At 61.6% G+C, this 715156-nt stretch carries 698 protein-coding genes, 2 tRNA genes, 21 pseudogenes, 6 riboswitches and 1 other annotated feature (1 of these 728 only partly in view); of the genes and pseudogenes, 381 read left to right on the forward strand and 340 right to left on the reverse strand.

The annotated features are described in order from the left end of the window. Positions 1-1196: the 5' portion of a CHASE2 domain-containing protein gene (locus HFO71_RS03295; protein ID WP_221987523.1), read on the reverse strand. The gene continues 775 nt to the left of window position 1, outside the view; the window shows 1196 of its 1971 coding nt (coding positions 1-1196); the start codon lies at positions 1194-1196; its stop codon lies off the left edge, out of view. Then, positions 1196-4954: a FecR domain-containing protein gene (locus tag HFO71_RS03300; RefSeq protein WP_221987524.1), complete on the reverse strand. Its 3759-nt coding sequence runs from the start codon at positions 4952-4954 to the stop codon at positions 1196-1198. Before HFO71_RS03300 ends, HFO71_RS03295 begins: the two co-directional genes overlap by 1 nt. A gap of 130 nt (positions 4955-5084) precedes the next feature. Between HFO71_RS03300 and HFO71_RS03305 the strand changes: the two genes are divergently transcribed. Then, entirely contained in the window at positions 5085-5624 is a 540-nt protein-coding gene (locus HFO71_RS03305; RefSeq protein ID WP_077978680.1) for a Pycsar system effector family protein, read from the forward strand. A gap of 81 nt (positions 5625-5705) precedes the next feature. Here the strand turns inward: HFO71_RS03305 and HFO71_RS03310 are convergent, their stop codons facing one another. Further along, the gene (locus HFO71_RS03310; RefSeq protein WP_168259903.1) at positions 5706-6194 is read right to left on the reverse strand and encodes a RidA family protein; all 489 of its coding nucleotides are present in this window, start codon (positions 6192-6194) and stop codon (positions 5706-5708) included. Next, positions 6188-6913, reverse strand: coding sequence for an SDR family NAD(P)-dependent oxidoreductase (locus tag HFO71_RS03315; protein WP_168259902.1), 726 nt, complete (start codon positions 6911-6913; stop codon positions 6188-6190). The genes HFO71_RS03310 and HFO71_RS03315 overlap by 7 nt, the downstream gene beginning before the upstream one ends. Positions 6914-7107: 194 nt before the next feature. Here HFO71_RS03315 and HFO71_RS03320 point away from each other — a divergent pair, with 194 nt between their 5' ends. Then, positions 7108-8010, forward strand: a complete 903-nt coding sequence (locus HFO71_RS03320; protein ID WP_168259901.1) for a LysR family transcriptional regulator — start codon at positions 7108-7110, stop codon at positions 8008-8010. Positions 8011-8123: 113 nt separating this feature from the next. After that, positions 8124-8900 (forward strand): DUF1194 domain-containing protein, encoded by a 777-nt coding sequence (locus HFO71_RS03325; RefSeq protein WP_168259900.1) that lies wholly within the window; start codon positions 8124-8126, stop codon positions 8898-8900. 117 nt (positions 8901-9017) lie between these two features. On the opposite strand, the gene ampC is transcribed toward HFO71_RS03325, so the two are convergent. Then, the gene (ampC, locus tag HFO71_RS03330; RefSeq protein ID WP_168259899.1) at positions 9018-10175 is read right to left on the reverse strand and encodes a class C beta-lactamase; all 1158 of its coding nucleotides are present in this window, start codon (positions 10173-10175) and stop codon (positions 9018-9020) included. A 123-nt stretch (positions 10176-10298) separates the two neighbouring features. On the opposite strand from ampC, the gene HFO71_RS03335 reads away from it, so the two are divergent. Beyond that, positions 10299-11183 carry a LysR family transcriptional regulator gene (locus tag HFO71_RS03335; RefSeq protein ID WP_168259898.1) on the forward strand — a complete coding sequence of 295 codons (885 nt, stop codon included), beginning with the start codon at positions 10299-10301 and terminating at the stop codon, positions 11181-11183. Positions 11184-11249: 66 nt separating this feature from the next. On the opposite strand, the gene HFO71_RS03340 is transcribed toward HFO71_RS03335, so the two are convergent. After that, complete coding sequence (locus tag HFO71_RS03340) at positions 11250-11618, reverse strand: antibiotic biosynthesis monooxygenase family protein (protein WP_206118420.1); 369 nt, start codon at positions 11616-11618, stop codon at positions 11250-11252. A gap of 97 nt (positions 11619-11715) precedes the next feature. Here HFO71_RS03340 and HFO71_RS03345 point away from each other — a divergent pair, with 97 nt between their 5' ends. After that, the gene (locus HFO71_RS03345) at positions 11716-12192 is read left to right on the forward strand and encodes a MarR family winged helix-turn-helix transcriptional regulator (RefSeq protein ID WP_168259896.1); all 477 of its coding nucleotides are present in this window, start codon (positions 11716-11718) and stop codon (positions 12190-12192) included. Next, positions 12173-12706, forward strand: coding sequence for a cytochrome b (locus HFO71_RS03350; RefSeq protein ID WP_168259895.1), 534 nt, complete (start codon positions 12173-12175; stop codon positions 12704-12706). Before HFO71_RS03345 ends, HFO71_RS03350 begins: the two co-directional genes overlap by 20 nt. Positions 12707-12986: 280 nt before the next feature. On the opposite strand, the gene HFO71_RS03355 is transcribed toward HFO71_RS03350, so the two are convergent. Further along, on the reverse strand, positions 12987-13676 hold the full coding sequence (locus HFO71_RS03355; protein WP_168259894.1) for a VOC family protein: 690 nt from the start codon (positions 13674-13676) through the stop codon (positions 12987-12989). A gap of 256 nt (positions 13677-13932) precedes the next feature. Then, positions 13933-14367: a 6,7-dimethyl-8-ribityllumazine synthase gene (locus HFO71_RS03360; RefSeq protein WP_077978672.1), complete on the reverse strand. Its 435-nt coding sequence runs from the start codon at positions 14365-14367 to the stop codon at positions 13933-13935. A gap of 77 nt (positions 14368-14444) precedes the next feature. Then, positions 14445-14587, reverse strand: a riboswitch (FMN riboswitch). 246 nt (positions 14588-14833) lie between these two features. Here HFO71_RS03360 and HFO71_RS03365 point away from each other — a divergent pair. Next, on the forward strand, positions 14834-15280 hold the full coding sequence (locus HFO71_RS03365) for an SRPBCC family protein (protein ID WP_020050677.1): 447 nt from the start codon (positions 14834-14836) through the stop codon (positions 15278-15280). Positions 15281-15466: 186 nt separating this feature from the next. Then, entirely contained in the window at positions 15467-15775 is a 309-nt protein-coding gene (locus HFO71_RS03370) for a GCG_CRPN prefix-to-repeats domain-containing protein (RefSeq protein ID WP_077978671.1), read from the forward strand. A gap of 114 nt (positions 15776-15889) precedes the next feature. Here the strand turns inward: HFO71_RS03370 and HFO71_RS03375 are convergent, their stop codons facing one another. After that, complete coding sequence (locus tag HFO71_RS03375; protein ID WP_017961130.1) at positions 15890-16114, reverse strand: hypothetical protein; 225 nt, start codon at positions 16112-16114, stop codon at positions 15890-15892. A gap of 215 nt (positions 16115-16329) precedes the next feature. Here HFO71_RS03375 and HFO71_RS03380 point away from each other — a divergent pair, with 215 nt between their 5' ends. From HFO71_RS03380 to HFO71_RS03400, 5 genes are all read left to right on the forward strand, one after another. Then, the gene (locus tag HFO71_RS03380) at positions 16330-17433 is read left to right on the forward strand and encodes an adenylate/guanylate cyclase domain-containing protein (RefSeq protein ID WP_168259893.1); all 1104 of its coding nucleotides are present in this window, start codon (positions 16330-16332) and stop codon (positions 17431-17433) included. Between the two features lie 155 nt (positions 17434-17588). Next, positions 17589-18557: an ABC transporter substrate-binding protein gene (locus tag HFO71_RS03385; protein WP_206987781.1), complete on the forward strand. Its 969-nt coding sequence runs from the start codon at positions 17589-17591 to the stop codon at positions 18555-18557. A gap of 20 nt (positions 18558-18577) precedes the next feature. Continuing rightward, positions 18578-19582 (forward strand): FecCD family ABC transporter permease, encoded by a 1005-nt coding sequence (locus tag HFO71_RS03390; protein WP_077978668.1) that lies wholly within the window; start codon positions 18578-18580, stop codon positions 19580-19582. Next, positions 19579-20616, forward strand: coding sequence for a FecCD family ABC transporter permease (locus HFO71_RS03395; RefSeq protein WP_077978667.1), 1038 nt, complete (start codon positions 19579-19581; stop codon positions 20614-20616). Before HFO71_RS03390 ends, HFO71_RS03395 begins: the two co-directional genes overlap by 4 nt. 8 nt (positions 20617-20624) lie before the next feature. Next, positions 20625-21443 (forward strand): ABC transporter ATP-binding protein, encoded by an 819-nt coding sequence (locus HFO71_RS03400; protein WP_077978666.1) that lies wholly within the window; start codon positions 20625-20627, stop codon positions 21441-21443. Here HFO71_RS03400 and HFO71_RS03405 read toward each other — a convergent pair. After that, complete coding sequence (locus HFO71_RS03405; protein ID WP_168259890.1) at positions 21424-22107, reverse strand: class I SAM-dependent methyltransferase; 684 nt, start codon at positions 22105-22107, stop codon at positions 21424-21426. The genes HFO71_RS03400 and HFO71_RS03405 overlap by 20 nt on opposite strands. A gap of 158 nt (positions 22108-22265) precedes the next feature. Between HFO71_RS03405 and HFO71_RS03410 the strand changes: the two genes are divergently transcribed. Further along, positions 22266-22916 (forward strand): ArsR/SmtB family transcription factor, encoded by a 651-nt coding sequence (locus HFO71_RS03410; protein ID WP_077978664.1) that lies wholly within the window; start codon positions 22266-22268, stop codon positions 22914-22916. Further along, positions 22913-24148: an MFS transporter gene (locus tag HFO71_RS03415; protein WP_168257927.1), complete on the forward strand. Its 1236-nt coding sequence runs from the start codon at positions 22913-22915 to the stop codon at positions 24146-24148. Before HFO71_RS03410 ends, HFO71_RS03415 begins: the two co-directional genes overlap by 4 nt. Positions 24149-24269: 121 nt before the next feature. Here HFO71_RS03415 and HFO71_RS03420 read toward each other — a convergent pair whose 3' ends face one another. Continuing rightward, positions 24270-25169, reverse strand: coding sequence for a LysR family transcriptional regulator (locus tag HFO71_RS03420; RefSeq protein ID WP_168259888.1), 900 nt, complete (start codon positions 25167-25169; stop codon positions 24270-24272). Positions 25170-25465: 296 nt separating this feature from the next. Further along, complete coding sequence (locus HFO71_RS03425; RefSeq protein ID WP_168259887.1) at positions 25466-26389, reverse strand: phytanoyl-CoA dioxygenase family protein; 924 nt, start codon at positions 26387-26389, stop codon at positions 25466-25468. A gap of 97 nt (positions 26390-26486) precedes the next feature. On the opposite strand from HFO71_RS03425, the gene HFO71_RS03430 reads away from it, so the two are divergent. From HFO71_RS03430 to HFO71_RS03440, 3 genes are all read left to right on the forward strand, one after another. Next, the gene (locus HFO71_RS03430; protein WP_168259886.1) at positions 26487-27311 is read left to right on the forward strand and encodes a helix-turn-helix transcriptional regulator; all 825 of its coding nucleotides are present in this window, start codon (positions 26487-26489) and stop codon (positions 27309-27311) included. Positions 27312-27509: 198 nt separating this feature from the next. Next, positions 27510-28616 carry an AI-2E family transporter gene (locus HFO71_RS03435; protein ID WP_168259885.1) on the forward strand — a complete coding sequence of 369 codons (1107 nt, stop codon included), beginning with the start codon at positions 27510-27512 and terminating at the stop codon, positions 28614-28616. Next, positions 28613-29062: a potassium channel family protein gene (locus HFO71_RS03440; protein WP_131663752.1), complete on the forward strand. Its 450-nt coding sequence runs from the start codon at positions 28613-28615 to the stop codon at positions 29060-29062. Before HFO71_RS03435 ends, HFO71_RS03440 begins: the two co-directional genes overlap by 4 nt. A gap of 40 nt (positions 29063-29102) precedes the next feature. Here HFO71_RS03440 and HFO71_RS03445 read toward each other — a convergent pair whose 3' ends face one another. From HFO71_RS03445 to HFO71_RS03460, 4 genes are all read right to left on the reverse strand, one after another. Continuing rightward, positions 29103-30125: an LLM class flavin-dependent oxidoreductase gene (locus HFO71_RS03445; protein WP_131663751.1), complete on the reverse strand. Its 1023-nt coding sequence runs from the start codon at positions 30123-30125 to the stop codon at positions 29103-29105. A gap of 97 nt (positions 30126-30222) precedes the next feature. Next, complete coding sequence (locus tag HFO71_RS03450; protein ID WP_168259911.1) at positions 30223-31104, reverse strand: transglutaminase-like domain-containing protein; 882 nt, start codon at positions 31102-31104, stop codon at positions 30223-30225. A gap of 83 nt (positions 31105-31187) precedes the next feature. Then, complete coding sequence (locus HFO71_RS03455) at positions 31188-31901, reverse strand: DNA helicase (protein WP_168259884.1); 714 nt, start codon at positions 31899-31901, stop codon at positions 31188-31190. 276 nt (positions 31902-32177) lie between these two features. After that, positions 32178-33329, reverse strand: coding sequence for an ROK family transcriptional regulator (locus HFO71_RS03460; protein ID WP_131663750.1), 1152 nt, complete (start codon positions 33327-33329; stop codon positions 32178-32180). 207 nt (positions 33330-33536) lie between these two features. Here HFO71_RS03460 and HFO71_RS03465 point away from each other — a divergent pair, with 207 nt between their 5' ends. The 6 genes from HFO71_RS03465 to HFO71_RS03490 all read left to right on the forward strand — a co-directional run bounded on the left by HFO71_RS03465 (position 33537) and on the right by HFO71_RS03490 (position 39535). Continuing rightward, positions 33537-34844, forward strand: a complete 1308-nt coding sequence (locus tag HFO71_RS03465) for an extracellular solute-binding protein (RefSeq protein WP_168259883.1) — start codon at positions 33537-33539, stop codon at positions 34842-34844. 101 nt (positions 34845-34945) lie between these two features. Beyond that, positions 34946-35836, forward strand: coding sequence for a carbohydrate ABC transporter permease (locus HFO71_RS03470; RefSeq protein ID WP_168259882.1), 891 nt, complete (start codon positions 34946-34948; stop codon positions 35834-35836). Between the two features lie 4 nt (positions 35837-35840). After that, positions 35841-36758 carry an ABC transporter permease subunit gene (locus tag HFO71_RS03475; protein WP_077978656.1) on the forward strand — a complete coding sequence of 306 codons (918 nt, stop codon included), beginning with the start codon at positions 35841-35843 and terminating at the stop codon, positions 36756-36758. A gap of 2 nt (positions 36759-36760) precedes the next feature. After that, a complete protein-coding gene (locus tag HFO71_RS03480) occupies positions 36761-37867 on the forward strand; it encodes an ABC transporter ATP-binding protein (protein WP_131643034.1) in 1107 nt (368 codons plus the stop codon). 10 nt (positions 37868-37877) lie between these two features. Beyond that, positions 37878-38708: a glycerophosphodiester phosphodiesterase family protein gene (locus HFO71_RS03485; protein WP_221987525.1), complete on the forward strand. Its 831-nt coding sequence runs from the start codon at positions 37878-37880 to the stop codon at positions 38706-38708. Beyond that, positions 38705-39535 carry an inositol monophosphatase family protein gene (locus HFO71_RS03490; protein WP_077978653.1) on the forward strand — a complete coding sequence of 277 codons (831 nt, stop codon included), beginning with the start codon at positions 38705-38707 and terminating at the stop codon, positions 39533-39535. Before HFO71_RS03485 ends, HFO71_RS03490 begins: the two co-directional genes overlap by 4 nt. Before the next feature lie 110 nt (positions 39536-39645). Here HFO71_RS03490 and HFO71_RS03495 read toward each other — a convergent pair whose 3' ends face one another. Then, a complete protein-coding gene (locus HFO71_RS03495; RefSeq protein WP_206118425.1) occupies positions 39646-40269 on the reverse strand; it encodes an RNA ligase family protein in 624 nt (207 codons plus the stop codon). Between the two features lie 281 nt (positions 40270-40550). Here HFO71_RS03495 and HFO71_RS03500 point away from each other — a divergent pair, with 281 nt between their 5' ends. Then, positions 40551-41192 carry a metallophosphoesterase family protein gene (locus HFO71_RS03500; protein ID WP_168259879.1) on the forward strand — a complete coding sequence of 214 codons (642 nt, stop codon included), beginning with the start codon at positions 40551-40553 and terminating at the stop codon, positions 41190-41192. Positions 41193-41291: 99 nt separating this feature from the next. Here HFO71_RS03500 and HFO71_RS03505 read toward each other — a convergent pair whose 3' ends face one another. Beyond that, positions 41292-41642, reverse strand: coding sequence for a hypothetical protein (locus HFO71_RS03505; protein ID WP_168259878.1), 351 nt, complete (start codon positions 41640-41642; stop codon positions 41292-41294). A gap of 5 nt (positions 41643-41647) precedes the next feature. Beyond that, a complete protein-coding gene (locus HFO71_RS03510) occupies positions 41648-42445 on the reverse strand; it encodes a DUF899 domain-containing protein (protein ID WP_168259877.1) in 798 nt (265 codons plus the stop codon). Between the two features lie 119 nt (positions 42446-42564). Between HFO71_RS03510 and HFO71_RS03515 the strand changes: the two genes are divergently transcribed. The 3 genes from HFO71_RS03515 to HFO71_RS03525 all read left to right on the forward strand — a co-directional run bounded on the left by HFO71_RS03515 (position 42565) and on the right by HFO71_RS03525 (position 45612). Beyond that, positions 42565-43785, forward strand: coding sequence for a helix-turn-helix domain-containing protein (locus HFO71_RS03515; protein WP_168259876.1), 1221 nt, complete (start codon positions 42565-42567; stop codon positions 43783-43785). Between the two features lie 49 nt (positions 43786-43834). Next, positions 43835-44491 carry a Vgb family protein gene (locus HFO71_RS03520; RefSeq protein ID WP_168259875.1) on the forward strand — a complete coding sequence of 219 codons (657 nt, stop codon included), beginning with the start codon at positions 43835-43837 and terminating at the stop codon, positions 44489-44491. Between the two features lie 206 nt (positions 44492-44697). After that, positions 44698-45612: a phosphotriesterase family protein gene (locus HFO71_RS03525; protein ID WP_168284893.1), complete on the forward strand. Its 915-nt coding sequence runs from the start codon at positions 44698-44700 to the stop codon at positions 45610-45612. 56 nt (positions 45613-45668) lie between these two features. On the opposite strand, the gene HFO71_RS03530 is transcribed toward HFO71_RS03525, so the two are convergent. After that, on the reverse strand, positions 45669-46523 hold the full coding sequence (locus tag HFO71_RS03530) for an alpha/beta fold hydrolase (protein ID WP_168259874.1): 855 nt from the start codon (positions 46521-46523) through the stop codon (positions 45669-45671). Next, positions 46520-47101 (reverse strand): glutathione S-transferase N-terminal domain-containing protein, encoded by a 582-nt coding sequence (locus tag HFO71_RS03535; protein ID WP_168259873.1) that lies wholly within the window; start codon positions 47099-47101, stop codon positions 46520-46522. The genes HFO71_RS03530 and HFO71_RS03535 overlap by 4 nt, the downstream gene beginning before the upstream one ends. A gap of 318 nt (positions 47102-47419) precedes the next feature. Here HFO71_RS03535 and HFO71_RS03540 point away from each other — a divergent pair, with 318 nt between their 5' ends. Continuing rightward, entirely contained in the window at positions 47420-50299 is a 2880-nt protein-coding gene (locus tag HFO71_RS03540; RefSeq protein WP_221987526.1) for a helix-turn-helix transcriptional regulator, read from the forward strand. Between the two features lie 314 nt (positions 50300-50613). Here the strand turns inward: HFO71_RS03540 and HFO71_RS03545 are convergent, their stop codons facing one another. Beyond that, positions 50614-51150, reverse strand: a complete 537-nt coding sequence (locus HFO71_RS03545; protein ID WP_168259871.1) for a GNAT family N-acetyltransferase — start codon at positions 51148-51150, stop codon at positions 50614-50616. Positions 51151-51237: 87 nt separating this feature from the next. Here HFO71_RS03545 and HFO71_RS03550 point away from each other — a divergent pair, with 87 nt between their 5' ends. Next, a complete protein-coding gene (locus HFO71_RS03550; protein ID WP_221987527.1) occupies positions 51238-52983 on the forward strand; it encodes a sensor histidine kinase in 1746 nt (581 codons plus the stop codon). Positions 52984-52993: 10 nt separating this feature from the next. Beyond that, on the forward strand, positions 52994-53395 hold the full coding sequence (locus HFO71_RS03555; protein WP_003560657.1) for a response regulator: 402 nt from the start codon (positions 52994-52996) through the stop codon (positions 53393-53395). A 240-nt stretch (positions 53396-53635) separates the two neighbouring features. Here HFO71_RS03555 and HFO71_RS03560 read toward each other — a convergent pair whose 3' ends face one another. Next, positions 53636-55045, reverse strand: a complete 1410-nt coding sequence (locus tag HFO71_RS03560; RefSeq protein WP_221987528.1) for an aminotransferase-like domain-containing protein — start codon at positions 55043-55045, stop codon at positions 53636-53638. Positions 55046-55133: 88 nt separating this feature from the next. Between HFO71_RS03560 and HFO71_RS03565 the strand changes: the two genes are divergently transcribed. Continuing rightward, positions 55134-55997, forward strand: coding sequence for a DMT family transporter (locus HFO71_RS03565; protein ID WP_168259868.1), 864 nt, complete (start codon positions 55134-55136; stop codon positions 55995-55997). Positions 55998-56210: 213 nt separating this feature from the next. On the opposite strand, the gene HFO71_RS03570 is transcribed toward HFO71_RS03565, so the two are convergent. Next, positions 56211-56525: an antibiotic biosynthesis monooxygenase family protein gene (locus HFO71_RS03570; protein WP_168259867.1), complete on the reverse strand. Its 315-nt coding sequence runs from the start codon at positions 56523-56525 to the stop codon at positions 56211-56213. Positions 56526-56943: 418 nt separating this feature from the next. Here HFO71_RS03570 and HFO71_RS03575 point away from each other — a divergent pair, with 418 nt between their 5' ends. Further along, complete coding sequence (locus HFO71_RS03575) at positions 56944-57549, forward strand: hypothetical protein (protein ID WP_206987791.1); 606 nt, start codon at positions 56944-56946, stop codon at positions 57547-57549. Between the two features lie 160 nt (positions 57550-57709). After that, positions 57710-58444, forward strand: coding sequence for a phosphotransferase family protein (locus HFO71_RS03580; RefSeq protein WP_168259865.1), 735 nt, complete (start codon positions 57710-57712; stop codon positions 58442-58444). Positions 58445-58523: 79 nt separating this feature from the next. Here HFO71_RS03580 and HFO71_RS03585 read toward each other — a convergent pair. The 3 genes and pseudogenes from HFO71_RS03585 to HFO71_RS03595 form a co-directional block, all read right to left on the reverse strand. Beyond that, positions 58524-58847: pseudogene (locus tag HFO71_RS03585) on the reverse strand (cupin domain-containing protein); the annotation flags it as partial. Between the two features lie 139 nt (positions 58848-58986). Then, positions 58987-59373, reverse strand: coding sequence for a cupin domain-containing protein (locus HFO71_RS03590; RefSeq protein WP_025395128.1), 387 nt, complete (start codon positions 59371-59373; stop codon positions 58987-58989). 357 nt (positions 59374-59730) lie between these two features. Next, the gene (locus HFO71_RS03595) at positions 59731-60948 is read right to left on the reverse strand and encodes an ROK family protein (protein ID WP_168259864.1); all 1218 of its coding nucleotides are present in this window, start codon (positions 60946-60948) and stop codon (positions 59731-59733) included. Positions 60949-61145: 197 nt separating this feature from the next. Here HFO71_RS03595 and HFO71_RS03600 point away from each other — a divergent pair, with 197 nt between their 5' ends. The 5 genes from HFO71_RS03600 (at position 61146) to HFO71_RS03620 (ending at position 67705) form a co-directional block, all read left to right on the forward strand. Next, positions 61146-62420 (forward strand): ABC transporter substrate-binding protein, encoded by a 1275-nt coding sequence (locus HFO71_RS03600; RefSeq protein WP_132610027.1) that lies wholly within the window; start codon positions 61146-61148, stop codon positions 62418-62420. 195 nt (positions 62421-62615) lie between these two features. Then, positions 62616-63500, forward strand: coding sequence for a carbohydrate ABC transporter permease (locus tag HFO71_RS03605; RefSeq protein WP_132610025.1), 885 nt, complete (start codon positions 62616-62618; stop codon positions 63498-63500). Continuing rightward, on the forward strand, positions 63500-64351 hold the full coding sequence (locus HFO71_RS03610; RefSeq protein ID WP_003541045.1) for a carbohydrate ABC transporter permease: 852 nt from the start codon (positions 63500-63502) through the stop codon (positions 64349-64351). Before HFO71_RS03605 ends, HFO71_RS03610 begins: the two co-directional genes overlap by 1 nt. Positions 64352-64409: 58 nt before the next feature. After that, the gene (locus HFO71_RS03615; RefSeq protein WP_168259863.1) at positions 64410-65555 is read left to right on the forward strand and encodes an ABC transporter ATP-binding protein; all 1146 of its coding nucleotides are present in this window, start codon (positions 64410-64412) and stop codon (positions 65553-65555) included. Between the two features lie 17 nt (positions 65556-65572). Then, positions 65573-67705, forward strand: a complete 2133-nt coding sequence (locus tag HFO71_RS03620; protein ID WP_168259862.1) for a beta-galactosidase — start codon at positions 65573-65575, stop codon at positions 67703-67705. A 253-nt stretch (positions 67706-67958) separates the two neighbouring features. On the opposite strand, the gene HFO71_RS03625 is transcribed toward HFO71_RS03620, so the two are convergent. After that, positions 67959-68939 carry a LysR family transcriptional regulator gene (locus tag HFO71_RS03625; RefSeq protein WP_168259861.1) on the reverse strand — a complete coding sequence of 327 codons (981 nt, stop codon included), beginning with the start codon at positions 68937-68939 and terminating at the stop codon, positions 67959-67961. Positions 68940-68987: 48 nt separating this feature from the next. On the opposite strand from HFO71_RS03625, the gene HFO71_RS03630 reads away from it, so the two are divergent. Then, complete coding sequence (locus HFO71_RS03630; protein ID WP_206987794.1) at positions 68988-69974, forward strand: MBL fold metallo-hydrolase; 987 nt, start codon at positions 68988-68990, stop codon at positions 69972-69974. A gap of 118 nt (positions 69975-70092) precedes the next feature. On the opposite strand, the gene HFO71_RS03635 is transcribed toward HFO71_RS03630, so the two are convergent. After that, entirely contained in the window at positions 70093-71073 is a 981-nt protein-coding gene (locus HFO71_RS03635; protein ID WP_168259859.1) for an alpha/beta hydrolase family protein, read from the reverse strand. A gap of 149 nt (positions 71074-71222) precedes the next feature. On the opposite strand from HFO71_RS03635, the gene HFO71_RS03640 reads away from it, so the two are divergent. The 3 genes from HFO71_RS03640 to HFO71_RS03650 are packed head-to-tail and all read left to right on the forward strand — an operon-like array spanning position 71223 to position 72856. Further along, a complete protein-coding gene (locus HFO71_RS03640; RefSeq protein WP_011652608.1) occupies positions 71223-71549 on the forward strand; it encodes a PadR family transcriptional regulator in 327 nt (108 codons plus the stop codon). Further along, positions 71546-72118: a DUF1700 domain-containing protein gene (locus HFO71_RS03645; protein WP_168259858.1), complete on the forward strand. Its 573-nt coding sequence runs from the start codon at positions 71546-71548 to the stop codon at positions 72116-72118. The genes HFO71_RS03640 and HFO71_RS03645 overlap by 4 nt, the downstream gene beginning before the upstream one ends. Before the next feature lie 33 nt (positions 72119-72151). Beyond that, on the forward strand, positions 72152-72856 hold the full coding sequence (locus HFO71_RS03650) for a GIN domain-containing protein (RefSeq protein WP_168259857.1): 705 nt from the start codon (positions 72152-72154) through the stop codon (positions 72854-72856). Between the two features lie 158 nt (positions 72857-73014). Here HFO71_RS03650 and HFO71_RS03655 read toward each other — a convergent pair whose 3' ends face one another. From HFO71_RS03655 to HFO71_RS03695, 9 genes are all read right to left on the reverse strand, one after another. Continuing rightward, positions 73015-73668 carry a hypothetical protein gene (locus HFO71_RS03655; RefSeq protein ID WP_168259856.1) on the reverse strand — a complete coding sequence of 218 codons (654 nt, stop codon included), beginning with the start codon at positions 73666-73668 and terminating at the stop codon, positions 73015-73017. 226 nt (positions 73669-73894) lie between these two features. Further along, positions 73895-74290 (reverse strand): lysozyme inhibitor LprI family protein, encoded by a 396-nt coding sequence (locus tag HFO71_RS03660; RefSeq protein WP_244735347.1) that lies wholly within the window; start codon positions 74288-74290, stop codon positions 73895-73897. 351 nt (positions 74291-74641) lie between these two features. After that, positions 74642-74980: a slr1659 superfamily regulator gene (locus HFO71_RS03665; RefSeq protein ID WP_017961073.1), complete on the reverse strand. Its 339-nt coding sequence runs from the start codon at positions 74978-74980 to the stop codon at positions 74642-74644. Positions 74981-74987: 7 nt separating this feature from the next. Further along, positions 74988-75548, reverse strand: coding sequence for a slr1658 superfamily regulator (locus HFO71_RS03670; RefSeq protein WP_025395120.1), 561 nt, complete (start codon positions 75546-75548; stop codon positions 74988-74990). A 3-nt stretch (positions 75549-75551) separates the two neighbouring features. After that, complete coding sequence (locus tag HFO71_RS03675; protein WP_168259855.1) at positions 75552-77912, reverse strand: SpoIIE family protein phosphatase; 2361 nt, start codon at positions 77910-77912, stop codon at positions 75552-75554. After that, positions 77912-79084, reverse strand: coding sequence for a class I SAM-dependent methyltransferase (locus HFO71_RS03680; protein ID WP_131642751.1), 1173 nt, complete (start codon positions 79082-79084; stop codon positions 77912-77914). Before HFO71_RS03680 ends, HFO71_RS03675 begins: the two co-directional genes overlap by 1 nt. Continuing rightward, positions 79081-79590: a hypothetical protein gene (locus tag HFO71_RS03685; protein WP_168259854.1), complete on the reverse strand. Its 510-nt coding sequence runs from the start codon at positions 79588-79590 to the stop codon at positions 79081-79083. Before HFO71_RS03685 ends, HFO71_RS03680 begins: the two co-directional genes overlap by 4 nt. A gap of 73 nt (positions 79591-79663) precedes the next feature. Next, positions 79664-81319: a putative bifunctional diguanylate cyclase/phosphodiesterase gene (locus HFO71_RS03690; protein ID WP_221987529.1), complete on the reverse strand. Its 1656-nt coding sequence runs from the start codon at positions 81317-81319 to the stop codon at positions 79664-79666. A gap of 223 nt (positions 81320-81542) precedes the next feature. Then, on the reverse strand, positions 81543-82418 hold the full coding sequence (locus HFO71_RS03695) for a LysR substrate-binding domain-containing protein (RefSeq protein ID WP_221953659.1): 876 nt from the start codon (positions 82416-82418) through the stop codon (positions 81543-81545). Positions 82419-82548: 130 nt separating this feature from the next. Between HFO71_RS03695 and HFO71_RS03700 the strand changes: the two genes are divergently transcribed. Continuing rightward, a complete protein-coding gene (locus HFO71_RS03700; protein ID WP_018242671.1) occupies positions 82549-82935 on the forward strand; it encodes an ectoine synthase in 387 nt (128 codons plus the stop codon). A 149-nt stretch (positions 82936-83084) separates the two neighbouring features. Here HFO71_RS03700 and HFO71_RS03705 read toward each other — a convergent pair whose 3' ends face one another. After that, positions 83085-83567: a DUF4168 domain-containing protein gene (locus tag HFO71_RS03705; RefSeq protein ID WP_168259852.1), complete on the reverse strand. Its 483-nt coding sequence runs from the start codon at positions 83565-83567 to the stop codon at positions 83085-83087. 226 nt (positions 83568-83793) lie between these two features. Further along, on the reverse strand, positions 83794-84462 hold the full coding sequence (locus HFO71_RS03710) for a TetR/AcrR family transcriptional regulator (RefSeq protein ID WP_168259851.1): 669 nt from the start codon (positions 84460-84462) through the stop codon (positions 83794-83796). A gap of 123 nt (positions 84463-84585) precedes the next feature. On the opposite strand from HFO71_RS03710, the gene HFO71_RS03715 reads away from it, so the two are divergent. Both HFO71_RS03715 and HFO71_RS03720 read left to right on the forward strand, forming a co-directional pair. Next, complete coding sequence (locus HFO71_RS03715) at positions 84586-85125, forward strand: GFA family protein (protein ID WP_168259850.1); 540 nt, start codon at positions 84586-84588, stop codon at positions 85123-85125. A 234-nt stretch (positions 85126-85359) separates the two neighbouring features. Then, complete coding sequence (locus tag HFO71_RS03720; RefSeq protein ID WP_025395108.1) at positions 85360-85803, forward strand: SRPBCC family protein; 444 nt, start codon at positions 85360-85362, stop codon at positions 85801-85803. 37 nt (positions 85804-85840) lie between these two features. Here the strand turns inward: HFO71_RS03720 and HFO71_RS03725 are convergent, their stop codons facing one another. Together HFO71_RS03725 and HFO71_RS03730 are read right to left on the reverse strand one after the other, a co-directional pair. Next, on the reverse strand, positions 85841-86767 hold the full coding sequence (locus tag HFO71_RS03725; RefSeq protein ID WP_168259849.1) for a hypothetical protein: 927 nt from the start codon (positions 86765-86767) through the stop codon (positions 85841-85843). A 142-nt stretch (positions 86768-86909) separates the two neighbouring features. Continuing rightward, complete coding sequence (locus HFO71_RS03730; protein WP_077978619.1) at positions 86910-87509, reverse strand: TetR/AcrR family transcriptional regulator; 600 nt, start codon at positions 87507-87509, stop codon at positions 86910-86912. Positions 87510-87598: 89 nt separating this feature from the next. Here HFO71_RS03730 and HFO71_RS03735 point away from each other — a divergent pair, with 89 nt between their 5' ends. Continuing rightward, the gene (locus HFO71_RS03735; RefSeq protein WP_077978618.1) at positions 87599-88087 is read left to right on the forward strand and encodes an anthrone oxygenase family protein; all 489 of its coding nucleotides are present in this window, start codon (positions 87599-87601) and stop codon (positions 88085-88087) included. 108 nt (positions 88088-88195) lie between these two features. Here HFO71_RS03735 and HFO71_RS03740 read toward each other — a convergent pair whose 3' ends face one another. Further along, positions 88196-88369 (reverse strand): hypothetical protein, encoded by a 174-nt coding sequence (locus HFO71_RS03740; protein WP_165503847.1) that lies wholly within the window; start codon positions 88367-88369, stop codon positions 88196-88198. Between HFO71_RS03740 and HFO71_RS03745 the strand changes: the two genes are divergently transcribed. The 3 genes from HFO71_RS03745 (at position 88362) to HFO71_RS03755 (ending at position 89392) form a co-directional block, all read left to right on the forward strand. Beyond that, positions 88362-88898 (forward strand): hypothetical protein, encoded by a 537-nt coding sequence (locus tag HFO71_RS03745; RefSeq protein WP_244735349.1) that lies wholly within the window; start codon positions 88362-88364, stop codon positions 88896-88898. The genes HFO71_RS03740 and HFO71_RS03745 overlap by 8 nt on opposite strands. Before the next feature lie 82 nt (positions 88899-88980). Then, a complete protein-coding gene (locus HFO71_RS03750) occupies positions 88981-89181 on the forward strand; it encodes a hypothetical protein (protein ID WP_017961057.1) in 201 nt (66 codons plus the stop codon). A gap of 1 nt (position 89182) precedes the next feature. Then, on the forward strand, positions 89183-89392 hold the full coding sequence (locus HFO71_RS03755) for a hypothetical protein (protein ID WP_221987530.1): 210 nt from the start codon (positions 89183-89185) through the stop codon (positions 89390-89392). A 273-nt stretch (positions 89393-89665) separates the two neighbouring features. On the opposite strand, the gene HFO71_RS03760 is transcribed toward HFO71_RS03755, so the two are convergent. Further along, positions 89666-90550 carry an SDR family oxidoreductase gene (locus tag HFO71_RS03760; protein ID WP_221987532.1) on the reverse strand — a complete coding sequence of 295 codons (885 nt, stop codon included), beginning with the start codon at positions 90548-90550 and terminating at the stop codon, positions 89666-89668. Between the two features lie 90 nt (positions 90551-90640). Between HFO71_RS03760 and HFO71_RS03765 the strand changes: the two genes are divergently transcribed. The 3 genes from HFO71_RS03765 (at position 90641) to HFO71_RS03775 (ending at position 93676) form a co-directional block, all read left to right on the forward strand. After that, entirely contained in the window at positions 90641-91471 is an 831-nt protein-coding gene (locus HFO71_RS03765) for a helix-turn-helix transcriptional regulator (protein ID WP_168259844.1), read from the forward strand. A gap of 217 nt (positions 91472-91688) precedes the next feature. After that, positions 91689-93221, forward strand: coding sequence for an Ig-like domain-containing protein (locus HFO71_RS03770; RefSeq protein ID WP_221987533.1), 1533 nt, complete (start codon positions 91689-91691; stop codon positions 93219-93221). A gap of 176 nt (positions 93222-93397) precedes the next feature. Continuing rightward, a complete protein-coding gene (locus tag HFO71_RS03775; protein ID WP_168259842.1) occupies positions 93398-93676 on the forward strand; it encodes a hypothetical protein in 279 nt (92 codons plus the stop codon). A 124-nt stretch (positions 93677-93800) separates the two neighbouring features. Here the strand turns inward: HFO71_RS03775 and ftsZ are convergent, their stop codons facing one another. Together ftsZ and HFO71_RS03785 are read right to left on the reverse strand one after the other, a co-directional pair. After that, positions 93801-94820 (reverse strand): cell division protein FtsZ, encoded by a 1020-nt coding sequence (ftsZ, locus tag HFO71_RS03780; RefSeq protein ID WP_206987937.1) that lies wholly within the window; start codon positions 94818-94820, stop codon positions 93801-93803. Positions 94821-94990: 170 nt separating this feature from the next. Next, positions 94991-95836 (reverse strand): NmrA family NAD(P)-binding protein, encoded by an 846-nt coding sequence (locus HFO71_RS03785; RefSeq protein WP_132609997.1) that lies wholly within the window; start codon positions 95834-95836, stop codon positions 94991-94993. Positions 95837-96067: 231 nt separating this feature from the next. Between HFO71_RS03785 and HFO71_RS03790 the strand changes: the two genes are divergently transcribed. Beyond that, a complete protein-coding gene (locus tag HFO71_RS03790) occupies positions 96068-96475 on the forward strand; it encodes a hypothetical protein (RefSeq protein ID WP_206987807.1) in 408 nt (135 codons plus the stop codon). 362 nt (positions 96476-96837) lie between these two features. Here the strand turns inward: HFO71_RS03790 and HFO71_RS03795 are convergent. The 3 genes and pseudogenes from HFO71_RS03795 to HFO71_RS03805 form a co-directional block, all read right to left on the reverse strand. Beyond that, positions 96838-97823, reverse strand: a pseudogene (locus HFO71_RS03795) (aldo/keto reductase). Between the two features lie 157 nt (positions 97824-97980). Next, positions 97981-98518 (reverse strand): annotated as a pseudogene (locus HFO71_RS03800) (ATP-binding protein). Between the two features lie 108 nt (positions 98519-98626). After that, positions 98627-100639, reverse strand: a complete 2013-nt coding sequence (locus tag HFO71_RS03805) for a BTAD domain-containing putative transcriptional regulator (RefSeq protein WP_221987534.1) — start codon at positions 100637-100639, stop codon at positions 98627-98629. 176 nt (positions 100640-100815) lie between these two features. Between HFO71_RS03805 and HFO71_RS03810 the strand changes: the two genes are divergently transcribed. The 4 genes and pseudogenes from HFO71_RS03810 (at position 100816) to HFO71_RS03825 (ending at position 102736) form a co-directional block, all read left to right on the forward strand. Continuing rightward, positions 100816-101058, forward strand: coding sequence for a DUF1127 domain-containing protein (locus HFO71_RS03810; protein ID WP_020050586.1), 243 nt, complete (start codon positions 100816-100818; stop codon positions 101056-101058). 225 nt (positions 101059-101283) lie between these two features. Beyond that, positions 101284-101665, forward strand: a pseudogene (locus HFO71_RS03815) (VOC family protein). 43 nt (positions 101666-101708) lie between these two features. Next, positions 101709-102191 carry a cupin domain-containing protein gene (locus tag HFO71_RS03820; RefSeq protein ID WP_205930246.1) on the forward strand — a complete coding sequence of 161 codons (483 nt, stop codon included), beginning with the start codon at positions 101709-101711 and terminating at the stop codon, positions 102189-102191. 161 nt (positions 102192-102352) lie between these two features. After that, entirely contained in the window at positions 102353-102736 is a 384-nt protein-coding gene (locus HFO71_RS03825; protein ID WP_077978605.1) for a VOC family protein, read from the forward strand. Between the two features lie 118 nt (positions 102737-102854). On the opposite strand, the gene HFO71_RS03830 is transcribed toward HFO71_RS03825, so the two are convergent. Beyond that, entirely contained in the window at positions 102855-103610 is a 756-nt protein-coding gene (locus HFO71_RS03830; RefSeq protein WP_077978604.1) for an SDR family NAD(P)-dependent oxidoreductase, read from the reverse strand. Positions 103611-103900: 290 nt separating this feature from the next. Here HFO71_RS03830 and HFO71_RS03835 point away from each other — a divergent pair, with 290 nt between their 5' ends. After that, complete coding sequence (locus HFO71_RS03835) at positions 103901-104794, forward strand: AraC family transcriptional regulator (RefSeq protein WP_077978603.1); 894 nt, start codon at positions 103901-103903, stop codon at positions 104792-104794. A gap of 411 nt (positions 104795-105205) precedes the next feature. On the opposite strand, the gene HFO71_RS03840 is transcribed toward HFO71_RS03835, so the two are convergent. Next, positions 105206-106213, reverse strand: a complete 1008-nt coding sequence (locus HFO71_RS03840) for an AraC family transcriptional regulator (protein WP_077978602.1) — start codon at positions 106211-106213, stop codon at positions 105206-105208. A 69-nt stretch (positions 106214-106282) separates the two neighbouring features. On the opposite strand from HFO71_RS03840, the gene HFO71_RS03845 reads away from it, so the two are divergent. Continuing rightward, positions 106283-106651, forward strand: coding sequence for a DsrE family protein (locus tag HFO71_RS03845; RefSeq protein WP_094085636.1), 369 nt, complete (start codon positions 106283-106285; stop codon positions 106649-106651). Positions 106652-106756: 105 nt separating this feature from the next. Continuing rightward, entirely contained in the window at positions 106757-108037 is a 1281-nt protein-coding gene (gene blh, locus HFO71_RS03850; protein WP_077978601.1) for a bifunctional sulfur transferase/dioxygenase Blh, read from the forward strand. 33 nt (positions 108038-108070) lie between these two features. On the opposite strand, the gene HFO71_RS03855 is transcribed toward blh, so the two are convergent. Beyond that, positions 108071-108454, reverse strand: coding sequence for a type II toxin-antitoxin system VapC family toxin (locus tag HFO71_RS03855; RefSeq protein WP_020050577.1), 384 nt, complete (start codon positions 108452-108454; stop codon positions 108071-108073). After that, complete coding sequence (locus HFO71_RS03860) at positions 108451-108708, reverse strand: type II toxin-antitoxin system Phd/YefM family antitoxin (protein WP_027668851.1); 258 nt, start codon at positions 108706-108708, stop codon at positions 108451-108453. The genes HFO71_RS03855 and HFO71_RS03860 overlap by 4 nt, the downstream gene beginning before the upstream one ends. Positions 108709-108915: 207 nt before the next feature. Then, a riboswitch (cobalamin riboswitch) is annotated at positions 108916-109171 on the forward strand. Positions 109172-109349: 178 nt separating this feature from the next. On the opposite strand from HFO71_RS03860, the gene HFO71_RS03865 reads away from it, so the two are divergent. The 4 genes and pseudogenes from HFO71_RS03865 (at position 109350) to HFO71_RS03880 (ending at position 113591) form a co-directional block, all read left to right on the forward strand. Then, the gene (locus HFO71_RS03865) at positions 109350-110366 is read left to right on the forward strand and encodes an ABC transporter substrate-binding protein (RefSeq protein ID WP_206987818.1); all 1017 of its coding nucleotides are present in this window, start codon (positions 109350-109352) and stop codon (positions 110364-110366) included. Continuing rightward, on the forward strand, positions 110363-111403 hold the full coding sequence (locus HFO71_RS03870) for a FecCD family ABC transporter permease (protein ID WP_221987535.1): 1041 nt from the start codon (positions 110363-110365) through the stop codon (positions 111401-111403). The genes HFO71_RS03865 and HFO71_RS03870 overlap by 4 nt, the downstream gene beginning before the upstream one ends. Continuing rightward, positions 111400-112153: pseudogene (locus HFO71_RS03875) on the forward strand (ABC transporter ATP-binding protein). The gene HFO71_RS03870 and the pseudogene HFO71_RS03875 overlap by 4 nt, the downstream one beginning before the upstream one ends. Positions 112154-112649: 496 nt before the next feature. Beyond that, on the forward strand, positions 112650-113591 hold the full coding sequence (locus tag HFO71_RS03880) for an MYG1 family protein (protein ID WP_168259248.1): 942 nt from the start codon (positions 112650-112652) through the stop codon (positions 113589-113591). A 77-nt stretch (positions 113592-113668) separates the two neighbouring features. Here the strand turns inward: HFO71_RS03880 and HFO71_RS03885 are convergent, their stop codons facing one another. Beyond that, the gene (locus tag HFO71_RS03885; RefSeq protein ID WP_168336631.1) at positions 113669-115039 is read right to left on the reverse strand and encodes a lactonase family protein; all 1371 of its coding nucleotides are present in this window, start codon (positions 115037-115039) and stop codon (positions 113669-113671) included. Between HFO71_RS03885 and HFO71_RS03890 the strand changes: the two genes are divergently transcribed. The 8 genes and pseudogenes from HFO71_RS03890 (at position 115038) to HFO71_RS03925 (ending at position 121939) form a co-directional block, all read left to right on the forward strand. Beyond that, positions 115038-116051, forward strand: a complete 1014-nt coding sequence (locus HFO71_RS03890; protein ID WP_221987536.1) for a LysR family transcriptional regulator — start codon at positions 115038-115040, stop codon at positions 116049-116051. The genes HFO71_RS03885 and HFO71_RS03890 overlap by 2 nt on opposite strands. Positions 116052-116211: 160 nt before the next feature. Further along, on the forward strand, positions 116212-116601 hold the full coding sequence (locus HFO71_RS03895) for a c-type cytochrome (RefSeq protein WP_026158740.1): 390 nt from the start codon (positions 116212-116214) through the stop codon (positions 116599-116601). A 147-nt stretch (positions 116602-116748) separates the two neighbouring features. Further along, positions 116749-117567, forward strand: coding sequence for a cytochrome c oxidase subunit II (locus HFO71_RS03900; protein WP_077978595.1), 819 nt, complete (start codon positions 116749-116751; stop codon positions 117565-117567). Between the two features lie 45 nt (positions 117568-117612). Then, positions 117613-119391 carry a cytochrome c oxidase subunit I gene (gene ctaD, locus HFO71_RS03905; RefSeq protein WP_168271271.1) on the forward strand — a complete coding sequence of 593 codons (1779 nt, stop codon included), beginning with the start codon at positions 117613-117615 and terminating at the stop codon, positions 119389-119391. Beyond that, positions 119388-120107 (forward strand): cytochrome c oxidase subunit 3, encoded by a 720-nt coding sequence (locus HFO71_RS03910; RefSeq protein WP_131642731.1) that lies wholly within the window; start codon positions 119388-119390, stop codon positions 120105-120107. Before ctaD ends, HFO71_RS03910 begins: the two co-directional genes overlap by 4 nt. An 11-nt stretch (positions 120108-120118) precedes the next feature. Continuing rightward, a complete protein-coding gene (locus HFO71_RS03915) occupies positions 120119-120838 on the forward strand; it encodes a heme-copper oxidase subunit III family protein (RefSeq protein ID WP_017961022.1) in 720 nt (239 codons plus the stop codon). Between the two features lie 7 nt (positions 120839-120845). Continuing rightward, positions 120846-121205: a cytochrome C oxidase subunit IV family protein gene (locus HFO71_RS03920; RefSeq protein ID WP_077978592.1), complete on the forward strand. Its 360-nt coding sequence runs from the start codon at positions 120846-120848 to the stop codon at positions 121203-121205. Positions 121206-121247: 42 nt separating this feature from the next. Beyond that, positions 121248-121939 (forward strand): annotated as a pseudogene (locus tag HFO71_RS03925) (molybdate ABC transporter substrate-binding protein). Between the two features lie 46 nt (positions 121940-121985). Here HFO71_RS03925 and HFO71_RS03930 read toward each other — a convergent pair. Then, the gene (locus tag HFO71_RS03930) at positions 121986-123023 is read right to left on the reverse strand and encodes an AraC family transcriptional regulator (RefSeq protein WP_170268630.1); all 1038 of its coding nucleotides are present in this window, start codon (positions 123021-123023) and stop codon (positions 121986-121988) included. A 121-nt stretch (positions 123024-123144) separates the two neighbouring features. Between HFO71_RS03930 and HFO71_RS03935 the strand changes: the two genes are divergently transcribed. From HFO71_RS03935 to HFO71_RS03945, 3 genes are read left to right on the forward strand one after another with little or no spacing between them, the layout of a single operon-like run. Then, on the forward strand, positions 123145-124596 hold the full coding sequence (locus tag HFO71_RS03935; protein WP_168287112.1) for an APC family permease: 1452 nt from the start codon (positions 123145-123147) through the stop codon (positions 124594-124596). Beyond that, the gene (locus HFO71_RS03940) at positions 124593-124763 is read left to right on the forward strand and encodes a hypothetical protein (RefSeq protein ID WP_168259241.1); all 171 of its coding nucleotides are present in this window, start codon (positions 124593-124595) and stop codon (positions 124761-124763) included. Before HFO71_RS03935 ends, HFO71_RS03940 begins: the two co-directional genes overlap by 4 nt. Positions 124764-124823: 60 nt before the next feature. After that, positions 124824-126812, forward strand: coding sequence for a primary-amine oxidase (locus HFO71_RS03945; protein ID WP_077978587.1), 1989 nt, complete (start codon positions 124824-124826; stop codon positions 126810-126812). Positions 126813-127010: 198 nt separating this feature from the next. Here the strand turns inward: HFO71_RS03945 and HFO71_RS03950 are convergent, their stop codons facing one another. Beyond that, on the reverse strand, positions 127011-127646 hold the full coding sequence (locus HFO71_RS03950; protein WP_168259240.1) for a cysteine hydrolase family protein: 636 nt from the start codon (positions 127644-127646) through the stop codon (positions 127011-127013). A 182-nt stretch (positions 127647-127828) separates the two neighbouring features. Here HFO71_RS03950 and HFO71_RS03955 point away from each other — a divergent pair, with 182 nt between their 5' ends. Further along, the gene (locus HFO71_RS03955) at positions 127829-128464 is read left to right on the forward strand and encodes a dienelactone hydrolase family protein (RefSeq protein ID WP_221987537.1); all 636 of its coding nucleotides are present in this window, start codon (positions 127829-127831) and stop codon (positions 128462-128464) included. 40 nt (positions 128465-128504) lie between these two features. On the opposite strand, the gene HFO71_RS03960 is transcribed toward HFO71_RS03955, so the two are convergent. Continuing rightward, positions 128505-128879: a VOC family protein gene (locus tag HFO71_RS03960; RefSeq protein ID WP_168259238.1), complete on the reverse strand. Its 375-nt coding sequence runs from the start codon at positions 128877-128879 to the stop codon at positions 128505-128507. Between the two features lie 8 nt (positions 128880-128887). Beyond that, entirely contained in the window at positions 128888-129064 is a 177-nt protein-coding gene (locus tag HFO71_RS03965; protein ID WP_221987538.1) for a hypothetical protein, read from the reverse strand. A gap of 266 nt (positions 129065-129330) precedes the next feature. Between HFO71_RS03965 and HFO71_RS03970 the strand changes: the two genes are divergently transcribed. The 9 genes from HFO71_RS03970 (at position 129331) to HFO71_RS04010 (ending at position 141030) form a co-directional block, all read left to right on the forward strand. Continuing rightward, on the forward strand, positions 129331-130311 hold the full coding sequence (locus HFO71_RS03970) for an SDR family oxidoreductase (protein ID WP_131642723.1): 981 nt from the start codon (positions 129331-129333) through the stop codon (positions 130309-130311). A 104-nt stretch (positions 130312-130415) separates the two neighbouring features. After that, positions 130416-131489 carry a helix-turn-helix transcriptional regulator gene (locus tag HFO71_RS03975; protein ID WP_077978582.1) on the forward strand — a complete coding sequence of 358 codons (1074 nt, stop codon included), beginning with the start codon at positions 130416-130418 and terminating at the stop codon, positions 131487-131489. 168 nt (positions 131490-131657) lie between these two features. After that, entirely contained in the window at positions 131658-132890 is a 1233-nt protein-coding gene (locus HFO71_RS03980) for an efflux RND transporter periplasmic adaptor subunit (protein WP_221987539.1), read from the forward strand. Continuing rightward, complete coding sequence (locus tag HFO71_RS03985) at positions 132887-133591, forward strand: ABC transporter ATP-binding protein (RefSeq protein WP_131642720.1); 705 nt, start codon at positions 132887-132889, stop codon at positions 133589-133591. Before HFO71_RS03980 ends, HFO71_RS03985 begins: the two co-directional genes overlap by 4 nt. After that, positions 133588-134727: an ABC transporter permease gene (locus HFO71_RS03990; protein ID WP_025395076.1), complete on the forward strand. Its 1140-nt coding sequence runs from the start codon at positions 133588-133590 to the stop codon at positions 134725-134727. Before HFO71_RS03985 ends, HFO71_RS03990 begins: the two co-directional genes overlap by 4 nt. A gap of 4 nt (positions 134728-134731) precedes the next feature. Then, a complete protein-coding gene (locus HFO71_RS03995; protein ID WP_168259235.1) occupies positions 134732-135952 on the forward strand; it encodes an ABC transporter permease in 1221 nt (406 codons plus the stop codon). A gap of 138 nt (positions 135953-136090) precedes the next feature. Next, the gene (locus tag HFO71_RS04000; RefSeq protein WP_168259234.1) at positions 136091-137062 is read left to right on the forward strand and encodes a DMT family transporter; all 972 of its coding nucleotides are present in this window, start codon (positions 136091-136093) and stop codon (positions 137060-137062) included. 523 nt (positions 137063-137585) lie between these two features. Beyond that, a complete protein-coding gene (locus HFO71_RS04005; RefSeq protein ID WP_221987540.1) occupies positions 137586-139073 on the forward strand; it encodes a right-handed parallel beta-helix repeat-containing protein in 1488 nt (495 codons plus the stop codon). Between the two features lie 463 nt (positions 139074-139536). Then, positions 139537-141030, forward strand: coding sequence for a right-handed parallel beta-helix repeat-containing protein (locus HFO71_RS04010; RefSeq protein WP_168259232.1), 1494 nt, complete (start codon positions 139537-139539; stop codon positions 141028-141030). A gap of 66 nt (positions 141031-141096) precedes the next feature. On the opposite strand, the gene HFO71_RS04015 is transcribed toward HFO71_RS04010, so the two are convergent. The 3 genes from HFO71_RS04015 to HFO71_RS04025 all read right to left on the reverse strand — a co-directional run bounded on the left by HFO71_RS04015 (position 141097) and on the right by HFO71_RS04025 (position 142974). Continuing rightward, positions 141097-141378: a hypothetical protein gene (locus tag HFO71_RS04015; protein WP_025395071.1), complete on the reverse strand. Its 282-nt coding sequence runs from the start codon at positions 141376-141378 to the stop codon at positions 141097-141099. Between the two features lie 406 nt (positions 141379-141784). Next, positions 141785-142429 carry an NrsF family protein gene (locus tag HFO71_RS04020; protein WP_131642715.1) on the reverse strand — a complete coding sequence of 215 codons (645 nt, stop codon included), beginning with the start codon at positions 142427-142429 and terminating at the stop codon, positions 141785-141787. After that, a complete protein-coding gene (locus tag HFO71_RS04025) occupies positions 142426-142974 on the reverse strand; it encodes a sigma-70 family RNA polymerase sigma factor (RefSeq protein ID WP_221987541.1) in 549 nt (182 codons plus the stop codon). Before HFO71_RS04025 ends, HFO71_RS04020 begins: the two co-directional genes overlap by 4 nt. Before the next feature lie 236 nt (positions 142975-143210). Here HFO71_RS04025 and HFO71_RS04030 point away from each other — a divergent pair, with 236 nt between their 5' ends. From HFO71_RS04030 to HFO71_RS04040, 3 genes are all read left to right on the forward strand, one after another. Continuing rightward, the gene (locus HFO71_RS04030; RefSeq protein ID WP_132609968.1) at positions 143211-143462 is read left to right on the forward strand and encodes a pentapeptide MXKDX repeat protein; all 252 of its coding nucleotides are present in this window, start codon (positions 143211-143213) and stop codon (positions 143460-143462) included. An 85-nt stretch (positions 143463-143547) separates the two neighbouring features. Continuing rightward, entirely contained in the window at positions 143548-144390 is an 843-nt protein-coding gene (locus HFO71_RS04035; RefSeq protein WP_168259231.1) for a cytochrome b/b6 domain-containing protein, read from the forward strand. Further along, positions 144387-145163, forward strand: a complete 777-nt coding sequence (locus tag HFO71_RS04040) for a molybdopterin-binding protein (RefSeq protein ID WP_077978572.1) — start codon at positions 144387-144389, stop codon at positions 145161-145163. Before HFO71_RS04035 ends, HFO71_RS04040 begins: the two co-directional genes overlap by 4 nt. A gap of 99 nt (positions 145164-145262) precedes the next feature. Here the strand turns inward: HFO71_RS04040 and HFO71_RS04045 are convergent, their stop codons facing one another. Next, positions 145263-146039, reverse strand: a complete 777-nt coding sequence (locus HFO71_RS04045) for a dioxygenase family protein (RefSeq protein ID WP_168259230.1) — start codon at positions 146037-146039, stop codon at positions 145263-145265. A gap of 339 nt (positions 146040-146378) precedes the next feature. Here HFO71_RS04045 and HFO71_RS04050 point away from each other — a divergent pair, with 339 nt between their 5' ends. Beyond that, positions 146379-147962, forward strand: coding sequence for a Na+/H+ antiporter (locus HFO71_RS04050; RefSeq protein ID WP_168259229.1), 1584 nt, complete (start codon positions 146379-146381; stop codon positions 147960-147962). Positions 147963-148051: 89 nt separating this feature from the next. Here the strand turns inward: HFO71_RS04050 and HFO71_RS04055 are convergent, their stop codons facing one another. Beyond that, positions 148052-149953: a potassium transporter Kup gene (locus tag HFO71_RS04055; protein WP_168259228.1), complete on the reverse strand. Its 1902-nt coding sequence runs from the start codon at positions 149951-149953 to the stop codon at positions 148052-148054. Positions 149954-150304: 351 nt separating this feature from the next. Here HFO71_RS04055 and tyrS (HFO71_RS04060) point away from each other — a divergent pair, with 351 nt between their 5' ends. From tyrS (HFO71_RS04060) to HFO71_RS04070, 3 genes are all read left to right on the forward strand, one after another. Further along, entirely contained in the window at positions 150305-151570 is a 1266-nt protein-coding gene (gene tyrS / locus HFO71_RS04060; RefSeq protein WP_221987543.1) for a tyrosine--tRNA ligase, read from the forward strand. 290 nt (positions 151571-151860) lie between these two features. Next, positions 151861-153036, forward strand: a complete 1176-nt coding sequence (locus tag HFO71_RS04065) for an MFS transporter (RefSeq protein ID WP_131642781.1) — start codon at positions 151861-151863, stop codon at positions 153034-153036. A gap of 501 nt (positions 153037-153537) precedes the next feature. Continuing rightward, the gene (locus tag HFO71_RS04070; protein WP_065280463.1) at positions 153538-153960 is read left to right on the forward strand and encodes a TIGR02594 family protein; all 423 of its coding nucleotides are present in this window, start codon (positions 153538-153540) and stop codon (positions 153958-153960) included. Between the two features lie 58 nt (positions 153961-154018). Here the strand turns inward: HFO71_RS04070 and HFO71_RS04075 are convergent, their stop codons facing one another. Next, positions 154019-154804, reverse strand: coding sequence for a class I SAM-dependent methyltransferase (locus tag HFO71_RS04075; RefSeq protein ID WP_221987545.1), 786 nt, complete (start codon positions 154802-154804; stop codon positions 154019-154021). A 363-nt stretch (positions 154805-155167) separates the two neighbouring features. Next, positions 155168-156571, reverse strand: coding sequence for a pyridoxal phosphate-dependent decarboxylase family protein (locus tag HFO71_RS04080; RefSeq protein ID WP_221987546.1), 1404 nt, complete (start codon positions 156569-156571; stop codon positions 155168-155170). Between the two features lie 313 nt (positions 156572-156884). Here HFO71_RS04080 and HFO71_RS04085 point away from each other — a divergent pair, with 313 nt between their 5' ends. The 3 genes from HFO71_RS04085 (at position 156885) to HFO71_RS04095 (ending at position 158997) form a co-directional block, all read left to right on the forward strand. Continuing rightward, positions 156885-157334: a hypothetical protein gene (locus HFO71_RS04085; RefSeq protein WP_221987548.1), complete on the forward strand. Its 450-nt coding sequence runs from the start codon at positions 156885-156887 to the stop codon at positions 157332-157334. Between the two features lie 136 nt (positions 157335-157470). Beyond that, positions 157471-157977 (forward strand): GNAT family N-acetyltransferase, encoded by a 507-nt coding sequence (locus HFO71_RS04090; protein WP_077978561.1) that lies wholly within the window; start codon positions 157471-157473, stop codon positions 157975-157977. A 99-nt stretch (positions 157978-158076) separates the two neighbouring features. Continuing rightward, positions 158077-158997 carry an ornithine cyclodeaminase family protein gene (locus tag HFO71_RS04095; RefSeq protein WP_221987550.1) on the forward strand — a complete coding sequence of 307 codons (921 nt, stop codon included), beginning with the start codon at positions 158077-158079 and terminating at the stop codon, positions 158995-158997. A gap of 15 nt (positions 158998-159012) precedes the next feature. On the opposite strand, the gene dapB is transcribed toward HFO71_RS04095, so the two are convergent. Further along, positions 159013-159783, reverse strand: a complete 771-nt coding sequence (gene dapB / locus HFO71_RS04100; RefSeq protein ID WP_221987552.1) for a 4-hydroxy-tetrahydrodipicolinate reductase — start codon at positions 159781-159783, stop codon at positions 159013-159015. Positions 159784-159914: 131 nt separating this feature from the next. Then, a complete protein-coding gene (locus HFO71_RS04105; RefSeq protein ID WP_094085643.1) occupies positions 159915-160130 on the reverse strand; it encodes a hypothetical protein in 216 nt (71 codons plus the stop codon). 193 nt (positions 160131-160323) lie between these two features. Between HFO71_RS04105 and HFO71_RS04110 the strand changes: the two genes are divergently transcribed. The 3 genes and pseudogenes from HFO71_RS04110 to HFO71_RS04120 all read left to right on the forward strand — a co-directional run bounded on the left by HFO71_RS04110 (position 160324) and on the right by HFO71_RS04120 (position 162665). Further along, complete coding sequence (locus HFO71_RS04110; protein WP_151517539.1) at positions 160324-160755, forward strand: VOC family protein; 432 nt, start codon at positions 160324-160326, stop codon at positions 160753-160755. A 181-nt stretch (positions 160756-160936) separates the two neighbouring features. After that, positions 160937-161941, forward strand: a pseudogene (locus HFO71_RS04115) (carbon-nitrogen hydrolase family protein). Between the two features lie 250 nt (positions 161942-162191). Beyond that, complete coding sequence (locus HFO71_RS04120; protein WP_130787251.1) at positions 162192-162665, forward strand: VOC family protein; 474 nt, start codon at positions 162192-162194, stop codon at positions 162663-162665. A gap of 78 nt (positions 162666-162743) precedes the next feature. Here HFO71_RS04120 and HFO71_RS04125 read toward each other — a convergent pair whose 3' ends face one another. Both HFO71_RS04125 and HFO71_RS04130 read right to left on the reverse strand, forming a co-directional pair. Beyond that, entirely contained in the window at positions 162744-163145 is a 402-nt protein-coding gene (locus tag HFO71_RS04125; protein WP_151517538.1) for a GFA family protein, read from the reverse strand. Between the two features lie 106 nt (positions 163146-163251). After that, positions 163252-164256 (reverse strand): LysR family transcriptional regulator, encoded by a 1005-nt coding sequence (locus tag HFO71_RS04130; protein WP_221987553.1) that lies wholly within the window; start codon positions 164254-164256, stop codon positions 163252-163254. A gap of 89 nt (positions 164257-164345) precedes the next feature. Between HFO71_RS04130 and HFO71_RS04135 the strand changes: the two genes are divergently transcribed. Both HFO71_RS04135 and HFO71_RS04140 read left to right on the forward strand, forming a co-directional pair. Continuing rightward, on the forward strand, positions 164346-164912 hold the full coding sequence (locus HFO71_RS04135; protein ID WP_221987554.1) for a YybH family protein: 567 nt from the start codon (positions 164346-164348) through the stop codon (positions 164910-164912). 169 nt (positions 164913-165081) lie between these two features. Continuing rightward, positions 165082-166962 carry an ABC transporter ATP-binding protein gene (locus tag HFO71_RS04140; protein WP_221987555.1) on the forward strand — a complete coding sequence of 627 codons (1881 nt, stop codon included), beginning with the start codon at positions 165082-165084 and terminating at the stop codon, positions 166960-166962. Between the two features lie 10 nt (positions 166963-166972). Here HFO71_RS04140 and HFO71_RS04145 read toward each other — a convergent pair whose 3' ends face one another. After that, complete coding sequence (locus HFO71_RS04145; RefSeq protein ID WP_221987556.1) at positions 166973-167749, reverse strand: phosphodiester glycosidase family protein; 777 nt, start codon at positions 167747-167749, stop codon at positions 166973-166975. Between the two features lie 94 nt (positions 167750-167843). Between HFO71_RS04145 and HFO71_RS04150 the strand changes: the two genes are divergently transcribed. After that, positions 167844-168227, forward strand: coding sequence for a VOC family protein (locus HFO71_RS04150; RefSeq protein WP_221987557.1), 384 nt, complete (start codon positions 167844-167846; stop codon positions 168225-168227). 36 nt (positions 168228-168263) lie between these two features. On the opposite strand, the gene HFO71_RS04155 is transcribed toward HFO71_RS04150, so the two are convergent. Together HFO71_RS04155 and HFO71_RS04160 are read right to left on the reverse strand one after the other, a co-directional pair. Further along, a complete protein-coding gene (locus tag HFO71_RS04155) occupies positions 168264-168437 on the reverse strand; it encodes a hypothetical protein (protein WP_003540843.1) in 174 nt (57 codons plus the stop codon). Positions 168438-168757: 320 nt separating this feature from the next. Then, complete coding sequence (locus HFO71_RS04160) at positions 168758-169969, reverse strand: argininosuccinate synthase (RefSeq protein ID WP_221987558.1); 1212 nt, start codon at positions 169967-169969, stop codon at positions 168758-168760. Positions 169970-170093: 124 nt separating this feature from the next. On the opposite strand from HFO71_RS04160, the gene HFO71_RS04165 reads away from it, so the two are divergent. Next, positions 170094-170561 carry an Lrp/AsnC family transcriptional regulator gene (locus HFO71_RS04165; RefSeq protein WP_131642699.1) on the forward strand — a complete coding sequence of 156 codons (468 nt, stop codon included), beginning with the start codon at positions 170094-170096 and terminating at the stop codon, positions 170559-170561. Positions 170562-170680: 119 nt separating this feature from the next. Here HFO71_RS04165 and HFO71_RS04170 read toward each other — a convergent pair whose 3' ends face one another. Continuing rightward, a complete protein-coding gene (locus HFO71_RS04170) occupies positions 170681-171112 on the reverse strand; it encodes a hypothetical protein (RefSeq protein WP_020050508.1) in 432 nt (143 codons plus the stop codon). Positions 171113-171276: 164 nt separating this feature from the next. Beyond that, the gene (locus HFO71_RS04175; protein WP_221987559.1) at positions 171277-171756 is read right to left on the reverse strand and encodes a VOC family protein; all 480 of its coding nucleotides are present in this window, start codon (positions 171754-171756) and stop codon (positions 171277-171279) included. A 180-nt stretch (positions 171757-171936) separates the two neighbouring features. Here HFO71_RS04175 and HFO71_RS04180 point away from each other — a divergent pair, with 180 nt between their 5' ends. Next, on the forward strand, positions 171937-172824 hold the full coding sequence (locus HFO71_RS04180) for a transcriptional regulator GcvA (RefSeq protein ID WP_221987560.1): 888 nt from the start codon (positions 171937-171939) through the stop codon (positions 172822-172824). Positions 172825-172853: 29 nt separating this feature from the next. Next, complete coding sequence (locus HFO71_RS04185; protein WP_221987698.1) at positions 172854-173690, forward strand: class I SAM-dependent methyltransferase; 837 nt, start codon at positions 172854-172856, stop codon at positions 173688-173690. On the opposite strand, the pseudogene HFO71_RS04190 reads toward HFO71_RS04185, so the two are convergent. Further along, positions 173687-174274: pseudogene (locus tag HFO71_RS04190) on the reverse strand (hypothetical protein); the annotation flags it as partial. The gene HFO71_RS04185 and the pseudogene HFO71_RS04190 overlap by 4 nt on opposite strands. Positions 174275-174357: 83 nt before the next feature. On the opposite strand from HFO71_RS04190, the gene HFO71_RS04195 reads away from it, so the two are divergent. Beyond that, positions 174358-175233: a bifunctional helix-turn-helix transcriptional regulator/GNAT family N-acetyltransferase gene (locus tag HFO71_RS04195; RefSeq protein ID WP_221962021.1), complete on the forward strand. Its 876-nt coding sequence runs from the start codon at positions 174358-174360 to the stop codon at positions 175231-175233. A 136-nt stretch (positions 175234-175369) separates the two neighbouring features. Here the strand turns inward: HFO71_RS04195 and HFO71_RS04200 are convergent, their stop codons facing one another. Next, complete coding sequence (locus HFO71_RS04200) at positions 175370-176401, reverse strand: aldo/keto reductase (protein WP_221987561.1); 1032 nt, start codon at positions 176399-176401, stop codon at positions 175370-175372. Between the two features lie 133 nt (positions 176402-176534). On the opposite strand from HFO71_RS04200, the gene HFO71_RS04205 reads away from it, so the two are divergent. After that, a complete protein-coding gene (locus HFO71_RS04205; protein ID WP_221987563.1) occupies positions 176535-177155 on the forward strand; it encodes a TetR/AcrR family transcriptional regulator in 621 nt (206 codons plus the stop codon). Between the two features lie 69 nt (positions 177156-177224). On the opposite strand, the pseudogene HFO71_RS35705 reads toward HFO71_RS04205, so the two are convergent. Continuing rightward, positions 177225-177317, reverse strand: a pseudogene (locus HFO71_RS35705) (O-methyltransferase); the annotation flags it as partial. A 243-nt stretch (positions 177318-177560) separates the two neighbouring features. Here HFO71_RS35705 and HFO71_RS04210 point away from each other — a divergent pair. After that, on the forward strand, positions 177561-178082 hold the full coding sequence (locus HFO71_RS04210; RefSeq protein WP_025395039.1) for a winged helix-turn-helix transcriptional regulator: 522 nt from the start codon (positions 177561-177563) through the stop codon (positions 178080-178082). Between the two features lie 25 nt (positions 178083-178107). Here the strand turns inward: HFO71_RS04210 and HFO71_RS04215 are convergent, their stop codons facing one another. Genes HFO71_RS04215 through HFO71_RS04225 form a run of 3 tightly spaced genes read right to left on the reverse strand, consistent with a single transcriptional unit; the run spans position 178108 to position 180712 of the window. Further along, positions 178108-178911: an ABC transporter permease gene (locus HFO71_RS04215; RefSeq protein ID WP_221987565.1), complete on the reverse strand. Its 804-nt coding sequence runs from the start codon at positions 178909-178911 to the stop codon at positions 178108-178110. Positions 178912-178913: 2 nt separating this feature from the next. Beyond that, positions 178914-179714 carry an ABC transporter permease gene (locus HFO71_RS04220; protein WP_221987567.1) on the reverse strand — a complete coding sequence of 267 codons (801 nt, stop codon included), beginning with the start codon at positions 179712-179714 and terminating at the stop codon, positions 178914-178916. Beyond that, complete coding sequence (locus tag HFO71_RS04225) at positions 179711-180712, reverse strand: ABC transporter ATP-binding protein (RefSeq protein ID WP_221987569.1); 1002 nt, start codon at positions 180710-180712, stop codon at positions 179711-179713. Before HFO71_RS04225 ends, HFO71_RS04220 begins: the two co-directional genes overlap by 4 nt. Positions 180713-180875: 163 nt before the next feature. Between HFO71_RS04225 and HFO71_RS04230 the strand changes: the two genes are divergently transcribed. Continuing rightward, on the forward strand, positions 180876-181418 hold the full coding sequence (locus HFO71_RS04230; protein WP_221987570.1) for an NADPH-dependent FMN reductase: 543 nt from the start codon (positions 180876-180878) through the stop codon (positions 181416-181418). 16 nt (positions 181419-181434) lie between these two features. On the opposite strand, the gene HFO71_RS04235 is transcribed toward HFO71_RS04230, so the two are convergent. Further along, positions 181435-181581 carry a hypothetical protein gene (locus HFO71_RS04235; RefSeq protein ID WP_165940264.1) on the reverse strand — a complete coding sequence of 49 codons (147 nt, stop codon included), beginning with the start codon at positions 181579-181581 and terminating at the stop codon, positions 181435-181437. Between the two features lie 138 nt (positions 181582-181719). On the opposite strand from HFO71_RS04235, the gene HFO71_RS04240 reads away from it, so the two are divergent. From HFO71_RS04240 to HFO71_RS04250, 3 genes are all read left to right on the forward strand, one after another. After that, positions 181720-182391, forward strand: coding sequence for a response regulator transcription factor (locus HFO71_RS04240; protein ID WP_168284857.1), 672 nt, complete (start codon positions 181720-181722; stop codon positions 182389-182391). Further along, positions 182391-183743 (forward strand): sensor histidine kinase, encoded by a 1353-nt coding sequence (locus HFO71_RS04245; RefSeq protein WP_221987700.1) that lies wholly within the window; start codon positions 182391-182393, stop codon positions 183741-183743. The genes HFO71_RS04240 and HFO71_RS04245 overlap by 1 nt, the downstream gene beginning before the upstream one ends. Positions 183744-183808: 65 nt before the next feature. Continuing rightward, positions 183809-184741: a DUF3313 domain-containing protein gene (locus tag HFO71_RS04250; RefSeq protein ID WP_244735355.1), complete on the forward strand. Its 933-nt coding sequence runs from the start codon at positions 183809-183811 to the stop codon at positions 184739-184741. 272 nt (positions 184742-185013) lie between these two features. On the opposite strand, the gene HFO71_RS04255 is transcribed toward HFO71_RS04250, so the two are convergent. After that, positions 185014-185499, reverse strand: coding sequence for a BA14K family protein (locus HFO71_RS04255; RefSeq protein WP_131642589.1), 486 nt, complete (start codon positions 185497-185499; stop codon positions 185014-185016). A 181-nt stretch (positions 185500-185680) separates the two neighbouring features. Here HFO71_RS04255 and HFO71_RS04260 point away from each other — a divergent pair, with 181 nt between their 5' ends. Next, a complete protein-coding gene (locus tag HFO71_RS04260; RefSeq protein ID WP_206987869.1) occupies positions 185681-186553 on the forward strand; it encodes a hypothetical protein in 873 nt (290 codons plus the stop codon). Positions 186554-186865: 312 nt separating this feature from the next. On the opposite strand, the gene HFO71_RS04265 is transcribed toward HFO71_RS04260, so the two are convergent. The 3 genes from HFO71_RS04265 to HFO71_RS04275 form a co-directional block, all read right to left on the reverse strand. Then, entirely contained in the window at positions 186866-187075 is a 210-nt protein-coding gene (locus HFO71_RS04265) for a hypothetical protein (protein ID WP_064251014.1), read from the reverse strand. Positions 187076-187271: 196 nt separating this feature from the next. Further along, entirely contained in the window at positions 187272-187463 is a 192-nt protein-coding gene (locus HFO71_RS04270) for a hypothetical protein (protein ID WP_206987955.1), read from the reverse strand. Between the two features lie 130 nt (positions 187464-187593). After that, positions 187594-188430 carry an alpha/beta fold hydrolase gene (locus HFO71_RS04275; RefSeq protein WP_077978533.1) on the reverse strand — a complete coding sequence of 279 codons (837 nt, stop codon included), beginning with the start codon at positions 188428-188430 and terminating at the stop codon, positions 187594-187596. 565 nt (positions 188431-188995) lie between these two features. On the opposite strand from HFO71_RS04275, the gene HFO71_RS04280 reads away from it, so the two are divergent. Further along, positions 188996-189952, forward strand: a complete 957-nt coding sequence (locus HFO71_RS04280; protein ID WP_206987871.1) for a S1C family serine protease — start codon at positions 188996-188998, stop codon at positions 189950-189952. Positions 189953-189989: 37 nt separating this feature from the next. Here the strand turns inward: HFO71_RS04280 and dusA are convergent, their stop codons facing one another. The 3 genes from dusA to HFO71_RS04295 form a co-directional block, all read right to left on the reverse strand. Then, positions 189990-190991, reverse strand: coding sequence for a tRNA dihydrouridine(20/20a) synthase DusA (gene dusA / locus HFO71_RS04285; protein ID WP_206987873.1), 1002 nt, complete (start codon positions 190989-190991; stop codon positions 189990-189992). 183 nt (positions 190992-191174) lie between these two features. Next, positions 191175-191387, reverse strand: coding sequence for a cold-shock protein (locus HFO71_RS04290; protein WP_003540801.1), 213 nt, complete (start codon positions 191385-191387; stop codon positions 191175-191177). Positions 191388-192152: 765 nt separating this feature from the next. After that, on the reverse strand, positions 192153-192620 hold the full coding sequence (locus HFO71_RS04295; protein WP_206987875.1) for a DUF3828 domain-containing protein: 468 nt from the start codon (positions 192618-192620) through the stop codon (positions 192153-192155). Between the two features lie 171 nt (positions 192621-192791). Here HFO71_RS04295 and HFO71_RS04300 point away from each other — a divergent pair, with 171 nt between their 5' ends. After that, a complete protein-coding gene (locus HFO71_RS04300) occupies positions 192792-193103 on the forward strand; it encodes a putative quinol monooxygenase (protein WP_206987877.1) in 312 nt (103 codons plus the stop codon). Positions 193104-193188: 85 nt separating this feature from the next. On the opposite strand, the gene HFO71_RS04305 is transcribed toward HFO71_RS04300, so the two are convergent. The 7 genes from HFO71_RS04305 to HFO71_RS04330 form a co-directional block, all read right to left on the reverse strand. After that, entirely contained in the window at positions 193189-195972 is a 2784-nt protein-coding gene (locus HFO71_RS04305) for a cadherin domain-containing protein (RefSeq protein WP_206987879.1), read from the reverse strand. A gap of 378 nt (positions 195973-196350) precedes the next feature. Next, positions 196351-196737, reverse strand: coding sequence for a GNAT family N-acetyltransferase (locus HFO71_RS04310; protein WP_131642576.1), 387 nt, complete (start codon positions 196735-196737; stop codon positions 196351-196353). Between the two features lie 65 nt (positions 196738-196802). Continuing rightward, on the reverse strand, positions 196803-197744 hold the full coding sequence (locus HFO71_RS04315; protein ID WP_206987882.1) for a hypothetical protein: 942 nt from the start codon (positions 197742-197744) through the stop codon (positions 196803-196805). Between the two features lie 723 nt (positions 197745-198467). Further along, on the reverse strand, positions 198468-201497 hold the full coding sequence (gene uvrB / locus HFO71_RS04320; protein WP_221987573.1) for an excinuclease ABC subunit UvrB: 3030 nt from the start codon (positions 201495-201497) through the stop codon (positions 198468-198470). 384 nt (positions 201498-201881) lie between these two features. Next, complete coding sequence (locus tag HFO71_RS35710) at positions 201882-202025, reverse strand: hypothetical protein (RefSeq protein ID WP_244735359.1); 144 nt, start codon at positions 202023-202025, stop codon at positions 201882-201884. Between the two features lie 70 nt (positions 202026-202095). Then, positions 202096-202407 carry a hypothetical protein gene (locus tag HFO71_RS35715; protein ID WP_244735360.1) on the reverse strand — a complete coding sequence of 104 codons (312 nt, stop codon included), beginning with the start codon at positions 202405-202407 and terminating at the stop codon, positions 202096-202098. Between the two features lie 37 nt (positions 202408-202444). Continuing rightward, positions 202445-202906 (reverse strand): hypothetical protein, encoded by a 462-nt coding sequence (locus tag HFO71_RS04330; RefSeq protein ID WP_206987886.1) that lies wholly within the window; start codon positions 202904-202906, stop codon positions 202445-202447. On the opposite strand from HFO71_RS04330, the gene HFO71_RS04335 reads away from it, so the two are divergent. From HFO71_RS04335 to HFO71_RS04350, 4 genes are all read left to right on the forward strand, one after another. Continuing rightward, complete coding sequence (locus tag HFO71_RS04335) at positions 202906-203073, forward strand: hypothetical protein (RefSeq protein WP_206987889.1); 168 nt, start codon at positions 202906-202908, stop codon at positions 203071-203073. The genes HFO71_RS04330 and HFO71_RS04335 overlap by 1 nt on opposite strands. A 243-nt stretch (positions 203074-203316) precedes the next feature. Continuing rightward, on the forward strand, positions 203317-203658 hold the full coding sequence (locus tag HFO71_RS04340) for a hypothetical protein (protein WP_020050471.1): 342 nt from the start codon (positions 203317-203319) through the stop codon (positions 203656-203658). A 240-nt stretch (positions 203659-203898) separates the two neighbouring features. Beyond that, complete coding sequence (locus tag HFO71_RS04345; RefSeq protein WP_064653080.1) at positions 203899-204123, forward strand: DUF982 domain-containing protein; 225 nt, start codon at positions 203899-203901, stop codon at positions 204121-204123. A 136-nt stretch (positions 204124-204259) separates the two neighbouring features. Then, a complete protein-coding gene (locus tag HFO71_RS04350; RefSeq protein WP_168342916.1) occupies positions 204260-204637 on the forward strand; it encodes a hypothetical protein in 378 nt (125 codons plus the stop codon). Positions 204638-204733: 96 nt separating this feature from the next. Here HFO71_RS04350 and HFO71_RS04355 read toward each other — a convergent pair whose 3' ends face one another. Then, on the reverse strand, positions 204734-205186 hold the full coding sequence (locus HFO71_RS04355) for a DUF805 domain-containing protein (protein ID WP_168342915.1): 453 nt from the start codon (positions 205184-205186) through the stop codon (positions 204734-204736). Positions 205187-205352: 166 nt separating this feature from the next. Further along, positions 205353-206120: an adenylate/guanylate cyclase domain-containing protein gene (locus HFO71_RS04360; RefSeq protein ID WP_221941416.1), complete on the reverse strand. Its 768-nt coding sequence runs from the start codon at positions 206118-206120 to the stop codon at positions 205353-205355. 232 nt (positions 206121-206352) lie between these two features. Between HFO71_RS04360 and HFO71_RS04365 the strand changes: the two genes are divergently transcribed. Then, positions 206353-208569, forward strand: a complete 2217-nt coding sequence (locus tag HFO71_RS04365) for an adenylate/guanylate cyclase domain-containing protein (RefSeq protein WP_221950622.1) — start codon at positions 206353-206355, stop codon at positions 208567-208569. Positions 208570-208588: 19 nt separating this feature from the next. Here HFO71_RS04365 and HFO71_RS04370 read toward each other — a convergent pair whose 3' ends face one another. Further along, positions 208589-209080, reverse strand: a complete 492-nt coding sequence (locus HFO71_RS04370) for a YHS domain-containing (seleno)protein (protein ID WP_025395014.1) — start codon at positions 209078-209080, stop codon at positions 208589-208591. A gap of 95 nt (positions 209081-209175) precedes the next feature. Continuing rightward, entirely contained in the window at positions 209176-209823 is a 648-nt protein-coding gene (locus tag HFO71_RS04375; protein WP_206987895.1) for an ankyrin repeat domain-containing protein, read from the reverse strand. A gap of 210 nt (positions 209824-210033) precedes the next feature. Between HFO71_RS04375 and HFO71_RS04380 the strand changes: the two genes are divergently transcribed. The 5 genes from HFO71_RS04380 to HFO71_RS04400 all read left to right on the forward strand — a co-directional run bounded on the left by HFO71_RS04380 (position 210034) and on the right by HFO71_RS04400 (position 215475). Next, positions 210034-210822 (forward strand): DUF899 domain-containing protein, encoded by a 789-nt coding sequence (locus tag HFO71_RS04380; protein WP_132609906.1) that lies wholly within the window; start codon positions 210034-210036, stop codon positions 210820-210822. Between the two features lie 250 nt (positions 210823-211072). Continuing rightward, a complete protein-coding gene (locus tag HFO71_RS04385; protein ID WP_206987897.1) occupies positions 211073-212833 on the forward strand; it encodes a phospholipase D-like domain-containing protein in 1761 nt (586 codons plus the stop codon). Between the two features lie 206 nt (positions 212834-213039). Further along, positions 213040-213417 (forward strand): response regulator, encoded by a 378-nt coding sequence (locus tag HFO71_RS04390; protein WP_025395010.1) that lies wholly within the window; start codon positions 213040-213042, stop codon positions 213415-213417. 76 nt (positions 213418-213493) lie between these two features. After that, on the forward strand, positions 213494-213745 hold the full coding sequence (locus tag HFO71_RS04395; RefSeq protein WP_011652465.1) for a hypothetical protein: 252 nt from the start codon (positions 213494-213496) through the stop codon (positions 213743-213745). A gap of 139 nt (positions 213746-213884) precedes the next feature. Next, positions 213885-213940: a sequence feature (sul1 is cis-regulatory element that is thought to sense ions involved in sulfur or methionine metabolism; They are found in Alphaproteobacteria), on the forward strand. Between the two features lie 68 nt (positions 213941-214008). Beyond that, entirely contained in the window at positions 214009-215475 is a 1467-nt protein-coding gene (locus HFO71_RS04400) for a SulP family inorganic anion transporter (RefSeq protein ID WP_221975958.1), read from the forward strand. 239 nt (positions 215476-215714) lie between these two features. On the opposite strand, the gene HFO71_RS04405 is transcribed toward HFO71_RS04400, so the two are convergent. After that, the gene (locus HFO71_RS04405) at positions 215715-216794 is read right to left on the reverse strand and encodes a GlxA family transcriptional regulator (protein WP_132609900.1); all 1080 of its coding nucleotides are present in this window, start codon (positions 216792-216794) and stop codon (positions 215715-215717) included. A 98-nt stretch (positions 216795-216892) separates the two neighbouring features. Here HFO71_RS04405 and HFO71_RS04410 point away from each other — a divergent pair, with 98 nt between their 5' ends. The 7 genes from HFO71_RS04410 (at position 216893) to HFO71_RS04440 (ending at position 225405) form a co-directional block, all read left to right on the forward strand. Beyond that, entirely contained in the window at positions 216893-217942 is a 1050-nt protein-coding gene (locus tag HFO71_RS04410; RefSeq protein ID WP_206987900.1) for a class I SAM-dependent methyltransferase, read from the forward strand. A gap of 185 nt (positions 217943-218127) precedes the next feature. Next, positions 218128-218937 carry a class I SAM-dependent methyltransferase gene (locus HFO71_RS04415; RefSeq protein ID WP_206987902.1) on the forward strand — a complete coding sequence of 270 codons (810 nt, stop codon included), beginning with the start codon at positions 218128-218130 and terminating at the stop codon, positions 218935-218937. Positions 218938-219368: 431 nt separating this feature from the next. Continuing rightward, positions 219369-220619, forward strand: a complete 1251-nt coding sequence (locus tag HFO71_RS04420; protein ID WP_206987904.1) for an MFS transporter — start codon at positions 219369-219371, stop codon at positions 220617-220619. 216 nt (positions 220620-220835) lie between these two features. Then, positions 220836-222023: a GGDEF domain-containing protein gene (locus HFO71_RS04425; RefSeq protein WP_206987906.1), complete on the forward strand. Its 1188-nt coding sequence runs from the start codon at positions 220836-220838 to the stop codon at positions 222021-222023. Positions 222024-222142: 119 nt separating this feature from the next. Continuing rightward, positions 222143-222490: a DMT family protein gene (locus tag HFO71_RS04430; RefSeq protein WP_017960930.1), complete on the forward strand. Its 348-nt coding sequence runs from the start codon at positions 222143-222145 to the stop codon at positions 222488-222490. 219 nt (positions 222491-222709) lie between these two features. Then, a complete protein-coding gene (locus HFO71_RS04435; protein WP_077978507.1) occupies positions 222710-224221 on the forward strand; it encodes a DUF1800 domain-containing protein in 1512 nt (503 codons plus the stop codon). Between the two features lie 11 nt (positions 224222-224232). After that, on the forward strand, positions 224233-225405 hold the full coding sequence (locus HFO71_RS04440) for a DUF1501 domain-containing protein (RefSeq protein ID WP_077978506.1): 1173 nt from the start codon (positions 224233-224235) through the stop codon (positions 225403-225405). Positions 225406-225569: 164 nt separating this feature from the next. Here HFO71_RS04440 and HFO71_RS04445 read toward each other — a convergent pair whose 3' ends face one another. Together HFO71_RS04445 and HFO71_RS04450 are read right to left on the reverse strand one after the other, a co-directional pair. Further along, a complete protein-coding gene (locus tag HFO71_RS04445; RefSeq protein WP_077978505.1) occupies positions 225570-226157 on the reverse strand; it encodes a hypothetical protein in 588 nt (195 codons plus the stop codon). 19 nt (positions 226158-226176) lie between these two features. Then, on the reverse strand, positions 226177-226563 hold the full coding sequence (locus HFO71_RS04450) for an acyl-CoA thioesterase (RefSeq protein ID WP_168341385.1): 387 nt from the start codon (positions 226561-226563) through the stop codon (positions 226177-226179). A gap of 290 nt (positions 226564-226853) precedes the next feature. On the opposite strand from HFO71_RS04450, the gene HFO71_RS04455 reads away from it, so the two are divergent. The 4 genes from HFO71_RS04455 to HFO71_RS04470 all read left to right on the forward strand — a co-directional run bounded on the left by HFO71_RS04455 (position 226854) and on the right by HFO71_RS04470 (position 231128). Then, positions 226854-228674, forward strand: a complete 1821-nt coding sequence (locus HFO71_RS04455) for a methyl-accepting chemotaxis protein (protein WP_077978503.1) — start codon at positions 226854-226856, stop codon at positions 228672-228674. A gap of 151 nt (positions 228675-228825) precedes the next feature. Continuing rightward, positions 228826-230136 carry an extensin-like domain-containing protein gene (locus HFO71_RS04460; RefSeq protein ID WP_077978502.1) on the forward strand — a complete coding sequence of 437 codons (1311 nt, stop codon included), beginning with the start codon at positions 228826-228828 and terminating at the stop codon, positions 230134-230136. Positions 230137-230271: 135 nt separating this feature from the next. Beyond that, a complete protein-coding gene (locus tag HFO71_RS04465; protein ID WP_025394998.1) occupies positions 230272-230619 on the forward strand; it encodes a CAP-Gly domain-containing protein in 348 nt (115 codons plus the stop codon). Positions 230620-230762: 143 nt separating this feature from the next. Beyond that, positions 230763-231128: an FAD-dependent oxidoreductase gene (locus HFO71_RS04470; protein WP_245310412.1), complete on the forward strand. Its 366-nt coding sequence runs from the start codon at positions 230763-230765 to the stop codon at positions 231126-231128. A gap of 14 nt (positions 231129-231142) precedes the next feature. Here the strand turns inward: HFO71_RS04470 and HFO71_RS04475 are convergent, their stop codons facing one another. Next, positions 231143-232537 (reverse strand): M20 family metallopeptidase, encoded by a 1395-nt coding sequence (locus HFO71_RS04475; protein WP_244735362.1) that lies wholly within the window; start codon positions 232535-232537, stop codon positions 231143-231145. Between the two features lie 216 nt (positions 232538-232753). Between HFO71_RS04475 and HFO71_RS04480 the strand changes: the two genes are divergently transcribed. Continuing rightward, a complete protein-coding gene (locus tag HFO71_RS04480) occupies positions 232754-233149 on the forward strand; it encodes an Ohr family peroxiredoxin (protein ID WP_025394996.1) in 396 nt (131 codons plus the stop codon). Positions 233150-233267: 118 nt separating this feature from the next. Then, positions 233268-234359 (forward strand): DUF3095 family protein, encoded by a 1092-nt coding sequence (locus HFO71_RS04485; protein ID WP_077978499.1) that lies wholly within the window; start codon positions 233268-233270, stop codon positions 234357-234359. On the opposite strand, the gene HFO71_RS04490 is transcribed toward HFO71_RS04485, so the two are convergent. From HFO71_RS04490 to HFO71_RS04500, 3 genes are all read right to left on the reverse strand, one after another. Next, positions 234356-234772 carry an NUDIX hydrolase gene (locus tag HFO71_RS04490; RefSeq protein ID WP_025394994.1) on the reverse strand — a complete coding sequence of 139 codons (417 nt, stop codon included), beginning with the start codon at positions 234770-234772 and terminating at the stop codon, positions 234356-234358. The genes HFO71_RS04485 and HFO71_RS04490 overlap by 4 nt on opposite strands. 45 nt (positions 234773-234817) lie before the next feature. Next, positions 234818-235324: a MarR family winged helix-turn-helix transcriptional regulator gene (locus tag HFO71_RS04495; RefSeq protein WP_077978497.1), complete on the reverse strand. Its 507-nt coding sequence runs from the start codon at positions 235322-235324 to the stop codon at positions 234818-234820. A 150-nt stretch (positions 235325-235474) separates the two neighbouring features. Continuing rightward, positions 235475-236245 carry a siderophore-interacting protein gene (locus HFO71_RS04500; RefSeq protein WP_077978496.1) on the reverse strand — a complete coding sequence of 257 codons (771 nt, stop codon included), beginning with the start codon at positions 236243-236245 and terminating at the stop codon, positions 235475-235477. Between the two features lie 312 nt (positions 236246-236557). On the opposite strand from HFO71_RS04500, the pseudogene HFO71_RS35720 reads away from it, so the two are divergent. Beyond that, positions 236558-236788 (forward strand): annotated as a pseudogene (locus HFO71_RS35720) (O-methyltransferase); the annotation flags it as partial. A 121-nt stretch (positions 236789-236909) separates the two neighbouring features. Continuing rightward, positions 236910-237305, forward strand: a complete 396-nt coding sequence (locus HFO71_RS04505; RefSeq protein ID WP_221987702.1) for a hypothetical protein — start codon at positions 236910-236912, stop codon at positions 237303-237305. Between the two features lie 5 nt (positions 237306-237310). On the opposite strand, the gene HFO71_RS04510 is transcribed toward HFO71_RS04505, so the two are convergent. After that, positions 237311-238003, reverse strand: a complete 693-nt coding sequence (locus HFO71_RS04510; RefSeq protein ID WP_077978494.1) for a GntR family transcriptional regulator — start codon at positions 238001-238003, stop codon at positions 237311-237313. 370 nt (positions 238004-238373) lie between these two features. Here HFO71_RS04510 and HFO71_RS04515 point away from each other — a divergent pair, with 370 nt between their 5' ends. Beyond that, on the forward strand, positions 238374-239156 hold the full coding sequence (locus HFO71_RS04515; RefSeq protein ID WP_077978493.1) for an alpha/beta fold hydrolase: 783 nt from the start codon (positions 238374-238376) through the stop codon (positions 239154-239156). Between the two features lie 129 nt (positions 239157-239285). Here the strand turns inward: HFO71_RS04515 and HFO71_RS04520 are convergent, their stop codons facing one another. Continuing rightward, positions 239286-239768, reverse strand: a complete 483-nt coding sequence (locus HFO71_RS04520) for a methyltransferase family protein (RefSeq protein WP_077978492.1) — start codon at positions 239766-239768, stop codon at positions 239286-239288. 219 nt (positions 239769-239987) lie between these two features. Between HFO71_RS04520 and HFO71_RS04525 the strand changes: the two genes are divergently transcribed. Next, positions 239988-240380: a VOC family protein gene (locus HFO71_RS04525; RefSeq protein ID WP_077978491.1), complete on the forward strand. Its 393-nt coding sequence runs from the start codon at positions 239988-239990 to the stop codon at positions 240378-240380. A gap of 92 nt (positions 240381-240472) precedes the next feature. Here the strand turns inward: HFO71_RS04525 and HFO71_RS04530 are convergent, their stop codons facing one another. Together HFO71_RS04530 and HFO71_RS04535 are read right to left on the reverse strand one after the other, a co-directional pair. Further along, positions 240473-241990 (reverse strand): epoxide hydrolase family protein, encoded by a 1518-nt coding sequence (locus HFO71_RS04530; protein ID WP_183594407.1) that lies wholly within the window; start codon positions 241988-241990, stop codon positions 240473-240475. 42 nt (positions 241991-242032) lie between these two features. Then, positions 242033-242704, reverse strand: a complete 672-nt coding sequence (locus tag HFO71_RS04535; protein ID WP_077978490.1) for a TetR/AcrR family transcriptional regulator — start codon at positions 242702-242704, stop codon at positions 242033-242035. A gap of 93 nt (positions 242705-242797) precedes the next feature. On the opposite strand from HFO71_RS04535, the gene HFO71_RS04540 reads away from it, so the two are divergent. The 3 genes and pseudogenes from HFO71_RS04540 (at position 242798) to HFO71_RS04550 (ending at position 245185) form a co-directional block, all read left to right on the forward strand. Further along, positions 242798-243418, forward strand: coding sequence for an NAD(P)H-dependent oxidoreductase (locus HFO71_RS04540; RefSeq protein ID WP_077978489.1), 621 nt, complete (start codon positions 242798-242800; stop codon positions 243416-243418). An 83-nt stretch (positions 243419-243501) separates the two neighbouring features. After that, positions 243502-244461 carry an acetylxylan esterase gene (locus tag HFO71_RS04545; RefSeq protein ID WP_077978488.1) on the forward strand — a complete coding sequence of 320 codons (960 nt, stop codon included), beginning with the start codon at positions 243502-243504 and terminating at the stop codon, positions 244459-244461. Beyond that, positions 244458-245185: pseudogene (locus HFO71_RS04550) on the forward strand (esterase family protein). Before HFO71_RS04545 ends, HFO71_RS04550 begins: the two are co-directional and overlap by 4 nt. Before the next feature lie 19 nt (positions 245186-245204). On the opposite strand, the gene HFO71_RS04555 reads toward HFO71_RS04550, so the two are convergent. From HFO71_RS04555 to HFO71_RS04620, 14 genes are all read right to left on the reverse strand, one after another. Next, positions 245205-246197 (reverse strand): dihydroxyacetone kinase subunit DhaK, encoded by a 993-nt coding sequence (locus HFO71_RS04555; RefSeq protein ID WP_077978487.1) that lies wholly within the window; start codon positions 246195-246197, stop codon positions 245205-245207. A 52-nt stretch (positions 246198-246249) separates the two neighbouring features. Then, positions 246250-246657, reverse strand: a complete 408-nt coding sequence (locus HFO71_RS04560) for a hypothetical protein (protein WP_003540656.1) — start codon at positions 246655-246657, stop codon at positions 246250-246252. A gap of 1 nt (position 246658) precedes the next feature. Then, positions 246659-248263, reverse strand: coding sequence for a putative PEP-binding protein (locus HFO71_RS04565; protein WP_168287641.1), 1605 nt, complete (start codon positions 248261-248263; stop codon positions 246659-246661). Beyond that, positions 248247-248603, reverse strand: a complete 357-nt coding sequence (locus HFO71_RS04570; RefSeq protein ID WP_077978485.1) for an HPr family phosphocarrier protein — start codon at positions 248601-248603, stop codon at positions 248247-248249. Before HFO71_RS04570 ends, HFO71_RS04565 begins: the two co-directional genes overlap by 17 nt. Then, positions 248603-249001 (reverse strand): dihydroxyacetone kinase phosphoryl donor subunit DhaM, encoded by a 399-nt coding sequence (dhaM, locus tag HFO71_RS04575; protein ID WP_077978484.1) that lies wholly within the window; start codon positions 248999-249001, stop codon positions 248603-248605. Before dhaM ends, HFO71_RS04570 begins: the two co-directional genes overlap by 1 nt. Beyond that, positions 248998-249612 carry a dihydroxyacetone kinase subunit DhaL gene (gene dhaL / locus HFO71_RS04580; RefSeq protein WP_077978483.1) on the reverse strand — a complete coding sequence of 205 codons (615 nt, stop codon included), beginning with the start codon at positions 249610-249612 and terminating at the stop codon, positions 248998-249000. The genes dhaM and dhaL overlap by 4 nt, the downstream gene beginning before the upstream one ends. A gap of 52 nt (positions 249613-249664) precedes the next feature. Beyond that, on the reverse strand, positions 249665-251305 hold the full coding sequence (locus tag HFO71_RS04585) for a dihydroxyacetone kinase subunit DhaK (RefSeq protein WP_077978482.1): 1641 nt from the start codon (positions 251303-251305) through the stop codon (positions 249665-249667). A gap of 53 nt (positions 251306-251358) precedes the next feature. Then, positions 251359-252387 carry an ABC transporter ATP-binding protein gene (locus HFO71_RS04590; RefSeq protein WP_077978481.1) on the reverse strand — a complete coding sequence of 343 codons (1029 nt, stop codon included), beginning with the start codon at positions 252385-252387 and terminating at the stop codon, positions 251359-251361. After that, positions 252380-253477, reverse strand: coding sequence for an ABC transporter ATP-binding protein (locus HFO71_RS04595; protein ID WP_077978480.1), 1098 nt, complete (start codon positions 253475-253477; stop codon positions 252380-252382). Before HFO71_RS04595 ends, HFO71_RS04590 begins: the two co-directional genes overlap by 8 nt. Before the next feature lie 3 nt (positions 253478-253480). After that, positions 253481-253693, reverse strand: a complete 213-nt coding sequence (locus HFO71_RS04600; RefSeq protein ID WP_077978479.1) for a hypothetical protein — start codon at positions 253691-253693, stop codon at positions 253481-253483. Continuing rightward, positions 253690-254643 carry a carbohydrate ABC transporter permease gene (locus tag HFO71_RS04605; protein ID WP_017960896.1) on the reverse strand — a complete coding sequence of 318 codons (954 nt, stop codon included), beginning with the start codon at positions 254641-254643 and terminating at the stop codon, positions 253690-253692. Before HFO71_RS04605 ends, HFO71_RS04600 begins: the two co-directional genes overlap by 4 nt. Beyond that, a complete protein-coding gene (locus tag HFO71_RS04610) occupies positions 254640-255608 on the reverse strand; it encodes a carbohydrate ABC transporter permease (protein ID WP_077978478.1) in 969 nt (322 codons plus the stop codon). Before HFO71_RS04610 ends, HFO71_RS04605 begins: the two co-directional genes overlap by 4 nt. Before the next feature lie 123 nt (positions 255609-255731). Next, positions 255732-257057, reverse strand: coding sequence for an ABC transporter substrate-binding protein (locus tag HFO71_RS04615; protein WP_221987576.1), 1326 nt, complete (start codon positions 257055-257057; stop codon positions 255732-255734). Positions 257058-257137: 80 nt separating this feature from the next. Next, positions 257138-257536, reverse strand: coding sequence for a hypothetical protein (locus tag HFO71_RS04620; RefSeq protein WP_158081417.1), 399 nt, complete (start codon positions 257534-257536; stop codon positions 257138-257140). Positions 257537-257621: 85 nt separating this feature from the next. On the opposite strand from HFO71_RS04620, the pseudogene HFO71_RS04625 reads away from it, so the two are divergent. Both HFO71_RS04625 and HFO71_RS04630 read left to right on the forward strand, forming a co-directional pair. Then, a pseudogene (locus HFO71_RS04625) lies at positions 257622-259066 on the forward strand (MFS transporter). Between the two features lie 279 nt (positions 259067-259345). Beyond that, complete coding sequence (locus HFO71_RS04630) at positions 259346-260410, forward strand: sensor histidine kinase (RefSeq protein WP_077978475.1); 1065 nt, start codon at positions 259346-259348, stop codon at positions 260408-260410. Between the two features lie 19 nt (positions 260411-260429). On the opposite strand, the pseudogene HFO71_RS36575 reads toward HFO71_RS04630, so the two are convergent. Continuing rightward, positions 260430-260562: pseudogene (locus HFO71_RS36575) on the reverse strand (endonuclease domain-containing protein); the annotation flags it as partial. Positions 260563-260633: 71 nt separating this feature from the next. Here HFO71_RS36575 and HFO71_RS04635 point away from each other — a divergent pair. The 3 genes from HFO71_RS04635 (at position 260634) to HFO71_RS04645 (ending at position 264191) form a co-directional block, all read left to right on the forward strand. After that, positions 260634-261185 carry a DUF924 family protein gene (locus tag HFO71_RS04635; protein WP_077978474.1) on the forward strand — a complete coding sequence of 184 codons (552 nt, stop codon included), beginning with the start codon at positions 260634-260636 and terminating at the stop codon, positions 261183-261185. A 92-nt stretch (positions 261186-261277) separates the two neighbouring features. Next, on the forward strand, positions 261278-263812 hold the full coding sequence (locus HFO71_RS04640; protein WP_077978473.1) for a mechanosensitive ion channel family protein: 2535 nt from the start codon (positions 261278-261280) through the stop codon (positions 263810-263812). Between the two features lie 112 nt (positions 263813-263924). Further along, positions 263925-264191, forward strand: coding sequence for a hypothetical protein (locus HFO71_RS04645; RefSeq protein ID WP_025394972.1), 267 nt, complete (start codon positions 263925-263927; stop codon positions 264189-264191). Positions 264192-264212: 21 nt separating this feature from the next. Here the strand turns inward: HFO71_RS04645 and arsK are convergent, their stop codons facing one another. Genes arsK through HFO71_RS04680 form a run of 7 tightly spaced genes read right to left on the reverse strand, consistent with a single transcriptional unit; the run spans position 264213 to position 268600 of the window. Beyond that, positions 264213-265448, reverse strand: coding sequence for an arsenite efflux MFS transporter ArsK (arsK, locus tag HFO71_RS04650; RefSeq protein WP_025394971.1), 1236 nt, complete (start codon positions 265446-265448; stop codon positions 264213-264215). Then, a complete protein-coding gene (gene arsH, locus HFO71_RS04655; RefSeq protein ID WP_025394970.1) occupies positions 265445-266170 on the reverse strand; it encodes an arsenical resistance protein ArsH in 726 nt (241 codons plus the stop codon). The genes arsK and arsH overlap by 4 nt, the downstream gene beginning before the upstream one ends. Next, on the reverse strand, positions 266145-266573 hold the full coding sequence (arsC, locus tag HFO71_RS04660; protein ID WP_025394969.1) for an arsenate reductase (glutaredoxin): 429 nt from the start codon (positions 266571-266573) through the stop codon (positions 266145-266147). Before arsC ends, arsH begins: the two co-directional genes overlap by 26 nt. Continuing rightward, positions 266570-267277, reverse strand: a complete 708-nt coding sequence (locus HFO71_RS04665) for an aquaporin (protein WP_077978471.1) — start codon at positions 267275-267277, stop codon at positions 266570-266572. The genes arsC and HFO71_RS04665 overlap by 4 nt, the downstream gene beginning before the upstream one ends. Then, on the reverse strand, positions 267274-267717 hold the full coding sequence (arsN2, locus tag HFO71_RS04670; RefSeq protein ID WP_077978470.1) for an arsenic resistance N-acetyltransferase ArsN2: 444 nt from the start codon (positions 267715-267717) through the stop codon (positions 267274-267276). The genes HFO71_RS04665 and arsN2 overlap by 4 nt, the downstream gene beginning before the upstream one ends. Beyond that, positions 267717-268247, reverse strand: a complete 531-nt coding sequence (locus HFO71_RS04675; RefSeq protein ID WP_077978469.1) for an arsenate reductase ArsC — start codon at positions 268245-268247, stop codon at positions 267717-267719. The genes arsN2 and HFO71_RS04675 overlap by 1 nt, the downstream gene beginning before the upstream one ends. Beyond that, a complete protein-coding gene (locus HFO71_RS04680) occupies positions 268244-268600 on the reverse strand; it encodes an ArsR/SmtB family transcription factor (protein WP_077978468.1) in 357 nt (118 codons plus the stop codon). Before HFO71_RS04680 ends, HFO71_RS04675 begins: the two co-directional genes overlap by 4 nt. Positions 268601-268642: 42 nt before the next feature. On the opposite strand from HFO71_RS04680, the gene HFO71_RS04685 reads away from it, so the two are divergent. Next, a complete protein-coding gene (locus HFO71_RS04685; protein ID WP_077978467.1) occupies positions 268643-269167 on the forward strand; it encodes a DUF6428 family protein in 525 nt (174 codons plus the stop codon). Positions 269168-269304: 137 nt separating this feature from the next. On the opposite strand, the pseudogene HFO71_RS35725 reads toward HFO71_RS04685, so the two are convergent. From HFO71_RS35725 to HFO71_RS04715, 7 genes and pseudogenes are all read right to left on the reverse strand, one after another. Further along, a pseudogene (locus HFO71_RS35725) lies at positions 269305-269442 on the reverse strand (squalene cyclase); the annotation flags it as partial. Between the two features lie 16 nt (positions 269443-269458). Further along, positions 269459-272629 (reverse strand): efflux RND transporter permease subunit, encoded by a 3171-nt coding sequence (locus HFO71_RS04690; protein WP_206987915.1) that lies wholly within the window; start codon positions 272627-272629, stop codon positions 269459-269461. Further along, positions 272626-274071, reverse strand: a complete 1446-nt coding sequence (locus tag HFO71_RS04695; protein ID WP_245310411.1) for an efflux RND transporter periplasmic adaptor subunit — start codon at positions 274069-274071, stop codon at positions 272626-272628. Before HFO71_RS04695 ends, HFO71_RS04690 begins: the two co-directional genes overlap by 4 nt. After that, complete coding sequence (locus HFO71_RS04700) at positions 274068-274487, reverse strand: FixH family protein (RefSeq protein WP_183594405.1); 420 nt, start codon at positions 274485-274487, stop codon at positions 274068-274070. The genes HFO71_RS04695 and HFO71_RS04700 overlap by 4 nt, the downstream gene beginning before the upstream one ends. 113 nt (positions 274488-274600) lie before the next feature. After that, positions 274601-274984, reverse strand: a complete 384-nt coding sequence (locus HFO71_RS04705; RefSeq protein ID WP_077978465.1) for a hypothetical protein — start codon at positions 274982-274984, stop codon at positions 274601-274603. A gap of 42 nt (positions 274985-275026) precedes the next feature. Beyond that, positions 275027-276031, reverse strand: coding sequence for a squalene cyclase (locus tag HFO71_RS04710; RefSeq protein ID WP_077978464.1), 1005 nt, complete (start codon positions 276029-276031; stop codon positions 275027-275029). Then, positions 276028-276333, reverse strand: a complete 306-nt coding sequence (locus tag HFO71_RS04715) for a hypothetical protein (RefSeq protein WP_206987957.1) — start codon at positions 276331-276333, stop codon at positions 276028-276030. The genes HFO71_RS04710 and HFO71_RS04715 overlap by 4 nt, the downstream gene beginning before the upstream one ends. Positions 276334-276439: 106 nt before the next feature. Between HFO71_RS04715 and HFO71_RS04720 the strand changes: the two genes are divergently transcribed. The 3 genes and pseudogenes from HFO71_RS04720 to HFO71_RS36380 all read left to right on the forward strand — a co-directional run. Beyond that, positions 276440-277270 (forward strand): response regulator, encoded by an 831-nt coding sequence (locus tag HFO71_RS04720; RefSeq protein ID WP_025394961.1) that lies wholly within the window; start codon positions 276440-276442, stop codon positions 277268-277270. Positions 277271-277456: 186 nt separating this feature from the next. Continuing rightward, positions 277457-278788, forward strand: a complete 1332-nt coding sequence (locus HFO71_RS04725) for a diguanylate cyclase (RefSeq protein ID WP_017960878.1) — start codon at positions 277457-277459, stop codon at positions 278786-278788. A gap of 31 nt (positions 278789-278819) precedes the next feature. Further along, positions 278820-278940 (forward strand): annotated as a pseudogene (locus HFO71_RS36380) (glutaredoxin); the annotation flags it as partial. 661 nt (positions 278941-279601) lie between these two features. Here the strand turns inward: HFO71_RS36380 and HFO71_RS36385 are convergent. The 4 genes from HFO71_RS36385 to HFO71_RS04745 form a co-directional block, all read right to left on the reverse strand. Then, on the reverse strand, positions 279602-280621 hold the full coding sequence (locus HFO71_RS36385; protein WP_003540607.1) for a GlxA family transcriptional regulator: 1020 nt from the start codon (positions 280619-280621) through the stop codon (positions 279602-279604). Between the two features lie 294 nt (positions 280622-280915). After that, a complete protein-coding gene (locus tag HFO71_RS04735) occupies positions 280916-281116 on the reverse strand; it encodes a hypothetical protein (RefSeq protein WP_026157393.1) in 201 nt (66 codons plus the stop codon). 244 nt (positions 281117-281360) lie between these two features. Further along, the gene (locus tag HFO71_RS04740; protein WP_244735365.1) at positions 281361-281942 is read right to left on the reverse strand and encodes a hypothetical protein; all 582 of its coding nucleotides are present in this window, start codon (positions 281940-281942) and stop codon (positions 281361-281363) included. Between the two features lie 117 nt (positions 281943-282059). Beyond that, positions 282060-283502 carry a DUF1254 domain-containing protein gene (locus HFO71_RS04745; RefSeq protein WP_077978461.1) on the reverse strand — a complete coding sequence of 481 codons (1443 nt, stop codon included), beginning with the start codon at positions 283500-283502 and terminating at the stop codon, positions 282060-282062. A gap of 56 nt (positions 283503-283558) precedes the next feature. Between HFO71_RS04745 and HFO71_RS36390 the strand changes: the two are divergent. After that, positions 283559-283606, forward strand: a pseudogene (locus HFO71_RS36390) (hypothetical protein); the annotation flags it as partial. A gap of 25 nt (positions 283607-283631) precedes the next feature. Here the strand turns inward: HFO71_RS36390 and HFO71_RS35745 are convergent. From HFO71_RS35745 to HFO71_RS36395, 6 genes are all read right to left on the reverse strand, one after another. Further along, the gene (locus HFO71_RS35745; protein ID WP_077978460.1) at positions 283632-284462 is read right to left on the reverse strand and encodes a hypothetical protein; all 831 of its coding nucleotides are present in this window, start codon (positions 284460-284462) and stop codon (positions 283632-283634) included. Positions 284463-284577: 115 nt separating this feature from the next. Further along, complete coding sequence (locus HFO71_RS04755) at positions 284578-286380, reverse strand: adenylate cyclase (protein ID WP_077978459.1); 1803 nt, start codon at positions 286378-286380, stop codon at positions 284578-284580. Between the two features lie 234 nt (positions 286381-286614). Next, entirely contained in the window at positions 286615-287919 is a 1305-nt protein-coding gene (locus HFO71_RS04760) for an alpha/beta hydrolase (RefSeq protein WP_167383831.1), read from the reverse strand. A gap of 74 nt (positions 287920-287993) precedes the next feature. Continuing rightward, positions 287994-288368 carry a hypothetical protein gene (locus HFO71_RS04765; RefSeq protein ID WP_077979222.1) on the reverse strand — a complete coding sequence of 125 codons (375 nt, stop codon included), beginning with the start codon at positions 288366-288368 and terminating at the stop codon, positions 287994-287996. Between the two features lie 106 nt (positions 288369-288474). Then, positions 288475-289485, reverse strand: coding sequence for an Lnb N-terminal periplasmic domain-containing protein (locus HFO71_RS04770; RefSeq protein WP_221987577.1), 1011 nt, complete (start codon positions 289483-289485; stop codon positions 288475-288477). 53 nt (positions 289486-289538) lie between these two features. Continuing rightward, positions 289539-289958, reverse strand: coding sequence for a hypothetical protein (locus HFO71_RS36395; RefSeq protein WP_376766872.1), 420 nt, complete (start codon positions 289956-289958; stop codon positions 289539-289541). A gap of 73 nt (positions 289959-290031) precedes the next feature. On the opposite strand from HFO71_RS36395, the gene HFO71_RS04780 reads away from it, so the two are divergent. The 3 genes from HFO71_RS04780 to HFO71_RS04790 all read left to right on the forward strand — a co-directional run bounded on the left by HFO71_RS04780 (position 290032) and on the right by HFO71_RS04790 (position 292878). Further along, positions 290032-290334, forward strand: coding sequence for a DUF2147 domain-containing protein (locus tag HFO71_RS04780; RefSeq protein ID WP_051077434.1), 303 nt, complete (start codon positions 290032-290034; stop codon positions 290332-290334). 115 nt (positions 290335-290449) lie between these two features. Further along, positions 290450-291226 carry a hypothetical protein gene (locus tag HFO71_RS04785; RefSeq protein WP_077978457.1) on the forward strand — a complete coding sequence of 259 codons (777 nt, stop codon included), beginning with the start codon at positions 290450-290452 and terminating at the stop codon, positions 291224-291226. 134 nt (positions 291227-291360) lie between these two features. Beyond that, the gene (locus HFO71_RS04790; protein ID WP_077978456.1) at positions 291361-292878 is read left to right on the forward strand and encodes a DUF1254 domain-containing protein; all 1518 of its coding nucleotides are present in this window, start codon (positions 291361-291363) and stop codon (positions 292876-292878) included. A 485-nt stretch (positions 292879-293363) separates the two neighbouring features. Here the strand turns inward: HFO71_RS04790 and HFO71_RS04795 are convergent, their stop codons facing one another. The 5 genes from HFO71_RS04795 to HFO71_RS04815 form a co-directional block, all read right to left on the reverse strand. Further along, the gene (locus HFO71_RS04795) at positions 293364-294011 is read right to left on the reverse strand and encodes a MarC family protein (protein WP_077978455.1); all 648 of its coding nucleotides are present in this window, start codon (positions 294009-294011) and stop codon (positions 293364-293366) included. 107 nt (positions 294012-294118) lie between these two features. Beyond that, complete coding sequence (locus HFO71_RS04800) at positions 294119-294532, reverse strand: hypothetical protein (protein ID WP_077978454.1); 414 nt, start codon at positions 294530-294532, stop codon at positions 294119-294121. A gap of 52 nt (positions 294533-294584) precedes the next feature. Beyond that, positions 294585-296741 carry a mechanosensitive ion channel family protein gene (locus tag HFO71_RS04805; protein WP_077978453.1) on the reverse strand — a complete coding sequence of 719 codons (2157 nt, stop codon included), beginning with the start codon at positions 296739-296741 and terminating at the stop codon, positions 294585-294587. Between the two features lie 50 nt (positions 296742-296791). Next, the gene (locus HFO71_RS04810) at positions 296792-298105 is read right to left on the reverse strand and encodes an alpha/beta hydrolase (protein ID WP_131642520.1); all 1314 of its coding nucleotides are present in this window, start codon (positions 298103-298105) and stop codon (positions 296792-296794) included. Between the two features lie 143 nt (positions 298106-298248). Further along, positions 298249-300069: an adenylate cyclase gene (locus HFO71_RS04815; RefSeq protein ID WP_221987579.1), complete on the reverse strand. Its 1821-nt coding sequence runs from the start codon at positions 300067-300069 to the stop codon at positions 298249-298251. A 146-nt stretch (positions 300070-300215) separates the two neighbouring features. Between HFO71_RS04815 and HFO71_RS04820 the strand changes: the two genes are divergently transcribed. From HFO71_RS04820 to HFO71_RS04855, 8 genes are all read left to right on the forward strand, one after another. Beyond that, positions 300216-300476 carry a hypothetical protein gene (locus HFO71_RS04820; RefSeq protein ID WP_077978449.1) on the forward strand — a complete coding sequence of 87 codons (261 nt, stop codon included), beginning with the start codon at positions 300216-300218 and terminating at the stop codon, positions 300474-300476. A 155-nt stretch (positions 300477-300631) separates the two neighbouring features. After that, positions 300632-301738 carry an HlyD family secretion protein gene (locus tag HFO71_RS04825; protein ID WP_077978447.1) on the forward strand — a complete coding sequence of 369 codons (1107 nt, stop codon included), beginning with the start codon at positions 300632-300634 and terminating at the stop codon, positions 301736-301738. Continuing rightward, entirely contained in the window at positions 301728-302756 is a 1029-nt protein-coding gene (locus HFO71_RS04830; RefSeq protein ID WP_077978446.1) for a DUF2955 domain-containing protein, read from the forward strand. The genes HFO71_RS04825 and HFO71_RS04830 overlap by 11 nt, the downstream gene beginning before the upstream one ends. 92 nt (positions 302757-302848) lie before the next feature. Next, positions 302849-304216 carry a DUF3300 domain-containing protein gene (locus HFO71_RS04835; protein ID WP_077978445.1) on the forward strand — a complete coding sequence of 456 codons (1368 nt, stop codon included), beginning with the start codon at positions 302849-302851 and terminating at the stop codon, positions 304214-304216. Between the two features lie 20 nt (positions 304217-304236). Beyond that, a complete protein-coding gene (locus tag HFO71_RS04840) occupies positions 304237-305193 on the forward strand; it encodes a DUF2950 domain-containing protein (RefSeq protein WP_221987580.1) in 957 nt (318 codons plus the stop codon). Between the two features lie 81 nt (positions 305194-305274). Next, the gene (locus HFO71_RS04845) at positions 305275-305508 is read left to right on the forward strand and encodes a DUF2171 domain-containing protein (protein ID WP_017960856.1); all 234 of its coding nucleotides are present in this window, start codon (positions 305275-305277) and stop codon (positions 305506-305508) included. 116 nt (positions 305509-305624) lie between these two features. Further along, positions 305625-305834: a hypervirulence associated TUDOR domain-containing protein gene (locus HFO71_RS04850; protein ID WP_131663545.1), complete on the forward strand. Its 210-nt coding sequence runs from the start codon at positions 305625-305627 to the stop codon at positions 305832-305834. 39 nt (positions 305835-305873) lie between these two features. Then, positions 305874-306059, forward strand: coding sequence for a DUF3008 family protein (locus HFO71_RS04855; protein WP_003564288.1), 186 nt, complete (start codon positions 305874-305876; stop codon positions 306057-306059). A 25-nt stretch (positions 306060-306084) separates the two neighbouring features. Here HFO71_RS04855 and HFO71_RS04860 read toward each other — a convergent pair whose 3' ends face one another. Beyond that, positions 306085-306804, reverse strand: coding sequence for an MgtC/SapB family protein (locus HFO71_RS04860; protein ID WP_077978442.1), 720 nt, complete (start codon positions 306802-306804; stop codon positions 306085-306087). Positions 306805-307042: 238 nt separating this feature from the next. Here HFO71_RS04860 and greA point away from each other — a divergent pair, with 238 nt between their 5' ends. Continuing rightward, a complete protein-coding gene (gene greA / locus HFO71_RS04865) occupies positions 307043-307525 on the forward strand; it encodes a transcription elongation factor GreA (protein WP_221987581.1) in 483 nt (160 codons plus the stop codon). A gap of 7 nt (positions 307526-307532) precedes the next feature. After that, positions 307533-307764, forward strand: a pseudogene (locus tag HFO71_RS04870) (hypothetical protein); the annotation flags it as partial. A gap of 48 nt (positions 307765-307812) precedes the next feature. On the opposite strand, the gene HFO71_RS04875 reads toward HFO71_RS04870, so the two are convergent. Then, complete coding sequence (locus HFO71_RS04875) at positions 307813-308706, reverse strand: LysR family transcriptional regulator ArgP (protein ID WP_077978440.1); 894 nt, start codon at positions 308704-308706, stop codon at positions 307813-307815. A 100-nt stretch (positions 308707-308806) separates the two neighbouring features. Here HFO71_RS04875 and HFO71_RS04880 point away from each other — a divergent pair, with 100 nt between their 5' ends. Beyond that, complete coding sequence (locus tag HFO71_RS04880) at positions 308807-309415, forward strand: LysE/ArgO family amino acid transporter (RefSeq protein WP_020050356.1); 609 nt, start codon at positions 308807-308809, stop codon at positions 309413-309415. A 110-nt stretch (positions 309416-309525) separates the two neighbouring features. On the opposite strand, the gene HFO71_RS36295 is transcribed toward HFO71_RS04880, so the two are convergent. Continuing rightward, positions 309526-309714 carry a hypothetical protein gene (locus HFO71_RS36295; RefSeq protein ID WP_017960849.1) on the reverse strand — a complete coding sequence of 63 codons (189 nt, stop codon included), beginning with the start codon at positions 309712-309714 and terminating at the stop codon, positions 309526-309528. Between the two features lie 73 nt (positions 309715-309787). Here HFO71_RS36295 and HFO71_RS04885 point away from each other — a divergent pair, with 73 nt between their 5' ends. Together HFO71_RS04885 and HFO71_RS04890 are read left to right on the forward strand one after the other, a co-directional pair. Further along, positions 309788-310729, forward strand: coding sequence for a LysR family transcriptional regulator (locus HFO71_RS04885; protein ID WP_221987582.1), 942 nt, complete (start codon positions 309788-309790; stop codon positions 310727-310729). Positions 310730-310914: 185 nt separating this feature from the next. Then, the gene (locus HFO71_RS04890) at positions 310915-311070 is read left to right on the forward strand and encodes an entericidin domain-containing protein (protein ID WP_003540537.1); all 156 of its coding nucleotides are present in this window, start codon (positions 310915-310917) and stop codon (positions 311068-311070) included. A gap of 37 nt (positions 311071-311107) precedes the next feature. Here the strand turns inward: HFO71_RS04890 and HFO71_RS04895 are convergent, their stop codons facing one another. Beyond that, a complete protein-coding gene (locus HFO71_RS04895) occupies positions 311108-311470 on the reverse strand; it encodes a hypothetical protein (protein WP_206103050.1) in 363 nt (120 codons plus the stop codon). Positions 311471-311490: 20 nt separating this feature from the next. After that, entirely contained in the window at positions 311491-312492 is a 1002-nt protein-coding gene (locus HFO71_RS04900) for a glycine betaine ABC transporter substrate-binding protein (protein WP_183594401.1), read from the reverse strand. 620 nt (positions 312493-313112) lie between these two features. Between HFO71_RS04900 and HFO71_RS04905 the strand changes: the two genes are divergently transcribed. The 3 genes and pseudogenes from HFO71_RS04905 to HFO71_RS04915 all read left to right on the forward strand — a co-directional run bounded on the left by HFO71_RS04905 (position 313113) and on the right by HFO71_RS04915 (position 316868). Further along, complete coding sequence (locus HFO71_RS04905) at positions 313113-314567, forward strand: cobyric acid synthase (RefSeq protein WP_206987952.1); 1455 nt, start codon at positions 313113-313115, stop codon at positions 314565-314567. A gap of 102 nt (positions 314568-314669) precedes the next feature. Next, positions 314670-315437: pseudogene (locus HFO71_RS04910) on the forward strand (SDR family oxidoreductase). A gap of 171 nt (positions 315438-315608) precedes the next feature. Then, complete coding sequence (locus HFO71_RS04915; protein WP_168335998.1) at positions 315609-316868, forward strand: adenylate/guanylate cyclase domain-containing protein; 1260 nt, start codon at positions 315609-315611, stop codon at positions 316866-316868. Positions 316869-316896: 28 nt separating this feature from the next. On the opposite strand, the gene HFO71_RS04920 is transcribed toward HFO71_RS04915, so the two are convergent. After that, the gene (locus tag HFO71_RS04920) at positions 316897-318687 is read right to left on the reverse strand and encodes a chloride channel protein (protein WP_168287899.1); all 1791 of its coding nucleotides are present in this window, start codon (positions 318685-318687) and stop codon (positions 316897-316899) included. Between the two features lie 259 nt (positions 318688-318946). Beyond that, positions 318947-319342: riboswitch (cobalamin riboswitch) on the forward strand. Positions 319343-319719: 377 nt separating this feature from the next. Between HFO71_RS04920 and cobU the strand changes: the two genes are divergently transcribed. The 4 genes from cobU to cobO are packed head-to-tail and all read left to right on the forward strand — an operon-like array spanning position 319720 to position 326105. Beyond that, on the forward strand, positions 319720-320229 hold the full coding sequence (gene cobU / locus HFO71_RS04925; RefSeq protein ID WP_168287900.1) for a bifunctional adenosylcobinamide kinase/adenosylcobinamide-phosphate guanylyltransferase: 510 nt from the start codon (positions 319720-319722) through the stop codon (positions 320227-320229). Between the two features lie 4 nt (positions 320230-320233). Beyond that, the gene (cobW, locus tag HFO71_RS04930) at positions 320234-321283 is read left to right on the forward strand and encodes a cobalamin biosynthesis protein CobW (RefSeq protein WP_131663531.1); all 1050 of its coding nucleotides are present in this window, start codon (positions 320234-320236) and stop codon (positions 321281-321283) included. Positions 321284-321287: 4 nt separating this feature from the next. Continuing rightward, the gene (cobN, locus tag HFO71_RS04935; RefSeq protein WP_221975700.1) at positions 321288-325466 is read left to right on the forward strand and encodes a cobaltochelatase subunit CobN; all 4179 of its coding nucleotides are present in this window, start codon (positions 321288-321290) and stop codon (positions 325464-325466) included. Positions 325467-325469: 3 nt separating this feature from the next. Beyond that, positions 325470-326105 carry a cob(I)yrinic acid a,c-diamide adenosyltransferase gene (cobO, locus tag HFO71_RS04940; RefSeq protein WP_131642337.1) on the forward strand — a complete coding sequence of 212 codons (636 nt, stop codon included), beginning with the start codon at positions 325470-325472 and terminating at the stop codon, positions 326103-326105. Between the two features lie 5 nt (positions 326106-326110). Here cobO and HFO71_RS04945 read toward each other — a convergent pair whose 3' ends face one another. From HFO71_RS04945 to HFO71_RS04955, 3 genes are all read right to left on the reverse strand, one after another. Continuing rightward, entirely contained in the window at positions 326111-326905 is a 795-nt protein-coding gene (locus tag HFO71_RS04945; RefSeq protein ID WP_221987583.1) for a helix-turn-helix domain-containing protein, read from the reverse strand. Continuing rightward, positions 326905-327318, reverse strand: a complete 414-nt coding sequence (locus HFO71_RS04950; RefSeq protein WP_170268574.1) for a nuclear transport factor 2 family protein — start codon at positions 327316-327318, stop codon at positions 326905-326907. The genes HFO71_RS04945 and HFO71_RS04950 overlap by 1 nt, the downstream gene beginning before the upstream one ends. 63 nt (positions 327319-327381) lie before the next feature. Continuing rightward, positions 327382-328167: a TSUP family transporter gene (locus HFO71_RS04955; RefSeq protein WP_206989674.1), complete on the reverse strand. Its 786-nt coding sequence runs from the start codon at positions 328165-328167 to the stop codon at positions 327382-327384. A 100-nt stretch (positions 328168-328267) separates the two neighbouring features. Here HFO71_RS04955 and HFO71_RS04960 point away from each other — a divergent pair, with 100 nt between their 5' ends. The 8 genes from HFO71_RS04960 to HFO71_RS04995 all read left to right on the forward strand — a co-directional run bounded on the left by HFO71_RS04960 (position 328268) and on the right by HFO71_RS04995 (position 334966). Further along, a complete protein-coding gene (locus tag HFO71_RS04960) occupies positions 328268-328687 on the forward strand; it encodes a cobalamin biosynthesis protein (protein ID WP_077978427.1) in 420 nt (139 codons plus the stop codon). Between the two features lie 70 nt (positions 328688-328757). After that, positions 328758-329711: a nucleoside hydrolase gene (locus tag HFO71_RS04965; protein WP_077978426.1), complete on the forward strand. Its 954-nt coding sequence runs from the start codon at positions 328758-328760 to the stop codon at positions 329709-329711. A 190-nt stretch (positions 329712-329901) separates the two neighbouring features. Next, complete coding sequence (cobA, locus tag HFO71_RS04970) at positions 329902-330741, forward strand: uroporphyrinogen-III C-methyltransferase (protein ID WP_131642339.1); 840 nt, start codon at positions 329902-329904, stop codon at positions 330739-330741. Then, positions 330738-332048 carry a cobyrinic acid a,c-diamide synthase CobB gene (locus HFO71_RS04975; RefSeq protein ID WP_131664923.1) on the forward strand — a complete coding sequence of 437 codons (1311 nt, stop codon included), beginning with the start codon at positions 330738-330740 and terminating at the stop codon, positions 332046-332048. The genes cobA and HFO71_RS04975 overlap by 4 nt, the downstream gene beginning before the upstream one ends. After that, positions 332045-333127, forward strand: coding sequence for a threonine-phosphate decarboxylase (locus tag HFO71_RS04980; RefSeq protein WP_131642341.1), 1083 nt, complete (start codon positions 332045-332047; stop codon positions 333125-333127). Before HFO71_RS04975 ends, HFO71_RS04980 begins: the two co-directional genes overlap by 4 nt. Beyond that, on the forward strand, positions 333124-334104 hold the full coding sequence (cbiB, locus tag HFO71_RS04985) for an adenosylcobinamide-phosphate synthase CbiB (RefSeq protein ID WP_131642342.1): 981 nt from the start codon (positions 333124-333126) through the stop codon (positions 334102-334104). Before HFO71_RS04980 ends, cbiB begins: the two co-directional genes overlap by 4 nt. A gap of 93 nt (positions 334105-334197) precedes the next feature. Next, positions 334198-334398, forward strand: a complete 201-nt coding sequence (locus HFO71_RS04990; protein WP_168284925.1) for an ECs_2282 family putative zinc-binding protein — start codon at positions 334198-334200, stop codon at positions 334396-334398. Between the two features lie 136 nt (positions 334399-334534). After that, the gene (locus HFO71_RS04995) at positions 334535-334966 is read left to right on the forward strand and encodes a L,D-transpeptidase (protein ID WP_027668416.1); all 432 of its coding nucleotides are present in this window, start codon (positions 334535-334537) and stop codon (positions 334964-334966) included. A gap of 32 nt (positions 334967-334998) precedes the next feature. Here the strand turns inward: HFO71_RS04995 and HFO71_RS05000 are convergent, their stop codons facing one another. Further along, a complete protein-coding gene (locus HFO71_RS05000) occupies positions 334999-335721 on the reverse strand; it encodes a Crp/Fnr family transcriptional regulator (RefSeq protein WP_077978421.1) in 723 nt (240 codons plus the stop codon). Between the two features lie 441 nt (positions 335722-336162). On the opposite strand from HFO71_RS05000, the gene HFO71_RS05005 reads away from it, so the two are divergent. From HFO71_RS05005 to HFO71_RS05035, 7 genes are all read left to right on the forward strand, one after another. Next, on the forward strand, positions 336163-336441 hold the full coding sequence (locus HFO71_RS05005) for an acyl carrier protein (RefSeq protein ID WP_003540486.1): 279 nt from the start codon (positions 336163-336165) through the stop codon (positions 336439-336441). 204 nt (positions 336442-336645) lie between these two features. Further along, positions 336646-337128 carry an ApeI family dehydratase gene (locus HFO71_RS05010; protein WP_077978419.1) on the forward strand — a complete coding sequence of 161 codons (483 nt, stop codon included), beginning with the start codon at positions 336646-336648 and terminating at the stop codon, positions 337126-337128. Next, a complete protein-coding gene (locus HFO71_RS05015; RefSeq protein ID WP_131661656.1) occupies positions 337125-338330 on the forward strand; it encodes a beta-ketoacyl-ACP synthase in 1206 nt (401 codons plus the stop codon). The genes HFO71_RS05010 and HFO71_RS05015 overlap by 4 nt, the downstream gene beginning before the upstream one ends. Before the next feature lie 12 nt (positions 338331-338342). After that, the gene (locus HFO71_RS05020) at positions 338343-339629 is read left to right on the forward strand and encodes a beta-ketoacyl-ACP synthase (RefSeq protein WP_221987584.1); all 1287 of its coding nucleotides are present in this window, start codon (positions 338343-338345) and stop codon (positions 339627-339629) included. Between the two features lie 56 nt (positions 339630-339685). Further along, positions 339686-340714: a zinc-binding dehydrogenase gene (locus tag HFO71_RS05025; protein WP_131664925.1), complete on the forward strand. Its 1029-nt coding sequence runs from the start codon at positions 339686-339688 to the stop codon at positions 340712-340714. Positions 340715-340718: 4 nt separating this feature from the next. Next, entirely contained in the window at positions 340719-341654 is a 936-nt protein-coding gene (locus HFO71_RS05030; protein WP_221987585.1) for a lipid A biosynthesis lauroyl acyltransferase, read from the forward strand. 263 nt (positions 341655-341917) lie between these two features. Continuing rightward, positions 341918-342634 carry a PAS domain-containing protein gene (locus tag HFO71_RS05035; RefSeq protein ID WP_131642346.1) on the forward strand — a complete coding sequence of 239 codons (717 nt, stop codon included), beginning with the start codon at positions 341918-341920 and terminating at the stop codon, positions 342632-342634. A gap of 55 nt (positions 342635-342689) precedes the next feature. Here HFO71_RS05035 and HFO71_RS05040 read toward each other — a convergent pair whose 3' ends face one another. From HFO71_RS05040 to HFO71_RS05050, 3 genes are all read right to left on the reverse strand, one after another. Beyond that, complete coding sequence (locus HFO71_RS05040) at positions 342690-343052, reverse strand: VOC family protein (RefSeq protein ID WP_017964658.1); 363 nt, start codon at positions 343050-343052, stop codon at positions 342690-342692. Further along, the gene (locus HFO71_RS05045) at positions 343053-343451 is read right to left on the reverse strand and encodes a polyketide cyclase (protein ID WP_020050326.1); all 399 of its coding nucleotides are present in this window, start codon (positions 343449-343451) and stop codon (positions 343053-343055) included. It abuts the gene before it with no gap. A 70-nt stretch (positions 343452-343521) separates the two neighbouring features. Continuing rightward, on the reverse strand, positions 343522-344313 hold the full coding sequence (locus HFO71_RS05050) for a helix-turn-helix domain-containing protein (protein ID WP_206989680.1): 792 nt from the start codon (positions 344311-344313) through the stop codon (positions 343522-343524). 209 nt (positions 344314-344522) lie between these two features. Between HFO71_RS05050 and gndA the strand changes: the two genes are divergently transcribed. From gndA to HFO71_RS05075, 5 genes are all read left to right on the forward strand, one after another. Continuing rightward, positions 344523-345974: an NADP-dependent phosphogluconate dehydrogenase gene (gene gndA / locus HFO71_RS05055; RefSeq protein ID WP_206989681.1), complete on the forward strand. Its 1452-nt coding sequence runs from the start codon at positions 344523-344525 to the stop codon at positions 345972-345974. Between the two features lie 83 nt (positions 345975-346057). Continuing rightward, positions 346058-346816 carry a carbon-nitrogen hydrolase family protein gene (locus HFO71_RS05060; RefSeq protein WP_221987586.1) on the forward strand — a complete coding sequence of 253 codons (759 nt, stop codon included), beginning with the start codon at positions 346058-346060 and terminating at the stop codon, positions 346814-346816. Between the two features lie 13 nt (positions 346817-346829). Further along, positions 346830-347324 (forward strand): GNAT family N-acetyltransferase, encoded by a 495-nt coding sequence (locus HFO71_RS05065; protein ID WP_206989686.1) that lies wholly within the window; start codon positions 346830-346832, stop codon positions 347322-347324. A 56-nt stretch (positions 347325-347380) separates the two neighbouring features. Continuing rightward, a complete protein-coding gene (locus HFO71_RS05070; RefSeq protein ID WP_168287850.1) occupies positions 347381-347890 on the forward strand; it encodes a GNAT family N-acetyltransferase in 510 nt (169 codons plus the stop codon). Positions 347891-347994: 104 nt separating this feature from the next. Continuing rightward, positions 347995-348612 (forward strand): class I SAM-dependent methyltransferase, encoded by a 618-nt coding sequence (locus HFO71_RS05075; protein WP_132609091.1) that lies wholly within the window; start codon positions 347995-347997, stop codon positions 348610-348612. A 44-nt stretch (positions 348613-348656) separates the two neighbouring features. Here the strand turns inward: HFO71_RS05075 and HFO71_RS05080 are convergent, their stop codons facing one another. From HFO71_RS05080 to HFO71_RS05090, 3 genes are read right to left on the reverse strand one after another with little or no spacing between them, the layout of a single operon-like run. After that, positions 348657-349202 carry an AAA family ATPase gene (locus HFO71_RS05080; RefSeq protein WP_168287851.1) on the reverse strand — a complete coding sequence of 182 codons (546 nt, stop codon included), beginning with the start codon at positions 349200-349202 and terminating at the stop codon, positions 348657-348659. Between the two features lie 15 nt (positions 349203-349217). Continuing rightward, the gene (locus HFO71_RS05085) at positions 349218-350294 is read right to left on the reverse strand and encodes a D-alanine--D-alanine ligase family protein (RefSeq protein WP_168287852.1); all 1077 of its coding nucleotides are present in this window, start codon (positions 350292-350294) and stop codon (positions 349218-349220) included. Positions 350295-350326: 32 nt separating this feature from the next. After that, a complete protein-coding gene (locus HFO71_RS05090; RefSeq protein WP_168287866.1) occupies positions 350327-350941 on the reverse strand; it encodes a C39 family peptidase in 615 nt (204 codons plus the stop codon). Between the two features lie 175 nt (positions 350942-351116). Here HFO71_RS05090 and HFO71_RS05095 point away from each other — a divergent pair, with 175 nt between their 5' ends. Both HFO71_RS05095 and leuS read left to right on the forward strand, forming a co-directional pair. Next, the gene (locus tag HFO71_RS05095; RefSeq protein WP_206989688.1) at positions 351117-352025 is read left to right on the forward strand and encodes a LysR family transcriptional regulator; all 909 of its coding nucleotides are present in this window, start codon (positions 351117-351119) and stop codon (positions 352023-352025) included. 391 nt (positions 352026-352416) lie between these two features. After that, positions 352417-354933 (forward strand): leucine--tRNA ligase, encoded by a 2517-nt coding sequence (leuS, locus tag HFO71_RS05100; RefSeq protein ID WP_206989703.1) that lies wholly within the window; start codon positions 352417-352419, stop codon positions 354931-354933. 152 nt (positions 354934-355085) lie between these two features. Here the strand turns inward: leuS and HFO71_RS05105 are convergent, their stop codons facing one another. From HFO71_RS05105 to HFO71_RS05130, 6 genes are all read right to left on the reverse strand, one after another. After that, positions 355086-356201, reverse strand: a complete 1116-nt coding sequence (locus HFO71_RS05105; protein ID WP_168287854.1) for a TRAP transporter substrate-binding protein — start codon at positions 356199-356201, stop codon at positions 355086-355088. Between the two features lie 48 nt (positions 356202-356249). Then, entirely contained in the window at positions 356250-357830 is a 1581-nt protein-coding gene (locus HFO71_RS05110; protein WP_131642360.1) for a TRAP transporter large permease, read from the reverse strand. Positions 357831-357846: 16 nt separating this feature from the next. Further along, the gene (locus HFO71_RS05115) at positions 357847-358395 is read right to left on the reverse strand and encodes a TRAP transporter small permease subunit (protein ID WP_077978406.1); all 549 of its coding nucleotides are present in this window, start codon (positions 358393-358395) and stop codon (positions 357847-357849) included. A 101-nt stretch (positions 358396-358496) separates the two neighbouring features. Next, positions 358497-359159, reverse strand: coding sequence for a two-component system response regulator MctR (gene mctR, locus HFO71_RS05120; RefSeq protein WP_221987587.1), 663 nt, complete (start codon positions 359157-359159; stop codon positions 358497-358499). Further along, positions 359156-360544 carry a two-component system sensor histidine kinase MctS gene (gene mctS / locus HFO71_RS05125; RefSeq protein WP_025394890.1) on the reverse strand — a complete coding sequence of 463 codons (1389 nt, stop codon included), beginning with the start codon at positions 360542-360544 and terminating at the stop codon, positions 359156-359158. Before mctS ends, mctR begins: the two co-directional genes overlap by 4 nt. Positions 360545-360632: 88 nt before the next feature. Beyond that, positions 360633-361676 (reverse strand): LacI family transcriptional regulator, encoded by a 1044-nt coding sequence (locus tag HFO71_RS05130; protein WP_206989716.1) that lies wholly within the window; start codon positions 361674-361676, stop codon positions 360633-360635. Between the two features lie 456 nt (positions 361677-362132). Here HFO71_RS05130 and HFO71_RS05135 point away from each other — a divergent pair, with 456 nt between their 5' ends. The 12 genes from HFO71_RS05135 (at position 362133) to HFO71_RS05190 (ending at position 377341) form a co-directional block, all read left to right on the forward strand. Further along, positions 362133-363368, forward strand: a complete 1236-nt coding sequence (locus HFO71_RS05135; RefSeq protein WP_168287857.1) for an ABC transporter substrate-binding protein — start codon at positions 362133-362135, stop codon at positions 363366-363368. Positions 363369-363547: 179 nt separating this feature from the next. Beyond that, positions 363548-364453 carry a carbohydrate ABC transporter permease gene (locus HFO71_RS05140; RefSeq protein WP_012757807.1) on the forward strand — a complete coding sequence of 302 codons (906 nt, stop codon included), beginning with the start codon at positions 363548-363550 and terminating at the stop codon, positions 364451-364453. Next, positions 364446-365390 carry a carbohydrate ABC transporter permease gene (locus HFO71_RS05145; protein ID WP_017960808.1) on the forward strand — a complete coding sequence of 315 codons (945 nt, stop codon included), beginning with the start codon at positions 364446-364448 and terminating at the stop codon, positions 365388-365390. The genes HFO71_RS05140 and HFO71_RS05145 overlap by 8 nt, the downstream gene beginning before the upstream one ends. Before the next feature lie 4 nt (positions 365391-365394). Further along, positions 365395-366486 carry an ABC transporter ATP-binding protein gene (locus HFO71_RS05150; RefSeq protein WP_183594399.1) on the forward strand — a complete coding sequence of 364 codons (1092 nt, stop codon included), beginning with the start codon at positions 365395-365397 and terminating at the stop codon, positions 366484-366486. 352 nt (positions 366487-366838) lie between these two features. After that, positions 366839-369298: a beta-mannosidase gene (locus HFO71_RS05155; protein ID WP_170268557.1), complete on the forward strand. Its 2460-nt coding sequence runs from the start codon at positions 366839-366841 to the stop codon at positions 369296-369298. Between the two features lie 37 nt (positions 369299-369335). Beyond that, positions 369336-370097: a sugar phosphate isomerase/epimerase family protein gene (locus HFO71_RS05160; RefSeq protein WP_025394885.1), complete on the forward strand. Its 762-nt coding sequence runs from the start codon at positions 369336-369338 to the stop codon at positions 370095-370097. Positions 370098-370106: 9 nt separating this feature from the next. After that, positions 370107-371240, forward strand: a complete 1134-nt coding sequence (locus HFO71_RS05165) for a Gfo/Idh/MocA family protein (RefSeq protein ID WP_077978401.1) — start codon at positions 370107-370109, stop codon at positions 371238-371240. A 317-nt stretch (positions 371241-371557) separates the two neighbouring features. Then, positions 371558-372589, forward strand: a complete 1032-nt coding sequence (mgrA, locus tag HFO71_RS05170) for an L-glyceraldehyde 3-phosphate reductase (protein ID WP_206989725.1) — start codon at positions 371558-371560, stop codon at positions 372587-372589. A 94-nt stretch (positions 372590-372683) separates the two neighbouring features. Further along, the gene (locus tag HFO71_RS05175; protein ID WP_131664943.1) at positions 372684-374297 is read left to right on the forward strand and encodes a glycoside hydrolase family 43 protein; all 1614 of its coding nucleotides are present in this window, start codon (positions 372684-372686) and stop codon (positions 374295-374297) included. A 508-nt stretch (positions 374298-374805) separates the two neighbouring features. Continuing rightward, positions 374806-375732, forward strand: coding sequence for an ABC transporter ATP-binding protein (locus HFO71_RS05180; protein WP_131664944.1), 927 nt, complete (start codon positions 374806-374808; stop codon positions 375730-375732). Next, positions 375729-376490, forward strand: a complete 762-nt coding sequence (locus HFO71_RS05185) for an ABC transporter permease (RefSeq protein WP_020050299.1) — start codon at positions 375729-375731, stop codon at positions 376488-376490. The genes HFO71_RS05180 and HFO71_RS05185 overlap by 4 nt, the downstream gene beginning before the upstream one ends. Positions 376491-376603: 113 nt before the next feature. Then, positions 376604-377341, forward strand: coding sequence for an SDR family oxidoreductase (locus tag HFO71_RS05190; RefSeq protein WP_221987588.1), 738 nt, complete (start codon positions 376604-376606; stop codon positions 377339-377341). Here HFO71_RS05190 and HFO71_RS05195 read toward each other — a convergent pair. The 5 genes from HFO71_RS05195 to HFO71_RS05215 all read right to left on the reverse strand — a co-directional run bounded on the left by HFO71_RS05195 (position 377304) and on the right by HFO71_RS05215 (position 380691). Next, positions 377304-378227: a LysR family transcriptional regulator gene (locus HFO71_RS05195; protein WP_131664946.1), complete on the reverse strand. Its 924-nt coding sequence runs from the start codon at positions 378225-378227 to the stop codon at positions 377304-377306. The genes HFO71_RS05190 and HFO71_RS05195 overlap by 38 nt on opposite strands. A 122-nt stretch (positions 378228-378349) precedes the next feature. Beyond that, positions 378350-378787 (reverse strand): EamA family transporter, encoded by a 438-nt coding sequence (locus tag HFO71_RS05200; RefSeq protein WP_025394880.1) that lies wholly within the window; start codon positions 378785-378787, stop codon positions 378350-378352. A gap of 186 nt (positions 378788-378973) precedes the next feature. Further along, positions 378974-379675, reverse strand: coding sequence for a TIGR02281 family clan AA aspartic protease (locus HFO71_RS05205; protein ID WP_221987590.1), 702 nt, complete (start codon positions 379673-379675; stop codon positions 378974-378976). Next, positions 379672-379890 carry a DUF1289 domain-containing protein gene (locus HFO71_RS05210; RefSeq protein WP_131664949.1) on the reverse strand — a complete coding sequence of 73 codons (219 nt, stop codon included), beginning with the start codon at positions 379888-379890 and terminating at the stop codon, positions 379672-379674. The genes HFO71_RS05205 and HFO71_RS05210 overlap by 4 nt, the downstream gene beginning before the upstream one ends. A gap of 18 nt (positions 379891-379908) precedes the next feature. Beyond that, positions 379909-380691 (reverse strand): adenosylcobinamide-GDP ribazoletransferase, encoded by a 783-nt coding sequence (locus tag HFO71_RS05215; protein WP_131664950.1) that lies wholly within the window; start codon positions 380689-380691, stop codon positions 379909-379911. A 156-nt stretch (positions 380692-380847) separates the two neighbouring features. Between HFO71_RS05215 and cobT the strand changes: the two genes are divergently transcribed. Next, positions 380848-381864: a nicotinate-nucleotide--dimethylbenzimidazole phosphoribosyltransferase gene (gene cobT, locus HFO71_RS05220; RefSeq protein ID WP_077978393.1), complete on the forward strand. Its 1017-nt coding sequence runs from the start codon at positions 380848-380850 to the stop codon at positions 381862-381864. A gap of 139 nt (positions 381865-382003) precedes the next feature. Continuing rightward, complete coding sequence (locus HFO71_RS05225; RefSeq protein WP_077978392.1) at positions 382004-382393, forward strand: diacylglycerol kinase; 390 nt, start codon at positions 382004-382006, stop codon at positions 382391-382393. A gap of 103 nt (positions 382394-382496) precedes the next feature. On the opposite strand, the gene HFO71_RS05230 is transcribed toward HFO71_RS05225, so the two are convergent. After that, a complete protein-coding gene (locus HFO71_RS05230; protein WP_221987592.1) occupies positions 382497-384032 on the reverse strand; it encodes a sensor histidine kinase in 1536 nt (511 codons plus the stop codon). Between the two features lie 106 nt (positions 384033-384138). On the opposite strand from HFO71_RS05230, the gene HFO71_RS05235 reads away from it, so the two are divergent. The 5 genes from HFO71_RS05235 to HFO71_RS05255 all read left to right on the forward strand — a co-directional run bounded on the left by HFO71_RS05235 (position 384139) and on the right by HFO71_RS05255 (position 388984). Beyond that, positions 384139-384696, forward strand: a complete 558-nt coding sequence (locus HFO71_RS05235; RefSeq protein WP_206989729.1) for a thermonuclease family protein — start codon at positions 384139-384141, stop codon at positions 384694-384696. Between the two features lie 3 nt (positions 384697-384699). Beyond that, positions 384700-385332 carry a uracil-DNA glycosylase family protein gene (locus HFO71_RS05240; RefSeq protein ID WP_221987593.1) on the forward strand — a complete coding sequence of 211 codons (633 nt, stop codon included), beginning with the start codon at positions 384700-384702 and terminating at the stop codon, positions 385330-385332. Positions 385333-385401: 69 nt separating this feature from the next. Then, a complete protein-coding gene (locus tag HFO71_RS05245; RefSeq protein ID WP_003540387.1) occupies positions 385402-385890 on the forward strand; it encodes an Lrp/AsnC family transcriptional regulator in 489 nt (162 codons plus the stop codon). A 719-nt stretch (positions 385891-386609) separates the two neighbouring features. Beyond that, complete coding sequence (locus HFO71_RS05250) at positions 386610-387638, forward strand: porin (RefSeq protein WP_077978388.1); 1029 nt, start codon at positions 386610-386612, stop codon at positions 387636-387638. A gap of 449 nt (positions 387639-388087) precedes the next feature. Further along, positions 388088-388984, forward strand: a complete 897-nt coding sequence (locus HFO71_RS05255; RefSeq protein ID WP_168284448.1) for a LysR substrate-binding domain-containing protein — start codon at positions 388088-388090, stop codon at positions 388982-388984. 39 nt (positions 388985-389023) lie between these two features. Here the strand turns inward: HFO71_RS05255 and HFO71_RS05260 are convergent, their stop codons facing one another. Next, entirely contained in the window at positions 389024-389707 is a 684-nt protein-coding gene (locus HFO71_RS05260; RefSeq protein ID WP_168284447.1) for a DNA alkylation repair protein, read from the reverse strand. Beyond that, positions 389704-390573, reverse strand: coding sequence for an NAD(P)-dependent oxidoreductase (locus HFO71_RS05265; RefSeq protein ID WP_168284446.1), 870 nt, complete (start codon positions 390571-390573; stop codon positions 389704-389706). The genes HFO71_RS05260 and HFO71_RS05265 overlap by 4 nt, the downstream gene beginning before the upstream one ends. A 163-nt stretch (positions 390574-390736) precedes the next feature. Between HFO71_RS05265 and HFO71_RS05270 the strand changes: the two genes are divergently transcribed. From HFO71_RS05270 to HFO71_RS05315, 10 genes are all read left to right on the forward strand, one after another. Beyond that, positions 390737-391105, forward strand: a complete 369-nt coding sequence (locus tag HFO71_RS05270; RefSeq protein ID WP_168284445.1) for a hypothetical protein — start codon at positions 390737-390739, stop codon at positions 391103-391105. Positions 391106-391284: 179 nt separating this feature from the next. Further along, positions 391285-392250 carry an aliphatic sulfonate ABC transporter substrate-binding protein gene (locus HFO71_RS05275; RefSeq protein ID WP_168284444.1) on the forward strand — a complete coding sequence of 322 codons (966 nt, stop codon included), beginning with the start codon at positions 391285-391287 and terminating at the stop codon, positions 392248-392250. A 363-nt stretch (positions 392251-392613) separates the two neighbouring features. Continuing rightward, positions 392614-393804 (forward strand): FMNH2-dependent alkanesulfonate monooxygenase, encoded by a 1191-nt coding sequence (gene ssuD, locus HFO71_RS05280; RefSeq protein ID WP_221987594.1) that lies wholly within the window; start codon positions 392614-392616, stop codon positions 393802-393804. Between the two features lie 87 nt (positions 393805-393891). Beyond that, a complete protein-coding gene (gene ssuC / locus HFO71_RS05285; protein WP_221987595.1) occupies positions 393892-394728 on the forward strand; it encodes an aliphatic sulfonate ABC transporter permease SsuC in 837 nt (278 codons plus the stop codon). Positions 394729-394738: 10 nt separating this feature from the next. Beyond that, positions 394739-395566, forward strand: coding sequence for an ABC transporter ATP-binding protein (locus HFO71_RS05290; RefSeq protein WP_221987596.1), 828 nt, complete (start codon positions 394739-394741; stop codon positions 395564-395566). A gap of 232 nt (positions 395567-395798) precedes the next feature. Further along, a complete protein-coding gene (locus HFO71_RS05295) occupies positions 395799-396122 on the forward strand; it encodes an ArsR/SmtB family transcription factor (protein ID WP_003540367.1) in 324 nt (107 codons plus the stop codon). Next, positions 396119-396529, forward strand: a complete 411-nt coding sequence (locus tag HFO71_RS05300; RefSeq protein ID WP_132609123.1) for an SRPBCC family protein — start codon at positions 396119-396121, stop codon at positions 396527-396529. The genes HFO71_RS05295 and HFO71_RS05300 overlap by 4 nt, the downstream gene beginning before the upstream one ends. A gap of 57 nt (positions 396530-396586) precedes the next feature. After that, a complete protein-coding gene (locus HFO71_RS05305) occupies positions 396587-396808 on the forward strand; it encodes a hypothetical protein (protein WP_131664969.1) in 222 nt (73 codons plus the stop codon). 11 nt (positions 396809-396819) lie between these two features. Further along, positions 396820-397290 (forward strand): DUF1801 domain-containing protein, encoded by a 471-nt coding sequence (locus tag HFO71_RS05310; RefSeq protein ID WP_168284452.1) that lies wholly within the window; start codon positions 396820-396822, stop codon positions 397288-397290. Positions 397291-397391: 101 nt separating this feature from the next. Then, a complete protein-coding gene (locus HFO71_RS05315) occupies positions 397392-397859 on the forward strand; it encodes a DUF1801 domain-containing protein (RefSeq protein WP_168284440.1) in 468 nt (155 codons plus the stop codon). Positions 397860-397937: 78 nt separating this feature from the next. On the opposite strand, the gene HFO71_RS05320 is transcribed toward HFO71_RS05315, so the two are convergent. The 4 genes from HFO71_RS05320 to HFO71_RS05335 form a co-directional block, all read right to left on the reverse strand. After that, entirely contained in the window at positions 397938-398414 is a 477-nt protein-coding gene (locus HFO71_RS05320) for an SRPBCC family protein (protein WP_131664973.1), read from the reverse strand. Continuing rightward, positions 398411-398752 (reverse strand): ArsR/SmtB family transcription factor, encoded by a 342-nt coding sequence (locus tag HFO71_RS05325; protein WP_131664975.1) that lies wholly within the window; start codon positions 398750-398752, stop codon positions 398411-398413. The genes HFO71_RS05320 and HFO71_RS05325 overlap by 4 nt, the downstream gene beginning before the upstream one ends. Further along, on the reverse strand, positions 398749-399435 hold the full coding sequence (locus HFO71_RS05330) for a glutathione S-transferase family protein (protein ID WP_131664977.1): 687 nt from the start codon (positions 399433-399435) through the stop codon (positions 398749-398751). Before HFO71_RS05330 ends, HFO71_RS05325 begins: the two co-directional genes overlap by 4 nt. 115 nt (positions 399436-399550) lie before the next feature. After that, the gene (locus HFO71_RS05335; protein ID WP_131664978.1) at positions 399551-400381 is read right to left on the reverse strand and encodes a class I SAM-dependent DNA methyltransferase; all 831 of its coding nucleotides are present in this window, start codon (positions 400379-400381) and stop codon (positions 399551-399553) included. 132 nt (positions 400382-400513) lie between these two features. On the opposite strand from HFO71_RS05335, the gene HFO71_RS05340 reads away from it, so the two are divergent. Beyond that, a complete protein-coding gene (locus tag HFO71_RS05340) occupies positions 400514-401239 on the forward strand; it encodes a DUF2270 domain-containing protein (protein WP_131664979.1) in 726 nt (241 codons plus the stop codon). Between the two features lie 60 nt (positions 401240-401299). Here HFO71_RS05340 and HFO71_RS05345 read toward each other — a convergent pair whose 3' ends face one another. From HFO71_RS05345 to HFO71_RS05360, 4 genes are all read right to left on the reverse strand, one after another. Continuing rightward, on the reverse strand, positions 401300-401566 hold the full coding sequence (locus HFO71_RS05345) for an usg protein (protein ID WP_003540344.1): 267 nt from the start codon (positions 401564-401566) through the stop codon (positions 401300-401302). Positions 401567-401787: 221 nt separating this feature from the next. Further along, on the reverse strand, positions 401788-402618 hold the full coding sequence (locus tag HFO71_RS05350; protein ID WP_131664980.1) for an ABC transporter permease: 831 nt from the start codon (positions 402616-402618) through the stop codon (positions 401788-401790). Beyond that, positions 402615-403421 (reverse strand): ABC transporter permease, encoded by an 807-nt coding sequence (locus HFO71_RS05355; RefSeq protein WP_017960769.1) that lies wholly within the window; start codon positions 403419-403421, stop codon positions 402615-402617. Before HFO71_RS05355 ends, HFO71_RS05350 begins: the two co-directional genes overlap by 4 nt. A gap of 113 nt (positions 403422-403534) precedes the next feature. Beyond that, positions 403535-404308 (reverse strand): transporter substrate-binding domain-containing protein, encoded by a 774-nt coding sequence (locus HFO71_RS05360; RefSeq protein ID WP_077978374.1) that lies wholly within the window; start codon positions 404306-404308, stop codon positions 403535-403537. A gap of 331 nt (positions 404309-404639) precedes the next feature. Between HFO71_RS05360 and HFO71_RS05365 the strand changes: the two genes are divergently transcribed. After that, on the forward strand, positions 404640-406802 hold the full coding sequence (locus HFO71_RS05365) for an OmpA family protein (protein WP_221987597.1): 2163 nt from the start codon (positions 404640-404642) through the stop codon (positions 406800-406802). Positions 406803-407073: 271 nt separating this feature from the next. On the opposite strand, the gene HFO71_RS05370 is transcribed toward HFO71_RS05365, so the two are convergent. The 11 genes from HFO71_RS05370 to HFO71_RS05420 form a co-directional block, all read right to left on the reverse strand. Next, complete coding sequence (locus HFO71_RS05370) at positions 407074-408162, reverse strand: ABC transporter ATP-binding protein (RefSeq protein WP_077978372.1); 1089 nt, start codon at positions 408160-408162, stop codon at positions 407074-407076. Positions 408163-408381: 219 nt separating this feature from the next. Further along, entirely contained in the window at positions 408382-409836 is a 1455-nt protein-coding gene (locus HFO71_RS05375; protein ID WP_221987598.1) for an ABC transporter substrate-binding protein, read from the reverse strand. 44 nt (positions 409837-409880) lie between these two features. Next, a complete protein-coding gene (locus HFO71_RS05380; protein ID WP_077978370.1) occupies positions 409881-410909 on the reverse strand; it encodes a carbohydrate ABC transporter permease in 1029 nt (342 codons plus the stop codon). Next, positions 410906-411781 (reverse strand): carbohydrate ABC transporter permease, encoded by an 876-nt coding sequence (locus HFO71_RS05385; RefSeq protein WP_077978369.1) that lies wholly within the window; start codon positions 411779-411781, stop codon positions 410906-410908. Before HFO71_RS05385 ends, HFO71_RS05380 begins: the two co-directional genes overlap by 4 nt. Next, positions 411778-412710, reverse strand: a complete 933-nt coding sequence (gene rbsK / locus HFO71_RS05390) for a ribokinase (RefSeq protein WP_025394846.1) — start codon at positions 412708-412710, stop codon at positions 411778-411780. The genes HFO71_RS05385 and rbsK overlap by 4 nt, the downstream gene beginning before the upstream one ends. A gap of 12 nt (positions 412711-412722) precedes the next feature. After that, complete coding sequence (locus tag HFO71_RS05395) at positions 412723-413178, reverse strand: RbsD/FucU family protein (protein WP_025394845.1); 456 nt, start codon at positions 413176-413178, stop codon at positions 412723-412725. A gap of 158 nt (positions 413179-413336) precedes the next feature. Then, positions 413337-415724 (reverse strand): aldehyde dehydrogenase family protein, encoded by a 2388-nt coding sequence (locus tag HFO71_RS05400; RefSeq protein ID WP_221987599.1) that lies wholly within the window; start codon positions 415722-415724, stop codon positions 413337-413339. 5 nt (positions 415725-415729) lie between these two features. Continuing rightward, positions 415730-416758 (reverse strand): deoxyribose-phosphate aldolase, encoded by a 1029-nt coding sequence (gene deoC, locus HFO71_RS05405; RefSeq protein ID WP_245006859.1) that lies wholly within the window; start codon positions 416756-416758, stop codon positions 415730-415732. A gap of 174 nt (positions 416759-416932) precedes the next feature. Continuing rightward, positions 416933-417655: a DeoR family transcriptional regulator gene (locus tag HFO71_RS05410; protein WP_025394842.1), complete on the reverse strand. Its 723-nt coding sequence runs from the start codon at positions 417653-417655 to the stop codon at positions 416933-416935. A gap of 376 nt (positions 417656-418031) precedes the next feature. Then, entirely contained in the window at positions 418032-418790 is a 759-nt protein-coding gene (locus HFO71_RS05415) for an alpha/beta hydrolase (protein WP_132609142.1), read from the reverse strand. 54 nt (positions 418791-418844) lie between these two features. After that, positions 418845-420620: a cytochrome c biogenesis protein DipZ gene (locus tag HFO71_RS05420; protein WP_221987600.1), complete on the reverse strand. Its 1776-nt coding sequence runs from the start codon at positions 420618-420620 to the stop codon at positions 418845-418847. A gap of 359 nt (positions 420621-420979) precedes the next feature. Between HFO71_RS05420 and HFO71_RS05425 the strand changes: the two genes are divergently transcribed. The 6 genes from HFO71_RS05425 to maiA all read left to right on the forward strand — a co-directional run bounded on the left by HFO71_RS05425 (position 420980) and on the right by maiA (position 425724). Continuing rightward, positions 420980-422029 carry an alpha/beta fold hydrolase gene (locus HFO71_RS05425; protein ID WP_025394839.1) on the forward strand — a complete coding sequence of 350 codons (1050 nt, stop codon included), beginning with the start codon at positions 420980-420982 and terminating at the stop codon, positions 422027-422029. A gap of 126 nt (positions 422030-422155) precedes the next feature. Further along, positions 422156-422896: a response regulator gene (locus HFO71_RS05430; protein WP_221987603.1), complete on the forward strand. Its 741-nt coding sequence runs from the start codon at positions 422156-422158 to the stop codon at positions 422894-422896. Next, a complete protein-coding gene (locus tag HFO71_RS05435) occupies positions 422893-424215 on the forward strand; it encodes a sensor histidine kinase (protein ID WP_221987605.1) in 1323 nt (440 codons plus the stop codon). Before HFO71_RS05430 ends, HFO71_RS05435 begins: the two co-directional genes overlap by 4 nt. A gap of 209 nt (positions 424216-424424) precedes the next feature. Then, positions 424425-424841: an organic hydroperoxide resistance protein gene (locus HFO71_RS05440; protein WP_077978361.1), complete on the forward strand. Its 417-nt coding sequence runs from the start codon at positions 424425-424427 to the stop codon at positions 424839-424841. A 66-nt stretch (positions 424842-424907) separates the two neighbouring features. Further along, positions 424908-425069, forward strand: a complete 162-nt coding sequence (locus HFO71_RS05445) for a hypothetical protein (protein ID WP_020050250.1) — start codon at positions 424908-424910, stop codon at positions 425067-425069. A gap of 19 nt (positions 425070-425088) precedes the next feature. Next, complete coding sequence (gene maiA / locus HFO71_RS05450) at positions 425089-425724, forward strand: maleylacetoacetate isomerase (protein ID WP_131642392.1); 636 nt, start codon at positions 425089-425091, stop codon at positions 425722-425724. An 88-nt stretch (positions 425725-425812) separates the two neighbouring features. On the opposite strand, the pseudogene HFO71_RS05455 reads toward maiA, so the two are convergent. Continuing rightward, positions 425813-426803 (reverse strand): annotated as a pseudogene (locus HFO71_RS05455) (aldo/keto reductase). A gap of 14 nt (positions 426804-426817) precedes the next feature. Beyond that, on the reverse strand, positions 426818-427213 hold the full coding sequence (locus HFO71_RS05460) for a (R)-mandelonitrile lyase (RefSeq protein WP_221987607.1): 396 nt from the start codon (positions 427211-427213) through the stop codon (positions 426818-426820). Between the two features lie 177 nt (positions 427214-427390). Between HFO71_RS05460 and HFO71_RS05465 the strand changes: the two genes are divergently transcribed. The 3 genes from HFO71_RS05465 (at position 427391) to HFO71_RS05475 (ending at position 432039) form a co-directional block, all read left to right on the forward strand. After that, positions 427391-428284 (forward strand): LysR family transcriptional regulator, encoded by an 894-nt coding sequence (locus HFO71_RS05465; RefSeq protein ID WP_077978358.1) that lies wholly within the window; start codon positions 427391-427393, stop codon positions 428282-428284. A gap of 103 nt (positions 428285-428387) precedes the next feature. Further along, positions 428388-429899: an ATPase domain-containing protein gene (locus HFO71_RS05470; RefSeq protein ID WP_221987609.1), complete on the forward strand. Its 1512-nt coding sequence runs from the start codon at positions 428388-428390 to the stop codon at positions 429897-429899. After that, positions 429874-432039 carry a hybrid sensor histidine kinase/response regulator gene (locus tag HFO71_RS05475; RefSeq protein WP_221987611.1) on the forward strand — a complete coding sequence of 722 codons (2166 nt, stop codon included), beginning with the start codon at positions 429874-429876 and terminating at the stop codon, positions 432037-432039. The genes HFO71_RS05470 and HFO71_RS05475 overlap by 26 nt, the downstream gene beginning before the upstream one ends. Here HFO71_RS05475 and mobB read toward each other — a convergent pair. From mobB to HFO71_RS05490, 3 genes are read right to left on the reverse strand one after another with little or no spacing between them, the layout of a single operon-like run. After that, on the reverse strand, positions 431971-432492 hold the full coding sequence (mobB, locus tag HFO71_RS05480) for a molybdopterin-guanine dinucleotide biosynthesis protein B (protein ID WP_077978355.1): 522 nt from the start codon (positions 432490-432492) through the stop codon (positions 431971-431973). The two genes, HFO71_RS05475 and mobB, sit on opposite strands and share 69 nt — an antisense overlap. Continuing rightward, positions 432489-433118 carry a molybdenum cofactor guanylyltransferase MobA gene (mobA, locus tag HFO71_RS05485; RefSeq protein ID WP_221987613.1) on the reverse strand — a complete coding sequence of 210 codons (630 nt, stop codon included), beginning with the start codon at positions 433116-433118 and terminating at the stop codon, positions 432489-432491. The genes mobB and mobA overlap by 4 nt, the downstream gene beginning before the upstream one ends. A 26-nt stretch (positions 433119-433144) precedes the next feature. Continuing rightward, positions 433145-434053 (reverse strand): DMT family transporter, encoded by a 909-nt coding sequence (locus HFO71_RS05490; RefSeq protein WP_077978353.1) that lies wholly within the window; start codon positions 434051-434053, stop codon positions 433145-433147. Positions 434054-434391: 338 nt separating this feature from the next. On the opposite strand from HFO71_RS05490, the gene HFO71_RS05495 reads away from it, so the two are divergent. After that, a complete protein-coding gene (locus HFO71_RS05495; RefSeq protein ID WP_221987615.1) occupies positions 434392-435159 on the forward strand; it encodes an SDR family oxidoreductase in 768 nt (255 codons plus the stop codon). Positions 435160-435245: 86 nt separating this feature from the next. On the opposite strand, the gene ribB is transcribed toward HFO71_RS05495, so the two are convergent. The 7 genes from ribB to HFO71_RS05530 form a co-directional block, all read right to left on the reverse strand. After that, complete coding sequence (gene ribB, locus HFO71_RS05500) at positions 435246-435881, reverse strand: 3,4-dihydroxy-2-butanone-4-phosphate synthase (RefSeq protein ID WP_077978352.1); 636 nt, start codon at positions 435879-435881, stop codon at positions 435246-435248. Positions 435882-436007: 126 nt separating this feature from the next. Further along, positions 436008-436157: riboswitch (FMN riboswitch) on the reverse strand. Between the two features lie 177 nt (positions 436158-436334). Further along, positions 436335-437117 carry a glucose 1-dehydrogenase gene (locus HFO71_RS05505; protein WP_077978351.1) on the reverse strand — a complete coding sequence of 261 codons (783 nt, stop codon included), beginning with the start codon at positions 437115-437117 and terminating at the stop codon, positions 436335-436337. 97 nt (positions 437118-437214) lie between these two features. Next, positions 437215-437355, reverse strand: coding sequence for a hypothetical protein (locus HFO71_RS05510; protein WP_165940254.1), 141 nt, complete (start codon positions 437353-437355; stop codon positions 437215-437217). A 28-nt stretch (positions 437356-437383) separates the two neighbouring features. Further along, complete coding sequence (locus tag HFO71_RS05515) at positions 437384-438172, reverse strand: SDR family oxidoreductase (RefSeq protein WP_003540277.1); 789 nt, start codon at positions 438170-438172, stop codon at positions 437384-437386. Between the two features lie 22 nt (positions 438173-438194). Continuing rightward, positions 438195-439673, reverse strand: coding sequence for a sugar ABC transporter ATP-binding protein (locus HFO71_RS05520; RefSeq protein ID WP_221987617.1), 1479 nt, complete (start codon positions 439671-439673; stop codon positions 438195-438197). A 28-nt stretch (positions 439674-439701) separates the two neighbouring features. Further along, positions 439702-440631 (reverse strand): sugar ABC transporter substrate-binding protein, encoded by a 930-nt coding sequence (locus HFO71_RS05525; protein WP_003540275.1) that lies wholly within the window; start codon positions 440629-440631, stop codon positions 439702-439704. A gap of 117 nt (positions 440632-440748) precedes the next feature. After that, positions 440749-441729 (reverse strand): ABC transporter permease, encoded by a 981-nt coding sequence (locus HFO71_RS05530; protein ID WP_221987618.1) that lies wholly within the window; start codon positions 441727-441729, stop codon positions 440749-440751. 205 nt (positions 441730-441934) lie between these two features. Between HFO71_RS05530 and HFO71_RS05535 the strand changes: the two genes are divergently transcribed. From HFO71_RS05535 to HFO71_RS05550, 4 genes are all read left to right on the forward strand, one after another. Then, complete coding sequence (locus HFO71_RS05535) at positions 441935-442744, forward strand: transketolase (protein WP_029870790.1); 810 nt, start codon at positions 441935-441937, stop codon at positions 442742-442744. Next, positions 442744-443700 (forward strand): transketolase family protein, encoded by a 957-nt coding sequence (locus tag HFO71_RS05540; protein WP_012757733.1) that lies wholly within the window; start codon positions 442744-442746, stop codon positions 443698-443700. The genes HFO71_RS05535 and HFO71_RS05540 overlap by 1 nt, the downstream gene beginning before the upstream one ends. 68 nt (positions 443701-443768) lie before the next feature. Further along, the gene (locus tag HFO71_RS05545; protein WP_221987620.1) at positions 443769-445235 is read left to right on the forward strand and encodes an FGGY family carbohydrate kinase; all 1467 of its coding nucleotides are present in this window, start codon (positions 443769-443771) and stop codon (positions 445233-445235) included. Positions 445236-445256: 21 nt separating this feature from the next. Then, a complete protein-coding gene (locus tag HFO71_RS05550) occupies positions 445257-446207 on the forward strand; it encodes a sugar-binding transcriptional regulator (RefSeq protein ID WP_132609162.1) in 951 nt (316 codons plus the stop codon). Positions 446208-446228: 21 nt separating this feature from the next. Here the strand turns inward: HFO71_RS05550 and HFO71_RS05555 are convergent, their stop codons facing one another. From HFO71_RS05555 to HFO71_RS05565, 3 genes are read right to left on the reverse strand one after another with little or no spacing between them, the layout of a single operon-like run. Next, positions 446229-446981 (reverse strand): ABC transporter ATP-binding protein, encoded by a 753-nt coding sequence (locus HFO71_RS05555; protein WP_132609164.1) that lies wholly within the window; start codon positions 446979-446981, stop codon positions 446229-446231. Then, positions 446975-448045, reverse strand: a complete 1071-nt coding sequence (locus tag HFO71_RS05560) for a FecCD family ABC transporter permease (RefSeq protein ID WP_221987622.1) — start codon at positions 448043-448045, stop codon at positions 446975-446977. Before HFO71_RS05560 ends, HFO71_RS05555 begins: the two co-directional genes overlap by 7 nt. Before the next feature lie 7 nt (positions 448046-448052). Further along, positions 448053-449189 (reverse strand): ABC transporter substrate-binding protein, encoded by a 1137-nt coding sequence (locus tag HFO71_RS05565; protein ID WP_221987624.1) that lies wholly within the window; start codon positions 449187-449189, stop codon positions 448053-448055. 115 nt (positions 449190-449304) lie between these two features. Here HFO71_RS05565 and HFO71_RS05570 point away from each other — a divergent pair, with 115 nt between their 5' ends. Beyond that, entirely contained in the window at positions 449305-450090 is a 786-nt protein-coding gene (locus HFO71_RS05570) for a class I SAM-dependent methyltransferase (RefSeq protein ID WP_221987626.1), read from the forward strand. Between the two features lie 296 nt (positions 450091-450386). Here the strand turns inward: HFO71_RS05570 and moaA are convergent, their stop codons facing one another. Further along, a complete protein-coding gene (moaA, locus tag HFO71_RS05575) occupies positions 450387-451433 on the reverse strand; it encodes a GTP 3',8-cyclase MoaA (RefSeq protein WP_131665009.1) in 1047 nt (348 codons plus the stop codon). Between the two features lie 136 nt (positions 451434-451569). Between moaA and HFO71_RS05580 the strand changes: the two genes are divergently transcribed. Together HFO71_RS05580 and HFO71_RS05585 are read left to right on the forward strand one after the other, a co-directional pair. Then, a complete protein-coding gene (locus tag HFO71_RS05580) occupies positions 451570-451944 on the forward strand; it encodes a gamma-butyrobetaine hydroxylase family protein (protein ID WP_032992510.1) in 375 nt (124 codons plus the stop codon). A gap of 61 nt (positions 451945-452005) precedes the next feature. Continuing rightward, positions 452006-453196 carry a low temperature requirement protein A gene (locus HFO71_RS05585; RefSeq protein ID WP_131665011.1) on the forward strand — a complete coding sequence of 397 codons (1191 nt, stop codon included), beginning with the start codon at positions 452006-452008 and terminating at the stop codon, positions 453194-453196. A gap of 3 nt (positions 453197-453199) precedes the next feature. On the opposite strand, the gene HFO71_RS05590 is transcribed toward HFO71_RS05585, so the two are convergent. After that, positions 453200-453667, reverse strand: a complete 468-nt coding sequence (locus HFO71_RS05590; protein WP_003540261.1) for a MarR family winged helix-turn-helix transcriptional regulator — start codon at positions 453665-453667, stop codon at positions 453200-453202. Between the two features lie 47 nt (positions 453668-453714). On the opposite strand from HFO71_RS05590, the gene HFO71_RS05595 reads away from it, so the two are divergent. Continuing rightward, positions 453715-454695, forward strand: a complete 981-nt coding sequence (locus HFO71_RS05595) for an alpha/beta hydrolase (protein ID WP_221987628.1) — start codon at positions 453715-453717, stop codon at positions 454693-454695. Positions 454696-454732: 37 nt separating this feature from the next. Continuing rightward, positions 454733-455344, forward strand: a complete 612-nt coding sequence (locus tag HFO71_RS05600; RefSeq protein ID WP_221987631.1) for a pyridoxamine 5'-phosphate oxidase family protein — start codon at positions 454733-454735, stop codon at positions 455342-455344. A gap of 339 nt (positions 455345-455683) precedes the next feature. On the opposite strand, the gene HFO71_RS05605 is transcribed toward HFO71_RS05600, so the two are convergent. After that, positions 455684-456751, reverse strand: a complete 1068-nt coding sequence (locus HFO71_RS05605) for a GGDEF domain-containing protein (protein WP_168304423.1) — start codon at positions 456749-456751, stop codon at positions 455684-455686. A gap of 349 nt (positions 456752-457100) precedes the next feature. Between HFO71_RS05605 and HFO71_RS05610 the strand changes: the two genes are divergently transcribed. Continuing rightward, positions 457101-457307: a hypothetical protein gene (locus HFO71_RS05610; protein WP_077979208.1), complete on the forward strand. Its 207-nt coding sequence runs from the start codon at positions 457101-457103 to the stop codon at positions 457305-457307. Between the two features lie 25 nt (positions 457308-457332). On the opposite strand, the gene HFO71_RS05615 is transcribed toward HFO71_RS05610, so the two are convergent. Then, positions 457333-458940, reverse strand: coding sequence for a fumarate hydratase (locus HFO71_RS05615; protein ID WP_221987632.1), 1608 nt, complete (start codon positions 458938-458940; stop codon positions 457333-457335). A 231-nt stretch (positions 458941-459171) separates the two neighbouring features. Here HFO71_RS05615 and HFO71_RS05620 point away from each other — a divergent pair, with 231 nt between their 5' ends. Beyond that, positions 459172-460005, forward strand: coding sequence for a VCBS domain-containing protein (locus HFO71_RS05620; protein ID WP_221987634.1), 834 nt, complete (start codon positions 459172-459174; stop codon positions 460003-460005). A gap of 132 nt (positions 460006-460137) precedes the next feature. Here the strand turns inward: HFO71_RS05620 and fumC are convergent, their stop codons facing one another. After that, entirely contained in the window at positions 460138-461529 is a 1392-nt protein-coding gene (gene fumC, locus HFO71_RS05625; protein WP_221987635.1) for a class II fumarate hydratase, read from the reverse strand. A gap of 61 nt (positions 461530-461590) precedes the next feature. Here fumC and HFO71_RS05630 point away from each other — a divergent pair, with 61 nt between their 5' ends. Both HFO71_RS05630 and HFO71_RS05635 read left to right on the forward strand, forming a co-directional pair. Next, entirely contained in the window at positions 461591-461857 is a 267-nt protein-coding gene (locus HFO71_RS05630) for a hypothetical protein (RefSeq protein WP_155248891.1), read from the forward strand. 92 nt (positions 461858-461949) lie between these two features. Then, entirely contained in the window at positions 461950-463854 is a 1905-nt protein-coding gene (locus tag HFO71_RS05635) for a L,D-transpeptidase family protein (protein WP_221987636.1), read from the forward strand. A 321-nt stretch (positions 463855-464175) separates the two neighbouring features. On the opposite strand, the gene HFO71_RS05640 is transcribed toward HFO71_RS05635, so the two are convergent. Further along, on the reverse strand, positions 464176-464892 hold the full coding sequence (locus HFO71_RS05640) for an HAD family hydrolase (RefSeq protein ID WP_170268552.1): 717 nt from the start codon (positions 464890-464892) through the stop codon (positions 464176-464178). A gap of 225 nt (positions 464893-465117) precedes the next feature. Between HFO71_RS05640 and rpiA the strand changes: the two genes are divergently transcribed. The 3 genes from rpiA to HFO71_RS05655 all read left to right on the forward strand — a co-directional run bounded on the left by rpiA (position 465118) and on the right by HFO71_RS05655 (position 466777). Then, positions 465118-465816, forward strand: coding sequence for a ribose-5-phosphate isomerase RpiA (rpiA, locus tag HFO71_RS05645; protein WP_131642410.1), 699 nt, complete (start codon positions 465118-465120; stop codon positions 465814-465816). Between the two features lie 15 nt (positions 465817-465831). Then, complete coding sequence (locus HFO71_RS05650; protein ID WP_131642411.1) at positions 465832-466395, forward strand: DUF2059 domain-containing protein; 564 nt, start codon at positions 465832-465834, stop codon at positions 466393-466395. Between the two features lie 97 nt (positions 466396-466492). Continuing rightward, a complete protein-coding gene (locus tag HFO71_RS05655; protein WP_131642412.1) occupies positions 466493-466777 on the forward strand; it encodes an acylphosphatase in 285 nt (94 codons plus the stop codon). 57 nt (positions 466778-466834) lie between these two features. Here the strand turns inward: HFO71_RS05655 and HFO71_RS05660 are convergent, their stop codons facing one another. Continuing rightward, the gene (locus HFO71_RS05660; RefSeq protein ID WP_077979205.1) at positions 466835-467047 is read right to left on the reverse strand and encodes a hypothetical protein; all 213 of its coding nucleotides are present in this window, start codon (positions 467045-467047) and stop codon (positions 466835-466837) included. Between the two features lie 199 nt (positions 467048-467246). Between HFO71_RS05660 and gor the strand changes: the two genes are divergently transcribed. Beyond that, positions 467247-468632 (forward strand): glutathione-disulfide reductase, encoded by a 1386-nt coding sequence (gor, locus tag HFO71_RS05665; protein ID WP_221987637.1) that lies wholly within the window; start codon positions 467247-467249, stop codon positions 468630-468632. 6 nt (positions 468633-468638) lie between these two features. Here the strand turns inward: gor and HFO71_RS05670 are convergent, their stop codons facing one another. Continuing rightward, positions 468639-469922, reverse strand: coding sequence for a pilus assembly protein TadG-related protein (locus HFO71_RS05670; protein ID WP_221987638.1), 1284 nt, complete (start codon positions 469920-469922; stop codon positions 468639-468641). A gap of 220 nt (positions 469923-470142) precedes the next feature. Here HFO71_RS05670 and HFO71_RS05675 point away from each other — a divergent pair, with 220 nt between their 5' ends. Further along, positions 470143-471516, forward strand: a complete 1374-nt coding sequence (locus tag HFO71_RS05675) for a class II 3-deoxy-7-phosphoheptulonate synthase (protein ID WP_029875504.1) — start codon at positions 470143-470145, stop codon at positions 471514-471516. Positions 471517-471589: 73 nt separating this feature from the next. Here the strand turns inward: HFO71_RS05675 and HFO71_RS05680 are convergent, their stop codons facing one another. Both HFO71_RS05680 and HFO71_RS05685 read right to left on the reverse strand, forming a co-directional pair. Then, positions 471590-473428, reverse strand: a complete 1839-nt coding sequence (locus tag HFO71_RS05680) for an ABC transporter ATP-binding protein (RefSeq protein ID WP_131642414.1) — start codon at positions 473426-473428, stop codon at positions 471590-471592. Then, positions 473382-473732, reverse strand: a complete 351-nt coding sequence (locus tag HFO71_RS05685) for a hypothetical protein (protein WP_168259826.1) — start codon at positions 473730-473732, stop codon at positions 473382-473384. The genes HFO71_RS05680 and HFO71_RS05685 overlap by 47 nt, the downstream gene beginning before the upstream one ends. Between HFO71_RS05685 and HFO71_RS05690 the strand changes: the two genes are divergently transcribed. Beyond that, positions 473718-474116, forward strand: coding sequence for a GFA family protein (locus HFO71_RS05690; protein WP_221987639.1), 399 nt, complete (start codon positions 473718-473720; stop codon positions 474114-474116). The genes HFO71_RS05685 and HFO71_RS05690 overlap by 15 nt on opposite strands. Here HFO71_RS05690 and HFO71_RS05695 read toward each other — a convergent pair. Continuing rightward, on the reverse strand, positions 474113-474643 hold the full coding sequence (locus HFO71_RS05695) for a DUF1003 domain-containing protein (RefSeq protein ID WP_077978325.1): 531 nt from the start codon (positions 474641-474643) through the stop codon (positions 474113-474115). The two genes, HFO71_RS05690 and HFO71_RS05695, sit on opposite strands and share 4 nt — an antisense overlap. A 189-nt stretch (positions 474644-474832) precedes the next feature. Here HFO71_RS05695 and HFO71_RS05700 point away from each other — a divergent pair, with 189 nt between their 5' ends. Together HFO71_RS05700 and HFO71_RS05705 are read left to right on the forward strand one after the other, a co-directional pair. Then, positions 474833-476512 carry an NAD+ synthase gene (locus tag HFO71_RS05700; protein ID WP_131642416.1) on the forward strand — a complete coding sequence of 560 codons (1680 nt, stop codon included), beginning with the start codon at positions 474833-474835 and terminating at the stop codon, positions 476510-476512. Positions 476513-476623: 111 nt separating this feature from the next. Then, positions 476624-477451, forward strand: coding sequence for a TolB family protein (locus HFO71_RS05705; protein WP_131642417.1), 828 nt, complete (start codon positions 476624-476626; stop codon positions 477449-477451). Here HFO71_RS05705 and HFO71_RS05710 read toward each other — a convergent pair. The 3 genes from HFO71_RS05710 to HFO71_RS05720 form a co-directional block, all read right to left on the reverse strand. Continuing rightward, positions 477448-478509 carry a 3-deoxy-7-phosphoheptulonate synthase gene (locus tag HFO71_RS05710; RefSeq protein WP_221987640.1) on the reverse strand — a complete coding sequence of 354 codons (1062 nt, stop codon included), beginning with the start codon at positions 478507-478509 and terminating at the stop codon, positions 477448-477450. The genes HFO71_RS05705 and HFO71_RS05710 overlap by 4 nt on opposite strands. 381 nt (positions 478510-478890) lie before the next feature. Beyond that, positions 478891-479472, reverse strand: coding sequence for a hypothetical protein (locus HFO71_RS05715; protein ID WP_221987642.1), 582 nt, complete (start codon positions 479470-479472; stop codon positions 478891-478893). Between the two features lie 58 nt (positions 479473-479530). Beyond that, a complete protein-coding gene (locus HFO71_RS05720) occupies positions 479531-481405 on the reverse strand; it encodes a methyl-accepting chemotaxis protein (RefSeq protein ID WP_221987643.1) in 1875 nt (624 codons plus the stop codon). A gap of 368 nt (positions 481406-481773) precedes the next feature. Next, a riboswitch (cobalamin riboswitch) is annotated at positions 481774-481961 on the forward strand. 42 nt (positions 481962-482003) lie between these two features. Between HFO71_RS05720 and bluB the strand changes: the two genes are divergently transcribed. After that, complete coding sequence (gene bluB / locus HFO71_RS05725) at positions 482004-482690, forward strand: 5,6-dimethylbenzimidazole synthase (protein ID WP_221987645.1); 687 nt, start codon at positions 482004-482006, stop codon at positions 482688-482690. 189 nt (positions 482691-482879) lie between these two features. Next, a complete protein-coding gene (locus HFO71_RS05730; protein ID WP_221987646.1) occupies positions 482880-483626 on the forward strand; it encodes an SDR family NAD(P)-dependent oxidoreductase in 747 nt (248 codons plus the stop codon). Between the two features lie 116 nt (positions 483627-483742). Here the strand turns inward: HFO71_RS05730 and HFO71_RS05735 are convergent, their stop codons facing one another. Continuing rightward, on the reverse strand, positions 483743-484840 hold the full coding sequence (locus HFO71_RS05735; RefSeq protein WP_221987647.1) for a DUF2865 domain-containing protein: 1098 nt from the start codon (positions 484838-484840) through the stop codon (positions 483743-483745). A gap of 250 nt (positions 484841-485090) precedes the next feature. On the opposite strand from HFO71_RS05735, the gene HFO71_RS05740 reads away from it, so the two are divergent. Beyond that, positions 485091-485624, forward strand: a complete 534-nt coding sequence (locus HFO71_RS05740) for a ribonuclease H family protein (RefSeq protein WP_168284390.1) — start codon at positions 485091-485093, stop codon at positions 485622-485624. Positions 485625-485688: 64 nt separating this feature from the next. Here HFO71_RS05740 and HFO71_RS05745 read toward each other — a convergent pair whose 3' ends face one another. Continuing rightward, positions 485689-488001 (reverse strand): NADP-dependent malic enzyme, encoded by a 2313-nt coding sequence (locus HFO71_RS05745; RefSeq protein WP_221987648.1) that lies wholly within the window; start codon positions 487999-488001, stop codon positions 485689-485691. A 242-nt stretch (positions 488002-488243) separates the two neighbouring features. Between HFO71_RS05745 and HFO71_RS05750 the strand changes: the two genes are divergently transcribed. Beyond that, positions 488244-489683 carry an FAD-binding oxidoreductase gene (locus HFO71_RS05750; protein ID WP_221987649.1) on the forward strand — a complete coding sequence of 480 codons (1440 nt, stop codon included), beginning with the start codon at positions 488244-488246 and terminating at the stop codon, positions 489681-489683. A gap of 114 nt (positions 489684-489797) precedes the next feature. Here HFO71_RS05750 and HFO71_RS05755 read toward each other — a convergent pair whose 3' ends face one another. Next, positions 489798-490364 carry a TetR/AcrR family transcriptional regulator gene (locus HFO71_RS05755; RefSeq protein ID WP_221987650.1) on the reverse strand — a complete coding sequence of 189 codons (567 nt, stop codon included), beginning with the start codon at positions 490362-490364 and terminating at the stop codon, positions 489798-489800. Positions 490365-490597: 233 nt separating this feature from the next. On the opposite strand from HFO71_RS05755, the gene HFO71_RS05760 reads away from it, so the two are divergent. Then, on the forward strand, positions 490598-491776 hold the full coding sequence (locus HFO71_RS05760) for an efflux RND transporter periplasmic adaptor subunit (RefSeq protein ID WP_221987651.1): 1179 nt from the start codon (positions 490598-490600) through the stop codon (positions 491774-491776). A 5-nt stretch (positions 491777-491781) separates the two neighbouring features. Then, on the forward strand, positions 491782-494934 hold the full coding sequence (locus HFO71_RS05765; protein WP_221987652.1) for an efflux RND transporter permease subunit: 3153 nt from the start codon (positions 491782-491784) through the stop codon (positions 494932-494934). Between the two features lie 65 nt (positions 494935-494999). On the opposite strand, the gene HFO71_RS05770 is transcribed toward HFO71_RS05765, so the two are convergent. Beyond that, a complete protein-coding gene (locus HFO71_RS05770; protein WP_221978333.1) occupies positions 495000-495749 on the reverse strand; it encodes a histidine phosphatase family protein in 750 nt (249 codons plus the stop codon). A gap of 263 nt (positions 495750-496012) precedes the next feature. Here HFO71_RS05770 and HFO71_RS05775 point away from each other — a divergent pair, with 263 nt between their 5' ends. After that, positions 496013-496825 carry a UDP-2,3-diacylglucosamine diphosphatase gene (locus HFO71_RS05775; protein WP_077978310.1) on the forward strand — a complete coding sequence of 271 codons (813 nt, stop codon included), beginning with the start codon at positions 496013-496015 and terminating at the stop codon, positions 496823-496825. A 164-nt stretch (positions 496826-496989) separates the two neighbouring features. Beyond that, complete coding sequence (locus HFO71_RS05780; RefSeq protein WP_221987653.1) at positions 496990-498210, forward strand: MFS transporter; 1221 nt, start codon at positions 496990-496992, stop codon at positions 498208-498210. Here the strand turns inward: HFO71_RS05780 and dgcA are convergent. Continuing rightward, positions 498162-499145, reverse strand: coding sequence for an N-acetyl-D-Glu racemase DgcA (gene dgcA, locus HFO71_RS05785; protein ID WP_221987656.1), 984 nt, complete (start codon positions 499143-499145; stop codon positions 498162-498164). The genes HFO71_RS05780 and dgcA overlap by 49 nt on opposite strands. 102 nt (positions 499146-499247) lie before the next feature. On the opposite strand from dgcA, the gene HFO71_RS05790 reads away from it, so the two are divergent. The 5 genes and pseudogenes from HFO71_RS05790 to HFO71_RS05810 form a co-directional block, all read left to right on the forward strand. After that, a complete protein-coding gene (locus tag HFO71_RS05790; RefSeq protein WP_170268547.1) occupies positions 499248-500417 on the forward strand; it encodes an ABC transporter permease in 1170 nt (389 codons plus the stop codon). Between the two features lies 1 nt (position 500418). Continuing rightward, entirely contained in the window at positions 500419-501261 is an 843-nt protein-coding gene (locus tag HFO71_RS05795) for an ABC transporter ATP-binding protein (protein ID WP_020050174.1), read from the forward strand. Between the two features lie 9 nt (positions 501262-501270). Further along, the gene (locus HFO71_RS05800) at positions 501271-502641 is read left to right on the forward strand and encodes an MlaD family protein (RefSeq protein ID WP_077978306.1); all 1371 of its coding nucleotides are present in this window, start codon (positions 501271-501273) and stop codon (positions 502639-502641) included. 26 nt (positions 502642-502667) lie between these two features. Next, positions 502668-503279, forward strand: a complete 612-nt coding sequence (locus HFO71_RS05805) for an ABC-type transport auxiliary lipoprotein family protein (protein ID WP_077978305.1) — start codon at positions 502668-502670, stop codon at positions 503277-503279. Between the two features lie 42 nt (positions 503280-503321). Then, positions 503322-503492, forward strand: a pseudogene (locus tag HFO71_RS05810) (sensor domain-containing diguanylate cyclase); the annotation flags it as partial. A 27-nt stretch (positions 503493-503519) separates the two neighbouring features. Here HFO71_RS05810 and HFO71_RS05815 read toward each other — a convergent pair. After that, positions 503520-504395 (reverse strand): D-alanyl-D-alanine carboxypeptidase family protein, encoded by an 876-nt coding sequence (locus tag HFO71_RS05815; RefSeq protein WP_077978304.1) that lies wholly within the window; start codon positions 504393-504395, stop codon positions 503520-503522. Between the two features lie 371 nt (positions 504396-504766). On the opposite strand from HFO71_RS05815, the gene HFO71_RS05820 reads away from it, so the two are divergent. After that, complete coding sequence (locus HFO71_RS05820) at positions 504767-505516, forward strand: aminoacyl--tRNA ligase-related protein (protein ID WP_221987657.1); 750 nt, start codon at positions 504767-504769, stop codon at positions 505514-505516. Positions 505517-505570: 54 nt separating this feature from the next. Here HFO71_RS05820 and HFO71_RS05825 read toward each other — a convergent pair whose 3' ends face one another. Together HFO71_RS05825 and HFO71_RS05830 are read right to left on the reverse strand one after the other, a co-directional pair. Beyond that, complete coding sequence (locus HFO71_RS05825) at positions 505571-506131, reverse strand: cysteine hydrolase family protein (protein ID WP_077978302.1); 561 nt, start codon at positions 506129-506131, stop codon at positions 505571-505573. Between the two features lie 154 nt (positions 506132-506285). Continuing rightward, a complete protein-coding gene (locus HFO71_RS05830; RefSeq protein WP_221987659.1) occupies positions 506286-513428 on the reverse strand; it encodes an apolipoprotein A-IV repeat region-like domain-containing protein in 7143 nt (2380 codons plus the stop codon). A gap of 462 nt (positions 513429-513890) precedes the next feature. Here HFO71_RS05830 and HFO71_RS05835 point away from each other — a divergent pair, with 462 nt between their 5' ends. Both HFO71_RS05835 and HFO71_RS05840 read left to right on the forward strand, forming a co-directional pair. Then, positions 513891-514274, forward strand: a complete 384-nt coding sequence (locus HFO71_RS05835) for an Hpt domain-containing protein (protein ID WP_221987661.1) — start codon at positions 513891-513893, stop codon at positions 514272-514274. A 262-nt stretch (positions 514275-514536) separates the two neighbouring features. After that, positions 514537-514857, forward strand: a complete 321-nt coding sequence (locus tag HFO71_RS05840) for a 2Fe-2S iron-sulfur cluster-binding protein (protein ID WP_003540151.1) — start codon at positions 514537-514539, stop codon at positions 514855-514857. Between the two features lie 317 nt (positions 514858-515174). Here HFO71_RS05840 and HFO71_RS05845 read toward each other — a convergent pair whose 3' ends face one another. Continuing rightward, positions 515175-515801 (reverse strand): DUF922 domain-containing Zn-dependent protease, encoded by a 627-nt coding sequence (locus HFO71_RS05845; RefSeq protein WP_221987663.1) that lies wholly within the window; start codon positions 515799-515801, stop codon positions 515175-515177. Between the two features lie 101 nt (positions 515802-515902). Between HFO71_RS05845 and folP the strand changes: the two genes are divergently transcribed. The 3 genes from folP to folK are packed head-to-tail and all read left to right on the forward strand — an operon-like array spanning position 515903 to position 517645. Beyond that, positions 515903-516772, forward strand: a complete 870-nt coding sequence (gene folP, locus HFO71_RS05850) for a dihydropteroate synthase (protein WP_168287496.1) — start codon at positions 515903-515905, stop codon at positions 516770-516772. Continuing rightward, positions 516769-517134, forward strand: a complete 366-nt coding sequence (gene folB, locus HFO71_RS05855; RefSeq protein ID WP_027667693.1) for a dihydroneopterin aldolase — start codon at positions 516769-516771, stop codon at positions 517132-517134. Before folP ends, folB begins: the two co-directional genes overlap by 4 nt. Further along, entirely contained in the window at positions 517127-517645 is a 519-nt protein-coding gene (gene folK / locus HFO71_RS05860) for a 2-amino-4-hydroxy-6-hydroxymethyldihydropteridine diphosphokinase (RefSeq protein WP_131666879.1), read from the forward strand. The genes folB and folK overlap by 8 nt, the downstream gene beginning before the upstream one ends. A 70-nt stretch (positions 517646-517715) precedes the next feature. On the opposite strand, the gene HFO71_RS05865 is transcribed toward folK, so the two are convergent. Next, the gene (locus HFO71_RS05865; RefSeq protein ID WP_003540146.1) at positions 517716-518267 is read right to left on the reverse strand and encodes a hypothetical protein; all 552 of its coding nucleotides are present in this window, start codon (positions 518265-518267) and stop codon (positions 517716-517718) included. Positions 518268-518276: 9 nt separating this feature from the next. On the opposite strand from HFO71_RS05865, the gene HFO71_RS05870 reads away from it, so the two are divergent. Next, positions 518277-518414, forward strand: coding sequence for a hypothetical protein (locus HFO71_RS05870; RefSeq protein WP_221987665.1), 138 nt, complete (start codon positions 518277-518279; stop codon positions 518412-518414). A gap of 63 nt (positions 518415-518477) precedes the next feature. On the opposite strand, the gene HFO71_RS05875 is transcribed toward HFO71_RS05870, so the two are convergent. From HFO71_RS05875 to HFO71_RS05885, 3 genes are all read right to left on the reverse strand, one after another. Then, positions 518478-519557, reverse strand: a complete 1080-nt coding sequence (locus tag HFO71_RS05875; protein ID WP_221987667.1) for a YcjF family protein — start codon at positions 519555-519557, stop codon at positions 518478-518480. Beyond that, positions 519554-521029, reverse strand: coding sequence for a YcjX family GTP-binding protein (locus HFO71_RS05880; RefSeq protein ID WP_221987669.1), 1476 nt, complete (start codon positions 521027-521029; stop codon positions 519554-519556). Before HFO71_RS05880 ends, HFO71_RS05875 begins: the two co-directional genes overlap by 4 nt. A 199-nt stretch (positions 521030-521228) precedes the next feature. Beyond that, entirely contained in the window at positions 521229-521723 is a 495-nt protein-coding gene (locus HFO71_RS05885; protein WP_168272958.1) for a SixA phosphatase family protein, read from the reverse strand. Between the two features lie 276 nt (positions 521724-521999). Here HFO71_RS05885 and dksA point away from each other — a divergent pair, with 276 nt between their 5' ends. Next, on the forward strand, positions 522000-522419 hold the full coding sequence (gene dksA, locus HFO71_RS05890) for an RNA polymerase-binding protein DksA (protein ID WP_003559816.1): 420 nt from the start codon (positions 522000-522002) through the stop codon (positions 522417-522419). 63 nt (positions 522420-522482) lie between these two features. Here the strand turns inward: dksA and HFO71_RS05895 are convergent, their stop codons facing one another. Further along, positions 522483-523118, reverse strand: a complete 636-nt coding sequence (locus HFO71_RS05895) for a DUF1062 domain-containing protein (RefSeq protein WP_170268652.1) — start codon at positions 523116-523118, stop codon at positions 522483-522485. Positions 523119-523547: 429 nt separating this feature from the next. Continuing rightward, positions 523548-524606: a flagellar biosynthetic protein FliO gene (locus tag HFO71_RS05900; RefSeq protein ID WP_221987671.1), complete on the reverse strand. Its 1059-nt coding sequence runs from the start codon at positions 524604-524606 to the stop codon at positions 523548-523550. A gap of 298 nt (positions 524607-524904) precedes the next feature. Between HFO71_RS05900 and cckA the strand changes: the two genes are divergently transcribed. After that, entirely contained in the window at positions 524905-527508 is a 2604-nt protein-coding gene (gene cckA / locus HFO71_RS05905) for a cell cycle histidine kinase CckA (protein WP_131644187.1), read from the forward strand. Between the two features lie 236 nt (positions 527509-527744). On the opposite strand, the gene HFO71_RS05910 is transcribed toward cckA, so the two are convergent. Beyond that, positions 527745-528671, reverse strand: coding sequence for a pseudouridine-5'-phosphate glycosidase (locus HFO71_RS05910; protein WP_132609233.1), 927 nt, complete (start codon positions 528669-528671; stop codon positions 527745-527747). An 88-nt stretch (positions 528672-528759) separates the two neighbouring features. After that, complete coding sequence (locus HFO71_RS05915; RefSeq protein ID WP_077978291.1) at positions 528760-529704, reverse strand: carbohydrate kinase family protein; 945 nt, start codon at positions 529702-529704, stop codon at positions 528760-528762. 229 nt (positions 529705-529933) lie between these two features. On the opposite strand from HFO71_RS05915, the gene recA reads away from it, so the two are divergent. The 3 genes from recA (at position 529934) to HFO71_RS05930 (ending at position 534839) form a co-directional block, all read left to right on the forward strand. Then, positions 529934-531028 carry a recombinase RecA gene (gene recA, locus HFO71_RS05920; RefSeq protein ID WP_003540131.1) on the forward strand — a complete coding sequence of 365 codons (1095 nt, stop codon included), beginning with the start codon at positions 529934-529936 and terminating at the stop codon, positions 531026-531028. 154 nt (positions 531029-531182) lie between these two features. Further along, positions 531183-533837, forward strand: a complete 2655-nt coding sequence (gene alaS / locus HFO71_RS05925; protein ID WP_077978290.1) for an alanine--tRNA ligase — start codon at positions 531183-531185, stop codon at positions 533835-533837. 150 nt (positions 533838-533987) lie between these two features. After that, entirely contained in the window at positions 533988-534839 is an 852-nt protein-coding gene (locus HFO71_RS05930) for an AraC family transcriptional regulator (protein ID WP_221987673.1), read from the forward strand. 72 nt (positions 534840-534911) lie between these two features. Here HFO71_RS05930 and HFO71_RS05935 read toward each other — a convergent pair whose 3' ends face one another. From HFO71_RS05935 to HFO71_RS05945, 3 genes are all read right to left on the reverse strand, one after another. Further along, complete coding sequence (locus HFO71_RS05935) at positions 534912-535538, reverse strand: glutathione S-transferase family protein (protein ID WP_077978289.1); 627 nt, start codon at positions 535536-535538, stop codon at positions 534912-534914. A gap of 76 nt (positions 535539-535614) precedes the next feature. Next, positions 535615-536061: a GNAT family N-acetyltransferase gene (locus HFO71_RS05940; protein ID WP_025394756.1), complete on the reverse strand. Its 447-nt coding sequence runs from the start codon at positions 536059-536061 to the stop codon at positions 535615-535617. A 70-nt stretch (positions 536062-536131) separates the two neighbouring features. After that, complete coding sequence (locus tag HFO71_RS05945) at positions 536132-537343, reverse strand: NADP-dependent isocitrate dehydrogenase (RefSeq protein ID WP_094085842.1); 1212 nt, start codon at positions 537341-537343, stop codon at positions 536132-536134. Between the two features lie 186 nt (positions 537344-537529). On the opposite strand from HFO71_RS05945, the gene HFO71_RS05950 reads away from it, so the two are divergent. The 12 genes from HFO71_RS05950 to HFO71_RS06005 all read left to right on the forward strand — a co-directional run bounded on the left by HFO71_RS05950 (position 537530) and on the right by HFO71_RS06005 (position 550211). Further along, a complete protein-coding gene (locus tag HFO71_RS05950) occupies positions 537530-538057 on the forward strand; it encodes a hypothetical protein (RefSeq protein ID WP_168283559.1) in 528 nt (175 codons plus the stop codon). A gap of 54 nt (positions 538058-538111) precedes the next feature. Further along, positions 538112-540151 carry an FUSC family protein gene (locus HFO71_RS05955; RefSeq protein ID WP_221987675.1) on the forward strand — a complete coding sequence of 680 codons (2040 nt, stop codon included), beginning with the start codon at positions 538112-538114 and terminating at the stop codon, positions 540149-540151. Between the two features lie 4 nt (positions 540152-540155). Further along, positions 540156-540986, forward strand: coding sequence for an RNA methyltransferase (locus HFO71_RS05960; RefSeq protein WP_221987678.1), 831 nt, complete (start codon positions 540156-540158; stop codon positions 540984-540986). Then, a complete protein-coding gene (murI, locus tag HFO71_RS05965; protein WP_221987680.1) occupies positions 540967-541770 on the forward strand; it encodes a glutamate racemase in 804 nt (267 codons plus the stop codon). Before HFO71_RS05960 ends, murI begins: the two co-directional genes overlap by 20 nt. A gap of 24 nt (positions 541771-541794) precedes the next feature. After that, entirely contained in the window at positions 541795-543042 is a 1248-nt protein-coding gene (locus HFO71_RS05970; protein WP_170268539.1) for an MFS transporter, read from the forward strand. 220 nt (positions 543043-543262) lie between these two features. Then, positions 543263-544777 (forward strand): helicase HerA domain-containing protein, encoded by a 1515-nt coding sequence (locus HFO71_RS05975; protein ID WP_012757646.1) that lies wholly within the window; start codon positions 543263-543265, stop codon positions 544775-544777. 224 nt (positions 544778-545001) lie between these two features. Next, positions 545002-545619, forward strand: a complete 618-nt coding sequence (rpsD, locus tag HFO71_RS05980) for a 30S ribosomal protein S4 (protein ID WP_003540107.1) — start codon at positions 545002-545004, stop codon at positions 545617-545619. A gap of 102 nt (positions 545620-545721) precedes the next feature. Then, positions 545722-546651, forward strand: a complete 930-nt coding sequence (locus HFO71_RS05985) for a glutaminase (RefSeq protein ID WP_077978285.1) — start codon at positions 545722-545724, stop codon at positions 546649-546651. A 61-nt stretch (positions 546652-546712) separates the two neighbouring features. Further along, entirely contained in the window at positions 546713-547582 is an 870-nt protein-coding gene (gene ttcA, locus HFO71_RS05990) for a tRNA 2-thiocytidine(32) synthetase TtcA (protein WP_077978284.1), read from the forward strand. Between the two features lie 46 nt (positions 547583-547628). Further along, positions 547629-548456: an inositol monophosphatase family protein gene (locus HFO71_RS05995; protein ID WP_025394748.1), complete on the forward strand. Its 828-nt coding sequence runs from the start codon at positions 547629-547631 to the stop codon at positions 548454-548456. A gap of 40 nt (positions 548457-548496) precedes the next feature. Continuing rightward, a complete protein-coding gene (locus tag HFO71_RS06000; protein ID WP_025394747.1) occupies positions 548497-549321 on the forward strand; it encodes an inositol monophosphatase family protein in 825 nt (274 codons plus the stop codon). Positions 549322-549404: 83 nt separating this feature from the next. After that, positions 549405-550211: an aminoglycoside 6-adenylyltransferase gene (locus tag HFO71_RS06005; protein ID WP_077978283.1), complete on the forward strand. Its 807-nt coding sequence runs from the start codon at positions 549405-549407 to the stop codon at positions 550209-550211. Between the two features lie 50 nt (positions 550212-550261). Here the strand turns inward: HFO71_RS06005 and HFO71_RS06010 are convergent, their stop codons facing one another. From HFO71_RS06010 to HFO71_RS06025, 4 genes are all read right to left on the reverse strand, one after another. Then, the gene (locus HFO71_RS06010) at positions 550262-551542 is read right to left on the reverse strand and encodes a multidrug effflux MFS transporter (protein WP_025394745.1); all 1281 of its coding nucleotides are present in this window, start codon (positions 551540-551542) and stop codon (positions 550262-550264) included. Between the two features lie 35 nt (positions 551543-551577). After that, positions 551578-552783: a multidrug effflux MFS transporter gene (locus HFO71_RS06015; RefSeq protein WP_077979199.1), complete on the reverse strand. Its 1206-nt coding sequence runs from the start codon at positions 552781-552783 to the stop codon at positions 551578-551580. Positions 552784-552920: 137 nt separating this feature from the next. Then, positions 552921-553256, reverse strand: coding sequence for a Grx4 family monothiol glutaredoxin (gene grxD, locus HFO71_RS06020; protein WP_012757638.1), 336 nt, complete (start codon positions 553254-553256; stop codon positions 552921-552923). Positions 553257-553506: 250 nt separating this feature from the next. Further along, a complete protein-coding gene (locus HFO71_RS06025; RefSeq protein ID WP_077978281.1) occupies positions 553507-553737 on the reverse strand; it encodes a hypothetical protein in 231 nt (76 codons plus the stop codon). Between the two features lie 164 nt (positions 553738-553901). Between HFO71_RS06025 and HFO71_RS06030 the strand changes: the two genes are divergently transcribed. Next, positions 553902-555083: a hypothetical protein gene (locus HFO71_RS06030; RefSeq protein WP_077979198.1), complete on the forward strand. Its 1182-nt coding sequence runs from the start codon at positions 553902-553904 to the stop codon at positions 555081-555083. A gap of 34 nt (positions 555084-555117) precedes the next feature. On the opposite strand, the gene HFO71_RS06035 is transcribed toward HFO71_RS06030, so the two are convergent. The 4 genes from HFO71_RS06035 to HFO71_RS06050 form a co-directional block, all read right to left on the reverse strand. Continuing rightward, entirely contained in the window at positions 555118-555351 is a 234-nt protein-coding gene (locus HFO71_RS06035; RefSeq protein ID WP_003540079.1) for a BolA/IbaG family iron-sulfur metabolism protein, read from the reverse strand. A 19-nt stretch (positions 555352-555370) separates the two neighbouring features. Next, on the reverse strand, positions 555371-557605 hold the full coding sequence (gene purL, locus HFO71_RS06040) for a phosphoribosylformylglycinamidine synthase subunit PurL (protein ID WP_077978280.1): 2235 nt from the start codon (positions 557603-557605) through the stop codon (positions 555371-555373). A 125-nt stretch (positions 557606-557730) separates the two neighbouring features. Then, on the reverse strand, positions 557731-558309 hold the full coding sequence (locus HFO71_RS06045) for an acyloxyacyl hydrolase (protein ID WP_131642162.1): 579 nt from the start codon (positions 558307-558309) through the stop codon (positions 557731-557733). Between the two features lie 122 nt (positions 558310-558431). After that, positions 558432-559850 carry an aminotransferase-like domain-containing protein gene (locus HFO71_RS06050; RefSeq protein ID WP_077978278.1) on the reverse strand — a complete coding sequence of 473 codons (1419 nt, stop codon included), beginning with the start codon at positions 559848-559850 and terminating at the stop codon, positions 558432-558434. Between the two features lie 81 nt (positions 559851-559931). On the opposite strand from HFO71_RS06050, the gene HFO71_RS06055 reads away from it, so the two are divergent. After that, positions 559932-560189 carry a DUF1127 domain-containing protein gene (locus HFO71_RS06055; RefSeq protein WP_077978277.1) on the forward strand — a complete coding sequence of 86 codons (258 nt, stop codon included), beginning with the start codon at positions 559932-559934 and terminating at the stop codon, positions 560187-560189. A gap of 72 nt (positions 560190-560261) precedes the next feature. Here the strand turns inward: HFO71_RS06055 and HFO71_RS06060 are convergent, their stop codons facing one another. The 6 genes from HFO71_RS06060 to HFO71_RS06085 form a co-directional block, all read right to left on the reverse strand. Then, a complete protein-coding gene (locus tag HFO71_RS06060; protein ID WP_077978276.1) occupies positions 560262-560657 on the reverse strand; it encodes a hypothetical protein in 396 nt (131 codons plus the stop codon). Positions 560658-560741: 84 nt separating this feature from the next. Then, complete coding sequence (purQ, locus tag HFO71_RS06065) at positions 560742-561413, reverse strand: phosphoribosylformylglycinamidine synthase subunit PurQ (protein WP_077978275.1); 672 nt, start codon at positions 561411-561413, stop codon at positions 560742-560744. Between the two features lie 92 nt (positions 561414-561505). Further along, positions 561506-561748 (reverse strand): phosphoribosylformylglycinamidine synthase subunit PurS, encoded by a 243-nt coding sequence (purS, locus tag HFO71_RS06070; protein WP_077978274.1) that lies wholly within the window; start codon positions 561746-561748, stop codon positions 561506-561508. A 15-nt stretch (positions 561749-561763) separates the two neighbouring features. Next, the gene (gene purC, locus HFO71_RS06075; protein ID WP_003540062.1) at positions 561764-562528 is read right to left on the reverse strand and encodes a phosphoribosylaminoimidazolesuccinocarboxamide synthase; all 765 of its coding nucleotides are present in this window, start codon (positions 562526-562528) and stop codon (positions 561764-561766) included. A gap of 250 nt (positions 562529-562778) precedes the next feature. After that, positions 562779-565079 carry a putative bifunctional diguanylate cyclase/phosphodiesterase gene (locus HFO71_RS06080; protein WP_077978273.1) on the reverse strand — a complete coding sequence of 767 codons (2301 nt, stop codon included), beginning with the start codon at positions 565077-565079 and terminating at the stop codon, positions 562779-562781. Positions 565080-565171: 92 nt separating this feature from the next. Beyond that, positions 565172-565729 (reverse strand): RBBP9/YdeN family alpha/beta hydrolase, encoded by a 558-nt coding sequence (locus HFO71_RS06085; RefSeq protein WP_077979197.1) that lies wholly within the window; start codon positions 565727-565729, stop codon positions 565172-565174. Between the two features lie 175 nt (positions 565730-565904). Here HFO71_RS06085 and HFO71_RS06090 point away from each other — a divergent pair, with 175 nt between their 5' ends. Both HFO71_RS06090 and HFO71_RS06095 read left to right on the forward strand, forming a co-directional pair. Further along, a complete protein-coding gene (locus HFO71_RS06090; protein WP_077979196.1) occupies positions 565905-566711 on the forward strand; it encodes a DUF2189 domain-containing protein in 807 nt (268 codons plus the stop codon). A 168-nt stretch (positions 566712-566879) separates the two neighbouring features. After that, positions 566880-567347 carry a low affinity iron permease family protein gene (locus HFO71_RS06095; protein WP_077978272.1) on the forward strand — a complete coding sequence of 156 codons (468 nt, stop codon included), beginning with the start codon at positions 566880-566882 and terminating at the stop codon, positions 567345-567347. Positions 567348-567904: 557 nt separating this feature from the next. Here HFO71_RS06095 and purB read toward each other — a convergent pair. The 5 genes from purB to HFO71_RS06120 all read right to left on the reverse strand — a co-directional run bounded on the left by purB (position 567905) and on the right by HFO71_RS06120 (position 572362). After that, on the reverse strand, positions 567905-569212 hold the full coding sequence (gene purB, locus HFO71_RS06100) for an adenylosuccinate lyase (protein WP_077978270.1): 1308 nt from the start codon (positions 569210-569212) through the stop codon (positions 567905-567907). A 73-nt stretch (positions 569213-569285) separates the two neighbouring features. Continuing rightward, positions 569286-569771 carry a hypothetical protein gene (locus tag HFO71_RS06105; RefSeq protein WP_027667533.1) on the reverse strand — a complete coding sequence of 162 codons (486 nt, stop codon included), beginning with the start codon at positions 569769-569771 and terminating at the stop codon, positions 569286-569288. A gap of 47 nt (positions 569772-569818) precedes the next feature. Next, complete coding sequence (locus HFO71_RS06110) at positions 569819-570544, reverse strand: DUF2259 domain-containing protein (RefSeq protein WP_077978269.1); 726 nt, start codon at positions 570542-570544, stop codon at positions 569819-569821. Then, positions 570541-571218 (reverse strand): ribulose-phosphate 3-epimerase, encoded by a 678-nt coding sequence (rpe, locus tag HFO71_RS06115; protein WP_077978268.1) that lies wholly within the window; start codon positions 571216-571218, stop codon positions 570541-570543. The genes HFO71_RS06110 and rpe overlap by 4 nt, the downstream gene beginning before the upstream one ends. Before the next feature lie 61 nt (positions 571219-571279). Next, positions 571280-572362 carry a branched-chain amino acid ABC transporter substrate-binding protein gene (locus tag HFO71_RS06120; RefSeq protein ID WP_077978267.1) on the reverse strand — a complete coding sequence of 361 codons (1083 nt, stop codon included), beginning with the start codon at positions 572360-572362 and terminating at the stop codon, positions 571280-571282. 180 nt (positions 572363-572542) lie between these two features. On the opposite strand from HFO71_RS06120, the gene HFO71_RS06125 reads away from it, so the two are divergent. Next, on the forward strand, positions 572543-573037 hold the full coding sequence (locus HFO71_RS06125) for a flavin reductase (protein WP_020050115.1): 495 nt from the start codon (positions 572543-572545) through the stop codon (positions 573035-573037). A gap of 35 nt (positions 573038-573072) precedes the next feature. Further along, entirely contained in the window at positions 573073-573390 is a 318-nt protein-coding gene (locus HFO71_RS06130) for a TfoX/Sxy family protein (RefSeq protein ID WP_017964468.1), read from the forward strand. A gap of 101 nt (positions 573391-573491) precedes the next feature. On the opposite strand, the gene HFO71_RS06135 is transcribed toward HFO71_RS06130, so the two are convergent. The 5 genes from HFO71_RS06135 to HFO71_RS06155 form a co-directional block, all read right to left on the reverse strand. Next, positions 573492-573911: an NUDIX domain-containing protein gene (locus HFO71_RS06135; protein ID WP_077978266.1), complete on the reverse strand. Its 420-nt coding sequence runs from the start codon at positions 573909-573911 to the stop codon at positions 573492-573494. A 6-nt stretch (positions 573912-573917) separates the two neighbouring features. After that, positions 573918-575465 carry a DEAD/DEAH box helicase gene (locus tag HFO71_RS06140; RefSeq protein ID WP_077978265.1) on the reverse strand — a complete coding sequence of 516 codons (1548 nt, stop codon included), beginning with the start codon at positions 575463-575465 and terminating at the stop codon, positions 573918-573920. Between the two features lie 154 nt (positions 575466-575619). After that, the gene (locus HFO71_RS06145) at positions 575620-576939 is read right to left on the reverse strand and encodes a peptidoglycan DD-metalloendopeptidase family protein (protein WP_077978264.1); all 1320 of its coding nucleotides are present in this window, start codon (positions 576937-576939) and stop codon (positions 575620-575622) included. Positions 576940-577042: 103 nt separating this feature from the next. Continuing rightward, complete coding sequence (locus HFO71_RS06150) at positions 577043-577870, reverse strand: ferritin-like domain-containing protein (protein WP_077978263.1); 828 nt, start codon at positions 577868-577870, stop codon at positions 577043-577045. Beyond that, positions 577867-578340, reverse strand: coding sequence for a peroxiredoxin (locus HFO71_RS06155; RefSeq protein WP_012757610.1), 474 nt, complete (start codon positions 578338-578340; stop codon positions 577867-577869). Before HFO71_RS06155 ends, HFO71_RS06150 begins: the two co-directional genes overlap by 4 nt. Positions 578341-578465: 125 nt before the next feature. Between HFO71_RS06155 and HFO71_RS06160 the strand changes: the two genes are divergently transcribed. Beyond that, positions 578466-581864, forward strand: coding sequence for a YhdP family protein (locus HFO71_RS06160; RefSeq protein WP_077978262.1), 3399 nt, complete (start codon positions 578466-578468; stop codon positions 581862-581864). A 48-nt stretch (positions 581865-581912) separates the two neighbouring features. On the opposite strand, the gene HFO71_RS06165 is transcribed toward HFO71_RS06160, so the two are convergent. Further along, a complete protein-coding gene (locus tag HFO71_RS06165) occupies positions 581913-583574 on the reverse strand; it encodes an alpha-amylase family protein (protein ID WP_077978261.1) in 1662 nt (553 codons plus the stop codon). 238 nt (positions 583575-583812) lie between these two features. Here HFO71_RS06165 and HFO71_RS06170 point away from each other — a divergent pair, with 238 nt between their 5' ends. Beyond that, on the forward strand, positions 583813-584118 hold the full coding sequence (locus HFO71_RS06170; RefSeq protein WP_131642166.1) for a hypothetical protein: 306 nt from the start codon (positions 583813-583815) through the stop codon (positions 584116-584118). A 59-nt stretch (positions 584119-584177) separates the two neighbouring features. Here HFO71_RS06170 and tyrS (HFO71_RS06175) read toward each other — a convergent pair whose 3' ends face one another. Then, on the reverse strand, positions 584178-585434 hold the full coding sequence (gene tyrS, locus HFO71_RS06175) for a tyrosine--tRNA ligase (protein WP_077978260.1): 1257 nt from the start codon (positions 585432-585434) through the stop codon (positions 584178-584180). 133 nt (positions 585435-585567) lie between these two features. Here tyrS (HFO71_RS06175) and HFO71_RS06180 point away from each other — a divergent pair, with 133 nt between their 5' ends. Continuing rightward, complete coding sequence (locus HFO71_RS06180) at positions 585568-586686, forward strand: anhydro-N-acetylmuramic acid kinase (RefSeq protein ID WP_077978259.1); 1119 nt, start codon at positions 585568-585570, stop codon at positions 586684-586686. Continuing rightward, entirely contained in the window at positions 586683-587213 is a 531-nt protein-coding gene (locus HFO71_RS06185) for a GNAT family N-acetyltransferase (RefSeq protein ID WP_077978258.1), read from the forward strand. The genes HFO71_RS06180 and HFO71_RS06185 overlap by 4 nt, the downstream gene beginning before the upstream one ends. On the opposite strand, the gene HFO71_RS06190 is transcribed toward HFO71_RS06185, so the two are convergent. Further along, positions 587210-588385: an acyltransferase family protein gene (locus tag HFO71_RS06190; RefSeq protein ID WP_131642167.1), complete on the reverse strand. Its 1176-nt coding sequence runs from the start codon at positions 588383-588385 to the stop codon at positions 587210-587212. The two genes, HFO71_RS06185 and HFO71_RS06190, sit on opposite strands and share 4 nt — an antisense overlap. A 143-nt stretch (positions 588386-588528) precedes the next feature. Next, complete coding sequence (locus HFO71_RS06195; RefSeq protein ID WP_003559715.1) at positions 588529-589206, reverse strand: alpha/beta hydrolase; 678 nt, start codon at positions 589204-589206, stop codon at positions 588529-588531. Between the two features lie 217 nt (positions 589207-589423). Between HFO71_RS06195 and HFO71_RS06200 the strand changes: the two genes are divergently transcribed. The 8 genes from HFO71_RS06200 to sufA all read left to right on the forward strand — a co-directional run bounded on the left by HFO71_RS06200 (position 589424) and on the right by sufA (position 596635). Beyond that, positions 589424-590641: a cysteine desulfurase family protein gene (locus HFO71_RS06200; protein WP_077978256.1), complete on the forward strand. Its 1218-nt coding sequence runs from the start codon at positions 589424-589426 to the stop codon at positions 590639-590641. Positions 590642-590734: 93 nt separating this feature from the next. After that, complete coding sequence (sufB, locus tag HFO71_RS06205; RefSeq protein ID WP_020050101.1) at positions 590735-592204, forward strand: Fe-S cluster assembly protein SufB; 1470 nt, start codon at positions 590735-590737, stop codon at positions 592202-592204. Position 592205: 1 nt separating this feature from the next. After that, positions 592206-592379, forward strand: coding sequence for a hypothetical protein (locus tag HFO71_RS06210; protein ID WP_158081411.1), 174 nt, complete (start codon positions 592206-592208; stop codon positions 592377-592379). 68 nt (positions 592380-592447) lie between these two features. Next, a complete protein-coding gene (sufC, locus tag HFO71_RS06215) occupies positions 592448-593203 on the forward strand; it encodes a Fe-S cluster assembly ATPase SufC (RefSeq protein ID WP_077978255.1) in 756 nt (251 codons plus the stop codon). A gap of 24 nt (positions 593204-593227) precedes the next feature. Further along, on the forward strand, positions 593228-594502 hold the full coding sequence (sufD, locus tag HFO71_RS06220) for a Fe-S cluster assembly protein SufD (protein WP_077978254.1): 1275 nt from the start codon (positions 593228-593230) through the stop codon (positions 594500-594502). 12 nt (positions 594503-594514) lie between these two features. After that, positions 594515-595756 carry a cysteine desulfurase gene (locus HFO71_RS06225; RefSeq protein WP_077978253.1) on the forward strand — a complete coding sequence of 414 codons (1242 nt, stop codon included), beginning with the start codon at positions 594515-594517 and terminating at the stop codon, positions 595754-595756. Positions 595757-595768: 12 nt separating this feature from the next. Continuing rightward, positions 595769-596149, forward strand: a complete 381-nt coding sequence (locus HFO71_RS06230) for an SUF system Fe-S cluster assembly protein (RefSeq protein WP_003559708.1) — start codon at positions 595769-595771, stop codon at positions 596147-596149. A gap of 93 nt (positions 596150-596242) precedes the next feature. Next, complete coding sequence (gene sufA, locus HFO71_RS06235) at positions 596243-596635, forward strand: Fe-S cluster assembly scaffold SufA (protein WP_018072227.1); 393 nt, start codon at positions 596243-596245, stop codon at positions 596633-596635. A gap of 61 nt (positions 596636-596696) precedes the next feature. Here sufA and HFO71_RS06240 read toward each other — a convergent pair whose 3' ends face one another. From HFO71_RS06240 to HFO71_RS06250, 3 genes are all read right to left on the reverse strand, one after another. After that, complete coding sequence (locus HFO71_RS06240) at positions 596697-597002, reverse strand: flagellar basal body rod protein FlgC (protein ID WP_077978252.1); 306 nt, start codon at positions 597000-597002, stop codon at positions 596697-596699. Positions 597003-597165: 163 nt separating this feature from the next. Beyond that, a complete protein-coding gene (locus HFO71_RS06245) occupies positions 597166-598212 on the reverse strand; it encodes a glycoside hydrolase family 25 protein (protein ID WP_077978251.1) in 1047 nt (348 codons plus the stop codon). 166 nt (positions 598213-598378) lie between these two features. Further along, positions 598379-599002: a TetR/AcrR family transcriptional regulator gene (locus tag HFO71_RS06250; protein ID WP_077978250.1), complete on the reverse strand. Its 624-nt coding sequence runs from the start codon at positions 599000-599002 to the stop codon at positions 598379-598381. 95 nt (positions 599003-599097) lie between these two features. Here HFO71_RS06250 and HFO71_RS06255 point away from each other — a divergent pair, with 95 nt between their 5' ends. Further along, positions 599098-600066 (forward strand): SDR family NAD(P)-dependent oxidoreductase, encoded by a 969-nt coding sequence (locus HFO71_RS06255; protein ID WP_077978249.1) that lies wholly within the window; start codon positions 599098-599100, stop codon positions 600064-600066. Positions 600067-600374: 308 nt separating this feature from the next. On the opposite strand, the gene gcvP is transcribed toward HFO71_RS06255, so the two are convergent. From gcvP to gcvT, 3 genes are read right to left on the reverse strand one after another with little or no spacing between them, the layout of a single operon-like run. Beyond that, positions 600375-603239, reverse strand: a complete 2865-nt coding sequence (gene gcvP, locus HFO71_RS06260) for an aminomethyl-transferring glycine dehydrogenase (RefSeq protein WP_131642168.1) — start codon at positions 603237-603239, stop codon at positions 600375-600377. Then, positions 603239-603601 carry a glycine cleavage system protein GcvH gene (gene gcvH / locus HFO71_RS06265; protein WP_077978247.1) on the reverse strand — a complete coding sequence of 121 codons (363 nt, stop codon included), beginning with the start codon at positions 603599-603601 and terminating at the stop codon, positions 603239-603241. The genes gcvP and gcvH overlap by 1 nt, the downstream gene beginning before the upstream one ends. Before the next feature lie 23 nt (positions 603602-603624). Next, positions 603625-604761, reverse strand: a complete 1137-nt coding sequence (gene gcvT / locus HFO71_RS06270) for a glycine cleavage system aminomethyltransferase GcvT (protein WP_077978246.1) — start codon at positions 604759-604761, stop codon at positions 603625-603627. A gap of 156 nt (positions 604762-604917) precedes the next feature. After that, positions 604918-605010: riboswitch (glycine riboswitch) on the reverse strand. 156 nt (positions 605011-605166) lie between these two features. Here gcvT and HFO71_RS06275 point away from each other — a divergent pair. Next, the gene (locus HFO71_RS06275; protein WP_077978245.1) at positions 605167-605547 is read left to right on the forward strand and encodes a hypothetical protein; all 381 of its coding nucleotides are present in this window, start codon (positions 605167-605169) and stop codon (positions 605545-605547) included. A gap of 73 nt (positions 605548-605620) precedes the next feature. Further along, positions 605621-606616, forward strand: coding sequence for a DUF1775 domain-containing protein (locus tag HFO71_RS06280; protein WP_077978244.1), 996 nt, complete (start codon positions 605621-605623; stop codon positions 606614-606616). A 73-nt stretch (positions 606617-606689) separates the two neighbouring features. Here the strand turns inward: HFO71_RS06280 and HFO71_RS06285 are convergent, their stop codons facing one another. Beyond that, a complete protein-coding gene (locus HFO71_RS06285; protein WP_017960595.1) occupies positions 606690-606956 on the reverse strand; it encodes a hypothetical protein in 267 nt (88 codons plus the stop codon). 121 nt (positions 606957-607077) lie between these two features. Between HFO71_RS06285 and crcB the strand changes: the two genes are divergently transcribed. From crcB to HFO71_RS06320, 7 genes are all read left to right on the forward strand, one after another. After that, positions 607078-607455, forward strand: coding sequence for a fluoride efflux transporter CrcB (crcB, locus tag HFO71_RS06290; protein WP_003539962.1), 378 nt, complete (start codon positions 607078-607080; stop codon positions 607453-607455). Between the two features lie 94 nt (positions 607456-607549). After that, complete coding sequence (locus tag HFO71_RS06295; RefSeq protein WP_003559680.1) at positions 607550-608542, forward strand: RluA family pseudouridine synthase; 993 nt, start codon at positions 607550-607552, stop codon at positions 608540-608542. Continuing rightward, positions 608539-609192 carry an HAD-IA family hydrolase gene (locus HFO71_RS06300; RefSeq protein ID WP_077978243.1) on the forward strand — a complete coding sequence of 218 codons (654 nt, stop codon included), beginning with the start codon at positions 608539-608541 and terminating at the stop codon, positions 609190-609192. Before HFO71_RS06295 ends, HFO71_RS06300 begins: the two co-directional genes overlap by 4 nt. A 9-nt stretch (positions 609193-609201) precedes the next feature. Continuing rightward, complete coding sequence (locus HFO71_RS06305) at positions 609202-609987, forward strand: ATP12 family chaperone protein (protein WP_077978242.1); 786 nt, start codon at positions 609202-609204, stop codon at positions 609985-609987. Positions 609988-610054: 67 nt separating this feature from the next. Then, complete coding sequence (locus HFO71_RS06310; protein ID WP_025394691.1) at positions 610055-610513, forward strand: calponin homology domain-containing protein; 459 nt, start codon at positions 610055-610057, stop codon at positions 610511-610513. 51 nt (positions 610514-610564) lie between these two features. After that, positions 610565-612097, forward strand: a complete 1533-nt coding sequence (locus HFO71_RS06315; RefSeq protein ID WP_025394690.1) for an acyl-CoA carboxylase subunit beta — start codon at positions 610565-610567, stop codon at positions 612095-612097. Positions 612098-612236: 139 nt separating this feature from the next. Continuing rightward, on the forward strand, positions 612237-612629 hold the full coding sequence (locus HFO71_RS06320; protein ID WP_025394689.1) for a DoxX family protein: 393 nt from the start codon (positions 612237-612239) through the stop codon (positions 612627-612629). A gap of 42 nt (positions 612630-612671) precedes the next feature. Here HFO71_RS06320 and sugE read toward each other — a convergent pair whose 3' ends face one another. From sugE to HFO71_RS06360, 8 genes are all read right to left on the reverse strand, one after another. After that, a complete protein-coding gene (gene sugE, locus HFO71_RS06325; protein ID WP_025394688.1) occupies positions 612672-612986 on the reverse strand; it encodes a quaternary ammonium compound efflux SMR transporter SugE in 315 nt (104 codons plus the stop codon). A 168-nt stretch (positions 612987-613154) separates the two neighbouring features. Further along, entirely contained in the window at positions 613155-613622 is a 468-nt protein-coding gene (locus HFO71_RS06330) for a YaiI/YqxD family protein (RefSeq protein WP_131642170.1), read from the reverse strand. Between the two features lie 10 nt (positions 613623-613632). Beyond that, on the reverse strand, positions 613633-614106 hold the full coding sequence (locus HFO71_RS06335; RefSeq protein ID WP_077978240.1) for a GNAT family N-acetyltransferase: 474 nt from the start codon (positions 614104-614106) through the stop codon (positions 613633-613635). A 118-nt stretch (positions 614107-614224) separates the two neighbouring features. Then, the gene (locus tag HFO71_RS06340) at positions 614225-614458 is read right to left on the reverse strand and encodes a hypothetical protein (RefSeq protein ID WP_131642171.1); all 234 of its coding nucleotides are present in this window, start codon (positions 614456-614458) and stop codon (positions 614225-614227) included. A gap of 165 nt (positions 614459-614623) precedes the next feature. After that, entirely contained in the window at positions 614624-616645 is a 2022-nt protein-coding gene (locus tag HFO71_RS06345) for an acetyl-CoA carboxylase biotin carboxylase subunit (RefSeq protein WP_077978238.1), read from the reverse strand. Positions 616646-616720: 75 nt separating this feature from the next. Next, complete coding sequence (locus tag HFO71_RS06350) at positions 616721-617425, reverse strand: hypothetical protein (RefSeq protein WP_077978237.1); 705 nt, start codon at positions 617423-617425, stop codon at positions 616721-616723. A 97-nt stretch (positions 617426-617522) separates the two neighbouring features. Next, positions 617523-618473, reverse strand: coding sequence for a DMT family transporter (locus HFO71_RS06355; RefSeq protein ID WP_183594390.1), 951 nt, complete (start codon positions 618471-618473; stop codon positions 617523-617525). 97 nt (positions 618474-618570) lie between these two features. After that, positions 618571-618655 (reverse strand) — tRNA-Leu (locus HFO71_RS06360). A 182-nt stretch (positions 618656-618837) separates the two neighbouring features. On the opposite strand from HFO71_RS06360, the gene lipB reads away from it, so the two are divergent. Next, the gene (gene lipB / locus HFO71_RS06365) at positions 618838-619566 is read left to right on the forward strand and encodes a lipoyl(octanoyl) transferase LipB (protein WP_077978235.1); all 729 of its coding nucleotides are present in this window, start codon (positions 618838-618840) and stop codon (positions 619564-619566) included. Positions 619567-619652: 86 nt separating this feature from the next. On the opposite strand, the gene HFO71_RS06370 is transcribed toward lipB, so the two are convergent. From HFO71_RS06370 to HFO71_RS06380, 3 genes are all read right to left on the reverse strand, one after another. Next, a complete protein-coding gene (locus tag HFO71_RS06370; RefSeq protein WP_020050075.1) occupies positions 619653-620018 on the reverse strand; it encodes a hypothetical protein in 366 nt (121 codons plus the stop codon). A 318-nt stretch (positions 620019-620336) separates the two neighbouring features. After that, entirely contained in the window at positions 620337-620855 is a 519-nt protein-coding gene (locus HFO71_RS06375; RefSeq protein WP_077978234.1) for a BON domain-containing protein, read from the reverse strand. Between the two features lie 83 nt (positions 620856-620938). Further along, positions 620939-621433 (reverse strand): peptide deformylase, encoded by a 495-nt coding sequence (locus HFO71_RS06380; RefSeq protein ID WP_077978233.1) that lies wholly within the window; start codon positions 621431-621433, stop codon positions 620939-620941. Positions 621434-621675: 242 nt separating this feature from the next. Between HFO71_RS06380 and mgtE the strand changes: the two genes are divergently transcribed. Together mgtE and HFO71_RS06390 are read left to right on the forward strand one after the other, a co-directional pair. Then, the gene (gene mgtE / locus HFO71_RS06385) at positions 621676-623091 is read left to right on the forward strand and encodes a magnesium transporter (protein WP_025394678.1); all 1416 of its coding nucleotides are present in this window, start codon (positions 621676-621678) and stop codon (positions 623089-623091) included. Between the two features lie 64 nt (positions 623092-623155). Then, positions 623156-623548 (forward strand): MerR family transcriptional regulator, encoded by a 393-nt coding sequence (locus HFO71_RS06390; protein ID WP_011652104.1) that lies wholly within the window; start codon positions 623156-623158, stop codon positions 623546-623548. Here the strand turns inward: HFO71_RS06390 and HFO71_RS06395 are convergent, their stop codons facing one another. Then, on the reverse strand, positions 623549-624565 hold the full coding sequence (locus HFO71_RS06395; protein WP_077978232.1) for a heparan-alpha-glucosaminide N-acetyltransferase: 1017 nt from the start codon (positions 624563-624565) through the stop codon (positions 623549-623551). It lies immediately after the preceding gene. Beyond that, positions 624565-625329: a DUF599 domain-containing protein gene (locus HFO71_RS06400; protein WP_077978231.1), complete on the reverse strand. Its 765-nt coding sequence runs from the start codon at positions 625327-625329 to the stop codon at positions 624565-624567. The genes HFO71_RS06395 and HFO71_RS06400 overlap by 1 nt, the downstream gene beginning before the upstream one ends. A gap of 359 nt (positions 625330-625688) precedes the next feature. Between HFO71_RS06400 and HFO71_RS06405 the strand changes: the two genes are divergently transcribed. Then, complete coding sequence (locus HFO71_RS06405; protein ID WP_077978229.1) at positions 625689-626888, forward strand: acyltransferase family protein; 1200 nt, start codon at positions 625689-625691, stop codon at positions 626886-626888. Between the two features lies 1 nt (position 626889). Here the strand turns inward: HFO71_RS06405 and HFO71_RS06410 are convergent, their stop codons facing one another. Continuing rightward, positions 626890-627327 (reverse strand): VOC family protein, encoded by a 438-nt coding sequence (locus tag HFO71_RS06410; RefSeq protein ID WP_077978228.1) that lies wholly within the window; start codon positions 627325-627327, stop codon positions 626890-626892. 333 nt (positions 627328-627660) lie between these two features. Between HFO71_RS06410 and HFO71_RS06415 the strand changes: the two genes are divergently transcribed. Then, positions 627661-629064, forward strand: coding sequence for an L-serine ammonia-lyase (locus HFO71_RS06415; protein WP_077978227.1), 1404 nt, complete (start codon positions 627661-627663; stop codon positions 629062-629064). 61 nt (positions 629065-629125) lie between these two features. Continuing rightward, positions 629126-629563 carry a DUF1489 family protein gene (locus HFO71_RS06420; RefSeq protein WP_064648306.1) on the forward strand — a complete coding sequence of 146 codons (438 nt, stop codon included), beginning with the start codon at positions 629126-629128 and terminating at the stop codon, positions 629561-629563. Positions 629564-629573: 10 nt separating this feature from the next. Here the strand turns inward: HFO71_RS06420 and HFO71_RS06425 are convergent, their stop codons facing one another. From HFO71_RS06425 to HFO71_RS06440, 4 genes are all read right to left on the reverse strand, one after another. Beyond that, a complete protein-coding gene (locus HFO71_RS06425; protein WP_077978226.1) occupies positions 629574-629849 on the reverse strand; it encodes a hypothetical protein in 276 nt (91 codons plus the stop codon). Positions 629850-629962: 113 nt separating this feature from the next. Next, on the reverse strand, positions 629963-631531 hold the full coding sequence (locus tag HFO71_RS06430) for a serine hydrolase (protein WP_077978225.1): 1569 nt from the start codon (positions 631529-631531) through the stop codon (positions 629963-629965). A gap of 134 nt (positions 631532-631665) precedes the next feature. Then, on the reverse strand, positions 631666-632451 hold the full coding sequence (locus tag HFO71_RS06435; RefSeq protein WP_221987683.1) for a hypothetical protein: 786 nt from the start codon (positions 632449-632451) through the stop codon (positions 631666-631668). Between the two features lie 199 nt (positions 632452-632650). Then, a complete protein-coding gene (locus tag HFO71_RS06440; RefSeq protein WP_077978223.1) occupies positions 632651-633256 on the reverse strand; it encodes a transglutaminase-like cysteine peptidase in 606 nt (201 codons plus the stop codon). 28 nt (positions 633257-633284) lie between these two features. On the opposite strand from HFO71_RS06440, the gene HFO71_RS06445 reads away from it, so the two are divergent. After that, complete coding sequence (locus HFO71_RS06445) at positions 633285-633500, forward strand: hypothetical protein (RefSeq protein WP_131642174.1); 216 nt, start codon at positions 633285-633287, stop codon at positions 633498-633500. Positions 633501-633631: 131 nt separating this feature from the next. Here HFO71_RS06445 and pip read toward each other — a convergent pair whose 3' ends face one another. The 3 genes from pip to HFO71_RS06460 form a co-directional block, all read right to left on the reverse strand. After that, positions 633632-634606 (reverse strand): prolyl aminopeptidase, encoded by a 975-nt coding sequence (gene pip, locus HFO71_RS06450; RefSeq protein WP_077978222.1) that lies wholly within the window; start codon positions 634604-634606, stop codon positions 633632-633634. Positions 634607-634917: 311 nt separating this feature from the next. Then, positions 634918-635529, reverse strand: coding sequence for a PilZ domain-containing protein (locus HFO71_RS06455; protein WP_077978221.1), 612 nt, complete (start codon positions 635527-635529; stop codon positions 634918-634920). Positions 635530-635653: 124 nt separating this feature from the next. Then, complete coding sequence (locus HFO71_RS06460) at positions 635654-636298, reverse strand: PAS domain-containing protein (protein WP_020050059.1); 645 nt, start codon at positions 636296-636298, stop codon at positions 635654-635656. 264 nt (positions 636299-636562) lie between these two features. Between HFO71_RS06460 and HFO71_RS06465 the strand changes: the two genes are divergently transcribed. Together HFO71_RS06465 and HFO71_RS06470 are read left to right on the forward strand one after the other, a co-directional pair. Continuing rightward, positions 636563-637351, forward strand: a complete 789-nt coding sequence (locus tag HFO71_RS06465; RefSeq protein WP_077978220.1) for a rhomboid family intramembrane serine protease — start codon at positions 636563-636565, stop codon at positions 637349-637351. A gap of 93 nt (positions 637352-637444) precedes the next feature. Next, positions 637445-637879, forward strand: coding sequence for a CBS domain-containing protein (locus HFO71_RS06470; protein ID WP_077978219.1), 435 nt, complete (start codon positions 637445-637447; stop codon positions 637877-637879). Between the two features lie 64 nt (positions 637880-637943). Here HFO71_RS06470 and HFO71_RS06475 read toward each other — a convergent pair whose 3' ends face one another. The 3 genes from HFO71_RS06475 to folE all read right to left on the reverse strand — a co-directional run bounded on the left by HFO71_RS06475 (position 637944) and on the right by folE (position 640116). Further along, on the reverse strand, positions 637944-638906 hold the full coding sequence (locus HFO71_RS06475) for a patatin-like phospholipase family protein (protein WP_077978218.1): 963 nt from the start codon (positions 638904-638906) through the stop codon (positions 637944-637946). Positions 638907-639023: 117 nt separating this feature from the next. Further along, positions 639024-639476: a phosphoribosyl-AMP cyclohydrolase gene (hisI, locus tag HFO71_RS06480; RefSeq protein ID WP_077978217.1), complete on the reverse strand. Its 453-nt coding sequence runs from the start codon at positions 639474-639476 to the stop codon at positions 639024-639026. A gap of 25 nt (positions 639477-639501) precedes the next feature. Continuing rightward, a complete protein-coding gene (gene folE, locus HFO71_RS06485) occupies positions 639502-640116 on the reverse strand; it encodes a GTP cyclohydrolase I FolE (protein WP_017960561.1) in 615 nt (204 codons plus the stop codon). A 309-nt stretch (positions 640117-640425) separates the two neighbouring features. Here folE and HFO71_RS06490 point away from each other — a divergent pair, with 309 nt between their 5' ends. From HFO71_RS06490 to thrS, 5 genes are all read left to right on the forward strand, one after another. After that, a complete protein-coding gene (locus HFO71_RS06490; RefSeq protein WP_065280044.1) occupies positions 640426-640872 on the forward strand; it encodes an iron-sulfur cluster assembly scaffold protein in 447 nt (148 codons plus the stop codon). A 5-nt stretch (positions 640873-640877) separates the two neighbouring features. Continuing rightward, positions 640878-641282, forward strand: a complete 405-nt coding sequence (gene yidD, locus HFO71_RS06495) for a membrane protein insertion efficiency factor YidD (protein WP_077978216.1) — start codon at positions 640878-640880, stop codon at positions 641280-641282. A 5-nt stretch (positions 641283-641287) separates the two neighbouring features. After that, positions 641288-641707 (forward strand): DUF2267 domain-containing protein, encoded by a 420-nt coding sequence (locus HFO71_RS06500; RefSeq protein ID WP_077979194.1) that lies wholly within the window; start codon positions 641288-641290, stop codon positions 641705-641707. Continuing rightward, positions 641704-642231, forward strand: a complete 528-nt coding sequence (locus tag HFO71_RS06505; protein WP_077978215.1) for a DUF1697 domain-containing protein — start codon at positions 641704-641706, stop codon at positions 642229-642231. Before HFO71_RS06500 ends, HFO71_RS06505 begins: the two co-directional genes overlap by 4 nt. 124 nt (positions 642232-642355) lie before the next feature. Then, entirely contained in the window at positions 642356-644341 is a 1986-nt protein-coding gene (gene thrS / locus HFO71_RS06510) for a threonine--tRNA ligase (protein WP_131642176.1), read from the forward strand. Positions 644342-644575: 234 nt separating this feature from the next. Here the strand turns inward: thrS and HFO71_RS06515 are convergent, their stop codons facing one another. Further along, entirely contained in the window at positions 644576-645673 is a 1098-nt protein-coding gene (locus HFO71_RS06515) for a hypothetical protein (protein WP_077978213.1), read from the reverse strand. Between the two features lie 113 nt (positions 645674-645786). On the opposite strand from HFO71_RS06515, the gene HFO71_RS06520 reads away from it, so the two are divergent. From HFO71_RS06520 to HFO71_RS06530, 3 genes are all read left to right on the forward strand, one after another. Then, positions 645787-646371 (forward strand): nitroreductase family protein, encoded by a 585-nt coding sequence (locus HFO71_RS06520; protein WP_077978212.1) that lies wholly within the window; start codon positions 645787-645789, stop codon positions 646369-646371. Then, positions 646371-646982 carry a flavin reductase family protein gene (locus tag HFO71_RS06525; protein WP_062944302.1) on the forward strand — a complete coding sequence of 204 codons (612 nt, stop codon included), beginning with the start codon at positions 646371-646373 and terminating at the stop codon, positions 646980-646982. Before HFO71_RS06520 ends, HFO71_RS06525 begins: the two co-directional genes overlap by 1 nt. 108 nt (positions 646983-647090) lie before the next feature. Next, the gene (locus HFO71_RS06530; protein ID WP_077978211.1) at positions 647091-648233 is read left to right on the forward strand and encodes a DUF2336 domain-containing protein; all 1143 of its coding nucleotides are present in this window, start codon (positions 647091-647093) and stop codon (positions 648231-648233) included. Positions 648234-648332: 99 nt separating this feature from the next. Here HFO71_RS06530 and HFO71_RS06535 read toward each other — a convergent pair whose 3' ends face one another. Then, positions 648333-648755, reverse strand: coding sequence for a hypothetical protein (locus tag HFO71_RS06535; RefSeq protein WP_077978210.1), 423 nt, complete (start codon positions 648753-648755; stop codon positions 648333-648335). A gap of 128 nt (positions 648756-648883) precedes the next feature. Here HFO71_RS06535 and HFO71_RS06540 point away from each other — a divergent pair, with 128 nt between their 5' ends. Beyond that, entirely contained in the window at positions 648884-649342 is a 459-nt protein-coding gene (locus HFO71_RS06540) for a GNAT family N-acetyltransferase (RefSeq protein ID WP_077978209.1), read from the forward strand. Positions 649343-649362: 20 nt separating this feature from the next. Here the strand turns inward: HFO71_RS06540 and HFO71_RS06545 are convergent, their stop codons facing one another. From HFO71_RS06545 to parE, 3 genes are all read right to left on the reverse strand, one after another. Continuing rightward, entirely contained in the window at positions 649363-650580 is a 1218-nt protein-coding gene (locus HFO71_RS06545) for an AI-2E family transporter (RefSeq protein ID WP_077978208.1), read from the reverse strand. 116 nt (positions 650581-650696) lie between these two features. After that, complete coding sequence (locus tag HFO71_RS06550) at positions 650697-651851, reverse strand: esterase-like activity of phytase family protein (RefSeq protein WP_077978207.1); 1155 nt, start codon at positions 651849-651851, stop codon at positions 650697-650699. A gap of 203 nt (positions 651852-652054) precedes the next feature. Beyond that, positions 652055-654157, reverse strand: a complete 2103-nt coding sequence (parE, locus tag HFO71_RS06555) for a DNA topoisomerase IV subunit B (protein ID WP_077978206.1) — start codon at positions 654155-654157, stop codon at positions 652055-652057. 210 nt (positions 654158-654367) lie between these two features. On the opposite strand from parE, the gene HFO71_RS06560 reads away from it, so the two are divergent. The 5 genes from HFO71_RS06560 (at position 654368) to HFO71_RS06580 (ending at position 659118) form a co-directional block, all read left to right on the forward strand. Beyond that, complete coding sequence (locus tag HFO71_RS06560; RefSeq protein ID WP_077978205.1) at positions 654368-655267, forward strand: phospholipase; 900 nt, start codon at positions 654368-654370, stop codon at positions 655265-655267. Between the two features lie 126 nt (positions 655268-655393). Further along, a complete protein-coding gene (tpiA, locus tag HFO71_RS06565) occupies positions 655394-656164 on the forward strand; it encodes a triose-phosphate isomerase (RefSeq protein ID WP_025394640.1) in 771 nt (256 codons plus the stop codon). Positions 656165-656295: 131 nt separating this feature from the next. Beyond that, positions 656296-656802 carry a preprotein translocase subunit SecG gene (gene secG, locus HFO71_RS06570; protein ID WP_025394639.1) on the forward strand — a complete coding sequence of 169 codons (507 nt, stop codon included), beginning with the start codon at positions 656296-656298 and terminating at the stop codon, positions 656800-656802. Between the two features lie 143 nt (positions 656803-656945). Next, on the forward strand, positions 656946-658574 hold the full coding sequence (locus tag HFO71_RS06575) for a CTP synthase (protein ID WP_012757532.1): 1629 nt from the start codon (positions 656946-656948) through the stop codon (positions 658572-658574). 73 nt (positions 658575-658647) lie between these two features. Next, positions 658648-659118, forward strand: a complete 471-nt coding sequence (locus HFO71_RS06580) for an SRPBCC family protein (RefSeq protein WP_077978204.1) — start codon at positions 658648-658650, stop codon at positions 659116-659118. A 38-nt stretch (positions 659119-659156) separates the two neighbouring features. On the opposite strand, the gene HFO71_RS06585 is transcribed toward HFO71_RS06580, so the two are convergent. Beyond that, complete coding sequence (locus tag HFO71_RS06585) at positions 659157-660245, reverse strand: citrate synthase/methylcitrate synthase (protein WP_077978203.1); 1089 nt, start codon at positions 660243-660245, stop codon at positions 659157-659159. Positions 660246-660328: 83 nt separating this feature from the next. Here HFO71_RS06585 and HFO71_RS06590 point away from each other — a divergent pair, with 83 nt between their 5' ends. From HFO71_RS06590 to HFO71_RS06610, 5 genes are all read left to right on the forward strand, one after another. Next, entirely contained in the window at positions 660329-661474 is a 1146-nt protein-coding gene (locus tag HFO71_RS06590; RefSeq protein WP_077978202.1) for a citrate synthase, read from the forward strand. 154 nt (positions 661475-661628) lie between these two features. Continuing rightward, positions 661629-662147 carry a FecR domain-containing protein gene (locus tag HFO71_RS06595; RefSeq protein WP_077978201.1) on the forward strand — a complete coding sequence of 173 codons (519 nt, stop codon included), beginning with the start codon at positions 661629-661631 and terminating at the stop codon, positions 662145-662147. 5 nt (positions 662148-662152) lie between these two features. Beyond that, positions 662153-664009 (forward strand): CHASE2 domain-containing protein, encoded by a 1857-nt coding sequence (locus tag HFO71_RS06600; protein ID WP_131661467.1) that lies wholly within the window; start codon positions 662153-662155, stop codon positions 664007-664009. 99 nt (positions 664010-664108) lie between these two features. Then, positions 664109-666061, forward strand: a complete 1953-nt coding sequence (locus tag HFO71_RS06605; RefSeq protein ID WP_077978199.1) for a DEAD/DEAH box helicase — start codon at positions 664109-664111, stop codon at positions 666059-666061. A gap of 65 nt (positions 666062-666126) precedes the next feature. Continuing rightward, on the forward strand, positions 666127-666561 hold the full coding sequence (locus tag HFO71_RS06610) for a GNAT family N-acetyltransferase (RefSeq protein ID WP_077978198.1): 435 nt from the start codon (positions 666127-666129) through the stop codon (positions 666559-666561). Between the two features lie 24 nt (positions 666562-666585). Here HFO71_RS06610 and HFO71_RS06615 read toward each other — a convergent pair whose 3' ends face one another. Continuing rightward, positions 666586-667425, reverse strand: coding sequence for an SDR family NAD(P)-dependent oxidoreductase (locus HFO71_RS06615; RefSeq protein WP_077979193.1), 840 nt, complete (start codon positions 667423-667425; stop codon positions 666586-666588). A 159-nt stretch (positions 667426-667584) separates the two neighbouring features. On the opposite strand from HFO71_RS06615, the gene HFO71_RS06620 reads away from it, so the two are divergent. Beyond that, the gene (locus HFO71_RS06620) at positions 667585-668478 is read left to right on the forward strand and encodes a LysR family transcriptional regulator (RefSeq protein WP_025394629.1); all 894 of its coding nucleotides are present in this window, start codon (positions 667585-667587) and stop codon (positions 668476-668478) included. A gap of 247 nt (positions 668479-668725) precedes the next feature. Here HFO71_RS06620 and HFO71_RS06625 read toward each other — a convergent pair whose 3' ends face one another. The 3 genes from HFO71_RS06625 to HFO71_RS06635 form a co-directional block, all read right to left on the reverse strand. Continuing rightward, positions 668726-670972 (reverse strand): xanthine dehydrogenase family protein molybdopterin-binding subunit, encoded by a 2247-nt coding sequence (locus HFO71_RS06625; protein ID WP_077978197.1) that lies wholly within the window; start codon positions 670970-670972, stop codon positions 668726-668728. 12 nt (positions 670973-670984) lie between these two features. Continuing rightward, complete coding sequence (locus HFO71_RS06630; protein WP_011652059.1) at positions 670985-671458, reverse strand: (2Fe-2S)-binding protein; 474 nt, start codon at positions 671456-671458, stop codon at positions 670985-670987. Positions 671459-671801: 343 nt separating this feature from the next. Then, on the reverse strand, positions 671802-672176 hold the full coding sequence (locus tag HFO71_RS06635; RefSeq protein WP_011652058.1) for a c-type cytochrome: 375 nt from the start codon (positions 672174-672176) through the stop codon (positions 671802-671804). Positions 672177-672706: 530 nt separating this feature from the next. Between HFO71_RS06635 and HFO71_RS06640 the strand changes: the two genes are divergently transcribed. Beyond that, complete coding sequence (locus HFO71_RS06640; protein ID WP_131642180.1) at positions 672707-673372, forward strand: class I SAM-dependent methyltransferase; 666 nt, start codon at positions 672707-672709, stop codon at positions 673370-673372. Positions 673373-673380: 8 nt separating this feature from the next. Here HFO71_RS06640 and HFO71_RS06645 read toward each other — a convergent pair whose 3' ends face one another. From HFO71_RS06645 to HFO71_RS06665, 5 genes are read right to left on the reverse strand one after another with little or no spacing between them, the layout of a single operon-like run. Further along, positions 673381-674604, reverse strand: a complete 1224-nt coding sequence (locus HFO71_RS06645) for a molybdopterin molybdotransferase MoeA (RefSeq protein ID WP_077978195.1) — start codon at positions 674602-674604, stop codon at positions 673381-673383. After that, positions 674601-675098 carry a cyclic pyranopterin monophosphate synthase MoaC gene (gene moaC / locus HFO71_RS06650; protein ID WP_025394624.1) on the reverse strand — a complete coding sequence of 166 codons (498 nt, stop codon included), beginning with the start codon at positions 675096-675098 and terminating at the stop codon, positions 674601-674603. Before moaC ends, HFO71_RS06645 begins: the two co-directional genes overlap by 4 nt. Position 675099: 1 nt before the next feature. After that, on the reverse strand, positions 675100-675912 hold the full coding sequence (gene trpC, locus HFO71_RS06655; protein ID WP_025394623.1) for an indole-3-glycerol phosphate synthase TrpC: 813 nt from the start codon (positions 675910-675912) through the stop codon (positions 675100-675102). Positions 675913-675921: 9 nt separating this feature from the next. Beyond that, entirely contained in the window at positions 675922-676938 is a 1017-nt protein-coding gene (trpD, locus tag HFO71_RS06660) for an anthranilate phosphoribosyltransferase (protein WP_025394622.1), read from the reverse strand. An 8-nt stretch (positions 676939-676946) separates the two neighbouring features. Next, a complete protein-coding gene (locus tag HFO71_RS06665) occupies positions 676947-678839 on the reverse strand; it encodes a peptidylprolyl isomerase (RefSeq protein ID WP_077978194.1) in 1893 nt (630 codons plus the stop codon). A 219-nt stretch (positions 678840-679058) separates the two neighbouring features. Between HFO71_RS06665 and HFO71_RS06670 the strand changes: the two genes are divergently transcribed. After that, the gene (locus HFO71_RS06670) at positions 679059-679340 is read left to right on the forward strand and encodes a hypothetical protein (protein WP_025394620.1); all 282 of its coding nucleotides are present in this window, start codon (positions 679059-679061) and stop codon (positions 679338-679340) included. A 99-nt stretch (positions 679341-679439) separates the two neighbouring features. On the opposite strand, the gene HFO71_RS06675 is transcribed toward HFO71_RS06670, so the two are convergent. Next, the gene (locus HFO71_RS06675; protein ID WP_020050024.1) at positions 679440-679694 is read right to left on the reverse strand and encodes a GlsB/YeaQ/YmgE family stress response membrane protein; all 255 of its coding nucleotides are present in this window, start codon (positions 679692-679694) and stop codon (positions 679440-679442) included. Positions 679695-680531: 837 nt separating this feature from the next. On the opposite strand from HFO71_RS06675, the gene HFO71_RS06680 reads away from it, so the two are divergent. From HFO71_RS06680 to HFO71_RS06690, 3 genes are all read left to right on the forward strand, one after another. Beyond that, entirely contained in the window at positions 680532-680684 is a 153-nt protein-coding gene (locus HFO71_RS06680) for an entericidin (RefSeq protein WP_077978193.1), read from the forward strand. A gap of 494 nt (positions 680685-681178) precedes the next feature. Next, on the forward strand, positions 681179-682051 hold the full coding sequence (locus tag HFO71_RS06685) for a transglutaminase family protein (RefSeq protein ID WP_025394618.1): 873 nt from the start codon (positions 681179-681181) through the stop codon (positions 682049-682051). A gap of 176 nt (positions 682052-682227) precedes the next feature. Beyond that, positions 682228-683055: a transglutaminase-like domain-containing protein gene (locus HFO71_RS06690; protein ID WP_077978192.1), complete on the forward strand. Its 828-nt coding sequence runs from the start codon at positions 682228-682230 to the stop codon at positions 683053-683055. A gap of 26 nt (positions 683056-683081) precedes the next feature. On the opposite strand, the gene HFO71_RS06695 is transcribed toward HFO71_RS06690, so the two are convergent. Further along, the gene (locus tag HFO71_RS06695) at positions 683082-683303 is read right to left on the reverse strand and encodes an alkylphosphonate utilization protein (RefSeq protein WP_020050017.1); all 222 of its coding nucleotides are present in this window, start codon (positions 683301-683303) and stop codon (positions 683082-683084) included. Between the two features lie 102 nt (positions 683304-683405). Further along, positions 683406-684302 (reverse strand): LysR family transcriptional regulator, encoded by an 897-nt coding sequence (locus HFO71_RS06700; RefSeq protein WP_077978191.1) that lies wholly within the window; start codon positions 684300-684302, stop codon positions 683406-683408. 143 nt (positions 684303-684445) lie between these two features. Here HFO71_RS06700 and HFO71_RS06705 point away from each other — a divergent pair, with 143 nt between their 5' ends. Continuing rightward, a complete protein-coding gene (locus tag HFO71_RS06705) occupies positions 684446-685873 on the forward strand; it encodes an MFS transporter (protein WP_131642181.1) in 1428 nt (475 codons plus the stop codon). Between the two features lie 345 nt (positions 685874-686218). On the opposite strand, the gene HFO71_RS06710 is transcribed toward HFO71_RS06705, so the two are convergent. Beyond that, a complete protein-coding gene (locus HFO71_RS06710) occupies positions 686219-686944 on the reverse strand; it encodes a 3-keto-5-aminohexanoate cleavage protein (protein WP_077978189.1) in 726 nt (241 codons plus the stop codon). A 405-nt stretch (positions 686945-687349) separates the two neighbouring features. Further along, positions 687350-687439: transfer RNA gene (locus tag HFO71_RS06715), tRNA-Ser, on the reverse strand. Positions 687440-687710: 271 nt separating this feature from the next. Here HFO71_RS06715 and HFO71_RS06720 point away from each other — a divergent pair. Next, complete coding sequence (locus HFO71_RS06720; RefSeq protein WP_221987686.1) at positions 687711-688037, forward strand: GYD domain-containing protein; 327 nt, start codon at positions 687711-687713, stop codon at positions 688035-688037. A 188-nt stretch (positions 688038-688225) separates the two neighbouring features. Here the strand turns inward: HFO71_RS06720 and HFO71_RS06725 are convergent, their stop codons facing one another. The 4 genes from HFO71_RS06725 to HFO71_RS06740 form a co-directional block, all read right to left on the reverse strand. Continuing rightward, entirely contained in the window at positions 688226-689173 is a 948-nt protein-coding gene (locus HFO71_RS06725; RefSeq protein WP_077978177.1) for a formylglycine-generating enzyme family protein, read from the reverse strand. 113 nt (positions 689174-689286) lie between these two features. Next, complete coding sequence (locus HFO71_RS06730) at positions 689287-689817, reverse strand: hypothetical protein (protein ID WP_077978176.1); 531 nt, start codon at positions 689815-689817, stop codon at positions 689287-689289. Positions 689818-689888: 71 nt separating this feature from the next. Next, the gene (locus HFO71_RS06735; protein WP_077978175.1) at positions 689889-691526 is read right to left on the reverse strand and encodes an arylsulfatase; all 1638 of its coding nucleotides are present in this window, start codon (positions 691524-691526) and stop codon (positions 689889-689891) included. A gap of 386 nt (positions 691527-691912) precedes the next feature. Beyond that, complete coding sequence (locus tag HFO71_RS06740; RefSeq protein WP_077978174.1) at positions 691913-692116, reverse strand: hypothetical protein; 204 nt, start codon at positions 692114-692116, stop codon at positions 691913-691915. Between the two features lie 402 nt (positions 692117-692518). On the opposite strand from HFO71_RS06740, the gene HFO71_RS06745 reads away from it, so the two are divergent. From HFO71_RS06745 to HFO71_RS06760, 4 genes are all read left to right on the forward strand, one after another. Next, a complete protein-coding gene (locus HFO71_RS06745; RefSeq protein WP_077978173.1) occupies positions 692519-693613 on the forward strand; it encodes a septal ring lytic transglycosylase RlpA family protein in 1095 nt (364 codons plus the stop codon). 71 nt (positions 693614-693684) lie between these two features. Next, entirely contained in the window at positions 693685-694878 is a 1194-nt protein-coding gene (locus HFO71_RS06750) for a D-alanyl-D-alanine carboxypeptidase family protein (RefSeq protein ID WP_077979192.1), read from the forward strand. 131 nt (positions 694879-695009) lie between these two features. Continuing rightward, a complete protein-coding gene (gene tmk / locus HFO71_RS06755; protein WP_077978172.1) occupies positions 695010-695690 on the forward strand; it encodes a dTMP kinase in 681 nt (226 codons plus the stop codon). Between the two features lie 8 nt (positions 695691-695698). Then, positions 695699-696724 carry a DNA polymerase III subunit delta' gene (locus HFO71_RS06760; protein ID WP_077978171.1) on the forward strand — a complete coding sequence of 342 codons (1026 nt, stop codon included), beginning with the start codon at positions 695699-695701 and terminating at the stop codon, positions 696722-696724. Between the two features lie 39 nt (positions 696725-696763). Here HFO71_RS06760 and HFO71_RS06765 read toward each other — a convergent pair whose 3' ends face one another. After that, on the reverse strand, positions 696764-697552 hold the full coding sequence (locus tag HFO71_RS06765) for a sulfite exporter TauE/SafE family protein (protein ID WP_077978170.1): 789 nt from the start codon (positions 697550-697552) through the stop codon (positions 696764-696766). Between the two features lie 234 nt (positions 697553-697786). Between HFO71_RS06765 and metG the strand changes: the two genes are divergently transcribed. Genes metG through HFO71_RS06780 form a run of 3 tightly spaced genes read left to right on the forward strand, consistent with a single transcriptional unit; the run spans position 697787 to position 700947 of the window. Then, on the forward strand, positions 697787-699337 hold the full coding sequence (metG, locus tag HFO71_RS06770) for a methionine--tRNA ligase (protein WP_077978169.1): 1551 nt from the start codon (positions 697787-697789) through the stop codon (positions 699335-699337). Between the two features lie 4 nt (positions 699338-699341). After that, the gene (locus HFO71_RS06775) at positions 699342-700124 is read left to right on the forward strand and encodes a TatD family hydrolase (protein ID WP_077978168.1); all 783 of its coding nucleotides are present in this window, start codon (positions 699342-699344) and stop codon (positions 700122-700124) included. 4 nt (positions 700125-700128) lie between these two features. After that, entirely contained in the window at positions 700129-700947 is an 819-nt protein-coding gene (locus HFO71_RS06780) for an MBL fold metallo-hydrolase (RefSeq protein WP_077978167.1), read from the forward strand. Here the strand turns inward: HFO71_RS06780 and HFO71_RS06785 are convergent. Beyond that, positions 700944-701570: a TerC family protein gene (locus tag HFO71_RS06785; RefSeq protein WP_025394600.1), complete on the reverse strand. Its 627-nt coding sequence runs from the start codon at positions 701568-701570 to the stop codon at positions 700944-700946. The genes HFO71_RS06780 and HFO71_RS06785 overlap by 4 nt on opposite strands. Positions 701571-701827: 257 nt before the next feature. Here HFO71_RS06785 and HFO71_RS06790 point away from each other — a divergent pair, with 257 nt between their 5' ends. Next, positions 701828-702496: a hypothetical protein gene (locus HFO71_RS06790; protein WP_077978166.1), complete on the forward strand. Its 669-nt coding sequence runs from the start codon at positions 701828-701830 to the stop codon at positions 702494-702496. Between the two features lie 66 nt (positions 702497-702562). After that, a complete protein-coding gene (locus tag HFO71_RS06795) occupies positions 702563-702940 on the forward strand; it encodes a hypothetical protein (RefSeq protein ID WP_077978165.1) in 378 nt (125 codons plus the stop codon). On the opposite strand, the gene HFO71_RS06800 is transcribed toward HFO71_RS06795, so the two are convergent. Continuing rightward, entirely contained in the window at positions 702913-703197 is a 285-nt protein-coding gene (locus HFO71_RS06800; protein WP_165503815.1) for a hypothetical protein, read from the reverse strand. The two genes, HFO71_RS06795 and HFO71_RS06800, sit on opposite strands and share 28 nt — an antisense overlap. A gap of 158 nt (positions 703198-703355) precedes the next feature. On the opposite strand from HFO71_RS06800, the gene HFO71_RS06805 reads away from it, so the two are divergent. Further along, on the forward strand, positions 703356-704177 hold the full coding sequence (locus HFO71_RS06805; protein WP_077978164.1) for a universal stress protein: 822 nt from the start codon (positions 703356-703358) through the stop codon (positions 704175-704177). An 82-nt stretch (positions 704178-704259) separates the two neighbouring features. On the opposite strand, the gene HFO71_RS06810 is transcribed toward HFO71_RS06805, so the two are convergent. Further along, positions 704260-704784 carry a PAS domain-containing protein gene (locus HFO71_RS06810; protein ID WP_077979191.1) on the reverse strand — a complete coding sequence of 175 codons (525 nt, stop codon included), beginning with the start codon at positions 704782-704784 and terminating at the stop codon, positions 704260-704262. 300 nt (positions 704785-705084) lie between these two features. Here HFO71_RS06810 and HFO71_RS06815 point away from each other — a divergent pair, with 300 nt between their 5' ends. From HFO71_RS06815 to HFO71_RS06835, 5 genes are all read left to right on the forward strand, one after another. Continuing rightward, positions 705085-705864 carry a LamB/YcsF family protein gene (locus HFO71_RS06815; protein ID WP_025394595.1) on the forward strand — a complete coding sequence of 260 codons (780 nt, stop codon included), beginning with the start codon at positions 705085-705087 and terminating at the stop codon, positions 705862-705864. Between the two features lie 111 nt (positions 705865-705975). Then, entirely contained in the window at positions 705976-706683 is a 708-nt protein-coding gene (locus tag HFO71_RS06820; RefSeq protein ID WP_170268500.1) for a 5-oxoprolinase subunit B family protein, read from the forward strand. Further along, complete coding sequence (locus HFO71_RS06825; protein WP_077978163.1) at positions 706671-707627, forward strand: 5-oxoprolinase subunit C family protein; 957 nt, start codon at positions 706671-706673, stop codon at positions 707625-707627. The genes HFO71_RS06820 and HFO71_RS06825 overlap by 13 nt, the downstream gene beginning before the upstream one ends. Positions 707628-707738: 111 nt before the next feature. Then, positions 707739-708431, forward strand: a complete 693-nt coding sequence (locus HFO71_RS06830) for a DUF599 domain-containing protein (RefSeq protein ID WP_077978162.1) — start codon at positions 707739-707741, stop codon at positions 708429-708431. Between the two features lie 54 nt (positions 708432-708485). After that, complete coding sequence (locus HFO71_RS06835; protein WP_077978161.1) at positions 708486-709379, forward strand: LysR family transcriptional regulator; 894 nt, start codon at positions 708486-708488, stop codon at positions 709377-709379. A gap of 7 nt (positions 709380-709386) precedes the next feature. On the opposite strand, the pseudogene HFO71_RS06840 reads toward HFO71_RS06835, so the two are convergent. Further along, positions 709387-710334: pseudogene (locus HFO71_RS06840) on the reverse strand (alpha/beta fold hydrolase). A 302-nt stretch (positions 710335-710636) separates the two neighbouring features. On the opposite strand from HFO71_RS06840, the gene HFO71_RS06845 reads away from it, so the two are divergent. The 3 genes from HFO71_RS06845 to HFO71_RS06855 all read left to right on the forward strand — a co-directional run bounded on the left by HFO71_RS06845 (position 710637) and on the right by HFO71_RS06855 (position 714751). Then, on the forward strand, positions 710637-711080 hold the full coding sequence (locus HFO71_RS06845; protein ID WP_077978160.1) for a VOC family protein: 444 nt from the start codon (positions 710637-710639) through the stop codon (positions 711078-711080). 67 nt (positions 711081-711147) lie between these two features. Further along, positions 711148-712458: an epoxide hydrolase family protein gene (locus HFO71_RS06850; protein WP_131642184.1), complete on the forward strand. Its 1311-nt coding sequence runs from the start codon at positions 711148-711150 to the stop codon at positions 712456-712458. Between the two features lie 139 nt (positions 712459-712597). Then, positions 712598-714751 (forward strand): mechanosensitive ion channel family protein, encoded by a 2154-nt coding sequence (locus HFO71_RS06855; RefSeq protein WP_077978158.1) that lies wholly within the window; start codon positions 712598-712600, stop codon positions 714749-714751. Positions 714752-715156 lie beyond the last annotated feature (405 nt).

Genomic DNA, 715156 nt, shown 5'->3' on the forward strand with positions numbered 1-715156 from the left:
GGATCCTGCGACAGGCGCCGGACGAGATCGGGCGAGATATATTGGGCGAAGGCGCGGATGATCTGGCGCTTGTTGCGGCGCTCTTCGGCGTAGTCGAAGGCGGCTTGGCCGAAGACGACCGAGATATAGGCGACCGTCGGCCCGAGCGGCGAGACGAAGATATGGGCAAGCCGCATGCCGGAAAAACTGATGGCCGCGAAGGCGAGAAGGGCGGCTGCGCTGGTCACGATCGTCAGCCATCCCGTCGAGCGCCAGACGGTGGCGGCGGCGAGCAGCACCGATATCAGGATGCAGACGGCGACAACAGGCAGGCGGGCTTCCGCGATTGACAGGCCGTTGCGGATATTGTCGTAGATCGTCGCCTGGATCTCGACGCCTGATGTCAGCGTGCCGGTGTGGACGGTATAGGGCGTGGCGAAGGCATCGACGCCCCCCTTGTTGATCACAGGGGCATTCTGCAGGCTGAGGCCGACGAGCACGATCCGGTTCTTGAAATAGTCCGGCGGCAGCAGATTTGCGGGATCGAGCGCCTGGTAATAGGAGACGGTAGGATAGGAGCGGGCCGGGCCGAAGGATTGGATCAGCTGACCGGCCGGCAGGGTCTCGGGGGCCACTCCGGAGACTTTGGCTAGCATGGCGGCAAAGCCGTCCTCATAGCCCGGGATGCGCCGGAAGGTGCCGTCGCCGCTGAGTTCGACGGAGGCGATGCCGGTGACGGCACCCGCTTCGGTCAGCTGCGGCAGGGGTGTGGCGCGGATCAGCTGCGAGGCCTGCGGCGTTTCGATCAGCGTTTCGTCGCCGGCAAGCACGGTATCGGGGCCGACGGCTTTGGTGATGGCTGCGTCATTATCGGGGTTCGAGGGTTCGGCCATGATGATGTCGAGGCCGATGACGCGGGCGCCGGCGGCGCGCAGCTGGCTGATGAGCTCGGCATGCAGGCTGCGCGGCCAGGGCCATTGCGCATTGATATCGGCAAGCGAGGGTTCGTCGATCGCGACGATGACAGGCCCGCCGGGCGGCGGACGGGGATCGTCGACTGTCGAGAGATAGTCGAAGCTTCGGAGCTCCAGCAGCGACCAGGCGGGCAGGCGCGATAGAAAAGAGATGGCGATCAGCGTCGTCAGCGACAGCACGAGCAGCCTGAGATGGCGGCTCCTGGTCTGCCCTGCCTGCCGCGACTTCTCCTGCGGCCGCATCAGAAGCGAACTTTGAGCGTGCCCTTGAAAGCGCGGCCCCAGCCGGGCACGCCGGGGGTGATCTCGAAGTCCTCGTCGAGCAGGTTATAGGCGGCTGCTTCCAGCTCGATGCGCTTGTCGAACGGTTCCCAGACCAGATGGGCGTCGAGGCTCCAGTAATCGTCGAGTTTCGTGCCGAGATCGTCGCCGTCGCGCTCGCCGATATAATTGGCCGCCACCGTCGCCTTGACCTTGGCTTCATTGACCCAGGTCAGTGCGATCTGGCCGGAATTCTTCGGGATGAACGGCAGCGAACCGCCATAATTCGGCTCCAGCGGGTCCTTGTTCTCCGATTCCATATAGGCGTAGGTGGCGGAAAGGCCGAAACCGTAGCCGAGCGCGACGTTGGCAGTCACGGCGGCGCGGTCGATGCTGCCGCGCGACAGCGGCAGGCTGTCGGCCGCCGGAAGCGAGATCAGCGGAAAGTCGATCGAGAAATCATGCAGTTCCTGGTGCTGGTATTCGACCGAGGTGAAGAAACGGTCCGTCCACTCGGCATCCCATTGCAGCGCCGCCGTGTCGGTATAGCCATCGACGCCCACCGAATACTGGTTGGCCTGCAAGCCGAGGATGCCAATCGGGGCAAGAGTGGGTACGCCGGTGTCGAGGCTCTGGCGCATGAAGGCGGCGCGCAGCCAATGGTTCTGGACGGGTGACCAGGCAAGGCCGAAGCGCGGCTCGAACCGGCTGACATCGACGCCATCGCCTTCCATACGCGTGCCGAAGAGAGCATATTCGCCCTTGAGATTGGGCGTGATCTCGTGCAGCACGTCTATATAGGCGCGGCCGATATTGACGCGGTTGCCGAATGTATCCGGGCCGCTAGTGGTCTCAGGGAGGACCGGGAAGCGCGGAAAGAGTTCATGAAGGCGAGAGAAAGTGGTCGTGCTGGCATCGATCCAGCCGCCTTCGATGCCGTACCGCCAGGTAAGTGGTCCGCTGCCGATGGAATGGCTGAGAGCGCCGATATAGGTTTTCGAGGACAGCTCCTCGGTCCCGTCCAAGAACGGAATAATGTCGGGGTCACGCAGGCCAAGAACCGGCGCATCGTCGACCTGAAGGGAGGTGGAAGTCCGCGACTTGCTTTCCGAATAGAGGAGGGCGCCGTTCAATATATTCTCGTAGCTGAAAGTATGGCTCCAGCCGAGGCCGGCATTGGTCGTCTCGCTGACATTGCGCCTATAACTGTATTGCGAAGAGATTTCAGTCGGTACCCCAGCGCCTAGCAGGTTGAGGAAGTCCGTCAGTGCTGAGCCGGCCGACAGCGCGTTCAGCGTGCCATCGTTCTTGGCATGGTTGACATAGGCCACTACGCGATCGTCCGGCGTTACCGTTGCCGTCAGGTAGCCATTGCCGCCGACGATCTTGTTTTCGGTCTCGAAGCCGCCAAAGTCGCGATAATCCCCGTCGAGGGCCAGTTCTTCCCAGGTCAGGTTGCCGTAGAAGCTGAGCGGAATGGTTTCGTTGGAATAGCCCTGGATTTCGGCCTCGCCGATACGCCTCGTATGGCCGTCGACACTGTTGATGCCGCCGCCGAGCGAGCCTTCGATGAAGGGCACATCAAACAGCGTTACCGAGCGTGAGCGGCCGGAAAGCATGTGCGGCGAAAGCAGCAGGCCCTGGATGAAGGATGAGTAGCTCGACGCGTTGCCGCGGTTCTGGATGATATTGTCGTCGCTGAAGCTGGTCGCGTTGACGAAAGGAAAGATGCTGCCCTTGATCGACTGATCGATATAACCCGTGCCGTTGAAGGGATCGAAGACGGCATCGCCGTAATAGCGGCCCCAGGCATCCAATCCTTGCAGGCGGAAGGCGTCGTTCAGTGTCGAACCGGCGCTCGCATTGGCGCCGAGGCCGCTGTAATCGCCGCCGCGGGCGCGCGAGCGGCGCAGGAATTCCTGCGCGTTGCGGATCGCGCCGTCTGAATCATAATCGTCGATATCGATCGCGGTGCGGAAGGACGAGATAACAGGATCGTCATCGTCGAGCCGGTTGGCATTGTCGAGCGCCTGCTCGGAGGGAAGCCGGTCGCCCTTTTCGTAATGAGCGGCCGCAAGCATGAACTGCGATTGCGAATGCGCGGGATTGGCGGTGCTGGCGGCGAGCAGATCTGCCAGCGCCTTGTCGCGCTCGCCGGTCTGCAGGTAATAGCGGCCGCGAGCAAGCAGGGCGTGATCGAAGGATGGATCGAGAGCGATCGCGGTGTCGATTTCGCGCTTGGCCTCCTTCATGCGCCCCTGATCGAGATAAAGGATCGAGAGATTCGCGCGCAGCAACGGGTCCTGCGGATCGAGCTCGATCGCCTTCTTGAAGGCCTTTTCCGCTTCGCTATTGGCATCGCGCGAGCTCTGCAGCAGGCCGAGAGAATTCAGCGTGCCTGATGCGCCGGGGGCAAGAGCGATGGCGCGGTTCAGGTCCGCGAGCGCGCCGTTGATATCGCTTTCATAGCTTGCCTTGTAGCCTGCACGGGCTGAGAGCGCCATCGGATGATCTGGATCGAGCGACAGCGAGCGCTCTATCGCTTCCTTCATCTGCTCACGGTCGTCGGTGAGCTCCGCCAACTGGGCGCGAACCGCCGGCAGGGTCGGATCATCGGGATAGCGCTGCTCCGCTTTCTTAATGATCTCGAGCGCTGCGCGCGGATTTTTCAGGAAGCCTGTCGTATAGGCCTCCATGATCGCGCCATAGGGGCCGGTGGTGTTGGCCGGCGGCGGTTCGGCATGGGCGGGGTCGGCCAGCGAACGGGCGAAATAGCCGCCATATTGGGCCATGTTGCGGCGTGTCGGGTCGAGATGCGGCAGGGCCTTCTGGAAGAGCCTGGCGGCATCGCCATAACGCTTTTCCGAGCCGGCGATGGTGGCGTCGATCAGGTCGACGCGCGCCTGCTGGGCTGTCGTCAGTTTGCGGCCACGGATATTCTGCAGCGTTGCGGCTGCAGCCTGGCGTCCGTCGAAGGCGCTCTGCACTTCGGCAAGTTCCAGCCAATCTTCGGTGGTGCGGCGCTCCGGCGGCAGCCCTAACAGGCGGCGGCGTTCGGTCGCCATGCGGTCGGCCCGCAGCGGCGAAGTCGGCATCAGGTCGAAGCCGTCGCGCAAGTCCAGATAGAAGAGCATCTGTTCGCGGTCGTCAGGATTGACGCTGATGATCTTGCTCGGCGCCTGGCCGATGGTCGCGACCGCCCCTTCGCCCTCGTTCACCTCGACGCTGCCCTGCGGGTTGCTGAGCGCTACGCGGCCTTCGAGCACGATCATCGAGGTTTTGGCGCCCTCGACGGTCATGGTCCAGTCGGTGCCGCGGATGGCGGCGGCGGCGGCCGGTGTTTCCACCGTCAGGCCCTGGCCGCCACGCTCGGCGCGTGCCCAGATGGTGCCGGATTGGAGATTGAGCACCGTATCGCCGGCGGCAGCCATCTTCTTGACCTGCAGCGAGGAATTGCGGCCGAGGCGGACCTGGGTGTGATCGGAAAAGACGATGGCGAGCTGGCCGTTGGCGTTGGTGCGCAGCACGTCGCCGGTCAAAAGATCCTGATTGATGTCGACGACGCGCCAGTTCGACACGTCGATGAAGCGGACTTCCTCGCCGATCTTGCGGGCGATGACGGAGCCGGCGACCGGCGTAGCGCGCGGCACGGGATCGGCCATCGCCGGCAGCCCGAAACCGGGCACGGCAAACGCCAGCGCCATCCCGACGCGACAGATGTTACTGGAATAACCCCGCATGTCCTCGACCCCATACCCCGCTTCCCCTTTGTCCGTGTAGAGTGGAAAAGTCAAGTATGTTGCACACGTGTTCTTGCTTTCGTCGTCAAGTGTAATATCAGGGAAACACTTTGGGGTATGGAGTATTCAGGTGAGTGAATTTGAAAATGCCACTGAGGTTATGCTGAGCAAGCCCTCAAGCGGGGACGTCAGCACCGAGTATTTCGATCATATCAAGAAAATCAACGACATATTTTATGATCAGATCAAGATATCCGACCAAAAGGCCGCCTATATCTTTACTTTCATGCTCGCCTTTCTGGTGAGCTCCAGCGAGGTGAGGGCCGTGTTCAGCCTGACGCGTTACACCGGCGGCACACCGGGCAGCATGCTCTTTTCCGGCCTGCTTGCCTCAGCCTCGGTCTTCTCGATCCTGTCGGCGATTCTTGTCGTGCTGCCGCGGCGTCTCGGCACCTCAACCTCGCTATTCTGGGGCGCCTGGCCTGATCATCGCGATATGTTCTTCGAGGCCGCGCTTCGCCGTGACGAGCGCTACCTCTTCGACCAATATCTCGAAAACGCCAACATTCTTTCGGCCATCGCCCGCAACAAATACCGCTGCGTCACCTTCGCGTTTCGTGGGCTGATGGTAAGCGTGATCGCCTATGTGCTGCTGTTGATTGCTTTGTGAGGGAGTAAGCGGCGAACCAGCGAATGCGCCGATCGCAGGCGCGGCCAAGAATGCAGGGCGCGCCGAGGCGCGCCCGCCGGTTCAATCTTCGATCTCGAGAACGAGCTCGAGCTCGATCGGCACGCCTAACGGCAGGCTGGCCACGCCGAGGACGATACGGCCGGAGAGTTTGTCTTCGCCGAAGACCTGGAGCAGCATTTCGGATGCCCCGTCGGCGACCTTTGGGTGGTCGCGAAAATCGCCTTCGGTGGCGATGTAGACGCCGAGCTTGACGACCTTTGCCACCCTGTCCAGCGAGCCGAGATATTCCCTGGCGGCCGCAAGGGCGCTAAGGGTCGCTGTCTCGGCGGCCTTCCTGCCGTCTTCGGCCGTCAGCGCGCCGCCGACGCGGCCGATATAGCGGGGCTTGCGGTCGACGACCGGCAGCATACCGCTGAAGAAGACCAGCTTGCCGGTTCTGACCGCCTCGACATAGGCGCCCAAGGGCGTCGGCGGTGGGGGAAGGGCGAGGCCGAGGTCCTGCAGCCGCCGTTCCGCGCCGGCTGCCTCAGCTTTCGCATGGCCTACCATTTGCCCAGATGTGCGCCGCCGTCGACGTGCAGCACCTCCCCGGTTATGCGCGGCGCTTCGGTGAGGAAGACGACGGCATCGGCGATCTCCTCGACGTTGGAAATGCCTGCCATCGGCGACAGCGTGCTCAGGAAGTCCTTCGGATTGTCCTTGTGCAACGGCGTGTCCACAACACCCGGAGCGACGATATTGAAGCGAATTTTCTCGTTCGCATATTCCATCGCCAGGTTCTTGGAAATCGCGTTGATGCCGCCCTTTGTCATCATCGAAACTGAGGCGGAGAAGCCGGCGATCGGATGGTCGGTCAATGGCGTGGTGATGCTGACGACACTGCCGCCGGTTTTCTGCGCGAGCATCTGCCTGACGACCTGTTGCGTCAGATGAATGAAGCCTTCGAGATTGGTCGAGGACAATTTCTCGAAGTCGGCCATCGTGAACTCGACGAACGGCTTGGCTAGGAAAATGCCGGCATTGTTGACGAGCGCGTCGATCGAGCCGAAGCGATCGATTGCGGTCCTTGCCACCCGCGCTGCGGTTTCGGCATCGCCAATGTCGCCGTCGATAAGCGCCAGCCTGTCCGAGGCTTGGAAAGCCTCCGAAGCGCTGACCTGGCGCGAGGTGGCGACGACATTGTAGTCGCGCTGGATGAAGGCGTTGACGAGGCCGGCTCCGATACCCTGGGAGGCGCCCGTGACGATGACTGTTTTTCTCGTAGTCATGCTGATCTCCATAATCTGGTTCGGGCAACGCGGGCCTTGCGGTTGCAAAGGCGGGGTCGCTCGAGATGGGGCTGCTGCGAATGCGCCTCCATCGGGTTGTGGTTGTTTTCGCAAGGTGAATATGGCGAAAACTCCATTACCCGATTAGATGGAAATATATGGATTCTCTTTTGCATCCATGCAAAAATGATCGCGTGGCCGATCTGAACGACATCGCCGTTTTCGTGAAGGTGGCGCAATACGGCAGCTTCAGCCGTGCTGCCCATTCCCTCGGCATGCCGGTATCGACCGTCAGCCGGAAGGTGACGTCGCTGGAGGAGCAGCTCGGCGTGACGCTCATCCAGCGGACGACCCGCAAATTGAGCCTGACTGCGCAGGGCCGGGCCTATTACGACAGGTGCAGCGAACCGCTCGCCCATCTCGTCGACGCCGAGCAGGCACTCACCGAGACACAGAGAAAACCGGAAGGTCTGCTGAAGATCTCCGTGCCCGTCATCTTCGGGCAGGAGGTCTTCTACGAATTCATCTCATCCTTCCTGAAGACCTATCCCAATATCCAGGTCGATCTCTTCGTCACCAACCTGTTTCTCGATCTGGTCGCCGAGAATGTCGATCTCGGCATTCGCTTCGGCGAACTTAAGGATTCTTCCATCGTGGCGCAGCGGCTCGGCAAGAGCGTGCGCTATCTGGTCGCCGCACCGGACTATCTGAAGGGCAGGGTGCTTCCTTTGAAGCCCGAAGACCTGAAGGACCATCAGTGCGTGCTCTTGAACGGCCGCAACGGCGAGGCGGAATGGCATCTCGTGAGCGGTCGCAAATCGGTTCGCTTGCATGTGTCGGGGCCGGTATCGAGCCGGGATTTCGATGCGGTGAGCGCCTTTACCTATCGCGGACACGGCATCGGCCTGCTGCCTTCGACTTATTGCGACGAACAGATCAGAAGAGGCGAACTTGTCCGCCTGCTGCCGGACTGGTCGTCCGAGGAAATTTTCGTGCACGCCGTCTATCCCACGCGCCGCTTCCTGCCCTCCCGATTGCTGGTCTTTCTCGAGGCGCTGAAAGCATGGAAGACCCCCTTGTGGCTTCCCTTGCATTGAAGGCTTCCAATTCCATCACCGAAAATTGAAGCCGTGCGCGTGGGCGAGCGTCCTCCCTCGGCCAAGCTGTGTTAGAGTTCGCCGGCTTGGATGGCGCAGGGATCGGAATACCAATGCTGACGACACTTGCGGTGCTTATAGGTCTTTCCGGCCTCGTCCCCATCGTGCAAGCGGCGGGAAGCGAGGTCGATGTGACCCTCGTGCTTGCCGTCGACACCTCGCGGTCGATGGACTTCGAGGAGATCGGCATCCAGCGCGAGGGTTATGTCGAAGCGCTCAAGCACAAGGAATTCATCGACGCGGTCAAGGGCGGGCTGACCGGCCGCATCGCCATCAGCTATTTCGAATGGGCCGGCTATGTCGTCCAGGATTCCGTCATCGACTGGCAGGTGATCGAGACGGAAGAGGATGCGATCACTTTTGCCGACAAGCTCGAAGCCCGGCCGATTGCCACGCAGCGGCGCACATCGATCTCCACCGCGATCGTCCAGGGCGCCAGCATGATCGTTTCCAGTCCCTTTCAGTCCAGGCGGCAGGTGATCGATGTCTCCGGCGACGGGCCGAACAATTCCGGCGATCCCGTCACCCCCGCCCGCGACAAGGCGGTGGAAGCCGGCATGATCATCAATGGCCTCGCCATCATGCTGCGGCCCTCCGATGCGCCCAACGGGCTCGATAAATATTATGCGGATTGCGTGATCGGCGGTCCCGGCGCCTTCGTGCTGCCGGTCCGCAAAATCGAGGATTTCGCCGTTGCCGTGCGCCGTAAGCTGGTGCTGGAGATCAGCGGCGTTTCCCCGCCGGCGACGGTGCAGAAAACAGCCGGCGCCGAGACGGGTGCCGACTGCCTGATTGGTGAGAAGCAGTGGCGTGATATTTTCGACCGTTGATGCCAGAACAGGATGATTTTAGGCCGGGTCGGCCTAAAATCATCCTGTTCTGAATTACATAGTTAGAGCATGATGTCGTCCGAAAACCGCGCACACTTTTCGGCATCATGCTCTGGATCAACGCGCCGAAGTTATATCAGTCAGTATTTGGTAAGCGGCGGAGACACGGTCCTCGTTGGGATAGTTTTTGTTGGCCAGAATGACGATGCCGAGCCGCTCTTTCGGGACGAACGCGACATATGCGGCGAAACCATTCGTTGAGCCGGTTTTATTGATCCACACATCGTCGCGCGGTTTCATTGCGGGCATCAGTTGCTTGACGGGAATGGTCTTGAGCATCGCGCTGGAATTGTTGTCCATCAACGTCGTCAATGTCGCGGGATAGGAATACTGTTCCCAAATAAGGTCCTGGGTCATCGCGCCGACATCGAAGTATCCCCTGTGCGTATTGGTGATCGCCTGCCGGAGCTTATCGTCCAATTCGACCAGTCCCATGTTCGCCTCGATGAACCGGATCATATCGCCTGCTGTGGATTTTACTCCATAGGCCTCGGACGAAAGAGTGGCGGGTGTCATCCGAGCCGGCTCGCCGCTTCGCTTGTAGCCTTGGGCATAGTCGGCCATTTTCGATTTCGGCACATTGATATACGTGCTCGTCAACCCGAGAGAAGCAAACAATTGGTCTTCCATAAGAGCTGCGAAGTCTTTGCCCATGCTTTTTGCCGTTATATATCCGAGCGCGCCGATGCTTGGATTGGCGTATGTTCGGTGCGTTCCGCCGGCATGTGATGGTTTCCAGCCTGCGAAATACTCCATCAGCTGTTTTTCGGTTTTGACTTCATCGGGAACTTGCAGCGGAAATCCGCCAGCCGTGTGCGTGCCCAAATTCATCAGCGCGACATCGCCGAAGGGTCTTCCTTTCATAGCCGGAAGATATTTGCTTGCCTTGTCCGACAGCGAAAGCCGGCCGGTCACGTCCGCGTAAGAGGTGAGGGTGACTGTAAACGTTTTGCTGATCGATCCCAGTTCGAACATGGTCGCCGAGGTGACGGGCCTGCCTGTGTCCTTCGACTCGACACCGTAGTTGAAGATGTGGTCCTTTCCGTCAACGGCGATGGCGACGGCCAAGCCCGGAATGCCGTATTTATCGATGATTGGTTTTATCGCGGCGTCCGAGATGGCTTTCAGTTTCATCTCGTCGGCCGCAAAGCCGCTTGTGGAAATGCATGTCGAGACCAAGGTGGCCGATAGAGTTTTTATCCAACTACGATTCATTTTCATCCTCCGCAGGCAGCTTTTCATCAGCGCAAAAGCGCATGGGAACGGCATTTAACGGCACTGTTTTGTGGCGGCAAACGATGATATCTCGGAGGAGATCCAAGAAAATCTAGGGCTAAGATGGTTCGGCAATTCCTCCCTTTAAATGGCCTGAGGGCTTTCGAAGCATCGGCAAGACATCTCAGCTTCACCCGGGCCGCGATCGAGCTTTGTGTTACCCAGGCGGCTGTCAGCCAGCAGGTCAAAAGCCTGGAGAAGCGATTGGGGGCTGCGCTTTTTCAGCGTCTTCCAAGAGGCTTGAAAATCACCGCAGAAGGCGAAGCTCTTTTGCCGACCCTGACCAATTCCTTCGATCAGATGGCGATCACGCTGGACCGGATTGAAGCCGGGCAGGTTCGGGAATTGCTGTTCCTGGGCGTGGTCGGGACGTTTGCCGTCGGCTGGTTGTTGCCAAGGCTTTCGGATTTTCAACGGCAGCACCCGTTCATCGATGTGCGCATTTCGACAAACAATAATCGCGTCGATATGGCGGCCGAGGGGCTGGACTTTGCCATTCGCTTCGGAAGCGGTTCCTGGCATGGCACAGAGGCACTGCGTCTGTTCGACGCTCCGCTCACTCCTCTGTGCACGCCCAAATTGGCCGAGCGTTTAAGGTCGCCTGCAGACCTGGTCGAGGCGACGCTTTTGCGGAGCTACAGGGCGGACGAATGGAGCACGTGGTTTGCGGCAGCGAACGTTCCGCCGGCGGCACAGATAAACGCCGGTATCGTCTTCGACTCTTCCCTCGCCATGATGGAGGCGGCCCTACAAGGACTGGGGATCGCTCTGGCGCCGCCGTCGATGTTTTCAAGACATCTATCCTCGGGGGCTATAAGACAACCTTTTCCTACGACCATATCGTTGGGGAGCTATTGGCTGACCCGACTGCAATCGAGGCCGCCAACAGCGGCCATGCTCGCATTTTCCGATTGGATGACGTCGCAGATGTCTCCCGCATCGCAATGACGGCTTCCGGCGAGCCGGAGGCCGAGATCATCCCGACGCTCAAGGGGTCGGCGCCGGTCGCTTTGCTTACGCCACACAGATGCCCGGCACCGCAACCTTCTGGAAGAGATGCGGGGAGGCGACCGCCGATGACGGATAGACCGAGAGCTTCGCCCGAAACTCCGGATGCGAAAATGCCGCCCGGAAATCGGCGGTCGATTCCCAGACGGCATAATTGAGATAAGCGGGACTTTCGCCGATGGCTCGATGCATCTGGGTCGAGATGAAGCCCGGCTGCCGTTTCATGAAAGCCGCATCGGCCTGCCAGGCATCAAGGAAGGCCTGCTCGTCGGCCTTGTCGAGCGTGAAGAGGTTGATGAGGATGATCGCGGAGGCATCGATCGCGATTTGGCGATCGATCGGGAAGGCGGGGTCCATCGGGCGCATGAGCGACATGGTCGACTCCATCTGGTTTGGTTACATGATGTCAATCTGGTGATACGATACATATTCAATTTGACACTATGATGTCAATATAGCTATATGGTGACAAATGCGAGAACCCCGACGGACCCCGGCTGGAACAGCCTTGACCGACCTCATTCTGGATCTCTTCCGGCTCAACAACCGGATGATCAACGCGGGCGACAAGCTTGTCGACGGGCTCGGCCTGACCAGCGCCCGCTGGCAAGTTCTCGGCACCGTCGTCACAGCAGGCCGGCCACAGCCGGTTGCGTGGCTGGCACGCGACATGGGGGCCAACCGCCAGAACGTCCAGCGCATCGTCAACGATCTGGAGAAGGAAGGGCTTCTGGCGTTCCAGCCCAACCCGCACCACCGGCGGGCACAGCTCGTCGTGCTGACGGACAAGGGAAAACAGGCATACGAAACCGCCATGCGCCTGCAGGCTCCCTGGGTCGACATGCTCTCGGAAGGGCTTCAGGTCGAGGATCTCGAAACCACGCATGCCGTCATGAAGGCGCTGCGCAGCAAACTGGAAGGACATGGAGATGTTGAAGAGCAGGCCTGACCGCTATGGCGCAATAGCGGTCTCGATCCACTGGTTGAGTGCGATTCTGATCCTGGCGCTGCTCGGCTCCGGCTTCCGGGCCGCCAACGCCATGGATGCCGCGACCAAGGCAGGGCTGCTGCGCTTCCACATTCCGGTGGCGATCGTCGTCCTGCTTCTGACGGCTCTTCGCATTGTCTGGTGGTGGCGTTTCGATCGCAAGCCTGCGCCGGTGCAGGCATCGCCTCGCTGGCAGGAGCGGCTGGCGGTCTTTGTTCACGTCGCCTTCTACATTTTCATTCTTGGCATGGTTGCCAGCGGTATCGGAATGATGATCCTCAGCGATGCTGCTCCCGCCGTCTTCGGGGCAGCCGGCGCCACACTTCCTGATTTCACCGCCTATCCGCCGCGTGGCCCGCATGGGTTCGGTGCCTTCCTGCTTGTCGGCCTGCTGGTCTTCCATGCGGGCGCCGCGCTCTATCACCAGTTCGTCCGCGGCGATCACCTGCTGCGGCGGATGTGGTATGGCGGTTGAGATCCAGCCGCCGTCGATGTCTAATGGCTCGATATCTAAAGTTTGGCTTCTCGAAGATCTGTCGGGTGGCCTCGCTCGGGCCTGACTGAGGAGACGCAGATCGCCAAGCCGGCAAGGAGCTGGCCAGTGCCACGCCCAGTTCGACGATCAACGGCAGCGGGACTGGCTCGATGGTATGGTGACCGCTGTGTGCCAAGAAGGCGCGATAAAGCACCGCGCCGTTGCCCGCCGAGACGCTTCTCAAATGATGTCACCGTCTACGTGACGCCGCCGCTCTTGCCTATAGGGGCAGCTGCTTGCCGGCCTGTTCGCTGACCATGTATTCGGCGTACCAGTCCGGCCAGTTCTCGTCGTGTTTGCCGCCGTTCCGTTTCTCGTGTTCGCCGTGCGCGGTCGCCGCACGGCGCATGGCTGATGCGAGATCGGTCGACGTCGTGAATGTCGTCCCGTCGGCGTCGATGCGTCCCGGCAGGCGCGTGGTGACTTCCTGAAACAGCCAGCCGTTGCCATCGGGATCCTTGAAGGAGGCAAAGGAGCGGTAGCTGCGGTGATCGGGATCGCGGCCGGCAATGCGGAGCCGCCCGAACAGATAGGGTTCGTCCTTGCCGGCATAGACGCCGGCTGCATCATGGAAGACTTCGCTGACCTCGACGCCGCGGGCGATCAAGTCGCGGCGGGCGGCCTCGATGTCGGAGACGATAAGATAGAGCCCCTGAGCGGAGCCGGGGGCGGCGGCGGTGACGTTCTTGCCGAAGATGATCGCGCAGCCGGAGCCCGGCGGCGTAAACTGGATCACCCGAAAGTCGGCATCATTGGCGAAGTCGGCGTCGAGCCGCCAGCCCAGGTCGTCATAAAAACGTTTGGCGCGGTCGACGTCGGAAACGGGGATGACGACCACCTCGAGCTTGGTATCGACGGGCTGTGTTCTCGGGGTCTCAATGGGGGGTTCGCTGCGCAGTGCATTGCTCATCTTAAGCTCCTTGGGTTCTGGATGTCTTGAGAATTGCGGACACGTGACGGTCAAGTTGACCACGGCGCGGTGGGGTCGTCGAATCAATTATTCTGTCTGATTTGGCCGGTATTGGCGGAGTCCGCTGCGACACACGGCGCGTCGCTCTCGATTCGTGCGGTTGGTGAGGGCATGTCGTCCGTGAGGCGGCGGGGTCGGATCCCCGCCACCTTCGTCTGTCGTCCTGCGGCTCGTCGAGCCGGCGTGCAGGAAGTTCTTACGCGGCGAGAGCGGCGCGGGTTTTGCCGATCGTCAGAGCCGCCTTTGCTGCCTCGCGCCCTTTCTCGACGAAATGTGCGCGGTAGATCTGTTTGTGGTGCTCGGTTTCCTGATACTGATGCGGCGTCAGCGAAACCGACAGCACCGGCACACCGGTATCCATGCCGGCGCGCATCAGCCCATCGACGACGGCCTGGGCGACGAATTCGTGGCGGTAGATTCCGCCGTCGACGACGAAGGCGGCGGCAACGACAGCGGCATAGCGTCCGGTTGCCGCAAGATCGCGCGACAGCAGCGGCATTTCGAATGCGCCGGGAACATCGAACACATCGATCTGCTCGGGCGGAATAAGCTGATGGAAGCCATCTAGGGCGCGGTCGACGATATCGGCGTGCCAGCTGGCTTTGACGAAGGCATAGCGGGTGGGTGTCATGGTAATCTCCTTTGGCGAACAGACACATCACCCAAGGCGATCACGAACGTCCCCGACAGCCGCAGGGCGGCAGGAACGCACGTTCTCTTTCATCCGGACTATGACCGTCGGCTCAGGCATCTCACCTGATCTGCTGACCCTTCCTGAGAAGGCGCTCGCGGGCTCGCAATCTAAATTGCATACCGCCGGTAGGGACTTGCACCCCGCCCTGAGAACGGCGCGAACAATAGGGGGAAGGTGACGGGCTGGCAATAGGTCGAAATGCTTGGCGGCCAATGCAGCATCAGCGCTCCCGACCCGGCGATTTCGCTTGTTGGTCGATCGCGACGGGCAAGCCCTCTTGCGGAGGATGGGCTTGCGCCTACATGCTGTGCGTGAGGATATTCACGTCAGAATAGCACGGCAAGACAGGCTGCGCCGTCTCCACCGGAGACGGGCAGGGCCGTGGAAACCATGGGAGAGAGAGATGCAAGACCCCTTTGTCGTCCACCGCGAGGCGCATATCGCGGCGCCGCCGGCTGCGGTGTTCGCGTTGATGACCGACCCGGAAAAGATCCTGCGCTGGATGGGAACGGAAGCGCAGGTCGAGCCGCAGCCCGGCGGGCTCTATCTCGTCAACGTTACCGGCGCGCGCTTTGCGCGCGGCTCGTTTCGCGAGGTGGTGCCGGTTCATCGCCTTGCCTACAGCTTCGGCTGGGACGGCAGCGAGGTGGTGCCGCCGGGGTCGAGCCTAGTCGAGATCGACCTGATCGAGCAGGGGGGCGGAACGCTGCTGCGGCTCACCCACAGCGGCCTGCCGAGCGCCGAGCAATGCGCCGGCCATGCGGAAGGCTGGGCACATTATCTCGGACGGCTGACCGAGGTCGCCGCCGGGGGGGATCCGGGTCCCGATCCTTTTTACGGCAGGACATGAACAATTTTTTGCGGGCGGCGGGGCGGTTCTGAAGCGCTTGCCGTTGCGACAACAGCGGTCGGCGAGCGCTCGGACCAGCCGTGCGGAAGCGCTTCTTTTTCTCCCGCAAACATGAACGCGCAGTTCATCTCCAGTTCAATTTGGCGGTCATAAGGTGTGGACGGCTGGATTGAAATGGAGTTCTCGATGAAGGCACTTTCTATCGCGGCTGCCTTGCTCGCTGGCAGCCTCTCGTTCGGCACAGCGCAGGCGATGCCGATGGGGACAATCAATGTCCAGAGCAATGTCACAAAGGTCGACTACGCCTGCGGTCGCGGCTGGCATCTGACGCGCTGGGGCGAATGCCGACGAAACTGGCGCCGCCCACCGCCGGTAGCTTTCTACGGTGGCCCGCCCCGCTGGGGCTGGGAGCGGCGTCACCGGGATTGGGATGGTCCGCGCTGGCGCCATGAGCGGCGCTGGGATCGCGACCGCCGTTGGCGGGATGATGACTAAGGGTCTTGCTTAGTTGGAGATGGACGAAGGCCGGGGCGATTTTCGCCCGGCCTTTTCTGATGAGACAGCTTCACGACGCTGACCGGCAGCGTCCTCCCGATTTGTCCGATACGGTCAGATCCTGCTGACGAGCCAGTACTTGTCGTCGATCAGCTCCTCGAGCTCGACCGGGTCCTTGACGCCGAATTCGAACCATTCGACGAGTTCCTTCGCCTTGCGGCTGCTCTCCTCCGCCGTCAGCTCGACCTGATGTCTTTCGCACCATCGCCTAAGGATCGACGTCAGCAGCGTCATGTCATTCCCATCCAGCGGATCTTTCGGCCAGAATATCGTGCCCATCGCACCCCTCAATCACACGATGACGAACGACCCTATAGTGGAATCAAAGTCGCGCAAGTTTAAAGTGTTTATTTTTTGTTTTCCACCACGCCGAATGGTTTTCGACAGCCGATGCGGACGGCCTTTGCGGGCGACAGGCCGAGTCGCTGGAAACGTCCCCACGATCACCCGGGGATGTCCTTGCGGATGTCCACGTGGGCGTGCGATGTTAAGCGATGGATCTGCCGTCTCCCCTTGCCTGGCTGGTTGATGAGGCCGGAGCCTCGCCTGGTCCCGAACGGTTTCTGGCCGAACTCGGGCGCCGGCTGCTGGCCGACGGACTGCCGCTTTCCGGCGGCACGCTGACGCTTTCGGTGCCGCATCCGATCATTGCACGGCGCACCTGGCTATGGCGGGCCGAGACCGGTGCTGTCATCGAGGCGCTGGCCTTTGCCGCGGCTCCGCAGAGCGAGGCCGGGCGCGACTGGCTGACCGCGCTCGGGCCGGTATGGGAGGAGCGAATAGGGCCTTCGCAGGATAGTCCCATGCTCGACTGGGCGGGTATCGACAACCGGGCAGGGTCGGGCGCATTCGCTCCGGCCGACGCCGACCGGCTGCGCGAGGTTGCGCGTTTTGCCGCCGCACCACTCGCAGCACTCGCGGCGCGGGAGGCGCGGGCAGCTCTGCTCGAAGCCTATCTCGGCCGGCGTAGTGCCGCCCGGGTGCAGGCCGGCGAGCTTGCCCGCGGCACCGGCGAGACCATCCGTGCCGCTCTTCTCTGCGCCGATCTGCGCGATTTCACCGCGCTTTCGGAGGTGACCGAGCCGCACGCAATGATCGCCACATTGGACGCTTGGTTCGATCGTGTGGCAGGCGCCGTGCACGCCTTCGGCGGCGAGGTGCTGAAATTCATGGGCGACGGTGTGCTGGCGATCTTTCCGGTCACGGCTGGGTCGGTCGAGGCAGACGCTGGCCGAGGGGATCGCGAGGCCTGCGAGGCCGCCCTTCGCGCGGTTGCCGCGAGCCGTGCCGGCATGGCCCATCTCGACCAGATACGCCTGGCGCAGGGGCTGGCGCCGCTGCCCTTCGGCGCAGCATTGCATTTCGGCGAAATCCTGTGGGGCAATATCGGCGCGGCCGACCGGCTGGATTTCACCGCCATCGGCCCCGCCGTCAATCTGGTCAGCCGGCTGGAAGGGCTCTGCAAGCCGCTCGGCCGAAGCGTGCTGATCTCGGGCGCGGTGGCAGCGAATACGGCGACGGCGCTGACGCCGCTCGGAGAGCATACCTTGCGCGGCATTGCCGACCCTTGTGCGGTGTTCACGCTGCCGGCGGATTGAGCCGTCAACAGGACACTGCCCGATGGAGTTGGATATGCAACGGTTTCTTCCAGTTGCGATTTGTCCACCCGGGAAATCGCACCGCAAAATCATGATTGTGAAACTCCGCTTTTTTAGCTAAAGCCTGTCCGCACATCGCACGGGAGGTTTCACGCATGGCTCGATACACACGCACGTTTTTCTCTGCTCTGGGTCTGTCTGCAATTCTGATGGCAGGGGCCGCTCGGGCCGAAGAGGGCAAGAAAGACTCGATCGTTGACGACCGCGGCGTCACCGTCGAAGTCCCGGCGCAGCCGAAGCGCATTGCCTCGATTTCCTATTTCGCCGATGACGTCGCGCTGGCGCTCGGCATCAAGCCCGTTGCGAGCACCTATATGACGGCGGGCCGCGAACCCGATTTCCTGCTCGGCCTGACCTCCGGGATGAAGCAGATCGGCCAGCGTGCCAAACCCAATCTGGAACTTCTTTCCGAAGCCAAGCCGGACCTGATCATCGCGATCCGCCGCTATACCGTCGGCAACGCGGCGCAGCTGCAGAACATCGCCCCCTATGTCGCTTACAATATGGAACTGCTCGAAGAGAGCTACAGCGAAACCGCCGCGCTTTCGATGCTGCTCGGCAAGCCCGAACGCGGCGAGCAGCTGAATGCCGATTTCCGCAAGCATCTTGCAGAGTACGCAGCCAAGGCGCCGAAGGATGTTCATCCCCGCTTCCTGATCATGTGGGGTGGCGCAACACCTTTCGCCTTCCACACGGAAAATACCTCGGCTTCGATCGTCGCCGCAATCGGCGGTGACAATATTCCGGGGCCGAAGAGCCCAGGTGGTGAATTCGGCATCGATCTCAGCCTCGAAACCATGCTGGAGAAGGATCCCGAGGTCATCTTCATCTATGATTCCGGCCCGGATCGCCCGCATGAGAGCAATCCGATCTGGTCGCAGCTGTCGGCGGTCAAGAACAACCGGGTCTTCTATGTCGGCGACCAGTGGGTCGAGACCAACGGCCCGATCGCCCGCGAAATCGTCCTGCGCGAGGCGGCACATTATCTCTATCCCGATACGTTCCCGGCCATTGATGTCAAAGCGGAGGCCGCCAAGCTGATCCCCGCCGAACTACAGAACTAAAGCTCAGGAAAAGACCTGCGATGAGCCCCCGGCAATCGTTCCTGGCCATAGGGCTCATCGTCGTTGCTTCCATGCTGGCCGTGATGCTCGGATTGCTGGTCGGCGCAAAGCCGATTTCGATCGAGACGGCGGTCCGCGTGCTCCTCGCACCCGATGGGAAGATCGAATCCATCCTTGTTTGGACGCTGCGTCTGCCGCGCAGCCTGACGGCCGTTGCCGGCGGCGCGGGGCTTGCTGTTTCCGGCTACGTGCTGCAGACGCTGACGCGCAATCCTCTGGCTGATCCCGGCATCACCGGCGTGACATCGGGGGCGGTCGCGCCGATCGTCTGCTGTTTCGTGTTCGTGCCCTGGCTTTCGGCCGGCTATTATCCCTTCATCGGCCTTGCCGGCGGGCTCGCGGCTGCCTCGGTGACATTCTGGGTGTCGCGCGGCGGGCAGGGGCGGCCGCTGCAGCTTGCGCTAGGCGGCGTCAGCGTCTCGCTCTTCCTCGGCGCGATCACCACCTATGTGCTTTTACTAACCGGGCCCCAATCGGCATCGCTGCTCTTCTGGCTGGCCGGCGGCTTCCAGGGGCGCACCTGGTCGCACCTCCTCTACATGCTGCCCTGGACGGTCGCCGGCGTCGCCGGTGCGCTCGTTCTCCGGCGCGTCATCGGCATGTTCATGCTGAGCGATCATGCGGCGGCCGGCATGGGGCTTCAGCTCGGCCTGTGGAAACCGCTCATCCTCATTCTCGCCGTCATCCCGGTGGCGGGGGTCGCGCCGGTCGCCGGGCCGGTCGCCTTCGTCGGCCTTGCCGCTCCCCATATTGCCCGGCTGCTCAAACCGCGGGGCACGGGATGGGAGATCGGATTATCCGCCGCCCTCGGCGCGCTGATCGTCACGGTCGCCGACGTTATCGCCCGCAGTGTCGCCATTCCGCGCGAGCTGCCGGTCGGCATCATCACCGCGCTGCTCGGCGGTCCCGTCTTCATTTACCTCATCCAGCGCGGGCAGCTCAACCTTGCGGGTGAAACGCGATGACCGCTTCGGTTTCGACAAAGGTTGGCTTCTCGGCCGCATGGATGGTTGCCGCGCTCGCCGCATTGGCGGTCTTGTCGCTTGCCGCCGCGATCTTCCTCGGCGTCGCCGATATTCCGATGGCGGATGTTGTAGCCGTGCTGACCGGCGGCGGATCCTCTGAATCGCGTTCGATCATTCTCGATATCCGGCTTCCGCGCATCGTCACCGGCATTCTGGCTGGCATCCATTTTTCGCTGGCGGGATATCTGTTACAGACCATCACCCGCAATCCGCTTGCCGACCCGTCGCTGATGGGTGTGTCGCAAGGGGCGACGCTCTCCGTCACGATCTTCCTGCTGTTCACCGTCTATATCTTCCAGCCCGGCTCGAACACGCTTGCCGAGCTGCCGGTCGCATGGCTGCCCGCCGCCGGGCTCGCCGGCGGCATGCTCTCCGGCGGCGCCATCTATCTGCTGGCCTTTCGGCTCGGCTTGAGTGCGCTGCGCATCACGCTTTGCGGTGTGGCGGTCGGCGCGGTGCTGCATGCACTGGCGATCGGCCTCATCGCCGGATGGGGGTCGGCCCGCATCGAGATCATTCTCGAATGGCTTTCGGGCAGCCTTTACGCCCGCAGCTGGGATCACGCGCTCTTCCTGCTGCCGTTCACGATCGCCGGACTGGCCATGTTGCCGGCCATTTACCGGCCGCTGATGCTGCTGCAATTCGATGCGCCTGTTGCCCGGTCCTTCGGACTTGCCTATCGGCGGCAGTTCACGCTCGTGCTGATCGTGTCTTGCGCACTTGCGGCGAGCGCCGTCGGCGCGGTCGGTCCGGTCGTCTTCGTCGGACTCATCGTGCCGCACCTCGCCCGCTTTTTGGCGGGGAGGAATTTCATCCTGTCGCTTGCCCTGACGATCGTGCTCGGCGCCATCATCGTTACGCTCGGCGATCTCGCCGGCCGGCTGCTGGGACAGGCGGAGGAAATCCCAATCGGGGTGGTGACGGCTGTTTTCGGCGTGCCGCTTCTGCTCGCGCTGCTGCGCAAAACCATGTGAGGCCGAAAATGCCATTGTCCTGCTCTGACCTGTCGGTGATGTACGGCCAGCGAAAGGCTCTCACCAGCTTCAGCCTTTCGCTTGAAAAGGGCGAGATTCGAGCGCTGATCGGTCCGAACGGCTCGGGCAAGAGCACGGCGCTGCATGCGCTTGCAGGCCTGATCAAACCGGCGGAGGGCAAGGCGTCGCTGGACGGCGTTGCCGTCACCTCGATGTCGCGGCGGATGCTGGCGAGGAGGTTGGCATTCTTGCCGCAACAGCCAGCCGCACCGGACGAGATGACTGTCGCCCAACTCGTCCGGCAGGGCCGCTATCCGCATGTCGGTCTGTTCCGCTCCTATGACAGCGGCGACGAGATGGCGATCGAATGGGCGCTCGAAAGCACCGGACTTACAGGACTTGCCGATCGCAGCCTTCGGGAACTGTCCGGGGGCGAGCGGCAAAGGGCGTGGATATCAGCCGCCCTTGCGCAGGAAGCGGAGATCCTGTTGCTCGATGAGCCGACGTCCTTCCTCGATATCGGCTATCAGGTCGAAGTGCTTGACTTGGTGCATCGTCTGAGCCGGGAAAAGGGCGTCACCGTCATCATGGCGATCCACGACATCAACCAGGCAATCGCCGTCAGTGACCGCATCTCGCTGCTCGAAAAGGGACAGCTCAGATTTGACGGCGCACCGCACGAGCTGGCCGAATGCGACCTGATCCAGCAAATCTTCCGCGTCAGGGGCCGCTTCGTCCAGGTCGCTCCGGACAGCCCGCCGCATTTCGACGTCGAGCTCATGAGGCTTCAACGATCCGAAACTGGGATTAGCGCTTCACCAGTCTGAAGACGGTTTTAGTCTGGGTATAGTAGGTCAGCGCATCGGCGAAGTCCGGCGTCCAGCCGTCCGCGACGAAGGGAATGAAGCCGTCATATTCGAGCTTGCGGGCGGAGACGTCGAAGGCCGCCTTTTCGAAGGCGCGGCCATAATCAGTGATCGATCGATCCTGAACGACAGTATTCGTACGGTTGGCGACGAGCTCGCGCCATTTCGGCCAGAGCGGGTTGTCGGTATGGCATCCCGTCACCGCATAATAGACGCCGCCTGGCTTCAGCGCCCGCCAGATATCGGCGGCGTGGGAGTCGATATCGGGAACGAGGTAGATGACCTCGTGGCTGATGGCCAGATCGAATTCCTCAGCCCAGCCTTCCAGTTGGCCGCCAACCTGGTGCTGGATCGGCAGGTTGCCTTTCAGCGTCTCTGCCTTGGCGATCGAGGTTTCGGCGATGTCGATGCCGAGCGCCTTGCGGAATGGGCGCATCGCATAGAGATGTCGCAGCAGGCCGCCCTGATTGCACCCGAAATCAAGCACGCTCTTGTCGGTCAGGTCTCGCTCGACGATGAGGTCGGTCAGGTGGCGCCAGATTGGCGCATGTCCATCGGCCATCCTGTCTTCGGCATCGGGATCGATATACCACGTGCCGATGTTTTTCTGCGCTTCCTCAGCCATCCTCTTGCCCCTCGCATCATGCCGATCACGGTGACGGTCTTAAAATGCGTGGTCATGCTTGGCTAGATCAGAAGCCGGTTTTCGAGCGCCTTCCACAGCAGTCAAATTTTTGCAAAGAAAGTTTTGCAAAGATATGTTTGCGATTATATGCTTCGCGCATGAAACATCCGCACACCAAACCTGCCGCAGATGCCGCCGCTGCCCGCACCGTTAGCCGGGTCGTGCCCGAGCCGACCGCGCTGAAGGCGCTGGCGCATCCTGTCCGACTGCGCATGCTCGGCATGCTCAGGATCGATGGGCCTGCCACGGCGACGCAGCTTGCCGCGCGGCTCGGCCTGAACAGCGGCGCGACGAGCTATCATCTGCGCCAGCTTGCTCAGTACGGCTTCATCGAGGAGGCGCCGCATGCCTCGCGGCGCGACCGCTGGTGGCGCGCCAGCCATGAGCTGACCTCGGTGCCGCCAAGTGAGGCCGAAGGGGAGGCGCTCGATCTCGACATCGCCTTCAACCAGGCCGCACTCTCGCTGCAGGTCGGCCAGATGCAGCAGGCGCTGGAGGAATATGCCGAGCTGCCGGCTGAATGGCGCAAGGCGACGGCTGCCGACGACATCATCATCCCGATGACGGCGGTACAGGCTGAGGCCCTGACAAAACGGCTGAGCGACATCATCCTGGAGGCGATGCGGGCGGCCCCGCCGCTCGGGGAGGCGGTGTCGCAGGTTCCCGGCATGGTTCCCTTCTATGTCATGTTGCACGCCTTTCCCTATCCGGGCCGCGTTCCGCATCGCGAAGGTGAGGATAAGCAGTGAGACGGGGCGGGCCGTTCCTGGCGCTCGCGGCTGCGGAGACATTCTCGCTCTCCGGCACGCGGCTTTCGACCATCGCAATTCCCTGGCTGGTGCTGAGCACGACGGGCAGCCCGGTGCTGACAGGCCTGACGGCAATGATGGAGATGCTACCCTATGTTATCGCCAAGGCGCTCGGCGGACCGCTGATCGACCGCGCCGGCGCCAAGAGCATCGCCATCATCTGCGACACCGCCTCGGTGCTCGTGGTCGCTCTGGTGCCGCTTCTCGATCTCTTCGGCATGCTCGGCATGCCGGTGCTGCTGCCGCTCGTCTTTGCCATGGGCGTGCTGCGCGGCCCCTCCGATGCGGCCAAGCAGGCGATGGTTCCCGGTATCGCCACACTCGCCAATGTACCGCTCGAACGAGTGACCGGCGTTGCGAGCGCCATCGAGCGGCTGGCCTCGACGGCGGGTGCGGCCGGCGCCGGCGCTTTGATCGGGCTGATCGGCCCCGGCCAGGCGCTGCTCGTCAATGCCGCCACTTTCGCCGCCGCCGCGCTGATCGTTGCCGCTGGCATACCCGAGACGCGACGCACGCCCGCGCCCGAGACTCGACCGGTTGAGCGGGCTTCCTATATCGAGGATCTGCGCGAAGGCTGGCGCTTTCTGCGCGGCGATGCGGTGCTCGTCAGCATCGTCGCCATGGTGGCAGTTACCAATCTCTTCGACCAAGCCTATCATGCCGTGCTGCTGCCGGTCTGGACACGGGATGCCGGCCATGGCCCGGAGCTGCTCGGTGCGATGTTCGCCGCCTTCGCCGGCGCCTCGATCGCAGGCGCGGCGATTGCCGCGGCGATCGGCGAGCGCATGCCGCGACTGATGGTCTATACGGTGGCCTTCCTCCTGACCGGTTTTCCGCGCTTTCTCGTTCCGGCGCTGGACGCGCCCATCGGCCTCGTCTTTGCGACGCTCGCCATCGCAGGATTCGCGTCGGGCTTCCTCAATCCGATCCTGTCGGCGGTCATCTTCGAGCGTATCCCCAAGCCGCTGACTGGTCGCGTCACCGCATTGAACACCGCCCTCTGCTTCGCCCTCATCCCTTTCGGCGGCCTCGCCGGCGGCGCGCTGATCAGCACGCTCGGCCTTGCCGCGGCGCTGTTCCTGATGGGGATTGCCTATCTCGCGGCAACGCTTGCGCCGCTGGCGCTGAAGAGCTTTCGCGGGTTTGACAGGGCCTCGCCTGAAGTTGGCTGAAACGGGCCGGCTGATCGACCGGCCGGCTTGGCCGTAGAGCCGGGCTACGACACGCGCCGGCCGGTCGACCATCCGACTCCGTTTGAGCCAACAGAATGCTTCAATCTAATCCGGAAAGGCTCTAGCCGCGCCCAAGCTCCTCGACGATCAGATCGATGAAGCGGCGGACACGCGGTTCCAGCAGGCGCTTGTCGGGATAGAGCGTCACGATCTTTGCGTCGTCGGTTTCGAAGTCGGCCAGGATCTGCCGGAGGCGGCCGGCGGCGAGATCGTCGGTGACGAGAAAATCGGGAAGCAGTGCGATGCCCAGCCCCGCCAAGGCGGCGTCGCGGATCGCCTCTCCGCTGTCGAGCCTCAGTCGGCTGCGGCCCCGCGCCTTGATCCAGGAGCCGCCTTCCCCGCGAAAGCGCCAGCCCTGCCTTTGATTGCGGCCGGCGGAGATCAGGCAGTCGTGGACCGCGAGATCGTCGACATCGCGCGGCTCGCCGCGCTCGGCAAGGTAGGACGGGGAGGCGCAGAGTCGCGCCTTATAGGTGGCGATCACCCGTGAGACCAGGCGGGTGTCCGTCGCCGTCGCGCCGATCCGGATCGCCAGATCGAAGCCTTCCTCGACAATGTCAGCCAGGCGATCGGTGAAGCTCACTTCGACCTGGATGTCGGGCCAGGCCCGAAGATATTTTTCAAGCAAAGGCAGTACGACGAGCCGCCCGAAAGCATCGTCAACGGTAAGCCGGAGAACGCCTCGCGGCGTGCTGTCCTGCCCCGCAACGCTTGCTTCCGCCTCGTCGACCGATACAAGGATCCGCAGCCCGCGCTCGTAAAACATCCGGCCTTCTTCGGTCAGGCTCAACGTCCTCGTCGTGCGGTTGAGCAGGCGCACGCCGAGCCGGTCTTCCAGACGGATGACAGCCTTGCCTGCCGCCGAACGCGACAGGCCCACGGCCTGGCCGCCGGCGATAAAGCTTCCGGCATCGACGACGGCCATGAAGATCAGAATATCGTTCAGGTTCGTACGCGGCATCAGGCAACTCGCGCGGTTCGGCTACAGCCATAAGTCGGTCAGTCATGGGATCGATTCAAGGTTCCGACCATCAACGTCCAACGCGGCAGTAAGGTCCGACCGCTTCGCTTCTGTGTCGACATCCCTTCGTCAAACAAGCTCCTATAGCAGCCATCGCACCGGATCGCCGGTCAACAAGGGTGGCCGGGGCACGACAAAACGGGCAGGAAAGGGACATGGCCGCCAGTGCCGGCTGACGCGGCCGGCATCGACGTCAGACGATCGGGGTTCTGCCGAATGGGCCCTGGAAAGCCGGACTACAGCATATCGCCGAGGCTCCAATGGTTGTTCCATCGGACGTCGATCTCGTCGTCGACATTCTGATATCTTATATCGGTGGAGAGGCGCAGCCGCCGGCTGCGGTCCTGGTTGGTGGTCGAGGCGTGGATCATGTGGGGCGAGTGGAGCACCACGTCGCCGGCCTCATAATCGGCGGCGAGCCAGCGGGTGTGGAAGCGCTCCGCCATATCGGGCAGATCCTTCGAGATCCAGCCGCCTTCCGCCATATGGCGGTTATAGGCACTGACCCGCTCTTCCGCAGAAATATCCCCGCTCGCGGCCTGGAACTCGGCCTCCATCCTGACGCCCAGCGCGTGCGAGCCTTCGAGATAGACCAGGCCGCCCATCTCGGTGGGGATGTCGCCGATCGGAATCCAGGCCGTCACCAGGCGGCTGGTGCCGCCGCGGAGATAGACGAGATCGTAGTGGGCGGGTGTGGCCGTCGGCGTTCCCGGCTGGACGAAACGCATGATCTTGCGCTTGTGGAGATAGGAGATACCCTGCAGGAAATCGTCCATGAAGCGGGCGAGTGGCGGTTGCGCGCAGAAGCCTTCATAGGCGGCGGAGCGGACGAGCGACATCAGGCGCCTGTCCGCCAGGCTCCTGTCGAAGCCACCGGCAGACGCCAGGCCCAGCGAAAAATCGCTTCCGGGCTCGACCAGCCCGGTTTCGGCGAGGCGTTCGAAAACCCAACGGCGAAAATCGATCACATCGGCCCGCGGCAGAAGGCCCTTCAGCCAGACATAACCATCGTCCTGATAGCGGCGGCGGATGGCGTCGATGCCGATACCAGGATCGGTCGGCGCGAGCCAACCGACCCGCTCCGCGGGCAAGGTTCTGCCATTTGCGGCAAGAGGCAAATCCATCCTGCGAGCTTGTATGACCTCTGCAGCAATTGACATTTCACTCCTCCGTCGCTTGAGTTGGCTTGTCATCAATTACCTGATCCGGCATACCAACCGACATAGAGGAAATTCATAGCTGGACTTTTCGCTCACCATGAGAGACGCCGAGGCCATCTATAGAACACCGCTCAGCGCGGCCGGCGGACTGGCAGTCACCGGCAGCGGCAGGCAGCATGCCCGCCGCGCGGTGACGGACCGGAAACTACCGAGTTTCGCCGTCGTGTTGGTGGAGCGGGGGCAGGGCTGGCTGGAGACCGCCGCCAGCGGCCGTTTGAGCCTGACCGGACCTGCACTGTTCTGGCTGTTTCCCAACCGCGTGCATTCCTATGCCCCCGACGAAGACGGCTGGGACGAGCGCTGGGCGCTTTTCGAAGGGTCGTTCACGCGCGACTTCGTGAGGCTGAGGATCATCGCGGAGCGACATCCCCTCGTGGCCCTGCATCATCTCGACGAGGTGGTGCGGCTCTTCGGCAAACTTCATGCCGATTTGCTTGACGACACCAACCTCGGGCAGGCATCGGCGGCATTGATGCTGCATCGCATCGTCATATCAGCCGCCAGACAGGCAAGCGGCGCGGCCGATCGACGCCAGGAAAGGCGAGATATGGTTGACATCGTGGAAACGCTACGGCGGCGGGCGACGCAACCGTTGGACCTCGCAGCCTTTGCCGCCGAGCACGGCATGTCTCCGGCCACGCTGCGCAGGCGGTTCACGCTCGAGACCGGACTGCCTCCCAAGGCATTTCAGCTTCGGGCGCGCATGGACCATGCCAAACAACTATTGGCAACCACCGACGAAAAGATCGAAACGGTAGCCGCCATGATCGGCCTCGATGACCCGTTTTATTTTTCGCGGGTTTTTCATGAACGCGAGGGCTGCAGCCCTCGCGAATTCCGTGCGAGATATCCGCGGGTTTGAGAGCCCGGCAGCGGCGGCCGTATCCCGTTTTCACGAAGTCATGTATGATGACGGGCGTTGGAGACGACCTTTCATGGCGTTGGCAAAATTTTCGCCGAACCACCAATTACGGCGTGTTACCGGCAGGAAGGTTTCGTTGTCCGATTGGGGAACGTCCGGCTTCGCTCATTCGCGAACGTTCCGGATCGGGAGGGGAAAATGACGTCCAGCGCATTGAACGCCGACCTTGCGTCGTCGAGACCATCCATCATCCATGCGGCGGTTCAATTGGGCCTCGTCGCGCTTCTGGTCTATGTCTGTGCCAGGATCATATTGCCGTTCATGGGCATTCTGCTTTGGTCGGTGATCCTGGCGGTCATGCTTTATCCCTTGCATCTGCGCCTGTCCGGTCGGATCGGCAATCGGTGGTCGGCATTTCTTATCGGGATGGTCGGTGTTGCCGTGGTGCTGGTGCCCATGCTCGTCGTGGTCACATCGCTTGGGTCTTCCATTTACTGGCTTGTTTCCGGCTTGCAGAACCACAGCCTGACGATCCCGCCGCCGCCAACGTGGCTTGCCGACCTGCCGGTGATCGGAGCGAAGCTCTCGGAGGGCTGGTCGCTCACTGTCGCTAATCTGCCGTTGGCGCTCAGTCAATACGGCCAGATGCTGAGCAAGCCCGCTGCGTGGCTCGCATCTTTCGCCGGCGGCCTGGCCACCGGTGGCTTGTCCTTCGTTCTTTCCATCGCGATCGCCGCCGTGCTTGTCGCTTATGCCAAGGGTGCTGCGGCATTTGCCCTCCGTCTGCTGGAGCTCATTACCAACAGCAAGGCGCGGGGTGCCCGGCTCGTCCATCTGACCGCCGCTACCATCCGGGGAGTGGCGGTCGGCGTGGTCGGCGTGGCGGTGATCCAGTCGATGCTCGTCGGCATTGGCTTCTTCGCTATCGGCCTTCCGGCTGCCGGCGCTCTGACGCTTGTCACGTTTCTCTTGGCAGTCGTGCAGATACCGCCGCTGCTGCTGACGCTGCCCGTCATGGCCTATGTCTTTGCCACGGAGGCGACAACACCGGCAATCATCTTCGCCATATGGTCCTTGATCGCCGGGCTGAGCGACAATTTGCTCAAACCATTGATGCTCGGCCGTGGATCGGACGTGCCGATGCCGGTCATCTTGGTGGGTGTCATCGGAGGGATGATAGCCGACGGCCTTCTCGGTATATTTGTCGGCCCCGTGCTGCTGGCTGTTGGCTTCGTGTTGCTGATGGAATGGCTGCATCAGCGGCCGGTTGAGGACGGACCCCAGATCGAAGGTCCGGCCCCATGATTACAGTCATTGGTCTCGGCCTGCTTGCGATGTCGATGTGCCTCGCGCTCCAGGCACTGGCTTCAGTGCTGGCCGCGCGTTATTTTGCTCACGCGCGCACGCAACCCGTGGGCCGAAAGCCTCGGCGGAGGATCTTCCTGCAATTCGCGGTCCTGATGATCGTCCTCATGCTGGGCAATATCTTGCAAGTCGCTTTCTGGGCGCTGTTATATCGTGCGCTCGGCGCCTTCGAGGATTTCGAAACGGCCATGTATTTTTCGGGCGTCACCTTCACGTCGCTTGGTTATGGCGACGTGGTGCTTGACGGCCGTATCCGGCTGCTTGCGCCGCTGCAGGCAGCCAACGGGCTGATGATGTTCGGGATCACGACGGCGCTCTTCTTCTCGGCCATCCAGCAGGCCATGGGGAAATTGGCTGCGGCAAATCAAACCGCGCATGAGCCGTAATGTGCTGGAGCCGGCGAAGACAGCTCGCCGGGAAAGAACATCAGCGCCAACCCATCGCAGGCGCGACATGGGTGAGGATCGCTTCAATGACATGGGCGTTGTAATCGACGCCAAGCTGGTTGGGGACGGTGAGCAGCAGCGTGTCGGCTTCGGCAATCGCCTCGTCGTCGGCGAGCTGCTTGATCAGGGCGTCGGGCTCGGCGGCATAGCTGCGACCGAAGATTGCGCGGGTCTTCTCGTCGATGAAACCGATCTTGTCCTCACCGTCGTTGCCGTAACCGAAATAGGCGCGGTCGCGATCATCGACTAGCGCGAAGATGCTGCGGCTGACCGAGATGCGCGGCTGGCGCGTGTGGCCGGCTGCTTTCCACGCCTCGCGGTACGCCCGGATCTGGTCGGCCTGCTGGACATGAAAGGGCTCGCCCGTCTCGTCGTCCTTCAGCGTGGAACTCTGCAGGTTCATGCCGAGCTTGGCCGCCCAGACGGCGGTGGCGTTGGAACTTGCGCCCCACCAGATCCGCTCGCGCAGGCCCTCGGAATGCGGCTCGAGGCGCAAGAGGCCGGGCGGATTGGGAAACATCGGCCGCGGGTTCGGCTTGGCAAACCCTTCGCCGCGCAGCACTTCGAGGAAGACTTCGGCATGGTGGCGAGCCATGTCGGCCTCGCTATGGCCTTCGGGCGGGGCATAGCCGAAATGGCGCCAGCCATCGATCACCTGTTCAGGCGAACCGCGGCTGATGCCGAGCTGCAGTCGGCCGCCGGCGATGAGGTCGGCCGCACCGGCATCCTCGGCCATATAAAGCGGGTTCTCGTAGCGCATGTCGATGACGGCGGTGCCGATCTCGATCCGGTTGGTTCTAGCACCGACCGCTGATAGCAGCGGGAAGGGAGCGGCCAGCTGTCGGGCGAAATGATGCACGCGGAAATACGCTCCGTCAGCCCCGAGTTCCTCGGCTGCCACCGCAAGCTCGATCGACTGCAGCAGCGCATCGCCGGCGGAGCGCGTCTGCGATTGGGGTGAGGGCGTCCAGTGCCCGAACGAGAGGAAACCGATCTTCTTCATGCCGATGCCGCACCTTGATCTGTTGTATCTGGGGTCGACCGGTCATCGCACAGTTTCGGCCCGGAAGACAATCGGGACCGGAAGTTCCATCTCAAGATCACGCGCCGCCAACATTCTCCATCTGCTGCCGCACGCCGTTGAAGACCTGCGCCGGCACGCGCAGCCCGGCATCGTCCTGGTAGAGGGCCTGCAGCTCGCCGAAGCGTTGGTCTACGTCGACCGTCAGCGCAGCGAGACGATCGAAGCGCGCCAAGCCATCCGGAGATATTTCCTCCTCGGGCTGCGGCATCGCTCCCCAATCGTCCCAGGGAAGCATCTCCATGTTGTTGAGGGCGGCGAAGTCGCGCACGAGGTTCATGGCGATGAACCAGAAACCGAACTCGTCGAAGATGCCGAATTTGCCGGGGTCGGCGGCGCCGGCGCGACAGCGCTGCCAGGTTTCGCCGGCGCTGAGGAATTTGCCCGGCGGCTGGTCGAGGGGATCGAAATCGAGATACAAGGCGGCGCGCTGGAGATTGTCGATCTGGAAATCCGCAGAGACCCAGCGCTCTCCGTCCCAATATTCGGCGATCCAGTGATCGATGCCCTTGCCGGCCTCGAAATACATGCCGAAGCCGCAGCGGGCGCGTGCCGGGACGCCCTGGGCCTTGAGTGCCGCGCAGGCGAGAACGGTGAAATGGCGGCACACGCCGATGCTGCGCCTCTCCGGTGGGCGCGGGATGTCGAGCGGGGCGGGATCGATCCCCATGATCGTATCGAGTATCTCTTGCGCCGGCCGCGTGTGTGACTGCGCCCTTCGCTCCGGGGTCAGCACCTGATCGTAGTGTTGCGCCCAGGCATCATGCAGCAGCGTGCCGTGCACGGCCGCTGCAACGGTTTCGACGCCCTTGAGCGCTGCAAGGGCAAGGGCATGCGGCCCGGCCGATGTCATCTGGCCGGGGCGCGTGTAGAAATCGACAGGGCTCTCATCTCCGCTCATGCCGGGCAGTATGATAAAACCGGCGTGGCAGGGCAAGGTCCCGCTGGCCATGCGTGAGGCCCGCGAGCGATCACGGCAGGTCCTTATCGCGCAGCCTGAAACGCTACCTGGCCGTTGTTCAGGAAGCACGTCTTGTCGAACAGTTTCAAGTCGAGCGGGTTCGGCAGCCTGATATCGGCGATATCAGGCAGGGGCTTTTGAGATCGCTCGTAGGATCGGTCGATCTGGGAGATGAAGACCACGATCAGACCGCGTTCGCGGGCGAAAGCCTTCAGAGTGCGGACCTGGACGGAGAGTTCGGGGTTCTCCCGCTTCTGGTCGAGCAGCTGGAGATAGTCGATGACGACGAGCGCGCCGGGCGGTGCGGACGCCAGTCTCTCGGCGATGTAGGCGGCGCTGATAGCGTCGGAGCCGTCGAATTCGAACAGGTGTTGGAATTGCGCCCGGTCGACGCCGATGGCGCGAAAGCGATCGGCAATATCCTCTTCCGTATATTCCAGCGAGAAGAATACACCGGGACGGCCTGATTTCATCGCCTCGACGGCGAGTTCGAGGCCCATCAGGGCCTTGCCGTGGCCGGGCCGGGCGCCGACGAGCAGGAGGTCGCCGGGCAGCAATTGCTGAAACAGCTTGCCGGCAGGTGCTTCCGCCGCTGCTTTTGCCGCAAGCAGGCTCCAGCCGCCGTAGCCTTCTTCCAGGGCTATGCGGTCGAGCGCCTGATGCAAGGGTATGTCCTCGGCTCGGGAGAGCTTTCTGGCTTTACGCTTCAGGTGATAGATAGGCGCAGACATCTTCATTCATAAACCTCCTATTGCGAGCGGTTTTCGCAATCCCTCCTTATGCAAGATGCTCGAACAGTCGGTTCGGTTCAGGTGGCCCCGCATGAAGTCTGCTTTCCCGATGGAGGGGGGAGGCGTGGGCTGCGCCAGAATCAGATCATAGCGCAGGAACGGCCGGCCGAAAATCGCCTGCGTTGCCTCCGGGCGAAAAATGCCAGATCTCCTCAAGCGGAAGTAGAGGGAATTGCCGTAAACGGCTGAGAGCGAGCCGATTTGGCCGCGAAGTCGCTCGGATCAATAATAGGCCGATTTGAACGGGGCGATGGCGGCTCCCATGGCCGATGCGTCGCTTGCTATCTCGGAGATGATCAGCTTCGGCCGGGGGCGTGGCACGCCGTAGCGGGGGCGGTCGAAGATCTCGGTGCGGTCGATCAAAAGCTGTGCCAGGGCGGAGGGAATTTGGCCGCCGAACACGATCCCCTGCGGATCGAAGATCGCCCAGATCGCGTTGATGAGGCGGCTATAGGCGGGTGTCACTTCGTCCACCCATTCCACGACGCCCGGCCATTTGGCATCGAAATGCTTGCGCATGTAACTGATCGAGGGAACGTCGACGCCATTGCGGTTGAGGTTTTCGATCAGATATTGCAAAGCCGGCCGGCGCTTATTCTCCTCGGCGTCATACATGCCCGAGAATTCGCCGGCATTGCCGATGCCGTTATGCAGCAGCTCGCCGTTGCTGACCAGGCCACCGCCGAAGCCGTAGTTGAAGCTCAGATAGGCGAAGTGCTTGATGTAGCGGCCGGCACCGAACATGGATTCGGCGACCGTTCCCGCCTTGCCGCCATTGTGCACCCAGACCGGCTTGCCGAAAAATTCCGTCAAGAGTGGCCCGAGTTCGATGAGCGACCACTCGTGCAGCGGCAGCGGGGCATTGTAGCGGGTGCCGCTGACGTGGAAGCCAGCGATGGCAAAGCCGATCCCGAAGAAGGTCTCCTCGGAGAGGTTGTTCATCCTTTGATGTTCGATGAGCTGCTCACGAACGAGATCGAGTGCCTGGGCCATCGAACGTTCGCGCAAGGTGACGCTGCTCTCGGCCAGCACGTTGCCGGCGAGATCCATCAGGCAGATGCCGATCACGTCGGTATTGACCGAGATGCCGCATGAATAGGCGTAGCGGCCGTCGAGCCGGAGTGTCGGGCTCGGCTGGCCGCGGCCGGCGCCGGGTTTCGGCGAGCCGAAGGAAATGATGCCGCGCTCCTCCAACTGGTCGATGATGCGATAGACGGATTGCTGGGTGAGGTCGGTATGGCTGGTGACTTCGGAGCGTGAGAGACCGGGATTGCGCCAGATCAGCCGCAGGAGATCGCGTTCGTTGGAGGAGACGACGCCGCCGCCTTCGCGCAGGAAACGTGGCGCAATCAGATGCTCCGGGAAATAGGCCATATCCAACACCTCTGCCGTCAATAATTACCATAGGTGTGTAGTAATTAGTGTCGCCACCGCCGCCGTATCCGATGTGCAGCCTATAGCAGCAGCTTCACCGCGCTACAAGCGTTTGCGACCGTCACCAAATTGTTACACACTGTGTGTAGTAATCCGCCGTCACCGTGCCGGGCTCGAAGCCGGCCGATCAAATCAGGCGAGGGCAAGATGAAGATTTCCATTCTGGCGGCTGCGGCCGCGCTGATGGCGGGCGCGTGTTCCGCGCAGGCCGCCAATATCGAATTCTGGTACGGCAATACCGGTGTCGTCGAAAAGGCGATCCAGGACCAGTGCAGCGCTTTCAATGCCGCGCAATCGGAGCATCACATCACCTGCGTCGGTCAAGGCAGCTACGAAGTGTCGATGCAGAAGGCGATCGCCGCCTTCCGCGCCAAAAAACATCCAGTTCTCATCCAGTTCTTCGACGCCGGCACGCTCGACCTGATGCTGTCTGATGCCGTCGTGCCGGTCCAGGAGGCGCTGCCCGAGGTTAAGTGGGACAATTATATCGCCGGCGCGCGGGCCTATTACGAAACTTCCGGCGGCGCGCTTTTCGCGCAACCCTACAATGCCTCGACGTTGCTGTTCTACACCAACAAGACCGAGCTCGAGAAAGCCGGCATCACCAAGACGCCGGCGACCTGGAAGGAGATCATCGAGGCCGCCCGCAAGCTGAAGGCTTCGGGTCATGCCTGCCCCTTCACCACCGATGGCGACACCTGGCGCGTGCTCGAACAGTTTTCCGCCCGCCATGGCCTGCCGATCGCCTCAAAGCATAACGGCTATGACGGTCTCGACGCCGAATATGTGTTCAACACCACCTTCGCCGCCAAGCATCTCCAGAACCTGATCGACTGGCGCAAGGAAGGCCTCGTCAAGCTCAATGCCGATACCAAGGCCGGCAACTTCACTGCCGCCTTCAACACCGGCGAATGCGCGATGATGGAGAATTCCTCGGGTTCCTATACCACTTCGGCCAAGGCGTTCGAAGGCAAATACGAACTGTCAGTCGGCATGGCGCCGATGTATGAGGGTTACGAGCGCCACAACACGCTCGTCGGCGGTGCCTCGATCTACATCATGAAGGGTCACGACAAGGCCGAGGTCGAAGGCGCCAAGGCCTTCCTCGACTTCCTGCGCCGTCCCGAACAGCAGATGTTCCTGACCGCCGCCACCGGCTACGTCCCCGTCACCAACGACGTGATGGATGCGATCGCCAAGAGCGGCGAGGCGAATTCGCCGAAATATGCGACGGCCGCCGTCGGCATCGAATCGATGAACCAGCCGCGCACCCCGGATACCCGCGGCATCCGTCTGGGCTTCTATGTGCAGTTCCGTCAAGTCTTCGTGGAAGAGACGCAGAAGGCCTTTGCAGGCCAGGAGACCATGCAGGTGGCGCTCGACAATGCCAAGAGGCGTGGCGACGAGCTGCTGCGCCGCTTCGAGCAGACCTACAAGGGCGTGAGGATGCAGTGATCCCGACATCCCACGCACGGGGGCGCGTCCCAAGCGCTCCCGTGCGTCAGGCATGGGACCCCATACGCCCGTGCCGGTCTTCCCCAATGCAGGGCTTCTCCATGACGTCGGAATCTTCTCTCTTCAGCCACCGCTGGCTGCCGCTTCTGCTGGTAGCGCCGCTTATGCTGCTGATCGCACTCTTCTTCTACGTGCCTGTTTTTCAGGCCTTCTACTGGTCATTCTTCCTCGAGCGCCCCTTCGGCGGTGGCTCGATGTTCGTCGGCTGGGATAATTTTGCCCGCGTGTTTTCCGATCCGGAGTTCTGGAAGAGCTGTTGGCGCACCATCGTCTTCATGGTCACTGCCTCAGCGCTTGCGGTCGCGGTCCCGCTGATCCTTGCGGTCGCGGCCGACCGGAAGATCCGCATGTCGCAGCCGGCGCGCAATGTGCTCGTGTGGCCGAAGGGGGTTGCCGGCGCCTCGATCGGCGTCGTCTTCGCCTTCATCTTCAATCCCTTCGTCGGCGTGCTCGCGCCACTCAACTCAGCCTTTCCTGGCATCTGGGCGCCCGGCATCGACGGTACAGACGCCTTCATCACGCTGATCGCCGCGCATGTCTGGGGCGGCATCCCGTTCAATTTCGTCATCCTGCTCGCCGGCCTGCAGTCGATCCCGAAGACCATGCACCAGGCAGCCGCAATGGATGGGGCAGGGCCGTGGCGGCGCATCTTCGACGTGCAACTGCCGCTCATCATGCCGCAGCTCTTCCTGACGCTGGTGCTCGAGTTCACCGAAAGCGTCACCTCGGCCTTCGCGCTGATCGATACGATCACCGATGGCGGTCCCGGCGGCGCCACGACGCTGCTGGTCTATAAGATCTATACCGACGGCTTCAGCGGCTACGACCTCTCCGGCGCCTCGACCCAGACGGCGATCCTGATGGTCTTCATCGTCCTCCTCACCGCCGCCCAGTTCCTCTTCCTCGGCCGGCGCATCAACTACGAGCGGTGACCCCATGATCGAAAACGCACGTTCCCTCAACATCGCAGCCGGCTTCGTGCTCATCGTCGGCATCGTCTATATCCTCGGGCCGCTCTATCTGACGCTGGCGACGGCCTCGCAATCCTATGAATTCATCCTGCGCAACGGGCTCGCCTGGTATCCCGGCGACCAGTTTTTCGCCAACGCGGCGCACATCTTCACCGAGACATCAATCCCAATCCAGATGTTCAACAGTCTTGTGGTCGCCTTTGGCGATGCACTGGCGACCTGCGTCCTGTCGCTTCTGTCGGCCTATGCCATCGTCTATTTCCGTGTTCGCTGGGCGGGCGTGGTCTTCGCGCTCATCCTTGCGACCATCATGCTGCCGATCGAGATCCGCGTCATCACCACCTATCAGGTGGCGTCGAACGTGTTTTCGCCGGTCAACGCGCTGCTCGATATCACCGGCCTGAACGATCTGATCGCCCAGTACTTCGGCGCGCCGGTCAAGCTCGAATGGAGCGTGCTGAACACGCATTTCGGCCTGATCGCGCCGCTTGTGGCGCATGGCACCGGTACCTTCCTGTTCCGCCAGTTCTTCCTCACCCTGCCCAAGGATCTGTTCAAGGCGGCGCGCATGGATGGGGCAGGGCCGATCCGCTTTCTCTTCGATATCCTGCTGCCCTTGTCGCGCACCAGCTTCGCCGCGCTCTTCGTGCTGACCTTCCTCAGCGGCTGGACGCAATATCTCTGGCCGCTGGTCGCCGCCTCGACGTCAGACATGCAGACCGCCGTCGTCGGGCTGGCGCGGCTCGTGCCGGATTCGGACGGAGAGATCCCCGACTTTCCGATGATCATGGCCGGCGCCGTCATAGTTTCCATCATTCCGCTCGCGATGATCGCGCTCCTGCAGCGCTATCTGGTCCAGGGCCTCGCTCTCACGGAGAAATAGGCATGAACGCCATCGACATGGCCATCCGCGCCGCTGCCGCCAACATCACGCTATCAGGCGTCACCAAGGCCTATGACGCCGAGACCGTCGTCATCCCGCCGATGGATGTCGAACTCCGAGCCGGCGAATTCACCGTCGTGCTCGGTCCCTCCGGCTGCGGCAAGTCCACGCTGTTGCAGATGATCGCCGGGCTGGAGCGGGTGAGCGGCGGCACGATCGTCATCGGCGGCCGGCAGGTGCAGGATCTGGAGCCGAAACATCGCGGCTGCGCCATGGTGTTCCAGAACTATGCGCTCTACCCGCATATGAGCGTCTTCGACAACATCGCCTACAGCCTCAAGGTATCAGGCATGGCGAAGGCCGAGCGCATCGAGCGGGTCGGCGCGGTGGCGAAGATGCTCGGGCTGTCGGACTTCCTCGGCCGCAAGCCCGGGCAGCTTTCCGGCGGCCAACGCCAGCGCGTCGCGATCGGCCGCGCCATCGTACGCGAGCCCGGCGTGCTTCTATTCGACGAGCCGCTCTCCAACCTCGACGCTCAGCTCAGGCACGACATGCGTGTCGAGCTTGCCGAACTGCACCGGCGCATCGGCGCCACCACCGTCTTCGTCACCCACGATCAGGTGGAGGCGATGACGCTGGCGGACCGCATCCTCATCCTCAACAAGGGGCGGATCGAACAGTTCGACACGCCGAAAGCGATCTATCACCAGCCGGCCTCGGTCTTCGTCGCCAAATTCATTGGCGCGCCGCCGATGAACATCCTGCCTGTCATCGGCGACGGCACGGTGCTCAGGCTCGCCGACGGGCAGGTGGTGGCGCAGGCCCGGCTTACCGGCGCCTATCAGCTCGGCATCCGGCCAGAGGATGTCCTGATTGACGGCGGGGCCGACGGACATGTGGTCACGTCAGCTCTGCGGTTTCGCGAGGATCTCGGCTCGCACGCGATCCTGGCAGCCGAGCTCGGCGGCTCGGTCGTCAGGATCGCGACGCCCTTCGGCGTCGAGATACCGGATCACAGCCAACTCCTTCTCAATCTCCCGGCTTCCCGCCTGCATCTCTTCGATGCAGCGAGCGGCAGGGCCATACCCGGCGCCCTCAGCGCAAACTAAAGGAAGTCCCATGAAATACATCGACCACATTGCCGATCCGTCGCGTTCCTGCGCTATCGTCGCCCATCGCGGCGCCTGGCATCAGGCTCCGGAGAACAGCCTTGCCGCAATCGAGAATGCGATTGCCGGCGGCTATGACATCGTCGAGGTGGATATCCGCCAGAGCGCCGATGGCGTGCTGTTCATCCTGCATGACGACACGCTCGAGCGCATGGCCGGCATCGATCGCATCCCCGAGGAGATGACGATCGCCGAGATCACCAGCCTGCGGCTGCGCATGGCCGATGGCGGGCCGGACCAGCCGTTCACGACGCAGACGGTTCCGACGCTGGAACAGGTGCTCGAAACCGTACGTGGCCGCATCTTCGTCGATCTCGACCTCAAGGACCTCGAGATGATTGATATCGTCGCGGCCAAGGTCAAAGAGATGGGCATGGCCGACCAGGTCGATCTCAAGGCTCGCGCCGATACGCCGGAGGCGCTGGCCTGGCTCGCCAGGCAGCCCGGGATCGACGGCATTCCGTTCATGGGCCAGGCGTTTTTCAGGGTCGGGAGCGCCGAAGAGACCGCCAAGGCAGTCATCGCGGCGCGCCCCTTCATGTGCGAAGCCAAGTTCGACGAGCTTGAGACGCTGGCCGGCCAGCACGAACGTCTGCGCAACGCCGGGATCTCCCTCTGGGTCAACACACTCGATCCGGTCTCCTCCTGCGGCCTGACCGATAGTGCGGCCCTTGAATATCCCGATGCGATCTGGGGTCGGATGATGGCGGCCGGCATCAGCGTCATCCAGACCGACCAGCCCGCCGCGCTTAAGGCCTATATCGAGGGGCGCCGCGCATGAGGGACGTGTTGGACGACATATTCTTCGCCGTGATGGAGGATATGCGCCGGGCGGCGGAGGCGGAAATCCTGCCCCGCTTCCTCGGCGTCACCGCCGAGGGCATTCGCACCAAGACCGCGCCTGACGATCTGGTGACCGATGCCGATATCGGTGCCGAGCGGCGGCTCACCGAAGCGCTGTCGGCGCACTTTCCCGAGGCGCTGCTGGTCGGCGAGGAAGCGGTCTCCGCCGATCCGTCGATTCTGACGCGGCTTGCCGACGCCGATCTCGCCGTTATCATCGATCCTGTCGACGGCACCTGGAATTTCGCCCATGGCCTGCCGCTGTTCGGCATGATCGTGGCGATCGTCTCTGCCGGCGAGACGGTGGCCGGGCTGATCCACTATCCCGTGACCGGCGATTTCCTCGCCGCCCGGCCGGGGCGAGGGGCGTGGCATATTGCCCGTGATGGCACGCAGACCCGGCTCAGCGTCGCGCCACCGGGGCCGATCGGGGAAATGCACGGCTTCGTGCCGCTGCATATGTTTCCCGCCGAGGAGCAACCGGTCTACGCTCAGGGCTTGCTGCATTTTGCCCGCACAACCACATGGCGCTGCTCGGCCTATGAATACCGGGCGGTGGCAACAGGCGCTATGAGCTTTTCGCTCAACGCCGAGCTCAAGCCCTGGGACCACGCCGCCGGCGTGCTGATCCACCACGAAGCCGGCGGCTACGGGGCATTGCTCAGCGGCGAAACCTATCGTCCTGCGATGACCAAGGGCCGGCTGCTACTGGCGCCGGATGCGGAAAGCTGGGAGGCGATCCGCCGGAGTTTTACGGAGGGGTGATAGCGGTTGTGGTTCGGTTCGGCATTGCGCCGGCGTGAAGTTTGGGCAGAAGCGCCACCCACCCTCCGTTATTCCTGTGACAGGAATGACGGAGGAGAGGCGAGCGGCCGTCAGGAATTTGCCAAGCGATTGGGGATGAGTTCCGACTGCATCCAATGCGTTTCACTCTGAATGTGGTTGTCCCGCACATACTTGCCCGTCCGAACTGGCATTTCGGCTTCCAGGAACGCATCAGCGATCCGAACGACAAAGCCCTCCTGCTTGGTCCTATCCAGCGAGGCCGCAGTATCCTCGAACAGGCCGGTTTTGTATGGCCCCCGATACAGAGTCGACACCGGAACGATGCTCAGTTCTTCGAATCGAGCGAGAGTCGGATCCCAGGATTGAACTTCGCCGTCGATAATCCAAGCAAAGCCGAGGAAGTATGACGGAAGATCATCATAGCCGATCGAGTGCGGGGCATAGAGGTTCTCACCCACGATGCGTTCGCCATCTGCCAGTTGCGGACTGATGCCGGCAGCAAAAGCCTTAAGCCAATCGCGCGATGAATGGTAACGGCTATCGGGACTACGGGCATGAGACCCGCCCAGATGAATGGTCGTGTTCTCACCATCCATTTTCTCTGTGATGACAAGATCGCCAATCATCAGCCCGTCAAGCTTCGCCATGACCTTATCGTCGCTTGTCGCTCCGGGCGAAATCGGTAGGTGATAGGTTCGTCCGTATTTCTTCATGGTGATGAAGGCATAGCCGTTGGCGACCGCACAATGCAAGGTCGCACCCGTCTGCGGATCGGCATCTTCGATGGTTGGTGCGATGATCATATCCGAATTCAAGCGGAAGGAGAGCCAATGGCCATAAATGCCGGAGAACGAGTCGGTTTTCGCGATGGCGGCCGGCTTTCCTTTGCTATGATGCGGTGGACGACGAGCGGCGTGAGCCTCCGCACAAAGTCCTGGCGTGTCTTCTCATCCTTGGCCGCGGGCCGTCGCATTGCAACCGAGAAGCTTGAAACATGCGCTACACGTTCGCCATAGGTGATATCCACGGCTGTATCGATCCGCTGAACAGGATGATCGATCGGATCGAGGCTTATGCGTCTGAAGGGACCGTCGTCTTCGTTGGCGACTATGTCGATCGCGGGCCTGACAGCAAAAGTGTCCTCGATCGGATCATTGCCGGTCCATCTGAGCCGTGGAGATGGATCTGCCTGAAAGGCAATCATGAGGATATGATGGTCGCTGCCTATGCCGACGGTCAGAGCCGAGCGGTGTGGCTCGGCAACGGCGGGCTGGAAACCGAAATATCCTATGGCGGCAGGGTTTTGCCGCAACATCTGCAATGGGCAACCGATCGTCCCCTCATGCATGTCGATCGGCATCGCATCTTTGTCCATGCTGGTGTCGATCCGCAAATTCCGCTGGACCGGCAGAGCCAGGACGATCTTCTATGGATGCGATTTCCGGTCGATCAGCCAGGCGAATATTGGGGCAAACATCTCGTCCACGGCCATACGCCGTCACGGTCCAATCCGGTGACGACAGGAAACCGCACCAACATCGACAGCGGCTGCGTCTTCGGTGGCAAGCTTTCCTGCGCGGTGTTCGATGACGAGATTGCCGGCGGACCGATCGATTTTATCGCGGTGAGGGCGTGAACTTGGGAGGGCCGGCAGGGAGATATTACGGGAGGAGGCAGTGCGGCTTGCTCCCTCTTCTCCCCGCTGGGGAGAAGATGGCGCGAGGTCGCCGCCCACTCAGACCCGCCAGCCGGCGGCCAGCCGCAGCCAGGGCGCCAGGTGGAAGCTGCTCATCAGCAGGTACATGGGTACCATTCCGCCGATCGGGAAGGCATCCGGCGTCGTCGTGCAGATCATGTCGGCGCTGCCGGTCGTGGCCGTCAGCAGCGCCATGATCGCGAATGTCGGGGCAGCGGCGAGCGACAGCCAATCAGCGACGCGGCCGGCGATCCGGCCGCCTGCGCTCGCCATGCCAGCGCTCGGCTTGGCAACTGATCCGTCTGCTGAGGCGGCCAGCGAGAGCCATTCGGCGGCGTTGAGAGCGGCGTTGCCGTCGCCTCGCTCGGGAGTGTGGGCTGAAAGCAGCATCGGCGTCACTCCTTGCCGTACCGGTCGTGGTGGCGCCACCAGATGCCGGTTTCGTTGCGGCCCTTGGGTGCGCGGTCGAGCCATTGATACATGCCCCAGAGCCCGTCCAGCCCGCGCGCATAGCTGGAATAGCTGTGGTAGACGGCGCCATCGATAAGTTCGAAGGCGCTGACGCCCGGCCGGTCGCGGGTATAGGTGGGGACATCGGTGCCGGTCATGGCAGCGATCTGGGTGATCGGGGCCTCGCTGTCGCGCGGCTGCCATTCCTGGACAGTCCTGCCTGGGAGCGGTTCGGGAGCGGGCGGTTCGCGGCGGTAATTATAGTCTACCTCGCCCTGGTGCTGCTGCTTGGCAGAGAACCAGACGCTGAAATCGCCGTTGAAGTCGCTGCCGAAGGAGGAGGCCCAGGGAAAGCTCCAGTCCATCCGCTGCTTGAACGCTTCGAGCTTTGCGAGCGGCGCCCGCGAGACCGCCCAAAAGGCGACGTCGTGGTTCTCCAGGTGAACGAAGAAGCCGTTGAAACCGTCAGCGATCGAGGAGCAGGAGGGGCATCCCGCGGTATAATCCGGCCCGAACATGAAGTGATATACGAGAAGCTGCGAGCGCCCGCCGAAGAGGTCTTTCAGCGAGATGCTGCCGGCGTCGGTGTCGAAGCGGTATTGCTTGTCGATCCTCACGCGCGGCAATTGCTGGCGCTTGATCGCCAGCGCGTCGCTCTGCCGGGTCAGCGCCTTCTCCTCTTCGAGCAAATCGAGGCGAGCCGCCAGCCATTGCTGCCGTGTTGCGTTCAGCTCTGTCGTCATGAGTCTTCTCCTTTGCCTGTCTCTCGTCGTAGCATCCGGCGCAGGCTTGCTTGCCGGTCGACGACAAATCTAAGGCCGGGTGGGGAAATGGTGGGAGTGACAAGTGTGACGGGATTTGAATGGACTCGCTGATCACGGCAGCGGCGCGGGCGCTGGCAGTGGGAGATGCGCTCGGCGCGCTGAAGCGTGTGGCGCTGCGCGATGATGCGCCGGCGCTGGCGCTGCGCGGCATTGCGATGGCGCAGCTCGGCGATCTCGTCCGTGCCAAGGCGCTGTTGAAGAGTGCGGCGCGTGCTTTCGGTCCGCGGGAGGCGGTGGCGCGCGCCCGCTGCGTGGTCGCCGAGGCCGAGATCGCGCTGGTCTCGCGCGATCTCACCTGGCCGCCCAAAGCGCTGGAGGGCGCGCGCAAGGTGCTCGAAGCGCACGGCGACAGGGTCAATGCCGCCCATGCCAGGAATGTCGAGCTTCGCCGGCTGGTGCTGATCGGCCGGCTCGACGAGGCCGAGCGGGCACTCGAAACACTCGACCCGACGCCGCTGCCGCCGGCGGCAAGGGCTGCCCACGAGCTGGTGGTGGCGGGTATCGCGATCCGGCGCCTGCAGACGAAAGCGGCGCGTGCGGCGCTTGATAGGGCGAGGCAGGCGGCGCGCGAGGCCGGTATGCCCGTATTGACGGCGGAAGTGGAAAATGCCGCCGCCGTACTCAACGCACCCGTGGCACGGCTGATCTCGCGCTGGCGGGAAAGCCCGCTACGGCTTGAGGAGGTGGAAGAATTGCTAGGCTCGGGTGCGCTCGTCGTCGATGCCTGCCGCCATGTCGTGCGAGACGATCAGCTTTCCGTGTCGCTGGCAACGCGGCCGGTGCTCTTTGCGCTCGCTCGAGCGCTCGCCGAAGCCTCGCCGGGGGACATGGCCAGGGGCACGCTCGTCGCGCGCGCCTTCCGCGGGAAACATGCCGATGAATCGCATCGTGCCCGGCTGCGCGTCGAGATCGGCCGGTTGCGCGCCGAGCTGCGGGCGCTCGCCGAGGTTTCGGCGACGAAACGCGGTTTTGCGCTTTCGCCGCGGCGAGCCGGCGAGACCGTCGTGCTGGCGCCGCTGGTCGAAGGCCAGCATGGGGCGGTGCTCGCCTTTCTCGCTGATGGCGAGGCGTGGTCGAGCTCGGCGCTGGCGATCGCGCTCGGCGCCAGCCCGCGCACCGTGCAGCGGGCGCTGGATTCGCTTGCCGGGGAGGCCAAAGTGCAATCCTTCGGGCGTGGACGGGCGCGGCGCTGGATGAGCCCGCCGCTGCCCGGTTTCCCGACGATCTTGTTACTCCCGGGACCTTTGCTAAGCGACTAGTATGGCCTGACCGATGAAGATGGCCCTACGGGCGAACAGGATGGAAGAGATGAAAAAATCGGCTGCGACGATCATTCGTGAATATGGACCTTTTCCCGGCGCCGAGCGCGTCAACGGCGTCACCTTCGACGGTGAGCATGTCTGGTTCGCCTCGGGCGACAGGCTGAACGCGCTCGATCCCGCAAGCGGCGAGGTGGTGCGCTCGATCGAGGTTGCGTCCCATGCCGGAACGGCTTTCGACGGCACGTTTCTCTATCAGATCGCCGAGGATGTCATTCACAAGATCGACCCGAAGACCGGACGTATCCTTTCCACCATCCCGGCGCCCGGCAATGGCGGCGATTCCGGCCTTGCCTGGGCCGAGGGCTCGCTCTGGGTCGGCCAGCACCGCGGCCGCAGGATCCATCAGATCGACCCGGAGACGGGCAAGATCCTCCGCACCATCGAATCCAACCGCGTCGTGACAGGCGTCACCTGGGTCGATGGCCAGCTCTGGCACGGTACCTGGGAGGGCGATGACAGCGACGTCAGGCGCATCAACCCCGAAACCGGCGAAGTGCTGGAGCGGCTGGAGATGCCCGAGGGAACCGGCGTTTCCGGCCTCGAATCCGACGGCGCCGACTGCTTCTTTTGCGGTGGCGGCGCCAGCGGCAAGGTCCGCGCGATCAGCCGGCCGGCGCAGGGCAAGGAGGGGAAGGGGAAGTAGCCGCGATGCGACGTTGAAGAGGCCAATGCAGCATATCCTTCCCCAGCGACAGGCGGCCTGCCAGCAAGTCGGAAGTCGACATCAAGGATCAGGTTGCGGGAATTTCAACCGAGTGAGCGATTGATTTCGTTACGTGACGATCTACTTTGGCGGCAGTGTCAGTCGATGCCTGTAGGCAAAGCCGGTATGATCGCGGGGGAGAGACTTTGAAACATCTGCGCACGACGCTCGGGCCCAAGAGCAAATCCGAACTTGGGATGATCCTGCCGCACGAGCATGTCTTCGTCGACCTCAGGACGCCCGACCAGCCCGGTTATGCCGAAGCTGAGATCGAAGACGTCGTTCGGCTGATGGCCCCCGAGATCGAACGGATCAAGAAGCTCGGTGTGACGGCATTGGTCGAATGCTCGACGGGCGGCGTCGGGCGCCGCGCGGATATCGATCTTGCCGTGTCGCTCGCGACGGATTTTCCGATCGTCGTTCCCACCGGCAATTACCGCGAGCCCTGGATTCCCGAATGGGTTCGCCATGCTTCCGAGAAGGAACTGGAGGCGTGGATGCTTGCCGAGCTGACCGAGCAGATCGGCGAGACCGGCTTCCAGGCGGGCTGGATCAAGCTCAGCGCCGGCGATGACGGCATGACGGCGCTCGAGACGAAAATCCTGCGGGCAGCCGCGCGCGCCGCGGCGCAGACAGACGCCGTTATCGGCAGTCATACGATCAGGGGACGGGTCGTCATGGATCAGCTCGATGTCATCGAGGCGGAGGGCTACAGGGCCGACAGGTTCATCTCGATCCATACGCAGGAAGAAACGGACTTCGCCTATAACGTCGCCGTCGCCGAGCGAGGCGCCTGGATCGAATATGACCATGTCGGCCGGGGCGAGGACAACGAGGTGGCAGAGCTGGTGATCAAGGCGCTGGAAGCGGGCTGCGGCGATCGCCTGTTATTGAGTCATGACCGGGGCTGGTTCGATCCGGCGCTGCCGATGGGCGGAACACCCAAGCCTTACACCCATCTTTCCACGGTCTTGCTGCCCGAGTTGAAACGGCGGGGCATAGACGACGGGACCCTGATGCGCCTGACCCACGAGAATCCCTTCGAGGCTTTCGCCCGATAGGGAGAGTGGCCGGGCACGACGCAATATCTCTATCTCCAATTGGCTTGTCTCTGTTACTAGACGCACATCGATCTTTCGACGTGTTCGTCGACGGCGGAAATGATCTCTTCCCAATCTGCGGGATGAAGTTCGTGACCGCCACCTTCGATCTTCACGAACTTCGCGTCTGTCACAGTCCGCGCGAGTGTTTCTCCGTGCGTCGACGGAAAGACCGGATCGGCGGTGCCGTGAAGGACGAGAAGCGGCACGTTCATCTCGTTGAGCCGCCCCCGCCATGTCTCGCCAATTTCAAAGAGAACGCTGTGGTTGGTGGCGCTCAGATAGCCTCCGGAGCGGTCGAAATCCCGTTCGAGGAAGGCTCGAGTTCCGGCTTCGTCGAATGGACGTGCCGTTCCGGCAGTCAGGCGCGCATCCTCGACCAGGTACGCGACCGCGTCCGCCCGGTCCGACCAGTCCGCCTCCACGGCCATATGTTCCAGCCAGGCCTCGCCGCTCGGAGGGAAATGGGATGTGTCCACACCGACCGGCGAGGTACTGATCGCCGTTAGGGAAAGCACGCGTTCCGGGCTCTTCAGTGCGGCCACCTGCCCGACCATGCCGCCGAGGGAAAAGGCGACGATATGAGCGCTCGGGATTCCGTAGCCGTCGAGCACACGGAAAACGTCATCGACGGCGTCCTCGAAGGTGTAGCCGGGCCGACCAGGCGGATATTTGGTCGAAAGGCCGGAATCGCGCTGGTCGTAGCGGATCACGAAACGACCGCGTTCGGCGAGCCGACGGCAGAATTCCTCCGGCCACCACAGCATCGACGCCATTCCGCCCATGATCAGAAGTAACGGCGGCTGGTTCGGATTGCCGAAGCTCTGCGTCGCGAGCTCGACCCCGTCAGTGCGGATCATCAGCCCACTCATGCCAAGCCCTCGCGGTGCAGCGCGGCTTGCACCGCCGGCCTTTGTTCGATCCGGGCGATGTATTCGCCTAACGGCTCGGGCAGAGCGAATCCGAGTTGAGCCGCGCCCCAGGCGAGTTGGAAAAGATAGGCATCAGCGACCGTGAAGGTCTCTCCGAACAGATAACCCCGCTCAAGTCGGCCGGCGACGAAGCCGAACCAGTGCACTATTTGCTGGCCCGTCGGCTCCCGGACTTCCTCCGGAAGCGATAGGTAGGTGGGAAAGCGCTTGTGAATCTCGGTTGCGATAAAGCTCAGCATCTCGAGCAGGCGGACGCGGCACAGATGACCCTGCGGTGCCAACTCCGGTGCGCGGTCGGCGATCCAAGCCAGGATGGCAACATTTTCGGTCAGCACCTCGCCATCGTCGAACATAAGGGCGGGCACATAGCCCGTCGGATTGATGTCCATGTATCGGCCGCCCCCTTCAAGCTGCTTCGTCTCCAGGTCGACCTTGACCAGGTCGAATTGAATTCCAGCCTCCAGCATGGCGATGTGGTCCGCCAAGCTGGTGAATCCGGGCGCAAAGTAAAGTTTCATCCAACCGCTCCTTTCTTCGTTTCATATGCCCTGGTCCAAGAAGAGGTGGGCAGCGTCAGGCGGTTACCCGATCGCCCGCGTTCAGACGTTCTCTTCATGTCCGCATACTGCGCCTAAGGTGGGGGTGCCGCATCGGGCATATTGAGTAGGACCGCTTTGAAATGCATGTCCGGGGGCAGAAAAATCCAGTCGAACCGACTGAGCGCATCTAGTCGGCGGCACTAACCGTCGGGATCGGGCAGGCTGCTGCCGGTTGTGCACATGGGATGATTATGGCTTCATCTCTGCAATCTCGAACTCCAGGTATCGGAGCATTTTGTGTCGACTTTCCGTAAAAGGGCGCGGTTTTCGGGCAGAGCCGCAGAACTCAATTCCATGGAAACCGCTTTCCGAGATGTCTCTGGCGGTCGGCTATGTTGCATTCTACTCGGGGCAGAAGCAGGTGGCGGAAAAAGCCGGCTGGTCGACGAGTTCGCCGACCGACTCTCAGGCCGGGCCTTGATCCTGAAAGGTGGGTGCATTGAGCAACGGGAATCGGCCTTACCTTACGCGCCTATTACAGCTCTATTGCATGAATTGGTTCGTCTGCGCGGCCAGTCCGCAGTCGGATCGCTTGTCAGTGGCGAGGGTGCCCGAGAACTGGCGTGGCTTCTTCCCGAACTCGGCGAAACCTCTGAGCGATTTGATGCGGGCATCGCAAGGTCACGGCTGTTCGAGACACTTCGAAAGTTATTCGAGGAATTGGCGCGCGAGATGCCGCTCGTTCTGGTCATCGAGGACATTCACTGGGCCGATCAGGGAACCTGCGATTTGCTTCGCTTTCTTTCGACGCGGCTGAAGAAAATTCGGTTCATGCTGATCGTCACCTATCGGCCCGAGGAGGCGAACGGCCCCAACGCATTGCGGACAACCATCGTGGACCTCTCTCTTTCCGAGGGTTGTGAAGTGCTGAAACTTCCTCGCCTCACCCGCGCGGAGATCGCCACGCAACTCCAGGGCCTGCTCGGGTCGCCGCCAACGCCTGCTATGACAAACAGCGTCAATTTGCGGGGCTGCGGAATCCCGCTGTTCACCGAAGCACTTATCGATGCGAGCGGAAGCTTGCGCACAGATGTTCCAGGCTCGCTCAACGATTACCTGCTGAGAGGCGTGAGAGACCTGCCGGCATCCACGGCCGAGTTGTTGAAAGTGATGGCGCTCGGCGGACCGCATATTACCCATTCGCTACTTCGCAACGTGGCGAACAAACCCGACCTCGAGCTCGCGGAGTTGTTGCGCCCCGCGATTTCGGCGGGGGTCGTGGCGGCCGATCGTGATGGATATGCGTTCCGCCACGCGCTCATCCAGGACGCTGTGCGGGGCGACCTGATCGCCGGCGAAAAGGTGGCCATCCATCGCTTCTATGCCGACGTGCTCGAACGCGGACCGGTTCCAAGCTACCGGATTTGGCATTCCGTAGCGCTCGCGCGTCATCTGCACGGCGCCGGCCAAGCAGAACGTTGCCTGAAATGGGCCTGGCATGCTGCGGCGGAAGCCGCTGCCACTTTCGCCTATGTAGACCAGATGGAGATGCTGAAGCTCGTGTTAGCGGAGTGGCCGGAGGTCGAAGATGCGACTGGATTGATCGGCGTCGACCATTGCAAGGTGTTGGAACTCGCTGCTGACGCCGCCTGCTGGGCAGCGGAGGCGGAGCAGGGGCTCGCCTTTGTCGAACGCGCGCTCGCCGCACTGGATGCCGACGGCGATGGCGAGCAATTGGCGGCGCTTCTTCTGCAGCGCGCGGTAATGCGTCAGCACGCGCTTCTCCCAGGCGAGATCGCAGACCTTGAGCACGCGCTCGATCATGCAGTCCGTCCCACAAGGTTGCGCGCTGATGCCCTCGGGCAGTTTTCCCGTGCGCTGATTTTACGGGGAGAGTTCGATCGCGCCAGGTGTTTGGGCGAGGAACTGAGGGATTTGGCGGAGAGGCTCGACGATGAGGAATACCGTATCGAGGCCCTAATCATTGCGGCGTCGCTGGACAGGGCGCCGAACGTGTCTCGCATCGATGCCCATCGGACCGTCGCAATGCGGGCGGAGCAGGTGTCCATAGGCCGAGTCGAGATTCTTGCGGGCGCAGCACTGCTGCAGGCGCTGCTCGACGCAGGAGAATATGGTCAGATCATTGAGATCGGACCGGCAATTTTTGCGCGGACGGTCGAGCTCGGGCAGGCACGGTATATAGGAGCACTGGTCGGTTCGCCCCTTTGCCGCGCCTTCTTGGTCTTGGGCCATGTCTCCGAAGCCACTGAGACATGCGAACGGATGGCGGCGCTGGATCCGCTGCCATTGGGGCTTGTTCACGTCTTCGAATGCCAAGCCGAGATCGCCTTGGCATTAGGGGATGCGGATCGAATTGCTGCAGCGGCAAGATCCTTGCGGGCTCTCCCGCCGGGGCCTCAAGTTGCCAGCCGTATGGCAGCCAACCTTCTGAAATTTGACATTGAAAGCTCGGCTTTATCAGGTGACATGGATCAGTCGGCGCTTTTGGTGAGATCTGCTCTGGCTCATCTGGAGAAGCGAGGGAGCGCCTCCTGGCCGCTCCTGGCTTCCGCCATCCGCGTTGCCGTCGATACGAACCAGAGAGACGTTGCTCTGGAACTGGCCGAGCTTGCCGGTCAGACCCCATTCCGAAATATGGTAGAGCAGACCGAGAGGCTGGCGATTTTGGCTGAGATGTCGCGCGCCACGGTTTCTGATCTCGATGGATGGGCTGCGGTTGCCCAAAGCTGGGCTGGATTGAACCAGCCCTTTCGGCAGGCGTACGCCCTTATGCAGGCAGGTGCCGCCGCAGTGAGCGCCGGCAAGCGGGCGAGTGGAGCGCGCCATTTCAGGCACGGTGCGGAGCTTGCTCATTCGATCGGCGCCCGCCTTTTGGCCAACCAGATTGAAGCCCTCGCTGCAAAAGCGCGTATTAATTTACGTGATGAAGAGGATGAGGGGGCGCCGAAGGCGCCCCTCGGCCTGACAGATCGGGAATTCGAGGTCCTCCGGCTAGTCGCGGCTGGCCAGAGCAATCGGGAGATCGCGAAGAATCTATTCATTTCCTCGAAAACGGCGAGCGTTCATGTGTCTAACATTTTGAGCAAGCTTTCCGTCTCCAGCCGGGGCGCGGCCGCAGCCGTCGCACACCGGCTCAGGATCATTGATCTGGGATAGAGTTTGTTGGTTCGGATGCACAGCGCGTATACGGATTGGACAAGGAAATTCGGCTGGACCCCGGAGGGCGACGGCCGCTTCGGCCATCTGTCGATTCTATCGGTGGGTGGCACGCCGATATTTGGTGCGCCACTGCCAGCCTCCCGCGTCGATTCTGCTTATTGTTTGCTGATTGGAAGGCCTCGGAAGTGCTCTATCACTCGCCACGCGACAAGCTTTAATTGCGCGAAGGGCGTTTTTTCCAATTCCAGGCCAAATGATTGATCAGTCGGGCTTGCTGGGGCTTTTTCAGAAATCGATGGCGATACCAGGATCTATGAGAAGCCGCGCTCATCGAACAAAAGCGCCATGCTGATCGCATCGATGAACCGGCCATCGATGCACGCCGCACGACGGACGATGCCTTCAGGCGCAAATCCCACCTTTTCGTAGAGAGCGATAGCACCGGCGTTGTCTTCGTAAACATCGAGTTCGACCCTGACGAAACCGGCTTCCTGCGCCGCTTTCAATGTGGTCTCGATGAGCCTTCGTCCCAGACCTCTGCCGCGATAGGCGGGAAGGACCCCCATCCCCAGCCTTCCGCGATGGGCGCGCGACGGGAAGAAATGCCGGCTGATGTCGCACCAACCGACGACCTCGCCTTCAGCGGTGGCAACGAATTGCGGATTGCCTTTTGCAATCATGCCCATCACGAACTCACGCGTCTGGGGCAGCGGCGTTGCTTCCAGCATGGACAGGTATTTTTTCTCCCGCGCGACCACGTCAAGCGTACGATGAAAGCTGTCGATATGGACGGCAGCGATCGGTTCGATCCTGATGCCCAACGTATCCGATGCTGCTGCTGCATCCATGTGCTTCTCCTTCAACGATTGCGGAATGGCTATGGGGCACCTGCCGCAGAGCCACACGGGAGCGCATAATTCACGGTCCGTCAACCTTTGCGTGTCAGTTTCTCGGCAGCGGGCGCCATCAAAAGGTTGCAGGTATTGAAGGTCGGGCTCACATCCCACATTACATTCGTCTTGGTGACGCTCACCTGCGCGGCGGCTGTGTTGCTGTGCGGATTTGCGTGGCTCGCCGCGGTGAAGGTCGACGATCTCTCGTTGCGCCGACAGGCCGACTTCGTCGGCCAAGGATTGGAAGAGCAGATCGCGGCACTTCCCCGGGAGCAGGAAAGCGTGACCAAATGGGACGATGCCTTCCTTTATGCCAAGCAGCGGAACCATGAATGGCTGCTCGACAATGTCGGCCAATGGACGAGCCGGTATTTCGGGCACGACAGGACCTATATCTTCGACGATACCAATCGCCTGATGTTTGCGTTCCGCGACGGCGCGGATGCCGTGCCGCCGCGGCTCGGTGACGACGATGGCCGAGAAGTGACCGCTCTCGCCGGAGAGATTCGCGCCGTTCTCGTCGAGCCGGCTGCAAAACCCGGCGCCGAAGCGCTCGGGCAACTGGCCGCGGTTCGGACGATCATGATCGGCAACCGGCCGGCAATTGCCAGCGCGCGTCCTATTCTGCCGAGCTCGACCCGGATGCAGATCGAGGCGGGCCAGGAGTTCATCGCCATCTCTGTCAAGTTCATCGATGGAAAAGCTGCAGAAAGCATCGCCCATTACGCGCGGCTCGAAGGATTGCATTTCGCGCCTTCGAAAGGGGAGGACGAGCGGGCGCAAGTGCCAGTGCCGTCCCATGACGGCGGCACGATCGGCTATCTCGTGTGGCCGCCAATTCTGCCCGGATTCATGCTGCTTCAGCAGATTGCGCCGGCGGGACTTGGCTGCCTTGCGCTGCTGATTGCCGTCGTCTTCTGGCTCGGACGAGGTCTGCATCGCACCTCGGTGACCCTGCTGGACAGCCAGGCGCAGCTCACCCACCACCGCAACCATCTGGAAGAGATGGTGGTCGATCGAACGGCCGAGATCGAAAGGCAGAGAGAGGAACTGGATCGCCTGCTGGTGCACGAACGCCAGGTGAATGCGCTCCAGCGCCAGTTCGTCGCCATGGCTTCGCACGAGTTTCGCACGCCGCTCGCCATCATCGACGCCGCTGCCCAGCGGCTCTGCCGCTCGACGACCAACGTCAGCGGCGATTACGTTCACGAAAAAGCCGGCGTGATCCGAAGCGCGGTCGTGCGCATCGTCGATCTGATGGAGAGCATTCTCGCCAGCGGCCGGCTCGAAACCGGACAGATCACACTGAAGCGCAGCGAAGGCGATCTGAAAGCCCTGCTTGTCGCCTGCTGCGACAGACAGCGCCATCTCAGCCGCTCGCATGTGTTCCATCTCGATCTCGAGCCGATACCGGATGTATTGACGTTCGACCGCAGCGCGATGGAGCAGGTCTTCACCAACCTGATTTCGAACGCCGTCAAATATTCGCCCAACGCGCCTGACATTCATGTTCGCGCCCAGGCCGATGAGAAGACGGTGGAGATCGCCATCTCCGACAGCGGCATCGGCATGGATGCGGACGATCTGCCGAAGCTGTTCCAGCCCTATTATCGCGCCCGCAGCGCGACGGGTATTGCCGGAACGGGCATCGGCCTCAACGTCGTCAAACAGGTCGTCGAGTTGCATGGCGGCACCGTCGAGGTGACGAGCGAACTCGGCAAAGGCACAACATTCACCATTCTTCTGCCAATAGAGTTTCTACTGTCGGATCAACAAGTCGCAGCTTAAGGAAGAGCTCATGGTTACCGTCCTGTGCATAGAAGACGAAGTCGAGATCCGGAACCTGCTCGTCGAAGAGTTGAGCGAAGCCGGCTACAAGACGCTCGAGGCTTCCAACGGCGCCGAGGGGCTGGAAATGATCCTGTCGAAGTGGCCCGATATCGTCATCAGCGACATTTCGATGCCTGTCATGGACGGGCACCAGCTTTTGGCGGAAATTCAGATCAATCACCCGGAGCTCTCCAATATCCCCTTCATCCTGCTGACGGCGCTGACCGACCGGGAAAACACGCTGGCCGGCCTGCGCGGCGGAGCGGCGGACTATCTGACGAAGCCGCTCGACTTCGATCTGCTGCTCGCCAAGCTCGAAGGTTGCGTGACGCGTCTTGCCAACGACAAGGCGGTTCACCGGTCGTTTTGATGGTTGGGCGGCACCCAAGAGAGCCTCATCCTGAGGTGCCCCGCAGGGGCCTCGAAGGGCGAGGCGGGCGCGCCGGCGTGGATGCATGCAAGGAGCTGCGTTGCGGCGTGTCCTTCGAGGCTTCGCCCTCCGGGCTACGCGCCTCAGGATGAGGGACGTTGGTGAATACCGCTCCTAAACAATCACCGTTGGTGGACCCCGCGAGAAGAGGGCGCTTGATCCGTTACCGCCCACCTTCCATTATCCTCTTCTTGCCAGCGCATTGCCCAACACCTCGAACACTCGCGGATCGAGCATCTGAGACACGTTGAAGCGCATGAAATTCGTTGCCGATTGCGACAGGCTGAATGCGTTTCCGGGAGCCAGAACGATCCTCTTTTCGAGTGCGGCCCGCGCCACATCAGCCGCATCGATGCCGTTGGGGAGGCGGCACCAGAGGAACATTCCGGCCTGGGGCTCCAGCCAAGGCGTTATGCCGAGATTCTTCAGTCTGGCCGAGACCTCGCTCATCGCCCGGGAGAGCCGGTGTCTCAGCGTCTCCATGTGTTTGCGATAGCTGCCGTCGCTCAAGACGTTCAGCACCAGTTCCGCCGTCAGCCGGCCGCCGCCGAAGGAGGTGGCGATCTTCAGGTCTGTCAGGCCGTCTATCCATTCCGGTTTCGCCACGACGAAACCGCAGCGGGCCGAGGCTGACAGGGTCTTCGAGAAACTGCCGATGTGAATGACTCGCTCGAGCCCGTCGAAGGCGGCAAGGCGGGGTGCCGGCGTATATTCGAAATCGGCGAAGATATCGTCCTCGATAATGGTCAGGTCGAACTGGTCGGCGAGTTTTAGAACCCGGTGAGCCGTAACGGGAGACAAGGTTGCGCCGGTCGGATTGTGGATGGCAGAGTTGGTGATGTAGAGCCGCGGACGTTCATCAGCGACGATTTTGGCAAATACATCGATATCGGGACCGGACGGCGTGTAGGGCACACCGACGATCTTTGCCCGATGGGCGCGCAGCAGCGCATGGAAATTGAAATAGCAGGGATCGTCGACCAGCACGGTGTCGCCGGGTTCCAGCAGGAAACGGCAGAGCAGATCGATTGCCTGCGTGCCGGAATCGGCCAGCATGATTTGGTCGGGAGAGGCTTCGATCCCCCGTTCGCCCATGCGGCGGGAAATCAGCTGGCGCAGTTGCGGCAAGCCGAGCGGCGAGCCGTAGTCGGCAAGCGCCGGCCCATCGGCGTGGGCAAGTGTTCTGAGCCCGCTGCGCATGCCGTCTCCCGGCAGCCAGGAGGGCGGCAGCCAGCCGCAGCCGGGCTTCAGGTCGGCTTCGCCGGCTTCCAGCGATTGCCGCGATATCCAGAACGGATCGACCGCGCGGTCGAGCTTCGGGCCAGTCTCGGCAAGTGCAAAGGGCGCTGCCTGGTTGGCGACGTAGAATCCCGAGCCTGGTCTTGCCAGGATCGCGCCTTCGGCGACCAACCGCTCATAAGCGTCGACGACGGTCGAAGTCGACAGCTTCAACGTCGCGGCCAGCCCCCGGACGGAAGGCAGTCTTGCGCCCGGTGTCAGGCTGCGCCCGGCGATGCGCTGCCTGATCGTCGCGACGACCATCTCTACGCGTGTGCGTCCCTCGTTCATCTGTACTGCTTTCTGCATCACTACAGTTTCGCAAAATCGTATCAGATTGTCACTATCATGACCATCCGTGTTGGCCGATAAGAGTCAGAATGAAGGAGTGCAGCACATCATGGACCGCATGGCATCGGGATGGATCAATGGTTTTATCGGGGTGGTGATCTTCAGCGGATCGCTGCCGGCGACGCGCGTGGCGGTGATGCAGTTCGATCCGGTTTTCCTCACCGTGGCACGTGCGGCGATCGCCGGCTTTCTCGCGCTTGGCCTGCTGATTGCTTTCAGAGAGAAGCGGCCGAGCCGAGGTGATATCCTCTCCCTGGCGGTCGTCGCGCTCGGTGTCGTGGTCGGTTTCCCCCTGCTGACGGCGCTGGCGCTGCAGCATGTTACGTCGGCCCATTCGATCGTCTTCATCGGCCTGCTGCCGCTCGCAACCGCGATCTTCGGCGTGATCCGTGGCGGAGAACGGCCGAAGCCGGCATTCTGGGTCTTTTCGGTTCTCGGCAGCGCGCTGGTGGCGGGATTCGCATTGACGCAGGGCCTGACGGCCTCGCCGGTCGGCGATCTGCTGATGCTGGCGGCTGTCGTCGTCTGCGGCCTCGGCTATGCCGAAGGCGGCAGGCTGTCACGCACGCTCGGCGGGTGGCAGGTGATTTCCTGGGCGCTCGTGCTGTCGCTGCCGGTGACGGTCGCGGTGGCACTTTTCCATCGGCCGGCAACCTTCTCCGGCATCGAAACGCCGGCGCTGCTCGGCCTTGCCTATGTCTCGCTGTTTTCCATGCTGATCGGCTTCATCTTCTGGTATCGCGGCCTGTCTCAGGGCGGCATCGCGGCGGTCGGCCAATTGCAGCTGCTTCAGCCGTTCTTCGGCCTAGCGCTCGCGGCAACCCTGCTGCACGAGCCCGTGACCTCAGCCATGCTCGCCGTGACTGTTGCCGTCATTCTCTGCGTGGCCGGCGCCCGCAGGTTTGCGCGGTAGGCCTTCCAGTCGCTTTACAGAAGATAAGTTTAGGAGGGCGAGACCGCTACCGCGTCCTCTTCTTAAGCGGGGGAGGTGCCGGCAGGCGAATAAGGCGCTTCGCCAATTCGGCCGTGAAGTCACCCAGCATCTGAGCATGAGGAGATTGAATCTGCTCTTGGGCTGTCGCAGAACTCTCTTCAACAAGCCAACTCATGTCTCTTCAATATTGAATCAATAGGCTCGCTCGACGAGCGCAACACGGATTTCGTACCGAGTATACCAGTCTGACCGACCGCGATCCTGCGCCTGAACGTGATCGACGACAGATTTCCAGGCTCGAATGCTGTCCTCATCCTTCCAATATGAGATGAGTATGCCGAAACCGTCTGCCCCTCGAGCGCTTTCGAAGCCGAGATAGCCCGGCTGCTGTTTTGCAAGTTCCGTCATCGCATAACCCATCTCGCCATAGCCGTTGTCGACCTTTGTTCGTTGAGACGAAAAACTGACCATGTAGTATGGCGGTTCAGGCAAAGTGGCGGTGGACATTTGGGTTCCGATCCGTTGCTATAAACGTCATCATGCGTGGGTTATCGCCGCGATCGCAATTTGCTGTCGGCATATTGAGAAACCTAACAATCTCAGACGCGGCGGATTGCCTCCCATCGTGACTCATTTGCCCGGCACGCGATACCGTCGTGGCTGCCCTGATATCGTAGCGCGGCCGCTGCCCAGAAGATTATGCCGCGGGTCGATGCGCGACAAGGGAATGACACGTCCGACCGACGGGCTTTGTTGTGGCCTGCAGGGCTCGCCTGCGCGATCCGTGCGCCGCGACGTTGACGCGACGTGAATTAACCCTGCGACAAAATCAGTATGACGCAATTGAATTTCGCCGCAGCAAAAACACAAAGACTTCTATGACTCCAAGTGCGCGACCGGAGATTTTATTGGGGTGGAAATTATCATGCGCAATTTCATTCGTTGTTTTCTGATCGGGCCATTCATTTCAGTCTTCTTGTCCGCCTGCTTTATACTGTCATCTCCTGCAATCGCCGCTGCAAACCAGGAAAATATGCAGGCTTGGGAAAAAGAAGTTGGAAGACAGTTTAGGCAAGGCGATTGTGCGCAAGCTTGGCAAGCGATGTGGAAAGAGGCACGCAAGGGCAATACGGTAGCACTTAATGCGCTTTATGGCGCAATCAGCGCTGCATCGATTATTCCGCCGTCATACTTCCCGCTCAGTAGAGAGCTTGTGGTGGAGCAATTGGGCAACCATATTATCGCGCTTGCGATTTACTCTCGAAAGGATGAAAAGCAATTCGGGGGCGAGTTGCGCCAGCACGGAATCCCGGATGGTCTCTTCGGTGAGTACATGGAGCCTGACGTTTCCGGCAAAATCCAATCTGTCAACAAATGCTTCAAGAGCAAAGATAATCTCGACGACTGCTATGCCTTGGCCGTCAAGCTCAGGCTCATTCCATCCTTTGAGCAATATGTGACCTTGATGGACAACGCTCCCAGGCCAGCCTTCTGTCCGCGTCATGCGAAGTCTTTCGGCCTGATGAAGTAGCCAGATCTGAATACCTTCGGGCGGATTGGCGCCGATCTTGTGGCGGCGGCGGGAGCAGGCCTCGACATTCGTTCCACTGTTTTCGCCGATATGGCAGATTGCGATGACGGTGATTGCGACAATTCCGCGAGCTGTCCTGACTTCAGATGGAGGCACCGCAATGACTGAAATCGGTCGGATCCTTGGTTCGGGCAAAGAGGCCGAGGTCTTCGAATATGGCGCCTTGGCGCTGAAGCTGTACAGGCGAGCCGCCTCCAAGGCGTCGTCATTCAGGGAGGCCGCGAACCTGTCGATCCTTGAGAGGCTTGCGCTGCCGGCGCCAAAGGTCCACGCGGTCGGTGAATTCGATGGGCGCTGGGGCGTGTTGATGGATCGCGCGCCCAGTTCCTGTTTTGCCGAGCAATTCGTCTCGACGGCAGGAAGGGTGCCGCTTGAAGACATGGCGCAACTGCATCGAAGCATTCACGAAAAACCAGGCGACGGGTTGCCGTCTCTGATGGCGAGGCTTTCCGCAAGGATCCGCCGGGCCGAGCACTTGGATTCTGCGTTCAGAAAGCGGCTTCTGGCGCAACTCGAATCCCTGCCAGATGGCGACAGAGTGTGTCACGGCGATTTCCACCCCTGGAATATCCACGGCTCAGGGCAGGGGTTGATGATCGTCGACTGGCTCGACGCGTGCTGTGGCAATCCTCTGGCCGATGTCTGCCGAACATACGTGCTGTTGCACCACGCGATGCCGGACCGGGCGATGGGCTATGTCGAAGCTTACGCCTCGGTCACCGGATCGGAGGTCAGCGGCATTCTGGGCTGGCTTCCCCCGATTGCCGCCGCCCGACTGACCGAAGGCGTTGCGCAGGAAAATGACGAGCTGTTGCGGTTGGCTGGCGTGAGTTGATAACTGTCGAAGCTCAAGCAAGCGTTGGTCTCAGCTTTGCGCGAAGCCGCCATTGCGGCCGGCTATCGGCCCGGCTGATCTATTCGTTGTTTCCTCGGCCCTTTGCTTCCCGCACCAGATCCGGCGTCCCGTCATGCGGACCGAGGGCATGGGTGGGATGGTCATCCCACCAATCATTATGCAGCGGTCTGCGGTGAGGGTGGAGCGGGTAGAAAATGCGGTTCTCGGCCTTGTGGCGCTCGCCGACGACGAGGAGATGCACTTCGGCTTGCGTGTTGTTGAGGAAACTATGGGCGATCCCGGTGCCGGCAGGAAATCCGACGGCGTCGCCGGGCTTCAGCCGATAGAGATGGCCATCGAGCCAGATGTCGGGCGCGCCTTCGATGACGAGCCAACCCTCTTCTAATAAGCGGGTCCGAGGGGCGGCGTCGGCAAAGCCAATTCCTCTCAACGGCAGCCAGATCCACGTTCCCTCCATTCCTGCAACGAGCACAGGAATGGAAGAAGGTGGTGCCGGCCTGATCACTGGTTATACGAAAGGCTCACTTGGCAGGCACGACGAGCGGCGCCCCTTTACGAACGATGTAAGTCGCCAATTCCGAAGCCTTGCCGCTGCCGACATTCTTCGCAGAGTGAGCGACGCCCGTGGGAATGAACAAGGATTGGCCGGCTTTAAGGGTAACCGGCTGCCTGCCCTCGAGCTGGTATTCCAGCGTTCCTTCGATGACGAAGGCGATCTCCTCGCCGGGATGCGAATGATTGGGGGCGAGAACGCCGGGCGCAAAATCGACGCGCACCTGAACGACCTCGTGGCCGGGCACATCGATATCGTTCTTGATGAGATCGGTGCGCTGTAGCGGCTGTTCCGCTTGTGCTGTCACTGCGCCGCCGAGAACAAGGGCGAGCGCGATAGCCTGGATCATTTTCATGTCGTCATCCTTCCTGAATTGACCATTTCCGACCGGTTGGCCGTATCGGGATTTAAGTCGATGATTGAACCAGGGATGTGTCTGCGGACCCCTATTTTTGTAAGCCAGTGTATCTGCTGCGCGATCGGTTGTGAGGCTGCTCTGACGTGGTCCTACTTAGAGGCGGTGCGGGGTTGGCGAGACCACCAACCCAATCTCCCTCATCTCTGTGCTCGTCACAGAGATCCAGTGCGCCCAGGTCCCTGGGCGCGGGAGACTTGTTCCTGCAGCAGAGTCAATCACGGCGCGGACGCGCCGTGGCTGGATTCCTGTGACAAGCACAGGAATAAGGGAACGTGGGTGACGCCATTGCCTGAATTAGGCGGCCGGCGATGAGTCCACGGCTCTGACGCCGGTAAGATTGGCGATGTCGGTGATGCCGCCGGAGGATTCGAAGTCGAATATTTTCTGGGTGACCAGGGCGGCGGCACCTCGGGCCCAGGAATTGTCCTCCCAGTCGGGCAAGAGGGGCGGGGCGGTTCGGAAGGTCCGGGCGGCGAGAGCTTCGCGCAGTGGCGTCAAGAAAGGGTCGCCGAGGGAGACGGCTTCGCCGCCGGCGACGATGACTTCGGGATCGGTAATGTTGACGAGATTGGCAAGGGCGGTGCCGATGCCGCGGCCGGAATCGGCGACGAGGGCGAGAGCCGCGGCATCACCTGATGCGAGCGCAGCCGTCAGGTCCGGCAGTCCCAGTTGCTCGCGGCCAGTCGCCTCCCGCCAGCGTCTCAGCATCGAGGCTTCGGAGTGATGGGCCATAAGACAGCCGCGCTTGCCGCATTCGCAGAGCCGGCCGTTCTCTTCGTAGAGAGTGTGGCCGAATTTGCCGGCAGCACCATTGGCGCCGCGGTAGAGCTTGCCGTCGACGACAAGCGCGCAGCTGATACCTACGCCGACGGCGAGAACCGCCATGTTGCGATGCTGGCGGCCGAGCCCGAAGAGCTGCTGGGCGATGGCATAGGCGTTGGTGTCGTCTTCGAGCCAGACCGGGACATGGACGCGGCTTGCGACCAGCGAGGCCAGGGGGACGTTATCCCAGCTGAAGCGATGGCTGCGCACGCAGGCCGTCTGTTCGTGATTGATGACGCCCGGCATGGAGATGCCGATGCCGGCGAGTTTCGCGTTCGGCCGCCCGGCGAGCTTCACCAGTTCAGGAACCGTGCCCGCCAGCAGGTCGGCGACCTTATCGGGGTCGTGGCCGTCGAGGCTCACCCGCATGGCGGCGACGGGGTTGGTGGCAAGGTCGGTTGCCACGCACTCCACCGAATCGACCATCAGTTTAAAGCCGACGGCGAGCGCGTGCTCATAGTTGATATCCACCGGGATCGGGCGGCGGCCGGTGAGGCCGGGAACGGTCTTCCCTTCGCTGACGATGCCTTCCTCCAAAAGATCGGCGACGACGAAGGTGACGGCGGCGGGACTTAAACCAATCACGGTGGCGATGTCGGCACGGCTCCTCGGCCCCTCGCGACGGAGGAGGTTGAGGATGAGGCGTCGGTTCATGGCTCTCGCCGTGGTCTGGTCGCCTTTCAGCTTCACGATTGAGTTCCTTAATTTTGTAAATTAATTATTGCAGGCTGGTTCGATCTATGCATAAGTTTGGCCGCCGATCAACTGAGCTAGGCGGATTATATGCCGGGATCGCGGGTGGATCGCAGCGTTGAATACCTGATCGAGCGCTTCGTGGAGGAGGTGCCGGGAAGGTGGTGTTTGATCGATCAACTGGGAGGAATTCAATGGCATTTTCGAAGCAATTTCCGTCGACGACCCGCAGAAGCTTCCTGAAAGGCGCGGGCATGGTTTCCGCCGCAGCGGTCAGCGGCAGCTTTCCCATCCCTGCGATCGCGCAGGCCCAAGAGGTCACGATCATCTCGGCCGAAAACAATGGCGCAGCGCTCGACGCGCTGAAGGCGATCGCCGCGAGCTTCAGCAAGGAAGCCGGCGTCAACGTCGTCATCAACAATATGGACCACGAGGCCCACAAGACGGCCATCCGCAACTATCTCGTCGCCGGCGCGCCTGACATTTGCTCCTGGTTTTCGGGTAACCGCATGCGCGCCTTCGTCAAGCGGGGCCTGTTTGACGACATCTCCGACCTTTTCGAGAAGGAGAAGTACAAGGACGTGCTGGGTGCCACGGCCGGCGCCGTCACCGACGGGGGCAAGCAATATGGCCTTCCCACCGGCGGCACGCTCTGGGGCATGTTCTACCGCAAGGATGTGTTCGAGCAGCATGGTCTGACCGTGCCGAAGACGGCCGACGAGTTCATGGCCTATGGCGACAAGTGCAAGGCCGCGGGCATCACGCCAGTCGCGATCGGCACCAAGGAATTGTGGCCGGCGGCCGGCTGGTTCGACCAGATGAACCTTCGCATCAACGGCCTCGACAAGCATATGGCGCTGATGAACGGCGAGATGAGCTATCTCGATCCCGCGTTGACGGCGGTTTTCGATCAGTGGGAGGCGATGATTTCGAAGGGGTTCTTCACGGAGAACCATACGTCCTTCGGCTGGCAGGAGGCCGCGGCGCTGCTGGCGCAGAAGAAGGCCGGCATGATGAACCTCGGCGCTTTCCTGCGCTCGGCTTTCACCGCCGAAGATCTGCCGCAGCTCTCCTATGCGACCTTCCCGGTGCTCGACGCCAAGGTCGGCCACTTCGAGGAGTTCTCGGTTAATTCGATCCACATTCCCGCAAAGGCCAAGAACAAGCAGGGAGCACGTGATTTCCTCGCTTATTTCTACAAGCCGGAGAATCTGGCGGCCTATCTGGAGCCGGGCGGCAACGTGCCGCCACGCAGCGATCTGCCGCCGAGCAAAGATCCTCTGGTCAACGTCGCCGTCGAGACGATGAAGACGGTGCAGGGCACGTCGCAATATTACGACCGCGACAGCGACCCCGACATGGCGCAGGCAGGTCTCGTCGGCTTCCAGGAGTTCATGGCCAAGCCCGAGCGACGGAAGGCGATCCTGACGCGCCTCGAAGGCACGCGTAAGCGAATATACAAGATCTAACTCGGGCGTCGCAGCCCAGCTTGTTGCCGAGCTGCGCCCGTCACTCGACGTCATCCTCGGCCTTGTGCCGAGGATCTGCTGCGCATCGACGTGGGCAGATGCTCGGGACAAGCCCGAGCATGACGAAAGAAAGGTTGGCGGCTTTGTCAGCAGTTGAGCTTGAAGGCTCCGCACCTCTAACATGAGGCTCCAGAAATGCAGACATTATGGCGCCGCCAGCGTTGGTGGCTTACCCCGACGTTGCTCATCGCGCCCGCGATCGTGCTGTTCTTCACGGTCATCCTGCTGTCGGCGGTCAGAAGTCTCTGGATCGGCCTGCACGACTGGGATGGCTTCGGCCCGATGGTGTGGATCGGCTTCGGTAATTACGTCGAGCTTTACAACGATCCGCAATTCTACGTATCGCTGAAGAACAACCTGATCTGGCTGGTGATGTTCATGGCGGCACCACCTCTCGGGCTCGCCATCGCGTTGCTGGTCAACCAGAAAATCCGTGGCATGCGATTCCTGAAGTCGCTGTTCTTCATTCCGCTGGTGCTTGCCTCAGTGACGGTCGGCGTCGTCTTCACATGGGTCTATACGCCGGAGTTCGGGTTGCTGGCGCTGATCTTCAGGGCGTTCGGGGCGACGGCGCCGGCGGTTCTCTCCGACGAGCATTTCGTCACTTTCGCCATCGTGATTGCAGCACTCTGGCCGCAGATCACCTTCTGCATGGTGCTTTATCTCGCCGGCCTCAACAATTTGAGCGAAGAGCTGATCGGGGCGGGGCGCGTCGACGGGGCGAGGGGCTGGAACATGCTGTGGCACATCGTGCTGCCGCAGCTGACCCAGGTCACCTTCATCGCCATTGCTGTCACCGTCGTCGGGGCGCTCAGGTCCTTCGACATGGTGTCGGTGATGACGAACGGTGGCCCGTTCGGTTCGTCCTCGGTTCTCGCCTACCAGATGTTCGAGCAGTCGATCTTCTCCTACCGCTTCGGTTACGGCGCGGCGATCGCTTCGGTGCTGTTCGTGATCATGGCCGTCTTCATCGTCTGGTATCTCAGCCGCATCATCCATACCGAAGAAAGGGGAGGCTGATGTATCCTCGTCCCATTCCCGATGCCGCCGTCTGGCAGCGCCGTCTCTATGTGCTCGCCGTCGTCATCGTCCTCCTGCTCTGGCTCTGCCCGCTGTTTGCGATCATCCTCACCTCGTTCCGCTCGACCGAGGATGTCATGGGCGGCAATCTGTGGGGATGGCCGACCGGCATCGGCGTCATCGATAATTATACTGATGTCTTCACACAGACGCCGATGGCCCGCTACTTCCTCAACAGCCTGACGATTACCATTCCCTCAGTGATCGGCGTGCTGGTGCTCTCCACACTCGCCGGCTACGTGCTGTCGCGCTATCGCTTTCCTGGCAACATGCTGATCTTCGCGCTGTTCGTCGGCGGCAATTTCCTGCCGCACCAGATCATGATGATCCCGGTGCGCGACCTGATGGTCCGGCTCGACCTGATCGATACCACGGCAGCGCTGATCATCTTCCACGTCGCCTTCCAGACCGGCTTTGCGACGCTGTTCATGCGCAATTTCATCGCCGCACTGCCCGACGAGCTGTTTCAGGCGGCGCGCGCCGAGGGGGCGTCTCCCTTCCAGACGCTATGGCATGTGGCGATCCCGCTGGTGCGGCCGGCGCTTGCCGCACTCGCCATCCTGATCTTCACCTTCATCTGGAACGATTACTTCTGGGCGGTGGTGCTGACCGTCAGCGACTCCGTCAAACCTGTGACTGCCGGCCTTGCCAATCTTCGCGGCGAGTGGGTCTCGGCCTGGAACCTGATTTCCGCCGGCACCATCGTCGTCGCCGTACCGCCCGTCGTCATGTTCTTCCTGATGCAGCGGCACTTCATCGCCGGTCTGACGATGGGCGCGGTGAAGGGATGAGCGATCTCGACAACAGGCCCTTGGAAGTTCCGATTTCAACAGTAGAGAGCCAGGACGCATGACCAGTCTCGAACTCCGACAGATCAACAAAAATTACGGCGCCTATCACGCGCTGCGCGGCATCGATCTTTCCGTAGCGCAAGGCGAGTTCATCGTCATGGTCGGCCCCTCCGGCTGCGGCAAGTCCACGCTTTTGAAGACGATCGCCGGCTTGGAGGAGATCTCCTCCGGCCAGATCCTGATCAACGGCCGCGACGTCAGCAAACAGGAGCCAGGCGATCGCGGCATCGCCATGGTCTTCCAGTCCTACGCGCTCTATCCGCATATGACGGTGGCGGAGAACATGGGCTTCGGTTTGCGCATGGCCAAGCGGCCGAAGGCCGAGATCGAGGTGGCGGTGACGCGCGCAGCCAAGATCCTGAGGATCACCGACCAGCTGGAGAAGCGGCCGAAGCAGCTCTCCGGCGGGCAGCGGCAGCGTGTGGCGATCGGCCGGGCCATCACCCGTTCGCCCGACGTCTTCCTCTTCGACGAGCCGCTGTCGAACCTCGATGCGGCACTTCGAACCCAGATGCGTGTCGAGCTCAGCAGCCTGCACGCCGAGCTCGGCGCCACCATGGTCTATGTCACCCACGACCAGGTGGAGGCCATGACCATGGCAAGCCGCATCGTCGTCTTGAACCAGGGGGTGATCGAGCAGGTCGGCTCGCCGCTCGAACTCTACCGCAACCCAGACAATCTCTTCGTCGCAGGCTTTCTCGGCGCCCCGCGGATGAACTTCCTCGGCGTTACCGTCGACGAGGTGTCCGGCCGCCATGTCACGGTTTCGGCGCCGGGCCTCGTGCCGGTGACGGTAGAACTGGCGGAGGCGACGGTGCTGGCGAAGGGCGCCAGCCTGACGCTGGGTGTAAGGCCGGAAAACATATCGATGGTCGCCGACGGAGCGCAGGGCGGAGCGATCAACGGTCAGGTCCGGCTGGTCGAGCATCTCGGGCGCGAAACCATTCTCTATGTCGACGCCGGAAGTCTCAGAACCATCGCCTCGGAAAGCGGCACCGGCAACATCACGGTGCAGCTGAGCTATGTCGCGCCCTTTGCTGCCGACCAGAATGTGGCGCTGAAGCTCGATGCCAACGAACTCTATCTCTTCTCACCCGATGGCGGACGCACGATCAGCGCCCGCAAGACGACCCTCGACAGATAATCACAGGAAACATCACCGTGTCCGACAAGACCCTCTCCGTATGGAACCCCGTCAAGACCGACCGCTTTCTCGTCGGTGCGCCGCACTATCCCGAGCACGTCGATGAAAGCTATTGGGAACGCGACGCCGAGCGCATGGCGAAGGCCGGCTTCAACGTGGTCAGGATGGCCGAATTCGCCTGGCATATTCTCGAGCCGAAGCTCGGCACCTTCAATTTCGATCTGTTCGACCGCGCCATCACCATGCTCGGGCGCTACGGCATCGACACGATCATGTGCACGCCGACAGCCACGCCGCCGCGCTGGCTAACCGTGGCGCATCCAGAGATTCTGAGGGTCGACGGCAAGGGCCGGCCGATGAGCCATGGCTCGCGCCAGCATTGCGACACGGCAAGTCCGGTCTTTCGCGAACACAGCCGGCGCATCACCAAAGCAATGGCCGAGCATTATCGTGACAATCCTTTTGTCGTCGGCTGGCAGACCGACAACGAGCTGAACACCAGCATGCCGGAGAGCTTTTCGAAGGCAACGCTCACCGAATTCCAGGCCTTCCTTGCCGGCAGATATGGCGAGATCGGCAAGCTCAACACGGCGTGGGGCGGCGATTTCTGGGCGACTGCCTATGACAGCTTCGACCAGGTGGTGCTGCCGATCGAGTTCGGCCCGACCTTTCCGAGCCCCGGCCATCTGCAGGATTATCATCGCTTTCTGGCCTTCTCGACGGCGCGCTTCCAGCACGATCAGGTGGAGATCCTGCGCGCCGTGAAGCCTTCCTGGTTCGTCTTCCACAATCTCGGCGGCTTGAGGGATATCGATTTCCGCGGCCAGTTCACCACCGATCTCGATTTCGTCGGCTACGACATCTATCCGATGCTCTATGACGAGTTCCAGCGGCTCGGAAACCACGCCAAGGTCCAGGCGCTGCACCTCGATATCTGCCGTGGTTTTTCCGGCAACTACATCGTGCCTGAGCAGCAATCGGGCTTCGGCAGCCAGCCGGGCTTCTGCACGCTGACGCCGGAGCCGGGCGAACTGCGCCGCATGGCACTTTCCTCTGTCGCCCATGGCGCTGACGGTCTGATGTTCTTCCGCTGGCGCCCCGCGCACTTCGGCGCCGAGATCTATTGGATGGGCATCATCGACCACGACGACGTCGCCCGCCATCGCTATGACGAGGCGAAACGCTTCGCCACCGAGATGACCGCGCTAGCGCCCAAGATCCTTGGCACCTATGTGCGCATGGATGTCGGCATCGCCGGCTCCGACTTCGACAATCAGGAAGCCCACAAGACCTATCCGATCGGCCTGCCGAGCCCACAGGACGATGCGATCCTGCTGCATCAATATTGCTACGACCGCGGCATTGCCTGCGGGTTCATTCATCCCGAGGACGATCTTTCCAAGCTGAAGCTGCTCTATGTGCCCCATTGGGTGATGTGGAAGGACGAATGGACCGAGAGGCTGAAATCCTTCGCCGAGCAGGGCGGCACCGTCGTCATCGGCGCGCGCACCGGCACGCGAAACGAAGACAACCACGTCATCCGCGAGACCGCGCCCGGCACCTCGCTGTCGCAGCTCACAGGCGTACGTGTCGAGGATTTCGGCCGTCTCGCCGCCCCCAGCGCCAACGGGCTGTTCGATGTGATGGAACGTTCGGGCGGGCTTGTCATTCCGCCGAACAAGCCGGCGGAATCGCGCCGCCGCGAACGCCGCTTCAAGATTGGCAACCGCGAACTGGTCGGCGGCTATTTCTATGAAAACCTGGCGATCGCAAGCGATGTCGAGGTGGTTGCGGCCTGGTCCAACCGCTATGCCGAGGGCCAGCCGATGGCGACGTCGCGCAAGCTCGGCAAGGGGCAGGTGGTCTATGTCGGCACCTATCTCACCGAGGATCTGACGGCAGCGCTTGCCGAGCGGCTGTTTGCGCCCTTCGGCATCGAGCCGCTGATCGGCGACCTTCCCGAGGGCGTCGAGGTGACCATGCGGATGAATGACGACCGCCAGTTGCTGTTCATCCAGAACTACACCGACCAGTCGGCCGCCATCGGCGGCGTTCCCGCTGGCCGTGATCTCCTCGATGACGAAAAACCGGTTGCCGGTAGGCTCGATCTCGAGGGCTACGGCTGCGCGATCATCGAGCTCGCGGGGTGAGTTGCGCTCGCCAGGTGAAAGCTTGGCGAGGGCTGCTGCTGCATTCTCAGTCGTCCTCGGCCTTGAGCCGAGGATCCATATCACGGGCGCTGACGGGTGCCATTGTAGATGCTCCGGTCGATCCCGAGCATGATGGAGAGGACTGCCAGCGGAAGGACTATTCATGGCGCGGACGCGCCGATCACGACCTGTCAACGTCGGCGTTGTCCTTTCACGTCGAGAAGCGAGTCAGGCGTAGGTCATGACCGTTCAATTAAGCCGGCATCCGGGACAGCTTCCAATCGTAGGACCGCAAGAAGCTCACCAGCTCTCGCATGGCGGCACTGGAGTGTCTTTTGCTCGGGTAATAGAGATACCAGCTTGGCAAAAGAGGACTCCAATCCTTCAGAACCTCCGTCAACCGGCCGTTCGTCAGGTCGGGTGTGGCGTAGTCCTCGAAGACATGGGCCAATCCGCATCCGGCGACAGCGGCCTGCAATTCGTTGTGTGCCGAACTCACCGTCAATCGTCCCTCCGGCAAGACTTCGAGGGCGTCTCCGCCCTTTTCAAATTTCCAGGATACCAGCGTGCCGCCGGGAAATCGTCGTCGAATGCAGTTGTGGCCGGCGAGATCATTGGGGGTCAGAGGCAAGCCATGCTTTGCAATATAGTCCGGCGACGCCACGATCGCGTATCGAAGCGATGGTCCCAGCGGTACTGCGATCATATCTTGTGCCAGTTGTTTTCCGAACCGAACGCCCGCGTCAAAGCCTTGCTCGACGATGTCGATGACCGCTGCGTCGCTGATGAGCTCGACCTTGATGTCCGGGTATGTGTCCATAAAGGTGAACATTGCCGGACAGAGCAGGTGATCGATTGCGGGGCCTGGCGCATTGATACGAAGGGTGCCGGACGGGTTTTCCTTTAACTGGTTGAGGTCATCGACTGCGAGACGGATGTCCGTCAATGCTGGACCGAGGCGCAGCAGGAGACGTTGTCCCGCCTCCGTCGGCGAAACGCTTCTTGTTGTCCTGTTGAGCAGGCGGATGCCGAGCGCCTCTTCCAAAGCGTTGATTGTCTGGCTGAGTGCCGATGATGAAACGCCTCGCTCCAAGGCGGCGGCCCTGAATCCCCCGCACCTGACGATCGCCGCAAAAACATCCAGGCTATCCAAACGAAGCTGATCCATTGCGAAGCATACCTTATCAAGCTGCGTAGATTTGCTCGTCTTATCAGCGCAGTGATTTGAGGTCATCTAAATACCTCAACCGCACATGCGGATTGTCGACTGAAAGGAAAAGCAGTGGATCGACTCACACTGAACCGGCGCACGGTCATGGTTTCAGCGGTTGCTGGAACGGCCGCTCTGCTGCTTGGAGGTTCAGCCGGATCAGGCAATACGCAGGTGCAGAGCCCGGACGCCCGTAATGTTGGATATTATCGATTTCCGGTGGGGCAGATCAAAGCGACAGTTTTGAGCGATGGCGTGATCGGCGGCCCACCGACGGTCTATGCCAACGATGCTCCAGAGGCCGAGCTGCAAGAGGTCCTTCGTCGCGCTTTCCTTCCTACCGATCACATGACCCTTCAACTCAACACGCTGCTGCTTGAGGTCGGCGACAGGCGGATATTGCTTGAGGCGGGAGCCGGGGCCACGATGGGACCGAATGCGGGGCGTGTGTTCGACAATCTCGCCGCCATCGGTCTCGATGCAGGCGATATCGACACGATCGTAGTATCCCACACGCATCCTGATCACGTCGGCAATCTCAGCACTTTCGAAGGCAAAAAAGCGTTTCCCAATGCCACCGTCTACGCACCCCGGGCAGACTGGGATTTTTTTGTGCGCAACAATCCCGATCTCTCCTACATGCCGGTACCAAGGGACTTTCGTGACCGGTTTGCAGCGGCGATCAAACGGAGTGTCGAGCCGATCGCAAAGGACATCGAGCTCTACGAGGCAGGTGCGGAAATCGTGCCGGGCCTCACCACGATCGCTGCGCCTGGACATACGCCTGGCATGGCAACATTCCTGGTCCATTCAGGAAACGACCAACTGCTCCTCACTGCGGACCTTGCCTACCACCCGGTCGTCAACATCGACCATCCATGGCGACCCGGACCTGACCGAGACAAGGATACCGCGCTCGCATCGCGCCGTCGCATATTCGATATGGCCGCGACCGATAAGCTCCTTGTTCTCGGGTTTCATTACCCGTTCCCGGGGCTCGGACGAATGCTCAAGACCGACATGGGTTACGCCTGGGTCCCGGCGGGCTGGCAGTTCTAATCAGATATCGACCTGGAGGTTTTCTTCATGACCCGAACGACAATCGGTCGGCGGCGCTTTCTGGGTGCGATGGGGCTGACTGCCGTGAAAACCTAAGCCGTTCGTATCACAAGGCAGTTCACTCCCCTAGATTTCGCCGGAAGAACGCGACCACTTCAGCATTGAACTCCCTGTGGAAAGCGGCACGGTCGAAGCCCGGAGCATCGATACACACTTCCGAAGACAGTTGGGTTTTAGGGCACATCGTCAAAAACGACAGATGGACGGCGTTGGGGACGACTCGGAAGTCAGCCTTTTCCGGCAATACACGCGCAAGTGTTGCCACATTTTCCGGCGATGCGCCGCCACCCCCTCCCAGCTCCGATCCCCATAGCTGAAGCGGAATCGTGATGTCCCTCACGCTATCTGTCGTGTGAAAGACGATGCTGAAAGGGTCTGCGACCACCATCGCCCTGATGCGGGAATCATGCGTTAGCGTCTGGGGCAACGGAGGTTGTTGCGGAGGGCGAGTTTGATTGGCCTGCGGGCAGCCGACGGCTTTCGGGTCGGCGCAACGCGGCGGCAACTTGCTGAAATCTGGATTGGCCCCAGCAAGAACAAGACCAGTATAGCCGCCCTGGGAGAAGCCATAGAAGCCGATCTTTTGCGGATTGATCTTGGCGGAATCCGGGAGGTCGGTGAGCATGAAATCAATGGTTCGCTTGATATCGACGGGGCGTCCGATCAGGGCGCTCAAGCCATTCCCGCGGCTCATATCGGCATAGTTTGCATGCGGATGATTGATGGCGACCACGACAAAGCCGGAATCGGCCAAGGCCTCGGCCGTGTCATGATGGCCAAGGTACCAGCCGCCATAGCCGTGCGAAATAATCACGAGCGGCAACCCTTCTCCAGCAATCGGGCAATCCGGAACCGCTGGAATCGTAAGCGCTCTGATCTGCACTTCTTCAGGCGCTTTGATGCAAGGCGACCACATCGCCGCGTCGATTGCCGGAACATCCCGCCCGCCCGGGATGTGAAGGTATTTCAGGCCTGCCGCCTGCGCAGTCGACATAGTGAGACAAAAAGCGACCGCGAGGGCCAAGCAGATGCGTGTCATGGGGATTGCTCCGATCCGAGAGAATTATGCGGCGGCCCGGCCTTTCACCGCGCGGTTCGTGTCGAGAACGAGAAATTCGGCGAGGTTGGTTCACTATCTTGCAATAACAGGTAGCGTGTTATAAACAGTCTGTAAATACTGGAAATGACATGGTTGACTCGATCCAAATCCAACTGAGAAAAGGCGCGCTCGATCTGTGCGTCCTGGCCGTGCTGTCACGGGGTGAGAGCTATGGCTATGAAATCGCCAGCACCTTGGTCGCGGCTGTCGGCATGGGCGAAGGGACGATCTATCCCCTGATGCGCCGCATGCAGAATGATGGCCTTGTGGCCACGCGACTTGTCGAATCCAGCAGCGGGCCGCCCCGCAAATACTATCGGCTCACGCCGCTCGGTGAGACCGTTTTCGAGGCGCATCGCAGCGACTGGCGATCCTTTACGGCGGCCGTCGATAAACTTCTTGAGGATTTATCATGACCAGGGATGCCTTTCTGAACACGCTGCGGCTTGGGCTTCGCGGTCTTCCAGGCGAAGAGATGGAAGAAATCATGTCCGACTATTCGGCCCATTTTGCCGAATCCGAGAGCCGGGGACGCAGTGAGGCGGAGGTGGTCTCGGCACTCGGTGAGCCTGCCAGGATCGCGCGGGAACTGCTGGCCGACATCGGACTCAGGCGTTTCGAAAAGCATTGGAGCCTCTCGAACCTTATCGCTGCGGCCATGGCACTGGCCGGACTGGCTATTGTCGATCTCCTTTTCCTGCTGCCGTTGTTGTTACTGGCAATTCTATTGGCGGTGGGGTTTGCGGCTGGACTGTTGGCGATTGGAGCAGCCGGATTGAATGTCATTGTCACGGCTTTGCTCTTTCACCCAGGTGACGCGTTGATGGCTCTGTTGGCCCGCCTTTGTATCGGCGCTGGACTTGTGAGCGGCTTCCTCGGAGGCGGCGCTTTGCTTCTAATGGGGCTGGGGGTCGGTATCCGCGTACTCGGCCAGTATGCGCGATTGCATTTCCGTCTGGTCCGGCCGGATCGGCTCGGCAACTGAGAATTTCAACCAAAGTTATCGAAGGGACGAGACATGACCCGCACACTGACATTCATCGCGACAGGTGGACTGATCGGTGCTGCCGCCTTTCTGGCGCTCGGAACCGTTCTTTCCGGATCTGGCTGGGCCAGCGCAGCATATTTATGGAACGGGGGATCGACGTGCGAGCCTGCGAGCGGCACGCAGCAGAAAATTACGCTGCCTTTTATTGCGGGCGACAGGCTGGTGATCGACTTGCCCGGCTTCATACATTACCAGCCGGGGGAAAAGGCAGAGGTTGTCGTCAGCGGAGACTCAGCACTGCTCAGTTACTTGCGCATCGAATCCGGCCGACTGGGCCTGGATTGTGCGCCTGGCTGGTCTGCGTCGCAGTTCGATGTCAAGCTATCGGGGCCAGCCATCACCAGATGGGATTTGCTCAGCAATAGCGACCTGACTCTGTCGCAGATCAACCAGCCGGAGCTTCAGGTGAACATCAAGGGCAGCGGAAATTCCTCCGCGACTGGAATTGCAGACGCAGTTAATCTCAGCATTTCCGGCTCAGGCGAAGCCCGGTTTGAAGGCCTGACTGCGCAGTCGGCGACGGTGAAAATCCGTGGGAGCGGCGATGCAAAGGTGACCGCGAAGGTAGATGCGGATGTTTCGATTTCCGGGAGCGGCAATGTCGAGTTGTCGGGGCATCCGGCGATGCGGCGTGCAGAGATCAAGGGTAATGGCCGCATCGCGCAGGTGCCGTGAACAAGGACGTCATCCGGGCCTCGCTCGCTGCGGAGCGGTTTGCGTTCGAAAATACGCAAAAAAAAGCATTTCCGTACTCAAACAAAACGGAAATGCTCTCTTAATTTAGTGCAGAGCTATACTTGTCAGCTCCACACTGCTCGCACCTGAAATCGCGGCTATTCGTCTGATGTCGCCGGCGCGGCGTTCTCCAGCGAGGTGCGAATTTGATCGATCTTCCCGTTTGCGTCGCCAACCCCGAGGATGGTTTTGGCCTGGTCCAGAACCGCCGGACTGACTTCACCGGTTTTCGTTGCGGAAGCCAATGCGTCCTCCAGCGCCTCGTCCCCCAACAGAGGGTCATCGGCCGCGGGCTCGATTCCATTGTCGAGTTCATACTGGGCATAAGCCACGGCGTAGGCGGCGATCGCCGTCATGCGTGGGTCCGACGTATGCATCAACGCCTTGTAGTTTCGCTTCAAGGAGTTCAGGCCCGCAAGTTGCGCCGACAGGTTCTTTTCTTTCGTGCCGACTTTAGTCTCGTCTGCCTTGACGGACCTGGACTTGCTTGCCGCCTCGCTGGATTTGCCCTTCACGCCTTGCGATTTGGAGCTGCCATGGGTCGAACCGCTACCCTGGCTGCTGCTGCCATGGTTGCCACTGTTTCCACCGCCGCCGCCATGACCACCGCCGCCGCCGTTGCCCCCACTGTTGCCGCCGCCGTTTCCACCGCTCTTTGCCAGTGCGGCCATGTCGATCCCGGCAATCGTTACCGGGCTTGCTGCAAGAGCCAGCGAGAGCAAGGCCAAGGACGCTAAGGTTGCCGTGCGCATCGTTTTCCTCCGAATCAGATCATCAAGCGCCGGGCAGATGCACGGCTTGAGCAGGTAGGGGAGGTTAGACGTTGATCGCTCCTTGCACATCGGACCGAGGTCCGATGCCGGTCCCGTCTATAGTCCTACACGGCTTCGTATAATTAACGATTCCTGGTCGGAACCGGTCGACGGGACGGGAAGGCGGGACCGAGGAGCCGAGGCGTAACTTCGATATTTCAGATGTTTAATTTGCCCCCGGGACCGGGCAGTCCAGGTCCCCGTCATTGCACTTCAGGTAAACCTTGAGCGCTTCCGTGCGGCTTTGAGTCAGGCCGTCGTGGCACGAACTGTTGACGAACGGATAGGCGGTGCCACCCTGGACGGTCGAGCTTTGGAAATTGCACTCGGCATCACGGAATGCAATCCATGCCTTTTGGGTCGCTACGAGAAGCTTGGTGGTGTCGGCATCATCCTTCAGCCGACCTTCGATCTCGTTGTAGACCTTGTTCATCTCCGCATCCGACTTCTTCAGGGATTCAGCCGCACAGATGTTCATGTCCGACTGATTTGTCTTATTGCCGCAGTTATCATCTGCAAATGCGAAGGTTGACGTCGTCAGGACCAAGGTGACGGACAGCAACAAAACTCTCATAATGGACCTCTTTCCGATTGAATGGATATCCAAACACCGCATGCCCCGTTGCTGGTATTAACCCCATTTCTGCTCCCTGCCATCAAGTCGACGTCATCTCACCATTCATTTTCCATAGGTTGGTGACGGTTTCATTACCTTGGGTACGCCTTGCTGAGCGAGCACGATACATTCCAGGCTTGCAGTCCATTTTCGGTAAGCTATCTCGGCCATACCTTGGCATAACTGGAAACAGCTCGCCGATCCGGGAGCCGCGGGCCTGTTATCGAAAACATGTCGACTTGATGCAGGACGCCTCGCTGGGTTTTGCGAGAGCGTCAAATGGCATTCAATAGAGAGTCACGCCAGGCGCAAATCGACAAGCGGGTGTAACTTCTTGAGATTCGGCAGCGATTTCGCTTGCCAAGGATATTGGCTGGTGCCTTTGACGACGAGCAGGAGGTCGCCCATCTTTCTGGCTTCAATCGTCAGCTTGGCCAGGAGATTTATGCCAGAGGAGTTGAGGAACTCGAGACCCGTCAGGTTGAATGTCACCTGTTTGTGCCCCTCATGGAGCAGGCCTGATATCAATGAGTAAATGGGCGCATAGGCGTCCGGTCCCGCCAGCCGGAATACGCCATCGAAATAGACCTCGTTTTTCTCAGCCCATACGCGGAAGTTTTCGTCGCTGATTTCCATTCTTCGCTCACAGATTGGAGGAGGGCGGCATCGCCACGGCTGCAGTCGTCGTCAGTATGATACGCTGGTTATCTTTCCCTTCGAATGCCCATGCCATTTTTGCATCGTAATCGCTCAGAAGGGTCAGCAACCCCAAGCCCGAACCGCTTTCTGCCGATATGGCATTGGTTTCGATTTGCTCAAGAAGAAGTTCCCCGGGGTCCCTCGATTGAAGGCGATGCAGCAGTTGCTGAAAGCGAGAGGATGTCACGCCATCGATCGTGTTTTTCACCCTTATTAAAAAAGTACCGTCGAATATTCCGGCTTCAATGAGGATCTCCCCAGGCTGTCGAAACTTGACGGCATTTTCGATCAACTCATTGCTGAGATATCCGATATCATGATGCGCCTGCACGTAGTCTTTTCTCGAACGTGAATACCGCAGAGCCATGACTTCCGCTATAAAATCGGAAGTCATTCCTGAGTGCTTCCATCCAAGCTGAAGCGGTCCGTCGCTTAACGTGAGACGCGTGCTTGAATCCAAGCTTATGCCCGCCAGAGATTCGATACCATATACCGTTGGCGTCATGTCTCACCTATGTCGCACTGCGAGAAGCGTGATGTCGTCGTAAATCTTCTGCGATCCGATGAAGAGCATTAATGTCGCTATAATTCCGGCAACGACTTTCTCAGCGCTCTGGTCCTTCAAGCGCAGTGCTTCGCGGCACAGACGTTCGATGCCAAAGAGTTCTCCAGCGTCGTTTTCGGCTTCTGTTACGCCGTCCGTATGCAGGAGTATGAGGTCGCCCGTCTCGAAGGTTATTTCCCGGGTTTTAATGAAGGCAGAAATATCGGCTTCCAGCCCGATCGGTATACCCAGATCCAGGGTGTCTATGCGCTCGACCTCGCCGTTCGCCCGCACGACGACAACTTCCTCGTGTTGTCCCGACAGGATCATCTCTTTGCCGTCGTAGTCAAGAAACGCCAGAGTGAGATGTTTGTCGATTTTAGTTCTCACGATGTTTTTGAACAGGGCGCTGTTCAGGTCTGTGAGAAATTTAACGGCGTCGGTGTTTCCGGCTTCCTGGAGGGCGCGGGCGACGGACTGAACCATCAGCATCAACACGCCGCTTTCGAGCCCGTGTCCGGTGACGTCGCCGATGCCAATCTTCAACCGATTTCCGCTCTTCAATACGTCGTAATAATCGCCGCCGACTTCTTCTGCAGGTCTCATATAGGCCGCGATCTCAAGGGCCTGAAATTCCTCAAGCTCCTGGTGCAGCGGAAGAACCATGAGCTGGATCCTCTCGGCGACGGCGAGTTCCGTTCCCAGACGTCGATTTTCTCGCTGGAGCTGTGCGTTCAGGGTCGAAATCTCTTCCTTTGCATCTTCGATTTGCGCTGTTCGCTCTTCGACAAGCTGCTCGAGATTTTCCGTGTGATAGCTGATCTGTTCGGCCATCCGATTGAATGCTTCACCAGCCTCGCCGACCTCATCTTTGCTTGTTATGGCCACCCTGACCGAATAATCCTTCGCCTGAATCCGTTTGGCGGCATCTGCAAGTGCACTGATTCCGCTCGTTATTCGTTTCGAAGCCGCAATTACTGCTATAGCCACAACAAGCAGTGACATTAGGATCGCCAGTATTTGGTAGAGCACGATCCGGTTGGTAGCTTCCGAAATTTTGGCTTGGGCCGCATAGAGGGAGGCCTGGATTTCTCGTTCAGGCACAACCACCCCCAGCAACATCGCCTCTTGCCGAACCGGGCCACTGACCCAGAGATTGGTCGCCGGCAGTTTCTTGACGATAGCGATATAGGGGACCTCGTTGCCGTCCTGCTGCAACAGCAGGTGCTGAATGCCCTGTTCTCGGTCAAGAGCCAGTTTGGCGATGGCAGGCTGGGAGCTTCCCTTCAGGGAGCGCTCCAGGCCGGTCAAGGCGCCGGCTCCGCTCGCATCGCTTGCAGAACGCAGACCGAGGGTTTTTTCTCCTGTGCTGTTGATCGCCACAACGTTTCCGTCGGACATTGCGAGAAATCCAAAGCCGGACTGGGCCACTTTCACATTCTCAACAATCTGCGCGAGCTGGTCGAGTGTGATGTCCGCGCCAGCCGTCCCGGCGACATCCTGCCGGTCGGCTGTCCACAATGGATGAAAGAAACTGACGATCAGCTTTCCGGTAATGGCATCGGTATATGGAGCGGTCTGCGTGATATCGTCGGCGACCGGCCGCGTTTTCGTGTCCTTGGCCCAGTTCTGCCAGGACTCGTAAAGCCCGGGGAAAAAGAAGTCCCAGAAATCGGCTTCGTTGTGCCCCGAATAAAGGCGATCGAAGGTCTGAGCCTGGTCGGTGTAGGGGGCCGTCCTGAAGATTGGCCGTTCTTTCGGTCCGATGTAGTACATCTGCAGCTTGGAAGCGCCGTGCTGCAGCAGGCTCGGCGCAACGATGTCGAGAACCGCGCTCGTCTCTAGATCGCGCTGGATGTCGGGTTTCGGCCGATGGTCAGGTCCGAGCAAGTAACCCCAGACGCTCACAACCGAAGCGGAGCCGGGCAGGTTCTGAGACCATTTTCCCTTCTCGTCGTAAACAAGGCTGACGCTGCCAGGCGATGTGCGCGCGATCGCCGCGCCGACATCGGAATTACGCTCGGGATCGTCGATTTGCGCCTGGAGCACACCTGCCAGGGTGCCGACGTCGCTATGAACCTGCCGCAGGAGCAAACTCACCTGGGCTGCGGTGGAATCGGCATATGTGCGGATGTATTCCTGGCTTGCTGCTTCCAGACCCTGTCCGACTTCGAGGGTGGCGTCGCGCGACAGCCTCTGAACATTCCAAAGTGCCAGTCCACCGCTGACCAGCAGATCAAAGAGGACAGCGCCGCCGACGACCAAAATGAACTTTGCCCGAAATGAGCCTAATCTTGCCGGCCTCTTCGATGATCTCTCGTCCATCACAGCGGCTTTCGGCCGGAAGCTGCCCAGATCGGCCAGCCTGCATAACCCTTGGGATGAAGAGCAGCAAAGACATGATCCTTGAATCCCTGCCGGAACCTGCGAATGAAATCTGATGAGTCGCCCCGTCTGACGGCCATCTCGCCCGCATAGACATTTTCCCAAGCTTCGATCATGTCTGCAAAGTCTTGTGGATCCCCGTCAAGATTCGTGACCATAAAGCAATCGACCTTGATGTTATCGAAACCGGCGTCGGCGAGGAGATGGCGGCTTTTCGGCCCCATCTCGACATCCATGTCGAAGTACCTGAACAGTTTGGCGACTTCTTCGTAAGTCCATCTTATTGTTTCAGCATGTGGCTCGCCCAGACAATGCGAGTTTTTTTCGTTGGTGATGTAGACACGGCCGCCAGGCTTGCAGATGCGGTAAAGCTCCCTGAGCAGCATCTCGGGACGGTCGAAAATCTGCAGCGAATGTCGGCAGGTCACAAAGTCAAATTGATTGTCTCGCAGCAGCATTTGGGAAGCGTCGCCATAGGTATACTCTATCCCCTGCAGATCGAAGTCGGCCGCGACCCTGCGAGCATATTCGAGGCTGCGCGAGGAATGATCCAGCGCGACAAGGCGTGCCGGTTTAAATTCCCTCTGAACCAAAGCCGCGAAATCACCAATTCCGCAACAGATATCCGCGATGACAAGACCGCTGCGCAGGCCGTGGCGAGGCAACAGTTCGCGTTCGTGCCTCCATGTCATTTTCGTCTGGGTACGCAGAATGGGAATGAAAGTCTCATCCTCGACAAAGCTCTGCCCCGGATAAAACGCCGAATCGTAGACTTCAACCGACAGGCTTGGTTGTGATGCCGCCAGCGTTTGGAATAACGAGGTCGACCATGCCACCACGCTCGACGTAATGATGACGATCTTCCGTTCCGGTCTGATCCGGCAACTTGCCGCGAGTATATCGGCCAGGGCCGCGAAGGCAGTCATGTTGATGTGCGTCAGACGTTTGACATTGACGTAAACGACCCCGCTGTATTTTTCCAAATTTTGCTGCACCAGCTTGAGGGCGTCGGTGATTTCAGCGGCGCTTTCGGGGCGCATCTTTCCAGACAGCAACAGCTCCTGATTTGTCGGATCAAAATGAACAGTGAACGGTTGGGGAAGCAGGCTCATTGGAAATCCTCGGTCGAGGGGAAATCCGCAATGATTTGAATCCCTTGTCTGCCGTCTTTCTCAATTCGGATCGTGGCGCGGAATATTGCTGCCAAATCACTAAGCAAAACCGTCCCGTCGGATTTCATCACCACGTATCCAGAGCCGGCGCCGGGGACAGGCTGGTGTTCGCTTGCTCTCGCATTCGTGTGCTCTCGGCTAGATACTTCCTCGCACGGAAACGTAATTCTCAGCCGATTGAATGTCGCATTCCGGTAGAGACTGAAACTGATCCTTCCCAGCTCGCTCGTCGAACGGAAAGCAAGTTCGATGAGCTCGTTCGTCGCGACGGAAAGAAAATTGGAATATCGAGCGGGATCGCTGTGACCTTGGCCGAGGATGTCTGAGAGATATTCGGTAATCTTGTCGCAAAACTGCCATCGGGATTTGAACATCGCAACGTTCAGTTCCAGCGATACCATCGGCGCAAATGCATGGTCATCGAAGCTAGCTGCTTCCTGTTCCAATACACCCTCCCTTCTTTTGCCTGGGCGTCAGGTTGATCATGCGATAGCTAAAGGCACGGCGAAAATCGGTTGTTCACTGTGGTAGCGCGGGGCTTACGGATGTTCCCGCCCGGGTGATGAATTCGCCAATCGCCTGGACCGGAAGCGGTCTGCTAATCAAATAACCTTGAAGTCTGTCGCAGCCCACACTGCGCAACCATTCCGCCTGACCTAGCGTTTCAACCCCTTCGGCTGTCACCTGCATGTCGAGGTCATGTGCGAGGTTAACGATGCAGCGGACGATTGCCTGGCTTTTCAGATCGCTTTCGAGGTCGGTGATAAAGTATTTGTCGATTTTGATCGTGTCGAAAGGGAATGTCTTCAGATAGCTGAGCGAAGAATATTCGGTGCCGAAATCATCAAGCGAGATTCGTATTCCTAACACGTTGAGCGTATTCAGTGTGTCGATATTGTTGACGGTCCGCTCAAGGAGCACGCTTTCGGTTATCTCAAGCTCCAGACGGTCTGGCGGCAACCCGATCAGATCCAGCGTCTGGGATACCCGATCAGTGAGGCCGCTTGTCAAGAATTCAGCCGCGGACAAATTGACCGCGACGATGTAGTTCTGCGGCCACTTCATTGCCTCGCGACATGCCTGCTCCAAAACCCATGCACCTATTTCCGGCATTATTCCATCGGCCTCGGCCATCGGAATAAATGCCGTTGGTGGGATTTTTCCAAGGAGAGGGTGGTGCCATCTGAGCAATGCTTCGAAGCCGACAATGCTGCCGCCCTCGGCGATGGGTTGGTACTCAATAAAGAATTGTTGCTGGACCAGGGCCATGCGAAGGCTGCGGCGCAGCAGTTCGCGTTGTTCCAGCAACTCAAGCATTGAGGGATCAAACGGTCTTGCCCGACCGCGCCCGTCCTTCTTCGCGGCGTAGAGTGCGACGTCGGACGCCTTCATCAGCTGCTCCGGAGTTGTACCGTCCGGTGGAGCAGCAGATATGCCGATACTAGCACCGACAAATAGCGCGATGCCATCGATGGTGAAGGGCTTTTTGAATGCATCAACCAAAGCTTCTGCTAACTGGTGTCCTTTGGCGGGATGTCCCAGGCCCCGTGATATGACGGTGAATTCGTCACCCGCCAGTCGATAGGCTCTGTCGTCCCTGGTAAGGCACTCTTGAATGCGGCTTGCAGCGAGCTGAAGAAGCTTGTCGCCAGCCGGATGCCCAAGCGTGTCGTTAACAGGTTTGAAATCGTCAAGATCGAGTTGCATCAGGGACAGAGTCTCGTCCGAGCCCGCTGTCTCCCGTAACAACACAGCGAGGTCCTCGCTGAACTGGCGTCGGTTCGGCAGTCCAGTGAGCGGATCGTGGGTCGCCAGATGCAAAAGGGTCGCGCGCTCATCGTCGATAGTCTCCTCGGACCGAACCACGGCAAACAGATCTCCGATCCGATAGATCGTCAGTCCGTGCGACGCGGGCGTGCCAAGATCCCCCGATATTTGCAAGGGTTGGGCACTGTCACCCAATGAACGGAGGGCGAGTGTAATCGCCGATTTGTCCAATTCAGGAAAATGCTCCCAAAACGACGCTGCTGGTTTGACAGCAGCCGGCAGCTCATTGCCGAGCAAATTCTCGACGGGATTGAAATCGCGGTCAAAGAACAAAAGCCGGTCGATTAAGTTCGAAGCTTTTGCCTCTGTTTGTCCGAGCGCCGAGGGGGCCGCACGAATTTTCCGCATGTCCGAGGCTCTCCCTAGTCGCATGTCATAACCAGATATCGTAGCAAATTAGCTCCAACACAACTTGTGCACGCCAAGATTTACATTAGGCATTTCTGATTAACAATCCCCAACTTCTGCCCAACTAGCGCACAGATGGGCTTATGCCACGCCTTTATTACCGCGACGCATTTGCATCCATCGTCTCGGCGGCGACCCCTTCGATGAGCTGCGGACGGGGGATCTAAGCGCCCGATCCGCACTCCGTCATGAACCAGTCGATGAAGCGGCGCACCGGCTTTTTCGCCCAGCTGTTCGATATGACGTAATAGCCGTGGTTTTCTGCCGTCGCGACGCCGGAAAGCACCAGCAGATCGCCGCGTTCGATCTCGCGGCGAAACACCTCGACGGGGCAGAGCGCCACACCGTGGCCGGCGATTACGGCCGTCGCCAGCATGTTGAAATCCTGGAATATCGGGCCTCGAAGCGGCTCCGGCGCTTTCTGGCCGGCCTTGCGGAACCATTCCTTCCAGCCATCGACGGATTCGTCGTGCAGCAGATCGGCGCCGGCGAGCGAGACATCGCCGATCGTCCAGTTGCGTTTGGCAAGATAATGGCGGCTGGCGACAGGCTGGTTGCGGCGGGAGAAGAGCAGGCGGCTTTCCCTGCCGCTCAGATCCTCGCCCATGGTGATCAGCACGTCGAGGCTCTCGTCGTCGAAGCGTTCTTCAGCGCGGGCATAGACGATCCTGACGTCGAGATCGGGGGCGCTATCCTGGAAGGAGGGCAGGGCCGGGACGAGCCAGCGCGATGCGATCGAAGGAATGCAGCCGACGGTGATGGCCCGCATGTCGTGATCGCGCCGCATATTGCCGGTCGCATGCGCGATCGCCGCCAACGATCCGGAGACGGCCCGGTAATATTCGCCACCGGCTGCGGTCAGCATAATGCCGCGGCCCGATTTCTGCAGCAGCTTGCGGCCGAGCCAGGTTTCCAGATGCTTGATCTGATGGCTGACCGCCGCATGAGTGACGTGCAGCTCGTCGCCCGCTTTCGAAAGGCTCATCAGGCGGGCCGTGGCTTCGAAAGCGCGCAAAGCGTTTAACGGCGGCAACTGCATGTGTAAAATTTCCTAACAGATGACGCAGGAATCATCATTTGAAAATGCTAGCCGTTTCAATAGCTAATTGTCGTAAGCGATGAAAATGTATCATCGCTGCATCTTCAATAAATTATCGGGGGTATCGACGATGTTCGTCAGAAATCTGAAGGAGGTGGAGCTCACCGAGCGTTTCGTCGACTGGGGCAACGGCACGAGCCACCGCTTGCTGACCAAAGACGACGGCATGGGCTTTACGGTGTGCCATACCGTCGTTCGCGCCAATAGCGAGGCCTTGCTTCAATACCGCAATCACCTGGAGGCCTGCTACTGCATCAAGGGCGAGGGCGAAGTGGAGGATATGGACGGCAATGTCTTTCCGATCCGCGCCGGCGATATCTATGTGCTCGACAAACACGACCGGCATTATCTGCGCGGCGGCAAGGATCAGGATCTCATTCTCGTCAGCATCTTCAACCCGCCACTGACAGGCACCGAACGGCACGACCTGAACAACAAGAGCGGGTCGCAATACTGAACCAGAGCACCATGCCGAAAAGTGTGAGCGATTTTCGGACGACATCCTGTTCCAGCCGATCTCTTCGTCGACTGCCGAGATGGACAGCAGGGCCCGGCAAATGGCGGGCACTGCTGCCTATTCGTAGCGACTTAGTACGCCCGCGCAGCCTATTGCTGCGGCTGCTGCTGGCCCTGCTGCGGCTGCTGTTGCTGGCCCGGCGGCGGCGTACCGATCTTTTCCAGTACCTTCTTGGCCAGAGCCGGGTCGCTCTGCGCGGCCGTCAGGATCGACGAATATTCCTCGACGGAGATGTCGGGAGAGGCTTGGACGGTATCGACCATCTGCTTCTTGGCTTCTTCCTGCAACTGCTGCTTGGCAGCCTCGTCTTTCGTCGCGCCGATCTTGGCCGAATATTCCTGTCTCACCTTGTCGACCTGCAGATAGGCAACGGCGAAGGCCTCGATTTTCTGGTCGCTGACGGGCGCGCTCGCACCGTTGCCGCCGGGCTGTTCCTGCATCGGCGGCTGTGCCTGTGCAGGCTGCTGTTGCGCCTGGGCCATGTCGACAGCGGATGCCGGGTTGAAAGCAAGCAGACTGAAGACTGCCGCGCTCAATGTTGCGACAGATGTGTAGCGAGTGATCATATTCATTCCTCTTCAAGTGCATGATTTGATCGGCAGCAAGACCGCCTCGGTCGATCGCTCAGCCCTCAAAGGCCGGGCGAGGTCGCGACGATGGAACCTTTAAGAGGGCACGATGCGGCGGTAACGGGGCGATTTGCTGACGATTGAGCGGCGGCTTTGTGACCGCCGGCCTGTTGGCACGTGCGGAAAATTCAAGTCATTGCTGCTGTGATACCCCGACTTTCGACGGCGTTCATCGCCTATCTGGATGCAGAAATGCCGCCAGGAACGTGGCGACGGCCGCCTCGGCGTGGCGGTAGATCTGCTGCTTGGTGGGAATGGCCGCATCGCCCAGCATCATGACCCGGTTGACGGGGTCGGCCATCACCAGCCAGTTGAACTGTGATGCGGCCACCATTGCATCGGAGAACTGCAGCAGCTTCTTGCTGGCCAATTGTTCGAAAGCGCTGCCCATGACCTCGAGCGCCCGTGCAGGGCCGCGCGCGTAAAGCAGCTTGGCGAGTTCCGGGAAGCGTTGCGCCTCCGCAATCACGAGCCGGCGCAATTGCATCAGCCCGGGCGTCAGGACGATGGTGAGCTGGCGGATGGCGTAGTCAAGGAGATAGGCTTCCAGCTGAGCGCGGTTCTCCACCTGGGGGAGGCCGGTGTGAACGGCGGTATCTGCTTCTCCCATCATCTGGGTGAGTACCGCGACGAACAGCGCCTCCTTGCTGGAGAAGTGCTTGTAGACCGTTTGCTTGGACACGCCGGACCGGCTGGCGATCTCGTCCATGCTGGCTCCGGCATAACCGGTGTTCAGAAAGACTTCGGCCGCGGCACCGACGATCGCCACCTGTTTGCGCTCCGAACGAGTGCCGGCCCGCCCCTGGGCCAGGTCGGCTTTCATACCCGGTATCAACATTCTCGATCTCCGCTCCAACCCTACTTGACACGATCAAACTGAACCGTCTAGTTCTTACAACGGAACTACACGGTCTAGTTTGATTTTGCGGCTATCCAGCGATCCTCAACAGCGAGCGATGTCATGAACGACAAGATAACCCATCTAACGTGTGCCTGCGGAACCTTTCACCTCGACGTGCGCGGCGCCCCGATCATCAGCGCGGAATGCCACTGCAAGAACTGCAGCGACGCAGCCGGAAGGCTGGAGTCGCTTCCCTTGCCGGAGGCGATCCGGACGATCCATGGCGGTACGCGCTACGTGCTTTATCGCAAGGATCGGATCAGCCTTTTGGCCGGAACCGAAAACCTGAGAGAGTTCCGCCTCGGCCCCAACGCTTCAACGCGACGTGTCCTGGCATCCTGCTGCAACACGCCCATTTTTCTGGAGTTCAAGGGTGGTCACTGGCTTAGCCTCTACGGCAATCTCTGGAAGCAGGACGAGCTTCCACCCCTCCAATTGCGCACGATGACCCAGAATGCGCTCGATCGCGCGCGCGTGCCCGATGACGTGCCTTCCGGCGCACTGGCGACGGCCGGCTTCTATGGCAGACTTCTCACCGCGTGGATTGCGATGGGTTTCAAAGTCCCCGACATCGCTGTCAAAGGAGCTATCGATGCCTGACGACGAAAAAATCCTCATCGAAAGCATAACGCGAGGAGATCGAGCCGGGGGTCCAGATGTTCACCCGGCGCCGGCTGACCTGGGAAGGCTCGATCTTCCGCAGTTCGGGATGCCGGGTTGAACCACGACACTCCAAGAAATTTTTCTTGAAGAAAAGTTCGATCCGGTGTCGGATCGGCCAAGCCTCACCCGTCCTAGGTTCGTCCATTCCGTCCATTCAAAAGGATCACGACCATGCCGAGTACCATACGCCTGCACCGTGTTCTGGCGACCAGCCCGGAGAAAGTCTATCGCGCATTCCTGGAGGCGGACGCGCTTGCCAAGTGGCTTCCGCCGAACGGCTTCCTCTGCACCGTGCATCATTCGGAGCCGGTTGTCGGCGGCACGTTCAGAATGTCCTTCCGCAACTTCACGACGGGCAATAGCCACGCCTTCGGCGGCGAATATCTCGAGCTCGTCCCCGGCGAACGTCTGCGCTACACCGACAAATTCGAGGACCCCAACCTGCCCGGCGAAATGGAAGTCACCGTGACGCTGAAGAAGGTTTCGGTCGGCACCGAGGTGGATATCGTGCAGGCAGGCGTGCCTGACGTCATTCCGCCCGAAGCTTGTTATCTCGGCTGGCAGGAGTCGCTGCGAAACCTCGCGAGAGTCGTCGAACCCGACATCCAGGAATAGCAAAAGATCGCGCCGGATTGCGACGATCCGGCTGAGATCATCTGATGCCGCGTTTGGCCAGGGCGTTGCGGGCGGCCGCAGCGCCCCAGTCGTCGGAAAGGTCCTGCCCTTCGATTTCGGCTTCGGCGATCGGGGTTGCCCGGATCAGCGGCACGGAGCCGAAAGGCAGGCCGTCGATCCGGCCTGCGTCGCGACTCAGCATAATGCGGGTCATGGGGCGGTAATCCTCGGTCAGCCGGCAGAACAGGATGGCGCCGTGCTTCTCGACATCGCGGGCGACACGATAACCGTCTGCCACGAGGTCGCCGATGTTGATCAACAGGTTCGCCCAGTTTTCGATCCCGGCCACATCCAGTGTCGCGGCGTCGAATTCCATGAAAAGTTCGCATTCGACGCCGTTTTCCGGTTCGGATATGCCGGCCCAGGGGGTCGACAGCCCGTCGGTGGCAAGTGTCAGCCTTCCCGGCGCATGGATGGCGAGGATGCGGCGATGCGGGCCGAACCATTTTGTCTGGGCGTGAATATTGGCCGTTCCGCGCTCGACGGCGAAGTCCTCCTGCAGCGTGCCGCGGCTCTGCCAGAAGGCGCGCCGCGCGGCGGCAGCGGTCTCGTAGATCGGGTCGTCGGGGCCGCGCGGCACGATCGTCTGGTCATAACTGGTTTCGAGCGTGATCTTCGCCTGCATGAAGGGAAATTTCGGCTTCTTCCAGCGGATCACCACCTTGTTGAAACGCGGCACCTCTGAGGCTTCGAGCTTTTCGACGACATTCGCGATGATGTCGAGCGGATGTCTGGAATCCTCCGGGACATGCTTTCCCTCGGCATCGAGGTAGCCGCCTGTCCGGGAGGAGTGCCCTGCCTGCATCGTGGTGGCGGTCCAATCGCCACTGACCGCGCCTGCCGGCGCCTTTCCGAGAGCCGGGGCAAGTTCCCGGATCGCATCGTCAATCGAATAGGATGTCACGTCGCCCCTCCGCCTTCGCCCAAAGATCGTATCCCGCGGCCGCTCGGCCGCGAGCAGAAGCTAGAGCGGAGGCGTCGCCGATCAATAGCGGCTGGATCGATCGGAGCGGGCAGGGTGGGTGCCGGACTTTACGGGAATTGCTCTACGCGCCGCAGAGCCTTCTGAATGCCCTCATGGCGGCGGTGGCGCGCGCGCGGATATCCTCGTCCGGCGGTTCGGGCAGCGTGCGGTTCACTCGCCTGATCTGCAGATCGCCGATCAGCAGGCTCAGAAACCATTCGGCTGCCACACTTGCGGATGGCGCCGCGAGCGCTGCCGTTTCAAGGCCGCGGCCGACCAGCTTCTCGATCAGCGGAAAGATGCTATCGCGGCCGGCGGCGGCGATCGTCGCTCCCAGTTCGCCGCTTTCGTCGGCGGCGGCGGCCCGGTTCAGGGAGATCGCCTTGTCGCCGAGCAGCATCGAAAGCAGGATCGGCGCGACGTGCCCGAGGGTTTCCAGGGGATCCACATCGTCTGCTATCGCCGTATTGAGCTCCGCTTTCGTCGCCCTCGCATTGCTTTCGACCATCGTCTTGAAGAGGCCATTCTTGTCGCCGTACCAGCGATAGAGCGTTTCATTGGAGGCTTTCGCCGCCTTGGCGATGTCGAGCATCGACGTGCTGCGGTAGCCTCTTTCCTTCAGAAGCTCGTAGGCCGCTGTCTCGATCTCGGCTTGACGCCTGGTTTTCGTGTCTTCCCGCATTCCGGCCACTCGCATCGTCTTGACGATAATCGTACAATGTTATACGCCTGTGTAAATGCGTACAAAATAATACGGTACGGAGAAAAGCGATGCGCAGCACTGTTCTGGGACTGTCGGTAACATCGGTCGTCTTCTCAGGCGCGATCTTCGGCTTCTTCTACGCCTGGGTCTGTTCGACGATGTGGGGGCTCGATCGGGCCGACCCGCGGGTGGCGATCGCAGCGATGCAGGCGATGAATGCGTCGGTCCGCAACGCGGTGTTTTTCCCGGCCTTCTTCCTGACGCCCGCCGTTCTCGGGCTGACTGCCGCAGCTGCGCATTTCAGCGGCCGCGGAGCGGCGGCTTTCTGGTTCTGCGCGGCGGCGGCCATCTATCTGGCTTTCGGGCTGATGCTCACATTGATGGTCAACGTGCCGATGAACGAGGCACTGGCCGCGACTGCCGTTCCTGGCGACATCGCGGCGGCGCGGGATATCTGGCGGGACTATTCGCAGCGATGGCAGGTCTGGAACCAGGTGAGGGCGCTGGCTTCCGGAATAGCCCTGGCACTTGCAGCTTTGGGAGTGTCAAGGCTATGACGCTTCGGGGTTGACCCGAGGGATGTCACAGGCATCCAGCCACGGCGCGTCTGCGCCGTGAATGAAGTAATCCGCAAAAGGATTCTTTCGCGTGGCGGCGGAAACAACTCAGTTGCTTCCGTCATTCGGCCGCGCTTTGGCGCTGTCGTTGGTGGTTGACGAGACGGTTTTTCCGTCCGGTTGCTGCCCGAAATAGGTGCCGCCGAGATGGCCGCCGGCGCTGGTGTTCTTGACCTGCTGTTCGGCGCGTTTCTGAAGTTGACGAACGTTGGTCTTGCTCATTTTCGGCTCCATGTTTGAAGTGGACCAATGGTCAACCGATGGCGGACGACACTGTTCCATATTTTCTGCAGAAACCCATCGCCTCGCGGCCAGTTTATCCGCCATGAGATTCCTTGCCGTCATCATAACGGGCCTGGCGTTCGCAGCACCTGCGGCGCACGCCTTCGCGCTCTTAAACAAGATCGGGATGGCGAAGGCGGACTGTTTCATTGCGCAACAGGCTTACACCGGATGGTGGGTCGTCGGTCTCCTCTTACCGCTGGCGCTTCTGGCGAATATCGGTAATGCCGTGGCACTCAGGGCTGATGGAACCGCCATGATGCTGTCGGTCGCGGCAGCGGCGCTGATCGCGCTCAACCTCGTCATCTTCATGGTCTTGACCCAGCCGGCGAACGCGGCGACGGAGAACTGGACCGTGCAGCCGGAAAATTGGGAAAGCCTTCGAGCCCAATGGGAATATTCGCACGCGGTCAATGCCGCAGTCACCTTGCTTGCCTTCTGCTGCGCAACGCTCGCCTCGCTACGGTAAGCCGCTTTACGCGAAAGTGTCGCCGCGGGAACAGTTGATGATCTTTTCGGTTTTCCTTGTTTCCAACCAAGGAGGAACAACGATGGGCATGACGACACCGAAAGACGGCGCCCCCGGCACGACCGACCAGTCACCCCGCTGGGAAGGCCCGAAGGGAAATAAGCCTCGTGGCTACATGAAGGCCAAGGACGATCCGGATCGCGACCGCGACGCGCATGGCGAAAACAATCGCGACCCGGAGACCAGAGATCTCGGCGATGCGCTGAAGCAGAAGGGTGATTGACATGCCCAATCCCGAGAACGACGCGGCCGGCCAGTTCGCCAAGTCGCGGGCCGACCGGAAGAGCAGCGGCGTCGCCAGCGCCAAGCCGACCGTCATCACCGGCTCCGAGGATGCGACGGTGAACAAGAACCCGCCTGGCAAGAAGAAGCCCGAGAAGGACTGGGACATCAACTATGACCCGGCGGATATGAACGAGGGCCGAATGCGGTAGTGAGCTGCGCGCCCCTGATTCCAGACGGGCGAGCCCACCTCGTCCTTCGAGGCCCCTGCGGGGCAAGGATGAGGTCCTCTCTGGCGGCCAGTATCCTCTAACGCTCGATATTGAGAACGGCATTCGCTACGGCCCTCATCCTGAGGCGCGCAGCCCGCAGGGCGGAGCCTCGAAGGACGCGCTCCAACGCTGCTTCTTGCATTCCGTCGAGTGTCGGCGAACCCGGCTCGTCCTTCAAGGCCTGCAGCTCTCCTCAGCAAGGATGAGGCTCTCTCAAAAATAGGCCGGGTGGTCGATATCGGCGAGCAGGCCGGGTTCCTGCGGCTGCCAGCCGAGCAGGGCGCGAGTGTGCTTGCTCGACGTGGGCACGTCGAAGCCGGCGAACATGGCGAACCAGCCGAAATGCTCGGCCGCTTCTTCCGGTGAGAGCGAGACGGCGGGCACATCGAGCCGTCGGCCGATGACCTCGGCGATCTGCCTGAAGGCAACTCCTTCTTCCGCGACTGCCAGGAACGGGCCGCCGACGGCGCCGCGCTCCAGCGCCAGGCGATAGACGCGGGTGGCATCGAGCCTGTGCACGGCCGGCCAGCGATTGGCCCCGTCGCCGATATAGGCGGAGACGCCCTTGCGCCGGGCCAAATCGATCAGGATCGGCACGAAGCCGTGGTCGCCGTGGCCGTGCACCGAGGGCGGGAGCCGGACGGTGGAGGCGCGCACGCCGCGGGCGACAAGCGATACTGCGGTGATTTCGGAGGCACGGGGATAGGTTTCGGTCGGAGGCATGGGCGGATCCTTCTCGGTGCCGACACGGCCGGGGGCAAAGCCGAGGCCGGCTGTGACCAGCAGCGGACGATCGGAGCCTTGGAGGGCTTCGCCGAGCGCCTCGATGGCGCGTCGGTCGCCGGCGCAGTTCTCGGCGAATTTCGAGAAATCGTGGTTGAAAGCCGTATGGATCACGGCGTCTGCCTCAGCCGCACCGCTCTTCAGGCTTTCCAGATCGTCGAGCGTGCCGTGATGGGCTTCGGCGCCGGCAGCCGCCAGTTGATCCGCTCCCTTGTCCGAGCGGGTGAGGCCCAACACCTTGTGCCCGGCTGCGATCAGTTCATTGACGACGGCCGAGCCGACCCAGCCGGTGGCTCCAGTAACGAATACGCGCATGTGTTATCTCCGTTTTGCTGGGAGACACATATCGGCTCTGCCTGTATCAGGGTAAAGTAGTGACATTATCATGGTATAAAGGCTAACAGGATGGATGAATTCGTTACCTCGGACAACCGGCTCGGTGCCTATCTGAAGGACCGCCGCGTCAGGCTCGATCCCGCCGCCTTCGGCTTTGCGGGAGAGAGGCGGCGCACGCCGGGTCTGCGGCGCGAGGAGGTGGCAAGCCGCGCCAATATCAGCCCGACCTGGTACACCTGGCTGGAGCAGGGGCGCGGCGGGGCGCCGTCTGCCGACGTGCTCGACCGGATCTCGCGCGCGCTGATGCTGACGGATGTCGAGCGCGAACATCTCTTCCTCATCGGCCTCGGTCGGCCGCCCGAGGTGCGCTACCACAGGCAAGAGGGCGTGACGCCGAGATTGCAGGGCGTGCTCGACGCGCTGGACCCGAGCCCGGCGCTGATCCGCACCGCGATCTGGGACGTCGTCGGTTGGAACCGGGCGGCAACCGTGCTTCTGACTGATTACGGTGCGCTGCCGCCTGAGGAGCGCAACGTGCTGAGCTTCATCTTCCTCGATCCGCGCGTGCGCGCCGCCCAATACGACTGGGAAAGTGTCGCCCGCTTCGTCGTCGCCGCCTTCCGCGTGGACGCGGCCCGCGCGGGTGCTGCAGCCGAGGTCGAGCCCCTCGTCGACGAACTCTGCCGCAAAAGCCCCGAATTCCTGGCGATGTGGAGGGATAACGACGTGCGCACACACGGCGAAGGCGCCAAGCACATCCGCCACCCCATTCTCGGCCCACTCGCTTTCGAATATTCCGCCTTCCAGGTGGATGGGCGGCCGGATCTCAGCATGGTGGTCTACAACCCGGCGACGCCGGAGGATGCGGCAAAGATCAGGGAGCTGGTGGGCGTGAGCTGAGCGGGTGTGTGAAGGGGTGGCGTTGTCGCTCTGTTGCAGTGGAGCTTCTTGACGCCCCTGATGCTGAGGTGTGCAGCCCATAGGGCGAAGTCCTCCAAGCATGACAAAGCTGTGAAAGGCTAAAATACCACTCATGATAGAAAAGTCATTGACCGTCCCGGTCTCAGCTGCTTTCCTCCCGATAGACCAAGGCGAATGGATCTTGAAGGAGATATCCATGACAGTGCTTGTAAAACCTGTGGCGGTCGATGATGTCAGCAGCGCTTCCGAGAATGAGGTGATCTCAGGAAATCTGCTGGATAATGATCTCGCCGGGGGCTCCGGCAAGTTCCTCAACTTCTTCGATGGCGAGCGGGCGCTTGCCAAGAAGGATGGTGCGATCACCGATATCGAGGGTGAATACGGCACTTTCCACGTCAAGGCCGACGGCTCTTATACCTATACGCTGAACGAGGCCGTTAAGGCGGGCTTCGTTGACGGGATGACGCTGACGGAGACGATCGGCTACAAGATCTCCGACGGTGCCGGCAATACCGATGTCGGCCACTTCACGCTTGACATTCACGGAGTCACGAGCCCGCCAATCGCGGTCGACGACGCCTTCTCCTTCCGCGAAGGAAGCGAGATGGCCCGCAACGTGCTTGCCAATGATCACCCGGGGGAGGCGGGCACGCTCTTCCTGCGTTCGGTCGAGGGCACCAGCATTCCTGCCGGGCCAGGGCAGACGACCGACGTGGCGGGTGAATTCGGCACCTTCCATTTCGCGGGCGATGGAAGCTTCACCTACGATCTCGATCCGGCCGTGAAGGTGGGCCTCGATGACGGCGAGCATGTCACGGAGAAACTCCAATATTACAAGATCTCCGACGGTGCCGGTCACGCGGATGTCGGCGTGATCACCCTGACCGTCGACGGCGTGACGGATGGGAAGTCGTTGAACACTCATCATGTCGAGGCCCAGGCGGATGTGGTGCGCCCCTTCCTGGACCATTACGAACTCCAGGGGGGCGCGGTCGATCCGCTAACGGGCAAGTATTACGTCAGCTCCGGCCGTGGTTTCCCAGATGATTCCATGGTGAGCATTTACGACAACGCCGCGGCATTCGAAGCCGACAACGCCAGCGGCGCCATCTCTCTTGGCGACTATGACAAGGGCGAATATGACATCGGCGGAACCTATTTTTCGGTCCGCGGCGGCGAGATCATCGGCCGAACCAACGAGGCGAGAGGCGAGGAGGACCCTTTCCCCGATCAGACCTATCTCGCAAAGTGGGATGCCGCAGACGGATCGCTCGATCAGCGGGGCGACCCAATCCCGGGCCTTATCGGCGAGAATGGGGCGGGTACGTTCGACTGGGGTGGATTCACGGCCGTCAATACGATGCAGGATTCGACCGGCATTTACGTCGTCGGCCGCATCGATGATTCCACCTGGCAGGTCTCCAAGCTCGATCCGGACACGCTGAACCCGATCGAGTCCAAAACCTTCGCCGCTGGCGGGCTCGGCTACGGCTTTGCCGTCGACGGCACGTTCTTCTTCGGCGATTCCTCCGGCAGCGAGCATATCGGCACGGCATTCGACTTTGCGACCGGGGTCAAGACAACGGTTGACGTCAACATCGCCATACCAGGAGACGACTTGATCACCAACGTGGTCTATGACTCAGCGGCGGATAATCTCTACCTCACCAACACCGGCATCGACGAAATCTCCGTGGTGCACAATATCTCGGACGTCCTGTTCGTCTAGCACGATGCCAGCACGAGGCGTCTCTGGCTGTCCCGGCATAGAGCGACGGGCCGTGCAGAACATGGATGGCGGCCGACGCCTTCAGCCGGCCGCTTGAACCGGTTTCGGCCGATGATCTGGAACCATGATCCCGCCGTACTGTTTAACTGGAAGGCGCGGAAGCGCCGATAACGGGGATGCCGATTGCCGGCCAACCCAGTAATGACGATCGGCCTTTCGGTTCGCCTATGGAGGAACACGACATGCAAACGACCCGATCGAAAGAACTGGCGGAGGAATACCTGCGGCTTGGCGGCAAACGGTTGGCGAAGATCGATGACAATATCGTTAAAATCCGCCACTGGGAGGATGACACGCCGGAGGCCGAGGCCTTCTGGCAAAAGCACATTGAGCCGCTGGATGACAAGCGCCGCATAGAGGTCGAAACGCACCTTCCCACGATCAACGACAGGTAATCGCGAATCAACGACCGGTGATCGCAGCGATTTCCCCGGAGCGCATGACATTGAAGCACAACAGCGCCGCGCGTCTGAAAAGACGCGGCAGGCTGTCGTGCTCGGATATGTCGCGCCGCTGCGCTTACTGCAGCGTGCGCGTCTGGATCTGCTCGGCGGCGTGAGGCGCAGATGCGGGCAGCGGGCTGCCTTCCAGACCGGTCGCCACCACCGAGACACGGAACTTGCCGTCGAGGCTGCGGTCGAAGATCGCGCCGACGACGATATCGGCGTCTTCCTGCACTTCGTCACGAATGCGGCTTGCCGCCTCGTCCACTTCGAACAGCGTCATATCCGAACCGCCGGAAATCGAGATCAGCACGCCCCTGGCGCCCCGCATGGAGATATCGTCGAGAAGCGGGTTGGCAATCGCCGCTTCCGCCGCCTTCATCGCGCGGCTCTCACCGGAGGCTTCGCCAGTGCCCATCATGGCGCGGCCCATGCCTGACATGACCGACTTCACGTCGGCAAAATCGAGGTTGATCAGGCCTTCCTTGACGATCAGGTCGGTAATGCAGCCGACGCCCGCATAGAGCACGCGGTCGGCCGTCATGAAGGCATCGGCGAACGTCGTTTTTGAATCGGCGATGCGGAAGAGGTTCTGATTGGGAATGACGATGACCGTATCGGCTGCCTGGCGAAGCGCCTCGATGCCGATTTCCGCCATCCGCATGCGGCGGTTGCCTTCGAAGGTAAAGGGTTTGGTGACGACGCCGACCGTCAGGATGCCGGCGGCACGCGCGGCACGCGCGATGACAGGTGCAGCACCCGTGCCCGTTCCGCCGCCCATGCCGGCGGTGACGAAGCACATGTGCGAGCCGGCCAAGTGGTCCATGATCTCATCGAGCGACTCTTCGGCGGCCGCATGGCCGACCTCAGGCAGCGAACCGGCGCCGAGACCCTCCGTCACATTCGCACCAAGCTGGATGCGGCGCGTCGCCTTGGAGGTGGCCAGTACCTGAGCATCCGTGTTTGCGGCGACGAATTCGACGCCCGCCAGCTTTTCCGCGATCATATTGTTGATCGCATTGCCACCACCGCCGCCGACGCCGATGACTGTAATATGCGGCCGTAGTCCAGAAATGCCGCCCTTGGCGTCCGTCATCGCGCTCTCCTTTGATGCTTCGTTCATGCCCACCCTCATATGCGGACGGCGAATCGGGCGTCAGGATACGCGAGCAACAAGGCAGAGGCGAGGCGAAAGACGTCTCGGGGGCAGCGAACCTTTTCACATGTGACTATCGTTCTCGACAGGAATGCGTCCGCGATCGCCGCTCACCGAAGTGCGGCGATGTGGTCTTCGAGGGTGATCTCTCCGCGATTGGGCTCGCGCGGCAATTCGGGGCCGTCGAGCGTCGCCTCGGTCATGCGCGTGTAGGAGCGGGCGGCGGCAGGCGAGAAGCCGAGCTTGCGAAAGCTTTCTTCGAGCTGGTCGCGCGGCGTCGTTTTCACCTTCACCGACTTTCCGACGACCGCGGAGAAAGCTGCGGCGACATCGGCGAAAGCATATCGCCGCGGTCCCTCCACATAGTTGATGCCGACATCACTGACTGAGCCTGCCAGGCGCGCGGCGGCCACCTTACCGAGATCGGCGGGAGAAACCATTGGCAAGATGAAGTCTTCGGGGAAGGCGGTGGTGATCATACCCTTGCGCGCCGGCTCCAGCAGCATATCGAGATTGGTATAATAGTAGGCCGCCCGGTTGACCGCCGCCGGAATGCCGCTTGCCTCAGCCAGGCGCTCGAACTCATACAGCACCGAGAGGTCGCCGACGCCATCGCCTTGCCTGGCGCCATAGGTCGATTGCACCACGAGTTTTTCAAGGCCCGAATCCGTCAGCGCTGTGGCAATGCTTCGTGCAGTCTTCAGCTCTTCGGCGTTCGTATCGGTGCCGGGATGTGCCGGCGGGTTGAGGAGAAAGGCGCGTCGGCCTCTCTGGAAAACAGCCCTCAGTGCCGCGCTGTCCAAGACATCAAGCACCACGGCCTCGACATTGCCACCGTCGACCGCGCTCGCCTTCTGCTCACTATGGACGAGCGCGAATATCTTCTCGCCCGCGGGCCTCAGCGTTTCGATGACACGGGACCCGACATTTCCCCCTGCACCCAGAACGATGTACATGATTTCCACCCGGCAGTTGTTTCGCTGCAAAACGAAGTCTCGGTGCCGATGGTTCCTGTCACGTGGCGTAAAGCTGTCGTCAGCCGCCTGCCGACACATTTATGGTGGAAGCCGACCGAGCGCATGGCCCCCTGGCGCGCCGATTTCGATCACAAGCGGTAACGGGGGTGAACCAAAGCCTCAGCGCGGTGTTTACAGACACGCCTCATAACTCCGAAAGGAACGCTTCCAATGCAAAGATTTCTGCTATCGGGCCTTGCCCTTGCCGCACTGGCCGGCACAACCTTCGCCCAGCAGCCGTCGGCTCCGCCATCCGCCGGGACTCCGCCCGCAGCGGCCGAACCCGGCTCGCCTCCTCTTCCGCCGTCTCCGTCCGCTCCTGATGACGATGAGCAGATGACGGACCGGCCGGATGCGCGGCCGGGAGATCGCCCCGATTACCGCTGGCATGGTCGGAGAGGCGACATGGGTTTCCGTGGTTTCCGTGGGCATCGCCCGCCACCGCCGTCCAAGGCAGCGCATTTCCGGATCGAGGATGGGAACACCCGGATCGATCTCAAATGCGCCGAGGACGAACCGATGAAGGCCTGCGCCGATCTCCTGCTCCAGGTTATAGACCGCCTGCAGGGGCAGGACTGATCATCCGCGCTTGAGGCGGGTGCCACACGATGATGCAACCGCCCGCGTCTTCTGCGGGCGGTTTCAGTGTGACGCGAACGCCGCCTCGCTCTCCGGTCATGTCAGCCTTGTGCCGAGGCTCTGCGGCACCGGTTGCAGATGCTCGGGACAAGCCCGAGCATGACGGAAGGGGTTGCCGCGTCCTCTCACGCCTGTTGTTGGGTGTGCGGCATCCTCCAACATCCCTCATCCTGAGGTGCGGAGGCCAAAGGCCGGAGCCTCGAAGGACACGCCGCAACGCTGCTCCTTGCATCCATCCGATGCCGGCGCACCGAGAGACAAGAACGTTCGTGCTGTTGCATCGACCGATCGATGTCGTCGGTTCACTGCGTGACGCGGGCTGCCGAGGTTGCGGAGTAGCGGTCGCCGTGGATCTCGATGCCTGAGAAGACCGCATCGATCCCGGCCAGTTCCTCCGATGTGAAGGTGATGTCGGCGGCAGCGATATTCTCTTCCAGCCGGTGCAGCTTGGTGGTGCCGGGAATGGGGATGATCCAGGGCTTGAGCGCCATCAGCCAGGCGATGGCGATCTGGGCCGCGGTGGCGTTTTTGCGGGCGGCGATGGCCTCGATCGCATCGACCACCGGCTGGTTCGCCTTGCGGTTTTCGGCCGAGAGGCGCGGATTGGTGTGGCGGTGGTCGTTGCCGCCTTCGAAACTGGTGTTCTCGTCCATCTTGCCGGCGAGGAAGCCGCGGCCGAGCGGGCTGTAGGGCACGAAGCCGATGCCAAGTTCTTCGACGATGGGCAGGATTTCCCGCTCCGGATTGCGCCACCACAGCGAATATTCGCTTTGCAGGACGGTGACGGGCTGGACGGCATGGGCGCGGCGGATGGCTTCGCTTCCTGCTTCGGAGAGGCCGAAATGCAGCACTTTGCCGGCGCCGATCAGATCCTTGACCGTGCCTGCCACCTCTTCGATCGGTACCGCAGGGTCGACCCGATGCTGGTAGAAGATATCGATGCGATCGGTGCGAAGCCGCTTGAGGGCTTCTTCGATGACCACACGGATGCTTTCGGCCGGCTATCCAGGCCGACTTCCGGCCGGCCATCCCTGAAGCCGAATTTCGTCGCGATCACTACCTGATCGCGGATCGGCGCCAGCGCCTCGCCGACGAGTTCCTCGTTGGTGAACGGCCCGTAGGCTTCGGCAGTGTCGAAGAATGTGACACCCCGCTCATGCGCTGCCCGCAGGAGCGCGACGGCATCACCAGGCTCCATCGCCGGCCCGCGATGGTAGTTCAGCCCCATGCAGCCGAAGCCGATCGCCGAGACGTCAGGGCCTCTTTGGCCGAGCTTGCGCTTGATCATTTCAAGTCCTCCTTCCCAGATTTGATCCCAAGATAGGGCAAAGCCCGGCGGCGATTAGCCGGAGATATCGGCATGAACTTATGAGGTCCGCTCATGAATTTCCCGGATCGCTCGGAGAGGACGAACCGGGATCGGGTAAAAAGCTGAGGGGCTTGCGTTATGACGCCAGGCGAAACGCGCCGCTGCGCATAGCCTCGATCACCGCGCGCAACGTGTCTTCCCTCTCGTGCCCCTCCGTCGAGACCACATGTTGCTCGAACGGACCCAGTGACGAGAATTGCTGATGGAGCGCGGCAATAGGGCCGGGATCGGTCAGCGTGTCGCCGCCGCGCTCCCGGCAGCGCCGGATGGCGACATCGAGCGGCGGACGCAGGACCACGTAGTGGAGGGGTGCCGCGATTTTCCGGAACGGTTCCAGGAACCACGGCCCGACGATGCCGTCCACGACGACGAAGTAGCCGCCGCCGGCATAGCCTGACGCCGCCTTCGTCAACACGTCGACGACAACGACATTCTGCTCATGCGCTTCCGGCAGATAGGGCGGGATCACGCCGTTCTTGATGAAATGCCAGAAGTCGTCGGAATGAAGATGGACCTTCGGCGAGCCGGGGCTCGCTGGCGAGCGCCTCGGCCGTCGTGGTTTTCCCGGAGCCCGGCGGCCCGGTGAGAATGAGAACTTCGCCCGTGTGGTTCATAGCATGGCAATTTCGCACGAAGCAGCATCGTTTCGCAATTAGCCGATAGGGGGTCGGTAATAGCCCGGCATGACCCCTTTCGTTCTGAAGAAGCCGCTGAAACGGCAGCTACTCCGGCAGTCCCGCCATCCTGAGAGCCTCGATATATCGGCTGCGATCGTCCGGTCGCCGGAACGGTGGAAGTACGTCGGCGAGATCGGAAAGCCGGAGGGAGGGATCCAACAGGCACAGGCGGGCGATCGTTTCGCGGGCTTGCACAAGCCGCCCGGCCATGGCCTGGCTCGCCGCCATCACGCGCATGGCGCTCGGGTAGTTCGGCTGGTGGTGTAGCGATTTTCCTGCCCAGGCGGCAGCATCGTCATAGTGGCCGGCGCAAAAATGCGCGAGACCGATGTTGAACTGCCAGGCAAAGAGGCGCGGATCCAAAGGGCTGAGACGCATGGCAAGTGTAGCGTGTTCAACGGCCTTATCGGGTTCGCCCAGGCAGGCCTTCACCCAACTGCTGACGCCGAGCGCAGCGGCCAGATTCGGGTTGAGGAAGAGTGCGCGATCGATGCAGGCCGCACTGTCATCGAGATCGCCGCCGACATAACCGATAACATATCCGCCGTAGGTGAGCGCAACCGCATCGTCCCAGCCGAGTTCGACCGCTCTCCGGGCCAGCCGGGTGGCTTCGGCAGTCTCGTCTGCGGGATTGAGCATCCAGCCATTGCTCTTTCGTGTGGCGTAGCAGCGTGCCGCTCGGGCATGGGCTGTGGCGAATTCCGGGTCACGCTCGATCGCCTTCCTGAAAAGCCGCAAGGCCTCGTCGACGACCGATCTGTTGGTAATCGTCCGGTCGAAGGCCGCCAGGCCGCGGAGATAGTAGTCGTAGGCGTCGAGGCTCTCGGTCGGCTTGCGTTTGGCACGCTCGATCTCAGCTTCCTCCACTTTCGGCGTTATGGCGCCGACGATGCTCGAGGCGACCTGATCCTGAAGATCGAAGACATTCGCCAGGGTTCCGTCAAAACGATCGGCCCAAAGATGTGTACCGGTCGACGTATCGATGAGCTGCCCGGCAATGCGCAGGCGGTCACCCGTCCGGCGCACACTCCCTTCGACGACGTAGCGTACGTCCAGCTCACGCCCGACCTGCTTTATGTCGACCGCCTGACCTTTGTAGGTGAAGCTCGAATTCCGGGCGATGACGTAGAGATGGCGGAATTGAGCAAGCGCTATGGTGATGTCCTCGACGATGCCGTCGGCAAAATATTCCTGCTCCGCGTCGCCGCTCAAATTCTGAAACGGCAATACGGCAACAGATGGCCGATCGTGATGTTTCGCCGGGGCTGAGACGGCCTGCGCCTGCAGCGCGAGGTCGGGGCTCGGTGTGATCGGCGGATGTCCGGTTCCCTGCCGCGATTGCAGCGAAGCTGCCAGGGAGGACGTCTGTGCTTCTGGTTCAGCCTGAAGATGCTTCTTCAAGAGCGCCCGGCAGGCTTCGTACTGGCGCAGAGCCGCGTTTTCGTGGCCCCTCAGAGCGTGGATCCGCATCAGCGCCCGATGGGCGGCCTCCACGGTCGGGTCCGCAGCGAGCAGCCTCTCAGCCAGCCCTTCGCAGGCCGGTTCTTCCGCGGTGCCTGGCTCGGAAAGCGCTTGGCTCAGCCGCTCCACCAGTTGCAGTGCCTTGCGTTGATATGTGCTGCGATAGGGTCCGAACCACTCGTCCAACCCGTCCGGAATGGCCTCGCCTGAGATCACCTCGCCGCGGTAGAGATCGGCGGCGAAGGCGAGATCGGCGGTCCGGCCGGCCTCCAGTTTACGGTCGAAGATCGAAATGTCGGTTTCATCAGGACCTGTTATCAGCGCGACGGTCTCCTGATCCCCGTCAATGTAGACGGTGGCATCCCCGCCAGCGGGAAACGATCGCCTGATATCGACCAGCGCCTGGCGCAGGCTGTTGCGGGCCTGCTCATTGCTTCGTCCTGGCCAGAAAGCTTCGGAAAGCAGTTCCCTGCGATGGCCGCGGCGGCCTGCAAGCACCAGGGCAGCAAAAAGAAGTGACGTCTTGCGCGTGGCGAAGCGGATTTGCCGGTGCTCCCGGGACATCACTTCAAGGCCACCCAGCAACCTGATGCGCAAAGATCGTCTCCCAGATTTCGACCGCGACCGCAGAATAGCATTTCGGCAGATAGATTTAACACCGATTTAGCGGCGGCTTGTCGAAGTTTTCCTGGCCGTTCACGCCGAACCGAACAGCCGGAATACGCCCGCGTGTCAGGCTTCCACTTGCAAATCTCACAAATGGGAGACTGAAAATGGCTCACACGGAAACTCACGCCGGCATCAGCGCGCCGAAAGGACAGTTGTTCGGGTTCAGGCCGAACAGCGTAGCAATCATTGTCGCTGCCCTGAGGAGGTGGCAGCGGAGCGTCGCAAGACGGAAGGCATTGGCAGATCTGACGCCCGACCAGCTGAGGGACATCGGCCATCCCCAAATCAATCGACCCGTGCTCGAAATCAAAGCAGGGCTGATGACGAAGTTGATGTCAATGCGATAGTCCGAATGTTCGACTGCGCGGACGCGTCGGCTGCCGGTCGACAAGGCGAGGATCCAAGATGCAAGCTTGGCGCCAGATTCGATTGGCAGCAGGCAATCGTTGATTCCCACTCTGTCTGGGCAGGGACCGTTGATCTGGCATTCACCCTTCGCCATCAGTCGTCAGTTTTTCCGCCGCGGCGATTTCGACTATGATGGGACGCTGGAACGATAGCGAGGGCACGGCATGATCGATCATATTACCATTGCAGTGAGTGACCTTGAGAAGAGCAAGCTGTTCTATGAAACGCGCTCTCGACCCTCTGGGCTATCGCCGTACCTTCGGGAAGGAGGGCGTGTTCTGGGCCTTCGATGTCGGCGGCAGCCTGTTCGAGATCCAGCACACCGACGACAAGCCGCCTCTGACGCGTTTGCACGTTGCCTTCCGGGTTCGGAGCAGGGCGGAGGTCGAGGCGTTTTATCGGGCCGCGCTCGAAGCCGGCGCCCGGGACAACGGCGCGCCCGGCCTGCGGCCGGAATATGAAGAGAACTATTATGCCTGCTTCGTTCTCGATCCCGACGGATACAATATCGAAGCGATGCTCAACGAGCCGGCGCCACAAGGGTGAGCGCAGGGCTCTGCCCAAAGAATGCAATCGAGGGGAGGTGGATATGTCGAGTTTCAGGAATGCCGTTGTCTCTTTGCCCGGCAAGGAGCGCGTGGCGAGCACGCCCTTCGGCGCGAGGATCGTCATCCATGCCACGGCCGCCGAGACCGGCGGCGCGTTCGGGATGTGGGAAACCTTCACGCCGCCGGGTCATGGTCCGGCCCCGCACACGCACACCCGGGAGACGGAAGTCTTTCGGGTCGTTCGCGGTCTCTATCGATTCCAGTGCGGCGACGAGGCGTTCGACACGCCTGTGGGAACCGTCGTCGTTCTGCCGCCACATGTACTGCACAGCTGGCGAAACATAGGCGACGAACCCGGCCAGATGTTCGGCACGGTCACGCCGGGCGGCTGCGAGCAATTGTTCATCGATATCGAGGCTTTTGGTGCCGATACGCCCGAGAAAATCGCGGTAATCGAAGCGCGACTGGGGATCATCAACGACATCACGCTGGCCCTCGGATTGACGGCACCGCAACCGCGCTGATTGGTCGTCAGGGAGTCGAGCGGGTCTGTCTATTGTCGGCGTGATCGCTTTCGCGGCATGGCACTCTCTCAAGAGTCCTGTCGCTTGGAAATATCCGTATGTCCTAACCGCGCTGCGTCCATGTCACCGACGCGCGCATTGGTCTTGAGGAGGCACATTTGATGCTTACGATTGGGTCGATTGTCTGGGGTGTGAGGGATGTTGCGCGCGCCATCGAATTCTGGCGCGCGGCCTTGAATTATAAACCTTTGCGAGAGCCGTCGGAAGATTGGGCCATTCTTGTCCCGGTCACGGGCGAAGGACAGCAGATGGCGATCACGATCGTTTCATCCGACCCCACCACCCACCAGCGCCATCATCTCGATCTCTATGCATCCGATCAGCAAGCCGAGGTCGAGCGGCTGTTGTCTCTTGGAGCGCAGCGTGTGGGTTGGCGCTATCCCGAAGGCGCGGACTATATCGTTCTGGCTGATCCTGATGGAAACAGGTTCTGCGTCGTTCAGAAGGAGATGGAACAAACCGGCGTCGCCAATCCATCCGCTTGATCCCGAAGGTGCGGGAAAAGGCGCGCGGCGCTGTAGGGCGTAATGCCGAAGCGATTTTCAGGAAGAACAGCCCCGTCAATGATTGGCGGGGCTTTTTGCTGTCTGGCGGCAGGCGAGTTCAGATGACCTGGCCGCCGGAGACTTCGATGCGCTGGGCGGTGATCCAGCGGTTGTCGTCGCCGATCAGGCTTGCGATCATCGGGCCGATATCGTCGGGCACGCCGACGCGGCCAAGCGCGATCATGCCGGCGAACTGGCTGTTGAGGTCGGGCATGTCGCGGACGGCGCCGCCGAGGAAATCGGTTTCGATGGCGCCGGGCGCGACGGTGTTGACCGTAATGCCGCGGCTGCCGAGTTCCCTGGCGAGGTAGACGGTGAGGATCTCGATTGCGCCTTTGGCGGCCGAATAGGCGGAGAAGCCGGGATAGGAGACGCGGGTGAGGCCGGAGGAAAAGTTGACGATGCGGCCGCCATCGGCAAGCAGCGGCAGCAGCGCCTGGGTGAGGAAGAACACGCCCTTGACATGGACGTCGAACAGCGCGTCGAACTGCGCCTCGGTGGTCTCGGCAAACATTGCCATTTCGCCGTGGCCGGCATTGTTGACGAGGTGGTCGAAGCTATCGCGCCGGAACTTGTCGTGCAGCGCCTTACGGACCTGATCGGCGAAGGCGGGGAAGGTTGCGACATTGCCGACATCGAGCGGCAGGGCGACAGCCTTGCGGCCCATGGCTTCGATTTCGCCGACCACGGCTTCGGCCTCGGCCTTGCCGCTGCGGTAGGTCAGGATGACATCGCCGCCATGGCGGGCGATGCTGACAGCCGTGTTGCGGCCGAGGCCGCGGCTGGCGCCGGTGACGATTGCAATCTTGCTCATTTCGAAACTCCTTCGTGGTGTGTTGGTGCGACGATCGGAAAAGACGGGCGAGGCCCGTTGCCCGAAGCGCCTGACATTTTGCCTATTTCGCCGAATCCTGTACCGGCATGGGAGATTTCAGTCATCGAAGACCTCCTTGCGTTCGGCGATCCGCTGCGATCAGGCGTCTCGTCTCTCTGACGGTGTGACTATCTCAGAGGGAAGACGGGTGGTGTTGCCGGAATCGCTAGGGATATTGCCTAAACCTCCAATTTCGGCTTAGGGTGGCTCGACTGCAGGAGAGGCCAGGGATGACAGAGACGCTATTGGAAGCCGTTCGCCGTTATACGGAGACCCATGCCGATCTCTCCGGCCTGGCGCGCACGCCGATTCCAGGCCTTGCCACCATCCGCGCGACGATGCCGAGCGACATGCAATATGCGATCTCCAAGCCGCTGGTGGCGCTTGTCGTGCAGGGTGCCAAGCGCGTGACGATGGGCGATGACGTGTTCGATTTCAGCGCCGGGGACTCGCTGCTGATCACGGCCGATGTGCCGACGGTGAGCGAGATCACCGCGGCAAGCGTCGGCCGGCCCTATTACTCGCTGGTGCTAGACCTCGACCCGGCGCTGATCGCCGAGCTCAGCGTCGAGATGAAGCTCGCCCGGGTGGCGGATGGCGCGACGGTGCGCGTCGAGCCGACCGATACGGAAGTGGCGGATGCGGCGCTGCGGCTGATGCGCCTGCTCGACCGCCCGGCCTCGGTGCCGGTGCTGCAGGCGCAGCTGGTGCGGGAGATGCATTACTGGCTGCTTGCCGGCCGGCACGGCACGGCGATCCGCCGGCTCGGTTGGCCGGATGGCCATGTGCGGCGCGTGGCGCGGGCGGTGGCAGTGCTGCGCGCCGAGTTCGCCGAGACCGTGCCGGTGGAGAGGCTGGCTGCGGTGGCAGGCATGAGCCCATCCTCTTTCCACCAGCATTTTCGCGCCGTCACTTCGCTCTCACCCTTGCAATTCCAGAAGCAGCTGCGGCTGATCGAGGCGCGGCGGCTGATGCTTGCCGAAGGTGTCCCGGCCAGCCACGCCGCCTTTGCCGTCGGCTATGAGAGCGTGCCGCAGTTCACCCGGGAATACGGCCGCATGTTCGGCCTGTCGCCGGTCAGGGACATGAAGGCGGCGCGCGACCGGGGGCCGGTGGCGGCTTAGAGCGGCATCCACCAACAGCCCTCATCCTGAGGCGTGTAGCCCGTAGGGCGGAGCCTCGAAGGGCACGCCGCAACGCTGCTCCCTGCATCCATCTGGCGCCGGCGCACCCGCCTCGTCCTTCGAGGCGCTGCCGCTCATCGGTCCGGTACACCCTCAATCCCGCGCCGTCGGATATTCGATTGCACTCGTGGCGTATTGGCGATGACATGCCAGGCTATCTGGCGAGCGCCAGTATCAATGTGTGCGTCTCAATCATCGGAATGTGCATTGCGGCTGTAGCCCAAACGGCAACCGAGAACATTACCGCCGCAATCCTGATTCCGACCGGCCTCATTATTTTCTCCGGTCGATCCGATATCGCGAGATTTCGGTATATTCAGACGTGCAGCAACACGATCCCTTCGGGGCACCTCAGGATGAGCCTCTCTTGGACGCCGTCGCCCGCCAGGCCGCCGGTGGGGTGGCGAAGGCGCGGGAGAAGGCGCGGTTGAAGGCGGCTTCGGTGGCATAGCCGGCGTCATAGGCGATCGCCGCGATCGGCTGACCCGATGTGGCGAGCGCGACGCTTGCGAGATAGAGCCGCCAGTCGCGGATATAGCGGATCGGCGATGTCGAGAGCATCGTCTGAAAGCGATCAGCGAGGGCGCTTCGCGACATTCCCGATGCCGCAGCCAATTGCTCCAGCGACCAGTCACGTTTGGGATCGTCGTGAATGAGGGAGAGGCAGCGCGACAGCGCTGGGTCGCCAAGCGCTGCCAGCCAGCCGACCGAGCTGGGCTCGGCCATCATGATCTGGTGGCGCAGGATCTCGATGAAGATGATTTCCGTCAGCCGCGGCAGCATCGAGACGCCACCGGCACGCGGCCGGTCGACCTCCTCGACCATCTGGCGGATGATGGTGCGCAGCCAGTCGCCGTCATTGGCGGCCCGCGTTCTGACATGGATCAGTCTGGGCAGGGCCCGCCGAAGCGGCGCAAAGCTCAGCCCATCCCACTGCAGATAGCCGCAGAGCAGCCGCACGCCTTGTGTCTCGTCGCCGTAGCGCAGCACGGGAATCTCACGCCATGGCTTCTGTGGCAGGTCGCGGGTCGGGAGCACCAGCTTGCCGTCTCTTCCCGCGCCGAGCTGATGTCCGGTGCCGAAGGGAAAGACCAGCACGTCGCCGGCCTCAAGATCGGTCTCTTCGTCTTCCACTTTCAGCCAGCAGCGGCCGGCCACAACGATGTGAAACGGCATCGTGCCCGATGCCTTTGCCGAAAGATTTGCAAGCGACGGCGCGGCATCGGTCTGCCAGTCGCCCGTCGGCATGAAGCAGAATTGCAGCGATCCCGAAAGGCGGATCGTCGAAAGCAGCGCCGACAGCACGTCGTCGCGCGCGACACCCGCAGCGTCTGGATTTTCGGACAAGGCTTCACGCATTCCGGCCAAATACGCGCGCCGCGCGCCCTCCTATCATCAGTGCGTTCAAACCAACTGAAGGAGAATACTATGCAAACGGCAACCGACAAACTGGTCGTGCTCGTCACCAAGGGCATCGAATCCGAATTGTCCTCCGTCGCCTTCACCATCGCCAATGGCGGCATCACCGCCGGGCTGAAAGTCTCGGTTTTCCTTACCAGCACCGGGATCGACCTGGTGCGCAAGGGTGGCCAGCAGATGACGCATGTGCCGCCGCTCGATCCGCTCGCGAGCCTGATCGAGAATTTCCAGCAGCGCGGCGGCACGATCTGGGCCTGCCCGCCCTGTGTCACCTCGCGCGGTTACACGCAGGAGGACATGCTCGACGGCGTCGTCATCGTCGGCGCCAGCGCGATGCATGCTGAGATCAAGGAAGGTGCGGCGACGCTGTCGTTTTAATCACGCACGCGCCGGGCGGAAGCTATTCTTGCGCTCGGAGATATACTTGTGAGAGTGTAACCTAATACATGCGATGCTGCATGATACGGGCGCGCAGGGGCTTCGATGACATCCGTCAGGGTCAATGAGCTGATATCGGTGGCGGGACAGCCCAATGCCGCGGACTTTGCCGATTTCGCGGCGCGCGGCTTTGCCGGCGTCATCAATGCCCGGCCGGATGGCGAGGAGCCGGATCAGCCCGGCAATGCTGCGGAAAAGGCGGCGGCCGCCGCCGCCGGGCTTTCCTACGGCTTCGTGCCGGTGAAGGGGTCCGAGGTCACCGAGGCCGATATCCGCGCCTTCCAGGCAGCGATGACGCAAGCGAAGGGGCCGGTCGTTGCCCATTGCAAGAGTGGCACTCGGGCGCTGACGCTTTATGCGCTGGGCGAGGTACTCGACGGGCGGATGCAGCCCGGCGACGTCGAGGCTTTCGGTCAAAGCCTCGGCTTCGATCTTGCTGGCGCGCGACATTTTCTGGAGAAACGGGCGAGGCAGGCACCTCATGTGACGGCCTTCTTCGAGCCCCGCACCTGCAGTGTGCAATATGTCGTTTCCGACCCGGAGACGAAACGCTGTGCCATCATCGACCCGGTGCTCGATTTCGACGAGATGTCGGGGGCGACGGGGACGGTCAATGCCGATGCCATCCTTGCTCACATCGAAAGCGAAGGGCTGACGGTCGAGTGGATCCTCGACACCCATCCGCATGCCGATCATTTCTCCGCCGCGCATTATCTGCATGAGAGGACCGGCGCGCCGACCGCAATCGGCAGTCATGTCACCGACGTCCAAAAGCTCTGGAAGGAGATCTATAACTGGCCGGCGCTTGAAACCGACGGCTCGCAATGGGACCGGCTTTTTGCCGATGGCGACACCTTCGAGATCGGTGCGCTTAAAGCCCGCGTGATGTTTTCGCCGGGCCATACGCTTGCCTCGATTACCTATCTGATCGGCGACGCCGCCTTCGTGCACGATACGGTGTTCACGCCGGATTCGGGCACGGCGCGCACGGATTTCCCGGGCGGCAGCGCTAGCGCCCTCTGGCAGTCGATCCAGGCCATCCTGTCGCTGCCCGAGGAGACCCGCCTCTTTTCTGGCCACGATTATCAGCCCGGCGGCCGGCACCCGCGCTGGGAAAGCACGGTGGCGGCGCAGAAGCGCGCCAACCCGCATATATCAGGCATCGACGAGGCCGGCTTCGTGGCGCTGCGCCAGGCGCGCGACCGCACGCTGCCGAAGCCGAAGCTTATGCTGCACGCGCTGCAGGTGAATATCCGCGGCGGGCGGCTGCCCGAGCCGGAGGGGAATGGCCGGCGGTATCTGAAGATACCGCTGGATGCGTTGTGAGGGTAGGCGTGGCCGTGGCAACCGCCGCATCGTTCAAAGCGCGCTTTCCACATCGGTCCTGACGAAGTCGTCGCCGACAAATAGCAGCCGGCACGCATGTTCCCGAGCCACCTCATAGGCGAAGCAGTCGCCGAAGTTCAGGCTGGCGGGATGGGCGCCTTTGCCCCAGGTGCGGTAGGCTTCGGCGATGCGGCGGGCGGAGGCAGGGGTGACGGCGACGATTTCGAAGCCGAGGCCGTCGATCAGTTGTTCCATTTCATCGCCGACGTTGCGACGGGCCGAGACGATCAGGGCTTCGGCGACCGTGCCGGCGGAGATCAGGAGATCGTCGTCGGCTTCGAGGACGGCAATCAGGGCATCGGCTTGTGGTTCGCCAAGCACGATCGCCATCAGGGCGGAGGTGTCGACGGCGATCATTCGGGCAGGCCGTCATCGCTATAGAGGAAATCCTGGCTGCGTGCGGCCGGCGGCCCGTCGGCGGCTTTGGCAATGGCGGAGGCCCGCACCGCTTCCATGAGCGTCCGGCGGGATTTCCGATCGGGCGCTGCCCTCACCGGAACCAGCTTCACGGCGGCATGACCGTGCCGGGTGAGGATGACCTCGTCCCCGGCTTCGGCGCGCCGGACCAGTTCGGTCAATTGTCCCTTGGCATCCGTCACAGACACTCGCATCGTTCGCACTCTCCAGGACCAGTGCAGACCAGTTTCTTCTGGAAAATTAGACCATTCGCTGGACCATATCAACGGATAATCTTCGCAGGTCACGGACGGCGCGGGGATAGTTCGCGCAGCGAACGGCGGCATGAAGCCATGTGCGATATATTTATCCGCTGGCGGCATGGCGCCTTCGGAATAATCATTGACGGCACATGGGCGGGCGACGTAACTGGGCGCGACGGTTCCCTGAAGATGACTCCAAGGGGATTAATAGGGAACACGGTGAGGACGACCCAGTAGGGACCGAGACCGTGGCTGCCCCCGCAACTGTAAGCGGATTGTCGATCATCTCAGGAGTGGCCAGCGACTGGCCATCTCTGAAGGGCTCATGGCCCTGCCACTGCGAGATATCGCGGGAAGGAGGATGAAACGACGGATATCCGCAAGCCAGGAGACCTGCCGTCAATCACGATCCAATCAACCGGGCGGGGATGCCCGGACAAGGAACAGATATGATTGACTTGCTGAACCTTCGCCGAATTCCGGCATGCATCCGTCTCGATTGGGCCTTCTGCGGCTAGGGCACGCCAAAGCGTGCTTTCGGTCCGCGCATATGCGCGGAACGGCCGTGATTTTTCCCTTCATCGAGGTTTTCCATGCGCCAGATTCTCGCCACCATGACATTTGCCTTCGGGCTCGCCGGCCTTGCAGCACCAAGCCTTGCCGCGACCCGATATCCCTTGACCATCACCAATTGCGGCCAGCATGCGACCTTCGAAAAGGCGCCATCCAAAGTCGTTTCGACCGGTCAGGGCATGACCGAAGTGCTCTTCTCGCTCGGCCTTGCCGACAAGATCGTCGGAACGGCCGTCTGGGTCGGTCCCGTCCTGCCGCAATATGCCGAGGCCAACAGCAAGATAAAGCGGCTTGCCGACAATGATCCGAGCTTCGAATCTGTCGTCGGGCAGGAGCCCGACCTGGTGACGGCCGAGTTCGAATGGCATGTCGGCGCACAGGGCTCGGTCGGCAAGCGGGAACAGTTCAAGGATCTCGGGATCAATACCTATCTCGCGCCGGCCGATTGCGTCGCCAAGGTCAACACCGATGGCGGCGACGGCGTGCGTCGGGAACTGTTCACGATGGAGCTGATCTACCGAGAGATCGCCGAGCTCTCGGAGATCTTCGACGTGAAGGAACGCGGCGATGCGCTGATTTCGGAACTGAAGAAGCGCGAGGCGGATGCCGTCGCTTCGATATCAGGCGCCTCGGGCAAGAAGCTGCCCGTCGTCTTCTGGTTCTCCAGCAAGGAGGTCAATGGCGACGCCTTCATCGCCGGTAAAAACAGTGCGCCGGCCTATATTCTGAAGACGATTGGCGCGAAGAACGTCGTCACCACGGAAGAGGAATGGCCGCTGGTCGGTTGGGAAACCATCGCCCAGGCGAATCCAGCGGTGATCGTGCTCGCAACCATGGACCGCCGCCGTTACGCCGCTGACGATCCCAAGATCAAGGTCGATTTCCTCGAGAACGATCCTGTGACCAAGGAACTGGACGCGGTCAAAAACAAGCACTTCGTGATGATGGACGCGCAGTCGATGAACCCGACGATCCGCACGATCGACGGTATCGAGACATTGGCGAACGGCATCAAGTCCTTCGGCCTGGCGCAGTGAAGGCAGTGTCGGTCCGGCAACAGGGATGGTGGGCGCTTGCCGCGCTCACCATGGCAGCACTTCTCCTGCTCGGGCTGATGGTGAGTCTTGCCGTTTCGATCGGCGAGATCGCCATCCCGCTTGCGACAACGGCGGAGGCGGTTTCGAACCGCCTGTTCGGAACGGATTTCCAGCTCAGCCGCATCCACCAGGGCATCGTCTGGGATTATCGTCTGAGCCGCGCGCTCGTCGCTGCCAGCGCCGGCGCGTCGCTCTCGCTTTCAGGCGCGATCCTCCAGGCGCTGCTGCGCAATCCGCTGGCCGAACCCTACGTGCTCGGCATCTCCGCCGGCGCCTCGACGGGCGCGGTCTGCGTGATGATCCTCGGCTTCGGCTACGGCGCGCTCGGCCTGTCGAGCGGCGCCTTCATCGGTGCGGTCATTGCCTTTCTGCTGGTCGGCATCCTGGCGACGGGTACGGGGGGAACCGGCGAGCGCATCATCCTGTGCGGCGTCGCCGGTTCGCAGCTCTTCAATGCACTGACCTCCTACATCGTGACGACATCGGCGAATGCCGAGCAGGCGCGCGGCATCCTGTTCTGGCTGCTGGGTTCGCTCAGCGGCGTGCGCTGGCCCGATGTCTATCTGTCAGTGCCAATCGCTCTTGCCGGCTTCGTCATCTCAATGGCCCACGTGCGGGCGCTCGACGCCTTCGCCTTCGGCACGGATGCCGCCGCCTCGCTCGGCATTGCCGTACGCCGCGTCCAGATCGTGCTGTTCGCCATGACGGCGGCGATGACGGCAAGCGTCGTCAGCATGGTGGGTTCGATCGGATTCGTCGGCCTCGTCATCCCCCATGCCGCCCGCTTCCTCGTCGGACCGGCGCATAGGCGGCTGCTGCCGGCAACGGCGCTCGGCGGCGCGATCTATATGGTCGGCGCCGATATCATTTCGCGCATCATCATCCCGCAGCAGATCCTGCCGATCGGGGTCGTCACCGCGCTCTTCGGCGCACCGGCCTTCGCCGTCATTCTCTGTCGCGTGCGGGGGAAGGCATGAGTATCAGCATCGACGAGGCGAGCTTTGCCGCCGGTAATATCGTCATCGTCAACGGCGTCAGCCTGACGGTGGAAAAGGGCAAGGTGCTCGGTCTGCTCGGGTCGAACGGTTCCGGCAAATCGAGCCTTCTCAGATTGATCTGCCGGCTGCGCAGGGTTCGCAGCGGCATCATCCGGCTGGGCGACGACGACATTTCCTCGCTACCGCGCGCAGCGCTTGCGCGTCGCGTCGCCTTCGTCGAGCAGCAGTCGACGACCGACCGTGCGCGACGTCGCGCGGCTCGGCCGCACGCCGCATCGCGGGCTGCTGTCGTCCTGGGGTGCCGGAGACGACGCCGCCGTCGACGAGGCCCTGTCGCGGGTGGGCATGCAGGAGAGGGCGGGCCAGCTCTGGCAGACGCTGTCGGGCGGCGAGCGCCAGCGGGTGCATATTGCCAGATCGCTGGCGCAGGCGCCGAGCGAACTGCTACTCGACGAGCCGACCAACCATCTCGATATCCAGCATCAGCTCGACATTCTCTCGCTGATCTCGAAGCTCGGCATCACCTGCATCGTCGCGCTGCACGATCTTAATCTGGCGGCGATGTTCTGCGACAGGCTGGCGGTGCTTCAGAAAGGCGAGATCGTCGCCTCCGGCGCGCCCGAGGAGGTGCTGACCGAGGATATGATCGGCCGGGTCTTCGGCGTTCGCGCCCATGTCCAGAAATCGGCCGTGCACGGCCGGCATCAAATCCAATACGTCATGGATTGACGGATGGTCGGGAATTTCGATCTCAACGAGGAGATCCGGGATTGTTGGTCGAGACGGTCGGAGACCTTCGACCTCGCTTTCGGCCGTAGGATCGCCAGGGGTCACGAGGCTGTCTCTTCATGTATGCCGTCCTGCCAAACCGCTGGGGAGTCTCGAAGGTCCAAGAGAGCCTCATCCTGAGGCGCCCGAAGGGCCTCGAAGGGCGAGACGGGTGCGCCCGCCTTGGGATTAGCAGCGCAAGGAGCAGCGCTGCAGCGTGTCCTTCGAGGCTTCGCCCTGCGGGCTGCGCGCCTCAGGATGAGGGGCGTTGGAGGTTGCCGCGCCCGGGCGCCGGGGGTGCTGCGGGTTTGCTCTTGCTGTTCCAGCGCCGCAGTCCCTGCCGTTGCCAATACGCCAAAGTCCAAGAGCCTGATCCCATAGAGGCTTGTCGTCATATCCGCCAACCGCTATCTGGTGTTGACTCAAGGCGGACCCGCCGAAAACGACAAGGCCTTTCATGATCCCCAATTTCCTGGTCACCCATTCCGGTGGCTTTCATGCCGACGAATTGCTGTCGAGCGTCATCCTGACCCGGCTTTTCCCGCAGGCTCGTATCGTTCGCAGCCGCGCGCCGGAGTGGATCACGCCGGGCGAAGATCGGATCATCTATGATGTCGGCGGATCCTATAACCCTGCTGCCGGGATATTCGATCACCACCAGCGCGGCGCGCCGCTGCGCGAGGATGGCCAGCCCTACAGCTCGTTCGGGCTGATCTGGAAGCATTACGGCCGTGACTATCTCGCAGCCTCCGACCTTCCCGAAGCGCATGTCGAGGCGATGCATGGCTCTTTCGACGACGGCTTCGTGCTGCCGATCGATCTGACTGATAATGGCGCGCTCAGCCCATCCGGGCCGCTGGCCGGGCTGACGCTGCCGGTGCTGCTGGAAACCCTGAAACCGGTTTTCGACGAAGCGGACCCTGAGGCCGACGATCGTGCCTTCCACGCAGCCCTTGCCATTGCCCGCAGTTTCGTCGAGGCCAGGATCGCCCAAAGTGCCGCAAAATTGCGGGCCGAGGCGATCGTGCATCGGGCAATCGAGGCCGCGGGGCAGGGGCGTGTTCTGGAATTACCGAGGGGCATGCCCTTCCGTCCCGCCATCGTCAAGGCGGGCGCCGATCACCTGCTGTTCGTCGTTCACCCGCGTGAAAAGGATTGGTGCGTGACCGGCATTCGCCGCGCCGAGGAAGGGTTCGAGCTCCGGGCCGACCTTCCGGCGGCCTGGGCCGGGCTCACCAATGGTGCACTGGAGGCAGTTTGCGGCATCGAGGGCGCAAGCTTCTGCCACAACGGCCGCTTCATCGCCGCCGCCAGGACGCGGGAGGCCGCTCTCGCCATGGCCGAACTGGCGGTAAAGGAGGCGCTTTCGATCGGGGCACAGTCAAATGGCGGCCGCTGAGGTCGCATTGAAGGTCATCAGTCCGACATTGAATGATATTTCCTCAGCTTCGCCGTCTGCGTGAATCTGCGGGCGCCCTACGGTGCGAGATCGACATGGTGGGCGCCGTGCGGCAGCGGCACGCGGCCGAGCCGCTTAAGCGCCGGCCGGTCGCCTTTTGCGACGCGGAAGACCTCGAGCCCCGAGCCGGCCTCGGGCCTCGCCCCATCATGGCCCTGAAACACGGTGGCGAGGAAGTGGTCTCCTGTCCGATCGAAGGCGCCGCCTTCCGGCAGTGCCCCTTCGAAGGGATAGTCTGCGAGCCTGGAGATGGCGCCGGTCGCCGGGTCGAAGCTCAGAAGCGTGACGCTGGCGTTGCGGTCGAAGCGGGCGGAGCCCGGCGGGAAGGCGGTGCCGCGCATGTTGACGGTGGCGACGAGCCGGCCTTCCGGGCTGATGGCGATGCCCTCGGAGGAGAGGCCGGTCTCGGCACCGCCGAGGAGATCGTGGCGGGCCGATTGCTGTGGTGTCGCGGGATCGGCGAGCCTGATGACGCTGATCGTCGACGGTGTCTGCGGGATACGGCCCTCCAGGTTCTTGGCGGCGAAGTTCCGGCCCCAGTTGGCGGTGAGATAGTGGCGCCCGTCGGGTGTGAAACGGCCGACGAAGGGATCGGCGCCAACCTCCACGACATTGCCCCATGGGCGCAGGATGGGCGCGCCGTCGGCTCCGGTGACCTCGAAGAAGGCGACCCGGTTTTGCGTATTGATGTTGACTGCCAGGAAGCGGCCTGAGGGATGCCAGTGGACGTTGGTCGCGGTCACGCCGCCGCGCGGGGCCGGCTCCGATCCTCTCACCCCGAGCTCTGCGAGGTCGAACCGGGCGAGGCGGCTGAAGCGGCCATCGCGATAGGCGACGATCTGGACGAAGCTCGCCTCCGGCGTGTTGGAAACGACGGCGACGCTCTCTCCATCAGGGCTGAGGGACAAGGCCTCGGGGAAGGCTTCGATCTCCACCGTGTCGGAGAGGCGGAGTGCCGCGCCGTCCGAAAGGTCGACCGCGAAGAGCCGCCGGCCCGGCGGCAGGTCGCTGATCCTGTTGCCGCCCTTTGGACGTTCGCCCAGCCTTTCTGCGACGAAGGCGGTTTGCCCGTCTTCGCTGAGGGCGAGGATTTCAGGCGCCGAGGTCACCGAATTGGAGACCGGTATCGAACCGGTGACAATCTTGTCCCCGGCTGGCGACATGATCGTCAGCAGATCGCGATAGCCGGCATTTCGCGGCGCAAGCTCGGCAGTGCCGTAGGTCCGGGCGAGAAAATCACCGTCGGATATGACGGCGATCCGGCTCGCCGAGATGCGGCCGAGAATCTTGGACGCGGCTTGCGCGCCTTCGGCGGCTTGCGTGCTCTGGGGCGCGGCGAGGCTAAAGGTGATGGCGAGCGTCGCGGCGGTGAGGACTGGTCCGTTCATGATCCTGCTCCCTTGTTGGCGGTCCTTTGAAAATGCCGCCGATGCTGATAATTTTCCAATCGCAATCCTGTCGCCTGTGATAGGTATTTCGCATCATGAGGCTGTCCTGGATATCCGCACGCTCGCCTGTTTCGTGGCCGTTGCCGAAGACCTGCATTTCCGCCGCGCGGCGGAACGGATGAACCTGACCCAGCCGGCGCTCAGCCAACGGATCCGGGTGCTGGAAGGCGAGGTCGGGACCGATCTCTTCGAGCGCGACCGCCGCGGCGTGGCGCTGACGCCGGCGGGCGCTGCCTTCCTCGGCCCGGCCCGCGAGGCGGTGCTGCATGCCGGGATGGCGAAGGCCGAAGCCCTGCGGGCGGTGCGCGGCGAGATCGGGCGCCTGCGGCTCGGCTTCACGCCGATCGCCTTTTACGGCGTCCTGCCGGAGGCGGTGCAAGCGTTTCGTGCCCGCTACGCGCAAGTCGATGTCGATCTCATCGAGATGAGTTCGCCTTTGCTGGAAGCCGCCCTTGCATCGGGCGACATCGACCTCGGCGTGCTGCATCCACCGCTTTCGCGGGATCTGATTATCCACTCCCTGCCGGACGAGCCGTTCGTGCTGGCGCTTCCGGCGACGCACCGGCTGGCGAAGCAGCCGGTCATCCGCGTCGCCGATCTTGCCGGCGAGCCCTTGTTGCTTGCGCCGCGGGCGATCGGTCCCAGCATATACGACCGTGTGATCGCCCTTTTCAGGGGCGAGGGCATCAGCCCCCGGATCGTCCAAGAGGTTACGCCGATGACGACGCTGGTTGGCCTCGTTGCGGCCGGAACCGGTCTCGGCTTCGTCACCTCGGGCATCGCGAAAGCCGCCCGGCCGGGCGTCGCCTACCGCCCCGTCCTGCCGCCGCCGCCATCCCTACCGATCGCCGCCGCATGGCGCCCGCCGGCATTGTCGGCGAGCGGCGAGCGCTTCCTGGAGATCGTGAGAGGGTTGGTCGGGCAGGGCGATTTGCCGGAGCGGACGTCATGAACGGCGGGAGGTGTGGCAGCGAACACCCGTGCCGAATTGCGGAACCGATTGACTTGTTGCCACGAAGGACTAAGCTTTAAGCCATAACAACCACTACCCACACGCGAGAGATAGCGGAGGGTGCAAGTGGCTGGCAACCTTGAGGAGGATGAGGTTTGCCGTGGATTACCGTGTTGTTCTGCTGATCGCCACATCCGTCATTGCTCTTTGTCCTGGTAACGCCGGGGCGCAGGAGGGCGATGCGACGGCGGGTGCGGCCGTTTTCAAAAAATGCGCGACCTGTCATGTCGCCGATTCCGATACGAACAAGGTCGGCCCGTCGTTGAATGGGCTGTTCGGCCGGAAGGCCGGAACGCATCCCGATTACGCCTATTCGGCCGGAATGAAGGCGGCCGGCGAGGGCGGTCTCGTCTGGGACGAGACGGCGCTGCGCGACTATCTGCACAATCCGAAGGGGAAGGTGAAGGGTACGAAGATGGCCTTCGTCGGGGTGAAGGACGACCAGGAAATCACCAATCTCATCGCCTATCTCAAGCAATATTCCAAGTGATGGGCAATACTCCAAATGGCGGCTCGCGCCTGGGGGGTGCATGCCTAAATTGCCGTAATTGCCGATATTTTCTATCTGTGCGATAATAAACACGGACTTTTTGCGGAATGCGGTTTCACGGGTCGACCTGCTCGAGGAGGAGCGGACATGGCTGTCGTGCTGATCCTCGTCCTGATTGTCGTCGGCTCCGTGCTGTTCCATGTGCTGAGCCCGTGGTGGTGGACGCCGATCGCGTCCAACTGGACCTATATCGACACCACCCTCGTCATCACCTTCTGGATCACCGGCATCGTCTTCGTGGCGGTGGTTTCGTTCATGGCCTATTGCGTCTTCCGCTTCCGGCACAAGCCCGGCAACCGGGCACATTACGAGCCCGAGAACCGCAGGCTGGAATTGCTGCTGGGAGGGGGAACGGCGGTCGGCGTTGCGGCGATGCTGGCGCCCGGCCTGATCGTGTGGAACCAGTTCATCACGGTGCCTGCCGATGCCGCATCGGTCGAGGTCGTCAGCCAGCAATGGCTGTGGAGTTTCCGGCTGCCCGGAGCCGACGGAAAGCTCGGCCGCGCCGAGACCGGCGACGTCACCCCCGAAAACCCGCTCGGCCTTGATAAAAACGACGCAAGCGGCCTTGACGACGTCATCATCGAGGGCGGCGAACTCCATCTGCCGATCGGCAAGCCGGTGCACATATTACTGCGCTCGGTCGATGTGCTCCATGATTTCTATGTGCCGGAATTCCGTGCCAAGATGGACATGATACCCGGCATGATCACCTATTTCTGGTTCACGCCGACGCGGACAGGGACCTTCGATATTCTCTGCGCCGAACTCTGCGGCGTCGGCCATGGGCAAATGCGCGGCACCGTCGTGGTCGAAGCCGACGCCGACTACCAGACCTGGCTCGGACAGCAGCAGACATTCACCCAGCTTACGGCGTCATCGGGAGAGCTGCCGCCGCCAAACTGAACCCCAGCGGTCGCAGACCGCTGGGAGACGAAGGGGAGAGAGATCATGGTCGAGATTCCATCCGACAGCGCAGGCGCCATCCCCTCTGCTGAAGTCGAGGATGTCGAGCTCTATCATCCGAAAAGCTGGTGGACGAAATATGTGTTCAGCCAGGATGCCAAGATCATTGCCGTCCAATATTCGCTGACGGCGATCGCAATCGGCCTGGTGGCGCTGGTGCTCTCCTGGCTGATGCGGATTCAGCTCGCCTTTCCCGGCTATTTCACCTTCATCGATGCCGATCACTATTATCAGTTCATCACCATGCACGGCATGATCATGGTGATCTATCTGCTGACCGCACTGTTCCTCGGCGGTTTCGGCAATTACCTCATTCCGCTGATGGTCGGCGCGCGCGATATGGTGTTTCCCTACGCCAACATGCTGAGCTATTGGATTTATCTGCTCGCAGTGCTGATCCTCGCCGCGGGCTTTTTCGCCCCCGGCGGACCGACGGGGGCCGGCTGGACGCTCTATCCGCCACAGGCCGTTCTCTCCGGCACGCCTGGCGGCAAGGACTGGGGTATCCTGCTGATGCTCTCCTCGCTGATCGTCTTCATCATCGGCTTCACCATGGGTGGGCTGAACTATGTGGTGACCGTGCTGCAGGGGCGGGCGCGCGGCATGACACTGATGCGCATGCCGCTGACGGTCTGGGGCATCTTCACCGCGACCGTGATGGCGCTGCTCGCCTTTCCCGCCCTCTTCGTCGCCTGCGTCATGATGATGTTCGATCGCTTGCTCGGCACGAGCTTCTTCATGCCTGCCATCGTCGAAATGGGCACGCAGCTGCAGCATGGCGGCGGCAGCCCGATCCTGTTCCAGCACCTCTTCTGGTTCTTCGGGCATCCGGAGGTCTATATCGTCGCATTGCCGGCCTTCGGCATCGTTTCGGACCTGATCAGCACGCATGCGCGCAAGAACATCTTCGGCTACCGCATGATGGTCTGGGCGATCGTCATCATCGGCGCGCTCAGCTTCGTCGTCTGGGCGCACCATATGTATGTCAGCGGCATGAACCCAGCCTTCGGCTTCTTCTTCGCCACGACGACGCTGATCATCGCCGTCCCAACGGCGATCAAGGTCTATAACTGGGTGCTGACGCTGTGGCGCGGCGACATCCACCTGACCCTGCCGATGCTCTTTGCGCTCGCCTTCATCGTTACCTTCGTCAATGGCGGCCTCACGGGCCTGTTCCTCGGCAACGTCGTCGTCGACGTGCCGCTGTCGGACACGATGTTCGTCGTCGCGCATTTCCACATGGTCATGGGGGTCGCGCCGATCCTCGTCATCTTCGGGGCGATCTATCACTGGTATCCGAAGGTGACGGGACGCATGCTGAACGACGTGCTCGGCCATATCCACTTCTGGATCACCTTCCTCGGCACCTATGCGATCTTCTTTCCGATGCACTATCTCGGCCTGCTCGGCGTGCCACGCCGCTATTTCGAGATGGGAGAGACGGCCTTCGTTCCGCCTTCGGCCGATACGCTGAATATCTTCATCACCGTCATGGCGCTAATCGTCGGGGCCGGACAGATGGTCTTCCTGTTCAATCTGGTCTGGAGCCTTTTCCGGGGCAGGGAGTCCGGCGGTAATCCGTGGCGGGCAACGACGCTCGAATGGCAGACGCCGCAGACGCCGCCCGCCCATGGAAACTGGGGAAAGGATCTGCCGGTCGTCTACCGCTGGGCCTATGACTACAGCGTGCCGGGGGCGGCCGAGGATTTCATTCCGCAGAATGTGCCGGCAAGCGGTGACGTCACACGGGAGGTTCCGGCATGAACGTCACGCTGATCTTCCTTGCCGCAGTCGCCGCCATTATCTTCTGGTGGCTTTCCGGGCAGCGATTGACCTCGAAGCCCTGGCTCGAAACCGGGTCGGTGCAGTTGCCGGGGCATGACGGCGCCGAGCGGCAAAGGCTGCCGGCGCCGGCGGTGAAAATCGGGCTCTTCGTGTTTCTCGGTGTCGTCGGCGCCGTCTTCAGCCTTGCCGTCAGCGCCTATTTCATGCGCATGGCGTCGACCGACTGGTGGGCGACGCCTGTTCCCCGGTTGCTCTGGGTGAACACTGCGGCACTGGCCTTAAGCAGCGCTGCCCTGCAATGGGCGAAAAGAGAAGCAGGGCATGGCCGCATGGAGGTGCTGCGACCGGCGCTTGCTGCAGGACTTGCGCTTGCCATCTTCTTCCTCGTCGGACAGATCCAGGCATGGCGGGAGCTGACGGCGGCCGGGTACGTGCTGGCCGATAACCCTTCCAACAGCTTCTTCTACATGCTGACCGGCCTGCACGGCCTGCATATCCTCGGCGGGCTTGCCGTGCTCGCGCACACGACAGTCAGGGCTTTTTCAACGGCTGTGGCGACGGACAGGCTGCGCCTCAGCGTCGATCTTTCCGCCATCTACTCGCATTTCATGCTCGCCGTCTGGCTCGCCCTCTTCGCGCTCTTTGCCGGATGGGCGAATGATTTCGTCGATCTCTGCCGCACACTGCTCAGTTAGGAGATTTGCAGATGGCACAGACTATCGATACACACGGCGAGCCCGACCTCCGGCCAGCCGGTCTGCGCGGTGTCGCCGCCGATTTCAGCTCGGATCAGCGCGCCTTCAAGACCGCCTCCTGGGGCAAGGCGATGATGTGGATCTTTCTCTTGAGCGACACCTTCGTGTTCGGCTGTTTCCTGATCGCCTATATGACCGCCCGCATGTCGACGCCGGTCGCCTGGCCTAACCCGAGCGAGGTCTTCGCGCTGCATATCGGCGGCCAGAACGTTCCGCTGATCCTGATCGCGATCATGACTTTCGTGCTGATCTCGAGCAGCGGCACCATGGCGATGGCGGTCAATTTCGGCTATCGCCGCGACCGCCGCATGACGGCGATGCTGATGCTGCTGACGGCCGTTCTCGGGGCATGCTTCGTCGGTATGCAAGCCTTCGAATGGACGAAGCTGATCACCGAAGGCGTGCGACCCTGGGAGAACCCGTGGGGGGCGGCACAGTTCGGATCGACCTTCTTCATGATCACCGGCTTTCACGGCACCCACGTCACGATCGGCGTCATCTTCCTGCTGATCGTCGCCCACAAGGTCTGGCGCGGCGATTTCGATGTGGAACGGCGCGGCTTCTTCACCAGCCGGAAAGGCCGCTACGAGGCCGTCGAGATCATGGGCCTCTACTGGCACTTCGTCGATCTGGTCTGGGTCTTCATCTTCGCGTTCTTTTACCTGTGGTGAGGTCGTCATGAGCGAGACAACAGCGCATGCACACATCGGGGGACAGCAGCCCCAAACCGGACAGCAGCACCCGATTCGGCTCTATCTCTTCGTCTGGGGCCTGCTCTTCGTGCTCAGCGCCCTTTCCTACATGGTCGATTATCTCGGCATCCAGGGCTATCTCAGGTGGACGCTGATCCTGGTGTTCATGATGCTGAAGGCTGGGCTGATCGTCGCCGTCTTCATGCACATGGCCTGGGAACGGCTGGCGCTCGTCTACGCCATCCTGCTGCCGCCGCTGCTGGTGCTGGTTTTCGTGGCGCTGATGGTATCGGAAGCAGACTACACGATCTTCACCCGGCTGGCGTTCTTTGGGGCTGGGCCGTAGGGTCTGCTGGGCAGGATGGAAAGATCGGAGCGGACTTCGGCCATGACCCAGGAAATCCGCCTTTTTGGCGCTATTGCCGTCCGACCCGCCGTCCTTGCTCTCATATCCCGGTTCGAAACGGACACAGGATTCACAGTTGCGGTCAAGTGGGAGCTCAATCCTGTCGTCAAGAAGCAGATTGAAGCTGGGGAGCCTTTTGACCTCGTCATCACCAATCCGAACCTGGTTGAGGATCTGGTCGTCTTGGAAAAATCAAGGCGGGGAGCGAGGTCGCGTTCGGCCGGATAGCAATGGGGGTGGCGGCCAAGGCAGGCGGTCGGCCGCTCGACATCGGGTCGGTGGAAGCATTCAAACATGCGTTGAAGAGCGCCAGATCGATCTCCTACGCCAGTGAGGGAAGTAGCGGCGGCTACTTCTCCGGTTTGCTGGAGCGCTTGGGAATAGCCGATGAGGTAAAGCCCAAGCTGGTCGCCATATCAGGAGGGCAGACCGCGCCGGCCGTAGGCCGTGGGGAGGCCGAGTTGGGCGTTGTTCCCGTGACGTCGATTCTCGCCGCCGCTCCCGAGGTCGTGCTTGTCGGTCGGTTTCCGGCAGAACTCCAAAGTTACATTGACTTCGCTATTGGCATCAGCGCCGATTCAACGGACGCAGAAGCGGCCAGGCAGCTGTCGGAATTTCTGACGTCGACAGCCGTCGACGATATTCTGGCGGCAAAGGGCGTCGAGCGCCGCTGAAAGCTGCTTGATAAGCAGCGATCGGTTCACGGTCATCGTCTGATTTTCAACGTCTCGAAGGTAGGGGGCTCCCCTTCTTCTCCCAGGACCGCAGCGCACGCCAGAGCACGGTGTTGTCTGCATAACCCAGCACACGCGCAATCTCGGACATCGGTGCGGCATGTCGGTCGCCGAGATAGTGGGCGGCGAGTGTCTGGCGGTGCTGGCGAACGAGATCGCGAAGCGACACGCCTTCCTCTGACAGCCGGCGCTGCAGGCTTCGCGGCGACATCTTCAGTTCGGCGGCAAGCGTTGCAACTGTCACCGGTTTGCGGCCGAGATAGATGCTGATCAGGGCCTGGACCTTTTCCTTGAGGATATCGCCGGCCGCTGGCTCGTTGACCAGATCGCCGATATGCCGCTCCAGGATTTCGATCAGGCTTTTGTCTTCCGCACGGTGTACACGGTCAGCCTCCGCCTTGTTCATGACGATCCGGTTGCTGGATTGGCCGAACAGGATGGGCGCGCCATAGATGCGTTCGAGCACGCCGGCGTCGCGCGGGGGGTGATGCTCGAGCTGGATTTCGATCGGCCGCCAGCCGCGACGGAAGCACGAACGGACGAGCTGACAGGAGGCGGCGATCGTGAATTCGCTGTCCTGCCGGCGCGGCCACATGCTGGGATCGACGATTCGGTAGCTCCAGACAAAATCGCCATTCTCCTCGAACACGCCGGAACTGGTAGCGCCCTGGACCGCGTTGACATATTTCGACAGCCGCTCGAAAGCGCTGCGAATGGTCGGCGAGAGCGCGAAGAGCATGCCGATGGGGCCGATGTCGGCGGGCTTGAACCCAGTGCCCATGCGGGCTCCCAGTGCCGGTTCACCGGTTATCGTCGCGGCCTCCTCGAACAGCGCGACATAACGGGCCATGGGCAGGACAGCGTAGGGATCTTCCAATTGCGAGCGCAGAATGCCGTGCGAAGCGAGAAGAAGGTCGGTTTTCCCGGATCTTTTATCGATTTGTTGCACCAGCGGGATCAAGACGGAGGCTCGAATTGAAGCAACTGCGGGCATGCGGCTGATCAAATGCGATGCAACTGCCATTTTCAGCGTCTCCGGTGACCTTCGTGGCGCGAATTATCGATTCATAGGCATAAACTGCAATTTCGGGGCCAGATCGCCGCGCTTACCTTCTTGCCAACAAACAAGCAAAGAGGGGTTCTCCATGACACTGGAAGCAAGCATGCCCGCACCATTATCGCCGGAGCGTCGTCTGGCCAGGAACTCGGTCGGTCTCGCCCACATCGTGTTCTTCGTCGTTGCCGCGGCCGCGCCGCTGACGGCTGTCGTCGGCGCTTCGCCGGCCGCCTTTGCCTTTGGCAATGGCGCAGGCGTTCCCGGCGCTTTCGTGCTTGCCGGCCTGCTCTACCTGCTCTTCTCGGTTGGCTTCACCGCCATGAGCCGGCATGTGGGCGGGGCAGGAGCCTTCTACACCTATATCACCCACGGTATTGGCAAGCCGGCCGGTGTGGGTGGTGCCTTCATGGCGCTGGTCACCTATAGCGCGGTTCAGATCGCCATCTATGGCCTGTTTGGTTTCTTCATGGCCAATGCCATAGCGCCGCTCGGGCTGGTCCTGCCCTGGTGGGCCTTCGCCTTCGCGGCACTCGTCGTCGTGCTGGTCTGCGGTCAGCGCAACATCGCCTTCTCAGGCGCGATCCTCGGCGTCTGCATGATTGCCGAAATCGCCATTTTGCTGGTTCTGGATCTTGCCATCGTCTTTTCTGGCGGCGGACCGCAAGGCATCACCTTCTCCTCCTTCATGCCATCGTCGGTCTTTGCGCCCGGTCTTGGTGTGGCGCTGGTCTTCGTCATCGGTTCCTTCATCGGCTTCGAAGCGACGGCCATTTTCGGCGAGGAAGCCGAGGATCCGGAAAAGACCATTCCCCGGGCCACCTATGTCGCGGTGCTGCTCATCACCCTCTTCTATGCCTTCTCCACCTGGGCAATCGTGCAATTCTACGGTCCGGGCAAGGTGCAGGCTGCTGCTGCTGCCAGCCTCGACAGCTTCTACTTCACTGCCGCCAATTCCGTGCTTGGCCCATGGTCGAGCCAGGTGATGAACGTGCTGCTGATCACCAGCCTGTTTGCCTGCATCCTGTCCTTCCACAATACGCTCAACCGCTATTTCTTCGCTCTCGGCCGTGAAGGTCTGGCCGCCAAGGTGCTTGGCAAGGTTCATACCAAACATGGCTCACCCTACGCTGCAGGTCTTCTGCAAAGTCTGGTCGCGGCCGTTGTCCTTGCCCTGTTCGTGATCTTCGGTGCCGATCCCTATACTGTCGTGTTCTCGTGGATGGCGGCGCTGGCAGGTATCGGTATTCTGCTGGTGCAGGTGCTTGTCTCCGTCGCGATCATCATGTTCTTTCGCAAGACGCCGAACAGCTACAGCGCCTGGACCACGATGACCGCGCCAGTGCTGGCGCTGCTCGGTCTCATGGGTTCGTTGGTGCTGGTCAGTTCCAATCTTTCACTCCTTTCCGGCAGCGAAAGCCCGATCGTCAAGGCTTTCCCCTATGCCATGGTGCTGGTGGGGATTTTGGGCGCGCTGTTTGCGATGCGGGTCAAGAGATCCAAGCCCGCTCTCTACGCCTCGCTTGGAAAGGTCTTCGAATGAGTGCGGTTGCTGAATTTGCATCCGTCGATCGCCTTCTGGTTCTCGCAGTCGCGATCCTTGCCGGCGCAACATTGCTGGTTGCCGTCGAGGCACACGCCTTCTGCTCTCTGTTCTGCATTCATGCAGACCAGATGATCGAGCCACAGATCTGCTCCGGTCGATCCTGATCACCGCAGCTTGCGACGCGCCATGTTGCGTCGTCTCTTCCAAAAACAAGAGGTATACCAATGGACGCCGTTGTCGCAGTTACCCATCCGCTCGATCCTTTGAGCCTCGACGAGATCGCTTCCGCCGTTGCCATACTCAAGGATAGGCAGACACTCGCAGCCACCTTCCGCTTTCCGATCACCCGGCTGGAGGAGCCGACCAAGGCGGATCTTGCCGCCTATCGCCTGGGCGACAGGCTGCCGCGGCTTGCCTTCATCCTGGCAATCGACATCAGCAATGGCGAAACCTTCGAGGGCATCGTAGACCTGACTGCCGGCACGGTGTCCTATATCCGGCTGCCTCTCGATGAACTGCCCTACGGTCAGCCGCCGATCATGCTGTGCGAATTCGAAACCGTTGAAGGCACCGTCAAATCCGATCCGCGCTGGATCGCTGCCGTCAAGAAGCGCGGCATTACCGACGAGGATATTCCGCTTATCCAGATCGATCCTTTTTCCTCGGGCTATTTTGGCCGCGAATTCGAGAAGGGAAAGCGCATCGTCCGCGCCGTGTCCTATTGGCGCGAGGATGTCCGAGACAACGGCTACGCGCATCCGATCGAGGGCGTGGTGGCGGTGGTCGATCTGATCACCAACCGAGTGGTCGATCTCGTCGACGACGAGAAGATCATTCCGGTTCCGAGGAAGAAGCGCAATTATGGCCGCGAAACCTTCCCGGAACCGCGGCCCGATCTCACGCCGCTGCATATCGTTCAGCCGCAAGGGCCGAGCTTTACGGTCGATGGCTGGAAAGTCGAATGGCAGAACTGGAGTTTCCGTGTCGGTTTCACTCCGCGCGAAGGCCTCGTTCTGCATGAACTCGGCATCAAGGATGAGGGCAGGCTGCGACCCGTCGTCTTTCGCGCCAGTGTCACGGAAATGGTCGTGCCCTATGCCGATCCGACCGCGAACCACTATTGGAAGAGCGCCTTCGATGCTGGCGAATATGGCCTCGGACGCCTAGCCAATTGCCTCGAACTCGGCTGCGACTGCCTCGGCCATATTCACTATTTCGACGTGCCGGCGGCGGATGATCTCGGCCAGCCCTTCATCATGAAGAACGCGATCTGCATGCATGAGGAGGATTACGGCATCCTCTGGAAGCATTACGAATTCCGCAACGGTATTTTCGAAGTGCGCCGTTCGCGCCGCCTCGTCATCTCCTTCTTCGCAACCGTCGGCAACTACGATTACGGCTTCTACTGGTATCTCTACCAGGACGGCACGATCCAGCTCGAAGCCAAGCTCACCGGCATCATCCAGACGGCGGCGGTCGCGACCGGCGAAACCTATCCATGGGGCGGCATGGTCGATGACAATCTCGGCGGTCCGACCCACCAGCATTTCTTCAATGCGCGCCTGCACATGGATGTCGACGGTGGTGACAATACCGTGACCGAGCATGAGTTCGTGCCGCGTCCCTGGGGCGAAGACAATCCCTATGGCAATGTCTTCGATACCAGGAGCCGGGTGCTGAAGCGCGAGCTCGATTCGCCGGCACTCGCCAATGGCGAGACCGGCCGTTACTGGAAAGTCTCCAACCCCAACATAAAGAACAGCATCGGCAATGCGCCGGGCTACAAGATTGTCGTCATGCCGTCGCCGGTCATGCTTGCCCAGCCGGATTCGACCGTTGCCCAGCGCGGCGGCTTCGCCAAGAAACACATCTGGGTCACGGCCTTCGATGCCAGGGAAAAATATGCGAGCGGCGATTATCCGAACGTGCATGCCGGCGGCGACGGCCTGCCGGGTTATGTCAAGCAGAACCGCGAAATCGAGAATGCCGATGTCGTGTTGTGGCATTCCTTCGGCCATACCCATGTCTGCAAGCCCGAGGATTTTCCGATCATGCCGGTGGAATATGCCGGTTTCACGCTGAAACCGAACGGCTTCTTCGCTTCCAACATTGCCATGGACCTGCCGCCGGAGGGAAACAGCCAGAGTGTCGACAATCGCCTGCTGCAACCTTCGGCCGATGACACCGGAAACGGTTCCTGCTGCCACACATAGCTGTAATGCTCGACGGCCTGGCGCGCGGCTGACGTCTTCCCGGCGAGGCGAGGCGCTGTAGAGGTGCAGAATGTGTGCCCTATTGTCCCACCCCGGAGGCTCCCTATGGCTGGGGTCTTGTTGTTTCGTCACGACAGGGGCTGACCCAAGGGGCGCGCGCGGTCGCCGCGAAGCCTCACACGGCAGGTCGGGAGAGCGTCAGCTCTGCCGGGCTGCTGCGATGAAATCGGCCGACTGGCAGATCAGCGCATCTCCCATGAAGGCCATGTTGGCGAATGAGCGCTCGGCGGCCTCGGCATCCCCGGCGCCGCAGGCGTCGCTGATGACGAGCGGCACAAGCCCGAGGTCGGCACCGTGGCGAACCGTCGGCTCGATGCCGATTTCGGTGGCAACGCCGCAAATGGCGAAGCTGGTCAGACCCAGATCGCGCAGAATGATCGACAAAGGCGTGCCTTCGAAAGCCGAAAAGGTGATCTTGTCGATCACCGCCTCGTCGTAGCGCGGCTGAAGTTCGGGCACGATCTCGAAACCTTCGCTTCCTCTGAGAAACCAGGGCTTGATGGCGGCCGGATCGTCGATCCTTTGCCAGGCCATGGCCTGACGGCGCTGGAAGGCGCCCATCAGAGCGAGCGGCATCGACATGTGCCGCATGAAGATGACGGGAAAGTTCGATGCCCGCGCGGCGGTCAGAACCGACAGGACACGGGCGGTGATGCCGGCGCCGTCAGGCATTTGCCGCATGATGCCGACCTGCATGTCATAGACGACGAGAGCCATTTGATCCGGCCGGCAGAAATCGCCGATCGTCTTGCCGGGGTGTTTGATGGAATGCATGCTCGGCCTCCTCTTTTCCTGCTTATGTAGAGGAGATGAATTGCGTCCGGCAAGCAGAAGGTGACCGTTTCCGGGGCGAGGCGGACATTGTCGGCGGCTTGGTCCGCGACTGACGTCTTTCCGGCGAAGCGGCGACGCTGTAGAGTGGCGATGCGCCCGACCGTCCCGCCCGGAGGCTTCTTATGGCTGAGATCCTTTTGTTCCATCACGCACAGGGGCTGACCCCGGGTGTGCGCTCGTTTGCCGACGATATCAGGGCAGCCGGTCACATCGTGCACACGCCTGATCTGTTTGACGGGCGCACATTCCCAAGCATCGAAGCGGGGATCGCCTATATCGGCGAAATCGGATTCGACGCCCTGCGGGAGCGCGGCGTGCGCCTCGCCGACGAATTACCTGCCGGGCTCGTCTATGCCGGGTTCTCCTTCGGTGTGCTGCCGGCGCAGAAGCTGGCGCAGACACGGCCCGGCGCCCGCGGGGCTCTGCTCTTCTATTCCTGCCTGCCGATCAGCGGCGAGTGGGCCTTCGGACCCTGGCCGGGGGGTGTCGCGGTGCAGATTCACGGCATGGACAACGACCCGATTTTCGTCGGCGAGGGCGACATCGACGCCGCCCGAGAGATCGTGGAGAAGGTCGAGGACGCGGAGCTTTTCCTATACCCAGGCGATCAGCACTACTTCGCCGACAGCTCGCTGCCGTCCTATGACGCGGATGCGACCGCGCTGCTCACCCTCCGCGTGCTCGAATTTCTGAATCGCGCTGATCCAGACATTCCGCGGGAGATCCGGTTTGGTTCCGGTATAGCCGTCCGGAGATAGATGCCGTTCATCCTGCAGCGCGGCTTCGGCGCGGAGCGGACTATTCCGACACCACGCAGAAATTGTTGCCTTCGGGATCATTCAAGACCGTGTAGCCATCCGCTTCCCGGACGAAGCTCGCTCCGAGGGATAAAAGCCGTTCTACCTCCCTGGCCCGATCGGGGGTGGCAATATCGAGATGCAGTCGGTTGCGGGCGGGACGTTCCCCCTGGCGAAGTTGGAAGCAAAGGCGGGTTCCGGGACCTTCGACCATCACGGTCGGGTCAGTCTCGGGTGTCAATCCGAGAGCGGCAAGGCGGTTCAGTTCGTCGTCGTCATATGGCATCACGTCGTAGCCATCGAGCGCCTCCGCCCAGAACCGGGCGACACGCGAGGGAATGTCGCAATCGATGACGATTTCTTTCAGCCTTGCCATGGAATCCTTCAAGGATTGTTGGGCCGGCGACGGCAAACGCGGTCGACGAGCGCGCCACCGACGGCCGGCAGCAATGCGAAAAGTAAGAGCTGCGGTGTCTCCGTCAGCGCCAACAGGCCAGACATGAGGAAGGCGACCAATAATCCTGCCAGCACCCCGGCTGCATAGGGAAGATAATCTTTCAAGAAAGCCTCCGTCTTGTGCTGATCTCAAACAGAAGGGCATTATTGGCTTGAGATAGAGATCTTTGCGGTATCGGCAATGGCTGGTTGCGGCCGAACCTCACGTCGTCCGATCGGTTTATGCGGACTGCCACCACGCTGGTTTACGCGACAGGTCGATCCAAACGACGTGAGCCGGTGCACGTGTTTTTGCAGGAGACGACCGATTTCTTTCGCGCTATGAAGACTGACCGCATATCCCCGCTACATCCGACACCGAGGTCCTTCACATGGCTTTGAAAATCCTTTTCGTTGGCGGTACCGGCCAGATTTCATATCCATGCGTCGAGCGCGCCGTGGTTCAGGGCCACGATGTCAGCGTCTATAACCGCAGTTTGAGAGGCGACCCATTGCCTGCGGGGGTTACCTCGATCGTCGGCGATCTCGCGGCGCCCGCCTATGCGGACTTGGCCAAGGCCAATTATGACGTCGTGTGCCAGTTCATTGCCTTTACGCCCGATCAAGTCGCGCGTGACATCGATGTGTTTGCCGGGCACTGCGGCCAGTACATCTTCATCTCTTCGGCTTCGGTCTATGAAAAGCCGCCGCGCCATTATGTGATTACCGAGCAGACACCGGCGATCAACCCCTACTGGCGCTATAGTCAGGACAAGATTGCCTGCGAGACGCTGCTCACGAATTCCGAGAATCTCGCCTGGACCATCGTCCGCCCCAGTCACACTGTTCGCACCGGCCTGCCGATCATGATGGGCGACAGCGATGTCATGGCGAGACGCATGCTGGACGGCGAGCCCACCATCGTAGCCGGCGATGGCCACACGCCCTGGACACTGACCCGCTCGGTTGATTTCGCGGTGCCCTTTGTCGGGCTTTTCGGCAAGCCGGCGGCGTTGAACGAGATCTTCCACATCACCTCCGACCGCGCCCACATCTGGAACGATATTCAAAAGACGATCGCCAGATTGCTTGATGTCGAGGCCAGGATCGTGCACGTGCCGACGGACACCCTGGTCCGGTACAATCCGGAGTGGATTGGGCCGCTGCGGGGCGACAAGGCATGGTCGGCGATCTTTGACAATTCAAAGGTCAAAAGCGTGGCGGGCGACTTCACCTGCGCCGAGAGCCTTGATGAAATTCTGGCGGAGCCGATCATGCATCTCAAGCAGCGCCTGGCCAAGAACCGTCCGCCAAGGGGCGATCTCGATGCTTTGGTCGATCGGATCTGCGCAGCACAAAGCGCACTCGGCTAGGCACCTCGCAGTAGAGCAACTTCATGGCATGCCGCTCACAAAAAAATCCCAGCCTAACGCGTCCTAAAACATGATGGAGGTCGCGCCGGCTGAGGATCTCGGCAATGATGGCCATCCATTCGCCACTTCGATCCTATCAGGCCATGCTGTTCATTCCGCTTCCTTTCGTCGTTGCCCTGCTGCTGCTCATCCTCTTCGTTGCCGTCCTCAGGCGCGACGAGGAGGCGCAGCCCAACCTGCCGTTTCTGGCACTGATCCTGCTCGCCGTGCTGCAATCCGTCCTCTCCGGCCTGCGCTGGGGCTATGGGGTGCAGGCGGTGGGCGTGATCGCGCCTGTCACCGCGGCGATGGTGCCGCCACTTGCCTATGCCGGGGTTTCCAGGCTGGTGAGGACGAGCCGGCGGCCGCTGCCGACGCGCATTGCACTGCATGCGGTGCCCGCCGCGGTCATCCTGCTTTTGATGGCGCTCCGGCGGGATGCGATCGATGTCGCGCTGGTGCTTGTTTTCGTCGGCTATGCCCTGGCGATCCTGCTTCTGATGCGGCCGGGCGCGGATGCGCTTCGGCTTGCGCCCTTCGAGGGAGCGGTGCCGGCCTATCGGGCCATCATCTTCGCGGCGGTGGCGCTGTGCCTGTCGGCCTCAGTCGATATCTTCGTCTTTCTCGATTTCACATGGGCGCATGGCGAGCATGCGCTGACGCTGATCAGCGTCAGCAATCTCGCGGTTCTCGTCATCCTCGGCATTGCGGCAGCCGCCGCCAGCCGAAGCCGGGCGCCGGCCGAGACGGTGGAGGCGGTGCTGAAGTCCGAAACGACCGAAGACAAGGAGACGATCGCCACGGTCGATGCGCTGATGGAGGCAAAAAAACTCTATCGCGATGCCAATCTCAATCTCGACCGGCTGGCCCGCAAGGCCGGCATTCCCGCCCGCCAGATCTCGGCGGCGATCAACCGGGCGATGGACAAGAACGTCTCGCAATATGTCAATGACTACAGGATCGGCGAGGCCTGCCGGCTGCTTGCCGCGAGCCAGAAATCGGTGACCGAGGTGATGTTCGAGGTCGGCTTCCAGACCAAGTCCAACTTCAACCGTGAATTCCGCCGGGTCACGGATATGACGCCGCTTGCCTGGCGTGAGAGGAAGGGCGGATCCGGCGTCTCTTCGGCTTCGTCCTGAAGTGACGCCTGTCCTCTCCCCAGCCTCATCCTGAGCGCCCCGTAGGGCCTTGAAGGACGGGGCTGGCAACCGCCGCTTCATCCAGCCAGTCCGTACCCACGCAATCACCCGCCCTCGTGGTTCGAGACGGCCCCCTTCGGGCCTCCTTACCATGAGGGCTGACCCCGGGTGCCTTGCTGCGCCAAGTACACAATCGCGATCGAGGACTGTCAGAAACGCGTTCGAGGTCGCGGTTTTGTCGCCGTTGGTCATTCTGGCGGCATGAACACGACATCAGAACATGACCGAGACCTTGCCGCCAAGCTGAGATCACTTTCGATCGAGCCCGCGGCCTTCAAGACGGAACCGCCGGAGCCCCATGTCCGGCGGCGGGTGATCCCCGGAGCGATGCTGGCCCTTGCCGCAACGGCATCTCTTGTGGTGGTGCTTCTCAATCGGCCCGAAACGCTGGGGTGCATCGAGACTATGCTTGCGGGACTCATAGACAAGGAAGAGGCCGCAATATCCGTCAATGGAAGCGACGTGCCCGCCGCCGGTCCTATCCGGGCTCCGCCCTCCAATAACCCAGCGGACAGGGCATTGCCGTCCCGGGAAGTCACCGGCTCCGGCTACGTCGTGGCCCCCGATATCGCCACCATCTTCTCCAAATATGAAGGTCGGATCGCTGCCGTCGAGGTTGAGGCGGGCGACAGGGTCGTATCGGGGCAGGTGCTGGTGCGGCTCGATGATGCCGGCGCCCGCTTTGCACTTCAAGGCGCCGAGATCGCCCGGCAGTCGGCGGAGTTGGCGCTGACGGCGAAGACTATTGAATTGGCGCAGGCGCGGTCTTCCCTCACGCGCACCGAGCGGCTGGCCGGGCGCGATGCGATGTCGGCGCAGACGCTGGAGGAGGCGAAGACGGCGTTCGACACTGCCGAGAATGCCGCCCTGCAGGCACGGCAGGACGTGGCCAAGGCCGATCTCGATATCGACAGGGCGCGCGAGCAGGTGGAAGCGCTGACCGTCCGGGCGCCGATATCAGGCACCGTCACCCGGCTTACCGCGCATGTCGGCAACACCGTGCTGTCGCGCGAGGACAGCGTGCGGGAAAATGAAAGCCTGCTTGCGATTGCCGACATGGCGAACATGGTTATCGATGCCGATGTGGCCGAGGCGAATATCGCCTTGATGCGGCCAGGCTTGCGTGGCGAGGCGGTGCTCGACGGCTTTCCCGACCGGCCCTTTGCGGTCGAAGTATCGAAGATCGCACCGATGATTTCGCGGGAAAAGGGGACGGTGACGCTTCGCCTGTCGCTCTCCTCGCCGCCGCCAGACATGCGCCCCGCCATGGCCGCGCGCATCCGCCTTCTGGTGGGTGAGGCCGGGGGTAACACAGACCATCAGCAAGGAGCAGAGCGATGACCGACACTCAAGAACCCTATATCGCGCTTCGCGGCGTCAGGAAGGCATTCAGGATCGGCTCGGAGACGATCCCGATCTTTTCCGGCCTCGACCTTTCCATAGCACGCGGCGATTTCGTCGCCGTCATGGGCCCGTCGGGCTCGGGGAAATCGACGCTGCTCAACATGCTCGGCGGCATCGACAGCCCCGACGGAGGGGAGATCAGGATCGGCCGCAGCCATCTCGAGCAGATGGGCGAAGGCGCCAAAGCCACCTGGCGGGCACACAGCATGGGCATCGTCTTCCAGTTCTACAATTTGCTGCCGATGCTGAATGCGGGCGAAAACATCGAGCTGCCGCTGCTGTTGAAACCGCTCAAGCGCAAGGAGCGGCGGGCGCGCGTCGAGACCGTGATGGATCTGGTCGGGCTCTCCGGGCGGCAGCGGCAGTTTCCATCCAGCATGTCCGGCGGGCAGCAGCAGCGCGTCGGCATCGCCCGCGCCATCGTCGGCGATCCGGATCTCTTGCTCTGCGACGAACCGACCGGCGATCTCGACCGGAAGTCTGCAAACGATATCCTGGAGATGCTCGGCTTTCTTAATCAAGAACTGCGGAAGACCATCATTATGGTGACGCATGATCCCAAGGCGGCTTCCTTTGCCCGGCGCACGCTGCATCTCAACAAGGGCGAATTCGTCGAGCAGGAAAGGTCGGCCCAATGACCTTCTTCCAGCTGATGCGCCGCAATGCCTGGCGCAAGCCGCTCAGGGCCACGCTTCTGATGTTCTCGGTCGGCGTCGCCTTCCTGATCTATGGGCTGACGGCGAGCTTCCTCAGCGGCTCGCAAGGGGCGGCCGGGGCGAGCGATACGCTGCTCGGCGTCTTCAACAGATCGGGGCGGGCGCAGCCGCTGCCGCTTACCTATCTCAACAGGATCGCCGCCGATAGCGATGTCGCCGCCGTCGCCTACATGACGCGCATGCGGGGCTTCGTCGATGTCGAGAAGAATGTCGTGATGACGAGCGCGGTCGATCCACGATTGATCGCCGCGGCCAATGGCGACGAGCTCGGGCTGACGCCGCAGCTGATATCAGCGCTGGAAGAGGGCCGTGACCGGGTGCTGGTCGGCCGGGCGCTGGCGGAGGCGCAGGGCTGGTCGGTCGGCCAGCGCATCGGGGTCACCAGCCACCTGACAAGGGAAGACGGCAGCCGCAACTGGAGTTTTGAGATCGCCGGCATCTTCGAAGGGGCCGACGCCAGCACCGACACCTATTTCATGATCGCCCGCTATGATGCCGTCAATGCGGCGCGCGCCCGCGGCAAGGATACAGTCGATGGCTTCGTGGTGCGACCGCGACCGGGTGTTTCATCCGGCGTGCTGGCGGCAAGGATCGACGCGCTGTTTGCCAATTCGGCGGCACCGACGCGCACTCAATCGGAAAAGCAGTTCCTCGAGGCTTTCTTGCGGCAGTTCGCCGATATCGGCCTGATCGTCAGCCTCGTCGTCGGCGCCGCCTTCGTGACGATCCTGATGATCGTGGTCAACACCATGCTCTTTGCCGTGAGGGAGCGCAGCTTCGAGATCGGTGTCATGAAGGTGCTCGGCTTTTCCAGGGGGCGGATCATTGCGTTGATCCTCGGCGAGACACTGTTCGTCTTCGCCGTCGGCGGGGCGGGCGGGCTCGTTCTCGCCAAGCTCGCGACGCTGTTTGCCGGGCCGGAATTCGGCCTCGCCTTCACCTCATCCGTGCTGGCGAAATCCGTCGCCATCATCGCCGCCCTCGGCCTCCTGACCGGCTTGCTGCCTGCCGTCAACGCCATGCGCCTGCCCATCATCAACGCCTTCAGATCGAGATAATCCAATGTCATCAGCGCTCAAGCAGATCTTTCTCATGATCAGAGTCAATCTCGGCAGCCTGCCGCGGCGGCTCGCGATCTCGCTGTCGATGGTGCTGTCGGTCGCGCTCGTGGTGGCGGTGCTTGCGGGTTTTCTCGCCATGGCCAGGGGCTTCGAGGCGACCCTTCAAGGCGCGGGTTCATCAGGCATCGCCGTCATTCTCGGCGGCGGCACCAACCAGGAGACCGGTTCCGATGTGCCGGCCGAGACGATCCGCAGCCTGACCGCCATGACCGGCGATATCGGCGTGGCGCGCAATGCCGCGGGCGGCTTGGCGCCCGTCGGCGGCCTGGCGCTGTCGCGCGAAATCGTCGTTCCCGTCGATGTCATCAGGGCAAGCGACGGTGCGGACCAAACGCTGTCGCTGCGGGGCATGGACCTGGCCGGGCCCGGCCTGCGCGACCGCGCCGCGCTGTCCCAAGGGCGGCTGTTTTCGCCGGGCGCCCGCGAGATTGTCGTCGGAGGGCGCATCGCCGATGAATTCTCCGGCTTCGCCATCGGCGACAGGGTGCGGCTCGGTGCGGTGGACTGGACGGTCGTCGGGCATTTCATCTCTGGCGGCAGCGCCTTCGAATCCGAGATCTGGGCGGATCTGGAGGCGGTGCAATCGGCCTTCGACCGGCAGGGACAGGTGCAGAGCCTGCGCGTGCGTCTCGATGGGGCAGGCGGGTTGCCTGTGTTGCAGGAGCATCTCTCCGCATTTCCCGGTGCGCCGCTCACCGCCCTCTCCGAGACCGATCTCTATGCCGCGCAATCTGAGCGTACCGCGAGCCTCATCCGCCTGTTCGGCTGGCCGCTGGCGCTCTTGATGGCGGTCGGGGCAACCGCCGGCGCTTTGAATACGATGATGAGCTCGGTCTCCGACCGCGCGATAGAGATCGCCATGCTCCGCCTGCTCGGCTTCGGCCGCCTGCCGGCCTTCACTGCCACCTGGGTCGAGGCCGTGGCTCTCGCGATCACCGGCGCCGCCCTCGGCATCCTCGCCTCATGGGTCGCCTTCAACGGCTGGCAGGCCAGCACGATGGGCGCCAACAATACCAAGATGGCCTTCCAGCTCGACGTCACCGCCGACGTCGCGCTCACCGCCGGCCTGCTGGGACTTGCCATCGGCATAATCGGCGGCGCGTTGCCGGCACTTGCGGCGACACGGCTGCCGCTGACCTCGGCTTTGCGGGCGAGAGGGTAGAGGCTGGCTGTCTAAATCTTCCGGGCGGGTCACATCATCACGGCGACCGTCCTGATCGGCCCGAAGGAGACATCCGCAACAGGCGGAGTGCCGCCGCCGCATATGTGCAGCCCACGGAAACTATGGCATAACTAAGCCATGGCAATGAATGTCTTGGCGGTGCATCGCGACACGGTCGGGACGGAACAGGCGGCAGGCAATTCGCTTGCCGCCGCCTATTCCGTGGGCGTTCTCTGCTGGCTGCTGTCGGCCGGCGTCTATATCGCGGCAAAATGGGTTTCTACCGAGATGCCGCCCTGGGCGCTCTGCTTCTGGCGCGTGCTGATCGCCTTCGCGATCCTGATGCCGATCGTGCGCCGGCATTTTGGCGACATGGTCGCGCTGATGTGGGCTCGCCCGCTCGAACTGCTTCTCATTGGCGGTGTGGGACTGGCGATCTGCCAGGGCATGATTTTTGTCGGCCTCGAACATGCCGATGCCACCACTGCCGGCATCATCATCGCCCTGATCCCGATCATCACCATGATCCTTGCCCGTTTGATGCTGGCCGAGCCGATGGGACGCTGGCAGGTGATCGGATCGATCCTGGCCTTTCTCGGGATCGTGGTCATCATCATCAAGGGCAGTCCGGCCGCGCTGATGCGGCTCGACTTCAACCCGGGTGAACTGTGGATCGTCGCCGGCGCGTTCTGTTTCAGTCTTTATACCGTCCTGCTCCGCCGCGCGAAATTCGACATGAATCGCCTTGCGCTCCTGGTGCTGCTGCTCGGTGCGGCGGTGCTGACGGCGCTGCCCTTCTACCTGTTCGAGCTATTCTCAGACGAGCGCTCGACGCTCAACGGCAGCGGGCTCATCGCGCTCGCCTATGTCGCGATCCCCGGCGGGGCGGTCATGTACTACCTCTTCAATCGCAGCATCGAGGCACTGGGCGCGGCTCGGGCGGGCGTCCTCCTCTACATTCAGACCATCTTCATAGCCGTGCTCGCCTATCTGATCCTCGGCGAGCAGTTGCAACGCTATCACCTCGAAGGCGCGGCACTCATCATCGCCGGCTTGCTTCTCATCATCCTGCTGAAGCCGAAGATCAGGGCCGAAGCGGCTACTGCATAATTCCTTAAATCGGATCGATTTAAGGATAAAATTATGCGGCAATTCAAAGTGCTACAGCGTCCTTTGCGCGTCTGAAAAGACGCGCGGCGCTGTAGGCCTGAGGTCTCCCCATCGCTGCGACATGGTTGCCGCTGACCTCGGCTTTGAGGGCGAGGGGGTAGGGTTTCACCTTGGAGTGCGCCTTTCGCTTACGCTCAAGGCGTTCGTCGCTGGCGCTCCTCACCTCCTGAGCGCAAGCGAAGGCAAGAATCACATGGCGCACAGATGGAAGGCGACGTGTGCGTTGCGCAAACACGCCGCGATTTATTCACCTCGAAGTCGCCGATTTCTCGGCCCAAGTTGTAACTTTTGTCACACCAGGCAATTGCCTGTGGAATGAGGCGCGCGAACCCGCCCGCTGCCGCATTGACAACATCTTATCGCCTTCTTGCCGTGGCCGGTTTGCCCCCGCCGCATCCGATTGGCCGATCCTGGACGATCCCGCGGCGACATAACGATCCGACGAATAGGGCAACATGGCGATATGACAGTCTACTATGTGAACTCAGCGAGTGGCTCCGACCGCAACAGCGGAACGGGCCAGAATTCGGCTTTTGCGACTTTGTCCAAAGTGGAATCCTTGAAGCTGAAACCCGGCGACAGCGTGCTTCTTGCGAAAGGAAGCGTGTTCAACGAGCAGTTCGATATCAAATATTCCGGCAGTGAGAGTGCGCCGATCAAGATCGGCAGTTACGGGACGGGTGCGGCACCCGTCATCCACAGCAGCAGCGACGGCGTCCACAGTCTCTATGCCTCCAACATCGTCATCGAGAACCTGAAGATATCGAATACCGGTGGTTCGGGCATCTATGGCGGCAGTGTTACGAACTGGACGGTCCGCGACGTCGAGATCGCCAAGACGGGATTGTCGGAAAACGCAGGCGCCGTCACCTTCCGGAGCAGCAAGAACGTCACGGTCGAAGACAGCAAGATATCGGGCGTCAAAGGCGACGGCTTCTGGATCGAGAAGGTCGACGGCGTCAAGCTTCTCAACAACACCGTCACCAGCGCGAACGGCTCGACGGCCGATGCCGTGCAAGTGAATGACAGCAGCAATATTCTGATCAAGGGCAATCATCTCGACCAGACTGACGCCAGCACTCCGAAGGGAGTGATAGCACTGGTGCGGGCAACGAACGCCGTGGTCGAGGATAATGTGCTCACCGGCGGCGGCTTCGGTATCAGCGCGCCCGCTGGCAAGAACGTCGCCATCCGCGACAACGACATATCCGGATATCACGGTTACAGCTGGTCCTTCGCCGTCGGTCTCGGCGACCAGGGCAATGCGCGGGACTATGATATTTCAGGCAACCATATTCATGACGGCGCATGGGGCGTTGCCGTCAGTGGCCCCAGCGGCGCCAGCTATACCCGCACGAATATCAAGGTCCACGACAACGTCTTCGACGACCTCTCGCAGGCGGCGCTGAAGGTCGACAGGCCGGCATCCGGCTCCTTCTACAACAATACGATCGAGACCGGCACCAAGGCCACCAGCATATCGCCGGCCATTGCCGATGCGCATATTTTCACGGTCAAAGGCAATCATACGGTCGCCAATGTCGAGACGGCGCTGGCAAGCCCGGTTGCGAAGACCGCGGCAGTCATGGAGGCCTCCGCGGATCCAGCGGTTGTCGCCGTCCATGATAATTTGAAGATTTTCACCGATACGGGCGACGGCCATCGCGGCAATCTCCTCGAAAACGATAGCTCGGATAACGACACCCTGGTGCTGCGCCGCTTCGGCGACGAAACCGTCGGCAAGCACGGCCTGACGCTGACCGGGGAATATGGTCAGATCCACGTCGACCGGGAAGGCAATTATGCCTACACGCTCGATGAAACGAAACTCCCTGACCGTAGCGGACATGTGAGCGAGTCGTTCAGCTACGGGATCAACGATGGAAGCTCGCATCATAGCGACGGGGATACGCTGACCGTCTTCATCCATATGGATGGCTTGCTGAGCTGAGGTGAGTGTGCCGGGAGCCGGCGCTATGCCGGGAGGCGTTCCTTCCGGGGAGGCGTGGCTCCCCTGGGGGAAGCGTTGCTCTCGCCACCAAATGGCTCCCACAGCACCCTCATCCGGCTGCCGCCGGGTGAGGGTAAGGGGCTGCAATGCGGCCCCAACCTTTCCGGCTTGCGACTGACCTGAAACGGGACATTTCACCTCTGCGACCATACGTCGCCGAGGGTACGATTATCGTTCATTCACCTTTCGGTCGCTTTTTAGTAGATTGTTTCCGTATAAGTTGTCATTTCCAGGATACGCCTCCGCCAGGCGTTCTCGGGACCAAGGCAGGGCCACAGGTCTGCCAACCGTCGTGAGGGCAATATCGAAGGCCTTTTGACATGGCCTTTAGCCCCGACCGCATCCGATCCACGCGTCGCAGCCGATTCAGATGGCTGCGCGGGCAATTCGAGAACAAGGCGATATGGCAATTTATTATGTGAATCCAGCAATAGGCTCCAACAGCAACAGCGGAACGAGCGAGGCCACGCCGTTTGCATCGTTCTGGGCGGTGGAAAACTTGAAGCTACAGCCGGGCGACAGCGTGCTGCTCGCCGCCGGAAGCGTGTTCAACGACCAGCTCGACCTTAAATACTCCGGCAGCGTTGCGGCTCCGATTACGATCGGCAGTTATGGTGTCGGCGATGCGCCGGTCATCCATAGCCCCAATGATGGCATTCACAGCCTCTATGCATCGAACATCGTCATCGAGAACCTCAAGATCTCGGATACCGGCGGCGCGGCCATCTATGCTGGGTATGTTTCGAACTGGACGGTCCGCAACGTCGAGGTCGATCACACCGGCTTGGCGGGCAAGTCGGGTTCCATCACCTTCCGGACCGGCTCCAACATCACCATCGAAAACAGCACGATCAACGACGTGAACGGCGACGGCGTCTGGATCGAAAAAGTCAACGGCGTCAATTTTCTCAACAACACCGTCACGAACGCCCACGGCACGGCGGCGGATGCCGTCCAGATGAACGACAGCAGCAATATCGTGATCAGCGGCAATTATCTCGACCAGACGGGCGCAGTTACGCCGAAGGGTGTCATCGCGCTCGTTCGGCCGGTAAATGCCTTGGTCGAGGACAACGCGATTATCGGTGGTGGCTTCGGGATCGCCGCACAAGCCGGCACCAACGTCGCTATCCACGACAACGATATTTCAGGTTATGGCGGCTACAGCTGGTCCTATGCCATTGGTCTCGGCGACCAGGGCAATACGCGGGACTACGATATATCGGGCAATTATATCCATGACGGCGTATGGGGCGTAGCGGTCAGTGCCGCCGGCACGACCAGTTACGTTCGCGAAGGTATCGACATCCACAACAACGTCTTCGACGATCTGTCGCAGGCAGCGCTGAAGGTCGACAGGCCGGCATCCGGCTCCTTCCACGACAATGTCATCGCCAGCGATGTCAGGCCATACAGCATCTCTCCCACTATCATCGCCGCGAACACCTTTCCCGTCAGCAACAACACGACGCTCGATGAGGCCCAGGCGTCGATGCTGGCGAGCAGCGATAGTCTCGCGGTCGGCGATACGACGCACACGGACACGGCGCCTGCCATTGTCGCAACCCATGACAGCCTGAAAATCGTCTCCGATCTGGATGGCGCCCATTACGGCAATCTCCTCGAAAACGACAGCTCGGCCAATGGAAACCTGCTGCTTCGCCGTTTCGAGGGCGAATTCGTCGACAAGGACGGCGTAACGCTGACCGGCCGATACGGTACAATCCATGTCGACAGTGACGGCGATTACACCTATACGGCCGACGCGGCAAAGCTCGCCGGGCTCAGCGGAGATGTCAGCGACACCTTCCATTACAAGATCTCCGACGGGACTTCGCTGCATTTCGACACGGATACGCTGAGCGTCTCCATCCATGTGGATGACCTGCTGAGCTGATAGGGATGCCGGCGGCAAATGGCGTTGCATTATCGCGGCGGCAGTCCGTCCAGTACTTGCGAAGTCTCATTGATCGCCGAGCAGGATCCTGATGACATCGACTTCGATTTCCGCGCAGATGATCTCGTATTCGGTGATGATTGCGGGATCGGCCGATCTATCCCGGCGCATGCGATCGAGGACGGCGCAGGCTTCGCCGTAGGCGCCGCATAATTCATAAAAATGGGGCTGGCTCGCCGCAACTGCTCTGATCGTTGCCCGCGTCGCAGGCAGCCTCATCATCAGCCTGGCCAGCCCCTGTTCCGCGGCTTGCCGGGTGAGGTGGGCTACGCCTTCTTTCCTGACCATGCCGTCATTCCTCGCTGCCTGTGGTTTCCGATCCAGGGGGTACGCAAGACTCACCCCCCGAGTAGTACGCAGGAATGCTGCATCTGGTTTCATGCCGGATGAAGGATTAGAGCCTTTCCGGGTTAGATTGAAGCATTCTGCCGGAGCAGATTTTCGTCAGGACAAAGGCGATTGGCGAAGGGCATACCCCAAGGTACGTGCGAGCCGATCGCCTTTGTCCTGGCGGAAAGATGCCCGGCCCTTCGGGTTGGCTGAAACGGGCCGGCTGATCGACCGGCCGGCTTGGCCGTAGAGCCGGGCTACGACACGCGCCGGCCGGTCGACCATCCGACTCCGTTTGAGCCAACAGAATGCTTCAATCTAACCTGGAAAGGCTCTAGTGGCGCAGTGCCGCAAACAGCCGGTGCTACCAGCGCAGGAGGCGGGGGCCGAGCAGCGCGCCGATTGCGCCGGTCAAGAGGATGCCGAGCGAATACCAGAGGGTGACAAAGGGCAGACCGTTTTCCGTGCAGAACCAGGAATAGACCCAGGCGCCGGATGCGCCGGCGGCAATGCCGGCGATGAAGCCAGTGATTCCGAGGTTGCTCGGGGCACCGCCACGGAGAACCCAGGTATTTGCGATCAGGATCGGCATGGCAAAGGCAAAGATCAGCAGCGGGCAATGCAGGGCGGAGGAGCCGAGCACCAGCACGGGATAGCTGGCGGCCGGCGACAAAGCGAGCTGGATGACCGCCATGACGGCGAGGGCGAGTATGATGGCCGCGGCAATCCCGAAAAAGCGGCCCTCCGAGCCATCCGGCCGGGACAGGCGGTAAACGGCTGCGAAGGCGGCGACTGCAAGCAAGGCATTGTAGGCGGACTTGATCCAGAAGACCGGCAGCATCAGCGCCTGCGCCATATCGGTGCGAAAGCCGAGGACGATAAGCATCAGCAGCAGCGAGACTGCCAGAGCAGGCAGGATGGCGAACGCGAAACGGCGTTCGAGCACATATCTCGGCACCGGCTTCAGATCCCGGACAAGGCTGTCGATCACGTCCTCAGTCTCTCTCACATCCCACCTCGCAATCTTGCCGCCAGCGCCTTGATGCCCCTGTGAACGCCGACCTTGACCGCCGATTCCGACTGTCCGGTGCGGCTTGCCGTGTCGGCCACCGACTGCCCCTCGAGCTTGACCTGACGGATCAGCTCCTGCTGGTGCTGCGGCAGTCCGTTCAACAGCCGTTCGACATCCATGCGCGCTGCAATCGCATCCTCCCTGAAGTCGTCTTCGATTTCCTCGTCCAGTTCTATTTCCGCCTTGTAGCGGCCGCCATGCTTTCGGTGGTGGTCGATCAGCTTGTAGCGGGCAATCGAGAAGAACCACGCGGTGAACGGCCGCTCCCTGTCATAGGTCGCCCGGCGCGAATGCAGCGCCAGCAACGTCTCCTGCACGAGATCTTCCGTGTCGGATTTCGCGGTAGTGCCGATCCGCCCGCCGTAATAACCGACGAACAGGGTTCGCAACGTCACGAGCAGACGCCGGTAGGCTGCCTCGTCCCCGTCGAGGGAAAGAAGCATCAGCATCTTCAGTGCTTGTTCCGAATGGGTGCTCGTCATGTCGTCTGCAATATCATTCGGGTGGATGACGCTTTGGTTACAGGCGGGTTCAAAAATCTTCCGGCGGCAATTCGAAGTGTACAGCGTCCTTTGCGCGTCTCCAAAAGACGCAAAGGGCGCTGTAGCGCTATCACATAAGCGTGAGGCTGTAACCGCCTTCGCAAGGGGATCGAATTCAGGACCGCGAGCCGTCGGCGGGTGCCGGCGGACATGTCAATCGATCCGAGAAGATCCTCATGACCAAGATCCTTTCCAGCCTTGCCGCCTGCACATTCGTCATCGGCCTATCGCTTGCCGGCGCCGCCAGCGCTCAAAGCGATGCCATGAAGAAAGACAGCATGAAGACCGACACGATGTCGAAGGACGCCATGTCCAAGGACGCAATGGCGACCGGCAGCACCCAGGCCGACTGCATGCACAATGCCGGCATGGAAAAGGACACGATGAAGAAGGACACGATGATGAAGGCCTGCGACGCGATGAAGTAAGTTTAGCCGCGGCCGCTGAAACTTTATCGTCGGCGGCCGCGTCCTTTCTCGCGAAGACCTTTCACGCCGATCCGGAGGAACTACAATGGTTACGACCGATGCCGGCATGGCGAGCGGACGCACGCTCTTCTACCGCCATGGCCTGCTGGTGCGCCTGTCGCACTGGGTAAACGTGCTGTGCATGACGGTGCTGCTGTACAGCGGCCTGCAGATATTCAACGCCCATCCGGCGCTCTATTGGGGCCAGTACGGCGCCGACGACGATCCGTCCTTCATTTCCATGGAGGCGGAACAGGAAGCCGATGCACTGAAGGGCGTGACGCGCATCGGCGGATTGAGCTTCGACACGACGGGCGTTCTCGGGGTTTCGAATATCGACGGCGAGGCCGCGGTGCGCGGTTTTCCGAACTGGCTGACCTTGCCGAGCTACCAGGATCTGGCATCGGGCCGGCGCTGGCATTTCTTCTTTGCCTGGCTGTTCGTCATCAACGGCTTCATCTATCTCGCCTATGGTTTCGTCAGCCGGCATTTCCGCCGCGATCTGCTGCCGGCGGCCGAAGAGCTGAAGCCTTCGCATCTCGGTCACGAGATCGTCAATCACGCCCGGCTGCGCTTTCCCAAGGGGGCCGAGGCTCGCCACTATAATACGCTGCAGAAACTCGCCTATCTCGCCGTGATCTTCGTGCTGCTGCCGCTGATGATCGGGACGGGGCTTACCATGTCGCCGGGCTTCAATGCGGTCGCCCCTTGGCTGCTCGATCTGTTCGGCGGCCGACAATCGGCCCGCACACTGCATTTCCTGACCGCCTTCTCGCTCGTCGCCTTCGTCGCCGTGCATGTGGCGATGGTGCTGGTCTCGGGCGTGTTCAACAATCTGCGCTCGATGGTCACCGGTTATTACGACATCGGGCAGGGAGGAAAGTCATGAGCCGCATCATCACCAGACGTCGCTTCCTGATCGGCGCGACCATGACGGCATCGGCGCTGGGGCTTGCCGGCTGCGATGCCCTCGTCGAAAACGATCGGACGAAATCGGTGTTGAAGATCGCCGAAGGCTTCAGCATGAAGACGCAGCGCTTTCTGCTCGGTGACGACGCACTCGCCCGCGAGTTCACCGAAGCCGATATCTCGCCGACCTTCCGCGCCAACGGCACGAGCATGCCCGACAATGCCCGCTATATCGACTGGATGAACCAGCGGTTTTCGGGCTGGAAGCTCGAGGTCGGCGGGCTGGTCGACAAGCCGATGCAATTGTCGCTGGCCGAGCTGAAATCCCTGCCGGCCCGCACGCAGATCACAAGGCATGACTGCGTCGAGGGCTGGAGCGCGATCGGCAAATGGACCGGCGTGCCGCTTGGTGCGTTGCTTCAGACGGCCGGTCTGAAACCCGAAGCCCGCTACATCGTCTTCCACTGCGCCGACGAATATGAAAAGACGCTCGACGGCAGCGGCTGGTATTACGAAAGCATCGATCTCGTCGATGCGTTTCACCCCCAGACGATCCTTGCCCACAGCATGAACGGCCGCGATCTCGAAGTGGCCCATGGCGCGCCACTCCGGCTCCGGGTCGAGCGCCAGCTCGGCTACAAGCAGGCAAAATACCTGACCGGCATCGAAGCCGTCGCCGATCTCGGCCAGCTCTACGGCGGCAATGGCGGCTTCTGGGAGGATCGCGGTTATGAATGGTATGCGGGCATATAGGCCCCCGACCGACATGCCGACCTTGACGTTTTCCTCGTGTCGGGTTCCACGGCCGGAGAGGTCGTCGTGGTCAAGGGTACGGAAATCCCGCAGCTCCCCTCAGGAAGAGAGACCGATCGTGATGGTGGCGGATAGCACGCCGCCGTCGAGCTTTTCGAAATCGAACATGTGGTCGGCCGCATCCTCCGGGAAGAGGCCGTCCTCGTCGTTGCGCGTATCGCGGGCAGGGCGCCCGAGATAGTCGGGATGCTCGCCATAGATGATATCGCTCAGCACATCGTCGAAATAGATCTGGCTGACGAGAAGCTCCTTGCCCTCGGCGAGGATGCGGCAGTGAACGTGCGGCGTGCGGCCCTTATACCATCCGGGATAGGCCGTCAAGAAGCTTGCCTGCCCCGTGGCATCCGTCAGCTGGCGGCCGCGAAAGGCGAGCCCGCTGATCGCCTCGGCATCGCCGAAGGTGCACATCTCCGCAGCCTCGCGGCCGGAATAGATGCCGCGGTGATCGGTATGCCAGATTTCGATATCAGCATTTTCGACCGGCCGGCAATCGGCCGCGTGGACGATCCGAACGGCCAACCGCAAAGGCAGCCCGGCCTTTCCTTCCGAAACGTCCTGACGAGCCGGGACATTGTTGACATGGCAGGGGCCAAGGGTCTGGGCGACGGTCACGACACAATTCGGACTGGTACGGAAGAGCGGCTCTGGCAGCTTTTCCAAGGTAACCGATTTTGTGCCGCCGCTTACGAAATCCGTTCCCTTCCAGTCGAATGTCCTGGCGGCAACAACGACATGCCGCCGCGGCCAGATTGCCACCGCAGCCACGGATGATGCGACAATGGCCGCACCGCCAAGCACAAGAGTCCGCCTCTTCATCTGTCTTCCTCTGCCTCAAGTCGCAGGATTTAAGGAGGATGCGCAGGAAATTCCAATTAAATCCAGGCAATGATCGACGGCAACGAGATCATTCTGCAATGCCGCCGAGACGCCAGGTGGGTCCCGAAGCAGCCACTCCTGTTTGCAGGCGGATTGACGGGAAAGTGTATTCTGCCGATGTTAGCCAATGGACGGTTGCTCCGAAGCACCCCTTGGGCTCCGGTCGCCTAAAAGACGCTGTAAAGCATTGAATTACCGAATAATTTTATCCATGAATCGATTCCGCTTGAACTATGCAGTAGGCATCCAAAATTCGTTTCCGAGTCAGGGCAGAGCCATATGGAACCAACCCACTTATTCGAGCTCGTCATCGCGATGTTTCTTGCGATCATCGCGCTGCACTATGCGGCCCACAGGCTCGGACTGCCGCCGTCCGTCGCGCTGCTGGCCGGTGGCGCCTTGCTGGCGTTCGTGCCGGGGTTGCCGGCGATATCAGTCGATCCGGAACTGGTGCTGGTCATCTTCCTGCCGCCACTCCTGATGGACGGCGCCTGGGCCATCGCGCTGGCGCGGTTGCGGCGCCATATGATCGGCATTGCCTCGCTGGCCGTCGGCGCTGTGTTATTCACCTGCGCGGTGGTGGCCGTCGTGGCCCATCTTATCTTTCCATCGCTTCCCTGGGCCGCCTGCGCAGCCCTTGGTGCGATCGTTGCACCGCCGGACGCGGTCTCGGCGCGCGCCGTGCTCGAGCGAGTCAGGCTGCCGCGGCGGCTGCAGATTCTTTTGGAAGGCGAGAGCCTGCTCAACGATGCGAGCGGCCTGGTTCTCTTCCGTTTTGCCGTTGCCGCTGCCGCAACAGGAGCCTTCAGCGCGGGGGAGGCGATCGGCAGCTTCTTCGTGCTGGCGCTCGGCGGCGCCGTTGTCGGCGTCGTTGTGGGAACGGCATGGGTCAAACTCGTTCGGCGTCTCGGTGACGAATATCTGATCATCGCAGCCACGGTGCTGCTCGGTTGGATTTCCTATCTGCTCGGAGAGCTGCTGCATGTTTCCGGCGTCATCGCCACCGTCACCACCGGCTTGATCGCGTCCTGGCACCAGCACACCGTATTTTCGGCCGCAACGCGGATGCGCGGCACGTCGTTCTGGACCGTGATGATCTTCCTGATGGAAGCTTCGGTTTTCACCTTGATCGGCCTGTCGCTGCGGGATGTCGTCGAACGCGGCGGCGGCTTGACCACCGTCATCGCGACGATGGGGCTGCCGATGCTGGCGATCCTCGTCACACTCGTGGTCGCGCGTTTTGCCTGGGTCTTCGCCTCCGATCTCGTCATCAGGTTCTGTGCAGCCCTGGGGGTGACGCGAACTCGGCCGCTCGGCGTCGGCGGCGCGACGGTTCTCAGCTGGGCAGGCGTGCGCGGCGTGATCACGCTCGCTTTGGCGCTCAGCCTGCCCGAGGGGTTCCCGGGCCGTGACTTCATCCTCGCCACATCCTTCGCCGTCATTCTCGGTACCGTGCTCGTGCAGGGCACGACATTGGGGCGGGTGATTGCCTGGGCGCGGCTGGTGGAGACGGAGACGGAAAGAGCGCGCCTGACCATGAGCCAGGCCGAAGTCGCCATGGTGCAGGCGCAGCTCGAGACCGTCCAAAGCCTGGCATACGACGCGGAAGGAAAGCTTATCCACCCGCAATTGCTGGACCGATACCAGCGCAGGGCGACAGTGATCGTCGACTATGCCGAGAGAACGGAGCATTACAAACCGGTGCTCCATGCTCACTTCGACGTCGTTCTCGAAGCGGTTGCCACGGGACGCCGGGAGCTCATTCGCCTCCATCGCGCCGGCGACATCGACGACGAAACCTTGGACGAGCTTGAACGCGATCTCGATCTTGAGGAGTTGAGCGCGATCTCTGCCAAGGCGTAAGGTTCAGCGCCTTACTCCCTTCGACATCATCGTCAACGCATTGCGATATCGAGGCTGATGCAAGCAGCGAGCGGCTTGGAAGCGTGCTCTTAAATGGCGATCTGTTCGCCGAGCTCGACGACGCGGTTGGACGGCAGGTTGAAGTAATCGGAGGGATCGATCGCCAAGCCCTCCAGCCCCATGAATATACGCTCCTGCCAGGCGGGCAAGCCGGTGTTCGGCGTCCTGACGAGGTTCCGGCGGCCGAGATAGAAGGAGGTCCTCATGATCTCGAACTTGAAGCCGCTTTCCCGGCAGAGAGCCAGAGCCCTGGTGACGTCGGGGTCGTCCATGAAGCCGAAGGTGATGTCGAGGCGCACGAAACGCGGCGAGAGCTGGCTTATCTTGATGCGGCGGCTGTCGGGCACATAAGGTTCGTCCTCGGTCCAGACGGTCAGGATGACGTTCTGTTCGTGGAGCACGTGGTTATGCTTGAGATTGTGGAGCAGGACGTTCGGCGTACGATCCGGGACACTGGTCAGGAAGACGGCCGTTCCCGGAACGGTGACCGGGGAATGCTCCGACTTTCGCTCGATCGACCTGATGAAGGAATCGAGCGGGATCTCGTTGTTGGCCCGCAATCTCTTCAGATAGGCTTGGCCTCGGGTCCATGTCCACATCATGACCATGATCGCCAGGGCAAGGGCGACCGGAACCCAGCCGCCATCGTGGATCTTCAAGAGGTTGGCCGCCAGGAACAGAACTTCGATGATGAAGAGCGGTAGCAGCAAGACGGCGGCGAGCACGAGGGAGTAGCCCCAGACGGCTCGGAGAAACTGGAAGACCAGCATGGTCGAGATGACCATGGTTCCGGTCACCGAGATGCCGTAGGCCGTCGCCAGCGACTCGGAGTCGCCGAAGGAAAAGATCAGCATCAAGACGCCGACCAGCAGGAGAAGATTGACGGCCGGCACGTAGATCTGGCCGGTGTTGGTCTCCGACGTGAACTTGATCCTGAGCCTCGGCAGGAAGCCGAGGTGAACCGCCGAGCGGGCCAGCGAAAATGCGCCTGTGATCACCGCCTGGCTGGCGATGATCGTTGCCATCGTCGCCAGAATAACCACCGGCAGCAAGGCCCAGTCGGGATACATCAGAAAGAACGGATTGGTGGCGGCTTCCGGATGGGCGAGAACGAGCGCGCCTTGGCCGAGATAGTTCAGAAGTAGGGCAGGAAAAACGAGCACGAACCATGCCATCTGGATCGGGCGGCGCCCGAAATGCCCGAGATCGGCATAGAGCGCTTCGGCGCCCGTCACGGTCAGAAAAACGGCGCCGAGCACAATGAGGCCGACGCTGCCGGCATGGGTGAGGAACAGGAACGCATTGATTGGATTGAGCGCCTCCAGAATCCTCCAATCGTCGCCGATATGGATCAGGCCGCCTGCCGCCATAGCCAGAAACCACAACACCGTTATTGGCCCGAAAAAGATGGAGACGGCGGCGGTTCCCTTCGACTGGACAGCAAAGAGAACGATCATGATCGCAGCTGATGCCAGCGGAACGTATTCGGCAAAGGCCGGCGTGACCAGTTTCAGGCCTTCCAGCGCCGACATGACCGACAAGGCAGGCGTGATCATCGCATCGCCGATGAAGAGAGCCGCTCCGATCAGGCCGGCGAAGAAGAGCACCGGTACGTTTCGTCCCATCTTCTTCATCAGGAGGGCGAGAAGCGAAAGCGTGCCGCCTTCGCCGTCATTGTCCGCCCTGAGAAGGAAGAGCACATATTTGAAAGTCACGATGATCGTCAGCGTCCAGACCATCAGCGAAATGAGACCGATGACCTCGGCTTCGTGTACGCCATCGGCGGCAAAGGGCCTCAGCGCCTCGCGAAGGGCATAGAGCGGGCTGGTGCCGATATCGCCATAGACGACGCCGACCGCGCCGATGACCAGTCCGACGAAGCCCTTTGGGCCAGCACCTTCACCCGTATTGTCTGCATGTGTTGACGTCATGGTTCCCCGCTCATGCCACTTGGCCATGGACACAAACATATGCCGCATTGCAGAACGGCAAGTAAATTGATGCGGGTGTGAATTTTTTGTGGGGGCGAAGGCGATGCGGGCGTGGCGAGGGTGGCGTTGCGATCAGTTCAAACGTCGTCGGTTCGTATCCCCTTGCGATTGCGCTGTCGCATGGTAATAAGCATGCATGACCCGCGCCCGGACCTTTTCGAGCTTTTATTACACGCTGCTCCCATAGAGAGCGGCGCAAGGTCATATTCCTGACACTCGAGACGCCGGATGGTCGGCGGCACGTGTGTCAACAGAAGGTCTCCGGCCTCATCGGCCCAAATGGAGACCCTCGTGAAACTATCCTCTCAGCCTACCGGACCTAGATCGGACTTTCTTCGCACTTTGAGCGAGCGCGGCTTCCTGCATCAATGCACCGACTTAGGAGCACTCGACAGCTGGCTTTGTTCAGGAGCAGGCACCGCCTATAACGGATTTGATCTCACCGCCGACAGCCTGCATGTCGGGCATCTCATTCAGATCATGATGCTGCGGTGGTTCCAGAAGACGGGTAACAAACCCATTGCGTTGCTCGGCGGCGCGACAAGCCGCCTGGGCGATCCGAGCTTCCGCGACACGTCGCGTCCCTTTCTCAGCCAAGAGCAGATCATGAAAAACCTGATCGGCATCCGACGGGTCTTCGAGCGCTTCCTCGCTTTTGGAGACGGCCCGACCGATGCCGTCATGGTCAATAACGCCGACTGGTTGGACGGGCTCAACTATCTCGATTTCCTGCGCGATATTGGGCCGCATTTTTCAGTCAACCGGATGCTCACATCGGAGAGCGTGCGCCAACGGTTGGAACGAGAGCAATCGCTGTCATTGCTGGAATTCAACTACATGGTCATGCAAGCCTACGACTTCCATGTCCTCGCAGAAAGCCGCGGCTGCCTGCTTCAACTGGGTGGCTCGGACCAGTGGGGCAATATCGTCAGCGGCGTTGAATTTGGACGGCGGATCGGTGGACGCGGCCTCTTTGGATTGACTGCCCCGCTGCTGACGACGTCTTCGGGCGCGAAGATGGGCAAGAGCGTTTCGGGGGCGGTTTGGCTGAACGCCGACCGGTTGTCACCCTATGAATTCTGGCAGTTCTGGAGAAACGCCGGGGATGCCGATGTGGGTCGTTTTCTCAGGCTGTTCACCGAGTTGCCCTTAAGTGAAATCGCACGCCTTGACGTGCTTCGGGATTCGGAGATCAACGAAGCAAAAAAGATTCTTGCCGACCAGGTCACCAGCCTGTGCCACGGGGCAGATGCCGCGGCGCAAGCTTCCGAAACCTCCCGACGCGCCTTCGAAGCAGGCGAAGTGCCGGCGGGTCTCCCGACGGTCATTCTCCCGGATAGCCTTCGCGGTGATTTTCCGTTGGTCGACGCCATGGTCGTTGCCGGGCTCGCCAAGTCGAAAAGCGAAGCGCGTCGATTGATCGTCGGCGGCGGTGTGCGAGTGAACGGTGGCAGCGTAAAAGACGAGACAATGCGGCTTGGCGACTCCGACGTCCAGGACGGGGTGATCCGGCTCTCGGTCGGCAAGAAGCGACAGGTCCTCCTTGAGCCGGTTTAGCGTGGTCTGTTCAATTCGGGGAGCGGGCAAACTCGAACCACCTTGTCGCGCTCCCTGCGGGTGTTGTTGACAAGGTGGCCCTTCGGTCCGACGTGTTTGCGGCCTTCAATTGGAGCGGCTGCTCGGCAGTGACCTGTGAAATCAGCGGCGGCTGCATCATGCTGACAGGGGATGTCAGCAGCAGTGATCGATAATCCTGAGATTGCGGGCTTCTCAAGCCAGTCGCCATTTCGTCGGAATGTCCGGTTATGCCGCCGGATACCCCGCGCCATCGGAGCAGTGTCCCCGAGATGAAGCCACACCACCGGATTTTCTTCATTCAGTTTGCCGTGGCCCTTTCCTTAGGCGCGTTTGTGTCGCGGCTGCCCGACCTTCAGGTCAAGTTCAGTCTGACCGAGGGAGAGCTGGGCCTTTTGCTTGCCGTCATGTCCTCCGGGGTTCTGTGCGGGTTGACGTTCTCGGTAAGGTTGATCGAGAGGCTCGGTGCGCGCACCACGGCTTTCGTCACCGTCTTCGGTGCGGCGCTGTTTTTCGCGCTGATCCCCTGGATGCCTTCAGCTCTCCTGGCGGTGCCATTATTCTTCATTGCCGGCATATTCACCGGCGCGTTCGAGATCAACGCCAATATCGAAACCGATCGCCGTGAGGCGCTGCTTGGGTACCGCATCATGAGCCGGGCTCACGGCATGTGGAGCGTGGGCTTCTGCATCACCGCCCTTGTTGCCGCCGGCATGCGGCAGGCTGCCGTCTCCATCGAACTGCATAGCTTGATCATCCTCGTCACCGTCCTGATTGGAGGGTCGATCGTTTTCTCCGGGATCGAGAACGCGCCCCAGCGGCAGGACGCGCACCCGGGAGATAGTCCGCCGATTGCTTTTCCGACAATCGGGCTGCTGCCCCTTTGCCTGATAGGCGCAGCTCCACTTCTCGCCGAAGGCGCGAGCGTCGATTGGTCGGCGATCTATATGCGTGACGTATTCGCGGTCGAACCCTTCATCGGCGGGCTCGGCGTGACCATTTTCTCCCTGTTCATCGCCATCGGGCGGCTCGGTATGGACCCTGTCATTGACCGCTTCAATCCACGCCCGGTCGTAATAACCCTCCTCGGGATCGCGACCATCGGTCTCGTCATGGTTGCGACGGCGACACACCCTGCTATCGCGCTCGCAGGCTTTGGCCTGACAGGTATCGGCTGCTCTTCAGTCTATCCGCTTGCCATCTCGGCTGCGGCCCGACGCACGGATCGACCCGCACCCGTCAACGTTGCAGCGCTCGGGCAGACGACGTTCCTTGTGTTTTTCGCCGGGCCGCCACTGCTCGGTTTCGTTGCCGAACACTTCGGTATCCGCTTTTCGTACTGGGCGGTCGTCCCTGTTCTCGCCGCAGCGCTGCTGGTCACCAGGGCACTTGCCGCTGATCCTGCCCCGGTCACAGGCCAACCCGAACCGGCGCAACCACACGGTTGACACGCCACGCCGGCCACCTTTGTCGTAAGCTCGTTCACGTCCTCAACCGGAGGGGCAACCTCCGGCTTTCGCTGGTGAATCGGGCGGGCGCAATGTATTTCCCATGGCGCCGAAGTATTATGAGCGGCCATCGGAAATATAGCTCGTATAGGTGAGGAGCTAATTCCGCATACTGTCGTCAACTCTTGGCGAATGGTTTTGCTGCTCAAGCATTGCGGCCACAGTCCATCTCGTCTGAGTGGACCTGGTTGGGATGGCGAAACTCCAGCCTTTCGGCCTAGCAAAACATATGTTTTACGGGGTTTGTGATGGCCGTGTCCGGCCGCAAATGAAGGCTCGCCGGCGTCGTTCTGCGCCTCGCTTCGGACAAATTTCCGCCGCTAAAATGCCAGTATTAGTTGTTTCTAAATCACGCCATAATTCGCATCTACGTTGCCGCGCCTGTTTTATTCTTCGCCACATTTCGGAATTTCAACATTATACAAACTGTGGTGGGTAACTATGAAGGTTATTCTCGTCATCGTCCTTACGGCGCTTGCCGTGCCCTGTGAGGCGGACATGCTCCGCACGGCGTCCAAGTACAAGAGCATGCACGAACGCTCCATCTCCTTCCTGAGCATCAATCCGCGCAGGGTGTCGTGGTGCGGGGCGTTCCTTGCCTTTGTCGCCAAACGGTCTTCGCGGCAACCGCCGCCCAACCCCAACATGGCGGCGTCCTGGAGGAAGTTCGGCAAGCCGGTCGGTGTCCGCTCCGCCAGGCGAGGGGATGTCGTGGTGATCCGCACCGGCCGGCGCTTTCATGTGAGCCTGTTCGATCACATCGATCAGCGCCGGCAGTACGTCTACCTGTTCGGCGGCAACCAATCCAACCGGGTCCAGCTGTCGCGCTATCGCGCCAGTTCGGTGGTCGCCGTGCGACGATGATGTTGGGGTGAGAACTCACCCACCTTCCAAACCTCGGCAGGCGGCGGGAAAACAGGCCTTACGCCTTGCGCGCCCTGATGTGGAGGAAGATCGGCGCGATGCGGGTATCGGCGACTATTGGCTCGGAAAGCGCCACCTCGATTGACGCCATGGGCTCGCCGAAAGCTTCAATCGTCAGCCCCGCTTCGACGATCATCGACACCCAGGTCGACAGCGTTCGGTGAAAGCGCGGGACGGCAAACGGCGTCAGCGTCACCCGTTCTTCCTCTGGGATGGAGGAAAAAATCCAGCGCTCGACCCGGCCGTCGCTCTCGTCGAAATAATCGGCGATCTCAACGGCGACGGGTTCGCCGGCTTCATTGCGGATATTGCGGCGCGTCGGCGGCACGAAGCAGGGATGCAGGATCGAAAACTGCAGGAAGCCGCCCGGCTTCAGGACGCGGTGGATGCCCTTCAGCACCTGGCGCTGATCGGCCATGTCCATCATCGACATGAAGGCGGTGGCGAAATCGAAGCTCGCTTCGGGGAAATCGATGCCCTGGCCGTCGCCGAGCACGTAGTCGATGCCGAGCGGCGCTTGCGTCTCGGTCTCGCGGGCATAACGAATGAAGGTCGGGGCGATGTCGAGACCGATCATGCGGGCGCCGAGGCGGGCGACGGCGCGGGTGTTGGAACCTTCGCCGCAGCCGAGATCGAGCCCGGCAAGGCCTGCCACCGGCGGCAGCATCTTCAGAAAGGCCGGTGTGTTCAGCGCGTCGCGATATTTGTCGTAGCCCGCGCGGCTATAGATCGTCCAGGTCTCGGCATTGCTCTCCCAATGGGCGGCGACATCATTGGCGTTCATGGCTCTCCTCCTTGTGCGATCGGAACGGGCGGGGAGCTATAAGCGCAGCGGATTATAATGGGAAGACAGGCAGTCTACTGCAAGTGGTTGACACCCATGGATCATGACCAAGTTCGCGTGCACTATCATGCGATCGAGAGGATAGGGGGCTGCTGTGTCCGACGAAGTGATCATCCGCGAGCTGGTCGGTCTCGATCAGACGATGACAATTTTCCCGCTGTACAGCCAGGTTAGTCGCCTGAGCGAGGCCGCGGTTTGCCAACGACTTTCAGCCATGTTTGCACAGAGCAACTACCGCTGCAGGAGTGAGCGAGGCCGCGATAGCACCATTCCGTGTCCGGGCGAACCAAGGGAGTTGATGCGTCACCCCAGGCTCACACTCTTGAACGCGGCGATGATGCTTTGGGCAGCGAGCTGCGCCTCATCTGACGTCGTCTGGAAATTGGTGACGGAGAGGCGCAGCACGTCGCTGCCGCGCCATTTGGCGCCGCCGGCGAAGATGATGCCGTCCGCCTGAATCTTTTCGATCGTCTTTCGCGTCAGTGCGTCGCCTTCTTCGTTCGGCAGGTCGGCTCCGAAGCGGATGACGAGCTGGTTCAGCGCCACCTCGTTCAGAATGGCGATGCCCGGTTGTTGCGACAGGAGATCGACCACCAATCGCGCTGAGGCGCAGCACTGGTCGATCAGGGCGGCGATGCCGTCGCGGCCGAGATGTTTCAGCATCGCCCAGGTGGCAAAGCCGCGCGCCCTCCTCGAAAGCTCGGGCACGTAATGGGAGGGATCGCGTTCGCCTTCGCCGGCGAGCGGCAGGTAGCTCGCGGCGATCGTCATGGCGCGGCGATGGGCGAGCTCGTCGCGGACGATCGCATAGCCGCAATCATAGGGCGTCTGCAGCCACTTGTGGCCGTCGGTCGCCCAGCTGTCGGCCGCTTCGATGCCGCGGCTGAGGTGGCTGGTCTTCGCTGACGCCTGCGCCCAGAGGCCAAAGGCGCCATCGATATGCACCCAGGCGCCTTTCGCCTTCAACAGCGGGATGATGGCGGCGAAATCGTCGAAGGCGCCGGTATTGATCTGCCCCGCCTGGAGAACGGCGATGACGGGTCCAGAGACAGTATCGAGCGTGCCCGCCAGCGCGGCTGGGTCTATCCGTCCCATCGCGTCGGTGGGCAGGCGCAGCACGCGATCATGCCCGAGGCCGAGGAACTGAAGCGCGGAGAAGACGGTGGTGTGGGCGTCGTCGCCGATCAGTACGGCAATCTCCGGCGCTCCGAACAGGCCCTTTGCATCGGCATCCCAGCCCACCTGGCGCAGCACCTCGCCGCGGGCGGCCGCAAGGCAGGTAAAGTTCGCCACCGTCGCGCCGGTGACGAAGCCGACCGAGCTTTCGGCCGGCAGCTTCAGGAGATCGAGAAGCCATCTCGCCGCGACGGTCTCGACTGCGGCTGCGGCCGGGGCGACGGCATGGTTTCCGGCATTCTGGCCCCAGGCGCTGGTGAGGAAATCGGCCGCGACGCCGACCGGATGGGAGCCGCCGATGACCCAGCCGAAAAAGCGCGGCCCAGTGGTTGCATGCAGCCCGGGTTCGGCGCCGTCCGCGAGACGCCTGATGACATCAAGCATATCGGAACCTGCCGCCGGCAGCGGCTCTTCGAAACAGGCAAGCGAGGCTGCGTAGTCGTGGGTGGGCATATGGCGGGCGGGCGCTGCCTGCCGGAACGCGGCCGCAAGGCGGGCGGCTTCCTGAAACAGAGATGCAATTGCCGTCATGCGGGTCCCCCTGCCGCCACCGATCCTGGAGGGCCTCACCCTCGAAAGCAGGCTGCCGGCACACCCAAACTAGCCCATATCGCCGAGGCTGTCTTCGCCTGGCAGATCTCGGATCCGGGTTCCAGGGCCTTCCTTGGGCTTGCCGAGACCTCAAGATAAATTGAGCATCGGGGAGGCGCTTCCTAAATATCTACACTAACTACCTTATACCGTTCTGTGCGTTTTTGAAACTTCGCGGCTCTTATTGAAAGTGATTGCCTTCGTTGCAAGTATCGTTCAATAATACGGAAATATCATTTGCACCATTGTCAAGTTGGTGCTGCCAATCAGCGAGGGATATGCACTGAAATATTTCCTTCTCTACGCGCTGACATGCACGTTGGTCGGGATAGCTCTTCTCTTCATCATCCGTGAAGTTGTACCGTTCGCGATCGACAAGCCAACCGATCAATCGGTGGCAGGCTCAACTGATGAGCCAGTTGCCGGGCCAACCGGTGAGCCGTTGAGCGCGGCAACCGGCCAGCCGGTGCCGGGGGCAACCGGCAAGCCGGTGCCGGGGCGAACAACCGATCAATCCGCCATCCAGCCAGCCGATCCCCTGGTCGTCCGATCCACCGGCCAGCCGGTCGACGGGCCAGCCCGTGAACCGGTGGTCGGGCCAACTGGCGAACCGGCAGCGAGGCCGACCGATCAATCGGTGGTCGGTCCGACCGGCGAACCGGTCGTTCGGAAAGGGGGCCGGCTGGGGAGCCCGGCGCAGTGACCGGCGCCTGAGATGACGGATTTCCGTTCGATCTCGTCACTTCGAGCATATGCTGAACTACGAAGCGTCCTGACACCGGTTGCATCGGCTGAGGCCATCTGTATTGACAGTACCTCTCATCTCGCAGGAGGTCCCGATGGATGAAAGTGGCACGACGATCAGGCATGTCAGGGCAGACGAAGTGGAGGCTTTCCGGCGTATCCGTCTGGAAGCGCTTCGCACCGAACCGTCCCTCTTTGCAAGCCGCTACGAGGACTGGGAGGCTCTTTCTCTCGAGGAGTGGCGCAATCGCCTGAACGAGCCGGTTTTCATCGCCTTTCAGGGTGACGAACCCGTCGGCATAACCGGCCTGCTTCGGCAGCGGTCGAGCAAGATGGCCCATCGCGCAACGATCATCATGGTTTACGTCAGAAGGAGCCTGCGCGGAACGGGCCTTGCCGGCAAGCTGCTCAGCGCGGTGGCCGATCACGCGCGCGATATCGGCATCCTGCAGCTGGAACTCTTCGTCAGCGCGGAGAACCCGGCGGCAATACGCTTCTATCAGCGGGAAGGCTTCTCCGAGATCGGCAGGATTCCGGGCGGGGTTCTGGAGGAGGGCAGGGAGATCGACGACGTCATGATGGCTCGCCGTCTGGTCAGTTAGGCCTCACGCCGATGTTTCAGCGCATGTCGGCTTGCCTCACCTATTGACCTCAAGTGGGGTTGGGGTTGCAGCATGCCGGCATGGGCTGGAGGTTTGGCCGTGACGAAAATTCTGAAAGACGAGGATCTGGTCGGCAGCGCGCTGATGATGATCGCGATCGATGCTCTCGAGACCGCTTTTCTCGCGAGAGCCGACAATCGGTTGATCTCTCCGCCCCGGCACCATGTCTCGTTTCCCGATCGCGGCGATCTCGTCTTCACCGTCGGCGGCATCCTCGGCGAGAAACCGCTCGCGGGCTTCCGAGTCTATGAAACATTCGACGGGGCGGAGCATTCGCAGATCGTCGCGGTGTGGTCGGCCGACGACGCGAAGCTCAAGGGCATTATTCTCGGAGATCGTCTCGGCAATCTCAGAACCGGTGCGATCGGAGGGCTCGCCATCCGGCATCTCAGCGCGCCTGACGCCAGCATCGTCGGGATCCTCGGCAGCGGAGCGCAAGCGCGAACCCAGCTTGCCGCGGCCGCCGCCGTTCGAAAGCTGGACCGCGCCCGCGTCTATAGCCGCGACGAGAAGAATCGCGCCGCCTTTGCAGCCGAGATGCAGCACGCCTTGGGTATTGAAGTGGAGCCTGCCGGCAGCGCTTCTGAAGCCGTCTATGACGCCGACATCGTCATCTGTGCGACGACGAGCCGAACGCCCGGCATTCATGCGCGGGATTTGAAGCCCGGCGTGCACGTCAACACCGTTGGCCCGAAAACGCATGAGGGATACGAACTCGGCCTGGATCTTGCCGATGTCGCCGCCGTGATCGCGACGGATTCACCCGAACAGACGCGCGCCTATGCTTCGCCCTTTTTCCTGACCGGCTCCGGCAATGAACACCGCATGGCCGACCTTGCCGATATCATGGCCGGGAAAACGGCCGGGCGAGGGTCGCCTGGCGATACGACGCTGTTTTGCTCCGTCGGATTGGCTGGAACCGAGGTCGTCGTCGCCTCGGCAATCCTCGATATGCTGTGAGCCCGTTTTCCTTATTCACGCTAGGCCCAGCACATCCTCCATGGCGTATTCGCCGGGTGCGCGCCCTGCGATCCAGCGGGCGCCGGCAAGCGCGCCGCGGGCGAACATGCCGCGATCGAGAGCCGAATGCGAGAGCGTCACGACTTCCTCGGCGGCGGCAAACAGGACGCTGTGTTCTCCGACGAGCCCGCCGGCCCGAAGGACGGCAAAGCCGATTTCGCCGGGCGGGCGCTCGCCGGTGATGCCGTCACGCCCGCGCCGCTCGACAGATGAAAGGGAAACGCCGCGGCCTTCGGCCGCCGCTTCGCCGAGCATCAGCGCCGTACCGGACGGCGCGTCGATCTTCCTGTTGTGATGGGCTTCGAGGATTTCGATATCCCAGCCATGCGCGGGAAGGGCGCGCGCGGCCTGGGCGACTAGGCCAACCAGCATGTTGACGCCGATGGAGAAATTGCCGGAGCGCAGGATCGGAATCGCGCGGGCGGCCTCCGCGATCCGTTCGAGCTCATCCGGCTCGAACCCCGTCGCCCCGATCACCAGGGCCGGTCCGCCGGCCGAAGCGCACAAACCGGCAAGTTCGGCGGCAGCACGTCCCGTCGTGAAATCCAGGATCACGTCGGTCGCTCCAATCGCAGCCGAACGGTCGATCAGCCCGGCGCTCATGGAGCCTTCACGGCCGATGCCGCCGACGAACGCAAAAGCCGGATCGGCCGCCAGCAGCGGCATGATGGCGCGACCCATGCGGCCGTTCGCGCCGGCGACGGCTATTTTGATTGGTGAGGTCACGGACTTTCCTTGGCTCGCGATATTTCCAACGGGCGGCTGTTTGCATCGGCATTACGCCGGCGAATGGGATCTGCCACTACCGCACTTGCGCTCCCGGGGCAAAGCAGCGATCTCCTCTGGTCGTCTGGTGCCTACCAGTTGCCGGGGTCGGCGGTGTGATCGATGCTGGCGAATTCGTCGGCCTTTTGCCGATCCAGCTTCACCTCCGTGCCAGCCTTCGTCTCGTCGACGACCGAGTAGCGGTCGGGGATCGGTCCCCTTGATAGTTCCTGATACAGGAGCAAGGCGGCCTCCTCGGCGGTGTCGGCCTCGATCTCCCGAGTGATTGATACGGTGAACTTGTGCATGGCTTCGGCCCTCTCGATCGGTGCGCCGGCGTGTGCGTGGCTTGCGCAGTCTGACACGAGTTTTGTGTCGATGACACTAAAACTGCTCGCTTAGAATTTGATTCATTTGATGGCTTCAGGTCTTTGTTTTTATGAATGTAGTGGTGCCAAGCCGCCGTACCGTTTTGGGCGAACTCAGCCGAGGAGATAGGTCATGCGCCTGAATCAAGTAACCGTTACGATGCCTGACCTCGATGCGGGCTGGAACTTCTACTGCGTTCTCGGTCTCACGCCGGTCGTCGACGCTCGTCCTCGCTATGCGCGCTTCGTCTGCCCGGACGGGGACAGCACCTTCTCCCTGCATCAGGGCGAAGGTGGCGGTGGCGGCACCACGGTGTATTTCGAGTGCGAGAAGCTGGACGAGACGGTCGGCAGTCTCAGCGAGGCCGGTCTTCGTTTCGTCACCGGACCGGAGGACAAGAGTTGGCTCTGGCGCGAGGCGGAGCTGTTCGACCCCGGCGGCAACCGCATCATCCTTTATTTCGCCGGATCGAACCGCACCGATCCGCCGTGGCGAATGGATAAGGCGGAGCGCCCGAAGCAGGGCGCCTCGGCGCCTGCCTATCCCGGCCATTTCACGAATTGACGAATCGCGGTCGCCTCGGCATCTTTGTGTCGGCGTGGCCTAACGCCGAACCTCCCAGGACCTTCCCCAGCAGGGTCTTCAACCGGAGGCAAAGGGACTTTCGTCTCGGGTCGTGATCCTTGGTCCTGATGTTTCGGGCCTGTTGCTGGGGAACGATGTCCGGAACGTGAGAGGCCCTGATATGACTGAGAATGGAAATTTCAAGCGACGGGTGCGTGCACGCGCCGCCAAGACGGGTGAATCCTACACCGCCGCCCGCATGCATGTTCTTCCCAGGTCGGCGAACGATGCACAGCCTGAGGCAAGACGATTGCGTCTCGCCGTGGCCCAGACCACCCATGCAGACGATCCCCGCGATGCGGACAAGCTTCGCCAGAGTGGACAGGAGATACGCCTGCTGATGCGGCAGGCGCGAGAGGCAGGGGCGCGGCTCATCCACTTTCCCTAAGGAACGACATCATCGCCGAACAAGCGGATCATGTCGGAAATCGGGCCGAGAGAGATCGGGCCGTCCGATTGGCGGCGGTTCGAATGGGCCGTGTTGCGTGAGGAGCTGGATAAAACGCGCAGACTGGCGCGCGAACTCGGGCTCTGGACGGTCATCGGCTCGGTGCATCCGCTGACGCCGCCGCACCGGCCGCACAACAGCCTTTATGTCGTCTCCGATCGCGGCGAACTGGTGACGCGCTACGATGAGCGGCTGCTGTCGAACACCAAGATCTCCTTCATGTACACGCCAGGTTCGATCCCCGTGACCTTCGAGGTCGACGGCATCCGTTTTGGCTGTGCGCTCGGCATGGAGTGCAACTTTCCTCAAATTTTCACTGAATACGAGCGGCTCGATGTCCACTGCGTGCTGTTTTCGTCCACTGGGGGAACGTCGGCCAATGATACCTCCTTCGCCGCCGAGGTGCAGGGGTATGCGGCGAGCAACAGGTACTGGGTGAGTTTCTCCATACTCGCACATCCCGGTTTAGCCGATCCCGTGTCTTCCGGGATCGTCTCGCCCGGTGGCCGGTGGGCAGCGCAATGCCCTGCGGATGGAACGGCCGCGATATCGCTCACTGATATCGACGACAATCACGGCGATATTGCCCGGCCGTGGCGGCGCAAAGCGCTGGGCGGCCTCTACGAGCCGCACCGCGTGGCCGGCGATCCGCGCAGTGACGGGCGGGATATGTTTTAGAGCCGGGTCGCGTCGGTTGCATTCCGGCAAAGTGAATGCAGCCGATGCTATATGCACGGTTCCGCAAATCTCCTCATACCCGCTTGTCCCGAAGTCATTGAACCCGGACGATAGCAACACCGCAGGGACCTCGACCATTTAGCAACGCTGTACAGTCGTCCGCGTGAAATCACTCGGACTGGGCTGGAGAAAGACGATTTGCCTCTTATTTCAGTGGGCAATGCGAAACGAAGAGCGAAAGGATCACGCAATGGCAAAGAACACGATCTGCGTATGGTACGACAAAGACGCTGAGGCTGCTGCCCGCTTCTATGCCGCGACTTTTCCCGACAGCGCCGTGGGTGCCGTCATTCGGGCACCGGGAGATTATCCTGACGGTAAGCAAGGAGACGTACTGGTCGTGGAATTCACCGTTGCGGGTATTCCTTGCATCGGCTTGAACGGCGGTCCTGCGTTCAAACACAACGAAGCCTTCTCATTTCAGATCGCAACCGACGATCAGGAAGAAACCGATCGCTATTGGAACGCCATCGTCGGCAATGGCGGCCAGGAAAGCGAGTGCGGCTGGTGCAAAGACAAGTGGGGCGTGTCCTGGCAGATTACGCCGCGCGTCCTCTCCGAAGCGCTCTCGGCAGGCGGTGGCCAGGCAAAGCGTGCTTTTGACGCGATGATGACCATGAGGAAGATCGACATTGCGACGATCGAGGCGGCGCGGCGCGGCTGAGGCAGCTTCGAGCAGAACGATCTTTTACCAGGCTCGCATCTGGCGCGATCCGGCCGCGTGCCGATCTACGCAGTCGGCTCAGAACCAGAGATCGCGCACGCAGCGCCCCTTGGATGGAAGGTCTTCAAACGTGTCCAGGCCGTCGAAATGATCGATAGGCAGATGCTGAACGAGATCCGGCGGCGCAAGCCGCATGTTGACGGCCATGCGCCTGCGGCCATCCTTTCGAAGCCGAAGGCCGCGCCAGCTCAAGACACAGGCGCAGGATGGGCAGAACAAGATTTCGAGAGACGGCTCGTCCCTGTCGGCGCGGGCGTAGGAGGCGGTCTCACCGGTGAGAGCGATGCGCTCTCCTTCGTAGTCATAGGCCCACAGCGTGCCGTAGCGTCGGCAGAGGGTGCAGTTGCAGGCGGTGATCGAGCCTGGATCACCTTCGAGTGTCCAGCTTGTCTTGCCGCAATGACATGAGCCCGTCAGCATGAGCGTCTGTTCGATCCTGCTTGCTATTCGAGGACGGCATCCTGCCTCAATCGCGCGATGACCGCAATTGAGCGATCCAGGCGCCGGGACTTACGCTATCGGCGGCTCAAGTGTCTGCCTTTCCCGGCGCCGGACGACTTCCGCTGCGAGCGCGGGTTTTATCTATCGCGGTATCCATGGATGCCTGCAGGAGCCTTACCAGCCAGGCCACGCCTTCGTCACGCATTGCCGCCTTCGGCGCCGTCGCGTTCATGGCGAAGCGTCCGAGTGGCAGGGGAGGATTGACGCTGACAACGCCGAACCGCGCGGCGTGCATCTCGACGAAGCGGCGTGGCAAGGCCGAGATAAAGTCGGTTTCCGCAAGCACGGCGAGCGCGAACATGAAGTTCGGGACCGTCAGCGCCACTCGCCTGGAGCATCCATGGCTGGCCAACACATTATCGACAAAGCCATGAGTATCGCCCAGATGCGAGACCACCAGGTGCTGCGCGGCGCAGTAGTTGGCCAGTGTCGGATCTGTCAGCAAAGGATGGCCCTGACGGGCCGCGATGACAAAATCCTCCTCGTAGAGCAGCAGGCTTGCAAAGCGGACTGGAAACTCGGCCTGAGGAATGATGGCGATGTCCATGTCACGGGCTTCCAACGCGGTTAACGCATCGCGCCAAGCCAGATCAGGCGATGGCTCGCCCTGTCTCGGCAGCAATTGCCGGATGCTGATTGCAATGCCGGGAGCGGACTTGGCCAACAGGTCGAGCAACGGCGGCAGAAACACAGACGAAACACCATCGGGCGCGCCGATCGTAAATCGTCGCTGAGAGCGCGCTGGATCGAATGGCTCCGCTGTCGCCACCACGCTGCGAACGCGCGCCAATATATCGGCGATGGGTGCTGCAAGTTCCTCGGCCCGGTCTGTCGGAACGACGCCCTTTGGTGTTTTGAGAAATAGCGGGTCACCCAGCAGCGTGCGCAACCGGCCAAGGCCGTGACTGATCGCCGAAGGCGAGAGGTTCAACCGCTGCCCCGAACGGCCGACATGGCGCTCCTCCATGACAGTCTCGAACAGCACGAGCAGGTTGAGGTCGATTCCGGATAGATCAATTTGGTTCAGCATCTTGCTGAAATCATATCATTGGATTCATTGCCCTGAAAGTGGGAGATAACGACCATTCCGCTATGGCCGGTCACCAATAGGAAGATCCGATGTCCCTTTTCAAAAGCCAAACGGTGCGCGGCGACAAGTCCGTGCACGAAGCCGCAACCGTTTCCCGGCGAACTGCTCTGACAATGGCGGTCGCCGCAACAGGGCGCGTCGTCCATGCCCCTCCGGCATCCGATGGGGTATTGCTCGACATCATCCGCCGCACAGAACAACAGGCGGCGGCTTTCATGGCCGGCGACATGACACGGTGGGCGAGCCTCATCCGGCTCGATGACGATTTCACTCTGATGCAGCCTTTCGGCGGCCCGGCCAGCCATGGCTTCGACGACAGTCCCGAGCATCTGGCCGAACTCGCCCGCTTCTTCCGCAATGGCGGCGGAACCCTGGAGGTCGAAAAGTCCTATGTCAGCGGCGACCTGATCGTACTGGTGATGATCGAGCGCCAGCATGGTGAGGTAGGCGGACTACCGGACCAGAACTGGTCGCTGCGCGTCACTCAGGTCTATCGCCGGCATGGATCAGGCTGGCGGCTCGCCCACCGTCATGCCGACCCCCTGGTTGGGAAGATCTCACTGGAACAGGCCGCAGCCCTGGCCCGGGGCGAATGATGTCTGTCCGGATTTGAGAACGATCGCCTTGCCATGGACCCGGCTCTCGCGGCAACGCACTTTCATAGATTTTCTGAAATTTACAATTGAGATTGCAGTCTGGAGATGGTTTTCTGCGACCTTGCGTAGCTGAGTCCACGCCTCCTCCCGATTTTAATCCGAGTGGCCCATGTCGATTTCAGATGCGATCTATCGTCCTTTCGAAAGCCTGATCCGGCCGCTCGATATTCCCTACCGGCCGCTGCCGTCGAAGGGGCCGGTGGCGGTACTCCTGCATTTCATCTCGATGTTTCGGGGTGTGCTGATTGCGCTGGCATTTTGCTCCATGGTGTTCGAGGCGATCAACCTGACGATCGTCTGGGGACTTTCGGTCATCGTCGATGGTGTGACACAACACGGCGCTCCCGCCTTCCTGCGCGATGAATGGCTGCTGCTGACCATTCTCGGCTTCCTGATTTTTCCGGTCATGCCGATCGTTTCATTCGTGCGCAATACTCTCACGTCGCATACACTCGGCATCGGCATGCCGGCCGCCATCCAGTGGCAGGGTCACAAGGCGGTGGAGCGGCAGGATCTCGCCTTCTTCCATGATCTCTATGCCGGGCAAGTCGCTTCGCGCCTGTCGCAGGTGGCCTCCGCTGTGCAGCAGCAGATCATTGCCGCCTTCCAGTCCATCCCGCGCTTCGTGATGCAGTTGGTGGGCTCCGTGATCCTGCTCAGCGCGCTGGCCTGGCAACTCGCCTTGCCCGTCGTTGTCTGGATCGCGCTCAACGTGGCATTCACCGTCAGGATTGTTCCCACCTTTGTCGAGCGTTCTCGCCGAACGGCCAAGCAACGCAGCCTGGTGGCCGGCGCCATCACCGATCTCTACACCAACATGCAGATGGTTAAGCAGTTTGCGGCCGAAGATAGCGAAGCAGGCGCTATCCGCAGCACCATCCAGAAGGCCGTGCAGACACAGCAGGGTGAACAGCGCATCTATCGCAGCTCGGAACTGACCGTTGTCGTCCTCAACACGCTGCTGTGGCTGAGCATGTTGTCGATCGGCTTTTCCGGTCTCGTCAACGGATTTCTCTCCATCGGCGAGTTTGTCGGCGCCGTCTACATCCTCAACCGGCTGTCGACGCAGATCTTCACTTTCCTGCAGATGGGCCGGCAGATCTTCCAGGCAGTCGGCACCATCAGGGATGCCATGCCCGTCATGACGACGCCGCCCACCATCACCGACGGGCCGGGTGCGGCAGACCTCGCTGTCAGCAGCGGCGAGATCCGTTTCGACCATGTCCGCTTCGCCTACAAGTCCGGCAAGCCTGTCATCGATGATCTGTCGCTGACGGTCCTGCCCGGTGAAAAGGTCGGCCTCGTCGGCCTCTCAGGCGCCGGCAAGACCACACTTGCGAACCTGCTCCTGCGCTTCTACGACATCAAGGACGGCGCGATCTTCATCGACGGGCAGGATATCCGCGCCGTCACCCAGGCAAGCCTTCGCCGCGCCATCGGGGTCATCGCGCAGGACGTCGCGCTGCTGCACCGTTCGGTCGGCGACAATATCCGTTACGGCCGGCCGGAGGCGACGAAGGACGAGATCGAAGCGGTGGCGAAGATGGCAAGTGCCGATGCCTTCATCGCCGATCTTTCCGACGGCGAAGGCCGCAGCGGTTATGAGGCCTTCGTCGGCGACCGCGGCATCAAACTGTCAGGCGGCCAGCGCCAGCGCGTGGCCATCGCCCGCGTTCTCCTAAAGGACGCGCCGATCCTGGTGCTCGACGAGGCGACCTCCGCCCTCGACAGCGAATCCGAGGCCGCCATCCAGGAAAGGCTGAACTTGGTCATGGAGGGAAAGACGGTGATCGCCATCGCCCACCGGCTGTCGACCATCGCCAGGATGGACCGGATCGTTGTGATCGATCACGGGCGCATCGTGGAGGAGGGCAGGCCGGACGAACTGGTCGAACAAGACGGCTTGTTCGCGCGCCTATGGAAACGCCAGACCGGCGGTTTCATTCCTGAAGAGATCAATGAGCCCTTGCCGACCTCGCCTGCGACCTGATGCGAGTGCGCTATTCGACGAGCCCGAAGATAGGGCCGTAGCCGCCGTGCCAAGACCAGTCGTTGCGGCCCATTTCGGGATTGTAGAGTCCGACACCGCGTCCGCCATCTAGAAACAAGGCATCGGGGCATTTCAGATGGTCGCGGAAGAGCCGTGCAAAATCGTGGAAATTCACCCCGTCTTCGCTGATCGCGAAACGAACCGCGCCACCGTCGCAGACGCCGACACCGCTGCGGCGGGTTCGGTCTGTCGAGCCGACGATGAAGATCGGGTTCAACTTCTTGGTGATGACAAGCATCGGACCGGACTGGGTGGCGAACCGCACCTTGGGCCGACGCTTTAGAAATTCATCGGTCGGGAGTATGCCGGCGCTTGCCTCACCCAGAAAGAAGACGCCGTTCGGCTTCTTATAGAAATTCGGCACCTGACCGGTGGAGCTTTCGGCCTTTGTCGTATTGGCGGGCTGCAATTCCCTGGCGTTTTCGACGTAAAGTCCCATCGGCGAAAAATCGGTCCGATACATCCCGGCGTTGACGGCGAAAGCCAGCGTTCGCCCCTCGGCGCGAACGGCTTCGGCAAGGCTTGAAAAAGTGCGATAGGGTGCGTCATCGGCGTTCTTCCAGAACAATCGCAGGTCGGCTTTGCCCGGCCCCAGCGTGCAGACGACGTATTTTGCCTCTTCGAAGCTTTCCTGCTCACATTGTTCGGCATGCGCCTGATGCAGAGATGTCACCGTTGCTGCCAGCGCTAAGGCCCCGGCGAGCACGGCATATTTGGGATAGGTCATCGGTACGGAACTCTCTTTCAAATCGCCAATGAAGCGTTTATCTGTGAGATTACAATAATTTGATGCGGCGGGTCAGGGCAAGTGAGGGAAGATCATGAGCGTCTACGCGACCGTCGGTGCAGTCGATTCCATCAAATCGAATGGTTTTTATGATGCGACTTTGGCAACGATCGGTTGGAGCAAGCATCGGGAATTTCCCGGATGGAGCGCCTATTCCGAAGGCGGCAAGGGTGACGGTTTCGTTCTATGGGTTTGCAAGCCGATCAACGGCGAACCGGCAAGCGCCGGAAATGGCTCGATGGTTGGTTTCATGGCCAAGTCCCATGCTGAGGGGGACGCTTTTTACGATGCGGCCATGACAAACGGCGGAACGGACGAGGGCGCGCCTGGTCTACGTCCGCACTATGGGCCGAACTGGTATTGCGCTTACGTGCGCGACCCCACCGGAAACGAGATTGCTGTCGTCTGCGACGGCTGAGGCCAGCTCGATTGCCGCAATTCGACGTCTCGGGGACTACCAGGCGGTACGGGCGGTGCCGAGCGCGGTCGTATGAGAGGATGAGACCTGGGCGACGTGCGCCTTGAGCGACACGACGCAGTTTCCCGGAACGCTGAGATTGTGCGACGTCAAGTGTTTCAGCAATGTCTCTGCGTCGCGCTTTTCGGTTAGCGGAAATGTCACAGTCATGCGAATTCTCCAACGAACAAACTGAGCATCTGCAAAAATTAATGTCTAAATTCTTTTGCGCTGCAACAAGAAAATTTTAGCGATAAAATTAAAATCGATTAGCTTTGGGAGGAGCTATTTAAAAATCGTTTGAAATTGGATTCGGGGCTTCTCCATGGATGCCTTGACTGCTTCGGCCAGCCACGAGGCAAGATGCCGTCAACGAGGGCATGAGATCCGAACCGGCCCGTTTCGCCCGGTTCCCGCAGGTTGAAGTGCGGAGGGGAAGGCGCTTGGAGCGTCGTGAGCGGTAGGTGCGCTGCTGACGTAAGATCGGGCGGTCATCGGCCGTTGCGGGCGGCCAAGCTCCTGAGCCGTAATCTGTTGAGCCTGATGAAACCTTCCGCGTCGTGATGATCGAAGGCGATGGCGCTTTCTTCGAAGGTGACGAGGTCGGCGGAGTAGAGGGAGCAGGGGGAGGCTCGGGAGATGACCGAGGCACTTCCCTTGTAGAGCCTGAGCGTCACTTCGCCGCTGACGAAAGCTTGGCTGTGGTCGATCAGCGCTTGCAGCATTTCCCTCTCGGGAGCGAACCAGAAGCCGTTATAGATCAGCTCGGCGTAGCGGGGCATGATCTCGTCCTTCAGATGCGCCGCGGCGCGATCGAGCGTGATCGATTCAATGCCGCGATGGGCCGCGAGCAGGATTGTGCCTCCCGGCGTTTCGTATATTCCCCTCGACTTCATGCCGATGAACCGGTTTTCAACCAGATCGAGCCGCCCGACGCCGTGCCGGCCGCCCAATCCATTGAGCTTGGTCAGCAATGCGGCCGGCGTCACGGCCTTGCCGTTCACCGAAATCGGATCGCCCCTCTCGAAACGGATGGTGATGATCTCGGGGGCATCGGGCGCGTCGATCGGATCGACCGTGCGCTGATAGACATGATCGGGCGCAACTTCCGCCGGATTTTCGAGAATCTTACCTTCGGTCGAGGTGTGCAGCAGGTTGGCGTCGATCGAGAACGGCGCCTCGCCGCGCTTGTCGCTTGGCACTAGGATCCGATGCTTCTCGGCATATTCCAGAAGCTGCATGCGGGAGCGGATGGTCCATTGGCGCCAGGGCGCGATGACCCTAATCGACGGGTCGAGCGCATTGACGGCCAGCTCGAACCGGATCTGATCATTGCCCTTGCCGGTCGCACCATGGGCAACGGCATCTGCGCCAACCTCCCGGGCTATGCCGACCAGATGCTTGGCAATCAGCGGCCGTGCGATGGAACTGCCCAGCAGATATTGCCCCTCGTAGAGCGCGTTCGCCCGCAGCATTGGAAAGACGAAATCGCGGACGAACTCCTCACGCAGATCGACGATGCGGATGTCCTTGACCCCTGACATCTCCGCCTTGGCTCGCGCCGGCTCGAGTTCCTCGCCCTGGCCGAGATCGGCGGTGAAGGTCACCACCTCGCATCCGTAGGTTTCCTGCAACCATTTGAGGATGATCGAGGTATCCAGCCCGCCCGAATAAGAAAGCACGATTTTCTCTATCTTCGTCATTTACCCACCTCCATCTCGATGCTGGAACGATAGGCCAAGTCCTGCGCAATGAGCTTGCGAAGCATCCGTTAGATTGCGAAAGTTTGGCATATCATGCCATTTCAGAATCAGTCGGAGCTATAAAGTGCCAGTCATCCTGGACCCGATCGACCGCCATATTCTGCGTGTGCTTCAGCGTGATGGGCGTATTTCGAACGTCGATCTGGCGAAGGAGGTAGGCCTGTCGCCATCACCGTGCCTGCGTCGCGTGCGGCTCTTGGAAGAGGCCGGGATCATCGAGCGCTACGTCGCCGTGCTGGACCCTGCAAAGGTCGGGGCGGGGCTGACGGTTTTTGCCCGCGTGTGGTTCAAGACCCAGGACGCCGAGGTCACGCTTCGCTTCGCCGAAGCGGTCAGGCGGTTTCCCGAGGTAATGGAATGCTACCTGACGACAGGGGAATGCGACGCCGTGCTTCGGATCGTCACCGCCGATCTGCATAGCTACTGGCGTTTTCAGGCCGATCACCTGACGCGCATCCCGAGCGTCCTCAGCGTCAAGACCGACGTGCCGATGGAAACGCTGAAGCGAAGCTTCGAACTGCCGTTAAGATAGGCGGTGTGGCTCGATCCCGACCCCAGAGAAGAGGTGTTCCGGTTCCTTGCCAGCCAGACGAGGCCTGGGATCGCGACGGTTGAACGCATGGTATGGCGTGCGATTGGGGACGCGCTGTGTCAGACGATTCCGTATTCTTTCAAGAGTGCCTGCTCGTCGCCGGAAACCCAACCAAATATCTTCGGCTCTCCATTCAGTTTCTGAACGAGATAATGGACATCGAAATCTATCGAGATATCCGGCGCGTCCTGTCGAGAGTAGATCGCCGTCCAGGCAAGGTGAGCCACGCAATGACACTCATCGATCGGGGAGAGCCTGAGATCGCGTATCCGCATCTCTTTCGTCCCTGTCGCTCGATACCGCTCATAGCCCTGCTCCATGATCCGTCCGAGTTGATCGTCGTTTTTTCCGGCCATGACCCCGGCGGGCGAGGCTGCGATGAACGCGGAAGCGTAGAACGACGCGCTCGCATCCAAATCCACATCACCATTCAGCGCGCGATTGAAGAACCGCTGATATCGCGCGAACAGGTTCCTGACCGCAGTCTCCATCGATCACCCTCAATTTCAAGGGGGCATCCCGGGTAGCAGTATGCTTGTGCGTGGTGCAATTGCCAATGCCGGCCAAGAGTTTAATGGGACTAAGGCGCCGCGCTTTAGTCCTTATGTGATACATGCCGCGGTCCCAAACCGCTGCACACTTTGGGCGAGATGCATTAGCCGGCATAGGCCGCCTCAAGATCGGCGATGATGATCTTCCGCATTTTGTACATGGCCTGGAGCGTCCGCTCCGCCTTCTTGCGGTCGGGATCGCCGATCAGTCGGAGGGTGATCTCGGGGCAGACCTGCCAATTGACGCCGAATTTGTCCCGCAGCCAGCCGCAGGCCCGCTCCGAGCCGCCGTCCGATGTCAGCGCTTCCCAGTAATAGTCGGTCTCGGCCTGATCCCTGGTTTCGACGAAGAACGAGACGGCATCGTTGAAGCCGTCGCCAGGCCCCGCATTGAATGTCCTGAGCCTGAGGTCTTCGAGCGCGAAATCATAGGTGGCGATTGGCACGGTGCGGTTCGTTCCGGAGACCCAGTCCGGCACCTCCGTGGAGCCGAGTTTCCTCGCGTTTCTGAAGACGGAGAGATAAAAATCGCGGGCTTCTTCAGCCTGGGTGTTGAACCAGAGGAAAGGGAAAATCGTTGCCATGGTCGTTTGCTCCGCAACATCGGATATAGGTGATAGGAAATCACAGATCGTCTCGTTAGCGCCGATGCTATCTCATAAAGGAGACGTGGCGCCTATCCCGAACATATGAAGCGTATGGGCTCGACGACAAACCAAATTTCGGCAATGATTTGTGATCAAAACTCACAAATGAGCCGACCTATGCCAAGACGATTGCCGCCGCTGAACGCCCTGCCGAGCTTTGAGGCGGCCGCGCGCCATCTGAGCTTTTCCCGAGCCGCCGACGAACTGAACGTGACGCATGGCGCGATCAGCAGGGCGATCAAGCACCTCGAGGAGCAGCTCGACGTGCAGCTGTTCGAGAGGGGAACGCGGTCGGTCCGTCTGACAGCTATTGGCGATCCTTATGCGCAGTCGGTGCGCGAAGCGCTCGATCTGCTGGCGGCGGCAACGAAATCGGCATCGGCCCGCCATTCGGACAAGACGCTCAACGTCAGCACGTCAGACGGATTTGCCGGCCGGTGGCTGGTGCCGCGGCTCTATCGTTTCCATCAGGCGAACCGCGACATCGATGTACGGATATCGACGACCGGCCGGCTGACGACCTTCCTCGCCGACGGCATCGACATCGCAATCCGCTACGGCGGAGGTGAATATCCTGGGCTCACATCGGAGTTTCTGACCGACGAAGAGGTCTTTCCCGTCTGCAGCCCCCGGCTTCTGGAAGGGATGCGTCCCCTGCGCGAGCCCGGCGATCTGAAGCATCACACGCTCATTCACGACGGGTTCCCCATCGACTGGGCGACTTGGCTGCGCAGTGCCGATGTCAGGGATGTCGATCCGAAGAGCGGCCTGACATTCGACTCTGCAAGTTTCGCCGTCGAATCCGCCGTACAGGGCGAGGGCGTGGTTTTGGGGCGCACGATGCTCGTCGCCGCCGACCTTGCCGCGGGCCGGCTGGTCAGGCCTTTCAGACAGGCGCTCACATCCGCGTCGCAGTACTTCGTGGTCTATCCGCCGCGCGCAATTCACCAACGCAAGGTGAAGGCATTTCGTGATTGGCTCCTTGCCGAAATCAGTCATTCTTGAGATCTCGGGTGCCACAGCGCCTCGGCCGAATGGAGTCCGCGATGAAACGGGTAAAGCTTGACCAGTGGTTTGGCCGCGAAGCGTTTGGCGATGATCCTGCCAATTATCACAGCGCGCGGCCGCCTTATCCGCAGGCGACCTGGGCGGCCCTGCGCGAGCGCGCCGGTCTTAGGGCCGGCATCGACATATTGGAGATCGGCGCCGGTTCGGGGCTGGCGACGGTGGCGCTGCTCGGTCACCGGCCGCGCAGCCTCGTTGCCGTCGAGCCCGATGGCCGGCTTGCGGATTACCTTCGCGTCTCGATCGACGATCCCTGTCTTGATATCGTCGAGGCGCCTTTCGAGACCGCCGATCTCAAGCCGGCCTCCTTCGATCTGGTCGCTGCCGCGACGATGTTTCACTGGCTTGATCCGAAAGCTTCGCTGAAGAAGATCCATCGTCTGCTTCGGCCGGGCGGAGCGGTCGCCCTGTGGTGGAACGTCTTCGGCGATGCGGGCCGGCCGGATGCCTTCCACGACGAAACGGTGCATCTGTTCGCGAGTCATCCGTCGAGCCTGTCGAGCGGCGATGCGGAGCGATTGCCTCACGGGTTGGACACTGGCGCTCGTGTCGGGGAACTGGCCGCCACCGGCTTCATTGCCGACGAGCCGCAATTTCTCTCGTGGACGCTGACGCTCGATCCGGTAGCCGTCCGCAGGCTCTACGCAACCTATTCCAACGTGACCACACTGCCGCCGGCCGAGCGCGGCGCGCTGCTCGATGCTCTGGAAGCCATTGCCGCATCCCGATTTGGCGGACGCGTTGAACGCAACATGACGACGGCGATCTATATCGCACGGCGACGCTCCTTAGAGGCGGACCATTAGTCGACCTGGATATGAATATGGTCATCGTGGCGGGCAGCGCGGCAGCCTTGAAAGCGGATATGGCCGTCGGTGATGCCGAGCGCGTTCTTCAGATGCGGCTCGATGAAGATCTTCTGCAGGCCGAACTTCGCAACGCCTTCGCTCGTCAGCCAGCCGATCGCCGCCGACGTGCGCTGCTCCTCGATCCGATAGGCCGGAAACAGAGACTGCAGCGTATCGAAGTTCCAGCGGGTGGTGAGCCAGTCGTTGCGCCCTTCGCATGGCAGTTCGTCGCCGGGGACGGGTTGCTCGAAGGCGAAATAGGCGATCGGGGAACGGGTGGCGCCATTCAGGAAGGCACCGTCCTCATTCTTGTAATAATAGGCGAAGTCGAGCTTTTTCCCGTCGGCATGCGACAGATGCGGCAGTAGCGGAAAGCCGTTCATGAAAGGGAAATTCGCATCCAGCGCGACCGTGACGGTTCCGGGGAATTCCTTGTCCATGTGGGCGGCAAGCGCCTTTGCCAGATCGCGCACTTCTGGGGTGACGTAGTTGCGGTTCAGCAGGCAATAGATTGGGGAGCGGACCACGAGCCGGTGGATGGCGGGGGAAGTTCGCGGCTCATTTATGCCCTTCCTTTGAGTGCTCCGAATTGACAGGAGAAATTATCTGACTAAAGTCAGATAATATGACTTATGATCCTGTCGCTCGTGTCCGTCGTTTTAACCGTGCAGTCACCTCCGAAGTCGGCGCTCTCGATACGTCTTTCCTCGGACGCGGCCGTCCGCTGGGTGCTGCCCGCGTCCTCAATTCGATCGGCCGGGGGCAATCGGATGTTGCGGTGATCCGCGATTATCTCGGTCTTGACTCGGGGCTGATGAGCCGTCTGCTGCGCAGTCTGGAAGAGGAGGGTCTGATCGAGACGGTGCCGAACCCTCAGGATGCGCGCCGCCGCGTTGCCCGGTTGACCGAAACCGGCCGTTGCGAGTTTCAGGCTTATGAAGCGCTTTCCAATGCGCAGGCGAAGTCGTTTCTGACGCGCCATCGGCGCCCGGACGAACTGCTGCGCGCCATGGATATCGTCGCTTCCTCGCTGAGGCGTGAGCAGATCGTGATCGAGGAGAAAGACCCGCGGCACGAGGACGCCAGCTATTGTCTCCGCGAATACTATGGCGAACTCGCACGCCGCTTCGAGAAGGGTTTCGACGTATCGCTTTCTCGCGATCCCGACGCCAAGGATATGATCCGTCCGCGCGGCGCGTTCCTGGTGGCCATGTCGGATGGCTTGCCGATCGGCTGTGTCGGGCTGAAGGGTAATGGTGGCGAGGTCGCGGAGATCAAACGGCTCTGGGTCGCCCCATCCGCGCGCGGCCTTGGGCTCGCAAGGCGCCTTATGACAGCCGCCGAGAACATCGCCCGCGAGCTATCCATCAAGCTCCTGCGCCTGGATACGAATAGCGCGCTGCCCGAGGCAACGCAGCTTTATCGTGGAACCGGCTGGAGTGAGATCGATCGTTTCAATGACGATCCATACCCGGACACGTTCTTTGAGAAACGCCTTTAAGCGAAGGTGCTTTGTGCTGCCCGAATTAGGGGAGCGCCGCTGCTGGCCCTTCGTATGGCTCAGGGCGTTCGGCCCTGCGATCGATTCAGTGGATCGATCGCTCCTGCTTTGCAGGACCGGGCCTCACCCCTGCCGGTCAGGTGGCGAAGCGCTCTGCTATCGGGCGGCGGCGCAGGTTCGGCTGCGTTACCGCAGGCGGGTTATAGGCGGCCTCCAATGGGCCGGTGTCGGTGCCCGGTGGGACGATCGCGTCGATCCGGTCGAGGATTTCGTCCGTCAAGCTCACCCCGGCGCCGGCAAGCAGATCGTCGAAGTGCTCCATCGTGCGCGGGCCGATGATCGCCGAGGTGACGGCGGGATGGGCGATGGTGAAGGCTATCGCCATGTGCGCCAGCGAAAGCCCCGCCTGCTGGGCGAGCGGGATGAGCCGTTCGACCGCGTCCAGCCGGCGCTCGTCGTTCATCTGCCTGGGGAAGCGTTTGGCGCGGGCGCTGTCGGGTTGCGGCGCGCCCTTGCGGTATTTGCCGGTGAGCATGCCCATCGCCAGCGGGCTCCACACCATCGCGCCCATTCCGTAACGCTCGCAGGTGGGCAGCACTTCGCGTTCGATGCTGCGATTGAGGATTGAATAGGGAGGCTGCTCGGCGCGGAAGCGTGCCAGCCCGCGACGCTCGGAAACCCATTGCGCCTCGATAATTTCCGAGACGGGGTAGGTCGACGATCCCACGGCGCGCACCTTGCCCGCCCGTATCAGGTCGGTGAGGGCAGATAGCGTCTCCTCGATGTCGGTATCGGGTGCCGGCCGGTGGATCAGGTAGAGATCGATATGGTCGGTCTGCAGGCGGCGGAGCGAATCCTCGACTGCGCGGATCAGCCAGCGGCGCGAATTGCCCTGCCGGTTCGGGTCGTCGCCCATCGGCAGATGTGCTTTAGTGGCGAGCACGATCTCGTCGCGCCGGCCCTTGAGCGCCTTGCCGACGATCTCCTCGGATTCGCCGCGGCTGTAGATATCGGCGGTGTCGATGAAGTTGATGCCGGCATCGAGCGCCTTGTGGATGATCCGGATCGAATCCTCGTGGTCGGGATTGCCGGCAGAGCCAAACATCATCGCGCCGAGGCAATAGGGGCTGACCTTGATGCCGGTTCTTCCAAGCGTGCGGTATTGCATGTCTGTTCCTTTATTGGGGAGGCGGACTTCGTGCGCATCGATGTGGCCAACATCGTCACGCTGTGTTAGCTTGCATAAACGGAACCGTATTCCGTTTATATACGGAACAATGTTCCGTTTTGCAAGTGAGTGAATGATGAGCGACGATAGAAAAGAGCAGGAGGACGGCCTGAAGCCCGGGGAAAGGGCGGACAGGCGTGTGCGCGCCGACGCCAAGCGCAATCTCGACGGGCTGCTTCAGGCGGCATTGACGGTGTTTGGGACCTCCGGCGTCGATGCCCCGGTGCGTGAGATCGCGGAGAAGGCCGGCGTCGGCATCGGCACCGTTTACCGGCATTTTCCCGAGCGTTCCGACCTCGTCGTTGCCGTCTTCCGCCGCGAAATCGACGCCTGCGCTGACGCTGCGCCGATCCTTGCCGCCGAACATGCGCCGGGCGAAGCGCTGGCCAGATGGATGCAGCGTTTCGTGGATTTTATCGCTGCCAAGCGCGGGCTTGCGGCGGCCCTGCACTCCGGCAACCCAGCCTTCGATGCCTTGCCCGCCTACTTCCAGCAGCGGCTGCAGCCGGCCCTTCGCTCGCTTCTCGACGCCGCCGCTGCCGCCGGCGAGGTCCGCACCGATATCGCGGCCGAGGATCTTTTGAATGCGGCCGCAAGCCTGAGCATGCACGCCTACGCCCAAGGGTCCGAACATGCCCGGCGTATGGTGTCCCTGCTGGTCGATGGGCTGCGCTACGGCGCCGTACAGCGGTGAAGATGTGCCGATGAAACAGGCCGTCGCCCGGCCGGCACGTGCGCTCGGCCGGGCAACGGCCTGGCGTCATCAGGTCCGCATCGACAGTTCGATATCCTCTTCGAATGGCGTTGAGAGGTAGCCGGCTGCAGGCAAGCGCACGCGGGCGAGGTATTCGGGGCACTCCCAAAACTTTCACCCCCTTCGCAGGCAGCCTTCAGAGCGGCACCTGCCAGGATCTTTTGCATTGGGATTTCCGTCTTGATGTCATCATCGCCATTGCCGCCGCGGGCATCCTGCGGCATGCGCTGGCGTGAAGGAATCGACCTTGGGCATGTTGCTCTCCTCCATCTGATTGCGGATCGAAACTAGTTGCATTGGCGCATAAGTGATCCTATATTGCAACCAGTTTTAAGGAGAGAATTCGTGGATATTGAACTGCGTTCGGGCTGCCCGATCAATCTGACGATGGAAGTGCTGGGCGATCGGTGGAGTCTCATCATCATCAGGGACATCATGTTCGGCAACCGCCGCCATTTCCGCGATCTTCTGACCCATTCGGAGGAGGGCATTGCCTCCAACATTCTGGCTGCCAGGCTGAAGCGTCTGCTTTCGCTCGGATTCATCAGCAAGCGGGACGACCCGAGCCACAGCCAGAAAGCGATCTACAGCCTGGCGGAGCCAGCGATCCAGCTCGTGCCGGTCTTTGCCATGATCGGCGCCTGGGGACGGCGGCATCTGCCTGTGAGCGAGGAGCTGAGCATCCGTGCGCAGCTTCTCGAAGAAGGCGGGCCGCCGCTGTGGGACGAATTTATGGAGGATCTCCGGCAGATCCACATCGTCGACCCGATCGGCGGCGCCAACGGTACATGCACTTCGCCGGTGCTCGCTAAGCTGACTGCGGCATTCCTCGAGGTCCGCGCGAGATCGTTGTCGCAGGCATCCTGATATCGAGGGAAGTCGGTCGGCTCGATCAGCCGCCGGCACCCTGGTACTTGCTGGTGGCATATCGCCAGTAGGCAATTGATATCAACACCCAGATCGGGCCGGCGAGGAGAGCCACCGGCCCGGCCCAGTCCCCGAGGATCGGGATGGGCTTGCCGAGCAGGGCGCCGACGGGGACCGAACTGGTGAGGGCGAGCGGGACCGCGGTGATGAGGATGGTCTGGATGCTGCCGGGGAAAATGTTGAGCGGGTAGCGCGTCAATTCCCAAAAGCCGAAGAAGATCGAGAACAGGTGGTTGGAGCGCACCCAGATCAGCGCCGTGGCTCCGATCATGGTGATGAGTGCCGCGGTCAGCAGCGTCGCGCTGAGGAGCGCGGCAATAAGGAACGATGCCGACCAGACCGACCAGGCGAAGTCGACGGACTGGACGGCCCAGCCCATCAGCGGCACCGCCAGGATGACGTGGCCGGCATAGCCGATATTGAGGCCGGAAAAAACCAGATAGGCCCAGGGGCTGAAAGGCTTGACCAACAGCGTGTCGAAAGTGCCGAGCCGCACCAGTTCTTCGAGGTCGCGCAGTTGCACGAAGCTCATCGCGGCACCGAGCGAATAGGCCAGCAGCTGGAAGCTGAACAACAGCGCAAGCTCCGGCCACGTCCAGCCGCCGAGCGTTTCGAAGCGGGCGAGCAGGATGCCGATGGTGGCAAAGACGCTGCCATAGGAAAGGATCTGCGCAAGACGGTCGAGCCAGAAAGCGCCGCGATATTCCATCTGGGAGCGGACATGCATCCGCACCAGCAGCGGCAGGACGCGAAGGTGATGAACAAGCACGATCAACCTCCCTGCACGGTGATGCGGGTGGAGGCGCAGCGCCACAGCCAGAGGACGCCGGCGAGGAACAGCGCGGCCCAGGCAAGGCCCAGGCCGAGATGCAGCCAGACATCGGCCGCGGACAGCCTGCCGAGATAGACGGCATTGGGATAGAAGACCACCCAGGCGAAGGGCAGGTGGCGGGCAATCGTGGCCAGCGGTTCGGGGAAGAACCAGAACGGTATCAGCAGGCCCGAGAACAATTGCAGCAGGGCGCCCAGGATCCAGTCCAGCGAGAAGCTCGTCATCAGCCAGAAGGCGACGAGGCCGAAGAGCGCCGACATCAGGAACAGTAGCGTAAAGGACAGCGCCCAGAAGGCGATGAACATCAAGCCATCGAACAGGGTCGCCGGCGGCAGTATGCCGTAAAACAACGCGGTAAAGGCGATGGTCGGAATGACCTGGGTCATCAGGCGATAACCAAAGCTGCCGCATTCGTTGGCGAAAAGATAGAGCGGATAGGACAAGGGCTTGAGCAGCCAGACTGCGATATCGCCTGTCTTGAGCGACCGGCCGATTTCGCCGATGATCCTTTCAGGGCGGGTCGCTCCCATCACCGCGCCGCCGAGCAGCGCATAGGTCACCATCTGCTGCAGGGAAACGCCGTCGACCACGATGCCGCCGATGCCGGCATAGGCCGCCTGCCAGATGGCGACACGCGCGAAGACCTGCACGAGCTTGCCGAAGATATTGGCCCATACTTCGTTGCGGTAGGCGAGCTGCGAATGGAAGGAGCTGCGGGCGAAGGCGAAATAGGCGCTCATGATGCCAGAGCCTTGGCATTGCGCCGCTGGTAGAAGGTGCGGATAACCTCTTCGATGTCGGGCTCGTGCAGCGCCACATCCTTGAGGCCGCGCCCGCTGCCGACCTCCGACAGGATTGCGACCAGCGATACGTCTTCACGCTCGACGAGATAGTTCTTGCGCAGGCCCTCATCGCTGACGAGTGCCGCGGTGCGCAACGGCAGCGGTCCAGGGTCGCTGGCAAATTCAAGTGTCAGCCGCCGGGCCGAACCCAATGCCGCGCGCAGGCTCTTCAACTCGCCGTCGAAGATGAGCCTGCTATGATCGACCATGATCAGCCGCGGGCAGATGGTCTCGATGTCCTGCAGGTCATGGGTGGTGAGGATGATGGTGACGCCGCGCTCACGGTTGATCTCGGCGAGAAAACGCCGCACGGCGTCCTTGGCGACCACATCAAGCCCGATGGTCGGCTCGTCCAGAAAGAGGATCTTGGGGTCGTGCAGCAGCGACATCACGATCTCGGCGCGCATGCGCTGACCGAGGCTGAGCTGGCGCACCGCGCGGTCGAGAAAGGGCGTCAAATCAAGCAACTCGCTGAAGCGTCGGAGATTATCCGCATAGCGGGCGGTGGGAATGTCGTAGATGCGCTGATGCAGGGTAAAACTGTCGACCAGCGGCAGGTCCCACCACAGCTGGCTGCGCTGGCCGAAAACGACGCCGATCTCGCGGGCATTGTCCATCCGCCGCAGATGTGGTGTCCGGCCGAGGACCGAGAGCGTGCCGTCGCTCGGCACCAAAATGCCGGTCATCATCTTGATCATTGTCGATTTGCCGGCGCCATTCGGGCCGAGATAGCCAACGGCTTCGCCGGCCGCGATGTCGAAACCGATGTCGGAAACGGCCAGAACTTCCGTATATTCGTTGGTCACCAGCGTCTTCAAGGCGCCCAGCAGGCCCGGAAATCGCTTGTGCTGCCGGAAGCGTTTGCTGACGCCCCGCGCCTCGATCAAAGCCGACATGTGTATTTCCTCAAGGGGTAATTCCAGCCGATTCGGCAGCAGCATCCAGGCTAACGCGAGGCTCGGCCAGTTCAAGCAAAAGTCGCTTTTTGGGGCGTTACTCAATCGGTCTAGCGTAGCCTTTTGCGTTGACAGCCATGATCAATCATTTCCTGTTAGGGTCATGAAGATTCTCGCAATATCCGGCAGCGCCCGGCGCAATTCCACCAATACCGCCATGCTGCAGGCTGTTCGCGCCGTAGCGCCAAATGAGTTCGAGATTTCGATCTTCGACGGCGTGGGGCGGTTGCCGGTATTCTCGCCCGATCTCGAGGGAGAGCATCTGCCGGAGGCAGTGCGGAATTTCATCGATGCGATCGCTCAGAGCGATGGGGTGATCATTGCCAGCCCGGAATATGTCCGATCCATCCCCGGCGGCCTTAAGAATGCGATCGACTGGCTCGTATCGGGAGATGAGATCGTCCATAAGCCGATCGCCCTGCTGCACGCATCCCATCGCGGCGACGACATGCTGACGGGTCTTCGCACCGTTCTTGCGACCATCACCGACCGGTTCGCGGGCGATATTTTCCTCAGGCTTCCTTTGATGAAGCTGGAGCCGGCCGAGCTGTTCAACACCATTGAGGCAGCGGAGAACCGTTCCAAGGTGCAGGCCTATCTTCAGGCATTCTCGGCCTATTGCACGGCAGACAGTAAGACCGCCTGAGGGTCCGCTCGCTGCATCATCGGACGTCCATCAGCAGGCCGTTCTCGAATGCCGTCTTTTCGTGAAGCGTGTGCAGAATGACGAGCGGGGCTGCGAGCAGCGCGGCGAGGATGAAAGCGGAGAGGAAGTGTCTCGTCAGGAGACGAAGGATATGTCGGATCATCTTGATCTCCAGCTGCCGCGAATATTCTTGTGCTGGACCTCAACAATTGCAGCAGCATGACCGGCCGCCTTGCAAGCTCCGCAATGCTGCCGCAACCCTTGTGGCGGACAGAGGGGAGAGCGAGGTAATGGACGGGCGATGCGGATACTGCTGATAGAGGATGAGAGGGAGTTGGCCGCGGCGCTGTCGGTCGCACTCGGCAAACATGGGATCGTTACCGACCACACGGTGCATCTGGTCGATGCGGTCGAGCTGACGCGGCAGAACCTCTATGATGCGATCCTGCTCGACCGGCGCCTGCCCGACGGGGAGGGGCTGAGCTTCATTCCCGAGCTCAGGCGGACGGGGAAGGATACGCCGATCATCGTGATGACGGCGCTGAACGAACCGAAGGAGCGGATCGAGGGCCTCGACCTCGGGGCCGACGACTATCTCGGAAAGCCGTTCCTGGTCGAGGAGCTGATGGCGCGGCTCAGGGCCGTGCTGCGGCGATCGCCTGAACTGGCTGAACTCAAGATCACGGCCGGGCGGATGGTGATCGACCCGCTGCATCTCAGCGTCACCGTCGATGCCGTGCCGCTCGATCTGCCCCGGCGCGAACTTCTGGTGCTTGCAGCCCTTGCCCGGCGCAGGGAGAAGACCGTGCTGCGCTCGACGCTGGAGGCGGCGGTTTATAATTACGAAGAGGAAATCCAGTCGAACGCGCTCGACGCGCATATTTCGCGGCTGCGCAAGCGGCTGATCGATGCCGGCGCCGGCGTCGCAATTCATAATATCCGCGGCGTCGGCTATCTCATGAAGGAAGAATGATGCGCGAGGCGACCAAGTCGAACCTTTCACTCTGGTGGACGCTCAGCTGGCAGCTCAGTATCGTTTTCGTGGCTGTTGTTGCGACGGTGATCATCGGGCTTTGCATTTACGCCACCAGCATCCTCTCACCCAATGAAGGAATGCAGGTTCAGCTGACTGCAGCCCTTGAGGAAGCTCTTACGCGTGACTCGCAGGGCAGGATCGCCATAGCTGATAGCCCGCGTCTCAGGTCGTTTAAGGCTGAGAACAACAGGCTCTGGTTTTTCGTCGCAACACCCAGTGGAGAAACGGCCTCCTACGGCGTAATACCGGCGCCCTATGCCGACCTAGCCCGGTACGTTTACCTTATCAAAGACGCCGACATACGAGGGGCGTCTGGTACGACCGAGGTCGCCTCCATCGACCGTGTCGACACGGCAGAAGGCGAGTACAGAGTTATGTACGGCGGAAACGCCAGCAGAAGCTCCGCATTTCTGGCAATACTCGGCAAAACCTACCTCATTTACACACCACTTTTGGCCATCGCTTTGCCCGGGGTTTTTCTAACGATCCCCCGCGTCGTAGCGCGCGCTTTGGCCGGCGTGAAGGATATAGCGAGCAAGGCATCGGAAATCGAACCCCGCCGGCAAGGAGCCCGATTGCCGGTGGATGGTATTCCTACGGAAATCGCACCATTGGTGATTGCTTTTAACGGAACGCTTGAGCGGCTTGAGAACGAGTTTAAGAAACGCCAGCGCTTCCTGCTCGACGCTGCGCATGAACTCCGGACTCCGATCGCAATCATGCAGACGCGGATCGACGGCATGCCCGACGGGCGCGAGCGGCAGCGGCTGCTCGACGACGTCGCGCGGCTCGCGCAAGCGGCCGAGCAGCTGCTCGGTTTCGAGCGCAACGATCAGGCGGCCGATCTCGACGAAATGGTTGATCTCGTCGAGATCGCCCGAATGACGGTTGCCGATCTGGCGCCGCTGGCGATTGCCGCCGGCTATCAAATTTCGTTTCAGAGCGAGGTCAAGAGCCTGAAACGCAAGGGCAGCCCGTCGGCGCTGCCGAGGGCGGTGAGCAACCTCGTGCGCAATGCCATCGACCACGGAGGCAACAGCGGCATGATCACGGTTTCTGTGTCGGGCTCACCTTCCGGCGGCGGGTGGATCACGGTCGCCGACGAAGGGCCGGGTATTCCGGCCGAACATCGGGAGCTGGTGTTCGAGCCATTTTATCGCGTCACCCCGAAGAGCAGGGGCGCCGGTCTCGGCCTCAGCCTCGTCAAGCAGGTCGCCGCAAACCATGGCGGCGAGGTCAGCATCGAGAGCAGCGCTGTCGGGACGCGGGTGGTGATCGAACTCGCATAGGTCAGGTTTGCTTGGCAGCATCCGCCCTGATTCTGATCAGCAAAGGCTCTGGGAAGCGAACTGTAATGTTGCGGCAATTCTCGACCGCCACTTTCGCCCGAGTTCATCGGCGACGGAGGCCAGACAGCGTGCGCAGCAATCCATTCCCATTTTCCTTCCCCGTGGCGTCGAGAAGTTTGTGCCTCGCTCTGCCGGTGGCGCTCGTCATGGCCGCGGCCGGGTGCAGCTCGGTGCCGCTAAAGGAGGCCGGCACGCTTTCTTCCTATGGCAATCTCGGCGCGCCGAAGGGCAAGCTGTCGAAATCGCGCGTTTATGTCGATGGGACGCGCCTTAGCCCGGCAAAGACGGTGAGCATCGTGCCGACGACCTTCGCCTTCAACGCCGCGACCCGCGTCAAGTCGGACGCCGATCGCGTGATGGTGGCGAATGCTCTGGACCGGGCACTCTGCATTTCGCTCAGCGACAAATACCAGCTGGTCTCTGCCGGCCAGCCGGCAGACCTGACAATCCGCTCCGTCGTCACCGACATCGTGCCGACCAACAAGGCGATGGCGGGTGTTTCGACCGTGGTGACCGTCGGCACCGGTTTCATGCTGCCGGTCAGCGTGCCCCGCCTGCCGGCTGGCCTCGGCGGATTGGCGGTCGAGGCGGAGGCAGTCGACAGCGGTGGCGTACAGCGGGCGGCGATCGTCTGGTCGCGTGGTGCAAACTCGCTGCAGAACAATCCCCGCGTTTCCGAAGTCGGCGACGCCTATAGCCTGGCTTCGAAATTCAGCAGCGAGTTTTCCCGCATGCTGATCAAAGGCAAGGAGCCGAAGGGACTGGATGTCTCGCTGCCCTCGGGGCAGCGGATGAAATCCTGGCTCGGCGGCAAACCGAAATACGCCGCCTGCGACGCCTTCGGCCGCCCGCCCGGACTGATGGGCGCCGTGGCCGCCAAATACGGCGCGCCGCCGCAATGGACCGAGAAGAAGCCAAAACCGGCCGCGACCTATTGAGAGAATCCGGTGGCGGCGCCCGACAAGCCGTCGCGATCAGCACTCAGCCCGCCCCAGGCTGAGGGGACGGACGGAGCAAAGGCGGGCAAGGCTTGTGCTCCGTCCGTCTAGAAATCCGTCGCGCTTCACGTCAGACGACGACGCCAGGCCGCAGCCAGAAATACAGCTTGATCTGATCGGGTCTGTCGGAGGGAAGCGGGCGAGTTGGTTCGGCACAGGCATCAAAAAGCCCCGCATCTTGTTGCGAGGCTTGTTGCTAAATGGTGGACCGGTTAACGGCACTGACGGCGTGGGCCGTAGTTCGGCTGGTAGGTATTGTCCGAGGCGCGATAGGACCGATATCGGCTGTAGCAATAGTCCGCATGCGAACTATAGGCACGTGCGCGTGGCTGCGAAGCGAGGATGCCGCCGATGATGGCGCCGGCGGCCAGACCGCCTATTATGGCGCCGGTATTGTCGTGGCGGCGATACCGGCGATCGTAGCGACGATCCCAGCCATAGCGGTCGTCTCGGTAGTAGTCGCGGTCGCGGTAGTAGTCCCGGTTGCGATAGTGGCGGTTGCGATACCACCTGCGATTATTGCTGAACTGACCCGGGCAGTTCGTGAAGTTATTGCAGCCAACGGTCATGATGCGGGCATCGGCGCTTTGAGGTTGCGCCGATTGCACCGGGCTCGGCATGAACGCCGGGCCTGCCGAGGCCGGCATTCCGGAGAAGGCCGTCGCTATCGACAGGGCAATGATGGCGAATCTGTTCATTTCACTCACCTTGGGTAAACGGATGTATCTAGGGGATAACGCAGGGGAAGGGGAATGGTTCATTTTGGGAAATTCAGCAACAAGTTCAAATTGAAAGTAGATAGTCAATTAGATCTTTATGGATGGGCCGCATCAATGACCGAGATGTAACGGCACTCCTGTGCATGTCGGAAGGATTAGCATGCGGCTCTCCAGAATTCTCGGTGTTCTCTGTCTCTCGACGAGCTTCGCGATTGCACCTCTCAACATCACCTTCACCGATTTCTCGCCTGCTTTCGCGAAAGGCGGCAACGGTGGTGGCAATGGTGGCGGCAACGGTGGCGGTGGCGGTGGTGGTGGCCACGGCGGCGGAAACAGCGGCGGAGGTCATGGAGGCGGCAGCAGCAATAGCGGCGGCGGAAAGGGCAGCGCCAGCTCGAGGGGGAAGACAGAAAGTGGCCGGACCGGAAGCACGGGCAAGGCCGCCAAGACGAAATCGGCCAAGGGCACGTCCAAAAAGACGACCATCGCCAAAGCGCCTGCTACAAAACCTGCAAAGAAGACAGCAGCAGAGCTTGCCGGTCTCAATTCGCTGAAGCGCAACTTCCATGCTCTCATGAAAACGGCTGATCCCCGGATGGCCGCGATTGCCGCGTTCAGCACGGCGTACGCTCAATATGAACTCGCCAACGGGGTGGCGCCACCGGCCGACGATCCGGTATTGGGCGATGCCGCCCTGACTGCGGCGCTGGCCGCCGCAACCAAGACAGGTACGGTCACGCCGGAGGCTTTGGGCTGGGCACAGGAGACGCTCGGTGTCGGAACAGCTATTGGGACGATCGACCAGATGAGAGACGCCTTGGCGGCAGCCGCCCCAACACCGGAAACCCCGGCAGCAGAGACCGAGACAGCGACCGGCGAGACGGCCGACGGGAGCGCGACGACAGACCCGGTCACGGCTGAGGAAACCTCTGAGACTGGAATGGAAGTCACAGCGGACACCACTGAAGCCGCCCAAAGTATTGACCAAACCGAGACCTCTGCCACAAGCACCGAGACGACAACGAACCCGTAATCCTCCTTGAGGAACCTTGGGATTTGCCGAATTCATTGCCCCTTCGACGACGGGGCAATGCTGCTTGTCGTTGGCGACATGGCGCTGGATCAGGCCACTGCCGCCGTGCAACTGCCCGCGGCTCCAGACCCGGCTTCGTTGCCGGCCGTTGCGTATGTATGTCGGCCCCCTCGAACTCGCCGCCTACGCCAACAACCTGCTGGCCCTCACCGGACGGCGCTGGTGCGGGCTGTCAACAGGTCCATGGCTAAAGCATTGGCGAGCGAACGGGATGGTGAAAGGCCTTTTGAACCTGAAGGCGCGTTATCAGGCTCACCTTCCGCCGGCCAGCAGTCGGAGCTGGCTTTCGTCATGCACACCTTGGCGGTAAAGCTCGATGATGAGGGCGCCAAGACGGTCGGCCTCCTTGCCTGCTCTGTCGATCTTTAGCCCGCTACAGAGAGCTTCATGGACACGCCTGCACACATCGAGGTCTTCCGAGGCGAGCGGTTCGTCACGTGTGCTAAACAGCTTGTCTGACATCGCAATCTGCCCTTTTTGGATGCCGTGAATCGCTTTCGTGGAAAAAAGATAATTTCGCGATCTTTGCTCTGCAAGATGGGCGAAGGTCCGAAATTCAAAAAACAATTTTGGCCGCGCGAGAAGATGCGGGCGAGGGCGGCGGCTCGAGATGAGACCGACCAGGGCGTCGGCTGGACGGATGGTGCGAGCGTGAGATCTACTTGGTTGCGGGCCCCTGGCCGCTTTGTTGCGCCAGGCGCAGCTCTTTCAGCCGCTTGGTTTTTTCGCGGCGGGCCCGCTGCTCCGCCTCGATGGTTTCCTTGGCGGCTCGCTCGGTGTTTTCGAAACGATCCTGCCGGTAAGCCTTTGATGAGGGTTCACGTTCTCTTTTCATGGCCGCTAAACGCAAATCGGCGAAAACGGTTTCATGGGAAATGCGTAACTGGCTGTCAATCGATCGATACGGCCGGCGTGCCTACGTATGGAGTCACAGCCATAACAGCAACCGGGCGCCTCGTCGGCGCCCGGCAACATTGGGATCAGCCTTTGATGAAGGCGAGGATGTCGGGGTTTATGATGTCTGCGTGGGTGGTGCACATGCCGTGCGGGAATTTCTCGTAAACCTTCAGGGTGGCGTTCTGCAGGAGCTTGGACGAGAGTAGGGCGGAATCGGCGATCGGCACGATCTGGTCGTCGTCGCCATGCATGACGAAAGTCGGCACGGTGATGATCTTCAGGTCTTCGGTGAAGTCGGTTTCCGAAAAGGCCTTGATGCCGTCGTAATGCGCTTTGGCGCCGCCGATCATGCCCTGGCGCCACCAATTGTTGATGACCGGTTCCAGGACCTTCGCGCCCGGCCGGTTGAAGCTGTAGAACGGACCGGCCGGCAGATCGTAATAGAACTGCGCGCGATTGGCGGCGAGCTGCTTGCGCAAGCCATCGAAGACTTCGATCGGCAGGCCACCGGGATTGGCTTCGGATTTGACCATGATCGGCGGCACGGCGCCGATGATCACCAGCTTGGCGACGCGGCCCTGTGGTTGGCCATGGCGGGCGACATAATGGGTCGCTTCGCCGCCGCCGGTGGAGTGGCCGACATGGACAGTATTCCTGAGGTCGAGATGCTCGACAACGGCTGCGGCATCGGCGGCGTAGTGATCCATATCGTGACCGTCGCCCACCTGGGTCGAGCGGCCATGGCCGCGCCGGTCATGGGCGATGACCCGATAGCCCTTCTCGAGGAAGAACAGCATCTGGGCGTCCCAGTCGTCGGAGGATAGCGGCCAGCCATGATGGAACATGATCGGCTGGGCGCTCTTCGACCCCCAATCCTTGTAGAAGATTTCGACGCCGTCCTTGGTGGTAACCGTGCTCATCTTTTGGCTCCGTTGGTTGGGGTTGGTTGGATTAATGCGGTCAGAAGTTTGCGCCGTTGCCTGCAGAATTGACAAGGCCACGAGCGCCGTTGGGCCGGAGGCCAGGGGCAAGAAGGTCGCGCCTGATCAACCCGAACATGTTGATGTGCTTATTGAATGCTTCTTTCTATTCTGTTGACATGACAGAAGTTTGTATGTTTCCGCGAGGATGGGTGTGAACCCGCCCATTTCGCATGGCTGCTTTGCACTGCGAACATTCTTTTAATCCACGGTATCTCGGCTGTTGGCCACCTCAGGCTAGTCCGTCAGGGGCGCGGCGAACGTCTGTAATGAGCCATTTTTTTGATATTCGTTCAATATATCCGTCCGGGTAGTTCAATATATCTGTCCGGGGTAGGTGTATTCCCGTTCTGCCGCCGCGTGCATGTCGCTGCCGGCGCTCACTTGAACGCGGTTCATCGCCCAACCATCTAATCCTCATACAACAGCGCCATGGCGGACCGTCGCAACCGCGACGGCTTTGCCGGCGGCGGGACGGCCGTTATTGCCGCCTGAGGATCAAATAATGGGTTACATGGATAAGGACATAGCGCCTCAGAATGATGGGGCGCTGATCGATGCCTATTCGCAATCGATCGCAGCCGCAATCGACATCGTCGGGCCGGCGGTCAGCCGGATCGAGAGGGTGGGCGGTCGGCAGGGGCACGGGTCTGGCTTCGCCGTCTCGCCTGACGGCCTGATCATCACCAACAACCATGTCGTCGATGACGCCAAGGTCGTCTGCATCACCACGCCTGACGGCTTCGTTACCGAGGGCCGCGTGCTCGGCCGGGATGTGGATACCGACATCGCCCTCATTCGCGCCAATACAGGCACCGGCGCCTGGGCGAAGCTCGGAGATTCCCAGCGCCTGCGCAGGGGCCATATCGCGATCGCGATCGGAAACCCGCTCGGCTTCGAATGGACGGTTACCGCCGGCATCGTCTCGGCGCTCGGCCGGTCGATGCGGGCGGCCAGCGGCCGGCTGATGGAGGATGTGATCCAGACCGATGCGGCGCTCAATCCCGGCAACTCGGGCGGGCCGCTGGTGTCTTCGGGCGGGGAGGTCATTGGCGTCAACACCGCCGTCATCCAGGGTGCGCAGAGCATCGCCTTCGCCGTCGCGTCGAATACGGCCAATTTCGTGGTTTCGGAAATTCTCCGCTATGGGCAGGTCAGGCGTGCCTTCATCGGCATATCAGGCAATACGATCGTGCTGCCGCGCCGGGTGGCCCTTGCGGCGGGCACGGTGCAGACGACTTCCGTGCGCATCCGCCGCGTCGAAGCCGATGGGCCGGCGGCGAAGGGAGGGCTGCAGGAGGGCGATTATATCCTCGCCATCGACGGCAGCCCGGTCGGCGGTGTCGATGATATCGTCCGATTGATGGATGGCAGCAGGATCGGCAGGGATACGGAGATTTTGGTATTTTCGGTGGCGGGCCGGATCGAGAAGAAGATCTTGCTGCCGACGGCGCGGTCATGACGCCGCACTTCGACGCCATGACGAGACGTCACTTACGTCAGGCGCTGACCGCTTCCTGCTCGGTCCCCGAAAAATCCACCGCCGCAAAGGCTGCCGCCAGCACCTCCGGCCCAGCGCCGTTTTTCGCGGCATCGGTGGAGAGGATCTGGCGGTAGCGCCTTGCGCCGGGCAGGCCTGTAAAGAGGCCGACCATATGGCGGGCCACGTGCTGCAGCCGGCCGCCGCTCATGATGTGGCGTTCGGCATAGGCCATCATCCGGTCACGCAGGGCCTCCCAGTCCGGCTCGCTTGCAGGCGCGCCGAAGAAGCGCTGGTCGATGTCGGCTAGGATCGCCGCATTCTGATACGCGGCGCGGCCGAGCATGACGCCATCGACATGGTCGAGATGGACGGCGGCTTCGTCGAGCGTGCGAATGCCGCCGTTGATACCGATGAAGACGTCGGGCCAGCGCTGCTTCATCCGATAGACGATCTCGTAGTCGAGCGGCGGGATCTCGCGGTTTTCTTTGGGGCTCAGGCCCTTCAGCCAGGCCTTGCGCGCATGGACCCAGATCGCGTCGGCGCCGGCGTCTAGAACGCGGGTGATCAGCTCGGGCAGCGCCCGTTCCGGTTCCTGCTCGTCGACGCCGATCCGGCATTTCACCGTCACCGGCACGGTTGCAACCCTTTTCATCGCCGCGATGCATTCGGCCACCGTCTCCGGCGTCAGCATCAGGCAGGCGCCGAAGGTGCCCGACTGCACGCGATCGGAAGGGCAGCCGACATTGAGGTTGATCTCGTCATAACCGTGGGGTTCGGCGATTTTCACCGCCTCGGCAAGCTTTGCCGGGTCCGATCCACCGAGCTGCAGCGCCAGCGGATGCTCGGCGGCGTCATGACCGAGCAGCCGGTCGCGCGGGCCGTGGATGATCGCATCGGCCACCACCATCTCGGTATAGAGCAGCGCCTCGCGGCTGATCTGCCGGTGGAAATAGCGGCAATGCCGATCCGTCCAGTCGATCATCGGGGCGACCGCAAAAATCGGCCTCTTCTGCGTCATCGACGTTCCATTATTCCTTGTTACCGGTGCAAGCACGGCACCGTCACCGCCGTATGGGGCGGGCATCCATCAAGCGCGCATATAACACTTGCCAATGCGATCGACAAATGACCACCGATCACCACAAACAGAAACGGCGCCCCTTGCGGAGCGCCGTTCATGCCGCGTGAGCGGAAGTCTGACTTACGAAGCCGAGATGTTGACAGCCTTCGGGCCCTTGCCCATGCGATCCGGCTCGGTGTCGAAAGTAACCTGCTGGCCTTCGCGCAGCGACTGGATGCCAGAAGCCTGCAGCGCAGAGATATGGACGAAAACGTCCTTTGCGCCGCCGTCCGGCGTGATGAAACCAAAACCCTTGTCCTGGTTGAAGAATTTTACGGTGCCCTTGGTGGCCATTGGGATCGTCCTTTTCCCTTAGTCTGTGTAGTATCCGCGCCCCCGAGAGGAAGCGGACGGCTTTAGCTTTCGCCCCGATCGATTGGGACGAAGGGTCAGTCGGAGAAGTCACGTACGGGGAAAGAACGTCTACGTAGGCGGGTAGTCCCGCGCCGCCTTCCAAACGGAAGGGATTACCACATCAGTCCAGTCACCGGCATGCAAATGCCCGAGTAAGTCAATTCGTGCCAGCATTTCGGGCAAAAAGCAAGCGGGATTATTGTGGCATGCCCGCATCGATACCGGGAAATGCCGAAGATTCAGATACTTGACGATGGGTTAACGGATTCTTGCGTGCCTGTGCCATATCGGGATTCCGTGCCGAAATGGGATGACGGGCGGATTCGATAGCCGGACAGGGATGTGTTCGCGGGCGGCCGGGCGGCAGGCAAACCGATCAGCCCTTATGGTGAAGAGGATCGCAGAGTCTGCTCTCCAGTGTTCCTCGCGCCGTCTTTGCTCCGCCCTCATCCTGAGGTGCGTAGCCCGCAGGGCGAAGCCTCGAAGGACGGGGGCGGCCACCGGCGCCATAACCTTCGATTTGCATAGGGGGGCTTTGTGGAATGCAGGTGGGAGGAGCTTCCACGCCCGCCCTCGTGGTTCGAGACGGCCCCTTGGGCCTCCTCACCATGAGGGCTCTCTTTGGCGCCTGCGGCTTTTTATTCTACAGCTAGTGCAATTGTCCGCTCAATCCACGTCGCAGGCGAGACCCCAACGGCCGCCCACCTACCGCGCATCACCCAGCAACGCGCTCAGGCTCCACGGATTATCCCCCTTCTGGTTCGCAATGTCGTCGACCTTCCAGCCGCCGTGTTCGCGTACCAGGGTGTAGAAGAGCGTCACCTCTTCGCCGTTTTCGAACTCCACCTCCACCTCGGCTTTGTCATCCAGCAGGATCGGTTGGCCGATCCTGACGTCGCTGGCGGCGCCGTCCTGACCCGCGATCACGGGATCGAAGTCGATCGCGCCGACATCGCCTTCCGGTGTGTTGTCGAGATCGGTCTGGAGGAGTTCGTTCAGGTGGTCGGAGAAGAAAGTCGAATAGGGCGAGGGTGCCTCGGCGTCGCTGTTGTCGGTCTCGTAGCTGTAGAGCGCCTTGAGCAGCGCCTTCGGCGTCTTGTAGGTCTGCGCCGATGCGGGCAAGGCTGCGAGCGCCGAGACAGCAAAGGCGAGGATGAATGTGGGCAGGCGCATGCGGGCTCTCCTCGATGAGCGGTGAATCATAGCGGAAGCAGGCGCTGAGGTGGAGCGGCATTTTTGGAGGGGTATCAGGGTTTGGCTCGGCCATCGCTGCTTATGAAGGCTCCGCACTTGCTTGTGACAGGCGCCCGGGCGAGACTTCCAAATCAAGCCGGGGAGGGTGAGATGAAATGCATCGTCGGATTTTTTATGACCAAGCCTGGAAAACGCCATGCCTATCTGGCAGCGGCGCAGAACCATCTCGAACAGAGCCGGCTCGACCCGGATTGTCTCTATATCGAGCTGGTGCCGATGCCCGAGCATCCCGACAAGATCCTGCTGGCAGAGGCCTTCACCGACGAGGAAGCGCATCGCCGGCACGAGGATACGGACCACATGCGCGAGTTATGGGCCGTCGGCCCGACGCTGCTGTCGCATGTCGTTATCGACAATGTGATTTCCGCTGAGGTGGAGCATATCGACGAGCGGTTTGACTGATGGGTGCCTGATTTCGCGCGGCCACCCATCGGTGGGGCTTGCACGACTGCAAGTCCCACCTCGGTGCCCGGCAATTCTGTCGCGGCTAGATCAATGCCTCATGCGACACCGCAAACGACGGCTCGAAGACGTCCTTCACGGCGAGCGTGAAATCGTGGCTGGTGACGTTTCCGGCCGCGTCATAGGCTTCGGCAGTGAAGGTCAGGCTGTGGGTGCTTTCGTAGTCGATCGCCGCCTTGGTCTGGATCTTGTTGCCGACGAGTTTGAAGATGCCGTCGGCATCGTCCGTCAGCCGCCATTTTACCGCGCCGCCTTCCGGATCGCGTGCCGTGAGCAGGCCGACCGAGGTGCCGATCGCGACATTTTCGGAGACCGAACTGCGCGAGAAAGCGAGATTGGTCGGCGCCTTGTTGGCAGGGGCTTCGTTGACGTCGAGGACGTTGATCGTGATGTCCTTTTCGACCGAGACCTTGCCGTCGGAGACGGCGACCTTAATCGTGTGCGACTTGGCCGTCTCGTAATCCAGAGCCTTGGAGGTGACGATGCGGTTGCCGTTGATCCGGAAGTGATCGCTGGCGCCGTCGAGCAGCGTGTAAGTGAGCTTGTCACCATCGGCGTCCTTGGCGCTGAGCAGGCCGACCGTGGTCCAAATCGGGGTGCTCTCGGAGAGAGAGGTTTTCGAGAGCTGGATGTTGGTCGGTGCTGCATTGGCGTCGGGCGTGAAGGTGCCCTTGGCGAAATCGTAGAGGCCGTCGGCAAAGCGCGCAAATTCGACGTCTGTCAGCGTATCCGTACCTTCCCCAGCACTCGTCAGGATGTGATCGCCATTGTTCGTCGCGAATGAGTAATTGGCGAAATTGACTGAGAAGACTGCCGTGTCGATGCCCGCGCCGCCAAACAGCGCGTCGTTGCCGGCGCCGCCTTCGAACCTGTCGTTGCCGTCTGTCCCGAAGAAGTAGTCGTCGCCGCCGCCGGTCTTGACGTCGATGCCGAAGGCGGTGCCGAAGATGTCGACGTGGCGGTTTGCCAGTTCGTCGGAGAGGTCGGCATGGGCGCTGTCCGTCAATGTCAGCGCCAGGACATCATTCTCGTAGCCCGGCTTGTCGTATTTGACGATCTTGTCGAAGCTTTCGAACTGGGCGGCCGAAGCGAGAACCTCGGCTCCTGCCGTTTCGAGGATTTCGACGTTCTTGATCGTGAAACCGGCAAGCCCGATGGATTCCTGCCCAGGGCCTAATGTAGGTTTGATGACCTGCAACGTGTCCGTGCCGGCGCCGCCATCGATTACTCCGGAAAGCGCGGAAGAGTGTGACTGCAAGTTGATGGCATCATTGCCATCGCCGGCATCAATATCGAAGGCCTCAGGGGTGGTGGACATATTATCGCCATCGGTGATTTTATCGTCGCCCGCGCCGCCTTTGATGACGTCATTTCCGACGCCGCCGAAGATCTGATCGTAGCCATCGCCGCCGGTCAATTTGTCGTTGCCGGCATTGCCGTTGATCGTGTCGTTGCCGCCGCTACCATCGAAAATATCGTTGCCGTCGGTTCCCGTAAATATGTCGTCACCGGCGCCAGTCTTGACGTCAATACCGGAGACCGTGCCAAATATACTAGCCCGACTGTTTCCAAGCTCGTCGGAAAGATCGACATGGGCCTTGTCCGTCAATCTCAATATGGCGATGGAGGAGCCGAAAGCGTCCTTCGTTCCCGAGATTTTGTCAAAGCTTTCTAACTGCGCGGATGAACCGGTAAAGCCATACTCATTCGTTTCAAGAATTTCGAAATTCTTGATCGTCAGCCCGGCTAGCCTGGATACGCGCAGTGTATCAATGCCAGTACCGCCATCGATCGTGCCGGAAAGCCCCTGAGACTGTGTCTGGAGGGTTACGATATCGTTTCCGTCGCCGGCATCGATGTTGAAGACTTCTGATGAAAGACTCGAAACATCACCATCGACGATTACGTCGTCGCCCTTGCCACCGATCAACCGGTCATTTCCACCATTGCCGTTGATGTAGTCGTTACCGTCGCCGGCGTCGAAGATGTCGTTGCCGGCAGTTCCGGTGAGAAGGTCGCGAGCGCTCCCGGTCGTGACGTCGATGCCGGAAACGTTAGGGCCGCCAAAGATGTAGTTTAGCTTGCCTGCCAACTCGTCGGAAAGATCGACATGGGCGCCGTCTGTCAAGACCAGCTGCACGGAAGAATCGGAGCCGGTACCGATGATTTTATCGAAGGATTCGAATTGTGCCGTCGATGCGGTCACGCTGGATGTCGCAGGCTGGAGAATCTCGACGTTCTTGATCGTCAGGCCTGTCAGATCATTGGCTTGCAGCGTGTCGGTGCCGGCCCCGCCGTCTATCGTTCCCGATATCTTGGCGAACGAGCCGGTGAACAAAATCACTTTGTCGTTGCCATCGCCGGCATCGACATTGAAGGTTTCAGCGACATCGGAAAAATAATCTCCGTCGCTAATCGTGTCATTACCCGCGCCGCCCTTGAGGACGTCATTGCCGACGCCGCCGTAAATCTCGTCATTGCCATCGCCGCCATTCAGCGTGTCATTGCCTGCTTCACCATTGAGCAAGTCGTTACCGCCGCCGCCGCTCAGCGTGTCTGCGCCACCACCACTCACTACGGTGTCGTTGCCGGCGCCCGTCGTGATCGTATTGGGGCCGCTCGAGCCCCTGACGCTCGCGGAAACCGAGCCCAACTCGTCGGCGAGGTCTGCCACGCTGGAATCTGAGACGGTGAGGGCGACGGCGGAGAGAGGATTAGCGGCGGAGTAGCGGATAACATCGTAAGCTTCGAACTCAGCGCCGGTCTTGGTAACTGTGGCGCCGTTCGTGTCCAGAATATTCAAGGCCATATATATCTTTCCCCAAAAGATGCTTTGTACTCGGCAATATGAGACATCCCCGAAAGAACTGTTTTATTGCTCAGCGGACGACAACCCCTCGGGGATCTATGCCAATCCTCGATTAAGCTTTCAATGCAAAATTGTGTCTTTTCATTGCTTTTTTAATGAAAAACTAAGGATGAAATACTGGGGAAAGGAATTTTAATTTGAGAACTCAAAGTCATGCTTTGGTCTCGTAAATAGTATTATCTTTCATTTTCGGGTGGGAAGCTCTCGCGAAAATTGTGTTTTCAGCGAGGTCTTCGCTGGCGCCACGCCGTGCGATCATCCGCCTCACTATCGCAGGTTGGTGCTGGCTTCGACTTGCTCCGCTTCTCGCGCGAGGCTTCACATCAGCTTGATCAGGCCTGCTTCCGTGGGTTTGAAGCCGCAGGCGCGGTAGAAGCCGGTCAGGTGCGGCTCGAAATCGACATGCAGCCACTCTGCGCCACGCTCCCGCGCAACCCGTGTCGCCTCCTTTACCAGTCGCGTCGCAATCCCTTGCCTTCGCATGTCGGGATGGACCGATGTATCGAGGATGAAGGCATGGATGCCACCATCCCAGGCGACGTTGATGAAGCCGACAAGCCGGTCGTCCTGATAGGCGCCGATATGGGCGAGGCTGCGGGACAGAACCGCGGTGAAATCGCGGTTGTGCGGGCTGCCCCAGGCGGCGGAAAAGAGCGCGTTCAGTTCGGCGGCGGAGGGGAAGGGGTCGATGCGCAGTTCCAGCATGGGGGGTTCCCTTCCTTCAGCGGGCATGGAGGTCTTCCGGATCAAGGGCGGGCGACGTTGCAGGCTCATTCCGTCACGGCGACGAGCCGGCCGTCTCGTCTTTCGAAAATCCTGTCGGAGAGAAAGTCGACGCCGCGGTGTTTCGCCATGTCGATCAGCTGCCGGGCCGTGATCAGCGCGGAGGGCGCTTTTCGGTCGATCACGGCGACCTCGTCGCGCTGGCGCAGGATCAGGAAGGCGCCATCCGGGAAATTCTTGTCCACCATAGCCCAGAATTCATCCGTCAGGACGATGGCCGGCGTCAGCGGCGGGTTATCTTCGATCCGGTAGGCGATCATGTGATCGTTGACCCGTTCTTCCCCGAGCTTCGACATTTCCCGCAGAATATTCCTCTGCGCCGCCTTGCGGATCTCGGCGACGGAGCGTTCGCCGAGATCGGCGCGTGAGATCCCGACCAGGCTCTGCGGCGTGTCCAGTTGCAACACGATCGCCACGTCGCCGGCAAGTTTCTCCGCCAGAGATGTTGCCGCATCCTGGTCATTCCCAGGCTGCCGGAAGCGAATATTCGCGAAGACATGCTGCAGGTCGAGCTCCGGCCTGCGGACCGTGACGAGAACGCTCTGCACGAGATTTTCGATGGCGGCCTCGCGGTCCAGATCGTTGCGGAGCGTATAAAGCCTGCCGTCGACGTTGGTGACATCGACCGTCCCCACCACGGCTTCGCGTCCGCCATTGGCAAGCCGCACGCGGAGAGTAGCAGGATCGCCGGGGTCGATCGTAACCTCCTCGACCTCGGGCTCGCTGCGCAGGCGCGCGGCAATGGCGTCGCGCAGCTGCGCCAGCGTTTCGGGCGGTGTGGTAGAGATGGGCTGCGCTTGGGAGCGGAGGCCTATTTTCGAGAGAAGGGTCTTGAACATGTCGGCGTTTCCCTGATGTGTCGTGTCCGCATAAGCTGCCGCCGGCGTCAGGATCAAGGCGAGGCAGGCTGAAAGACTGATGATCCGCATGCTGGGCACCGCCGCCGGCGAAAGAGGCGGCAACCGCACGGCCGCGGACCGAAGCGCGTTGGGGCGAACGGGATTCACGCCGCGCGTTTCAGGCGTTCGTTCATGCATGTCATCCCCCTAAGCCGCCGCGGCGGCTGGCCGCCAGCAGAAGCTAGGGCAAAGCTGTTGCCGATCAATGACGGATGAGGCGCTTCGGCCGGGAGAGGGCGGCGGGCGAGGCTGCGGGGCAGAATGGAGGAGAAGTCGCGCGGGGCAGGGCGCCCCAGGCGGCGGCCCAGAGGCGTTGAGTTCGTCGGAGGGGAAGGGGGATGCAAAGTTCTGGCATGGGGGCGGCTTCTTCCCTCATGCAGGCGGTGCTTTGGTTGGCGTGGTAGGCCCTGGCGAGCGTCCCGATACAATCTAAACGTGCCCGCATATTTTCCGCAGTGGCGTTCCCAGGCATTCAGCCATCTTCCGGTCCTATTCCCAGGTGATGCCTGGATTGTGGGCCTCGAGAGCAAAGCGGCCGAACGTGGCGGGCCAGACATACCGCAAGTCGTTCAATAATACGGTGGGGCCGCAGCAAGGGGCCACTGTGTTGAGGTCTTTGGCAGACCCTCCGACTCCGCTAAGCTGTTCACTTCATCCAATCCCACGCGTGCTTTTAGTGTGCAACTCTATCGATATTGCTGTAGTAGAGCAATTTCCAATTGAGGTGCGTGAAAATCCCCCTGTGTTCGCGGCTCACCGCCCCGGCCGCCCAGTCTTCCCCTTCGTCCGCCCCTTGCGCTTCTGCTCGCCGGGGTCCTCATAACTTCCCACACCCGTCTTGCCGCGCACGACCGGCCTCACGTCATCGCGTTCCGGCTGGCCTTCCAGCAACGGTGAAAACCGCTTCGTGCCCTTGGCGGCCTCAGGCTTTTCCGGCAGCGCTCCGCTGACCGGCTTTTCCGTCCGGCCGACCGTCATTTCGTCGAGGTCGTTCTTGCGGAAGAGGGTCTTCTTTGTGGGCTCGGCAATGTCGCGGCCCATCTCATCCAGAGCGGGTTTGCGGAAGAGGGGGGTGGTGGTGTCGGTGCCTGGGCCCATGTCGTCGATCGAGGGTTTGGCGAAGTAGGAGGGTGTGGCCCCCTCATCCGCCCTGCCGGGCACCGACCGGGGTCGAGCCGCTTGTCTCGACCCGTCCTCCGGACCCCCGGCTGGAGGAAGGGACTCGCGGGTCGCTTTGGCGTTCCGTCTGACGCCTTCCATCGCCTTCGACTCTTCGCGCGCCATCGGGTCGTCCATGACTGCCAGCTCGGCAGCCTTGAGGCGTTTGATTTCGTCTCGGAGGCGGGCGGCTTTTTCGAAGTCGAGGTCGGCGGCGGCGTCGCGCATGCTCTTTTCGAGCGCGTTGAGGTGGGTCTGCAGGTTGTTGCCGACGAGGTTGCCGCCATCGGCGAAGCCCTTGCCCGAGACGCCTGAGATATCGGCGCGGACGTGGTCGCGTTCGTAGACGGAGTCGAGGATGTCGGAGATCCTGGCTTTCACCGATTCAGGGGTAATGCCGTGTTCCTGGTTATAGACCATCTGCTTTTCGCGGCGGCGGCTGGTTTCCTCCATCGCCCGCTTCATCGAGCCGGTGACCTGGTCGGCATAGAGGATGACCTTGCCGTCGACGTTACGCGCGGCGCGGCCGATCGTCTGGATCAGCGAGGTCTCGGAGCGCAGGAAGCCTTCCTTGTCGGCGTCGAGGATGGCGACGAAGCCGCATTCGGGAATGTCGAGGCCTTCGCGCAAAAGGTTGATGCCGACCAGCACGTCGAAGGCGCCGAGGCGGAGATCGCGGAGGATTTCGATACGCTCCAGCGTGTCGATGTCGGAGTGCATGTAGCGGACGCGCACGCCCTGCTCATGCAGATATTCGGTCAGGTCTTCGGCCATGCGCTTGGTCAGCACGGTGCAGAGGGTGCGGTAGCCCTTGGCGGATGTCTCGCGGATCTCACCGAGCACATCGTCGACCTGGCTGCGGGCCGAGCGGACCTCGACCGGCGGGTCGATCAGGCCGGTCGGGCGGATCACCTGTTCGGCGAAGACGCCGCCTGATTGTTCCATCTCCCAGCCCCCGGGGGTGGCCGAGACGGCGATGGTATCGGGGCGCATGGCGTCCCATTCCTCGAAGCGCAGCGGCCGGTTGTCCATGCAGGAGGGCAGGCGGAAGCCGTATTCGGCCAGCGTCGCCTTGCGCCTGAAGTCGCCCCGATACATGCCGCCGATCTGCGGCACGGTGACATGGCTTTCGTCAATGAAGACGAGGGCGTTGTCGGGGATATATTCGAACAGCGTCGGCGGCGGATCGCCGGGGTCGCGGCCGGTGAGATAACGCGAATAGTTCTCGATGCCCTGGCAGGAGCCGGTGGCTTCGAGCATTTCGATATCGTAGCGGGTGCGCTGCTCCAGGCGCTGGGCTTCCAGCAGGCGGCCGGCCTTTTCCAGCTCGGCCAGGCGAAGCCTGAGCTCCTCCTTGATCGACTTGATGGCGCCGTTCAGCGTCGGGCGCGGGGTGACATAGTGCGAATTGGCGTAGATCTTCACCGATTTCAGATCGCCGACCTTCTGGCCGGTGAGCGGGTCGAATTCGGTGATGGCGTCGATCTCGTCGCCGAACATCGAGATGCGCCAGGCAGCATCTTCCAAGTGGGCGGGGAAGAGCTCGATCGTATCGCCGCGCACCCGGAAGGATCCGCGGGTGAAATCCATGTCGCGGCGCTTATATTGCTGGGCGACGAGGTCGGCCAGCAGCTGGCGCTGGTCGAGCCGGTCGCCGACCGACATCTGGAAGGTCATCGCCGTATAGGTCTCGACCGAGCCGATACCATAGATGCAGGAGACCGAGGCGACGATGATGCAGTCGTCGCGTTCGAGTAGCGAGCGCGTCGCCGAGTGGCGCATGCGGTCGATCTGCTCGTTGATTGAGGATTCCTTCTCGATATAGGTGTCGGAGCGCGGCACATAGGCTTCGGGCTGGTAATAATCGTAGTAGGAAACGAAATATTCCACGGCATTGTCGGGGAAGAAATTCTTGAATTCGGAATAGAGCTGGGCGGCCAGCGTCTTGTTCGGCGCCAGGATGACGGCCGGGCGCTGCGTCGCCTCGATCACCTTGGCCATGGTGAAGGTCTTGCCGGAGCCGGTGACGCCGAGCAGCACCTGGCTGCGGTCGCCATTCTCCAGCCCCTCGACGAGATCGCGGATGGCTGTGGGCTGATCGCCGGCCGGCTCGTAATCCGACTGCATGCGGATGGCGATGCCGCCTTCGGATTTGTCGGGTCGGGCAGGGCGGTGCGGCGTCCAGATCTTGCCGTTCTTGTGCAGCGGATTGCCGCTCTCGATCAGTGCCGACAGCGCCTCGACCGTGGCGGTGACGGCGGTGCCGGCCTGCAGCGACGAGGCTTCTTCCAGCGTCGTATCCATGCCGGAGACGGGATTGAGGCCGGCGGCCGCGCGCGTCTTCGGGTCGGTCGAGCCGCCCATTGAGGTGCCGCGCGCCGATTTCGACGCGCTGACGCCGCCGTCGCTGGTTTTCGTCCTGGCGGCGATTTCCACCTTCTTCCGATGTTTGCCGGCCTTGGAGGCGATCTGGCGCTGGGTCTCAACGCCCGAGGCTTCGGCATCGGCCTCCAGCTGCTTCACCCAATCGGCAACCGAGCCTGAGAGGGGGGCTCCCTCAAAAGACGATTGAGGGGCTTCCTCGAAGCCATTCGGGGCGGTGGATTTCTTCGGAGATTTGGCCATGGCGGGAATATGGAGAGAGTCAGCGCGAAAGTGAAGAGGGAAAGAGTACAAAAGGGAAACGAACTGTGCGTTCGAAAGTGTGAATAGTTTTGGGCACGGGCGGGCAGCGCGCCAAGCTAGGAAGCTGTGAGAAACGCTATCTATGGGATAACGGAGGTCGCGGCTTGCTCCCTCTTCTCCCCAGCGGGGAGAAGAGGGAGCAAAGGGTCGGATGAGGGGGCCGCACGGCACGCCATTCATTATTGCCCTTCGCTTGCGCTCAGGACATTCGCGGCCTGCCGCTCACCCCCTCATCGCCTCGCTATCGCTCCGGCACTTCTCCCCGCTGGGGAGAAGAGGTATGTGGCAGCGCCTTGCTTCCCCGCCAATAGCGGTCGTGCAGTCTCAAGGCATGGTTTCCGTCGAGCAACTCATATTCGCATTGAAGAAGTTGAGATGAATGCCGAGTTTTCCGGCAGTACTGATGAGCTGCACGTTGACGCTTTCCCCCGAGGTGAAGCGAATCTGGCGTCGATATTCGATTTCCATGTCGCCCCAATCGGGAATGTCACAATGGTCGTTGCCGGCTCGCCATATTTTACTCGAAAGCCTAGCACGATCAATGTGAAGTCATCAACTCCGCCATCGCGGTGCTGTTGGAGGAGGCGATTTTGTCGTCGCATACGAAAAGACCGAGATTCGACCCTTCCACGACCCATTGACCGGGAAGGAAAGAAGAAAGATCGGGATGGAAGGAAGAATGCTCCTTCAATTTCCATCCTTTTTCGCTCGCATTCCGCTGGGCATCTGCAAACGAGCTACCCAATTTGAAATCGTGCAAGTCGTCAAACGTTTGCGCGCAAGTTGCGCCGCTTGAGAGCGTCGTCAAGGCAAAAGCAAAGCCGAAAATTAATCGCCGGCCATAGGGCATGAAGGCTGTCCCTGTGAAAAACTCAAACCGCAGATTATCAATTTTCGTAACCTATCTTGTAAGTAGCTATCTTACCTGTAATTCCGCTTTTGGTAGAAATATCTAGACTCATTCCGTCAAGAGATTGGCAAGCGCTGAATGGCCATTCGATCTCAAAATCCAAGGGATCGAAGTTCATCACCGAATAAGATCCTGCTCCAACGAGGTATACGCTGACATAACTCATGCTCAACGCATCATCCAGCTCGACGCCGGAGACCAGTTTCGCTTTCCCCTCACGCACCTCATATGGCGGGACTCCGCCTTCGCCGGAGACACAGACCCTATCGAATTTATAGGCACTACCTTTCAGAATATCCCGAAATTTGAATTTGCCTTCACCATTGCTCCAAAGATAAAAATTCAGATAGTTTGGCTCCGCAAATGCATAGTTCGGCCTATATGGGCCAGACGAGTGTTCACCCAAAAAGAACGCGGTGACCAAAGCGAAGGCAAGCAATGAAATCCGAACAATATTTGCCGAGTATTCTCTCCGGCGTGGTTTTGAAGCAAAATAAATATTTTGACGTACTTAATCTCGAGCCGCGTAACGTCGGGCCGCGGGCAACAGAAACGATCGGAAATCGCTCCAGAGAGTTCCGTTTAGTGGCCGCCCCAACCACCTGATCCACGTCTGCCCCCCTGAAATCAACCGCATCGCCATATGTCGTTAAGCATGATCGAGAGATATTCAGGCGGAATGCGAAGGTGTCAATTCAGGCTCAGAGTGCTGACGCGTCGCAGATTACCGGAAGTGGAACCCGCTTCGGAAGTGCCGGCCCACAAATAAAAGTCTGTGGTTGAAGGCTGGGCAGCCTCCCGCAATGCGCGCGGCGATGTTAAAGCTGCTGCGGGAATTGGGGACTTTTCATGAACAAGATAATCATTGCATTCGCGGTGGCCGCGGCAGTGGCCGGCTGCGCCAAACGTCCTGACGCCATCGTCCAGGTCGATATTCCGATGGCTGCCTATACGAACCTCAGTTGCGAGGCGCTCGCAGTGGAACATAAGAAAGAGAAGGCCAAGCTCGACGACCTGTCCAAGCAGCAGATCAGCGCAGCGAACGGCGATGCTTTCGGTGTCTTCCTCGTCGGCGTCCCCATCGGCAGCGTCGCCGGGGGAGACAAGGAAGGCGAAATTGCCGCGTCCAAAGGGAAGGTTTCGGCCATGCAGTCCGCTGGAATGAGCAAGGGCTGCAAGCTGCCCGGCTGACAGCCGGGCGGCAACCATCGAAATCGGGCCGACCAAAAGTGAGCATTGGCCGGCGATCCCGCTTTCAATATCTATTCGGCGCCCGCAGCGATTGTCCGCACCCCCGTATCGGAACCGAAATCGGCCCTCCGCAGTTAGTTTCCTGTGACTTAAGCTTCAGGTGCAACTGCCATTAGCGACCATTCTGCCTTCTGGGAAACCCCCATCTCGATCGACCTTGATACCGGCGAGCGGCTGGTTCTGCGCTCACCGCAGGATGCGCTTTATGCACTCGTCTCCGACTGGCCAGTCAATGGCGGCGTCCACCAGCAGAGAGCGATCGATTTCTGCCGCGCCTGGCTTGCCGGGCGGATGCCGGCCGAGACGGTGCGGCAGGCTTTCATCCTGGCCGCGCTGGAAGCCGGCGTTACGATCAATGATGATGAAGACGGCGCAGAAGCCTCCGCCTTGAACCCTGCGGTATAGCTGGAGCGACGCCGGCTATATCCACGCGTCACGCGGCGTCAACATGTTCTTTTCATGTATTGCAAATATTATTCCCGCTGTGTTTGTAGGAAATACGCCACGTTACGGCGCTCTGATTCTTTGGAGATTCATCTGAATGAAAATCAAATTCCTTGTTTGCGCTGTCCTGCTGGCACTGGCTGGCTGCCAGACTCCGGCGCCGCAGTCCGTTTTAGATTCCCAGCAGCCGCCTTCCAGCGCAGTTCGACGCGAGAATGTCGACGCTCTGCGGGGAACCATTAAACCGGGGAACTTCGTAAAGGCCGAGATTTCCAGCGTGGTTCTGCTTAATCCGGAAAAGCAGATATATGCTTATTGCACACGCACGACGGAACGTGCCAACCCGAACTGGTCCTATATCGGCCTGGGCTTGCAACACAACATGATATTGTACCTGAAAAAGAACGACCATCGCTGCCACGACGAACGGCTGCGTTACTATGATTTTCCTGAATTGCGTAAGATGAAATACTGAGAGAGAGACGAGGCGCCTGGCAGCCTCGCGATCACCTTCCGGACGTGGCCCTGCTCAAACCGTGAGAACCATTCCCACGCTCGCCGTACACTATTTTCAAAAGACGGACGCCCTGGAGTCATCCACGGACGGCGCTCTGCAATACCACACGATGACGGCAATCGTTCCAATGGGGAACAGAATCCCAAGAAGCTGGTGCCATCCGCTTCGGTTGATGTCGTGAAAACGCCGAGCGGCCATGGCGATTGAGGGAAGAAACGTCGCCAGCGCCCAGATCCAGTTCAATGTTGCGGTTCGATCGACAAGGTACAAAGCGATGCTGACGAGAGCGACAAAGGCCGCCGAAAACCAGAATTCCGATCGGCTGGCTCTGCCGGTGAAATCCACATATTTCTTGAAGTAGCTGCTGATCGCTTGGCCGAAACCCATTGCCTGCGGCAGGCCGCCGAAGCGGTTCGGCCCGGCGGGTGGTTTTCTGAAAATGAAGAACAACGGCACTGTTAGCGGGATCAAGACGACCAGCCAGTGAAAGAGAGAAAAACTACCCATGAGATACCCCAACGATTTGAATGGTATAGAGATAAGCAATGGTCGTTTCCGGAAGATTAACTGGCTTGCAATTTGATGCGTTCGGCAATCAAAGCGTGAGAAACAGCGGCTGCCACGTTGAGGGCCGTATAGACGCTTGGAAGAGGTTGGCAGCGCAGTTGGCAGCTTAGCGCTTGGCCAGCACCCGTGCCTGCACCGGCTGCTCGATGCCCTTGAGCACAAGCATGCGAGTTTCGGCGCCTGCGGCGAGATCAGCAGCCTTCGCCGCCGTTTCGGCCGAGATCAGGATCTCGCCGGCGGCGGCCTGGGATTCCAGCCTTGCGGCCTGATTGACGACGCCGCCGATGGCGGTGAAATCGCTGCGAAAGCTTGAGAATTCGCCGATCTGGACCTCACCGGAATGGATGCCGACGCCGACGCCGAGGGTGCGGCCGGGCAATGCCTCGAGCGCCAGACCGTTCAGCGCTGTGGCGCAGTTTTGCTGGATCTCCTGCGCGGCCAGGATAGCGGCGCCGGCGTGATCCTTTCGGACGATCGGGAAGTTGAAGATAGCCATCAGGCCGTCGCCCATCTGCTTGTTGACGATGCCGTCATGCGCCCAGATCGCCTGCGCGCAGCGATCCTGGAACAGGCTGACGATCTCGCTCAGTTGCACCGCTTCGATGCGCTCCGACAGATCCGTGAAGCCCCTGATATCGGCAAACAGGATGGTGGCGTCGACGGTGATCTGGCGCTGCTTCTTGACATATTGGAAGGAGCGTTCGCAGATCGTGCAGATATCGGGATTCATCTTGCTGCGGGTGATGCCTAAGGCGCGGAAGGGTAAGGCGAGCGGGCCGCCGATCGGGATCGGCATGTGCATCTGGTCCCAGCAGCCGCGGCAGATCCGGGCGCTGCCGTGCCTGGTTGGCTCCGTAGAGGAGGCTGTCGTCATATCTCGCAATCCATCGCCTGATAGCAAAAAATGAGCTTCCGATACTTGCCTGCTTTTGGCAACTCTGCCGACCGTCGAGGGTGACGATGGCTCGAACTATTTCGTCCAGGCCCCATTCTTCTGGGACACGTCGCCACTAAGTTGAATATCGCGCGGTCCGGCGATAGCATCGCAGTGGGACCTACTGTAGAATATTGTTAGTAATACATTCGCTCTCCAGGAAAGACCGGGGATGGAGCGCCGTCTTGCAGCAATCCTGATCGCTGATGTCGTCGGTTACAGTCGATTGAGCCAGATCGACGAAGAGGGCACCCGTGCGCGTTTTCAGGCGGACCAGAACGATGTCTTCGAGCCGGCGATCACGCGTCACCATGGCCGGCTGGTCAAAACCATGGGCGATGGTCTGCTGGTCGAATTTCAGAGTGTCGTCGATGCCTTGCGCTGCGCGGTGGAGGTCCAGCAGCTGAAAGCCACGCAGAGTGCCGCGGCGCTGCCGGAGCATCGGCTCGAGTTCCGGATCGGCATCAATCTCGGCGATATCATCGTCGAGGGCGAAGACATCCAGGGCGACGGCGTCAATATCGCCGATCGAATACAGGCGCTGGCCGAACCGGGCGGCATCGCCATATCGGGCACGACATACGACCAGGTGAAATCGAAAGTCCCGGTCGGTTTTGCTTCGCTCGGCGAACAGCGATTGAAGAGCATCACCGAACCGATCCGGGTCTACCGCGTCCTGCTTGACCCGACTGCCGCCGGCAAAACCCTCAAGACCCGCAGGCGCCTGCCGAGACGCCACCTGGTTGCGGGCGTAGCAGCGGCCGTTATCCTCGCTCTCGCGGGCGCAGCACTCTGGTGGCAGCCATGGATGCCGGCAAAACCACCGGGGCTCGGCGAACGTTTCGCCTATCCTCTGCCGGACAGGCCCTCTGTCGCGGTTCTGCCCTTCATCAATGTCAGCGGCGACACCGAGCACGACCATCTCGCAGAGGGGTTGACGGACGATCTGATCACCGAGTTGTCCAAAGTATCGGGTCTCTTCGTCATCGCCCGCCACTCGGTCTTCGCCATCCGGGACTCCGTCGGCAAGATCCAGGATGTGGCCGCCGAACTCGGCGTCAAATATGTGCTCGAAGGGACCCTGCAGCGGGCCGGGCCGCGGCTGCGGATCAATGTCAAACTGATCGATGCGGTCACCGGCCTGTCGCTCTGGGCCGAGCGCTACGACCGCCAGTATGCCGACCTCTTTGCGGTGCAGGACGATGTGATCGGCAAGATCATCTCGGCCCTGTCGGTCAAACTCAGCGCGCGCGAGCGCGACCAACTGGCCCGAATCCCGACCGAAAACCTCGAAGCATACGATTATTACATGCGGGCCGAGCAGGAGGGCTTCATTCTCAGGGATGTCGACACCTATCGTCGGACGCTGTCCTTCTACCAGAAAGCGATCGATCTCGATCCGGGCTTTGCCAATGCTCATGCGGGAATCGCGCGCGTGGCCGTCGATGTCTGGCGCAACGACTATAATTACCTCTGGTCGGCCGCCGTCGCCCGCAAGATCGCCTATGACGCTGCCGGTCAGGCCCTCAAGCTCGATCCCAATAATGCCAGGGCTCACACGGTGCTTGCCCTGCTGCAATGGGTGGATGGACGCGAGACGGAGGCCAAAAACTCCGCCAACATGGCGGTTGCGATGGAGCCGAACGATGCGGAGGCCGCCGCCAACCTCGCTCTCATCCTGGTCCACACCGGAAGCAGCGGGCAGGCCATCACGGAGATGGAAAAGGCTTTGCGGCTCGACCCTTCGCCGGCGTCGAGCTTTCAACTGCTGGCGGGGATCGTCTTTTATACCGCGGGCGATGATCAGCGGGCGATCTCGCTGATAGAGCCGACGCTCGACAGCCTGCCGAAGGTCGAGCCGGCACGCGAATACCTGGCGGCCGCCTATGCCGACCAGGGCAATGAAACGAAAGCTGCAGCGGAGACGGCAAAGCTGCTGGAGCTCTTCCCCGAAAGCAATCTCACCTATTACGGCTATCTCTATGATTACTGGCGGGACGGCGATCTGCAGCGCCATCTGGCCGCATTGCGAAAGGCCGGCATTCCCGAATGGCCTTTCGGTTTTACAGGCAACCCAGCCGACAGGCTCGGCGAGGCAGACCTGCGCAATCTTGTCGATGGCAAGAGCTGGACCGGCAAGCACAAGAACGGCACGGATTTCACCCAATATTTCGACAGGGCTGGAAACACTGCCTATCGCAGCGCGAATACCAACATCACCGGTATCGTCGAGGTGCGAGGCGACAGTCTCTGCGAAAAATTCGACGGCTATTTTCTCGACCGGATGGTGTGCGGATATATTTACCGCAACACGTCAGGTGAACAGCGCGACAGGCCATACATCCACGTCACGCCGCGCGCCTTGACGTTCTTTTCACCCACACCCTGACGGGTCGGGCGTTGCGGCTTCATTTCGCATCCGGTTGCTGCCAGACGGTGTGCATCTTCTCCGAAATCAGCGTCTGCTGAACTTCGGACCAATGCTTCTTCGAGTCGGTCACCTTGGTCGGGTTTTTCTCCATGCCTTCGGCTGCCCCGGGATCATAGCTCAGGTACAGTTTGCCATCGATGATCCGCCAGGCTTTCGGATCGATATTGGTGGTCACCGTCCCGAAAGACACGCCATCGGCGCAATAGCCGCCATATTGCGGCGCATATTTGGACGGATCGCCCTTGAAGAGATCGCGATTTCTAGCGCTGGCGAAATACCAAGTCGCGCCAAGCCAGTGGTGGGAATATGTCTCGGATCCTTCGACGGCCTGGTTTTCAGTGAAATAGGCGACCGGGTCGTAGCCCTTGATCGCGACATCGCCGAAATAGCCGGTATTGACGAGTTCCTCGGCCCCCGCAGGCTGAAGAAAGGAAAGCAGCATCACCGCAGCGCCAACAGCCACGCCCATTCGCTTTCCGGATTTTCGCACATGGCCGTATTTTTGCACATGATAAGACATAACAAGCTCCGTTCCCGGACGCGGTCTGTACCTGAAGCGAAATGCTATTGCCGTTTGGTGCATTCCTTGTAGAGCGGTTCGCTCACAAGTTCGGCTTTCTGGCAAACAGCACCGGCTTCCATGAGTAATTTGGCCGTGTCCCAATGCGCCCGCCACCCGGCTTGAGTGAGAGGCGTGTACCCGTTTCTTTCCGTCGCTTCGACATCCGCGCTCTTCGTCAGCAGAAAAGCGACCACCTCGGTGCGGCCCTCTTCGGCGGCGCCGTGCAGCGGCGACATCTGATAGAAATTCTTCCTGTCGTTGACATCAGCTCCCTCGGCGACAAGCCGTTTCACCACCTCCAGATTTCCTGCATAGGCTGCTGCATGCAGCGCCGTCAGCCCACCCTTGTTGCGAATTTCGATGTCGGCGCCGCGATCCAGCAAAAGAACGACGACATCGGCATGGCCCGCCAATGACGCGATAATCAACGCCGGCTCGCCCGCCTCATCGAGCTCCGACAGATCGGAGCCCTGGTCCAGCAACTGTATGACGCGGGCGATATCGCCGTCCTTGGCCGCCTGATGCAAAGGACCTGCCCATGCCGGCAGGACGCCAATGACAAGCGTAGCAACAGTCGCGATAAAAATATTCACGGGCACGATCTCGGTTTGATCAGGGTTCGTATGCGCCGTTTTGTTGCGTTTTAGCACGTGTGCAATTCGTAAACAAGATTGCGCTAATGGACACGCTTCCGGCCAACCCCACTTGCGCGCTACGGCTGCGACCGGCAGTTTCAGGGAATACGGTCACACTTGTTACTCCCCCTGTTCGATTTCCGATGCGAAACTATCTCAGACCAATGCGCGATGAACGGGGCTTCCAAGCCCCGCGAAATCGCCCCAATGAGGAGATTGAAAGCCATGACTGCTTCAGCCGAGAATGGAAAAAGCGGACAACCCATGCACAAACCGCCGGTCGTGTCGCCGCAAGCCTGGGAAGCGGCCCGCGCGCAACTGCTCGTGAAGGAGAAGGCTGAGACGCGTGCCCGCGACGCGCTGGCCGCCGAGCGCCGGCGCATGCCGTGGATGGCGGTGGAGAAGGCCTATGCGTTTGAGGGCCCTCAGGGCAAGGTCAGCCTGCTCGACCTGTTCGAGGGCAGACACCAGCTCATCCTCTACCGCGCCTTCTATGAGCCCGGCGTGTTCGGCTGGCCCGAGCATGCCTGCCGCGGCTGCTCGATGGTGGCCGATCAGGTTGCCCATGTCGCCCATCTCAACGCCCGCGACACGACGCTGGTCTTCGCCTCCCGCGCGCCGCAGGCCGACATTGCGCGGCTGAAGGCGCGGATGGGCTGGACGATGCCGTGGGTCACGATCACCGACAGCTTCGACAAGGACTTCGGCGTCGACGAGTGGCACGGCACCAATGTCTTCTACCGCGACGGCGAGCGCATCTTCCGCACCTATTTCATCAACAACCGCGGCGACGAGCAGATGGGCGGCACCTGGAACTACCTCGACATCACGCCGCTCGGCCGCCAGGAAGTCTGGGAGGATTCGCCCGAGGGCTATCCGCAGACCCCGACCTACAAGTGGTGGAACTGGCACGACAGCTACGTGCCGGACGCCGAGCCCGACAAGAAATGGGTCGAGGTCTCCGACGCCGGCGAGGCGGCGTTCAGGGCCGAGAGCGCAAACGAGAAACCGTAGGTTCGGTCCGGCCGCATCCTCCGTCCCGCCGGGGCAGGAGGGTACGGCGGTCCGTCTGAAAGTCTGGCGAACTGGCGGTCGTCGACAATCGGGTCAATGATTGACGGCTGGGCGACGCGGCAGTGTCCCAGAACGCGCTTGCGCCGTAGCTTCGCCTCCCTGCACCTTCTGCGCGCAGAATTTCAGCGACATATCTCCTTACTGTCACGGAACCATGCTAGATTTCGCCCGATTTCCAGGGGAGGCGGGCATGGATACGGATTTTCGTGTGACCGGCAGGAATGCGGCTGCGCCTTTTGCGCTGACCATCCATCGCGGTGACGGCATGGTGCTGCTCGGCATGGATTGGAAGAATGGCCGGCCGCCGATCGATTTCGTCGGTTTCGCCATCCAGTATCGCGAGCCGGGTGCTGACTTCTTCAAGAACGTGCGCAACCGTATCGGCTTTCCCGGCCAGCCGGTTCCAGACGACGGCATCCGCACGACAGAGGCGCCGATCCAGAAATTCCGCTGGGTGCATTTTCCCTTCAATGCCGATCTGCCCGGCAAGTTTCTCTATCGCGTTACGCCGAAGTTCATGGATGCGGCGGGCGCGCTGACGGCGGGTGAGGCGCAGGAGGCGGAGCTGGCGCTGATGCGCGAGACCATTCCCGGCAAGCTCAACGTCGCCTTCACCCGCGGCTTCGTCTCGTCGCAGGCCTTCGTGCGCAATTTTGCCCCCGACGCGCCGACGATCATCACGCTGGTGCCGCCTGTTGGCGATGAGGGGCTGGACTTCGTGCCGACGCATGCCGATGCCGCGCGGGCGCTCGCCTGGATGGGCTTCGAGGCGCGGGCCGAAACGCTCGATCTGCTCGACAGGGCGCACGCTGCCGGCGCCGAGGTGCGCGTCATCGCCTATGATCTCAACCTGCCCGAGGTGGTCACCCGGCTGGAGGCGCTGGGGCCGAAGCTCAAGATCATCATCGATGACAGCGACCGCACCAAGGGCCATGGTCGCCCGAATTCGCCGGAGACGAGGGCGGCGGAACGGCTGATCGCCTCGGCGGGTGCTGCCAACGTCAAGCGCCAGCACATGGCCAACCTGCAGCATCAGAAATCGATCGCAGTCCGCGGCGGCGGCATCTCGACCGTGCTTTACGGGTCGACCAATCTCAGCTGGCGCGGGCTCTATGTACAGTCGAACAACAGCCTCGCCGTCCATAGCGACAAGGCGATCGAGGATTATTTCACCGCCTTCGAGAGCTATTTCACCGCCAAGCGCGCCCAAGACTTCCGCGACTCGCCAAGTTCCGCCGGCTGGATCGATCTCGGCCTTGACGGCGTCGACGCCAAGGTCGCTTTCTCGCCGCACAGCGATGCCAATGGCCGGCTCGACGAGATCGGCGCCGATATCGATACCGCCCATTCCAGCGTGCTGTTCTCGCTCGCTTTCCTCGGCCAGATGACCAGGGGAGCGATCGGTCCGGCGCTCGGCCGCGCGCTCGAACGCCCCGAGATGCATGTCATGGGCATCGCCGATGCCGAGGTGCGCGCCGGCAATCTCGGCCTCAACGTGCTGACGCCGGACAATCGCCGCAGGGTGGTGCGAGCGGCCGCCTTGACGGGCAACGTGCCGCCGCCCTTCCTGACGGAACCCTCAGGCCTGTCAGGCGTCGACGGCAACCAGCGCGGCACGCGCATGCACCATAAATTCCTCGTGCTCGATTTCGACAAGCCGACGGCGCGCGTCTATCTCGGCTCCTACAATTTCTCGAACCCCGCCGATGACGAGAACGGCGAAAACCTCGTCCTCGTGCGCGACCGGACGGTTGCGACCAGCTACATGATCGAGGCGCTGAGGATGTACGACCACTACATCTTCCGCGTCGCCTCCGGAGCGAGCGGCGGCCCGGCCCGTCCGCTGGAACTCAAACGCCCGCCTCAGCCCGGCGGCACGCCCTGGTTCGAACGCGACTGGACCGACCCAATCCGCGCCCGGGATCGGGCGTTGTTTGCCCGGGCGGAGTAATGTCGCGGTCACGACCGCTGCGGCACAGGCCGGAGCGACCTCGCCATCGGCTGGTTCCTCCACAAGGACCGGTAGCGGGACCGATAACGCGGCGCTGCCCGTCGGTCGCCAATATATTCTTCTCAAAGTGGAAACATTCCGGGGACGGTTGCGTTGTAGCCGCTACCTGCAGTGCGCCTGACAGGCCGTCTATGAGGAGGCTATCCATGAAGGTGATGATCGTCGAAGATGAGAATTTTATCGCTCTGGAACTCGAGCGTATTGCGCAAGAGGCCGGACACCAGACCATCGGGCCGGTTTCGACGGTGGAGCAGGCACTCGCCCACGCTCAAAGAAGCGATGTCGCACTCGTCGATCTCAGTCTCTCCGATGGGCTGAGCGGCGCACAATTGGCGCGTCGGCTGATCGACCGCCATGGAGTTGACGTCATCTTCGTGACCGGCAGTCCCGAGAATGTCGGCCACGGTATCGAAGGCGCGCTCGATGTGATCTCCAAGCCCTTCACCGACGAGAGGATCGCCGGCGCGCTCTCGCGGGCGGAGGCCCGACGCAAAGACTTCGACAGCAGCAAGGTTGCGTTCTGAACAGCATCAGGCTGCGTGTTATAAGAAGGAAATCGACGTCGCTCAGGCCGCTGCGCCTGCCCGAGGAGAAGTCTGGATGAAACACGCGCTCCTTGCCGTTCTTTTCGCTCTCTCGGCCTGCGCCAGCGCAGGGGATCCGCAGCCTCTTCCCGGCAGCCTCACCTATGGTGGAAAGGTTCTCCGTTCGCCCTATCGTCCGGGAACGGTGGTCAAGAATACCTTTCTTGGCGATTTCGGTTACCGTGTGTTCGAGACCTATGTCGTCCAGCCGGACGGGACGCTGAAGCTCACCTCACAGAGCACGGGGCCGGACTTCCTCTGGCAGTGAGGACTTCGGTTCCTCAGCGCCAAAGCGAAGGGGTGAGCAGCCGTCCGGCGAGAGGCGGACGGCGCGTGCGTTTTCGCCTTCGTCCTTCGCAATTGAATGTTGCGCTGCAGTAAAGATCGTCTATACCGCAGGCATTCACCACGGACCCGGTGAGATCCCGGGTGGCTCTTCTGGCCGCCGATCCGCCAGACAACGCAAAACCTGCATGCCATCACGCGACCACTCGACAGAGCGGGTCCGGCCATGCTTTGCGAGACTTCAAGATGCTGCTTTCCTCCATCCGTCGCGATTGGTCTGCCAATCCCATGCGCGAAATGCTTGCCGGAGCGGTGGCGACCTTCGCCCTGATTCCCGAGGTGATCGCCTTTTCCTTCGTGGCGGGGGTCGATCCCGAGGTTGGTCTGTTCGCCTCTTTCGTCATCGGCATCGTCATTGCGTTTACCGGCGGACGCCCGGCGATGATTTCGGCCGCCGCCGGATCGGTGGCGCTGGTGGCGGCGCCGCTGGTGCATGCTCACGGCTTGCCCTATCTCTTTGCGGCCGGGCTGCTGGCGGGGCTGATGCAGATCGTGTTCGGCCTGCTGCGGCTCGGCGTGCTGATGCGCTTCGTGTCGAAATCCGTCCGCACCGGCTTCGTCAATGCACTCGCCATTCTGATCTTTGCCGCGCAGATGCCGCATATTATCGGCGCCGGCTGGATGGAATATGCCGTGCTGATCGCCGGGCTTGTCATCATCTATCTCACGCCCCGCATCACCACGGCGATCCCGTCGCCGCTGATCTGCGTCCTGATCCTGACTGTCGCCTCGACGGCACTTGGGCTTCCGGTTCTCACCGTCGCCGACCTCGGCAAGCTGCCGGATTCGCTACCCGTCTTCGGCTGGCCGGCCGTGCCGCTGACGCTCGAAACGCTTCGGATCATCGCCGGACCCGCCCTTGCCATCGCCATGGTAGGACTGCTGGAATCGATGATGACGGCAAGCGTCGTCGATGATCTCACCGATACGCCGAGTTCGAAGAACCGCGAATGCACCGGTCTTGGCCTTGCCAACGCGGCCGCCAGCCTGTTCGGCGGCATCGCCGGCTGCGGCATGATCGGCCAGACGGTGAGCAATGTGAAGTATGGCGGGCGCGGCCGGGTCTCGACGCTGTTTGCCGGTGCCTTCCTGCTGATCCTGATGGTGCTGCTGAAGCCGTGGGTCTCCGAGGTTCCGGTCGCCGCGCTGGTGGCGATCATGGTCATGGTGTCGATCGATACGTTCGACTGGTCGTCGCTTCGAGCTGTCATCATCCATCCCAGGATGTCGAGTGCCGTCATGGTGGCGACCGTCCTCGTCACCGTCTTCACCGCCAACCTGGCGCTCGGGGTAACGGTCGGCGTGCTGCTCAGCGGCGTGTTCTTTACCTTCAAGGTCGCCCGTCTGCTGCGTGTTGATGTGGCGCCCGATCAAGCCGCCGGGCGGCTGATCTATCGCGTGTCCGGCCAGGTGTTTTTTGCCTCCGCCGACGTCTTCGTCGAAGCCTTCGACGTTCAGGACGCGGTGGGCAAGTCCGTGCAGATCGACGTGTCCGCAGCGCATTTCTGGGACATCACCGCCGTTGCCGCACTCGACAAGGTCGTGCATCGGTTCAGGGCGCATGGCATTGCCGTGGAGGTCGCAGGCCTCAACCGGGCGAGCGCGACTTTGATCGGAAGCCTCGACAGCAAAGTGGTGCTGAAAGAGGTGTGAGGGGCGCGAGAGCTAGCGTGAGACGATCGCGAAATCGTCGCTGCCGCCGGTTCCCGTGGCGTTCAGCCGTCTGATGGCCAGTTAACCAAAGGCGGCACAGCTATGCCGAATGAGCGAAGGGCTTCAACTGGAGTGCTCGACAAGACCGGATGAGTCGCAGCGAGGTCACCGAGTGGTGACATTCTGTGGAGGTGGCCGGTTGAGTCCGCTTCCCGATGTCGTCGAGCGAGGCATCGTGCTCAGGCACGCGCCGTCGGCGCCACTGCCTGTAGCGCCGCCTCGACATTGGCGGGCAGCCGGAAGCGGCGGCGATATTCGCCGGGCGTCAGGCCTGCCAGCTTGCGGAATAGGCGGCGGAACGAGGTGAGGTCGGAATAGCCGACTTCGAGCGCGATCTCCTCGATCGGTCCATCCTCCATCTCGAGCATCTGCTTGGCTTCCTCGACCCGGAGCCACTGGACATATTCGAGCGGCGAATAACCCGTCGCCTTCCTGAAGCGGCGGTCGAAGGACCGCTTCGGCAGCCCGGAAAGCCTAAGCAGCTCGGCGACGATATCCGCCGACTGGTAGTGCAGGGGGGCATATTCCTGGCATTTCTTCACCACGGCGTCGCCGTGATCGGCATTGGCGATCATCGAGGCGTAGGGCAGCTGGCCATCGCGATGCCATTGATAGAGGAAGATCTTCGATATGCGGATGGCTTCCGCCGTTCCGGCATGCCGGGCGATGAGAAAGAGCGTCAGGTCCTGCCAGGAGGATGCGCCGCCGGCGCAGACGATAGAATGACCAGCGCCGGCCTGGACCAGGATGCGCTCTTCCTTAAGCTCCACATTCGGAAACTGGCTGCGAAACAGCGGCGCATACATCCAGTGCGTCGTTGCCGACTGCCCTTCCAGCAGCCCCGCCTCGGCCAGCACGATCGAGCCGCCGCAGGCGGCCAGCAGGCGCGCGCCGCGCTGGTGCATCTCGACAATCCAGTTCAGCAGCCGCCGGTCGAGTGCCCTGATGGTTTCTGGCGTGTCGACAAGCACGTTCGGAACGAGGACGTAGTCAGTCTCTTCGATGTCATCGATCGTTTCCTGCGGCATGATCGTCACGCCTGTTATCAGCCTCAGCGGGCCGGGCTCGGCGGCGACCAGGCGCGGCGCGAACATCACCTCGCTCGTCGGCTCGTTCGAGCTGCTCTTCCAGTTGGCGCCTGCGATCCACAGCGTGTCGAAGATGCCGTACATGATCGAGGGGTCGCACTCCGGAAATGCGACGATGCTAACCCGCAAGGGGCGCTTCACATTGGCGGAATGTGGCTCTATCGGCTTCATAGCGGCCATCCTGCCTCTGCTGCCAACCATTAGCAACACGTAAAAGGCGCTTCGAAACGGGTGGCATGTCGCTGCCTGATGGAGAGGGTATCGCATCAATGGAACTGAATATCGAGAAGTTGCAGACGCTGCTCGGCGTCATGGTCAATGAGCTCGGGGCGGCGCAGAACTCCGCCCTTGTCATCATCGGCGAGGAGTTGGGTCTTTATCGCAAGATGGCGGAGAGGGGAGCGATCTCATCGATCGAACTTGCCGAAGCGACCGACACAAAAGAGCGCTACGTGAGGGAATGGCTCGCCGCCCAGGCAGCGTCGGGATTTGTCGACTATGACGCAGCGACCGGCAGGTTTACGCTTTCGCCTGAACAGGCGGCGATCTTTGCCGTCGAGGACAGCCCGGTCAACATGATCGGCGGCTTTGTCGCCCTCGACGCCATCTATGCCGATCGCGCCAAGCTCACCCATGCCTTCCGCCATGGCGGCGGCGTGTCGTGGACGGATAGGTGCAACTGCATGTTCTGCGGCACCGATCGCTTCTTCCGGCCGGGCTACAAGGCCAATCTCGTCGAGAGCTGGCTTCCGTCGATGGAAGGTGTCGTCGAGAAGCTGGAGCGCGGCGCGCAGGTCGCCGATATAGGCTGTGGCTTCGGCTCGTCGACCCTGCTGATGGCCAGGGCGTTTCCGAAGTCGCAGTTTACAGGCCTCGACTTCCACGCCCATTCGATCGAGCATGCGAGCCGCCACGCAAAGGGCATGAGCAATGTCCGGTTCGAAACCGCCCGGGCGCAGGATTTCGAAGGGGCGGGCTTCGACCTCGTCACCATCTTCGACGCGTTGCACGACATGGGAGACCCGGTCGGCGCCGTCAGACATATCGCCAGGGCCTTGAAGCCGGAAGGCACGCTGATGCTGGTCGAGCCGATGGCGGGCGACAGCCTGGCCGAAAACCTCAACCCCGTCGGCCGCGTCTTCTATGCCGCCTCGGCCAACACCTGCGTCCCGGCCTCGCTCGGCCAGGAAGTGGGTGCCGCCCTCGGCGCGCAGGCCGGCCAGGCAAAGCTGACTGAGGTGCTCAAGGCGGGTGGCTTTTCGAAGGTGCGGCGTGCAACGGAGACCCCGTTCAACATGGTGCTGGAGGCTCGGCTCTGACGTCAGCGGGGGGCAATTCGAGACGCGGGTGGCCGATGGCCACCCGCCGCCGACTGCACGCTCTCGTCTGTGCGGTCGGACGGATGACGATGTAGACTAAGCCTGGCACGGCTGTTCCGCTTGCGACCGTCGCCGTGACACCTTATTGTTTGGCGGCAGACCAGCGTTCTTGAGGGGAGGCTTCGATGCCGTCGAGTTTCAATGTCGAAAGTGCGGATGGTTACGAACGGCTGATGGGGCGGTGGAGCAGGAAGCTCGCGCCGATGCTGATCGATTTCGTCGGTCTTGCAGACGGCGATCGCGTGCTCGATGTCGGCTGCGGCACCGGTAGTCTGGCGTTCACGCTGGCGGAAACGCCGGGCCTGCAGGAGATCGCAGCCGTCGACTATTCGCCGGTCTTCGTCGAGGCGGCAACGCGGCGCAACACCGATCCGCTCGTATCGATCCGGCAGGCCGATGCCTGCGCGCTTCCCTTCGAGGATAACCGCTTCGACAGGGCGATGTCGCTGCTCGTGCTGCATTTCGTGCCGGAAGCGGGAAAGGCGGTATCCGAGATGCGCCGTGTGGTGCGCCCGGGCGGCACAGTCGCAGCAGCCGTCTGGGATCATTATGGCGGCATGTCCGGCATGCGGATGATGTGGGATACGGTGGTGATGCTTGATGAGGGCGCGCTGCCCCTGCGCCGCAAATATTGTTTCCAGCCGATGATGCGGCCGGGGGAAATGAAGGAGAGCTTCATCGCGCAGGGCCTTGCCGATGTCGAGGAAACCTCGCTGCTGATCCGGATGGAATACCTCTCCTTCGCGGACTACTGGGAGCCGATCGCCGCCGGCGAGGGACCGCTCGGCAAATATGTCGCGGGGCTAGATCCGGCGAAGCGAAAAGCGGTCGATGCCGCCGTCAGGGCCGCTTACGAGGCCGGCGAGTCGGATGGGCCGCGGTCGTTCGCATCGGTGGCATGGGCGTGCCGGGGAAGGGTGCCGGGCGGTGGATAGCGGTGTGTGATGCCGCCTACGGTTGATAGACAGCGAGTTTGCGCCACGCCCAAGAGAGCCTCATCCTGCGGCGCCCGAAGGGGCCTCGAAGGGCGGGGCGGCGCGCCGGCGTCAAATGGACGCGAGGAGCGGCGTTGCGACGTGTCCTTCGAGGCTTCGCCCCGTGGGCTACGCGCCTCAGGATGAGGGGCGTTGAAGGATGCCGCGCCAAGATTATGGCGCCGGGGAAAGTGCCATGCCTCAATGGTGGCTGAGGGGCGTGCGGATCACGGCAATTGTGATGGAACACGGGCAGCATTGCTGACGTTATTGCCCGCTGTCTCCGACTGCAAACGCTGCCGCAACAGCATCACTCGCCCGTTTCGGGCACCCCTTCCGACGGCATCCGGAATTGCCCGCCTCGCCGCCGCTTTCGGACGGAGGAATATCAGATGTCCGCTTTGGAAAGCCTGCGCCGGCTGACGCCGCAGCAGCGCAACACTGTCATCGCCAGCTATCTCGGCTGGACGCTCGACGCTTTCGATTTCTTCATTCTCGTCTTCGTTCTCAAATATATCGCCGAGGAATTCCATACCGACGTTCCCGCCGTCTCGGTGGCGATCTTCCTGACGCTTGCCATGCGGGCGCTCGGCGCGCTGGTCTTCGGGCTGGCGGCCGACCGCTACGGGCGGCGCATCACGCTGATGGCCGATGTGCTGCTCTATTCGATATTCGAATTTCTGACCGGCTTTTCCACCGGGCTCACCATGTTCCTTGTGCTCAGGGCGCTCTACGGCATCGCCATGGGCGGCGAATGGGGCGTCGGCGCCTCGCTGGTCATGGAGACGGTGCCGGAGCAGAGCCGCGGCATCGTTTCCGGCATCCTGCAGGCCGGCTATCCCTCGGGCTATCTGATCGCCTCGATCGTGTTCTTCCTGCTTTTTCCCGTCATCGGCTGGCGCGGCATGTTCTTTGTCGGCGCCGTGCCGGCTCTGCTGGTGCTCTACATCAGGCGCAACGTCGAGGAAAGTCCGGCCTTCCTGAAGCGGCAGGCCGAGGGGCGCCGGCCGTTCCTGACGGTCTTGCGCGAAAACATTCCGCTGTTCATCTGGGCGGTCCTCCTGATGACGGCGTTCAACTTCTTCAGCCATGGCACGCAGGATATCTACCCGACCTTCCTCGAGACCCAGCGCAACTATTCGAGCTATACGGTCGGCGCGATCGCCGTCGTCTACAATATCGGGGCGATCTGCGGCGGGCTGTTCTTCGGCGCACTGTCGCAGCGGATCGGCCGGAAGAAGGCAATCGTCATCGCCGCGCTGATCGCCTTGCCCGTCGCGCCGCTCTGGGCCTATGCGCCCGGGCCGGTGCTGCTCGCCATCGGCGCCTTCCTGATGCAGTTCTTCGTCCAGGGCGCCTGGGGCATCGTGCCGGCGCATCTGAACGAGCTGTCACCAGACGAGGTGCGCGGCACATTCCCGGGCTTTGCCTATCAGCTCGGCAACCTGCTCGCCTCGGGCAATGCGACGCTGCAGGCCGGGTTGGCCGCTCGCTGGGACGGCGACTATGCCTATGCGCTCCTGATCGTCGCGGCCGTGGTAGCTCTCATCGTCGCGGCCCTTGCCGGCTTCGGCTACGAGAAAAAGGATGTCCGCTTCGGCTCGGAGGAGGCCGAGGAACCGCATGGCGCGATGCGAATCTAGCGCTGCCTGCGGCTATGAAGGCCGGCGGCTGACGTCGCCGGCCTTTCCTTGCGTCCTGCCGCGCCATCTGCCCTTGAATGCTAAATTCCGGTGCAATTTCTATACCCCGCCGGTTTCTTTTTTTTAAGGTCGTTGTCTTAAGTGTTTAGTCCCGGGACTAAACACTTGGCCTATTCCTCGCGTGGGTCATGTCTTGCGTCTCGCAGCGAGGAGCGTATGGGTTCGACGGATAATTTCGCCTTCCTCTTGCCAGCAGTCATGCTGATTTTCGGCTGCACCTTTTTGGTGGTCAGGCGGCAGGGTTTGCGCGAAGCCGGTTATTGGGCGGCGGCCTATTTCCTCGGCGTGGCGGCCTTCTCGATGCCGCTGCTTTCAGACCTCGTTTCGGATTCCATCCTGTCGCCGATCGCCGACGCGCTGTTCGTTTCAGCCTTCTACTTCTATAGCGGCGCGCTGCTCTTCCGCTTCGGGCGGCCGGGTTTCGTGCGGGGACGGCTGGTCTTCTGCGGTCTCTCCGTCGCGGCGACCAGCTATGCGGCCCTTGTCGCGGGGAACCTGCCGGCCGAGCTCGTCATCAACGATCTCTCCTGTTCCGTGCTGCTCGCCTTCGCCGTTGCCCTGAGCATCAGGCACGCCCGTCATCTTGCCGACAGGCTACTGCTTGTCATCGCCGGGCTGATCGTGCTCGATACGGTCGGGCGCAATATCATGCTGGTCTTCGTGATGCCCTCCTATGGCGGCACGGCCGAAGGGTTCCTCTCGTCGAATTATGATTTCATGATGCAGGCGACCGCGTCGATCCTGTCGCTGCTCTTTGGGCTTTCGGCGCTCGGCGCGGTCGCGCTCGACCTCATCGCGCGTTATCGCGGCGCCGCCGATCACGATCCGCTGACGGGCCTTCTCAACAGGCGCGGTTTCGACCGGGTGGTTGCCGATTGGGCGACCGGAGCGAAGGCTGCGACCGGCGCCGTCATCATCTGCGACATCGACGATTTCAAGCGGGTGAACGACAGGTTCGGCCATGCTTGCGGCGACCTGGTCATCCGCGGCCTTGCCGAGCAGCTTTCGGCGCGGCTGCCCAAGGGTGCTTTTGCGGCGCGCTTCGGCGGCGAGGAGTTCGTCGCCTTCCTGCCTGAGGTGGAGATCGCGCAGGCGGCGGCCATCGCCAACGCCATCCGGCTGGACTTTGCTGCCGCCGACCGCAGCGCGTTCGGCGCCGACCAGGCGATCACGGCAAGCTTCGGCGTTGCGGAGCACCGCCAGGGCGACCGGTCCTTGCACGAACAGATCGGCCGCGCCGATATCGCGCTCTATGCGGCAAAGGAGGCCGGCCGCAACAGGGTGATGCTGGAAGGCGAACCGCCGCGCGACCTGCCTGGTATCCGCATCGCCTCGGCGGTGTGAGGCTATCGCGACCGATCTCGGGCGTCGCAGGGCTTGCAGCCGAATGGCGGCGTGCTAGGTAAGGGCTGCCGGTATCTCCCTACCGGATCGGTTCCTCCCTTCACAGCCCGAGTTACCCCATGTCCTTTTCCCCTGCGGCCGTCTGGCCTGTCGTCATGCTGTTTGCCTCCAACATCTTCATGACCTTTGCCTGGTATGGGCATCTCAAGCACAAGAGCAGCGCGATTTTCCTCGCCATCATCGTCAGCTGGGGAATCGCCTTCTTCGAATATTGCTTGGCGGTGCCGGCGAACCGCATCGGGTCGGCGGTCTATACGACGGCGCAGCTGAAGACGATGCAGGAGGTGATCACGCTGATCGTCTTTGCCGGCTTTTCGATCTTCTGGCTCGGCGAGAACCTGACCTGGAACCATGCGATCGGTTTCGCCCTGATTGCAATTGGTGCATCTTTCATCTTCCGTGCATAAACTTTAGCCTTTTCAATAGATTACAAATCGTCCATGTCTAGATATCGTCACATTTCCTACAGATTGGCGTCGCAATCGGCTGGCAGCCTGTCACCTCAAGCATTTCCGTTTTTTTCGAGTCACTGAAATGCTCTGACTTTTTGTTTGCGCAATTCCGGACGCAAAACCGCGACGCACTTTTGCTGGGATTGCTTAGCAGTGATCAGGAGGTGACCGGCCATGAGCCTCTCTTTCCCGACGATGGCGGCGATCCGCTTCGGTTATGGCTTGCGGCCGGGCGAGGCGCCGCCGCAGAGCAAGGATGAGCTGATCGGCCAAATCGCCGAGGGCGTGGCTGCAACGCCGGATTTTCCCCTCGGCGGGCCCGACATGCGCCACCAGGCAATTCTCAGCCTGCAGGCGCAGTTGAAGCAGATCCGGCAGGACGCCAAGACGGTGACCGACGATACGACGCAGCGCGAGATGCGCAAGGGCGTGCAACAGCAAGTGCAGCAGCAGTTCCAGCATGATGCGAACCTACGGCTGATGCAGGCGGTGCTATCGCCGTACGGCTTCTACGAGAGGCTTTCGACCTTCTGGACTGACCATTTCTCCACCAGCGCCAACAAGAGCCTGCCGATGCGCCTCATCGTGCCGCTCTACGAGGCCGAGGCGATCCGGCCATTCATATCAGGCAAGTTCGGCGATCTCCTGCGCAGCGCCACCGCCCATCCGGCCATGCTGATCTATCTCGACCAGGCGGATTCGCTTGGGCCGGATTCGGCCGGCGGCATGAAGCGCAACAAAGGGCTGAACGAAAATCTCGGTCGCGAACTACTGGAGCTGCACACGCTTGGCGCCGGCAGCGGCTATAGCCAGGCGGATGTCACGGCGGCGGCCATGGTGCTGACGGGGCTCACCATCGACCGCAAGGAGATGGACATCGCGTTCCGGCCGAATATTTCGGAGCCCGGCGCACATGAGGTGCTCGGCGTCAGCTATGGCGGGCGCCGGCGTTCGCGCGACGATTATCTCGACATGCTCGACGATCTCGCCGTCCACCCAAAGACAGCGGCGCATATCAGCCGCAAGCTCGCGGTGCATTTCATCGCCGACCAGCCTGACGAGGGCATGGTGTCCAATATGGCCGAGGCCTGGAAGAAGACGGATGGCGATCTGACTGCCGTCTACACAGCCATGCTCGATCATCCCGCCGCCTGGCGCGACGAGGGCGCCAAGGCGCGCCAGCCCTTCGATTATATCGTCGCCGGCCTGAGGGCGCTGAATGCGGGGCCGGTCAACGGCGTTGTCGGCAGCTTCCTGGCGGCCAACCAGCAGGGCACGGACGAGGGTGACATGGCGGCGAACACGCCCGGCATGGCAGGATCGCCGGTGCCGACGGATCCTGCCGGCGAGGCGAGGGGCAAGCGCCTCAAGGCGTTCCGGACGGCGAGGGCGCTGGGGCAGGGCGCGCTCAGGCGTATGGGACAACCGACCTGGCTGCCGCCGAGCCCGGCCGGTTTCGAGGAAGGCTTTTCCGCCTGGATCACCGGCAGCCAGCTTGCCGAGCGGCTGGCCTGGGCAAGGCGGGCCGCGGCCCAGTTCGGCCGGGACGAGGATCCGCGCGAATTCCTGAAATCGACGCTTGCCGATGCCGCCCGCGACGAGACGATCCGCGTGGTGTCGCAGGCGCCGAACAAGGTCAGCGGGCTGACGCTGGTGCTGGCATCGCCCGAATTCAATCGCCGATAGGAGCCTCTGTCATGAACCAGATCTCGCTTTCCCGCCGCGGCTTCCTGACGTCGGCCTGCTGTCTCGCCGCCGCCCCCATCTTTACGCCTGTCACTTTCGCGGCGATGCCGGGGGACAACCGTTTCGTCACCATCGTGCTGCGCGGCGCGATGGACGGGCTGGATCTGGTGCAGCCCTATGGCGATGCCGGCTTTGCGGCGCTCAGGCCGACACTGGCGCTGACGCCCGATACCGGGCTTCTCGATCTCGACGGGCATTTCGGCCTCAATCCGGTGGCCGCCGAGCTGCTGCCGCTCTGGAAGAGCCGCGAGCTCGCCTTCGTGCACGCGGTGTCGACGCCCTATCGCGACCAGCGCAGCCATTTCGACGGGCAGGACATGCTGGAATCCGGCGGCGAACATGTCGCCGAGGAAAAGACCGGATGGCTGAACCGGGCGCTCGCCGTCATTCCGCGCTCGGATGCGCGCAAGGCAATCGACATCAACACCTCGACGGAGCTGATCCTCTCCGGACCGAACAATGTCGACGTCTGGGCGTCGGATTCAAATCTGGCGCCGGCGCGCGACGAGATGCAGTTCCTGGCGCGGCTCTATGCCGGCGATCCGCCGTTCGCAGAGGCGATGGCCGAGGCGACACGGGCCAATAGCGCCTCGATGATGGTCGAGCCGGAGGGCCAGCGCGGCGCAAAGATCGCCGATGTGGCAGCGCTCGCCGGCAACATGCTGAAGGGCGATTACCGCATCGCCAGCTTCTCGATATCAGGCTGGGACACGCATATTGGCCAGGCCGGCCAGTTCAAACGACCGGTGCAGGACCTTTCGCAGGCGATCAATATGTTGAAGACCACGCTCGGGCCCGAGATCTGGGCAAAGACGGTGGTGCTTGCCATGACCGAGTTCGGCCGCACCGTGCGCCAGAATGGCTCAGCCGGCACCGACCACGGCACCGGCGGCTGCGCGCTGCTATCAGGCGGCGCCATCAACGGCGGTCGCATCCTCGGCCGTTGGCCGGGCATCGGCGACGGTCAGCTGCTCGACGACCGCGACCTGATGCCGACCGCCGACGTGCGCGAGCTCGCTGCGGCGATGCTCTACCGGCAGTTCGATGTGTCTGCCGATGATTTGACGGGGAAGATCTTCCCGGGGCTGGGGTTCGACAAGGGATCGCAGTTTTTGAGGGGGTGAGCGGCGGAGCCGCGAATGCACGAAGCGTAAGCGAAGGGCAAGAATAAGGTCGTCTCTTGGCTAGCCAGGGAGCTTGCCGCTACCCGGCCCTTCGCCTGGCTCAGGGCGTTCGACGTTGCAATCGATTCACTGGATCGATTGCTCCCGCTTCGCGGAACCGCGTCTCACCCCAACACATCATAAAGCCGGAAGATGAAACTGATCTGATAGACCAGGTTGACGATGATGAAGGCGGTGTGGAAGCGGCGGTTGGGGGTCCAGGCGGCGATGGCGCAGAGGAGGATGTAGACGATGTTGCGGGCCGGGTATTCCCAGCCGAGCGAGAGGATGCGCTCATGGCCCTTGATTGTCGTGTCGAGAATATCGACGGCGTAGGTGAGGCCGAGGATGCCGAAGAACCATTTGCGTCGGGAAACGAAATATTCCTCGTAGCCGCCATATTCGTCGAGCGAGGCAGGAAAGAGCAGGGCGCAGAGCAGGAAGAACAGGCTACAGAAGCAGACGAGGAAGAGATAGATGCCGAAGCCGATCGAAGGCACGGCCTGCAGGCGATATTCCCACCACCAGATATGGATGATGAACAGGAACATCGACAGCGCCCAGCCGAGATGGATGGGATAGACCTTGGCCTTGGCGGGATGCTGGACGATGCCGGCAAGGCCGGTGAGCACTCTCGCAAGTGAAAGGCTGATGACCATGCCCATCACCACCTTGATGTGAAGGAAGACCTCCGGCGAGCTGACCGTTTCCATGCTGTCGATCCTCAGGCTGTCACTCCTCGGGGACTTGCTTCGGTTTGCCCTCTTCGTCCAGCGCCACCATGATGAAGGTGCCAGCCGTGACCTTTTCCATCTTGGCGTAACGTGCGCGGTGCGCCCAGGCTTCGACGCAGAGCGTGATCGAGGTACGGCCGACACGGTCGATATCGGTATAGACAGACAACGTGTCGCCGATCTTGACCGGCAGCTTGAAGGCCATCTCCTTGACCGCGGCAGTAACAACGCGGCCCTTGGCGCGCTCGGCCGCACGGATGCCGGAGGCAAGGTCCATCTGCGCCATAACCCAGCCGCCGAAGATATCGCCAGCCGGATTGGCGTCGCCGGGCATGGCAAGCGTCCTGAGCGTCAGTTCGCCTCTTGGCTTCGCGGCATCGGTCATAAGTCTTCTCCAATCTCGTGCGGCGTCGGGCCGGCGATTCACTGCAAAGCACCCTAGTGCAAAGGCCGTGGGCTGTAAAAGACGCCTAGGTCAAAGCGCTGCAGGCGGCCGACGGGAAAAATGTTGCTGCCGTTGCCGATTGAAATGTCGATTGGTTTCAATGTGTTGAGTTTCGCAACCGCTGTCTTACCTTACGTTATTTAATTATTTTCTAATTAAGCTTTACGCTCCAGTAATTCCGGCAATTCAGGATGCGATTGATTTCACCTATAAGAATCGCTGGGAACCTCATGCGCAACGTCAAGATTTCCACCCGTCTTTATTGTCTCGTTGGCTTCACGCTTGCCGTACTCGCGGCGACGATGGTCTTCTTTCTGAACTATTCTTACTCCGAGCTGGAAGACGAGCGGAAGGCAGGGCTGGCGCAGTTGGATGCGACGGCGCTCGGCATCTTCGAAAAATATTATAAGATGGAGCAGGCGGGCACGATGACCCGCGAGCAGGCGCAGGCGGCCGCCAAGGACGTGATCGGCGCGATGCGCTACGGCGCCGACGGCTATTTCTGGATCAACGACATGCATCCCAAAATGGTGATGCACCCGATCAAGCCGGCGCTTGATGGTACCGATATCTCGCAGATGAAGGACCCGACCGGCAAATTCCTGTTCATCGAGTTCGTCAACAAGGTGAAGAAGGACGGCAAGGGTTTCGTCGACTATCTCTGGCCGAAGCCGGGCGCCGATGAGCCAGTGCTGAAATACTCCTATGTCGCCGGTTTCGAGCCCTGGGGCTGGATCGTCGGCACCGGCGTCTATGCCGACGACCTTGCCGCGCTTTATCGCCAGAATTTGCTCTGGGCCACGATGGCCTGCCTGATCGGCGCTGCGGCGACGATCGCGATCGCCTTTGCCATCGTGCGCAGCGTGACGGCGCCGATCGCGCGGCTGAAGGCGGCGATGAACGCGATTGCGGCCGAAGAAGCATCGGTGGAGATATCAGGCAGCGACCGTCGCGACGAGATTGGCCAGATGGCCAAGGCGCTGCTGGTGCTGCGCGATTCCGTCGACGAGCGTAGCGCGCTGCGCGGGCGGGAAGACGAAAGACAGCAGCAGATCGAGGAAGAGCGCCGCGGCAACGAGGCAAGCCTGCGTTCCGCCTCCGAACGGCAGAACCGCGCGATGCAGGCGCTTGGCGTCGGCCTGGAGAAGCTTGCGGGCGGTGACCTGACGGTTGCGATCGGCGATATCGGCGAGGATTACGCAAAGCTGAGGGGCGATTTCAACGCCGCCGTCGACGCGCTGAACGGCGTCATCCATGCGATCGCCGAATCGAGCCGCGTCGTCAACGACAGCGCTTCCGACATCAGCGAGGCGACCGGCAATCTGTCGAAGCGGACTGAGCAGCAGGCAGCTGCACTCGAAGAAACGGCGGCAGCGCTCGACGAGATCACCGCGACGGTCAAGACGGCATCCGAGCGGGCGAACGAGGCACGCGAGATGGTGGCCGAGACCAAGGCGAGTGCCGGAAAATCCGGCGAGATCGTCCGCAATGCGGTGACGGCGATGGGCCGGATTGAGGATTCGTCCAACCGCATCGGTCAGATCATCTCGGTCATCGACGAAATCGCCTTCCAGACGAACCTGCTCGCGCTGAATGCCGGCGTCGAGGCTGCGCGGGCGGGCGAGGCGGGCCGCGGCTTTGCCGTCGTCGCCCAGGAAGTGCGTGAACTTGCCCAGCGCTCCGCCAACGCGGCCAAGGAGATCAAGGAACTGATCAGCCGGTCAGCGACTGAGGTCCAGGGCGGGGTGGCGCTGGTGCGCTCGACGGGCGAGGCGCTGCTGGAAATCGAGGCACTGGTCAACCAGGTCAACGATCACGTCGCATCGATCGCGACGGCGGCGCGCGAGCAGTCGACCGGGTTGAACGAGATCAACGGTTCCGTCAATCACATGGACCAGATGACGCAGCAGAATGCCGCGATGGTGGAGGAGACGACGGCGGCAAGCCGCACGCTCGCCGACGAGAGCACCCAGCTGAAGACGCTGCTTTCGAATTTTCGCCTGCGCGGGGCGGAGCAAAGAGCCGGGGCCAGATACACACGGGCAGCGTGAGTTAAGCCACTGAACAAAGGCCGGGAAACCGGCCTTTTTCATTTCCGTCGCGTGCAGATTGTGCCGGTAAGTTTTCATTCACCGTTTTTAATTAAAATTGGAGTGAGTTTTTTCGGTCACTGCCCAGCCAGCCTGCGGAAGCGATAAGAGTATGGCGTTTGTTTCCTTTCCACGGCGATCCCTTTTGCCCTTGCTGCTTTCGGCGGCGCTGACGACCTGTTCGATCAGCGACGGGCTGGTGCCGCCAGCCAATGTCGACAACGGCACCAGGGTCAGCTCGATCTCGCCGTCGCGGGGGGCAGCGCGCTTGGCCCCTGCCGTGCGCATGGCGCCGGTGGAGAGCCAGGCCTCCTATCCGGTTTCCAGTGCGCCCGTCGGCACTAGCCAGGGCTCGGTCGATTATCTCGATACGCCAAATCTTGCCGGCACCGGTCAGGCGGCGCCGGCCGCACCGGCGCAGGGGGGTAGGTTGCCGATGATCGACAGCGACGAGGCGCTGGCGGCAGGCCAACCGAGCGGCAACTGGGGCGGCACGCAGGTGCTTGCGATCCCGTCGGGCGGCGTCAACATGGATGACGATCTCGGGGCGGAGCCAGTCGTCGGACTGGCGCAGGAACAACAGCAACAGATCGCTGAGGGCAACGCCACCGAGCCGGTTGTCGACGGCATCGGCACCGATAACCCGACGCAGCTCAACCAGCCCATGCGCCAGCCCCCGCAGCAGCCAATGCCGCAGCCGGCGGCCGAGGCACAGATGAGCCGGGCGCCCGCCTGGAACGACGGCAGCCCTGTGGTGGCGCCGACCCGTGTTCCCGAAGAGGACGAGAGCGAAGAGGTCGCGATGCTGCGGCCGAACAATCCGATGATGAGCGAACCGGCAGCACCCGTCGATCCCAGCGTCATGCCGTCCTCCGAGCTTGCCTGCCGGCGTGAGCTGAAACGCATGGGCGTACTCTTCGACAACAAGCCGCCGATCTCGAACGGGCCGGCCTGCCAGGTACCCTATCCGGTGTCGCTGAAGGGACTTTCCGGCAATATCGGCGTCCGCCCCGCCGTGACGCTGAACTGCCAGGTGACGCTTGCCTTCGCCAAATGGGTGAAGAACGAACTGGCGCCGTCCGCCCGCTATCGTTACTGGTCCGGCATCAAGACGATCCAGCCGCTCGGCGGCTATTCCTGCCGGCGCATGAACAACAGCCGGCAGAAATACAATCCGATGTCGGAACACGCCCGCGGCAACGCCATCGACGTCGGCAAGTTCGTGCTGAAGAACGGCCATGAGATCGACGTGCGCAAGAAGGGCCTGTTCTCGCTGCGCGAAGGGCGGCTTTTGAAGGCGGTGCGCACCGACAGCTGCAGCTATTTCAACACCGTGCTCGGCCCCGGCAGCAACCCGGAGCACTGGAACCACTTCCACTTCGATCTTCGCTCCCGCAAGAGCGGCAAGGCCTATTGCGACTGATGCATATCGCCTAAGCCATGCGGCGCGGGTGCGGCTGATGTCGCAGCATCGGGCTCGGCTGCTAAAAAACGGTTCATCCCTGCCGCAGGGCGCGCTATAGGTCGGCGAGCCGATTGCGTTTCGAGAGTTTGATCCATGAGCTATGATTTCCATGTCGGCCAGAAGGTCGTCTGCATCGACGATAAATTCAAGCATGTCAGCATCGACCAGCTGATCCGCAAGGGCGAGATCTATACGATCCGCTGGGTGGGTGAATATACCCATTATATCGACGGCACCTTCATCGGGGTGAAGCTCGCGGAGATCAACCGCGGCAATGACGACGGGCCGGAAGGTTACGGTGCGGCCGACATGCCCTATCGTGCGACGCGGTTCCGGCCACTGGTGAAGGACAAGATCTCGTCACTGCGCAAGCTGTTGGCGCCGACGCCCGATGCACCGGTAGAACCGAAGGAAAAAATCAGGAAGAAAGAGAAGGTCTGAGCGCTGGCGCGCCGGGATCTCCTGGTGATCCGCCATTGCTGACCGATACATCCGTAGCAGCGGCTGCACGGCGGATTCGGCACAATCCATCTTGGCCTGCGCGAGGACGTACTGAGCGTTTCAGCGATTGGCATCCCTCGCGCGTGGACCTCATCGCCAGAAGCGAGGCGCCGTTGATCGCAAGGCCGCTTTATGCCTTGCCAGTCGGCCACCGCTGGGGGCGCCGGCCAGGCCTCACGCTGATCGGCGATGCCACGCATCTGATATCGCCCTTTGCCGGCGAAGGAGCCAATCTGGCGATGCTCGACGGCGCGGAACTGGCGCAGGCGATCGTCGCTGACGGGGACGATATCGAGGCAGCACTCGCCTCCTACGAAGCAGCGATGCTTCCCCGCAGCGAACGTGCCGCCTCGTACACGGGGGCGGGCCTCGACATGCGTTTCAACGACCAGGCGTTGCGGCCGCTTGTCGACTTCTTCCAGAGCGTGCGTTCGGGCGTGGAGGCATGAATGGATGGTGGCGTCTAGATTGTCTGCCGGCCGACTGGCACGCCGGGCTCGCCGAGATCCCAATAGAGGCCTGCCATCAATGCCAGGCCCTCGCGGGCGATGGAGAGGGGAAGATGCTCGTTCGGCGCATGCTGGGAGCATCCCGGATAAGAATGCGGGACCCAGATCGTCGGCAGGTCCAGGGTCTCGGAGAAGGTGTCGTTCGGCAGCGATGCGCCGAGGTTCGGCAGGATGGCCGGCGTCTTGCCGGTGGTGCGGCTGATCGAGTCGACCGCCCAACCGACCCAGGGATGCTTGGGATCGAGACGCGTCGCGTAGAAAATCTCGTCGCCTGCCTGGGCAATTTGCACCTGCGGAAAACCATGACTGTCGAAGTGCCGTCGCAGCGCCGGCAGTATATCCTTCACATCGACTCCGACGACGAAGCGTAGCTGGCAACGCGCCCAGGCGCGCGGCGGGATCGCGCCGACGGGTGTCTTGGGGTTGCCGGCTTCGAAAGCCAGGATCGCGAAGGAGCTCCAGGCAAACAGTTTTTCGGCTGGCGTCAGCCCGGGTTCGCCCCAGTTCGGATCGATTTTCGCATCGCCGTCGCCATCCTCTGGGACGCAGTCGGCAAGCACATGCCGGACATTGTCGGGGATCTCTTTCGGACACCATTCCGGGATGCGAATTTCGCCCGACGGGCCGGTGATGCTGGCAAGCGCATGGGCGAGTTGGATTGCGGGATCGGAGAGTAGGCCGCCCCAGTTCCCGGAGTGGTGCCCGCCCTTGCGCGCGTCGATCAATACATCGAAGCTGACAGCGCCGCGGGAACCCAAGAAGATAGTCGGCCGTTCGGCAGTGAGCCGCGGGCCGTCTGAGGCGATCAGCACGTCGGCGCGGAACAATTCCCTGTGCGTGACGGCGAGTTCACGCAGGCCGGGCGATATCCGCTCCTCACCCATCTCAATCAGATATTTGGCGTTGAACCCGAGCTTGCCGCGCGTTTCCAGCACGGCCTGGATGGCGCCGATGTTGACGGTATGCTGCCCCTTGTTGTCGGCGACTCCGCGCCCGTACCATCTGCCGTCACGTTCGGTCATCCGCCAGGGCGACAGGCCGTCGTCCCAGGCATCGTCAAGTCCGCGGATCACGTCGCCATGGCCATAACCAAGGACAGTCGGCCGTTCGCGATCCTCGATGCGCTCGGCAAAGAGAAAGGGCCAGCCGGTCTCCGTCAATGTGCGGCAGGTGAAACCGAGAGCCTCGAAGGTCGGCCTGATTTCGGTTTCGATATAGTCGAGCAACACCTGCCTGCGATCGGGGTTCTGGCTCTCCGTCGGCATGCCGACACGGCGCGTAAGATCGGTTCGGAACGATCCGGAATCGAAATAGGCCTCTGCTCTTGCTATGGCCGCGTCACGTGTCATGAGCCGGAGCATAACATCAGGACAGGCGCATCGAAATGCCCAATCGAATTTCGCCGCTGCCGCTCAGGCGTGCCCGGATATGGCGTGTTTCCGTCTATAGAAACAAATCGCATCCGATTAAATCGGAATGGTGTTGACATCGGTTTTGGTCGAGCGTATTAGAGCGCATCCGATTTAATCGGATGCGAATAGAACTTAAACCGAAAGGATATCACTATGACCGAGAAGCTTCTCTTTACCGGCAAAACCCACATCTCCGGCGGCCGCGACGGCTCTGCGCGCAGCAGCGACGGCACGATCGACATCAAACTGCCGCAGCCGCATCCGGCCGCCGAAAACCTGTTCGGCATCGCCTGGTCGGCCTGCTACATCGGCGCCATCGAACTTGCCGCTGCCCAGAGAAAGATCACGCTGCCTGATGGTCCCGAGGTCGATGCGGAAATTACTCTCAACGCCGACAACGGCTCCTTCTTCCTGAGGGCGCGGCTCAATGTCAGCCTGTCCGGCATTGATCGCGACATCGCGCAGGAACTGATCGAGGCAGCCCATGGCATCTGCCCTTATTCCAAGGCGACACACGGCAATATCGACGTCGAGACCAAGCTTGTCTGAGCGGGCGAGGGCAGACCTCATCGCCGGAGGATTTGATGCGGAGGGCCTGCCGGTCGGCCGGCAGACCTCTTTCTGAGGTAGCAGGCACGGGAAACCTTGCCGATCTGGAGAGCAAGCGATGATCAATAGCCACGGCCAGTCGCACCAGGCCTTTGACAAGTTTTCACATGTGCTCGACCCTGATGTCTATGAGCCGTTGCCCGATGACTGGCTGGTCGGCATCACTGATGTCGTCAACTCGACCACGGCGATCCGGTCGGGGCGCTATGAAGACGTCAACTATGCCGGCGCATCTGTTATCGCCGCCCTCGGCAATGCCTGGGGATCGTTCGATTTCCCCTTCGTGTTTCGCGGAGACGGGGCAGCATTCGCCTTGCCGCCGCAGGGCATCATGGCGGCGACATCGGCATTGCGGCAGGTCGCAGGCTTTGCAAGAGCCGATCTCGATCTAACCCTTCGTATCGGGCTGCTGACCGTACGCGAAATCCGCACCAGTGGGCGCGACGTCAGAATTGCCCGTTATGCCGCCTCCGAGAACGCGACCTATGCGATGTTTACAGGGGGCGGGCTCAAATGGGCGGAGCAGCAGATCAAGAACGGCCGGTATCTGGTCAAGCCGGGCCGCTACGCGACGAAGCCCGACCTGACCGGTCTCAGCTGTGACTGGACCCCGTTGCCAAGCCAGCGGGGCGAGATACTGTCGCTGCTGGTCGAGCCTCGCGATCATCTCAGTCCCGAGGTCTTTGCCGCCATGGCAAAACGCGTTCTTGCGGTTTTCGATGCCGCGCCGCGCCAATCTCATCCGCTTCCCGGTGGCATTCCCACCGATGGAGACAGCGGGAAGCAGGTCGATGCGAAAGGCTGGTCGGAGGTCGCCGCCAATTCGGATTTCCGCAAGTTCGATGATGGTTTGCGTTTGACGCTGGACTGTACGCGCGAACAGATCGACAAGGTCGAAGCGATCCTCGTTCCGGCGAGGGCGCGCGGTGAGATCAACTTCGGACTGCACCGCCAGTCGCATGCGCTGATGACCTGTCTTGTGCCATCGGACAGGCCGGATTCGCACCTGCATTTCCTCGATGGAATGGGCGGCGGCTATGCCCGCGCCGCCGAGAAGATGGAGGAAGGCGCGCTTGGCGATGTCGTCCGGCATCATGCGCCGTCGCTCAGGACCCAGCCGGCGCGGGATCATCGCCGCCAAGAGATCTAAGCGGGCTTCCCCGTTTCCCGGCTGACAAGGTTTGCGAGCATTTCGCCGAGCTGAGGCGGCGCCAGCTCGGCTTCACCTTCTATCGCGGCGAGGCTAAACCATCTAAGCTCGGTGTGTTCGTCATCGACCAGCTGCGGATAGCCATGCCACTGATCGATGCGATAGACATGGAAGGTGGCGGATGCCTCAGGCAGGCCCTCCGATGCGAACTTTCCCGCAAACTGCCAGCGCTGCGGCATCACGCCTATTTCTTCCATCAATTCCCGGCGCAATGCCGTCTCGGCGTCTTCGCCGTCTTCGATATGGCCGCCCGGCAGGCTCCAGCGATCCCGGTGCACCTTGCGCCTGGAACTGCGTCTGGCCAGGAGAACGGTCCCATTCTGAATCAAGGCGCCCATCGCGATCTCGGGCATCTCGTCTTCTCCGTTATGTCAGCAAACTACCGACTGATGCCGCGATCACGATATCCCCGGTTCGCCCTGCGTTGACCGCAGGAGGTTGTCGCGCAGCGTCGTCACCGATTTCTGCACGACGGGAAAGTCGTCGCCGAGGCCGGTGGCGCCAAGCAGCGCATCGCCGGGATCAGTTTCAACGAGTTGGCGCCCTGCCGGCGTCAGGCTGACCCGCACCTGCCGCTCGTCGGCGGGATCGCGGTGACGGGTGATATAACCATTCGACTCCAGCTTCTTGAGGATGGGCGTCAGCGTGTTGGATTCGAGAAACATCTTTTCCCCCAACACCCCGACGGTCTGGTCGTCCTCTTCGGAAAGGGCCACCATGGCGATATATTGGGTATAGGTCAGGCCAAGTTTGTCCAAGATCGGCTTGTAGGCGCGGCCGAAGGCGAGATTTGCCGAATAGACCGCGAAGCACAGAAAATTGGAAAGTTTCCTTCCTTCCTTACCCGCCTGCGGGGAGGAGGGTGCAGGCGTGCCAAGCTGTCTTGCGGTTTTAGATGCGGGCATGACTTCATCCTATCCAGGCTCTGGGTACTAGGACTTATATACATCGTATCCGATTAAATCGCAACCGCATCGGGGCGGCTATTTTCGAAACAACCTCTCCCGGCCGCCGCCCCCAGCTTCAGGAGCGCCGGCTCGCCGGCGCCTTGCCGCCTAGCCGAATTTCTCCGTCGTATCGGCCTTGCCGAACACCCAGTAGCCGGATGCCTTGATCCAGCCAAGTGGGCAACCTCGTTCCAGCAGGTAGGCGCGGATATCGCGCGTCACCGACGCTTCCGCCGCGACCCAGATGAATGTTTCCGGCTGGATATCGACCGTACTCAATAGTTTCAGCACGGCAGTGGCATCGGTTGCCTGAGAGAGAGGCCGGTACACCCAGTGGAGATGCAACTCGGCTGATGTCTCGAAGGTCTGCTCTTCCAACGGGCCGGTGACGGCTGCGATTGTGGTGACGACGGTTCCGGCGCCGCTTTCCTCGATCCGGCGGCCGATCGCCGGCAGTGCCGTTTCGTCGCCGATCAGCAGCCATCGTTTTACGGTCTCCGAGACCACGGCGGAGCCCCTTGGACCGCCGACCTCGAGCCTGTCGCCGGGTTGTGCATTGATCGCCCATTGGGTTACCGGGCCTGCCTCATGCAAGGCGAAGTCGATGGTCAGTTTTCGTTTGGCATTGTCGTAGCGGCGCGGCGTGTAGTCACGGCGTTCTTCGCCGCCATCGGCGGCCGGTACGAAAATCTTGATGTGGTCGTCGGGCGCAAGGCTGATGAAATCGCCAAGATCGCTGCCGGACAATGTGATGCGGCGCATGCCGGGGGTGATGTCGACAATGCTTTCGACCGCCAGGGTGCGCCGTCGCGTGTCGTGACGGACCCGTTCGATGCCGGGGGCCGGTGAAATCTGATCTGTGAGTTGATTGTTATCCATGTGTCCTTCCGGGGCTTCTGAAGCTCGATCCGCAGGACACAGTCGCGCAGATCGAAGCCGCAAAGCCGTTCGATCATACGCGTTGAGTGACGTTAACGCTTACGTGGCCGGGTGACCCGGTCATTGATGGCATGATGTAGACGACGGCGGCCGCATGTGCAACGGCAAGGGAGCCAGCAATGTCGATGATTGCCAAAGTTTAACTTTTCGGCGCCGTTCCGATTGGGCAATGATCGGCCGATCAGCGGTTATGGAGAAGACGATGGACCGCAGAATCCAGGACGTGCTCAACATCTATCACGCGATGAGCCTTCCCAGGGCATCGACTCCGTGCTGTTGGATCTCTGGAAGGATCTCTACCTCCACTGCCTCTAAGCCTTCTACCCCAAGCTCAATCCGGGCGCGATCATTGTCGCCGACAACATGCTGCGCCCGGGAGGCGATGATCTCAAACGCTACGGGCAAGCCGTTCGTGCCAAGCCGGGGATATCAAGCGTGCTGCTGCCGGTCGGCAGCGGGCTTGAGGTTAGTCGGTTCGATTGAGGCTGAGGTGAGATCAGCGGTCATTTTGTTTTTTGGTTGCAGAAAAAAAGATGACACGTTTGAAGCTAATTTCCGACACTTTCCCGATCAAAACTCCGCCATCGCGAGCTTTGGAGATGTGATGTCGGGCATTCTGATCGCCACCCTGTTGGCAACGGTTTCAGCAGAGATTCCTGCCAGATTTTCCAGCGGTGACCTGCTCTATTCTGACTGCGGCGGCTCCCGGCAGTTTGTCGTCGGATATGTCGCGGGTTGGTTGGACAAGTGGAACCGGGACGAATATTTGGCCCGCCGTATTTTCACCGAAGTCGTTCCTGCGCCGAAAGCAATGGTGAACTCGGCGTATTTCGCCAACTCCGTTGGGGTAAACGTCTGTGTGCCGGTTGGAACGACCGCGGAAGCAATCGGCAATACGTTGTGTACATTCCTCGAAGAGAATCCCGGCATTCGCGAGGCCACCGGCGACGAGCTGATGACGACCTTGATTGCCTATAAATATCGCTGCCCCGTGCCGTAAGAACGTCAAACTCCCCCCGGCTTGTTGGTTTCGATGAAACGGCTGAGCGAGGTGGCGGCGTTCAGCATGTGGGCGCGCATGCGCCGGGATGCCATCTCACCGTCGCCTTCGGCGATCGCCCGCATGATCGCCTCGTGTTCGTCCCGGGATCGGCGGAGCCGTTCGCCCTGGCGCAGCTGCGTGCGCCGGAAGGCATTCAGGCGGTTGCGCACAGCGATCGCCTGTTCGGCAAGGAAGCTATTGTGGGTGGCGTGATAGATGGCTTCATGGAATTGGCGGTTGAAGCTGTCATAGGCATCGAAATTTCCGGCTTCGACGGTCGGCTCTGAGAGATCGTGCAGTTCGATCAGGTGGCTGCGCTCCAGCGGTGTCATGCGGTAGGTGGCGAGCCTGACACATACGGCCTCGATTTCGGCCACCGTTTCGAACATCTCCATGATGCGCTCCGGCGTCATGCGGGCGACGACGCCGCCGCGCCGGGCGCGAAGCTCGACGAGGCCGCCCGCCGCCAGCTGACGCAGCGCTTCACGAACCGGCGTGCGGGAGGCGCCGAAACGATCGGCAAGCTGCTGTTCATCCAACGCTGCGCCCGCCGCCAGCGTGCCGGTGGCGATCTCGTCGGTCAGGGCGTTGCGAATGCGGTCGGAGAGCAACCCGCGATCATCGCCGTCATCCTCGGTTTCAAAACCATTCGCCATTCCGTTTTCTCCGATCTGTTTCAACATCGACGGCTCGATCGATCGTGTATGCAAATGCGATTGATGCGCCCGCTTAGCGTATACACTTATGGCATCACGGAGGTGTTACGTATTCAATAATTGACTTTATATCGGATGGGAATAATAAATCCCCAGCAAGCAGGCTTCTGCATACACGAAGCCCCTTCAAATACCGATTTGAATACGGCGGGAGCCGCAACGCGGCGAAGGCCGACGCCTCGCGCCGGGCAAAGCAAACCGTGCCGACATGGCATCACAGACCAACCGATTTTGACTTGGCTTCGGGTCTTCGGTCCCGAGCCGACATGCTTTTGATCCTTCAATTCCTGGACGCACAAGGAACCAGATCATGATGATGAACAGACGGACTTTCTCGGCTGCCCTTGTTGCCGGCGCCGCCGCTTCTCTGCTTGCTACCCGCGGTATGGCCGCGACATCCGCTTCCGTTAAGGCGCGCAACGTCGTGCTGGCGCACGGGCTGTTTGCCGACGGCTCGTGCTGGACCGAGGTGATCGCGCGCCTGCAGGCGGCCGGGCTCAATGCCACGGCGGTGCAGAACCCGCTGACGACGCTGCCTGAGGCGGTCGCTGCCGTGAAGCGGGTGCTCGACCGGCAGGATGGCCCGACGGTTCTGGTCGGGCATTCGTTTTCCGGCATGATGGTCACTGAGGCCGGCGTGCATCCGAATGTTTCGGCGCTCGTTTATGTCGCTGCACGCGCCCCGGATGCCGGCGAGGATTATACCGCTCTCGCCAAAACCTTCCCGACGCCGCCGGCTTCCGCCGGCATCGTCTTCGACGGCGATGAGGGACGCCTCAGCGAGGCCGCCTTCCTGCGCGACTTTGCCGGCGACCTACCGGAAGCCAAGGCAAAGGTGCTCTATGCCGTGCAGGAACCGTTCCAGAAGGCGCTGCTGACAGGCAAGACGACGCAGGCGGCCTGGCGCTCGAAGCCAAGCTGGTATGCCGTTTCCACCGAGGACAGGACGATCAACCCGGATCTCGAACGCTTCATGGCCAAGCGCATGGGGGCGAAGACGATAGAGGTGAAGGCCAGCCACCTGTCGCTGATCTCCCACCCTGACGAGATCGCCCGGCTGATCATCGAGGCGGCGGGGCAGAACACGAACTGATCCCAGCGGCCGGCGAAGCGGCGATGCCGTTTGCCGGCTTGCTTTGGCGATGGCCATGATGCCGCGAGGGTCGTGTCTCGACCCGTTCCGTCATTTCGGGTTTCAGCAGGTCGACGCTTCTTCGTCTCGCTACAGCCACCGCCTGATGCGGGCCTTGTAGGCGAGATAGACGTCACCGAATTTCCGCTCGAGATAGGCCTCCTCGCGGGCGACCACGCCGTAGCGGATGACGAGGTAGAACGGCACCAACAGGATGATGAGCCACAGGCTGTCGAAAGCGATTGCGAGGCCGATGAGGCCGAGGAACATGCCGATATAGATCGGGTTGCGCGTGAAGCGATAGGGGCCTTCGTCGACGATCGTCGTCGTCGGCCGGCTGAGCTGGACCTGTGTCCCCGCCCGGCGGAAGGTTGCTGCCGCCCAGATCAGCAGCGCCAGGCCGGCGAGGAACACGATGCCGCCAAGCTCGCCGGCAGGCATGGCCGCCGGCAGGAGCGGCAGCGCATAGAGCCAGTCGAGCGCAAGCCCGGCGGCGACCGTCAGCGCCCAGGCGATCGGCGGCCGCACCGCCGCGCCTGAACTGTCGCGCAAATTGCCGTTCGCCTCGTTCATGCCACCCCCTCCGGTCTCCCGGTCTCTGGAATTCCAGCGCATGGGGAGCGTGTTTCGTACCATTTGTCGTGGCCCCTCCACCGGTGGAGTCTACCTCGTTTCGAGAGAGATTTGAAGGCGGAGAGGCGCGGTCAAAGTTCGGAACAAGAGGCGGCCGCGGGTGTTAACCCGGCGAGCCTGCATCGAGTTTGCAGGCCCCTTCGTTTGCGAGAAACCACTATGGCCATCCACTTCAATCATACCATCCTGTCGGCTCACAACAGCAAGGCCTCGGCAGATTTCCTGGCCGATATGTTAGGACTGCCGGCGCCGAGGCGCTGGGGGCCGTTCCACATGGTCACGACCGACAACGACGCCAATCTCGACTATATGGAAACGGAAGGTCAGATCGTCCGCCAACACTACGCCTTCTTGGTCGGTGACGCTGAATTCGAGGCGATATTCAATCGAATTCGCGAGCGGAACCTGAGCTACTGGGCCGACCCCGGTCAGCGGAAGCCTGATGAGACCAATGACCACGACGGTGGGCGCGGGGTCTATTTCGAAGATCCGAACGGCCATCTGCTCGAAATCATCACGCGTCCCTATGGCAGCGGCGGCTGGAATCCGTGAGCTTGGCGCCAAGGGAGGCGACCCCGGTGCCGATCACGGACAATCATACCAGGCGGCGGCATTCCCTGATCGGCGAGAGGCCGCCGCTCCTCTCATATCGGTCTGCGCAGCGGCCTGAACGCTGCTCGAAGCTCGGCGGAGAAGAGCTCCGGCTGCTCCCAGGCGGCGAAGTGGCCGCCCTTGTCGACCTTGTGGAAATAGATAAGGTTGCGATAGGCGCGACGGGCCCATGTCTCCGGGGCCTGATAGCTCTCCCCAGGAAAGACGGTGATGGCGACCGGAAGCGCGATCTTGGAGGTCTTCTCCCCGGCAGCAAGGACGGGACTGCGCCCGCCGCCATATTCCCAGTAGATCCGGGCCGAGGAAGCGGCGCTGTTGGTCAACCAGTAAAGCGTGATGTCGTCGAGCACCTCGTCGGGAGACTTTTCGGGATCGCTGCTGTCGTAGGTCCAGTGCGTGAAGCCTGGATGACCGAGCGTCCATGCCGCAAGGCCGGCCGGGGAATCCGATATGGCGTAGCCGATGGTCTGCGGCCTCGTGCCCATCATCGTGGCATAGGACCTGTTCCCCATCTTGGCTGCGGCGCTGAGGGCATCGAACGCCGCGCGTTCCTCGGTGGAGAGTCGCTGCGGCGCCGGCCCGCCCGCGGCGAGCACCGCGGCAACTTCGGGCGGCACGACAGCCGGCAGGTTGATGTGGATGCCGAGCAGACCTTGTGGCGCGAGCCGTGCCATCGCGCCGGAGACCGGCGAGCCCCAGTCGCCGCCCTGGGCGACGTAGCTGCTGTAAGCGAGGCGCTTCATCAGTTCCGCCCAGGCCCGCGCGATGCGGTCCGGCCCCCAGCCGGTGCCGGTCGGCTTGCCGGAGAAGCCATAGCCCGGCATCGACGGAATGACCACGTCGAACGCATCTTCGGCGCGTCCGCCATGAGCGGTCGGATCTGTGAGCGGGCCGATGATCTTGAGGTTTTCGAATACCGATCCCGGCCAGCCATGGGTGATGATAACGGGCAGGGCATTCGGATGTTTCGATTGGACGTGAATGAAGTGGATGTCTATGCCGTCGATCTCGGTGATGAATTGCGGCAGCGCGTTCAGCTTCGCTTCCGCCTTTCGCCAGTCGTAGCCGGTGCCCCAATAATCGACGAGCGGCTTGATCTTTTCGAGCTGTATGCCCTGCGACTGGTCGTCGACCGTCTCGCGTTCGGGCCAGCGTGTTGCCAGCACGCGCCGGCGAAGGTCGAGGAGGTCCACCTCGGGAGTGTCGACGCGAAACGGGCGGATCGCATCTCCCGTGGCAGCCGATGCCGGATAGGACGGAAACAGGCTGGTCGCGCCCGCGGTGGCGATCCCGATCGCCGCGGTGGTCAGGAACCTGCGCCGGTCGCGGTTCAGGGATTCCGAGCCGGCACTTGTGAGCATTTTGAAGAGCATGGTCATGGCATTGTCTCCTTTGAAGCAGACGCCTTGGGCAACTTCGATGAGTTCGGCCGTCGTCAGAATAGCATGGGCGCAGGTCGGGCCGTTCAGCTTGTGCGCAGCATGCATCATTAGGTGCGAGAAGACGGCCGTCGCGTCGCTCGCCAGGGTCGGGAAATAACCGAGTTCCATGGCGAAGCCGGCGGTGGATTCGATACAGGTATTCCCGCCGGATCATCTTGATGCGAGGCCGGCCGTATTGCGCAGGTGATCGGGATGCGTACCGCCGCCCATACTTCTCTCCACCATCGCGACGATGGTTTCGAAGAGTTCGTTCTTTGCCTCGACGGCGGTGATGTCGCCCGACGCGGCGGCATAGGAGAGGGCTTCGGCAGCACCGAGCATGGCCCAGAGGCCGGGCGCGGCGATCGTGCCGGCGCCGGCGAAGGGCGAAAGCGCAATGCGGCATTTCTCGATGAAGACGGCCTCATATTCGCGCTTGATCCTTTCGAGTTCCGGCGAGCCAGCGAGCGCGGCAATGACGCCGGGGATTTCGCGGCCCTGGAGAAGCACGCAGTCGACATAGGAGGCGGCGATGACCGCGGCCCGGTCGGCGAGAGATGGCTGGCTTGCCGCAAGGGCTGCGTCCATCACTGTCGTCTGGCGGGCGTCGAATTCGCGGTAGAGCGCTGCGAGCAGGCCGGGGCGGGTTTCAAAATGATCGTAGACCACGGGTTTCGTCACGCCCGCCTGCTCGGAAAGCCGGCCAAGGGTCAGCGCTTCCGTTCCCTCGTCGCGGGCAATCTGCCAGGCGACGTCGAGAAGCTGGCGATGCCGGTCCTGCCGCGACAGGCGGCGGCGCCGCTGCGGATCGGTCGGCTGATCTGTTGTTTCGGCGCTTGACATCACTATATACCAAAAGTAACTTACTGAAAGTAGCTTACCAAAGGTATACAGCCCGCGACTTCCGTCCGCAATCATTCAAAAGGAGTTTTTGCCATGCACGCGCTCATCGTCGTCGCGCATCCCGATCCCCGGTCGCTCACCCACGGCGTCGCCGCGCATCTTGCCGAGGGTATCACGCTCTCCGACGCCGGCCATTCCGTCGAGATAGCCGATCTCGCGGCCGAGGGCTTCGATCCCCGGTTCACCGCGGCCGATATCGCCCTGCATCTGAGGGAAGGGGCGCTGCCCGCCGACGTTGCCGCCGAGCAGGCAAGGATCGACCGCGCCGATGCGCTGGTGCTTGTCTATCCCGTCTACTGGTGGTCGATGCCGGGGCTGCTCAAGGGGTGGATCGACCGGGTGTTCACCAATGGCTGGGCTTATGACGATCGCGCGGATGCCGGGCTGGTGAAGCTGCTTGGCCGTCTGCCGGTGCATCTGGTCGGCATCGGCGGCGCCGATGCCGGGACCTATATGCGGCACGGCTATTTCGGCGCGATGAAGACGCAGATCGATCACGGGATCTTCGACTATTGCGGCGCCCGCGTCGTGACATCCGAGTTCATGCTCGAAGCCGGACCGGACCATGCGACCGCCCATCTCGATGCGGCGCGCGCCATCGGCCGCAGGCTCTTCGACATATCCGGGCAATGCGAGGCGACTGACGCCGCGTAAAGGTTTCCGGCATTCAAGCAAGGTTTATCGGCTGGCGCGGGCGAAGCCTTGCGCCGCCAGCTTTTTCACGAGACAAGCCTTGGATGAGCATTCCCAAGACACATCCCTTCGATTTCGACCCGACCTATGGCATGCAGCTCGATGAGCTTCTTGCGGTCAAGCCGCCCGAGGCGCCTGAAGGTTTCGACGATTTCTGGAGGGCGCGGTATCTCAAGGCGTTGGCGGTCGATCCGCAGCCAGTACTGCGTCGAAGCAAGATCGCCCATCCCGATTGGCATGTGCTCGATCTCGTTTATATCTCGACCGGTTCATACAGGATCGGCGGCTGGCTCATCCTGCCGCGTCAGGGGGAGGTGCGGCGCGGCCTCGTCGTCGGGCATGGTTATGGCGGGCGGGATCGGCCTGAATTCGATCTGCCGGTCGAGGAGACGGCGGTGCTCTTTCCCTGCTGCCGCGGTTTGTCGCTCAGTGCCCGTCCACCGATTTCTGAGAACCCCTCCTTTCATGTGCTCCACGATATCGACAAGCCTGATAGCTACATCATCGGCGGCTGCGTCGATGATATCTGGCTTGCCGTCTCGACGCTCACGGGTCTCTATCCTTGGCTCTCGGGGCATATCGGCTATAGCGGCATCAGCTTTGGCGGCGGCATCGGGGCGATGGCGATCGCTTACGACCAGCGCATCGATCGCGGCCATCTGGCGCTGCCGACCTTTGGGGATCAGCCGCTGCGACTGACGCTGCCGAGCGTCGGCAGCGCACAATCGGTGCAGGAATATCATAAGAAACACCCGGATGTGCTTGGGACGCTTCGCCTTTACGATGCGGCAAGTGCTGCTTCCCGGATCAAGGTGCCGATGCTGACGGCGGTTGCGCTGTTCGATCCTTCGGTCGCACCACCCGGCCAGTTCGCTGTCGCAAATGCGATACCGAAATTTAATGAAATCTTCATCCTGGATGCCGGGCATTTCGATTACCCTGGAAGTGTTGAGCAAGAAGCGGTTCTCCGCGAAAAGATCGGACAGTTTTTCAGGGTGCCATGAACCGCGAATATCTGCGCTGGTACAGTCAGCGCCTGCATCGAGTCATGGAGATGCTGGTGTTCGGCCATGCCGGCGCCAAGGTGCTGGTTTTTCCGACGCGGGACGGGCGTTTCTTCGAATATGAACAACTCGGCCTAGTCGCCAGCCTCGCCGACAAGATCGAGGCCGGCCAGCTTCAACTCTATTGCATCGAGGGGCTGGCAACCGAAACTTCTATGCCTTCCACCACCATCCGGCAGAGCGCATCCGCCGCCATAGCGCCCTGGAGGAATATATCCTCAACGAAGTGCTGCCGCTGATGGCGGCGAAGAATTCGCATGACTGCACCATCGTGCACGGCTGCAGCCTCGGCGCCTTCCAGGCGGCGAGCCTGTTCTTTCGTCATCCGCATCTCTTCCGCAAGCTCGTCGCTTTTTCCCGCCGCTACGACCTGACGATGAAGGTGGAATCCTTCGGCGACCTGTTCGACGGCTATTGCGATGACAGCGTCTATTTCCACACGCCGGCGCATTTTCTTCCAGGGCTCGGCAGCGACTGGCGGCTCGACAGGCTGCGCGAGAGCGATATCGTCCTCACCATCGGCAACGCCGACCCTTTCCTCGACAACAACCGCTATCTGAGCCGCCTGCTCGGCGAGAAGAATATCGGCCATCAGTTGCATGTCTGGGATGGACGCGGCCACCGCGCCGGCGCCTGGCGGAAGATGGCAGCGCTTTACATCTGACTGACTTGTTGGGACGCGGTCACAGCCAATGCAGTGCTGCGGTCGCCACTGGCGCGTCCCAGAGGGCGATCTCCTCGTCGCTCAGCAAAGCAAGGGTGACCGACAGTCCCTGCATGTCGAGCGAGGTGACGTAGGTTCCCACAAGCGAGCGCTCGATCGGAATGCCGCTTTCCTCGATGAAGCGGCGGGCGCCGTTGTAGGCGAGGTAGAGTTCGGCCGGCGGCGTACCGCCGAGGCCGTTGACGAAGAGCAGTGCTTTTGCGTCCGGCGTCACTGCGATGTCGCCGGCGATGGTCTCGCAGAGATGGCCGATGATCGCGTCGGCGGCGGCGAAGGGCTGCCTGGCATGGCCGGGTTCGCCATGGATGCCGACGCCCATTTCCATCTCGCCAGGTCCGAGCGCAAACGTCGTGCGCTCGGTCTGCGGCACCGTCACGCCGTTCAGCGCGACACCCATCGAGCGGATGCGGGTGTTCAATCCCTTGCCGAGCTGCTTCAATTCGGCAAGCGACATGCCGCGTTCGGCCGCAGCACCCAGGAGTTTTTCGACGATCAGCGTTCCGGCAACACCGCGCCGGCCATTGCCTTCGCCGGACCATGACGTCTCGATATCGTCGCTGACGACGACCATGTCGAGGCTGTGGCGGTCGCCGGCCATCTCGATCGCCATTTCGAAATTCATCAGGTCGCCGTCGTAGTTCTTGACCACAAGCAGGCAGCCGGCGCCGGTATCGGCCTCTTCGATCGCGGCAATGATCTGGCTCGGTGTCGGCGAGGTGAAGATATGGCCGACGCAGGCGGCATCCAGCATGCCGTGGCCGACGAAGCCGATATGCATCGGCTCATGGCCGGCGCCGCCGCCTGATATAAGCGCCACCTTGCCAGGGGTGAGATGGCGGCGGCGGATGCATCTGCGCTCAGGCCCGAACACCACCAAGGCCTCATGGGCGCGCACGAAGCCTTCGACGCTTTCGGCGACCATGGTTTCCGCAGTGTTCATGAACTTCTTCATCAAGCCCCTCCCCAAGGCCAAAAGCATTACGTTACGTTAAGCGGCCTGCATGTCATTCCGCACCCGATATCGCGACGATCTTCTGCACCAGATCGGAGATCGCCTCTTCCAGAAGGCGGTTTTTCCTGTCGTCGCCGAAGTCGGGCACCATCAGCGACAGGTGCCGCAATTTCTCGGAATGGCCGAGATCCGGCAGCTTGCCGGGATGGGCCGCCTGATAGGCTTCGAGAAAGCGCTCCTGTTCGGCGGCGCTGAAATGGCAGACGCGGACGATCGTCGCGAGATGGCGCGCCGGCAGCGGCGTTGCATAGGTCGGGCTGGTGATCTGGGTGACGAAGCTGCGATGTTTTCCAAGCGCCGTCGCCAGGCGCTGGCGCGTGCCGGATGGCCTGTTGTCGATGATCTGCGCCAGAATGGACTTATAGGCGATAATGGCGTCTTCGGTGTCTTCGCGCGCCATTCTACTCTCCGGCTGCCCTTGTGCCATCGGCGTTGAGGCCGATGATCGCCGATCTTATCGCGGGACGCCGGGCCGGCGCCACGGAAAAATGCCGGAGGCCGGCGGCGAGCAAGCCCGGCAAATAGCTGGGATCGCCGGCCATGTCGCCGCAGATGCTGACCGGCTTGCCGGCGGTCAGCTTCACCGCCTGGGCAATCAGCCGGAGCACGGCGGGTGCCGCCTTGCCGGCATCGGCGTCGATATCGTCGCGGGCGGAGGCGGCAAGATATTGGGTGAGGTCGTTGGTTCCGAACGAGAAGAACGCCGCCGCCCCGAAGGTGTCGAGCATCAAGGCGGCGGCCGGCACCTCGACCATCATGCCGATCGGCGGCATCCGGTGAAGCAGGGCGCGGCGGCCGAGCTTTTCGGCTTCCTCGCGGAACAGCTCGCGCATCCTGTCGATTTCATCGGGAAAGGTCACCATCGGCAGCATCACCGAAAGCCTGCCGAAGACGGCGGCGCGCAGCAGGGCGCGGGCCTGGACGCGGGCGATTTCTGGCCGGGCAAGCAGCAGCCGGATGCCGCGCAGGCCGGAGGCGAGAGCCGGCAGGTCTTCCAGGCCGGCGAGCGGCTTGTCGCCGCCGATATCGAGCATGCGGATCGTTACCGGCCTGTCGCCCGCCTGCTCCAGCACGCGGCGATAGATCGCCAGCTGCCGTTCCTCATTGGCGGCATCGGCGACCGAGGTGATTGAAAATTCCGAGCGCATCAGGCCGACGCCTGCCGTTGCCGGATCGAGCGCGTCGATCTCGGCGGGATCGTTGATGTTGATCGAGAGCAGGATCGGCACGCCGTCGGCCGTGCGCAGTTCGCCGCCGGTGGTTTGCGTGTCGCCGGCGGGTTCTTGTGCAGGCACCAGGGGCGGGATGAGCATGCTGCCCGCCTGCAGGATGACCGCACCGGCGTTGCCATCCACGCTGACAGGATCTCCGTCTGCGGCTGAAAAGCGGCCGGTGCCGATCACCATCGGCACCGATTTCGCCCGGGCTAGCAGGGCGACATGGCCGGCGGTGCTGCCTGCGAACAGCGCAATGCCGCCGCCTTTCGACCAGTCATGGGCGAGAAAGCGGCTCGGCTCCATGTCCTTGCCGATAAAGACCGAGCCGGGCGGGAAATCGGCGATCGGGGTGCCGGCGAGTGCGCCCAGCACACGGTTCTTGATGTCGAGAATATCGACGGCGCGCGCCCGCATCTGCTCCTCGTCGGCCGCCTCGAGTTCACCGATATAGGCGTCGAGGGTGGCGACCCAGGCGAAGACGACGTTCTCGTCGGCTTCCATGCGCGCGCCTGTCGCTTCCGCGATCGAGGGATCGCGCAGCACCTCGATCTGGAAATCGATGATATCCCGGCTTTCGGCATCGGCTCCATCGGCAAGGTGCTCGAGTTCGCCGATTGAGATGTCGATCGCCTTCTCCAGCGCGCCGTATCCACCGACGGCTTGGGATGCAGGGGCGGCGTCCGGCCGCTCGGCAGCGGAAGGAGCCTTCGGCTCCTCCGCGAGAAAGGCCGGGCCGGATGCGATGCCCGGGGATGCGCTCTTCGCTTTCAGTCTAAGCGGTTCGGCCATGTTTCTTTTCCTCATCGAAGTTGCGCTCGATGAGTTCCTTCAGCGCGCGGATCGCCTCTTCGGCGAGGATGCCGTCGGCGCGGATCCGGAGGATCGACCCTTTTCGGATTTTCGCACCCATGATCTTGATGATGCTCTTGCCGTTCAGCCAGACGTCGCTGCCGTTGACGGCGATTTCGATCGAACAGGGGAAGGACTTGGCAAGCCGCGTGAAGGTAACGGAGGGGCGGGCATGCAGCCCGACGCCGTGCTTGACTTCTACCTCCGTCTGGCAATTCACCTTAAATGGCTCGGGCAATGGACCGGGCTCCTGTTTTTCACTACGCAATCCGCTCGTCATCAGGGGGACAGTTCCTCGGCTGTGGCGACGACCTTGGCCAGCGACGCGCCCCCCGACGCTTCAGCGGCGGCGATGACGGCGCCTTCGACCAGCGGCGCGTTGCAGATGGAGACGAGGGCTGAGCGGGGAAGGCCCAGCATTTCGATCGCCATTTCGCTGTTGGTTTCGGCGCCGCCGAGATCGACGAAGACGGCGACGCCGGCATCGGACCAAGCCGCCTCCATCGCCCTCAGGATACCGGCGGCATCGGTGCCGAGTTCACCGTGGACGTTGCCGCCCGACCAGGCGAGCGGCACGCTGTCGCCCACCATCTGCCTAACCATGTCGGCGATGCCCCGTGCCACCAGCGGCGAGTGGGAGACGATCACGATACCCACATTTGCGGTCTTCCCATTCATTGCGGACGGTGCTCCCCGAGATAGCGGCAGATCGCCGTGGTCAGCAGCGCGCAGCTCGACGCGCCGGGATCGACGTGGCCGATCGAGCGGTCGCCGAGATAGGCGGCGCGCCCGCGCATTGCTTTCATCGCCGCAGTCCTGATGGCGGAGCGTTCGGCCCTGCGGGCGACGTCACCGAGCGGCGACTGTTTGGCGAGTGCCGCATGCACGGGATAGAGTACGTCGAGCAGGGTCTTGTCGCCGGCATGCGCGCGCCCGCGTCTTGCCACAGCGTCGATCGCCTGTTTCAGCACCAGCGAAAAATCGGCCGTCTCCTCACTCTTGCGAAGCTCGCGGCCGATCTCCATCAGGAGCGTGCCGTAGAGCGGCCCGGCCGCACCGCCGACATTCATCACCAGCGTCAGGCCGATCTTTTCCATGGCGTCGGGGAAGGGCAGGCTGGACAGGCTTTCGCCTTCGGCGCTCACTGCCTCGCAGCCGCGCCGCATATTGGTTCCGTGGTCACCATCGCCGATGGCGCGATCGAGCGCGCAGAGATGATCGCTGTTTTCAGCGATCGTCGCGCGGCACACTTCGATTAATCCTGCCAAAAGCACCGGTTCCGCCTGCACTGCCGTCCTCCCTGTCGCCGCGCCTCCCGCGGGCTTTCAAACTCTACTCCGGTCAGGCGAGGCTTGCCACCACGCCGAACGCGCCGGCAACCGCGACGGCACCCGGATCGGCAACGCCCGCCAGAGCCCTTTCGCCGACATAGGAGGCGCGTCCGGCTCTGGCCTTCATCATCGTCTTCGTCGATTCGGCGCCGGCTGCCGCGGCCCTTGCCGCGGCGGCGACATCGCCGGATGCGAGCGCCTGCAGGGCCGGCGACAGCGCATCGACCATCGTCCGGTCGCCGACTGCGGCTCCACCATAGAAGGTCATCCTGTCGAGCCCGGCAAGAAGGGCGGCTGATATATCGGCCTTGTCAGCCATCGCCTTTGCCGCGGCGGTGAAGAAGATCGACAGCAGCACGCCACTCGATCCGCCCATGCTGGTGCCGAGGATATCGCCGAGCGAGGCAAGCGTTGCCGCCGGCCGGTCGAGCGGCAGCGTGTCGAGGCGGGCCAGCACGCTGCGGGCGCCCGTCGCCACCGTCGAGCCGGTATCGCCATCGCCGACGCGGCCGTCCAGGCGGTTGAGTTCTGTTTCCTGCGAGATCAGATGCTCACAGAGCGCCGTGATCAGACGCCGGTTGCGGAGATTATCCCCGGCCACTGGCGCGCCGTTCAGTCCGGCTGATGTTCTCGGTGCGGCGATGACCTCGATCTCGTGGCGTTCGACGGCCGGCATCCAGGCATGCGGTTCGACCGCTGCCGTCAGCGCTGCCTCACGCACGGCGTCCAGCCGGATCAGCGACAGCGAGAAGCCGTTCATGTTGAGCGCCGTCATCATCGGCGCCGGGCCGATGATCAGCCGGACGCGGCGGCCAAGCGGCGAGGACAGCACGGCATTGGCGATGACGGTCATTTCGAGCGGCGGCACGGCGCCGAGATTGTTGATCAGGAGGGCATGGTTTCCGCCTTCGAGCAGAGTCGGGGTGAGGCGCGCCACCATGGTGGCGACGATGTCGGCGACCGGCTGCAGCGTGATGCGCTCGACGCCGGGCTCGCCATGGATGCCGAGGCCGAGTTCGCCTTCGTCCTCACCGAGACGATCCTCATGGGCCTGGCCGGGCACGCTGCAGGTGGAGAGCGACATGCCGAGCGAGACGATGTCGCCGGCCGCGGCCGCGGCATGGCTTGCTACCGTCTTCAGGTCCTCGCCTCTTTCGGCGTGATAGCCCGCGATCTTGTGGACGAACAGCGTGCCGGCGACGCCGCGCGGCTGGTTGATGCCAGGGATGGCGATATCGTCGGCGACGATGACCATCTCGACGTCGAAGCCTTCGGCGCGCGCCTTTTCGGCGGCGAGGCCAAAATTCAACCGGTCGCCGGTGTAGTTCTTGACGATCAGCAGGGCACCCTTTTCGCCGGCGACGGCGCGGATCGCCGTCAGCACGGCATCGACGCTTGGCGAGGCAAAGATTTCGCCGGAGACGGCAGCGGTCAGCATGCCCTTGCCGACGAAGCCGGCATGCGAGGGCTCATGGCCGGCGCCGCCGCCGGAGATGATCGCCACCTTCGACTTGTCCCAGTCCGCGCGCAGGATCACCTTGATGTCGGGAAAGCTGTCGAGGCGGGCAAGACGACCCTTGCTGCTCGTCAGAAGCAGACCGTCCAAGGCTTCGGTGACGATGCTTTCCCTGCGGTTGAAGAAGTGTTTCATCGATTGAGACCCGTCTGTTTGTTTTTCATGCCGTCATCATGTCTGTTTGCCGGTCAGGACAGGCGCTGTCCAGCCGCATCGAAATAAAGCGGATCGCGCAGCGTCAGGCTGATCCGGTCGCCCGGCGCGATCGCCAGATATGGATCTGCAAGTGTGACGAGCTTGTGATCCCGCGCGGGCTGCTTGGGATCGGCAACCCTGATGTGCAGATGGTTCTGGTCGCCCAGATGCTCGATCCAGTCGATCTCGGCATTAGCGTCCTTGCCGACAATGATGTCGAGATGCTCCGTGCGCGCGCCGACGGTTTTCGTGCCGGGCGGCGGTGCGCCGCCCGGCAAGAGGTCCGCCGGCAGAAGATTGATGTGCGGCTGGCCGAGACGGGCGGCGACATGCAGGTTGGCGGGATTGCCGTAGATCTCGCGCGGCGTTCCGACCTGCATCAGCCGTCCCTCGGCTACGATGCCGATGCGGTCGGCCATGGTCATGGCTTCCACCTGGTCGTGGGTGACATAGAGCAGCGTCGAACCGAGTTCCTTCTGGATGCGCTTCAGCTCCAGGCGCAGTTCGGCGCGCAGCTTGGCGTCGAGCGAAGACAGCGGCTCGTCCATCAGGTAGATCGCCGGCTTGCGCACAAGAGCCCGGCCGATCGCGACACGCTGCATCTCGCCGCCGGAAAGGCGCGTCGAGCGGTTCTCCAGCTTGTGGTCGATCCGGACCATGCGCGCGACTTCGCGCACGCGCCGGTCGATCTCCTGGGGGCTCAGCTTGCGGACCGGCGCCTTCAGCGGGAAGGCGAGGTTCTCGTAAACCGTCATATGCGGATAGAGCGAATATTGCTGGAAGACGAAGGCGACGTCGCGTTCGGCGGGGGCTTCGGCGGCGACATTGCGGCCGCCGATCTCGATGCCGCCGCTATCGGGCTTTTCGAGGCCGGCGATCAGCCGCAGCGTCGTGGTCTTGCCGGCGCCTGTCGGACCGAGCAGCACGACGAACTCGCCGTCGCGGATCGAAAGATCGAGGTCAGCCAAAGCCTGGGTGTCGCCGAAGCGCTTGGCGAGGTTCCTGAGGACGACATCAGCCATGCCGGGTCTCCTGATAAAGCGAGGATGGCACCGCGCGGCCGGATGTGCAGTCGAAGAGCGCGAGTTTCGCCGGGTTGAATTCGAGGCCGACCCTTTCGCCGATCTGGAAGCTGCGATTGGCGGGAACGCGGGCCTTGATCAGCCCACTCTGTGTTTCCACGGCCACGACCTGGTTAGTGCCGAGATATTCGCTGCCATAGACGGCGCCGCGAAGCGCCGAGGCGTCGCTGAAGCGGATATGCTCCGGCCGCACGCCGAGCGCCAGCTCGCTTTCGGCCATGTCCTTATGGATCTCGGGAACGGCGACATCGACGCCGTCGAGCAGGATGGAACGGTCGCCGTTTTTCAGGCCGGAGGTGAAGCGCATGAAGTTCATCGGCGGCGAGCCGATGAAATCGGCGACATACATGGTCGCGGGCTTGGCATAGATTTCCTGCGGCGTACCGAATTGCTCGATGACCCCATGGTTCATGACGGCGATCTTGTCGGCCATCGCCATCGCTTCATGCTGGTCATGGGTGACGTAGACGGTGGTGGCGTGGATGCGGTTGTGCAGTTCGCGCAGCTCGTGAACCATGATCTCGCGGAACTCGGCGTCCAGCGTGCCGAGCGGCTCGTCCATCAGGAAGCACTTCGGGCGGCGAACGATAGCACGGCCGAGCGCCACGCGTTGCCGGTCGCCGCCGGCAAGGCCGGAGACCGAGCGGTTTAGAATGTGGTCGATCTGCAGCAGGCGCGCGGTCTCCTCGACGCGCTGACGGATTTCGGCCTTGGGCATGCCCTGCGACAGCAGCGGGAAGCCAATGTTCTTGCGCACGTTCATATGCGGGTAGAGCGCGAAGAGCTGGAAGACGAAGGCGATGTCTCGGGCGCTGGCGCGGTTGAAGGTGACGTCCTCGCCATCGAGATAGATCTTGCCACTGCTCGGCAGCTCGAGGCCGGCGATCATGCGAAGCGTCGTGGTCTTGCCGCATCCTGATGGACCGAGAAGCGCCAGGAACTCGCCGTCATGGACGGTGAAGCTCGAATCCTCGACGGCGACGAAGCTGCCGAATTCCTTGCGGAGATTTTCAATCCGGATGCCCGCCATGGTTCACTCCGGGAATTTCGAGACGATGATGAACATGACGGTGCCTATGAGCAGGGTCACCAGCGAATAGGTGTAGAGCACCAGCAGGAAGGGCTGGAACAGCATCAGGAAGCCGAGCCCGATCAGCACGGTGGCGATGGTCTCCATCGGGCCGCGGCGCAGGAAGAACGGCCGTTTCGGGCGGGCAGGGGCTGACGTTTCGATCAGATGGCTCATTTGCGGACGGCTCCGAAGGTGATGCCGCGCAGCAGCTGCTTGCGCAGGAGAATGGTGAAGACGAGGATCGGGATCAGGAAGATCGTCGTGCCGGCGGCGACCGCCGGCCAATCCTGTCCGCCTTCGCCGATGATCGTCGGGATAAAGGGCGGCGCGGTCTGGGCCTCGCCCGAGGTCAGAAGCGCGGCGAAGGCATATTCGTTCCAGGCAAAGATCAGGCAGAAGATCGCGGTCGCGGCGATGCCCGTCGTTGCCTGCGGCAGCACGACCTTGCGGAAGGCCTGCAGTCTCGTATAGCCGTCGATCATCGCCGCTTCCTCGTATTCGCGCGGGATTTCGTCGATGAAACCCTTGAGCAGCCAGACGGCGAGCGAGACGTTGACGGCGGTGTAGAGCAGGATCATGCCCAAGGCCGTGTCCGACAGGCCGAGCTCTCGGTACATCAGGTAGATCGGAATGGCGACGGCGATCGGCGGCATCATCCGCGTCGACAGGATGAAGAACATCAGGTCGTCGGCGAGCGGTATCTTGAAGCGCGAAAAGCCATAGGCGGCGAGCGTGCCGAGGAAGACCGCGAGGAAGGTGGAGCCGAAGGCGATCACCAGTGAATTGACGAAGCGCGGCAGGAAGTTCGACGGGCCGGCGATCACCATGTTGCGCTTGCGCGTCACCTCATCGCAGGTGCCGACCGGCGCCGGCAGCGAGGCGATATAATCAGGCGTCTGCCGCGTGCGTGTCGTGAACAGATTGCAATAGCCCTCGAGCGACGGCGTGAAGACGATCTTCGGGGGGTAGCTGATCGAATCCGGCGGCGACTTGATGCTGGTCAGGAAGATCCAGACGAGCGGGATGAGGGTGATCAGCGCATAGAGAACGACGATGGTGCCGGCGATGCGTTTGCTGGACAAGCTCGGTTCGACGACCGAATGGGCGGAGTTGGCGGCGCTCATCGTTGTTTCACCTTGTTCAATGCCTTGACGTAGATGTTGGCGAGGCCGAATACCGCGACGAACAGGATGATGGCGAAGGCTGAGGCCCGGCCGGTCGCCCAGCTTTCGAAGGCAGCGCGTTTCAGCGTGATCGAAGCGACCTCGGTGACCGAGCCCGGCCCGCCGCCGGTGAGCAGCGTCACCATGTCGAACATCTTGAAATTCTCGATGCCGCGGAAGAGCACCGCGAGCATGATGAAGGGCAGGGCCATCGGCACGGTGATCGACCAGAACTGACGCCACGGGGAAGCGCGGTCGACCTCGGCCGCCTCATAGATATAGTCGGGGATCGAGCGCAGGCCGGCAAGGCAGATCAGCATCACATAGGGCGTCCACATCCAGGTATCGACGATGATGATCGCCCAGGGCGCCAGCGTCACATTGCCTAGCATCTGGATATCCGATGTCGGAATGCCTGTGACCAGCGACACGGCATAGGCGAAGAGGCCGATCTGCGGCTCGTAGAGAAAGCGCCAGAAATTGCCAACGACAGCCGGCGACAGCATCATCGGGATCAGGATGATCGTCGTCCAGAAGGCGTGGCCGCGAAACTTGCGGTCGATCAGATAGGCGAGCGTGAAGCCGATCACCGTCTGCAGCACGATTGTCCAGAAGACGAAATGCGCGGTGGTCTGCATTGCCTGCCAGATGTCGGGGTCGTTCAGAACGCGCTGGTAGTTTCCAAAGCCGACGCCCAGGACCGGCGCATTCGGCCGGTTGGCGCGGTAATTTGTGAAGGAGAGATAGACCGCCCAAAGCAGTGGGAAGATATTGATCGCCAAGAGCAGGGTGATGGCAGGCGCAATAAACAGCCAGGCGATCGCCCTGTCGGAGAGGCCGCGGACGCGCCGGGCGACCGAGGAGGGCGTTGCCCTTGCAGTCACATCGGCTGCCTTCTCGACGATGGAGGATTGGGAAATAGTCAAGTTTTCACCTGGTATTTTTGGGGTACGGGGTCTTTTGGGGTATGAGAGATCTGGCGGCCCGGCTCGTCTGCCGATCCGGGCCGCCATCCTGTCGAGGATGGCGCGCATCAGGGATGCCGCGCGTCAGATCTTGCCGTCGTCCTTGAAGACGTCGCTCCAGTCCTTCACCAGGCCGTCGAGCGCTTCCTTGGAGGTGCCGTTGCCGGCGACCACGTAGTTATGGACGCGCTTTTGCATGGCCTGCAGCAGCGAAGCGTAGCTCGGCTCTGCCCAGAAGTCCTTGACGATCGCCATCGAGTCCAGGAAGGCCTGGGCATAGGGCTGGCTCTTGGCAAAGCTCGGCGCGTTGACGACGGAGTTCAGGCAGGAAAAACCGCCGAGTTCCCACCACTTGGCCTGCACGTCGGGCTGTGCGAACCACTTGATGTATTGCAGGGCGGCATCGCGCTTGTCGGAGTAAGAAACCACCGAGATGCCCTGGCCGCCGAGCTGGGCGAAGTGGACCTTTTCAGCCGGATTGGGGAAGAAGCCGATCCTGTCGCCGCCGACCTTCTCGTCCTTGTAGAGGCCGGGCCAGGTGAAGGCGAAGTTCATCTGCATGGCGACTTGGCCGGATTTGAAGGCGTCGGCGGATTCGACCATGTAGACGTTGGAGCTGCCGGGCGGGGTGCAGCAATCATAGAGGGACTTGTAGAATTCGAGGCCCTTGACTGCGTCGTTGGAGTTGACGAAGCCTTCCATGTCATAGGGCTTCTTCGGGTTTTCGTACTGGAAGCCCCAGTCATAGAGGACGTTGGTCACGCCCATGGTGATGCCTTCGGAGCCGCGCTCGGTATAGATCGAGGCGCCGTAGACGGTCTTGCCGTCGATCTCACGCTTCTGGAAGAATTCGGCGATCTGCTTCAGCTCGTCGTAGGTCTTCGGCGCCGCGAGGTCGTGGCCGTATTTCTCCTTGAATTCCTTCTGCAGTTCCGGCTTCTCGAACCAGTCCTTGCGGTAGGTCCAGCCGACGACGTCGCCCATGGCGGGCAGCGCCCAGTAGTTCGGGGTGTTCTTCGGCCATTCCGAGTAACCGACGACCGTCGCCGGCACGAAGTCATCCATCTTGATGCCTTCCTTGTCGAAGAAGTCGTTGAGCTTAACGTAGTGGCCGTTCTCGGCCGAGCCGCCGATCCATTGGCTGTCGCCGATGATGAGGTCGCAGAGCTTGCCATGGGAATTCAGCTCGTTGAGGAAGCGGTCGGCATAACTCGTCCAGGGAACGAATTCGAACTTCATCTGCGTGCCGGTCTTGGCGGTGAAATCCTTCGACAGCTCGACCAGCGCATTGGCGGGGTCCCATGCGGCCCAGCACAGCGTCAGTTCATCGGCTTTGGCGAGATTGGGCAATGCCGACGACATGACGAATGCCGTGGCCAGCCCGAAAAGGGCTTTCGATGTTTTCTGCATAAGTTCCTCCCAGAACCAAGGGCCGGCTCCCCGCCGGCGTCGCATGTTCACCCACTTCAGAGAATGCTCACATGAACTCCTCAATCATCATGTTTAGCAATATGTTTAGTGATATCCATTTTTATAAACATTGCAAGCGCCAATCGTTGCTGCAGTGCGACAGGTGTCGCGCCCCATGGGCGATAGTTTTGGAGCCGATCTTTTCGGCAGATCGCGAAATTTTTTTGGCGAGCGTACCGAAGCAGCGACATCTGGCCTCGCTGTGACATCGATCGCACGATATGGACTGCACGCCGCTCCTCATTTTCCCCGGAGCGGTTCAAGCTTGGCCTCGCTTCGGTGGGGCCTTTTTCTTGAATCCTTTCTTGGGTCGATGCCGCCGGGCACCGGGCCGCATCGGGAATATTCCTAGGCAGTGCGAGATTTAGCCTTTCCGGCCGGATGCAACGGGCGTATTCAGCCAGTGCGCGGCTTTCCATGTCTGCGCTCCCCCGCGCGGCAGATCTTTGATCGGCTTCCTCCCGTTTTCCTGCCGCGTCATCCGGAATTTTCATTGGCAGATCGATGACCACGGCAGAGACGAGCGAGAATGGGCAAGAGGCCGCAGGCGGCCGCCAGGCAAAGATCGTGGCGCTGGTCGTTGCCGTTTCCTTCTTCATGCAGATCCTCGACGGCACGATCGTCACCACCTCGCTGCCGCAGATGGCGGCAAGCTTCGGCGTGCAGCCGGTGTCGATGAGCATCGGCATCACCGTCTACATGCTGACGATGGCCGCCTTCATTCCACTGTCGGGCTGGCTCGGCGATCGGTTCGGCGCACGCCGCATCTTCCTGATGTCGATTGCGGTCTTCACCGGCGCCTCGCTGTTTTGCGGGCTGTCCGGCAGCCTTGCGGAATTCGTGCTGTGGCGCGCCGTCCAGGGCGCGGGCAGCGCGCTGATGACGCCGGTCGGGCGCATCATCGTGCTGAAGAATGCCCGCAAGTCGGAACTCGTCCAGGCGATCGCGCTGATCACCTGGCCGGCACTGACGGCGCCGGTGATCGGCCCGGTGCTCGGCGGCTCATTACCACCTATGCCAGCTGGCACTGGAACTTCCTCATCAATATCCCGATCGGCATTATCGGCATCGCGCTGGTGCTGCGTTTCGTGCCGGAGCAGCGCGAGACCAATCCCGGCCGGCTGGATCTCGTGGGCTTTGTATTGAGCGCCGCCGGGCTGACCTTCCTGCTCGCCGCCCTCGAACTCTCGGTCAAATGGGACGGCGGGCTTTTGCCCATCATATCCATGCTGGCGGCCGGCATCGTGCTGTCAGTCATGGCGACGCGGCATTTCCTCGCCGTCGACAATCCGCTGCTCGATCTTTCGGCCTTCCGCATCCAGACCTTCTCGATGTCGACGCTGTCGGCGGGCACGGCCTGCCGGATGGCGATCAATGCGACGCCGTTCCTGCTGCCTCTGCTGTTCCAGCTCGGCTTCGGCCTGAGCTCGATTGCCGCCGGCACCTACCTGCTCGTCTATTTCCTCGGCAATTTCAGCATGAAGGCGGTGACGACGCCGCTGCTGCGCTTCTTCGGCTTTCGCACTGTGCTTGGGGTCAACGGGCTGATCGCCGCTCTTTCGATTGTCGGCTGCGGTTTCCTCTCTCCGGAGACGCCGCCGTTTTTCATCCATGCGCTGCTTTTCCTCGCCGGCCTGTCGCGGTCGATGGAATTCACTGCGCTAAATACACTCGCCTTCGCCGACATCGGCCCGGCGCAGCGAAGCTCGGCCTCGACGCTGTCGAGCATGCTGCAGCAGGTATCGATGCTGCTCGGCGTGGCAGTGGCCGCGGCCGTGCTCAACATCGCCTCGGCTTTCAGGGGCGCCGACAATCCCGTCCTTGCCGATTTCCGCTGGGCTTTCGTCGTGGTCGGTGCGATCGGGATCGTCTCGTCGCTGCGCTTTCTGCAATTGCCGGCGGAGGCAGGGGCCGAAGTATCCGGTCATCGGAAATTCCAGAAAATTTAGCTTATCCGCGGAACCAATAGGGCCGCTCGGCGTTTATGCATCTCATTTCAGGTTTTTCGTTTCCCCGTCTCCTTCAGCGGCTTCCATAGGGATCCTCCCCAGCCCAGGGTCATGTTCCAAAAATGCCGGCTTCCCGACATCCTCCTTCCGCGCCGCCTGCGACAAGAGCGAGGGATAACCGCTGTTTACCCCAGGCGGCCAATGCAATACGACATTGCCATGCGGACGACTCGGACGCTTGCGGGCGGTCGTCGCTGCGAGAGAACGCCGGGAGACGGAATGAGCAATTCTAGCGGCGATGCGGATGCCCTGATCCACATCCTCTATATCGACGACGATGAGGGGCTTGCCCTACTGATGCAGAAAAACCTGCGCCGTCGTGGCTTTTCGGTCGAGTGGGCCGAGAGCGACGCTGCCGGCCTTGCAAGACTGGGCGAAGGCGGTATCGACGCCGTCGTGCTCGATCATGTCCTGGCTGGCGAGACCGGCCTCGACATTTTGCCCAGCATCACGGCGATGCCGGATCACCCACCGGTCATCTACGCGACGGGTTCGGACGATACCAGCATCGCGGTCGCCGCGCTGAAGGCCGGCGCCGATGATTACATGCTGAAGGGGATCTCAGCCGATTATTTCGACTTGCTCGCCGCCGCCCTCGAACAGGCGTTGGAGCGAACGCGTTTTCGCCGCGAGACGGCGCAGGCGCAGGAGGTGATCCGCCAGCAGCGCGACCTTGCCGAAATGCTGCTCGCCGAAGTCAATCACCGTATCGCCAACAGCCTTGGCCTCGTCGGCGCGCTGATCCGCATGCAATCCTCGATGACCACCGACCAAGTGGCGATCGACGCGCTGCACGAAACGCAGATGCGCATCAACGCCATCGCCAGCGTGCACCGCCGGCTCTATACTAACCGGCAGGTCGGCTCGGTGCAGGTCGACGAATATCTGAACAGCCTGCTCACCGAACTCGAGACCTCGATGCGCGACGACAAGCGGCCGCACCGCATCGTGCTTACCGCGCAGCCGGTCAATCTGGCGACCGACAAGGTGATCACACTCGGGCTGATCGTCAGCGAACTCGTCACCAATGCCTTCAAATATGCCTATCCGGACAGCGTGCCGGGTGAGATCCGGGTCATCGTCGACCAGACGGACGACGCGTTGCGTGTCATCGTCGAGGATGACGGCGCCGGTTTCGATCCGTCGAGCCCGGCCAGGGGAACCGGCCTCGGCACACGCATTCTGACGGCCATGGCCGCCAGCCTGAAATCGGATTTCGCCTATGACCCCGGCCACGACGGAACCAAGGCGACGCTGGTGTTTTCGTTGCATGAGGGGAAGTAGGAAGTGCAGCGCAGGGTGTTCCGGTAGCCCCCTCATCCGCCCTACGGGCACCTTCTCCCCGAGGGGAGAAGGGGGAATCGAGACGTTGCCGCGAATCTCTTCTCCCCAGCGGGGAGAAGGTGGCGGCAGCCGGATGAGGGGGCTACCGGCACGGTGTTATCCCTTTTTCTACAATAATTTACCGAAACGGCATTAATAAGCCTAACGCTGGGGGAGAGGAAACATGACGACGATCCGTACACCGAAAGAGGTCTATGATTTCTGGTTCGTCAGATGCGGCCGGGAGGTGTGGTTCCGCGCGACGCCTGACCTCGACGCGGAGATCAGCACGATCTTTCGCGATACCCATCTGGCCCTTGCCGCGGATGTTGGCGCCGAATGGCGGGCGGATGCGGAGAGCCGGCTGGCGGCTGTGATCGTGCTCGACCAGTTTCCCCGCAACATCTATCGCGGCACGGCGCTTGCCGTCGCGACCGATGGGCTGGCGCTTCGGGAAGCCAAGCTCGCGCTGGCATCCGGCGCCGATCAGGCGGTCGAAGCCGCGTGCCGCACCTTTTTCTATATGCCCTTCGAACATGCCGAGGACCTTGGCGAACAGGAGCGATCGGTGGAACTGTTCACCGCGCTTGGCGATGAAGAATATCGCGATTATGCGATCCGCCACCGCGACGTGATCGCCGCCTACGGCCGCTTTCCGCACCGCAATGCCATGCTCGGACGCGAGTCGACGGCTGAGGAATGCGACTATCTCACCCGGCCCGATGCCGGTTTCTGAGGGTTTCCAGGGAGCTTCTGCCTTTCTGTCGCCTTTCTTTACTAAGACAAGCTGGCATTCTATTCCGACGACAACCTTTCCCGGAGGCGCTTTTGCGGCTGAGACCGATCCTGCTTCGCACCATTCTTTTGCTGACGCTGGCGGTCGCCGGCGCGCATTTCAAGGGTGCTGCGGCTTTCGCGCAGGAGCCGCAGGCACCGGCGGCCGCGCAGGCGCCGCTTGTCGATAGCTCGCTCGATCAGGCGACGAAGGAGATTGACAAGGCGAAGGTCCAGCTGACCGCGCTTCAGGACGGCGTCAAGCAGAATGCCGACAATGACGATGCCCTGGTCGGGCTTGCGACCAAGGCCGACGAACTCAGCCGCGCCGTCATCACCATATCGGTCAATCTCAGGCCGCGTTTCGACCAGATCAAGAACCGGCTTGCCGAGCTCGGCGATCCGCCGAAGGACGGGCAGCCGCCTGAAGCCGAGATCGTCACCCAGGAGCGCAACGCGCTCGCCGCCGAACGCGCGCAGATCAACGCGCTGACGGGCGACGCCGAAAACCTGTCGATCACGGTAACGAAGCTCGTCAACGAGATCACCGAGATGCGGCGGCGGCTGTTTGCCGATACGCTGCTCAGGCGCACCGAGATTTCAGTCTCGGTGCTCGACGATGCCGGCAGCGCCTTCGTGCATGAGGCCCGCGAATTCTCGCAGGCCCTGTCGAGCTGGGCTGCTTTCGTCTGGAAATTCAAGCGTTTCCCGATGTTTGCCGCGATCTTCCTGTCGCTCGCCTCGGCGCTGATCCTGCTCTCCGGCAGTTACCGGCTGTTCGGCTCGTATCTGCGCCGCGACGAAGCAGTGGAGAACCCGTCCTATATCGGGCGGCTGTCGATCGCCTTCTGGTCGACGTTGATCCGCACGCTGGCGCTCTCGGTGCTGCTCGTCACCTCCTTCTTTTTCCTCAACGGGTTCAATGTGCTGCGGCCCGACATCGCACCTGTCATCGGCGCCCTGTTCGGGGCGATCGGGCTTGTCTATTTCGTCGGCCGCTTCGTCAACGCCATCTTCGCGCCGAACGAACCGCATTGGCGGCTCGTTCGGCTTTCCAATCGCGGCGCGCGCTCGATCGGCTATTGCCTGCTGGCGATGGCGATCGTCAACGCGCTCGATTATCTGTTCGGTACGATCGGCGAGGCGATGGGCTCGCCGCTGGTGCTGACCGTGGTCAGGAGCCTGATCGCGGCGCTGATCATCGGCCTGATCCTGATCGCGGCGTCCTTCGGCAAGCCGATGCTGGCGAAGAACGGCGATCCCGATGCACCGGGAAGGCATTGGCCGCGCGGCATGGCGATCACCTTGCGGGTCCTCGGCGCCGGTCTCATCCTCACCGCGCTGACGGGGTATGTCGGGCTCGCGCGCTTCGTCGCCACGCAGCTCATCATCACCGGTGCGGTCGTCGTCACCATGTATGTCGGCCTGCTCTCCGGCAAGGCGATATCCAGGCAGGAAAGCTTCGGCGATACTTTCTTCGCGCGCTTCCTGACACGCCGCTTCAAGCTCGGGCCGGTGGCGATCGACCAGGCCGGGCTGGTCGTCGGCCTTGCCATCTATGCGGTGGCGCTTCTCGTCGGCATCCCGCTGATCCTGCTGCTCTGGGGTTTCCACGTGCAGGACCTGCAGCTTCTCGCCTACCGGCTGTTCACCGAGGTCAGGCTTGGCGGCATCAGCATCTCGCTGCTCGGCATCTGCACCGGCATTCTGCTGTTTGCCGGCGTCTACCTGCTGACGCGCTGGCTGCAGCGCTGGCTCGACGGCAATGTGATGGCCAGAAGCCATGTCGATCTTGGCGTACGCAATTCGGTCAAGACCGGCATCGGCTATCTCGGCGTCGGCATCGCGGCGATCATCGGTGTTTCGGCGGCCGGCATCGATCTGTCGAGCTTCGCGCTCGTTGCCTCCGCACTTTCGGTCGGTATCGGTTTCGGCCTGCAGAACATCGTCTCCAACTTCGTCTCCGGCCTGATCCTGCTCGTCGAACGGCCGTTCAAGGTCGGCGACCATGTCGTATCAGGCACGGCCGAAGGCATCGTCAAACGCATTTCGGTGCGCGCCACCGAGATCGAGACCTTCCGCAAGCAGTCGATCATCGTGCCGAATTCGGAGTTGATCAACGGCCTCGTCGGCAACTGGACGCACCGCAACAAGATCGGCCGCTCGGAAATTCCGGTTTCCGTCGCCTACAACGCCGATCCGCAGCAGGTGATGGACATCCTGCTGGAACTGACGGCCAAGATACCGCTCGTCATGCGCAATCCGGAGCCGCATGTCGAATTCCTGCGCTTCGGGCCCTATTCGCTGGATTTCGAGCTGCGTTTCTTCCTCGCCGATATGGGTGACGGCATGGCGGTGCGCAACAATCTCAGGATCGAGATCCTTAAGCGCTTCAAGGCCGAGGGCATCGAGATCCCGCTGCCACAGACCGATCTTACCATCCATCGAGAGGCTCGTCCCGCGCTTGCGGATGCGGGCAGGGATCAAGCCAACGAGCAGGAAAACGCGGCGGACACGCCCATGGAGGAGGAAGAGCAGCCGGTGCGGCAATTGCGCAGCAAGACGGCAGAAGTCAATCGGAAAGGCTGAACGGGTCATTCAGCCATCATTCACAGCTATATGTGCATGATCTCCACTATCGGGATCGCTGCCGGGGGCAGCACCGATCGTTCGAGGGGAGGGCGCGCCAGCGCCGCCGCACATGATGGCAAGATTTGCCGCCGTTCTGCTTGTCCCGCTGCTTGCCGCACCCGCGGCTGAAGCGGCATCCATCACCAACACCGACCCAGCCGCCGTCGTGCTCGTCATCACCGAGAGCGGCCAGCGCGTCGAGGTCGTGGTCGATGCCGGCGCTTCGGAAAACCTCTGTGCTTCTGGCTGCTTCATGACAACGCCCGACGGCGACCGCATCGGGCTCGACGGCGGCGAGACGATCGACATCGTCAAGGGCTCGGCCGTCTTCAAGTAGCGCCTGTCCCGATGAATGCGCTCAAGCCTCTCGGGGATTGGCAACAGTTTCCGGCCGGGCAACCGGGCGCGTCAGCCACATGATGGCCAAGAATGCGGCAACGGCGACGGTGCTGAGCAAAGCAGCGATCGACAGCGACCACGATACGCCCATATTGCCCATCAGGAAGGCGAGCGCGAACGGCGCCATCGAGGAGACGACGAGACGGACCGACATGATCTGTCCTTGCCGCCGGCCGTAGCCATCGCTTCCGAAGAGCGCGAGCGGCAAGGTTCCGTAGACGATGCTGTTAAGGCCCGAGCCGAGACCGAAGACGACGGCAAAGAGTAGCGCGCCGGGCACCGAGGGTGCCGTGGCGATGAGGATGACAAGGGCTGTCGGCAGCAGGATGGCGCAGATGATCGCCAGCATCACTTGCGACAAGCTCTCGCCAAAGACCATGTTGATGAGGCGGCTCAGCACCTGTGACGGACCGAAGAGCGTTCCGACCACCACTGCCATGGCGCCGAGGCCGAGTGCCGACATTACGGGCACCATGTGAACCAGAAGCGCCGAGTTCACAAAGCTCTCCAGAGCAAAGCCCGTCACCATCAGGATAAAGGCCGGCCTGCGCAACGACGGAGGTAGGCTCGGCTCGACGCGTTTTGCGACCCCCTCTCCGGTCCGTCTCCTGGTTTGGCTGACGCCACGGGAGAGCCAGGCATGAATGGGAAGGCAGACCACGAGATTGAGCGCGGCGAAGATCAGATAGACTTCCTGCCATGAGAGATGCGCATGCAGCGCCGTGGTAATCGGCCAGAAAATGGTCGAGGCGAAGCCGGCGATTAGGGTCAGATAAGTGATGCTGCGCTGAGCGACCTGCGGCCTGATCTGCACGAGCAGAGCGAAGGCTGCGCCATATTGCACCAGGTTCGAGGCGATCTCGATGCCGATCAATGCCGCGACGAAAGCGATCTTTCCCGGCGCGAAGGCGCAGGCGACGAGGGCGGCGGCGGCAATCGCCGAGCCCGAAGTCATGATCCTGCCTGCGCCGAAGCGATCGATCCACGTGCCCATGAGAGGTGCGGCCAGGCCGCCGATCAGAAGGGCCGCGGAGAGCGCGCCGAAGATCCATTCCGATGACCAGCCTAGATCACGAGCCATGTCGGGGGCGAGGATGCTGAAGCTGTAATAGAGCGATCCATATCCGATGATCTGCGTCAGTCCGAGCGCGGCAATGGCCGCTACTGGCGGTCGTTCGGTGCTGACGATTGTCATAGGGATCTGAGGCTCACGCGCTGTTCAAGCTTTTCGACTTCTTCCTTCCGCTCGCTGTAGCGGTCGGTCAGATAGTTCGAGGCATCACGGGTCAGCAGCGTGAACTTCACCAATTCCTCGCAGACGTCGACGACGCGGTCGTAATAGGACGAGGGTTTCATACGGCCGTCCGCGTCGAATTCCTGGAAAGCTTTGGCAACCGAGGACTGATTGGGAATTGCGATCATCCGCATCCACCGTCCAAGGATGCGGAGCTGGCTTACCGCATTAAAGGACTGGGAGCCGCCGGAGACCTGCATCACCGCCAGCGTCTTGCCTTGCGTCGGCCGGACGGATCCCACCGACAATGGAATCCAGTCGATCTGCGCTTTCATGATGCCGGTCATCGCGCCATGACGTTCTGGGCTGACCCACACCTGGCCTTCAGACCATGCCGACCATTCGCGCAACTCCTGAACTTTTGGGTCGTTCGCCGGCGCCGCATCAGGCAGCGGCAGACCTTCGGGATTGAAGATGCGCACTTCGCAGCCGAAATATTCGAGCAGCCGTGCCGCCTCCTGTGCGAGGAAGCGGCTGTAGGACACTGTTCGCAGCGAGCCATAAAGGATGAGGATGCGCGGCTTGTGCGTTGAGAACGCCGGTCTGAGCGCATCCATATCAGGTTGACGCAGATGCATCGGCGATACGGCAGGCAGATCAGACAATGCGCTTGCCTCCGGCATCGAGCACTTTCTCGCCGTCTTCCTTGGTGAAGGCGCCCTGATGCGTTTCCGGTAGGATTTCGAGGACGACTTCGGAAGGCCGAGCAAGGCGCGTGCCGATCGGGGTGATGACGAATGGGCGATTGATCAGGATCGGGTCTTTCAGCATCGCATCGAGCAGTTGCTCGTCGGTAAGATCCGGGTTGTCGAGGCCGAGCTCCGCATAGGGCGTGCCCTTTTCGCGGATCGCTTCGCGAACGCTCAAACCTGCATCCGCAATCACCTTGATCAGCTGCTCGCGCGACGGCGGGTTTTTCAGATATTCGATCACGTTGGGCTCAATGCCGGCGTTCTGGATCATCGCCAGCGTGTTACGCGAGGTGCCGCATTCAGGGTTGTGATAGATCGTAGCATCTATAGTCATAAGGCGGATTCCGTCTTGGTGAGGTTTTCAGGATTTCGGGCTTCCATCAGCAGCCATCCCGCAAGCATCAGCGCCAGCAAGGCGCCGATGACCTCAGCGGCGATAAAACCCGGTAGATCGATTGGGCGGATGCCGGAAAAGGTGTGCGTCAGCGATCGAGCAATCGCGACGGCGGGATTGGCAAAGGAGGTGGAGGCGGTGAACCAGTAGGCGGCGGTGATATAAAGGCCGACCAGCCATGCCACGGCATCGGCGCGAAAGCGCACACCGGCGAAGATGACGAAGACGAGGCCGAAGGTTGCAGTCACTTCAGAGAGCCATTGCGCGCCGCCGGTGCGCACGGTTTCCGATGCCTGCAGCAGAGGAAGGTCGAACATCGTATGGGCGAGCATCGTTCCGGCAATGCCGCCGGCGATCTGCGCGGCGATATAGGCGAGAACGGAAGAGACAGGTAGTTCGCGCCGGAGCGCAAACACCAGCGACACGACCGGATTGAAATGTGCCCCGGAAATCGGGCCTAAGATCGTGATGAGGACGACGAGGATTGCCCCCGTTGCCAGCGTATTGCCGAGCAGCGCAAGCGCGGTATCGTCCGTCAAGCTATCCGCCATGATGCCGGAGCCGACGACGGTTGCCACGAGCAACAGCGTGCCGAGCGCTTCGGCGACCATTCGTCGAGACAGCGGGAACACCGGCGCGCTCATGCCGGCAGGCTCCGGACCATCAGGGCGGCCGATGCCGGACACAGGCTCGCTGCCTGCCTCGTCGTCAGGATCTCGGTTGGCGCTTCATCGCGGGGGATCGGACGAAAGCCAAGCGATTGAAAGAAGGGGGCGGCTGTTTCTGTCAACAGATAGGCTGCAGTTGCGCCTTCCCTTTGCGCCTGATCGAGCAGGCCAAGGGTGATCGCATGGCCGAAGCCAAAGCCTTGCTGATCGGACAGCACGACAATGGAACGCAGGAGTGCGGTCTCGCCATGAAGCTCCAGCCCGCCGAAGCCGACAGTTTGGCCGCCACGCGAAAACCGATAGAAGCTTCGGCCGGCGTCTGTGAGGTCATCGACCGGAAGTCCGGCGCCTGCGAGCGCGACGCGAAGGCTGTCGTCGTGCCCCACCAAGGCCTGTTGGTTCAAATCCAAACTCATCAGCTCGCCTTTGGCTGTTTGATGCTGGCGCCTTCCATCGTGCCGATCTGGCGCAGGTGCGATTCCAGGGCGAGCTTGTCGATCGAGGAAAGAGGCAGGCTCAAAAAGGCACTGATTCGGTTTTTCAGGAAGCGGGCGGCCTGTGCGAAAGCACGGCCCTTGTCGACTTCGCTGCCCTCGACGGCAGCGGGATCCTCGACGCCCCAATGAGCGGTCATCGGGTGACCGATCCAGACCGGGCAGGCCTCGCCGGCAGCGCTGTCGCAGACAGTAAAAATGAAGTCCATCTCCGGAGCGCCCGGCTCGGCGAACTCGTCCCAGCTCTTCGAGCGGAAGCCGCTTGTTGGATAGCCCTGCGCCGCAAGCTCCTTCAGCGCATAGGGATTAACCCCGCCCTTCGGCTGACTGCCGGCTGAATAAGCCTTGAATCGACCCTTGCCTTCGGTCTCCAGAATGGATTCAGCCAGGATCGAGCGGGCAGAATTGCCCGTGCAGAGAAAGAGCACATTGTAAACGCGGTCAGTGGTCATTGCAGTTTCTCCTCCATTTTAGGGGCGCAGCAGGCCGCAACCTCCGCGGCAGGTGCGCAGATTTCCGGGTGTCCGGAACAGCAATCTTCCATCAGGAAGCGAACCAAGCCGCCAAGCGCTTCGTAGTTCGCGGTGTAAATGATCGACCGCGATTCACGCTGCTGTGCGATCAGCCCGGACCGTTCCAGCTCCTTCAGATGGAAGGAGATATTGGATGGCGAAACCTCCGCCTTCTCAGCGATCGCGCCTGCCGCCATGCCATCAGGGCCGGAAACTACAAGCATGCGGACGATCTGAAGACGGGTTTCCTGGGAGAGCGCGCCGAATGCATTGAGGGCTTGACGTTGATCCATATTTCAATAATCCTTGAAACGTTGAAATTAGGATTAGCGTAAGTGAACGTCATCGACAACAGCAAAATTCAAGAGAACGACATCGATCTCGGCCTGCTGCTCAGTGTGCTTGCCGGCGCCAAGGCTTCTCCGCTGATTTTCTATTATGACGGCAAGGCGGTGAAACCCGGCTATCATGTCACCGAGGTCAAGGCCGGCCAATTCTCAGGCCTGGATTGCGGTGCCAATCCCGAAGCGTGGGCGGAAATCTTCATCCAGCTCTGGGATATCGAGGAAGGCGACCGCACGCATATGCCGGCCGGCAAGTTCCATTCCATCATCCGCAAAGTGACGGAGCATGTGCAACTAGACCGCTCGGCGAAGCTCACCTTCGAAGTCAGCGACGGCGTGCGGCCGATGCAGCTCTATTGCGCGGCGATGCCGGTTCTCAGTGCGGGCGCCGTCCATGTTACGCTTTCGCCGCGACCGGCAAGCTGCAAGCCGCGCGACCGCTGGCTGGCAGAGGAAACCAGCAAGGCGGCGGCCTGCTGTGCGCCGCAAGCGGCAACGAGTGGATGCTGCGCGTAAGGACACATAAGATCGGGTGCCGGCGAGAATGCCTGCACGGCGTGGTCAATCAGCCCGGTATCGGTGAGACACCGTCCGATCGCGCCGAATTGCTGCGGGCGATCGAGACACATTTCCTGTGCGCGCTGGGTTTGCCGTCAGGCATTGATTGAGGGCTGGGCATCCCACGATCTGAGCACCCGCATCGCTCGAAGCGTCACCCATCGCGAGGGCTTGCCTTCCTCGTCATCGACCTCGAACCACACCCGACCGGCAGGGCTCTCGTCGGGCTGCCAGGGGCTTCCTCCAATCTCATTCGGCAGCCTGCAGTTCACCCGATTGACCGTCGCCGGCAGCAGCGCTTTCCGAAGCGGCTGGCAGTCGCCACCCCTTGACCAATCCGTAGACGGCCGGAATGACGATCAGCGTCAGCAGCGTCGAAGACACCATGCCGCCGATCATCGGCACGGCGATGCGCTGCATGATCTCCGATCCGGTTCCAGTTCGCCAGAGGATCGGAACGAGACCTGCCATGATGGCGACGACGGTCATCATCTTCGGTCGAACGCGCTCGACCGCGCCGACCATGATCGCTCTGTTAAGGTCCAACTTCGAGAAGGCGCGGCGTTCCTTTTCGCAGGCCTCTCGCTGCTCCTTCAGGGCGTGGTCGAGATAGATCAGCATGATTACGCCCGTCTCCGCCGCAACGCCCGCGAGCGCGATAAAGCCGACGGCGACCGCCACCGAGGCGTTGAAGCCCAGCCACCACATCAGCCAGATGCCGCCAACGAGCGCGAATGGCAAGGACAGCATGACGATCATCGTTTCCGTCAGCGCCTTGAAGTTGAGATAGAGCAGCAGGAAGATCAGCGCCAGCGTCAGCGGGACGACAACGGCGAGCCGCGCCTTGGCCCGTTGAAGGTACTCAAACTGACCGCTCCAGGCGACCGAGTAGCCGAGCGGCATCGTCACCTTCTCGGCGACGGTCTGCTGAGCCTCCGCGACATAGCCGCCGAGATCGCGGTTGGTGATGTCGACGTAGATGTAGACGGCGAGCTGACCGTTCTCCGTACGAATGGTCGTCGCGCCGCGGGTCAGCTTGACGTCGGCCACTTCACCGAGAGGCACCGTTCCTCCGCCCGGTAGCGATATCAGCACATCCCTGGCGATAGACTGCGGATCGCTTCGGGACGCCCGTGGATATCGTATGGCCACGCCATAACGCTCGCGGCCTTCGACGGTCGATGTCACAACCTCGGATCCGAGCGCCATGCCGACGACGTCCTGAATGTCGTTGATGGTCAGCCCGTAGCGGCCGAGCGCCGTCCTGTCCGGGACGATGTCGAGATAGTAGCCGCCGATCACGCGCTCCGCATATGCGCTCGACGTTCCGGGGATCGTTTTCAGCACGGTCTCGATCTGCCGGGCGACCTTCTCCATTTCACCGAGATCGGTGCCGTAGACCTTGACGCCGACCGGCGTCCTGATCCCGGTAGACAGCATGTCGATGCGGGCGCGGATCGGCATCGTCCAGGCATTGGAGACGCCGGGAAATTGCAGAGCAGCGTCCATCTGCTGCTTCAGGCTTTCGGTGGTGACCCCCGGCCGCCATTCCGACTTCGGCTTTAGCGTGATGATCGTCTCGAACATTTCCGTGGGGGCCGGGTCGGTGGCGGTCAGTGCACGACCCGCTTTGCCGAAGACGCTCTGGACTTCGGGGAAGGACTTGATGATCCGGTCCTGCGTCTGCATCAGCTCGGCCGCCTTGGTGACGGAGATGCCGGGCAGGGTCGTCGGCATGTACATCAGCGTGCCCTCGTCGAGATTGGGCATGAACTCGCTGCCGATGTGTTGCACGGGCCAGACGGAGACCGAAAGGATTGCAAGGGCCGCAAGGATGGTCAGCGTCTTCACCCGCAGTACGCCCGAGATGACGGGGCGGTAGATCCAGATCAGGAACCTGTTCAACGGGTTCTTGTGCTCGGGGACGATACGGCCACGGACGCAGAGAACCATCAATGCCGGCACCAGCGTCACCGACAGCAGTGCTGCCGCCGCCATCGCAAAGGTTTTGGTGAAGGCGAGCGGACCGAAGAGGCGTCCCTCCTGCGATTCTAGTGTGAAGATCGGCAGGAACGAGACGGTGATGATCAGCAGGCTGAAGAACAGCGCCGGACCGACTTCGCTCGCCGCCTCGACGAGGATTTCTACGCGTGGCTTGTCGGGCGGCGCGCGTTCGAGATGCTTGTGGGCGTTCTCAATCATCACGATCGCCGCATCGATCATCGCGCCGATGGCGATGGCGATGCCGCCAAGGCTCATGATGTTCGCCCCGAGTGCGAGCATCCGCATGGCGATGAAGGCGATCAGGATGCCGACAGGCAACATGATGATGGCAACCAGCGCACTGCGCACGTGGAGAAGAAAGGCGATTGTCACCAGCGCCACGACGATCGATTCCTCGATCAGCGTCCCTTTCAGGGTCTCGATGGCGGACTCGATCAAGGTCGAGCGGTCGTAGACCGGAACGATCTCGGTGCCATCAGGAAGGCCGCCCTTGACGGAATCCAGGCTCTTCTTGGCGTTGTCGATGACCGTCAAAGCGTTGGCCCCGAACCGCTGCAGGACGATGCCGCTTGCGACCTCGCCTTCGCCGTTCAATTCGGTGATGCCGCGCCTTTCGTCCGGAACGAGTTCCACCCTGGCGACGTCGCTGAGCTTCAGCGGCACGCCGTTCTGGCTCTTCAGCACGATGCTCTCGATGTCGGGTATACCCTTCAGATAGCCGCGCCCGCGCACCATGAACTCGAACTCGGAGAGTTCGACGGTACGGCCGCCGACGTCCGTGTTGCTTGCGCGCACCGCATTGGCGATGTCGTCGAGCGAAACGCCCTGCGCCTTCAGCCGGGCCGGATCGACGACGATCGAATACTGCTTCACGAAGCCGCCGACGCTCGCGACCTCCGAGACGCCTTCGGATTTCGAGACCGCGAAGCGCACCATCCAGTCCTGCAGCGATCGCAGTTCGGCGAGCGACAGCTCCTTGGCGACGACTGCGTACTGGTAGACCCAGCCGACTCCTGTCGCGTCTGGGCCGAGCGTCGGGGCGACGCCCTGCGGCAGACGGCTCTGGGCGGCGTTCAAATATTCCAGCACGCGGCTGCGCGCCCAATAAGGATCGGTGCCGTCGTCGAAGATGACGTAGACGAAGGAAACGCCGAAGAAGGAGAAGCCCCTGACGACCTTCGACTTCGGCACTGTCAGCATCGACGTCGTCAGCGGATAGGTCACCTGGTCCTCGACAACCTGCGGGGCCTGGCCGGGATATTCGGTATAGACGATGACCTGGATATCGGAGAGATCGGGAATGGCGTCGAGCGGCAGGGACCGCAGGGCGTAGACGCCGCCTGCGACGGCGAGTGCTGCGCCGACAAAGATCAGGACGAGATTGTGGGCGGACCACGAGATGACGCGAGAGATCACGGCTTGGCCTCCTCTTGCGTCATGGCGCTGAGCGCCGAGCTGAGATTGCTTTCGGCGTCGAGCAGGAAATTGCCGGCCACGACCACCTTGTCGCCGACGGCCACGCCCTTGGTGATTTCTGTCTGGTTCTCGCCCCGGACTCCGAGCGTCACGTCCTTCGGCTCGAATTGACCATCGCCTTTGTCGATGAACACGACCCGGCGATCGCCCGTATCGATGACGGCGCTGTTGGGGACGGCAATGACAGGTTTTGGTGCTCCGGCCTGGATCTCGACGTTGGCATACATGTTGGCCAGCAGTACGCCGTCCGGATTGGGAAGCTCGATGCGGACCTTCGTCGTTCGCGTCTGTATGTCGACGTCGGGATAGATCAGGTCGACGACACCCTTGAACGTCCGGCCGGGAAGACTTCTGACCGTTACGTTCACCTCGGCTCCGCTGCGGACCGATGCCAGATCATATTCCGGCACGCCTGATATCACCCAGACGTTGGAGGTATCGGCGATGCGGAACAGCACGTCGCCGGGTTTGGCCATCATGCCTGCCGTCGCCATGCGTTCGAGGACGACCCCATCGCGCGGCGCGACATATCCGATGCTGGCCGGCACCTGCCGGCTCCGCGCGATCGTATCGATCGCCTCCTGGGGAACGCCGAGGTTTTTCAGGCGCAGAGCGGAGCCTACATCTCCGTTCCCGCGGCCGTCATTTCTCCCGGCCGCGTATTCGGAGGCGGCGGTGGCGATGTCCTTCGAATAGAAGCTGAAGAGGTTCTGGCCTTTCCTTATGCGGTCACCGGTGGTGACATTGGCGACGTCGTCGACGAACGAATCCGTCCGCATCGAGATGACGCTGACGAGCCGCTCGTCGAGGACAATGGTGCCAGGCACCTCGATCTTCCTGACGATGCTGGCCATCTCGGCGGTCGCGGTCTTGACGCCCGTGCGCTGCAGTTTGCCGAGCGAGACCTTGACGGTCGAGGCGTCGCCCTGATCACCCTCGTAGACCGGGATATAGTCCATGCCCATCGAGTCCTTTTTCGGCACCTTCGACGTGTCGGGCAGGCCCATCGGGTTTCGATAGTAGAGAAGTTTTCCTGTCGCCGGCGCGGTTGCTGACGATGTCGTGGTCGTTTCCGTTTCGACCGGTTTTGGTGCTGCGGCGTCGGCGAAGCTCACATCCTCATTCGCATGCACGGCGACGAATGGCCGGCCATCCTCTGTGTTCTTCGGCGTCGCAGAGAATTGCGGGAGGCCGTCAGGATGGCGATAGTAAATGATCGCGCCGGTTGGCACGGCCAAGGAAGCTGCCGGCGTAGCGAGCGCCGTTTCGGCGAAGGAAAGGCCGAGCTGTGCGCCAAGATCTTTCGTGCCAGCCCAATAGCCTCCCCCGCCGACCAATACGGCAAGGGAGAGCGTGGCCGCCACACGCGCTGGCGTGTTCACGGCGCTGCCTTGAGGACGAGTTCGCCCTCGATGGTGTCCGGCTCGCCCTGGACTTTGGCGGCAAGCTTGAAGCGCCAGCCACCCGCCATGGTAAAGTCCGCCTTGAAGGCATAGATACCGGGTTCCGTGGAGGCGGTGGCCTCGACGGGTGTCGTCATCATTTCCATGCCCGCGGGAGCCATGTCCATGCGGGTGGTGAAGATGACCGCGTCGGGAACGGGCTTGCCCGTGCGCTTGTCAACGAGGCGGACGGAGACCGGCGATCCCTGGCCCTGCTTGACGTCGGTCGAAACCGGCTGGAATTCGTAGTCCTGTGGCGCGGCGAAGGAGGCTGTGGCGGAACCGACAATCAGCACGCCGGCGAGGAGCATCGCTCCCGCGGAAAAGGTGGTCTTGTTCATGATATTTGATCTCATTGGGATAGGCGCTCAGACCGCATCCTCAGTCATGAATTGATTGCCGCAGGTCCCTGAAAGATGCGCGAAGCATCCGCCGTGAACCGTAGACGTGTTTCAGGAATGACTTGAGATCAAGCTTTCGGAGGTCGGGCCGGAGGCTCGACATAGGCGGGCGTCAGTTGCGACGCCAGAACGAGGTCATAGCGATGGGACAGCCAGGAGATCGCAAATGACCAGCCGTGGACGTCGGGCGCGTTGGCGAAGATCGAGGTCGTGCAGACCAATGCCAGCGGGCAGCCCTTTGCGCAGTCCGGCTTGACGGACTGCTGTTCGGGGCAGCACGGCATCTGCTCCGCCATCTGCATGCCGGCCATCGTGGCGCTCATGCCATCGGTCATCGCCGGATCAGAAGAGGCCATTGCACTGCTCGCCAACCCGATGCTCATCGGACCGATAACGATCGCGAGCATAGCGATGGCAAGCAACAGACGATGGACGGCCCGCAGGAAATTCATGGGCGGAATACTGGCATGCCGGTTCCGGAATTGGAAGCAGGCTCACGGAGATGTGTTGCAGGCGTCGAGACGGCCTGGGGGCTGGGCATCCCACCATCGGAGCACCCGCATCGCCCGGAGCGTCACCCACCGCGAGGGCTTGCCTTGCCCGTCATCGACCTCGAACCACACCCGACCGGCAGGGCTGTCGTCGAGCGGCCAACGGCCGTCCTGCAAGCGCCGGGGAAGAAGGTGGTCGATCGCCTCGCCGAGGCGCCGATCGGGGTCGGCGCCGGTCAGGATCGCGCTGGCGCGGAAATAATCGAGCGCGCGCAAAATGTCGTAGCGCCAGCGGTTCGGATGCAGGAGGCGCAGGAAGCGCTCGTCGGCCGGCTCGCCGGTGCCAAGGCGGCGGAAGAGGTTGCGGGCCAGCAGGAATTCCTCGCCGGTCCTGCGCGCCTCTCGAGACCGATGCGTGCCGCCGGTCGATCTCTCGTATTCCAACAATCCTTCCAGCACGTTGATGGTGCTGGCGAAGGAGGAGCGGACAGAGCCGCGAGCCCGCTCGCAGTTCCAGCCGCCGTCGTCGAGGCGCTCGCCGATGAGCCTTTCTACGATGGGCGAGATGTCGACGCCGAAATAGGCGCCGTCGGCAACGGTGCGGCCGTTGATGCACTCCTCGACTTCGCCTTCCCAATAGGGCTGGCCGCCTTCTTCCCAACGGGCGTTGGCGCCGACCAGTTTGACGGTGCGCCTGGCGCCGCCGCAGGCGGGATCGAGACCGAACTCGCGCAATTGCGACAGCGAGAAGGTCGTGGCCGTCCACGGCTGGCCACGCTCCTTCCACTCGTGCGGGTCGAAACCGGCGGGCAGGAAGGCGCCGCCTGCCCATTGCCCGTCCTCGTCCTGACAGGAGAGCAGCCTGGCGCCCCAGCCCTCGGTCTCGACTTTGGCCCGCTCAGCCATCCATTCCCGCTCGGGGCCGTCGAGCAGGTCGCGCATCACCTGCCATCGGATCGAGGGGTCGGAGTCGAGAAGCCATTCGATCACCGGGTCGGATTGGATCATGGGCGAACCTGTCGGCGGGTCGGGGTCGATGGCTTGTTTATAATCGCTTCGGCCGAGCGGTGCCAGCCAGATGGGCTGGTCGGCGGCGCCACCAATAGCGCCTTCGGCTTCCGCAGCAACCGCTCGCTGGCGCTTGCCATGCTGCGGCCGGATTGCGCCAGGGAAGGCACGAAACCGAAGATCAAAACGTCGGTTCGACCTATAATGCGACGGTTGTCGGCGAAAGCCCGTGCGACGCCGAGAATGCGGCGCTTCCCGCCCGATTTCTTAATCATATCTGCAAAGAAATCGGAGGCGGCCACATCGGGCCGCGTCTTCGTATATATCGAAACGCGCCGATTAATAATTATTCAAATCAATCGATGTATCGGTTTGATCCGGGGACAGATTTTACATCAAAGGTTTGCTATGGCGTTTCTAGGTATTTCAGGGATGCAATATTCCGGGGAAATGTTTGCGGGTGCGCGTATTCTTGTCGCGGAAGATTCCAACGTATTCACTTCGATGATCAGCAAACGTCTCAAAGAGCTGTTCGATATCGATGTCGAGATCTGCCGCAGCTTCGAAGATCTGCAGGTTTCCTACGACAAGTCTTCCGATCCGATCACGCTGGCGATCTCGAACATCAACCTGCCCGGCGCCGAAAACGGCGAAGCGCTCGAATATCTGGTCGATCTCTCCATACCCACAATCGTTTTCACCGGCACCTTCCATGAAAACATGCGCGACAAGCTGATGGCCAAGGATATCGTCGACTATATCCTCAAGGACAACATCTTCGCCGTCGACCTGCTGGCGGAATCGATCTGCCGCTTCCTCACCAATCATCGCCACCACGTGCTGATCGTCGACGATAGCGCGACTGCGCGCGCTCTGCTGTCGAGCCGGCTGAAGCGCTACAATTTCCGTGTCAGCGTCTCCGAGAGCGGCGGCAAGGCGCTGGAGATCCTGAAGGCCAACCGCGATATCGGCCTTGTCATTACCGACTACAACATGCCTGACATCGATGGCTTCGAACTGACGCGGCGCATCCGCGCCAATATCGGCTCGCACGAGTTGCGCATCATCGGCGTTTCCTCCTCCTCGAACCGGCTGCTTTCGGCACGATTCCTCAAGGCCGGCGGCAATGATTTCATGCTGCGTCCCTTCATCGACGAGGAGTTCTACTGCCGCGTCAACCAGAACCTCGATACGCTGCTGCAAATTCAATCGATGCGCAAGGAGCGGGCGGTTGCCTGACGGCCCTTCCAGCATCGGTATCGCCAGGGGAGCGGAAATGACAGTCGGGGACAGTCGTCGAATTTTTGCAATTGCAGGTGATGTCGCCGTTATTTGTCCCCTTCACGTGCGCAGGCCTCTCGGTTATCGTCCCCGCCGGGGAGAGGGCCGAGTCGCGCCCGTCAGACGCATGGGGGATTAGCGGCTGTGGCGTTTCAAGCGGATTTTCAGCGGGATGGCATCGGGTTACGTTCCGGCGGACTCAAGATACTTCTGGTTGAAGATTCCCGGATGTTTTCCGCGGTGCTCTGCCACCGGTTCCAGACAGAGCTCGGCCTTGCCGTCAAATCCTGCCCGTCGCTGAAGGCTCTTCGCAAGGAACTTGCCGACGACGCTCACGGCTACACCATGGCCGTCGTTGATCTCAACCTACCGGATTCGCCCTATGGCGAAGCGCTCGACTGCACGATCGAGCACGATATCCCGGCGATCGTCTTCACCGCGACATTCGATCTCAACACGCGCAACAAGATCATGGAGCGCAATGTCATCGATTACGTGCTGAAGGACAATGAATTCGCGCTCGACAATCTGGTCGCCACCGTGCGGCGGGCGATCTCCAACCGCAAGACGCGGGTGCTCGTCGTTGACGATGTCGTTTCGGCGCGCCAGGTGCTCGTTGACCTCCTGAAGGCACAACAATATCTCGTCGTCGAGGCAAATTCGGGGCTCGAGGCGCTGGCAGCGCTCGAGGCCTACAGCGATATCGAGCTCGTCGTCACCGATCACCACATGCCCGATATGAGCGGCTACGAGCTGACGCGGCGCATCCGCCATCGTTTCGGTTCGGACAGGCTGCGCGTCATCGGCGTTTCCTCCTCCAACGACCGGATGCTTTCGGCAAGTTTCCTCAAGGCCGGCGCCAGCGATTTCGTCTACAGGCCCTTCGTTGCCGAGGAACTGCAATGCCGCATCGCCAACAATGCCGAAACGCTGGCGCAGATGCGGCAACTGAGGGCAGCGGCGGCCTGCGACTATCTGACCGGCCTCTATAACCGCCGCTATTTCTACGACAACGGCCCGAAACTGGTGAACGAGTGCCTGCGGCTGAAGGTGCCGAGTTCCGTCGCCATTCTCGACATTGATCATTTCAAGCGGCTGAACGACACCTATGGCCACGAGATCGGCGACAAGGTGCTGAAGGCTGTCGCAAACAGGCTGTTTACGATCTTCGAGGGCAGCGACAATCTTCTCTCGAGGCTCGGCGGCGAGGAATTCGCCATCCTCTTCCCGCAGATGGATTCGGCAGCCGCGACCAAGCTCTGCGACGAGATCCGCTCGGACATTTCGCGACTGAAGGTCACGGCCGACGACGAGGAACTCGGCGTCACGATTTCGATCGGCATTGCCGAGATCGCCGGTTACGAGACCTTCGAGAATTACCTGAACGCCGCCGACCAGTTTCTCTACATGGCCAAACACAGGGGCCGCAACCAGGTCTACTCCGACGCCAGGATGACGGAAGAGGCGGCGCAATAGCGGGCGCCTAATCTCAGTTCGCTTCTCTCGAAAACGCGAGCTGAAATGCGCCTGCGTGGGCGGTGCCGGTGGCGTTCCGTTGGGCCTTGTTTCCAAAAAACCTGTTGACGATGGCGATGGCAGTATGGGGATCGGTCAGGTCCCTGTTGTGAACCAGACGTTGCAGTCAGATTCCAGCGCGTCGCCGTGGAACAAATGCCTGAACCGCAGGTTCAGTAGATTCAACCGAAAAACGGAGGCGCGCGAGAGGCTGTAGCTGTACGCTCGTCGAGCCCAGCCAACGCGGCGCCGTCAGCATTTTCGCCATCCCATGAAGCCGGTGTCCCTTGGCCGCGAGACGGCGAGAAATGAACGAGCGACAGGCGGAACTTCCGCGCATTCTCGTGGGGTTTGGATGCGCTTGCGGCGAGACTGTGAAAGGAAAAGTCAATGCGAATCCTAGCTGCATTGATCTTTGCGATGGTCGCATTTTCGAGTTCAAACGCTAATGGACAGGCAAATGAACAACCGTCTACCGACTCGGAACGCTGCACTGCATCGCCTGCAGATCAGAACAATCAGTCGGCAACCGGGGACGCCGGGAAGGCGGCCACGGACGGTTCGCTGTCGCAAAAGATGGACGATTGCCACGGTGTCCTGAAGCCGCCCCCGACCGGGGATAGCGAATTCAGCCAGCCCGCGCCTGAGGAAGGGAAGACACCGGTCATTCGGCCTGACAATCTACCCGGGCAGCAACAACCGAAGTGACGATTTTTGCCGCGGGACCGTTACTTGGCCCATCTGGCCGCGGCTGCGACGGCCTTTCTCAATGTCTCACGCGGCGACCGCCTGCCTTGCCGTCGCCATGGTCATCTTGCGCTCGGCGCGCTCCTGCTGCGGCGAGCGGTGGTAGAGTTCGCGATAACACTTGGAGAAATGCGAGGCCGAGACGAAGCCGCAGGCGACGGCGACTTCCACGACCGGCATGGAGGACTGTACCAGCAGGTGGCGTGCGCGGTCGAGCCGGATTTCCAGATAGTAGCGAGCCGGCGAGCGGCCCATCTCCTGGCGGAACAGCCGTTCGATCTGGCGGCGCGAGAGGCCGGCGCCGTCGGCGATCTCGATCAGCGACAGCGGCTCGGCAAGATTACCTTCCATCAGCTCGATGATCGACAGCACCTTGGCATTCTGCACGCCGAGACGGGCGCGCAAAGGCAGACGCTGGCGGTCGTGTGGGTTGCGCACGCGGTCGGTCAGGTGCTGCTCGCAGATGCGGTTGACAAGGCTTTCGCCAAAGTCCTCGCCGACGAGGTTCAGCATCATGTCGAGCGAGGCGGTGCCGCCGGCGCAGGTATAGAGATTGCCGTCGATCTCGTAGAGATCGGCATAGACCTCCGCCTGCGGGAAGGCTTCCGAAAAGCCGGGCAGGTTTTCCCAGTGGATGGCGCAGCGCTTGCCGTTCAGGAGGCCGGCCTGGGCAAGCACATGCGCACCCGTACAGAGGCTGCCGACGGCGACACCGCGATTGTAGCATTCACGCAGCCAGGCATTGACCGACTTGTTGTTGAACTGCTCGACATCGATGCCGGAACAGACGAGCACCATGCCCGGCCGGTTTTCACCGCCGAGATGGCGCCGCTCCTCGGCAAGCGAGGAATTTGCCTCGACGCCGATGCCGCAGGAGGAATAGACTTTTTCCCCGTCGACGGAGGTCAGCCGCCAGGTATAGGCCTGATAGCCGAGCATGCGATTGGCGATGCGCAAGGTGTCCACGGCGGCCGAAAAGGGCAGCATGGTGAATTGCGGTACCATAAAAAAGACTACCGAACGCTTCTTGATCTGCATCCTGTTCATAGCGAAATCCATGCTCGAGGGGCGATGACACATTCGTTGCGCGGAATGCGTCGCGCCGATGTCCTGAAAGCGACACTGGCATGGAAAAATGCGGCCGGGAAGAGCAAATATGCGACATCGCCGGCGATTTGGCCGGTCAAATCGCCGGAATGGCCGCGGGCAGGGAGAAGACAGGCTGATAGGCGACTGAAATTCAATGTTGAAAATGGCTTAGGAATGGACGCTCAGTTCACGAAAAAGGCGGCGTTGCACGAGGCAGGCGCCGCCCTTATCTTGGGAAGAATGTCGCATTCATTACATGGTCCGGTGTTTGTTGTCGTCCGTGCTCGGCCAGCCGATGTCTTTGCGAATGTCGAAGGGCATGGCTTCGATTTCGCGGGCCGTCTGCCAGCGCGTCCAGGCGAGCACAAGCTTACGGGCATAATGTGCCAGGTCGAAGCGGCTTTCACTGGAGGTGAGGGACTTACCACCACCGCGATAGGTGAGCGTGGTCATTTTCCGGTTCCTTTCTTGGGTCAGGGGCATGGTCGTCAATGGGAGGTTCGTCCATGTCCATGATCCTAATATGGGCTTTGAAAACTCATCATTCAAACGAATAGAACTTATGGATAACATCAGAGATATTGAATGATCGTGGCCTCCGCTGGGGTTGTTAGCAGCGCCGCGATCGACTGGGTGCGGACGCTTCCGCGAGACGGGACAACGTGGCCCCGGCAAGCGGAAGACCCTGGCATCACAATCATGCAACGTCGATCACGACCTTACCCGCAGCACGTCCAGATCGAAGCGCACCAGGAGCTTCGAGGCGCCAGTCGCTTTTAAAAGCGATACGCGGAGCTGCGGTCTTCTTGGGAGTCGAAAGCGAAGAAGACCGCGCCCATGGCCGCCGGAAGACGCCGATCGCCAGCAGGCGTTCCTGCAGCCCTTCAGCGCGTCGTCTCGACCGCGCGAACATCCGCTCGGCGAAAAGTCCGACCGCCGTCAGCCTAGGGGAGACGACGAACACCGGCAGCTTTCCCTGGGACAAGGCGTCCGCCCTCGTGCGAGAAGCTGCCGCCGTGAACTCGCCGGGAATCCTTGGGATTGCCTGAACGACGCCATCGATCCGTCTCCTCGTGGCAACCTCCCATGTCGCCAGACCGGCGTCCACTTCCTGGACGGCTATCGACGGCGGGCCGGGCGCTTTCTTCAACCATGACCGAACCTCCGGATCCTGCAGCAGCCGCACGAGATCGTCGACCTTCTGGGATCGTGGAGCCTCCTGAGCGTGAGCAACGGCCCACATCGTCAGAGCCAGAAAAAGCCCGGCGATCCATTTCATACCCTTGTCCCCTGCGAAGACCGGTCTCCAGTCCGACTTCAGGTCGACGTCCGGCCAGTTGCGGCGCTCCGGCTCGCGGAGCGCCTTGTCGACCCTGCTGTCGGCGTTCAGCGCCTTCTACGAGACCCGCTTCACGCCGGGCGGCTGCCACGTTCCTTTCCCAGCGGGCAGGATCGAAGGCGCTTCCGTCTTCGGCCAGTACAGGCGCATCACGAGATAGATCGTACCGTCCGGGGCCGGAAGCCAGTTGGCTTCCTTGTCCGCTCCGGGGCTGTCTTTCTGGACATATAGGGTGAGCGAGCCGTCCTCGTTCTTCTTCATCCCCGGCAACATCGGAGAGTTGATGAGGTAGCGATTGATTGGGTTCTTGACGAGGAACTGGCTCTTGCCGTCGTACATGGTCACGGACCAGAACGAATGCACTGGCGGCAACTGGCCCGGCGGGAAGGTGATCGTGTACTTGTGCTTGCTGCCGTCGAGCGGTTTCCCGCTCGCATCTGTTCGGGTGAAGGGGTACATGGCCTCTGCCGCATCGTTGCCATAGAGGCCTGCCTTGGCAGCGCCTGAGCGCATCAACCAATCGCCGTTGAAGAAGGCCTCGTCGCCAAGAAGCGAGCTGACGTTCCAGCCGTTGATGGGCTTGTTTCCGGTGGCCAGCCACTTATCGATCTTGTCGTCGCCCTGCTTCATGCCGACCAGCATTTCGGCCTTATGTTCGAGCGGCAGATCCTTGAACTCGAAGGTCTTGCCGGGACCGATGCCGATCCTTGCAAGCTTCGCACGGATGTCCTTGTCCCTTGACGTCTCCGGTACGAACTGCAGAGCCACGTCGAGATATTCGAAGAAGTTTTTCTTGATGCCGGCGGTGGTGGCGGGAAGGAACTCGATCGTCGGTGCGGCGGGCGGGGCGGGTTGCTTGAGGAAGGCCGAAAGCGGTTGCGCCTTGTAGCCGGCCTGCACCTTTTCCACGTTCGCCATATCTTCGGCGTCGATAAGCTGCGTCCGGAAGTTGGCGAATACGAACGGGGTGCTCGAGGTGAAGACCTGCTTGATGCCGTCGGGCTTCTCGCCTTTCCAGTCGGGTCCGACAACGAGATAGGAGCCCGGCTCGCTTCCCGTGGTGCGCGAGCCGATATAGCCGAAATTGTAGGTGTTGCCGTCGATGAGCTGGACCGAGTAATAGCGTTCCTTCTCGACCGTCGGCACCGAGATGACCATCGGTTCAGCACGCAAGTCCAGCCAGAGGATCGAGTAAGGCGTGTCGCTGTTCGGCGTGATGACTGCCGTGTCCGCCGGGCTGGCGACCTTATGCATGTTGTTGATCTCGTTGAACGGCGCCTTGAACTGTCCGGAGTTCCTATCGACAGCGAACTCCTGCATGACCGCATAATTCATCACCAGCGGCAGGCCGTAGATGAAGCCCTCTTCGGCGATGTCCTTTGCTTCCAGCAGGCTGGGCCATTCGGCCTTGTTCTGCGCAAGTACCGGGGTGGACTTGGCCGTTGCGGCGACGAGTGCGGCCATTGCGGCAGAGCGGAGCAGATCGCGTTTCGTGAGCATTTGAACGTCCTTTCGGTTCGCGGCGTGCGATCAGGCACGCGCAGGTGGCAGGAGAAGTGGGGCATGCGGCTGCGGACATCGATCGAACAGAGCAGACCGGAGTCCTGACCATGAGACGGTGTTATGCGACTACTTCGGAAACAGGAACGTCAACCCGAGACGGACGCCGAGCCCTTCGGGGCCATCGTCAGGAGCCGCCGCCCAGTATCGAAGTCCGGCCGTCAGGCTGATCGGCTGCTCGTTCACCTTGACCAGCTTGGAGACGGTCAGATTTATCGGCACCGACCAATCGTGCGCCTTCCAGTCGTACGTGGATTCCGTGTTCAGCGCGAACGTCCATGCAGTCGGCGTCGTGTAGGAGAGGAATGGCTGCATGTACGTGCTGCTGATGTCGTTCCGGTCGTCGTTGCCGGCGAACGACCAGATGTGGTTGGCCAGCACGCCATAGGTCCAGGGGCCGTCCTGCTTCAGCGCGACGATGGTCGGCCCTGCTCCCCATTTCTCGCCGCCGAGCAGATCGTCGGTCGCGGTCGGGATCAGGAAGACAGGTCCCGCGCCCCAGACGAGGCCGCCATCGGTCGGCTTGGCAGGCGATAGGAAGAAACTCTGAACGACGTCCCCGAGACCGAACTGCGATCCGGATGACCCGGCGATGTCGTTCTGATAGGTCACGGGAAGGATCGTGCGAGAGATCAGATTCCAGTCGGCGTTCAGCGAGAAGGGGATCACGGGCTGGATATTCAGGGTCGCCTTGTCGCCATCAAGGGGTCCATAGCCATGGTCATAGTTCAACTGAAAGGGGACGCTGATGAGCGAGGCGATCGGGTTCGAAAGCTTCTTGGCGAGATCGGCGCTGGAATCCTGACCGTAGGCCGGCGCCCCCAAGCCGAGGGTCGCGGCGACGGCGAGCGTCAGGGATCTCTTCAGCGGCAGGGTGCGGGTCGATGCGGTCTTGACCATTGGCTCTGTCTCCATCCGATGCCGAGGCTGGCGGTGAGCCAGCCTGGGGTCATGCGCCGGAAGAATGAAGGAACGAGCAGGAAGAGGAAACGTATGTTACTGTAGCGTACGGCCTTCACGGGCCGTATGAGGCGTCGGAGACCCTGAACTCGGCTTCGATATCCGTCGCGCTCGGCACTGGCAGTCCGGCCCGCCGAAGCGCTACGATCATGCGCATGCTGTCCTTCGGCGACAGGTTTCTCTTCCGGTTCTCGGCCACGATGTTGGGCAGATAGTCGGGGCGCATGTTCATGAACACCTCGCCCTCGCGCTTCGCTTCCGCCAGCAGCCCGGCCTCGGAGTAGATGACCGCAGCAACGCCATGGAAGAGTGGAAATTTCTGCAGGTCGGCTTTACGGATCAGCCGCACCGCCATCTCATGATCGTCGAGCATGCAGGCGATCAGCGCGCGCGTCCCGAAGTAATATCCGGCTCCGCCCGGATTGAGCTCGATCGCACGATCCAGCAGTTCCGCGCCACGCTTCCATTGCCCCGAGAATGCGACGCGCGTTCCGAGCTCTCCGAGGAACTCCGTGTCGTTCGGGTTAGCGGCGAGCGCCGCTTCGCCGACCTCGAAGGCTTCTTTCGTCTCGTTGTTGAAGAATAGAGCCGTCATGAGCGCCTGCAGGGCGCGCGTGTTGTCGGGTTCGAGCGAGACCGCCCGCCGCGCCGAACCGAGCGCGCGTTCCATCGCGGGGGCCTTGTCACTTCGCGGATTGAACTCGAAGCGGCCCTCGTCGAGATGGATGATCGAGAGCATCGACCAAGCGGTTGCGTAGGCGGGGAAACGCGCCACGGCTTTCTGCAGACAGTCGCGCGCGATCAGGTGCGTTTCCGGGTTCAACTCCTCGCGGTAGGCGTAGAAGCGCAGCGTGCAGTCATGGACGCCGACATCGTCCGGCGGCGGGTTGGCCGCCAACGATTTCGCGATAATGCCGTAAGGCTGGGCGATCGCCGTCGCCACCTTGCTCGCGACATCCGTCTGAATAACGAAGAGCTCGTGCGTGTCCAGGTTCTCGTCGTAGTGCTGCGACCACAGGATGGATCCTTCGGAGGTGTCGACGAGACGCACGGTCACGCGGATCTTGTCGCCCGCGACGCGGACCCCGCCCGCGAGAAGGTAGTGCGCGCCAAGTCCCTCGCGCACCTGCGACGCCTCGACGCCTGGAGGCAGTGCCTTCGATGTCTCGCGGCCGAAGACGGTGATCTCCTTGAAGCGGGGAAGGGCGGTTAGAAGCTCCTCGGTCAGCCCGGCGGCATAACGTGCAGCCTGGGGGCCATCGCCCAGGTCCGCGAAGGGCGCGATTACAAGGGTCGGCTCGCCCGGAACCTGCCCGGCGGAACGACCGGTGGCCGGCCCCGTCAGAACTCCCGCGTAGTAGCCAAGCGCCGCGCAGACGAATGCCACAAGCGCGGCCAGCACCGGCCAGACGAGACGCCGCCACTCGACAACCCGGCGTTCGGCGACCGCTTCGTTCAGCGCATCCTCGGCCGCTTCTATCGGCGCGTCATTCCACGTAAAGGTCGGCACGTAGCCGCCCTTAGGGATGTCGATGCGGATCGGATCGCGTTGGCCTGCAACGAGATAGTAGCGTTCGATGACCCGGCGCAGACGTCCGGCCTCGATGCGAACGACGGGATCTTCCTGAGAGAAGCCAGCGCTTCGGTTGAACACTTCGATGGCGATCGAATACGCCTTGAGACGCTGTGCCCGGCCTGCAAGCGTCTCCTCGGTGACATATTTCAGGAAGGCAGCCCCACGTCCGGCGCTGGGAAACTCCCGGCTCGATAGAATCCGTTCAAGCTGCGCCCTGACCTCCTCATCGGTCGGACACGGGCGCTCGGCCCGATCGTCAGGCGTGGGCACCGAGGTCTGCATTGCATGCTCCCCATCCGTCACACATATGCGCGACAGTTACAGCTTGTATTGAAATCCCCTTATGCAACCTAACCCCCGAAGAGCGTTTCGTCTACCTGAAAGAAGTTTCAAGCCGGATCACGTATGGGCCGGGCAACCGGTTTGCGGGTGATGATGATGCCGATGAAGGGGACCCGAACGTACATATGAAGACGAGCCTGTCAGGCGTGTCAGGACTCAAGCCGGCGCCTCCTGCTATCGCTGCTTCCGGCACGCCGGGTCGGCCGGCGTCGCCGCGCAGTTCTTGACCGCAATCTTCTGCGTCCCGCTGTCTTGTCCGGTCAGACCGCCGACATGATTGGCGTAGTTGCTGCGAGTATCGGCGTCGAGCACTGCGACGGGGGCGGTCAGGATGAGGCCCGCGGCGCTTCCGGCCGCCGCCGCCACATGCGTCGTCCCTGCAAGGATCGTGTCGCCGAGGCCGACCCGGCTGTCGGTCAGCGTCTGCCCTTCGGACAGCCGCGCGCCGATGAGCTGGACAACTTGCGGCGATTCCGCGAACTTGCTGTGATTGAGGTCGTCGCTGACCTTGATCTTGGTCAGATCGATCACCGAGACCTTGTAGTCGGCGAGTTCGGTCTTGTACGGCGCGGTTTCCGGATCGATCGAACCGAGCCGCGGGATGTTGCCCCAGACCCGCCGTGAGAAGGCAAGCGCTTTGTCGTCTTGCGAGACGAAGAGCGTGAACTGTGGATGAGGGTCGCCCATGTCCTCGATCTGCGACCGGAAGACGTCCACGTCGACGTCCGGAGCGGCGAGCATGACGTTCTTGAACTTCGCCGGAAGACCGCCGTTGCGGATCGCCATCTGCCGGAGCGCTTCCAGCGCCAGCCAGTTGCCCATCGAGTGGGCCAGCACGTTGACTTCCTTCACGGTGCCGTCTTTGGCGAGATACTGAAACAGCGTCTCGAGCGCGTTGCGCGTGTAGTTGGTGCTCTCGCGGTCATAACCGTAGGCGAGTAGGCTGCCGCGCGATGGCCAGGTCACAAGGACCGGCGTGCTGTGGACATTGGAATCGTGGACGATCTGAGCGAAGCGGTAGACGCTATCCTCGAAGCGGTTGTTGAAGCCGTGGATGAAGACCAGCACGCTTTGGTCGCGGTTCCTTTTGACCGAGGCGTTCAGCCAGTCTTTCGCCCCCTCGAGATTGAGCTCGTCGGCCTTCAGCGTGGCGAAGTCGGTCTTCGGATTGGAAGGCAGCTTCCTTGGCCAGGCGACGTCGCCCTCGTTGCGGACCTTGGGCAGTGAAACTCTCATCTGCGCGAAGGACGGCGTCCGGGCTCGCTCGCCCGTGAACATCTCGCCGGAAACAGTCGATCGGGCGCGCGTGGTTGCGACCAGCATATCGACGCGACTGGTATCCGGCATGGTGTCCGCAACGGGGGACAGCACGTTCTTCGGATGTCCGCCGCAGCCCGCGAGCACGACCAGTGCGAGGCATGGAAGAAGTCGTCGGATATGACCAGCAGCCAACGAACCAAACAAGCTTAAGTTCCCCATCTGCATTCCGGCTACATCACCGCAGTCTGTTGAAATCGATCGACGTGCTCGATGCTCACGCAGATCGTCGAGCGCTATCGTGGGCAGACGTCCCAGAAACCCGTCTTCTTGGTGCTATCCGTATAGTACCAGCACATGCCGGACTTCGGCGGCGTCCCGGCGACCGAGGTCGCCGCGGCGCCCGCGATGAAGCCGATGGCGGCTCCAGCCGCGATCGCGCCCCCGGCGGGCCAATAGCGACGTGGATTCACGACGACGACGCCGCGCCTGACGGGCGCGCGAGGGACCACGACAGCGCCGCGATTGCTGACGGCCGCACATCCTCTCGCTCCGCAGCCGACCGCCGCACGGCGGGCTTCGGCCGGGGTCGGAGCGAACATCGGCGCGACCACCATCATCAAGATTGCCGCAGTCGTCGCGAAGTTCTGGAAGTGCTTGACGAGGTTCATGAGTTCGGTCCTGGTTAAAGGCATAGGCGAAATTTCGCCCAGCGAATTCGTGACAGAGGCGGACCATGCCTCAATCATCGCGATTCCCTTCGTATGTTACTGTACGTTACGGCTTAGCGACGACGACCGGGAAGGGCACGCCGAGACGGATTGCCTTCGAGAAGTCGGGCGACAATCCGTCCGCCCGCGCCCGCACGTCGATCTTGGCAATCTCCCGCAGGCGGATGAGCGGCATCGACGTGTCGATGGCTCCCCGGTCATAGGCGTAGTCGGGAAGATAACCGTTGACGATCAGCCGCCAGTCGAACGGCACCTTGTCTCCTGCGACCCGCATCAGCTTGGCGACGGTCGTCGTGCAGTTCGTCGTGATCGAGTTATAGAACTGCGGCGTCCGGGCGAGCGCGTTGGCTTCCGCGACGTACTCGAGCAGCAGGTTCCGCGCCTGCTCGGGACTGGCTCTCAGCCGGTAGATCTGGACGTCCTCGCCACGCACGTTGGAGCGGACGCCGACGACGTCACGTTCGTCCGCGGCAACAACCACCAGCGGGTCGTTCTTGAAGAGGTCGGCAAGGGGAGAAAACCCGCCGCCGACCTTATGGCGAACCTCGATAGACCAGGCGAGCTGTTCGCCGCCTTCGAAGCCGAAGCTGAAGATGACATGCGCGATCTTCGGCCCCGCCCAGTATGACATGAACAGGTCGACCGTCTTCACCTTGCTCACATCGTAGCTTCTTGTCGTCCAGCGCTCCGTAAAGTTGGAATTGCTTCGCCACTCGAAGTCCCGGACATCGGTCAAAGTCAGGGAATCTCCGTCGATGCGACCGGTGACCTGGCGGGCGACATCCGGCGCCCATACGGCGTTCGCTTCCGGCTTGATCGAGTTCCACCAGAAGAGAACCAGCGCAAAGACGACAGCGAACGAAAGGAGTGCTTTGATGCGCAGCCGGCTGGCAAGCGCCGCTACAGTGAAGAGACCGAAAACGAAGAAGACGCCAGCGCCAATTGCCCGTCCGCCATCAGGCAGGCGATACCATAGGGCGAGGGAAGCCCAGGCTGTCGAAGCCGCCACGATCAGGGCGACCGGGAAGATCAAGGCGATCGCCATCAGTCGAGGCATGTTGTTCCTTTTCCGTAGCCGCCAAAGTACCGATGATGCGGAGATCGCGCGTTTCATCTGGCGGCCGGGAATGGCACGACCTTGGCAAGATCCAGCATGGTGTGAATTTCCTTGCCGAGCCAATCCCTGAGTTCGAGCGCCTCGGCGTAACGTTCATCTCGCCCCGGAGCCATCGACGACTCCCAGTCCTGCACGAGCTGGTCCGCGATGGAAAAGTCGTGGCAAAGTTCCCGAAAGCTTTCATTGCGGGAGGTAAGCTGTTCGATCTCCAGCGCCTGCTCGGGAAACTTGCGCTTGGCGAACTCCGTGTCGTATCCCATTGCATCGGCTCCCGGCCAGTCGACGCGAAGGCTCCCGCTCATCCGCGTAGTCGTCACGAAGATGACACAGAACCCGGCCGGCACCATGTAGGTTACAGTAACACACCGCGAGTTTCTTGCGGTCGGCAGCGCATGTGTGATCCATTCGGTCATCGGCCCGGTGGCGGGCTACCCATGCGAGGACCTTACCGTGAAACCCATCCTGATCTCCGTCACAGCGCTGCTGATGTCGACCGGACTGGCGAGCGCAGCCGAGCCGATCGTCGGAAACTGGAAGACGACGCTCGGCGACACTGCCGCGATCGAGCCGTGCGGCGGCGGTTTCTGCATCACGCTGAAGAGCGGCAAGCATACCGGCGAGAAGATCGGCGCGTTCGAAGGTAGCGGTGGCAGCTATTCCGGCAAGATCACCGATCCCGACGCGAAGAAGACCTACAACGGCACCATCAGCGTCTCCGGCGACACGGTTACTCTCAAAGGCTGTGTGATGAAGGTCGTCTGCGAGTCGCAGAAGTGGTCACGCCAATAGTCCGCAGGGACAAACGGAATAGGTAACATACGGGTGCTTCCGGCGTGATTGGCTATCCTTGCACCGGGAATCATTTCCGGCATCCGCCGGAGCCATGGAAGATCGGGATTGCTGCATGATCGAAATGAAAAGCGTCTATTGCGGGTTGGCTCTGGCACTGGCGGCGGCACCCGCGGCCGCCGCAGACATGTCGGAACCTCGGTTGGTTGTCGCCGACAGCGGATGGAAGTTCCAGGTTACGTTCGACGGCTGGCTGGCAGGTTTGAATGGCGACATCGGCGTGCGCGGCCTGCCGGCGGCGGCAGTCGACGTCTCGCCTCTGGACGTGCTCGAGGATTTGGACGGCGTGTTCGCAGGATCCTTTCAAGCAGCAGGCGATAGCTGGCTTCTCTATACGGATGTCATGTGGGCCAAGATTTCGACCGACGCCGACGTCGGCCCCTTCGGCGGAACGGCCGACTTCGAGCAGACGCAGATCGTGGCGACGGCCCTTGTCGGCTACGAGCTGCCCGTCAACGTGGCGAACATGCAGCTCTACGCGACGGGCGGACTTCGCTACCAGCACAACAAGGTGGAACTCGGGATCGATCCCGTATTCTTCCCGGCGATCGACCGCAGCGGTTCGCAAAGCTGGGCCGATCCGATCGTCGGGCTCACCATGCATTATGACGTCAACTGCAAATGGTTCGTCGACGTCATGGCCGACATCGGCGGCTTCGGCGTCGCTTCCGACATCACTCTGCAGGGCACCGCGACGGTCGGCTATAACTGGACGGACACGCTCGCTTCGTCTCTCGGCTACAAGGCCCTCTACACCGACTACGAGGACGGTGGCTTCCAGTACGACGCCACCCAGCACGGCGTCTTCACGCGACTGGCGGTGAAGTTCTAGCCGAAGCCGCGGGGGCGCCTCGCGGTAAGCTACGGTCGTGTAACCGTAACATACTTCCCCGCGCGCCGCCGAATGCACACAGATTGGCGACCTCATGAAAAACGACCGACGGGGCGGTCGACAAGGAGAGTGCAATGAAACGCGCGACGAGACGGGTTTACGCTACTGCCGCGGTGCTGCTGATGGGCTGGGGAACCGCGTACGCCGAAGCACCGAAGACGAAGATGGCGACGCCGATACCGGATTCGATCGTCACGCCGGAGAGCGTCGACACCAGGATTGGCAAGCTGAATTTTTTTGACGGCTTTCCGGACGACGCCACTTCGGAGAAGATCTATGACAATCTCGATTTCATGCGAGGCGTGGATGCTTTTCTCAATGCGATGCCCGGTGCATCCGTCGAAGCTATGCGGGTTGGACTGGTCAGCCAGGGCGCCGACAACAACCAGACGATCCTGATATTCGAAAATCTCATGGACTCGCATTCGCTGTTCCTGACCGGCAACACCGAAAGCATTTACAATCTCATGTGGCTCGACACTAAGGCGGGTCCGCTGGTCATCGAGACGCCGCCCAACATCCTGGGCATGATCGACAACCACTGGTTCCAATATGTCGGCGATGTCGGCAATGCCGGCCCGGACAAGGGTAAGGGTGGAAAATACCTGCTCTTGCCGCCGGACTACGAGGGCGTGGTCCCCGAGGGCTATCACGTGTTGCGGTCGTCGACCTACGGGAACCTGTTCTTCTGGCGCGGCTTCCTCGAAGGCGGCAGCACGACGGCGGCCGTCGAAAACACCAGGAAATTCGCGAAGGTCTATCCGCTTTCGGCGGCCGGCAATCCGCCGCCGATGAAGATTGTCAACGTCTCAGGCAAGGAGTTCAACACGATCCATGCCAATAATTTTCATTTCTACGAGGAAGTGAACGCCATCGTCCAGTACGAGCCGAACGAAGCCTATCATCCGGAAGTGCTGGGACAACTCGCCTCCATCGGCATCGTAAAGGGAAAGCCCTTCGCGCCCGACGAACGAATGAAGAAGATACTCACCGAAGCCGTGGCCGTCGGCAATGCGACGGCGCGCACGATCACCTTCAAGACCCGCATGAAGGACGCCTATTATTATCCGAACAGTGCCTGGTTCACCGGCTTTGTCGGCGGCAGTTACGAGTTTCTTCTGCAGCCCGGCGTTCGCTATCTGGATGCGCGCGTCCTGTTTCACTACTACGCGACGGGCATCACGCCGGCGATGGCGATAAAGCGCGTCGGCATCGGTTCGCAATATGCCGGCGCCACGACCGACAAGGACGGCAAGCCATTCGACGGCGGCAAGACCTATAAGATTCACCTGCCGCCAAACATTCCTGCAAAGGAATTCTGGTCGTTCGTGGCGTATGACAACCAGACGCGTTCGATGCTGCAGACGGACCGGCAATTCCCCAGCATCGGGAGCGACAAGAAAGACATCGTGATCAACGCGGACTCGTCCGTCGATGTCTGGTTCGGTCCGACGGCGCCGAAAGGCCATGAGGCCAACTGGGTCCAGACAGTGCCCGGCAAGGGTTGGAACGTCCTTCTTCGCCTCTATGGGCCCCTGGAGCCGTGGTTCGACAAGACCTGGAAGCCGGGCGAGTTCGAACCGGTCGAGTGACGCTAGATATGCGATGAACTCCAATGCCGATCCGATTGGTATGTCGGATCGGCATCGGCCGGAAAACATGCGTGCGCCGCCGGCCGCAGCCACGCCGGCTTGAGCCTTCCGGCTCGTGCGCTATGGCAACGAATAGCAGGACTGCGGGGAGGCCGAGCTTGACGTCAAGATCAGGGCCGTCGGCAACATGGATCTACGCGGGCTCCTCGCAGCTCAGACAACCGCGGCCCTGACCCTGTTCTGGATCGTGTTCCCCATCTTTCGTGGCTTGGTCACCGACCTCGGTGAACGGCAGATGCTGGATCTCTCGGACCAGGTCGGGATTTCGTACGATCGCTTGAATCGAAATTTTTCGAAATTGCTGTTTTTTAACGGGTTTGCTGAGTTGGTTCGAATTGATTGCATATTACACTCCGCAAACGACCTTAGTCCCCAGGCTTTCCGCGCAAGGGATCACAAAGCTGTAGACAGGCATGATGCCGAATCTAATGCACAGCGGTCGGGGTGATGATGCCAAGATTTCCAAGCCCGGCGACGATCAACTGGACCGCGACTGCCGTCAGCAGAATGCCGAAGACGACCTCCGAGACGATCATGGTGACTGGCTTCATGCGCTTGGCGAGCTTGTCGATGTTGGTGAACACCAGATAGTCGAACGCGCCGACGATCAGAATCAGAGCGGTGACGAGTATCGCGCTGGCGATCGAGACGACTTCACCGGAGGCTATGATGATGACCGTAATGCCGACAGGATTGAGCAGGTAAGGGACCGCAAGCGGAAATACGGCCAGCTTGTCTGGATCGACGGGCGCCGCAATGTCGTCATGCGGCTTCTCTGTCGGTCCTGATGCCATCTTGATGGCGATCAGCGCGAGGATGATGCCGCCGGCGACGGCGACCGCGCCACCCGTGATGTGGAGAAGCCGCATCAGCAGAGCGCCGGTGGCGAAAAGGATCAGCGCCGTGACGACGGCGATGAGAACCATCTTGCGGCCGATGCGCACTTTGGTTTCGGTATCGAAGGCGTGGGTCTTTTCCAGAAACGGCACCAGAGCGATCTTCGGCCCGAGGCCGATCAGAAGCAGCAACAGAAGTTTTCCGACGAGTGCGGCATCGATAACTGTGAAATCCATGGAACGTACCCTCTAGAATTTGTGACGCGAAAATCGAGGCCTCCCCACTTTGGGGAGGGTGGTGAAGAAGAGAACCGAACGGACTCGCCAGTCTTTCTGCGAGCCGCTCAGCGCGGGCATACGTCCCAGAAACCCGTCGTCTTGGCGGGCGAGGTGTAGTACCAGCATTGACCAGACTGCGGCGGCGTACCTGCCAATGAAACGGCAGCAGCTCCGGCGACGAAGCCGATGGCAGCACCCGCGGCGATGGCGGTGCCCGGACGCCAGTAGCGGCGAGGGGCGACGACCACGACGCCGCGCCGGACGGGCGGGCGAACGGCAGGGCGATATGCCGGACGGGCGCGTCCGACTGCAGCGCATCCGCGCGGCCCGCAGGCCGCAGCACCGCAGCCTCTCGGGCCGCAGGCCGCCACGCCGCGGCGTGCGGCTTCGGCCGTCGCCGGAACGAGAAGGGGTGCGCAGACCATCATCAGCACGGCAAGTGTCGAAAGCATGTGCGATAGGATGACCAGGATCTTCATTTCATTTGCTCCCATTGCTCGTGTCTTGTTTATGGCCTGAAGGGTTCGGCCCTCAGGCCGGGTTTGCGGCGGCGGCTGCGTTCTGTGCTGCGAGCGTCTGCTGGGCAGCGGCTGCAACAGCGTCGTCCTTGCCGCCCGAGACCTGAACGGTCGGCACGGCGAGCTTGATGCCGTTTTCGTTGAACGCCTGATGGATCATCCGCAGAGCCCGACGCTTCAGCGTGAACTGCTGGCCGGGAAGGGTCATGACCTTCATCCGCAGGAGCAGGCCGGAGTCGCCCAGGCTGTCGATCCCCTGCATCTTCAGCGGCTCGATCGTCGTCGGCTTGAACTCCGGATCCTCGAACAGCTCCAGGCCGATCTTCTTGATGATCTTGCGAGCCTTCTCGATATCGGAATCGTAGGTGATGGTGATCGTCATCTTCTCGATGACCCAGTCGCGGCTCATGTTCTGCACGGCACCGAGCTCGCTGAAGGGGACAATATAGACCGCGCCGCGGTGGTGCCTGAGCTTGATCGATCGCAGGCTGAAGGATTCGACGGTGCCCTTGTAGCTGCCGCTCTGGATATATTCGCCCACCCGGAAAGCGTCGTCGAGCAGGTAGAACATCCCGCTGATCACGTCCTTGACCACAGTCTGTGCGCCGAAACCGATCGCAACGCCGACAACGCCGGCGCCGGCGATCAATGGGCCGATCTCTACGCCGAGCGACGACAGTGCCATCATGATCGCGACGGCGACGAAGAGGATCATGAGGAAATTGCGAAGGATCGGCAGCAGGGTTCTGAGACGTGTGCGCCGCCGCTCCCGCTCGCTGCCGACTTCGAGGACGGTTTCGGTGTCGCCAAGCTTGCGATCGATCAGCACCTTCACGACGCTCCAGGCGAGGTCGACGACGAGCAGAATGATGCCGGCGCTGAGGAGGCCGCGCACGAGGCGCAGAAGCGGCGAATCCTGCATCGTCATCTGCGTCAGCCTGATATCCAGGGCGTTCGCCAGCAGAATGATGGCGCCGACGATCAGTGCCGCCCTGATGCCGCGCTCGACGATCACCGAGACGACGGTGCCTCTCTTGGGGCCGTCCTCTTCGTCCTCGGAAGAGCGCAGGATATTGTCGACCGACGCCTTGGTAAGGGCGATAGCGCCGGGCAGTGCCGCACAGACCACCGCGATCCAGAACAGCCTCATCGCTCCCACCACCCACAGCAGCCAGACGGCAACGAAGTAGACCGTCCAGAGCCAGTTTCGCGCCCGCAGGCCGATGCGGCTGGCCTGGCCGGCCGTCAATCCGGACGGACGTCTCCAGACGGCTTCGATGCCGATGACGAGCAGCACGAGGCCGAGGGCATAGGCCACGAGTTGCCGGGCGGGGACGGAAAAACCGAGTGTACCGAGCAGGCGGATGGTCACCCAGCCAAAGGCATACCAGCCGACGAGATAGCCGAGGCGTTTCGCCCAGTGGCCGGCGGCATCCCTCGTAATCGGTACGACACGAAACCGGGCTTCCTCCTCTGCTCGCGGCGCCAGAAGCACGTCGAAAAGCGCGCTTGCCAGACGGAAGACCACGATCGCAAAGAGGTAACCGACGACGATTTCCCGAACGACCGGCGGCCATTGGAACAAGAGGAAGAAGCCGATGCTGCCGAGGCCGAACGACAGAACGAAACATGCCGCCCACAGAAGCCTCGCAGCCAGTGCGATCACCCTCTGGCGAACCGTCGCGAAGGGCGCGCGTGTCATCCATGAGCGCCAGCCGGCGCTGATCCACCAGAACAGCCATTGCGCAGCCAGCCCGACGGCGACGAAGGCAGCGACCAGAAAGATCGGCCGCGTCCCGCCGTTCGCCTGGACGTCTTGGTCGAGTATGGCCGCACCACGCATCGTCTCCGAAGGAAAGGACCGGATAGCCCCGAGAAGGCCGGAAGCGTGGACACGGAACCGCATCGCAAATTCCGAAAATGAAGGGTCGCCGTTCGGCGTTGCGACAGGCGGTTCCGTCACGGCCTTGGCTGCTTCCGATTGCTGCTGCAGGAAGCGCTGGACATCCGGATCCGAGAACATGCCGATAAAGCGCTGGACACTTTCAGGCTGCGGGCTCGCAGGCGTCGTGCTCTGCGCCACGGCAATGGAGGCACAAAGGAGAATGCATACCAGGGTGGCCCCAATGAGAAGCGGCCCGACCATGCGGATCTTGGGAAGTAAAGGCATCGTCTATCCTAATTTCGATGAAGCTGTTGCGTCTGCCGGTTGGTAAAGCGCTATTGCCTGCATACCTCCTTCGATCGGCCCGCGGCAGTGCACTCGGACACCTTCGGTCGCGTACCCACGGGACCCGTGAGGCCGCTGACCTGGCCGGCGTAATTATCTCTGGTATCCGCATCGACGACGGCGACCGGGGCGGCAAGGATCAGGCCGGCGGCACTACCCGCGGCGGCGGCCGTGCTTGTCGTCGCGGCGAGGATCTTGTCCCCGAGCCCGACCTTGCTGTCGGTCAGCGTCTGGCCCTCGGAAATGCGCGCGCCGATGAGCTGAACGACCTCGGGCGATTCCGCAAATTTCCCATGGTTCAGCCTGTCGCCGGCCTTGACCTTGGTGAGGTCGATGACCGTGATCTGGTTGTCGGCCAGTTCCTTCTTGTAGGGGGCCTGCTCGGGATCGATGGCGCCGAGTCTGGCGACGTCGCCCCATACCCTGCGCGATACCGCGAGCGCGCGATCGTCTCGCGAAACGAACAAGGTGAAATTCGGATGCTGCTTGCCCATGTCGACGATCTGCTGGCGGAAGACATCGACATCCACGTCGGGCGAGGCCAGCATGACATTCTTGAACTTGGCAGGGAGGCGGCCGTTGCGGATCGCCATCTGGCGAAGCGCTTCCAGCGCCAGCCAGTTGCCCATTGAATGGGCGAGGATGGAGACTTCTTTCACCTCTGGATCCCTCGCGAGATACTGGAAGAGCGTCTCCAATGCGTTGCGCGTGTAGTTGGTGCTCTCCCTGTCATAGCCATAGGCAAGCAGACTGCCGCGCGACGGCCATGTCACCAGCACGGGCGCGCTGTGCACGCCGGAATCCTTGACGATCTGAGCGAAGCGATAGACGGAATCTTCGAAACGGTTGTTAAAGCCGTGGATGAACACCAGCACGCTGCGGTCGCGGCTCTTCCTGACAGAGGCGCTCAGCCATTTCTTGGCGTCGTCGCGCGTGATCTCCTCGGCTTTCAAGGTTGCGAAGTCGGTGGCCGGATTGGATGGAAGTCTTCTCGGCCAGGCGACTTCGCCGATCTTGCGGACGTTTGCAGGCGGGATGGATACGGTGATGTCGGCAAAGGCCGGGGCGAGTGCGCGCTCGCCGGTGAACATTTCGCCTTGGATCGTGGAGCGGCTGCGCGTCGTGGTCACGAGCATGTCGACCTTGGCGGCGTTCGGCGCGCTATCGGCAACCGGGATGAGGACGTTCTTCGGGTGGCCTCCGCATCCGGCCAATGCGCAGAGCAGCAGCAGAGCCGAGATCCATTTCAAACCGGGGGAAAGGCTTGGTTGAATTCGGCCGTCACGACATTTTGCTGTGCTCACTGGCGTTCCTCATAGCCCTGTCAAATTGGTACGGGCCTCGACGCCGCACGCCGCGGCGGTCGAAGTCAGCACTGAGGCCAGACTATGCGAAGACGAGATGGCGTGCCCGTATGATCGGGTATGTTACGGTCGGGAAGACAGTATCAGCGGGGTTGCAGGTCCGAGGTGGCGGCGGTCGACGCGATTGCATCGGGATCGGGCACTGTCATCCCCGCCTTGCGAAGTCCTTCGATCAGACGATCGCGATCTTCGGGCTGCATGTTGCGCATTGCGAGTTCCGTTACAATGTTCGGCAGGAAGTCAGGTCGCATGCTGACGAACACCTGTCCTTCCCGGCGCGCGTCGTCCATCATGCCAGCCTCTGCGTAGATGACGGCGGCGACAACATGGAAGAGAGGGAACTTCTGCATGTTCGCCTGTCTGATCTCCAGCACGGCGGTCTGGTTGTCGCGGAGCATGTAGGCGGCCAGGGCTCGTGTTCCGTGGTAGAAGCCGCCGCTGCCTGGATTAAGCGCGATGGCCTGGTCCAGCAGGGTTGCTCCACGTTGCCACTGGCCAGCGATCGCAAGCCGGGTTCCGAACTCGCCCATCAGTTCGGTGTCATTGGGATTGGTGGCGAGCGCCTGCTCGCCCACACGCAGTGATTCAGCGAGCTGCCTGTCAAAGAACAGCGCCGTCATCAGTGCTTGAAGTCCGCGTGTATTGTTCGGATCGATCTGCGTTGCGCGCCTGGCGGCATCGAGTGCACGCTGTATGGCTGTATGCTGGTCTGGTGTCGGATTGAACTTGTACCGGTCCTCGTCGAGATAGACGATCGACAGCATTGCCCAAGCGGTCGCGTAGTTCGGAAACCGCGCGAGCGCGGCCTCGAGGCAATCCCGGACGCGCGCATGCGCTTCGGCGCTCAGTTCGGAACGATAGGCATAGAAGCGCAAAGTGCACTCATACGCACCGAGGTCATCCGGGGGCGGACTGGCGGCGTCGACCTGTGCCATGACCCCGTAGGGCTGGGCGATGGCGGTCGCGACCTTTCTGGCGACATCCGTCTGGATCGCAAACAGGTCTCCCGATGCGAGATCATTGTCATAGTTCTCCGACCAGAGGATTTCGCCGTCCGACGTATCGAGCAGCCTCGCGGTTACACGAAGGCGCTTGCCCGACATGCGTACCCCGCCGGCAAGGAGATAACGTGCGCCGAATTCAGCCCGGATCTCCGATGCGCCCACATCCGCTGGGAGGGACTTGGACGTTTCGCGGCCGAAGACCTTGATCTCCTTGAACCGTGGCAGGATGGTCATCAGCTCCTCAGTCAGGCCAGCTGTGTAGAGCTGTGCCTCCGGCCCTTCGCCGAGATTGGCAAACGGGGCCACGACGAGGGCCGGCCGATCGGGGGACAGGCTTGCAACGCGTTCGAGCGACGGAGCGGGAGACCGCTCCCCGATCCAATAGAGCGAAATAGCCACTGCAGCGAGCGCGGCAGCACCCGGCAACAAGACCCGCCTTGCGCGCCACCAGCGTCCGGGGCGAACCTCAAAGGGTGATGTTTCGCCAGCGTCTTCGTCTCCAATGTCGACTGACGCCGGGCAGGACCAGGCGAAGGTTGGAACATATCCGCCCTTGGGGATGTCGATCCTGACCGGGTCATCCTGCCCGGCAACGAGGTAATAGCGCTCGAGCGACCGCCGCAGCCGTCCGGCCTCGATCCTGACCACCGGGTCGTCCTGGGTGAAGCCGGGATCCCGGCCGAACACCTCGATCGCGATCGAATAGGCTTTGATCCGGTTGCCCCGACCCTCGAGAGTTTCCGAGACGACATAGCGGAGAAACGCTGCCGCGCGACCGACGCCTGGAAATTCAGGGCTGGAGACGACACGTTCCAGTTGCTCGCTGATATCGTCGGCTTGAGGCGCCGGCCTTGAAGAAATGGATGCAGCAGACCCCTCTGCTGGTATCGATGTCTGCATGTCTGTCCCCAATCCCCCGTGGAGTCACATCACTGCCAGACCGTATGTTACGGTAACATACTCCACGAACCGATCGTCGTCCATGAAGATCGGGATCAGGCACACGTTGCAGTGGCGACGTCTCGAATGCCGGTAAGGAGTGGACCATGGACGAAGGCGTGACCGCAGTCCGTCGGCAGTTTCCAGCGAGGATCAGGGCGATCGACGATCTCTCTGCCCGCAACGAGGACTTCCGGGAAATCTGCAGGGACTTTGCCGACGCCCAATCGGAACTGGAGAAATGGAATGTCTCGACCGATCCGAAGCGGAACGAGCGCGTCGTCGAATACCGGGAACTGATCGCAGAACTTTCCAAGGAGATAGAAGGCGCGCTCGACCACGCCTCGGTGCCGCCACCCGCTCGCTGATACGCGCGACCAGGCCGCTGGCAAACCATCGCCAGGCGTAGCGTATGTTACGGTTACCTACTTGCGTTCCATCGCTCGGTAACGACCATCGCGACAAATGTCCGGCGCTGAAATTTGCGCTTCCACGAAACGAAACGCCTCCGAAGGATATTGCCGTGGTTTCCGAAGACTTGGACGAGCCTGCCATTTCCCCAACGCCTCGGAATCCACTCCGCAGGATAGCACTCATCGTTCTCCTCCTGGCGCTCGTCCTGTTCGTCCTCTCCATCTTCATGGAGCGGCGCACGCCATCGACCTCGCAGGCTCAGGTCCAAGCCTATATCGTCGGCATCGCCCCCGAAGTCACCGGTCGGGTCATCGAAGTCGGCGTCACCGACAATTCGCGGGTCGAGGCCGATCAGGTTCTTTTTCGTATCGATCCCGAGCGTTATGAGCTCGCCGTCAACGAAGCCGAAGCAGCGCTCGCGAGCGTCGGCCAGTCGATCGGGGCATCGACTGCGACCGTCGACGCCGCACAGGCCAAGCTCGTTCAGGTGCAGGCCGACAGAGACAATCTGCGCGACCAGTTTGCCCGGGCAACCGAGCTCGTGAAACGCGGCGTCTTTTCCAGGGCCCGGTTCGATGCGGCCAAGTCGGCCTATGACCAGGCGGAAGCCTCCGTCTCCGGGGCGCAGGCCGACCTTGCCAAGGCGAAAGAGCAGCTCGGCCCGGCCGGCAACGACAATCCGCAACTGCGTGCCGCCCTTGCCGGACTAGAGAAGGCACAACTCGATCTGGTGCGGACGACGGTACGCGCCCCCTCTGCCGGTGTGGTCACCAACCTGCAGCTCACCATCGGCAAGGTGGTCTCGGCCGGCCAGCCAGCGATGACCTTCATCGACGCCGGCACCATCTGGATCAATGCGGCATTTAAGGAAAACAGCCTGGAGAAGGTGGCCGTCGGCAACAAAGCGGAGATTCTTTTCGACGCGCTTCCCGGCCGGCTGTTTCCGGCAACGGTCGAGAGCGTCGGGTTTGGCGTATCGCAAGGCAGCACGGACCCGAGCACCGGATTGCCGACGATCCGAAACGACAGCGGCTGGGTCCAGGAGGCACAGCGCTTTCCGGTCCGGCTCATCATCGAGGAGGCGCAGAGGCCGAAGGGCGGCGTGCGCTATGGCTCGCAGGCGACCGTCGTCATCTACACCGGCGACAACCCGGTCACCAATGCCTGGGGCTCGCTCTGGATCCGCATCATGTCGGTGCTGACCTATGTCAGCTGATAGGGACCTCTTCGTCGAGGAACAGAAACGCAAGGGACTGCGGGTCGCATTCGCAGTCTCCATCGGCTTCACGTTCGCGGTCTATGCCGGGGCCATCGTGCCTTTCCTCGGCCCGCTCTTTGCCGCTCAGTTTTTGCTTGGGAGTTCACGACCCATGCCGCTTGCGAAGACAATCGGCGCGGCCATGGTCGTCCTGATCGCGGGGACGGCAATGATGGTTCTGACAAACGTGCTCGGCGACCGTCCGGCGCCATTTCTGCTGATCCTGGGGCTGACCTATTTCGTGTGCTTCGCCGCACAGTCGACGGGAAAGGGAGGAGCGGCGGTCTTTCTCGTGCTCGTCGTTTCGATCATCGTGCCTCTGCTCGGCATCCTGAACAGGGAGCTCGCCAATTCCATCCTATCCATCCTTGTTGTCGCGGTGTTGTCGGGCACGGTTCTGATGTGGCTCGCTCATGCTGTCTTTCCCGAGCCGTTCTCCCGGAATGTCGAGGCAACGCCGACCGACGAGCGGCCGCTGGCCTTGGGTCGGGCGCTGGCAAACACGGTCATCCTTCTGGGCTCCGTCGTGATCTGCCTGACGAGCGACAACCTGACCGTTGCGGTGGTCATTCCGATCACCGTGGCGTCGCTGCTGGGGCAGCTCGACGTTGCCGCGAGCGCACGAGCGGCGATCGGGCTCGTGCTCGTCAATCTCTTCGGCGGCGTGCTCGCCTCCATTGCCTATGCCGCGCTATCGCTGCGCCCCAATCTTTTCTCGATCTTCCTCATCGTTCTCGTCGTCGTCCTCTTCATCGGAGGGCGCGCGGCTGTCCGCTCGAAGGAAGCACCGGTTTTTGCCGGCGCCCTGACGACATTCCTGATCCTGTTCGGCCTCGGGGTCTCGCCTCTGCCGGGGAGTGCTGCAGAATCCTTCGCCACCCGCATCGTCTATGTCGCAGCAGCCTTGATCTACGCGCTGCTGTTTGCCGTCATCCTGTGGCCGCGGACGAGAGAAACAAAGAGGATATCGGCATGACATTTCCTCGCCACTGGAATGAATGTAAGTATATGCGAATATACTAAAGCCGGCAGCCTACACACCATGTCTGACCGCAAGGAGGATTTGAGATGGCTAGACCTCATGCACTGTTACTCGCCACGGGACTGTTCCTGCCTTTTGTAGGGTTCCCGTTTTGGCCACATCCGATGCCGACCGCCGCCGCCCAGGAGCCTGCCGCTTCCAGCCCCGTCGCGGCGGAAGACGACGCGCCGGCGCCGCTGAGCGAGGACGAACTCGAAATCCTGGTGGCGCGGATTGCACTTTATCCGGACGAACTGGTCGCGCTCGTCACATCGGCGTCGCTCTATCCGCTGCAGGTCGTGGAAGCAGCCCGGTTTCTCGAAACCTTGAAGAAGCAGCCCGAGCTCAAGCCGAAGACGACGTGGGACGGCAGCATCGTATCGCTGCTGAACTATCCCCAGATCGTCACGATGATGAGCGACGACCTGGACTGGACGCAGTCTCTCGGAGAGGCGCTCTCCTACCAGCAGAAGGACGTTCTGATCGCCATACAGCAACTGCGCGACAAAGCGGTCGCCGACGGCATCATCAAGACCGACGACAAAATCAAGGTCAGCCAGGAGAACGACAACGTCGTGATCGTCTCCGCCAGTCCCGACAAGATCTACGTTCCGCAGTATGCGCCGGAGATGCTGTATGAACCGAACTATGTGGCCGAGCCTATCGGCTACTATTCAGAGCCGTATCCGAACTACTACTATCCGACCGCCACCTTTTTTGCCGGCGTGGTGACGGGAGCAGTGTGGGCGGCTGCCGTCGACTGGAACCGCTGGGGTGTATGGGGCGGGCGCTGGAACGGCAATGTTGATATCGACTGCAACAACTGCTTCAACAACATCAACGGAAAAGTGAATATCAACGACGTCGACTGGAAGAAGGTCGACCGCAGCAAGATCGGTTTCGACAGCGCGCAGTTCAACAAGATCGACCGCAGCTCCTTCCGGACCAGTATCGAGGCGAACGGCAACAACAGGGTCGGAGCAAGAGGCAATGACCGTGCGAACACGGTCCGCGACCAGCCAGGCAAAGTCAGCGTCAATGATGTCCGCAAGAGCAAGATCGATGCGGACAGGGTCAATGCTGCGCGCAACAAGGCAGGCAATACGGGAGTGGCTTCTGGGGGCGGGAAGGGCGCGCAGGCTGCGCAGAACCGAAGGCCCGAGGCAAGGACGCCGAACAGGGCTGCCGAAAACGCAAGGCCCGGGGTCAACGCCAAACGCCCGGTCGCAAAGCCGAAGCCCGCGGCCAGGGTCGACAACCGGCCGAGAAAGCCGCCGGCCCTCGGTCAGGTCGACAGCGGCAGGCGCGCTGAGATGCAGTCCAACCGCGGCAGACAGGCCATGGCCGGCGGCAATCGCGGCGGCAGTGGTGGAGAAATCCGCCGCGGCGGTGGTGGTGGCGGCCGTCGTCGATAACCGGAAGAAGGAGGAAAGTCATGACCAAGTCAGTCAGAAACATGCTTCTGGGTTCGGTGTTCGCTTTTGCGGCTCTCGCCACCAATCCGGTTCCGGCATCTGCAGCAGAGCCATCCGATGCGACCGTCATCTCGGGTTTCGCTTCGCAGAGCGATCCGCCCGTATTCGAGACGGCGGAACAGGCCGTCGACGCTTTCAAGGCGGCCTTGGCGGCCGACGACTTCGACAAGTTTACGGCGCTGCTGGGTATTGATGCAGCGAAAGCGAAGGCAGGCGAAGGCGTGATGGACACCTACGCGCAGATCCGGGACGGCACGAAGAAGAAGGTCGTCGTCAACGACGTCGATGGCCGCAAGATCATCGAGATCGGCGACAAATTATGGCCTCTGCCATTTCCGATCATGAAGGACGACGATGGCAAATGGGGTTTCGATACCTATGCCGGGTTCGAGGAGATCATCAATCGTCGCGTCGGCGAGAACGAATTGCAGACCATCGACACGATGAAGGCCTATGTCGATGCCCAAAAGGAATATTCTTCCGCCGACCACGATGATGACGGCGTCCTGGAATATGCCCAGAAACTGATCAGCAGCGACGGCAAGACTGACGGTCTCTATTGGTCGCCTGATCTGGGCGAGGGAGATAGCCCGGCGGGCAATGCTCTCGAGGACAATGCGGCGCTTGATAAGGCCAAGGCCGGCGAGGGCTATTACGGTTATCGCTACAGGATCATCGACGGCCAGGGGCCGAATATCGCGGGTGGAGAGTTCGATTATGTGATCAACGGCAATATGATCGCAGGATTTGCCCTTATCGCGTGGCCGATCCGATATGGCGAAACCGGCGTACACACATTCGCAGTCAACGCGAACGGTACGGTCTACCAGGCCGATCTCGGCCGGGAGACTGAAAAAATAGCTGCCGGCGTCAGGACCTTCAACCCAGGTGACGATTGGGACGTGACTGTTGATTGAACACGGTCGCGGATGTTTGGAACCAAGTCCGCTCCACCTCGTTGCCGCTTCGTATCTGGCAATGATGCAAAGGAGGAAACGATGATTTCCGCAGATCAGATTCGTGAACATATGGAAGTTCGGGCTGCCGACGGCACCCATGTCGGGACGGTCGATCACCTCGACGGCACCACCCGCATCAAACTGACGAAGACCGACTCGGGGGATGGCAAGCACCACTTGATCCCGCTCGATTGGGTCGATCACGTGGATGCCCACGTCCATCTGTCGAAGAACGCCAGAGATGTCCGAAGCCAATGGGCTACCATCAACTGACAGCCTGTCGGCTGCGGCCTGCGGGCCGCAGCCTCCTTGAACAGGATGGTTAGAGCAATGATGTCGTCCGAACACCGCTCACACTTTTCGGCATCATGCTTTTAAAGGAACCCGCCGTGTCGAAGCAATTGAAGAGGGGCGATGAGGTCAGCTGGAATACCAGCCAGGGAAAGACCAAGGGCAACGTGATTAGGAAGCAGACCAGCCAGACGAAGATCAAGGGTCACACAGTGAAGGCCACGGTGGCAGAGCCGCAGTATATCGTCGAAAGCGAAAAAACGGGAAAGCGAACCGCGCACAAGCCCGACGAACTCAGGAAGCTCTGACGATCGCGGGCACTTTATTCAAATACAAGGAGATCGAATATGCCGGCCAAGTCGAAAGCCCAGCAAAAGGCTGCGGGTGCCGCGCTCTCGGCAAAGCGCGGCGAGACGCCGAAGAAGGAGCTTAAGGGCGCTTCGAAGCAGATGGTCGAGTCCATGAGCGAAAAGCAGCTCGAAGAGTTTGCCTCGACCAAGAGAAAGGGCAAACCGGAACACGCCTCGAAATAGACGGCGAAATCATGGCGCCCCCGGCTCAGGTCGTCGTCGATTGTATGGAAAATTCCGCGACGTCGTGCGACCCGGAGACGGCGACCAGGATTGCGCGGGCGGATGCGTCTGGATCTTTCGTGAGCCAGCGCAATTCGAAGGCCGCCCCGATGCGGCCGTCCTCGGTCCGTTTCACCGATCCGAACAGCGCGCTGCATTCGAGAGGGCTAAGCACATCCGACAGATCGGGAATACCGGAGTTCGGACAGTAGATCACGAGCGTTGCCTTGCGTTCGGATCGCAGCCACGTGTCCAGTTGCTTCATCGGCGACAACACGATGAAGGCTACCAGGGTGGCCACCGTCCCCGTCACGATCTGGCCGCCGCCGAAGCAGAGGCCGACGACGGTCATGAACCACATGGTCGCGGCCGTCGTGACGCCCGTCATCGTGTCGCCGCGCCTCAGGATCACTCCGCCGCCGATGAAGCCGACGCCCGTGAGTACGCCGAGGGGAAAGCGCAGCACGTCCATTTGCGTGAAAAAGTTGAACGTTTTTCCGTAGGTCGATAGAAGGAGATTGGCTTGGATCATCGCCAGGCAAGCGGCAAGCGCCACCAGGATCGTAGTCCTGAAGCCTGCGGCGTGACCGCCGCGCTCGCGGTCGAGACCGATGAGGCCGCCGGCGACCACCGTCAGTACGATCCGTGCAGCGATGTCCCACCAGCTTGGTGTGAGCGGCATCGCGTCGGTCAAGAGTGAAGGCATCGTCTGATCCTGACGGTGTTGCCGCTCCTTCGCTGCTGGCGGGGCATTCGTTCCTCCTGCGCTACAGTGCCTCCGGATGAGATAAACGCAATGTCGGCCAGGACGTTCCCTTTGCCTCGGGATCGTAGAGGTTTGCCCAGATGGCAAGATTGGCGGTTTGTCGGCGCTCGGTGTATGCTTCCGAACCCGGGATAATCCCCCACCAACCCGCGCGTGGCGTCTAAAACGGAGTTCGAGATTGGCCGTCGCTTTCACCAAGGAAGAGAGTTTCGAAACCGCTTCGGAAACCCTGCTGCCCGATCGTCCGATTTCGCCGCATCCGAACTTGGTCACGGAAGCGGGATTGAAGGCTCTGGAATTGCAGTTCCAGCAGGCTCGCGAGGCCTATGATGCTGCGAGCCCCATCGAAGACGTGAACGAACGGCGGCGGCAGACGGCCAATCCCTTGCGTGATCTTCGCTACTTAGCCGCAAGACTTCGCACCGCTCAGCTCATGCCTGCCCCTACGTCAATCGATACCGTCGCCTTCGGCAGCATGGTGACTTTCCGTCGTGACGATGGCCGTGTGCAGACCTATCGCATTGTCGGAGAGGACGAGGCCGATCCGAAGGCCGGGTCCATTTCCTATGTCTCCCCGGTGGCGCGGCTCCTGATGGGCAAGGCTGTCGGGGATATGGTCGAGACAGGCGGCCAGGAACTGGAGATCATCGCCATAGCATAGGGGCGGGGCAGCCCGGTCGGAAACGCAGGACGAGCAAGAGAAGGCCACGATCGAAAAATCCATCGCGACGCTGGAAGCGAAGATTGCCAAGATCGAAGCGAGCGAAAGCAGCTCAGGCGTCTGCTGCATCGAAGCCTGCCGGTGGCGCTCCGAAAGAACTTTCCGGCGAAAGCGAGCGTATCGGCACGACGAATTTTGACGAGACCAGCGAGTTCGGCAGCCGCACGGCTTACGTCTGATAAAAGCGACCCGGTCACCGGGATGATGCTGCATTTTTGAGTGATGCATCAAAGGCGGCGCTTGGCCACGGTGACGACTTCGCGTGTCAGATCCGCCAGACGGTCGGCGGCGAGGCGATTTATCTGCCAGTAGAGCGGGACATCGAGTGGCGTGTCGGGCACCAGCTCGATCAGCCGTCCGGATGCGAGGTGCTCGCGGGTCAGCTGGGTCGGGTTCATTCCCCATCCCATGCCTGAAAGGCTCGCCTCGACGAAGCTCTGCGGCGACGGCAGCCAGTGGGTGGGATAATCGAGATCGCGTTCGAATGTTCGCCTGATCCAACTGCTCTGTAGCCTATCCTTTTGATTGAATGTCAGCGCCGGAGCGTTGCGGATCGCCTCTGATGTCACGCCCTGCGGAAAATGGCTTGTGACGAAGTCGGGGGTTGCCGTTGCATGGTAGCGCAGAACGCCGAGGGCAAAACGCCGGCATCCGCGGACCGGTTTTTCCAGGCTGGTGACGGCGGCGATCACCCGACCGCGCTGCAGCCATTCGGCGGTATGGTCCTGGTCGTCGACGGCGACATTCAGCAGATAGGAAGAGCTTTTGGAAAAATTCGACATGGCCTCGACGAACCATGTTCCGAGGCTGTCGGCGTTCGTCGCGATTTGAAGCGTGACCCTTTGGCGTGGTTCGTCGGGATCGACGAGGGCCGGCAGTTGCCCGAAGAGTTCTGCTTCGAGCATGCCGACATTCTCCATATGGCGGCACAGCCATTCTCCCTTTTCCGTCGCCGTGCACGGCGTGCCTCTGACGATGAGGACGACGCCGAGACGCTCTTCGAGTTGCTTCACGCGCTGCGAAATGGCCGAAGGGGTCACGTTCAAGGCGGTCGCAGCTCTTTCGAAGCTGCCTGTCTGGACAATGGTCGCGACGGCGCGAAGAGCGGGATAGTCGAGCATGGATTAATTTCACTTAATCTGGGTAAGTTAGATTAATTAGCCTAATTCTCGAAATAGCGATAGCGCAACCTCACCGAAATGAGGGGCGTTAGCCGAAGAGATGAATTTTTCGATCTATGGAACCGGCCTGATGATGGGCCTCAGCCTGATCGTCGCCATCGGCGCGCAGAATGCCTTCATTCTCCGCCAGGGCTTGCGCAACGAACATGTCTTCGCCGTCTGCCTCGCATGCGCGGTATCAGATGCCGCGCTGATCGTGCTTGGCGTGACCAGCCTCCATCAAATCGCCAGGTTCATGCCCTGGCTCGATCCCGTCATGCGCTACGGGGGAGCTATGTTTCTGGTCTGGTACGGGGCAAGAAGCCTCTATTCCGCCTTGCGGTCGTCCGCCGCTCTCACGGCCGCGGAAGCCAAGCCATCGAGCTTTCGGCAGACGCTGGCAACCTGCCTCGCACTCACCTGGCTCAATCCGCATGTTTATCTCGACACCGTGGTGCTGCTCGGCACGATATCGACACGATATCCGGGAGAGCAGGCTTCTTTTGCGGCAGGGGCGGTGACGGGGTCCTTCCTGTTCTTCTTTTCGCTCGGATATGGCGCGAAGCGGTTGCGGCCGATCTTCTCGAAACCCTCGTCCTGGCGCATGCTGGAAACGCTCGTCGCTTTCACGATGTGGATCATAGCGTTCAAGCTGCTGGGCGGGTTGTGACCGCCGTTCGGCTGTCGGTCGGCCGCTGCGGCGCAGGTCGAGCGGACGTTGCAAGTGGACCGGCATCGATCTGTCCAGATCCTGTGCGGGTTCAAACCGATGAAGCGTCTCTACCGCGTCCCATCGCACGCGCGGCGCTCCGGGACGGTCAACTCCATCTCGCGCTGACAGTCTGCCAGCAGATGTGGCGGAAAGCGCCTTAGCTCCCGGAGCGCATGCTCATGGTTGGCATCCCTGCGCCTCTGCGACTTGAATGCGGAAAGGGCCTGTACGATATTCCAGATGCTTGTTTGAGACATGTCGGGCCTCCTTTGCTGCATTTAGCTGCCGACACTCGAAATATGAGGGTCAATTGACATTCAATCAAACAAAATGATATGGGGTTATAAATCAGAAAAATTGAAAGATGCGACGATGAGCACTCCCTTTCGCCGTCCCATTCCGCTGCTTGACAATGAAGTGCTGCGTACCTTCGTGGCGATCGCCGAAACAGGCAATTTTTCGACCGCCGCAGAGGCTGTCTTCCGCACGCCGTCGGCGGTATCGATGCAGATTAAGAAGCTTGAAGAACAGCTTGGGGCGACGCTTTTTCTGCGCGACGCCCGCTCGGTGTCGTTGACGCGCCACGGCGAGATGCTGCTGTCCTATGCCCGCAACATCCTGGCGCTGTCGAACGAGGCAGTGTCGCGCTTCATCATGCCGGAACTCAGCGGCGTCGTGCGGCTCGGCGCGCCAGAGGATATCGGCGAACGGCTGCTGCCGAGCATCTTGAAGAGTTTCGCCGAGAGCTATCCCGGCATCATGGTCGATGTGACCATCGACATGAGCATCGGGCTGAAGAAGCGCATGGAGGAGCAGCGGCTCGACCTGGCCTTGATCAACTGTGCGACACGGCCGTTCCCGACGGGCGGTGAGGTGGTGTTCCGCGAGCGGCTGGTCTGGGCCGGCGCCAAGTGCGGTTCGGCGCATCGGCGCGATCCGCTGCCGATCTCGATCTGGGAAGACGGCTGCATCTGGCGCCAGGAGGCACTCTCCCAGCTCGAGCGCAACAAGCGGCATTATCGCGTCGCCTATCTCAGCGGTCACACGATGGCGCAGCGCGCCGCCGTGCTTTCCGATCTCGCCATAGCGCCGTTGCCGCTGTCCTATGTCAACGAGGACATGGCGATCCTCGGGCCTCAGGAAGGGCTGCCGGAGCTCGGCGCCTTCGATATCCGCCTGCTGACCGCCTCGCAGGTATCGGGGCCGATCGAGACGGTGGCCGACAGCATTCGCGGCGCCTTTGCCGAGAGAGCGAAGGCGGTCGCCGCCTAGCGCATAGTCCCCGAAGATCCGATTCGATTTTTGGGAAAGGATTACGCGCCGATTGCGTTGTGATAGGGCGTCCTTAGCGCTAGCTGGTATCCTTCCAACCCGTGAACCTTTTGGTTTGTCGCGCGTTATTGGCGCGGACGGCATTTGTCGCCGTTCGGGGTAGATCTCAAACAAGGATATCCGAGATGACGACAACGGCCAAAATTGCCGCAGCCTTAATGGTTCTTCTTGCCCTTTCCTCCTGCGGCAACACGATCCGCGGCATAGGAAAGGATACGGCAAATACCGTGAACGCGACGCAGGACGCTGGCCGCTCAGTCGACCGCGCCGCGAAGAAGTAGCGACGGTTCAGATTCCTGCCGGGATTGCCGGATCATCCTATCGGATGACCGGGGGGTAAACCTTTTCCAACCCGCCGGATCGGTCGAGACCGGTGCGGAAGGCCTGGTAGGCGGGATGCTGGCCGGAACGGGCCGTTTCCATCAGCCGGATCTGCAACCGGTCCGGAGCCTGGCTTCCGAGCCAGAATCCTAGATTGTCGAGCTTCAGCGAGTTCAGGAAACGCGATCCGGCGGCAAGATCGAGATGGCGGCGCAGGCCGTCGAGCAGGTTGTCGTCCTGGGCGGCGTTTTCCATGAGCAGCGCCAGGTAGGACTTGTCGGTCTCCGAAAGGGCGGCGAGCTTTTCCGCAACGGTATCGCGGTCTGGAAACGGAACATTGCCTGTCATCGAATCGTCCATGCTTGATCGTGTTTTGGCCGTTATAAGCTCGCCTTGACCTTCTCGGCTACATCGACCGGCACCCATTTCGTCCACAGACTCTCGTAATTGCGAAGGAAATAGATCGCGGCATCCTCGTTGCTTTCGCGGTTTTCGTCCTGCCAGGCGAGCACCTGGTTGATCGTCGCATTGTCCCATTTGCGGGTCTTGAGATAGGTCGTGACAGGTGCGGCGCGGCTGGCGAAGGGCCTGGTCATCAGGGTGAAAGCGCGCGAGACCGGGTAGGAGTTGAGCTCGGGCCTGACGCAGCCGGCAACCGCGGTACAGCGATCCCATTCATTCTTGTTGTGGCCGACGCCGAAGCTCAGGCGCGTCATGTCATATTTGCCGAGGATGGCGGTCGGCGCCCAGTAATAACCGAGCCAGCCGACCTTGTTTTCGAAGGCGCGGGCAATCGAGGCATCAAGCTGTTCGGGGCTGCCGGTCTCGATGAGCTCGAAGCCCTTCTTGTCGGCGGCAAGCGCCTTGAACAGGTTGGTGGTCGATATCTGGCAGCTCCAGTCGGCGGGGCAGTTGTAAACTGCGCCTTTCGACGGGTCGTCCTCGGCGGGGAAGAGTTCGGGATGTTTCAGCGCGTCCTCGACCGAGCGGATATCGGGGTGGGCGTCGGCGACAAATTTCGGGATCCACCAACCCTCGACGGCGCCGTCGGCCAGGATTTCGGCCCCCTGTACCAGCCGGCCGGTGTTGACAGCCTGATCGAGCAGGGACCTGACGGAATTGATCCAGTATTCCGAGGCGATGTCGGGGATGCCCTTCTCATTCATCGAGGCGAAGGTCGGCAGGGTGTCGCCATCGACGATGGTAACGGAGCAGCCGTAGCCCTTTTCCAGGATGATCTTGTCGAAGCTCGCCGCAATGCCTGCCGAGGCCCATTTCATTTCGGCGATCGAAACGCTGCCACATTCGGCGGCTTCGGCCGGCACGACGGTAGAAAGAGCCGCGGCAAAGACGGCCGGAATCAGAAACGTCTTCATCGTCATTCCCCGAATTCTTCTTAGGCGGACGTGCAGCAGGCTCTGAAATTCACCGACAAATCTCTCCGGCACCCGAAGGGAAAATGCCTGCCGGGCGATACCGCGACAGGCTTTCCGGTTCATGGGCAGGCCATGTTCAACAATGGCGCGTTATGACGGAGCCTACGCGTTCGCTCGCAGAAATCAACCATCTTCTGCTCATGGTTGCGTGACTAAATTATTGAATTCGAAGAATTTATGTCAGCATTCCGAAATTGGCGCTCTCGGGCGAAAAGCACGCTCTTGGCGATCGGCAGCGGATCTTCGGCAGAAATTTCGGCCAGAATGTCAAAAAAGATCAAAATTAACATTTGCGTAAGCCTTCAATAACTCTCCGGTAAGAATGTACCGTTATCAGTTGGGTCGTGGCAGCAATGACCGCCGCTTCTCCGGTTCAGGTAGTGCGTACCGGAGAAAGCGAGCTTCGCCGTGTAAGGGCGAAGACGCCTGAGTTTTTCGGCAAACCGCGCAGAGCCAAGGCCATGCGCGGTTTTCGCGTTTGCAGGACGGAACTTTAGGCCGAGTCTTGACCCGGGATCGCGGCCCATTGTAGGCCTCGCCTGAACGAGAGGCGAATGCGGGCCACCATGGCAAGAGCGATCATGCTGCAGGGAACCGGCTCCGATGTCGGCAAGACGGTGCTGGTCGCAGGGCTCTGCCGGCTGGCGGCCAATCGCGGCCTGACGGTCCGACCATTCAAGCCGCAGAACATGTCGAACAATGCGGCGGTCGCCGATGACGGCGGCGAGATTGGCCGGGCGCAGTGGCTGCAGTCGCTGGCTGCGCGCACGCCATCCTCGGTGCACATGAACCCGGTGCTGCTTAAGCCGCAATCGGAAAATGGCAGCCAGATCATCGTCCAGGGCAGGGTGTTCGGACAGGCGAAGGGGCGGGACTACCAGCGGCTGAAGCCCGAGCTGCTCGGCGCCGTGCTCGAAAGTTTCGAAAAAGTGGCTGCGGGTGCCGACCTCGTTATCGTCGAGGGCGCCGGATCGCCGGCCGAGATCAATCTCAGGGCCGGCGATATCGCCAATATGGGCTTTGCGACGCGTGCCGGCGTGCCGGTCGTGCTCGTCGGCGATATCGACCGCGGCGGCGTCATCGCCTCGCTGGTCGGCACGCATGCGATCCTCGAAGATGGCGACCGGGCGATGATTGCGGGCTATATCATCAACAAGTTCCGCGGCGACGTCTCGCTGTTTGAAGACGGCATCCGCGCCATTGAAGGCTTCACCGGCTGGCCGTGCTTCGGCGTCGTGCCGTGGCTATCTGGTGCCGCGCGGTTGCCGGCTGAAGATTCGGTCGTGCTCGAGCGGTTGGCGAGGGGCGGCGCGAGCGCGCTGAAGATTGCCGTGCCGGTGCTGCCACGTATCGCCAATTTCGATGATCTCGACCCGCTGCGGGCCGAGCCGGATGTCGAGCTGGTCTTCGTGCGGTCAGGCGAGCGGATCCCTGGCGATGCGAGCCTCGTTGTGCTTCCCGGCTCGAAATCGACGATATCGGATCTCGCCGACTTCAGGGCTGAGGGATGGGACCGCGATCTGCAGTCGCATGTCAGGCGCGGCGGCCGGGTTATCGGCATCTGTGGCGGTTACCAGATGCTCGGCCGCATGGTGCACGATCCGCTCGGCATCGAGGGCGGGGCGCTCGAGACGCCGGGGCTTGGGCTGCTCGATGTCGAGACCGAGATGGCGCCGGAAAAGACCGTGCGCAACAGCCAGGCCCACTCGGCCGAATATGACGCGCCGCTTGCCGGCTACCAGATCCATCTCGGCGTGACCCGCGGCCCGGATTGCGATCGGCCTTCAGCGATCATCGACGGCTTGCCCGACGGTGCGCTTTCGACCGACGGCAGGATCATGGGAACCTATCTGCATGGGCTCTTCGGCAGTGACACTTACCGCGCTCGACTGCTTCAAAGCTTCGGCCTATCAGGCGAGCGGAGGAATTACCGCGAGAGCGTCGAGCAGGCGCTCGACGACGTCGCCGAGGAATTGGAACGTCATCTCGATCCGCACTGGCTGGCCGGGCTGCTCGGTTAGGCCGCACCTCGTACCATCATCGGCCGTTGCTCGGCTATTGCCAAATTAGTTGACTGAGTCCATTAATTGTCGCAGCGGACCCGGTTGAGAGTGACGAAAACCATGAGCATATTGGATAGATTCTCACTGGCAGGTCAGGTGGCGCTGGTGACCGGTGGCGGTCGTGGGCTCGGCTTCGAGATGGCGTGCGCCCTTGCCGAGGCGGCGCGCATGTTATCGTCAACGGACGCACGGCGGCGACGCTGGAAGACGCTGTAAAGGCTATCCGCGCCGCGGGCGGCACGGCGAGCGGCTTCATTCGATATCGCCGACCGCGAGGCACAGCGCGCTGCGATGGCCGATATCGACAAGATCCATGGCCGTCTCGATATTCTGATCAACAATGTCGGCGCCCGCGACAGACGGCCGCTGGCCGAATTCGACGATGATGCGATCATCGAGCTGCTGCGCACCGACCTAGCAGCGGCGGTGACGCTTTCGCGTGACGCTGCCGTGTTGATGAAGCGACGCAATTACGGCCGCCTGATCGCGGTGACCTCGATCAGCGGCCATGTCGTCATGCCCGGCGACTGCGTCTATCCGGCGGCAAAGCAGGGACTGACCGGACTGATGCGCGGCATGGCGGTCGAATTCGGCCCGCACGGCATCACCAGCAACGGGATTGCGCCCGGCTGGTTTGCCACCGAGACGAACGCGGCGATGGCCGCGAACGAGGATTTGATGCCGTTCGTGCGCCAGCGCATCCCGGTCCAGCGCTGGGGACGCCCGGACGAGATCGCCGGGGCGGCTCTCTTTCTCGCAAGCGACGCCGCTTCCTTCGTCAACGGCCATGTGCTGACGGTCGACGGCGGCATGACGGTCCGGATGTGAGATATCCGCAGACGCTGCGGCATCGTCTTTCATTTCTGCGGCACTCTCCACTGCTTCTCGCCGGAGCCGAACGACGGTAACGGCAGGTATCACTTGCTCTCGGCCTACCTTGTGGTCGTCGTTTGCCGGAGTCCATGGCTAGAAATATCTGCGTGACTCGACTATTGGTTGATGTGGCAACGCCCGGGTTGGTCATCGCCGTCCATTTGCCCGATTTCCGACCATAAACTGCGTCGGTCATTTGGAGGTTCGGAAATTAACAATCATATTCAGTGGCTTATAGAACATGGAATCACAGCTGAGCATATTGGCGAGCTGATAGCCGGATTGTGCGATCGGCTGATCGCGGATGGCTTTCCGATCTGGCGGGGAAGTATTGCGATGCCGTCTATTCATCCCATGTATGGCGGCGTCTCGGCCAATTTCGTGCGCGGCGGTGCGACCACGATCGAGAATGCCGAGTATGGCAGTGCGGCAGTACTGAATTTCGAGAAGACCCCGATCTATTTTCTTTTGGGCCGTGGCGAAACGTCAGGTCGATGGAATATCGCCAAGGGTGAGGGAGTCGATGACTACCCGCAGCTTGCGGAATTCGCACATGGCGGCGGTACGGATCATCTGGTCAGCCTGCTGGAGTTTCCAAAGGAGGCTGCGCTGCGCGGGGTCAGTCTGTCTCTCACAAGCGACAGGCCGGGCGGATTTTCTGACGATCAATTGGCGATCGTCGCGGAGCTCTTCCCGGCACTGGGGCTGGCTTGCTACCGCATCGCGGCATCGAAAACCGCTGCGGATATTCTCGCCGTCTACACGGGCGCCAAAACAAGCGCACGCATCCTTGCAGGCGAGATCCAAAGAGGAAAGGGTGGCTCCATCAATGCTGCGATCCTGCTTGCGGATCTCAGGAATTTCACGGCGTTGACCGAAGTCTATCAACCAGGCGAAATCGCCGGGTTTCTGGACGAGCATTTCGAGCTGATCGGCCGGCATGTCGAGGAGAATTCCGGCGAGATCCTCAAGTTCATGGGCGACAGCGTGCTGGCGATCTTTCCGACCGATGCCGAAGATCAGCAAAAGGCGTGCATGGCCGCACTGGCTTCGGCAAGGAATATTCTGGAAGCCAACAAGGTACTGAACGGTCAGCGGGGGAATGATGGAGGTCCTGACATCGGCGTCGATGTCGTGCTGCATCTCGGCGAGGTCTTCTATGGAAATATCGGCGCGCGCGGCAGGCTTGATTTCACGGTGATCGGCAGCGCCGTCAACGAGGCCTCGCGGCTTGAAAAGCTCTGCGGCACGCTTGAGCAAGACCTGCTGATGTCGGAGAGCTTCGCGACCACCTGCGCCGTGGCCTGCGAGTATCTAGGTTCGTTTGAATTGCGTGGCGTTTCGAAGCGGGCCGACGTGTTCAAACTCGCCGACGCCGCATCCTGAAGCGTCGATCCGGTCGCCGCGGCGACGCTCAGATCTCGCCTGAGACCTCGCGGCGACGGCGGTCGAGTTCTTCGCTGTAGCGGCGCAGCGTATAACTTTCACTGAGCTGGCCGATCACCTTGCGTTCGATCAGGTTGTTGACGACTGCGAGCGCTTCGCTTTCGCTCTTGTCGAAGATCGCCGCCGCCTGCCTGGCATTCATCTGCGGCTGCAGGAAATCGTTGCGGTAGTGGATGAAATCGGCAAGCGTCTTGCCCTCGTCCTGCGCGTCGGTCGGATTGGCGTAGATCTCCGGCACCAGCACCAGGCCCGCATATTTGTCGCTCTCCTCGACGAGGATGACGCGCTGGGTCGAGCCGATCGGGAAGGCCTGCTTGAATTCCCCCAGAGAAATGCCCGCCCTTGCCGTCTTGACGTCGGCGCGCATCAGCTTGTCGACCGTCAGATTGCGGATCCAGCCGACATCATGGGCGCTGCGGATGCTTTCTCCGCGCAGATGAAAGCGCCATGTGGCGAAGGAGTAGCCGAAGGTCGAGCGCACGACGAGCGAGGAGGTGATGACGGCGGCGAGCACCAGCGCCGTGATCGGAAAATCGCCGGTGATTTCGAGCGCCAGGAACGTCATGGTCAGCGGCCCGCCGATGACGGCGACGGCAAGCGAACTCATGCCGACCACGGCATAGATGACGGGCGTCAGCGTCGCATCGGCGAAATAGGGGCCGCAGTAAGCAAAGAGTTTGCCGAGCAGGGCGCCCATGAATAGCGAGGCGAAGAACAGCCCGCCCCTGAAGCCGGAGCCGATCGAGATCGCCGAGGCGAAGGATTTCAAGAGGAAGAGGCCGATCAGCGTCGGGATCGCCACCTCATGGGAAAGGTTGAGATGCAGCGCGCCGTGGCCGGCCGAGAGCACCTGCGGCGAGATCATCGCCAACAGCCCGACGATGATGCCGCCGAGTGCCGGGCGGAAGGGCGGGGCGATCGAGCTCTTGCGCGCCAACTCCTCGACAAAGGCGACGCCCTGCATGATCAGGATGCCGACACCGGCGCAGAACGCACCGAGCAGCAGCGCCGGGACATAATCGGCCGGCACGACCGAGCCGAAGCTGCCGATATCGATGGTGAAGTCGCTACCGGCGAGCAGCCTTGCGACCAAGGTGGAGACAAGGGCGGAAACGACGACAGGCGTCAGCGAGACGATCGTATAGGTGCCGATGATCAGCTCGAAAGCATAGAAGGCCCCGGTCAACGGCGCGTTGAAGGCGGCGGCGATGGCGCCCGCCGCGCCGCAGCCAACGAGGGTGCGCAGGTCCGAGCGGCGAAGCTGCAGCTTCAGCCCGAATTTCGAGGCGAGGCCGGCGGCAAGCTGGGTATAGCCGGCCTCCAGGCCGACGGAGGCCCCGAAACCGTTGGAGATCAGGTTCTGCACGGCAACGATGATGCTGTCGGTCAGGGACAGGCGGCCGCCATGCAGCGCATTGGCCTCGATAGGGTCGACCATCGGCTTCTTGCGCCGTTTCGCCAGAACCAGAAGCAACAGGCCGAGCAAGGCGCCGCCGATGACGGGGGCGGTGAGCAGCAGCATCTTGTTCTCGATCTCGGAGGAGCTCAATCTTTCGCTGTCGGCGATGCCGAAGACCAGCTGATGCAACTCGTTGGAGACGTAGCTCATGCCGGTGACGGCGAGACCCGAGATGATGCCGACGACGGCGCCCGCCAGCGACAGGCCGACCTCGCTGCGCCGGGTCAGCGCCCGCAAGCGTCCCGGATCGAAGAAAACACGCAGCGCGCGGAAACGGCGCCGATCCAATTTCATAAGCATGGCAAGACAACTAGGCAGGGAGAGGCCCGGTCAAGGGCGAAGGCGAAGGCGCAGTCCGCTTGCGACGCAATTGCGGCGAAAACCCGGCGGGCGGGATAAATATTTGTGACGTAAGTCTCTGATAATGACGATGTTTTAGGTAGAGTAAGTCGTGTTGGAGCAGGCCATACCGGGTGGCCGTCAACTGGTCGACCGCCAAGCCCGGTTGACTTCACCCCTGCGCTTGCCTAACCATCCGGATAACGGATGGTCGACTGACCATCCTGACATAACGGATGGTTCCGGATCGGTGTTACGCCCTTCCGGATGAAAAGGGAATGTGACGGGGCGGACCCAAGCCGGGCGCCTTCATCACAGCCGACCCCGCGACTGTAGAGCGGTCAGGGTCTTCCATCCGGCATCAGGCCTTTCGGCTGACGGCTTGCAATAGTGCAAGCGGGCGGGATGGACGACATGCCGGAAAAGCCACTGGATATGCATGGTGATCAACCGGGGTCGGACGCCTCTCAAGTCTACGAATCGTCCACCTTTTCACTGATGCAGCCGGGAAGGCGAGGATGATCCGCTGGCACGATCAGGGCGACCGGTTTCCGGTCTGCCCCGATCGCGGCCGATAACCGCGAGCCAGGAGACCTGCCATGCGTGCCGGGCGAGAAGCCCACACTTGGGCACTATGCCCGTTGCCAGCACGGAGGTTGTCTTGGCTGAACGATTGAATTCGGCGCGGCCTAGTGCGGCGCGCGCGACGCCTCCAAGCAGCGCTGCAAGAGCAGCGCTTTCGGCCACTTATGTCGAATGCTGGGTACCCCCCTCTGTCCTGCCGGACATCTCCCCCACAAGGAGGGAGATCGGCAAGCAGCACAACGGTCGTCCTACGTCAATTGTTTGGAGAAAAGCTCTCGGCGATTCAATCTCCCCCCTTGTGGGGGAGATGTCCGGCAGGACAGAGGGGGGTGTCACACCCTCAGTAGCCGAGAAAGGTGCATTCAGAGCAAGCCACGACTACGCACTCTCCGTGAGGGGCGTTTGAGTATGACCGCCACCTTCATCCTCGGCGGCGCACGCTCCGGCAAATCCCGTTTCGCCGAAGACCTCGTGGCGGCAACCGGTCTCGATCGTCACTACGTCGCCACCGGCCGCGCCTGGGACGAGGAGATGCAGGCGCGCATCGCCCAACACAAGGCCGACCGCGGCCCATCCTGGACGACGCATGAAGAGCCGCTCGATCTTGTCGGCAAGCTCGCCGCCATCGACGGCGAGGGGCGCATCGTCCTGATCGATTGCCTGACGCTCTGGGTCACCAATCTGATGACGGAGGAGCGGGACGTGGCGACGGAATTTGCCGCCCTTGCCGATTTCCTTCCCGCCGCGAAAGCGCGGCTCGTTTTCGTTTCCAACGAGGTCGGTCTCGGCATCGTGCCCGACAATCGCATGGCGCGGGATTTTCGCGATCATGCCGGCCGCTTGCACCAATCGATCGCGGCGAAGGCCGCCGAAGTTTATTTCATCGCGGCAGGCCTGCCGCTGAAAATGAAGGGTTAAGTCCATGAACCAGCAAAAAATTCCTGCAACCGTCATCACCGGCTTTCTTGGCGCCGGCAAGACGACGATGATCCGCAACCTGCTCACCAATGCCGGCGGCAAGAAGATTGCGCTGATCATCAACGAATTCGGCGATCTCGGCGTCGACGGCGACGTGCTGAAGGGCTGCGGTGCGGAGAATTGCACCGAGGACGACATCATCGAGCTCACCAATGGCTGCATCTGCTGCACGGTTGCGGACGATTTCATTCCGACGATGACGAAGCTGCTCGAGCGCGAGCAGAGGCCCGACCATATCGTCATCGAGACCTCGGGCCTTGCTTTGCCGCAGCCTCTGGTCGCCGCCTTCAACTGGCCCGATATCCGCACGCAGGTGACCGTCGACGGCGTCATCACGGTGGTCGACAGTGCTGCCGTTGCCGCCGGCCGTTTCGCCGATGACCATGATGCCGTCGATGCGCGCCGTGCCGAGGATGAATCGCTCGATCACGAAAGCCCGATCGAGGAGCTGTTCGAGGATCAGTTGACCTGCGCCGATCTCATCGTGCTCAACAAGACAGACCTGATCGATGCCGCCGGTCTTATCAGGGTACGCGACGAGGTCGCCTCCCGCACCGTCCGCAAGCCCGTGATGATCGAAGCGAGGAATGGCGAGGTGTCGGCTGGCATTCTGCTCGGCCTCGGCATCGGCACGGAGGACGATGTCGCCAATCGCAAGTCGCATCACGAGCTGGAGCATGAGGACGGTGCGCCGCACGACCATGACGAATTCGACAGCTTCGTCGTTGAGCTCGGACCCATTGCCGATCCGGCCGGCTTCATCGAAGCGCTGAAGGGCATCATATCAGCCCATGACGTGCTGCGCCTCAAGGGTTTCGTCGATGTCTCGGGCAAGCCGATGCGCCTGCAGCTCCAGGCCGTCGGCAGCCGCATCGACCATTATTTCGACCGCGCCTGGACGTCTGGCGAAAGGCGCGCCACACGCCTCGTCGTCATCGGCCTGCACGAAATGGATCAGGACGCGGTGAGAGCGGCGATCGAAGCGCTGGCCTAACCCGATGCATCTGCTTCTGGCTCAACAGGGAACGATCAGTGACGGCGAGGAGGCGATCGACCTTGGGCAGACGCCGGGCGATATCCTGTTCCTGTCGGCTGCCGACAGCGAGCTTGCCGCGATCGCAACCGCCCATCGCGAGCGCGGGGCGGGGCCTTCGCTCCGGCTCGCCAGCCTGATGAGCATGAAGCACCCGATGTCTGTCGATACCTATGTGGAGCGCACGGCGCGGCATGCCAAGCTGATCATCGTCCGTGCGCTCGGTGGCGCCAGCTATTTCCACTATGCGCTGGAGGCGCTGCATGCGGCAGCAGCGCGCGCCGGTGCGCTGATCGCGGTGCTGCCGGGCGACGCCAGGCCGGATGCGGGGCTTGTGCCTTTCTCGAATATCGGGCTCGACGACCTCAACGCGCTCTGGGCCTATCTGATCGAGGGCGGCGATGCCAACGCGCAGGCTTTTCTTGACTATGCCGGGGCGATGCTGTCGGGCGCCGAGAAGCCGGCGCCGGCCGTGCCACTGATGAAGGCGGGTATCTGGTGGCCGGGGCGGGGGTTGATCGGGGTCGAGGAGTGGCGGCGGGTTGTTGCTGCGGAGGTATCTTCGCGTGTGGCTGTCCCTTTGTCGGTCGAGCTTGAGACACCCCCCTCTGTCCTGCCGGACATCTCCCCCACAAGGGGGGAGATCGAGGATGAGAGGTCTCGCTCCATCTCCTCGGCCGAAGGTACGGCATCCTCCAACGTTTCTTTTGTGGGAAGCTCAAGCGACTTGCCGATCTCCCCCCTTGTGGGGGAGATGTCCGGCAGGACAGAGGGGGGTACTACGAACTCGACGCAACAGGCATCTCCCATCGTCGCCATCAGCTTCTACCGCGCCCTCGTCCAAAGCGGCGAGACCGGGCCGATCGAAGCTCTGATCGAGGCGCTGACGACACTTGGCCTCCGGCCGCTGCCGGTCTTTGCCTATAGCCTCAAGGATCCGGTTTCGACAGGCATTCTCGAAAGCGTGTTTTCGACGCTGAAACCCGATGTCGTCATCAACACGACGGGCTTTGCGGTCTCGGCACCGGGTGCGGACCGGCAGCCGACGGTGCTGGAGGCGAATGAGGCGATCGTGCTGCAGGCGATCCTGTCGGCCTCGTCGAGGGAGGCATGGCTCTCTTCCTCACAAGGCCTGTCGGCGCGCGATCTCGGCATGAACGTGGCGCTTCCCGAAGTCGACGGTCGGGTGCTGGCGCGGGCGATCTCCTTCAAGACGGCGGCCCGCTACGACGCGCGGGTCGAGACCAATATCGTCGCCAGCCAGGCCGATGCCGGCCGGGTGCATTATACGGCGGAGCTTGCCGCCAATTGGGCACGGCTGCGAAAGACTTCCGTGGGCGACCGGCGCATCGCGCTCGTCATGGCGAATTATCCGAACCGCGACGGTCGGCTCGGCAACGGCGTCGGCCTGGATACGCCGGCCGGCACCATCGAGGTGCTTCGCGCCATGCGGGCGGCGGGTTATCCGGTCGCTGACATTCCGGCCGACGGCGACGCGCTGATCCGCCACCTGATGGAAGGGCCGACCAATTCCGGTTCTGACGGAAAAATCATCCGCGAGACGCTTTCTCTGAGTCGCTACAACAGCTTCCTGGAATCTCTTCCCAATAAGATTCAGAATGAGGTGAGCGCCCGCTGGGGCAGCCCGCAAGACGATCCGTATTTTCGCGAGGGCGTCTTCGCCCTGCCGTTTACACGTTTCGGCGACGTGCTCGTCGGCATCCAGCCGGCGCGCGGCTACAATATCGATCCGAAGGAAAGTTATCATTCGCCGGATCTCGTGCCGCCGCACGGCTATCTCGCCTTCTATGCTTTCCTGCGCCGCGAATTCGGCGCCCATGCGATCATCCACATGGGTAAACACGGCAATCTCGAATGGCTGCCCGGCAAGGCGCTGGCGCTGTCTGAAAGCTGTTATCCTGAGGCGATCCTCGGACCGTTGCCGCATCTCTATCCCTTCATCGTCAACGATCCAGGCGAGGGCACGCAAGCCAAGCGCCGAAGTGCGGCCGTCATCATCGACCACCTGACGCCGCCTTTGACGCGGGCCGAAAGCTATGGGCCGCTGAAGGATCTGGAGGCGCTGGTTGACGAATATTATGAGGCCTCCGGCGGCGATCCTCGCCGCATCCGCCTGCTCAGCCGTCAGATCCTCGATCTCGTCACCGATATCGGCCTCGACCGTGATGCCGGCATCGCCGAGGGTGAAAGCGAGGGCGAGGCGTTGAAGAAGCTCGATGCCTATCTCTGCGACCTCAAGGAAATGCAGATCCGCGATGGACTGCATGTGTTCGGTGTGTCGCCAGAGGGGCGGTTGCTGACGGACCTGACCGTGGCTTTGGCGCGGGTGCCGCGGGGGCTGGGTGAGGGGGGCGATGCGAGTTTGCAGCGGGCGATTGCGGCGGATGCTGGATTGGGTGGCGGCGTGCGGGGGATACCCCCCTCTGTCCTGCCGGACATCTCCCCCACAAGGGGGGAGATCGGCAAGTCGCTTGGGCTTCCCGAAAAAGAACCGTTTGAAGATGCCGCTCCTTCGACGCATGAGATTGAGCGAGGCCTCTCATCCCTGATCTCCCCCCTTGTGGGGGAGATGTCCGACAGGACAGAGGGGGGTGCCTCCATCTTCGACCCTCTCGATTGCGACATGGCCGTCGTTTGGACGAGCCCGCGTCCTGATATCCTTGCAGATATTCTCGATACCCCATGGCGAACCAACGGCGACACCGTCGAACGTATCGAACTGCTGGCCGCAAAGTTCGTTTCCGGCGAAATGGACTGCCCAGCGGACTGGAAAGCGACGCGTGCGGTGTTGTCCGAGATCGAAACCTGGCTCAAGCCTTCCATCCTCGCTTGTGGCCCGGCCGAGGTCGAAGGTTTGCTTAAGGGACTCGACGGCCGCTTCGTCGCACCCGGACCCTCCGGTGCGCCGACGCGCGGGCGTCCTGACGTACTGCCGACCGGACGGAATTTCTACTCCGTCGACAGCCGCGCCGTCCCGACGCCGGCCGCCTACGAACTCGGCAAAAAATCGGCGGAACTGCTTGTCCGCCGTTATGTGCAGGATCACGGCGAATGGCCTGTCTCCTTCGGGCTGACGGCCTGGGGTACGTCGAACATGCGCACTGGTGGCGACGATATCGCCCAGGCCCTGGCGTTGATCGGCGTCAAGCCGCTCTGGGACGCGAGTTCGCGCCGGGTCACCGGCTATGAGATCATTCCGCCGGCGATGCTGCGGCGGCCGCGCGTCGATGTGACGCTCAGGATCTCCGGCTTCTTCCGCGATGCGTTTCCCGAGCAGATCGCGCTGTTCGACAAGGCGATCCGCGCCGTCGGCGCGCTGGAGGAGGATGTCGGCGACAATCCCATCGCTGAGCGGATGCGCGGCGAGGCGGCTAGGCTTGCGGCCGCCGGCCTCGACGAGGTGTCGGCAAAACGCCGGGCAGGCTATCGTGTGTTCGGCTCGAAACCCGGCGCCTATGGCGCCGGGCTGCAGCCGCTGATCGACGAAAAAGGCTGGGAGCGGCGCGCCGATCTTGCCGAGGCCTATCTCGTCTGGGGCAGCTATGCCTATGGCGCCGGAGAGGAGGGCAAGGCCGAACGCGGTCTGTTCGAGGAGCGGCTGCGCTCGGTGCAGGCTGTGATTCAGAACCAGGACAATCGCGAGCACGACCTGCTCGACAGCGATGATTATTACCAGTTCGAGGGCGGCATGGCGGCGGCGGCCGAACAGCTCGCCGGCGCGCGTCCCTCGATCTATCACAACGACCATTCCAGGCCGGAAAAGCCAGTGATCCGTTCGCTGGAAGAGGAGATCGGCCGGGTCGTGCGCGGGCGCGTCGTCAATCCGAAATGGATATCGGGTGTCATGCGCCACGGCTACAAGGGCGCTGCCGAGATCGCTGCTACGGTTGATTATCTCTTTGCCTTTTCGGCGACGACGGGCGCAGTCGGCGAACATCATTTCGAGGCCGTCTACCAAGCCTTTGTCGCCGATGCCGGCGTGCGCGACTTCATGATCGAGAAGAACCCTGCGGCATTCGACGAAATGAGAGAGCGGCTGTGCGAGGCGATCGACCGCAGCCTCTGGACGCCGCGCAGCAATTCGGCCCGGTTCCACCTGGCTGCAAACAACAGAATGAGGTGAGCTATGAGTGACGAGATCCCGGAAAACGAAACCGGCAAGGATGATGCGCGCCATGCCGAGAAAATGGCGAAGAAGAAGGCCGCGCGCGACAAGATCATGGCGACCAAGACGGATGGCAAGGGGCTGATCATCGTTCATACGGGCAAGGGCAAGGGCAAGTCCTCGGCGGCCTTCGGCATGATCTTCCGCCATATCGCACACGGCAAGCCGTCTGCCGTCGTGCAGTTCATCAAGGGCGCGATGTGGACCGGCGAGCGCGACCTGATCGAGAAGCATTTCTCCGATCTCTGCCAGTTTCACACGATGGGCGAAGGCTTCACCTGGGAAACGCAGGACCGCGCCCGCGATGTCGCCGCAGCCTCCGCTGCCTGGGAAAAGGCCAAGGAGCTGATCCGCGACGAGCGCAATTCCATGGTGCTGCTCGACGAGATCAACATCGCGCTACGCTACGACTATCTCGACATCAACGATGTCGTCGCCTTCCTGAAGAGCGAGAAGCCCGCCATGACACATGTCGTGCTGACGGGGCGCAACGCCAAGGAGGAATTGATCGAGATCGCCGATCTGGTGACCGAGATGGAGCTCGTCAAACACCCCTTTCGCTCCGGCATCAAGGGCCAGCCGGGCGTGGAGTTCTGAGGCGGTCAGTTGAGCGCGAGGCTGCGCAGGATGGCAGCCGTTTCCTCGTCCGCCGGGAAGAAGGATTCGACCGCGAGTTCCGACAAAGTGATTTCGACGGGCGTGCCGAACACAGTCGTTGTCGAGATCAGGGAAAGCAAGCCGGCCTTGGTCGAAAGCTGAAGGGGAACGGCGATGCCGGCATAGTCGGTATGGACCTCGCCAGCAGTTTCAGGCGCTGGATAGGACAGCAACTCCTTCAAAAGCTTGTCCAACATTGGATCGCCCGAAGCCGAGAACTGTTGGCGCAGCCTGCCGATAAGGTGGGCGCGCCACTCGGAAAGGTTTTTGATATGGGGCGCCAATCCTTGAGGATGCAGGCTGAGGCGCAGTACGTTGACGGGTGGCGTGAGCAGAGACTGGTCGGCAACGGCTGAGAGAAGCGGAGCGATGGCCGCATTGGCCGCGATGAGTGTCCAATGGCGGTCGACGGCGATTGCTGGGAAGGGCTCGTGCCCTTTCAGCACCATGTCGATGGCGCGACGGGCCGGTTCCAGCGCGGGATCGTCGAGCGGGCGTTCTGCAAAAACAGGAGCGAAACCCGCCGCGAGCAGCAGCGGGTTCCGATCGCGAAGGGGTACGTCGAGCCGTTCGGCAAGATGCAGCAGCATGTCGCGGCTCGGTGTCGAGCGCCCGCTCTCGATGAAGCTCAGATGCCGCTGCGAGATCTCCGCCTCCAGCGCGAGGTCGAGCTGGCTCATGCGGCGGCGCCGGCGCCATTCGCGCAGATGGTCTCCAAGGGAGCGGGCGGTCGGCGTCATCAGGCGGCTTCCGGCAGCAAATCTATGAAACCGCGGACGGATTTCAGCTTGCCGCCTTCGAGCTCGGCGAAATCCGTGCCCTTGATCAGCGCATCGCCGTTTTCCGGGCCGAGGCCCCAGGAGAAGCGCAGGTTGTCGCCGTAGCCGTCGGCCACCCCGATCAGGGCGAAGCGGAAACCGGGGAAGCGGTTTTGCACCGCCTCGACCAGCGAATTGATCTGCTCATGGCCTTCGCCGCGCATCAGTGGGTCGATATAGGTCGCGGCTTTGCTCCAGCTCTCGGCAATGAGAGCGCGGCGGCGAGCGGCATCCGTCTCGTTCCAGATGGCGAGATAGCGCTCTGCGTTGGTGTTTGCGTCGTTCATCGGGTCATCTCCTTTTGATCGCCCGTCAGTTCCAGGCAGGCCGATCATGCGGGAAGGCGATGCACCTTATCAATTACGCCGGAGGTAATGGAAGATGGTCGAGGGGTCGAGTCAGACGCCGAGCCAGACACGCAGCGGATTTGCCGGGTCGGCGAGCAGCTTTACTGCAAGGGCGACGCAGACGATCACGAGCAGCGGCTTGATGAGCTTTGCGCCGATGCGCATGGCCAGCCGCGAGCCAAGCTGCGCGCCGAGGAACTGGCAAGCACCCATCAACAGGCCGATCTTCCAGAGTATCGCGCCGAAGCTCGGGAAGACGATCAGCGCGCCGAAATTCGAGCCGAGATTGAGAAGCTTGGTGTGGGCCGTCGCCTTCAGCATGCCGAAGCCGGCGAGCGTGACGAAGGTCAGCATGAAGAAGGAGCCCGTGCCAGGGCCGAAGACGCCATCATAGAAGCCGATGACGGGCACCAGGGTCAGGCCGAAGGTAAAGGGGGTCATGCGGCGGTGGGTGTCGAGGTCGTTGAGGTTCGGCTTGACGGCGAAGAAGATGGCGATCGCCACCAGGAGCACCGGCATGATGGCCTGCAGCACCTGGCCTGGAACGATCGTGGCGAGTGCCGCGCCGAGCGAACCGCCCATGACAGCCATCAGCGCCATCGGCAATTGTTCCGCAAGCTGCACATGGCCCTTGCGGGCATAAGCGATCGTGGCCGAGGCCGCGCCGAAGAGGGACTGCACCTTGTTGGTGCCGAGGGTCTGGAGCGGCGGAAAACCTGCGATCAGCATGACGGGGACGGTGATGAGGCCGCCGCCGCCGGCAATGGAATCGACGAACCCGGCAAAGAAAGCCGCCGCGCAGAGCAGCAGAAGCAGATGGAAGGTGATATCGGGCAAGATGGTATTCCGGGCAGGGATTTCGGACGGCCTTGTTGCATTTGCCGCCCCAAGCTGCAATGGCTGCAAAGACATGGGCAGGGCGTATTTGACGGTTTCCGTGAGTGATATCTCTTTCGATACGGCGAGGCGCCACGTGCTCGGCCTCGGCTGCGAGCGCGGCACGCCGCCTGCCGAGATGCTGGCGCTTGCGATCGAGGCGCTCGACGCGGCCGCTATCGGCGCGGCGGAACTCACAGCCATTGCCTCGATCGACAGCCGAAGACTGGAGCCGGCGATCCTTGCCGTTGCCGCGCATTTTTCCGTGCCTGCCGTGTTCTTCGGCGCGCTGCGGCTGGAGGAGGAGACGCCGCGGCTGGCGAATCCGTCGGAAATCGTCTTTGCCCGCGTCGGCTGCCATGGCGTCGCCGAGGGTGCGGCGCTGGCTGCGGCGGGGCCGGATGCCGAGCTTGCTGTCGCCAAGATCAAATCTGCACATGCGACGGCGGCAGTCGCCCGCAGCGGGTTGCAGAAAGCCTGATGGGCGTTATGTTGGCGCCAATTCGCGGCGCCGTCCGGCAGCCTCACGGTTCACATCTAGAGGATATCTCATGCACAAGGTCATTTATGACACCGACCCTGGCGTCGACGACGCCATGGCGCTTCTCTTCCTGCATCGTCATCCCGAGATCGAGCTTCTCGGCATCACCACGGTTTTCGGTAATGCCTCGGTCGAGACGACGACGCGCAATGCGCTTTTCCTCAAGCGCGAATGGAATATTCCGGCACCCGTTTCCAAAGGCGCCAGCGTCACCATCGATTCCTCGCGCGCGGAGCGGCCATGGCCGGCCATGGTGCATGGCGATAACGGCCTCGGCGATATCGACGTACCGGAGACGATCGACCTGCCGCTCGATCCGCGCCCGGCGCATCGCTTTATCATCGACACGGTGCGCGCCCATCCGGGCGAGGTACGCCTCGTTGCCGTCGGGCGGATGACCAATCTGGCGCTGGCGCTGAAGGAAGACCCCGAGATTGCGACGCTGGCGAAGGACGTCGTCATCATGGGCGGCAATTTCTATGTGCCGGGCAATGTCTCGCCGGTCGCCGAGGCCAATATCCACGGTGATCCCGAGGCCGCCGACATTGTCATGACCGCGCCGTGGAAGGTGGCCGTCATCGGCCTCGACGTCACCGCAATCACCACGATGAGCCGCAGCTATCTCGGCGAAATGGCAGCTAGGGGTGACAAGGCGGTCAAGCAGCTCGACGCACTCTCGCAGTCCTACATCGATTTCTACAAGCATGCGGTCGAAGACGGCATGATGGTGCATGACAGCTGCGCCTGCGTTTATGCCGTGGCGCCGGAGCTGTTCTCATCGATATCGGGTGCGGTGCGTGTCGTCTGCGGCGGCATCGCCGATGGCCAGACGATCGTCAGGCGAGACGGGCGGCATTTTCCACCTAATGGCGCCTGGGATGGCTTGCCGAGCCAGGTAGTCTGCACCGGCATCGAGTCGGAGAGGGTCCTCGACCTCATTCGCAATACACTGCTTGCAGCCTGACAAGCTTGAAGGGCCGGCCGCGATGCTGCCGGCCTTCTGGATATATTCCAATATATTCATTGCGTTGTGCGGGTTGTCCGAGGATTTGAATCCGACGCTTCATAAAGTGAGTCACGATCATCTCAGCAACTTCAAGTGAGGTGATGGGCGCGGCGTTGACCTTGCCCTTTGCGGGGCCTAGATCAGCAACATGATCGATGCCGCATTCTCCCATCTTCCGGTGCTTGAGCCGGGCAACGTCTGGCTCGTCGGCGCCGGTCCCGGCGATCCCGGGCTTTTGACGCTACTCGCCGCCAAGGGGCTTTTCGAGGCCGACGTTATCGTGCACGATGCGCTGGTCAATGAGGAATGCCTGGCGCTGGCGCGGCCGGAAACGCTGGTGGAATATGCCGGCAAGCGCGGCGGCAAGCCTTCGGCGAAACAGCGCGACATTTCGTTGCGGCTGGTGGAGCTTGCGCGCGCCGGCAAGCGGGTGCTGCGGCTGAAGGGCGGTGATCCCTTCGTGTTCGGGCGCGGCGGTGAGGAGGCGTTGACGCTGGTCGAACACAATATCCCCTTCCGCATCGTGCCCGGCATCACCGCCGGTATTGGTGGGCTCGCCTATGCCGGCATTCCGGTGACGCATCGCGACATCAACCATGCCGTGACCTTCCTCACCGGCCATGATTCCTCGGGCATCGTGCCCGACAGAATCAACTGGGAGGCGATCGGCCGAGGCTCGCCCGTCATCGTCATGTACATGGCGATGAAGCATATCGCCGAGATCAGCGCCCGCCTGATCGCCGCAGGCCGGCTGTCTTCCGAGCCCGTCGCCTTCGTCTGCAATGCCGCCACCGGCCGGCAGCAGGTGTTGGAAACGACGCTCGGAGAGGCGACCGAGGCTGTTGCCGCCTCCGGGCTGGAGCCGCCAGCGGTGGTCGTCGTCGGCGAGGTGGTGCGGCTCAGGGCCTCGCTCGATTGGCTCGGTGCACTCGCAGGACGGCGATTGCAGCCCGATCCGTTCCGCCCGTCCGGCAAGGTGCGGGCATGAGCGGCCTCCTGATCGCAGCACCTTCCTCCGGCGCCGGCAAGACGACGGTGACGCTCGGGCTGCTCCGAGCGCTCCGCCGGCGCGGCATTGCGGTCGCGCCCGGCAAGGCCGGCCCTGACTATATCGATCCCGCCTTCCATGCGGCGGCAAGCGGCACGCTTTGCCTGAATTTCGATCCCTGGGCGATGCGCCCAGAGCTGATCTCGGCCAATGCCGCCCTTCACCGTTCCGGCGACCGCATCCTCGTCATCGAGGCGATGATGGGGCTTTTCGACGGCGCGACCGACGGAAAGGGAACGGCGGCCGATCTCGCCGCCCAGCTGGGGCTTTCCGTGGTGCTCGTCGTCGACGCCTCGCGCATGTCGCAGTCGGTGGCGCCGCTGGTTACCGGGTTTGCCGGCTTCCGCGCCGATGTCCGCGTTGCCGGCGTCATTCTCAACAAGGTCGGCAGTGACCGGCACGAAGCGATGCTGCGACAGGCGCTGGAGGCTATCCGCATGCCTGTCATCGCCGTGATCGGCAGCGACAAAGGGCTTTCCCTGCCGGAGCGCCATCTCGGCCTCGTCCAGGCCGGCGAACATGCAACCCTCGATAATTTCATCGACCATGCGGCGGACGCGGTCTCCGAGGAATGCAATTTCGAATTTCTGCTACGCATTGCAAAGCAAGGGCTCAACCGGCCGTCGGCCGCCAATATCGACCGGTTGCCGCCGCTGGGCGCACGCATCGCCGTGGCGCGCGATATCGCCTTTGCCTTTTCCTACGAGCATATGCTGCTCGGCTGGCGCCGCCGGGGTGCTGCGATCTCCTTCTTCTCTCCGCTTAGCGACGAGGCACCAGCTACCGATGCCGATGCGATCTATCTGCCTGGTGGTTATCCTGAGCTGCACGCCGGACGGCTCGCAGAGGCGCAGAATTTCCGCGCCGGCATGCTCGACGCGACGGCGCGCGGCGCCAGGATTTACGGCGAGTGCGGCGGCTATATGGTGCTCGGCGACGGGCTGATCGATACGGAGGGCAAGCGCCATCAGATGCTCGGCCTGCTGCCCGTTGTCACCAGCTATGCCGAGCGCAAGCGCCATCTCGGCTATCGCCGTGTCGTGCCGCTCGACGGCGCCTTCTTCGCGCGGATGATGACGGCCCATGAATTCCACTATTCCAGCGTCGTCTCCGAGGGCGAGGGCAAACGGCTTTTCCAGGTGCAGGATGCGCTCGGGACCGATCTGGGTGCAGCCGGGCTCCGGTGCGGGCAGGTGGCGGGGTCGTACATGCATCTGATCGATCTAGCCGGAGCAACGGCTGCATGAGCGCACCGATCGTCCATGGTGGCGGCATCACCGCGGCTGCCGCTACCTTCGGCGGCAGGCCGGACGACTGGCTCGATCTTTCCACGGGCATCAATCCGTGCCCTGTCGCCCTGCCTGACATTCCGGCGCGAGCCTGGCACCGCCTGCCGGACAGGCACCTCGTCGACGAGGCGAGGCGTGCGGCGCGCGATCACTATGGCAGCGGCGAGATCCTGCCGCTCCCCGTGCCCGGCACGCAATCGGTTATTCAGCTTCTGCCGCGTCTGGTCGAGGGTAGGCTGGTTGGCGTCACGGACAACAGGGTCGCTGTGACGGACAACAGGGTTGCCGTGACGGACGATAGGATCGCCGTGACGGACAACAAGGTTGCCGTGGTATCGCCGACCTATGGGGAATATGCGCGTGCCTTCGCCTCTGCGGGTTTTGCCGTCGATGCGGTCGACGATCTTGCCGCGATCGGGAGCGAGCATCGGCTGGCTGTCGTCGTCAATCCGAACAACCCCGATGGGTTGATATGGCCGACCGAAACGCTGATTGCCCTGCACGATAAGATGAAATCGGCAAACGGGTTTCTTGTCGTCGACGAGGCCTTCGGTGATACCGATCCGGCGCTCAGCCTCGCATTCCGGGCGCCGCAGCTTTCCAACCTCATCATCTTCCGCTCCTTTGGCAAGTTCTTCGGACTTGCCGGCCTCCGGCTCGGTTTTGCCATTGCGCGGGATGATATTCTCGAGCGTTTCGAGGACTGGCTCGGTCCCTGGGCAGTCTCCGGCCCGGCTCTTTCGATTGCAGGTTCGCTGCTGCTCTCGGATGTCTCTCCGATCCGCGGCCGCATCGATGAGCGCAACGCCGGCCTGCATGCGGTGCTGAAGGGCGCTGGGCTGCAAGTCTCCGGAGGGACGGCGCTCTTTACCCTTGTCGCCGATGCGAGAGCCGGCGACATTTACACGCATCTCTGCCGCCATCATATTCTCGTCCGCAAGTTCGACTATGCGCCGGATTGGCTGCGTTTCGGGCTGACGCCTGATCCGGCGGCAGACAGGCGGCTTGGCGAAGCCCTTCAGAGATTTGAGCGATGACGATCGACGAAAACCTTCTCGTACTGCTTCTGGCCCTGCTGCTCGATCGGATCGCCGGCGATCCACAATGGTTGTGGTCGCGGATGCCGCATCCCGTCGTCATGTTCGGCGCCGCGATCTCTTATGCCGACCGGCAGCTCAACCCGGCAAGTCTCACCGGCTCGCAACGCCGAATGAACGGTATCGCCGCCATCCTGGCGCTGCTTCTGGTGGCGATAGCCGCCGGCTTCGTGTTCAACCGGTTCTTCGCGCTGTTCGGCCTTGCCGGCATCTTGCTGGAGACCGGGCTGGTGGCGATCTTCCTGGCGCAGAAAAGCCTTGCCGATCACGTCGCGGCCGTCGCCACTGCGCTGCGCGACGAGGGCCTTGCCGGCGGGCGGGCCGCCGTTTCCCGCATCGTCGGACGCGATCCCCAGACGCTGGACGAGCCAGCCGTCTGCCGCGCGGCGATCGAAAGCCTTGCCGAGAATTTCTCCGACGGCGTCGTGGCGCCGGCTCTCTGGTATGCCGCCTTCGGCCTGCCAGGGCTCTTCGCCTACAAGATGCTGAACACGGCGGATTCGATGATCGGCCACAAGTCGGAGAAATACATCGATTTCGGCTGGGCGGCCGCCCGGCTCGACGATATCGCCAATTGGCCAGCCGCCCGGCTCTCCATCCTGCTGATTGCCGCCGGCGCCTGGATCCGGCGGGGAACAAGCGCCGGTCGTGAGGCGATCCGCGTGGCAATGCGCGACGGGGCCTTGCACCGCTCGCCGAATTCCGGCCGGCCGGAGGCGGCAATGGCGGGTGCGCTGAACGTCCAGCTCGCCGGGCCGCGCATCTATGGCGGCGTCATCGTGGCCGAGCCGATGATCAACGACACCGGCCGCGACGTGGCGACCTCAGGCGACATCGAGGACGGCGTATCGGTGTTCTACGCCAGCTGCATGGTGCTCGCCGGTGTGACGTTCGGGCTTTTCTTGTGTTTTCTGTAGAGGCGGGATGGTACGACCACGCCTCGGTAGACAGCTCCCACTCAAACGTTTATGCGAAACGCCTCCCACCTCCACCAGACCGGAAGCAGAGCGATGACAGTTCAGGTTGAATTACCGTGCCCGAAGTGCAAGAGCATCAAGATGAAGTTCGAGCGTCCCGAGATCCGGGAGACCGACATCATCACCTGTGCCGCCTGCGGCCATAATCTCGGCACCATGGCCTCGATCCGCGAGAAGATGAACAAGGCCTACCAGCAGCTCAATCGGGCTGGGGCGAAGCGCAAGCTTCAGTAAGCCTGCGGCGCATCCGCTTGTTGCCATGCGCCGTTAAAATTGTGATTACCATTCGGATTAAAGCAATCTAATAAGTATTGCCGTAGTCTCTCTTTCGTGAGGGCGCAATTAAGCTGCGCGAGTTCGAAGAGGGGCTATGATGAAGACGATTTTGGCGGCTGCGGCCGCAAGTTTATTGCTGCAGTTTTCTCCTGTTGCTGCTCAGGCAGCAACGCTGGTCGCCAATATCAGCATCGGCAAGCAGACGATGACCGTTTCCGAGAACGGCTTCGTCAAATATCGCTGGAAGGTTTCGACCGCGCGCAATGGCTATGTCACGCCAACCGGTTCGTGGCGCGCCAAGTGGCTGTCACGCGATCACCGCTCCAGGAAATACGACAATGCACCGATGCCCTTCGCCGTATTCTTCAACGGCGGTTACGCCGTTCACGCGACTTTCGACCTGAAGCGCTTGGGCCGGCCGGCTTCGCATGGCTGCGTTCGCCTGCACCCCGACAATGCCGCCCAATTCTTCTCGCTGACGCGGCAGGCCGGCCTTGCCAATACCCGGGTGGTCATTACGCGCTAACCCAACGGGTTATGCGCCGCGCTGAGCCCGTTTTATGCGCTGATCATCCGCTCCAGTTCATCCATGTCGGGGACGATGATATGTCGGAAATTCTCGATGCGAATGACGCCGCTCTTGCGCAGCCTGGTCATCTGGCGGCTGACGGTTTCGATCGTCAGCCCGAGGAAATCGGCGATCTCGGCGCGGGTTAGCGGCAGGTCGAAGGCGGTGCTTGTGGCCGTTTGCGGTTCGGCGTGGGTGGCGATGAGGTGGAGCAGGCTTGCGACCTTCTCCTCGGCGGTGCGCCGGCCGAGCGTCAGCATCCATTCGCGCGCGGCATCCAGCTCCTTCAGCGCCTGATCGTGCAGGCTGCGCTGCAGTTCCGGCGTCCCCGATATCATGCGGTCGAGCAGGTTGCGCGGGAAGACGCAGATTTCGGAATCGGTCGCAGCCTCGGCCGACAGCGTGCTTTCGCGCACGAAGGGCCTGCCGACGAAATCGGGGGCGAATTGCAGGCCGACGATCTGCTGGCGCCCGTCCGGCATTACCTTGCAGAGTTTCACCACCCCGCGCATGATGTTCGAATAGAAAGAACTTTCCGCGCCTTGAGCGATGATCTCGCTGCCGGCATCGACCTTGCGGCGCAGCGAGTGGCGGCCGAGTTCGCGGAGCTGGCTGCTCGACAGCGCGCCGCAGACGACACCGTGCCGCGCCTGGCAGGAACGGCAGGCGACGAGAGTGCCGGCGTCGGAAACCTCACTGCTTGCGATGTCCATGTCCTTATCCCTTCGAAATCCGCGTGTGCCGGGTGTCGCTGCGCATGCCGGGCATGCTCGGCATACCCTAGACGATTACGCCGCGATTGCGGGTTCGGCTATCCCGATTTCTTCCAGCGCGGCTTGATGATTATCAATTTCGCCGGGATTGCGATTTGATCCAGATCAAAGTTTCCGTGCCATGGCTGTTGTTGGAAAGCGCCAGCGTCGACACGAGGCCGTCCGCGGGTTTGATTCGGACGGCTTCTTCGCCCCGCCGGCCGGGCGAACTTTCAGCTACGGCATCGCCTTGCGCCCCGGGTGACGGCAAAGGCCGGCATTCCATTGCTGTTTAGGCAACACCCAGCCGCCAAATTGCCGCAACGCCGGGACGAAAGCATTGGCTTTTGAAAAGGATTTGCCTATGAGGGGTTTAAATTGTCATTTCATGAGGTACAGCGCGTGACCGCTACATTCGATAAAGTTGCCGACATTATTGCAGAAACCAGCGAGATCGACCGCGCGACGATCACGCCGGAGAGCCATACGATCGACGACCTCGGTATCGACAGCCTCGATTTCCTCGACATCGTCTTTGCGATCGACAAGGAATTCGGCATCAAGATCCCGCTCGAAAAGTGGACGCAGGAAGTCAACGAAGGCAAGGTTTCCACCGAAGAATACTTCGTGCTGAAGAACCTCTGCGCCAAGATCGACGAGCTCAAAGCAGCCAAGGCCTGAGCGATATAACAGTCTTTTTTGAACGCCCTGCCGCCCTGAATATGGCGGCCGGGCGGTTTCGTTCCTAACTAGTGCATGCCGCCCAAAAGTGCGCAGCGGTTTTGGGATAACGGCATGCATAAAAACAAAGACCTAAAGTGCGAACCAGACGCGCTTTAGGCGTCACCGGCGGGCAGATCTGGCCTGTCGGGCCGGAGGATCCGAATGCTGCTGGAATATTTCCAGATGATTGACCGCGTCGAAGCGGTCGACCTGAAGAAGGGTACGCTTAAGGCGCGATCCGTCGTGCCGGCCAAGAGCCCCGTCTTCGAGGGTCATTTTCCCGGCATGCCGCTCGTTCCCGGCGTGCTCCTGATCGAGACCATGGCCCAGGCCTCCGGCATGCTGGTGCTTGCCGTCACCAATTTTGCCGCCATGCCCTTCCTGATGATGGTCGACGGCGCCAAGATGCGCACCTTCGTCGAACCGGAAGCTGTGCTCGACATCGAGGCGGTGCTGGAGCATGACGGTTCGGGTTTCGCAGTTACCAAGGCTAAAATCACCAGCGCTGGCAAGAAGGTCTGCGATGCGCAGCTGAAACTGCGCACCATGCCGTTTTCCGAGGTACCGCTCGGCGATATCGTGAAGAAACGTGCCGGCGAAATCGGGCTTCTCGAAGCGATCGCGGCGCAGGGAGTGATTGGATGAGCAAGGCTGCAAACGACGTCGTCATCTCGGGCATCGGCATCGTCACCTGTCAGGGCGTTGGCAAGGACGCGCATATCGCGCTGCTTTCGGCCGCCAGTGCGCCGAAAGCGATCGTCGAGACCGAGAAGTTCAAGCCCTATCCGGTGCACCCGCTGCCTGAGATCGACTGGTCGCAGCAGATCGCCAAGCGCGGCGATCAGCGCCAGATGGAGAACTGGCAGCGCATCGGCGTCTTCGCCGCCGGCCTTGCGCTCGATGATGCTGGTTTCAAGGATGATATCGAGGCCTGCGGCACGATGGACATGATCGTGGCGGCCGGAGGCGGCGAGCGCGACATCAATGTCGACACACTGATCGTCGACGAAGCGCTGAAGCGCAATGACCGCGAGTTGCTGCTCAACGAGAAGCTGACGACCGAGCTGAGGCCGACACTGTTCCTCGCCCAGCTTTCCAACCTGCTCGCCGGCAATATCTCGATCGTGCACAAGGTCACCGGTTCGTCGCGCACCTTCATGGGCGAGGAAGCGGCCGGCATATCCGCCGTCGAGACCGCCTTCTACCGCATCAAATCAGGCGAATCCTCGCATGCACTTGTTGGAGGCGCCTTCGCGGCTGAGCGGCCTGATATGATCCTGCTCACCGAGGCGATCGGCGCCCATGCGCGTGGCGATTGGGTGCCGCTTTGGTCGCGCAAGCCGAGCGATGGCGGCGGCATGATCACTGGTTCGGCAGGCGCCTTCCTGGTGCTCGAATCGCGCAAACATGCTGAAGCCCGCGGCGCCCATATCTATGCTGTCATCGACGCGGTCGAGGGCGACCGCGGCAACCGCAATTCCGGCAATCTCGAAGTTCGGCTGGAGCGGCTTTTGGCACCGGCTGCCGGGCTTGCCACTGAGAGCACGGCGATCTTTTCCGGATCGACCGGCATGCACGATCTTGCCGCCCGCGAGCGGGCGGTGCTCGAACATCAATTGCCCAACGTTGCGATCCGCGGCTTCGGCGGCGTCACCGGCCATACGATCGAGACGCAGTTCACGCTGGGTCTAGCGCTTGCAGCCCTTGCCGTCGACGGCAAGGCCAAGGTTCCGCCGTTCGATGCCGCTCATGAGGCGCCGATGCGGGCAGGGGCCACGGCCGCCGTCGTGACCACGGTCGGACACCAGCGCGGCGAGGGCGTTGCCGTTCTTTCCGCAGATGCGTGAGGAGTGAGAAATATGACAGCTTCCGCTTATAGAGATCACCTCGGCCGTCCGATCGTAGCTGTTACCGGCATGGGCATCATCACCTCGCTCGGTCAGGGCCTCAGCGATAACTGGGCAGCGCTTTCGTCAGGCACGTCGGGCATCCATGAGATCAACCGCTTTCCGACCGAGGGCCTGTCGACGCGGATCGCCGGCACCGTCGATTTTATCGGCATCCCGGTGCCGAACGCCGTCGAGCGCTCCTATGCCTTCGCCCGCGAAACGACGATCGAGGCGCTTGCCGATGCCGGCCTTTCCGGCGATTTCAACGGCCCGCTATTCCTCGCCGCCCCGCCGATCGAGCCCGAGTGGAGCGCGCGTTTCGAGCTTGCCGACCGTTCGCCGGCCTCCGACCATCCGGGGGATGCCTATGAGCGCTTCCTGACGGCGCTGCGCCAGCGTCCGGATCCGGCCTTCCATGAGGCGGCACTGTTCGGTGCGATTTCCGAGCGCCTTGCCGACCGGTTCGGCACCCGCGGCCTTCCCGTCACGCTGTCGACCGCCTGCGCCTCCGGGGTCACGGCGATCCAGCTCGGCATCGAGGCGATCCGCCAAGGCCGCACGGATCGCGCATTGACGGTCGCCACCGACGGATCGCTGAGTGCCGAAGCGCTGATCCGCTTCTCGTTGCTGTCAGCTCTTTCGACACAGAACGATCCGCCGACCAAGGCTTCCAAGCCGTTCAGCAAGGATCGCGACGGCTTCGTTATCGCCGAGGGTGCTGCGACCCTGGTACTGGAATCGCTGGAGTCAGCGGTTGCCCGCGGCGCCAAGGTGCTCGGCATCATGAAGGGCGCCGGCGACAAGGCCGACAGCTTCCACCGCACCCGGTCGTCGCCCGATGGCGGCCCGGCAATCGCGACGATCCGCGCGGCCCTTGCCGATGCCGGTATCGACGAGAGTGGCATCGGCTACATCAATGCGCACGGCACCTCGACGCCGGAGAACGACAAGATGGAGTATGGCGCGATGTCGGCCGTGTTCGGCGACCGGCTCGTCGGCATTCCCGTGTCGTCGAACAAGTCGATGATCGGCCATACGCTGACGGCGGCGGGCGCCGTCGAGGCGGTGTTCTCGCTGCAAACGATGCTGACCGAAACGCTGCCGCCGACCATCAATTACAACAACCCCGATCCGTCGATCGTTCTCGATGTCGTGCCGAACAAGAAGCGGGAAGCCCAGGTTTCAGCGGTGCTTTCCAACTCCTTCGGCTTCGGCGGGCAGAATGCCAGCCTTGTCATGGCGCTCGAACCGGCTTAAGCGGTTCGCGACAATTTCAAAACAAGAAGACCGTCTTGAAGGCGAGGGATTTTGCCATGCGCGCTTTGCAACTGATCGATGACCGCAAGCTTGAGATCACCGAGCTGCCGGAACCGGACGCTCCTGGTGCCGGCGAGGTGACGCTGCGCGTCAAGGCGGTGGCGCTCAACCATATCGACGTCTGGGGCTGGCGCGGCATGGCATTCGCCAAGCGCAAGATGCCGCTGGTCATCGGTGCCGAAGCCTCCGGCGTCGTCGAGGCCATCGGGCCGGGCGTCGCCAACGTGCTGCCGGGCCAGCTCGTCTCCATCTACGGCGCGCGCACCTGCGGCCTCTGCCGCCCCTGCCGCGAAGGCCGCGACAATCTCTGCGAACATGTCTCCGGCGTGCACGGCTTCCATCTCGACGGCTTCGCGCAGGAGAAGGTCAACCTGCCGGCGCGCCTGCTGGTGCCGGCCCCTCCCGGTGTCGACGCGATCGGCGCGGCGCTTGCTCCGGTCACCTTCGGCACGGTCGAGCACATGCTGTTCGACAATGCCAAGCTTGAGCCGGGCGAGACGATCCTCGTCCATGCCGGCGGCTCCGGCATCGGCACGGCGGCGATCCAGCTCGCCAAGAAGATCGGCTGCACCGTCATCACCACGGTCGGTTCGGACGACAAGATCGAAAAGGCCAAGGCGCTCGGCGCCGATCACGTTATCAACTACCGCACCGACCGTTTCGAAGGCGTGGTGCGCAAGCTCACCAAGAAGAAGGGCGTCGACGTCGTCTTCGAACATGTCGGCAAGGACACCTGGGCAGGCTCGATGCTCTGCATGAAGCGCGGCGGGCGCCTCGTCACCTGCGGCTCGACCTCGGGTGTTTCCACAGAGATGAACCTGATGATGCTGTTCCAGCAACAACTCAAGCTCTTCGGCTCCTTCGGCTGCCGCATGGAGAACATGGCGGACGCGATGCAGAAGATGGGCCGCGGGCTCGTCCATCCGGTCATCGATACCGAGGTCAGCTTCAGCGATATCGACCGGGCGCTGGAGCGGATGGAATCGCGCCAGATCTTCGGCAAGATCATCCTGAAGATGGATTGACCGCGTGAAGCTGTTCATCACCCGGATCGTTCTGGCGCTGAGGAATTTCCAGCAATGGCTGGTGGCTCAAGTGATGTTCGGCTTCCTGAATTTCCTGAAGCTGTTTCCGGCCGATGGTGCGATCCGATTCGCCGACAGGATGATGCGCCGCGTCGGCCGGCTGACCAGCCGCCACAGACTCATGCTGACCAATCTGCGCAATGCCTTCCCTGAGAAGAGCGAGGCCGAGATCGAGGAGATCGCGCTCGCCAGCTGGGGCAATATGGGCCGGCTTGCGGCCGAATATGTCTTCCTCGATCAGCTGTTCGACTATGATCCTGAAAAGTCGGAGCCGGGCAGGGTGGAAGTGTCGGGCGTCCCGATCTTCCTCGACCTGCGTGACAATCCGCGCCCCTTCATCGTCTTTACCGGCCATACCGCCAATTTCGAGCTGCTGCCGGTGGCGGGTGCCGCCTTCGGGCTCAACGTCACCGTGCTCTTTCGGCCGCCGAATAATCCTTATGTCGCCAAGAAGGTGTTCGACTTCCGGAGCGCCCGCATGGGCAAGCTGGTGCCCTCGCATGCAGGCTCGTCCTTCGCGCTCGCCCGTCAGCTGGAAGCAGGCCAGGGGGTGGGCGTGCTGGTCGACCAGAAATTCCGCAAGGGGCTGAAGGGCACCTTCTTCGGGCGCGACGTCAAGACCAATCCGTTGTTGCCGAAGCTGGTGCGCCAGTTCGACTGCGAAGTCTATCCGGCCCGCTGCATCCGGCTGCCGGGAAATCGCTACCGGCTGGAAATCGAGCCGCGGCTGGACATGCCGCGCGACGCCAAGGGCAATCTCGACCTGCCGGCCGCCGCCCAGCTGCTCAACGACAAGGTGGAAAGCTGGGTGCGGGAATATCCGGAGCAGTGGCTCTGGTACCACGACCGCTGGCAGATCAAGCAGACGCTCGCGCCTTAGAATAGGATCCTCCAAACGAATGGTTGGAGCATGATGTCGCCCGAAACCGCTCACAGTTTTCGGTATGATACTCTAAAAAAGGTCCACCCCCATTTATCAGCGGTGAAAAGCGGCAGGTGCTCTCGGATTGAAACTGAGGGCACTTCATGTTACCCGTCACCACCAAGACGCGAATAATGTCTACCGGAAGGCGCATTTTTGGGAAGTGCGGCCAATGTGAGGTTTCGGACTCGTCTCTTGGCACAATGGGAGTGGGAGGCGTCTTGCTGGAGCTTTTTCGAGCTTTTTCTTTGCGTTGCGTGCAAATCGAGGAAGCCATACGCCTGGGCGACGACCAGCGCGTCACGGCGCTCGACCGTCATGTCGAGCCGCTGGTCGAGGCAATCCTCGCCTGCCGGGCAGCCAATCTGCTCGAAGTCTACATGCAGCTGCAATTTATCAGCCACCTGATAAGCCAGGATGCCGACGACAGCGCCAGCGTCACGGAGCATACGTCGGTGCTTTCCTATCTGCTCGACCGCTATTTCGGGGCGCATGGGTCGGACTGGCGCGTGCCTTCGCCGCAGGATGTGCGCATCGAGCCGCCGCCGGCCTATGTGCCGGATACCGACAATGGCCAGTTCCTCAACGCGGTAATCCTTGAAAGCCTGCCGGATCGCGTGGCGGTGCTGACAAGGGATTATCGCTACCTCTATTCCAATCCAGCCAACAGCGCCCATCTCAACAGGAAGCCGATGGAGCTCATCGGCCGCCACCTTTCCGAATTCATCGGCGAGGAGCAGTTTGCCGAATGCGCCAAGCATAAGCTCGACGCCTGTTTTGCCGGCGACCAGATCGACTATACCTATGAGCGCTCGGACGGCAGCGGCCGGTCGCGGCAGGTGCGCTGTCGCATGTCGCCGCTGCGCGATGCGGGCGGCACGGTGATCGGCGCCCTGCTCGTCATGGAAGATATCGACCGGCTGTCGCAGGCTGCCTGATCCCGGTCGGTAGCCTTAGGCAGCCTGACCAACTCGGCTGCCTCGGGTAATCCGGCTAAGCAGCCGCCCAGACGGCGAGTTCGTAGCCATCGCGGTCGAGGAAGTGGAAGCGACGGCCGCCGGGAAAATCGGTGATCGGCCGGCAGATCGTGCCGCCGGCTCTTTCGACTGAGGTCAGCACTTCTTCCAGATCATTGGCATAGACGACGACCAGCGGGCCGCCGCCCGTCCGCACCGGTCCGAAATCGGTAAAGCCGCCCTTCAGCCGGCCGTCGTCGAATTCGCAATAATTCGGGCCGTAATCGGTGAAACGCCAGCCGAAGGCCGAGCCGTAAAAGGCTTTGGCGGCAGCGATGTCGGCGACGTTGAATTCGACATAGTCGATGCGGCGGTCGTGGTTTTCTGTCTTCTCGGCCATCTATCTCTCCATCAGGGCTTTCAGCATGGCGAGATCCTTCTCGACATGGGCGGCATCGGCGGAAAACTGCGCGTCGGTCATGCCGGGCAGACGCAGCAGCGTGAACATGACCTCGCAGCCATCGCCGTTCGGCACGATGCGCAGGGCATTATAGACCCTGAGGCCGGATTCGATCGTCACCGTATGGTCGATCACGCCGAATTCATTGGCAGGCACGAAGCTCACCCTGATTTTTCCAAGAGCGCCATCGGCGATCCAGTCGGCACCATCAGGATCGAGCCCGGTCGCAAGGCCGGAGGCCCAGAGCGGCATGTTCTCCGGCTTGCCGGCGAATTCATAGACGTCGCGCCAATCGCGCTCGATCGACCGGTGGATGATTTTCGCGGGCATTGTCGTCATGGCTTGCAGGTCCCTGTCATTTGGTTTCGTCAGAATAACAAACCGGCCGACAGCGTCTTGAACAAAACGGTCAGTCGCCTCTTTTCCGCATATCGAGTTGGTCGAAAATGACGGCGGGCGTCAGGGTCGAAAGCTCGCCGACCTCCCGCGTCATGTGGGGCTGGTCGGCAAAGCCCGCTTCGAGCGCAAGGCGGGCAAGCGGCATCGTGCCCGACTTGCGGCAGAGGTCGAGGAAACGCTGAAACCGGCGGATCCGTTCCAGCGTCATTGCGCCGTAGCCGAAATGATGGTGGCAGCGACGACGCAGCTGCCTTTCGCTCATGCCGAGCCGGTCGAGCAGGCCGGATGCCGGGCGGCCGCCGTCGGCGGCGGCGAAGATCATCGCGGCGTCGCGGGCGGGCTCCTCCGCATCGCGCGCGGTCCCTTCAAGCAGGCGGCCAAACAGCGCCATCGCGGCCGAGGGGTCGGGACAATCCGCAAGCCGCGCTTCGAATTCGGCGGTGTCCTTCCGGCCGATGTCGGCAAGGGGCACCGAGCAGCCGACCAGCGCCGAGAGCGGCGTCTTCAGCCAGGGTGCTGCAGCGCCAGGCGCAAAACGTGCGCCTATGACGGTCGCGCCCGGCTGGATGACGGGAAAGGCCGCCGTCCTGTCGGGGCCGGCGACGACCAGCCGGCCGTCGATCCAGAGAAGATCGCAATAGCCATCCGGCACGATCGCCACCATTGCCGGCGGTCCGTTATGGAGCGCATGAGACCAGAGGCGGCTGAAATGGCGCCGCAGCGTCGGCGGCGACGCATATTCGCGGTAGCGGCCGGCGCGGGCCGCCAGGAGAGCCATCTCTTTTCGTTTTCCCGATGCCAATGCGATATCTCCCGAGGCACTGATAATAACATGAGATAGGGCATTGCGGGCAGGACGCGCGAAAAACTTGCGGCTTCGGAATAAGCGGCAGCTGGCGGGTTGTCGGACAAGCGGGGATATTGCAAGCTCATTTCATGGGCTTTTGCGAACCGATTAGACCCTTGTGAGACTTGCCGTTTGACCGAGACAGTGCCACAACACCGGTCCAAATGACACATCGGAGGTTTGTCGTGGAAAAGGCAGAAATCGGACTGATCGGCCTTGCGGTCATGGGCTCCAACCTGGCGCTCAACATCGCGGAGAAAGGCAATAAAATCGCGGTCTTCAACCGCACGCCGGAGAAAACCGACGAATTCTACGAAAGCGCCGGCGATCTGAAGAAGCAGATCGTTCCCTGCAAGACCATCGAGGAATTCGTCGATGCGATCCGGCCGCCGCGTCCGATCATCATCATGATCAAGGCGGGTGAGCCCGTCGACCAGCAGATGGAGCTGCTGCGCCCGCATCTGTCCAAGGGCGACATCATGATCGATGCCGGCAACGCCAATTTCCGCGACACCGTCGCCCGCTTCGATCGGCTGAAGAATACCGATCTGACCTTCATCGGCATGGGTGTTTCCGGCGGCGAAGAAGGTGCGCGCCACGGCCCGTCGATCATGGTCGGCGGCACCGAAGAGTCCTGGAAGCGCGTCGAGAAGGTGTTGACCTCGATTGCCGCCCGCTACAATGACGAGCCCTGCGTCGCCTGGCTCGGCAATGATGGCGCTGGCCATTTCGTCAAGACCATCCATAACGGCATCGAATATGCCGATATGCAGATGATCGCCGAAATCTACGGCATCCTGCGCGACGGCCTCGGCAAGAGCGCCTCCGAAATCTCCGGCATCTTCGGCGAATGGAACAATGGCCGGCTGAACTCCTACCTGATCGAAATCTCCGAGAAGGTGCTTGCCGCAACCGATCCGGTCTCCGGCGGACCGATGGTCGACATGATCCTCGACAAGGCCGGCCAGAAGGGTACCGGCAAGTGGTCGGCGATCGAGGCGCAGAACATGGGCATTCCGGCAACGGCGATCGAAGCCGCGGTCGCCGCCCGCAGCCTCTCCTCGATGAAGTCGCAGCGCGAAGCCGCCGAAAATATCTTCGGCACGCAGGCAGTGTCCTTCCCGATCGCTTACGGCCCCGAACTCAACAAAGATCTGGAGCTGGCGTTGTTTGCCGCCAAGATCGGCGCCTATGCGCAGGGCTTCGCGGTGATGGCGGAAGCGTCGCGCGAGTTCAACTGGTCACTGCCGATGCCGACGATTGCCAGGATCTGGCGCGCCGGCTGCATCATCCGCTCGCAGTTCCTCGACGAGATCACCTCGGCCTTCACCAAGGCGCCTGACGCTGCAAACCTCATCGTCACGCCGGCTTTCTCCGACATGGTCAAGGAATCGATCCCGGCGCTGCGCCGTGTCGTCGGTGCCGCGATTGCCGCCGGCCTGCCGGTGCCGGCGCTGACCTCGGCGCTGACCTATTTCGACGCCTATCGCCAGGGCAGGGGAACGGCAAACCTCATCCAGGCACAGCGCGACTTCTTCGGCGCCCACGGCTTCGACCGCCTTGATGGTAAGGATTTCCACCACGGCCCCTGGGGCAGCGGTGCCTCGACGTTCTGAGGTTTACCGATTTTCAAGGAGAGGCCCGGCCACAGTGCCGGGCCTCTTGCTGAGATGCCGCGGCCGAGAACCCGGAGGTCTAAGTGACGAGCATTCGGATAGCCGCCGCGCAGACGCCGGAATTTCGGGAGAATCTTGGGGCGGCGCTGGATTATGCCTGCGGGATCGCCGCTCGTGCCGAGGCTGAGGATGTTGCCCTGCTGGTCTTTCCAGAAGGTTTTCTCCAGGGCTACCTGACCGATGAAGCATCGGCGCGGCGGGTTGCCCTCGATCTCGCATCAGCCGAGTTCGCGGCGGTCCTGGATCGGTTGCCGAAGTCGGGACCGGTGCTGGTCATGGGGCTGATCGAGATCGATGATGGGCGATTGTTCAACACCGCCGTCGTCGTCGAGCGCGGCGTTCTCCTCGGTCGCTACCGGAAAACCCACCTGCTGCCCGGCGAGCGGGCTTTCGAGGCAGGAAAGGACAGTCCGCTCTTTGCGATCGGTGCCCTGCGCTTCGGGATCAACATCTGCTACGACACCAATTTTCCGGAGGCAGCCGCAAAGGTTGCTGCGTCTGGCGCATCGCTGATCTTATGCCTGTCCAACAACATGATGCCACGGGAGAAGGCGGAAATATTCAAGCCGCTGCATAATGCCGTTCGCGGTGAAAGATGCCGCGAGGCAGGCCTGTGGCTGATATCGTCCGACGTAACGGGTGAGCGCGACGGGCGCATCGCCTGGGGGGCGACGGCGGTGCTGAACCGGCAAGGGCAGGTCGTGGCGCAACTGCCGCTGGAGGAGCCCGGCTTGCTGCTCTTCGATTTTCCCTGCATAGCACCTGTGAGCTATGGCGGTTGAGGAATTGACAGAGATGCTTATCCGAGACGAAACGCCTGATGATATCGATGCGATCCATGATCTGACCTCGACCGCCTTCAAGCCAATGCCCTACAGCGACGGTACGGAAGCGGAGATTGTCCGAAGACTTCGCGCGGCGGGCGATCTCACGATATCGCTGGTGGCCGAGCAGGATGGCGAGATTCTCGGGCATGTGGCGTTTTCGCCGGTGACGATCGACGGCGCGCATGATGCCTGGTTCGGGCTGGGGCCGATATCGGTCAAGCCGGAGAGACAGCGGCAGGGTATCGGCAAGGCGATGATTGCACGGGGTCTCGAATTGTTGAACGATATCGGCGCCAGCGGATGCGCGCTGATCGGCAATCCCGAGATCTACAGCCGTGTCGGTTTCAGCAGCGACGGACAGTTGACGTATCTCGACCTCGATAGGCGGCTGGTGCAGAGGATTGTCTTTCGCGGATCTCCGCCAAGCGGGACGTTGCAATTCGCCCCAGCATTTGAAAGCTAGAATATTCCGTTCAACGGCTGAAACTCCAAACTCAAGCTGACAGAGAAGGCGACGACATGTCCCAAGCGGGCGCGATGACCATTCGAACCGAGCGTCTCAAGCTCCGCATGCCTGTTATCGGCGATTTCGCCGCCTATGCTGAGATCATGGCATCGCCGCGATCCGTCGGAATGGGCGGCCCGTTCGATCTGCGCGCGGCGTGGGGAATGTTCTGCCACGACGTGGCTCTCTGGCAGCTTTTCGGGCACGGAGCGCTGACGATCGAGCTTGGCGAAACCGGCGAATGCGTCGGTCAGGTGGGGATCAATCACGGCCCTCTCTTTCCGGAGAAGGAGCTCGGCTGGTTCGTCTATGAAGAATATGAGGGCAAAGGCTATGCGACCGAAGCGGCCTTGGCGCTGCGCGACTGGGCTTTCGCAACGCTCAAGCTGCCATCGCTCGTCAGCTATATCGCTCCCGGCAATGCTGCATCTGTAGCCGTTGCGGAACGGCTGGGCGCGCGTCTCGATCCCACAGCACCCCGAACTGATCCTGCCGATCTCGTTTACCGTCACCTCGCTTCCTGAACGGAGAACATGGTCTTGGGCGCACTGTGATTGGTTGCAGACGTCTCAGTCCCTACATGTTGATCAGCTAGGGAATCGAGTTCCGCAAGAGATGGGCATATCCGATGACGGGCGAGAAGCGGGAACACTGGGACGAGGTCTATCGCACGAAACCTGCCGACAGCGTCAGCTGGTATCAGCCGACGCCCGGGCCTTCCTTGCGGGCGCTTGACGAACTGCAACTGCCGGCCACGGCCTCGCTGATCGATGTGGGCGGCGGCGCATCGAGCCTTGTCGACCGTCTTGTCGAGCGCGGTTGGTCCGACCTCACCGTCCTCGACATCGCCGCGCCGGCGCTCGATGTCGCCAAGGCGCGGCTGCGGGATGAAGCCGCCCGCATCACCTGGGTGGTTGCCGACGTCACTTCATGGCAGCCCGACCGCCATTACGATGTGTGGCACGACCGCGCTGTTTTTCACTTCCTCACCGAGCCCGAGCAGCGGCTGGCCTATCGCCGCGCGCTCGAAACCGGCACGGCGGCGGGCAGCGCCGTGATCATCGCGACCTTCGCGCCGGACGGGCCGGAACGGTGCAGCGGCTTGCCGGTCCAGCGTTACGACGCGGTGGCGCTTGCGACCGAATTCTCGTCCACCTTCGCGCTTCAGCGTGACTGGCGGGAGGAACACACGACACCCGGCGGTGGCCGGCAGTCGTTCCAGTGGTGCATTTTTCGGAGGCGCTGAGCCCCTTTTGAGAAGGCGGCGGAGAGACGCCCTAGCGATCTCGTCTACTGCTGCCTCGTTTCCCGAGGGAGGCAGTCGAGGATGAAATCCGCCCGGTCGGCGACCGCGATTTTCGGCAGCATGACGACGTCGTAGCCGAGCGTCGGATAGACGGCGACAAGTCGATCATATTCCGCGACCGCCTCGTCGAAGCCCTGGCGCCGCTCGGGGTCGGTCGTGTAGATTTCGGGCCATGGCGGCGTGAGAAAAACCCTCGGGTGATAGCGATGAGCGGCGCTCAATTTTTCCAGGACCGGTTCTCCGGTCAGGTGCTGCAGCGCTGCCGCGGCATCGATCAGCCCGCGATCAAAAAACGTCCAGCCGGCCTGCTCACGCGCAGCCTTGTGATCGGCGATCGCCATCTCGATCGCGCGGCGGGCAAACGCGGCCATGTCGGCCCAGGGCAGGGCGGTGCCGCCGCTCTCGATCTCCTGCTTGACGATCCGTCGGCCGGGCTCTTCGACGACGGCATGACCGCGTGCAGCAAGCTCAGCAAGCAGCGTCGATTTTCCGCCGCCGGAACATCCCGAAATCAAGACCGACCCGTTCACCTTCAAGCTCCCGTCTCAGGCGGCTCGTCGGGCGCGCGCCAGGCCGTGGTCCACCAGTCGGTCGATGATTTCGGCGTAGGTGACGCCGCTTGCCGCCATCGCCTTGGAATACATGCTGATATCGGTGAAGCCGGGGATGGTGTTGATTTCATTGACGAGGAACTGCATGTCATCCGTCAGGAAGAAATCTATGCGGGCCATGCCGTCGCAGCCGACCGCCCGGAAGGCTCTTGCGGCCACGTCGCGCATGGCGGTCTCGACCTCCTGCGGCAGTTCGGCCGGCACTTTCAACGCCGCACCTTTCTCGTCGATATATTTGGCATCGTAGCTATAGAAGTCGTGGCTTTCCGCCGGCACGATCTCGCCCGGCCGGGAGACGAAGAGTTCTCCTGCCGCATCCTCGAGCACACTGAATTCGATCTCGCGGCCGCGCACGAATTCCTCGGCGAGCAGCGTGCGATCGTGGCGGAAGGCCTCAGTAAGGGCGGGTGCGAATTCCTGGCTGGCATGGACCTTGGCGACACCGACCGACGATCCCTGGCGCGCAGGCTTGATGAAGAGCGGCAGGCCGAGCTCGCCTTCCAAGGCTGCCAGTGAAGGGGCGGCACCCTCATGGATCGTCACCGCGCGCGCCACCGGCAGGCCCGCCGCCCTCAGCAGGCGTTTAGCGATGTCCTTGTCGAGCGCCGTGGCCGAACCGAGGATGCCGCAACCGGCGAGTGGAACGCGGGCCACCTCCGCCGCGCCCTGTACCGATCCGTCTTCGCCATGCTGGCCGTGAAGGACAGGAAACAGGATGTCGACCTTTGCTAGGTCATGCGGCGCGCCATGAGTTGGGATCGCCAGCACCCGGCCGCGCCCACCCGGCACCAGGCAGATTTCCGTGCCTGATGAAGGTGTCGCCAGCACGCCATCCTCAAAACTGCTCAGCAGCCACTGTCCGTCGCGCGTGATGAAGACGGGGACTGCGTCGTATTGCTCGGGCATGAGCGCGCCCATGACATTGGTTGCCGAGAGCACGGAAACTTCATGCTCGGCCGAGCGGCCACCGAAGAGCACGGCAATGCGCAGCCTGTTTGGGGATGGGGTCATGAAAGCTCCGAAACGATCTGGCGTGAAAAGGGTCAGGCGTCGACCGATATGCCGCGATTGGCGAAGAAGCGGTCGAATACGGCAAGCGGCAGCGTCACGTCAGCCTGGCTCGCCTCGTCATGGCCGGACGGGTTGTGAAAGCGGATTGTCTCGTCGCTGGCTGCCGTCACCAGCACCAGGTGTCCGCCCTTCGAGGGCGGTTCTCGCTCCGGCCAGCGGATGCCAGAGTTCACCGAGGCGATGAAGAACCGGCGTTTCGCGAGATGCCCGGGAATGGCCGATGTCTCGACGCCGGTCATCGTCTCCGCGCTAAGTCTGAAGCGCTCGGCTGCGAAGCGGACGAAGGGCGCGTAAATCAGCCCTTTGATCGAGGCGTCGATCTCGTTGACCGCATAACCGCCATAGGCGGTGCAGGCGTGGGCAAGCTCGATGGTCGGATGGATTTCACCGCGGGCGGCAAGAATCATCTTCAGGCAGGCCATGCCGCAGACATTGACCGCCCAGCGCGCATATTCCTCGATCGTCGCGGCCCCAGAATGGCGCCAGAGCGGATCGCGCAGCAAAGCCTGCCATCCCTCGGCAAGCACCGGCAGTGTCATGCCGGGTGTTTCCCATTGGCTGAAATAGGGCACGCCGCTCTGCTGCATCCTGTCGATATCCCCCGTGACTCGTCTCATGAGATGGCGGGTAATCTTGGCTTTTTTCAAACCGATGCCCCGCTTGCGAATCCAAGGCTAAGGTGCAGTTTTCTTCAGGTCCACTTAATTAAAATAAACATATAGGTTAGAAATTATGGCTGATTGATCAACCGGAGAAACGGGCTTGGATTTCTTCCGATTGCGCACACTTCGCGAGCTCTCGCGCCGCGAGACGATGGCTGCGGTCGCCGACGCGCTCGGCATTTCCTCATCGGCCGTTTCCCAGCAGATCGCCCAACTGGAGGACGAAGTTGGAATCCCGCTCGTTGAGCGGCGCGGGCGAGGGGTGACGCTGACACCGGCCGGACAGCGGCTCGTTGTGCATGCCGACCGGATATTCGGCATTGTCGAGGAAGCCAAGACCGATATTGCCGAGTTGCAGAATATCGTCGCGGGCGACCTGAGGATCGCCGCCCAACCCTCCGCTGCTTCCTCCTTCATTCCCGCCGCGATGCGCCAACTCGCCATCGACCATCCGCATCTCGACATCGTCATGACGACGATGGGACCTGCCGAAGGCGTGGCAGCGCTCCGGGCCTGGCAGGCCGATATCGTCATTGCCGACGACATATCCTTCGATCCGCATACGCTGGAGGGCACGGCCGACACGCTGTTCCTGTGCCGCGACCAGCTCTTCGTGCTTCTGCCCGCTGGCCACAGACTGGAGAGCGTGCCCGTCATCGAACTCGCACAGCTGAGGGATGAACATTGGGCGCTCGACGTCGCCTCCAGCGCCTATTCCATGGCCATCCGCAAGGCCTGCCGCGACATCGGTTTCGAGCCCGTCATCAACGGCTTTAGCGACAGCTTCGAAGTGGTGTTCGCACTGGTGGAAGCCGGGTGCTCGATTTCGGTGATGCCCGGCCTGGCGCTCAAAGATTTCGGCGGAGCGCTGGTCGTCAAGCCCTTGGTGCCATCCGTTTGCCGTGGCATCCATGCGATTACCCGGCGCGGCGAGGTGCGCAACCCGAAGGTCGCGGCGGTGCTCGATCAGCTGGTGAGGAGTGCGCCGCGGGATTTGAACAGATCCTGATTTTCACGCGAATGCACTCTTGGCAGGAGCGATCATATCGGGCACTCTTGGCTCATGATTATGGCAACTCAAGCAGCAGACGCTCGCGCACGCGACGCACGACTTACCACCACGGCCTCCTGATCGGAGCCGGGTTAACACTGTCGTTTGCTTTCTCCTTATTTGCCTTGAGCCACCGTCCATGGACACCAGATCGTTTCCAAAGCCACATCGCGCTTTTTTCGTCCGGAGCGTCGCGCAGACGTCCTACGCCGCAACTCCGCGTGCGTTTCGACTTAGCCGCGGCTGCCGGACGTCACCGGAGCACCGGCAGCCGTAGCTGCTCCTGAACCACAGAACGCCCATTTTCAGGACACGCCGCCGCAGAGCCGGCCGGCGCCAGGAGTGATGCATGCCTTATGATCCCAGGACGATCGAACCGAAGTGGCAGGCCTATTGGGCCGACCACCATACCTTCCGAGCGGAAATCGATCCGGCCAGACCGAAATTCTACGCACTCGATATGTTCCCATATCCTTCCGGTGCGGGCCTGCATGTCGGCCATCCCCTCGGCTATACGGCCACTGATATAGTGTGCCGCTACAAACGCATGTGCGGCTTCAACGTCCTGCATCCGATGGGATGGGACAGCTTCGGCCTGCCGGCGGAGCGCCACGCGATGCGGACTGGTGTGCATCCTGATATCACGACAAAGCGCAATATCGAGACCTTTCGCGGGCAGGTGCAGAGGTTGGGTTTCTCCTATGACTGGAGCCGCGAGTTTGCCACCACCGATCCCGCCTATGTGCGCTGGACGCAATGGATATTCCTGAAGCTTTTCGAGAAGGGCCTCGCCTATCAGGCCGAGGTCGCGGTCAACTGGTGCCCGGCCCAGAATGCCGTGCTCGCCGACGAGGAGGTTAAGGACGGGCGTTATGTCGAGACCGGCGACCCCGTCATCCGCCGCAGGATGCGCCAGTGGATGCTGCGCATCACGGCCTATGCCGATCGGCTGCTGCAGGGGCTGGACGGCCTCGATTGGCCCGAAAACCTGAAAACCATGCAACGCAACTGGATAGGACGCTCCGAGGGCGCCAAAATCCGGTTTCCGCTCGAGCACGGCAAAGAGGTCATCACCGTCTTCACGACGCGTCCCGAGACCCTGTTCGGAGCAAGCTATATCGTGCTCGCGCCGGAGCATCCTGCAGTTGCCGCCATCGTCGAGCCCGCAATGCGCGAGGCGGTGGCCGCCTATATTGCCGAGGCGGAAGAATTGGAAGAGACGGTGCGGGCCGATGCCGGGCGAGAGAAGACGGGCGTCTTCACCGGCGCCTATGCGATCAACCCTGCCAACGGAGGCCGGCTGCCGGTTTGGGTGGCCGATTACGTGCTGGCTGGTTATGGCACCGGCGCCCTGATGGCGGTGCCGGCTCATGACGCGCGCGACTACGCTTTTGCCCATGCGCACGAGCTGCCGATCATTCGCGTGATCGACAGCGAGGACGATATCGAAAAGACGGCTTATGAGGGCGAGGGAGCGATGGTCAACTCCGGCTTCCTGGATGGCCTGGGCTCGCCGGAGGCGGGATCCGCCATCATCGCCTGGCTGCAGGCGAACGGCGCGGGCTGGGCGAAGGTCATGTACCGCCTGCGCGACTGGCTGTTTTCCCGCCAGCGCTACTGGGGTGAGCCGATCCCGGTGCTGCATCTGGCGGATGGCTCGGTGATGCCGCTGCCGGAGGAATGCCTGCCGCTGCTGCCGCCTGAACTGAACGACTACGCTCCGACGCCAGATGGCGAACCGCCGCTTGCCCGTGCGCAGGCCTGGGTCGAAACGATCGTGCCGGGTACCGACATTCCGGCACGGCGGGAGACTAATACGATGCCGCAATGGGCGGGCTCCTGCTGGTATTATCTCAGGTTCCTTGATCCGGAGAACGCCAGCGAACCCGTCGGGCGCGAGGCCGAGCGCTATTGGATGCCGGTCGATCTCTATGTCGGCGGTGCCGAGCATGCGGTTCTGCATCTGCTCTATGCCCGCTTCTGGCACAAGGTGCTCTACGATATCGGCGTCGTTTCGACGGAAGAGCCGTTCGAGCGGCTGTTCAACCAGGGCATGATCCTTGCCCGTTCCTACCGCGATGCGGCAGGCCGGTATTACGCGCCATCTTCCGTCGTCGAAGAGGAGGGAAGATGGTTCGCTGGGTCGGTCGAAGTGCAGCGCGCCGTCGAGAAGATGTCGAAGTCGCAGCTGAACGTCGTCGATCCCGACGATGTCGTCGAACAGTTCGGGGCCGACGCCTTGCGCCTGTACGAGATGTTCATGGGGCCGCTGGATGCGGCAAAGCCCTGGCAGACCGCCGGCGTGATCGGCGTGCGCCGGTTTCTGGAGCGCGCCTGGCGCATCGTCTGCGACGAGCGTGACGAACTCTCGCTGGCGGTGCGGGAGGAGACTGCGAGCCCGCAGCTTCTGCGCTTGCGCCACCAGACGGTGAAGGCCGTGACCTCGGATATCGAAGCAATGCGGTTCAACACCGCCATTGCCCGGCTGATGGAGCTGGCCAACGCGCTGACGGCGGAGGTCGTGCGACCGCAGGAGGTCGTGGAGACGTTCGTGCTGTTGCTGTCACCTTTTGCGCCTCACATCGCGGAGGAGTTATGGGGTAAGCTCGGTCATCGGGAAACGCTGACATGGGTTTCCTGGCCGGCCTTCGACCCTGCAATGGTCGAGATGGAGACCCGCAACTACGTGGTGCAGATCAACGGCAAGGTTCGCCACCGCTTCGAAGCCGTCGCCGATCTTGGCGAGGCGTTGCTCGCAGCCGTGCGATCCGACCCCGCCGTCATAGCCTTGCTTGACGGCAGAATGGTGGTCAAGGAAATCGTGGTCCCGGGGCGACTGGTGAATTTCGTCGTCGAAGACCCGTGATACCGCAAGCCAATCGTCGGATTGAGCCCCGACGGTCGGTTCTCGCCAGCCGCGGCGGCCGGACTTCGTAAACACCCCACGAATCACAGACCCCCGGATTTCTCCGGGGGTCTGGCAGCAATCCGGGCCAGACAATTCGCCCGGCCTCCATGTCATTTCCCGGCGGCCTGCGCGGCATACATATAGCTGTCGTAGCTGTATTCGGCGACGCGGAACCATTCGAAGGATTCGTCGCGGAATTTTTTCCAGCCGGGATAGATCTTCGCCCAGGCGGGGTGCTTCTCTCCGTATTCCGCATAGAGTTCGAAGGAGGCCTTGTAGGCGGCGTCCATGACGTCGCGCGGCAGCGGGCGGAGCTTGACGCCCTTGCCGACGAGCGAGCGGATCGCCGTGGTGTTCTTGACGTCGTAGAGCGACTGCATGTTGATGTTGGCCGATTTGCAGGCGGCGTCGAGTGCGGCCTTGTAGGCATCCGGCAGGGCTTCGTACTGGGCCTTGTTGATGAAGAAGTGGATGGTCAGGCCGCCTTCCCAGTAAGCCGGGTAGTAGTAGTTCGGAGCGATCTGGTAGAAGCCGAGACGTTCGTCGTCATAGGGGCCGATCCACTCTGCCGCATCGATCGTGCCGCGCTCTAGGGCGGGGTAGATGTCTCCGCCCGGCAGCTGCTGCGGGATAACGCCGAGCCTTGACATGACCTCGCCGGCAACGCCTGCGATGCGCATCTTGACGCCCTTGAGATCGGCGACGCTCTTGATTTCCTTGCGGAACCAGCCACCCATCTGGGCGCCGGTGGCGCCACCCGGAATGCCGACCACGCCATAGTCTGCGAGGAACTCGTTATAGGCCTCGTTGCCGCCGCCGTGATAGAGCCAGGCATTCTGCTGGCGGCCGTTGAGGCCGAAGGGGATGGTCGAGCCGATCGCGAATGTCGGATCCTTGCCGGTGAAGTAATAGCCGCAGGTGTGCGCGATTTCGACCGTATTGGCCTTGACCGCGTCGATCGCCTGCGGACCGGGAACCAGTTCGCCGGCCTGGAAGACCTGGATCTGGAACTTGCCTTCGGTGATCTTCGACAGGGCATCGGCCATGACGACCGCGCCGCCATAGATGGTGTCGAGATTGTTCGGGAAGCCTGATGTCAGGCGCCATTTGATCGTCGGCAGTTCCTGCGCAACGGCAGGTGCTGCAAGTGCTGCGCCGGCCACCGTGGCTGCGCCGCCGATCGCGCCTTTCGTCAGAAAGTTACGTCGATTGATCGTGTTGGTCATGTCGTCCTCCTCGGGTTGATCAATGGGCTCAGGCGATCACCTGGGCATTCATTTCGTAGGTTCTGCAGGCGGTGCGCCGAAGCTCGGCGTTGGCGATCCGAAATCGGGTGCGGGCGCGTCGAATGACGGTGCGGTCGGCTCGCCGGTGGAAGGCTCGGGCGCGCCGAACGGCTGGGTAGCGGTGCCGAACGGGTTTTCTCCGCCTTGGCCTGGCATCGGCACGTTGAGCTGAATCGTCGAGGGGTCGACGGTCACCTGTCCCGCCTTGTAGTGGGTGACGAGGCCGGGGAAGGCGATGACGATGGTGACCATGACCAGCTGGATCGCCAGGAAGGGCAGGGAACCCATGTAGATCTGGCCAGATGTGACCGGCTGTATCGTCGCGCCGGTGATCCTGTCCTTGTATGCGCGGCTCGGGGCGACCGATCTCAGATAGAAGAGCGAGAAGCCGAAGGGCGGATGCATGAACGAGGTCTGCATGTTGATCGCCAGCATCACGCCGAACCAGATCAGGTCGATCCCGAGCGCGTCGGCGACGGGCGCCAGCAGCGGGATGATGATGAAGGCCAGCTCGAAATAATCGAGGAAGAAGGCGAGAAAGAACACCAGCAGGTTGGCGACGATCAGGAAGCCGACCTCGCCGCCGGGGATCGACGTCATCAGGTGCTCGACCCAGACATGGCCGTTGACGCCGTAGAAGGTCAGCGAAAAGACGCGGGCGCCAAGCAGGATGAAGATCACGAAGGACGAGAGCTTGGCGGTCGCGTAGAGCGCCGACTTGATCATCGTGAGATCGAGACGACGGTTGAATGCCGCAAGCAGCAGTGCTCCAACCGCGCCCATGGCGCCGCCTTCCGTCGGCGTCGCCAGGCCGATGAAGATCGTGCCGAGAACCAGGAATATCAGGACGAGCGGCGGGACGAGGGAGGTGACGACCTTGCCGAGCAGCTTCCATCCGCGCAGGGATCGGGCTTCCGGCGGCAGTGCGGGAACGCTTGCCGGGCGAATGAACGACATGACGATGATGTAGCCGGCATAGGCGGCGACGAGCAGGAGGCCGGGAACAAGCGCGCCCTTGTACATGTCGCCGACGGACCTGCCGAGCTGGTCGGCGAGAATGATCAACACCAGGCTCGGCGGGATGATCTGCGCCAATGTTCCGGAGGCCGCGATCGTGCCGGCGGCGACACGCCGGTCATAACCGTAGCGCAGCATGATCGGCAGCGAGATCAGGCCCATCGAGATGACGGAGGCAGCAACCACACCTGTCGTCGCCGCCAATATCGCGCCGACGAAGATCACGGCAAAGGCGAGGCCACCGCGGATCGGGCCGAAAAGCTGGCCGATCGTGTCGAGCAGGTCTTCGGCCATGCCGCTTCGCTCGAGGATTAGGCCCATGAAGGTGAAGAAGGGGATGGCGAGCAGTGTCTCGTTCGACATCTGGCCGAAGATGCGATCCGGGATCGCGCCGAAGAGGTTGATCGGCAGCAGGCCCATCTCGATGCCGATGAAGCCGAACACGAAGCCGACGAAGGCGAGCGCGAAGGCGACGGGATAGCCGAGCAGCAGCACGACAATCAGCGACAGGAACATGATCGGCGCGAGGTTTTCCGCGAAGAAGGCAAACATAGGGATGTTCCTGGATTTAGAGCGCTTGTGCTTCGGCGTCGGCCAAGGCGACGGCGTCAGGCATTGCCCCGGTGAGGATGGCGATGCGCTTGATGAGTTCGGACAGACCCTGCAGGGCAAGCAGCCCGAACCCTGCCGGGATCAGGGCCCATACCGGCCAGAGGATCAGGCCGCCGGTGTTGTTCGACACCTCGCCGCTCTGGAATTTGGCGACCACGATCGGCCAGGACAGATAGATCGTCACCAGGCAGAAGGGCAGCAGGAAGAAGATCGTGCCGAAAACCTCGACCCAGAGCTGCGCGCGGCGCGGCAAATGCCCGTAGACCAGATCGACCTTGACGTGTTCGCTGCCGAGCAGCGTCCAGGCGGCGGCGATGAGGAAAGCCGCCGAGAACAGATACCATTGCGCCTCGAGCCAGGCGTTCGAGCTGAGATTGAAGAGCTTGCGGGTCGTCGCGTTGACGGCGCTGATCAGCACGGCGGCGAGCAGCAGCCAGGAGACAGCCTTGCCCAAAAAGGTGTTCAACGCGTCGATCGCACGCGATAGCGTCAGTAAGCCAGACATCGAATAATCCTCCCGACGGCAGCACGAAGCGCGCCGTCCGCCAAGTGCTATCGGCGTGCGGAGATCCGAACAAGGAGCCGTTCCGGGCAAAAACCGATAGCCTACCCAGTAGTGGGTATGTCTGCCTCCGGGGAGGTGAGGCCGTTGTCGATCGCGAAACGAACGAGGCCGGCCGTCGTGGCGATGCCGAGTTTTTTCTTGATCTTCTTGCGGTGCGTCTCCGCCGTGGCTTCGGAAATGCCGAGCGATTGGGCGATGTCGCGGTTGCTCCGGCCGGCTGCGATCAGCAGCAGGACGTCATGTTCGCGGGTTGTCAGAGGCACCGGCGATGCATTCGACCGCTTTTCGAGCAAGACCTCGGAAACGCCTGACGAGAAATAGGTCTTCCCCGAAGCGACCGCCTCGATGGCGGAGACGATCTCATCGGTGGAGACGTCCTTGAGGATGTAGCCGGCGGCGCCATGAAGCACCGAGGTCGAGATATATTCCCGACTGTCGTGCATCGAAAGCATCAGGATACGCGTTCGCTGCAGGCTCTCCCTGAAGAGCTCGATGGCGTCTATCCCGCTCAGCTGCGGCATGTTTATGTCCATCAGGACGACATCGGGCCTGGTGCGCAATGCGAGCTCCAGTCCGGTACGCGCCATGCCGGCTGTGCCGACGACCTCGATGTGATCATAGGTCTTCAACAGCGCTTCCAGCCCCTCCAGGACGAGCGGGTGGTTGTCCACCAGCAGCACCCTGATGGTTCCCGGCGCGTTCATGCAGCCTCCTTAGCCCCGTCGGGATTTGCCCCGGCGGATTTCGGAAGCATCGCAGTCAGCGTCGTTCCCTCCGATGTGGAGTTGATCAGCAGGACGCCGCCAAAATGCGCCATGCGCTCCTGCATGTTGCGCAGCCCGAGCCCGCCCGTTGGTGAAGCCTGGCTTACCGCGCCATGATCGAAGCCGAGGCCGTTATCGGCAATGATCATCCGAACGCGGCCGCGAACGGTCCAGACCCTGATCGAGCCGGCAGTGGCGCCCGAGTGCTTTTCGATATTGTGAAGCGCTTCCTGAGCGACACGGTAAAGCGCTGTCGCCGCCTCCGGCTTGAGATTGCCGCGGAAGGGCGTGGCATCAAGGGACATGTCGATGCCGGTTCTTTCGGTGAAGGCCGCAAGCAGCGCCTGGAGTGCGGCGGCAAGACCGAGGTCATCGAGCGCGCGCGGACGAAGATCGTGGGACAGCCGGCGGACCTCCTTGATCGCTCCATTCAGGGCCTCGGCGCCCCGATCGATCGCGCCGGAGGCGTCGTCGCTTTTGCTGCGGACCTTCCTGCTTGCCAGGTCGATCGCATATCTGACGCCGACGAGATTCTGGGAGATGCCGTCATGCAGCTCTCGGGCAAGGCGGGCGCGCTCCTGCTCCTGCGTATCGATGATCCGCTTCGTCAGTTCTTTGAGCTTGCCGTCCGCCATTCGGCGCTCCCTTAGCGTCACCAGCATGCAGGCCGCAAAGACCAGAAGCACGGAGGGAACCGCGATCAGCGCCACGACCATGAAGGTCTTGCGGATATTGGCGCGAAGATCCGCCTTGGCGGCGGCGGTCTGGGCGAAGACGTCGTCGAGATAGACGCCGGTTCCGAGCATCCACTGCCACTTGTCGAGCCCGACGGCGAAAGAGAGCTTGTCCGCCATCTCGCCGGAGGAGGGTTTCTGCCATTTGTACTGATGGAGGCCGCCGCCTTCCTTGGCTTTCTCGATCAGGTTGGCGATGACGGGATCGCCGTCCGGATCGACGAGGTCGAGCCAGTTGCGGCCCGGGCGGAACGCCTGCCGGGGATGGACGATGTTCTTGCCTTCATAGTCGTAGACGAAGAAATAGCCGTCCTTGCCGTAATCGAGCGACGTCAGTATCTCCCGCACCTTCTCCTTGGCCGCCTCGTCATCAGGCCCGGCCGCATCATAGGTGCTCTGGATCGCCGACAATGCGAGGTTCGTCAGATTGAGCAGCTCGGTTTCCTTGGCTTTCAGCATGTTGCGCTCGAACGTGCCGATACTGCTGCCGACAAGGGTGGCCGACTGCCAGGTGATGAAAGCGGTGACGGTCAAAATCGCGATCACGAGCGGGATGACCGTCAGTGCGATGATCTGATGTCTGAGGTTCATGACGTCTCCTCCGCGCCCGTCCTGCCGCTATATGCAGCAGATTGACCTGGAACCTCAAGCGTTTTGGCATTCGGCGGCGGTGAGGGCCTTATCTGCCGCTGTCCGGCCAGGTCGGCTGGCTGATGCTCTGCAGCAGCTCCGGCTCGACGCCGTCGATGCGGGCGATGACGGCTTTGGCCATTTCGCGGCCGGCTTGGCGAACGTCTTCCTGGGCGGTGATGATCTCGGGGCGGATCCAGTTCAGGATCGGTACCGATTGCTTGGAGACCATGTCGAGATCGCGGCCGAGCGCCTTGCCGGCGGCCTCGATGCCGGCATTGACGGCGATCGCCGCGCTGCCGGCCGAACAGACGATGCCGTCCGGCGCATTGGCCGAGCGCATCATCACCTCGACGATGTCGCGGATGTCGGCAAGCGGTGCGTCGGTGTTGACGCGCAGCGGCACTTCCTCGGCGCCGTAATCATGCAGGCCGGTCTGGAAGCCGATGCGGATATGGGCGTAGTAGGTGAGCTTACTCGGCGGCTGCAGCAGGGCGATGCGGCGCCGGCCGCGCTTGACGAGCTTTTCCACCGCCTGATGAGCGAAGGCCTCGTTGTCGAAATCGTGGAAGGGGTGGGTGAGACCCGCATCGGTGCGCCCATGCGTGGCAAAGGGCATGCCGCGCTCCGTCAGCAGCCGCACACGCGGATCATCCGGCTCGATGCGGGAGATGATGACGCCGTCCGCCGAGCCGGTATCGAGGATATAGCGCACCGGCTGCATCGGATCCTTGCTGTGGGAATGCGGCGTGATGACGATATGATAGGGTGTGCCGGACAGCACCTCGGAGATGCCGAAGACCATCTGGCTCGAGAACCCCATGATCTCCTCGTCGATGCTGAGAACGAGGGCGATGACGTTGGTCTTGCCGGTGCGCAGGCGCACGCCCGCCCTGTTCGGCTGGTAGCCAAGCTGGCGGGCGACCATGCGCACGCGCTCCTTGGTCTCGGCCCCGATATCCGGCGCATCCTTCAGCGCGCGTGACACCGTCGTCACGCCAAGGCCGGTCATGAAGGCGATCGTCTTCAATGTCGGGCGCTCGCGCGCCGTCGGTGCCGATGCCGCCTGCCCGAAATTTCCCTTGTTTTCCATCCCTGTAAGCCTGCCTCGCGCGAATTGGTGTCGCTTATAGAGGCTTTCTCAAGCGCGCTAAGCCCGCCCACCTGCCAAAATCGCGCCTCCCTAAGGAACGCAATCTGTAACGATACAGTAGAAATGTCGAGGACTTTTTCTTGTGTGCATTGCGGGATGCCACGCATAGGTTGAATCGGCGATTTATGACCCGTTTTTCTGCAGTTGCGAAAAGGATAATCGGCGGCACGCAAACATTGTTCGGAATATATCGTTTAAATCCAATAATTTATACCAGGCAACGCAAGTGCGATGGCACTTGGTCGAGAATCAATTCAAGGCACGCGAACGCCAGCCTTTCAACAGGCAGAAGTAGCAACTGTGGTGCTCACGGAAAAATTTGCAGGCGGACAGTTGCGTGAGGAAATCGATTGATCTAAGTTTTTCCGGCAACGTTTCAGTGAGGGAGGAAAACTCATGAAAATCCGTCTAATGGCAGCCCTGCTTGCCTCTTCGGTCGCGCTTCCGCTGGGAGCCGCCAATGCCACCGATCTTGAAGTCACCCACTGGTGGACGTCTGGCGGCGAAGCTGCAGCGGTCGCCGAGCTGGCCAAGGCATTCGACGCCACCGGCAACCACTGGGTCGACGGCGCGATCGCCGGCTCCGGCGGCACTGCTCGCCCGATCATGATCAGCCGCATCACCGGCGGCGACCCGATGGGCGCGACCCAGTTCAACCATGGGCGCCAGGCCGAGGAACTCGTCCAGGCCGGCCTGATGCGCGATCTGACCGACGTGGCGACCGCCGAGAAGTGGAAGGATATCATTCGTCCGTCGAGTCTGCTCGATTCCTGCACCATCGACGGCAAGATCTACTGCGCTCCCGTCAATATCCACTCCTGGCAGTGGTTGTGGCTTTCGAACGCCGCCTTCAAGAAGGCCGGCGTCGAGGTTCCGAAGAATTGGGACGAGTTCGTCGCGGCGGCTCCGGCTCTCGAAAAGGCCGGCATCATTCCGCTCGCCGTCGGCGGTCAGCCGTGGCAGGCGACAGGCGCCTTCGACGTGTTGATGGTCGCGGTTGCCGGCAAGGATACCTTCAACAAGGTCTTCAAGGACAAGGATGCGGAAGTTGCTGCCGGTCCTGAAATCGCCAAGGTGTTCAAGGCCGCCGACGATGCTCGGCGCATGGCCAAAGGCAGCAACGTCCAGGATTGGAACCAGGCCACCAACCTTGTCATCACGGGCAAGGCCGGCGGCCAGATCATGGGCGACTGGGCGCAGGGTGAATTTGCGCTGGCCGGTCAGAAGGCCGGTACCGACTACACCTGCCTGCCGGGCCTCGGCGTGAACGAGATCATCTCGACGGGTGGCGACGCCTTCTACTTCCCGCTGCTGAAGGACGAAGAAAAGTCCAAGGCGCAGGGCGTGCTTGCCAAGACCCTGCTCGATCCCAAGACCCAGGTTGCCTTCAACCTGAAGAAGGGTTCGCTGCCGGTTCGCGGTGACGTCGATCTCGCTGCCGCCAACGATTGCATGAAGAAGGGTCTCGAAATCCTTCAGAAGGGCAATGTGATCCAAGGTACCGACCAGTTGCTTTCGGCCGACAGCCAGAAGCAGAAGGAAGACCTTTTCTCTGAATTCTTCGCCAATCCGTCGATGACGCCGGAAGACGCTCAGAAGCGTTTTGCCGGGATCATCGCTTCTGCTGACTGATCGGCAGACTTGCTGCCTTGCGATCCGGCTCCCATGGGGCCGGATCGGTTCGGACGGCCGGTGATCGTCCGGCGGGTGGCGGCGTCTCTCCGGTATCTTCAACAGGTTCGGAGATGGGGACGACAGGCGGCGTCTTGCCGTTTTGTTACTGTCGCAGTTGCGATTGAGGAGAAGTGTTTATGACGGGTCAAGCGCGAGCAGGCCGGCCAAACAAGTTACTGCGCAATCTGAATGCCAAGATTGCGTCTATCCCGATGATCCTGACAGCGTTGGTGATCTTTGTCGGCGGCACGTTCTGGACGATCTTTTATTCTTTCACCAATTCCAAACTGCTTCCGCGGTTGAGCTTTGTCGGATTCGATCAGTACCAGCGCCTCTGGGCGGCACCCCGCTGGGTGACGGCGATCGAGAATCTGGCGGTCTACGGCATCCTCTCGCTGATCTTCAGCCTCGTGATCGGTTTCATGCTCGCCGCGCTGATGGACCAGAAGATCCGTTTCGAAAACACCTTCCGCACCATCTTTCTTTATCCCTTCGCGCTGTCCTTCATCGTGACGGGCCTCGTCTGGCAATGGGTTCTGAACCCTGACTTCGGCATTCAAGCGGTGGTGCGCTCTATCGGGTGGACGAGCTTCACCTTCAATCCGCTCTATACGCCTGAAATCGTCATCTACGGCATTCTGATCGCGGCGCTGTGGCAGGGAACGGGTCTCGTCATGTGCCTGATGCTTGCCGGCCTCCGCGGCATTGACGAGGACATCTGGAAAGCGGCGCGCGTGGACGGTATTCCGATGTGGAGGACCTATCTCTTCATCGTCATCCCGATGATGCGGCCGGTCTTCATCACCACGATCGTGATCATCGCCTCCGGCATCGTCAAGGTCTACGACCTCGTGGTCGCGCAGACATCGGGCGGACCGGGCATTTCCTCTGAAGTGCCGGCGAAATATGTCTACGACTACATGTTTCAGGCACAGAACCTGGGGCAGGGCTTTGCCGCCTCGACGATGATGCTGGTCACGGTCGCGATCATCATCGTTCCGTGGGCCTATCTGGAATTCGGTGGAGGGCGCAAGCGTGGCTAATATAGAAGCTCTCAACACCGTTGCTGCCGGCATCGACGCCGTTGCGCCGAAGCTTGGCGACGGCCCCAGTGGCCCGAAGCCACGCCCGGCGCTGTCGGCGCGCAACATTATGCTCTACGGTACGCTGATCGTCGCAGCGCTTTACTATCTGCTGCCGCTCTATGTGATGGTCGTGACTTCGCTGAAGGGCATGCCGGAAATTCGTCTCGGCAACATCTTCTCGCCGCCGGTAGAGATCACTTTCGAACCCTGGGTGAAGGCCTGGGCGCAGGCTTGCACCGGCCTGAACTGTGATGGTCTGTCGCGTGGGTTCTGGAACTCGGTTCGCATCACAGTGCCGTCGGTCATCATCTCGATCGCAATCGCCTCGGTGAACGGCTATGCGCTGGCCAACTGGCGCTTCAGGGGATCCGAGCTTTTCTTCTCGATCCTGATCATCGGGGCATTCATTCCCTATCAGGTGATGATCTATCCGATCGTCATCATCCTGCGCGAAATCGGCATCTACGGCACGCTGACCGGCCTCGTCATCGTCCATTCGATCTTCGGCATGCCGATCCTGACGCTGCTCTTCCGCAACTATTTCGTGTCGCTGCCGGAGGAACTGTTCAAGGCGGCGCGTGTCGACGGGGCGGGCTTCTGGCAGATCTTCCTGCGGATCATGCTGCCGATGTCGCTGCCGATCTTCGTCGTCGCGATGATCCTGCAGGTGACCGGCATCTGGAACGACTTCCTGTTCGGCGTGGTTTTCACCCGGCCGGATACCTATCCGATGACCGTGCAGCTCAACAACATCGTCAATTCCGTCCAGGGCGTGAAGGAATACAACGTCAACATGGCGGCAACGATCCTCACCGGTCTGGTGCCGCTCATCGTCTACTTCGTGTCGGGACGGCTTTTCGTCCGCGGCATCGCCGCCGGCGCAGTGAAGGGTTGATCTCATGAATATGAATGCAAGCGTCTCCATCAAGGATCTGTCCCTGAACTTCGGCTCGGTCAGCGTGCTGAAGGATCTCAACCTCGACATCAATGACGGCGAATTCCTGGTGCTGCTCGGTTCGTCCGGCTGCGGCAAGTCGACCTTGCTCAACTGCATCGCCGGCCTGCTCGACGCCTCGGAAGGGCAGATCTTCATCAAGGGCAAGAACGTTACCTGGGAAGAGCCGAAGGACCGGGGCATCGGAATGGTGTTCCAATCCTATGCGCTCTATCCGCAGATGACCGTCGAGAAGAACCTGTCCTTCGGTCTTCGCGTCGCCAAGGTGCCGCAGGCAGAGATCGACAAGCGGGTGGCGCGTGCCTCCGAAATCCTGCAGATTCAGCCCCTCCTGAAGCGCAAGCCGGCCGAGCTTTCCGGCGGTCAGCGCCAGCGCGTGGCGATCGGCCGGGCACTGGTGCGCGACGTCGACGTCTTCCTGTTCGATGAGCCGCTGTCCAACCTCGACGCCAAACTTCGCTCGGAGCTGCGCGTCGAGATCAAGCGTCTGCACCAGTCGCTGAAGAATACAATGATCTACGTCACCCACGACCAGATCGAGGCGCTGACGCTTGCCGACCGCATCGCCATCATGAAGAGCGGCATCATTCAGCAGCTCGACGATCCGACGACGATCTACAACAGGCCGCGCAATCTGTTCGTTGCCGGCTTCATCGGCTCGCCGTCGATGAATTTCCTGCGCGGCGAGCTGGTCAAATCAGGCGACGGCATTGCATTTTCGGCCAACGGCGTCATTTTCTCGCTCGCTGCCTACGACGCTAGCGAGACGCTGCAGCCCGGCCGCAAGGTGGTGCTCGGCGTTCGTCCAGAACACATCAAGGTCAACGAGAATACCGGCGGCGAAGAACATGATGCCACCGTCGATATCGAGGAGCCGATGGGCGCGGACAATCTTCTGTGGCTGAAACATGCCGGTCACACGATGTCGGTACGCGTCAACGGCGCACGCCGCTTCAATGTCGGCGCCAAGGTGAAGCTCAGCTTCGACATGTCGGTCGCCTCGGTCTTCGATGCCGAAACGGAGGACAGGATTTGATTGGCCGTCGGGCCTCCTACCGCTCCTGTCCGCTCCCCTGGCTCCAGCGGAGAAGAAGGGGACCAAGGCGCTGCTACACATCTCTTCTCCCCAGCGGGGAGAAGGTGCCGGCAGGCGGTTGAGGGGGTGAGCGACAACAGGAGCGAATGCACTGAGCGTAAGCGAGGGGCAATGAAGGGTGTGCCGTGTGGCCCCCTCATCCGACCCTTCGGGCCACCTTCTCCCCGCTGGGGAGAAGAGGGGAGCCAAGCCAAGCCGGAACCTCAGTCATCCACCGGACCCTGACGAACGACAGCTACCGGACGACGACCATGCGCCGTCTCTTTCAAAAACGTAAATCGGAAACGATATCGTGACGCATCGATCAACTACTCCCAACATCGACCTTTCCGGTTCGTGGCAGCTCGCCTCTGTGGACGGCGAGATCCGCACAGCGATCATGCTGCCGGGCGACGTGCACACGGCGCTTCACCGGGCAGGACTGATTCCCGATCCTTATTTTGGCCGCAACGAGGAAAAGGTGCAGTGGGTCGCCGAGCGCGAATGGGCGGTCGAGCGCAGCTTCACACTGCAGGAGGTCGAGGGCGACTGGTATCTCGATATCGACTATCTCGACACGGTCGCTAGCGTCCACGTCAACGGCTTTCTGGCGCTCGAAGCCGACAACAGCTTCCGCCGCTACCGGCCCGATGTCTCCAGCATGCTGAAATCAGGCGACAACAGCATCCGCATCGTCTTTGCCTCCAACATCGCCGTCGGCGCCGCGCGACAGAAGCAGCAGCCCTTTTACATCCCCTACAGCACGGGCAACTCGCCCATCCCCGACGGCAACATGCTGCGCAAGCCGCAATGCCATTTCGGCTGGGACTGGAACATTGCCATTGCGCCGCTCGGCCTCTACGGGACGATCGCACTGAAGAAGCTCGAAACTGCGCGCATCGAACATGTGGTCACCCGCCAGACCCACAATAACGATGGCTCAGTCGATCTCAAAGTGACGGCGACGCTGTTTTCCAAGGGGCCAGATATTGCCCAGGTCTATTTCGACCTTGATGGCGAGCGTGTGCGCCTGGATGTCGGCGTCAACGGCGAGACCCATGTCAACCACCTCTTCCATATCGACAATCCGCGCCTCTGGTGGCCCTCCGGCAGCGGCGAGCAGGCGCTCTACAGGCTTTCCGTCGAATTGCCGACGGATGAGGTGATCAAGCAGATCGGTCTTCGCACCGTCGAGCTGGTCACCATGCCGGATGCGGCCGGCAGCCGCTTCGCGTTCAAGGTCAACGGCCGCGAGATCTTCTGCCGCGGCGCCAACTGGATCCCGGCCGACGCGCTGTTTTCGCTCTCTTCGCCTGAGAAGACCGAAGACCTGCTGCAATCGGCCAAAGCCGCCAACATGAACATGATCCGCGTCTGGGGCGGCGGCTTCTATGAGCAGGATCATTTCTACGATCTCTGCGACCGGCTGGGCCTGATGGTCTGGCAGGACTTCATGTTTGCCTGCAACCTCTATCCCTCGACCGAGGACTTTCTCGACAATGTGACGATCGAGGTCGACTACCAGGTGCGCCGGCTCTCCTCGCATCCCTCGATCGTGCTCTGGTGCGGCGACAACGAACTGGTCGGGGCGCTCACCTGGTTCGAGGAATCGAGGAAGGACCGCGACCGCTATCTCGTTTCCTATGATCGCCTCAACCGCACGATCGAGCAGGCAGTGAAAAAGGCGCTGCCCGGCGCGCTGTGGTGGCCGTCGAGCCCGGCTTCCGGTTATCTCGATTTCGGCGATGCCTGGCATGCGGACGGGTCCGGCGACATGCATTACTGGTCGGTTTGGCACGAGAACAAGTCTTTCGACAATTACCGCTCGGTGCGTCCACGCTTTTGCTCGGAATTCGGTTTCCAGTCCTATACGTCGCTGCCTGTGATCAAGACCTATGCCGAGGCGAAAGACATGAACGTCGCTTCCCCGGTCATGGAGCTGCACCAGAAGAATGCCGGCGGCAACGAGCGCATCGCCGGCACGATGTTCCGTTATTTCCGATTCCCCAAGGATTTTCCGAATTTCGTCTATCTCTCCCAGATCCAGCAGGGGCTGGCGATCAAGACGGCGGTGGAATACTGGCGGTCGCTCAAACCCCATTGCATGGGCACGATCTACTGGCAGCTCAACGACACTTGGCCGGTGGCCTCCTGGTCGAGCCTCGATTATGGCGGCCGCTGGAAGGCGATGCACTATCTCGTCAAGCGCTTCTTCCAGCCGGTCGCGGTCGCTGCCATTCCTTCCGACGACGAGAAGACGATCCGCTTCTCGCTGGTCAACGATACGCTTGCCGATGTCAGCGTCGACCTTTCGATATCGCTGCTGACGACGAAGGGCGCGCGCCGGCACCTGAGAGACGTACAGGCCATATGTTCGCCGGATGCGGCCGTCACTGCCACGAGCATCGACGTTTCCGATATTCCCGAGGGAACGTTGCTTGCCTGGCGTTTCACCGCATCGAACGGCACGGGCGGCGAGGGGCACCATGTCAACGGTACCTACAAGGCGCTGGAGCTGGAACCTGCGGGGCTGACAGTCACCCACGAATATGTTGAGGAGAATGGCTCCGTCGACATCAACGTCACCGCTAGGGGACTTGCGCTTTTCGTGATGATCGAAACCGAGACAGACGGCAAATATTCCGACAACGCCTTCGATCTTGCGGCCGGCGAGAGCCGCCGCATCACCTTTACCCCGGCACGGCCGCTTGATCGTGGCGCGCTTCCGGAGTTCCGGTTCTACGACCTGTATTCCTGCCAGTCGGCGGATTGATCTTGCAAGAATGGGCACGAGGCCCAAGGAGAACATGATGACGAAACTCAGCTACCAGCTCTACAGCGCCCGCAACTTCCAGCCCTATTCGGCGATTTTCGAAAAGCTCGGCAAGGCTGGCTATGCCGAAGTCGAGGGCTTCGGCGGCATCTATGCCGATCTCGACGATGCCGGGCTAAAGAGCCTTCGCGCCGACCTCGACAAGAATGGCCTGGTCATGGCGACCGGCCATTTCAGCCCTGATTTTCTGGAGAAGGAAGTCGAGAAGTCGCTTGATATTGCCAAGATTCTCGGCATGGATTCGATCTATGCGCCGCATTTGGCCGCTGACCAGCGGCCCTCCGACGCCGCCGGCTGGGTCGCCTTCGGCAAGCGTCTGCAGGAGATAGCCAAGCCCTACAAGGCTGCCGGCTACGAATTCGGCTGGCACAATCATGATTTCGAATTCTTCAAGCTGCAGGACGGCTCGCGGCCGATCGAGCGTATCTTCGAAGGCGCGCCCGATATTTCCTGGGAAGCCGACATCGCCTGGGTTATCCGCGGCGGCGCCGATCCCTTCGCCTGGGTCGAGAAGCTTGGGTCCCGCATCACCGCCGTGCACGTCAAGGACATCGCGCCGGCCGGCGAAGCGAAGGACGAGGACGGCTGGGCCGATGTCGGTCACGGCAAGGTTGAGTGGGCCAGGCTGATGACGGCATTGCGCGCCACCAGGGCCAAGCACTACGTCGTCGAACACGATAACCCGAATGACATCGACCGCAACATCAGCCGCTCGATCGCATCCTTCCAGACCTATTGAGGCTTCATCATGACCAGGGAACTTGGCGTCGGCATCATCGGATGCGGCAACATCTCCACCACTTACTTTTCGCTGGCACCGCTCTTCAAGGGGCTGAAGGTGCTGGCTTGCGCCGATATCAACGTGCAGGCGGCCGAGGCGCGCGCCAAGGAATATGGCGTCAAAGCGCAGACGATCGACGAGCTTCTCGTCAATGACGAGATCGACGTTGTTGTCAACCTGACGATCCCGGATGCGCATTTCCGGGTATCGAGGGCGATCCTCGAGGCCGGAAAACACGTCTATTCCGAAAAGCCGCTGGTGCTTTCGCTCGAAGAGGGCGAGGAGCTTCGTCGCATCGCCAAGGAAAAGAACCTCGCCGTCGGCTGCGCCCCCGACACGTTCCTCGGCGGCGCCCATCAGCTCGCCCGCAAGTTCATCGACGACGGCGGCATCGGCCGGGTGACCTCGGGCGCCTGCTACGTGATGAGCCCCGGCATGGAAATGTGGCATCCGAACCCGGATTTCTTCTTCCTGCCGGGCGGCGGCCCGATCCTCGATCTCGGCCCTTATTACATCGCCAACCTGATCAACCTGATCGGCCCGGTCAAACGTGTCGGCGGCATGACCTCGATGGCGTCGCCGACCCGCACCATCACCAGCCAGCCGCGCAACGGTGAAATCATCCCGGTCAAGACGCCGACGACGATCCAGGCGCTGCTCGAATTCGTCAACGGCGCCACGGTGACGCTGACGGCGAGCTGGGACGTGTGGTCGCACCGCCATGCCAATATGGAACTCTACGGCACCGACGGCTCGCTCTACGTGCCGGATCCGAATTTCTTCGGCGGCGTGGTCGAGGCAAGCGGCCGTGACAAGGACATCAAGCCGCTCGATGACTGGGAGCATCCATTCGGCAAGATCAACCAGGAAAGCCCGAGCGGATCACGCGCCAACTACCGCACCGCCGGCTTGGCCGACATGGCGATGTCGCTGATCGAGGGCCGCGATGCGCGCTGCTCGCTCGACCGCACGCTGCACGGCGTCGACGTCATGACCTCGATCCTGAAGTCGGGCGAAGAGGGCCGTTTCATCGACCTGACCACGACCTGCACGCAACCGGCAGCCCTCGGCATCGAAGAAGCGCAGGCGCTTTTGAAGTAGAGGAACGCGCGCCTTGGGATTGCCCTATCGGCGCGCTTGTTACAATAGTTTCGTCAACCTCGGGCCTGTCCCGCGGCTGTCCGGTTCGTGCCGATGGCTGCCCCTCACCCTAACCCTCTCCCCCGTAAAAACGGGGAGAGGGGACAGTGCCAAACGCAGCGTCGAGGTTGAGGTTGAGGAAGACGGCGCGGCATATCCCTTCGCCCCGTTTACGGGGAGAAGGTGGCGGCAGCCGGATGAGGGGCAGGTGCCGGCAATCTCTTGGGCCGATAATGTCTCATGACGACATATAGCTATTTTATAAAGGAGACATTCAGATGAGCTGGCAACCAGCCGCAGACCGTTATTCGAAAATGAAATATAACCGCGCGGGCCGTTCCGGCCTGAAGCTTCCGGCCGTCTCGCTCGGCCTTTGGCACAATTTCGGCGGCGACACGCCGCATGACCGCAAGATCGATATGTGCCGCACGGCCTTCGACCTCGGCATCACCCATTTCGATCTCGCCAACAATTACGGCCCGCCTCCCGGCAGCGCCGAGATCGCTTTCGGCGAAATCATGCGCACCGAATTCGTCGGGCTTCGCGACGAGCTGATCATCTCCTCCAAGGCCGGCTACGACATGTGGCCCGGCCCTTACGGTGAATGGGGCAGCCGGAAATATCTGATCGCCTCCTGCGACCAAAGCCTGAAGCGCATGGGGCTCGACTATGTCGACATCTTCTATTCACATCGCTTCGACCCGGAAACACCACTGGAAGAGACCTGCGGCGCGCTCGATCATATCGTCCGTTCCGGCCGGGCACTCTATGTCGGCATTTCCTCCTATAATTCGCAGCGCTCGCGTGAAGCAGCAAAGATCCTGAAGGATCTCGGCGCACCGTGCCTGATCCACCAGCCGAGCTATTCGATGCTCAACCGGTGGGTCGAGGACGACAGGCTGCTCGATACGCTGGATGAGGTCGGCATGGGCTCGATCGTGTTCTCGCCGCTTGCCCAGGGCATGCTGACGACGAAATATCTCGGTGGCATTCCGGAAGACAGCCGCGCGGCGCAGAACCACTTTCTCAAGCGCGACTACATCCGTCCCTCGATCATCGACAATATCCGCAAGCTCAACGAGATCGCCGAAAGGCGCGGCCAGACGCTGGCACAGATGGCGATCGCCTGGGTACTGCGCGGCGGCCGCGTGACCTCGGCGCTGATCGGTGCAAGCCGCTCGTCGCAGATCGTCGATTGTGTCAAGGCGCTCGACAATCTCGAATTCAGCGTCGAGGAGCTTGCAGAGATCGATGTCTATGCCCGCGAGGCCGACATCAACCTCTGGGCCAAGTCCGCCGAACGCGAATAGTCGCGTCAGGCCCGGAGGCAAGTCTTCCGGGCCTTTTTCTGCTATGATCTGATGTACGTACAGCAAAGCACCGCCGGTCGGAGGAGACCCTGTCATGATCCGCAATCCCATCCTGCCCGGGTTCAATCCCGATCCGTCGATCTGCCGCGTTGGCGCGGATTATTACATCGCCACCTCGACCTTCGAATGGTACCCCGGCGTGCAGATCCACCATTCGCGTGACCTGGCGAACTGGACGCTGGTGCGCCGGCCGCTGGAGCGGAGATCGCAGCTCGACATGCGCGGCAATCCCGATAGCTGCGGCATCTGGGCGCCGTGCCTGTCCTATGCCGACGGGCAGTTCTGGCTGGTCTATACCGACGTCAAGCGCTACGACGGCAATTTCAAGGATGCGCCGAACTACATCGTCACGGCACCCACGATCGAGGCCGAATGGTCCGAGCCGGTCTATGTCAATTCCTCCGGCTTCGATCCCTCGCTGTTCCACGACGATGACGGCCGGAAATGGTTCGTCAACATGCAGTGGAACCACCGCACCGAAAGCTATGGCGGCTCGCCGAAATCGCCGGCCTTCGACGGCATCCTGCTGCAGGAATGGGATCCGGTGGCAAAGGCGCTGAAGGGGCCGATCAAGAACATCTTCGCCGGCAGCCCGCTCGGCCTCGTCGAAGGCCCGCATCTCTTCAAGCGCAACGGTTGGTATTACCTCACCACCGCCGAGGGCGGCACCGGCTACGACCATGCCGTGACCATGGCGCGGTCGCGTAATATCGACGGACCCTATGAGATGCATCCGAACATGCATCTCATCACCTCCAAGGATCATCCGGGCGCAGTGCTGCAACGGGCAGGGCATGGTCAATATGTCGAGACGCCGGAGGGGGAGGCCTATCACACCCATCTATGCGGCCGCCCGCTGCCGCCGAAGCGGCGCTGCACGCTGGGGCGCGAGACATCCTTACAGAAATGCGTCTGGCGCGACGATGACTGGCTCTATCTTGAAAACGGCACCTCAGTGCCCGATGTCGATGTGCCGGGCCTCTTTGGCGCGGTGCCGGTGGAAAAGCCGATGCGCAGCGAATACAGCTTCGACGGCGGCACGCTGCCTGCCGATTTCCAATGGCTGCGCACGCCAGAGCCCGCGCGCATCTTCAACCTGACGGATCGTTCCGGCCATCTGCGCCTGATTGCGCGCGAAAGCATCGGCTCCTGGTTCGAACAGTCGCTGGTTGCCCGCCGCCAGGAGCATCACAGTTTCCGTGCCGAGACCGTGGTCGAATTCTCGCCTGACACCTACCAGCAGGTGGCGGGGCTGACGCATTACTACAACCGCCACAAATTCCACGCCGTCGCCGTGACGCTGCACGAGACACTCGGCCGCTGCGTGACAATCCTCTCCTGCAACGGCGACTACCCGAACGGACGCCTGAGTTTTCCCGCCGAAAGCGGCGTGGCGATTGCCGCCGAGGGTCGTGTCCAGCTCGCCATGGAAATCCGGGAGAACGACCTGCAATTCTTCTGGCAGACCGAAGGCAAGGGCGCCTGGCAACCGATCGGCCCAGTCCTCGATGCCGGCGTGATCTCAGACGAGGGCGGGCGCGGCGAACACGGCTCCTTCACCGGCGCTTTCGCCGGCGTGTTTGCCTTCGATACCTCAGGCCGGGCGAAGGCCGCGGATTTCGACTGGTTCAATTACGACGAGCTGTGAGGGATACCTTAGTCCCTTTCATCCGCAGCGAGCCACGGAAAGAGCGAGGTGCGGAGGAACGAAAAAAAGAAAGCCGGCACAGGGCCGGCTAAGACGAACGCGGCTGAACAGGGGATACTGGCCGGTTCCAAGCACTTCGTGACTGAACAATAACTTTCACTATAAGCCGAGGCAGCAAAAAAGGGGCGCAACGAGAACACCCAAGACGGCTCCGCAAAGGGGTGGGCGGCGGGGCGGATACCGGTGCTGGCCTCGGTTCTCTTATCGGGCACGAAGATCACCGGATGATGACATCTGAAACCAGCTGCCGCTTTTCTTTTCGCCGGTGAGGTCGGCTTCCTGGGAAGACCCGATGCCGGCTATCTCACCAGTGGGTCGCCTAAGCCCTCCGGGCCAACTGTGTTAACGGCGCGCGAATGCAGTGTTCATGCGCTTAAGGATGTTAAAGCGTTACAAAGGGACTATATAGCGGGCCGAAGTAACTTCCGAGAATCCGCAAGAGTCCCGCATGGCCCCCATCATTTCCGTTCAGAACCTCACCAAGACCTACTCCAATGGGTTCGAGGCCCTGAAGGGCATCAATCTCGACGTCGAAAAGGGTGAGATTCTTGCGTTGCTCGGGCCGAACGGCGCGGGCAAGACGACACTGATCTCGATCATCTGCGGCATCGCCAATCCAAGCGGCGGCCGGGTGCTGGTCGCCGGCCACGACGTCGTGAAGGATTTCCGCGCCACCCGCGGGATGATCGGGCTGGTGCCGCAGGAGCTGACCACCGATCAGTTCGAGACGGTGTTCAATACAGTCAGCTTTTCGCGCGGGCTGCACGGCAAGAAAGCTAATCCTGCGCATATCGAGAAGGTGCTGCGCGCGCTCTCGCTGTGGGACAAGAAGGACAATATGCTGCGCCAGCTCTCCGGCGGGATGAAGCGGCGGGTGCTGATCGCCAAGGCGCTCTCCCATGAACCGGATATTCTTTTCCTCGACGAGCCGACCGCCGGCGTCGATGTGACGCTGCGCAAGGACATGTGGCATGTCGTCGAAGAGCTTCGAGCCTCCGGCGTCACCATCATCCTGACCACCCATTATATCGAAGAGGCCGAGGAAATCGCCGACCGTGTTGGCGTCATCAACGGCGGCGAGTTGCTGCTCGTCGAGGACAAGGCGGCGCTGATGGCCAAGCTCGGCCGCAAGCAGCTCATCCTCGATCTCACCGAACCGCTCAACCGGCTGCCGGATTGTTTTGCCGGCAACGGGCTAACGCTGGAGGCAGACGGCAACCGGCTGACTTATGATTTCGACACTGACGACGAGCAGGAAAGCATTGCAGCTCTGCTGACCAGGCTCGGCGAGAACAATATCCATTTCAAGGATCTGTCGACGCGGCAAAGCTCGCTCGAGGACATCTTCGTGGCGCTGGTGGGAGCGGAAAAATGAACGTCGAGGCCGTCAAATCGATCTATTTCTTCGAGATGGCGCGCACGCGCCGCACGCTGCTGCAGAGCGTCATCTCGCCCGTCATCTCGACCTCGCTCTATTTCATCGTCTTCGGTGCCGCTGTGGGATCACGCATTCAGGAGGTGGAGGGCGTGTCATACGGCGCCTTCATCACGCCCGGCCTGATCATGCTGACGCTGCTCGGCCAGTGCATCAGCAACGGCTCTTTCGGCATCTATTTCCCGAAATTCACCGGCACGATCTACGAGGTGCTTTCCGCGCCGGTGGCGATGACGGAGATCCTGCTCGGTTATGTCGGTGCGGCGGCGACCAAGGGCATGATCATCGGCTTCATCATCCTCCTCACCGCCACTCTCTTCGTCGACGTCAGGATCGAGCATCCCTTCATGATGATCCTGTTCTTCCTGTTGACGGCGATCACCTTCAGCCTGTTCGGCTTCATGATCGGCATCTGGGCCGGCAATTTCGAGCAGTTGAACCTCATTCCCATGCTGGTCGTGCCGCCGCTGACCTTCCTCGGCGGCAGCTTCTATTCGGTCAGCATGCTGCCGCCCTTCTGGCAGGCGGTCAGCCACCTCAACCCGGTGCTTTATCTCGTCAGCGGCTTCCGTTGGAGTTTTTACGGGATCGCCGACGTCAACCCGGCGATCAGCCTGGCGATGATCACGGTGTTCCTGGTGATCTGCCTGGGAACCCTCGGCTGGATCTTCAAGACCGGCTACCGGCTGCGGAACTGATCAATCACGCGAACACGCGCCATCGGAAAACCCGATGACACCATCGGTTTCTTCCGTTTTTCTTCGACTCTGATCCGAGGCATCTGCTGCATCAGCCGAGAAGGAGATGGCAGATGACAGATATCAGGATCGAAGGCGCGAAGATCGCTATTGTTGGCGGCAGTTCCGGAATGGGGCTGGCGCTGGCGAGGCGTTTGCTCGGGGAAGGGGCGGCGGTGACGATCGCCGGACGCAGCGAAGACAAGCTTACGGCGGCCCGTCGCGATCTCGGCGAGCATCCTGGATTGGCGACGGTTGCCGTCGATATATCGCGCGACGAAGAAGTCGCGGCGCTGTTTTGCAATAGCGGGCCGGTCGATCACATCGTCAGCACGGCGGCCGATATCGAAGGCGCCTATCAGCTGCTGCCGTCGATCGAACTTGCGGCGGCGCAAAGGGTGGTCGAAAGCAAGTTCTACGGGCCGCTGCTGCTGGCGAAATATGGCGCCGTCCATCTGCCGCCCTCAGGGTCGATTACTTATACGTCAGGTGTCGCGGCCTACAGGCCGGCGGCGCGTGGATCGGTGGTCGCAGCCGTCAATGCGGCGCTCGAAGGCCTGGTCAGGGCGCTGGCGGTCGAGCTGGCGCCGATCCGGATCAACGCAGTGTCGCCCGGATGGGTGGATTCGCCGATCTGGAACTTCGTCGCCGGCGACGCCAAGCAGGCGACACTTGATGCGATGGCGCAGCGCCTGCCGGCCGGACGCGTTGGACGGCCCGATGATATTGCCGATGCGATCCGCTTCCTGATCGGCAACGGATTCACGACAGGCACTATCCTGCATGTCGAAGGCGGGCATCGCCTGGTCTGAGCGGCGAGAGTTCTTCGCTTGCCGATTGCAGCAGGAGGGTAAGCGCCGGCGGCTGCACGCGCCTGCGCCGCCACATCATCACCAGCGAGGTTGCGGGTGGTTTGCCCGGCCATGGCAGTTCGACGATGTTGCCCCGCGTTGCTGCCGGGCCGACCGCAATGCGCGGGACGAGGCTAAAGCCGGCGCCGGATGCGACGAGCCGGACGATTGTCGCGATGCTGTCGGCTTCAGTCACGATTGGTGGTGCTGCAACATGTGCTTCGGCAAAGGCAGCGTCGAACAGGTGACGGTAGACGCAGCCGGTTTCGGTGGCGATGAAGGGGGCGGTGCTCAGGGCCGCGAGGCTCTCCGGTGGCCGGGCTTGAAAATCGCGACCGGCAATCAGCACCAGCGGTTCGCTGCAGATGCGGCGCGTCAAGAAGCGCTCATCCTGCTGCCCGCGATCGAAGGTGAAGGCGATGTCGATCGAGCCTTGCTGCAATTGTGCAAGCAATTCGCCGCTGCTGGTGACCTTGAGCTTGAGGCCGACGTCTGGGTTCTCCTTGCGAAACAGTGACAGCCAGGGCGCCAGCCGCCCGGAGGCGATGGTTTCGAGCGTACCCAAGGTGATGGACTGTCCGGCGCTGCCGGCTGCAGCACTGACGGCTGCCTTCGCCTCGTCGTTCAGCGCCAATATCTCTTCGGCATAGGCCTTGAGGACTGCACCTGCGGGTGTCGGGATGACGCCCTGCCGGGAGCGGAGGAAGAGCTCTGCGCCCAATTCCTCTTCCAACGCCTGTATCTGGTCGCTGAGACTTGACTGAGCGAGATTGACCTCGGCAGCGGCGCGCGTGAGATTTTCGTGCCGGATCACGGCAAGGAATGTCTTCAACTGTCGTGGATTCATGTCGAGCTCCGGTATGGGCGCAGAAGCGCCTTGACGCAGGATATCAACAAAGCCGAAGGCGCTGCAACGCAGGAGCATGTGGCGGCGAACTGCTCACCTGCTGCGCATTGCGCCAGTTCCCCTCAGGCGCTGCTGACGAGAAGGGCGCCGGAGATGATGAGGAGGGTACCGGCGACGAGCTTTACGATGTCGAGCTCGGAGGCTTCGCCGAGAAATACGGCGCCGATCGCCAGTGTCACCAGCACGTTGCAGCTCCAGATTGGGGCGAGTTTCGAGACCGGGACACCATAAGTGAAAAGCGCAAAGCTGATGAGGCCGGTGCCGACGGCAAAGCAGGCGCCTGATGTGGCGGCAAAGCCGAGACCTTCGGCGGTCCAGGGGGCGGGGCGCCAGATCAAGGCAGCGATCAGGCCGGCGAGCGCGCAGGTAGCGCCGAAGGCGATCAGGTAGACGGCCGAGCCGGTGGCAGCCGTGGCGCTCTGCTTCTGGAAGATGGCGGTAATGCCCCAGAACAGGGCGGGCAGAACGCCGCCGATAACGATCGGCCAGAGTGAATTCATTGCGAAGCTCCTGTCGCACCCATGGGTCAAGGCCTCGCTGCGGGCGAAGGCCGGCCGAACTGTGGTGCCACCAGACTAGGAGTTTCTTTTTGCTCTTTGTGGTCTTGTTGTTGCCCTTGAAAGTGACAGATCCGACCGTTGCCGTAAAGGCGCCTGCAGCGGCAGCGGATCATGAGCGCTGCGAGGCTAATCGCGCATGCGGAGTTCGTCGGTCTGCATCTGCAGCGAGCCCAGCGTTTCCAGGAAGCTCATGCCGAGCAGGCTCTGGTCGAGCCGGCCGTCCTCGGCGACGCTGGCTGCGACATTGTTGCGGACGATCGGGCCGATCGCCACCTGGTCGAGGGTGACGGGTGCTGCGCGGCCGCGGCCGTTGGCGGTCATGACGGTCATGGAATAGGTGAGGCGGGAGAGGTCGATGCCGATCCGTTCGGCATCTTCGCGCGACAGCGCCACCATGCTGGCGCCGGTATCGACGAGCATCTCGACCGTCTGGCCATTGACCGCGACATCAGCTTTGAAATGGCCGTTCAGCAGCTTGTGCAGGATGATCTCCTGGCCGCCCTCACTTGTCGTGACGACGACGGCGCGGCCGGGAACGAGGCCGGCGAGCAGCCTGTTGCCGACACCGAGCGCTTCCTGACGATGGAGATAGACGGTTACGAGCGCCAGGATGATGACCAGCCAGATCATCATCTGGCGCATCGTTTCGCCGACACTGCGCCGGCTCGCCCAGATGCCGGCAGACAGCATCAGTGCGATCGGCAGCAGATAGACGACGCGGCCGAAGTCATCGCTCTGCAGGCCAAGGATGCGGCTGTTGTCACTGTTGAGGATCAGCACGGCAAGGCCGATGCCGATTACGACGAGGAAGACGGTCAAACGAATCATAGAGGCCGCTCCGGCCCGGCGACGAGGCTTGATTTCATATGGTTCGGCACCGTGGCGGAACCTGCAAGCCGTGCCGGCAGCAGCGCCATGATCCGCCTTCGCTCAGTGTCGGAATAGCTCGTCCAGCTGCCGATTTCCTGAAGAGTCCGGCCGCAGCCGGAACAAAATCCGGTGGCTGAAACCAGGGAGCAGACGTGAACGCAGGGTGTTTGCATGGAGGATATATCGGAAATTCAAAGAGCGGTGGCAAGGGCGCAAAGGGTGGCGATCTCGCAAATTTGTTGCGTTGCGCCCAAGGTATCGCCGGTGTGACCGGCAAGCTTGCGGCGGATGAAGGCGGTGAAGGCGAGCCCTGCGATGCCGGTGGCGAGCAGGCTTGCGATGAGCGGCCGCAAGCCGAAGGCGGGCCAGATCAGAAGCGCTGCGACAAGGCAGGCTGAGGCGAGCGAAAACTGCATCGCCGCCTCGTCCGGTTGGCCGGTCGAGGCGGCCACGCCGTCGGCCTTTGCCGGCGCCAACCGCTGCCAGTGCCAGGCGATGGCACCGCGGCTGAGGGCCGCGACAGCGGGAATGGCGAGGGCTGCCGCGAGCGGCGAGGAATGGCGGGCGATGGCGGCAAGCGCGGCTGCGCGGATCGCGAAGGAGAGGATCAGCGCTATCGCGCCATAGGTGCCGATCCGGCTGTCTTTCATGATGAGGAGGCTCTGTTCGCGGCTCTTGCCGCCGCCGATGCCGTCGGCCGTATCGGCCAGGCCGTCCTCGTGCAGCGCGCCGGTGACGAGGGCCTGGATGGAAAGCGCGATCAGGGCCGCCATCAGCGGGTCCGCACGCAGCCCCAAAAGGAGGAGGATGGCGAGTGCGGGGACGAAACCGATGACGATGCCGGCGAAGGGAAAGGCGCGCACCAGCCGGCTGAGCCTGCCGTCATAGCCTTTGAACAGCGATTGCGGCATGGGAATGCGGCTGAGGAAGGCGACGGCGCGGGCGGTATCGACCGCATAGTCCTTGATCTTCATTCTGCTTCGTTCTGCCGGAGGTTTCGGCTTATGGTCGCGGCGGCGCTTTTGGAGTTGTTCGCCTCGTCCGCCCGCTTTAAGAGAGTGGCCACCCGCAAAGAAGCTGATTTGCGGGAAAAAAACAAGAATACCCGGATTCATAGGAAAACCGCACAGATGAGCGTTTCAGGCCTGCCGTTCGACGATTTCCGTACCCTGCTCCGTGACCTGCCGGGGCCGGATGCCCGCGCGCTGGTGGCGGCGCGCGAGCGTGACGCGCAGCTGACCAAGCCGCCGGGCGCGCTCGGACGGCTCGAGGAAATCGCCTTCTGGCTTGCTGCCTGGACGGGCCGCACACCTGCCGTCAACCGGCCGCTGGTGGCGATCTTTGCCGGCAATCACGGCGTCACCAGGCAGGGCATCACGCCCTTTCCGCCAACGGTGACGCAACAGATGGTCGAGAATTTTGCAGCCGGCGGTGCTGCAATCAACCAGATCTGTGTCGCCTATGATCTCGGGCTGAAAGTCTTCGATCTGGCCCTCGATTATCCCACCGGCGACATCACCGAGGAGGCAGCGCTTTCCGAGCGCGATTGCGCCGCGACCATGGCCTTCGGCATGGAGGCGATCGCCGGCGGTACCGACCTGCTTTGCATCGGCGAGATGGGCATCGGCAATACGACGATTGCGGCGGCGATCAACTATGCACTCTACGGCGGTTCGGCGCGTGACTGGGTGGGGCCGGGCACCGGCTCGGAAGGCGAGATGCTGGAGCGCAAGATCGCGGCGGTGGAAAAGGCGGTGGCGCTGCATAGCGACCATCTCGACGATCCGCTCGAGATCCTGCGCCGGCTTGGCGGCCGCGAGATCGCGGCGATGGCCGGCGCGATCCTTGCTGCGCGCATGGAGCGCATTCCGGTGCTGATCGACGGTTATGTCGCGACCGCAGCGGCGGCGATCCTCAAAGCGGCCAATCCGTCGGCACTCGATCATTGCCTGATCGGCCATGTCTCCGGCGAGCCCGGACATCTGCGCTCGATCGAGATGCTCGGCAAGACGCCGCTTCTGGCGCTCGGCATGCGGCTCGGCGAAGGCACCGGTGCGGCGCTAGCCGCCGGCATCGTCAAGGCGGCCGCCGCCTGCCATTCCGGCATGGCGACCTTCGCCCAGGCAGGCGTGTCGAATAAGCATTAAGGCCGCGGTAGGCGCCGTCGATCCGCACGCGTTCGCTTGCGCGGCCTAAGCGGATTCGGTATTTGCGTATTCGCTCATCAAAAAGGAGACGGCAAAGCCTCTCCCGGTCTGTGATGCAACGGAAAGAGGAGAGGGCATCTTGACGAAGCCTGCGGTGACGAAAGAGACCGGACTTCGGCATTTCATCGCCGCCGCCAGCTATTCCTGGGCGGGCTTCCTGAGGGTGCTGAAAGAGGCAGCCTTCCGCCAGGAACTCGGCTTCTTCGTCGTTTCGATCGCGGCGCTGGCGCTGGTGGGAGCTAGTGCTGGCGAGATCGTCGTCGCGGTGCTTCTGTTTCTCGGGCTCTTTTCGATGGAGGCGATGAATACCGCCGTTGAAGAGGTGATCGACCGGATTTCGCCGGAGATTTCAATCGTCGGCAAACATGCCAAGGATCTCGGCTCCTTCGCGGTGACCTGCATGATCGCCGCCTGCTGCCTCTATCTCGGCTTCGTCCTCGGCAAGCACCTGTTTTTTGGATCCGGATGACTTTACGCTGGATCGGCCGGTGTCATCCGGATCCAAGTCTAAAAATTGAGCATGATTTTGCCCGAAAACCGCTCACACTTTTCGGCATCATGCTTTCGCTGAATCAGGCAAAACTCTTGCGCTTGCGCGCGACGGCCTGAGCCTCCTCGACGGCCGGCAGGCTCTGGAGCACGCGCTTGGCGGGCAGGATAGCGATGACCTCGGTACCCTCGCGAAGCTTCGATTTCAGCAGGAACTGACCGTCATGCTTGGCAAGGATCGCCTGGACGATCGGCAGGCCGAGGCCGGTGCCCTGTTCGGCGCTCTTGATGGCGATCGAGCCTTGGCCGAAGGCCGACAGGACGACGGGAATCTCCTCTTCCGGAATGCCGGGGCCGTTGTCCTTGATCGAGATGTACTGTCCGCCGCCTGCCGTCCAGCCGACCTTGACGTGGATCTCACCGCCCTGCGGCGTGAACTTGACGGCATTGGAAAGAAGATTGAGCACCACCTGGCGCATCGACTTCTCGTCGGCCCAGATGGCCGGCAGTTGCCGCTCGAACTGGTCCGAAATGGCAATGTTCTTGGCGCGGGCGCGCAGCTGGACCATGCCGATGCAATCTTCGGTGATATCAAGAAGCGAAATCGCCTCCTCGCTCAACTCGTATTTGCCGGCCTCGATGCGCGACAGGTCAAGGATCTCATTGATGAGATCGAGCAGATGCTGGCCTGAACGGTGAATGTCGCCCGCATATTCCTTATAGGTCGGATTGGCGAGCGGCCCCATGACTTCGGCAGACATCACTTCGGAAAAGCCGAGGATGGCGTTGAGCGGGGTTCTGAGTTCGTGCGACATGGAGGCAAGGAAGCGCGACTTGGCGAGGTTTGCCTCTTCGGCGCGGCGGCGAGCCTCATCCGACATCGACTTCGCCACTTCCAGCTCGGCGATCAGGTCGTCCTTCTCCGATTGGTAGGAAAGGATCCTGAGGTTCGACTTGAAGAGCCGGTCGCTGATATAATTGAAGAAGACGAGGGTGGTGGTGAAGAGCCCCGTCAGGCTGATTTCGAGGAGATCGCGCGACAGGCCGCTCTTGGCGGCAAGCGCCAGGACCGCCGGCGAGAAGGCGGCGAGCACGGCGGGCGTCAGCATGAAGTTCGACATCGCCGTGATGGAGAGCGCGATCAGCAGCGTGGCGCCCTTGTATAGAATGAAGCTCGATGGCTCGCAGGTGTCGCAGCCCTGCAGCGCGAAGACGGCCCAGCAGCAGCCGAGCAGGAACTGGCCGGAGAGCAGCAGGCGGCGCCATTTGCGGGCGCTCTCGGCGGTGATCTCCTGCCGGCGCGCGCGCCTTGCAAGCAGGATATTGCCGGCGTGACAGGTGACTGTCAGCAGCGACCAGAAGAGCAATTGCGTATCTTCAGTGAAATAGACGCCAAGCGCGGTGATGATGACGACGAAGAGCGGCATGATCGTCGCGCCCTGCAGCACCGACGCCACATACATGTCGAGCACGTCACGATCGAAGGAGGAATTGGACGCATGACCGGACTGAAGACGTTCGCGCGTCTGCCGCACGGCCTTGGAAACGGCCTTGTTGCGGTGGCTGCGCGACCTGTCGACGATGATCTTGTCGGTCGATGTGCTTACGCTGGTACTCATGTGCACGTTGAAACTTCATCCCAGGGTGGATAAGAGCTTAACCGGCAATTCTTAAGAAGATGTTTGCCATCTTTGCCAAGGATTTGTTTTTTAAGGAGGCAAAAGCGTGACACGGGGCCTGCGCCTGATTCGCGACGGCGTGATTGCTTTTGCCCTGCTGGCGCTCGTCGCGCTGATCGCCGCCAAGCTCAACGATGCGGCAAAAATCGAGCATGCGGGCGCCTTCCATGCTGCCGACGGCGACAGCCTGGTATTGGGAGACGAACGTTTGCGCCTCGAAGGCATCGATGCGCCGGAACTCAACCAGAGCTGCGAGCGGGCGGGGAAGGGCTGGGCCTGCGGGCGGGCGGCGCGCGAGGCGCTGCAGGACATGGTGCTGGCATCGGGAACGCTTTGTCAGGGCAGCCGGCACGACCGCTACGAAAGGCTGCTCGTCGTCTGCCGGAGCGGGGCGGGCGGCGACATCAATGCCGCCATGGTGCGCCGGGGCATGGCCATCTCCTATGGCGATTATGGCAAGGAGGAGGCCGAGGCGAAGGCTGAGAAGGCCGGTCTCTGGGCCGGGACTTTCGAGCGGCCGCGCGATGTGCGCGATCATGCGCGCCAGAGTTCCGGCTTCGATGGCGCCCTGCGCTTCATCGGGCAGGTCGTCGGATGGGAGTAAACCATGAGCGACGAAGCCATGCTGGAGACGCTGCGACGGGAGATCGCCTGCTGTCGCATCTGTCGCGACGCACCGGCGAACGGCCTCGAATACCGGCTGCCGCACGAGCCGCGGCCGGTGGCGGTGATCTCGTCGAGCGCGCGCATCCTGATCGCAGGGCAGGCGCCCGGGCTTCGGGTGCATGAGAGCGGCCTGCCGTTCGACGATGCATCGGGCGACCGGCTGCGATCATGGCTCGGCGTTGACAGGGCAAGCTTCTATGACCGCGACCGATTCGCCATCGTGCCGATGGGCTTCTGCTTTCCCGGCTATGATGACAAGGGCGCGGATCTGCCGCCGCGGCGCGAATGCGCGCCGTTCTGGCGGCAAAGAGTGATCTCGGCCATGCCGCAGATCGAACTGGTGCTGGTCATCGGCCAATATGCGCAGGCCTGGCATATGGCCGGCGAAAGACAGAACAATATGACCGAAACGGTGCGAGCGTGGCGCGACGGTCTTCTGTCCGACCGATCGCCGGCGATGCTGCCGCTGCCGCATCCGAGCTGGCGCAATAGCGGCTGGCTGAAGCGCAATCCCTGGTTCGAGAAAGAATTGCTCCCGGTCCTGCAGGAACGGTCGAAAATGCTGCTTTCCTGAAACAAGATTCTTTGCGTTGGGCGGAATCGAGTTATACAAAGAAAATAATTCGAAAGGACTGTTGTGCGCATGGATCGCCTCGACCGAAAAATACTGCGTCTTCTGCAAGAAGATTCGACGCTTGCCGTTGCCGATCTCGCCAAGAAAGTGGGTCTCTCGACGACGCCATGCTGGCGGCGCATCCAGAAGATGGAAGAAGACGGCGTCATCAAGCGCCGAGTCGCCATCCTCGATCCGGAGAAGGTCAACACAAAGGTCACCGTCTTCGTGTCGATTCGCACAGCCACCCATTCGATCGAATGGCTGCGCCGCTTTTCCGAGGTGGTCGCCGAATTCCCCGAAGTGGTCGAATTCTACCGGATGAGCGGCGATGTCGACTATCTCCTGCGAGTCGTCGTGCCCGATATCGCCGCCTATGACGCTTTTTATAAGCGGATGATCGCCAAGATCGAAATTCGCGACGTTTCCTCCGCCTTTGCGATGGAGCAGATCAAGTATTCGACGCAACTGCCGCTCGACTACATGATTCTCGACAATGCCAAGTCCAACGAGGATTGAGATCAAGCGTGCGGTCGTGACCGCACGCGACACTGCAAAGTCCAGCGGGGCCTCATACCAGGCGTGAGTCTGCGACCTCGGATATGCCCGTTGGAGGCGACTTGTGACATCTTGGCCGCACGTGGGAATGCCAGTTAGCAAGACCGAGTTTGGGGATGTGCGGTCCCCCGATTGAAAAAAGCCTCAAAAATAGCGAAAAAACGCTCAAATCGCCCCTAATTCCTGATAAAATGAATAGCCTGGTAAGGATTCCGGGGTTATGGTCGATGTAACCAGTGGGCGATGTGTCATAATTTTGTCTCATTGGTATCGAATTCAGGACACTATGTTCTAAACCGCCACCTTGTTTGTGCTTGTTAGCCGGCGGTAGAGTTTATGCGCTTCACCAACATGTTCGACGGGGGTCGGACGGTGGAGAATTTGACAAATGGGGTTTAGCGTTTGCGGCTTTGCGATGGAGGATTTCCGTCGCGGAGCCGTTTGGCGTATTTTTTCTGTAAATATTTGAAATTGTTGTATAAAAATCACGTTGTCGGGGAAAGTAGCCCGTGAGAACCCATCTGGCGTATATCGAGAATTGCTTGATAGGGCCTTGTATGTGATGACGGTTTGGCGGTTCGATCGATCCGCACGCCGAGATGGCTGTTCAAACTGGGCCGGCTTCAAATCGACTACCCGATCTGAAGCCAGCCCCGATCGACAAAGGAATGGATTGGTAAATGAACATCAGAATGGTTTTGCTTGCATCAGCAGCAGCATTTGCTGCATCGACGCCGGTTCTTGCAGCTGACGCTATCGTTGCTGCCGAGCCGGAACCGGTTGAATATGTTCGCGTCTGCGACGCTTACGGCACCGGCTACTTCTACATCCCGGGCACCGAAACCTGCCTCAAGATCGAAGGCTACATCCGTTTCCAGGTCAACGTTGGCGACCAGCCAGGTGGTGACAACGATTCTGATTGGGATGCAGTAACTCGCGGTCAGGTTCAGTTCACGGCCAAGAGCGACACCGAGTATGGTCCGCTGACCGGCGTCATCGTCATGCAGTTCAATGCTGACAATGCCACCGATCAGGACGCCATCCTCGACTCCGCTTACCTCGACGTCGCGGGCTTCCGCGCCGGTCTGTTCTACAGCTGGTGGGACGATGGTCTCTCTGGCGAAACCGACGACATCGGTTCGGTCGTAACGCTGCACAACTCCATCCGCTATCAGTATGAAAGCGGCACCTTCTACGCTGGCCTCAGCGTCGATGAACTGGAAGACGGCGTCTACAAGCTCGGTGAAGAAGCTAACAACGTTGGCGTTGCCTTCGGCGTTGGCGGCACTGCCGGTGTGTTCAGCTACCAGATCACCGGTGGCTATGACGTCGACAACGAAGACGGCGCTATCCGTGCAATGGGTACCGTTGAAATCGGTCCCGGTACGCTCGGCCTCGCCGGCGTATACTCCACTGGCCCGAACTCGTACTACTCCTCGGCTGAATGGGCTGTTGCTGCCGAATACGCTATCAAGGCAACCGACAAGCTCAAGATCACCCCGGCCGTTCAGTACTACGGCAACTACTTCGGCGGCGGCACTGTCGTTCCTGACGACTTCGACGGTCTCGGCGATGCATGGAAGGTCGGTCTGACGGTTGATTACCAGATCGTCGACAACTTCTACGCCAAGGCTTCGGTTCAGTACCTCGATCCGGATGATGGTGAAGACTCCACTTCGGGCTACTTCCGCCTGCAGCGTTCGTTCTAATCCACTTGGTGGAGGCTCCCGGTCTTCGGATCGGGAGCACTACAATCAGTTTCTGATCCGAGTGACCTCCGATCAGCTACGGGGACGGGTCCGGTCTTCCCTGCCGGACCGTCCTTGCAGTGTTTCTGGCGTACCGTCTTCAAGGCTGTCGATCACGATGCCTTCAGGTGAGCCGAACCGGTGCCGTGCGTATTGCACGTCGGCATCCTGTCAGCCTTGTTTCTAGAGGCACCCCGTTTTTCCATTTTTCCAACGAGCTGGATCCACCGATAGAATTGTCGTGCGGACGGCTGTTTGTCCGTTCTCTTATTCGGAATCGGCTTGTTTTGTCGCAACAGGTCGCGAAAAGAAAATCCAATGCCGACAATGTGATCACAGCTTTTTGGGAGAGAGGATACAACCCTTGCTTGGGGCCGGCATTCATTGCTACTCGCGGATAGCTTGTTCTTATGGACGATCTCAACGACTACTATTATTTCGCCGCCGTCGTCGCCAGCGGCGGTTTCGCTTCGGCAAGTCGCGATCTCAAAATACCACGTTCGAAACTCAGCAGGCGGGTCAGCCGGCTTGAGGAAGGGCTTGGCGCGAGGCTCATAGAACGCTCGACCCGCCACTTCCGGGTGACTGAAATCGGCCAAGCTTTCTACGAAAGATGCCAGACCATCCTGCAGGAAGCCGATCGTGCCAAATCGATTGTCAGCGAGGCTCAGTCCGACCCGCAAGGTGTGGTGCGGATGGGCTGCCCGCTCGGTCTCGTCGACATCTCGGTCGGGGGGATCCTGCCCGAATTCCTGGAACGTTATCCGAAGATCAAGCTGCAGATCATCGGCTCCGACCGGCGCGCCGATCTCATCAACGAACGGATCGACCTCGAGGTGAGGGCAACCAACGAGCCGGAGACGCAGACGAGCCTGACGATGCGCAAGCTCGACCGTATCAGGCGTATTCTGGTCGCAAGTCCGTCGCTCGTCGAGCGTACCGGCAACCTGAATTGCGTGGACGAACTCGCCGACCTGCCGACGCTGGCAATGACGTCATGGGTGTCGTTCCACACCTGGGAGCTGGTCGGTCCGAATGACGCCAAGCAGGTGATTCGACATCAGCCGCGGCTCACCTGCCGCAGTATGACCGCCATCCTCGACGCAGCCCGTGCCGGCCTCGGCTTCGGGCTTCTGCTCGAAAGTGCGTGCGAGGCGGATCTCCAGGCTGGCAAGCTGGTGCGGGTGCTGCCGGACTGGCAGTCAGAGGAGAGCCAGTTCTACATCGTCTTCACGACGGCCAAGGGCATGCCGCCGGCGGTGCGGGTCCTGATCGATTTCCTGGTCGAAAAATCCAAACAGCATTGACTCACAGCGCCAGGCATCTTTTCAAGCCGGCATCCCGCCTTATCTCAACCGTGCCAAAAGCTTTTCGCCGGCCAGTTCCCTGGCGGCATCCCTGCCGATCCAGCGGGCGGTTTTATCAGGGCTTTCTGCCAGGATCTTTGCAAGTGCCAGCGCCGGTGCATGGCAGGCGAGATTGCGCTTGCCGATGCTGCGCAGGGCCCAATTCACCGCTTTGCACACGAAGTTTCGCGGGTCGCCGGCATAGGCCTTGATCAGCGGCAACCAAGCGAGGAAGGTCGCATCAGGTTCCTTCTTCAAGTGAACCGCAGCACCGGCAATCATGGCGAAGGCTGTGCGCCTGATAAATTCACGCTCGTCGGCGGCGAAGTCTGAGATGAGCTCGTCCAGCCCCGCCTCGACGAAGAGATCGGCGGCGCAATCGACGATCTCCCAGGAGTTGAAATCATCGGCCCAATGTCGGGCTTCTTCCGTCGTCAACCGCTTCGGTTCGGCTGTGTAGAGAGCGAGCAGGCGGGCTTCGCGGATATCGCTTCGCCAGAGCTGCATTGCCCTGAGGTGATCCTTCTTCGCCAGTCTGGCGACCGCCCGGATATCGGGATTGGAGATGCCGAGGGCGCCGCCGGTAGCGATGCCGAAGCGCGCCATGCTGGGGACATTCTCCTCCGAACGCAGCGTTTCGAGATGCGCGATCAATTCTGCCGCATTGGAGGAGGGGCCGATCATTTCTCGAGGCGGGCGAGCAGCGAGGATGTGTCCCAGCGATTGCCGCCCATTGACTGCACGTCGCCGTAGAACTGATCGACGATGGCGGTGACCGGCAGTTTGGCGCCGTTGCGGCGGGCTTCGGTGAGCACGATGCCGAGATCCTTGCGCATCCAGTCGACCGCGAAGCCGAAGTCGTATTTGCCAGCGTTCATGGTTTTGTGGCGGTTTTCCATCTGCCAGGAACCGGCCGCACCCTTGGAAATCACCTCGACGACTTTTTCAATATCGAGGCCGGCGCGCTTGCCGAAATGCAGCGCTTCGGCAAGTCCTTGGACGAGACCGGCGATGCAGATCTGGTTGACCATCTTGGTCAGCTGGCCCGAGCCTGCCGGCCCCATCAGGCCAACCATGCGGGCATAGGCGTCGATGACAGGCCTGGCGCGTTCGAAGACGGCCTCGTCGCCGCCGCACATGACGGTCAGGATACCGTTTTCGGCGCCGGCCTGGCCGCCGGAGACGGGAGCGTCGATGAAGTCGACGCCTTTTTCCTTGGCCGCGGCATAAAGTTCGCGGGCGACCTCAGCGCTGGCGGTGGTGTTGTCGATCAGCACCGAACCGGGCTTCATGCCGTGTAAAGCGCCGTTCTCGCCCAATGTCACCGAGCGGAGATCTTCGTCATTGCCGACGCAGACGAAGACGAAATCGGCACCGGCGGCGGCCTCGGCCGGGGTGGGGGCGGCGTGGCCTGAAAATTTCTCGGCCCAGGCGGCGGCTTTTGCCGGCGTGCGGTTATAGACGGTGACATCGTGGCCGCCTTTCGTCTTCAAATGCCCCGCCATAGGGAAACCCATGACGCCGAGACCGATGAACGCGACTTTTGCCATATGTCCTATCCTTTTCCTCAAGTGCAGGCCCGAGGATTAACCGAAACGGCGGGAGCAGAAAAGCCCGTGAAGGCGGACTTCGTTCCGATTGACGCAGATGAGGCTGGCCGCCGTTCGGCCGAGCCCTAGATCGGGAGAAGGCAAAATGTTTCCGGGAGGTGACATGACGGAAATTCCGACGATCGAGCCGCGGCGCAAAGGCCGCAGCGGAATGCAGGCGATGCTCATTCCATCGCAGCAGATGGTCGCAGAGCAGATTCGATCGGCACCGGAAGGTGTCATCACCGAAGTAGGCACTCTCCGTCGCCGTCTCGCCGCTCAATACGGGGCGGACGCCTGTTGTCCGGTGACCGTGCAGCGGCATTTGCGTGCGATCGCCGAGTTGTCATTCGACGCGCTGGAGAAGGGCGAGCCGGTTTCGACAGTTACGCCCTATTGGCGCATGGTCGATCCCGCAAGCTTGCTTGCGAAGCGTCTTGCCGGCGGGCCCACCTTCATCCGTGAGCGCCTGGCCGCCGAAGGTCGGGAGTGAGGGACGCGCGAAAAAAATCCGCTTGAGGCCGATTTCCCGGCTGCAAAATTTCAGCAAAGGCCCATATGTTGCAAATAAATTTGTCGATATAAATTATAGATTTCATCATCATGAAGCTCGTAAACTGACAGGTCGTCCAGCCGAAGGCAGGCCCGACACCGTTCAAGAAGGGGATAGTCATGATTTCACGTCGACAAACGCTCGGGCTTTTTGGAGCTGCTGCGGCCACGGCAATCCTGCCGTCAGTCAGAGCGGCACGGGCTGCCGCCAGCGAGTTCCGTATCGGCTGGCAGAAGAACGGCGTGTTGGCGCTCGCCAAGCGGCGTGGCGCGCTTGAGAAGCGGCTCGCCGATCGCGGCGTTACCGTCAGCTGGTCGGAATTCACCTCCGGTCCGCCGCTTCTCGAAGCGCTGGGTGCCGGGGCTCTGGATTTCGGTGCGACCGGCGATGTGCCGCCGCTCTTTGCCCAGGCGGCCGGCGGGCAGCTCTATTATGTCGGTCTCTACAAGGGCAGCCCGGCAGCGTCGGCCATCCTCGTGCGCAAGGATTCGCCCATCAAGACGCTTGAAGATCTCGAGGGCAAAAAGGTTGCCTTCAAGCGCGGCTCCAGCGCGCATAACGTAACCGTCAAGATTCTGCGCCAGGCGGGGTTGAAGCCCGAAGATGTCGAGCAGCTAGACCTTTCCCCGCCGGATGCCGCGGCCGCCTTTAAGAATGGCAGCATCGACGCCTGGTCGATCTGGGATCCCTATCTGGCGATTGCAGAAGCCGATCCGGAGACGCGTATCCTGACGACCGCCGAAGGCATCGTCGACTCCTACAGTTTCTTCCTCGCCAATCGCGATTTCACCGATGCCAACGGGCAGGTGGTCGTCGATGTGATCGATGAGCTTGCCAAGGTCGGCACGTCGGCCCAGAGCAATATCGAGGAGACGGTGAAGGAGCTTTCCGAGATCACCGGCGTGCCGGTTGAGGTGACGCGCGTGACATTGACGCGAAAGGGTGCCGATCTCGGCAGCGTCTCGACCATCACCGATGCTGCAGCCGCCTATCAGCAGGCGCTCGCCGACGAGTTCCACGGGCTCGGCATCCTGCCGAAGAAGCTTACGACCGGCGATATCGTCTGGCGTCCCAAGGCAAGCTGATTTTCCGGCCGGGCCAAGATTTCCGCGAGGCGGCATGGAGAGGTCCCCATGCCGCCGAACCGGAAAAATATTCCCGAAAACGGATTAGAATAGCAAATTGATATTGTCGATCTAATTGGTGGTCTATGTCACTATCCTCATGATCGAGCAGACACCGAAAAGGCATCTACCTGCTGCCATCCGATCGACAGGGATATTTCAGATGCTCGCGCATAGACAGCCAGCCGGCCTTCTTGCCGCCACCGCCGCCACGAGGATCCTCCCAAGCATCTGTGCGGCGGCGGCGCTACGCAAGGCAGACAGAGAGCCATCTCGACCACGCGAGTTGATTTTCGAATTCCGCAGCTAAAGGACCGTCTTCCAATGACCACCATCTCTCATACTGGCCAATCCGAGCCCATCAATTTCCTCTGGTTCATCCCGACATCGGGGGACGGCACCTATCTCGGCTCCTCCGATCTTAACCGCGCGCCCGAGATCGGCTATCTCACGCAGATCGCCCAGGCCGTCGACCGGCTCGGCTATTCCGGCGTGCTGCTGCCGACCGGGGTTGCCTGCGAAGAATCCTTCGTGACAGCGGCAGCCCTTGCCGCCAAGACCGAGAAGCTGCAGTTCCTGGTGGCGATCCGTCCCGGCACGGCATCGCCTGCCTATTACGCGCGTCTGGCTACGACGCTCGACCGCATTTCCAACGGCCGCCTGTTGCTCAACATCGTCGTCGGCGGTAGCCCGGCGGAGCTTGCCGGCGATGGCATCCATCTCGAGCATGACGAGCGCTACGCCCATGCCGAAGAGTTCTTCACCGTGTTCGAGGAACTGCTGGAAAAGGGAACGGCAAGCTTCGACGGCAAATACATCAAGGCAACCAATGCGCGCCTCGGCTTTCCCTCGGTGCAAAACCCGCGTCCGCCGCTCTATTTCGGCGGCTCGTCGGATGCCGGCATCGACTTCTCCGTCGGACGCGTCGACAAATACCTGACCTGGGGCGAGCCGCCGGCACAGGTTGCGGAGAAGATTACCAAGGTGCGCAAGGCCGCCGGCGAGCGCGGCCGCGAGGTGAGCTTCGGCATCCGTCTGCACTTCATCGTGCGCGAAACCGACGAGGAGGCGTGGGAGGCGGCCGGGCGGCTGATCCGCCATCTCGACGACGAGACGATCCGCGAGGCGCAGGAGCGCTTCGTTCATGAGTCCGACTCGGTCGGCCAGAAGCGCATGGCCGCCCTTCACGGCGGCCGGCGCGACAAGCTCGAAGTCTCGCCGAACCTCTGGGCCGGCGTCGGCCTGGTGCGCGCCGGTGCGGGCACGGCGCTGGTCGGCTCGCCGAAGACGGTGGCCGCGCGCCTTCGCGAGTATCAGGAGATCGGCATCGATACGGTGATCGGCTCCGGTTATCCGCATCTCGAAGAGGCCTTTCGCGTCGCCGAGCTGCTTTTCCCCGAGCTCGGCATCACCCGAGAGCAGCAGCGCCTGGGTTTCAACAACGAGTTCGGCCGCAAGCAGGTCTTCGCAGGCGGAAGCCATGGCGGCAATCTGAAAGTCGTCTCCGGCTCCTGATCTCGAACGAAGACGCAGAGCATGACACCATCGCAAGCCGCTTACGGCTTGCGACATCCTGCTCCCGATAAGCGCGAGGACAATCCCATGTCGACTTTCGATACTCCATTCGTACGATCGGTCGCTTCCGAAAAAGCCGGGAAGGCGGGTCTGCGCCTGCCGCTGCCCGGCCTGGAGAAGCTGACGCCCTATCTGGTGCCGGTGGCGATCGTGGCGCTCTGGCAGCTTGCCTCCTCGGCCGGCTGGATCTCATCGCGCATCATGCCGTCGCCGGCCGATGTCGGCCTTGCCTTCTGGTCGACGATGGTTTCCGGCCAGTTGCCGAATGACGTGCTGGTGAGCGCCGGCCGCGCCTTTGCCGGTCTTCTCGTCGGCGGCTCGATCGGCTTCCTGCTCGGTATCGCCAATGGCGTATCGCGCATCTCCGAGCAGCTGACCGATACGACTCTGCAGATGCTACGCACCATCCCGCATCTGGCGATGATCCCTCTTGTCATCCTGTGGTTCGGGATCGGTGAGGAATCGAAGCTGTTTCTGACCTCGCTCGGCGTGCTCTTCCCGGTTTATCTCAACACCTATCACGGGGTGCGCAATGTCGATCGCGATCTGATCGAGATGGGCAAGGTCTATGGCATGGGCAACTGGACGCTTTTTCGCAAGGTGATCTTTCCAGGTGCGCTGCCATCGATCTTCGTCGGCCTCAGATATGCGCTCGGCATCATGTGGCTGACGCTGATCGTATCGGAATCGATCGCTGCATCGTCGGGCATCGGCCACATGGCCAACAATGCCCGCGAATTCATGATGACTGACGTCGTCGTGCTCGCCCTCGTCATTTATGCCGTGCTCGGCAAGCTTGCCGATGTCATCGCCCGGGTGCTGGAGAGGCGGCTGCTCGCCTGGAACCCGGTCTATCAGAAATAGGAGAGACGCCATGACATCGATCGCAGATGAGCGTTTTCACGCCGTCGCCGAAGAGCCAGCTTATGCGCGCGAAAGCGCGCCGGCAGTGGGCCGTAGTGCGCCCGCGGCGATCAGCCTGACGGGGCTTGAAAAGAGTTTTGGGGCCAACCGCGTGCTGCGCGGCATCAACCTGCATATTCCGGCCGGCCAGTTCGTCGCCGTGATCGGCAAGAGCGGCTGCGGCAAGAGCACGCTGCTTCGCATCCTGATGGGCCTCGACGAGCCGACTGCCGGCGAGCTGCATTTCGAAGATGCCGACGGCGCGCCGGCGAGCCCGAACGCGCGTATCGTCTTTCAGGAGCCGCGGCTGCTGCCCTGGCTCAGTGTCGCAGACAATGTCGTGGTCGGGCTCGGCGACGGCATCGACAGCCGGTCGGCGGTAAAGGCGGCCGATGCCGTGCTTGCCGAAGTCCAGCTTGGCGAAAAGACCGGGGAATGGCCGGCGCGGCTTTCCGGCGGGCAACGGCAGCGCGTGGCGCTGGCGCGGGCGCTGGTCAGCCGGCCAGGCGTGCTGGCGCTCGACGAACCGCTCGGTGCCCTCGATGCGCTAACGCGGATCAGCATGCAGGAGCTCATCAACCGTGTCTGGCGCGAACTCGGCTTCACCGCAGTGCTCGTCACTCATGATGTCAGCGAGGCGGTGCATCTCGCCGATCGGGTCATCGTGCTCGATGAGGGGCGGATCGCACTCGATCTTCCCATTCCGTATCCGCGTCCGCGCCGGCACGGCCATCCTGGCCTCGCCGAGCTGGAAGGCCGGCTGCTTGCCGCGATTCTCGGCACCGACGGCGGCCATTGATCCCAAGTCTATTCGCGACGCTACATGACCTCGGCATAGGCGAGGCGTGTTCGCGCGAGCATGCATGTCTAATGACGAAAATGTATAGCCTCTTGGGTATGTGAATTTCACTCACCTCTGCCACGCGCACTAGATGCCGCAATATTTTCTCGAGTTGTTTTACGTCCAGCTTGACTCACTCATACCTCCACGGCTATACGTTAATCCATAGCTAACGGGGTATGGATTGTAGATGTCGGACACCCAGGATGTGCTCTTCAGAACGCTCGCCGATCCGACCCGGAGGGCTCTTTTCGAACGGCTGTGCCGCGAAGGGGAGAAGACGGTCGGGGCTCTGACGGCTCGGGCCGGGGTCTCGCAACCGGTCGTCTCGAAACATCTCGGAATCCTGAAGCAGGCCGGATTGGTGCGTGATCGTCACGAAGGTCGCCAGACCCACTATAGTGCCCAGCTCGGTGCGCTGGCACCGCTGGTCGACTGGACAAGTGAGATGGCGGGCTTTTGGCAAAATCGGTTCGACCAGCTGGAAGATCTATTGAAAAGGATGGACCAATGACCGAAATTTCAAACGAAACCCGTTCCGTCATCGTCGAACGAGAGATCCCTTTTCCGCCGGAAAAGATCTGGCGCGCGCTCACGCAGCCGCATCTGATCGCTGACTGGCTGATGAAGAACGACTTCGTGCCGGTCGCGAATCACCGTTTCAAGCTGAGCGCGGATTGGGGCTCCGTCGATTGCCAGGTCCTGGAAGTCGAGCCGAACAAGACCCTGTCTTACACCTGGGCTGCCTATGATCTCGAAAGTGTCGTCACCTGGACTCTCACGCCCACGGGCGCGGGCACGCAGCTGCGCATGGAGCAGTCGGGCTTCCGGCCGGATCAGCGGCAGGCTTACGGGGGCGCCAAAAGTGGTTGGCAGCAGTTCTTCGCAAAGCTGGAGCAGGTGCTGACGCGGATAGAGTGAGAACGTTGCCAAAACGGATCACGCCATCCGCTTCGCTTGTTTTCGCAGGAGGTTCCCTTGAACTGGAATAACTGGCTTCGGCAGATCCACCGTTGGCTGTCCATTGCCTTTACGCTGGCCGTCATAATTAATATCATTGCGATGCTGCAAGAGAAATCGTCTGTCTGGGTGGGCCTCATGGCGCTGCTGCCGCTGACTTTGCTGCTGCTCACCGGTCTCTACTTGTTCGCGCTGCCATATGCCACCAGGTGGCGCGGCGCAGGACGCAGCGGAGGGTAGGAGTGAAGGCAATGTCCGGGAAGACATCCAAGACCGCGGCAAAGGTCACGAAGAAGACAGTCGCCAAGCCTGATACCGCGGAGCCGGTCCTTCTCTCGGGCGGCAACCCTCAGATCGCCAAGGGTTACGGCGACGCTCCCGTGCAAGCCTACATCGCCGCCATGCCCGGCTGGAAAAGCGACGTCGGGCATCGCCTCGATGCGCTCATCACGCGCACGGTGCCCGGGGTGTATAAGGCCGTGAAATGGAACTCGCCCCTCTACGGCATCGAAGGGCAGGGCTGGTTCCTCGGTGTCCATTGCTTCGCGAAATATATCAAGGTTGCTTTCTTCCGCGGCACGTCGCTCAGCCCCATCCCGCCCGGCGAGTCCAAACAAAAGGAAGTGCGTTACTTCCACATCCATGAGGAAGACCAACTCGACGAGGCTCAGTTCGCCGCCTGGGTCGAGCAGGCCAGCCAATTGCCCGGCGAACGAATGTGAACGGACACGAAGATTGAAAAAGTAGAGCGTCCTTTGTGCGTCCGAAAGGACACACGGCGCTCTAGGCCATCAGCACCTAAGGGATCGAGGGGGAGATATCGATGAAGAAAGCCACGGCAATCCTGAAGAAGAGCGGCTCCAGCGAAGAGAAGGACGGAGACTCTCCTTCTCGTTTGATCGATGCGAGAATCGAGGAGTTGAGCGATTGGCGCGGCGAGATGCTCGCCCGCGTCCGAACTCTCATCAGACAGGCCGAGCCCGACGTGGTCGAGGAATGGAAGTGGAGAGGCGTTCCGGTGTGGGAGCACGCCGGGATCATCTGCACCGGCGAGACCTACAAAAGCGTGGTGAAACTGACCTTCGCCAAAGGCGCCTCGCTGGAGGACCCTTCAGGCCTCTTCAACTCCAGCCTTGACGGCAATACCAGGCGCGCCATCGATTTTCATGAGGGCGACGAGATTGACGAGGAGGCGTTGAAGGCGCTCATTCGCGGTGCTGTCGCACTCAACACCTCAAAGCGGGCGGCCGGTCGTCCTGCCGGCTCGGGCAAGAAATCAAGCAGTGCTTGAGGCTTGGCTTATTTCGCCTGAAACGCGTCGCGTCAAACTTGATTCATGCGAGGCGATTTGGTTTTGCGTGACATGCGATCAGTGGATCGGGCTTTCCTCGCGCTCGAGGAAGAGTTCCAGATTGTCGAGACCGATCTCGGTGCCCTGGAGGCGGGCGCCGTTATCGGCGTAACCGTCGAGGAAGACCACCTGTTCGGTGAAGACCATCCTGGTGCCGCCGGGTTCGGCTTCGAAGGCAACGGTTGTGAGCGATGCGGAGATGCGGCTTTCCCCAAGCTTCATCTCATAGGCATAGACGATGCGGACATCGGGTACGATATCGATGTAATGGGCGTCATAGGCATGCAGGAGGCCGTCAGTATCGGCGACGTAGTTCCTTTCCGCGCCGCCGGGGCGGAAATCGAGCCCGTAGTCCAGCGGTACCCACTCGCCATGGCAGGCGAACCACTGCCGTTTGGATTCCGGTGTTGACCAGGCGCGGAAGACGCGGGAAATCGGCGCCTTGAGATGGCGTTCGATGACGAGAGTGGCGTGTTCGGCGGATCGTGTCGTCATTCGGGGAGGGTCTCCGTTTCATTGGCGAGAAAGTGGTCCAGCCTGTCGAAGGTGGCGGCCCAGCGGGTCTTCCTTTGTTCCACCCAACGCTCGACGGCGGCAAGTGCATCCTGCTGCAGGCGGTAAGTTCGCACCCGGCCGGATTTTTCGGAGAGCACGAGGCCGCTTTCCTCCAGCACCTGCAGATGTTTCATCACCGTCGGCAGGGCAACCGCAAGCGGCGCGGCCAGCTCGGTGACGGAGGCCGGGCCGCGACCGAGGCGATCGATCATGCCGCGGCGGCTGCGATCGGAAAGTGCATGGAACATACGGTCGAGATCCGCCTGGCCGTCCATCATTCCGCCGCATCCCGGAAGCGAGCCGGCAGTCTCTCTTTGTAGGGGTAGAACTTGAAATAGGGGCGGGCATCTTCCAGTGCCCTTGCAAAGGACGGGCGCGCCAGCAGTCGATCGTAGTAGCCGCGAAGGTTCGGCTGTTCCGATGAAAACGGAACCAGAGTCTCAGCATAGAAAAGGGCGGGGGCGGCGGCGCAATCGGCCATGGTGAAGCCGTCGCCTGATATCCATTGCTTGTCGGCGAGCTGCTTTTCGATCATCGCATAGGCGGTCGCGAGTGTTGCTTTGGCGGCTGCCACCTCCATTTCATCTGCCGTGCCCTCGGGGCGCCGACGATTGCTGACGATGGTCTGCATCGGTGCCTGGACATAGTGGTCGAAAAAGCGGTCCCAGAGGCGAACCTGCAGCGCCCGGTCGATCTCCGGCGGCAGCAGGCGAACGGGGCCGGGATAGTATTGCTCGAGATATTCGATGATGATCGATGTCTCGGGAATGGTGCTGTCGCGCGCCTCGTCCCGCAGCAGCGGCATCTTGCCGATCGGCCAGAAGCGAAAGAAATCGGCGCGCGAGCTCTCGTCGGAAAGATCGACGATGCGATTCTCGAAGGGAGTGTCGTTTTCGTAAAGCGCGATCAGCACTTTGTGGCAGAAAGAGGCGAGCGGATGCCCATAGAGCACGAGCGACATGCGGCGACCTTTCCTATCGTTGCGGTAAACTTTACCGATCGACTAACTATCAGGTCGTGACGCATTTTGCAACAGATACTTCGCCAACCGGGCAAGTATTCCGTCAGCCGATATATCAAGTGTTGGCGTCAGCATTATACCGGGCGATCACCAAATGGCCTGGTGTCGGCTGGCCGTCTTCCATGCGCACGTTGATATCCGATATCTCGACGAGTTCGAAACCGGTGGCCGTCAGGCGTTCTCTGACATAGGCGTCGGCATGGGCGAAGCGCTGGTGTGGGCCGACCATATAGGAGCGGCCGGCGAGTATTTCCTCGGGTAGGGTTTCCGAGGAGAAGATGAACAGGCCTCCCGGCGTCAGGTTCTCGGCGGCGCCGAAGAACAGCGGTTCGAGCGCGCCGAGATAGGGCAGCACGTCGGTGGCGGCGATGATGTCGAAGGCTTCCTCGTCGTTGTCGTCGAGGAAATCCTCGACCTCGGCAACGAAGAGCGTCTCGTAGAGATCCTTCTCATGGGCGATCTCGACCATCTTCTCCGATATATCGATGCCGGTCATATCAGCGCAGAGGTCGCGCAGCGCGCCGCCGGTGAGGCCCGTGCCGCAGCCGAGATCGAGCAGCCGCTTGAACGGTCCGAGCTTCAGCGCCTGCAGGCGCTGGCGCACCAGCATCGGCACGTGATAGCCGAGCTGCTCGACGAGCACATCCTCGAAAACCTCGGCATGCTGGTCGAACAAGGTCTCGACATAGGCGTCGGGCGCCTTGACCGGCGTTTCGCCGCGGCCCATCGCGGCAATGCGCACGGCCGCACCGCCGTGATCATCGGGATCGATCGCCAGGACTTCCTCATAGGCTGCAACGGCGGCGTCGACATCGCCGGCCTTTTCCAGCGCCAGCGCGCGGTTATAGGTCTCGCCAAGAGCTTCTTCGTCGATCTTCTTTGCCATCGCAGTCCATCGTCCTTTTGTTTCAGGCCGTCCTTTTGTTTCAGGCATGCGTCTAAGACGGCTTTCGATGTTTTGCAATGGCGCGATTGCGGGCGCAGAATGGCCGAAAAGAAGACCAAGGGAGGAGAGGCCATGAAAACGGAGCCAGAGAGGACATCATCGGCGAGGGAAGGAGAGGCCGGCCGGGCATTACTGCTACCTGCGACACCAAACGAGGTCACCAACACGCTCAGCCATTATTACCGTGGTGAACTCGGGCGGATGACGAGCTGGCGCGACCGCATCGACCGGACGTCCAACTGGGCGATCACCGTGGTCGCAGCACTCCTCTCGGTGTCGCTGTCGACGCCGAATTCGCATCACGGGGTGCTGCTGTTCGGGATGATGCTGGTGACACTGCTTCTGATGATCGAGGCGCGGCGCTACCGCTTCTTCGATATCTATCGCGCCCGCATTCGCCAGATCGAGCGCTGCTATTTCGCGCAAATCCTGGCGCCTGATGCCAATGCCGGCAGCGAATGGGCGGTTGTGGTCGCCAGCAGCCTGCGCAAGCCGCGCTTCCTGCTCAGCTATCAAGAGGCGATGCACCGCCGGCTCAAACGCAATTACGGCTGGATGTATTTCATCCTGTTGCTCGCCTGGTGCCTGAAGATCTCGACGCCGAAGCTGCAGACGGAGGGCATGCCGGCGCTGCAGGCGCAGTCATGGGACTATGTCATCGACAATGCGGTGCTCGGGCCGATTCCCGGCCTTGCGGTCATTGCCATCGTCGTCGCCTTCTATCTCGGCATGCTCGGTTTCGCGCTTCGCCGGGATCGCGACGAAGGCGAATTCGGCCATGGCGAGGCGCATGTCTGACGCGGTCAGAACATATCGCCCGAACCGTTCACACTTTTCGGCATCATGTTGCAGAGCCGATCAGTGCAGGATGAACTCGCCCTTCAGTGCCCGCCACTCGGTTGCCGAGATCAGTTTGCGGTGGATGTAGCGCACCGAATGCAGCGGCCCGTCCAGCTTCTCTTCCCAGAATTTTAGGAAACCGCGCATTTCGGGAAAATCAGGAGCGAGGTCGTAATCCTGCCAGACATAGGTCTGTAAGATCACCGGGTGGTCCGGCAGACGGTAGAGGATCTGGGCGGTCGTCAGACCATAGCCCTTCAGTTGTTTTTCCATGTCCTTGTGCATCGTATTCCGCTTCTTCTTGTTCCCACTCGCGCGCTTATTAGCGCTGCATGATATGGAAACATGCGAGTGGTTAACGGAAGCTTTACAGATACTTCGTAAAAGGACAATTTATTTTTAATATCAATGTCTTGGCAGCATCATCTCAAGAGTGCTGCCAAACTGGCTTTTGTTTGATGAATGCCGATATCCCAAAGCCGCGACACAGTTTTGGGCGTCATGTATCAGCGCTTGAGGTGCCGGGTCAGGCGGCGCTCGAACCAGGCCCAGAGATGGCGTAAGGCCTCTACGATGGTGAGGTAGAAGATCGCCGCCCAGAGATAGGTCTGGTAGTCGAAAGTGCGGGAGAAGGCGTAGCGGGTTTCGCCCATCAGGTCGAGCACGGTGATGATGGCGACGACCGCCGAGCCCTTGATCAAAAGGATGATCTCGTTGCCGTAAGGGCGAAGTGCGACGATGAAGGCCTGCGGCAGGATGATCTTGCGGAAGGCGATGCTGTTATGGATGCCAAGTGCCGCGGCGGCCTCGCGCTGGCCGTGCGGCACGCTTTCGATCGCGCCGCGCAGGATTTCCGCCTGGTAGGCCGCGGTATTGATGGTCATGGCAAAAAGGCCGCAATACCAGGCTTCGCGGAAGAACCACCAGATGCCGACGGCCTCAAGCTGCGGCCGGAATACGCCGAGGCCGTAATAGACCAGGAACAGCTGGGCAAGCAGTGGCGTGCCGCGGAAGAAATAGATGTAGCCGTAGGCCAGCGCATTCAGCACGCGATTGTTTGACATTCGCGCCACGGCAAGCGGCAGCGACAGGATGGCGCCGCAGATAACGGAAATGAAAACGAGGCTCAGCGTTATCCAGAGACCATGGAGGTAACGCGGCCCGTAGCGAATGAATTTTTCCGGATCCCAGCCATTGATGACGGAAATGACAAGAAGGGCCGCGAGCACAGCCCAGATGGCGACGAGAATATAGCCGGCCATGCGCGCCGGCGTCATCGGCTTTATCATCTCGCGGGGTGCTGGCTGCGGCGGGATCAGCGTTTCGGCGTAGCTCATCGACGGACCTCCGAACGCTTGGCCCAACGCTCGACATAGACGAGCAGAAAGGAGGAGAGGATGGCGAGCACCAGATAAAGACAGCAGGCCACACCGTAAAAGAAGAAGGGTTCCTTGGTCACGCGGACGGCAACACTTGTCTGGCGCAGAATATCGGCAAGGCTGATGATCGAGACGTAGGAGGTGTCCTTCAGGAGCACCATCCAGAGGTTCGTCAGGCCCGGCAGCGCGATGCGCACGAGTTGCGGCAGGATGATGAGGCGCAGCGTGCGGCCGCGATGCAGCCCAAGCGCGTCGCCCGCTTCATATTGACCCCTGGGAATGGCGTGGAAGGCCGAGAGCAGCACTTCCGAACAGTAGGCGGAGAAGACGACCGAAAGCGCGATGACGCCGGCGAGAAAGGCGTTGATCTCGATCGGCGGCCCGTCATAACCGACGAAGGCAAGCAGAGACTGGATCAACATCTGCATGCCGTAGTAAATGATGAAGAGCGTCAAAAGCTCCGGCAGGCCGCGGAAGATCGTCGTGTAGATGCCGGCCGCCAGCCGCAGCGACTTTTCCTCCGACTGCTGGCCGAGCGCCACCAGGAAGCCGATGGCGAGGCCGATCGGCAGGGTGACGATCGCCACCGAAACGGTGACCTGCAGGCCAAGCGCAATCTCGTCGCCCCAGCCGGTATCGCCACAGGCAAGAATCGTCGACTGACCTAACCAAGTGAAGATGCCAACGGGTCCGCACAGCGGATCGAAAATGTGCACAATCCAGCTCCAGAAGGAGCCCAGCGCGGAAAATAATCCGCCCATGCGAGAATTCCCCTCACGGCTTTTGCCGTTTTAATCTTGCTATCTTTGTCAAACAAAAATGGCGGAAGAGCAAGCCTTCCGCCATTACCTTCATCGGCGAGATAACGAATTTCTTATTCGCCGTAAACGTCGAAGTCGAAGTACTTGTCCTGGATCTTCTTGTATTCACCGCTGGCGCGGATCGCAGCGATCGCCGTGTTCAGCTTTTCCTTCAACGGGTCGCCCTTGCGGATGGCAATGCCTGCGCCGTTGCCGTTGATTTCCTTGTCGACCGGCAGGGTCGTCAGGATCTTGCAGCAGGCGCCGGCGTCGGACTTGACCCATTCGGAGAGAACGACGACGTCGTCGATGACGGCGTCGACACGGCCGCTGGCAACGTCGAGCTTGTATTCGTCAGCGGTCGGATAGAGCTTCAGTTCGGTGTCGGCGAGATGCTTCTCGGCATAGTTGGCGTGCGTGGTGGAGGTCTGCGCGCCGATCACCTTGCCCTTGAGGCCGGCGACGTCTGATATCGTCGAATCCTTCGGCACGGCAATGGCCGGCGGGGTGTTGTAGTATTTATTCGAGAAGTCGACGAGCTTCAGACGCTCCGGCGTGATCGACATGGAGGAAACGATCATGTCGAATTTCTTGGCATTCAGGGCCGGGATGATGCCGTCCCAGTCGGTGCTGACGAAGGTGCATTCGGCCTTCATTTCAGCGCAGAGCGCCTTGGTGATGTCGATGTCGAAGCCCTGGATCGTGCCGCTGGCATCGACGAATTCGAAGGGCGGATAGGTCGAATCGGTGCCGATCACGTATTTCTCGCCCTCGGCCATGGCCGAGCCGGCAAAGAGAGACATTGCCGCGATCGAGGCTGCCGCGAAGATACGGGTAGGGTTAAGCATGAGGATCCTCTCTGTTGGTAGCCGTCGCTCGTTTTTCTGTTGGGCTGACGGCTGCAGTTCAACGGTGTCGACACCGCCTTGTGGCGATAATCAGACTTTTTTTCATGGAATTGCAACAGAAATTCCCGCGCAATTGTGCGGTGCAAATAACAGGCGAGATGAACGAAAGCAGACTGCAACATTCACGGGAGGTTAATCCGGAGCTTTCTAGAACCGGAACAAATCGGTGGGTTGGCGCTTTGCCATTTCGCCGTTTCGCCTCATTGCGACGCTAGGGGCGGAACCAGGGCCTGGCGGCCTCAAGAAGCTCAAACAGGATCGAGGAAACCCGATGGGCAAGAAATCAAGTTTGTTTGCGAGCGCAGCCTTCCCGCTGCTATCCCTCTCGCTGGCGCTGCAGCCGGCATCGGCAATGGCCGCCGCGCGCGGCGCCGCAACCGAGACTGCAGCCGTGCGGCAGATTGAACAGGGCAGCTTCGAAGTGGCGCAGGACGCGCCCTCCGAGGAGGAGCTCTTAAAGAAGAAGCGCAAGCAGAAGGAGGAAGCACCGGCTGAACAGGCGCCGGCCGCCGAGCAGCCGAAGGAGGCGCCCGCCGAGAAGCCGAAGGCCGAGCGGAAGGAGGCGCCTGCGCCCGAACCCAAGGCAGAGCCGGAACCGCCGAAGGCCGAAGCGCCGAGGGAGGAGCCTGCGCCCGAAAGCAAACCGCAGCGGAAAGCCAAGCAGGCAGCTCAGCCGGAAGCCGAGCCGCAGCAGGAAGAGCAACCCGTAACGCAGGAAAAGCCGAGAAAGCCGAAGAAGCAGGAGACGCAGCAAGCCGAGCCTGAGGCGCAGCCGGCGCCCGAGCAGCAGCCTGCCGCCAAGGAAACTCAGCCGGAGACGAAACAGGCCCAACCCGAGGCCAAGCCTGAAGGCGGTAAGCGGGAAAAAGGGCAGGATAAGGCCGAGGGCCGAGACAAGGGCAAGACTAAGACCGAAACTGCCGCTCCCGAGGCAGTGTCGCCAGCTGAGGAACAGGCAAAGCCCGAAGTGAAGCCGGAGGCAAAACCCGCTGCCGAAGCGCCTGCCAAGAAGCCGACAAAGGGCGAGGCTGCAGCACCCACAGAGAAGCCAACCGAAGACAAGGCGGCCGCTCCCGAAGCCGCGCCCGCCGAAACGCCCAAGGATGGCACGGCTGCAAAGCCTGCCGCCAAACAGCCCACCGGCGAGCAGCCCGCCGGCGGACAGCCGGCTGCGCCCGCCACCGACACCGCCCAGCCGCTACCGGATGCCAGCAGTGGTCAGCAGGTGGAGCAGGCCATTCCGGCGCCGGAAAAGGTTTCGCCCGAGGAGCTGGAGCGCCGCAAGAAGATCGCCGCAGATCCGGCCAAGAGCAACGAGACCGTCGTGCTGCCGGTCGAAAACGGTGCAGCCGTGCTCGACAGCGACAAGGATGCCGACCGCAGCAAGGGGCGGGAAGGTCGCCGTGACCGTGACAAGCTGCGCGCCGAGAGCCAGGAAGTGAAGGTGCCGACCTCGGACGCCGATGCGCAGGCCGCTGCCACCGCTGCGGCACCGGCGATCAAGCTCGAGGCAGTGACCAGCGAGAAAGGCACGAGGCTCGATACCCGGCCGCAATTCGTCCGACCTGAGGGCGCGCGCATCGACGACCGCACCGACGACAGCCGCGTGATCATTCAGTACAACAATCAAGTGATCGTGCGCAGCGACGACGACAGGCGGTTTCTGCGCGACGGCGAACGGCCAAGCTATGAGCAACTGTCGGGCGATCGTTATCGCGAGACGATCGCGCGGCCGGAGGGCTATCGCATCGTCACGATCCGCAACCGCTACGGCGATATCATCCAGCGGTCGCGCGTCGATGCCCGCGGGCGCGAATACGTACTCTACTACTCGCCCGATCTCTACGAGGACCCTGATCGCGACTACTTCGAAGATCCGGGCGCCGATCTGCCGCCGATGCGGCTGCGCGTGCCGCTCAACGACTATATCATCGACACCAGCAGCGATCCGGACCGGGATTATTACGAGTTCCTCAGAGAGCCGCCCGTCGAGCAGGTAGAGCGTGTCTATTCGCTTGACGAGGTGAAGTATTCCGCCCGTATTCGCGACAAGGTACGCCGCATCGACCTCGACACGATCACCTTCGCGACCGGCAGCGCCGAGATCCCGATGACCCAGGCGCGCACCTTGCGCAAGGTCGCCGACGCGATCGGCCAGGTGCTCGAGAAGGATCCGAGCGAAACCTTCCTGATCGAGGGTCATACGGATGCTGTCGGCTCAGACCAGAGCAACCTGATCCTCTCCGACCAGCGGGCGGAGTCGGTCGCCAACGTGCTCTCCGATGTCTACGGCATCGCGCCGGAAAACCTGGCGACGCAGGGTTATGGCGAGCGCTACCTGAAGGTTAGCACATCAGAGCCAGAACAGGAAAACCGCCGCGTCACCATCCGCCGCGTTACGGCACTGGTCCGCCCGGTCGCTGCCAACAAGTGATGATGTGGGTGCCCCTCTCCATTCTCGGGAGGGGCATTCCGTTCTTGCTTCTTCTTTCCAACTGGCTTGAAGGATGATTGAGAAGTGCGGTTCGCTCGCTCCTCTGGGAGGTGCCGGCAGGAGAGCGGATTGTCGTCGATCACCGGAGGCATTGCGACGCCTTTTAGCCCCACGTGGCGCTGCCGACGCCACGTGTCTTTGAATTCATAGGGCGCAGATTGCGATGTCCGAATGTCCTCTTGGTGGATTGCCGTATAAGTTTACGGTGATTTTAGCCCACCGTGTCTCCGGTACTTTTAAGGAAAAAGTGCATTTTTTGGGTATCAATTGGAACGCTAATCCTGTCATCCGGGCCAACGCGCGATGACGCGTGAATCTGGGCAGTAAAGGCCGCTGCCCCGACCTTGCCGATCGCCAGTGTGTATGGACCGAGGGGCTCGATATCGGCGACATGAAGGCTCACAGTTGAAACGTTGGAATCCCCAACCATAGTATGTTCCGGTCGGATTCCCAGAACCACTGACTGTCCCACTGCCACCGAAAGGCGCTCGGCTCTTTGTGTCGGAACCGAAATGTCGACCCCACCCTCGGCCTGGAAGGCAATTCCACCGGCGTTTTGCACAAGTTGCCCCTCGATGAAGTTCATGCTTGGCGAGCCGATAAAGGCAGCAACAAAGAGATTCTTCGGAGATTCGTAAAGGGTAATCGGATCAGCGGCCTGTTCGATCCGCCCTTGATTCATAACCACCACCCGATCTGCCATCGTCATCGCCTCTACCTGATCATGTGTAACGTACACGATCGTGGTTTTGAGCCTGCGATGTAAGAGCTTGATTTCTGTTCGCATTTCAATGCGCAATTTAGCGTCGAGGTTGGACAACGGTTCGTCGAACAGGAACACATCCGGCTGGCGAACAATCGCCCGGCCAATCGCCACGCGTTGGCGTTGGCCACCTGAGAGCGCGTTCGGCTTGCGTTTCAAATAGGCACCGAGATTGAGAATGCGCGCCGCATTTGCAACGGCGGCATCGATGTCCTGCTTCGGCGTTCCGCGCACCTTCATGCCGTAGCCGATGTTTTCGGCAACTGTCATATGCGGATAGAGCGCGTAATTCTGAAACACCATCGAGCAATTGCGCAGACCCGGGCGCAGCGTGGTAACGTCCCGCTCGCCGATACGGATTTCCCCTGATGTCGTCTGTTCCAGCCCCGCGATCATTCGCAGGGTGGTTGTCTTCCCGCAGCCGGAAGGTCCGACAAGAACCACGAATTCCTTGTCGGCAATTGCCAAATCGAGCGGAGGGATGACCTCAACGCTGCCAAAGGACTTGGTGACCTGATCCAAACGCACCTGGGACATGCTGTAACCTTTTCATGAGAATTCCATCGCCTGGCCCAGCGCATCGGCCCGAAAATCGGAGTCGATTTTCGGAAGGCGCCATGGTGGATTGAAAGAGTTAGAACGTCCATTGTGCGTCCGAAAGGACGCACGGCGCTCTAAGCGGCGATGGTTTGCTTCTTCTTCCAACGATGTCTAATCCCATCCCGACATTGCCGGGATGGGTTGTTGAGGATGGGTTTACTTCGCAGGCAGGCCCATCGACGAACGATAGGCTTCCAGTTGCTTGTCGCGGCCAAACTCGTCCGTCAGCTTGTTCCATCCGGCAGCCACGGTATCCAGCGCCTGCTGCGGCGTCACTTCTCCAGCCAATGCCTTGGAAAGCTCGATTTCGAGAATTTCCGTATAGGAGAAGTAGCCCGGCAGGCGCATGTCGAGCGCCGTGTTCTTGGCGGTCACCGCGTCCTTCTGGCTTCCAAGATATTCCTTGGCCTCACGCTCGGAAAAGATCTTCGACCACAATGCCGTATTTGTCGTGTGCGAAAGACGGTAAGGATTGACGCCTGTGCCGCCGGTGATGGCCGCCTGACCGGAAACCGCCGGGCTCGTCAGGAACTGGATATAGTTCCAAGCGGCCTCTTGGTTCTTGGAGGACGACGGTACGGCTGCCTGCCAACCGCCGAAGGCCATGAAGGAAGTCTGGACGACCCCGGGCTGCTTGTCCCACTTTTTGGTCTTGTAGTTCCAGATCTCGTCGGATCCCGGCAGGGATGCCGAGCCGACGCTACCAGCAACCTTCGACTGCTTCGGGTCGGCGGCGATGACGCCGGTATCGCCCCAGCCGATCGATTCCGCGACCTGGCCACCGGCAAAGGCGGCATTGACTTCGCCAAAGGAGAAGTTGAGCGCGTTCGGCGGCGCCAGTTTCGAAGCGCGGATATATTCCTCCAGGCCGCGCACCCAGCCCGGATTGTTGACCTGCGCATCCATCGTATCCGGATCGAAGAACATGCCGCCGGGATTGTCGGGATGGCTGGTGTATCCCGCCACGTGACTGAACAGGAACCAGAATTGCTGGCCACCACGGCGGAAGGCTTCCGCCGTGCCCCAAAGGCCCTTGTCCGGCTGCTGGAAGAATTCGGCGATGTCAAGATACTGCTTCCATGTCTTCGGCGGGGCCAGATCGTAGCCATACTTCGCCTTGAAGGCGCTCTGGTTTTCCGCGTTTTCAAACAGATCAATGCGGTAGGTATAGGTATGGGCATCACCGTCCATGGTCTGCGACAGGACCTTGCCGTTCCAGACCATCAGTTGCTCGCGGTAAACCGGCGCGATGTCCTCCCAGTCGGCGCCTGATTGCATATTCTTCGGCATTTCCGAGAGAAAGTCGGTGAAGTCCGGTGCCCAGGCCGGCGCAAAGGCAACCACGTCGAACGTGTCTTCGCCCGAGGTCAGCGAGGTTACGATTTTGGGATAGAGTTCCGACCACGGAAATTCCACCACATTCACCTTGCCGCAGGTCTTTTCCTCCCAGCCCTTGGCCGCCAGTTGCAGCGCAGATGCGATGTAAGGCCCCGTCTGCGTCGTGGCGGTGAGCGTGACACCGGTGTAGTCCGGTTCGCATGCGAGCGCGGATGGGACGCCCGCCACAGCAAGTAGTCCTCCGGCCGTTGAACTCAGTAGCAATCTTCTCATGTTTTCCTCCCTGGAATTGAACAATGACTAGGCTTCTCGAACGGTCATTTTATTGCTCCTAAAAGCAGGCCAGACCGCATCAGCCTGCTCAAAATGCCCGCCATGACGACCATGGGTATGATCGCAACCAGGGCGGCTGCCGATATCGACCACCACTCGTCACCGCGCTGGCTGTTTTGCCCGGCGACGAGAATGGGAAGGGTCTGCCATTTGGAACTGGTCAGGAAGAGTGCGAACAGGAACTCGTTCCAGACGAAGGCGAGCGTGATCATGAATGTCGCGATCAGGCCCGGCTTGGACATGGGCAGGACGATACCGAAAAAAATTCTCCACGACGGCACATTGTCGACCATCGCCGCCTCTTCGACTTCCACCGGCAGTGCCGCAAAGAAATCGCGCATCAGCCAGATCACGATCGGCAGCGAGAAGGCGACATAAGCGAAGGTGAGGCCTGTATAGGTGTCCACCAGCTTGAACCCCAACTTGCCCATTTCCGTATACATCAGGAACAAGGCAAAGGCGGCGACGATCGGCGGAAACATGCGCTGGCTGACAAACCAGAAGACGATATCATCATTGCCGAGGAGCGGCCCTGGAAGCTTCATTCGGCTGGAGCCGATGGCGAGCGCAAGCGCTGCAACAAAGGCAAAGATCAGCGAAATGGCCTGCCCGTAGCCCAGTACATGACGGCCAAGCAGATATCCGCCGAAGGCAACAACGACGAAAATCACGCCGGACAGCAGCTTGACCTCAAAGGTGAAGCGCACCAGCGCATAGGCTGCCATCGATCCGATGAAGGTGGCCAGCAACGATGCGGAGAGCCCGACGATCGTTGAGGCGATGAAGGTGTTGTAGAACTGGCCGCGCGCACCCGACAGGAGCTCGCTCCAAGCCGTCAGCGTCGGGTCGAAGTCCACAAATGGAATATAGGTCGGCCCGCCGACGACGCCGAGCGGCGACTTGAACGAGGTGATCGCCACCCAGTAAAGCGGAAAGAAGGTGAAGGCCAGCCAGAGCAGGCAGCCCGCGAGCGCCCACCAGCGGCCGGATCCTTTGAGGTCACGCACGCTCATTTGTGCTTCTCCAGATAGGGCTTCAGGATGGCGAGATAGACGAGCCCGATCACGGTAATGACGATCAGGAAGAGGAAGGAGAGGGCGGAGGTGTAGCCGAGGTTGAACTTCTTGAAGCCCTCCTGATACGCGAACAAGGTCAGCGTTTCGGTCGAAATGCCGGGCCCTCCGCCTGTCATGACGAACACCGTGTCGATGATCTTGTAGCTCTCGATGAGGCGGATGAAGACCACGGCCACCGAAATCGGCAGCATCATCGGGAACGTGATCCCCCAGAACTGTTGCCAGGGGCTGGCATTTTCAAGCGCGGCAGCCTCGTAGACGTCCTCCGGCAGGGTTTGCAACCCGGCAAGAAGCATAAGGATGACGAAGGGTGTCCACTGCCACACTTCGACGGAAATGATGGCGCCGATGGCCCATCTGGTCTGCGTCAGAAACGGCAGGTTGGGAAAACCGAAGACGGTCATCAGCTCATTGAGCGGGCCCATCGTAGGATTGAGGATCTGGCGGGCAATGAGTGCGACGGCAACGGGTGCTACAAGCATTGGCACCAGGAAGCTGACCCGAAACAAACCTTCGCCGGGCACCCGACGGTTAAGCGCCAGCGCCACGGAAAAACCGATGACATACTGCAGCGTCACCGCCACAAAAGCGATGATCGTCGTCGTCCAGGCGACATTCCAGAAGCGCGGATTCTGAAGCAGTTCCGTATAGTTGCCGAAGCCGACGAAACGCGAGGGAATCGGCGGCACGAGCCGCAGGCTCATGAAGCTGGTGGTCAGCGAATAGATCAGCGGGAAGATCGAGATCACCAGCACGATCAGCAACGCTGGCCAGATGAAGAAGTGTTTGATCGGGTCGTTGCGGGTCATGCTGCGCCTCCTTTCTCGAGAAGCGCCTCGATTTCTTCGATCTTCGGCATGGCAGGCGCGGTACCCCGCCGCGTCACCGCAATACCAGCGGTCGCGCAGCCGAAACGCACGGCCTCGACCGGACTAGCGCCCCGCGAGAGCGCTGCCGAGAAGCCACCGACAAATGCGTCGCCGGCGCCGGTGGTATCGATGACGGCTCCCGACGAGATCGCCGGAACATGAACCGATTGCCCGGCCGTATGATAGAGCACACCGCGACCACCCAGGGTGATCAGCGCGGCTTTCACGCCCTTGGCAAGAAAGGCGTCGCCAGCCCGTCTGGCGTCGTCGAGCGTGTCGAGCGGAAAACCGACGATGGCGGCTGCTTCGGTTTCGTTTGGCACGATATAGTCACAGAGCGGATAGATCGTGTCTGGAAACGGCTCGGCCGGCGCAGGATTGAAAACAGTGGTGACGCCGGCCGCATGGGCGATTTCGAGTGCGCGCTGCGCCGCTTCGGCCGGTTGTTCGAGTTGGGTCACGAAAACAGCCGATTGCTCGATGGTTTTGCGTGCCGCCTCGACATCGCCAACGCCGATGGTGCCTGCGGCACCTGGATAGACGATAATCGCATTGTCGCCGTTACCATCATTGACGTAGATGAAGGCAGCGCCGGTCGGCATATCGTCCATCTGCACAACCTTCGGCGTCACGCCTGCTTCCGCATAGGTCTTCAACGCCATGTCGCCGAACGTGTCGCGGCCGATCTTCGAGATGAAGGAGACTGTTCCACCGGCGCGGGCAGCAGCGACAGCCTGGTTGGATCCCTTGCCGCCCGGCCCTACTGCAAAACCGGTCCCGGTGATGGTCTCGCCAACGTTTGGCATGCGCTTGGCCAGATAGGCCGTGTCGGCGACGAAAATCCCGAGGATCGAAACACCCACCTTCATTATCGTTTCCCCTCAAACGGCTTCCGGCGGAATCACGCCTTTGGTGAAAAGGAAGCAGCCGTAGAAGCGGTTTTCTCCCGTGGTGATGACGCAATAGGCCCTTTTGGCTTCCTCATAGAAGGCGAAACGCTCGATGCCATACATCGGCGCCGGCTTGCCCTCGGCGCCGTCGATAACGGCCTGGACTTCCTGCTGCACGGGAGGGATCTCGTCCGGCGCGCCCATGATTTCCATTCGCCCGGCAGACGGCTGCAGCGGCGTATCCAGCGGCATTACCGAAAGAATAGCGTTGATGGCGCGGGCAGCAGACACATTGTCTATCCGCAACAGCTTGCCGAGCATCGTTTGCCGGGCAATGGAATCCGAAGGAAAATTGGTGTCGGAAACGACGACCGTGTCGCCATGCCCCATGGACCGGAGCGCATGCAGCACATCCGCATTCAGAGCCGGATCGATATTCTTCAGCATGAAAATCCTCCCTTAGTTGCACCATTTCGCAGCACCCCGTGCCGCAAAACAGAGCCCATAATCGCAGCTCCTTTACAGCTCTGCGATTCCCTCAAATTCCGTCGTTCTCGCCTGCCGGTGCGGTTCTCCTCCCGCCCGGATGACCAGAGTTGGAGCCCTTATTCTCCGTAGGGGATCCAGATATTCTTCACATCCACAGCGCGGCGAAGGTATAGCGCGCCTTCGGCAGCGGCTCTGTCCATCCAGTCCGTCGCCTTGCCATTGTCCACGAAGGTTCGCTTGAGATTGCCAGACGACAGCTTCTCCACCGTCGTCGAAAGTTCTGCCGAGCCGAAGGCCCACAACGCATCAACGTCATTGTGCGCGGCAAGGATCTTTGCCAGTTCGATCGCCGACCCGGTGACGATATTGACGACACCGGCAGGCACATCCGACGTTTCCAGGACGGAATAGAAATCCGTAGCCGAAAGCGGGAAGGGCTCACTCGGCACCGCGACGACACGATTGCCGGCGGCAATCAACGGCGCAACCAGACTGATAAAGCCTAGCAGCGGCGCTTCCGGCGGGCAAATGACGCCAACGACGCCGATGGCTTCCGGCATGGCCAGGGCAACGCCGCGAAGCGGCGGCTGGTGAATGCCGCCTTCATATTTGTCCGCCCAGGCTGCGTAGGTGAAGAGACGCGAAATCGCGGCGTCGACCTCGGCGTTTGCATTGGCTGCGGAAGCTCCGGTCATCGCTGTTATCCGCGCGGCGAACTCGTCGGCGCGGCCACTGAGGTTTTCGGCGATGTAATAGAGAATCTGGGCGCGGTTATGAGTGGTCGCATTCGACCAGGCGGAGGCGGCCTGTGCGGCAACCACCGCATTGCGGATGTCCTTGCGGTTGCCTTCGCCGACCTCCCCGATCGCCTTGCCCTTGGGCGAGGCGATGACACGGGAATAATTGCCGTCCGGGCGTGCCTGCTTGCCGCCGATGAAGAGCTTTGCCGTCCGGTCGATGGTTGGCAGGGCAAAATCGCCGGCAACCGGCTTTACTTGCAAAAGTGCGGGCATTGCTGCACGGGCCTTGCGACCGACCCAAGCCTTCGGCTTCAGATATTCATAGCAACCTTCCCGGCCGCCTTCGCGGCCGAATCCGGATTCGCGCTTGCCGCCAAAACCGACGGCGGCATCGAAAAGATTGGTGGCATTCACCCAGACCACGCCGGCTGCGAGCTTTGCCGCCACGTTCAGCGCCAAGCCGATCGTCTCGCTCCAGACGCTGGCGGCGAGGCCGTAGCGGGTGTGGTTGGCAAGCTGGATGGCCTCTTCCGGTGTGCGGAAAGTCATGGAGACCGCAACCGGCCCGAAGATTTCCTCGGTCGCGACGATCGATGTCGGCTGCACGCCGCTCAGAAGCGTCGGCGGGTAGAAGCTGCCACCCTTCGGCAGGTCGATCTTGGCCTGATGCAGTGTCGCGCCTTCTGAAACTCCCTTTTTCACCAGCGCTTCGATACGCGTCAATTGGACTGGCGCTATGATCGCACCCATATCGATGCACTTGTCCAAAGGCTGACCGACCCGCAATGTCTCCATCCGGCGCTTCAGCCGTTCGTGGAAAAGATCGGCAATGCCTTCCTGGACCAGAAGCCGCGAACCGGCGCAGCAGACCTGTCCCTGGTTGAACCAGATCGCGTCGACTACGCCTTCCACGGCGCCGTCGATATCGGCGTCGTCAAAAACGACGAAAGGGGACTTGCCGCCGAGTTCCAGCGTTAACGATTTGCCGCTGCCTGCGGTACGCTCGCGAATAACGCGCCCGACTTCGGTCGATCCGGTAAAGGCAATTTTGTCCATATCCTCATGCCCGACGAGCAGCGCGCCTGTTTCGCCTTCTCCGGTCACGATATTGAGTACGCCCGGCGGAAGGCCCGCCGCGGATGCCAGTTCGGCAAAGAGAAGCGCCGTCAGCGACGTGAATTCGGCAGGCTTCAGGATGACCGTGTTGCCGAGCGCCAAAGCCGGCGCCACTTTCCAGGCCAGCATCAGGAATGGGAAATTCCACGGGATGATCTGGCCGACGACCCCCACCGGCACATGATCGGCAAATTCCGTGTCCTGGATTTGCGCCCATCCAGCGTGATGATAGAAATGACGGGCCGCCAGCGGCACGTCGAGATCGCGGGTTTCGCGGATCGGCTTGCCGTTGTCGATCGCCTCGACCACAGCAATCAGACGCGCGTGGCGCTGGATCATCCGGGCAAGCGCATAGAGATGGCGAGCCCGCGCATGGCCCGGCAATCGCGCCCATGATGCCTGTGCCTTGCGGGCAGCAGCAACTGCGTTGTCCACATCCGCCGCGCCGCCGTTCGCGAGCTTCGCAAGGACCTTGCCGGTGGCTGGCTCGAACGTGTCGAAGTTCTTACCCGACGCGGAGGGCACGAAGGCGCCATTGATGAAGTGACCGAAACCGGAAGCGTGGCGCGCTAGCCAGTCGCGAGCTTCGATATCGGATTCAGGGGCAGGGCCGTAGGACATTTCGTCGAAATACTTTGCAACAGTCATCTGGATCATCCAATCGGGTGTCTGTTGAGGGCCGAATAGGCACCGGTCACGTGATGCTCCAACTGCCGCTCGATATCTGCAAGCAAGCTTGATGCACCGATGCGGAAGAGATCGGCCTCCAGCCACTCGCGCCCCAGTTCGTCCTTCATCAGGAACTGGTAGTTCAACACGTCCTTCGCCGCGGAAATGCCTCCGGCCGGCTTGTAGCCGATCTTGATACCAGTGCGCTCCTGATAGGCGCGGATCGCCCGCAGCATGGTCAATGTCACGGCCAGCGTCGCATTGACGCCTTCCTTGCCGGTCGAGGTCTTGATGAAATCGGCTCCGGCCATCATGCAGACCAGCGAGGCCCTGGTGACATTGCGGAGCGTCTTCAGGTCGCCGGTCGCCAGAATGGCTTTGACATGCGCATCACCGCAGGCGGCGCGATATTCTTTCATTTCCTCGTAGAGTGCTGTCCAGTTGCCGGTCAGCACATGCTCGCGGGTGATGACGATGTCGATTTCCTTTGCGCCATCGGCAACTGACGCCTCTATTTCCTTGACCTTGAGGTGGTGCGGGCTGAGGCCGGCAGGGAAACCGGTCGAAACCGCGGCGACCGGAATGCCGGAATCTCCGAGCGCCTCGACCGCCGTTGCAACAAAACGATGGTAGACGCAGATGGCACCGGTGGTGATCGAACGGCCGCTCACGCCAAGGGAATCCAGAATGTCGGCACGTATCGGATTCATCGCCTTCGCGCATAACCGCTTGACGCGTTCGGGGGTATCGTCGCCGTTCAACGTCGTCAGGTCGATGCAGGTCACCGCCTTCAGGAGCCAAGCCGCCTGTGCGTCCTTTTTGACTGTGCGGCGTCCAGGAAGCGAGGCTACGCGGCGCTCGGTGGCAGACAGGTTGACCCGGGTATCAAGCACCCACGACAAATCGAGTTCCATACCGGTATTGCGCGGACGGTTATGGGTGCCGTCCGGCAATCGCGAAGGGGCTGCGTGATGCGCAGCGTTTACCGCATTGTGAACAGCAACGGTTTCCAAATCGAATCCTCCCGGCCAGAGCGTGAAAGTCTTGTTGCCATCAGTGCAGACGCACGAAGCGGAAGTTTCACGATTGGATCACATGTGATTTTTTTTTCACTGTTTGTGAGGTTTGCATCACCGCGCTGCTGCGTCAAGTTTAGATTTCAGTAGGCGGGGAAAAATGGGGACTTCTCAGTCGAAATTGTTCATGCCGTTTTCAGTGATGACCACGTCGAACGACTTCATGTCGCTGAAAAAGGCCGGCTTGAGCTTGCCGATTTTGCTGCTGTCGGCGAGAAGAATATTCTTTTGTGCCCGGGACATCGCCTTTTTCTTGATCTCCGCTTCGTGAAAATGCGCGCAGGTCGCACCACGTCGGGAATCGACACCAGCTGCAGAAAGAAATGCCACGTTGATCACAAGCTGATCGAGCATTTCCAGCCCCGACGCCCCGGAAAAGCTCGCCGATGCGGGATGGTAAAGACCACCGAGCATAACAAGGCGAACGTTAGGTTTTCGCGTCAGGCGATCGGCGACATTCATGGCGTAACAGATCGCCGTTATGTGAATCTGGTCTGGGAGGAGATCGACCAGATAAGGTAACGTGGTGCCGCAGTCGAAAAACACCGTATCGTCATGGTGAATGTAATCAACGGCTTGTGTGCAAACTTGCCGTTTTGCAGCTGCATGACTGTCGGCTGCCGCGGAGATTTCGTAGGGATCGGTTTCCGCTTCGATAGCCGGAACGATATGGCCGCCGAGGAATGCGAATCGGTCTGCATTGGCGCTGACATCACGCCGAACCGTCATCTCCGAGACGCCCAGGATCTCGGCAGCATTCTTGATGTGTAGAATGCGATGTTGTGAAAGGGCCTCGGATAAGACTGCTATACGCCGGCCCCTGCGACTATCCATATTGGATGTCTCCCTTATGTTTACACCGGATAGTGTTCTGATCAAAATTTAACAAGGGACTGCCATTCCCATCTCGTTTGCCACTCGATCCCCGATTCAGCATCTGAGCTATGATACAGCTTCTGCACCAGCCGGTTGCGCGAACAAACCACATCATCTCAATTTTATAGCGAAGCCCCGGAATTTGAAATGAGAATCTGTGACTGATATTCCATTTTGTGTAGGAATAGTCACAAAATCGCATCGGCGGGGCAGGACGGTAACAAGGAGATCGACAATCTAGGTCGGCGGAGGCGACTTCGTCAGCCCCTGGTCGGGCGACCTTCCGACCAGAGGCTATCCTTGCGATGGCTTAGAATATTTCTGACTGCGTCTGCTAGTCGCCGGCTTTCCTCGCTGCCGTTTCGATCACATCAGCGACCTTTTCCGGTTGGGATGCGAAGACGGCGTGGCTTGCCTTTATTTCAGTCACGTCGCTTCCCGCACGTTTTGCCATGTCGCGTTCCAGCTCGGGGTTGATGGAGCGATCCTCGGTGGCGACGATCGACCAGCTTTTCTTCGACCGCCATGCAGCCTGAGTGATCTTCGCGGAGAATGCCTGCTTTGCGGCGAAGACCTGTGACTTTGCCATGAAATTGGCTTCGGCTTGCGGAAGGTCGGCTGCGAAATCCGCGGCGAAGGCGCCCGGATCGAGATAGAGATATTTGCCGTCCTTCGTTTCCTTTATATCCATGCTGCCGGCAGGCTTCGAGCTGGCGAGGCTTAGCAGGCTTTCGCCCTTGTCGGGCTGGAATGCCGCGACATAGACCAGGCCCGCGACCGCGGGATCGTTGCCGGCTTCGGTGATGACCATGCCGCCGTAACTGTGTCCGACGAGCAGGACCGGTCCGTCCTGAAGGTCGAGAACCCGCTTGGTCGCCGCCACGTCGTCGTCGAGCGAGGAAATGGGCTGCTGGACGATGGTGACGTTGAAGCCGCGTTTCTCGAGAATGTCCGTCGCCTTGCGCCATCCCGAGCCGTCGGCCAGCGCGCCGTGGACGATCACGATGTTCTTGACCGCGGCAGCCTCTGCTGCGAACGCGATGGCGGTGGTGGCAAATGCAAGCGCTGCAGTGAAAAGAAGACGTTTGTACATGACTGTCACTCCTTTGGTCATTGTTGATGATCGGGATATCGATGCGTTTCAGGTTCAGCCGAATGTGAAGGCGTAAGCCTGCACGCCGGGATTGAGGAAGCGGATCTCGAAGTTGCGGGCGGCGACCGTGCCGGACTGGCGGACGAGTTGATAAAGCCTCGTCGCGGTCACGGTGCCATTGCCGTCGGCATCGATGTCGGAGCCGTGGTCGGGTCCTGGCGCCTTGCCGTCGATCTTCACCTGGAAGCGGATCGGCTTGTCGCCGGCGCCGGGACCAAGAACGAGATGCAGATCACGGGCGCTGAAGCGATAAGTGATGCCGCCGCCCGGCTGATCAAGCGTCGCCTGATCCCGGCCGACGGTCCAGGTTCCAGACAGGCCCCAGCCATTGAGGCCGGGTTCGGCGATCGAATAGTTTTTCGCCGTGTCGGCCTGCAGCCCTTCCGGAGAGGCGAAGTTCGCCGCCTGTTGGTAGCCGAGATAGGTTTCGCCGGAGCGGATATTGCCGAGATCAGGACCTGCTTCCACGCCCTTGGCATCCGGCACGACCGGCGCACTTGCCGTCGTTTGGCTGCCGGCTTCGCGCAGCAGGTCCTGAATGGCCTTTTCGGTCCTGTTGTAATTGCCTTCGCCGAAATGGTGGTAGCGGATCTGGCCCTTGGCATCGATCAGATAGGCGGCAGGCCAGTAGCTGTTTTCGAAGGCGCGCCAGATGCCGTAATCATTGTCGATCGCAACGGGATAGCCGATCTGGAAGTCGCCGATCGCCTTCTTGACGTTGTCGATCTTCTTCTCGAAGGCAAATTCCGGGGCGTGGACGCCGATCACCACGAGACCCTGATCCGCATATTTTTCGGCCCAGGCACTGACATAGGGGATGGTACGAATGCAGTTGATGCAGGAATAGGTCCAGAAGTCGACGAGCACGACCTTGCCTCGCAGCTGTTCCGTGGTGAGAGGCTCAGAGTTCAGCCATTCGACCGCGCCGGCGAGCGAAGGGGCGGGGCCTTCGACGGGCAAGTCGCTACGAAAGGGCTTCTTCACGCCGGCTGCGGCGATCATCACCTCGTTGCTCGCCAGCTCGGAAGATGCGCCGCTGAGCGGCTTTGCATGCAGCCTGTCGAGCACGGCCTGTTCCAGCGATGCGGTGCTGGCGTAGGACAGCCGGGCGAGCAGGCTGGTGTCGAGGCCGAGCGCGATGATTGCGACGCCCGCCAGCACGGCAGCGCCGAGCCCCTGACGAATCCTGTCGCCAACGCCGAGCGAACGCTTCATGGCGGTGAATATCCGGCCGCCGACAAGCAGCGCGACGGCAAGCGAACTTGCAGCACCAGCGGCATAAGCGATCAGCAGGAAGGTCGTCTGCAGATTGGCGCCCTGTAGTGCGGCTCCGGTCAGCACAAGGCCGAGAATCGGACCGGCGCAAGGCGCCCAGAGCAGTCCGGTGGCAACGCCGAGAAGAAGCGCGCTCTTGACTGTCGTGGTGCCGCGCCCGCCGCCGGTGGCGTTCACAAGATTGTTGCCAAGGTCGACGACTGGCCGGGCAAGCGTGCTTGCGAAACGCGGCGAAAGCAGACTGGCACCAAAGAGCGCAAGCAGGACAATGGCGGCAAGACGGCCATATTCGTTGGCGCGAATGGCCCAGCTACCGCCGACTGCGGCCAGTGTGGCGACCAGTGCAAAGGTGGCGGCCATGCCCGCCAGCATGGGCAGCGTGCTTCTGACGAAGGGCTGTCCGGCGCGGGCGAAGACAAAGGGGAGGATGGGCAGGATACACGGGCTGAGGATCGTCAGCGCGCCTCCGAGATAGGCAATGATCAGAAGTGTCATCATCATTTCCTTTGAAACCGATTGATCGGGCTCTGGACGGCGATGGAGCCTGAACCAGCAACGGCGGGGATATGGCCGGGCGGACGTATCCCCGATGTGTCGGGTTTGGCGGGGAAATGTACCGAACTATTGCGATGAGGCGCTGACGATACAAAGCGATACAAACTACCGTCCCGGCGTGGGCCGCGGCGAAATGTCTGCTGCCGGTGCGATGCTTTGCTCGGTCGCCGCGATTGTATCAGAATGTATCCTCACGGCCGGAAGCTACATCCGTATTCAAAAACCGGAGACTTGCGACATATGGTCGATACAAGCGCCGCGTCATATCCGCACTGTGATCCATTCGACAGGAGAGACCAATGTCAGAGCAAATCAACCATCACCGCCGCCGTTTCTTCGGCATGACGGCAGTCGCCCTTGCGGCCGTCGAGTTCGGCGTGGCCGGCATGGCCGCCGCCCAGTCGCCCACGACGGCCGCATCGGTGCCAGCTATAAAGCCTGGGACCAACACGTCCTTTGAAGCGCTGAAACAGGTAAAGGCAGGCGTGCTCGATATCGGTTATGCCGAGGCGGGAAAGGCGGATGCCCCGGTCGTATTGCTGCTGCATGGCTGGCCCTATGACATCTATAGTTTCGTCGATGTCGCGCCGCTGCTTGCTTCGGCAGGTTACAGGGTGATCGTGCCTTATCTGCGCGGTTACGGGACGACCCGCTTCCTGGACGATCAGACGCCGCGCAATGGCCAGCCGTCAGCGCTCGCCGCTGATATGATCGCGCTGCTCGATGCGCTCGATATCGAGAAGGCCGTCATTGCCGGCTACGACTGGGGCGGGCGGACCGCCAATATCATGGCGGCGCTCTGGCCCGAGCGCTGCAAGGCGATGGTATCGGTGAGCGGCTACCTGATCGGCAGCCAGGAGGCCAACAAGAAACCGCTTCCGCCCAAAGCCGAACTTGCCTGGTGGTACCAGTTCTATTTTGCCACCGAACGCGGCCGTCTGGGATACGAGACCAACACCCATGATTTCGCAAAGCTCATCTGGCAGACGGCTTCGCCAAAGTGGAACTTCGACGATGCGACATTCGACAGATCGGCCGCCGCTTTCGCCAATCCTGACCACGCCGCGATCGTCATTCACAATTACCGCTGGCGCCTGGGGCTTGCCGAAGGCGAGGCCAAGTATGATGCCTACGAGACGACGCTTGCCACAACGCCCATCATTTCGGTGCCGACCATCACCATGGAGGGCGATGCAAACGGTGCGCCGCATCCGCAGCCTTCCGCTTATGCCGGAAAATTCTCCGGCAAATACGAGCATCGCACGATCGGCGGCGGCATTGGCCACAACCTGCCTCAGGAAGCGCCGCAGGCTTTTGCGCAGGCGGTCATAGACGTCGATCGTTTCTAGGTCGACGATGCCGGTTGCAGCGCCTCGTTGCTCTGGCCAGCGGAATATGCGTAGGTCGCGTCTGTCGCTTCGGTCAGGAACGAAGCGACCGGCGCGGCCGCTTCTATCGATAAGGAACAGGGAAATATGGATCATGTCGATCACATCCTGATCGTCGATGACGATCGCGAAATCCGCGAGCTGGTCTCGGGCTATCTGCAGAAGAACGGCCTGCGCACGAGCGTTGCCGCCGACGGACGGCAGATGCGCAGTTTTGTCGAAGCCAATGCGGTCGACCTGATCGTGCTCGACGTGATGATGCCCGGAGACGACGGGCTGGTGCTCTGCCGCGAACTGCGCGCCGGCCGGCACAAGACGACCCCGATCCTGATGCTGACGGCCCGCACCGACGAGATGGACAGGATCCTCGGGCTGGAAATGGGCGCCGACGACTATCTTCCCAAGCCCTTTGCTGCGCGTGAGCTTCTTGCCCGCATCAAGGCGGTGCTGCGGCGCACGCGGATGTTGCCGCCCAACCTTCAGATCAGCGAAGCCGGGCAATTGTTGACCTTCGGCGACTGGCGGCTCGATACGGTCGCCCGGCATCTTCTCGACAGGGAAGGGACCGCGATTGCGCTGAGCGGCGCCGAATACCGTCTGCTCCGCGTCTTCATCGACCATCCGCAGCGGGTGCTCAATCGCGACCAGCTTCTGAGCCTGACGCAGGGCCGCGACGCCGATCTCTTCGATCGCTCGATCGATCTTCTGGTCAGTCGCCTGCGTCAGCGGCTGGGCGACGATGCGCGCGAACCGACCTATATCAAGACGGTGCGCAGCGAAGGTTATGTGTTTTCGGTTCCAGTCGAAATATCGGAGCCGCGCCAATGAAGGCGGCAATCCCCTTACATTCGGGCCTGACGTGGCCGAGCACGTTGCGGTCGCGGATCTTCCTGATCCTGCTGATCGGACTGGCCTTAGCCTACGGTCTGTCCTTCAGTGTGCTCTATATGGAGCGCTACATGTCGGCCAAGGCGGTGATGCTCGGCACGCTGGAAAATGACGTCGCAACCTCGATTGCCGTTCTCGATCGGCTTCCGCCCGGTGAGCGTGGCGATCTGCTCGACCGGCTGAGCCGCGGCAACTATCGTTTCGTGCTCGGACCCGGCCTTCCCGGCGTGCCTGACACGTCAAGCAAAGGCTCAGAAATCTCAGGAAAGATCGAGGAGGCTATCGGGCATCGCTTTCCGATCCGGATCGAACGGATTCCTGGCGATGTGAACCGATTGCAGGCGCATTTGACCCTGAGCGACGGAAGCCCTTTGACAATCGACGTCACACCGAAGGGCGTCATGCCGATCGCCGCTTGGCTGCCTTATGTCTTCGTCGTCCAGATGGTGCTGCTCATCCTCTGTACCTGGTTTGCGGTTCGCCAGGCGATCCGGCCGCTTGGCGAGCTTGCCGCCGCCGCCGATGCTCTCGATCCGAACAAGGACGGTCCGGCTTTGAGCGAGGTCGGGCCGAGCGAGGTCGCGCACGCGGCAAGGGCGTTCAACGCGATGCGGGATAGGATTGCCCATTATCTCGAAGAGCGCGTCCAGATATTGGCGGCAATCTCGCATGACCTGCAGACGCCGATCACCCGCATGCGGCTGCGCGCCGACATGGCGGAGGAGTCACCGGAGAAGGACAAGTTGGTGCACGATCTCAGCGAAATCCAGCGCCTCGTCCAGGACGGCATAGCCTATGCGCGCAGTGCGCACGGCAGTGGGGAGAAAAATGCCCGCATTGACCTTGCCTCGTTCATCGACAGCATAGCCTACGACTACCAGGACATCGGAAAGGCGGTCACCGTCATCGGCCTGGTTCAGGGTGCCGCTTTCACCAAGCCGCATGCCCTTCGCCGCATCCTGTCGAACTTCATCGACAATGCGCTGAAGTTTGCCGGCTCCGCCGAGATCAGCGTCGAGCGCAGCCCAGAAAACGATATCATCATCACTGTCATGGACCGCGGGCCTGGAATTCCCGACGATATGCTCGAGGCTGCCATGCAGCCTTTCTTCCGGCTGGAGCAATCCCGCAACCGGGAAACCGGCGGCACCGGTCTCGGTCTTGCGATCGCCCAGCAGCTGACGGCCAAGATCGGTGGGTCGCTCCGGCTCTACAATCGCGCCGGCGGTGGGCTTGCCGCGGAAATCACTATCCGTTGACATCAGGGGCGCTGCAAAATTTCGAGACGTTTTGTATGCGAACATGTCCTCGATATCTGCTGCTACGCTTTGTGACATTTCGGGCATTTTTGGAAACATGGCGGATATATCCATCGGCCAAACCACACTCCGTCAACCCCGGTCGCGCAACGCGACCAGTCGCGCTGAGCGACCCAGTCGCCTTTAGCGACGCAACAAAGGAGTGTTCCATGATAAAGATCGACAAGGTTCTCTATACCGGCAAGACCCACACGACAGGCGGGCGCGACGGCGCTTCGCAAAGCGACGGCGGCGAATTGGACATCAAGCTTTCGCCTCCAGGCAGCAACCGTGCCGGCACCAATCCCGAACAGCTTTTCGCCGCCGGCTGGTCTGCCTGCTTCATCGGCGCGATCGGCATTGCTGCGGCTAAACAGAAGATCAGGCTTCCCGCAAATCTTGCCGTCGACACCGAGGTCGATCTCGGGGCGACCGACGGCGACTATTTCCTGCAGGCTCGCCTCAAGGTCAGCCTGCCAGGTATCGAAGCGGATCTGGCAAGGGCGCTTGTGGATGAAGCGCACCGCACCTGCCCCTATTCGAAAGCAACCCGCGGCAATATCAATGTCGAATTGAGCATTGCCTGACAGATGGGATCGATCGCCAAAAGGAAACATGACGAGGCCGATCGGGCCTCGTCGATGGAGGAACCAATGAGACTGATGATCATCTGCTTTCTGGGAGCGGCGATTTTCGCAGCGCCCTGCATCTACGATGTAAGTTCACAGGAGCCGTCGCCGCTTGCCGGCCTCGTGACGGCGGCATCCGCAGCTTCATCCTCAGGGGAGCGGCCGCCGCTCCAGCTGCTCTTTTAGATCACCAGGGAGAAAGACAGTGAAACTCTATCAGAACGAAATTTCCTCGGCGACATCTCGAGTCCGCATTGCACTCGCCCTGAAAGGCCTGACGGCCGAAGCGCTGCCGGTCACCATCCTCGGCGAAGATTCCGAGAGCCGACAGGCTGGATATCGCAGCGTCAATCCGCAGGGACTTGTGCCCGCCTTGTTGACGGATAGCGGCGTTCTCCTCACCCAGTCGCTGGCGATCGTCGAGTATCTCGATGAGCTGCAGCCTGAACCGCCGCTGCTGCCCGACACGGCGGAGGGCCGGGCGCAGGCACGGTCGATCGCGCTTGCGATCACAGCCGAGATCCATGCGCTGTTGCCGCCGCGGATCGGCCTGCATCTCAAAACAGCCTTCCAAGCCGACGCCGATGCCATCGCCGCCTGGAGCCGTCACTGGATCGGTGAGGGCATGGGTGCGGTCGAGACGATGATCGCCGGCCGCAGGCAAGGAGCTTTCGTTGTCGGAGACCGCCCGAGTATTGCCGATATCTTCCTCTTCCCGCAGGCGATCAGCGCGAGGCGCTTGGGGTTCGATTTCACGCAATGGCCTAATATCGCGGAGATCGTCGCAAAGCTCGAGGCGATACCGGCTTTTCGCGAGAACGCGCCGACGCCAAGGAAATGATGCGATTGATGAAGAAGCGACCGCAAGCGACTGCGGCTGCATTTCTTCTGGTGTTCGAATGAGACGTCGCTACCCGTTTGGCCGCTTCTCAGCGATTGACCCTTGCCTGCAGATGGGCGGGGGTAACGATCACCCTCTACCTTGATCGTGGCGAGCGCGCTTTCGATACTGGCGAGATCCTCGGCCGTCAGTTCCACCTCAGCGGCCTGGATGTTCTCCTCGAGGCGATGCAGCTTGGTGGTGCCGGGGATCGGCACGATCCAGCGCTTCTGCGCCAGCAGCCATGCGAGAGCCACCTGGGCAGAGGTTGCCTTCTTGCGCGTGGCAATCTCCGCGAGGAGATCGACGAGTACCTGGTTGGCCTTTCGCGCCTCCTGAGAAAAGCGCGGCACGATGTTGCGAAAGTCTTTGCTGTCGAAGGTGGTCGTCTCGCTGATCGCGCCGGTGAGGAAGCCCTTGCCAAGCGGGCTGAAGGGCACGAAACCGATGCCGAGTTCTTCGAGCGTCGGCAGGATTTCCTGCTCGGGTTCGCGCCACCACAGCGAATATTCGCTCTGGAGTGCCGCCACCGGCTGGACGGTATGGGCGCGGCGGATCGTCTGGGCGCCCGCTTCCGAGAGGCCTAAATGCCTGACTTTGCCTTCCGCGATCAGTGCCTTGACCGTTCCGGCGACATCCTCGATCGGAACATCGGTGTCGACGCGGTGCTGGTAGAAGAGATCGATGACATCGGTCTTCAAACGCTTCAGCGCCTGGTCGGCCACCGCGCGGATCTGTTCCGGCCGGCTGTTCATGCCGCTCTGGCCGCCATTGGCATCGAAGTTGAAACCGAATTTCGTGGCGATCACCACCTCTTCGCGGAAGGGGGCGAGGGCCTCTCCCAGAAGCTCTTCGTTCTTATAGGGGCCGTAGGCCTCGGCCGTGTCGAAGAAGGTCACGCCGCGTTCAAATGCCCGCCGGATCAGCGCGATGGCCTCCGAAATGTCCGTCGCCGGTCCATAGCCATAGCTCAGCCCCATGCAGCCGAGACCGATGGCTGAGACTTGAAGTCCGCTCTTTCCAAGTTCACGCTTCCGCATAGACGTTTCCTTTTCTAACCTTGGTATTGCGTATCGGTGACATGCTTCATCCAGTCGACGACCTTGCCATCGAGCTGTTCCTGGATGGCGATATGGGTCATTGCCGTCGTCGGCGATGCGCCGTGCCAATGGCGTTCAGCCGGAGCGAACGAGACGACGTCGCCGGCGCGGATTTTCTCGACGGGACCGCCTTCGCGCTGCACGCGACCGCAACCCGATGTGACGATCAGCGTCTGGCCGAGCGGATGGGTGTGCCAGGCGGTGCGGGCTCCGGGCTCGAAGGTAACGCTGGCGCCAGCCGCTCGTGCGGGGTTGGTAGCGGCAAACAGCGGGTCGACACGCACGCTGCCGGTAAACCAATCGGCCGGTCCTTTGGCCGAAGGCTGCGAACCACTTCGCTTGATCTCCATTTTTATCTTCCTTCCAATGTCGGGGTGGCCCGGTCAGTCCAGCCGGGCGCGTCCGCCTGGGCGGGACAGGTCCGCCTGGGCAGGACAGGTCCGCCTGAGATGACAGGATATTTAGCGCGTGCGCTTGGCCGCGATTAGTTGGTATAAACGGCAAGAACCCATGAGAAAGTTTCATAAATGCCGCGCCCCGTCGTCAATGACCTCATCGCCTTCCTCGCCGTCGCGCGCGCTCAAAGCTTCACCAAAGCGGCGGGCAAGCTCGGTGTCTCACAATCGGCGCTGAGCCACACCATCCGAGGGCTCGAGGAGCGGCTTGGACTGCGATTGCTGACACGCACGACGCGCAGCGTCTCGCCGACGGAGGCCGGCGAACGTCTGCTCGTCTCCATCGGGCCGCGGCTCGACGAGATCGAGAGCGAACTGGCTGCCTTAAGCGCATTCCGGGAGAAGCCGGCAGGCACTGTCCGCATCAATGCCGGCGAGCATGCGGCCGATGCCGTCCTCTGGCCCGCCTTGGAACAGCTCTTGCCCCATTATCCTGATGTCAATGTCGAGATCATCGTCGACTACGGTCTGACTGACATCGTCGCCGAGCGTTACGATGCGGGGGTGCGGCTTGGAGAACAGGTGGCGAAAGACATGATCGCGGTGCGCATCGGCCCCGACATGCGCATGGCCGTGGTCGGCGCTCCCACCTATTTCGACAGCAAGCCGACGCCGCTAACGCCGCAGGATCTAACCGACCACAGTTGCATCAATCTGCGCCTGCCGACTTATGGCAGCGTTTATGCATGGGAGTTCGAAAAGAACGGGCACGAGCTCAGGGTTCGCGTCGAAGGACAGTTGGTCTTCAACAATATCGCGCTCCGGCTGAACGCAGTGTTGGCGGGCATGGGTCTCGCCTACATGCCGGAGGACTTGGTCGAGGCACATCTTGCCAACGGGCGGCTGGTGCGAGTCCTCGAAGATTGGTGCCCACCATTTTCCGGCTACCATCTCTACTACCCGAGCCGCCGGCATACGTCGCCGGCATTCGCCCTCGTCGTCGATGCGCTTCGCCATCGGAGTTAAATCGCCGACCCCTCGGATCAGCACATTGGGACCATACGCGCTTGACCATTTGACATTCCTTCGACCGCCACTAATTCACAGTATAAACTGAAGGAAACAATGAATGAATACTGCTGTGCCTGCCATGAAAGCGCGGACCGGAGTGTCCGGTTTGGACACAATTCTGGCAGGGGGCCTTTCGCCAGGGCACGTGTTTCTCCTGGAGGGAAATCCGGGGGCGGGCAAGACAACGATTGCCCTGCAGTTCCTGATCGAAGGTGCGCGGCTCGGCGAGCAGGGGCTCTACATCACCCTTTCGGAAACCGAGAGTGAACTCCGTGCCGGTGCCGCATCGCACGGCATGGTGATCGACGGCAATATCGAGGTCTTCGAGGTCGTGCCTCCGGAAAGCCTGCTGGATGCCGACCAGCAGCAGAGCCTGCTCTATTCATCAGATCTGGAACTCGGAGAGACGACAAAGGAGATCTTTGCCGCTTTCGAGCGGATTAAGCCAAGTCGCGTGGTTCTCGACAGCCTGTCGGAGATAAGGCTTCTAGCTCAAAGCTCGCTGCGCTACCGCCGCCAGATCCTTGCGCTCAAACACTATTTTGCCCGGCAGGGGGCGACAGTCCTTTTGCTCGATGATCTGACGTCCGACGTGCTTGATAAAACGGTGCATAGCGTCGTGCACGGGGTCATCCATCTCGAGGAGATGGCGCCGAGCTACGGCGCTGAGCGCCGGCGGCTCAGGATCACAAAGTACCGTGGGCAAGCCTTCCGGGGCGGTTTCCACGATTTCACCATTCAAACCGGCGGCGTCATTGTTTTTCCACGTCTCGTCGCCGCCGAACATCGGTCGAGTTACGTCCGCGACGAGTTATCCTCAAATATTCCGGAACTGGACCTCCTATTGGGCGGGGGGGTGGAGAGAGGTTCCAGTACGCTTATCCTCGGTCCATCCGGTACCGGCAAGAGTACATTCTCGTTTCAATTCCTGGTCGCGGCGGTTGCGCGTGGCGAGAGAGCGGCGGCCTTCATCTTCGACGAAGAGCTTGGCCTGCTTTTTACGCGGCTCAAGGCGCTCGGAATCGATCTCGAGACGCTCAGGAGCAGCGGTCTAGTTCACATCGAACAGCTCGACGCGGCTGAACTGTCACCAGGTGAATTCGCGCATCGCGTGCGCGAATGCGTGGACAAGTCGCACGCCAAGACTGTCATCATCGATAGCATCAACGGCTATCAAGCGTCTATGCCCGATGAAAATTCGCTGATCCTTCACATGCATGAGTTGCTTCAATATTTGAACAGGCAAGGCGCCAATACCTTCCTTACCGTTGCACAGCATGGGCTTGTCGGCGACATGAAGGCGCCTGTCGACGTGACCTACCTCGCGGACACAGTCATACTGCTGCGCTACTTCGAGGCTGCGGGAAGGGTGCGGCGAGCGGTCTCCGTGATCAAGAAAAGAACTGGGCTGCATGAGGATACAATCCGAGAGTATCGTATCGACAGTTCCGGGCTGACGTTCGGGGATCCTCTGGTCGGGTTCCAAGGTGTGCTTCGCGGCGTTCCCGAATTTGTCACCGGCGCAGAGCCGCTCCTGTCGACTGATGGCGGGGATCGCGGCAATTCCTAATTCCGGCAAACCGAAAGCATTGATCTATACTCCCGCCGGACGCGATGCCCAGGTGGCGGTATCGCTAATCGACGAAGCCGGCCTATCATCGATTACGGCTGCCGACCTGAATGTCTTTGCCTCTTTACTGAACGATGAGATCGCGCTTGGCGTGCTGACCGAAGAGGCCGTTCGCTGGAGCGATTTGAAGCCGATTGCTGCCTGGGTCTCCGCCCAGCCAAGCTGGTCCGATCTACCGTTCATCGTGCTCACCACGCGCGGCGGCGGGCCTGAACGAAATCCGGCCGCTGCAAGGCTTTCCGAGGTTCTGGGCAACGTCACTTTCCTGGAAAGGCCGTTCCATGCGACCTCCTTCATCAGTATTGCGCGGACCGCGTTAAAAGGGCGCCTGCGCCAATATGAGGCTCAAGCTCAGCTCGAGGCTTTGGGCGAGGGCGAGCGACGGTTGCAGACGGCGCTTGCAGCCGGTCGTCTTGGGGCGTGGGAGCTGGAGCTATCCTCGATGGCCCTGTCTGCCTCGGCCACCTGCAAGGCAGTCTTCGGCCGAAAGCCGGACGATGATGTCACACGCGACGATCTGATCGCAAGCATCCATCCCGACGACCGGGATCTTGTGCTGGCACGCCTGCGCGAGACGATCGATACCGGACGCGACTATTCGATCGAGCACAGGACAATCTGGCCGGATGGTTCACTCCATTGGACGGAGGTCCATGCGCAGCTTTATTCCGACAGATATGGTTCCGCCAGGAAACTCGTCGGGGTCTGTTCCGATACCACCGCCCGCAAGACCATCGAGGAAAATCTGAGACGCCTCAATGAAAACCTCGAAGAGCGTGTGCGGGAACGGACGAGGGAGGTCAACGCCGCTCACCAGACGCTGCTGGAAGAAGTCGCCCAGCGTGAAAAAGCCGAGGAGCAGCTACGCCAATCGCAGAAGATGGAGGCAATCGGCCAGTTGACCGGCGGCGTCGCCCACGATTTCAACAATTTGCTGATGGTCGTTCTTGGAAATCTTGAATTGCTCGGCAAGCACGTTGCCGGAGATGCCAAGGCGACGCGTCTGGTCGACGGGGCGATTCAGGGTGCGCAGCGAGGGGCGGCCTTGACGCAGCGGCTGCTGGCTTTCGCCAGACAGCAGGATCTGCAGGTCAAGCCCGTCGATCTGACCGAGCTGGTCTCCGGCATGAAAGATCTGCTGCGGCGCTCGGTCGGATCCTCGATCGGCATCGAAACCAATCTGCCGACAAGCCTGCCGCCGGCCCTGGTTGATGCGAACCAGCTCGAATTGGCGCTGCTCAACCTTGCAGTCAATGCCCGCGATGCTATGCCGGACGGAGGCGCGCTGTCCATCTCGCTACGCGAGGAAAATGTTGCCGGCAATAAGGGTGGTCTCGGCGAAGGGCCTTATCTTGTCTTGGCGGTGGCCGACTGCGGCACCGGCATGGACGCGGAGACCCTGAAGAAGGCAGTCGATCCGTTTTTCTCGACCAAGGAACTCGGAAAGGGCACGGGCCTAGGCTTGTCGATGATCCATGGACTTGCCGTTCAGCTCAATGGCGCACTTCGTCTGACAAGCGAGCTTGGGGTGGGGACGACCGCGGAATTGTGGCTTCCGGCGACGGCTTGGCGAACCGAGGTGCCGGCCGAGTCGGAGGTGGTTGTTGAGCAAGCCGCATCCAAACTGAAGATCCTCCTGGTCGATGACGACGCCTTGATCGCCATGAGTTCGGTCGACATGCTTGAAGATCTCGGCCACGAGGTCGTCGAAGCAAACTCCGGCTCGCAGGCGCTGGAACTGATCAGTAGCGGTCAGCATTTCGACCTTGTCATCACCGACTATTCAATGCCCGGTATGACTGGAGCACAGCTTGCCCAGGCCGCGCGGGATATTTATCCGGCATTGCCGATCGTGCTGGCGACAGGTTACGCCGATCTTCCTGCCGGGACCGATATCGATCTTCCGAGATTGGCAAAGCCCTATGATCAGGCTCAGCTCGCCAAGGAAATCGCCAAAGCAATGGCAAGCGAAACGGCTCCGCTTCTTAGATCCGGCGGCGACGCAGGTGGTTCAAAGCCTCGGCTGTTCAAGGCCGACGATGTCAGCGATGAAATCGGCGATGGCGCCTGTGTCGTCTAGATCGAAGACCGGCAGGGCCGTATCCGTGACGGCATGATCGGCGGCGATAGCGCAGATATGGGGATCGCTCGGCGCCAATGGTTCACGATTTGCAGCTTCCAGGCGGCGGGCCTCGATCTTCGGGATCGGCTCGCGCTTGTAACCTTCGATCAGCACGAGGTCGCAGGGGGCGAGGCGGGCGAGGATCTCCTCGAACTCAGGTTCCGGCGCACCGCGCAGCTCGTGCATGATGGCGTAGCGGGTGCCAGAGACGATGGTGACCTCGTGGGCGCCGGCCTGGCGGTGGCGGTAGCTGTCGGCCCCGACCTTGTCGATGTCGAAATCATGATGGGCATGCTTGATCGTCGAGATCCTATAGCCGCGGCGGGTGAACTCCGTCACCAGTCGGACGGCGAGCCCCGTCTTGCCTGAGTTCTTCCAGCCGGCGATGCCGAAGATTTTCGGTGCGGTCATGCGCGGAGGGCCTCCAGCCAGCGTTCCGCCTCGACGAGATCATCAGGCGTGTTGATGTTGAAGAAGGGATCGAGCAGGCTGGCGCGGGTCGGATGCAGCGGGAACGCCACTTCCGTAACGTCATGCCTTAACAGGAAGTCGCGTACGCGGCGCTTCTCGTCGGCGGCGATCCAGGCTTCGAGATCGGCGGCCAGCGTCACTGGCCAGACCCCGAAGACGGGATGGCTGCGGCCCTCGGAGGCGGCAATGGCGATCTGCGACGAGTGCTCGATCGCCGCCGCCAGCCGGGCGACGAGATCGGCCGGGAAGAACGGGCAATCCACCGAGACCGTGACGACGTGGGTGATTGAGGGAAGGCCGGCGGCATAAACCATAGCCGCATGGATGCCGGCCATTGGTCCGGCCTTGCCGGGAAAACGGTCGGGAACGACAGGCACGTCCTCGGGGGCGGTTTCGGCATTGACGGCAACGAGCAAGGCCTGTTGCGAGAGGCGGGTCAGCACATGGTGGAGCAGGTTCTCGGCCCCGAGCATTACGCCCGCCTTGTCGCGGCCCATGCGCTGCGAACGTCCGCCGGCCAGCACGACGCCCGCTATATGAGATTTATCCAACGAGAATTCAGCCATCATCCTTCCTCAGCCATCATCTTGCTTCAGACGGGCGCGCGCGGAGCAGATTTCTGCGCGATCGGCGACACACGGCGCTTGGCCTCACGATAGAACGTATAGAGGCCGGAGGCGATGACGATCGCAGCCCCGACGAGCGTCCAGCTGTCAGGCACTTCGGCGAAGAAGAGGAAGCCGAGCAGAGAGGAGAAGATCAGGCTGGTATAGCGGAACGGCGCGACGAAAGAAATTTCGCCGGTGCGCATGGCGAGGATGACCGACTGGTAGCCGACGAGCACCAGCACCGATGCGAACACGAGATGCCCAAGCGCGTTAGCGCTGACCGGCTGCCAGCCGCCGAGCACCGGGATGAGGAGCGCGCCGAAGAAGGAGGCTGATATGGCGGTGATGACGGTTATCATCAGCGAGGGAATCTCGGGACTGATGCTCCGGGTGGCGAGATCGCGGCCAGCCGTCGTCAGCACCGCGGCAACGCAGAGGAGGGCGGCGGCGGTGAATCCCTCAGGGCCGGGGCGGATGATGATCATCACGCCGACGAGGCCGACGAGGATCGCCGACCAGCGCCGCCAACCCACCGGCTCGCCAAAGAAGAGCGCCGCACCGAAGGTGACGACCAACGGCAGCGACTGCAGGATCGCCGAGGCATTGGCGATCGGCATCATGCCGAGCGCGGTGATATAGGTGACGGCGGCGAGCGCCTCGCAGATGATCCTGAAGATGATCATCGGCTCCAGCACGATGCGCCAGGAACGCAGCGCGCCCATTCTCCAGGCGATCAGATAGACGAGCAGGCTGGTGAAGAGGCCGCGGAGGAACATGATCTCGCCGGCGTTCATATAGGCGATCACCGATTTGGACAGAGCGTCGCTTGCGGAAAAGCCGGCCATCGCCAAGCTCATATAGATTGCGCCCTCAGTATTGCGTGACCGCGGCATGAAGAGATTCCCGTTACCTGTGCGCTCCTTTTAGTCGCGAAGATGCATGAAGGGAATCGGATGAATGTCACACAAAGCATAAATCGATGATGCGGTGCACAATGGCGTCTACGTCAACGCAGGCGTGTGCGTGGAGGTCGCCGCAAACCGCCATTTACATGGTTTAATACCGATCCTTCCGACGCGGCGATCAAGGTTCGAACCTGACCCGGTGGCGCGTCGCTGTGACCGAAATCAGCGGCCATAGGCGGGTTTTTCCTTTCCCGCGCGGGAAACGGGTGGCTGCATCGCCTGATGTTTGAGATCTCAGATGCCGCAACAACGAAGGAGAAACCGATATGACTCTTCTGAACGACAAGATCGCCATCATCACCGGCGCAAGCTCCGGCATCGGCCGCGCGGCGGCGAAACTTTTTGCGCGGGAAGGCGCCAAGCTCGTGGTCAACGGCCGGCGGCAGGACGAGCTGGAGGTCGTCGTAGCCGAAATCGAGGCGGAGGGCGGTCAGGCCATCGCCATATCAGGCGATGTCAGGGACGAGGCGTTGCAGGCAAGCCTCGTGGAAACCGCTGTTTCGCGCTTCGGCGGGCTCGATATCGCCTTCAACAATGCCGGCATCATCGGCGACATGGCGCCTGTGGCTGGACTGGCGCTGGAAGGTTGGCGCGAGACGATCGAGACCAATCTTACCGCCGCCTTTCTCGGCGCTAAGCACCAGTCGGCGGCGATCGGAAACCGCGGCGGATCGCTGATCTTCACCTCGACTTTCGTCGGCCACACCGCCGGCATGCCTGGTATGGCCGCTTATGCGGCGAGCAAGGCGGGGCTGATCGGTTTCGTGCAGGTGCTCGCCGCTGAACTCGGGAGGCAGAACATCCGCGTCAACGCCCTACTTCCCGGCGGCACCGACACACCCGCCAGCATCACCAACGCGCCGGACGCCACGCCAGAAGTCCTTGCCTTCGTCGAGGGACTGCATGCGCTGAAACGCATGGCCCAACCCGAAGAGATCGCCAATGCGGCGCTTTTCCTCGCCTCCGACATGTCGAGCTTCGTGACCGGCACGGCGATGCTGGCTGACGGCGGCGTTTCGATCAGCCGGACTTAAGGCGGACAAGCGAAGGTGCCGTCAGGGTCATCACTGCGGCATGTTCTTTGTTGCGGCGGGCTATGCCGCCGCAACAAAGGCATCGATCAGGCGACCTCGCGTACGTCTTTTGCCGCCTGGCGTTCGAGATAGGCGACCAGATCCTCGATGGTGACGAGGAGGAGGTTGTGGCGTTTGGCAAAAAGGGTGAGTTCGGGCAGGCGCGACATGGTTCCGTCGTCATTGGCGACTTCGCAGATGACGCCGGCCGGGGTCCTTCCGGCGAGGCGGGCGAGATCGACGGCGGCTTCGGTGTGGCCGGGGCGACCGAGCACGCCGCGGGGGTTGGCGCGCAGCGGAAAGATGTGGCCGGGGCGGGCGAATTCGTCAGGCTTTGTGCGATCGTCGACGAGGGCGCTGATGGTCGCGGCGCGGTCCGCCGCAGAGATGCCCGTCGTCGTGCCCTTGAGATAATCGACCGAGACCGTGAAGGCGGTTTTGTGCGATTCCGTATTGTTGGGCACCATCAGCGGAATATCGAGCGCATCGAGGCGCTCGCCTTCCATGGCGATGCAGACGAGGCCACGGGCGTGGGTCATCATGAAGGCGATTGTTTCCGGGGTGACGGCATCGGCCGCGACCACGATATCGCCTTCGTTTTCCCGGTTCTGGTCATCGACGACGACGACCATCTTGCCGCTGGCAATGGCTGATATGGCATCTTCAATTGTTGCGATAGTCATGCTGTCTGGCCTTTCAAGGGTTATGTCAGCGGACTGACATGGTCTGCTCGGCTCAATCCGTGAGCGAGCCTTCTGCCCTTGGGCGAACAAACGTCGGCCGACTCCGGGATGGAGTGCGACTGCCCGTGTTGTCCTCTTCCATCCGGACTATACCGTCGGCTCCGGCATTCACCGGATCTGCTGACCTTCCGACAGGAGGTGCCGGAAGCGCTCGCGGGCTCCAGGATTGCTCCTGATACCGCCGGTGGGGAATTACACCCCGCCCTGAGAACATTTCAAAGATAGGATCAAAAACAGGCGGATGGCAAGGTCACACGACCGGGCAAAAATGCAAAGCTGCCCTAACGCCGATGGACACACTGTTCACAGGAGGCGACGACCGTGTCGCCCCAGTGCATCGTTGGTGGTTTGATCTTTGTCCCAAAACCGCTGCACACTTTTGGGCGAAATGTATCAGGACATGATCAGGCCGCCGTCGACATTGATCGTCTGGCCGGTGATATAGGCGGCATCCTCGCTGGCGAGGAAGGTCACCAGGCCGGCGACGTCTTCGCCGGAGCCGGCCCGTTTCATCGGGATGCCCTCGACCCATTCCTTCATCAACTCGCCGGGGGCGTAGTTGCCGAGCAGCTTGCCCCAGGCCTGGTCGTTATAGGCCCACATGTCGGTCTCGATGATGCCGGGGCAGAAGGCGTTGACGGTGATCTTCTCAGTCGCGACTTCCTTGGCCAGGCTCTGGGTGATGCCGACGACGCCCATTTTCGAGGCGGCATAATGCGGCGTGTAGATAAAGCCGTCACGGGCCTGGCCGGAAGCGGTGTTGATGATGCGGCCGCCGCGCTTGTGCTTGCGCATTCTCGATATCGCCTCCTGGGCGCAGAGGAAGACGCCCTTGGTGTTGACGGCCATGACCTTGTCCCACTCGTTTTCGGTCAGGTCCTCGACGCGGGCAATGGTGATGACGCCGGCGTTCTGGATCGAGACGTCGACCGAGCCGAATTCCTTCTCGGCGGCATCATAGAGGGCGGTGACGCTCGCCTTGTCGGTGACGTCGCCGATGAAGGAGATCGCCTTGCCGCCTTCGGCCCGGATCTGTTCGGCAACGCCGTGAACCAGCTCCTCGTTGGCCGAGACGACGAGATTGGCGCCTTCTTTCGCAAAGCGTTTGGCGATCGCCGCTCCGATGCCGCGGCTACCCCCGGTAATGACGACGGTCTTCTGCTCAAAGCGTTTCATGCTCTTTCCTTGTCCATCGATAAACAGCAAATCTGGATGCGAACTACCATGCGATCATCATTGGGAGCTCAACTGGTTGTCGTGAATTCAGGCAGTCCTAAGCGCTGATGACGACGCCTGAGCTCTCCGTCCGTTCAATCAGCGCGAAGGGCGGGCAGACGACGATATCGCACGCCGTCGTGCCCGTTATTCCCTTCAGCGCCTCGATCTCAGCTAGGGAGGAAGCGAGATCGGTCACTTTCCCGCGGCGGCAATGAGCTTTCCCATCACCAGCAGCAGAAACCGCCGTCAACGAGAAGATCGACGCCGGTCACGAAACTCGCTGCATTCGACAGCAGGAACACCGCCGGACCTACCATCTCGTCCACCGCTGCCATGCGCTGCATCGGCGTCTGCTCTTCGAAGAGTTTGGTCTGGTGGACCATCTCCGGACGGGTGTTCATGGGCGTTGCCGTGTATCCGGGGGAGATGGTGTTGACGCGAATGCCGCGGTCGACCCATTCCATGGCCATAGACTTCGACATATGGATCACGCCCGCCTTGGAGGCGTTATAGTGCGCTTGGCTCAGCCCCCGGTTCACGATCACGCCGGACATGGAGGCGATATTGACGATGGAGCCGCGCCCATTTTTCAGCATGGCGCGAGCCTCTGCCTGGCAGGAAAGAAAGACGCCTTTGAGGTTGATATCCATCAACGTCTGATATTGGTCCTCCTCCATTTCTTCCGCTGCGTTCGCGTTCGCGATGCCCGCCGCGTTGACTGCAAGTGTCAATGGGCCGAGGTCTGCCTCAGTACGTGCTATTGCCTCTCCAAGGGAAGACTTGCTCGTGACATCCGCCGCGATCTGGATCGAGCGGCGGCCGGCGGCGCGAATATGTTCAGCCGTCTTGGCCAGTCCGTCGTCGGTTCGGCGGTCGAGCAGCGCCACGTCGGCGCCGCATTGCGCAAGGCCGATGGCAATGCGCTGACCAATACCGCTGCCGGCTCCGGTAACGATGGCAACCTGGCCGCTGAGATCGAAAAGCTTCGGGGCGTTCAGAGTGATGTCGGACACCGCTCTTCCTTTCTCTGTCTGTTTAGATGGTAGCTAGCTCCATGACCGAAACGTCATTTGCCTGGTCACGATTGAGAATCCCCGCCTGCTTGCCTTGCGCAAGCACGAGAATGCGATTGGAGACTCCGAGAACTTCTTCGAGGTCCGAGCTTACGACGATGACCGCGACGCCCTGTTTGGCAAGATTGACGATGATGTCGTAGATGCCCGCTCTGGCGCCGACGTCGATGCCTCTCGTAGGCTCGTCGAGCACGACGACCTTGGGATCGCGCATGAGCCACTTCGCGATCACGACCTTCTGCTGGTTGCCGCCGGATAGGTCCGAGGCGTGCTGTTCAGCACGGCCCTTTACCCCGAACTTGGCAACTGCTTTTTCTGCAAAGGAGCGCTTGACGCGCGGCGTGATCCAACCGCCGCCGAGTTTGTCAAGATTGGCATAGATAATGTTCTCGCTGATCCGGTGCCCGACGATCAGGCCTTGCTCCTTGCGGTCTTCCGGAACCATCACGATACCCTTGGCGATTGCGTCCGCCGGATCGCGCAGCCTGAGTTCCTCGCCTTCCAGCTTGATCGAACCAGCACTGATTGGGTCTGCTCCCGAAATCGCACGCACCAGTTCGGTGCGGCCGGCGCCGACCAATCCGGCGATCCCCAGAATTTCCCCGGCCCGGACCTCGAAGGTAACGTCACGGAACGAGTTGTCCGGCGAGCTCAGCCCGGACACCTGGAGTACGGGACGATCTGTCGGAACCGGCAGGGTAGGGAACAAGCGGTCAAGCGGGCGCCCGACCATGCTCTCGACAATCGTTCGCACCGGGGTCGCGCTGTCTGAGAATTCCTGCACGCGCTCGCCATCGCGAAGAACGACGATCCGGTCGGTTATTCGCTTGATCTCTTCCATGCGGTGGGAAATGTAGACGATGCCGACACCTTGTGAGCGAAGCTTCCGAACCTGTTCGAAAAGAGCTTCCGTCTCCGCACCGCCAAGGGCGGCTGTCGGCTCATCGAGAATCAGGAGCTTTGCGTTGAGAGCCAGCGCCTTGGCGATCTCGATAAGTTGCTGATTTGCCGTGGCAAGGCCGGCGACCGTCCGCGTTGCGGGTATGTGAAGGTTCAAGCGAGCGAGCTGGTCCTGGGCCCGGCGAACCATCTGGGCGCGGTCGACGACGCCGTTCTTCATCGGCCAGCGTCCGATGAACACGTTTTCCGCGATCGACAGCTGCGGCAGAAGCTGCAGCTCTTGGTGGATCAGGACAACGCCCTTGTCGATCGCTTCCCTTGGTGTGGCCGGGGCATAAGGCTGCCCCAGCCACGTCATTGATCCTTCGGATGGTGTGCGGGACCCGGCGATGATGCCCGATAGCGTTGACTTGCCTGCTCCGTTTTCACCGAGAAGTGCAACTACCTCGCCCGGATAGACGTCCAAGCTGACATTCTTCAGAACCTGGAGCGGCCCATACCATTTGGATATGCCCCTCAGGGAAAGAACTGGATCAGTCACGGCACACCTCCTCTAGACCTCGACTTCATTACGGATGGTTGGCGATGAAGCCTGCGACGTTTTCCTTGGTTGTCAGCGTGGCATCCAGGAGTTGGACCGGCGGCACTTTCTCCCCGGCAACAAGCTTGGCGGCGTTTTCAACCGCGTCGCGGCCCATCTTCTGCGTCTGCTGTGTCGCCGTTACGTTGAAGACGCCCTTGCTCAGCGCTTCGAGAGCTGCGGTGTCGCCATCGAAGCCGCCAACCACGATCTTCTGCGACGGATTGGCGACCTTGATCGCCTGCGCGGCGCCGAGGGCGAGGCCGTCGGCCTGGGCGAACACGATCGAAACGTCCGGATTTGCCTGCAGCATATTCTGCATGATCTGGAAGCCTTCGTCCTGGCTCCAGATGTTTGAGAATTGCTCGGCGACAACCTTGACGTCCGGATATGCCTTGAGAGATTCAGCGCAGCCCTTCGAACGATCGACTTCCGGCGTTGTGCCTTTCTGGCCGTGGATGATGACCATCTTCCCCTTGCCGCCGGCTTCCTTCAGGATGTAGTCGCATACGGCCTTGGCAGACGCGACGGAATCCGTTGCAAGGAAGGTATCGCCGGGTGCTCCCTCGGCGTTGCGGTCAACGTTCACGACCGGGATACCAGCGCTTTTCGCCAGCTTGACCGGAACGGTCGCAGCCGCCGCGCCGGCCGGAATGTAGATCAGCGCGTCGATTTTCTGGGTTAGAAGATCCTGGATCTGGTTGACCTGTGTCGGCCCGTCGCCCTTTGCGTCGACCGTGATGACTTCGATGCCGCGCTTTTTGGCTTCGGCTTCGACCGATTGTTTGATCTGGTTGAAGAAGTTTGCCTGAAGGTTGGCAACGGCCAGGCCGAGCTTCTTCAGTTCCGCCGCATGTACGGGGCCAAGCATGAGACCGAGCAGGGCAGCAGACGCGAGCATGGTGCGCGCAATTTTCATTGTATTTCCTCCGTTGTTTGATGGAACCCTCGGGTATGTCCTCCCCCTCGGGGTATTGATCCGCCCCAAACCCTTGGAGCGGAATTCCTGGTCCGCCAACGCGGCGGACCTCGTTCGTTAGGCGCGACGCCGACGAATGGTCTCCGCGCCGACCGCGAGCACGATGACGATGCCGATGATCACTTGCTGCAGGAACGGTGAGACGTTGAGAAGATTGAGCCCGTTGCGAAGCACACCGATGATAAGAACACCGATCAGCGTTCCACCGATGCCGCCCGCGCCGCCGGAGAGCGAAGTCCCGCCGATGACGACCGCGGCAATGGTGTCCAATTCATAGCCCAGACCACTGGACGGCTGGACGGAATCCAGCCTGGCGGCGAGCACGATGCCGGCGAGCCCCGCAAGGACGGCACTTGCGACGTAGACGCCAATCGCCACGAGCGGGACGTTGATGCCCGCCAGCCGCGCGACTTCCGGATTTCCTCCCACCGCGTAGAGCATGCGACCTTCGGACCGGAAGTGCAGGAAAAGCCACGCGGCAAGAACAACCGCAAGCATGAGAAACACAGTGGCTGTCAACACGCCGAAATGGCGATCGATTGCCAGCATCATGAACCAGTCGGGGAATCCGACGATCTGTTGGCCGTCCGTGATCATATTTGCGACGCCGCGAGCCGCGGACATCATCGCAAGCGTGGCAATAAACGCTGGAACCCTGAACTGCGTCACCAGAAGTCCGACGATCAGGCCCGAAACGCCCGATGCGACCAGAGCAAAAACGATCCCGACCGGCAACGGTAGGCCGGCGACATTCGCAGTCCAGCCCATCACCATCATCGCAAGAGCGAGTGCCGAGCCGACGGAAAGATCGATGCCGCCGATCAGAATGACAAAGGTCATTCCGACGGCCATGATGCCGAGGACAGTGATCTGATCGAGGATGTTGAGACCGTTCCGAACCGAAAGAAACGTGTCGGTGCTGAGGCTCAGGAAAACGCAAAGCGCGAGCAGCCCCACGAGCGGGCCGGTGGCTCCCTTGAGCTTGCTCAACCAGGCGCCGGACGAAAGCCCGTGTTCATTGATATCGAGCGCCACCATTGTTCCTCCCTATGCCTAGGCTGACTGCTAATTCATTCTGCGAATAAATATTCACTGATGCTGGAAAATTCATTAACAAGTTGGTTTCCGGCTGTCAACAGGATTTCTAGACTTGCAACTGTTGGTGTAGCGCTTAAAGGGCTTGACTAATCGGTGTCTTGTGCAAAAATATTGACGACTGAATATTTATGCATGAGAGGAATCCATGAATACGACAGAACTCGAGCGGGTCGCTCGCGAGATCCGATTGCGCGATCTCCAGGCGGTCTTTGAAGCGGGCGCCGGCCATATTGGCGGGGAAATGTCGGTCATCGACATTTTGACTGCCCTCTATTTTCGTGTGCTGAATGTTTGGCCCGATCAACCGAAGCACCCCGACCGCGACAGGTTCGTTCTTTCGAAGGGACATACTGCATGCGCGCTGTATGTGACGCTCGCAAAACGCGGCTTCATCCCGGAGGAAGAGATTTCCACCTTCTTGCAGCCGCATTCGAGGCTGAACGGGCATCCAAATTGCAACAAGGTTCCTGGCGTCGAGACGAATACCGGGCCGCTCGGCCACGGTCTTCCAGTCGCAATAGGAATGGCAAAAGCCGCCAAGCTCTCAGGCGCGAAATATCACACCTATGTCGTCACCGGCGACGGTGAGATGCAGGAGGGCTCCAACTGGGAAGCGATCATGGCAGCCGCGCAGTTCAAGCTCGATAACTTGACGCTGGTCATCGACCACAACAGGTTCCAGCAGGGCGCCGCCCTGGCGGAAACCAACGATCTCGCCCCGCTTCGTCCGAAGCTTGAAGCTTTCGATTGGGAGGTCACCGAGATCAATGGGAACAATATGAGCGAAGTCGTTTCAGCCCTCGAATACCGGGGATCGAGACCGCATTGCATCGTGGCCCACACCAACAAGGGCCATGGAATCTCGTTCATGCAAGACCGAGTCGACTGGCACCACAAGGTACCGAGCAAGGAACAATACGAAATCGCATTGGCAGAATTGTCGGAGGCACTGTAATGAACGCGCCAATAAACGCACCCAAGCTCTACGATTGCCGCGACGCATTCGCCACTACGCTTGAGCGGCTGGCAGCCGAAAACGAAACGATCGTTGCCGTCTGCAACGACTCCGTGGGCTCCTCCAAGCTCGGCGGCTTCAAGGCGAAGTTTGGAGAGCGCCTCGTAAATGTCGGCATCGCTGAGCAGAACATGGTGGGGGTTGCAGCAGGCCTCGCCAATGGCGGACGCCTTCCGTTCGTGTGCGCCGCCGCTCCGTTTCTAACGGGACGGTCGCTGGAGCAGATCAAGGCCGATATTTCGTATTCGAATGCCAACGTCAAGCTGGTCGGCATTTCTTCTGGAATGGCATATGGCGAACTCGGCCCGACCCATCACTCGATCGAGGACTTTGCCTGGACGCGGGTTCTGCCTAATCTTCCGGTCATTGCGCCTTGTGACCGCATCGAAACAGCTGCCGCGGTTGAGTGGGCCGCGGCCTACAACGGCCCGTGTTTCCTGCGTCTGTCTCGCGTAGGTGTGCCTGATCTCCTTCCGGAGGGTCACAAGTTCGAACTTGGCAAGGCAAACCTCCTTCGCCAGGGTTCCGACGTCACCCTTATCGCAAACGGCACTTTGACTCATCGAATCTTAAAGGCTGCCGAGATCCTCGCAGAACGCGGCATCAACGCCAGAGTACTCAACCTTGCAACGGTTCGTCCGATCGACGAGGAGGCTATCATCGCTGCGGCGAAGGAAACCGGAGCGATCGTCACAGCCGAAGAGCATTCGATCTTTGGCGGGCTCGGTTCCGCGGTAGCCGAAGTGGTGGTCGACAATGCTCCAGTCCCGATGAAACGTCTCGGAGTTCCCGGCGTCTACGCTCCGACCGGTTCTGCAGAGTTCCTGCTCGACGAATTCGGGATGGCGCCGTCCGCAATCGCCGACGCCGCGCAGTCGCTGATCAGGCGCAAGTAACTGGGATGACGTGATCAGCCCGGACGCTTTTTGTCGTCCCGGCTGCCATCTGATCTGGGGAGGATAGAATGCGGGCAATTCTGGCAATTGACCAGGGAACCACCAATTCAAAGGCAGTTCTGGTTTCCGAAAAGGGAGAAATTGTTGGCAGAGGTTCGGCTCCAGTCGGCATCACCTATCCGAAACCCGGCTGGGTCGAACAAGATCCACGCCGGCTCTACGCATCCGTCTGCGAGGCGATCGACGCCTGCCTGAACGCCACTCCCGACGTGGCTGTCGAGGCCGTGGCGATTTCCAACCAGCGCGAGTCAGTCACTGCCTGGGATGCCGAAACGGGAGAAGCACTTGGACCGGTGGTAAGTTGGCAGTGCCGTCGCACGGCACAGGATTGTGAACGTCTCATCGTCGAAGGCCATCTTCACCGTGTGCAGGCGCTCACAGGCCTGCCATTGGATCCGATGTTCCCGGGTTCGAAATTCCGATGGCTGCTCGACCGTATTCGGGCCGGGCGACCGGTGCGGCTGGGAACGGTCGACAGTTGGCTCGTCCACTGCCTGACAGGCGGGCGCCGGCATGTTTGCGACGCTTCGAATGCCGCCAGGAGCCAGTTGTTCGATCTCCGGGAGCAGAGATGGAGCGAGGAACTTGGCGAGATTTTCGGCGTGGATATCGCGCTCCTGCCCGAGGTACTCGACAGCTCTGCCGACTTCGGCAGGACGCAAGGGTTGCCAGGCGTGCCGGATGGAACTCCGATCATGGCCGTAATCGGAGACAGTCATGCTGCGCTGTTCGGTCATGGAGCATTCAAGCCGGGTGATGGCAAGGTGACCTTCGGAACCGGCTCTTCGGTGATGACGACGCTTCCGCGATTTATTCCCCCACGCAACGGCGTCACAACGACCGTCGCATGGCGTCTCCATGGAAAGCCGACTTTCGCTTTCGAAGGCAATATTCTCGTTTGCGCCGCCAGTCTCCCCTGGATGGCAGGCATTCTCGGCCTTTCGGACGTGGCGGCCCTTGTCGAACTTGCGGCGAGCGCCGAACCGGGCGGACCGGGCTTCGTGCCGGCATTCGTGGGACTGGGCGCACCTTATTGGAACTCCGACGCCCGTGCCCTGTTCTCCCAGATCAACTTCAATACGACACGTGCGCAAATGGCGCGCTCGGTAACCGACTCGATCGCTTTCCAGGTGCACGACGTGATCGCCGCCATGCGAGCACAAAGCGGCGGCGAGCTCGGGGCGCTCTATGTGGACGGCGGACCGAGCCAGAACCGCTTCCTGATGCAGTGTGTCTCGAACCTCATCGAGCATCCCGTGATCCAATGCGAAGCACCCGAGGCGTCGGCTTTGGGGGCCGCATATCTCGCGGGTCTCTCACTTGGCTTGTGGAGCGATCTTCAGGTTATCGCGGAGCTGCCCCGGAGCTCACATATCATCGACCCGGAACCCGTGGATCGAGCGGTGCTTCTGAATACCTGGAATGATGCACTTGCCCGCTCGACGGCACGCGAAACAACGGCTAATGATGAATAAAAATTCACCCCAGGATTAGCGATGACTCGCCTCAATGAACTCCGCCTCATCTCAAGGGTCGCCCAGATGTACCACTTGGAAGGGCGGCGACAGGCGGAGATCGCACAGCACCTTCGCCTGTCGCAGGCGACGGTGTCGCGCATGCTCAAGCGTGCCGAGGCTGAAGATATCGTGCGAACCAGCGTGACCCCTCCCGTTGGTACCTACAGCGAGCTTGAGAGCGCGCTTCGCGAGAAATATGATTTGCCGGAGGCGATCGTCGTCGAGTGCACGGAAGATCGGGACGGAGCCATCATGGCCCGCATCGGAGAGGCAGCGGCACATCTCCTGGAGGTGACGCTTGCGCCGGGGGAGATCATCGGCGTTTCGAGTTGGAGCCAGACCATTTTCAAGATGGTCGAGAACATTCATCCCCTGAAAAGCGCTCAGGCGAAATACGTCGTCCAAACCCTTGGCGGCATGGGCGATCCTTCAGTGCAGACGCATGCGACGCAGCTTACCACGCGGCTTGCTCGGCTGACCGGCGCTGAGCCGAAACTGCTCGCTGTGCAGGGCGTTACGACGTCCAGAGAGGCAAAATTTCTGATGCAGGCCGATCCATACGTTCGGGAGACGATGGACCTGTTCGGCAGCATAACGCTTGCGGTTGTCGGAATCGGAGCGGTCGAACCGTCCGAACTTCTCGCACGGTCAGGCAATATCTTTTCGTCTCGCGAACTGTCAGATCTCGCGGAAGCGGGAGCCGTCGGCGATATCTCGCTTCGCTTCTTCGATAAGAACGGCAAACCGGTCAAGACGCCCTTGGACGACCGGGTTATCGGCCTTCCACTCGAGGATCTTGAACGAGTGGACCGGGTCATTGCTCTTGCCGGCGGATCCAAAAAGACTGACGCGATTGCAGGCGCGCTCCGCGTGGGGGTCATCGACATGCTTGTTACGGACAAGTTTACCGCGCAGCGATTGATCAACTGACGAGGCAGGCTGTTGCCCACCTCAATGCGCTGTCCCATCGACGATCACATGATCGTATTCCATCGAGCATTTCTCGACCCGGGCCTCGACCCGGTAGATCTCCCGCAGCATCTCGGCGGTGACGACGTCGCGGGGGGTGCCGCAGGCGTGCATGCGGCCGTTGGCGATGACGAGGACCTTGTCGGCGAAGCGGAGCGCCTGGTTGAGGTCGTGGATGGCGATCAGCACGATCATGCCCTTGCTACGCGCCTGGCGGCGCATGAAATCGAGGACCTCGACCTGGCGGTGAAGATCGAGCGCGCTGGTCGGCTCGTCCATCAGCATGATCTCGGGCTCGCGTACCAGCGCCTGGGCGATCGAGACCAGCTGGCGCTGGCCGCCGGAAAGCGCGCCGAGATCGCGGAAGGCGATGGCGGTGATATCCAGCGCTTTCATGATCTCGTCGATGAAGCGCAGATCGCTGTCGCTGACGGCCCAGGACTGGCCCTGCTTGCGGGCCAGCAGGATGGATTCATAGACCGTCAGCACCGCGTTTGCCGAGGTATCCTGCGGCATGTAGCTGATGGCGTTTTTCGCCTTGGACCCTTCGACCACGATATGACCCGGCCCTTTGAGCAGACCGGTGATGCGCTTGAACAGCGTCGACTTGCCGGCAGCGTTCGGGCCGATCACCGCCACGACCTCACCTGATTTGATCACCGGCGTCGTCACGTCTTCGACGAAGAGCTTGCGGCCGTGATAGGCGCCGACCGATTGCAACTGAAGCGCTACCACGACCGGCTCCTGTTTGAGAGGATAAGCGAGAAGAAGAAGGGCACGCCGACCAGGGCGGTGATGATGCCGATCGGAAAGACGACGCCTGGGATGATCGACTTCGAAACGATCGAGGTCAGCGACAGCAGCAGCGCGCCCGACAGGACAGAGCCCGGCAGGAAGAAGCGCTGATCCTCGCCGAGGATCATGCGTGATATATGCGGCCCGACGAGGCCGACGAAACCGATCGTGCCGACAAAGCTGACGGGGACTGCGGCAAGCAGCGAGACCACAAGCATGGTCTCCAGCCGGATGCGGCGGACATTGACGCCGAAGCTCGCGGCCTTGTCCTCGCCAAGCCGGATCGCCGTCAGCGCCCAGGCGTTGCGGGCAAAGAGCGGCATTGCTGCCAGCAGCACGGTGAGCGTCACCCAGATCTTCGGCCAGGTGGCCTTGGTGAGGCTGCCCATCGTCCAGAAGACGACGGCCGACAGGGCCTGTTCGGAGGCGAGATATTGCAGGAAGGCGAGCAAGGCATTGAAGGTGAAAACCAGCGCGATGCCGAGCAACACCACCGTCTGCACCGAGACGCCGCGGGCCTGCGAGACGAAATGGATGAAGAGCGTGGCGATCAGCGCCATGATGAAGGCATTGACCGGCACCAGCAGGCCGGCTGCAACAGGCAGAAGCGGAACGCTGGTGACGATCGCCAGTGCGGCGCCAAAGCTTGCCGCCGCCGAAATGCCGAGCGTGAAGGGGCTGGCGAGCGGATTGGCGAGGATCGTCTGCATCTGTGCGCCGGCGACGGAGAGCGACGCTCCGACGACGATCGCCATTACGGCAACCGGCATGCGGATGCCCCAGACGACGGCCCGCACCTGATCCGAAACGGAGGAGGGGTCGAGAAGGGCGGACACGACTTCGGTAAGACTATAGCGGGCCGGGCCCCAGGCGAGATCGACGGCAAAGGACAAGCAGAGCGCTGCCGTCATGGCGGCTAGGATCAACAGCTTGCGCCGGGCAAGGGCGCGGTAGCGCTCCCTCCCGGCTTCGGCTTCGATCGATATGGCGGCGATCTCGGCCATTTCGGATTTACTTTCCCGCCTTGGCGTCGACCCAGTAACCCGGCTGGTAGGCGACCGGCAGGAATTTTTCGTGGAATTCCTTGAAGGTGGCATCCGGATCGAGATCGGCAAAGAGGTTGGGATGGAACCACTTGGCGAGCCGCTGCACGGCGACGAACTGGTAGGGGCTCGTATAGAACTGGTGCCAGATCGCATGGACATGGCCGCCGGCAACGGCCCTTGAGCCGGTGAAGGCAGGGTTTTCCATCAGCGTGTTCAGCGCCTTGCGGCTGTCGTCGAAGGTCGCGGCAGCATTCGGGCCGACATTCACGAAGTCCTTGGCGTTCTTGCTCTCGCTCCAGTTGGAGCCGGTGACGACGATGACGTCGGGATTGGAGGCGACGACCTGCTCGGCATTGATCGAGCCGGTATAGCCCGGAAGGAAATCGGAGCCGAGATTATGGCCGCCGGCCCAATCGACCATCAGGCCGAAATTATCGGGGCCGAAGGTGCCGCAGCATTCGACGAGGCCTGCGGCGCGATACATGAAGACATTGGGCTTCGGCGGATTGGCGACCTTCAGCTTGTCGGTGACGCGCGCCATCTGCTCTTTCCAGGAGCTCGCGACCGCTTCGGCGCGGTCCTCATGGCCGAAGATCTGGCCGAGGATCTTCAGGCTCGGCTCGGTGTTGGCGAGGATATGCTCGCGGAAATCGATATAGACGATCTTCACGCCGATGCCGTTCAGCATGTCTTCGAGCTTCACCTCATCGGCGGCCGTCTTGTTACCGATCGGCAGCAGCAGCACATCGGGATGAAGCTTGACGACCGTCTCGGTCTGCAGCGTTCCGTCGGTCAGGTTGCCCAGAAAGGGCAGGTCCTTGCCCTTCGGAAACTTCTCGACATAGGCGTTGAAGCCATCCTTGTCGGTGGTCCAGAGATCGTTGCGCCAGCCGACGATCTTGGCGAAGGGATCTTCCTTCTCGATCGGCGCGACCGCGTAGAGCATGCGGCCTTCCCCAAGGATCACACGCTCGACCGGCTTGTCGAAGGTCACTTCGCGGCCCGCGACATCCTTGACGGTGAAGGATTGCGCCCATGCCGAAAGCGGCATCAGGCCGGCAATCGCCGCTGCGGAGACTGCGAGTATTTTCACGAAATTCATCTGGAAATTCCCCCGAGGTCTGAATAATGTCCGCAGGCATAAGAAATATGACTTTATGAATCAAGTTCTATGTTTTAGAGCTTTTCCAAACTGATCCGATGCCGGGGTGCCTCAGATGAATTCCATGAACACGAACTATTCCATCCGCGACGAAATTCGCGACTTCTGGTCGGAACGGGCGGCGACCTTCGACCAGAGCGTCGGCCATGAAATCTTTTCGGAAGCGGAGCTGAAAGGCTGGCAGCGGCTGATCAGAAAACATCTGGGCGAGGGCCAAGGGCGCGCGGCGCTCGATCTCGCCTGCGGCACCGCCGTCATCTCGCATCTCATGCATGATGCCGGCTTTGCGGTCACCGGCCTCGACTGGTCGGATGCGATGCTGGCGCAGGCGCGTGCCAAGGCGAAGAAGCGCGGCACTGATATCCGCTTCATCTCCGGCGACGCAGAGAACACGTTGGAACCCAAGGATAGCTACGACGTCATCACCAACCGCCATCTCGTCTGGACGCTGGTCGACCCGGCTTCGGCCTTTAAGGAATGGTTCTCGGTATTGAAGCCGGGCGGCAAGGTGCTGATCCTCGACGGCAATATGGGCAAGGAAACCTGGGTCAAGGGCCTGCAGAAGCTGTGGACGAAGGTGACTGGCAAGCCGCCGGCGAGCCACATGTCGCCGGAGATGATGGCGCGGCACCAGAAGATCCGCTCACGCGTGCATTTCTCCAACCTGATGCCGGCCGAAGCCGTCGTCGATCTTCTGCGCCAAGCCGGTTTTGCCGATATTGTCGTCGACCGCAAACTCGCCGCCATCCATTGGGCGCAGGCGCGCAAGATGCCGTTTCTGCGCGGGCTGGAGCGCATGGTGCAGGACCGGTTTGCGATTTGTGCGCGGAAGCCTGGGTGATAGGTTGGCGGTGATGCTGCGGCTTGCTCCCTCTTCTCCCCAGCGGGGAGAAGATGCCCTCAGGGCAGATGAGGGGGTGAGCGGGCAAAGCCGCGAATGCGCTGAGCGCAAGCGAAGGGCAATGAAGGGTGTGCCGTGCGGCCCCCTCATCCGACCCTGCGGGCCACCTTCTCCCCGCTGGGGAGAAGACAAGAGGGAAACTGCCGCACCGTATCCCGGCCCTTCGCGGGGCTCAGGGCGTTCGAAGCTGCAATCGATTCACTGGATCGATTGCTCCCGCTTTGCGGGACCGCTTCTCACCCACCCGTAACACTCATATGCCTGGCGACGGCAGGACGATTATGCGTGCGGTCGATGATGAAGTCGTGGCCTTTGGGTTTGCGGGTGATGGCCTCGTCGATGGCAGCGTGGAGGAGGTCGTCGTCTTCGGTGGCGCGGAGTGCGGCGCGCAAGTCGGCGGCGTCGTTCTGGCCGAGGCACATGTAGAGCGTGCCGGTGCAGGTGAGGCGGACGCGGTTGCAGCTTTCGCAGAAATTATGGGTCATCGGTGTGATGAAGCCAAGGCGGCCGCCGGTTTCTTCGACCTTGACGTAACGCGCCGGGCCGCCGGTCTGGTAATCGATGTCAGCGAGGGTGAACTGGTCTTCGAGATCGGCGCGCAGCTTTGAAAGCGGCAGGTACTGGTCGGTGCGGTCTTCTTCGATCTCGCCCATCGGCATGGTTTCGATGACGGTCAGATCCATGCCGCGGCCATGGGCGAAGCGCAGAAGCTCCGGCATCTCGGCATCGTTGAAATCCTTCAGCGCCACGGCGTTGAGCTTGATCTTCAGCCCGGCTTTCTGAGCCGCGTCGATGCCTTCCATGACCTTGGCGAAATCACCCCAGCGGGTGATCTTGCGGAACTTGTCGGGGTCGAGCGTATCCAGCGAGACGTTGATCCGGCGCACGCCGCAATCATAGAGCTCCTCGGCGTGGCGGGAAAGCTGCGAGCCGTTGGTGGTCAGCGTCAATTCGTCGAGGCCGGAGCCGATCTTCTGGCCGAGCTGGCGCACCAGATACATGATGTTCTTGCGCACCAAGGGCTCGCCGCCGGTCAGCCTGATCTTGCTGACACCCTTGGCGATGAAGGCGGAACAGAGCCGGTCGAGCTCTTCCAGCGTCAAGAGATCCTTCTTTGGCAGGAAGGTCATATTCTCCGCCATGCAATAGGTGCAGCGGAAATCGCAGCGGTCGGTGACGGAGACACGGAGATAGGTGACCGCCCGCCCGAAGGGGTCGATCATCGGGTCCGCACCTGCCACCAGCGGCGATGCATTGCCTATCGTTCCAACTCTGGTGTTCACCTGTATCTCCGTAGTCTCATCAATGTGGGCATATGCTATTGTCGCGTCAAGGGAAACAGCCCGCGCGAGCATACCAATTTCAGCTTGCGCCGAAAAAGATCAGCGCCTACTCCTCGCATGAGAAGAGGACAAAATGATGAGCGATATCTGGCCGAGCGAACTTCGCGTCTCGAAAGACAGGCAGCGGCTAGTGGTGACCTTCAACGACGGCCAGAGCTTCGACCTGTCGGCCGAACTCTTGCGCGTGCTGTCGCCCTCGGCCGAGGTGCAGGGCCATGGGCCGGGGCAGAAGGTGACGGTGCCGGGCAAACGCAATGTCGCGATCATCTCGATGATGCCGACCGGCAATTACGCGGTCCGGATCGGCTTCGACGACATGCACGATACCGGCATCTACACCTGGACCTATCTGCGCGAGCTCGGCGAACGGGGCGCTGAGCTATTTTCCGCCTATGAGGACGAGCTCCGCGAAAAGGGCATGAACCGCGATACGGCGGAGAAGCCGCGCTGACGCTCGCGAGCGCGCCGCTATCAGTTTCAATAGACCCATAATTCCAGCCATCGGGGGCCATATGGCGAAAACGAACGGAAAGAACTGGCTCCGCGCCAAGGGCAGCGCCAGCAGCAACAAGGTGACCTTCCTCGAACTGTTCTTCGACCTGGTCTTCGTCTTTTCGATCTCGCAGCTCTCGCATGCGCTCGCTGCCCACTACACGCCGCTCGGTGCCGCCGAAGCGGCGCTGATGACCTTCGCCGTCTGGTGGGTGTGGATCTTCACGGCCTGGGTGACGAACTGGCTCGATCCGGACAAGATGCCGGTGCGCGGCATGCTGGTGGCGCTGATGATGCTCGGGCTGCTGCTGTCTGCCTCCATCCCCGAGGCTTTCGGCGACAAGGGCCTGCTGTTTGCCGGCGCCTATGTAGCGATGCAGGTCGGGCGCTCGCTGTTTACGACCTATGCGATGACGCGCGTCGACCGCGCCAATACGCTGAATTTCGTCCGCATCACAACCTGGCTCGCGGTATCGGGCGTCTTCTGGATCGCCGGCGGGCTGCTTGAGCATGAAGCCCGGCTGATCGCCTGGGCGATTGCGCTGGCGATCGAATATGCCGGGCCGGCCGCGGGCTTTGCCGTGCCGGGGCTCGGCCGCTCGACGGCGCGGGACTGGGACGTTTCCGGGGCGCATATGGCCGAACGCTGCGCGCTCTTCGTCATCATCTGTCTCGGCGAAGCGATCCTTGTTTCCGGCCGCACCTTTTCGGAGCTGCCGTTTTCGGGCCTGACCGGCGTCGTCTTCGTCACCGGTTTCGTCGGAACGGTCGCCATGTGGTGGCTCTATTTCCGCTTCGGTCACGGGCGCGCCGCCCACCGCATCGAGCATGATGAGACGCCGGGAAGCTTGGCGCGGCAGGCCTTCACCTATGGGCATATCCCTATCCTCGCCGGCATCATCGTCCATGCGGTGGCAGTTGAATTCATGTTCTCGCATCCGCACGAAACCGGAGATCTCGGCATCGCAGCCGCGGTGCTCGGCGGTTCCGGCCTGTTCCTGATCGGCAATCTCTGGTTCAAGGGCGCGACCAGCGGGCGGATGCCGCTCTCGCATCTTGCCGGCCTGGTGTTTTTGATCCTGCTTGCCTTTGTCGCGCCCTTCATCGAGGTCTATCTGATGGGCATTCTGGCGACGCTGGTGCTGATCGTCGTCGCCGCCTGGGAGTACCGCTCGCTGACCGGTACGGAGGCGGCGCCGACGCTGCATTGAACATCAGTCCTCGTCGCGCAGATCTTTCAGCAGCACGGTGATGATCCGCTCCATTGAATCGGCGGTCGCCATGCATTGCTCTATCGGCTCATCCGACAGCACGCGGTCGATGAGGCCGGTCTGGATGGCCATGGCTTCCTCACTCAGCTTTCGACCCTCTGGCGTCAAATAGAGGCGCAGCACGCGCTTGTCGCGCTCGTCATCGCGGCGAAGAAGCAGACCGCGCTTCTCCATCTGCGGCAGCAGCATGCTCATGTTGGAGCGGCCGACCAGGAGTTTGCGCGCCAGCTCCTGCTGCGAGATTCCTTCGAAACGATAGAGATTGACCAGGATATCGAGGTGCGGCGGCTTGATGTCGAGATCGGCAAGCGAGCGGGCAAGAGATTGTTGCATCAGCTGGCAAGCGCGAGCCACCGCGATCCAGCTGCGAAAACGCGGATGATCCCAGGGAAGGGATTGATTTTTGTTCATCGTTGTACTTTATTGTTCAGTGTTGAACAGTCTTTTGGAATCTCACTATGGCAAACTTTGCGCTTGACGTCACCCGCCTCGGGTTTTTGCTGCTGCAGGGGGTTTCGCCTGATCTGGCGGGGAGGGCAGCGTTCCGCTTATTCTGCCGGACGCCATTGGCAAAGCCGAAGGGAGCAAAGGCGAGGGCGGCGCATGCAGCGGGTGCGGTCCGGCTTGCCGGTGCCGAACGTTTTACCCTCCGGCTCGCCGGCGGGCGTCAAGCGCATGCCTATCGGCTGAACGGCGGGGCGAGGGGCAAACGCAAGCGCTATCTGGTGACGCATGGCTGGGGATCGAGCGCGGCATATATGGCCGAACTCGTCTCGATGCTTTCGGCAACGGGCGCGGAGGTCGTGGCGCTCGATTTTCCCGGCCACGGCCGTTCCGGCGGGCGCTTCCTGCATATGGGGCTTGCGGTCGAGACGATCGCGGCGGCCGAGGAGCGCTTCGGCGCATTCGATGCGGCGATCGGCCATTCGTTTGGCGGTGCTGCACTGATGGTCTCGGCGGCGGGCCTGCTGCCTGGCGTGGCGCCTGTCACCACGGAGAGACTGGTGCTGATCGGCGCGCCGAGCGAGATGGGCTGCCTGTTTACCGATTTCGGCCGGATGGTCGATCTTCGCCCTGCAGCGCAAGCGGCGCTGGAGAATGAGGTGCATCGCGTCACCGGACGGAGACTTGAGGATTTCGACGCCGGCGCGGCGGCGGGCGTCATCGGCCGGCCGGTGCTCGTCATCCATGCCGAAGATGATAAGGAGGTGTCGTCTCTCCATGCCAGGCGCTATGGCGCAGCGGGGAAGGGCGTTCAGCTGTTCTGGGCGAACGGTTTCGGCCACCGGCGCATCATCGGCGCCGAGCCGGTTCTTGCCGCGATCGCGGCGTTTCTCGACGGCGATCGGGGCGTGGGTGAAGTGCCTGATGAAAGCATCAAAAAAGATGCGGAGATCATTCCGTTTTTTGAGCTTCCGGCAAGGCGCGCGGCATTGTAGCGTCCGTCGCGAAGATCAAGCCGCGGCGGGACGCCTCATGAAAATCATCAGCAGCATCGAAGAGCTCAACACGATCTACGGCGCCGGATTTTCGCCGGCCTCCGTCACCAAGGTGACGAAGAAATTGACCCCGCTCTATCGGGAGATGATCGAGATCTCGCCATTTGCGGCGCTTGCGACCGTCGGGCCGGAAGGGCTCGATTGTTCACCGCGCGGCGATCTTGGCGGCGTGGTGCGCGTCGCCGACGACGAGACGCTGCATCTGCCGGATTGGCGCGGCAACAACCGGGTCGATTCGCTGTCCAACATTGTGCGCGATCCAAGACTGGCGCTGATGTTCCTGATTCCCGGCTCGAACACGACGATGCGCATCAACGGCCGCGGCGTCGTTTCCGACGATGAGGCGCTGCTTTCGAGCTTCGAGATGGACGGCAAGCATCCGCGTACCGTCGTCGTGATTTCGATCGACGAGGTCTATTTCCAATGCGCGCGCGCCGTGATGCGAGCCGAGCTCTGGAATGGAGAACACTTCGCCGATCCGGCAAAGCTGCCGACGCCCGGGCAGCTGCTGAAGGCCGCAACCGGCGATTTCGACCAGGAAACCTACGATCGGGAGTGGCCGGGGCGGGCGGCGAAGACGATGTGGTAAAACATCATATCCGTGGAGGCCGGCTTTTTACTCGGCGCCGCGAGCGGCGAACTCGCTCGTTCCCTCAGGCTCCTGACGGAATAAGGCGCTGCCACATACCTCTTCTCCCCAACGGGGAGAAGTGCCGGAGCGATAGCGAGGCGATGAGGGGGTGAGCGACGACAGGAGCGAATGCGCTGAGCGCAAGCGAAGGGCAATCATGAAGGATGTGCCGTGCGGCCCCCTCATCCGCCCTACGGGCACCTTCTCCCCGCTGGGGAGAAGAGGGAGCAAGCGGCGCGAACCGGATAGCAGCTTGTCGCCGTCACTACCTGTGACAGCGTGCGCGCTGGATTACCGTCACGTCTTGTAGATCAGCCAGCTCTTGGTGAAATCCTTTTGCATGCCATCCTGATAGAGGATGGTGCAGTTGCGGCCGGCATTCTTGGCGCCGTAGAGAGCGATGTCGGTCTTGCTGTAGAGTTCGCCGGCATCCTCGGCATTGGAGGCCATGCAGATGCCGATCGAGACGGTGACCGGGCCGTAATTTACCCGCGTGCGGGAATTCTTGAAAGGGGTTGCCTCCAGCGTGCGGCGGATGCGCTCGGCGATCGCGGTCACCTCTTCAGGCGTGTTGCCGTCGACGATGAGGGCGAATTCCTCGCCGCCGGTGCGGGCGACGAAGATGTCGCGCCGGACATTGCTGCGGATGACGGAGGCGACGGTGGCGAGCACCTTGTCACCGACCGGATGGCCGTAGGTGTCGTTGATCTTCTTGAAATTGTCGATGTCGCAGAGCAGCAGCGCCGTTACCGGCCGCATGCCGGGATTGTTGAAGACAGCGGCGAGGCGGTCATCGAAAGCGCGCCGGTTGGAAAGGCGTGTCAGCGAGTCGGTGTTGGCGATGCGCTTGTATTCGTCGAGTTCCTTACGGACCTGATCCATCTCCTGAGAGCGCTGGATGACGTCCTCGACGGTGCGTTCGCCATGCGCCATGGTATCGCCGGTCGCCTGGCTGAGAAGATCAATGGCGTTTTCGATCAGTTCAACGCTGGCATTGCTCTTCGAGGTGATGCGCTTCTGGGTCTCGCCGAGCAGCCTGGTGTAGCTTTCGAGCGAGCTCTGCTCCTGCCGGAGAATGCGCAACAGGCCGTCGAGTTCGCCTGATATGCGCGTATGGGCATCGTCGAAGACACGGGCCGGGCTGTGGGTGAAGTGCTGCGCGCCGAGCGCATCGAGTTCGGCCTGGGTCACCTGGCCGCCGAGGGCCGCGAGCTCGCGGGTAAGGGCCGGATTAGAGCCGATATAGGCCTCGTAGAAGAGTTGGTAATTGCGCGGTATCGGCGCGACGCCCATGGAGCGCATGGCATAGGTGATCTGACCCGCAACGTCGGGAATCTGCACCTTGGGCGCGACAGCCGTATTCATCCGGCGAACTCCTCATATATTCAAAGGCAATATTCTATTTGTTAGCTTAAATTTGTTGGGAAAAGATTAAAGCGATATATACCAAGGATTACATACGACAAATGCCCCATGGGGCAATACTTCGATCAGACCTATGATTCTTCACGGAAAAACGTATCTTTAGCGGGACAGTGCATACTCGTTGAGCGGGAGCGGTGTCTGAAAAACTTACAGTTCTTCTCTTCCGGAGACCGTATTCATCTTGTCGACAGCTGATTTTGTCCGTTTCGTATTGCAGTGCCGGTATTTTGGAGTGATATTTCTTGGCGGCACAAACCCGATCGTAGCCTGCAAGCCAGGGCGTGAGATCGTGGAAACCTCCCGTCATATTTCTTTCGCCATCCTCGCATTCACCGTCCTCGCCGCCGGCACCTTGCTGCTGGAGCACACCGGCTTCTTCGCCGGCGCTTTCCGCACGGAGATCCTGGCAAGGGTCGATGCCGGGGATGTGGTGAGCGTGGGCGAGGCGGTGACAGCGCGGAATGTCGCCGCGTCGGATAAGGCGTCGGCACGGTAGAACGGGCGGCAACGCAGCCTGCCCATCACCCCAAATTCAGTTCCTGGAAGAAATCATTGCCCTTGTCGTCGATGACGATGAAGGCGGGGAAGTCCTCGACTTCGATTTTCCAGACCGCTTCCATGCCGAGTTCGGGATATTCGAATACTTCGACCTTGCGGATACAGTCCTGGGCAAGACGGGCGGCAGGGCCGCCGATCGAGCCGAGATAGAAGCCGCCGTGTTTCTTGCAGGCTTCGCGTACGGCGCGCGACCGATTGCCCTTGGCGAGCATCACCATCGAGCCGCCGAAAGACTGGAACTGATCGACGTAACTGTCCATGCGACCGGCCGTCGTCGGGCCGAAGGAGCCGGAGGCGTAGCCGACAGGCGTCTTGGCGGGGCCGGCATAATAGACCGGGTGGTTTTTCAGGTAATCGGGCATGCCTTCGCCCTTTTCCAGCCGCTCGCGGATCTTGGCGTGGGCTAGGTCGCGGGCGACGATGATGGTGCCGGTCAAGGAGAGGCGCGTCTTGACGGGATGCCTGGAGAGTTCGGCGAGAACCTCGGCCATCGGCCGGTTGAGGTCAATGCGCACCGTCGATTCCGACAGTTTCGCCTCGTCGATCTCGGGCATGTATTTCGACGGATCGGTTTCGAGCTGCTCGACGAAGATGCCATCTCGGGTGATCCGGCCCTTGGCCTGACGGTCGGCGGAACAGGAGACGCCGAGGCCGATCGGCAGCGAGGCGCCGTGGCGAGGCAGGCGGATGACACGGACGTCATGACAGAAATATTTGCCGCCGAACTGGGCGCCGACGCCCATCTGCTGGGTCAGCTTGTGGATTTCCTTCTCCATCTCGATGTCGCGGAAGGCGTGGCCGCTCTCGGAACCTTCGGTCGGCAGCTCGTCGAGATAGCGGGTGGAGGCGAGCTTGACGGTCTTCAGGTTCATCTCGGCCGAGGTGCCGCCGATGACGATCGCCAGATGGTAGGGAGGACAGGCTGCCGTCCCTAACGTCAGGATCTTCTCCTTAAGGAAGTCGATCATCCGGTCATGGGTCAAAAGCGAGGGCGTGCCCTGGTAAAGGAAGGTCTTGTTGGCCGAGCCGCCGCCCTTGGCAACGAAGAGGAATTCGTAGGCGTCGGTGCCTTCCTCGTAGATGTCGATCTGGGCCGGCAGATTGTTTCTGGTATTCCTCTCCTCGAACATTTTGACCGGCGCGAGCTGCGAGTAACGCAGGTTCTTCTTCTCGTAGGCGTCCATGACGCCGCGGGCCAGCGCTGCACTATCCTCGCCCTCGGTCCAGACCCTGCGGCCTTTCTTGCCCATGATGATCGCCGTGCCGGTATCCTGGCACATGGGCAGCACGCCGCCGGCGGCGATATTGGCGTTCTTCAAGAGATCGTAGGCGACGAAACGGTCATTATCGGTCGCTTCGGGATCGTCGAGGATCGAGGCGAGCTGCTTCAAATGGCCGGGGCGCAGCAGGTGGTTGATGTCGGCAAAGGCGGTTTCGGCCAGCAGGCGGATCCCCTCCGGCTCGACGGTCAGGATCTCCTGGCCCTTGAACGTGTCGACCGAGACATGGTCGCCGCTGATCTTGCGATAGGGGGTGGTATCCTTGCCGAGGGGGAAGAGATCGTCAGCCATCGAAGTGACCTTTCTGGTAGGGCGTCGCTAGATTGGAACCGGTCTAAATCTGCCGCGGGGCAAAAGCAATCAGGGTGCGCCGGAGTCTGGCAGGTTAAGCCATGGTCGCGCGTGCTACATCACGCGCAGTGGGTGAGGCTAGCGTAATAGCCTCGACAAAGGCGACTCCAGGTTGCCTTCGGTTCGAGGCCAGTTCATATTCCCGGCAGCGTTAACTTGCCGGGGCTTCCAATGACAAACGCAAAGCCAACTGCTGTCGACGACCTTCTCGTTTTTTTCGAAGACAATTGGATCCGTGGGAATCTGCTGCGCCTCTCCAGCGATCCCGAGGGAGCGGACATGTATGTTCGCTTCGTCAATGGCGTGCGTATCGACGCCAAACATGGGCCTGACCACGAAACGATCATAAGGGGCGAATACGGAACCTTCAAACTGAAACCTGACGGTCACTTCGAGTACGAGTTGGACTACACGCTCGACGTCGTGAAAAATCTAACGAAATACGATCAGCTCATCGAGAAGTTGAGCTTCAAGATGTCCGATGGCTCAGGGGGCACGGACCTCGGCGTGCTGACCCTTGCGATCGACGGCGTCAACGAAGGCGAAAAATACCACGAGGTCCTGGATTTCGACGATTTGGGCGTCACATCGAGGGCCGATAATTTCTCTCTGCCTGATTATCGCAACTTTGCGCTCTCGGTGAATGGAAGCCACGAGGTGACGCTTCTGAACGGGTATGTCTATGATACCATCCCGGGTGTCGACGCCATCACCGAGGACGGTTTCAGCGATACCGTTCTATCGCCAGGTTCTGCGCCCGTAAGCTTGAAAATGCTCGATGGCGGGGAATTCACCTTTCAGAGCGTTTCGATTGCCGAATTGTCGGCAGCGCCCTTTCACCTGACGCTCACCGCGCTGAACGACGGCCAGATCGTCTATCAGCAGGAGCTCGAGGTCATCGGCCCCACTCTCGAAGTCAATCTCGAAGACATCGAAGAAATCCGTTTCGACTTCATGGGCAATTCCGTCGTGATGGACAATTTTTCGCTGTTTGCCTTGCTATAGGCTGGAGGGAGTCGAGGCGTTGCGGCATCCCCTTCTCCCCGCGAGCGGGGTCCGAAGGACGGGTCGAGACCTGTGGCTCGACCCCGGTTGGTGGCGGCAGCCGGATGAGGGGCTGTGGCCTATGCGACCTTCCTACTTCGGCCCGATCATCGTTTCCGGGCGCACGATCTCGTCGTACTCTTCCGAGGTCACCAAGCCGCTGGCGAGGGCCTCTTCCTTTAGCGTCGTGCCGTTCTTATGCGCTGTTTTGGCGATCTTGGCGGCTGCGTCGTAGCCGATCTTTGGGGCGAGGGCGGTCACCAGCATCAGCGAGCGTTCGAGGCCGGCCTTGATATTGTCCTCGCGCGCCTCGATGCCGACGACGCAATTGTCGGTGAAGGAGACGGCGGCGTCGGCGAGCAGTTGCACCGACTGCAGGAAATTATAGGCCATCATCGGATTGTAGACGTTGAGTTCGAAATGGCCCTGGCTGTCGGCGAAGGTCAGAGCCGCGTTGTTGCCGAAGATGTGGATGCAGACCTGGGTAAGCGCCTCGCACTGGGTCGGATTGACCTTGCCGGGCATGATCGAAGAGCCGGGCTCGTTTTCCGGCAGCGCAAGCTCGCCGAGGCCGGCGCGGGGGCCGGAACCGAGCAGGCGGATATCGTTGGCAATCTTGAAGAGGGCGGCGGCTGCCGCATTGATGGCGCCGTGGGAAAAGACCATGCTGTCATGCGAGGCGAGCGCCTCGAACTTGTTCGGCGCGGTGACGAAAGGCATGCCTGTGATGGCGGCGATCTCTTCGGCAACCTTTTCGGCAAAGCCCACAGGCGCGTTGAGGCCGGTGCCGACGGCAGTACCGCCCTGGGCGAGCTCGCAAAGGCCGGGCAGGGTCAATTCGATGCGCTTGATGGCGGAGCCGACCTGGGCTGCATAACCCGAAAATTCCTGGCCGAGCGTCAGCGGCGTCGCATCCTGGGTGTGGGTGCGGCCGATCTTGATGATGTGGCTGAATTCGGTGACCTTCATGTCGAGGGCGGCATGCAGGTGCTTCAGGGCCGGCAGCAGGTGATGGGCGATCTGCTCGGCACAGGCGATGTGCATGGCCGTCGGATAGGTGTCGTTCGACGACTGGCTCATGTTGACGTGATCGTTCGGATGCACCGGCTTTTTGGAACCCATGACGCCGCCGAGCATTTCTATCGCACGATTGGAGATCACCTCGTTGGCATTCATATTGGACTGCGTGCCTGAACCGGTCTGCCAGACGACCAGCGGAAAGTGGTCGTTCAGCTTGCCGTCGATCACCTCCTGGGCGGCGTCGACGATCGCTTTGGCGAGGGCAGGATCGAGCTGGTCGAGCGACATGTTGACGCGGGCGGCGGCCTGCTTGACGATGCCGAGCGCGCGCACGATCGACAGCGGCTGCTTTTCCCAGCCGATCTTGAAATTGCCGAGTGAACGCTCGGCCTGGGCGCCCCAATATCGGTCGGCGGCGACCTCGATCGGGCCAAAAGTATCGGTTTCGGTGCGGGTTGCGGTCATCTGCCTTGCCTTCCCTTTACATGCTGTTTTCGGGCATTTTCAAAAGATGAGGTCTTATAGGTTGGAAAGTCCGACAAGAAAACTGGACGCCGCGCGAAATATTGAAATCGGCAGTCATGTTTGCGCTGGCTTTTCGGCGTGCCTTTTAGGCCACTTTGGAAATTTTATGCGTCCGGGCGTTTTCGCCGGACTGGTCTGGCGGCGAAAATTCGGTAAAAAATTAACTAATAATTTCATAATTTTGTGTGAACTGCTGGGCGGCGCCGTGCAGGATCTCCGTCACACAAAATTGAGTCCGCCGGCGCTGGCGGCGCAGGCCGGTTTCTGATCAATGAGGCCCCTACGCTGCTTGAGTTTCGCGGGATTTGAGCTTGAGCCTTGCGCTCGTGACAAGAACAGCATGACCGGACTGGAAGATATATGACGTTCGTTTTGAAAAGCGCGGCATCCGCATTGGCACTTTCCTGCGGCGTGGCAATGATGAGTGCCGCACCCGCGCATGCTTATACACTGATGGACATGCTGCGCGGCGACAGGCAGCGGACGCAGAGCACCATCTTCATGGACCAGATGCCGCCCGGCCGTCTGGGCCAGCGCGGCGGCTCGCTCGGCGGGCTCGATCCGGAAGCGCCGCTGCCGAAGGTGAGCGGTCCGCGTTATTATACCTATAAAACCGAGACGCTGCAGTTCGTCGATACCGGCAGGTTTGCCGATCCGGTGGTCACCGGCGCGGTTGCCGATGTTTCGGGCAGCGGTGACGCCAGCGCCGAACCCGCTGTGCAGCGTCGTTTCCTGGCGCAGGCCAAGGTGCGCGCCAATGCCGACGTCGCAAAGGCGCTCGAAGCCTATTACGGCGACAGCCGCAATCCGCTCGTCTGGGTCGAGGGCAACCAGATCAACGATCGTGCCAAGTCGGCGATGCTGGTCCTTGCCGATGCGGCCTTCGTTGGCCTCGACCCGGCGGATTACGCCGTCCAGACGCCTGATATCGACCCGGCCAATCCCGATCCCGCCTTCCGCGACCGGGCGCTGACACAGTTCGAGCTCGATCTCTCCGCCAAGGTGCTCGCCTTCGTGCAGGACACGGTGCGCGGCCGCATCGATCCGAACAAGATCTCCGGCTATCACGACTTCCAGCGCAAGGTGGTTAACCTGGCCCCGGTGCTGAAGCTTGCCCGCATGAGCCCCGATGTCGGCGCCTACATCGGCAGCCGCTCGCCCGATAGTCCGCAATTCCAGGCGCTGAAGGCGGAGCTTGCCAAGCTTCGGGCTGCCGACGGCGGCAATGAGGAGCGAATCCTCGTTTCGCTCGACAGGCTGCTGAGGCCTGGCGACAGCTCGCCGGAGATCGCCAATATCGTCAAGGCGATCGGCAAGCACGGTTCCGAAACGCTGAAGACCGATCATGCGGCAACGCTTGCTGCTTACGCCGGCAGCATCGACTATTCGCCCGACATCGTTTCGCTGGTCGAGGATTTCCAGAAAGAGCGCGGGCTGAAGCCCGATGGCGTCATCGGCCAGGCGACCGTGCGCGCCATGACCGGCGGCGATACCAATGCCTCGAAGATCGACAAGCTCGTCGTTGCCATGGAGCAGGCGCGCTGGCTGCCGGAGGATCTCGGTTCCCGCTACGTCATGATCAACCAGCCGGCCTACATGGTCTACTACCACAATGACGGCAAGGAACAGCTGTCGATGCGCGTGGTGGTCGGCGGCAAGAACAACCAGACCTATTTCTTCGACGACGAAATCGAGACGGTCGAGTTCAACCCGTTCTGGGGCGTGCCGCAGTCGATCATCATCAACGAGATGCTGCCGAAGCTGCGCTCGGATCCGAACTATCTCGACCAGCTCGGTTATGAGGTCGAAGTGAACGGCCACGCCGTCGCCTCGTCGAGCGTCGACTGGTACGGCTCGACCAACAATGTTTCGGTGCGCCAGCCGCCAAGCAGCGACAATGCGCTCGGCGAACTGAAGATCCTGTTCCCGAACAGCCACGCGATCTACATGCACGACACGCCGTCGAAGAGCTTCTTCAAGCGCGACATGCGGGCGCTGAGCCACGGTTGCGTACGCCTTGCCGATCCGCGGGCGATGGCGGCCGCCGTGCTCGGCACGACGGTCGACGACGTCGCCAAGCAGATCGCCAGCGGGCAGAACCATGCGGTCCGCGTGCCGCAGAAGATCCCGGTCTACGTCTCCTACTTCACCGCCTGGCCGAACAAGGACGGCGTGGTGGAATATTTCGACGACGTCTACGGCCGCGACGCTTATGTCGATAAGGCTTTCGATGCGACGAGCAAGGCGCGTGGGGCGCAGATCTGATAATCAGCTCTGATTAGTGATGCTCGCGGGCGGTCTTTGGGCCGCCCGTTTTTGTTTTTTACCGCGCGCACGGAATGGAACAAGGTGGAGAGGGCTTGCCGCGTGGTACCCCCCTCTGCCCTGCCGGGCATCTCCCCCACAAGGGGGGAGATCGGCAAGCGGCACGACCTTCCGGCCCATGCTTCGCTTTGCCGGTTGCGACGATGACTGTTTGGGGAAGCCATTGCGCCCAGCCAATCTCCCCACCTGTGGGGGAGATGCCCGGCAGGGCAGAGGGGGGTGTCACACCGATCGCCAGCAGAAAGAGGGAACGGCTCCGCCTCAGACGGCAACCTTCTCCGCATATTCCCGCAACAGCGTTTCCACCATCTCCGGCGTCAACTCATCGAAATGGGTGATGATAACATCCGGATCGAGGCTTGAAACCGGCACGTCGGAATAACCGAAAGGCACGGCGATCGACGGTACGCCGGCGTTTCTCGCCACAGCGATGTCGTTGACGCTGTCGCCGATCATCACCGTGCGGGTGATGTCGCCGCCGGCGCGTTCGACGGTGCCGGTGAGGTGGCGGGCGTCGGGCTTGCGGAATTCGAAGCTGTCGCCGCCGGTGATGGCGTCGAAATATCGGGTGAGATCGAGCTTGCCGAGCAGGCCGAGCGCGAGGCTTTCCATCTTGTTGGTGCAGACGGCGAGGGGGTAACCCTGAGATTTCAGCCGGTCCATCGCTGCGACCAGACCGGGATAGGGTTCGGTCCGACCGGGCATGTTGCCGGCATAATGGGCGACGAAACGCTCGACCAGCGGCGGCAAGGCGTCGCTTTCGAGCGGATGGCCGCGCAGCCGGCAGGCGCGCTCGATCATCACGCGCGCGCCCTGGCCGACGAGATGGGTGAGGTCGTCGTAGCTGACCGGTTCGAGGTCAAGGGCCGCGATCGTATGGTTCAGGCTCTCGACCAGGTCCACGTGGGTATCGAGAAGGGTGCCGTCGAGATCGAAGACGACAAGCGCCGGGCGAGCGGGAACAGGGGTCAAGGGCATGTCTCTTTGAGCGATGGTCGTCTTGAGGAGCGAGGGATCGTCCTAGGGAACGATGGATCGTCCCTGAGGTAGGCGATCGTGCGGCGGAAAGCAATGTCCGGCGATGGTCGGGAAGGCTGCAGGCCTCTGTTTCGGCTTTTCATTTTCCGTGATGATTTTGACTTTCGTTTGCCAGGCGAGCCGTGTAAACAGCACATCCAACGCAATATCAGGAGCTGGCGGCGCATGGATGCCCGCGAAATGAAGATCAAGGCCGCCGAGGCCGCACTCGCCCATGTCGAAAGCGGGATGCGTCTCGGGATCGGCACCGGCAGCACGGCGGAAGAATTCGTTCGCCTGCTGGCGGAGAAGGTCGCGGGCGGCTTCAGGGTCGAAGGCGTTCCGACGTCCGAACGAACCGCGCGGCTCTGTGTCGAACTCGGCGTGCCGCTGAAGTCGCTCGACGAACTGCCGGCACTCGACCTGACGATCGATGGCGCCGACGAGGTCGATCAGGCGCTCAGGCTGATCAAGGGCGGCGGCGGCGCGCTGTTGCGCGAAAAGATCGTCGCGGCCGCCTCCGAGCGAATGATCGTCATTGCCGACGAGAGCAAGTTGGTGGAAACGCTCGGCACCTTCGCGCTGCCGATCGAGGTCAATCCATTCGGGCTCGTTTCGACGCGGATCGCGATCGAAAAGGTCGCAGCCCGGCTCGGTCTTTCCGGTGAACTCGATCTGCGCCAGTCGGGTGACGGAGAGTTTACCACGGATGGCGGCCATCACATCATCGATGCATCTTTTGGCCGCATTCCTGATGCAGAGGCGCTTTCGAGCGAGCTGAATTCCATACCCGGCGTCGTTGAACACGGGCTCTTTATCAATATGGCGGCACTTGCGATCATTGCCGGTCCTGCGGGTGCGCGCACGCTGCAGGCAAACAGATAACAGGAGCATATACTCATGATGAACATTGCAGGTCTTGGCCGTCTCGCCGCTGCGACCGTCGTTCTTTCCGGGCTTGCCTTCGGCTCCGCCGTCAAGGCGCAGGAGGTCTCCGAGGAGCAGCTGAAGGCGTCTCGCGCGGCGATCGACGCCATCGGCGCCACCGCGCAGTTCGACAACATCCTGCCCGGTCTCGCCGAGCGCCTGAAGGCCGGGCTGATTCAGGATTCGCCCAACTACCAGGACATCATTTCGTCGACGGTCGACGCGCAGGCGCTGGCGCTGGCGCCGCGCCGCGGCGATCTGGAAAAGGAGGCGGCACTCACCTATGCCAAGACCTTCACCGTCGAGGAGCTGAAGGCGATCGCCGACTTCTATAATTCCGACGTCGGCAAGAAGCTGCTGCGCGATGGCCCGGTCGCCTCGCGCGAGACGGCGAAGGCTGCCGATATCTGGGCGCAGGGCATTTCCCGCGACCTGGAAAAGCAGAGCAACGCCGAGCTTTCCAAGGTCATCAAGGCGCCGCCACCGGCAACCGACAGCCCGACCGCTCCGGCTCCGGCACCGGCTGCCCAGCAATAAGGCCTGCCCCCTCAAATTTGCGAAAGCCCGGCATCGTCCGGGCTTTTTTGCTATGATGAGGCAAATGCCGTTGGCGAGGCTTCAGGTGACTGCAGACATGTCCGATCATGATAAGGCCGTCCGAGTGCGGATATCCGGCAAGGTCCAGGGTGTCGGTTTTCGCATGTGGACGCGCGACGAGGCGGTGCGGCTCGGTTTGACGGGCTGGGTTCGCAATGAAGAGGACGGGGCGGTCGTCGCAGTGATCGCAGGACCCGACACCGCCATCACGACAATGATCGAGCGTTTCAGGCGCGGGCCTTTGGGGGCGTCGGTTTCGGGCGTCGAGACGGAAGCAACCCAGCTTGAGAAGAAGCCGTCGGAATTCCGCATTAGCCGCTGACAGCAGCAATCGCTAGGCAGATTCAATTGCCAACGCATATGCGCCGCAACTCAGCCCCTATGGGTTCGGGTTCTTTGCAAGTTGCCACACACCCTCCTCATCCGGCTCCACGCGCTTGTTGCCGCGATAGAAGATCGGCAGTCTCGTCTTCTTGTCGATCGAAAAGCGGCTCGGCGTGTATTTTTCATTCTCGTGGCCCTGAATGGCGAGGCCGAGCGCTTCCTTGAATTTGCCAGCCTTGCACAGGTTGGTGAAGAGAGTTTGATCCATCTTTTGCTCCGCCATTCTTTTCCATCCCACGGATTGCCTGCCAGCCTCGGCCGACCGGGTCAACCGTAAACGGTGACTGGTCAACCGGAATGAAGATTCGACGATGGGAACCGGATGACGCAGGAGCGGGCTTTTGTTTTCATGACGATCGCCCCTATATCAGCAACATCCTTCCTGCGATTCCCTTCCGGAGCTCCTCATGTCTTCCTACGACTACGACCTCTTCGTCATCGGCGGCGGTTCCGGAGGCGTGCGCGGCGCCCGTGTCGCCGCCTCGCTCGGCAAGAAGGTGGCGATCGCCGAGGAGTATCGCTACGGCGGCACCTGCGTCATCCGCGGCTGCGTGCCGAAGAAGCTCTTCGTTTACGCTTCGCAGTTCCATGAGCATTTCGAGGATGCGGCGGGCTTCGGCTGGACGGTCGGCGAAAGCAGCTTCGACTGGAAGAAGCTGGTGGCAGCCAAGGATGTCGAAATCGCCCGGCTTGAAGGTCTCTACAAGAAGGGGCTCGCCGGCGCCAATGCCGAGATCCTGGAAACGCGCGCGGAACTCGTCGATGCCCATACCGTCCGGCTGCTGAAGACCGGACATACGGTGACGGCGAAGACGATCCTGATCGCCACCGGCGGTCGTCCGAACCCGCACGCAGCCCTTCCCGGTCATGAGCTCTGCGTCTCTTCCAACGAGGCCTTTCATCTCGAAGAGCTGCCGAAATCGATCGTGATATCAGGCGGCGGCTATATCGCCGTCGAATTCGCCAATATCTTCCATGGGCTCGGAGTCGAGACGACGCTGATCTATCGCGGCGCCGAGATCCTGTCGCGCTTCGACGAGGATCTGAGGCGCGGGCTGCACGAGGCGATGGCCGCAAAGGGCATCCGCATCCTCTGCCACGATACGCTGCAGAAGGTTTCGAAAGGCGAGGACGGGCTCATTCTGGAGACGCTGAACAACGGCACGCTGCAAGCCGGCGTGGTCATGCTGGCGCTCGGGCGCGATCCGAACACCGAAGGCCTCGGCCTCGAGGCGGCCGGCGTCGCCGTCGACGAGCGCGGCGCCGTTATCGTCGATGAATATTCGCGCACCAATGTCGAGAACATCTACGCGCTCGGCGATGTCACCAATCGGGTACAGCTGACACCGGTGGCGATCCACGAGGCGATGTGCTTCATCGAGACCGAGTACAAGAACAATCCGACCCGGCCGGACTACGAGCTGATCCCGACCGCTGTCTTCTCGCAGCCGGAGATCGGCACCGTCGGCCTTTCGGAAGAGGAGGCGGGCAAGCGTTATTCCGAACTCGAGGTTTACCGCGCCCAGTTCCGGCCGCTGAAGGCCACGCTGTCCGGGCGGGCCGAGCGAATGATCATGAAGCTGATCGTCGATGTGGCGAGCCGCAAGGTGGTCGGCGCCCATATCCTCGGCCACGATGCCGGCGAGATGGCGCAGTTGCTCGGCATCACGCTGAAGGCCGGCTGCACCAAGGACGATTTCGACAGGACAATGGCGCTGCACCCGACGGCCGCCGAAGAGCTCGTCACCATGTATGCGCCGAGCTATCGGATCAGCGACGGCAAGCGGCTTTAAGCCCTCTTAGCTAGTGATGCGCGGCGCGCGGATGACCTTGAGGAAGAGCTCTTTCATCGCATCGGCGATGCCTTCCGTCGGCGACACCTCGAAATAAAGGCCGGGCGAGGCGCAGGCCTGCATCTTCGTCGGAATCTCGCTCTGGAACGGCCTGATCCAGTCTTTATACCAGTCGTTGCTCGGCAGCGGCAGGTAGGTGGTGTAGAGCACAGCGATCTTGACGCCGCGATCCTTCAAGGGCTTGCAGAAGGAGGTATCGATCGGCTCCTGGCAGCGACCGCCAGTCGTCTTCTTGGTGCATGTCGACGGCTTGTAGCTGTCGCCGACGCCATCGGAAACGAAGAACAGAATCTTTTGCGGGCTGATATTCGATGTGCCATCACCGGCAGTATCGATGATGGTGTTCATCTGCGTCATGGCGCTGTCGAAATTCGTGAGTTGGTCCTTATTGTAGTTCTGGTAGGGAATGGTCATCAGGTCGACCGCGTCTGTGTAATTTTTCACCTTCGTGAGGTCGGAGGTGAGGCCCGAAATGGTCGTCAGCTTCGCGTCTTCGGCTTTGGTGCCGAAAGTATAGACGCCCATGCGGAACTGGTCGCTGCTGACACGCTCGGTCTTGGCCGTGTCGGTCAGTGCCTGGGTGGCCAAACGCACCACATCGATGCGCATGGCGACGCCGAGGCTTTTGGCAATGGTGTAGTTGTTGGTGCTCTTATCCATCTGGTGGCAGGCGAAGGCGCAGCCTGTCTTTGCCTCCAGCTTCGAGACGTCGCTCGGGGTCGCGCCGACACCCATAGAGGGCGTGTTGTCGAGCAGGATGTAGAAATCCATGAAGGCGGCGGTTTGATATTCGGCAGTCGCGGCGCCGGAGATCGTGATTGAGTCCCGGCCGAGGATGCGCATGAAGGTGGTGGGCACGGTCGCGCTGAAGGAAACCTGCGCATTCAGCTTGTTGGCAGTCTTGGTGACGTCGATTCCGAGATCGACATGAACGTCAGTTAGCTCCCCGGACATTTGAGACATGAAGATATTGCGGGCGTCGTCCTTGCCGAGCGAGATCGTGCCGTTGCCGCTCATGGTCATGGCGGCTGCGACCGCGCCGGATTTCTCCGCGACCGAACCGACGGCGGCGGCATCGGCAGCGGCGTAAAGCTGTGTCCTCAGGCTGAGCGCATGGGCGAAATCCACCGCCATGCCGGCCGCACCGAAGAGCGGCACCACCAGCAGTGCCGTCATGATGCCGAAATTGCCCGAGCGGTCCGATATGAAACCGGGCGGAAGGATTGCCATGCCATGTCCCCGAAATTGAAACTCTCTCCGGTTCTACATTGAAAGTCTAAAATATGGGAAAATCGACATGGTATATGCTGGTTTAACTAGAGAGCGGCGGGCGGCGGCGGCGAGGCGACAAGCAGTCGGCGAATGGTCTTTGCAAGCCTGACCTAAAGGTCTATAAGCCGCCGCATATTGAGGGCATCCTGAGGTATGGATGTGAGAACAGGTGAGTGAGATGGCAGACAATTGGACCCCGAGCAGCTGGCGGCAAAAACCGATCCTGCAGGTTCCCGAATATCCCGACGCAGCCGCTTTGGCGGCAACGGAAGCCACGCTCGCCAGCTATCCGCCGCTTGTCTTTGCAGGTGAAGCGCGCCGCCTGAAGAAGCATCTCGCCAATGTCGCTGAAGGCAACGGTTTCCTGCTGCAGGGCGGCGACTGCGCCGAGAGCTTCGCCGAACACGGCGCCGACAATATCCGCGACTTCTTCCGCGCCTTCCTGCAGATGGCCGTGGTGCTGACCTTCGGTGCGCAGCTGCCGGTCGTCAAGGTCGGCCGCATCGCCGGCCAGTTCGCCAAGCCGCGTTCGTCGAATGTCGAGAAGCAGGGCGACGTGACGCTGCCGGCCTATCGCGGCGACATCATCAACGGCATCGAGTTCACCGAGGAGTCGCGCATTCCGAACCCGGAACGCCAGGCCATGGCCTATCGCCAGTCGGCTGCGACGCTGAACCTTCTGCGCGCCTTCGCGATGGGCGGTTACGCCAATCTCGAAAACGTACATCAGTGGATGCTCGGCTTCGTCAAGGACAGCCCGCAGGGCGAGCGCTACCGCAAGCTCGCCGACCGCATCAGCGAGACCATGGATTTCATGAAGGCGATCGGCATCACCTCGGAAAACCATCCAAGCCTGCGCGAGACCGATTTCTTCACCAGCCATGAGGCGCTGCTGCTCGGCTACGAGGAGGCGCTGACCCGCGTCGATTCTACCTCGGGCGACTGGTATGCCACGTCAGGCCACATGATCTGGATCGGCGACCGCACGCGCCAGGCCGACCATGCGCATGTCGAATATTGCCGCGGCATCAAGAACCCGATCGGCCTGAAGTGTGGCCCGTCGCTGCAGGCCGACGACCTGCTGCAGCTGATCGACATCCTGAATCCTGCCAACGAGGCCGGTCGCCTGACGCTGATCTGCCGCTTCGGCCATGAGAAGGTCGCCGACAGCCTGCCGAAGCTCATTCGCGCTGTCGAGCGCGAGGGCCGCAAGGTCGTCTGGTCCTGCGATCCGATGCACGGCAACACGATCACGCTCAACAACTACAAGACCCGTCCCTTCGAGCGGATCCTGTCGGAAGTCGAAAGCTTCTTCCAGATCCACCGCGCCGAAGGCTCGCATCCCGGCGGCATTCATATCGAGATGACCGGCAAGGACGTGACCGAGTGCACCGGCGGCGCCCGCGCGGTCTCCGCAGAAGACTTGCAGGACCGCTATCACACCCATTGCGATCCGCGCCTCAACGCCGACCAGGCGCTCGAGCTCGCCTTCCTGCTTGCCGAGCGCATGAAGGGCGGCCGCGACGAAAAGCGCATGGTCGCCAACGGCTGAGATCAGCCTGAAATAGTGATGAAAAGCCCGGCGATGCCGGGCTTTTCAGTTACAGTGGAGGCGTACCAGACGCTCAGATGCTGGCCTGGACGCTGTGCAGATTGGCGTAGACGCCGTCTTGCGCCATGAGTTCGTCATGAGTGCCCTGTTCGACGATGCCATCAGCCGTCAGGACCAGGATGCGGTCGGCATGGCGGACGGTCGACAGACGGTGGGCGATGACCAGGGTGGTTCGGCCGTTTGCCAGGCTGAGCAGCGCCTGCTGCACCGCCCGTTCGCTCTCGTTGTCGAGCGCGCTGGTCGCCTCATCGAAGATCAGGATCTCCGGATTCTTGAGGAAGGCGCGGGCGATGGTGATGCGCTGGCGTTGGCCGCCCGAAAGCTTGACGCCGCGTTGGCCGATATCGGTGTCATAGCCCTGAGGCAGGGCGATGATGAAGTCGTGCGCATTGGCGGCGCGCGCGGCCGCTTCCAGCTCGGCATCGCTGGCGTTGGGTCGGCCGTAGCGCAGGTTTTCCGCCACCGTACCGGCAAACAAGTAGACATCCTGCTGCACCACCCCAACATGGCGCCGGAGCGAGGCCAGCGTCACATCGCGGATGTCGATGCCATCGATCCGGATCGCCCCGGCCTCGACATCGTAGAAACGCGGTATCAGCGCGCAAAGGGTGCTCTTGCCGACCCCTGACGGGCCGACCAGGGCGACGAACTCCCCGGGAGCGATGGTGAGCGACAGCTGCTCGAGCACCCGCGGACCGTCAGCCTCGTAGCCGAAGGCGACGTTGGAAAAACTGATCTCGCCCCTTGGTGCCGGCATCGGCCGCGCGGCCGGCCGATCGGTGATATCGGGGGCGATCTCCAGGATCTCCATGGCCCTGACGAAGCCGGTATAACCCTCCTGCCAGAGGCGCACGAAATTCGCCAGCCGCTGCACCGGATCGACCAGCACGGCGACGCAGAGCAGGAATGTCAGCATATCAGGCACGGTCAGTTCCGCCGCCAGGATGCGCAGGCCGCCGACGATGATCACCAATATGGTAACCAGCTGGGCGAAGGTTTCGGTGCCGACCGAAAACCAGGCTTCGCTGCGGTAGCCCTCGGCGCGGCTTTGCAGGAAGCGTCGGTTCTGCTCGGCGAAGCGTTCCCTCTCCAGCGCCTCGTTGGCAAAGGACTGGACGACGCGGATGCCCGCAAGAGCGTCCTCGACGCGCTCGTTGACGGCGGCGATCTGCCGTTTGCTGGCTTCGAGCGCGCGGTTCATGCGCCGGTTGAAATAGAGCGCATAGGCGACCGCCGCCGGCGTGAGCAGCAGGATGAGAGCCGCCAATGGCGGATCGATGAAGAACAATACCAGCATGGCGCCGCCGTATTTGAGTACGGCGATGGAAAGATCCTCGGGGCCATGATGAAAGAGCTCGCCCAGCCATAGGCTGTCGTTGGTGATGCGGCTCATCAGCTGGCCGGTGCGCTGGCGGTCGTAGAAGCTGAACGAGAGCTTCTGGCAGTGCTCGAAGAGTTCCTGCCGCACCGTCGCTTCGATGCGGGCGCCCATCACGTGGCCGCGATAATCGACAAAGAAGATGGCGACGATCTGGATGGCCAGAACGGCCAGCATGACGCCGCCCATTGCAAGGATTTGTGCGAAGGCCTGCGGCGCATCGGGGAGAGCCAGAAGCCGGCTCGTGACGATGTTGGCGCAGAGCGGCAAGGCGACCGCCGTGCCGGCGACGAGGATGGCGCACAACAGATCCGCCAGCAGCAAAGGCAGGTGCGGACGATAGTAGGAGAGGAATTTGCGCATACGCGACCAACGCCGCTCGCGGTCGGCGGCATTGGCATCGTCGCGGAATAATTTCGGGAAGAAGTTATGGTGTCGCGAGCTTTTCCTCGCGCGGGAGAACCGAATGTTCATGAAGCTGAATGTCCTTGTGGAGGATGTTTCCTTTCTGTTCGGACAGGTTCGCTCTCATGTCAGTCTCCTGAGGTTGATTTGAGCCGCCAGTATCGCCGACAAGCGCCGCCGATTCAATGCTGGGATGAGATGAGGTTGGCGGCTGTTGTCGTTGCGCAACAGATACTCCAACCGACCGTCGATGCATAAGGCCGGTGATTTCAAGATTTCTGATGATTTCGTTGAACGGAATGGATTTGACGCCGGCGGCGATCGGCGGCAACGTTCGGTCATAAACGGGAGAGCGATCATGACCGAACGGCATACAGGCGGCTGCCTTTGCGGCGCCGTGCGATTTTCAACGATGGCGAAGCCAGGACCTGTTGTCGGCTGCCATTGCTCACAGTGCCGCCGGCAGACGGGGTTTTATTACGCCGCGGTCAACGTGGCCCGCGCGGCTCTTTCGGTTGATGGCAGCGAGGCAGTCCACTGGTACCGGTCAAGCGAAGAGGCACAGCGCGGCTTCTGCTCGAATTGCGGCTCCGCGCTGTTCTGGCAGGCGGACGGATCGGCAGAGGTTTCGGTCATGGCCGGCGCCTTCGACACGCCGAGCGGCCTTGCCTTCGGCCATCATATCTACTGCGCCGACAAGGGCGACTTCTATGAGATATCCGATGGCCTGCCGCAATACGCCGTAAATCCGGTTTAGCCTTTGGCGGCAAGTTCGGCGCTGAGGCGGGCCACGTCCTCGCGTAGCGCCGTCAGCTCGGTCAGCACGCTCATATCGATCTTCTGGTGCAGGGAGAGCACCTCAAGCTCGGCCTTGAGATTGACCTCATAATCCTTGGCGGCCTCGAAGCGGTCGCGCTCTGCCTGCCGGTTCTGGGACATCATGATGATCGGCGCCTGGATGGCGGCGATCATCGACAGGATCAGATTCAGAAAAATGAAGGGGTATGGGTCGAAGGGATGCGCCACCAGACCGATAGTGTTCATCAGTGTCCAGACGGCGAGAAAGGCGAGGAAGGCGAGTATGAACGACCAGGAGCCGCCGACGCGGGCGATGCCATCGGCGATACGCTCGCCGAAGGATGACTCGGCGGATAAGGCGGCATTGACGTCGGTCGAGATGACCTTGCGTTGGTGCGCTTTCGCCAGCACGCGCTTTTCGACGTCGCCGAGTTCGTCGGCCGGTTTGTCGAAATGATGGTGCACGAAGTCCGAAAGATTAGACATTGCCTGTTTCCGATGCCAGTTATCTCAGTCGCTTTGTGGGGCCAGTATTCCGTTCCGCCGGTAAATTGCAATGCGTATCGGCGCCGCGCGGCGCCATGCGCAATCGTTCATAAAAATTTCGTCACCGCCAGGCGCCGCTTTTGGCGCCAACATGTTGCGGTCGCGAAAGGTGCAGGCTAAATAAATGACATGACACAGGAAAACGCCCTTTCTGATATTTTCCGCATCGCCATCGGCCAGCTCAACCCGACGGTCGGCGATGTCGCCGGCAATCTCGCCAAGGCGCGCGAGGCGCGCATTGACGCGGGCCGGGAGGGCGCGCATCTGCTCGTCCTGACCGAGCTTTTCATCTCCGGCTATCCGCCCGAAGATCTGGTGCTGAAGCCCGCCTTCATCCGCGCCTGCTGGAAGGCGGTCGAGACTCTCGCGGCCGATACCGCCGATGGCGGGCCGGGCGTCATCATCGGCTTTCCCCGGCAGGATGAGACCGGGCGCTACAATTCGGTCGCCGTGCTCGACGCCGGCAAGGTGATCGCGGTGCGCGACAAGATCGACCTGCCGAATTACGGCGAGTTCGACGAGAAGCGCGTCTTCGACCAGGGCGCTATGCCGGGGCCGGTGAATTTCCGCGGCGTGCGCATCGGCATTCCGATCTGCGAGGATATCTGGGGCGATCTCGGCGTCTGCGAGACGCTGGCCGAAAGCGGGGCCGAAATCCTGCTGTCGCCGAACGGTTCGCCCTATTATCGCGGCAAGGTCGATATCCGCCATCAGGTGGTGCTGAAACAGGTGATTGAAACCGGCCTGCCGCTGATCTATGCCGCCCAGCTCGGCGGCCAGGACGAACTTGTCTTCGACGGGGCGAGCTTCGCCTTCAACGCCGACAAGTCGCTCGCCTTCCAGATGAGCCAGTTCGAGACGGCGCTTGCAGTGACGACGTGGAAACGCGGCGAAGATGGTTGGCATTGCGCCGAAGGGCCGATGGCGCATATCCCTGAAAGCGAGGAGGCCGATTACCGCGCCTGCCTGCTGGGCTTTCGCGACTACGTCAACAAGAACGGCTTCAAGACCGTGGTGCTCGGCCTTTCCGGCGGCATCGATTCTGCGATCTGCGCGGCAATCGCTGTCGATGCGCTCGGCGAGGAGCGGGTGCGCACCGTCATGCTGCCCTATCGATACACGTCCGAGGCTTCGCTGAAGGATGCGGCCGATTGCGCCAAGGCGCTCGGCTGCCGCTACGACATCGTGCCGATCGAGCAGCCGGTGACGGGTTTCAGCAGCGCCCTCGCCAGCCTTTTCGAAGGCACGGACAGCGGCATCACCGAGGAGAACCTGCAGAGCCGGGCGCGCGGCGTCATCCTGATGGCGATCTCCAACAAGTTCGGTTCGATGGTGGTGACGACGGGCAACAAGTCGGAGATGTCGGTCGGCTACGCCACGCTTTACGGCGACATGAACGGTGGCTTCAACCCGATCAAGGACCTCTACAAGATGCAGGTCTATGCGCTTTCCCGCTGGCGTAACGAAAACGTGCCGCCGGATGCGCTGGGGCCCTCCGGCGAGATAATCCCGCAGAATATCATCGACAAGGCGCCTTCGGCCGAGCTTCGTCCCGATCAGAAGGACCAGGATTCGCTGCCGCCCTATCCCGTGCTCGACGATATTCTCGAATGCCTTGTCGAGAAGGAGATGGCGGTCGAGGAGATCGTCGCGCGCGGCCATGATGTCGCGACCGTTCACCGGGTCGAGCATCTGCTCTATCTCGCCGAATACAAGCGCCGGCAATCGGCGCCCGGCGTGAAGATCACCAAAAAGAATTTCGGCCGGGACCGGCGTTATCCGATCACCAACCGTTTCCGGGATCGCTGACGCAATCGAGATCGCTAACGCAATCGAGATCGCTGACGGCAGCAATTCAAAGCGTTACGGCGTCCTGCGTCTGGAAAGATGCGCGGCGTTGTAGGATTTTCGGGAGGAAACATGCGCAGCTCGGTTGAGATCTACAATGTCAGGACGGGCAGAGCCCGCGAGGTCTGGCAAACGGACAGGCTGGTGGAGGCGCCGAACTTCTCGCCTGATGGTTCCTACCTGCTCTTGAACGGCGACGGTCTGCTTTACCGGTTGCCGCTCGATGGCGGCGAGGTGGTCAAGGTCGATACCGGCTTTGCCGTCAACTGCAACAATGATCACGGCATTTCGCCCGATGGCACTGAGATCGTCATTTCCGACAAGACCGAATTCGGCAAGTCGGCAATCTATATCCTCCCGATCGAAGGCGGCACGCCGCGGCTCATCACCCAGAACCTGCCATCCTACTGGCATGGCTGGTCGCCGGACGGGCGCCAGCTCGCCTATTGCGGCATCCGCAACGACCTCTTCGATATCTACACCATCTCCGTCGACGGCGGCCCCGAGACGCGGCTGACGCATGGCGAGGGCCGCAATGACGGACCGGACTATTCCGCCGACGGTCAATGGATCTACTTCAACTCCAGCCGCACCGGGCTGATGCAGATCTGGCGCATCCATCCCGATGGCACCGGGCTCGAGCAGGTGACTTCGGACAATCAGGGCAATTGGTTCGCCCATCCTTCACCCAGCAACGACAAGGTCCTGATCCTCTCCTACGACCCATCGGTGTTCGACCATCCGCGCGATCTCGACGTGCGGCTGCGGCTGATGGACATGGACGGCGGCAATCTGAAGACGCTGTTCGAGCTATTCGGGGGGCAGGGCACGATCAACGTGCCCTGCTGGTCTCCTGACGGCGAAGAGTTCGCCTATGTCCGCTATTTCCCGGCTGCTTAAGCGCGGGTCCGGCGGCGCTCGCGGGCGGATTTAGCCAGGTCTTCCAGTACCGCGACCGACATATGCCAGTCGATGCAGCCGTCGGTGATGGACTGGCCGTAGACCAGCGGTTTGCCAGGGACGAGATCCTGGCGGCCGGCGACGAGGTTGCTTTCGATCATCATGCCCTTGATGTCGCTGTTACCGGCGGCAATCTGTGCGGCGACGGATTTGACGACGAGCGGCTGGTTCATCGGGTCCTTGCCGCTATTGGCATGGCTGGCATCGATCAGGATGCGCGGGGCGACGCCGAGCTTGATGGCTTCGCCGGTGACCGCTTCGACGTCGGCCGCCTCATAGTTCGGCCGCTTGCCGCCGCGTAAGATTATGTGGCAGTCCTCATTGCCGGTCGTCGAGGCGATGGCCGCCTGGCCGTCCTTGGTCACCGCCGGGAAGTGATGCGGCTGCGAGGCGGCGAGGATGGCGTCCAGCGCCACACGCACGCCGCCGTCGGTGCCGTTCTTGAAGCCGATCGGGCAGGAAAGGCCGGAAGCGAGCTGGCGATGGATCTGGCTTTCGGTCGTGCGCGCGCCGATCGCGCCCCAGCTGACGAGGTCAGCGATGTACTGCGGCGTGATCGTGTCGAGGAATTCGACGCCGGCGGGAAGGCCCATCGCATTGATGTTGAGCAGCAGACGCCGGGCGATGCGCAAGCCTTCCTCAATGCGGTAGCTGCCGTCGAGATGCGGGTCGTTCATCAGACCCTTCCAGCCGACGGTGGTGCGAGGTTTTTCGAAATAGACGCGCATGACGATCTCGAGGTCGCCGGCGAAGCGCTGCCGCTGTTCCGTGAGCCGAGCGGCATAGTCCCTGGCGGCAACGGGATCATGGATCGAGCAGGGGCCGATGACGACGATCAGGCGATCGTCTTCGCCCCGAAGAATTTGGTGGATCGCATCGCGATTGCTGGTCACGGTCTTACTGACATCAGCATTGCGGGGAATTTCCGCGATGATATCGGCAGGCTTGGTCAGGGGGGTAATTTCGACGATACGCAGATCGTCAATGGTATCAGACACGGTATGGCTCCTGTTTGGTCATACCCGCGCGGAACAAAAAAGCCGCCAGGTAGACTAGCGGCTGTTCGGGTTGTCGTCGCGTCGAATTCAGTTACGCATGGACCCGCATCCGCTGGGAGCAGCGGTACCAATAAAATCGCGAGGCGTAGATTGAGGTGATCGACATGAGGCGTGTGTAGCGCCAAGACCAGGCATTGTCACGTAGAATTTGCTGCCTGAAAAGCTGATGCTCTTGCGGGGCACCATACTCCCCGAGGAAGGCACGTCGCACTCGATCTCGCTCATCTGACGTCTTGCAAGTCTTTGTTTATGCATATCGCCCGAACTGTGTATGCTCCGGGCGATATGCGTTTTCATTGCTTTCGAATGTAGGTCCCGAGCTCAGAGAGCGTCGACGTTCACACCGACGGTGATGGCGCCGATTGGCGTTCCTTTGTCATCTGATATCGTGACGCTTGCCTGCGACTGTAGTGTCTGGGTCGACTCATCCTTTTCGATCTCGTCGACGAAGACGGCGTCCTTGCCGGCGCCGAAAGACTTCTGGAACTTGCCCTCGTCGCCCTGCCAGTAATCAGATGTGGTGTCGCTTTGACCGACATTCAGCCCCTTTGCATCCATGACGAAGATTTCCGTGATCTTGCCGCCGGAGGCCTCCTTCTTCCCCAGAAGGAATTTCGACAGGGCATTGTTGAGCACGCCGTCGATCATCGAGTGGTCGGAGCCATCGACTTCGGCACGCCACTTCTTGTCAAGAGCGTCGACATCAGCCGCGCTGAGATTGGCGTTGGCAGTGTTCTGCGCCTTGAGAGCCTCGATGATGGCAGGGTCGTTGAGCCAGGGCTTGACGTCGCTCGTCACGTAGTCGGAGATCGGGGCAAGCTTGGCATCCTGCGCCATGGATACGCCCATGGGTAGGCCGAATGCGGTGCAGGCCAAAAGAAATGCGGGCACGATTTTCTTCATAAGTGTTTCCTTCCGATTATAGGTTGCTGAAGACTAAGGCTATCAAACGAGGATGATGTCAGAACTCCTCCCAGGCGCCGGGAGCAGCGGCAATGGCGGCATTTCCTGCATGCCGCTGTACGGGGGCTCTCGGTTCGGGACGAGATTGGCGAGCGACTTGAACGGGTCTGGGCTGGCTGGCCGCAGACGCGCCGACGACGAACCTGCCGGCCGAGTCCTGCAGAAGGCGTCCCTGCTGCAGCAGTTCCTGGCAGGCCGCGTTGGTTTCCTCGACCATTGCCGCGTTCTGCTGCGTCGCTTGATCCATCTGGTTGATCGCACCGTTGATTTCCTGCAGACCCGTCGCCTGTTCGCGATAGGACTGAACGATGGAAGCGATACTGTCGCTGATACGGTTGATCTGCTCCTCGATCTTCAGCAAGGCGTCGCCGGTTTCGTTCACCAGCCCGACGCCTGCGGCAACTTCCTGGCCGGATACGTTGATAAGGTTCTTGATTTCCTTTGCCGCATTTGCCGACCGCTGGGCGAGTTCACGCACTTCCTGCGCGACAACCGCAAAACCCTTGCCGGCCTCGCCGGCACGCGCGGCTTCGACGCCGGCATTCAGCGCCAGCAGGTTCGTCTGAAACGCGATTTCATCGATGACGCCGATGATGCGGCCGATCTGGCTAGACGAGGTCTGAATACGGTCCATCGCGCCGATTGCATCGCGCACCACCGTCGCTGAGACATGGGCGCTCCGCTTTGTCTCCTCGACCAGCTTCCCGGCATTTTCGGCCCGCTGCGACGATGTTCTGACCGTGGTGGTCACCTCATCCAGTGCGGCGGCGGTCTGTTCCAGTGCTGCCGCCTGTTGCTCGGTCCGCTTGGCGAGTTGATCGGCGGAGGAGGCCAGCTCGCTGGAGCCGCCTTCAACCGCTACGGAGGCGGCCTTGATCTCCGTCAGCGCGGCCGCGACCGCTTCGACCATGTTGTTGAAATCTTGCCGCAATTTATCGAATTCCGGACCAAGATCGGCCAGATGTATCGAGAAGTCGCCTGCAGCGAGCTTTTCCAATGCTTTTGCGAGAGCGGTCATGACCAGCCGCTGGGTGTTGCTGGCTTCTTCCGTAAACAATGCGTTGCGCGCCCGTTCGGCGTCGAGCGAGGCGCTCTGCTCGGCAGCGGCTTGCTCTCTTTCGACCTTCGCAATCGCCTCGTGGCGGAAAACTTCCAATGCCCGTGCCAGAAAGCCGATCTCGTCGCCGTTTTCCTTGTAGGTCACGGGTGAAGCCAGATCGCCTTTCTGCAATGCGCTAATGCGTTCGCTGATGATCCGGATGGGCCGGCCAACAAGGCTGCGCATGGCGAGAAGGAAGGCGATGACGGCCAAGGCGGTGATCACGGACTGCGTGAGCAGCGATATGAGAACCTTCTGCCTGACTTCAGCAGCGATTTTTTCGACGGACCAGTTTGTAACGATATAGCCGGTGGCCTTGCCTGATTTATCCAGCGGGAGCGGCGCGATGATCGTGACCACACCGGCGGATATTCCGCTGTCGTCGATCGTCGTTTTCTCCGGCTTGGCACTGAGGCTCTTCGCCAGATCGGCCGGTGCGGGCAAACCGTTGATGCCATCGCGTGTCCAGGCGTCTACGGCGGCAGGCTCCGCGTTGAATGCGGCAAACTGCACGAGATCGAGCGAAGGGTCGTCGCGGTAGAGCGAATAGGCTTCACGGACGGCATTCGCCTTGCCCCATTTGACGCCGCCGGCGGCCAGAGAGGCAAACTGCTCCACATCCTTGGACCAGTTGGCCTTGGCGCCATCGATCAATGCCCGGGTTTCGTACATCCAGGTATAGGTGGCGAAAGCGGAAATGCCGCAGAGGTTGACGGCAACGATAATCGCCGCCAGCTTGGCGGTCAGAGGCATCGTTTTCAAAAAATGGAACATTCCGCGGCAGCCTAGAATTGCGGCTCAGTCGGAGATGTTCCCGACCGGCGTCTCAATACGGGCATCCACGCTGACGGTCACATCACGAGCCCTCATGCCCATGTCCGGATAGCAACCCAAAACGCGCAAACGCAGTGTGTGTTTGATATGTGAATAAATCATAAAGTAGAATGGGATGCCGGAGCACGCGCGTGTCATTTCGCTATTGCGCCCGCTGGAGATCTGCCTCGCTCCGCTGGGGAGAAGAGGTATGTCGCGCGTCCGTGTTCCCTACGCCCCGGCCGAAGAAAAGAGACAGATGGCACCGCTTGGCGCGCGCGGCTAGAATCAACCATCTGGTTCGCGGCTTGCCGCCGCGCCGGTTTGCTGAAATAGATGCGCCGTCAGGTGCCCGCCGTCCAGGCGGGAGAATCGGGAATCCGGTGCAAAGCCGGAACGTGCCCAACGCTGTAAGGCCGACGTTTGCCGCTTCACCACGCCACTGGCTTCTTGCCGGGAAGGCTGCGGCAGACGGATGACGCCCAGTCAGAAGACCGGCCTGGCAAGATAGACCGATCCGCGCGGACAGCGGGGCGGTTGCGTTGTTGGGGATTTGACGATGCGACCTTTTGATGAGGATGCCCTTTCGGCGGCGTCCGGTTTTTCCGTGGCTGAACGCGAGGCCGTCTATCATGCGATCATGACGCGGCGTGACGTTCGCAGCCAGTTCCTGCCCGATCCCTTGCCTGACGATGTTGTGCGGCGGTTGCTGACGGCCGCTCACCACGCACCCTCCGTCGGCTTCATGCAGCCGTGGAATTTCATTCTGGTGAAAAGTGCCGTTGTGCGGGCGCGCGTCCGGGATGCCTTCGCCAGTGCCAACGAGGAGGCGGCGCTGATGTTTGCCGGCGAGCGGCAGCAGGCCTACCGCGCTCTCAAGCTCGAAGGCATCGTGGAGGCGCCGCTCGGCATATGCGTGACCTGCGATCCCACGCGCAGCGGCAGCGTGGTGCTAGGTCGCACCCACAATCCGAGAATGGATTCATACTCGACCGTCTGCGCCATCCAGAATCTCTGGCTTGCGGCGCGGGCGGAAGGGGTGGGCATCGGTTGGGTCAGCATTTTTCGCGAAGGCGACCTGAAAACCATTCTCGGCATACCCGAGTATATCGAGGTGGTCGCTTGGCTCTGCGCCGGTTTCGTCGATCGGCTCTATGACGAGCCGGAACTCTCCGTCAAAGGCTGGCGGCAGCGGCTGCCGCTGGAGGATCTGGTCTTCCATGATGGATGGGGACTGAACACCTAGGGCAGTGCGGTGGAGCATGGCCTCAATCGCACAGTCACGACAGTCAAGGTGAGCAAACCGATGTCGGGTGTCGCCGACGCCGGTGAGGTATCTTTATTCCAGGCCTTTATATCGATACGCTGAAGGCGAATCCCGGAAATTCCAAGAGATATTCGGCTATCGGCGGCTCGATCGGAGGATAACGGCCCAATGAACATGATCGACTTGAAGGAACGCATCATCGTGATCACAGGCGGTGCGCGCGGCATCGGCTACGCTATCGCAGAGCGCGTCATCCAGTCTGGTGGCAAGGTGGCAATCTGGGACCTGAACGAAAACATGGCGAAGGACAGCGCTTCCGCTCTCGGCTCCGGCACCGTCGCTTTTGGCGTCAACGTTGCAGATTCCCAATCAGTCAAAAACGCGGCGGCAACTACCGAGGAGATTTTTGGCCGTATCGACGGCCTCGTCAATTCCGCCGGGATTACCGGTCCGGTTAAGCCCACGATTGAATACGATGTCATCGAGTGGAAAGACGTTGTCGATGTCTGCCTCACGGGAACCTTCAACTGCTGCCGCCACGTCGTTCCGGTCATGTTGAAGCACGACTACGGGCGGATCGTGAACATCTCCTCGGTTGCGGGCAAGGAAGGAAATCCGAACATCGCTGCCTATAGCGCAGCGAAAGCCGGTGTGTTGGGCTTCACCAAGTCTCTTGGCAAGGAACTCGCAAAGACGGGGATCGCCGTGAACGCGGTAACGCCGACCACAGCAAAGACACCTATATTGGACGGGCTGACACCGGAATTTATCGAATATATGCGCGTCCGTATTCCGCGCGACCGTTTTGTTGAACTTCATGAGATCGCGTCGATGGCCGTCTGGCTGCTCTCCGAAGAGAACTCCTTCACGACCGCATCGACGTTCGACCTGAGCGGTGGTCGTACGACCTACTGACCATGCTCAAGCTGTCCGCATTCACATCCCGCCGCTCGTTCACGCGACATGCCGTCATCTCATGCACCCCGGCATAACGCCGCTATGGCTCGGCCACCGCCGTTCCAGCTGTTCGATCACTGCTGCTGTTGCGGCTGCGGACCTGACGTTGCTGGGTTGGCGAGATCGATCGAGCCCTGATCTCCGGCCAGAAATTGCGGGCCGACCTGACGGACACGGTTTTGCGTCGGATCATAGGGGCGCTCGGGAACGGATGGTTGCGGCGCGGCGGCTGCGGGATTCTTCGCCGTGGGGTTGGTGCGGATGGTGGTGATCGAGCCCTGCTGCGGCGGTTCGCTCACCGCCTGCTTGCCGCGCATCTCCTCGTAATAGGCGGTGAGATTGCAGGCGCAAGAGGACTTTTCCCCGGGCGTACGGTTCTTGTAGGCAAAGGCGTTTTTCATGGCGCTGTAAGGCGTGCCCATTGCGACCGAGATCATGTTCGAGGCTTCGGTGCTCGTCACATCACGATAGAACAATTCGGTCTCGATACCCGGGCACATCTTGGCGCAGGTCTGGGCGTCGCGGCCGAAATCAACCGACGTGGCGTTTGAGCTGATCGGGAAGAAGCCGCCGTCGCAGCTGCGCACGCACATGGTGCTGACTGGCGACAGCATGTCTGCCCGCGGCAGGCCGTAACGCGGATCAACCTCTTCACCGCCGCCGAGCGGAATGAAGGTATCGGTGCGCATTGCCTGTTCCTCGACGCTAGGGGCGGGGTCGGCGGCGCTGCGATCGCTCGGGGCGTAGAAGTTTTCGCTGTTGCAGCCATTGCGCTCGAGAGCGGCAATCAGTTCGCGCCGCGCGCCGTCATTGGCACCGTTCTGGCCGGCCAGCACGTTGCGGCGGTCCTGGAGATAGCGGATATTGTCGATCATACGGGCTTCGGCCTGCGAGAGCTCGGTGCAATAATCGGCATTCTCGCCGCCGACGACCACCATGCTGCCTGACGTGCAGCCAAAGCTGCGCAGATCGTTGCGGACCTTGCGCAGCTCGAGGTTCTGCTCGGCCATGGCGCTGGCATATCGGCGGGCTTCCGGGCCGTTGCCATTGCCGATCGATCGCGGCAAGTCGGCGAGGCGGCCGCGCAGGTCCTCACAGACAGCGCTGCTTTGCGCGGCGGCAGGCGCCGAAAAGGCAAGGAGAAGGGCAAGAGACAGGTTTCGGCGTTTCACGGCGTCGTCCCGGAATGAGCAAAGAATTGATCGGTCGATTGCGGCGTTGATCGCCGCCAGTTCTCTTAGGGTATTTCTCTTAATAAGCTGGGATAAATTCCTAGCGTATTTTCGCGGTTTTATCCAGCGGACCGCTGGAGACCCAAGTGTTTGATTATGAAGAGGCTGCCGATTGTAATCAACGAGGCCAAGTGCTCCACTCCAATCTCCTGCGTCGCTTGGGGAACGTACTCATATCCGGACGTCGAAAATGACAGGTGTTGCCAATGAACTCAGCTCCCCCGCAACGACAGTCGGGCTGCCGGAAACCCAGCACGGCTTCCACGTTTTCGTGGACGGTTGTTATGAACCCGGTTCCGGGCGCGGGGGATGGGCTTTTGTCGTTTATCGTGATGCGGCGGAAATTGCGTCCGGCTTCGGTGGCGCCGAAGATTCCGCCAATAATTCGATGGAATTGACCGCCGTGCTCAGGGCGGCAATCTGGATCAACAGCGAGGCAAACGGCGAGCCCGCGACCATCTGGTCCGATTCCGTCTACGCCATCAAAGGCTGCAACAGCTGGCGACATATCTGGAAGAACAACGGCTGGAAGAAAAGCAGCCCGAATGGGAATGCCCGAAGGCGAACGATCGCCAATGCGGAACTCTGGAAGGCGGTCGATCTTCAGCTATCCCAGAATGCGCTGATGACCATTGTCTGGTGCAAAGGCCATTCCGGCATTGCCGGCAACGAACGCGCGGATGCGCTCGCGGATAAAGGGCGCCTGTCGATACGGAGTGCCTGAGACGGCATCAGGACATGTGTCGGGACGACTTCAGGGTCTTTACGCTGTGTTGCGGGCAACCAGCTCAAGCCGGTTGCGATGCCTCGACGACGGCGAGTGCCGCCATATTGACGACGCCGCGGGAGGTGACAGAGGGGGCGAGGATATGGGCGGGCAGGGCGGTGCCGAGCAGGATCGGGCCGACATGCAGGCCGTCGGTCATCGACTTGACCACACCGAGGGTGATGTTGGCGGCATCGAGGTTCGGGAAGACCAGGAGGTTCGCCTCATCGTGCAGCGTCGTATCCGGCATGACGCGCTTGCGCAGTGCTTCGGTGATGGCGCTTTCGCCGTGCATCTCGCCGTCGACCTCAAGATCGGGTGCAGCATCGCGCACGAGCTGCAGGGCGTTGCGCATCTTCGTCGCGCTTTCGGACTCACGCGAACCGAAATTGGAATGCGAGACCAGGGCGGCGCGCGGGGTGAGGCCGAAACGGCGGATTTCCTCGGCCGCCAGCACTGTCGCCTCGGCGACCTCCTCGGCGGTCGGATTGAAGGTGACATAGGTGTCGGTGAAGAAGGTGGCGCCGCGCTGCGAAATCATCAGGCTGAGGGCTGAGAAATCGCGGACATCCTTGCGCTTGCCGATGATCAGGCGGACGTCGCGAAGATGCTTCTCGTAACGGCCTTCCAGGCCGCAGATCAGCGCGTCGGCCTCGCCGCGCCTCAGCGCCAGCGCGCCGATGACTGTCGTGTTGGTACGCACGATCGTGCGGGCAGCTTCCGGGATGACGCCGCGGCGGCCGACGAGGGAGAAATAGAGATCGACATATTCGCGGAAGCGCGGATCGTCTTCCGGATTGATGACTTCGAAATCCTGCAGCGGGCGGATGCGCAGGCCGTAGCGCTTCAGCCGCGTCTCGATGACCTGCGGGCGGCCGATCAGGATCGGTTCGGCAAGGCCTTCTTCGAGCAGCACCTGGGCGGCGCGAAGCACACGTTCGTCCTCGCCTTCGGAAAAGATGACGCGCTTGCGCTCGGCGGCCTTGGCCGCAGTGAAGATCGGCTTCATGACGAAGCCGGAGCGGAAGACGAAGCGGTTCAGCTGGTCGAGATAGGCGTCGAAATCCTGGATCGGGCGGCGTGCCACGCCGCTCTGTTCGGCGGCTTTGGCGACGGCAGGTGCGATGCGCAGGATCAGGCGCGGATCGAAGGGCGAGGGGATCAGGTAATCGGGGCCGAAGACCGGGGTCTCGCCGGAATAGGCGCGGGCGGCGACGTCGGACGGCTCTTCGCGGGCAAGGGCTGCAATGGCGCGCACGGCGGCCATCTTCATTTCCTCGTTGATCGTCTCGGCGCCGCAATCGAGCGCGCCGCGGAAGATATAGGGAAAGCAGAGGACGTTGTTGACCTGGTTGGCGAAATCCGAGCGACCGGTGCAGATCATTGCGTCGGGGCGGGCGGCACGGGCGAGATCCGGCATGATCTCCGGCGTTGGATTGGCAAGCGCCATGATCAGCGGCTTGTCGGCCATCTGCGCCAGCAGCTCGGGTTTCAGCACGCCGGCGGCCGAAAGGCCGAGGAAGACGTCGGCGCCGCCGATATTTTCGGCGAGCGTGCGCGTATCGCTCTTCTGGGCATAGATGGACTTCCATTCGTCCATCAGCTCGACCCGGCCCTCATAGACGAGGCCTTCGAGATCGTGGACCCAGATGTTTTCGCGTTTTGCCCCGAGAATGACAAGCAGGTTGAGGCAGGCAAGAGCGGCAGCACCGGCGCCGGAGGCGACGATCTTGATGTCGGCGATGTTCTTGCCGGCGAGTTCCAGCCCGTTCAGGATCGCGGCGGCGACGATGATTGCCGTGCCGTGCTGATCGTCGTGGAAGACGGGGATCTTCATCTTTTCGCGCAGGCGGCGCTCGACCTCGAAACATTCCGGCGCCTTAATGTCTTCAAGGTTGATGCCGCCGAAGGTCGGCTCCAGCGAGGCGATGGTCGAGACCATCTGGTCGACGGCTGCGGCATCGATCTCGATATCGAAGACGTCGATGCCGGCGAATTTCTTGAAGAGCACCGCCTTGCCCTCCATGACCGGTTTGGAGGCGAGAGGGCCGATATTGCCGAGGCCGAGCACGGCGGTGCCGTTCGAGATGACGGCGACCAGATTGGCGCGCGAGGTATATTCGGCCGCCATTTCGGGATTGTCGCGGATGGCAAGGCAAGGGGCGGCAACACCGGGCGAATAGGCGAGCGCCAGGTCGCGCTGGTTGCCGAGCGGCTTGGTCGCCTGGATCTCCAGCTTACCGGGGCGGGGATAGCGGTGGAAGAAAAGTGCCTGTTCGTCGAGATCGCCGCTCGTCAGGTTCTTTTCCGTCTTCGATTTTTCCGAGTGATCCATCGCCGCCTCCGTGCACGTCTTTTGAGCTCCCTCCATACATCAATCGGATACGCGCGACAGTATGGAAATGAGGGATGGGAGAAGTTTTCGTGAGGTGGGCAGAGGGGTGTATCCACGCTGTGACCATTCGGCCTTCAAGCAGCCGCCGCAGCTAATCCTTTTGGGGAAACTTGTTTGACAACCTCAACAGGAGCAGGATGCCGGCCGCGACGGTGCGGGGCGCCGGTCGCATGGAGGAAATCATGGACAATTTGAACCTGACGACCCTGCAAAAGGGGCAGACGATGGTCAATGACGTGGCCATCGATGCCTTTGCCGCCGGATTTCGCGGCAGTCTGCTGACCAGCAAAGACATGGATTACAACGAGGCGCGGGCGATCTGGAATGCGATGATCGACCGCCGGCCCGGGCTCATCGCGCGCTGCGCCGGTGCCGCCGATGTCGTGCGGGCGGTGCGGTTTGCACGCGACAATAATCTGCTCGTTTCGGTGCGTGGCGGCGGACACGGCATCGCCGGCAATGCCGTCTGCGAAGGCGGTGTGGTCATCGACCTGTCGGCGATGAAATCGGTGCGGGTCGATCCGCAGACGCGTCGCGCCAGGATCGAGCCGGGCGCCACGCTTGCCGATGTCGACCAGGAAACGCTGGCCTTCGGGCTGGTGCTGCCGACCGGCATCAATTCCACCACCGGCATCGCCGGCCTGACGCTCGGCGGCGGTTTCGGCTGGCTGACACGCAAATTCGGGCTGACGCTGGATAATCTGCTTTCGGTTGATGTGGTGACGGCCGATGGCGAACTGGTCAAGGCGAGCGAGACGGAAATGCCGGACCTCTTCTGGGCGCTGCGCGGCGGCGGCGGCAATTTCGGCGTCGTGACCTCGTTTGAGTTCAAGCTCAACCCTCTCAACGCAGAAGTTCTCGCCGGGCTGGTGGTACATCCCTTCGCCGATGCGGAGAAGGTGCTGAGGGAATACCGGCAGGCGCTGGACGCGGCACCCGATGAGCTGACCTGCTGGGTGGTGATGCGGCAAGCGCCGCCGCTGCCGTTCCTTCCCGCTGAATGGCACGGCAAGGAGATCGTCGTGCTGGCCATGTGTTATTGCGGAGACATTGCGGCGGGAGAAAAGGCGACGGCCAGATTGCGCGCGATCGGAAATCCGATTGCCGACGTCGTCGGCCCGGTGCCGTTCACCGGCTGGCAGCAGGCATTCGATCCGCTGTTGACGCCGGGCGCGCGCAATTACTGGAAGAGCCAGGATTTTGCCTCTCTCTCTGATGCGGCGATCGAGATTCTGCTCAATGCCGTGCGCAAGCTGCCCGGCCCGGAATGCGAGATCTTCATCGGCCATGTCGGCGGCGCTGCCGGCCGCGTGCCCACCGAGGCCACCGCATTTCCGCAGCGCAGCTCGCATTTCGTCATGAATGTGCATGCGCGCTGGCGGGAGACCGGGATGGACGGAAGCTGCATCGGCTGGGCGCGGGATCTGTTTGAGGCAACCAAGCCGCATTCGGTCGGCACCGCCTACATCAACTTCATGCCGGAGGATGAGGTCGATCGGGTCGAAAGCGCTTATGGCGCCAATTACGGCCGCCTTGCGGAAATCAAGCGGCGTTACGATCCGAACAATCTGTTCCGGATGAACCAGAACGTGAAACCCATGGCGGCAGTACGCGCTGCATGATGAGAATGGCGTGAAATCAAGGCGTTGGAGCCTGCGCTGCGCGTTCGCTTAACGCGCGGCGCAAGACGGATCCGAACGCTCGACGCCCAATGTCTTCGGCCGGTGACCGGCTTATCATCTGTCACCCTCGGTGAGTTGGATCAATTCGTTCAGCAGAACCGTATCATCGGAAGCTGCGTGGTCGTCGGGCCGCAGAACATGGGCGAGCCATGCGCCGTCCGCCGCCAGGCGAACGATCTCGAGCCGCATTCCCATGTCGGTTTCGGCGTGCCTGATGAGCCGGTCGTTCATCCATCTGTGCCAGAGGCTCTTGGAGTAGGGGTCGGCGAGCACGGTCATCGTCTGCGCCGACCACGGGCTGTTGTTAAGGGCTCGGTCGGCAAACAGGGTGCGGACATAGGCGCGGGTAAATGTGCCATGGCCGCCCTTATCCTTTTCAAGCTCCTCGTCGATCTCGCGATCGAGGCTTTCCATCATGCCGTCGAACACGGCCTTTATAAGAGCCTGTTTATTGGGGAAGTGGTGAAACAGACCTCCCTTGGTCACGCCGGCGGCACTCGCGACCGCCTGCAGGCTGACGGCGGCCAGACCATGCTCGAGCGCCAGCTTGGTGGCGCAATCGAGAAGAGCCTGCCGCACGACGTCCGGCTGTTTCTTTCTGTTGCGGGGGCTATCTACCAATGCATGACCTGTGTTCGAGAAGCTTCGCGCCGAGGCGGCCCGAGAAAGATCAGTATCACTCCCGGGATCGCTGGGCCATGGGAGTTCCGATCATGATAGTGCTATCATACCTACCGGTAGGTATCTTGCAATGCAAAAAAAGATCGACTATCTGTCGGCTAAGGAGGCCCGCCGTACGTCATTTCGGCGGGCTGCGCTTTTTTTGGACCCCAGCGGGACCAGCAGGAAGGCTAATGAACATGCTTTTTCGAACGAAATCATTGCGTTATACGCTTGTCCTGGCGCTGATATTCGGTGCCGGCCTGCCGGCTTACGCGCAGGAAGGCGGCGCGATGCCGCCAGCAGCCGTCAGCGTCCTGACGCTCAACGCGCGTCCGGTTCCCGTTATCAGCGAGCTGCCGGGCCGCATTGCCGCGACGCGCGTTTCGGAGGTGCGGGCCAGGGTTTCCGGCATCCTGCAGGAACGGATCTTCGAGCAGGGCAGCCTCGTGCAGCAAGGCGATGTGCTCTACCGGATCGATCCGGCGCTGTTCCGGGTCCGCGTGGCGAGTGCCGAGGCAAGCCTCGCGCGCGCCAGGGCGACGCAGATGAATGCCCGCCAGCAGTTGGAGCGGCAGAAATCGTTGCGCGACCGCGATGTTGCAAGCGGTATCGAATATGATGCGGCAGCCGTCGCCCTTGCCCAGGCCGATGCCGATGTCGCGCTGGCGCAGGCCGCACTCGACGAAGCGAAGATCAATCTCGGCTATACCGAAGTCCGCGCACCGATATCGGGCATCATCGGCGGCGCGCTGGTGACGGAAGGCGCGCTGGTGACGGCCGACGCCGGCGATGCGCTGGCGATGATCCAGCAGATCGACCCCGTCTATGCCGACTTCACGCAATCCTCCGGAGACCTGCTGGCGCTGAAGCGGGCGGTCGAAAACGGCAGCCTCACATCGACCGAACCAGGCAAGGCCGACATCAAGCTCGTCTTCGACGACGGCACGGTCTATGGCGAAGCCGGTAAGCTGCTCTTCAGCAGCGCCAGCGTCGATGCGACGACGGGCCAGGTCACCCTCCGCGGTGAGTTCCCCAATCCGAAGGGCGACCTGCTGCCGGGGCTTTACATCAGGGTCCGCATCGAACAGGCCGTCCGTGAGAAGGCAATCCTCATCCCGCAGCGCGCCGTCATCCGCACGGCCGACGGCAAGGCGCAGGTCTATGTCGTCCAGGAGGGAGACGTAGCACAGCCGCGTGACGTGGAGCTCGGTCAATCCTTCGGCAATGAATGGGTGGTCGAAAGCGGCCTGTCATCAGGTGAGCGTCTCGTTGTCGACGGCAGCCAGAAACTGCAGCCGGGCGCAAAGGTCGCGCCGGAAGAGTGGCGGGATGGTCAGCTCGCGTCCGGTGACGCCAAGAAGCCGGAGTAAGATCGATGGCGCGTTTCTTTATCGATCGCCCGGTCCTAGCCTGGGTCTTTGCGATCTTCATCTCCCTCGCCGGCCTGATCGCTCTGCCATTCCTGCCGGTCGCGCAATATCCGAAGGTCGCGCCGCCGCAGCTCAGCATCACCACCAGCTATCCCGGCGCATCTCCGCAGGACATTTATCAGGGCGTTACTCGCCAGATCGAAGAAGAGTTGAACGGCGTCGAGCACCTTTCCTATTTCGAGTCGACCTCCGATACATCGGGCGCGATGACGATCACCGCGACCTTTGCGGCCGGCACCGATATCGACCAGGCCTCGGTCGACGTTCAGAACGCCATCCGCCGCGTCGAACCGCGGCTGCCGCAATCCGTCAAGGATCAGGGCATCACGGTCGAGGAGGCATCGTCCGGCTTCCTGATGTTCATCTCGCTGACCTCGACGGATGGGAAGACCGACGAGGTGGCGCTCGGCGACTATCTCAACCGAAACGTCATCGGCGAGCTGCGCCGTCTCGAGGGTGTCGGCCGCGCCCAGCTATTTGCCTCGCAGCGGGCGATGCGCATCTGGATCGATCCCGACAAGATGGTCGGCCTGAACCTCACCGCGTCCGACATCAGCGCGGCGATCTCGGCGCAGAACGCCCAGGTCGCGGCTGGCCAGATCGGCGCAGCACCCAATCCGATCTCGCAGGACCTGACGGCGACGGTGCTGGTGAAGGGGCAACTGACCGACATCAAGGAGTTCGGAGACATCGTGCTGCGCGCCAATGCCGACGGATCGAACGTCAGGCTGCGCGACGTTGCGCGCATCGAAGAGGGCAGCGAGAGCTACAGCTTCTCCACCCGCTTGAACGGGCAGCCGAGTGGCGCCATTGCCATCCAGCTGTCGTCGACGGGCAATGCCGTCAACACCTCCAACCTGGTCAAGGCGAAGATGGAGGAGCTGTCACGCTTCTTCCCTGACGGCGTCGAATATTCCGTTCCCTATGATACCAGCCCGTTCGTCTCGGCATCGATCGAGAAGGTGGCGCATACGCTTGCAGAAGCCGTCGCGCTCGTCTTCGTCGTCATGCTCATCTTCCTGCAGAGCTTCCGCTACACCATCATTCCAACGCTCGTCGTGCCCGTCGCGCTGCTCGGGACGCTTGCCGTCATGTTTGCCGCAGGCTTCTCGATCAACGTGCTGACGATGTTCGCGATGGTGCTTGCCATCGGCATTCTCGTCGACGACGCCATCGTGGTGGTGGAAAACGTCGAGCGGCTGATGGCGGTGGAAAGGCTGTCACCGAAGGAAGCGACCAAGAAGGCGATGCGGCAGATCACCGGCGCGATCCTCGGGATTACGCTGGTTCTCTCCTGCGTCTTCGTGCCAATGGCGTTCTTCCCGGGCTCGACAGGCATCATCTACCGTCAATTCAGCCTGACGATGGTCGTATCCATCCTGTTTTCGGCCTTCCTGGCGCTGTCGCTGACCCCGGCGCTTTGCGCCACCTTCCTGAAGCCGATCAAGGGTCATCACGAGAAGAAGGGCATCGCCGGCTGGTTCAACCGCAACTTCGACCGGTTGACCGGCCGTTATGCCCGCACGGTCGAGGGACTGGCCAAGCGCTCCTGGCGGGTCATGGCCGTCTATGTCGCGCTGCTCATCGGCCTTGGCTATCTTTTCGTCAACCTGCCGAGCAGCTTCGTGCCGGATGAGGATCAGGGCTTCCTGATCGTCGACGTGCAGGGACCGCCGGAGGCGAGCCGCAACCGCACGGTGGCCTCGCTTGAAAGCATCGAAGCGATCTTCAAGAAGGAGCCGGCCGTTGCCAACGTCGTTGCGATCCAGGGCTTCAGCTTCTCGGGGCAGGGACCGAACGCTGCCCTGGTGTTCGTCACGCTCAAGGACTGGGCCGAACGCGGCGCCGGCAATTCGGTACAGGAGATCTCCAACCGCGCCAACATGCAGCTATTTGGACTGAAGGACGCCACATCCTTCGCTTTGTCGCCGCCGCCGATCGAAGGTTTCGGCACGACCAACGGCTTCACCTTCCGCCTTCAGGATCGCGGGGGGAAAGGCCAGGCGGCACTGACCGAGGCGGCGGGAATGCTGATCGGCAAGGCATCTGAGAATCCCATCATATCAGGCATCCGACCGGAAGGCATGCCGGACTCGGCCCAACTCGTGCTCGTCATCGACCGCGAAAAGGCAAATACCTTCGGCGTCGCCTTCCCCGACATCAACAGCACGATCACCGCCAATCTCGGTTCGAGCTATGTCAACGATTTCCCGAATTCGGGCCGCATGCAGCGCGTCATAGTACAGGCGCAGGACAAGAGCAGGCTTCAGGCGGAAGACCTGATGAAGCTCAACGTCCGCAATGCGAGCGGCGGCATGGTGCCGCTGTCGTCCTTCGCCGTCGCCGAATGGCAGAAGGGGCCGGCGCAGATCGTCGGTTATAACGGCTACCCTTCCGTGCGCATCTCTGGCGCTCCGGCGCCGGGATATTCGTCGGGGGCGGCGATTGTCGAAATGGAGCGGCTGGCCTCGGAACTTCCCGATGGCTTCGGCTTCGAATGGACCGGCCAGTCGCTGGAGGAGTTGAGATCGGGATCGCAGGCGCCGTTCCTGTTCGGCCTCAGCATTCTCTTCGTCTTCCTGCTGCTGTCGGGGCTTTACGAGAGCTGGTCCATCCCGTTGTCGGTGATGCTGGTCGTGCCGCTTGGCGTCATCGGCTGCGTGCTCGCGGTGGTGAGCCGCGACATGTCCAACGACATCTACTTCAAGGTCGGCCTGATCGCGATCATCGGACTGTCGGCGAAGAACGCCATCCTGATCGTGGAATTCGCCAAGGACGGTTTTGCCGAGGGCAAGTCGCTGATGGATGCCGCGATCGAAGGCGCCCGTCTGCGCTTCCGGCCGATCATCATGACCTCGCTCGCCTTCACTTTGGGCGTGGTGCCTCTGGCGATCGCCACCGGGCCAAGCGCGGCGAGCCAGAATGCCATCGGCACGGGCGTGCTCGGCGGCATGATCTCGGCGACGGTGCTGGCGATCTTCTTCGTTCCCGTCTTCTTCGTCTTCGTGCTGCGTCTCTTGAGGACGAAGCGGCCGGAGACTGTGAACGAGGAGGCGCCGGCCGGGCAGGAGCCGGCAACCGTCACGTCGCCGACCTGAGGTGAAGAGTTGGCGGGTTGCCTTGCGCAACCCGCCGCACCTTTGCGCCGGCCCGATTTCAGGAATTATGCAGTCGGCTTCGGCGTGATCGTCACGTCGGCGCCATAGGCATCGCGCAGTTCGCCTTCCTGTCCCGGCTGCCGGTCGGCAGCCTGGTGCAGCAGGATTGACTCGTATCCTTGCGAGCGCGTCCCCTCGATCAGGGTGATATCGGCGTTTCCAGGATTGTCGGAGCGCTCGAACCACTCGACAGGGCGGTGCAGGAAGTTCATTTCGACCGCCCGATTGGTGACGCCATGACCGACGATCACGAGGTTGTGGTCGCTATTTTCGGCGTCGTGCATGACGGTCTGGAGGAATAGGCGCACCCGCTGCGCCACATCCGCCCGGCTTTCGCCATCCGGCGGCCGTGCGTAGAACTTGCCGCTGTTGCTGCGCAGCCTTGCCCATTTTTCGAACTCCTCGGGAAACTTCTGCTTCTGTTCGGCGTGGTCGTAGATTTCGGTGAAGAGACCGAAATCCTGCTCGCGCAGCAGATAATCCTCCCTGATATCGCCGACGAAGCTTTCCGGCAGGGCTTCGAGCAGCGCATCCTTGCTCTGCCGGGTCCTGAGAAAGGGCGAGTACCAGATATGCAGCTTGCCGAAACGCGCGCTCGGCAATGCCTTGAGATAGGAGGCGATCACGCTGCCTGCTTCGAGAGCCTGCCGATGGCCCCACCGCGTCAGCGGCACATTGTGATCGCCGAATTGGCGGTAGGCCTGTTCGTTGATATTGCCGAGGGATTCGCCATGGCGAACGAGAAAAAGACGCATCAGCCATCCCGCATTGTCGGATATGAATCGCCGCCATCATGAACGTCCTGAATGCGCAGGGCAACATGGCCGGCAGGCCTGGCAGCGACGGCCATGCGGCCGCGCGGCGACAGGCATTCTGCCAGCGCGGCGACAGGCATTCTGCCAGCGCGGGATGATCGGGTTTGCAGGGCTTTTCCACACCTTGTCATCTTCCTGAAACACGAGTCTGGTTTTGGAAGGCTAGATGAAAGATGGGACATGAGCGGTAGCTCGTGAAAGACATGATGGAACCCAGACATTTCCGCACGCTCTTCATTTCCGATGTCCATCTCGGCTCGAAGGCCGCGAAGGCCGACTTCCTCTTGGATTTCCTGCGTCACCACGAGGCCGATACGATCGTGCTCGTCGGCGACATCGTCGACGGCTGGCGCCTGAAGCGCAGCTGGTACTGGCCGCAGGTCTGCAACGACGTCGTCCAGAAGCTGTTGCGCAAGGCGCGCAAGGGCACGCGCGTCGTCTATATTCCCGGCAATCACGACGAATTCCTGCGCGCCTTCCCGGGCATGCATTTCGGCGGCATCGAGGTCGTCGAGCGCATGATGCATGACGGCGCCGACGGCAAGAAATACCTGATCCTGCATGGTGACGAGTTCGACGTTGTCGTCCGCAATGCGCGACTGCTCGCCTATCTCGGCGACTGGGCCTATGACACTGCGATCCGCATCAATATCATCCTTGCGGCAGTGCGCCGCCGGCTCGGCATGCCCTACTGGTCGTTCTCGGCCTGGGCGAAGCTCCAGGTCAAGCATGCCGTCAACTTCATCGGCGAATTCGAGCGCGTCGTGGCCGAGGAAGCCCGCAAGCATGGCGCCGATGGCGTGATCTGCGGACATATCCATCATGCCATCATCCAGGATATGGACGGCATCCGCTACATCAACACCGGCGATTGGGTGGAAAGCTGCACGGCAGTCGCCGAGCACGAGGATGGCACCTTCGAACTGATCACCTGGCGGGCGCTCGCCAGCAGTGTGCCGGCACTTGCCGCTATCGAAATGCATGACGAGGGCGAACTGGCCCCGCAAGCCGCCTGATTTTGGCGCCGGCGCATCCGCGCCTGGCTCCATCGAATTTAGCCGTTACCGTCAGGCGACAGGCCCTATTTATTTTCTAAAACGTTTCAGGACGGCTACTTCTCGCAATAGTCGCCTCCAGGGTGGTGTGTTAGGACAACGACGAGTTTCCTTCAGGTCCACCCATGATTCCCGCTCAAAATTCCCCGACGGGTGAGGGAGCGCCGCCGCGCTTCCGGCTGCTCAGTGCGCTTTCCTATTGCGCGCCGCTGCTCGTCAACGGCATCGTCCTGCCGTTCTTCCCCGTCTGGCTTGCGGGCCACAGCTTCAGCGACCACGAAATCGGTGTGATCCTGGCCGTTCCGATGGTGGTGCGCGTGTTGGTGGCGCCTGTTGTCGCCATGATCGCCGACCGGATGAAGGAGCGCGCCGACGTACTGCTCTGGTCAGGCAGCCTGTCGCTGCTGACGGCAGTAGCACTCTACTGGACGACGACTTTCTGGCCTGTCTTCATCGTCTTTACGCTGCAGGGCGCCACCTTCGCGCCCTATGTGCCGGTCGTCGAATCGATCGTCATATCTGGCGTTCGCCGCTGGGGTCTCGATTACGGATCGATGCGGGTCTGGGGTTCGATTGCTTTCATCGTTTCGACGCTGATTGGTGGCCAACTCATCAACCGGTGGGGCGGGGGGATGGTGCTGCCGATCATGATGTTCGGCTTCATCATGACCGTGGTCATGGCGATCTTCTGCCCGCGCATCGGGCCGACGCGGCGGCGAGGCCAGCCGATCGATCTTCCGGCCGCCACCGGCAGCGGCCTGCGGGAGCCGCATCTGCTGCTGCTCTTGATCGGCGTCGCCATCCAGCAATCGAGCCATGCGGTGCTCAACGCCTTCTCCTCGATCTACTGGCATCACCTCGGTTTTTCCGGTACCGAGGTCGGCCTGCTCTGGAGCGCCGGCGTCGCTTCGGAAGTGACGGTGTTCTTCCTGTCGAAGCGCCTCAGCCGTCGCTTCGACGCCTGGACGCTGATCCGCTTCGGCTGCGCCATCAGCGTCTGCCGCTGGATCCTGTTTCCGATGAATACGGGCTTTGCCGGTTTCTTCCTGCTGCAATGTTTCCACGGCTTCACCTACGCCTTCGTGCATACCGGCGTGCAGCGGCGGATCGTGGCGACGGTGCAGGAGACGCAGGAATCCTCGGCGCAGGGCGCCTATTTCTTCTATGTCGGCATGGCGATGGCGCTGATGACCCTGGCGTCGGGTTATCTCTACGCCTGGCTCGGCGTCGTCAGCTATTACGTCATGGCCGTGGTGGCGTTCGTCGGCCTCGGCCTCGTCATCTCAGCCTATTACCTTCAGCCCCAGAGGGTGCTTTCGGGCGGAAAGACCAGGGAGGCTGCGTAGCGCAGGCCGGGTTCGCGGTCGCGGGCAAGTAATAGCGGGCCATCGAGATCGACGAAATCGGCATTCTGGGCGAGCAGAACGGCGGGCGCCATGGCAAGCGAGGTGCCGACCATGCAGCCGATCATGATGCTGAATCCAATCCGTTCAGCCTCGGCCTTCATCGACAGCGCCTCCGTCAGGCCGCCGGTCTTGTCGAGCTTGATGTTGATCGCGTCGTAGCGGTCGGCAAGGCTTGCGAGATCGCCGGTGTGGTGGACACTCTCATCGGCGCAGACGAGGAGCGGGCGGCGGATTTCGGCGAGCAGCCCATCGCGGCCGGCCGGCAGCGGCTGCTCGACGAGGGCGATGCCTGCTTCTGCGGCGATATGGAGATGACGCTCCAACTCCGCTTCGGGCCAGCCTTCATTGGCGTCGAGGATGATTTCGGCATCGGGCGCGGCGGCGCGGACGGCGCGGATGCGGCTTTCATCGTCGCCAGTGCCGACCTTGACCTTCAGCAGGGCACGGCCGGCATGCTCGCGCGCCCGGGCGGCCATCACCTCCGGCTCACCGAGCGAGATGGTGATGGCGGTGGTGAGCGGCTGCGGAGCGGAAAGGCCGAGGCGGGCGGCGACGCTGTCTCCCGTCCGCTTCGCCTCAAGATCCCAGAGGGCGCAATCGACGGCGTTGCGGGCCGCACCCGGCGGCATGGCCGACAGCAGGTCGCGGCGCGAGATGCCGGCCTCGATCAACGGTCGCGCCGCTTCGATCTGGGCGAAAACGCTCTGCATGGTCTCGCCATAACGGCGATAAGGCACGCATTCGCCAAGCCCCTGCGCACCCTCTTCGACAAGCGTGCAGGTGATGACCTCGGCTTCGGTCTTTGCCCCGCGCGAGATGGTGAAGGTCCCGGCAATCGGAAAGGAATTCATCTGGATATCGAGGGTACGCGGCATTATTGCTCTCCTGCGAGCATGGAAATTGCACGGTGCTTCTGTATATTGACGCGCCGGGCGACGAACGATCTGCTTCGCGATTCGGCAATGTCGCTGTAAGCCTTGAAAGACACAAGTATCTTGAACGCCGAGAATCGCAACGCCGCCTCACTTGATGTGAACGACCAGGCTGATGGCTCGGGACAGCGTGTGCGTCTTCAGGGAAATTGGCGCAGCGCCTACATCCATCTGGTGCTGCGCGATTTCGAAAAGCTCCTGCAGAAGAAGACCGGCGACCTGACGGTAGACCTCTCGGACATATCGGAGATCGACACAGCCGGCATCTGGCTGCTGTGCCGGCTGAAGAAACAGGAAGAGGCGGGCGGGCGGGCGGTTCGCTTCGAAGGCACCAACCCGCATATCGACGAAATGCTGGAGATGTTTTCCGAGGAGCCGGCCAAGCCCGAGCCGGAGCAGACGGAGAAAGTCTCGCTTGCCGCGCGCATCCTCGCGCCGATCGGCAAAATGACCTATGAGGTCTGGGACAATTTCGCTGCCGCCATGTATATCCTCGGCTCGGCGGTGCGCGGCGCGCAGATGAAGTTCGGCCGCGGCAGTGGCGTTTCGCCGGCGTCCATCGTCAACCAGATCGACCATATGGGCGTTCGCGCCGTTCCGATCATTCTGTTGATGTCGTTTCTGATCGGGGCGATCATCGCCCAGCAGGGCGCCTTTCAGCTGCGCTATTTCGGCGCTGAGGTTTTCGTCGTCGATCTCGTCGGCATCCTGCAATTGCGCGAAATCGGCGTGCTTCTGACCTCGATCATGATCGCCGGCCGTTCGGGCAGTGCCATCACCGCCGAAATCGGTTCGATGAAGATGCGCGAGGAGATCGACGCGCTGAAGGTGATGGGGCTGAACCCGATCGGCGTGCTGATCTTCCCGCGGCTGGTGGCGTTGACGATTGCGCTGCCGCTTTTGACGGTGCTGGCGAATTTCGCTTCGCTGGGCGGGGCTGCCGCTGTCGCCTGGGGCTATTCCGGCATCACCTTCGCCAATTTCCTGTCGCGCCTGCACGAGGCGGTGACACTGTCGACGGTGCTCTCAGGCATGATCAAGGCGCCGTTCATGGCGCTGGTCATCGGCATCGTTGCCGCTGTCGAGGGGCTGAAGGTCGGCGGCAGCGCGGAGTCGCTCGGCCAGCACGTGACGGCCGCGGTGGTCAAGGCGATTTTCGTCGTCATCCTGATGGACGGGCTTTTTGCGATGTTCTATGCAGCGATCGACTTTTAGCATGGCGGACCGCGTGGACGAGAAACCGATCGATACGGAAGACAAGGACGAAAGGGACATTGTGCTGTCGGCGCGCGACGTCACCGTCGGCTTCGGCTCCAAGGTCGTGCTCGACAATCTGAACCTCAATATCTACCGCGGCGAGATCCTCGGTTTCGTCGGCGCGTCTGGCACCGGCAAATCGGTGTTGATGCGCACCGTGCTCAGGCTGCTGCCGCGCCGCTCCGGCACGATCAAGATCCTCGGCCAGGATTTCGACGAGCTCGACGAGCCGCAGCGCAACGCGCTCGACATGCGGCTCGGCGTGCTGTTCCAGCAGGGAGCACTGTTCTCGTCGCTGACGGTCAAGGAGAACATCCAGGTGCCGATGCGCGAATATCTCGACCTGCCGCGCTCGCTGATGGACGAACTGGCGCATCTGAAGATCCGCATGGTCGGGCTTGCGGCCGACGCCGCCGACAAATACCCGTCCGAACTGTCAGGCGGCATGATCAAGCGTGCCGCCCTTGCCCGCGCGCTGGCGCTCGATCCGGAGCTCGTCTTCCTGGACGAACCGACTTCGGGTCTCGACCCGATCGGCGCGGCTGAATTCGACGAACTGATCGCCAACCTGCGCGATAGTCTGGGACTGACCGTGTATATGGTCACGCACGACCTCGACAGCCTGTTTTCGGTCTGCGACCGTATTGCCGTGCTCGGAAAGAAGCGGGTAATGGTGGAAGGCACGATCGACGATATGCTGGCCTATGACGATCCGTGGGTGCAGGCCTATTTCAAGGGCAAACGGGCGCGGTCGATCGTGCCGCAGGACGATGGCGCGCGGCACGGCAGCAGCGGGAAGTGACCGGATAAGATGGAAACCAAAGCCAATTACACGATTGTCGGTTTTTTCACGGTGCTGGTGATCGCGGCGGCCTTCGGCTTCGTCTACTGGATGGCCGAATATGGCCGAGGCGGCCCGATGACGGAGTTGATCGTTCGTATTCCGGGCTCGGCCAACGGCCTCAGCGTCGGTTCGCCGGTGCGCTTCAACGGCATCCAGATCGGCTCGGTGCAGACGCTGTCGATCGATGCCGACGATCCGCAATATTCGCTGGCCTTCACCCAGGTCCGTACCGATGCGCCGATCTACCCCTCCACCAAGGCAGCCCTTGAAATCCAGGGTTTGACCGGGGCTGCCTATATCGAACTCTCGGGCGGCCGCAAGGGCGAGGAAAGCATCCTCCAGCATGCGATCGACAATAACAAACGCGCCGTCATCGTCGCCGACCAGTCGAGCGTCACCAATCTTCTGGCGACGGCCGACAAGATCCTCGATCGGGCCAACGACGCGGTCGGTGAACTTCAGGGTTTCATCGAAGATTCGCGCGGGCCGCTGACCGAGACTTTCAAGAATGCCGAGACGTTCTCGGATGCGCTTGCGAAGAATTCCGGCAATATCGACGCCTTCCTGCAGAGTGTGGGTGAGCTCTCCAATACGGTGAAGGCCGTGTCCGGCCGTGTCGATTCGACGCTTCAGGCCGTCGAATCGCTGGTCAAGGCGGTCGATGCGCAGAAGATCGACAACATCGTCTCCAATGCCGAGAAGATCACCGCCAATGTCGCCGATGCCTCAGGCGACCTCAAAGGGGCGATCCAGAAGTTCGACCAGACGGCCACCACCTTCAACGATTTCGGCAAGCAGGCGCAGGCGACGCTCGATCGCGTCGATACGCTCGTTGCCCAGATCGATCCTGCGAAGGTGAAGGGCTCTGTCGACGACATCGCGCAGGCAACCAAGGATGCGCGTACGGCCGTCGCCTCGATCCGTGATGTCGCCAACACCGTTTCGCTGCGCCAGAAGGACATCGACCAGACGATCCAGGACGTCTCTCAGCTTGCCAACAAGCTGAATTCGGCGTCGACCCGAATCGACGGCATCCTCATCAAGGTCGATGCGCTGCTCGGAACCGACAATACGCAATCACTGTTTGCCGAGGCGCGCAATACGCTGGAATCCTTCAAGAAGGTGGCCGACAACCTGAATTCGCGGATCGGGCCGATCGCCGACAATCTGCAGAAATTCTCGAGCGGTGGCTTGCGCGACGTGCAGACTCTGATCAATGACATGCGCGGAACAGTGGGCAATCTGAACGATACGATCAGCAACTTCGACCGCAATCCGCAACGCCTGATCTTCGGCGGGGACACGGTCAAGCAATATGACGGCCGGACGCGGCGTTAAACTTGGGAAGTCAGGGGTAGCCTAATATGGTCGCATCGCATCTGTTGTCGCGCCGTTCTTGGATCAGGGGAACGGTGATCGCGCTGCCGCTGACGGCGCTGATCCTTTCCGGGTGCGGCACCGCGGCCAAGAACGATACTTATGATCTTTCCGCTGCCGTCGACGGCAGCGGACCCGCGGCAAAATCCCGCCAGATCCTGATTGCCAGCCCCACGGCGCTAAGGTCGCTCGACAGCGAGCAGATCGTGATCCGTGTTTCGCCGTCGGAAATCCAGTATCTCTCAAAGGCGCAGTGGGGCGACAAGCTGCCGCGCATAGTGCAGTCGAAGCTGGTGGAAGCCTTTGAGAACTCCGGCAAGCTCGGCGGCGTCGGCATGCCGGGGCAGGGGCTGGCGATCGACTATCAGGTCGTCACCGATATCCGCTCCTTCGAAATAGATGCTTCGAACGGCAATCAGGCGGTGGTCGAAATTTCCGCCAAGATCCTCAACGACCGCAACGGCTCGGTGCGCGCCCAGAAGGTGTTCCGCGCCATGGCGCCGGCCGGCGGTGACAATGAAGGTTTCGTCAAGGGCCTCGACCGCGCCTTCTCCGCGGTAGCCTCCGAGATCGTCAGCTGGACGCTACCCTTGATCTGACCGGCGTTTGCACGACGGCGCCTCGATCCGCGCCTTGCTTTGACGATCGACTGCACCGTCAAAGCCATCGGCTCGGAGAGCGCCGGCATTTCAGTCTCGAATACATCAGGCATTCCTTCGGAATTCATTCTGCCTATCAGAGGCGAAGGATTCGAAACGAATTGCAGGGTGATCGCGCAAGACCGGCAGCATCTGGAAGTGGCTTTCAGGTAACCTGTCGGCAGGTCTCCGCTCATCGATCTACTTCGTCGGTTGCGAATCCGTCATCGTCGCTCCCGGCTGATTACCCGGTATGGTGGAAGCTGTGGCGTTTGATGACGGCGACAGGGTGCTGTCCAGCAGGCTTGCCATCTTATCGTCGCGTATGCTCGCGGTCTTTTCGCCCATGACGACGCCGACCACGCGGCGGCCATCCTTCAGGGCCGAGGTCACGACGTTGTAGCCCGATGCATCGGTGTAGCCTGTCTTGATGCCGTCGACGCCATCATAGCGATACATGAGGTTGTTGTGGCCGCGCAGCTTCATGCCGCGGAACTGGAAGCCGCGCATGGAGAAGAGCTTGAACTCCTCAGGGAAGTCCCGCATCAGCGAAACGCCGAGCGTCGCCATGTCCCGCGCCGTGGTGACCTGCTCCGGATCGGGAAGGCCCGACGGGTTCTTGAAGACCGTATCCTTCATACCGAGCTGGCGCGCCTTGTCGGTCATCGTCTTGGCGAAGGCCTGTTCGGTGCCACCGAGCTGTTCGGCAATCGCCACAGCCGCATCATTGGCGGAGAGCACGACGATTCCTTCGACCGCTTCGCGCAGCGTCACCTTGCGGCCGGCGCCGACAGCGAGCTTGAAAGGCTCCTTGCTCTCGGCATTTTCCGACATGGTGAGCTTCTGGTCCCAGTTGAGGCGTCCGTCATGCAGGGCCTCGAAGGCGAGGTAGAGCGTCATCATCTTGGTCAGCGACGCCGGATAGTTCAGATCGTCCTGATTGGAACCTTCGAGGACCTGGCCGGACTGGGCATCCACGACGAAGCTTGCCTGGCCTGCCTGAACCTGAGTGAAAGCGCCCATCAGGAAAAAGGAAGAGAGCGCGGTAGCGAGGAGCCGGGATGTCGTCTTGGTCATCAATGTTGCTGTCTCTGTCGTTTGGATGGCGGAGTGAGCCGTTCTGTTTGAATATGAGCGGATCAGAAAAGTTTGTGACGGAATGAAGGACAGCGGGCAATAAAAAAGGATCTTCCACAGCTCATTCCTTTTGTCTCACCCTCTTCGGTTTTGACAATGATGCGTACGGCACGTAGAAAATGCACCATGAGCATGAAGCGCGTGACCTTCTCCCGTCATATCAGCACCTGCCCGCAGGTCGCGATTGTGCGCGCTCTTGGCGGACGAGGTCTTCGCGTCCTGCTGTGACGTCAGGGCGCTAGGCGCCCGGCGCGCTGCTGGACGTAAAGCCCCTCACCACGTCAATCAAGGTTGCCAGGGAGACAGGCACCGTGCTCAATATTTATGATGTCAATTCGCTCGTCCATTGGGAGGAGCGCGAGATCCATTTGCGCGATCATATGATCGGCTTCTTCTCGCAAGAGGTCCGCAGCTTCCTCAGATCCGTCAATCCGGCCTGGGATGTCAGGAGGGTCGAGGCGCCGGCGCTGATGCCGCGGTCGCTGGTTTCAAGTGCCTATTCGAACGCCGATATCTGGATCCAGGAACAGCTCTCCACCAGCGATATCGCGCTGGTGCTGAGACCGGAGACCACGCCGTCGACCTACGTCTACATGCAGCATATTCTCGGCAATCACTCGAAGACACGGCTGCCGCTCTGCGTCTGGCAGGCCGGCAGATCCTATCGCCGCGAGCAGGAACAGCCGAGCAAACACATGCGGCTGAAGGAATTCTGGCAGCTCGAATTTCAATGCGCCTTCACGGCCGACAGCGGCAACGACTATCACGCCGCCTGCCTTGAGCCGGTCCGCCGGATGATCGCATCGCTGATCCATCTGCCGACGCGGATCGTACCCTCCGACCGGCTTCCGGCCTATTCCGAGGTGACTGTCGATATCGAGGTCGACAATGCCGACAAGTGGATGGAGGTCTGCTCGATCTCCCGACGCACGGACTTTCCGCAGCGCTACCAGTCGCAGCCCAAAAAGGGAGCGGCGGTCGACCATGACGTGCTGGTGCTTGAGATCGCCATCGGTCTCGATCGGTGCCTCTACAACTGGAACATAGCGGCCGATCGATGAGATATCGGAAGCCGGGGCTGCCAAGCAGTCCCGGTTCTCCTGCAGCCCGAAAATTTATGAAAAGGCTATCTCAGCGGCGGGACGGATTTCTACCGTCGCCTTGCCCGCATCGAAACCATCGAGTGTTTCGTTGTGATGGGCAATGATCTCGGAAAAGGTCAAGGTCGCCGTGTCACCGGTCGTGTGACCATCGGCAATCAACGTCACGTCATATCCCAGCGACACGGCACGCCTGACTGTCGTGTCGACGCAAAATTGCGACATGCATCCACCGATGACGAGGTGGGTGACCGATCGTTCGTCCAGGCGTTCGGCAAGGTCGGTCTCGAAGAAGGAGTCGGCGCTTTTCTTGCGCACAACGACCTCGGCCTGCCTCGGCGCGACCTCGTCGCGCAGCGCCCAACCTGGCGTGCCGACAGCCAATCGATGGCCGCTATCGCCGTCATGCTGAACGAGTACGATCGGCGCGCCCGCCTGCCGAGCTTTTTCCTGTAGTGCTGCCAGCCGCGCGATGGTCTCATCAAGTGCGGCATCAATATGAGGTTGTCGCTCCGGCGAGGCTTTGTCGCTAAGGATCGCATTCTGCACGTCGATGATCAGAAGGGCCTTGGTCATTTCTGGGAGGTTTCCGTAGCTGGACGGCGGATGGTTTCGTTTGGGAATACCTGGTTCGTTTCTCCGCAGAGAGGCCTAATCACACCCGCATTATAGAACGAAAGCCGCCTGACACGTGTTCAGGCGGCTTTCCAATCGCGGGTACCAGTCAGGATCAGCCGAGCCTGCCTGCGGCATGAGCGAGCATGGTGTAGACCTTGCCCGTATCCGAGGTAAGGTAGGACTGCGTTACCGTCCGGTTCGGGTCGGTGCGAGCGACGTCAGCGAGCAGCTTTTCGAAATCACCGATGTAGCGGTCGACGGCGGTGCGGAACTCCGGTTCGCGGTCATATTTGCGCTTGATCTCGTCGAAGGTCTGCTGGCCCTTCAGCGTGTAGAGGCGGCGGGTGAAGACGTCGCGCTCGCCGCGCTGATAGCGGCGCCAGAGATCGACCGAGGCGTCATGGTCGATGGCGCGGGCGATATCGACCGAGAGCGAGTTCAGTGATTCGACGACGTGGCGTGGATTACGGCTGTCATTGCTGCGCGCGGCCGGTGCGGCAGTTTCCGCCGGGCGGGCAGGAACACGGGCGGCCGCGGCCTCGTCGGCGGCGTCCTCACGCGATGCGCCACGCAGGAGATCGCTGATCCAGCCGCCGCTTTCCGGACGAGTCGGCTCTTGGCGATCTGTTCCCGGGCGACCTGTTTCCGGGCGGCCTGTTTCCTGGCGAGCGGGGGCAGGCGGCGGCGCGGCGCGCTGGGGGGCGGCGGCCGGCGCAGACGGTGCGATCGTTCCGCGCAGACCTGTCGCTTCGATCGGCGGGGGTGCTGCCGGCTGCGGCGGCTGGGCTGCGACCGGCTGGGCGGGACGCGGGGCCGGCTGCACCTGAGCGAGCGTGCGGGCGACGGGCTCGGAGATTTCAAGCTGCTGGCTGGAGCGGCCGACGAGCTGGGAGATATCCTGCAGCGCCTTGATCTGCTCGGCGACGGCCCGGCGCATGGCCGAGGCGCTTTCCTTGGCTTCCTCGGGAAGATCGAAGGCGCCGCGCTTCAGTTCGGCGCGGGTGGCGTCGAGTTCGCTGCGGATGTCGGCGGCGGAGCGGCGGATATCCTCTGTGGCTCCGGAGAAGCGGCCGACGGCATCATCGATCGCTTCGCGTAGCGCTTCGCGCAGGTGCTGGGCGGCGCCGTCGGAGGCGCGGCCGGCTTCGCCGAGCATGCGCTCGACTTCCGACAGCGAGGCCGTGAGACCGCCGCGAATGCGATTGGAGAGATCGCCGGAACGGCGCTCGACATTGGCAAAGGTGCCGTCGATCGTCGTATTGGCCTCGTCGCCGGCGCGGGCGATTGCCTCGCGCATCGTCTCTGCCGCTTCCTGGGCGCGCTTCTCGGTTTCGGTGAGAATGCGGCCAATATCGGCGAAGGAGGATTGCACGCCCTCGCGCAAATTGCCGGTAACCTGGCTGGAGCGTTGCTCTGCCCGTTCGAACACGGTCTCGATCATGCTCCCGAGGCCTTGCATGGTCTTTTCGATCTCCGCGGAGCGCGAGACGAGGCCGACCGAGAGCGTCTGCAGAGCGCTCTCGCGCTCCTCGAGCGTCGAGGCGAGGTTGGACTGGGCGGCGCCGAGAAGCTGCGAGGCCTGGGTCAGAACCTTGGAGTGTTCGTCGAAGCGGCCGATGATGCCGCCGACCTGTGCCAACGTCTGGCCCGAGATGTCGGAGAGGCGATCGACCTTGCCTTCGAGAAGCCTGGTCGAGGCGGAGACCATTTCGGCGGCCTTGGTGGCCGAGTCGGCAAAGCGCGTGGTGGTATCTCCGAGACGGCCGTCGACGCTGGCCAGCTGCTCGGCGGCGCGGTTCATCATCATCGCCATCGCCGCACTGCTTTCCGACATGCGCTCGACGAGGCCGTTGACATTGCCGACCAAGCTGTTCTCGATCGCGCTGACGGCATTGGCGACATTCTCGGTTCGGGCGGCAACGGCGCTGGCGAGCGCTTCGTTTTCGGCGCGCAGACGATCGGCGCTGAGGTTGGCCGCAGCGGTGATGCGGGCGGCGGCCTGCTCGCCGGCATCGGTGTACCGGTCGATGATCGGACGGGCCGTTTCGTCGAGGATGCGCGTCAATTCGACCGAACGGCCTGATAGCATCGAGTTAAGGTCGCGGGTACGCTCTTCGAGCGTGGAGCGGATCGAGTTGCCGCGCGCTTCGAGCGCCCGGTCGATGTCGGAGAACGTCGTATCGATCTCGCGGGCACGCTCCTCGAGATTGGTGCGAATGGCGCTGCTGCGAGCTTCGAGCGCGCGGTCGACGTCCGCCATGGTGGCCGTAATCTCGCTGCCGGCGCCCGACAGTGTCGAGCGGATGGCGTTACCGCGTGACTCCAGAGACTGGCCGGCATCCGACAGCACCTTGGAGATGGCATTGACTTGAGTGCCAACGATGGTCTCGGCCTCGGCGACCTTGTTGACGATGGCGTTGCCGGCTTCCGAGAAAGTCTGGGCGACGGCAGCGGCCTGGCTTGCCAGCCGGTTCTGAGCTTCGGCGACGCGAGTGACGATCTGCGACGAGCGCTCATCCATGGTGCGGGTGAATTCGTCGCTTTTCACATTGAGATCCTCGGCGAATTGCTGGCCGGTCTTGCCAAGCAGTTCGGTGGTTCTCGTCGCTTCGCCTTCCATTCCCTGGGCCGCGTCGGCAACTGCGCTGCGCAGCGTCGAGGCGAGACCAGCGGCCTTGCCTTCGATGGTGCGGTTGACGGCCTCGAGGCCGACGGTCAACGCACGGTCCATCGTAGAGAGGCGTTCCTCGATGCGTTCATTGCCGCGGTCGAGCGTTTCGGCGAGGCTCGCGGTGCGGCCATCGATGGCGCCGGTCAGGCTGGTGGTGCGGCTGTCCAGCGTCTCGGCCAGATTGGCGGTGCGGCTGTCGATCGCCTGAGTGAGGTTTGCGGCACTGCCTTCGAGCGTCGCCGAGATGCGCTGCGTGGCGTCGTTGCTGAGCGCGCCGAGACGAGAGACGCCGTCGGCAAGCACGCCGGACAGCTGGCCGCTGGCCGCTTCGACCTTTTCGGCAACGCCGCCGACGCCGTCGCGGATGCGGGTCTCGATCGCCGCAAGACCGGCTTCCACACGCGCTCCGGTTTCTTCAAAACGGCCCGTCAGGCTTTCTACCGACCGATCGAGATGGGTGGACAAATCCTGGGTGGAGCTCGAAATCGCACTTGCCGCCTCCTGGAAGCGGCCGGCGATCTGGCCGGCGCCTGCATGCATGCGATCTTCCAATGTCTGGGCGCCGGCATCGATCGCCTGGCGGATCGCGGCCTCACGGTGCTCCAGCGACAATTCGAGCATGCCGACACTCGTCGCCACCGAGGTGCCGATGCTGGTCGCCTGTTCGGCAAGCGTATCGCTGATCAGCGCATGGGCCTGGTTCAGCGATAGGTCGATGGCGTTGGCGCGGTCTTCGAGCGTCGTGCGGATGCGCTCATGGGCAGAGGCGAGTCCGCCCTCGATGCGCGCCGCGGCCTCGTCGGCGAGGCCTCCGAGCCGCGTATGTGCATCGGTCAGGCGGCCTTCGATGCGGCCGGTCAAGCCGCCGACGAGATCCTCGAAGCGGGCGCCGCCGGCATCGAGAACGCCCGAGAGGGCAGCGCTATGCTCGGAAAGCGCATTTTCGAGCCGCTGCTGATTGTCGGTATAGGCGGTGCGGATCGCATCGGTCTTGTCGGAGAAGGCACCGGCGACTCGTGCCTCGGCACCGGAGACGGCCTCCATGATGGCGTTGCTGCGGGCTTCGAGCACGCTGTCGAAGCGGCTCTGGTTATCATCGAGCGAAATGGCGAGCGCCATGGTCTTTTCGTCGAGCGTATCGGTGAGCCGATCGTGGGTTGCCGTCACGGCGCCGATGATCGCGGCGGTACGGTGGCCCAAGGCTTCCTCGAGGCGGGTCTGGCCTTCGCTCAGCGAGGCGGCGAGGGCGGCAGCCTTCTGGTCGAGTACACCGTTCAGGCCAACATGCGTGCCGGAAACCGCATTGGTGATCGCATCGGCGCCTGTTGTCAGCGTTTCCTCCAGACGGCTCTGGCTCTCGTTCAGCGAGATGGCAAGCGCCATCGCCCGATCGTCGAGTGTCTCGGACAAGCGGTCGTGGGTGGCGGAGACTGCATTCAGGAAGGATTCCGAGCGGCTCTCCAGCGTATCCTGCAGGCGGCTCTGACCCTCGTTCAGGGAGGCGGCGATCGCCGTCGCCTTTTCGTCGAGCGTTTCCGAGAGACGGTCGTGCGTGCCGGACACAGCCTTGAGGAAGGCTTCGGAACGTGTTTCCAGCGTGTCTTCGATCCGCGACTGGCTCTCATTGAGCGAGATGGCGAGCGTCATCGCCTTCTCGTCCAGCGTCTCGGACAGACGGTCATGCGTGCCGGAGACCGCATTCAGCAGGGCCGCCGAGCGGGTTTCCAGCGTGTCTTCGATACGCGTCTGGGTTTCGTTGAGCGAGATGGCGAGTGCCATCGCCTTTTCGTCCAGCGTGTCGGAGAGGCGATCATGGGTGCCCGAGACGGCGTTCAGCAGGGCTGCGGAGCGGGTTTCGAGCGTATTCTCGATACGGGCATGGCCTTCGCTCAGCGAGGTGGCAAAAGCTGCCGCCTTGCCGTCCAGCGTCTCGGAGAGGCGATCATGGGTGCCGGAGACGGCGTTCAGCAGAGCGGCGGAATGGGTTTCAAGTGTCTCCTCGATACGGGCCTGGCTCTCGTTCAAGGACATGGCGAGCGCCATCGCCTTTTCGTCGAGCGTCTCGGAAAGACGGTCGCGCGTGCCGGATACAGTGTTCAGCAGTGCCTCGGCGCGCGTTCCAAGCGCGTCCTCGATGCGGGCATGGCGCTCGTCGAGCGAAGCCGTCAGGGCGGCCGCCTTCGTATCCAGCGTTTCCGACAGTCGCTCATGCGTGCCCGACACGGCGTTGAGGAAAGCGGTGGAGCGGGTCTCGAGCGTATCCTCGATGCGGCTCTGACTTTCGTTGAGCGAAATGGCGAGCGCCATCGCCTTTTCGTCGAGTGTTTCCGAAAGGCGGTCATGGGTGCCGGAGACGGCGTTCATCAGGGCAGCGGACCGAGTTTCGAGCGTGTCCTCGATGCGGGCCTGGCTTTCATTCAGGGAAATGGCAAGGGCCATCGCCTTTTCGTCAAGCGTCTCCGCAAGACGGTCATGGGTGCCGGAGACGGCATTGATGATGGCGTCGGAGCGGGTCGTCAGCGCTTCCTCGAAGCGGCCGTGATGGGTGGTCAGCGCCTCGATCAATGCGCCGCCGCGCTCTGCCATGACGCTGTCGATACGGCCGTGGGCCGTGCCGAGCGCCTCGCTGATTTCGGCCGCACGGGCGGTAAGCACGCTGCTCAATTCCTCGGCGCGACCGCCGAAGGCAGTGGTCACCTGCTCGGTGCCAGCGGCGACGGCAGTCGTCAGATCGGTGGTGGTGGTGCGCAGCGTGTCGCGGAATTCGGCCGAGCGTGTCTGAAGGTTGTTCTGCAGCTCGGAGGTGCCGGTCGCAAGCGCCAGCGCGATTTCCGAGGTCGCGCTCTGCAGCGCAGAGGTCAGCTCGCCGGTGCGGCTGGTGAGCGCGCTGGTGATTTCGTCCGCGCGGCTGCCGAGCGTGCTTTCCAGCACTTCGTGGCCGGTGGCGAGCGCGGTGGCGAGCGCCAGCGACTGGTCTGATATCGACGAACCGAGCCGGTCGATGCCGGAGCTCAGAATGCCGTCGATCGAATCCGAGCCGCCGGTCAGCGTCTCGTTGATACGGGCGAGGCTCTCCATCAGCTTGGTGTCGAGTGAACCGGTGCGTTTGTCGAAGGCGCTGGTGAATTCGGAGACGCGTTCGTCGAAGGCAGTCGACAGCTGGGCGACGGTCGTCTGCAGCCGCTCCTCGAAGAAGCCGGAGCGCACGTCGAGATCCATGACGGCGTCATCGGCGGTGGTCTGCAGGCTCTGGCGGAAGCTTGCGCCCTTTTCGTCGAGCGCGCTGTTCAGCTTCGACAGCACGTCGTCGAGCGTGCCGCCGATGGTGCGTTCGCCTGACGTCAGGCTCTCATTGATCTCGCGGGTGCGCGCAATCAGTATCTCGTTGAGCTGGTGCGTACGCTCGTTCAGCGCCGCATTCAGCTTTTCGGTGCTGCTATCCATGGTCGAGGCGCGCGTCTCGAACTGGCTGAGCAGCCTTTCGCCATGATCGTTGAGATTGACGGAGAGGGCTTCGAGGCGGTTGTCGAATTCGGTGGCCAGCGCGAAACCCGAAGCGTTCAGTGTCTGCAGCAGGGTATCGGTCTTGGCGGCGAGCAGGCTGCCCATCGACTGCAGGGCGCTGTCCGATTTTTCCAGGATCGTCGCGGCGCGTGTGTCGATCAACGAGGCGAAGGCTTCGCCCGATGTGGCAAGCCGCACCGCGATCTCTTCGGTCGCAAGCGACAGCTCTTCCTTCAACTGGTCGTGCACGGTGCCGATTGAGGTGCGGATACGGTCGGCATGGTTGACGATCGCCTCGCGCTCGGAGCCGAGTTCGTGGACGAGGCCGCGAACACGCAACTCGTTGTCGGCATAAGAACGTTCAAGCGCGTTGACTTCGGAATGGACGAGCGTTTCGAGCTCGGAGGCGCGAGCGATGGTGCGCTCGATGCCTTCATTCATGGCCGAGACCTCACGGCGCACGGCCTGACCGACGGTCATGATGCGCTCGGAGGCGATGGTTTCCGGCTCTGCCAGGCGCAACGCCACCTCGGCCATGGAGCGGGCGGCGTTGCGCATGTCCTGGGCGCGGGAGATCATGATGGCGAAGGCATAGAACATCATCACGGGAATGATGATGCCGACGAGGCCGGCGATGACGCCAGGCAGGGCGACTAGATCGGCGAGCGAACGGATCTGCCAGATCTGCGGAGCATAAAGCAGCGACATCAGGCCGAGGCCGGCCATGACCCAAAGCACGGAAAACAGGGTGGCGGTACGCACCGCCGAGCGGCTGGAGGCGCCGTCAAAGGATTTCAGAATAGAGGCGGGCGTATTGCGGCTGGCATCGTTGGCGGGCGCGAAAGCCGGACCCCTGGAAGCCTGCTCGCCAGCGGCACCGCGGCGGCTGCGGCGCTGCGCTTCTTCCTGGGCCTGCTGGTTACGCGCATTTACTGGATCAGACACATTAGCCTCCGGGGCCTGGGGCGCGTCGCCGCGGCGAGACGGTACGTTATCCTTGCTAAAGTCGATCTGGAGCGCCTCGTCCAATGCCTTGAACGCCTTGTCCTCAATTGACTCATTATATTTGTTGTTCGCCATTCGGTTATGCCTCGTTACTGTCAGCCAGTCCGACAGCGCATCCTGGGCTTCCGCCTCACCCGGGAACAACTTTGCCGTTCCAGCCCTCCATCCCAACGAAGGACGGATAAGCATGTCATTTCAGAGTAGATAGCCGCTTTTTCAAACGGAAGGTATCAAAACACTACCATTATCCACTCGCTCGGCAAAGGCGCGTACCATAAACCCGCTCCACCAGTATCGTAGTGACACATCTGGGCTCTTCACACAATTAATGAAGGCTTGAGATTCATGGCTCGTTAACTCGTTGTTAACACCTTTGAATCCTAGCTACGGCTTAAAAACCAATAATTTGGGGATATTTAACGGACGTTAACCATATGGCGAGATTTCCGCCCGGAATGTGCCGGAATTTAACGTGATGGCCACCCTCCTGTCGCAGAACCGTTGCAACTGCAGACGACAGAGACGGGAGAATTGGCAATGGCAGCCCAGATGGCAGCATTGAACATCGTATTCGAGGCGCCGGATAATGCAAAGGGACCGTGTCCCTCCAAGGTCCGGCCGATCGATCTGGTGCATCTCGCAAAGCAGACGATGGGCGACAAGACGCTGGAACTCGAAGTCCTTCAGATGTTTGTGCGCCAGGCCCGCGCATGCCTCCAGGACATTGCCAGCGGCGAAACCATCCGTATCGGCGCAGCCGCGCATCGGCTGAAGGGCGCGGCAAGCTCGGTCGGCGCGTTCCGCGTGTCGCAGACGGCGGAAGCCGTCGAGGAAAACGGCGGCGATGCCGGCGCGACGGCAGCGCTCGGCGCCGCCGTCATCGACGCCGAGAATTTCATCCTGAAGCTCTGCCGCGGCTGATCTCGAGGTTTTTATCTGACGCATGTCGTTGTCCCAAAACCGCTGCGTACTTTTGGGCGACGTGCATAGGATAGCGTTCGAACGAGGCCCGTTGTTCCATTGCGGGACCGCGGGTCTTTTTGCGACGTCCCTTATGACGCTTTGAAGACGGCGGGCGAAGGCCCGATCTGCGAGGCTGTGGCAAATTTCCCCAATATTGACTGATGCGTCGAATTGTCGGAAGAAAATCCGCCCACCCACTTGAAGACCGGAAATAGTCCTGATGCCCAAACTTACCATCGTCGCCTTCGACGGCACGCGCTTCGACCTCGACGTCGACCAAGGCTCCACCGTGATGGAGAATGCCGTGCGCAATTCGGTCCCCGGCATCGAGGCCGAATGCGGCGGCGCCTGCGCCTGCGCGACCTGTCATGTCTATGTCGACGAGGAGTGGACGGAGAAGGTCGGCCAGCCGGAAGCGATGGAAGAGGACATGCTCGACTTCGCCTTCGATGTGCGCCCGACCTCGCGGCTGTCCTGTCAGATCCGGATGAAGGCTGTCTATGACGGGCTGGTGGTGCATGTGCCGGAACGCCAGGCCTGACGCGTACTGCGTTTCAAACGTCGCCGAAAAAACTCGATACCAAAAAAGACGCCTCGCGCGCTAGAGCGAGCGAGGCGAGGCGGGCGCATTACCTACGGATGAGGGAGGAACATCCGCGGCTTCGGAACGCGCCAGGAGAACCCAGCGATGAAAGTGCAGATGCCGTACCTGAACTTTCGAATGTGTTCATATTAACGCGTTCCGGTTGAGTCTGCCAGGATGAAAAATGACCATTCAATCGCTGGGGAGGGTGCAAGTTTCGCACAAGTTTCGTTATGCAGCTAAGGTTTTCCGCTCGCAACCAGACTGAAAAAGCCTTATTTTACGCCGGCTCGACCATTGATTCGATTGTTCAGCAACCTCAGCATCCGCTTCTGGAAATTGACCGCCTCGACCCGGTCGAATCGCGCCTGCTGCCGGTCGTGCTCCTCTATACCGCGAGCTGATTCGTTGGAGACGAGTTCCTGCATGGCTTCGCAGCTGCGCTGCTGCGGCAGCGCGCGGATGGCGCGCTCCATGGCGCGGGCCTGGTCGCGGGCGATCTCGGCATGGCGCTCCTCGTGGCGCTTGATATCGCTCGACAGCGCGTCCCAGATCATCGACAGCTCCTTGCTGGCGCCCTTGCGGCTGCTCCAGCGCGGCAGGATGATCTGGGTGTGGACCGTGACCTTGACGTTGCCGACGCGGCAGCGCCCGTTATTCTGAATATAGGTTGCCTCGCCGCCGAAGCGGATCTTCGTAGCGCCGGGATGACGCGCCGAGGAACCACTCGCCGTCGGGCCGCGCCGGCTGAGTTCGCGGTCGAGCTCATCCGCGGTTTTGCCGCGAATGTCGAAATAGGAATAGCTTTTCGATGCGATCACTTCGGCTGCCGACGGGCTGCAGAGGGAAAGAGCAATGGAAAAGGCGATAGGAACGACCATATAACGCACTGCAAGCGGCATTCTGAACGCAACCCGTGTTGAAATCGGCAGGAGCTTGGGGCATAGCCACCCCAAGCGCAATATCAGATGGCGCTTTTTTCGTCATCAATGGGATAAGTCTGGTGACAGGGCTCGAAGGCAGCATATGGCGTGTCGGCCATGGCCGGGAGATCGAACTCGGGCGTCGTTCGGTGATCATGGCGATCATCAACGTGACGCCGGACTCCTTTTCCGATGGCGGACGCTTTGAAACCGTCGATGCGGCGGTCGAACAGGCGTTGCGGGCGGTGAGCGAGGGTGCCGGCATTATCGATATCGGCGGCGAATCGACCCGGCCGAACGCAGCAATCGTCAGCCCTTCTGAGGAGCAGGCGCGCGTGCTGCCCGTCATCGAGGCGCTGCGCGGCCGCACCCAGGCGCTGATTTCCATCGACACCTATCGCGCCGAAACGGCGCGGCTTGCAATCAGTGCCGGCGCCCATATCGTCAACGACGTCTTCGGGCTGCAGAAGGAGCCCGATATCGCTGATATCGCCGCGGTGACCGGAGCCGGACTCTGTATCATGCACACCGGTCGCGACAGGGTAAAACTTGTCGATGTGATTGCCGATCAGGTGCATTTCCTCGAACGATCGCTTGATATCGCCGCTGCCTCAGGCGTCAACCGCGACCGCATCGTGCTCGATCCGGGCTTCGGCTTCGCCAAGGAGACGCCGGAGGAGAACCTGGAACTGATGGCGCGGTTTTCCGAACTTTCCCGCTTCGGCCTGCCGCTGCTCGCCGGCACGTCGCGCAAGCGCTTCCTCGGCGCCGTGACAGGGCGTGAGGCGCAGGACAGGGATGCGGCAACGGCTGCGACCAGCGCGCTGCTCAGACTTCAAGGAGCTGCGGTTTTCCGGGTGCACAATGTCGCAATCAACAGGGATGCGCTCGATATCGCCGATGCTATGCTTAATGCGCGCCAGGAATTCGAGAGGAAGCGGCCGACATGACCACCTACACGATCACGCTGCAGAACTGCGCCTTCTTCGCGCGCCACGGCGTGCATGACGAGGAGGAATTCCTCGGCCAGCGCTTCTTCGTCGATGCCGAGCTCGATGTCGTCGCTGGCGAGGCGCTGGAAAGCGATTCGATCAACGATACCGTCAATTACGGCATCGCCTTTACCGTGATCGAGCAGATCGTCACCGGCAAGCGGCGTTACCTGATCGAGGCCTTGGCGCTCGACATCGCCAAGGGGCTCTGCGAGACATTCCCGCAGATCCGGCGGGCGAAGATCACGGTGCGCAAGCCGAACGCGCCGGTGCCCGGCGTGCTCGATTTCGTGCAGGTGAGCGTTGAACACTTTGCCTGAGGCCGGGTTCCAATCAGCCACACTCGGTCTCGGCGGCAATATCGGCGACCCTGTGAAGGCGATGGCTGCGGCACTGCAGAAGCTGGACCGACGGGACGACTGCCGGGTTAGCGCGGTCTCGCGGCTCTATCGCACGCCGCCTTGGGGCAAGACCGACCAATCGTTCTTCTTCAATGCCTGCTCTGTCGTCGAGACCAGGCTGGAGCCCGTGGCTTTGCTCGATGTCTGCCTGTCGATCGAACGCGAGATGAAACGCGAGCGCATCGAGCGCTGGGGTCCGCGCACACTTGATATCGACGTGCTGACCTATGGTGACGTGATCCAGGACGCGCCGCGGCTGGAACTGCCGCATCCGCGGATGACCGATCGCGGTTTCGTGCTGATGCCGCTTGCCGATATCGCGCCGGGTCTTCGGGTCAGGGGCAGGGCGGTCAGTGACTGGCTGTCGGATGCCGAGGTGACCGGCATCGAGGTCGCCGACGATAGTCGCGACTGGTGGCTGAGCGCCTGAAGCAAGGGGACCTGAAAACGCAAAACGGCGGGAAACCCGCCGCTTCAGGAAAATCCGCTGTGCGATTTGTCTACTGGATGGAACCGACGGCCATCTCGTCGACCTGGCGGGTCAGCGTCAGGCCGATGACCGGGATCATCTGGCTTTCGACCTTGACCGAAACGGTGACGTTCATCGTTTTGTCGTCGCGCACGCGGGCGATCATCGCTCCATTCAGCTTGGCGCGGTTGATGCCGACAACGACGGTATCCTCGCTGACGGCGCCGGAGACGACGTCAAGGCCCTTGCCGGCGGCGCCGTCGAGGAATTTGCCCTTGTAGCTCGAGCCCGACTGCGAGATGACGGCGGTCATTGGCTGCTTGAAGACGCCGACGCGGCAGGTGCCGTCGAGCTTGATGCCGGCGCTGCTGTCGCCTGTGGGCTCACCGATCAGGTTGCAGGTGAATTTCGTGCCCTTGTACTTGCCGGCGACGATTTCGCCGGGGCCCTTCCAGGAGCCGGCGACGGAATCGAAGAAGGCCTTGTCACGGGTTGCAGCGGTGGCTGCCGGTGCGACATCTGCGACGGGAGACAATGCCGCGGCGGCCAAGCCGCATACGATGAGAAACTTGCGCGAATACATGGATTTTCCTTGGCAAACACCACTCACGAACTGGCTGCAAGTTTTGCCGAAGAATGGTTAATCCTTTCTTTCGATTGTGCCGAAATGCGAGGCAATACAGGATTTTCGCGCGGCGACGATTTTAAAATTCTGCCACTAGGGCATTGAATCCACTGAAATTTCTGCGGCATTACGCTAGGGGAGGTAAAAACTGCAGAATTGCTGCTTCGTTCAAGGATTGTTGCCGCGCGGCGACATGGAGGGGGTGAGATCGCCGATGAAATCACCGATTCCCGGCCGCTTCAGGGCGCGGAAGGCGAGCGGACGGCAGAGATCCATCGCCGCGATTCCAATGCGGGCGGTCATCAGGCCGTTGATGACGCCTTCGCCCAGTCGAGCTGAAAGCTTAGAAGCCAGCCCATGGCCGAGCACCTGCTGGACGAGGCTGTCGCCAACGGCGATCGAGCCCGTGACGGCCAGATGCGCCAGCACGTCACGCAACAGGCGGAACATTCCGAGCGTGCCGGGCCGGCCGCCATACAGCTCGGCCATGGCGCGGATGAGGCGCACGGCCTCATAGAGCACGTAGAGCAGGTCGACCACGGCGCGCGGGCTGACGGCGGTGACGATCGAGACGCGCTTCGAGGCGTTGACGATCAGAGCGCGGGCCTTGCGGTCGAGCGGAGCGAGCAGTTCCCGTTCGGCGAGCGCGATCAGATGCGGGGGATCGATGACCTCGCCCTCGGTCGCCTTCAGCGTCGCGCGGCCCTTCGCCGTCTCCGGATTGGCGGAAAGGAGCGTGGTAAGACGTGCGACGACGACGCGCGCCTTCGCTGGTCGGGTTTCGAGCATCGCCGCGTCTGCCTCGGCCTTGATCGTCTGGACGGCGGCAAGGCGCATCATGCCTGATGTTTCGCGGATGACGAGAGCCAGCACGGCGAGAATGCCGACCGCGAGCACGGCAAGGGCGGCATAGCCCAACCAGTCGGCGCGGGTGAAGAGATCGCGGATCAGACTATCGGTCCAGAGGCCGATGGCGAGCGACAGCAGGATGCCGAAGGCGCCGGCGGCGATCTTGCCGAAGGAGGTCCGCCGCCTGCGCGGCGCTGCAACGGGGACCACGCTCAGATCCTTGTCGGGATTGAGGAAGGGATCGTCCTCGTCAGGAGTCACGACGATATTTTCGGAGAAGCTTTCCGGCCTGCGTCGCTCACCCCCCTGCCGGCCGTTGTCGCGCTGATCGGCGGCCTCGTCCTCGTAGCTGAAGGCGGCGGGTGCGCGGCGCGGCGGATCTGACGGGGGCTTGCTCATGCGAGACGGTCTCCGAACAGAAACTGCATGGCGCGGTCGAGGCGGATATGCGGCACAGACAGCTTGATGCCGCCACCGGTTTCCTCAAGATGCGGCGGGCGGAACCTGACGACGTTGACATCGGGCAGCTGCAGGCCGGTCTCGCCCGCGGCGATGCGATCGAACAGTCTTTCCGGATCCTCCGGCAGGTCACCGGGGAAGATCGCGGTCTTTCTCTGGCCGTCGAAACGCTCGCCGGCGATGGTTTCGCCTTCTATCGGCGTGCCGACGATGACCGGCAGTTCATGGCCGTCGCGCTTGACTGTCGCTTCGCGGGTGGCGCGCACGGAAGCAAGCGCCATGACGTCGATGCCGGCACCGGCCATGCCGATGCGGTCGATGGCGCGATCCACCAGGCGGCGGGTCAGGGCATCGAGCCGGTCGTGGCTTTCATGATGGAGATGATCGGCCTTGGTGGCGGCGACCAGTACGCGGTCGATGCGTCGCCCGAGCAGGGAGGAGAGCAGCGAATTGGTGCCGGGGCGGAAACAGGCGAGCACATCGGTCAGCGCGCGTTCCAGATCCTGCACGGCTTCGGGGCCGCGGTTCATCGCCTGCAGCGCGTCGACCAGGACGATCTGACGATCGAGCCGGGCGAAATGCTCGCGGAAGAAGGGTTTGACGACGACGGATTTATAGGCCTCGTAGCGCCGCTCCATCATCGTCCAGAGCGAGCCGCGGCCGGGACGCCCGTCCGGCGGCAGAGCCAGCGGCGCGAAGGTCAACGCCGGCGAGCCGTCGAGATCGCCGGGCAGCAGCAGACGGCCAGGCGGCAGGGTGGAAAGCGAGCGTTCGTCGGCTTTGCAGGCTTTGAGATAATCGGCAAAAGCGGTGGCGAGGTCGCGGGCGATCATCTCGTCGGCGCCGGCATGGATGTCAGTGGCGCGCGTCAGCGCCAGCCATGGGCGCGACAGCTCGCAGCGGACGCCGGTTTCGGCAAGTGCCAACGTTTCCTCGCTGAACATGCGGTAATCCTTGCCGAGCAGCGGCAGGTCGAGCAGCCATTCGCCGGGATAATCGACGATATCGATCGACAGGCGGCCGGGCGAAAACAACCGGTTCCAGCCGCTGGCGCTCTGATAATCCAGCGTGATGCGCAGCTCGGAGATGGCGCGGGTCGAATCCGGCCAGATACGGTCCTTCACCAGCGCACGGATATGGTCCTCGTACTGGAAGCGCGGCACGGCATCGTCGGGCTGCGGCTCCAGCCGTACCGCCGAGACGCGGCCTGATTGGACCGGTTCGAACAGCGGCAGGCGGCCGCCATGCAGGAGATTGTGGACGAGCGAGGAGATGAAGACCGTCTTACCGGAGCGAGAAAGGCCGGTGACACCGAGCCGCACGGTCGGATTGACGAGGCCGCTCGCCCGGTCGGCGAGATTATCGAAGGCGATGCGGGCATCGTCGGCGAGGGATGTCAGACGTGGCGGCAAGGCGCGATTCCGGTTGGTGACTGCCCCGCAATATAGGGAGGGCGCGCCGCCCGCAAAAGAAGCGAGGCCAGAGCATTTCCGTTTTTCTTCGAATCACGGAAATGCTCTATTTCGTTGTTTTCACGCAATTCCCGGCAAAAGCGCTTCGCGCTTTGCCTAGCAAAACCGCGGCACAGTTTTGCTGGAATTGCTCTAGTCTTCAGACGACGACGAAATCGGTGAGGCGCCAGGCGGTGGCCGAAGCATCGAAATCGAGCACGGCAAGGCCAGCCGTCGGGAAGCCGCCGGCAAGAGAGCCTGCCATTGCCTCATGGCCGATCAGCGCCTCCAATGCCTGCTCCATGGTCGGATTGTGGCCGACCAGCATGACAGCAGCTTGGTCCTGCGCATCGATGATCTCGAGATAGTTGTCGACCGTAGCGTTATAGAGCGCGTCGACATAACGAACCTCGAGCGTAAGGCCCATCGCCCGGTACACCGCATCGGCGGTATCGCGGCAGCGCAGCGCCGTAGAGCTGATCAGAAGATCAGGACGGTAGCCCTTGTCGGCGGCCTTATCGGCGATGATCTCGGCATCGCCAAAGCCCTTTTCGTTGAGCGGCCGGTCAAAATCGCGCTGTCCGGGTTCGGCCCAGGCGGCCTCGGCGTGGCGCAGGAGATAGATGCGGTTGGGCGGAGGCAGGGGTACGGTCATGGGCAAATCCAAGATCCAGCGGGCCTTTTCAGTAGCGGTTGCAATCGGCCGGCGTCAACCGTCAGCGCTGCTCCAGCTGCCCAAAACGCGGCTGACAACACGGCCTTTTGAAGGCGAAGCAAAAAACGCAAGCCGGAATAATGATGAGAAAATAGTCTGTTAGCCGAAAACTGTGACAGATTTAAAAATCTGTTTACCTGTCGTATTTGGCTTGAATCGCGACTAGCGCTTGGGATATACACCCCGCCAGATGAGATGTTCTTCAGGAGAATCGCGTTGAGTGAGAAGATCGATCTTAGCAATTACGTTCCCTCGGAAGAGGAAGAGTTCATGAACGTAAACCAGCGCGCCTATTTCAGGGCCAAGCTGGTTGCATGGAGAAATGATATCCTTAGAGAAGCGCGTGAGACACTCGACCATCTGGCCGAGGAAAGCGCAAACCATCCCGACCTCGCCGACCGGGCGTCGTCGGAAACAGATCGGGCGATCGAACTTCGCGCCCGTGATCGGCAGAGAAAGTTGATTTCGAAGATCGACGCGGCAATGCAGCGCATCGACGACGGCACCTACGGCTATTGCGAGGAAACCGGTGAACCGATCGGCCTCAAGCGTCTCGACGCCCGCCCTATCGCGACACTGTCGATCGAAGCGCAGGAGCGTCACGAACGCCGCGAAAAGGTCTATCGCGACGAATGAGAGTTTTCATGCAGGCATGAAAGCAAAATAGGCGCCGCGATCAGATCGCGGCGCCTTTTACAATTACGGTGAACTTCCGGTCGCCACAGACCTCCACCATTGCTCCCGGCCGGTCTCGGCGGTGGCGTCGACTGCAACCCTGGTGCCGTTCTTGATCCGCCGCCGCAAAACGTCTGCTCGATTCGAATCCGTCCGCAGCATGCCACCATCGTGAAGAGCCTGTAGCCGGGTGCGCGAAACTTGCAACTCGGACGCCAGCAGGCGGTCGAGGCGCGTGCTGGATGGAAACGGGACCATCAGTTCGATTTCCAGTCTCGTCCAATTGGCAATGTCCTGCTGCATCTCTTTTGCGATTTCAAATTCGGCAAACTCGTCGACACGCTGCGACTTGCGCCTGAGAGCTTCGAGGTTGAACGCTTCTGCCCGGATCCAATCCGGATCGTTGGACTGCAACGCCTCGAGGACTGCGGGATCGATGTCGCGAACATTCCGACGCTCGAAGATCGGACGGTTCCACGTCTTTTCGCAGGTCGAGCATTTGTAGATAAGCCAGGCATCGAGCTTGCGGCCATTGGCGTTGAGCCGGATCTTGTCGCTGCATCGGAAAGCTCTGAAGCCCCCGCAGCCGCTGCATACAATCCAGGGCTGGGGCGCTGTTTTCGGCAGAATGGTCCATCGGACCCGTAGGGTATTGCACATATCGTGTTGGTCTTCCGTTCGGAAGTCCACCAGGATGGTGCGTGAGAAAGCCCTTGCGGGCGCGGTGTGGCGATGTTCTGGGCGGCGGAAGAGCTGAGACAGCGGAGCTGCACATGGCACATGTCAACAATGCCAAACCGGTCTCTCGCCACCACCCGATGAACATGTTCATACGCCGTCAGCGTGTCGCTGTCCGGCAGTACGGGTGAAACTGGAGTGAGACCGGTATTTACTTAGGCAAAGTATGACCTCGATGCGCCAACGCTCTTCAACCGGAGCGATAACAAATTATCGGCACAAGATGGAGTCCCCTGGCGCATCGGGAACTGAAAGTCGCCGCATTGCGGCTTTTATGCCACTTGGTGATGAAGGAAGGCCGGACGTGCGTTTCCGCTCACTTGTCGTGCCCCGGTCACTTGTCGCGCCCGATCACTTGTCGCGGTTGACGCTCATCTCGCCGAAGATGCGGGCGACTTCCTTTTGCAGATCGGTATCGGCGCCGGTGATCGGGGCCATTTCCGGATCGCGGCGCGGCAGGTTTCCGGGTTGCTGCGCTCCGGGCCGAGGCGCCTGGTTTGCCGGCGCCGGCACGATGCGTTCGGCCGTCAGATTGTTCGACATTTCCTCTTCCAGCACCCGCTGGAAATCAAGACGGCTCGCTGCTGCCGACTGCGCAGCCGAATCGTCTTCGGCGCTACCTGGTGCGGCGCGTGCGGCCGCCGGCATGTCCTTGACAGGCGGGGCGGAGACCTCGGGTTCGATGCGCTGCTGCGGCAGCACGCGCTGGCGGGCGGCATCGAGGATCTCGGCGGCACTTGAGGCATCGTGGAACGGTGCGGGCTGCGCGGCCGGGGGAGCGACGGGACGCTCCAGCGGACGCGGCTGGGGCGGGACGGCACGCAGAGGATTGTCGCGTTCGGCCGACAGCGGAGCCGTCACGGGCTCTGCCGGAAGAGGGCTCGTGACAACCGGCGGGGCCACGATCGGCTGAGCGGGTGATTGGGCCGACGGTTGGGCCGACGGTTCTGGGCGCGGGCGCGCCTCCGGCGGAACTGGCGCGGAGAAAACGGGCTCGGCGGCCGGCTCGACACGGGCTGCGACCGGCGGGCGCGGTGGCGTTTCCGGCCGCGCAACGGATATCGGACGCTGCTCGACGGGCTGCGGGCGGTTGGCGCTTTCCGGCTGCTCGGCCGCCGCGGGCAGGATGCGGCTCTCGATGACGATATCGCTTGGGCCGCCGATCATGATCAGGTGCTCGACCTCGTCGCGGCGCACCAGCACCAGCCGGCGACGGGCATCGACGGCTGCGGCATCCAGCACTTGCAGGCGGGGCTGGCGATTGCGGCCGCCGCGCACGAAAGGTGAGGGCGCCCGGCTGCGGATCACCCAGAGCACGATGATGAGCAGGAGAAGCGCCAGACCAACGCCACCGGCGGCAAGCAGGAAACGGCTGCCATAAGCTCCGACAACATCATCCAACATAGTCACTCACTCCATTTCGCATTCGGCACATATTGACGACTTTTCCGTTCCTTAGGCAAGGGCCGCCGGTGCTGTCCAGTCACGGGAGAACGCGATTTCGTGTTCCGCTGCTTGGCACCCGGCGACCTTGCGCACGGGTGGCAGCGTTGGCTTCTGGGGCAGATGGCGCTGTTGCCTGTGAATTCAAGCAGTCTTGCCGGCTAGCGGTGTTTTTGCCGACGCGGCAAATTGCTAAGAAGGAAAGAGTGCCTGATTCCCGCTTCGTGTTCGTGCTACGAAGCGGTAGGGCTTATGTGAGGAATACATGACGAAACCGCGTCAGGCCGACGACTATAACGCACCGCTTGTGGATCGTGGGGGGCGTTCTGGCACGGTCTTGCGCATTCTTCTGCTGGCGCTCGTGCTGATCGCGGCTGCCGGCGCTTTCGTCTTCTTCAAAAAATCGCTCGACAACGAGGTGGTGCTTGGCGGTCTCGGCGTGCTCGCCATGGTCGGCATCTTCTTCCTGGTGTCTTCGGTCATCGGCTTCATCGAGGTGATGCCGCAGCACCAGTCCGACAGCCTGGCGCGCGCCTTCCTCAACAGCCATCCCGACGGTACGCTGATCACCGACGAAAAAGGCCGAATCATCTATGCCAATGCCGCCTATGGCGCGCTGACCGGCGCGCGCAAGGCGACCGAGGTGCAGACGCTGGAAACGCTGCTGTCGCGCCATCGCGAGTCCAACGAGGCGCTCTACAGGCTGGTCAACGGTCTGCGCGAGGGCAAGGAAGGTCGGGAGGAATTTCGCCTACTACGCGCCGTCGGGCCTGGCAGCAACAGCTCCGGCGCCCATTGGTACCGGCTGAAGGCGCGGCTGCTGCAGCCGGAGGAAAACGGCGGCAAGCCGCTGCAGATCTGGCAGATCACCGACATCACCACCGAGCGCGACGACCAGGAGCGTTTCTTCAAGGAATTGCAGAACGCGATCGACTATCTCGACCATGCGCCGGCCGGCTTCTTTTCCGCCGGCAGGAAGGGCGAGATCTTCTACCTGAATGCGACGCTTGCCGATTGGCTGGGCCTCGACCTCACCAAGTTCGTGCCGGGCTCGATGACGATCGGTGACGTCGTGGCAGGCGAGGGACTGGCACTGATCCAGTCAGTGCAGGCCGAACCGGGTCTGAAGAAGACCGTGACGCTCGATCTCGACCTGCGCAAGAGCAACGGCCAGAGCCTGCCGGTGCAAATCATTCACAGCGTCACCTCGATGCGCGACGGCGCACCCGGCGAAAGCCGGACGATCGTGCTGGCGCGTGAAAAGAGCGATGCCGGCGGCCAGTCCGCTTCGGCCGCCGCCATGCGTTTTACCCGTTTCTTCAACAATACGCCGATGGCGATCGCCTCGGTCGACGGCAACGGGCGAATCTTGCGGACCAATGCGCCATTCCTGAAGATGTTCTCCGGCGTCGTCTCGCGCGACGATCTCGAAAAGGCGCCGCATCTCGAAACCATCGTGCAGGAAAGCGACCGGCCACAGCTGGCCGCGGCGCTGGCAGCGGCCAAGGACCGGCAGGGCGACATTGCGCCCCTCGACACCCGCACACCGACCGACGAGGCGCGCTATTTCCGCTTCTATGTCAATGCCGTCATCGACCAGAGCGACGAGGCGCCAGAGGAGGCGGCGATCGTCTACGCCGTCGAGGTGACCGAGCAGAAGGCGCTGGAAGCGCAGATGGCGCAAACGCAGAAGATGAATGCCGTGGGAACGCTCGCCGGCGGCATCGCGCATGATTTCAACAACGTGCTGACAGCGATCCTGCTTTCCTCCGACCACCTGCTTTTGCAGGCGCGGCCCTCGGATGCCAGCTTTGCCGACCTGATAGAGATCAAGCGCAACGCCAACCGCGCCGCAGTGCTGGTGCGCCAGCTGCTCGCCTTCTCGCGCAAGCAGACGATGCGGCCCTCGGTGCTGAACCTTACCGATGTCGTCGGCGACCTGCGCATGCTGGTCGACCGGCTGCTCTCAGGCACCAATGTCAAGCTCGACGTGCAATATGGCCGCGACCTCTGGCCTGTCAAAACCGATCTGTCGCAGTTCGAGCAAGTTTTGATCAATCTCTGCGTCAATGCGCGCGACGCGATGCCCGAGGGTGGCACGCTGACGCTGCGCACCCGCAATCTGACTGCCGCCGAGGTCTCGGCCTTCAACTACTCCTACATGCCGGCCGAGGACATGGTGCTGGTCGAAGTCGCCGATAACGGCACCGGTATCGCACCGGAGATCATGGACAAGATCTTCGAGCCGTTCTTCACCACCAAGGATGTCGGCAAGGGCACGGGGCTCGGCCTCGCCATGGTCTACGGTATCGTCAAACAGTCGGGCGGCTATATTCAGCCGGAATCTGAAGTCGGCAAAGGCACGACCTTCCGCGTCTTCCTGCCGCGCCACATCCCGGAGCCGGCGGTGGCCGCCGAAGCAGGTTCGATCGACGGCGCCATCGCCGGGGCCGAAGTGGTGCCGCTGCCGGTATCGCCGCAGCAACCGGAGGACCTGACGGGATCTGCCGTCATCCTTCTCGTCGAAGACGAGGAGGCGGTGCGCCGCGGTGGCAAGCGCATGCTGGAAACGCGCGGCTACACCGTGCACGAGGCGGGCTCGGGCGTCGAGGCGCTGGCCATCTTGGAAGAACTCGACGGCAAGGTCGACATCGTCGTCTCCGACGTCGTCATGCCCGAAATGGACGGCCCGACGCTGCTGCGCGAGCTGCGCAAGACCTATCCCGACATGAAGTTCATCTTCGTCTCGGGTTATGCCGAAGATGCCTTTGCCCGCAACCTGCCGCCGGAAGCGAAATTCGGCTTCCTGCCGAAGCCGTTTTCGCTGAAGCAGCTTGCCGTTGTGGTGAAGGAGACGTTGGACGGGTGAGGGAGGTTTGACGGAGAGGTCGTGCCGTGTAGGCCCCCTCCGCCCTGCTGGGCATCTCCCCCACGGACAGGTGGGGAGATCACAAGGGCGAACGCTTCCCATCACATCAACGCTTCACCGAGTTGAAAGGGACATTTGTTCAGAAAGCCGGTGCTTCCAGCCGATCTCCCCACCCGTGGGGGAGAGGCCCGGCAGGGCAGAGGGGGCTTGCTCGGCATAACCGGCAGCCCGTAGTTTCATTCACCCAGCGCCACAGCGATCTCAGCAGCAAGCCGCGCATTGTTTTCAACGAGCGCGATATTGGTCTTCAGGCTCTGGCCATCCGTCAGGTCGAAAATGGTCGACAGGAGATAAGGTGTTACCGCCTTGCCGGTGACTTCGTCGCGTTCTGCGCTGTCGAGCGCCCGCTCGATATAGATTTCCATCTCCTCGCGCGCGATCTCGTCGGCCTCGGGCACGGGGTTGGCGACGAGCATGCCGCCGGCGACGCCGAGCTGCTCGCGCACTGTCTGAAAATTGGCGATGGCGGCCGGGCTGTTCAGCGACAGCGGGCTGCGGATGCCCGAGGAGCGCGACCAGAAGGCGGGGAATTCCTCGCTCTCATAGGTGACGACAGGCACGCCGCGGGTTTCCAGCACTTCCAGCGTCTTCGGAATGTCCAGGATCGCCTTGGCGCCGGCGCAGACGACGATGACGCCGGTGCGGGCCAATTCTTCGAGATCGGCTGATATATCGAAGCTTTCCTCGGCGCCACGATGCACACCGCCGATGCCGCCTGTGGCAAAGACACGGATGCCGGCGCGCGCCGCCGCGATCATCGTCGCAGCGACCGTGGTGGCGCCGTTGCGGCGCTCGGAGATGGCGAAGGCGAGATCGGCGCGCGACACCTTCATCACTTCGGTCGCCTTGGCGAGTTGCTCCAGTTCCGCAGCTTCAAGGCCGATATGCAGCGTGCCGTGAATGACGGCGATCGTGGCCGGCACCGCACCCTGTTCGCGAATGATTGCCTCGACGCTGCGGGCCATCTCGATATTGCCGGGATAGGGCATGCCGTGGGTGATGATGGTCGATTCCAGTGCCACCAGCGGCGCGCCGCGCTGCTTGGCGCTGGCGACTTCCTTCGAATAGGCGATCGGCAGAAGAGGGGAGATGGGCTTGGTCATGGTCTTGTCCTGTGATCGACAGAGCATGATGCCGAAAAGTGTGAGCGGTTTTCGGACGACATCATGCTCAACTATGCAATTGGCCGCTTCAATGCAGAATTCTGACCTTGGGAACAAGGGCAAGCGCCTCATTCAGCAGATCGGGCGTCAGATTTTCATTGACGGCGTGCCGTGATTGCACGGTTAGTATGGCGGCCGCAGTGCCGTGGCGGACCGCTTCTTCGAGCGGCAGGCCTGATATCAATGCGGCGAGCGTGCCGGCCGCAAGTGAATCGCCGGCACCCGTAACGTCGGTGACGGTGTCGGCAATCGGCGGCTGCAGCGTCACGGCGCGGCCCTCGCAAAGCACGACGAGCTCACGCCGGCCGCGGGTGACGACGGCGTTCCGGATGCCGATCTGGTTCAGCAAAGGTAGCCAGCCGGCGGCGTCTTCCGGCCGCTCACCGGCAAGGGCGGCAGCTTCAGCCTCATTCAGGAACAGATAGTCGATATCCCCGATGCAAGGCTTCAGCCTGACGACCTTAGCCGGCGAGATGGCGATTGCCGCAACGGGCTTGCCTAGCGACCGTGCCTTTGCGACGATCGCCGCGATCGTCTCTTCCGGCAGGTTGGCGTCGAAGAGGATGAAATCATGCGCGGCGAAAGCCTCCCGCACCCAGCGGATAGAGAGACGCCGCGGCACGAAGAAGCGATAGAGATCCATGTCGGCGAGGGCGATCACCAGATTGCCGTCCTTCTCGATGATCGCCGTGTAGCTCGGCGTCTTGCGGTCGAGGAAGACGAAGGGCCGGTCGTCGATGCCGGCGAAATCGGCAGCTTCTCCGACCGTCTCGCCCATCGGATCGCCGCCGCGCGGCGAGATCATCGTCACCTGAAAACCGAGCCTTGCCAGGTTGCGAGCCGCATTGAAGCCACCGCCGCCGGGCTCCTCGAACCATGTGCCGGGATTGCTGGCGCCAGGCGCCGTCTCGCCGGAGATGCGGCCGCGCCGATCGATATGGGCACCGCCGAGAACAAGAATCTTTTTCGTCATCCGATCCGCTCTCCCGATGCCCGAAGGACGAATCGATACGGTGCGCCACGTCGCGGTTGAGTCGGCACCTTTGGCTTAAGTCGTTGCTTTTCATCGATAAAACAAATACAGAACACGTGCCGTTTTACCTTTTTCTTTCAACTGTTTGATCGCCTATTGCGAGAATGGAACAAATAGGGTACAAACTCGACATTGCTTGAGCGGCTTCAATAACCTAAAGGTGGATCGGATGTCTCAGAATTCATTGCGGCTGGTAGAGGACAAATCGGTGGACAAAAGCAAGGCGCTTGAAGCGGCACTCTCACAGATAGAGCGGTCGTTCGGCAAGGGCTCGATCATGAAACTCGGCTCCAACGAGAATGTTGTCGAGATCGAGACGATCTCGACCGGCTCGCTTGGCCTCGATATTGCACTCGGCGTTGGTGGCCTGCCGAGGGGCCGCATCATCGAGATCTACGGGCCGGAAAGCTCCGGTAAAACGACGCTTGCACTGCAGACGATTGCCGAAGCGCAGAAGAAGGGTGGCATTTGCGCCTTCGTCGATGCCGAACATGCGCTCGATCCCGTCTATGCCCGCAAGCTTGGCGTCGACTTGCAGAACCTTCTGATCTCGCAGCCCGATACCGGCGAGCAGGCGCTCGAAATCACCGATACGCTGGTGCGCTCCGGCGCCGTCGACGTTCTCGTTGTCGACTCGGTCGCTGCCCTGACGCCGCGTGCCGAAATCGAAGGCGAGATGGGCGACAGCCTTCCCGGCCTGCAGGCGCGACTGATGAGCCAAGCGCTGCGCAAGCTTACCGCTTCGATCTCGAAGTCGAACACCATGGTGATCTTCATCAACCAGATCCGCATGAAGATCGGCGTCATGTTCGGCTCGCCGGAAACGACGACGGGCGGCAATGCGCTGAAATTCTACGCCTCCGTGCGCCTCGACATTCGCCGCATCGGCGCAGTCAAGGAGCGCGAAGAGGTGATCGGCAACCAGACCCGCGTCAAGGTCGTCAAGAACAAGATGGCGCCGCCCTTCAAGCAGGTCGAGTTCGACATCATGTATGGCGAGGGTGTTTCCAAGACCGGCGAACTGGTCGATCTCGGCGTCAAGGCCGGCATCGTCGAGAAGTCGGGCGCCTGGTTTTCCTATAACAGCCAGCGTCTCGGCCAGGGCCGTGAAAACGCCAAGACTTTCCTGCGCGACAATCCGGATCTCGCCCGCGAGATCGAACTGTCGCTGCGCCAGAATGCCGGCCTGATCGCCGACCGCTTCCTGCAGAATGGCGGACCGGACCCCGATGACGGCGATGGCGATGCCACTGCGGAAATGTAATTTTCGCGCTTAAACTCATCGGACAGTTCCAACCGGCCGCATTCCTGATGAGAATGCGGCCGGTTTTGTTTGTCTGCTGGACAGTGGCGGGGGTGAACGTTAAAAGCCGATGAATTTAAATTTACCTGCCTCCGGCAGCATTGAAGGGCATAGCATGAGCGGTGTGAACGATATCCGGTCGACCTTCCTCGACTATTTCAAGAAGAACGGCCATGAGATCGTTCCGTCGAGCCCGCTCGTGCCGCGCAACGACCCGACGCTGATGTTCACCAATGCCGGCATGGTGCAGTTCAAGAACGTCTTCACCGGCCTCGAAAAGCGTCCCTATTCGACGGCGACGACGTCGCAGAAATGCGTGCGAGCCGGTGGCAAGCACAACGACCTCGACAATGTCGGCTATACTGCACGCCACCTGACCTTCTTCGAGATGCTCGGCAACTTCTCCTTCGGCGACTATTTCAAGGAGAATGCGATCGAGCTTGCCTGGAAGCTCGTTACCGAAGGCTTCGACCTTCCGAAGAACCGCCTGCTGGTGACCGTCTATTCCGAGGATGAAGAAGCTGCGACGCTGTGGAAGAAGATCGCCGGCTTTTCTGACGACAAGATCATCCGCATCCCGACCTCTGACAATTTCTGGCAGATGGGCGATACCGGCCCTTGCGGCCCGTGCTCGGAAATCTTCATCGACCAGGGTGAGAATGTTTGGGGGGGGCCTCCGGGCTCACCGGAGGAAGATGGCGACCGGTTCCTGGAGTTCTGGAACCTCGTCTTCATGCAGTTCGAGCAGACCGAGCCTGGCGTTCGCAACCCGCTGCCTCGCCCGTCGATCGATACCGGCATGGGGCTGGAGCGCATGGCCTGCATTCTGCAGGGCGTTCCCAGCGTGTTCGACACTGATCTCTTCCGCACGCTGATCGGCACCATCGAGGATACGATGGGCGTCAAGGCGGAAGGCAGCGCCAGCCACCGCGTCATCGCCGACCACCTGCGCTCCTCGGCCTTCCTGATCGCTGACGGCGTGCTTCCGTCGAATGAGGGCCGCGGTTATGTGCTGCGCCGTATCATGCGCCGCGCGATGCGCCATGCACAGCTGCTCGGCGCCAAGGAGCCGCTGGTCTACAAGCTGCTGCCGACGCTGGTGCAGCAGATGGGCCGCGCCTATCCGGAACTGGTGCGCGCCGAGGCGCTGATCTCGGAAACGCTGAAGCTGGAGGAAAACCGTTTCCGCAAGACGCTGGAACGCGGCCTGTCGCTTTTGTCGGACGCGACGACGGATCTTTCCAAGGGCGATATGCTGGATGGTGAGACCGCCTTCAAGCTCTACGACACCTACGGATTCCCGCTCGATCTGACGCAGGATGCGCTGCGTGCCCGCGAGATCGGCGTCGACATTTCCGGCTTCACCGATGCAATGCAGCGCCAGAAGTCCGAAGCTCGTTCGCATTGGGCCGGTTCCGGCGAGAAGGCGACGGAAACCGTCTGGTTCGAGCTTAGGGAAAAACACGGTGCGACCGAATTCCTGGGCTACGACACCGAAACGGCTGAAGGCGTCGTGCAGGCGATCGTCAAAGAGGGCGCGGTTTCGACCGAGGCCAAGGCCGGCGACAAGGTGCAGATCGTCGTCAGCCAGACGCCGTTCTACGGCGAATCCGGCGGCCAGATGGGCGATACCGGCGTGATCTCGTCCGATCATGGCAAGATCGAGATTTCTGATACGCAGAAGAGGGGCGAAGGCCTGTTCGTGCATCAGGGTACTGTCGTCGACGGCGTCGTCAAGGACGGCGATGCGGTCGTGCTGACGGTCGATCATGCCCGCCGTTCGCGGCTGCGCGCCAACCACTCTGCGACCCACCTGCTGCACGAGGCTTTGCGCGAAGTGCTCGGCACCCATGTGGCCCAGAAGGGTTCGCTGGTTGCGCCCGAGCGCCTGCGTTTCGACGTCTCGCATCCGAAGCCGATGTCGGCCGAGGAGCTCAAGATCGTCGAAGATATGGCAAACGAGATCGTGCTGCAGAATTCGCCGGTTACTACGCGGCTGATGAGCGTTGACGATGCGATCGCCGAAGGCGCGATGGCGCTGTTCGGCGAAAAATACGGCGATGAAGTCCGGGTCGTGGCGATGGGCGAGGGCGTGCGTGGCGCCAAGGCCGGCAAGCCCTATTCGATCGAACTCTGCGGCGGCACGCATGTCGGGGCCACCGGCCAGATCGGCCTGATCCGCGTTCTCGGCGAAAGTGCCGTCGGCGCCGGCGTTCGCCGAATCGAGGCCGTCACCGGGGAATCGGCGCGCGAATATCTGGCCGAACAGGACGAACGCGTGAAGACGCTTGCTGCCTCGCTGAAGGTGCAGCCGGGCGAAGTGCTGTCGCGTGTTGAAGCGCTGATGGATGAGCGCCGCAAGCTCGAAAAGGAACTGGCTGATGCCAAGCGCAAACTCGCCATGGGCGGCGGGCAGGGCGGCTCGGTCGATGCCGTGCGCGAAGTCGCCGGCGTCAAATTCCTCGGCAAGGCGATTTCGGGCGTCGATCCCAAGGATTTGAAGGGGCTTGCCGATGACGGCAAGACCAGCATCGGGTCGGGCGTCGTTGCCCTCGTCGGCATTTCCGACGACGGCAAGGCAAGTGCTGTCGTGGCGGTGACACCGGATCTCGTGCAGCGTTACAGCGCCGTCGATCTCGTCCGCATCGCATCTGCCGCCCTCGGCGGCAAGGGCGGCGGCGGCCGCCCCGACATGGCGCAGGCCGGCGGCCCCGACGGATCGAAGGCTGACGAGGCGATCGAGGCGGTAGCCGTGGCACTTGCCGGCTGAACTGCCGGTTCATCAACGATTTTCGAAAGGCGGAGGCTTGGCTTCCGCCTTTTTTGTTTCGCAGGTTCAAAGCTCAGAGCCAATTTCCGCAGGATTTGTCAAATCGGACTATGGTTCTCTCAAGCCGATCGATTTGCACGAGGTTCCGACATGAATGGCGACACGGCATGGGCACTTTATGAAAACCGTCTGAGACGGGTTTCGGCCTATATTCACGACCACCTCGACGAGGAGCTGGATATGGAGCGCCTTGCCGAGATCGCCTGCATGTCGACCTATCACTGGCACAGGATCTACCGGGCGATTTACGGCGAGACGCTGGCGGCCACCGTCAAGCGGCTCAGGCTGCATCGCGCGGCGGGCGAGATCGTCCGCACGGAGCTTGCCGTCAGCGAAATTGCGAAGCGATCAGGCTATCCCAATCTCCAATCCTTCAATCGTATCTTCAAGTCGGTCTACGGCATGCCGCCGGCCCGCTATCGGAAAGAGGGAAGCCACACAGCCTTCGAACCCTCACCTGACGGAAAGACCAAAGCCATGTTAGACGTTACCATACGCGAGATCGGGCCCATCGAGTTGATCAGCGTTGCCCATACCGGTTCCTACATGCAGATCGACAAGGCCTTCGAGACGCTGTTCGGCACGCTTTATGCCCGCGGCCTCGCCAAGCCCGACATGCGAATGATCGGCGTCTATCTCGACGATCCCGATTTTGTGCCGGAGGAAAAGCTGCGCTCGATAGCCTGCGTCACCGGCGCTGCCGAAGTGCCGGCGGCGTCACCCTTCGAGCGGTGCACGATCGACGGCGGCGATTATGCGGTGCTGCGCCACAGGGGGCCCTATGCCGACATGTCCAAGTCCTATCAGTGGCTCTTTGCCGAATGGCTGCCGAAATCCGGCCGGCAGCTGAAGGACAGGGTCATGTTCGAGGAATATCTCAATAATCCGCGCGAGGTGCCGCCGACCGAGCTTCTGACGGATATTCACATGCCGCTTGTCTAAAGTCGTCGATCGGGGCGCGGCGGATCTGCCGCGTCCCTGGACGGTCAGGCGACCTTCCGCGTCCTGGAATTTTCAAGCGGCCTGCATGGTCTTGATGGCTTCGTCATCAAGGGCGTTCGCCCGTTTGTAAGCCTCGCGTTCGCTGATGCGGCCGACATAGTCGAGGAATGCCTGGCGTCTTTCGATGCCGCCGAAGCCGATGCCCCAGCCGATATGGGAGCCGACATAGACGTCGGCGGCGGTGAAACGCTCGCCGGTGATGTAGGTCGAAGCGGAGACGGCTTTCTCGAGTGTGTTCATGACGTCGCCGAAACTGCCGCAGCCGGCCATGCGCAGGCGTTCCTTCGGAATTTCGAAGCCGAGAGCCTTCATCGTCACCGCCGATTCGAGCGGACCGGCGGCAAAAAACATCCAGCGGTAATAGCGGGCGCGCTCCTCCGGCCTCGGCGCCAGCGCTTTTTCGGGAAAGGTCTCGGCCAGATAGGCGCAGATCGCCGCGCATTCGGTGACGATGGTGTCGCCGTGGCGGATTGCCGGCACCTTGCCCATCGGATTGACGGCGAGATATTCCGGCGCCTTCATGGTTTCGCCGAAGGTCAGGAATTCGGTGCGATAGGGCTGGCCGATCTCCTCCAGCATCCAGCGCGCGATGCGGCCGCGCGACATCGGGTTCGTATAGAATACCAATTCTTCGGTCATGACGTCCTCCTCGTGTTGCCGTTATTGATCCCACGGAATCAATAGCGCAGCGATGGCCGCCTGCAAGTCCCCGCCGCTAGAGCGCCTTGCGATATTGGATGAAGCCCGAGCGCTCGGCGATCCTGTCATAGAGCCGCCGGGCCGTTGCATTGGTCTCGTGGGTCATCCAGTAGAGCCTGCCTGCGCCGTTGGCGCGGGCGAGGTCGGCGACGGCCTCGATCAAAGCGGCCCCGGTGCCGAGCCCGCGCTGGCTGTTGTCGACATAGAGATCCTGCAGATAGCAGGTCCATTGCGGCAGCCAGCAGGAACGGTGAAAGATGGCATGGACGATGCCGACGAGACGGCCGTCTTCGTCGAAGGCGCCGAGCGCGTGCATCGGTTCGTCAGGATCGTGGAAGCGAGCCCAGGTGAGATCTGTAGTTTCGGGCGGGATGACCACTTCGTAGAAGCGCTGATAGGCCTCCCATAGGGGTTCCCAAACGGCGCGGTCCGAGGGTTCAAGCGGTCGCAGGATGGCCGTCATCGGTTCATTCTCCCAAAATAAAACGGCGGGGAAATCCCCGCCGCTTCGATGTTATCTTGGAAAGACCGGCTTACGCCATGGCCTTCTGCAGGTTCTGGTCGATCTTGTCGAGGAATGCGGTGGTCGAGAGCCACGGCTGGTCGGGGCCGATCAGCAGCGCCAGGTCCTTGGTCATGAAACCGGATTCGACGGTGTCGACGCAGACCTTTTCGAGCGTTGCGGCGAAGCGGGCAAGCTCGGCATTGTCGTCGAGCTTGGCGCGATGCGCCAGGCCGCGCGTCCAGGCGAAGATAGAGGCGATCGAGTTCGTCGACGTTTCCTGGCCCTTCTGATGCTGACGGTAGTGGCGGGTGACCGTGCCGTGCGCGGCTTCGGCTTCGACCGTCTTGCCGTCGGGCGTGAGCAAAACCGAGGTCATCAGGCCGAGCGAGCCGAAGCCCTGGGCAACGGTATCGGACTGGACGTCGCCGTCATAGTTCTTGCAGGCCCAGACGTAGCCGCCAGACCACTTGAGCGCCGAGGCGACCATGTCGTCGATCAGACGGTGTTCGTAGGTGATGTTTGCTTCCTTGAACTGATCCTTGAATTCGGTCTCGTAGACTTCCTCGAAGATGTCCTTGAAGCGGCCGTCATAGGCCTTGAGGATGGTGTTTTTGGTCGACAGGTAGACCGGCCACTTGCGCATCAGGCCATACATCATCGAGGCGCGGGCAAATTCGCGGATCGATTCATCGAGGTTGTACATCGCCATGGCAACGCCGGCGCCCGGTGCGTTGAAGACTTCCTTCTCGATGACGGTGCCGTCTTCGCCGACGAACTTGATCGTCAGCTTGCCCTTGCCGGGGAACTTGAAATCGGTGGCGCGGTACTGGTCGCCGAAGGCGTGGCGGCCGACGACGATCGGCTTGGTCCAGCCGGGAACGAGGCGCGGCACGTTCTTGCAGATGATCGGCTCGCGGAAGATGACGCCGCCGAGGATGTTGCGGATCGTGCCGTTCGGGCTCTTCCACATTTCCTTGAGGTTGAATTCCTTGACGCGGGCTTCATCCGGCGTGATCGTCGCGCACTTGATGCCGACGCCGTACTTCTTGATGGCGTTGGCGGCGTCGACAGTGACCTGGTCGTTGGTGGCGTCGCGGTTTTCGACCGAGAGGTCGAAATAGTCGATGTCGAGGTCAAGATACGGATGGATCAGCTTATCCTTGATGAGCTGCCAGATGATGCGCGTCATTTCATCGCCGTCGAGATCGGCGACGGGATTGGCGACCTTGATCTTGTTCATGTATCTGCCTCGTTCGAGCTTGAATGGGGACGGGGTCCCGGGTGGGTGATGTGATGAGGAGCGCTATAGCATTGTGAACCGGGAACGCAAAGCTGCAAGGGGTTCGACAATGCGTTTTTGCCGCCATTGCCAAGTACTGGAATTTGGCTAGTGTCCGCCTCAACTGCCGACGCCGGACATTCGACCATGAAGACAATCGCCGTTGTTATCGCAAGCCTTATCGCCTTTTCAGGCATCAGCCACGCCGCCGAAATCATCGCTCCGGTGAAGGAGATCATGGACGCGACCAGGAGCAACTGGGCCGACAATAGCAGCGACTGGATCGACATCTTCGACGCGAGCCGGCTTGACCATCTCTACAGCCGCGATTTCGTCGCGAAATACCAGGCGGCGGCGCAGTTTCCCGCCGTCGACGACGACGGCATATCGCCCTTCGACTACGACGTCATCGTCAACGGCCAGGATGCCTGCCCGCTGGAGGATCTGACGATGGTGGCAGCGCCTGTGGTCGACGGCGTGGCCGAGGTGACCGTGCGCTTCAAGAAATCCGCCTGCTCGGATGCGCCCGATGCCAAGGACTATACGACCGTTCATTTCGAGGTGGTCGAGGAAGGCGGCAAGCCCGTCATCGACGATATCGTCACCGAGAATATCGAAACGCAGGCGCGCGATTCCCTGAAGACAACGATGGCGCTGATTGCCAAGGGCCAATAGGCGCGCGACATTCAAGAGCATCGAGATTCTATCTCTGAGCGGCATGAGGGGCTCTTGCACTTGTTTTCCGGTTTTCAGTTCCGCGACTGGCTGCTTGCCAACGATCCGGCGCTTTCGCGCCTGCGCATGGCTTCGCGGGTGACGCTGACGATCGTTCTCTCCTTCGCCATCCTGTTCGCCATCCAGAAGTTGATCGTGCCGCTGCCGACGGCGGCCTTCGGTCTCGGCATCGTGCTGTCGATCGAGGGCGGGGTGGCGGTGCGCGACAAGGGCAATTCGCGCCAGCTGGTGACGCGGCTTTTCGGCTGTGTCGCGAGCCTTGCCGTCGTCGGCATTGCGGCGGGGCTCGAGGATCGCCGTTTTCTCTCCGATCTCGTCTTCCTGGTGGTGATCGCGCTCGCATCGGCCGGGCGGGTGTTCGGGCCGCGTGGCTTTGCGATCGGCATGTTCGCCTTCACCTCTTATTTCATGGGGTCTTATTTCCGGCCTTCCCTTGCCGAGCTGCCTGATGTGGCGATCGGCCCCGTCGTCTCGGTACTCGTCGGCCATCTGGTGAGAGCAGTGCTGTTGCCGGATGATTGGCGGCGCGACCTGCTTCGCTCGCTCGAAAGCGTGCGCGGCCGGATCAACCAGATCCTCTTCAAGCTCGCCACCCTTGCCGGCAGCGGTCATATCGGCGAGGCTGACCGGCAGGAGCTGCGCCAGCTGGAAGACCGGCTGAAGGAAGTGGTGCTGATGGCTGAGACCTTCATTCCACGCCCGCCGGCCGGCGTCTTCGACGGTGCTTCCGATCCCGCCGCGGAATTGGCGATTCGGCTCTTCGATGCGCATCTCGCTGCCGAAAGCGCGATCGTGGTGAGCTTCCAGAGCCTGCCGCCCTTTGCGCTCATCCATGCCGTGATCGAGGCCGACAAGGCGGAGCTCGCCACCTATGAGGGGATGGCGGAAGCCATCAAAGAGGAACCGCAAGGCGAAACCGTGCGGGCGCTGCTCTGGCTCGGCGAGGCGCGGCAGCAATTGACGCAGGCGATCGGCGAGGGGCAGGCTTCCGGCTTTGCCGGCATCGATGCCGTCAAGGACACGGCACAGCCCGAGAAGATCGACTTTTCATTCGCCAATCCGCTGTTGCGCTCGGCGCTGCAGATCACGCTCGCCTCGGCGCTCGCCATGGGCTTCGGCCTGCTTCTGTCGCGCGACCGCTGGTTCTGGGCGGTGCTTGCCGCCTTCCTCGTCTTCACCAACACCAATTCGCGCGGCGACACGGCAATGAAAGCGCTGTCGCGCTCGCTCGGCACGGTGTTCGGGATCGCCATCGGCCTCCTGCTGGCGACGCTGATTTCAGGTGAGCCAGTCATCGCCATTCCGGTTGCTGCCGTCTGCATTTTCCTCGCCTTCTATTTCCTGCAGGTTTCCTATGCGACGATGACCTTCTTCATCTCGATCGTGCTCTGCCTGGTCTATGGCATGACCGGGGTGCTGACGCTCGATCTCCTGCAGCTGCGCATCGGGGAGACCTTGATCGGCGCGGTGGCCGGAACGGCGGTTGCCTTCCTGGTCTTTCCGGCACGCACGCGTGGCGCGCTTGATGCAGCACTCGCCCGTTGGTTTCAGGCGCTGGACGAGTTGTTAAGCGCGATCGGTGAAGGCAAGAGCGGTTTTGCGCTGATGGCGCTGTCGCAGAAGATCGATGCCTGCTACCGCGACGTAACGGTGGCGGCGCGGCCGCTCGGCTCGTCCTGGTCGGTGGTGACGCGGCCGGGCCAGATCCGCCAGACGCTGGCGATCTTCCTCTCCTGCACCTATTGGGCGCGCATCCTGGCGAAGAGCTACGCGGCATCGGCCGAGGCCGACGAGCTGAAGAGGCTGATCGCGTCGGATCTGGCGCTGATGAAGGATGCGGCCCCGCGCGGCTCGACCTGTTTCTTCATCGAGCGCAAGACATCGCGGACGACAGGGCGGCACCTGCCGCTGTCGCGCGAAGGCGCCAGACTCGGGCTCGAAATGATCGGTTCGGCACTGGAAAGGCTCTATCCGCAGGCTGATGTCTTGCCGTTTGCGCCGGGCGAGGTTATTGCGCGCTCGAAACAGGGATAGAACCATGGCAGGCACGAACAGCGAGCGTCAACTTCTGGCCGAAGGGCCGGCGATCATTCTGGTCGAGCCGCAGATGGGCGAGAATATCGGCATGGTGGCGCGCGCCATGGCGAATTTCGGCCTTGCTAAACTCCGCCTCGTCAATCCGCGCGACGGCTGGCCGAACGAGAAAGCCCTGGCGACCGCCTCCAAGGCCGATCACGTCATCGAGGCGACCAAGGTCTACGACACGCTGGAACAGGCGGTCGCCGATCTTAATTTCGTCTATGCGACGACGGCGCGCGAGCGTGATGGCTATAAGCCGGTCCGCTCGCCGGTCATTGCCGCCGAAACGCTGCGGGCGAGGTTTCGCGCCGGCGAAGGCACCGGCATCCTCTTCGGGCGCGAGCGCTGGGGGCTGACCAACGAAGAGGTGGCGCTTGCCGACGAGATCGTCACGTTCCCCGTCAACCCTGCCTTCGCCTCGCTGAACATTGCCCAGGCGGTGCTGCTGATGTCCTATGAGTGGATGAAATCAGGCATGGAGGATCTCGGCGCCGTGCCCTTCCAGGCAATGGGGCAGACGCCCTCGACCAAGGACCAGCTGTTCGGCCTGTTCGACCAGCTGGAGGAGGCGCTCGATGCGCGTGGTTATTTCCACCCTGCCGGGAAAAAGCCAAAAATGGTCGACAATCTCCGTGCCGTTCTATCCCGCCGGGCCTTCACGGAGCAGGAAATCAGCGTGCTGCGCGGCGTCATCTCCTCCCTCGACCGCTTCTCGCGCAAGAGCCCGCGCGGCGGCCGGTTCCCGACAGCGGCCAAGGAAACACCGCCCGATGACAGCGCCGACGCATGAGCTGAAACCCGTCCTCGTCTTCGATTCAGGCATAGGCGGGCTGACCGTGCTGCGCGAGGTGCGCGTGCTGATGCCGGAACGCGGCTTCATCTATGTCGCCGACGATGCCGGCTTTCCCTATGGCGGCTGGGAGGAACAGGCGCTGAAGGAGCGGGTGATCGGGCTTTTCGGCCGGCTGCTCGCAGATCACGACCCCGAAGTCTGCATCATCGCCTGCAACACCGCCTTCACGCTGGTTGGCGCCGATCTGCGCGCCGCCTTTCCTCAGATGACCTTCGTCGGCACCGTGCCGGCGATCAAACCGGCGGCGGAGCGTACGCGCTCCGGCCTGGTCTCGGTGCTCGCGACGCCGGGCACGGTCAAGCGCGCCTATACGCGCGATCTCATCCAGTCCTTTGCGCAGCAATGTCATGTGCGGCTCGTCGGCTCGGAAAACCTGGCGCGCGTGGCGGAGGCCTATATCCGGGGCGACGCGGTTTCCGATGAGGCGGTGCTGACCGAGATCGACCAATGTTTCGTCGAGAAGGAAGGCCGCAAGACCGATATCGTCGTGCTCGCCTGCACGCATTATCCATTCATGGCCAATCTATTCCGCAGACTGGCGCCTTGGCCGGTGGACTGGCTGGATCCGGCAGAAGCCATTGCCCGGCGGGCGCGCACACTCGTTCCGCAGATCGCCGACGCCGTTCACCCCGATAATTTCGACTTTGCCGTCTTTACATCCGGCAATCCCGACTTTGCGACGCGCCGGCTGATGCAGGGTTTCGGTCTCAGCACGCGATAAGGCACTGCGCGCTTTATTTCACCGATGTCATCGCGCAACATCTCTGTGGGGAATCGCGGGCGGGTGTTTGCCGCTCAAGACATAAAGGGATGCGCCGTGCCGCTGCAAAGACTTGTCATGCTGATCTTCTTTCTGCAGCCGATAGCCTTTGGCGCCTGGTTGCCGCGCATTCCTGATATCCAGGCGAAGCTTGAACTCGGCACCGCCGATCTCGCCATCGCACTTCTGGGATTGCCGATCGGCACGCTGATCACCCTGCCGTTTGCCGGCCGCCTCGTCTCGCGCATCGGCGGGCGCATGACGATCATCTATGGTTTCATCTTCTTTCTTGCCGTGGTTTCGCTTCCAGCCTTCGCGCCCAGCGTCATGCTTCTATTCTTCGCCTTGATTGTCGTTGGGGTCGCGCTTTCGACGGTGGAACTCGGCATGAATGTCGAGGCCGATGTGACGGAGAAGGCGACCGGGCTGATCATCATGAGCCGCTGCCACGGCTTCTGGAGTTTCGGCATCATGGTCGGCAGCCTGATCGGCGTTGGTGCCATAGCCATCGGGCTTTCGCCGCACTGGTCGATCCTGATCACGGCGATCGTCATCCTGCCGGCTGCGCTGATTGCCAGCCTGCGCCTGCCGAAATTGTCGGAAAGTCACCATGCGGAGAATTCGCAGGCAATGACCGGTTTCAAGCTGCCCAGTCTTGCTCTGCTCGGGATCTGCGCCTTCGTCTTCGGCGTGACGATGACCGAAGGTGCGATCGCCGATTGGTCGGCGGTCTATCTCCGCGATGTCATGAATGCAGAAGGCGCGCAAACCGGCCTCGGTTATTCGGTTTTCGCTTTCATGGTCGCGGCGGGGCGCTTCAGCGGTGATTACATGAAAGGCCGTTTCGGCGCGGTTGCCATTGCCCGTGGCTGCGGCATCGCCTCGCTTGCCGGCATGCTCGTCGTTCTCCTTGCACCGGCGACGCCGCTTGCGCTACTCGGCTTTGCCGCAGTCGGTATCGGCGTCTCGGTCGGGTTTCCGCTTGCGGTGACGGCCGTCGCTTCGCTGACTGACCGCCCGCCCGCTTCAAGCGTTGCGACGCTCTCCTTCGCAGCCCTGACCGGTTTTCTCATCGGGCCGCCGATCATCGGCTTTCTCGGCGAACTCCTGGGCTTGCGCGCGGGACTTGCGGTCTTGTTGGTACCACTTTTCGTCAGCCTGCTCTGCACACGTTTGCTAATTCCGACGCAGACGGACATGGCGGGGGACCTCGTCGAGCGCGAGGCGGTGTGAAGCCTTATTCCCAGGGCTGGCTTTCCTGTGGGTTCTTAAAGGTTTGACGACAACGGTGCCTGCGAATCTGCTAGAGCATGATGCCGAAAAGTGTACGCGGTTTTCGGACGACATCATGCTCTATTTCTTTGATGTAGATCAGGAAACAGGTTTTAGGCCGATCGGGCCTAAAATCATCCTGATCTAGAGACGGGCCGGGAATTTGTAAGGGGAATTGGACGTGCAGGTTGGCATCGATATGGGATTGGCGTCCGGCGCTCCGGCGACGCTCGATATCGAGGAGCTGCTGGCGACACGTCTGCTCGTGCAGGGCAATTCCGGCTCCGGAAAATCGCATCTTCTGCGCCGTCTGCTCGAGCAATCGGCGCAATGGGTGCAGCAGGTCATCATCGATCCCGAGGGTGATTTCGTCACGCTCAGCGACAGGTTCGGCCACGTCGTCGTCGACGGTGAGCGCACAGAGGCGGAGTTGGCGGGCATTGCCAACCGCATCCGTCAGCATCGCGTTTCCTGCGTGCTGACGCTCGAAGGCCTCGATCTCGAAGACCAGATGCGCGCCGCCGCCGCCTTCCTCAACGGCATGTTCGATGCCGATCGCGAATACTGGTATCCGGTTCTCGTCGTGGTCGACGAGGCGCAGATGTTTGCGCCGTCGGTCGGTGGCGATGTCTCGGAAGATGCGCGCAAGATGTCGCTCGGCGCGATGACCAATCTGATGTGCCGCGGCCGCAAGCGCGGCCTTGCCGGCGTGATCGCGACGCAGCGGCTTGCCAAGCTCGCCAAGAACGTTGCGGCTGAGGCCTCGAACTTCCTGATGGGCCGCACCTTCCTCGATATCGACATGGCGCGCGCCGCCGACCTGCTCGGTATGGACCGGCGCCAGGCCGAGATGTTCCGCGACCTGAAGCGCGGCAATTTCGTCGCTCTCGGACCCGCGCTGTCGCGCCGGCCGCTGCCGATCCAGATCGGCGCGGTGGAGACCTCGGCGCGCTCCTCCAGCCCGAAACTGATGCCGCTGCCGGATGCGCCGCAGGATGTCGAAGACCTGATCTTCACGCCCGATCCGGAGGAATTCCAACGCCCGCTGGTGCGCCGCGCCCCGCCGGCGCCACGGCCGACGACCGATATTCTGGCCGAACTCTCGCGCTCAACGCCGGCTGCATCGGCCGTACCTGCGGAGGCGAGGGCGAGCCAGGTGGAAGTCTCCGCCGAGGAGCGGGAGGAGCGCCTTGCCGGTGTGCTGGCCGAGATACTGGACGATCCGGCATCCGCCTTCCGCACCGATTCGGTGCTCTACCAGGACTTTCTGGTAAGGCTGCGCATGCGTCGCGTGCCGGGACCGCCGATCGCGCTGCCGGATTTCCGCCGGCGCGTGGCGATCTCGCGCTCCGGCGTCGATGCGGCAACGGCCGCAACCGATGCCTGGGCGACGGCGCTGTCGCTGTCTTCAGGTGTCACCGACGACCTGCAGGGCGTCTTCCTGATGCTCGCCAAGGCCGCCGTCTGCGGCGAGCCGTGCCCGTCGGACGCCCGCATCGCCCGTGCCTATGGCACCCATTCCGCCCGCCGTGCGCGGCGCCTGCTCGGCTATTTCGAGGAGCAGGGCATCATCGTCGTGCACGCCGATTTTTCCGGCAAGCGTATCGTCGCTTTCCCTGATATGGACTGCCAGACGGCGCCGGGCGACGCCAACGCACCTGATGCTGGCGGGGACCCACGGCTGGCGGCGGAATAGTGGTGCTTTCGAGCTTTGCCGCTGTTGACAATTTCATGACGGCCCTCTAAAGACCGCCGCAAGCACCGGGCAGCAATGCCCGGTGTTTCATTTGACATGTCCCGTGGATCGTTCCTGTTCGCTAACCGGAACATCCTGTCAGGTCTCGGAAAAGACCAGAGGAGGGCGTGTTTCCTTCGTGCGGTTTGGCAACAAGCCGTCATAAACCTTTGAAAGGAAATACGATGAGCAAGCGCGAATCGTCCAAGTACAAAATTGACCGCCGTATGGGCGAAAACATCTGGGGCCGTCCGAAGTCCCCGGTAAACCGCCGCGAATACGGCCCGGGCCAGCACGGCCAGCGCCGCAAGGGCAAGCTTTCGGACTTCGGTGTGCAGTTGCGCGCCAAGCAGAAGCTCAAGGGCTACTACGGTGACCTGCGCGAAAAGCAGTTCCGCGCGATCTTCGCCGAAGCCGACCGCCGCAAGGGCGACACTTCTGAAAATCTGATCGGCCTGCTGGAATCGCGCCTCGACGCAATCGTCTATCGCGCCAAGTTCGTTCCGACGGTCTTTGCTGCCCGCCAGTTCGTCAACCATGGCCACGTCTCGGTCAACGGTGTGCGCGTCAACATCGGTTCCTACCGTTGCAAGGCCGGCGATGTCATCGAAGTTCGCGAAAAGTCGAAGCAGTTGGTGATCGTTCTGGAAGCTGTCAGCCTCGCAGAGCGCGACGTTCCCGACTATATCGAAGTCGATCACAACAAGATGGTCGCAACCTTCGGCCGCGTCCCGACGCTCAGCGACGTTCCGTTCCCGGTCGTCATGGAACCGCATCTGGTCGTCGAATTCTATTCGCGTTAATGCATTCGTCTCGCAGTCGAAACCGATTGCGAGACAACAGCATGCGTCGATATACGGAAAGCCGCTCTTTCGAGCGGCTTTTTTGCGATCTGGAGAGAAGCAATGGCAGATTTGCAGGCGACCCTCGATAGCATCTACGCCGATATCCAGCCGCGGATCGGCGAGGGCAAGGTCGCGGACTACATTCCGGAACTCGCCAAGGTCCACCCGAAGCAGTTCGGCATGGCGATCGTCACCGTCGACGGCAAAGTCTATCGCGTCGGCGATGCCGACATCGCCTTCTCGATCCAGAGCATATCGAAGGTCTTCATGCTGACGCTGGCGCTCGGCAAGGTCGGCGAGGGGCTGTGGAAGCGGGTCGGGCGCGAACCCTCCGGATCGGCTTTCAACTCGATCGTCCAGCTGGAGCACGAGAGCGGCATTCCTCGCAATCCCTTCATCAATGCCGGCGCGATCGCCGTCAGCGACGTCGTCATGGCCGGCCATGCGCCGCGCGAGGCAATCGGCGAGCTGCTGCGCTTCGTGCGTTATCTCGCCGATGACGAGTCGATCACCATCGACGACAAGGTGGCGCGCTCGGAAACGCAGACCGGATACCGCAATTTCGCGCTTGCCAACTTCATGCGCGCCTACCGCAATCTCGACCATCCCGTCGACCATGTGCTCGGCGTCTATTTCCATCAATGCGCGCTGTCGATGAGCTGCGAGCAGCTCGCCCGCGCCGGGCTGTTCCTGGCGGCGCGCGGCAGCAATCCGACGACCGGCCATTCGGTGGTCTCGCCGAAGCGGGCGCGGCGCATCAATGCGCTGATGCTGACCTGCGGCCATTACGACGGCTCGGGCGACTTCGCCTATCATGTCGGCCTGCCCGGCAAGAGCGGCGTCGGCGGCGGCATCTTCGCCGTGGCGCCGGGCATCGCCTCCATCGCCGTGTGGTCGCCGGGACTGAACAAGGTCGGCAATTCACAGCTCGGCGCTGCGGCGCTGGAGATGCTCGCAGCACGCACCGGCTGGTCGGTTTTCGGCGATTGAACGCTGTGTTGGCAGGACGCTTTCTGCTAAGGCAGGTCTGGACCTTCGATAGGACGAAGCAATGAATATCGCAGCCAAGATTGCCGATGATTTGGAAACCGGCGAAGCCGACACCAGCGGCCATGCGCTGTTTGCCGATGCGCCGCGTTCGGTCTCCTTCAACAAGCTGCGCAAGCGCCTGCTGCGGCAAGTGCGCCAGGCCTTCGACGATTTCGACATGCTGAAGGGCCAGAAGCGCTGGCTGGTCGGCCTTTCCGGCGGCAAGGATTCCTACGGGCTGCTGGCGCTGCTGCTCGATCTCAAATGGCGCGGCCTGCTGCCGGTCGAACTCATCGCCTGCAATCTCGATCAGGGCCAGCCGAATTTTCCGAAGCATGTGCTGCCGGATTATCTCACCAAGATGGGCGTTCAGCACCGGATCGAGTATCGGAATACCTATTCGATCGTGAAGGAGAAGGTGCCTGAAGGCGCCACCTATTGTTCACTCTGTTCGCGGCTGCGGCGCGGCAATCTCTACCGCGTCGCGCGGGAAGAGGGTTGCGATGCGCTGGTGCTCGGCCACCACCGCGAGGACATTCTCGAAACCTTCTTCATGAATTTCTTCCATGGCGGCCGGCTCGCCTCGATGCCGGCGAAGCTTCTGAACGACGAGGGCGACCTGATGGTGCTGCGGCCGCTCGCCTATGCTGCCGAGGACGACCTCGCGAAGTTTGCGGCCGCCATGCAGTTTCCGATCATCCCCTGCGATCTCTGCGGCTCGCAGGACGGGCTGCAGCGCAATGCGATGAAGGACATGCTCGCCGATATCGAGCGGCGCATGCCGGGACGCAAGGATACGATGCTGCGGGCGCTTTCGCATGTGAACCCGTCGCATCTGCTCGACCCGAAACTCTTCGACTTTTCCACCCTTGGTGTCACCGATCCTTCATGAAGGGCCGGCTATGCAGGCTGGCATTGCATCAAGTACAGGATTTCGCATGACTATTTCAGATCAGGATATTCTCTTTCTCGGCGATTGCGTCCGAGAGGCGGCGCAAGCCGAGATCATGCCGCGTTTCCGTAATCTCGGCGCTGCCGATGTTTCGGAAAAGACTTCGGCAATCGATCTGGTGACGCAGGCGGACGTGCTTGCCGAACACCGCATCACCGCGGCGCTGAGAGAGCGCTTTCCCGCAGCACTCGTCGTCGGCGAGGAGGCTTATGACGCCGACCGGTCCGTCGTGCCGGCACTTGCCGATGCCGAGCTCGCCTTCGTCATCGACCCTGTCGATGGGACGTTCAATTTCGCCGCCGGGATTCCTGTCTTCGGGACCATGTTGGCGGTCACAGTCAGGGGCGAGACGGTCGCCGGCATCATTCATGATCCCGTTCTCGGTGACACGGTGACCGCGATCAGGGGGGCAGGTGCCTTTCTGACACGGCGGGATGGGCAGTCGACAAAGCTGAAGGTCGCTGAGCCTGCTAGCCTGAACCAGATGGTCGGCGGCCTGTCCTGGGGGCATATGGATGAGCCCGACCGCTCGCGCATCTGCGCCAACATGGCGAAGGCCCGGATGACTTTCGCCTTCAACTGCTCGGCCTACGAATATTGGATGGTCGCCTCCGGCAAGATGCATTTCATCGGCCATGCGAAGCTGATGCCCTGGGATCACCTGGCCGGCGTGCTCGCGCATCAGGAGGCCGGCGGCCATACGGCGAAATTCGACGGCACGCCCTATCGCCCCGGCGAGACCGTGGGCGGCATCATCTCCGCGCCCGACAAGGAGAGCTGGCAGCTCATTCGGCGCGAGATCGTCGGCATCTGATTCAAGGTTTTCCTAAGAGACCTAAGCGTGAGGATTTGAGATGACTTCGATTGTCGACGTGACCGTTCTTGCTGATTTGCTGCGCCGCGCTGCGAAGGCGGAGATCCTGCCGCGCTTTCGCCGGCTTGGTCAGCACGACGTGCGCGCCAAGAGCGAGGCGACCGATCTCGTCACCGAGGCCGATGAGCAGGCGGAACGGATGATCAAAGCGGAAGCTCAGCAACTCTGGCCGGGCGCACTGTTCCTTGGAGAGGAATCGGTCGCGGCCGATCCTGATTTGCTCGGCAGGCTCGAACATGCCGATCTCGCGATCGTCGTCGATCCGGTCGACGGCACCTTCAATTTCGCCTCCGGCATTCCGGCCTTTGGGGTCATGGCATCCGTGATCTCCGGCGGCGAGACGGTTGCCGGCATCATCTACGATCCGATGGGCGACGATTGGGTGATGGCCGAAAAGGGCGGTGGCGCCTGGCTGCGGCGGCCGGATGGCGGCGCCGAGCGTCTCTCGGTCGCAGCTCCCGTCGAACTGGAACACATGGTCGGCATGGCCTCGACAGGCTACCTGCCGAAGGAGAAGCGCGCCGAAGTGCTCGCCAATCTCGCAAAGGTGCGCTTCCTCACCAATTACCGCTGCGCCGCCCACGAATACCGCACTTTTGCCGGCGGGCATGTGCATTACCTCATGTACAACAAGCTGATGCCCTGGGATCACCTTGCCGGCACGCTGATCTCGCAGGAGGCGGGCGCCTATGCGGCGCGTTTCGACGGCTCACCCTACCTGCCGCATCATCTCGACGGCGGGCTGCTGATTGCGCCGGACAAAGCCTCGTGGGATGTGTTGCGGCGTGAGGTTTTCACGGTCTGAAGGTGAAAAAGCCGCCTTCGACCACCTTCCGTGTTTGAACATCGGCAGGGTAGTATTGCGCCGATGCGGTTGGAGATCATCCCGTGTGGCAAGAGCAATTCATCGAGAAAATCCGTCAAGTCGTTAGCGGCGACCCAAGGGTTGTCGGGCTGTTTCTTGCTGGCAGCTTTGGAAAAGGGCAGGCTGACACGTATAGTGACATTGATCTGCTCGCCGTCGTCGCGCGCGATGATCAGGCCGAGTTCAGTGGAGCATGGCGGCAACAGCTCGAAAAAATTGCCCCCATTGTCTTTTGGAACGAGCTTGGCAAAGAGGAGCGCGTCTTCAATGCCATAACTGATCAATGGCAACGAATAGATCTGGGAGTAGTCGACGAGGGAGCCCTGAAGAAAAGAAGCCAAGATTCGCTTAAACCGCTGATCGACAGACATGGCTTGTACGACACTTTGCCAGCGACTATCCCGTGGTCCGGTCCTAATAAGGAATATCTCACCTATCTCATCAACGAGTTTATTCGTGTGTTCGGTCTCCTTGCCGTCGCCAACGGCCGGGGAGAATATCTCCTCAGTGTCGCAGGCGTAGACTTGCTTCGGATGATGCTCTTCAAACTTCTGAGCGAAGAAGTTGAACGCGCAGACAAAGGCGGCATGCTGGCCTGGAGCCGTCGGCTGTCCGAGGAGCAACTTGACCTCCTCGCAACCATTCCTCCCGCAGCACCAACACGTCAGTCAATCATCGACGCTCACCTTGCCTGCGCAAGTGCCTTTCTGCCACGCGCCCGCAGGATGGCTGAGAGGTGGGAGATTGAATGGCCGCAACGGTTTGAGGATGCCACTTGGAGGCATCTTGAGCGCGAAGTTGGAATGAAAAAGCCAGCTGGCCTAATGTAACGGGAGATCGAAACCTCCATCACAACCCGCAAAATCAGTCCTGTCTTATCTCAAAAGTGGGCCGCACCCGGATCGAGCTGCGGGCTGTCGCCGGGGTGGGTGAAGAGTTTGCCGTTTTCCGCCCAGAGCGTGGCCGCGATTGTCACCGCGCCGAAGAGGGCGAAGCCGCCGAAGAGCGGCTGCACCGTGCCGTTGAACATCTGGCCGACCAGGCCGCCGAGGATGGCGCCGGCCGTCGTCGAGACGAAGCCGGTGATGGCGGTCGCGGTGCCTGCGAGATTACCCATTGGCTCGAGGCTGATGGCGGTGAAATTGGTGGCGATCAGAGCAAACATCATCAGCACGATGGTGAAGATGCCATAGGCGATGGCGAAATCCGGCTTGCCGGTCAGCGAATAGAAAAAGCCGACAGCCGATAGCGCCGTGAAGATCAGCAGGGCGGCGTGCGAGATACGGCGCATGCCGAACTTGCGCACGAAGAAGCCGTTGGCGAAATTGGCGACGGCGATGCCGCCGGCGGTCGCCGCAAAGGCGATCGGCAGCCAGTCGCCAAGGCCATAGACCTCGCCGAAGACCTGCTGCACCGAGATCACATAGGCGCTGATGACGCCGGTGAACATGGTGAGGCCGATCATGTAGCCGCAGGTGATGCGGTTGGTGAGCACGGTCTTGAAGCCATCCACGACAGAGGCGACCGACAGCGGCAGCCGCTCTTCCGGCGGCAGCGATTCCTTCAGCCGCAGGAGAGCCCAGACGAACAGGACGGTGGCGATGATGCCGAGCAGGATGAAGATCCAGTGCCAGTTGGCATAAAGGATGATGAGCTGGCCGACGGATGGGGCAACGATCGGCACGATCATAAAGACGATCATCACATAGGACATAACACGGGCCATTTCGCGGCCACCGAAGCAGTCGCGCACCATGGCCATGGTGGTAATGCGCACGGCCGCACCGCCAATACCCTGGACAAAACGCATAACGAGCAGCATTTCGAAGCTGCCGGTCGCTGCGGCGGCAAACATTCCGACAATATAGCAGGCCAAGCCGCCGAGCAGGATGTTGCGGCGGCCGAACGTATCCGAAAGGCTGCCGAAGAAGATCTGCGAGACGCCGAATCCTAAGAAGAACACGCCGATGATCAACTGCGCGTCGTTGGTATTGGTGACGCCGAGGGAATGGCCGATATTGGGTAATGCCGGCAGCATGCTGTCGATCGCCATGGCAACGCTGGCGGTCATGATGGCGATGGTAACGACGAATTCGCCAAAGCCCATGCCGATACGGCGGGAGCCCTGGTTTTCCTGGTGCGGTTTATGTGGCGGCGTCATGTGGTGAAATCCCGGATGCGAATGAGGTCGGCCGTTCAGACGGCTGGGTTTTGCGATTGGAAGAGGCGGCCCTTCTCGGCGATCAGCACGAAGACGAGCCCGATGATCGACACAAAGAAATAACCGGCGACCATCGGCAGCGCAGTGCCGTCGAAGGCCTGGCCGATGCCGGCGCCGATGATGGCGCCGCCGACCGTGCTCATGAAGCCGAGGACGGAGGAGGCGGTGCCGGCGACGTGGCCGAGCGGCTCCATGGCGAGCGAATTGAAGTTCGAGCCGATCCAGCCGAACTGGAACATGGAAAGGCCGAAGAAGGAGATGAACAGCGCGAAGGGCATCGGCTCGGTGCTGGCCATCTGGACGATCAGCCAGACGGTGTTGATGGCGATGAAGCCGATGAGCGAGCCGTGCGACAGGCGGCGCATGCCGAGCTTGCCGACGAAGCGCGAATTGAAGAAGGACGACAGCGACATGAAGATCGCCACGCCGGCAAAGGCGACGGGGAAATAGGCGCCGAGATCGTAGATGCCGACATAGACCTGCTGGGCCGAATTGATGAAGCCGAACAGCGCGCCGAAGATGAAGGTGCTGGCGATGGTGTAGCAGAGCGCGACGCGATTGGTCAGCACCAGCTTGAAGGCGCCGAAGATCGAGCGGGCGGTGAAGGGTCTGACATTGGCGGGATGCAGGGTCTCCGGCAGGCGTAGATAGGCCCAGACGGCGATGCCAGTCGCCATGGCGGCGATAAACAAGAAGATCAGGTGCCAATTGCCGAAGAACATGACGATCTGACCCGCGCCGGGCGCAATCACCGGCACGATCATGAAGACCATCATGATCAGCGACATGACTTCGGCCATCTGTCGTCCGCCATAGATATCGCGGACGATGGAGATGGTGATGACGCGGGTGGCCGCCGAGCCGATGCCCTGGACGAAGCGCAGCACCAGCAGGCCGGCGAAGGAGGGAACGAAGACGATGCCGATGGCCGAAACGATATAGACGACGAGGCCGAACAACAGCGGCGTACGGCGGCCGAAGCGATCGGAAAGCGGTCCGTAGAACAGCTGGGCGCAGCCGAAGCCGAGCAGATAGGAGGAGACGACGAATTGCCGGTGGTTCTCGCTCTCGACGCCGAGGCTCGCGCCGATCTGCTGCAAGGCCGGGAGCATGATGTCGATCGCCAGCGAGTTGATGGCCATCAGGAAGGCTGCGAGCGCGATGAATTCTCGCTTGCCCATGGGCAGGCGGCCCGCGGACACGGCTTGTGAAGAATCTGTCACAATGAAATTCCCATAAACAGGTCAAGGCGCTGCTAGCCGCAGCGCCTCGAACTCAAGAAACAGATTTGGAAACCGGGCGGACGTCCGGTGACCGGTCAGGAGGCGGCGCGCACCGCGATGCCATTTTCCTGGAGATGCTGCTGCAGTTCACCAGCCTGGAACATTTCCCGGACGATGTCGCAGCCGCCGACGAACTCGCCCTTTACGTAGAGCTGCGGGATCGTCGGCCAGTTGGAATATTCCTTGATGCCCTGGCGGATTTCCGAATCGGCGAGCACGTTGACGCTCTTGTAATCGACGCCGATGTAATCGAGAATCTGCACGACCTGGCCGGAGAAACCGCACTGCGGAAACTGAGGCGTGCCCTTCATGAAAAGGACGACGTCGTTGCTCTTGATTTCGTTGCCGATGAATTCGTGAATGCCGCTCATGGACCTAATCCTTTCAACAGGCGGGTTAAAGGCCCACCGTTTCAATCGTTGCCTTTAGATAGCATGCGACAGCAGGAATTCCAGCTGCCCGAACCAAAAAAATACCAATTCGGGCAGGCCGTTGCCGGGGCTGTTGCCGTCGCGCTACTGCACATCAAAGTGCGACAGCGTCCTTTGCACGTCTTAAAAGACGCGCGGCGCTGCAGCGGAGCGGAATTCATCCGAAAGCCGCTCATATTTTCATCGTGTCTTAGCTGCGTCGCTGACGGCTGCGGCCGGCGGCGGTGCGGCGCTTGCTGACCTGTTTGCGGGCGGGCTTGGGCTTGGCCGAGGTCGCCTTGCGCGCAACCTTCGTCGTCGTGGCGGGGCGTGTCTTACGCCTCCTGCGCTTCGTCGTGATGCGGCCGGTGGTCTTCTTCAGGATCTCCTTCAGCACGCTGTCGACGACGCCTGATATCAATTCTTTGACTAGGTCGGCCACAAAACCCCTCCGTTCGTGATGGAAACGACATGGCTGCTATTGAATTCCGGAAGAGTTCGGTTAGCAAGACGGCTTCGAGACCATAGGTGCTTTTTGCCCATATCAGCGGCGCAGCATCCGGATCGCAGCAACATGCCGGCCATTCGCCCGGCCGGAAGAGTGGAATGAAACTGATCGAGAAGCGGGTCGTCCTGCATTTCCCGGGCTTCGAGCCGCTTGACGGCGTTGCCCACAGGGCGCGCTACGAGCGTTCGGCCAGGCAGAGTGCCGCCGTCTGGAGTTATTCGATTGAGACGGGGCCAGTGGATGCGGGGAGCGATCCGGTCAGTTTCGAGGTCACGACGGCTGAGAGGGTAGCGGCGCCCGAGGCAGGGACCGGTTCCCCCGGCTGGCAGACGAAGAGCCGCATCCATATGGTCGATCACGATATACTGGTGCGCAAGCTGCGTGCCGGCAACACGCTGAGCCAGATCATTGCGGGCTTCCGAAGCTGCGCCGAGATCATGCTGGATGGCGGGATGCGGGGATATTTCCGCCACGCCTGGCGCTTCGGCCTGTTCTTCCTCTTTCCGTTCCTGCTGACGGCGCTGGCGATCGTGCTGACCGCGCAAATCGCCATCCTACCCTATGCTGTCGGCTTTTCGCCGTGGCACATGCTCTGGAGTGGGCCGCTGGCGCTCTGTTTTTTCATCTTCGCCTTCCTGCCATTTTCCGAACGCTTCCATACGCTGCATCTCTTCGCCGATTGGGAGATGGCGGTGGCGCTCGGCCGCATGGACCGGGCGGATTTCAACGACTGGCTGGAAGACCGAGCCACTGCCGTGCGCAAGGCGCTCGACGAAGAGGCGGACGAGTATGTGATCTCCTCGCACAGCATGGGATCGAACGTCGCCGCCCATGTCATCGGCATATTGCTGGAAAGGGAGCCGGAGCTCTTCAAGGGCAAGCGCGTGGTGTTTGCCACACTCGGCAGCGCCATCCTGCAATGCGCGCTGCTGTCATCGGCGACGCTGCTGCGCGCCCGCGTCGGGCTGATCGCCCGCTGTCCCGAGATTTCCTGGCTCGATGTGCAGTGCCTGACGGATTCGATCAATTTCTACAAGGTGCCGGTCGTTGCCGTCTCCAGCCATGCGGATGCGCCTCAAGCGAAGATGATCCTGATCCGCGTCAAGCAGATGCTGACGCGCGAGCACTATCGCAAGATCCGCAAGGACCAGCTGCGCGTTCACCGGCAATATGTGCTTGGGCCTGATCTGCAGGCGCCCTTCGACTTTACGCTTTTGACATCCGGGCCGATGCCGGCCTCGGTCTTTGCCGATCCCGACGAAAAGAGAATGCCCGGCTGAGGGCCGGGCATCGTCAGCCGGATTGCGTCGGGCTCTATTCCGGCGCCGAGGTCTGCAGGGCAAGAGCGTGCAACACGCCGCCCATATTGCCCTTCAGCGCCTCGTAGACCATCTGGTGCTGTTGCACGCGGCTCTTGCCGCGAAAGGCTTCGGCGACGACTTCGGCGGCGTAATGATCGCCGTCGCCCGCCAGATCGCGGATCGTCACCTTGGCACCGGGAATCCCAGCCTTGATCATGTCTTCGATATCGCCGGGTTTCATGGCCATGATCGTTACTCCTTGCGCATCATTCCGCAGCGGCAAGTTCGCCGCGGCCTTCCATGAAATCAGGGAACCATGATTCATGGGCATCGCGCAATTGCTGAATCGGCAGCGAGATGAGATCGCCGACGACGAGCGCCGTTCCTCCGACCGTGCCGAGACGGCGGAAGGGAACACCGCCACCTTCTGCATTGACGCAGACGAAATCGGCGACATCGGCAGGCAAGGTCAGGACGTAGCGGGCCTGATCCTCACCGAAGAGCAGCGCATGCGTTTCACCCTTGCCTTCGCTCAGATCGATCGTCAGGCCTTTGCCCGAGGCCATGGCCATTTCGGCGAGCGCCACGGCAAGGCCGCCCGAGGAGATGTCGTGGCAGGCGGTCGCCTGGCCGTTGCGGATGACGGAGCGGACGAAATCGCCATTGCGTCTTTCGGCGAACAGATCCACTTCAGGAGCCGGACCTTCGCGGCTGGAAAGCACGTCGCGGAGATAGACGGACTGGCCGAGATGGCTGCCGTCGACGCCGATCATGATCACCTTGTCGCCGTCGTTGGCGCTGCCGATGCGAGCCATCTTGCGCCAGTCCGGCAGCAGGCCGACGCCTGCGATTGTCGGGGTCGGCAGGATGGCGACGCCGTTGGTCTCGTTGTAGAGCGAAACGTTGCCTGACACGATCGGGAAATCCAGCGCCCGGCAGGCCTCGCCAATACCTTTCACCGCCTGAACGAACTGGCCCATGATTTCTGGCTTTTCGGGATTGCCGAAGTTCAGATTGTCGGTGGCGGCGAGCGGTTCGGCGCCTGTCGCGGTGATGTTGCGCCAGCATTCGGCGACCGCCTGCTTGCCGCCTTCGAAGGGATCCGCCTCGACATAACGCGGGGTGACGTCGGAGGAGAAGGCGAGCGCCTTGGAGGGATGGCCGTCGACGCGTACGACGCCGGCATCGCCGCCTGGAAGCTGCAGCGAATTGCCCTGGATCAGCGTGTCATACTGCTCATAGACCCAGCGGCGGCTCGATTGGTTGGCGGAGCCGACGAGCTGCAGCAGCGCCTGGCCGTAATCCTGAGGAGCGGCGACGAGATTGGCGGGCAGGGGGGCATGCTTGCCGGGCTCGCGCCATGGGCGATCATATTCCGGCGCCTGGTCGCCCAGATCCTTGATCGGCAGGTTGGCGACTTCCTCACCCTGGTGCATGACGCGGAAGCGCAGATCGTCGGTTGTCCAGCCGACGATGGCAAAGTCGAGGCCCCACTTGACGAAGATCGCCTTGGCTTCCTCTTCCTTCTCCGGCTGCAGCACCATGAGCATGCGCTCCTGGCTTTCCGACAGCATCATTTCGTAGGCCGTCATTCTCTCTTCGCGCACCGGCACCTTGTCGAGTTCGAGCAGGATGCCGAGATCGCCCTTGGCGCCCATCTCGACGGCAGAGCAGGTGAGGCCGGCCGCACCCATGTCCTGGATGGCGATGACTGCGCCGGTCTGCATCAGCTCGAGGCAGGCTTCCAGCAGGCACTTTTCGGTGAAGGGGTCGCCGACCTGAACGGTCGGACGCTTCTCTTCGATCGATTCGTCGAATTCGGCCGATGCCATCGTCGCGCCGCCGACGCCGTCACGGCCGGTCTTGGCGCCGAGATAGACGACCGGAAGACCGACGCCCTTGGCTTCGGACAGGAAGATGGCGTTCGACTTCGCAATACCGGCGGCAAAGGCGTTAACCAGGATGTTGCCGTTGTAGCGGGCGTCGAACTCGACCTCACCGCCGACCGTCGGCACGCCGAAGGAATTGCCGTAGCCGCCGACGCCGGAAACGACGCCGGAGACGAGGTGGCGGGTCTTGGGGTGATCCGGCTCGCCGAAGCGCAGCGCGTTCATCGCGGCGATCGGGCGCGCGCCCATGGTGAAAACGTCGCGCAGGATGCCACCGACGCCGGTCGCGGCGCCCTGATAAGGCTCGATATAAGAGGGGTGGTTGTGGCTCTCCATCTTGAAGACGACGCAATCGCCGTCATCGATATCGACCACGCCAGCATTTTCGCCCGGGCCCTGGATGACGCGCGGCCCTTTGGTCGGCAGCGTGCGCAGCCACTTCTTCGAGGATTTGTAGGAGCAGTGCTCGTTCCACATGGCAGAAAAGATGCCGAGCTCGGTAAACGTCGGTTCGCGGCCGATCAGATCCAGAATACGCTGGTACTCGTCCGGCTTCAGGCCATGCCTCGCAATGAGTTCGGGCGTGATCGGGATGGTGTTTGGAATGGTCATGAGCGGAAAATCCCTGGCGCGTTTTGCGCTGTCTTTAGCTTATGTAGCGGCGACGCGCGACAGGAAAATGCCCGCCGTCAACAGCGGGCCGGCAACTTCTTCCTGATGATGAAAAGTGGTCGCTGCTAGAATTTGTAGCCGATCTGCAGACCGGCGCGTGTCATGCCGTCGTTCGGCCCATCGCAGAGATTGGCATGCGAGGAGTGAGCGATCTGAGCCATGACGTTCCAGTGGGCGGTGAAACGATAGCCGGCACCCAGATATTCGTGGAAGAGGACGCGACAGCCGAGTTCTGGGCCGTCGTCATCGCCTTCGAGATCGCCGGTATGGATGACGCCGCCGAAGCCGGCTTCGGCAAAGAGCTTCTCGTTGAAATCGACCGTCCAGGTGAAACCGGTGAAGAACTGGGTGGCTTCGCCCGACGTCCCGATCGAGGTTCCGAGATGCACACGAGGGTGCAGCAGCTGTTGCTGCCAGCCGACCGCCGTGTCGTAGCCGAAAGGATCGAAGAGAGCGGTAATTTCGGGAAAGACGCCGTCTTCCCTGGAATGGCCCGATTGTACCGAGGTCGAGACGCCGAAGCGCAATTCATCAAATATCTGCTCGCCAGCACTTGCCGAGCCCGCAACCGGGATAGCGGCTGCCGCTGCCAACGATGCCATACCCAAAAAACGCAACGCGATCTTTCCGAAGTCGACCCTCATTTGCTGTCCTCTGATTCGCGTCTGACGGGAACAACAAAGAGGTAACATGGAGGTTGAGTCGGTGAAGCGCTCGGAATACGCTCCGGCGTTTTTTCCGAATTATGACGTGTATTTGCAACAGGTCATATTTCGCCATCATAGGCGGATCCGCCATTTTCCAGCAGCCGGCGCAGGATCATCAGGCCCGAGATCAGTTCCTGCCCCGTCTTCGGCGAGGAAAAACCGATGCGAACGCGATGATAGGGTCGCTCTCCGCGCGCCGACTTGAACTCGTCCTCGTCGTCGACGAGCACGCCGTCGCGGAAGGCGGCATTCTTGAAGGTGCCCGACATCCAGGGTTCCGGCAGTTTCAGCCAGAGGAAGGGCGCGTGTATGTGTGATTCGAAATCGAAGCCCTGCAACTGTTCGCGGGCGAGCCGGACGCGCCGGGAGAGTTCCTCGACACTTGCCTTGCGAATCTCGTGCGCCATGCCGCTCTCGACGAGGCGCGCGCAGGTCTCCGCCAGGATGAAGGGCAGGCCGCCGGTGATCATCCTGTGCGTCACCTTGATGCGCTGGGCAAAATGCGGCGGGCAGGCGACCCACCCGCCGCGCACGCCGGCGGCGACCGATTTCGACAGGCCGTTGACGAGGAAGGTGCGGTCGGGCGCAATCGAGGCCAGCAGCGGCGTATCGTCGTCGGCCATGCCGCCGTAGAGGTCGTCTTCGATCAGCCAGACGCCGTGTTTCCTGGCGATTGCGGCGATGGCCGCGCGCCGCTCATAGGGCATGATCGCCAACGTCGGATTGTGGACGGTCGGCATCAGGAAGGCGATCTTCGGATGCTGCTGCTGACAGAGCCGTTCGAAATCCTCTGGAATTACGCCCAGTTTATCGGAATCGACCGTCAGCGTGCGGCGGCCGAGAAGGCGGGCGCTGCGGCTGACCTGGGTATAGGTGAGATCCTCGAAGACGATCTTGTCCCCTGGCGCCGAGACGGCGGCGATGACTGATATCGCCGCCGCATGGGCGCCGAGCGTCGGCACGATGTTTTCGACCTCCGGCGTCCAGCCGCTGCGGGCAAGCCACAACCGGCCGGCCTCGAACCAGTTGCGCGGGAAGCTCCGGGAATAGGAGGAGATTTCGGCAAGATGCTGCTCGCCGATCTCGGCGAGGATGCCTGCGATGATCTTGCCCTGGCCGAGATCGGGCGCGGCTGTCGTATCGAAGCGGATCTTGTTGGCAGGCGCATCCTGGATGCGGGTGCCACTGAGCGAGACGGTCAGCGGATCGATCTGTTCGCCGGGCGGCGTTTCGGAGCGGTTCAGCACATAGGTGCCGCGCCCCACTTCGCCGGCGACCAGGCCGCGCTCATGCACCAGCGCATAGGCGCGGCCGATCGTGCCGATCGTCACGCCGATATCGTAGGCAAGGTTGCGCTGCGGCGGCAACTTGCTGCCGGCGGGCAGGGCGCCGCTTGATATGGCGGATTCGATGCTGTCGGCAAGCCGGAGATAGACCGGCCCGGAGCCGCGGGAAATATCGGGAAGCCAATTTGTCATGGTGACAATTGTATATATTGGCACATTGTACCCGTCAAGCGTATGAGTCAATTCCAATGGCAAATCGAGAGGATTCTTGGAATGTCTGCCTTGCCTGAGATCAAAATGCCGATTGTACCGATTGTCTCTTGTGATGACAGGAGACAAATCATCCTCCGCGACACGCCCGCCGAAGTGACGCCGCGTTTGGGCCGAATCTGGGGTGCCATTCTTCTCTGGCATCAGAAGCGGGAAGGCCGGCGCGCGCTGAGAGGCCTGACGGCGACCGAACTCAAGGATATCGGTGTGTCGCAGTCCGATGCCGCGCGCGAAGTCGGCAAGTCGTTTTTCTGGGACTGATTATGCAGAACTCAAAGAGTTACAGCGCTGTTCGCGCGTCTGAAAAGACGCGTAACGCTGTCATCGCCGGGATCAGCTGCAGGCCTTGTTGCCGCCGGACCAGCGATTGACGTCGGCGGTGATGCGGCCGGCGACCGGTTCCTGCATCATCGGGCCGAAGGCCTGCAGGCGCGACGGACTTCCCTCGGCCTGCACGACGAGCAGCGGCCGACTTTCCGGGCTGCCCTTATGGACGAGCAGGATGCGCGGACGGCCGGAGAAGGAATTGAGCTCCGGCGCGAGCTTGTAGGCTGCAAAGGCCGGATCGCCCGATTTGAACCAACAGGCATTGGCGCCGAGGGCCACGCGCTCCATCGTCGGCAGCGCGGCGCGGTTCGGGCCTGTCGGCGCCGGCGTCTGGCAGGCTGCCACCATGGCTGCGAGAGCGGTCAACAGGGCGGCGTTTGCGACGGAGAGGCGAGGGCGCATCGATTGCTCCAGATCCGAACAGAAGGATTTTCGTGTGCATCCCGTTGCCCAAGACCGCTACGCGCGCTTGGGCGACGTGCGGGTTCAGGCGGCGATGACGTCGAGCGCCGAGGCGAAGAGGCCGCGGCCGTCCGAACCGCCATGGGCGGCCTCGATCAGGTTCTCGGGATGCGGCATCATGCCGAGCACGTTGCCCTTTTCGTTCATGACGGCGGCGATATCGTTGATCGAGCCGTTCGGATTGGTGCCTTCGGCATAACGGAACACCACCTGGCCTTTGCCTTCGATCGCAGCCAGCGTCGCATCGTCGGCGAAATAATTGCCGTCATGATGGGCGACCGGGCAGCGAATGACCTGGCCCTGCGCATAGGCGCGGGTGAAATCCGTCTCGGCATTGACAACTTCGAGCTTGATCTCGCGGCAGACGAATTTCAGCGAGGAATTGCGCATCAGCGCGCCGGGCAGCAGGCCGGCCTCGACGAGGATCTGGAAGCCGTTGCAGACGCCGAGGACTTTCACGCCCTTTGCAGCCTTGTCGATGATCGCCTGCATGACCGGCATGCGGGCGGCGATCGCGCCGCAGCGCAGATAATCACCATAGGAAAAACCGCCCGGGATGACGATCAGATCGACATCGGGGATCTCGGTTTCCGTCTGCCAGATCGTTACCGGTGCCTGGCCGGAGATTTTGGTCAAGGCGGCGATCATGTCGCGGTCGCGGTTGAGGCCCGGAAGTTGAACGACGGCTGATTTCATGGGTGCTGTTCAAACCTTGCTTGTGTTTGTGCCAGTTCCCGAAGCGGCGACAGTGTTTCGATGTGCTTCGGGCATTGCCAATTTCGCAATGTTCAGTCGATCGCGATTGCGTAGTTCTCGATCACCGTGTTGGCGAGTAGTTTTTCGCACATGGCCTTGAGGTCGGCCTCAGCCTTGCCCTTGTCGGCGCCATCAAGCTCCAGGTCGAAGACCTTGCCTTGTCTTACATGGCCGACGCCCGAGAAGCCGAGGGCACTGAGCGCACCCTCGATAGCCTTGCCCTGCGGATCGAGAACGCCGTTTTTCAGCGTGACGGTGACACGAGCCTTGATCACTTTGTCTTTCCTGCCTTACTTGACGAGAACCGGGCCGGTGCCGCGCACAGGCTCGTTTTCATTGATGATGCCGAGACGGCGCGCGACTTCGGAATAGGCTTCGAGCAATCCGCCGAGATCGCGGCGGAAGCGGTCCTTGTCCATCTTCTCGTGGGTTTCGATATCCCAGAGCCGGCAGCTGTCCGGCGAGATTTCGTCGGCGAGGATGATGCGCATCATATCGCCTTCGAAGAGGCGGCCGCATTCGATCTTGAAATCGACGAGCTGGATGCCGACGCCAAGGAAGAGGCCGGTCATGAAGTCGTTGACGCGAATGGCAAGCGCCATGATGTCATCGAGTTCGGCAGGGTTTGCCCAACCGAAGGCGGTGATGTGCTCTTCGGAGACCATCGGATCGTCGAGCGCGTCGGACTTGTAATAGAATTCGATGATCGAGCGCGGCAGCACGACGCCTTCGTCGATGCCGAGGCGCTTGGCGAGAGAACCGGCGGCGACATTGCGCACGACGATCTCCAGCGGGATCATCTCCACTTCCTTGATCAACTGCTCGCGCATGTTGAGCCGGCGGATGAAATGAGTAGGGATGCCGATCTTGTTCAGATGGCTGAAGATATATTCGCAGATGCGGTTGTTGAGGACGCCCTTGCCATCGATGACTTCGTGTTTTTTCTTGTTGAAGGCAGTGGCATCGTCCTTGAAGAACTGGATCAAAGTGCCCGGTTCCGGGCCCTCATACAGAATCTTTGCCTTGCCCTCGTAGATACGGCGGCGACGGTTCATCGTGGTCATTCTCTATTGTTGGCGCTCTTGGGATAGCGCGAGTGGATCGATCTCGTGGCGTCCCCTTAAAGGAAAAGAGAGGGTTTCACAATCCGCCTGACGCTCCTTCCCCGGTTTCAAGATTCTGTGGCCCTGGTTTCCAATTTTACGGAATACCGCCAAGAGAATCGAATGAATTCGCAAGAGGAGTTTAGCGCCTTTTCCTCTACGGTGGAATGAAGGCGAAATGGCGGGCCGCTTATGCAGGTTTTTATTTGGCAGCTCTGCTTGGCAGCGCGCGACGAAGCTGCGCCTGCAAGGCGCGAGCGGCGATTTGCCCGTGCCGCCAGCTTCCGGAACGAATGAAGGAGGGGATCTGCATGGCCGGCATCGGCCGGGCAAGTGCGTAGCCCTGCAGCGTGTCACAGTCGAGTTCTTCGAGTATGCGGATATGCTCCGCCGTCTCGACGCCCTCGGCGATGACGAGGATGTTCAGCGAGCGGCCGATATCGATGATCGAGCCGACGAGTTTGCGCTGCTCGGCCGATTGCGGCAGCATGCGGATCAGCTCGCGGTCGATCTTCAGCGTCTTCGGGCTCAAGCGCAACAGGCTGACGATCGAGGCATGGCCGGTGCCGAAATCGTCGATCTGGATGTCGATGCCGAGCTTGCGCAGCTTTTTCAGGTTGGCGGCCACCGCCTCGTCGCAATCGTCGAGCGAGATCGATTCCAGCAGCTCGAAGGAGAAGGTGCCGGGCTCGATCTTCAAGGCGCGGAGCTTCTTGCCCAGATCTGGATCTGCGAGCCGTCTGGCGGAGACGTTGACCGATATCTTCGGGATCGGCAGCCCGTCCTTCAGCCACACCTTCCGGTCGGCAATGGCGCGCTCCAGGATGAGGGCGTCGATGGTCGAGACGACGTCGAGATCCTCGGCGATGTCGAGGAAGCGGTCGGGCGTCAGCAGCCCGTGCACCGGATGCTGCCAGCGGGCCAGTGTTTCGACGCCTGCAATATCGAGCGTGCGGGCATCAAACTGCAGCTGATAGAAGGGCACGAATTCATTGCGTTCGAGGCCGATCAGGATCTCGTCGGCAAGGTGCTTGGCGGAGATGATGTCGCGGCGAGCAGCGGCCGAGAAGAATTCGAAGCGGTTGCGGCCCAGACCCTTGGCACGATAAAGGGCGATATCGGCGTCGAGCAGCATCTGCTTGGCGTCGAGCTTCGGTCCGCTGTCGATGGCGATGCCGATGCTGGCGCCGAAACGGCAGTCGTGTCCCTCATATCTGACGGGTTTGCGCAATTCGCGGATGACACGCTCGGCAAGGCCGGCGATCTTCTTCGATGCGGGATCGACAATGCAGAGGATGACGAATTCGTCGCCGCCGATGCGGGCGACGAAATCGACGGCGCGGACGGACGTTCTCAGCACGCTTGCGGCATGCTGCAGCATGGCGTCGCCGGCTCGGTGGCCGAGCGTGTCGTTGATCTGCTTGAAACGGTCGAGATCGATATGGAGGATCGCTAGCGCCAGGCCCTTGGCCCGGCATTCGGCCGAGCGCTCATCCAGCATCTTGTCGAGATAGCGGCGGTTCGGCAGCCCGGTGAGGTAATCGTGTAGTGCCAGGTGCTCGATGCTCTCCTTGGTGGCTTCGAGCTCGCGGTTGCGCGCCTCGGCCAGATCCTTGGCGCGCTGCAGTTCGTTGCGGAGCGCGACTTCTTCGGTGACGTCCCAGTTGGCGCCGATGAGTTTGCGGTGGCCGTTGCCGTCGACGAAGAAGGCCGAGCGGGCGCGGATCACGCGTTCGGCGCCGTCGCCGCGGATGATGCGATATTCCTGCTGGAAATCGCGGCCGCTTTCGACGCTGCGGTCGGCCAGGCCGAGCACGCGCTCGCGGTCATCGGGATGCAGACTTTTCGCCCAGGCGTCGCCGGCGATCTGGCGCGAGGCGCCCTGCAGCCCGTAAATGGCGATGAGGCGGTCGTCCCATTCGACGGTATCGTGCTCGATATCGGCTTCAAATACGCCGATGCGGGAGATCTCTAACGCCAGATCCAGGCGGCGCGACAAACGCGACAGCGTCTCTTCGGCCTGCTTCCGGGCAGTAATATCCGTGTCCGTGCCGACGATGCGCGTCGGCACGCCGTTCTCGTCCCATTCGACGCAGGCGCCGCGGCACTCGATCCAGACCCAGTGGCCGTCCTTGTGGCGCTCGCGATATTCGAAGATCCGGTAATTGGGATCGCCGGCATTCTGCCGGTCGATCGCATGGACAACGAAATCGCGATCGTCTGGGTGAACAAGCTGCAGCCAGGCCTGGTAATCGCCGTCGGCTTCCTCCTCGGGCGCCATGCCGCGGATGGTCTTCCACGTCGGCGAATAATATTTTCGGTCGAGACGGTAATTGTGATCCCATACGCCGAGGCCAGAGCCGACCAGCGCATAATTCCAGCGGCTTTCGCGCTCGGCCAGGTCGGAATCGTCGGTTGCTGCCCCATTGCTGATGCCTGTCTCGGCCGCTGCTGCATCGCCATGCGCATCGCCGGCCTCTGGATGGGCTTTCTTCACGGGCATTCTCGCTTATCTCACCTCGGCGCAGTCTGCTGTCATTCCATTAAGAAAGACTTAGAAAGCACCTGCTCAACAAGCGAGAATGCGGGTTTTCCTCAATCAGCGGAGAGCCGGCCGAGGAACTGGGCAAAGACCATGGTGCCTTCGGGCCAGGGGCCATGACCGGAATCGGCATTGATGTGGCCGGCCTCGCCGGCATCGACGAGGAAGGAGCCCCAGCTGCTGGCAACATCATCGGCATGTTCGTAGCTGCCGAACGGATCGTTGCGGCTGGCCACGGTGATCGACGGGAAGGGCAGCGGATCGCGTGGATAGGGGCCGAAGGTCATCAGGTGCTTCGGGCGGATATCGGGATTGGCGACATCGGGCGGGGCGACGAGGAAAGCGCCCGCCACCCGGTTGCGGAAATGCGGGATGGCATGGATCACCGAGGGCACGCCCAGCGAATGGGCGATGAGAACGACCGGGCGGGTCGAAGCGTTCACCTCCTCGGCGATGCGGGCGATCCAGTCCTCGCGGACCGGCTTCGTCCATTCGGCCTGTTCGACGCGCCGCGCCGTGCTGAGCTTTGCCTCCCAGCGGCTCTGCCAGTGGCTCGGGCCGGAATTGGTGTAACCGGGGATGATGAGGATATCTGCGTCTGAGGCTTTCATGATGCCGCCGATGTGAGAAAGCTGGTCCAAGATGTCAAGAGGGGGTGTCAAGGGAGGGAGCGACACGGGCCCTGAAAGTTGCTATATTCCTCCAGTGCCGGTTGCGGATTTCGTATCGGCTTGCCCGCCGATGCTGTCCGCCGCCGATCAGGTCTCGGCTGAGGAGGAGAAAGCCATGGCGGCATTTCACGTCATGACGGGTGCAAGCGAAAGCTTAGCGCGGCCCGTCGTCAATCGCATCGGTATCGCCGACGTCTTCGACGCGCTGAAGCGCGGATACGACGATTTCATGGAGAAACCGTCCCACTATGTGTTTCTGTGCCTGATGTACCCGATCGCCGGCGTTTTCCTGACGTTGTGGACCTCGGGCGCCAACCTTTTGCCGATGGTCTTCCCGCTGATGGCGGGTTTCGTGCTGATCGGCCCGATCGCAGCGATTGGCCTCTATGAGATCAGCCGCCGGCGCGAGGCTGGCCTCGACGCGTCCTGGACGCATGCGCTCGACGTGCGCCATTCGCCGGCGCTGCCGTCGATCGTCGCGGTCGGCTTGATGCTCTGCGGCCTCTTCATCGTCTGGCTGGTGACGGCGCAGACGCTCTACAGCAATCTGCTCGGCGAGGTCTTTCCGCGCAGCATGGGGGATTTCTTCCGCCAGGTCTTCGGCACGTCGGAGGGCATGCAGCTGATCATCTGGGGCAACCTCATCGGCTTCGTCTTTGCGCTCGTCGTGCTGGCGATAACCGTCATCACCTTTCCGCTACTGCTCGACCGCGATGTCGGGGCGGTGGCCGCCGTCACGGCGTCGATCCGCGCGACGATTCTCAATCCGGTGCCGGTGCTGCTCTGGGGCCTGATTGTCGCCGCGATGCTCGTGATCGGCACGATCCCGATCTTTGCCGGGCTTGCACTCGTCATCCCGATCCTCGGCCATGCGACCTGGCATCTCTATCGCAAGCTGATTGCGCGGGAAGCCACAGCGTAACCACAGCCCTTTCTGCGGGGAATCCCGGCCCCGGGGGAATCTGGGATCCCTGGGGGAATCTGAGATACCCCGGGAACCTCGAACCTGCCTCGGAGTTTGTTTAGCGCGGAGCATGACGTCGCCGACATCATGCTCCAGAGACTTCGAGGGAGGTTTTCAGAGGTGACGATGAAGCATCTGTTTGCCCGCTTCGCAACCAAGACATCGGAATGGGCGGGCAAACCCGTTGCTTTCATCCTGGCGCTGACGGTTGTCGTCATCTGGGCCTCGCTCGGCCCCTTTTTCGACTATTCGGAAACATGGCAGCTGATCATCAATACGGGCACGACGATCATCACCTTCCTGATGGTCTTCGTGCTGCAGAACGCCCAGACGCGCGACACGCGGGCGATCCAGGCGAAGCTCAATGAAATCATCCTGACCAGCCATGCCGAAAACCGCTTCATCGGCATCGAAAATCTCGACGAGGAAGAGCTGAAGCACCTCAACCAGCTGGTCGCCAAGGCCGCCAAAGGCAGGGGTGAGACGGAGGCTTGCAGAGTATCGGAGTCAACCGAAGCGGCAAATGCGGCGCCGTCGAAAAAGGCGGAGGCGCGGAAACGCTCTGTTGCCGCCAAAGCGCCGAAGCAGAAATAACGGCCGCTTGAGAAAAGCTAAACTATGAAATACAATCGGCACTTATATTCAGTTCATTAAATCCAACTCGGCAGGGGAAAATGAACGACTCTTTCTTAGAGAGCCGCAGGTCGAGCTGTTCTTTCAGGCTTATTTCATAGGAATGACGGTAGGCCATTTGCCATTTTTCTTCGACGATATCGGCTTTATCGCGTTTATTCCAAAGTTTATTGTTTCGCTACCAATCATTTTTATATTATTCATTTTTTATTGTGTGAAATACAGCGAAATTAATTCGCGGCCATTTCTTTGGTCGTCTAACATTTTTACAGTAACTTTGTTGCTGATTGCTGCGGCTTTCTTATTGTTGTCAGGCGGAAGTATTCATAGGCTGACCTTGTTAGCTTTTTTCCTAATCATTTCTCTGCCTTCTATCCTTGTCTCATGCATCTACTTCCCAGTTATGATCAGGCTGCGACTAAGGAAAGAAGCCGTCCGATAGATTCTCGACGGGGAAGTATGCCGGCGGAAAAACGGCGCCTGCAAGGGCGCCGCTATATCGTCGATTGCAGGTCCGCTCAGGCCTCGCCAAAAACCCGCCGGAAGATCGTATCGACATGCTTGGTATGATAGCCAAGGTCGAACTTCTCCCGAATATCCTCTTCGGAAAGCGCAGCACGGACTTCGGCGTCTGCAAGCAGCTCTTCGAGAAAATCTTTGCCCTGTTCCCAGACCTTCATAGCGTTGCGCTGGACGAGGCGGTAGGCGTCCTCGCGAGAGGTGCCCGCCTGGGTCAACGCCAGCAGGACACGCTGCGAATGGACGAGGCCGCGGAATTTGTTGAGGTTCTTTTCCATGTTCTCGGGATAGACCAGCAGCTTTTCGATGACGCCGGCAAGCCGCGACAGGGCGAAATCGAGCGTCACGGTGGCATCGGGGCCGATCATGCGCTCGACCGAGGAATGCGAAATATCGCGTTCATGCCAGAGGGCGACGTTTTCCATCGCCGGCATGGCGTAGGAGCGGACCATGCGGGCAAGGCCAGTCAGGTTTTCGGTCAGAACCGGGTTGCGCTTGTGCGGCATGGCCGAGGAGCCCTTCTGGCCGGGCGAGAAATATTCCTCGGCTTCCAGTACCTCGGTGCGCTGCAGGTGGCGGATCTCGGTTGCCAGGCGCTCGATCGACGAGGCGACGACGCCGAGGGTGGCGAAATACATGGCGTGGCGGTCGCGCGGGATGACCTGCGTCGACACCGGCTCGGCCTTCAGGCCAAGCGCCTCGGCGACATGTTCCTCGACGCGCGGATCGATATTGGCGAAGGTGCCGACGGCCCCCGATATGGCGCAGGTCGCGACTTCCTCGCGGGCGGCGACGAGGCGTTGGCGGCAGCGCTCGAATTCGGCATAGGCGAGCGCCAGCTTGACGCCGAAGGTGGTGGGCTCGGCATGGATGCCGTGCGAACGGCCGATGGTGACGGTGTCCTTGTGTTCAAAGGCGCGGGTTTTCAGCGCTGCGAGCAGGCGGTCGATATCGGCAAGCAGGATGTCGGTGGCGCGGACCAGCTGTACGTTGAAGCAGGTGTCGAGCACGTCGGACGAGGTCATGCCCTGGTGGACGAAGCGCGCATCCGGGCCGACGATCTCGGCGAGATGGGTGAGGAAGGCGATGACGTCATGCTTGGTGACGGCCTCGATCTCATCGATGCGGTCGACGTCGAAGGTGGCGGCGCCGCCTTTCTCCCAGATCGTCTTTGCCGCCGATTTCGGGATGACGCCGAGTTCGGCCAGCGCGTCGCAGGCATGCGCCTCGATCTCGAACCAGATGCGGAACTTGGTTTCGGGAGACCAGATGGCGACCATTTCGGGCCGGGAATAACGCGGGATCATGGGCGGCTGCCTTCACTTCAAGAGGTTTGCTTTATCGAGGTTAGCGCCCCTGTAGCAAAGAAGGGCGGCAATCTCAACGCATGCGTTTGGCAAGATGATAGCTGCTTGCGACAAGACAGACGAGGCCGAGCGGCAGGAAGAGGCGCAGGCCGATCACCAGGAACTGATAGACGGCGCTGATGCTGGTGAAGACGAACTGGAACGCCCAGACGATACTGCCGAAGGGCGCATGCCAGCGCGAATAGAACATCCGGTATTCCATGGCGAAGAGGAAGGCGGTCATCAGGATCGTGGCCGCTGTCAGCGTCACGAAAAAAGCAGCAAAACGTGTTTCCAGCGGTCTGTCAAAGGCGAGGAAGCGGGCAACCGGCAGGGCGAACGGCCAGGCGAACAGGCCGCCGGCGAAATAAAGTGCGGCGATCTCGGCAAGGCGGCTCGTCTGCAGGCCGTTGCGCAGGTAAAGGCCGAGCATGGCAGCGGCAAGCATCTGCATTCCCCAAAGCAATGCGCCGGCGATCAGGTCGGGGTAGGGCGGCCGTGCAGCTCTTAGACGATCCATCCTGGGGCGATCCGTCCTCGGGTGATCCGTCCTCGGGCGATCCATGCTCAGGGATGAACCGGAACGGCAATCCAGCGTCCGTTCCTGTCCGCATCGAAGGCCAGAACGAGGGCGATGTGAACCTGGTTTCCGCCTTCCGGCTGATAGACCACGGCGCCGCCGATCCGGTATTCGACGGAACACACGCGCTCGGCGGGAACCGCGGTCGCCTGGCGCGCCGCCTGCCGGTTCGGAGCGCCTTCCTTCTCGATCATCTGCAGGCTGAAGCCGATGACCCGCTTGTCGACCGCAGCGCAATCCTTCGGCGTCGGCACCGGCATCTCGCCGAGCGAGAGCGTATAAGGCGCTTTCGGCGGACCGTCGGTTGCAAGCGTCGTGTAGCGAAGCGTCTTCGAGGGCGAGCCGAGTTCGGTCGGCGGATTGAAGGCGGCGATCAGGCCGGGATTGGTCAGCAGATCGTATTTGTCCATCTGGCTGCGCGCCGCCGTCAGGTTCTGCCGCCGCGCCTTGGAAAGATTGGCGTCCTTGTCGGTCAGCTCGGTATGAAAGGGCGTGCCCTCGAGATAGTGGCCGTCTTCGGTATCGATGAAATAGGTGTTGGAGTAGGGAAGGTTGCCGCTCTCCTCGATGCCGAACTCCTGAAATCCGAAAACCTTGCCGTCGGCGGAAAAACCGATCGGCTGGATATTGGCGATATCGCCGGCAAGTGACAGGCCGGGCAGGCCGGCAAATGCGACGGCAAGCATGCCACCAATAATCAGACGTTTGTTCATGTTCGTGCCCCTTCGGCTGCCTGACGCAGATCGGCGACTGTCCGGCGGTAATCCTCGACCGTATCGCCCTTGAAAATTGCCGAGCCGGCGACGAGGACGTTGCCGCCCGCCCGCGCGATATCAGGCGCCGTTTCCACCGTGACGCCGCCGTCGACCTCGAGCTCGATCGGCCGGTCGCCGATCAGTGACTTCGCCGCCGCGATCTTCTTCGCCATGGCCGGAATGAACTTCTGCCCGCCAAAGCCGGGATTGACCGACATGATCAGAATGAGATCGACATCGTCGAGCACGTTCTCGATGGCGGTAAGCGGCGTCGCCGGATTGATCGTCACGCCGACCTTCTTGCCGAGATTACGGACGGTCTGCAGCGAGCGGTGCAGATGCGGTCCGGCTTCGGCATGGACGGTGATACGGTCGCAGCCGGCCTTGGCGAAGGCTTCGAGATAGTCGTCGACCGGCGAGATCATCAGGTGGCAGTCGAAGGTGGCTGATGTATAGGAGCGCAGCGACTTGATGACATCCGGGCCGAAGGAGATGTTCGGCACGAAATGGCCGTCCATTACGTCGAGATGGATCCAGTCGGCGCCGGCGGCCGTCACGTCGCGCACCTCCTCGCCGAGCCTGGCAAAATCCGCTGCGAGGATCGAGGGGGCAATGCGAATGGGCAGCGTCATCAAATCTTACTCCGTATGGGCCGCCAGAGCGCGGGGCCTGAATTCAAGGCTGGCGCGCCGTTCATTGCGTCGGCGCGGCAGGTGGAAAAAAGCCGTTGCCCCGCCATTCGAGCAGACGGTAGGGGTTTTGCGAAAGTTCATGCGCACCGGTGAAGGCAATAGTGCCGACCGGCGTCTGGAATGTCGTGCCGAGAAGCATCTCCTGGAGGGGCTTGCCCGCCGCGGCGGCGGCTTGCCCCGCCTGGCCGGCAATGAGGGCTGCGGCCAGCGACGGCAGGACATAACCTTCCGGCTCGACGCCTTTGGCGCGCAGCGCATCGGCTGTCGCTGCGCTTTCCGGCAGTAGGGCGTATTCGGGCAGGGCGACGGCGCGCACGCCATCTGCGAGCGGCAGCGGCTGATTGGCGGCGCGCATGGCATCGCCGCCGAGGATGGACAGCGGGATGTTCTCGGCCTTGGCGTCGCGGGAGATGACGGCGACGTCGTTGCGGTCGCCGCCGATGAAGACCCTGGTGGCGCCGGCACGTTTCAGGCGGCGGACGAGGGCAATCTGCTGCTCCTGTCCCGGCCGGTAGGTGTCGGTAAAGACCGGCTTAAGGCCGTTCTGCTCCAGCGCATTGCGGACCGCTTCCGTCAATTCGCGGCCATGGATGGTGCCGTCCTCGATCAGGGCGATCGGATCGGCGGCCCAGTCTTTCAGGATCACCTCGATGACCTTTGCCGCCTCGGCGCCGTCGGCGGGCGCCGCCCGGAAGAGCGGCCAGCCGTTCTTCAGCGCATCCTCCATCAGGATGCGGGAGCGCACGGAGACGGTGATCGCCGGAATATTGGCGTCCTTCAGCTTCGGCAGCGCGCCTTCCAGCGTCTCACTGCAGAGAAAGCCGACCGCCACCTGCACCTTGGCATTGACAAGCGCATCGGCGACCGCGGCACCACTATTCTCCTCGCAGGTCTCGTTGATGGCGACGAGGGTATTTCCGGACTGCTGGATCTCGAAACCGGCGCCGGCGGCAATCTGGGCGCCGAGGAGGGCGAGCGGTCCGTTCTGAGGGGCGACGACACCGATCATCACGCCGGCCGCATTGCTTTCAGCCGCCGCTCCCAGCAGCGCCAGAAAAGCTGCTATGCCACGCAGGTTGATCATGAAAGGCGGAGATCCCTAGCCATCGTCCATGCCCTTTTATCCGCAAGGCCGCGATCGTCAAAGAAAAACAAGCGCAACGCAGCGCTTTTCACCGGTGCTATTGTAGAAAAGGTAACCGATGCTCGCCATATTGGCGCGATAGCAAAGACCAACCGGATAAAACGCATACGGGAGAAGCAGGTGTTGAACAGGCAGCATATCGACCCCGGCCTTTATCGCGATGCCATGAGCCGGTATGCCGGCCATGTGCAACTCGTGACGACGGCGATGGGCGAACTGCGCCGCGGCGTCACCATCACCGCCGCCTGCTCGGTCTCGGACAATCCAGCCTCGGTGCTGATCTGCCTCAACAACACCAATCCGAAGAACGAGATCTTCTTCCGCAGCGGCATCTTCGCGCTGAACACGCTCGGCGCTCATCATCAGAGCGTCGCCGACGCCTTTTCCGGGCGCACGTCGCTTGCCAATGACGACCGTTTCGACAGCGCCCGTTTCGAGATGCTCGTGACCGGCGCGCCGGTGCTGGCCGATGCGCTCGCCGCCTTCGATTGCCGGGTGATCGACATCAAGGAAATGCCGACGCACAATGTCATCTTCGGCGAGGTTGCGGCTGTCCGCTTCAGCGAAAAACACCCGGCGCTCATCTATATGAATCGGGATTATCACGCGTTGTGATTTCCGCAGCGATCGAGATTTCGAGGGAATAGAGAATGGACAATGCCGGGATCGAGGAAATGTTTCAGGGGCTCGGCCCCGTCACGATCAAGCGCATGTTCGGCGGCAAAGGCATCTATCATCTCGGACGGATCATTGCGCTTGAAGTGCGCGACGAGATGCTGCTGAAGGCCGACGAGACGAGCGCCCCGGAATTTGCCGCTGCCGGCGCCACGCAATGGACCTATGAGGGCAAGAAGGGCAAGCCGGTAAAAATGCCCTATTGGTCGATCCCCGACGAGGCCTACGACGATCCCGATCTGATGGCGAAATGGGTGAGGCTTGCCTATGAGGCGTCGCTTCGCGCCGAATAGCAGAGCAATTCCAGCAAAAGTGCGTAGCGGTTTTGCGTCCGGAATTGCGTGAAAACAAAGAGATAGAGCATTTCCGTGATTCGGAGAAAAGCGGAAATGCTCTAGCGTTCAGCAGTCGACAAGGCTGCGATCGCCGCCTTGGTGAAGGCCGACAGCGGCTCGGGCAGATCCGTCAGCGGAAACCAGCCGAAATCCGAGAGCTTGTCCGGTTCGGTCAGTTGAGGCTCGCCCTCGACGTCGTGAGCGAGATAGAGCAGAGAGATCCAGTGTTGGCGATCGGCATCTATGATCTGCTCGCTGATGCAGAGGCGTTCGATGCGGCCGATCGTCAGGCCGGTTTCCTCCTCGGCCTCGCGGCGCGCGGCAGTCTCTGCCGGCTCCATGTGATCGACCTTGCCGCCGACGATATTCCAATAGCCGGCTTCCGGTGATCGCATGCGTTTGTAGAGAAGGATCCTGGCGTCGCGCAGAATCACCAGGCCGACGCCGAGACCCGGAAAATCAATGCCGGGCCTGCCCATTGGAAATCAGACCTTGGCGCTGCCGGCGATCAGCATGAAGGCCGGGATATCGTCGCCGAAGCCGACCGGGGTTGGGCCGTCGTCGTGGTCGCGATGACGGCGGCGGTCGCGGCTGTCGTCGTTTGCCGGGTAAGGCCGACTGTTGCGCGCATTGTTCTGCGGCTTCTGCTCTGCTTTGCGCTCGTTCTTCACGATGTCGGCCTTTACTGGTGCTGCTTCAATCACGTCTACGCCATTATCCTGTATGTCGTTGTCAGATTTATGACTCGCAGCGCTGCGACTGCCGCGTCCGCGGCTACGATCCCTGTCGCCATTTTCTCTCGGCGCGCGATCTCGGGTTGCGCCATCTCTGGCGCCACGCTCGCGGCTGTTGCGGCGCGGGCGTTCGCTCTCCCGGCTGTCTTCTGCCGGCGGCGGCAGCGACGTCAGGTCACCGCTCAGCCATTCGACCTTTTCCCCGATTAGCTTCTCGATGGCATCGATGAATTTAGTGTCGCGCTTGGTGACGAGAGTGAAGGCGGCACCCGAGCGGCCGGCACGGCCGGTGCGGCCGATGCGGTGGACGTAATCCTCGGAATGGATCGGTACGTCGAAATTGAAGACGTGGCTGACATCAGGGATATCGAGGCCGCGGGCGGCGACGTCGGAGGCGACCAGAAGCTGGAGATTGCCGTCACGGAAGCTCTGCAGCGTCATCGTGCGGGAACGCTGGTCCATGTCGCCATGCAGGGCGCCGACCGAGAAGCCGTGACGCTCGAGCGACCGGAAGAGATCGGCCACATCCTTCTTGCGGTTGCAGAAGACGATGGCGTTCTTGAGTTCGGTCTGGGCGCGGACGAGTTCGCGCAGGACGGCGCGCTTTTCGTAATCCTTGCCGTGCGAGGCGACGAAACGCTGCGTCACGGTTGCCGCGGCGGAAGCCGGCTTTGCGACCTCGATACGTTCGGGATTCTGCAGGAAGCGGTCGGCGAGCTTCTGGATCTCCGACGGCATGGTTGCCGAGAAGAACAGCGTCTGGCGGGTGAACGGGATCATCTTAGCGATGCGTTCGATATCGGGGATGAAACCCATGTCGAGCATGCGGTCGGCCTCGTCGATGACGAGGATCTCGACGCCGCTCATCAGGAGCTTGCCGCGCTCGAAATGGTCGAGCAGGCGGCCGGGGGTGCAGATCAGCACATCGGCGCCGCGCTCGAGCTTGCGGTCCTGGTCCTCGAAGGAAACGCCGCCGATCAGAAGGGCAACGTTGAGGCGATGGTTCTTGCCGTATTTCTCGAAATTCTCGGCGACCTGGGCAGCGAGTTCGCGCGTCGGTTCGAGAATCAGCGTGCGGGGCATGCGCGCACGCGCACGGCCCTTTTCGAGAAGCGACAGCATCGGCAGCACGAAGGATGCCGTCTTGCCAGTGCCGGTCTGCGCGATGCCGCAAATATCGCGGCGCTCGAGCGCAAACGGGATGGCGCCCGCCTGAATGGGCGTGGGGATCGTGTAGCCCGCATCCGTAACAGCGGATAGCACTTTTTGGCTCAAGCCAAGGTCAGCAAATGTCGTCAAAGGGAAAACTGTTTCCGTTCCGTTCGGCCGCTCTGAACGAGTCGGCGGGATTGCATGCCGCAATGCAGCGCGACATAGCCCCGAATGGCCGGCAAGTCAAGAAATAGAGACGCCGCACCCATTGCAGAGTGAAGCGTTGGTTACCAGGCAGGAGTTACTTGATATAGGTGGCGAGTTTAAGGCCGGCATTCATGAAATATACTGGATCGACGGCATGGCCGTCCTGGCGCACTTCATAATGCAGGTGCGTGCCCGTTGAGCGGCCGGTGCTGCCGGCAAGGCCGATGACGTCGTTGCGGTCGACCGTGTCGCCGACCTTGACCAGAACCTCCGACATATGCCCGTAGCGCGTTGAGATGCCGTTGCCGTGGTCGACCTCGACCAAGTTGCCGTAGCCGCCGGTCCAGCCGGCTGAGATCACTTTGCCGGGTGCCGTCGGGCGGATCCTTTCGCCCGGCGAAAAACGGAAGTCGATGCCGGAATGGAGCGCGAGGCGGCCAAGAAAAGGATCGCGGCGATTGCCGAAAGGGCTGGTCACGTCCTTGCCGATGGCGGGATTGCGGAAGGGCAGGGATTCGGCCGTGCTGCGCACCGCTTCGAGCCGCGTCAGTGCGCCGTCGAGCGCTGCGAGCGAATTGTTGAAGTCGTCGTTGCTTTCAGGCTCGATATAAGGACCGCCGACGGCATCGTCGTCGTCTTTCCTGGCAGCGGTCTCGGGCATCGGAATCTTGAAGCGGGTCAGCACGGTCTCGATGGCATTGGCGGCATTGCCGGCATCGCTCGTCAACTGTTCGACACTGCTGCGCTGATCCTGTTCGACATCTTTCAGCGACAGCGTCACCTTGGAAAAGACGCGGTCGGCACGGTCGCCGACCGTGTCGGTGGCCGGCACATAGGCAAGCGTCGAATTGTCGGGCGTCGCATCGGCGGGCGCACCGCTCGCCAGCTGTTTCTCGATCGCCTCGATGCCGGTCCCGGAGAGCGAAGCGCGCTTGTCCTTGACATCGGGTGCATAGGACTGAACGGGCGAAGACGGCGCAGGCGGGGCGCCGTCCTTTTCCGTCAGGCCGGAGCTTTCGGCCCGGTCGAGCAGATTGTCGAGTTTGCCATGGCGCGAGGTCAGCGCCATCTGCTGCTCCATCAGCTTGTCGACCTTGTCTTCCACCACCTGCTGATCGAGAAGCTGGCGGGAGGTGATGCGGTCGACCTGGGCGCGGAGGGCGGCGATGCGGTCTTCATAATCGTGCTGCATGCGGGCCTGGCGGGCCATGGTGGCGCCGATCAGGTCGTCGCGCAGCACGAGATAGGACGTGGCCAGGAGGTAGCCGATCGAGAAGACGCCGACGAAGCAGAAGGCAAGTGCTGCCATCCAGGGCCGGACCGTCATATGGCGGACTTTATCGCCGCTTGCGAGGATGAGGATATGTTCCTGCGCCCGCCTGCCGAATACCCGGTGCTGATGTCCGCTGTTCACGCAGGCTCTCCCGATTGATGCTCTACGCCTCTTTCGGAAATTAGACACCGTTATGGTTAATGAATACTTTCATTGCTGCCGTCGTGTCATAAATTCAGTGACTTCAAGCGTGGCTGATCGATGCAAGCGCGCGGTAGAAGGACGGCGTCAGCCCGGCCTCGGCGCGGGCAAGGTCGTTGAAGGGCGGCTTCAGCGGTCCGCGGAAATTGGCACGCACCAGCTCCTGGAAGGCCTTTGCCGGATCGCGCTTCTCGCGGGCGCAGAGAAAGCGGAACCATTTGGCGCCGACGGCGACATGCCCTTTCTCGTCATTGTAGATGACGTCGAGCACCGCTGCACTTTCGAGATCGCCGGTCTGGCGCATCTTCGCCTGCAGCGACGGCGTGACGTCGAGGCCGCGGGCTTCCAGAATCAGCGGCACGACGGCGAGCCTTGCCGTCAGATCGTTGCGCGTCGCATGGGCGGCCTGCCAGAGACCGTCATGGGCGGGCAGATCGCCGTAATCGGCGCCGAGATCCTTGAGCCTGGCGCGCACCATGCGGAAATGCTTCGCCTCCTCGAAGGCGACCTGCATCCAGCCGTCGAAAAAGGAATTCGGCACCTGCTCGGTCGCGAATCGCGCGACGATATCGAGCGCCAGATCGACGGCGTTGAGCTCGATATGGGCGATGGCGTGCAGCAGCGCGATCCGGCCTTTGAGCGTATGCAGCGAGCGCTTCTCCACCTGGGTCGGCGGCGTCAGCACCGGTTTGTCAGGACGGCCGGGCCTGTCGGGCAGGGCTGCATCAAGCGGCGAGCGCAGCGACACCCGGCGGGCGAACCAGCGGGTGGCGCTTTCCTGCGCAAGCGCCGTCTTGCGGTCAAGATCAGCGGAGGAGATCGCATCGATGGCGCCGCCGCGCAGCGAGGTTATCGTGAGATCCCCGGTCACGCCGCCAGGTTCCTCACGGCCTCGAGCACGGTTTCGGCATGGCCCTGCACCTTCACCTTCTGCCAGATGGTGGCGATCGTGCCGTCCTGGCGGATCAGGAAGGTGGTACGCTCGACACCCATGAAGTTGCGGCCGTACATGCTCTTTTCCTTCCAGACGCCATAGGCCTGCAGCGTCGTTTTTTCCTCGTCCGAGGCGAGCGCCACCGAAAGACGGTGCTTCTTGATGAACTTGTCATGGCAGGCGGCCGAATCGGGCGACATGCCGATGACGGCAGCACCCGCCGCTTCGAACTCGGCTGCTAACGCCGTGAAAGCCAGTGATTCGGCGGTGCAGCCCGTGGTGTCGTCCTTGGGATAGAAGAACAATACGAGCGGCTTACCGTGGAATTCGGCCAGCGAAACGCGGCCGCCGCCGTCGCGGGGAAGGTTGAAATCAGGGGCCGAGACGCCGATGCCGGGAACCGCCATTGGGAAAACCTTTCTTTTGCCGGGTTTGTGGATGACACTTTCTCTCCCCGAATTATATAGTGGACGGATACCCGTCCAGCATGGCCGGGTTCAATTCTTCACTTAAAGGGAGAGCCCAAGGGCGCATGTCAGCCATCCGCGGCGAAAAGGTCACGTTTCGCAAGAAGGATATCGTTGCGCTGGACCGCTTGCCGTCCGCCCAGGCCGAGGATCCGATCATCGTTCATTGCCCGCCGCCGCGTTCGTCGATGCGCCGCACGGCGAAGCTGACCTCAGGATTTCTGGGACTGATCCTCGTTATTCTCGCTGCCATCGTTTTCACCGTCGAGAGCGGCATGTTCGACAAGCCGCTGTCGCAGCAGGCGCAGGCGGCGCTGAATGGCGTGGCCGGACCGCGCTACCGCGCCGAGGTTGGTTCCACCGTCATCCGCTTCACCTCTGATTTCCGGCTGGCGCTGGAAGCGCGCAACGTCAACATGATCGACCAGGAGAGCGGCCAGCACCTGTCGACGACGGGTTCGGTGCGCCTGGGGCTCGATCCGCTGCAGCTTTTCCGCGGCCGCATCGCCGTCGCGGACATCGAAGCGGAGGATATCGCCCTCGATACCGCGCTTCTGCCCTCCGGCAATGCCGTCAAGCTCGACGATCTGCGCATCGACGCCATGCCAGCGGCGATGGAGAAGATCTTCTCGCAGTTCGACATGTTCGACAGCATCGTGACGCGCGGCTCGACCAATTCGGTGCGCATCTCCGGCCTCGATATCAAGCTTGCCGATACCGCCAACGGTCCGCTGTCGCTCGTCATCGACAATCTCGTCTTTGCCCATGCCGGCCCGTCCTCGCTGCAATTAACCGGCGAAGTCGCGCTTAACGGCGAAGTGGCGGAGCTCGACGTGCTGGCCGAGAAGCAAGATGGCCACGTGTCCAAGGTCGTGGCGACGCTGAAGCATGCCGACCTCACGCCCTTCGGGCTGAAACGCAACGATCAGGGCGCAATACGGCAAGGGCTCAGCGCCTTTGCCGACCTCACCGTGTCGGCCACCAGAGGGCGCGATGGCGTGCAGCCGGCGCTTGCGGCGACAATCGATATCGATCCCGGCCAGATCTATGCGGATGGCGATCCGCAGCAGCTGTCGGGCGGGCAAATCAATCTCGTCTACGATTTCGCCAAGCAGACGATCGAGATCGCCCGATCGAACGCCCGGTTCGGCGCGACCACGCTTCCCATCAATGGCGCGCTGATCGATCTCGACAAACTCGACCCGCAGGCGGGCAAAGGCTTCGGCATCGACCTGCTCGTCAGCGGCGGCACGGCAGCTCCCGCCGGCTCCGGCGAGCAGCCGCTCTCCTTCGACATCCAGGCGACCGGGCGCTACATGGTCGCCGGCCGCGAATTCCAGTTTCCCAACATAACCGCTTCCAGCCCGCTCGGCGCGCTCTACGGATCGCTCCACGTCAAGCTCGGCGACAAATCGCCGGAGATCAGCTTCGCCGGCCAGTCGGCGCAGCTGCAGACGACAGCGATCAAGCAGCTCTGGCCGTTCTGGATGGCGCCCAAGGTGCGCACCTGGGTGCACGGAAATCTCTTCGGCGGCACCGTCACCAACGCCACGATATCCGTCTTCATTCCTTTCGGCAGGTTGGACGAGGCAGCCGGCGGCAGGGGCCTGAAGCTCGACGCCAACCAGATCCGCATCGGCTTCGACATTGCGGAGGCGCGGATGAACGTCGCCGGCGACATTCCGCCGATCCGCGACACGTCAGCACATTTCGACCTGACCGGCCCGGTTGCGACGATCGCGATCAAGAACGGTACGTCCTATTTCCCCTCCGGCCGGTCGGTCGGCCTCGGGCAGGGGACGTTCGTCTTGCCCGCCACCTACGATAAACCGCTGATGGCCGATATCGATCTCGCGGTCTCCGGGGCGGCTGACGCCGTCGGCGAGCTTCTGACCTACCGGCCGATCCGGGTGCTGCAGCGCGCCGGCTTTACGCCCGACGATCTCAAGGGCCGGATCGAGGCGAATGTGAAGGCCCATTTCGGCCTGCTCTCTTCGCAAAACCCGCCGCCGGCCGAATGGACGGCGGCAATGAAGCTCACCGATATCGATCTTGCCAAGCCGTTTTCCGGCCGGATGATCAGCAATCTCGACGGCACGCTGAACGGCAACCCGAAACGGATCACGCTTGACGCAAAGGCCCAGATCGACGGCGTCCCGGCCGATATCGATCTTACCGAACCGGTCGAGGCATCCGACACAGCGGCCAAACAACGGGTGATCACTGCGACCCTTTCCGAGGACCAGCGCAACAAGCTGATACCCGGCCTTTCCGGCATCGTCGGCGGCAGCGTGAAGATGGTGCTGACCCGCATCGACGACGACCGGCAGGACGTCCAGCTCGACCTCACCAAGTCGCTGCTCGAACTGCCCTGGATCGGCTGGTCGAAGGGCAGCGGCATTGCCGCCACGGCGGAATTCGAAACGTCAGGCCCGGCCGACAATACCCAGATCAAGAACTTCCGGCTGAAGGGCGACGGTTTCGGCGCCAATGGATCGTTGAACATCGGCAAGGGTGGGCTGATCTCAGCCGATTTCGACAGCGTCAAGCTCTCTTCGCTCGACGATTTCGCCCTGTCGGTGAAGCGCAGCAAGGGCAATTTCGACGTCTCGGTCTCCGGCGACAGCGCCGATGCGCGGCCGGTCATCCAGCGGTTGAAATCCGGCTCGGACGGTGATGGTGATGGGGATGCCGGCGACACCGGCGTATCGGTGCGCGCCAGGCTGAAGAACGTCATCGGCTTCAACGACGAGAAGGTCGGCAATTTCCAGGCGCAAATATCACTGCGCGGCGACAAACTGCAGGCGCTCAATTTTTCCGCCGTTACCGACAGCGGTGAGGCCGTGGTCAGCCAGATGAAGGACGGCGGCGTCATCAACATCACCAGCGGCGATGCCGGCGCGGTATCGCGTTTCGCCGATCTCTACCAGCACATGCAGGGCGGCCTGCTCAATCTGGCGATCCGGCTGGGGGCGGAGGGCGGCTGGGACGGCTCGCTCGACGTGCGCCGCTTCGCGATCGTCAACGAACAACGCCTGCGCTCGATTGTCTCGACACCGGTCGGAAATGAGCAGCGCAGCCTCAACGAGGCGGTCAAGCGCGACATCGATACCTCGTCGCAGCGCTTCCAACGCGGCTTTGCCCGTGTCGTCTCGCGCAATGGCATGGTCGGCATCGAGAACGGCGTGCTGCGCGGCGACCAGATCGGCGCAACCTTCCAGGGCATCGTGCGCGACCGCAAGGGCAACATGGACATGACCGGCACCTTCATGCCCGCCTACGGCCTCAACCGCCTGTTCGCCGAACTGCCGCTGATCGGCGTCATCCTCGGCAATGGCAGCGACCGCGGCCTGATCGGCATCACCTTCAAGCTGACAGGCAAGTTCGACCAGCCGAACCTGCAGATCAACCCGCTGTCGATCATCGCGCCGGGCGTCTTCCGGCAGATTTTTGAGTTCCAGTAGAAGGGAAAGACTGGAACCGACCATGGACGGCCTGTGATCTCCTCTGGGCTAAATCTCCTTTCGCCTCAGAAGATAATCGAGACCGCCGACGCGATACCAGCGATAGCCGTATGCGTCGAGCATGACGGTATGAAATCCTTTTTCATCTGCCTTGCTGCTTTCGCCATCGGCGATATCAATGAGTTGTCGGCCGTGTTCGCCTAAGTCGGCGTCGAAAGTCACTTCCGCCGGCCGCGCATGCAGATTGTGCAGGATCAATACGGAATTGCCGCGCCAGTCGTAACGAAGCGCCAGCACGCCGTCGTCACCGGTGTCGATCACGGAAAAGTCGCCCCAGCCGATCTCAGGAGCTTCCTTGCGCATCCGGATCATTCGCTCGGTCCAGTTCAGCAACGAGTTCGGGTCACGCCGCTGCTCGGCAACGTTGATATGCTGGAAGCCGTAGGGGCCGTCCTTGATGACAGGCGAGATGGGCTTTTTACTTTTGGTGAATCCGCCCTCCGGTTCGGTCGACCACTGCATCGGCGTGCGTGCGCAATTTCGCTCGGGCAGGCACAGATCGTCGCCCATGCCGATTTCGTCGCCGTAGCGTATGACAGGCGTTCCGGGCAGCGAAAACAGCAGGCTGTAGGCCATTTCGATCCTGCGGTGGTCGCCGCCGAGCATCGGCGCCAGGCGACGACGAATGCCCCTGTCGTAAAGCTGCATGTTCTTGTCGGCCCCGAAAGCGGCAAATACCGCATTGCGCTGCTTTTCCGTCAGCCGGCCGAGGTCCAGTTCATCATGGTTGCGGAGGAAGAGGCCCCATTGCGCGGTCGCCGGGCGCGGTTTCGTCGCCTCCATGGCCTTCTTGAGCGGCCGCGTGTCGGCGCTGGCGAAAGCGTAAAACAGCGCCTGATTGACCTGGAAATTGAACATCATCTGCATGCGGTCGCCATCATCGCCGAAATATTCGAAATTGTCCTTCGGCAGGATATTGGCCTCCGCCAAAATGATGGAATCGCCCAGGCGCCACTGCAGGAATTCGCGAAATTTCCTCAGCATATCGAATTGTTCGACAGGCTTGGTAACGTCGGCGCCTTTTGTCGCGATGATGAAAGGGGCGGCATCCATCCTGAAGCCGGAGACACCGAGCTGGATCCAGAAGCCCATGATCTTGAGGATTTCCGCCTGCACCTCGGGGTTCGATGTATTGAGATCGGGCTGATGATCGTAGAAGCGGTGAAAATAATAAGCCTTTGCCTTGTCGTCATAGGTCCAGGTCGTCTTCTGGACGCCCGGGAAGACCATGCCCTGATCGGCATTATCAGGTTTTTTATCCGACCAGACGTACCAGTCGCGATAGCGCGAGCGTGGATCGCTCCTTGCGTCCTGGAACCAGGGATGGTCCCTGGATGTATGATTGATCACCAGGTCGATCAGCACCCGGATACCGCGTTGCTTGGCGCCGTGGGTGAACTCGACGAAATCGCCGAGCGAGCCATAGCGCGGGTCGACATTGTAATAATCGGAAACGTCGTAACCGTCGTCGCGACCGGGCGACGCCTGGAACGGCATGAGCCAGATCGCGGTCACGCCGAGGCCGGAAAGATAATCGAGGCGCCGCATCAGGCCCTGAAAATCACCGACGCCGTCACCGTTCGCATCCATGAATGTTTCGACGGACAGGCAGTAGATGACAGCGTTCTTATACCAGAGGTCGTTGATCATGCCGGGGCTCCAATCCAATCTGGTCGCAAATCCCGGCGGGCGGAAAAGGTTCCGACAAAGTATGCGTTATGCGGGTCGTGGCGCTTTGCAGCAGAGAAGTGCGTGGGCTCCTCCTCGACAAAACCGATTCGCCCAGGCTGACAAATTCGGTAGTGACGCTTTGCCTATTTGAGGGAAATCTGATGTACTATACTGTCCCGGTCAGCAGGCAACGGCCGGTGCAGTGTCGGAGGATGCCATGCAGTGCGCCCGGACAGTTTCTTTTGCATCTGCCGCCATGATGGTCGTCACGATAGCCGACGTGTCGCTTTCTGCGGAAAAGAGCGTGCGGTTGAAATCGCAAGAGGCGGTCATCCGTTCCGACCACGTCCTGACGGTTCCTCTGGACGCGATGATGACGCCGCCGATCTTCTCGATCAGCTGGTGGTCGCGGGTGAAGCCGGCTTCAAGCGTCGATCCGCCGGGCTATCTTCTTAAGAGACCAGACGAGATGACGCGGAATACCGGCGGGGAGCCGAATGATCTTGCTCGCCGATCCGAATAACGAGGCGAGGAAAAGCCGGCGAGGACGCCGGCTTCGATATTGGTTCGGAATTGAGGCCCTTACGCCGCGCGGCGGATCAGAATGTGCTTCTTCTTGCCGAGCGAGAGCTTGATGACGCCGTCGGTGGTGATTTCACCGCTGCCGATCATCTTGCGTTCATCGTTGACGGCCTCGTCGTTAATGCGGACGGCGCCGCCCTGGACGTGACGGCGGGCTTCGCCGTTCGATGAGGCAAGGCCGGCACGAACGATCAGCGACAGCAGGCCGATGCCAGCGTCGAGCTCGGAGGCGGGCACGTCGACCGACGGCAGATTTTCCGAGAGGCCACCTTCCTCGAAGGTCTTGCGCGCGGTTTCGGCAGCCTGTTCAGCGGCCTGGCGGCCGTGCAGGATCGCCGTTACCTCGGTCGCAAGGATCTTCTTGACCTCGTTGATCTCCGAACCGCCAAGAGCGGAGAGACGGGCGATTTCATCCATCGGCAGCGTCGTGTAGAGCTTCAGGAAGCGCGAGACGTCGGCATCCTCGGTGTTGCGCCAGTACTGCCAGAAATCATAGGCCGAGAGCATGTCGGCGTTCAGCCAGACAGCGCCGGTCGCCGACTTGCCCATCTTGGCGCCGGACGACGTCGTCAGCAGCGGCGACGTCAGCGCATAGAGCTGCTGTGTCCCCATGCGGTGACCGAGATCGATACCGTTGACGATATTGCCCCACTGGTCCGAACCGCCCATCTGCAGGCGGCAATCGTAGCGCTTGGCAAGCTCGACGAAATCGTAGGCCTGGAGGATCATGTAGTTGAATTCCAGGAAGGACAACGACTGTTCGCGGTCGAGACGCGTCTTGACGCTGTCGAAGGACAGCATACGGTTGACCGAAAAGTGCTTGCCGACATCGCGCAGGAATTCGAGGTAGTTCAGCGAGCGCAGCCATTCGGCATTGTTGATCATCAGCGCGTCCTTGGGGCCGTCGCCGTAGTTCAGGTAATTGGAGAAGACGCGCTTGATCGAGGCGATGTTGCCTTCGATCGTATCGACGGTCATCAACTGGCGCGCCTCTTCCTTGAAGGAGGGATCGCCGACCATGCCGGTGCCGCCGCCCATCAGCGAGATGGCGCGATGGCCGGTCTTCTGCATCCAGTGCAGCATCATGATCTGGATCAGCGAACCGGCGTGCAGGCTGGGCGCGGTCGGATCGAAGCCGATATAGGCCGTCACGGTTTCCTTGGCGAACAGGTCGTCGAGGCCGCTTTCATCGGAGATCTGATGAATGAAGCCGCGCTCTTTCAGCGTGCGGAGGAAATCGGACTTGAACTCGGACATAGGTTTCGTCTCTTGGTGTCTGCTTCGCACCCCATGCGGGCTTGAAGCAAGTTCGTTGTTGTTGATCTGTCGCGGCGCGTTTAGCACTGTTTTTATAAAAGTGCATCCGGGAATCGCATGGGAGGCAAGCCTCATGGATGTCATCAGGACCGCGATTGGGCTGATGAGCGGCACGTCGATGGACGGAATCGACGTCGCGTTGATCAGGACTGACGGCCGCGGCTTTATCGAGCGCGGGCCGTTCATGGGCGTGCCCTATGACGCGGATTTTCGCGGGCGGCTCAAACGGGCGCTGGAACTGTCGCGTCCACTCAGTGAGAGAAGCCAGCGACCGGCTGAGCTTCGCGATATCGAGCTTGAACTGACGGCGCGGCATGCAATTGCCGTTACGGCATTCATGGGGCGTTTCGATATCGCGGCCGATACCGTCCATGTTCTCGGCTTCCATGGTCAGACAGTGCTTCATCGCCCTGATGAGGGATTGACGATCCAGATCGGCGACGGCGGGGAACTGGCCAAGAGAACCGGCATATCGGTGGTCTACGACATGCGCGCCAACGATATGGTTCATGGCGGGCAGGGCGCGCCGCTGGTGCCGGCCTATCACGCAGCACTTGCGGGAAAATTCCAGCAGGCGGGACAGGCGGTGTGCTTCGTCAATATCGGCGGCATCTCCAATCTGACCTTTATCGGCACGGACGGACGGATATCGGCGTTCGACAGCGGTCCGGGCAATACGCTGATCGACCAGTGGGTGGAGATGCAGACCGGCAAAACCTATGACCCCGGCGGCGAGATCGGTGGGCGCGGCAAGGTCGTGACCAGCCTGGCGGAACGTTATCTGCAAAGCCCGTTCTTCCGCGGCAATGTTCGCCGTTCGCTGGACCGTGGCGATTTTGCGCCGCTTCGGCCGGAGGAGGCGGGTCTTGAAGACGGTGCCCGGACGCTGGCGCATGTCGCCGCCGCCTCGATCATCAAATCCGCCGGTTTTCTGCCGGAGACCCCAGCGATCTATATCGTGTGCGGCGGCGGGCGGCTGAACGCCACCGTGATGGCGGAGTTCTCGGCCATGGCCGAAAGGCTGGGCTCGAGGGTGTTGACGGCCGAGGAGGCGGGCTTCGACGGCGATGCGATGGAAGCCGAGGCCTGGGCCTATCTCGCCGTCCGATCGCTGGACGGGCTGCCGCTGACATTCCCCGGCACGACAGGGGTCGCGACTCCCGTCAGCGGTGGGGTGCTGGCAACGCCATGACAGAGCAAAGAGTCATGCTGAAGACGCCACGGCTGACCGTCGTCATGTGGGACGAAGGCGATGCGGCTCTCGTGCAGCAACTGCATTCGACGATGGCGACGACCCGATATCTTCCCGGTAACGCGCCATGGAGCCTCGATAGGGCTCAGGAGCGGCTGCGCGGCTGGTTCGAGGAACAGGCAGGCGTCGGCACGACCAAATACAAGCTCCTCGCCGAGGACGGCAGCTTCGTCGGTCGCGCGGGGATTTCGAAGTTCAGGAACGAGCAATTCGAACTCGGCTATTCCCTGCGCGAGGAGGCGTGGGGCAAGGGCCTGGCAACGGAAGCGGCGAGCGCGCTTGCCGACTGGTTCTTCGAAAGGGAGTTTGCATCGGGCTTCATCGCCTTCACGCATCCCGAAAACACCGCCTCGCAGCGCGTCCTCAGAAAGATCGGCATGCACGAACGCGCGCCGATCCTGATCGATGGAGTGCTGGACATGGCTTTCGAACTCACCGCCGATATGCGGCTGACGAAAGACTCCTAGCTTTTTACGGCGACCGGCCGGACATGGGATTCGCGCCCAGCCTGATGGCCATCCTCGACGCCCCTGACCTGGGCGATGAAGGAGAATTTCTTGCGAAGGCCGAGGATCGGCTTCTCGATGAAATGCCAGGACAGCACCGCGACGGCGAGAGCCGATGGCAGGCCGACGAGATAGAGCGCCAGCGCACCATATTTCGGATAGAGGAAAACCGATGGGAACGAGCTGATCCAGATCTGCAAAAACGGGTCGTGATAGAGATAGACGCCGTAGGAATAGTCGCCTTTCCTGAAAAAGGCCGGAATGGGCACCTCAGTCAGGCCGATGAAGACGGTGATGTAAACGAGGGAAGTGATGACCAGCGGACGGTTGAGCACCGACTCCGTCGCACTGCTGTCGAGGGTGAGAATGGCGACGATGCAAACCAGGCAGGCGGCAGCGAATAGCCAGCGGGAATGCGGAATGACCGCTTTGAACTGATAGACGACGATGCCCATCATGAAGGCCGTGATCAGCTGCGAGCCGCGGCTCATGAAGAGGAAGCGCGCGATAGGCTTGATCGAGCCTGGCAACAGATAGGGCATTTTCTGCACGATAAGGCCGATGACGATGTAGGCGATCGTCACCGCCAGCAGCTTGTAGCGCGTCTTCACGATGGCGGTGATCATCAGGAACGACATGATGATGTAGCAGAAGATTTCCCAGGGAACCGTCCACAGAGCGCCGTTGACGCGCTGGCTCGGATTATCCTGGAAGACGCCCGGCAGCTCGTAGTGGATCCAGCCGACGATATTCAGGAAGTATTTGAAAAACCGCTGATCGGTAAAATATTCGGAGTGGTAAACGACCGTAATGATCGGCCCGATGATCAGCGAACAAACGACGATATCGACGGCAAGGGCCGGGACGATGCGCAAGCCTCGGTTGATCAGAAAATTCCGGAGGCTCAGGCGCTGGGCGCTGCCGGCGATCAGAAATCCGCTCAACGCGAAGAACATCGGAACAAGAGCGTATTCAGTGAACCAGAATACCGACCCCCTGATGAAGTCATTGTTGTCGGTTAACAGAAAGGAATGGGTCAATACGATGGAAAAGGCGAGCCCTATTCGAAGGAAATCGAACCCCGGACCAATTCCCCTATACTTATCCAGGACTTCCCCGAACGACTTGGTCATTGCGGACCTCGCTTTTGTTAGGATCGCGAGGACCCTACCGCACTGCAACATGGATTGCAACACGATAGGTGATCTGTTCCGGCACAGCCGGCCCGGTTGTGTTCCGGACCGTCATGGCATTGATGAGGCTGAGATTTTTGGTGTCAGCGAATCCGCTTGGCGGCCGGTTCCGGCACCAGTTCGCCGTTGAGGCGACGGTCGAGATAATCCTCGCATTCGCCCATCAGCGTTTCCACCTGGCCATTGAAGAAGTGGTTGGCATTGGCAACGGTGCGGTGGGTGATGAGGATGCCCTTCTGGGTCTTCAGCTTCTCGACCAGGCCGTTGACATCCTTTTCCGGCGCGACCTTGTCGGCCTCGCCGTTGATGATCAGGCCGGAAGATGGGCAGGGCGCCAGGAAGGAAAAATCGTAGGTGTTCGGCTGCGGCGCGATCGACATGAAGCCTTCGATCTCCGGCCGGCGCATCAGGAGCTGCATGCCGATCCAGGAGCCGAAGGAATAACCGGCGACCCAACAGGTCTTGGAATCGGGATGCAGGCTCTGTACCCAGTCGAGCGCCGAGGCGGCATCCGAGAGCTCGCCGGCGCCGTGGTCGAATTCGCCCTGGCTGCGGCCGATTCCCCGGAAATTGAAGCGCAGCGTCGTGAACCCGCGCTTCTGGAACATGTAGAAGAGCTGATAGACGATCTGATTGTTCATCGTGCCGCCGAACTGCGGATGCGGATGCAGAATCAGGGCGATGGGCGCGCTTTTTTCCTTGGAGGGCTGGTAGCGGCCTTCAAGACGGCCGGCTGGGCCGTTGAAAATAACTTCGGGCATTGGTACTCCGGGTTTTATTTCGCGTTCGCGCTGCGTTGGATGACAACATGACTTGACTAGTGTTGTCAGCTTTTCTAAAACGCAGTTTAGAACAATTCGAAACTTGCATGGCGATCCACGCATCGTGGAACGTGTCATAAGGCAAGCCCGGCGGAAATTTCAAGAAAAATGAACCGCGGCCGCTGAAGCAAGCTCGTCAAGCGCAGGACTGAAGATCATGGCGCCGCCACGCCTTTATCTCGACTGGAATGCCACAGCGCCGCTGCACCCCGCGGCACGCGCGGCGATCATGCGCGCCATCGACGTGTTTGGCAATCCGAACAGCGTGCATGGCGAGGGTCGCGCCGCGCGCGCCGCCATCGAAGGCGCACGACGCAAGGTGGCAGCACTTGCCGGCACCGATGCCGGCAATGTGGTCTTTACCAGCGGCGCGACCGAGGCTGCCAATCTGGTGCTGACGCCGGATTTCCGCATGGGCCGCACGCCGCTTCGCCTTGGCCATCTTTATTTTTCGGCGATCGAGCATCCAGCGGTGCGCGAAGGCGGCCGCTTCGCCAAAGAGAATATGACGGAGATCCCGGTGACGGAAGCCGGCATCGTCGATCTCGATGCACTCGGCCTCCTGCTCGATGCGCATGACAAGGCCGCCGGCCTGCCGATGGTCGCCATCATGCTCGTCAACAACGAGACGGGCATCGTCCAGCCGGTCGAGGCGGCGGCTAAGATCGTCCACGCCTATGGCGGGCTCTTCGTCGTCGACGCCGTGCAGGCGGCCGGCCGCATCGCGCTCGATATCGTCAGGATCGGCGCGGACTTCATGATCGTTTCCTCGCACAAGATCGGCGGGCCGAAGGGTGCCGGCGCGCTCATTGCGCAGGGCGAAGCGCTGATGCCCAGGCCGCTGATTCAGGGCGGCGGGCAGGAGCGGGGTCACCGCTCAGGGACGCAGAATTCGCTGGCGCTAATCGGCTTCGGCGCGGCAGCTGAAGCGGCGGCCGACGAACTCGAGGCGCGCAATGCGGCGATCGGCGCGTTGCGCAAGCGGCTCGAAGCCGGCATGCGTCAGGCGGCAGCCGATGTGATGATCCACGGCGAGGGTGGCGAGCGTGTCACCAATACGATCTTCTTCACCTTGCCGGGGCTGAAGGCCGAGACCGGACAGATCGCCTTCGATCTCGAAGGCGTTGCACTTTCCGCAGGTTCGGCCTGCTCATCGGGCCGGCTCGGCGAAAGCCATGTGCTGACGGCGATGGGCCGTGACGCCAAGCTCGGCGCTCTGCGCATCTCGCTCGGCTTTTCGACGACGGAAGAGGATATCGACAGGGCGATTGCGGCTTTCGCAAAGATCGCCAACCGGCGCAGGTCGGCTGGGGAGGCGGCTTGCCCCGTATCAAAACTTGCGGAAACGCAAATTTCTGCTTGCCAATCGGGCTGAAAAGTCCCTTTTGGCCTCTTACATAAAGGGCAAGACAATTGCCCAAACACTACAAGCTGCCGGACCTTGTATCCGGCGAGATTGGAGAATGAGATGGCTGCCGTGCAGGAAACAATCGACCGGGTGCGCCTGATCGATGTGGACCAGTATAAATACGGTTTCGAGACCGTCATCGAGATGGACAAGGCGCCGAAAGGCCTGTCCGAGGATATCATCCGCTTCATTTCGGCCAAGAAGCAGGAGCCGGAATGGATGCTGGAATGGCGTCTCGAGGCCTATCGGCGCTGGCTGACGCTGGAAGAGCCGACCTGGGCGCGCGTCAACTATCCGAAGATCGATTTCAACGACATCTATTATTACGCCGCGCCGAAGAGCACGCCGGGTCCGAAGTCGCTCGACGATGTCGATCCGGAGCTGTTGAAGGTCTATGAAAAGCTCGGCATCCCGCTGCGTGAGCAGGAGATCCTTGCCGGCGTCGAGAAGCCGAAGATCGCGGTCGACGCCGTTTTCGATAGCGTCTCGGTCGTCACCACCTTCAAGGCAGAGTTGAAAAAGGCCGGCGTGATTTTCATGTCGATCTCGGAAGCCATCCGCGAGTATCCGGAACTGGTGAAGAAGTACCTCGGTTCCGTCGTTCCGACGAGCGACAACTACTATGCGACGCTCAATTCGGCGGTCTTTACCGACGGTTCCTTCGTCTTCGTGCCGAAGGGCGTTCGTTGCCCGATGGAGCTGTCGACCTATTTCCGCATCAACGAGAAGGGCACCGGCCAGTTCGAGCGTACGCTGATCATCGCGGAAGAGGGCGCCTACGTCTCCTATCTCGAAGGCTGCACAGCGCCGCAGCGCGATGAAAACCAGCTGCATGCCGCCGTGGTCGAGCTGGTTGCGCTCGACGATGCCGAGATCAAATATTCGACGGTGCAGAACTGGTATCCGGGCGACAAGAACGGCAAGGGCGGCATTTACAACTTCGTCACCAAGCGCGGCGATTGCCGCGGCGATCGCTCGAAGATTTCGTGGACGCAGGTCGAGACCGGCTCGGCGATCACCTGGAAATATCCGTCCTGCATCCTGCGCGGCGACGACAGCCGCGGCGAATTCTACTCGATCGCCGTGTCCAACGGCCATCAGCAGATCGACAGCGGCACCAAGATGATCCATCTCGGCAAGAACACGTCGAGCCGCATCGTTTCCAAGGGCATCGCCGCCGGTGTTTCCAACAACACCTATCGTGGCCAGGTTTCGGCTCACCGCAAGGCGTCGAACGCGCGCAACTTCACTCAGTGCGATTCGCTGCTGATCGGCGACAAGTGCGGCGCCCATACCGTGCCCTACATCGAGGCGAAGAATTCGACGGCGCAGTTCGAGCATGAAGCGACGACCTCGAAGATCTCCGAGGACCAGCTGTTCTACTGCCTGCAGCGCGGCATCCCGACCGAAGCGGCGATCGCACTGATCGTCAACGGCTTCGTCAAGGAGGTCCTGCAGGAACTGCCGATGGAATTCGCCGTCGAGGCGCAGAAGCTGATCAGCATCTCGCTGGAAGGCTCGGTCGGCTGACATGGAAACTGCGCAGTTTATTGATCAGGTGGCCACACCGATTGGCGTGGCGGTTGCCAGTCTTTTCGTTTTTCGCCGCAAACGGCCGAACGCGGAGAGAATGAGCTGGATAATGAGCATTGCGGGAGCCGCCATGGTGCTTATTGCCTTTGTGGCACTTAAGCGCCTCTTATAAACTGATCTTCACATCCACTTTTGTACAGACGCTGGGTCGCTTGTGCCCGAGTACACAGGAAAAACGAAATGCTTGTAATCAAGAACCTCCATGCCCGCATCGCCGAAGACGGCACCGAGATCATCCGTGGCTTGAACCTGACCGTGAAAGCCGGCGAAGTTGCCGCGATCATGGGGCCGAACGGCTCCGGCAAGTCGACGCTCTCCTATGTGCTGTCCGGCCGCAGCGATTACGAAGTCACCGAGGGCGACATTCTCTACAATGGCGAGAGCATTCTCGAGTTCGATCCCTCCGAACGCGCCGCCAAGGGCATCTTCCTCGCCTTCCAGTATCCGGTTGAAATTCCGGGTGTCGCCACCATGCAGTTCCTCAAGGTGGCAATGAACGAGCAGCGCAAGGCGCGCGGCGAGGACGAGCTGACGACGCCGGATTTCATGCGCCGCGTCAAGGATGCCGCCGGCAAACTGCAGATCAATACCGAGATGCTGAAGCGGCCGCTGAACGTCGGCTTCTCCGGCGGTGAGAAGAAGCGGGCCGAGATCCTGCAGATGGCGCTGCTCGAACCGAAGCTCTGCGTGCTTGACGAAACCGATTCCGGCCTCGACATCGATGCGCTAAAGATCGTCGCCGACGGCGTCAATGCGCTGCGCTCGCCAGACCGCGCGGTCGTGGTCATCACCCACTACCAGCGCCTGCTCGACTATATCGTGCCGGATACCGTCCACGTGCTCTACAAGGGCCAGGTGATCAAGTCGGGCGACAAGACGCTGGCGCATGAGCTGGAAGCCAACGGCTATGCCGACATCATCGGCACGGCGGCCTGATTTCGGGTGGAAAGGACGACGTCCATGAATATGCAGACGACGAGCCGCCTGACTGCGGCCGAGACGGCGCTGATCGAGGCCTTCAACCAGCAGATCGGCGAGCTGCCGGGCAATGGCGCGGTGACGGCACTGCGCGACCGGCTTCTCGACGACCTGAAGAAAGCCGGCCTGCCGACGCGCCGCGTCGAGGCCTGGCACTATAGCGACCTTAAGAACCTGCTGCGCACTGTCCCGCAGCAGGCGGGCGATGCCGGCTCGCAGGCTTTGGAGCCGCTCGTTGCTGATGCCACGGTGCTGGCGGTGATCCAGGGCCATTCCAACCAGAAGGCTACGGTCGACGGTCTTGGCGTTTCGGCCTATTCCGAACGTCTGCTTGACGGATCTGCCGCGGGTGGCCTGGATGCACTCGGTTCCGACGACGCGGTCGGCCGCATCAATGGCAGCTTCGTGCGCGACGGCTATGTCGTCGACGTGCCTGCCGATACCGCGCTTGAAAACCCCCTTGAAATCCAGTTCATCCATGCCGGTGGGCAGACACATACGCGCCTTCCCGTGTCCTTCGGCGCCGGTGCCAAGGCGACGGTCATCGAGCGTCACCTCACGGTGACCGGCGATGCGGCGCTGGTGTCCCATGTCAGCGACATCACGGTTGGCGAAGGGGCCGAACTGACCTGGATCATTCTGCAGCAGCAGGGGGCTGACGATACGCATCTCGGGCAGATCCGCATCGATCTTCGCGCTGACGCCAAGCTGCGGCTTTTCGTCATCAATGCCGGCGGCAAGCTGGTCCGGCAGGAGCTGCATATCAAGGTGACGGGCGAAGGCGCCGATCTGACGTTGCGCGGCATCAACCTGCTCGGAGCAGAAAGCCATACCGACGTGACGATGGTGCTCGGCCACGACGTACCGAATACCGGCTCGACCGAAGTGATCCGCAACGTCGTCTTCGACCGTGCCAAGGGCGTCTTCCAGGGCATGATCCGAGTGGCGCCCGATGCGCAGAAGACCGATGCCAAGATGGCCTGCAACACGCTGCTGATGTCCGACGACGCCGAATTCTCGGTCAAGCCCGAGCTTGAGATCTTCGCCGATGATGTCCAGTGCGGTCACGGCGCGACGGTGACCGATATCGACGCCAACCATCTCTATTACATGATGGCGCGCGGCATTCCGGAGAACAAGGCGCGGGCGATGCTCGTCAACGCCTTCGTTGCCGAAATCGTCGAGGAACTGGAAGACGAGGCCCTGGTCGAGGCGCTGGAAGGCGTGATTTCGGCGTGGCTCGAAAAGCACGCCTGATCGGATATACCAATGGACAAGATAGCGCCGGCCACGCAATACGACGTCGAAGCCATCCGCCGGGATTTTCCCATCCTGGCGGAGAAGGTGCATGGCAAGCCGCTGGTCTATCTCGACAACGGCGCCTCGGCGCAGAAGCCGCAGGTGGTGATCGACGCCATCTCGCATGCCTATAGCCACGAATATGCCAACGTGCATCGCGGCCTGCATTATCTCTCGAATGCGGTGACGGACGCTTATGAGGCAGCGCGCGAGAAGGTCCGCCGCTTTCTCAACGCGCCTTCGGTCAACGACGTCGTTTTCACCAAGAATTCGACAGAAGCGATCAACACCGTCGCCTATGGCTGGGGCATGCCGAAGATCGGCGAAGGCGACGAGATCGTGCTCACGATCATGGAGCACCATTCCAATATCGTGCCCTGGCACTTCATCCGCGAGCGGCAGGGCGCCAAGCTCGTCTGGGTGCCCGTGGATGATGAAGGTGCCTTCCATATCGAGGATTTCGAAAAGAGCCTGACGGAGCGCACCAAGCTCGTCGCCATCACCCATATGTCGAATGCGCTCGGCACGATCGTTCCCGTCAAGGAGGTCTGCCGGATCGCGCATGAGCGCGGCATTCCGGTGCTGATCGACGGCAGCCAGGGCGCGGTCCATCTACCTGTCGATGTGCAGGATATCGATTGCGACTGGTACGTCATGACCGGCCATAAGCTCTACGGCCCATCCGGGATCGGCGTGCTCTACGGCAAGAAGGAGCGGCTTTATGAGATGCGGCCGTTCCAGGGCGGCGGCGAGATGATCTTCGAGGTCGCCGAGGATATGGTCACTTATAACGTCCCGCCACATCGCTTCGAGGCCGGCACGCCGCCGATCGTGCAGGCGATCGGGCTCGGTTATGCGCTCGACTACATGGAGAAGATCGGCCGCGAGGCGATCGCCAAGCATGAGGCCGATCTTGCCGCCTATGCGGTCGAGCGGCTGAAATCCGTCAACTCGTTGCGCGTCTTTGGGACGGCGCCCGACAAGGGCAGCATCTTTTCCTTCGAGCTTGCCGGCATCCACGCCCATGACGTCTCGATGGTGATCGACCGGCAGGGTGTTGCGGTCAGGGCTGGCACGCATTGCGCCATGCCGCTCTTGAAACGCTTCGGCGTCACCTCCACATGCCGTGCATCCTTCGGCATGTACAATACTCGCGCCGAGGTCGATGCCCTGGCCGATGCGCTTGATTATGCGCGCAAGTTCTTTGCTTGAGGAGTGTCCGTGATGAGCCTGGACGAAAGCGAACAGAAGATCGACGTGCGCGAAGGCATCGTGCATTCCAGCATTCCGGCCGATGAGCTGGCGCGGCTGAGCGACGACGTTATCAGCGCGCTGAAGACCGTCTACGATCCTGAAATTCCCGCCGACATCTTCGAACTTGGTTTGATTTACAAGATCGACATCGAAGACGACCGGATGGTGAAGATCATGATGACGTTGACTGCACCCGGCTGCCCGGTGGCCGGCGAGATGCCCGGCTGGGTCGAAAACGCCGTCGGCGCCGTCGAAGGCGTGTCGGGCGTCGAGGTCGCGATGACCTTCGATCCGCCGTGGACGCCGGATCGCATGTCCGAAGAGGCGCAGGTCGCCGTTGGCTGGTATTGACGTCCCGCGGTATTGATCCGTTTACCTCGGACGACTACATTTGAATCACGATGCACCGGATCTTGACCCCGGTTGCGGAAGGAGAATGAGCCGATGGGCTTTGCAATCATGAGCATGACGGACGGTGCTGCGGCCCGCGTCAAAGCGATCGTCGAGAATTCGGGGCCTGATGCCAAGGGCGTGCGCGTCGGCATCAAGAAGGGCGGCTGCGCCGGGATGGAATATACCATCGATCTGGTGACCGAGCCCAATGCCAAGGACGATCTGATCGAGCGCGACGGTGCCAAAGTCTGGGTCGAGCCGTCGGCAGCTCTCTATTTGCTCGGGACCGAGATGGGCTTCGAAACGACGACGCTCCGCTCCGGCTTCACCTTCACCAATCCGAACCAGACATCGGCCTGCGGCTGCGGCGAATCGGTCGAGCTGAAGCCCGCCGATCTGGCAGCCCTTGCGGCTCAACGCCAGGGCGAACCGGCGCATTCCTGACAGCCGCCCTCAGGCTGGTGGGAAATTTCCGCTAGCAAGTCTCCGATGAAATTGGGCGTGTTCAGTCGCGCTTGATGCTCATGAGCACTTCCCACATGTCGGCGCCAGTCTCGAAGACCACGGCATTTGCCTTGTAGCTCTGCTCGGCTTCGATCAGGTCGATCAATTCGGCAGCCGGATCGACATCTGACGCCGTCGGGCTGACGACGGCCTGGACGCCGCCCGTCTCAACGGAGGTGAGGCTGGTGTTCAGCGTGGCATAACCCGGCGTGCTGCTGTTGGCGATGTTGTTGGCAATTGCGCCGACACGCGTCGTCTGTGCTCGCATCCCCGAAAGAGCAGTGCTCATAATGCCCGATATGCTCATCAGCCGTTTCCCCGGAACTGGATGAAATTCTTGTACACGCAAGGGCTTAGGGAATGTTGAAGGCGTTGCGTTAGCAAAGACCTGTAGGTTCGCGCATCTTCGCATCCATTTGTTCCGGATTGGCACGGAACGGGGTCGGGGCGCGGGGCCATGGCCAGCTTCGCTATCGCGACGCCACCCAGTCATGCCAATCGCTCTCGTTGCCGTTGAACACGTTGAGGTCGATCTTGCCGTCGACGCCTTCGGAAAGGCCGGAGCCGGAATACTGCCAGAAGACCCACTTGCGGCCGGGATAGACCTTGGAGGGATGAGCGGCCACAGAGCGCAGCCAGAAGGGATAGTCGAGCAGTTGACCCTTCAAATTGTCGCGGTAGAAATCCGGCGCGGTATAGATGATCGGGCGCTGACCGTAATGGCGCTCCAGCTTGTCCATGAAAACCTGCATCTTTTCCCGGACACGTGCGGGAGAGATGCGCCTCTTGCAGCTCGATTCGCCGTTCCATTCGACGTCGATGACGGGCGGAAGAGCGTTGGCTTCCCTCGGCACGTTGCGGATAAACCAGTCGGCCTGCTCACCGGCTGTCCGGCACCAGTAGAAGAAGTGATAGGCGCCGTGTTTCAGGCCGGCTTCCTTGGCCCGGCGCCAGTTCTTCTTGAACATCGGATCTAGGTGATCGCCGCCGTCGGTCGCCTTGATATAGACGAAGTTGGCACCTTGCCGCCGCAACGTCTCCCAGTCGATTTCGCCCTGCCAGCGCGACACGTCGACGCCGTGCACGGCAAGCTTTCTCGGCGAAGTGGAACCGAAGTTGATCGGCTTGGCATCGCGGAAGCGGTGGCCGTAAATTTGTCCGCGTGTCGGCGATCTCGTGCCGACATCGGGCATTGCATTGCCGGCGGGATTGGACGGCATCAGCAGCGCGACCGGTTTATCTGTCGGCAGCGGCATGCCGACCGGCCTGTTGGCGGGCACGAGCGCCTGCGGCTCCGGAACCTCTCCCGCCCAGCGCAGCGCCTGCTGCGGCGGGCTTGCCTGCGGCGCAGGATCACCAACGGCGGCGGCAGGAATCGGGCCGCTCGGCTGGGCGATGGCATTGGTCGTTTCCGGCGACGGCACGTTGCCCAGCACATCTTCGGCGCCGGAACTGGCAGCGCATCCCGACAGGATCAGGGCGGCGAGGAGGATTGCTGGCACTGCCGATGGACGCATAGGAACCTGCACGCAGAACAAGGGATCGACGGAGATCCATGTTGATGGAAGCCGCCTTTCTGAATTGCTAACAGAGACTTGCTAAGAAAGGTTAAATTTGATCCTTGTGCGCGGAAATCCTCCATGTCGATGTCGCCATTCTCGCGCACCTCCATCCGAAACAGCCTCAGCGACTGGCCCTCATACCCGCAATCAGAATATCGATGAGTTGCCTTGCCGCATCCCGCCAGGCGGGGCCACTGCTGATGCTCGCGCCGCCCGCCAGGGCGCGCAGGATATCGAGCGGGTCCATCGCCAGACGGATTTCACCGGTGGCGACTGCGCGATCCACCAGCAGATTGACGGCACCTATGATCAAATCGGCAGAACCGGCATAGAGCTCGGAGGTGCCGCCGACCAAAGAATCCAGCACTTCGGACATGCCGTGTTTGGTCACGACATAATCCACGAACTGCACCAGCCACAGGCGAAGCGCTTCGACAGGCGGATGTATCTCGGCAAGGCTTTTGGCGGCAGCGGCAAGCTGCGCCGTCTCGTTGCGGTAGATGGCGGAAACCAATGCATCGCGCGTCGGGAAATGGCGATAGAGCGTGCCGATGCCGACGCCGGCGATGCGGGCGATTTCCTCCAGGCTGGCGCTGGAACCCTTGTCGGCAAAGACGGTCTTTGCCGTTTCCATCAGCAGAAGACGATTGCGTTCGGCATCCGCACGCGGCTTTCGGACGGTGGGCTCGTCACTTTTTTCGGCCATTTCCGAGAAGTCCCCTTGATAAACGGAGGAGCCCTCCATATTTATCTGGAGGCATCCTCCTTTTATTTCATTTGAGGCCGGCGGGCAATGGTCCACCAGCCTGGAGCGGTGCGTCCATAGTCAAGGAGATAATCATGAGTGGACCTTTTGGCGCGACATCAACCACCGATGAGGTGCTTGCCGACGTCGATCTCAAGGGCAAGCGTGTTCTGGTGACGGGTGTTTCGGCCGGCCTCGGCGTGGAAACCGCGCGCGTGCTGGCAGCCCATGGTGCGCAGGTGACGGGTACGGCACGCGACCTTGCAAAGGCGAGGGCGGCAACGGAAGTCGTGCGCGCCGGTGCGGCCAATGGCGGCAGCGTTGATATCGTCGAGCTTGATCTTGCCTCTCTGGCAAGCGTGCGCGCCTGCGCCGATGCGCTCATTTCGGATGGCCGCCCCTTCGATGTCGTCATTGCCAATGCCGGCGTGATGGCCGCTCCCTTCGGCCGCACCGCCGATGGCTTCGAAACGCAGTTCGGCACCAACCATCTCGGCCATTTCGTGCTGGTCAACCGCATCGCACCGCTCGTCAAATCGGGCGGCCGAGTGGTGATCGTCGCATCCTCGGGCCATCGCATGGCACCTTTCAGCCTCGATGACCTCAATTTCGCGAGCAAGACCTATGAGCCCTGGGCGGCCTATGCCCAGTCGAAAACCGCAAATATCCTGTTCGCGGTGGAACTCGACCGGCGCCTCAAGGAGCACGGCATCCGTGCAACGGCACTACATCCCGGCGGCATCCAGACCGAGCTCGACCGTCATCTCGACCCTGGCATGATTGAAGGCATGATGACGCAGATCAACGCAGCACTCGCCGCCGAGGGCAAGCCGCCCTTCCAGTGGAAGACGATTCCTCAGGGTGCGGCTACCTCCGTCTGGGCGGGTTTCGTCGCGCCGGCAGACGTGGTCGGCGGCAAATATTGCGAGAATTGCCACGTCTCCGAAGTGACGGATGCGGAGATCAGCCCGATTTCCGAAGGCGTGCGCACCTACGCGCTCGATCCCGAGACGGCCAGGGCATTGTGGGCCAAAAGCGAGGATATGGTCGGCGAGCGCTTCTAGAGCATGATGCCGCAAAGTGTAAGCGGTTTTCGGACGACATCATGCTCTAACTATATAATGTAGAACAGGATTCAGATTTTAGGCCACCGGGCCTAAAATCATCCTGTTCTAGCCCGCAAACCGGCACGGCATCGACGCCGAAAAGAGAGCAGGGGAACTGGGAAACTGGTGCCCCTGCCGAGGAATTGAGCCTGCATCGGCTGCTAACCAGACAGGTTAGCCGCACATTTCTATCAGAATTAGGAAAGCCCCTCCCATGATGGAAGGGGCTTGGATTGCTCAGCCCTTCGCTGCGTCAGGCTTGACCGCTACTCAGCCGCCTCCGCGTAGCTTTCCACCGGCGGGCAGGTGCAGATCAAGTTGCGGTCGCCATAGACATTGTCGACGCGGTTGACTGGCGACCAGTATTTGTCGACACGGAAGGCGCCGGGCGGGAAGCAGGCTTGTTCTCTGCTGTAGGGGCGGTCCCAATCGCCGACGAGATCTTCCACCGTGTGTGGGGCGTTCTTCAGCGGGTTGTTCACCTTATCCATTCGGCCATCCTCGATGGCGCGGGCTTCCTCGCGGATCGCCAGCATCGCCTCGCAGAAACGGTCGAGTTCGGCTTTGGTCTCGCTTTCCGTTGGCTCGATCATTAGCGTGCCGGCGACCGGCCAGCTCATGGTCGGGGCATGGAAGCCGCAGTCGATCAGGCGCTTGGCGACGTCATCGACCGTGACACCGGAGCTGTCGACCAGCGGGCGGGTGTCGATGATGCATTCATGCGCGACACGGCCGGCCTCCGACTTGTAGAGCACGTCATAGGCGCCCTTCAGCCGGGCGGCGATATAGTTGGCGTTGAGGATCGCCACCTTGGTCGCCTGCGTCAGGCCTTCGCCGCCCATCATCAGACAATAGCTCCAGGAGATCGGCAGGATCGAGGCCGAGCCGAAAGCGGCGGCCGAGACCGCACCCGAACGGCCGTCGGTTTCGGGATGGCCGGGCAGATAGGGTGCCAGATGCGCCTTGACGCCGATCGGGCCCATGCCGGGTCCGCCGCCGCCATGCGGAATGCAGAAGGTCTTGTGCAGGTTCAAGTGCGAAACGTCGGAGCCGATGTCACCGGGGCGAGACAGGCCGACCATGGCATTCATGTTGGCGCCGTCGAGATAGACCTGGCCGCCATGCTCATGCACGAGATCGCAGATTTCCTTGACGGTCTCCTCGAAGACGCCGTGCGTCGAAGGGTAGGTGATCATGCAGCAGGAGAGATTTGCAGCATGCTGCTCCGCCTTGGCGCGGAAATCGTCGAGATCGATATCGCCGTTTTCACGCACCTTGACGACGACGACCTTCATGCCGACCATCTGGGCTGAAGCCGGATTGGTGCCGTGCGCCGAAGTCGGGATCAGGCAGACGTCGCGATGGCCGTCGCCATTGGCGATATGAAAGTTGCGGATCGTCAGCAGGCCGGCATATTCGCCCTGGGCACCGGAATTCGGCTGCATGGAGAAGGCGTCGTAGCCGGTGACGGCGCAGAGCTTTTCGATCAGGTCGTCGATCATCTCGCGGTAGCCGAGCGCCTGGTCGGCCGGCACGAAGGGATGGATGTCGGAAAATTCCGGCCAGGTGATCGGCAGCATTTCCGCCGTCGCGTTGAGTTTCATCGTGCAGGAGCCGAGCGGGATCATCGAGCGGTCGAGCGCCAGATCCCGGTCGGAAAGCCGGCGGATGTAACGCGTCATCTCGCTTTCGGCGCGGTTCATGTGGAAGATCGGATGGGTGAGGTAATCGCTGGTGCGGAGCAGGCCCTTCGGCAGGCGGTAGGAAGGCTCGAAATCGGCGATGGTGAAATTGCCGCCGAAGGCGCGCCAGACGGCTTCGAGCGTCGCCGGCCGGGTGCGTTCGTCGAGGCTCATGCCGATTTTGGTTTCGCCGACCTTGCGCAGATTGACGCCTTCGGCGACGGCTGCACGCAGGATGAGACCCTGCATATGGCCGACATCGACGGTGATCGTGTCGAAGAAGGTGTCCGGTTCAACCTTATAGCCAAGCTTTTCCAGGCCCTTGGCCATCAGCACGGCTTTCTGGTGCACCTGCTGGGCGATCGCCTTGATACCCTTCGGGCCGTGGAAGACGGCGTACATGGAGGCCATGACGGCCAGCAGCACCTGGGCGGTGCAGATGTTCGACGTTGCCTTTTCGCGGCGGATATGCTGTTCGCGGGTCTGCAGCGACAGGCGATAGGCGCGGTTGCCGCGGGCATCGACGGAAACGCCGACGAGGCGGCCGGGCATGGAGCGCTTGATGGCATCCTTGACCGACATATAGGCCGCATGCGGGCCGCCGTAGCCGACCGGGACACCGAAGCGCTGCGAGGAGCCGACGGCGATATCGGCACCCATTTCGCCAGGCGATTTCAGCAGCGTCAGCGCCAGGATATCGGCGGCGACGATCGCTATGGCGCCGGTCTGATGCAGGCGCGAGATCAGGCCGGTAAAATCATGCACGTGACCGTGCGTGCCAGGATACTGGAAGATTGCGCCAAAGACGTCGACAGGATCGAGATCGGTGAAGGGATTGCCGACGATGACGCTCCAGCCGAGCGGCTCGGCGCGGGTGCGGATCAGGGCGATGGTCTGCGGATGGCAGTCGGCATCGACGAAGAAAGACTTTGCCTTCGATTTGGCGACGCGCTCGGCGATCGCCATGCCTTCGGCGGCGGCGGTCGCCTCGTCGAGCAGCGAGGCGTTGGCAACGTCGAGGCCGGTGAGGTCGCAGATCATCGTCTGGTAGTTCAGCAGTGCTTCCAGGCGACCCTGGCTGATCTCCGGCTGGTAGGGCGTATAGGCTGTGTACCAGGCGGGGTTTTCGAGGATGTTGCGCTGGATGACCGGCGGCGTGATCGTGCCGTAGTAACCCTGGCCGATCAGCGAGACCAGCACCTTGTTCTTGTTGGCGGTCTCGCGCAGCTTGTCGAGTGCCTCGCGCTCGGTCATCGGCGCGCCCCAGACGAGCGGCGCCTTCTGGCGGATCGAGGGCGGCAGCGTCGCGTCGATCAGACCATCGAGGCTGTTATAGCCGATCACCTTCAGCATGTCGGTCATCTCGGCCGGCGAGGGGCCGATATGGCGGCGATTGGCGAAATCGTAGGGCTGATAGTCGGTGAACTGGAATTCTGTCGGCGTCGTCATTACGCAGTGAGCTCCTTGTAGGCCGCCTCGTCGAGCAGGCCATCGGCGTCCGCAGCGTTTGCCAGCTTCAGCTTGAAGAACCAGCCGGCGCCCTGAGGATCGGAATTGACCAGCGACGGATCTGCAACGATGGCCGGATTGACCTCGATGATCTCGCCATCCAGCGGACAATAGACGTCTGAAGCAGCCTTGACGGATTCAACGGTCGCGGCATTGCCGTTCTTGGAGAAGGTCGCGCCGACTTCCGGCAGCTCGACGAAAACCAGGTCGCCGAGCTGTTCGACGGCATAGGTGGTGATGCCGACCGTCGCAACGCCGCCTTCGATCTTCAGCCATTCGTGTTCTTCGGTAAATTTCAGCATTGTTCGTCCTCTCTGGAAAAGGTTTAGCGTTTGTAGGTCGGTGTGACGAAGGGAAGGGCGCTGACGGTGGTCGGCAGATATTTGCCGCGCACCTCTGCATAGACGAGCGTGCCTGCCGCAGCATGGGAGACCGGTACGTAGCCCATGGCGACGGGACCTTCGACGCTGGGGCCGAAGCCGCCCGAGGTGACCCCGCCGATTTCGATCTTGCCCTCGGCATCGGCATAAAGCTTGGCATGGCCGCGCACTGGCGCCTTGCCTTCCGGCTTCAGGCCGACACGACGGCGCGCGGCGCCGTTTTCGAGTTCGGATAGGATGCGGCCGGAGCCCGGGAAGCCGCCGGCACGCGCACCGTTGCCGCGCCTTGCCTTCTGCATGGCCCATTCGAGCGCTGCCTCCACTGGCGAGGTGGTCGTATCGATATCGTTGCCGTAGAGGCAGAGACCGGCTTCGAGGCGCAGCGAATCGCGGGCGCCGAGGCCGATCGCCTGTACGTCCGGATGTTCGAGCAACCTCATGGTGACATCCACGGCCTTGTCTGATGGAATCGAGATCTCGAAGCCGTCCTCGCCGCTATAGCCGGAGCGGGAAACAAGACAGGAAACGTCGTGCAGGCGGCAGTGGCGCACATCCATGAATTTCATTGCAGCGACGTCGGCCCAGAGTTCGGCGAGAACGGCGACTGCGCGCGGCCCCTGCAGCGCGATCAAAGCGCGGTTGAGAAGGGTGATGTCGCACTGGTCGCCGATATGGGCCTGCAGATGGGCGAGATCGGCCTCCTTGCAGGCGGCGTTGACGACGACGAAGAGGTGGTCGTCGAGATGGGCGATCATCAGGTCGTCGAGAATGCAGCCGGTGTCGTCGGTGAAAAAGCCGTAGCGCTGGCGGCCTTCGGCAAGGCCTAGGATGTCGACCGGCACCAGGCTTTCGAGCGCCAGCGCCGCATCCTCGTAGCTGCCCGACTTCGCCTTCACGATGACCTGGCCCATGTGGGAGACATCGAAGAGGCCGGCTTCGGCGCGGGTATGAAGATGCTCCTTCATCACGCCTGCGGGATATTGCACCGGCATGTCGTAACCGGCGAACGGCACCATGCGGGCGCCGAGCGAAAGATGCAGGGCATGCAGCGGGGTTTTCTTCAGGGCAGCAGTATCGTCCAAAAGACGCCTCCGGGGTTTGCGCCTTCTCGCGAAGGCGCGGGCTCAAATCTGAAGGCGCGGCTGCGCACTTCTCTCCTGAGCCCCCTCTGTCCCTTTGCCTGAGATTGTTATCCCTTCGGCGAGCGTTTCGAGAACGCTTCTCTCCAGAGTTCCGTCTGCCCCTTGCTGGTCCTTTTGCCTGAGAGTTTCCGGGGCGGTTGCTCCTTCGGCACCGGTGGCGAAAGCACCGGCTTCTCCCAACAAGGTTGGCGCAATTATCCGGCGGGTGCAGCACTTGGCAAGGCCAAATGTCGTGACCGGACAAATTTTGTCGCCATATGCCGGCTGAGCCCTGATCTGCAGCAAATCTGCTTTTGCATTTCGCGGGGAAAACGGCTATCGCGACATGCTGTTGAAGGGGATTTCATGCGACAGACCGGACTGAAAGCGACGCTCTTCCTGCGCATGCTTTGCGCATTGAGCTTGGCTTTGCTCGGCCTCGCCCATCAGGCGCCGCAGGCTGTCGCCTCCGAAGGTTACGATGCCGCGGCCTATGTGCTGCCCGACGGCACTTTCGCCTCGCTCTGCATCACCGTGAAAGAAGCCGACGGCAAGACCTTCGCCTTCAAGTCGAATTGCGAAGCCTGCCGGCTGTCGGCATCCGTCATCCTGCCGACGCCGGATGCGGGCTCCTGGCTCGAGCGCAAGTTCGCCTCGCTGATCAACGCGCCGATCGAAACTTCAGCCGTTGCCGGTGCAAGCGCTGTCAGCCGGCCGAATTCCCGCGCGCCTCCCGTCCTCGCCTGATTTGCCTTCGCAATCCATGATGCAGAATGCCGGTCCGCCCGAGAGAAGTCCGCGGCCGGCGAGGAGACATCCGATGAAAACTATCAAGACACTTGGCGAGACATTCGGGCTTGCCGCCCTTCTTTCCGTGACCGCCTTTGCCGGCGCCGAGGCGCATGTGACCTTCCTCGACAGAGAGGCGAAGCAGGAGAGCACCATTCTCGCTACGCTGCAGGTGCCGCATGGCTGCGACAGCAAGGCGACCACGGAAGTGCGGGTCAAGCTGCCGGAAGGCTTCGTCTTCGCCAAACCGCAGCCGAAGGCCGGCTGGGAACTCGAGGTGATCAAGGGCGACTACCAGAAGACCTATGACAATCACGGCGACAAGGTGAAGACGGGTGCGATCGAAGTGCGCTGGAAGAACGGCAATCTCTCCGACGATTTCTACGACACCTTCGTCATCCAGGGTAAGGTATCGGGCGTCGAAGCCGGCACCTCGCTCGCTTTTCCGGTGACGCAGATGTGCGGCGACACGGTCGAGGCCTGGGATCAGGTGGCCAAGGAAGGCGGTGACGCGCATGGGATGAAAAGCCCGGCGCCGCTGTTGAAGGTCGTTGCCGGTGAGGATCATGGTCACGATCATGCCGATATGGCCGGCATGGACATGTCCGCTATGGCGGGCGCTGCCGCACCGGCTGGCGACACGGTCAAGGCCGGCGATCTCGAAATCTCCGGCGGGTTCGCCAAGGCAATGCTGCCCGGCCAGCCGGTCGGCGGCGGCTTTTTCACGGTGAAGAATAACGGCCAGACGGACGATCGCCTGGTGTCCGTCAGCTCGCCCGCAGCTGGTGAGGTTCAGATCCACGAGATGGTGACGAAGGACAATGTTATGCGGATGCGCCAGCTGAAGGACGGTATCGCCATCGGTGCCGGCGAGACGGTCAAGCTCCAGCCCGGCAACCTGCACCTGATGTTCCAGAAAGTGAAGACGCTGTTCAAGCAGGGCGATACGGTGCCGGTGACGCTGACCTTCGAAAAGGCCGGCAAGGTCGATCTGGTCCTGCGGGTGCTGTCCGCCCAAGGCAAATGAAGTAGACTGATTAAACAGAAAAGCCTGCGACTGTAACCGCAGTCGCAGGCTTTCGTTTGGAAGGTGATGGGCCTCAGAAGTCTTCGTAGGATCGCAGCGCCTGCTTCAGGCCGGCCTGCGGCTGGCGGTTGCCTTTGGCCATCAGGTCGAGGGCCACTTCGGTCGACTGGATGATGCTGGAGGGCTCGTCTATTTCCTGAGTGCCTTCGGCCTTCAACTGCCGGTCGGCAACGCGGCGCGCATCGCGGGCGGCGGTGCTCGTCGCGACACGCTGCGGGATTCGGAGCGAGTCGAAGGCAATGGCGGCGGTGCTCGCCGATATGGACAGGAGCTGGGTCATGTCGTCAGCGTATCGGTACGACCTTGGCGCCATTATAAAAAAATCATCGGCATTTTACCGGATGGTAAGAATTCATTCCTTCCCGATTGGAATCGCTGCAGAGTTGCGATAAATCTGGCTGATGATCCAGGCTCTTCTCGTCGCCGTCGGCGGCGCCATCGGTTCTCTTCTCAGATATTATGTCGGCCAATGGGCGCTGAGACTCATGGGTCCGGCATTTCCCTGGGGCACGCTCGCCGTCAATGTCGTCGGCTGTTTTGTCATCGGCGTCTTCGCCGAGCTGATTGCGCGGAAGTTCAATGCTTCGGTGGAGCTGCGCCTCCTGCTGATCACCGGCTTCCTCGGCGGCTTCACAACCTTCTCGGCCTTCTCGCTGGATGCAATCTCGCTGTTCGAGCGCGGCGAGGCCGTCGCCGGCGGTATTTACATCGCTGCGAGCGTCGGGCTTTCGATGGCGGCCGTCATCGCCGGGCTCGCCGTCATGCGCGCTTTGGCCTGATTTCTTTTCCGGTTTCCGTTTTGCATGAAAATGCTCTAAAGGCTGCGGCAAGAACGCCGGCTTGGCCTGCGCTGCAATTTCCGAAAGTTTTTTTATGGCTGGCATAGAACATATCAAGGTTGAACCCGACGAAGCCGGCATGCGGCTCGATCGCTGGTTCAAGGTGCACTTTCCCGGGCTCGGCTTCGGTCCGCTGCAGAAGCTCTTACGCTCCGGCCAGGTGCGCGTTGACGGTGGGCGTGTCAAATCGGATGCGCGCGTGCAGCCCGGCCAGACGGTGCGCGTGCCGCCGATGGATGTCGATGCGAAGCTGAAATCCGGACCGATCGCCGGCAAGGATCTCAAACATTCGACGGATTTCCAACTCTTGTCGCGCATGGTGCTGCACGAGGACGAAAAGGTAATCGTACTCAACAAGCCCCCTGGTCTTGCGGTGCAGGGCGGCTCGGGTGTGGCCAGGCATATCGACCAGATGCTCGAAGCCTGGACCAGCCCGAAGGGCGAGAAGCCGCGGCTTGTTCACCGTCTCGACCGCGACACATCGGGTGTTCTCGTTATCGCCCGCACGCGCGGCGCGGCGCAGAAGCTGACGGCCGCCTTCCGCGAGCGCGACACCAAAAAGACCTACTGGGCGCTGGTCAAGGGCGTGCCGCGCAAGCACGAGGACAAGATTTCGACCTGGCTCGTCAAGGAGCCGACCGTCGACGGCGACCGCATGCGCATCGCCAAGCACGGCGAGGACGGCGCCGACCATGCGATTTCCTTCTACCGGGTGCTGGAGACGGCGGCACAGAACCTCGCATGGCTGGAGATGGAGCCCTATACCGGCCGTACCCACCAGTTGCGCGTCCACGCCCTGCATATCGGCCATCCGATCATCGGCGATCCAAAATATTTCGACGACGATCCGAATTGGGATTTTCCAGGCGGCGTTCAGAAGAAGCTGCATCTGCACGCCCGTCACATCGACATCCCGCACCCCTCCGGCGGCCGACTGCGCGTCAGCGCGCCGCTGCCGGCGCATATGGTGCAGACCTGGAACCTTCTCGGTCTCGACCTTGCCGGCGCTGAAAGGGACAGCGAATGAAACTTGCCCTTTTCGATTGCGACGGCACGCTGGTGGACAGTGCTGCGCTGATCCACGAAACCATGCGCAGGACCTTCGACAAGTTCGGCAAGTTGGAACCGCGACTCGAAGACACCAAGGCCATCATCGGCCTGTCGCTGGATATTGCGATCGCCCGCATGCAGGGCAGGCCGCATGTGGAGCAGGAAGATATTGACATGACGGCGCATTACAAATCGCTGTTCTCGATCGTGCGTCAGGATCTTGACTATAAGGAGCCGCTGTTTCCCGGCATTCGCGAGATGATCGACGCGATCAGCGGACGCGATGACTTGCTGATCGGCGCGGTGACGGGCAAATCCAGGCGCGGGCTCAAGGTGGTGATGGAGACGCATGGTTTCGACAAGCATTTCATCGTCGCGCGCACCGCCGACGATTGCCCCTCCAAGCCGCATCCGGCCATGGTGACCGAATGCTGCGATGAAACCGGCATGAATGCTGTCGACACCATTGTCATCGGCGATGCGGTTTACGATATGCAGATGGCAAAAGCTGCCGGCGCCAAGGCGATCGGCGTTGCCTGGGGTTATGCCAGCGTGGATGAGTTGATCGCCAACGGCGCCGATGTGATCGCTTACCATCCGAACGAGATATTGCGTAATTTTTCCTGAGGTGATCCCATGCGCGATCTGCTGAACGACCTTTCCGAAGGCCTGAGCCATCCCGATCCTATCCGCCGCGCGCAGATCCAGATGAAGAAGCCGCTGCCGAAGCGCTTCTATACCGACGTCTCCGTTGCCGAGCACGAGGGTAGTTTTGCGATCACGCTCGACGGCAAGATGGTGCGCACGCCGGCGCGGCAGGTTCTCGCCGTGCCGACCGAAGCGCTGGCGCGGCTTGTCGCCGCCGAATGGCAGGCACAGGGCGAAGAGATCAATCCCCTGAGCATGCCGGTGACACGGCTCGTCAACACCGCACTCGACGGCGTTGCCGCCAACGCGCAGGCGATCTTCGAGGATATATTGCGCTTTTCATCCAGCGACCTCATCTGCTACCGCGCCGAGGAGCCGGAACTGCTGGTCGAGCGCCAGGTCGAGCGCTGGGATCCGGTGATCGACTGGGCGGCGACCGATCTCGGCGCCCGCTTCATCCTCGTCGAAGGGGTGATGCCGCATGAGCAGCCGCGCGAGGCGATTGCCGCCTTCGCCGTTACGCTCGCGAGATATGATAGCCCGATGGCGCTTGCCGCCCTCCACACGGTCACCACGCTGACCGGCTCGGCGATCCTGGCGCTTGCCTTCGCCGAGGGCCGGGTGACGGTGGAGGAGGCCTGGTCGCTTGCCCATCTCGACGAGGATTGGACGATCGAGCATTGGGGCAGCGACGAGGAGGCCGAGGAGCGGCGGGCCAAGCGCTTTGCCGAGTTCAAAGCCGCAGCGGATGTTTTTTTCGCCTTAAGCGCCTGAAACATATTGCCTTCCAATGCATTATGACGAAGTCTGCGACTCCAACCGGGTGGTGCGGGATTTTGCAATGAATTGGCTGAGGTCGTGTTTTTGCCGGGCGACACTCGTCTGTGTCGCGCTCACGGCCTGCGGCAGCCTCTCGGCCACCAAGCCGGCGGCGCCGGTCTATGATGTGCGCAGCGCCGTCGTTCTCTCCGGACCGAACATGCCGGCCGAGTTGCTTTCCGGCATCAACGACCGCGTGAACGCGGCAATCAACGCCACCGTGCGCGACACCGTGCTGCCGCGGGTGGTGCTGACGATCCGCGTGGTTTCCGTCCAGAAGGGCCTCGGCTTCCAGAAGGACCGCAACGTCGCCAAGGTCAGCATCGACGCGGCCTCGGTCGAGGACGGCTCGGTCATCGCCGTCAGCGCCTTCGACGTGACCAGCATCGCTGCCGATCCCAAGCTTGCCGACGAGATCCTGGCCGAAGACGCCGCCGCAAGGATACGCTCGGTTTTCTCACTCAGCGGGCGCGCTCATTAGCACGACGCTCTAACCGCCGGATTGCCGCCCGCAGCGGCGAGGGGAGATCGCATGAAGGAAATTCTCGAAGAACTGGAACGGCGCCGCGACGTCGCCCGCCTGGGCGGCGGCGAAGCGCGCATCGACGCTCAGCACAAGCGCGGCAAGCTGACGGCGCGCGAGCGCATCGATCTCTTCCTCGACGAAGGCTCCTTCGAGGAATTCGACATGTTCGTCGAACACCGCTCCACCGATTTCGGTATGGACAAGAGCCGAATTGCCGGCGACGGCGTCGTCACCGGCTGGGGCACGGTCAATGGCCGCACGGTGTTCGTCTTCGCCAAGGACTTCACCGTCTTCGGCGGCTCGCTATCGGAAGCGCATGCCGAGAAGATCATGAAGGTGCAGGACATGGCGCTGAAGAACCGCGCGCCGATCGTCGGCATCTATGATGCGGGCGGCGCCCGTATCCAGGAGGGCGTGGCGGCTCTCGGCGGTTATGCCGAGGTGTTCCAGCGCAACGTGCTCGCTTCCGGCGTCATTCCGCAGATCTCGGTGATCATGGGTCCCTGCGCCGGCGGCGACGTCTATTCGCCTGCTATGACCGATTTCATCTTCATGGTTCGTGATACTTCCTACATGTTCGTCACTGGGCCGGACGTGGTGAAAACCGTCACCAACGAGACGGTGACGGCAGAAGAACTCGGCGGCGCCGTGGTGCATACGGTGCGCTCGTCGATTGCCGACGGCGCCTATGAGAATGATGTCGAAACGCTGCTGCAGGTGCGCCGGCTGATCGATTTCCTGCCGCTTTCGAACACGGCGCCGCTTCCGGAGATCGAATGTTACCAGTCGGTGACAGAGATAGACGCGTCGCTCGACACGCTGGTGCCGGCGAGTTCCAACAAGCCTTACGACATCAAGGAACTGATCCGGAAGGTGGCGGACGAGGGGGATTTCTTCGAGATCCAGGCGAGCTTTGCCAAAAACATCGTCTGCGGCTTCGGCCGCGTCGAAGGCTCGACCGTCGGTTTTGTCGCCAACCAGCCGATGGTGCTGGCCGGCGTGCTCGACAGCGACGCCTCGCGCAAGGCGGCCCGCTTCGTGCGCTTCTGCGACTGCTTCAACATTCCGATCGTCACCTTCGTCGACGTGCCGGGTTTCCTGCCGGGTACGGCGCAGGAATATGGCGGCCTCATCAAACACGGCGCCAAGCTGCTCTTTGCCTATGCCGAGGCGACGGTGCCGAAGCTCACCGTCATCACCCGCAAGGCCTTCGGCGGCGCCTATGACGTGATGGCGTCGAAGCATCTGCGCGGCGACCTCAACTATGCCTGGCCGACGGCGCAGATCGCCGTGATGGGCGCCAAGGGCGCCGTCGAGATCATCTTCCGCAAGGATATCGCCGATCCGGAAAAGATCGCCGCCCATACCAAGATGTACGAGGACCGGTTCCTCTCGCCCTTCGTCGCCGCCGAGCGCGGTTATGTCGACGAAGTGATCATGCCGCATTCGACCCGGCGGCGGCTGGCGCGCGGTTTGAAGATGCTGCGCAACAAGGATCTCGCCAATCCGTGGAAGAAACACGACAACATTCCGCTTTGACGGCTGGCTGGTGAATAAAACTGTCCGGTCAAACGTTTACCTGCTATCGAAAAAGTGACCGAATGTCAGCGATCCGTGTGTTCAATCCTTGCCGAGGACAGGCTAACGCTCGGTTGTTTCTTGTTAACGAGGGGTTTTAATGTCGATTTTCGACCGTCTTTCCGTCTATCAGCCCTATGGGCTGGCTGCTCTCAGGATCATCACCGCACTGCTGTTCATCGAACACGGGACGATGAAGCTTTTCGGTTTCCCGGCTTCGCAGATGTCCGGCGCGCTGTCGCCGCTGATGCTGTTCGCCGCCCTTCTTGAGCTGATCGGCGGCATCCTCATTCTCGTCGGCCTGCTGACGCGCCCTGTCGCCTTCCTGCTGGCCGGTGAAATGGCCGTCGCCTATTTCATGGCGCATGCCCCGAGCAGCTTCTTCCCGGCCGTCAACCAGGGCGATGCCGCGATCCTGTTCTGCTTCGTCTTCCTGTATCTGGTCTTTTCCGGTCCCGGCGCTTTTGCCGTCGATACCCGCAAGACGGTTTGAACTATAAGCCGAGGGGCGTCAGCGGCGCCCCTCGATCTCATGTCAGGCGGTAAGCTTGAGGCCGGCGATGCCGGCGACGATCAGCGTGATGCAGGCAAGGCGGGAGACACTTGCCTCATCGCCAAGCAGCCAGATGCCGAGAAAGACGGTGCCGACCGTGCCGATGCCGGTCCAGACCGCATAGGCGGTGCCGATAGGCAGATGCTTCACCGCCAGGCCGAGCAGCACGATGCTGATCACCATCGATATGACAGTCAGCGCCGTCGGTATCGGCCGTGTGAAGCCTTCGGTATATTTAAGGCCGATCGCCCAGCCACATTCAAAAAGACCGGCGAGAAAAAGCAGAAACCAGGCCATGCGACTCTCCTTGTTCAAGAGCGAGGCCGTCCCCGCGACAGTTGCATCCCGGAGGATGCCGCAGTCGTCTGCGATAGTGCCTATATGCGTGAGGAAACGGCCGACTTCAAGGTTGGAATCGGCATGCCTGCCATGCCACCCGTTACTTGCGAGCCTGTGCGAGCCACATCAATTTTGCCCGCCAGCCTCCGCGGCAAGGCCCTTGGCGCGACGGCAGAGGCGATCGAAGGTTTCGAGGAAGCGTGAGCGGTCCTTCGGGCTGAAGGCGGCGTTGTAGCCCTTGCTCTCGCCGGTTTCGCGCAGGTGCGCGCCGAGATCGCGCATGGCGCTCGCCATGCCGATATTGGTCTCGTCGAAGACGCGCCCCGTGGGGCCGCTGACGAAGGCGCCGGTCGCGACACAGCGCACGGCAAGTGGCACATCGGCGGTGACGACGACATCGCCCGCGCCGGCGCGTTCGGCGATCCAGTTGTCGGCAGCGTCGAAGGCGTTGGAGACGATGACATTGTGGATCATCGGATCGCGCGAGGGGCGCAGGCCGGAATTGGCAACGAAGGTGACTTCGAGGCCGTGACGTTCGGCCACCTTCAGGACTTCCGGCTTTACCGGGCAGGCATCGGCGTCGACATAGATCATGGCAATATCCTCATGCCGGCTGAGTGGCCGGCTGGCGGACCATATCGATATGAGGGATGCCGTCTTCCAGATATTCCTGCGATGTCCCGATAAAGCCGAAGGATTCATAGAAGCGGCGCAGATGAGCCTGCGCCGACAAGGCGATCGGGTTTTCCGGATAAAGCCGCTCGCAAGCGGCGATCGCTTCGCTCATCAGCGCGTCGCCCAGACGCTTGCCGCGATGGGCAGGGGAGACGACCACGCGGCCGATCTTCGACGCATCCCGCGGTTCATGCGGTTTTAGAATCCGCGCCGAGGCCAGCAGTTCGCTACCCTCCAGCAGCCGCAGATGCAGCGCATCGATATCCTTGCCGTCGAGTTCGGGATACGGGCAGTTCTGCTCGACGATGAAAACGTCGACGCGCATTCTCAGGACATCATAGAGTTCCCGCGCGGAAAACTCATCGAAACCCTTGAGATCGGTCGTGTAAGTCGTCGAAGCCATGAATAGAAACCACGCTTAGATGCCTCGCCGGAATGCTGAGGTCTAGGTTTTCCGTATATGTACGACGGGACCGATGACTTCAAGCGAGGAAATAGCTGCTCCCATTTCGGGAATCCGCCTAACCTTCGCGAACGTACTGGTGAAAGTTCAAACCGTACGCATGAGGAGCGTCTGGCGGAGGCTGCTGCGGCTCGGTCGAGTAAACATAGATTCGCCCGGACGCATTAAATCCCACATTCCGACCAATCGTCACGACCATGTCGATAGCCTCGTCATTGTCGCTCACCCAAGCCTGTATCGAAAAGAAGGCTGCCGAGCCCGCCGTGGTGTCGAAATCCGGGTTGGAGATCATGACCTCTCCGTCTGCGATTACGGTGAAATGGCGGAAAGCCGTTTTCAGCTTCCCGTATCGCAGTTTCAATTTCCAGTTCTTTAGCAAATCCATATGCATTCAAAACGAGTTTTACGCTGCGAGCAGAGGTCCGAATTTGCATCAGCTCGAAGTCCGCCATCAGCCTCAGGCGAATTCCATGATCACGGCATCGACGGCCAGGCTTTCGCCGGCTGCGGCATTAATCTTCGAGACGACGAGATCGCGGTCGGCGCGCAGCACGTTTTCCATCTTCATCGCTTCAACGATCGCAAGCGTCTCACCGGCCTTGACCTCCTGGCCCTCGGCCACCGCGATGGCGACGACGAGGCCGGGCATCGGGCAGAGCAGGAGCTTGGACGTATCGGGCGGCAGCTTCACCGGCATCAGCCTGTCGAGCTCGGCATGACGCGGCGAAAAGACCTTGGCCGTCACTGAAAGTCCCTGCCAGTCGATACGCAAGCCGTTCAGAACGGGGCGGATCTGCGCGGTGACGTCGCGACCGCCGACCTTGCCGTTCCAGACATGGTCGCCCGGTCTCCAACCGGTGACAACATTCCGGCTCTCGCCCTCTGTCGCCCCATCGATCGCGATATCCATATCGAAGGGGATGGTGACGAGGCCGTCGAGCAATCTTGCCGCGACGTGATTGTCGCCGATCTTGACCACCCAATCCTCGCGCAGCGCGCCCGCTGCGGCGCGCAGACGATCGGCGAAACGTTCGCGGCGGTTCGTCTCGATCAGCGAGGCGGAAAGCGCGATGCCGGCAAGCACGGCTTCTTGCGCCGGGTCCGGTTTCATCGGCGCAAAGCCATCGGGATATTCCTCGGCGATGAAGCCTGTGGAAAGCCGGCCCTCGCGCCAGCGCGGATGTTTCATCAGCGCCGACAGGAAAGGAACATTGTGCTCGATACCGTCGACGACGAAGCCGTCGAGCGCTTGCCCCATGGCCTCGATCGCTTCCAGCCGCGTCGGCGCCCAGGTGCAGAGCTTGGCGATCATCGGATCGTAATACATCGAGATCTCCGCGCCTTCGAAGACGCCGGTGTCGTTGCGGACGACGACATTGCCGGTCCTGCCTTCCGCCGGCGGCCGGTAGCGCGTCAGGCGGCCGATCGAGGGCAGGAAGTTGCGATAGGGATCCTCGGCATAGAGCCGGCTCTCGACCGCCCAGCCGTCAAGCCTGATATCCTCTTGGGCAAAGGGAAGTGGCTCTCCGGCTGCGACACGGATCATCTGCTCGACGAGGTCGATACCGGTGATGAGTTCGGTCACGGGATGCTCGACCTGCAGGCGGGTGTTCATTTCGAGGAAATAGAATTTGCGGTCCCGGTCGACGATGAATTCGACGGTGCCGGCGCTCTGGTAATCGACGGCTCTCGCCAGCGCCACCGATTGTTCGCCCATCGCCTTGCGGGTCGCTTCATCGAGGAAGGGCGAGGGCGCCTCTTCCGCCACCTTCTGGTTCCGCCGCTGGATCGAGCATTCGCGCTCGCCGAGATAGACGACGTTGCCATGCGCATCTGCCAGGACCTGGATTTCGATATGGCGCGGCTCGACGACGAACTTTTCGATGAAGACGCGGTCGTCGCCGAACGAGCTTTTCGCCTCCGAGCGGGCGCGCTCGAAGCCGTCGCGCACTTCCGCCTCGTTCCAGGCAATGCGCATGCCCTTGCCGCCGCCGCCGGCCGAGGCCTTGATCATGACGGGATAACCGATCCCGCCCGATATCACTTCCGCATGGGCGGCATCCTCGATGATGCCGAGGTGGCCGGGCACGGTGGAGACACCGGCGGCATTGGCGAACTTCTTCGATTCGATCTTGTCGCCCATCGCCATGATGGCCTTCGGCTTCGGGCCGATGAAGACGATGCCCTGCTTTTCCAGCTCCGCGCAGAAAGAGGCGCGCTCGGACAGGAAGCCGTAACCGGGATGCACCGCCTCGGCGCCGGTTGCCTTGCAGGCGGCAATGATCTTTTCGGCGACGAGATAACTCTCGGACGCCGCGGCCGGGCCGATATGCACGGCCTCGTCGGCCATCTCGACATGCAGCGCGTCCCGATCCGCATCCGAATAGACCGCGACGGTCAAAATGCCCATGCGGCGCGCAGTCTTGATCACGCGGCAGGCGATTTCGCCGCGATTCGCGATCAGGATTTTCTTGAACATCGAGACTCCACCCAGAAATGCATTCCGGAGTTTTACGCACAAAACACCGGAACGCACAATCAGGCCTGCGGAGCGTCAGGCGACGGCAGCTTCCGAAACGGTTTCCTCGTCGACGATGCGCAGCCAGCGGCTGCGCCGCGGCTCGGCATAGTCGCGCAGCTCGACGGCAGCCATAATCGCCGCCCAGTGAGGATGATTGGCGCCGCGCAGCGTTGCCTGCTCGATCTGCTGGAGAACGCCGTATTCGACCGACGAGACCGGGATGGTGCCGCCTTCGGCGACGCTTCTGAAGATGCGCATCGCATAGTCGATGTCCTGGCGGGTGATGCCCCGGCGATCGATGGCGCGCGACAGCTTGTAGCCACCGATATTGTCGGTGATTGCCAGGCGGAGCTGATCGAGGGCGAGCGCTCTCAACTCGACCGGGACATCGGCCGAAATCTCCATGACGTGGAGAATGAGTTCGAGCTCGAGCGCCGAGTTGACGACCCCATCGGTCGTGAACATGCGCATGATCCAGGCGACGTTGATTTCATCCAGCGAACCCTGCGGATAGGTGTAATGGACGATGAAACCGGCGAGCTGCTCCACGAAGAAAGCGTTCCAGTCGGCACATTTTTCAGGGCAGGAATTGTTAAGCGCCAACATCGCCACGACATCGTCGGATGTCCGGATACCCTCCGGAAAACTATGTTTGCGCAGCAGTACTATATCTTCGGCCGTCAGCCGATGCTTGCCGGCCACGACACAGGCCGGAAAAGCGAGACGAAATTCGCTCATGTTTTAACTCCAGGCTTCATCATGAAGCCGGAGACGATTTTACCGCCTGCGAATTGACGATCCCTCAAGAAGAGGAGTTAACCCGATATTCCCTGGGTCAGGAGGATTTTAACGATTGCGCCTGCAGCCGCTCACGCCAGATGATGAAGAGGCCTGACGCAACGATGATGAAGATGCCGATCCATTTGGAAAAGCTCGGGAAATCGTTGAAAAGCGCATAGCCGAGAACGGTCGCCGAGATGATCTCGAAGTACTGGAACGGCGCAAGCAGCGACAGCGGCGCGAGGCGGAAAGCCCGGACGACGAGCATATGCGCATATCCCGAGATCGAGCCAAGGGCGAGAAGCAGAACAAGGCCGAGGCTGGAGGAGGGCAGAGAGACGGCAAAATCGGCATTGCCGGAACTGTTGCCGAGGAAAAGGGCGGCCGCCATGAAGACCGTTCCGCCGATGCCGGCCATCGTCTGCATGGTCAGCGGCGAATCGGCCTCGCCGATGGCGCGGTTGAGGAAGAGATAGAGCGAGAACAGAAAGGCGCAGGCGACCGGCAGCAGCGCCTTCAGGCCGAAGATTTCGTAGCTCGGCTGAATGACGATCATCGCGCCGCCGAACCCGACGACGATTGCCACCCAGCGCCGCCGGCCGACCTTCTCTCCGAGAAACAGCGCCGACAGAGCGGCCAGCATGAAGGGCTCGACGAAATAGATAGCGAAGACATCGGCAAGCGGCATGTATTTGACGGCGACGAAGAAAAGCAGGCTGGCGGCACCGTGCAGCACACCGCGCAGCAGGTTCATCCATGGCCGCTTGGCCGAGAGCGCCTTCAGCCCGAAAAGGGCGAAAAGAATCGGCAGGGTGCAGGCGATCTGGAAGAAGAATCGGTAGAAGGTGACCTGACCCGGCGACATCGCCTCGAAGGTCGCCATATATTTGGCGATCGCATCCATGGTCGGCAGGATGAGCATGGCGCCGGACATGATGGCCATGCCCTGCAGGGAATTTTGACGGAACTCTGACATGGCTGCTGATTCTTGCGAGGATGACGCCATCAACCATGAGAAGGCCGGGCGTTCAAGCCGAGCAATCGCAAATGGCTTCGAGGTGAAAACGAAATCGTCGCTTAGAGAGCGTTTCCCTGAAGGGAAATGGTGCGGTCGAGAAGACTCGAACTTCCACGGGTTGCCCCACAGCGACCTCAACGCTGCGCGTCTACCAATTCCGCCACGACCGCATCGTGGTAGGTGCCGATTTGCGTCGGCGGGGCAGCATGTAGCAAAAGCTTCTGGGGTGCACAAGGGCGATATGACAGTTTTTTTGAAAACCGCTCACAGCATTTGAATTGGCCCCGAAACGGGTCCATATAACTGTCCTGCCGCCCCTATTTCACAGGCATTTCGGGGAGAGCGGCAAGGAATGGCCATGCTTCGCACCGATCTCGAATTTTCCATGCTTCCCCAACTCGGCACCCGACCGGTCCGCTGGCGCTTTGCGGACGGCCTCGTTCCCTATGAGGAGGCGGTGGAGACGATGGAGCGCGAGGTGGCGGTAATCGCCGATGGCGGTGATGAGCTCGTCTGGCTCGTCGAACATCCGCCGCTCTATACCGCCGGCACCAGCGCCAATGCGAGGGACCTCGTCCAGCCGAACCGGTTTCCGGTCTTCGCGACCGGACGTGGCGGTGAATACACCTATCATGGACCCGGCCAGCGCGTCGCTTATGTCATGCTCGATCTGAAGAGGCGGCGTCAGGACGTGCGCGCCTTCGTCGCCGCCCTCGAAGATGTCGTCATTCGTACACTGGACATGATGAATGTGCGCGGCGAGCGACGTGAAGATCGCGTCGGCGTCTGGGTGCGTCGGCCGGGAAAGCCATTGCTGGCCGATGGGACGATGGCCGAGGACAAGATCGCCGCCCTCGGTATAAGACTGCGGAAATGGGTCACCTTCCACGGACTGTCGCTCAACGTCGATCCGGATCTCGATCATTTCGGCGGCATCGTGCCCTGCGGGATTTCGGCCTACGGCGTGACCAGCCTCGTCGATCTTGGCTTGCCCGTGATGATGGCTGATGTCGATATGCGGCTGCGCACCGCCTTCGAAGCGGTTTTCGGCGAAACGACGGGCGGAAATCTGACGCTTTAGGGAACAATCGCCGGCGTAGAGATGGATTGAAAAAGAGAGGGCCGATTTCCGGCCCTTTCTTTTGTCGGATCCCAGCCTTTATCGGATCAATGTGTCGCGCGGCATGCTTCCGTACGGGAGGCGCCGCTGTCTGCACCCTTGGTGTGGGATCCCTTCGGGCCAATCATGCTGTGGCATGGGGGCAGGGGGTTGATACCGGCCGTTGCGGTCTTGTCGACGACAGGAGTCGCCATGGCGCTTGGGGCAAAGCCGTCGCTGTCGTTGGTATAGTCGCTGGAATAGGCCGGGGCCTTGTGGCTGCTGTAGTGGACCGGGGCCGGCTTTGACATCGGGCTCGGCGCGAAACCATCGCTGTCATTGGTGTAGTCGCTCGAATAGGTCGGCTGGGCGAAGGCAGCGCCTGCAAGGCTGACGGCGAACAGGGACGCGGCAAGGGCAAATTTGATGCGCATGGGTCTATCTCCTCAATCTGCTGTTGAATTCCACAACACAAACTAACCCTCGGCACACAGGAGATCGCGCTCCAATTCAGGCAATTTTGTGATAATATGACGGCGTAGGCCGCGACCTTTTGTCCGAATGAAATCACGGTGTTGTCAACGGGATTGACGTTCTCGTGACAGAAGCCGCCTAACAGAAATTGGCAATTGGTCACGTCAATAAGACAGTTGCCGCTACAATCGTAAATTGTTAATTTTTGGTAATGTTGGGAACGATCATCAACGGAGGCGGCAGCCCTGCCGTTGATGATCTGCGCTGTGCGTAATGCGTTAGTCCTCGTTGGGGATATGCGCGTCGACACCGGTCAGCTGCAACTTGTTGCGGACATGATGGACGCCGTCGACCGAAAGCGCGCCGAGTTCGACCTTGCGGGCGATGCCGATCGTCTCCACCGATCCTTCCAGGGTAACGACATGACCGTCTGCATGAACCTCGACGCTTTCGATATCGACCTCGGGAATGTTTTCTAGATTGTCGTTCACCCGCGCTTCGAGATCGTCGCTTTCATCGCGGTCGATCGTATCGGCGCGCAGCGAATCTTTCAGGCGGTTCTCGTTGCCGTCTTCATCCGTGCCATCGATCCGGAAGCCCTTGTTGGGATCGCTGTCGAAATTGGCCGCGGTCTCGCCGTAAGGACGATTATCCGGGCCGCCGGTGCCGGCGCCGCTGCCATCGGCATAGGGCCAGCCGTCGTCGAGATTGCGCTCTTCGAGGTCGCGATAATCTTCCTCCCGGGAAAGCTCAGGCTTCTCCCGGGAAAACTGGGTCTTGTCACCGATCCTTGCCATTGCACTCGCTCCTTGTTTCTTTGCTGGAAACGCCGGCGACGGCGAATGGTTCGGCGTGGACGGCGATTTGTCAGCCGTGATTGTCAGCCCTGGGCCTTCTCCCATTTCTTCACGAGACGGTCGCGCTTCAGCCGTGAGAGGCGCTGCAGCCAGAAAATGCCGTCGAGCTGGTCGACTTCGTGCTGGATGCAGATAGCGAGGAAATCTTCGGCACCGTCCTCGTGCACGGCGCCCTCGGCGTCCTGATAGCGGAAGCGGATCGCCCGCGGGCGCGTGACCTCGTCTGTCGCGCCGGGCATCGAGACGCTGCCTTCGGTATGGTTCATCGTCTCCTTCGAAAACCAGGTGATATGAGGATTGACGTAAAGGCGCACGCCGTCGGCCTTGTCGAGCTCCAGCACCGTGACACGGCTGAAGACGCCGATATGGGCGGCGGTGATGCCGACGCCGGGGGCTGCGCGCATCGTCGCCAGCAGGTCCTCGGCAAACGCTGTGAGCGAGGAATCGAAGACCGTCACCGGCGCGCAGACAGTCTTGAGGCCCGGATGCGGATAACGCAGAATGGGACGGATGGGCATGGGGCAGGCTTCCTCTGCTTGGACGGGTGAGGAAACTATCGCCGGCCGCGTGCATTGTCATCACGAACCACGGTTTGCCGCTTTACGACACGGATGCTTTGGGCTAGCAGGGGCCAAGAATTCCGGTTGCGGGAGCCTCGCGCGGGATTTGCTTATCCGCTTGTTGACAATGTGTTTTCGGCCGACATTTGCGAATGCGGCGCGGCAGTCGTTGAAATTCGAACCAGATGCGAGGGCGGCAGATGACGACGACCGATGGCGAAGACCGCATTCGCAGGCGTCCCGATGACGAGGAAGCCGATATCTACGACGAGGACGGCAATGTCCGCGGCGATTTCCTGGCGCTCGTCGGTGCTGCGATCGCCGACCGCGACACGCTGTTCCTGCGCCAGAACGTTGCCCGCCTGCATGAATCCGAAATAGGCGACCTGCTGGAATCGATCCAGCCGGATCAGCGCCTGGCGCTGGTGCGCCTGCTCGGCGACGATTTCGACATGACGGCGCTGACCGAGGTCGACGAGGCGATCCGCCGCGAAATCGTCGACCAGATGCCGAACGCGCAGATCGCCGCAGCCATCGGCGAGCTCGATTCGGACGATGCCGTCTACATTCTCGAAGACCTCGACAAGGAGGACCGGGAAGAGATTCTCGCCCAGCTGCCGTTCACCGAGCGGGTGCGGCTGCGGCGGGCACTCGACTATCCCGAAAGCTCGGCCGGGCGCCGCATGCAGACGGAATTCGTCGCCGTGCCGCCATTCTGGACGGTCGGCCAGACGATCGACTACATGCGCGACGAAGAGGATCTGCCCTATTCCTTCTCGCAGATATTCGTCATCGATCCGACCTTCAAGCTGCTCGGCGCCGTCGATCTGGACCAGATCCTGCGCACCAAGCGGCAGACCAAGATCGAGCAGATCATGCGCGAGACCAACCATCCGGTTCCGGCCGAGATGGACCAGGAGGAGGCGGCCCAGCTCTTCGAGCAGTACGACCTTCTCTCGGCCGCCGTCGTCGACGAAAACGGCCGGCTGGTCGGCGTGCTGACCATCGACGACGTCGTCGACGTCATCCACGAGGAGGCGGACGAGGACATTAAGCGTCTCGGCGGCGTCGGCGATGAAGAGCTGTCGGACAATGTGTTCTCGACGGTGCGTTCGCGCTTCCTGTGGCTTTTGATCAACCTCGGCACGGCGATGCTGTCGGCAAGCGTCATCGGCCTGTTCGACGCCTCGATCGAGAAGATGATCGCGCTTGCCGTGCTGATGCCGATCGTCGCCTCGATGGGCGGCAATGCCGGCACGCAGACGATGACGGTGACGGTGCGCGCGCTCGCGACCCGCGATCTCGACATCTACAATGCCGGCCGCATCATCCGCAGGGAGGCGGGCGTCGGCATCCTCAACGGCATCGTCTTCGCGTCGATCATGGGCGCGATCGCCGGGACTTGGTTCCACGACTACCAGCTCGGCGGCGTGATTGCGGCGGCGATGGTCATCAACCTGATGGCGGCAGCCCTTGCCGGCATCCTGCTGCCGCTGCTGCTCGACAAGATGGGCGCCGACCCGGCGATCGCCTCTTCCGTCTTCGTCACCACGGTGACGGACTGTACCGGCTTCTTCGCCTTTCTTGGTATCGCCACCTGGTGGTTCGGCATCTGAACCGCCCAAAAATTGACTATTACGTAAAAGTCAATATTATCGTCTGTCCGACGACGGGGAACACATGCCGGTGAACAAATATTATAGCATAACGGAACTGACGCGCGAATTCGGGGTCTCGACGCGCACGCTCCGCTTCTACGAAGATGAGGGACTGATCCATCCGGAGCGGCGCGGGCGTACGCGTCTGTTCCGGCAAGCCGACCGGCGGCTCATCGGGGAAATCCTGCGCGGCCGGCGCATCGGCTTCACCATCGCGGAGATCCGCGAGATCATCCAGGTCTACAAGGAGCCGCCGGGCGAACTCGGCCAGTTGAAACTCCTGATGAAGCGCGTCGACGAGAAGCGCGACGACCTGCGCCAGAAGCGCAAGGATATCGACGACACGCTGGCGGAACTCGACGCTATCGAAGAGACCTGCCTCGGCCGGCTCGCCGAAATCGGCGTCACCACCTGATCATTGCTGGGGCAGTGGCGCGGGCGCAGGCTCACTCTCGCCGCTGCATTCGGAGGCGATCGCCTGGACCCGCTCGTCGTTCTCTATGTCGATCGCCCCCTCCTGCAATGGCGTGAACAGGGCTTGCGCCTGCAATTTCCCCAGCGTGCACTGGCAGAAGCTGTGGCAGAGCGCTTCGCCTTGCTGCATCAGGCAAGAGGCGTTGCATTGCCTTAGGTAAGTTGCTACCGGATCCGGCGCCTGCGGCGGGACGACCAGGGAAATCCCATAGGCGATGCCGATCAACACCGGCTGATGGATGAGATAGAAGGCAAGGCTGTGGCGGCCGAGCCTTGCCGGCCACCAGGAGCCGGTGCCGACGGCGGCAAGCCCGTGCGGCAGCTTGGTTCTGATGGCGATCGAGGCGATACTCAACCCAGTGAAGAAGGGCGTTGCCCAGGGAAACAGCGGCACGTAGTCGTTGGACCGTTCCGGCGTCACCGCAAGGCCGATCCAGGCGAGATATCGCGGATCGAAGAAGGATGAGCGAAGCAGGCCGGGTGGCCCGAAATTATCGGTGATCCAGGCGGCAAAGAGCACGAGCGTAGCGATGAGCGTGACGGCGAGCGGCAGTCTCAAAAAAACGACGCCGACGAGCGTGAGCACCGCGATGCAGTGCAGGATGCCGAAATAGATCCACTCGTTCGGCATCGCGATGCGTGTGGCAATCGAGATCACCGCGGCTGCCGCGGCGATCATGCCGAAACGCTTCCAGAAGGACGGCCAGCGAATCTCAGGCGTGCTTGAGAGCACCAGGCTGATGCCGACGATGAAGAGAAAGGTCGTGGCGATCGCCCGGGCATAGATCTTCAGCCAGCCGGTCTCGGCCGTGCCCGGCGCGAGATAACCCATGAACTCCATGTCCCAGCTGAAATGGTAGCTCGCCATGGCGATCAGCGCGACGCCGCGTGCCGTATCCAATAGACCGATGCGCGGCAGTCTTGCGGCCGCATCGGCTTTACTTGCCGGCAATGTCATCAGAGTCCCTCGGATAAATCATTTCCGCCGCTCGACGGCATATCGCGGCGAATAGCAGAAAGGTGGAGATTTAAAGGCGGGCCGCTGTCCATGATCGCCAGTCGCGCTTGCGAGAAAAATTGCCGGCGTGTCAGCACGACGATGACGATCGCCGTCGTCATCATGAAAACATAGGGGTTGATGAACCAGCCGAGATAGCCGATCGACAGGAAGATCGCCCTGAGGCCCTCGTTGAAATTGCTGCCGGCGATGACGTTCATGCGGATGACGCGTTCAGCGGCCCGCTCGGCGGCGATGACGTCGCGCTCGGTGTCGCGCATCATCGGGATCGAACCGAAGAGGATGGTGCAGTAGTTGAACAGCCGGTAGGACCAGCCGAATTTGAAGAAGGCGTAGCCGAAAAGCGCTGCCAGCCCGCCGACCTTCATCTCGAACACGGCATGGCCGCCATGGAAGACGAAGGGCAGGTCGGCGAAGACGGCGTCGACCTTCTCAGTCGCGCCGAGCAAAGCAAAGCAGCTGCCTATCGCGAAGATCGAGGTCGAGGCGAAGAAAGCGGTGCCGTTCTGCAGGCCGGCCATGATCTGGGTGTCGATCATCTTCAGGTCGCGGCGCAGCGAATTGTAGATCCATTCCCGGCGCCGTTCGGTCATCGCATGGGTCAGGCTGGTGCGTCCGAAGAAGGTGCGGCCATGCAGCAGCCAGGAATAGCCCATCCAGACAAAGGCAAAGAAGGCCAGAGCGATATAATCCGCCGTCGTCATCAGTGATTCGGTCTCCGCATGAACGCGGCCACTATGCCGCAAGTCGGATTATGCCGCATGGCCGAGTTCGGCGGCTTTACGCGGGCTTTCGGCCATGCGGCAGTTCGGCATAATCGAGCCGTCGGGAAACGACAAGGTTTGGTGGATCGTCGACCGGCACTTCTGGACTAAAAATGGCAATGCGGCGTCCGTTAGCTCGCAGATTGAGGGCTGGGACCTAGCGCTCTCACGCTGGAGCGAAGTCAGTGCCATCGATCGCGCCTGCAACCGCCAGATGAGTACGCCGCGTTAACCGCTTGTAAAGTCGTGATGGCCAATTGTCAGGACTGAAGTTGACCAACCTAGTTCAAAAGTGACTCATGAGCAGGCCGGATTACATCCCCAGTCTCGACGGCCTGCGCGGTCTCGCTGCGCTTCTGGTCGTTGGAGCCCATATTGGCCTTATCTTTCCGATCACAGCTCCGAATCTCGTGACGATGGGCGACGAAGCTGTCGGTTTGTTTTTTGCTCTCAGCGGCTTCCTGATGGCTCATCTTTACGGCTCACGGCCGGTCACGCGAGAAAACGTGCTGGATTTTCTTGTGAGCCGCTTTGCCCGCATCTATCCGGTTTACCTGGTGGCCGTCGTTCTCGTAGCGATGCTGTCGAGCATGCAAAATCCGGATTTTGTTCAGCCGATCGTTAGCGGCACGGATTTTGTGCGCCATGTCTTTCTGCTTGGCTCGAGTGGTGTTTTCTGGTCGATACCGCCCGAGATCCAGTTCTATCTGCTCTTTCCCGTCCTGTGGCTCTGCCTGGCCCAGCCGCACCGGCATAGCGGCTTGATTGTGGGCCTCGCCGTGGTCGTCGTCGTGGATGGCCTGGTTGAATTGCCGGGCCCGGGAATAGTGCTCGTCTCCAAGCTTCCTTACTTTCTTTTTGGCGCACTTGCCGGGATCATGCATTCCTGCTGGAACAACTGGATTCCATCTGTCCTCACAGGTATTTCAACGCTTTTCCTTCTGGCGGTGTTTTTCACTTACCGGCATATCTTGCCCGGTTTTTCCCCCGAATTTTGGAGCCTTCAAAGTGCGGTGGCCGCGGCCGTCGTTGTCGGGCTCGTCGCTCGACAGCCTCCCATCGCAGCCCGTGTCCTGGCAGCTGCACCAGTACGGTTTTTCGGAAAGATCAGTTTTTCACTTTACCTTTTCCATGTCCCCATCATGTTCCTGGCGCGTCTGACCTTTGATGCCTTGATGCCCGAACCGGCGCTCATTGTGGTGACGCTTTGCATTGCGGTAGCCGGGGCATGGTTCATCCACGAGACGATAGAGGTTCCAGGCCGGCGGCTGCTGGTCCTGATATGGCAGGACAATCGCTGGCGTCTGGTTTCGCGCGAAACTCCGGCCGACCAAATGGACCGCGCAATTCTCGGCCTGCAGGAGATCGAAAAGCGCCTGGGGAACGGCGCAACGTCAGCCATGGCCGATCAACGACAAATCTCGACGACGGCCGAGCCCCGGGATGGAGCCGACAGCACGGTCATTCAAGATGATCGCAACGGGAAGCTTCGCGCATAGCTCAGCTAAGCTCTTGGGCGAGTCCGATGAGAAGCCCTCCAGGCCCGCGGATGTAGCAGAGCCGATAGGTGTCTTGATAGTCCACGACTTCGCCGACGAGCTGCGCGCCGCGCTTGCGGAGCCTCTCAAGCGTCTCGTCGATGTCATCAAGGGCGAACATGACGCGGAGGTAGCCTAGAGCGTTCACCGGGGCATTGCGGTGATCCGCGACAGCAGGCGGCCTGAGGAAGCGGGAGAGCTCGAGCCGGCTGTGGCCATCAGGCGTGCGCATCATGGCAATCTCGACGTGCTGATCGCCCAGTCCAGTGACACGTCCAGCCCATTCTCCTTCGATCGCAGCCCGCCCTTCGAGCTCGAGGCCGAGTTCGCCAAAGAAATCAATTGCCTCTCCGAGGTCTTCAACGACGATTCCTATGTTGTCCATCCGTTTGAGCGCCATGTGTCCCATCTCCCAAGCTACAAAGGTGTCGTCTAGCATCGACGTCAGCAGGACATTGGGAGTCGGTGCAGACTGTCAAGATAGCGCTACCAGTTCTTCCTCCGCATAGGCTTCATTGGCGGACTACTTGGTTTAGCGCATGACCCCGAAAATCGGATTCGATTTTCGGGAAGGATTATGCGCACACTCAAAGTGCCTGCGCGTCCTATTGGACACGCGGTGCTCCAGTGTGCAGCCGGAATGTCGCACCGGCTCCATGCGATGTCGGTGTGCTGCACGGATTCGAAACCGACCTCGCTTAAGCTTGCATCCTCGTATTCAGAAGGCGCACCCATGTTTCTCTCGGTATTCGATGTCTTCAAGATCGGTGTCGGGCCGTCGAGCTCACACACGATGGGTCCGATGTCGGCCGCCAACCGATTTCTCGAGCTGATCCTCTCGAACGAATGGCCACGCCCGTCATCGGGCGCGCAGGTCACAGCCATCAAGGTCAGCCTGCATGGCTCGCTCGCCCATACCGGGATCGGCCACGGCACGGGCAGGGCTGTCATTCTCGGGCTTATGGGCGAGGCGCCCGACAGCGTCGATCCCGACCGGATGGACGGCATCGTCGACGCCGTGGAGCGCACCGGCCGCATCACGCCGGAGGGCCATCCCGCCTATCAGTTCCAGCCGAAGACCGACCTGATCTTCGACAAAAAACAGCCGCTGCCCGGCCATGCCAACGGCATGGTCTTTTCCGCCTATGACAAAGACGGCCGGCTTCTGGTCAAGCGCATCTATTATTCGGTCGGCGGCGGCTTCGTCGTCACCGACACTGAGCTCGAGCAGATGCGGGCGAAGAAGAACGCGCCCGGCGGCACGCGTGTGCCCTATCCCTTCTCCACCGCCAAGCAGATGCTTGAGATGGCCGAACGCTCAGGGCTGTCGATCGCCCAGATGAAGCGGGCGAACGAGGAGAGTCAGCGCAGCCAAGAGGAACTCGACCAGGGGCTTGACCGTATCTGGGAGGCGATGCGCTCCTGCATCGAGCGCGGCCTCAAGGTCGAGGGCATCATGCCCGGCGGTCTCAACGTCAAACGTCGCGCCCGCAGGATTCACGACAAGCTGGAGGAGGAGTGGCGCAGCAACCGCGTCAACCCGCTGCTCGCCAATGACTGGCTGAGCGTCTATGCGATGGCCGTCAACGAGGAGAATGCAGCCGGCGGGCGCGTCGTGACGGCGCCGACCAACGGGGCGGCCGGTGTCATTCCGGCGACGATCCGCTATTACGAGCATTTCCACGAGGATTGGGACCAGAACGGCATCCGCGATTACCTGCTGACGGCCGCCGCCATCGGCGGCATCATCAAGCACAATGCCTCGATCTCGGGCGCCGAGGTCGGCTGTCAGGGCGAAGTCGGCTCGGCGGCGGCGATGGCTGCCGCGGGGCTTGCGGCCGTCATGGGCGGCACGCCGGCGCAGATCGAAAACGCCGCCGAGATCGCGCTCGAACATCATCTCGGCATGACCTGCGATCCGATCGCCGGCCTCGTGCAGGTTCCCTGCATCGAGCGCAACGCGCTCGGCGCGGTCAAGGCCGTCACGGCGGCCTCGCTCGCCATCAAGGGCGACGGTCAGCATTTCGTGCCGCTCGATGCCTGTATCGAGACGATGCGCCAGACCGGCCACGACATGAGCGAGAAATACAAGGAAACCTCGACCGGCGGTCTTGCCGTCAACGTCGTCGAATGCTGAGTTTGTGGACATCAGGTGCTTGACGCTTGACGCTCGCTGCCAAAAGGATTTCAACGGCAGCATGGCATTGCATCTCATCAAACTCTGCGTCGGCGCCGACTCGATAGACGATCTGCGCGAATGGGTGGCGGAACGCTCGCTACGTGCCATCGCCGCCGGGCTCGAGCCGCATTCGGTGCATACGACGCGCATGGCGCCGAAGCGTATGGAGGAGCTGCTTGACGGCGGCTCGCTCTACTGGGTGATCAAGGGGCAGGTGCAGGCGAGGCAGAAGCTGCTCGACATCGAGACCTTCACCGACGGCGAGGGGATTTCACGCTGCCGCCTGATGCTCGGCCCTGAGGTCATCGAGACGGCCGTGCAGCCGAAGCGTCCCTTCCAGGGCTGGCGTTATTACACTGAGGACGACGTGCCGCGCGACCTGACAAGCCTCGGCGCCGGCATTGTCGAAATGCCCGCGGATCTTCGCCGCGAGCTTACGGACCTTGGTCTGCTCTAGCCCTTAGGGTTCAGCGCAGGCGCAACTGCACCGGCGCTCTGCCATCCGGCGAGGTCACATGGAGATGGATACGGGCTTCGGGCTGAGAATAGCGCCAGGCGCGTGCACCGTGGCACAGCAGCAGATTGATGAGATCCCGGGTCTTCGGAGACTTCGCCTTCGGACGCTGCAGGCCGATCTCGGCGAGGCGCAAAGCCGCCTCGTGTAGCGGATGCAGAGATGAGCGCCCCTTGGCCGCCATGCGGCGGTCTGAAGACATTCCCGGAACATTCTCGTTGATCGCCATTGTTTTCCTCGTACGCAATACTGATCGAGTTCAAGAACGGTGGCCGGAAACGCTAACACCGATTCCGGCCGTCACCGATGCCGCCGGCCATCTTGCAGGCAGCATCGAATAGTTCATTGGGCAGCCGCCCAGCACTTGATGCCGGCCTTCTTCAAGGCCTTGCAGGCGTTGACGGCGTGGCGCTGATCGTCAAAGCCGCCGAAGCGAGCGCGGTAGAGCTGGTCACCACCAGCGGCATAGGCGACCGCGAAGGGCTTTGCCGAGGCCAGCGCCTTGCCGCCCTTGCTCCTGGCGCTTTCCAGAAGGTCCATGGCCATCTGCCGGCTCGGCGAGACGCCGACCTGCACGACCCAGCCGGTCGGTCCATTGCTGGTTGAAGCAGCACGAGTCGGGGAGGGAGTGGTCGACGCAGTGGTGACGTTATCGACCGACGTATCGCCCTGTTCCGACGGCATAGACGCGGGCGTCGGCTTTGGTGCGGCGACCGCTGCCTGCTGCTTGAAGGTCATGGTCTTGACCTTGGTCGGCGCCGGCATCGGCTGTGCTACCAGTGGATTGTCGGATTTCGGCGCAGCGGTCTCGGCATAGGCGACCTCGGTCTCGGCGACCTGATAGCGCGCATCCGGCAGCGGGCCTTTGTGCGGCAGGCTGAGATCGGCAGCGGCTGCCGAAACCGGCTGCGCTGCGGTGATGGTCTTCGCCATTTGCTGAGCCTTCTTGGGCTGGACCGGAGCGGGTGTCTCGATCATCGTCGGGGCAGGGGCCGCCTGGGCGATCAGCGCCGACGATCCGCCACGGTTCGATGCCTTCGGCAGATAGGTGGCGATCAGATTGCGCATCTGGGCATCGCGGGCGGGCGTCGAGGCGCCACCCATCACGACGCCGACAATCGATTTGCCATCGACCTGCACCGAGCTTACCAGGTTGAAACCGGCAGCGCGGGTGTAACCGGTCTTGATGCCGTCGACGCCGCGCACTGAACCGACGAGGCGGTTGTGGCTGCGGATCGTGCGGCTGCCGAACTTGAAGGCGCGCGTGGAGAAATAGCCGTAATATTGCGGGAAATGCTGGCGAAGGGCGATACCGAGGCGGGCCTGGTCGCGCGCCGTCGTCATCTGCGCCGTATTCGGCAGGCCGTTGGCGTTGCGATAGGTGGTGCGCGTCATGCCGAGCGCATGCGCCTTGGCGGTCATCAACTGGGCGAAGCGATCCTCGCTGCCGCCGCCCAGCATTTCGCCGAGCGCGGTTGCGGCATCATTGGCCGACAGGGTAACGAGACCGAGAATGCCCTGCTCGACGGTGATCGTGCCGCCGGCGCGCACGCCGAGCTTGGTCGGCGCCTGGGCTGACGCATAGGCGGAGAAGGGAACCGGCGTATCGAGGCGGATGCGACCCTGCTCCAATGCCTCGAAGGTCATGTAGAGGGTCATCATCTTGGTCAGGGAGGCGGGGTATTGCAGCCGGTCGGCGTTCTCACTGTAGAGAACGTTGCCGGTCTTGGCGTCGACGACGATGCCTGCATATTTCGGATTTGCCGCTTCCGCTTCGGCATTCACCGAATCGACCATGACGATCGTGACGGCCACCGAAAGGATCGCCAGCAGCCTTGCGAAAAAACTGCCGAATCGGGACGATGATACGGAGGAGACTGACCTTGACACTATTCCACTCTTCGCTTGCATTTCAGATATTTGGCACTTCAGATTTCGGCAGGAACCGCACACCTCCCGCCGCACAGCTCGTCTTCTAAAATTACCGGTTGGGCGTTACCAATCCGTTTATGATGAATCGTTTATTTCGCTGTCCGGAGAGCATTCTAGGGACTTGTCGCAGAACGGTTCACAAGACGCGCGTCTACAAAGGTGCGGATAGCGGCATCAATATGTTCCCAGTCGTCGAGATGGCTGCTTGAGAAGCGGTAGAGAACGCTGAGATCCCGACCGACTTTGATATCGCGCTGACAATCTCCGCCCGCTGCCTTATCCGGGGCTGACGGCAAGATGCAGCGCACGACGTAATCCGGCCCGCCCTTGACGGGCGCCGTCAGCAGCACCTCGTCGCCGTAACCCGCATCGGCGCGAAGACGGTGCAGCGTCAGCCCGTCGCGGAAGGGCTCGGCCGGTCCTTCGAGCAGATGCGAATAGATCGGCTCCAGCCGCCCGGACATGTCGCGCGACATGGTGCTCTGGGTGATCTGCAGAAAGATCAACCCGGAGAATTGGGCGATATCGTCGAATCGAAGGTGGTTTTCCTTGCCGTAACCCTGCATTTCCGGCCAGGCGAGGTAAAGATCGATGAGCTCGGCGGCGCCTTCATGCCTTTGACTCGGGAAACGGATGATATTCTCGGGGAATTTTACGGTGTCGCGGCCGATGGCCAACTGGATTTCAACCGTGCTGTCGGTGTTGCCGGCAAGCGAGATATGCCGGCCGAACCAGCGGCCGCCGATGCTGATGGCTATGGTCAGGACCGCCAGGACAGCAATCACCGCCATCGTGCGGAGGAGAAACCCCATGGAAAGAAGCGGCTGCTCGTCGGGTGCGCTGCGCGCGGCGTGGCTCATGGCGGTTCTTCGCGTTTCGGTCCGCCGCAGGAAGAACATGAGCCGCCGGTGCCGATGATGATTCTTATCGTCATGATCGGACCGGCTAGGTTAACAATTCACTAACGCACTGGTGTGGAATCTTCAAAGGGGCGAGCCGTTCCCGGGACAGCGGGAACGGCTCTTGGGCACCGGTCGGGGACGGGATGCGGGGACTGACCGGGCCGCAGGCAGCAACCGGCAATGACCGGCAGGCTGTTTACTTGACGCTACCGACCGCGACGGCGCGGCCATCCTGAAGCTTCGACCAGCGGGCCGGATCGTCGGCGGACTGGCGCTTCAGATAGGTGTATTCGGTGTCCGACCACAGCAGCACCTTGTTGCGCATGTTGTCGAGGATGAAGTCGCCATGATCAGTGCGAACAGTCAGCACGGCATGGCCTTCGCCATTCGGCTGCAGCACGACGGTGATCAGCGTGTCGGAGGGAGAGAAGCCGTCATCGATCAGCATCTTGCGCTTCAGCAGGGCGTAATCCTCGCAGTCGCCGACGGTGCGCGGATAGGCCCAGCGCTCCTCGACACCGTAGATCTGCTCATCCGTCATCGGCTGGATCGACGAATTGACGGCGTAATTGACCTTGAGAATTTCCTTCCAGCGATCCTCGGTGAGGATGGTCGGTCCGGCATCGCCGCCGACCTCGACACATTCGGTCGGGTTGGCCTTGCAGAATTCGTAGTGTCCGATCGGCGGGCTGGCATTGCCTGCCAGGGCCATGCTGGCGGGCATCGCCTGTCCCGAACCCGCCATTGCCATCATGATGGCACCGGCCAGAAAGCCGCCTTTCAGGATATTTGCAGTTGTCATTGCCGTCTCCCCGTAAGTTGAGGTGACAATGGCACAGACGTTTTTATCTCACGCAAAATTACGCAATAGAATTAAAGGCTTAGTTGATTCAAATACCGATAAAGCTTGGCTAAAAAGAGATTCGAATGCGCATAAAATTCGATTCGGATTTGTCGCGAATTCGTTTAAAATTTTAATGCACGCAACAAGGCTTTCGCCTGCCAAAAGGTTGCGCTGCCGTCCTGCTGTTAAGGATTTTCGTTGAGCCAGATAAATTCCGTCGGCCGATAAGCGGTCTGCGGCGGCGTGCCGCCGGCCGACGATGCCGCCGGAATTGATCGATTCGGCCGGTTCAAAAGCAGAATATCGCTCAGATCGCCGGTGTGGGCGGGAAAATTATTTTTGAGGAAAATCGCGAAATCGATCGGTGGCAGTTACAATCGCCGCGCTCATATCCGGATTTGCGGTGGAATGTGCCGCATGCGGGATGATGCTGAGTTCGCTTTGCGGCCAGGCGCGGGCGAGTTCCCAGGCCGTGACGAGCGGCGCCTCGATGTCGAACCTTCCCTGCAGCAGGATACCGGGAATGCCGGTGAGGCGCGCGGTGTTCTTCAGAAGCTGGCCGTCCTCCAGCCAGGCACTGTGGGTGAAGTAGTGGGTGATGATGCGGGCGCGCGTCAGCAAATAGGCCGGATCGGCCCAACGGCGCGGCCGGCCTTGAGGATCGGCGAGCAGGATCGAGGCCGCCTCCCAGTCATGCCAGTCGCGCGCCGCCTTGAGGCGCGTTTCCGGGTCCGGATCGTTGAGGAGACGATGATAGGCGGCGACCATGTCCTCGTCTCGTCCCTGGCTGCCCGGAGGGACCGCCTGGCGGAAACAGTGCCATTCTTCCGGGAAGAGCGGTGCCATGCCGCGATAGAGCCAGTCGATTTCCGAGCGGCGGGTGGTGGTCACGCCTGACAGGACGATCGCCGCGACGTGATCCGGATGGGTTTCGCCATAGGCGAGCGCCAGTGTCGACCCCCAGGAATTGCCGAAAAGGAGCCAGGTATCGATGCCGAGACAGGCCCGCAGCCGCTCGATATCGGCAACGAGATGCCAGGTGGTGTTGAGGGAGAGATCGGTTTCGGGATCGGCGGCACTCGGCAGGCTGCGGCCGCAATTGCGCTGATCGAACAGAATGATTCGGTAGGCGTCGGGATCGAAATAGTGCCGCGCCGCGGTCGAACAGCCGGAGCCAGGCCCGCCATGCAGCACCAGTGCCGGCCGGCCTGCGGGATTGCCGCAGGCCTCCCAATAGATAAGATTGCCGTCGCCCGTATCGAGCAGGCCGTGATCATAAGGTTCGATTTCGGGATAAAGAGCTGACATCGGCGCACCTGCGGACGAAGCGGACCTTATCCATCATATCGCTGACGAAGGGAAGACGGGTGCCGATCAGTGTCGCAGCTTGTTCCACTCATAATATTATCCGCCGACTGGGTGGAACGACTTGCGACAGGATTTCGCGCTTGCTTTCCAAAGCCAGATTCGTTGCCGCTTGCGAAGTTCGTGCCAAGACGTGCAGGCTTTTCAACACGACCTGACCGGGCGCGCGCCGGACCTGGCAATCGCGATCTATGGAAGTCGCTCGAGAATTGCACCCAGGGAACCCTGGAAAGCGGTACAATTTTCAGCAGCTGTTAAAGGAATTCCCGCAGCGTTTCGCGGGACTGAATCGACAGGAATTCGATTGCCACACCTTCGACGAAATGGCGCACGACGCGACCGCGCATGTTGCCGAGGCGCACCGCCGTTCCGATCGAAGGGCGCATCTCGACGTCGACGGCAGCGCCCGATAGCGAAAGATCCATGATGCGGCAGAAATAACGCGTACCGTCCTCGAGCGTCAGCTCGGTCTTTGTGTCGCGTGGCGTCAAACGGTCATGGCGGCGATCCTCGGGCAGGCCGAGTTCGTGCTTGTTGGCAAGCCAGGTGAGCTGGGCCGCCAGCTTCTCGCGCTTCCGGTCGGTGGCGTTGATCGACATGGTGAAGCCGCGGCCATCGATCGTCTGGACATAACCTTCGACGCGGCCGAGATGGTCGATATAGGCGACGACGCGTTCGTTGGCGCGCGGCCGGCCGAGGCAGGTCACGTACATATCGCCAGGCGACATGTCGATCACCATGCATTCGAATTCCTCGTAGTTCGCAAGCATCAGCCGGCCCTGCATATTGATGGGCACGCGCTGAAAAACGCCCTGTTCAGGGCGCGGCGCAGGTCGTTGCGTCTGAGCTGGCTGGAACGAGTGCATCAAAGGGCTTCTTCATGAAAATCACAGAGACCGATCTTTACCCACAATCCATTAACAGAAGGTTGTTTTGCCCTGTCCCCATGTAGCGGAAAACGAGTATGCCGGATGTGCCGAAATGGGATCGTCAGCGCGCCTCCACGCTCAGCAGCTGCGACACCATGCGGCGCATGACCTGCCCGAAATGGATGCTTTTGCCAGCGACGATCCTGTTGATCGGGCGCGGTTCGGCCGGTGCTGCCTTGTCGAATTTTCCGGGCAGCAGGCGGCTGCGGTCGAGCGCCAGGAATTCGAGCGGTACGATCTCCAGCCAGCTCGCGGCCGCTGCCGGCGCGATCGCGCCAAGCAGCCGGTCGCAGGCGCCGTCCGGGGAACGCAGCGGCATCATGATAATCTCGAAGGAGGCCTGATGACCGACGGTGCTGTAGCCGGTGGCGTTGAACAGGGCCGGCATGGCATGGTCCATGACGCCCATCGCCGTGCGTTCGATGTCCGCGAGCTGACCATTTGCCCAGAGAGAGGAAAAACGTTCGCCGCGCAGGTCACGCCCAAAGAGATCACAGATGCGGGTGCCGGCGAGCCGGAAACCGATGTCTCCGCCCTCGCGCCTCTCCAGAATGAACAGACTCTGGAGAAGATGGGGGACGGCGGAGGGTTCGACCTGTGATTTCAGCGGCGCATCGGCAGCGCCGCGGATACGGTTCCAGTAGTCAAAAATTTCGATGGTCGTTTGCACACGCATTTCACACCAACCTGTCCCATTCCGGAGCATTTTCGGGCAGTCATTGCCCGTACAGGCTCTACCTTGCGGATTTCATGCCAGATCGCGGCGGTTAAGGTTAAGAGATGGTTCCGGTTGAGATGCAATGCCCGTCGTGACACTGTCCTGCCATCGCTTCGACTTTCGAAGTTCAGCACAACCTGCCCGGGCCGAGGTCTTTTCCTGGAGCTCCCGGTACGCCGTCCGGCACTTCGGACGGCTTTTTTTTTGACAGTCGCTACTGTATGGCTGTGGCCTCAACGAGGCAAAACACAGATGAATGAGCAGACGGCCGAGCCGCACAAGGCGCCCGAACCTCCCGAGGTCCAGCCGCCGGCACGACCGCGTGAACCGGTCTTCAACCTTCCGCCGGCGTTGTTCTTCAGCCTTTGCCTGATGGCCATCATCTATGCGGTGCAGGAGCTCTTGCTGTCCGACGATGCGCAGAACTGGCTATTCTTCACCTTCGGCTTCGTTCCCGCCCGTTATGTGATTCCGCTGTCGCAGCAGGGGCTGGAGCTGTTCTGGACGCCCGTTACCTATTCGCTGCTGCACGGCAGTTTCCAGCATATCGTCTTCAACGCGTTCTGGCTGATGGCCTTCGGCGCGCCGGTCGTGCGCCGCATCGGGACGCTGCGTTTCGTGCTCTTCTGGTTTTTTTCCGCTGTCGCGTCCGCCATACTGCACGCGGTCCTGAACTGGGGAGACGTGTCGCTGCTGATCGGCGCATCGGGTGTCATCTCCGGGCTGATGGGCGCCGCCTGCCGATTCGCCTTTCCAGCCGAACGGCGGCCGATGCTGCCTGCGCATCTCAACCCTCGGCTTTCCATCTTCGAGGCGCTGAAGAGCCGTACCGTCATCATCTTCATGCTGCTCTGGCTGGTCGGCAATGCGTTGATCGCCGTCGGCATCCCGCTCGTCGGCGACAGCGACCAAGCGATTGCCTGGGACGCGCATATCGGCGGCTTCGTCTTCGGCTTCCTGTTGTTTTCTCTGTTCGACCGGGCGCCGCGCCCGCCGGTGATGGAACCTGACGGAACCGAGAAGGATGTGTTGCAATCCTGAGCCGGGCAGTGCACGATCGACCTATATCCGTGCCGGGGGGAGAAACCGCCGCGGATGCCTGTGACAAGTGTTTCACGGACATAGGAGGTTCGAATGACCAGTTCAGTCAAAGCAATCCTCGACCTGAAGGGCAGGGACGTCGTCACCGTCGGGCCGAACGCCACCGTCGCCGAGGCGGCCGTCATCCTCAGCAGGAAGAAGATCGGCGCCATCGTCGTCGTCGGCATGGAGAACCGGATTTCGGGCATGTTCACCGAGCGCGATCTCGTGCATGCGATCGCCAAACACGGCAAGGAAGGCCTCGACCAGCCGCTGGCCCAGGTCATGACCGCGAAGGTCTATCGCTGCCATGAGGAGACGACCGTCAACGAGCTGATGGAGCTGATGACCAGCCGACGTTTCCGTCACGTGCCGGTGGAAAGCAACGGCAAGCTTGCCGGCATCATCTCGATCGGCGACGTGGTGAAATCGCGTATCGCCGAAGTCGAGCGTGAGGCCGAGGAAATCAAGGCCTATATCGCCGGCTGAGGTTTTCGGCTGCCTCGCTTGGTGTCGTCGTCCCAAACCGTCACACGCTTTCGCACGACGTGCATCAGGGGTTGCTTGCGTAGACTTCCTGCATGCGCTGGATCTCGGGGAGCCGGGCTCTGGCTTCCTCGTAGCCGCGTTCGATCGCCTCGCCGGCCCGGTGGAATTCGGAAAGGCCGATATAGCTGAGGCGCGGCTGCAGCGAAATATCCGGCGGATCGCCGGCAAGGCGGGCGCGGGCGATCCTGTCCTGGATGATGTTGAAGGCCTGCACCATGACGCCGGTCATGCCGAGGCGCGCATAGGGCGCCTCTTCCTGTTTCTGCACTTCCTGGGCCGACAGGCTGGCATTGTGCCGAACGACGGCCGAGCGGCCGTAGAGATCGTAATTGAGATTGACGGCGACGACGAGCGGCTGCTCGTAGGCTCGGCAAACGGAGACGGGGACGGGATTGACCAGCGCCCCATCGACCAGCGTGCGGTGATTGCTGCGCACCGGCTCGAAAATGCCGGGCAGGGCATAAGAGGCGCGCAGCGCCGTAATCAGCGAACCATTGGCAATCCAGACCTCATGGCCGGTATTGACCTCGGCCGCGACCGCGACGAACGGCCGGTCGAGATCCTCGACGTTCAGGCCTTCGAGATGTTCCTGCATGCGCTTGGTCAGCCGCATGCCGCCGAACAGGCCGCTGCCGCCGATGGTGAGGTCGAGGAGACTTGCGATGCGGCGCATCGTCAGCGAGCGCGCGAAACTTTCGAGTTCATCGAGCTTGCCGGCGAGATAGCAGCCGCCGACCAGCGCGCCGATCGAGGTGCCGGCAATCATGCCGATCTCGACCTTTGCTTCGTCGAGTGCGCGCAGCACGCCGATATGGGCCCAGCCGCGGGCAGCGCCGCCGCCGAGTGCGAGCGCAATCTTGATTTTCTTTTGAGGCGCAGGAGGCGGGAGCATCTCGAGCGTGGTCGATATGCCGGAACCGGAACCCTCGCCTTCAGAGCTTTGACGATGCAGACTCCAGCTCAGCATGGCGCTCTCCCCTCCCAGCAGAACACTTGATTTTCGATAGTGTGCCCGATCAGTTTCCAAATGGTATATAGATGCGGTTTCTGGCGCAATAAGGAGCAAATGCCGGGGAATTTCAGGCTATTTTCCGTAGACATCCTGCGGATCGAAATGAAGCTCGTCGTCAAAGATATCAAGCATCGGCTTTCCGTCTCGAAGCGTGATCGTCCGGTAGAAGCAGGAGCGGCGGCCGGTGTGACAGGTGGCGTCGTGGCCGGCGACCTCGACCTTCAGCCAGATGGCGTCCTGATCGCAATCGGTGCGGATTTCCTTCACCGTCTGGAGATTACCCGAGGTCTCGCCCTTCTTCCAGAGCTTGCCGCGCGAACGGCTGAAATAGTGCGCGGTGCCGGTCTGGATGGTCAGCGCCAATGCCTGGGCATTCATGTGCGCCACCATCAGCAACTCGCCGTCGCCGGCGTCGGTGACGATCGCGGTGATCAGGCCGCGGTCGTCGAAACGCGGCGTGAAATCGCCGGCGTCTTCCAACGCCGACTTGTCCTCGGATGGTTGATTGAAGATCAGTTGACTCATCGCGGCCCTCCTGAGGGAGCCGGTATCAGCGGCTCCGCACCATGGTCATGAAGCGGGCCTGATCGGCCGGCTCAGTCTTGAACGTTCCCGTGAATGTCGTCGTCAACGTGGTCGAGCCCTGCTTCTGAACGCCGCGCATCGCCATGCACATATGTTCGGCCTCGATCAACACGGCGACGCCGCGCGGATTCAGCGTATCGTCGATGGCCCGGGCGATCTGCGCAGTCATCGTTTCCTGCGTCTGCAGGCGGCGGCCATAGATCTCGACGACACGCGCAATCTTCGACAGGCCGAGCACACGCCCGTCCGGCATATAGGCAACGTGGGCCTTGCCGATGATCGGCACCATGTGGTGTTCGCAATGCGAGTAGAACGGAATATCCTTGACGAGGACCATGTCGTCGTAACCGGCGACCTCCTCGAAGGTGCGGCCGAGCACGTCTTCCGCCGCCATGTCGTAACCGGAAAAAAGCTCGCGGTACGATTTGACGACGCGGGCCGGCGTTTCGAGCAGGCCTTCACGTGTCGGGTCGTCACCGGCCCAGCGCAGCAGAACGCGAACGGCTTCCTCCGCCTCCTGCTGGGAGGGGCGATCCGAGTCGCGGTTCGTCTGCGGAAAATTCTTTACGATGGCGTCCATGAACAATGGTCTCCTGGTCCGCACCGCGGACCCATCTGTCGGAATCGCCACTGGTCAATCCCATGCGGGAATTCATGCACCTTTGGCAGGCTCCGGGGCTTTCAGGGCAATTTCAACGCCCGTCCGGCACGGTTTCCCAATCAAACTTACACCAGGCCATTGCATTTTCATGGCCTTCGAACGACATACATATAGGAAGACGGCCATCGTATGTAAGTATCCTCACACGACACGGTGTGTTTTTTGTTTTGACGACAATAACGCCCTCAGAGAGGCCGATCCGCAGCGATTTTGGAGCGGAAATCCAGCATGGACGATATCTACAATAGCAAAATCCTCGAATTCGCCGGCAATATTCCGCTGACCGGCACGCTTGATGATGCCGATGCGAGCGCCCAGGCCCATTCGAAGCTCTGCGGCTCGAAGGTACGGATCTGGCTGAAGATGGATGGCGACACCGTGACCGGATTTGCCCATGACGTGAAGGCCTGCGCGCTCGGCCAGGCCTCGTCCTCTATCATGGCCCGCCATGTGGTCGGCGCCACGTCGGACGAACTGCGCCAGGCCCGCCAGGACATGCTCGCCATGTTGAAGGCGGACGGGGCGGGGCCCCGTGGACGATTCGAAGACATGCGCTATCTGCTGCCGGTGCGGGACTACAAGGCCCGCCATGCCTCGACGATGCTGACCTTCGATGCCGTCGTCGATGCGATCGGGCAGATCGAGGCAAAACGGGCGGAAGTTGTCGAGGCGTAACTGACATGTGCGAGTTCTGCGTTCGGCAGGCCGATGATGAGGACGACGGTGGTGCCACCGGATCAGCAAAGCCGCGCGAAAAGGCCGCACGCACCTCCCGCAACTATGCCGGCCCGTTCCGCAAGACACCCGACCGCCTGCTCGGCATGGGGCTGGTTCGCCTCTATCAGCTGACGCTTTCCGGCTTTGTCGGCAATTCCTGCCGCCATATCCCGACCTGCTCAGAATATGGCTACGAGTCGATCGCCCGCCATGGCTTGTGGGCCGGCGGCTGGATGACGCTGTTTCGCGTCGGACGCTGCGGCCCGGGCGGCACCAGCGGCCTCGACCAGGTGCCGGAGATGCTGGGCGACGGCTTTCCCTGGTGGACGCCGTGGCGCTACTTTGCCCTCGGACGGAAGAAAGGGTGAGCGTCATGACGATGCCCGGCGAATACAGGCGTGCATCGGAAGACTTCGACCATTATCTCGATGATGTGAGAGCCGATACGCTGATCGACAGCCGCAATGTGGTCTACACTATGACCCAAGGGGTCTTTCAGACGTTCCGCCGCCGCCTCGATTTCGCAGATGCACTCCGGTTTGCCGATGTACTGCCGCCGGTGCTGCGCGCGATCTTCGTCTCCGACTGGAATCCCGACGAGGCCAAACGGTCCTTCGAGGATCGTTCGGCGATGACGCGGGAGGTGCAGTCACTGCGCGGTGACCATAATTTTGCGCCCGACACCGCCATCCGAGACGTGGCGATGGCCGTTCGAAAACATGTCGACGCCGCCGCATTTGACAGAGTGCTGAAGACCTTGCCCGACGGCGCAGAGGAGTTCTGGCAGCCATGAGCACCTTCATCGCCCTTCTGCACAGCATTGTCCTGACGCCCGACCGCCGCGTCGTCATGCAGGATTTGCGCGCCCTTGCCGAAGAGCTCGGCTATCGCGAGGCGCGCACGCTGGTTTCTACAGGCAATCTTGTCTTCGAGGCCGACGAGATGCGACCGCACGAACTCGAGACCCAGCTGGAAGAGGCCTTTGAAGAAAAGTTCGGCAAACATGTCGATATCATCGTGCGCAGCGACTGCACCTGGATGGCGCTTTGCAGCACCAATCCCTTCAAGGATGGCAATGGCGACCAGGTCATCGTCCGGGTGATGCGTCTGCCGGTCGACCCGCAGAAGGTGGAGGCGCTGAAACCGCTGATGACGGAGGGACAGCGCATCGCCGTCGTCGGCGGCGATCTCTGGATCGATTTCGCCGGCAAGCCGAGCCAATCCAAGCTGCTTTCGGCGCTGACGACCAAGCGGCTCGGCGTCGGTACGATGCGCAACTGGAACACCGTGCGCGGGCTGACTGAAATGATTATATAGCCCCCGCTTTTTCTTTACTCAGACAGGAAATCTGGCTATCAGGCGGCAGCGCATTCAGCTCCGCGGAGGCGCTTTCATGTCAACCACCCGCATTCGTTGGCGGGACTGGACAAGGAGAATTTCGATGTCCCAAGCTATTTCCCTGACATTTCCCGATGGTTCCGTGCGCGGCTATGATGCCGGCGCAACCGGCCGGGATGTCGCCGAATCCATTTCCAAGTCACTCGCCAAGAAGGCGGTCGCCGTTGCAATCGACGGCGCCGTGCGCGACCTTTCCGATCCCGTGACGACCGGCAGGATCGAGATCATCACCCGCAATGACGACCGCGCGCTGGAACTCATCCGCCACGACGCGGCGCATGTCATGGCTGAAGCAGTGCAGGAGCTCTGGCCCGGCACCCAGGTGACGATCGGCCCGGTCATCGAAAACGGCTTCTATTACGACTTCGCCAAGAACGAGCCCTTTACACTCGACGATCTGCCGAAGATCGAAAAAAAGATGAAGGAGATCATCGCCCGCAACGCCGCCTTCACCAAGCAGGTCTGGTCGCGCGAGAAGGCGAAACAGGTCTTCGCCGACAAGGGCGAGCAGTACAAGGTCGAACTCGTCGACGCGATTCCGGAAGGGCAGGATCTCAAGATCTATTACCAGGGCGACTGGTTCGATCTCTGCCGTGGCCCGCACATGGCCTCGACCGGTCAGATCGGCAGCGCCTTCAAGCTCTTGAAGGTGGCCGGCGCCTATTGGCGCGGCGACAGCAACAACCCGATGCTGAGCCGTATCTACGGCACGGCCTTCGCCGAGCAGTCGGAACTCGACAACTACCTGCATATGCTTGCCGAAGCCGAAAAGCGCGATCACCGCCGCCTCGGCCGCGAGATGGATCTCTTCCATTTCCAGGAAGAGGGTCCCGGCGTCGTCTTCTGGCACGGCAAGGGCTGGCGCGTATTCCAGACGCTGGTCGCCTATATGCGCCGCCGGCTTGCTGGCGACTATCAGGAGGTCAATGCGCCGCAGGTGCTCGACAAGTCGCTGTGGGAAACCTCCGGTCACTGGGGCTGGTACCGCGACAACATGTTCAAGGTAACCGTTGCCGGCGACGACACCGATGACGACCGCGTCTTCGCGCTGAAGCCGATGAACTGCCCGGGCCATATCCAGATCTTCAAGCACGGGCTGAAATCCTATCGCGAGCTGCCGATTCGGCTCGCCGAATTCGGCAATGTCCACCGCTACGAGCCGTCAGGCGCGCTGCATGGGCTGATGCGCGTGCGCGGCTTCACGCAGGACGATGCGCACATCTTCTGCACCGACGAGCAGATGGCCGCCGAGTGCCTGAAGATCAACGACCTGATCCTTTCGGTCTATCAGGATTTCGGCTTCGATGAAGTGACGATCAAGCTCTCCACCCGGCCGGAAAAGCGCGTCGGTTCGGACGAGCTCTGGGACCGCGCCGAAAGCGTGATGATGGGCGTGCTGGAGACGATCCAGCAGCAGTCCAACAATATCAAGACCGGCATCGTGCCGGGCGAGGGCGCCTTCTACGGTCCGAAGTTCGAATATACGCTCAAGGATGCGATCGGCCGCGAATGGCAGTGCGGGACGACGCAGGTCGACTTCAACCTGCCGGAGCGGTTCGGCGCCTTCTACATCGACAGCAACTCGGAAAAGACGCAGCCGGTGATGATCCATCGCGCCATCTGCGGCTCGATGGAGCGTTTCCTCGGCATCCTGATCGAGAACTTCGCCGGCCACATGCCGCTCTGGGTATCGCCGCTGCAGGTGGTGGTCGCAACGATCACCTCGGAAGCCGACGGCTACGGGCTTGAAGTGGCCGAGGCGCTGCGCGAGGCCGGTCTCAACGTCGAGACCGACTTCCGCAACGAGAAGATCAACTACAAGATCCGCGAGCATTCGGTCACCAAGGTTCCTGTCATCATCGTCTGCGGCAGGAAGGAGGCGGAGGAGCGCACGGTCAATATCCGCCGCCTCGGCAGCCAGGACCAGGTTTCGATGGGGCTCGACGCCGCCGTCGAGAGCCTTGCCCTCGAAGCGACACCGCCTGACATTCGTCGCAAGGCCGAAGCAAAAAAAGCCAAGGCGGCCTGAAAGCGGCCGGGAACCGACAGCGCTGGGCTTCGGCGCTGTCGGAAGCTGATCTATCACCATAATATTATCGGAACGAGTCATCCCGAGACCGGGGTACGATTCAGAAAAATACTCTATGGCAATGATGGAATCCGCGCCTGAGCACCGCAGAGCTGCACGGTCGGGGCTTCTGGCCGCGATCCGTCTTCTCAGTGGCGCCGACGTCGGCTCGAGCCGAAACCGCTCACGGAAAAATCAATCGAGGCTGGTGTCGTCGCCGCCCTGCGGCACGAGCTGTTCGTAGGAGGGCAGCGGCTCCACCGGAGCCGGCTGGACGCCTGGCGGCGGTGGCGTGCCGACCGGTACCTGCTGCACCGTGCGGGCCGCGCTGACCGGCGGCTGCGGCTGCTGGTCCTTCATCAGAACCTCGACATCGGTGTTCCTGCCGGCGACGACGGTGAAATCGCGCTGGTAGATCTTGTCCTTGTTGCGGGCGACGGCGGAATATCCGCCTTCGGCGAGAACCATGGTCGGGAAGGCGCTGACACTTTCGCCGACACTGTCGCCGGCTGCCGTCAGGATCGACCATGCGGTATCGGCAATCGCCTCGCCGCCGGCATCGGAGACCAGCTTGAAAGTTATCTGCGCGGCACGATGCTGGATCGTCGCCTCGGTCAGCTTGCCGGCCTCGACCTGGATGTCGGCGCGGATCACGGCGTTGACGTTGCCATATTCGGAAACGATGTGATAGGTGCCAGCATTGAGACGGATGACGGTATTCGGCGAGACATCGGCCATGACAAGGCCGCGCTCGCCGTCGTCGCGCACGTCCGAGGAATATATCGAAAAGCTCAACTGGTCGGGGCGGATGCGGGCGTCGGTGCCGGAGATGGCATTGAGCAGCAGGCCGCCCGCATCGAGCACCATCACCTGTTTTTCGACCTCGCCTTCGGCGGGCACGGTCAGTTTCTTGGTGACGCCGGCGCGGCCGAAAGAGACGTTGACGAAATAATCGCCGGCAGCGAGCTGGAAGGCGGCGGGGCCGCCCTTGGCGCTGGCGATCAGCGGCAGCTTGCCGTCGGATCCGGCGATTGGGCTGAAGACATACCAGGAGAGGCCTTCCTCAATCGGCGTGCCGTCCGCCGTCAGCTTGGCTTCCATAGGGACGTCACGCAGCTTGACCCCTTCGGGCACCGTGCCGGGCGCGATGAAGGCATCGAGCTTCGGCATCTTCGGCGTCGATTCAAGCTGTTTGAATTCCTTGAAAGCATCCTGAGCGCCGGCGCCGAGGGGCATCAATACCATCAGGGCAATGGCAAGGCCGATGCGTGCAAAAGGCAAAATGCCAAACATCTGTTTCGTGAACCGATTGACTTCTGAAATCGCAAAGGTCACTTCAAGACCAACGCGATGGCAAATTCAAGACCCACCCTTTGCAGCAGCATAAAAATGAGAGCTTCTCCCGTATGAAATCCGATATCAAGCTGATCGACTACCTCGCCGTGCGCCGTTCCATCCCCGCTTTTCAGATGTGCGAACCAGGCCCCGAGAAGGCCGAGATCGAGGAGATCCTGCGTCTTGCCTCGCGTGTTCCCGATCACGGCAAGATCGCGCCCTGGCGCTTCATCGTCTATCGCGGAGAGCAGCGCGTGCGTCTCGGCGAGGAACTTCTGACGCTGGCACTTCAGACAAAGCCCGATCTCTCCGATGAGATGATCCAGGTCGAGCGCAGCCGTTTCACCCGTGCGCCCGTGGTCGTCGCCGTCGTCAGCAAGGCGGGGCCGCATATCAAGATCCCGGAATGGGAGCAGATGATGTCGGCAGGCGCGCTTTGCTTCAACGTCATCCTCGCCGCCAATGCCAACGGTTATGTCGCCAACTGGCTGACGGAGTGGTTCGCCTATGACGAGCGCGCCTATCCGCTGCTCGGCGTCGGGCCTGATGAAAAAGTAGCGGGCTTCATCCATATCGGCTCGACGACATTTCCGGCGATCGAGCGGCCGCGGCCGGAGCTTGCCGATACCGTGACCTGGGTCGGCGGAGACGACTGATGTTCTACACCACCGACAGCAACCGGCACGGGCTCGCGCATGACCCGTTCAAGGCGATCGTGTCGCCGCGCCCGATCGGCTGGATCGGCAGCAAGGGCAGGGATGGTTCGATCAATCTGGCGCCCTATTCCTTCTTCAATGCCGTTGCCGACCGGCCGAAGCTGGTGATGTTTTCTTCGGCCGGGCGCAAGCACAGCCAGCGCAACGCGGCCGAGACCGGCGTCTTCACCTGCAATTTCGTCAGCCGCGATCTCGCCGAGAAGATGAACCTCTCCTCGGCGGCGCTGCCTTATGGCGACAGCGAATTCGACTTCGCCGGCCTGACGGCGAAGCCGGCCGAACTGATCGACGCGCCCTATGTCGGCGAGGCCTTCGCGGTGCTCGAATGCAGGGTGACCGAGATCATCGAACCGAAGACGCTGTCGGGCGAACCATCCGAAAACGTCCTCGTCTTCGGCGAAGTGGTCGGCATCCGCATCGATGAGGCGATCGTCAGGGACGGCCGCCTCGACATGTCGATCGCCCGACCTTTGGCCCGCATGGGCTACATGGATTACAGCGAAGGCAGCGATGTTTTCGAGATGATCCGGCCGCAGACGCAGCAAGGCTGAGCCGAACCGGCAAGGCATCCAAAGGCTTAAGAAACATGGTGAACCAATCTTAAACCTTTTGCCGCTACGGTCGCAGCATTGAATGGAGCGCGAGGGAATCGCGTTCAAATGCTGGGGCGTCGCGTGATCGTAGAAGCTTTCCTTCGTTGGATCGAAACGGCCAAGACCGGTGACCGGGCGCGGGCAGCAAACGCCCTCGGGCGCGCCTATCTGCAGTCCGAAATGTCCACGGATGAGCGGGCGGCGGCCGAAATGGCGATGACCTTTCTACTCGACGATCCGTCGCCGCGCGTGCGGCTTGCGCTTGCCGAGGCGATCGCCTGGTCGCCCGATGCGCCGCGCAACCTTGTCCTTTCGCTTGCCGAAGACCAGCCCGAGGTCGCCTGCCACGCGGTGACCTGCTCGCCACTTTTGAGCGATGCCGATCTCGTCGACCTTGCCGCGCGCGGCAACGGCGCCACCCGCATGCTGATCGCCGCCAGAGCGCATGTGACACGCCCGGTCTCCGCCGCCCTTGCGGAGGTCGGCGACGAGGAAGAACTGCTCTGCCTGCTGGAGAATGACGGCGCGGTGATTTCCAGCCTATCGTTGAAACGCATCGCCGAACGGCTCGGCGACTGCTGCGATATTCGCAACCTGCTTCTCGACCGCAGCGATCTTCCCGCCGATGCCCGCCAATTGCTGACCCAGCATGTCAGCAATGCGCTGGTCGGCCTGCCGCTGGCGCAGGCGGCGATCGGTCTGCAGCGGCTTCAGCGCATCAGCCGCGAGGCGACCGAGGCTGCCATCGTTTCGATCGCCGGCGACATCGCCCCGCGCGAAATACCCGATCTCGTTCAGCATCTGCGCCTCAACGGCCGGCTGACGCCGTCCTTCCTGATGCATGCGCTTTGTGCCGGCAAGGTGGACTTCTTCGCCGGCGCGATCGTCGATCTGACCGCGTGCAGCGAGCGCCGCGTGCGTTCGATCCTGGCAACCGGGCGCATGCATGCCGTGCGCGCGCTCTATGAGTCCGCCGGCCTGCCGAGGGATATCAGCGTGATCTTCGTCGAGGCGACGATGCTGTGGCGCGATGCCGCCAGAAAAGCGCCGGGCAGCGTGCTCGGCAATGTCTGCGGCCGTCTTCTCGAAAAATTCCGCCATCACGACGCGCATGGTGCGATCGGCGAGTTGCTCGACATGGTGGAAAAGCTGCACGTTAACGAGCAGCGACAATCGGCCCGCGTCTATGCGGCACTTGCGGCGGCCTAGCGCATCGGCCCGAAAATCGGAATCGATTTTCGGAAAGCACGATGCGAGGATTGAAAGTGTTAGAGCGTCCTTTGTGCGTCCGAAAGCACGCACGGCGCCCTAATCGGCCAGCCGAGTCACCACCCATGAATAGCTGGCGGAGACGAAGTGCACGGGCTTGGTCAGTGTGTCCTTAACGCTTCTGCCCGAGGGCAGGTGGGCGCGGACCTGCCCGGCGATGCCTTCAGCAAAACCGGCGATCCTTCCTGTGGGTTCGTCGGGCGCGGCCACAACGACCTCGGGCGCAGCGGCAGGCACTGGCGCCGCTTTCGGTGGCTCGGCGGCTGCGATCGTTTTCGGCGCCTCGCACACCGCGATCACCGAGGGATAGTTGACGTTCACATAAGTCTTCAGCCTTCGTTCGGCTTCGGCATCGCAGGCGGCAACAGTTCCCCAGCGTTTATCGACGGTCGCGACATAATTGCACTGGCTGATGGAATCGTCGCAGCCGAGAATGGTCATCGCGATCAGCACCGCTTGCATATTCTGCTTCCTTGATTATTGAGCACTTCATCGTCTTAGAGGGCGCAATTCCAACCGAATGAAGGCAAGGGCATTAAGTCTTCGTCATATCGGGGAAAATTGTGCCCCGCGCCAGCAGAGGGAGCAGCATGTCCATCACCATTGCCCTGGAGCCGCCGCGTCAGGAGGGCGTCATCCGGCTTCTCGATCTTTCCGATGCCTATGCGCAATCGCTCTATCCTGCGGAGAGTAACCATCTGGTCGACCTTTCCATGCTGGAGAAACCTTCGGTGAGCTTCCTGGTCGCGCGCAATGGCGATGCGATCGTGGGCTGCTGCGCGCTGGTAGAGGCCGGGGACGGCACGGCGGAGATCAAGCGCATGTTCGTCGATCCCGAGGCGAGGGGCCTGAGGATCGCCAGCAGTCTGATGAATGCGCTCGAAGCGATCGCCGGAGAAAAGGGTCTGACGGCGATCCGGCTCGAAACCGGCATCTACCAGCCCGAGGCGATCGCTCTCTACCGCAAATATGGATATCGGGACGTCGAGCCTTTCGGCAGCTATCTGGCGGACCCGCTCAGCCTGTTCATGGAAAAGCGGCTGGGGTAGCCGGTCTCTTCAGGGCATGTTCAGCCTTCGGCGACGCGCGGCATGGTTTTCGGCGAGCCGGGGACCGGCGGCGGGGCCTGTTCGTCGATGATGATCTGCGGTCCGGTTTCGCTCTTGTCGGCGTTGCGGGCCTCGTGGATCCATTCGCGCCAAATGGCAACGATCAGCGCCATCAGCACCGGGCCGATGAAGAGGCCGAGGAAACCCATCGTCTTGACGCCGCCGACGAGGCCGAAGAAGGTCGGCAGGAAGGGCAGCTTGATCGGACCGCCAACGAGTTTCGGCCGCAGCGTCTTGTCGACGATGAAGAGTTCGACAGTCCCCCAGACGAAGAGACTGATGCCGGCGACATGCGAGCCGCTCGCCAGCAGATAGACGGAGACCAGCGTGAAGGAGAGCGGCGCACCGCCAGGTATCAGCGCCATCACGCCGGTCAGCACACCGAGCGTCACCGGCGACGGCACGCCGGCAATCCAGTAGGCAAGGCCGAGCACGATGCCTTCGCCGATCGCGATCAGCGTCATGCCCATGACGGTGGAGCTGATCGTCGCCGGCACGACGCGGGAAATGCGCTCCCAGCGGTTGGGCAGGATGCGCTCGCCCAGCATGTCGATCTGCTTGGAGAAGGAGAAACCGTCGCGATAGACGAAGAACAGCGCGATCAGCATGAAGAGCAGCGTCAGCAGCAGGTGGAAGGCGCCGCCGCCTGCCGCCAGCACGGCGCGGTATATGTTGCCGATATTGGCGCCGCTGACCGCCTGGATAACGTCGCCGAGTGCGCCGGGACTGCCGATATATTTTGTCCAGACTTCATCGAGATAGGCGCCGGCCCAAGGCAGCGCGACGATCCAGTCGGGTGTCGGGGCGCCGGCGCGGTTGGCGTGGATTGCCCAAGCGACCCAGGTGCGCACTTCGCCCGTCGTATAGGTGACCGCAAGCCCGATCGGGATGACCAGGAAGGTGATGATCAGGATGATGGCGATGGTCGCGGCGATCGTCGTATTGCCGCCGACGCGGGCAAGAAGCTTGCGGTAGAGCGGCCAGCTGGCAAAGCCGATGACGAGGGCTGCGAGCACCGGCACGAGGAAGCCGTAGAAGAAATAGACGCCGGCAGCGACGACCAGGACCAGCAGCCAGCGCGCCGCCGAAATGGAGGGAATCAGCGGCGTACGCGTCTGTGCCGACGATCCGAGCCATCGCGGTTCATGATTGCTTTTCTGACGGTCGAACACACCCACGCGCGCCTCTTCTTTTTCTTGTACTCTGGTTATGGGCCATGATCCCGACGGTTTCAAGGTCGGCACCGTGAAAGCGTATACAAAGCGTGCCTATTCGACCCTCAGATCCGGACGTCTTACTGCTGTGGGCGGCTGAGGATCTTGAAGGCATAGAATTGTGTCTTCTGGCTGGTCGAGAAATTATTGTCGGAGCCGAGAATGAGGACCTCGGCGCCATCCTTGGCCCTGCCGAGCGACATGGCCTCGATATTGTCGGGAACGAGGCCGATCGCTCTCAAATCGAGCACCTGGCTTTTGCGGACGGGGACGACGCGCTGGTCGTTTTGGGCGAGGGACGCGATGGTGGATACATCGGTGGCCTCAGTCAAATCCATCATCATGATCTTGATGTTGTTGCCGAAGCCCTGGGCATAGCTGCGTTCGACGGCGAGCAGGCGGTGATCGTCGAGGGCAAGAATCTCGGACATGCCGTTGTCATTGCCGCCGTCGGGCTTGGTGGCGGCCTGCGGAATCGGCGAGACGGGATAGACGTACTCAGCCTTCGGCTTTCCGGTGGCGCCGTCGTAGCGGACGATGCGCGACAGGCTGCCTGACGTCAGCGAGGATTTCGGACCATCCTGGTAGAGGGCGGCTTCGACACCGACGAAAACATCGCCGGAGGGTGCGACCGCGAGATCCTCGAAGGCGAGGTTGTCGCGGATGCCAGTCGACTTGTCCGCGGTCGGCGCGAAACCCTCCGGCAGCTTGAATTCGCGGACGAAGGAACCGTCCGGCGACGCGACGCGGACGAAGGGTGCCAGCAGCGCCTTGCCGTCGCCTTCGCTGCCCCAATAGATGCCGTCCTTGCCGAGGCGGATCGATTCCGGATCGACGGTCCGGGCAGCAAAGGGCTCGCCGTTCTTGTCCTTCAGGGTCACCTGCTTGACGATCGAAACGCCCTTGAGGCCCGACGCGTCGAGATCGACGTCGAGTTCATAGAAACGGGCAGGGCCTCTTTCCGAGCGGTCGTCGCTGATGGCGAGATAGTGGCCGGTGGCGGCATCGAAATCGAGGCCGGAAATACCGCCGAATTCGATGCCGTTTTCCATGTGGCCGGTGGGGATGACGAATTCACCGAGATAAGAGAGCGAGATGCCGGCGGCGCAATCGCCGAAGGGGCAGGCGGTCTCGAAGATGGCGCCGATATCGGTGGCTCCAATATCTGTGGTGCTGGCGGTGACTGTGCTGGACAGGAGAACGAAAGCGGCAGCCGCGAGAAAACGCTTGGTCATGACAAATATCCGGCAAGGGTTGAAAACGGTTCGACCGGCGCAAATGCTGCTCCCTTGGGAGGCACGCCGACCGCTTCATGCGCCGGTTGTTTGACGGAGTTGTTACGGTTCTTCGTCAGTTCCGTGAAATCGATCGTGAATGCTAAAATGCGGCGCGCCGAACCCGTGTCTATCCGACCGATCGGCGCGCTCGATGGTATATTCTAGATATCGAGGTTTTCGGCGAAGGCTGCGCGATCCTGGATGAAGCGGAAGCGGGCTTCCGGTTTGGTGCCCATCAGGTCGTCGACGGCGGCGCGGGTGCCTTCGAAATCCACCTCGTCGATCAGCACCTTGAGCAGGGTGCGCTTGGACGGATCCATCGTGGTTTCCTTGAGCTGGGCGGGCATCATTTCGCCGAGACCTTTGAAGCGGCTGATCTCGACCTTGGCCTTACCCTTGAACTCCGTCTGCATCAGCTCGGCGCGATGATTGTCGTCGCGGGCATAGGCGGATTTCGCCCCTTGGGTGATTTTGTAAAGCGGCGGCACGGCGAGGAAGAGGTGGCCGCCGCGCACCAGCTCCGGCATTTCCTGATAGAAGAAGGTGATGAGCAGCGAGGCGATGTGGGCGCCGTCGACGTCGGCATCGGTCATGACGATGATGCGTTCGTAGCGCAGGTCTTCGTCGCGGTATTTCGAGCGGGTGCCGCAGCCGAGAGCCTGGACGAGATCGGCGAGCTGCTGGTTGGCGCCGAGTTTCTCGCGGCCGGCGCTGGCAACGTTCAGGATCTTGCCGCGCAGCGGCAGAATTGCCTGGTTGGCGCGGTTGCGCGCCTGCTTGGCCGAACCGCCTGCCGAATCGCCCTCGACGATGAAGAGTTCGGCGCCTTCAGCGGTGTTCTGCGAGCAATCGGCGAGCTTGCCGGGCAGGCGCAATTTGCGCACCGCGCTCTTGCGGTTGACTTCCTTTTCCTTGCGGCGGCGCAGACGCTCCTCGGCGCGCTCGATCACCCAGTCGAGCAGCTTGGCCGACTCGTTCGGGTTGTCGGCAAGGTAATGGTCGAAGGGATCGCGCAGCGCGTTCTCGACGATGCGCTGCGCCTCGACGGTCGCAAGCCTGTCCTTGGTCTGGCCGACGAATTCCGGCTCGCGGATGAAGACCGACAGCATGCCGACGGCCGAGATCATCACGTCGTCGGTGGTGATCTGCGCGGCGCGCTTGTTCTGCGTCAGCTCGGCATAGGCCTTCAGGCCCTTGGTCAGCGCGATGCGAAGGCCGGCCTCATGCGTACCGCCTTCGGGCGTGGGGATGGTATTGCAATAGGAATGCACCTGCGGATCGCCGCCATACCAGGTGATCGCCCATTCCATCGAGCCGTGGCCGCTGGTCTTCTCGGTCTTGCCGGCAAAGATCTCGCGGGTGACGGTGAACTCCTTGCCCATCGTCGCCTGGAGATAGTCCTTGAGGCCGCCGGGGAAGTGGAAGACGGCCTTGTCAGGGACCTCGGAACCTTCTGGCAGCACGCCCGCCTCGCAGCTCCAGCGGATTTCGACGCCGCCGAACAGATAGGCCTTGGAGCGCGCCATGCGAAAGACGCGGGCGGCATCGAACTTCATGTGATCCCCAAAGATCTGGGGGTCCGGATGGAAGCGCACGCGGGTGCCGCGGCGATTGTGGACGTCGCCAAGCTCTTCGAGACCGCCCTGCGGCAGGCCGCGGGAGAAGCGCTGGCGGTAGAGTTTGCGGTTTCGCGCCACCTCGACCTCGAGGTCGTCGGAGAGCGCGTTGACGACCGAAACGCCGACGCCGTGCAGGCCGCCCGAGGTCTCGTAAGCCTTGCCGTCGAATTTGCCGCCGGCATGCAGCTTGGTCATGATGACTTCGAGCGTCGACTTGCCCGGCACTTGCGGATGGTTCTCGACCGGGATGCCGCGGCCGTTGTCGGAGACGGTGAGATAACCCTCGAGGTCGAGATAGACCTCGATGAAATTGGCGTGCCCGGCGACCGCCTCGTCCATCGCATTGTCGATGACTTCGGCAAACAGGTGGTGCAGCGCCTTTTCATCGGTGCCGCCGATATACATGCCCGGGCGCATGCGCACCGGCTCAAGGCCTTCGAGGACGCGGATCGACGAGGCGCCGTAATCATCGGAGTTCGAGGCGGCGGGCGCCGGGCGTGCGGAGGCTCCGGCAGCAGAGGGTGCTGCCGCTGCGGCGGGCGCAGCCGTCACCGGCGGCCGTTCGGCGGGCGCCGCAGGCTTCTTCGCCTCCTCGCGTTTTTCAGAGAGGGGCATTCCGGAAAAAAGGTCGTTGCTATCGTCCATGGAGCCGTTCAGATCTTCATCCTGTCTTAGGTCTGGCTTGGGCGGGCATCCGCCGCCGACCCAAAATCACCGCATTTCATGCCACGTTTGCGAATCAGGCAGATTTTGCCAGAAAGCACACCTATACGCGACACCGCCGGACTTGGCGGCCTTTTCCTGCGTTGCCGGGCGCAGAATGGCAAGCGGCGGCCGGCTTCAGGAACCATCCGAATGCGAATGTCCACAAGTCATTGCACCATCATCACCGCAATTGCGGCGTTTTTCTTGTCCGCGGCCATCCTGTCCGCTGTTGGTCCGGCAGAGGCGGCCAACGCTTTGCCGCCTTTCAAGGACGATCTGTTTTCCAAGCAGAGCGTGCTGCAGACAGGCGACGGCGGCGCCTTCGAGGTCATCGACTATGACGAGATGCGTGACATCAACGGCCGCGACCAGATCCCGCAAAAGCGGGTGCAGCAGAAATATGTGGCACTCGGCATCCGCAAGGCGCAAGCGGACGAGACGCTGTCTCTCGACGGCATCAAGCTCGATGTCACCAGGGTGGGACCGGCCGGAAATGCCGCTTTCACGGTGATTTTCATCCATGGGCGCGATGGCGACCGGCGGCTCGGGGCCAACGACTACAGCTTCGGCGGCAATTTCAATCGCCTCAAGAACCTCGTCGCCGGCAATGGCGGCGTTTATTATTCGCCGACGGTCAGGAACTTCGACAGCAGCGGCGTTGCGGCGATCAGCGGCCTCATCCGCTATGCCAGCGCGCAATCGCCCGGCCGGCCGGTCATCCTTTCCTGCGCCTCGATGGGCAGCCAAGTTTGCTGGGGCGTTGCGCGCGACAGCGACAGCGTCAAGCGTCTGAAGGGCATGCTTGTTATGAGCGGGGTCAGCGATCCCGATTTCACCAGAAGCGCCTTCTACAAGGCGAAGCTGCCGCTGTGGTTCGCCCATGGCAGCCGCGACCCGGTCTATGCCGCCGCTAACCAGCAGGCGCTGTTCGAAAGCCTGCACAATGCAAAGTATCCGGCGCGTTTCACGCTGTTTCAGACCGGCAATCACGGGACGCCGATCCGGATGATCGACTGGCGTAAGGTGTTGAACTGGATTCTGGCTGCTTAGCGGACGATTTTCGGCAGAAATATGCGCGAGATCGCAGAGATTCCCCTTACGTCAAGGGCATGATGCTTTTCTTTGCTGCAAGCTTTTGATATTGCCCAAGGCATAAGCAGATTGTGGAAGGCCAGCATGACACCTGATGTACGCCCGCTTGTGGCGGGAAACTGGAAAATGAATGGCATGCGTGCCTCGCTGGATCAGATCAAGACGATCGCCGAGGGTGTTCGCCCGCCGCTGGCCGACAAGGTCGAAGCGCTGATCTGCCCGCCGGCGACGCTGCTCTATGTGGCGACGGCGCTGTGCACCGACAGCCCGCTGGCGATCGGCGCTCAGGACTGCCATCAGAACCCATCCGGTGCGCATACCGGCGACATCTCGGCCGAGATGATTGCCGATTGTTTCGGCACCTATGTCATCGTCGGCCATTCCGAGCGGCGCACCGACCATGCCGAAACGGATCATTTGGTGCGCGTCAAGGCGGAGGCCGCCTTCGCCGCAGGGCTGACGGCGATCATCTGCATCGGCGAGACCGCGGATGAGCGCCGGACAGGCCAGGCGCTCGACGTCATCAAGCGCCAGCTTTCCGCCTCGGTTCCGGACGGCGCCACCGCCGAGAGCACCGTCATCGCCTACGAGCCGATCTGGGCGATCGGCACCGGCGTGACGCCGACATCAGGTGATGTCGAAAAGGCGCATGCCTTCATGCGGGCAGAGCTTGTGGCCCGCTTCGGCGACGAAGGCCGCAAGATGCGTCTTCTCTATGGCGGCTCGGTCAAGCCGGGCAATGCCCATGAGCTGATGGGCATTGCCAATGTCGACGGCGCGCTGATCGGCGGAGCGAGCTTGAAAGCGGCCGACTTCCTCGCCATCTACCGGGCCTATGAGGCGCTGCTCGCCTGAGGCATTTTTTATTCCTGGGTTTATTCCCGAGTTTATTCCTGGCTGAAGGGCTTGGAATAGATGAAAGCCTCATGTAAAGAGCCGCCAGAATTCTTAACTTTGTCCGTCTCCAGGCGGGCAGGACTGGACCCATGCAGACCGTATTGATTGTCATCCATCTCATGATCGTGCTCGCCCTTGTCGGCGTCGTGCTCATCCAGCGCTCGGAAGGCGGCGGCCTCGGCATCGGCGGCGGTTCCGGCTTCATGTCGGCCCGCGGCACGGCCAATGCGCTAACGCGCACGACCGCGATCCTTGCGACCCTGTTTTTCCTGACCTCGCTCGGCCTCGGCATCCTGACGCGTTACGAGGGCCGTCCGAGCGACATCCTCGACCGCATTCCGGCAACCGGCGGCCAGGGCAACGGTATTCTCGATTCGCTCGGCGGCGCGCAGGCTCCGGCAACCCCGCCGGCCGGCAACGGCGTTCCGAGCAGCGGCGCGGCAGCACCCGCACCGCAGGCGCCAGCAACTGGGGCGCCGGCAACTGGCACTCAGGCTCCGGCGGCCACCGCTCCGGCAACGACTGCCCCGGCAACGCCCGCAGCTCCGGCCGCGCCGGCACCGGCTCAGCCCTCCGGCGTCCCGACGGGACAGTAAGCCGGTCTTCGACATAAACCGCCGGCAGGCCCTCGGGTCTGCCGGTTTTCTTTTGTTCAGATTCCTGCGCCACGCATCGAAAGTTCTGGAAAAGAATTTTTGGGCTGGTGGAATCGTTTTTGAAAAGGTATCCGGTGAATCCCATGGCGCGATACGTATTCATCACTGGCGGCGTGGTTTCCTCTCTCGGAAAAGGAATTGCGGCCGCGGCTCTCGGAGCGTTGCTGCAGGCCCGTGGATATCGGGTTCGGCTTCGCAAGCTCGACCCCTATCTGAACGTGGATCCGGGCACGATGAGCCCGACCCAGCACGGCGAGGTCTTCGTCACCGACGACGGCGCGGAAACCGATCTCGATCTCGGTCACTACGAGCGCTTCACGGGGCGTTCGGCGACCAAGACCGACAACATCACCACCGGCCGCATCTACAAGAACATCATCGACAAGGAACGGCGCGGCGACTATCTCGGCGCGACGGTGCAGGTCATCCCGCACGTCACCAACGAGATCAAGGATTTCGTCATCGAGGGCAATGACGACTACGACTTCGTCATCTGCGAGATCGGCGGCACGGTCGGCGACATCGAAGCGATGCCGTTCATGGAGGCGATCCGCCAGCTCGGCAACGACCTGCCGCGCGGCACCGCCGTCTATGTGCACCTGACGCTGATGCCCTATATCCCGGCGGCCGGCGAGCTTAAGACCAAGCCGACGCAACATTCGGTGAAGGAACTGCAGGCACTCGGCATTCATCCCGATATCCTGCTGGTGCGGGCCGACCGCGAAATTCCGGAGGCCGAACGCCGCAAGCTCTCGTTGTTCTGCAACGTTCGCCCGTCCGCCGTCATCCAGGCGCTCGACGTCGCCAACATCTACGATGTACCGATAGCCTACCACAAGGAAGGCCTCGACGACGAGGTGCTCGCGGCCTTTGGTATCGAGCCGGCGCCGAAGCCGCGGCTCGATCCGTGGGAAGAGGTCTGCAACCGTATCCGCACGCCGGAGGGCGAGGTGACAATCGCGATCGTCGGCAAATATACCGGCCTCAAGGATGCCTATAAGTCGCTGATCGAGGCGCTGCATCACGGCGGCATCGCCAATCGCGTCAAGGTCAATCTTGAATGGATCGAGTCCGAGGTCTTCGAAAAGGAAGATCCGGCGCCCTATCTCGAAAAGGTGCACGGCATCCTCGTGCCCGGCGGCTTCGGTGAACGCGGTTCGGAAGGCAAGATCCACGCTGCCCGCTTTGCCCGCGAGCGCAAGGTGCCGTATTTCGGCATCTGCTTCGGCATGCAGATGGCGGTCATCGAGGCGGCGCGCAATCTCGCCGACGTGTCCGGTGCCTCCTCGACCGAATTCGGTCCGACGAAAGAGCCGGTGGTCGGCCTGATGACCGAATGGGTCAAGGGCAACGAGTTGCAGAAGCGCACGGCAGCCGGAGATCTCGGGGGCACGATGCGCCTCGGCGCCTACAAGGCGGCGCTGAAGAAGGGCACGAAGATCTCGGATATCTACGGTTCCACCGATATTTCCGAGCGTCACCGCCACCGCTACGAGGTCAATATCGACTACAAGGACCGGCTCGAGAACTGCGGCCTCGTCTTCTCCGGCATGTCGCCTGATGGTGTGCTGCCGGAGACGATCGAATATCCCGATCATCCCTGGTTCATCGGAGTGCAGTACCACCCGGAACTGAAAAGCCGGCCGCTCGACCCGCATCCGCTGTTTGCCAGCTTCATCGAAGCGGCGACGGAACAGAGCCGTCTCGTCTGACGACTGACAGCCCCAGATCGCGTTGTTTCAGGCGCGATCTGGATAACATCCGTGCCTGCGCTAACTTGCCGGCATGACCCCTTCACGCAGCACCACCGTCTCACGCTTCATCGCCGCACCGCGCGAGCGCATCTACCGCGCCTTCCTCGATGCAGACGCGGTCGCCACCTGGCTTCCGCCTGATACGATGAAGGGTATTGTCCATGCCTTCGAGGGCAGGGAAGGCGGTGCCTTCAGCATGTCGCTCGTCTATCCCGACGACGAGACATCGCAGCCGGGCAAGACCTCCGACAAGACAGACAGGTTTGAAGGCCGCTTTGCCAAGCTCGTGCCGGATGAACGAATCGTCTGGGCAACGGTCTTCGATTCCGAGGACGAGGGCTTTTCCGGCGAGATGACCGTCAGCACGATGTTGTCGCCTGCGGATGGAGGCACCGATGTGACGATGGTCTGTGACAATATTCCGCCCGGGATCCGCCTCGAAGACAATGAGGAAGGATGCCGCTCGACGCTCGGCAAGCTGGCCGCTTTCGTCGGCGGTTGAGGATCGGCGGCAGGACATGCTGCCGCCGAATTCAACCTTCACGCGGCCGCCGGCAACGGCCCGATATAGACCGAGCGTGGCCGGATCAGCCGGCCGTCGAGCGCCTGTTCGCGCGCATGGGCCAGCCATCCGACGGTGCGGCCGATCGCGAAGACGCCGGTAAAGGCCTCGCGGGGAAAGCCGAGCGCTTCGAGCAACAGCGCGGTATAAAATTCGACATTGACGTCGAGCGGCCGGTTCGGCTTGCGTGCCTTCAGGATCGCCAATGCAGCGACCTCCACGGCTTCCGCCAGAGCGCCGCGGGCGCCGTTCACCTGGCCGATTGATATCAGCGGCTTCAGCGCTCCCTTCAGCGCATCGGCGCGCGGATCGCGGACGCGATAGATGCGGTGGCCGAAGCCCATCAGCCTTTCGCCGCGGTCGAGCGCTTCGCCGAGCCACGAGTAAGCATTCTCCGCCGTTCCGATCGCATCCAGCATGTCGAGCACGGGACCGGGCGCGCCGCCATGCAGCGGCCCTTTCAGCGCGCTCACCGCCGCGAGTACGGAGGAGGTGAGGCCGGCCTGCGTCGAGGCGATGACGCGCGATGCGAAGGTCGAGGCATTGAGGCCATGGTCTGATATCGTCACGAGATAGGTGTCGAGTGCCGCTGTCTGCTCCCAGGTCGGCAATTTTCCGGTCAGCATGCGCAGGATATCGGCCGCCTGCGGCAGCGAGGCGTCCGGCGCGATCGGCCTTTTGCCGCGTTGCTTGCGAAGGATCGCCGGCAGGAAGACGGCGGGCGCCGCCAGAAGGCTGAGAGCGGTATCGAAATCCTCGCCGTCGGGCAGGCGGGCGATCAACGCCCGCATCGCATCAACAGGAGGCAAAGCGAGCAGGGCGGCATCGGCGGCCTTGATATGGCCGAAAATCCTCGTTCGCGCCTGCGCCAACCAGTCGCGCAATTCCGCTTCGTCGAAGCTTTTTTCCATCAGCCCATCGAGCAATAGGGCGGCGACGCCTTCATAGGTGCCGTTTGCAACCAGGTGATCCAGCGATACGCCGCGGATGATCAGTCGCCCCGCTTCGCCATCGACATCCGAAAGCTGTGTTTCGGCAGCAATGACATCTTCCAAGCCGTTTTTCATGTTGTTTCTCCTTTACGGCCCGGATGATCCGACCTAGTCTCATTGACGTCAATCTTGATGCAATTGATCAACATGAGGTTCCGATGTCGTGGCTGACTGCCGAGGAGGCGCTGCAGGCACTGAAGACCAAGCCGCAGACGCTTTACGCCAATGTCAGCCGCGGGCGCATCCGCGCCAAGGCGGATCCCGCCGACCCGCGCCGCAGCCTCTACCAGGCCGCCGACGTACAGCGGCTTGCCGAACGCCATGCCGGCCGCCGCAAGACCGAAGCTGTCGCCGCCGAGGCGATCCGCTGGGGCGATCCTGTTCTGTCCTCGGCAATTTCCACCATCATCGGCGGACGGCTTTTCTATCGCGGAAAAGATACGGCCGGTTTCGCTGAAGTCGGGACGCTGGAGCAGACGGCGGCGCTGCTCTGGAACGGTGCGGAGCCACTCTCCCCCGGCAGCGAGACCAGGCATGCCTCTCCGTCGCTTCAGGCGGCGTTCCTGGCGCTGGCAGGGCGAGTGCCATCGGATCTGCCGTCGCTCGGCCGCTCGCAGGCAGCACTTCGGCGTGAAGCAAGCCGGGTTCTCTACACGGTCGCCGATGCGCTGGCGCCTGGGCCTTCCGACCGGCCGCTGCATCTCAGGCTTGCGGCAAGCTGGCAGCGGCCGGAGGCTGCCGATTGCCTGCGCCGCGCGCTGGTGTTGCTTGCCGATCACGAACTCAACGCATCCGCCTTCGCGGCGCGGGTCACGGCATCGGCGGGTGCAGCACTTTCAGCCACCGTGCTGTCTGGTCTGGCGACGCTGACAGGGCCGCTGCACGGCGGCGCCTGGCAGGGCGTCGACGCTTTGATCGAGAACGCCTCCACTCTTGGGGCGGCACAGGCGATTCGCCGCACGCTTGCCCAGGGCAATCGCCTGTCAGCCTTCGGTCATCCGCTCTATCCCGATGGCGATATCAGGGCCATAGCGCTGCTTTCGCACTTCCCCCTTCCGCCGCAGTTTGACGAGGTTCGGCGAGTGGGCGAGGAGATGGTCGGCGAGAAGGTCAACGTCGATTTCGTGCTTGCGGCAATGGCCGCCGCTTTCGACCTCCCGAGGGAGGCGCCGATCATCCTGTTCTCGCTCGCCCGTTCAGTCGGTTGGCTTGCGCATGCGATGGAACAGATCGACAGCGGCGAATTGATCCGGCCGCGGGCGCGTTATACCGGACCGACGCCTGAAACGGATAGTAGAGCGTAAGAATTCCCCCGACGATTGCGCCGATCTGCTTTTTTTTGCCTAGGGAAATATTTGAATTCGGCTATCATGCCTTAAATCAAAGAAGACAGTTGGGAAGAAGACGGTTGGCGGGCGCTTTCGAAGAGACCTGTCTGCACGGTCAAGGGGACTTTCCATGAATACGATGCTTCGCAACCTTTTTGCCGCCGCACTCGCTGCCGGCCTTATTCCGCATGGGGCGGCCTTTGCGCAGTCTGCCGGCTGCACGGTATCGCGTGATGCCGACGCCCGCCAGGTGCTCAGTTGTCCCGGCGGCGTCACGGTGACAGCGGAAGCCGGCGCGGCATACAGCCTTGTCGACCGCAACCGTGACGGCAGTCCCGATTCGGCATCGCTGCGCCGCAAGGCCATTCTTGTCGATGTCGATAACACCCAGCACGCTGGTGGTTTCCAGGTCGTGACGCCGCAGGCGATCGCGGCCGTGCGCGGCACCCAATGGGCTGTCGATGTCGCAGGCGGCCAGACCTCGGTGCTGGTCGTCAGAGGCAGCGTCGCGGTTCGCCGGCCGGCCGGCGAGCCGGTGGTGTTGTCGCCGGGCGAGGGCGTCGACGTTACCGCCGGAACAGAACCCCTCGTCGTGCGTCGCTGGCCGGCGCCGCGCGCCGCTGCCCTTCTTGCCCGTCTCGGCCAATAAGTCCCATGAACCATCGCCTGCTGACTGTGATCGCGCTGCTGCTCGCCGGTCTTTGGGGAGTTGCGCTCGGCTATACCAATCTCCATGCCGGAAGCGGCCTTCTCGACCGGATGGAGGCCTCGCTTGCCGATATCCGAAGCGCCATCGTCGGGGCGAAGACACCGCCTCCCGTCGTCTCGATCGTCGCGATCGACGACCGTACCGCTAGGGCACACGGCTATCCGCTCGATCGGGCGACACTTGCGCGCCTCGCCAACGCGATCACCGCGTTGAAGCCGAAGGCCCTGGCGATCGACATTCTGCTGGTCGATCCAGGGCCGGAGGCGGGTGATGCGGCGCTGACATCAGCCCTTCGCCAGGGGCCAAGCGTGATAGCGGCCGCGGCCACCTTTGCGCAAAGCAGCCAGCGGGTCACCGATGCGGCCGAGGATCCGTTTGCCGCCATCCCGGAGGCAAACCAGCTGCTGTTGCCACTCCCCCGCTTTGCCGAGGCCGCCGCAGTCGGCATCGTCAATGTTGCAACCGACCAGACCGGCACGCCGCGCTTCATTCCGCTGATCTCACGTGCCGCAGACCGGCTGGATCCGGCTTTTCCGTTGCGTGCCGCGTCGGTGGCGCTCGGCGTCGATCCTACGATCGAACGCGACGCCATCATGCTCGGAAAGTTGCGTATTCCCACAGATATCGGCCAGCGTCTGCCGGTGACCTTCTATGGCCGGCACGGCAGCATCGCCACCTTCAGCGCCGCCGATGCGCTGGATGGCAAGCTTTCGGCGGATGCGGTGGCGGGCCGCATCGTCGTCATCGGTTCGACTGTCACCGGCGGCGGCGATGTCTTCCCGACGCCGTTCGATCCCGTCATGCCCGGCGTCGAGGTGATGTCGACGGCGATCACCCATCTTGTTACCGGCGACGGCATGGTGCGCGACCGCAGGATGCGGCTGATCGATGCTGCCACCGCCATCGGACTGCCGATCGTGCTCGTGTCGCTGGTCGCCTGGCGAAGGAGTGCGGCAGGCTATGTCATCATCGTGCTGACGCTGATCGTCTGGGCGATGCTCAATCTGTCGGCCTTCGCAAATGGCTACTGGCTGAGTGCGGCGCTGCCGATCGCCGCGGCGCTGCCGCCGGCGTTGGTTTATGGCGCGGCCGAACTCTGGCTCGACCGCGGCCGCGCCCGCCATTATGCCGAGCAAAGCGCGCGCCTGCAGCGCATCGAGGCGCCCGGGCTCGGCGAGTGGCTGGCGCGCGATCCGAATTTCCTCGCCGCGCCAGTGCGCCAGAATGCCGCCGTCATCTTCATCGATCTCTCGGGCTTCACCGGCCTCAGCGAAAATGTCGGGCCGGTGGCGGTGAGCGAAATGCTGAGCGGCTTCTTCGAATTGGTCGACGAGGAGGCGCGCGCCCATGGCGGCGCCATCACCAGCTTCATGGGCGACGGGGCGATGATCCTGTTCGGCCTGCCGGAGCCCGCCGATGACGACGCCGCACGCGCCGCTGCCTGTGCTGTCAGCCTGTGCGAGCGCACAAGGGCCTGGCTTCAAGCGCATGCGGGCTTCGCCCAGAAGAAGATCGGCTTCAAGGTCGGCGCCCATTGCGGCCCGATCGTCGCCTCGCGATTGGGCACCGGCGACCGGCAGCAGATCACGGCGGCGGGCGACACCATCAATGTCGGCAGCCGGCTGATGGAGGTCGCCGCCCGCCATGGCGTCGAACTGGCGCTGAGCGCCGAAATCGTCCGCGCCGCCGGTCCCGATAGCGTGCTCACGCAGTCCGGCCGGATGGAGGGACCGTTGGAAACGGCGCTGCGCGGCCGGGCAAGCCGCATCGACGCCTGGCTGTGGCGCAGCCGCACGCTTTGACAATCGCAGCGGGAGCGGCTAGGAACGGCGCAAATACCCCGCCGGCTGGCTCCGGCCATGGCGCAGCAACGCGCCTGACAGCTCCGAAAGATCGAACTCATGACAGAATTTAACGGCGTCGTTCCGGCGATCGCCAAGGCGTTGCAGAAGCGCGGTTACGCCGAACTCACCCCGGTGCAGAAGGCGATGCTCGATCCAGCGCTCGCCGCTTCCGACGCGCTGGTCTCGGCCCAGACCGGCTCCGGCAAGACCGTCGCCTTCGGCCTGGCGCTGGCGCCGACGCTGCTTGAGGGCAGGGAGCGCTTCGGCAATGCCGGCGCGCCGCTCGCCCTCGTCATCGCCCCGACGCGCGAGCTTGCCCTGCAGGTGAAGCGCGAACTCGAATGGCTCTTTGAGATGACCGGCGCGGTGATCGCCAGCTGCGTCGGCGGCATGGACATCCGCAGCGAGCGCCGCACGCTCGAACGCGGCGCCCATATCGTCGTCGGCACGCCCGGCCGGCTTTGCGACCATATCCGCCGCAGGGCGCTCGACATGTCGGAACTGAAGGCTGCCGTGCTCGACGAGGCCGACGAGATGCTCGATCTCGGCTTCCGCGAAGACCTGGAATTCATTCTCGATGCGGCGCCGGACGAACGCCGGACGCTGATGTTTTCGGCAACGGTGCCGGCTGCGATCGCCAAGCTTGCCAAGAGCTACCAGCGCGATGCCGTGCGCATCAGCACCGCGGCCGAGGAAAAGCAGCATATCGACATCGAATATCGCGCGCTGATGGTTGCCCCGAGCGACCGCGAGAACGCGATCATCAACGTGCTGCGCTATTACGAGGCGACCAATGCCATCGTGTTCTGCTCGACGCGCGCCGCCGTCAACCATCTGACCGCACGCTTCAACAACCGCAATTTCGCCGTCGTGGCGCTTTCCGGCGAGCTGACGCAGAACGAGCGCACCCACGCGCTGCAGGCGATGCGCGACGGGCGCGCCCGCGTCTGCATCGCGACCGACGTTGCCGCCCGCGGCATCGACCTGCCGGGGCTCGATCTCGTCATCCATGCCGACCTGCCGACCAATCCGGACACGCTGCTGCACCGCAGCGGCCGCACCGGCCGGGCCGGACGCAAGGGCATCAGCGCCATGATCGTGCCGCTGAATGCACGGCGCAAGGCAGAGCGCCTGCTCGAGAATGCCGGTATTTCGGCTGCCTGGGCGCGGCCGCCCTCGGCCGAGGAAGTGAGCGAGCGTGACGACGAGCGGCTGCTCGCCGATCCGATCTTCAACGAAACGCCGCAGGAGGAAGAGCAGGGGCTGGTACAGCAGCTTCTCGCCAGCCATGGCGCCGAAAAGCTCGCCGCCGCTTTCTTACGTCTTTACCGCACCAATCACTCGGCGCCGGAGGATCTGCTCGAGGTCACCGTGCAGGACGATCGCAGCCGCAAGCGCCGCGACAATGCCGAGCCGTACGAGCCGGCGCAGAAGGGACCGCGCGAAGATTTCGGCGCCAGCGTCTGGTTCTCCGTCTCGGTCGGGCGCAAGCAGAATGCCGAGCCGCGCTGGCTGATCCCGATGCTCTGCCGCAACGGCAATGTGACGAAGCGCGAGATCGGCGCGATCAAGATGCAGCCCGAGGAAACTTTCGTGGAGATCGCCGCGGCGAGCGCCGAAAGCTTCCTGGCGGCGATCGGTCCGAACAAAGCGCTCGAACGCGGCATCCGCGTGACCAGGCTTTCCGGCACGCCGGATTTCAGCCGGGCGCCTGCGCCGAAGCCTTATGCCGGCAAGCCATCTCGCGACGAGCGGCCGGACGACACATTCCGCGGCGAGCGGCCGAAGAACAAGTTCGGCAAGGGTCCGGGCGGCGGATATGCCGCGGCCGATAATAGCGGCGGGGACAAACGGGATAGCAAGCCCTGGAGCAAGAAGCCGGGCAAGCCCGCTTTCGATGGCCCGAAGTCCGACAAGCCGAAATACGAAGGCCCAAGATCTGAGGCCCCCAAATATGAGGGTAAGGGCGGCGGCGCACAGAATAAGTTTTCAAAGAAGAAGCCCGGCTGATCTTGCCGGCAGCCCTTCGCTGGTCCGGCGGAGGGCTTTGGGCCGTATCCCTGAGGGAGGCAAGGATGGTGATGGAAACGGCGATCCTCAGCGTCCCGGTTTTCAGTACGCTCTGCAATGAGGCCTTCCGGCTGCGGCGCGCTATTTTCGTGTATGAGCAGAAGGTTCCCGAAGCCGAAGAATTCGATGCCGACGATCTCAGCGCCCATCATCTCGTCTCCGTCACGGCGGGCGAAGTCTCCGGCACGCTGCGGGTCATTTACGCAGAGGAACATGTGAAGATCGGCCGGGTTGCAGTTGCCGGCCGATGGCGCGGCCAAGGCATTGCAGCCGCAATGATCGGGCGAGCGATGGAACTGCATCGCGGCGCCCGTGACAACCGCTTCTATCTCACCGCGCAGGCGGACAAGCTGCCGCTTTACGAGCGTTTCGGCTTCGTTGCCTATGGCGCGGAATTTCTTGACGGTGGCATGCCGCATCTTGCGATGAAGAATTACTGAGCATCAGCAAAGCGTCGTTCAGGCTTAGGATTTCACGTCAAAGGCAAGCGAACTTGAAAGGTCCCGGTAGGCATCGATCTGTTGCTGCAACAGCGCGATTTTCTGTTCCACCATGCCAACAGCATCAGCTCCGGCGATGAACCGGCGGGGTAGCTCCGGTTGGTTGACCAGGGTGATCAGCGCTTGGGCGAGTTTTGCGGGATCGCCGCTCTGCTGGCCGTTGGCGGACTTCCAGAATGCCGGGTGTTGGGCGCGCCTTTCGTCGTAGTCGCTGACAGATGACGGAGCATATTGGGTTGATTCGTCAGTCAGCAATTCCGTGCGGAAGAAGCCCGGATTGACGATCATCGTTTCGATACCGAACGGCGCCACTTCGGGCTGCAGCGATTCCATCCAACCATCGAGGGCAAACTTCGCGGCAGAGTAAGCGCTGCAAAACTCAAAGCCCAGCAGGCTGGCCGTCGATGAGATCGAGGTGATCTTGCCGGATTCCTGCCGGCGCATCACCGGCAGGACGGCGCGGGTGACACTCATGGGGCCGAGGAGACTGCTGGCCAGTTGGAGATTGATCTGAGGCGGCGTCAGCTCCTCAAAATAGCCTGAGTAGAAGTTTGCGGCATTGTTGACCAATATATCGATGCGACCAAAGCGTTCGAGTGCGGCCTTGACGGCAGAGTCCGCGTCGGTCGGCTTGGTTACATCCAGCGTGACGACGAGCAGTTTTTCCGACTGGCCGATCGCCTTGGCAACGCGCTCCGGATTGCGGCCGGTTGCAACGAGTTTGTCGCCAGCAGCCAGAACCGCCTTTGCGAAATCCAGGCCCATGCCGCGCCCGGCTCCTGTGATCATCCAAACCTTACTCATCGAATTTTCCTTCATGGTTCAAATAGTGCGGGGGTGGCTTCCATCATCATTCGTCTCTCTTGCATGCCGTTTAAGCGGGTTGTGAAATGACAGGTAGCAATGAAGACAAACTTTGATTAGTTAGTATAATCTGCATGAAGTTAGAAATGAGCGAGATAAATGAGGCACGGTGATTTCAGCGAGCTTGCAGCCTTCATCGCCGTCGCCGAGGCCGGAAGTTTCACGCGCGCCTCCGCCAAGCTGGGACTGTCCCAATCTGCCGTCAGCTACTCAGTCAGGATGCTGGAGCAGAGGCTGGGGGTGCGGCTAATCTCACGCACTACACGAAGCTTGTCGCTGACCGATGCCGGAGAGCGTATGCTTCGGAACCTCCGCCCTGCCTTCGAACACATCGAAAGCGAGATCGCAGCCGTCACCTCACTTCGTGACAAGCCGGCGGGCACTATCCGCATCACGACGTTTCGATATGCCGCAATGAGCGTGCTTTGGCCTGTCATGACAACATTCTTGGCGGAATACCCGGATATTGAAATGGAGGTCATTCTTGACGAGGGCCTGACGGATATCGTGGCCGGCCGGTTCGACGCCGGTATTCGCATTGGAGAACAGGTTCAAAAGGACATGGTTGCCGTCAGGATCGGCCCTGACCTTCGCATGGCGGTGGTGGGATCGCCGTCCTACTTCCAGAACCGCACAATCCCGATGACGCCCCGCGATCTCGGCGACCACCGGGGTATTAGCTACCGGCAAACCACAGGAGGTGGATTGTATGCCTGGGAGTTCGAGCGCGACAGCGAGGAGCTTGTGGTCAGAATGAATGGGCCGCTCATCATCAACGATAGTTTGATGCTGGAAGCCGCTGCTTTGGATGGGCTCGGGCTTGCCTACACTTTCGAAAGTCAGGTTTCACAATACGTTGCAGACGGGCGACTGATCCGAGTACTCGAGGATTGGTGCCAGCCGTTCCCTGGCTATCACCTGTATTACCCAAGCAGACGTCAGCATACGGCCGCGTTTGCGCTCCTCGTCGAGGCGCTTCGTTTCAAAGGCTGACGCTCCTGCCAGGGCTGTACGCAAGATGGTCGCGATGGGTTGGGGGACTGATCTCACTTGCGCGATTGCCGATAGATGTAAGGTCCTGTCTGTCCTGATTGCTGATGAAGCGCGCGGTCATCGCTGACTGCGAAGTCTTAGCGCCGTTATTGTCAAGACGTCACGCGACAGGAACATCGCGGCCCTGTGCGGCTCGCTGCATTCAGCGGCGCACAGGACCGGGGCAGGCTCTCGTCCGAGCCAGGTTCTAAGCGAGGTTGAAAGGCATCTGCCTGACCGGCTTGCCTGTCAGACGCGAGATGGCATTGGCAAATGCCGGCGCCAAAGGCGGCAGGCCGGGTTCGCCCATGCCTGTCGGTGCATCCGCGCTTGGAACGATGTTGACGTCGAACTCCGGCACATCCGTGATCCTTGCCACCGTGAATTCGCTGAAGTTGCCTTGCTCCACAATACCGTCCTTGAGCGTGATTTCCGCGCCGGCAAGGCATGTCGACAAGCCCATGATCGCCGCGCCCTGGACCTGCGCTTCCACGGTCCGAGGGTTGACGGCCAGATTGCAGTGCACCCCCGCCGTAACCCGATGCAGCTTGGGCTGCCCGTCGACGACGGAGGCTTCCACCACGTAGGCCACCACGGATGAAAAGGATTCGTGCACGGCCACACCCCAAGCCCTGCCTTCTGCCAATGTCCTACTGCCGTAACCGCTCTTGTCTACGGCGAGCTGCAGTGCATCGCGATGACGAGGATGCTCATTGCCAAACATCTTCATGCGATATGCGACCGGATCCTGGTCGGTGGCTCTCGCTATATCGTCAAGCAAGGTCTCCATCACGAAAGCCGTATGAGTGGAGCCAACGCTGCGCCACCACAGAACCGGCACGTTGGCAACAGGATGATGTACTGTCAGGCGCATGGGAAGCGGATAGGGGCTCCGCATCCCCTCGGTCGTGGCGGCATCGATGCCGTCCTTCACCTGGAACTTCTCGAACACGGTTCCCGTCAGTATGGACTGGCCGACGATGGTGTGGTCCCAGGCCAGCACATTGCCCTCTTTGTCGAAGCCGATGCGAGCGCGGTGAAGATGCGTTGGACGGTAGTAGCCGCCCCTCATATCGTCCTCGCGGCTCCAGAGCGTTCGCACCGGTGCGTTCAGCCCCGCCGACCTGGCGGCCTTGGCTATCTGGCAGGCCTCCATTGCCGTGTCGCTGCTGCTGGAAAAGCGCCGGCCGAAGCCACCACCCGATGTCTGCACGTTCACCACGACCTGTTCCGGCTTGAGGCCGAGCACGTTTGCGGCAACGCCGGCATCGAGCCCTGCACTTTGGCTCCCCATCCAGATTTCGGCACGATCGTCGGAAAGCCGAACCGTGCAGTTCAGCGGTTCCATCGCCGCGTGGGCGAGATACGGAAACACGAACTCGGCTTCCAGACTCAAGGGAGCGGTTTCCAATGGCGCCATGTCGGCATCGAACTGGCGCGGGCCGGGGCGATTGGCGATCTCGCGAAACTGGGCAAGTTGCTTTTCACTATCGACCTTTTCGACATCCGATGTGTCCCATTCCACCTTAAGGGCGTTGCGACCCTGAGATGCCTGCCAATATCCGTCGGCCACCACGGCCACGCCCTCTGCACCGCGATCCAGCGGTACACGCAAAACAGCTTTCACGCCCTTTACTGAACGTGCTGCGCTGTCGTCCAGAGAGGCTATCTTGGCTCCGAAGACCGGAGGGCGAGCCACCACGGCCGTCAATTGTCCCGGCAGCTTGAAGTCGATGCCAAAACTCTGTTGGCCGCTGCTCTTGGCTTGTGCGTCCAGACGCTGGGTGGGCTGGCCGATGATGCGGAAATCCTTCGGGTCCTTCAACGCTATTTTCTGAGGCACCGGCAGGGCCATGGCCGCTTCGGAAAGTTCTCCATAACCGAGTTTGCGGCCATCGGGAGCCAGAACCACACCGGCCTCGGTTCGCAGCGCGGAAACATCCACGTTCCAGCGGTCTGCCGCGGCTGCGAGTAGCATGGCGCGGACGCGGGCACCCAGCTCGCGATACTGCGTAAAGCTGTTCTTGATGGTGTTCGAACCGCCGGTAAGGTGCATGCCGAAGAGCGGATCAACATAGGCCATGTCATTGGTGCCGAGCTGGCTGCGTACTAAATTCCAGTCCGCGTCGAGTTCTTCGGCAAGGATCATCGGCAATGCCGTTTGGACGCCTTGACCGAACTCCAGCCGATTGATTGTGACCATAACCTCGCCATTTGGTGCGATTTGAACAAATGCGGAAGGCTGCTCGGTCGGCTTCAGAGCGATCGGCGCCTCACCCGCGTCGATGGGCTGGGCGGCGGCCAGATGGGGGAAAATGCCGACAGCCAAACCGAGGGTCCCCGTCAGCTTTAGAAAGCTGCGGCGTGGCAACGCCTGGACCGGTGTTGAACGGCCTCGTTCCAGCATGTGCTGCAGCGCACGCGGTAATTCGCTATAATCCATGTTCGGCAACATATGGCGTCTCCCTCAGACTAGATTGCTGGCAGCATCGGCTACGGCGGCGCGGATACGGACATAGGTTCCGCAACGACAAATATTACCTTCCATTGCCGTATCGATCTCCGAGGCGGTCGGCTGCGAACCGGAGGGCAGGGATGCCAGGAACGCCGTGGCGCTCATGATCTGACCGCTCTGACAATAACCGCACTGCGCTACATCGTGCTTGACCCAAGCTGCGCTTACAGCGGCGCCGACGCGGTCGCTGCCGTCGGTCGCTTTTTCTATGGTGGTGATATTCAGGCCCTCGGCAGCGGAAAGAGGGGTGCTGCAGGAACGGACAGCCTCACCATCCAGATGTATCGTGCACGCGCCGCAAAGCGCGGCGCCGCAGCCGAACTTGGTCCCGGTCATGCCGAGCGTGTCGCGCAGGACCCAAAGGATGGGTGTCTCCGGGTCGGCATCGACCTCGTGCTGATTACCGTTGATATTCAGTGTGATCATGACTGGTCGGTTCTCCGATGTTCATAGTGGATGTGCTCGTTGACTGAAGTCGTTCAGCTAACGGTCAGAACCGTCGATCTCCGAGGAGAGCGACGGCGACGGGAGTGCCGCCAGCAACCTCCAGGATGATGAGACGCCGTCGACCAAGAGCCTGCTTTCCGCGGCAACGTTAGCTCGTCCGGCGGCGCCCAATTAGTTGGCAAAACCTGCACGACGTTAGAAAGGCGGCTTCTGAATGCGAGGCAAAAGCACGAGCAGACACGTCAACCCAAGACCGGTCAGCGATGATCAGCCGCGTTGGGTGCCCATCGATCGCCGGCTTGCTCAGCCAAGAGGTTCGCCGCTACTCCGACAGGGACTTCAGGTAAGCGATGATGTTTAGCCGATCCTCAGGCTTGGGTACGCCCACGGTCATTGTGGTGGTCGGTACAACCTCGCGAGGCGCTGCTAGAAATCGGTCCAACGTCGCCTCGTCCCATACTAATCCCGACGCCTTCATGGCCGCCGAATAGCGGACGCCTTCTACAGAGCCGGCCGCGCGCCCGACAACGCCACCGAGCCCCGGCCCAGCCTTTTTCTGATCCGTGGTCGAATGACAGGCGGAACAGCGCTGAAACGCTTTTTGTCCCAAGGCGACATCTCCCTCCGCTGCCGCAGGAGCCGTCGCCGACACAAGGATCAAGGTGGAGATCACAACGGAGGCCAAAATTTTTGTCATGCGTGTTCTTCCCGAATACAGGCTGTCGAAGCCCTGAAAGGACGGTGGAGTAGCGCGCGCCAGTACCGTTGCTGGCAGGCCGCGCTAAAGACCTTGGACCCTAGACACGCCTCATCGTCGCCGGACATGGCATCGCACTGGAGACGGCGGTTGGTTGGGGACGTTACCTCGCCTCAGCATGGAGCATTAGGCGGTACTATCTGCATGATGTTAGAAATGAGGTTCATAAATGCCCGACAGCCAACGATCGTCGACGGAGGTTGTCTGCCTTGCTTTGCACCAGCAGGACGCAACCCTCTCGATGCCTGCCGCTAAGATGGTCTCGCTTCAACGGCCTGTGTTGCGTTCTTGAATGGCATATGGCACGCCTCATCACGAATAGCGGTTCAGTTCCTTGCGAAAAGCTTGGCTCGTCTTCATTATTTCACCTAAATCGTGGCGTGCATAAATGGCGGTGAATTCCACAACGGCGGCCTGCTCTTGCTATTAAAAACGATACGCCGTTACAGCGCCGGCAGGAGCAGACGACGATGAAACGCCCCGGTATGCCGAATCCCGATCCGGCCGCCTTCATCAAGGCTAACCTGCCGATATCATCGGTTCCCTCCATCCCCGAGATCCGGCTTCATACGGCGGGACCTGCGAGCGGGCTCTGGCGGCTTGCCGGTCGTGGAGAGGCCGATCCGCCGCCTTACTGGGCCTATCCCTGGGCGGGCGGCGCCGTGCTTGCCCGCCATCTGCTCGATCGACCGAAAACGGTCGCGGGCCGCCGTGTCCTCGATCTCGGCGCCGGCTCCGGGCTCGTCGCCATCGCGGCGGCAAAGGCCGGAGCAGCCATGGTGACGGCGATCGATATCGATGCCAATGCCATTGTTGCGATCGACCTCAATGCAGCGATCAACGGCGTGGATATCGTAGCCTGGGCCGCCGATATCATCGAGGATCCGCCGCCGGAGACCAACCTTCTCGTTGTCGGCGATCTGTTCTACGACCCCTCACTTGCTCTGCGGGTGATGGCCTTCCTGCGGCGTTGCCAGGCCGCCGGTATCGAAGTGTTGATCGGCGATCCCGAGCGGGCCTACCTGCCTCAGGGCGAACTCAGCCGCATTGCCACCCACTCAGTTGCGGATTTTGGCGGGGGCACAGGCGGCGGGGCAGTGCCGGCAGGCGTCTTTGCGCTGGTCGGCAACGACTGAATGTCGGATTATGCCAGGAGATCCGGCCGCAACAGCATGACCGGGCAGGGCGCACCGGCCGGCAATTCCGGCGCATTCGGCGGGCGGATGACGAGGCAGTCGGCTGCGGCGAAGACCTTCATCATCGAGGAATCCTGCTTGCCGAACGGTTCCGCGAGCCAGCCGCCGGTGGTCGATTTTGCCAGCCTGGCGCGGATATAATCCTGACGATGGTCATTGGCCCGCAGCGGCACGGCTGTCTCGGCGGTCATCTCGCGCCGGGTCGGCGGCAGGGAGGCGAGCCGGCGGATCAGCGGCTCCAGGAAGAGCAGCGAACAGACGAGGCTGGAGACCGGATTGCCGGGCAGGCCAAGGACATGTGTCTCGCCGAAGCTGCCGACCATCAGCGGTTTGCCGGGGCGCATGGCGATGCGCCAGAAATCGAGCTGCATGCCGGCCTCGATCAGCGTGGCCTGCACCAGATCATGGTCGCCGACCGAAGCGCCGCCGAGCGTGACGATCACATCGACCTTGGCGTCCCGCGCCGTGTCGATCGCCGCGGTGATCCTGGCCTTGTCGTCAGGCACGATGCCGAGATCGAGCACATCGGCGCCGGCTTTGCGGGCAAGGGCTGCAATGCCAAACGTATTGGATGCGATGATCTGCGAAGGGCCGGGCGTGCTTCCGGGCGGCAGCAGTTCGTCGCCGGTTGCGAGGATGGCGATCAGCGGGCGCCGCAGCACCTCGACATCAGGCCGGTTCATACCGGCAGCAACCGTCAGCCGCGAGAAATCGAGCACGGTGCCGGCCGACAGCACGGCTTCGCCTTCGGCGAAATCCTGGCCGCGGGGACGCACATGCTGGCCCTGCCGCACGGGGAAATTGGTTCTGATTCCGCCCTCGATCTTCTCGGCATCCTCCTGCAGCAGGACGCTGTCCGCACCTGGCGGAACAGGCGCACCGGTGAAGATGCGGACGGCCTCTCCCTGGCCGACGCTTCCCTCGAAGCCGTGGCCGGCGGAAGACATGCCGATGACCTTCAGCACGGCGCCTGGCTCCGGCGCGTCTTCGCGGCGTAGCGCATAGCCATCCATGGCGGAAGCATTGAAAGGCGGCTGGGTCAGGCCGGCCGTCAGATCAACGGCCAGGACGCGGCCCTCAGCCTCGGCAAGCGGCAGCGTCTCGGACTTAGCAATGGGCTTTGCGCTGGAGAGCAAGCGGTTCAGGGCTTCGGCGACCGGAAGAAGGTTCATCTTGCCTCCGGATGACGGAAATCGCCGGATTTTCCGCCGGACTTTTCAAGAAGTCTGATGCCACCGATCTCCATTGCCTTATCGGCCGCCTTGGCCATGTCGTAGATCGTCAGACAAGCGACCGAGACGGCGGTCAGCGCCTCCATCTCCACACCGGTCTTGCCGGTGAGCTTGACGGTCGACGTAACGCGCAGACCGGGCAGGGCGGCATCTTCCGCGATCTCGACCGTGACCTTCGTCAGCATCAGCGGATGGCAGAGCGGGATGAGATCGGCGGTGCGTTTTGCCGCCATGATGCCGGCAAGGCGCGCCGTGCCGATCACATCGCCCTTCTTGGCATTGCCTTGGCGGATGAGAGCAAGCGTTTCCGCCGCCATCTTCACATGGCCCTCGGCGGTGGCGATGCGCACCGTCTCGGCCTTGTCGGAGACATCGACCATATGCGCCTCGCCGGAGGCACCGATATGCGTGAGGCCTGGCTTTTGGCCGCTCATATCATTCGGCCGCGATGGCGGCTTCGCCAAAGAGCAGAGCGCGGGTGGCGGTGGCGACGTCCTCCTTGCGCATCAGGCTTTCGCCGACAAGGAAGGTATTGATGTCAACGGCCTGCAGGCGCTTGCAATCGGCATGGGTGAAGATGCCGCTTTCGCCGACCAGGAGCCGATCATCGGGCACCATGGGGGCAAGCGCCTCGCTGACGGTGAGGCTAACCTCGAAGGTACGCAGATTGCGGTTGTTGATGCCGATGAGCGACGAGGAGAGTTTCAGCGCCCGCTCCATCTCCTCGTCGTCGTGGACCTCGACCAGCACGTCCATGCCGAGGGCGAAGGCCTCGTCCTGCAGGCGTTCGGCTTCACCGTCCGATAGTGAGGCCATGATCAGCAGGATGCAATCGGCGCCCCAGGCGCGGGCCTCGTGCACCTGATACGTCTCGAACATGAAATCCTTGCGCAGCGCCGGCAGCGTGCAGGCAGCGCGGGCGGCGGTCAGAAATTCCGGCGCGCCCTGGAAGCTCGGCCTGTCGGTCAGCACCGAAAGGCAGGCGGCACCGCCGGCCTCATAGGCGCTCGCCAGCGACGGCGGATCGAAATCCGGGCGAATGAGACCCTTCGAGGGGCTCGCCTTCTTGATCTCAGCGATGAGGCCGAAGCGGCCGGCATCATGCTTGGCAATGAGCGCCTTGTGGAAGCCGCGCGGGGCGGACTGGCCGGCCTGCATCGCCTTCAGATCGGCAAGCGACACCGTCGCCTTGGCAGCGGCGATCTCCTCGCGCTTGTAGAGTTCGATCTTCTTCAGGATATCGGTCATCGAACAATCCTAGTCGATATCGTTGGAAACGGCGATGAGTTTGTCGAGGGCGAGCGCGGTCGCACCGCTATCCAGCGACTGCGTGGCCAGCGTCATGCCGTCGCGGATCGTTTCGACCTTGCCGGCGATGACGAGCGAGGCGGCGGCATTGGCGAGCGAGACATCGCGATACGCATTCTTGGCGCCGCCGAGCACCTCGCGAAGCGCTGCGGCATTGGCGACGCCATCACCGCCCTTGATGTCGGCGAGCACGCAAGGGCTGACGCCGAAATCGGCGGGCGAGAGCTCGAAGGTGCGGATCTTGCCGTCTTCGAGGGCTGCGATTTGTGTGATGCCGGTGGTGGTGATCTCGTCGAGGCCGTCGCCATGGACGACCCAGACGCATTCGGAGCCGAGATCGCGCATGACTTCGGCAAGCGGTACCAGCCATTGCGGCGAGAAGACGCCGAGCAGCTGGCGGCGGACGCCCGCCGGATTGGAGAGCGGCCCGAGCAGGTTGAAGATCGTCCGCGTGCCGAGCTCAACCCTTGAGGGGCCGACATGGCGCATGGCGGAATGATGCAGTTGCGCGAACATGAAGCCGACGCCGGCTTCGGCGATGCAGCGGGAGATGATCTCGGGACCGACGTCGAGCTTGACCCCGAGTGCGGCCAGATTGTCGGCTGCGCCCGATTTCGAACTCAGTGCCCGGTTGCCATGCTTGGCGACGGGCACACCGGCGCCGGCGACGATCAGCGCCGCCAGCGTCGAGATATTGTAGGTGCCGCTGGCATCGCCGCCGGTGCCGACGATGTCGATCGCATCGGCCGGCGCCTCGACGGTCAGCATCTTCGAGCGCATCGCGGTGACCGCGCCGACGATCTCATCGACGGTTTCGCCGCGCACCCGCAGCGCCATCAGGAGGCCGCCGATCTGCGAGGGCGTCGCCTGGCCCGACATCAGGATGTCGAAGGCGGCTCGGGCCTCGTCACGCGTCAGCGGCTCGCGGCTTGCGGCCTTGGCCAGGAACGGCTTCAGATCGGTCATAAAGCCTCCTAGCGGACCGTCGCCTGTTCAGCGAGCGTCTGGTTGATCTGAGCGCCGTACTGCGTCTGCAGCAGGTTGACCATCTGATCGAGAATATCGTCGCCGGCGGCATTGGCCATGGCGGTGATCTGGGCATCGCGATTGTTCAGCACTTCGCCGGTCGGCTGGGTGTTGACCTCGGTGACCTTCAGCAGGATCTGCGTCGAGGGATCGGCGCCGACAGCACTCGCGACCGTGTCGACCGGACCCGAGAAGGCGGCTGTGACGCCGGCGCGGCCGAGGACTGCATCATCGGTGGAGCGGGTGACACCGCTCTTGCTTTCGACGGCAATGCCGAGCGGCGTTGCGATATCGGCAAGAGCAGTGCCTTTCTTCGCCTCGGCCTTCAATGCCTCGGCCTTCTTAGAGAGCTCGGCCTTCTGCTGCTCCGCCGTCCAGTCCTCGACGGCCTTCTCGCGCACTTCGGCCACCGGGCGGTCGCGGTCCGGCGTGATTTCGCGGACGTTGAACCAGACATAGCCGTCGTTACCGATCGGCAGCGGCGGCGCATCGACGCCGACCTCGGTCTTGAAGGCTTCGCCGAGCAGCTGCTGCCTGGCTGGGATATCCTTGACCTCTTGGCCATCCTTGTCGGCGCCGGTCATATCGACGTCATCGACAGTCACGGCGGTGAGCTTCAGCTGGCCGGCAATATCCTCGAGCGTCGAACCGCCCGCGCGCAGATCCTCGATGCGATCATGAACGTTGATCACTTCCTGAGAGGCGTTGGAGAGCGCCAGCTGCTTGCGGATATCCTCCTTCACCTCGTCGAAATTCTTCGTCGTTTCCGGCTTGATGTTGGTGACGCGCAGGATGACGGGGCCGAAGGAGCCGTCGACGACAGGCGTCGTGCCGCCATCGCGCGAAACCGTAAAGGCCGCATCGGCAACGGCCTGGTCGGGAACCTTGTCCTTGGTGAACTCGCCGAGCAGCACGTCGCTTGCCGTCTTGCCCTGGTCGGAGACCAGCTGGTCGAAGCTGGTGCCGCTCTTCAGCGCCGTTTCGGCAGCGGCGGCGAGATCCTTGCTGGCGAAGGTCAGCTGCTCGATGGTGCGGCTTTCCGGCGTGCGATAGATATCCTTGCTCTTGTCGAAGGCTTCGTGGATCTGGTCGTCGGTGACGGTCGCGGCATCGGCGATATCGGCAGGCTGCAGCTTTAGATAGACGAGCTTGCGGTATTCGGGCGCCCGGTAGCGCTGCTTGACGCCTTCGAACCACGTCGCCAACACGTCGTCGGCCGGTGCCTTGATCGGCTCGATATTGGCATTTGTGAGCAGCAGGTATTCGATGCTGCGGCTTTCGTCACCATAGAGCTTCAGGGCGTCGACCAGCGTCTTCGGTGCGGTGAAGCCGTTGGAGATGGCATCGACCACCTGGCTGCGCACAGCGACCTTGCTGCGCTCCTTGATGTAATCGTCTTGACGGATGCCGGCATTTTGCAGGCGCGAGATGAAGAGTTCGCGGTCGAACCGGCCGTTGACGGCCTTGAAAGCCGGATCGTCAGCGATCAGCTGGGCGAGGCGGTCTTCGGAAAGGCCGAGGTTCATGTCCTCGGCGAGCTGGTCGAGCGAGGCGCCGGCGACGAGCTGGGCGAGCACCTGCTGCTCGACGCCGAAGGCGCGGGCCTGCTCGGGGGTTAGCCGCGTGCCGAACTGCTGGCTGAGGCTTGCCACCTGGCGCTGATAGGCGAGGTGGAATTCGTTGACGTCCACATGCTGATCGCCGACGGTCACGACCGCGGTGCTGTTGCCGCCTGACAGCAGCTCATGCGACACGCCCCAGACGCCGAAGGACGCGACGAGCAGGAGCAGGAGGAGCTTGGCAACCCAGGTCTGAGCAGCTCTTCTCAGGATATGGAACATAGAAACGCAAACCTCGCAGTATCATTGACCCGCGCGCGGGCGGACATTCGACGTTCCTTAAAACAAACCCGACAGGAAATGAAGGGTTTGTCGCGCGAAAAGCTGCACAAGGCGGCGGCTTAACCGCGGCGGCTTTGCGGCGAACAAAAGATCGGTCGCGGCGGAACCTTTCGGCCCGCCATTTCGTTGAAGCGGCATCCCATGAAACAGGAGCAGACCATGGCAGAATTGAAAACCGCTTCCGCCGAATCCACCGCTGCGCGCGTCAAGGCTGATATTGCAGCAGACGATCTGTCGGCGCAGGTCGCAGCCCTTCGCAACGATCTCTCCCGGCTGACGGAAAGCGTGGTCGCGCTGGGGCAGGGGGCGAAGTCGGCAGTGACCGACGAGGCTTCGCTGATGACGGAACGGCTGCGCGACAAGGTGCGCGAAGAACCGCTCGTGGCACTCGCCGTGACGGCAGGCATTGCCTACGTGTTCGGCCTGCTCAGCCGTCGCTGAACGGGAAATTCAGGGTAAGGAAAAGCCGGACGTCATGAACGCCCGGCTTTTAATATTTCCGACGACCGGCAAAAGCGCCGGAGGCCAGCTATCACCGAGTTAGCGGCGGATGACGCGCCCGATCGCAATCAGGATGCAGGCACCGATGAAGCCGGTGATCAGATAGCCCAGCCAACCGGCGAGCGGCTGGATGTTCAACAGACCCAGGATCCAGTTGGCGACGATGGCGCCGACGATGCCGAGCAATATGTTCATGAGCAAGCCCATGCTGCTGCTCATGACTTTTTCCGCCAGCCATCCGGCGATGCCGCCGATGATGATGGCTGCAATCCAACCCACGCCTGCGTTTTCCATGGTTATCTCCCTCCTGGCAAAACGAGTCACAGAATGCACGAAACGAAAGGAATTTCCACTCCCAGTTACCGAGATTGCGTGCGCGTTCAGCAACTTATGTGACTCACGGCTGCAGCAGGGTGACCGGGGAGTGCAGCGTGTGGGAGACAATCTGGAACAGCAGGCCGGCAATGGCGAGCATGGCAAAGCCGAACGGCATAATCAGGCTCTTCCTAAACATCTTCCCTCTCCCCTTTTGCGTAAAGCATAAGCGGAAGCGGACGGAGCGCAACAATATTGTTAACGGATAGTTAAGCTTGGCAATTAATTAAAATGAAATACATCCAAGAGCGCAAAAAATACTTGCGGATGTTGAAAGTTTTGTTTTGCATCTTTCCCGTGTTGTTGGCGGATCATCTGTGATCTATGCGCGCCAGACCTTCCGATCTCCCCTTGTCGTCGAAGCGGAAAATGGTGCTGCTATCTCTCCGGATCGCAAACAATAAGGCGCGGAACGCGGTCGGCACCGGTCCAGTGTCACGCCTTAGGGCCAATCCATTTGCCGCGGCGCAATCAGGTCCGGTGGACGATCAGCATGAAGACGAGGAAGGACGCCGTTGCGACCGTCGCGGCGAAGGCAATCTGGTAGTCCATGTCGTAAACCCCATTGGATGGCTCCCGTAAACGCCTGTGTCGTCACCGAGTTCCATGTCGCGAGTTCGCGCATCGCCTGCGGATTGATTTTGGCGAAGAATGCGTCATCTTCTAAATTTAAGAGTTAGAGCATGATGTCGTCCGAAAACCGCTCACACTTTTCGGCATCATGCTCGAATCACTTTTCATTCGGGGAAACACTTGATGCCAAAAGCTGCAATCGCCATCGCCGGTATCTGCCTGCTGACCCTTTCAGGCTGCGGCAATACCGCATACGGGCTAAAGAAGGACGGACAGGAAGCAAGCCACGCCATGGACAATGCGACACATCGGGTGCTTTCGGCCGGCGCCAAGTAGTGATGCAGGCGATGGAATAAAAAAGCCCGCCTGGGGTGAGGCGGGCTTAGGATTAACAGGGAGAATGGACGGATAGGCTCCGCCTCAACTAATAAAGCATTTTCTTAGGCGCATGACTTTACGTCATTCGACGTAACGGCGACGGGCAACGACCAATGCGGCCATGATTCGCAATCGAATCAGACATATCCGGATCGAATCAGAAGTTGCCCCAGTTCTGAGCGCGGGCACGAGCGCGAATAATCCGGTATTCGCGACCGCCATAGAGCGAGCCGATCGTCAGCAGAAGTGTCAGAACGTCCCAGAAGATATGCATGGTGCCCTCTTAAGGTTGGACGGCTCTGCCGTCGATCGGTGAAGATACAATAGCAATCTTTCGCACGTGCTTATATGACAAGAAATCGGGATGAGCGGGAAAGCCGGCAGCGCTTCCGCAGAAGAGAGGCGGCGTTGCCGCCTTGGAGCAGCACAGTGAACAGATTAGACGGTGGCTTATGACGATTTTCTCCGTCCGCCACATCACGTCCTATCGGTACGTCAGGGACGTCGATTTCGGCGAGCATCGCTTGATGTTCCGGCCGCGCGACAGTTTCGACCAGCGACTGATCGAAGCGTCGTTGACGATCTATCCTGAGGAAAGTCATGTGCGCTGGATCCACGATGTTTTCGGCAATTGCGTGGCGCTCGTCGACTTTTCGAGGCCGGCGTCGGAACTTCGTTTCGAAACCTGGATCACGCTCGATCATACGCCGCAGGTCGCCCTGGATCTGAAGGTCGACGAGGCGGCCCTGACCTATCCATTCTCCTACGACAAGGATGAGATCGCCGATCTGACGCCGGCGATGCAGCGCCATTATCCCGACCCGAACGACGAGGTCGGACGTTGGGCCCGCCAGTTCGTCCGCCAGGGGCGACCGACGGAGACCGGGCATCTGCTGATGACGCTCTGTTACGCCATACGGGAAAGCTTCGTCTATGCGCGGCGCCATGAACATGGAACGCAGACGCCGGTGCAGACCTTGCGGCTTCGCTCCGGCACCTGCCGGGATTTTGCGCTTCTGATGATGGAGGCGGCGCGCATCCTCGGCCTCGCGGCGCGGTTCGTCACGGGCTATGTCTATGTTCCCGACCGGGACGGTTCCACCGTGCTCGGCGGCGGTTCCACGCATGCGTGGTGCCAGATCTATCTTCCAGGCGCCGGTTGGACGGAGTTCGATCCGACCAACGGCATCGTCGGCAACCGCGATCTCATTCGTGTCGCGGTTGCCCGCGATCCGCGGCAGGCAGTCCCGTTGAGTGGCAGCTATGATGGGGACGGGAAGGATTTCGACAGCATGACGGTGCAGGTCAACGTCACTACGAGGTAATCTCGATTGCCTCCGAAATTTCCTTTGATTACAATGAGATAATCGTGATTATTCCGAGGTGCCTTGATTACCCCCGAGGCAGCAGCGCGGAGACGATCGTGTCTGCGGGAACCGGGTAGCGCGATCAACGTTCCATACTCACTCCACCTCTGCGGAGACGCGATAAGGAAGCCACCATGAAGATACGCGCCGGGTTTCATCTGGGCTATGAATGCACGCAGCAGACGCCGATGCTGCTCGTCCTCAATATCCATCCCTCCCGCCGCGCCGATCTTCTCAGCGATCAGACCCTGACATTCGACCGGCCGATCGAGGCCTGGGGCTATACCGATGTGTTCGGCAATGCCTGCAGCCGGATCGTCGCTCCGCCGGGGCTAACGACGATCTCGACGGAGTTCGAGATCTACGACAGCGGCCAACCCGACATCGTTCCCGACGATGCCGTTCAGCACGCGATCAATGACCTGCCGGACGATGTGCTGGTTTTCCTGCTCGGCAGCCGCTATTGCGACACCGACAGGCTTGCGGATTTTGCCTGGGCCAGGTTCTCGTCGACGCCGCTCGGCTGGGCGCGTGTCCAGGCGATCTGCGATTTCGTCCATGACCACATCACCTTCGATTACCTGAAGGCCGACGTCCTAAGGACCGCGCATGGCGGCTTCACCGACAAGGCGGGCGTTTGCCGCGACTTTGCTCATCTGGCCATCGCGCTTTGCCGATGCATGAATATCCCGGCCCGATATTGCACCGGCTATCTCGGCGATATCGGCGTTCCGATCGATCCCAATCCGATGGATTTCAGTGCCTGGTTCGAGGTCTTTCTCGGCGGCCACTGGCATACGGTCGACGCCCGCCACAACACGCCGCGCATCGGCCGGATCCTGATGGGAACCGGCCGCGACGCCACCGACGTCGCCATGTCGACGGCCTTCGGTCCGGCAACGCTCTCCCGCTTCGAGGTAATCACCGAGGAAGTGCCGCAGGAGGCGGTGAAAGCTGATTGATCGGCGGGTCGTGACCGAGGGAAACTTTATGCCTTCTTCAAAAACTCGGTTTTCAGCACGAGGCCTTTGACCTGCTTGGTGCTGCACTCGATCTCGCCCGGATTGTCGGTCAGGCGAATGCCCTTGACTAGCGTTCCACGCTTCAGCGTCTCCGAGGTTCCCTTGACCTTGAGGTCCTTGATCAGCGTCACGGAATCGCCGTCGTGAAGCTGGCTTCCGTTGCTGTCCTTTACAATGATGTCGGTCATAATGTCCCCGCTTGGTGATCCCGGACGGGAAATCATGGCGACGCGGGATAGTCAACCACACGAACGGATCAATCGGCCTGACATCAAATCCGACGCAGCCCTTCAATCAGCTCGCGCGCAGGTGTCCCGAACGCAGCCGCGCAGCCAGCGATGGGCCGGATCGGCATCCATCCTGGGGTGCCAGAGCAATGACACCGTGATCTCAGGCGTCGGGACGGGGAGGGGAAAACTATGCATTCCCGCGCGCAAGGCTCCGGTGTGCCGTTCGGGTACGCTGGCGATCAGATCGGAGTTCCGGGCGAGCTGCAGCGCCGTGGAAAAACCGCTGACGATGGTGGCGATCTGCCGTTCCAGCCCGAGCGCATTCAAGGCGTCATCGATCGGTCCCTTGTCGAGGCCGCGCCGCGAGACGTAGATGTGCTGGCCGCCGGCATAAAGGGAGGGCGTCATCTCGCGCTCGCAAAGCGGATGCCCCAAGCGCACGACGCCGATGAAACGATCGCGGAACAAGGCCTGCGCCCGCACCTCCGGCCCGGTCGTCCCGCCGACGACGCCGGCTTCCAGATCGACGGTCCCGTCGCGAAGCGGGGCGCTGTCCTTGTCCGGCTTCTGCACGAAGCGCAGCCGCACGCCGGGCGCTTGCCGGCCGAGGCGGGCGATGAGATCAGGTCCGAAGCTCTCGGCAAAGCCTTCGCTGGTGCGCAGCGTGAACGTCCGGACCAGTTGTCCAAGATCGAGCGCCTCGGCAGGACGCAGGACCGCCTGCGCGTCCTCGACAATCCGGCCGACCCGCTCGCGCAGTTCGAGCGCGCGCGGCGTGGGGACGAGGCCGCGGCCGGCCCGCACCAACAGCGGATCGCCCGTCGTCTCGCGCAATCGCGCTAAGGCCCGGCTCATCGCCGACGGGCTGAGCCGCAGCCTTTGCGCCGCACGCGCAACGCTGCCTTCGGCAAGCAGCACATCGAGGGTGACAAGGAGGTTGAGATCGGGTGTCGACATGCATCAAGTATAACACGCTTTCATCGTGATGTGGCGTCAGACGCATGAATGAAGTGCAAACCATGCGCCTTTCGCCATATCAAGCAGAGGACTAGGTTTCACCAGTTCCATTCGGGGAACTAAGAGAAAACGGAGTTCACGGGGTGAAATCGATCATTGCAGAGCGAAGCGAGGCCATCGCCGAACAGGCACCCTCCGTACGATGGGCGCTTGCCAGTCTTTCCCTCTCGATGTTGCTGCCGTCACTCGGCACCAGCATCGCCAATGTCGGCCTGCCGAGCCTGGCGCAGGCGTTCGATGCCGCCTTCCAGGATGTGCAATGCATCGTTCTCGCCTATCTCCTTGCCATCACCACCCTGATCGTCAGCGTCGGACGGCTCGGCGACATCACCGGCCGACGCCGGCTGCTGCTCATCGGCATCCTGCTCTTCACGCTGGCCTCGATCCTCTGCGGCGTCGCGCCGACGCTGTGGCTGTTGATTGCCGCGCGCGCTGTACAGGGCCTGGGTGCAGCCATCATGATGGCTCTGACCATGGCCTTTGTCGGCGAAACCGTGACGAAGGAAAGAACCGGGAGCGCCATGGGGCTGCTCGGAACGATGTCTGCGATCGGGACCGCTCTTGGCCCCTCGCTCGGCGGCCTCCTGATTGCCGGGCTCGGCTGGCCGGCAATCTTCCTCGTCAACGTGCCGCTCGGCGTTCTGACCTTCGTTCTCGCCTATCGCCATCTGCCCGCCGATATTAGCAAGGGGAAGACGGATCGGAAGGGCTTCGACATCGCGGGCACACTGCTGCTTGCGCTGACGCTTTCGGCCTATGCGCTGGCGATGACGATCGGGCACGGCCGTTTTGGCCTATTGAACATCGCTCTGCTCTCGGCCGCCGTCTTCGGCATCGGTTTTTTCGTCTTCGCCGAGGCGAGAGCGGCATCACCGCTGATCCAGTTGACGGTATTCCGCAATCGCGTGCTCACCGCCAGCCTGGCGATGAACGCGCTGGTGTCGACTGTGATGATGGCGACGCTGGTGGTCGCGCCGTTCTACCTCTCCCATGCGCTCGGACTCAATCAAGCTCTCGTCGGCGTCGTGATGTCGATCGGCCCCGTCATCTCCATCGTGAGCGGGGTCCCCGCCGGTCGCCTGGTCGACCGTCTGGACGCACCATTCGGCGTCGTCGCAGGGCTCCTCGCCATGGCGGCAGCCTCCGTCGCCATGGCCGTGCTTCCCGGGATATCAGGCTACATCGCCGCCATTGCCATGCTGACACCCGGCTATCAGCTGTTTCAGGCGGCCAACAACACTGCCGTCATGGCGGATGTCCGACCGGACCAGCGGGGCGTCATCTCGGGCATGCTCAACTTGTCGCGCAATCTCGGGCTGATTACCGGCGCATCCGTGATGGGCGCCGTCTTCGCGTTCTCTTCGGGAACACCCGATATCACAGCGGCGCATGCCGAAGCCATTGCCTCAGGCATGCGGATCACCTTCGACGTTGCGGCAGCACTGATTATCGTCGCGCTCGCTATTGCGGTCGGGACTTGCTGCCGCCGCCGAGCGCTCGGGGAGAGTTGAGTCCGGCACTGGTCGCCGCGCGAGCGAAGCTCAGACCAAGGTCCGATTCCATCTCGGACTTCGTGCCCATAGCAACTCTCGGTCAATGCGATAGGTTCTCGCGGCATGTGTGGAGATATTCGGAGTTTTACTGTGACTAAGATCATCGTTGCGGGGATGATACTGACGCCGGTTATCTTCTGGGGTTCTATTGGCGTCCTGATATACTCATACTTCTCGTGAGGGCTGCTCGGTGAATCCTCGACTTCGCCGAGCCCCTATTTCGAAACATTCTGCGCCTTGACGATGCCGGCCGATGGCGCCGAAGAGATTCCGAACTGCCGCCTGGCCGCCGACATATCGGGATCAGATCGTGTGGCCACGGAAGATCGCGACGGCCGCAGTGACCAGCGCGGCATTGTCGTTGGCAATCGTCCCATCCGGGAGGTGCTTGCCATCTTCCAGGCCGATACGGGTGGAGTAGCGCCGCTCGCGCGCCAACCTGACAAAGGGCCAGACGGTGTCGTCGAAACCGTGCAGAAGAATGGGCCGATTGACCCGGCTATCCGTGAGCACCTTGATGATGCCGTCCGCGATATCGCATGCGCGCTGCAAATCCTGCTCGTCATCGAGCTCGATGAGCACGCGAGAGACCCACTCATGATCATCGAGACCGATGTAGCGCTCCGCATCGGCGAACGATGCCAGTCCGACTTCAATGCCGACACCCTTCTGCCGCAGCAGCTGCATGACACCGGGCGCATCGTCTTCCGACAGGTTCACCGAGGCATAATCCGGCAGGACATGCCAGCGGCGGATGGCTTCCCGCGTTTTCTGCCGATCGCCTTCGATCCAGGCGCCCGTGGACACGCCGACCAGCGTTCCCGGGCAGACGCGGCGGATCGCGCCGACAGTGTCGTCGACGGCGGCAAGGCTCTCCCTGCCGTCGGCTCCGCGCGGATGAACGTGGAGCTCCGCAGCGCCGGCAGCGACCGAAGCCGCGGCATCACGCACCATGGCATCGATCGTCAGGGGAAGGAGGGGATGGAAATCGCTCGACCGCGCGCCGTTGATGCAAGCTTGAACGATCATAAAACGAGCCTCGCGCTTGTTGGGCCGCTTAAGACGCCGGGCATACCAAATTGGAAACCTGAAGACTTAGGGGCACTGCCGACAAAGTCATTTCCCTTGCCGTTGCAGCCCCAATAATATCAAATCAGTCGAGATAGGCGACTGCTGCTCTTGTGCAGGTCAAGCTGCGCGCACGCCGACCAGAGGACGGCCACGTGATCTCGTGGCAGCGACGTGACGTCAATCTGCCGCCCGACCCCATTCTTAAGTTAATGGCGGTCGCGTCCCGTTGCTGCCTGTATATCATCTCATCGTCAACGCAAAGGAGGAGGCGTGAAACTCATCTATTGCCTCAGGGAAGGCCAACCTTCTCGACGATTGCGATGACGGATGGATCTCGTGCGAATTTTCGAAAAAAACGGCATATGGCGGAAGAGGTGGGATTCGAACCCACGGTACGGTTTCCCGCACGCCGGTTTTCAAGACCGGTTCCTTAAACCACTCGGACACTCTTCCATCTGATTGAAAAGGTCGAGAAATCCACATTTTGTCGATTTCTGCGAACCGGTTGTTGCTACCGATTTGCGACCCAATCAGTCGATGGCTGGCGTTTTAGCAGCTTTGATAGCAGCGTCAACGTGCTCTGCAGCATTTGCCGACATCCCTGGGGTGACGTGCGAACAAATTCGAGCGTGAGCCGAGCGAGGCCCGTTCCGCTCATTGGAAATGACTGGCGTTCTGCCCGGCTTGAGCGTTTACTGTGTTGTTCTGGCGGAGGAAACAAACCATGGCCATGTATCTCACACGCTTCAGCTACACGCCCGAGACCTGGGCGCGGATGATCGAAAGCCCCGAGGATCGCCGAGAGGCGGCACGCAGTTACATAGAATCCCTGGGCGGAAAGCTGCATGGGTTCTGGTACGCCTTCGGCGAGCATGATGGTTGGAATCTATGGGAGGCGCCTGATAACGTATCGATGGCGGCCGTCGCACTTGCGATCGGCGCGGGAGGCGCGCTCAGCTCCATGGAGACAACCGTCCTCCTCAGCGTCGAGGATACGATCGAAGCCTTGAAGAAGGCGAAGTCGGTTCGGTATCGTCCACCGGCAGGGTAGGTGCGGCACACCACTTCCGATTATGTCGAAGATGAGCGATTCGCGCGCATCTTTCCGGCGCTTTGTATAAATTGCCGCGGAGGCAACCAGGTGTCCCTATTGCGCTGGCGCAGCCGTTTGTAGCCGACGAAGCTGTCTATCTCCGATCTGAATCCCTCAGCCAGTGAAATCAGCGGGTCGCTGTTGCATTATGAACGGACAATACATCGGAAGCCTAGATGGCAAGTTGCTGTATCGACGGGTTGCGCCATGCGTGCGGCCGGCCGGTAACGGCGGCAATAATTGGGCGCGCAAAGATGTGAGCCGCCCTTCATGACTTTGCGTGGAATGCTGATCTGCGGTTGGCGCGGATCATAGCTGTTGGAGAGTTCAGCGCCGACAGGATTCGAGATCGTGCAGCACGGGCTGTCGATCATGCCATGCTCTTGATACCAGTCGGTCGTCCATTCCCAGACATTGCCGGCCATATCGAACAAACCGTAGCCGTTGGCGGGAAAGCTCCCCACGGGAGATGTGCCCTCGAAACCGTCCTCCCGACTGTTTTGGACGGGAAACTCGCCCTGCCAGGTGTTGGCCATATGCCGACCGCCGGGCAACATTTCCTCTCCCCATACGTAGTCCGCCGCCTCAAGCCCCCCGCGTGCGGCAAACTCCCATTCTGCTTCGGTTGGCAGTTCCTTGCCGGCCCAGGCCGCATAGGCTTGTGCGTCGTCGAATGTGACATGGACGACCGGATGCTCCAATAAGCCCTTGATCGTGCTTGCCGGCCCTCGCGGATGCCGCCAGTTTGCTCCGCGCACATATTTCCACCAGTTGTAGTGGTTCGTCAGATCAACAGGCGACTTTGGCTTGATGAAAACGACTGACGATGGTGCCAGCATCTCCATAATGGCACCCGGATAGTCAGCCGGGTTGGCCGGCCGCTCCGCCGTGGTGACATAGCCGGTCGCCTCGACAAAGGCGGAAAAATCCCGGTTCGTCACTGGGCATGTGTCCACCCAGAACCCATCGACACGAACCCTGTGCGCCGGGGCTTCCTCCCGATAGTGGCGATCCGAGCCCATCAGGAAATCGCTGCCGGGGATCCATAACATACGACCGCTCGCACGCGCTTTCAAAATCGGTGGTTCCAACATGGCTTCGCCTTGCGTTCAACCCTTACTCATCATATTCGCAAAGACCTTCACTCAAATGACCCCGGCTGGTTGCCGTCATCAACCTCTGGAAGAGAACTCGTCTTCGCCGGCCTTCATCCGCATTTACTGCCGCGATGTTCGAAGAACAAACTCCAAAGCCTTCCTTTGCCGAGTGCCACTCCCAATTCCCTCGATGCCAGATAAGGGATCAAGATCAACAGCATGATTGCGCTCATGGCCAGGAGCTCGGGCAGCCGACTGGCTATATCAGCGATGACAAACGAGAGTGCCCTGCCATGAAGGAACCCAACGACGCACTCTTCAGCAAGCGACATGACGAGGATCAGGGACAGATAGAGTGCCGCCTTGTAGGCCACGACGCCGACGAGTCTCGAACTGCCGGACCGCTCTCCGAGGCCGATCGTATGACCGAGCAGGATGAACTTTCCGAGAATGAGAGCCTTGATTGCGGGTATGCCGAACACAAGAAATTCCACACCCTGACTACCGAGGACGGCCATTTTGTAGAGGAGGATTACCGCGAAACAGACATAGAGATAGGCGCAGAGGAAGGCGTACTCCTTTATCTCGTGCTTCGCTCGCTGGAGGATAGTCGTCGCCTGTCCGTTCTCATTCGCATTCATCGATCTTTTCCGATCACAGGCGGATGGCGCCGAACATTAACGGCGCCATCCTGGCCTTCGTCAACGTCTGATCACTGTCCGCCACCCTGCTGGAGTTTCTCGAGCACATGGTCCAGCGAGAAGCTTCCCGGCGCCTGGCGAGGCGGATATTTTACGTAGGTTTGAAGGTGTTTGGCCACAAATGCCTGGGCCGGAACCAGCGCAAAGGCATGTTCCACGCGCCATCTTGCATAATCCCCAGCTGCATGCTGGGCAATCTCGAACGGATCGGCGCGAAGGTCGATTAGTTTTGGAAATCTCAGTGTGATCAGAGGATCCTGCCACACGTCCAACCCTTCTGCTCGTTGTTCCATGAACACCAGCTTCCACCGGTCGTAGCGCAATCCTGCCAGGTTCCCCTCATCAGTCCAGTAAAAATACTCCTTGCGCGCCCCAGGCCCTGTGCCGTCAAACAGGTTGCGTTGATTGTAGCCGTCAAGATGCACGTTGAATGTCTTGCCCGCCGCTTCATAGCCGGCCAGAAGCTTGGCTGCGATGTCAGGCTCACCGGCTGCTGCAACCAAGGTCGGCAGCCAATCTTCGTGGGAAACAATCTCATTGATCTCGGTTCCCGGCTTGACGATGCCCGGCCAGCGGACCATCCCAGGCACGCGGTAGCCACCTTCCCAATTGGTATTCTTTTCGCCATGGAAAGGCGTTGTGCCGCCATCAGGCCAGGAAAACACCTCTGCACCGTTATCGGTCGTCCAGACAACGATGGTGTTTTCGGCGATGCCAAGTTCATCGAGCTGGTCGAGCAGTTGGCCAACCATACCGTCGAATTCAGCCATGCCGTCGGCAACGATCCCCAAGCCCGTCTTGCCTTTCGACTCCGCCTTGAGATGCGTATAGATATGCATCCGGGTCGCGTTGAACCAGCAAAAGAACGGCTTTTCGGCTTTGGCGCTGCGGTCGATGAAGTCCTTGGCAGCACCTAGGAATTCCTCGTCAACGGTTTCCATGCGTTTTCTGGTGAGCGGTCCCGTATCCTCAATCGTCTGCTTGCCCACTCTTCCGAAACGCGGATCCTCGGTCGGATCGTCTGTCTCGCTCGCTTTGCATTTCAGCACGCCACGCGGTCCGAATTTCGCGCGAAACTGTGGATCCTTCGGGTAATCGGGGTTCTCCGGTTCTTCTTCGGCATTGAGGTGATAGAGGTTGCCGAAGAACTCATCGAAGCCGTGGACGGTTGGCAAAAATTCGTTTCGATCGCCGAGATGGTTCTTGCCGAACTGGCCGGTAACGTACCCTTGCGGCTTGAGCAGTTCGGCGATCGTCGGATCCTTCTCAGACAGGCCTTCCTTGGCTCCGGGAAGCCCGACTTTGAGCAGCCCCGTGCGAAAACAGCTCTGGCCGGTAATAAAGGCCGCTCGCCCCGCCGTGCAGGATTGCTGCGCGTAGAGATCGGTGAAGATCGCACCTTCGTCGGCGATACGGTCGATATTTGGCGTCTGGTATCCCATCTGCCCGCGATTGTAAGCGCTGGTGTTCCACCAGCCGATGTCATCGCCGAAGATCACAAGTATATTCGGCTTCTTTGCTCCTGCCTGGGCAAGCGCCGGAATGCTGGCGACCGGACAGAATGCCGCTAATGCGATTGCCGAGCCGCCGCCCAGCAAGATTTGGCGCCGGGTACTATTGAGTTCCGTCTTTCCCGTTTTATCGCTCATCTCATGCCTCCCTAACTGTCACAGAGATTTGGCGTCAGAAAGCAACCTAACGCATTCGAATATCCGCGCTATTGCACTTAGGGGCAGTTGCCTTGGCCATGGATATCGTTCGAGGATAATCAGACGCTGGAGGCTGAGCTTGCTGCGCCTGCGTTATGAGCACGATGAAACTGAGTTCCTGGTGCAGAACGGAGGTTGACGGGGAATTGGTCCGACGAAGATCTGCACCACTCGGCCGCTATCGAAATGCCACGCGCATCTCTCGCGCAGACTATGCGCATTTCGACCGAGGTCGCCGCCATAAGCAAGATCGCTGACCTCTCAATGATAGAAGCTCAGCCGGCCCTGCAATGAGAAGGTGGCCTACAACGGGAGATTCAACAGACTTAGCTTCCGTCAGATCCAAGGCCCTTCGGACCGTTGAGCTGGTTCATATCCTCGCCGAGAGATCGAACCGCCTCCATCGTCACGGCGAGGGCCGACATCAGGATTGCGATGTCGTTGTCTTTCTCCGGCTGGGAAAGCTGGCGAGATCGGGCGCGCAACTGCTGGCTGACCGTGTCGAGCCGCGTCAGGGTTTCATCGTTCATGGTGATCCTCCAAAGGTCTAAACCTTCAAAGCCCGCGGCGGACAATTCGTTCCCATACAGAAGGAAGTGCCGCCCACTGCCGCTCGTCAAATACGCGCAGACCGTGTTTCAATATGGAGCTTTTAGGGCGTCCGGAAGCACCCGGATGTTCACCATATGCCCCGCATCGGCACGATGATTTCGGGCCTTATTGCGGCGGCGAAGGGCGGGTGGAGAAGGCATCCGTTAGTGATTTATAAACCATAATCATTAGAATTGTCGCTATCGCTGCGAAATCGTTCGTAAATTTGCCACGAACTTAGCAAGATTAAAGCCTCGTTAGGCGGGCGGGAATAAGGCGCTATTGCCCCAAGATGGGGCAGGGTTCCTTAACCATAACGATCTTTGAGCGGCGTGGGGCATATGAAACTGGATTACGGGGCGGCGTCTTTCGCAACGACAGCACGATGGCTGGCGATCTCGGCGATGTGTGCGACGGTTGCAGCTTGCGGCACGACGCAGGCGGTGCCGAAGAAAAAAGCCCACGGCAAAGAATATTTCTCCGAATCCGAATATGGCGTGAAGGCGAGCCCGCGGGTAGCCACCGGCAACAATATCCCGAAGGGCGGCGGCCGCTACATCGTCGGCAACGCTTACGAGGTGAAGGGCAAGTGGTATTACCCGAAGGAAGACTTCGCCTATAACAAGGTCGGCGTCGCCTCCTGGTATGGTTCGGCCTTTCACGGGCGCCTGACGGCGAACGGCGAAGTCTACGACCAGATGCATCTTTCCGCCGCGCATCCGACCTTCCCGCTGCCGAGCTATGCGCGCGTCACCAATCTCGAAAGTGGTTCTTCCGTCATCGTGCGCGTCAATGATCGCGGTCCCTATCACGAAGGCCGCATCATCGATCTTTCCAACAAGACGGCCGACATGCTGGACCTGCAGCACAGCGGCACCGGCAAGGTGCGCGTGCAATATGTCGGTCGCGCCCGCATGGACGGGCACGACATGCCCTATCTGATGGCCTCCTACGCGCCGAAGGGCAGCCGCATTCCCGGCGTCAATCCGGAAGGCCAGATCGCAACCGGCGTGATGGTCGCCTCCAACAGCCGCAAGATCACCCGCGACCAGCTGCAGCGTTCGGAAGACTACGAGACGCCGGCCAACGTGCCGGTGCCGAGGTCGGCCACCTCCTATGCCGGCTCGACGCCGAGCGCGCGCTACAATGCAGCACCGGCGTCTGCACCGGCTGCCCATGTTCTGGTGGCACCATCAGCGCCGTCCTTCAACAATGGCGCTCAGGCGATGGACCAGATGGTCGTGCTGCCAGAGATCGGTCCGATGCCCTACGAGCGGCCCCAGAATTCACTCGCGCTCGGCTATCAGAACGGAGAGGTCAGGACGGTGACCGTCGATCTCGCCTTCGATGCGGTGATGGTGCGCAATGACGGGCTGACGCAGGATTCGATCCTTGCCGCGGCCAAGCGCCAGCAGGCAAAGTTCGCCGCGCGCTGAACTGGCAATTGCATCGGATTTCCTCGCGTTCTAACCTCCTGAAATACGCCGCTCGATCAATGGAAATTGCGATGCTGAAGCCCGCGCTTCGCCTGCTTGCATGCCTCACGTCGCTCACCACCGGCGCATTTGCAGCCGATGGCGGTGCAGCCGGTTTCGCCACCAAGGCGGCGCAGGCCTATATGATCGAGGCAGCCACCGGTACGGTGCTTCTCGCCAAGAACGAGGACCAGAGCTTTTCGCCGGCTTCGCTCGCCAAGCTGATGACGATGGATCTCGTTTTCGACGCGGTGACCAAGGGCCAGATCACGCTCGACACCGAATATCCCGTTTCCGAATATGCCTGGCGGACAGGCGGCGCACCGTCGCGGACCGCAACGATGTTTGCCAGCCTCAAATCGCGCGTGCGCGTCGAGGACCTGATCAAGGGTGTCGCCATCCAGGGCGCCAATGACAGCTGCATCATTCTCGCGGAGGGCATGGCCGGAAGCGAGCAGCAATTTGCCGTGTCGATGACGCGACGCGCCCGCGAACTCGGCATGGAGAAGGCCGAGTTCGGCAATTCCACCGGCCTTCCCGATGGCAAGAGCAAGGTTACGGCACGCGAGATGGTGACGCTCGCCGCCGCCCTTCAGCAGACCTATCCGAACCTGTATCCCTATTTCGCGCAGCCGGATTTCGAATGGAACAAGATCCTCCAGCGCAACCGCAACCCGCTGCTCGGGCTCGATCTCGGCGCCGACGGGCTGGCGACGGGCTTTACCGAGGGCGAGGGCTATTCGATCGTCGCTTCGGTTGAGCGCGACGGCAGGCGGCTGTTTGTGGCGCTTGCCGGCATTGCCTCCGACAAGGAGCGGACGGAGGAAGCCAAGCGCGTACTCGAATGGGGGCTGACGGCCTTTGAGAACCGGCAGATCTTCGGCGAGAAGGAAGTGATCGGTGCCGCCAGCGTCTATGGCGGCACGGCGCGCACCGTCGATCTCGTCGCCAAGGCGCCGGTCAGCGTCTATATTCCGATCAGCAATCCCGACCGGCTATCGGCGCGCATCATCTATCGCTGGCCGCTGACGGCGCCGGTCAAGCCGGATACCCAGGCAGGCACGCTGAGGATTTTCGCCGGCAGCCGGCTGCTCAGGGAAGTGCCGCTTTACACCGTGCAGGCGGTGGGCGAGGGCTCGCTCAGCAGCCGGGCGGTCGACGCCATGCTGGAACTCGGCGAATCGCTGTTCTTCTCCTGGCTCTGGGACAAGCCCGCGCCTGTCTGACGCCCGATTTCTGGTACAATTTGCCGGGAAAGGTGAATATGTCGCCGCGGCGAAAGGTTTTCCTCCCTGATATCTTCGGATAGATAGAAGGAGCGGGGCGCGTGCGGCGCCTGGAATGCGGGAAGTTGTCATTGTCATCGGGTACGGGATTGTTCGTTACGTTTGAAGGCGGGGAAGGCGCTGGGAAATCCACGCAGATCCGCCGCCTCGCCGAGGCGCTGAAGGGCGAAGGTCACGACGTGCTGATGACGCGCGAACCAGGCGGATCCCCGGGCGCCGAAGCCGTGCGCCACGTGCTGCTGTCGGGGGCTGCCGAAGCCTTCGGCACGCGGGTGGAGGCAATCCTCTTTGCCGCGGCCCGCAACGACCATGTCGAAGAGGTGATCCGGCCGGCCCTGGCCGCAGGCAAGGTCGTGCTCTGCGACCGCTTCATGGATTCCTCCCGCGTCTATCAGGGCATCACCGGCAATCTCGAGCCCGATTTCATCGAGACGCTGCAGCGCATCGCCATCAACGGCGTCATGCCGGATTGCACCGTGATCCTCGATATCCCCGCCAAGGTCGGGCTGGAGCGGGCGCAGAAGCGCGCCGCGGACGATGCTCCCGATCGCTTCGAGAAGGAGCGGCTGGAAACGCACGAGAAACGGCGCGAGGCCTTTCTCGATATCGCCGCCCGCGAGCCGGAGCGCTGCCACGTGGTCAACGCCATGCAGACGGAGGAGGCGATCGCCGCCGAGATCCTGGCGATCGTCCATCAGCTGCTGTCGCCCGCAGGTCGTACGCGAATGCCGGAAGCCGCTCACCATGAGTGAGGCCCATTATGAGTGAAGAGAGGCCCGGACTGCTCGACGGCGCCATCTGGCCGGGGGAAAATACCAGGCTGTTCGGCCATGCGGAGGCGGAAGCCTTCCTTGCGCAGTCCTACCGGTCCGGCAAGGGCCACCACGCCATCCTGATCGAGGGGCCGGAAGGCATCGGCAAGGCGACGCTCGCCTTCCGCTTTGCCAATCACGTGCTCTCGCATCCCGATCCAGAGACAGCGCCGGAGGCAATCGGCGATCCGGATCCAGCCTCTCCCGTCAGCCGGCAGATCGCCTCCGGTGCCTCGCACAATCTCCTGCACCTTGCCCGGCCGGTGGACGAGAAGACCGGCAAGGTGAAATCGGCGATCACGGTCGACGAGGTGCGCCGCGCCGGCAAGTTCTTCTCGCAGACGTCTGGCACCGGCAACTGGCGGATCGTCATCATCGACCCGGCTGACGATATGAACCGTAATGCGGCCAACGCCATCCTGAAGATCCTGGAAGAGCCGCCGAAGCGGGCGCTGTTCCTGGTGCTGTCGCATGCGCCGGGACGGCTGCTGCCGACGATCCGCTCGCGTTGCCTGCCGCTGAAACTGGCGCCGCTTGCTGACGATGAACTCGTCGCTGCCCTTGCCCATCTCGGCATATCAGGTGAGGGCGGGGCGGTGCTTTCGGCCGCCAAGGGCAGCGTCGGCGAGGCGTTGAAACTGTTGAACTACGGCGGCGGCGAGATCATTGCCGCCTACGACGAGATGCTTTCCGCCGAGGGGCCGACAGCCCGCAAGGCGATGCATCGGCTGGCCGACGCGCTTTCGGGCCGGGAAAGCGACACGATCTTCGATTTCTTCGTCAGCCATGTCGGCGACGACATCATGAACCGTGCGCGCGCGGCGGCCGGCGAGGGGCGGATCGCCGCGGCAGAGCGGCTGGCACGGCTCTATTCCGAGATCACCGAGCGGCTCACCGTTTCCGATGGCTACAACCTCGACCGCAAGCAGACGATCATCAGCATTCTCGCAGATATCAAGCAGCCGGGCTTTTAAAGCGCGTCACCGCTGACACTTTCCGGCACCGTGCTCTGGTCAGCCGGTCAGCAGCTTACCTGCGACAACGGCAAGCGTGGCGGCAAGGACGATGCGGATGGTGCGTTCGTGCAGCTTCGGCGCCAGAAGGCTGCCGATGATGATGCCGGGGATAGAGCCGATCAACAAGGCAACCAGCATCGGCCAGTCGATCTCGCCGATCAGCCAATAGCCCGTGCCTCCGATCAAGGTCAGCGGTACCGCATGGACGATATCGGAACCGACGATCTCGCGCACATCGAGCCGGGGATAGAGGACCAGCAGGATCGTCACCCCCAGTGCGCCGGCGCCGACCGAGGTCAAGGTGACGAGGATGCCGAGAACGAACCCGAGAATGACGGTGAGGGCGAGGATGGTCGTCGGCTTCGGCGGCGTTCGATCGCCGATTGCGCGGCGCGCCAGTTCGAGGATCGGGCCTCGGAAGACCAGCATGATCGCGGTCATGACGAGAAGCCAGCCGAGTGCCGTGGTAATCGTATTGGTCACGCCGATGCTTTTGCGATCGACGCCTGCCAGCAGCCACAGCATCAGCAAGGCGGCCGGCAGGCTGCCGGCTGCGAGGCTGCCGACGATCTTCCAGTTGACGCGCCCATGCATGCCGTGGACGGCAGTGCCCGCCGTCTTGGTGATTGCCGCATAGAGAAGATCGGTGCCGACCGCGGTGGCGGGATGGACGCCGAAGAGCAGTACCAGCAGCGGCGTCATCAGCGAACCGCCGCCAACGCCGGTGATGCCGACAAGGGCGCCGACGAACAGGCCGGAAAGCGAATAGAGCGGCTCGAATGTCAAGCAGGCGCCCCCGACGGCGCGCGGCCACGACCATTCCGGTAGATGAAAACTCGCACTTCGTTCTTGTCCCGCCCTCTATCCCAAGACGGGTAGATTGGGCGAGAAGCCGAGTCAAGTTCACGCCCTCATCGTCCCGGAAATCATCGACGACTGGAAAGTTGAGGTTTCGCTTGACGATGACATGCGCTAAGAGCGGCTGACCATTTTTATAGAGTTAGCCGGACATTGGCCGCCATGACAGACAAGACACCCTTCTACATCACTACCGCGATTTCCTACCCTAACGGCAAGCCGCATATCGGCCATGCCTATGAGCTGATCGCGACGGATGCGATGGCGCGCTACCAGCGCCTCGACGGCAAGGACGTGTTCTTCCTGACGGGCACCGACGAGCACGGCCAGAAGATGCAGCAGACGGCGCGCGCCGAGGGGATCACTGCGCAAGCGCTTGCCGACCGCAACTCCGGCGAATTCCAGGCCATGGCGACGCTGCTCAACGCCTCGAACGATGACTTCATCCGCACCACGCAGGAGCGTCATCACGAGACGTCGCGGAACATCTGGAAGCTGATGGCCGACAATGGCGACATCTACAAGGATAGCTATGCCGGCTGGTATTCGGTGCGCGACGAGGCCTATTACCAGGAAAACGAGACCGAACCGCGCGCCGACGGCGTGCGCTACGGGCCGCAGGGCACGCCGGTCGAATGGGTGGAAGAGGCAAGCTATTTCTTCAAGCTCTCCGAATACCAGGACAAGCTTCTCGCCCATTACGAGGCGAACCCGGATTTCATCGGCCCGGCCGAGCGCCGCAACGAGGTGATCTCCTTCGTCAAGTCGGGCCTCAAAGACCTCTCGGTCTCGCGCACGACCTTCGACTGGGGCATCAAGGTGCCGGACGATCCCGCCCACGTCATGTATGTCTGGGTCGACGCGCTGACCAACTACATCACCGCAACGGGCTATATCGAGGACAGGAACGGCCCGCGGGCGAAATACTGGCCAGCCGACGTGCACATCATCGGCAAGGACATCATCCGCTTCCACGCCGTCTACTGGCCAGCCTTCCTGATGTCGGCGAAGCTGCCGCTGCCGAAGCGGGTCTTTGCCCATGGCTTCTTGCTCAACAAGGGCGAGAAGATGTCGAAGTCGCTCGGCAACGTCGTCGATCCGGTCAATCTGGTGAACCATTTCGGCCTCGATCAGGTGCGCTATTTCTTCCTGCGCGAAGTCTCCTTCGGCCAGGACGGCAGCTATAGCGAAGAAGCGATCGGCACCCGCATCAACTCCGACCTCGCCAACGGCATCGGCAATCTCACCAGCCGCTCGCTATCGATGATCGTCAAGAATTGCGACGGCAAGATCCCGGAATGCGGGGCGCTCAGCGACGAGGACAAGGCGATGCTGGCTGAGGTCGACGCGCTGCATGCCTCGACCCGCGAGGATATGGGCAAGCAGCAGATCCACCGGGCGCTCGCCTCGATCATTTCGGTCGTTTCCGAGACCGACCGTTATTTCGCCGGCCAGGCGCCGTGGGCGCTGAAGAAGACCGATCCGGAGCGCATGGGCACGGTGCTCTATGTCACCGCCGAAGTGGTGCGCCAGATCGCCATTCTGCTGCAGCCTTTCATGCCGGAATCATCGGCCAAGCTGCTCGATCTGGTCGCAGCACCTGCAGACAAGCGCGACTTCGCCGCTCTTGGGCAAGCCGGCCGTCTCGTTGCCGGAACGGCGCTCGAAGCGCCGACGCCGGTCTTCCCGCGCTACGTGGCTCCGGAGGCTTGAGGCCGTGCTGATCGATACGCATTGCCATCTTGATTTCGCCGACTTCGAGGCGGAGCGGGGCGAGATCGTCGCGCGCGCGCATCAGGCCGGTGTGGCGCAGATGGTGACGATCTCGACGCGGGTGCGCAAGCTCGAGACGCTGCTTGCCATCACCGAGAAATATCCTTCGGTGTTCTGCTCGGTCGGCACGCATCCGAACAATGCCGACGAAGAGCTGGATATCCAGACAGAAGAGCTGGTGCGTCTCGCCAATGCCCATGAGAAGGTGGTGGCGATCGGCGAGGCCGGTCTCGACTATTTCTACGACACGCAAAAGCCCGAGGACCAGCAGACAGGCTTCCGCCGCCATATCGCGGCGGCGCGCGAGACCCGGCTGCCGCTCGTCATCCACAGCCGCAGCGCCGACGAGGACATGGCCGACATACTGACGGAGGAAAGCGGGAAGGGGGCATTTCCCTTCATTCTCCACTGCTTCTCCGCAGGCCCGGAACTTGCCAAGACCGGCGTCGCACTCGGCGGCTATATCTCCTTCTCAGGCATCCTGACCTTCCCGAAGTCGGACGAGCTGCGCGAGATTGCCAAGACGATCCCGCTTGATCGGCTGCTTGTGGAAACAGACGCGCCCTATCTGGCGCCGAAGCGCTGGCGCGGCAAGCGCAACGAACCGTCCTACGTCGTCAACACGGCCGAGGTGCTCGCCGATACAATCGGGCTTCCCACCGAAGAGGTCGCGCGGATCACGACGGAGAACGCTTTCCGCCTGTTCTCGAAGATGCCGAGGATCTAGCGGCGTGCTCTACCGGCGGCGTTTCACCATTCTCGGCTGTTCGTCGTCACCGGGCGTGCCGCGCATCACCGGCGACTGGGGCGCCTGCAATCCCGACAATCCGAAGAACCGGCGCACACGCGCTGCCTTCATGGTGCAACAATTCGCACCCGATGGCGGCGTCACCACAGTCGTCATCGACACCGGGCCGGATTTTCGCGAGCAGATGATCAGGGCAGGGGCCGACCATGTCGATGCCGTGCTCTACAGCCATCCGCATGCGGATCATATTCACGGCATCGACGATCTGCGCGGCTATTTTCACAACACCCGCCGCCGGGTGCCGATCTTTGCCGACCAATTTACGATGGACAGGTTGCGGGAAGCCTTCGGCTATTGCCTGGAAACGCCGCCGGGCAGCAATTACCCGCCGATCGTGCTGCCGATCGTCATCGAAAACCTCGACGCGCCCGTCGAAATTCATGGTCCAGGCGGGACGATCGCCTTCCATCCGCATATCCAGCAGCATGGGGATATCCACTCGCTCGGCTTCCGCATCGGCGATGTGGCTTATTGCAGTGATATCAGCGATTTCCCACCGCAGACCGTCGAGAAGCTTCAGAACCTCGACATGCTGATCATCGACGCGCTGCAATATACCTACCATCCGAGCCATCTGTCGCTGGAACAGTCGCTCGACTGGATCGGCCGGTTGAAGCCCAAACGGGCGATCCTCACCCATATGCACACGCCGCTCGACTACGACGTGGTGATGGCTGAGACGCCGGACCATGTGGTGCCGGCGTATGACCAGATGAGTTTTGAGACCGAGGTCAGGCTCTAAAGCTTGAACCCGCTCGCTTGCACGTAGGGCAGCAGTTCGACGCCGCCGCGGTGGATCATGTCAAGCGAGACATAGAGGATGATCAGCAGGCCGACATAGGCGATCCAGCGATGGTTGGTGAGCAACCGGGCGATAAAGTTTGCGGCAATACCCATCAGCGCGATCGACAGGGCAAGACCGATGACCAGCACGCTCGGATGTTCGCGCGCAGCACCGGCAACGGCCAGCACGTTGTCGAGCGACATCGAGACGTCGGCAATGACGATCTGGGTCGCCGCCTGGAAGAAGGTCTTTTTCGGCGCACCTTCGGCACCCACCGCTCCGTGATGCTCGCCATGGCCGGCGCGAAGCTCGCGCCACATCTTCCAGCAGACCCAGAGCAGCAGCAGACCGCCGGCCAGCAGCAGGCCGACGATCGCCAGCAGGTAGACTGCGACGCTGGCAAAGAGAATGCGCAGAACGGTCGCGGCCACGATGCCGACGATAATCGCCTTGCGGCGCTGTGTCGCCTCGAGGCCGGCAGCAGCAAGACCGATAACCACGGCGTTGTCGCCGGCGAGAACGAGGTCGATAGCAATGACCTGCAGCAAAGCCGTCATACCGGCTGCCGTAAACATGTCCATATGAATATCCCCAATACGTCAAAGCCGTGCTAGCGTCTCGAAGGTTTGACGTCAACCGCTGAGCGATTTCGCAGGCGGCGTAATTTGCGCGTCTGCGCGTCGAAATGGCTGGCGGCAATGAAACAGCAGGCGATACAGCGGAGCATCGCCATTCCCTTGGAACATTCAACACAGCCGCCGGTTCTTCAAGTCAGGAAACCAGACTTCGGCCAAACTTCGGCTTGGCGGCTGGATCCAGATACCGAGAGGAGAGTCCCATGGGCAGCATTTACAATGATACCAACCCGGCCTTTTCAGGCCCGACAGGCGGCAGCAGCCTTGCTGCATTCTTCGACAGCCGATCGGACGCCGAATCCGCCGTCTCCCGTCTTGAGGACGCGGGCGTGCCGGTTGCGAGAATAAGGCTGATGCCCGGATATGAGGCGGGCGCAAAAAATACCGGCGCGATGAGCGACGACCGCAGCGGCTTCTTCGACGCGCTAGCAGACTTCTTCTTCCCCGACGAGGATCGCGCGGTCTACGCAGAAGGGCTGCGGCGAGGCGGTTTCCTCGTCCAGGTCAATGATGTCGATGACGCGCTCTACGAGACCGTCCACGATATTCTGGACGACGAAGGCAGCATCGACATGGATGAGCGTGCAGATCTCTGGTCGTTGGAGGACAGGCAACAAGGCGCGTCCAATACCGGTTTTGCCGGCCAAGCCTCCGGCGGCAAATCGTCGGACGATCTCGCCGTGTCCGAGAGCGCATTCGACGACGCCCGCCCAGTGGCAATGCGCGACACCACGCATGGAAGCGCCAAAGTGCGCGCCTATACTTTGCCCGGCAGTAACGAGCCATCGGACGATGCCGATCGGCAATCGCAAAGCCAGTCGCAATCCCAGGGCGGGTCTCACCAGAGCCAGGGTTTCCGGCGCGACCATTGATATTATGAGGCCCGGCCCCAATGCCGGGCTTCATTTTTCTCGCTTACCCTATTCGAGGAGATGTCGATGCAATCATCCATCAACCGCCACGGCCTTCCGCCTGACCCCGACGAACTGATCGCGGAAGGCGATCCGCCCTTTGCCGATGCGGCTGAGCAGACCGCGCGTGAAAAGGCCGACGAGAGCCTGCATGCCCTGCAGCATGAGGTCAGGCTGCTGAATGCCCGTATAGGCGTGCTGCGCGAGGATGCCGAAGCGGCGCTGAAAGCCAAGGCGGTATCGGTCGATGCAAGCGCTCATGTCCAGCTTGGCGATTATCCCTGGCTGAAACTTGCCGCGGCGATCGGCACAACCTTCATTGCAGCCAGACTGGTTCGGCGTCTTGCGCTCGGCGTACTGCTTGCGGGATTTGTTGGTCATATCCAGGAGGTGAGACGGCAGTGACGGATCGTCTTTGATGATGGCTGTCTGGTGCGGGGGGCGAGTTTGATACGCGAATAAGCGCTCATGCTAGAAGCAGGCCAGCAATTCCGGCAAACGTCCGACACCGCCAGGATCGCGAAACGAACCGCATAAGCGATACTCGCCATACTTGCTGCAAGGACGGCTTTCGCAAGAAGATTGGCGAAGCCCAGCGCAAAGACCGCCAATGCCGCAATGGTGCCGGTGGCGCTGCAATCCTCTTCTTGTGCCGCCTGCATCGATCTTTGCCGCTTCGCCCAACGAATTCCGCTTGCTTCCTGATGAGGACCGTCAATATCACGTTCGCACTTTCGGGTGGAACGACCTTGATCTTCGTCAAAGCGCGGGAGACACCTCTGCGCTATGATAACCTCCAACCATTCGGAGGACATCAGCCGTGAAAGCGCAATTCCATTTACCGCTGGCCACCTATCCAGACGCAAGCTCCTTCTCGCTCCTTCAGAACGCTGTCGCTGTTTCCCTTCACCAGAAGGCCGGTTTGACGGCAAGCATACCGCTGGTCAGGGTCGAACCCTTTCAGCCGCGATTTCCATCACTCATTGACGTCGACAGAATGCGTGCGGAGGCGGAGCGCTTGAGTAAGGACAATGGAACCGTTCTCGGGCAGACGCTCCGTGATTATGCGAAAAAAGCCGAGGTCGAGGTCGATTTCCAGCCATTCGATGCGAGGGAGCCATTTGTCGCACAAACTCTTGCCGAACTGTCGCGCGCATATGATCTTTCCATTTTGGAAGCATCTGTGCTGATGAGGCCGCTGATCGAGAGCGTGCTGTTTGAAAGCGGGAGACCGCTCCTGCTTTTTCCCCCGGATAATTTCTCCGGCCGGATCGATGCTGTCGCCGTCGCCTGGGATGGAGGAGCCACCGTCGCGCGGGCACTGACAGGCGCCAGATTGTTGCTGGAACAGGTCTCGCGTGTCGTCCTGATTTCCGTCACCGATGATAAGCAGATTGACGAGCGCGCCCGAGACCGCTTTGCGACCGCGCTTCGAAAGGCTGGTCTTGCCGTCGATATCGCAGCCGTGCAAACGAAGGGAAACTCACCGGCCAGCGTCATTCAAGCTGCCGCCCTGGAACGCAAGGCAGATTTGCTCGTCGCCGGCGCATTCGGCCATTCGAGACTACGCGAATTCCTCTTGGGAGGGGTGACACGGTCGCTGTTGACCCACCTCGAAATGCCCACTCTCCTTTGTCACTAATTCAGAGTGCGCGCGGCGCGTCGCCGATAGCAGCAATATCGTCATCGAAAGTCTGATGCCACAACCAAAGCTTTGGAACCAATCAATGAACCTTCGCGACGTCTGAAGGCATCGGCTTGGCAAGCTCCCTGACGATAGCTTCAAGCGCATCGGCCGTCGTCCGCAGGCCGGTTGACCGCGCAATTTTCAGTGCCGCATTGCAGTGAGCGGACAATTCGTCTTGCTCCCCGTGATCATTCGTCGGGAAGACGATACCCGCATATTGCGACGGGTTTCCGGCTTCATCCCTGAAGCAACGGCCCAAGGCCGCCACGGCGACTATTTGCCCGCTTCGATCAAATACCCGATAGTCACAGCGATACGGATTTCCTGTGATCACCGATTCTGAAATCGCCTTGGCCACAGATGGCTTGTCGTCCGGATGAATCCGGTCGAGGTATCTGATGACCGGCAACCCCGTGAGGGTCTCTTCCGGATCGAGCCCAAACAGATTTGCCAGCGCCGAATCCGCATAAACCTTGTCGCTCGCCAACTCCCAGGTGAAAATGCCAGGCTCGTCGATAAAGGAAAATTCGGACGTTCCCAAAGCTCTGTTGACATGATTCATTTCCGCATCCCCGGCCTGCACTCCAATGGTGCCGGGTGGCTACGTCACCTGGCTCTCGAAAGAATACGATGCGCTCGATCAAATGACAGGGCGGTCGACCGTTTCGCCCCCAATCTTAGCCGCCTTTCGATCAGACGCAACGGCAAGGACAGTTTAGGTCGACAACGCACACAAGCTCGCTGCGCGCAGCCGGCAGCGTCGTTTTCTTGACGCGCACGGCGAAGATGTGCTCCACCTCGGCTTCGACGTTCCAGCATGCGACGAAGCTGACAAGACCGGCGCGAAGGGTTGACGGAAATCATGACGAAAATCGATCTCAATTCTGATTTGGGGGAGGCGTTTGGACCTTGGCGCATGGGCGACGACAAGGCGATCCTTGACGTTGTCACCAGTGCGAACATCGCATGTGGCGGCCATGCCGGAGATCCGGCGACCATGGTGGAGACGCTTGCCTTGGCCAGCGAACGGGGCGTCGTCGCTGGAGCCCATCCGGGCTTTGCAGATCGCGAGGGTTTCGGACGACGCCTGATCCCCTTGAGCATCCGGGAGGTTGAGCAGCTTGTCGCGACGCAGACCGGCGCGCTGATGGGAGCTGCGGCTCTGGCGGGCGCCCGCGTCCGTTACATCAAACCACACGGCGCACTCGCCAATTGGGCGGCCGACGAACGGCCGGTCGCCGACGCCATCATCCGCGCAACCCGAGCGGTCTCGCCGGAACTTGCCATACTGGCGATCTCCGGGACAGAGCTGGAACATGCGGCCCGCGTTGCCGGGATGACCGTCTTCAGCGAAATTTTTGCCGATCGCGGCTATCTCTCCACGGGTCGGCTCGTTCCGCGTACCTTGCCGGGAGCGATGATCCATGACCCCGCGGAGGCGGCATCTAGATTGATCGGGTACCTATCCAGCGGCCTCATGCCGACGGTCGACGGCGTTCCGATCCCTCTCGATGCGCACTCGATCTGCGTTCATGGGGACAGCCCGGGAGCGCTTGCCATGGCCGTCCACGTGCGCCGGGAACTGCAGAAGGCAGGCATCGAGGTGGGTCCATTCCTTCAACAGACAAAGGAAAACAGGTGATGGCCAAAGGCTATCTTATCGCCCAGGCTGCCGTCACCGATCCGGAAGCCTACGGGACCTGCGCGCGGGCTGCGGATGCGGACTTCATTCTGATCGAAGGCGCCGACTGACGTGTCAGAGGACCCGTCCGCATCGTCCGGCAGCGTTCCGACCTACCGCCCGGTGGGCGGGCACGCGGTGCTCGTCGAATTCGGCGCGACCATCGATAAACGGATCCACGATCAGGTCGTCAAGCTGGATGCCGCCTTGAAGGCGGCACCCTTTGAAGGATTCGTCGAAGCCGTTCCGGCCTATGCCAGCATTCTCATATGCTTCGACCCGCTCGTGGCCGATCATCGGACGACGGAGGCGGCCATTGCCGAGCGTCTGACGGCCGAGGTTCCACAGACGATCGGAGCGATGCGCGAAGTCGACGTCTGCTACGATCCTGATCTTGCGCCCGATCTTGCCGCCGTCGCCGAGGCGAGTGGATTATCGCCGGAAGACGTCATATCCACCCATCTTTCCGGCGACTACAGCGTCTTCATGTACGGCTTCGCTCCAGGATACGCTTACCTCGCAGGCGTGCCCAAAGCCATTCAGCAGCCGAGGAAGCCGGCGCCTATTCGTGGCATCGCCGCCGGAAGCGTGCTGATCGCCGGTCCGCAATGCCTGGTGAGCACGCTCACCATGCCGACCGGCTGGTGGATCATCGGCCGCTCGCCGACAAAGATCCTCGACGCCGCGTCCAACGACCGTCCGTTTCTTTTCGACGTCGGCGACGCGGTGCGTTTCCGCCGCATATCGAGGGCCGAATTCGACGCGAGGTGCCTCGCATGAGCGAAGCCGTTCTTGCAATCAACTTCGCGGGTCCCCACGTCGCGGTCCAGGACGGAGGACGTCACGGATTGATGCGTTACGGCGTTCCGGCCTCCGGTCCGATGGACAGGACCTCGTTTGCAGCCGCCAACGCCGCCATCGGCAACCCTGCTGGTCAGCCGACAATCGAAGTCTCCATGGGCGGCCTGGTTCTCGACTGCATCTCGGGGGAGGTTACGTTCGGCGTCGCGGGAGGAGGCTTCATCGTAGAGCATGCCGGCGACAAGCGCGGCGCATGGATGGTCGCCACCTTGAAGGCCGGGGAGCGGCTGGCAATCCGTCCGGGACACTGGGGAAGCTGGACGTATCTGGCCTTCGCCGGTCATATCGAGGCGAAGACCTGGCTGGGCAGCATGTCGACGCACAGTCTCTCCGGCCTCGGCGGCGGGCGCCTTGCAGCCGGACAGACGCTCACTATAGCCGATCCGGACGTGCGGGATGATCGACATGGTCCAATCACATGTCCGGTCATCGCAAGACCGCGATCCGAGCTGCGTGTGGTGGTCGGTCCACAGGATCGGTTCTTCTCGAAAGAAACCTTGTCGAATTTCCTTTCATCGCCTTTCCGCCTGAGCGACGCCTATGACCGCATGGGCGTACGCCTCCAAGGTCCGTCGCTTGCGCCAAGCGTCGCGCTGGACATGCCGTCGGAAGCGATCGTGCGGGGCTCGGTGCAGGTCGCCGGAGACGGTGTTCCCACCATTCTGCTGGCCGACCACCAGACGACCGGAGGATATCCCAAGATCGCCACGGTGGTGGATTCGGATCTGGACGCCTTCGTCCAGTTGCGCCCACGCGACCATATCGGCTTCCTGGCCGTGACACCGCAGCAGGCGATCGAACACATTCGGCTTCGGGCTTCGACGATGTCCCGTTACCTCGCGGCAGTCCGCGACGGACCATGACGCGCGAACATGGGCATGTCGATCTGAAGGGTAGGGCGGCGATAGGCGCTTGGAGCTGCGCTTAGCTCGAAGTACTGTTCAGAAAAAATCCACATTCGGTTCGGGGGCACCATGGATTTTCTGAACATCGCGGCGATCGTTTTCTTCCTTCTCGTCTGGGTGGCCGTCGAGCCTTTGATGGCAGCAGGGTGGCCGAGGAAGAACGACAGCCTTTCCGTTGACATGGTGCGCATTCGCGCGGCCTGGATGCGGGAGGTGCTGACGCGAGACAACAACTTCATCGGCGATGCCGCGATCCTCGGGCACACGATCAATTCGGCGTCCTTCTTCGGCTCCGCCAATCTTATCGTCATCGTCGGGCTCAGCGGCGCGCTGTTCATGGAGCCGAATTATGGATCGGGTGGTGGCCTGATCGCGATGTTTGCGGCCCAGGATCCGGCGTGGTTTTTCCAATGCAAGGTCCTCCTGATCATGGCGACGCTGCTGCGGGGCCTATCCGATTTCATCTGGGCGGTCCGGCAGATCAACTACTGCCTGGCCGCAATCGGGGCGAGCCCATCCCGCGATGAGGAGAGGGACATCGGCGGCTGGACGAACGCCCTGACCCTGGTTTTGAACCCGGCGCTTCGATCGTTCAGTGTCGGCGTCCGGTCTTATTACTTCACCTTCGCAGCCGCCTTCTGGTTTCTCGGGCCAATCCCCTTCGTTGTTGCGACCATCCTCAGCGTCGGCATTTTGATCTGGCGTCAATCCTGGTCGGATGCTGCAAGGGGGATCATGGCCATACGCAAGCTGCTTGACTAAAGCCAAGTCTTAGGCTGGGCTTGAACAGAAGCGGCATCTTAATGGCGGTATCAGATGGATCGTCTCGAAGCGATGCGCATATTGCTGGCGGTCGTCGACGCCGGGAGCATCTCGGCCGGCAGCAGGAAGCTCAACGCGCCATTGCCCAGCGTCAGCCGCAAGGTGGCCGAACTTGAGCGACAGCTTGGGGCAAACCTCATCGTCCGCACCAGCCGCAATCTGCAGCTCACCGATGCCGGGCGCGACTATGTTGACGCCGCTCGAAAGATCATGGCGGATCTCGATGAGGCCGAACGACGAGCGTCGGGGGAATACCAGACGCCCAGAGGCGTGCTGACGATCACGATGCCGATCGAATACGGGAGCCGATACGTGCTGCCCATTGCGCTGAGTTTCATGGACAAATACCCGGAGGTATCGCTGAACCTTCTGTCGCTCGACCGCACGGTTGATCTCGTGTCCGAGCAGGTGGATATCGCGATCCGTCTCGGCGACCTCGCCGACAGCGCCCTCCATGCCGTCAAGGTCGGGGAATTCCGCCTGCTGACCTGCGCGAGTCCTGCCTATCTCAAGCGGCATGGCATGCCCGAGCGTCCCGGCGATCTCATCGATCGCGACGGGATCATCTTCAACAAGCGAACATTTTTCTGGACTTTTGACGTCGACGGCACGCCGATAGAGGCGGCGCCTCGCAACCGGCTTGAGGTGAATACGGCGGCGAACTGTGTTGCGGCGACCGTCGGCGGGGCGGGGATCGCGCGGCTGTTCGACTATCAGGTTCCAGACGAGCTGGCGTCCGGCGCGCTCGTTCCGATCCTTCGCGATTTCGACGGCCCACCCCAGCCCATCCATATCGTCTACGCGCGACAAGGGCTTCTCGCGTTGAAGGTACGGGCTTTTGTAGACTGGGCACTGCCGCGGCTGCGCGCGTTCCGTATGCGAAGATAATCCAATATTATCTGAATGATGCGATTATCTCTTCAGCCGTTTGTTTCGGATTCTGAAGGTGTGGAAAGTGGCCAATGCCTGGCAGGAGGTCGAGTTTCGCACCGATCTTGCCGGCGAACTCGATGCCCATTTCCTTTGCGATATAAATGTCTTTCTCGCCCCAGATCACCTTCATAGGCGTCTTCAGCCGGTCGAGGTTGGCCTCGAGATACTGCTGGTCGCGGGTGAAACTTGCGTAGTAGTGCGCGAATGCATCCGCCGACGTGACGCCATCACGGCTCCATGACCGGATCATGTCTTGCTGGACGTCGATCCGCAGATCGAATTGTTCAGCGGGTGAGAGGCCGCGCCTGTGCACGTTCTGAAGGATCTCGTCGCTTGTCTTGTTCATGTAGGCACGGGTCGGCGAGGCGGTTGGCTCGGCTTTGAGATTCTGTAGGTTCTCCCACATGTGGTGCGGCCGGTCGAACGGCGCGAAGTCTCCGACGATGATCTGCCTGGCGATCGTCGGCTCGTCGAGAGCAAGCAGCAGGACGGGGAGGGCACCGATGTCAGTCGCGTAAATCACGAGCTTCGACCGGTCGATGCCTGCCCGCTCGATATAGGCCTTCAACACTCGGGCGTACGCCCTCGGCGCATAGGAAAACCGTTCCGAAGCCGGGCGCGACGACTGTCCGTAGCCTGGCCAATCGAAAGCATGGACGTCTTAGTCGTGAGCAAGCGTTGTCGCGATCTCCTTCCACACCGTCAGTGTTTCCGGAAACCCATGCAGGAAAAGCACGGGGCCTTTTGACGTGGGGGCGCGGACAATCATCCTCCTCAGCGTCAGGACTTCGTCGATCTCGATAGAGTCGATGGTGTCTTGCGCGGCTTGCGTAGAAGCGAAGGCTTCAGCCGTGTGGGAAGACGGAGTTGCTGCGACTGATGCAGCATGTGCGGTTTTGTCCTTAGACATAGGATGTCCTTTCTGAACGGCGGTCAGCCAAAGCCCAAAAGCCGGCTGTCTCCACAAATAATTGAGCATGGCGTCAGCCCGCGGTAGCCGGAGAAAGTGAGAGGAACCCTCTCGACGGCGGCAGCGCTGCGACTCGGCTGCCCAAGGCTGACATCTGAGTGAGAGGGTGCCTCTCACTTTCCCGAGGTGCCGGCCGGCCGTCGACCCGCCCAATATCCACCAACCGCCGATTTGAGACAGCTCGTTGGCGTTAGCTTGCGGACGGCAAAGCGTCGGCCGCGACAATATAAGGAAGAACTGATATGACTGACATTACCCAAAGCAGACAGGTTGCGGCCACCCCCGACGAGGTCCGCGGCCTCCCGGGCCACGTCACTGTCGGCACGAACGATCTGGATGCCGCCTCGGTATTCTACGACAAGCTTCTGGCCGTGTTCGGGATCGGACGAATCCTCGTCCAGCCCAACCGAGCCATCTACTACGGACATCGCACGCTCGAATTCGGCATCATCAAGCCGTTCGATGGCCGCCCTGCCACCGTCGGCAACGGTGGAATGATTGCTTTCGAAGCTCCGTCCCGTTCAAAGGTCGACGAAGCCCATGCAACTGCATTGGCGGCGGGTGGCTCGGACGAAGGGGCTCCTGGTCCGCGTGGCGAGAACGGCACGGGTCCTTACTGCGCATATTTTCGCGATCCAGAAGGCAACAAGCTTCTGATCTTTCGTTCCGGAGCGGACCAGGCCTGACATTTTCGGCATTGAAGCGGGCAGGGCATCTTTTCCTCTCCTCGATATCACGAAAGGACACGGCATCATGTCAATGCTGAACGTTTTGAAACACCGCGACGTATCGCGCCGCTCACTGCTGTCAGGCTTTGCCGCGGCCGGCATAACCGCCGTTTTCGTTCCTCGCACGTCCAACGCCGCTGATGTTGTCGGCGTCGCGTCCGAGGAGGTTCGACCGTTCAAGGTTGAGGTCTCCGAGGCGGCGCTCGCAGATCTCAGGCGGCGTCTCGCCGAGACTCGGTGGCCCGATGGCGAAACCGTCATGGACCGTTCGCAGGGCGTCCAGCCCGACAGGCTGAAGGAACTGGTGCGCTACTGGCAGTCGCCCTACGACTGGCGGAAGGCGGAGAGCAGGCTGAACAGTTTTCCGCAGTTTCTCACCACTGTCGATGGACTGGACATCCATTTCATCCATGTCCGCTCCCGTCATGAAAACGCGCTGCCGCTGATCATGACCCACGGCTGGCCCGGTTCGGTCTTCGAGCTGCTTGATGTCATCGGGCCGCTGACGGATCCGACGGCGCATGGCGGCACGGCTGATGATGCCTTCCATCTGGTGATCCCTTCGATTCCAGGGTTCGGCTTCTCCGGCAAACCTCCATCGGCGGGTTGGAACCCCCAGCGGATAGCCGCTGCCTGGGACGTGCTGATGAAGCGACTGCATTATGACCGCTATGTCTCGCAAGGCGGTGACTGGGGCGCGATCATCAGCGACGCCTTGGGCCGCCAGGCACCCGATGGGCTGCTCGCGATCCACGTCAACAGGATCGAGCGGGCCACGACGTTTCCAGCGGACGCAGCCCAGGCTCTCAAAAATGGAGGGCCGGCTCCCGACAGCTTGTCTCAGGATGAGAAGGTCGTCTTCGACGAAGCCCGGAACTTCCTCAACAACGGCTTCGGCTACGCAGCGATCATGAGCACGCGGCCGGAGACGATCGGTTACGGCATTGCGGATTCTCCGGTCGGTCTCGCCGCCTGGCTTTACGACAAGATCGCCGACTGGGTATATACACGCGGCGATCCGGAACAGGCCCTTGGCAAGGATGCCATCCTCGACAACATCACGCTGTACTGGCTGACGAACACCGGCCCTTCCAGCGGTCGCATCTATTGGGAAAACGTCATGTCGGGCGCCAAGCTCACGCCCGTCCAAGTCCCGGTCGCCGTCACGGTGTTTCCCGGCGAGGTCTACAAGCCGCCAAAGCACTGGCTGTCGAAGGCCTATCCGAAACTTATCTACTACAACCGCGCCTCCAAGGGCGGTCACTTCGCCGCCTGGGAGGAGCCGGAACTCTTTAGTCAGGAGATCAGGGAGGCCTTCAAAAACTTGCGGTCTTGAAGTCGCCTGGCCTTTGGTTCGCAGCCTGAATCCCAGAGACCGGTTCGTCGATTGACGTTGGTCGTGCAACGCTTCACAAAGTCCGAAGTTTCGACCAACTCAGCAAAAGCGACGACACCATCGCAGGGACCACGGCCACATGCGCATCATCGACGACAGTCATCCCCGCCGCCGCAGACTGTGCGTATTCCTGACGCTGATATTTTCAACGCTTCTGCTGACGAGTGCAAACCCCGCCTCGGCGGCTGAGCCGACCAATTCCTCGGCGCCGATCCGGGTTATTATCGAATTGCCGAATGATGATTCCGGACGAGCGCTGGTCAATCGGATCGTCCCTAGCAATCAGGAACCGGCGCAGCCGGTAGCAGTCACGCAAGAGGCGGCACCGACGTCGATTGCCACGTCGCTACAGGATTTGCGCCAGAGGTTGCTCACACTCGTCGATGCCGTTCCGACCCTTCCCGGGCAGATCCAGTCGGCGATCCGGGTCTTCCAAACGGATGATCGTATCGAACCTGTCGGCCTGATCTTGGCGGTCATACTCTTCGTCGCAGGCGGGTTCGTTGCGCAGCGCCTCGCCTGGTGGTCAGGGCGAGGGCTGCTCCATTTTGTGCTGAACGCGCCCGCCGACACGGTCCGGCAGCGGATCAAGCTCCACGCCGCCCGGCTTTCAATGGGTCTTCTCGCCTTGGTCGGTTACCTGATCGGAAGCCTCGGCGCGTTTATCCTGTTTCCATGGCCTGCCGTGTTTCGCGATATCGCGCTGATCCTCCTATCAGCCGCGCTCATGGTGCGCCTTGGCGTGCTTGTGGGCCGCATTGTCATCGCGCCAGGCGCCCGCCTGCCGCATATGCGGCTTCTGACGCTTGTCACCTCGCTTGCCTGGTTCTGGTACTACTGGCTCCTCGGAATCGTCGCAGCGCTGGCGGCTGGCTGGGCCACCATTGAAGTGATCGGGACGATCGGGGCTTCACCTATCTTGGTCGACCTCTTTACCGCAGCATGGCTTGGTGTCGTTTCAATCGCTTTGGTCGTTATGATCTGGCTGCGGCACTTTCGTTCTGACGGACCGCCCGTGAGCCGGCTGAACTGTGTCGGCTTCAGCGCGAGCATCCTGCTATCGTGGCTGTTATGGGTATCCGGGCTCCGCGGTGCATTCTGGACAGTGGTCGTCATCACGCTGCTGCCGCTTACCGTTTCGGTGGCTCATGATATCATTCGTCGAATTGTACAATCCGGGGAGGGGGAGGCGGTCGAGGATCCGGCCATCGTCGGATGGTCCGTTGTCATCATGCAAACGCTGCGCAACGGTCTCATCGTGGTCGCTGCGCTGCTCATTGCCCGCGCATGGAATGTCAATCTCAGTGATCTCGCCGCTGCCGAAACGGTGACCACACGCTTGATCCGCGCCGGAATCCGCATCGTGATCGTGCTGCTGGTGACCGACGTAATCTGGAAGCTCGCAAGCACGCTGATCGACAGCCAGATGGCGGTGGCGTCGCGAAGCGAGCAGGGGGGACATCAGGATGGCCCCGAAGCGCGTCGGCGTCAGCGGTTGAATACTCTCCTTCCCATTCTTCGCAATGTACTCTTCCTGGCGATCGGCGCTGTCGGCTTCCTGATGATCCTGGATGCCGTTGGCATCCAGATCGGACCACTGCTGGCGGGCGCTGGCGTCGTCGGCATAGCGGTCGGCTTCGGTGCGCAAACACTCGTCAAGGACATCATCTCTGGCGTCTTTTATCTGTTCGACGATGCCTTTCGCATCGGCGAATACATCCAGGCGGCGAAATATAAGGGTACGGTCGAAGGTTTCTCGCTGCGATCGATCCGCTTGCGCCATCACCGCGGTCCGGTCACCATCGTTCCCTTCGGCGAACTCGGCGCGGTGCAAAACCTCAGCCGTGACTGGGTCATCGACATCATCACACTCACCCTGAATTATGACAGTGACCTCGAGGAGGTCCGCAAGACCATCAAGCGCATCGGCGCTGAGCTTCTGGAGGATACCGAACTCGGGCCCAACATCATCGAGCCCTTGAAAATGCAAGGGATTGAGCAGATGGCGGATTACGGCGTGCAGATTCGGCTGAAGTTCATGACGAAACCCGGCGAGCAGTTCGGCGTCCGCCGAAAGGCGCTCGCCATGCTCAAGAAGACATTCGCGGAAAAAGGCATCCAATTTGCAACGCCGACCGTCCATGTTTCCGGCGGTCCCGCTGATGCCGCGGCAACCGCTGCCGCCTCGGAGCTGCAAAGACCATCGAAAGTCATCCCGCCACTTGAGGAATAGCAACGGCGAGCTTTCCGTCAATGCTTAACAGTCTGACCCGGACGTTGCCGCCAAGCACGCGTCGTCCGAGACACGGGTTTCGAAAGAGTCCGTTGGCTGGGATCAGCTGTTCTATGAGGGCACGTCCGCAGATGAACTCGTCGATGTGCTGGATCGTCCAGGCGCAAATTCGATCGGGGCGATTTAAAAGAGTGGGCTACAAGATGGATGACGACGGTATGCCATTGTAATCAAAAGGCATCCAATGGTTCCATAATCTATCTTATGCCACATTGTGTTTGTAGCCGCAAAGTTAAAGTGTCCTGTTTCTGCAAAGTTGGAATGTCACACTCCCCGCGTTTGATTGGCGCCGGGGAGATTGCCGATGGGACTGATAGCGATGAGCGAGCGTGATCTGCAGCGGAT

The organism is Rhizobium laguerreae, assembly GCF_019778565.1.
In the GTDB taxonomy this organism is placed as follows: domain Bacteria; phylum Pseudomonadota; class Alphaproteobacteria; order Rhizobiales; family Rhizobiaceae; genus Rhizobium; species Rhizobium laguerreae.

What these genes read in the sequence shown, in the direction of transcription:
- HFO71_RS03900 (WP_077978595.1), top strand. Translation starts at nt 116,749, where the DNA reads ATGGCTGTCGTGCTGATCCTCGTCCTGATTGTCGTCGGCTCCGTGCTG.
- HFO71_RS03310 (WP_168259903.1), bottom strand. Translation starts at nt 6,194, where the DNA reads ATGGTAGGCCATGCGAAAGCTGAGGCAGCCGGCGCGGAACGGCGGCTG.
- HFO71_RS06090 (WP_077979196.1), top strand. Translation starts at nt 565,905, where the DNA reads ATGGCGGCATTTCACGTCATGACGGGTGCAAGCGAAAGCTTAGCGCGG.
- HFO71_RS05270 (WP_168284445.1), top strand. Translation starts at nt 390,737, where the DNA reads ATGACGGAAATTCCGACGATCGAGCCGCGGCGCAAAGGCCGCAGCGGA.
- HFO71_RS04260 (WP_206987869.1), top strand. Translation starts at nt 185,681, where the DNA reads ATGCGGCTCTCCAGAATTCTCGGTGTTCTCTGTCTCTCGACGAGCTTC.
- HFO71_RS05740 (WP_168284390.1), top strand. Translation starts at nt 485,091, where the DNA reads ATGACAGGTGTTGCCAATGAACTCAGCTCCCCCGCAACGACAGTCGGG.
- HFO71_RS05200 (WP_025394880.1), bottom strand. Translation starts at nt 378,787, where the DNA reads ATGAATTCACTCTGGCCGATCGTTATCGGCGGCGTTCTGCCCGCCCTG.
- HFO71_RS03420 (WP_168259888.1), bottom strand. Translation starts at nt 25,169, where the DNA reads ATGCCGCGTACGAACCTGAACGATATTCTGATCTTCATGGCCGTCGTC.
- HFO71_RS06585 (WP_077978203.1), bottom strand. Translation starts at nt 660,245, where the DNA reads ATGAAAAACGGCTTGGAAGATGTCATTGCTGCCGAAACACAGCTTTCG.
- HFO71_RS04350 (WP_168342916.1), top strand. Translation starts at nt 204,260, where the DNA reads ATGAAAATCAAATTCCTTGTTTGCGCTGTCCTGCTGGCACTGGCTGGC.
- HFO71_RS36395 (WP_376766872.1), bottom strand. Translation starts at nt 289,958, where the DNA reads ATGACCGAATGGATCACACATGCGCTGCCGACCGCAAGAAACTCGCGG.
- HFO71_RS06475 (WP_077978218.1), bottom strand. Translation starts at nt 638,906, where the DNA reads ATGCTGAGCTGGAGTCTGCATCGTCAAAGCTCTGAAGGCGAGGGTTCC.
- HFO71_RS06195 (WP_003559715.1), bottom strand. Translation starts at nt 589,206, where the DNA reads ATGCCCGAAGTTATTTTCAACGGCCCAGCCGGCCGTCTTGAAGGCCGC.
- HFO71_RS04435 (WP_077978507.1), top strand. Translation starts at nt 222,710, where the DNA reads ATGAGCCTCTCTTTCCCGACGATGGCGGCGATCCGCTTCGGTTATGGC.
- HFO71_RS04005 (WP_221987540.1), top strand. Translation starts at nt 137,586, where the DNA reads ATGACAGTCTACTATGTGAACTCAGCGAGTGGCTCCGACCGCAACAGC.
- HFO71_RS35715 (WP_244735360.1), bottom strand. Translation starts at nt 202,407, where the DNA reads ATGCCCTATGGCCGGCGATTAATTTTCGGCTTTGCTTTTGCCTTGACG.
- HFO71_RS03555 (WP_003560657.1), top strand. Translation starts at nt 52,994, where the DNA reads ATGGTTACCGTCCTGTGCATAGAAGACGAAGTCGAGATCCGGAACCTG.
- HFO71_RS05105 (WP_168287854.1), bottom strand. Translation starts at nt 356,201, where the DNA reads ATGACCAACACGATCAATCGACGTAACTTTCTGACGAAAGGCGCGATC.
- HFO71_RS03670 (WP_025395120.1), bottom strand. Translation starts at nt 75,548, where the DNA reads ATGACGCCAACGGTATATGGTATCGAATCTCTGGCGGGCATAAGCTTG.
- cckA (WP_131644187.1), top strand. Translation starts at nt 524,905, where the DNA reads ATGACGAAACCGCGTCAGGCCGACGACTATAACGCACCGCTTGTGGAT.
- HFO71_RS03510 (WP_168259877.1), bottom strand. Translation starts at nt 42,445, where the DNA reads ATGACGACAGAGCTGAACGCAACACGGCAGCAATGGCTGGCGGCTCGC.
- HFO71_RS35710 (WP_244735359.1), bottom strand. Translation starts at nt 202,025, where the DNA reads ATGGAAATCGAATATCGACGCCAGATTCGCTTCACCTCGGGGGAAAGC.
- HFO71_RS05245 (WP_003540387.1), top strand. Translation starts at nt 385,402, where the DNA reads ATGGATCGCCTCGACCGAAAAATACTGCGTCTTCTGCAAGAAGATTCG.
- HFO71_RS06275 (WP_077978245.1), top strand. Translation starts at nt 605,167, where the DNA reads ATGCGACAGACCGGACTGAAAGCGACGCTCTTCCTGCGCATGCTTTGC.
- HFO71_RS04195 (WP_221962021.1), top strand. Translation starts at nt 174,358, where the DNA reads ATGACTTATGATCCTGTCGCTCGTGTCCGTCGTTTTAACCGTGCAGTC.
- HFO71_RS03940 (WP_168259241.1), top strand. Translation starts at nt 124,593, where the DNA reads ATGAGTGCGGTTGCTGAATTTGCATCCGTCGATCGCCTTCTGGTTCTC.
- HFO71_RS03430 (WP_168259886.1), top strand. Translation starts at nt 26,487, where the DNA reads ATGAGAGACGCCGAGGCCATCTATAGAACACCGCTCAGCGCGGCCGGC.
- HFO71_RS04840 (WP_221987580.1), top strand. Translation starts at nt 304,237, where the DNA reads ATGACCAAGTCAGTCAGAAACATGCTTCTGGGTTCGGTGTTCGCTTTT.
- HFO71_RS05250 (WP_077978388.1), top strand. Translation starts at nt 386,610, where the DNA reads ATGAACATCAGAATGGTTTTGCTTGCATCAGCAGCAGCATTTGCTGCA.
- HFO71_RS06230 (WP_003559708.1), top strand. Translation starts at nt 595,769, where the DNA reads ATGAGCCTGGACGAAAGCGAACAGAAGATCGACGTGCGCGAAGGCATC.
- HFO71_RS36295 (WP_017960849.1), bottom strand. Translation starts at nt 309,714, where the DNA reads ATGTCTCAAACAAGCATCTGGAATATCGTACAGGCCCTTTCCGCATTC.
- HFO71_RS05195 (WP_131664946.1), bottom strand. Translation starts at nt 378,227, where the DNA reads ATGAATCCACGACAGTTGAAGACATTCCTTGCCGTGATCCGGCACGAA.
- HFO71_RS05025 (WP_131664925.1), top strand. Translation starts at nt 339,686, where the DNA reads ATGCGCGCTTTGCAACTGATCGATGACCGCAAGCTTGAGATCACCGAG.
- HFO71_RS06355 (WP_183594390.1), bottom strand. Translation starts at nt 618,473, where the DNA reads ATGGCGTCATCCTCGCAAGAATCAGCAGCCATGTCAGAGTTCCGTCAA.
- HFO71_RS06135 (WP_077978266.1), bottom strand. Translation starts at nt 573,911, where the DNA reads ATGGGCAGGCCCGGCATTGATTTTCCGGGTCTCGGCGTCGGCCTGGTG.
- HFO71_RS05065 (WP_206989686.1), top strand. Translation starts at nt 346,830, where the DNA reads ATGCTTATCCGAGACGAAACGCCTGATGATATCGATGCGATCCATGAT.
- HFO71_RS06680 (WP_077978193.1), top strand. Translation starts at nt 680,532, where the DNA reads ATGCCAAAAGCTGCAATCGCCATCGCCGGTATCTGCCTGCTGACCCTT.
- HFO71_RS04360 (WP_221941416.1), bottom strand. Translation starts at nt 206,120, where the DNA reads ATGACGACAGCCTCCTCTACGGAGCCAACCAGGCACGGCAGCGCCCGG.
- HFO71_RS06425 (WP_077978226.1), bottom strand. Translation starts at nt 629,849, where the DNA reads ATGGCGATCAACGAGAATGTTCCGGGAATGTCTTCAGACCGCCGCATG.
- HFO71_RS04385 (WP_206987897.1), top strand. Translation starts at nt 211,073, where the DNA reads ATGGATACGGATTTTCGTGTGACCGGCAGGAATGCGGCTGCGCCTTTT.
- HFO71_RS06470 (WP_077978219.1), top strand. Translation starts at nt 637,445, where the DNA reads ATGACCAGTTCAGTCAAAGCAATCCTCGACCTGAAGGGCAGGGACGTC.
- mobB (WP_077978355.1), bottom strand. Translation starts at nt 432,492, where the DNA reads ATGACCGCACCGAAAATCTTCGGCATCGCCGGCTGGAAGAACTCAGGC.
- HFO71_RS06465 (WP_077978220.1), top strand. Translation starts at nt 636,563, where the DNA reads ATGAATGAGCAGACGGCCGAGCCGCACAAGGCGCCCGAACCTCCCGAG.
- HFO71_RS03790 (WP_206987807.1), top strand. Translation starts at nt 96,068, where the DNA reads ATGCAAAGATTTCTGCTATCGGGCCTTGCCCTTGCCGCACTGGCCGGC.
- HFO71_RS03605 (WP_132610025.1), top strand. Translation starts at nt 62,616, where the DNA reads ATGCAGACATTATGGCGCCGCCAGCGTTGGTGGCTTACCCCGACGTTG.
- HFO71_RS05495 (WP_221987615.1), top strand. Translation starts at nt 434,392, where the DNA reads ATGACTCTTCTGAACGACAAGATCGCCATCATCACCGGCGCAAGCTCC.
- HFO71_RS05950 (WP_168283559.1), top strand. Translation starts at nt 537,530, where the DNA reads ATGAAGACAATCGCCGTTGTTATCGCAAGCCTTATCGCCTTTTCAGGC.
- secG (WP_025394639.1), top strand. Translation starts at nt 656,296, where the DNA reads ATGCAGACCGTATTGATTGTCATCCATCTCATGATCGTGCTCGCCCTT.
- HFO71_RS04990 (WP_168284925.1), top strand. Translation starts at nt 334,198, where the DNA reads ATGACAGTTCAGGTTGAATTACCGTGCCCGAAGTGCAAGAGCATCAAG.
- HFO71_RS06525 (WP_062944302.1), top strand. Translation starts at nt 646,371, where the DNA reads ATGTTCTACACCACCGACAGCAACCGGCACGGGCTCGCGCATGACCCG.
- HFO71_RS05445 (WP_020050250.1), top strand. Translation starts at nt 424,908, where the DNA reads ATGAGACTGATGATCATCTGCTTTCTGGGAGCGGCGATTTTCGCAGCG.
- bluB (WP_221987645.1), top strand. Translation starts at nt 482,004, where the DNA reads ATGCGACCTTTTGATGAGGATGCCCTTTCGGCGGCGTCCGGTTTTTCC.
- HFO71_RS04080 (WP_221987546.1), bottom strand. Translation starts at nt 156,571, where the DNA reads ATGACGGCAATTGCATCTCTGTTTCAGGAAGCCGCCCGCCTTGCGGCC.
- HFO71_RS03485 (WP_221987525.1), top strand. Translation starts at nt 37,878, where the DNA reads ATGAAATACATCGACCACATTGCCGATCCGTCGCGTTCCTGCGCTATC.
- HFO71_RS05440 (WP_077978361.1), top strand. Translation starts at nt 424,425, where the DNA reads ATGATAAAGATCGACAAGGTTCTCTATACCGGCAAGACCCACACGACA.
- HFO71_RS03460 (WP_131663750.1), bottom strand. Translation starts at nt 33,329, where the DNA reads ATGGCCTATTTCCCGGAGCATCTGATTGCGCCACGTTTCCTGCGCGAA.
- HFO71_RS04620 (WP_158081417.1), bottom strand. Translation starts at nt 257,536, where the DNA reads ATGGAAAGCCGCGCACTGGCTGAATACGCCCGTTGCATCCGGCCGGAA.
- HFO71_RS05885 (WP_168272958.1), bottom strand. Translation starts at nt 521,723, where the DNA reads ATGACCGTACCCCTGCCTCCGCCCAACCGCATCTATCTCCTGCGCCAC.
- HFO71_RS03935 (WP_168287112.1), top strand. Translation starts at nt 123,145, where the DNA reads ATGACACTGGAAGCAAGCATGCCCGCACCATTATCGCCGGAGCGTCGT.
- HFO71_RS06410 (WP_077978228.1), bottom strand. Translation starts at nt 627,327, where the DNA reads ATGGCGCTCAAACGGATGGACAACATAGGAATCGTCGTTGAAGACCTC.
- HFO71_RS05345 (WP_003540344.1), bottom strand. Translation starts at nt 401,566, where the DNA reads ATGCACAAGGACATGGAAAAACAACTGAAGGGCTATGGTCTGACGACC.
- HFO71_RS04900 (WP_183594401.1), bottom strand. Translation starts at nt 312,492, where the DNA reads ATGACGATGAAGACGTTTCTGATTCCGGCCGTCTTTGCCGCGGCTCTT.
- dhaM (WP_077978484.1), bottom strand. Translation starts at nt 249,001, where the DNA reads ATGAATGGGAAGACCGCAAATGTGGGTATCGTGATCGTCTCCCACTCG.
- HFO71_RS04170 (WP_020050508.1), bottom strand. Translation starts at nt 171,112, where the DNA reads ATGGAGACTGCGGTCAGGAACCTGTTCGCGCGATATCAGCGGTTCTTC.
- HFO71_RS04035 (WP_168259231.1), top strand. Translation starts at nt 143,548, where the DNA reads ATGGTTACGACCGATGCCGGCATGGCGAGCGGACGCACGCTCTTCTAC.
- HFO71_RS05565 (WP_221987624.1), bottom strand. Translation starts at nt 449,189, where the DNA reads ATGAATTTCGTGAAAATACTCGCAGTCTCCGCAGCGGCGATTGCCGGC.
- HFO71_RS03580 (WP_168259865.1), top strand. Translation starts at nt 57,710, where the DNA reads ATGACTGAAATCGGTCGGATCCTTGGTTCGGGCAAAGAGGCCGAGGTC.
- HFO71_RS05360 (WP_077978374.1), bottom strand. Translation starts at nt 404,308, where the DNA reads ATGCTTAACCCTACCCGTATCTTCGCGGCAGCCTCGATCGCGGCAATG.
- HFO71_RS04380 (WP_132609906.1), top strand. Translation starts at nt 210,034, where the DNA reads ATGACTGCTTCAGCCGAGAATGGAAAAAGCGGACAACCCATGCACAAA.
- HFO71_RS04145 (WP_221987556.1), bottom strand. Translation starts at nt 167,749, where the DNA reads ATGACCTATCCCAAATATGCCGTGCTCGCCGGGGCCTTAGCGCTGGCA.
- HFO71_RS06430 (WP_077978225.1), bottom strand. Translation starts at nt 631,531, where the DNA reads ATGCAAGCGAAGAGTGGAATAGTGTCAAGGTCAGTCTCCTCCGTATCA.
- HFO71_RS03545 (WP_168259871.1), bottom strand. Translation starts at nt 51,150, where the DNA reads ATGGATGCAGCAGCAGCATCGGATACGTTGGGCATCAGGATCGAACCG.
- HFO71_RS03880 (WP_168259248.1), top strand. Translation starts at nt 112,650, where the DNA reads ATGATCCCCAATTTCCTGGTCACCCATTCCGGTGGCTTTCATGCCGAC.
- HFO71_RS03590 (WP_025395128.1), bottom strand. Translation starts at nt 59,373, where the DNA reads ATGAAAATGATCCAGGCTATCGCGCTCGCCCTTGTTCTCGGCGGCGCA.
- ssuD (WP_221987594.1), top strand. Translation starts at nt 392,614, where the DNA reads ATGACCACCATCTCTCATACTGGCCAATCCGAGCCCATCAATTTCCTC.
- HFO71_RS05135 (WP_168287857.1), top strand. Translation starts at nt 362,133, where the DNA reads ATGAAAATCCGTCTAATGGCAGCCCTGCTTGCCTCTTCGGTCGCGCTT.
- HFO71_RS06095 (WP_077978272.1), top strand. Translation starts at nt 566,880, where the DNA reads ATGAAGCATCTGTTTGCCCGCTTCGCAACCAAGACATCGGAATGGGCG.
- HFO71_RS06830 (WP_077978162.1), top strand. Translation starts at nt 707,739, where the DNA reads ATGGATTTTCTGAACATCGCGGCGATCGTTTTCTTCCTTCTCGTCTGG.
- HFO71_RS05330 (WP_131664977.1), bottom strand. Translation starts at nt 399,435, where the DNA reads ATGTCGCTCGTGCTCTATGGGCATCCGCTCGCCTCTTTCTGCCACAAA.
- HFO71_RS05115 (WP_077978406.1), bottom strand. Translation starts at nt 358,395, where the DNA reads ATGTCTGGCTTACTGACGCTATCGCGTGCGATCGACGCGTTGAACACC.
- HFO71_RS03945 (WP_077978587.1), top strand. Translation starts at nt 124,824, where the DNA reads ATGGACGCCGTTGTCGCAGTTACCCATCCGCTCGATCCTTTGAGCCTC.
- HFO71_RS04525 (WP_077978491.1), top strand. Translation starts at nt 239,988, where the DNA reads ATGGCCATCCACTTCAATCATACCATCCTGTCGGCTCACAACAGCAAG.
- HFO71_RS03830 (WP_077978604.1), bottom strand. Translation starts at nt 103,610, where the DNA reads ATGAGCAAGATTGCAATCGTCACCGGCGCCAGCCGCGGCCTCGGCCGC.
- HFO71_RS06640 (WP_131642180.1), top strand. Translation starts at nt 672,707, where the DNA reads ATGAAACGCCCCGGTATGCCGAATCCCGATCCGGCCGCCTTCATCAAG.
- HFO71_RS05685 (WP_168259826.1), bottom strand. Translation starts at nt 473,732, where the DNA reads ATGCCGTTCGGTCATGATCGCTCTCCCGTTTATGACCGAACGTTGCCG.
- HFO71_RS05205 (WP_221987590.1), bottom strand. Translation starts at nt 379,675, where the DNA reads ATGATTCGTTTGACCGTCTTCCTCGTCGTAATCGGCATCGGCCTTGCC.
- HFO71_RS04280 (WP_206987871.1), top strand. Translation starts at nt 188,996, where the DNA reads ATGGGTTACATGGATAAGGACATAGCGCCTCAGAATGATGGGGCGCTG.
- HFO71_RS05290 (WP_221987596.1), top strand. Translation starts at nt 394,739, where the DNA reads ATGACATCGATCGCAGATGAGCGTTTTCACGCCGTCGCCGAAGAGCCA.
- HFO71_RS04235 (WP_165940264.1), bottom strand. Translation starts at nt 181,581, where the DNA reads ATGATCCGACATATCCTTCGTCTCCTGACGAGACACTTCCTCTCCGCT.
- HFO71_RS05945 (WP_094085842.1), bottom strand. Translation starts at nt 537,343, where the DNA reads ATGAACAAGATCAAGGTCGCCAATCCCGTCGCCGATCTCGACGGCGAT.
- HFO71_RS04230 (WP_221987570.1), top strand. Translation starts at nt 180,876, where the DNA reads ATGAAGATTCTCGCAATATCCGGCAGCGCCCGGCGCAATTCCACCAAT.
- ribB (WP_077978352.1), bottom strand. Translation starts at nt 435,881, where the DNA reads ATGACTATCGCAACAATTGAAGATGCCATATCAGCCATTGCCAGCGGC.
- HFO71_RS05935 (WP_077978289.1), bottom strand. Translation starts at nt 535,538, where the DNA reads ATGACCGAAGAATTGGTATTCTATACGAACCCGATGTCGCGCGGCCGC.
- HFO71_RS04065 (WP_131642781.1), top strand. Translation starts at nt 151,861, where the DNA reads ATGAAGCCACACCACCGGATTTTCTTCATTCAGTTTGCCGTGGCCCTT.
- HFO71_RS03505 (WP_168259878.1), bottom strand. Translation starts at nt 41,642, where the DNA reads ATGCTGCTTTCAGCCCACACTCCCGAGCGAGGCGACGGCAACGCCGCT.
- HFO71_RS04945 (WP_221987583.1), bottom strand. Translation starts at nt 326,905, where the DNA reads ATGACGCCGACCGCCCGCTCCCTTGGAGACCATCTGCGCGAATGGCGC.
- HFO71_RS03840 (WP_077978602.1), bottom strand. Translation starts at nt 106,213, where the DNA reads ATGCGTGAAGCCTTGTCCGAAAATCCAGACGCTGCGGGTGTCGCGCGC.
- HFO71_RS03860 (WP_027668851.1), bottom strand. Translation starts at nt 108,708, where the DNA reads ATGCGAGTGTCTGTGACGGATGCCAAGGGACAATTGACCGAACTGGTC.
- HFO71_RS04220 (WP_221987567.1), bottom strand. Translation starts at nt 179,714, where the DNA reads ATGAGCGCCTATTTCGCCTTCGCCCGCAGCTCCTTCCATTCGCAGCTC.
- HFO71_RS04340 (WP_020050471.1), top strand. Translation starts at nt 203,317, where the DNA reads ATGAACAAGATAATCATTGCATTCGCGGTGGCCGCGGCAGTGGCCGGC.
- HFO71_RS05715 (WP_221987642.1), bottom strand. Translation starts at nt 479,472, where the DNA reads ATGAAGAAAATCGTGCCCGCATTTCTTTTGGCCTGCACCGCATTCGGC.
- HFO71_RS05335 (WP_131664978.1), bottom strand. Translation starts at nt 400,381, where the DNA reads ATGGCAAAGAAGATCGACGAAGAAGCTCTTGGCGAGACCTATAACCGC.
- HFO71_RS05505 (WP_077978351.1), bottom strand. Translation starts at nt 437,117, where the DNA reads ATGAAACGCTTTGAGCAGAAGACCGTCGTCATTACCGGGGGTAGCCGC.
- HFO71_RS06695 (WP_020050017.1), bottom strand. Translation starts at nt 683,303, where the DNA reads ATGACCGACATCATTGTAAAGGACAGCAACGGAAGCCAGCTTCACGAC.
- HFO71_RS04440 (WP_077978506.1), top strand. Translation starts at nt 224,233, where the DNA reads ATGAACCAGATCTCGCTTTCCCGCCGCGGCTTCCTGACGTCGGCCTGC.
- HFO71_RS03465 (WP_168259883.1), top strand. Translation starts at nt 33,537, where the DNA reads ATGAAGATTTCCATTCTGGCGGCTGCGGCCGCGCTGATGGCGGGCGCG.
- HFO71_RS06625 (WP_077978197.1), bottom strand. Translation starts at nt 670,972, where the DNA reads ATGTTGCCGAACATGGATTATAGCGAATTACCGCGTGCGCTGCAGCAC.
- tpiA (WP_025394640.1), top strand. Translation starts at nt 655,394, where the DNA reads ATGACACCTGATGTACGCCCGCTTGTGGCGGGAAACTGGAAAATGAAT.
- HFO71_RS03765 (WP_168259844.1), top strand. Translation starts at nt 90,641, where the DNA reads ATGGATGAATTCGTTACCTCGGACAACCGGCTCGGTGCCTATCTGAAG.
- HFO71_RS06515 (WP_077978213.1), bottom strand. Translation starts at nt 645,673, where the DNA reads ATGTTTGGCATTTTGCCTTTTGCACGCATCGGCCTTGCCATTGCCCTG.
- HFO71_RS06190 (WP_131642167.1), bottom strand. Translation starts at nt 588,385, where the DNA reads ATGACCAAGTCGTTCGGGGAAGTCCTGGATAAGTATAGGGGAATTGGT.
- HFO71_RS05540 (WP_012757733.1), top strand. Translation starts at nt 442,744, where the DNA reads ATGAACGCGCCAATAAACGCACCCAAGCTCTACGATTGCCGCGACGCA.
- HFO71_RS05315 (WP_168284440.1), top strand. Translation starts at nt 397,392, where the DNA reads ATGAAGAAAGCCACGGCAATCCTGAAGAAGAGCGGCTCCAGCGAAGAG.
- HFO71_RS04590 (WP_077978481.1), bottom strand. Translation starts at nt 252,387, where the DNA reads ATGGCTGATGTCGTCCTCAGGAACCTCGCCAAGCGCTTCGGCGACACC.
- HFO71_RS05590 (WP_003540261.1), bottom strand. Translation starts at nt 453,667, where the DNA reads ATGAACAAAAATCAATCCCTTCCCTGGGATCATCCGCGTTTTCGCAGC.
- HFO71_RS04205 (WP_221987563.1), top strand. Translation starts at nt 176,535, where the DNA reads ATGATGAGCGACGATAGAAAAGAGCAGGAGGACGGCCTGAAGCCCGGG.
- HFO71_RS06340 (WP_131642171.1), bottom strand. Translation starts at nt 614,458, where the DNA reads ATGATCTCCAACCCGGATTTCGACACCACGGCGGGCTCGGCAGCCTTC.
- HFO71_RS06180 (WP_077978259.1), top strand. Translation starts at nt 585,568, where the DNA reads ATGGATGTCATCAGGACCGCGATTGGGCTGATGAGCGGCACGTCGATG.
- HFO71_RS05750 (WP_221987649.1), top strand. Translation starts at nt 488,244, where the DNA reads ATGGACAATTTGAACCTGACGACCCTGCAAAAGGGGCAGACGATGGTC.
- HFO71_RS03675 (WP_168259855.1), bottom strand. Translation starts at nt 77,912, where the DNA reads ATGGACGAGAGATCATCGAAGAGGCCGGCAAGATTAGGCTCATTTCGG.
- HFO71_RS04160 (WP_221987558.1), bottom strand. Translation starts at nt 169,969, where the DNA reads ATGACGAAGATAGAGAAAATCGTGCTTTCTTATTCGGGCGGGCTGGAT.
- HFO71_RS06540 (WP_077978209.1), top strand. Translation starts at nt 648,884, where the DNA reads ATGTCCATCACCATTGCCCTGGAGCCGCCGCGTCAGGAGGGCGTCATC.
- HFO71_RS05620 (WP_221987634.1), top strand. Translation starts at nt 459,172, where the DNA reads ATGACAAACGCAAAGCCAACTGCTGTCGACGACCTTCTCGTTTTTTTC.
- HFO71_RS03740 (WP_165503847.1), bottom strand. Translation starts at nt 88,369, where the DNA reads ATGAGCAAGACCAACGTTCGTCAACTTCAGAAACGCGCCGAACAGCAG.
- HFO71_RS04370 (WP_025395014.1), bottom strand. Translation starts at nt 209,080, where the DNA reads ATGGGCGTGGCTGTTGGCGCTGCGGTGATGCTGCTTTCCTTTCTTCAG.
- HFO71_RS04535 (WP_077978490.1), bottom strand. Translation starts at nt 242,704, where the DNA reads ATGTCAAGCGCCGAAACAACAGATCAGCCGACCGATCCGCAGCGGCGC.
- HFO71_RS06105 (WP_027667533.1), bottom strand. Translation starts at nt 569,771, where the DNA reads ATGGATCGTCTAAGAGCTGCACGGCCGCCCTACCCCGACCTGATCGCC.
- HFO71_RS06685 (WP_025394618.1), top strand. Translation starts at nt 681,179, where the DNA reads ATGACGATTTTCTCCGTCCGCCACATCACGTCCTATCGGTACGTCAGG.
- HFO71_RS06250 (WP_077978250.1), bottom strand. Translation starts at nt 599,002, where the DNA reads ATGGAGGGCTCCTCCGTTTATCAAGGGGACTTCTCGGAAATGGCCGAA.
- HFO71_RS06600 (WP_131661467.1), top strand. Translation starts at nt 662,153, where the DNA reads ATGAACCATCGCCTGCTGACTGTGATCGCGCTGCTGCTCGCCGGTCTT.
- HFO71_RS06330 (WP_131642170.1), bottom strand. Translation starts at nt 613,622, where the DNA reads ATGATCTATGTCGACGCCGATGCCTGCCCGGTAAAGCCGGAAGTCCTG.
- HFO71_RS04740 (WP_244735365.1), bottom strand. Translation starts at nt 281,942, where the DNA reads ATGAAATGGATCGCCGGGCTTTTTCTGGCTCTGACGATGTGGGCCGTT.
- HFO71_RS03535 (WP_168259873.1), bottom strand. Translation starts at nt 47,101, where the DNA reads ATGAAACTTTACTTTGCGCCCGGATTCACCAGCTTGGCGGACCACATC.
- HFO71_RS04135 (WP_221987554.1), top strand. Translation starts at nt 164,346, where the DNA reads ATGTCCCTTTTCAAAAGCCAAACGGTGCGCGGCGACAAGTCCGTGCAC.
- HFO71_RS04140 (WP_221987555.1), top strand. Translation starts at nt 165,082, where the DNA reads ATGTCGATTTCAGATGCGATCTATCGTCCTTTCGAAAGCCTGATCCGG.
- moaC (WP_025394624.1), bottom strand. Translation starts at nt 675,098, where the DNA reads ATGAGCGGCCAAAAGCCAGGCCTCACGCATATCGGTGCCTCCGGCGAG.
- HFO71_RS03865 (WP_206987818.1), top strand. Translation starts at nt 109,350, where the DNA reads ATGCGCCAGATTCTCGCCACCATGACATTTGCCTTCGGGCTCGCCGGC.
- HFO71_RS04920 (WP_168287899.1), bottom strand. Translation starts at nt 318,687, where the DNA reads ATGCTTATGAAATTGGATCGGCGCCGTTTCCGCGCGCTGCGTGTTTTC.
- HFO71_RS03625 (WP_168259861.1), bottom strand. Translation starts at nt 68,939, where the DNA reads ATGACCTCAAATCACTGCGCTGATAAGACGAGCAAATCTACGCAGCTT.
- HFO71_RS05835 (WP_221987661.1), top strand. Translation starts at nt 513,891, where the DNA reads ATGGCAGCCCAGATGGCAGCATTGAACATCGTATTCGAGGCGCCGGAT.
- HFO71_RS05830 (WP_221987659.1), bottom strand. Translation starts at nt 513,428, where the DNA reads ATGGCGAACAACAAATATAATGAGTCAATTGAGGACAAGGCGTTCAAG.
- HFO71_RS04745 (WP_077978461.1), bottom strand. Translation starts at nt 283,502, where the DNA reads ATGCTCACGAAACGCGATCTGCTCCGCTCTGCCGCAATGGCCGCACTC.
- HFO71_RS05765 (WP_221987652.1), top strand. Translation starts at nt 491,782, where the DNA reads ATGGCGCGTTTCTTTATCGATCGCCCGGTCCTAGCCTGGGTCTTTGCG.
- HFO71_RS04265 (WP_064251014.1), bottom strand. Translation starts at nt 187,075, where the DNA reads ATGTCAGACAAGCTGTTTAGCACACGTGACGAACCGCTCGCCTCGGAA.
- HFO71_RS03395 (WP_077978667.1), top strand. Translation starts at nt 19,579, where the DNA reads ATGACCGCTTCGGTTTCGACAAAGGTTGGCTTCTCGGCCGCATGGATG.
- HFO71_RS03360 (WP_077978672.1), bottom strand. Translation starts at nt 14,367, where the DNA reads ATGACACCCACCCGCTATGCCTTCGTCAAAGCCAGCTGGCACGCCGAT.
- HFO71_RS04075 (WP_221987545.1), bottom strand. Translation starts at nt 154,804, where the DNA reads ATGAACGCCAATGATGTCGCCGCCCATTGGGAGAGCAATGCCGAGACC.
- HFO71_RS03530 (WP_168259874.1), bottom strand. Translation starts at nt 46,523, where the DNA reads ATGAGTGGGCTGATGATCCGCACTGACGGGGTCGAGCTCGCGACGCAG.
- purB (WP_077978270.1), bottom strand. Translation starts at nt 569,212, where the DNA reads ATGATCCCGCGTTATTCCCGGCCCGAAATGGTCGCCATCTGGTCTCCC.
- HFO71_RS05370 (WP_077978372.1), bottom strand. Translation starts at nt 408,162, where the DNA reads ATGTCCCAGGTGCGTTTGGATCAGGTCACCAAGTCCTTTGGCAGCGTT.
- HFO71_RS05010 (WP_077978419.1), top strand. Translation starts at nt 336,646, where the DNA reads ATGCTGCTGGAATATTTCCAGATGATTGACCGCGTCGAAGCGGTCGAC.
- HFO71_RS05215 (WP_131664950.1), bottom strand. Translation starts at nt 380,691, where the DNA reads ATGAAGATCAAGGACTATGCGGTCGATACCGCCCGCGCCGTCGCCTTC.
- HFO71_RS06800 (WP_165503815.1), bottom strand. Translation starts at nt 703,197, where the DNA reads ATGCAGGCGGCACAAGAAGAGGATTGCAGCGCCACCGGCACCATTGCG.
- trpC (WP_025394623.1), bottom strand. Translation starts at nt 675,912, where the DNA reads ATGACCGATATCCTGAAGAAGATCGAACTCTACAAGCGCGAGGAGATC.
- folB (WP_027667693.1), top strand. Translation starts at nt 516,769, where the DNA reads ATGACCACCTACACGATCACGCTGCAGAACTGCGCCTTCTTCGCGCGC.
- HFO71_RS05240 (WP_221987593.1), top strand. Translation starts at nt 384,700, where the DNA reads ATGAGCGACGAAGCCATGCTGGAGACGCTGCGACGGGAGATCGCCTGC.
- HFO71_RS04975 (WP_131664923.1), top strand. Translation starts at nt 330,738, where the DNA reads ATGAGCGGCCTCCTGATCGCAGCACCTTCCTCCGGCGCCGGCAAGACG.
- HFO71_RS05690 (WP_221987639.1), top strand. Translation starts at nt 473,718, where the DNA reads ATGACCGAACGGCATACAGGCGGCTGCCTTTGCGGCGCCGTGCGATTT.
- rbsK (WP_025394846.1), bottom strand. Translation starts at nt 412,710, where the DNA reads ATGAAGGTGGGTGTTTCGATCCTCGGGATTTTCGTCGCCGACACGGCC.
- HFO71_RS04720 (WP_025394961.1), top strand. Translation starts at nt 276,440, where the DNA reads ATGGCGTTTCTAGGTATTTCAGGGATGCAATATTCCGGGGAAATGTTT.
- HFO71_RS05655 (WP_131642412.1), top strand. Translation starts at nt 466,493, where the DNA reads ATGTCCGATCATGATAAGGCCGTCCGAGTGCGGATATCCGGCAAGGTC.
- HFO71_RS06380 (WP_077978233.1), bottom strand. Translation starts at nt 621,433, where the DNA reads ATGCCCATCCGTCCCATTCTGCGTTATCCGCATCCGGGCCTCAAGACT.
- HFO71_RS05140 (WP_012757807.1), top strand. Translation starts at nt 363,548, where the DNA reads ATGACGGGTCAAGCGCGAGCAGGCCGGCCAAACAAGTTACTGCGCAAT.
- HFO71_RS04735 (WP_026157393.1), bottom strand. Translation starts at nt 281,116, where the DNA reads ATGACCACGCTCACCTATCGCGGTGGTGGTAAGTCCCTCACCTCCAGT.
- HFO71_RS03930 (WP_170268630.1), bottom strand. Translation starts at nt 123,023, where the DNA reads ATGGCAGTTGCATCGCATTTGATCAGCCGCATGCCCGCAGTTGCTTCA.
- HFO71_RS04800 (WP_077978454.1), bottom strand. Translation starts at nt 294,532, where the DNA reads ATGAAGATCCTGGTCATCCTATCGCACATGCTTTCGACACTTGCCGTG.
- HFO71_RS06295 (WP_003559680.1), top strand. Translation starts at nt 607,550, where the DNA reads ATGGCTGGCATAGAACATATCAAGGTTGAACCCGACGAAGCCGGCATG.
- HFO71_RS03990 (WP_025395076.1), top strand. Translation starts at nt 133,588, where the DNA reads ATGACCTTCTTCCAGCTGATGCGCCGCAATGCCTGGCGCAAGCCGCTC.
- HFO71_RS06790 (WP_077978166.1), top strand. Translation starts at nt 701,828, where the DNA reads ATGGGCAGCATTTACAATGATACCAACCCGGCCTTTTCAGGCCCGACA.
- cobU (WP_168287900.1), top strand. Translation starts at nt 319,720, where the DNA reads ATGACCGCCACCTTCATCCTCGGCGGCGCACGCTCCGGCAAATCCCGT.
- HFO71_RS05985 (WP_077978285.1), top strand. Translation starts at nt 545,722, where the DNA reads ATGGCAGATTTGCAGGCGACCCTCGATAGCATCTACGCCGATATCCAG.
- HFO71_RS06255 (WP_077978249.1), top strand. Translation starts at nt 599,098, where the DNA reads ATGAGTGGACCTTTTGGCGCGACATCAACCACCGATGAGGTGCTTGCC.
- HFO71_RS04000 (WP_168259234.1), top strand. Translation starts at nt 136,091, where the DNA reads ATGGCAATGAATGTCTTGGCGGTGCATCGCGACACGGTCGGGACGGAA.
- HFO71_RS04275 (WP_077978533.1), bottom strand. Translation starts at nt 188,430, where the DNA reads ATGAGCACGGTTACCACCAAGGACGGCGTCGAAATCTTCTACAAGGAT.
- HFO71_RS04480 (WP_025394996.1), top strand. Translation starts at nt 232,754, where the DNA reads ATGACCGAGAAGCTTCTCTTTACCGGCAAAACCCACATCTCCGGCGGC.
- HFO71_RS05770 (WP_221978333.1), bottom strand. Translation starts at nt 495,749, where the DNA reads ATGCGTCTTTTTCTCGTTCGCCATGGCGAATCCCTCGGCAATATCAAC.
- HFO71_RS04830 (WP_077978446.1), top strand. Translation starts at nt 301,728, where the DNA reads ATGTCAGCTGATAGGGACCTCTTCGTCGAGGAACAGAAACGCAAGGGA.
- HFO71_RS05700 (WP_131642416.1), top strand. Translation starts at nt 474,833, where the DNA reads ATGACACAGGAAAACGCCCTTTCTGATATTTTCCGCATCGCCATCGGC.
- HFO71_RS06400 (WP_077978231.1), bottom strand. Translation starts at nt 625,329, where the DNA reads ATGACGACGGCGGATTATATCGCTCTGGCCTTCTTTGCCTTTGTCTGG.
- HFO71_RS06030 (WP_077979198.1), top strand. Translation starts at nt 553,902, where the DNA reads ATGAAACTGATCGAGAAGCGGGTCGTCCTGCATTTCCCGGGCTTCGAG.
- HFO71_RS03640 (WP_011652608.1), top strand. Translation starts at nt 71,223, where the DNA reads ATGGTTGACTCGATCCAAATCCAACTGAGAAAAGGCGCGCTCGATCTG.
- HFO71_RS03710 (WP_168259851.1), bottom strand. Translation starts at nt 84,462, where the DNA reads ATGTTGATACCGGGTATGAAAGCCGACCTGGCCCAGGGGCGGGCCGGC.
- HFO71_RS06285 (WP_017960595.1), bottom strand. Translation starts at nt 606,956, where the DNA reads ATGACCCAGCTCCTGTCCATATCGGCGAGCACCGCCGCCATTGCCTTC.
- HFO71_RS06225 (WP_077978253.1), top strand. Translation starts at nt 594,515, where the DNA reads ATGGACAAGATAGCGCCGGCCACGCAATACGACGTCGAAGCCATCCGC.
- gor (WP_221987637.1), top strand. Translation starts at nt 467,247, where the DNA reads ATGTCTTCCTACGACTACGACCTCTTCGTCATCGGCGGCGGTTCCGGA.
- HFO71_RS04310 (WP_131642576.1), bottom strand. Translation starts at nt 196,737, where the DNA reads ATGCTGGAACTGCGCATCGACCCCTTCCCCTCCGCCGCCGAACTGAAC.
- HFO71_RS04895 (WP_206103050.1), bottom strand. Translation starts at nt 311,470, where the DNA reads ATGGACGATTCGATGACAGGCAATGTTCCGTTTCCAGACCGCGATACC.
- HFO71_RS03775 (WP_168259842.1), top strand. Translation starts at nt 93,398, where the DNA reads ATGCCGATTGCCGGCCAACCCAGTAATGACGATCGGCCTTTCGGTTCG.
- HFO71_RS05940 (WP_025394756.1), bottom strand. Translation starts at nt 536,061, where the DNA reads ATGACGGCCATCCTGCGACCGCTTGAACCCTCGGACCGCGCCGTTTGG.
- HFO71_RS03300 (WP_221987524.1), bottom strand. Translation starts at nt 4,954, where the DNA reads ATGCGGGGTTATTCCAGTAACATCTGTCGCGTCGGGATGGCGCTGGCG.
- HFO71_RS03520 (WP_168259875.1), top strand. Translation starts at nt 43,835, where the DNA reads ATGAAAAAATCGGCTGCGACGATCATTCGTGAATATGGACCTTTTCCC.
- HFO71_RS03455 (WP_168259884.1), bottom strand. Translation starts at nt 31,901, where the DNA reads ATGAAGATGTCTGCGCCTATCTATCACCTGAAGCGTAAAGCCAGAAAG.
- HFO71_RS04425 (WP_206987906.1), top strand. Translation starts at nt 220,836, where the DNA reads ATGGGTTCGACGGATAATTTCGCCTTCCTCTTGCCAGCAGTCATGCTG.
- HFO71_RS03885 (WP_168336631.1), bottom strand. Translation starts at nt 115,039, where the DNA reads ATGAACGGACCAGTCCTCACCGCCGCGACGCTCGCCATCACCTTTAGC.
- HFO71_RS03680 (WP_131642751.1), bottom strand. Translation starts at nt 79,084, where the DNA reads ATGAGCCTGCTTCCCCAACCGTTCACTGTTCATTTTGATCCGACAAAT.
- cbiB (WP_131642342.1), top strand. Translation starts at nt 333,124, where the DNA reads ATGACGATCGACGAAAACCTTCTCGTACTGCTTCTGGCCCTGCTGCTC.
- purC (WP_003540062.1), bottom strand. Translation starts at nt 562,528, where the DNA reads ATGAACCGTCGCCGCCGTATCTACGAGGGCAAGGCAAAGATTCTGTAT.
- HFO71_RS06735 (WP_077978175.1), bottom strand. Translation starts at nt 691,526, where the DNA reads ATGAGCGATAAAACGGGAAAGACGGAACTCAATAGTACCCGGCGCCAA.
- HFO71_RS06435 (WP_221987683.1), bottom strand. Translation starts at nt 632,451, where the DNA reads ATGTTCTTCCTGCGGCGGACCGAAACGCGAAGAACCGCCATGAGCCAC.
- thrS (WP_131642176.1), top strand. Translation starts at nt 642,356, where the DNA reads ATGTCCCAAGCTATTTCCCTGACATTTCCCGATGGTTCCGTGCGCGGC.
- HFO71_RS06080 (WP_077978273.1), bottom strand. Translation starts at nt 565,079, where the DNA reads ATGCCCGTGAAGAAAGCCCATCCAGAGGCCGGCGATGCGCATGGCGAT.
- blh (WP_077978601.1), top strand. Translation starts at nt 106,757, where the DNA reads ATGACATCCGTCAGGGTCAATGAGCTGATATCGGTGGCGGGACAGCCC.
- HFO71_RS05435 (WP_221987605.1), top strand. Translation starts at nt 422,893, where the DNA reads ATGAAGGCGGCAATCCCCTTACATTCGGGCCTGACGTGGCCGAGCACG.
- HFO71_RS04030 (WP_132609968.1), top strand. Translation starts at nt 143,211, where the DNA reads ATGACCAAGATCCTTTCCAGCCTTGCCGCCTGCACATTCGTCATCGGC.
- HFO71_RS05355 (WP_017960769.1), bottom strand. Translation starts at nt 403,421, where the DNA reads ATGGGCGGATTATTTTCCGCGCTGGGCTCCTTCTGGAGCTGGATTGTG.
- HFO71_RS06720 (WP_221987686.1), top strand. Translation starts at nt 687,711, where the DNA reads ATGGCCATGTATCTCACACGCTTCAGCTACACGCCCGAGACCTGGGCG.
- HFO71_RS04225 (WP_221987569.1), bottom strand. Translation starts at nt 180,712, where the DNA reads ATGTCGGCTTTGATCGAGGCGCGGGGCGTCAGCAAACGCTTCCGGCAG.
- ampC (WP_168259899.1), bottom strand. Translation starts at nt 10,175, where the DNA reads ATGAATCGTAGTTGGATAAAAACTCTATCGGCCACCTTGGTCTCGACA.
- sufC (WP_077978255.1), top strand. Translation starts at nt 592,448, where the DNA reads ATGCTTGTAATCAAGAACCTCCATGCCCGCATCGCCGAAGACGGCACC.
- HFO71_RS05415 (WP_132609142.1), bottom strand. Translation starts at nt 418,790, where the DNA reads ATGTACAAACGTCTTCTTTTCACTGCAGCGCTTGCATTTGCCACCACC.
- HFO71_RS06320 (WP_025394689.1), top strand. Translation starts at nt 612,237, where the DNA reads ATGTCGATTTTCGACCGTCTTTCCGTCTATCAGCCCTATGGGCTGGCT.
- HFO71_RS03385 (WP_206987781.1), top strand. Translation starts at nt 17,589, where the DNA reads ATGGCTCGATACACACGCACGTTTTTCTCTGCTCTGGGTCTGTCTGCA.
- HFO71_RS06305 (WP_077978242.1), top strand. Translation starts at nt 609,202, where the DNA reads ATGCGCGATCTGCTGAACGACCTTTCCGAAGGCCTGAGCCATCCCGAT.
- HFO71_RS05775 (WP_077978310.1), top strand. Translation starts at nt 496,013, where the DNA reads ATGATGGAACCCAGACATTTCCGCACGCTCTTCATTTCCGATGTCCAT.
- HFO71_RS05295 (WP_003540367.1), top strand. Translation starts at nt 395,799, where the DNA reads ATGTCGGACACCCAGGATGTGCTCTTCAGAACGCTCGCCGATCCGACC.
- HFO71_RS04185 (WP_221987698.1), top strand. Translation starts at nt 172,854, where the DNA reads ATGGAGTCCGCGATGAAACGGGTAAAGCTTGACCAGTGGTTTGGCCGC.
- HFO71_RS04390 (WP_025395010.1), top strand. Translation starts at nt 213,040, where the DNA reads ATGAAGGTGATGATCGTCGAAGATGAGAATTTTATCGCTCTGGAACTC.
- HFO71_RS03450 (WP_168259911.1), bottom strand. Translation starts at nt 31,104, where the DNA reads ATGAGCGGAGATGAGAGCCCTGTCGATTTCTACACGCGCCCCGGCCAG.
- HFO71_RS04465 (WP_025394998.1), top strand. Translation starts at nt 230,272, where the DNA reads ATGAGCTATGATTTCCATGTCGGCCAGAAGGTCGTCTGCATCGACGAT.
- HFO71_RS05430 (WP_221987603.1), top strand. Translation starts at nt 422,156, where the DNA reads ATGGATCATGTCGATCACATCCTGATCGTCGATGACGATCGCGAAATC.
- HFO71_RS05640 (WP_170268552.1), bottom strand. Translation starts at nt 464,892, where the DNA reads ATGCCCTTGACCCCTGTTCCCGCTCGCCCGGCGCTTGTCGTCTTCGAT.
- HFO71_RS04585 (WP_077978482.1), bottom strand. Translation starts at nt 251,305, where the DNA reads ATGAAACACTTCTTCAACCGCAGGGAAAGCATCGTCACCGAAGCCTTG.
- HFO71_RS05165 (WP_077978401.1), top strand. Translation starts at nt 370,107, where the DNA reads ATGACCAGGGAACTTGGCGTCGGCATCATCGGATGCGGCAACATCTCC.
- HFO71_RS04710 (WP_077978464.1), bottom strand. Translation starts at nt 276,031, where the DNA reads ATGATCCAATCCGACCCGGTGATCGAATGGCTTCTCGACTCCGACCCC.
- HFO71_RS06645 (WP_077978195.1), bottom strand. Translation starts at nt 674,604, where the DNA reads ATGAACCTTCTTCCGGTCGCCGAAGCCCTGAACCGCTTGCTCTCCAGC.
- HFO71_RS04855 (WP_003564288.1), top strand. Translation starts at nt 305,874, where the DNA reads ATGCCGGCCAAGTCGAAAGCCCAGCAAAAGGCTGCGGGTGCCGCGCTC.
- HFO71_RS03470 (WP_168259882.1), top strand. Translation starts at nt 34,946, where the DNA reads ATGACGTCGGAATCTTCTCTCTTCAGCCACCGCTGGCTGCCGCTTCTG.
- HFO71_RS05910 (WP_132609233.1), bottom strand. Translation starts at nt 528,671, where the DNA reads ATGACCAAGCCCATCTCCCCTCTTCTGCCGATCGCCTATTCGAAGGAA.
- HFO71_RS06055 (WP_077978277.1), top strand. Translation starts at nt 559,932, where the DNA reads ATGTCTGCCTTGCCTGAGATCAAAATGCCGATTGTACCGATTGTCTCT.
- HFO71_RS03400 (WP_077978666.1), top strand. Translation starts at nt 20,625, where the DNA reads ATGCCATTGTCCTGCTCTGACCTGTCGGTGATGTACGGCCAGCGAAAG.
- HFO71_RS03665 (WP_017961073.1), bottom strand. Translation starts at nt 74,980, where the DNA reads ATGGAAATCAGCGACGAAAACTTCCGCGTATGGGCTGAGAAAAACGAG.
- HFO71_RS05595 (WP_221987628.1), top strand. Translation starts at nt 453,715, where the DNA reads ATGGCAAACTTTGCGCTTGACGTCACCCGCCTCGGGTTTTTGCTGCTG.
- HFO71_RS05760 (WP_221987651.1), top strand. Translation starts at nt 490,598, where the DNA reads ATGAACATGCTTTTTCGAACGAAATCATTGCGTTATACGCTTGTCCTG.
- HFO71_RS04445 (WP_077978505.1), bottom strand. Translation starts at nt 226,157, where the DNA reads ATGGAAACGGTCAGCTCGCCGGAGGTCTTCCTTCACATCAAGGTGGTG.
- HFO71_RS04050 (WP_168259229.1), top strand. Translation starts at nt 146,379, where the DNA reads ATGGAACCAACCCACTTATTCGAGCTCGTCATCGCGATGTTTCTTGCG.
- HFO71_RS06760 (WP_077978171.1), top strand. Translation starts at nt 695,699, where the DNA reads ATGAGTGAAGAGAGGCCCGGACTGCTCGACGGCGCCATCTGGCCGGGG.
- HFO71_RS04680 (WP_077978468.1), bottom strand. Translation starts at nt 268,600, where the DNA reads ATGGATCAACGTCAAGCCCTCAATGCATTCGGCGCGCTCTCCCAGGAA.
- HFO71_RS03570 (WP_168259867.1), bottom strand. Translation starts at nt 56,525, where the DNA reads ATGTCCACCGCCACTTTGCCTGAACCGCCATACTACATGGTCAGTTTT.
- HFO71_RS06085 (WP_077979197.1), bottom strand. Translation starts at nt 565,729, where the DNA reads ATGAAAGCCTCAGACGCAGATATCCTCATCATCCCCGGTTACACCAAT.
- HFO71_RS06550 (WP_077978207.1), bottom strand. Translation starts at nt 651,851, where the DNA reads ATGACCAAGCGTTTTCTCGCGGCTGCCGCTTTCGTTCTCCTGTCCAGC.
- HFO71_RS04560 (WP_003540656.1), bottom strand. Translation starts at nt 246,657, where the DNA reads ATGGCGCGCGAAGACACCGAAGACGCCATTATCGCCTATAAGTCCATT.
- HFO71_RS05090 (WP_168287866.1), bottom strand. Translation starts at nt 350,941, where the DNA reads ATGCAGCAGAGCGGCGTGCCCTATTTCAGCCAATGGGAAACACCCGGC.
- HFO71_RS04630 (WP_077978475.1), top strand. Translation starts at nt 259,346, where the DNA reads ATGAGCAATTCTAGCGGCGATGCGGATGCCCTGATCCACATCCTCTAT.
- HFO71_RS05800 (WP_077978306.1), top strand. Translation starts at nt 501,271, where the DNA reads ATGGAAACCAAAGCCAATTACACGATTGTCGGTTTTTTCACGGTGCTG.
- HFO71_RS06535 (WP_077978210.1), bottom strand. Translation starts at nt 648,755, where the DNA reads ATGCAAGCGGTGCTGATCGCGATGACCATTCTCGGCTGCGACGATTCC.
- HFO71_RS04770 (WP_221987577.1), bottom strand. Translation starts at nt 289,485, where the DNA reads ATGCCTCGACTGATGGCGATCGCCTTGATCTTCCCGGTCGCCCTGATC.
- HFO71_RS04905 (WP_206987952.1), top strand. Translation starts at nt 313,113, where the DNA reads ATGGCAAGAGCGATCATGCTGCAGGGAACCGGCTCCGATGTCGGCAAG.
- HFO71_RS04485 (WP_077978499.1), top strand. Translation starts at nt 233,268, where the DNA reads ATGATCAATAGCCACGGCCAGTCGCACCAGGCCTTTGACAAGTTTTCA.
- HFO71_RS06300 (WP_077978243.1), top strand. Translation starts at nt 608,539, where the DNA reads ATGAAACTTGCCCTTTTCGATTGCGACGGCACGCTGGTGGACAGTGCT.
- HFO71_RS05915 (WP_077978291.1), bottom strand. Translation starts at nt 529,704, where the DNA reads ATGACGAAAAAGATTCTTGTTCTCGGCGGTGCCCATATCGATCGGCGC.
- HFO71_RS03715 (WP_168259850.1), top strand. Translation starts at nt 84,586, where the DNA reads ATGAACGACAAGATAACCCATCTAACGTGTGCCTGCGGAACCTTTCAC.
- mctR (WP_221987587.1), bottom strand. Translation starts at nt 359,159, where the DNA reads ATGAACGCGCCGGGAACCATCAGGGTGCTGCTGGTGGACAACCACCCG.
- HFO71_RS04010 (WP_168259232.1), top strand. Translation starts at nt 139,537, where the DNA reads ATGGCAATTTATTATGTGAATCCAGCAATAGGCTCCAACAGCAACAGC.
- ftsZ (WP_206987937.1), bottom strand. Translation starts at nt 94,820, where the DNA reads ATGACGGACGCCAAGGGCGGCATTTCTGGACTACGGCCGCATATTACA.
- HFO71_RS03995 (WP_168259235.1), top strand. Translation starts at nt 134,732, where the DNA reads ATGTCATCAGCGCTCAAGCAGATCTTTCTCATGATCAGAGTCAATCTC.
- dusA (WP_206987873.1), bottom strand. Translation starts at nt 190,991, where the DNA reads ATGACGCAGAAGAGGCCGATTTTTGCGGTCGCCCCGATGATCGACTGG.
- HFO71_RS03515 (WP_168259876.1), top strand. Translation starts at nt 42,565, where the DNA reads ATGGACTCGCTGATCACGGCAGCGGCGCGGGCGCTGGCAGTGGGAGAT.
- HFO71_RS03365 (WP_020050677.1), top strand. Translation starts at nt 14,834, where the DNA reads ATGCAAGACCCCTTTGTCGTCCACCGCGAGGCGCATATCGCGGCGCCG.
- HFO71_RS06110 (WP_077978269.1), bottom strand. Translation starts at nt 570,544, where the DNA reads ATGAACAAACGTCTGATTATTGGTGGCATGCTTGCCGTCGCATTTGCC.
- HFO71_RS04755 (WP_077978459.1), bottom strand. Translation starts at nt 286,380, where the DNA reads ATGCAGACCTCGGTGCCCACGCCTGACGATCGGGCCGAGCGCCCGTGT.
- HFO71_RS05465 (WP_077978358.1), top strand. Translation starts at nt 427,391, where the DNA reads ATGCCGCGCCCCGTCGTCAATGACCTCATCGCCTTCCTCGCCGTCGCG.
- HFO71_RS06745 (WP_077978173.1), top strand. Translation starts at nt 692,519, where the DNA reads ATGAAACTGGATTACGGGGCGGCGTCTTTCGCAACGACAGCACGATGG.
- HFO71_RS03435 (WP_168259885.1), top strand. Translation starts at nt 27,510, where the DNA reads ATGACGTCCAGCGCATTGAACGCCGACCTTGCGTCGTCGAGACCATCC.
- HFO71_RS05085 (WP_168287852.1), bottom strand. Translation starts at nt 350,294, where the DNA reads ATGACCCCATCCCCAAACAGGCTGCGCATTGCCGTGCTCTTCGGTGGC.
- HFO71_RS03735 (WP_077978618.1), top strand. Translation starts at nt 87,599, where the DNA reads ATGCGCAGCACTGTTCTGGGACTGTCGGTAACATCGGTCGTCTTCTCA.
- HFO71_RS06740 (WP_077978174.1), bottom strand. Translation starts at nt 692,116, where the DNA reads ATGAACGATGAAACCCTGACGCGGCTCGACACGGTCAGCCAGCAGTTG.
- HFO71_RS03985 (WP_131642720.1), top strand. Translation starts at nt 132,887, where the DNA reads ATGACCGACACTCAAGAACCCTATATCGCGCTTCGCGGCGTCAGGAAG.
- HFO71_RS04915 (WP_168335998.1), top strand. Translation starts at nt 315,609, where the DNA reads ATGTGGCAACGCCCGGGTTGGTCATCGCCGTCCATTTGCCCGATTTCC.
- HFO71_RS04040 (WP_077978572.1), top strand. Translation starts at nt 144,387, where the DNA reads ATGAGCCGCATCATCACCAGACGTCGCTTCCTGATCGGCGCGACCATG.
- HFO71_RS04405 (WP_132609900.1), bottom strand. Translation starts at nt 216,794, where the DNA reads ATGAAGCCGATAGAGCCACATTCCGCCAATGTGAAGCGCCCCTTGCGG.
- HFO71_RS05745 (WP_221987648.1), bottom strand. Translation starts at nt 488,001, where the DNA reads ATGGATCACTCGGAAAAATCGAAGACGGAAAAGAACCTGACGAGCGGC.
- HFO71_RS04430 (WP_017960930.1), top strand. Translation starts at nt 222,143, where the DNA reads ATGTCCTTTTCCCCTGCGGCCGTCTGGCCTGTCGTCATGCTGTTTGCC.
- HFO71_RS05570 (WP_221987626.1), top strand. Translation starts at nt 449,305, where the DNA reads ATGAATTCCATGAACACGAACTATTCCATCCGCGACGAAATTCGCGAC.
- HFO71_RS04150 (WP_221987557.1), top strand. Translation starts at nt 167,844, where the DNA reads ATGAGCGTCTACGCGACCGTCGGTGCAGTCGATTCCATCAAATCGAAT.
- HFO71_RS05730 (WP_221987646.1), top strand. Translation starts at nt 482,880, where the DNA reads ATGAACATGATCGACTTGAAGGAACGCATCATCGTGATCACAGGCGGT.
- HFO71_RS06240 (WP_077978252.1), bottom strand. Translation starts at nt 597,002, where the DNA reads ATGAGCATATCGGGCATTATGAGCACTGCTCTTTCGGGGATGCGAGCA.
- HFO71_RS03825 (WP_077978605.1), top strand. Translation starts at nt 102,353, where the DNA reads ATGCTTACGATTGGGTCGATTGTCTGGGGTGTGAGGGATGTTGCGCGC.
- HFO71_RS06245 (WP_077978251.1), bottom strand. Translation starts at nt 598,212, where the DNA reads ATGCGTCCATCGGCAGTGCCAGCAATCCTCCTCGCCGCCCTGATCCTG.
- HFO71_RS05460 (WP_221987607.1), bottom strand. Translation starts at nt 427,213, where the DNA reads ATGGAGATCAAGCGAAGTGGTTCGCAGCCTTCGGCCAAAGGACCGGCC.
- HFO71_RS05805 (WP_077978305.1), top strand. Translation starts at nt 502,668, where the DNA reads ATGGTCGCATCGCATCTGTTGTCGCGCCGTTCTTGGATCAGGGGAACG.
- HFO71_RS05365 (WP_221987597.1), top strand. Translation starts at nt 404,640, where the DNA reads ATGGGCAAGAAATCAAGTTTGTTTGCGAGCGCAGCCTTCCCGCTGCTA.
- HFO71_RS04880 (WP_020050356.1), top strand. Translation starts at nt 308,807, where the DNA reads ATGAATTTTTCGATCTATGGAACCGGCCTGATGATGGGCCTCAGCCTG.
- HFO71_RS05070 (WP_168287850.1), top strand. Translation starts at nt 347,381, where the DNA reads ATGTCCCAAGCGGGCGCGATGACCATTCGAACCGAGCGTCTCAAGCTC.
- HFO71_RS04200 (WP_221987561.1), bottom strand. Translation starts at nt 176,401, where the DNA reads ATGCAATACCGCACGCTTGGAAGAACCGGCATCAAGGTCAGCCCCTAT.
- HFO71_RS05560 (WP_221987622.1), bottom strand. Translation starts at nt 448,045, where the DNA reads ATGGCCGAGATCGCCGCCATATCGATCGAAGCCGAAGCCGGGAGGGAG.
- HFO71_RS04490 (WP_025394994.1), bottom strand. Translation starts at nt 234,772, where the DNA reads ATGCCCGAGATCGCGATGGGCGCCTTGATTCAGAATGGGACCGTTCTC.
- HFO71_RS05615 (WP_221987632.1), bottom strand. Translation starts at nt 458,940, where the DNA reads ATGGCTGACGATCTCTTCCCCCTCGGCAAGGATACCACCCCCTATCGC.
- HFO71_RS03335 (WP_168259898.1), top strand. Translation starts at nt 10,299, where the DNA reads ATGGTTCGGCAATTCCTCCCTTTAAATGGCCTGAGGGCTTTCGAAGCA.
- cobN (WP_221975700.1), top strand. Translation starts at nt 321,288, where the DNA reads ATGCATCTGCTTCTGGCTCAACAGGGAACGATCAGTGACGGCGAGGAG.
- HFO71_RS06370 (WP_020050075.1), bottom strand. Translation starts at nt 620,018, where the DNA reads ATGCGCATCAAATTTGCCCTTGCCGCGTCCCTGTTCGCCGTCAGCCTT.
- HFO71_RS04420 (WP_206987904.1), top strand. Translation starts at nt 219,369, where the DNA reads ATGTCCGCTTTGGAAAGCCTGCGCCGGCTGACGCCGCAGCAGCGCAAC.
- HFO71_RS06120 (WP_077978267.1), bottom strand. Translation starts at nt 572,362, where the DNA reads ATGATCAACCTGCGTGGCATAGCAGCTTTTCTGGCGCTGCTGGGAGCG.
- trpD (WP_025394622.1), bottom strand. Translation starts at nt 676,938, where the DNA reads ATGACCGATCTGAAGCCGTTCCTGGCCAAGGCCGCAAGCCGCGAGCCG.
- HFO71_RS06835 (WP_077978161.1), top strand. Translation starts at nt 708,486, where the DNA reads ATGGATCGTCTCGAAGCGATGCGCATATTGCTGGCGGTCGTCGACGCC.
- HFO71_RS05895 (WP_170268652.1), bottom strand. Translation starts at nt 523,118, where the DNA reads ATGTGCAATACCCTACGGGTCCGATGGACCATTCTGCCGAAAACAGCG.
- HFO71_RS04110 (WP_151517539.1), top strand. Translation starts at nt 160,324, where the DNA reads ATGCGCCTGAATCAAGTAACCGTTACGATGCCTGACCTCGATGCGGGC.
- mobA (WP_221987613.1), bottom strand. Translation starts at nt 433,118, where the DNA reads ATGGCTGAATTCTCGTTGGATAAATCTCATATAGCGGGCGTCGTGCTG.
- HFO71_RS03910 (WP_131642731.1), top strand. Translation starts at nt 119,388, where the DNA reads ATGAACGTCACGCTGATCTTCCTTGCCGCAGTCGCCGCCATTATCTTC.
- HFO71_RS03345 (WP_168259896.1), top strand. Translation starts at nt 11,716, where the DNA reads ATGCGAGAACCCCGACGGACCCCGGCTGGAACAGCCTTGACCGACCTC.
- HFO71_RS03490 (WP_077978653.1), top strand. Translation starts at nt 38,705, where the DNA reads ATGAGGGACGTGTTGGACGACATATTCTTCGCCGTGATGGAGGATATG.
- HFO71_RS04450 (WP_168341385.1), bottom strand. Translation starts at nt 226,563, where the DNA reads ATGACCGATGCCGCGAAGCCAAGAGGCGAACTGACGCTCAGGACGCTT.
- HFO71_RS04250 (WP_244735355.1), top strand. Translation starts at nt 183,809, where the DNA reads ATGTTGCGGCAATTCTCGACCGCCACTTTCGCCCGAGTTCATCGGCGA.
- HFO71_RS03610 (WP_003541045.1), top strand. Translation starts at nt 63,500, where the DNA reads ATGTATCCTCGTCCCATTCCCGATGCCGCCGTCTGGCAGCGCCGTCTC.
- HFO71_RS06455 (WP_077978221.1), bottom strand. Translation starts at nt 635,529, where the DNA reads ATGCACTCGTTCCAGCCAGCTCAGACGCAACGACCTGCGCCGCGCCCT.
- HFO71_RS06130 (WP_017964468.1), top strand. Translation starts at nt 573,073, where the DNA reads ATGGACAATGCCGGGATCGAGGAAATGTTTCAGGGGCTCGGCCCCGTC.
- HFO71_RS06505 (WP_077978215.1), top strand. Translation starts at nt 641,704, where the DNA reads ATGAGCACCTTCATCGCCCTTCTGCACAGCATTGTCCTGACGCCCGAC.
- HFO71_RS06420 (WP_064648306.1), top strand. Translation starts at nt 629,126, where the DNA reads ATGGCATTGCATCTCATCAAACTCTGCGTCGGCGCCGACTCGATAGAC.
- HFO71_RS06185 (WP_077978258.1), top strand. Translation starts at nt 586,683, where the DNA reads ATGACAGAGCAAAGAGTCATGCTGAAGACGCCACGGCTGACCGTCGTC.
- HFO71_RS04255 (WP_131642589.1), bottom strand. Translation starts at nt 185,499, where the DNA reads ATGAACAGATTCGCCATCATTGCCCTGTCGATAGCGACGGCCTTCTCC.
- HFO71_RS06490 (WP_065280044.1), top strand. Translation starts at nt 640,426, where the DNA reads ATGGACGATATCTACAATAGCAAAATCCTCGAATTCGCCGGCAATATT.
- HFO71_RS06050 (WP_077978278.1), bottom strand. Translation starts at nt 559,850, where the DNA reads ATGACAAATTGGCTTCCCGATATTTCCCGCGGCTCCGGGCCGGTCTAT.
- crcB (WP_003539962.1), top strand. Translation starts at nt 607,078, where the DNA reads ATGATCCAGGCTCTTCTCGTCGCCGTCGGCGGCGCCATCGGTTCTCTT.
- fumC (WP_221987635.1), bottom strand. Translation starts at nt 461,529, where the DNA reads ATGACCGCAACCCGCACCGAAACCGATACTTTTGGCCCGATCGAGGTC.
- HFO71_RS05160 (WP_025394885.1), top strand. Translation starts at nt 369,336, where the DNA reads ATGACGAAACTCAGCTACCAGCTCTACAGCGCCCGCAACTTCCAGCCC.
- HFO71_RS04565 (WP_168287641.1), bottom strand. Translation starts at nt 248,263, where the DNA reads ATGGCCGAACCGCTTAGACTGAAAGCGAAGAGCGCATCCCCGGGCATC.
- HFO71_RS05040 (WP_017964658.1), bottom strand. Translation starts at nt 343,052, where the DNA reads ATGGCCGAGAAGACAGAAAACCACGACCGCCGCATCGACTATGTCGAA.
- HFO71_RS06280 (WP_077978244.1), top strand. Translation starts at nt 605,621, where the DNA reads ATGAAAACTATCAAGACACTTGGCGAGACATTCGGGCTTGCCGCCCTT.
- HFO71_RS05475 (WP_221987611.1), top strand. Translation starts at nt 429,874, where the DNA reads ATGGCGGGGATCGCGGCAATTCCTAATTCCGGCAAACCGAAAGCATTG.
- HFO71_RS04455 (WP_077978503.1), top strand. Translation starts at nt 226,854, where the DNA reads ATGCGCAACGTCAAGATTTCCACCCGTCTTTATTGTCTCGTTGGCTTC.
- HFO71_RS05600 (WP_221987631.1), top strand. Translation starts at nt 454,733, where the DNA reads ATGAAAATCATCAGCAGCATCGAAGAGCTCAACACGATCTACGGCGCC.
- ssuC (WP_221987595.1), top strand. Translation starts at nt 393,892, where the DNA reads ATGTCGACTTTCGATACTCCATTCGTACGATCGGTCGCTTCCGAAAAA.
- HFO71_RS03480 (WP_131643034.1), top strand. Translation starts at nt 36,761, where the DNA reads ATGAACGCCATCGACATGGCCATCCGCGCCGCTGCCGCCAACATCACG.
- HFO71_RS06615 (WP_077979193.1), bottom strand. Translation starts at nt 667,425, where the DNA reads ATGAGTAAGGTTTGGATGATCACAGGAGCCGGGCGCGGCATGGGCCTG.
- HFO71_RS06390 (WP_011652104.1), top strand. Translation starts at nt 623,156, where the DNA reads ATGCCGGTGAACAAATATTATAGCATAACGGAACTGACGCGCGAATTC.
- HFO71_RS04875 (WP_077978440.1), bottom strand. Translation starts at nt 308,706, where the DNA reads ATGCTCGACTATCCCGCTCTTCGCGCCGTCGCGACCATTGTCCAGACA.
- folE (WP_017960561.1), bottom strand. Translation starts at nt 640,116, where the DNA reads ATGGACGCCATCGTAAAGAATTTTCCGCAGACGAACCGCGACTCGGAT.
- HFO71_RS06620 (WP_025394629.1), top strand. Translation starts at nt 667,585, where the DNA reads ATGAGGCACGGTGATTTCAGCGAGCTTGCAGCCTTCATCGCCGTCGCC.
- HFO71_RS04860 (WP_077978442.1), bottom strand. Translation starts at nt 306,804, where the DNA reads ATGCCTTCACTCTTGACCGACGCGATGCCGCTCACACCAAGCTGGTGG.
- HFO71_RS05075 (WP_132609091.1), top strand. Translation starts at nt 347,995, where the DNA reads ATGACGGGCGAGAAGCGGGAACACTGGGACGAGGTCTATCGCACGAAA.
- HFO71_RS03755 (WP_221987530.1), top strand. Translation starts at nt 89,183, where the DNA reads ATGCCCAATCCCGAGAACGACGCGGCCGGCCAGTTCGCCAAGTCGCGG.
- HFO71_RS04835 (WP_077978445.1), top strand. Translation starts at nt 302,849, where the DNA reads ATGGCTAGACCTCATGCACTGTTACTCGCCACGGGACTGTTCCTGCCT.
- HFO71_RS04820 (WP_077978449.1), top strand. Translation starts at nt 300,216, where the DNA reads ATGGACGAAGGCGTGACCGCAGTCCGTCGGCAGTTTCCAGCGAGGATC.
- HFO71_RS06690 (WP_077978192.1), top strand. Translation starts at nt 682,228, where the DNA reads ATGAAGATACGCGCCGGGTTTCATCTGGGCTATGAATGCACGCAGCAG.
- HFO71_RS03785 (WP_132609997.1), bottom strand. Translation starts at nt 95,836, where the DNA reads ATGTACATCGTTCTGGGTGCAGGGGGAAATGTCGGGTCCCGTGTCATC.
- HFO71_RS03615 (WP_168259863.1), top strand. Translation starts at nt 64,410, where the DNA reads ATGACCAGTCTCGAACTCCGACAGATCAACAAAAATTACGGCGCCTAT.
- HFO71_RS04540 (WP_077978489.1), top strand. Translation starts at nt 242,798, where the DNA reads ATGCACGCGCTCATCGTCGTCGCGCATCCCGATCCCCGGTCGCTCACC.
- HFO71_RS03970 (WP_131642723.1), top strand. Translation starts at nt 129,331, where the DNA reads ATGGCTTTGAAAATCCTTTTCGTTGGCGGTACCGGCCAGATTTCATAT.
- HFO71_RS03355 (WP_168259894.1), bottom strand. Translation starts at nt 13,676, where the DNA reads ATGAGCAATGCACTGCGCAGCGAACCCCCCATTGAGACCCCGAGAACA.
- HFO71_RS06850 (WP_131642184.1), top strand. Translation starts at nt 711,148, where the DNA reads ATGTCAATGCTGAACGTTTTGAAACACCGCGACGTATCGCGCCGCTCA.
- HFO71_RS04815 (WP_221987579.1), bottom strand. Translation starts at nt 300,069, where the DNA reads ATGCAGACATCGATACCAGCAGAGGGGTCTGCTGCATCCATTTCTTCA.
- arsN2 (WP_077978470.1), bottom strand. Translation starts at nt 267,717, where the DNA reads ATGAGTTTGGATTTGAACCAACAGGCCTTGGTGGGGCACGACGACAGC.
- HFO71_RS04965 (WP_077978426.1), top strand. Translation starts at nt 328,758, where the DNA reads ATGCACAAGGTCATTTATGACACCGACCCTGGCGTCGACGACGCCATG.
- HFO71_RS05425 (WP_025394839.1), top strand. Translation starts at nt 420,980, where the DNA reads ATGTCAGAGCAAATCAACCATCACCGCCGCCGTTTCTTCGGCATGACG.
- HFO71_RS03705 (WP_168259852.1), bottom strand. Translation starts at nt 83,567, where the DNA reads ATGAATATGATCACTCGCTACACATCTGTCGCAACATTGAGCGCGGCA.
- HFO71_RS05795 (WP_020050174.1), top strand. Translation starts at nt 500,419, where the DNA reads ATGGCGGACCGCGTGGACGAGAAACCGATCGATACGGAAGACAAGGAC.
- HFO71_RS06595 (WP_077978201.1), top strand. Translation starts at nt 661,629, where the DNA reads ATGAATACGATGCTTCGCAACCTTTTTGCCGCCGCACTCGCTGCCGGC.
- HFO71_RS04130 (WP_221987553.1), bottom strand. Translation starts at nt 164,256, where the DNA reads ATGCTGAACCAAATTGATCTATCCGGAATCGACCTCAACCTGCTCGTG.
- HFO71_RS05000 (WP_077978421.1), bottom strand. Translation starts at nt 335,721, where the DNA reads ATGGACATCGCAAGCAGTGAGGTTTCCGACGCCGGCACTCTCGTCGCC.
- HFO71_RS04365 (WP_221950622.1), top strand. Translation starts at nt 206,353, where the DNA reads ATGGAGCGCCGTCTTGCAGCAATCCTGATCGCTGATGTCGTCGGTTAC.
- HFO71_RS04155 (WP_003540843.1), bottom strand. Translation starts at nt 168,437, where the DNA reads ATGACTGTGACATTTCCGCTAACCGAAAAGCGCGACGCAGAGACATTG.
- HFO71_RS04105 (WP_094085643.1), bottom strand. Translation starts at nt 160,130, where the DNA reads ATGCACAAGTTCACCGTATCAATCACTCGGGAGATCGAGGCCGACACC.
- HFO71_RS06630 (WP_011652059.1), bottom strand. Translation starts at nt 671,458, where the DNA reads ATGATCACACTGAATATCAACGGTAATCAGCACGAGGTCGATGCCGAC.
- HFO71_RS04505 (WP_221987702.1), top strand. Translation starts at nt 236,910, where the DNA reads ATGTCGGGCATTCTGATCGCCACCCTGTTGGCAACGGTTTCAGCAGAG.
- HFO71_RS03955 (WP_221987537.1), top strand. Translation starts at nt 127,829, where the DNA reads ATGGCTGAGATCCTTTTGTTCCATCACGCACAGGGGCTGACCCCGGGT.
- leuS (WP_206989703.1), top strand. Translation starts at nt 352,417, where the DNA reads ATGCCTTATGATCCCAGGACGATCGAACCGAAGTGGCAGGCCTATTGG.
- HFO71_RS03500 (WP_168259879.1), top strand. Translation starts at nt 40,551, where the DNA reads ATGCGCTACACGTTCGCCATAGGTGATATCCACGGCTGTATCGATCCG.
- HFO71_RS06200 (WP_077978256.1), top strand. Translation starts at nt 589,424, where the DNA reads ATGGCGCCGCCACGCCTTTATCTCGACTGGAATGCCACAGCGCCGCTG.
- HFO71_RS05650 (WP_131642411.1), top strand. Translation starts at nt 465,832, where the DNA reads ATGATGAACATTGCAGGTCTTGGCCGTCTCGCCGCTGCGACCGTCGTT.
- HFO71_RS06700 (WP_077978191.1), bottom strand. Translation starts at nt 684,302, where the DNA reads ATGTCGACACCCGATCTCAACCTCCTTGTCACCCTCGATGTGCTGCTT.
- HFO71_RS05015 (WP_131661656.1), top strand. Translation starts at nt 337,125, where the DNA reads ATGAGCAAGGCTGCAAACGACGTCGTCATCTCGGGCATCGGCATCGTC.
- HFO71_RS03340 (WP_206118420.1), bottom strand. Translation starts at nt 11,618, where the DNA reads ATGTCGCTCATGCGCCCGATGGACCCCGCCTTCCCGATCGATCGCCAA.
- HFO71_RS05875 (WP_221987667.1), bottom strand. Translation starts at nt 519,557, where the DNA reads ATGAGCAAGCCCCCGTCAGATCCGCCGCGCCGCGCACCCGCCGCCTTC.
- HFO71_RS06350 (WP_077978237.1), bottom strand. Translation starts at nt 617,425, where the DNA reads ATGAGCGAATTTCGTCTCGCTTTTCCGGCCTGTGTCGTGGCCGGCAAG.
- HFO71_RS04595 (WP_077978480.1), bottom strand. Translation starts at nt 253,477, where the DNA reads ATGGCGGGCATCCGGATTGAAAATCTCCGCAAGGAATTCGGCAGCTTC.
- HFO71_RS05185 (WP_020050299.1), top strand. Translation starts at nt 375,729, where the DNA reads ATGAACGTCGAGGCCGTCAAATCGATCTATTTCTTCGAGATGGCGCGC.
- HFO71_RS05325 (WP_131664975.1), bottom strand. Translation starts at nt 398,752, where the DNA reads ATGATGGACGGCCAGGCGGATCTCGACCGTATGTTCCATGCACTTTCC.
- grxD (WP_012757638.1), bottom strand. Translation starts at nt 553,256, where the DNA reads ATGAGCGGCATTCACGAATTCATCGGCAACGAAATCAAGAGCAACGAC.
- HFO71_RS05210 (WP_131664949.1), bottom strand. Translation starts at nt 379,890, where the DNA reads ATGCAAACACCCTGCGTTCACGTCTGCTCCCTGGTTTCAGCCACCGGA.
- HFO71_RS04615 (WP_221987576.1), bottom strand. Translation starts at nt 257,057, where the DNA reads ATGCAGAAAACATCGAAAGCCCTTTTCGGGCTGGCCACGGCATTCGTC.
- HFO71_RS04645 (WP_025394972.1), top strand. Translation starts at nt 263,925, where the DNA reads ATGATGGCAAGATTTGCCGCCGTTCTGCTTGTCCCGCTGCTTGCCGCA.
- HFO71_RS03565 (WP_168259868.1), top strand. Translation starts at nt 55,134, where the DNA reads ATGGACCGCATGGCATCGGGATGGATCAATGGTTTTATCGGGGTGGTG.
- HFO71_RS06855 (WP_077978158.1), top strand. Translation starts at nt 712,598, where the DNA reads ATGCGCATCATCGACGACAGTCATCCCCGCCGCCGCAGACTGTGCGTA.
- HFO71_RS04495 (WP_077978497.1), bottom strand. Translation starts at nt 235,324, where the DNA reads ATGCCCGCATCTAAAACCGCAAGACAGCTTGGCACGCCTGCACCCTCC.
- dgcA (WP_221987656.1), bottom strand. Translation starts at nt 499,145, where the DNA reads ATGCCGCGTACCCTCGATATCCAGATGAATTCCTTTCCGATTGCCGGG.
- HFO71_RS05470 (WP_221987609.1), top strand. Translation starts at nt 428,388, where the DNA reads ATGAATACTGCTGTGCCTGCCATGAAAGCGCGGACCGGAGTGTCCGGT.
- HFO71_RS04475 (WP_244735362.1), bottom strand. Translation starts at nt 232,537, where the DNA reads ATGACACGTGACGCGGCCATAGCAAGAGCAGAGGCCTATTTCGATTCC.
- HFO71_RS04510 (WP_077978494.1), bottom strand. Translation starts at nt 238,003, where the DNA reads ATGGCGAATGGTTTTGAAACCGAGGATGACGGCGATGATCGCGGGTTG.
- lipB (WP_077978235.1), top strand. Translation starts at nt 618,838, where the DNA reads ATGGCCATGCTTCGCACCGATCTCGAATTTTCCATGCTTCCCCAACTC.
- HFO71_RS05255 (WP_168284448.1), top strand. Translation starts at nt 388,088, where the DNA reads ATGGACGATCTCAACGACTACTATTATTTCGCCGCCGTCGTCGCCAGC.
- HFO71_RS04555 (WP_077978487.1), bottom strand. Translation starts at nt 246,197, where the DNA reads ATGAAGAAGTTCATGAACACTGCGGAAACCATGGTCGCCGAAAGCGTC.
- mgrA (WP_206989725.1), top strand. Translation starts at nt 371,558, where the DNA reads ATGAGCTGGCAACCAGCCGCAGACCGTTATTCGAAAATGAAATATAAC.
- HFO71_RS05840 (WP_003540151.1), top strand. Translation starts at nt 514,537, where the DNA reads ATGCCCAAACTTACCATCGTCGCCTTCGACGGCACGCGCTTCGACCTC.
- HFO71_RS05190 (WP_221987588.1), top strand. Translation starts at nt 376,604, where the DNA reads ATGACAGATATCAGGATCGAAGGCGCGAAGATCGCTATTGTTGGCGGC.
- HFO71_RS05400 (WP_221987599.1), bottom strand. Translation starts at nt 415,724, where the DNA reads ATGACTGTTGCAAAGTATTTCGACGAAATGTCCTACGGCCCTGCCCCT.
- HFO71_RS05815 (WP_077978304.1), bottom strand. Translation starts at nt 504,395, where the DNA reads ATGACCAAGACGACATCCCGGCTCCTCGCTACCGCGCTCTCTTCCTTT.
- HFO71_RS04795 (WP_077978455.1), bottom strand. Translation starts at nt 294,011, where the DNA reads ATGGATTTCACAGTTATCGATGCCGCACTCGTCGGAAAACTTCTGTTG.
- HFO71_RS03410 (WP_077978664.1), top strand. Translation starts at nt 22,266, where the DNA reads ATGAAACATCCGCACACCAAACCTGCCGCAGATGCCGCCGCTGCCCGC.
- HFO71_RS05680 (WP_131642414.1), bottom strand. Translation starts at nt 473,428, where the DNA reads ATGAACATTCGGTTCTCCCGCGCGAGGAAAAGCTCGCGACACCATAAC.
- HFO71_RS06375 (WP_077978234.1), bottom strand. Translation starts at nt 620,855, where the DNA reads ATGGCAAGGATCGGTGACAAGACCCAGTTTTCCCGGGAGAAGCCTGAG.
- HFO71_RS04675 (WP_077978469.1), bottom strand. Translation starts at nt 268,247, where the DNA reads ATGACCACTGACCGCGTTTACAATGTGCTCTTTCTCTGCACGGGCAAT.
- HFO71_RS06210 (WP_158081411.1), top strand. Translation starts at nt 592,206, where the DNA reads ATGGAAACTGCGCAGTTTATTGATCAGGTGGCCACACCGATTGGCGTG.
- HFO71_RS05175 (WP_131664943.1), top strand. Translation starts at nt 372,684, where the DNA reads ATGATCCGCAATCCCATCCTGCCCGGGTTCAATCCCGATCCGTCGATC.
- purL (WP_077978280.1), bottom strand. Translation starts at nt 557,605, where the DNA reads ATGACCATTCCAAACACCATCCCGATCACGCCCGAACTCATTGCGAGG.
- HFO71_RS04980 (WP_131642341.1), top strand. Translation starts at nt 332,045, where the DNA reads ATGAGCGCACCGATCGTCCATGGTGGCGGCATCACCGCGGCTGCCGCT.
- HFO71_RS03695 (WP_221953659.1), bottom strand. Translation starts at nt 82,418, where the DNA reads ATGCAGTTGCCGCCGTTAAACGCTTTGCGCGCTTTCGAAGCCACGGCC.
- HFO71_RS06440 (WP_077978223.1), bottom strand. Translation starts at nt 633,256, where the DNA reads ATGACAACTGCAAATATCCTGAAAGGCGGCTTTCTGGCCGGTGCCATC.
- HFO71_RS04025 (WP_221987541.1), bottom strand. Translation starts at nt 142,974, where the DNA reads ATGACGAGCACCCATTCGGAACAAGCACTGAAGATGCTGATGCTTCTT.
- mgtE (WP_025394678.1), top strand. Translation starts at nt 621,676, where the DNA reads ATGACGACGACCGATGGCGAAGACCGCATTCGCAGGCGTCCCGATGAC.
- HFO71_RS36385 (WP_003540607.1), bottom strand. Translation starts at nt 280,621, where the DNA reads ATGAACAGGATGCAGATCAAGAAGCGTTCGGTAGTCTTTTTTATGGTA.
- HFO71_RS04665 (WP_077978471.1), bottom strand. Translation starts at nt 267,277, where the DNA reads ATGAGCGCGCCGGTGTTCCCGCTGTCTCGACGAATGGTCGCCGAAGCG.
- HFO71_RS05930 (WP_221987673.1), top strand. Translation starts at nt 533,988, where the DNA reads ATGAATGGCGACACGGCATGGGCACTTTATGAAAACCGTCTGAGACGG.
- HFO71_RS05995 (WP_025394748.1), top strand. Translation starts at nt 547,629, where the DNA reads ATGACTATTTCAGATCAGGATATTCTCTTTCTCGGCGATTGCGTCCGA.
- HFO71_RS03890 (WP_221987536.1), top strand. Translation starts at nt 115,038, where the DNA reads ATGATCCTGCTCCCTTGTTGGCGGTCCTTTGAAAATGCCGCCGATGCT.
- HFO71_RS03650 (WP_168259857.1), top strand. Translation starts at nt 72,152, where the DNA reads ATGACCCGCACACTGACATTCATCGCGACAGGTGGACTGATCGGTGCT.
- HFO71_RS03325 (WP_168259900.1), top strand. Translation starts at nt 8,124, where the DNA reads ATGCTGACGACACTTGCGGTGCTTATAGGTCTTTCCGGCCTCGTCCCC.
- HFO71_RS05705 (WP_131642417.1), top strand. Translation starts at nt 476,624, where the DNA reads ATGCGCAGCTCGGTTGAGATCTACAATGTCAGGACGGGCAGAGCCCGC.
- HFO71_RS05265 (WP_168284446.1), bottom strand. Translation starts at nt 390,573, where the DNA reads ATGGCAAAAGTCGCGTTCATCGGTCTCGGCGTCATGGGTTTCCCTATG.
- HFO71_RS04045 (WP_168259230.1), bottom strand. Translation starts at nt 146,039, where the DNA reads ATGAAGAGGCGGACTCTTGTGCTTGGCGGTGCGGCCATTGTCGCATCA.
- HFO71_RS05180 (WP_131664944.1), top strand. Translation starts at nt 374,806, where the DNA reads ATGGCCCCCATCATTTCCGTTCAGAACCTCACCAAGACCTACTCCAAT.
- HFO71_RS06520 (WP_077978212.1), top strand. Translation starts at nt 645,787, where the DNA reads ATGAAATCCGATATCAAGCTGATCGACTACCTCGCCGTGCGCCGTTCC.
- HFO71_RS06310 (WP_025394691.1), top strand. Translation starts at nt 610,055, where the DNA reads ATGAATTGGCTGAGGTCGTGTTTTTGCCGGGCGACACTCGTCTGTGTC.
- yidD (WP_077978216.1), top strand. Translation starts at nt 640,878, where the DNA reads ATGTGCGAGTTCTGCGTTCGGCAGGCCGATGATGAGGACGACGGTGGT.
- HFO71_RS04520 (WP_077978492.1), bottom strand. Translation starts at nt 239,768, where the DNA reads ATGAACGAGGCGAACGGCAATTTGCGCGACAGTTCAGGCGCGGCGGTG.
- HFO71_RS06785 (WP_025394600.1), bottom strand. Translation starts at nt 701,570, where the DNA reads ATGGACATGTTTACGGCAGCCGGTATGACGGCTTTGCTGCAGGTCATT.
- HFO71_RS06675 (WP_020050024.1), bottom strand. Translation starts at nt 679,694, where the DNA reads ATGGAAAACGCAGGCGTGGGTTGGATTGCAGCCATCATCATCGGCGGC.
- HFO71_RS03855 (WP_020050577.1), bottom strand. Translation starts at nt 108,454, where the DNA reads ATGATCGCCGTCGACACCTCCGCCCTGATGGCGATCGTGCTTGGCGAA.
- HFO71_RS04395 (WP_011652465.1), top strand. Translation starts at nt 213,494, where the DNA reads ATGAAACACGCGCTCCTTGCCGTTCTTTTCGCTCTCTCGGCCTGCGCC.
- HFO71_RS06445 (WP_131642174.1), top strand. Translation starts at nt 633,285, where the DNA reads ATGGCACAGACGTTTTTATCTCACGCAAAATTACGCAATAGAATTAAA.
- HFO71_RS06035 (WP_003540079.1), bottom strand. Translation starts at nt 555,351, where the DNA reads ATGGCCATGAAACCCGGCGATATCGAAGACATGATCAAGGCTGGGATT.
- HFO71_RS04635 (WP_077978474.1), top strand. Translation starts at nt 260,634, where the DNA reads ATGACGACGATCCGTACACCGAAAGAGGTCTATGATTTCTGGTTCGTC.
- HFO71_RS05825 (WP_077978302.1), bottom strand. Translation starts at nt 506,131, where the DNA reads ATGACCAAGGCCCTTCTGATCATCGACGTGCAGAATGCGATCCTTAGC.
- HFO71_RS03655 (WP_168259856.1), bottom strand. Translation starts at nt 73,668, where the DNA reads ATGCGCACGGCAACCTTAGCGTCCTTGGCCTTGCTCTCGCTGGCTCTT.
- HFO71_RS03730 (WP_077978619.1), bottom strand. Translation starts at nt 87,509, where the DNA reads ATGCGGGAAGACACGAAAACCAGGCGTCAAGCCGAGATCGAGACAGCG.
- HFO71_RS04070 (WP_065280463.1), top strand. Translation starts at nt 153,538, where the DNA reads ATGAAGGTTATTCTCGTCATCGTCCTTACGGCGCTTGCCGTGCCCTGT.
- HFO71_RS06710 (WP_077978189.1), bottom strand. Translation starts at nt 686,944, where the DNA reads ATGATCGTTCAAGCTTGCATCAACGGCGCGCGGTCGAGCGATTTCCAT.
- HFO71_RS06405 (WP_077978229.1), top strand. Translation starts at nt 625,689, where the DNA reads ATGAGCAGGCCGGATTACATCCCCAGTCTCGACGGCCTGCGCGGTCTC.
- HFO71_RS06725 (WP_077978177.1), bottom strand. Translation starts at nt 689,173, where the DNA reads ATGTTGGAACCACCGATTTTGAAAGCGCGTGCGAGCGGTCGTATGTTA.
- HFO71_RS05260 (WP_168284447.1), bottom strand. Translation starts at nt 389,707, where the DNA reads ATGATCGGCCCCTCCTCCAATGCGGCAGAATTGATCGCGCATCTCGAA.
- HFO71_RS06500 (WP_077979194.1), top strand. Translation starts at nt 641,288, where the DNA reads ATGACGATGCCCGGCGAATACAGGCGTGCATCGGAAGACTTCGACCAT.
- HFO71_RS03475 (WP_077978656.1), top strand. Translation starts at nt 35,841, where the DNA reads ATGATCGAAAACGCACGTTCCCTCAACATCGCAGCCGGCTTCGTGCTC.
- HFO71_RS06580 (WP_077978204.1), top strand. Translation starts at nt 658,648, where the DNA reads ATGACCCCTTCACGCAGCACCACCGTCTCACGCTTCATCGCCGCACCG.
- HFO71_RS06730 (WP_077978176.1), bottom strand. Translation starts at nt 689,817, where the DNA reads ATGAATGCGAATGAGAACGGACAGGCGACGACTATCCTCCAGCGAGCG.
- tyrS (WP_077978260.1), bottom strand. Translation starts at nt 585,434, where the DNA reads ATGTCCGAGTTCAAGTCCGATTTCCTCCGCACGCTGAAAGAGCGCGGC.
- HFO71_RS05695 (WP_077978325.1), bottom strand. Translation starts at nt 474,643, where the DNA reads ATGTCTAATCTTTCGGACTTCGTGCACCATCATTTCGACAAACCGGCC.
- HFO71_RS03835 (WP_077978603.1), top strand. Translation starts at nt 103,901, where the DNA reads ATGACAGAGACGCTATTGGAAGCCGTTCGCCGTTATACGGAGACCCAT.
- HFO71_RS04765 (WP_077979222.1), bottom strand. Translation starts at nt 288,368, where the DNA reads ATGAACCTCGTCAAGCACTTCCAGAACTTCGCGACGACTGCGGCAATC.
- HFO71_RS06670 (WP_025394620.1), top strand. Translation starts at nt 679,059, where the DNA reads ATGGCAGAATTGAAAACCGCTTCCGCCGAATCCACCGCTGCGCGCGTC.
- HFO71_RS04890 (WP_003540537.1), top strand. Translation starts at nt 310,915, where the DNA reads ATGACGACAACGGCCAAAATTGCCGCAGCCTTAATGGTTCTTCTTGCC.
- HFO71_RS04705 (WP_077978465.1), bottom strand. Translation starts at nt 274,984, where the DNA reads ATGAATTTCCTGCGGGCCGTCCATCGTCTGTTGCTTGCCATCGCTATG.
- HFO71_RS04995 (WP_027668416.1), top strand. Translation starts at nt 334,535, where the DNA reads ATGATGAAGACGATTTTGGCGGCTGCGGCCGCAAGTTTATTGCTGCAG.
- HFO71_RS04335 (WP_206987889.1), top strand. Translation starts at nt 202,906, where the DNA reads ATGAAATCCGAACAATATTTGCCGAGTATTCTCTCCGGCGTGGTTTTG.
- HFO71_RS06560 (WP_077978205.1), top strand. Translation starts at nt 654,368, where the DNA reads ATGCGAATGTCCACAAGTCATTGCACCATCATCACCGCAATTGCGGCG.
- HFO71_RS06610 (WP_077978198.1), top strand. Translation starts at nt 666,127, where the DNA reads ATGGTGATGGAAACGGCGATCCTCAGCGTCCCGGTTTTCAGTACGCTC.
- HFO71_RS04120 (WP_130787251.1), top strand. Translation starts at nt 162,192, where the DNA reads ATGGCAAAGAACACGATCTGCGTATGGTACGACAAAGACGCTGAGGCT.
- HFO71_RS03635 (WP_168259859.1), bottom strand. Translation starts at nt 71,073, where the DNA reads ATGACACGCATCTGCTTGGCCCTCGCGGTCGCTTTTTGTCTCACTATG.
- sufA (WP_018072227.1), top strand. Translation starts at nt 596,243, where the DNA reads ATGGGCTTTGCAATCATGAGCATGACGGACGGTGCTGCGGCCCGCGTC.
- arsC (WP_025394969.1), bottom strand. Translation starts at nt 266,573, where the DNA reads ATGACTATAGATGCTACGATCTATCACAACCCTGAATGCGGCACCTCG.
- HFO71_RS05675 (WP_029875504.1), top strand. Translation starts at nt 470,143, where the DNA reads ATGGCAGACAATTGGACCCCGAGCAGCTGGCGGCAAAAACCGATCCTG.
- HFO71_RS05150 (WP_183594399.1), top strand. Translation starts at nt 365,395, where the DNA reads ATGAATATGAATGCAAGCGTCTCCATCAAGGATCTGTCCCTGAACTTC.
- HFO71_RS03495 (WP_206118425.1), bottom strand. Translation starts at nt 40,269, where the DNA reads ATGAAGAAATACGGACGAACCTATCACCTACCGATTTCGCCCGGAGCG.
- HFO71_RS05525 (WP_003540275.1), bottom strand. Translation starts at nt 440,631, where the DNA reads ATGAAAATTGCGCGCACCATGCTCGCGTCTGCTGCCCTGCTCGGTCTC.
- HFO71_RS03700 (WP_018242671.1), top strand. Translation starts at nt 82,549, where the DNA reads ATGTTCGTCAGAAATCTGAAGGAGGTGGAGCTCACCGAGCGTTTCGTC.
- HFO71_RS05970 (WP_170268539.1), top strand. Translation starts at nt 541,795, where the DNA reads ATGTCATCGCGCAACATCTCTGTGGGGAATCGCGGGCGGGTGTTTGCC.
- HFO71_RS05420 (WP_221987600.1), bottom strand. Translation starts at nt 420,620, where the DNA reads ATGACACTTCTGATCATTGCCTATCTCGGAGGCGCGCTGACGATCCTC.
- HFO71_RS03960 (WP_168259238.1), bottom strand. Translation starts at nt 128,879, where the DNA reads ATGGCAAGGCTGAAAGAAATCGTCATCGATTGCGACATTCCCTCGCGT.
- gcvP (WP_131642168.1), bottom strand. Translation starts at nt 603,239, where the DNA reads ATGACGACGCCGACAGAATTCCAGTTCACCGACTATCAGCCCTACGAT.
- HFO71_RS06345 (WP_077978238.1), bottom strand. Translation starts at nt 616,645, where the DNA reads ATGTTCAAGAAAATCCTGATCGCGAATCGCGGCGAAATCGCCTGCCGC.
- HFO71_RS03820 (WP_205930246.1), top strand. Translation starts at nt 101,709, where the DNA reads ATGTCGAGTTTCAGGAATGCCGTTGTCTCTTTGCCCGGCAAGGAGCGC.
- HFO71_RS05130 (WP_206989716.1), bottom strand. Translation starts at nt 361,676, where the DNA reads ATGGAAAACAAGGGAAATTTCGGGCAGGCGGCATCGGCACCGACGGCG.
- HFO71_RS04545 (WP_077978488.1), top strand. Translation starts at nt 243,502, where the DNA reads ATGAGCATTCCCAAGACACATCCCTTCGATTTCGACCCGACCTATGGC.
- HFO71_RS04845 (WP_017960856.1), top strand. Translation starts at nt 305,275, where the DNA reads ATGATTTCCGCAGATCAGATTCGTGAACATATGGAAGTTCGGGCTGCC.
- HFO71_RS04460 (WP_077978502.1), top strand. Translation starts at nt 228,826, where the DNA reads ATGGCGTTTGTTTCCTTTCCACGGCGATCCCTTTTGCCCTTGCTGCTT.
- HFO71_RS05320 (WP_131664973.1), bottom strand. Translation starts at nt 398,414, where the DNA reads ATGACGACACGATCCGCCGAACACGCCACTCTCGTCATCGAACGCCAT.
- HFO71_RS06415 (WP_077978227.1), top strand. Translation starts at nt 627,661, where the DNA reads ATGTTTCTCTCGGTATTCGATGTCTTCAAGATCGGTGTCGGGCCGTCG.
- HFO71_RS06155 (WP_012757610.1), bottom strand. Translation starts at nt 578,340, where the DNA reads ATGGCGGTTCCCGGCATCGGCGTCTCGGCCCCTGATTTCAACCTTCCC.
- HFO71_RS04700 (WP_183594405.1), bottom strand. Translation starts at nt 274,487, where the DNA reads ATGAGATCAAATATCATGAACAAGACCACCTTTTCCGCGGGAGCGATG.
- HFO71_RS03915 (WP_017961022.1), top strand. Translation starts at nt 120,119, where the DNA reads ATGGCACAGACTATCGATACACACGGCGAGCCCGACCTCCGGCCAGCC.
- HFO71_RS04885 (WP_221987582.1), top strand. Translation starts at nt 309,788, where the DNA reads ATGATATGGGGTTATAAATCAGAAAAATTGAAAGATGCGACGATGAGC.
- HFO71_RS03750 (WP_017961057.1), top strand. Translation starts at nt 88,981, where the DNA reads ATGGGCATGACGACACCGAAAGACGGCGCCCCCGGCACGACCGACCAG.
- HFO71_RS05780 (WP_221987653.1), top strand. Translation starts at nt 496,990, where the DNA reads ATGATTCCCGCTCAAAATTCCCCGACGGGTGAGGGAGCGCCGCCGCGC.
- HFO71_RS03760 (WP_221987532.1), bottom strand. Translation starts at nt 90,550, where the DNA reads ATGCGCGTATTCGTTACTGGAGCCACCGGCTGGGTCGGCTCGGCCGTC.
- sugE (WP_025394688.1), bottom strand. Translation starts at nt 612,986, where the DNA reads ATGGCCTGGTTTCTGCTTTTTCTCGCCGGTCTTTTTGAATGTGGCTGG.
- HFO71_RS06575 (WP_012757532.1), top strand. Translation starts at nt 656,946, where the DNA reads ATGGCGCGATACGTATTCATCACTGGCGGCGTGGTTTCCTCTCTCGGA.
- HFO71_RS03645 (WP_168259858.1), top strand. Translation starts at nt 71,546, where the DNA reads ATGACCAGGGATGCCTTTCTGAACACGCTGCGGCTTGGGCTTCGCGGT.
- HFO71_RS05230 (WP_221987592.1), bottom strand. Translation starts at nt 384,032, where the DNA reads ATGAGTACCAGCGTAAGCACATCGACCGACAAGATCATCGTCGACAGG.
- HFO71_RS04305 (WP_206987879.1), bottom strand. Translation starts at nt 195,972, where the DNA reads ATGGCCTTGAATATTCTGGACACGAACGGCGCCACAGTTACCAAGACC.
- HFO71_RS06165 (WP_077978261.1), bottom strand. Translation starts at nt 583,574, where the DNA reads ATGATCAACGACCTCTGGTATAAGAACGCTGTCATCTACTGCCTGTCC.
- HFO71_RS04785 (WP_077978457.1), top strand. Translation starts at nt 290,450, where the DNA reads ATGATCGAAATGAAAAGCGTCTATTGCGGGTTGGCTCTGGCACTGGCG.
- HFO71_RS03445 (WP_131663751.1), bottom strand. Translation starts at nt 30,125, where the DNA reads ATGAAGAAGATCGGTTTCCTCTCGTTCGGGCACTGGACGCCCTCACCC.
- HFO71_RS03810 (WP_020050586.1), top strand. Translation starts at nt 100,816, where the DNA reads ATGGCTCACACGGAAACTCACGCCGGCATCAGCGCGCCGAAAGGACAG.
- HFO71_RS05635 (WP_221987636.1), top strand. Translation starts at nt 461,950, where the DNA reads ATGACGTTCGTTTTGAAAAGCGCGGCATCCGCATTGGCACTTTCCTGC.
- HFO71_RS05545 (WP_221987620.1), top strand. Translation starts at nt 443,769, where the DNA reads ATGCGGGCAATTCTGGCAATTGACCAGGGAACCACCAATTCAAAGGCA.
- rpe (WP_077978268.1), bottom strand. Translation starts at nt 571,218, where the DNA reads ATGACGCTGCCCATTCGCATTGCCCCCTCGATCCTCGCAGCGGATTTT.
- cobW (WP_131663531.1), top strand. Translation starts at nt 320,234, where the DNA reads ATGAACCAGCAAAAAATTCCTGCAACCGTCATCACCGGCTTTCTTGGC.
- HFO71_RS06530 (WP_077978211.1), top strand. Translation starts at nt 647,091, where the DNA reads ATGCTGGGGCGTCGCGTGATCGTAGAAGCTTTCCTTCGTTGGATCGAA.
- HFO71_RS04245 (WP_221987700.1), top strand. Translation starts at nt 182,391, where the DNA reads ATGCGCGAGGCGACCAAGTCGAACCTTTCACTCTGGTGGACGCTCAGC.
- HFO71_RS05110 (WP_131642360.1), bottom strand. Translation starts at nt 357,830, where the DNA reads ATGTTTGCCTTCTTCGCGGAAAACCTCGCGCCGATCATGTTCCTGTCG.
- HFO71_RS04605 (WP_017960896.1), bottom strand. Translation starts at nt 254,643, where the DNA reads ATGAGCGCCGCCAACTCCGCCCATTCGGTCGTCGAACCGAGCTTGTCC.
- HFO71_RS05490 (WP_077978353.1), bottom strand. Translation starts at nt 434,053, where the DNA reads ATGCCGCGGTCACGCAATACTGAGGGCGCAATCTATATGAGCTTGGCG.
- ctaD (WP_168271271.1), top strand. Translation starts at nt 117,613, where the DNA reads ATGGTCGAGATTCCATCCGACAGCGCAGGCGCCATCCCCTCTGCTGAA.
- HFO71_RS05340 (WP_131664979.1), top strand. Translation starts at nt 400,514, where the DNA reads ATGAAAACGGAGCCAGAGAGGACATCATCGGCGAGGGAAGGAGAGGCC.
- HFO71_RS03600 (WP_132610027.1), top strand. Translation starts at nt 61,146, where the DNA reads ATGGCATTTTCGAAGCAATTTCCGTCGACGACCCGCAGAAGCTTCCTG.
- HFO71_RS06060 (WP_077978276.1), bottom strand. Translation starts at nt 560,657, where the DNA reads ATGCGCCCTCGCCTCTCCGTCGCAAACGCCGCCCTGTTGACCGCTCTC.
- mctS (WP_025394890.1), bottom strand. Translation starts at nt 360,544, where the DNA reads ATGAACCTCAGACATCAGATCATCGCACTGACGGTCATCCCGCTCGTG.
- HFO71_RS06045 (WP_131642162.1), bottom strand. Translation starts at nt 558,309, where the DNA reads ATGAGGGTCGACTTCGGAAAGATCGCGTTGCGTTTTTTGGGTATGGCA.
- HFO71_RS06015 (WP_077979199.1), bottom strand. Translation starts at nt 552,783, where the DNA reads ATGGGCAAGCGAGAATTCATCGCGCTCGCAGCCTTCCTGATGGCCATC.
- HFO71_RS35745 (WP_077978460.1), bottom strand. Translation starts at nt 284,462, where the DNA reads ATGGTCAAGACCGCATCGACCCGCACCCTGCCGCTGAAGAGATCCCTG.
- HFO71_RS06000 (WP_025394747.1), top strand. Translation starts at nt 548,497, where the DNA reads ATGACTTCGATTGTCGACGTGACCGTTCTTGCTGATTTGCTGCGCCGC.
- HFO71_RS05410 (WP_025394842.1), bottom strand. Translation starts at nt 417,655, where the DNA reads ATGGATAGTCGCAGGGGCCGGCGTATAGCAGTCTTATCCGAGGCCCTT.
- HFO71_RS05660 (WP_077979205.1), bottom strand. Translation starts at nt 467,047, where the DNA reads ATGGATCAAACTCTCTTCACCAACCTGTGCAAGGCTGGCAAATTCAAG.
- HFO71_RS04515 (WP_077978493.1), top strand. Translation starts at nt 238,374, where the DNA reads ATGATGATGAACAGACGGACTTTCTCGGCTGCCCTTGTTGCCGGCGCC.
- cobA (WP_131642339.1), top strand. Translation starts at nt 329,902, where the DNA reads ATGATCGATGCCGCATTCTCCCATCTTCCGGTGCTTGAGCCGGGCAAC.
- HFO71_RS03690 (WP_221987529.1), bottom strand. Translation starts at nt 81,319, where the DNA reads ATGCGGAAAATTCGTGCGGCCCCCTCGGCGCTCGGACAAACAGAGGCA.
- HFO71_RS04500 (WP_077978496.1), bottom strand. Translation starts at nt 236,245, where the DNA reads ATGGATAACAATCAACTCACAGATCAGATTTCACCGGCCCCCGGCATC.
- HFO71_RS05535 (WP_029870790.1), top strand. Translation starts at nt 441,935, where the DNA reads ATGAATACGACAGAACTCGAGCGGGTCGCTCGCGAGATCCGATTGCGC.
- HFO71_RS04410 (WP_206987900.1), top strand. Translation starts at nt 216,893, where the DNA reads ATGGAACTGAATATCGAGAAGTTGCAGACGCTGCTCGGCGTCATGGTC.
- HFO71_RS04355 (WP_168342915.1), bottom strand. Translation starts at nt 205,186, where the DNA reads ATGGGTAGTTTTTCTCTCTTTCACTGGCTGGTCGTCTTGATCCCGCTA.
- HFO71_RS04180 (WP_221987560.1), top strand. Translation starts at nt 171,937, where the DNA reads ATGCCAAGACGATTGCCGCCGCTGAACGCCCTGCCGAGCTTTGAGGCG.
- cobT (WP_077978393.1), top strand. Translation starts at nt 380,848, where the DNA reads ATGAGCGTTTCAGGCCTGCCGTTCGACGATTTCCGTACCCTGCTCCGT.
- HFO71_RS05275 (WP_168284444.1), top strand. Translation starts at nt 391,285, where the DNA reads ATGATTTCACGTCGACAAACGCTCGGGCTTTTTGGAGCTGCTGCGGCC.
- HFO71_RS05045 (WP_020050326.1), bottom strand. Translation starts at nt 343,451, where the DNA reads ATGACGACAATGCCCGCGAAAATCATCCACCGGTCGATCGAGCGCGAT.
- uvrB (WP_221987573.1), bottom strand. Translation starts at nt 201,497, where the DNA reads ATGGCCAAATCTCCGAAGAAATCCACCGCCCCGAATGGCTTCGAGGAA.
- HFO71_RS04125 (WP_151517538.1), bottom strand. Translation starts at nt 163,145, where the DNA reads ATGCTGACGGGCTCATGTCATTGCGGCAAGACAAGCTGGACACTCGAA.
- arsH (WP_025394970.1), bottom strand. Translation starts at nt 266,170, where the DNA reads ATGCCGGAGGCAAGCGCATTGTCTGATCTGCCTGCCGTATCGCCGATG.
- HFO71_RS03315 (WP_168259902.1), bottom strand. Translation starts at nt 6,913, where the DNA reads ATGACTACGAGAAAAACAGTCATCGTCACGGGCGCCTCCCAGGGTATC.
- HFO71_RS06810 (WP_077979191.1), bottom strand. Translation starts at nt 704,784, where the DNA reads ATGAATCATGTCAACAGAGCTTTGGGAACGTCCGAATTTTCCTTTATC.
- HFO71_RS05585 (WP_131665011.1), top strand. Translation starts at nt 452,006, where the DNA reads ATGGCGAAAACGAACGGAAAGAACTGGCTCCGCGCCAAGGGCAGCGCC.
- HFO71_RS04950 (WP_170268574.1), bottom strand. Translation starts at nt 327,318, where the DNA reads ATGATCGGCCTGCCTGGAACTGACGGGCGATCAAAAGGAGATGACCCG.
- HFO71_RS04055 (WP_168259228.1), bottom strand. Translation starts at nt 149,953, where the DNA reads ATGACGTCAACACATGCAGACAATACGGGTGAAGGTGCTGGCCCAAAG.
- HFO71_RS03440 (WP_131663752.1), top strand. Translation starts at nt 28,613, where the DNA reads ATGATTACAGTCATTGGTCTCGGCCTGCTTGCGATGTCGATGTGCCTC.
- HFO71_RS06460 (WP_020050059.1), bottom strand. Translation starts at nt 636,298, where the DNA reads ATGCTCCGGAATGGGACAGGTTGGTGTGAAATGCGTGTGCAAACGACC.
- hisI (WP_077978217.1), bottom strand. Translation starts at nt 639,476, where the DNA reads ATGAGTCAACTGATCTTCAATCAACCATCCGAGGACAAGTCGGCGTTG.
- purQ (WP_077978275.1), bottom strand. Translation starts at nt 561,413, where the DNA reads ATGAAATCAGCCGTCGTTCAACTTCCGGGCCTCAACCGCGACCGCGAC.
- HFO71_RS04400 (WP_221975958.1), top strand. Translation starts at nt 214,009, where the DNA reads ATGCTGCTTTCCTCCATCCGTCGCGATTGGTCTGCCAATCCCATGCGC.
- HFO71_RS05310 (WP_168284452.1), top strand. Translation starts at nt 396,820, where the DNA reads ATGTCCGGGAAGACATCCAAGACCGCGGCAAAGGTCACGAAGAAGACA.
- HFO71_RS05385 (WP_077978369.1), bottom strand. Translation starts at nt 411,781, where the DNA reads ATGACCCGCAACGACCCGATCAAACACTTCTTCATCTGGCCAGCGTTG.
- gcvH (WP_077978247.1), bottom strand. Translation starts at nt 603,601, where the DNA reads ATGCTGAAATTTACCGAAGAACACGAATGGCTGAAGATCGAAGGCGGC.
- HFO71_RS06590 (WP_077978202.1), top strand. Translation starts at nt 660,329, where the DNA reads ATGTCGTGGCTGACTGCCGAGGAGGCGCTGCAGGCACTGAAGACCAAG.
- HFO71_RS04290 (WP_003540801.1), bottom strand. Translation starts at nt 191,387, where the DNA reads ATGGCCACCAAGGGCACCGTAAAATTCTTCAACCAGGACAAGGGTTTT.
- HFO71_RS05605 (WP_168304423.1), bottom strand. Translation starts at nt 456,751, where the DNA reads ATGAATACGGCTGTCGCGCCCAAGGTGCAGATTCCCGACGTTGCGGGT.
- HFO71_RS04295 (WP_206987875.1), bottom strand. Translation starts at nt 192,620, where the DNA reads ATGCGCCTGCCCACATTCATCCTCGCCTTTGCTGTCTCGGCGCTCGCA.
- HFO71_RS06750 (WP_077979192.1), top strand. Translation starts at nt 693,685, where the DNA reads ATGCTGAAGCCCGCGCTTCGCCTGCTTGCATGCCTCACGTCGCTCACC.
- HFO71_RS03370 (WP_077978671.1), top strand. Translation starts at nt 15,467, where the DNA reads ATGAAGGCACTTTCTATCGCGGCTGCCTTGCTCGCTGGCAGCCTCTCG.
- gndA (WP_206989681.1), top strand. Translation starts at nt 344,523, where the DNA reads ATGACACATCGGAGGTTTGTCGTGGAAAAGGCAGAAATCGGACTGATC.
- rpiA (WP_131642410.1), top strand. Translation starts at nt 465,118, where the DNA reads ATGGATGCCCGCGAAATGAAGATCAAGGCCGCCGAGGCCGCACTCGCC.
- HFO71_RS06845 (WP_077978160.1), top strand. Translation starts at nt 710,637, where the DNA reads ATGACTGACATTACCCAAAGCAGACAGGTTGCGGCCACCCCCGACGAG.
- arsK (WP_025394971.1), bottom strand. Translation starts at nt 265,448, where the DNA reads ATGACAATCGTCAGCACCGAACGACCGCCAGTAGCGGCCATTGCCGCG.
- HFO71_RS03845 (WP_094085636.1), top strand. Translation starts at nt 106,283, where the DNA reads ATGCAAACGGCAACCGACAAACTGGTCGTGCTCGTCACCAAGGGCATC.
- HFO71_RS04530 (WP_183594407.1), bottom strand. Translation starts at nt 241,990, where the DNA reads ATGGAACTCGGTTATTTCCCGACCCTGGCGAGCGACGCGACGGCCGTC.
- HFO71_RS04780 (WP_051077434.1), top strand. Translation starts at nt 290,032, where the DNA reads ATGTCGACCGGACTGGCGAGCGCAGCCGAGCCGATCGTCGGAAACTGG.
- HFO71_RS06395 (WP_077978232.1), bottom strand. Translation starts at nt 624,565, where the DNA reads ATGACATTGCCGGCAAGTAAAGCCGATGCGGCCGCAAGACTGCCGCGC.
- HFO71_RS04015 (WP_025395071.1), bottom strand. Translation starts at nt 141,378, where the DNA reads ATGGTCAGGAAAGAAGGCGTAGCCCACCTCACCCGGCAAGCCGCGGAA.
- HFO71_RS03380 (WP_168259893.1), top strand. Translation starts at nt 16,330, where the DNA reads ATGGATCTGCCGTCTCCCCTTGCCTGGCTGGTTGATGAGGCCGGAGCC.
- HFO71_RS04175 (WP_221987559.1), bottom strand. Translation starts at nt 171,756, where the DNA reads ATGGCAACGATTTTCCCTTTCCTCTGGTTCAACACCCAGGCTGAAGAA.
- recA (WP_003540131.1), top strand. Translation starts at nt 529,934, where the DNA reads ATGTCTCAGAATTCATTGCGGCTGGTAGAGGACAAATCGGTGGACAAA.
- alaS (WP_077978290.1), top strand. Translation starts at nt 531,183, where the DNA reads ATGAGCGGTGTGAACGATATCCGGTCGACCTTCCTCGACTATTTCAAG.
- HFO71_RS03950 (WP_168259240.1), bottom strand. Translation starts at nt 127,646, where the DNA reads ATGCATTCCATCAAACACCCCGGCAAGACGATCGGCGATTTCTGCCGG.
- HFO71_RS06010 (WP_025394745.1), bottom strand. Translation starts at nt 551,542, where the DNA reads ATGACGCCGCCACATAAACCGCACCAGGAAAACCAGGGCTCCCGCCGT.
- HFO71_RS06635 (WP_011652058.1), bottom strand. Translation starts at nt 672,176, where the DNA reads ATGACAAAAATTTTGGCCTCCGTTGTGATCTCCACCTTGATCCTTGTG.
- ttcA (WP_077978284.1), top strand. Translation starts at nt 546,713, where the DNA reads ATGAATATCGCAGCCAAGATTGCCGATGATTTGGAAACCGGCGAAGCC.
- HFO71_RS06315 (WP_025394690.1), top strand. Translation starts at nt 610,565, where the DNA reads ATGAAGGAAATTCTCGAAGAACTGGAACGGCGCCGCGACGTCGCCCGC.
- HFO71_RS03425 (WP_168259887.1), bottom strand. Translation starts at nt 26,389, where the DNA reads ATGTCAATTGCTGCAGAGGTCATACAAGCTCGCAGGATGGATTTGCCT.
- HFO71_RS03720 (WP_025395108.1), top strand. Translation starts at nt 85,360, where the DNA reads ATGCCGAGTACCATACGCCTGCACCGTGTTCTGGCGACCAGCCCGGAG.
- HFO71_RS05720 (WP_221987643.1), bottom strand. Translation starts at nt 481,405, where the DNA reads ATGTTCCATTTTTTGAAAACGATGCCTCTGACCGCCAAGCTGGCGGCG.
- HFO71_RS04415 (WP_206987902.1), top strand. Translation starts at nt 218,128, where the DNA reads ATGCCGTCGAGTTTCAATGTCGAAAGTGCGGATGGTTACGAACGGCTG.
- HFO71_RS04300 (WP_206987877.1), top strand. Translation starts at nt 192,792, where the DNA reads ATGAAATGCATCGTCGGATTTTTTATGACCAAGCCTGGAAAACGCCAT.
- HFO71_RS05845 (WP_221987663.1), bottom strand. Translation starts at nt 515,801, where the DNA reads ATGCCGCTTGCAGTGCGTTATATGGTCGTTCCTATCGCCTTTTCCATT.
- HFO71_RS05375 (WP_221987598.1), bottom strand. Translation starts at nt 409,836, where the DNA reads ATGAGAAGATTGCTACTGAGTTCAACGGCCGGAGGACTACTTGCTGTG.
- HFO71_RS06170 (WP_131642166.1), top strand. Translation starts at nt 583,813, where the DNA reads ATGCAGTGCGCCCGGACAGTTTCTTTTGCATCTGCCGCCATGATGGTC.
- metG (WP_077978169.1), top strand. Translation starts at nt 697,787, where the DNA reads ATGACAGACAAGACACCCTTCTACATCACTACCGCGATTTCCTACCCT.
- HFO71_RS04760 (WP_167383831.1), bottom strand. Translation starts at nt 287,919, where the DNA reads ATGGGGAACTTAAGCTTGTTTGGTTCGTTGGCTGCTGGTCATATCCGA.
- HFO71_RS04790 (WP_077978456.1), top strand. Translation starts at nt 291,361, where the DNA reads ATGAAACGCGCGACGAGACGGGTTTACGCTACTGCCGCGGTGCTGCTG.
- HFO71_RS04805 (WP_077978453.1), bottom strand. Translation starts at nt 296,741, where the DNA reads ATGCCTTTACTTCCCAAGATCCGCATGGTCGGGCCGCTTCTCATTGGG.
- HFO71_RS03390 (WP_077978668.1), top strand. Translation starts at nt 18,578, where the DNA reads ATGAGCCCCCGGCAATCGTTCCTGGCCATAGGGCTCATCGTCGTTGCT.
- HFO71_RS05300 (WP_132609123.1), top strand. Translation starts at nt 396,119, where the DNA reads ATGACCGAAATTTCAAACGAAACCCGTTCCGTCATCGTCGAACGAGAG.
- HFO71_RS06665 (WP_077978194.1), bottom strand. Translation starts at nt 678,839, where the DNA reads ATGTTCCATATCCTGAGAAGAGCTGCTCAGACCTGGGTTGCCAAGCTC.
- HFO71_RS05960 (WP_221987678.1), top strand. Translation starts at nt 540,156, where the DNA reads ATGGCAGGCACGAACAGCGAGCGTCAACTTCTGGCCGAAGGGCCGGCG.
- HFO71_RS05395 (WP_025394845.1), bottom strand. Translation starts at nt 413,178, where the DNA reads ATGCTGAAGAATATCGATCCGGCTCTGAATGCGGATGTGCTGCATGCG.
- HFO71_RS04600 (WP_077978479.1), bottom strand. Translation starts at nt 253,693, where the DNA reads ATGAGCCATCTGATCGAAACGTCAGCCCCTGCCCGCCCGAAACGGCCG.
- cobO (WP_131642337.1), top strand. Translation starts at nt 325,470, where the DNA reads ATGAGTGACGAGATCCCGGAAAACGAAACCGGCAAGGATGATGCGCGC.
- HFO71_RS03920 (WP_077978592.1), top strand. Translation starts at nt 120,846, where the DNA reads ATGAGCGAGACAACAGCGCATGCACACATCGGGGGACAGCAGCCCCAA.
- HFO71_RS04570 (WP_077978485.1), bottom strand. Translation starts at nt 248,603, where the DNA reads ATGACGAGCGGATTGCGTAGTGAAAAACAGGAGCCCGGTCCATTGCCC.
- pip (WP_077978222.1), bottom strand. Translation starts at nt 634,606, where the DNA reads ATGTCAGCTCTTTATCCCGAAATCGAACCTTATGATCACGGCCTGCTC.
- HFO71_RS05580 (WP_032992510.1), top strand. Translation starts at nt 451,570, where the DNA reads ATGAGCGATATCTGGCCGAGCGAACTTCGCGTCTCGAAAGACAGGCAG.
- sufB (WP_020050101.1), top strand. Translation starts at nt 590,735, where the DNA reads ATGGCTGCCGTGCAGGAAACAATCGACCGGGTGCGCCTGATCGATGTG.
- HFO71_RS05530 (WP_221987618.1), bottom strand. Translation starts at nt 441,729, where the DNA reads ATGGTGGCGCTCGATATCAATGAACACGGGCTTTCGTCCGGCGCCTGG.
- HFO71_RS03975 (WP_077978582.1), top strand. Translation starts at nt 130,416, where the DNA reads ATGATGGCCATCCATTCGCCACTTCGATCCTATCAGGCCATGCTGTTC.
- murI (WP_221987680.1), top strand. Translation starts at nt 540,967, where the DNA reads ATGACAGCGCCGACGCATGAGCTGAAACCCGTCCTCGTCTTCGATTCA.
- HFO71_RS03350 (WP_168259895.1), top strand. Translation starts at nt 12,173, where the DNA reads ATGTTGAAGAGCAGGCCTGACCGCTATGGCGCAATAGCGGTCTCGATC.
- HFO71_RS03575 (WP_206987791.1), top strand. Translation starts at nt 56,944, where the DNA reads ATGCGCAATTTCATTCGTTGTTTTCTGATCGGGCCATTCATTTCAGTC.
- HFO71_RS05550 (WP_132609162.1), top strand. Translation starts at nt 445,257, where the DNA reads ATGACTCGCCTCAATGAACTCCGCCTCATCTCAAGGGTCGCCCAGATG.
- HFO71_RS05865 (WP_003540146.1), bottom strand. Translation starts at nt 518,267, where the DNA reads ATGTATTCGCGCAAGTTTCTCATCGTATGCGGCTTGGCCGCCGCGGCA.
- HFO71_RS05020 (WP_221987584.1), top strand. Translation starts at nt 338,343, where the DNA reads ATGACAGCTTCCGCTTATAGAGATCACCTCGGCCGTCCGATCGTAGCT.
- HFO71_RS06605 (WP_077978199.1), top strand. Translation starts at nt 664,109, where the DNA reads ATGACAGAATTTAACGGCGTCGTTCCGGCGATCGCCAAGGCGTTGCAG.
- HFO71_RS03770 (WP_221987533.1), top strand. Translation starts at nt 91,689, where the DNA reads ATGACAGTGCTTGTAAAACCTGTGGCGGTCGATGATGTCAGCAGCGCT.
- HFO71_RS04315 (WP_206987882.1), bottom strand. Translation starts at nt 197,744, where the DNA reads ATGCGGATCATCAGTCTTTCAGCCTGCCTCGCCTTGATCCTGACGCCG.
- HFO71_RS05670 (WP_221987638.1), bottom strand. Translation starts at nt 469,922, where the DNA reads ATGGCAATCCTTCCGCCCGGTTTCATATCGGACCGCTCGGGCAATTTC.
- HFO71_RS06160 (WP_077978262.1), top strand. Translation starts at nt 578,466, where the DNA reads ATGTCAGCCATCCGCGGCGAAAAGGTCACGTTTCGCAAGAAGGATATC.
- HFO71_RS05350 (WP_131664980.1), bottom strand. Translation starts at nt 402,618, where the DNA reads ATGAGCTACGCCGAAACGCTGATCCCGCCGCAGCCAGCACCCCGCGAG.
- HFO71_RS04090 (WP_077978561.1), top strand. Translation starts at nt 157,471, where the DNA reads ATGGATGAAAGTGGCACGACGATCAGGCATGTCAGGGCAGACGAAGTG.
- HFO71_RS03375 (WP_017961130.1), bottom strand. Translation starts at nt 16,114, where the DNA reads ATGGGCACGATATTCTGGCCGAAAGATCCGCTGGATGGGAATGACATG.
- sufD (WP_077978254.1), top strand. Translation starts at nt 593,228, where the DNA reads ATGAATATGCAGACGACGAGCCGCCTGACTGCGGCCGAGACGGCGCTG.
- HFO71_RS06815 (WP_025394595.1), top strand. Translation starts at nt 705,085, where the DNA reads ATGACGAAAATCGATCTCAATTCTGATTTGGGGGAGGCGTTTGGACCT.
- HFO71_RS05380 (WP_077978370.1), bottom strand. Translation starts at nt 410,909, where the DNA reads ATGAGCGTGCGTGACCTCAAAGGATCCGGCCGCTGGTGGGCGCTCGCG.
- parE (WP_077978206.1), bottom strand. Translation starts at nt 654,157, where the DNA reads ATGGACGATAGCAACGACCTTTTTTCCGGAATGCCCCTCTCTGAAAAA.
- HFO71_RS06335 (WP_077978240.1), bottom strand. Translation starts at nt 614,106, where the DNA reads ATGGCTTCGACGACTTACACGACCGATCTCAAGGGTTTCGATGAGTTT.
- rpsD (WP_003540107.1), top strand. Translation starts at nt 545,002, where the DNA reads ATGAGCAAGCGCGAATCGTCCAAGTACAAAATTGACCGCCGTATGGGC.
- HFO71_RS03405 (WP_168259890.1), bottom strand. Translation starts at nt 22,107, where the DNA reads ATGGCTGAGGAAGCGCAGAAAAACATCGGCACGTGGTATATCGATCCC.
- HFO71_RS06795 (WP_077978165.1), top strand. Translation starts at nt 702,563, where the DNA reads ATGCAATCATCCATCAACCGCCACGGCCTTCCGCCTGACCCCGACGAA.
- HFO71_RS04240 (WP_168284857.1), top strand. Translation starts at nt 181,720, where the DNA reads ATGCGGATACTGCTGATAGAGGATGAGAGGGAGTTGGCCGCGGCGCTG.